This is a genomic window from Haloarchaeobius sp. HME9146, assembly GCF_025399835.1.
Taxonomy (GTDB): domain Archaea; phylum Halobacteriota; class Halobacteria; order Halobacteriales; family Natrialbaceae; genus Haloarchaeobius.
Genome location: NZ_JAODVR010000001.1, coordinates 2166993 through 3055607 on the forward strand (window position 1 = coordinate 2166993; position 888615 = coordinate 3055607).

The following is an 888615-nucleotide window of genomic DNA, read 5'->3' on the forward strand; positions in this document are numbered from 1 at the left end:
CGTTCTTGCTGAACAGCACGAACGGGACGGTCGGCGACCAGGACTGGACCTCGTGTAGCAGGTCCTGCCAGTCCCCGTCGGGCAGTTCGCTTTCGCTGACGACGCAATCGAAGTGCTCGTGCGCATCCAGCTGGGCCGTGGCTTCCTCGATGGAGGTGGCCGTCTCGACCGTGAAATCGGGGTACTCGGTATCGAATCGCTCGCGGAGCGAGGTCGAGAGCCCCGTATCCGGCTCGACGTGGAGGACGTGTATCGTCCCCTGGGGTACGCGACCGGTTTTCCGCAGCCCGAGGTCGATGTCAGGCATCGATGCTCACCCGTCCGATGCGCTCTGAAGACGAGGGAGTGTTGGCCGCCCGATGGTCGCCGTCTGGTCTTCGGTCACCATGTGACCCGCCAGATAGCCCTTCAGTATCCCTGACGGAGTGACCCTTCATACGAGACGTACGGACGCCACGAGATTTACTCCTTCGTACGATTCTCATCCGAACGGAACGTTAGGCTGGGGTTTCGCGGTGAAAACGAGACTTTTTGGTAAGCCTAAAGTACCCGCATCGGAGAGGGAGAACCAATGAGCAAGGAGTCGACGGAGACCGAGGAACAGCTCACGTTCGACGACCTCGCGGTCGTCATGGGTACCTACAACGAGGCGGAGGCCATCGAACACGTCCTCACGGACATCGAGGAGGTCACCGACGGGCGAGCCGAGATCGTCTGCGTGGACGGGTCGGACGACGAGACGCCCGAGGTCGCCCGCGAACACGGGGCGACCGTCATCGAACAGGAACCACAGGGCTACGGTGTGGCGGTCCGCGAGGCCATCCTCACGCCCGACCGAGAGGTCATCGTCACGACCGACTGCGACGACACCTACCCGATGGAGGCGCTCCCTCGCTTCCTCGAACTCGTCAACGAGGGGTACGACGTGGTCTCCGGCGACCGACTCCACTACGGCGCTGAGGCGATGCCCGCGTTCAACCGCTTCGGGAACCACATGTTCGCCCTGCTGGCCTCCAGCCTGATGGGCGAGCGCGTCCACGACACGACGACCGGGATGCGGGCGTACCGCCGCGACGTCGTCCAGGACATCACGTGGACCGAGAACACCGGCCTGTCTGCGGAACTCCTCATCCGCCCCGCGATGCGTGGCTACCGCGTCATCGAGACGCCCATCCGGTACGCGGAACGAAAGGGCGAGACGAAACTCGACCCGCTCGAGGGTGGGGCGGCCATCGGGAAGTCCATCGTCAAGGTCTGCCTCGAAGAACGGGTCAAGCGGCTCTTCTAGCGACGACGGGCGTACCCGTCAGTTCCCTTCGATGACGGTGCCACCGGCACCGACCGCGATTTTCGGTTCGCCGCAGGCGAATGCCGTGAGGTTCGACCCTGTCGGGGTCTCCGCGACCGTCCCGTCCGCGTCGGCCCCCGGCGTCAGGACTAGCGAGACGGGGCGGTCAGCGTCCCGTTGACCCACACCCCATCGAGGTGCTGGTCGGGGTGGTCCGGCAGGTAGGTCCCCCGCGTGCCGCAGTCGATGGTCAGCGAGCAGACCGAGGTCTCGGCAGGCCAGACCACCTGCACGCGACCGTCCCGGACCCGGGTGTCGAACTCCTGGCGGTAGGTCAGCGTCGACCCGCCGTCGTAGTTCAGGATGACCGCGACGGCGAGCTCCTGGCTGCCGTTCACCGCGAGTGCCCCGCTCTCGCCGAGCGGGCGGGCGTCGTCGTCGGTGACCCGGAGCCCGTCTGGGCCGACCGACCAGTTCACCGAGACCTGCTCGCCGACCGCCTGGTCGATGTAGAGCTCCCGGACGTCGCTGCCGTTCTCGATTCTGATGATGGCGCTCTGGGCCCCCGAGGGGACGCCGACGCGGGTGGTGCCATCCAGGCGTTCGCCCTCGCGGACGGTGAGAGGAACCAGCTTGCCGATGACGTTCTCGTCCGGTGCCGGGGTCCACTCGCCGTGGTAGGTCCAGCGGTACAGCTCCCGGTCGGGATACGCGTCGAGGACCTCGAACGTGCTCGGGGCGTCCTGGTGCTGGGCGTACACCACGTCACCGTCGAAACCGGGGTCGTTCCGGAGCGACTGGAACGGGTGGTTCGACCAGTGGCCGTACGGGGTCGGCACCATGACGAGTGCGTTCTCGAAGTCGGTCGACTCGAGCGGTTCGTAGGCCGACTCGTACTTGGCGGTGTAGTCCGCGCTGTCCTCGACCGGGCCCGACAGCGCCGCCTGTTCTGCCACGCCGATGGCCGGGACCGTGAGCGCGAGCGCGGCGACCAGCACGACCCGGGCAGTTCGGGCGGAGTACCGGCGCGCGACGACCTCACGGAGGCGGTCGCCCACACCGACGACGCCGACGGCCCCGAACACGGAGAGCGGGACGAGCATGTCGAAGTGGTAGATGGGGCCGTGAATCGCCAGCAGGCCGTCGTTCGGGTCCTCCAGCCCGCCCTGGACGTTGTAGGTCCCCCAGAAGTACAGGTTCCCGACGATCACACTGACGAAGATGCCGAGGAGCAGGAGTCGCAGGGTGTCGTCCGAGAGGTGCGGCCGGTCGATGCTGGGCGTGCTCTCACGCGCCCGCAGGTGACCGGCCCAGGCGAGCAGTCCCACGGCGAAGACGACGGTGCCGACCCACCCGGCGGCGGTCCACGACTGTGCGAACAGCACCAGCAGGGTGGTCGTGGCCCGGACCGAGAGCGCGGGCGTCCAGACGAGGTCGTGGTCGACGATGCGACGCTTCCCGAACCCGAGGCCGTCCAGCGGCGCGAACGCCTCGAACGGGAACAGCAGGGGGTCACCGGTCAACAGCCAGTTGTACCCCAGGGCGGCGATTACACCCGTGATTCCGAGCACCGCGATGACGAGGTTCCGGGTGAGCTGTGGGCGCAGTCGCGCGGCATCGTGGCGGTAGCCCGTCCAGAGCGTCCAGCAGGCGTGTCCGATGAACGGGAGTGCGAACAGGACCGCGGTGTAGGGTCGCCCGAAGAACGAGAGCGCGATGGCGACGCCGGCGAGGGCGGCCCAGCGACGGCTCGCAGTGGCTTCGTCTGCCCGGACCGCCCGGACGTAGCCGAGCGCGAACAGCAGGTTCAGGAACGTCGTCGGGGCGTACGGGAGGAAGAGACTGGACGCGAGCAGGAACATCGGCGAGAGCACGAGCAGGATGCCCGCGAGGACGCCGACCCGGCGGTCGAACGCCTCGGTCCCGAGGGCGACCACCAGCGCGACGTTCCCGGCCGCGACGGCGGCGAGGGCGAGTCTCGGCACGCCGACGGCCAGCCCGAGCGCGAACATCCCGGCCGGGACAGGTGCGTACTTCGGGTACATCGCGCCCTCGTCGACGACGAAGAACCACGGGCGGAACTCGTCGGCGAGTCCCGCCGGTGGGTAGTGCTGGAACTGGCCGTCGAGCAGGAGCGCGGCCTGCTGGAGGTAGACCCCCTCGTCGTGGTTCAGGGAGTGGTACGGAAAGAGCTCGCTCGCGACGAGGAAGACGACGGCCCCGGCCAGGAGGGAGAGCAGGAGGGTCGGGACGTACCGGGTCGCGAGAACGGTCCGGAGCCTGTCGACCCGTGCCATCGATTCAGTCGTCCGCTTCGGCGTAGTTCCCGGACTCGTCCACCTTCGGGAACCACGCGAGTTCGTGGTCGGCGGTCAGGTCGACCCGGACCCGCTGGTCGAGGTCGACCTGGTCGGTGTGATTGTGCATGCACTCGAGCACGTCGCCATTGTCGAGTTCGACCCGGTAGAGGATGGTCGGGCCGAGGTAGCGCCGGTAGATGACGCGCCCGTTCGATTCGGCCCCGTCACAGGGGGCCGCACTGATGTCGTCCGGCCGGACGAGCACGTCGAGCGTCGTCCCATCGTACTCCTGGGCGAGACCGTGCATGATCTCGCGGTCGACGGTGCCGATGCCGGTCTCGACGGCCTCGCCGCGGAGGAAGCCCGAGAGGAAGGAGGCGTGACCCAGGAAGCCCGCGACGAAGCGGGACTCGGGGTGCTGGAACACCTGTTCGGGGCGACCGACCTGTTCGAGGTCGCCGTCGTTCATCACGGCCACGCGGTCGGAGATGCTCATCGCCTCCTCCTGGTCGTGGGTGACCGAGATGGCGGTGACGCCGGCCTCCTTGAGGATGCGGCGCACCTCCTCGCGCATCTCGACGCGGAGGTCCACGTCGAGGTTCGAGAACGGTTCGTCGAGCAGCAGGATGCGCGGTTCCGGGGCGAGCGAGCGCGCCAGCGCGATGCGCTGTTGCTGGCCGCCCGAGAGCTCGTCGGGGTAGGCGTCGGCATGGGAGTGCAGGCCGACGAGGTCGAGCATCTCGTCGACCCGTTCCTGCTTCTGTGCCTCGTCCATGTCCTTCAGCCCGAAGCCGACGTTCTCACGAGCGGTCATGTGCGGGAACAGCGCGAACTCCTGGAAGACGACGCCGACGCCGCGCTTCTCGGGACTGACGAACGAGCCGTTGCCCGAGACGGCCGACCCGTTCAGGTTCACGGTGCCGCCGTCGGGGCGTTCGAGGCCCGCGACGAGCCGGAGCGTCGTGGTCTTGCCACAGCCCGACGGCCCGAGCATGGTGAGAATCTCGCCCTCGCGGACCGACAGCGAGAGGTCGGTGATGACGTCCTCGGAGCCGTAGGATTTGGAGACGCCGTCCAGTTCCAGGACGGTCTCCGAATCCTCTACCGAGGGGCGGTCGTACACGGTCTCGACGTCTGCAGTGATGGTCGCGTTACTTGACATCGTATCCCTCCTGGGAGAGTATCACGAAGATGGAGACGGCGGACACGCCGAGCAGGATGAGCGCGGGCACCGCGGCGTCGTAGAACGCCTGGTTGCGGTGGGCCTGCCAGATGTGCGTGACCACGGTCTCGTAGCCGGTCGGCCGGAGCATCAGCGTCGCAGGGAGTTCCTTCATCGTCGTCAGGAACACCAGCGCCGCGCCCCCGAGCAGCCCCGGGGCCGCGAGCGGGAGCGTGATGGACCGGAACGCGCCGACCGAGGACCGACCCAGCGTGCGGGCGGCCTCGGGCAGCGACGGGTTGACCTGCAGGAACGACGCCCGGGTCGACCCCACCGACTGGGGCAGGAACCGGACGACGTAGGCGAACACGAGGATGGGGAGCGTGTGGTACAGGTCGGTGAACGAGCGGGTGGTGATGAACACGAGCGCGAAGCCGATGACCACGCCGGGTGCCGCGTAGCCGACGTAGCTCAGGCGCTCCATTATCGCGCCCGCTCTGGTGTCGTGGCGCGCCGAGAGGTAGGCGATGGGTAGCCCGGCGAGCGTCGCCACGAGCGCCGCGCCGATGGAGAGCGAGATGGAGTTCGTCAGGTACGAGAACTCGAACGGGAGCCGCCAGTTCGAGGTCGGCCCGCGGAGCAGCCACCCGACGAGGATGACGACCGGGACCACGAGCGCGACCGTGACGATGGACCCACAGAAGCCGAGCGCAGGCCACTTCCAGCGGCCGAGACGTGCCTTCGAGGCCCGCCCGCCCTGGCGGCCACTCGTGAACTTCTCGTTGCTGCGCAGTCGGCTCTCGACGCCGAGGATGAACACGGTGACGACGAGCAACTGGATGGAGAGCAACGCGGCAAGTCCCATGCTCCCGGTGTCGGTCTCGGACTTGATGACGGTCGTGAACACGGGGTAGCGCATGATGGCCGGGGTCCCGAAGTCCGACAGGGCGTACAGGGCGGTCAGCAAGGACCCGGCCGCGATGGCTGGCCTGAGCTGCGGGAGGACGACCCGGCGGACCGCCTCCAGTCGCGTGTGCTGGAGGGTGCGGGCCGCGTCGACCAGCGAGGTGTCGACCGTCTTCAGGCTGGCGCGGGTGGTGATGTAGACGTACGGGTACGTGTAGAGCGTCAGCACCAGCACCGCTCCTTCGAGGCCCTTGATGGCCGGAAGTGACTCGACGCCGAGCGGGGCGAGGATGCCCTGAAGTTCGCCGTGGCTGCCGAACGCCGCAGTGAACACGAACGCGCCGATGTAGCTCGGGATGACGAGCGGCAGGGTCACGAGGATGGTCCAGAGCCGTCGTCCGGGCAGGTTCGTCCGGACGGTGAGGTACGCGAGGGGGACGCCGATGACCACGGAGAAACCGGTCACACCGGTGATCATCACGGCGGAGTTGACGAACACCGAGACGGTGGTGTCGGCGAGCAAGAGGTCGAGTGCGGTGCCCGAAGAGACCTCGCCGACCGCGACGAACAGCCAGAGCAGGGGGGCGACGACGGCCGCGGCGACCGCCGCGCTCGCCAACGTCAGCCCGAATGGGTACGAACCGCTCTGTGCGCCGTCGTTCGTCGCGGTCGCGTCGGTCTCTTCGACTGTCATAGTGGGGGGAAGCCCCTACACCTGGATACCGACCTCACGCATGAGGTCGATGGTGGGCCCGATGTCCGAGAGCTTCGCGAGGTCGAAGTCGGGCGTGTTGAGTTCGTCGACGGGGGGCAGGTCGCCGACGGGGTTCACTTCGGGGATGACGGGGTACTCGAATGTACGAGTTGCGAAATACTCCTGTGCCTCGGCGGAGAGCAGGTGGCGGACGAAGTTGACCGCAGTCTGCCGGTTTTCGGCCGTCTGGTCGCCGTTCTCCGAAGTGTCGACGACGGCCGCACCGGCCACGTTGAAAATCGCCCCTGCGTCGTTGTTCGTGAACGCAGTCGCGATGGGCGCGTCCTCGTTACCGTCGAGGACACGCTGGATGTAGTAGTGGTTCGCGAACCCGGCGTCGAGGTCGCCGTTCGCGACCGCGCGGGAGACGATGAACTCGTCGGGGTAGCGCTCGACACCCGCATCGAGCATGCCCTGGAGCCACTGTTTGGTCTCCTCGCGGCCGTTCATCACACGCATCGCGGTGACGAACGCCTGGAAGGAACCGTAGCCCGGGGCCCAGCCCATCGACCCATCGAAGTCGGGGAACGCGAAGATGTCGTCCGGAATCTCGGACTCCGAGTACGCGTTCGTGTTGTACGGGATGGTGCGGGCGCGGCCGGAGGTGCCGGTCCACTCGCCGTCGTTGTTGCGGTACTGCGTCGGGACCATCTCCTGGACGTCCTGCGGGAGCGCGACGGTCCGGTTCTCGTTCGCGAGCAGGCCGAGGGCCCCCGCGTTGACCGAGAACAGCACGTCTGCTTCGGTCGCCGCGCCGGCCGTCGTGATCTTGTTCGCCAGCGCGTTGGAGGAGTCGTAGCGGGTGTTGATGGTGAAGCCGTCGTACAGGCCCTCGATGTACTCGATGAGGGTGTTGACGAGGGGCTTGCCCCGGCCGGAGTAGAGCGTGAGGGTGCCCGAGAGGTCGGGCATCTCCGACATCGGCGTCCCGCCCGGCGCGGGACGTCCTTCCATACCGGAACCGACGGAGCCGAGCTCACCGCCGCCGGTCTCGCTGTCGGTCGGTTCGGTCGTGTCGGTCGAGTCGCTTCCCGAATTGAGACACCCCGCGACTGTCGTGACGCCGGTCGCCGCCGCGGCTGCGAGGAACCGCCGACGGTTCACGCTGGAGCCGGACGAGTCGCTATCGTCGAAATCTCTCATACTTAGGTTTAGGCCGCCCTAAATCATTTATAGCTGCCGATTCGGTGTCGTGTTTTCGTGCCATGAGTATCAGTCGTCTGCAGGGACCGCGGCAGGTTCGTGGCCCGGAACCGCGGACAGTTCGTCGAGGCAGTCCAGCCAGTCCAGACAGTACTCGCCGACGTGGTTGAGGAAGTCGCCGTTCTGGTACGCGTCGAAGTCACCCTCCGCGAGGGCGTCGGCCATCGCGGCCATGACCTCGGCGTAGGTGTCGGCGTCGTCGCCGACCGGGTCGACGACCTCCCAGAAGTGCTCGTTCAGTTCGAGCCCTGCGACCTCGTTGTGCAGGTCGTCGAACGTCGAGCGCGGGGCCTTGTTGTGCTCACACAGCGGGAACCCGTTGAGGATGCGGCCGCCGAGCACGTCGCAGGCGCGCTTGAGGAAGACGCCCGACCAGATGTCGTCGAAGCGGCCGACCTCCCACGGGTTGTCGTCCATCGGCGTCTGGTAGAACGCGGGGACGACCTCGCGGCGGAACGCGAGGTTCATCGAGCAGACCGTGAGGTAGTTCCGGCGGGCCGCGACGAAGTTACGGTCGAAATCCTCGTTCCCGGTCCGGGTCTGGGCCTGCCCCTGCAGGTCGCCGTCCATCAGGATGCGGACGGCGTCGAGGTCGGGGACGTTCGTCCAGAGACCCTGGGAGGCGACGACGTTCGAGACCTCCTCGGTCCCGGTCTCGATGTCCTCGTGCATCGCCGCGTAGGGGTACCCGCGCGGGTAGAGGTCGTGGTCGCTCTGGTAGAGGACGTTGACCCACTGCTCGTCGGAGCTGACGGACTCGACCTCGCCCTCGTACTGGAGGTTCGCGAGGTGCTGTCCGAAGAAGTCCTGGTCGTCGTGGGGGAGCGTGTCGTCGTCGATGAAGACGCCGAACTCGAAGTCGTTCGCCCACAGGTAGAGCAGCCCGAACGAGGTCTGGGCGTGACTCGCCGCGGGGACGAGGTGACTGTACTCGGAGATGCCCTGTTCGGCGTACCACTCCTCGCGGTCGGACTCGTCGAAGACGCGGCCCGAGACGTCGAGGTCGTCAAGCATCGCCTGCATCTCGTCGGTGTCACAGAAGTCCTCGGTCACGAGGACGACGTGGAGTCGGTCGGTGTCGAAGCCGTGGTCGCGGGCGTTCTCGATGTACGCACGCATGCACTCGTACTCCCTGATGGTGGGGACGATGACGCAACAATCCTCAGTCATTCGTTGTTAGTGGCTGTGTTTAGGGCGGCCTAAAAGCTTGTCTATCCCGGTCGATAGCGGGTGTGCGGTCGCTCGACGGGTGGTTGCTCGTGCGACCCAATCGCCAGCAGGAAGGGGAATCCGCGGGGGTTCAGACCGACCTCACCACTGCGCGACCACGTCCGGGATACAGCCGACGTCCGGCTTGTAGTAGTCGAAGTGGCTGGGGACGTAGTCCACGTTGTGGTCGTCGTAGTTGCCCGGTTCGGTGCCCTCACAGCCCTCCTCGCCGACTGCGGAGTCCCATTCCGCGGAGGTGTACGCCCAGTTGAGCACGTCGTCCTCGTCCTTCCAGAAGTTGTCCACCTGCCCGACCGCGCTCGCGATGTCCGGCCCGTAGCGTCCGCCGGTCGAGACCGCGTCGTTGTCGGCGGCACCGCCGAGCAGTGAGAGCGAGTCGATGTAGTCCGTGACGCCGGAGGCATTCAGCACCTCGATACAGCGCAGGGCGACCCGCGCTCCCAGCGAGTGCGCGATGAGCCGGATACGCGTGTCCGGGTTGCGGTTCCGGTACTGGTAGATGAAGTTGGCGAGCTTCTTCCCGTTCTCCTCGGCGATCTCCGTCGAATCCCACCAGCCGAACACGCTGGAGTCGGAGTCCCACGAGAACCCGATGACCGGGTGCGGGTACCCGTTGTTCCGGAGCGATGTCTTCGACTCGCGGAACCCCTGGACGGCGCTGTCGGAGTCGTTCCGCCATCCGTGGACGTGGACGAGCAGTTCCTCGGGCGCGGCCGTGTCCCAGCCGGGAATCGAGCCGCGGATGTCGTAGTCCCACTCGGTGTGCCCGTCGGTGAGGTAGACCGAGCCGTACCAGGTGATGTCGTAATGCCCGCGCGTGGAGACGTGCGGGAACGTGGCCGCGGCCGCGGTGCCCGATGCGGCCGTCGTGAGCCCGGCACCGAGCGCTGTGGCCCCGGCGGCGCGCAGGAATCGCCGTCTGGTCGAACACTGTGCGTCATGCCCTCGTTTGCCATGCCCGTGTGACATTACCATCCATTGCACAGAGAATAATTTTAAATCTACCGGCAGTGCTATTTTATAAAATTTAACGACGTTGTGAGTAAATGTTTCACTGACAGTATCCGAGGGGAGTACGGCTCAGGGAGGACTACGAAAGGTCGAGAGCGGCCGTCACTCGGACGGCATCTCGTCGATGAGGACGACCGCTTCCCCATCGATGATGATCGTGTCCGCGCTCACGTCCTCGACGATGGTCGAGAGCCGGTACTGGCCGTTACCCAGCACTTCGAGCACCTCGACGGTCGCGGTGAGGCGGTCACCGATGCGGACCGGTGCCTGGAACTCCACGTCCTGGGACAGGTAGATGGTCATGCCCGGCAGGCGCGCGAGGGCCGCGCTGATGAGCCCGGCCGCGAGCGTGCCGTGGACGATCCGTCCCTTGAAGCGGCTTCCCTTGGCGAACTCCTCGTCGAGGTGGAGTCGGTTCGTGTCGCCACTCGCGTTGGCGAACTCCCGGACGTCGTCCTCGTCGATGACCTTCGAGAACTGCACGTGGTCGCCGACGGTCAGGTCAGCCGGGTTGTCGACGGTGCGCTCGAACGTCCAGCCGGCCTCCTCGTAACCGAGGGAGGGGATGGTGCTCTCGAGTATCTCCGTGTCGTCTTTTCTGTCCCGCATCCGCGCGGCGGTTGCGGGGTTGAACGCCGCGAACGCAGCTCGATTGGCTGCGGTGGCACCCATGAACGCGCTTTCCGCGAATTGTGTCCACGCGCTCGCCATCGCAGTGAGGGGGGATGTGGCGTCGCTAGTTCGTTCGCTCATTCTAGCCTCCGTAGGACGCAGGTAATTATGACTCCTTTGCCTCTCTGGTCGCTGAGCCGTCCATTTTCGGTCATTTTGTTGTATAGCCCCGTTGGGGAATACGCTGTCATCTCTACCATAGATTGGTTCTCGTTGGTATTGAATGGTTCTCAGCGGAAACCTTAAGTTCTCCGCCGTAATATGTTCTGTTGATGACGGACGAATCGCCGAAGATGCCCTGGTCGCCCTTCTTCATGCAGCAGATGCAAGAGCAGATGCAGGAGGCAGGAGAGCAGATGATGGGCTCGCCGCAGGAGCTGTGGAAGCAGTTCTTCACGGCGGACGCTGGCGCGTCGGACACGATGTCCGACCTGACGGCGATGAGCCGCGGTACCGCGATGTTCAAAACGCGGGTCCAGAGCGGTGGGCGCATCAGCATCCCCGACGCAGAGCGTGAAGCGCTCGACATCGGGGAAGGCGATATCGTCCAGACAATCGTCATCCCGGTCAAACGCCAAGAACGTGATTCCAATGAGTGAAACCCAATTCCAGAACCCGATGAAGCCCGTCTTCCAGATGCAGCGCGCCATGCTCGAGCAGAGCCAGAAAGCAACACACGACGTCATCGAGGCCCAGAAAGAGGCCGTCCACCAGATGACCGACTCGATGGAGAACTTCCAGAAGCTCTCCGAGCAGAACACCGACCTCTCGAAGAAGGCCGTCCACGCCTACTTCGACGCCGTCGAGTCGATGATGCCGGAAGGCAGCGTCGACTTCGAGGAGTTCGAGGCCGCCCTCGACGACCAGTACGACGCGCTCTCCGAGAGCCAGGTCCAGATGATGGACGCCGCCCTCGACGCGATGAAGGAAGGAACCAAGGCGTTCGACGACTACGCTGACAGCTACGCCGACGCCGTCGACACCTCGTTCGACAACTTCCTCGACGCCCACGAGCGCATGGAGGGCAACCTCGAGGACGTCACCGAGGACGTCGCTGCCTGAATCGACGGTTCCTTTTATAACCAACCAACCCAATCTTTCCGACAATGACAGATTCATACCCCGAAGCCGCGGTACCGACAGACTGGAACGACTTCGTCGCGCGAATGAACGAACAGTTCTTCGATGCGATGGAGAAGAACATGGAAGCCCAGGCCGAGTTCGTCGAGCAGTGGTCACAGACTGTCGACGGCGAGGGGATGGGTGAGATGAACTTCGGCGACGGCGTCGAGGGCTACAAGCGCGCCTACGAGGCGTGGATGGAAGCCGCCGACCAGATGGTCGAGCGCGCGAGCGACTCCATGGAGGGCGAGGACGTCGAGTTCGAGGAGTTCCGTGACATCTGGCTCAACACCGCCAACAAGGCGTTCAAGGAGGTCATGGACACGACCGCCTTCGCCGCCTGGACCGGTTCCTCGGTCGGCCAGATGCTCGAGATGCAACAGCAGGCCGACGAGGCTGCCGAAGACACCCTCCACACGCTCGGCTTCGCGACCGAAGGCGACGTCGAGGAGATCGGCGACCGCCTCGTCGAGCTCGAACGCCGCCAGCACGCCGTCGAACAGAAGCTCGACCGCGTCCTGGAGCACCTGGAGGAGTAAGATGCAGAACCCGTTCGCAGCGACACTCGATATCCAGCGGAAGGCGTGGGAGAACGCCGCCGAACTCGCCGACAAGGCCAAGAACGCCCCCGATAGCGCCGAGACCTTCCAGGAGGTCGAGGTTGGCCAGACGCCCAGCGAGGTCGTCTACGAGGAGAACAAGCTGAAGCTGCTCCACTACGAGTCCCGCACCGAGGAACAGCACGACGTGCCCATCCTCATCGTGTACGCGCTCATCAACCGGCCGTACATCCTGGACCTCCAGCCCGACCGCTCGGTCATCCGGACCCTCCTCGACAACGGCTTCGACGTGTACATGATCGACTGGGGCGAGCCGTCGAACCTCGACCGCTCGCTCACCCTCGACGACTACGTCAACCGCTACATCGACAACTGCGTCGACGAGGTCCGCGAGCGCTCCGGCCAGGATTCGATCAACATCCTCGGCTACTGCATGGGCGGCACGATGTCGACCATGTACTCCGCGCTCCACCCCGAGAAGGTCCACACGCTCGCGCTCATGGCCGCGGGGCTGTGCTTCGCCGGCGACGCCGGCGTGCTCGAGCTGTGGGGTGGCGAGGACTACTACGACCCGGAGAAGGTCACGGACACCTTCGGCAACGTGCCCGCGGAGTTCCTCGACATCGGGTTCGCGCTGATGGACCCCGTCCAGAACTACGTGACCAAGTACGTCCGCCTCTACGAGAACGTCGAGGACCAGGACTTCATCGAGAACTTCGCCCGTATGGAGGAGTGGCTCGGTGACGGTATCGACGTGGCCGGCGAGACGTACAACCAGTTCATCAGCGACGTCTACCAGGACAACAAGCTCTACGAGAACGAGCTCTACCTCGGTGGCGAGCACGTCGACATCGACAACATCACGATGCCCGTGCTCCAGATCGTCGCGGAGTACGACCACCTCATCCCGCCGACAGCGTCCAAGCCGTTCAACGAGGCGGTACCGAGCGACGACAAGACCATCCTCGAGTTCCCGACCGGGCACATCGGTATGTCCGTCTCCTCGCGGAGCCACGCCGAACTGTGGCCGGACGTCTGCGAGTGGTTCGAGGACCGCATGGTCGAGGACACCGGCGAGGCCGACGCGGAAGCCATTGCCGACGAACTGGCAGAGGAGGAGGCCACCGAGGACGAGTCCGTCGAAATCGAGGTCGAGGGGACCGACGAACCTGACCTCGAGGTCATCGACGGTATCGGCCCGTCGTACGCCGAGCGCCTCCGCAAGGCAGGTATCGAGTCCATCGCCGCGCTCGCGGCCGCCGACGCCGACGAGCTCGCGGCCGAGACCGACGTCAACCCGCAGCGCGTCCAGGACTGGATCGCCCAGGCGACGGACCTCGCCGAGTGATACAGCGGGTCGACCGGGATACCGGAACTCCCTGACCGGGGCCACTCCGGGTGGCGATCTGACCCACCACGGACCGCCGCCGGGGTGACGGTTGCTATCATTAATTCCTGAGGAATACTTAAGGTGCTTTTCTACGACAGTTCCCCTACGGACGGACGGCTCAGGTCTCGAGCTTGCATACACAAGCCCGGACGTCACCTGTCGCCGTCTCCGCGAGGTACTCATATATGTCAATGGACGGACGCACGTGCGTCGTAACAGGCGCAGGACGTGGTATTGGAGCAGGAATCGCAGAGCATCTCGGGAGCCAGGGTGCGAACGTCGTCGTGAACTATCGCTCGTCGGGTGGCGGCGCGGACGAGGTCGTCGACCACATCGAAACCCTCGGTGGCCAGGCCATCACGTCGCAGGCCGACGTGACCAGTCTCGACGAGGTCGAGGCCATGCGCGAACAGGCACACGAGGCCTTCGGGCCCATCGACGTGCTCATCAACAACGCCGGCATCACGAAGGACACCCGCTTCGTGAACATGTCCCGCGAGGAGTGGGACCAGGTTATGGACGTCAATCTCGGTGGGATGTTCAACTGCACGAAGACCTTCTACGACGACATCTGGGAGGCTTCCGAAGGACGTCTCATCAACATCTCTTCCATCGTGGGAAAGCAGGGGAACTTCGGGCAGGCGAACTACGCCGCCGCCAAGGCGGGCATGTTCGGGTTCACCCGGACCATCGCCATCGAGCTCGCCTCCGGCGGGTCGACCGCGAACTGCGTCGCGCCCGGGTTCACCCGGACGGATATGCTCGAAGAGGTCCCGGACAACGTCAAAGACCGAATCGTCTCCCAGATTCCGCTGGGTCGGTTCGCGGAGATCGAGGACATCGCCCATCTCGTGGGCTACATCGCCAGTGAGAACTCGTCGTACATCACGGGTGAGGTCATCGACGTGAACGGTGGGATGGACCTCTAGACCACACAGGAACGTACCACTCGTCCGGTCGCTGCCGTCATCCGACGGCGAACGTCGCACGTCTTTTCAGTCATGTCTCGTCGAGGAGCCGGTCCCTTCGAGAGTGCCAACTCGGTTCCCGGCCGACGCGACACCGTCGACCCAGGCGTCCCACGCCGGCCGAGGGGAGCCGTCCGCCCGCCGAAGGCTCATCGTCTCGAACGCCGTCGGGGTGCCGGGCTGGTCGTACACGAACGACCAGATGGCGAGCGCGAGATCCACGTCGGCCGTCAACTCGAACAGTCGCTCGACGTACCTGGCCTGTTTCGCCTCCGAACTCTCCCAGCCCTGGACGACGGTCTCGGCCGTCCACCCCGTCTCGGTGATGCCGACCGGCCGGTCGACTCGGTCGAAGACGCTCGTGTAGTAGTCGTCCGGGATGTCGGCGGGGTCCGTGTAGATCATTCCGGGGAACGTCGTGAACGTGAACACGTCCACGCTGGGGAAGACGTCGAGGAGTTCCCAGTTCGCGTCGTCCGGGTCGTTCTCCCCGCCGAAGATGCCACCACGGAGCCCCCGAAGGCGTTCCAGTTGGAACCCGACCCCGACCGTGGTCTCCGGGACGGCGTCCTTCACCGCTTGCGCGGCGACCTTGACCAGCGTCACGTAGCGTTGGAAGGCGTCGGGATTCTCTCGGTAGAAGGTATCCACCTCGACGCCGAGGCCGAGGAAGGCAGGGCGGTGCTCGATGGCGAAGGCGCGGGCGAGTTCGACGTTCTCCTCGATGGTCTCCTCGGTCAATGGCCGGTTGAGTTCACCGGAGGAACCGGCGAAGACGTTCACCTCGACGACAGGGGTGTAGTCGAACTCTCCGGCGAGTCGTGCGACCGCGGTCCCACCACTCTCGGGGTTGCCGAGTTCTGCCCACGGCCCGCCCGAGCGAACCAGGGTCCCGGTCTCGCTCGCCCTGTCGAAGAACTCGGTGAAGTCGTCGCCCGAGTAGCTCCGGGGGGAGAGGGCGACGCCGTAGTTCGTCCGGTCCAGCCGGAGGGGCCGCGAGACCGGTTCGTCCCCGGTCGTCGTCTCCTCGGGGGTATCGTCCGCGGGCGCATCGGTAGTCCCTGGTGTGGCCGTCTGCGCCGCCGTCCCGGTGCCGGTGGACGTCGGTGTGTCGGTCGGCTGTCCCTCGGTGCTGGGCCCGCCCTGGTTGCACCCCGCGACGCTCGTCGCGGCTGCCAGCGCGAGGAACCGGCGTCGATTCATGCCTCACTCACGGGTAGCGAGAGCATAGCTTCGACGGGGTATGGTGTGGGGGGCGACTACCTGACGGGCTGCAGGACGGTCATGGCGGGCTGTTTGACGGTCACCGACCTGGTGGGCTGCTTGACGGTCACCGGATACCGTTCAGGTTCGCGACCGTCCGGAGGTCCGAGAACCGCTCTTGCATGTCGAGTTCGTCCTCCAGTGCCGTGAGCGCGGACTCCAGGGGGACGTCGAGTTCGTACGAGTAGAAGTTCCCGCGCGACCCGGAGCGGTTCTCGCGCGCGGTGAGGATGCCGAGCATCCGGAGGTCGGAGAGGTGGTTGTGGACCGACCGCTGGGCGAGGCTGTCGACGCCGTAGCCGTCGCAGATGTCGAGGTACCGGTTGTAGATGGCCCGGGACCGCTCGGGGGTGTCGCCCTCGGCAGCGATGGAGACGACCGCGAGCAGGGTGAGATGCCCGTGCTGGGTGAGCTGGCGGATTCCCTCCTCGACGCGCTCGCGTTCAAGGACGTGGCGGGCCTCCTCGACGTGGGTCTCGGTGACCGTGTCGTCGTCCGCGTTCTCGGCCTGCTCTGCGGCGAGCAGCAGCAGGTCGAGCGCCTGTCGGGCGGAGCCGCGGTCCTTCGCGGCGAGCGCGGCACACAGTCGGATAACCGCATCGTCGTAGGTCCCGTCACGCAACGCGATGTCCGCGCGCGAGGAGAGGATGTTGTTCAGCTCCTGGGCGTTGTACGGCGGGAACTGCAGTTCGCGTTCACAGAGCGTGTCCTGCACGCGAGGGTCGAGCTGGTCGCGGAACTTGAAGTCGTTCGAGATGCCGATGATGCCGACCTTCGCCTCGGTGAGGTCGCCCTTCGAGCGGGCTCGGGGGAGCTCGTAGAGGAGTTCGTCGCGCTCGCCGATGGAGTCTATCTCGTCGAAGATGAGGAGGATGGTCCCGCCAAGCTCGTCGAGTTCGTCGTAAAGCTTGTTGAACACGGTCTGCTGGGGGTAGCCCGTCGTGGATATCTCCGCCCCGTCTGGGCGGAGTTCGTTGACGAGTTCGACCGCGACCTGGTAGGAGGAGGAGAGGGGTTTGCAGTTGAGGTTGATGACCGAGAGGTCGATGTCCTCGTAGTCGTCCGCGTCCTCCTGCAGCAGGTTCATCAGGTACTCGGTGACCGCGGTCTTGCCGACCCCGGTGTTCCCGTAGAGGAAGATGTTGTTCGGTTCCCATCCGTCGATAACCGGTTGGAGCGCGTCCATGTAGGCCTCGATCTCTTCGTCACGCTCCTCGATGCGGTCGGGCTGGTAGCTCTCCCGCAGGGCGTCCTTGTTCGCGAAGATGGCGCGCTTGCGCTCGAACCGGCGCATACCAACCGGGTGTCACTCCGGGTATAAAAGAACCTCCATTGCAAGTGATTCAAGTGTTTCATGTGAATTTACACGGTCGTCACTGAGCAGCGTGCTAGCACAAAACACAGACACACAGACACCACTTTTTCATGTGAAGCTAGAGTGAGAGAGTCTAGTAGTAGAACAACACACCACCGTTTCTCGTGAAGCGACGACATGTGCAGGTGAGGGTACGGGTGGAGACCGGTTGTAGTACAGGGACTGGTGGGGTCGACTGGTGGTACATGCGAGAACAGCTGATGAGTGTCATAGTCGTACGAGTCCTGACCTGTCTGGCCCGCTGAATCAGTACTCTCACGCTCTCCCGGTCTGAACACACACCACCATTACAAGTGAAGATAGTAACGTGAGCGCTTCTGAAGGCTTCTATTCCTCGCCCAGTCTCTCGAAGCAAGGAAGAGTCTGTGCGCACGTATGGTACCAACCCACACCCACACACCTCAGTACCCCTCCCCACCCCCTCTCGTTCACCGCTTCACTTGCAACAGTGGTGTCTGTGTGTCGCTCACCACTCGAACCGTGTCGGGAATGGTTCACTTGCAAAGATGGTGTCTCCCTCCCGGCACCCCCCTCTCACACCCCGCCATTCACTTGCAACAGTGGTGTCTCTCTCCCCCACCGACCGAACCTCTCGTGCCGGCACAGTCACTTGCAACGGTGGTGGGGGGACCCCTGGATCGATGGACCGGTTCACTTGCAATAGTGGTGTGTGTGGCTGGTAGGAGGTGTGTGTCGCGGTCCTGGGTTCCACTGGTTCACGTGCATCGGTGGTGGGGGTCCGGCGAGCCGATGGTGGCGAGACAGATGGATAATCGATAGTGAGCCACGTGGTCGAACCCAGCGGGCCACCCGGTCGAACCCAGTTTCTCAACGTGGTCAAACACAGTATGTCAGCGTGGGTGATTCGAGTGAGTTGACCGCTCCTCTTCACAGAGTCCTCGGTCGGAGCCGACGCGGTCGGACCCGACGTTCGGAGCGTGCAGACGTTGGTGAGGAAAGCTGTTCTGTCGGTAGCACCATCCCACCCGAATTCGTCCACACGATCGCGTCTTCCGCGCCGACGAAGATTCGACCATTGCACCCTGCCCGCCGGGTGAACGAACTGCAAACAGCGCACTGGCCGTTCACTTGCAATAGTGGTGTGTGGGTGTCGGTGAACCTCGTTCCGTGCCGCCCAATCGCGACCGTCCATTCAGCGAATCGTGGCGAAGTCTGCCCCGACCACCATTATCACTCAAGCGCCTGTTTCGGTGAGAAAGCCATCGCCGACACGGGCGAATATCCCGAGGTGGCAAAGCACTAAATCGTTGCCCTGAGACACGACGAGTATGGAACGCGTAGCAGTCATCGGCGCGTCGATGACCCAGTTCGGGAAGCGTGACGCGTGGATACAGGAGTTGCTCGCGCAGGCGGGCGAGGAGTGTCTCGACGACGCGGGGGTCGACCCCAACGACGTCGACCACCTCCTCGTCTCGAACATGGCCAGCGGGGAGTTCGAGGGTGCGACAGGCATCATGAACGCGCTCGCGCAGGACCTCGACCTGCTCCCGGCGTACACCCAGCGCGTCGACCAGACCTCGTCGTCTGGCGGTGCCGGCATGTACGCCGCGTGGCAGTCGGTCGCCTCGGGGGCGTCGGACATGACGCTGCTCGTCGGCGGGGAGAAGATGACACACAAGACGACCGAGGAAGCGACGGACGTCATCGCCTCCATCACCCACCCGACCGAGTACAAACACGGTCTCACGCTGCCGAGCTTCGCCGGGTTGACCGCGCGACACTACCTGGAGAAGTTCGACGCACCCCGCGAGTCGCTCGCGAAGGTCGCCGTGAAGAACCACAAGAACGGACTGGCCAACCCACACGCCCAGTTCCGCAAGGAGGTCGACGTCGAGACGGTCATGGAATCGCCAATCGTCGCCGACCCGCTCCGACTCTACGACTTCTGTCCCATCACGGACGGGAGCGCGGCCCTGATGTTCTGTCCGGAGTCGGTCGCCCGCGAGTACACCGACGACTACGCCATCGTCTCGGGCGTCGCAGGCGCGACGGACACCCACGTGGTCCACCAGCGCGAGGACCCGACGGTCATGGGCGGCGTCGTCGAGAGCGGGAAGCAGGCCTTCAAGATGGCCGGGCTCACCCCCGACGACGTCGACGTGGCCGAACTCCACGACATGTTCACCATCCTCGAGTTCCTCCAGATGGAAGGCCTCGGCTTCGCCGGACAGGGTGAGGCGTGGGAACTCGTCGAGGAGGGCTACACCGAGATGGACGGCGAACTACCCATCAACACCTCGGGCGGTCTCAAGTCGAAGGGACACCCACTCGGTGCCAGCGGTGTCGCACAGGGCTACGAGATATACAAACAGGTCGTCGGCGACGCCGGCGAGCGACAGATCGACGACGCCGAGGTCGCGCTGGCGTGTAACGTCGGCGGCTTCGGGAACTGTGTCATCACCACCATCATGGAGGCAGCACAATGACGATGGACGCCTACCAGTACGAGGACGGAACGATTCAGTACCCCGGCCACCCCATCGGCCCGGGTGGACAGGAACCGGTCGGCACGGTCGACCTGAGCGAGTACACCGCGGAGATAATCACGTGGACGGTCAGCGCGGCCACGCCGCCGGGCGTCCGCGCCCCGAACCCGCTCGCCATCGTCGAGTTCGACGTCGACGGCCAGTCGGTCCGCGCCATCGGCCAGCTCACGACGGACGAGGTCGAGACCGGCGACAAGGTCGAGCCGGTGTACGTCGAGGAACTCCGCGACCCGGACGCGGGCATCCGCGAGCCCGCGAGCCAGGACTGGGACGGCTACCGGTTCGAACCGGTCTGATCGGTCGAGTCCGACCGGTCAACCCAGGGTAATCGAGTTCGGGCGGTCAACCCTGCGTAATCGAGAACGGAAAATCGAGTCTGCGTCGAGGCATCCTGGACACCACTCGGCTGCACGACTACTTCTGTACGAACGTCGGTTGCGGGACCTGCCAGTCGATATCGACGAGCCGCCGCGGGGTTCCGCGAGCGCCCCGGCGGCTCACTATCTCGAAGGTGCGGTTCTCGCTCTCCGGCGTGAACAGCGCGGCAGCCATAATCTCGGCCACGTCCCTGCGAGGGATGGTCCCAGAGACGGTGTCGCCGCCCTCGCCGACGAGTACGTCACCCCGCGCAGGCGCGTTGGTCAGTCCGCCGGGTCGCAGGATGGTGTACGCCAGTCCGGACTGGCGCAGGTGTCGCTCGGAACGGTCCTTCGCGTCCAGCACCCGGCCGAGGAGCAGTCTGAACGGGAACGGCATCTTGGGCTCCGAGGTGCCGACACCGATGGACGACTCGTAGACGAACCGCTCGACACCCGCCTCGGCAGCCGCATCGACGAGGTTGATGACGCCCTCGCCGTCGACGAGGTCACCGCCGAAGAACAGCTTCGGCCCCGGCGCGGTCCCGACGGCACAGACGACCGCATCGACCCCCTCGACGGCCATCGCGGCGTCGTCGGGGTACAGCAGGTCGCCGACCACGACTTCGTCTGCGCCCTGGATTCGAAGGGTCTCGACCGTCTGTGGCGAGCGAGTGAGCGCGCGGACCCTTATGCCCGCATCGAGGAGTACGTCGAGGAGTTCGCGGCCGGTTCCGCCGCTCGCACCGGCGACGAGGACAGTCAGCTCTGCTGGGTTCATACCACTATAGACGGTCTCCTGGGGTATCTGGTTTGTGCGCGCACAGTACGGGTCGCAGGTCGCACACGCTACCGGACGCGACCGGTGCAGGTCAGGTAGAGACCAGTTCGGTGACGAACTTCGTGGTGACGTACTCCAGCAGGTCCAGCACGTCTGCGATGCCTGCCTGCTCGGAGACGACCGCCGGAATCCCGATATCGCCGGAGAGTAGTCGCCCGGACTCAGCCTCGAGGAGTAGTCGCCCGGACTCGGACTCCAGGGCGGTCTACAGCAGCGACAGCGTCAGCATCAGCATCAGCGGTTTTCGTCACCCTCGTCGGAGCTCCCGCCGTCGGGTGAGTCGTCGGTATCTGTGGTGTCGCCCCCGTCGGCGTCGTTGTTTTGGGCTGCGTCGTCAGGATGGACTGCGTCGTCGGGGTGGGAGGAACTGTCGGCTCCGGTGTCCTCCCCATCGGCGGTCGCTTCGTCGTCGTCGTTCCCGTACCGTTCTTTCAGCGTCTCGAGTTCGGCGTCGACGTCTATCTCGATAGGTTCGTCCGTCTCGTCTGTGTCAGCGTCCTTCGCCTCGTCTTCACCGGCGGATTCCGTCCCGTCGTGGACGTCGGCTGCGTCCGTGGAGTCACCGCCGTCCCTGCGCGAATCGTACTCGTCGAGCGAGTGGTCCTCGCGTCGAGCCCCGCTAATCTCGCGCTGTATCTCCTCACGCAGCGACCGGGCTTCTTCGAGGATGCCCGCGGCCGTCTCGTTCTCGGGGAGTTCGGTGCCTTCGAGGACGGACTGGAGCTCGGTCAGGGCGTCGCTGACCCGGCTCAGGGTCTCGCGGCTGACGGATTCCGCGCGGGAGCGTGCAGAGTCACCGGCTTTCCGGCCGCGCTCGCTGGCCCGGCGACCGCCCTCTGCGAGCCGGATGGCCCGCTGGAGCGCCTCGAGGAGCTTGATGTTGGTCTCGAGGATGGCGATGGTAGCAGGGATGGCGACCTCGTCCGCGAACTCCATGAACTCCCGCGGTGTGGGGGGCCGAGGGATACCGAGCGGGCCGCGGGGAGGACGTGGGCCGCGGCGGTCGAGTTCGGCACGTAACTCGCGGAGTTCTCGGGCGAGCGCTGCAGCGTCGTCTGCCAGCTCGCGGTCGTCCGGGGAATCGCTCATACCCTCCCGTTCTCGCGTAAGCGACAAAAACTGCACGACAGGCGACCCCGGCCCACGGAGTACCGCGTTTCGCGCAGTGACATCGGCGAGACAGGTCGAACGGGCCGATTCGTCGCAGAAGATGACACTGGTCCAACATTGTTGGAAGTCCGGATAGCATCTAGAAACGCGGGGGTTCGGACGATGACGGGTTATTATCCTAAACCGCCAGCCACAATATTTATTATATACTATTTCGTCTTTTGTGAAAGAATGAGGACCGAGCACGGTGGGGGCGTCCCGGAGTCCACGGCGTTCGCCCAGACACTGTCGGCGCTCAAGGAGGACGGGAGCAGCATCCTCCTGGTCGGTCGCACGAGTTCGCAGGCACACAAGGGTGCCTGCCGCCGACTCATGGGCGACGACGGCGACGAGCCACGCCAGCGCCTCTACGTGTATACCCTCGACAACGAGAGCTGCGGCCACGGGCCGGACGCCACCACCGTCGGCAGCACGAAACTCGTCAGCCAGGTGACCGAGGACGGCACCTCGTCCAGCCCTGCAGTCGGCCCGGACGTGGACGAGACCATCGTCCGCCCGGAGCTCCTGAGTACGCTCGGCACCGAGGTCATCGATGCCATCGACGACCTCGCCGAGGACGACCCCACACCGGGGGAGTTGCGACTCTGTTTCGACTCGGTCACACCGCTCCTTCGCGAACACAAATCACAGAACGTCTTCCGCCTTCTCCACATGGTCACGTCCCGAATCAGGCAGGAGCAAGGGATGGGTCACTTCCACCTGCCACTCGACCGTGACAGCGACTACGTCAGGTTACTCGAACCCCTGTTCGATGCCGTCGTCGAGGTCCGCCGCGACGAGGAGACCGAGACGCTCGAACAACGCTGGCACCTCCGGGACCGCGACGCCGACAGCGGCTGGATTCCACTCTGAGCCGGCGAAGTTGCACGGGGGGCCGGGAGCTGCTTACGCGTTCGCTTCGATGAGGTCGACGAGCGCCGACTTCTCCTGCACGCCGACGAGTCGCTCGACGAGTTCGCCGTCAGCGTAGAGGAACAGCGTCGGAACGCCGCGGATACCCTCTCCCTGGGCGAGCGACTGGAGTTCGTCGATGTCGACCTTGGCGACCACACCGGCGGTCTCCTCGGCGATCTCGGCGACGATCGGCTCCAGCATCTTGCACGGGCCACACCAGTCGGCGTAGAAGTCCACGAGGACCACGTCGTGCTCGGCGACCAGCTCCTGCAGGTGGCTCTCGCTCTCGACGTGAACCGGTTCCGACGGCGACCCGACGTCACGCGACTCCTCGGTATTTCCGGCTTGAACGTCTTCGTGGCCATCAGATTCACTCATACCCCGTGCTAAGCAGAGTCGTGGTATAACCGTTTCTCGCGGTGTCGGTGGGGTCGCACGACCGTTCGCAGGTGTCCTTTATGTACGTTACAGCGCTCGATATCGAGCGAACCACTATGTCGAGACTCCTCGTACGCGTGATAAGAAGTACCTATGGTCGAAGCCTCGGTGGAGCTGTTGGCGAGTATCGCCGTCACCGTCCTCCTCATGCTGGTCTTCCTCGGCGTCGTGGTAGCCTGGGACATCGCCCTGGCCCTGCGTGACGTCGCAGAGAAGATCGATTCGCTGGAAGACGACGTGGACGAAGACCTCGGAAAGGTGGACGGGACACTCACCCGCATCCACGACCGGATGAGCGAGGTCGCCGCCGCCCAGCAGAAGCAGTTCGAGGGGGCGCGGAGTGCCCAGTCGGAGTACCCGCAGGGGGCTGAGTACCCACAGGGCGACCTCCGCGGTGTCGCGGGCCGGCAGAACGCCCAGCAGAACACTCCGCACGGGCAGACGATGAACCCACAGTCTCCGTTCGGGGCTCGGTCGAACACTCGGGCTTCCGGCTCGGGCAGAACCCACAACCCAATCGGGGTCGGAGCCCCCAGCCGACGATCGGCCGGTGCCTCAGTGGGTCGGACTGGGAAGTCACAGTGGTCACCGGACGGCCCCATCGGCAGCTTCCAGATAGCCGACCGAACCATGACGCGGAAGGAAGCGGACTCTCACGGTCTCGACGCGTCGACGGTGGGCGACGTGAGTTCTGAAGACGGGGCAGACGAAGCCGAGGACGACGCGGAGGAGGCAGACGATGCGGAGGAAGCAGACGACGCAGCCACCGAGGCCGACACCGACGGCGAGGAGGACGACGATTCGGTCTCGACCGAGGACAGGTCTGGCGAGGATGACGGCCCTGCCGAGGATGGGTCTGTAGCTGGTAATTCCGACGACGAAGGTGCCGCGAATGACTCTGCAATCGAGAACCCTGCGGAGGTCTCCGACGGTGAATCCAGTGAGGCCCCCGGTGCCGACGTGACCGACCGAGCCGAGGGAGCAGTCAGCGGGCTCGAAGCGGGCAGCGATGCGGCCGAAGCAGGAGAAGACAGCGGCGAGACTGCGGTCGCGACCGACGGGGACGTCGCTGCCAGTGACGCCGGTGACGCCAGTGACGCCGGTGACGCTGAGGTCGATGCGGTAGTCGGTGACGCTGGTGACACGGAAGAAGCCGACGACGACGGCGAAACCCAGCGAGACTCGTCGGAGGGAGAGGCAGCAGGAGAAGGGCCAGCAGAGGACGGCGATGCCGTGGCCGACACCGACGACGATTCTCCCGAAGAGATACAGCCCGACCGTTCGGCCGCCAGAGCAGTCCAGAACTTCGGCCAAGATGCACGGACGAACCGGCGGTTCGGTCGTGAGCAGACCGGAGCACAGGCTGTCCAGTCCGGCAGGCAGGACACGCCAGACGGAGTAGACTCCGCAGAGACCGACGCACCGACTGCTGGTGAGGACCCCACCGACGACACCGACGACGTAGAAACGCAACTCGACTCGCAGGAGCCTCCAGCCACTCCATCCGACGACGATTCGAACGTCGGTCGCTTCGAAACCGACGCCGAGGAACCGTGGTACCGGACCACGCTGACCCATCTAGGGACGGCTGACACGGACGAGGAAACGCGAGTGGAGGACGGTGGCGACACCGAACCGGAGGAGTCAGTCGACGCAGCCGACGATTCCGGGACGACGCGTGCGTCGTCCGACGGCGGGACCGTGGCAGCAAGCGATGGTGTCGAATCGGTCGAGGCCGCCGCAGCGACGGTACTGACGGAGGCCGACACGGGCGAGAGCGATGAGACTGACGTGCCCACCGAGACCGATTCGACTCCCGATTCGGAACCCGAGGAAACGACCGACGACGCGGGCGACCGGGGCATCGCAGACCTCGTCAACCAGGAGCTCACCTCGTTGACCCAGGAGGTCGGGGGGACCAGCATCTCACCGGACGTGAGCGAGCTGCCCCTCCAGCAGGCGACAGCGGAACTCGACGACACCAGCTACGCCTTCCCGCTCTCTGGGCAGGCGTTCGGGGTCACCGCCACGGCCGAGCGAGAGGTCGTGACCCTCCGGTTCACGCCCGAGGACGAGCTGGAAGTCGAGGGTGCGCGAGAGCGACTCCTTCGGTACCAGCTCCGGAACTACCTCGATGATGCGGACACCGGGCACGCCGAGGTGCTCGTGGACGACGGCGACCTGGTACTAGAGATACCCGGTGCGACCCCGGAATCGCTGGATAGCTGGGTCGACGCGATGATACAGATCGTCGACCGGACGCTGTACCTGACCGGCAGCGACGACTGAACGGCATGTCGCGGTCGTCCGGTTCCGAAAGGCCGAGGTACCCTGACGGCGGAGGGCCGGTATGCGCGAGGACCCCTTCGTCGTCGATATCGATATGCGGTACAACGACGTGGACCTGCTGGGCCACGTGAACAACGCTATCTACGTGAGCTATCTCGAGGAGGCGCGGGTGGAGTACCTCCCCGAAGTACTGGGCGACACCGACGCGCTCGACGGTGTCATCGCCAACCTGGAGATCGACTACCACCGGCCCATCACGCTGGAGGACGACGTCGAGGTCGCCATCGCCATCACCGAGGTCGGCAACTCGACGCTGCACTTCGAGTACGAGGTCCGTGCGTCGGGCAAGGTCGCCGCGACCGCGACGACGGTGCAGGTCGCCTACGACGCCGAGGCCGAGGAATCCCGTGAACTTCCCGAGGCGTGGAAGCAGCGCGTCCGCGAGTTCGAGGGACTCTGAGCAGGGGCAAGGGTCGGTCAGCTGCCACACGGAACGACAGGTTTTCGGCGGCCCCAGCCGAGGTTCGCCTGTGCGAATCGAGAACAGTTTCATCCCGGTTCGGGGTGTGGGCGAGCAGACGGAGCGAAAGCTGTGGCGGTCGGGCGTGACCCACTGGGACGACTTCGACGGGTCGGTCGTCGGGCCGACGACGGCGGACCGAATCGAGGCGTTCATCGACGAGGCGAGGGACCGGCTGGCACGCGAGGACACCCGTTTCTTCGGGGAGGCGTTCCCCAACCAGGAGAGCTGGCGGCTCTACGAGAACTTCCGTGACCGGACCTGCTTCTTCGACATCGAGACCACCGGCCTGTCGAAGGAACGCGACCGTGTGACGACCGTCTCGTTCCACCAGGGCGACGAGACCACGACGCTGGTCCAGGGCGACGACCTGACCGCCGAGACCCTCAGTGAGCAGTTCGAAGACGCCGCGCTGATGGCGACGTTCAACGGCGCGCGCTTCGACGTGCCGTTCCTCGAGACCTCCTTCGACGTGGACCTCGACCTGCCCCACATCGACCTCATGTACCCGTGTAAGCGCATCGGGCTCGATGGCGGGCTGAAGACCATCGAGAAGGACGTGGGAATCGCCCGTGACGGCCCGGACATCTCGGGACGCGATGCGGTCCGGCTCTGGAACGAGTACGAGCGCGGGAGCCAGGAGGCGCTCGACACGCTCGTCGAGTACAACCGCGACGACACCCGGAACCTCCAGACGCTGATGGACATCGTCTCGGACTCGCTCCACGCGGACGTGTTCGAGGCGGAGCAGTAGAAGAGAGCGATTACCGGTTCGATTCGACGTACGCGACCGCTTCTTCGGCCGTCTCAACCTCGTCGAGGCCCGGGACATCGTGCGTGTTCAGGCCGACGACCGGACGGTCGTACACCTTCGAGAGGGCGATCTCCGAGAGGGTCCCCCACGCCCCGTCGATGGCGATGACGGCGTCACCGTTCATCGCGACCAGCGAGTTCCGGGCGTGGCCCATCCCGGTCGCGATGGGGATGTCGATGTAGGCGTTCGCGCCGTCGTAGTTCTCGCCGGGCAGGATGCCGATGGTCGTGCCGCCGCCGTTGTTCGCACCCTCGGCGACGGCGCGCATCACACCGGTCAGCCCGCCACAGATGACCGTGTGGCCCCGCTGGCCGAGGCGGTAGCCGACCTCCTCGGCGATGTCGTACGATTCGTCCGCGACAGAACTCCCACCGATGACGCTGACTCGCATACCCGAGACGCTGCGGTGGAGTACTACGACTGTTACGAAAGACAGGCGCAGTCGACCGATTCTGGGTCACAGACCGCGGCACTGGAGTTCGATTCACACGCATCGCCGTCCCGGCACGCGTCCGTGGGACACTCGACCTGCTCCGTCGCGGCTTCCAGGCTCCGGAGCGCGGTTGCCACGTGTTCCCCGCCCGTGGTGAGTCGATACGACGTCGATGGCGGCGAGGTGGCCTGGACACGACGTTCCACCAGCCCCGAGCACTGCAGTTCGTCGAGCCGCCGCGAGAGCATGGTCGCGGTCATCCCCTCGAGTTCGGATTCCAGCTCGGAGAACCCGCGCGGGCCGTCGTCCAGCAGGCGGACCACGTGGAACGACCACTTGCGCCCGAGCAGCTGTCGGATGGCGTGCCAGCGCGTCTCCCAGTCGACACCGATCGGCGGCGACTCGTCCCGGGAGACCGCCGGTTCGCCGTCTCTGTCGTCCATGTCTCCCCTGTACGCTTCGTGCCCACAAAATGGGTGGTGCCGACTTTCGGCGGCGATAGTTCGGACCAGATTGGGGAGTCTGCAGCCCTGTTTACGCCGATTCGGCGCCATCGTCGAACTGTATGGTACGACCCAACTGTAACTGCTGTTGCGAGACAGTGTCGAACTGCTGTTCGACATCGACCGACGACTGCTGTTCCCCGACCATCGTGGTGATTCCAGCGGGGTGCTGTCGGCCTGCCGACGCCGACGCCACCGCCTGCTGCTGTCGCAGTACCGACTGACGAAAGCATCGTTGACTTTATCTGTTTTCTTTCAAACCGTAATCATATGGGAGCTATCGCAGCTGCGAAACACGCCGGACAGTCGTTGATACGGAATCCGGTCATCTTCGTGGCGACGCTCGGTCTCGCGCTCGTCCAGGTCCCCCAGCAGGTCCTCCAGTACAGTGGGCTCACCATCGCCGGGTCGCTGTACAGCTTCGCGACGCTTGCGATCGCACCGCTGTTCACCGCCGGCATCCTCTCGATGGCGTACGAGGGGATGGACGACAGCACCTCGCTTGGGACGTTCGTCGATGGTGTCAGGGAGCACTATCTGACGCTGTTTCTCTCGACGGTGCTGTACTCGGCCATCTTCGTCGCGGTCGGTATCGCGGCGATGTTCCTCGCGCTGTTCGTCGGCGTGTTCGCGTTCGGCGTGAGTGCCGCGGCCGGGAGTGCAGGGCTCGTCGGCCTGGGTCTCTTCGTCGTGTTCGTCGCCGTCATCGCCCTCGCCATAATCGCCCTCTCGATGGTGCTCCAGTTCTACGCGCCGGCGGTCGTCGTCGACGACGCCGATATCGGCGAGTCGTTCAAACGAAGCTATCGGTTCGCGACGGACAACCTGGCCAGTGTCGTCGGGTTCTCCATCATCAAGGCGATTCCCGGCCTGTTCGCAGGGGGTGCGGCCGTCGCGCTGGTGCTCACCCGCTACTACGAACAGCTGGCTGGCGAGGGATTCGCCGGTGCCCCTGCCACGACGGGGGCGACGATGGGGGCGGGGGCGCTCTACAGTGGGCTCTCGGTCACGACGTTCGTGGCCATCGTGGTGTTGGGTATCGCCTCGACCGTCCTGCTCAGTGCGTTCACCCAGACGTATCTGGTGACCTTCTACGTCGAACAGACCGACAGGGAGCAGCGTGGTGTTCGCGGGTACGAGGAGGAGTACGACCTGCCGTCCGGCTACTGAGCAGCGTTTCCCGGACGATTCAGGCCGCGGCTTCGACCGCGGCGACGAGTTCGCTCTTGTCCTTCAGGCCGACGAGGCGCTGGACCGGTTCGCCGTCTTTGAACACGAGCATGTTGGGGATGCTCTGGACGCCGAACTGTCCGGCGAGCTGTTGCTGCTGGTCGACGTTCACCTTGAGCACCGCGGCGTCGGTCTCGGCGGCGACCTCTCCGATGAACTCGCCGAGCGCGATACACGGGCCACACCAGTCGGCGTAGAAGTCCACGAGGGCCACGTCGTACGTGTCGACGAGTTCCTGGAAGTGGTCAGGGCTGTCGACCTGCACCGGTTCGTCCGGGGACTCTGCGCCGTCCTGCTCGGAGATGAGCTGTTCTCGTTTCGATTCGCGGATATCATCGAGTTCGTCGGTGGACGTCATTACAGACTGAAGTACGACCCGAGGGTACAAAACGGTTTTGGGAATTTGAAACAATACTACCCTACCGAGACAGTCCGAAGAAGGCTAACGGGCACGAAAAAGAAATTGGTTGTGCCCATCTCTAGCAATACTTTTGGTGCTCTCGGGCGTACAGTCACGCATGGGTAGACGATACACTGGTGGTCTGGGATGACGGCAGCCGCCGACGCGGTGGTCGCAGCGGCCACCGACACCGACCCGCTGGTCGACCGTGCGCTCGACCTGCTGGCGTTCGAGACACAGAATCCGCCCGGGGAGACCGCCGCACTGGTCGACCATCTCGAGGAGTTCTTTGCAGACCTGGGCTACCGGACGACACAAGTCGTCGCCGACCCCGCGAAGCCGAACCTGCTCGCGACCCTGCCCGGCGCGACCGACACGACGCTCTGCTACATGGGCCACGTCGACACCGTCCCGTTCGACCCCCACGACTGGACCCGGGACCCGCTCGGCGAGTACGACGACGTGGAGCAGCGTATCTACGGCCGCGGCGCGACCGACATGAAGGGGCCGCTCGCGGCCATGCTGGAGACTGCTCGGGCCTTCGCCGAGGCCGACGCGGACCCACCCGTCACGCTCCAGTTCGCCGTGGTCAGCGACGAGGAGACCGGCGGTCACGCCGGGGTTCGCGCAATGGTCGAACGTGACGCCATCGCGGCCGACGGCTGCATCATCGGCGAGACGACCTGCGAGAACGGCCGGCACTCCGTCACGGTCGCCGACAAGGGGAGCATCTGGCTCACGCTCGCCGCCTCCGGCGACGCGGCCCACGGCTCGCGCCCGATGTTCGGAACCAACGCCATCGATCGGCTCTACAGCGCCATCACCGACCTGCGACGCTATCTCTGTACCGTCACCTTCGAGACCGACCCCGAAGTCACAGACGTGGTCGAGGAGTCGGTCGAGTACTACACGCCGAGCCTCGGTGCTGATACCGCCGCGAACCTGTTCGCCCATCCGACCTGCAACCTCGGGACCATCGAGGGCGGCGAAGCCATCAACACGGTACCCGAGAACGCCCGGGCGAAACTCGACGTGCGACTCTCACCCGGTGTCGATACCTCGGCCGTCATCGAGACCATACGGGCCCGGCTGGACGACCACGAGGGCGTCGTGGTCGCCGACTGCGACTGGAGCGTCGGGAGCTTCACGCCGACCTCGGACCCGCTGGTTCCCGCGGTCGCCGAGACCGCCGAAGCCGTGACCCAAACCCGCGTGTTCCGGCGCTCGGCGACGGGTGGCGGCGACGCGAAGAAGCTCCGCAACGCGGGGATTCCCACGCTCGAGTTCGCCCTCGGGACCGACACGGTCCACGGCGTCGACGAGTTCACGACCGTCGCGGCGTTGCGGGGGAACGCAGAGATCTACGCTCGGGCGGCCTTTGCATTCGCCGAACGGCTGTAGTCGCGGAACGAGTGTAGCCTCAGAACGGTTCTAGCTCTGGCTCTCGCCTTCGGCGTCGGTGCCGATGGCCTGATCGCTGTCGCCGCGCACAGCTTCCCAGAGGAACAGCCCCGAGACGATAGCGAAGACGAAGCCGACCGTCTGGAGGAGGTACGTCCAGGGGCCACCCGCCGTCACGCCGAGGACGAGCAGCGATAGCAGGAACGTGATGGCGATGAGCCACCGTCGAATCGAGTAGAGGAGGGCGTCGGTTTGCACAGGTCGAGTTTCGGACACTAGCGTGTCAATGTTTTGCCTCCAGGTCGTGGCAACCGTTGGCATCTGACAGCCTCATTTTCCTGTGAGGGCCCAGACATCACCGTCCCGTGTCCCGACTAGCACCGTCCCGTCGACCACGGTCGGTGTGTTCGTCCAGGACGAGAAGACCTGTGTCCAGCGCTGTTTTCCATCGCTGGCACGGATGCAGTGGACAGTACTGCTTCGCCCACCCAGATACACGGAGCCATCAGCGACCGTCGGGGGAGAAACGACCCACCCTGCCGTCTCGTATCGCCACTGCTCGCTGCCGTCGTCGGTCGACAGTGCGTGGATTGCTTGCGTCTCTCTGGGAGCGACGTAGACACTGCCGTCGGCGACGACGGGTGCCTGGGTCGAACTGACCCGGCCCGGAAGGCTCCGTCGCCATTGCTGTGTCCCATCGGCTGCATCGATGGCGTAGAGCGTCGGGTCACCGCTCCCGCCTGCCAGACCGGACATCGCATAGACGGTCCCATCCGCATACGACGGATGGCCGGTTGGACCATCGAACGTCCACTTCGTCCCGCCGGTCACCTTGTCGAGCGCGACGATCCGGGCCTCCATCATACTGCCAGCGAACAGGGTATCATCGTTGGCTGCGAGTGCAGGAGCCGCAATCTTTCGAGACCAGCTGACGGAACCGTCCGTCCTGTTGACGGCGAATACCGTCCCACGTCCGAGATACACCGTGTCTTCGTCGACTACTGGTGTCGTATGGATATTTCGGCTAGCCTGCTGGAATACCCATTCTTCTTCGCCGGTCTCTGCGTTCAGGGCGTATAGAAACCCACCTGAGCCCTCAGCAAAAACCGTCCCGTCAGCCACCGTCGGGGTGCACTTTCGCCGGGGATCTGACACTGTCGCGGTTGCGTCGTCATTAGAGAACCGCCACTGCTCCTTGCCAGTACTGGCGTCCAACCCGTAGACACGACCGTCCTGACTGGAACAATAGACCATCCCATCAGCAACGACAGGGTTGAAATTCGACCACTCCTGTTTCTCGCTCTCCGCCGTCGAGAACCGCCAGGCTGGTTTCACACCAGCTGTCGGGCCAGTCGTGGACTGGTGGTAGCCGTCGTTGCCGTTGTTGTACTGGAACTGTGGCCATCCTCCGTCGATGGAGAGCGACTGGTACGTCTTCGTCGACGTATCGGAGGTACCGGAGTCGGGACTGTCGGTCTCCTTCGACTCGGTGGCTGTCGCACTCTCGGTTGTCGTCTCAGAGATTGTCTGCGTTGACTCGGTCGCTGTCCTGCTGGTCGTGGTTTCGGACCCACCGGATCGAAGTCGAAGACACCCTGTCGAAAGCCCCATCGCACCCACAGTCAAGAATCGTCTCCTTCGCATTGTGTCAATACTCTTGAAACAGATACAATAAACTACTGGGGGCGGAACGGTGTCGTCTTGCCACCGAATCAGGCACTGCTCGGGCGTTCGGTCTCACCCTCGGCCTCGCCTCCTGCCTCGTCCCCGATTCGCAGCGCCTCGTGGTACGCGTCCTGGTACCGTGAGAGCTTCCGGAACAGCACCGTCAACAGGACGCCGTCGTACACCAAGATGAACGCGACGAACACCGGCAAACCGAACGGGATGACCCGCGGGAGGTACGACACCAGCGTGTTGTAGAGGCCGTGGACGAGCGCGGCGATGAGCAGGCCCTTCACCACGATCGGACCGCGGTTCTCCGGGTTGAACTTCGCCAGCCCGAGGTAGTACCCGGCGAACGCCGAGTAGATGACGTGGCCCGGCCCGGCGAGCAGGCGGACGCTCGCGATGTTGATGGTCGACGGGACGACGTTCACCCCGACCGACGCCACCTCCAGGTACACACGCGTGATGTAGATGGCGTTCTCGATGGTCGCGAACCCGAGGCCGGCGACCGCACCGTACACTGCACCATCGATGACCGCGTGAAACTCGATGCTCCGGAAGGCGTACAGCCGGACCGCGAGCCACTTCACCAGCTCCTCGACCGGACCGACCACGAGGAAGAAGTAGAGTGCGAGTCCGACGACCGGAATCAGCCCGAACAGTCCGCTGAGAGCCGTGTTGACGATGGCTGCGAACCCGGCGAACAATACCCCGAGGACGAACGTCATCACCAGCGAGCGCAGCGATTGTCTGAGTGTCGGGTCGTCGTACCAGATGTACCCGACGAGCAAGGCCGCCGGCACGACCGACAGGAGCGTCAACCCGCCCAGCAGGGGGTTCCGGACGACGGCGAACCCGGTGAGTGCGAGCTGTGCGACGATGATGAGCACCGCCGTGAACACGAGCAAGAGCCGCGAACTCATCTTCAACAGGCCGGTGAGCCGAACCGAGACCGTATCGAGCAGTGTCCGTTCGTCCCAGGTCGCGATGTCGTAGAGGTCGCGACTGCGCCCCATGACCCGTTCGATGGGGTCTTGTCCCTCAGTCATACCCACGAATTCTGCGACCGGTCGTATAATAGTGTGTGACGGCTCCACATTCGCCGGATGGTGTGACCGTCAACTCTTCGCCCTAAGGAGGCCTCGGAGTGATGAGCCAGGAGTGGGAGTTCGAACCACGGTCGCTGCGCTTGCGCTTCGTTCACGGCTTCGCCGTTCACACACGCGGTTCTCGCGCTGCTCGAACCGCGCTATCGCTCCCTGATTCGAATCCCACCGTCAGCTCTTCGTTCTCACTAGCGTTCGAACAGAAGAGCCAGGAGTGGGATTCGAACCCACGAAGTCTCGATTACAAGTCGAGTGCATGAACCGCCCATGCTCTCCTGGCAGGCGTTCCGTACGTCAGTCGTGGCCCTTCGGGTTAGTATCACTTTCGACTCCGACTCGCTTTTCCATGACGACGCGGTGGTCGTGATAGCCTGCCCGCTCGTAGAATTCGCGGGCCTCGGTGTTCTTCGCCATCACCTCAAGTTGGACGACGTCCGCGCCGCGCTCGCGGAGTTGTTCTTCGGCGGCGTCGAGCAACGCCGACCCGCGCCCTGCCCCGCGGTACTCGGGGACGACGTAGAGGTTCTGGATGACCCCGCGAGTCACATCGACCTCGAGGTCAGCGCTGGTTCGCTCGAACATCACGAAACCGACGATGCGGTCGTCGACCCGGTCGACCAGTACGTCGCCGTCGACGATGTGGTGGGCGAAGTGCTGGGAGAGGAGGTCGCGGTTCGCATCGGGGAGAATGGCGCTCCCGTGGGGCCGTTGTTCGGTCGCGAGGGCGACCCACTGGTCGGTGAGGGTGTCGAGGTCGGTGAGCGTCGCGGGCTCAATCGTCATGCGAACGCCGGAGGGCCTCGACGGCCGGGAGTTCCCCGTCCGTGAGCATCCGGAGACACGCACCGCCACCGGTCGAGAAGTGGCCGAAACGTTCCTCGAGCCCGAACTTGCGGATGGCGGCTGCGGTGTCGCCACCGCCGACGATACTGTCCGGCACGCCCCCGGCGGCCGCGTACAGCTCACGGGTCCCGTACTCGAACAGGGGTTCCTCGAACACGCCCGCGGGCCCGTTCAGGATGACCGTTTCGGCGTCCTCGAGGATGGAACGGTACACCTTGAGCGTCCCCTCGCCGATGTCCATGGCCGCTTCACCGGGATTGCCCGGGAGGGCGTTCATGCCTATCTCGCGGCGCTCTCCGTCCCGTTCGACGGCCACGTCCTGTGGGAACCGGATGCGGTCGCCGTGGGCGTCGAGCAGGTCGGCGGCACGGTCGATCTCGTCCCAGTAGCCCTGGTCCATGATGAACTCCATGCTGGTGTCGCCGAGGTCGACGCCGTCGGCCGCGAGGAAGACGTTACCGACGACACCGGCGGTCAGCACGGTGTCTGCGAGGTCGTTCTCCAGGACGGACCAGGCCACGTCGATGGAATCGGGGACCTTCGCGCCCCCGAGCACGTACACGCGTGGGCGGTCAGTCGATTCGATGTCACCGAGCACGTCGAGTTCGCGCTCCATCACGCGCCCGGCGTAGCTCGGGAGTCGTTCAGGGAACCCGACGAGCGACGGCTGCGAGCGGTGTGCGGCCGCGAACGCGTCGTTGACGTAGGCGTCGAGGACCGGGACCAGCCCCTCGACGAGGTGGGTCTGGCTCGCTTTCGCGGGGTCGAACTCCATGTACTCCTCGGCGTAGAAACGGGTGTTCTCGAGGACCACGGCCTCGCCCGAATCGAGGGCGGTGACGGCGTCGCGAGCCGCCGACGAGAAGGTGGCGTCGACGTACGAAACGGGGTAGTCGAGCATCTCGTCCAGGCGCTCGGCGTGCGCCGCGAGCGTCTCGAAGTCGTCCCCACCGGGGCGACCCTGGTGGGCGAGGATGGCGAGACGAGCGCCGCGCTCGAGGAGCTCCGACAGCGTCTCTTCGTGGGCCTGGAGCCGCGCGTCGTCGGCCAGGCCACCGTCGGACAGCGGACTATTGATATCGACCCGTACCCCGACCCGACGGTCGGCGACCGTGAGGTCATCGAGGGTCCCTACCGGCATGTGTCGGGATGTGCGGGGGCCGGTGAAAGAGTTTTCTTTGTCGGCCGAATCACGTCGCCCCTTGTGATTCATACTAACATTTGCCACACGTACAGGAACACCCAATATCGACCGACAACGGTGACTCCTGCGGTCATTATGTACGCGTATGAACGGGTGGGCGAAGGTGAAAGGTTTAATAGCTACTGGGAGAGCCTCTTTAGCGTGTTGAGGGGTATCAATGACCGAGTCTAACTCAAATATTACCCGTGGATGGCGCTTCATCGCCGACCGTCCCGCAGCCATGATTGCGCTGCTGGTCGGGGTCCTTCTGTTCGTAGACCTCCTGATGAAGCTCGTCACTGCGGGTGATGACGTAACAATCGCGCTGTTTCTGACGTTCGTGTGGCAGGGCATCGTGATTGGGTTGGTGTACGGCCTCGCCGGCATCGGCCTCTCCATGACGTACAGTATCTTGAACTTCGCCAACTTCGCACACGGCGACTACATCACGAGTGGCGCGTTCGGCGGGTGGGCCGCGACGTTCGTCGTCGCAGGCCTCGGCAGCCACGCCTTCGGCGACCTCGTCCTCGTGGGTGCGAACCGGATTCCCGGGACGGCGATCGGTATCGACATCGTCCAGACCCCGCTCGCCATCCTCATCGGGCTGGTGTTCGCGGGCCTACTGACGGTGGCACTGGCGCTGGTCATCGACCGCATCGTCTACAAGCCGATGCGTGGCCAGGAGGGAATCGCCCTGCTCATCGCGAGCGTCGGTGTGGCGTTCGCGCTGCGCAACCTGCTCCTGTTCGTCTTCGGTGAGGCCAACCTCTCCGTCGCGAACAACACGCCGGGCAAGATCGCAGTCGCGGTCCCCGGCGGCACCATCAACGCGAACTACCACGAGATCGTCCTCGTGGTGGCAGCCATCATCCTCATGCTGACGGTCCACTACCTGCTCCAGAGCACGAAGCTCGGGAAGGCGATGCGTGCGATGTCCGACAACGAGGACCTCGCCCGCGTCACCGGTATCCCGACCGAGCGGGTCGTCAAGTTCACGTGGATAATCGGCGCGGCGCTGGCAGGGATGGCTGGCTTCCTCTTGACGCTGGAGTCGACCACGCTGGTCTACACGCGCGGGTGGACGCTGCTCCTGTTCATCTTCGCGGCCGTCATCCTCGGTGGTATCGGTTCGACGTACGGGGCCATCTTCGGCGGCCTCATCATCGGCCTGACCGAGAAGATGTCGCTCATCTGGTTGGGTGCAGAGCTGAGTGACATGTCTCGGGCAGCCGCGTTCGTCCTGATGATTCTCATCCTGCTCTACCGCCCGCAGGGACTGTTCTCCGGGAGGTCGACCGCATGAGCGACGACAATCCACATCCGGACGCCATGACGACCGAGCAGGCCGCAGAGGCCGAGGAGAACCGCGAAGCCGGCAACATCTTCGACAAGCACTTCGACTCCGACCTGACGATGGTCGTGTCGACGGTCGTCGCACTGTACGCCGTCTTCATCTTCTTCGGCATCCTGCTCGGCAACGACATCAACGGGCAGTTCAACGCGCTCCAGCAGCTGACGTTCCTCATCACGGTGTACGTCATGCTCTCGCTGGCGCTGAACCTGCACTGGGGCTACACTGGCCTGTTCAACATCGGTATCGCGGGCTTCATGGCCGTCGGCGCGTACACGTTCGCCATCGCCACGGCGTCGCCGACGCCGGCGAACGCGTCCGACATCCCCGGCCTCGGCCTGCCGTTCTTCGTCGGTATCATCCTGGCACTCGCCGTGTCGGGACTCGTCGGATTCATCGCCGCGCTCCCGGCGCTGCGACTCCGCGCCGACTACCTCGCCATCGTGACCATCGCACTCTCCGAGATCATCCGCTTCGGACTCAAGTCCAAGGCGCTCTCGCAGTTCAGCATCCTCGGTATCGAGATGGGGACCGGTGGTGCTGGTGGCATCAGTGTCGACAAGCCACCGTCCCGCGTGCTCATCACTGACGGCATCGGGGCCATCCCCGGACTGAGTGCCCTGGTGGACGCGTTCATCTCCATCGGGACGTCCATCGGCGTCAACCGCTCCGTGATGGTCTCCATGCTGTACACGGGTGTGCTCATCCTCGTCGCGGCCGGCTTCTACTGGCTGCTCGTCCGCATCGGCTTCTCGCCGTTCGGCCGGGTCCTGAAGGCCATCCGTGAGGACGAGGACGTCGCGAACGCGCTCGGCAAGGACACGGCCAACTTCAAGATCAAGGCGTTCGTCGTCGGCTGCGCCCTCATGGGGCTCGTCGGCGTCCTCTGGTGGGCAAACGCCGGCTTCATCAACACGGAGCCGTTCAAGCCGAAGACGACGTTCTTCATCTGGATCGCGCTCATCATCGGTGGCTCCGGGTCGACGACCGGCTCGGTCATGGGCGGTGTCTTGTTCATCGGGACGCTGTACCAGGGTCCCATCACCTTCGTCGGCATCGTCAAGGAGGCGTTCGGCATCCAGGGCAGCGGCCCCGGGACCATCGTCGATGCCTTCGCACTCGTCCTGCAGGGACAGGTGATGCCCCTGTTCGAGTACATCATGGCGAACATCGAACCACTCCGGCTGGTACTGATGGGGGCCGTCCTCATCTGGTTCATGCAGAACAAGCCGGACGGCTTACTGGGTGACCGCAAGGAGCTGGCGACATCGCTGGACCCGCGGAAGGTCACCCGCCCGCCGTCCAAGGCAGCCGCTACGGACGGTGGCGTCGACGGAGGTGAAGACAATGAGTGAGACCGAACCACCGGCCGACCAGAAGAGTCTCGGCCTCGACAAGGACATCGGCGACGACTTCGCCGACCTGCCGCTTCGCATCGACGGACTACAGAAGTCCTTCGGCGGGATTAACGCCGTCAACGGCGCAACGTTCGACGTCGAGAAAGGCACCCTGACGGGCCTCATCGGCCCGAACGGTGCCGGGAAGTCGACGACGTTCAACCTCATCACGGGGTTCATCGAACCCGACGACGGGACGGTCACGTTCAACGGCGAGGACGTCACGGGCGTCGCGCCCCACGAACTCGCGGACCGCGGGCTGGTCCGGACCTTCCAGATCGCCCGCGAGCTCTCGGACATGACCGTCCTCGAGAACATGATGCTCGGCCCGCAACACCAGTACGGTGAGGAGATGTGGCGGTCCGTCTTCCGGCGCAGCGAGACCATGCAACACGAGGAGGCGGTCCTCGAGCGTGCCTGGGAGATGCTCGACTTCTTCGAGATCGAGCACCTCGCCAACGAGTACGCGGGCAACCTCTCCGGCGGCCAGCGCAAGCTGCTCGAGATGGCGCGTGCGCTGATGACCGACCCGGACATGCTCCTGCTCGACGAGCCGTTCGCCGGGGTCAACCCCTCTCTCGAGAACCGGCTGTTGACACACATCCACGAGCTGCGCGAGCAGGGCTACACGTTCCTGCTCGTCGAACACGACATGGACCTCATCATGGAGAACTGCCGGCGGGTCATCGTGCTCCACCAGGGGCGCGTGCTCGCCGACGGGACGCCCGACGAGATCCGCTCGAACGAGCAGGTCATCGAGGCCTACCTCGGAGGTGACGTCTGATGTCGAAGCTACTGAACGTCGCCAACCTCGACGCGGGGTACGGCGACCTCCAGATCCTCACGGACGTGGACATGTTCGTCGAGGACGGCGAGTACGTCACCATCGTCGGCCCGAACGGGGCCGGGAAGTCCACCGTGATGAAGTCCGTCTTCGGGCTCACCACGTACATGGGCGGTGACATCGACTTCGCGGACGAGGATATCTCCGGGCTGAACCCCGAGGAGATCATCCACCACGGACTCGGCTACGTCCCACAGAACGACAACGTGTTCGCGAACCTCACCGTCGAGGAGAACCTCGAGATGGGGGCGTACATCCTCGACGAGGTGCCACAGGACGCGATGCGGGCGGTGTACGACCGCTTCCCCATCCTCGAGGAGCGCAAGGACCAGAAGGCCGGGACGATGTCCGGCGGCCAGCAGCAGATGCTGGCGATGGGTCGTGCGCTCATGCTCGAACCCGACCTGCTCATGCTCGACGAACCGTCGGCCGGGCTCGCGCCCGACCTCGTCGACGACATGTTCGACCGCATCGACGACATCAACGACGCCGGCACGGCCATCCTCATGGTCGAGCAGAACGCCAAGGAGGCGCTTCGCCGGTGTGACCGCGGCTACGTGCTGGTGCAGGGCCAGAATCGCTACATGGACGACGGCGACGTGCTGTTGAACGACGACGACGTCCGCCAGCAGTTCCTCGGCGGCTGAGTCGGCTCCCGAATCGACGACGTTCTTTTTCGTGGTCGCTCACACACTGAGCGGGTCGCTCGCGTCTCGTGAGAGGATAGAGGCTTACGTGAACTGCTCCGGAACTTCTTCCGAACCTCTCCGGAACTGCTCCGGAACTGCTGGCCTGCCTCGGCGACTCGGGAGATGCCTCTGGGCGGGAGTAGCGTCGCGAAAAAATCGTGGAACGTTTGCTCAGGCGCTGAAGTTGATCGTGTCCGTGACCTCGATGCCGGAGTCCGAGTCGGGTGCGAACTTCCAGACGGAGTAGGTCACGGCCTTCATGTCGCCGTTGTCGTCGTAGTCGACGGCGCTGGATGCGCCGGCGTACTGCACGTCGTCGCCATCCATCGCGGCCTGGACACCCTCCGCGAGGTTGCTCGCGGTGACCTCCATGCCGCCGGGGTTGGCGACTGCCTGCATGTTGTCGCGGACGACCGAGCCCGAGTTCTCGCCACCGGCGGCGTTCGCGAGGATGAGCGTCGCGGACGCGTCGTAGGCGTGCGCGTTGAAGATACCGGGTGCGCGGCCGTACTCCTCCTCGTAGAGGTTGGCGAACGCGTCTGCGGCCGGGCCGGACGGCTGCGGTGCCGTCCCGGTGACGTTCTCCATCGGGTTCCCGATCTTCTCCTGCATGGCGGGGTCCTGGAGACCGTCCGTCACGAGGATCTGCTCCTCGGAGCCGTCGCCGGCGAAGTCGGCGTAGTAGTCCTTGAACAGCTGGACACCGGAGGCCGGGTAGCCGATGACGACCAGGAGGTCCGGGCCGTCGGTGAGTGCCTGCCGGAGCTTCGAGCTGTAGGAGGACTGCTCCTTCTCGAAGGCGACCTGCTTCTGGACCGAGCCGCCCTCGTTCTTGAACGCGTCCGCGAAGGACTGCGAGAGGAGCTGGCCGTAGTCGTTGTTGACGTACAGCGTCGCGGCCGAGGAGGCACCGATCGAGCTGGTGCCGACCTGCGCCATGACCTGACCCTGCAGCGCGTCACTCGGCGCGGTGCGGAAGATGTAGCCGTCGTCCTCGAGCGTGGTGACGCTCGGTGAGGTGGACGAGGGCGAGCAGCCGACGACCTCGTTCGGGATGAACACCTGGTTCGACACCTGGATGTTCACACCGGACGACGCCGGGCCACACACGCCGGGGTAGCCGGCGTTGACGAGCGTGTTCGCCGCGTTGATACCCGTCTGCGGCGACGTCGCGGTGTCCTCGACCTGGAAGTCGATTGTCGTCCCGAAGTCGTCGTTGTTGTTGAGCTGCTTGCCCGGGAGCGTCGCCCCGTCACGGATCGGTTGCCCGACCGAGGAGAGGTCGCCCGTAACCGGCATCAGTACACCGTACTTGATTTCACGGCTGCCGCCGCCGCCACCACCGAGACCACCGACACATCCGGCGAGTCCAGCAATACCAGCGAGACCGGCACCCTTCAGTACATCCCGTCGTTGGATATTCCGTGCCATGGTAGCGGTGTACTTACTACTGTGTTATAAATATACCTGCCCGCCGGCGGCCGTGCTAACTCAGAAAAAAGCACACCGATGTGCGAACGATTACACCTGTCGACAGTTCTGGCAGACGAGCTGCCCGTTCGCGTCGTGAAGCGAATCCGCGAGCGACCCACACAGTTCACAGACGCCCTGTGAGCCGTACTCGTCGGTGTCTCCGCCGTTCGCCGCGACGGTCGCCTCGGTCGCGGTCGTGCCCGTGACGTCGTCCAGTGAGCGGGTTTCCCGCAAGGGGCCGGTGGCGTCGATGACGTCCCGTTCGCTCAGGACGCCGAGGATATCGTCCGAATCGGTGACCAGCAGGTTGCGTATCTCCTCGCGCGACATGCGGTCTGCGGCCGCCGCGAGCGATTCGTCCGCGCCGATGGACACCACCGGTTCCGACATCAGGTGGTCGACCGTCGTGGTCTCCGGGTCGAGGTTCTCTGCGACCATCCACAGCACGTCACGCTCGGTCATGATGCCGACGGGGTCGCTCCCCCGCATCACGAGCACGCTGCCTACTCCTTCGTCGCGCATGAGCCGAACCGTACTCAGGACGGTGTCGGACTCGCTGACGCCGACGTATTCGCGCGTCGTTACGTCGCGAATCGACACGTCTCGTTCCATATGGTAATAGTTAGCACTGTGCGTATAAAATCTACCCCCGCCAACCTTATCCCTCCGCCGAGCGAACGTCTCCGGTCAGTCGAACTCGACGCTCGTGCCGTGTGCGCGACACTCTTCGAGGGCGTGCTTGGCGGCGAAGCCGGCATCGTGAGCGTGCCGACCGGTCCCCACGCCGACCTGGAGGTCGACGCCGGTCTCTTCGAGGACGTGGTCGATGGCGTCCCGGTACTCGGCCTCCCCGAGGTCGGGACAGGTCGCGATGATGTTGTCCCCGCCGACGAAGAACGAGAGCGAGTCGTGTGCCTGGCGCATGTAGCGCATCAGCGAGGCGTACGCCTGCTCGATGTGGATGAACGAGTCGAACGCGTGGTGTTCGTCGGTGTACTTGCCGGTGGCGTCGATGACGTCGAAGTGGGCGATCTGGACGTCGTCGGGCGTGCGGAACTCCTCTTCGATGACGCGACCCTTCAGAATCTCCCGGCGGGACTTGTCCTGGGCGCTGCCGGCGTCCTGCAGGAGTTCGGTGGCGTCCGCGAGCGCCTGGGCCGGGTTCGTCCCGGTCGCCACGGCGAAGCTGATGCTGACGGGGTAGCGGTTACTCACCGATTCCTGGATGAGCGCGTGGTCGTCCATGTCGAGGCCGTTCGTGACCGCGACCATGTTGTCGAAGCGCGTGAAGAAGACGTAGCCGTCGCGGTTCCCGACGAGCTGGGAGAGGTCGGCGTAGAGGCGCGACTGGAGCGTCTGGAGGTCGACCTCGCGTCGTGGCTCGGGGGTGACCGTCCACGGCCCGTAGTTGTCGATCTGGATGAGACTGACCTGCGTGTTCGTCACTGTTGGACGGTCCTAGCGAGCGCGAGCGTATAAGTGAATCTGAACCGGACGAGTGCGGTTCGTGGTTGCTTCCGGCGCTCCGGTTACGCGTGCTTGATGTTCGATTCGCCCGCCTTGGGGTGGAACTCCCAGAAACCGCCCGAGCGCATGGCTTTGCCGACGCCCTTGTGGAACGAGACCATGTCCTCGTACTCGTCGTCGGTGACGTGCTCGAAGATGTCGGCGACGCTGACGACGCGCTTGGAGTTCAGTCGAACCGGCTCGTCACCGTGCTCGGAGACGTAGTCGGCGGTCTTCAGCGGGAAATCCTCCTCCTCGTCGAGCTTCTTCGCGAGGATCGCCATCCCGTACTTGCGCATTCCCTCGCTACCCTCCTCACCGTCGGGGTCGTGGGGCCACTGGTTGCTCATACCCGGTCCTGTGGACGGAACCCGCAAAAGGATTTCTGATGTGGTCGTCGGTCACAGGGGGCGGGCGGTCGCCGTCACGCTCGCGACAGCCGCGAGCAGTCGGGCTTTATGTCGCCGCCGTGATAACCGTCGGAGCGATGGACCTCCGTCGCGTCGTCGGCTGGCCGCTGGTCACGGCGGTCGTCGCTGCGGCCTGCTTCTTCCTCGGCATCAGACTGCTGAGCACGGCGACCGGAGTGCTCGCACCCGGTATCGAGCCGGTCCTCGGGCGGGCCATCCGCGGTGACCTCTCCGCGGTCGGGACGAGCTGGCTGGTCTCCTACGCCGTGTTGAACGGGTCGGTTGTCGCAGCCGTGTCGGTGACGCTCACCCACTCCGGGCTGCTCGGCGTCTCGGAACTGTTCGCGGCTATCGTCGGGAGCCGGCTCGGGGCGTCGGGGGTCGTCATCGTCCTCGGCGTGTTCGAGTACGTCCAGAAGGAGTCCTACTCGCTGCGGGATGCGACCTCACTCGGCGTGCTCTCGGCCATCGTGACGTTCGCCCTGTTCGTCCCCGTCACCGCCGGAGGGCTCCTCGGCTACTGGCTCGGGGACCCGACCGCCGCGTTCGTCGGGGCTGTCCCGTCCTTCGGCATCGGGCAAGACGGACCCGTGACGACGGCCGTCGAAGCGCTGGTCGCTCTGCTCGGGCCACACCTTGGTGCGCTGGTCGCGGTTGCACTCCTGTTCGGGAGCTTCCGGCTGTTCGACCGGGCGCTCTCTGCGGTCGAGACCGACCGGTTCCGGGAAGCAGTTGTCCCGCTCGCCCGGCGACCCTGGGCGACGATGCTCGTCGGGTTCGTCCTCACCTCGGTGACGACGAGCGTCGCCTTCTCCGTGGGGGTGTTCGTCCCGCTGTACAACCGGGACTTCTTCGAGCGCGACGAACTCGTCCCGTACCTGCTCGGGGCGAACGTCGGGACGATGAGCGACACGTTGCTGGTGGCGGTCGTGCTCGACTCGGCGGTCGGGGTGGTCACCGTCGTGCTGGTGATGGCCACCACCGGGCTGCTGGTGGTCCTGTTCGTGGCGACGGGTGGCCGGTTCACGTCGCTCGTCGAGGCTGCTGACGAGAGGGTGCGAGGTGACCCGCGGACCTACGCCTGGTTCGTCGCTGGACTGGTACTCCTGCCCGTGCTGCTGGTGCTGGTCGGGTGAGGACCGACTCAGCCGGCACAGGAGATGCTCGTCGTGGCGACGCTCGAGCCGTTCACCGTCACCGACAGTCGGTCGAGGCGGCCCGAGCAGGTGACGACACCCCAGGCCGCGAGCCGGTCCTGTTCGCCGATTCGCACCGCGAAGACGGCGGTTCTGGCGGCTTCCACGTCGAGTGCTTGCACCGACCACTCGGGCTGGCCCGAGAAGACGAGACGGTCAACCTGGTGGTCACGGTCGGGGACCGTCACCGCGCTGGCACCCGATTCCGGGCCGTAGGTTACCGAAGTTCCGTCCTCGGGAATCGAGCGGATCTCGGTGCTGCCGTTCACGTAGGTCACCCCGAAGTCCCCCGCTGGCTCCGAGAGCAGGTAGACGTTCGCGGCGACGCTCTGGGTGCTGTTTCCGGTGACGGCGACGGTCACGTCCTGTCCGTCGGTCGAGGGCGATGGGTCGCTGGCGGTGAAGCCGAGGCAGCCGGTGGAGAGCGAGACGACGAGCAGGAGGACGAGGGCGCGAGAGACATCTCGTCGGGGCGGGATGGCGCGGCGCATGCATCCAACGAACTCCAGTGCCGGACGTATGTATCCCGTCCTTCAGCAGTCCGGGTCAGAACAGAGGCGGGTGCGAGAAGTCGGTCAGTCGTCGCCGCGGGCCGTCGCCGCGCCGTCGCCGTTCTCCCCGCCGGTCCCGAGCAGTTCGTCGCGGTGTTCGTCGAGCAGGGGTGCGCGGCCCTGGGGGCCGGTCGGGGTCTCCGAAAACTTGATGGGGCAGCCAGCGACCGTCACGTCGCGGTCTGCGCCGGGCTGTTCGACGTCGGCGAGCATCTCGCGGGCGTGGATGTGCGGGTCGTCGAAGATGTCGGCGGTGTCCTGCACCGGCGCGACCGGGACCCGGCCTTCCAGCGCGTCGACGATGTCGTCTTCGGTGTGTTCGCGGGTCCAGGCCGCGATCTCCGCCCTGAGGCTGTCGCGGTTACGCAGGCGCGAGGCCGCGTCCGGGTAGTCCGCGACGAGGTCCGGGCGGTCCATCGCGTCACACAGGGCGCGCCAGTGGCCGTCGGAGAAGGCCGCAATAACGACGTGCCCGTCGGCCGCCTCGAACGAGTTGTAGGGGAACAGCGTCGGGTGGGAGTTCCCCTGTCTGGTCAGGACCTCGTCGGTGTAGGAGTAGTAGTAGGCGGTGCGCTCGCACATCGACACCATCGCGTCGTACATCGCGGTGTCGACGTACTGGCCCTCACCCGTGCGCTCGCGGTGGTGAATCGCCCCGAGGATGCCGACCGCGTTGAGCACGGCGGTGAAGAGGTCGCCGATGCCGGGCCCGACCTTCGTCGGCGGGCCGTCCTCCTGGCCGGTTATTTCCATCACGCCGCCGAGCGCCTGCGCGATGAGGTCGAAGCTCGGCTGGCCCTGGCGGTCGGTTTCGCCCGTGCGGGGGTCACCGAAGCCGCGGATGGAGGAGTAGACGAGTTCGGGGTTGTGTTCTTTGAGCGTCTCGTACCCCAGTCCGTACTTCTCCATCGTGCCAGCGCGGTAGTTCTCGACGACCACGTCGGCTTCCTCGACGAGCGAGAGGAAGTCCTGCCGGTCGCGCTCGTCGCCGAAGTCGAGTTCGAGCGAGCGCTTACCGCGGTTCACGGACTGGAAGTAGCCGCCGTAGGCCTCCTCGTCCGGCCCCTCGCAGAACGGGGGGTTCGACCGGATGAGGTCGCCGCCGGGTCGCTCGATCTTCACCACGTCCGCGCCCATATCGGCGAGGAGCATGGTACAGTACGGCCCGGCGAGGACCTGTGTGCAATCGACGATTCGAAGGTCCGAAAGCGCACCCATGACCGTCACGTCCACGCCTCCGGGGCTAAAACCTTCCGGATAAATCATGAAGGTGTGGTTAGTGTCTCCATGTCTGTATAAGGTGTTTAGGGAATATTATCATGAAAAACCATTATCTTTAACTATCGTTCATGCAACTCACTGAATACCACATGCCCCCGACAGTCATACTCGGTGTCATCGGCTCCGACGCACACGTCGTCGGTATCACCATCCTCGACCAGGCCCTCTCCGCAGCAGGGTTCGAGGTCGAGAACCTCGGCGTCCAGACCTCCCAGGAGGACTTCGCCGCAGCCGCGAAAACTCACGACGCCGATGCTGTACTCGTCTCCTCGCTCTACGGGCACGCCGAGCAGGACTGCCAGGGCTTCCACGAGCTGCTCGCCCGCGAGGGCATCGACGCCACCACGTACATCGGTGGTAACCTCGCCGTCGGGCAGGACGACTTCGAGCAGACACGCGAGACGTTCCGCGCACTCGGCTTCGACCGCGTCTTCGACTCGGAGACGACGCCGGAAGAGGCCATCCGCGCGCTCGAACGAGACCTCACATTCACGACACGCGACCGGGAGGCCGACACGGTCCAGGCTTGAGTTAGATGTTACGCGACGAACGCATTCCATCCGACGAGTTGCGACGAATCGACGACCGAATCCGGGACGACTGGCCCACCGGCCAGGCAGTCGACTTTCAGGAGGCCATCGCCTACCACGAGTCCCTGCCCGCGCACAAGCGCTTCGCCGATGTGCTGGAGTCCGCGGACCGCCCGCTGCTCCAGCCACGCGCCGGCGTCCCCCGGATCGACGACCAGGTCCACCTGCTCCGCCACCTCCACGAGGACGGGGCTGCCGACCTGCTCCCGACGACAATCGACTCCTACACCCGTGACAACCAGTACGCGAAGGCGGAGGAGGGCCTGGAGAAGGCCCGCGAGACCGACGAGGACACCCTGAACGGGTTCCCGGCGGTCAACCACGGGGTCGAGGGCTGTCGCGAGCTCATCGAGCGCGTCGACGCGCCCATCGAGGTCCGGCACGGGACACCCGACGCCCGGCTCCTGGCCGCCGTCACCTTCGCCGGCGGCTTCCAGAGCTTCGAGGGCGGCCCCATCTCGTACAACATCCCGTACACCAAGGAGGCCGGCCTCGCCGAGACCATCGAGCACTGGCAGTACGTCGACCGCCTGGCGGGCGCGTACACCGAGCGCGGGGTCACCATCAACCGCGAGCCGTTCGGGCCCCTGACCGGGACACTCGTCCCGCCGAGCATCGCCATCGCCATCGGACTGGTCGAAGGCAAGCTCGCGGCGACCCAGGGCGTCAAGAGCCTCACATTGGGCTACGGTCAGGTCGGCAACGTCGTCCAGGACGTCGCCGCCCTGCGTGCCCTGCGCAAGCTCGGGAACGAGTACCTGCCCGACGACGTGACGGTCACGACCGTCTTCCACGAGTGGATGGGTGGCTTCCCGCCGGACGAGGCCCGCGCCAACGGCGTCATCGGCCTCGGCGGGACCACGGCCGCCATCGCGCAGCCGGACAAGGTCATCACGAAGTCACCCCAGGAGTTCCAGGGCGTCCCGACCAAGGAGGCCAACGCGGCCGGCCTTCGCACCACTCGCCAGCTCATCGACATGGTCGTCGAGCAGGACCTCGTCCTCGACGGGGTCGACGAGGAACAGGACCTCATCGAGCGCGAGACCTGGTCGCTCATGGAGTCCATCGAGGAACACGGCGACGGCGACGTCGCCCGGGGCACCGTCGAGGCGTTCTCGACGGGTGCGCTGGACGTTCCCTTCGCCCCCAGCGACGCGGCCGATAGCGCGGTCCTCCCGGCCCGCGACGACGACGGCCGAGTCAGAATCTTCGAGTGGGGTAATCTCGCCATCGAGGACGACATCAAGGAGATCCACGCGGCCCGGCTCGACACGAGAGCCGAGACCGAGGGCAGACAGCAGTCGTTCCGGATGGTCGCCGACGACGTCGACGCCATCAGCGACGGGAAGCTCATCGGACGGCCGACGGGCGGGAAGCGTCGCAACGGCGGCGGGCCGAACGGAGGTGAGACCCGTGCGGATTGAACGGGTTCGCGCGATTCCGGCGGTCTCGGGGTTCTTCTTCGACGACCAGCGCGCCATCAAGCAGGGCGCGGAACACGACGGCTTCGCCTACACCGGCGAGCCCGTGACGCCCGGCTTCGACGAGGTCAGAGAAGCTGGCGAGGCGCTCGTCGTCGAACTCGAACTCTCCGATGGCACCGTCGCCACCGGGGACTGCTGTGCGGTCCAGTACTCCGGGGCCGGCGGGCGCGACCCGCTGTTCCGGGCAGACAGGTACAGGAACGTCGTCGAGGGAAGCGTCGCCCGCGAGTTGCGAGGGCGCGACCCGAGCGAGTTCGGGCCCAACGCGGCTGCCATCGAGGCGCTGCCAGGGGCCGCATCCGACGGCGACCAGCTCCACACGGCAGTCAGATACGGCGTTTCGCAGGCCCTGCTGGACGCGGCGGCCCGCGTCCGCGGGGAGACGATGACCGAGGTCATGGCCGACTCCCTGGGAACCACGCCCGCGACGGAGCCGATTCCGGTCTTCGGGCAGTCGGGCGACGACCGCCGGGTGAACGCCGAGAAGATGATGATAAAGGGCGTTCCCGTCCTGCCCCACGGCCTGTTCAACTCGGTCGAGAAGCTCGGGGAATCGGGCGAGAACCTGCGCGAGTACATCGAGTGGCTCGCGACCCGGGCACCGGAACTCGGCCCCGACGACTACGACCCGACCATCCACATCGACGTGTACGGCATCATCGGCGAGGTGTTCGAGGCACCGTTCGACCGCGCCGAGGTGACCGACTACTTCGCCTCCCTCGAAGCCGCCGCCGGCCCCTTCGATTTACAGATAGAGGGGCCGATGGACGAAGGGAGCCGCGAGGCGCAGATCCACGCGATGGCCGAACTTCGCGATGGGCTCCGCGACGCCGGAGTCGGCGTCGACATCGTCGCCGACGAGTGGTGCAACACCTTCGACGACGTGCGCGCGTTCGTCGACGCTGGCGCGGCCGACCTCGTGCAGGTGAAGACGCCCGATTTAGGTGGCATTCAGCGCTCCGGGCAGGCGGTCCGGTACTGCGAGGGCACCGACACCCGGGCGTACCTGGGCGGCACCTGCAACGAGACGGTGACCTCGGCGCGTGCCTGCGCGCACGTCGCCCTCGCCACCGACGCGGCCCAGACCCTCGCCAAGCCCGGGATGGGCTTCGACGAGGGCTTCATGGTCGTGACAAACGAGATGCGCCGGGCACTCGCCCGGATGCAACCCGCACCCGAGGCACCGGCGGACGACTGAGGACTTCGAAATCGCAGCAGACGCAGACGACAATGGATTACACGGACACAGAGACGTTCCAGACGATACTCGAACAGACGGAGACACGAGAGAAGGGCAACTGCTTCGACGACTTCACCGAAGGGCAGACCATCGAACACGCCCCCGGCCTCACCCTCTCGAACTACGCGAACGAACTGTGGGCGAGCCAGACGCTCAACCACGACCCCATCTACTGGCGGACCGACGCCGCACAGGCAGTCGGTTTCGAGGAACCGCCGGTCCACCCGGACTACCTCGTGGCGGCCGTGATGGGCCCCACCGTCGAGGACCTCTCCGAGAAGGGCGGCTACTTCCTCGGGCGCACGAACCTGCGGTACCACGAGCAGGACGTTGCCCCGGGGACCGAACTCCGGGTCTCCTCGACCGTGCAGAGCAAGAAGAGCTCCTCGTCCCGGCCCGAGTACGGCATCGTGACGTGGGAGACCGAGGGGACCGACGCCGAGACCGGCGAGACCCTGCTCAGCTACGAGCGCACCAACATGATTCCGCGCCGGGAGCCGATGGCGACCGACGGTGGCACGGCAACCGACGGTGGGACCGTCACGGAAGACCCGGAGAACGGCGACGATGACACGCCCAGCGAGTTCATCACGCCCGAGGGCCCCTACTTCGAGGACTTCCAGGCGGCCCTCGACGAGGCCGACGACCGCGACGCCGCGGTCGCCTACCGCCACGAGCGCGGCCGAACCATGGACGACGTGATGGTCGCCACGCTCCCGCTGATGACGCTCAACACGGCGAAACAGCACCACAACGTCGACGTGATGGCCGACTCGCCGTCGGGCGACATCGTCGCCTACGGGGACGTGACGCGGTCGGTCGCGCTCGGGCACGCCCGCTCGGACGAGGCCACCTACCGCGAGATCGGCTGTGACGACGAGCGCTTCCACACGTTCGTCACGCCCGGCGACACCGTCTACGGCTTCACCCGGGTACTCGACACGGGCGAATCCGACGCGACTGCCGGCACCGTCACGTTCGAACACATCGCTTTCAACCAGCGCGACGAGCCCGTCTACTCGGGTACCCGCCGCGCCCGCATCCAGACGAGGAACTAACCATGCCAGGACTCGCACGCACCTTCCAGACCGCACCGGCCGCCGTCCCCCGCGACAACACGGCGAAGTATCTCGACTCCGCACTCGGCGCGGAGGGCTTCGAAGCCCCCGACTGGCTCGTGCCAGACCTCGAAGACGGCACCGCGCCGGACATGAAGGCTGAGGCGCTGGAGAACGTCATCGACCGTCTCCCCGGGCACGCCGATTCGTTCCCCGGTGAAATCTGGCCCCGCGTGCAGTGGGCCTACGACTCTGAGGCCGCCCGCGAACAGGGCCGCGAGGAGATTCACCGGCTCGTCAGCGAGGTCGGCGAACACATCGACGGCGTGGTCGTCCCGAAGGTCGGCCGCCTGGAGGACGTGAAAGACGCCGCCGGTGTCGTCGCCGAGGCCGAGCGCGAGTTCGGGTTCGAGGACGGCGCTATCGGGCTCTCGGTCATCATCGAGACGGCCCAGGCGCGCTCGGACCTGCGGGAGATCTCCCTGTTCGGCCACGATTCCCGCCTCACCGGGCTCGTCTTCGGCCCGGTCGACTACACCGCCGAGCTGGGCGGGCGCGACATCGGTTCGGGTCGCCCGCGGTGGGACGGCCTGCTCGAAGCCATGTCGAACGAGGCGAGCGCGAACGACCTCGTCGCCATCGGCGGTCCCTTCGACCACCTGTTCAAGGAACGCGCCGGCATCACGTTCTACAACGCCGACGGCTACGCCGACCAGGTCGAACACGAGGCCCAGCTCGGCCTCGACGGCTCGTGGTCACTGTACCCCAAGCAGACGGCCCAGGCGAACCGCATCCACATGCCGACCACCGAGGAACTCGAACGGAACGTCCACAAGATAGAGGCGTTCCAGGAGGCCAAGGCCGGCGGAACCGGCGCGGTCACCGTCGACGGGCAGATGGTCGACGAGGCGACGTTCAAGAACTTCGTGAACACGGTCGAGACCGTCCGCGAGATCGACGAGGCACACCCCGACCAGACGAGCGAGATGTACGACGAGACGTTGCTCGAGCGGGCGCTGACCGTGGATACGTCGTGGGAGTGACCGTCAGGACTCCAGCGACTTCTTGAGCAACTCGACGTTCCGCTTGTTCCCCTTCCACATCGCGTCGAAGGCATCACCCACGACCGGAATCGCACCCACGCCCGCGTCGACACCCACGTTCCCGAGCATCCGCACCAGCGTCAGCTTCGGCACGCCGGCCCGGTACGCCTCGGCGACGATGTAGAGCGACACGGCGGCGCTGGCGGCGTCCCCGACACCCGGAACCAGCCCGACCAGCGGGTCGAGCCCGATGCGGATGTTCGTGCCAGGCACCCTGAAAGCGTCGTCGAGCAGGTCCGCGACCAGTTCGGTCCGTCGGACCGCCGGGTGAGACGAAGACGTGTCTGTCATGCTGTACTAGTCGTCGCCAGTCGATATATCTCTGTGGCTGGCCGGACCTGCCGGAGCGTGCTCAGGGCATCTCCACGCCCGTGAACTCGAAGCGCGCGCCGCCATCGGGGCTCTCCGCGATGGACACGTCCCAGCCGTGGGCCTCCGCGACGTTCTTGACGATGGTGAGCCCGAATCCCGTGCCACCGTTGGCGGTCGAGTACCCGGACTCGAACACCTTGTCACGGAGGTCGGGTGGGATACCCGGGCCGTCGTCCTCGATGAAGAACCCACCCTCCAGCGGGCCGACCCTGACGACGGCAACCTCGTCATCGGCGTCTCCGTCGCAGTCGTCGCCTCCATCGACCTCGGCGCCGTGTTCGAGCGCGTTCCGGTACAGGTTCTCGACGAGTTGGCCCAATCGCCCCTCGTCCGCCCGTATCGTCTGCTCGGTCTCGACCTGCAGGAGGGCCTCGTTCGTGCTCGCGCTGATGTTCTGCCAGCACCGCCGGGCGAGCGCGCCAAGGTCGACGTCGTCGGTCTCGTCGATGCTCTGTCCCTGCCTGGCGAGGGTGAGGAGGTCCTCGATGAGCGACTCCATGCGGTCGTGAGCCCGGTCGATGGCGGCCAGGTGTTCGGTGTCGCAATCGTCGCTCGCGAGTTCCGTATGCAGGGCGGCGACGGTCAGTGGTCCCCGGAGGTCGTGGCTGACCACGCTCGCGAACTCCTCGAGGTGCTCGTTCTTCCGTTCCAGCTCCCGCTGGCTGGCGAGTTCGCGGAGGGCCGTGGCGACGCTCTGCCCGAGGATGGTGACGAGCGTGACGTCGGCGTCGTCGAAGGTGCGCTCCTTGGCCGCGCCACAGGACAGCACGCCGAAGCGTGCCAGCGGAACGATGACGGTCGAATCGACGGGGATATCCGCGGCCAGTCGCTTCCGGTTGAGGCACTCGAAGACCTTCGTCTCGCCCGCCTCGAACAGGTCCCAGAGCCAATCCCCCCGGGGATGCGTCGGTTGCTCGGCCTCGACCTCCTCCAGCAGCTCCCGGTGTTCGTCCGTCTGGGCGACCAGCTCGAGGGCGGTCGCGTCGTCGTTCACGAACCAGACCGTCGGCATCGGATAGCCCAGCAGCCGCTCCGCGGCGTCGACGGCGATGTCGGCGATCTCCTGCTCCGTCTCCGCCTCGAGCAGGCGCTGGGTCGCCCCGTGCAGGGCTTCGACCTGTTCTGCCCGTCGCTCGCGCTCGGTCACGTCCAGTTTCGATGCGACGATGTGGGTGACCTCGCCGTCGACGACGACCGGCGCGAGCTTCGTCTGGTAGGTCCGCCTGCCGCCGGGAAGTTCCAGCGTTTCCCTGAACGTCAGCGGCTCCTGGCGCTCGTAGCACTCCCGGTAGTTCGCCTCGAGGGTCGTCCCGGGCTCGGGGCCGAGCACGTCGCGGGGCGTCTTTCCACAGGCGGCCTCGCTGCTCACGCCGAACATCGCCTCGACGACCGGGTTGAGCTGCTGGAACCGGAAGGCCCGTCCCTCGTCGCTGTCGATGAGTGCCAGCCCCGCCTGTGCGTTCCTGAACACCGTCTCGAACTCCTCTTTGAGTTCCTCCAGCTCGCGCTGCTGTCGCTTGCGGTCGGTGATGTCCGTGCTGAGACCGACCAGTCCTTGCAATTCCCCGTTCTCGTCGAAGTACGGGAACTTGTTGTCGAGGAAGACGTGCTCCTCACCGTCGATGTACTGGGTCGCCTCGCTGATGCGGTTCTCCTTACCAGCTAGCACCCGTTCGTCCATCGTCCGGATCTGTCGTGCACTCTCGGCGTCGAAGAGGTCGAAGTCGGTCTTCCCGATTATCTCGTCGGCAGCCATGTCGAAGTAGTCCGCGCCGTGCTCGTTGATGAAGCGGTACCTTCCCTCGACGTCCTTGACGTAGATGGCTTCGAGCGCGTTCGAAACGATGGCGTCCAGCCGTTGCTCCTGACGCTTCCGATTCGTCACGTCCCGTGTGCTGACAATCAGTTCGTCCGCCGACCTGTCGGCGGGACGTTCGGTCCGGACGGATTCGAGCCAGCGCCACGACCCGTCGCGATGCCGGAACCGGTACTCCACCGAGTCCACCGCTTCGGGTTCCTCCAGCGCTTCCTGCAACGCCTCTCTGACACGGTCCCGGTCGTCCGGATGCACGAACATCAGGGCGTTCTTCCCGATCAGCTCCTCCCTGTCGTAGCCGAGTATCCGCTCGACCGACGGGCTCTGGTATTTGACGATACCCGTCGAGTCGATGACCGTGACGATGTCGGTCGTGTGCTGTAAGATCAGTTCATCCTCCCGGGCCCAACTCATTACTCTACGGTAATATTGTAGACAAGAGAGCATAAACTGCGTGCAGGGAGAATAAGCTCGTTAGAGCGTTGCTATATACAGAATACAAACTTTTGTCTGCCTATAGACTATCCGACTTTCTCACTATCAGACCGTTTCGGTCCCCCGGTTTCTGGTGGTGTCGGTCACGGCTGGATGTGGGCACCAGTCCCGGGTTCCAGCACCTGAAATCTGGACCGCTGCCCGGGGGAGCCGGACTGGACTGGGAGCCGCCAGAATCTACGCATTGCTCCTCGTGAATCTTCGTGAGAATGCGGTGGGACTGGGATTCGAACCCAGGAGGCCGAAGGCCACCTGCTTTCAAGGCAGGCGCGTTAGTCCACTCCGCCATCCCACCACGGTCGGGAGTATCTGCGGAACCGTCTAAGACCTGTCGGTCTATTCGCGGACGAGTTCCAGGTCGCCGTCGTCCGCGACCACCGTCAGACCACGATCCTCGATGAACTCGGTGGTGTGGGGTGGGACGATTCGGCCCGCGCGCCGCCGGGCGCGGAGGATGGAGACGACCGAACAGAGGTCGTCGCCGGTCTCGACAGTCTCGTAGTTCGGGAGGAAGTCCACCTCGAGGTCGGCGTCGCGGGCGCGGGCGGTGAGCGTCTCGACCACCGGCGAGGCGAACGCGCCGTCGAAGTCGATGGGTTCGCAGAAGGCGCTCCCCCAGACGCGGCCGTCGCTGGCCGGGCCCAGCACGACATCGGAGCGCCGGAGCTTCATCGAGGCGTTGTCGATGTCCTTCCGGCCGGCCAGCGGGGCAGTCCCGTCGAGAACGAGGACGGAGGCGTGGTCCTCGCGGTCGAGGAGGTGCGTGACGGTGTTGCCGACGCGGCCGTCGTAGGTCGAGCCGACCTGCACCTCGAAGCGCGTCTCGTCGGCGCTGCCGAGGGCGTCCGCGGCGACGGCGCGAACCTCGGCTTCGGCCTCGCCGTCCGCTTTCGAGAACTCGTCCGGGAGGAGGTCCTCGTCGCGGTAGTTCACCAGGAGTTCGCCACCGCTCTCGGCGGCGGCGAATAGCGTGTCGGCGAGCATGGCCCGGTAGCAGTCGGCGGCGTCTTCGGCCGACAGGGGCGTCTCCTCGGCGAGTCGGGGCAGCACGAGGCCCTCGCGTGGGGGGTCGGCGAGGACGACCACGAGTGTCATACCACCATCTGCCGTCGCGGGAGCCTTGAACCCGCCGCTTCGGGCCGAGGGACACGCGGCGGAGCCGAGACCGACCGTGCGGACTTATGTGGGACCAGCCCGTTGGATATCGCATGAACTGGTTGAAAGTTCTCGGCGTGCTGGTGCCCCTGGGAATCCTCGCGGCGGGCCTCGGCTCGCTCGCGACACTCGGCACGAATCTCGAACCCCTGACCGACGTGCTGTCGCTTCCGGCCGTCGCGGTCGGCTTCCTCATCGTCGTCGCCGTCATGGGTGCGGTGTCCGTCGTCGGCGCTGGCTCGAAGGAGTGGCGCGCGAACACGTACTGGTAAGCGAGAAAACGCGGCTACCTGCTTCTGCGACCCTTGGTCTGGCGGTAATCGGAGGCCATCAGTTTCGCGAACGCCTCGACGAACGTCTGGGTCTCGTCCTCGTCCTGTTCGTCGGGGGCGATCATGGGGACCAGTTCGAAGCCACGACCCCGGAAGCGCTCCCCGTGGTCGTCGTACACGTCGAACTTCTCGGCCGCCGTGGTCGTGTACTCGGTCGCGATCTCGGCGAGAGCGCGCTCGCCCACCGGAACGATGACCTCCGGGTTTATCATCCGAATCTCCGCGTTGAGGTAGGGTTCACACGTCGCGATCTCCTCGTCGGTCGGGGCGCGTTCGGGGTCCCGACACCGGGTGAGGTACGTGACGAACACGTTCGCAAGTTCGGGCTCGTCGGGGTCGCTGTCGGCCCGGCAGAGCATGAGCCGCCGGAGGATGGAGAGGAAGGTCTCGTCGCGGGCGAAGGGAACACCGGCGTGCTCGGCGTCGGCCGACGGTCGCTCCCCCACGAACAGGAAGTCCGCACCCACGTCGCCGTAGCCGTGGACGACGCGCTCGCGGGGCCCGCAGAGGTCGCAGTTCTCGCAGTTCTCGTCCATCCCGAACGGGTTGGCGAGGTCGTCCTGGTTAGCGTCCACGTCGAGAGCCAGGGCAGGTGGGTGGGTAAGCGCTTCGGAGCGCAGGAGGCCGGAGCCCCGACCACGGAAGGTTTATGTCGGGTTGCTGCCAACTTCTGGCAGAGCGATGCTATCCGTCTCTCGTACAGCAGTCTGCTTCGTCGCTGGCTTCGCACACGTCGGCGGCAATACACCGTCGGAGGTGACCGGCCGATGAGCACGGCGACGGGCACCGACCGCGGCCTCGTGGTTCGGATGGTGCTGACGCTGGCCGTGGTCGCAGCCCTTCCCGTGGTGTTCCTCTATGGGCTGCTGACGGTCCCGTTCGCAGTCCTGTCACTGCTTGGGCGGCATCAGGGCGCGGTCGTCCCGGCCATCTCCCCGCTTGTCGTGGGCGGCGTCGCCGCGGCCGCCCTGGTGATACAGTACCTCGTCGGGCCGTCGCTGGCGTTGCGCCTCGGCCACGCGCGACCCGCCGACGAGGAGGAGTATCCGCGACTCCACGCCTCGGTGGGGCGCATCGCCCAGCAACTCGACATCCCGAAGCCAGCGGTCCGGGTCGTCGACTCCCGTGCCCCGAACGCCTTCGCGGTCGGTCGGACCCCCTCGAACGCCTCGATCGCTGTGACCGACGGGCTGCTCGACACCCTCGACGACGAGGAACTCGACGCCGCGGTTGCCCACGAACTCGCCCACGTCCGGAACCGCGACGCCGCGCTGATGAGCGTCGCGTTCCTCGTCCCGACGGTCGCGTTCTTCGTCGCGAAACTCGTGAGCACGGTGTTCAACGGGCTCGGCCACGTCTGGATAATCCCCGGCGACGACGACTCCGGTGGCGTCCTCGTCGCCATCGCCGCGATCATCCTCTCGCTCTTGCTCATGGGTGTCCTCGCGGTCGTCTTCTGGGCGGCCGGCTTCCTGAGCTACCGGCTGCTCTCGCGCTATCGGGAATATGCCGCCGACCGGGCCGCGGCCGAGGCGACCGGGAACCCGGGCGCGCTCGTGAGCGCCCTCACGACCATCGAGAACGGGATGGAGCGGGCCCCGGAGCGCGACCTCCGGGAACTCGACGGCGGTGAGAGTGCCCTGTACATCGTCCCGCTCTCGGCCGAGATGGTCGAGGAGAAGTCGCTGGTCAGTCCGAAGGTGTTCCCGTCGTCGCACCCGCCGACGAAGGAGCGAATCGAACGGTTGCGCGAACTGGTCTGATTTCCTGGCGCTATCGGCCGAGGCCGCCGCGTTCGATGACGTCGAGGATGAACTTCACGTTCCGCAGAATCTCTTCCGGAGAGGTGTCCTCGTTCTCGTCGTAGAGGTCGCTGGTCCGGTAGAGGATGTTCGCGAGCTGGTCCGACTCGGTGCTCTCGGCCCGAATCTCGTCCGCGATCTCGCGGAGGAACCGGACCTTCTCCGGGTCGGGTTCGAACTCGCGGTCGGGGCTGTCCTTGGAATCAGCCGGGTCGTCGCTCATCGGCTGTTGACGTGCTGCTGGCGCTTGACGAACCCGACGTTGTCCGCGACGGCCTCCGTGATGTCACGGAACGCCTGCCCCGTCTCGTTGTCGTGGTCGAGCACCACGGGCTTACCCTCGTCGCCGCCGGTCCTGACCGCGGGGTCGAGCGGGACCGACCCGAGGAACGGCATGTCGTGGGCGTCGGCGAACTTCTGGCCCCCGCCTTCGCCGAAGATGGCGTGCTCGCCGCCGCAGTCGGGGCACTTGAACGAGCCCATGTTCTCGGCGATGCCCAGCACGACGGTGTCGTGCTTGCCGAACATCTCCAGGCCCTTGCGGGCGTCGTCGAGTGCGACCTCCTGCGGGGTCGTGACGATGACGCTGCCGGTGACGGGGACGGTCTGGAGCAGCGTCAGCTGGGTGTCCCCGGTGCCCGGTGGCAGGTCGATGACCATGTAGTCGAGGTGGCCCCACTCCACGTCCTCCCAGAGCTGGGTGAGGACCTTGTGGACCATCGGGCCGCGCCAGATGACGGGGTCGTCCTCGCCGACCAGGAATGCCATCGACATGAGCTTCATCCCGTACTTCTCCGGGGGCACGAGCTTCTCGTCCTTGGTCGCGCCCGGCGGCTCGTCGGCGTCGACCATCCGCGGGACGTTCGGACCGTACACGTCGGCGTCGAACAGGCCGACGCGTGCGCCCATGTCAGAGAGGCCAGCGGCGATGTTCACGGCCATCGTCGACTTGCCGACGCCACCCTTGCCGGAGGCGACCGCGATGACGTTCTCCACGTTCGGGAACACCTGCTCGTCGCCGGAGAGGCCGGTGTCGGTCTTCGCCGAGAGGTCGATGTCGAGGCCGGTGTCTGCGAGGACCTCGCGGACCTCGTTGGCCAGGTCTGTCTCGATGGGAGAGTAGGGTGCGCCGAGGGCGAGCGAGATGTGTACCTCGTCGCCGTCGACCTCCACGTCGTTCACGAGTCCGAGCGAGACGATGTCGTCGCCCAAAGCCGGGTCCTCGACCTGCCGGAGCCGGTCGAGAATCGCGTCTGCGTCCATGGCCGGGTGTCGGGGCGAGCGAGCGAAAAGGATTGTGTTACACGGTCCCTTCGTTGCCACGACTGTGTGGGGTGTTACCACTGTTCAGTTAGTTTGATGTGAAATGGGTGATATGTACTGGTAGAGGCAGAAAGATGCGTACCCTCCACTTCGCACTCGCCTGATTCTCTCGGCCGCCCAGTCCGGGCGGCACGGGTCGCGCCCACCGTGGCCATAGCCGCAGCACCGCGGCTATCTCAGCCAAGCCACCACCTGACTGCCCGTTCACACCGACGAGCCGGTCGTATCGACTGCAGACCTCCACCCTGTACCACACCACAGGACACGAAACACGACGATGACAGATTCGACATACGGAGACGAAGACGACGACACATTCGACGAACAACGAGCCCGCGTCGACCGCCCGATGGTCCGCCTGTTCCGCGAGTACGGCCGCGAGCACTGGGTCGCTATCGTCGGCGGCATCCTCATGGGAATCGCCGCCCACACGATGGCCCTGCTGCCGACGTACGTCCTCGCCGAGACCATCGACGCGGTCTTCATGCAGACGAAGCCGCAGTACTCGCTCCCGCTGGTCCCCCAGTGGCTCGTCCCGGCGAGCCGGACCGGTCAGTTCTGGTTCTCGGTCGGTCTCGTGGGGTTGACCTACCTGAGCTCGACCGTGTTCACCTGGCTGATGGGGCTGGGACTGAACTCCTTCGCCCAGTCCGTCCAGCACAACGTCCGGGCCGATAGCTACGACGCCATGCAGCGACTCGACTACGAGTTCTTCGCCGACAAGCAGACTGGCGAGCTCATGAGCGTCCTGAACAACGACGTGAACCGCCTCGAGCAGTTCCTCAACGGCGGTCTCTTCATCGCCACGATGCTGCTGGTCAACGTCGGCGTGACGGCGGTACTGCTGGCGTACCTCCAGTGGCAACTCGCCCTGCTGACGATGGTCACGGTCCCGGTCATCGGGCTGTTCACCTACAAGTTCGTCCAGACCATCCAGCCGATGTACTCCGAGGTCCGCTCGACGGTCGGTCAGCTCAACTCCCGCCTGGAGAACAACCTCGGCGGTATCGAGGTCATCAAGGCGAGCACGACCGAGGACTTCGAGGCCGACCGCGTCACCGACGCCTCCCAGGAGTACTACGACAAGAACTGGAACGCCATCACGACGCGCGTGAAGTTCTTCCCTGGCCTCCGATTCACCGCCGGTATCGGCTTCGTGCTGACGTTCGCCGTCGGCGGCCACTGGGTCCTGACGGGACAGGCCCCGCCGCTGATGAGCGGGACGCTTCGCGTCGGTACCTTCGTGGCGTTCGTCTACCTCGGCCAGCGGTTCATCTGGCCGATGAGCCAGTTCGGTGAGCTGGTGAACCTCTACCAGAACGCCCGCGCCTCGGCCGAGCGCATCTTCGGCCTGATGGACGAACCCAGTACCCTCGGTGGCGGCGAGGACCTCCCCGAACTTACCGTCGAGGACGGCACCGTCGCGTACGACCACGTCACCTTCGGCTACGACGACGACGAGACCGTCCTCGAGGACGTCTCCTTCGACGTTTCCGGCGGGGAGATGCTGGCGCTGGTCGGCCCGACCGGGGCCGGCAAGTCCACCGTGCTGAAGCTGCTGCTCCGCCTCTACGACGTGAACGACGGCAGCATCAGCATCGACGGCCAGGACATCCGTGACGTTTCGCCCGAGAGCCTCCGCGATTCAGTCGGCTACGTCAGCCAGGACACCTACCTGTTCTACGGGAGTGTCCGGGACAACATCGCCTACGGCAAGTTCGACGCGACCGACGAGGAGATCGAGGCTGCCGCCAGGGCGGCCGACGCCCACGAGTTCATCAGCGACTTCGAAGACGGCTACGACACCGAGGTCGGTGAACGCGGCGTGAAACTGTCGGGTGGCCAGCGCCAGCGCATCGGCATCGCCCGGGTGCTGCTGCGCGACCCCGACATCCTCCTGCTCGACGAGGCGACCTCGGACGTGGACACCGAGACCGAACTCCGCATCCAGGAGAGCATCGAGAACCTGGTGGCCGACCGCACCGTCATCGCCATCGCGCACCGGCTCTCGACGGTGAAAGACGCCGACCAGATACTCGTACTGGAAGACGGTGCCGTCGAAGAGCGCGGCACCCACGAGGAACTGCTCGAGACGGACGGCACCTACGCCGACCTCTGGGGTGTGCAGGCCGGCGAGCTGGAGACGATTCCCGGCATGGCGTAACCGGCCACGCCGCGGCAACCGGGTAACCATATTCGATTACATTCTCCCTTGCCTGGACACCGAACTTAATAACATAGACTCACAAGGGTTGGTACATGCTGACAGACGAGTTCGGTCGCGAGGTCACCGGGGTCCGGGTCTCCCTCACCGACCGGTGCAACTTCGATTGCGTCTATTGTCACAACGAGGGGTTGGGTGACACGCGGGGGCCGATGGACCCGCAGGACGGCGAGATGAGCGCGGACGACGTGGTCCGGTTCCTCGAGGTGGTCGCGGAGTTCGGCGTGGACAGCGTGAAGTTCACCGGTGGCGAGCCGATGCTCCGCCAGGACCTGGAGGAGATAATCCGGCGGACACCCGACTCGATGGAGGTCTCGATGACGACCAACGGGACGTTCCTGCCCGGCCGTGCGGAGGACCTCGTCGACACCGGCCTCGAACGCGTCAACGTCTCGCAGGACGCGATGGAGCCCGAGGCGTTCGCCGAGGTGACCAAGTCCGGTGCCTACGACCGCGTCATGGAGGGCGTCGAGGCAGCTCTCGACGCCGGCCTCGACCCGGTGAAGCTCAACATGGTCGTGTTCGAGCGAACCGCCGGCTACGTCCCGCAGATGGTCGACCACGTCGCCGAGAACCGCGGGCTCCAGCTCCAGCTCATCGAGTACATGCCCGAACTCACCGGCAACCCCGAGTGGGCCATCGACATCCAGCGCGTCCACGACTGGCTGGCCGAGCAAGCCACGGAGATAGAGCACCGCGAGATGCACGACCGACGACGGTACTGGATCGGCGGCACCAAGGCCTCCGGTGAGGGCGGCATGGTCGAGATCGTCGACCCGGTCGAGAACCCGACGTTCTGTGCGAACTGCCACCGCGTTCGAGTCACCCACGACGGGTTCCTCAAGGGCTGTCTGAACCGCAACGACGACCTCAAGCCGATGGGTGAGATGACGAAACCCGAGATTCGCGAGGCGTTCCGGATGACGGTCGCCGAACGCGTCCCGTACTACGGCGAGTACATGGTCCGCAACGGTGACGGCGAGTGGGAAGTGAATGACAAGTACATCGACGCACCCCCGCAGACCGGCGACTGAGTGGCACTACAGGCGGCGTCGCTCGGTAATGAAGCCCGATTCGTTCTGCTTCGGTCGGCGGAGACTTTCTGGAGTAGCTGGCTGGTTGAATCCAACTGGCTGATTGAATGCTGCCTGAATATTCCAGTTCGCGCGTGCGCGAGCGAGGGAACTGCCGATGAGCAGTCGCCACACCCGGTCCCCGGCACCTGACACTCCGAAACCGGCCGACGAGGACCCCGTCTTCCCCACGCCATCCCCGATACTGTCACACCGTGCCACTCGAACTGCGTTCCGTTGCCCTTAAGTACTGTACGAGAATACGTGTGAACGCAATACGCTGCAGGGGCGCTGGGTCCCGAGTCCGAGAGGGCGAAGATAGACAATCGAGTTGTGGTAGCCAAGCCTGGCCCAAGGCGCAGGGTTGCTAACTCTGTGGCGTCAAGCCTCCGGGGTTCGAATCCCCGCCACAACGTCGGACCTTTCACACCGGCAATTGGGCACGGTGTGAGTCTTCCAACCAGACCGGAAGTGCATCGAGCACTTCCTCCACATATCACACATGAGTGCAGAAGAACCACAGGGCGAACAAGAGGACGAGGACCTTCGGTACTTCGTCCGCATCGGGCAGACAGACCTCGATGGGACGAAGACGGTCGAACGTTCGCTCATCGAGATGAACGGCATCGGCCGACGGACGGCACGAATCGTCGCCGAGGAAGCCGGCGTGGACCGTAAGGCCACGTTCGGTCTCCTCGACGAGGACGAGATCGACGCCGTCGTCGAAACCGTCGAGAACTACGCCGACCAGGTTCCCGAATGGCTCACCAACCGCCAGAAGGAGTTCTACAGCGGCGAGACCAACCACGAGGTCGGCAACGACCTCAACATGGCTCGTCGTCACGACATCAACCGGATGAAGATGATCGACTCCTACAAGGGCGTCCGTCACAAGAAGGGACAGAAGGTGCGCGGTCAGCGCACGAAGTCCACCGGACGTACGGAAGGGACCATCGGCGTCAACGTCGAAGAGATCCGCGAAGAACAGGCCGCTGAAGAAGCGGAGGGTGACGAATAATGGCACTCGGAAGCAACACCAAGCTCTACGAGACGCCGAACCACCCCTTCCAGGGCGAGCGTATCAGCGAGGAACACAGCCTCGTCGACCGCTACGGCCTGAAGAACAAGGAGGAGCTCTGGCGAGCACAGTCCGAACTGCGCGACTACCGCCGCGAGGCGCGAAAGCTGCTCGGACAGTCCCAGTCGCTCGAGGAGGCAGAGGAGAACGCAGTCGACTTCCTCAACCGCCTCAAGCGCATCGGCATTCTCAGCGAGGAGGACCAGCTGGACGCCGTCCTCGCACTCGAGATCTCGGACATCCTCGAGCGCCGGCTCCAGACTGTCGCCTACCGCAAGGGTCTCGCGAACACGACCCAGCAGGCGCGACAGTTCATCGTCCACGGGCACATCACCGTCGACGGCGCTCGCGTGAGCGTCCCCTCGTACACGGTCGACGTGTCCGAGGAGGATTCCATCGCCTTCGACGAGAACAGTCCGCTCGCAGACGAACTTCACCCCGAACGTGCGGAGGGTCAATAAATGGCAGAAGAAGCTAACGACAAGTGGGGAGTCGCCCACGTCCACGCATCGTTCAACAACACCGTCATGACCGTGACAGACCTCACGGGTGCGGAGACCATCGCGAAGTCCTCCGGCGGGACTGCTGTCAAGCAGAACCGTGACGAGGCGTCGCCCTATGCGGCGATGCAGATGGTCGAGTCCATCGCGGACGAGATCCGCGCAGCTGGCATCGAAGGCCTGCACGTCCGCGTGCGTGGCCCCGGTGGCAACCTGCAGAAGTCCCCCGGACCGGGTGCGCAGGCAGCGATTCGCGCACTCGCTCGCGAGGACTTCGAGATCGGCCGTATCGAGGACGTCACGCCGATCCCGCACGACGGCTCCCGAGCACCCAAAGGAAAAGGCGGGTTCTAAGCCATGGACGAGGACTACGAGGTCGAGTTCGTCGAACGCGGAGAACGCAAGGCACTGTTCCTGGTGCGTGGCGTTACGCCCGCGTTCGCCAACGGTATCCGTCGCGCGATGATCGCGGACGTGCCGACGCTGTCGATAGACGAGGTCCGTGTCATCGAGAACTCCTCGGTGATGTTCGACGAACAGATCGCACACCGGCTCGGGCTGATTCCGCTGACCACGCCGGAAGGCGAGTTCGACGAGGACGACGTCATCACCCTCTCCATCGACGTTGAGGGACCGGCGACGGCGTACTCGGGCGACCTGGTCAGCGCAGACGGGATGGTCCAACCGGCGGACCAGAACGTCCCTATCATCGACCTGAAGGACGACCAGCGGCTGGAACTCGAAGCCGACGCGGTCCTCGACACGGGTAAGGAACACGCCAAACACCAGGGCGGCGTCTCGGTCGGCTACCGACACCTCCAGCATGTGGAGGTCGTCGGCGACGCGGCCGAGTTCGAGGAGGAAGAGCCGAACATCATCCGCGGTGTCGTCGAGATCGACGGCGAGCTCGTCAACACCGCAGAGTTCGACAACGACCTCACCAAGAAGTTCCCCGGCAAGGAGCTGGAAGTCACCGACGTCGAGAAGGCATTCGTCTTCCACGTCGAGACGGACGGGTCCATGACGGTCGAGGAACTCGTTACCCGCGCCACCGACTCGATCGAGGCACGGGCGACGGAACTGCAGGACGCAGTAACGCTATAATAGACACGTGACCCTTTCCAACCACACCCTGACGGACGCAGACCCCGCACTCAGCGCTGGCTCCGGCCAGCGCGGAGTGGCGAGCGAAGTCGCTCGCGTCGGGCGAACGCGGTCGATAATCGAAAGTGGTTTGAAGGGGGGCACGGAACAAGGTAGTACCCGCAAGGGTGCGAGCAGGGATAGCCAAGTCTGGCCAACGGCGCAGCGTTCAGGGCGCTGTCCCATAGGGGTCCGCAGGTTCAAATCCTGCTCCCTGCATCACTTCTCTCACAACTATCAGGAGGAAAGCAATGAGTAAGACGAATCCGAGGCTCGGCAGTCTCATCGCCGAGCTGAAGTCGGTGTCTCGTACAGAAGACGCTGACGTCTGGAGCGACGTCGCAGATCGACTCGAGAAACCACGGCGGACACACGCCGAGGTCAATCTTGGTCGAATCGAGCGCTACGCACGCGAAGACGAGACGGTCATCGTCCCGGGGAAGGTCCTCGGGTCCGGTGCCCTACAGAAGTCCGTGACGGTTGCGGCCGTCGACTTCTCCTCGTCCGCGAAGACCAAAATCGAACAGGTCGGCGAAACGCTCGATTTAGAACAGGCAATCGAACAGAACCCCGAGGGTTCGAACGTCCGGGTGATCCGATGAGTCTCGCAGAATTCGACGCAGACGTCGTCGTGGACGCCCGTGACTGCATCATGGGTCGCGTCGCGTCCCAGGTCGCAGAGCGCGCACTCGACGGCGAGACGGTCGCCGTCGTCAACGCGGAACAGGCCGTCATCACCGGCTCGAAGGACGACATCATGTCGGTCTACGAGAAGCGGGTGGAGGTCGGCTCCGACCAGGGACCGTACTACCCCAAGCGGCCGGACCGCATCTTCAAGCGGTCCATCCGCGGGATGCTCCCGTACAAGCAGTCCTACGGCCGCGAGGCGTTCGAAGGCGTCCGCGTGTACGTCGGCAACCCGTACGAGGACCAGGACGCAGAGATCCTCGACGGTACGTCGCTGGACCGACTGTCGAACATCAAGTTCGTCCAGCTGGGCGAAATCTCGGAGAAACTGGGTGCTAACGTCACATGGTAACCAACACGTCCGGAAAGAAGAAGACGGCAATCGCCCGCGCGACCGTCAAGGACGGCAAGGGTCGCGTTCGAATCAACTCCAAGCCGGTCGAACTCGTCGACCCGGAGATCTCGCGACTGAAGATGCTGGAGCCGTTCCGCATCGTCGACGATGTCCGTGACGACATCGACGTCGACGTTCGCGTCTCCGGTGGTGGCATCAGCGGACAGGCAGACGCCGTCCGCACCGCCATCGCGCGTGGTATCGTCCAGCACACTGGCGACGCCGAACTCCGCGACGCGTACATGGAGTTCGACCGTTCGCTGCTCGTCAACGACGTGCGCCAGTCCGAACCCAAGAAGTGGGGCGGCCCCGGCGCTCGTGCCCGCTACCAGAAGTCCTACCGCTAAGGTGATCAAACCATGATGGTACCAGTCCGGTGTTTCACGTGCGGCAACGTCGTCGGTGAGCACTGGGAGGAGTTCAAAGCGCGAACGCGCGAAGGCGAGGAAGACCCGAAAGAGGTGCTCGACGAGCTGGGCGTGGACCGGTACTGCTGCCGGCGCATGCTCGTCTCGCACAAGGACCTGGTCGACATCGTCTCCCCCTACCAGTGATGCCACGACAACGTTACAATCGGTACGAGAAGGCTCGCATCCTCGGCGCTCGAGCGCTGCAGGTGTCGTACGGGGCACCAGTCCTCATCGATACCGACCAGACGGAACCGATCCTCATCGCTGCCGAGGAGTACGACGCGAACGTGCTACCCTTTACGGTCAAGCGCGGTGATGACGACACATGACACTCATCACGGATATCCGACTCCGACGCGTACTGGATTCGCGCGGTAACCCGACCGTCGAGGCGGACGTACTGACGGAGAGCGGTGGGTTCGGCCGTGCTGCTGCACCCTCGGGTGCCAGCACCGGCGAGTACGAGGCCATCGAGCTCCCGCCGGGCGAAGCCATCGCGAAGGCCCGCGAACACGCGGTTCCGCGTCTCGTCAACTCGGCGTACGCCGGAAACCAGCGCGAGGTCGACGCGGCACTGCACGCCGCAGACGGCACCGACGACTTCTCGGAGATCGGTGCGAACAGCGCGGTCGCCATCTCGATGGCAGCCGCGAAAGCCGGCGCAGACATGCTCGGTGCACCGCTGTACCAGCATCTCGGCGGCGCGTTCCGTGGCGAGAACTTCCCGATTCCGCTCGGGAACGTCGTGGGTGGTGGCGAGCACGCTGCCGACGCGACGCACATCCAGGAGTTCCTCTCCGCACCCGTCGGCGCGCCGAGCGTGTCCGACGCGGTGTTCGCCAACGCGGCCGTCCACGGCAAGGTTGCAGACATCCTCGACGAGCGCGACGAGCCCTGCGGCAAGGGCGACGAAGGTGCCTGGGCACCGTCCATCGACGATGCCGAGGCGTTCGAGATCGTCGAGCAGGCGACCGACGAGGTCGCAGACGAGTTCGGCTTCGAGATCGGCTTCGGCCTCGACATGGCCGGTGCCGAGCTGTACGACGCCGACGAGGAGGTCTACCGCTACGGTGACGACGAGAAGACGACGGCCGAGCAGGTCGACTACGTCGCAGAGCTCGTCGAGGAGTACGACCTCGTCTACGTCGAGGACCCGCTCGACGAGAACGACTACGAGGCATTCGCCGACCTGACCGACCGCGTCGGCGACCAGACGCTCATCTGCGGGGACGACCTGTTCGTAACGAACACGGCGCGTCTCCAGGACGGCATCGACCAGGGCGCGGCCAACAGCATCCTCATCAAGCCGAACCAGATCGGGACGCTGACGGACGCGTTCGACGCCGTCGAACTCGCCACCCGTAACGGGTACGACTCGGTCATCTCCCATCGGTCGGGCGAGACCGAGGACACGACCATCGCACACCTCGCCGTGGCGACCGACGCCCCGTTCATCAAGACGGGCGCGGTCGGTGGCGAGCGAACCGCAAAGCTCAACGAACTCATCCGAATCGCAGACGACGCACTATGACAGAGCAAGAGCAAGAACAGGAAGGGCTCGACGCCTCCGACGTCGACGTGGACCCCGAACCCGCCGAGGGTGCCGGTCCCGCGGCCGAGGCAGAGGACGCAGAGCCCGTCGACGCAGAGGACGCCGAGGCCGCCGCGGCCGAGGCTGAAGAAGCAGAGCCGACACTCGACGAGGACGTCATGTCCGACGAGGAGGCCGACCTCCTCATCCCGGTCGAGGACTACCTCGGCGCTGGTGTCCACATCGGTACCCAGCAGAAGACCAAGGACATGGAACGGTTCATCCACCGTGTCCGCACGGACGGGCTGTACGTGCTCGACGTGGGCAAGACGGACTCGCGGGTCCGCACGGCCGCGGACTTCCTGGCGAACTACGCGCCCGAGCAGATCCTCGTGACGAGCTCGCGCCAGTACGGTCGCTTCCCGGCGAAGAAGTTCGCCGACGCCATCGGGGCACGCGCCCGTACCGGCCGGTTCATCCCGGGCACGCTGACGAACCCGAAGTACGACGGCTACATCGAGCCGGACGTCGTGGTCGTCACCGACCCCATCGGTGACAGCCAGGCCGTCAAGGAGGCCATCACGGTCGGCATCCCGGTCATCGCGATGTGTGACTCGAACAACCAGACCAGCAACGTCGACCTCGTCATCCCGACGAACAACAAGGGTCGCAAGGCCCTGTCGGTCGTCTACTGGCTGCTGGCCAACGAGACGCTCGACCGCCGCGGTGCCGAGCCGAGCTACTCGCTCGACGACTTCGAGAGCGGGATTTAAACGGCTTTTCGAGGTTCGCGTTTCGTTTTCACCGACTCCTGCTCCCCAGTGGCGACGCCGTCCGGACGGTACTGGCCTGGGGGCGGGCCTATGCAGGTTAGGTCAGGGGTCGATACGGGTGGCGCTCCTCTGGTCGGGTAGTATGCCAACCGGCAGTCTCTCGCGGGCGGTCGCGGTGTTCTCGGTCGTACTTCTGGTCCTCTCGGTCGTGCCGGCGGGTGGTGCGGCGATGGCAACCGCATCGAACCTCCACGGCGGGCAGATCTCGCCCGGGACCGTCGACGACGACACGACGGTCCGCCACGAGGTGTCGTACCGGGTGGACGACCTGAGCGCGGACGGTGACACCGACGTGTTCTACGTGCGGTTCCCGGACGGCGTAGCGCTCGCGCCGGAGAACGTTCAGGTCGTGAACCGGGAGACGGGTGAGACGGTCGCGGTGTCTTCCAGTCCGACCGTCGTCGACGGAACCGACGGCGACGGCGTCCGGGACACGATACGGTTCGCGGTGAGCCCGGACGGCCAGGGGAGCGTCGACGTGGCGGTGAACCTGACGACGCTGGTTCGCTGGCCGGACGTTCAGGGAGACAGTGACGCGCTCGTGCTCGGGTCGGTCATCGACAGCAGTGGGAGCAACGTCCCGCCGAGTCGAATCGGGTCCGTGCTGGTGCGAGATACCGGCGGCAGTTCGACGACCACCACCACGGGCACCACGACGACGCAGCGGACCAGTGCGACGACACAGACCACGACGACGCAGCGAACCAGTGCGACGACGCAGACCACCACGGCGCAGACCACGACAGCGGCCGGAACGACCACGGAGGCCACGACGGCGGTGCCGACAACCGATGCCGGTGACGACGGTGGCGGTGGGACACTGCCGGACCAGGAGGGAATCGAGGGGACACCCGGGCTCGGCCTCGAGGTCGGGGGACTCGCCGTGTTGCTCGTGACGCTGGCGCTTCACCGCCGGCAGCGCTGACACCGCCTCGACCGGTCCCACGTCGATTCGACAACACTCTTTGTCACGGCCGGGCGAGAACGGGTATGCACACGGCAAGCGCTCCCGGCAAGGTCTACCTGTTCGGGGAGCACGCCGTCGTCTACGGCGAACCGGCGATTCCCTGCGCCGTGGAACGTCGGGCGACGGTGACGGTGGAGGAACGGTCGGACGGGCGACTCCGGGTCGACGCACAGGACCTGCATATCGAGGGGTTCACCGTCGAGTACGGCGAGACGGGGCCGGCGGTCGACGCGCCCAAGGCCGTCCTCGAGGCGGCGACGGAGTACGTCGACGGGGCCATCGCGCAGGTGCGGGACGCTGCGGACGCGCCCGGCGCTGGTTTCGACGTGACCATCGAGAGCGACATCCCGCTCGGTGCGGGGCTCGGCTCCTCGGCGGCCGTGGTCGTCGCCAGTATCGCGGCGGCGACGAGCGAACTCGGCGTCGAGCTGGACCCGCGCGAGGTCGCCGAGCGGGCGTACCAGGTCGAACTCAACGTCCAGGACGGGCAAGCCTCGCGGGCGGACACGTTCTGCTCGGCGATGGGTGGCGCAGTGAGAGTGGAAGGTGATGACTGCCGGACCATCGACGCCCCGGACCTGCCGTTCGTCATCGGATTCGACGGCGGGAGCGGCGACACCGGGAAGCTGGTCGCGGGCGTTCGCGAACTGCGCGAGCAGTACGACTTCGCCGCGGACACGGTGGCCGCAATCGGGGACGTGGTCCGCGAGGGCGAGACGCTGCTCGCCGAAAGCCAGGGTGGGGCGACCGTGGACGACGACGTGCTCACCGAACTCGGCCAGCTGATGAACTTCGACCACGGGCTGCTGGAGGCGCTCGGGGTCTCCTCGCGCTCGCTCGACGACATGGTGTGGACCGCCCGCGAGGCCGGGGCGCACGGGGCGAAGCTCACCGGAGCGGGTGGTGGCGGGTGCATCGTCGCGCTTGACCGCTCCGATGGCACGGAGACCGCACTCTCGTACGAGGCGGCCTGCCAGGAGGTCTTCCGGGCCGAACTCGCCCACGAGGGGGTGCGTCTCGAATGAGTGGCCCCACAGTGCTCAAGCTCGGCGGGTCGGTCATCACCGACAAGGACCGCGCCGAGACGGTCGACGGGCGGGCGCTGGACCGGGCGGCCGACGCGGTTGCGGGCCACGACGACATCGTGCTGGTCCACGGCGGCGGTTCCTTCGGCCATCACAACGCGAAGGAGTACGGCGTGAGCACCACCGACGGGACCCACGAGGTCGATGGCGTCCTCGACATCCACAACGCGATGAAGGCCCTGAACGGGCTGGTCCTCCGGCGGCTCCACGAGCGGGACGTGCCAGCCGTACCGGTCCACCCGTTCTCGGCGGCCAGCCGCGACGAATCGGGCGAATTGACCCTGCCCGCCCAGCAGATTCAGACCATGCTCGACGAGGGGTTCGTCCCGGTGCTCCACGGCGACGTCATCGCCCACGCTGGTGAGGGTGTGACGGTTCTTTCGGGGGACGAGATCGTCACGTCGCTCGCGGAATCCCTGGACGCCTCGCGGGTCGGGCTCTGTTCGACCGTGCCGGGTGTCCTGGACGCCGACGACGCCGTGATTCCCCGCATCGAGGCCTACGACGACGTGGCCGACGTGCTGGGCGGTGCAGAGACGACCGACGTCTCGGGCGGGATGGCCGGGAAGGTCCAGACCCTGCTGGCGCTCGGGATGCCCGCGTCTATCTTCGGGCTCGACGCGCTCGCTTCCTTCCTCGCGGGCGAGTCGCCCGGGACGACCATCGCGTAGTTAGCAGAAGTTCTGGGTGACGTAGACGGTCGTCATCCCGTCTTCTTCGACGACTGCCACGCCGATTCCTTCGTTCTGCCAGTAGTCCTGCAGGATGTTCTCCCGGTGGCCGTCGGAGTTCATCCAGCCATCGACGACGCGGTCGGCGAGCGCTGCCTCGGAGTACCCGGTCCCACCGAACTGCGTCTTGTAGATGTTCTCCGCGCCGGTCGCGTAGTAGCCGTCGCCCCGGTCGACGCGGCAGTCGTAGCCGAACCGGTCGTAGCGGTCGCCCATCGTCTCGCCGTCGGGGGCGGTGTGGGCGAAGTAGCCCTCACGGCTCATGTCGCGGCTGTGATAGCGAGCGATCTCTCGGAGGCCAGGCTGGTGGGTCAGCGGGGACAGCCCGCGGTCGGTTCGTCGGTCGTTGACCGCCTGGTGCACGAGGCGCTCGAGTTCGCCAGCGTCGACGCCGGACTCACCGGAGGTTGTGGTCTGGGTGGGTGTCGGGGCGGGGGTCGTCGTTGCCGTCGTCGTCTGGGTCGGCGGGCTGGTAGCGGTTGGAGTGCTGGTCGGTGCGTCGGTCGCGGGCTCGGCCGGTCGGTCGGGCGCGAGGTCGACGTACCCGGCGGCTTGGCCGCCGGCGACGACGATCAGGACGAGGACGAGCGAGAGGCCCAGATACCGACGGGGTGTGCTGGAGGGAGCCATCACCGGCCCGTGTCTCTACACGGCTAAAAGTCCGGTTATCCTGTCCGTGAACGGTTCAAAAGCCTGAATTTCGAAACCAGTGTCACCTCGGACCGAATCCCATCGTGTGACGCGGTCGCCGCCGGTTCAACAGAAGTTCTGGGTGACGTACACGTGGGTCCGCCCGTCCTCCTCCTTGACCCACACACCGATTCCCTCCTGCTCCCAGTACGGCCGGAGGAGGTTCTCGCGGTGGCTCGGCGACTCCATCCAGCCGGTGACGGTTCGCTCTGCTATCTCGGCCTCGGTGTAGGAGGTACCGCCGAAGCTGGTGTAGTAGATGTTCTCCCCGCCTTTCGTGTACGTCAGCGTCCCGGTGCTGATGTAGCAGTCGTAGCCGAACAGGCCGTAGCGGTCGCTGAGCGTCTCGCCCTCGGGCGAGGCGTGTGCGAAGTAGTCATCGCGGGCCATGTCGCGGCTGTGGTACCGGGCGACCACCGCGAGGTCCGGGTCGAAATCGACCCGCGAGAGCCCCTGCGCCTGGCGCTCTTCGTTGACCGCCTCGTGGACGAGTCGCTCGAGCAACGAGGGGGAGAGCGCTCTCGCCTCGGCATCCGGCTGGGACGTTCCCACATCGGGGGTCGTCTGTGGCGCGTCCGCAGCGTCCCGGCTGTCGAGGTCGAAGAAGTCGTCGCGGATCTCACTCGCCTCGGCTCCGAAGTCCACCACGCCACCGACCTGCAGAAGGACCAGTGAAAGGAGGAGAATCGTCAGCAGAGAGCGTGTGGTCCGTCTCATCGTCAGTTCGTATAGTTCCCCTGAGGAGAAAAACCGTCCACCTACGCGGTCTCTCAGCGTCGAAAGCGTCGAAACGGGCCGAGCAAGGAGTCGAGGGCACTCATGATGACGTTCCCGTCGCCGTGGGACCGGTCGGACTGGTTGTACGACTGGCCGATGAAGACCTGCTGGCCGGACTTGCGGTCGGCGACGCGCGCGAGGCCCTGGCAGTCGTGTCGTTCCGGTAATCGGTGTGTGCCACAGTGCAGTTCCTCGCACTCGTTGCACCGGTACGGGAAGCCCTCGGGCTCGGTCCCGCAGTATGCACACTCTCCCATGGCCGTGTCTAGTCCTACCGAGCATTAAGTCTGTGCACGTCCATGATGTGAGGGAAATTCGCACGTTCCGGTGTGGCACGAACCGGCAGTCGCCGCCGATTCTGCCCGTCGGGCGAGACACAACCCACGCGCTTTTAAGCCCGGGGCTTGAAAGAGCGAACAACAGACCCCGCGGGTAAGTGTGGTGGGGGTCACGGCTCACGCCGTCGGTCCTTTCCTGACCGCGTATCTCCACCACATAGCGGGATTCACGCCGACGTGCTGCAAGACGCCGGGGCGAGTGTCCCGACCAGTCGCGGGTCTTTACATACCGAGACGCGGCATTTCGGTGCTACCAACAATGGAAGTCGAAATCGCAACCATCGGCGGCTACGAAGAAGTCGGTCGGCAGATGACTGCCGTCCGCGCGGGCGACGACGTCGTGGTGTTCGACATGGGACTCAACCTGTCCCAGGTCCTCATCCACGACAACGTCGAGACAGAGAAGATGCACAGCCTGGACCTCATCGACATGGGGGCCATCCCGGACGACCGGGTCATGAGCGAACTGGAGGGCGACGTACAGGCCATCGTCCCCACACACGGCCACCTCGACCACATCGGGGCCATCTCGAAGCTGGCGCACCGCTACAACGCGCCGGTCGTCGCGACCCCGTTCACCATCGAGCTCGTCAAACAGCAGATCGAGGGTGAACAGAAGTTCGGCGTCGAGAACGACCTCATCAAGATGGACGCCGGCGAGACGATGTCCATCGGGGACTCCGGTCAGGTCGAACTCGAGTTCGTCAACGTCACACACTCCATCATCGACGCCATCAACCCGGTCCTCCACACGCCCGAGGGCGCGGTCGTCTACGGGCTCGACAAGCGTATGGACCACACGCCGGTCATCGGCGACCCCATCGACATGGACCGCTTCCGCGAGATCGGTCGCGAGGGCGACGGTGTGCTGTGTTACATCGAGGACTGTACCAACGCGAACAAGAAGGGCCGCACGCCCTCCGAGGCCGTCGCACGACGCCACCTCAAGGACGTGTTGTACTCCATGGAGGACTACTCGGGCGGTATCGTCGCCACGACGTTCTCCAGCCACATCGCGCGTGTGAAGTCCCTCGTCGAGTTCGCCCGCGATATCGGCCGCCAGCCGGTGCTGCTCGGGCGCTCGATGGAGAAGTACTCCGGCACGGCGGAACGACTCGGCTTCGTCGACTTCCCGGGCGACCTCGGGATGTTCGGCCACCGCAAGTCCGTCGACCGCACGTTCAAGCGGGTCATGAAGGAGGGCAAGGGCAACTTCCTGCCCATCGTGACGGGCCACCAGGGCGAGCCGCGCGCGATGCTCACCCGGATGGCACGCGGCGAGACGCCGTACCAGCTCGAAGACGGTGACAAGGTCGTCTTCTCCGCCCGCGTCATTCCGGAGCCGACCAACGAGGGCCAGCGCTACCAGGCCGAGAAGCTCCTGGGCATGCAGGGCGCTCGCATCTACGACGACATCCACGTCTCCGGTCACCTGAACAGCGAGGGCCACTACGAGATGCTCGACGCACTCCAGCCCCAGCACATCATCCCGGCACACCAGGACATGAAGGGCTTCTCCGGCTACGTCAACCTCGCAGAGAGCGAGGGGTACAAGCTGGGCCGTGACCTTCACGTGACCCGGAACGGGAACATGATACAGCTGACCGAATGATGACAGACCCCGAGACGCGAGAACAGACCGTGCTCGACGCGGTTGGCGAGCGACGCGAACTCGTCAACCAGGGCATCAAAGACGAGATGCCCATAAAGCGCCCGGAACGCCTCTGGGAAGCCTCGCGCTACCTGCTCGACGCGGGTGGCAAACGGCTCCGACCGACCGTGTTGCTGGTCGTCGGTGAGGCGCTGATGGACGTCGAGCCGCTGTCGACGGATTACCGCGAGTTCCCCTCGCTGGCGGACCAGCCGGTCGACCTCATGGCCGCCGCCGTGAGCGTGGAGGTCATCCAGACGTTCACGCTCATCCACGACGACATCATGGACGACGACGACCTCCGGCGCGGCGTGCCGGCGGTCCACAAGGAGTTCGACCTCGACACCGCCATCCTTGCCGGTGACACCCTGTACTCCTCGGCGTTCGAGATAATGCTCAACGCGAACGCGCCGAGTTCGCAGGTCGTCGCGGCGATGGACACGCTCGCATCGACCTGTACGAAGATCTGCGAGGGCCAGAGCCTCGACGTGGCCTTCGAGGAGCGCTCCGAAGTGCTCCCCGAGGAGTACCTCGAGATGGTCGAGCAGAAGACCGCGGTCCTGTACGCTGCCTCGGCGGCCATCGCCGCCGAACTGCTCTCGGCGGACGACGAGACCGTCGACGCCCTCTACGGCTACGGGCTCGACATCGGGCGCGCCTTCCAGATACAGGACGACGTGCTCGACCTCACCGTCCCGTCCGAGCAACTCGGCAAGCAACGGGGCTCCGACCTCGTCGAGAACAAGCAGACCCTCATCACGGTCCACGCCCGCGAGCAGGGCATCGACGTCGACGGGCTCGTCGACACCGACAGCGTCGAGGACGTGACCGAGGCCGAGATAGACGAGGCCGTCCAGGCACTCGAAGACTCGGGGAGTATCGCGTACGCCAACGACAAGGCGCGCGAACTCGTCGAGCGCGGAAAGGACCGGCTCGAATGCCTGCCGGACAACGAGGCTCGTGACCTGCTGTGTGACATCGCGGACTACCTCATCGAGCGCGGCTACTGACTCGTCTGGGTTCCGTCTCCGACTTTTCGGCACGACTCAGATGCTGAGTCGAGCGCTGAATCGGCGCTCGAAACCGTGCGCGGTTTTAGTGGGTCTCCCTCGCTACCGGTAGGTATGCCACAGGACCACACCAGCACGACGCGGCGACGGCTGCTCGCCGGTGGCGCGGCGGCCGTCTCGTTCGGTCTGGCAGGCTGTCTCGGCGGCGATTCCCAGATCGAACCGGAGCGCCCGAACGACGACGGTGAGGGCAGTCTCGGCGAGTTACGGTGGATACTCGAAGAGCAGTACGCGATGCAGGTGACGAGCATGACGTTCAGCGAGGGCCGGGTCGACCTGGAGTACAGTTCACAGGCGACCTCCCGCGCGGAGTCCCGCGAGGAGATCGGCGCGGTCATCTCGGCGTACGGCCTCATCGTGGCACACGACGGCCCCTCGGAGACGCTGCGGGCGACCATCGGTGACCGGTTCGCCGAGCAGGCGACCTCCTACCAGATCCAGGCATCGTGGGTGAAGCGGTGGCGAAACGGCGACATGTCGGACTCGCTGGTGGCACAGCGGGTGTTCAACACGCGGACCTTCCCGGAGTCCGCGACCCAGTAGAACGAGCGAGGACCGGTGTGTCCGTGGCGACTGCCAGTTGGCGCTGGCGCAACGAGTGTCGTACCATGGCGTATCCCGAGATGGTCGACAGGCAACGACGACGGCGACGATAGTGGCGAACGGCAACGACGACGGCGACGATAGTGGACGTAGGTTCGGCGGCGACGCGGCGAAACATCACGACTGTTTTGACGCCCCTCGGAGTACGTGGGGGTAATGGACGATGCACTCCGCGAGCAGGTCGAAGAGGAGGCAGAGAAACACGCCCTGTTCAACGCCATCAAGCACGAGAGCGAGGCGAACGTCGGGGCGGTCATGGGCCCCCTGATGGGCGACAACCCCGAGTTCCGCCAGCACGGCGACCAGATTCCCGGTATCGTCGGGCAGGTCTGTGGCCGGGTGAACGGCCTCGACCTCGAGGGCAAGCGAGAGCGACTGGGCGAGCTCTCGCCCGAGATGCTCGAGGAACTCGACGCGGAGGACGAGGAGGACGACCGCGTCCTCGGGGACCTTCCGAACGTCGACGAGTACGACCAGGTCCGCATGCGGTGTGCGCCGAACCCGAACGGCCCGTGGCACCTCGGGCACGCCCGGATGCCGGCCGTCATCGGGACGTACAAGGACCTCTACGACGGCTGGTTCTGCGTCCGATTCGACGACACTGACCCTGAGACGAAACGGCCCGACCTCGACGCCTACGAGGGTATCCTCGAGGACGTGGAGTACCTCGGGTTCGAACCCGACGAGGTGTTCAAGGCGAGCGACCGCGTCGAGACCTACTACGACCACGCCCGCGAGCTCATCGAGATGGGCGGGGCGTACACCTGCTCCTGTTCCGGCGAGGACTTCTCCGAGCTGAAGAACAACGGCAAGCCGTGCCCGCACCGCGACAAGGACGCCGAGACGACCATGGCCGAGTTCGAGGACATGGTGGCGGGCGAGTACTCCTCGGGCGAGATGGTCCTGCGCGTGAAGACCGACATCGAGCACAAGAACCCGGCCCTGCGTGACTGGGTTGCCTTCCGGATGATCGACACGCCCCACCCCCGCGAGGTGGCCGAAGACTACCGCTGCTGGCCGATGCTCGACTTCCAGTCCGGCGTCGACGACCATCTGGTCGGTATCACCCACATCATCCGCGGTATCGACCTTCAGGACTCCGCGAAGCGCCAGCGCTTCCTCTACGACTACTTCGACTGGGAGTACCCCGAGGTCGTCCACTGGGGCCACGTCCAGGTCGACGCCTACGACATCAAGATGTCCACGTCGACCATCAAGCAGTACATCGACGAGGGCAAGCTCGACGGCTGGGACGACCCGCGCGCCCCGACCATCAAGAGCCTGCGCCGGCGGGGCATCCGCGGCGACGCCATCGTCGAGTCGATGCTCGAACTCGGCACCTCCACGAGCGACGTGGACCTCGCGATGTCGACAGTGTACTCGAAGAACCGCGACCACATCGACGACACGGCCGACCGCCAGTTCCTCGTGCGTGAGGGGACCGAACTCGCCATCGTCGGCGGCGCGCCCGAGGCCGGCCACCCGCCGGTCCACCCGGACCACGAGGACCGCGGCGACCGCGACATCCCGGTCGGGGGCGCCGTCCTCCTCGAACCCGACGACCTGCCCGAGCGCGAGGAGCGCATCTGGCTGAAGGGCCTGGGCTGCTTCCGCTTCACCCGCGACGCCCTGCAGTACACCGGCGACGACATCGACGCGGTCCGCGAGGAGGGCGTCGACGTCATCCACTGGGTCCCCGCCGAGGACAACGTCCCGGTCGAGCTGTGGACCATGGACGGCGTCGTCTCCGGCCACGCCGAACCCGGGTTCGCCGACCAGCCCGTCGACGCGATGGTGCAGTTCGAGCGCGTCGGCTTCGCCCGTGTCGACGCCCACGAGGAAGACGGCTCTGTCGCGTACTTCGCGCACAAGTAACGGACCTGCTCAACTCTCGCGGAACTCGAACCGCGCCCCGCCGGACTCGCTTTCCGTGATCGACACCGACCAGCCGTGGGCTTCGGCGACCGTCTGGACGATGGAGAGCCCGAAGCCGGTCCCGTCGTCTGCGGTGGTGAACCCGGTCTCGAACACGCCGTCCCGGTCGGATTCGGGGATTCCGGGGCCGTCGTCGGCGACGTAGAAGCCCGCCTGCCCATCCAGCGACCCGACGCTGACGGCGACGGACTCGCCCCCGTGTTCCACACAATTTCGGAACAGGTTCTCGAACAGTTCGAGCAGCCGCGAGGGGTCGCTGTCGACGGTACCGAGGCCGTCGCCGATGGTGAGGGTCGCGTTCCCCGTGTCGGTCGTGGCCCAGGCGCGGTCGACGACCGTCGGCATGTACACTGGTTGCGGGTCGTCGATGTCTCGGCCCTCGCGGGCGAGCGTGAGCACGTCGTCGATTATCTGCTCGATGCGCCGGTGGGCCGTCCTGATGTGGTCGATGCTCTCCTGGGAGCCTGTCTCCTCGAGGAGGTCCAGGTGGCCGGACGCGACCATCAGGGGGTTGCGAAGGTCGTGGCTGACGATGCCGGCGAACTTGTCGAGGCGTTCGTTCTGCCGCCGGAGTTTGCGCTCGCGCTCCTTTCGCTCGGTCACGTCGGCGATGACGGCGACCACGCCGTGTATCTCGCCGGCGGTGTCCGAGACGGGCGCGACCGAGACGCTGGCGTCGATGCGCGAGCCGTCGGCGCGCTGGAGCCGGCGTTCGATGCCCGTGAGCGCCTCACCGCCGAGGACGCGCTCGCGGTCGGCGAGAACCTGTTCCCCTTCGGCAGCCGGCACGATGGGTAATCGGTCGCCGATGACCTCGTCGGCCGCCCAGCCGAACGTCTCCTCGGCGGCCTCGTTCCACACCTCGACCGTGCCATCGCGGGACGTCCCGACGATGGCGAGCGGGGACGCCTCGACCAGCGTCTGGAGCCGGTCGGTAGTCTCGGCGAGGCTCTGTTCGACCGCTTTACGCTCGGAGATGTCCCGGATAACGCCGACCGCGCCGGACTCGCCGCGGTCGAGCGATATCGGGGCGATCCGGGTCTCGCACGGGAGCGCCTCGCCGTTCCGGGTCTCGACGGTGAGTTCGACGACGCCGCCGTCGGGGGTCGCGGTGGACGTACTCGAGAGGGGCGATTCGCCCTCGGGGAGCACTGTCTCGAACGGTTCGCCGACGAGGTCGGCTGGCTCGTACCCCAGTAGCGACGCAAGCGGTTCGTTCACCATCGTGAACCGGTCGTCGCTGTCGAGGACGTACACGCGGTCCCGAACCGACTCGAAGACCGTCTTGTACCGGGTGAGCTGGTGCTCGCGGCGGGTCCGGTCGGTCACGTCCCGGATGACGACGAGTTCGCCGATAGCGCGGCCGTGGTGGTCGGAGAAGGGCGAGGTCTGCAGTTCGAGGAATCGCCGGTCGCCGTCGACGGTGACGGCGTGTTCGTACCACTCGTCCTCGCCGGTCTGCTCGATACGGTCCCATTTCGCGAACAGGTCCTGGATCGGTGTCCCGGTCAGGGAGTCATCTCCAGTGGCGAGGAGTCGCCGGGCCGTCGGATTCGCGTCGCCGATGCAGCCGTCGCGGTCGAGCATCAGTATCCCATCGCCCATGTCCTCGACGATGGCCGTGTGGGCGGTCGGGACGGGGTCGATGAGCCGGAACAGGTAGAGCGAGAGCGCCATCGCGCTGCCGGAGAACACCCAGCCGAACAGGCTCACGTCGACGTTGCCGGCGAACCCGAGCGAGCGTACGACGACCCCTCCCCAGGGGACCAGCGCGGCGATGAGGATGGCGGTCGCCTGTGCCCGGTAGAGGTGTCGCGCCCGGAGGAACAGCTGGACGAACAGCAACGTCGCGGCGAACATCGTGACCGTGATGTAGACGAAGTGGCCGATGAACAGGGGACCGATCTCGACGTTGGCCGAACTCAACGGGCCGACGGCGCTTTCGGCAGGAGCGGTGAAGACCAGCGGCTGGAGCCGTGGAACGAACATGGCGACGGTGAGGACGACCGGTTCGACCGCAAGCAACAACCTGGTCTGTCTGTTTGCCCACTGCTCGCGGCCGGTGTACTGCAGCGCGAAGTATATCCAGGCGGAGCCGGTGACCGCCATCGCGACCATCGCGATCCGCGTCCAGAAGAACTTGGCACCGGGTGTGACGAACGAGATGTCCAAAGCGTAGGCGATGCAGCCGACTCCGACCGCGACGAGGTACAGTGTGAGTGCCCTCGCACCGGGTTCCGACCGCTTCCACCAGGCCAGCACGGCCGCTATGGCCGCCACCCCAGCGGAGACGAACAGCGGAATCGTGTACGGCGTCAGTTCGAATCGCATCTGCTGTCTGGCGAACACCCACCCATCCCCCAGCAGGTTCGCCGGTGCCCAACGCACCGCCTGCTTGACCGTTCAGGGGTCGTTGTGACAGAGTGTGAATCAATCCTAATAGAGATATCGGCTACCGCAAAGGCGCGAACGGTGCGTTCCGTTGACGATTAGTGCCCGGTCACCGAGGCGGTCGCCGGGGCCCTACTCGTCGATGACGATGGTGTCGTGCGCCTTCCCGAGTAGCTCCGAGTGCTCGTGGGCGACCTCGAACACGTCCTCCAGGGTGAGCTGTCGGACGATGTCGAGTTTCGACAGCTCCTCGGCGAACGTTTCGGGGTCGTCCTCCCAGAGTTCGGTGAGCTTCTCGACCGCCTCCCTGGCCTTCTCGAGTTTGTCCTTGTGCTCGGGACTGAGCGCGAGACGGCCCACGATGTCGACGAGGACGCCCAGGATTCCAGCGAGTATCTGCCCGATCGAACCGCTGTCGTTGTCGAACAGCCCGACCTCGAAGTCGACGACCACCTTGCGCCGGGCCGGGTCCGGACAGCGACAGCCTTCGTCGACCTCGGCGACGAGCACGTCGGGCTTGAGCTCGGTTCCGCGCATCATGTCACCGAGTTCCTCGTGACTTATCCACCAGCGTTCGGTGGTCTTCGCCGCCCCACAGGTCATCGTGATGGACACGCGACTCGCGGCGAGCATGTCGCCCCAGCCGCTCTCGTCGCCGTCGGGGTCGTAGCCGTCGGGCCGGGTCGCGTCCGCGTGGATGCTGAGACGTGCGAGCCACACCTTGACGTTGGTCTTCCGGCAGGGGACGCGCTCGCCGGCGGTGACCTGCTCGCCGGGGGCGAACTGCCGGGTCCTGTCGGTGAAGGCGGCGGGGGTACCCGGCCCTGCACCGATACCGTACGCGATTCCCTGGCCGGGGGAGCCTCTGGGGTAGCGGGGTGCGGGGCCGAGGCCGGAATCGTCCGCGGGACGCCAACGTGGTCCGCCGGGGATGTAGCCGCCTTCAGTCGGGGCGGGCTCCCGCGGGTAGCGGTAGGTCTCACCGCGGTCCCGTGGCGATGGCGCGGGGTACCAGCGTGGCCCCTCCTGCGGGGTGCGCGGCGTCCGGGGCACGCGCCCGTACCGGCCACCGGGGCCGTACTCTGGCGGTTCAAACACGCCCGGGTCGCTCTCGGGGTAGTCGGTCCACTCGGGTCTGTGGGGTGGCCGACGGCGCGGCGGCCGTCCCCGAGACGGGGGGCGACGGCCCCGGATGCCGTCACCGAACCGTGGTCCGCCGGGCTCGGACGGCTCGTCGGGGCCCTCGAACTCGTCGGGGGTTCTCGGGGAACCGACGACGCAGGAGGTCTCTGCCTCGTCCGGGCACGGGCCGAGGTCGGTCATCTCGATGCGGAGGTCGACCTCGCCTATCTCGGAGCCCTGGAACACGAGTGGCCGGCGGACGAGCCGGGTCACGTCCGGCCGGAGGGCCGGACTGGCCGACCCGAACCGGCGGGTGGACGGACTCACGGCAGTCGATTCCGACAACGAGAACGCGGCGAGTCCGGCACCGACGCCCGCAGGGACGGACAGGGAAGGGACGGAAGACCCGGTTCTGGCCGGGACCGCCGTGGACCGCCCCCTGCGTCTCAGGCGCGCTCCCCGGGGCGTCCGGTCGACGGCCCGGCGGACGAAGTCGAGGTCGGTCTCGCGGAACTGCGCCTCCAGCTCGCGGGCGACCCGGAGCACCGTCCGGCGGCTGACGGGACGGCCCCGTCGGCGGGGTCCCATCGCACCGACCAGCCCGACAAGCGTACCCTGCCGCCAGACGACCATGTGGGCGTCAGCCGGGGTCGACCCGGTGGCGCTGTCACTGACGGCCATTCCACCGTCTCCGATTTCGAGGAGCGTCACCCCGAGGTCGGCGGCTTCGCCACCCAGTTCCCGCAGGAACGCGACGAGGTCGCGGTCGGTTCGCGGGAGAACGATACCGGCGAGTGCGACGCGTTCGTCCGTACTCCAGACGTGCATCGCGCCGGCCCCGACCGGCGGGGACCGTGGCAGTAGCTGGGTACCGGCCGGGACCGGAATCGCGGCGGGCTCGTCGAACCCGGGGAACTCGGCCGGGAGCAGGTCGAGCATGGCTCGTCCCGCGGTCGATTCGTGGCTCGACGCGGCCGGCGCGGCGGCCAGCAACGGTAGGAGCACCGTCGCCGACCCAGCACGCAAGAGGGCACGTCGAGTGAGATGGCCTCGTGGTGAGTCGGGACTGTTCATGCTAGAAGCTAGTTCGCCAGTGGGCAAGAGCAAAGTCGCGGAATCGCCTGACTGTCCGGGTTTCGGACCTGGGAATCGGCCGACCAGTCAGAGCAAGACGGCGAGGAGGAACCCGACGAGCATCGAGGCCGTCAGGAACACCTGGACGACGATGCTGGCCAGGATGCCGACCGTCGTGTAGGCGGCGGCACGCGCCGCGTGGTTGCGGTCGCCTTTCTGGTAGAGTTCGACCGCGAACACGGTCCCCGCGACGCCGAGGATGATGCCGATGGGACCGACGACGAACAGGAGCACGAAGCCGACGATGCCCGCGAGGGCGGTGGTCGTCCAGGAGGCACCGCTGGCCCGGGTCGAGACCACGTCCGCGAGCTGGTCCGCGGCCACCGCGAACAGCCCGACGAGGACGAGCGTGGCGGCGGCGACGGTCCCCAGCCCGTCGCCGAAGTACCAGTAGCCCGCGACGGCGGCGACCGAGACCAGCGGGCCGGGCAAGGAGGGGACGGCGCTACCGATGACGCCGACGACGAGGAGGACGATGGCGACGAGCAGGGCGACGTCGATGCCGCCGAGCGTGGACGCGATGACCATACCACCACTACTCGGTTCCGTCCCATGGTTCTTTCCGCCGGTGTGCCCGGGTGTTCTGGCATGCCGAGAGAGCGAGCGACCATGATATGTCATGGGGTTGTACAGTACCCGGTACAGGTCGTCCAGAGAGAGAATACTACACTCCACAACAGGGTGGAAAATGCAGGGTGGCGGTGAATTTCACGAACGTAGATTTAAGACAACACCGTCCCATGGCACTAGCTGACAATGGCCATTGACCCAAACTTCGAGGACAACCGCGAGGTAGTCGACGAGCACAGCGGACACGACGTGTGGGGACCTGTCGATGAACCGGAAACCCTGGGAATCCACGGGACCCACGTGGCCGTCGACTTCGACATCTGCCTGGCCGACGGTGCCTGCCTGGAAGACTGCCCGGTCGACGTGTTCGAATGGGTGGACACGCCCGGCCATCCGGAGTCGGAGATCAAGGCCGACCCGGCCAACGAGGCCCAGTGCATCGACTGCATGCTCTGTGTCGACGTCTGCCCGGTCGACGCCATCGACGTGGACGCCGGACGCCAGGGGCGCGCATAATCCAACATGAGCCTGAACATCGCTGTGATGACGAAGGGGGTGCCTGACTTCCGCGAGGGGCAAGTGTCGTTCGACGAGGACGGCCACCTCGAACGGGGGAAGACACCCACTGTGATGAACCCGAACGACAAGTTCGCGCTCCGAGCGGCCCTGCAGACCAAGGTCCGCCACGGCGGGAACGTGACACTGCTATCCATGGGCCCGCCAGGCTACGAGGGCATCCTCGAGGAGGGGATGCGCGACGTGTACGCCGACGACCTCGTCCTGGTGTCCGACCGCGAGTTCGCGGCCGCCGACACCTGGGCGACCTCCATCACGCTCGGGACCGCCATGGAGCACATGGACGAGATGCCGGACATCGTGTTCGCGGGCTTCAAGACCGCGGACGGGGAGACGGGCCACACCGGCCCGCAGACCTGCTGGTGTCTGGACTGGCCCATCGTGACCCACGTGGTCTCGCTCGACATCGACGAGGAGGAAGGCAAGCTCCGCGCGAAGCGACTCGTCGAGGGCGACGTCGACGAGATAGAGACCGTCGAGGCCCCGATGCCGTGTTTCGTCGTGACCGATCCGGACTTCGAACCGAGCTACCGCCGCGCCGAACACCGGCTCCGACTGAAAGACCTGCGCGAGCAGACGACGAAACGCGCTGAGAACTTCAAGGAGCATCTGACGATGTGGAACCACGAGGAGCTGAACCTCGACCCCGACTTCGTCGGGCTGGACGGTTCGCCGACCATCGTCTCCTCGGTCGACCCCATCCCGAAGGCCCCCGCGGAACGCGAGGCCACGATGGTGACACCGGAGGACGAGGAGGGTATGGAAGCGGTCATGGAAGAGCTGACGCCGTTCGTGGCGGGTGATTGACGATGCCTGAACTGGACCCCAACGATTACGACATCTCCGAACTCGGCCCCGCACTGAAAGACATCGAGGACGTCGACGAACTTCGCGAGATTCTCGCCGCCGAGGAGGCGGGCGAGGACCGCGTCGGTGCCAAGAAGCTCATCGAGAGCCGCATCGAGAAGTTCGAAGACGACGGCGAGGAGGTCGATGCGGACGCGCTCGACCCGACCGACATGACGGTCGCCGACATCGGGAACGCGGTGCGCGACATCGACGAGGTCGACCAGCTCGAATCCTTGCTCGAACGCGAGGAGGCGGGCGAGGACCGCTCCAGCGCGAAGAAGCTCATCCAGAAGCGCATCGACGACCTCTCCGAGAGCGACGAGGAAGAGGGCGAGGTCGAAGCCGACCTGCCGCCCGAGGAGAAGTACCCCGAACTGAACCACCCGACCGCGGACAAGCGCCACGTCCGTGCCATCGAGGACGGCACCTACCGCGACATGTGGGTGTACTGTGAGACCCAGCGTGGCGAACTGCTGGACGTCTCCCGGGAGATGCTCGGGAAGGCCCGGCAGCTGATGGACGACTACAACGACGACTACGACGAGGAGGAGCGCGTCGTCGCGGTCCTCATCGGTGACGACGTCGAGCGCCTCGCCGACGAGTGCATCGCGCTCGGGGCGGACGTGGTCGTCTACAAGGAGGACGAGCGCCTGCACCGGTTCCGGCACAAGGCGTTCACCGAGATATTCTGCGACATGGCTCGCTGGGGCGGCGACCCCGGCGTGGGCAATCCCGAGGAGAGCGACTGGCGGGACTACGACGAGCCCCGGTACGTCCTCTTCCCGGCGACGAACAACGGCCGCGACCTCTCCGCGCTGGTGCAGGGCGAACTCGACTCCGGGCTCGCCTCTGACTGTTCCGGCCTGTACATCGAGAGCGCCGAGATATCGAACCCGGTCAAGACCGGCAAGCCGGGGACGACGAAGACGTTCGAGCGCATCCTGCACATGAAGCGCCCGGACTTCTCCGGCTTCGAGTACTCGACCATCCTCTGCATCGACAACCCGCACCGGGACTTCCACCCGCAGGGCGGGTCGGTCATCCCGGGGAGCTTCGAGATTCCGGAGGCCGACGAGGCCCGCGAGGGCGAGGTCATCGAGCGCGACACCGACCTCTCCGACGACTGGTTCCGCGTCGACGTGCAGGAGGCCGACGTGCTCGACAGCGGTGTCGACCTCACCGGCCACGAGGTCATCGTGGCCATGGGCCGCGGTATCGGCGACGACCCGACCCTCGGGATGGAACTGGGCGTCGAACTCGCCGACTGCTTCGACGACGCCGACGTGGGCGTCACCCGTGGTATCGTCACGGGCTCGTACCAGTTCGACGGCCACGTCGAGCAGTACACCCACGAGGAGCGCCAGATCGGTGAGACCGGCCAGATAGTCGAGCCGAAGCTGTACATCGCCGCCGGCATCTCCGGGGCGGTCCAGCACAAGGTCGGCATGGACGAATCGGACACCATCATCGCCATCAACACGGACCCGGACGCCAGAATCCGGGACTTCTCTGATTACTTCATCGAAGGAGACCTGTTCGACGTGCTACCGAGACTCATCGAAGCCGCCAAGACCGGGGAGCTGAGTGCTGCAGTCGCGAACACCGCCGTCGCCGGTGCCGGAGGTGACGACGATGACTGAGCGAGAGCACTACGAGGCGGTCGTGGTCGGGGCCGGTCCCGGCGGGGCCGCCGCCGCTGCCAGGCTGGCCGACCACGGGGTCGAGACCCTGGTACTGGAACGCGGCGTCGACGCCGGCTCGAAGAACGTCTCCGGCGGGCTCATCTACGCCGAGCGCTCCGCGCCGTACACCATCGACGACCTGTTCCCGGGCTTCCGGGAGGAGGCGGCCGAGCGCGAGGTCACCGACTACTACATGGACAACCTCGCCGGGGACAAGGTCAAGACGTACGACCTGACGCCACTGCACGAGAACGATACGCTGTGGTGTGACGCGGTTCTCCGCAGGAAGATGGACTCCTGGCTCGCCGAGCAGGTCCACGAGAAGTGCCGCGAGACCGGTGGCGGCCTGCTGACCGAGGTGAAGGTCAACGGGTTGCTCCGCGAGAACGGCGAGATAATCGGCGTGGAATGCGAGGAACTCGACGACATCGAGGCGGACATCGTCATCGCGGCCGACGGCGTGAACTCTGAACTCGCCCGCGAGGCCGGCCTGATGGACTGGGAGGACCCCGACGAGTACTTCCAGGGCGTGAAGGCGGTCGTCGACCTGCCCGAGGGCCACATCGAGGACACCTTCGACATCGGCGAGGAGGAGGGCGTCGCCCGCCTGTTCTCCGGCGACCTGTTCCAGGGCGTCCGGGGTGGCGGGTTCATGTACACCAACGAGGACACGCTCTCCATCGGGACCGTGTTCCACCTCGACAGCATCGCGAGCGAGCGGGCCGAACCCCAGGAGCTGCTCGACGCCCTGCTCACGCACCCGCACCTCGGGCAGTGGCTGCCCGAGGAGTACGTGGAGCTTGAGTACTCCGCGAAGCTCGTGCCGGACTCGAAGAAGGCGGCGCTGAAGAACCCGCACCGGGACCGCATGCTGGTCGTCGGCGACGCCGCCGGCCAGATGCAGGCCCAGGGGCCCATCATCAAGGGGATGAACCACGCCGTCACCGCCGGGGCGCTCGCCGCCGACGCCTTCGTCACCGCGAAGGGGCGCTCCGGCGTCACGGCCGGACAGCGCTACACCCAGATGCTCGAACGCGAGGGCGTGATGGACAAGCTCCGCCCGACGGCGTACGAGTTGACCCGTCCGGTCACCGAGAACGGGGCGATGGCGAGCGTCATGGAGACGGTCGCGAAGTCGCCCGTCGGCAAGGCCGCGCTGGGCCTCGGAATCACCGAGTCGGTCGTCAAGCGGGCGTTCAACTCGCCCCGGATGATGTCGATACTACCCGACATCCGGCCGGCGTACGTCACCATCCCGACCCTGCTCGCGAAGACGCAGGGCGTCCAGGTCGAGGGTGAGAACCGGATCGAGCCGCCGACGCTGGAGGATCGCATCGGCGACCTGACCTACGACACCGACATCGGGAACCCACACATCGTCCTGAACGACGAGTCGGTCGAGGCCAGCGGCACCGCGGTCACAGCGTGCCCGGTCTCCGCCGAGGGCTTCGGTGGCGGCTGCTACCGGACCGAGACGGTGAAGACGAACGGTTCGGAGGAGGAACTCGTCAGCCTCGACACCCAGCCCTGCGTCGAATGCGGCACCTGTGCCGTGGTCGCGGACACGACGTGGGAGCACCCGAACGGCGGGAAGGGCGTCGAATACAGGCAGGGATGAGTACCACCGTGGCCCGAGGCGTCGCGGCACGCATCGACGAACTCGAAGCCGAGGTCGCCCTCGCCGAGCAGGCGTTCGAGCAGCCCGAGGACCCCGAGGCCAGGGCGAAGCGGTACTGCCGGGAGGGCGTCGGCCCGGTCGTCGTGCTGTACGTCGACTGCCGGACCGGCGGGCCGGACCTGCCGGCCGCACAGTGCAGTCGGCTCGAATCGGTGCTCAATCGCTGGCTCGACCTCTACGGCCGGTGTTACGGGGTCGACCTGGACTGCACGTTCGCGCTGCGGACGGCCGCGGAGATACTCATCGAGACGCACAACGCGGTCGACGTGGCCCAGCTGCTGACGACGGTGCCGGACCGGCACTGACTCCTTGCACCTTTCTACCGAGACATCAGGGCTCTGTTGATTCGTGCTGGTCCCGTCTAGCCGGCAATGACCGTCGTCGAGGCCATGGACCGACTTCGGGTGTTCTTCTTGCTGTTACTCGCGGTGGTGAGCTTCGGCTTCATCCTCTCGCTGCTCGTGACGGAGGGCTGGCTGGCCGTCCCCGGGAGCATCGGTCTCTCGTTCCTCGCCGTCTCCCTGTGGGAGCGCCGCCGGGTCAGCAAGCATCCCGAGTTGGCGCGACCGATGACGGCACAGGAGAGTCTGAACTACGTCGAGGAGGCGTTCGAGTCCGGCGCGACGCTGGTCTGGCTGGCCGTGCTGTTCCTCGGCTACACCGTCGTCCTCATGCAGGTCACCTTCCACGGGTTCTGGGTGTTCGGCGGGGCACTGGTGCTGTCGCTCGGGACCGTCTACTTCTGGCTCCGGCGGAAGGCGATTCGGGCCGTGACAGGGGCGTGAGGTGCGCTTCGGTCGGTGGTCTGCGGGAGATTCACCCAAACAACCATTAAGTATCGCGGCGTGGTATCAGTACCCATGAAACTCACTGACAAACTGAGCTTCGACCACGAGGACCGCCGCGACCTCTACGAGTACGTCGAAAGCCACGGGACGGTGAAGCGAAAGGAGGTCGAACAGGCCCTCAAGATGGACCCCAGGGCGGTACGACACCACGTCGCCATCCTCAAGCGGGACGGCTATCTGACCGACGACGACGGCATCCTGAAGGTCGCTTTCGAGGACGAGGGCGCTGCCGAGGAGCACGTCAGTGACGAGGTCGAGTTCGTCATCCGACAGGCCCACCAGTCCGACCTCTCCGGGCTCATCGGGGCCATCCGCCACGTCGCCGACGAGGGCACCTACATCGAGGCCGAGGAGGTCGCCGACATCCTCGACCACGAGGAGGTACTGCTCCGGCACAACGAACTCGAATCACGCATGTTCTTCGTCGCGACCGTCGACGAGGACGTCGTCGGCTGGGTCCACATCCGGGTTCCCGAACTGGAGAAACTCCACCACACCGCCGAGTTGACCGTCGGGGTGCTCGCGGAGTACCGTGACCACGATGTCGGGAGCCACCTGCTCGAACGTGGCGTCAACTGGGCCAAGCAGAACGGGTACGAGAAGCTCTACAACAGCGTTCCGGCGACGAACGAGGGTGCCATCAAGTTCCTCGAGAAGCACGGCTGGGAGACCGAAGCGGTGCGCGAGGACCACTACAAGATCGACGAGGACTACGTCGACGAAGTGATGATGGCAGTGTCGCTCTGAGCAGTTCGCCGACTCAGGGCCACTCGCTCTCTTTTCCGTCGAGGGGTTCGGTGACGACCCCATCTTGCTGTCCGAGCCCGCGAGCGTGGGCCACGCAGACGTCCCGGTCCGCGGCCCACGGGATGTGCAGTCGCACCGCTGCCTCGCGGTCACAGCCCGTCTCGGCGCAGGTCATACCCGTTCTTCGAGGCCACCCATCACGAAACTATCCCTCCGCGCGGGGGAACGACAGCCGGACTGCCAGGCCGCCGAGGCTGCTCTCGTCGAACTCGAACTGGCCACCCGCCGCGGTGACCAGCCAGTAGACGAACCAGAGGCCGAGGCCGCTGGAGTGTGCGAGCGGCTTCTCTTCGCCGGAGATGATGGCTCGCTGCTCGGCGTCCGGCATGCCTGGCCCGTCGTCTTCGACGACGAGGGTGACCTGTGAAAGCCGGTTCTCCACGCTGACGCGCACGTTCGGTGCGTCGCTGTCGGTGTGTTCGACCGCATTCGAGAGCAGCTCCTCCAGTGCGAGCCCGAGGTGGATGGTCGCCCTGGCGGGGGCCGTCGCAGGGAGTGAGCGCTCGACGTCGACCGTGGGATGTGCGGTTTCGAACGCCTCGAGCGTCCGGTCGGCGAGTGCCGCCACGTCGATGCTCTTGTCCGCGTCTTCGAGCGCGTGCTGGACGTTCCGTGCCTTCTCACTGGTCTCGACGAGTTCCTCGCTCTGTGCCACGATGTGGTCGAGGGCATCGGTGAGCTCCGGATCGTCGACGCCGTCGGCGACGTGGCGGGCGTAGGTCACGATGACGCTGAGCCGGTTCCGGAGGTCGTGCCTGAGGACCCGGTTCAGCACCTGAATCTGCTGTTCGCGGTTGCGCTCTTCGGTCACGTCGCTCGCGACCGCGATGGCCTGCTGGACCGTGCCGTTCTCCGTGACCGGATGGACCTGCACGTGGTAGATGCCGCCCTCCACGTCGACAGTGACCGAACTCGGGGTCCCATCCAGGGCGTCGTGACACGTCTCCACCAGTTCGGGATACGCGCCGAACCGGTCCTCGACGCGGTCGCCGATGGCGTCGACGAGGGCGAACGTCCCCTCCGGCGTCCGGCCCTGCACGTCCTCGAACCGGCCGTCGGGGGCCACGACGAACAGCACGACGGGGAGGTTGGCGAGCAGGCGCTGCAACTGGAGTTTGCGTTGCTCGGCGTGGCCGCGGGCGGTCTCGAGCGCCGCGATGCGGGACTGGAGGGCGTCACGCATCTGGCGCATCTGGGCCGCGAGGGTGCCCAGTTCGTCCGCCCGGTCGAGTGACGGCTCCGCGTCGTAGTCCCCGGAGGCGTACGCCTGGGCGGTCTCGGTGAGGTCGCTGACGGCTCGCGTCGTGGTGCGCCCGAACGTCAGTGCAACGGCGAGCACGCCGGCAAGCGCGAGGGCGACGAACGCGACGATACCCACGACGATGCGGTCGAGCACCGCGTAGGCGGACGCGGTCGGGGCCTGCATGATGACGACCCAGTCCGTGCCCGCGACGGGCGCGTACGCCGTGACGACGTCGTGGTCGAGTTCGCGTTCTTTCAGGGAGTCCTGCTGGAAGCCGGACTCGCCGTCGACGGCCCGCACCAGTGCCTCGGGAATGGCGCTCTCGTCGGCCAGGTACGGCTGGAGGCGCTCGTCGGGGTCCTCCGAGAAGACGACGATGCCCCGGGAGTCGATGACCCGGGTGACGGTGCCGGCGATGGGCGAGCGGAAGGACTCCCCGATCTCGCTCACGTCGACGACGGCGACGAGCGCCCCGTTGACGTCCCCGGTCGGGCTGACGAAGGCGACGACCGCCTCGCCCCGCGGGGTGGTGTACGGTTCCGAGACGTACACGTCCTGGAAGTCCTGGAACCGGAGCCGCGAGGTCCACGGGCGGTCCGCGATGCTCTCGTTCTCGGCGGCGGCGACGGTCGAGACGAGGACGCGGTTCTCGCGCATGTCCACGTAGTGCAGGGCGAGTACTTCGAAGTCCTCGGTGGACACCTGCCGCTGGAGGTAGTCCCGAATCTCGGGGTCAGAGCCCTGCTGGAACACGTCGTCGTCGGAGAGGAGACGGACGAACAGCCGGTTGCTGTCGAACCACTCGGTGAGGCCGTTCGCCTCGGCTTCTGACTGCGAGACGAGTTTGACCTGGACGTCCTCCCGGACCGCGTCCGCGGTGACGAGCCACGTTCCGGCCCCGATGACCGCCAGCAACAGGACGACAACGAGCAGGGCGACCCCCAGTTGCAGCGAGAACGACTCCCTGACCCGCCGGAGTAGCGTCACGGGACGATACCTCCCTCCCGGAGCACCGAGAGCGCGACCTGCTGGGGCTGTTCACCGTCGATCACGACCCTGGCGTTGAGTTCTCGCATCTGTTCGGCGGACTGGATGAGTGGGCCGAGCTGGTCGAGCAACGGCCCGAGGCCGTCGATGCGGTCGAGTACCTCGGTCCGGACGACCGGGCAAGGGTTGTACGGGGGGAAGAAGTCACGGTCGTCTTCGAGCACCACGAGGTCGTTGATGGCGATGTGCGGGTCCGTCCCGAACCCCATGCCGACGTCGATGCGCTCGCGGACGAGGAACTCGTAGGCGAGGAAGAGGTTGACCACTTCGAGGTTCGGGGCCCACGCCGCCCTGGTGTCGGCGTCGACCTCGTAGTGATTTAGCAGCCCGGGCCAGCCGTCGGTCCGGTGGTAGAACTCCGGGCCGACCGCTGTCGGGACGGTGTTGCCGTCGGCTGCGTACTCGAACAGGCCGGAGAGGGTCGTGATACCCGTCTCCTCGGCCCATTCTGGGCGCGTACAGAGGACGTACGGGTTGTCGAATGGCGCGGGCGAGAAGCACTCGAGGTCGTACGTCTCACGCAGACCGGTCCGGACGCGCTGGAACAGTTTGAGGGGGTCCTCGATGCGTTCCTGCGTGACGTCGGGGGGGAGGTGGACGTACCAGAGGGTGCCGGTGTACTCCCAGTAGGTGTCGACGGCTCCCTCGACGAGTGCCGACCAGATGGTGCTGGTGCGGCCGTAGCCGATCTCGTGGACGGGCTGGACACCGAGAACCTGGTTGACCGCCTCGAAGGTGAGGAAGCCGAGGATGCGGTTCTCGGTGAAGTGCTTCGAGCCGACGCTGATTCGCTGGTCAAGGGCAGGGGTGGGCCCGGTGCCGCGGCTCAGACAGCCACTCGCGGCCGTCGCGGCGCAGAGTCCCGTCCCCACACGGGCCAGAAACCGCCGTCTGGAACCCCTCTCCATCCCCAAACCCTACGATTCGAGGACGTAAGAGCCTCCTGAGAGATGCAAGACGGTTGTCGGGTCCGGCTCGGTCCAGTCCGTCAGCTCATCGATGGCGGTCCCCTTCCGTCAGCTCATCGATGCCGGTCCCGCTCCGCCAGGGCAGCCTCGTCGCCGTAGTGGTCGACGAGTGGACGGAGGCCCTCGCCGACGGCCCGCATCGCCATTCGCCCCGAGTGATACCCCAGGGCGTCGGCGACGGTGTCGGCGTCCTGGGCCTGCAGGAGTCGGGTGATGAGCACGCGCTCGTGCTCGGCGTCGATGGTGGGCGCACCCGGCTCCGGGTCGACCAGATGCTTGACGACGAGTTCGCGAAACGGCCCCGGGGCGACGTCGTACAGACCGGGGCCGTAGGCGGTTCCGGCGACGGCGCGCCAGGCCAGTTCGTCGAGGTCGAGACGCACGTCAGCGGCACACGTCGAGAGCGCGGCCCGGACCTCGTCGGGGTCCATGTCCCGCAGGGCGTCGGTGAGCACGCCGTCGATGCGCCGGGCGAACCAGCCCGCGTGGCGGTCGTGGAGTGCTTCGCCGGCGGGCGAGCACGGCGAGAGCATCACGGCGGAGTACTCGCCGGAGACGTCGTTCCGGGTGGTCGAGAGGTGGACCGTGTGGTAGTCGTTGTCGCCCCAGAACCGCAGGAGCTCGGGGGTCGCGCCGTAGCCGACGCCGAGCCAGTCCACCTCGTCTGCGAACTCCTCGCGGACCTGCGAGAGGAGCTGGGAGCCGAGTCCCCTGCCGCGGGCGGCGTGGTGGGTCGCGATCCGGACCACGCGCTGGCCGACCGGGCCGGCGGCGGCTTCGTCGCGCAACTGGCTTGTGAGCACGTCCGGAATCATGTTCCCGTTGATGCGCCCGCCCTCGTAGATGCGTGCTCGCGTCTCCTCGTCCAGGCCACCTTCGCGCGCGAGCAGGGCGACGCTGACGACGTGGCCGTCGTGGGTCAGGGTCCGGACCGTGAGGTTCGGCGCGTCGAGCAGGCGGGCGAGGTCGTCGGGCTGGGTCTGGTAGTGCGCGAGGACGAGCAGCCCGAAGGTCTCCCGGAGGAGCGTGGGGTCCGCGAGCAGGGCTTCGGGGTCGGGTCGCCCGTACTCGACCGAGTCCGGCGTCGCGCCCGTGACGAGTTGGTCGACCGGCGGGCGGGCGTCGAGGCCGAGGGCGTTGAACGACCAGACCTCGACCGGGTCGCCGGCTGCGTAGCGAATCGGCGTCGAGAGCCGGGCCTCGCGGACCTCGTGGTCGCTGTCGTCGAGGTGCTCCCTGAAACGGACCGAGAACCCACGGCCTGCACCCTCGTAGCCGTGGATGGTCGAGGCGTAGGCGACGCGGTCGGCCGCCAGGGTCGCATCCAGCAGTCGGACCGAGATGGCCGCGGCCTCATCGACGACGAGCAAATCGGGCTCGCTGGCCTGCTCGGCGGCTGCTGGTGGCGGTTCGTACCTGATTGCACCGCCGGTCGTGGTGACGAGGTGAGTGTTGTCGTCGGGGTGGTCACCGGCGATGTCGAGCGCGTCGAACAGTTCCCGCGCCCGGTCGAACGCCTCGGCCGCGTTCTGGTAGCTCGGGGCGGTGACGAGCACGTCCTGTCCGTCGGCGGCGAACGCCCCCGCGGCGATGCCGGCGGCGCTCGACTTCCCCCGGCCGCGGTCGGCTTCGAGGACCAGCGCCCGGTTCGCGTGTTCCAGGAACTCGAAGTCGTGGACTGCCTCGACCTGGTCGGCGGTCCGGCACGACTCGTAGGCCACCGCAGGGAAGTCGAACTCGGCGGGCGAACCGAACGGTGGGTCGGGCCGGCGCGGGGCCGGCTGGGTCAGCCCATCGTCTTCCACCGTATCCGAATCAACGTCGTAGATGGCGATGCCGCGGTGCGCCCGGAGCGTCTCGACGAAACGCTCGCGGAAGTGTCCGGTCACGTCCGCCCGGCTGAACGGGAGCACGGCCATCCCCGCGTCGAAGTCGTCCCGCTGGGCCGGCCACTCGTCGAGTGGCGGCGCGAGGAGGACGAGGAGGCCCCCGCCGTCGACCGCGCCGACGACCTGCCCGAGTGTGTTCGGGCGCAACTGGTCGTGGGCGTCGACCACGATGCACTCGTGCGTGGTGCCGAGGATGGCCCCCGTCTGGCGTGGTTCGACCTGGCGACAGCGAAGGAAGTCACGGTCGCTCACGAGCGCCGTCGCGGTGATGGGAATCGCGAGTTCGTCGAGCACCTGGCCGACGACTGTCTCACACCGGTCGCGGGAACCTGTCAGGACGAGAACTCGTCGCTCGTTCACCGACCGGGCTTCCGCTCGGAGCGCGGTCGCCACCTCGACTGCATCCATGCAACGTCGTTGGTGAGGAGACAGGAAGTGCGTTGTCGTTCCCGCCGAGACGAGTATTGTCTCGACGACACATCATGCGGTCAACTATAAGTCTACGCGCGACTACTCTCACCCATGCCTGGGGGGCAAGAACATCTGACCAGCACCGAATACGAACGCATCACCCGCTGTCTCGTCGAGGACGGCCACGACCGTGGGGACCCGACCGTGTTCTACGAGCACTTCTCGAAGAACTGCGTCCTCATGTCCGACCCGACCAGATCGTTCGGGCCGAGCGAACTCGCCGACCGCATCCTCCGGTTCCACGACGCGGTTCCGGACGTCAGCGAGACGGTCGATAGCATCCACGTCGACGGCGACGTCGTCGTCGTCCGGACGACCCGGACGGGGACGTTCGAGAACGAATGGCGGCTGTCCATCGACGGGGAGGAACTCGTGTTCGAACCGACCGGCGAACAGTTCAGCTGCGAACTCCTCTACACCGCCCGGTTCGAGGACGACCAGATAGTGGAGATCGACGGATACGGCCACAACGACCTGTGGTTCGCGATGGGAATCATCCCGGACCCCTTCTCGTTCGCACGCTGACCGTCTTCTTCTCCGGTATCTCTCGCATGCAACCAGGGACGACCATCCCCCGGTGAGCGCCTGCCGTCGACCGCTGGATGCGCCTCTCCCGTATGCGGCGTTTTCGCACGCCTGCGGACGTTTGAACACCCTTATAAGGGGTGGCCCAGTACAAACGAGATACGCCCTACGCGGGGTTGATGATGCTCCTAGCCACACAGGAATCCGGCCGCCGACTTCCCAGCCGGCGGTCAGTGGGGGTTCTCCCTCACGAAGGCAGGGGAGCGCGAGCCCACGCGTGGGAGTAGGTGAACAACCATGCCAGTCTACGTCAACAAAGAGATCCCAGCCGACCTCCAAGAGGACGCCCTCGAGGCCCTCGAGGTCGCACGAGACACAGGTAGCGTAAAGAAAGGAACCAACGAGACCACCAAGGCCGTCGAGCGCGGCAACGCCTCGGTCGTCTACGTCGCAGAGGACGTCTCCCCCGAGGAGATCGTCATGCACCTTCCCGAGCTCGCCAACGAGAAGGGCATCCCGGTCGTCTTCATCGAGACCCAGGACGACGTCGGCCACGCGGCCGGCCTCGAAGTCGGCAGCGCGGCCGCCGCCATCGTCGACGCTGGTGACGCCTCGAGCGACGTCGAGGACATCGCCACCAAGGTCGAGGACCTGTAGAGGTAATCCATGAGTGCCGAAGAGTCTACAGACGGCTCCACCTCCGCGGAAGTCATCGAGATCGTCGGTAAGACCGGCATGCACGGCGAAGCCATGCAGGTCAAGTGCCGCATCCGCGAGGGGGAAAACCAGGGTCGCATCATCACGCGAAACTGCCTCGGCCCCGTCCGTGAGGGCGACGTCTTGCAGCTGCGCGAGACCGCCCGCGAGGCCGACTCCATCGGAGGACAATAATGGTTCGAACACGTGACTGCGAGTACTGCGGTGACGATATCGTCCCTGGCACGGGCACGATGTTCGTCCACGTGGACGGCACGACCGTCCACTACTGCTCCGCGAAGTGCGAGAAGAACGCGGACCTCGGTCGCGAGCCCCGCGACCTGGAGTGGACGAAAGAAGGCGGTGCCCCCCAGGAAACAGTCGAGGAGGAATCTGAAGAATGAGCGACGACCACGAGCGGACGTTCGTCATGGTCAAGCCGGACGGCGTCCAGCGCGGCCTCATCGGCGAGATCATCTCTCGCTTCGAGGACCGCGGTCTGAAGCTGGTCGGCGCGAAGTTCATGCAGATCGACCAGGAGCTCGCCGAGGAACACTACGGCGAGCACGCTGACAAGCCGTTCTTCGACGGCCTCGTCGACTTCATCACGTCCGGTCCCGTGATGGCGATGGTCTGGGAGGGCCAGGACGCCATCCGCCAGGTCCGCGGCATGATGGGCGAGACCGACCCGGCCGACTCCGCGCCGGGCACCATCCGCGGTGACTTCGGTCTCGACCTCGGTCGGAACGTCATCCACGGCTCCGACCACGAGGACCCGGGCTCCAACGAGCGCGAGATCGACCTCTTCTTCGACGAAGCGGAACTCGTCGAGTACGAGCAGGTCGACGCGACCTGGCTCTACGAATAACGCGTTGCGGTTCTTCCGTTTTCTCCACCCGAGTAGCAGCAGGACTCGTGTCGTCGTGACGGCGCGGAAACAAACTATAAATATTCGCCTCGTTTGTGTGTGGCTAGTGAACACGGAGACGACCCGCCGTGCCCTCCTGACCGCGGTCCTCGGGGCGGGCGTCGGCGGCATGACGCTCACGGAGGCCCGGAGCTACCTCGACCGGTTCGCGCCGGGGTCAGGGTCGGTGTGGGGGGCAGCGGGGTCCGGCGTCGACGGGACCGTCGAGAGTCCCTACGGCCCTGCCGAAGTCACCTACGACGACGACCACGTCCCCCACGTCGAGGCCGACACCGAGCGGGCGGCGTACTTCGCGGTCGGCTACTGCCACGGCGCGGACCGGCTTTTCCAACTGGACCTCTACCGCAGACTGATGGAGGGTCGGCTCTCGGCGGTGTTCGGCGACCGGGCGGTCGACTCGGACGTCTTCCACCGCCAGATGGACTTCGCGGCGGCGGCGGACGCCACCTGGGAGCGGACGAAGGAGACGGAGACGGGCGAGGTGGTCCAGGCGTACGTCGACGGGGTGAACGCGGCTCGCGAGCAGGAGTCGAAACCGCTGGAGTACCGGCTGCTGGAGTACGAACCGGACGAGTGGACCCCACAGGCGTCGCTGCTCATCTCGAAGCAGATCTCCTGGGGACTCACGGGGACCTTCCGGACGCTTCGGAAGGCACTCGCCAGGGAGAAACTCGGTGCCGAGACCACCGAGGAGCTGTACCCGCGGCTCATGGGACACGACGACCCCATCATCCGTGGCGGTGAGCCACCGGAATCCACCCAGCACACGGATGCCGCGGTTCCCGAGGCGGGCATGGTCTCCTGGCTGGCCGAGTTCGAGACGCGACCGGGCATCGGCTCGAACTCCTGGGTGGTCTCCGGCGAGCAGACCGCCTCGGGCGACCCGATACTCGCCAACGACCCGCACCTGAACCTGACCGTGCCGCCGGTGTGGTACGAACAGCACGTCGTCGGGCCGGACCCACTCGACGTCCGCGGGGTGTGCTTCCCGGGTGTCCCGTTCGTCATCATCGGCCAGAACCACGCCGGGGCGTGGGGCTTTACGAACACCGGTGCGGACGTCATCGACTTCTACAGTTACGAGACGACCCAAAACGGCGGCTACCGGTACGGCGACGAGACGCGCGAGTTCGAGTCGCGGACCGAGACCGTCGAGGTTGCGGACGGCGAGGACCGCGAGGTGACGGTGAAACGGTCGGTCCACGGCGCGGTCCTCTCGCAGTTTCCCGATGGCGACGAACTGGCCGTCGCGGACGGACTCGGGGTCGCCTGGACCGGGCTCTCGGCGACCCGGACCGTCGAGGCGGTCCGACGATTGAACTTCGCCGACGGCATGGCCGACGCGAGAGAAGCCATCCGGCTGTTCGACGAACCCACGCAGAACTTCGTCTACGCCGACCGCGACGGGAACACCTACTACTGGGTCACGGGCCAGATTCCCATCCGAACCACCGACGGCGAGGTCGTCCAGGGCACGCGCATCTTCGACGGCTCCGCGAGGGAGGGCGAGTGGGGCGACGGCTACACACCCTACGGCACCTCGTCGTGGGAGGGGTTCGTCCCCTTCGAGGAGAAGCCGGGTGTCGAGAACCCCGACTACCTCGCGACCGCAAATCAACGCCTCACGAACGAGCCCGACCACTACCTCTCGGAGGGGTACGCCCCGCCGTTCCGCGGTGGGCGCATCTACGACCTGCTGGACGAGCGTGCCGAGAGCGACCAGCCGATGGACCCCGAGTTCTTGCGCGAGGTGCAACTGGACACGTACGACCCGCGGTGGGACCTGTTCAGGCCAATCATCGAGGCTGGCAAGAGCAAGGACGGGAAAGACTACACGCGCCTCGGCTACGACCCTTACGAGGTGCTGGCGGACTGGGACGGCAAGATGACACCGGATTCGGTCGGTGCACTGGTGTTCGAGCGCTGGCTGCGCGTCTTTCGGAGACGCTTCGGCGAGGAGCACCTGGCCGACGCCGGGCTCCCCGAAGACTTCCCGGAGCCGAACGACTGGGTACTCGGCACGCTCTCACTGAACGATTCGGACGGCCGGTGGTTCGACGGAGACGACGGATTACAGGTCGCCGCCGCGTTCGCGATGCGACGGGCGACCGAGGAGATAATCGACGAGGGCTGGGACGACTACGGCGACTGGAACCGCGTCCAGTTCACCCATCCCTTCGACCAGGACTTCCTCAACTACCAGAATCTGCGGACTGCAGGCTCGCCCGGCACGGTCCGGAACTTCCACAGCGAGGAGTCTACGGGTGCGAGCTGGCGGATGGTCTCCACCTTCGACGGCGAGTCCAGGGCAGTCCTCCCCGGGGGGAACTCGGGCGACTACTTCTCGGACAGCTACGCCGACCAGTTGCGACTGTGGGCCGACGGCGAGTACAAACCGATGCCCCGAACGACACCCGAGGGCACCGACCTGCGGTTCGAGGAGAGGTCACGATGAGCGGCCGATACTCGCTCGCTGCCCTGCGTGAGGACGACCGTCGGCGGCGACTCGCCACGGTGGCGGCCGTCGTCGTCGGGGTGAGTCTCACCTGGTTCCACTGGCTCGGGCTGCTCGTCGCCGGGGCGCTCGTGGCGCTTCCACAGCGCACGACCCGTCGGGGCGTCGGGGTCAGCGTCGCCTTCGGGGGCCTGGTCGTCCTCGGGTTCCTCGCGGAGCTGGGGCTCGACCAGGCGCTCGACAGCTTTGCAGGGCTCGGCCCACTCGCCCTGCTACCGGTCGCACTCGGCATCGCCCTGCCCGTGTTCGGCGCGCTCGCGAGAGCTATCATCTGAGCGGCAAATAGAGCCAAGTAGCCGTACTGAAATATCCTCACAACGACAGCTATCGAGGCTGTCCGTCCAGCTTCGATGTTCCTCGCAAATCCATTCACGGCGATGTTGCTCGCCATCGCCACCGTGATGGTCACGCTCGCGGCGTACGCCCTCCGAGAGCGTGCGGTACCCGGGGCGCTCCCGTTCGCCGGGATGACGCTTGGAATCGCCAGCTGGACGGGCATCCACGGACTCCGCATCGCGGCGACCGACCTGGAGACCTACGTCCTGCTGGCGAACGTCGAGTGGGTCGGAATCCTGCTCGTCACGCCAGCGTGGTTGCTGTTCACCCTCGGGTACACGGGGCGACACGACCGTCTCTCCAGTCGGCTGGTCGGCCTGCTCGCGGTCCAGCCCCTCGTCACGCTCTTCCTCATCTTCACCAACGACCTCCACGGGTGGTTCCGGACCGTCGAATCGTTCCAGCCGGCGGGTCCTGGCCTGGCGACGTGGGAACTCGCCCACGGGCCCGCCTACTGGGCGACGGTCGGCTACGTCTACCTGGTGGTGCTCCTCGGTTCGGCCATCCTCCTTCGGCTCGCGGTCGGCGTCCCACAGCTCTACCGGGGCCGCACCAGTGCCGTGCTCGTCGGGGTGGCCGTGCCCTGGCTCGGAACGGTCTCGACGTTGTTCGACGTCCGTCTGGTCGACGGACTGAACACCGGGCCCATCGCGTTCGCCGTCTCGATGGTCGCGTTCAGCACGGCCCTGTTCGGTCACAGATTGTTCGCCGTCCTGCCCGTCTCGCCGACGGTCGCGGCCGACGCGGTCGTCGAGCGCATGGCCGCCGGCGTCATCGTCCTCGATTCCGAGGGACGCATCACCGAGACCAACCAGGCCGCAGACGAGGTGCTCGATGTCGCCGACCCGGTCGGCAGCCGACTGACGGCCATCGACGAGGACCTGGCGACGGTCGCCGAGGCCGACGAGACGCGCAAGCTCCTCCTGGAGGACGACGGCGGACGCGAGCGCTACTTCACCGTCGAATCCGAGCCGATGTACCGCGCCGGCGACCTGCTCGTCGGCCGGCTGCTCACCCTCCACGACGTGACCGAGCGGGTGCTGCGCGAACAGCGGCTCAACGTGCTCAATCGAGTGCTCCGGCACAACGTCCGCCACGAGACGAACCTCATCATCGGCCACGGTGACCTCCTCGAACCGACCGTCTCCGACGCGGGCATCCCCCATCTCACCGCGTTGCTCGACGCGGCAGACCAGCTCGTCGACTGGTCCGACCGGGCCCGGTACGTCGAGCGCGCCCTCGACGACGTTGAGGTCGAACGCTGCGATATCGACGTCAGCACGACCATCGGCCGTGCGGTCGAACGCCTCGAGGAGCGCTATCCCGACGCGTCCGTCTCCACCCCGACGAGCACGTCCGAGGCGGTCCTCGCGCACACGACACTCGAGTGGGCACTGTTCGAACTCGTCGAGAACGCGGTCGAACACAACGACGACCCGCATCCGTCGGTCGCGGTGGGTGTCGAATCAGCCGGCCAGTCGGTGACGATCACGGTCACGGACACCGGCCCAGGTATCCCCCCGACGAACTCCGGGTCCTCGAGAGCGGGGAGGAGACGCCGCTGGAACACGGTTCCGGGCTCGGGCTCTGGCTGGTCAACTGGACGATTCGCTCCGCCGGCGGCGACATCGAGTTCGCGGAGAACGACCCGCAGGGGACCGTGGTTCGAATCACCCTCCCGCGGGCGACCTGAGGCCGCCCCGCCCGCTCCCGTGACAAGACCTTTGTCCGCGGCGCATGGGATTCCGATATGGACGACTACCAGGAGGCGAACCGACGCAACTGGGACGAACGCGCCGCGGTCCACCCCGAGACCGAGTACTACGACGTCGATGGCTTCCTCGCGGGCGAGTCCTCGCTCTGGCCGCTCGAGCGCGAGGAACTCGGCGAGGACGTCGGCGACGGCACCTCGTTGCTCCATCTCCAGTGTCACTTCGGCATGGACACGCTCTCGTGGGCCCGCGAGGGGGCGGAGGTTGTCGGCGTGGATTTCTCGACGCAAGCGGTCGAGACGGCCCGTGAACTCGCAGATGAGGCGGGCCTGGCCGACCGCGCCGAGTTCGTGCAGGCCAACGTGCTGGCCCTCGACCTCGAGCGCGAGTTCGACGTCGTGTTCACGTCCTACGGCGTGCTCTGCTGGCTTGACGACCTCGACGCGTGGGCAGACACCGTCGAGCGTCACCTCGCCCCTGGGGGCACCTTCTACATCGCCGACGGCCACCCGGTCGCCGGCATGCTGGAGAACGTTTCCGGCGACACGGCCGAACTCGCGTTCCCGTACTTCCCGGGCGAGGCGGTCCGGTTCGACGTGCAGGGGAGTTACGCGAGCGACGCCGAGTTCGAGCACACCGAGCAGTTCGAGTGGGCACACCCCCTCGGCGAGGTGGTCACCGCGCTGGCGAGCCGCGGCCTCCGGATCGAGTTCCTCCACGAGCACCCGTGGACGACCTGGCGGCGGTACGAGGACATGGAGCAGGACGAAGCGGGTCGGTGGTGGCTCCCGGAGGACGCGGCGGTGGAGCTACCGCTCCAGTTCTCGCTGAAGGCGACGAAGGAATAGGGAGACTCCCGCTCAGTCGTCGGCCTGGGCGGTCGGCTCCGCCGCGGGCACGTCGATTTCGCCGGCGTCGAGTTCGGCTTCGATCTCTCGCGTGGCCTTCACGAGGTTGACCATCTTCTCGTAGGCGACCTCGCGGGGCAGGAGCTTCAGGCCGCAGTCGGGCGAGACGATAAGGCGCTCCGGCGGAACCACTTCGAGGCCCTTGCGGATGTTGCGCTTGATCTCCTCGACGGACTCGACCTCGGCGACGTGGGCGTCGACCACGCCCAGGGCGAGGTCCTTCGTGAACTCGTCGTCGGTGAAGACGTCGAGCTGGTCGTAGTCGCCGTTGCAGAGTTCGAGGTCGAACTCCTCGACGGGGTAGTCCAGAATCTCGGGGTAGATGCGCGAGTAGTCACCGTAGCAGACGTGCAGGCCGATGCGCACGTCCTCGGGGATGTTGTCGGCGATGCGTTCGAGACACTCGCCGACGATGGCGTGGTCGTCCGGCGTAGTCGCGAGCGCGGGCTCGTCTATCTGGATGTAGCGCGCGCCAGCGTCGACCAGCTTCTCGATCTCCTCGTTCACGAGATCGGCGAGGTCGTACGCGAGCGCCTCGTCGTCGTCGTAGGCCTCGTTGAACGACCAGTTGGCGAGCGTGTACGGGCCGGTGATGGGTACCTTGACCGGCGCGTCGGACACCTCGGCGGTGAACTCGTACTCGTCGACCAGCCAGGACTCGTCGTACTCGACCTCGGAGACGACAGAGGGCTTGTCGAAGTAGTTGTGGCCCCACACCTTGACGGGGCCGTTGAACTCGTAGCCCTCGATGCGGTGGGCGAAGAACTCGACCATCTCGGTGCGGCGCATCTCGCCGTCGACGACGACGTCGAGGCCGGCGCGCTCGTGCTCGTCGGTGATGAGGCGGGAGGCGTCGTCCTTGGCCTCCTGCCAGTCGTCCTCGTCGAACTTCGAGTCGGGGTCCTCGTACTGCTCTTTCGCGCGGTTGAGCCACTTGGGCTTGGCGTAGGAGCCGACGACGGTCGTCAGGATGAAGTGGTCGTTCGGGTGGTCCTCGGGCTTGAACTGGTCTCTGTTGGGGTTCTGGCTCATGCTGTCACCTCCACGTCGGCGAGGGCAACGGCCTCGGCGACGGCGTCGAGTTTGTCTTCGTACTTCGCGTAGGGCAGGTAGAACAGTTCGGTGTTCGGCGTCACGTAGGTGGTGTCGAACTCGGCGACGGGCAGGTTGTCGTACACCCAGTCGACGCGCTCGGTGACGGCCTCCGGCTCTTCGACGAGCGTGTTCTGGCCGTCGAGCAGGCCGAGCGAGATGTCCGACTTCGTGCCGTACTCCTGCAGGTTGTAGATGTTCTGCTCGTGGTCGCTGACGAAGTCGTAGCCGATGGCGTCGACCTCGGCGTCCAGCAGGTGCGCATGGACCTTCTCCTCCAGCGCGCCCCAGTAGGGCTGGACGACGACCTCCGCATCCACGGCGTTCGCGACGGTCGTCACGGCGTCGGGGACCTCCGCGTCGAGGCCCTCACCGGGTGCGTTCTCGACGAGCGAGGGTTCGAGCAGGAACAACGTCTCGACGTCTGGGAAGGCGTCGGCCTCGCCGGCGAGGAAGTCCGCGACGGCGTGGAGGAACTCCGTCTCGTCGTTGTAGTACTCGTCGGTCGCGAGGTCTGCGAGCGAGTACGGGCCGGGGAGGACGGCCTGGAGGTCGCCGTCGACGAGTTTGGACGTTGCTTCGAGTTCGGCGGCCACGTCGCCGTCGAACGTGAGTTCGTCCTGGACGACCGGCTCGCGGTAGAAGTTGTTGTTGTCGTAGTAGCGGACGATGCCGCGCGTCTCGACGCTGTCGTGTACCGTCAGCGGGTGCGCGAGCATGTCGTCCCAGCGGAGCTGCCCCTCGCCGACGAGGTCGAGGCCGGCGTCGACCTGCGCCGAGACGACCTCCTCGCGAGCGGTGTCGTACACGCCCTGGATCTCCGCGCCTTCGTCGCCGGAGATGAGGTCGTGCTTCTGATGGCCCTTGAGGTCGGAAAGGTCCGCTTTCGCCCAGTCTGGGAGCGGGAACAGTCCCAGTGTCGTAGAGACGAGTTCTGTCATTCGTACCTGCTGCTTGGAAATGCGGTGCTTTAATATTTTCGAACTCCGCAAATGCGCAGCGGTTATAGAACGAGCTTCAACACGGTGAGCGTCTCGAACGGGAACGACTCGTCGCGTAGGGCGACGGCGCTGAACCCATTGTCCGCGGCCCGGTCGACGACCTCGTCGACGCCGGTCAAACTCGAGACGAGCAGGTACACCGCGCCGCCGGGAGCAAGCACCCGCCCGACGGAATCGAGGAACGGGTCGATGATCGCGCGCCCGTCCTTACCGCCGGTCAGTGCGACCTCCATCCAGTCGTCGCGGGCGGCTGCCGCGTCCTCGGGCAGGTACGGCGGGTTGAACACCACCGCGTCGAAGGCACCGTCACGGAAGGGGGAGACGAGGTCGGCCTGCACGACCGCGACCCCGTGTTCCGACCGCTCGCGCGCTTGCTCGCACGCGTGTGGGTTCAGGTCCGAGGCCACCACGTCGGCCCCGGTCTCGGCCGCGATGCGCTCGGCGACGTAGCCGGACCCCGTGCCGACCTCCAGCACACGCTCACCCTCGATATCGGCACAGGCTGACTCCGCCAGCAGGTGCGAGTCCTCCGCGGGCTGGTACACCTCGGTCTCGACACCCCGGCGCTCCGCGAGGTCCTTCGGCATCTACGAGCCACCTCCGTCCGAGCCGTCCCCGCCATCGGCCGCGGCTTCTGCGGGGTCCCCGACCTCGGCCGTCTCGCCGGTGACCTGGAAGCCACCGGCCTCTGCCCGCCCGGAGAGTTCGCGCTGCGGGAAGGGAATCTTGATCTCTTCGGCCTCGAACGCCCGCTTCAGCCCGGTGACGACCGCGGTCCGTGCACGCCACTTCCGGCGGGCACTCGGTTTGTCGATCCAGAAGCGGGCACCGAGAATCACCGCGGAGTCCGCGAACCGCTTCACGATGACCTGTGGCGTCGGGACCGTCAGGATCTCGTCCTCGTCGCGAAGCGACTCCTTCGCCACCTCGACGGCGTGCTCGACGTCGCTATCGTAATCGACACCGACCTCGACTTCGAGCCGGAGCCGGCCCTTCCGGGACCGGTTCACCACGCGCTCGCCGCTGACGATGTCGTTGGGTATCATCACGTATTCGCCGTCGAACGTCTGGACGCGCGTGTTGAAGATGGAGATGTCGGTGACGATTCCTTCGCTGTCCCCGATCTGGACCCAGTCACCGATCTCGAACGGGCGGGCCAGCATCAACACGAAGCCAGCGAGCACCGCACCGAGGGTCTGGCGAGCCGCCATCCCGACGACGATACCGGCGAACCCGGCCCCGACGAGTAGCCCGGTCAACTCGACGTTCCAGACGCCGAGGATGACGATGAGCCCGACCGTCCAGAGGACGACCTGGGCAACCCGGTAGGTCATCCGCCGCTGGTGGTCCGACAGGGCCCTGGTCGAGCCGAGGAAGTCCTGGAGCACCCGTTTCAGCACCCGTGAGAGGATGTGGATGGTCAGGGCGACGACGACCGTGATGGCGATGCGCGGGCCGTCGCTCTGGTTGATGGGAAGCCCACGCATCGCGATGATCACTTCGTCCGCCGACCCCCACAGCCCGACGACGACGGTCGCGGCCCCGCCGAACGTCACCGTGATGACGAGCACCGTCAGCACGTCCGCGACCGCGTCGCCGAAATCGTCCCGGAGGCGGTCCTGCACCCGGTTCGTGACGTACCCGATGCCCGCCATCAGGCCGACCGCGGCGATGGTCACCAGCAGCTTCAGGAGCGTACTGTCGACCATGCCGGACAGCGAGTTCACCTGCTTCGCCGCCGCGTCCCAGAAGCCCGGCTCAGCCATCGGTCACATCACGGCCGACGTCGGCCGCCAGTGTTGCGAGCGCCGCGAACGTCGCCGGGTCGAGGTTCCCGGCGCGCTTGCTCATGAGCTCCTCGTCGGCGGCGTCGACCACCGCGTCCGCGTCGTCCAGCCCCGAGATGTGGGCCGTGTTGCGGATGGCGTTGCGCATGGTCTTCCGACGCTGCGTGAACACCGCCTTCACGAAGTCGAGGAAGAACTGCTCGTCCTCGACCTCGTAGTCGGGGTCCCGGGGGAGACAGCGGACGACCGCGCTCTCGACCGCTGGCGGCGGCGAGAACGCCTCTTTCGGGATGGTCTCGACGATCTCGACGTCGGCGTAGTGCTGGGTCGAGACCGAGAGCCGCCCGTAGTCGTCGCTGCCGGCCTCGGCGACCATCCGCTCGGCGAACTCCTTCTGGAACATCAACACGAGCGGTTTGCCGAGCGGGAGCAGGCGGAAGGTTATCTGGCTGGACACCCCGTAGGGCAGGTTCGAGACGCAGGCCGTGAAATCGGGCAGTTCGACCTGCAGGGCGTCGCCGTCGACCACGTCGAGGCGTCCCTCGGCGATCTCGTCGGCGAACTCGCCCTCGAGGAACTCCACGAGGTGGTGGTCGCGCTCGATGGCGGTGACGTGCTCGCCGCGCTCGAGCAGGCGGTCGGTCAGCGCGCCGTTCCCGGCACCGATCTCCAGCAGGTGGCTCGCGTCCACGTCGTCGGGCAGGTACGAGGGGAGCCGGTCGAGGACGCGGTCGTCTACGAGGAAGTGCTGGTCGCGGTTCGGGTCGCCTCGCACGCCGGCGCGCGACAGCAGTCCGTCGGGGTCTCTCATCGATTAGCGCCGGCTACGAGTCCGAACAGGGTAAAACTGCCTACTCGTCTCTCCGCCCGACGAACGTCTTGTACTTCAGGTCGTCGTCCCGGAGTTCCTCGATGATACGCTCGACCAGTACCTCCTTCGGGTTGTGGAGACCGGCCACGCGGTCCTCGAGGTCCTCGAAGCTCTGGAACGGCTCTCGTTTGCGCTGGTCCAGGATGGAGTTGCGCAGTTTCTTCCCGATACCCGGCAGCAGGTTCAGCTGATGGAGACGGAGCGTGATGGGTTGGGCGTCGTTGTAGAAGTTCACGAAGCGCTCTTCGTTCTCGTCGACGACCTCGGCGACGACGTACTCCAGCTCGGACTTCGCGCCGCTCGAGATGTCGTCGTACTCGACGTTTCGTATCCGCTTGATGTTCTCGGCCGGCGGGTCCACGTCGACGTAGTCGTCGATGCTGACGTCCGGCGTGGACTCGAAGGTCATCTCGAACAGGCGGAAATCACGCGTTCCGAGGGCGTACGCGAGGGGGTCGTTGCCGTACCCTCCTCGCCCACCACTCGACCGGCCGTTCGGATAGATGTCCAGAACGACGGCTTGGACCGGCGGCTCCTCGTCGCGTTCGGAATCGGTCATTCTAGCTCTATGATAGGGGGACCGCGTATTTAAAAGATGGGCGTCGGGCAGCACGGTGAGAATCGTCGCCGGGCGGAGCGGACGCTCGCCGGTCGGTGACGGGCCACGATTTCACAGGAGAGATGAACTGGGTCCGACGCGACTCGCTCAGACGTACTGCGCGACGACGTTCAGAATCTCGTCGAGCTCGTCGCCGGAGAGCGAGTACCGCTCCTGCGCGTACAGGGACCGGAGCTCGGTGCGGTCCTGGGGGAGCAGGTTGGTGATCTTGTAGGCGGTCGCCTCGTCGACCTTCTCGAGTTCCTGGAGGTCCTCGACGAGCGCCTGGGAGTCCTCGACGCTCAGCACGGTGAAGCGGTTGACGTGCTCGATGGCACGCGCCAGCTCGTAGCGCATCTCGCGGTCCTCGTCGAGCGCCCGGTCGGCTTCGATATCGGCGAGGAGTTCCTTCGTCTCGGAGACGGTGAGATACTCCTCGTCGAGCTTCTCCTTGAATATCGTCATGGGGGTTACTTCTGGGCCTTCAGGTGCGCCGGGGCGGAGATGAGCTTCTTTTTCTTGCCGCCGTCCGTGATCTCGACGAGGAACGCCGAGCCCTGTTTCCCGACGACCTCACCGGTCTGGCCGGAGAAGCGCGGGTGGAAACGACCCTTCGCGACCGAGGGGTCGATCTTGAGGTGGACCTTCTGGCCCTCCTCGAAATCCTGAATCGCACGCTGCGGCGGCGAGGTACCGCGCTCTCGGGGGTGGTTCTTCAGTTTGTTCCGTGTCTTCTTGAGGGGTCCGTGCGAGTTCGGCATAGTCGTACGCCCCTCTTGTCCCGTCGCCATTATAAAACGCACGTTGTTCGGTCGCGCCCACAGGTGGCTGTCTGCCCGTCAGTCACGACAGGAGTGGGTCAGTCGGCGGTCTCCAATGTCCCGGGTACACCTATTACAGAATAGTATTTTCGACTAGCAAGTTCTTTATACAGTGGACAGTCAGTTGCCATCAGAGACAAAACATGGATATTCGTAGCCAAAAATCCGAAGTAACTTCCGGAGATGCGGAAAATTCTGTCACGGCGACCCCCGGCTGGGCCGACGAGACGCCCGATCGGGACTCGGTGGTCCGTGACAGCTTCGGCCGGACCATCACGCTCGACCGGTGTCCGACCCTGTCAGCGCCCATCGTCGACGACCTCGTCGAGATGTACGAGGAGTTCGACCCGCCAGGGATTGCACACGGCCTTCCACCGGTGGGCGAGTCGCGGATTCGCGACTGGCTCGACGTCCTCTCCGCGGGCTTCCACGCCGTCGCCCGCTACCGTGGTCGCATCGTGGGCCACGCCGTCCTCGTCCCGACCGAGGAGGCCGCACACGAACTCGCCATCTTCGTCCACCAGGACTACCGGAACGCGGGCATCGGCACCACCGCCCTCACCGAGGTGCTCACGATGGCCCGGCGTCGTGACGTGCCGACGGTCCGGCTCTACGTCGAGCGCTCGAACGAGCCCGCCATCGGACTCTACCGGTCGTTCGGGTTCGAGGCCGAGCCGTCCGGCCCCGGCGAGCTGGAGATGCGGCTCGCACTCGATGGTGCGTCGACCGACGCGCTCGGTTCGGACGGTTCCAGCCCGTGAGAAGTGACGGTTCAGTGAATGCGACGGCCACCACTTCCCTTCGCTGCAGTCCTTCGTCGCCCGCTCTTGCGCCGGATGCTCCGGCCGGTCGCCGCCTTCGTCGCGGTCGTCTTCCTCGGGGTCACCGGGTTCGGTACACTGGGTGGCGTCGGCGTCGTCGACGCGCTGTTCTGGCTCCTCGACCCGTCGAGCATCGAACTCTACTTCATGCAACACGATGGGCCGGCACAGGCTGTCAAACTGTACGCCGTCGTTGTGGTCTCCGCGCTCATCGTCGTCGGACTCTGGATCGGCGAGACGTTCCTCTCGGCCGCGTTCGGCGGGCAGATGCGAGACGAACTCCAGCAGTTACAGATGGAGCGTAGCATCGACGCACTCGAGGACCACGTCGTCGTCTGCGGGTACGGGACGTTCGGGAAGACGGTCGCGGCCAGTCTGACCGAGGGCGAGCGCGAGGTGGTCGTGGTCGAATCGCAAGACGAGCAAGCCCGACTGGCGAGAGACGACGGGTTCCTCACGATCGAGGGCGACGCCCGCCACGAGGCGACACTCCGCGACGCTGGCATCGAGCGAGCCGAAAGCGCCATCGGGGCCATCGACGACTCGCACGTCAACGTCCAGATCGTCATCACGGCGAGCGACCTCGCCCCGTCGGTCGACCTGGTGGTCCGGGTTGGCGACCGGATGGACGAACCGCTCGCCCGGCGGGCGGGTGCGGACGAGGTCATCATCCCCGAGGTCGTCAGCGGGAAGCAGGTCGGGGTCCTGCTGGCGGGACCCGACGCCGACTGACCGACAGCGTCGGTCTGGCCTCGCAACGCAAGAGTAACCCCGGTGGCGGTCGTCGTCCCGACCATGACAGACGAGGACTTCCGCATCGAGACGCGCTCGATCCACGCTGGCCAGGAACCTGACGAGGAGACGGGGGCACTCATGACGCCCATCTACGCGAACTCCACCTACAAGCAGGACGGTCCGGGCGAGCACCGCGGCTACGAGTACTCCCGCACTGGAAACCCGACGCGGACCGACCTCGAAGCCAACCTCGCCAGCCTCGAATCCGGCGAGTACGGGCGTTGTTTCTCCTCCGGCATGGGCGCTATCAACACCGTCCTCAACCTGCTCGAAGCGGGCGACCACGTCGTCACCGGCGAGGACGTCTACGGCGGCACCCACCGCATCTTCACCCAGGTGTACGAGCAGTACGACCTGGAGTTCTCGTTCGTGGATATGACCGACCTCGACGCCATCGCGGACGCCATGCAGGAGAACACGGAACTCCTCTGGCTGGAGACCCCCACGAACCCGCTCATGTCCATCGTCGACATCGAGGCCGCGGCCGAGGTCGCCCACGACAACGACGCCCTCTGTGCTATCGACAACACGTTCGCGACTCCGTACCTCCAGCGCCCCCTCGAACTCGGGGCCGACATCGTGAGCCACTCGCTCACCAAGTACCTCGGCGGCCACTCCGACGTGGTCGGCGGCGCACTCATCACCGACGACGAGGACCTCGACGAGCGAATCGGCTTCTACCAGAACTCGGTGGGCGCGACGCCCGGCCCGCACGACTGCTTCCTGGTCCTTCGCGGGACCAAGACGCTCCCAGTCCGGATGGACCGCCACTGTGACAACGCCCGCGACATCGCCGCGTGGCTCGACGACCACCCTGCCGTCTCCGAGGTGTTCTACCCCGGACTCGAGGACCACCCCGGCCACGACATCGCCGCCGAGCAGATGGACGACTTCGGTGGGATGCTCAGCTTCGAGGTCGACGGCACGCTCGAACAGGCCAGCACCGTCGTCTCCGAGACGCAGGTGTTCACCCTCGCAGAGTCCCTCGGTGGCGTCGAGAGCCTCATCGAGCAGCCGGCCGCGATGACCCACGCCGCCATCCCGCGCGAGGAGCGCCTCGAAGCAGGGCTCACCGACGGGCTCATCCGCGTCTCCGTGGGCATCGAGCACGTCGACGACCTCACGGCCGACCTGGACCAGGCGTTCGACGCGGCCGGGCTGTAGCCCGAACCCACTGACGCCGCAATCGTTTTTCTCCCGGGAACCACACCTTGTGACATGACACCAGATGGCATCCACCCGCTCGCACTGGAGTTCAGCGTCGGCGGCCGTGACCTCACGATTCACCCGACCGCGGTCGAGACCGACCACGGCGTCCTGCTCGTCGACGTGGGGCTCCCCGGCGCGACAGACCAGATTCGCGCCCAACTCGACGAGGTCGGAATCGCCCTCGACGACGTGTCCATGGTCCTGCTCACCCACCACGACGGCGACCACGCGGGGGGCCTCGCAGAACTGGAAGCCGAGACCGACCTCATCGTCGTCGCCCACGAGGACGAGGCGCCATTCATCGACGGCCGCGAATGGCCAGTCAAGACCCCTGAAGACGGCGACCGCTACCCGCCGGTCCCGGTCGACCTCGAACTCGTCGGCGGTGAGACGTTCCGGACCGCCGCCGGGCCGATGCAGGTCGTCGCGACGCCCGGACACACGCCCGGGCACAGCTCGCTGTACTTCCCCGACCAGCGGTTCCTGCTCGCAGGCGACGCCCTGAACAACGACGACGGGTTCACCGGTCCGAAGCCGCAGTACACGCAGGATATGGAGACGGCAATCGAGTCGGTGGGCCGGCTCGCCGAACTCGCGGTCGACACGACGCACTGTCACCACGGTGGCACCGCCGACGCCGGCACCGCCGCTATCGCGGAGCTGTACGAGTCGCTATCGGAGTCTCGCCAGTGAGGAATCGGAAACGCAGGAGTGGTTCGGCCAGCTCAGATGCGGCCGACGTTCTCGACAGCGACGGACTCGACGCCTTCGACGTCCGCGAAGGCCTCTTCGACGGCTTCCGTGCCACCCGCGTCGTCGGGAACGATGACGGTCGGGTACAGGGCGACGAGACCGAAGGCGACGTCGTCACGCTCGACGCCGTTGATCTTCGCACCCTCGGGGAGCGAGCTCTCCAGACGCTCCTGGAGCGCGTCGAGGTCGATGTCGGGGCTGTTCGGCATTACCTTCATCTTGGCGGCGACTTTCCCCATTGTTACGGCCCCTCGAACGTGCACTTCGGACAGTTGTACAGGTTGCTCTGCTTGCGGCACTTCGCGCATCGGTAGATCTGTGTCCCACAGTCGGGGCACTTGAACGCAGCCGCGTTCGTCCCGGAGATGTTGATCCCACAGGAGACGCACTTGCGTCGGGTACGCTGTTCGGATTCGCTCATACCGTTGGTTTCCGTCCGGGCGGTTTTAACGATTGTCTTTCGGGTCACGCAGCGAGGGGCACGAGCAACACCCCCATGCAGTACACCCGCCGGGTCCCGAGCCGCGGTGGGACACAGCCTATCGCGGTCGCGACGACGAACACGAGCACGCCCACGGTCCCCGCGAACAGCCACGAGAGCCCCGAGAGAAGCCCGAGCGCGGCCACCGAGAGCCGCTGCGGGTCGAGTCGGCCCACCACGTCGAGGTAGCGGTCACCGACGGTCAGGACGAGCCCGGTCGCGACCGCGCCCGCGAGCACGACGACCAGCAGTGCGGTGGCGAGCGCGGGCACCCCACCGACGCTGTCGACCGCGACGAGCACCCCGGTCCGGGGCGTCCCGAGGGCGACGAGCGCGAAGAGCGCGAAGACCGAGTTCGCCGTGTTCACGCCACTGGTGGCGACCACGTACCCGCGGTCACCGGCGTCCCCGGGAAGGACTGCGAGGGCCGCGGTGGCTGCGATGGCACTGGACACCCCGGGCAGGTAGCCGACCGCGCCGCCCGCGAGCGCACCGGCACCGGTCGCTAGCGCCACCGAGCGGGGCGCGAGGAGTAGCCCGGTTCCGTCCTGGGGCGGGATGCCACCTCCCTCGAGCGCATCGAGCAGCACCGGCGCGCCGAATAGCCCCGCGAACAGGGGCGTCAGGATACTCGTCGGGAGCGGGGCGGCGGGTTCCAGCGGGAGTGTCACGATGCCGAGTCCGCCCGCCAGGGCGAGCACGACGAGCCCACCTGCTCGCGCGCGCCAGGTCCGCTCGGTCGCCAGTGTGAGTGCCACCACCGCCACCAGGACGAGCGAGAGGTGTGCCCGGATGGTCGGATAGGCCGCCGTCATCGCAGCCGTCGCCGGCACCGCGACGGGCACCGACACGACCAGCGCGCCGGCACTCCCCAGCACCGACAACCGGAGGGCCTCACGCCCCCTGCCAGCGAGCACCAGTTTGTGCCCCGGCAGTGCCGAGGCCGCCATCGCCGCATCGGGAACCCCGAGCGCCAGCGCCGGCACCGCGTCGAGGAAGGTGTGCGTGACACCTGCCGCGAGCATCGCACCGACCACGACCGACGGCGGAGCCGGGACGGCCGGGGCCACCGCGGCGAGCAACAGCGCGAAGTTGTTCGCGTGGAGCCCCGGTGTGAGCCCGCTCGCCGTCCCCAGAGCGATACCCGCGAGTACCGACGCCAGCAGGACCAGGTCGGACTCGAGGGGGAGCATCGCCGACTCTGGCCGCGGGCTCGTATATAAACTACTGCGTCGGTAGCGATGCCACTCGGGACGGTGTCGCTACTCCGCGACTGGTTCGAAAGAATATGCGGTCTGTCGTGTGACGTTCGTGAGCGAGTTCAGCCGAAGAGGTTGCCCAGGCCCTCGCCCGAGGCTTCCTCTTCCTCGTCGTCGTCTTCGTCTTCCGTCGTGTCCGGCACGTCGGAGACTTCCTCTTCCTCGCTCTCGTCGTCGCCACCCTCGTCGGCACTGGAGGCACCGCCAGCGGCTGCGCCGCCCGCGGGGACGGCAGCGGCCTCTGCGACGGCCTCCTCGATGTCGACGTCCTCGAGTGCGGCGACAAGCGCCTTCACACGGGACTCCTCCACGTCGACGCCAGCGGCGTCGAGCACGGCGGTCAGGTTGTCTTCGTTGATCTCCTCGCCCGATTCGTTCAGGATGAGTGCTGCGTAAACGTACTCCATTGTTGTTATCCGAACATGTTGCCGAGACCGGCTGCACCGTCGTCGTCGTCGCCGTCGTCGTCGTCTTCCTCGTCGGCGGCGTCGGCTTCGGTGTCCGTCTCGGTCGTGTCTTGGTCGTCAGTCGATTCGTCTTCGTCGGCCTCCTCGGCGGCGGCTGCCGGGGCGGAAGCGCCCTGGAGCTCCTCCGGGAGTGCCTCCTCGTCGTCGATGTTAGCCGCGAGCGCGCGAAGCTGCGCGTCCGCCTTGCGGATAAGGTCGTCCGCGAGGTCCGGGCTCTCGATCGCTGCGTACAGGCCGAGGCTCTTGGCTTCGCCCGTCGCCTTCGCGATGAGGGTGGATGCCGTCTGAGCCGTCGGGTACACCGCGTTCACGGACAGGTTCCGTGCACGAGCGGCCGCGGTCTGGACGTCGCTGCGGTAGGCGTCCACGTCGATGTCGAGGTCTGCGGGGTCGAACACCACGCCGTCGGAATAGACAGCGCGGAGGTCGAGACCCACTTCCTTCGGCTCGATGCCGAGTTCGCTCAGGACGTTGGAGAGCTGTTCGGAAACTTCCTCTCCAGCGCTGAGGACGTTGGAGTCCTCGGTGACGTGGATGGAGCCATCCATGATGCGAGCTGCTGCACCGACTTGCTGGAGCTCGCCGACGAACGGACCCGGGTCGACACCGGTGTCGCCTTCCGGAATGACGATGTCATTCGGGGCGACCTCCCCGGCGTTGATGGGTGCGGGCGTCTTCGACTCCTCCAGGATCTTGAACAGTGCGAACGGGTTGTCGTCGGTCCCGATGAGGCCGACCTGGCCTTCGATGTGCTCGGTGAGCACCTCGATGCCGTCGTCGACGTCGTCGAGTGCACGCGTCAGCAGCGTGTTCCGACTCATTCGCAGCTGCGTGTCAGGGTAGAGGTCCGCACGCATGGCCTGCAGCTGGCGGCTCGGAATGCCAGCCACGTTGACGATGCCGACGGACTCATAGGACTCGATGATCTCTACGAGTTCGGCGACCTCGTCTTTCTTCCACTGCGGAAGGTTCTCGGTCTTGCGTTCGGCTTCTGCGCTCATCAGGCGTTCACCTCCACCGAGGGGCCCATCGTGGTCTTCACGTAGATGGAGTCCACGTTGAGTGGGCCCTTCTCGAGGTTCGCGTGCAGGCGACGGATGATGACGTCGATGTTGTCGGCGATGTCGTCCGCACTCATGTCTTCTGCACCGACACGGGTGTGGAACGTGCGCCGGTCTCGACTCCGGAGCTGCACTGTGTTCTTCATGCGATTCACCGTCTCAACGACGTCTTCGTCAAGGCCGAGCGGGGTCGGCATCTTACCACGAGGACCGAGAATCGTACCGAGATGACGAGCGACGTCTTGCATCATGTTCTCCTCTGCGATGAAGAAGTCTGTCTCGTCGGCAAGGTCCTTCGCGTGGTCGTCGTCGTCGCCCAGATCGGCCAGTTCGTCGCCGCTGAAAACCTCGTCAGCGACGTCTTCCGCTCGAAGGCCGGTTTCGCCTTCGGCGAAGACCACAATTTGGGTCTCCTGGCCGGTTCCGGACGGCAGGACGACGGACTCGTCGACACGCTGTGACGGATCGTTAAGGTCGAGGTCTCTCAGGTTGATCGCGAGGTCCACCGTTTCGCGGAAGTTCCGCTCGGGTGCATCCTCGAGAGCTCGAGAGACTGCGTCTACTATGTCCTGGTCTGCCATCGTTCACCTCCGTAGTACGCGTAGTGCTTCTACGGGTCAGTGAAACAGGCAAAAGCCTGTCTCGTCCGGACGGTGGCCCAGTGGAAACTTAAAGCCGTCGAAGCGGACGTATACACAGCTCGGGAACCGGCGGCTACCGCTCACCTGACGGCTGAGACGTGGTACTACGTGTCGTGGGCGACGCGAAAGAAGTCGTGCGTTCGGTTGGTCCGTGTGCCTCAGGCCGCGACTTCGGCCTCGGGCTCGGGTTCGGTCGGGGCCGCACCGGTGGCGTCCTCGAGGATGGACCGGCTGCCGAGCAGCACCATCCCGAAGCCGACCTTCGCGCTCAGGTCGAGGACCATGAACGCCGCGGTCTCCCAGTACAGCGGGAGGATGCCGAGGGTCCCCTCGGTCCCGATGAGCCAGACGACGGGGTACAGCAGCCAGAGGCCCATGATGATGTTGCGCAGCTGGCTGAACAGGGTCTGGACCTGCGTCGATTTCGACTTTGCCTGCTTCGAGAGCGTGCCGACGAGGAAGTACAGCAACACGAGCAGCGCACCGGAGCTGACGCCCCACCACACGATGCGGTACGCGGGCGTGGTCTCGAGTGCCGCGATGAGGCCGGTCCCGATCATGAACACGTCGAGGCCGACGAGCGTGAAGATGGTGTTCCGGCTCGCGCCAGCGAGGAGCGCGAGGTCGAGCAGCAACAGCGGCGTGGTGAACAGCCAGTCAGCGTAGCGTGCCCAGTAGATGGTGAGCTCCTCCCCGCCCGCGGTGACGGTGGTTACCCCGAACCCCGTATACATCAGGAAGTACATCGCCGCGGCGATGGCCGTGATGAATATGGTAACGATGTAGAACTCCTGCATCTTCTTGTCGGTGACACCCCGCCCTCTGCCGACGAAGTAGAGTGTCCCGATGGTCATCCCGATGGTACCGATCAGCAACCAGAGTGATTCCGCTCCGACTTGAGCCATTACACCCTCCCTATGGAACGTACAGGGATAGCTAACAGTTCGCTAACTGATACGAAATGGGACTGTCTCGGGGGATGGTTAGAGAACTCGACAGGAACTCGTCAACGAGGAATCACACGACTGACCAGTGAATTTTTGTCCATGGGCGGTCTCCTGACGACAATCCCCACGAGGGTGAGAACACCGGGTGAGAACGGACAGATGGAAGACAATAACGACGCCGTAGACGATTATATCACACATTCGATAGTAAATGGGACCACCTACGAACGGCTTCGGGCAAGTCGATACAGCTTCTTCTCGGGACCCCTCCCACGCAAGTTGACTCACCAGGGCGTGATTACCGCCCTGTTGGTAGCTATCCTGCCGTTGGCCCTCGCGGTCCCGCCGGAACTGGCGTTTCCCCATCCGTCGGTAGCATCGCCGAAGGTCGTCTTGCTCGGGCTGTTCGGGCTGGGCGTCGAGGTACTGGCTGGCACAGGGCTGGTCGCCGTCGCACTCGTCCGGTTGCGACGCGACAACATCGACGAACGGGCCGCACATCGGCTCCTCAACGTCGAAGACGTGGCATCGATGCTCGGACTCGGGACCGGCGGCATCGCGATACTCGTGACGGTGAGCTACTTCGGCGTGGCGACGGTGGCCCCGGACGTGCTTCCGTCGCTCGAACCGGCACACGGGGGCGGTGCGTTCGCCGCGTCCGGCACCGGCCTCACGGTGACGATGCTCGCCCTGCTGGCGCTCGTTGTCGCGGGGATGCTCACACTCACGGGCCGTGCCCTCGCCGGGCGTCTGGACTGAGCGGGTCGTTTCGACGCCGAGCGAGCACCACCGCTGTTCGCTCGGAGAAAGGGGAGAGAACGTCGCTTATTCGTCGGTGAACTGGTCGTCGTACTCGCCGCCGTCGAGACGCTCCTTGAACTCGCGCGGGTTCTCACCTTCGATGGTGACACCCAGCGAGGTGCAGGTCCCGACGACCTCCTTCGCGGCGTTCTTGAGGTCGTACGAGAGCAGGTCCGTCTGCTTCTGCTTGGCGACCTTCTTGACCTGGTCGACGGTCATGTTGGCGACGAAGTTCTCCTGGGGTTCACCGCTGCCCGTCTCGAATCCGGCCTCGTCCTTGATGAGTGCGGCCGTCGGCGGGACACCGACCTCGATGGTGAAGCTGCCGTCGTCCTCGTATTCGACGGTAACCGGGACCTCCATGCCGTCGAACGCGGCGGTCTGTTCGTTGATCTCGCTGACGACTTCCTGCACGTCGACAGGTGTCGGACCGAGCTCGGGGCCGAGCGGCGGGCCAGGGTTGGCCTGGCCACCCGGGACGAGCGCTTCGATAGTTCCAGCCATATGTGACAGGTGCCTCGCGGCGTTTTTAACCCTTACTTTTCGACGGAGACCATGGAATCCTCAGGAGTGGTGTGCCGGTCTCACACGCCACAGGGTGTTTCCTGAGTGGAAAGTCTTTTGTTGGACCAACTGTTGAGGGAGTGGAAAGGTGATTCTCGATGGATTTAGCAACCGACAGAGACGCGAGGAAACGAGACGCAGCCATCAGCACACAGTCCGGCGGGTCGTTCAGGCCGTTCGACCCGGCACCCGACCAGGTCCGGCTCGCTGACATCGCCCACGGGACCGCGAACGTCTGTCGGGCGGCCGGGCAGTCCCGGTTCTTCTACAGTGTCGCCCTCCACTCGGTGTACGTGAGCCAGGAGCTGGCGGCGATGGGTGAATCCCCGCAGGTCCAGCTGTACGGACTGCTCCACGACGCCTCCGAGGCGTACATGGCAGACGTGCCGGGGCCGCTGAAGCCACACCTCCCGAACTACCGCCGTGCAGAACAGGGCGTCCAGGCCGCTGTCTGGGAGGCCTTCGACCTGCCCGACCCATCGGAGACGGCGTGGAAGGCGGTCAAACACGCCGACGACCGACTCCAGCGCTACGAACTCCCCGAACTCATCCCGTCACAGGACTGGGAAGGCGAGCGCCCCGACCTCGGGTACGACCTCCGGCGCGACGCGCGGGAGAACGTTCCAGCACTGTTCACGGAACGCGCCGCGGCGCTCATCGGTGAGACGGCCGCCTCGCTGCCCTGATTCTACGGCGACCCGACCGAGTCGGTGAGCCACTTACCGAACGCATCGGTCACGTCGTCCTCGTCGAACCGCTCGATGCAGGGCACGTCGTAGGGATGGAGTTCCTCGACACGCTCGACCAGTGCGTCGTAGCCCTCGTCGGTGGTCTTCGCCAGCAGTATCTCCTCGTCGTCGCGATGTACCTCGTCCTCCCAGCGGTAGGTCGAGCGACAGCGAACGCGGTTGACACAGGCGGCGAGTCGCTCCTCGACCAGCGTCGTCGCGATGTGGCCCGCCTCGTCAGGTGGGGCCGTGATGTAGACGGTCGGCATGACCGGCGGTTCGGATGCGGCGATGAAAAAGGTGGAGTCGCTCCCTTCGGACGGCTTCCTCCCTACTGCTCGCGGGTCACTTCGTTCCCCGCTCGGTGTCCGAGGAAACCTCCCTTCGGTCGGCTTCCTCGCTACTCCTCTATCGGGTTGAACGTCCCGTCGATGTCCCACTCGTGGATACACTGGGGATTCCCTATCTCGTCGTCGACGATGCGCCACGATTCCACGTCGTCGTTCCACGCCTCCTTTCGCCCGCATCGTTCGCAGTTCCGGGCGGTGGGTTTGCGAAGCTTCGTCATATCCTGTAGATACGGTGTGAGATATATAAGCCCCTACGCTCATGGCGACACCTACCGTAACTCTGGTATGGCGACGAGGCGCGCGACGCTCCACACGCTGGGTGGCGGAGTCGTCGCCGTCGCAGGGTGTCTCGGGGGGAGTCCGGGGACACGAACGAAGACCCGGCGGACCGCCGAGAGAACGCCCACCACGAAAGCGACCAATATGTCATCCAAAGCCACGAGCGAGTTCGCCATCGAAGCGAGAGCATTCTCCGACGGGGAGACGATTCCAGCCCGGTTCACCTGCGATGGGGCGGACGTCTCGCCCGAGCTGTCCATCGGTGGGGCCCCACCAGAAGCCGAGACGCTGGCGCTGGTCGTCGACGACCCGGACGCACCCGGCGGCACGTTCGACCACTGGCTGCTGTGGAACGTCCCCGCTGACACCATCTCCATCCCGGAGGACGTGCCGCGCGGCGGAACCGTCGCGTCCCTCGACGGGGCTCGACAGGGCACGAACGGGTTCGACGCGGTCGGCTACCGCGGGCCATGCCCGCCGAAGAGCCACGGCGCACACAGCTACCGGTTCACCCTGTACGCCTGCGACAGCGAACTCGACGTGCCGGGCGGTGCGAGCGGGTCCGAGGTCCGCTCGGCCATCCAGAACGCCGAGGTCGCCCAGACGCGCCTCATGGGAATGTACGAACGGACCTGACGGGTCAGGTTCGAGCGTCGTATTCCCATCGAATCGCCCCCCCGAAGCCGGTGGCACCGGTACAACCAAGAGACCGCCGCCCGTCGGTTTTACTGTCATGATTAAATTGGTGAACCTGCTGGTACGCGCGGACGACCTGACCCACGAGGAGTTCGCCGAGTACTGGTACGAGGAACACGTCCCGCTCGCGAAGGACCTCCCCCACGCGAAGAAGTACGTCACGAGCGTCCCGAACAGCCCGGAACACAGCGAGTACGACGGCATCGTCGAACTGTACTTCGAGGACATGGGCGACCTGAAGGCGGCGTTCGACTCCGACGTCGGCAAGGAGGTCATGGCGGACCTAGAGAAGTTCGCCAAGCCCGACGAGGGGCCGACGATGTACGTCGAGGAGACAGTCCAGTTCGACGAAGACGCATGAAGACGGCAGCGCGTGTGGTCGAGGGACTCGCAAATCTCGACACGGAGTTCGTCTTCGGCTACCCCGGCGGCCGAGTCATCGAGGTGTTCGAGACGCTGGCGGAGCACCCCGAGATACAGGTCGTTCGCCCGCGCGACGAGCGCGAGGCGAGCGTCATGGCCGAGTCCTACGGCCGCATGACCGGGAAGCCGGGCGTGCTCGCCGGGCAGGGCCCCTGGATCGGGAGTTTAGGAAACATCGGCCAGATGGAGGCTCGGCTCGCCTCCTCGCCGATGGTCGCCATCACCGAGGCATCCGAGCGCGGCGACTACTCCACGCTCGCGCCCTACCAACAGTCCCGCGGTGACTACGGTGGGCTATCGCTCCCGAAGATCCTCGACGGCGTCACCAAGGAATGGTGGTTCCCGCGCACGCCCACGGAGACGGTTCGGTCGCTCCAGCTGGCGTTCAAGCACGCGACTGCCGGCCGACCCGGTCCCACCGCGGTCATCCTCGACGGCGACGCCGTCTCCGACGAGTTCCCCGAGGATTCGATTCCATCGGTCTGGGACGAGGACCGACAGGTGAAGAACTGGGAGTCACAGCCCACCGACCGCGACGTTGCCGACGCGGTCACGGCCCTGCAGAAGGCCGACCGACCCGTCATCCTCGCCGGGAACGGCGTCCACGCGGCCAACGCCTACGACGAACTCGTCGCCTGCGCCGAGGCGTACGACGCGGTCGTCGCGACCTCCTATCTGGGGAAGTCCACGATTCCGGAGACCCACGAGCGCGCCGCCGGCGTCATCGGCTCCTTCGGCCACGAGGGCGCGAACCAGGTCGTCTCCGAGGCCGACACCCTCCTGGTGGTCGGCTGCCGGATGAACCCGATGGACACCAACTGGCAGGCCGAGTCGTTCATCCGGCCCGACGAGCAGACCATCATCCACGCCGACATCGACACCCGAAACGCGGGCTGGGTGTACCCGGCAGACGTCGGTCTCATCGGCGATGCAGCACAGTCGCTGGCCGCGCTCGTGACCGAGGGTGGTGCAGAGAACGGGTGGGCGCTCGACCGCGCCGCCGAGGCCCGCGAGGACTTCTCGGTGCCCGAGTGCGAGGACGACTCGACGCCCATCAAGCCCCAGCGCGCCTGCAAGGCTATCCAGCAGGTCGTCGACTCGGATACCGTCGTCACCGCGGATTCAGGGAACAACCGATTCTGGCTCCTGAACTACCTCCAGACGCCCGACACGGAGACGTACTTCGGCTCCGGCGGCGTCGGCGGCATGGGCTGGGCGGCCCCCGCCGCAGTGACGGCCGCACTCCTCGGCAAGGACGCCATCTGCGTTGCCGGGGACGGCGGCTTCACGATGACGATGACCGCCGTCGAGACCGCGGTCGATCACGACGTGGCCCCGACGTTCGTCGTGCTCAACGACACGAGTCTGGGGATGGTCCGCCAGATGGACGACTCCATTCCGGGCGTCGAGTTCCACGACACGAACTTCGTCAAGGTCGCCGAAGCCCTCGGCGGCCAGGGCCAGCACGTCACCGACCCCGACGACCTCGTGCCCGCACTCGAGGACGCGAAGGCCGCGGACGTGCCGACCGTCATCGACGTGCGCATTGACCGCGAGGAGGACATGGCCGAGACGCTGCAGTCGTCGTTCTACGCCGAGGTCGGCGGCCTGCACGAGTAGGCTCGAACCGGGCAGTAGCTTCTTTTCGCGGCTCGTCGACGAAGGGGTATGAACGGCCGGGCAGTCTTCGGCGTGCTCCTCGCCCTCGCCGGCACCGGCTGGGTCCTGCTCTGGATCGCCGCGCCGCCGGAGCCCTACCAGCCCGTCCTCCGGGTCGTCGCCGGGTCGGTGGTCTTCGACGGCTTCGGGACCTCGCTTCCGGGGACCGTCGCCCTGCTCGGGTTCGGTCCGGTCGCTATCGGCGGTGTCCTGTTCGTGACGGGCTGGATAGAGTCGACGACGAACCGGATCTGAGGCGAGTTCCCGGCTCCGAGTTAGTCGAGCGTAGCTGCTGGCATAGAAGTCAATAGAGCAACACTATTGTTTGGGTCGGACGTAAAAAACACTCACACAGCCGGGGTTGATTATACAGGCCAATGGTAATTCAATGAGAATATGGCAGACACTGACAGCCATGGAAGGGGGAGCGTGTTACGACGAGACCTGCTGCGAACCGGAACCGGTCTGGCCGCGGCCGCAGTCGCCAGCAAGACGACGCTGGCCTACGGTGGGGAGTCGAGCGACCCGACGACGGTCACCATCAGGCGCGACGACTACGGGGTCCCACACATCTACGCCCGGAACGCCGACGACCGAACACCCGTCTTCTTCGGGTTCGGGTACGCGGTCGCCACGGACCGCCTGTTCCAGCTCGAACTCTACCGGCGGTACTACCACGGGACGGTCGCCGAGGTGTTCGGTGAGGAGTGGGTCGCCTTCGACGCTGCGGCCCGCCAGAACACCTTCACCGAGACGACGCTGCCCGAGCAACTGGAGAACATGGACCCGGACAACCGGGCCATCCTCCAGGCGTTCGCGTCGGGCATCAACCGTTACATCGAGTCGGTCCGCGAGGGAGACCGCGAGTTCCACAAGGGGTTCGTCGAGAACGGGTTCGAGCCCGAGCCGTTCACCGAGGAGGACGTCGCCGGGATGTACGTCGCCAGCATGGCCTTCTTCAGCGGCTTCCAGCTGGAGACCCTCGGCGCGCTGGTCGTCGACATCCTCGAGGGGCAGGTCGGCGAGGAGGGCGCGATGGAACTGTTCCACGACCTCAACTGGGGGAACGACCCCGGGTCGCCGACCTCCAGCGTCCAGCCCGATGACGCCTACGTGCCGCCGTACACCCCGGCAGGCGACGACGCCGGTGCTGGTGCGACAGCCGCAGAAGGCACCGAGCGCGGCGTGACGGGCGAACAGAACCAGCCGACCAACCGGGTGACAGGCGGGGACGCTCGCGTTCCAACCGACGCGCGAGGCGTCCACGAGGCAGAGATGGAGCGAGTCCGGACCCTCGCCCGAGGCCTCGACGACCTCGGCCTACCCATCAAGTACGGCAGCAATGCGCTCGCCGTCCAGGGCGACGCGACCGACAGCGGCGACGCGATACTCATGGGTGGCCCGCAGATGGGCTTCTCGACGCCCTCGGTGATGTACGAGGCCGGACTTCACGGCCCGGACTTCGACGTCGCTGGCATCACGGTCGCCGGGTATCCATTCATCATGTTCGGACGGAACCGCAACGGGGCGTTCACCTCGACCGCGGGCATCGACAACTGCATCCAGACGTTCGTCGAGTCCATCGAGACCAACGACGACGGCCCCGACACCTACGAGTTCCGCGGCGAGGAGCGCGAGGTGTACGCCGAGGAACAGACGATTCCGGTCGCGGGCGGCGAGGACCAGACGGTGATGCTTCGGCGGACTCACCACGGCGTCGTCACCCAGTGGAATCCCGACGCGGGCGAGGCTATCGCCCAGACGAAGTCCTACGCCGGTCGAGACATGAACTCCTGGGCCGCGTTCTTCGAGTCGCAGTTCGCCGAGAGCGTCGAGGAGTACGGCGAGGCGGCCCGCCAGTGCGACTACGCGCTGAACTTCATGTGGGCCGGCGATGACGGCGACATCGGCTACTTCCACCTCGGTCGCTACCCCGACGCCGAGTCGGCCCCCTGGGACACCCGGCTCCCTGCTGACGGCACGCAGTACGAACTCACCGAGGAGGACTACCTGCGGGCCGCAGACGGGGACGTCCCCTACAGCATCAACCCGCCGCGGGGCTACTCGGCGCAGTGGAACAACAAGCCTGCGCCGGGCTGGAACAACGGCGACCTCAGCTACTCGTGGGGGACAGACCACCGGGTGCAACGCATCATCAACCTCGTCGAACACGAACTCGACACCGCCGGCTCGGTCGGCTACGACGACCTCAAGGACGTCGTCTACGACATCTCGTTCATCGACCTCCGGAGCATCCGGTACCGCGACGCACTGCTCGACGCCCTCGCGGACGCAGAACTCACGGAAACCGAGCAGGCTGCCCGCGACGCCGTCGCCGACTGGGACCACTACCGGCAGGGCGCTGGCGAGGACTTCACGGGTGAGTATCCGGTCGGCTACACCGTCTGGAACGCCACGTTCCCGAAGGCGCTCGAGAACGTCTTCGCCGATGCGTTCGGGCCGGCGTACGGCCCCGCCTCGTTCTTCCTCACCTACCGGTACGGTCGCGGGACGCTGATGCGGGTCCTCAACCCATCCGAGACCGAGATGGACCTCGCAGCCGACTACGCGGGCGACGTGAAACAGGCCTTCGTCGATGCGTTCCGCGCGGCCTGTGCTGAACTCGAAGCGGAGTACGGCGAAGACGTCGAGTCGTGGCGCACGTCGGCCCGAATCGACGAACTCGACAACCTGGCGCTGTTCGGCATGCCCATCGGGGTCGGCGATGCCGGCGACATGCCCTGGGTCAACCGCGGGACGGAGAACCACTTCGTCCGCCTCGGCGACGACCCCGTCGCGGAGAACGTCCTGCCACCGGGGAACTCCGGCTACGTCGCGCCCGACGGGACCGAAAGCGACCACTACGACGACCAGCTGGACATGTTCGTCGACTTCGAGTACAAGCAGTTGCTGTTCGAGCACCGTGACGTCCACCGGGAGACGTCGACCTCCAGGGTCCTCCAGCTCGGTGAGCGGGGCAACGGTGGGCCGAACGACCGGTCGAAGGAGCGCGGCGGGAGATAGGGACCAGCGTTCCTGTGGTCAGTCGGCCTGCTGCGGCCGCGCCTCTCCGACCGCCTGCTTCCCGTTTCCGGGTGCGCGCTTGCGGAGCAACCAGACGACGCCGGTCATCGGAATCGTCGTCAGCAGGGTCGTCAGCCCCACCACACCCCAATCGGCGAGGGTCAGGGGCACGACCTCGAACGCACGCTGGAGCGGGCCGAAATACAATACGGCGAGTTGCAACAGCAGCGAGGTCGCGACGGCGACGGCGAGCCAGCGGTTCGGCTCCGGGTGGCCCGGAATCCACCGAACGACGTAGAGCTTCGCGAACTCGACGACGACGAACGCGGTGAACACCATCGAGACGATGTACTCGGTCGAACTCCCGCTGGTCACCAGCCAGTAGACGAGCCCGAGCATGACGACGGTCGAGGACGCCCCGAGACCGCCGATGGTCCGCAGCATCTGCGGGTCGAGGATGCCGAGGCTCCGGTCCCGCGGGGGTCGGTCCATCACGTCGCCGCTCTCGGGGTCGACGCCGAGGGCGACCGCCGGGAGGCCGTCGGTGAGGAGGTTGATCCAGAGCAGTTGCGCCGGCGGGAGGACGAGCAGGCCGAACAGCGAGGCGATGAACACCAGCATCACCTCGGTGAAGTTCGCCGACAGCAGGTAGGCGACGAACTTCCAGATGTTGTCGAAGATGGTCCGCCCGTTCCGGATCGCGGTCGCGATGGTCGCGTAGTTGTCGTCGAGCAGCACGAGGTCGGAGGCCTGCTTTGCGACCTCCGTACCGCGCTCGCCCATCGAGATGCCCACGTCGGCGTGTTTCAGCGCAGGAGCGTCGTTGACGCCGTCGCCGGTCATCGCGACGGTGTGTCCGTTGGCCTGCAGGGCGCGACAGATGGCGACCTTGTGCTCGGGGAGGACCCGGGCGAACACGTCGTGCGTCTCAACCGCGTCTTTCAGTTCTCCGTCCTCCATCGCGTCCACGTCGTTGCCGGTGACGACCTCGCCGGAGAGGCCGACCTGTTCGCCGATGACGGCCGCGGTCCGCCGGTTGTCGCCCGTGATGAGCTTCACCGCGATACCGGCGTCTTTCGTCTGTGCGATGGCGTCCCGGACCTCCGGCCGCGGCGGGTCCTGCATGCCCTGGAGGCCGACGAACACGAGGTCGGATTCCGGAGCCGCGGGGTCGCCGTAGGCGAATCCGAGGACCCGGAGTGCCTGGTCGGCGAACCCGTCCGCCGTCGTCTGGATCTGCTCGCGGGTCTCGTCGTCGAGGGCGACCGGTCCGTCCGCGGTGAGGACCTGCGTGGACTGTTCGAGGACGGTCTCGGGCGCGCCCTTCACGAAACTCCGTTCGTCGTGGACGGTCGCCATCCGGCGGCGCTCCGAGGAGAACGGCACCTCGTCGGTTCGGGGGCGGTCCTCGCGGAGGGCTTTCGGGTCCAGTCCGACCGCGCTCGCCGACTCGACCAGTGCGACCTCGGTGGGGTCGCCGTTCTCGCCGGCCGCGTCGTTGCAGACCGCGCCGATCTCGAACAGCAGTCGCTGGCGTTCGTCGTCGATGTCGGCCTCGTCGGGCGTGAACTCGTTCTCGTGAACCCACGCCTTCGTGACGGTCATCTGGCCCTCGGTGACGGTCCCCGTCTTGTCGGTGGCGACGACGTCGACCGACCCGAGGGACTCGACCGCGGGGAGTTTCCGGACCAGCGCGTTCTGGTCGGCCATCCGACGCACCCCGAGTGCCAGCGTGAGCGTGACGACGGCCGGGAGACCCTCGGGGACCGCCGCGACCGCCAGCGAGATGGCCGTCAGGCCCGCACGGATGAGGCTGGCACCACCAGTGACGAGTACACCTCCGATGATTGCTGCGAGGACGAGCACGCCCAGCCCGACCCGCCGACCGAACTTGTCGAGGTCGCGCTGGAGGGGCGTCTCCCGCTCCTCGACGGTCCCGAGTTCGGCCGCGATGGCCCCGACCTGGGTGTCCATCCCGGTCGCGTACACCACCGCCCGCCCGGAGCCGCGGACCACCGTCGTCTGCTTGTATACGAGGTTGTCACGGTCCGCAACGGCGGTGTCCGTCGGGAGAACCGCGGCTTCTTTCGACTGGGGCAGGCTCTCCCCGGTGAGCGCGGCTTCGTCGGCCGCGAGGTCAGTCGCCTTCAGGAGCCGTGCATCGGCCGACACCGCGTCGCCCGCGGTCAGGACGAGCACGTCGCCGGGGACGACTTCGGGGGAGGGAATCTCGACTTGCTCACCGTCGCGAAGGACGGTCGCGGTCGGCGCGGCGAGCTCTCGCAAGGCACGCAGACTCTCCTCGGCGCGGTAGTCCTGGACGAACCCGAAGATGCCGTTCAGTATCACGATGCCCATGATGAGGGCGGCGTCGACCCCGTGTCCGACCACTGCGGCGACGACAGCCGCGGCTATCAACACCCAGATGAGCGCGCTCTGGAACTGGGCGACGAAGATGTCGACGAGGCGACGCCGTTCGCCCTCGACGAACTCGTTCCGGCCGTGTTCCTCGAGTCGGCGGGCAGCCTCCTCGCTCGACAGCCCCGATTCGTCGGCGTCGAGGTCCCCGAGCAGCGTCGCGAGTTCGACGTTGTGTTCAGCCACGGGTGGAGGTTCGACGGTCACCCTCTTGATAATTCGTGCTACGAGCGCAGGTTCAGCCCCATCCCTCCGGGCGCAGGCAGTTATTTCCCGGCGGAAGTAATAGAAATTTATTTATTTCGGTGATGTGTTGCGTGGAACGTGGCGGCCCGGACGGGTTTCGGCAGGTGATACCGGCACCTTGTCTCCCCCACCCCAGCCGGTGTCGACCAGCCGACCCTGACCGACTCGTCGATACCCACACCCCGAGACTCCGATTCGACGTCGGCGTCTCCCCCGTGGTACCCCACCCTCGACGACTCGGGCGTGGCCGCCACCCGGTGTCAGCGTCACCCGTGCCGACCGCTGACACCGGTGATTCTCCCCGCTGCCGGCCCTTAGCGATGGAACACGCCCTTGAATGTCCAGACGAGTCCCTGCACGACGTTCCCGACGAAACCCGCGAGTCCGCTGCTCGGTTCGCGGACCAGGTCGAACCCGGCCAGCTCCTCGTGCGAGACGGAGACGACCTCACCGGTCACGGCGCGACGTTCGGCTGCGTCACCGACCCGCAGTAGCGTGACCCGGTCGTCGTCCTGTCCGACGACTCGATACACGCCTGCTTCGAGGTCGGACTCGGGCGGTGGGCGGTAGTGTTCGGCAACTGCTACCATGGTCCTCACTCGCGGTGCCATGGCCTCAATCTTGGGGTGCCGTGCGAGCCGGCCACCCGGCACGGGCCGACGAGAACCTTTTTGCAGACCGTGGCAGAACTTGCGAACATGGCAGACAGCACGGTACTCGTCACTGGTGGCACCGGATTCATCGGGTCGTACGTCGCGAAGGACCTGGTCGACCACGGCCACGACGTGGTCGCCTACGACCTCTCGACAGACCCGCGAATCCTCGAGAAGCTCGACATCGCCGACGAGGTCGAGGTCCGCCGCGGCGACGTGAGCGACTCCACCGACGTGATTCGCGCGGTCAAGGAGACCGGCACGACCCACATCGTCCACCTGGCGGCCCTGCTGACCAACACGGCGCGTGACAACCCCCGCGCCGCGATGCAGGTCAACATCGAGGGCACGAACAACATCTTCGAGGCCGCGCGCACCCTCGACGACCAGGTCGAACGCGTCGCCTGGGCCTCTTCCGCCGCGGTGTACGCCCCGCCGCACAACTACGACGACGGGTCGGACTGGTGGGTCTCCGAGGACGACCTCGTCTACCCGGACACCCTCTACGGCGCGACCAAGGAGTACAACGAGCACCAGGCCCGCGTCTACTACGAGGACCACGACGTCTCCCACGTCGCCATCCGGCCGACCGTCGCCTACGGTCCGTACCGCGAAACCGGCGGCTCCGCCTTCCTCGCGAACATCATCGAGAAGCCCGCAGTGGGTGAATCGTTCTCCGTGGAGTACGGTGACCAGGAGATAGACTGGCAGCACGTCGAGGACATCGCGCAGGCGTTCCGCCTCGCCGCCTTCACGCCGGACGAGGACCTCAGCCAGCGCGTCTACAACGTCCGCGGCGAACTCGCCTCGATTCGCGAGGCCGCCGAGACCGTCGAGAAGATCATGCCCGACGCCGACATCGAGGTCTCTGACGAGGGCGAACTGCCCTGGACCCAGCGCCTGGACATGACGAAGTTCCAGGAGGACACCGGGTACGAGGTGCAGTACGACCTCGAATCCGGCTTCCGCAAGTACATCAAGGTGCTGCGGGAGGAAGCGGGACTGGACCCGGTCTGAGACGGTAGAGTCGCCCCCTTCCACGGCGACGAGAATTATTCCTCCCGGGTGGGGCGTGCCGACTCGCGTGCTGAAAGCCGCGAGTCATCTGCTCGAAAGCGGTACTATCGCTGGGAACGTTCGAACTGGAACAGCAACAGCCACGTGCGTTTCCACCCCCTCTCATTCCGAATCACCGACACAAACACCAAGACAGATGCCCGACAACCGGCGTACGATTACTCTGACATGGTGGCTGGACTCGACATCGGGACGGAGACACTGACGGCGGCACGAGGCGAGGGCGGGGACGCGACACTTGCCACGAGTGTGGCATCGGTCGTCGAGGTCCCGCATGGGACACTCACTGACGCCGGGTTCGACCCGGCCGACCTCTGCTGTCTCGAACGCGGCGACACCGTATCGATACTCGGCGACGACGCGGCCGAGGTCGCCGACGCGACCGGAACAGACACGGAACCCCTCTTCTCGAACGACGTGGTGATTCCCCGCGAGGACGACGCGGCACTGGTGGGCGCGCTCGCGGACGACCTGCTGGCGGGCGACGACGAGGAATCCGTCTGTTTCACGACACCGGGCCGCTTCCTCGACGCGGACGAACCGACGACGGACCACCGCAAGGCCGTCTCGGAGGGTCTCTCCGGGGAAGGCTACGAGCCGACCCCGCTGAACACCGGCCTCGCGGTCCTCTACGACGCACTCTCGGACGGGAACTACACCGGCCTCGGGGTGGCGGTCCGCCCCGCCGTCACCACCGTCTGTCTGGCCTTCTACGGCGTCCCAGTCCTCGGGTTCTCGCTGGCGAGGGGACGTGACTGGCTGGTCGAGCAGGCGGCCGACGCGAGTGGGGAATCGGTCGAGACGGTCGCCGCGGCCCGCGACGAGTTCACGCTGGGGCTGGACACGAGTTCCGAGGGCGTCGACGGCGCACTCGCCGACGCCTACAACGAACTCCTCGGGGACGTTGCCGAAGCGGTCCAGCGCGAGGCCGACGAGAGCGACCTGCAGTCGGGCATCGCCGCGACGGTCGTCGTCGCCGGCAGCGGGAGCGTCCCGGGCATGGAGATGCTCCTCGGCGCACAGCTCGACGCTGCTCCCCTCCCGTTCTCGGTCGGCGACGTCAGGATGGCCGACGACCCGGCGAACAGCGCAGCACTCGGCGCGCTCGCGGCCGCCGAGTCCGGCATCGACGGCTACGAAGGAATCGCAGCGAGCGAGGAGGACGAGTCCGGCGACGACGGCCGTGGCGACGACGAGGGCCTCGCACAGCAGACCCTGTCGGGGGCGGCCGCGACAGCGGGCAGTGCCGGTGCTGGCACCCAGCACTCCGGCAGTGCCAGCCCGCCTGCCCGCGGCGACCCCGACGATGACTCATCGAACCGCGCCATCGAGCAGATGTTCGAGCGCCTCGGGAACCGCGAGGACGAGATCGCCAGCATCCGCGAGGACCTCGATGCGGCCGCAGCCGACCTCGACGCACTCTCGGAGTCGGCCGCCCGCGAGGACGACCTCGAATCCCTCTCGGCGACGGTCGAAGCCCTCGACGAGGCGCTCGACGACCTGGACGACGCGCTGAGCGACCTCGATAGCCGGGCCGCGGCGGCGACCGACCTCGACGCGCTGGCGGACGACCTGTCCTCACTCCGTGACGACCTCGGCGAACTGGCCGAGGAAGCCGCGACTGACGCCGAGCTCTCCGCGGCCGAAGACACGCTGGCGACCGTCGAGGACGACCTCGAATCGCTGCAGGAGACCACCGCGACACGGGAGTCGGTCGACTCGCTGGGCGACACGGTCACCCACCTCGAGACCGCGCTTGACGACCTCTCCGAAAGCCTCTCCGCGCTCTCGGACCGGGCGGCCGATGCCGAGACGGTCGAAGGACTGGACGAGACGGTATCGACTCTCGAGGGGACCGTCGAGACGCTGGACGCCGAGGTCGCCGCCCTCCGCGACGACCTGGCCGCCCTCGACGAGGCGAGTGCCACCGTGGACGACCTGGCCGCCCTCGACGCGACGGTGGACGACCTCTCGGCCGACTTGGCCGAACTCGACGAACGCGCCGCCAGCGAGTCGGCCCTCTCCACGGTCGCGGACGACCTGTCGGACGTGAGCACGGCGGTCGACGAGGTGGCCGACGACCTCGACGCACTCGATTCTGCAACCGAGGACCTGAGTGCCCGACTCGACGAGGGAGATACCGAGCGCGCGTCGAACGCCGCCGACATCGAGACGCTATCTGGCGACATCGAGACGCTGACCACCGGCCTCGATTCCGTGGAGGACACGGTCGGAACCCTGTCGGGAGACCTCGAATCGCTCGACGACGACGTGACTGCAGTTCGTGCGGACGTCGATACCGTCTCTGCGGCCCTCGACGAGGCTGAAGGCCGACTCGACCAGCTCGACGACACGGCGGCCACCACGGACGAGGTCGCCTCTGTCTCGCAGGACCTCGCGGCACTCGCCGAGCGAGTGGAGGCGCTCGCTGCCGACGGCGCGACCGACGACGACCTGCAGGCGCTCCGGTCCGACGTGCTGGAGGCCGACATGGCCCTGGCAGACCTGCAGGAGACGGTCTCCCGACTCGAGACCGACGGTGCAGACGCGGCGACGGTCGACGCCCTCGAGGACCGTGTTTCGGGTATCGAGGCGTCTATCGAGGCAGTCGAGTCGGAGCTGTCGACCGTGGATTCGGCGGTTTCCGACGTCGACTCGGCCGTCACCGACCTGGACTCGGACGTCTCGGAACTCGATACCCGGCTGGCCGACCTCGACTCGACGGTGGCCACGGTGGACGAGGAGGTCGCGGCGGTCGACACGCGGGTCTCTGAGATGGCGTCGGAGATGACCGCGGTAGAGAACGCGGCTGCCGACGCCGAGACCGTCGACGAACTCGAGGCGACCGTACGCGAGACCCGTGCCACCGCGAGCGACCTCGAAGCCGAACTCGACTCGGTCCGTGACCGACTCGACACGCAGGCGGACGCCGGCCCGTCTTCCGACGACCTCGACGACCTCGCTGCCGACCTGTCCTCGCTGACGGAGGACCTCTCGACACTCCAGGCGACCGTCGAGGAACTCGAAGCGGCGGTGGACTCGACTGACGAGGAGCCCGCAAGCACCGAGGAGGTGGCCGCGCTGGCGACCCGGCTGGAAGACGCGACGGGCGACGATGTCCTCGCTGCCGAGGTCGAAGGGCTGGAGGACTCCCTCTCGACACTCTCGGAGCGCCTCGACGACCTCGAAGACGAGGCGACGGGCCGGGCCGACCTCGAAGCGACGGTCGCAGACCTTGAGGACGAACTCTCCACACTCGAATCGTCGGTCGTGACGGCGGAGGACCTCGACAGCCTCGAAGAGAAGATGGTCACGCAGGGCGCGCTGGATTCCAGGGATTCGGACGTCGTGACAGCCGACGAATTCGACGAGTTCCGGTCGTCGGTCGCGACGGCGGACGACCTCGCGGCCCTCCAGCGGTCGGTAGACGAACTGCGTGAGTCCTCGCGTGACCGGTCGGCAGAGCCCGCGGTCGAGGCGGGCGACACCACCGGCTTCTTCGACCGCTTCGGCGTCGGGTTGGGCGGCGGCGCTGTCATCGCGGGTATCCTCACCATCGCCAACTCGGTCACCGGTGACGCGATAGCGATGGCTGTCGGTGCGGGTGCTCTCGTCCTCGGCCTCGCCCTCGTCGGCCTCGTCTACCGGGGCACCGACAGGAGCATGCCAGCAAAAGAGTAAGCGAACGGACTGTCGTTACTCGCGGGGAAGCGAGACGTTCCGGAGTTCACCACCGCACTTCGGGCATTCCTTCTCGTCGGCGTCCTCGGTCCGGAGACCGCAGCTCAGACACTCGTATTCTGTCGAACTTGTCATGATACCCTCTGTAGGGGATTCGGTATGATAAGGATTGCCGCGTTACTGAGTAACGCAGTAACCGGGGCGAACGTGGGTTCTCGCGAGCGGGGAAGGTAGCGCAGCGGCGCTACTGCTGTGTCGAAGCAGCGCTACTCCTGCGTCTGGCTGTACTGTGCGACCCACTCCTTGAGCGTGATGCCCATGGCGGACTGGGTGATGGCGTTCGAGGACGCCGAGTTCGCGCTCTTGACGAGTTCTGCCTCGAGCGTCCGTTTGGGCACCTCGCCGAGGAAGTGCGGAATCGCCCGCTGGACCGAGAGCGGGACGCCGACCTCGTGGGCGAGGGCGTACCCCGAGATGGAGTGGGGAATCTCCTCGCTGGCGTAGTGCTCGCGGTCCGGTTCCCCGAGCAGTTCGGCGTCGACGAAGTCGACGTACTCGTAGCACTTACCCACGTCGTGGAGCAGGCAGGCCGCCACGATAGTGTCGAGGTCGGGGTCAGCACCGTGGAACTCGCGCTGTATCTCCGCAGACTCGATGGCGATCTTCGTCACCCCCCGGACGTGTTCGACGTTGGTCACCTCGTGGATGTTCCAGGCGTAGGGGATGTCCTCGATGTGCTGCCAGCCGCCGCGGTCGAGTCCCAGGACCCATGCCTCGACGACCTGCTCGCGCAACTCGACGTTCTCGATACGGTCGAGTTCGGGGTACGCCTCCCGGACCTGGGCGGTGTAGTCCGGGTCGGCCATCTAGTACCCCTCGACGTCGCCGAGGTCGTTCTTGACGAGTCGTTCCTTGCCGATGAAGCGCGGGCGCTTCTCGACCGCGAGGAAGTTGTCCACGTCCGCGCGGGCCTTCGCGGCGACCTCGCGTGTGGGGTCGTAGTCTCTGGAGCCCTCACTCCCGAGTGCCTCGTGGAGGTCGTCGAGCGTCTCGAAGTAGAGCTCGGCGACGCCGTCGAACTCGGCGTTCTCCGGGTCCGTCGGATAGACGGTCTGGTAGCGAACCACGCCTTCGATATCCTTGGCGAGGGGCGAGTGGTTGTTCTCCCAGTAGTCGCGGAACTCCTCGTGGGTCATGCCGTCCTTGCGGACGAGGAAGGCCGAATGTTTGTAGAGGCCGTCTGTGTCGCCGGCTACCTCGTCCTTCCAGATCTTCTCCTCCCCGATGAACCGGGGTCGTCGCTCGATGTCGAGGAAGTTGTTCACGTCCTCGCGGGCCTTGGCAGCGACCTCGCGTGTGGGGTCGTAGTCTCTGGAGCCTTCACTCCCGAGTGCCTCGTGGAGGTCGTCCAGTGTCTCGAAGTAGAGTTCGGCCAGTCCATCGAACTCGGCGTTCTCCGGGTCCGTGGGGAGGACCGTCTGGTAGCGGACCACGCCCTCGATATCTCTCGCGATGGGCGTGTGGTTGTTCTGCCAGTAGTCGACGAACTCCTCGTGGGTCATATCGTCCTGTCTGACCAGCAGCGCGATGTGTTTGAACATACGTGAAGAACGTCGCCTCGTCCGGGCATAAAACCCGATGCGTCACCCCCTCGCACGTCTGTGGAATCCGGACACGACCGTGCCACTGAGAGCACCTGCGTCGAAGCGCACGCCCGCCGACCTCTCGTTCTGTCGAACGGAAACTTCAAGCCTTCTATTAGGTGTTTTCGCAAGACGCAAGCGTTGCAGGGAATTGATGTGAAGCCCTACGCACTGATAAACCCAGTCTATACGGGGGCGAACTGCTTTACCCTATTTTTAATAATGAAACATCCATGGCACGGGGAAACAATGACCGCGCAGTCACGTCCGGAAATAAAGGTAGCTCTATCGGGTCTCGGCGGGACTTCCTGAAACTCGCAGCGGGTGGGAGTGCACTGAGTGTTGCAGGGTGTCTCGGGAACATCGGTGGGTCGGGAGGGTCCAGCGACACACTGACCTACGGTGTCGTGAGCCCGATGTCGGGCCCGTACAGCGGGCTCGCACCGGGGCAGCGAAACGGCGCGAAGCTCGCCATCAAGACGCTCCAGGAGTCGGACGACTTCGACTTCGAGATAGAGGGTGTCTACAAGGACGGCAAGACCGAAGACACGGCCTCCGTGCAGGAGGCCCGCCGCGCCGTCGAACAGGACGGTGCGAACTTCATCATGGGTGCTATCTCCAGTTCTGTCGCACTCGCACTGAACGAGCTCGCCGCTGAAGAACAGGTGATCTACAACCCGGGTGGGGCCGCGGTACCGGTCACGGGCAGTGGATGTAACGAGTACGTCTTCCGGGCGGAGACGAACACGGCACAGATCGCCGAGGCGGTATCCGACTACACCGTCAATAACCTCGGGACGAACGTCTGGTTCCACATCGCGGACTACGCGTACGGGACCTCCGTGCAGAACCGCGTCCAGATGCGGATGGAGGAAGCCGAGCCGAACCTCAACGTCGTCGGCACCTCGAAGTCCGAGCTCGGCGCGAGCAACTTCGACTCCTACATCAGCCAGATCAACAACTCCGACGCGGAGGTCGTCGTCCTCGGGATGACCGGTGGCGACCTCATCACGTTCGTGAGCCAGGCCGTCGACAGCGGCCTGACCGAGAACGTCGACATCATGGCACCGACGATGACCTTCCAGGTCGTCCGTGGCGCGCTCGGCGCGAAGGCGTACGGCACCTACGGTGGCGTCCGCTACATCCCGGGCATCGACAACCCGCAGAACAACTCCTTCGTCGAGGCCTACCAGAGCGAGTACGACGCGATGCCCGACAACTTCGCTCGCGTCGGCTACCAGTCCATCATGATGACCGCCGAAGGCGTGAAGGAGGCAGGGTCGACCAACGTCGACGACGTCATCGACGCCCTGGCCGGGCTGGAGATGGACAGTATCCTCGGCCCGAACCAGTTCCGGAGCTGCGACCACCAGGCGCTCAACCCGACCTGGATGGGCAAGTGTGTCGAACCGGAGTCTGGTGAGATGGCGGACGTCGAGCTGCTCTCGAAGGTCGAGGGTCCCGACGCGATGATACCCTGCGACGAAACCGACTGCTCGCTCTAAGATGTCCGCACTACCACTGGTCTCAGGTGCAGCCATCCTCGAACAGCTCGTCAACGGGCTGACCGTCGGGATGGTGTACGTCCTCCTCGCCGCCGGACTGTCGATCATCTTCGGCGTGATGGACGTCATCAACTTCGCGCACGGGGAGCTGTTAGCCCTGGGCGCGTACCTCGCGGTCGCCCTCTCGACGGCCGGCATCGGCAACTTCTGGGTCGCGTTGCTCGTCGCACCGCTCGCGGTCGCCGTCCTGGGTGGCGCGATGGAGCGGCTGACCATCCGCCCGCTGTACGGCCGGAACCCGCTGTACCACATCCTGTTGACGTTCGGGCTGGTGCTCATCTTCGTCGACGCCATCGAGTTCGTCTGGGGGCCACAGCCACTGAGTCCGCTCGACACCGGCTCGCTGGCTGGTCCCGTGACGATACTCGGCGCGACGAACACGCTCTACAGCTACTTCGTCATCGCCGCCGGCGCGCTCGTCGCGGCCGGTACGTGGCTCATCCTCGAGAAGACGCGGTTCGGGCTCGTCGTCCGTGCCGGGTCGATGGACCGCGGCATGGTCCGTCACCTCGGCATCGACATCGACCGCTACTACACGCTCGTGTTCGCGTTCGGTGCGTTCCTGGCCGCCGTCGGCGGGGTCGTCCTCGCCGGGCGGCAGCCGGTCGGTCCCGGGATGGGTGGCTCGGTCATCATCCCGGCGTTCATCGTCGTCGTGCTCGGCGGCCTCGGCAGCTTCCGCGGGGCGGTCGCGGGTGGCCTGCTCGTCGGCGTCGTCCAGACGCTGGTGCGCTGGCAGCTCCCGTTCCTCGAGGGACTGGTCGTCTTCCTGCTGATGATCGGCGTCCTGCTGGTCCGTCCGCAGGGACTGTTCGGCAGCCCGGAGTGGCACGACCCCGGCGAATCTGGGGGTGAACTACTCACCGGTGCTGGCGGTGGCGTCCTGACACCGGAGCAACGCAAGTACCTCGGCCTGGGACTCGTGGGCTTGCTCGCGCTCGCGCCACTCGGTATCGGCGTCGTGTGGGGGTCGTTCTTCGTGAACACCTTCCTCGTGGAGATCCTCATCTGGGCGCTGTTCGCGCTCAGTCTCGACCTCGTCATGGGCTACACCGGACTGGTGTCGCTCGGCCACGTGCTGTTCTATGGGGTCGGCGCGTACGCGACGGTCCTGTTCGCGCTGTACCTCATCCCGTCGTTCTGGCTGGCGCTGCTGGCCGGCATCGTGGTCGCGGGGCTCATCGCCTGGCTGGTCGGGTACCTGTCCATCCGGGTCTCCGGCGTGTACTTCTCGATGATCACGCTGGCGTTCGCGGAACTGTTCGCCAGTCTCGCCGTGAAGATGCCGGGCCTGCGTGCGGAGTTCAACCCGTTCCTCGCGTCCATCGGCCTCCCGACCATCCCGCCCCTGACCAACGGGGAGGACGGTATCGGGGCCGAGGCGCTGTACTACGGCCTGACCTCCGGCCCGGAGTTCGGTGACGTCTCGCTGCTCGGTGAGATCACCCTGAACTACTACGTCATCCTCGCGCTGGTCGTCGGTTCGTACTTCGTCGCGCGGCGGCTCATCGACGCCCCCTTCGGGAGCGTCCTGCAGGCCATCCGCGAGTCCGAACAGCGTGCGTCGTTCCTCGGCTACGACACGACCGCGTACAAGCGCCGGGCGTTCGTCGTCAGTGGCGCGCTCGGCGGGCTGGCCGGCGGGCTGCGCGCGACCCAGACCCTGGGTCGGTCGTCCCCCGGCTTCCTCGACTGGCTCCTCTCCGGCGAGGTCATCGTCATGACCCTGCTGGGCGGGATGGGGACCCTCTACGGCCCGATGATCGGGGCTGCCGGGTTCATCTCGCTGGAGGAACTGCTGCTCGAACAGGGAATCGACTACTGGCAGGGCGTCCTCGGCGTCGTGTTCGTCCTGTTCGTCGTCTTCGTCCCGCGCGGACTCGTCTCGGTGCCGTCGCTGCTCAAGCAACGCCAGCAGACGATGTCCTCGGGCGGTGAAGGCGGCTCTCCCGACGCGGAACCCACGGAGGTGAGTGACTGATGGCGACCAGCGAACAGGAGACGAAATCGTTCGACTCGGGCGACCCCGTGCTCGAGACGAAGAACCTGACCCGCCGGTTCGGCGAACTCGTCGCGACCGACGACCTCACGCTGGAGGTCCAGGCGGGCGAGTTCCGGAGCATCATCGGCCCGAACGGGGCGGGGAAGACCACCCTGTTCAACCTCATCTCGGGCGCACTGCTCCCGAGTGACGGGTCGATACTGTTCCAGGGTGAGGACGTCTCACAGCTCCCGCCGAACCAGCGCGTCCGCAAGGGAATCGGGCGGTCGTTCCAGATAACGAACGTCTTCGGCGGACTCACGGTGCGAGAGAACGTCCGCCTGGCCGCACAGGCGACCCTTCGTGAGCGCTCTGTCGTGGAGAACTTCTTCGGTAACAAGGACTCCTTCGACGACCTGAACGAGCGGACCGACGACGTGCTCGGTCGCATCGGCCTCGACGGCCGTGGCGACGAGCGCGCGTCGACGCTCGCGTACGGTGACCGTCGCCGGCTGGAGATCGGCCTCGTGCTGGCGACCGACCCCGACCTCGTCATGCTCGACGAGCCCACCGCGGGCATGAGCGCCGAGGAGACGCGTGCGACGATGGAACTCATCAGCGACGTCCTCGCCGACAAAACCGTGTTGCTCATCGAACACGACATCGAACTCGTCATGAACGCATCGGACCGAATCACCGTCCTCAACCGTGGGTCGGAACTCGCGACCGGCGTGCCGGAGGCGGTCGCCGCGAACGACGAGGTCCAGCAGGCCTACCTCGGTGGTGGTGTGCTGTGAGCTTCCTCGAACTCGAGAACGTCCACGGTGGCTACGGCGAGACGGAGGTCCTCTCGGGCGTCACGCTCGACGTCGAAGAGGGCGAGGTCGTCTCGCTCGTCGGCCGGAACGGCGTCGGCAAGACGACGACCCTGCGAAGCGTCGTCGGCGTCGTCGACCCGGTCAAGGGGTCGATCCACTACCAGGGCGAGGACATCACGGGTGCCTCCTCGGAGGACGTGGCCCGGAAAGGCATCGGCTTCGTTCCGGAGGAACGTCGCGTGTTCCCGGGACTGACCGTCACGGAGAACCTCCGGATGGGCAACTTCGGCGGCAGCGACACGGCACACCGTCGCTCCGTCGAGGACATCTGGGAGCTCGACGCCTTCGAGAACCTCCGCGAACGCAAGGACAGCCGCGGTGCCGACCTCTCCGGCGGGGAGCAACAGATGCTCTCCATCGCCCGGGCGATGGTCGCCGGTGCGGACCTGCTGTTGCTCGACGAACCGACCGAGGGGCTCGCCCCCATCATCGTCGAGCGCGTCGCCGACCTGGTGACCGAACTCAACGAGGAGGGCATCTCGGTCCTGCTCGTCGAGCAGAACGTCGCCGTGGCGAGCAAGCTCGCCGACCGGGTGTTCATCCTCGACAAAGGCGAGATCGTCTACGAGGGCACTCCCGAAGAACTGGACGAGAACGACTCCGTGCGCGACAGGCACCTCGGGGTGAGCATCTGACAGGGCCGCCTGTCGGCACCTGAATCGATTTACAGACACGAAACACTGGTTCAACACATGGTCTACAACGACATCGAAACCGCAGCACGAGAGGAAGTCACAGCAGTGCAGAACGAACGCCTTCGCGAGACCGTCGAGCACGTCTACGAGAACGTGCCGTGGTACCGCGAGCAGTTCGAGGAGGCGGGCATCACGCCCGACGACATCGAGTCGCTCGACGACATCACGAAGCTCCCCTTCACCACGAAGGAGGACATCCGCGACAACTACCCGACCGACCTGTTCGCGGTCGACCGGAGCGAACTGCGTCGCATCCACGCCTCCTCGGGCACCACGGGCAAGCCGAAGATCGTCGGCTACACCGAGGACGACCTCGGCGTCTGGCGCGAGGTCATGGCGCGCTCGCTCAAGGCGGGCGGTGTCGACCCGGGCATGATGGTCCAGAACGCCTACGGCTACGGGCTGTTCACGGGCGGTCTCGGCTTCCACGACGGCATCCAGGAGCTCGGCGCGTCCGTCATCCCGACCGGCGGTGGCAACACGGCCCGCCAGCTCGACATGCTGCAGGACCTCGAATCGGACGTGCTCTGTTGCACGCCGTCGTACTGCCTCTACCTCGCCGAGCAGGCCGAGGAACGCGGGATGGACCTCCGCGACCTGCCCCTCTCGCGGGTCGTCATCGGGGCCGAACCGTTCACCGACCCCATGCGCGAGGAGATCGAGGAAGCCCTCGGCGTGACCGCGGTCGACGTGTACGGCCTCTCCGAGATCATCGGCCCGGGCGTCTCCATCGAGTGCGCCGAGGCCCAGGACGGCCTGCACCTCTGGGAGGACCACTTCTACCCCGAGGTCCTCGACCCCGAGACGGGCGAACCCGTCGAGGAAGGCGAGGAGGGTGAGCTGGTCATCACCTCGCTCACGAAGCAGGCCCTGCCCATGATCCGCTACCGCACCGGCGACATGACCCGACTGAACTACGACACCTGCGAGTGTGGCCGCACGATGGTCCGGATGGACAACATCACCGGCCGCTCGGACGACCTGCTCATCATCCGTGGTGTCAACGTCTACCCGAGCCAGATCGAGGAGGTCATGCTCGACATGGAGGACGTGGCGCCGTACTACCGCATCGACCTCTACCGCAAGGGCAACCTCGACACCCTGGAGCTGACCGTCGAGCACCACGAGGACTACAACGGTACGCACGAGGAACTCGAAGCGGACATCGAGAGCAAGCTCAAGGACGTCCTCGACGTGAAGCCCGACGAGATCGAGGTCGTCGGCCCCGGCGTCATCGAGCGCACCGAGGTCGGCAAGGTCAAGCGCGTCTTCGACCACCGCGAGGAGTAAACTCCTCACGAGCCCTCGTTCACTGCGTTCACGAGGACACCGCGAAGACTAGCGTCTTCGCGAGCCTCCGTTCGCTTCGCTCACGGAGACACCGAGACGAGTAAACTCGTCTCAAGCCCCCGCTCACTGCGTTCGCGGGGACACAGCGAAGAACAAATTCTTCGCGAACCCACTTTTCCCCACCTGCATGCCCTGGCATGCTCCATCTACTTCCCGGCGTAGCGAAGCGTCTCTTACGTGACCTTCAGCATCTGCGTCAGGGAATCCTGCGGCGACCACGACCGCTTCGGCGTTGCGGTCACGACGCGGATGCCCGGCATCGGCGACCTCTCGCCGTTCGTCTCCCAGGACGGGGCGGTCGCGATACAGGGCCACGTCACCGGCGCGCTCGGCCCGCAAATCATCGAGTTGCTCGCTGACGACTACCATCTCGACGACGTGGTCAGGACCGTCCTCAACCCCGAGGTGGACCCCGAGAACCGCCAGATTCACGGGGTAGACCGGCACGGCACGACGACCTACACGGGTGAGGCGTGCAACGACTGGAGCGGCCATCTGGCAGGTGCGGACTACTCCGTCGCGGGGAACCTGCTCGAATCGGGGGAGGTCCTCGACGCGATGGCCGACTCCTACGAGGACAGTGACCGCAGGGAACGGCTCGCGAAGCGACTCATCGACGCGCTGGAAGCGGGCGAGGAAGCTGGCGGCGACCACCGCGACCTCGACATCCAGTCGGCGGCACTGCGCGTGTTCGACCCGGAGGCACCGCTCGGGGATTCCTACTACAACGACCTCCGGACCAATGCGACGTGGACGCCCCTCGCGGACCTGCGGGAACAATACGAACTCGGCGTGCGGGGACGAAAGATAGTCGCCGAGCGGTACGACTGGGACTGAGAGCGGTCGCCTCCCGTCAGCCCGACGACGACCGGGGACCGACGTCACCACCGCGGCCTGTTCTGGCCACGATGAAGCCGATGACGCCTGCGACGAGCAGTGCAGCCGGTACGCCGAACAGCAGGACGGTGAGACCGACCGAGAGGCCCGCGACGATGTACAGCGCCAGACCGACTGCGATGGTCCCGACGAGTGCCACGATGGCCGCAGCCCCGGCCCACAGCCCGCGGGTCACACCCTCGGTGGGGTCGCCAACCGCGGCCTGGTCACGGTACCAGAGCGCGAGGAAACTCCCGAACAGGAGTGTCAGCCCGGCGTACACGCCGACCGGCAGTCCGACCAGCAGCGAGAACTCGATACGGGACGCGAGCAGTGCTGTCGTTCCCACGGTGGCGATGACGAACCCGGCGAGACCGGCCAGCAGGGCCGCGATAGCTCTGATTACGGTGTTCATGAGATACCTACGTCGGCCGAGAAGATAGCGAGCGATGCCGACTCTCGCCCGGTGGGAACGACCTGCGGGGTGGTGCCAGCCAGCCTCTGGTCGCTCAGTCCACGAACCGATACACGCGACCCCGGAAGGTCGCCACCCGGTCCTCCCCCGCGACGATGTCGATGCTGTACTCGGCGGTCCGGCCGGCCATGTGGCTCTCCTCGGCCTCGGCGCGGAGGGTCGTCCCGGTCTCGACCGCCTCGAGGTAGGACATGTTCGTCTCCAGGGCGACCGCCGTCGTCCCGTGGGAGTTCGAGGCGGCCGCGAAGGCGGCGTCGGCCAGCGAGTAGATGGCGCCGCCGTGGGGCGTCCCGTGGAAGTTCAGCATGTCTTCGGTCACGGTGAGCTCCATCGTCGCGGTTCCCTCGCCCAGCTCGACGAGTTCGATGCCGAGCATCGCGCAGTACGGGTCCGATTCGATGCGCTCGCGGGTCTCCTCGGGAAGTTCGCTCATGCCTGCACCTCCTCGACGCGCCCACCGTTGACGAACAGTTCCTCGGGGGGCAGCCGGTTCTCCGTGTAGTCCTCGTGGTACTCCATGAGCTGGAACAGTGTGCCGGTCGGGTTCCGCGGGGAGACGAACACTTCGGTCCAGGTGTCGAACTCGGCACGGTCGACCACCCGCAGGTCGGCATCGGCGGCTTCGAGCCCGTCGATGACCGCGTCGATGTCCGCGACCTCGAGCGTGACGTGGTGGAGGCCGGGGCCGTTCGATTCCAGGAAGTCGGTCAGGAACGACTCCTCCTCGATGGGTTCGATGAGTTCGATGCGGGACGCGTCGCCCAGCCGGTAGTACACCCATCGAAACCGGTCCTCGACGGTCTCGTCGGAGAGCTTCTCGCAGCCGAGTGCGAGCAGGACGGGTTCGGCGTCGGCCACGGACTCGACGGCGAGGCCGACGTGGTCCACCCGGATCGGTGTGTCGTGTGTCATCGGAACACACCACGACCGGCCGCCCCTTAGCCCTTCAGGTGCGTACAGCGCCGGCCGGTATCGGTAGCGATGTAGCCTCAGGTGTGCTCGGAGAGCACGTCGTCGAGCGTGTCCTCGACGGTGGCCGCGTCGGGGTCCGTGATGGAGAACTTGCTCGACTGGTCGGCGAACTCCTCGAAGTCGTCGACGCCCCCTTCGGGTTCGACCTGCACGACCGCGGTGACCCCATCGTCCGACGGGACGAACACGGCTTCGAGGTCGCCCGAATCAACGTACGGTCCCCACTCGGGGACGAAGTCGAACTCCTGGACGAACGGGCGGGCGGGGTCGACGGCGTGGGTCGCCTTGCAGTCGGCCTCGTCGAAGACGTAGCCGAGCGACTCCGCGGCGTCGAAGAAGGCCTGCCGAATCGGGTCCGGGTCGACCCTGATGGTGTCCCTGTCGGTCGGGTCGATGGCCCAGTCGATGTCGAGACCGGTCTTCAGCCAGACGTTCGTGCTCCCGACGGTCACCGGCGTCGCCGGCGGGACGGTCACCTCGACCTCGATGGTCCGGCGCGAGCCCGCCTCGATGGTGAAGTCCTCGGCGACCGTGACCGAGTCGATGACCGCGGTGTCGTGGCTGGTCCCGGACCAGTACTGCGTGGCGAACGCGAAGTAGATGCCGTCTACCTGCTGGTCGGCGTCGCCGCCCTCGATCTCCACGTCGACCGTCAGCTCCTCGCTAGGGGTCAACTCGTTCCGTGGGAGGACGGTGTCGACCGTGGCTGCACCGATGCCCACGCTAGAGAGTACGCGTCGCATTGGGCGGAGAATATACTGGCGGGAAGTTAACCGTTCTGTCGTCTGGAAGAAACCGGCTCCGGTGAGTGGTCGGGCCCGTTCAGGCGTGCTGGCGGACGATGGTCTCCAGTTGGTCGCGGATACCGTCGCGGTCGGGCTCGCTGAACGTGAACCTCGCCTTCGACTCGTCGGTGTCGGCCCACTCCGAGAGCACGCCGCCGCGGCGGTCGATCTCGAGCATGACCGTCACCGAGTCCGCACTGGGCGCACAGATGACCTCCAGTTCGTCGAGCTTGCCGCGGAACTCGCCGCCCTGGGGTTTGAACTCGAACTCCTGGGCGTAGGGCTGTCCGCGACCGAACGGGGCCTTCTCGACCTCGGCGCTGTAGAAGCTGAAGCCGAGGTCCTCGACGGCGTCGAACAGCGCCTGCATGCGCTCGTCGGGGCGCACCTCGATGTGGTCGGTGTCCTTGGGGTCGACCGCCCAGTCGATGTCGAGGCCGGTCTTCAGCCACACCTTCACGTTGCCCATCGTCAGCGGGGTGCCGTAGGGGACGGTGATGTCGACGGTCTCCTCGCGGCGCTCGCCCTCGCCGATGGTGAAGTTCTGGCCGACCCGGAACTTGTCGATGACGGCCTGGGAATAGCCGTCCTCGGTCCGGTAGCGCGTCATCAGCGCGAAGTACATGTTCTCGATCTCCTGCTCGGCCGACCCACCCTCGATCTCGACGGTGGCTTCGACGGTCTCCCCCGGTGTGAGGGATGTCTTCGGGAGGATGGTGTCGACGTTGGCGGAACCGATTCCGACGCTGGAGAGCACTCGTTTCATCTCGCCCCAAACTACTCCGAAACGTATCATAAGCCTTTGGTGAGTATCCAAACACCTCCGCGCCGTGTGGAGGTCTGTCACCGTAGTTTGATATGGATTACCCGGGTAGTCCTGTGTATGTACGACCGAACCTTCATGGAAGGGACGCGGGGCACCCAGGCGGTCGACTGGGAAGAGCGAATCGACGTGAAGCGACTGCGTGAAGAACGGTACGCGAAGGCGCTCGCCCGCCTCGAAGACTCCGACCTCGGCTCGATGCTGCTGGTCTCGGACCCGAACATCCGGTACGTGACTGGACTCGCCATGACCGGCGGCTCCGGCGCGGACCACTACACCCTGCTCACGGAGGAGGGCGACATCGTCCACTGGGACACGGCCGACCACGCCAGCAACCAGCGGTTCAACTGCCCCTGGCTGCACGACATCCGGTACGCGTGTCCGGGTCTCGGGAACGTCCCGCGGGCGTCCGGCAGCGACTCGGCTCGCGGCTTCCTCAAGCAGAAGATGGCCGACCTCGTCTACGAGGCGATGGAGGAGTACGGCGTCCACAAGGAGCCGATGGGGCTCGACGTCGGGAACGCGGGCCTCATCTCCGCGTTCGAGAACAACGACGTCGAGGTCAAGACCAAGGAGTGCGTCGACCTGATGCACGACGCCCGGAAGATCAAGACGAAGGACGAGATCGAGTGCCTGCGCCAGGTCGCGGCCATCTGTGAGGCTGGCTTCCAGCAGGTCGTCGAGAACGCCCGCCCGGGCAAGCGCGAGTCCGAGGTCTGGGGCGACGTGACGAAGGAACTCTGGCGCCACGGCGCGTTCGTCGGCGGCGGCTACCTGACTTCGGGCCCGAACACGTGGCCGAAGCACCAGGCCAACACCACCGACCGGATGATTCGCCCCGGTGACATCGTCTACGCCGACATGTACAACATCGGCTACCTCGGCTACCGCTCCTGCTACTACCGGACCTTCTCCATGGGCGAACCCACCGAGAAGCAGAAGGAAGCCTACCAGACCGCCCGCGACAACCTCTACGACGTGCTCGACCGCATCGAGCCCGGCGCGACCACCGACGAGATCTGCAAGGGCTTCCCCGACATGGAGGGCGAGCACGCCGACTGGTACGGCGCGACCGACCACTGGCAGATGACCACCAACCACTGGGCGCACGGGCTGGGTCTCCAGCTCTACGAGGTCCCGCTCATCTGGCGCGGCCTCTCGCCCGACCACCCCATCGAGATCGAGGAGGGCATGACCATGGCAGTCGAGACGATGGAGCCCGCCGACCGCCAGGGCGTCCGCGTCGAGGAGATGGTCGTCGTCCGCGAGAACGGCGTCGAAGTCCTCAGCCAGTGGCCCGTCGACGAGATCACCCGAATCGACTACTGAAGCCAGCTTCGTAGCCACCGCCGCGGGTTCACCGCGTCACGGGGCAACGCAGCAACTCAGGATTCCACTTCGTACGTTTTGAAGTAGTGCAGTCCCCGTCGCCGTGCCCAGACGTCGTAACTGTTCGTGAGCGTCTCTGTCGGCTCTTCCGCCGGTGGGCTCCCGCGTGCGAACGAGTCACCGCCCCGGTACAGGTACGCCGTCGTCCCCGGCTCCAGTGGCTCCTCGAGCCTGTAGTCGATGACACCCCCGTCTTTCGCGCGGTCGAACACCTGGAACACCGACCCCGCAGCGATCGCCCTGCCGGACTCGATACGAAGCTTCACGAACGAATCGTCGTCGGTGACGGAGACCGATAGCGTCGGGGCCTGCTCGCTCGCCGTCGCTACCCAGGACGGCGGTGAGACGGAGACCGACCCGAGCGAGTCGACGGTGTACGTCGCCTCGAGGACCTGTTCTCCCCCGTCTCGAAGGTCTTCCGCGATTCGCGCCGTCAGGCTCCTGATGATGCCGTCCTCGTCGACCGTCAGCTCACCGGAGGCGACGTCCGTGATGGTCCCGCCGGTTCCGGGGTCCACCACCCCCTCTTCGTCCAGCGAGTCGGCCTGGACTCGCCAGATGGTGGTCGGACCCTCCTGGACGACCTCGGGCGATCCCCAGTTCCCGGCCTTCAGGAAGGCGCTCAGTTCCCGTATCCAGAGCGTCCATTCGTATCGCTTGTTGTTCCTGTGTTTGTCGTTCCCGTAGGTGTAGGACCCGCCGAGGTTCTCCCGCCAGTAGGCGTCCTCGCTGGTGCGGAAGATATCCACTCTCGAGCCGTCCCGTCCCAGCAACGACCCGAGTATCTCCCCGCCTTCGCTCCGATACTCGCGGTCCCGGTACACCTCGGTCTTCGAGAGGTTGCGTTTCTTCTCGGCCACCCGGAAGCTCGTCTGCCTGAGCGCCTGCGTGTGGCTGGGCAGCAGGAACAGGTTCGGGCCCTCCTCGTCGAGGCCCGTCGGGTACGGGGCGGGGCCAGCGCTGGTCGTTTCGGTGTTCGTCTGCGTGTCGGTCGCCGTCTGCGTGCTCACCGTCTCTGTGGGGTCCGGTTCGGTCGAGGTGGTGCGGGCTGTCTGTGGACTCGCGGAGTCAAGTCGAAGACAGCCCGAGACGCCCACCAGTCCCAGTGCTGCGAGCAACTCCCGCCGATGCATGGCTCAACCGTATCCGACGGACGATGTAAAGCTACTGGCAAGAAGGTGGAACGCGGCTCGCTGCGCCAGCGGGCCGGACTACTGCGACCCGGCCGCGACCGCCTCGCTTTTCTCCGGCTCAGTGGATTCCCGCTGGTGGAGCCACACCGCACAGCCCAGCGCGATGAGTCCGTTCAGCGTCGCGATACCGAACGCGACGCGGTAGCCGAACAGCGAATAGACCCGGGAGCCAGCGACCAGCTCGCCAGTCCAGAAGGCGTCGAGCGCCGCACCGAGGATGGCCGGGAACACTGCGCCCCCGAAGAACCCGAGGGCGTTGACCGCCCCCGTTGCGGTCCCGCTGACCGCGCCGTCGAACCGCTCCCGGACGACGGTGTAGGCGAGCGTGAACCCCCCGAGGAGGAACATCATGATGAAGAACGCAGCGCCGACGACCACGAGCGGGGGCGTCCCGAGGGCCGCGATGACCCCGTAGGCGAGGGTGTAGACGACCGCGGCGACGACGATGAGCTCGGTCCGGCGGCCGAGCCAGTCCGAGAGCCAGCCCATCACGGGCGACCCGACCACGAGCCCGGTGTTCCCGAGCAGGGTGAACACGGACGCCTCCGAGACCGAGAGGCCGTAGGCCTGGACGAGGTAGGGGATACCCCAGAGGCCCATGACGGTGAAGTTCGTCCCGATGACGAAGAAGAGCATCCCGCCGAGGACCCACGTCTCGCGCTCGGAGAGGACGAGTTTCGCGTTCTGGATCGTCTCACGGGGCGTGATATCGGGTGGGTCGGCCGCGCCCTCGATGGGATCCATCCCGGCGTCTGCGGGGTCGTCACGGACCGCGACGTAGATTGCGAGGGTCCCGACGAGGCCGACTGCGCCGACGGTGAGGAACGCCGAGCGCCAGCCGTACTCCGCGACGAACAGGGCCAACGGGGTGGTCGCGATGATGCCCCCGACCGCGGACGCCGAGAGGGTCATGCCGGCGACGGTCGCGAACTCCCCCGTCTCGAACCAGTTCGCACAGAACCGCAGGGTGGCGATGTAGATGACGCTGGCTCCCACGCCGATGAGCGCCCGGCTGGCGAACCCGGCGAGGTAGGTGTCGCTCATCGCGAACCCGAACACGCCGATGGCCATCACGAGCGAGCCGATGGTCGCCACGCGCCGGGTCCCGGTCTGGTCGGCGAGCATCCCGGCCACGAGTTGCATCGGCGCGTAGATGTAGAAGAACGACGCGTGGAGCAGTCCCAGTTCCGCGGCGCTGGTGTCGAACACCTGGGTCAGGTCGTCGGCGAGCACGCCCGTCGAGACCCGGTGGAAGTTGACGAGCACGAAGGCCGCGGCGAGCGTGAACCACGCCAGCCACCGTCGTCTGGTGGGGTCGCGCCAGAGGGACATGACTATCTCGAACGTCTCGCCGAGACGAGAAAGAACTGTGGGACGCAGGTAAGATGGGGTCACTTCTCCCGGACGGGTCAGCCGTCGAGATGCGTGCCATCTCCTCCCACACCTCCCAAAGCTTGAACCGCTATCCGTCAGAATCCGATGTCAATGGTCGAGAAGGACGCCGTCCGGCAGGGGTACGACGAGGTCGCCGTGGTCCACGACGAGGAGCGAGACGAAGACGGTCCCGGGTCGGCCATCCTCGACACGTTCCTCGACTCGCTGGACGACCCGACCCGCATCCTCGACGCCGGTTGCGGGAGCGGCCGACCAGTCCTCCGACGGCTCACCGACGTCTCGGACGCAGTCGGGCTCGACATCTCCGCGGGACAGTTGCGCCTCGCCCGGGAGAACGCCCCCGCCGCGGGACTGCTGCAGGGAGACATGACGACCCTCCCGTTCCCGGACGACAGCTTCGACGCCGTCGTCGCGTTCTGGTCGCTTATCCACGTCCCCGAGGCCGACCACCAGGCGGTCCTCGACGAGTTCGCGCGGGTGCTCCGACCGGGGGGTCGAGCCCTCGTCTGCGAGGCGGCCGAGGCGTGGAACGGCGAGAACCCTGACTGGCTCGACGAGGGCGTCGAGATGCAGTGGAACATGGCCGGCGCGCAAGCCACGCGCGACCAACTGGAGACTGCCGGGTTCGACGTCGAGGAGGTGTGGGGTGCGCCGACTGCACTCGACTGGGACCGGCGAACCCACAGCGACGACGAGGCCGCGGACGTGGAGGACGAACCAGAAGACGACGCAGAGGACGACTCCCCGTGGACGTTCTTCGCGGCCCGACTCGGGAGTCAGTGAGGGCCCGAGAGGTACCGATATGCCTGAATCCGCCACACCTATCGACACGACCGCGCTCGAAGCGTTCCTCGCGGACGAACTCGGAACCACCGTCACCAGTACCGAGGTCCTCGCGGATGGGCTGAACCTCGTCATCGCAGTCGAGACCGAGCAGGACCGGTACGTGGTCCGCCGGCCGAACAAGTTGCGCGAGACGAGCTACATCAACGACCTCCGGACCGAGTACGAGGTGATGGAGCGACTCCGGGACACGCCGGTCCCGGCCCCGACCCCGGTCCTGTTCTACGAGGACGACGCGATACTCGGCGACTCGTTCCTCGTGTTGACGGCACTCGACGGCGACCCCGTTCCGCTGGGGTCGGACCTGCCGAACCGATTCCAGAACCCCTCGGCACGCCGCCGCGTCGGCGAGACCCTGATAGACTCGCTCACCGAGATTCACGCCGTCGAGACCGCCCCCTTCGAGGGGGTGTGTGACCACCTGCGCCCACGAGACCAGGTCGACCGTTGCATCCGCCACCTCGAAGCGGCGACGGCGGCGACCGGCCACGAGATTCCGGGCGTCTGGGACGTGGCGGCGTGGCTCCAGGACCACGCGCCCGAGACTGGCGAGACGACGTTGATCCACGGCGATTTCAGGCCAGGGAACGTCCTCTTCTCGGGCACCGATGAGCCCGAGATAACCGGCGTCCTCGACTGGGAGACGGCGATGCTCGGGGACCCACTGGTCGAACTCGGCTACCTCCTCTTGCGCTGGCGGGACGAGGGCGACCCGACACCGCCGCTCGACGATCTGGCGGCGAGATACCCCGACCACGACGCGATAGCACACTTGCGGGACGTGAACGAGAACGGACTGAGCCCCTTCACGGCGGAGCCGGGCAGTCCGACCCGGCGGGAGCTGGTCGCCCGATACGAGGACCGGACCGGGTATGCGTTCGAGAACCAGCGGTTCTACCGGGCGCTCGCCCCGTTCATGCTGGTGACGGTGTGGGAGGACCTCCATCGTCACCGGGTCGAAGCCGGGGCGGACTCGGACTGGGCACCACACATCGAGCACATGACCATGCTCGCCGAGCAGGTCGTCGACGGGTCACTCGGCCTGTAGGTCGCGAATGCTGCTGGCGGGGAAACTGCCTTGGGTAGTGCGGCCGATTGTCTCTCCATGAGTTCAGCCGACAGACCGACCGTCGAAGACGTGATGTCCACGCCACTGGAGACGATATCGAAGGACGCGACCGTGATGGAAGCCACCCAGCGGATGCGCGAGCTGGACATCAGCGCACTCGTCGTCCAGACCAACCCGCGGGCCATCATCAGCAGCACCGACGTCCTCGACGCCGTCGCAAACGGCCAGGACGTGACGGAATTGAAGGTGTCTGATGTGATGACGCGCGACGTCGAGACCGCCTCTCCCGACCTCTACATGGAGGAGGTCGCGGCGATGATGACCACCTACGGCATCAAGCACCTGCCGGTCGTCGACGACGACTACGTCGGAATGATCTCCTCGACCGACGTGACCGCGCACATGTCGTAACTCCCCCCGAGAAACAGCTTACTGCCCGGCCAGCACGGCCCGCTCGCTTCCGTCGGTCCCGGTGACGACGGCGGCGACCTTCCGGCCCGTCGTGGCCTCGGCCGGCACGCGAACCAGCAGCGTCGACAGCTGCACCTGCTGGGTGCACATCTCGTCCTTCTCCTCGACGGCAGCCCGGAGCCGGAGCCGGCGACCCTGTTCGACGCTCTCTGCAGCCAGCGACTCACAGGGGCTCGGGACCTGCTTCTCCAGGGCGAGGATGGCCTGCGTCGAGAAGTCGGTCCCTTCGACGAACGCGGCGGCCTCGGCCTGCCCGTCGAGCGTGAAGGCGTCCGCCGAGGTCAGCGTTCTCACGCGGAACTGCGGCCCCGACCCGTCGGAGACGGTCAGGCCGTCCTGGTAGAGCGCGCCGGTGTGATGGAGGTGCATCGAGCCGTGTTCGACCGGCTCGGGGGACTCGACCGCGTAGGTCTCCGGCGAGCCGCCGCCGACGCTGAGCGAGACCTGTTCGGGGGCCGACGACCCGGAGTCGACGCGGGCCAGCACCGTCTCGTAGGTGATCGCCTGTGCGCCCATCTCGGCCTCGTCGACGGTCGCGCTCACGCGCAGTTCTGTCCCCGCGCGCTGGACCGAATCCAGGGTGAACTCGGTCGAGATGCTGTCGAGGTACGTCTGGACGACGAGCAGGTCCTCGGAGGCGAGGTCCGTCTCGTCGATGAAGGCACGGGTCGCGTCGTCGAGCGCGCCCGAGACGAACTCCCTGGCGGCGGTCTCGTCGGTGACGACGGTCGCGTAGCGCTCGCCGACCGAGTCCGGCCCGATGCCGTCCACGACGACGAGGTCGTTCGCCCGGTAGCTGTGGGTCTCGAACGAGAGGTCCTGGGGGTCGGACCCGCCGGGGGAGTCGTCGGGGACGGTCGTCGCTTCTGTCAGGCAGCCCGCGGCACCCGCGATGGCGGCGGTACCGAGGGCACGGAGGAAGTTTCGGCGGTTCGTTCGCATACCTGGTGCAACGACACCTGTATATGAATCCTTTCGGCTAGCTCAGAGAGCTATTTCACCGAAATCGACTGTCACGACGCTCGTAGTGAAGGTTTAGCGAATTGATGGCTCGGCTGAACGAAGGCTCAGAGATATGCTGGTTCACCCCCAACGGCAGGTATGTCTGGTGAATCGAACACCGGTGAGGAGAGCACGAACGAGGCGGAGAGTCGGGGCTGGGCGGACCTGGCCGTCGGTCTGCTGGCGGCGGTCACCTACCTCGTCGCGTCCCAGTCGCTGGGAACGGTCGAGTCGGTTCTGGCGGCTGCTGCAGTCGGCATCGCCGTCGCCGTCGCGCTGAACTACACCAGTTTCAGGTAGATGTTCTCCTCGTAGCTCTCGCCGCCGATGGTCGTGGTCGCCCGCTGGACCTGCTCGAAGCCGAGGCTCCGGTAGAACTCGTTCCCGGGTTCGTTGTCGGTGAGCACCATCGCCTCGACGCGGTCGGCCCCTCTGGTGGCGAAGTCGTCCGTCGCGAACTCGACGAGCGCGCGCCCGATGCCGTCACCGCGGTGGTCGGGGTCGACGTACACGCGCATCAGCGTCCCCGTGTCGTCGGCGAGGACGCCGTGTGCGAACCCGGCGATGTCCCCCTCCGAGAGCGCGACGAGCACCATCGTATCGGCGGCCGCGATGTCCTCCCGCAGGCGGTCGTCCCCGTACCACTCGTGGACGCCGTCGAGGATGCTCTCCCGGCTGATGATGTCCGGATAGTCCTGTTCCCACGAGCGCTCGGCGACTCGCTGTATCGACTCGATGTCGTCGACGGTGGCGTGCCGGTAGTCCATGCTAGACGATAACGTGCGCGTGCCGGATGACTGTTACTCCGGGCGTCGTCCACGCACCGCCCACCTACGCGCCGTCTTTCTCGTCTTCCGTCGCGCGCCGGCGGGTGATGGTGTCGTCGTCGACGTAGTAGACGAACCACTGGGTGAACCAGTCGGCGTGGACCTCGGTCGCGGTCTGGTTGCCGTCCGACTCACCGCCGGTGTTCGAGTAGCCGGTACAGCTGACGAGTACCTCGTACCCCTCGCCGACCTGCTCGACCGAGTGGACCTCACAGGAGAGTTCGACCTCGGAGTACTCGCTGTACCAGAGCTGGTTGTACGCCAGGTTGTGCTCGTGCTCGTGGACGAACTCGCGGGCCGTCTCGCGGGTCCACTCGTCGGGGCGCTCGGGCCGAGATTTCGGTCCATCGGGGAACTCGACCTCGGTGTCGGGATAGCTGGTCCGGGTCGTTGACGAGGTGGTGGGCTCGGTTCCGGTCGTCGGCGCGACGGTCGTGTCGGTGCCGGTGCGACTGCCGAGCGAACCGTCGAGACAGCCAGCCAGGGCGACGGGGCTTGCTCCGGCGAGGCCGGTGAGGAGGGCGCGTCGGGTTCGGGCCATACTGTCAGATTGCTGTCTGACAGGTAAGTGCTTTGTCGAGGGTGAAACCCACGTTTCAGTCGGCTTCCGTGCTGACGACCCAGATACCCACGGCCATCACGGTCCCACCCGCGAGGAACTCCGACCCGACCGACTCACCGAGCAATAGCACGCCCAGCACGGTCCCCACGACCGGCTGGGCGAAGAAGAACACCGCGACGGTGCCAGCGTCCACCGTCTCGATGCCGCGGTACCACAGGTACCACGCGGCGGCCGTGGCCGCGATACCGAGGTAGCCGACGGCCGCGAGGACGCCGAGGCCCGGGAGCGCGGGGAGACCGACCACGGCGAGTTCACCGGCGGCGAGCACCGCCATCATGGGGACCGACGCGGCCACCGAGTAGGCGGTCGTCGTCAGCGCCGAGTACTCGCGGACCAGTGGCGTCCCGTAGACGGTGTAGGCCGCCCAGGCGACGCTCGCAACGACCAGTCCCACGATACCGAGGAGGCTCCCGCCCGCCAGCGACGAGAGGTCGTACTGCCCGGCGAGGACGACGACGGTCCCGACGACCGCGAGGGCGACGCCCGTGGTTCGCCGGCGCGAGACGGTCTCACCGAGGACGAGTGCGCCGAGCGCGACGGTCGCGACCGGCGTCAGGATGGTGACCAGCGAGCCCTGGCTCGCGTTCGTCAGGTCGGTGCCGACGAACTGCGCCGCCATCGTGAGGGACACCCAGCCGGCGAGGCCGGCGACGGTGCGCCACTCCGAGCGTGGCAGTCGCTCACCACGGAACCGGACCACCGGAAGCAACACGGCCGCACCGAGTGCGACGCGGAAGAACGCGAGGGTCAGCGGTGGGAGACTGTCGAAACTCCACTCGCTGACGACGAACATGCCGCCCCAGAGGGCGGCGGCGGTGAGCGGGGCGAGCGCGAACGCGAGTTCGCGCAACCCCGACCGCATTCACCCACCGAGGTAGAGACGCGAGACTTCGGGGTTGTCGAGCAGGTCGCCGGCGCGGTCCTCGAACTCGACCGACCCCTGGTCGAGGACGTAGCCGCGGTCGGAGATGCCAAGGCCCTCCTTGGCGTTCTGCTCGACCATCAGGATCGACGTCCCGAGTTCGTTGACCTTCTTGACGTTCTGGAAGACGTCCTGCACGATGTTCGGCGCGAGCCCGGCGCTCGGCTCGTCGATGAGCAACACCTCCGGCTCCATCACGAGCGCCCGGGCGAGCGCCAGCACCTGTCGCTGGCCACCCGAGAGCGTCCGTGCCTTCGCCTGTCGCTTCTCGTCGAGGATGGGGAAGCGCTCGTACAGGCTGTCGATGGTCGACTCCAGCCCGCTCTCCTTCGCGACGCCACCCATGCGCAGGTTCTCGTCGATGGTGAGCGAGCCGAAGACGTTCTCGACCTGCGGGACGTAGCCGACGCCCTCGCGGACGAGGTCCTCGGGGGCGGTGTGGGTGATGTCCCGGTCGCCGACCGTGACCTGGCCCTCCCACGGGTCGAGCAGGCCGAAGACGGTCTTCAGCACGGTCGACTTGCCGGCCCCGTTCGGGCCGATGATACAGACAATCTCGTCCTCGTTGACGTGCAAGGACAGGTCGTAGAGGACCTGTGCCTCCCCGTAGCCCGAATCGACGTTCTGGACGTCGAGTGCGCGCTGGGTCATTCGCCACCTCCGAGGTACGCCTCGATGACACGCGGGTCGTTCCGGACCTCGTCGGGCGTGCCCTCCATGAGGACACGGCCCTGGTCGAGGACGATGATGGGGTCCGCGAGGTCCATGATGAACGGCATGTCGTGCTCGATGATGCAGAACGTCTGGCCCTCCTCGTTGAGCTCCTTGACGAACCGCTTGATGTCGTTCGCCAGCGTCGGGTTGACCCCGGCGACCGGCTCGTCGAGCAACAGCACGTCCGGGTCGGTCGTGATGGCACGCGCCAACTCGACCAGCTTGAGCTGGCCGCCCGAGAGTTCCGTCGAGGGCTGGTCGATGAGGTGGTCGATCTCGAACCGTTCGAGCAGCTCGATGGCCTGGTCGATGTTGGCCGACTCCTCCTGGGTGACCTTGCTCGGCGAGGTGAACAGCGACATGACGGACTCACCCACCTGCGGGCGCGGTCCGACCAGCATCGCCTCGCGCACGGTCATCCCTTCGAGCCGACGTGGCGTCTGGAACGTCCGGACGAGTCCGGCACGAGAGACCTCGTGGGGCGACGCCTCCGTGACCTCCTGATCGTTGACGAACACCTGTCCGTCGTCGAGGTCGTAGAACCCCGAGACGAGGTTGAACAGGGTCGACTTGCCGGCCCCGTTCGGGCCGATGAGGCCCGTGATGGAGCCGCGTTCGACCTCCAGCGTCACGTCGTCGGTCGCCGTGAGGCCACCGAAGGACTTCTTCAGACCCTCTGTCCGCATGACCGGGTCGTCCTTGTTCAACTCGGCACCGGAGTAGTCGAGTTCGTTCAGGCTCACTGGGAATCACCCTCGTTCGACGGGCGTGCCCCGCTGCGCTGCGCCCCGGGCCAGATGAGCTCCGACCGCGGGGGAAGCAGGCCGGCCGGCTTGTAGCGGACGACCAGGATGATGAGCAGGCCCACGAGCAGCAGGCGCAGCGACGCGACGTCGATACCCTGGAACAGGTCCAACAGCACGGGGAGCCCCAGGGTTTCGGACGTCCACTCGACGACGGACGGGAAGAACCGCGTCCCTTCCAGGATGGCGATGATGGTCATGCCACCCAGGATGGAGCCACGGTTGCTCGCTGTCCCGCCCAGGATGACGGCGACCCAGATGTAGAACGTGGTCAGTGGGACCAGGTCCGTCGGGTCGATGTACAGGTTCAGGTGGACGTAGAACGCCCCGGCGATCGCCATGATGACGCTCCCGAGGACGAACGCCTGCATCTTCAGGTTGAACGTGTTCTTGCCCAGTGCCTTCGCGAGGTCCTCGTCGGACCGGATGGTCCGGAGGACCCGCCCCCACGGCGAACGTTGCATCCGCCGCAGCAGCAGGTAGACGGCCCCGATGAGCACCGCGACGACCGCCAGATTGGTCGCCTCCTGGGTCAGCGGGAGCCCCTCGAACAGCCGGGGGATGCGGCTGATACCGGAGCTGCCCGCCGTCCACTGGTCCTCGTTCCGGATGACGAGCCGGATGACCTCCGCCAGCCCCAGGCTCGCGATGGCGAGGTAGTCCTCGCGCAGCTTGAGCGTGGGGATGCCGATGAGGACCGCGATGAACGCGCTCACCACGATGGCGGTGAGGAATCCGAAGACCGGGTGGAGTTCGAGCCCCAGCGGCGAGTTCGGCGAGGTCAGCAACGCCACCGAGTAGGCACCGACGCCCCAGAAGGCGGCGACGCTGAAGTTGATGAGGCCGGTGTAGCCCCACTGCACGTTCAGGCCCATGGTCAGCAGGACCCACGCACCACCGAACGCGAGCGTGCGAAGCACGTACGGGAGCTTCAGCACGCCGAGCGCGAGCAACAGGAGCACCGCGGCAGCTGCGACCGCGATACCGGCGACGGCCGTGCTGTCGTCCGCGACGGACTCCTTCATCGAATCGACGACACTCATGGTAGACCACCCGTCACGTCGAATCACCCATGATACCGCTCGGTCTGGTCAGCAGGATGGCGACCATCAGCAGGAACGCCACCGCCGGCGCGTAGTCGTAGCTGACCGGCAGGCCGTACTGGGCGAACAACGGGACCATCTCGTGGACCATCCCGATGACGAATCCACCGAGCATCGCGCCGTAGACGCTCCCGATGCCGCCCAGGATGACGGCCGCGAAGACGAGCAACAGGAGGTCGAAGCCCATGCGCGGGCGGACGAGCGCTTCAAGCCCGAGGAAGACGCCGCCGGCTGCCGCGAGGGCGGCCCCGATGACCCACATCGCGATGGTGACCTCACGGGTCCGGATACCGCTCACCCGAGCCAGCGAGGGGTTGTCGGCGGTCGCACGCATCTTCCGCCCCAGCGTCGTGTACTGGAGGAGGAGGTGTAACGCACCGACGAGCAGCATCGCGATGACCACGATGGATATCTTCCGCGGGGTGATCGCGATACCGAGTGTGTCCTGCAGGGCCGGAATCGGCCCGGTCCGGGTCACGCCGAAGCGGGCACCGCCCGTCTCCAGCGGACTCAGGTACACCAGCGCACGATAGGAGAGTGCGACCCCGATACTCGTGATGAGCAACTCGATGGAGCCGGCGTCGGTGTTCTTCAGTGGTTCGTAGACGAGACGGTCGGTCACGATCGCCACGACGGCGGAGAGGACCATCCCGACGAGCAGCGCCGCGAAGAACCACACCGGAAGCCCGAAGACACCCGCGTCGCCCAGCATCGGCTGGAGGACGCCGGCGGTCCCGAGCGCGCCGAACGCACCCACGGTCATCAGGTCACCGTGTGCGAAGTTCGCGAAGTCGGCGATGCTGTACACGAGCGAGAGGCCGATGGCCCCCAGCACGATGATGCTGCTGTACACCACGCCGTTGACGACGTACTGGAACGGGTTGACACTTACCTGCAGGACGAGGCTCACGCTACCGACCCCCGTTGCAGTGTAGCCGACACCGAAGCCGTGTCCGTCACCATCTTAGCTGGTGATGTAGTCGCCGTAGTCGTACTCGTGGTCCGCGACACTGTAGACCTGGTAGAAGCCCGGCGGGTCGCCGTTCTCGTCGAGGTCGACAGGGCCACTGACTCCCTGGTAGTTCACGTCGCTCGGACTGCCACCGTCCTGGAGGATGGCGGCTGCCTCCTCGTAGGTGAACGCTTCCTGGCCCTCGGGACGGGTCACGTCGCGGACGACCTCCTCGATGGCCGGCCCGGTGAACTCGTCCGCTGCGGTGACCGCGATCGCCGCGACGGTGACCGCGTCGTACGCGTATGCGGACCAGACGGTCGGCGTCGTGTCGTACTCGCTCTCGAACTCCGAAACGAAGTTCTTGTAGTTCTCCTGGTCGGCCGGGGCGCTCTCGGTGATACCCTTCATGCCGTCGAGGCTGCCCTCGGGGGTGTTCCCGAGGATCTCCTCGGCGACGGTCGACTCTGCACCGAAGTAGTCGACCTGCTCGTTGTAGCCCTGGTCGAACGCGTTGTTGGCCATGACCGTGAACTCGTTCGCGTAGGTGAGGAACAGCCACGCGCTCGCGTCCGTGCCGGCCATCTCCGTCAGCAGGCTGCTGTAGGACGACTGGCCCTGGTCGTGGGGCTTGTTGTACGCGACCTCTCCGGGGAACGCCTCGGAGAAGACGCCCTGCAGACCCTGTCCGTAGTCGTTGTTGATCCACGTGACTGCGACCGAGTCGTGCCCCTCGTCGGCGACGAACTGCGCGAGCGCCTTCCCCTTGGCAGCGCCACTCGGGCTCATCCGGTTGAGGCCCGCGCGGGTCGTGAGCTCGGGGCTCGTGGAGTTCTGGCTGATCTGAACCACGTCGGTCCCCTGGACGACGCTGTCGTAGATCGCGATGGACACACCACTACCGACGGAGCCCAGGAGCAGCGGGACGCCGTCCTGGTTGACGAGCTTGGACGCCGCGTTCAGGCCCGCCTGGTTGGTACTCTCGTCGTCTTCGACTGTAATCTCGAGGGTGCCCTCACCGTTCGGGCCGACGCCGGCGTCGTTGATCTTCGAGAGTGCGAGTTCCTTTCCGCGCTTGTTACGCTTGCCGTACGGTGCCAGCGAGCCGGTGAGCGAGTCCACCATCCCGATGGTGTACGTGCTCATTCCACCGTCGCCGCCGGAGCCGCCGTCGCTGTCATCGCTGTCGCCGCCCCCGCCGCCGCCTCCGCCGCCTCCGCCGGAGCCGCCGTCGGTGTCACCGCCGCTGCTTTCGAAACAGCCAGCGCTGAGAGTTGCGATTGAGACGCCCGTTCCCGCCAGAATCTTTCTCCGCGACAATCTCCGGTTTCTATCTGATTGCATGACGAACTGTACCACGCTACCACGAGACGGTGGTTAAGGTCGCTGCCGACCATGGTCGGGAGTCATTTTCATTCATGATACAGGCCCTGTAACGTATGGTCGGGTGGTGATTTAGGGGGGTACTAACCCGAGTATCGTGCTATGATACCGCCTATCGCGTCCAACTTCGTCGCGGGTGAGTCACCTGCGGCCGCGATCGAACACGCCGAACAGACCTCGACACGGGACGTCGGTTGCATCCTGAACCTTCTCGGCGAACACTACGAGGAGCGCCCACCCGCGGATGCGGACGCGGACGAGTACATCGAGGTCGTCGAGGCCATCGCCGACAGCCCCGCAACGGCGTGCATCTCGGTCAAGCCCTCCCAGATCGGGCTCGACCTCGGCGACGACGTGTTCGCGGAGAACCTCGAACGCATCGTGACCGCCGCCACCGAGCACGACGTGTTCGTCTGGGTCGACATGGAGGACCACACGACCACGGACGCGACGCTCGACGCAGTCGAAGAGCTGGGACGTGCGACCGACGGGAACGTCGGCGTCTGCGTGCAGGCGAACCTCAAACGGACCCCCAACGACCTCGAACGGCTCGCAGCGGTCCCGGGGAAGGTCCGCCTCGTCAAGGGTGCCTACGACGAACCGAAGGAGGTCGCCTACAAGAAGAAGGCCCGCGTCGACGAGCAGTACCGCGAGCTGCTCGAATACATGTTCCAGGAGTTCGACGACGGCATCGCGGTCGGCAGCCACGACCCCGAGATGATCGCCCACGCCCGCGACCTGCACGCGGAGTACGGGACGCCGTACGAGGTCCAGATGCTCATGGGTGTCCGCGAGAGCGCACAGTTCGACCTCGCCAGCGAGGACGTTGAGGTCTGGCAGTACGTCCCCTACGGCGACAAGTGGTTCCAGTACTTCTACCGGCGGGTCCGCGAGCGCAAGTCGAACGCGCTGTTCGCGCTGCGCGCCGTCCTGACCGGGTAGGAGCGTTCGGGCGGGACCGACGAGTCCCGGCAGTCGATGGGTCCGCGATTTCTCTAACCGTATCGCTCAGGAGGGGCAGTCGTTGTAGCCGATTCCCGAGACCTGGAGTTGTCTCGCCTGTGTGCGTCGTCCAGTGATTCTGACACAGGAATCGCCGTCGGCGGCGAAGAGGGAGATGTCCTGTCTCGCGTTCTGGCCCCCGGTCGTCAGTGTTATCGTGTAGTCTCCCGGTTCCGCGACTGGGTGGTCGAGTGCGACGGCAGCGTTCCCTGCAACCGGCTGTGCCGTTTCGAACACCGTCTCCCCGGCAGTGTCCACGACTGCCACGTCGAAGACGACCTCCTCGTCCGACAGGTTCTCCAGTTCGAGCACCGCTATCGTCAGCGCCTCCCCCCCGGATTCGCGGGAGCTACAGCCAGCAACAGTCGTGAGGAGGGCTGGCACCGAGAACGCGAGGAAGCGACGACGCTTCATACGTCGCACGCAGCGACGCGCTACTGATTACCTTTTATACTCGCCGAAGGGCGACCGGTTTCGGCACGATCTGGCTCCAGCTACCGCTCCTTCGTGTAGTGACAAAAGCACCGGTGAGCGCGTGGGCCCACCGACTCGCTCAGTTCGATTCGGGGTCGAGCAGTTTCGATTCTGCCTTCCGCAGGTGTTCGAGCAGCGTGGTCTTCGAGACCTCGAGCTCCGAGGCGAGTTCGCGGGTCGAGACGCCGCGGGGCCACTGGTAGTAGCCGCGCTCGCGGGCGTGCTCGAACACTTCACGCTGGGTGTCCGTCAGCGAGTCCATCCGCCAGCGTTTGTCGTTCAGCGGCGTGTCGAAGGAGGTGATGCTCGCCACCTCGATATCCGCGCCCGCTTCCTCACGGACGGCGTCGAGTTCGGGTTCGACCTGGTCGCGGGTTCCCGAGAACACCACCTGCCAGGACTCTCGCCCGTCCTCGATGCGACACGGGGCGTTGTGGACGAACCCGTGCGAGAGCAGTGTCGGACACACCATATCACCCGGGTCGTAGTCCAGGAAGAACTCGCGGGCGACGTTCCCCGGTGTCGTCGATTGCCCGGCGTAGTCGAAGCGTTCCTGTAACTCCTTGACCTCCCCTGTCAATCTGGAGTCCTGGATGATCGCGAGCAGGTCCTCCACCTCGCCTGTCGTCTCCCCATACGCGGTGAACAGTCCGCGGACGGTCTGGTCGACCGACCCATCCGGGCCGTCGTAGATGGCGTGTGCGATGACGCCACCGTCCACATCTTCCGTCGATTCACATGCCCAGCAGTTCGGGTGCCACAGGTCGAGCGTCAGCCGCGTTCCCATAAACCGCCCACCCTCGTTCGTCTGCGATGCGCCTGTCATGGGGGAGTAACTTGCGTCAAGCTATATGAAGCTAGTGCCAACAATTCCCATACTTTAATAAACAAGCTGTCAGGACTTCTCTCCGATACGTTCACCGCCGCTTGCCCCGCCTCAGAGCGATTCCCAGGTCCGCGGCGAGTGGTTCAGGCGCTCGCAGCCGTCGTCGGTGACGACCACGAGGTCCTCGATACGGACGCCGAACCGTCCGTCGAGGTAGATGCCGGGCTCGACCGAGAACACCATCCCGGGTTCGAGCACCTGGTCGTTCCCCTCGACGATGTACGGTGGCTCGTGGACCTCGAGGCCCACACCGTGGCCGGTCCGGTGGATGAACTCGTCGCCGTAGCCAGCGTCCTCGATGACACGCCGGGTGGCCCGGTCGACTGCCTGTGCCTCGACCCCGGGCTCGACGGCGGCGACGCCGGCTTCCAGTGCCTCCAGGACGACCCGGTGGACCTCCTCGAACCCTTCGGGTGGGTCCCCCGCGAACACCACGGTCCGGGTCTGGTCACCGGGATAATGGTCGACGAACGCCCCGAAGTCGAGGACCACGGGGTCACCGCGCTGGATCTCCCTGTCGCCGTGGCTGTGGTGCGGTTTCGCCCCGTTGGGGCCCGAGCCGACGATGACGTCGAAGGCCAGGCCGCCGCCACCCGCGCCTGCCAGGGTGGACTCTATCTCCTCTGCGAGTTCGCGCTCTGTCAGGCCGACCGCCGCGCCGCCGAGCTTGCGAATCTCTTCGCTGGCCTGGTCTGACACCTCGGCCGCCCGCCGGAGTGCATCGAGTTCGGTGTCGTCCTTGCGCAGACGCAGGTCGTCGAACACCTCGCTGGCGAGCCCGAAGGTCGCGTCGGGCAGCGCGGCTTCGAGGTCCTGCGTGAACCTGGCCCACATGGTGTCGTCGACGAGGAGATGGCCCCCGGCGAGGTCGAGGTCGTCTGCGATGGTCTTCACAGCCTCGACGGGGTCGTCGCCGTCGGCCCACGTCCGGACGTCGGAGACCCACGATTCGTCGCGAATCTGTGAGGCGTACAGCTTCGGGACGAGGAAGACCGGGTCCCCCGTCTCGGGCACGAACAGGAACAGGTGGCGCTCGGCTGGTTCCTCGTGGAAGCCACTCGCGTAGTACAGGTTCGGACTGGGGAACAGCACCGCGGCGTCCGCGTCGACGGCTTCGAGTCGCTCTTGACAGGCGCGGGCCCGTCGCTCGAAATCGTTCATGTCGGTCTAGTTGGTGCGCCACCGTCAAGTAGTTCCCGTGTATCGGTTTCGGTGATGCGTAGCCGGGCCGTGGGTTCGGTGGCTCGGGTGTCCGCGAGTCTATGATGTGCGACGAGAACGCGATGCACTCCTCGACTCCCCCTCGGTTTGATATAACTGAACCTACATCATCCGGTCGATGCGACGGCGTTCGAGAGACCCCGGCGACAAGCTACCGAGAGAGGAGATAGTAGGCCAGTTCGCCGCTATCGGGTTCTTCGTCGGTGTGTTCACGTTCGCAGCGGGCGCACCACGAAGACGGGGCGTGCAGGGGCTGATTCCACCGAAGGTCAAAGGCGTCCTGTTCTTCGGCGGAATCGCACTCTGTCTCCTCTCTGTCGTCGTCGGGTTCCGGTACGGAACCTTCGCTCGCTTCAACGTGCACTACAACGAGGAGACTGGTCGAATCGAAGGGCACTGGATGGGCCGCATACAGGACCTCGTCGACCCGCCCGACTCGAAGGGGTCGGACGGCCCGAGCGACCGCGAAGACTGACCACCGAAACGTACGCCTCTCTGCCGATGGGGGAACGACTTTCAGGTATCCCGGCAAATTTCACGAGTATGAAACTCGGTACGGGACTGTTCACCTGCCAGCGACGTCCGGACGACGACCGGACCACGACGGAGATCTACGACGAGATGCTCGAACTCGGCCGGACCATCGACGAGGCCGGCCTCGACAGCATGTGGGTGTCCGAGCACCACTTCACCGAGGACGAGTACCTCCCGGGGACGATGCCCTCGCTGTCGGCGCTCGCGGCCCAGACCGAGAACGTCGAGCTGGGGACCTGTATCGCGCTCGCGCCGCTGTACGACGGGGTCCGCCTCGCCGAGGACGCGGCGACGGTCGACCACGTCTCGCACGACCGATTGACCCTCGGGCTGGCCATCGGCTCGAACCCGAGCGAGTTCGAGGCGTTCGGCGTCCCCATCGAGGAGCGCGCCGACCGGCTGGCCGACCAGGTGAAGCTCCTGCGAGCGGCGTGGTCCGAGGGTCCGCTGGACTACGACTCCGAGTTCCACGACATCGACCCGAGCGTCAACGTCACGCCGAAGCCCGTGGACGAGGACGTGCCCATCATGCTCGGCGGGGCGGCGAAGCCCGCGGTTCGCCGGGCAGCACGGGAGGCCGACGCGTGGTGTGCACCCTCGAAGCTCTCCATCGGCGGCCTGAAGAAGCGCGTCGAGGACATCCGGAACGTCCGCGACGAGGAGGACGTAGACGGCGACTTCGAGGTCTACATCATCAAGCACGGGTTCGTCGCCGACTCCAAGGAGGAGGCGTGGAACAAAATGAAGCCGGGCTACTTCTACATCCAGCGTCGCTACGCGGAACTGTTCTCCGGCGAGGACGTCGACGAACTCCCCGAAGAGCGCAAGGAAGAGCTGAAGAAACAGGCCATCTACGGGACGCCCGAGCAGGTGGTCGAGCGCCTCGAGAAGTACCGCGACGCGCTGGGCGACGACGTCCACGTCATCTTCCGCACCTACCACCCCGGCATCGGGACGGAGACGATGAAAGAGTGCATCCAGCGCCTCGGGAGCGAGGTCGCCCCGGAACTGCGGTAGGGTAGCCGTCTCACTCCTCGTTCTGCTCGCGCCACTCCTCTTCCAGTAGCCCCCAGCTCAGCAGGTCGTGGTACGTGCCGTCGACGAACGCGGTCTTCCTGGCGGTCCCTTCGTGCTCGAAGCCAGCTTTCTGGAGCACCTGCTGGGACGCCGCGTTCTGGCCGACCGTCTTCGCCTGCACGCGGTGCAGTCCCAGCGAGTCGAAGGCGTACTCGAGCCCGAGTTCGACCGCCGCCGTGGCGTAGCCGTTGCCCCCCTCGCCGGGGAGCACGAAGTACGAGAAGTCACAGATGCGGGATTGCCAGTGGATGCGCTTGACCTGCAAGAGGCCGACCAGCCCGTCGGAGTCGATGGCGAACGGGACGTGTCGGTCGTCGTCGTGCCACCCCCGGACCAGCTCCTCGAACGGGCCTTCCGGCTGGGGTTCGACCGTATCGAGCATCCGCCAGACGTCGGGGTCGTTCCAGGCGGCCCGGAGTGCCGGCAGGTCCTCGGTCTCGATGGGACGGAGCGACACCCGCCCGTCGGAGAGGAAGGCGTGTTCGGTCATGGGTAGTGATAGCGTGCTGGCGAGAAAGAGGCGTCGGAGTCCATCGTCCCTGCGACCGGGCTGTCAGCTTCACTTGCGACGGTGGTGGGTGGCCGGTGCGTCGCCCTACGACGACCGGGAGGTTCTTTCCACCGCCCCGCGAACTCCCGCCATGGGATTCCACACGTTCCCGGTCGACCGCGCCGAGAAACTGGAAGACGAATCGCGGTATCGCTACTGTTCCCGCGAGGAGCTCGTCGCCGCACTCTCGCTCTCGGGAGCGGAGACGGTGGCTGACCTCGGGAGTGGCACCGGGTTCTACACCGACGACGTGGCCCCCTTTGCGGGCAAGACCTACGCCGTCGACGTCCAGAGCGAGATGCACGACATCTACCGCGAGAAGGGCCTCCCAGAGGGTGTCGAACTCGTCACAGCGAGCATCGGCGACCTCCCGTTCGGTGACGGCGAACTCGACGCCGCCTTCTCGACGATGACGTACCACGAGTACGCCGACGATGCCGCCCTCGCCGAACTCGCCCGCGTCCTCGGTTCCGGGGGACGCCTCGTGACGGTCGACTGGTCGGGCAACGGTGACGGCGAGTCCGGGCCGCCGACGGACGAGCGCTTCACGCTGGAGGAGGCCGTCGCGCACCACGAGGCAGCCGGGTTCAGCGTCGACGTGGCCAGCGAACGACCCGAGACGTTCCTGCTGGCCGCTCGCCTCGACTGACCACCTCCTCGACTGCCTACCCCTTCGACCGACCGCCCGCTCCGGGTTTCAGGGGAGTGTGACCAATCGTCCACTTCTCGTGTAGGTATGTGTATAATGACCTATGATGGGTTCTATCAGTATACCCTTGTTACAGGATAATCCTTAATGGTGCGAACGGTTCACATCCGAGTACGATGGTACGAACCGACCCTTACACGCCGACCCGATCCGAGTACGAGTGCGTCCGCTGTGGCTCGCGCGTCGAGTCTCCGAGCGCAACGTGCAACCACCCGCTCTGTGACGGCGAACTCCGAAACGTCGCCGTCTCGCGGGAGTAACGACCGACCGGCGAAACAGAACCCACCGCGCGACTCCAGTCGGGTCGCACACCTCGATTCTATCCGTTTTCCGCGCTCTCGCAGCTAGAAGTCCGGAAGGTCCTCCGGTGGCTCGTACTCCGCCTCCCAGTCGATGTACTCGTTCTTGAGCACGTCACAGACGACCTGCCCGAGTTCGGTCAGCGCGGCGTTGATACCCGAGACGGTCCCCCACGACTGCAGGTCCGGGTGGTAGTTCCGCTCCTTCCAGTCCTCGGGGATGCCGGGGGCGTGGTAGCCGACGCGGTCGGCGAAATCGTCCCAGAAGAAGTCGAAGCGCTCGAACAGGTTCATGTCGGCCGCGATCTCGAACTCCTCCTCGGTGAGGTCGGTGTGTTCGGCCCACTCGTTCCAGGACCGCTCCCACGCGCCCTCGTGGAGGAACTCCTCCAGCTCCTCCCGGCGGTAGTCCGCGTCGGCGGCGACCGTCGCGTCCTCGTACTCGTTCGGGTCGACGAACTCCAGCTCCGGCGGGGCCGGTGTCTCGACTGATAATCCCATACCACTTGATACGAACCGGGCGAGGATAAGGGTACGCGACTCGGGGTGCGGTAGGCCCCTAGAGGGTCCCGTCGGCACCCATCTCGCGGACCTCGGCGGCGCGTTCGCGGATGGCCGCGAGTTCGTCCGCGGACTTGCGGTCGACGTGGGAGTACAGCAGGCTCATCCGGTGGTTCGACCGGAGCGTGTCCTCGTGGCGGTCGAGGAACTCCCAGTAGAGGGCGTTGAAGGGACAGGCATCCTCCCCCGTTGTAGCGTCCTCGTCGTAGGGACAGTCCGCACAGTAGTCCGACATCTTGTCGACGTAGTTCGCCGAGGAGACGTACGGTTTGGTCGAGAGCACGTCGCTGGCGAAGCTGCCCATCCCGACGACGTTGGGCGTCGTCACCCAGTGGTAGGCGTCGGCGAAACCGAAGTGGAACCAGCGGTTGAGTTCCTGCGGGTCGGCACCGTACAGCGTCGCGAAGTTCGAGAGCACCATCAGGCGCTCGATGTGGTGGGCGTAGCCGTGGTCCCAGACGTGGCCGACGCACTCCGAGAGGCAACGCATGTCGGTTTCGCCGGTGTAGTACGCCTCGGGCAGGTCGTGCTCGTGGCCGAGCTGGTTGGCGTCTGCGAGGTCGGGCATCGCGTTGCGGTAGACGTGCCGGACGAACTCCCGCCAGCCGAGGACCTGCCGGACGAACCCCTCGACGCTCGGGAGGGGTGCGTCTCCGTTCTCGTACGCCTCGATGGCCGGCTCGACCAGTTCCTGGGGCGTGAGCAGCCCGAGGTTGAGGGCGGGCGCGAGCAGCGCGTGGTTCAGCGACCACGACCGCCGGAGCATCGCATCCTGGTAGGGGCCGAACTGGGGGAGCCGGTTCTCGATGAAGTCATCGCGTGCTGCCAGCGCCTGCGTTCTCGTGACCGGCCACGCGAACCCCTCGCCGTCACCCCACGTCTCGAACTCGTCGGCGACCCACGCCTGGACCTCCTGGGTGATTTCGTCGGGCTCGAAACTCGGTGGGTCCGGGAATCGGACCTCTGGCCGGGGGAACTCGCGGTTCTCGTCGTCGTAGTTCCACTCGCCGCCCTCGGGGTCGTCGCCGTCCATGAGGTACCCGGTCTCGCGGCGCATCATGCGATAGAAACCCTCGTGTTTGAACGACTCGCGGTCGCCCGCCCAGTCGTCGAACCGGGCCTTCGAGCACAGGAATAGTTCGTTCTTGACGACCTCGAGGTCGCCGCCAGCCTCGGCGACGAGTTCTCGGAAGCGGTCGGCCGCGCCGTGGCTCGCAGGTTCCATCAGGACGAGTTCATCGTCGGGGGACGCCGCGAAGTGCTCAGTGAGGCCCTTGCCGAACGTCTCCACCTGCCGGTAGTCCACCTCGTATCCCTGCGCTCGGAGCCGGTCGCGGACGTGCCGCATCGCGCTGAACACCAGCGTCAGCTTCTGCGCGTGGTAGGGCATGCGCCGGGCGAACCCGTGTGCCTCTATCATGAGCACGGAGTCCGCGCCCGGGTCGGTCGTCGCGAGTGGCCCAACCTCGGTGGTGAGCTGGTCGCCGAGCACCCAGATGGTCATACTGGAGATGGGGTCGGCAGGGAGAAAAGCACGGGGCCGAACGAGGGAGTCGGAGACCCGGGAGACTCACGAACCGGCCCGTTCCCGTTCGATTCACCACCAGTTCGAAATATTCTATCGCGAAAACTATCACACTAATTTTATTATGTGTCGAAATGACGGCCCAAACGCACATGCCCGCCATCGAAACGTCCGCCCTGACGAAACGCTTCGGCGACGACGTCGTCGCCGTCGACTCCCTCGACCTCCGGGTAGAGGAGGGGGAGATATTCGGCTTCCTCGGCCCGAACGGGGCCGGGAAGTCGACGACCATCAACATGCTGCTCGACTTCCACCGACCTACCTCCGGGTCGGCCCGCGTCCTCGGCTTCGATGCACAGGACGAGATCGACGAGATTCGCCAGCGCGTCGGCGTCCTCGCCGAGGGGCTGGAACTGTACGACCGGCTCACCGCCAGGGAGCACCTGAACCTCTGCGTCGACATGAAGAACGCGGACGACGACCCCGACGAGGTCCTCCATCGCGTCGGGCTCGACGACGCGAAAGACCGCAAGGTCGGCGGCTTCTCCAAGGGGATGCAACAGCGCCTCGCACTTGGGATGGCCCTCGTGGGCGACCCACAACTCGTCATCCTCGACGAGCCCTCCTCCGGGCTGGACCCGAACGGCATCCAGCACATGCGTGAGATCCTCCGCGAAGAGGCCGCGAACGGGACGACCGTCTTCTTCTCCAGCCACATCCTCTCAGAGGTCGAGGCGGTGTGTGACCGCGTCGGCATCATGTCCGAGGGTGAACTCGTCACCGTCGACACCATCGACAACCTGCGCTCGCAGTCGGGCGATTCGGGCGAGGTCGAACTCACCGTCGAGGTCGTTCCCGACGGCCTCCGCGGCGAACTCGAACGGCTCGACGGCGTCACGAACGTCCGCATCGAGGACGACGAGATCCGGGCGTACTGCAACTCCGGGACGGCGAAGATGGCGGCCATCCGGGCGGTCGACGATGCCGCGACCGTCACCGACGTGGTCGCCACGGAGACCTCCCTGGAGGAGCTGTTCAACCAGTACACCGGTGGGGGCCGCGATGGCAGCGCGGAGGAACGCGGTGAGACTGCCGAGAAGATGGAGGTCCCGGCATGAGTCTCCAGGGCGTCGTCAAGAAGGATATCCTGGACGTCCGCCGCGCCAAGCTCATCTGGGGTGTCGGTCTCCTGTACACCCTCTTTACGGTCCTGTTCTTCTACGGGACCGGCTCGACCAGCGAGAACGCCGGCGAACTCTCCAGCCAGCTGTTCTCGATGGCCGGCATCGCCGTGCTCGTCATCCCGCTGGTCGCGCTCGTCGCGGCCTACCTCTCGGTCGCTGGCGAACGCGAGTCGGGCAGCCTGAAGTTCCTGCTCTCGTATCCGAACAACCGGCTCGACGTGGTGCTCGGGAAGCTCGTCGCCCGATCGGCGGTCGTCGGTGCGTCCGTGCTGTTCGCCTTCGTCGTCGGCCTCGGGCTCGGCTTCTACTACTTCGACAGCGTCGACCTCGGCACGTACTTCGGCTTCGTGGGACTGACGCTGCTGTTCGCGCTCGTCTACGTGAGCATCGCGGTCGGCATCTCCGCGGCGACCAGTTCCCGGTCGCGCGCCATGGGTGCCGCCATCGGGACATGGTTCGTCCTCAACGTCTTCTGGAACTCGTTCCCGGTCACGCCCAGCGACATCATCAACTTCGTCGCCGACAAACTCGGCCTCGACATCTCCGAGTCGGTCCTGCATCTCATAACCGCGCTCAGCCCGTCGTACGCCTACTTCGTCGCACTGGACTTCGTGTTCGAGGTGAATCCGGCGACTGGGAAGGGGATGGTTGACCGTCCCCACCTGACCGATTGGTTCCTCGAACCCTGGTTCATGCTCGTCATCCTCGCGTTCTGGGCCGTCGTCCCCCTCGCGCTGGGCTACTGGCGGTTCGAGCGCGCCGACCTCGGGTAGAGCCGTTCTCCTCTTTTTGGTTCGCAGTCACACACCGGCCAGAAGATTAAGTGACTGACACGAGTCGGTTCGTGCATGCCCGACTTCGTCACGCCACCACCGGTCGAACGCGGTGATTCCGTCGCCGTCGTCGCACCGGCCTCCAACGTCCCCGAGGAGTTCTCCCACGTCTACGACCTCGGCCTGGAACGAATTCGCGAGGTGTTCGACCTCGAGCCGGTCGAGTACCCGACCGCGACCGCGGACCCCGACTGGTTGCTGGAGAACCCCGAGGCCCGCGCCCAGGACGTGATGGACGCCTTCGAGGACCCCGATATCGCTGCGGTCATCACCAACATCGGTGGGAACGACCAGCTCCGAATCCTGAAGCACCTCGACCCCGACGTGTTGCGAGAGAACCCGACCCGGTTCTACGGCTGGTCCGACAACACGAACCTGGCCCTGTTCCTCTGGAATCACGGCATCGTCTCGTACTACGGCGGCTCGACGCTCACCGAATACGCGATGGACGGTGAGATGTTCGACTACACCGTCGAGTACCTGGGGCGGGCGCTGTTCGACGAGCACATCGGCGAGTGGGAGGGAGCCGACTGTTTCACCGACCAGCCCGGCGACTGGGAGGAGCCGCGCTCGCTGCAGTACCACCGGGACATCGAACCCGCTGACGGCCGGACCTGGGTCGGCGGCGGGGAGGCCGTCGAGGGCCGCATCTGGGGCGGCTGCTTCGAGATACTCGACCAGTGGTTCATCCACGACGAGTGGCTGCCCGCACCCGCAGAACTCGAGGGCACCATCCTCGCCCTCGAGACCAGCGAGGAGGTTCCCGACCCCGGTCTCGTCACCGGCTGGCTGCGGGCCCTGGGTGAAGCCGGCTACCTCGAGGTCTTCGACGGCTTCCTCGTCGGGCGAGCCTGCGCCCGGAACCACACCGAGGCGGGCGACAACCCGGCTCACGAGCGCGAGGCGTACCGCGAGCAACAGCGTGAGGCCTTCGAGACCGTGATTCCGCGGTACAACCCCGACGCGCCGATCGTCCTCGACTGCGAGTTCGGGCACACCTATCCGACCTGCCCACTCCCCATCGGCGGCGTGGCTGCACTCGACCCCGGGAGCGAGACGATAGCACTGCGGTGACTCGGCCAGAACAGTTCTTCAGCTGTCATCTCTCGCTTCTGCGAATCGATTTTTGTGGTCTCGGCGCGTCTACTTTCCCATGACACCCGGCGGGACGGCACCCCTCCAGAGCCAGTTCACCGTCTATGCGACGTTCTGCCTGACGGGGCTGGTCGCCTTCGCCCTCGTCACGGAGATCGGCCTCGGCGGCTACGTCGGTGTCGTCGTCGCGTTCGCGGTCATGGGACTGCTCGCCGTCGGGCTGCTATTGCTCTACGGCCAGTACTTCGCCAGCCGGGTCGAGTCGGCCGAACCGCCGCTCGGCCCGAACGGTGGTGGCTCCTAGTCCTCTTTCCCGTTGACGGCCGCGTCGTACAGCTCGTGCCCGCGGTCGGACTCGATGGTCAACTCGGGAACCTCGACCGGCTCGCCGTTCTCGTCGATGGCGACGAACACCATGTACGACTCCGTCGTGAGCTGCGTCTCGTTCGACCGGATGTCCTCGCGGTACACCCGGACGCGGACCTTCACGCTGGTCCGACCCGAATCGTAGACGTAGGCACGGATGAGCGCGGCATCGCCCTGGGGAATCGGCCGCCGGAAGTTGGTCTGGTCCATCCGGGCCGTGACGCAGGTCTCGCCGGCGAAGCGCATCGCGGACATCGCACCCACCTCGTCCATCCACTTCATCACGTTGCCCCCGTGGGCCGACCCGAGGATGTTCGCGTCGTTCGGGTTGACGAGGGACCGGTTCTCGATGTAGGTGTCCATCAGGCTCGGCATGCAGGCGAGTTCCCGGCGGAAGCGGAATAGCCTACCGGGTTCGCCCGACTGCCACTTTCCTCCGACAACCGTTTACGGTGTGAGAAAGAAGCGACGTGCAATGAGCGAATCTGCCGACCCGCCGGCACCGGACCCACTGGGACCGCCGGGCGACGGCGACGGGTCCGTCACCGTGCTCGGGACGGCCCACGTCTCGGAACAGTCCGTCGAGGACGTACGTGACACCATCGCGGCCGAGCAGCCGGACGTCGTTGCGGTCGAACTCGACGAGGGACGGTACAACCAGCTGCGCGGGGAGACGCCGGAGGACATCGAGCCCCGCGACCTGCTGAAGGGCAACACCGTCTTCCAGTTCATCGCGTACTGGATGCTGTCGTACGTCCAGACGCGCCTCGGCGAGCAGTTCGACATCCAGCCGGGTGCGGACATGCTCGCGGCCATCGAGGCCGCCGAGGAGCACGAACTGGGCGTCGCGCTGGTCGACCGCGACATCCAGGTGACCATCCAGCGCTTCTGGCGGCGGATGTCCAGCAAGGAGAAGATACAGATGATGGCCGGCCTCATCTTCGGGGTCGCCGACGCGCTGGTCGTCGGGGTCACCATCGGTCTCATGGCCGGGCTCTTCCTCGGCCCGCTGTTCGGGCTCGCTTCCGGGCCGCTCTTCGGCGTCGAGGCGGCCACGATGCAGGGAATCGCCGGCGGTGGGGTCATCGGACTCCTCGCGGGCTACCTGCTCTGGGAGTTCGGCCTCCGGAGTCTCACGGACGACCAGGCCATCGCACTCGGCGCTGGCGGTGCGGTCGCCGTCGGGGGTGCGGTCGCCATCTCGGGCGTCGCGAACCCGTTCGTCGGAAGCCTGCTGGGAACCGGCCTCGGGCTTTCGCTCGTCGGTGGCCTCGTCGGCGGTGTCGTCGCCGGCGTCGGCTTCGGTGGCGTTCTTGGCGTCTTCATGCTCGCGCTCGGCTACGACGCCGCGCCCGAGGAGGACTACGAGGAGTTCGACATCGAGCGCATGACCGACGCCGACGTGGTGACGGCGATGATGGAGGAGTTCCGCCAGTTCTCTCCCGGTGGCGCCCAGGCGCTCATCGACGAGCGTGACGCCTACATCGCCCACAAGCTGCTCGCGCTGCGCGAGCAGGGCTACTCCGTCGTCGCGGTCGTCGGCGCGGGCCACCGGGCCGGCATCGAGAACTACCTGGAGAACCCGTCCGAACTCCCCTCACTCGACTCCATCTCCGGCACCGACCGGTCCCGACGGTTCTCGTTTCTGAAGGCGTTCGCCTACGCGCTCGCCATCGGCTACATCGCGTTCTTCTTCCTGCTCGTGATGGCCGGCGTCGGGAACCTGTTCCTGCTGAAGCTGTTCGCGGCGTGGTTCCTGTTCAACGGCGTCATCGCGTTCACGCTGGCGAAACTCGTCGGGGCGCGCTGGACCTCCGCCGCCGTCGGTGGGGCCATCGCGTGGCTGACGAGCCTCAACCCGCTGCTCGCGCCGGGCTGGTTCGCGGGCTACATGGAGTTGCGCCACGACCCGGTCAACGTCGGCGACATCAACACGCTCAACCAGATACTTTCGGACGAGGAGAGCCCGCTGCTGGACGTGGTCCGCCGGATGTTCGACGTCCCGCTGTTCCGGCTCATCATGGTCGTCGCCGCCACCAACATCGGGAGTACCATCGCCAGCGTGCTGTTCCCGGTCGCGGTGTTGCCCTGGCTCGCCCAGGGGCGCATCGAGAACGTCGAACAGCTCATGGACCTGCTCCTGCGCGGGGCACAGAACAGCGTGGACATCATCACGGGGGTGCTCTGATGGTCCAGTTCCGCTTCGCCGACGGCGAGTTGAAGGACCTCGGCATCGCGTGGGTGGCGCTGTCGGTCGCGTTCGGTATCCTCATCATCGGCCCGAGCGCCATCACCCGCATCGACCCGACTGCTGCGTTCCGGCTGCTCGGGTTCGCCGCGTTCACGGCCGGTATCGGCTTCCTGCTCCACGAACTCGCCCACAAGTTCACCGCGATGCACTTCGGCTACCCCGCCGAGTTCCGCGCCGACTACAACATGTTGCTGCTCGCCGTGTTCAGCGCGATGGTCGGGTTCCTGTTCGCGGCACCTGGCGCGGTGTACCACCCGCGGACGAGCAAGAAGGAGAGCGGCCTCATCGCCGTCGCCGGCCCGCTCACGAACGTCGCGTTGGTCGCGGTGTTCTTCCCACTGCTCGCGTTCGGTGGCACGCTGGGTCGGGTCGGGGCGTTCGGGGTCTTCATCAACGCCTTCCTCGCGGGGTTCAACATGATCCCGTACGGGCCCCTCGACGGGCGGAAGGTGCTCAACTGGAGCAAGCCGGCGTTCGCCCTGACGTTCCTGCTCTGTGGCGGCCTCGGGTTCGCGGCCTTCTTCGGGCTGCTCCCCACGCCGTTCTGACAGGTCCTGTACCTCGTGAGTATTGAGGTTTCTGTCGGGTGAGTGGTCAGTATTTCTACTCTCAGCCCCTTCTATTCTCCCATGAGTGTCAGTAGACGTACCGTGCTACAGGGGGGTGGCATCGCGGCGGTGCTCTCGCTGGCCGGCTGCCTCGAGGGGTTCGCCTTCGGGGGCGGCGGCAGTCCCAACGTTTCTGGACCGACGACCAACTTCGTGTACGACCACGGCGACCTGCTCGAGGGGAACCTGTCCTTTTTCATGCAACTCGACGGCTCGGCGCTGGGCACGACTCGTGTCCCACAGGAGACAGAGGAGAAGATCGAGGACTCGGTCGACGCGGTCGGATCGGTCGACGAGCTCCTCGCGGTCGGCTACGTGAAGACCGGCTCGAAACAGCAGGCCGGCGGGACCCTGATGGCCCGCGGATCTGTCGACTCGGGCGCGGTGGCGACCGACCTCGTCCGCAAGGGCCTCCGTGACGCGGGCGGCCACGCCGGATACGACATCTACCGGGCGGACGTGACGGGCGGCATCGACATCGCGACCGCGGTCGCGGGCAACGCCATCGTCTACGGGGTCGGCTCTCCGGCCGTCCCGGCGGTCGACGCGGTGACGACCATGATCGACGCCGGCAGTGGGAAGGCGACCCGCCGGCTGGACGAGAGTTCGGGTGCGCGGGCGCTCGTCAACCGGTACACCTCCCGGGAGACGCCCCCGACGGGCTACTTCGTCGTCGAACTCGACGACAAGGCCGTCGACGACATGTTCCCGTCGCTCGACGCGGGCGTCAGGGACCTGTTCCGGGGGGCGCGTGCGGCCGGCTTCGCCTTCGACGTGAACGGCGGCGGCACGAACGTGGAAGCACTCTTCCTCTACGACACGCCGAACGACGTGGCGGCGGGCATCAGCGCGGCCGAAGCGCTGTTCGCCCGGATGGCCAGTGACGACCCGAACCTCCCGGCACCACTCGTCGGTGCCTGGAACACCAAGGTCACGAACAGCGACTCGGCGGTCGCGGTCACCTTCGGGACCGAGACGGAGTCCCTCTGGGAACTGGTCGTCGGGCCGTTCCTCGGCCTCGCGACGGACCTGACCGACATCGACACCTCTGCGGCTCCCAACGTCGGGTTCTCGTACCGGTACCGCGACGACGCCAGGGTGACCATCACCCACGAGGCGGGTGACGCCTTCCAGAACGTGAAGGTCGTCTACACCAGCTTCGGCGAGCGGGTCACCGAGGACTGGAAAAAGAAGGGTGACGTGGTCGTCGGCGACAAGTACACCACCAAGAACGGGGTCAGCTTCGACGAACCGCTGCAGGTCATCTGGTACGGCGGGAACGTCCCCATCATCATCGGGCAGTACGACCCGACGGACGACGACGACGAGGAAGCGGCGGCGGAGAGCGAGACGGCCTGAGTACTCTTACTTCAGCGTGACCCAGGTCAGGAACACCAGTGCGACGAACTGCAGGCCGCGCAGGACCGCGACGGACTGCTGGACGGCAGCCGATTCTCCGTAGAACATCTCCATGCTGAAGAAGAAGTACAGCGCGGTGGCGTTCTCCAAGAGCAGTACGACGGCGAACGCGATGAGCCCGAGCGTCAGCGAGGTCTTGAACGTCCGGTAGTTCTTGACCCAGACCGCCGTCAGCACTGCCAGTAGTACCACGTTGATGCCCGCGAACGCGCTCGCGATTGCGAGTGTCTGTCCCATTGCCATAGTTACTCCATGTGTTGGATTATCTCCTCGAACGCCTCCCGGTGGTGTTCGAACTGGTCCGTGAGGAAGTACAGCGCGCCGTAGTCGTCGCCGCCTTTCTCCACGACGTTGTGGTCGAGCAGCATGTCGAGGTGGTGTCGAATCGTGTTGTAGTCCACCTCGAGGTGCTCGGAGAGCTGATTGGCGTTTCGCGGCCGCTCCGAGAGCGCCCGGATGATACGGACGCGGTTCGTGCCGCCGCGCGTGCCCACCAGCAGGTACCACAGCGCCTTCTCCATCTATTCCTGTCTGTTTCCTGCAACACCAGCGTACTTAGTGACACCGTTACGCTCCCTCGGTTCAACCGACGATTCACCCACCGACCGCTATGCTCGTCGGTCATCCCCCCACGCGCTTCTTGACCCAGCCGCTCGCGCCGCTGGGGTACGACTGTGAGAACTCCTCTGGCTGGACCGCGCCGGTCCCGTCGACGGCTCGCACGACGACCTCGGTCTCGCCCACGGGCGTGAACGCGTAGCGCCACATGCGCCAGACGTCCTCGCCGGGGAGCGGGGCCGACAGCTCCGCGTCGGTCCAGGTGTCGCCGCCGTCGGTCGACACCTCGACGCGGTCGACGCCGCGGGTGCCCGCGTAGGCGTGTCCCGCGACCTCGATGGAGCCGTCGTCCAGTTCGTTGGTGGCGTGGAGCTTCGCGACCGTGTTCACGGGGCCGGTCCCGTGCCAGCCGCGCTTCTCCCAGTAGCCGTCGACCGCCTCGTCGAGGAACTCCAGTTCGGTGATCCACTTCACGTTCACCTCGCCCCAGTGCCCGGGGACGAGCAACCGGACGGGCCGGCCGTGCTGTCTCGGGAGGCCCATCCCGTTCATCCCGTAGGCGAGGAAGCCCTTCTCGAGGGCGGCGTATGGGAACTGGACGAAGTAGCCGTCGGCCGCGTGGGCCATCACGCAGCCGCAGTCGCTCGACACGCCCGCTTCCTCGATGAGGTCGGCGATGGGGATGCCCGTCCAGAGCGCGTTGTCCATCTTGTGCCCGTTCAGGCTCTCGCCGACGCAGCGAAGCGTGACGAACCGATGTTCGGGCTCGCGCCCGGTCAGTTCGTCGTAGCTGAGCGAGACCTCCTGGTCGACCGCGCCGGTAACCGAGAGCGTCCACTTTTCGGGGTCAGGCGAGGGGTCAAACGAGTTGATGTCCGTCTCGTAGAACTCGCCGATGGGCGTGACGAGGCCACCGAGGTTGGCCACGGGGAGTGACTCTGCCTCGGCGTCGTTCAGCAACTGGTCCGTCTCGACCTTCGAGGCCAGTTCCTCGGTCGCCTCGCCCGTCCGCGGGGCGCTGCCGCCGAGGACCGAGCCGACGGCGGCGTATGCGGTGGTGCCGAGGAACACGCCGACCAGTCGTCGGCGCGCCGGGTCGGCCCGCGCATCGGGGTGCGTGGAGTCGCCGGCAGAGCCGGCTGGAAGGCCGAGCGTGCCTGCACCGATTACGGCGGCGGCCGAGAGCGCGCCGGCCGTCGATGGGCCAGGCGCGCCGGTCGTCGCGAGGAGCAGGACCGCGACGAGGACCGAAGTGAGGGCCGGTGCCAGCAGGGGACGGTCGAATCGGCGTGCGAGGGCGAGCGCCAGCAGGGACGGAACTGCGAGGCCGGCGACCGCGATGGCGATAGCCAGCGCGATGTGCAGGAGGTGCCCGGCCGAGCCGAGCCACAGGATGGCGTACCTGACGACGATGTCCGGGGTCGCGTTCACGACCGCGGCGTCTATCGGCGCGACGATGAACGACTGTCGCGACCAGCCCGCGAGGGCGTAGGACCCCACGACGGCGGCCACGCCGGCCAGCGCCGCGAGGGCCAGGTCGGTTCGGCTCGGCTTCGATGTTCGGTCTCGCATCTCCATCTGATGGGAGGCAACAGGTGTAGAAAGGGGTTTTTCGAACTGTCACCAGAATCCTTCTAGAATTCGTCCCGGACGGACACCGGTGGGCTTTTGCGCGTCCACGTGGCGCGAACTCGTATGACCGAGGACGAGGACGAACTCACCTACGCCGACGCCGGCGTGGACATCGAGGAGAGCGAGGCGGCGACGGCCGCGCTACTGAACGCGGTCGGCAACGTCGTCGACACCGAGTACGCGGGGCTGCTGGACATCGGCGACCAGTACCTGGGGCTGGCGACCGACGGGGTCGGGACGAAACTGCTCGTCGCCGAAGCACTGGGCGACTACTCCACCGTGGGCATCGACTGCATGGCGATGAACGCGAACGACCTCGTCGCGGCGGGCGTCAAGCCGGTCGCGTTCGTGGACTACCTCGCGGTCGACGAACCCACCGAGGAGTTCGCGGAGCAGGTCGGTGAGGGGCTCGCCGAAGCGGCCGAACGCGCCGACGTGGCGCTCCTGGGCGGCGAGACCGCAGTCATGCCCGAGGTCGTCTCCGGGCTCGACCTCGCGGGCACCTGCGCGGGACTGGCGAAGAAAGGAGCCGTCTTCGACGGCGAGGCACAGGTCGGCGACAAGCTCGTCGCGTGGCCGTCCTCGGGGATTCACTCGAACGGGCTCACCCTCGCGCGCAAGGCGGTCCAGCGCGAGTACGATTACGAGGACCCCTTCCCGGCCGCCGAGGACGACCGCACCATCGGTGAGGAGCTGCTGGAGCCGACCCGCATCTACACGGACCTGCTCGACCCGATGCACGAACACGGCGTCCACGCGGCCGCCCACGTCACCGGCGGCGGCTGGACGAACCTCCTCCGGATGGGCGAGTTCGAGTACGATATCGAGGACCCCTTCGGCGCTCAGGCGATTTTCGGCCTCGTGCAGGACCTCGGAAACGTCTCCCCCGAGGAGATGTACCGGACCTTCAATATGGGTACCGGCTTCGTGGCTGCTGTTCCCGCAGACGAGGCCGAGGCGCTGGCGGACGCGACCGAGGACGGGAAGGTCATCGGCGAGGTCACGGAAGGCGCGAGCGTCGAGATCCGCGGCCTCTCGCTGGACTAGTTCTTCGAGTCGCCGGGGAAGGCCCGCTTCAGGTAGGCCATCACGGCCCCGCCCCCGACGACCAGTGCGGCTCCCAGCCCGAACAGCGGCAGGACCGCGCCGACCAGCGTCGGCGTCAGGTCGCCCATCGCGGCCAGGGCGTAGAGCAGGACGAACGCCCCCCCGATGATGGTGATGCCGGCCGCGTCGCGGATGCGGTTCTCTGAGACCATATTTCGAATAACCATTGGAAATACAAAGAGTTTGGTGATAGGATTGTGGCACGGGACCGGTGGTGGATTGTCTGTTCCTCTTGGCGTGCGGCTTCGCTGGCAGCCGAATGGCAGTGAGGCAGGCCAGCGAGACACTCGCGCGAGGGATGAGGACCGCAGTGGAGCGGAGCGGAGCGAGGACCGCAATCGGCTGGGGAGGGTGTGGTTGCGGAGCGGTGCGGTTGCGGTCCCAGTTCCATCGGCACGAGTCGCCGTGCTGTCTCACGGGCATCCACCTCGAAGGCCCATCCAACCCCTCACTCGGCCCGCTCCGTCAGCCGAATCCCCGACGACAAAATCCGGTCTATACCCAGAAACGCCTCCCTACATCACGGACTCGGCGTAGAACCGCACCAGCCGACACTCCGGACAGACGTGTGCGACGACGGGATTTCCTTCCATGCTCAACGCGCCCATCAGGCCGCCGCCGGCCTCGACGCGGATGTCCTCTTCGCCTTCGCTTGTCCCGTACTCGGCCTCCACGAGTCCCACGTCACAGTCCGGGCAATAGTGACTCATGCAGGACGTTAGCACGCGAAGGATAAAAACTTCTCAGCGGAAACGAACCCCGCGAACCGCCTGAGGGGGACCCGGTGCTTGCAGTATCAGGACAGGTGCGTCGCGATGTCGGCCTCGGTGATGATGCCGACCATCTCGCCCTCCTCCTTGACGATGACGGCGTCGTGGAGTTCGAGCAGGTTGTCGATGCTGTCGAGGGTCGCGTCCCGCCCGACCGTACTGTAGCTCTCGTTCATGACCTCGGCGACCGGCAGCTCCTCGATGTCGCGGTCCTCGCGGTGGAGCCGGATGTCGCTGTTCGAGATGAGACCGACGGGGGTGCCGCGCTCGTCGACGACCGGGAGCTGGGAGTAGCCCTGCTCGCCCATGATGTCGATGGCGCGCCCGACGCTGTCGTCCATGCGGACGAACTCCAGTTCCTCGTGCATCACGTCCTCGGCGCGCTTGATCTCGCCCTCGGCCTCGTTCAGCGCCTCGACGATGCGTCGCAACGTCGAGAGCCGGGGGTCGACGTCGCCACCCTCGATTCGGGCGATGAGCGGCTGTGAGACGTCCGCCGCGTCGGCGAGTTCGCTCTGCGTGAGGTCCAGCCCTTTCCGTCGTTCCCGGAGGTCAGTCGGGGTGGGAAGTTCCATACGAACCGATAACCGGGGGTTATAAAATAAGCTTTCGGGGCGCGCCGGTCGACTTACTCGTCTTCGTCTTCCTCGTCGCGCTTGATGGTGTCGACGACCTTCAGGGGGACGTCCCGAAGCGCGCCGCCGACCTCGCTCTTTGCGATGCGCTTTGCGTGTTCCTCGCTGTCGGCGTTGAACACCTCCATCTCCAGGACGAGCCCGACGAGCGCCGTATCGGCTGCGATGTAGGCGGAGTCGAAGCCCTCGCCACAGGCGGGACAACCGGTGAGGCCGACGTTGACCTCGACGTAGTCCTTCCCCTCGCTGTTGAGGCGCTTGCCGGCCTCGCTCACCGCGACACCGATTGCGTCGTCGATATTGCTCACGTCGCGTACCAACCAGGCTGCTTCCATCGCAACCAGATAATTGCTCATACACCGACCCATGGGTCCCAGCAAGGCTTGCTTTGTGGTTCGTCCTGCACCCGCTCGTGAACCCCGGCCGATGTGCGGCCCGAACAGGCGCGGACCGGCCGGCATCCCCCGGCGTATTATTCGCATAAGTTACGAGAATCCCGGGTGTGTCTGAGCGATGAGAGACCGAAATCCAGCCGAGATTCGCACTTCCAGTTGGATAGAAACAAAGTCGAATTGAATCGCAAGACTGCGTCGGGGTGACTCCGGATGGCACGGCCCCGTCGGGGAGTAATACTTATATACCACCTGCGCGCTGGACTCAACCGAAGCCAGATGATCAACCGGGCCACCCAAGCCGCCCTGTTCGCACTGTACCAGATGAGTATCGCGGTCGGCATCCTCCTGATGCCATTCGCACTCGCGATGCGCCGGTTCGGCGTGTCGCTGCCGGTGCACAGGGTCGTCGAGACGTTCGGCGGCGCGTACGAACAGACCGGGCGCAGATAGACGAACACCACTTCTCGTGTCCACCACCCGCCGAGCGCTAGCCGTCGGCAACGCCGCCCTTTTATACCGGGGCGCGTGTTAGTGCCGACCAATGCGAACGCCACGCGCCGACGACCCCCAGATTCCGGACGCACTCTCCCTCGAACCGGTCGACCCCTACGAACCACAGGTCGGGTCGCTCCCCCGGAGCGAGTACAGCGCGGAGCAGATGGAGAACGTCACCAAGACCGGGACGACCACCGTCGGCCTCACCACCGACGAGGGCGTCGTCATCGCGACCGACATGCGCGCCTCCCTCGGCGGGATGTTCGTCGCGAACAAGGACGTCCAGAAGGTCGAGCAGATCCACCCGACGGCCGCGCTCACCCTGGTCGGGAGCGTCGGCGGGGCCCAGTCGTTCATCCGGTCGCTTCGCGCCGAAGTGAACCTCTACGAGGCCCGCCGCGGGGAGGAGATGTCGATGCAGGCGCTCTCGACGCTCGCCGGGAACTTCGCCCGCGGCGGCCCGTTCTTCGCCATCAACCCCATCCTCGGTGGGGTCGACGACGACGGGCACCACGTCTACTCCATCGACCCGGCCGGCGGTGTCATGCGTGACGAGTACACCGTTACCGGCTCCGGGATGATGGTCGCTCACGGACTGCTCGAACAGGAGTACGAGTCCGGGCTGTCGAACGAGGAGGCCAAAACCGTCGCGGCGCGTGCGGTCCGGTCGGCCGCCGAACGCGACACCGGCTCCGGCAACGGCGTGTTCCTCGCCGAGGTGACCGGTGAGGGAGTCGACATTCGTGGACACAAGGACTTCGACGAGGTCTGTTGACGACAGTTGGTTGTCACCTCCCCGGTTCACGCTCCACAGAGACCGTTCGTAATCGTCCACGAGGCCAGGTTCGATACCCCCTACCGGTAGATTCCGGAGTCCCTAACAGTATTGTACGGCCCTCCTACCGCCGTGTAACCGCCGATTCCTGGAAGTAAGTCGGTGACTTCCACGAAACCGTTCTCGAGTAATCGATGTTTCTGACACGTTGAAGTTGCCCATAGGTAACCCCTCTTACAACTTACAATTGAGCATCACCCTCAGAAGGGGGTGGGGTACGTATGACGCAACAAAACAAACCACGATTTACCCGCCGGCAGGTGCTTGCGGGGCTCGGGACAATCGGTGTCGCGAGCGCGGGCGCCGGACTCGGCACGACCGCATTCTACAGTGACAGAGAAACGCTCGAGGGCTGGCTCGAAGCTGGCCGCGTCGACCTCAGACTTGACTACCGCTCGACCTACAAGCCGTGGGACCGCTACGACCTCCACGACGTGCCGCTCGAAGAGCGCCCGCCGCTCGTCGCGGGCACCGACGGCATGACCTACGAGATCGCAGCGGCACCCGCGATCCGTAATATCAACACGGGCGAGGCGCCCACGCACGAGCAGTGGGGCCGCCTGGTCACCGGCGGGACCGACGTTCCGACCGCGTGTGACATCGACGACGCGCGAGACATCTCGGACTTCCTCCCGGAGGGCTTCGAGACCGAGAACAGTTCGGGCGACCTGGAGAACCCGGGCCTGTACTACCCGGGCTACATCGACGGCCCGACGGGCATGTTCATCGACCTCGACGACATCAAGCCGTACGACGAGGGCGAGACGACGTTCAGTCTCCACCTCTGTGGCAACCCGTCGTTCCTCACTGCATCGCTTGGCGAGTGCGAGGACGAGGAGAACGAGGTCATCGAGCCGGAGTACATGGCTGGCGAACCGCTCGACCAGACGGGTATCTGGGAGGGTGGCGAGTTGTGTGACTACCTGTACGTCATCATCTCGCTCGACCAGGACTGCGACAACCTGACTGCGAACACCATCCTCACTGAGCCCGACATGGACGACTGGCAGAACGGCGCATCGGCCGATGCGGACTTCGACGTCATCAACGAGAACGTGCTCTACGCGGGTTCGCTCGCGGGATGGAAGCAGATACTCGAAGACGGCTTCGCACTGCCACCCTCGGGCCCCGGTGGGGCCGGTGGTGACGAGAACGGCGAGGCGAACGGCGACGCGACCGCGGCCTCCAGCAGCCAGGTCGAAGTACTGGAGACCGAGACGGTCTTCGCCGAGTTCGTCGAGAACTTCGAGGGCGGCCCACAGATCAACCAGTGTATCGGCGCGCTCCCGGACGAGTGTGAATCACCCGTCGTACTCGGCGCGATAGAAGAGGGCATGGACCCGGGATTCAACGGTATCTGTTACGACGGACCGATTCCAGAGGGGACGACCGATGTCGTCCTCAAGGCAGGCATCGGGTGCTACTACGCCGAGGTCGACGAGAACACCACCGAGATCTGTCTCGTCGACCCGATGATGGACCCGAACCAGTTCGGCGACATCAGCAACATCACGTTCTTCGAGTGCGATGGGAACGGTCCCGCACCGCCGCCGGCCGGTGGCCCCAACGGTGAGTGTCCGCTCCCGGGCGCACACTGCTACGTGCTGGAGTGGTACCTCCCGTGCAAGGAGAACGACGGCCCGGGCCGGCTGGGCTTTACCGACCTGCCGGTGTACAACGCCATCGACCAGAACGGCAACCCGGTCGAAGAGCAGGACGACGACATGGACGGTCAGGGTGGCGAGAGCCGCCTGAGCTTCAACGACGAACTGCGCCAGCGCGGCTTCGTCCAGAACGACACGACCATCGGTGTGAACGTCACGCAGACCGACTCGTGCCACCTGACCATCATCTTCGAGGCTGAACAGTGCCGCCACAACATGCGCCAGGACATCGACATCGAAGGCGAGTGTAAGAGCGACTTCGAGACCGACGCGGACGACTGGACCGCATTGTGTCCGTTCGATGGCCACGACGCGAAAGCGTCGTTCAACTCCAACGGGTTGCTCCAGTACAGCCCAACCGGCGGGAACCCCGGCGGCTACGTCTTCGTGAACCCGTTCAACTGCTTCGTCAGGAGTGAGTTACCGACGGTCGATGTCCAGAACATCGCGCCCATCGATAGCGCTATCTGGGCCGTCCAGAACGACCCCGAATCGTGCTTCCTCGGCGACAAGAGCGCGTTCGTCGGCGGGACGCTGGCGTACGACCTCCGGCGGACCGACTTCAACGGCATGGACCCCGGATTCACCGCGAACAACGAGGTCCAGGAGTACGACGTCATCATCGAGGGCAGTGCTGGAAGCCTGTTCTACAGCGGGTTCACGATGCCCAACGATTGGACCACGCACACGGTGGAACTGATCCCCGAGAACTGGTCGTTCCACCCGGTTGGACCCCACGCGCTGACGACCGGGTCCCAGCCGACCATCGAGCAATTCGTCGACGTCCTCAGCGACGTGACGGCACTGAACATCCGGCTCTGCTCGGTCTTCGAGTTCCTCCAGGTGATGAAGAACGAAGAAGTCAGCATCCAGACGCCGTCTATCCCGCAGTGCTGCCTGGACAACGTCTGCCTGAACCTCCCCACCAACGGGTGAGGTGCTGGCGGCATCCATCTGCACGCGACGACGGTCGATCCTGACCGGATTTCGGCTTGCCGGGTGAGCTGGAATCGTTCCGGCGACCCGTCGCCCAGGAACCGACGCCCCGCTCTATCGAAGCGCGGGGTCGAACGACCACGACCACTTTTTCGAATGCTGTCCTGAGGAGTGTGAAAGACAGGCAGCCCTGGTGACAGCGGCCGGGACAGATTCCGCGATGCTGGGACACCAGTATATATCGTTCACCCTGACAACTCTGGGTTCCTAACGTTCGACAAGCCCCCGAAACCGAGCGGGTGGGGCCACCCTCGCATGCCACCTCCCTCCCGTCAGCTAACGAGGGTTTTCTTTCACCCGATATCACTTAAGATTCACTTCTGTGCTGTCGGGGCTACGCTTAGGTAACCCCTCATACTGCCAATACAAAGCCAGACACCCCGTGGGGTATGGGGGTCACCTGACATCATGAAAACAAACCTTTCCCGCCGGCAGGTGCTGGCAGGGCTCGGAACGATCGGCGTCGCGAGCGCAGGTGCCGGACTCGGCACGACCGCGTTCTACAGCGACAGAGAAGCACTCGAAGGCTGGCTCGAGGCCGGCCGGGTCGACCTCAGACTCGACTACCGCTCCACGTACAAGCCGTGGGAACGCTACGACCTGCACAACGTGCCGCTCGAAGCGCGCCCACCCATCGTCGCGGGTACCGACGGTATGGCGTACGAGATCGCCGCCGCACCGGCGATCCGTAACGTCGACACGGGCGAAGCGCCCACGCACGAACAGTGGGGGAGACTCGTCTCTGGAGAGACCGACGTCCCGGCCGCCTGTGTCCCGGACGACGCACGCGACATCTCGCAGTACCTTCCGGAGGGCTTCCGGACGGAGAACAGCGGCACCCTCGAAGAACCGGGCGTGTACTATCCGGGCTACGTCGACGGCCCGACGGGCATGTTCGTCATGCTCGACGACATCAAGCCGTACGACGAGGGCGAGACGACGTTCAGTCTCCACCTCTGTGGCAACCCGTCGTACATCACCGCCTCGCTGGCCGATATGCTCGACCTCGAGGACGAAGACGGGACGGAGAACCCCATCGAGCCCGAGCTCGAAGCCGGTGAACCCGGGGCCGGTGACCGCTCCGAGGACGAGATGGCTGTCTGGGACGGCGGCGAACTCGCCGACTACCTGTACGTCGTCGTCTCGACCGACTCCGACTGTGACAACCTGACCGCGAACACCATCTTCGGGGCACCCGACGAGGACGACCTGAACTTCGAGGACGGCATCAGCCTCGACCCCGACTTCGACATCATCGACGAGAACATCCTCTACGCCGGCTCGCTCGCCGGCTGGAAGCAACTCCTCGAGGCGGGCTACGAACTCCCGCCCTCGGGCGCAGGTGGTGTGGGCACCAACGGCATGCAGCCGGGGGTCGTCACCCCGGTCATCCAGCCGGCGAACGGCTCTAGCGTCGAAGCCACCTACCAGGGTGACTTCACCGGTGGGCCGGGCGGCCAGATCAACCAGTGCATCAGCCACCTCCCCGAGGAGTGTGAGGACGCAGAGCTCACCGGATTGGTCTCCGGACTCAGCGGGTTCTGCTACGACGGCGAGATTCCCGAGGGAACGACCCACGTCGTGCTCAAGGCCGGCATCGGCTGCTACCTCGCGGAGGTCGACGAGGGCACGACCGAGATCTGTCTGGTCGACCCCGAGCTGAATCCGAACCAGTTCGGCGAGATCAGCAACGCGACGTTCTTCCAGTGCTTCGAAGACGAGTTCGACCCGGACCCGGAGGGCGACCCCGAACCCGGCGACTGCTTCGTCCCGGGCGCGCACTGCTACGCGATGGAATGGTACCTCCCGTGCAAGGAGAACGACCCGACCCGCCTCGGGTTCACCGACCTGCCGGTGTACAACGCCATCGACCAGGACGGTAACCCCATCGAGGAACAGGACATGGATACCGACGGCCAGGCCGGCGAGAGCCGCCTGAGCTTCAACGACGAACTGCGCCAGCGCGGCTTCGTCGACGGCGACGCGACCATCGACGTGAACGTCACGCAGACCGACTCGTGCCACTTCACCATCGAGTTCGAAGCGGTCCAGTGCCGCCACAACATGCGGCCCGTCGAGGAAGAAGAGGTCCCGGTCGAACCGATCGACATCGAGTGAGCACGTCTCGCGTCGAGACGTACCTCACCCCGGACCGGTAGACGGGTGGACTCGCCGTCCACCCCGCTGTGCTGTCCGCCCTTTTTTATACGAACCCGCCGAAATCCACGGCAATGAAGACCATCAAGGACAGCGTCCACGACCACATCGAGGTGGACGGTGTGGCGCGGGCGCTGCTCGATACGCCGGAGATGCAGCGACTCCGGCACATCACGCAGCTCGGCACCGCCTCGCTGGTCTACCCGTCGGCGAACCACACACGCTTCGAGCACTCGCTGGGGGTGTACCACAACGCCTGCGAGGCGCTCGACCACCTCGGCATCGAGGGCGAGAACGCGGAGAAGATTCGCGCGGCCGCCATCTTGCACGACGTGGGCCACGGCCCGTTCTCGCACAACCTGGAGCCGCTGACCCAGCGCCGGACCGGGAAGTACCACGACGACGTCCACGAGCTGTTCGAACGCGGGGCCGTCGGCGAGGTCCTGCGCGAGCACGACATCGCCCCCCACGAGATCGCCGACCTGGTCGCCGGCGACGGGAAGTACGGGCAGATCGTCTCGGGCGAACTCGACGTGGACCGGATGGACTACCTGGTGCGTGACGCCCATCACACGGGTGTCCCCTACGGGACCATCGACCACGCACGCCTGCTGCGCGAACTCACCTTCGCCGACGGCGAGCTGGTGCTCGACGAGGGGAACGTCCAGACCGCCGAGAGCCTGCTGGTGGCGCGAGCCCTGATGACGCCGACCGTGTACGGACACCACGTCGCGCGTATCTCGAAGGCGATGCTCCGACAGGCCGGCGAGCGCCTGCTCGATACGACCGACACCACGCCCGAGGAGTTCCGCCGGATGGACGACCACGACCTGCTCTACACGCTGCGCAACACCGAGAGCACGGCCGAACTCGCCCGGCGGTTCGACCACCGTGACCTGTTCAAGCGCGCGGTGTGGGCCGAGTACGAGGACGTGCCGGAGTCGCTGCTCGCGGCCGACCACGAGGACATCCGGGGCTGGGAACTCGAACTCGCGGACAGGGCCGGACTCTCGGCCGGGGAGGTCATCCTCGACGTCCCCGGTGAGCCGTCGATGACGGAGTCTTCGACCCGGGTCCTCGTCAACGGCGAGGCCCGGCGGCTCGACGAGCAGTCACCCCTGGTGCAGGCGCTCCAGTCCGCCCAGCAGGCGCAGTGGCGACTCGGTGTGTACGCGCCAGAAGAGGCGACCGACCAGGTGCGGAGTGCGGTCGTCAGGACGCTCGATATCGAAGAGAGCGCGCTCGTCTCGGAGGTCGGGGCGGGACTGCACGCGACGCTCGACCAGTTCGCGGAGGAACCATGATTCTGGAAGGAACCATCCTCGCCGGGGACGAGTTCGAGCCGGTCGAGGGCCGCGTCGTCGTCGAAGACGGCGAGATACAGGCCGTCGAAGAAGCGCCGGTCGAGAGCGACGATATCGTCCTTCCGGCGTTCGTCAACGCCCACACTCACATCGGGGACTCCATCGCGAAGGAGGCTGGCGGCGGTCTCTCGCTCGAAGAACTCGTCGCGCCACCGGACGGGCTCAAGCACCGGTTGCTCAGACAGACCAGCTACGAGGAGAAGGTCGCGGCGATGCGCCGGTCGCTCCAGTTCATGCAGTCGGGTGGAACCGCGACCTGCGTGGAGTTCCGCGAGGGCGGCGTCGAGGGCGTCCGGGCCATCCACGAGGCAGCGGATGGGCTCGACATCGACCCGGTCGTGCTCGGGCGGGAGACCATCGATGCGATGCGACTCGACGACGCCGATGGCTTCGGAGCCTCGGGCGCGAACGACGCCGAGTTCGGCGAGGAGCGGGCGGCGACCACCGACGCAGGGAAGCTGTTCGGTATCCACGCCGGGGAGGCCGACCCCTCCGACATCGACCCCGCGATGGACCTCGACCCGGACTTCCTCGTCCACATGTGCCATCCGGAGCCGCGCCACCTCGACCGCGTCGCCGAGGCGGGCACGCCCATCGCGGTCTGCCCGCGCTCGAACCTCGTCACCGACGTGGGGCTCCCCCCAATCAGGGAGTGGCTCGACCGCACCACGGTCGCGCTCGGCACAGACAACGTGATGCTCAACTCGCCGTCGATGTTCCGCGAGATGGAGTTCACCGCGAAACTGTGCGACGTGACCGCGACGGAGGTACTGCGGATGGCCACGCTCTCGGGGGCGGAACTGGCCGGCCTGAACTACGGCTGCATCGAGCCCGGGCGGGACGCGAAGCTGCTCGTCCTCGACGGCGACTCGGACAACCTGGCTGGTGTTCGCGACCCCGTTCGGGCGGTCGTGCGGCGTGCAGAGACCAGCGACGTGGCCCGGGTCGTGCTCTGAACAGTCCCCGTTCTGGGGGGTACAACTAAAGCCCCCGCCCAGCCTACGTGGTAGCATACCGCATGTACGACCGTATCCTCGTCCCGACCGACGGCTCACAGGGGGTCGAGCGTGCCATCCGGCACGCGGTAGACCTCGCGGCCGCCCACGGTTCGACACTCCACGCTGTGTACGTCCTGAACTCCGCGAGCTACGGCGGAGTCCCTATCGAGACATCGTGGGAGGGCCTGCACGACATGCTCCAGCAGGAGGGCGAGCACGCCATCGAGCGGGTGCGAGCCATCGCCGAACCCGAGGCGGTACCTGTGGTCGGGACCATCCTCGAAGGCTCCCCGAGCAAGGAGGTGGTCCGCTACGCCGAGGAGAACGACTGCGACCTCGTCGTGATGGGCACCCACGGCCGCGGGGGAATCGACCGGTTGCTCCTGGGGAGCGTCGCCGAGCGCGTCGTCCGGTCGTCGGCCGTGCCGGTGCTGACGGTGCAGGTCGGCGAACAGGAGTGACCCCCGTGTCCCGTTCGTTCCGACGCCGCAAGGTCCATACTCGTACACCGCGAGGGTAGTGCAATGATGGACATCGGCGACAAGGTGGTCGCACTGGCCGCCATCGCCTTCATCAACGCGATGTTCGCACTGGTCATCCCGTGGATGGCCATGTTCGCGGCCATCGTCTCGCTCCCGCTGGCGGCGGCCATCATCTTCCGGTAGGAGCGAGCGGTTTTGCTCGGTCGACCAGCTTATTCGGCCGGTCGCAGGTGTTCACAGTCGCCCGCACTGACGCGAGTGATGCCCTCGCCGGTGTCGACGAGGAGCGTCCCCGGGAACGCCACGTCGACCGCGTCGCCGACCACCTCGCCGCCGGGGGTCTCGACTCGCACCCGCTGGCCGAGCGTCAGCGACGCCTCGCGCCACGCCGGCAGCACGGAATCCGTGTCCGCCACGAGCTCGTGGAACGATTCGAGCACGCGCTGGAGGAAGCTTCGTCGGTCCACGTCGCCGACGAGCTCGCGAACCGTCGTCGCGGTCCCGGGGAGGTCCGACGCGTCGACGTTGACGTTGACGCCGATACCGACGACGACCCAGGAGACGCGGTCGGCCTCGCCCTCCATCTCGGTCAGGATGCCCGAGAGCTTGCGGGTCTCCCCCTCGTTCGCGACGCTCCCGTGAACACCGTCGGCCCCACCCGACGAGCCCTCGTTCGCGACGCTCACGAGGACGTCGTTCGGCCACTTGATACCCGCATCGACGCCGGCTTCACGTGCAGCACGGGTGACCGCGACCGCGGCGGCGAGCGTGAGAATCGGGACCTGCGCCGGGGGAATCTCCGGGCGGAGGACGACCGACGCCCAGACGCCACCGCTGGGGGCGCTCCACTCCCGGTCGAGTCGGCCTCGCCCGCCGGTCTGCTCGTCGGCGACGACCACGACGTTGGACTCGCCCTCGCCGGCGAGTTCGCGGGCGCGCCGATTGGTGGAGTCGATGCTGTCGTGGTACTCTATCTCGTAGGGGGCGTCGAGGCCGTACTCGATGGCCAGCCCGCCGTACTCGGGGACCCCAGTGAGGGCGTAGCCGCCGTCACCACTCTCGACGTCGAACCCGGCCTCGCGGAGGGCTTCGACGTGCTTCCAGACCGCCGCGCGGGAGACGCCGAGCGCGTCCGCGAGTGCGGGCCCAGAGATGGGGCCGTCCGCGAGCGCGTCGAGCACCGCGCGTCTCGTCTCGTTCATGCCCGGTGGTAGACCGGCCGCCGTCTTGAAACCGTCCGAAGGCGATTCCGAGCACTGTTGGTCGTCGCCGCCGGTGAAAAACGAAGACCGGGTCAGTTCCCGCGGATCTCGCGGAGCTTCTCACGGCCGTCCGCGATGAGTTCGTCGAGGTACTCCGCGAGCGTGTTCTTCGCGTCCGCCGGGTGGAGTTCGCCCGATTCGAGGTCGGCTTCGAGCGAGTCGTAGTCGTCGTAGACGAGGTTGCCGCCGTACTTCTCGGGGCGCTCGACCGTGACGGACTCGAAGCGCGGGAAGACGTGGTACCGGAACAGTTCGAGCACCGGGTTGTAGCGCTCGTTCCCGTCGTCGTCCGGTTCGGGCTCCGCGGTCGGCGGGCAGAACGCGGAGTTGACCTTGTCCTTGAGGTCCTCGGAGGAGTCCTCCATGGAGATGGTGACGCCCTTCGAGGAGGACATCTTGCCGACGCCCGTCTCGAGGTCGGCCAGGATGGGCGTGTGCAGGCACGGGCGGGTGTCGTACTCGAGGTTCGGCATCTCCTCGCGGTGGAGCATGTGGACCTTGCGCTGGTCCAGCCCGCCGACGGCGAGGTCGAGGTCGAGGTACTCGATGTCGAGCGCCTGCATCAGCGGGTAGACGACGTGGCTGACCTTCGCGGTCTCGCCCGACTGCAGTTCGGCCATCGCGCGCTGGGCGCGGTTCAGGCTCGTGCTGAGCTCGAGCTCGTGGAGGTCCAGCACGTAGTCCTCGTCGAGCTGGAACTCGCTCCCGTAGACGAACTCGGTCTGCTCCTCGTCGAGGCCGTACGCGAGGAACTGCGCGCGCATCTGCTCGGCGGTGTCACGGATTTCCTCGAAGGTGCCCTTCCCGTTGAGGTAGGCGTGCACGTCCGCGAGCAGGATGACGACCTCGAATCCGGCGTCCTGGAGGTCGATGAGCTTGTTCGCGGTGAGGAGGTGGCCGACGTGAAGCACGCCGGAGGGCTCGTAGCCGACGTAGACCCGCTTGCCTGTGGGGTCCTCGGCCAGTTCCTGAACCTCCTCCTCCGTGATGACCTCCTCGGTGTTCCGAGTGATCAACTCGTAGGTGTCCATACGGAGAGAATTTCGCCCGGAGGCTTTGAAGGTTTTCTACCTGTGTCACCGCTTCAGAACGGGGTGGTAACCGACTCAGAACGGCTTGAAGACGTTCTCGACCGAGTCGCGGACCGACCCGGCGATGTGGCCGCTCGCCGCGCCGAACCCCGCGCCGATACCGGACCCAACCGGCCCGAGCGGGCTTCCGATGGTCGCACCGATCTCTGCACCCTTCTTCGCGCCCTCTTTCGCGTGCTTGTTGTTGCGCATGCAGGGAGGCTTGAGTGGATTCATCGTGTCATCTCGCGGTACGACGGCCACTCATAAAAAATCCGAACCTGCCACAGTGGGTCGGTCGAGACACCGGTCTCCCCCGGTTCGTCTCACCGTACCCGATGACACCGATGCCACCGGGTTGCAGTCGACGCCATCTGGTTGCATTAGTGTCGCCTGAATTATAAGTCGGTTCGGCTCTGCACTAGGTAACGTGATGAAATCCCAATCGGCTTCGACCGACGACAGCATCGACGCAGCAATTACCGTTCTCGCCACGGAGGTGGCCTGAGATGGCGCTCGAACTAACCGGTTCCGGTGGCATCGCGCTCCTCCTCGCCCGCGTCCTCGTGGGTGGCGTGCTCGCCTTTATGGGGCTCAACCACTTCATGCAGACCGAAGACATGGCCGGGTATGCACAGATGAAGGGCGTGCCAGCACCGACGCTGGCGGTCACGTTCTCGGGCGGGATGCTCGTCTTCGGTGGTCTGAGCATCGTCCTCGGGGCGTACGCCGCCATCGGCGCGGGTGCACTGGCGCTGTTCCTGCTGGTGACGACGCCGATGATGCACGACTTCTGGACGATGGACGACCCCGAACAGCAACAGAGCGAGATGATAAACTTCCTGAAGAACGTCGGCCTGCTGGGCGCTGTCCTCGCGTTCCTGGTCCTCGCCGGGACCCAGTGGCCGTACGCCATCGGGGTGGGCCTCTAGGATGGAGATCGACCCTGCCGAGGTGGATGGCTCGCTCTACCGCACGCTCTCCGGGTCCGTGGTCCCCCGGCCCATCGCCTGGGTCAGCACGACCAGTGAGGACGGCGTCGACAACCTCGCGCCGTTCTCCTTCTTCACGGTCGCGGCCATCGACCCGCCCATCCTGGTGTTCGCACCGGTCGACGGCCCCGACGGCCTGAAGGACACCCCGCGGAACGTCCGCGACACCGGGGAACTCGTGGTCAACATCGTGACCGACGACACCGTCGAGGCGATGAACCAGACGGCCGCGACCCTGCCCGCCGACGAGAGCGAGTTCGACCAGTCGGGCGCGAGCCGTGCCGAATCGACGCGCGTCTCGCCCCCGCGAGTGGCGGAGTCGCCCATCGCGTTCGAGTGCGAACTGTACGACCTGCAGGACGTGGGCAGTTCGAGCCTGATACTCGCGGAGGTCGTTTACGTCCACGTCGCCGACGCGGTCACGACCGACAGCAAGGTGGACGTGGAGAAACTGGACGCCGTGGGCCGTATGGCGGGCTCGTGGTACGCGAGCACCGAGGACCGGTTCTCGCTGGAACGACCGCCGTAGCGACTCGTTATCGGACCTTCACTCCGGCCCGAGCAGGATGTCCTGGATGTTCGAGAGGGCTCGCTGGCAGACTGGCACGTAGCCCGCCGCCAGTAGCGGCACCTCGAAGACGACACGACAGCGCTCGGGCCCGAGGTACTCGATCCGATGGCCGGTCGCCGGGATTCCCGCCACGTCCCAGGTCCAGCGTTCGCCGTCCGAGGAGGTCACCTCGAAAGGGACCCAGAAACTGCCGACGACGCGCACCTTCCCCTCATCGCCGGGTGAGATGAACCGGTCCGGGGCCTCGACGTCGGTGACCGTCGGGCCCCAGTCCGGCCAGCGCCACGTGTCCGTGAGCAGTTCCCACGCGAGCATCCGGTCGACTGGCAGGTCGCGTCCGACCTCCAGCCGGCGGCCATCGGGGGTCTGCGCGAGCCGGACCTGTGGCTGTGATTGCATGTGGTAAGATTTGACACACTGCTGGTTAAGCCTACCGTCGGGTGATTTCGCGTCACCGGGTTGACGTACGGGGCCGGTATATTCAACTAGGCCGCGTTCTTGGCTCAGGACAACGAATGATAACCGTCGAGGACCTCCACAAATCGTACGACGGGTTCGTGGCCGTCGACGGCAGTTCCTTCACCGTCGACCGGGGCGAGGTCTTCGGCGTCGTCGGGCCGAACGGTGCGGGAAAGACGACGACGTTGAAGATGCTCGCCGGCCTCATCGAGCCGACGAGCGGCCACATCTCCATCGCCGGCCACCCCGCCGGAGACACCGACATGCGCCGGAATCTCGGCTTCCTCCCCGAGGAGTCGCCGCTCTACGAAGAGATGACGGCACACTCCTATCTCGAGTTCTTCGCCGACCTGTACGACGTCCCCAGCGACGTGGCAACAGAGCGTATCACGACCGCACTCGACCGGCTCGACCTCGAACACCGGGAGCGCCGAATCGGCGACATGTCCAAGGGCATGAAGCGCAAGGTCGCCATCGCCCGGTCCCTCGTCAACGACCCGGACGTGCTCATCTACGACGAGCCCGCATCCGGACTCGACCCTCTCACGACGAACTACATCATCGAGTTCACCGAACAGCTCGCCGCCCAGGGCAAGACGATTGTCTTCTCCGCACACAACCTCTACCACGTCGAGAGCATCTGCGACCGCGTCATCGTGATGAACCACGGCGACATCATCGCCCGTGGCAGCCTCGAAGAGATCCGCCAGGAGCACGGTCGGACCGCCTACCACGTGTTCACCGACGTTCGTGTCGAGGGCAGCGAACGCGTCGGTGACGGCCGGTTCGAGACGGTCGTCTCGGACATGGACGCCGTCGACCGACTCCGGTCGCAGGCGACGAGCCGGGGCGGCTCGGTCGTCGACCTGCAGACGAAGAACCCGAGCCTGGAGGACATCTTCCTCGACATCGCCGGCGAGACGCCCGAGGAGGCCCGTGAGGCGGAGCAGGACCGGACCGTCGGGGAGGCCGAGACGTGAGCAGGCGCGGCCTCGACCGCGTCCTCTCGCTCCGCAAGACCCTGCGTATCGCCCGCTGGGAGGTCGCCCGGAGCGCCGGCACCCTCGACCGCCAGACCGTCGCGCTCGCGCTCGTCCTCGTCGCGGTCGGGGCCATCGTCGGGCCGACCGTCGTCGCACAGGGACCGGGCCTCGACGACGGTATCTACCGGGTCGGCGTCGAGGAGGACTCGCCCTACCACGACGTGGTCACGAACACCAGCCAGTTCGTGGCCAGACCTGACGACGCCAGCGCGGCCGCCCTGAAATCGGGCGAGATAGACGTCCTGATTCCCGAACGGGGCGAGCCCATCCCCAGACCGACCCGGAAGGGCCAGGCCGCCTACGCGGAGTTCCGGACGGCGGTCCAGGAGTACAACGACCAGCTGATGGGCAACGAGTCGAACCAGAGCGCCGCGTTCCCGGTCGACGTCTCGCTCCAGTACGAGAGCCGCGCCGGAAGCGCCCTCACCGGCGGTGCCGGGAGCGGCGGCGGAACTGGAGATAACGGCGGGAGCGGTGGCGACGCCGGCACCGGCGGTGCAGCAGGTGGCGGAAGCGACGGCGGCCAGGCCGCCGTCGGGGGCGGCGACGACGGGCAGGTTCAGGCCCCACGACTGGGTGGCTCGGCAATCGTCAGTGGCTCGACCTCGGGCTCGCCGAGCAACATCAGCCCGCCGTTCCCGTTCGCCTCGCTGGTGCTCGCGTTCCTCTTCATCGTCCCGATGAACTTCATCATCCAGGCGTACGGGAGCACCATCATCAACGAGCGCATCAACCGTCGGGGCGAGTTGATGCTCGTCTCGCCGGTCTCGCGCCGGGACATCATCGCGGGCAAGACCCTGCCCTACCTCGCCGCGTTGCTCGTCATCACGGTCGCCATCGCCATCCTCATCGGCGGGACCGCTGTGTCGGTGGCAGCAGTCCTGCCCATCGCCCTGTTGTTCCTCTCGGCGACGTTCGTCGGCGGGATGTTCGCGCGGTCGTTCAAGGAGCTCACCTTCGTCACCATCACCGTCTCCGTGTTCATGACCTCCTACGTGTTCGTCCCGGCCATCTTCACGGACGTGACGCCCATCGCGCTCATCTCGCCGCTGACGCTGGTCGTGATGGACCTGCAGAACGAGGCCGTGACGCTCGGAGAGTACACCTTCTCGACGCTCCCGTTCTACCTGACCTCGCTGGCCCTGTTCACCTTCGGTGCGGGCACCTACCGCGAGGAGGACATGTTCAGCCAGCGCCCGGTCCACCAGAAGGCGCTCGACGCCATCGCGACCCGGGTCCGTAACAAGAAGACGGTCGCGCTGGTGACCGCGCTGTTCCTCCCGTTCGTCTTCGTCGCCGAGTTGCTCGCCATCGCGGTGCTGTTCATCGTCCCGCCCGCGCTGTCGGTACCGGTGCTGTTCGGTGCCATCGCCCTCATCGAGGAGACCGCGAAGAGCATCCACGTCTACGCCGGGTTCGAGTACGCCCGGTTCGAGCGCTCGCCGAAGACCGCGGTCGTGCTCGGGCTGGTGAGCGGGTTCGCGTTCTTCGTCGCGGAGAAGCTCACCCTGCTGGTCCAGCTGGTCCAGTTGCAAGAGCTCACGCTCGGCCAGCGGGCGTACCCCGAGGCCGCGGCGACCGACCCCGTGGTCGTCCTCGGTCTGCTGTTGCTCCCGCTCGGACTGCACACCGTGACGGCGACCATCTCCGCGCTCGGTGCACAGCGCTCGAAACGGGCGTACGCGGCCGCCTTCCTGCTGGCGGTCGTGGTCCACGTGGCGTACAACATGGGGGTGACCCAGCTTGTCCCGTGAGCCGCCCCGTCCCGAACACGGGAGTTCGGCGGCCGAGCGCGAGAGTGAGTCCCGGAACGGTGCCTCGTGGCGCGCCCGGCTCACCATCGCGCGCCGGGAGATCGGCTCGCTCCGGAGCGAGAAGACCATCGTCCTCGCGTTGCTCATCCAGCTGTTCGTGGCGACGTTCTCCTCGTTCCTCGTCGTCGGGCTGGTGTCGCTGTACGACCCCGGGTCGGTCGAGGGGTACGAACTCGACATGGCCGTGACCGGCAACGCCTCCGACGAGGTCATGCAGGCGGTCCGCCAGCAGAGCGGTATCTCCCCCACCAGATACGCCACGGTCGCGGACGCCCGGGCGGATTTCCAGGACCGGCGGGTCGACGCGGTGATGGTCGCCACACAGGGCGAGGACGGGACGGTGTTCGTCACGACCAGCGTGCCGAAGGAGAACCTGCGGACGACCATCATCGTCGTCCAAGTCCGGGACACGCTGGAGTCGATGGAGGAGAACCTCCGGCGCGAGTACCGCGGGTCGCTCGAACACACCGTCCTCGAGGTGCCCCAGAAACGCGGCTCCAGCCCGTACTTCGGGTTCACCTACACCGTGCTGGTGCCCCTGCTGATGTTCCTCCCGGTGTTCATCAGCGGCTCCATCGCGGTCGACTCGCTGACCGAGGAGATGCAACGCGGGACCCTCGAGCTGTTGCGGGTCGCCCCTGTCTCGCTGTCCGACATCGTCGACGCCAAACTGCTCGCGACCGCCGTGCTCGCCCCCCTGCAGGCCGCGGTCTGGCTCCTGTTGCTGTGGGTAAACGGGACCAATATCGCGAACTGGCCGATGCTGGTGGCGATGGTCGCCGGGCTGTCGTTCACCGTCGTCACGGTCGGGCTGACCATCGCACTGCTGTCCTCCGACCGGCGACAGGCGCAGTTCCTCTACTCGACGGGGGTCCTCGGGGCGATCACGCTCACCGGCCTGCTGCCGGAACACCCCGCGAACACCATCGCCAGGCTCGCCATCGGCAGCGCCGGACCGTTCACCTGGGGCTTCGCAGTGGGCTATGTCCTGCTCGGGGTGGTGACCTACCTCGGGATGCGCGTCGGGATGCGCTTCGTGGACGCCGAGTCGGTCTGACCGGGAGGATTCTTGCTCCGACGCAGCGTTCTGCAGCCATGGACCCACGCATGACCATCGTGACGCTCGGGGTCGACGACCTCGACGCCGCCATCGAGTTCTATCGTGACGGCCTCGGCTTCCCGATTCGAGACCGGGACCCGGACGACGACATCGCCTTCTTCACGCTCGACGGAACCTGGCTCGCGCTGTACCCGTGGGACGCGCTGGCCGAGGACGCGAACGTTCCTGTCGGGGACGCGGCTGAGGTGGGTGAAGACGCGGCCGCTCCGGCCGGAGGCAGCGGGTTCTCGGGCGTGACCCTCGCCACAACGTTCCCGACTCGGCCGAGGTCGACGCGGTACTGAGCGAAGCGGTTGCGGCCGGTGCTGACCTCGTCAAACCCGCACAGGACACGTTCTGGGGTGGCTACTCGGGATACTTCGCGGACCTGGATGGCCACCTCTGGGAGGTGGCGTCACCGGTACTCGATGGAATGTGACTACAGTTCCTGCATCAGCAGGGGGAGAGCGACCACCTTCAGCCCGACGATGAGCAGGACGAAGAACCCGACTGCCCCGAAGAATTTCAGTGCCGGAACCGGGTTCCAGGCACTCTCGTCGTCGAATCGGAGCACGGTGTAGGTCGCGCTCTCATTGAGCGTCTCGCCGTCGGTCGTCTCGACGACGACCGTGACGGTCCGGTTCCCCTCCTGCATGAAGCGGTAGCTGGCCTCGGTCCCCGTGGCCGTCGAGCCATCGGGGAACTGCCAGGTGACGGATTCGACGTCCGCCCCGGCCACGGCGATGCTGAAGTTCTCGGTGTAGTCGTAGACGGCCTTGTCGGGCCCGTAGATGGTGACTTCGGCACCACTGGACTCGTTCTCTGGGCTGGTGTTCTCCTGCAGCGCGAGCGTCCCCGGAGCTGGGTCGGAGGCGACGGAAGGGGTGGTGGCAGTGGAGGTGGGACCGGTAGCGGCGACAGTGGGGGCGACGGCGAGCGTCATCGTGGCGAACAACACCATCGTCGTCAGGGTGGCGACGGTTGCGGTGTGGAGGGCACGCATATTTCACACAGATAACGTCGGATAGTTTATCAATCTGGCGATGTTTTTCACCCCGGGGGCCGTCGCCCCGTCCATGGAGTACACTACACTGGGTGACACCGGTATGGAGGTCAGCCGAATCTGTCTCGGGTGCATGAGCTTCGGGACCTCGGACTGGCGCGACTGGGTCCTCGACGAGGAGGAGGGTATCGAGCTCGTGAACCGGGCGCTCGACCTCGGTGTCAACTTCTTCGACACCGCGAACATGTACTCGGACGGCGAGTCCGAGCGCGTCCTCGGGAAGGCCCTGGAGGGACAGCGCGACGAGGCCGTCGTCGCCACGAAGTGCTACTTCCAGATGGACGAGGACGACCCGAACTCGGGTGGACTCTCCCGGAAGGCCATCGAGCAGGCGCTGGAGGGGTCGCTTGACCGGTTGGGCATGGACACCATCGACCTCTACCAGATTCACCGCTGGGATTACGACACACCCATCGAGCAGACGATGCGCGCCCTCGATGACGCGGTGCGCCGCGGAAAGGTCCGGTATCTCGGTGCGTCCTCGATGTGGGCGCACCAGTTCGCCGAGGCGCTGCACACCAGCGACCACCTCGGGCTCGACCGCTTCATGACGATGCAGAACCACTACAACCTGCTCTACCGCGAGGAGGAGCGCGAGATGCTGCCCCTCTGTGAGAAAGAAGACGTCGGCGTCATCCCGTGGTCACCACTTGCCCGCGGCTACCTCGCCCGCCCGCACGAGGAGTTCGACGCGACCGCCCGCGGCAAAAGCGACGAACACGCGAAGGCCCACCCGTACTTCGAGGGTGGCGGCCGCGAGGTGAACGAACGGGTGCAGGAACTCGCCGAACAGGAGGGCGTCTCGATGGCCCAGATCGGCCTCGCGTGGCTGTTCTCGAAGGACACCGTCGACGCGCCTATCGTGGGCACGACGAGCATCGAACACCTCGAAGCCGCGGTCGAGGCACTGGACATCGACCTCTCTGATTCCGACATCGAGTGGCTCGAGGAACCGTACGAGCCGGTCCGGGTGTCGGGACACGACTGAGCTGCGACCCCTATCTGCGGCCCTATTCCTCGATTTCCGCCTGCGCGTGGGTGTGGTGGTAGAACCTGATGCGTGGCCCATCGACTGGCTCGACGCAGACCCGGCGGTAGCGCTCGTTGTCGAGCAGGTTTATCATGAGCCCGCGCTCGTGGTCCGAGACGGAATCGTACGCTTGCGCACAGACCGGGCAGGCATCGGGGGTGTCCGCAGGGACGTCCATGGTCCCTGCTCGGGACCGGACCGAGAAAGACGACTCGCCTACTGGAGCTCGCTCGCGGTCTCGCGGATCGTCTCGAACTCCTCGTCCGAGTAGGCGATGAACCGCACGTCGGTCAGCGCCGTGGGTTCGTAGTTCGCTATCTCCTCGCAGATGAGCCGTGCGCCTTCGGCAGTCTCGAAGCCGGCGACGCCACACCCGAGTGCCGGTATCACGAGCGACTCGCAGCCGCGTTCGTCGGCTGCAGCCAGCGCGTTCCGGGTCGCATCGCGGATGCTCTCGGCCGTGGCTTTCCCGTCGCCGTAGTGGGGCATCGCGGCGGCGTGGATGACGTAGTCGGCGTCGAGGTCGAAGGCGTCGGTCACCGCGACCGACCCGAGGTCGACGGGCCCTTTCGCCATCGCCGCCTCGTTGAGTCCTTCGCCCGCCCCGCGGCGGAGCGCGCCCGCGACCCCGCTCCCCATCCGGAGGCTGGTCCCGGCCGCGTTCACCAGTGCGTCTGCGGACTGCTGTGCGATGTCTCCCTGGACGACGGTGAACTGCATGGCCGACCGTGCTCGCGAGACGGGGATAAAACTGGGGCTGTAGTGCTACAGTGTGACACGATTTTGGCGGGGGCTGTCGAACCGCAACACTTAGATTTAGGTTTGCCTAAAGGGCTGCTATGAGCGACGGACGGATGGACGAACTGGAGTCACTGCCGCCAGTCCGTGCGAACGAGACCAGCCCCGGCCGCGTCGTCTTCTGCGAACACGACAACTCCGACGGCTGGATCGCGACGGACTTCACAGTCGACGCCGACCCATAAAAACCGGAAAACAGCTCGAGCGAGTTCTTACTGGACGAGCGTGTCGTCCTCGAGGTAGTGGTGGATGGAGTGGATGAACTCCTCCAGTTCGAGGAGCTGCTCGCGGAGCATGTGGGCGGTGGCGTGGTCGCCGAGGTTCGTGGCGACCTCGATGTGCTCGCGCATGGTCTCGATGATATCGCCGCCCATTTCCATGTCGTTGTGGAGCGAGGTGCGGATGTCGTAGACGTGGTCGTCCTCGGGCGTGACGGGCGAGGCGTCGGCCAGCGCCGTCATGCTGCCGTGGGGCGCACCGCCCAGCGCCTGGAGGCGCTCTGCCTGCGCGTCTGCTGCCTCTTCGAGTTCGTGCGCGAAATCGCCGAGGAAGATGTGGATGTCGCGGAACTCAGCACCCTCGACGTTCCAGTGGTGCTTGCGCACCTGGTGGTACAGCGTGTACGTCGCCGCGAGGTCTGTGTTGAGCGCGTCGATGACCTGCTTGGCCTTCTTCTCGTCGAGACGGAGCGGGTTCGATTTGACCGTGTTCGCCTGCTGGCGGACCGACTTCTGGGTACTCATCGTTCTACATACGTTGACTGACAGCTTAAGCGTATGTCTGCGTGCCAGTGTCTGGTCTGCGTCTCTCGCGCAGGCTTCAGTTACCGACCCGTAACCGACCTCGGTGCGCCTGTTCGTTCTCGTGTGTTTTGCCGGAAATCAACCGCCGTCCGTTAATTCGCTCATGAGTAAATTTTTAGTTCTGGCGCTCCCACGTACTTGTATGGCTACGAAGACGGCACAGCGGAAAGAGCGGCTACTCGTCGGCGGCGAGTGGGTCGACAGCGAATCGACGCTCCCGGTAACCGACCTGGCCGACGGTGGGCACTTCGCGGAGGTCGTGGCTGCCTCCCCGGAACAGGCAGAGGACGCCCTCGCATCGGCACACGCGATGAAGGAGACCCTGCGAGAGACGACGCTCGTCGAGCGCGCCGAGTGGATGCTCGAGATCGCAGACAAGCTCGAGGCACGCGAGGAGGAACTCGCGGAGGTCATCGTCCGCGAAGCGGGCAAGCCCATCTCCTCGGCCCGTGGCGAGGTCGGCAGCGCGGCCGAGCGCTTCCGGCGCGCCGCCGAAGAGATTCGCCACATCAAGGGGCAGTTCCGCGAGGGCACCACGGCAGGCCACGAGGGCTGGGAGGCCATCGTGAAGCACGAGCCCGTCGGGACCGTGCTCTGCATCACCCCGTACAACTACCCCCTCGCGACCACGGCGCTGCAGGTCGCCCCGGCGCTCGCCGCGGGCAACAGCGTCGTCCTCAAGCCCGCGACGAAGACGCCCGTCAGTGGCGCTATCCTCGCGGAGGTCGTGAACGAGGTCGTCCCCGACGGGACGCTCAACTTCGTCACCGGCAAAGGGTCCGAGATCGGTGACATCCTCGCCGGCGACGACCGCATCAACGCGGTCGCGATGACCGGTTCCTCGGGCGCGGGCAAGCACGTAGCCAAGGAGTCCGGCATGGTCAACCTGCACATGGAACTCGGCGGGAACGCCCCCGCCGTCGTCTTCCCCGACGCCGACCTCGACGAGGCCGCCGCGGCCGCCGCGAAGGGCTCGCTCAAGTACGCCGGCCAGCGCTGTTCCGCCGTCTCCCGCGTCCTCGCGCACGAGGACATCCACGACGAACTGGTCGAGACCATCGAGGAGAAGATGGGCGACTGGGTCAAGGGCGACCTCTTCGACGAGGACACCGACCTCGGCCCCCTCATCTCCGAGGACCAGGCGGAATGGGTCGAAGGACTCGTCCAGGACGCCCTCGACAAGGGCGCAACGCTCGTCACGGGTGGCGAACGCGACGGCCGCGACTTCGAGCCGACCCTGCTCGCGGACGTCCCCCACGACGCCCGCATCGTCCACGAGGAGCAGTTCGGCCCGGTCTGTGCCGTCACGAAGGTCGCCGACGAGGACGAGGCCGTCGCGCTGGCGAACGAGGGCGACCTCGCGCTCGACGCCGCCGTCTTCACCGCGGACTACGACCGCGCGATGAAGCTCGCGAACGTCATCGACGCCGGTGCGGTCCGCATCAACGGTGCCCCGAGCCACGGGCTCGGCGACATCCCGTTCGGCGGCAACAAGGACTCCGGTATCGGGCGTGAGGGCCTCGACGCCTCCATCCACGCCTTCCTCCGCAAGAAGAGCATCGTCCTCTGAGCGAGGACTTCCGACCGCCTCGATTCCGTCTTCGATTCTTCTCTCTCCGTTCTCGTCAGGGTATCTGGGACTCTGCGATGACGTAGCTCTGGTCGTCACCCGCCCAGATGATCCGGAGCGTCGAGTCGGCACTCGTCTCACTCAGGTCGACGGTGAGGCTGTCCCCGGCCGAGACCGTCTCGTAGTTCTGGCGCCACTGGGCAGCCGTCTCCTCACCGTCGAGGGTCACGGTGAGGTTCTTCGCCTGGACATCGTCTCCGCCCTCGTGCGTGATTTTGGCCGTTGACCCGTCGACAGAGTAGCCGAAACTGAAGCTCACCTGCGGTGGTGCCCGGTTCGTCTGGACCGAGGTTTTCTCCTCCGGCGTCCCCGCCTGCAGGACGTCGAAGTCCTCGGTCGGCTGGGTGCCCGTCTGGGTGACGACGTTTCCGTCGGTCTGTGGGTCGTCCCAGTCGTAATCCTCGAACCCACTCGTGGTCGAGGTGACCTCCGTCATCGTGCTCTCGTCGGTGCTCTCGGCGTCTTCGAACGCGAATGCGAGCGTGAGTTCGGTCGTCTCTGTCCCGAAGGACCACGACCAGGCGCTCAAAGTGGTTCCCTGTTCCTCGGGGTCTTCGGTGCCACTGAACAGTTCCAGCGAGCCACCGGAGACGACGTCGGCGAGGTCGATGTACGGGTCGGACTCGTCCTCGAGCCGCGGGGCGTCTCCGGCCTTCGCATCGAGGGCGGTCTCGACGTTCGACGAGGTGCCGAACAGCACGATTTCCCCGTCGACCGCGACGACCTGTCTGTCGTTCTCGTAGATAGTCGCACCCTGGTGTGTGCCGACTTCGCTGTACGCCTCCTCGGTCAGTTTCGCTCCGATGTCGTCGGTCGAGACCACGATGAGCTTCACGTTGTACGAGGATATCATGGCCTTGACCTCGGACTGCTCGACCGGTATGCCGGTCTCGGCTGGGTCGTAGAACGACGCGAGTCGCTCGCTGACGTCGCTGGTGAAACGGTCGTACATCGGCCGAAGGTTCGCGACGTCGAGGTACAACAGGTCGATGCGCGGGTTGCCTGCCTCGCCCGGCACGTCGGCGGAGATGTAGTCGGTGAGCGAGGAACGCGAGGGGCCGCCGCCATCGCTGCCGTCGCTGCCGTCGCTGCCGTCGCTGCCGTCGCTGCCGTCGCTGCTGTTGCTGCTGTTGCTGCTGTTGCTGCCGTCGCTACCGTCGCCGCCGTCCCCACCGGGCGTGGGAACAGAGTCGAGACAGCCAGCGAGAGAACCGAGTGCGAGTGTCGAACCGAGGCCAGCCAGGAACGTCCGTCTATCGGTCATGTTTGATTGCTACCGCCGCGTGACAAAAATCCTGTTGCCGTTTTGGTAGATGTGAAATCGTACCGCGCGCCAGGACGGATTCTCTAGAGCGTTCGTCTCTCTCAGGGAAGCGTGAACCGCGCCAGCATGGAACTCACGCTGTCCTCTGCCCAGATAATCCGGAGCGTCGCCCCCGATTCGGCCTCACTCACGTCGACGGTGAGGGCGTCACCGGCCTGGACGGACTCGTAGTTCTGGGCCCACTGCGCGGCGGTCTCCTCGCCGTCGAGCGTGACGGTGAGGTTCTCGGCGTTCGCCTCGTCACCGCCCTCGTGCCTGAGGCGGACCTCGGCCTCGTCGGGGTAGTACTCGAACCCGAACTGTATCTGTGGCGGGCGGGGCCCTCGAGTCGGCCGCTCGCCGGGGTCCCCATCGGCGAGGAGGTCGAAGTCCTCGGTCGGGATGGTACCCGTCGCGATCAGGACGCGCCCCTGCGTCTCGGCCGTGAACTCGCCGTAGTCACGGAGGCCGCGCTGGTCCGCGAGGTAGGACGTGAAGTCGCTCTCGGCCGGCACCTCCCCCTCGGGGTAGGCGACGGCGGCGACGATTGTGGTTTCCTCGGGGCCGAACGTCCAGGCGTAGCCGAAGCCGGTCCCCGATTCGACGACTCCGCTGCCGTTCAGGTCCCGCGCCGTCACGACGCCGAAGTGGCGGGCCGGGAGCGCGTTCCGGATGGTTGTGAGGTCGTCGCTCCTCTCGATGTAGCGCGGAATCTCGCCGTGCTTCGCGGATAGAACGGCCGCGATGGTCTCCGCCGGGGACTCGCTGTTGCGCGTGAGCACGATGACCCCGTCGACCGCCACGCAGACCAGTTGTGTGCCATCGACAGAGCCAGTGTACTTCGTCTGCCCCGACACCGTCCCGTCCTTCGTGAGGCCCGCATCCGTGAACGCGGTCTCAAGGTCGGCGTCGGCCGTGCTCGTCGCCGCGAGGACGAGCCGACCGGACTGTACCTGCACGACGGAGTCCACGGTCCCCGGCTCGGGCTCCAGTAGCGAGATGGGACCGAGGACGTTCCGCCGGAACGTCGGGTAGCCGTTGGGCTCGCCGCCGAAGGCGTCGCGGCGCTCGTAGATGGCGGCTGCATCGGCGGTAACGAGTTCGAAATCGCGGTCGACGCCCGGGAAGGAATCGGGGGCGGGCACCCACGAGAGCAATCTCGTGGACTCCGCCCCGGTCGAGGTCTCGGTCGTCGTCCGGGTTCCGGTCGCGGTGTCCGATTGCGACGACCTGCTCGTGTCTCCGACACCGGTCGACTCGTCGAGACAGCCGGCGAGGCCGACCAGCGATGCTGTACTCGTGAATCCGACCTGTAGTAATCGACGCCTGGAGGGCGATGGCATACCCGAATGTACTGGAATCAGACAGATAACTGCTGTGTGTGGTCTGGGGGCATGGGACGGTGTCGCAATGGCCGAACCGCCACCGTCGGCTGTGGACACCTGGGTCAGTTGCAGTTCTGGAGCGTCGCTTCCGCGATGAGCGACTCGGTTCCATCACCGTAGTCCCAGTACAGTTCTAACTGGATGGTCTCCGTCGTCACGTCACTCACGTCGACCGTGGCCGAGTCACCTGCTTCCAGCGTCTCGCTGGTCGCGGCTATCGACCTCGTCTCCCCGTCGACCCTCGGCACGAGGTGTTCCACGTGTACTGGCTCACCCTCTTCGACGGTCACCGTCACCTCTCCAGACCCTGCCTCGCAAGCGAACGAGAACGCCGCGTTCGGGGCGGACCGCATGGTCGTCTCGGAGCTGTCCTCACCGGGCGTGCCCTCCTGCAACAGGTCGAAGTCTGCCAGGGTCTGGGTGCCAACCTGTGAGACCACCCGGCCATCGGTCGACGGCTCGCCCCACTCGTAGTCCTCCATGCCTCTGGTCATCGAGGTCATATCCGAGAGGGTGCTCTGGTCGGTGCTGTCTGCGTCCGCGAAGGCGATAGCGAGCGTGAGTTCGGCCGTCTCCTCGCCGAAGGTCCACGAGAAGGCGGTCACGGTCGTTCCGTTGTCACCCGGCGTTTCCGACCCGCTGAACAGCTCCAGCGAACCGCCGGAGACCACCTCGGCGAGGTCGGCGTACGGGTCAGAAACGGCCGTCAGGCGTTCTGCCACCCCCGCGCTCGCGTCGAGGGCTTTCCGGACTGCGGCGTCGGGGCCGACCACGAGGGTCTTTCCGTCGACAGCGACGGTCTGGTCGCGGCCTTTGTACAGGGTCGCGCCGCGGTGTGCCCCCGATTCGGTGTAGTCACCGTCGGCCAGTTTCGAGCCAGCGTCGCCGCTGGAGAGGGCGACGACGCTTATCGTGCTGGCCTGGACCGTCCCATCGACCGACGAGGCCGGGAACGGGAGGTGTATCTCGCCGGGGTCGTACGCCGATGCGAGTTGACTCCCAACGTCGGCCGCGAGGTCGTCGACCATCGTCTCCAGCCGCGGGGCGTCGGTGTAGAGGACGTTGATTCGCCGGCTGCCGTCGTCGCCGTAGGCGGACGCAGGGATGTAGTTCGTGAGTTCAGAGCGCGAAGCACCACCACTGTCACCCATCCCAGGGACAGAGTCGAGACAGCCTGCGAGAGAACCGAGTGCGAGCGTCGAGCCGAGACCGGAGAGGACGGTCCGTCTGTCGTACATGACTGATTCCTCTCAGCAGTTTACATAAACCCATCGTCACGTCCGGTGGGGCCGTTCTACATTCCCGGTGCCGACGGCGGCTTTTTGACCACCGGCCACGAACCCGTCGCCGTGACCGACCCCGACGCTGCCGCCCGGACCGCGCTACTCGACACCCACGCCGACCTCCTCGTCGCGGTCGCCGACTGTGCCGACGAGGTAGCCGCGGCCTGGGACGGCCCGGCAACCGACCGCCGCCAGGTGGTCGAACCGCTGACCGCCCTGCTCCGCCAGCGCGGCATCCTGGCACAGCTCCCCGAGGTGCTCGCCTCGGCGGTCGACGCAGCAGGCTACGACCTCCGGGCGAACCCCGTCCCGGCACCCCCGTACGTCGTCGTGACGAGTACCGGCCCGGTTCTCCGGGCGACGGTGGGTGACGGCCGGCTCGTGGTCCGGGTCGAGTGCTTCGAGCTTGTGCCGGACGACGGCGGCGGGAAGCCCCGGTACGTCAGGCGCGACATTACACCCGAAGACGCACTGTCTGTGACCTTCGTCCAGTCGCGATAGCGCAAGCCATACCGGCGAACGTAGCTTTTTGTCCCCCGCCATGGTCACCGCGACCATGCACGAGAGCGCCGCCGAGTTCGTCGCCGAAGCCAGCGACCGCTACGGGTTCGACCCGGACGTGATGGAGTTCCCCGAGGGGACGAAGACCGCCGCCGACGCGGCCGACGCCATCGGCTGTGACGTCGCCCAGATCGGCAGCAGCATCGTCCTCGTCGCCGACGGCGAGATCGTCGTGAGCGTCACCTCCGGCGCGAACCGGGTGGACACCGACAAACTGGCCGGGCTGGTGGGTGCCGAATCAGCCCGGATGGCGAACGCCGACGAGGTGAAGGAAGCGACCGGCTGGAGCATCGGCGGGGTCCCGCCGTTCTGTCACGCGACCGACCTGCCGGTGTACCTCGACGAGACGCTGACGACGTTCGAGACGGTGTGGGTCGCCTCCGGGACGCCGACGACCGTCTTCCCCATCGCGCCCGACGAATTGCTCGAGTACTCGGGGGCGACGGTGGCCGACGTGGCGGAGTAGTCAGTCGAAACAGACCAGCTTCCCGTCCCCGTCGCCGACGAAGAGTCGGCCGCCCGCGACGGCGAGGGACCGGGGGCTCGGTGTGACGTGCTTCTCCCACTGCGTCTCTCCAGTCACGGCGTCCAGCGCCGTCACCCAGCCGCCGCCGTCGACCTCCGGCGCGAAGTAGCTCCCGACGTAGAGGGTGCCACCGGCAGCGTTGTCTTCGTCCTTGTCGGCGTCGGACCAGTCGAACCGGGGGACGCCAGCGAGGACGGGTCGGGCGCTGCCAAGGCGCTCTGCGAACTGGCGTTCCCAGCGTACCTCGCCGTCCATCCCCCGTCGCCGGACCACCATGTCGTTGTCACCGACGTTCGTCACGCCGTCGTCTCGGTCGACGTGGACCGACCCGACGCTCCAGAGCGACCGGCCGTCGGTCGCTGGCGGCACCGCAGTGGCGCTCTGGACGGCCGCCCACTCGACGCCGCCGTCGTTCAGGTCCAGTACGCGCAGCTGAGCGCTCCCGCTCCCGAACGCGTCGATGCCGGTCAGCACGTCGATTCCTCGAACCGTGGGGGCGTGCCAGCGGTCCCCGCCGGGATAGCGCTCCCGCCAGTCCGTCGCTGGTGGGCCAGCACCAAGACGACAGCCGAGGCCGCAGGTCGGCCCGATGGCGCGGACTGCCCCGTGCTCCGCGAGCGCGAGGACGCGGCCGTGGGCCACCGCCGGCGCGAACATCTCCATGCTCTCTACCTCGCTCGACCAGCGAACGCTGCCGTCGTGGCGGTCGAATGCGACGAGCCGTCGTGTTCGCCGTGTCACACCCAGCTGAACGTAGAGCGTGTCGTCCGCGACCACCGGTGGTCTGGCATCGGGGGACGGAACCGCGGTCGACCACTCCCACTGCACACGCCCGGCAGAGTCGAGTGCGCGGACGATCACCGACGCTTCGGTCGTTGTCACGGCATAGATGGTCCCATCGACGACTGCCTGTCCCGCACCGTTCTCCTCGCTGCCGACGTGCCAGCGCTCCCGGCCGGTCGCCGCGTCCAGTGCGACGACCCCATCGCCGTTGGCGTAGACCGTGCCATCTGCGATGACCGGGGTGGCGGCCGTCCGCTCACCCCCAAGGTGACGCTGCCAGGCGACCGACCCAGCAGACGGGCCATCGCTGGCGGTGCGGCCCGTGTGATGGGCGTCGTGGTTCGCCATCGGCCAGTCGGGAGAAGTCGTCCAGTGGTGCTCGGTCTCGAGTCGTCGCTCGAGGCAGCCGGCGGAGAAACCGGTCGCCCCGAGAGCGACACCAGTCCGGAGGAGGCGGCGGCGGGAGGGCATCGTGGTGAGGTGCGCCGGGCGGACCGAAATAGCTTCAGGGTCTGTTCCGTGGAAACGAACCGTGGGTCTGCGGGACAGCACACCACCATTGCGAGTGAAACTCTGACGCACGGCGTCGGGACGATACCCGCGAAATGGTAACCGTCGCGCACCTTTATCCCGAGTCGGCGAGACGTTCTAGGTGATGGGAACGTTGACAGGCTTGTTCGCGCCAGAGCGGGTCGCCGTGGTCGGGGCGACCGACCGCGAGGGCTCGGTCGGGCGTGCGATACTGGAGAACCTCCGCAGCTTCGACGGGGACGTCGTGGCCGTCAACCCGAGCCGGGACGAAGTGCTCGGGGAGACGTGTTACGACGACTTACAGGGCGTCCCCGACCCCGTCGACCTCGCGGTGGTCGTCGTCCCGGTGAGATTCGCCGTCGACGTCGTCCGCGACGCCGGTGAGGCCGGCGTCCAGAACGTCGTCGTCATCACCGCCGGCTTCGGTGAGACCGGCGGCGAGGGCGCGAGCCGGGAACAGGAACTCAAGGCGGCCGCCGAGGAGTACGACCTGAACCTCGTCGGCCCGAACTGCCTCGGCGTGATGAACACCGGGGTCAACATGAACGCGACGTTCGGCCCGGAGATGGCCCTGCCGGGGAACATCTCCTTCATGAGCCAGTCCGGCGCGTTCATCACCGCGGTGCTGGACTGGGCGAACGACCAGAACATCGGCTTCAAGGACGTGGTCTCGCTCGGGAACAAGGCCGTCCTCGACGAGACCGACTTCGTCCGCGCGTGGGGCGACGACCCCGACACCGACGTCGTCCTGGGATACCTCGAATCCATCCAGGACGGCCGCGAGTTCATCGAGGCGGCGCGCGACACCACGAAGGACACGCCGGTCGTCGCGGTCAAGTCCGGGCGCACCGACGCCGGGGCGAAGGCCGCATCGAGCCACACCGGGGCCATCGCCGGCAGCGAGGCCGCCTACGAGGCCGGCCTCGAACAGGCTGGCGTGCTCCGTGCCGAGTCGGTCCAGGAGCTGTTCGACTCGGCCCGCGCGCTCTCCGGGCAGCCACTGCCCGAGACCGACGAGGTCGCGGTCATCACGAACGCGGGCGGCCCCGGCGTGATGGCGACCGACGCCATCGGCGACAGCTCGCTGTCGCTCGCCTCCTTCACCGAGGAGACCCTCGACCGGCTCAAGGAGGAGATGCCCGACGAGGCGAACGTCTACAACCCGGTGGACGCCATCGGCGACGCCGACATCGACCGGTTCGAGCGGGCAATCGACATCGTGCTCGACGACCCGAACGTCGCGGCCGCGGTCGTCGTCAGCGCCCCGACCGCGGTGCTCGACTACGCCGACCTGGCCGACGTGGTCGTCGAGAAACAGGCGGCACACGAGAAACCGCTTCTGACCTGCCTGATGGGCGGGGAACGAACCGGGCCGGCCGCCGAGACGCTCCGCGAGGCCGGCATCCCGAACTACTTCGACCCGGCACGCGCCGTCGACAGCATCGACGCGCTGGCCCGGTACCGGCGCATCCGGGACACCGACTACCAGCCCGCGACCGAGTTCGACGTGGACCGCGAGGCTGCCCGCGAGGTGCTGGAGCAGGCCAAGGCCCGCGACGACAACCGCCTCGGCGTGGAGGCGATGGGGCTGCTCGACGCCTACGGCATCCCGACGCCCGACGGTGAGGTCGTCGACTCGCCGGGCGAGGCGGTCCAGACCGCCGCCGACATCGAGGGCCCGGTCGTGATGAAGATCGTCAGCCCGGACATCCTGCACAAGTCCGACATCGGCGGTGTGAAGGTCGGCGTCGAGACCGACGACGTGTACGACGCCTTCGAGGACCTCATCACCCGCGCCCGGAACTACCAGCCCGACGCGAACATCCTGGGTGTGCAGGTCCAGGAGATGGTCGACCTCGACGAAGGGACCGAGACCATCGTCGGCGTCAACCGCGACCCGCAGTTCGGCCCGCTCGTCCTCTTTGGACTGGGCGGCATCTTCGTCGAGGTGCTGGAGGACACGACCCTGCGAGTCGCGCCCGTCTCCGAACCGGAGGCTCAAGACATGATCGACGACATCCAGGCGGCCCCGCTGTTGCGCGGAGCCCGCGGCCGAACCCCGGCCGACGTGGATAGCGTCGTCGAGACCATCCAGCGCCTCTCACAGCTCGTGACCGACTTCCCGCAGATACTGGAACTGGACATCAACCCACTGGTCGCCGGCCCCGACGGGGTTCAGGCGGTCGACATCAGACTCACCGTGGACACGGAGGACCTATGAAATCGTTACTCGTCACCGCGAACGCAGAAAGCACCGGCAAGACAGCCATCACCCTCGCCCTCGCCAGCATCGCACAGGAGCGAGACGGCAGCATCGGGTACATGAAACCGAAGGGCACGCGCCTGCAGTCGAACGTCGGCAAGACGCTCGACGAGGACCCGATGCTGGCGAAGGAACTGCTCGGCCTCGACGCCGAGATGCACGAACTCGAACCCGTCGTCTACTCGCCGACGTTCATCCAGCAGGTGGTTCGTGGGCGAGAGGACGCCGACGAGGTTCGCAAGCGGATATCCGAGGCGTTCGACTCCCTCGCGGCCGACCAGGACCAGATGTTCCTCGAAGGCGGCGGTCTCAGCACGGGGAACATCATCGACATCGCCGACGGCGACATCGCCGAACTCGTCGATGCAGAGGTGCTCCTGGTCTGCTCGTACAATCGCATCAACGACGTGGACGAGGTGCTCGCGGCCGTCGACGACATCGGACGCGACCGGCTCCGCGGCGTCGTGTTCAACCGTGTTCCCGACGGCGTGTACGAGGAACTCGAGGACGACGTGGTACCGTTCCTCGAGAAGCGCGGCGTCCCGGTCGTGGGAATCGTCCCGCGTGAGAAGCACCTCGCGGGCGTGACGGTGCAGGAACTCGCCGACGAACTCGGTGCCGATGTCCTCACGGACGTGGCCATGGACGGGTTCGTCGAGCGCTTCAGCGTCGGCGCGATGGGTGCCGACGCGGCCCTGCGCGGGTTCCGCCGGACGAAAGACGCCGCCGTCATCACGGGTGGGGACCGCGCCGACATCCAGTCGGCCGCGCTCGAAGCCCCGGGCGTGAAGTGTCTCATCCTGACCGGTGGCCACCGACCATCGGGTGCCGTGCTGGGCAAGGCCGCCGAGAAGGGCGTGCCCATCATGGTCGTCCAGGCGAACACCATCACGACCGTCGAACGCGCCGAAGACGTGGTCCGGGTCGGCCGGACCCGCGACGAGCAGACCGTCGAGACGATGGTCGAGCTGCTCCGCAACCACGCAGACGTCGACGCCCTGCTCTGAGGACGGGCCGACCGCACCGGTGGCTGGTCGCGAAGGGAGTGGGCCGTGGCCCCGATTAGGCCCGACTCATTTCCATCCGGCGCTGCTCGCGTCGGATATGGAACTCTCATCCTGGTTCGTCGTCGCTGGCGCGATCATGTTCGTCATTCCCGAGCCGATCACGTCCGTGCTTGGTGTCCTGACTGCACTCGTCGGTGCGGTGCTTCGGTACGGCTTCGGCATCTGAGCCGTGTCACCCGCCCGGCCCGGCCGGATCCACTGCCAAAGACTTTTTTAGCACCGGTCACAGATGAGCAGAAAGTGATGCAGACGAACGGCCTCGGCGACCGTGGTGGTCGCGAGTGATATCCGAGGAGACCTACTGGCTCCTCGTTCAGGCCGTGACGGTCGCCAACATCGTCGTGCTGAGCATCGGCTTCGTGCTGTCGCTCATCGCGGTCCGTGGGTTCAGCGGGGCACCCATCAACCGGATGCTGAAGCCGATGCCGGTCGTCTTCGGGGCGTTCATCCTCACGAACGCGCCGGTCGCCGCGTTCTACCTCTTCGAACTCCCCCACTACCGGGTGCTGTTCAGCATCGTGTTCACGGTGGCCGTCCTCGCCGCGGTCGTCGCCGCCCTGCAGGCGGTCTACCTCCTGACCGAACGGAGGGACCTCTGATGGTGCTCGACCTGCTCCTGGAGAACCCGTTCCAGGTCGTCACGGCGATACACATCGCCCTGTTCCTCGCGGCCTCGCTGTTGTTGCTCTACCCCGCCATCGCGTACGCCCAGAACGTCGCCTACACCGAGGGCATCGTCGGGCTCTCGGTCGGCCTGTTCCTCGTGACCGTCGCGAACGTCCTCGGGTTGCTCATCGAGTACGACGTCATCCTGCCCGACCTCTACAGCTCCTTCCTGGTCACGAGCATCCTGAACCTCGGGGCCTCGACCTGCGCCACCATCGGTATCTACTACTTCGCGAGACAGTTCATCGACACCGGCCAATCGTCGTTCGAGGCCGAGACGCACACCGACACGACCGGAGGGTTCGAAGATGCGGACGACGATTGAGCGAGAGCCGGTGGCGGTCGACGCGGGCACGCAGGCACTCGTGCTCATCTCGTCGCTCCGGTCCCCGCTCTCGCTGATTCCCGAATCCGCCTTCGAGAACCTGCTCGTGGTGTCGACCACGCGCTCGCCGACGAAGATAGAACAGCTCGTCCGGGACCGCGGCGGCGACCCGAACAAGGTCGGTGTCGTCCCGGTCTCCGGGTCACCCGTGGACTACGACGGGCCGATGTGGACCGGGTCGGTCGTCCACCCGAACGACCTGAGCGGCATCCACCAGCAGTTCTCGACCGGGATGAACTACGTCAAACCCGGTGAGGGCTGGGTGGTCTTCGACAACGTGAACGTGTTGCTGATGTACGCGGAGCCGTCGGGCGTCTACCAGCTCGTCGAGTCCGTCGCCACCCAGACCCGGGACCGGCGGGCCAGCGGGGCCTTCGCACTGGTCCGCGACGCGGTCGCCGACTCCACCTACGACCGGTTCAGGGGGCTGTTCGACACCGAACTCGACCAGCGCGAGCCGTGAGAAGGAGTACTGGTTCTACGACGCGTCGAGCGGGTCGGTCTGCTCGCCGGTGATGACCTCCCAGGCGTCGGTCGGGGTGAGCAGTCCGACGACCTCGCCACCGCGTTCGACGAGTGCGAGCTCCTCGCCAGCGGCCTGGAACTCGTCGATGGCGTCCGACACCGACGTTTCCGCCGAGAGCGTCATCGGGGTGCTGGCACAGTCGGTCAGGTCCGTCTCGCCCGAGCGGAGCCCCTCGAAGTCCCGGAGGACCGCCGGGGCGTACACCGCACCGCGGTAATCGTCAAGGGTGTCACCCACCAGCGGGAACCGGGTGTGGGGGTGCTCGCGCATCCGGTCGAGGTTCGTCTCCACGTCGTCGCCGGCGTGCAGGGTCACCGCCTCGTCGATGGGGACCATGATGTCCTCGATGGGTTTCTCGTCGATCTCGAACGCGGCCAAGACCTCCTGTCGGCGTTCCTGGGGCAGGTCGGACTTGCCGAGCACGTCGCCCATCCGGGTCCGCAGCTCGGCACGGGAGGAGAGGGTCTCCTCGCCCTCGTCCAGTTCTTCTTCCGCCCACGACCGGGTCATCTCGACACCGAACAGGGCGAGGATGGCCTTCGCGATGCGGTCCGCGAGGCGGATGAACGGGGACATGAGCTTCGTCCAGAGCGAGAGCGGCCGGGAGCCGTACTTCGCGGCCGTCTTGGTGCGCTCGACACCGAAGTAGGTCGGGGCCTGTTCCCCGATGACGACGTGCATGAAGTTCATCAGGCCGAACGCGGTGATGGCCGCGATGGCGGCGTGGGACCCAGGCTGGGCGAGACCGACCAGCACGAACAGCGGGTTGATGGCCGCCGACAGCGCGGGTTCGGCGACGACACCGAGACCGATCGAACAGACGGTGATACCGACCTGGCAGCCAGAGAGATAGATCTCGAGCTCTTCGGTCATCTCCCACGCCCGTTCGAGTCCAGGGTGCCCGGTGAACTCGGACTGGGGGAACTGCCTGATGCGCGTCATCGCGAACTCGGTCCCGACGAAGAACCCGTTCGCAAGCAGGAGGGCGAAACCACCGAGGAGTCTGGCGGCAGTAAGCAACTCGCTCATCGCCAAACCGTGGTGGTTCCGGTCACTTAGATATGTGGTCTATTCTCGTTAGGATGGAACGGTCGGACCCCGGAACCGGTCGATTCCAGTGGCTCCTCGGTCTGAGGAGTTGGCACTCGGTGGGTCAAAAACGGTGGGGGAGAACCCCCCAGTCAACGACCGACTCGGGCAGGGTCGGTCGTCGAGGGCCGGATTGTCAGAGGCACCCCGGCACTCACACAAAATGGAGTGAGAGATTTATCCTCATGCACTCGGGAGATGACCGAGTGTCGAATACTTGTATAAAAAAGTTTTGTGTATTTATATACTGCCACCTGCGCCGGGAGCCGAACACTCAACTACTCGGCCGTGTGAGCCGGTGATATGTTCCCCACCATCGAGTACCTCGAGTGGATCGCGGGGAGACCCGACGCCGCGACCCACGACCTCGGGTCGAGCGACCTCCGTGGGAGCTTCCAGCACCAGCGCGGGCCGGTCCCTGGCCGGCTGGCCGGACTGGAGGACCCACCGCCGGACCGGGGCCTCGAGACGCAACTCGCCGACCTGTACGAGGTGGACGAAGCGAACGTCCTCGTGACCGCGGGAGCGACCACGGCTAACTTCGTCGCAATCGCCACCGCCCTCCAACACACCGGGCCGGCGACCGAGGAGCCACGACCGCAGGTACTCGTCGAGAAACCAGGGTACGAGCCGCTTCGTGCGACCCCACAGGGGCTCGGCGGCCGGGTCGACCGCTTCCTCCGACCGCCAGAAGACGGGTACCCACTCGACCCGCACCGGGTCGAGGCCGCGCTGACCGAGGACGCGAGCCTCGTCATCACGACCAACCGGCACAACCCCTCCGGGACGGTCACTCCCACCGAGACGCTCGCCGAGGCGGCACAGCACGCTGGTGAGGAGGGGGCCCGACTCCTCGTCGACGAGGTGTACGCCCCCTACGTCACGGAGCCCACGTCGGAGGGCGCCTTCGGCGCGCCGACCGCGGCTGGTATCGAGAACACCGTCGTCACGGGGTCACTGACCAAGTTCATGGGACTGGGCGGGCTGCGGGTCGGCTGGCTCATCGCCGATGAGGACTTCATCTCACAGGCCCGGTCCGTCGCCTGGCACCTCCCCACACTGGCCGAACCCAGCGTCGCCCTCGCCGGCCGGGCGCTCGAACATCGGGCCGAGCTCGTCCCGGTCCAGCGTGACCTGCTTCGCGCGAACCACGAGCTACTCACCTCGTTCGTCGAGGAGCGCGAGGACCTCACGGGGTCGATTCCACCGGGCTCGCCGTACGGCCTCGTCGAACACGAGTCCGTCGACGGCGACGAGCTCGCCGCCAGAGCGTGGGAGGAGTACGACCTGCTGGTCGTTCCGGGCCGGTTCTTCGACCGCCCGGGGGCGGTCCGCCTGAGCCTCGGTCGCTCCACTGCCCACTGCGAGGACGCACTTGCCGTCCTCGCCGAACTGCTCGACACGCTGTCGTGAGAGTCTGACCAAGAATTAAGACCCGTCTCTCCCTCAGGGTGGGTATGGACGGGACACCGCAAGAGATAACGAACCTCGTCGGACGCGAGGTGTATTCGAACAACGGCGTCTTCGTGGGTGAAGTCGAGGACGTCCGTCTCAACATCCAGAACAGGGTCGTCACCGGGCTCGCACTGACCGAACTCAACCCGGAACTGTTCAACGGTCGCCTCAGCGGTGAGCGAGGCGTCCTCATCCCCTACCGGTGGGTGCGCGCGGTCGGGGACGTGGTACTCATCAACGACGTCATCGAACGGCTCAAGAAACCCGAACAGGAGGACGAAGTCGCGGTCTAACTGCCGTTTCCTGACTCGCCGCTCTCGACGCCCATCGCCTGGAACAGTTTTCGCTTCACCGCCTCTTCGGTGAGCTGCAACAGCGTATCGCGATTCTCGTCGTTCGTCTCGATTCCCGTGAAGATACCGAGTGAGATCTCCGCGCTCGCCTGGGTGGAGTGCCCGGCGGCCTCGCCGATATCGCCGTAGGCGTCGGCGAGCACCTTGCCGATGTTCATCCGGATGTCCTTCGAGCGCGCCGCGAGGAAGATGGTGTCGTCGGCGATGCCGAAGACGGCCGTGGTGGTGATACCCTCCAGGTTGAGGAGGTGCTGGGCCGCCTGTGCGAGCGCCTCGCGGTCGCGGATGAACCCCGCGTTCGAGACGAGATGGCTGCCCTGTACCTCGCGGTTCTGGATGGCCTCGGCGAGTACGTCCAGCGTCTCCGGGCTCATCGACGGGGACTCGACCTGTTCAAGCAGGTCGTGGTTCGCGAAGGGGTAGAGGTACGCCGCGGCGGTGAGGTCCGCCGGCGTGGTGTCGCGCTTGAAGTCCAGCGTCTCCTCCCGGATACCGTAGAGCAGCGCCGTCGCGACGGCCTCGTCGACCTTCATGTCGAACTCCTGGATGTACTTCGTCATGATGGTCGACGTCGAGGACATGTTCGGGCGCACGTCGAGGAACGCCGCGTCGAGGTCCTCGTCGGGCTCGTAGTGGTCGATGATGACGTCGACGTCCACGTCGACCGAGTCGCCGCTCTTGGCGTGGTCCACGAGCGCCATCGTGTCGTACACCTCCTTCTCCTCGACGTCGGCCCAGTTCAACAACTCGATACCGAGCAGGTTGACGAACGCCCGGTTCTCCTGGTGGCCGATGTCGCCGAGATAGCAGATGTCGGCCTCCACGCCGAGGTGCTCGGCGATGGCCTGGAGCGCCGCTGCAGAGGCGATGGAGTCGGGGTCGGGGCTGTCGTGGGTGAGGATGGCGACGCGCTCTTTGGTGTCGGTGAGGACCTCCGCGAGCTGGTTCGCCTTGTACTCCAGTTCGCCGGATTCGAGCGAGCGCATCGCCGCGTCGGCGATGACCGACGACGGGTTGATGACCACGTCCGCGCCCATCTCGGTGAGTTCGTCCCCGGAGACCGGGTCCGACGCGCGCACGACGACGAACTGTTCGCCGCCTTGCTCCCGGATGTTCTGGACCGCCGCCTTGTTCGACTCGACGTCGGAGGCCATGATGAGGACCACGTCGCAGTCAGCGATGTCCTCGGCGACAGCCTCGTCACGGATGTCCGCCGTCTGGGCGTTGAGGTCCTGGTCGCGTAGCGCCTCGACGCGCCCCTCGTCTCGGTCGACAATCAGCACGTCCTTTCCCTGCTCGACCAGTTCCTCGGCGACGGCGTGGCCGACGCTCCCACACCCGAGGATGGCGTACTTCGACATCGAGGAGATGCTGACCCCGGTACTCATGTTGTCCAACACCTTTCGCCCGGGGCACTTAACGCTCCCGAACCCACCGGCTGACCGCGATTCCGGGGACTGTGGCGGGGTGCGAGGCCGAAACAGCCCCACCTGCCCCGCGGAACCACCTCGGCTCGTGCCTGGCGTCCCGCCGCCTGCATGTGGATGGAACACACTCACGAAGCAGGGTCGAATGATAACCCTTTTTAACTACCACCAGCAAGCATGGAATGCAGTTGGGCCGGTAGCTCAGTTAGGCAGAGCGTCTGACTCTTAATCAGACGGTCGCGTGTTCAAATCGCGCCCGGCCCGCTTTTCAGGATGCAACAACGCGAGCGAAGCGAGCGTTCAGCATCCCGAAACGGGAGACTAGAGATTTGAACGCAGCGAGCAGTGCGCGGTTCGAGGATACGAGAACCGCGATGCGAACGGCGGAGCCGTGAGCAGCTTGCTGCGAGTGAGTGTTCATAATCGCGCCCGGCCCGCTTCTTCAACACTCGAAACACGTTCGAGCGTTGCGTGTCTTCTGGCACGCGTCCACGAGTACTTGCACTCCACTCGGGAGTTAATTGCACGATTTTCAGACGGCGAGTCCGCACCCTGGAGTGGTCCGGGTCCACTATGTCTTGCGGTTCTACCCGTTCAAACGCTCCGCACAGAGATAGCTTTGACTCCGGGAGAGCCCACGCCGGACACCTATTGCGACCGAGAACGCCCCCGACTCCAACCTCTCGCCCGCACCTGCCGCGACACTGACTCGAAACGTACCGACCTCCGGATGGGCCCGCAATCTGGCACCTCCAGGAGGTTGGCAAGTCGTCAGTCGCGGAGTGCCCGATGGGAGGGTTGCCGCTCGCAGAATTTTGGAAACCCGGATTGCGCATAGGCAGCGTCTCACAAGATCACTCCGGGTAGTGGTCGCGGGTGGGGAGTATTGAATATACGTGAGATTAATATTCCGAGACCTTCCAGCTGCTTATCACAATAGCACCAACCAACCGAGGGAGTTTACTGGTCTCCCCTTACCAAGTAGCCCGCCTCCCGAGTACGAAAACAAGCAGAGCCATAAGTGAAGCCCCAATTACAGCTTCACTTGCAGCAACGTATCTGGAGAATCCCTCAGGCTGAATGTCTCCATACCCTAAAGTAGTAAATGTAACAATGCTGAAGTATAGGCTTGTAAACCACAGTTCGAGGTCAAATTCTACGCTGCAGGACAAAATCGCATCGATTGGGGATGAATATTTTATCATGTCTCCACCCTGATTTATGCCCCATATTGGGTAGATAAACGAATATATAAGTGTTGTAAAACCAAGCGATGCAAGTACATTTCGGTGCCCCTCTCCATAATTTATAGTCAAGCGCGAAAGCTCTGACTTTATGCAGGTTGAGACCTTTTTGATCTGGGAACCAAACCGTAAATGGAAATCTGTATCTGAATCTTTCTCGGGTGTGAGTAGATTGGCAATATATCCAGCCTTTCGCGTCATTAGTCCACTGAAACCATCACTGTCAGTAGAAACTGGACCACACAATTGAATCCAACTCAGTCTCCTCTTCAGATCCTTCTCCTTAATATAATATTCCTGGGCTTGCTTCGACAAAGCATTGTCCTTGCTTAGATTAGAAAGCGAGTTGTAGGTCCAAATGGCACGGTTGATCTGTTCAACTTTCGCATCTTTATCGTCACGACTCACAGACTCTTTCTCATATTTTGATATAGAATCAAAGTTGGTATCGTGGTCGATAATCGCGTCCGAAATTACTGCCGAGTGTAACTTTGTGTCTACTAATTCCGTACTTTGAAGGTTTGCACCATCGAGGACTGCCCTCTCCAGTGTTGAACCACTAAGGTTCGCATCGAATGCAAAGACGTTAGTTAAGTTCGCATTTGTAAAATCAGCGTTGATAGTGGCATTAGACATATTAGCTCCGCGTAAATCTGCCCCTGTTAATACCAAATCTGCGAATTCCGTCTCACTAAGGTCTGCATTGCAAAAGTTCGCATCTATCAAATCTCGACACAGCTTGGACGAACGATCAAAGTCAGCACTCTTGAAGTTAGCAGAATCCTTGAAATCTGCGTCAATGAAATTAGTACCCTTGCACACTGAATCTTGGAAATCAGTTTTTTCCTTGGTGAATGTTGAATTGTCAAAAGTGGCGTCTACAAACCGACTTCCAGATAAGTCACTCCCAGAGAAATCTACTTGATCTAACTCGGCATTCTCGAAAGAAGAGTAGAAGAGGATCATATTTGAAAGATTCACATTTGATAGTTCCGCATCGTCAAAATTGGCCCACAAAAATGAAAATTCTGTTAAATCACTCCCATTGAGTGTACAATCTTCCAGATGTGGCTCACAGACCAATTTTTGTTTGTTGCTACTTGCTGACTTAATGTCTTTTGTAGATTTTCCAGACCTTTGAGTGTGCCATACACAACGATTTGAATCCGTTTCAGCTTCTCTCGGACATTGATGTTCCTGAAGTTGAATATCATCTATACTTCCAGAAATCTCTTTCTCCTCTCCTAATTGATTATACTTTATGTCTCCATATTGGCCAAATTGTTGTTCCTTTTTCCGTGACCAAGAGAATTCATATTCACACTGGTTAGTCATGTGGTAGATGTTAACTAAAATTCAAGATTTATCCTATACATAGTTTTCTACAATCTCTGCTGAGCGGAGAATGTGGGACATGGAACGTATGAAGGTTTAAGAGATACTGGAAGAAACCTCACCACATCGTGCCCGCTTTCGAGTACATCAACACCAGACGAGAGCTGAAACAGATGCTTCGAGAGCGGATGGTGGATTCTTATGATTCTGTTGCAACAAAACAGGAGCTTCACGACGGGCAGACGTACCTGAAGTCCTATCTAATTGAATCTAACCGATCTTCGCTCTCAGAGGGCACTGTCTCGCTTGGTGATCAGCAGTTGCATATCTCGGAGACTCAAGAACCTGGTTTCGTTCGGGCAACCGCCCAAACCGATGACGGCCGGGTTTACTTCTTTATCGATAAACTGAATGAGCGATTTTGGTCTATACACACGGTAGCTAAAGCAACTGTTAGTGATAAAATTATTAAACGGATTATCTTTCCGAGATTCACTGAGCTGGATTATCCCTGGCTCTCTAATGGGTTCCTTGAGAGGGTAGGAAAACAACCAGAAGCCACTTTTAGAGCGTTCTCTGTAAAATTCGAAGACGAATTCCATGAGATAACTGAGAACAGTGGTGGTGTTGAAGGACTTTCAATGCGTCTTTGGGGAAATAGTGCAGACGAGGTTTTGGATACGCTTAGAACTAATCAGAATATCAGCGGTTCTACCTCATTATCAAATGTTGGGATTAAAAAAGAATTTGGAGAGCGTGTTCTTCTGAGTGACATTACGTACCAATCAAAGTTCACAGCGAGAGGCGAATCCGTTGAGGGGCATCTTAGCCAGGTGCGGAATGTCATGGAAGACTATTACACAATCTTGGATAAGGTCGAAAATGAGTATAGTATGTATACTGAGCGAAGAGGGAGCGGAACTCACATCGATGGCCACCCCTTGTTAATCGACTTCGATCGAGAAATAGAGAATCTCAGAGAGTTTGTAGATGAACTATTCTCGTCTACAAACCCGTTCCGCCTCTGGGGAATTGTCGATGAAGTAGAGGAGGACTATTATACTGTCGCTGGTGTTGACATGCACACCGGTGACAAAATCGATTTTGAAGTTTGTCCCAACTGGATACGAATCTATCTACCAAAGGGAAGCTGTGGAAATGTCGTGATGAGATTGTATACAAATATACAACATTATTACGATTCAAAATCTACACTGGAGGGAGAAGACAGTGAGCAACTTATCTAAACGAACTCGTCTAATAAATATCTGTATCGGGTTTACGAAAAGTATGCCCCATTGGCCCTCGTTCTTAGACAGTGCTGGGTATGACTTGCAATCAGTGCGGCCTATCTTGGTCAATTCAGACGATGACAAGGTGGTCCCTGATTTGCTGTTGGGCTCTACTTTCGCTCAAAATGTGCTTGTTGCGAATTGTGAAGGAAATCGGGTGCCTGATGAGGAATTCGACAGTTTAGCAGCTATACGTCCAATAGATCTCCGTACCAGTGTCGAAAACCTCGATGTAGAACAATTGACAAGCGAAATATTTTTTGTGGGTGGCTCCGATACCGAGGCATCAATAAATGCAAATGGAAGTGACTTCCCAGCGATTATTATAAACGGAGACCGATATAAGCAATTAAATGAATTCCAGGATGACAACGTAAATCGGAATCTCCCAGGTGGACGACTCCCAAGAATGCGACCACCAACCCTCTTCCATCCGTTCTCTCCTGAAGATGACCGGGCAAGAATCGCGGTCTTCTTAGGTCGTGAATTAGGCCATCTCGCCGCAAAAGGTGAAAACGATAAAATCAAAATCGAGGTTGAGGAACTTTTGGAGGGTGCATTTGATTCCTGGGAACAAATAGATTCTGATGAAAAAGAAAAGCTGATTCGCAAAGCCGAAGACATACTTAAGCTATTTGAAAAGAAAGATGTTGAAGGCCACATGGAGAAGCTTGATCAACGGAAATATTATGTAAATAGTAGCCAAGCTCTCGAACGGAAATTTCAGGAGGTCGCCAATGATTTATCTAACGATGATTCGTCTCTAACCGACTGGATGTAATATCTAAAATTCTACTCCACCCCTAGTACCGAAGTTCGTGGCCCAAAAAATCAGATGCTTGTTGAGATGAGGGATGAGTGAGACAAGACCGTCCAAAGACGAGTGGTTACCAATAGATGCTCTGAGGTCCCCTCTTGCCACTCTCTGCAATCCAGTATCCTGACTCTGCATACAGAATACCCTCGCATTCTCTATTAGTGTCGCGTTGATCCAGTGGTCCGGCTTGAGGATGCCTCACAGCAGTTACGTCAGGAAACGCATGTTAACGTCTGTTCTTCCCGTTCAAGATACACCCTGCTCAAACCACCGCCCGCTCGGCGGACCATCGTTGGGGTGAGTACCATGATGACGTGGTCTCACTGCACTGGCGTCTCATTCTCGCCCCGAAACGGATTCAGGACTACGTTCTCGCTCACGAGCTGGCCCATGCGAAGTACGGTGACCACAGCGAGTCGTTCTGGAACACCGTCGGGACCCTGATACCGGACTACCAAGACCGGCGCGAGTCAGTAGTGCTCATGCCGCAGGCGTTCTTGTGCGAACGAGACGTAAGTCGGTGACGACTGGATGTGACTGTCCAGAGTAGGTGTGACAGTCATGGTCCCATCACCTCTCGTTCGCTCGTTCTCACTGCACTCGAGTCGAGAGTCGATTACAGTGTTTTCGGGTGGTGAGTTGCCCACACACCGTGTTCTGTCCCAGTACGCACTGCGGTTCTGGTGTGCAGGAGGGTGTGGGCTGTGCTCACGGATTGCGTTAGAATTATGTCACTTGGGGCGCACTCTCAGTGCGATGCGCCGCCGGACATTCCTCATGGGAGTTGGTGTGGCCTCGACGGCTGGTTGTTTGCGTTTGCAGGACGGTGGTGCGACCAGCGAACGCACCGGGACAGCCACGCCGACCGACAGTACCACGACGACCACCCGCGAGCCAGCGTCTACGGCCGAGGAGACGACCACACAGGAACCTGCTGAACCCACCTTCCCGACCGGTCTCTCCGAGGACGGTGTCTCCGCTTTCCTGTATCCGACGCACCGACAGGCGCTGTATCAGACCAGCTACGAGGCTCAGTGGATAAAACGCGACCGTCGCAATTCGACGGTGAAATGGCAGAAGCAGTACCTGGGCGACCACGGAGAGTCGCTCGGAACCTGGCAAAACCACGACGGCAACCCGGTCCAGATGTACCGGACCGTGCAGGGTAACTACTGGCGGGAGGACCTCGGAGACAGGGTGACGTTCGGCAACGATATGGAGGACAGTGACCCGGCTCTCTGGGGAGAGGAGGTGCAGCCGTTGATTACCGCCGGTGACTGGAGTTCCCCGACCCGTGTCAACGAGACGCGACCAGCCATCTGGAAAGTCACGACGGACACGGTGGGGGACGAATCCGTGCTCCCGGGCAGGAGCCACGGGCAACCGGGCAAGGTACTGTCGATTCCCTCCGCGGAGATGCACGTCGACGAACGGGGCGTGATTCGAAAGCTGGAGGCGAGCTACCGCATTCTGGACGAAGGAAGCGGTGAGTTCGAATACGAGTCGCTGTACACCATCGACAGAGTCGGAGCGGTTTCGCTACAGGAGCCATCGTGGTTTGCGACGGCCAAGGAGGAGGTACCGGCGGTTACAGCCACGCTCACCGACGATAACCGATTCATTCGGTTCGAACTCGAATCCGGGAACCGGCTCGAACCCGGCACCAGGGTGGTCGTCGACGTCGAGAACGGAGACCCCGGCTTTCACCTGAGCCTCGACGCACCAATCGAACCGAACACCCCCGTGTATCTGTACAGACCATCGGACGAACCAGCGTCGGGTGCGGTCGGGCGTCTCTCACGCGGGTCTCGACCGACAGATGCGAATCCGGCACTCCTCGAACACTCCTACTCCTTCTACGCACGACGCCACGGGAACTTCTACTTCCACCGGATCAACGGGCTGCAGTGACTGCCCTCGATTCACCCGCACAGCCTGCCCTCGTGGTCGGCGGTCGTCCATCGGCTGCACTCCCTGTGTGAGTGTTGCAACCGTCACTTCGCCGTGGGGTAGCTGGATACCCACGAGTCAGTACTCGTCTGGTCGAAAAGCGGGGCCGACCCGGGTGGGGTTGGGTGGAAACCCGGTTCGGCCCACGAAGATGGGATGGCGATGAGGGGCCGGGTCACGCGGTGGGCAGGACGCGCGACCCAGTAGCGTCGGCGGCCGTGGGGGGCGACGACTGACGGAGGGCCGGCCGACGCGCAATGCGGGGATGCATTGCAATCCGAACTCGCCGGGCCATCGTAATGAGTTTTCTGCCACAGTGGATTGGCCCGGCGGCGCGGTGGCTCACTGGTTCTGGAGCGCGCAAAGATGGGTGGGGTTCAGTCGTCCTGGCCGATGGGTTCGACCCGCTCGCTGCCGCACTTGGGGCAGATACTGTACGCCGTCTCGTACTCGTTCTCACAGAACTGGCACCGGAATTCGGGCGTCTGCTCGGGGCTGTCGGTTCGGAACGCGTTCTTCAGCGAATCGATGACACTCATGCAGGTCCGGTTCGAATTCGCAGCGAATCATGATAAATGTTACCGTCCCACATGGTCTGCGATACGCCTTTGCTGCGCACCGACGTCCAGTGGAGCATGGTCGAACAGCGGAACGCGTTCGAGGGGGAGACGACCAGGGTGGAGGACGTGCTCCGACCGCTCGCGAGCGACGTTCGCCTGCGTATCGTCAGGGCGCTCATCGGGTCGCCCGGCAAGACGCTGTCGTACTCGGACCTCCAGCGAGCATCGGGCATCAAGGACAGCGGGCAGTTCAGTTACCACCTCCGCCAGTTGCAGGGGCAGTTCGTCACGCAGACCGACGACGGGTATCGGCTCCGGTACTCCGCGGTCGCGCTCTACCAGGCGCTGCTCGCGGGGACTGCACTCGGGGAGAACGAGCCACGGACCATCGACACCGAGAGCCCGTGTCCGGCCTGTGACGGGCTGCTGGAGGCGCACTACTGCGACGACATGCTCACCATCTCTTGCCCGGACTGTCGGCACTTCGTCCACCACGTTCCCTTCCTCCCCGGCGGCGCGGAGGGGAAGTCCGACGCTGGCCTGTTGCGGACCTTCGACCACCAGACCCGGTCGATGATCACCTCGGCCGTCTCGGGCATCTGCCCGTACTGTGGTGGCGAGATGGGCCACGAATTCGTAGAGCGGGACTGGACAGAGGAACACGAGGAGGAGGACACGACGCAGTCGGACGACACCCTGGTACGACCGAAGGCGGTCCCACACTGCGACAACCTCGTCCACTACCGGTGTGACCGCTGTTCCGGCGAACTCCGCACGAGCGTGGGCGAGACGCTGCTCGGCAAGCCCCCGGTCGTGGCGTTCTACTACGACCACGGCGTCGACGTGCGCGCAGTTCCGTCCTGGGAGCTGGCGTTCTGCGTCGACCGCGACGCGGTGACGACCTTGTCGAGCGACCCCTACGAGTTCGGCGTCGCCGTGACCCTCGGTGAGGAGACCCTCCACGTGACGGTCGACGAATCGCTCTTGGTGGTCGAGGCGGAGCGGACCCCGGCGGCCTGAGTCAGGTACGGGCTGATATGTCGGTTGTGAAGAAAACTTCAGTTGCCGTTCTGTCTGAAATGTTCTTCAGAATACACTTTTTTACGTAGGTATGGTACGTGGTAGTGGTGAACACACGTGAGCAACGAGAACCTCAACATCGTGCCGGCCGAGGCCGACCGCGTCGTCGAACTCGACCCGGTCGTCGACCCAGAACCCGTCCCGGAACCAGCGCCGTCCGCTGTCCCGGACATCCAGGAACCGTCGTGGCGCACCGACCTCGCGGCACTCGTCGACAGTCCCACAGTCGGCCGGGTCGTCCTGGCCATGCTGCTCGCCCTCGAGTTCCTCTGGCTGGCGTGGTTCGTCACGCCCGCGCTGGGAATCGTGGTGGCGTTCGGGTTCGTCGTCTCGCTGCTGCTGGTCGTCCCCTACGTCGCGGTTCGGATCGCTGGCGACAGTGTGTAGGCCGCTTTCATCGATTCGAGGCAGAGACCGGTGCGACCGCCGCAGAAACAGAATAATATTCGCCAGCCTGTGAGGCGGCCGGGAAGGACCTGAAGACCGGTTTCAGTCGGGCTGGTAGTTCGGCGCTTCGTCGGTGATCATCACGTCGTGGGCGTGGCTCTCGGTCTGGCCCGCCGCCGAGACGCGAACGAACTCCGAGCGCTCTTTGAACTCGGGGACGGTCTCGGCACCGACGTAGCCCATGCCGGACTGCATCCCACCGACGAGCTGGTGGAGCTCCTTGCTCAGCGGCCCCTTGTACGGGGTCGCGGCCTCGACGCCCTCGGGAACGTAGTCCTCGTCTTCGTCGTCGTCCTTGAGGTAGCGCTGGCCGTCGCCGGACTGCATCGCGCCGACCGACCCCATGCCGCGGTACTGCTTGTACTTCTTGCCCTGCATCTTGACGACGCGGCCGGGGGCCTCGTCGGTCCCCGCGAAGTACGAACCGAGCATCACGGCGTCGGCCCCGGCCGCGATGGCCTTGATGGCGTCACCGGAGTACCGGATACCACCGTCTGCGATGACGGGCACGTCGTGGCGGGTCGCCACGTCCGCGACCTCCGAGACGGCGGTGATCTGGGGCATGCCAGACCCGGAGACGATGCGGGTCGTACAGATGGAGCCCGGGCCGATGCCGACCTTCAGGCCGTCCGCGAAGTCGACGAGGTCCTCGGCGGCCTCCCGGGTCCCGACGTTCCCGACGACCACGTCGGCCTCGACGTTCTCCTTGATCTCGCGAGCGCTGTCGATGACGTTGAGGTTGTGCGCGTGCGCGCAGTCGATGAACAGGACGTCGGCCCCGGCCTCGTCGGCCGCGATTGCACGGTCGACCTCGAACGGGCCGACGGCCGCACCTGCGATGAGACGCCCGTCGTCGTCGCGGGCCGCGTTGTCGTACTCGCGGCGCTGGAGGATACCCTGCATCGTGACGAGCCCGATGAGTCGGTTGTCCTCGTCGACGATGGGGACGCGCTCGATCTTGTGCTCGTACATCAGTTCGAGACCTTCGCGTGCGTTCAGCCCCTTCGGACCCGTGATGACCTCCTCGGTCATGGCCTCGCTGACGCGGTCTTGCTCACCGACCTCGAGGTACGGACGGATGTCCGTCCCGGAGATGATGCCGAGAACCCTGTCGTCATCGTCGACGACGGGGGCACCGTTGACGCCTTCGCGTGCCATCATCGCGTCGACCTCCTCGACCGTCTGGTCGGGGTTCGCCGTGACGACGTCGCGGATGATGAGCTCGTCGGCGCGCTTGACGCGCTCGATGTGGGCCGTCATCTCGTCGACGTCGAGATTGCGGTGGATGACGCCGAGTCCGCCGTTACGAGCCATCGCGATGCCCATGTCCGCCTCGGTGACGGTGTCCATCGCGGCCGAGAGAACGGGAACTGGAAGCTCGACGTTCTTCGACACGCGAGATGTCAGGTCGGCTTCGTCGGGTTCGACGCGGCTCTCTTTCGGTCGGAGGAGCACATCGTCGAATGTCAATGCCTCTGGTACGCGGAGTTTCTCGGAGAATCTGCCGTCCTCGTGAGCGTCCTTCGCCATATAAGTGGTCCGCACGAGTGCCACTAAAGCGTTCCGAGACAGTCGCTCCGTGCCGTTCCCTTTCACACCTTTGAATACCGACAGTAGTGGTGGACAAAGATAGACTCTCTCGGGGAAATCTGCACATCGGCTACGGAGCGTAGCATCGTTTTAAAAAGGCCCTAGTATATCGTTGGCGTTTGGCCACTCGTCTCACACAATCCTTATCAATTCAGGGGTCTGTGATGTGAGTATGAACTCCGCCACGGATTTCACCACGCGAACGTTCGCTCAGGTTCGAGACGACACCGCACGTTCCCTGGCGGAGACATTTGCACTCCTTCGGCCCACCAAACGGTTCGCCGACGCCCCCGCATCGCGTCGCCACCGTTCCCACCCCGGGGCCACGGGTCAGGCCCAACCACCAGCTGATCGATGAGTACGTCACGCCATCCCGTCGCGCTCAGACTGGAAGGTATCGTCGGTGGGAAGACGCGCCTGCTCGCGACCGTCATGGGCCTCTCGCTCGTCGACGGTATCTTCCCCGCACTCGTCCTCGCAGGGGCGCTCTCGACCACCATCGGAATCGTCCAGGTCGGCCTGCTCGTCTTCGGCGGCAGCGCCACCGTCGCGGTCATCCTCGCCGAGATGGACGGAACCCACCGCGAGATAATCGCCAGCGTCGCCCTCGTCGGCGTCGGCGTGGTCGTCCTCGCCGCCATCGAGGCCGCCATCGCCCCGACCATCGAGAGCATCCTCTACACGCACAGGTTCGAGCGCGCCGCTGCACTCGTCATCGCCGCCGTCGCCGCAAAGACCGCGTCCGCACGCGTGGGCGAGTACCTCCCCCGGCCCGCAGTGGTCGTCGGCATCGGCCTGGTGGTCAGCCTCGACCCCTCGAACCCCCAGCTTGCGCTGGCGCCCGACCTGGTCCTCGTCGCCAAGGCCGCGGCCGCGGCCGCCGTCGGCGCGACGTTCGCCCTGCTGGTCGCCATCGCGGGCCCGCAGCTCCGCCAGCGCATGGACGTCGACCGCTTCCGCTTCGGGAGCGCGGTCGCCCTCGGCCTGCTGGCGCTCTCCATCGCCGGCCTCATCGAGGTCAACTCCGCCCCGCTCGCCGTCATGGCCGTCTCGGCCGTCCTCGCGCTGGACCCCAGCGCCGGTGAGGGGCAGCCGGCCGACACTCCCACCGAGCGCGCCGACGCGGCCGACTGAGTGCTCCGCTGACTGACCGGAGGGCTTACGGCTTTCCGGCGTTCCGTTTCCACCATGACAGGCAACCGCGTCGTGGAGGGTCGCATGGTCACCCCCAAGAGCCTCGCCGAACTCGTCGAGGGCGAGTCCGTCATGGAAGCCGAGAACATCGAAGACGCCGACCGGGAGTGTCCCGACTGCGGCGGCGACGTGCTCAAGGTGGTGTACATGCCGAGCGTCACCGAACTCGTCACCGGCTACAAGTGCCAGGACTGCGAGTGGGCCGACGACGACCGCGACTGACCCCGGTTTCGAATCGGTTTGAATCGAAACCCCTTTAGTGCGAACCGCCAAACGAGAGAGCGAAGGGGACGTGGCCAAGCCAGGCATGGCGACTGACTCCAGAGGCCACGCGCCCGGGACGAAACTCCAGCTGATATACCGAGCGGCCGACTGATCATCGGTTCGCGACGACGACCCTCTGGAGTTCCGAGGCGCACACACCGGAGATATCAGTCGATCGGGGGTTCAAATCCCTCCGTCCCCATTTTCTCGCAGCACAACACGACGAGCGAAGCGAGGAGGCTGTGCTGCCTGAATCATAGACGAGGAGGGATTTGAACCAGGGAGCGTAACGGAGTGGAACGACCGTGGTTCCGATTTCTGTGGAATCGGAAGCCTGTGACGGCTCCGTCACAGTGGTTCGAACTTGCCTCCGTCCCCATTTTCTCGAATCACACACCGAGTGAGCGGCGGCTGTTGCTGCCCCGAACTCGGCGCCGGCAGTGGCATCCGATAGTATAAACTGAGTAAACAGTCCCAGCGATTAATTGGTTTTCAGCGACTGGTCGTGACTATGCAGAGACGAACGGTCCTGCAGTCCGTGGGGGCATCGCTCGCGAGCATACCACTCGTCGCATCGACAGTGACAGCCAAGCAGGGTGAGAAGCAACCCGTGGGGGGAACGCTGCCGAACGAGAACGCGCCCGTGCAACAGGTGTCCGGGTTCCCATCGGGGGAGCGAACGGTCGAGGCCGGGCAGTTCCTGCGGCTGGAGAACGGGTGGGTGTTCTTCGACCTCTCCGACGAGAAGATCCGCGAGTTCTTCGAGAAGACCCGACAGACGTTCACGTTCGACGGACAGCGCTTCGTCCTCGACAGCTACGAGGAGTGGGAGGAGTACGCGGTCGAGGGGACCGAGGACCTGTTCCTGTTCACGCACACCGATACGCCGAAGGGGGTGGGCGAGCGCTTCGAGGTGACCTGGGACGTCGTCTACACCGACGCGTACTACGACCCCATCCGGGACATCCAGTACGAGCAGGGCGAGCGAAGCGTCATCTTCCCGTTCCAGAGTCGGTACGAGGTCGTCGCAAAGGACTCAGGAGCGGCGGGGGCGGAAACGGGCCGCCGCTGAAGGCACAACACCACCCGATTCTTCATCGAGACGGCCGGTAGCCTGTGCTGTCGTCGAACCAGCGTCGACTCACGCAGCCGATTCCAAGCTTCCGAGAATAGAAACCAGTATTCATTACGCTACCGCCGAAAGGTTCGCATAGACAGTTACATGCCGACGCGTCGCAGGAGCCTCCAGGCGCTCGCCGCGGCCGGGGCCACGGGTATCCTCGGAAGCGCAGCCTACAGCCAGCTCTCGGCTTCCGACGACGCACCCACCGCACTGGTCGCCGGCTCGCTCCTCACGGTCGCCTCCGACACGCCCGGGGCGAGCATCGAGGCTCACGGCTCGGCAACCGTGGCCCAGCTCGTCCGCGACGAGCTCAGACAGCCAGACGCAATCGCACTCGCAGACCCGGTGTTGTTCCAGGGCATCACCGAGGAGTTCACGCTGTTCGCGACGAACGCGCTGGTACTGACCTACGACCCCAGGTCCGAGCACGCAGAGTCGGTCCAGCAGGACTGGCGCGAGGCGGTCCGGAATCCCGAGGTCAGCATCGGGCGGACCGACCCGAAACTCGACCCACTGGGCTACCGGACCGTGATGGCGCTGCAACTCGCCGAGGGGCTCGACACCGACACGGTGCTCGACGACTCCCGCATCTTCGCCGAGACCGGCCTCCTGAACGCGCTCGAAGCGGGGGGAATCGACGCGGCGTTCACCTACCGGAACATGGCGGTCGAGCGCGGCCTCTCGTACGTCGACCTCCCCGAACGCATCGACTTCTCTGACCCGATGCGGCGCGAGACCTACGCGAGCGTCAGTTACGAGCTGTCGGAGCAGACCGTGCAGGGCGCACCCATCCGGTACGGGGTCGCCGCGCTCACGCCGGCCGGCGAGTCGTGGATTCGGGCCCTCGTCGGCGAAGAGCGCCGCCTCGAACGGGCCGGGTTCACGATTCCGCGGAGCTACCCCAAGCTGGGACGGCCGTAACCGAACGACTGCGGCCCGGCGACCGCGTCGTTTATCCCGCCCACAGTCTCGTTTTGGGGTATGACGCTGGCGAGGGAGACACGCGACGCGGCCGACGAACATCCGTTCCTGCTTTCAGCCCTGCGAGCGGGTGTGGTGAACTACTCTGCGGCCGCCCGGTTTCTGGCGGTCGACGGGGAGGCAGAGGCGGTGGCGACGGCACTGCGACGCTACGCGGATGCCCTGCCAGAGTTCGAGACCGGCAGCCGGGACGTCCGTGTCACCATGCAGAGCGGTATCGGCCCGGTCCCCGAAGCTGCCGACGACGAGCCGTTGCTTCGGGTGAGCGAGCAGGGGTACGGGAAGACGGCCGGTGGCGAGTCCACAGCCATCCTGGCGACGGGGGCGGTCGACGCGGCGTTCTGCCAGCAGGCGCTCGGGCAACTGGAGACCGACGACGTGGGTGTCTCCGCGCTCGGGTTCGACGGGGGCGCACTCGTCGTCCTCGTCGGCCGGCGGGAGGCCGCCAACGCGCTCCGGGCCGTCGAGGCCGCCGCCGAGGCCGTCCGGGAACCGGCGCGAGACACGCCGTGACCACTCACCGTATCCATTAAAAGGACTGCAGGGGAAGAAGAGGGTAATGACCCTGTACGTGTCGAACACGTTGACGGGCGAGAAGGAGGCGTTCGAGCCACAGGACCCCGACGATGTGCTGCTCTACTACTGTGGCCTCACCGTCTCCGACCCCGCCCACCTCGGCCACGCCCGCGGCTGGGTACACGTGGACGTGATGCACCGCTGGCTGGAACAGCTCGGCTACGGCGTCCGACACGTCGAGAACTTCACCGACGTGAACGAGAAGATTGTCGCCCGGGCGGGCGACCCCGAACTCGGCGCGGACGAGGCCGAGGTCGCCGAGCATTACATTCAGGACGTGCTCGACGACATGCGCGGGCTGAACCTCAAGCGCGCCGAGGTGTACCCCCGCGTCACCGAGCACATCCCGGAGATCATCAACCTCATCCAGACACTCATCGACCAGGAACACGCCTACGAGTCCAACGGGTCGGTGTACTTCGACGTCACCACCTTCGAGGACTACGGCAAACTCTCCGGGCAGAAGGTCGAGGAGATCGAGGAGCAAGGCGACCCCGACGAACTCGCCGAGAAGCGCCACCCCGCGGACTTCGCACTGTGGAAGGCCGACGGCGTCAAGCCGGAAGCGGTCCGCGAGCACCGTAAAGAGGGCCACCCACTCGGCGAGGACGAGTGCCCGAGCGGGCAGACGTGGGACTCGCCCTGGGGCGAGGGCCGGCCCGGCTGGCACATCGAGTGCTCGGCCATGTCGATGACCCACCTCGACTCGACCATCGACATCCACGTCGGCGGGATGGACCTCGTCTTCCCCCACCACGAGAACGAGGTCGCCCAGAGCGAGGCCGCGACCGGCCAGCAGTTCTCGAACTACTGGCTGCACGTCCGGTTGCTGGAGACGAAGGCCGAGAAGATGTCCTCCAGCCTTGGTAACTTCACCACCGTCGCGGACCTACTTCGCGAGGAGGGCCCGAACGTGGTCCGGATGCTCCTCGTCTCGACGGCGTACCACAACAAGGCGGTCTTCAGCGACGAGACGCTCACCGAGGCCAGAGAACGCTGGGAACGGCTCGAACGCGGCTACCGCGCCGCCGTCGATGCCTGCGATTCCACCGCGGCCCGGACGAAGGTCGACGACCGCGACCTGAAGTCCGCCGTCGAGCGCACCCGCCGCGAGTTCGCAGAGGGGATGAACGACGACTTCAACACCCGCGAGGCGACGACGGCCCTGCTCGAACTCGCAACCGCGGTGAACAGGCACCTCGCCGACCGCGACGAGTACGACTACCGCGCCCTCCACGACGCCATCGACACGTTCGAAGAACTCGGTGGGGGCGTCCTCGGCTTCCAGTTCGGCGCGCAGACCGGCGGCGAGGCGAGTGTTGCCGACGAGGTCATCCAGCTGGTCCTCGACGTACGCGAGGCCGAACGCGAAGCTGGCAACTACGACCGTGCCGACGAGCTCCGGGACGAACTCGAAGCGATGGGTGTCACCGTCGAGGACACCGACGACGGCACTTCGTTCCACTACTGAGGGCAGCGCGGGGGGTTGCCGAGGGTCGACCCCGAGCATGATAGGCGGACAGACTTTTATCCCCTGCAGAGTGACCGACGGGTATGAAGCTGACTCGACGGACGTTGCTGGGCAGTGCCAGTGCAGGAATCGCGGCGACAGCCGGGTGTCTCGGCATCCTCTCTGGAACGAGCGAGTTCGCGGCCGACCAGGCCGCCGTCGACGAGCAGGTTGCGAGCGACACGAACTACGTCAAGCAGGAACCCAAAGAACAGACCATCGAGAAGACGTTCTCCGCGGCGGGCCAGGAGAAGACGGTGAAGGTGACGAACTGGGTCACGCAGTACTACAAGACCCTCGACCTGCCCATCGCATCGGACCAGAAGGCGGGCGTGTTCGCGCTCATCTCCTCACCGAAGGTCGAGGTCGTCGGCCAGTCGTTCAACCCGCTGAAGGACTGGGACGAGCGCAAACTGGCGAAGCAGATCCAGTCGCAGTACGAGGGCTTCTCGGTCGGCAGCGCGGTCGACGAGTTCGCCGTCCAGATACTCGGCTCCGCGAAGACCGTGACGAAGTTCGAGGGGACCGCGACCCTCAGTGGGAACGAGGTCGACGTCTACCTCCTCCTCACGGGCGCGGTCGGCCACGAGTCCGACTTCGTCGTCCCGATGGGCATCTACCCGCAGGAGATCGACGAACAGGCCAACGTCACGAAGCTCATGCGGAATCTCGTGCATCCCGCGGCAGAATAAGCGCGTCTCTCCGTTCGATTCGAGTACCGTGACACCCGGTCAGGCGTCGGCGGCGTGGACTGCCGAGCGTGCGAGCACGATACGCTCATCGTCGTCGTCGCCGTCGTCGTCGCCGTCGTCGAGTTCGACCTCGTGGAGCGAGACGTGGAGGAACGTGATCGGCGGCGGGAACAGCTGGTCCTCGATCTGGAGTGATGGTTCGACGTCCTCGAGGTCCGGGTCGTAGATCAGGTCTGCGTCCTGTTCGATGTTGGTCGGCCCGCCGATGATGGCTCCTTCGACGTGGGCGCTCCCACCGACGATACACACGTCCCAGCCCTCACACTTGTTCTGGCTGGAGAGCGCGGCTTCGTTCGTCTCGGTTTCGTTCACCGCGGGTGCGTCACGGGGTGCGTAGATGGTTCCGTAGAACTGCGTCGAAGAGCCGCCACCACCGGTGATCGCGACCTGCATATCGGAGGTCCCGTAGATCTGCAGCCGCTCGGACTCGTTCACGATGCCAGCCTGGCCGTTTCGAAGTCCGAAGTCCCCGTTCATGTATATCCGGAGGGCGTGGTCGTCCGTCGGGTTCTCCAGTTCGAGGTCCGCGCTGTCGAGGGAGATGCTCCCGTTGAGGACGAGACTGATGTTCCCGTCCTCGAGGTCGGCCCTGACATCGTTGCTGGAGAGGTTGATATCCCCGTCCAGGTAGTACGTGTTGCCACCTTCCATCGAGATGTTGTTACCGGGATTGTTGGGGGTGATTACCGAACTGTTGTTCCGTGCGCCCTCGATCTTGAGTTCGATGGCCGGGTCGAGCTCGTAGAGCCCGGATTCGATGTTGGGCATCGTCGACCCGATGATCTCACCGGCCCCACTCACGTTGATGTCACCTTCCGCGCGCACGGGCCCCTCGATGGTCGCGTCCCCGTTCTGGACCATGACGTCACCTTCGTCGCCGCCGGTGGCGTACACGCCCTGACCGAAGTCTCCGTTGAGGATCGGTCGCCCGAGCTCCACGGTCACCGTCTCGTTCGAGTGGTACACGGTCACGGCCCTTTCGCTGGTGTGGTCACGGAGGTACTCCGCCCAGCCGGCGTAGTACTCGCTGTGGATCTTGACGGTGACCATCTCACCCTCGACGTAGCCGACGCGGTTGATGGGCGACATCGTCCGGTTCTTCCGGATCTCGACCACGCCGGAGCTGATGCGTTTCTCGCCGGAGACGATCGGAATCGGGAGGTTGAGCGTGCCATCGCGGTAGTGGAACGACGGCGAAGAGACCATCCTCGCGTCGGCACCGGTCCCGCGCCAGACGCCGCCCGCCTGGTAAGCGTAGACGGTGTCGCCGCGGCGGTACTCGATGGACCCGAAGGATTCGTTCGCGATGTCGATGTTCTGGGTGTAGACCTCGATACGGCCGGTGTCCTTCCGGTGGATCGCGCCTTCGCGCGTCCGGATGTCGAAGTCGGTCACCTCGTTCGCACCCTCGCCGAGCGCCACCGACCCGACGTTCTTCTCGAGTTCGATGAACACCTGCTCGACACGCTGTGATTCGGTGTCCTCTTTGGTTTCTTCGAGCGTGAGCCCACCGATGACGATGATAGACACTGCGCCGATGCTCACCAGCCCGATGAGCAACACCACCGCTAGCAGTGCGCTCTGCCCTCGTTCGTTCGGTTCGTGTGTCCCCCAGGACGACGTGTCGTCTCCCCCCCTCGCGGAGAGACGTCTCATACAGTTTCGAGTAGTCACCAGAATATAAATAAGAATTGTAAGGTCTGGCGTAGCTACTGCGTAAAACCATATCTATATAGATATAAAATTTTTAAATCTACTAAGAAAGGATTCCTTAAAATTGCTTAGAGATGTTTTGAAGCCTCAAAGGCTAATGGTAATGGCCGATGATTAATCGGCCATAAGTTTCAATAGTATAATCATATCTCGCTATCCAGTTCGCGTATGAACGTTGTGGCCAAACTGTGGTCCATGGTCAGTCATCATGGTGGTCCTCGGGAACGGTCCGACGCGGTGACGTAGTCGTCCGAATGGCGTCCGGAGAATAGCTCGAACCCGGTCCCTGACTCGGGTAGCCTATCGCCGCAGTGACGGCCGATGTGCTGCCGGTGCGAGCACGATGCGCTCGTCATCGTCGTCGTCCAGTTTGACGTCGTGGACGGAGACGTGGAGGAACGTGATCGGCGGCGGGAACACGCCGTCTTCGAGCTGGAGGGAGGGTTCCGTGCCCACGAGGCTCGGGTCGTGGGTCAACCCGGTACTCGACCCGACGTACGTCGGCCCGGCGACGATGGCACCCTCGATGGCACTGTTCCCCGTTGCGATGCAGACGTCCCAGCCGTCACACTTGCTCTTCGTGTCGATGGTCGCGACGTTGGTCTCGCCGGGGTCGAGCGCCGGTTCGTCCCGCGGCGCGTAGATGGTCCCGTAGAACGCGGTGCTCCCGCCGGTGAAGCCGATCTGCATGTCCGAGGTCCCGTATATCTGGAGGTACTGCGCCTGCCCGGTGATGCCGGCCTGGCCGTTCTTCAGGCCGAAGTGGCCGGTACTGTACACGCGGAAGGCGGATCCCGGGCTCGCGTTGTCTATCTGGATGCCGCCGTCCTCCAGGGCGATGCTCCCGTTGACGATGAGGGTCACGTTCCCGTCCGCGAGGTCGACCTCGATGTCGTCACCGCCCGAGACGATGTCGGAATCGACGTAGTAGGTCTTGCCCTCGTCCAGTTCCTCGGTCAGTGGGTTGGGCCGCGGCTTCGACGCGTTCTGCTTCGCGCTCTCGACCATCCGGTCGATGGCGGGGTCGATCTCCGTCAGATCTGCGTTCACGTTCGACTCCTCCGAGCCGTTTATCGAGTTGTTCTTCTTCTTGTCGATGTCTCCTTCTGCCTTCACCGGGCCCGTGATTCCCCCCGCGTTCCCGTTGGCGTCGACCTTCACGTTACCGTCGGCACCGCCGGTGGCGTACACTCCCTGGGCGAAGTCACCGTCGATGAGCGGCCGGCCCAGCTTGACGACGACCGTCTCGTTGGCCTCGTCGACCGAGACGGCCACATCGTTCGTGCGCTCCCGGAGGTACTGTGCCCAGCCGGCGTAGTACTCGCTCTGGATCTCGACCGTGACGAGCTTGCCTTCGACGTAGCCGACGCGGTTGATCGGTGAGCGCGTCCCGTTCTTCCGGAGCGTGATCTTCCCGCCAGCGAGGCGGTCGTCACCGGAGACGGTCGGAATCGGGAGGTTGAGTGTGCCGTCGCGGTAGTGGAACTGTGGGGCAGCGACCATCATCGCCTCGTCACCGGTCCCACGCCAGACGCCGCCCGCCTGGTAGGCGTACACCGTGTCGTCATTGCGGTACTCGATGGACCCGAAGGTCTGGTTCGCGATCTCGGTGCCGTTGGCGGTCACCGTGATTCGCCCGGTGTTCTTGCGGTGGACGGCCCCATCTTTGGTCCGCAGGGCGAAGTCGACCTGGCCGGAGCCGTCGTCGCTCAACGCCACCGAGTCGATCGTCCGGTCGAGTTCGAGGAAGGCGTACTCGATTCGTTTCGTCTCGGTCTCGGATTGCTGTTGCTCGAGCGTGAGCCCACCCACCACCAGGATGGACACGACACCGATGGTGACGAGCCCGATCAAAAGTACCATCGCTACCACGGCCGTCTGGCTACGGCCCGTGCGTGGCGATGCACCGGTTCGACGTCCCCCTCGTGGTTTCCCCCCTGACGTGGTGGGACGTATCATCGTAACAGGAAATGCACCCGACACGTAAATAGGAATCGATTATTTTACCCTACTCGAACGCAAGAACACCGAGAATAGTTGTTAATTGATTTCTGATTTTGTAGTATAAATGTTCTACAGCCACTCTCGCGGCTATTGACCATTCTGGAACAGCCACCTCGAAGGCTACTATTCGGCCACAAGGTACTTTTATCTCACGACGTCGTTCGTGACTGACGGCCGAGCAGTTCGTCGATTCTCTCTCCCACGATTCTAATAACTCAGTGAGACAACATTTCCTTGACAGAGTGCGTCACGCCTGTCGGAACGAAGGGCATCGAGCCGGTCGAAAAGGAGACGAGTTTCGTCAGTGAAGTCGCTCGCAGAGACTCAGTTCGTCGCCGATACCACTGCGCTGTCGGCGATGAGTATCCGTTCGTCGTCCTCGCCGTCGTCGAGTTCGACCTCGTGGACGGAGACGTGCAGGAACGTGATCGGCGGCGGGAACACGCCGTCCTGAAGCTGCAGGTCGGGGTCGAGCGTCGAGAGACTCGTGTCGTAGGTCATCTCAGTGTTCGTGTTGAGCTTGGTGGAGCCGCCGACGATCGCCCCGACGATGTCCGCGTGTCCCGAGCTGAGGCAGACGTCCCAGCCGTCGCAGGTGTTCCCGTTCTTGAAGTAGTCGTAGGCAGTGTTCGGTTCGCTAGCGTTGACCGCGGAATCGTCACGTGGGGCGTAGTACGTGCCGAAGAATTCGGTTCCGTTCCCACCAGTGATGTAGACCGTACTGTTCGAGGTCCCGTAGAGCTGGAGTCGCTTGGACTCGTTATCGTACCCGACCGAGCCACCCGATTGACCGTAGTGACCCGTCATGTACACCTTGAACGAGTTGCTTCCTGACGGATTGTCGATATCGAGGTCGTCGCCCTCCATGTACAGACTCCCGTTCAGGATGAGCGTGACGTTGCCACTGCCGAGATCAACGTCTACATCCGAGCCACCAGTCGTGATATCAGAGTCGACGTAGTACGTCTTGCCGCCGTCGAGCGTCGTGTTCAGGGGGTCGACCGTCTGGATGGACGTGTCGTTCCGGGCCGTCTTGACCTTGGTGTAGATCACGTCGTCGATAGCAGTGAGGCCCGAGTCGACGTTCTCTTCGGTGGAGCCGGTGATGTCCGACCCGTTGGAGATGTCGCCCTCTGCCCGGACCGGTCCGTCGATCTGTGCGTTCGAGTGGTTGGCGGCCACGGTCCCGCCACCACCGCCGGTCGCGTAGACACCCTGCGTGAAGTTGGTGTCGGCGACCGGTCGGCCCAGCTTGACGAGGACCGTCTCGTTCGCTTCGTCGACCTTCACCGCCACGTTGTTGGTCCGGTCGCGGAGGTACTGTGCCCAGCCGTTGTAGTACTTGCTCTCGATCTCGACCGTGACCAGTTTCCCTTCGACGTAGCCGACGTTGTTCACCGGGGCCTTGGTGTGGTTCTTCGATATCTCGACGACGCCGGAGGAGAGTTGCTCCTCGCCGGTCACCGTCGGGATGGGGAGGTTGAGCGTCCCGTCACGGTAGTGGAACTGTGGGGCTGCGACCATCGTCGCGTCGGCACCGGTGCCACGCCAGACGCCACCAGCCTGGTAGGCGTAGGTGCTGTCGTCACGCCGGTACTCGATGGAACCGAAGGACTCGTTGGCTATCTCGGTCCCGTTGGCGAAGACGGTGATGCGACCGGTGTTCTTGCGGAACACGGCACCTTCCTTCGTTCTGATGTCGAAGTCGACCTCGCGGGTCGACCCACCGCCCAGAGCGACGGTGTCGACGCCTTCGTCGAGCTGGACGAAGACCTGCTCGATGCGCTGGTCTTCGGCGGTATCTTGCGATTCCTGGAGTGCCACGCCGCCGAGGACGACGATCGAGACCGACCCGATGGCCACGATGCCGACGAGGAGGATGACGGCCATGACGGCCGACTGCCCTCGCTCCGCCCGGTGAGTCGCACCACGACTGCCATCGGATCTCCTGGCCCCAGCAGGGAGACCGTTTGTCAGGGAAGCTCCTCTCATCATTCACTGCGTTGCAGTCCGTTAACATATAGGGGGAATACGGTTATGGACCGTTTTCGCCGTTCACGTGGGCGTGGGTGCACCCGTGCTTTCACGCGGCGTGCGCAGAAAGAAGGGTTTAGAATCGTTTTTGAACGGTCTCGGGCATCGGTGAACGATTCAACTAACTCACACGAATCGTGTGGTGGGGTACCAGATACCGTGATGTTCCGATTCCGTCGTCAGCGTGGCTGCCACTCGGGTTCGCGATCTTCGAAGAACGCGTCGATACCTTCGTTCTTGTCCTCGTTGGCGAACAGCAACGCGAACAGTTCGGCCTCGTACTCGATGCCTTCCTCCAGCCCCATCCGCGAGCCCGCCTTCACCGCCTTCTTGGCGATCTCCAGGGCGAGCGGGGACTTCGACGCCATCTTGCCCGCAAGGTCGTACACGCGGTCGTCGAGGTCGTCCTCGGGGTACACCTCGTCGACGAGGCCGATGTCGTTCGCCTCCGTGGCGTCGATGAGTTCACCCGAGAGGATGAGTCGCATCGCCTGACCCTCACCGACGAGCCGGGGAAGACGCTGGGTCGCACCGCCGCCGGGCATGATGCCGAGGTTGATCTCGGGCTGCCCGAGCTTCGACCCCTCCTGGGCGATGCGCACGTCACAGCCCAGTGCAAGTTCCGAGCCGCCGCCGAGACAATGGCCGTTGATGCGGGCGATGACCGGTTTCTCCAGGTCGTCGACGTACTCGTACACGCGCGGGCGTTTCGAGGCGTCGCGCTGCTCGATAGCGTCGCGCTCGCGCAGTTCCGTCACGTCCGCGCCCGCGACGAAGGAACTCGACTCGTCCGAGCCGGTGAGGACCACGACCCGGACCGAGGAATCCGCCTCGACCGCGTCGAGGACCGCCTTGAGCTCCCGGCGAAGCTGCGCGTTCAGGGCGTTGCGGGAATCGGGTCGGTCGAGAACGACGGTCGCGACGCCCTCGGCGTGGTCGCCGACCGCGACGGACACGAGTTCGCAGTCCTCTGCCGCGGCGAGCACGTCGTCGGTCCCTGAGTCGGTCGACTCCTCGCCCATCAGTCGTCACCCCAGTCGCCACTGGTACCCACTATCTCGCCGTCCTCCCAGACGTAGAAGCCCTCGCCGGACTTCTTGCCGAGCTTGCCGGCGCGGACCTTCTGCTTGAGGAGCTGCGGCGGGCGGAACCGCTCGCCGAGCTCCTCGCGCAGGTACTCGAGGATATCCAGGCGCACGTCGAGCCCGACCACGTCGCCGAGTTCGATGGGACCCATCGGGTGGTTGTAGCCGAGTTCCATCGCGGTGTCGATGTCCTGGGGCGAGGCGACGCCCTCCTCCAGCATCCTGATCGCCTCCACGCCGAGGGAGACGCCGAGACGCGAGGACGCGAACCCGGCGGAGTCCCGCACCGTCACCGGCTCGCGGTCGATGCCGTCGACGAACGATTCGGCGAACTCGACCGTCTCCTCGCTGGCCTGCTCCGGCACCACGATCTCGACCAGTTGCATGATGTGGACCGGGTTGAAGAAGTGGAGCCCGACGGCGCGCTCGTCGTGGTCGAGCGCACTGGCGATCTCGGTGACCGAGAGCGAAGACGTGTTCGAGGCGATGACGGTGTCGTCAGCGGCCAGTTCCTCGACGTCCTCGAAGGTCTGCTTCTTCAGGTCCATCCGCTCCGGGACCGCCTCGATGACGATGTCGACCCCGGGGACCGCGTCCGACAGGTCGACGGCGGTGTCGATTCGGTCGAGGGTCTCAGCCATCTCGGCCTCCGTGACCTTTCCGCGGTCGACGCCACCCTGGAGGTTCCGCCGGATGCCGTCGAGGCCGTTCTCGACGTACTCTTCTTCGATGTCGCGCATCGTGACCTCGTGCCCGGCCATGGCACAGACCTGTGTGATTCCATGTCCCATCGTCCCTGCGCCGAGTACACAGACGTTCATGAATGATACCGCTCGGTCGAGCGTCGTAAACGTTGCCGCTTCGGCAGCACGGCGTATGTATCGGTGTGGTGAGTGCTACCGGTGGTCGGGGTCGAAGAGCCAGAGCTGGTTCGGCGCGTGCGGGCCGTCTTCACCGATGAGAACGCGGCCATCGGGGAGGACGACGATGTTGTCCGGCCCCCAGAAGGTCGTCCGCGAGCCGACCGCCGCCGGCTCGATACGCGAGATGTCGAAGTCGCCGTCGAGCTGTGCACAGTACAGCACGCCGTAGGGGAGCCGGTTCAGGGATATCTCGTCGCGAGGGCGCGCGTTCGCCTCGCTCACCTCGTTCGATAACATCGTGCCCTGTACCGACGACACGGCGATGTAGAGGAAGTCACCGGGTTCCGCGCCAGGACGGACGTTGATGCCCTCCATCTTGTTCCACTCGGCGGTCGCCCCCTTCGCGACGGCTGCGCGGCGGGATTCGAGGAACGCGGCCCGGTCGTCGCGGCGGTTGCCCGCTGCCCATTCCTGCACGTCCTTTCGGGTGATGTACCGGCCGCCGGTCCCCTGTCCGTCGTACTCGGTGACCCACGACGCGATCTCGCGCTCGGTCCCGTGGGCCAGCCGCACCCACTCGACGTCGAAGCCGACCCGTCCGGAGTCGCTACCCGAGTCCTGCGTGAGCCGGGCAGCGAACAGGGTTCCGGCGGTGAGGTCCCCGGGGCTATCGGCGACGAACTTGAACAGCACCCCGCCGGCCGCGTCGTCGCTCAGGTAGACGGTGCGCTGGTCGGGCATGACGACCGCGTTCTCGTGGGAGAACCGGCCGAGTGCGAAGCGCTTCTCGGTACCGGGCGTCCGGGCGAGCGGGTCCGTCACCTCGACGATCCAGCCGTACCGGTACGGGTTCCCGGGGCGGCCGAGGTAGCGCTCGACCGACTCGTGGGCATCGCGCCAGGTCGCGCCCGCGTACCAGTTCGCCGCCGGCGGTTCGTACTCCTCCGAGAGCAGCGGGGTGCCCCAGGGTGAGACGGTCCCGAAACAGGTGTTCCACAGGCCCTCGACCGGGCGGAGGTCGAGGTTCTCGCCGCCGAGGACCGTCCACCCCTCGGCGGTGTTCTGGAGGTGTAGTCGGCTGACTGCCGCCGGAATCTGCTCCCACGCGGTGTAGAGGTAGCCCTGGTTCCGGTCGCCGGGGAACGGCACGAACCCGTTGAAATCGGGTTGGCTCGCGTCGGTCAGCTTCGTGCCGTCAGTCGCGTAGGTGATGCCGAGGCCCTCCCCTGTCGCGGTCTTGTCTCCCCCGTTGACCAGCACGCGATGGGTCCCGAGACAGGACCGAAACGTCCGCTTCCCGTGCCGGGTCCAGGGGTAGGTGAGCGCGTCGACCTCGTCAGGGAGGCTTGTCACGTCGACCCCCTCGAACACACCGACTGCACCGCAGTCGTACGGTTTCTCGTTCGTCGAATCGGGATGGGCGACGTTGCAAAAGAGGGTCCCGTCCCCGGTGACGAACAGGCCGGTGAACTCCGCGCCGATGACCGTCGTCGCCACTCGCGTCACCGACCCGGTGGCACAGTCTCGGCGCGTCAGGCTGTCACCGAGCACACCACCGCCGATGCCGAGGGCGACCGCACTCGCCCCGACCAGGCCGAGGCTCTGCCGGCGCGTGAGTTCGCGGCCCATAGTCTCTGAGTGACGTAGGCACGCAGGGGTGATTACCTCGCGGCGACCCCGTGACCACCCGGGAACGTGCTGCCTACCGGGAAACTTCGGGGAAGGTGGTATCCACGGAGTTCGCGGCTCCCCTGATACGTCACGTTATCCCGCCAGCCCGCGTATCTCTCGCATGCGCCTCGACTTCGCACTTACCGCCGTCCGCCGGTCCGTCGCCACCTACGGGTTCCCGGTCCGCGTCGCCCTCGTCCTCGTGTTGGCGATGGTCGGTAACGCCATCCTGCTCGCCATCGCCCAGTCGCTGTCGGTCGCGCCCGGCTTCCAGCCCCTGGCGTACCCGCCGGTCCTGTTCCTGACCGCGGTCGGTGCCGCAGGGGCCGCCGTGGTCTACTGGGGGCTCACCCGACGCGTCGAGGACCCCGAGCGAACGTTCACCCGCATCGTCGTCGCCGTCCTCGCGCTGTCGTTCATCCCCGACTTCGCCCTGCTCGTCGAGGATCCCAACGCGACCCCTGCTGGCGTCGTCGTCCTGATGGCGATGCACGTGGTCGTCGCGGTGGCCTGTGTGGCACTGTTCCCGGCCCAGCAGGTGGTGGCGGAGCCCGAGGCTGAGGCAGAAGCGCAGTAGGCGAGAAGAACGAAAGAGGAACAGAACGGAATGAGGGCCGGTTCAGTCGGTCTGCGGTCTACTCTTGAAACTACGATGCGTAAGCGAATCGAGATTCAAGATTATCCCTGTGGTCTACTCTTGAAACTGCGGTTCACGAGGTGAACCGCGCTTCATAATCCTCCCTGCGGTCGGATTTTGAAACCGTACCTCGTCACACCCTCCTGCGTGTAGATGCGCCGAATCACCGTCTCGACGGTATCCCCCACAGAGAGCGCGTCGGGAGCCGCGTCGGTCACCTGCGCAGGAGCACTCACCGACCCGTCCGTGGGCCCATCGAGTGCGACGACGGCGACCGCGAAGTCACCCGCTTTCCCCTGCTGCTCCGCGAACTCCGGTGGGGCACCGCCCTGCGAGATGGTCGTCAGGGCCTCGACTGTGCCTGTCCCGGACAGTTCGACCGGGTCGTAGTCGGTCCGGGTGTTGCAGGCGTTGCAGGCTCCCTCCGGCGGGAAGTTGAGCGCCCCGCACTCGGGGCAGCGCCCGGCTTCGAGTCGGTAGCGTTGCGGGATGGAGCGCTTCCAGGTGGGCACCGAGACGTACGCACCGCCGCCCGAGGGCGGCCCCGACGTGACCTCGCCGCGCTGACGCAGGTACTCGGCGTAGCTGATGGGCTGGTCGCCGTCGAGCCGGAGCGAACTCGGTAGGCCGGACTCGCACTCGACGACGAAGGCGTCCGAGCCGGCACCGCTGCCGAAGCTGACGCCCAGAATCGTCTGCTGGTCGTCGGCCGCGAGCGCCTTCACGAGCCCGAGCGGGACGCTCGCAGCGCCGGTGTCGCCGAGGTCGTGGACCGTCGCACAGGCCGCGATGGTGTCGGTGTCGACGCCGAGGCCACCGGCGACCCGGTACGGGAGCCGGCCATCGGGTGACTGGACGGCTGCAGCGTCCGGGTCGACCTGCCCGAGCTGGTCGGCCGCGCCGGTGACGACCTCGCGGAACGCCTTCCGGTCGTAGTTCGTCACGTCCAGCCCCTCGACGCGGTCGCTGCCGGTCTCTCGGAACCGGGTGCCCGGGTACGGCGTCGTGTACTCGGCGCGGTCGGTGACATGCGCCAGGCCCTCGTCGACCACGACGAAGGCGGCCGCGCCTGCTCCGGCGGCGTGGTCGACCGCATCGTCGAGGTGCCCACGCGGGCAGTCCGCGACGACGACCAGCCCGATACCGTCGCCGAGGTCCGAATCGAGGGCGTCGAGGAGTGCCTGTGTGCCGGCGCGGGTGCTCCCGGAGTAGGAGCGCCTCGCCGCGGTCTCGGGGACGCCGAGCATCGCGCCCAGCCGGGCTGTCAGGTCCTCCTCGGCGAGCGGGGGCGTCGAACTCGCGAACGCGAGATAGGACACGGCTTCACCGTGGGTCCCGTCGGCGTGCAGGGCGTCGCGGGCGACCTCGGCGGCCATCGTCAGTGCGTCCTCGTCCGCGCCCGCGACGGCCTTCTCCTCGATGCCGCCAGCCTCGAAGCGACCCCACGCCTCGGCGAACTCGTCGGCCGTGATGCGGAAGCGAGGTGCGTAGCCCGCAACGGCACGGATTCCGTTCGTCATCACGCGCTCACCTCCTCGTCCGCGGCCGCGCCGTCTGGGCCTTCGCGCTCGAACAGGTGGACGACCGCGGCCCCACCGCTCCCACCGACGTTGTGGGTCAGGCCGCGGGTCGCACCCTCGACCTGCCGGTCCCCGGCGCGGTGGGTGAGCTGCTTGAACGCCTCGACGACCTGGCCAGCCCCGGTCGCACCGATGGGGTGACCCTTGGACTTGAGCCCGCCGGAGGTGTTCACGACCACGTCGCCACCGTAATCCGTCGCGCCTGAGGCGACCAGCTCCCCGGACTCCCCGGGTTCGCAGAAGCCGAGGTCCTCGTAGGCCATCAGCTCCGCGATGGCGAAGCAGTCGTGGACCTCCGCGAAATCCACGTCTTCCGGACCCATCCCGGCCATCTCGTAGGCCGTCTCGGCCGCCATCTTCGACGCCGGGACGCTGGTGTAGGTGTCGCGCTGGAACAGCCCGACGCGGTCGGAGGCCGCGCCGACACCCGCGACCCGGACGCGCTCGTCCGTGAACTGGTCGACAACGTCCTCGCTGACGACGATGGCGCAGGCCGCCCCGTCGGTCGTCGGACAGCAGTGATACAGATTCAGCGGGTCCGCGATGGTCGGCGCGTTCATCGCATCTTCGAGGGAGCACTCGAAGCCGAGCTGGGCGTGCGGGTTCATCGCGCCGTGGCTGTGGTTCTTCACGGCGACGTGAGAGAGCTGTTCTTTCGTCGTCCCGTGTTCCGCCATGTGCGCACTGGCCATCTGTGCGTACACGCCCGCGAAGGTCGTTCCCGAGAGACGCTCCCACTCGGTCTCGCCCGAGACGCCAAGCCAGTACTTCGTGGCGTCGCCGGACATATCGGTCATTATCTCGACCCCGCTCGCCAGCACCACGTCGGCCATCCCGGACTTGACGGCCTGGACCGCCTGTCGGACCGCGTAGCCCGAGGCCCCGCAGGCGTTCTCGACCCGCGTCGTGGGCACGCCGTGGAGCCCGACGTGTTCGGTGACCGCCGGCCCGGCGAGGCCGAGCTGGCGGCCGCCGACGCCCAGTGTGCCGACGACCGCCTCGTCGAAGTCGTCCGCGTCGATACCGTGGTCGACGCTCTCGACCGCCGCCTCGAAGGCGGTCTCGAACAGCGACCGGTAGCTCTCGTCGGGGAACGAACCGTAGTCAGACTGGCCCGCCCCGACGACGTACGCGTCTCGCATACGGTGGCGTTCACCCGCCCCCGTAAAATAGCCAACCCCGTCTACACGCGGGCCTGCTCACCCTCTGTGCCAACATGTGACCAGTACGTAGCTTTATATTTCGAGAGGCAGATATGAACGATATGGCTCTCAATTTCGACGAGCGCAGTTCGGAGAACGGGTTCTGGATCAACGCGGCAATCGGTGGTGTTGCCGCCATCGTACTGTCGTTCGTTCCCTTCTCGCCGGTCCTTGGTGGTCTCATCTCCGGCTACCTCGAGAAGGACACCCGACGCAACGGGAACCTCAAGATCGGGGCCGCAGCCGGTGCCATCTCGCTCATCCCGATGCTGTTCCTCGGCGTGTTCTTCGTCGGGTTCGGCTTCCTCGGTGCCCTCGGCGGTGCCGATGCCGCGATGGGCGTCGTGTTCATGCTGTTCATCGTCGCCATCTTCGCCGTCATCGGTGCCGTCTACACCATCGGCCTCGGTGCCGCCGGCGGCTTCCTCGCGCACGTCCTCTGGGAGGACGACTTCGAGCGTGCTCGCGGCCGCGGTAGCCAGGGCGGCTACGACGACATGGCCTACGAGACCCAGCACTGAACTGGCGGCAGCGCACAGAACGCCCGCGTGTAGACGGGGTACCATTTATACGGGCACCGGGTGAACCAGTCGGTCATGGTCTACAGTTACGAACCGCATTACTTCGAGGACATGGAAGAGGGAATGACGTTCCAGAGCGCCGGTCGGACCGTCACAGAGTCCGACTTCGTCTTCCACTCGATGTTCGCCGACGACTGGACCGAACTCCACACCAACGCGGAGTACTCCGAGGACGGCCCCTTCGGCAAGCGCATCGGCCACGGCCCGATGACGTTCATCCTGACGACCGGGATGGTCCAGCGCTGTGGCTTCGTCGAGCGCACCGTCATCGCCTTCCTCGGCATGAACTACATGGACGTCCCGAACCCGATGTTCATCGACGACACCATCCAGGCCGAGTTCGAGGTCACCGAGACCAAGGAGTTCGAGTCCCGCGACGACGCCGGCCTCGTCGTCATCGACGCCGAGACGACGAACCAGGACGGCGACATACTGCTCCAGGGCGACATGAAGTTCATGTTCAAGCGCCGGGACTTCTACGGCGACAAGCCCGGTCACCCCTGAACAGGCCCGGTTTCGATTCTCATCTCTCACCCGACCGAGCAGCCGGTGCCGTCTCCTCCTGGACGACTGCCTGGGGCCGTGCGCCGAGTGCCAGCATGACCAGCGAGAGCCCGGTCACGGAGAGGGCGATTCCGAAGACGAGGCCGATGGCCCAGGGTTCGGTCGCCGGGAGGCCCAGCCACAGCAGGACCGCCGCGAGTATGGAGACACATCCGGCGAGGATGGGCCACTGCCAGTTCGGGTCGCCGCGGATGGCGAGGCCCAGGACGAATTGAGCCAGGCCGACGGCGAGGAACAGCCCGACGAGCAGGAGCCACAGCGAGAGGAACCTGATGGTCGGGTTCACGAGGACGAGGATACCGAGCCCGGTGAACAGGACCGCGACGAGGCCCTGCCAGACGAACCCCCGCCAGTTCGTCGCCGAGAACGCGTGAGCTACCTGGAGGACGCCCCCGGCGACGAGGATGGTCCCCAGCAGGAGCGCGAGGGACACGGTGCTCACGTGGGGGAAGACGATGGCGACCAGCCCGAACAGGACGAGCAGGCTCCCGACGAGCCGCAGCGTCCCCCGGCTCTCGGCCAGCTCGGGGTGGCTGGTGTCCGTGGCGGGCTCGGTGGTCACGTCAGTCGACATGGCGGGCTACCGGTGACACACGGGTCACTCAGACGCCACCCGGCTTCGCGGTGGGCGGCGCGGCTTCGCCGGCCTCGGCGGCCTCCTTCGCCCCGACGGCGAGCATTATCATCGAGAGGCCCGAGGCGATGAGGTTCGCCCCGAACAGGAGCCCCACGGCCCACGCGGCGGTCGAGGGGAGTCCGAGGAACAGCATGACACCGACGAGGATGCCGAGGCCCCCACTGAACAGCAGCCAGGCCCAGTTCGGCTGGCCGCGGGTCTGCAGGCCCATCACGAGCTGGACCACGCCGCTCGCGAAGAAGTACGCGATGAGCAGGAAGGTGAGCGAGGCGAGACCGAGGACCGGGTTCGCGAGGACCATGATTCCGGCGACCCCGTAGACCAGCGCGAGGATGGTCTCCCACAGGAAGCCCGTCCACTTCTTCGCGGAGAACGCGTGGGCGATCTGGACGAACGCACCGACGACGAGCGCCGCACCGAACACCACCGAGAGGGAGAGGCTCGTGAAGATCGGGAACACGATCGCGAGGAACCCCAGTATCGCCAGCACGGCACCGACGGCTATCATGGTCGAGTAGGAGGACGCGATACCGGCCGCCTCCGGCATCAGCTGCTCGGACTGGTCGGGGTCCATCGCTGCCGGGTCAGATTCCGTCGGTACCGACTCCGTCGTCATCTCTGGCGTCTCGGCCTCGGCCGTCGTCTCTTCCGTCGTCTTCGTCTCCTCGGTCGCTTCTTCGGTCGTCTCCTCGTCCGGGCGGTCTTCGGGAATATCGTCTGCACTCATGATTTAGTCGCCTCTCGGTACGGCATCGGGTCGTTTAGCTAATCTTCGGATTCGCCGAAGTGGTCACGTTCGCTGGCAGGTCGTGCGAGAGTCGTGAGCGAGGCCGCTCGACAGGTGGCGACGGCGTCCATCCCGAGTGCCTCGTTCATCGGAGACCCGCGGGTCCTGTGTCTCGTTAGTCTCCTCGGCCGAACAGATAGTCGGGAAGACATCCAGTATTCGCTATGTCTACGGGCCCCGTACGTTTCGCACGATGGCCGAGGTGTATTACTTCATCAGCGACCTCCACATCGGGGGCGACGAGGAACTGCAGGAGTGTGCGTTCGAGCCCGAACTCATCGAGTTCCTCCAGACACTCGAAGCCACAGACGAGGACGCCGAACTCATCATCAACGGGGACCTGTTCGGGCTGTGGGAGTTCACCGAACTCCAGGGGATGGCCAAGCTCGACTCGCTTGAGGCCCATCACGGGGACCTGTTCGAGCAGTTCCGACGGACGGGGGAGCACGTTCCAATCACGCTAATCCCGGGCAACCACGACGCCGAACTCGCGGGCTATCCCGAGTACGTCGAGCGACTCGCCGAGTACAACATCGACCTCCAGAACGAGTTGCGGCTGGTCCGGCCGGTGGGCTCGAAGAAGCTCTGGATCGAACACGGGATGCAGGAGGACCCGAACAACCGCCTTCCGCAGTTCGGGAACCCGTTCGCGAACCCGCTGGGCTATTTCGTGAACAACCGTATCACGGGGAAGGCCGGCCAGCTCTCCCGGCGGGGCAAGTACAACTGGCTCCGTGACATCCAGTCGGTGACGCCGATGGCCGACATCCCGTACTGGATGATATCGAACTACTACTACCGCGAGATGAGTCCACTCCTGCGGTACGCCTCGGTGCCGTTCCTGTTACTGTTCAACGTCACACTGCTCTGGCTAGCCGGTGCCTCGCTGGAGCGCGTCGGTATCCTGAACACGAACGTCTTCACCAACCTGGACGTGTTCCGGCAGTTCGGAATCGTGGGCGACGTGTTCTACGTCGTCGTCCTGGTCAACCTGGTCGTCATGGGCCTGCTCATCGCGCTCGCCATCCCGGCGTTCTTCCTCGGGCGCGACGTGAAACAGACGTTGCGGCGATTCGGCCTCCTCAGCACCGAACGAGCGGCCAAAGAGGAGGACCAGCACTACCGTGACGCGGCCGTCGACGTGTTCGCGTCGAACCCCGACGTGGTGGCGTTCATCTACGGGCACACCCACCGCCCGTCGCTGAAGCGACTGGGGAGTCGGGCCGTCATCAACACGGGAACCTGGCTGAAGCAGTTCACGCGCATCTCGACCCGGTTCGGCGTTCTACCACCGGTGTACCGCCCATCGTACTGCCTGAACTACTTCCGCATCACCGCGGACGAGCACCGAATCGTCATCGATTACGATATCATCGAGAAGGAAGCCCCGAGCGAACTCACGCCGCTCCAGCGGTTCCTCGTCCGGTGGAAACACCCCGAGCCGACGGTGCCCCCGCGGACAGTCCTCGAACCGGACGAGCCCCGGACCCTAGCAGAAGAGACTCCCCCGGTCAGTCGTCAGCCCGGTCCGGGACGACGTCCGGAGGCGTAGGCTCGGCCGGTTGTACCTGGGCCTTTCCCGTCGGCAGGAACGTGGAGGTGAGCCCGAGCAGGATGACGAACACGCCGACGAGCAGGACCGTGTTCCGGAACCCCTGTACCATGGCCTGCTCGACGATACCGGCCAGTGCCTGCTGGACCTCGGCCGGGAGTTGTGCGAGGAGGGCCTGTCGCTCTGCCATGGTCAGGAACTCGGTCGCGTCCTGCAACAGGACCACGAGTTCTCGGCGGCTGGCCGTTCCGACACCGAGTCCCACACTGGAGAGTATCTGGTCGACGACACTGCCATACGTGGCCGTGAGCATGAACGAGCCGACGACGGCCGTGCCGACCGAGGTCCCGAGCCAGTTCACCGCCATGCTGACGCCCGAGGCCTCCATCGTCTCCTCGGCCTCGACCGTCGAGAGGGTGAGATTCACGATGTTGGCGAGCACCAGCCCGATGCCCACACCGACCAGGAGCAGCGGGACGACCAGCTCCACGGTGGTCATCGCCACGCTGGTCACCACGAACAGCGCGGCGAGGCCGAGCGCGAGGACTCCCACGCCGAGTTGGATCAACCGCTTCCCGCCCACGGAATGGGTGAACTTCGCGGTCCCGATGGACACGACGAACACGGAGAGCGAGAACGGGAGGAGGGCGACCCCCGTGTCGAAGGCGGTGTACCCGAGGGCACCCTGGAGGAAGACCGGGAGGACGAACAGGATGCCACCGAGGGCGATCCACGAGACGAAGTACGTCGAGAGCCCGGCGAGGTACGCCCCGTTTCCGAAGATGCTCGTCTTGACGAGTGGGGTCTCTCCGCGCCGCTCGCGGATGCGCTGCCAGTGGAGGAACCCGACCAGCAGCGAGAGCCCAGCCGCGACGAGTATCGGGGTCGGCGAAAGTCCGAGCAGGCCCAGTTCCACGCCAGCGACCGAGAACGGACGGATTGCCCCCCACCAGCCGTAGCGACCACTCAACAGGACGCCGACGACGAGCGTGCCGAGGCCGAGGACCGACAGGGCCGTCCCGACCACGTCTATCGACGCGCCTTCTTCAGGCCGGTACTCGGCGAGTCGCGCGGCGAAGAAGAACGTCGGCACGGCGATGACGGCCTCCAGCGCGAACCCGAGCCGCCAGGTGAAGTAGGTCGTCAGCGTGCCACCCAGAATCGGGCCAACTGCGGCGGCACCGGCCAGTACCCCCGTGAGGACACCGAATGCGAGCGCGCGCTCTTTCGGGTCGGTGTAGAGGATAGGTAGCATCGCGTACGCGAGTGGGAGCAGGATGGCTGCGCCCAGCCCTTCCAGCACCGACCACCCGAGCAAGAGCGCGTAGATGTTCCAGCTCAGCGCCGCCAGGACCGTCCCGACGCCGTAGATGACCAGCCCGATTCGGAACATCCGGCGGACGCCGTAGACGTTCCCCAGCTTCGCGCCGAGCATCATGAACGCGGCCATGACGAGCGCGTACAGCGAGATAGCTCCCTGGACGGCCGTGACACTGGTGTCGAGATCGGCGACGATGGCCGAGATGGCGACGGTCATCATCGTCGTGTCGATGACAGTGATTATCATCGCCGAGCAGACGACCGCGAGTGGCGTCCAGTGTTCGGCGCGCTCGCGGAGTCCTCCGGTCGATTCCGAGCCCTCCGCTGTCATGCGTGCTCCTCCAGCACCGCCTCACCGGGGTCCCGGGTCGGCGTGCCCCGCAGTGCGGAGACGATCATCGACAGGCCGACGACCGTGATACCCGCCCCGTACAGCAGCCCGAGCGCCCAGACCGCACCACTCGACCACTCGACGACCAGCAGCGTCGCGACGAGAAGCAACAGGAACCCGGTCAGCAGGGCCTCGCGCCGGGCCGCGGCCGGTTTCGACATCGCACCCGCGACGCGGAGGAGCCCGGTGGCACCGTACAGGATGGCGAACATGGTCGCGAGCCGGCTCTGACCGAGCGGCAACAGCAAGAGCGCGATACCCACGAGCATGTAGCCGATGGCCTCGCCGAGCGTGGTGAGCCCGGTACGGAGCGAGTTCGCGACCTTCGCGTCGGCGACCAGGGCGATGCCGGCGGCGACGAGCACCACGCCGAGCCAGAGGCGGATGAGTCCGCCCGCGAGCGTCGGCATCGTCGCCACGAACACGCCGAGGCCGACGACGATGATGCCGAACGCGAGTCGGAGCCGGCGGTCGTCGCTCGTCCCCGACGCCGACTCCGGCGAATCTGCGGTAGTGAGAGCCATAGTAATCTCGCCCAGAGATACGCACCAGACGACAATAGGGGCGTTTCCGGGGTTGGCCGATATCTCACGTCGATGGGGCGAGCCAGCCCACGGGTGACCACCGGGGACACAACAGGGACGTTTTTCACGCTCCCGGTCGCAGGTTTTGCCATGAGTCTCCCGAGCGTCGTCGATACCGACGACCCGCGAATCATCGACACGCACGCCCACCAGCCGACAGAGGAGTTCCTCTTCACCGCCGGGGGCGAGATGATGCAGGACGCCGCGAAGCGCTTCGGCAAGGAGATGGTGCCGAACTCCTACGAGGAGATGATCGAGGCGTACCACGAGGTCGGCATCGGCAAGGCCGTCCTGCTGGGCTGGGACGCCGAGACCAACACCGGGAACCCGCCGGTCCCGAACGAGTACGTCGCGGAGGTCCGCGACGAGTACGACGACTTCTTCGTCGGCTTCGGGAGCGTCGACCCGCTGAAGGACGACTGTGTCGAGGAGGCCCGCCGCTGTGTGGAGGACCTGGACCTCGTCGGTTTCAAGTTCCAGCAGATCGCCCAGGGCTTCGACCCGAGCGACCCCGAGCACGACGAGCTCTGGGACACCATCGAGGACCTCGGCGTCCCCGTCGTCTTCCACGGCGGGAACTCCACGTTGGGTGCCTGCGCCCCCGGTGGGCGCGGCCTGAAGATCAAGTACGGTGACCCGATGCTCATCGACGACGTGGCGGCCGAACACCCCGACCTGCAGATTCTCATCGCCCACCCCGCGTTCCCGTGGGAGAAGGAGCAACTCGCCATCTGCCAGCAGAAGGGCAACGTGTACATGGACCTCTCGGGCTGGATGCCGGCGTACATCGACGACCAGGTGCTGCACTACGCGAAGACCCTGCTCAAGGACAAGGTCATGTTCGGGACTGACTACCCGATGCTCGACCCCCAGAAGTGGCTTCACCAGTTCGCCGAGCTGGACTTCCCGGAGGAGGTCCAGCGCAAGCTTCTGTGGGAGAACGCCGAGGAGTTCCTCGACCTGAACTGAGTCGCTGCCGACCAGCCGCACCAATCGCTTTTCTCGCTGGGGCACTCGCATAGCCCATGGACATGCGAATAGACCACGTCGCGACCGCGTGGACCGACCGCGACGAGGGTGAAGCTGCCTGTCGAGCCGTCGGCCTCCCGACCACGTACGGCGGCGAACACGCCGACGGCACGACCGACATGAGTATCGTCGGCTTCCCCGACGGGAGCTATCTCGAACTCATCACGAACACCGGCGAGGCGACGCCGAGCCGCTGGCCGGAGTTCATCGCGGGCGACACCGGCCCCTGTGCCTGGTGCATCGAGACCGACGACATCCGCGGGATGTTGCGCCAGTCGCTGGACTCCGGCTTGCGCGTGGCGGGACCGGACCGGGACGGGCGAGCGCGACCCGACGGCCTGCACGTCGAGTGGGAGACTGCGATTCTCGGCGACTCGTTGGGTGCAACACTCCCGTTCTGCATCGAGGACCGGACGCCACGCCGCTACCGCGTCACGCCGGACCCGGAACTCGTCGATGGGCCACTGCGCGGTATCTCGGAGGTCGTCGTGCTCACGAAGGATGCCGCGGCACTGGCGCAGGACTTCGACCGGGCGTTCCGACTGCCCCAGCCCGAGACGGTCGACGCTGGCGAGTTCGGTGCGACGCTCCACCGCTTCCCCGGCGCGGCGGTCGCGCTCGCCGAACCCGAGGGCAACCGCCTCGGAGGCAGACTGGCAGACTTCGGTCCGGCCCCGTGTGCCGTCCTCGTCGAGACCGACGACCTCGACCACGCGCAGGACGCGTTCTCGCTGGCCGACCCAGTCCGGTGGGGCGACGACCGCGTGGCGTGGTTCGACGATCCGAGACTGGAGCGACGGCTGGGCGTCGTCGAATACGCCCACTGAGAAACTGGCCCCGAAATCCGCGCTGGAGGCGACCGTTTTTCGCAGTCCAGCCCCAACGCCGGGACGTGATTCCAGCTGTCGAGACCGGTCGCGTCGCCGACCACCCATACGTCAGCACTGGTGACGGTCCCCGCACACTCCTCGTCATCCCCGGCCTGAACGACCCGCTGCACACGGTCGGCGACTCGTGGTGGTTCCCGCGACTGATGGCGATGTACCTCCAGCGATACGCCGACACCCACACCGTCTACATGGTGAGTCGCCCGCACGGCATTCCGGCGGATGCGACGGTGGCGTCGATGGCTCGCGGGTACGAAGCTGTTCTCGACGAGCTCGACGCCGAGTCGACCCCGCTCGACGTGTTCGGCCTCTCTATGGGCGGCTTCCTCGTGCAGGCGCTCGCCGCCCGTGACGACAGAGTGGACCGCGCGGTGCTCGGGCTCTCGGCGACGACGTTGAGCGAACACGGTCGCGACATCGTCGAGCGCTGGCGGGACTGGGGCGAGCGTGGGACCTGGGGTCCCATCTACCGCGAGGCGTACGCAATCGTCGCCGATGGGCTGCTCGCCCGGTGCCTGCAGGCCGGCTCCGTGGGGTACGACCTGCTCTTCGACCCGGAGAATCCGGCTGACTTCCTCGTCTCCGCCGACGCCTGCCTCGACTTCGACGGGACTGCCTACCTCGCCCAGATGGACTGCCCGACCCTGGTTGTCGGGGGTGACGAGGACGTGTTCTTCACGGCCGCAGACTACCGCGAGACGGCCGCGGCGCTCCCCGACGGAACGCTGGCGATGCTCCGGGGGGCGGGCCACGAGTCGGTCATCGAGCATCCCGACGAGTTCGACGGGAGCATCAGGCGGTTTCTCTCGGCGTGAGAGCTACCAGTCGTATTTATCGTCTCGCTTATCGTATCTGCAGGAATGACTGAAACTATCGAGAAGACCCTGCATCTCGCGAAGTGGGAGACCAGGTTCGGTGCCTGGCTCATCGATATCGTCCTCGTGAGCGTCGTCCTCGAGGTGTTCAACGAGTTCCTCGTCAGCCTCCCGTCGATACTGTCGGTCGAGCTCGGGACCATCGGCGGCTTCAGCGTCTTCTTCGGCGCGAACGGGCTCGCGCTGTTCGTCTACTGGACGCTCTCGGAGGGTATCTGGGGGCAGTCCGCCGGGAAGATGGTGTTGAACCTCAGGGTGACCGACCGGCGTGGGAACCACCCGGACTTCCTCGCGGCCGCGGTCCAGGCGTTCGGGAAGGCGTTCTTCCTCCCCATCGACTGCCTCGTCGGCTGGCTGGCGATGGAGGGACAGAAACTTCGACTCACGAACCGCCTCTCGAACACCATCGTCATCTCGGTCCCGGCCGAGGAACCCGAGGGCGTCGAGTACGTGATTCCGGAGGAGTGAACCGGTCTCCGGCTCAGTCCCACTCCGCGTCCCGCCCTTCGAGGAACGCGTCGACGCCCTCCTCGTGTTCGTCGGACATGTACGCCTGCACCTGCACCATGTTCTCGTAGTCCAGCGCCTTCCGCCAGTCGTTGTCGAGGTTCTCGTGCATCGCCTGCTTGGTCATCCCGATGGTCCGGGTGGGCCGCCGCGAGAGCTTTCCGACCATCTCGTCGACCACTTCGTCGAGCTCCTCCTCGGGGACCGCCTCGTTCACGAGATCCATCTCCGCTGCCTCCTCACCGTCGAAGAACTCGCCGGTGAAGGTCAGACGCTTCGCGGTTCGCAGACCCACCAGTCGGGGCAGGGTGAACGTGGCTGCCGTGTCGGGGATGAGGCCGACGCGGATGAACGCACAGGAGAACGTCGCGTCGGGCACGGTGTACGCGAAGTCCGCGGCCGCCACGAGCGCAAGCCCGGCACCCACGCAGTCGCCGTTGACCTTCGCGACGATGGGGATGTCGCAGTTCAGCATCTCCGCGGCCGCGCGGTTGAACGTCTCCGCGACGCGCTCGTAGGCCTCGCGCGGCCCCTCCTCGCGCTCTTTCATCGCCATGATGTCCCCGCCCGCGGAGAAGGCCGGGTCGTCGCCCGTGATGACCACCGCGTCGTGTTCGACGGGGTCGGCCTCGGCGACGGCCTCCGCGAGTTCCTGGGCGACCTCCAGGTTCATCGCGTTCATGACGTTCGGTCGGTCGAAGGTGATGGTACGTACGCCGTCCTCGTCCTCGATGCGCATAGTTGTTGAACTTTCCCGGGGTGCTTAATTGTTGGTCATAGATGGGCTGTGGCCGCGGCTGGTGGGTCTACTGGCCCGCCAGCTCGACGGTCGGCTGCGACGCTCAGAGAGTCGTCTCCGCGGGAATAGAACGGTCGCGACCCACAGCCACGCCTCGTGGGTGTTGGTTCGTCAGGAAGGGGGTTGGGGGAGTATGGGGGTGGCGACAGCGGTTCGCTGTGAAATCGCCATCTAATCGTATGTCGGGAAAGGGTGTAACCGTTGATTCTAATCTGTATGTACCTCCGAGAACCACACTCTAATATATTAGAGTCAAAATCGTGGGATTAGCTCCCATGCCCTGAGGGAGCAAGGTCAGCGGCGCGCGTTGCATGGGTCACGAACGATTAAGGGGATGCCCCGACCAGACCCGGACATGGACATCGAAGAGTTCTTCGAGACGATGCCGTTCGCCGACCTGCTCGGCGTCGACGTGACCGAGGCCGAGGACGGCCACGCCGAGGGTCGCCTGGAGATGCGCGAGGACCTGTCGTGGAACGCCGACCAGCTGATGGCTCACGGGGGCGTGACGTTCACGCTCGCGGACACCGTCGGCGGCGCGGCGCTAGTCTCGCTGGTCGACCAGCCGGTCCCGACCATCGACATGCGCATCGACTACCTCTCGGCAGGAACAGGGGACCTCTACGCCGAGGCCGACGTGGTCCGGTGCGGGAAGAACGTCGGAACGGTCGACGTGGACGTGTACGCTGCAGACGACGACACGCTCATCGCGGACGCCCGCGGTGTGTATAAAACGGGATAGTTCCGGGACCCAGCGCTTCTCGACTCACTCGAACACCTGCGCGAACAGCGCCGACTGTCCCCGGCGCAGGCGTTCGAGGAACGCGGATTTGCTGATACCGATCGCGTCGGCCACCTCGCTGGCAGTCACCTCGCGAGGGACCTCGAAATAGCCCATCTCGTTGGCGGCCCGGAGCGCCTCCTCCTGTGCGGGGGTGAACCCCCAGCGCCGGGCCACCACCTCGTCGTCCTCGCTCCCGAGCGGGTAGATCCGTTCGAGGGTGACACCGACGGTCTCACCGGCGGCCTCCAGCACCCCTTCGAGGACGTCGTACCCGACGACGGCACCGGTGTAGGTCTCAACCCCGTCCCGGTATCGCAACGATTCGGCCATGAACCCGGCGTCACAGAGCGTGTGGACCACACACGGGTGTTTCGAGAGACACCGCAGGTTCACCCGGTCCTCGGTGTGCGAGGCGTGCAGGTAGCGGATACGCTCGTCTGCATCGAGCGCCTCGGCGAGGGCTGGGTCGTCACCCGCCGAGAACCGCAACAGGGCGTTCCCGTCGCTGCGGCGCTGTGGGGGCCGCGCGTCGACGACGCACCCGGTCTCCCGCGTGGCGTCTGCCAGGGGGCAGTCGTCGCCGGTGACCCTGAACTCGACGACGAGACACTCGTCTATCACACGTATCAGATGGACCTGCCATTACTTAAGTCCCGTGTATGGGCGGGTGAACCGGTTTGTTACTGGGGTCGCTAATTCTGGATGAACGACCATGGACATCGAGGAGGTCAAAGCACGGGCCGGACCCCGGGAGTTCAGCCCCAAGGACGACATGCCAGAGGAGTATCGGAAAGCTGCCACACGGATGATCCAGTTCCACGCGAACTCGGAGATCATGGGTGCCTACCTGGAGCGCCCGTTCATCCGCCAGGCACCGAGCCTAGACCGCAAGCTCGCCTGCAGCGCGAAGGTGCAGGACGAGATCGGCCACGGCCAGCTGCTCTACCGCGCCGCCGAGTCCCTCGGCATCAAGACGCGCGACGAGATGCTCGACGAACTCGCAGAGGGCAAGGGGAAGTTCCTGAACTGCTTCCACTACCCGATGGAGTCGTGGGTCGAGACGCCGATGATCGCGTTCTTCGTCGACGGTGCCGCCATGCGCCGCCAGGCGACCCTGAAGTCCACCTCGTGGGAGCCCTACGCCCACGCGATGGACAAAGTCTGCTTCGAGGAGGGCTTCCACGTCAAGCACGGTGAGGCCATCCTCTACGAGCTGATGACCGGCTCGAAGAAGGAGCAGGAGCTGACCCAGGAGGCCTTCGAGCTGTGGTGGCCCCGCATCATCCAGTTCTTCGGCCCCACCAACGACAAGTCGACCCACCACGGGTTCGCAAGCGAGGTCGGCCTGAAGCAGATGTCCAACGACGAGCTCCGGACCGCGTTCCTCAACGCGTACATCCCGAAGGCCGAGAAGTACGGCCTCGAGATTCCGGACGAGCCGCGCATCAACAAGCTCGACGACGGTTCCTACGAGGTCGTCGAGGAGGACCTCGACTGGGACGAGTTCTTCACCATCGCGAAGAACGACTACGACGGCAGCCACGAGCAGATCAACGGCCGCCAGAAGGCCCAGGAGGCCGTCGAATGGGTCCGTGAATCGATGGACAAGCACGAGAGCCGCGTCTACGGTGGCTCGCAACCGCAGGCGGCCGACTAAGAACCATGATCTGGGAAGTCTTCCGACAGGAGAAATCCGGTGGGTACCACACCCACTGTGGCAACGTGCACGCGCCGGACCGCGAGATGGCGCTCATGTTCGCCGAGGTACAGCACGCACGACGCAAGCCGACGAACAGCCTCTGGGTCGTCCCCCAGAAGGAGATCGGCGAGGTCGACACCGAGGACGCGAAGTTCGGCGGCACGACCGACAAGGCCTACCGCTGGGCCATGACGTACAACTTCGAGGCCGCCGCCTCGGAGGTCGAAGAGTCCACGAGCGAACAGGAGACGGCCGAGCGCGAACGCCGCGCACAGGTCGAGAAGGCAGGTGGTAACTGATGGCAGCAGCTGAGACACTCCCCGAACCGCAGGAACTGTCCGACGAGGAACGCGAGGCGATCGAACACCAGCTCTACCGGCTGGCCGACGACGAGTTCGTCATCGCCGAGCGCTACACCGAGTGGCAGGTCCGTGCCCCGACGCTCGAGTCCGACCTCGCCCTGGCGAACATCGCCCAGGACGAGTACGGGCACGCCCGTCTCTGGTACGACCTGCTCCAGGACTGGGGCGCGACGGAGTCGGACCTCATCTGGGAGCGTCCGGCCGACGAGTGGCGGCACTCCAGCCTCTGTGAACTCGAGTTCGCCGAGGGTGACTGGGCCGACGCCATCGTCCGCTCGTACCTCTACGACGTGGCCGAGAACATCCGCCTGCAGGCGCTCGCGGACTCCTCGTACCCGCGAATCCGCGACCGCGTCGGGAAGATCCTCGGCGAGGAGGACTACCACCGCGAGCACGCCCAGAACTGGCTCGAACGGCTCTGCGAGGAGGAGGACAGCCGCGCCCGCGTGCAGGCCGCCCTCGACCGCCTGTTCCCGTACGCGCTGACGCTGTTCTCCCCGACCGACGAGGAGGTCGACGACCGCATCGTCGAGCTGGGTATCCGCTCGGAGCCCCTCGTCACCATGCGCGAGGAGTGGCTCGACGAGGTCGTCCCGTACCTCGAATCGCTCGACCTCAGCGTCGACGACGCCGAGCTGCCCGAGCAGTACGACCTGCACCACTCCGCGTTCGACCTCCCGGCAGAGGTCGGCCGCGACCAGAGCCACACCGACGACTGGTTCGACCTGTACGACGACTTCACCCACACCTACAGCGAGTTGGGCCGCGAGAGCGCCAACCGCATCATGAAGGACCCAGACGATGAGTGACGTGTACGACCCGGACGACGTGCCGAACTCGGTCGACCCCGAAGACGACGACTGCGTCGACCCCGTCGGCAGCAGTGCCTGCGCGTACACGGAGTACGTCCAGGGCGAAGCCAGCGACGAGGTGCCCGCGACCGGCGAGGGAAGCGAGGGCCTCGAACGCGCCGTCTGGGACGTACTGTACGAGATCGAGGACCCCGAGATGCCCATCTCCATCGTGGACCTCGGGCTCATCTACGGCGTCGTTGCGGACAAGGAATCCGGCCACGTCACCGTCGACATGACCCTGACGTACTCCGGCTGTCCCGCCCGGACGATGCTGCAGGACCAGATGCGCGAGGCCGTGGCCGGCGTGGAGGGCGTCTCCGACGTCGACCTCCGGCTCGTCTGGTCGCCCGAGTGGAACCTGGAGATGGTGACCGAACAGGGCAAAGAAGACCTGCGTGAGTTCGGACTGAGCATATGAGACGACCCGACCCATCCGTCACGACCAGCGGCGAGAGCGAGGGTGCGGAGTGCCCGTACTGTGGCTCGGAGAACACGGTCCGGGACCACCCGAAGGGCCCGTCGCTCTGCCGGTCGATGCACTACTGCAACGCCTGCGACCAGCCGTTCGAGAAGATGGAGTAGCCGCCCCTGGCAGACCTTTTGTAGTGGGGGTGCGTGGTCGACGAACATGGAGGAGCGGACGCTGGCTCGGCTGCAGGCCCCACACGAGGTACTCCGTCGGATGGTCGCGATGGCGGGCGTACAGCCGAACCAGGACGCCGAATCGTACTACGACGAGATGTTCGTCCAGGTCCACGAGGACCGTATCGAGACGCCGGCAGGCAGTATCGGCTCCTCGCTGGCGACGTACGGGACGGTCTCGACGGACGTGCTCTCTGACATCACCATCGACTGCGGCCAGCCGGTCACCGCCATCTTCGACATCCAGGAGACGCTGCGGTGGTTCGCCTGGGTCGCCACGGACCCGACCGAAGAACTGACGCTCGAGTTCATCGGCGACCCGGATTCGGGCAACGCCTCGGACCTGCGCGTGGCGACCCCGGACATCACGGCCCGAATCGACTGTTACCGCGACCCCGAGCTGTTCGAACAGATAACCATGGAGCTTCCGGACCGCTTCACCGACGAGGAGCGCTTCCGCCTGGAAGACGGGTCGCTCGCCCCGACGGTCGTCGAGACGACAGCCGAGACGGTCAGGCGAATCGCGACCGGTATCGACCTCGACCCGAACCTGTCGACGTATCCGTTCGTCGTCGAGGACGGGGAGCTCAGGGTCGTCCTGCGCAACAGGCAGTACACGCGGGCGACGGGGACGCTCGACGCGACGGTCGAGGGTCCGGACGTGGAGAACGAGTACGGGGAAGCGTTCGCGGCGCTGTTCGACGCGGTCTCGGGCGAGGTGACGGTCCAGACCGGGCCGGCCGAGCCACTGGTCGTCGTCCAGAAGCGCCCGGCGTACACGCTTCGCTACGTCGTGTTGCCGAAGGTCTGGTAGAAAGCGGCCCGCCTCAGTTGGGTCGCGCGAGGTCGAGTGTGTAGTCGGAGCGGATCCACGCGTCCTCTTTCTTCGAGTCGTAGATCTCTACGTGACCGTCGCCGGTGTCACGTGCTCTGTAGCGGTTGTTGATGTCGGGCGGGCTCGGTTCGGAATCGCTGTTCGTGCTGTTCATGGTTTGTTGCGCGGTTCCCCGCGACTGTGCTATTTGATACCGTTGACCGCAAAATAATAAGCCTTCCGGGGCGACTGAAGGGACCGATATAGAGAATATTATCTCGATATAGGTTCGGATGGTGAGTGCTGACGGTGTTTCTGTTCGCCAGCCACGAATCTCCTGTCGGTGCTGTCGATAAGCGACGGCTAGAAACCAACCAGGGTTCGTAGCCACTACCGAGAGCACCACAGATACCTCGACCCATGTCCGATGTCTTCCCGCTCGTCCTGTCAGTCTTCTTCGTCCCGCATCTGCTCAACAGCGCCGGCCGCCTCCTTGACACTGCGATCGTTGTCTGGGCAGTGTCCGTCCGGACGCCCGCCGACCTCGGAACCGCGAGCGAGGGCGAACCGGTGGCGGTCGAGGGAACAGTCGTGGTCGACGAGCCCGCGTGGGAAGCCAGGCGTGTCGTCGGGCCGGCGGGCCGTCCCGTTGGGGCCTACCTCTGGCGCACCACCTCGCAGTCCAGAGGCGAGAATACGATAGATTTCGACTCGTGGACCGTTCAGGCGGCACGGAGTACCCAGGATAGCGGACTGGAACACGGGCGTTTCAGTATCCGTACCGGGACAGAACCAGTCCGCGTGGATCCGTCGTGGCTCCAGGAACAGTACGACACTGGCCGGCTTGCAGCGATCCAGTCCGGCAAGAACGTCTGGATACGGTTCAGGCACAGCCTCTGGAACGCTCCGGCGGTCCACATGACCGCGGACGAGACGACGCGACCGCTCGACCAGTTAGTGGACCTGTTCGAGAACGTCGATACCGACGGACTCGAAGACCACGAACTCGATTCGGTCCCCGTACGAGACGGTGACACGATAGCGGTGTTCGGACGACTCGGCGTCGAAGACGGCGAGCACGTCGTGCGCGGGGGTGATGGACTGCCGTTCGTCCTCTCGGACCAGGGCTTCGACGGAGTCCAGCAGTACCTCCGGAGACGACTGCTCAAACATGGGTTCGGTGTGGCGGTCCCCATCGTCGCCATCGTTGCCATCTGGACGTACCTGTAGCGAGTTCGTCACATGTGGTTCGAGTCCCTCACATCCAGCCGACCCGCGGTATCGGGACGCATTTACAGACCGGGCGTATACGCCGGGACATGAGCGAGGACGCTACGGGGTCGGGCTGGTTCGCCACCCTCGACCGCGACGACACAGCCGCCGCCGTCACGGCGATCCGGACGGGGTCGGCACCGGAGCCGGCCGACTGGCCAGCGATGGCCGTCGAATCCGGGTTCGCGGAGGACGAGGCTGACTACTATTCGGCACTTCACGACGCGACGGTCGCCGCTGCGCGCGCCGCCGCGACCGAGCGCGAGCGGTCGGGCGACCAGCAGCTCGTCCACGCGGTTCGGGCGATGGACGACTGCCTCCGGACGGCCAACGAACTGGCCGAGCGCGTCAGCGAGTGGGCCAACGCACTGTTCGACGACGACCGCGCGGGCATCCCATACGCTCGTGACCTGGCCGACCGGGAACCGGACCACCCGGACGAGGCACAGGTCGTCTCCCTCGCCGGGCGCGTCGCCGACCTCGCCGACGAGGCCGACGAACTGGAGGAGTACGTCGAGACGCGCGCGCCGGAGATCGCCCCGAACCTCGCGGCGATGGCCGGGCCGGTGCTCGCGGCGCGGCTCATCTCGCTCGCGGGCGGGCTGGAATCGCTCGCGAAGAAGCCAAGCGGGACCGTCCAGGTGCTGGGGGCCGAGGACGCGCTGTTCGCGCACCTGCGTGGCCACGCGTCCTCGCCGAAACACGGCGTCATCTTCACGCACGAGTACGTCCGCGGGACGCGCCCGCAGGACCGCGGCTCGGCCGCCCGCGCGCTCGCTGGGAAGCTGAGTATCGCGGCCCGTGTCGACCACTACTCGGGCGACCGGAAGCCCGAACTCGACGAGGAACTCGACGCGCGCATCGCGACGATACAGGCGCGCGCCGAAGACGGGAACGGCGGCGAGAGCGGAGGTGACGGCGAATGACGCTTCCACAGGGCGTGGAACATCGGACCATCGCCGGTGACGAGCGCCTCGCCACCAGAGGCGAGCCAGTCTACGGCGAGCCGACGGACGGCGAGTGGCGCGCGTGGGACCCCGGTCGCTCGAAGCTGGGCGCGCTGTTCGCCCGCGAGGTCGACACCGGCCTCTCGGGCGGGGACACCGTGCTCTATCTCGGCGCGGCGAGCGGGACGACGGTGAGCCACGTCGCCGACTTCTCGGGACCGACCTACGCCGTCGAGTTCGCGGCGCGCCCGACCCGGCAGCTGGTGGGTGTCGCCGAGGACCGCCCGAACCTGTTCCCACTGCTCAAGGACGCCCGGAAGCCGGACACCTACGCCCACGTGGTCGAGCGCGAGTGTGACGCCATCATCCAGGACGTGGCGACCCGCGGGCAGGGCGAGGTCGCCTGCCGAAACCGGCAGTTCCTGGCCGACGACGGGCGGCTCGTGGCCGCCATCAAGGCCCGCAGCGAGGACGTGACCGGTGACCCCGGTGACGTGTTCGACGCCGTCCTGGCCGATATCGAGAAGGAATACGAGATTCTGGTCACCGAGCGCCTCGACCCCCTTCACGACGACCATCTCGGCGTCGTGGCGCAGCCGCGGTAGGAACGCCCGACTCCAAACGGCTTTTTAGCCGTGGCCGCGAACCACGGTCCGATGGAGCGAGGGTCGCCTGACGTGTTCGCCGAACAGGGAACACTCGGAATCGAGGAGGAGTTCTTCGTCGTCGACGAGCGTGGCCGCCCGGTCTCGGGGAGCGACGCGCTGGTCTACGAGGGCGACCCACCCGAGATTCTCGACGGGCGGCTCGACCACGAGCTGTTCAAGACGGTCATCGAGACACAGACCCCGAAGTGCGAATCGCTGGCCGATGCGTCGGACCAGCTGCACGCCGTCCGCGAGGCGCTCACCTCCTACGCGGCCGAGCACGACTACCGCATCGCCGCGGCGGGACTGCACCCGGCCGCGAAGTGGCGCGAACTCGAACACGCCCAGAAGCCGCGCTATCGAGCCCAGCTCGACCGTATCCAGTACCCACAGCACCGGAATACGACTGCTGGGTTGCACGTCCACGTCGGCGTCGACGACGCGGACAAGGCGGTCTGGGTGTCGAACGAACTTCGCTGGTACCTGCCGGTGATGCTCGCGCTGTCGGCGAACTCGCCGTACTGGAACGGGTTCGACACCGGGCTCGCGTCGGCGCGCGCGAAGATATTCGAGAACCTCCCCAACACGGGGATGCCGACCGCCTTCGAGGACTTCGAGTCGTACCAGCGCTTCGAGAACCTCTTCATCGACACGGACTCGATAAACGACCGGGGCGAACTGTGGTACGACGTGCGACCGCACTCGGCGCACGGGACCGTCGAGGTCCGCGCGCCCGACGGGAACGCAGACCCCGATGTCGTCCTCGCGTTCGTCGAGTACACCCAGGCGCTGGTCGAGGACCTTTCCGCCCGGTACGAGGACGGCGAGTCAGGCACCGGTGACGGCGGCCTCCGCCGCGAGGTACTGGACGAGAACAAGTGGCGGGCGATTCGCCACGGTCACGACGCCTCGTTCGTCGCCCCCGACGCCTCCGGGACCGTCTCCCTCGGCGAGGTCGTCGACACCGAGTGCGAGCGTCTCGGTGTCTCTGGCATCCGAGACATCTACGATGCTGAGAGCGGTGCGAGCCGCCAACGGCGTCTCCACGAGGAGGAGGGACTCGACGCCGTCTGTGAGTCTCTCGTCCTCTGAGTCGGGGACACTCACCTGCCTGCCGGCGTCGTTCCGACCGCCCGAGCAATGGGTTTTTACTGCCAGGTTCCTTTTGTCCTTCTTGAGAGGACATGTCTGCGGACGATACCACCAAACCCGACGACGAGGGGACAGACACCGACGGAGAGCCGGGAGACGAGCGAACGCCCCGCGAGCGTATCGAGGAGGGGCGCGACCGCGCCGTCGAAGGGTTCGACCAGGGCCTCGTCGACCTGCTCTCGTGGGTGCTCGACACCGAGACGCGCGCGAAGATCTACGTCTTCCTGCAGAAGCGTCCCGGGAGCACCAGCGAGGAGATCGCCCAGGGAACCGGGCTCTACCCGAGCACGGTCCGCGAGGCACTCGCCGCCCTCCACGAGGAGGAGGTCGTCCACCGCGAGAAGCGCGAGAGCAAGGGTGCGGGGAACAACCCCTACGAGTACACGGCAATCCCGCCGAGCGAACTCGTCAGTGGCATCGTCGGACAGGTCCAGAACGAGCTCAACACGGTCTTCAACCTCGACAAGATGCTCGACCGCGAGGCCGGCGACGACGGGGAGACGAGCGAGCCGGTCACCATCACCGTCGAAGAGGTCGACGACAGCGGCGAGGATGCCGGGGCAGTCGACGCGGACGGCGACGACCCGGAAACCGGCGACGACGGCTCCACGACGCCCGAGTGAACTACGGTTTCCGACTCTTTTATTGCGAGGGCAGGCATTGCTCCGTCCATGAAGGTTGCGCTGGGCGGGACGTTCGACCCCGTGCACGACGGCCACCGTGCCCTGTTCGAACGAGCGTTCGAACTCGGAGACGTGACCGTCGGCCTGACGAGTGACACCCTCGCCCCGAAGACACGGAACGTCGACCGGTACGTCCGGTCGTTCGACGAGCGAAAGCGCGACCTGGAGGCAGACCTCGCCGCGCTCGCCACCGACACCGAGCGGGAGTTCGAGGTTCGGGAACTCACCGAGCCGACGGGCATCGCGACAGAGCCCCAGTTCGACTACCTGGTCGTCTCACCCGAGACCATCGACGGCGCGGAGCGGGTCAACGAAATCCGCGAAGAACGTGGCCACGAGCCACTCGAAATCGAGGTCGTCGACCACGTCCTCGCCGAGGATGGCGACATCATCTCCAGTACCCGAATCGTCAACGGCGAGATCGACGAGCACGGTAACCTGACCCCCCAGCGAACGGGTCGTGAAGCGACCCGCTGACCGCGTTCCTTACCACGACGGTGGTTCCAGTCCGGCCGATTCGAGTACGTCCTTCCAGCGCTGCTGAATCGACAGGCGCGAGACGCCCGCGGCGTCGGCAACCTCGGTCTGTGACCGTCCGTCGCTCGCGATGAGTGCGCCCGCATACAGACTCGCCGCCATGGCCGGCTTCTTCGACCGCTCTGACTCCGGAACCGACGAGAGAAACAGGTCCACCGCATACGACCGCGCATCAGCGTCCAGGTCGAGTCGGTCGGCAGCGGTCTGGAGTTCGGCCAGCCACTCCTCGTTGTCGACCCGGTCCCGTGCACTATACATACACCGCCGTACTGCCCTCGGAGACTTAAACCACCGGGCGGCGCGTCGACCGAACCCGACAGGTTCTTACTGGTCTCGGGAAAAGTCGGAAGCGCGCGTGGGTAGCCAAGCCAGGAAACGGCGCAGCGCTTAGGACGCTGTCTCATAGGAGTCCGCCGGTTCAAATCCGGTCCCACGCATGTTCTGTCCGAACGAAGTGAGGACGAACAGCGGACGGTCCGGATTCTGAACCAGCGAGCGAACGGAGTGAGCGAGTGAGGTTCAAATCCGATCCCGGAATCTCGTCCAAACTATTGGCAGAGAATTTAACTTTACCTACCGTTTAGGGATGGTAATGGTGAGTTCACAAGAGTTGGGGGAAAGCGTCATCATCGCTTTCTGTACTATTCTCGTTCTCACCGCAATTTGGCCGATGATGCCATCTATTGGTCCATTTTCGGAGTTGAGGTTGCCAGTTAAAGCTGTGGTCGCCTTCGCTATCGCGGGAATCGTCATCGGACCAGGACGTGTTGCTTGGGATATTCTATCTGAAAGTAGGTGGTGAGATGGAGGGTATAAAGTTCATCAACGCGATAATCGTACTCGTCGCCGTCACAGGTATCGCGTTTGTTTCGGTGGCCATATTTTCAAACATGGCTAATTCATCACTGGCATTAGAGCCTGGGGAAAAGTTCTACGGGGCACAAAGGGGGCAACTTTCCTTTGTAGTCAAAAATCTGGACTGGTTCATTGGTGGTAGTAGCCTATTGTTGAGTGCTTTGGGTTGGCTGATTGTCCAAGGCCAACACCGCTGAACTACAGTTCCCGAACACTATATCACCGACATCAGTAATTAGTTAATCAATATGAATCCGGTAGAATTCAAGTAGAGACCCCTAGACAGCTTCTAACACGCAGAACGGCCATCAGAAACAAATACCGAAACGTCGAGTCTTCGACCATGAAATCGAGGAGGGGAGTGTCGTCGGTGGTGAGCACCGTACTCATCGTGGGGCTCGTGATGATAATGGCGGTGACCGTGAGCGTCTATGCGCTGAACTTCACGGAGGAGAAGCGAGAGCCGTCGCCACAGATGCACGCGACGCTGGAACCGGTGTCGGCGAGCGACGGGACGGTGCTGGTGTCGACGAATGGGGGCGAGAAGCTCGAGATGGAGAACGTCGAACTCGTCATCCGGAACGCGGGCAACGACAGTCAGGTTCGCATCGTGAACCTGCAGGCGACGGGATCGTCGTTTAATTCGAGCAACATCGTGGGACCGGAGAGTATGGTGCAGAACCCTGGTGGCGAACTCGACGCGAGTCCGAGTTCGACCGACGGGACGCTGGCTGCCGGCGAACACATGTCGGTCGAGTTGCCCAACCTCAGCCAGGGCGACCGCGTGACGATACTCATCGTGCACGTCCCGACGAACAGCGTCATCTGGCGGGAGTCCACGAACGCGACGGCGTGACCGCACACCTGTAATCAAGCCAACCTTTCTGCACCCCCGTCGAACCGCCGGAGTCGGCACTCGAAGCACCCCGAGAGAGCAGGAATCCCGTGCCGACCCCACAAACCTTTTTCACTCCGGGTTAGTTCTTACGCCCAATGGCGAATCTGGGCGAGCTATTCGGCGAAATACTCGCGGACGTGGACGCGATAGTGCTCTTCTCACCGAGTGGCTCGTATTTCGAGCGCTTCTCGGAGCTAGAAGAGCCGGAGGTGGTCGTCATCGGGACGGAGAACACGGTGGACGCCGAATCGTTCGTCGAACTCCCGCTGGAGTTCGAGAACGTCGCGGAGCGTGTCCGCTTCGGTCTCGAGGGCGCGCTCGACGCGGGCCTGCTCGACGACGGTGACGTGTTGCTCTGTGCGACGAGCGTCTTCGACAGTGGTATCGATACGATTTCTCGGGTGCGCGCGGACGCGTCGAAGCAGTCCGGCGTGTACGACCTGTTCGCGAACTCGCGCGCGGAACCGAACGTCATCAAGAACGTGCTCGAACTGGCCGTCGAACTCGGAAAGAAGGGCCAGAAGGGTAAGCCGGTCGGCGCGCTGTTCGTGGTCGGTGACGCCGGGAAGGTGATGAACAAGTCGCGACCGCTGTCGTACAACCCGTTCGAGAAGAGCCACGTGCACGTGGGCGACCCCATCGTGAACGTGATGCTGAAGGAGTTCTCGCGGCTCGACGGTGCGTTCGTCATCTCCGATTCGGGGAAGATCGTCAGCGCGTACCGCTACCTCGAACCGTCGGCGGAGGGCGTCGACATCCCGAAGGGGCTCGGCGCGCGCCACATGGCCGCCGGTGCGGTGACGCGCGACACGAACGCGACCGCCATCGTCCTCTCGGAGAGTGACGGGCTGGTCCGTGCGTTCAAGAACGGTGAGTTGCTGCTGGAGATCGACCCGGAGGACTACTGACGATGTCGAGGTGGCTGGCCCAGCAGCTTCGAACGGACGTGCTGGTACGCGAACTGACGTCGCTGCAGACCTCCGACGGCAACATCGACGTGAGCGCGTTACTACAGGAGCCACTCGTCCTGGCCTTCGGCGTCATCGTCGCTGGCGTGCTCATCGGGATGCTGATCGGGAAGCTGAACAAGCGGCTGATGCGGGCCGCGGGCGTTCCCGACATGGTCGAAGGGACGCCGTTCGAGTCGAGCGCGCGCAGCCTGGGCACGTCGACGGTCGACATCGTCGCGCGGCTGAGCTCGTGGTTCATCTACGGCATCGCGGCCCTCGCGGCGGTCCACGTCGCGAACATCATCCGGACGGACCAGTTCTGGCTGAGCATCGTCTGGTTCGTTCCCGACCTCTTCATCGCCATCTTCGTCCTCATCGTGGGGTTCGTGGCGGCGGACAAGGCAGAGCTGTTGACGAGCGAGCGATTGCGCGGCGTGAAACTCCCCGAGGTGAACCTCCTGCCGCGGCTCGTGAAGTACAGCGTCATCTACATCGCCTTCCTCGTCGCGTTGAGCCAGGTCGGCGTGAACATGCTCGCACTGGTCGTGCTGCTCGCCGCGTATCTCTTCGCGCTCATCTTCCTCGGGGGCCTGGCGTTCCGTGATTTCCTGCGGGCCAGCGCGGCCGGGATGTACCTGCTCTTGCGCCAGCCCTACGGTATCGGTGACCAGGTGGAGGTCGACGACAAGCAGGGCGTCGTCCAGGAGGTGGACCTGTTCGTCACACAGATAGAGGCGGATGGGTCAGAGTACATCGTGCCGAACAACCGCGTGTTCGAGAACGGTGTCGTCAGGATTCGCGAGTAATCGTCGTCTCAGTCGTCGCCGTCGGAGTCCCGCATCGCCCACTCGCTCATCGGCCGGGCCGGGACCCCGGCGACGGTCTCTCCTGCCGGGACGTCCTCGGTGACCAGCGAGTTCGCGGCGACCTGTGCGCCCTCGCCGATCTCCACGCCCGGGAGGACGATGGCACCGGCACCGATCATCGCCCGGTCGCCGACGACCACGTCTCCGACGCGGTACTCGTCCTGCAGGAACTCGTGACAGAGGAGGGTCGAGTCGTAGCCGATGATGACGTGGTCGCCGAGCGTGATGTGCTCGGGCCAGAACACGTCGGGAGTGGCTTCGAGCCCCCACGAGACGCCTTCGCCGACGGTCACGCCCAGAAGGCCGAGCAGCCAGTTCTTCAGCCGTAGCGAGGGCGACGTGCGGATCAGCCAGACGACGACGTAGTTGAACGCCACTTTGAGCGGTGACTTGGCGTCGGGCCAGTGCTGGAGGGAGTTCAACGGGCCGGGCGTCGAATACGCGGTCACGCGGTCGTGACGGGACTCGTCGTCGCTCACGGCGTCGGCTTCGGCGGCCGTGGGCATGAACACCACGGTCCGGTCGTGGCGCTCGGGCCGCGGTTGGCTATGGCCAGCGAGACGTTGATTCCACCACGGGGCCTACCTCTGGCATGACAGACTCGTCCAGACTCGTCGGTGCGGTCGTCGAGGCGCTCGTCGACACCGTGAGCGACTGGCCTCACGTCCGGCAGGAGGAACACCGCTACGGCGGGACCGCGTTCCTCGTCGGGTCGCGGGAGATCGGCCACGTCCACGCCTCGGGGATGCTCGACATCCCGTACCTGAAGGCGCTTCGGGACCGGCTCGTGGAGGCGGGCGAGACCCGGGAGCACCACCTGCTCACGAACTCGGGGTGGACGACGTTCCAGATCCAGTCACAGTCAGACTTCGAGCACGCGCGCTGGCTCATGCGACTCTCGTACCTGTATCACGTCCGGGTGCTCCAGCAACGCGGCGAGCACGAGTTCGACGACGTGGACGTCGACGCGGAACTGGCGGCGCTGGACGTGAGCGAGGAGATTCGGGCGGCGTTCGAGCGGCAGGAGGGCAGAAAAGCGGCGTAAGTGGGTCGCTATTCGCCGCGGAGTTCGGTGACGTGGTCGATGCGGCGCTGGACGAGGTCGGCCTTACCGATGTCGTGGCGGATGTGCAGGCCCTCCTCGCCGGCCACCGCGAACGCGGCTTCGGCCTGTTCTTCGGCCTCGGCGATGGTGTCGGCGACGCCGACGACCGCGAAGGCACGCGAGGTCGTCGTGTAGATGCCATCGTCGCGCTCGTCGACGGAGGCGTAGTACAGCAAGGCGTCGCCAGCGCTGTCCTCGTCGACTTCGATCTTCGTCCCAGCCTCGGGGTTCGTCGGGTAGCCGGCAGGGGTGGCGTACTTGCAGACGGTCGCCTTCCCGGCGAAGTCGAGTTCCGGCAGGGGTGCGCCGTCGCGGGCCTTCGTGAGAATCTCGTAGAAGTCGGTCTCGAGGACCGGCAGGGTGTTCATCGCCTCGGGGTCGCCGAACCGGGCGTTGAACTCGACGACCTTGACGCCCTCGGCGGTGAGCATGAACTGCCCGTAGAGGATGCCGCGGTAGTCGTCGAGGTTCTCGACGGTCGTGCGCATGATCTGGAGCGCCTCGACGCTGTCGGCCTCGGTCATGAACGGGAGCTGGAAGCTCGAATCCGTGTAGCTCCCCATGCCACCGGTGTTCGGCCCCTCGTCGCCCTCGTAGGCGCGCTTGTGGTCCTGGACGGCGGGGGTGATGAGCACGTCGTCGCCGGCCACGATGGCCTGGATGGTGAACTCCTCGCCGACGAGGCGCTCTTCGAGGACGACCTTCTCGTAGTCGGACTCCTGCAGGTACTCCTTGGCCTCCTCCTTGGTGATCTGGTCGCCGGTGACGCGGACGCCCTTGCCACCGGTGAGGCCGGCGGGCTTGACGGCGAGGTCACCGTCGTACTCGTCGATGTACTCACAGGCGGCGTCCATGTCGGTGAAGACGGCGTAGTCCGGGCAGCCCGGCACGTCGTTCTCGGCCATGAACTCGCGCTGGAACGACTTGTCCACCTCGATGCGGGCGTCGGCCTGCTTCGGCCCGAAGGCGTACACGCCGGCGTCTTCGAGCGCGTCGACGACGCCCTCTGCGAGGGGTTTCTCCGGCCCGATGACGGCCAGCGTTGCGTCGACCTCCTCGGCGTAGGCGACGACGGCCTCGGGGTCAGCCGTATCCAGTGTCTCGAAGCCCGCGGCGATGCGGGCGATGCCGGGGTTTCGGTTCCCTGCGCAGGCGTACAGCTCGAACTCGTCTCGGTCGGGTGACTCGTCGAGCGCCCGGGCGATGGCGTGCTCGCGCCCGCCGCCACCGACGAGCAAGAGGGTATCGGACATACGCGATAGCGGTACGCACGAGAGTGTAAAGGTTGCCCTTCCCGCAGGTGGAAGTATACACGAACATGGCTACCGAGCAGTCGCCCACGGACCGGCGGCCACCGACGAGTTCGTCAGCAGATAGCGTACGTCAGCAGATGGAGTACGTCGACCTGAGCACTTCGGCCTCGGTGATGTAGATGGTGGCTCCCCCGTAGCAGGAACTTGATTTGATGGTAACCGAGGTCTGCTGGTCGCCCATCGTCGCCTCGATGGTGAACGATTCGATGCCGTCGGGAGCCGCTTGCTGCAGGTTGTATATCTCCCTGTAGGCGCCCGGTTCGACCTCGTGGGTCTCGTCGTGGACGATCTCCCCGGACTCCCGTGTGACTGTCACCGAGAGTGTGCGGGTGTCGTTGTGGTTGTTGTCGACCTCGACCGGATGGTCGGGGTCCGGTTCGTTGGTCGACGACTCCATGGCCGCACAGCCAGACAGAAGAGCCACGCCGACTGCTGTTGTGGCTCCGAGGAACGCTCGCCTGTTCATAATGGGAGGTCGAGACTGGGCGGAATATGTTTTCTGAATGGTAATACGGTTCTTTCAGTGTGCAGAGTGGACCGCCACGTCCGCCCTGAGACAGCGTACGTGACCGAGAAGCCGCATCGCCCGCCGGAGTCGGACGCTTTTACCCGTTGTCGAGCCAAGGGACAGCCATGAGCGACCCCACCGCGCGAAACCGGCTCGACGAGGAGGCATCGCCGTACCTCCGACAGCACGCCGACAACCCCGTCAACTGGCAGCCGTGGGACGACGCAGCCCTCTCGAAAGCCCGCGAGGAGGACAAGCCCATCTTCCTCTCGGTGGGCTACTCGGCGTGTCACTGGTGTCACGTCATGGAGGACGAGAGTTTCGAGGACGACGACGTGGCCGAGGTGCTGAACGAGCACTTCGTCCCCATCAAGGTCGACCGCGAGGAGCGTCCAGACCTCGACTCCATCTACCAGACGGTCTGCCAGGCCGTCAGCGGCCGCGGCGGCTGGCCGCTCTCGGTGTGGCTCACACCGGAGGGCAAGCCCTTCTACGTGGGGACGTACTTCCCGCGCGAGCCGCGGCGCAACATGCCCGGCTTCCTGAGCCTGCTGGAGAACGTCGCCGAGTCCTGGCAGGACCCCGAACAGCGCAAAGAGATGGCGAACCGCGCCGACCAGTGGACGAGGGTGGCCAAGGACCAGCTCGAAGACGTGGAATCACCGGGCGAGGAGGCCCCCGGTGACGACGTGCTCTCGGAGGCCGCAACTTCCCTGATGCGCAGCGTCGACCGCGAGTACGGCGGGTTCGGCAACTCCGGGCCGAAGTTCCCCCAGGAGGCCCGCCTGCACGTCCTGCTTCGCTCGTTCGACCGCTCGGGCCGCGACGGCTTCCGCGAGGTGGTCCAGCAGAACCTCGACGCGATGGGCGGCGGCGGCCTGTACGACCACGTCGGCGGCGGCTTCCACCGCTACTGCACCGACCGCGACTGGACGGTGCCCCACTTCGAGAAGATGCTGTACGACAACGCCGAGTTGTCCCGCATCTTCCTCGCGGGCTACCAGGTCACGGGCGAGGAGAAGTACAGAGACCGTGTCGAGGAGACCCTCGACTTCGTCACCCGCGAACTCCAGCATCCCGAGGGAGGGTTCTTCTCGACGCTCGACGCCCAGTCCGCGAACGAGGAGGGCGAGCAGGAGGAGGGCGCGTTCTACGTCTGGACGCCGGAGCAGGTTCAGGCGGTGCTGGACGACGAGGATGCAGAGCTGTTCTGCGAACGCTACGGCGTCACGAACAAGGGCAACTTCGAGAACGGCCAGACCGTACTGACCATCTCGGCGAGTATCGAGGACCTCGCCGAGGAGCACGACCTGTCCGATGCCGAGGTCGAGGCGCGGCTGGCTGACGCGAAGGCAGCCATCTTCGAGGCTCGCGAAGAACGCCCACGTCCCCGCCGCGACGAGAAGGTCCTCGCGGGGTGGAACGGCCTCATGATCTCCGCGTTCGCCGAGGCCGCCATCGTGCTGGACGAGGGCTACGCAGCACCCGCCGCGCGGGCGCTCGACTTCGTTCGCGAGCACCTCTGGGACGCGAGTTCGAAGCGGCTCACCCGCCGGTTCGCCGACGGCGACGTGAAGGGCGAGGGCTACCTGGAGGACTACGCGTTCCTCGCCCGCGGCGCGTTCGACCTGTACCAGGCGACCGGCGACCACGACTCCCTGCAATTCGCGCTCGACCTCGCCCGGACCATCGAGACCGAGTTCTGGGATAGCGAGGAAGAGACCGTCTTCTTCACGCCCGCAGGTGGCGAGGACCTCGTCGCCCGGCCGCAGGAGCTCCGCGACCAGTCCACGCCGTCCTCGCTGGGGGTCACCCTCGACGTGCTGCTGTCGCTCTCGCACTTCAGTCTCGACGACGAGTTCGAGTCGGTCGTCGAGTCGGTTCTAACTACGCACGGCGGCCGAATCGAGTCCAGCCCGCTGGAGTACCCGTCGCTGGTCCTGGCTGCGGACCGGTGGAACACGGGCGACCGCGAACTGACCGTGGCGGCCGACGAGCTACCCGACGACTGGCGGGGCGCCATCGGTGACACCTACCTGCCGGCGCGGGTGCTCGCCATGCGGCCCCCGACCGCCGACGGGCTGGACGGGTGGCTCGCCGACCTCGACCTCGACACTGCGCCGCCAATCTGGGCCGACCGCGACGCGACCGACGACCAGCCGACGGTGTACGCCTGCCGGGACTTCTCGTGTTCGCCGCCGACGCACGACATCGCCGAGGCGCTGGCGTGGCTCGGGGACGAAACGAGCGACTGAGAGAAGACGACCTGAACCGCGTTCAGACGTACTGTTCGAGTTCCTCGGCCAGCCACACCGCGATGGGCCGGTCCTCCTCCTCGACGAAGCGGGCGAGTTCCTCCCCGGTTTCTGCATCCTCGACGACGACCGTCGGGATGTACTCGATGCCGTACTCCTCGACGCCGGGGCCGACCTTCGAGCCGTCGTCCTCCTTCTCGACGGGGTAGTGCTCCACGTCGTCGACCTCGGCCTGTTCGAGTGCCGCGCCGAAGTCGGGCAGCTGGCTGCGGCAGTCCTTGCACCAGTCGCCGCCCCACACCTTGACGACGATGTCGTCGGCGAGGGCGCTCCATACGTCGAGGCTGTCCTCGTAGCCTGCGCCGTCCCACGTCGGGGTCGGGCGCATCGTCTCGAGTTCCATGCGCCTCGATTCGCTACCGAGGAGTAAAAAATAGACGTTAGTCACATTCCGAGGTGGCCGCGGGCGACCCGGGCCGGTCCTCGGGCGCGAGTTCGTCTACGAGCGGGTACGCGCCGGTCTGGCGGCGGACGATGCCGGCGACCATCCGGCTGCGCTCGCTGTACTCGTGGGCGAGGTCGAGCGCCTCGGTGGCGTCCTCGTCGGTCGCGACGGGGACGTGCCAGACGCTGGTTCCCGCGGGGCCGATGTCAAGGACGAGGTACGCCTGCGGGAACGAGCAGATGGCCGGGGCGACGAGTTCGCGGACGCCCGCGGTCTCCGCGACGGCGGGGACGTGGAGGTGTCCGGAGAGGTACAGCGGGGCGTCACCCGCCGCGAGGACGTCCGCGAAGGGGTCGGGGTCGCGCATCGGGAACGACCCACGCCAGGAGTTGCCGCCGGTCGCGCCGAGCAATCCAGGGAGGTTGTGGTGCCCGACGACGAGTGGCGCGTCGTGTCTGGGGAGCTCGTCGGCCAGCCACTCGCGCTGGTCCGGCGAGACGGTTCCCTCGTGCGTGTCGTCCAGCGACCCGTCGGGCGCGTGGGCCGTGTTGAGGCCGAGGACGGAGACGCCGCCAGCGTCGACGTGGAAGGGGAACCCGCCCGGCGTGTACTCGCGCTCGAACCGCGAGAGGGGCGGTACCTCGTGCTCGTCGAACGTCTTCGGCACGTCGTGGTTCCCCGGCACCGCGACGAACTCGGGGTCGAGATCGGCGAGGATGTCGCTCACGAGCTCGAAGTCACACAGTGCCCCGTTCTCGGTGAGGTCGCCGGAGAACACCACGAGGTCGAGGTCGTGGTCGTTCAGGTCGGCGACGGCCCGGCGGAGCAGCGTCTCGGTCCGGTGGAACACCTTCCAGCAGCCGACCTCGCGGGTCGAGAGGTGCACGTCGGAGACGACGGCGATGCTCGCTGGCTCGGTCGTGCTGGGTTCGGTAAAGCGCGCGAGCAACGACGCGCCGTCCGCGCGGAGCGGTACGTCCTCGAAATCCTGTCTGGTGGCGAAGCCCGTCGGCCCGGGACCGTCACCCGCGAGCCAGTCGGTCGCCGCGGCGGCCCTGAACCCGGGGTTCCGGCCGGCTCCCGTCGACGTTCCATCGTCGGCGTCCATCAGTCGAGTGTTGCTAGGTCTGACGAAGTATAACGATATCGCGAGACTGCTTATCATGGTTCGGCCCCTCTCTCCGGTAGTTTTGCAGTCCGCTCGCCCTCGCATCGGCATCTCGTACTGGCGCGACCGTGGCAACCCGCGGAAGCGCCAGGCCTTCGAATCGCTCACGGACCACGCCGAGGTGGTCTGGCTGGACCCGGAGCGCAGCCACCACGACCTCGACGCGCTCGGCCTCGACCTGTTCCACGCGGCCAAGCGACGGCCGGAGTCGCTCGCGGACCTGGACCGCGTGGCGGCCGCCGGTGTCCAGACGGTCAACCCACCGGCCGCGGTCCAGGTGACGAGCGACCGCGTCGCCCGCCACCAGGCGCTCGTCCACGCCGGGGTGCCGGTTCCGCTGGCCGAGTTCGGAGCCGCGACCGCGGTCTCGCTCACACCACCGGTTCTCGTGAAGTGCCGCGAAGAAGGCGTCCTGCGGAGCCACGACCACGGGTTCGTCGCGTCGGGCGGCCTCGACTACGATGGGGAGCGACTGGTCGAGGCGTACGTCCCGCACGCGACCAGCGTGAAGGTCCACGTCCTCGGCGACACTGTTCGGGCTGTCCACGAGTCGCCAACCGGGTTGGAGCCGGTTCCGCTCGACCCCTCGCTCGAACCCATCGTCCGCCGGGTCCGGCACCTGTTCGGCCTCCGGGTGTTCGAGGTCGATGCGGTCCACATCGGCTCCGAAGATGGGCCGGACGAGACCGTGCTGAGCTGGACTGGCGAGTCGACGGCGGAGTGGGTCGTCGTGGACGTGAACCCGGTCGTCAGCCTCGCGGGCGTCCCCGACGCCGTCTCGGTGTACCAGGCGTTCCTGGGCGGGCTCGTCGGCATCGAGGTTCCGCCCCCGGGGACGTGACCTGACGGCTGGGGCACGTCCTGCCGGTGTCCGGGGGTGGTTTATTCGTGGCTGTACAATACTCGTGCATGTATCAGAGTATTCTGGACGCCATCGGCTCTCCACTCGTCCAGGTCTCCTCGCCACCGGGCGCGACAATCGCCGCGAAGGTCGAATCCTTCAACCCGGGCGGGTCGGCCAAGGACCGGCCGGCCCGCGAGATGGTCCGGGCGGCCGAGCAGGCCGGCGACCTCTCGCCGGGTGACCGACTCGTCGAACCGACGAGCGGGAACACCGGTATCGGCCTCTGCATGGTCGCCGCCGCGAAGGGCTACGACATCACCATCGTGATGCCCGACGACATGTCGAAAGAGCGCCGCGAGATAATGGAGGCCTACGGTGCCGACATCGAACTCGTCACGGGCGACATGACGACGGCGAAGGCCCGCGCCGACGAGATAGAGGAGGAGCAGGGCGCGGTCCAGCTTCGACAGTTCGAGAACCCCGCGAACCCGCGGGCGCACTACCGGACCACCGCCGAGGAGATTCTCGAACAGATCGGCGACCGCGAGATAGACGCGTTCGTCGCCGGCGTCGGTACGGGCGGCACCTTCTCGGGCAACGTGAAGCGCCTGAAAGAGGAGTTCCCGGACATGAAAGCAGTCGCGGTCGAACCTGCGACCAACGCGGTCCTCTCGACCGGTGAGGCCGGCCAGGACGACTTCCAGGGGATGGGCCCCGGCTTCGTCAGCGACAACCTCGACACCTCGCTCATCGACGAGATAGAGACGGTCGAACTCGAGGAGGCAGAGGCCGAGTGTCGTCGGCTCGCCCGCGAGGAGGGTATCCTCGTCGGGCAGTCGTCCGGGGCGATGAGCGTCGTCGCGAACCGGGTCGCAGAACGCATCGCGGAGCCGACCGCGGAGTGTCCGCCCGGTCCGGCCGAGCTCCGCGAGGCCGAAGCGGACGCCGTCGAGACCGACGGCGGCGACTACGACGACTGCCCGCTCGTCGTCACGGTGTTCTGGGACTCCGGCGAGCGCTACATGTCGCTCGGCCTGTTCGACTGAGACGAGCCGTCTCAGTTCGGGTCGAACTCGGTGCCCGTCCGCAGGAACTCGACCAGGTTCGTGTTGAACCGGAGTGGTTTCTCTCTGGGCGACCAGTGCCCGCAGTGCTCGAAGACCACCAGCGCCGAGTCCGCGATGTCCTCGTGGGCACGGCGGGCCCAGTGAACCGGGAACAGGGGGTCACCCTCGCCGTGGACGAGGAGGACTGGAATGTCGAGCTCGTCCAGGTCAGACGCGTAGTTGGTCTTCACGCGCCCACCGGGACCGATCTCGTTGCGCTGGAACCGGGTGAACGCCCGGCCAGCACCCGTCTCGCTCGCGCGTTCGCGCACGTCCGAGACGAACGTCCCCGGGACCGCGTTGGGGTCGTGAACGACGTTCCCGAGGCCGAAGGCGGTCGCTTCTCTCGAGGTGCCCATCATCGACCAGCCGGCCGCGTTGGCTCCGGGGATGTGTGCGAGGGTGTACCAGAGCGACCCGGCAGGGACGGTCGAGCCGAGCCCGTAACTGTCCACGAGCGTGAGCTTCTCAACTCGCTCCGAGTGGTCGAGCGTGTAGCCCAGGGCGGCCGCCCCACCCATCGAGATACCGACGAGCGACACGGTGTCGAGAGCGAGTGCGTCGAGGAACTCGTCGAGGATCTCCACGTAGGTGTCGATGGAGGGCTCGGGGTGCGGGTCGCTCTCGCCGTAGCCCGGCCAGTCCGGCGCGTACACCTGGTAGCCCGCGTCGGCGAGTTCCTCGATGGTGAGCTTCCAGGAGAGTTCCGCGTCGTCGACGCCGCCACCGTGGAGCAGGACCACGGTCGGGCCATCGACGCCGGCACGTCGGTAGTGGATGCGTCGCCCGTCCAGCCGGGCGACCCCGTGGCCCCCGGTCATGCGCCGAACTCCTCCGCACTGACACGGACGACAACCGTCTCGTCTACGTCCGGGTGCAGGTCGTACGCCGGGAGCCCGTCGTCGGTGCGTTGCACGAACAGCGGCTCGACGAGCGATGGGGGGCCGTCGTCGTTCTCGAGGACACCGTACATCTTGCAGTACTGCCCGGTCTCGGCGGGCTTGACTGCATCGTTTCGGACCTGGGTCGCCAGGTCCCGCGAGAGCCACTCGTCTTCGACGATGGAGGGCTCGCGGACGAGCACGTCGTCGACGAACCGGACGAGGTACCAGTTGAGGTCGTTACAGAGGGAGACGGCTGCCCCGACGCTCACCGTCCGGCAGGCGATGGCGTTCTCGAACGGTTCCCAGAGGTCGTACGTCGAGAGGGCCTCGCGGGCCGTCTCACGCGAGAGCAACTCGTACCGGAGGACGGAATCGTCCGAGCCGATGAGACAGACGTCGGTCACTGGCGGGCATTGGAGGGCGGGGGGTTTGTGGATTTCGCTCAGAACTCGATGCGGTCGGCCCGTTCGACGACCTCGCGGGCACGCTCCCTGAGGTCGTCGGGTTCGGCCGCCTCGACCGAGGGAAGCGAGCCGCGCGTCTCGGGCTGGTTCGGGACCATGCGGTTGCAGCCCGCCGGAATCGTCGAATCGTGGAAGGTCCCGATGGCACGGGCACGCTCGACGATGTCCGCCTTATCCCACGTCAGGAGGGGTCGGTGAACCGGGAGGTCGATGGCCTGCGAGGTGACGGCGAAGTTCTGGCCGGTCTGGCTGGACTTCTGTCCGAGAGCCTCGCCCGTCACCACCCCGGCAGCCCCGGCTTCGCCGGCGACCACTTCGCCGACCATGTAGAGGAACCGCCGGAACACGAGCATGCGGCCGGTGTCGACACTGCGAACGAGGTCGGAGACCACGTCGCCTGCCGGTATCTTCCACACCGTGAGGTCGAAGTTCGGCGCGAAGTCGGTGAGCCGCCGGACCGTCTCGATGGCACGGGCCTCGTGGTCGGGGCCACCATAATCCCCCAGATCGACGTACACCGGAATCACGGGACTGCCCCGGCGCATGAGTTCGTAGGCTGCGACGGGCGAGTCGATACCGCCGCTGACGAGTGCGACCATGGGTGCTTGCGTGCCGAGCGGGAGTCCGCCCGGGCCGTCGACGTGTTCGAGGAAGACGAACGTCTCCTCGCCGCGAATCTCGACGTGGAAGGTGAGGTTGGGGTCGTCGAGGTCGACCTCGGGCTCGAACTCGTCCTCGACGGCCTCCCAGATGGCCTGCCCACCCCATCGCTGGGCGTCCTCGCTGTCGAACGGGAGCGACTTCTCGGCTCGCCGGGCGTTCACCGCGAACGTCCCGCCCGTGTAGTGTTCACGGGCGGTCTCGGCGAGCGCCTCGGTGATGGCCCCGCGCTCGGAGGGAACCGACAGGGCAGGGCTCGCGGAGACGACGCCGAAGGCCCTCGCGGCGGCCTCGGTCGCCGCCTCGACGTCGGCCTCGTCGGTCCGGATGAGGATGCGCGACCACGGCTGCTCGACGCTCCCGTCGACACCTGCGTCGGCGAGCAAGGCTTCGACGTTCGCGACGAGTCGGCGCTCCATGCGGCGCTGGACGCCCGTGCTCTTCACGTTGAGGTCGCCGTGGCGCACGACGACCGTCCCGGCCCCCGGTGGATGCATGGGCGCGACTACCACATCGAGGTTTAAACGCGCGTCGGAGCGTCGGCCGTGCCAGCCGTCCGCCGACCGGATACCGTGCTGTCACGTCTCGACAAAGGTCATGCTCCATGAGTGCTAAGGGAACGATGACAGATGTCCCCGCAGGACCCCGTCGAAGAGGTCTCCAGGACCGACCAGGAGGGAGGTCACACCCCGGGGCTCGACGTGCGGCCAACAGTCGGCCTCGGTGACGACGCCGGCCCAGCGACCGTCCTCGTCGTCGACGACGACCCGGGGATGGTCGACGCGACGGCGGCCTTCCTCGAGCGGGAGGCCGACGAAATCGTGACCGTCACGGCCACGAGCGCGAGCGACGGCCTCGCCATCCTCGAAAGCCGTGATGTCCACTGCATCGTGAGCGACTTCGACATGCCGGAGATGGACGGCCTCAGCTTCCTCGCGGCCGTCCGGCGGCGGGACGACTCGCTGCCCTTCGTCCTGTTCACGGGGAAAGGCAGCGAGGAGATCGCCAGCACGGCCATCTCGGAAGGCGTGAGTGACTACCTCCAGAAGGGCGGCCCAGACCAGTTCGCGCTGCTGGTGACCCGCGTCCAGACCCTGGTCGACAAACGGCAGACGGAGGCGGCGCTCCGGCTCCGCGTCCAGGCCATCGAGGCCGCCCGCGAGGGGATCGCGGTCCTCGACGACGACGGCAGGTACATCTACATGAACGAGGCGTACGCCGCCATGCACGGATACGACGTGCCTGAACTCATCGGAGAGACGTGGGAGGTCCTCTCGACCGACGAGGAGGTCGAGGTGTTCAGCAGCGAGATCATGCCCCAGCTCGCGGAATCCGGCGACTGGCGCGGGAGCGTAACGGGCGTCCGCCGCGACGGCTCTCGCTTCCCGAAGGACCTCTCGATGGCCCACATGGCGGGCGGCGGCCACGTCTGCGTCATCAGCGATATGACCGACTACGTCGCCGTGAGCGAGGAGACCGTCGCAGAACGGGTCCTGCAGGCCCACGAGATGGGCGCGATGCTCGCCGAGGGCGATGCGATAACCGGTGCGAACAACGAGTTCCTGACACTCGTCCGGCACTCGCGGGAGACGCTGCTTTCCCTCCCGCTCTCGGCGCTCGGCGACGAACTCGTCGCCCTCGTGGACCGAGCCCGAGAGACCGGTCACACTCAGGACGCGCCCGTGACGCTGCAAGCCGAATCGGGGACGACCACGGCGGTCGAATGCCGGGTCGAAGTGGTCGACCCTGAGAAGGATATCGTCGCGGTACTCGCGTACCGCGCGTAGGTCGGTCCGGATTCAGAACGTCGTCAGTTCGCCGTCGATGACGCGACGGGTGATGTCGGTCACGTTGGCGAGTTCGCGGTCGATGATGGCCGACACGTCGCCCTCGATGTCGCCGAGCTCGACGCCCTCTTCGGTGACGACGTGGGCGTCGGCGACGTGGGGCTGGTCGATGGGGCGGCCGATCTGGGAGAGCAGGCGGATGCGCAGGTCGCGGATTCCGTCGACCTCGCTCACGACGCTCTCGGCGATCTCAGTGCTGAGGAGGTTGTAGATCTTCCCGATGTGGTTGACCGGGTTCTTCCCCGACGTGGCCTCCATGGACATGGAGCGGTTCGGCGTGATGAGGCCGTTCGCGCGGTTGCCGCGGCCGACCGACCCGTCGTCGCCCTGCTCGGCGGAGGTGCCGGTCGTCGTGAGGTAGATGGCACCCTCGTCATAGTTGTCAGCGGTGTTGACGTGCACGTCGACCTCGCGGTCGGTGTGCTCGGCGGCGACCTCGGTGACGTAGTCACGGATGGACTCGACCTGCTCGATGTAGTCGTCGAGGTCCTCGACGTACTTGTCGACCATAGCGGCAGCGACCGTGATGTCGATGTGGTCGCCTTCGCGCTTGCCCATGATCTTCACGTCCTGGCCGATGGCCGGGTTCTCGTCGTGGTACTCGCCGTTGAGGCGGCGCTCGGCGTCGAGGACGATCTGCTCGGTCTCCGTGTTGGGCGCGTGGCCGACGCCGAAGGAGGTGTCGTTGGCCATCGGGACGGCCGCACCGTCCTCGCCGAAGACGGTCTGGAGGTCGCCCGAGCCCTCGCCGAGCTTCACGTCGACGACGATGTCGGTGCCGAACTCCAGTTCCGGGAAGTGCTCATTGAGGTACCGGCGGGCCGCTTTGAGGGCGACGGTCTCGGCCGGGATGTTGTACTCGGTGCCCTCTTCGTCCACGTAGTGCTTGGTGGCGCGACCGACGATGAGGAGATAGATCGGCTCGATGACTTCGCCGCCGCCGAAGGCGGGTGCGGCGGTGCCGGCGACGAGTTGCGTCTCGTCGGTGTTGTAGTGGAGGACCCGGCCGACGCGGTCGAGGTATATCTGGGCGAGTGACTGCGAGACCGCTTCCGCGATACCGTCACAGATAGAGTCGGGGTGGCCGATGCCTTTTCGCTCGACGATCTCGACCTCCTGGTCTTCGACCGCGAGCCTGTCGATGGGCTCGACGCGAATATTGCGCTCTGTCATTACCCGGAGTTGACCATGACGGGTTCTATAACTTGCGAAAACAGGCACCCGGCAAAATATGTCTCGTAGTAATATCTCTGGTTGTGTTTTCGACACTCACCGGCGCGTCGACTCACAATCTCCACGACTCGACGCCCCGAATCCTTTCGTTTCCACGAGACTCACTCCGACGTCGCCTCGCCAGCGAGCAACAGGCCCAGATACGACGTCCGAATCTGGTCGTCGGGGTCCAGCCCGAGCGACCGGAGTACCTCGAACGCGCCCTCACGGGCGTCCTCGACCGACTCCTCGTCGGTCTCGACCTCGCACTCGACGTACTCGCCGAGGCCCTCGACCGCGTCCAGCGTGACGGTGTACCCATCGAGGGCGAAGCGTTCGCGGCGCTTGCGGACGGTCGCGGCCGGTTCGAAGCCAAGCCGTGAGAGTATCTCGTCCATCGTCTCGCCCGCCGCGACCAGCGTCTCGAACTCCTCTCTGGTCTTCGATTCTGCCTCGACGAGCGGGCCCTTGTAGGTGACGTGCGCGTCGAACTCGGCCGACGGGACGCTGTCGACGGCGGCCGCGACCGAGTCGGTCGCGTCGGGGTCGATGCTCGCCTCGCGCCGGATGCGAAGGGCCTCGTCGGTCGCCGCGAAGTCGCGATGCGGCGCGTCGTAGTACACGTCCTCCTGGACGACCGCATCGACCGGGACGGCCTCGTGCTCGGCCAGTCGCTCCCGGACCGGACCGTGGTCGGCCCGGACCTTCACTTCCACCTCGTACATGGCCGTACCGAGAATCAGGGTGGACAAAAGCGTGGCCGTTGGGTCAGAAACGTGGTTCTTAAATGCTGACCGTGAGACGGATAACGTATGACCGATGATCAAGAGGCCGAACTGGCCGACGCTGAGGAAGAAGTGAGTGAGGAAGAAGCGACAGAGGAAGAAGAGGCAACAGGACTCCAGGACGGAGCCTTCGTCAAGCTCAACTACACCGCCCGAACCGCCGAGAGCGACCAGCTGGTCGACACGACCGACCCGGAAGTCGCCGAGGAAGAGGGTGTCGACGACGAGGGTCGTCCCTTCGAGCCCCGCGTCATCGTGCTCGGCGAGGGCCACATGTTCGCGGCCGTCGAGGACGAGATTCGCGGCAAGGAGGTCGGTGACTCCGGTCACGTCACCATCCCCGCCGCCGAAGCCTTCGGCGAGTACGACGACTCCCAGGTCCGCACCGTCAGCGCGGAGAAGATCCCCGAGGACTCCCGCCGCCCCGGCGCACAGGTCCAGGTCGACGGCGAGCAGGGCTACATCAACACCATCATCGGTGGCCGCGCCCGCGTCGACTTCAACCACCCGCTCGCCGGTGAGGACCTCGAGTACGACTACGAGATCAGCGAGGTCGTCGAGGACCGCGTCGAGAAGGCCCAGGGCCTGATGCACATGTTCTTCGACGTCGACCTCGACATGTGGTTCGAGACCGACGAGGTCGAAGAGGAGGTCCCCGTCGAGTCCGACGACGAGGACGCAGAGCCCGAGTTCGAGACCGAGACGGTCGAGAAGGAGACGCTCTACATCGAGTCCGACCCGCAGCTGCAGATGAACCAGCAGTGGATGTTCGGCAAGCAGCAGGTCGCACAGCAGCTCATGCAGCACCTCGACATCGACCGCGTCATCGTCCAGGAGACCATCGACGGTGGGATGGGCGGTATGATGGGCGGCATGGGTGGCATGATGGGCGGCGCAGGCGGCGCAGGCGGTGCCGACGCAGCCGACATCGAGGCAGCCCTCGAGGAAGCCGACATCGACGCCGAGGACATCGAAGCCGACCTCGACGAAGAGTAAGCTGGCGACAGTTCTTCGATTTTTCACGCCCGGGAGCCGCAGGTGTCTTCCGCGGTGCCGGGGTTGCATTCCCGTCGATTCACCACCGTGACGACGACCGTTCGGGTCGCTGACCGCTCGATGGTGCAGACCGTACGGAAGCAGGAGAGAGAGCTACACTGGGGACCGTGCGGGCCGGTCGCTCAGTTCCGGAACCAGTCCTTCGCGGTCCGCGCGAGGGTGGTGACGTCTTCGAGCTTCATCATGCGGATTATCGCCCCAAGGTCGCCCTTGTTCACGGACTCGAGTCGGTCCTCGGACAGGGCGAGGATGTCCCGCATCAGTTCGTCGTAGCGGTCGTTTGAGACGCGGTACAGCATCTCGGTCATGAACAGGCGGGTCTTCACCTTCGGCGCGACGCGTTCGTGCCAGAGCTGGTCGTAGACGGCGAGTTCGGACGCGGACGTGTCGCGTTCACTGTGGGTGAGCACCCGGTCGGCCGTCGCCGCGGCGGCCCGACCCGAGCGCATGCACTTGTCGATGCCCTCGCCCCAGAGCGGGTCGACGGTCGGGACGGTGTCGCCGATGGCCATGAAGTTGTCCGTGCTCATGCGGTCGGGGAGCTGGATGTGAGCGGAGCCCCGGTGCTGGATACCCTCCTTGCGGGTCGCGTTCTCGAATCGCGGGTCCATGTCCACCCAGTACTGGAGGTAGTCGTCGATGGTGTACCCGGACTTCGAGTTCTGGCGGTGGCTCTCGTTCTGGAGGTAACAGACCCCGACCTTCGCGGTGTCCGCGCCGGTGTGGAAGATCCACGAGTAGCCGCCGGGGGCGATGTCGTGGTCGAGGCGGAGCATCATCGCGTCCGTCAGGTCGGCGTAGCCGCCGGCGTCGATGTTCATGCCCTCGTACTCGAACTCGATACCGATGGCCTGCTTCCCGCGCCTGAGGTTGCAGACGTCGAGCGCCTTCGCGAGCGGGGCGCTCGGCCCGGTCGCGTCGATGATGATGTCACCGTACACCTCCTCGTCGCCGTTGTACTGGACGCCGACGATCTCGCCGCCCTCGGTGATGGGCTTGGAGACGCGCGCGTCGAACCAGTACTCGGCCCCGTCGGCTTCGGCCTCGTCGACCAGCCAGTTCTTGAAGTCGGCGAACTCGAGGACGGCACCGGGCTGGTGCCGGCGGTAGTGGTGGCTCGGTGATTCCAGAACCACGTCGTCGGTGAAGTTCATCACGACATCGTCGGGGATACCGAACGAAGCCATGGTGGACGGGAAGGTCCCGGCCGTCGATTTGTTGCTTCTGCTCGGGAACTCGTCCTCCTCCTCCGTCTCGAGTACGACTACGTCGTATCCTCGGGAGGCGAGGTCTCGTGCCGCCTGCCCTCCAGCAGGGCCCGCACCGGCGATAACCACATCGTATGTTTCAGTCATGGTAGAGTAGGCATCATCGCGACGGACGATTGCGCGTTACCCACCCATTCTGAACCATCCATGTAATTTGTTCTGATTTGGACTACTGGTGTTTCTGGGGGGACCTCCTGCAGGAATGTCACCGTCGTTCACCGGATTAACGGGGAGAAACCGCGGTTGAAGCGGGGTTCGAGCGAATCTGTCGACGCCTCACGCGATGTCGCGCGAGGTGTCGATGGCGACCTGGTCCGCGAGTTCGAGTTTGACCGTCTCGGTGAGCGCCTGCCCGCCGCGGAACTTCGGCACCGAGAGCCGGTTCTCCAGTTCGGTCCCGCGAACCTGTGTGGTGAGGTCGAACACCACGTCGGCCATGTGTTTCGTCGTGTCCCGGTTCGTCGGGATGTGGTGGCCGTTCAGGCAGTGCAAGAACGCGATGGAGCCGGTGTTGACCATGTGGGTCTGGAGCTCGGTCATGAAGCTCCGGTAGCGGTTCCGGTCGCCGCGTTCGAGCACGTCGGCCGTGTCGATGATGAGGTTGGCCCCCTCCGGGAGCGCCCGGATGAGGCGGTTGGCCTGGTCGAGCGGCTCCGACCCCGAGATGTCGCGCACCGTCGGGCTCCCGACGGGTGCGTTGGTGTTCTCGATGGCGTCCCGGACCGCCTGGTCCGAGCGCTCGGTGGTCAGGTACAGCGTGCCGCGGGCGGCCGTGAGCTCGTACAGCAGTAGCTCGGATTGGCTCGCAGGATCCACGGTGAACGCCACGATAGCCCCCGGAGGCAACCCGCCGTTGAGCTTCCGGTCGAGCACGTCGATACCAGTCTCAAGCCGTCCGGCCATCTACACCTCGGTTAGCAGCCGCCACCTAAATAATTGTTTGCGTGCTCAGGCGTTGAGCCGCTGTGTCGTAGGCTGACCAGACCGCCGTCGAGTTCAGGGGACGGCGGGCCGACGGAACGGTCGCAAGCACCGGTGTGTCGAGGAGATCGGCCACTCCAGACGGTGCGGCCTGGGTCCGGGTGAGGACCACACCGACGACTCTCGTGTCGAGTTGGCGTGCCATCGCCGCGGTCTTGGCGGCGTCGAGCAGTGACTGCTGAGTGCTGTCGCTGACCAGAACCGTCGCTTCGGCTGCCCGGAGTGGGTCGACGGCAGGTGGACCGGCACCGCCGGGCGTGTCCACAAGGGTGGTGAGCCGGTCGCCGTCGTCCAGGGTTCGGAGGGCGGCGACGACGTCGAACCGGCCAGCTCCGGCGCATCCCGACCGCGCAGGCGCACCGACCAGCCGCACACCCGGATACGACCGGACTTCCTGGTCCGCCAGTGGTCCACCGTCGCGGACTGCGGCCAGCGTCGGTTCACGGTCGCAGCCGGCCAGCGTGTGCAGGTCGGGCATGTCACAGTCCACGTCGACGACCCGGACCGGCCGGCGTTCGTTCCCCAGGGTGGCGGCCAGTGCGAGCGTCGTGGTGGTCTTCCCGACGCCGCCCTTGCCACCGGCGATTGCGAGCATGCCGTGTGTGGCCGCGGTTTCGTACTTGAACCGTCGGTCGTCGGGCGACCAGTGTTGCCCACCACCGACGACGAACAGTGAGGTTCAAGGTGCGTGGCCGAGGTCATCAATCTAATGCGTCACGACCACCTGCTCACCGCGAAACAGCTCACGCGGGAGGACATCGAGACGGTGCTCGACCACGCAGCCGAGGTCGACGAGAACCCGGCCGCGTACGGGGAGCGTCACACCGGGAAACTCCTCGGGTTGTGCTTCTTCGAGCCGAGCACCCGGACGAAGATGAGCTTCGAGGCGGCGATGAAACGACTCGGCGGCGACGTGGTCGACATGGGCCCCGTCGAGTCGTCGTCGGTCAAGAAAGGGGAGTCGCTGGCGGACACGATGCGCGTGGTCGAGGGGTACGCCGACGCGCTCGTGCTCCGACACCCGCTGATGGGGGCGGCGAAGATGGCGAGCGAGTTCGTCGACGTCCCGCTGGTCAACGCCGGTGACGGCGCGGGCCACCACCCGACACAGACACTGCTCGACCTCTACACCATCCGCGAGAACGCCGGGCTGGACGACCTGACCATCGGCATCATGGGCGACCTGAAGTACGGTCGAACGGTTCACTCCCTCGCGAACGCGCTGACGAACTTCGACGCGAACCAGCACTTCATCGCGCCCGAATCCCTCAAACTGCCGCGCTCGGTCCGCTTCGACCTGCACGAGGCGGGTGCGAACGTCCGCGAACACACGGAACTCGACGCCATCCTGCCCGAACTCGACGTGCTCTACGTCACGCGCATCCAGCGCGAGCGCTTCCCCGACGAGAACGAGTACCACAAGGTGGCCGGGGAGTACCAGATCGACGCCGAGACGCTGGAGGCGGCCGACGACGAGCTGTCGGTGATGCACCCGCTGCCCCGCGTCGACGAGATCGCGCCGGACATCGACGGCACGCGCTACGCGAACTACTTCGAACAGGCTCACAACGGGGTGCCCGTCCGCATGGCACTGCTCGACCTGCTGCTGGAGGAGGAAGACCGATGAGCGACACCGAGAAAGAACTCCGCGTCTCGAAGATACGTAACGGTACCGTCATCGACCACGTCCGCGGCGGCCAGGCACTCAACGTGCTGGCCATCCTCGGCATCAAGGGGACCAGCGGCGAGCAGGTGTCCATCGGGATGAACGTCCCATCGGGGACGCTGGCGACGAAGGACGTCGTGAAGGTCGAAGGCCGCGAGCTCAGCCAGGACGAGGTGGACGTGCTCTCGCTCATCGCGCCCGACGCGACCATCAACATCGTCCGCGACTACGAGGTCGTCGAGAAGCACCGCGTCTCGCGCCCCGAGTCCGTCTCGGGCGTGCTCTCGTGTCCGAACCACAACTGCATCACGAACGCGAAGGAGCCGGTCGACACCGAGTTCGAGGTGCTGCGCGACGGCGTTCGCTGTGGCTACTGCGAGACCATCGTCCGCGAGGACATCGCCTCGCACATCCACACCGACTGATACGGTTCGGCAGGACTTGTGGGCCCCTTTCGATACGGCATCCCACACCACGAAAGCAAGACTCGCCAGAAAGGACTAAATAGTCACCGGACGAACCAATTACCATGTCGAAGAAGTTCAAACTCGTACTCGCCCTGGTCGCAGCTGTCCTCGTCTACAAGATGGTCGCCGGTGGGTCCGGCACCGCCGTCGAAGTCGACTACGACGTCGAAGAGTAGCCACTCGAACAGCCCCTCCGTTTTTCGAAACACGTACCCATGCTCGTTCCCCAGCGACAGGTATGTACGGCGTCGTCACGCGGAACGAACCGGAGCTCGACTGGTCGGAGTTCGACCGGGCATTCTACGAGGTCAAGGACGTGACCGGGCGCGCGGTCGAACCGGTCGCCGAGGCCGTGAACATGGTCTCCTGTTTCGGCGACACCGCCGCCGGCGAGGCCAAACCCGACCTCGTCCCGGTGAGCGACGAGGGTGAGAAAGCGACGCGAGAGCGGACGTACTTCGACTGGGGCTACATCTGCCCCTCCCGCGAGCGCTACCGGGAGGGCCTGCTGGAGATGATCGAGGACTGTGCCGCCGTGAACGGGGACATCCGCCTCGACGACGTGGGATTCCCGCGACAGGAGTACTGCTACTGCGAGCACTGCAACGAGGCCTTCGAGCAAAGCGAGTACGAGGACCGCTTCGACTGGCGCGCGAGCGTCATCACCGAGTTCGTCGCCGAGGCCACGGAGCGCATCCCGGGCAAGACCTACTTCACGCTCTACCCCGACCCGTACCCGGGCCACCTGTACGAGCGCGCCGGCCTCGACCTCGACGCGCTCGCCGAGTACGTCGACGAGTTCGTCGTTCCGCTCTACGACATGGCGTACTCGACGACGTACTGGCTGGAGGTCATCGCGTCGGGGTTCCAGGACGCCCTCTCGAAGCCGTTCTCCATCGAGCTCTATGCTGTCGATGTGGACCTCGACAACCTCATCCACGCGACCGAGGTCGCCGACGCCTACGCCGAGGACGTGTACTTCGGCTACGACGCGAGCCAGGCCAGTGCGGCCATCCGCCGGATGAAGGCGGACTCGCAGGACGGGAAGTCCTTCGGCGACTTCGAGTAGCGCCTTCTTCCTTTCAGACCGGCATCCGCATCGAGTGGTACTGCTGGGCCATCCCGTACTCCTCGAAGAACTCTCGGGCTCCCTCGTTGTCGACGTGGACCGAGAGCGAGAAGAACGCGCAGTCGCGCTCGCGCCCCCAGTCGACGAGTCGGTCGAGCAGGTCGGTGGCCACGCCCTCCCGTCGGTACTCGGGTTTCACGAAAAGGCCGTCGCAGTAGACCGCAGGAGGCCGGTCGTAGATTGGTGGCGTCGGCGAGACCGCGCCGGAGACGTTCCCGACGAGCTCTCCGTCGTCGATCTCGGCGACGAACAGGACGCGGTCCTCGTCGTCGAGCCAGTAGTCGATGGCGGGGTCGGTCCGGGCCTGGTCGGTGAGGTTGCTGTACTCGGGTTCTCGGTCCTCGGCCGCCTCGTAGGCGGGCACGAGGAGGTCCTGTGCGATTCGTGGCTGGTCGGCTGGTGTTGCCTGGCGTACTTGCATCTGTGTTCGTGGTCGGCTGGTGCTGTCGAGGTCGACAGCGACGTGGCTGGCGAGTGGTGCGAGACGACAGAGTGACGGGGATGTGGTACCCGGTCACTCGCTCAGAAGAGGGTCATCCTGTCGTCATATCGGTGGAACAGATACAAAAGCGTATCTCTGGTTTGTGAATGGCTCACCCCGAATCAGCCACCCCGTGACGGGTGGACCTCTCCGGGAGAAAGCATTTACCGACCTCCGGAGTTTCCTCGACCGACCATGGCCCTCCGATTTCGGTCCCTACTCGTCGTGTTCATCCTCGTCCTCTCGGGGTGTAGCGGCTTCGCCGACGTCCAGCCGACGCGAGAGCCGCTGACCGTCGAGACGACTGACAGCCCCACCGAGTCGACGGTGACGACCGGTACCGCGAGCCGAACGACCGACGATGGCTACTACCACGGCTTCCAGTTCACCGCCGAGTCGGTCGACGAGGCATCACTCGCCCGTGAGCACGTCCAGAGTCGAGACATCCCCGGCTACGAGACGCAACTGGTAGACGACCTGTTCGCCGACGGGAACGCCACCACCGTGACCGTCGTCCCCGCAGGTTCCACCGTCGACGACGGTCCCCGGGACAGAACCCTCGACGATGGGACGTACATCCGCGACAATGGCACGTACTACCGAATCGACAGGACGGTGACCGCGGAGGCGGAGACGGACGGGTACCGGCTGTACACCGAGGGCCCGCTGCAGAACGACAGGGACGAAGACCAGTACGAGACGGCGACCGAGGAGGCCGTCGACTTCGCCAACCTGTCGTCGTACGACCAGACCCTCTTCGTGCAGGTCCTTCCCGACGAACGAAGACGGCGGCATGGTACCTCGATTGGGGAGGCCACCTGGCGTGCACCACGGTCGAACGCCTCCGAGGAGTCGCAACTCGTCGACGGCTCCGTCAACTACGTCCGCTACGACGGTGACCTGTATCTGGCCCGGCAGGAGGAAGCGCTCCGTGTCACCGTCTTCGACGTCCGCTACGACCTCGTGCCGGTTGCCGACTCGCACGAGGCGTTCGCCGACGACCACCTCGACCACCTCGTGGTGCCGTTGAACGACAGCACGCCGACCGAGCCCGCAACCCGGGAGTTCCTCGTCTCGGTCATCGAGGACGGATACGTACACGTCGACGTCAACAGGGAGGCAGTGCCGAACGGACTGTATGCTGCGTCCCTCTGGATCCGTGAACAGCCGCCGCGAGGTGGGGCTGTTTACGTCCGCTACCAGGGCGACCTGTACATCATCAAGGTGCGCGAGGCGGTCGAGTGACAGTCGGCGGGCAACCGAGCAGGCCCGTCGTCGTCAGGAGAACTGCTGTCTCCGCCACGCGACGAGGTCCTCGCGGTCGCGGGTGTCGTCGGGGAGGTGGTGGAACCACCCTGCTTTCGAGATTTCGTCGTCAGGGTCCGCGATCTCCGTCTCCGTCGTCTCGGCCTGGGCGGCGTACACCGGCAGGACGGCACACATCGACTGCTCGCCCGAGACGAGCCGGAGTTTCGTGAGGATGGCGAGTCCGTCGTAGCTGGCCTCGATACCGGCCTCCTCGGCGAGTTCGCGTTCCGCGGCCTCGCGGTAGTTCTCTGCGTCGTCGACGCCGCCACCGGGCAGGACCCAGAGGTCGACGCCCTCGTGGCGGACCAGCAGAAGTGACCCGTCAGGGCGGTAGACGATGGTGTGCGCCCCGTATGGCGCGCCGGTCTCGTTGGTTCGCTCGGCGAGGGTGCGGAACCGGCGGCGCGAGACGTACCGGGTGCGGGTCACTTCCATCGGGTCGTCGTGGCGCTCGCGGAGCTCGTGGTACATCTGTTGGCCGTGTTGGTCGGCCTCGTGGGCCAGGTACCAGAGGTCGTCGACGGGCATCACGCCGACCCGGCCGAGGGCGGTCGGTCGGTGACGATACGAGAGAGAGACTGGATAGCGACGTGAATCATTGCGATGATGTATCGTATCGAGGAGCAAAATCGCTTCGACACGGGAGAATCCTTCGGACGCGGCACAGCCGACTCCCGCCACGGGGTTTACCCGCGGGACGGCGCTACCGGCGGGTGCAATGACCAACGCACTGTTCGTCGTCAGCGAGGAAGGCTACTGGGCCGAGGAATGTATCGAACCGCTCACGACGCTCGACGAGGCGGGCGTCGACGTGACGGTCGCGACACCGACGGGCGAGCCGCCGGTCGTCGACGAGGTCTCGCTGGACCCCGACGACGTGGGCGAGGAGCAGGTCGAACGCTATCGAGAGATAGACGAGACCGACGAGCGCCTGAACGACCCGGTCCCGGTCGCAGGCGAGGACGCCGCGGACTACGACGCGGTCGTCTTCCCCGGCGGGCACGGCACCGAGTGGGACGTGAACCAGGACAGCGACGCGCGGCGGCTCCTCCGGGACGCGGTGGCCGATGAGGATGGAGTCGCCCTCGTGGTCTGTCACGCCGTTGGGCTGCTCGCGTTCACCCGTGAGGAGTCGGGCGAGTTCCTCGTCGCGGGCCGCGACGTGACCGGCTTCCCGAACGCCTGGGAGGCGGACATCGTCGACGAGTACGACCGACTGCACGACGGGCGCAAGCTCCCGTACTGGGTGGAGGACGAGGTCGTCGCCGCCGGTGGCAACTGGGACGCCGAACTCGACAGCGAGACGAGCGTCACGGTCGACGGCGACCTCGTGACGGCTCGCGGTCCCGGGTCCTCGTCGGAGGCGGCACGGACGCTGCTCGAAGCGCTCAGTATCGAGACGCCGGCCTGAGCTCGAAGCTGCCTGTCGTCCGACCGGACACGAATCAGTCCCTTTTTAATCGGTCCGTGGGTACGCCGAGGTATGAGCTTCGAGGAAGACGACCGCGTCGTCCTGCACGACAAGCACAGCGAGTACGACGGCCAGACCGGCAAGATCACCCAGGTCATGGAGACCATGTTCGGTGACGCCACGTACACCATCGCGTTCGAGGACGGCCAGGAGCAGGGCATCCCGGAGGACCAGCTCGAGGCCGCCGCGGACGACGACGAAGACGACGAAGAATAAGCGGATTTTCAGATGCCGAAGGTTCCGTTCCACTACGTCGACCTGCGTGCGTTCTGTTACGCCACCGAAGACGAGAAGCGCGTCGAGGACGCCCTGCGCTACTACCTCCCGGAGGAGTACGAGGTCGACCGCATGGTCAACGAAGGACACCACGGCGACCGCATCGTCGTGCTCTCCGCGCGGGTCGAGAACGCCGACGACGTCCGTCACGTCCTGGCGCGAGTGGCGGAACTGGACGACATCGAGTCGGTCATCGGGGAACTCGACGACCGCGTGACCGACAACTGCGAGCTGTTCTTGCGACTCGACAAGCAGGCCGCCTTCTCCGGCGAGACCGGCCTCGGCGAGGGTATCACCTTCCGGGCGAAGGTGGAGGCCTACCCCGCGAAGAAGGAAGCGGCCGTGAAGAACGCCCGCGAGACGCTGGAGTCGCTGCGCGAGCAGTAACGCTGGCACCGCCGCAGCCCCGCACCGCTGCGACCGCTTCCCGAATCGGAAGCGTAAGGTGCCTGCTGGCGGGAGGATTTTCCATGTACGAGGCCGTCCACGCCCACCCCGACGGTGAGACGACAGTCGCCCGGTTCGCCCACACCGCCGCCGAGTACGGGTACGACGGCATCGTCGTCCGCAACCACGGTGACGCTCGCGCCGACTACGACGCCGAGCGCATCGCCGAGGCGTACGACATCGACGTGGTCCCCGGCCTCGAGATCCGCGCCGACGACCAGAACCAGGCGTCGGGCTACATCGGGAACTACCGCCGCCAGTACACGCTCTTGCTCATGCACGGCGGGTCGAAGCCCCTGAACCGGTTCGCCGTCGAACAGGACCGCATCGACGTGCTCTGTCACCCGATGCGCGACCGGGGCGACTTCAACCACGTCCTCGCCAAGGCCGCCGCCGAAAACGGGGTTCGCATCGAGTTCAATCTCCGCGACGTGCTCCGCAAGACCGGCGGGCAGCGCGTCCAGAGCTTCCAGTCGCTGCGGAAACTGCGGGAACTGGTCGAGAAGTACGACGCCCCCTACGTCGTGAGTGGTGACCCCCGCTCGCACCTGGAACTGCGAGCGTCGCGAGAGCTCGTCGCGCTCGGCGAGGCAATCGGGTTCGACCGCGAGCAGGTCGCCGACGGCCTGCGCGAGTGGGGGCGACTCGCGACCCGGAACCGCGAGCGCGAGTCCGACGCTTTCATCGAACCCGGGGTGCGTAGAGGCCGGTATGAAGAGACCGATTGAGGACCACGCCGCCCGCTTCGACGAGATGGCCGGCCGGTACGACGACGAAGTCAACCAGACAGACGAGTACAAGGCCTGCGTCTCGTTCGTCCTCGACCACGCGAAAGAGGACCTGACGACCGAGGACACCGTGCTCGACCTGGGCTGTGGCACCGGTGCCATCGGCCTCTCGCTCGCCGAGTACGCGAAGACCGTCGTCGGCCGCGACATCAGCGAGGGCATGCTGGAGCAGGCTCGCGAGAAGGCCGACGACGCCGGACTCGACAACGTCGAGTTCGGGCAGGGGACCTTCCGCGAACCGGACTACGACGGACAGGTCGACGTGGTCGTCTCGAACTTCGCCATGCACCACCTCTCCGACGAGGAGAAGCGCGAGGCCATCCAGGTCATCGCCGACCTCTGCCCGCGCAAGTTCGTCCTCGGGGACGTGATGTTCTTCGGCGAACCCAACCCCGACGAGCCGTTCTACTCCCCCGAGGTCGACGACCCCTCGACGGTCGGCCACCTCGCCGACGCCTTCACCGACGCCGGGTTCGTGCTGACCGCGGTCGAACCGGTCCACGACCAGGTCGGCGTCCTCGTCGGCGAACGGGTCGACGTAGACCGGTGAGGTTCGAGGACCGATGAAACACCTTCCAAAGGCCCTCAGACCGAAGCGCCGGTACCTCGCCGTCGGCATCGAGTCCACCCCGGACGCCTCGTTCGGTCGTGGCGACTTCCAGCGCGAGCTGTGGTACGCCGCCCAGAACCTCGTCGGCGACGTGGGGAGCGCCGACGCCGACCTCACCGTCATCCAGTTCCACTTCGAGGACGGGACCGGCGAGGCCATCGTCCGGGCCCGCCACGGCCACACCGAGACGGCGCGGGCATCACTCGCCTGTATCGCGAGCATCAACGGCGCGGACTGTGGCCTTCACGTCCGTGGAATCTCCGGCACCATACGCGCCTGTGAAGAAAAGTATTTAGGACGCCCGTCGGAAGGTCCGAGACAGAGAACCGTCGCGTTCGAGCACGACGACCGGGCCGCTATCGAGCGAGATTCCGTTCTCGATGTGCGCGTCAACGGCGAGTACATCGGCGCGACGAACCTCGATTTCCAGTGATCTACAATGCAGGGACAAGCGTCACAGCAGGCGTACGACCGGGGTATCACCATCTTCTCCCCGGACGGTCGCCTCTACCAGGTCGAGTACGCCCGCGAGGCCGTCAAGCGGGGCACCGCCAGTATCGGGGTTCGAACGAACGAGGGGGTCGTCCTCTGCGTGGACAAGCGCATCCGCTCCCCGCTGATGGAGCGCAGTAGCGTCGAGAAGATCCACAAGGCCGACGACCACGTGGGTATCGCGAGCGCCGGCCACGTCGCCGACGCCCGCCAGCTCATCGACTTCGCCCGCCGTGATTCGCAGGTCAACCAGCTGCGCTACGGCGAGCCCATCGGGGTCGAGACGCTGACGAAGGACGTCACCGACCACATCCAGCAGTACACGCAGGTCGGTGGTGCCCGCCCGTTCGGTGTCGCGCTCATCATCGGCGGCATCGAGAACGGCGAGCCGCGCCTGTTCGAGACCGACCCCTCCGGGACGCCCTACGAGTGGAAGGCCCTCGCTGTCGGCGCGGACCGCGGCGATATCCAGGAATACCTCGAGACGAACTACGACGACGACGCCGACCTCGACGGCGGCATCGAACTCGCCCTGCGCGCGCTCGGCGAGGTGAACGAGGACGGACTGCGTCCCGAGAGCATCGGGATGGCGACGGTCGACGTCGAATCCGAGACGTTCGTCTCGCTCACCGACGACGAGGTCGAGGAGTACCTCACCGACCTCGAGCTGCTCGCGCCCGAGGAAGACGAGGACGCCGGCGACGAGACGACCGAGGAGTAACCCGACTCCCTGTTCGGGAAACACCTTTTTAACCACACCGCGTAAGTTTCGCGTATGATTTCACTTGACGAAGCGGTGACGGCGCGACTTGAGAGCCACGGTGCGCGCTTCGAGGTCCTCGTCGACCCCGACGCCGCGCTGGCCATCAAGCGCGGCGAGTTCGAGGGTGAACTCGAGGACGTCATCGCTGCCGAAGACGTGTTCGAGGACGCCTCGCGCGGCGACCGCCCCGCCGAGAGCGACCTGGAGAAGGTGTTCGAGACCACAGACCCGATGGCCATCATCCCCGAGGTCATCAAGCGCGGGGAGATCCAGATCACGGCCGAGCAGCGCCGCGAGATGCAAGAACAGAAGCGCAAACAGCTCGTCCAGAAGATCGCCCGGAACGCGGTCAACCCGCAGATGGACAACGCGCCCCATCCGCCGGACCGAATCGAGTCGGCGCTGGAGCAGGCGGGCTTCCAGGTCGACCCGATGGAGCCGGTAGAGAGCCAGGTCGACGACGCCCTCGACGCCCTGCGCCCGGTCATCCCCATCCGGTTCGACGAGGTGACCATCGCGGTCCACGTCCCCGCGGACTACGCGGGCAGCACGCAGGCGAAGGTCCGGAACTACGGCGACCTCGAACGCGAGGAGTGGCAGAACGACGGCTCGTGGGTCGGCGTCGTCACCTTCCCCGCCGGGATGCAGAACGACTTCTACGACATGGTCAACGACATGACCAGCGGTGAGGCCGAGACGCGCATCATCAAAGACGAGGACGACATCAGCACGCGGTAGCTGGCGTCGTCACTCGCCGGTGAGGCCGGAACAGAAACAGTAGCAAAAGGCCGAACTATCCCTTCTTGAAGCCGACGAGGAAGCCGCCGGTGAAGCCCGCACCGACCGACAGGGTCGAGAGGATCGGTTCGATCCAGCCGGCCTGGATCTCCTGGGTGTCCTGCGCTGCACTGAGGATCCCGCCGGACAGTTCGTCCCACTTGACCGTGATGTAGCCCTTCGATTCGAGGAATTTGAACAGCGCCATCTCCAGTCCGACCAGGATGGCGATGATCTTCGCTATCTTCTTCGCAGCGAATCCGATGAGCGCACCGATGACGGCACCCGAGCCGAACTCGAGGCCGAGTTGCTGCGGATTCAGCTCCAGGGGTAGCATACACGTAAGGCCACTCTACTTTCGAATAAGTCTTTTGGCGAGAAATTCCACCGTTCCCCGTCACTGCGGGGGGTTTTCCGAGTGACATGTGGCAAGAACCCTCGAATTGCTAGAACGCGTGGCAAGAGATTCAAGAGGGCCGGGCGGGTATAGGCGAGTATGATAGCGAACCGACCGACAGAGGTGCAGGACCGGCGGGGTTGACATCGCCCGCCGACCGGGTGTCGTCCCGGTCGGAGCGACCGGAAGCCGGAGGGACAGCAGTTACAACGCCGGATACTTCTCATGAAGGCACTCATCGCCAAACGCGTCGATTCAGGAATCGCAGACGTCAGCGAGATACGAGAGCTCGCACGCGCCGCCGGCTACGAGGTCGTCGGTGAACTGACCCAGTCACGGAAGGCCGACCCCGGCCTCCAGTTCGGCGAGGGGAAGGCGGACGAACTGGCCGAACTGGCCCATCGAAAGGACGCCGCGGTGGTCATCTTCGACAACCGGCTGGGCCCGTACCAGACGTACAACCTCGGCCAGAAGCTCCCCGAGGGGTGTGAGGTCATGGACCGCTTCACGCTCATCCTGGAGATATTCGGCCAGCGTGCCCAGACCCGGAAGGCACAGCTCCAGGTCGAACTCGCGGAACTCAGGTACGAACTCCCGCGTGCCGAGGCCAAGACCAGCCTCGCCAAGCGCGACGAGCACCCCGGCTTCATGGGCCTGGGTGAGTACGACGAGAGCCGCGAGCAGGACATCAAGGACCAGATCAGCCGCATCCGGGACGAGCTGAAACGCATCGAGCAGACCGAGGAGAAGCGCCGCGAGCGCCGCCACGAGGCAGGCTTCGACCTCGTCGCACTGGCGGGCTACACCAACGCCGGGAAGTCCACGCTGATGCGCCAGATGGCGGCGGACCTCGACGTGGACGAGAACGAGGACCTCCACCCGGACCTCGACGCGACGGCCGAGTCCGAGGACCGGCTGTTCACCACGCTCGGGACGACCACGCGCCGGATGGACCTCGACACCCGCGACGTGTTGCTGACCGACACCGTCGGGTTCATCTCGAACCTGCCGCACTGGCTGGTCGAGTCGTTCAAGTCCACCCTTGACTCCGTCTACCGCGCCGATCTCGTCCTCCTCGTCGTGGACGTCTCCGAACCCATCGACGAGATCCGCGAGAAGCTCGTGACGAGCCACGACACGCTGTACGAGCGAAACGAGGCTCCAATCGTCACGGTGCTGAACAAGATAGACAAGGTCGACGAGGCGGAACTCGCCGAGAAGCGCGAGGCACTCTCCGCGCTCGCCCCGAACCCGGTCGCGGTCTCCGGGCAGGAGAACCTCAACATCGACGAACTCAGAGAGCGCATCGTACAGGAACTCCCCGACTGGGAGCGCGAGCGCCTCGTGTTGCCGATGACCGACGACACGATGAGCGTGGTCTCGTGGATCCACGACAACGCGAACGTCGAGGAGGTGAATTACGGCGATGAGGACGTGCTGGTGGACTTCGAGGCACGGCCCGCCGTCGTCGAGAAGGCGCGGTCGCGGGCGGCCGAGCTCTCCACGCCGGTGCAGTAGCCCGGGCGAACCGGACGCAGGACTCTCTTCTGTGCCGAACGTCTCCAGCACGTCGGAGGCGAAGCCACGTTCCGAGAATACGGAGACCTGGTGACGGTGTTCTCCCGGTCGGGTGCCCCACAGGCCGTGCTGGCGACGTTCACCGAGGAGTGAGCGGCCAGCGCGCCCGTTTCTATCCCGGTATCGAGATATCCTCACCTGCCTCGTTCAGGTTCGCCCATACGTCCCCGCTCTCCTGGACGACCACCTCGAACTGAAGCGGGCCGGCCCCGACGGCCCCGCCGTGGGAGTTGAACGAGATGACCGCCTGATTGTGGTGTCTCTCCGACGTGGCGGTCAGGCTGTAGAAGCCGGGGGCACCCTCGAAGTCGTCGATGGGCCGGGGGTCCCCGGCTGCCGGTGCCTCGAACGTGCCCCAGATCGGGCGCTCGGTGGAGCCGTCCCGCGGCGCGTACACGAGGGTCAGGGACACCTGTTCGGCCTGGCCGGTGTCCGACCGCAGGAGGAGACGGTCCAGGGTCGCGGCGTCGTCACTGTCGGACGTCGAACAGCCTGCGAGGGCCGCTGTGGCCGTCGCGCCAAGGCTGCAGAGGAGGGCACGTCGTCGCATGGTCTCCCGTTTTGTCTGAAAACAGGTAGTTCCTCGGGTGGGGACTGGGTCAGTGACCGGCAAGTCGGTCCCCTACAGCTCCCGCTTCTCCTTCGAGACGACCTTCACGCCCTCGATTCTGGTGTCGGGATACTGCCCGTCCGAATCCTTCTCGGCGGCCTTCACCATGTCCCAGACGACGTTCAGTCCGGTCGTCACTCCTTCGAGAGCCTCCATCTCGCAGCCGGTCTTGCCCGTCGTCTCGACACCGACCTGCAGGGTGACGTGGTCGTCCGCGACGTCGAAGTCGGTGTCGACGTTCGTCACGGGAATCTGGTGGCACATCGGGATGGTCTCCCAGGTGTGCTTGACCGCCTGGATGGCCCCGATGCGGGCGGTCGCCAGCACGTCACCTTTCTTCACCTCGTTACCCCGAATCGCCTCGATGGTCGACGGCTGGAGATGGATGGTCCCCTCGGCGACGGCCCGGCGGGCCGTATCGGGTTTGTCGCCCACGTCGACCATCTGGGCTTCACCTGCATCGTCGGTGTGGGTCAACTCGTCACTCATCGCGACCACCCCACATGGCGTGGGGAATCTCCCGCAGTAGGTCGGACGCAAACATACCGTATCCTTGCGCGTCGACGACGGAATCACCTGCGGTTCCGTTCACGTAGGCCGCGATACCGCCCGCTTCGACCGGGTCGTGGGTGCTCGCGAGCGCGCCGCAGATACCCGCGAGCACGTCGCCGGTCCCCCCGACGGTCATGCCCGGGTTTCCTGTCCTGTTGACCCGCGTCGTCTCGCCGTCGGAGACCACGTCGTAAGCCCCCTTCACGAGCAGCGTCTGGCCGAGGTCTGCGGCGAACGACTCCACGAGTTCTGTTCGCTCCTGCCAGTCCTCGTCGGTCTCCCCACCCATCGCGACGAGTTCGCCCTGGTGGGGCGTACACAGCAGGTCGGCGTCGGTTTCTGTCCCTGGCACCGCCCGGAGCGCGTCGGCGTCGACCACGGCCCGGCCGTCGTAGACCTCGAGGAACTCGCGGACCGCGTCGAGCGTCCCGCTGGCCCGACCCAATCCCGGTCCGAGAATCACGCAGTCGGCGGCGAGCGCCCGGTCGAGCAGCTCGTCGACGTGCTTTGGCTGGAGCAGGTCACCGGCGAGTTCGTGGACGATGAGGCCCTCCTCGAAGCCCTGTACCTCCCGCGCGACGTTCTCCGGACAGGCGATGTGGACGAGGTCGGCTCCGGCCCGCATCGCGGCCTGCCCGGCGAGTGCCGGCGCGCCGGTGTAGGGCCCGCCGCCGACCACGAGGACCTCGCCGAAGTCGCCCTTGTGGGCGTGTGGGTCTCTGGAGAGGGCAAGGAGGTCGCCCTGCTCGACGAACAACTCTGCTGCCGCGGGGATGCCGATGTCCGCGACCGTGATGATGGGCGCGTCGACCGCCTCCAGCCCGGGCTTGTCGTCGTGGAAGGTGACGACGTGGTCGGCCTGGACCGCGGTTCCATGGGACTCGCCTGTGTCCGCGTCGACGCCGGAGGGCACGTCGACCGAGACGACGTAGGCCGACGACTGGTTGATGGCTTCGGCCGCTGTCGCCTCGGGCTCGCGGAGCGCCCCGGTCACGCCGGTCCCGAGCATCGCGTCGACCACGAGGTCGCAGTCGGGGAGCGAGAAGTCAGCCGAATCGCGCACCTCCTGTGTGTCGTACTCGCCCTGCTGGAGCGCGTCCCAGTTCTCCCGGGCGATGTCGGTCGTGATGTTCTCGGCACGCCCGAGCAGGATGGTCTCGACCGCGAACTCGTCGAGGAATCGGGCCGCGACGAAAGCGTCCCCGCCGTTGTTCCCGCGGCCCGCGACGATGACGACCTCATCGCCGGGCTCTGCGTGCTCGCGGACCACCCGGGCGACCGCGTTCCCGCTCGACTCCATGAGCTGTTTCCGGGGGACGCCGAGCGCCTCGGCGTTCCGGTCGACCTGTGCCATCCGGTCGCTCGTAATCATGGGCGGACGTTCGGGCGGTGACAGGTAAAGACTGGCGTCGGGTAGGGTGGTTCTGGTGGGGTTGTTAGTCGGCGGAAGTGGTGGGTGGCGCGTGCGGTCGCCAGTCACGAGCGACAGCGAGTGCTGGCGTCGGAAACACGCGAGGGACGACCGGAGCGAAGTGAAACGAAGCGGAGGGAGTCGGCTGGGGAGGGTGTGGCTGCGGTGCGGGGCGGTGGCGGTCTCCATCGCCATCGGCAGTCGTGAACTGGTTCTCGGACACACCAGCGACACGGACACCTGGACGAAGCACTCTCGAAGGCGATACCCGTCGACCAGTCGACGACCATCCACACAGAAGAATTTCGTACTCGGAGCCGAGTTCTCTTCTATGACACTCCCCGAAGTCGGTCTCGGCACCATGGGCATCGACGACCCGGACGCCATCGCCAGCGCCCTGGACGCGGGCTATCGCCACCTCGACACCGCACAGATCTACGAGAACGAAGCCGTCGTCGGCGAGGGCATCGCGAAGAGCGACGTGCCCCGGGACGAGGTCTTCCTCGCGACGAAGGTCTGGGCCACGAACCTCGCGCCGGAGGATGTACGCGAGAGCACGGAAGCCAGCCTCGACCGCCTCGGCGTCGATTCCGTGGATCTGCTCTACGTCCACCGGCCCATCGAGGCGTACGACCCGGAGACCACCCTCCCGGCGTTCGACGAACTGGTCGAGGACAGACTCACGAAACACGTCGGCGTCTCGAACTTCACGCAAGAGGAACTCGCCACCGCCCGCGAGCACCTCGACGCGCCCATCTTCGCCCACCAGATAGAGTACCACCCGTTCTTCCAGACGCCGGACCTGCTGGCCGACAACCGCGCCCACGACGAGACGGTGGTCGCATACTCCCCGCTGGCGCAGGGGAAAGTGTTCGACGATTCGACGCTGCAGGATATCGCCGAGGCTCACGAGGCCACTCCCGCCGACGTGGCTATCGCGTGGCTCTGCCAGAAGGAGGGCGTCGTGACGATTCCCAAAGCAGGGAGCCGGGAGCATCAGGAGGGCAACCTGGCGGCTGCCGATATCGGACTCACAGACGAGGAGTGCGCCCGAATCGACGAGCTCGACCGCGGCGAGGAGCTGTTCCCCGAGTAGAATCAGCGCTACCGACGAATCCGGAATCCGTCTTCGGCCTCTGGCTCTTCGTACTCGACCTCGACAGACTCGACGTTCGCGGCCGGACTGCCCTCGTGACACCATTCAACCATCGACTCGACGGCGTCCTCTGGCCCTTCGAAGACCGCCTCGACGCGGCCGTCGCGGAGGTTCTGGACCCAGCCGTCGATTCCCTTCTCCTGTGCGGTGTCGCGGGTGTTCGCCCGGTAGTAGACGCCCTGGACGCGACCCGAGACGAAGACGTGTGCGCGGGTTCGGTCGGCTGCTGACATGGGTCGAGATTCGGTCTCGGCGATGAAAAATCCCCAGTCAGACGACGGAGTAGGACACGACCTCGACACCACCCGAGGCGTTCACCCGGAGGTGGTAGCGCTCGTAGTTCTCGAGGGGTCGCTCCCAGACGAGCTCGCCGTCGACGCGAATCTCGAGTCGGTACTCAGCGGTCGGCTCGAACCGGTCCTCGAACTCGTATCTCCCAGTCTCGGTGAGTGTCTGCTCGACGTCGTCCCCGCCGTCGAGGTTCACCGCGGTGACGGTGACGTTCCCTTCGTATCGATTCCACAGCTCCAGCGGGTCCTCGACGCACATGCAGGGCGTCGTCGTCTCGCCAACTGCGTTCGTCTCAGCGGGTGTCGTGGTTGCCTGTGACGTCGTCACGGTAGTCGGTTCACGCGTCGGTTCGGTCGTCGTGTCGGCCCCGAGTGCGGGACCCAGACAACCGGCGGACACGAGACAGACCGCGAGGCCGAAGAGGAGGGCAGGTCGAGACATCATGTCGGGTTTCCGGAGAGTGTGGCATAAGCTTTCTTCGGCGCGCTTTTCCCGCCACACCGCCAACCCCCGGCCATGTCCCAGCACCGCAGCAACATCGCGCCCAGCACCCTGGGCGTCGAGTTACAGGACGGTGGCGTGTCGGTCGAGTACACGGACGGCCGGTCGGTGTTCTACCACGGCGTCCCCGACAAGAAGGAGGGCAGCGTCGAGTGCCCGCCGGGCAAGCACGTCCAGGTGCTCGTCACGGACCCGACCGAGACCGAGGGAGTGCTCGTCTACGTCAACGACCGCAAGACCGACGACGACATCCTCGAATCGACCGGCGTCGGCCGCCTCCTGCTGGACACCGGCGAGGAGGAGGAGCTGTTCCCCGGCGTCGTGGTCAAACGCGGCGGCGTCCGCGTGACCGTCGAGGCCGACCCCGAGGAAGCCCGCGGGCGTGTCTTCGTCTTCGCCGAGGACGAGATAAGCGAGCACTCCTACGAGATCGTCTGATGCCACTGGCCAAGCGCTGGCACGACTTCGACCGGTCGGTTCTCGGAACGGTTCCGGACCGCCTCGGGATGTACGAACTCGGCGACGAGGACGGGACCGTGGTCGAGGTTGGCCACGGCGTCCTGCGCGACGAACTGAAGTCAGCACTCTCGTACCGCGATGCGGCGAAGGTCCGCTGGGAGGTCGCCCAGACCCGCGAGCAGGCGTCCGAGCTGGCGGCGACGCATCGCGACCGGCTCTGAATCGCCCGACCGACGCAGCCACTTACTGCAGGTACGCCGGTTCCTCCCCCGTGCAGGCCGATTCGTGCGCTTTCGCGTCCATCCGGTCGTCGAACATGAGGCCGCAGTCCTCGCACTCGTACCACGTCTCCCCGTCGCGCTCTCGTTTCGCGACCATGTGCGAGTGATACCCGCCCAGTCCCTTTGAATCTCACCCGGAGTTTCGAGGCAGCCCCGACCGTCGACCCAGCGCCAGAGGGCAATTCTCAAGTCAGCTCGATGAAAATAATCGGGTATGAGTTCCCAGGCAGGGACCGACCTGGTCATGACGGTTCGAGCCGCCGAGAAGCGCGACGCCGGTCGCGGCGTCGCACGCATCCCCGAATCGGCCCGCAAGGCTCTCGGGGTGCTGAGCGGCGACACCGTCGTCATCGAGGGGTCGCGTCGGAGCGTCGCGAAGGTCTGGCCTGCCGGCCCGGACGTCCCGGATGGCGTGGTACAGATCGACGCCGATACACGGGCGAACGCCGGCGCGAAGGTCGGCGAGAGCGTCACCGTCTCCGCCCGCGAGGTCGAAGACGCCGAGGTCATCCACCTCGCTCCACCGGAGACGCTCAAGCGCGTCCCGACTGGCATCATCCAGCGCGCCATCACCCGCGACCTCGACGGCCGCCCCGTCAGCGTCAACGAACGCATCAGGCTCGAACGCATCTCCTCCACACCGTTCCGCATCGTCTCGACCACCCCTGACTCCCCCGTCCGCATCACGAACGACACCGAGATCGTCGTCGAGGGCGAGTCCTACGACCCCGCAACCCGGGCCCCGGCAGGCACCGACGGCCAGCAGACGGGGAGCTCCGGGTCCGGGCCGCAGTCGCCCCCGCCGGAGAAACCGAGCGGCGTCAGCTACGAGGACATCGGTGGCCTCGACAACGAGCTCGAACTCGTCCGGGAGATGGTCGAACTCCCGCTCTCCGAACCGGAACTGTTCCAGAAGCTCAACATCGACCCGCCCCGCGGCGTCCTCCTCTACGGCCCGCCAGGCACCGGGAAGACGCTCATCGCCAAAGCGGTCGCGAACGAGGTCAACGCCTCGTTCATCAACATCTCCGGCCCGGAGGTGATGTCGAAGTACAAGGGCGAGTCCGAGGAGAAGATTCGCGAGACGTTCGAGCGCGCCCGCAAGGAAGCCCCCGCCATCGTCTTCTTCGACGAGATCGACTCCATCGCGGGCAAGCGCGACGACGAGAGCGACGTGGAGAACCGCGTCGTCGCCCAGTTGCTCTCGCTGATGGACGGTCTGGAGTCCCGCGGCGACGTGGTCGTCATCGGCGCGACCAATCGCGTCGACTCGCTGGACCCGGCGCTTCGCCGTGGCGGGCGGTTCGACCGCGAGATCGAGATCGGCGTCCCCGACGAGGGTGGCCGCCGCGAGATTCTCGACGTGCACACCCGCGGGATGCCACTCGCGGACGACGTGAACCTCGACAAGATCGCCAGCCGGACCCACGGGTTCGTCGGGGCCGACCTCGACAGCGTCGTGAGCGAGGCCGCCATGGTCGCCATCCGTAACCGGCCCGCCGAGGACGAAGAACGCGCGGCGTGGAACCAGAACCCGTCGGTCTCCAGAAGCGACTTCGAGGCAGCACTGGCGTCTGTCGAACCGTCAGCCATGCGCGAGTACATCGCCGAACAGCCCAACGTCGACTTCTCCGACGTGGGTGGCCTCGACGACGCGAAACAGACGCTACGCGAGGCTATCGAGTGGCCGCTGAGCTACGGGCCGCTGTTCGAGGCGGCGAACACCAGCCCGCCCTCCGGCGTCCTCCTCTACGGTCCGCCAGGGACCGGGAAGACGCTGCTCGCCCGGGCTCTCGCCGGCGAATCCGGCGTGAACTTCATCCGGGTCGACGGCCCCGAACTACTGGACCGGTACGTCGGCGAATCTGAGAAAGCCGTCAGGAAGGTGTTCGAGCGCGCCCGGCAGTCCGCCCCCTCCATCATCTTCCTCGACGAACTCGACGCCATCGCGGGCGAGCGCGACGAGGACAGCAACGAGGTGACCGAGCGCGTCGTCTCCCAGCTCCTGACCGAACTCGACGGGCTCGCGGAGAACCCGAACCTCGTCGTCCTCGCCGCGACGAACCGCCGCGAGTTCATCGACCGCGCCCTGCTCCGTCCCGGCCGCCTCGACACCCACATCGAGGTGCCCGAACCGGACGAGGCGGGTCGCCGCAAGATTCTCGAGGTCAAGACCGAGGGCAAGCCCCTCGGGGAGGACGTGGACCTCGACGAGCTCGCAAGCGAGACGGCGGGTTACACCGGCGCAGACGTGGAAGCCCTCGTCAGGGACGCCTCGATGCGTGCCATCCGCGAACTCGCAGACGGGCTCTCGCCGGAAGAAGCGAACGCGAAGACGGACGAACTCATCATCGAGGCACGCCACTTCGAGGCCGCGAAGAAGCGACTGTAGGCCGTCACACGGCACCCGAAATCCCTTGGGGTCTCCCGGTGAACACCTCGCGCATGAGCGACGTCGTCGTCGACCAACTGCCCCCTGACGAAGCGTTCGCACTGGTCTCCCACGAGACGCGGTTCCGGATCCTCGAAGCGCTCAACGAGGCCGACGAACCCCTCCCCTTCGCCCGGCTCCGCGAGCGCGTCGGGACCCGCGACACCGGCCAGTTCAACTACCACCTCGGCAAGCTGACCGACCGGTTCGTCCGGAAGGTCGAAGACGGCGATGGGCACTACCAGTTGACGCCAGCCGGGGAACGGGTCGTCGGCGGAGTGCTCTCCGGTGGCCTGACGAAGACCATGGACGCGGAACCGGTCCCGGTCGACGGCGAGTGCCTGTTGTGTGGCGAGCCGATGCAACTCGCCTTCGAGGTCGACCGCATCCGTATCGACTGTCCCGACTGTGGTGAGCAGTTCACCAACGTCGAGGTCCCGGCAGGCGTGATGGACGGGCGGCCGCGCGAGGAGGCACCGGCGGTCGTCGACCGCTGGCTCAAACGCCACATCCACATCAGCGAGTTCGGTTTCTGTGCGACCTGTGACGGCCCGCTCTCGCGGCGGGTCATCGCCAGGACGGACCCCGACGCCCCCGAGTGGCTGGTCGACAGCGAGGACTGGTCGGTCGCGGTCCAGAACGAGTGTGGACGCTGTGGGAAACAGATGCACAGCGACCTCGGCGCAGGACTGTTGTCTCATCCTGCAATCGTCTCCTTCCTGTACGACCACGATATCGACGTCCGAGAGTGTCCCCTGTGGGACCACGACTGGCTGGCGGTCAAGACCGCGACCATCGAGCAGGAGGACCCGCTCCGCGTCGAACTCTCCGTCCCGCTGGACGAGGAGCGACTCGTGCTCCTGTTGGACCGCGAGCTCGACGTGCTCGAAGAGCGTCGTGAACCGGCCTGAGCTGCTCGCCGACTACGGCGTCAGCGCGACGTACGCGAGAAGGTACCCCGTGATGGCGAACGTCACCGTCGCGAGACTCGTCCCGAGCCCCTGCAGGACCGTCTCGCGGTCGTAGCCCCGTGCGACGACGAGCGACGGCATCGCGCCGACCGCGACGCCGAGGCCGATGGTACCCAGCGCGAAGTGGTAGGCGATGTCCAGCGTTGGCGGCTGGATGACGAGTGCCGCCATCGCGAAGCTGGCCCCGAGAACGGCGCGAGCAGTGACGTAGCTCCGGAGCCGACGCTCGGTGAGTTGCATGGCGGTCCAGATGGCCGCCCACGCGAGACCGACCTCCAGCGCGAACAGTGCGACCAGGTTGACCGTCGGGTCCGGCGAGAGGGCGAGTTTCTCCGCGGGGCCGACCGAGGCGAGCGGGTAGAGGAACGCCGGCGGACTGCCCATGAACACGTCCCCGAAGGGGTGCGAGAGCAGGCCGATGGCGGCCGCCGCGGCGACCAGCCGGGTCGGGAGCCCACGCCGGACGGCCGCGAGGGTGAGCCCGGCCGCGGCGAGGACGTACAGCGAGAGCGTCATCAGCCCGATGAGTTCGTGCGAGGAGAGGACGATGGCGAACAGCGCCGCGAGCGTCGCGCCGAGGCCGCCGAAGGCCACTCCTGGATGCCAGTCGTCACGGAGCGCGGCCGCCAGGGAGGCGACGACGCCCACGCCGAGGACGCCGACGACGAGCGAGTGGGTCAGCTTGCGATGCACGGCCCACGAGCCGGCTTCAGCCCAGACGAACTCGGTCGTCGGGAAGACGTTCTGGGGGCCGGCCTTGAGCACGACGTAGACGGTGTAGGCGAGGTCCACGTCCGGGACCATCCCGAAGGCACCCGCGACGAACGCCAGCGCCAGGGCTCGTGACCGACTCGTGTCGAGTCGCATCCCGAGTGCGCCGCCGAGCGCGAATGCGAGCAGCCCGTGCCCGATATACACGGCCAACTATCGGGAGGGCCCCACCAAAAAGCCGATGGATTTCCGGGAAATCGGACTGATAGGTTCTCAGACCCGGGCGTAGGCGTTCCAGTAGATGTCGCTCGCCCGGTGCCGGTCGTCGTAGGCCCGCAGGCCACGCCCGAGCACGCCGGTGGCCAGCAGGTCGTCGTACAGCGTCGAGTGCGTGTAGTCGACGAACGTCACCGGCACCACCAGCTCGCCGTCCTCCCGGATGACGCTCCCGACCGCGGTGTAGGCGTGCTTGTGGCGGTCGTCGGTGACGACCCCGGCGAAGACGGGTGCGGTCTGCTCGTGGGCGGGGACCGCGTGGAGCGCTTCGATGGACCGGTGGACGAACTCGTAGCAGAACAGGCCGGTGTTGCGGCCCGAGAGCAGGGCGTCGTAGGTGGTCGGCGACTCGAAGTGGTCGCGGAGGTCACCGTGGCCCATGAGGACGTTGTCCTCCAGCGAACCGGCGGCGTACCGCGGGAGGTCGTAGCCGGAGTACTCACGGAAGCCGCCGACGAGTCCCTCGATGACGGCCTTCGGGTCGGACGGGTCGGCGTCGGTGAAGGTGCGAATCGTCTCGGTCCCGATGGGTCGGTACCGGTCGCCACGGAGCCGCATCACACTGAAGGGGCGCGAGTCCGCGTCCTGCACCCGGTCGAAGAAATCCTCGTACTGGTGGAACTCGAACCGCAGACCGCCGACCTCGGTCGCGTTCACGTCGCCGAGCGCCGCTGCCAGCGGCGGGTCGTCCCGGACGAGTTCCGTCGCGACTCCGGGGAGCCCGTACTCGTCATCGATCTCGGCGGCGTCGGCGGGTGACCCCGCGAGCGAGATGACGGGTTCCGGGTCTGCACTGGCGGCAGCGCCGCCGACGTGCACCTGGCCGCGGTCGACGGCGAGAGTGTGGTCGGCGACCGTGGTCTCGAACGGTGTCGGGCCGAGGCGCTCACCCGCGAGCCGGGCGGTGTCCTGCGTCAGCAGGTTAGTGCCCATGAGGATGCCGTACCCCAGAAAGATGTTGTCGACGGCCTTGCCCGCGCCGAGGGCTCCGAGGCCGCCCACGCCAGCCATCAGACGGCGACGGGAGAGCGACGGAGACGGGTCGGCATCGTCGTCCGCGGACGCATCGCCCGCCGTCTCCGTGCGGTCGTCACTGCCGTCGCTGGGCGTCGGCAACCGTCGGCGGACCGCCTCCCAGTTCACAGAAAACGCTTCACGGCCGTGAGGGTAAACCTTGTGTCACCGGTCGACGAGCACGGTCTCGCCGGCCCGGACGGTGTCGCCTTTCGCGACCTGCAGGTCGTCAGCTTCCACCTCGGGCGGGAACAGCACGTCCGCCCGGCTTCCGAACGCGATGTGCCCGAGGCGTTCCCCGCGCTCCAGGTGCTCCCCACCGTCGACCCAGGGGTGGATGCGGCGGGCGAACGCCCCCGCGATGAGGGTGACCTCGGTCGGGCCGTCGTCGGTGTCCAGGCGGATGTGGACCTTCTCGTTCCGGTCCGAATCCTTCGAGAACGCCGGGCGATGCAGTCCCGGTGAGTGTTCGACCGCCTCGACGGTGCCGGCGACGGGTGCCCGGTTCACGTGCACGTCGGTGACGTTCATGAACACGCCGACACGGAGTCGACCGTCGTCTTCCTCGCGGACGACCGAGACGCGTCCGTCGGCCGGGGAGACCACGCCAGAGGCGGGTGGAGAACGCGGCGGGTCACGGAAGAAGTGTAACGTCGCCGCCCCGAGCAGCACGCAGACGAGGCCAGCGACGGGCGTTCCCACGACGCTGGCGATGGGAGCGAGCGCGAACGGCACGGCAGCGAACCGACGGCCCTGTGGAACGAAGCGCATTGGTGTCGTTTCAGTAGCCGATGGCGATGGCTTTGTGCGTTTCGGGGCGCGATTCCTCTAACTGGTAAGAGTCTCCACCGGGGCGACACATACAGATTAGAGCGTACGGTTATCTCCTCGAACGGTGATACTACCGGTATGCAGTACTCCCCCAACTGCCCATACTGTGGCACGATGAACACCCAATCGACTCCCCTCGCGGGGCCAGCATCGGATTTCTACTGTCCGACCTGTGACCGGGCGTTCTGAGTCTGCATACTCCCCCGCCCCGTCGACTCGAACTCCCCAACTCCCCATTCGACGGGGCACCAACCTCGATTTTACGTGACCAACTGCGCTACCAGAAGCTCTGCGTCCGGGCGTACTGACGCTCCTGACTGAGGATGTCCCGGTAGAAGTCCAGCTCGTCCTCACGGAGCTTGTTGATGATGCGGGCCGCGTTGTGCGGGCCGACACCGCGGGCCGCGAGCGCGATGACGGCCTGTTTCCCGTGGCTCTGGACGAGACTCGCCGCCTGGTAGGCGCGCTGGGTCTGTTTCTCCTGTTCCTCGTCCTTCTCGGTCGCACGGACCGCCTTCACGACCTCGTCGGCCCACGGGTTCAGGGCTGCTATCTGCGTCGAGCCGCACTTCGGGCACTCGGGCTGGTCGCGAATCCGGCTGACCTTCTTCTTCCGTTCGTACTCCTGGCAGTGCAGGCAGAACAGGATGACGCGGTCGTTCTGGATGCGCTCTTTGACCGTCTCGATGACGCTGGCGTCCGCGTTCTCGGGCGCGAGCAGTTCCTTCCCTGCCGAGTGCCCGTCGGTCCCGATGGGGCTCAGGTCGCCGTGCAGGGCCACCTCGATGTCGCCGTCCTGGATCGCCCGAAGGACCGAACTGGTGGCCTCGACCGCCAGGTCCTCGTGGAACACCTCGCGAACCGCCTCGTCGTACATCGGCGTGTCCTGCAGCGCGGCCAGCAGCCGGTCGCCGGAGATGCCCGAACCCTCCCAGCGTTTGAGCGCGCCGAACTTCGCGGCGACCTGTGAGAGCCGGAATTTCAACGAATCGGAGTTCTTCAGGCTGAGCTCGATGAGCGGTTCGACGTGGTCGGGGTCGGTCGTTTTGAGAACCTCCTCGACCTCGCCGAGGGAGACGCCCGACGGGACCTCCAGCTCTATCCGATACGGGTCCGAATCCAGTCCGACGGTCGAGCCGGTGCGCTGCCCAAGTAACGCGGAGAGCAAGCGCCCGAGCGTCGCGTTCACCTTGTGGCCGTAGGGGGCGTTCACGACGAAGGTGTTCGCTCGCCCCTCCACGACGATGCGGTCCGCGGTCGGCATCGGAGCCTCGGCCTCGACCTGGCGCTCGAACTGTTCCAGCGCGGAAATCGCTGTCTCCTCGTCGGTCGGGTACCGGGAACAGAACTCGCGAGCGACCGCGGTCCGTGGCGCACCGCGCTGGAACTGGGGTTCGGCGACGGCCCGCATCTCGCCGACCTCGCGGGCCACGGACTCGGGGACCGGAATCTCCTGGCCGATCCACGTCGGCACCTCACCCGCGGGGTCCTCGATGGGAGAGACCTTCACCTTCGACTTCTCGTCGTCCACCTCGACGATGCGCCACATCTCGCCGCGCTGGATGAACACCTCGCCGGGGTCCGCGAAGGTGGTGACGAACCGCTCGTCGAGGGTGCCGACCTGCTGGCCCGCGGCCATGTCGTACACCTCGTACGTCTCCTCGTCGGGAATCATCGAGAGGTTCGCGTAGACGTACTGCCAGGTGCCGCCGGTCTTCTCTATCTGATCCTCGCCCTCGTCCAGCCAGATCACCCGATTCCCGTGGAGTTCCCGGACGACGTTTCGAAAATCCTCCTCGGAAAGGTTTCTAAATGGGTAGGCGCGGGTGACGAGGTCGTACGCCTTTCTCCCAGATATCTCGCCGAAGTCCATCGCCAGCCCGGGAATCTGGTTCGCGACCACGTCCAGACTCCCCTCGTGGATGCCGGCCGGTTCGACCTCGCCCTCCCTGGCCTGCCGGGTGATGGCCATGGCTTCGAAGGTGTCGTCGGCGCGGGTCGTGACGATGGTCCCGGCCGAGACCTCGTCCCGGCGGTGGCCCGCTCTCCCGACGCGCTGGAGCAACCGGGCGACCTGCCGGGGGCTCTGGTACTGGACGACGTGGTCGATGCGGCCCACGTCGATACCGAGTTCCATCGAGGAGGTACACAGCAGGGCGTCGATGTCGCCCGCCTTGAACGCGTCCTCGACCTCGATGCGGGCCGTCTTCGAAAGCGACCCGTGGTGGACGCCGATGGGCAGGTCGAGTTCCTTGAACCGCGAGCCCAGCGCCTCCGCGGTCTGGCGGGTGTTGACGAAGATGAGTGTGGACTCGTTCGTCGCGACGATGTCCCGTATCGTGCGGACGTGACTCGCCACGCTCGCGTCGGTCATCAACTCGCTGGCGAGCGTCCCGTCCTCGTCCGTGACCTCGGGGTTCAGCACACGCAGGTCGAGGTTGCTCCCGACGTCGACCTGCCGGATGGCACAGTCCTCTCCGCCAGTGAGGAACGCACCGACCTCCTGGGGGTCACCCACCGTCGCCGAGAGGCCGATGCGCTGGAAGTCCCCCGCGAGTTCGCGCAGGCGCTCCATCGCGATGGTCAACTGCGCGCCGCGTTTCGAGGCGGCGAGTTCGTGCACCTCGTCGATGACGATGTGCTCGACGTCCTCCAGCGCCACCCGGAGCTTCGAGCCCGTCAGCATCGCCTGTACCGTCTCGGGCGTCGTCACCAGCACGTCCGGCGGGTCGTTCGCCTGCTTGCTGCGCTGGTAGTCGCTGGTGTCGCCGTGACGCACGTCGATGTCCAGGTCGAGTTCCTCGCCCCACCAGTCCAGCCGCTCGCGCATGTCGCGGTTCAGCGCCCGCAGCGGGGTCACGTACAGCGCGCCGATGCCGAAGCGCTCCTCGCGGACGAGCGCGTCGAACACGGGCAACATCGCCGTCTCGGTCTTCCCCGTCCCGGTGGGTGCGACCACGAGGGTGTGTCTGCCCTCGGCGATGGCCGGAATCGCCCGCGCCTGCGTCTCGGTCGGGGTCTTGAATCCCCGCTCGGAGAGCGCCCCCCGGACCGCGTCACCGAGTACCGTGAACGCGGCTGCGTCCGCTGTCATCGGCAGCACTAGTCAGGCGAGGAGGTTAATCCTCTCGGACGACGGCCGTCACCTTTATTTCACACTTTCCAGTTGGCGAGTTGAGCAAAGCGACTATCTCCTCGTGTCTCGCTCTCTCAAATACGAAATGAGTGTATCCGGTGGATGGTATGGGGGATACACCATCGACGCCGCCAGGGACGGCGTAACGGTGCGAAAGGGGCTCGATCTGGAAACGTTACCGCTGCCGGCCATCAAGTTCGTCTTCGAGTCGGCGCGTGAGGCACCCGTGGGCGTCCGGTTGACCGAACAACTCCCGGAAGGCGTGTCCTTCGACCACGTCGCCGTCCACACCGACCACGACGGCGTGAACTGGACCGCCTTCGAGGACGGGCGGCTGGTCTACACCGGGTCGGTACCGCCCGGCGAGACCGTGGTCACGCTCTACATGGTGTGGCTGCAGCGACCCGAACACGTGTACCGGTTCCTCACGGACCCGTACCTCCGGGTCACGTCGGACCCGAACGCACCGTCGCTGCGCCCGGTCGGCGTCGAGACCGACGTCCGCAGCGTCGACGCCGGGTTCACCCGCGCCGACCGGTTCACCCGCGTCCTCGACGACGTGGAGGCGTCGCTGGCGACACCCGTGAGCCCGGCACAGCCGGAGACAGGGACCGACGAGTCGTCGTCCGGAACCGAGGTACAGGTCGACCACGGGACCACCGAGTGGCCCCACCCGGTCCACCGTACCGGCGCGGGCGAACTGGACCTGCCGACGGCCGACGACGTCGAGGACCTCGCCGACGGGTCGGGCGGGCCGGGCGACCACCTCGTCCGCGTCGAGACGACCGACACGTACCACGGCGGTGGGGCCGTCGTGGTCGTCCAGGAACTGGCGAACGCGTTCGACATCCGCGGCCGTCGGCTCGCCGGCGAGGGCAACGTCGACATCGTCGAGGCCGTGGTCAGGACCGACCATCCGACCGACCGAATCGTCTCGGCGCTCGCCGACCGGCCGCAGGTCTCCGACGTGCTGGTGTCGCCACTGTTCGAGTCGGACGCACCCCAGCCGCTCCCGGCCCCTGACGAGGATGGGTCGGCCGAACCGGACACCAGCGCCGAGTTCGAGGCGATGCAGTCCGAGTTCGACCCCGTCGACGCCGCGGAACTCGAAGCAGAGCTCGACGCTATCTCCTTCCCCGGGTTGGGCAAGGGAGACGACGAGATGAGCATCGACGACCTGGTCGCGTCCGTCGAGTCCGACGACGAGCAAGTGGCGGACGAAGGGCGAGTGCCGGACGACGAGCAAGTATCGGACGACGACCAGAGAGACGAACCGGTGGTCGCAGAGGCCGGGGCGGTCGTCGGCCACGAGGACGACACCGCCGTGGAAGCGGCAACCGCTGGTGAATCCGCGGGCGCGACCGACGGCGACGCAGCAGTGGCGGCTCCCGCGGCAGATGGAGCCACGGCTCCGACGAACGAGGCCGATGGGATGGTCTGGGTGGACGAGAGCACGGCCGAACCTGGCGATGGCGGGCGGGCCGCCGCCAGCGAGCCAGCCCAGACCAACTCCGAACCGACCGAAGGGCCGCCTGCGTGGGGGTCCACGTTCGAACCGTTCACCGAAGACCTGAACGGAGAGGCCCCTCCAGGCCATCCCGACGAACCGGCCGAGGACATCGAGGTACTCCAGGAGGAGATATCGCGGCTCACCGACCGAATCGCGGAGCTGGAGAAACAACTGGAAGCAGCGCGAGCGGGACAGACGCCAGAGACCGGTCGTCAGACGCGCTGATACGCGCCCAGCCGGGTTCCATCGAGCAGGTACGCCTGCCCGTTCCGGAGGCCTTCCGGGAGGAACGGGGCGAGAAAGTCGTTCTTCGTGTTGACCCACGTACCACCACAGAGGTCGTTGAACGCCGGGAACACGACGAGCCCTGGCTCCTGCCAGTCCGCGACGAGCGCCTTGTCTCGATTCTCGAACGGCTCCCGGGCGAGCCCACCGCGAAGCCACACCCGTTCGATTCGTCGGCCACCGACCTCGTCGGTCAACCGGACGCAGGGGTGTTCGTGCCCCATGCAGACCACGTCAGCGCCGAGGACCTCGGCCGACGGCCAGGTGTGCCCGTGGGTGAACCCCACGTCGCCGAGTCGGACGCCACTCCCGTCGGTGACGGTCGAGTCGATCCACGACTCGATGTCGCCGTCGTGGTTCCCCTTGACCACGGTCGTCGGGAGGCCGAGTTCCTCCAGCAAGACCTCTATCTCGCCCCGTTCTGCGCCGCCCGGGCCCCCGATGGAGTGCATGATGTCGCCCAGGACGACGAACCGGTCGGGGTCGGTCCGGGCCGCGAGGTCCAGTACCTGCTCGCGGCGGTCGGACGCGTGGCTCCGGACGTGAACACCGCGCTCGAAACGGAGCGCGTCTTCGATGCCGGCGTGGAGGTCAGCGACGACGAGGAGCCGTTCCTCACCCGTCTCGACCACGGCGGCCGGGCTGTTCGGTATCGGTTCGACCGCGGCCATCAGATCGGCTTGAGCGTGTCGTCGTCGGGCTCGTAGCACTGCCCCCCGATGAGGGCGTTCTGGATGGCGTCCTCGACATCGGCCTCGGCCGACCCGGTGTCCGAGACGACCTGCGAGACGAGTTCTGCGCGGTCCGCACCGTCGCCGTCGTCGAGCTCCTTCATCACGTCCATGACGTAGTCGTCGAGGTCGACGTCCTCGGCGGGTTCGTCGCCGTCGTCGGCGTCGTCGGCAGCATCCGGTTCAGGCTCGTCGGCAGCGACCTCCGCCTCGACCGGTTCGTCGGTCGATCCAGCGGGTTCGTCGTCCCCGGCTGGGGCAGGTTCGTCCGCCTCGGCTTCAGCCTCCGGCTCCGGTTCCGGGGTCTCGATGCCGGATTCGCCCGGTTCCGGCACGTCGGTGCCGGAACTGAACTCCGCGCCGAACTCCTCTTCGATCTCCTCGCGTTCCTCGTCGTCCATCTGGTACATGCCCTCCGGCGTGGCACTCGCAGCCGCGGTCTCCTCGGCGGCCGGTTCTGGTTCCGGTTCGTCGGCCGCGTCTACCTCGCCACCGAGGTTGCCGGGCTCGAAGTCACCGATGTCGTCGTCTTCCGTTTCGAGGCCGGTGGACGGCTCGGGTTCGGGTTCGTCGCTGGTGACGGGTTCTGGTTCGTCAGTGGCGGCCGGTTCCGGTTCGTCAGTGGCGGCCGGTTCCGGCTCTTCGCTGGCGGCCGGTTCCGGTTCGTCAGTGGCGGCCGGTTCCGGTTCGTCCGTGGCAGCCGGTTCCGGTTCGTCAGTGGCGGCCGGTTCCGGCTCTTCGCTGGCGGCCGGTTCCGGTTCGTCAGTGGCGGCCGGTTCCGGTTCGTCCGTGGCAGCCGGTTCCGGTTCGTCCGTGGCAGCCGGTTCCGGTTCCGGCTCTGCCCCGGTATCGTCGGCGACGGCCGTTTCGGCTTCGACCTCGGCCTCTTCGCCGGTGTCGGCTACCCCCGCGTCCTCGTCGGTCGCGGCGGGCTCGGGTTCGGCCTCGCTCGCTGCCGACGCGTCGGGCGTCGACTCGACTGCGGCCTCGGTCGCCGTCTCGGATTCGGTGGTGGCCGGCTCCGCCTCGTCCTCGGTCGTCTCGGTCGCTTCCGCCTCGGTGTCGGATTCGGCCACCTCGGGCTGTTCCACGGTCGAGGCGGGCGAGCCCGGCATCATGCCGAATGCGGCACGCTCGGTGTCACGCAGGTCGCCCCAGGTGACGGTTCCGTCGCCGGCGTCGCCGGGCGACAGGGCGTTCCCGGAGACCTCGTCCTGGTCGCCCGAGACGACACGGGCCGCCTCGATGGCGGTCTGTCGGAGCCCATCGAGGTACGCCGGCGTGGTCTCGTAGTGCTGCATCGCGAGCGGGATGCCGTTGGCGAGCCCGGCCGGGACGCCCTCGGCTTCGAGCGCGGCCGTCAGCGCCTCGCCGTGTTCGTCCATCGCGGCAGCCTCGGCGTAGGTCGCGACGCGCTGGAGTGTCTGTTCGGCGGTGCCGACGACCCAGCGGTCCCGGGTCTCCGCGTCGACCACGTTGATGCTCTCCGGCCGGATGGAGGTGTAGACGCGGTCGGAGTCGTCCGGCGAGAAGGTACGCGCCTTGCCAGTCACGGCGACGAACTGCGGCGGCTGTGCCTGTTCGAGCGCGGCCATCTCGTCGGGCTGGTACTGCCCGGCGTAGACGACGAACGCGCCCGTCGGGTCGACGATGCGGCCCCGCAGGACCTCCTCGTTGACGGATTCGACCTCGGTCAGGACGCCCACGACGAACAGCCGGTTGACGCGGGCCCCCGAGGGCGTGATGACGTAGTTCGGGGCGCGCTCCTCGTCCGATTCCTGGTGCGAGAGGGTCGCGTCGTCGAACTCGCTCGCGAAGAGGCGGAAGGCCACCTCGCGGCGCTGGATGCCACTCATGCTTCCACCTCCTGAAGGAGGGCCTTCGCACGGTCGGCCGGGTCGTCCTCCGTGCGGCCGAACTCGGTCGCGTCGAGGTTCGCGCCGTAGTCGTCGACCGAGAAGTGTCCGCGGACCCGGAACTCGGGGCCGACGATGGCGTCACGGATACTGTCCGCGACGACCTCCTTGTCCATGGCCTCGCGGGCCTGGTCTTTCGCGTCCTCGAGGGTCCCGTCGTACACCACCTCGGTGATGTCGCGGTCGAGGACCACCGTCGCGGTCCCGGTCCCGTCGTCGAGAATCGCCTTCACGCGCAGGTCGTCGTCGCCGTCGACGTTCCCGTGGGCGCGACACTGGCCGTTCTGGACGACGCGGTTGCACTCGGGGCAGCGCTCGATGAGGCCGGAGCCCTCCCTGACGGCGATGATGTTCCCAACCAGCGCGACGTCGTAGATGCCGCCGGAGGCGACCGCCTCGGCGATGGACATCTCGCTGGCCGCGGAGCCGACCTCGACGTCGTGGTCGAGGCCCGTCACGGTCGAGAACTCGGAGACGTTCACCTCCGGGACGCCGCGATACTCGCGGACGTAGGCGTTCTCGATGCGGACCGTCCCGCCGTTCTCGATGGCGGGGTCCGGCTCCCAGCACGTGAATGGGAGGCGACCGGATTCGTCGCCGAACACGCCGCTGAGGATGTCGGTCTCGCCGTTCCGGCCGTCGATGGTCCGGCGTTCGACCTCCTCGACGGCGACCTCGACGGTGACGCCGCGGTCGCCCGATTTCAGGTCGCGGAGGCTGGCTTCCCCGCCGATGTCGTAGGGGACTTCCAGTGCCTCATCAAGGAACGAGAGCGACGTGCTCTCGCCGAGGTTGAGCTCGGGTCGGCCGTCCCACTCTCGCACCCCGGCGTTGCCGACCTGGATGGTGTCCCCGGCCGAGAGGCCGAAGTCGGTCCAGGCGGTGTAGGAGAGCTTGCCCGTCTCGTCGGCGAGTTCGCCCTCGAAGATGACCTGCTGTTCGCCCTGCGTCTGGATGGAGCGCTTGCCCACCGTCAGGATGCGGCCCGTGACGCTCACGCTGCTGTCCTCGGGCGTCACGTCCCCGATGGTCTTCTCGGATGGCGCGGAACTGCCGCCGCCCGAGTCGTCGCCGTACTTCCGGCGAAGGCTCTGGACGGCTTCGTCCATCGGGACGCTGTACGACACCAGGTTCTCAAGGTCGGATTTGACCTCCTCTTTGTCAACACCGAGGTCGGAGGCGAGCTCCTCGGCGCGGTCGTCGAGACTCATGGCAGTGCGTTCGGCGGCATCGTTTAAAAGGATTCGTGGGCGTGTGGGCGCGACGCGAGGGTCGGAAATCACTCTGGCGCGCGCTGGCGAGCGTGTAGAGCGAAGCGAGACCGCGAGCCGAAAGCGCGCGAGGGACGACCGGAACGAAGCGAAGTGAAACGAAGCGGAGTGGAGGAAGTCGGCTGGGGAGGGTGTGGTGCGGGGCGGTGGCGGTCCCAGTGCCACCAGCGCGAGCTAGCTGCTCGGCGTCACAGGGACCAATCGCGAATCCCGGACGGGAACCGAACGCACTCATCCCGGAATCAACCTCTCGAACCCACCGCACCGAAACCAGTTTCTCCCTCCCACCGAACACCGAACCATGTACGTCCACGTCAACGCGGCGATGAGCGCCGACGGCAAGCTCGCCTCGCGCACACGGGAGCAGTTACGCATCAGCGGCCCGCAGGACTTCGAGCGCGTCGACCACATTCGGGCGCAGAACGACGGCGTGATGGTCGGTGTCGGAACGGTGCTGGCCGACGACCCATCGTTGACGCTGGACGACGCGGAGCGCATCGCGAAGCGCGAATCGACGGGGCGCAGCCCGCACCCGGCACGAGTCGTGGCGGACTCGAGCGCTCGCACACCACCCGACGCCCGAATCCTCGACGACACCGCGACGACGTACATCTGCGTGAGTGAGGCGGCCCCTGACGACCGAGTCGCCGCCCTGGAGGACGCAGGTGCAGAAGTCGTCGTCGCGGGCGAGGACCGGGTCGACCTCGCGGCTGCCCTCGCAGCACTCGAATCCCGGGGCGTCGAGCGCCTGATGGTCGAAGGCGGCGGCGAACTCATCTACTCCCTCTTCGCAGACGCGCTCGTGGACGAACTGACGGTCTACGTCGGTTCGATGGTCGTCGGTGGGCGCGACGCCCCGACACTGGCAGACGGTGACGGCTTCACGGCCGGTTTTCCCGAACTGGAGTTGACCGGTGTCGAGCGCGTCGACGACGGCGTGTTGCTCGAGTGGCAGGTCCCCTGACCCCGGGCCACCCCTTCTCTCTGTCAGGTCCGTCTATCAGAAACTGGCGAGGAACCGCCGAACCAGTTAAGACGACAGTGGTCCTAGGTACCGATTGTCATGGGAGACACGAAGCGCGGACGAGAACGTAAGCACCTCGGCAAGGAATCCCAGATCATCGAAGAAGACCTGGAGTACGCGAAGAAGGTGCAGACGGGCGAGGTCTCGGAAGAACCGCCGCGCATCGAAGCGGAAGAGGAGGAGGAGGTCATCGACATCGACGTCGAACTCGAAACCGAAGCGGAGGTTCGAGCCGACGACGACGACTGACCACCGGTCGCCGACACTCACATCCCGAACGTTTCTTCGACGAACCGATTGACGCGAGCCGTGGCTATCCCACCCACGGCGTGTTCTTCCGGCGGAATCTGTTCCGGGAGAGCGACCTCCTCGGGTGTGAACACCTGCCCGACCACTGCGTCGCCCTCGCCAGCCCGCTTTCGCGCCACGAGGTCGCGCGCCCGGTCGAGCACCGAGTCGTCGACCTGTCCGGACGCCTCGCACTCGTCGAGGAACGACGGGAAGTGCAGGTCCGGGAACGTGTGGGTGTCACGGACGTGCCGGGCGGAGAGGACCGCCCGGATGACGTACAGGTTCCGCGCGACCGTCTGGTCACACGACCCTTCGGTGTAGCGGTCCTCGTCCTTGGGCAGTGTCGACGGGTTCCCGGGCTCGACCGGCTCACCGACCCAATGCGTCTCGGTCTCGTCGGTGACGACAAGCGCTGGCTCGCCGTTCTCCAGCACCCGGCGTTCGAGGTACTTGCGGTACTGGCGCTCGGCGAGCGACCGGTAGTGGTGGTAGAGCCGGATCGGCTCGAAGTCGCCGGCCACGTCGGCTTCCAGACTGGCAAGCGCGTCGTGCTCGCGGTATCGCAGGGGCGAGTGCAGGAATTCGAGGACCGACGGGTTCGAATCGACGAGCAACTCGGCGAACCGCCTGACGTTCCAGCCGGTCAGCTCGAGGTCGGGGCCGTGGTCGGTCTCGATGCTCGGGACGTACTCGTCGAGCGTCGCGTATCTCACGAGTGGCTGCCGGAAGAGGACCGCCACGTCGTAGTCGCTGTTCTCGCTGTCGAGTCCCCAGGCTCGGCTCCCCACGTCGCGCACCGCGAGGACGGTACAGCCGTGGCTCGCTTCGAGGGCGTCGAGGGCGGTCACGAGACTGGGCGGGTCGGTCGGCATACGAAGAAACTGCGGGGACCCGGTACTTGGGTCTGTGTGGGTCGTGTTTGCAGTGCTGTGTCTGGTGCAGTCCTGTCGGCTAGTGCTGGTGGCCGGTCGCCTCACCGAAGCTGACGCCGAAGCGCTCCTCGAAGAGGTCCATCGCGGACTGCTCGACGGCGTCGAGCTCCTCGCTGTCCTCCTCGCCGTGGTGGGCGATGTGGTGGGCGCGGGAGGCGAACGAGAGCATCGCGATGTCGCCGACGACCTCGGCGGGGCTCTGGTCGCCCTCGGCGAGGAGCGAGAGCAGGTCCTTCGGGAGTGTGACCTCGTCGCTGTCGTCCTCGGACTCGATGCTGAACGTGACCGTCTCGATGTCGTCTGCCATACCGCAGCAGTCGTCCCTGGGACGTAAAGCCTCTGTGGGTTCCGTGCCTGCCCGGCGCACGAGCGTGCCCGCAGTCAGTCGGTCTCGTCGTCGCAGGCACCGTGGAACTCGAACCGTGCCCCACCCGAGTCGCTCTCGGTGACGTCGATGCGCCAGCCGTGGGCCTCGGCGATCCGTTCGACGATGGCGAGGCCGAACCCTGTCCCGTCGCCGTCGGTCGTGTATCCGCGCTCGAAGACGGTGTCTCGCCGGTCCGGCGGTATCCCGGGACCGTCGTCGGCCACGAAGAAGCAGTCACCCTCGACCCCGACCGTGATGGTCACGTCGTCGCGACCGTGGTCGATGGCGTTCCGGAACAGGTTCTCGAGGACGGTCTGCAGGCGTTCGGGGTCCGCCTCCACCGTGCAGGTTCCGGTGACGGAGACGGTCGCGTCGGGGGCAGCGATAGAGCTCCACGCGAGGTGGGCAACGGTCCCGAGCGACACCGGTTCGGCCGAGCCGATGTCCCGCCCCTGCCTGGAGAGCGTCAGCAATTCGTCGATGAGCCGGTCCATCCGGGTCGCGGCCGCCGTGACGTCGTCGAGGAACGACAGGTCACCGGTCTCCTGTGCCAGGTCGGCGTTCGCCATGATGACCGACAGCGGGCTCCGCAGGTCGTGGCTCACGATGCTGGTGAACTCGTCGAGGCGTTCGTTCCGCTCCCGGAGCTCCCGGCGCTGTGCCGCCTGTTCGAAGGCGGCACCGGCGTTCCGCCCGAGGATGGTGAGTAACTCGACGGTCGGGTCGCCGAACTGGCCAGCGTGGGGTATCCCCGCCATGAGCAAGCCCTGGTCACCGAGTGGCACCAGCAAGACCACCGAGAGCGGCAGGTCCGGATGGGCCCGGTCCGGTGTCGACTCGAACTCCTCGACGAGGACGCGCTCGTTGCGCTCGAAGACGGCCATCTCGAACGTTCCGTCCTGTATCTCCGGAAGCGTCAGCGATTCGTGGCCGGTGAGGACCCGCACGGCGTCGCTCCCGGCGAGCGGTCGCAACGGCCCGCTGTCACCCTCCTGGTGCCAGACCGCCACGAACGACTGGTCGAAGACGTTCTGTGCCACGTTCACCGTCGTCTTGGCGATGACGCGGGGGTCCTCGACCGCGAACAGGTCGCGCGTCGCCTCGGATAGCGCGGCGAGTTGGTCCTCGTAGGCGAGTGGGCCCCTGCCACTGCGAACGACGAGGATGGTCTCCCCGCTCGTCGCGCGCACGATGGTCAGTCGTCTCCCGGTCGGCTCGTCGGTGTCGCCGTCGCCCCTGCCAGTGTCGTCTCCCGACTGCACGCGCGTCCGCCCGAACCAGCGCCCCGTCCGGCCGACCGCTTCGATTCCCTCTCGGACGACTCCGTGCTCGACGGTCGGGAGGCAGTCGGTCCAGTGCTCGTCGAGCAACGCGACCGGGTCGTCGTAGCCGTACATCCCGCCGTAGGTCCCGTTGGCGAAGACGAACCGGCCCTCCGGGTCGAGCGCCGCCACCCCAACGGCGCATTCGTCTACCCTCGGACGCGTTCTCGCGTCGGCGACACCCATGCTATAGGGGGACAAACCACAGGAACCCGTAAAAAACAGCTAGTGGAGTATTCAGGCCCGTTCGGGCTAGTCGTCGGCTTCCGCGGCGGATTCGGCACCCTTCGCGGCGGCCGCCGCCTGGCTTTCGAGGTACTCGTCGGCGTCGAGTGCGGCCTTACAACCCATGCCGGCTGCGGTGACCGCCTGCTGGTAGTGGTAGTCGACGACGTCGCCAGCGCCGAAGATTCCCTCGACGTGGGTCTCGGTCTGGCCGCCACCGAAGCCGCCCTTCGTCTTCAGGTAGCCATCCTCGTCCATCTCGACGCCCGTGCCTTCGAGGTACTCGGTGTTCGGCGTGTGGCCGATGGCGTAGAACACGGCACCGACGTCCAGTTCGGACTCCTCGGTCTCGGGGTCGTCGAGCTTGGCCGTCGGGTGGCCTTCGGGGTGCTCGACCAGCGTCACGTGGTCGACGCCCTCCTCCTGGGAGCCGTGGAGTTCGGTGACCTCGGTGTTCCAGAGGACCTCGATCTCGCCGGCGTCGACCTTGTCCATCACACGGTCGATCCAGACGTCCTCGGCACGGAACTCGTCGCGACGGTGGGCGATGTACACCTTGTTCGCGAACTTGGTGAGGAAGGAGGCCTCCTCCATGGCGGCGTCACCGCCACCGACGACGAGCATGTCCTCGTCGCGGAAGAACGCGCCGTCACAGGTCGCACACGTGGAGAGCCCGTAGCCCATCAGCTCGTCCTGTCCGGGGATGTCGAGTGTGCGGGCGGACGCGCCGGAGGCCGCGATGAACGAGTCCGCGGTGTAGACGGAGCCGTCCTTGAGCTCGACGCGGAACGGGCGCGAGGAGGCGTCGACGTCCGTGATGATGCCGTTCTTCGTGTCGGCACCGAACTTCTTGGCCTGCTCTTTCATGTTGTTGATGAGCTCCGGCCCGGAGATGCCCTCGGGGAAGCCGGGGTAGTTCTCCACGTCCGTCGTCAGGGTGAGCTGGCCACCGGGCTCGTCGCCCTCGATGACGAGGGGCTCGTTGTTCGAGCGAGCCGCGTAGATGGCTGCCGTCAGGCCGGCGATGCCGGTTCCCGCGATGATCATCTTGCGGTGCTCGGTCACGTCGCCGCCGTCGGGACGGGCCAGCCCGAGCTTCTCGTCGAGCTCGCCGGTCTCGTTGAGGGCGCTGGTGTCGTCCCAGCCACCGATGAGCTCGTCGTCGATGAACACCTCGGGGGCGGTCTTTCGCCCGTCTGCGCGCTCGACCATCTCCTCGAACAGCTCGTCGTCTCCCGTCACGTTGTACGTGACGTACTCGACGCCTTTCTCGTCGAAGAGGTCCTTCGCCTTGTCGCAGTACGGGCAGTTCTCCTTCGTGTATATCTCCACGTGCGGCGAGTCTGTCATGCCTCTTCCTACCGCCTGTACGGCTTTTATAGTTGCGTTGTTCTGCATCGCTTGCGCCCACCTGTCTTGTGTTAACATGGCAATACTGGGTGGGCTGTGGTGCTGACAGTGGTTTCGAAAGGTCACCTGGCGTCTGACGGACGACGTCGAAGTGTCGCTGGAACACCCACCCACGCAGAGCAGGCAAGTCCCCTGACCGGGATGGACGAACTGTCCGGGGTACTGCCAGTACCCTGTCTACTGGTGAATCCCTCACACTGCGAGACGTATCAGTCTCGGCCGTCACGCCCCGACGACTGGACCTCCTGGAACTCGACGGAGACGGTCACGTCGGTCCCCGTCTGTCGTTCGACCGCGGCTTCGATGGTCGATGCGAGGTCGGGGAACTGCTCGTCGGCCGGTCTGTTGACCACCACCGTCACGCCCCGTGCCCCGTCGGTCGGCCCGTGGTCGAACCCGGTCATCTCGGTCTGGACCGCGACCAGTTCGAGCGCCTCGTACTCGGACCGGTCGAGGGTCTCGGAGACGGCGTCGTTGGTCTGCGTGTCGAACGCCGCCTTGCCCGTGAGAACCGTTCCAGCCGCAGTCACGACGAGGAGGAGGGCCACGAGCGTCACGAACGTCGGCCAGTACTCGCGGGCAGACCGACGGCCCGACAGCCCGTCCCAGCCGTCGGGCCGGTAACCCAGGTACCACAACACCGCGAAACCGGAGAGGTTCACGGCCACCGCGTTCGCCACGAGGAGGACGAACGCGCCGATGGCGACCGACGGCGCACCCCAGGCGAGCCCGATACCGACCGCGGCGGCGGCCGGGATGAGCGCCGCGGCGATCATCACACCGACGAGCGAGACGGGGAGCGCGGTCGCGAGGCCGAACGCGCCGGCCGCACCCGAACAGACCGCGACCACGAACGAGAGCAAGCCCGGCGAGATGCGCTTGGCCACCTGCCCGATTCCGGAGACGTGCAGACTCACGGGCAAGAGCTGGCCGTACCGTATCGTGACCCCGAGGACGGTCGCCCCGACGATGGCGGCGGCGTAGCCCGCCAGCTGGGTCCGGACACCGAGTTTCAGCATCTGTCGGTCGCCGAGTGCCATGCCGACGCTGGTGATGAGGGCGCGACCGACCTGTGGCGCGATGACCATCGCCCCGACGACGATGGCCGGCGAATCGAGCAACAGCCCCACGGCCGCCACGATGGCGCTCAGGCCGGTCATCGAGTAGTAGGTGAGTGCATTGCGGTGCATCCCGAGGGCCTTCCCGCGTATCTCCTCGCTGGCGACCGTATCGTCCTCCTCGACGCCCGCGACGAACCGGTCCTCCAGTTCGTCGTAGTGGCTGGTCTTCGCCGTCTCGGCCGTCGAGATGACGGTGTAGCGCTCGTCGTCCAGCCCCGCATCGCGCAGCCGGTCGAGGACGTAATCGACCGCCTGAATCGGGATGGGGAACTCGATCAAGACGGCGTCGTCGTCCTCCCGCGCCTCGGAGGTGATGACGTAATCCACGTCCTCGTCCTGCAACACTTCGACGAGGTCGTCCACCCGTTCGTCTCTCGCCAGGACCCGGACCAGTCGCATTTCCCGGGGATTGCCGGGGACACCCGTTAACGATGTAGCCAAGTCCTCTTGCGGGTGACCGGTGGGCTTTCCCACACGTCGACGACGAAGGGCTTACACTGCAACCTGCCCTCGACTCGGGCATGGCCGCGGACCTGCACGAGAAGACGAACCGGTACCACGACCTCCTCGAAGAGGCCCTCGACGTGGCAGAGGTCGCGCCGCAGACGGACACGCCGATGGGTCAGGCCGCCCTGGAGTGCCTGGAGATGGCGCAGTCCTACCTCGACGACGGCGAGCACTTCCGCGAGCATGACGACTGGGTGAACGCCCTGGCGGCGTTCTCGTACGGCCACGCCTGGCTGGACGCGGGCGCGAGAATCGGCCTGTTCGAAGTGCCGCGAGAGGGCCACCTGTTCACCGTGTGAACCGGTCACGAGAATCTGCAGTTTCGGCACCGCTCTCCGCGAATCTCGCCGCCCGTTGGCGATGGTATTACGTAAGGGGGGTGAGTGGGAGGTAGACGATGGAGGCGGTCCTGTGGTACGTGTTGACCGGGACGCGCGGTGGTGAGAACCGTGTCCGAATCCTGCGTGCCCTCGACGAACGACCGCGGAACGCCAACCAACTCGCGGAGGACCTCGACCTCGACTACAAGACGGTTCGACATCACCTCGACGTGCTCAGTGACAACGACATCGTGAAAGACAGCGGTGACGACTACGGGGCCATCTACCTGCCGACCGACCAGGCCCGCCACCACTGGGACACCGTCGAGGACATCATGGCAAAGGTGGAGTGAGTATGGCCGAAATTGGGAAAGAGTATAACCACGGTTGCGGCAAACGGAGGAATAGATGAGCATCTGGGTCACCCTGGCGAAGGCCGCGACCGTGGCTAACGTCGCGCTGTTGCTCGCCCTCGGGTACGTGTGGGGCCGGAACTTCCTGAAGTTCCGGTCGAAGCACACGATGGGGCTGTTGATCTTCTCGGCGTTCCTCCTCGCGGAGAACCTGCTGGTGCTCTACTACTACCAGCTGGACCCGACGCTGTCGGCGTGGTGGCACACCGACAGCATGGTCCCGCGCCCGGTGTGGCAGGCCCAGATGCTGCTCCACGTGATGCAGACGTTCGGACTCGGCTTTCTGGCCTGGGTCAGCTGGGACTGACCGGTCCACCACGCGGCACCCCGAATCGCGCCGTTCTCCGCGACCCACCCTTTTATACGTATTCGCTGTTCCTCCCTGATTCTAGTTATACCTGGGTACACCACCAAAAACGAGTGATGGCGGTGAGACTGTGGTGAGAATTGGGTGAGCTTGGGGCCGCAGTTCGGCAAATCGGTTTTAATACCCTGTTCGACGGTCGGAGTATGCGGAAACGCATCACCACGCTGGTGGTCGTCGCGATGCTCGTCAGCACCGGGCTGGCGGGCGTGGCGGCTGCTGGCCAAGGCACGAACGCGGCAGATGCGGCAGTACAGTTCACTGGACAGACCTCCGGTGGTTCCACGGTCGTGGTCGACGAGGTGACCCTGCCCGAGGGTGGCTTCGTCACCATCCACGACGCGACGCTGGGTGACGGCAAGACGCTGGAGAGCGTCCGCGGTACCTCACAGTACCTCGAAGCGGGCACGCACCAGAACGTCACCATCCACCTCGACGACACGCTCTCCGAGGATGCCACGCTGTTCGCGATGGCACACAAGGACACGAACGGTGACCAGAGCTACTCCTTCGTCGCCGACGGTGGCTCGACCGACGGCCCGTACACGGCCGGCGGTGACATCGTGATGCAGTCCGCCGACGTGACGGTCTCCGCGACGGTCTCGATGGCCGACGGCCCGGTCGCTGACGACACGGTCGTCGTCGACCGCGTCGAGCTCTCGGAGGGCGGCTTCGTGACGGTCCACGACGCGACCGTCACCGAGGGTGCCGTCTTCGAGAGCATCCGCGGCACCTCCCAGTACCTCAGTGCTGGCGTGCACGAGAACGTGCGCATCACGCTCGAGAAGCCCCTGACCGAGAACACGACGCTGGTCCCGATGGCCCACATGGACACCGACGATGACCAGACCTACACCTTCGACACCTCCGAGGGCGAGAACGACGGTCCCTACACCGCTGACGGCAGCGCGGTCGTCGACACGGCCGCCGTGACGCTCTCCGACGAGGCGACCGCGACCTTCGACGCCCAGGCCTCCGGCGGCCACCGCGTCGTGGTCGACTCCGTCTTCCTCCCCGAGGGCGGCTTCGTGACGATCCACGACAGCAGCCTGAGCGAGGGCGACGTGTTCGACAGCGTCCGCGGCACCTCCGAATACCTGGCACCGGGCTACCACGAGAACGTCGAGGTCGTCCTCGAGAAGCCGATGACCGAGGACGGCTCGCTCGTCGCGATGCCGCACATGGACACGGACGGTGACATGACGTACGACTTCGTCGACAGCGAGGGCAGCGACGACGGCCCGTACACCGCTGACGGCGGTGCCGTGGTCGACGCCGGGAACGTCACCATCTCCGCGAGCGTTGCGATGGCCGACCAGCCCTCCGACGGGCACACGGTCGTCGTGCAGGACGTCGACCTCGCCGAGGGCGGCTTCGTGACGGTCCACGACAGCTCGCTGTTCGCGGGAGCGACCCTCGACAGCGTCGTCGGCACGTCCGACTACCTCGAAGCGGGCCACCACGAGAACGTCACCATCACGCTCGACAGCACGCTGCGCTCCACGCAGACGCTCGTCCCGATGGCCCACATGGACAGCAACGACGACCAGACGTACTCGTTCGTCGAGGACGAGGGCGGCGCTGACGGCCCCTACGTCTACGACGGCGGTGCCGTGGTCGACACGGCCCGCGCCCAGGTCGGCGCGACCGTGACGTTCCAGGCCCAGGAGACGATGGGTGAGACGGTCGTCGTCGACTCCGTCACCCTCTCCAACGGTGGCTTCGTCACCATCCACGACGGGAGCCTGAGCGAGGGTGCCGTCTTCGACAGCGTCCGTGGCACGTCGGAGTACCTCGCACCCGGCACGCACGAGGACGTCGAGATCACGCTCGACGCGCCGGTCCAGGAGGACTCGACGCTCATCGCGATGGCGCACAGGGACTCGAACGGCGACCAGACGTACACCTTCGTCGAGAGTGACGGGGCGAACGACGGGCCGTACGTAGCGAAGGGTGCGGTCGTCTCCGGGGCATCCGTCACCGTCACGGGCGAGACGATGACGGAGACGACGACCACGACCGCGATGGACGAGCAAACCACCGGGATGGACGAGTCCACGACGATGATGGACGACGACTCCGGTTCCGGTGAGGCCAGCAGTGGCGGCTCGCCCGGCTTCGGCATCGTCGCCGTGGCACTGGCACTGGTCGGCACGCTGGCACTGGGGGTCCGCCGCGCGAGCTGACGCGATTCCCCAGTACCCGTTAGGGTTATATTCTTTGCGTGGTCGAAAGTGATATCAACCTTTTTTCGATTACCGATGGCATGATAAGCTTTGAACTCATGAGTATTTAAACCCACCAATAGATTTAAGTACTTTGCGGTCTTACTTAGGGTGAGGACGGGTTCCCGTCTGGGCGTGAATTTTTTCCACCCATTCAGGCTCCTATCCGCGGCCATCACGAGGGATACATATCATGAGCGATACAACAACCCGGACCAACACTGGCGAGGCAGAGAAGCGACTCCAGCAGGAAGAGCGGACCGTCTGCCCCGAGTGCAGTGGTGCACTGGTGCAGGACAGCGAACACGGTGAGATCGTCTGTGGCGAATGCGGTCTCGTGGTCGAGGAGGTGAACATCGACCACGGGCCCGAATGGCGCGCGTTCGACTCGAAAGAGAAGGACGAGAAGTCGCGCGTCGGTGCTCCGACGACGAAGATGATGCACGACGACGGGCTCTCGACCAACATCGGCTGGCAGGACAAAGACGCCTACGGACGGGCCCTGACCGCACGCCAGCGCCAGAAGATGCAGCGCCTCCGCACCTGGAACGAGCGCTTCCGCACCCGCGACTCGAAAGAGCGCAACCTGAAGCAGGCACTCGGCGAGATCGACCGGATGGCGTCCTCGCTCGGCCTCCCGGCCAACGTCCGCGAGACCGCCTCGGTCATCTACCGTCGCGCACTCAACGAGGACCTGCTCCCGGGCCGCTCCATCGAGGGCGTCGCTACCGCCGCCCTGTACGCGTCCGCGCGCCAGGCCGGCACGCCCCGGTCGCTCGACGAGATGGCGATGGTCAGCCGCGTCGACAAGATGGAGCTGACCCGGACGTACCGCTACATCGTCCGCGAGCTCAAACTCGAGATCAAGCCCGCCGACCCCGAGAACTACGTGCCCCGGTTCGCGAGCGAACTCGGCCTCTCGGACGAGTCCGAGCGCCGCGCGCGCCTCCTGCTGGAGAACGCGCGCCAGGCTGGCATCCACTCCGGGAAGTCGCCGGTCGGCCTCGCGGCAGCCGCCGTGTACGCGGCCGCCCTGCTGACGAACGAGAAGGTCACGCAGAACCAGGTCTCGGACGTGGCGAACATCTCCGAGGTTACCATCCGGAACCGGTACAAGGAGCTGCTAGACGCCTCGGACGCGTCGCTCACGACCCTCTGAACGGTCTTTCGTCGATGATGGCCGACTGACCGACGGTACCGGATACCGCGACAAAGTTTTTCACACCCTCCCGTGTTACTTCTCCCCATGGTGGAAACCTACGTCCGCCTCCTGTGTCCGGAATGCCGGAAAGACTGGGAGTCAGCACCCGGCTCGTTGCCCGGACCGCGGAAGAACTTCAGTTGTCCGAACTGCCACGCGACGCGGCGCACGGCCGAGTTCATGCGTACAGAACACGACCTCGACGCGCTCAAACAGCTCAAGTAGCAGTTCAGCCCTGGTTGACCGACGACAGTGCCCCGCAGGCGTCGCATTTCAGCACGGTCGTCCCCTGTCGTTCCTGCAGATGCGTGTCGGGTGAGCCGCACTCGCTACACGTGACGTACCCGGCGACGTACGCGTCCAGCGCGTCGGCGACCCGGGACTCCTTGAACGAGCCCGTGAGCCGGGCCCGTCCGCTCTCGTCGATGTGGCCGCTGGTTCCCAGCTCGTTCTGGAGGAACTTCATGACGTGACCGGCCTCGCGGTTGAGCACGTCGACGGTGTCTGCGAAGTTCTCGTAGACGCTCATCTTCCCCTCCTGACGGACCGTCGGGTCGGGGACCTCGAAGCGGTCACCTGTGGACTCGACGTCCGAGGACTCCTCGATTGCGCGATCCAGGTGGTCTTCGTAGCCCATGCGAGATAGTTCGGCCTGAGCGAGTAAAATATCTTGATACTCCAGCCACCTCGATTCTGACTGGGGTGAGATTGCTTAATTCAACGGAAAACATGTATTTTTCCGGTTCTCTACCCATTGAGAACGTCAATCTACTGACGCGCCGTGTTAACGCGACTCAGGATAATAATATAACCCTTGAACCAGTAGACCATTTTGGTTATGAAGAAGCAGGAGCTCATTCACCTTCACGGCCTGCTCGCAGAGGTAAGCAATCACTACGACACACGGACAGAGGACGACCTCTCTCTGGACGAATACGAATCCCTGGGGATTCGCCCAACTTCCATCCACAAATCGAAAACCGACCACAAAGCAGCAGTCTTTGCGCTGGCGACCGGAATCACTTCGGACATGCACGAGGAGCAGACCGAAGAGACCGTCGCCGTCTCCGCAGACTGAAACCGCAGACTCAGTTCTACGCAGCCAATTACCATCCCGGAAAGAACCGTCGATACCGACCGGACTCGCCCGCGCGCGACAGCTTATTCGATGAGGTCTTCGAACTCGGGGAGCACGTCGTCGTCCTCGTCCGGCTCCTGCTCGGCGACCTCGCCGCCATCCGTGCTGCTCACCTCTGCTTCGCTCTCGAGCTCCGCTGACTCGGCTTCGGCCTCGTCGTCCTCGTCGTCGTCTTCTTCGATGACCTCGACTTCCAGAACCTCCAGCGGGATGTTCGTCAGTCGCTGTCCGATCTCCTTGCGCGCGATGCGGGAGGCGTGTTCCTCGCGCTCGACGTTGAACACGGTCATCTCCAGTTCGAGTGCCACGAGTGCTTCGTCGGCCGCGATGAAGGCGGGCGGAAGCTCCTCACCCCCGGGTGAGGTGCGCGAGCCCATGTTGATCTCGACGTAGTTGAGGTCGGGATTCAGCATCTCTCCCGTCTTCGAGATGGCGATGCGAATCGCCTCGTCCTCTGTTTCCACGTCGTAAACCGGCACTGCAGCCTCGACGACCACTCTGCAGTTCATAATCGTTCTTTCATTCCCAGCCGAGTAGTATCAAGGTTGGCCCTGACACGGTGCCGACGGTCATCGCCGCCGGCCGCATCCCGACGAGGGCGACCCGAAACCCAGAAACGTCCACACGCCAACGACCCGGTGATGGAATCCGGGACGATATCGCTGTCTACGCTCTCCGGCGGGTTCGACGCACACGTGACGCTCGAAAGCGGCCAGTCCTACCTCTGGCGACGCGAGGACGGCCGGATGTACGAGGGCGACGACGAGGGCTCGCCCTGGTACTACACCGTGCTCGACCTGGACGAGAAGGACCACGACGTGACACCGGTTCCCGACGACGAAGCGGAACCGACCGTGGTCCGCGTCCGCGTGACCGACGAGGCCGTCGAGTGGGAGGCCTCCTGTGACGCGCACGACCTCGTGACACACCTCCTGCGCCTCGACGACGACCTCGACCGCATCATCGCCGATGCACCCGACCGCGACCTCGTGCACGAGGCCTACGACGCCCATCGCGGGCTCCGGCTCGTGCGTGACCCGCCCTTTGGCTGTCTCGTCTCGTTCATCTGTTCGGCCCAGATGCGCGTCGAGCGCATCCACGAGATGGTCTCCTCGCTCGCGCGCGCCTACGGCGACGAGGTCGAATTCGACGGCCGAACGTACCACGCGTTCCCCCGCCCGGAGCAGCTCGCCGCGACCACCGAGCAGGACCTCCGCGACCTCGGTCTCGGCTACCGCGCGCCCTACGTCCAGCGGACCGCCGAGATGGTCGCCTCGGGCGAGGCCCACCCCGCCGACTTCTTCGACATGGAGTACGAGGCCGCACGCGACGCCATGACGACGTTCGTCGGGGTCGGCGACAAGGTGGCCGACTGCATCCTCCTGTTCTCGCTGGGCTACCTCGAGGCCATCCCGCTCGACACCTGGATGCAGACCGTGGTGTCTGACTACTACCCCGAGTGCGACCGGGGCAACTACGCCGAGACCTCCCGCGCACTTCGCGAGACCTTCGGCGGCGAGTACGCCGGCTACGTCCAGACGTACGTGTTCCACCTGCTCAGAACGCGCGAGGACTGAGCGCGCGACGAGTGAAAGCTTGATGTGGCAGGCAGCAGACGACCCGGTATGCACTATTTTCTCACCGGTGCGACCGGGTTCGTCGGGGGCAGACTCGCCCGACGGCTGGTCGACGACGGCCACGAGGTGACGGCGCTCGTCCGGTCACCCGGGAAGGCGACCGACCTCGAGGAGTACGGCGTCGAACTCGTCGCCGGCGACATCACCGACGGGTCGAGCATGCGCGAGGCGATGGCGGGCACCGACGGCGTGTTCCACCTCGCCGCGTGGTACCGTCTCGGCGTCGACGACCCCGAACTGGCCGAGCAGGTCAACGTCGAGGGCACCCGGAACGTCCTCGAACTCGTCGACAAACTCGACATCCCGAAGGCCGTGTACACCAGCACGCTCGCCGTCAACTCCGACACCCACGGCGTGCGCGTGGACGAGGACTACCGATTCGAGGGCGAGCACCTCTCCATCTACGACGAGACGAAGTGGCGCGCACACTACGAGGTCGCCGACCCGATGGCCGACGATGGCGTCCCCATCGTGACCGTGATGCCGGGCGTCATCTACGGCCCCGGGGACACCAGCCAGATGCGTGACCTCTGGGTCGACTGGCTGCAGGGCGACCTCCCCGTCATCCCCCGCGAGACCGCCTACTGCTGGTCGCACGTCGACGACGTCGTGGACGCCCACGTCGCCGCGATGGAAGAGGGAGAGCCAGGCGAGGACTACATCATCGCGGGCGAGCCCTACACGCTGGTCGAGGCCATGGCGATCGCGAGCAACATCGTCGGCAAGGAGGCCCCGCGGGCCATCTCGCCGCGCTGGTTCCGGGGGATGGCGATGCTGGCGGGCGTCGCGGAACGGTTCGTCTCGCTCCCCGAGACCTACAGTTCCGAAGCCCTGCGCGTGCTCGGCGGCGCGACGTACCTGGGCGACAACGCGAAGGCCAAGCGCGAACTCGGACTGCAGCACCGACCCTTCCAGGACGGCCTCAGGGAGGTCCTGGAGCACGAACAGGCGCAGCTCGGGCTGGAGTGATTCGACACCCCCGCTGCGGCCCCATCAGGCACTGGCCGAATTCGCATCCACCGCAACCCCCAAGTTCTCGACCGTAGTCCGGAGTGACATGGACGGTCACGGCCGCGCCACTGCCCCCGCCGCGGGCACGGTGCTCAACGCGCTCGCGAACGGACGAGGCTGCGCCTTCGCGATAGACCTCGAGACGACCGCCGAGGTGACGCTCGACGATTCGGGGACCTTCCGCGGCGAGGTCGCGGAGGCCGCCGACGCGGACACCCGCCTCATCGAGCGCTGCGCCGAACTCGCGGTCGAGCGCTGGGGCGACGACGAGACGACCGGCGCACAGGTCACCACGGAGAGCGAGGTGCCGATGGCTGCCGGGCTCAAATCGTCGAGCGCCGCCGCCAACGCCACCGTCGTGGCCACCTGCGACGCGCTCGGCGTGGACCCGGACCCGACCGACGCCTGTCGCGTTGGCGTGCAGGCCGCCCGCGACACCGGCGTCACGGTCACCGGCGCGTTCGACGACGCCAGCGCCAGCATGCTCGGCGGCGTCACCGTCACCGACAACACGCAGGACGAACTGCTCGCCCGCGAAGAGGTCGACTGGGACGTGCTGGTCTGGTGGCCCGACCAGCAGGCCTTCAGCGCCGACGCCGACGTGGACCGCTGCAAGCGAATCGCGCCGATGGCCGACCTCGTCGCCGAACTCGCCCTCGACGGGCGCTACGGCGAGGCGATGACGGTCAACGGCTTCGCGTTCTGTGGCGCGCTCGGCTTCCCGACCGACCCGATGCTCGAGGCCCTGCCCGACGTGGACGGCGTCTCCCTGTCGGGTACCGGCCCCAGCTACGTCGCGGTGGGCGACCGCGACACGCTCGAATCGCTCGCAGACACCTGGAACGAACGAGACGGAGAAACATGGCTCACGACGACACGACCCAACGGCTGCCAGACGACATGAACCTCGACGAACTCCGTGAGGAGATCGAGGAGATAGACCGCGACATCGTCGAACTCATCGCGAGACGGACGTACGTCGCCGACACCATCGCGCAGGTCAAGGAGGAACAGGGCCTGCCGACCACCGACGAAGCCCAGGAGCAGGCGGTGATGGACCGCGCGGGTGAGAACGCCGAGCGCTTCGAGGTCGAGGCGAACCTCGTGAAGGCCATCTTCCGGCTGCTCATCGAGTTGAACAAGGTGGAACAAAGACATAATAGGGAAATCAAGTGACGGCGTGGACTTGGCGTGTTATTCAGAACCCCATTTAAATACAGTTTATATGCAAAGGGGTAGCGTTAGCCACTGAAAGGTCCCTACGGAATCCCCGCCACTATCCTTAATTGCATCCTGAATCTCATGAACTTGTGCAGTAACCGTCTCTCGCACGTCGCTCTTGACAGTTCCCGAGTAGGACTATCAACCGTTGCTGTATACACAGCCCGTCTCGGGTAAGACCACGGGCAGCTAGAGAGGTGCTGATTCGGTTGAATCAGAGGTCTCGGTCTGTCGCTTCATCCAGTGTTCTGAACCGAACTTATCAGGAATTGGCTGCTGAATACAGGGGATTAATGCCGTATAGCTGACTCTGATATTTGGAAGTATCTGGTTTAATTACTTTTTGGAACTAAACACCGATGCTATGTTTGATTTCTAGTTTGTCAGTTGAGTGTTACAGTGTGCTATCGGAGAAAGCGATTGGCCGATAAGGAGTTATGAGACCTCACCCAAAATATGGATATTAGATGTTTGAGACCGGTGATGATTTTGATAAGAAGAAAAATCGGGTGCCGAATGCCAGTGCTGTAAGTCGGGCGAATAACTATTTCGTTCTACATAAAGGGGGTCGAGACGGATATAAGTTACATATTGTTGATAAGCACCGGTTAGTTGCAACTGAATCGCCGAACGGTAATCTGGTCATATTCAATGGGTGGAAGTCGTATTTCACTGGGTTCCCTCATCCAGTAGCAAAAGCAGCGTGGGATCGATTAAAAGAGCGGCGCCACACTGGGGTTCAGGGAAAGCCGATTGCAAGGCTCACTGTGACCAAAACACCAGATTCCACACCACCTCACAAACTTCCTCGGGACAGGCCGCGTAGTGGAACAGTGTCTCTCCAAAATAACAAAGTCATCGCAACGACTGAGGATAGTGGAGTCACTAATGTCTTGTCTGGTCTGGATGCGGTGACAATAGAGTACCGTGGTATCTCCTCCCCGACTACTGACCAGTCTCAGAATCCAAAGGCAGACGATAACGAACAAAATACTGCATCCTCCTCAACGACCACGCGGTCAATTCCATCCAGCGCAGTGGGATCATATCCTGAGTTGGCACGGCTATTCAATCACGAGGCGTACGACTCATACTCGAAGTGGCCCAGATATCTGTATGAGCATTCCGACGACAGAGTCCTTCAACAATTTGTTGCTGAACTCCTATCAGTTCTGGGGTATGAAACGTCCGAGGTCGGAGAACTAGATCTCTATCACGACGTCACAGCCCAAAAGGAGGGCCGCCAAATTCGCGTGAAAATATTCCTTAACCAAACGATTGATGAGATTGATATAGAGTTATGTGAATCCCAAGCCAATATTTGCGACATAACGGCTTTCTTCGTAATAACAGTCGATACTGACCTAACTGACCGAGCTCAATTCACAGGCTGGAGCGACGATATTAGGGTAATCGACAGTAAGGAACTATACGACTTAGTTAAAGGTGCAGTTCTGCGGATTAGCGAAACGACCTAAGGAGTGGAGGAGGTTTCAAGCAGTTGTGACACATTGTTTCTTTGTCCTGCTGATTCAACCTCTCCTAAAAAAGCAGTCTGATACTGCACTCGAGCCCTATATTTAGCACGTTACAGACGAAATCATGTGCGATTGTCAGGAACATCGGTGATTCACTCGCACTCCATGTGTTTCAGCGCATTCAGCCAACAGACGCCGAAACAAACGACAGCCGGGTGCTGACTGCATCCTTTGTATCTCGTACAGTTGAAATGCCGGGTGAGGGCGCACCTCTTTGATTTTGAAGTACAAGCCAATACATCGACGGTGTTGACCATGTTTTCATGGAAACAGCAGAATAGTAAGAACAGCACCTCAACACACAACGTACGCATCTACCGCGCCGATTAGAGATTTAGACTGAATACCTTCTCTCGATATTCATCCTCGATATGCTCGTATTCTACGTGGATGTATCGATGGAACGCGTCTCGGGTATTATCGACTTCAGACGATTGTACGTCACCCCGCATGTATTGCACCCAGGGTTCTGGCATCCGAGCCTCCAACCTGAACCACGATGAGAACCAGTGCCGGGCCCAGTGGGGACTAATTGACCGCTTCTGATCGTCGTTCGTAATCTGATACTCAGGCCACCAATGCTTCCTCCACACGTACTGTAGATTCGACGGGTTCATTTGCCCACCTTTCTGCGTAAGGAACACCCATGGTGACCCATTATCGGGCCTGATCAATAGCCAATCGATGAGAACGCGGCGCATCTCGTCATCTAGCGGAATGACCGTCGGATTCTTTCGCTTGTTGCCAGGACGATTTTTCTTTGTGTCGATGAATACAGCATTTGGACGCCCTTCGAGTTGAGGATGGGAACCCATCTGGTCATGGTCCTGTCCCTCACCGTTGTAGTGGTTCAGAACGTCTGCGTTCGTGACGTGCACGTCCTCGAACCGCAGATTCCCGATCTCTCCTGGGCGAGCACCTGTTTTCACTCCAAAAACCGTCGCAGCCCGCTCACCAACGTGCTTTATGCCGGCCACCTGCTTGCGAAGATCATGGATATCGAGTTTGGGGAACTCGCGCGTGTCCGGGCTTTTAAGTGGTCCCTCGTTATTCTTCTTCGCTAATTCGTACGGATTGTACTCGTCGGGGTGCGGGAACCGACTGTCCTCTTGCATCCACTCGTACACCTCCGCAACGCGGTTTACCAGCTTACGTGCCGAGTCACCGTTCATCCGCTCGGTCAACTCCTCTATCCACGCCTCTACGTGATGGTGACTCGCGAGAGTGGGCTCGCGCTCGGGATACGCCCGCTGCATAAACTCACTCCATTGGTCAAACGCTTCCTGGTATTTCTTCGCGAATGAACCCGCTATGTCCTTTTTTGGGATACGAGTTTTGAGGTACCGGTCGTACCAGTCCACATCGATTTGCTTCATTTCCTCATTATACACTTCCAATGGGTCGCTCGTGCGCCCAAACGCCTCCGCTACTTTGTCTTCTGGATTCTTATTCATTTTCTTGGGGTATGTTCTTACGGTCCCACAGCCGAGTCTGCCAGATATCATACGTCGCACCGCCCAACAGAACGGCCATAATCGTCGGCTGATAACGGTGCGGCCAGTCAGGGTTGAACGCCATCCACCGGTACCATTTAAACAGGGGTCTGAACCGGGTGTCATGCGTTGTCTTCAATGAGGCATCGGAGGCTGCCACCTGCTCGGTAAGCCAGCCCTCGATGTCATCGGGATCAGCAAGCGCAGGATGTACGTCGTGCTTTTCGCAATACTCACACCAGAGTTCGTACGCGCGTCCATACACGGTCTCGCGGGTGTGCTGGCTGGTGTTGGAAAGTTCATCCGAACAGAATTTCCTCCACGCCTCGTTCGCGTCCACGTCGGTCCTGAAGTTAGAAAGATAGTGTCGCGCGGGCACATCCTCGACGCTTTTGTATACCCCGAGGAACGCGCGAGCGTCTTGTTCGACTAGACTACCTTGGTGATACCCCGAGTTGTAGTCGTAGTTCGTCTCGATCATTGAACGTACATCCTCCCGTGTTCGTCGATGTCAAGCTCGTCCCCATCCAGCCTGTCGAGAATCTTGGCAACACGGGAATTGGCCGTATTGATGACGTGCTGTACGACGTTCGGATACTCTGTACCCGGATTGTTTTTTACGTACTCAACAATCGTGTTACCCTCACTAGCGTAGACTTGCGATTCGAGTGTTTGGATTCGATTACGTGCGTGCGTGAGCTCGGAGCGAAGATCGTTGCACTGCTGACGGAGTTCATCACGGGTCTTGTCAGAGGCTGGGGCTCGAGAGAATTTTTTCAGACCAGCTTCTACCATCGCTTGGACCCATTCGCTCATAGACATGCCCATGCTGTCAGCATGTTGTGCCCAGCGTTCGTGCTGTTCCTCTTCGACGTAGGTGGCGACGTGCTTGCTCACTCTCAGTCACCCCCGCTGAAGTCTGTGTGTTGATTTCCCTGAGGAGATTCGGGTTGTTCTACGGGAGTCAGCAAAATCGCGCCTTTGTATACGCTAGGGACCACCGCTTCGGTGTCAGCGGAGATCCCAAGTTTGCGGATTTCACGTCTATCCAGTACAACTGCGACTGTTACAGGTGTTCCATCGGCAGCGCGTACAATCTTGGCTGCTTCACGATTGGTCTCGCTTTTGCTGTCAGTGCTGGAATCGAAACACGGCTGACCATGTTCAACGGGTTCGCTACTCATTTCGCGAGCCTCCGTTGGAACGTGCGGGAAGGGCTGTTTGGAGGGCGGTCAACCGATGAGAGAGATAGATATGTCTAATCATTTTTTCGTTGTCACTCTTTTTTCTGGCTTCGAGGAGGGACTGTCGCACTAGCGCCCGTCCTCATGTTTCAGGAGCTGGGACGGGCGTGGGAACGCGACTTGTATTCCCCCAGTTTGCTTCCCGGATATGGTGGGAAAGCAACTGAAAAGGCCCACCACCCACTTAAAAGGATTTGGGAATTAGTTGGTAACTTAGTTACTAAACGTTATCTCACTTAGCTGTCTCAACCACTCCTCATTTTTCGTTCACATTCTCCAACAAAGTCTCCAGAATTCTCAGGATTAGCCCGATCTTCGGGATGTTCTGCCCGGGGGTAATCGTCTTCCCTCGAGAATCAATCTCGATTATTTTTGCTTCAGCGAGCTTGTGAAGGTGTGCTTGGTCCAGACTGGAGTACACACGATGGTATATCTCACCAGTTGCTTGACTACGTGGCACTCCGTGTTCGATTGCAGCAATGTAGCGGGCAATCTCACGCAGGGTTGTACTTTGTCCCTCCTCCATCTCAAGAACGTATCGGATGACATGCCGGCGGCGATCTGCCTGCAAGAGATGGCACAACTCCGTAATTTGGTTTTCTAGAGAACTACAATCAAACGTCCTGTGTTCAGTCACACGTACTCTCCGGAATCAGCCTAGCGGGCCGTGCAAGGCGCTGCTGTATCTCTATTAACAGATTTGCAATTTCGTGGGTTTGCGCTCGAACGAGAATAGCCCCTGAGTCTTTGTCCCACTCGATTAGCTCGTATCGATCCAGAACTGGAAGATGTACATGGTGCAGCGAGATGTAGAAACGATGTCGCTGGTCCTTTGTGAGAGCTTGCGGCGGTCGATCGCGTTCAGTCGCCGCTAATCTGATTGCGAGGGATGACACCGAATCGGGGCGATCTCGGGCCGCTAGGATGTGGATTGTTTCCCGGCGTCTTGGGTTCTGGATTATCTCATACAATTCTGGTTCCGACAGTCGGATTGACTGACTTTTTGTAAATTTTGATCTTAACTGTTCGAGGAAGTTTGAGAAGCTCATCACTAAGGCTCGCATTGAGCTTCTCAAACACAAGAGCCTCCAAATGTGCTCTATTCGGTATACTACAGTGCTGGAGACTCATGCGGTTCATGATTTTATCTTCTCCCAACAATTCGGAGGATACAGCATGGACCTCGAAAATTCGGAGATATACATCGCAAGAAGACTTGATGGACAGATCGTTTCGGCTCCGGAGTACACAGTGGAATGTACTGGTCTGTCCGAAGAGGACAGACTACTCTTCTGCCCGAACTGTTATGACCAGCTCGGACAGATGGAGCCTCTGGAATTCATCTTCGAAGAGAGACGGTTCATCCACACGCGTGTGGACCGTACTTGCTACCAAGATTACCGGACGAACGATAGAGATCACCCATTGATACAGCAGATTGTGTATAAACAGCTGAGAAATGAGCCACAATTCGAGGAGTCAAAGATAGAATACGCGTTGAAAAAGTCGGAGAAAGGTAGCTGCAATGTATTCGATGTAGGGGCTAAACTACCTGAAAGTGAGCGGATTGAAGGTGTGGTTATCGAGGTGCAACACCAGTCAGCACAATTTCAATCACGGTTACACTCGAGAGTCAGTATTGCGCAACGGCACGGGTATGGGTTTTACATCGTGTTTTCTCCGAGTGGCATCTGCCGGAACTGGTACGAAGACAAAATTCGGCGCATCAAAGGGCCCAGTGCTAGAGTCGGAAAATATGATTGTGGCGAAGTTGATCTGGGAACGATGCTGGCACCCGATGATGACATCTCCTGCTTGTCACGAACCGGGTCTCAAAGTGGAGCTAGTTCAATGACGTAGTATTTGTGCAGTGTGTGACAACCATGCCGCACGGCAAGGTGTTGGCAAAAAATTGTCAGTATCGTGGTGGTAGAGGGATGTTGATCTTGATTAGTTGCATAGGTCTACTATCTTTGGGACAAAAACGGGACCTATGCAGATACTTCGGAGAACTATATGCGCGAGTTTACCCGATAGCTGTGCATATATGGCTCCGATTGAGATTTTACAGATTTCACTTACAAAACGAGCGGTGCCGATAAGGGTCAAAGTGAAGAGCTACAGCGAATCCCAACGCATATAGACTTTTTTCCAGCTCTCAAACTCTACACAAAACAACGCTCAAAACAAAACGAGCGGGAAATACGCGAAAAAATACCTGAAAACGAATATATGCCCTGCGATTCGGAATTTGAGGTCCGCACTTTCGTATTGACGCGTTCTGCCAAAATTAGTAAGATTGCGCTAATAACAATAAATTATCATATCTGTGTCAGTGGGATAACTGATGTAGATAGGGCTCATTATTGGACAGATGAGATGGTCTTGACTAGATAATGCCGTTCAAGTTGATGTTAGTCGGATTCGCCTTGCCCTCTCAGACATGGTTGGCGGATAGGTCCATCCAATCGCCAATCCAACTAACCCTCCAATCAAATGCGCTCCATTGGTCCACTCTACTGTAAAGTATGGACCAGTCGCAAGGTTGTATGTAATCTGGATAATCGCAGATACTCCGAGAAGGAATACAAATCGTTCCGCCGGTGTTGTGTTAGACCGCAGATTTTCAGGCTTTAGAGAGTTCAATGAACTAACATCGCCTTTGAAAGGTAGATAGAACGAGTACGTAGCAAGAGCATACCCGAATCCACTGGCTCCATAGGCAGCAACTGGTTTAGGAGTGAACGGAGCTCGAAACAGGAATGCGCCGATACCTGAGAAAACAGCAGCTACCGCTATGAATTGAAGATAGGCACCGGTGGAAAAGTACTGTTCAACAACTCGGCCTATAATCCCAATTAGTGCGATATTGGCTAAGAAATGTAGAATCCCCTTATGGAGAAAGAAAGAGAGAAGCCAAGCAGGAACAGGGTATTCAAGGAAAAAGTACGAAGTTACTCCTATAATTGAAGCCTGTAAAACAACTGCTGCTATCTCCTGGCCAAGGAATACCACACAAATCAGTAAAACAAGCCACTTAGTAATCGGTGAATCTCGATTCCAAAGATCACGGGAAATACCCCGAACAGTATCAGAAAAATCCTGACTCAATTGACTCATTGTACTATCCGTCGTTTGACCGTTGAACAAGAAAAAAGAGAGGGACGATATGGCCCCTTATTCCGGCACTTCTCTGCGTTTTCGACGCGACAGGATTCCTTCAACATCTTAACTCTGCCAGCTGATTCGAAAGGTGTCCTCTGAACAGTATGTCTTTTCTGGTGATTTCACTCTCTGTATGCTGTACGCTGTTTCTGAAAGGTTCCGAGTAGGTCTCAGTGCCCGTGACGTATAGAGGGCGCGAATGTGGTTGGATTCAGAGGTCAACTACACCATTCAAAGATTACCCAATATACGAACAGCACACTTAATTTAGTATTACTTGGTGACTGACGCCTTCGTGTCGAAAATCTCATAGTATTGCAGTTCCCACAACGGTTTGCATGTTAGTAGAGTCTCTCCCTGAGTTCTTCATCGTGAATTTGGGGGTGTTTGGTCTGATTATTACAGGTTTTCTTGTCGAGAAGCACTACGTTAGCCGACCAGCAATGTTCGCCAACGGGATCGCGTTGAACGTCTACGTCTATGAGATTCTGTTTCCACCAGAATGGCTGCTCTTATACGCTGACCTCGGGCTCATCGTAAGTGGAGTCGCGATTCTGTCGTACGCAACGGAGGCTAAGCTTCCTGAAGGATATTACAACTTCATCTGGTACACGTACTCCTCAATCATCGTGGGGGGTGTGATCCTATTCACACTCCTTGGATAGGACCGAAGTGCTAAACCCAAATCAACGAACACAATTTATAGCTCGCCCAAATAATTCTGAGATTTCTGGGTAGAATTAACTCTGCTATCTTTTTGTTGCAGCTGACCCGCGTAGACACGATTGAACAGAGAATCTACCCATGGCACTCAGGAAGCAGATTGGTGTTCTAGCTCACCCGATTTGGACGGTTTCAACACTTCTCGAGGGGGTAAGTACGGAGGCGACAAACTGGGATTTGATTTGGGCGCTTAGGATGCACTGATGGAGCACGTACTGAGAACCGTTGTTATCGGAGGCCGCTAGTCGGCCCGAGATGTCACTAGTAAGATCACAACCGGGAACAACTGCCTCATAACGATAGGTACTGGCTACCCACAAGAGTCCCGCTCTCTCAAGTTCACGGCGATGCCGATCGTAGGATGATTCTGAAATATTGGCCTTCTCGATTATCTCGGAGCGTCCAATCGGACGACCTGCTGCGAACAGTGCCCTCATCAATTTCCTCGCTGTCGGCGGTAGCCACGGATACACTTTCTTTGGGGAGACTGCGCCCAATCCTCGCAGGAGTAGAGGAAGCGATAGTGGTTCGCCTGGTGGTGCCAACCGGTTCGTGGCTATCAGAGCTTCTGCTACATCGAATGGGGAACACGTGAGGGATCTCTTCGAGCCATTCCCGAACACATGTAGGAACATGTTCGTTACAGTGGAGTAGCTCAGAGGGTCCGCTAGGGTTCTATCGAACCGACCAAGCACGGTTTCTACAGTCTCTCGAATTCCCGTGTATGTGTTGGCTCGTGCTACTTCCACCGGGATTACGATTCCTGACTCCGTGCCTGCGGCGATTTGTTCACGAACAGGAATCGCTTCTAGTACTTCGACGATATCCGCCTGGAAATTAGTCACGGAGGGTCCTACGATGACCCAGTTTGCGGTGAGCTCTGCATGTCTATCTTGGATGTCGATGTCTACCGGTAACCTGTAACTGAGTTTGTCTCCGTCCGTCTCGAGTAGCATGCGAGGCGCTGAGTTACCTTTATACGTGGCGCTTTTCGGGACTGTATTCTGCAAGAACCCAATGAACTTCTGGTACCGAGAGTCATCTCTGGTGAGTTGCTTCGTGTCGGGGATTCTGATGTGGATTGTGACGTCGAACCCGAGTATATCATACAGTGTTGTTGCTGAGGCAAGCAATCCGTGTGCTTGTTTACAAACTCGCGACCATGCTTGGGGACTTTCGCTGCGGGAACTGAGTTGGCCGAGTAAGTCTGTACAGACACTGGAGTACTTCGCACGGAATTGGTCGTAGTCTCGTTCGCCTTCAGAATACCAGCCTAGCTGCCGTCCGAGACGTACCAGGTCGAAAGTTGTGTCATCTGTAAGAATCGGTGAAAGGCGAGATGAGGTGAGAATACTGTCGAAAGCGTGGTCGCTGAATAAGGTAGCAGCAAGACGTACGAGTGTGGGTACAGGGCCTCCCCACTGAGTCACCACATGGACCTCATTCTCCGAGTGACCGAGATACGCTACTCTCCCATCTTCGAATTTGGATACTCGGTCATCTATGAGTGTCACACCTTCGGCGTGTCTCCCAGCTCTCAGCCGCTCTACCAGCTCTCCATCATTGAGCCAAGAGTCAGGTAGCGACAACTTGCGGACCTTCCTTCCCATGAGAATTTGCGCGTTCGCCTCGAGAGCCTCTTCGAAGGGGTGACCCTCGAAATTCGGCTGGGGAGAGTCGGACCTGCACACTAGTCTTGTTTCTGATTGAGGGAGGTTGGTAGTGTGGGGGGAAACGCTAGCTTGGTGAGGGTGCCGCACCCGATAATCCTCTGTCACGAGACTTTGGGCGTATCTCCCACTTGAAGTCAGAGAGATTGAGTTATAGCGCGATTCGACTACTTTGACAAACCCATAGCGTTGTTCCAGTTCTCGGTAGTACCGGTCAATCGTTCCTGGTTGGATATTGAGAGCTGGATCCGCCTTCAAATCGCGCAACTCCCGAAATTCTCCTGGCTCACCCGGAATTGCCGCTAGTAGCTGTAGTCGTCCTTTGCTCGACGCGAGTTCACCCAGCTTGGCTAGCACATCTTCCGGGTCAAGGGGATGCTGCGTCGAGTCCACAGGTGAGTACTCACATGAGTATGTCTTGTAATCCTCAGTAAGGTGCTCTTCACACCAGTCGTGGTGCTTTTCGAGCAGGAACTTCTTGAGAGGGGGCGAGACCAGGACTTCCATATCAATACCCTTAGAGAGTATAGCGATTGTTTCGAGTCCTGCTTCACGCTGACTACGCCGAGTTCTCCTCCATTTGTCCTCATCAAGTTCAAGCAACACACGGGGGGTGGTAGAGCAAATTTTAATCAACTGAACCGGCCCAGTGGATATGTCGTCAATCGTGCTATCTGTGCCGTCACGACCCGTGGCTACTCTGGTCAGAGCTTTAAACGACTGTGGAGGATTTTCGTTACCGCAGGAGGGCCAGTCATCGATAGATTCGTCCCTATAGTTGATTATGAACTTCGTGGCTGCCCAGCGATACCAGCCGTTTGAAGCATCTACCTGTTCGCGTTTGAGTCCTTCAGGGATGAGACCGGGTCGTGACCTGGCTAGCGAGACCGGATCGTATTGAGTGGCTACTTCTTCAACTGCTTGGACCATCCAAGGAAGCAGTTCTTCGATTAGTTGTGGGAGCCATTCTCGACGAGAGGGGCAGATATTGGTCAGGTGTACGTCGAAGTCCTTTGGATTCGTTTTTGTCGAAGCGAAGGCCAGCCCGACGCTCGGTTCCATACTTTGGGTGTTCGGAGACCTCATATAGTAAATGTGGTAATACCAGTAAGTGCATTAAAAAGTCCGTCAGACAAGGTATGGTCCGCCTTGCACGGTCTCACATCGGAACAGGGGGTGAGCACACCCCAAACCGTTTTATTTGATTATTGACCACTCCAATATGTGAAATCGAACCAAGAACTCACCAACGACATCTGGAACCACATTGAGCAGATGTCACAAACCCAAGACCGGTTCGCAGATGTTCTACTCAAAAATGGATCTGTTCGAGATACAAGTACTCTCCCACATGACGTCCGTGAGAGAGCAACTCAAATTATCAATGAGATTGATTCCAAGCCGAAACGCTGTTGGATGAATGCCCGAGTCGCTGCTTTATTAGATGATTGTCAATATGTCGAGGGTCTTGTTCTCATTAGAGATTTCATACCTTTTGAACATGCTTGGGTCGAGATTGGTGGTCATGTTGTCGAACTCACAATGGTTGAACGCCCTGACCCCCCGGAGGACTCTGTCTATATTGGAGTCGAATACAGCACACCTGAGATCGAGGATGCTGCTAAGCAAAATCGGTATTCATGCACAGTGACTAATGGACTAGAGTTTCTTCGGCGTATGGAGAGAGAGAATTGAGCATATATTATCTGCCAACCCGACCCAAAATATTCCCACGGTTTTCGCCAGGAATGAACGGTCACATACAGTCATCCCGTCCTACTTTACAACTGAAACTTACGAAAACCTAGCAAGCAACCTCATTGCCGAGACTCTCAATATCCCACTTGGAGACCTTGATTTCTGTCCCGAGACCGACGGCCCAGTCAGAGTCGTCGGCAGCTGCGAGTAATCACTACCACGACTCATTCACCTAACATTGTTTGCGTATCTTTTCGGTGGAGATTGGACAGTGGTCTGTTAGGCTCGTGTATGGATTTATGTGTCTTTAACAAGACTGGTTCCCTATGGCTACACTCCAGCAGATTACAGCGAATGATATCGCTGGCTGGGATTCGCTCTCCGATGTCGCATCTACCTTTGAAAAGCGCGGGCTGAAAGTTCGTGACAACCTCGGTGAAGACAACGAACTCGTCCTCCAGCTCACCGACCGCGAGTTCATCGTCCTCGTCGAAGCGGGGCCTGGAGAATCGGCTTCGGACTTCAAACCGGACGACCGACGACGTCGAACTAACCTCGTCGCCACCAACGACTACGAGGAGTTCACGTTTCTCACCCGCATTCGCGCGCTCGACGGACAACAACACGGGCGGATTAAGCACCAGAAGCTCTCCTTCACCAAGGAACAGATGACCAGCGAGGGTGGCGAGAAGAACACTATCCTCCAGAAGCTCAACAGCCTCGAGTACGGTTCGGCGGCAGCAATCTACGACGACCTCTACGACACCAAGCAGGTCGTCAAGGAGTTCTACCAGCAGTTCGAGACCCTTCGAACTGATCTCGTGCAGGAAGTCGCTGGCATTCCGGACGACCGTGGTGACGCGAAGCAGCGCTACGTGCAGGTGACGCTCGACCGGATGATCTTCCTCTACTTCATTCAGGAGAAACGCCTGCTCAACCGCGATCCGAACTATCTCCACGACCACCACAAGCAACGCGTGGACGAGGACGAGAACGTCTACGAGGAGTTCTACGAACCGTTATTCTTCGACTTTCTCGCCGAGAACAAGAAGAGCACCGAGTTTGGCGCACTACCGTACCTCAACGGCGGGTTGTTCTCGAAGAATCCCATCGAGGAGGAGTTCGAAGACGCTCGACTCGGTGAGACAACCGAACAAACCAACGAGCTGTTCGGGGATATCCTTGACTTCCTCTCTGACTGGAACTGGAACGTGGACGAACGGCTAGACATCGTCGATCCCAAGAACCTCTCGCCGGCCATCCTCGGGCATATCTTCGAGCAGACGGTCAACCAGAAGGAGATGGGGGCGTACTACACCCCCGAGGAGATCACCGGGTTCATGTCTCGGCGGACGATTCACCCGTACCTCCTCGACCAGCTGAATGAGGAGGTCGGTGCCAACTATGAGGAGATTGACGACGTGTTTGGGTTCCCTGCTCCGGAGGCTGAGGGCGGAGTAGAGGCGCTAGCCGACGGCGGGGCGGTCACGGCACAAGTCCCAACTGAAAACGTCGAGACACGGCACGTGGAGACGCTGTATCACGACTTCCTGAAGGAAGCTCGAGTTCTCGACCCAGCGGTTGGGAGTGGGGCGTTCCTGCTCGCTGCTCAGGAAGTGCTGTTGGACATCTACATGCAGTGCATCGAGTTCTTCCAGCAGATGGACGACGAAGGGAAAACATGGGAACTGGAGGAACGTACTGTCGAGGAGCTGGAAACAATCGAAGAGGGACGTGGGAGTTCTTCCCTGTATGCGAAGCGGTCGATCATCCTTAACAACCTCTACGGAGTGGACATCGATGATGGAGCAGTCGAGATCTGTAAGTTGCGTTTGTGGCTCTCGATGGTCGCTGACATCGAAGATGAGCCCAGCGAGGTCGAACCACTGCCAAACATCGACTTCAATATCCGCCAAGGGAACTCGCTTATTGGGTTTACTGACATTCAAGAGGTTGCAAACGACCGAGGTGATGCTTCGTTAACCAATTACGGCGGTGGTGTTGGCGAGAGCGTTGGGAGAATGTATGACGATGTCATCAGTGCAGTTGAGCACCATCGGGCAGCAGATTCCGCGACAGAAGCAGCAAACGCTCGGCGGTTAGCAGAATCACGCATTAGCAATCACGGAGAAAAACTCAATGAGAAAATTCTGGATCAATTCCGTGAGGCTGGTGTAGACGACATCGGTATCGCTGAGGTACGTACCTTCTCCCCATTCCACTGGGTACTAGAGTTTGCCACGGTATATGCAGATGGTGGCTTCGATGTTTTGATAGGTAACCCTCCATGGGATCAACTCCGAGCAAGCCGTGACGATTTCTTCCCGAAATATGATGAAAGATTTCGAACCCGTCCTCCCTCAGAGAAGGATAATATCGAGAAAGATCTCCTGAAACAGGATGAGATTTCCCAATCCTGGGAGAAGTACCAAGCGAATATTGAAACTCAAATGCGGTATTTCACTGATGGGCCGGAGTATGAATTACAAACACCAGTAATAGCTGGCCGCAAAGACCCTAATGAAAATAATCTTGCTGGGCTATTTGTCGAAAGGATGTTTGAATTAGTCAAGAATAAGGGATACATAGCCCAGGTTCTCCCAGGAGTGATCTTCAACGGTTCATTCTCCAAAGACTTACGGATGAAAATGCTGAACGAGGCATCTATTACCTCGCTTATTGGATTTGAAAATAAGGGCATATTTTCAGGAATTGATGACCGATACCAGTTTGCAGTGGTTACATTCCAGAACTCGGGGAGAACAGAAAGTCTAAAGGGGATTTTCAACCAAAACGACTTGTCCATATTACAAAATATTGAGCAGCAAGCGGTTGATATCCCCAGAACAGTTCTAGCCGAATACTCACCAGAGGCTCGGATATTCCCGTTCCTGACTAACCAAACAGAAACCAATATTCTGAATAAAATATTCCAACATCCATCTTTAGCAGAAGACATCGAGGATACGTGGAAGGCTATTCCATGTCGGGAACTAGATAGAGCCCGTGCTTCCAATCGATTTGTGGAATCGGAAGAGGAAGGGGATTATCCAGTTTACGGAGGGCGCAATCTATACCAGTTCCTTTATGATAACTCTCTTGAAGTAGAGGTTCAACCTCCAGAATTATTCAGCATCGAAGAAGAACAAAATCCCAAGGCGTCTGCCAAGTATCGGGTGAGAGAACGGAATTTCAACAATGGAAACCTCAAAAAGGCTATTTATGATAAGTTTGGGGGGCCAAAGTCCAATAAATCTCAGAAAGCGTTCGTAAACAATCTACTTGAAGAGACTAGGGGTGAAGGGTTGCATATGGGGGACGTACTTTTGGATTGTACAGAGTACCGAATCGGGTACCGGGAAATTGCCCGTTCCTCCGATGAACGAACCATGATCGCGGCTGTACTTCCAAAAGGAATCATTTGCCATCACAAAGTGCATACTTTGCACCCATACGAAATTTCGCCTAGTGAAGATTCTCTATCTGATAATCCACTCCACAGTGCATATCAACGAATTTTCACCGATGAAGAAATGTTTGTGGTCGTTGGTTTGCTGAACTCAATTCCCTTCGACTTCCTGATGAGGACAAAAATTGATACAAGTATTGTCCAATACAAGTTCAAGGAGTCTCAAATTCCTCGGCTCACAGAAGGTGATGATTGGTTCCACTACATCTCCGAGCGAGCGGCACAACTGAATTGTTATGGAGAAGACTTCGCTGAGATGCGCGACCGGCTTGGTGGTGTCAAGGCGGAAACTAATCAGGATGCCCGGAATAAATTACAAGCAGAAATTGATGCCGCTGCATGCCATGCATACGGATTGGAACGCCGAGATGTTAAGTTCATTCTCGAGGATTTCCACCGAGTATCGAAGCCACGAATTATGACGGATAACTACTTCGACATGGTGTTCGAGAAGTTCGACCTTTTGCGAGACGAAGGGCCCTTCAAATAAAACTAGCAACAAAAGATGGTCTACCACGTAGACGAAAATGGTGTGTCAGCACTCGAACCAACGAGTTTCGATGCCCTCAATCTAACCGAGGCAGACATCGAAGAGTGGATCATTGAGACACCCTCGATACTCGGTGAAGACCTACTCGTGGTCGCTTCCCAGTATGCCAAGTTCGACCGGACTGCCGAACGTCCCGACGTGTTGGCACTCGACCCCGATGGCAAGCTCGTAGTCATCGAACTGAAACGGGATAGCGCCGACAAGACGACCGACCTCCAGGCGATCAAGTACGCGAGCTACTGCTCGACCATCAGCGCCGAGGAACTCCAGCAGGACTACCGGGCATTCTGGAACAATCGCCGCGACGATGACGACCAACTCACGCCTGAAGCCGTCGGCGAGCAATTCAGTGAATTCCTCGGCGAGGACGTTGTCACCACCGAAGACGGTTACGCGGACTTCGTCCTGGACGACCGGCCACGGATTTTGCTCGCCGCGGGCAGCTTCGGCCCGGAAATTACAACCCCTGTTGTGTGGCTTGAACGAGAGTACGGGATGGACATTACCTGCATCGAACTAGACGTCCACCAACGCGACGAGGAGGTGTTCGTCAGTGCTCGGCAAGTGCTCCCCATCCCAGAGGCCGAGGAGTACATGGCCAAGCGCCGGCAGAAAGAACGCCAACAGAGCCGGTCGTCGAGTCGAGCAGATCGGGCGATCACCGTCTTGCTAGAGGCGGGGCTTGTCGAGGAGGGGGACATAGTTCTCTTTGACGAAGAAAGCCTGCCAGACGACGCTGAACGCGAGTACGACCCGGAGGACGACTTCTGGCGTGGTCGAATCACGGGGAAGACTGGGCGGAGTGACAACGTTGAGTGGCTGGAAAACGGTGCAGAGTACTCATTCACTGCTCTGGCTCAGGAAGTACTCGAACAGGCGACTGGCCGTGAGTTCAACGTCAATGGATACCCGTACTGGCTACACCCTGACCACGAGATGAGCTTGTCTGAACTTCGACGGTCGAAGGTCGGTGACATTGACTGGTGAATCTCGGTATGCAGATTGTTAACTTGGAAGATTAGCCCCAATCACCATCCCGTTCAAAGACGACCCGACTATCGGTTCATGAGGAGTACGACAAAATATGCGAATAACTCCAAAAGACCAGGGCGAATCAGCTAGTGAGGCTCGACCAATAAGAAATAAATATTCATAAATAGTATGGGGGGAATCAAATTGGCCACAACCAGTACACTACTATCGGAGGGTAGTTTCTGCCTTGACTTCTGGTTCGCCAGTCTCCGAAGGATCGGGAACCGATAACAACTCGTTGACGACGGAGGGTCGATGTTGGTTCATTAGCTGATAGGTTTCTTCGATTGACCGTAGTCGGACGCCTGTCCGCTCACTGTAAAGTTGAAGCTCTTCGTCGGTACGTGCATGAGATCCGAAATACCAGAGATCGAAACCGTCTCGATTACTCTCTTCAGCATATGTGTTGAGGTCATCGACTTTGGAGGTAGACCCTTTCCGGAAAGTGATTTGGGATAGTATGGGTGTCTCTGTCTCTGCATCACGTGCGATAATATCGACTGCAATTTGCGAGCCTCCCATCGGTTGGAGATGGAAGTAATCTTGATACGCAGATTCCTTTGCGTCCTCTTGGTCAATGTGTTTATCAAGGCCGCTTCGAAGGTATTCATCGCACAGAATCTCTAATTGACCATCCGACAGTAACTCAACTTCTTCCGCATTCCTTATTTTGTTTTTTGCGTTGTCCCACAAGCTCTCCGTGAACTCTGGATAAGAACGAACATCACTGAGGTTCGTTACCCCTAGATATGCTGCAACAAGTTGCTGATTCCCGTCTTTCCAACGGGCTGTGGTTTGTTGATGACGGATAGAGCCGAACATTGGATAGTGACGGTACCAGATCCACTGAGGCTTCTTGATTTGGATTGCTTTCAGAACTTTTAGACAGTCGCTTCCCTCAGCACCGTTAACCAATGTATTGAATTCTTCCAATAGATGACCCTCACACCGAGACTGGATATCTGGCTCACGCTCCCCCAATTCTGCTTCAATATGACCGACAACTCGATTCTCCGGATCTAAATCTTTAGGATGTGTCTCAGATCCTTTTCCACGACAAATGATAATATGGATTGTTGAGTCAAATCCTTCAGCATCCTCAACAGCAGGCCCTACGTGGCCTACTTTCAACCCACCTTTTAGCTCCGGCGCTTTGTGATATCGAACTCCCAAGATAGCTCCCTGTGTAAGGTAGTCCTTGAGCTTATCTAGTTTCTTGACCTCGTCTGGGTGTGCCGAGACTGGAGTGTCGTTATAGTGAATCGCTGCTAAATCGTTGTGGTAGAGATATCGGGTCACAGATTTGTGGAAGGAGGCCTTGTCCGTGTGATTGATGAAGGCAGTTAGCACAGATGACATCAGGTCTGATTCGATGTTGAAGAGTTAATAATTTTTTGACCAATGGTATTACTATTCAAAAAGTTTCACAGGCAGGTTATGACCCAATCACACCCCAGCATATTAGTCGGGCCTGGACAGCGCTCTCACCCACTAGAGTGGTCTGGTACTCCGCAGACATCTCGATATTGTCCTTGATGAACGCCTCCAGCTCGACGAGGAACTCCTCGACCGGCCAGTCGCCGAGTGCAGTGTAATCGGGGTGTTCCCGGAAGGTTTCTCGCAACACTCTGTCTTCGTCCGTGTGCTCCAACTTCACTCGATCGAGCTGGTCGAACAGCGCATTCGTCCATTCCCCGACTGTATCGTGTTCATCTACGGGTGCGGGTTGATCGCCGTACTGTGGCAGAATTCGCATCTGCATCATATCGAGGAGCATCTCCTGTGTGGCCGACTGACCACCGCCACTGAACACCTCTTCGACCTGACCTTCACGTATCTCCTCTAACCGCTCGGAGAGATGCTCCTCGATTGACTCTCTGTTCGCTAACACCCTGTCGGTGTTTCCGGATAGTTGTTTACCCTCGGTTTCCGGTGTAATGCCGAGTGCGCCAACGGGTCGTTCCTTCAGATCACCAGTGAAAGGCTTGTAGTACAACGCTCGCCGCACACGTCCGAGCGGCGCATCCTCCGGTTCACCGGTGTCTTCGTTCTCGAACCACAAATGGACGAGACCGAATACACCTGGACGCGGGCCGCTTTCGTGGTCAATGGCGTTCGTGTAGAGGAACTCACGGTCATTGGTGTGCTCCTCGAAGTAGTCCTCCGCGAACTCGAAGTCTTCAGAAGCGAGTCCATAGTCGTCGTTCAGCTCTTGCTTGAGTAACACGCGCTCGAATGCCGCGTTTTCGTCGCTTCCGGCGTTCCGTAGCAGTGGATTCTTCGAAGTGTCGTCCAGTTCGTTGTAGTCTGTCACCTCCCGGGACTCCCGAATCGAGGACTCGATCTCCTCTATCTCCAGTTCGCCGATGGTCTTCTCTGTCTCGACTCCTGCCTTCTCCAGCACCGCATCTTCGTTCGGGTCAAGGATGTTGTTCTCCTTCCCGACGATGAGGGCAATGTCGTTGATTTTCGCCTGCAAGCGCTGGAGAAGCTTGATTGCAGCCTCGATGTCTCCATCAGGATAGAAGTTGTGTACATACTTGTCCGCGGTCGATCCGATGCGGTCGATGCGACCGACCCGCTGGACGATTCGCATGGGGTTCCACGGAAGGTCGTAGTTGACGACGACCGAGATGTCCTGAAGGTTCACACCTTCGCTGAGGGTGTCCGTTGCGACCACGTACTGCAACTCCGTCTCCTCACTTTCAGCTAGTGTCTGCTGGTATCCTGATGCTTCTGGAGCGAACCGTTTGATGATGTCCTGTTTGTTCTCGTCACCGCCCTTTACAACCGCACTGTTCTCCATCGTCATGGGTGACGATTCGTTTTCGACGAGCGTTCTGTGGACGTAATCTGCGGTCGCACGGTACTGGGTGAAGATGAGTACTTTTTGCTCGTATCCGTTCAGAACCTCGGCTAACCGGTCAATCTTGGGGTCACGGAACTCGCGGAGCGCGAACACGGCTTCGTAGAAGTCCAATGTGGCGCTATCGGATTCACTCAAATCGTGTCCGGGATAAAGGATGGGGTTCGGATCATCTTCAGGTACGTCCGGAAGGACTTTTGCACCGTGGTCATCGAGCCAGTGCTCCAGTTCGACCTCCAAGTCCGCGACAGCTCCAGAGTCACGGGCTACCCGACCGATGAACCGGGAGAGGAAGTACGCAAGGAGCGTCAGGTCTTCGCGAATGTACGTTTTCACCTCTCCCACCGTGGCATCGGCTAGTTCGTCGTCTGAATCGCCCCCATCTGCTTGGAGGGCACCACTGTCGAACCCAAATTCCTCAAGCGTTTGCTCCAGGTCTTCAGCCGCGTCTGCTCCCTCAACGAAATCCTCTAATGTCGTTCCTGGCTCATCGCCACCCATGGTACGCAGTACATCGATATCTTCCTCCTCGGGGAGCCCGTCGAGGAATCCAAGAAGCGAACGCTCACTCTCGTGTAGCGTCTGTACTGATTGGACGAAGGCGTAAGTGGAGGACTCGAGACGTTTCAGCAGGTTGAGCTTGTACAGTGCTTTCAGTGTGCCCCCTGCCTGCGGGTTCTTGATGGTGATGTGTGGGAGGTGGAGCGCATCCATCACGTCTGGAAGCATCCGGTAAATGGGCTGGTAGGCGGGAGGCAGTGAGTACTGCTCCTTGTTCAGTTCTGGTGGCTTGAAACTCATCTCGAACTCGTCTTGATCGGTCAGCGTCTCTTTGACGTGCTTTCGAGTTCGGAGCACCATCACCTCGTTTAGTATCTCGGAGATCTCGTCCGAGTGGCGCTTCAGCTGTTCTGTCATCTGACGCTGCTCCTCCTCAGAGGCCTCCTCTTTCCCAGCAGCAACTCGCTTACGTTCCGCAGCGAGATCGATATAGTCGTCAAAAGCACTGAATTTCAGCGAGGCCTTGTTCATTAGCTCGTTTCCGTCGGTGAACAACCCGATGAGATTCTTGAGGTCGCTGGCTGAATTATTGATTGGCGTCGCAGTCAGCATTATCATCGTGTTACTCCGGAGGACTCGAACGTTCGCATGTCGTCGGGTTCCTTTGTAATCGTCGTCGTCAACGGGGTTTGGTTCCCACTTGCCGTAGTTTCGGAACCGGTGAGCCTCGTCGATGAGCACTACGTCAAATTGGCTATCTAGTGCATTTACCTCCTCGTAGGTGAGGTTCTGGAACTTGCTGATGCTCATGACTCGCAAGTGTTCACCATCGACCTCGAGGCCGAAGAACGGTTCTCCGTCCTCGTCTGTCGCGTCCTGGAGTAGGTCACGCCACTGGTCGGTCAGGTTGGCCGGGACGATAAGGAGACATCGGTCGCCTTGTTCACGGTAGTCGTATAGGAGTTCGCTCCCGATGAACGACTTCCCCAAACCGACTGAGTCGGAGATTATACAGCCATTGTATTGCGAGAGCTTCGTCTTTGCACTCTCGTAGCCGAGCGTCTGGAAGTAGTAGAGTGGGCTGTCACGGACGCTGACGTTACCGTTCAGCTCATCATAGGCGAGGAGTTTGTACATCTCGAACGGCTCCAGATACGTTCCAACATCTTCCCTGCCCGGGTCTCCAATGTCCTCCTTCTGCTGTTCTTTCCACTGCTGGTATCGCTCGCTCTCCTCGATAATATCGATGATTTCCTCAGAGAACTCCTCGCCGTTAGCCCATTGATTGTCGTACCAATCCTCGAATGCCTCTGCATCGCTACCGTTCTTACTGGTCAAGTTGAGCTCGATGTTGTGACGGTGACCGGACTGTGAGAAGTTCGATGACCCTACAATAGTCACCGCGCCCCTCTGATCTTGGTCACCCTCGCGCAGACTCGGGTCCTCTGTTGCCCCCCGGAAACACGCTCCTTTTGCGTGGAAATATCCTGAATCAGGATTTCGAACTCGGACGTCAACAAGTCCTTCTGCAACGAAGTCACGAAGACGATCCAGCCGCTCTACTTGTGGGTTGTTCAAGTCATCAATATCCTGCACCAGTTCTTCCTCAAACTGTTCGCGAAGGGTCTGCCCTTCACTTACCTCTTCAACGGTGCTTCGGTCGGTCTTTCGCCCCATAAGGATTCGAAATGGGGCTTGTCCGAGTTCATCTGGGTCGCGGAGATTATCGAGATCTTCCTTGAACAGGTCGAACCCGGATAGGTAGAAATAGCCAGTCGCGATACGGATCTCCTCGCACTCGGGGATGACGGTCTTGTAAACATCTTCGAGCGTCTTGTTCGTGTTATCCACAAGTGCATCAAGCGAGGGCAACATCAGATGAGTAGCAAGTCGGATTACAATATCATCATACTTTCCCTAGAATCGGTAACTCAGGACTTCATCTCTGGTTTTCAGTGCGGATTGCTGCTCGGGAGACTTACTGCACAGTCTCGAGTTACACGAAGCTGCATCGTGTGTTATTTCGAAACCTCAAGAGGAGATTGTGGAATGAGCGATTTCACATCGTCGGGAGTCTAGGTTTTGATTTGGATAATACTCGTGAGCTGGTGGGGAGTCTACAATCCTTGGATTTGGGGGACACACGATTCGATGTCAGCCAGACATGACCTCGGTGTCGCATGGGCGGCGATACCCTATAGTCCGCTTATAAAGGAATGGGCAAATGAAATTCATGTTGTCATGTTAATTCCCCGACGTAGGGGGAGAGAGTGCCAGTTCCAGTCCGCGGCTCCGAAAGGGGGGTCGGGAAGGGTTGGAAGTACTACTGCGCGAGCACACGCTTATTACAATAGACAACAGACCACTACCGTACTAGCGAAAAAAGAAATTAATTTACAAGGTGTCTGGGGGGGTAGGTAAGTAACTGCTTCTACCTTTCCAGCCTCTCGAGATACCTACCCCCCTCTCGCGGCTCTGCACTGGAACTACCACTCTCTCTCTCCCCATAGTAACAGCCAAGAGACCAGTCTCTTTTATTTCATTTTCTGCATTGGGTGGTGAAATACACACAAAGATGCTAGAAATTGTTGTGACCTTGACGTTGTAATCTCCGCGCTTGATTGTTCCTCAGTAGGTGCTAGTTCGTTTGGACCGTCTGCCTCCACTGCCGATTCAGCCTTGGGGTTCAATTGGACAAAGTGGTTTTCTGAACTGCGAAACTCTGGTTGCTGCAAAGAACTCCTGATGGGGTAGGAACGGCAACTTCGAGAGGCTTGGATTTGGTTCGTCTACATCCTTCTCCGCAGCCTGGTTAGCATTATACCCGAGATCCTGTCTGTTCTTTTGTCACGGCCTTCGGTTGTATACCATCTACACGTTTGCTGAATCTGTAGCTTACTCCGGAAACCCCGGTTTCTGGAGTGGGACCCAATAGCCCTATATCTAGTCCTTGTGTAAGGTCTGGTAAGAGAAATGCCGAAAACAAACCAGACAAGAGTCAATCAGGGTAGCAACGGTCAGTATAAGGTTACTATTCCCAAGGCGTTCGCCGACAGTCTCGACCTCGACGGAAAAACAGTCGAATGGAACCTCGCCAGTTCCTCGAAGCTCACCATGGAGGTCGTTGAAGAAGATGAGTAACCCTCGGGCCATCGGTTATACTCGTCTCTCACAGACCAGTGACACCAGCATTCCAGACCAGAAACAAGAGATTCGAGACCTCGCCGCACGAGAGGGGTTCAGTCTGGTAAAAATCTACAATGATGGCGAACGCTCCTCGGGTTTTGACGCAACTCGTCCCGAGTACCTTGAGATGCAGGCGTACCTCGAATCAAACGATGTGGATGTACTCCTCGTTCGAGACCGCGACCGTCTTTCCCGAGACAAGCGGGAGCGCTCCATCCTCTATTACGACCTCGACGAGTGGGGTGTTGAGCTGTGGACAACTGTCGATGGCCAAGTTGAGCTCAGTGACGACGAATCATGGCTCATTGAGATGATTCGAAACTATATGGATGACGTGGCTAAGCGACGTGAAATACAGAAAGCGAAACAGAAGGTCCGTGAACGTGTTGAAAGTGGGTACTGGCAGGGCCGCCCTCCGTTCGGGTTCCAGTTCGATACAGACAAAAAGTATCTTGAACCTGATTCAGAAAAGTTCCAGATTGCGCTTACTGTGATAGGACTGTGGGAGGATGGTGCGACTTGGTCAGAGATTGGTGACGAAACCGGCGTCAGCAATGGTACTATCTCTAGAATTTTGAACAACAAAGAACGATATCTTACTTACTCTGAGTAGGCATATTTGTTTGAGGATTCGTCGATTTCGACATCAGATATAGGACGTGCTACCAGTAGATGGCCACAGGCTTGACTTCGAAAACAGGTTCAATATTTTTTTGGTCATCATCAACCTGGACTTTTGAGTCTTCCAATGCATCTATCGCTTGATTCCGCAACTCCAAGCGTGTCCCCGAATCGACTTCATCGAGATCCGTCTGATCAATAAATACATCGGTATATGTCTCAAGAAGGGCTTTTTTCGCTTCCCTCCCACTTTCGTAATCATCGACATTAACGGACTCAAATACTTGATTCACTATCGAGTCAGTGAGGGAATCATTTACTGACTCACCAGTTTCAGTCTCAAGTAACGAAGCATAATGGTAGACGAGAGCGGAGTGAACGGTTGGATTGGTTGTACCGGTTTCTCCATTCTGAAGGTCAATATCAACAAGTTCAGTCCGTGCTTCACTCAACCCATTCTCCATGAGACTGTTAAGCTGCTCAGCCGCGTTTCCGGGAAGACTGTTTAAGACCTGAGTAATTTTTAGTGGGTACCACGTCCCCACATCCACCGAGGTAATTCGACAATACATTACGAACTCCTCGTCATCAAAAAGCGTATCAATTGGGTCTGCTCGGAGATTTTCCAACTCAAGTTGGGCTACTAAAAGTACTTCCGAATCTGGACTCGGAGTTTCACTTTCTTGAAGAGGTTGTAGACTTCTTGTGTCCTCAGACACCAATTCATAATTGGTCGCGGTTCCTATGACTGGTATTGAGCCCCCAATACTTTCGCGGATTAGTGTGAGCATCTGTTTCGTATCTGGATCGAATTGCTCGGGAGCAACGTCGTAGAAGTACTCTATCGCTCGGTATAGGCGGAACAAAAGGTTAGCTTGGAGATCGACTCGCAGTTCAAGCACATCCCCTCGTTCAAAATCTGAAAGGTATACTTCTCCAAGATCATTTATTTCGCGACTCTTCTTGAGGTTTCCAAGAGAAACTCGCTTCTTCACAGCGTTGCTCTGATACAACTGCGTGAATCTTGATTGGCCTGATTCAAGAGAACTGACAGTCTCATTAGCAGATTGCTGTCGGTTCTGACCATTCGCCCTTACATTCCCAGATGCAACCCCGGCATCCGCAGAAATCCCCCCACCAAATTGTCTTGTCTTCTCTTTCAGCGATTTGTTTGATGTCTCAACAGGGATGCCCCCTTCGCCAGTCGAGGCAAGTAGGCTGCGAACGCTCAGTTCATCTAGGTAGATAAATTCCCGCAGGGAACCGAACCCCTCTTGTTCACTGTTTGATTCGCCAGTATGCTGACCGAAGAGCCAATACTTCCAATAGCCCATCATTCTTCCTCCTTCCGCTGTTCTCGCGCCTGCCGTCGTTTCCTTTGGCTGTCAATCCTTTCGAACGCGATTTGAATATCCTCTTCATCTATAACTGTTCGACCATCCTCTGCTGCTGTTATTCCTGCCCGTTGGACTAAACTTTGTAAGTCCGCGCCTGACCACCCCTCTGTTCGGCTAGCGATATCTGCCGTATCCACGCGGTCTGATGTCGGTTTTCCTTGGAGAATCACTTCTAGAATCTCTTGCCGGCCTTTTGCCGTGGGCAACTCAAATTCAACTTCCTCACCGAAACGACCTGATCGACGTACAGCTGGATCGATTGCATCTGGTCGATTTGTTGCTCCAATCACAACAACATTTCCTCGATCCTCCAAACCGTCAAGAGCGTCGAGGAATTGGGCTACAATACGACGTTCTGTTTCGTCAGCGCCACTGCGGCGGGGAACAATACTATCTATTTCGTCAATAAACACAATGGCTGTGGTGTCTTCTTTAGCAGCCTTCGATTCTGCTGAGTTGAAGAGTTTCCGAATTTGCTGCTCGCTTTCACCGTAATACTTGCTGACAATTTCTGGGCCACCAATGCTGAAAAAGAATCCTTCCAACTCGTTTGCAATCGCCTTCGCAACCATCGTTTTTCCTGTGCCTGGAGGCCCGAAGAAAAGGAGGCCGCGTTTTATGTCCAGATTCAATTCATCAAACTCCTCGGACCGTTCCCTAGGTATAAATACTGCCTCGCGCACTCTCTCTTTGACTCTTCGAAGACCTCCAATATCCGCAAACGAAATCTCCGGAAGTTGCTCTGGACGAAAATCCTTCCCCGTCTCTTCCTCTATTGCGTCCTCTTCGCCACCAAGATTTATCGAGATCGTTCCAACTTCGACATCTGGTTTTGGTGTAATCTCAACCGGGTCATCACTGATGATACGACAGAAACTATTTGCTTGAGATAGCTCAATCGTATTCCCTACCTCAACAGAATCAATTTCATTGCACGGTATCGATCTCACACCGTTTTCGGTTCTGACTACTAAGGTCTCTTCAAGAACTTCTTCAACGACTCCCACTGATCTGTGGTGCCGCCATCCTTGTTTCTTAGCGATCTCAGTTATGACCCGGCTCCCCCTGACTGAATCTGTTATGACCAAATCACCAGGTTCGACATCGGTGACCTGTGATTCCACTGTATCATTGTCCCCATCGGTATATCCGATTATGTATTTCCCATCGTCCGCTACATCATTAACGGAGGCAATAGTGGTCACCATCTATTCCAACTCCCATTGTGATATCGTATCAACATACCGGATTGAGAAGGGTAGAATATATACGTATGTGGGTTTGTCACTATTTCCTCCGAAAACAACTTACGTTCATGGGAGGCCCACCCCGTGAAGACGAAAATCAGTCGAACAACACGCTGAGAAGAACCCCTAATCGAGAGCGGACGGAATCCACCTCATCTCTTAGCACCTCCCCCGATCTATGGTGAGCCATCCACCGTCTCTCGGCACGGTTCATATCCTCTATCCGTTCAATCGTCTTCTGATCAAGGGTCACCTTGTCGGTGAGAACAGCCAACAAATTAGGTGTCCGACCAGCTAAATTGAACTTCTGTCCATTACGTTCTTTTTCAACAACATCGAACCCCTCTCGATCTTCTAGGTAGGCGATCATCACCCACTCAAATGCATGAATATACATCGCGAGAGCCGGACGCCAGAGCTCTTTCTTGTAACACTTGTCACCGTCATTAATATGCTCAATTGCTTCCTTCCCATATTTCATTTCCACGAGTTGTTCACGGGTCGGGTGTGGAAGGATTCTCTCGCGTGGAGACGGGTTCGGAGGTCCAGAAAAGGAAATTCCCTTCCCTTTGAAAAACTGCGTAATTCGGTCAGGCCCCCAAGGGAATGCCTCCCCACAAGATCGACAATAATCTTCAGCACGCCAGTCATCGGACTTGTCTTGGTGAGTTTCTCTCCAAGCAAGAACAGATTTGGCTTCACAAGCTGGGCAATCATCGTGTACGTCCTTACCACAGTGCTGGCATTTCGCTTGGTTAACTAGGTTTGAATGGTCGGCCTTCCAGTCAATAATATGTCCGTTTGAACAGATGGCCGCAGGGTTGACTTTTCCCATGGCTGTCTTGACCGTGCCTTTTGAACACAGTTATAAGATTCGTCCCATCGTTGTATCGGGCGAACCTCCACCAGCATTCTGCCCGCTTCTAAAGTAACACAAAGAAGTGGGGACACCCCTCGTTGTGAGTGGAAACCACCGATAAAGCCCTTAAAACGGACAAATTCAGAAAATAGTTCCTGAATCTCGGTGTGGGTGGTGACCCACCCCTCAGTGTATGGATCAAGACCCGACCATTACAGATTTGATAACACAGAGATAGTTCACTCTCAGACATTTGGAATTCTTATTTTGTGTTGGTGATGAATTCGGTGATGAATTCGGTGATGGAATTGAGGGCCCGGAGGTCTTCTCGGTTATACTGTTTTAGTTTGTCCCACTCAGGTTCCGAGCCGCCATTTTTGTACTGCGTATAGAGTAGACCAACAAGGAAGCCGTCAAGATCGCTGGTCGGCGTCCAGTCGCTGACGTTCATCGCGACACTCCCAAGGTGGTAGTCCGGAAAGTCACCGAAGAGTTCCTGTTGGGCATAAATCCCGAGATCCCAGTATGTGACCTGTGACCTGAGTGATCCGAAGCCATGGGAACTGAGTGATTCCTCAAGGCAAGTTTCGTCGAAGTTGTTCCCGCCGTAGTAGATGAGCGTCGGGTCGTCGTAATTAGCGACAAACGAGCGCAGGTCTGCGAGCAGTTCTTCCTCGTCGTCAGTATCGAAAAACTGTGTGATGGTGTCAGTAGTGGTGTCGTAGAAGCCAGCTAGGAATATTTGGCTTTGGTCGAGGTCGGTCTCTAGGTCAAACAGCAGTACCGAATCGTCAAAAACCGGTGAGAGGTTCTCGGGGGTGTAGATGGTGGGTGTGTCGGTTCGGATAGCATCAGCTTGAGCAAGCCAACGGTCAGCGTGCCAAGCACTCGATCCAGGGAGGTCAATCAGCGTCCGTCTGTTCGCGGATGTGATGTCGTCGAGGGTGTTGATGGCCTTCTCCTCCATATGCTTGAGGCGGCTAGGGCCGACTTGAATGAGCCGTAGCAGTTCCGATTTGGGGGTGTCTGGAAGTGTCCCAGTGGTTATGTCTGGGTCGGATGCTGAGAGGTCGATGGTAGCGTAACGTGCATCGGCACCAAGGTCATCGTGGCAGGCGATATTTAGGACAGGAACGCGGCTGTGAACGGCTCTCCGCCCGCCCATGAGATGGCAGTGACCACATACTACTACGGTTGGTGAATAAGTGGTGATGGCGTCTGCGACGGAGTGTGAGCCGATTGGACGCTGCCCAAAGCGCCTGGCGTAATCGAGAGTGCCGAACGGAGGTGTGTGAGTGATTAGACACACTTGCGTCGCATCCGCGACGGCCTCGAACTGCCGAGCGAGGTGTGTCTCGATCTCGTCTTCCGAATAGAGAATATGTCCGGGAGTGTTCTCCAAGCTGCCTTCCTGGCCGATGAACGCCGTGTCGTCAATGACGTACGGTTCCTTGTGAACGTCGTGGACGTTGGATGGCTCGAATAATGGCGCAGCTGCTCCCGGGAGGTCATCGTTACCGCAGACAGCGAAGGCGTTCCCAGTGGTAGTGGCTGCTCCCAGTTCAGCGAGGTGATTTGTATCTCCGTCGTGGAATCGGTTAAGGTCGTCTCCAGCATACACGATTGCGTCGATATCATCGCGACCATCAAGTGCCTCGTACAGGAGGTTGATATCTTGGACACGCCAATCCGACACCGCAAGCAACTTCATCCTATCCTCTGCTGTGAGTTCCTAGATTACAAACATTCGCATCAATACTGTCGCTCTCGCCCCGCCCTAGCCGGCTAGCAGTTCAACCAGAACAACCTCAACCATCACTAAAACTCTCCTCGTATGGGATATCGAGACGTCACGAACCACCAACGAGGCACGCTCAGCGAAACGCTCGTCACCAGCCCTTGTTGTGAGTGGATAAGACTCAGCATCACAGACACACGTCACCGTTTCAATTCACACCAACGCATCACTGTCACCTGTAGTCGTACACCACAGTAACAGCTCATTGCCACAGCGAGCATCAAGGTCTGTCTGGAGAGCGTCAGAGAAAAGTACTACACCGGCGGAACTTGGTGCGGTTATTCAGTTTTGGGATAGAAGATGTGATCGTAGTCGTAATACGTTAATTGGTAAATGTCGTTCAATGCGCCTGCGACCTCCTTCGTCACCTCTGCTGGCTCAAATAATTCGTCTCCTTCATCTTTTGTCGGTAGCTCATCAGCACTCCAGGTTCGGGTGAGTAGCAATCGTCGCCCCCACTCAGAATCGTCGTAGGAGGAATCCCCGAGCTGCTCAAGGAAGGGCTCAAGATCATCATCAGGGCCTAGTCTGTCTCCCAGGCTGTAGCTGGTTGTGTATGGCTGAAGTTGGTTCTCTCGAATAATCTCGAGAACCAAGTCTCTCTGTTCATGCAGAATCTTCCGGAAGACATCGTCTTTGACTTTGCCAGTGGCCGTAGTCATCATATAGCCAGCTCTGATGGTGCCCGTTCTCGAATTGAAATCTAAAATCAGATAGTTTTCGTGGGACTGCCTGGTCGCACGTCCAGGAGTGTCACCGCGAGGGATATAACTGAACCACAGGTTTCTGGGCATATTCTCCCAACTCTTCGTTGGGAATGTTTTCTGGCCCGATGCAATCCCTCCAGAGACACCACGTCTGAAGAATCGCCAAAAGCGAACTTCCTCAGTGAGATAGCTCTCAACGTCTTTTCTGAACGAATTGATTTCGCTGTAGTACTGTTTTCGCACCTGATACGCCTGTTCCAACTGTCCTGACAATGATTGTGAGTCCTTCATGAGAGCGAATCCTCCAAACGGGGCAAATCCGTTGTCCTCGAATATCTGGATAAGCATCGCCATTACACTCTGGTCGGTCTTGTTCACCGCCTCCGAATCCACGTTGAGTAACGCCGAAGCAAGATCTCTCCAACTGCACCACAGAAAGTCATCCGGTGGTATACCGGTTCGATCGATGATATTTCGGGGTGGCTGGCTGTCATCTGTGACATGCCACAGTCGAAGGGATTCCGAGCTCCATCCCTCAATGAGATCATCATATTCATCAGAGAGTTGGTTTGGCCTGGTATGGTCATCGAGTTTGGCCTCGACCATGACGGTAAGATTCTGTCCGTCTTCGATGATAACGTCCGGCTCTCGCCGATTTACAGTCTCGTGAAAAGTGAATTCAGGTTCTGACTGTACACTGACACCCAATGCTGCTTGCTTGAAAATCTCGTTTAGCGCCTCCGTACTCAGTAGCTCAAGACTGCCGAAGACGGCCTTTGTGAGGTCGTCTTCCTTCGAGACGTCTATGAACTCATTTACAAGCTCAAATTGAGACATTCACCATTCCCTGGAGTGGCCAACACATTCCGGAGATAAAACATCGATGGCAAAAAACAAGAGCGTGCTACAATTTCGGAGGAGCCACTGCGGCCCCCTTTACTACGACAAAACTACCCGCTCTCAACTAACCGCAGTGAACCAGAACGCCCTATAACCTACTCCTCATCGCAGGATAAATTATCGGCTCGATGATGACCATATCGTGCTTGCAGCACACAATCCCATCCTCAACACTGGCCACACCAAGCTCTGTCAGCCACTCCAAATGCCGCTCTGATATTTCATTAACCGGTATGTCTTCCCGGTTCAATCGCTCGATCAAGATCAATTCACTCTCACCGATGTGATCAATCTGGTTCCGCCGGAGCACCAGCACATCACCCCATCCTGCGCGGTTCAGTGCAGCAGCGAGATTACCGATAGTGATTAATGGTAGTATCAGTGCTCACGACAATAACACCCGGGTCGAGCCTGCGATGTCACAGTCACGTATCACAGCCACAGTTCACACTCACACATCACAGTCACCTGAACCGCCACAAACAGCACCCACAAACGTATAGTTCATGGATTTATTCGTTCCCTTCGACTCTAAAGAGTATGTGAAGATGACTGGCAACACCTACGAAAACGACGATGAGACTGAAGAAGCCGCTGCCGATATCATCGAAGAGGCAGCCGAGATGGGTGACCGAGGTGCAAAGTCCCCACCAGAAGGACAGATGTGTGCCCGCTGCGAAGGGGACGCAGTCCCCTGGCCAGGAGACGAATGGCTCTGCGAGGAACACCAACGAGAGTATTTCGAGGAACGGCACGGCTAAGGAGCCCAATCCGCTCTCAGTGACTACCGCCGCGGATTCTTCATAAGGCTCCACTTGTGCTCCGACATGTCTGTTCCATCTTGGAATCGGTCGGTGATCATCGGTCTGGTTGCACAAGAAGTTCCGGAGGGACGACGGTGTATTCTACGTAAAACTCGTCCAAACCGATTGCTTTCGCTATCATACATCGATGGTGGCCGTCCGTGGTAACGAAAAAACGGTCACCACGCTGTTGAAGCACTGGGGGCCACGAATTTTCCAACCCCAAATTCTTCTCAAGTATACACACCAGAATTCTCTTGATGCGGTGCGTCTCCAACCGATCTGACATCCCAAGCGAACCCGCAATTGCAGAAGGATTGATATAGCTCTGATATTCGGGCAATAAGCCTTCTTTCCGTTCCTCATCGATGGTGCAGTTAGGCTCTTCCCATGAGTCCACGACATCGGTAGGGGATTCAACATCACCCTCGTGCGTACGTTTTAGTAGAGATATTGCTCGGTGACATTGTCTTGGTGTCAGAGAGAGGGTTTCTCCGGAGGGCCTCTGCATATCTACCGTGAATCAGAACAAGATAATAAACATATTCACCAGATAAACCCCGCTTAGAACCGATACACAACAAGCCCCGTTATCGATACCAAGTGCAGAACTGATCTGGAGACTGGTTTAATCAGTCTATTCTGGAGGGTACAGCGAACCTTTGGCAGATTCTGTCATTCGGAACTACCGCTTCTTGGTGGGACAGCCAAGTAAGAGGCTCAGATGGATCCGGTCAGACTGCGTTCGCCCGCGGTACTGTCTGGGGTGGTGGACGGTCAAATACGATCGAGCTTTTAGGAAATCACTTCCTCGACATCTCCGTTCTGAGCGCACCCACTATTTCATTAATAAGCAGTTCGCTTAGACGGCGTCAAACGCCTACATTCAACGAGTATAATGGGAGGCTCCACCATATATTTTACAATCTCACATAATGGATTTCATCTACCTGAACAAGGTCGAACAGCGCCAGAACAGGTAGCCGAGATCGGCGGTCACGGGAGTCCTATCCGACGATTCCAAGGATACCGAGAGTCCACCGAACGATCTCAGAGGTAGCCAACAGGGCACCTTCCAACCGGGACAGGACTCGCCCCGTCCAGAGGGCAGCGACCAACAGGAGAGAGATTCCAGCCAACCACGCGAACGTTTGCAGTGCCAGGCCGCTCACGGCGAGTGGACGAACGACCGCCGCAACGCCCAGGATTGCCGTGAGATTGTAGATATTGCTGCCGATCACGTTTCCGACCGAGACACCGAGGCTCCCCCGCTTGATTGCCACCAGCGAGACGGCGAACTCCGGGGTCGACGTCCCCGCTGCGACGATGGTCCCGCCGATGACCCACTCGGAGATGCCGACGCCGCGGGCTAACTCCGATGCAGCCAGCACCATGTAATCACCGCTCACCAGCACCAGCGCCAGACCACCAAGCAAGAGTCCGACATCGCGCCCGCGGAATGTCACACGTTCGGTCGCTGCGCTGACCACGCCTTCGGTCGCTGCGCTGACCACGCCCCCGTCTCCGGTTAACTGACCGGTGGGTGTCGTCGAGTCCGTCTGGGTGGCACGGAGCAGATAGGCCGTATAGGCGACGAACACGCCTACCAGGAGTGTCCCTTCCAGCCGCGTAATCGTGAGGTCGAAGATCACGATGCCACCGACGAGCATGCTCCCCAGGAGTGCGGCGCCGTCACGATGGACGAGTGATTCTGCAATCGGAATCACCTTCACCAGCGATAGCACGCCCAGGACGAACGCGAGATTGTAGATGTTCGAGCCGAGGACGTTGGCGACCGCGATATCACCGGCCCCTTTGAGCGCAGCGTCGACCGACACCGCCAGTTCAGGTGTCGACGTTCCCATCGCGACGATGGTCAGTCCGATGGTGAGGTCCGAGAGTCCGAACCGTCGAGCCAGCCGTACGACTGCATCGACCAGGAGCCGTGCCCCAATCCACAGTCCCAGTATGGAGAGCAGAATCACACCGATCTGGACGACCGGGCCGCCTTGAACCATCGTCCGTGTCTACTGTCGGTCGGTCAATCAAAGTTGGGCACGCAGTTCACCCCATCGGTCGCAGAAGTTCTATCCACCGTTCTGTACCATGCGTTTCAGCTACCTGGACACGGTCGAACACCGCAGCAAGCGGTAGCCGACTTCGCGTTCCCGAAAGCCTGCCATCTGTCACCACCACACAAGTGACAGGGACTGATAAGTGGCAATGGCGTGATTTTCTCCGCACGAGCAACACGCACCATGCAACTCGTCGAAGCAACCGAGGACGACATCGACACCCTCATCGACTGCTGGTACACCCTCGCATCGGGGATGGAGGACTATTCCAGATTCAACGAACTCGTGTACGACGACCCTGCCGAGGTCCCCGAAGACGGATTCGTGCGCCTCCTCGAAAGCGAGGATGTGACCAACTATCTGGTCGAGGTGGACGGCGAGACCATCGGCTGGGTGACGCTCCGGGAGGGCGAACACCCATCCAGAGAGTACACGAGCTACACCCAGCTCGTCAACCTGCTCATCGATGAGGAGTACCGGAACCAGGGCTACGGTGCCGAGGTCGTCTCGCGGGTGAAGGAACTCGCCAAAGAGAACGACTGTGACCATCTGAAGGTCTCCTGTGAGTGGGCGAACGAGAGTGCGCGACGCTTCTACCGGGACACCGGCTTCGAGGAGAAGCAGGTGGCGTTCGTGCAGGAGATAGAGTGAGAGCGAACGCCAGTCCGTGAGTCAGTCACACACCACCAGTAGCGCTATCACCGTCTTCAGTCTCCGCAGAGACGTGAGGTGATGCGTCGTTACCACGACTATCGGTATCCTCGTCCAGGGAATCGTCCTGGGCGTCTCCATCGCAGCACCCGTCGGCCCCATCGGACTCCTCTGTATCCAGCGAACGCTCGCTGACGGTCGACGCTCTGGGTTCGTCAGTGGTCTCGGCGCAGCGTCGGCAGACGCAGTCTACGGGGCAATCGCGGGATTCGGCATCACGGCGCTATCGTCGGTTCTGCTCGACCACCGGACCGGTATCAGAGTCGCCGGCGGACTGTTACTCCTGTATCTGGGGGCCCAAGCTGTCCGAGCCGAGCCAGCAGACGCGGCAGCTGGCTCGTCCCAAAGCCAGGGACTGACACGGGACTACGTGTCGACGTTCCTGCTGACCATCACGAACCCGGTCACGATCCTCGCGTTCGTCGGCATCTTCGCCGGTGTTGGCGTCGGTGTCTCCGGCGAGTACCTCGACGCTGCCGTCCTCGTGACTGGTGTGTTCACTGGGTCGGCGCTCTGGTGGTTGGTCCTGAGTACCGGCGTGAGCCTGTTTCGCGCTCGCTTCTCCCGTCCCGTCATGCGGCTGGTGAACCGCCTCGCCGGGCTCGTCATCTGCGGGTTCGGTTTGCTCGCGCTCTGGAGTGTACTGTAATCGGGACCGTCGTCGACACCCCCCGTTCTCTCCGTGTGAGAAACTCGCACACGTTGATGGTCTCAGAACACCTCTCTATCCATCATGCCGACAGTACGGACGAACGACATCGAGACTTACTACGAGCGACGCGGAGACGGCCCTGCCATCGTCTTCGTCCACGGGTCCATCGTCGACTCCGGGATGTGGGACGACCAGGTCGCCGCTTTGCGTGACGAGTTCACCACCGTCGTCTACGACGTGCGCGGCCACGGCCGGACCGGCGGGTCGAGCCGGGACCGCTACGACATGGCCCTCTACGCGAGTGACCTGCACGAACTCGTTACTGCACTGGACCTCGACCGTCCCGTCATCTGTGGACACTCGATGGGCGGCCTCGTGGCGCAGGCATACGCCATCGAGTACCCGGACGAGGTCTGCGGGCTGCTCCTCGCGAACACCTTCACACCGACCATTCTCACGCGAAGCGAGTGGTTCCTGCGCCGAGTCGCGATGAACGCGTTCCCCCCACTGGTGCGGGTGGTTGGTATCGAACGCCTCGAACGGTTCAACGTCTGGGTCGCGGAGCGGTTCTCGAAGGGGGTCAGCGGCGACTACGAGCGGGTCGAGATGCTCCGCGAGGACGGGACGACCATCACGACCGCGGAGTTCGGCAAGGTCATCAGGTCGATGGCCCGCGCCCACGAGCACCCGTTCGACCTCTCGGCCATCGGGGTTCCGACACTCATACTCTACGGCGAGAACGAGAAGGGGTTGGTGCGCGACCACGCGAGACTGCTCTCGGACACGCTCGTGGACTGTGCGGTCGACGTGGTCCCCGGCGGTGGGCACGCCTCGAATCTCGACAACCCGGCGTTCTTCTCGGCTGCTGTCCGGCAGTTCGCGAACCGGGCCGTTGGCCGAAACGGTGAAACCGCAACTGGAGAAGACGCCGAGACGACCACGAAGTGAGCTACGGCCCGAACGTGACCGACGATTCTCCGACGCGCTCCCGGTACTGTGCCTTCGTCACTGTGTACCGATGGTGGTCGACGACTGCCCCGCCGGGGCGAACTGTCGAGTTCCGAATCCGGCCGTCGTACTGGCCACCAAAGCGTTCGACGTACGTTTCGACCGCCCGCCGCGACCGGTCGTTTCGGTCCTGGACGGGAATCGCGACGAGGTCGAGGTCGAGCCGGTCGAACGCCAGCGCGAGCATCGCCAGTGCGCGCTCTGCGGAGTACCCACGGCCCCAGAAACGTTTGCGAAGCCAGATTGCCGGTTTTCCAGTCCGTGTCTCCCAGTCGACGATGAGCCCGCCGGAGCCGGCGATGTCGCCTGCCCCGTCTTCGCCCGGCTTCGGTCGGATGAGGTACTCGGCCCTGGTGCGGTCCTGCCATTGCGATTCCAGCGAATCGAGGTACTCGGCGGTCTCGGCGACCGTCTGGTGGGTGTCCCAGGGGAGGTAGCGTGTGACCTCGTCGATGCCGGGCTCGTGATGCGAGCAGACCTGATGGTACTCGATAGCGTCGACTGTCTCGTGACAGAGGCGCTCGAATCGAAGCCGGTCGGTCGAGATGGTCTCGGGGAACACGCGCTACAAGTAAATCAGTCCGTCACTCAGCCGCGACCGTCTCCTCGGTGTACGACCGGGCGTACTCCACGAAGTTCTGGAGAATCGTGAGGCCGGTGTCGCCGCTCTTCTCCGGGTGGAACTGCGTCCCCATCACGTTGCCCGCCTCGTTCGCGGCCACGGCGGCGAAGTCGAAGCCGTAGTCGCAGGAGGCAACGGTGTGGTCGGCGACGGCGGAGCCGTAAGAGTGGACGAAGTAGGCGAAATCACCCTCGTCGATATCGTCCACCAGTGGGTGGTCGCGTTCGATGGTAAGCTGGTTCCACCCCATGTGCGGGACCTTCACGTCGTCGCTCGGGAGGCGCTCGACCCGGCCCGGAATCAGGTCCAGCCCGTCGATGGTCTCGCCTTCGGGCGCACCCTCGGTGCTCTCCGTGAACAGGAGTTGCAGGCCGACACAGATACCGAGGATAGGCGTGTCTTCGGCGGCCTCGACGAGCACGTCGTGGAAGGGCTTCGAGTTCCGGACGCATTCGCCGAACGCGCCCACACCCGGAAGCACGAGCGCGTCCGCGGCGGCGATCTCGTCGGGGTCGTCGGAGATGGTCACCGTCGCGTCCGCGCGTTCCAGGCCGCGCTGGAGGCTCCGGAGGTTTCCGACGCCGTAGTCGATGATGGTGACTTGCACACCGTCCGTTCGCGAGCCCGCGGCTTATCGATTGGTGTCCCCCCGAATGTCGCCGCGAGGATGGGGCAGTCGGGCACAGGTGTGTCAGTACTCCCAGAGCCGGCCGATGCGCGCGTCGATGTCCGGCTCGGCCTCACGGAGCGCCGCGACGGTACGCTCGCCGTTCACGTTGATGACGTGGACCTCGCCGCGCTTGCCGCCGTAGACGTCCTGGAAGTCGTAGACGACGCCGATGACGTCGGCTTCGGCTGGAATCTCCTCGCTGCCGCGAAGGAACTCGACCTGCTGGTCGACGTTGTACTCGACGAGGCGGTTGACGGCCGCGCCCCGGTCGATGTCCGGGGGGAGCGCCTCGACGCCGCCTTTGAGGTGGGGCTTCAGCAGGTTGATGCAGTGTTCGATACCAGCTGGTTCGGAGCCGCCGACGGTCAGGAAGTCGTACGTCGCCGTGACGGCCCCACAGCCGGTGTGCCCCACGACGACGATGGTGTCGGTGCCGGTGTGTTCGACCGGGTAGAGCACGTCACCGGCGACGACCTCGCCGGCGTCGGTCTGTTGCATCACGCGGTTGCCGATGTTGGCGCAGGTGAAGATGCGACCGGGCTGGTCGTTGCCCCAGATGTGGTCCTGGAGGACCCGTGAGTCCGAACAGCAGACGGTGACGACGTCAGGATGCTGTGCGTCCTGCACCTCGTCGAAGCGCCGCTCGAACTCGCTGGCGTGCTCGAGGTTGTTCTTCAGAAGCTGGACGAACGCAGAGTTCATATTTGTGTCAACACACGCATCTGGTTTATTCTCTCTCTTTGGCGTAATGCGTGGTCAGCCGTGGAACCCTGGACGTCATCCTGCAAGGCGTTCCGAGTGAGAGCGATTTAAGAGGCTGTTGTCGTTACTGATGCTGTGGAGTCTCCGTTCGAGATTCTCGGTGTGAGCCCGGACGCCGACGAGGACACGGTACGTCAGGCGTACCGCCGCCGAGCGAAGGAGACGCACCCCGACCAGGGCGGCTCGAAGCGGGAGTTCCAGCGGGTGAAAGCGGCCTACGAGACGATCTCGGAGGACGACGTCGACCAGTGGGGGGAGCGCCGCGGTGGCCCACGCCCCCGGCCGCGGCCCGAGCCCGAGCCGGCCGAACCCGAGGAGTTCCAGACCGAGGTCGAGTACCTCGAGTACCAGGTGCTCGACGACTACGGCTGGTCGCTGGACGACGACGACCTGTTCGAGAAGGCTCGACGTGCCGGCCTCGGCGAGGCAGACCACGGTCGCTTCGTCGTCACGGGAGACGACTCCCTCCTCGAAGCCGCCGAGGACGCCGGGCAGTCGTGGCCCTTCTCCTGTCGCGGTGGTGCGTGTGCGAACTGTGCCGTCGCCGTGGTCGAGGGCGAGATGGAGGTGTTCGTCGACCACGTCATCCCGCCCGAGCTGTCCGAGAAAGGTATCGTGCTCTCCTGTATCGGTACCCCGACCACCGAGACGATGAAGGTGGTCTGCAACGTCAAACACCTGCCCGAGCTGGAGGACCTCTGGTTGCCGCCGCGGCCGAACTAGGGCTGCCTGGACGACCGGCTGCAGCCTGCACGACCCAATCTCGTCCACAGGCCACCTGGATCCGTACTCAGGCCTCCTCGCTCACGCGCGGCTCGACGTTCTGGTTCAGCCGGAACAGGTTCTCCGGGTCGTACTTCGTCTTGACCGCGACCAGCTTGTCGATATTCTCACCGAAGAGCGCCTGCGACGGGTCCTCGTGGAACCCGGGGAAGTTCCCGTAGCCGCCGACGACGCCGGGCAGTTCCCGGACCTCGTCGATGCTCTCGCGCACCCACGCGACGTTCGCGTCGGTGTCGGCCGGGTCCTCCCAGTTCGCCTCGAAGGTGAGCATGTACGGCTTGTCGCGGTGCCAGAACGCGCTCGCGTCCTGCGGCCGGTCCGCGATGGCCCCACCGAGTTGCCACACGTCCACCGTCGAGAGTTTCGACGGACACGCCTCCCAGCGCCGGACCAGTACGTCGACGAGGTCGTCGTCGAGGTCGGTGAGGTACGTCGCTTTCCAGTAGTAGTTGAGCCCGTCGGGGAACTCCTCGTCGAGCAGACACTGCAGGTCGGTAAAGGGCATCGGACCGCTGAAGTCACCGATGGGCGTCCCGAGTTCGCGGAACGGTGCGAGCGTCGCCTCGCCCGCCTCGGTCGGGCCGAGGTGGCATCCGAGAATCGCGACCATCGGGTCGCCCCACCGCTCGGCCGGGAACTCCTCCATCTCGGGGACGAACCCGAGGATGGGCAGAACGCTCGCCTCCCGAGGTGCGTCGGCGGCGAACTCGCGGGTCAGCCGGAGCGCCTCGGCTACGTGCTCCCTGTCGTGGACGACGAACATGCCGAACACTTCTGGACCGACCTCGTAGAGCGTGTACTCGAACGAGGTGACGACGCCGAAGTTGCCGCCACCGCCCTGGATCGCCCAGAAGAGGTCCGAGTGCTCGTCCGCGCTGGCAGTCACCACCTCGCCGGCGGCGGTGACGAGTTCGACCGAGCGGAGGTTGTCACACGCGAGGCCGTACTTCCGGCGCAGGTGGCCGACCCCGCCGTTGAGCGTCAGGCCGGCGATCCCCGTCTTGCTGACGACGCCGAGGGGCGTCGCCAGCCCGAACAGCTGGGTCTCCCGGTCGACGTCGCCGAGGGTCGCGCCCCCTTCGGCACGGACCGTCATCGCCTCGCGGTCGACGTGGACGCCGTTCATCTCCGAGAGGTCGACGACCAGCCCATCGTCACAGACGGCGGTGCCGGCGACGTTGTGGCCGCCGCCACGGACCGCCAGTGACAGCCCCTGGTCGCGGGCGAAGGTCACGGCCTGCACCACGTCGGCGACGCCCGAGCACCGGGCGATGACCGCAGGGTGTCTGTCTATCATCCCGTTCCACACCTGGCGCGCCTCCTCGTATCCCTCGTCGTCGGGGGTCAGCACCGTCCCGCGGAACGTCGCCCGGAGCGACTCCAGGGGTTCCCGGAGGGAGACGGTCGGCTCCGTGTCGGGTTCGGGTGTGCGTCGTTGGACGGGCATACTAGTCGGTACGAGGGGACGGTGAATCAGGGTCTGCCCTTATCTCGTCTCTGGAAAGGACAGAAAGCAGTCTCGAAGACGGCGGGCGACAAAAGCAGGCGGCTAAAAGTAGGCGGCCCGACGGCGCGATCAGTCCGCGGCGTGGCGGGGCGCGTAGCCGCAGGATTCGCACTTCAGGTAGTTGTCGACGGTACTGACACTGCCCGCGCAGGCGGGGCAGTCGAACACTGGTTCACTTGGTGGGTTCCGGACAGCCATTATCGAGTTGGAGTCGGAGAAGGTAAGTAAACCTTCCTATTACTGGAATCAGACAATATTAATGAGTATTATTATCATGGTTCCGGGCAACAGTCACTCCAGGGCCCATCACCGGTCACCAGCGCGAGATGAGTTCGGCCCGAATGGCAGATGGTTTTATTAGCATCGGTGTGTATCATATCCCCGAAGACCGATGCACCACTGTACGAACTGCGGCGACGACATCGAGACAGCGGACGTCCGGTACGAACGGCGAGTCCCAGACACCGACGCTATCGAGCGATTCTGTTCGGTCGGCTGTCTCACAGACGTCGACGACCTGGACGAAGCTGCGGTTCGTGACCGGCTGTTCTCTACGTCGCAGGAAGTCTGACCGCCCGAGCAGGCAGGGCCCGGCGGGCCCCACTCACCTTACGCCCGGCGGAGCAAGAGCGCGAGACCAGCGACGAGCGCGAGTACTCCGGTGGCCCCGGTGAAGCCCGGCACTGCGCTCTGCTGGTCTCCGGACTCGCTCCCGGATTGGGTCCCGGGAACGGTCGCGGAGTCCGTCCCGGTGGCTGCACCCGTCGTCGTCGTCGGTTCCGGCGTGTTGATGAGCGGCTGTGTGGTCGCCTGCGCGTTCTCGACCTTGCGGATGTCGAACCGCGAGCTGACGGTCTCGTCGCCGACCGTGATGGGGTCGTCCGAGTCCGCAGCGAAACTCCCGTCGCCGTCACCGGCGTACAACACGGCTTCGAGTTCCGTGGACTTGTTCACCGAGAGCGAACCGAAGAAGGACTCCGACAGCGGGACGCTCACGTTCCCGTGCGAGCCGGCGTCGAGTGCCTTCGTCCCGACTATCTCGCCGGTGCTTCCGTCGTCGGTGACGTTCCGGAGGACGACGTAGCCCGGGCGGTCGAGGTCGACCCGGTGGACGGTCACGGCACCGGCGTCGACGCGCTGGGTGGTGAACCCGCCGGTGACGACCCTGACCGCGCCGTCGGTACTCTTCCCGACGGTGACCTGCTGGCCGGCGTAGTTCCCGGCGATACCCTGGATCGGCGTGTCGGTGCCGGGTTCGAACTCGCCGTCACCGTCGTCGCGGTGCAGGACCAGCCAATACGAGCGCGTGCCGTTCTGGTCGGCCCAGTACTGGTCGCCGATGTCGACCGCGAAGTCGGTGTGAAAGCCCTGCTGGACGTGCGCGTTGCCAAGCGGCGGGCCGATCTCGCCACCCTGGTTCTGGTGGACGACGAGGTGGCCAGGGTTGGTCATGAACATCGATTCGACGACGATGGTGCCGTCGCTGGAGACCTGCGCATCCACGCTCAGGTGGTTCCCGTGGGCCGCGGCCGGTGTCACCACGACGACCGCCGCGGCGACCACGAGGACGCCGACGAGGAGGGGGAGGGGGCGGCGCATGATACCACGTCTGGACCGGACGAAAAAAGGCCTGTCGCTAGATGACGTAGGTCGCGCCGTCCATCTGGAGGAACGCTCGCTCGTACCCCTCGTGGCGGGCGACCTGCGGGGGAACGACCACCTCTATCTCGACCTCGTCGCCCGACTGGAGCGACGGCACCGTCGCCCCGTAGTGGTAACTGAGGTCGGGGTCGACGGCCCGGGAGAGCTGGCCGTCGAACTTGGTCTGGCCGTCACGCACGAGCGCGTCGAGGCCCATCATCGGCAACAGCAGGTCGTTGTAGGGGGTCCGCGCGGAGACGTACAGGTAGGACTCCCCCGACCCCGCGAACCGGCCGCCCTCGACGTACTTCGCGACGAGGTCGGCGTCGTCGACGCGCTCGGTCCCGATGGTCGTCCCGGGGAGCGCATCCGGCTTCGGCGCGAGCCCGACGGGCATGTCACCCATCTGCATCGGGCGGATGGCTCCCTTGTCGCCGGCCGCGTCGAGTTCCTGGATGGTGAGCTTGTCCCGGACCTGCTTCGTGAACTCGAAGTCGACCTCGGCGGTCGTGGGCTCGGCGAACTTGTCCGCGAACGACCCCATGCGCCCGATCTGGAGGCCCGCCACCGAGAGCTTCGCCGTGTAGCTGCCGTCGCCCGCGAGCGTGAAGTTGCCGCCGTAGTGAAAGCCCATGCGCTGGGACAGCATCGGGTAGATGACCTCCTCGCTGACCAGCTCGCCGTCCTGCAGAATCTCGACGGAGAGGCTGGTGTCCGCGAGGACCTGCCCGCTCTCCTCGTGCCACACCTGCGCCATCAGGTGGACCGCGTGCTCGTCGGTCTTCTTCTTGGCTTCGCGCTCGGTGCCGGTGACGGTCCAGAAGTCGTGCGGGACCGCGAGCATGAGCCCGAAGGTGAAGTCGCCGTTCGTCACGGGGCCGAACATGGCCATCCCCTCGCGGTAGGACTGGACGTACACGCCCGTGGGACCGTCAGGTTTGGACGTGGTCGGCGGGGTCGATTGGCTGGTCGGTTCGGGCGGGGATGTGACGGTTCCGTCGCTACCGTCACCGAGACAGCCGGCCACTGCGGGGAGGGCGGCCGCGGGGAGGGCGCGGAGAAGGCGGCGTCGTCGCATGGTGTCGTCTAGTGACATGCTGTAAAAAACCGTTGTGGTTCGGGCGTCGAACCGACGTGAGACGCGTGGAGACGGGCGATATCTTCCGGTTCAGCCGACCGTCGACACGACCGGCCGGGAGAACACCCACAGCGAGAGCACGGTGTACCCGAGCATGAGGACCACCACGGGAGCGTGACCGCGCCGGGCCAGGTCGAGCGACCCGAACACCCGGAGCGAGACGGTGTGGGCCGCGAGGACGGCCGCGACGTGCCCGACGACGACGAGCAACACCTCGGTCCCCCAGATGGCCTGCGGCGGGACGATGGCCAGCGGCGTCGCCACGACCGGCTGCTGGGTCGTCACCTCGACGAACGCGAGCAGGCTCCGGAGGACGTAGGGGTAGTTGTGCGCGAGGTCGTAGCCGACCGCGATGGGGAGCAGGGTCGCGCCGAACGCCAGGGTCGCCCGGCGGACGTCACCCTCGCCCAGAGCGGCCGCGAGGCGAACCACGAGCCAGAAGACGCCAAGGAAGGCGAAGAAGCCCACGACGTAGAGCAGGAGGCTCGCGTACACGCCGAGTCCGACCGTCTCCGCAGCCCAGACATTGAGCCCCTGGTACTCGGGGGTCGCCTCGAGCCCGTCGAAGCTGACGGTGTAGACCGCGGCCACGGCGAGTGCAGCCGCACCCCGGTCCGGGAGTGCCTCGCTGCAGGCTTTCCAGGGCGAGGTCTGGACGATTTGGAAGTCGCCGGTGTCGGCTCCGTCGGCTTCATCGGCTCCGGACGCCCCCTCGCCACGCCGAATCGAGAGCGGAGCGACCCGCCCCACGAGGCGGTAGAACGCCGCCAGCGGGTCCGCGTTGGCGAACCAGTCCCGCCCCCAGACGACCCCGCCGACGAGCATCACGGTCGCGTACAGGGCGATGGTCACCGCGGTCAGCCGCGGGCTCGTGGGAACCGCGCTCAGGTTCTCGGCAAAGCCGATGAGCACGAGGAAGCCGAAGGCCGCGGGCCAGGTGCCGAGCCCCGCGGGATACGCCAAGAGCGAGGGGTCCTCACCCTCCAGTCGTGCGAGCAGGTCGTACAGCGTCTCCCAGGGCGAGAGCGAGCGCCACGGGCTCCCGACCACGGCGGAGACCACGAGCAGCCCCTTGAACCAGACGGGCCAGACGAACACCGTCGCGAACTCCTTCGGGGTCTGTGGGCCGGTCAGCCCGGTGTAGATGGCCGCGAGGAATCCCACGAGGAAGACGGTGCGTGCCACCCACCGGACCGCCTCGCCCGCACGGGCGGGCACACTGACCAGCACGTCGTCGACCGCGGTCGGTACTGCGTCCATCCGGGACACGACGACCGCCGTCACGGCGACCGCGCCACCGGCGCTGAGGAACAGCAACCAGGCAGGAATGGGAGGTGCCGCCGACGTGTTCCCGTGGGCGCTGGCGGGGGTGGCCAGTGCCACCGAACCGAGCAACACGACCGTCAGCAGGCGCGAGAGCCGACTCATTGGCAGCGACTCGTCTCGCCCCCGTCAAAGAACCGTTGGTTCAGCCGTCGAAACTCGCGCGGGGACGGGCAACGTTTTTCCTCCGACTCTCCAAGCACCACGCGATGCGCCCCCGGACGCTCGTCGCCCTGCTCGTCATCGTCGCCGGACTGGTCGGCGTCGCCTACGTCGGTCTCTCCGACGGCCAGGGCGGCGAACTCACGGTCGCGTGGACGAGCGACACCGCGGTCGAGGGGGGCAGCAACCACCACGAACCGGCCGTCGCGGTCGTCGACGGTGAACCGCTCGTGTTCGCCCCGGTCAGTTCGACGAAGGAGTTCGGGGACTGCGCGCTGGTCGCGCTCGATGCGACCTCCGGCACGGAGCAGTGGCGCTACGAGGTCCCCCGCGCGAACTGCACGACCCACTCGGTCGCGGACCCGAGCGTCGCCGACCACGACGGTGACGGCTCCCGGTCGGTGCTCGCGACGACGACCGAGCGCGAGGTGGTGGCTTTCGACTCCCACACCGGCGAGGTCGAGGACCGCTACCCACTCACGGCCTACGGCTACTCGAAGCCCATCGTTGCGAACGTCACCGGTGGGCCTGCCACGGAGACACTCGTCGCCGACGTGCGCGGCTACGTCCAGGCGCTCTCGCAGGCTGGCGAGCCGGTGTGGTCCGTGAATCGCTCGACCTACGTCTGGGCGACGCCCGCCGTCGCCGACCTCGACGGCGACGGCCAGACCGAGGTCGCCATCGCGGGCCGTGACGGTCTCATCGCCGCCTACGGTACCGACGGCTCGGCCGAGTGGGAGACGAAGGCGGGCTACGCGGTCACCTGGATGACGACCGGGCAGCTCGACTCGGACCCGGCGGTCGAACTCGTCGTGGGCACGCAAGAGGGCTCCGTGGCGGCCTTCGACGGCCGAACCGGCGAGTACGAGTGGCAACACGACACGAAACTCCTCTCGGCGGTCGAGGCGGTCGGCACGGTCGAGGGCGTCCCGACCGTCTTCGCCACCGCCGGCGACGGCTCGACGGTCGCCCTCGACGGCCAGGACGGGTCGGTCCGCTGGGAGAGCGCCGTCACCACGAAGGCGGTCCAGATGATGCCGCCGCCGGTGCTCGGCGACGTGGACGGCGATGGCGAGGACGAACTCGTGGTCGCGAGCAACGACGGCACCGTCTCGGTCATCTCGCCCGGGACGGGTGAGGTGCTGGCGAGCCACGAGCGCGACGTGGACGTACTCGCACACCCGGTGCTGTCGGATACAGACGGGGACGGGAGCGAGGAGATATACGTCATCTACACCGACGGGCGGGTGCAGCGGCTAGAGTACGAGTCGTAAGCCATCCCGGGCATGGGGTGGAGCGCACCACAAACGGTTTAAAATATTGCTGACACGTTCGAGTATGCGACGACGACCCCTCCTCACAGCGACTGCCGCGCTCGTTCCCGCGACACTGGCCGGCTGTAGCGAACTTCCCGGCGGGAGCTCGGGTTCCCTGACCGTCGACCCGGCAAAGATGCCGACGGCCGACCTCACGATGACTCCGCTGGACGAGTTCCAGCTGGTCCGGCGAGCCCTTCCCCGGATAGAATCGGCGGGAGGCTCCAACGAAGATGCCCAGTTGTTCGAGCGGATACTCGACGGGGGCGCACAGACGCGAGCCATACGACCGCCACTCCCAGTAGACCGACACGTCCTGTTCGATGGCGACGTGTACGTCCTCTCCCACGAAATCGTCGACAAGACACCCGCAACCCGGTACTCCGTGAAGATCGACGTCGTCCAGGGGGCGGTGACCGAGGACGAGTCGGTCCAGTTCTCGGACCTCCCGGCGGTGGACCGCGAGGTGTTCCGTCGGTACGGGCTGGCGGACGGCGAGACCGTCGGTGTCGGGACCGGGTTCCTCTATACGGACGCCGAGCGCGAGGAATCGGTCCTGGTCCCCGACCCCGAGTACTCCTACATCGTCTGGGAGAACGGCAACGAGGCCGAAGTGGTGGTCGACCGCGTGGATGAAGCCACCATCCACACGTATCGCTACAGCGCCGAACACGTCGCAACGATGGACGCGTACGCCCGCAAGCTCCGGGACCGGTTCGCGTTCGAACTCGGTGAGCTGCCGGCGGACCAGCGCGACATCGTGGAGACGGCAATCGAAGAGGACGCGTACGTCGTGGAGCCGGACGACGAGCTACCGTCGGTGTTCCGTGAACTCACAGCCGAGTTCCGCGGCCGCGAACAGGTCCGCGCGCTCGACGAGACGCCCGACGACAGGCTGAACGGGGACTACCTCGTCAGGTATCGCGGGAACGGTTACTGGACGAGGCTTCGAATCGCACCCGACGCACTCGCGGCGACGAGCGAATCGACGAGTGATTGAACGCAGCGCTGCTCAGGCCAGCGGTTCGTCTGGCCGCGGCAGGTCGTAGGTGTCCCTGACGGTATCCGCGAGCAGTCCGTCCTTCGCCAGCGCGATGTAGATGACGACGAACTCGCCGCCGGCAGGCCGCAGGACGAACACCTCTCGGTCGCCCGGTTCCTCGTTCTCGTTCACCCGCGCCACGAGGGGCTCGATTGGCCGCCGACCCGAGACGAACTCGTCGTACAGGTCGCCCGCCCCCTGTGTCTCGCCGAACACGTAGAGTACGCCGTTGACCGCGCCGTCGGTGTCGCGGGTGACCTGCGAGGCCATCGCCTCGCCCTGTGCCCTGGCGTTCTCCCAGGCGTCCTGGGCGGCCTCGAACAGGTTCGTCACGCCGTCAGCACTGGCGTAGAGCGTCCGCTTCTCGACGGCGAGCGATTCCACGGTGGGGTCCTCGGTGGCCCACGAGAGCTCGGCCTCGACGACGTAGCCGGGGCGGAGCCCCGAGACGGTCTCGTCGAGGTCGCCGTGCCCGGTGTGGGCTACGTCGACCAGTTCGTACGCCTCCTCGGTCGGCTCGGTCGGGTCGTCGGGCAGCGAGACGAAGGTCCAGACGCCCTCGTCCCGCGGATTGGCGAGTACCCGGAACCGGCCGCGTGTGGTGGACATACGCGGTTCGTTGTGTGTCACGACGGGTAAGCGTCGCGTTCGACCGCGGCGAAGATGCAGAGGTCGGTGCTGGCGACCGGTCACTCCTCGGCGTCGCAGGGCACCGCCTCGAACCCCAGTGCCACTGCAGTCGGCGAGTCCTCGTCGGCGTCGACCGTCGCCGAGTCGGGAATCGACCAGTCGAAGCGGACGGTCTGGACGCTCTCGGCTGCCATGCACGACCCGTCCACGGCCGGGTCGCCGCCGACGAGGACTGAGCCAGCGGCGACGGCGGTCAGGACCTCCCCGAGCGTGCCCTCGACCAGGACGGTCTCGGTCGGGTCGGCGGCGTCGAGCGCCCCGGTGTGAACCACCGCTGCCAGGGCAGCGTCGAGCATCGGCGTCGTCTCGGCTCCGTCGGGGTCACCCCGCCCAGACAGCGGGAACTGGCCGGGCGGCGGGCGCGCGATGCCGAAGTCGGTCTGGAGCGGGACGACCGAGATGTCGAAGGGGACCGACACGACATCGCGCTCGGCATCGAGCGTCGACTGCCCGCACGGTCGGCCCCGCATGACCGCCAGTCCGGGCTCGCCGGTGAGCAACAGGTCGAACGCCACCGACCCCTCGTCGCCGGGCGCGGCGTCGGTCAGGTCGACGACCGGGCCGGCACCCCCACAGCCGAACGCCTCGCTCGCGGGTGCGAACTGTGCCTCGAAACACGTCTCGACCGCGGTCGCGCCGAGTCCCGGCGTCGCCGCGTCGATCTCCTCGCGGGTCAGGATGTCCCCCTGCTGGCCGTGCTCGACGCTGCCGGGGTGGGCGTCGACGCCGACCCCGTTGTAGGTCGCCTGCCAGGCCATTCGAAGCGATGGCTCCGTAGCGTGCATCGTCAGTGCGCGACTGTCCTCCCCCGGTTGTGCGCTGGCGCTGGCAGAACCGCTCGCCACCCCGATGCCGATGCCGGCACCGAGGAGCCCGAGTACCTGCCGTCGCCGTCGTTGGTACGTGGTCATGATCGTCCCCTCTCCCCAGGACATGCTGACATACGCTGTACTCACTCTTAGCAGAGGGCCATGCCCCTCACCGTGACGATACGAGGAGCTAACACGATACCGCGAGACGCCGGCCCGAAAGGACGGGTCGCGGCTCAGTCGAGCGCCGTTTCGGTGGTCGCGGTCCATGCCGCGGGGTCGTGGAGCCGGTTCGTCCACCAGTCGTCGGTGCGGACCTCGACGGTGTTGCGGAAGGTCTGGCCCGCCGCACAGGGGCTGGTGTTCAGGGTCACCAGCAGTTCCCAGGTCTGCTTCGGTTCGACGGTCCCGAGGTGCCAGATACCCGTCCGGGGGTCGTACGTCTGGTCGTAGGTCAGGCCGCCGCCGGCGTCGCCCTTCGAGAAGTCGTTGAGCATCGACGTCGTGGGCCCTTTCCGGACGCGGATCGCCTCCACGTCGAGCCAGTCGTAGGGGTCGAGCAGGCAGTTCCCGTAGCCGGCGATGGTGGTCCGCTGGCTCGTCGGTCCGACCTCGCGTTTCGGGACGACCCGGACGTTCCGTGCCGTCGCGGGCCCGTCGTTCCGGACGCGGACGATGTAGACCAGCCGGTTCGAGCTCATCATGTACGAGCGCGTCGTCACCGAGAGCGCCGGTCTGGTCGAGGTGGGGCAGGGGACGGCCGTGAACCGGAGGTCGAAGCGCGCCCCATCGTCGGCCGCCACCGAGGCGGTCTCGGGCAGTCGCCAGGTGAGCCGGACGTGTGGGACCGAGGCGTCGTTGGTGCAGTCCAGCGTGTCCGTCGAGAGGTCGCCATCGAGGGGAACCGGTCGGTCCCCGACCGCGGCAAGCACCTCGCGGAGCGTGCCCTCGGCGAGGACGACGGTCGTCATCTCGCCGACGCCGGTGTGGCCGGTCTGGACCAGTTTCGCGGTGATGGCGTCGGCCATCGCCGTGGTCGCTGCCGGCGTCGCCGTGGGGAGGGGTTCCCCCGTTTCGTTCCCGGCCGTCGCCTGGGGCTGTTGCGCGCCGTTCGAGTGGAGCCTGCCGGTCACGCCGACGATGCCGTCTCTCCCGACCGGCTGGACGAAGAGGTCCAGCTGTCCCTCGTCTCCGGGCTGGATGCCCGTCAGGTCCATCAGGGGCTGGTTCCCGCTGGCACCGTAGAGCGCGTCGATATCGAGGAACTGCTCGCGGAAGGCGGTGTCAAGGGTTCGTGCAGAGAACATCGGGAACCGGTCACGGTACTGTGCGCGGGACCACAGGGGGGCCTGCTTTCCTGTCCGGTCGGCCGGATAGGCGTCGACGACGCGCCCGTTGAACTGCTCCTCCCAGGCGACGAGCAACCGGAACTCCCCGCTGTCTTCCTCGTCAGGTGATTCGAGCCCCGCGATGAGGTTGCTCCCCGGTGCTCCGCCGTCGTGGGCGACAGGGGCCGCCTGGCCGATGCCACCCAGTGTGCCGACTGCGAGGCCACCACCCACCAGCCGGAGCAGTCGTCGCCGTGTCAGATGCTGTCTTCTCATGGTATCGTCGTCCCAGTCTCCCCGCGCCCCCACGCCGCCATCGTATCGAGTTGACTACACGTCTCGCGGGCCTGTTTCAGGGTCGAGTGCGTCTAGGCCAGCATCGGATATAATATAGACTACCCGACACTTACGCCCAGGGAGTAACCGGTGCCTCAGCGCCACTCCGACGGAATCGGTTCTTTGAAAACCTGTTCCACCGTTGTTTCGACGATGACCATCCCGACGTTCGTAATCGGCATCGCGGGCGGGACGGGGGCAGGCAAGACGACTGTCGCCCGCGAAGTCGCCGACACGGTGGGCGAGGCCGTGACACGGATTCCACTCGACAACTACTACCAGGACAACTCCGACCTCGAGATGGCCGAGCGCGAGGCGCTCAACTACGACCATCCCGACGCGTTCGAGTGGGAGCTGCTCATCGAACAGCTCGACTCGCTGTTGATGGGCCAACCCATCGAGATGCCCCAGTACGATTTCTCGGTCCACAACCGCAAGGAGGAGACGGTGACCGTCGAGCCATCCACCGTCATCGTCGTCGAGGGCATCTTCGCGCTCTACGACGACGCCATCACCGACATGTGTGACCTTCGGGTGTACGTCGAGACCGACGCCGACGTGCGCATCCTCCGGCGCATCCGGCGCGACGTCATCGAGCGCGAGCGCGAACTCGCCGGCGTCATCGACCAGTACCTCTCGACGGTCAAACCGATGCACGAGCAGTTCGTCGAGCCCACCAAGAAGAATGCGGACGTCATCATCCCCGAGGGCGCGAACCAGATGGCCGTCGACCTGCTGACCGAGAAGGTCGAAGCCGAGACCGATACGGCTGCCGGCGACCCCGAGGACCGTCGGTCGTGGGAGCGGGCAGTTCACGAGGACCGTACCACCGTCGAACCGACGGAACAGCCGGTCGAGGACGCCGATTCCCGGTCGACGCGTTGACGGGAGAAACAGGCAATTTTTATACGCGTGGGGGGCCGTACATTGTTCACATGAGCACTGGAAACGAAGCTGGCGCCTCGGAACTTCGGCGGCCCGAGGAGGTCGAAGACGGCTTCCTCGCCCGCAATTCGTGGCTCAAGCCCTTCGCCCTCGTCGAAGTGATCTTCCTGGTCATGCTGCTCCTGCTCGACATCGCGAACGACATGTTCACGTGGATGCGAGGCGGGTTCAGTCAGGCGATCTTCGGGATGATACTGTCCCTGTTCGTCCTGGCACTCACCGCCGCCGTCATCGTGCTGATGATCAGTGCGTTCCGGTACGTCACCGAAGACTGACCCCACGGAGCCGTCCTGATTTCTCCGATTCCCATCCAGCGTCGCGACGACAGTCGCTCGCGATTCCGCGTCTCGTCACGCCAGCCCAGCGAGCAGGTTCCCGACACCGTACGCGACCGACGCGGCGAGCATCCCGACCACCAGCATCTCAGTGCCGTTGACCAGCCAGGTCCGGTCGGTGACCAGGCTCCGACTCGCCCCGACGGCGAAGAACGCCACCGCCGTCACGAGGATGGAGAGTTCGAACAGCAGCCCTGTGTCGAGGATGTAGGGAAGCAGTGGCGTCCACCCGGCGACGACGAACGCGAGGAACGTCGTCAGCGCGGTCCGGCCGGGGGTCTTCCCGTCCTCGACGTGCTCCGTCCCGGATGCCTCCGCGTAGTCGAGTTCCGAGCGCCGACTCAGGAAGTTGCTCATGCCCATCGAGAACCCGTCGGCGAACAGGTTCGCCATCCCGAGGATGAGAACGATACCGGGGTCGAGGGCAGCGCCTGCGACGCCAGAGACGACTGCGAACGTCGTCACGATGCCGTCGTTGGCCCCGTAGATGACCTCAGCGATGTACTGGCCCGAATCTTCGACCTCGTCCCCCAGCAGTTCCCGAAGCATCCTCGGCTACTACTCCTGCGGTGACCATAAGCTGCAGCGGCTGGCGACTCTGCTATCGCAGATGCGCACCTCTGTTCGAGCATGGAATCCGTTCTCGTCGCCATCGACGGGTCGCCGTTGGCAGACCGTGCGCTCGAATACGCGCTCGACCGCTACCCCGACGCGGCCATCACGGTCCTCCACGTGGTCGACCCCGTCGAGGCGGTGTACGTCGCCGAAGCGAAAGGTCCCAGTGAGGGTCGCTCGTACGTCCAGGCCGCCAGGGAACACGGTGAGGAGCTGTGTGCCACGGCCCGTGGGCTCGCAGCAGACCGGGGTATCGAGGTGACCACCGCGCTCGAAACCGGGAACCCGGCGCGCGAGATACTGCGATACGTCGAGGCCGACGACGTGGACGCGATCGTCATGGGCAGTCACGGCCGGTCCGGTCTCTCGCGAGTGTTCCTGGGGAGCGTCGCGGAGACGGTGCTCAGACGCTCGCCGGTCCCCGTGACGGTCGTCCGTTGAGGCCCGGGTGCCGCGTCCGGTCGCGGCCGGTGCACTCAGTCCGTGCCCGGGGCGTCATCCACGAGGACGACCGCCTCACCCGTGATGACCAGCTCCTCGTCGGTGTCGAACACGTCCGTCCGGAGGCGATAGCGGTCCTCGCCGACCCGGTCGATGACCTCACACACCGCGGTCACGCGGTCCCCGAGCTCGACCGGCCCGCGGAACGTCAGGTTCTGACTCAGGTAGATGACGAGCCCGGGCAGGCGCGCGAGGGCCGCACTGATGACGCTCGAGGCGAGCGCGCCGTGGACGATTCGACCACCGAAGCGGGTCCCGGCCGCGTACTCGTCGTCCAGATGCAGGGGGTTCGTATCGCCACTCAGCGCGGCGAACTCCTCGACCTCGGTCTCGGTCAGAATCTGGGAGAACCGCACCACGTCGCCGACGCTCAGGCCCTGGTCGTCCCGGTCCTCGTAGCTCGTCGACCAGTCCTCCTCCACCTCGACGACCGGTTCGTACTGGAAGCGCGGCAGGTAGTACGAAAGCTCCGTCACGGAGAGCACGCCCACGAGCGCTTCGCCCTCCGTGACGACCAGCTGGTCGATGGCTTCCTCACGAAGCAGGTCCGCGGCGTGTTCGACCGACCGCGATGCGGGGACCGTGACCACCGGCGACGACATGATCTCCGCCGCGGTCTTCGTCGTGGTGTCCGTGCCCGACGCGACGAGGGCCACCACGTCGCTCTTCGTGACGATGCCAACCGGGTCACCCCCGCTCGTCACCACCAGCGAACCAACGGCAGCGTCCCTGAGTCGCGCCGCACATGCCCGCACGGTCGCCTCCGTCGAGATGGACTCGACGGTCTGTTGCATCACGTCCCTGACCAGGGTCTTGATACGCATACGCGGGCTTACTCTCGGCTCGATGATAGTTCTGCCGACTGGAGAATCACCGGATTCAGCCCGGCCAGGCCACCCATTAACACTCATGGCAACCAACGATGATGGCTGACTCGAAACGTTCGAACAGAGGCGGGTCGACCCACCAGCGACATCCTGTCAGGAATCCGTGCAACAGGCAGCCCCCGCCCACGGGCTGCCGTCATCCGCTGGGGCAACACCGGTCGCACCCGCCTCGACGCCAGACGTGCCCGTCACGCGCCCAAGCCCACATTCTTTTGACGACCCACTAGAGAGCCTGTGCCAGCCGAGCCGTTACGATAGCTGGACGCGGTTCTGGTTGTACGTCGTCGTCTTCCGGACCGCGGAGAACTCGTACGACCCGTCGAACGGTTCGGGGGAGGCGTTTTCCGGCACACTGCCGCGCGAGATGCCGCCCATGTAGAAGCCGTCGAACTCCTCGCGGTCCTTGTAGATGTAGACCGGCGTGCCCGGCTCGACAGGGCGTTCGAGCGGGACGACGGTCCGGTCGTGTGTGTCCACGTTCGTGAGCTTGAGACGCGACGCCCCCTCGATGCGGTTCCCGGACTCGATCTCCAGCCGGCAGAAGCGCCTGTCGTCGGTCAACGACGCGGAGACGACCGGCGCGTTCTCCCTCGCGTCCGCCAGCCAAGACGGGTCCGGGACGGAGGTCTCGCCGACCCCCTCCACGGTGTACTCGCTCGTGACGCGCAGTTCGTCGCCGGTCGGCTCGCTCGCCTGGTAGGTCGCCTCCAGCGCCCGTATCACGCCGTCCTTGGTGACCTCCAGCCAGGCCGAATCGAGTCCGAGGAGCTCCCCGTCGAGGTGCCCGGGCGAGGTCGCACCCTCCTCGAAGCCGGTCGCCGCTACCCGCCACACAGCCGGCGAGTCGGCGACGAGTTCGGGCGCGCCCCACGAGAACACCTCGAGGAGCGCCTTCACCTCGACCGCCCAGGTGACGTTGGCGATGTCGAAGCCCTCGGCGTCCTCGCCGTAGGTCACCCGGTCGTCCATGTCCTCGCGCCAGAACGCCTCGGAGCCGTCGCGGTAGATGGTCACCTCACCGCTGCCCCCGCGCCGGGTCCACCGACCGAGGGCCGACCCGCTGTCCACGTCGTACTCCTTTTGCCACATGACCTCGGTGTTCGTGACGTCGAACTTGGTCCACGCCGCCCGGAAACTCGATTGCAGGAGGGTCCGGACGTGCCCGGAGAACAGCAGTGGTGTCGCGCCGTCCTCGGAGAGCCCCATCGGATAGGCCGCCTGCGCTGAGTCGGCCGTCGTGGACTCCGCTTGCATCTCGGTCGCCGTCTCGCTTCCTGTCGCCGTTGTCGTCGCCCCGTCCGTGGCGGTCTGCTGTCCGGTTCCCGTCCCACCGCCTTCGCTCAGCCGAAGACAGCCAGAGACCGAAAATAGAGAGCCGCCGAGCAGGGAGATCACACCTCTGCGTTTCATCGTGTCGAGTAGTTCTCCCCATCGTACAAAAGTCATTCCGCCGTCAGAATGAACCGCCGGTCACTCAGAGACGGGGACGCGCTCGCAGTAGTTGTTCGTCGTCCGGAACGCCGTGACGTTGTAGGACTTCTCGAACGGGGCCGGGGACACGTCGCTCGGGACACTCCCGCGTTCGATTCGCCCCCGAGCGACCCCGGTTGCCATCTCCCCGTCCCTGTAGAGATAGGCGACGACCCCTGGTTCGAGCGCCTGCTCTAGCGGCACGACCGTCTTCGTCTGTTGGTCGTCCGCGAAGACGGTGATGCGCGAACCGGGTTCGAGCCGGTTGCCCGCGACCACCTCGAACCGGACGAACCGCCTGTCGTCGGTCAGCGACGCTTCGATGGTCGGCGCGTTCTCCCGTGCCGTCGGCAGCCACGACGGCGCGTCGACGGTCACCTCGCCGAGGGAGTCGACGGTGTACTGACTGCTGACCCGCAACTCCTGCCCGTCAAGCCGGCGGACCTTGTACGTCGCCTCGCTCGTGCGTATCACACCGCCTGCCGTGACCGTCATGGCCCCAGCGGTCAGGTCCAAAACCTCCCCCTCCATGTGTCCCGGGACGGCCGAAGGGGTCTCGATGCCAGTCGCCTCGATCTGCCAGACCGCGGGAGACTCCGAGACGAGTTCAGGCGCGCCCCACGAGAACGCCTCCAGGAGTTTCTGTATCTCGACGCTCCAGGCGACCTTCCCGATCTGGAATCCCTCGTTGTCCTTCCCGTACGTCGTCCTGTCCCCGAGTTCCTCCCGCCAGTAGGCTTCCGACCCCTGCCGGAAGATGCGAACCGGCCCGCCGTTCTGCCGCGTCCACGACCCGAGCGCCTGGCCAACGTCCGCCTGGTACTCCTTCTGCCACCGGAGCTCCGAGTTCGTGAGGTCCAGCTTCGACCACTCCACGTGAAAACTCGTCTGAAGGAGCGCCTGTACGTGAGCCGAGTACAGCAGCTGCGTCGCGCCATTCTCCGAGAGTCCCATCGGGAACTCCGGCTCGTCGGGCTGGTCCGTCGTCTGTTCCTGCTCGGTCGCCGTCGCCGACGAGACTGCCGTCTGTGACCCTGTCGTCATCGACCCTCCTGCTGTTCCTGCGCCACTCCCCTCGGACAGCCGAAGACACCCCGAGACCGAGAAAAGAGACCCACCCAACAGTGAAAGCGCGCGTCTCCGTTTCATCTATCTCGACCAACTGGTCGGCCGCTAATAAATCGTTTCGCCGACTAGATGGGGCACAGCCGACCTGCAGGCGTCGCGAGACAGGTATCTGGAATAGATTCAGAGCCCTCCAGTCAGTGATTCACCCGCTCACGAGTGCCGAGCACACGAGTTGCTCGGCGGGATAGTTCGCGGGAAAAGTAAGCCGGTGGAGGGAGTGTGAACCTCACTCGCTCCTTGCAGTCGCTCGGTGATTCAAATCCCTCGCGAGGCTCTTCAGTCTCACTTCGTTCGACAGAAAGAGCCGGTGGAGGGATTTGAACCCTCGACCTATTCCTTACGAAGGAATCGCTCTAGCCAGTCTGAGCTACACCGGCGCGGGCGTACACTCGTCCGGCACCGTCCTCCGGCGCTCGAACGCATCTTCACGTACTGCGATGATACCAATAAGGGTTGCGAATCGGTTCGACAATCAGGCCCGCGTCAGGCGAACGTCCAGACAGACGTTGTCCTCGTGTGGCGCATACGACCGGACGGTCTGGCGGGTCTCGACGGTGACCTCGTACTCGGGCTCTGCGGCCTCGCGGATGGCGCGCTCGCCCGGCCCGAAGCGGTCGTCCTCGTGCTGGATGTCGTAGAAGTGGAGGACGCAGTCGTCGCCGGCGAGCGCGACCGCGGTGTCGACGAACTCGTTCGCGCTGTGGGGGAGGTTCATCAGGACGCGGTCGGCCCAGCCCTCGTAGTCCGCAGCCACGTCGCGCACGTCCCCGTGGACCGCAGTGACGCGGTCCGTGACGCCGTTTCGCTCGGCGTTCTCGCGCAGGTACTCGACGGCGCGCTCGTTCAGGTCGACCGCGACCACATCGGCCCCGCGCTTGGCGGCCGGGATGGCAAACGGGCCGACGCCCGCGAACATGTCGAAGACGTGCTCGCCGGGCTGGACCTGCTCGACGACGCGGTGGCGCTCGGTGGCCAGCCGGGGGGAGAAGTACACGTCGGCGATGTCCAGCGCGAAGCCACAGCCGTACTCGCGGTGGACGGTCTCCGTGTCGTCGCCGACGAGCACGTCCCAGTCTCGCACCCGCAGCTCGCCCTTGATCTCGGAGGCGCGGTTCACCACCGTCGAGAGCGGAAGGTCCGACGCGACGATTGCGTCTGCGATCTCCATCGCTCGCTCGGGGTCGTCCTCGTCGATGATGGCGATGTCGCCGAGCCGTTCGAGACTCGGGTCGAAACCGAGGATGTCCGCAGGGGTCGTCGGCGTCCGCCGAGTCGAGGTGTCGTGGTCGACGACGTCGTACTCCGGCGGGACCGACTCCCGGTCCACCACCGGAATGTACACCCAGTCGTCGCCCGCCGATATCTCGTACTCCTCCGAGAGGAGGCCCGCCTCGGCGAGTGCCTGGCGCGTCTCCTCGCCGGCGGATCGCTCCACTCGCACGCAGGGGACGTTCATATCGTGTGCGAACCGTGCAGGCGTCCTAACGCTGACGCTTCGGCCCGACTCTCCTCGCGCGCGAGGTCGAAACGTTATAGCCCGTGATGGCGCTACGGACGGTATGCTCACCTTCATCGGCCTCGGCCTGTACGACGAGCGTTCCATCACCGTCGAGGGAGCCGAGCGGCTCCAGGCCGCCAACCGTGCCTTCGCGGAGTTCTACACGAGCAAGCTCATCGGCGCGGAGGTCGAAGACCTCGAAGCCTACCACGATATCGACATCGAGGTTCGAGACCGCCCGGGCGTCGAACAGCACCCCGACGACATCCTCGATGCCGCCGAGTCGGAGGACGTGGCGTTCCTGACCGCCGGGGACACGATGATATCCACGACCCACGTCGACCTCCGGCTGCGCGCCCAGGAGCGCGGCATCGACACCCGGATCATCCACGGAACGACCGCCCAGACCGCCACCAGCTCGCTCACCGGCCTGCAGAACTACCGCTTCGGGAAGGCGACCACGCTCCCCTTCGAGTACGCCCACGGCGGCGACGACGTGCCCGAGAGCGTCCGCCGGACCATCGACGCCAACCGCGAGCAGGGCCTGCACACCGTGGTCTACCTCGACATCAAGGTCGGCCGCGGCCCCGACGGCGACGACCCCGACCACGAGGAGTACATGACCGCCGACTACGCCGCGAACCTCCTCGCCGAGTACTACCCCGACACCCTCGGCGTGGTCGTCGCCCGCGCCGGCAGCCCCGAGCCACTCGTCGCCGCGGACAGCCTCTCCGCGCTGGCCGACCGCGAGTTCGGCGACCCGCTCCACCTCCTCGTGATTCCCGGCGACCTGCACCTCATCGAAGCCGACGCGTTGCGCGACCTTGCGGGTGCACCCGAGGACCTGCTCGACGTCTGAAGTAGTACTTCTCTCGCTCTCTCCTCAGCTTCGCCCCAGAGAGCTGTGGCTGTGGGATGCAGCGTCCGAAAGAAAGCGAAGTCAGGAACCAGACGAGGTCCGGTAGTTAGCAGTCAGTTCTGGCGGCGGACCGCGAGCAGTGCCGCAGCGACGAGCGCGACCAGCGCGACGCCGATGCCGAAGCCGGGCTGTCCGCTCTGGGGCGAGTCCGGCTCGGCCGTCGTGGTGGTGGGCGGCTGCGTCGTGGTCGGCGGCGTGGTCGTGGTGGTGGGCGGCTGCGTCGTCGTGGTCGGTGGCGTCGTCGTAGTCGTCGTATCCGGTTCGATAATCTCCATCTCGGCGGTCGCGTTCGAGTCACCGACGTACACGCCGTGCGTGTAGGTGCCGGGCTCGGCATCCGCGGTCACCTCGAACTCGACGGTCTGCCTGTCGCCGGCCGCGACCGTCACCTGGTTGGATTCGACCACGTCACCGTCGAAGCGGAACTCGACGGTCGCGGTGCCTTCGGTGCCACCGGTGTTCGAGACGGTCGCGGCGACGGTGAGGTTCTCACCCTGTGTGACCGTGCTCGGTGCGTCGAACGACGAGACGCCGATGTCGGCGACGCCGACGGTCTGGCCCTCGACGCTGTCGAGTTGCGTCGCGGAGTTGTGCGCGGTCGCGGTGAAGTTGGTGCCCGCGGGCACGTCGCTGAAGTCGAGGTCCAGGGACCACGTCCCGTTGGGGCCGACGGTCGCCTTCCCAGTTTCCAGGAACGGCTCGAGCGGGTCGTCGCTGTTCACGCGGACCTGAACCGTGGACCCGGGGGCGAGCGTGCTCGTCCCGGAGATGGTCTGGTTCGCAGTGGAGACCACGCTGAGTTCGCGGTTCGCGTCGGTATCGAAGCTGACCTCGCGGTTCGCGAGCTCGAACTCCGCGGTGACCGACTGGTCCGCGGACGCCAGGGTCCCGCTTTCGAGGACCGTGACGTTGGCCTCGAAGCGGTCACCGGCCTCGGTCGCGACCCAGTTGCCCGACCGGTTCGCCTCGAGGCTCTCCGTGGGCGTGACGAGGTAGTACGTGTCGTTCGCCCCGTCGGCGACGACCGTCGTGTTGTCCGGACCGAGGTCGATCTGCTTGCGCATGCGGTTCTTGTCCGGGTTCGTCTGCGTGACCGTCAGGGACAGTTCGCCACCGGTGAGGGCGAAGAACCGCTCGGTGACGGAGCCGCCGTTCTGGACCGCGATGGCACCATCGAGGCCCTCGGCGTCGAGCTCGTGGACCAGCACGTCACCCGAGGCGATGGTGTCGTCACGGGTCAGCGTGCCCTCGGTGACTGCGTCCTGGACGTCCGACGCCGACTGCAGGGTGGTCCCCTGCGGCGCGGTCCAGACGTTCAGGGCGTTCGTATCGCGCTGTCGGATGGTGAGCGTCCCGACGTCCTGGGCGTTGCCGGCCGGGTCGGTCCCGGCGTGTGAGGTGATGGTGTAATCGCCGGTGTCGATGAGCGACGGGAGCTGGGTCTGGTTCTCCCCGGCGACGATGGAAGCCGAGTCCTCGCTGTCCAGCGCGCTGTAGGCCGCATCGCCGTGGCCAGTGGCGTTCCCCATCGCGTACGTGTTCACGAGGAGCGTCACGGTGCCGTCGTCGTCACCGTCGGTGACGCTGACGTTGGCCGTGTAGCCCGCGTCCGGGCTGCCGACCTGCACGATTCCCTGGCTCGTTCCGACGACGTCGAGCTCGACTGCTGCCACGTCACCGCGCTGTTCGATGATGACGGTGTCGACGACCTGCACGTTCCCCGCGGCGGCCTGGCCGACGCTCACGTCCACGGAGGCCGTGTCGCCGGTGTCCACGACGGTGAACGTGAACGTGTAGTTCCCGGGGTCGATACCGTCGAAGTCCGCCGCGAGCACGTTCTCGGTGCTACCGTTGGTGAACTTCACGGCGTCGTTCTCGGAATCGTCGTCCGTGTCGACGAGCGTCCCCGTGCCTCCGAGGACGCTCTGGACCTGCAACGCGGTGAGCCCGGACGCAGAGACCCTGTAGTCGTAGCCGACACGGTTCGAGTCGAGGGTGAACGACGTCTGGGCGGCATCACCGTCGTTCTCGACGGTCACCGCGTCAGATTCCGCGCTGTACGTCTGGTTCGATATCTCGAACGTGATGTTCTTCGAGTAGTCCCCGACCGCGACGACGCGGTAGGTGTCGGTCTGGAGTCCCGACGTGTCGACGGAGATGCTTCCGTCCGCGTCCGTCACGATCTGGGTCTCGAATTTCCAGCCGTTGTCCGTCTGGCGATGCAACTCGACGGTGTCCGACGATGCGAAGACCGTATCGTTGACGAGGACCTGGCCGGCCCAGTATCGCTGGCCGTCCTCAAGGTCATCGGCGGCCACAGCACTGCCGGAGAACGCGACGACGCCCGCGAAGACGGACGTGACCAGCAGCGTCGCCAGCAGGATGCTGCGAACCTTGTCTATGTTTCCTGTCATACTTGGTGGAGTAGGGCGGCGGCAACTCCTTTCGTGCACGTCAGCTGGAGGGCCTACTCGGCGCTGCCACCATGGGTAGGGGCACAGCGAAAACTATCGGACGTGTATGATAAACTCCTTGTGGTAACTAAAATCTGATATTTAGTTTGGTAGTCCTCGACAACCATCCCGATGCCTCGGCCGGGGAGCGGACCAACGAGTAAACGCAGCTGTACGATGCCAGGCGGGAGAGAATCAGCACGGGACCCGGCGTAGCCACTGTGTCTCGTAGCGTCCGAAAGAAAGCGAAGTCAAGGACCGGACGAAGTCCGGTTAGTTAGCGTTTAGTTCTGGCGGCGGACTGCGAGCAGTGCCGCAGCGACGAGCGCGACGAGCGCGACGCCGATGCCGAAGCCGGGCTGGCCGTCACTGTCAGGCTCAGCCGTGGTGTCGGGTGCGTCAGTTGCCGTCGGGGTGGCGGTGGCCGTCGCGGTCGCGGTCGGGGTTGCCGTCGCGGTCGCGGTTGCCGTCGCCGTTGCGGTTGCGGTGTCCGTTGCCGGGGCAGTGACCTCGAGTTCCGCGGTGGAGCTCATGTCACCGACGTACACGCCGTGCGTGTACGTGCCGGGTTCGACGTCAGCCGGGAGGCTGAACTCAACGGACTCGGTTGCGCCAGCAGCGACGGTGACCTCTTCGGAGGCCACGGTGTCACCGTCGAAGCGGAATTCGACGGTCGCCGTGCCGGATGCGCCACCGGAGTTCGAGATCTCCGCGGTGACGGTGACAGTCTCGCCCTGCTCGACCGAGCTCGGCGCGTCGAGGGACGCGATGCTCAGGGAAGCAGCGCCAGTGACCTGGCCGTCAGCGGTATCGGCTTCTGCCGAGCCACCGGGACGGTCAGTGTCACGGACGGAGACCGTGAAGTTCGTGCCTGCCGGGACGTCACTGAAGTCGACGTTAGTCGACCACGTACCGTCAGCCTGCACCTTCGCGGTGCCGGTCTTCAGGAACGGGTTGTCGGCGTCAGCACTGTTGATACGGATGTTGAGGTCCGAGCCAGCTGCGAGCGTGCTCGTACCGGAGAGCGTCTGGTTCGTGTCGGAGCTCACAGCGACCTCGTCGTTCGCGTTGGTGTCGAGGGACACCGAGCGGCTGTCGATGTCGAAGCTCGCGGAGACGGCCTCGTCAGAGGAGGCGAGGTTACCGCTCTTGAGAACGGTGACCGTTGCGTCGTACTCGTCGCCAGCGGCGACGGAGACCCAGCTACCCGAGCGCTCGGCCATGAGGCCGTCCGTCGAGGTAACGAGGTAGTACGTGTTGTTGTCGGCATCGGCGATGACCGTCGTGTTGTCAGCGCCGAGTTCGATCATCTTCGGCTGGCGGTTCTGTGCCGGGTTGGTCTGCTCGACCTCCACGGACACGTCACTGACGTTGAAGAACCGGTCAGTGAGGGAGGAACCGTTTGCGACAGCAACTGCGCCCTCGAGGCCCTCAGCGTCGAGCTCGTGGACGAGGATGTCGCCAGCTGCGATGGAGCTGTCCTGCGTGATGACGCCGTCAGCGACTCCCGACTGGACGTCGGAAGCCGAGGAGACGCTAGCGTCTGCAGGCGCGGTCCAGACGTCCAGGCCGTTGGTGCTGCGCGAGCGGATGCTCAGCGTCGCAACGTCCTGGGAGTCGTCAGACGGGCTGGTGCCAGCGCGCGACGTGATTTCGTAGTCGCCGGTGTCGATGAGCGAGCCCAGCTGGCTCTGCTGACCGACAACCGAGGCAGTGTCCTTGCCCTCTGCGCTGAAGGTGGAAGCACCGTCGCCGGTGAAGTTACCCATCGCGTACGTGTTGACGAGGAGGGTAACCGTACCGTCGCCGTTAACGTCCTCGACAGTGAGGTTTGCTTCGTAGCCAGCGTCGTCGCTACCGATGGTGACAGCACCGTTGGAGGTGCCGGTCACGTCGAGTTCGATAGCTGCAACGTCACCGAGCTCTTCGGTGACGATCGTGTCGACGACCTGAACGTTACCTGCGGCAGGCTCCTCGACGGTCACGTCAACGGAAGCCGTCTCGCCGGTGTCGACGACCTCGAAGTTGAACGTGTAGTTGCCCGCTGCAACGCCGGTGAAGTTACCGGTGAGCGTCTTGCTCGTGGAGCCGGACTGCGGGTTGGTACCGAAGATGTCCTCAACCTCAGAGTCATCCAGGTCCGGGGAAGTAACGTTGTAGTTGTAGTTCGCACGGTTGGACTCGACGGTGAAGTCGAGGTTGCTACCAGCCTTGACGGTGCTGGAGGCAGCCGAGACAGAGAAGCTCTGCTCGGAGACACTGAAGTTCCGGGTGGTCCCGTTGTTGTCGGTAAGGACGTAGTCACCGGTCGTCAGGTCCGTCGTGTCAATGGTGAAATTACCATTGGAGTCCGTGAGAACCTCACTCACGAACGTACCGTCATCAGTCTGCAGTTCGATTGTTTCGTTCGCTCCGTAGATGTTGTTGGTGTCCTCAATGGTCTGGCCCGCCCAGTAGCGGTCGCCATCATTGAGAGGACTTGCAGCCGCACTGCCGGAGAACGCGATGGCGCCCGCGAATACGGACGTAATCATCAGCGCCGCCAGCAGGATGCTGCGTGCCTTGTCTTTGTTTCCTGTCATAGGTTGTATTGTAGGTTCGTTTCGGCGGCGACATTACCTTTCACGCCTGATGCCTGTGGGGGGCGACCAGGTGTACTCGGTACTGTCACCATGGGTAGGGGTACAACAGAAAGGCACGGACCATTGTTATAAATGCTTTGTGGTGAAGCACCAGTGGTGCGAACACGTCTCACACCCCCACTACCCCGTATTCTGGAGGTTTTCCGGTGACGCGATGAAATCGTAGCCGCCAGCACAAAGTACTTAAAGTAATCCGGGGTTCGGCCTCACAGATGGCGGAGAGAACGGCAGTATACGGCCGTTATCGGCCGATTGACTCGGTGTCGAGTTATCACTCGCGTTCGAGGAGTTCGACCTCGTGGCCGTCGTTGGTCCGGGTGAACGCGTACATGTCGTCACAGCTCGCGGGGTCGCGGTAGTCGTCGGCGTCGCGCAAGACGAGGTCGTCCCAGGCGTCGTCCAGGTCGTCGACGCGCACGCAGACGTGGCCCCAGGAGTCGCCCTGGTCGTAGGAGCGACCGTCGTAGTTGTAGGTCAGCTCCATCGACATCGCTTCCTCGGGGGCGTCCTCGGGCTTCATGAAGTAGAGCGCGAACGTGTCGAGTTCGGAGCGCCGGACGAGGTCGTAGTCGAGCTTGCGGGTCCACCAGCCGATGGCCGCGTCGGCGTCCTCGACGCGGACCATGGTGTGGTCGAGGCTCCACTTCGCGCCGTGGTCACGTTCGACGATCTCGACCTCGTGGCCGTCGGGGTCCTTCACGAAGGCGTAGGAGCCGCCACAGGAGTCGGGGTCGCGGTAGCCCTCGACGCCCTGGGTCATGAGTTCGTCGTAGGCGTCGTACACGTCCTCGACGCGGACCGCGATGTGGCCCCACGCGTCGCCCATCTCGTACGTGCGGTCGTCGTGGTTGTAGGTGAGTTCGAGCATCGCACCCTCGTCGTGCATGTCCTCGGGGCCGAGGTAGACGTTGGTGAAGGTGTCGGCCTCCCAGCGACCCTTCTCCTCGTAGTCCAGGTGTGTCTGGTACCATTCGAGCGAGGCCTCCAGGTCTTCGACTCGCAGCATCGTGTGGTCGAGTGTCGCTGACATGGCCGGCGATATGCCGAGAAGCCTGATAGGGATACCGGAACGGGAAGTCTGCGTGGGTGGAAGACGAGGACTGGCTGCGAATCCTCGCGTGCGCGATGAATTATTTGTAAGCTTCGCGTCGAACCAGCGGCCAGTACACCCACCACGCGAGGACGATGGCGACAAGACCGCCGACCGGAATCGCGGTCTGGTTCGGGCGCGCAAGGAACCCGAAGGCGAGCCGGAAACTGGTGATGCCAGAGAGCGCGAGCAGGCCACCGGTCAGGCGCGGGTCCTCGTGACCGGTCGCCGCCGCGACCAGTGCTGCCGCGAGCGCTGCACCGAGGGCGAGCGTGGCCAGTGGCCAGGCCTGCAGGAACGGTGGCAGACTGGCGAATCCGCCGGTGAAACGAAAGAGGTAGTCGTGGAGGAACGTCACATGGAGTGGTTCCGGATCGACCAGCGCCCAGGGGAACACCAGCGTGAACTCGCCGTTCGCGAGGACTGCAGTCCACGGGGTGAGGACGACGAGGAGGATGGCACCGATTCGGCGCAGGGCCGCGCGGGTGTCTGCAGTGGCTCCCACGCTCACTTGCGGAGGATGAGCTTCAGGATGTCCTCGTCCTGGAGGACGTGGTCTTCACCGACCTGCTGCCCGTCGTGTTTCGCACTCGGTCCGCGGATGCGCGCGAAGCGGAATCGCTTCTCGATGTCGCCGCCGAGCTTGGGCAGGGATTCGCCGATGGTCGACCCTTCGGGGACGACCAGGGGTTCCTCCCAGTCGATGCCGCGGCCGGGTTTGTCCATGTAGACGCGGATGAGGCCGAGGTGGTCCCAGATACGTTCTTTGAGGGCATCGAGGCCCTTCTCCTCCTGTGCGGAGATGAACGTCGCCTTGTCCGGGTTGAGGTCGCGCTTTCTGAGTTCCTCGTCGACGTGTTCCTTGTACTCGGGGTCGATGAGGTCGGCTTTGTTGACGGCGACGATGGACGGTGTGTACACGCGGTTGTCCATGATGCCGTCGATGAGCCGGTCGATGTCGAGTTCCTCGCCGAGATTGATGTCCGCGTTGACGTAGCCGTGTTCGCGCAGGACCTGTTTGATCGTGTCGTCGTCCATCGGCTGGTCGACCGTGGAGGTGACCTTGATGCCGTCTTTGATCTTCTTGCGGATGGTCACCCGGGGTGGGGTCTGGTCGATACGGACCTTGTTCTTGTACAGCTCCTCGCGCAGGCGGTCGTACTGCTCTATCTCGAATACGGAGAGGACGAACACGAGGAGGTCGGCGCTCCGGACGACAGAGAGCACCTCTTTCCCGCCACCACGACCTTCGGCGGCACCTTCGATGAGCCCTGGCACGTCCAGAAGCTGGATATTCGCACCCTTGATGTCGGCCATCCCGGGGTTAACCGTGAGCGTGGTGAACTCGTACTCGCCGGTCTCGGAGTCGGCGTTCGTCATCGCGTTGATGAGCGTCGACTTCCCGACACTCGGGAACCCGACGAGCGCGACCGAGGCGTCACCGTGCTTCTCGACGGCGTAGCCCTGGCCGCCGCCGCTGCCCGACTGCTGTTTCTCCAGCTTCTCTTTCTTCTGTGCGAGCTTCGACTTCAGCCGGCCGATGTGGGCCTCCGTCGACTTGTTGTAGGGCGTGTTGGATATCTCCTCCTCGATCGCCTCGATCTCCTCTTTCAGCCCCATTTGGTGCTAGGTCCGCCGTCGGTACCGAAAAACCTGTCCACTCGCTTCGTCGCCCACCCCCTGTGGCCCCCCCATTGCCAGCGGTAAGATACTTCGGTGCATTAATATCTAACGGCCGTGACGGCCGATACGAGGAATGCCAGACCCGTCGCAGCTCCGAGATAGCACCCAGATCGTGGTTCCCGACGACGCCCTGACAGAGGTGCGACAGGACCTGGACGAGGAGTTCATGCTCACCATCCTCGAGGAGGGTGGGTACTACCGCCTCGTCGGCAGTCCGGTCGAGATAAAACGGGCGAGCAAGTTCCTCGCCCGTCGCGGCGTTTCGATGCCCTGAACCCGGTTCGTATCGCCTCTCTACTACTCCCCGTTTTTCGCGCGACACTGTCACGACGACCGCGAGGTCGCTACGACTCTCGAAGCTCGGCGAGTGCAGCGAGCGTCCCCGTCGCGTGTGCACCCTCGAGAACAACGTCAGCAGCTGCTTTCGCGGCGTCGTCCGCGTTCGCGGTCGCGTAGCTTCGGCCGACGCGTTCGAAGGTGGACACGTCGTTCTCCGAGTCCCCGATCGCGACGAAGTCAGCGGGGTCGTAGCCGAGACGGGGGGCGACTTCTTCCAGCAGCCGGCCCTTGGACATGTCGCCCTGTTTGACGTGGTAGGCGTAGCCGGTGTCGACGACCTCGACGCCGTGGTCGGTCGCGATGCGCCGGAGGAGCTCCTCGTCGGCGTCGCGCCGGAGCGCGACCTCGGTCTCGCGCCAGCGGTTCACGAGGTCGGAGCGCCCCCAGCCGAGGTCGCCGCCGTTCTCGGTGAACGCCCGGACCGCGGCGGTCGCTGATTCACCGTCACCGTGGACCAGCACCTCGTCGTCGACGAAGCCGATACCGCCGTTCTCCGCGATGACGCGCTCTTCGATGCCGATGAACTGGCAGAGCGCGACCGGGTAGGGGAACGCTTTCCCGGTGGCGATGACGACAGGAGCGGGCCAGTCACGGATGGGGTCGAACACGCGCGGGTCGACGCCGTGGTCGGGTCGCGTGAGCGTCCCGTCGATGTCGAGGACGAGCGGGGGGAGGTCGGTCATACCTGTCCTCGGGGCAGGCGAAGTAAATCGTTCACGCTCTCCGGTGCGAGGAGTCACTATGGCAGAATCAGTCCGCCCGCAGGTCGTACAGCCGCCGGAAGACGAGCGTCGGGAACCGCGGTTCGAGCCGGCTCGGGGGCCGGCCAGCCCCGGCGGCGTGCTCGCTGGTCACGCGCTCGGTGATGCCAGCCTCGGCGAGTTCGTAGAGGAACCGCTTGACGGTCGCAGCCGACAGGTCCACGTCGGGCGAGGCGGCGATAGCCTCCGTGGCCGCCCCGACGGACTTTGCCGACTCCTCATCGAGGTCGACGAGTTTCCGGAGGACCAGCTGGCGGTTCGCCGGGAGGGTCAAGACGCGACCGAGCGACACCGATGGCCGGGGCACAGCATCCATCCCCGTCTCAAGGTCACGCTCCCGGATACGGTCGTGGCCTGCCTCGCTCGCCACGTCAGCGGCACCGAACAGGCCAGCGAGTGCATCGTGGGCGTCGCCTTGCGCCCAGTCCGCGAGCCGGCGGACCTGCTCGTGTTCGATCACCTGTCGCGCGAGTCCGTCGGACGCACGCGCCGTCAACACGTCGACCAGGGTGTGGCGCTCGTAGGCCGGAATCTCGATGCGTTCCGGCGGCCGGACCGCGTCGTCGAAGCTGTCCGGGTCGTCGCGTCCGACGGCCACCCACGAGAGCGATTCGGAGACGGGGTCGAAGCACTCGTCGAGCAGTTCCAGCGAGACCGTGTCCGCCTCTTCGACGTGGTCGACCGTGATGACCGCATCGCAGGTCGGTTTCTCGAGGTGTGCGACCAGCCGGTCGCGGAGGTCGTCGCTGCCGACACCCTGCTTCGGGACCGATTCCTCGAGTAGACCGTCGATGACCGCGTGATAGAGGCCGAGCTCGTTGTTCGCACGCCGAGCGTCGACGTAGACGAACGCTGGCGCGGTGCCACTCTGTGCGCGGGTGGTCGTGTGGATGGCAGAGCCGCCGTGAGAGACCAGTCTGTCGAGGTGCGAGCAGAGGCTGGTCAGCACCGCAGACTTACCCGCACCCGGCGGTCCCCAGACGTAGGCGTTCGGGGGCAGGCGCTGGTCGAATACGGGGTTGAAGTAGTCGAGCAACCGTTCGAGCACCGGCCCGCGGCCGGTGGGCTCCTCGACGTGAACGTCCGGGCTGATCGCGTCGTAATCCAGGACTACCGGCGCGTCTGCACCGTTTCGCTGGCGGCGGCGTATTCGTGTCTTGAGGTCCATAGTGTGTATCGCGGGCGACCGTATCGAAATCGGGACGGTGGTATGCCGGCGCTAAATAAAAGCCTGCTGGCAGTAGCCGATCACGGCAGCGGGACCCACCCGGCCTGGGGCAGGACACCGGCCATCGCGAGCACGGCGATGAAGAACGTGTTGACCACGATGGCGGCCGCGGGCGGGTCGAAGTGCGTGTCCGAGTGCGCGTAGAAGATGCGCTGGATGACCTCGCCGGTCAGCGCTCCGCTGATGCCGAAGGCAGCACCGACGAGGAGTGCAGGGACCATCGGCACCGCTTCTGCTGCAGGCACGATCGCGAGTGCGGCCGTGCTGGCGGGGAGGGAGATGTGGTGGGTGACCGGAATCTGTTCGACCCCACAGTTCAGGAACAGCAGGCTCGTCGCGCTGATACCGAACGCGAGGAAGTAGCTCCCCGTGGTGACGGCGACGTAGGCCGCGAGGATGCCGACCGTGAGGCCGATCATCGCGACGCCGCTCCACTTGTACTGGTGGGGGAGCCACGGTTCGACCTTGAGCCGTTCCTTCTGGACCACGCCACCGTCGGCGACGACCTCACCGCCCTCGGCGGTCTGGCGCATCTCCTCGGTCTCGAATGGGTCCATGTCGAAGATACTCCTTCCGCGGACCGTCCCGATGATGGAGTACCCCAGGATGAGCCGGTGGAAGACCGCAGAGAGCACGACGCCCATGGCGATGGGGTCCCACGGCATCGCGAAGCCGAACGAGACCTGTCGGACGATCATGCCCAGAATGCCGAACAGGCCCCCGACCACGAGGACGTCCGGCTTGGTACCGAGCGCGTGGGCGATGTTCTTCGCTTCGTGGTAGTCGAACCCGGTGTCCATGTATCCCTTCCGCGCGGCGTAGGCGGCCGCGGCTGCCCCGCCGGCGAAGGAGATGTGTGGCCCGAAGACGGGGCCGAACGCGATACTGCCGGTGATACCGACGGTGAACGCGTCCGCCCCGATGAGTCCCGCACCGGCGAGTTCCGCCTTGAGGATGTTGGCGGACTCGCCGATGAGCACCATGAACCCGGTGAAGATGAATGCCGGGAGCGCCCCGAGGGCGGCCCCGAACGCGCCGCCAGCGAATGCGGCAATCCAGAGTTCAGGTTGTGCAAGTGCGTCGGCGACAGCCTGAACTCCCATACCTAGTCACCTCCGTCCTGGGCCCAGTCGAGTGAGCGCTCGACGGCGTCGTGCCAGCGGCCGAACTTGCGGTCCATCTCCGCCTCGTCGGCGTCCGGGCTGAACTGGCGGTCGACCTGCCAGTTGTCGCGCAGCTCGTCGATGGTGTCCCAGTAGCCCACGGCGAGGCCAGCCGCGTACGCCGAACCGAGGGCGGTCGTCTCGTCGACCTCCGGCCGGGCGATCTCCGTGTCGATGATGTCGGACTGGAGCTGGCAGAGGAAGTTGTTCTTGACGGCCCCACCGTCGACGCGCAGGCGGTTCATCTCGATACCGGAGTCGGCCTCCATCGCCTCCGCGACGTCGCGGGTCTGGTACGCGATGGACTCGAGGGTCGCCCGCACGATGTGCTCGCGGCGGGTACCCCGCGTCATGCCGACGATGGTCCCGCGGGCGCGGCCGTCCCAGTGCGGGGCACCGAGCCCGGTGAAGGCAGGGACGACGTAGACGCCGTCGGTCGATTCGACGCTGCGGGCGAGCTCTGCGGTCTCGGCCGGGTCGTTGATGAGGTCGACGTCCTCCAGCCACTCGATGGCGGCTCCCGTGATGAAGATGGAGCCTTCGAGCGCGTACTGGACGGGCTCGCCAGAGCGCTGGAATCCGATGGTCGTGAGCAGACCGTGGTCGGACGTGACAGCTTCTTCGCCGGTGTTCATCAGGAAGAACGACCCCGTTCCGTAGGTGTTCTTCGCGTCACCTTCGTCGAAACAGGTCTGCCCGAACAGGGCGGCCTGCTGGTCACCCAGCGCACCGGCGACGGGGACCTCCGCACCAAGGAAGCCCTCGGCGTCGGTGGTGCCGTAGGTATCCTCGTCGCTGGACGGACGAACCTCGGGGAGCAGGCTGGCCGGCACGTCGAACTCCTCGAGGAGTTCGTCGTCCCACTCCATCTCCCGGATGTTGTACAGCATCGTCCGGGACGCGTTCGTGACGTCCGTGATGTGGTTGCCCGTGAGCTTGTAGATGAGCCACGAGTCGATGGTCCCCATGCGGAGTTCCCCGGCCTCTGCGCGGTCGCGGACGTCCTGTGGACGCGACCGTTCCATCTTGATGGGGTCTGCATTGTCGAGCAGCCACTCGGCCTTCGTCGCCGAGAAGTACGCGTCGGCCTCGAGGCCGGTCTTCTCGCGGATCCATTCGACCTTGTCTTCCTCCTGGAGGACCTCGACGCGGTCGGTCGTCCGGCGGTCCTGCCAGACCAGCGCGTTGTGGATGGGCTTGCCCGTTTCAGGGTCCCAGATGAGCGTCGTCTCGCGCTGGTTCGTGATGCCGAGCGCCTCGAGCTGCTCGGCCTCGACACCGGCCTCGGTCAGCGCTCTCGTCACCACCTCCTTCGTGTTCTCCCAGATCTCCATGGGGTCGTGCTCGACCCAGCCCGGCTCCGGGTAGATCTGTTCGTGCTTCTCGTAGGCGTTGGCGACCACCTGTCCGCTGTGGTCGAACACCATGAAGCGCGTCCCTGTCGTTCCCTGGTCGATCGCACCGACGTAGCTGTTTCGTGCCATGGTTGGTCCGGGCGGCCGACTACTTTATCGAAGGTCGGCCACTGGGGGTAAAGTGTATGGTCCATCATGATAAAACCCTGTGAATACAATCAACAATTCGACAAGAAACTCCACTTTCCGCCCGTATTCGGCGAGAGACACCGGGTAATCGAGGAACGACCCCAGAAGTTACTGAAGGCCTCCCCCCACAGGATAAAAAATAAAGTAGCTACGCCACGGAGTTGAGATAACTGGATGGCATCGAGAACAGACGTTCTGGTCATCGGCGGGGGCTCGACGGGCACCGGTATCGCCCGAGACCTCGCGATGCGTGGGCTCGACGTGACACTCGTCGAGCAGGGTAACCTGACCCACGGGACGACGGGCCGGATGCACGGCCTGCTCCACAGCGGCGGCCGGTACGCCGTCGCCGACCAGGCGAGTGCGACGGAGTGCATCGAGGAGAACCGCGTTCTCCGGGACATCGCGGGTCACTGCGTCGAGATGACCGGTGGCCTGTTCGTGAAACGACCCGAGGACACCGAGGAGTACTTCGAGGAGAAGCTGCAGGGCTGTGCCGACTGTGGCATCCCCGCCGAGGTCCTCTCGCGGGAGGAAGCACGCGAGGTCGAACCCTACCTCGCGAAGGACGTCGACAAGGCCATCGAAGTACCCGACGGCGCGGTCGACCCGTTCCGGCTCTGCGTCGCGAACGCTATCTCCGCCGAACAGCACGGCGGGCGCGTCGAGACCCACGCGAAGGTCATCGACCTGTTGACCGACGGCGACCGCGTGACGGGCGCACGGGTGAAACACGAATCCGGACCGGGCAAGCGCGAGCACGGCCTGCCCGGTCAGGAGGAGGACATCCACGCCGACTACGTCGTCAATGCCACCGGGGCGTGGGCCGGCCGCATCGGCGAGATGGCCGGCGTGGACGTGGAGGTCCGCCCCTCCAAGGGGGTCATGGTCGTGATGAACGTCCGGCAGGTCGACACGGTCATCAACCGCTGCAAGCCCAAGGGCGACGCCGACATCGTGGTTCCCCACGAGACCACGGCCATCCTCGGCACGACCGACGAGGAGGTCTCCGACCCCGAGGACTACCCCGAGGAGGGCTGGGAGGTCGACAAGATGATAGACGAACTCTCCCAGCTCGTCCCCATCCTGCAGGACGCGAGAACGGTCCGGTCGTTCTGGGGCGTCCGCCCGCTGTACGAACCGCCGGACACCGGCACGACGGACCCGACCGACATCACGCGGGACTTCTTCCTGCTCGACCACGAGGAGCGCGACGGTCTCGATGGACTCACCAGCGTCGTCGGCGGGAAGTTCACCACCTACCGCATGATGGCCGAGGACGTGGCCGACCACGTCTGTGACGTATTGGGCGTGAACGCCTCGTGCCAGACCGCCGAGGTCCCCCTCCCCGGCAGTGAGAACCCCGAACGCCTCGACAAGGGGATGAACGCCTACGGGCTGCGCTCCCCGGTCGCCCGCCGGAGCAAGGAGCGTCTCGGCTCGCGCGCAGACGACGTGCTCTCCTCGACCAGTCCGAACCCGGTGCTGTGCGAGTGCGAGGCCGTCACCCGCGCCGAGGTGCGGGACGCCATCGACCAGTCCGGCACGGACCTCAACGCGGTGCGTATCCGAACCCGCGCCTCGATGGGCAACTGTCAGGGCGGGATGTGCTGTCACCGGCTCGCGAACGAACTCCACCCCGAGTACGATTCCGAGAAAGCCGGTGACGCCCTCGACGAACTCTGGCAGGAGCGCTGGAAGGGCGAGCGACATGCCCTGTGGGGTGAGCAGCTCGAACAGGCGATGCTCAACCACGCGATGCACGCGACCACCTGGAACCGCGGGAACGAACACGAGGCCGATGACATCGACTGGAGCGAGTTCGGGGGTGCCGACCGATGATCGAAGACGACGTGCTCGTCGTCGGTGGTGGGCTCGCAGGTTCCACAGCAGCCCTCGCCGCAGCCAAGACTGGGGCGGACGTACGCCTCGTCTCCGCGAAGGAGAGCACGATGCGCCAGGCGTCGGGGCTCGCTGACTGTCTCGGATACGCCGGGCCGGAGGGCGACCTGCTGGCCGACCCCTTCTCCGCCATCGACGACCTGCCCGAGGACCACCCCTACCGAATCACCGGCGAGGAGGCCATCCGCGAGGGCTTCGCACTTTTCGACGAGGTGACCGGCGACGCCTACGCAGAAGCGGAGGGAGAAGACGACCGGAACGTCCTCGTGCCGACCACGCAGGGAACGGTCAAACCCACGTTCCGGTACCCGACGAGCATGGAAGCCGGCCTCGCGGGCGATGGGCGCGCCACCCTCCTCGTGAGCTTCGAGTCGGACCCGGACTTCGACGCCCCACTCGCCGCGAACCAGCTGGACGAGACGATTCCCGGCGACGTGGCGGGGGTCGAGATATCCTTCCCGGTCGACCTCCGCGACGACGTGAAACCCACCAGAATCGCCAAGCTCCTGCAGGAGGACGGCGGTGTCCGGGGCGACCTCGCGCGCGCTGTCGAACCCCACCTAGAGGACGCGGACGCCGAGCGCGTCGGCTTCCCGGCAGTCCTCGGCGAGAAGCCCGGGCCGGTCGTCGACTCCCTGTCGAAGGCCCTCGGCGTTCCGGTGTTCGAGGTGCCGACCGGGCCGCCGAGCCTGCCGGGGATGCGCCTGCGCGACCGAATGCGGTCGGCCCTGCTCGACGCGGGCGTGGCCGTCACGACCGGCTGCCCGATGGTCGACTTCGAGGCCGAGGATGGCAGAATCGACGTGCTGGAGATGGACAGGAACGGCGCAGCCATCCCCCACTACCCCGAGCAGGTCGTCCTCGCCACCGGCGGCCTGGTCGGCGGCGGTATCGACACCGACCGCGAATCGGTGCGCGAACCCCTGTTCGACCTGCACGTGCCCCACCCCGAGGACCGGTACGACTGGTCAGCCGAGGCCGCCTTCGGTGACCACGCGTTCGCCCGGTTCGGGGTGCGAATCGACGACGACGGCCGCCCGCTCGACGAATCTGGGAGGGCGGCCTACGAGAACCTCCGCGCGGCCGGCAGCGTCGTCGGCGGGGCGGACTTCGCGACGGAACTCTCAGGCAGCGGCATCTCGCTCGCGACCGGCTGGCTCGCCGGCACGCGGGCAGGAGACAATCTATGAGTACTGACGAGACGACTACCAACAGCGACGACGAGTTCGAACCGATACAGGTGTTCCCCGAGGGCGAGGCCGACCTCCGCCCCGGCGCGGACAGCTGCTACAAATGCTCGACCTGCGACACCTCGTGCCCCGTCGCCGAGGTGGACGACGAGTTCCCCGGTCCGAAGTTCCAGGGCCCCGAGCAGTGGCGGCTCAAGCAGAAGGAGGACACAGACATCGACAAGTCGGTGATGAAGTGCTCGAACTGCATGCGCTGTGACGGCGCGTGCCCGGCCGACGTGCCCCTCAGCCAGATGCACAACACGGCCCGCGCCGAGTACGTCGACGAACACTTGGACACCTTCTCGCGGGAGTACGTCCGCAACAAGATCCTCGCGAACTACGGCCGCCTCGGCAAGCTCGGCTCGATGTTCCCGCGTCTCACCAACTTCGTGATGGGGAACTCCCTCATCCAGACGGTCAACGAGAAACTGCTCGGCATCACCGCCGAGCGCGACTTCCCCGAATTCGCGACCGAGACCTTCCGCGAGTGGTTCGAGAAACGTGGTGGTGCGCAGGTCCAGAGCGAAGAGAAACGCATCGCGTACTTCCACGGCGACTACGCGAACTATAACACGCCCGAGGTCGGAAAAGCGCTCGTCGAGACCTTCGAACACTTCGGCTACGAGGTCGCCGTCCCGGAACAGCGCTGTTCTGGCACTCCGATGTTCGCCAACGGGATGCTCGACGACGCCCACCGCGCCGCCAAGTTCAACGTCGAGACCTTCGCCGACCTCGTCGACGACGGCTACGACGTCATCTGCTCGTGCACCTCCTGTTCGATGGCGCTCCGCCAGGAGTACCCCGAACTGTTCGACTTCGAGGACACCGAGCGCGTCGCGGCACACACCTACGACGCCGTCGAGTACCTGCGCACCTTCGAGGACCTCGAAGGCGAACTCGGTGCTACCGAGGACTACGACGGGGAGTTCGACGACCTGGCCTACCACGCCCCCTGTCACGCCCGCAACCAGGGTCTCGACGGGCAGGCCGTCGAAGTCCTCGGGAACGTCGACGGCGTCGACGCACACGACGTCGGCGAGTCCTGCTCCGGCATCTCCGGCACCTACGGCTGGAAGGAGGAGAACTACGAGAACTCGATGGCTATCGGTGAGGAGATGTTCGACCACATGGACGAGGCCCCCGCGGAGACCGGGCTGACCGAGTGTCCGACCTGTGCCATGCAGATGGAACACGGGAGCGGCTACGACGTCCGGCACACGCTGGAGGTCGTCGCGGATGCGCTTGGGGGCGACTGAGTCTGCAAGGCGTGGGTCGGATTGTGGTCTAGAGAATATCGTTTTCTACCAGAAATTTAAGTGCTCTAAACTGTACGTGTAGGTATAGACCCGACTGGCACGCATCACCGGACGCTGGCGATGGACCGGGTGTCGAATCGATGGGCAACGACGACTCCCTCCCTTGGACGCGTCACGATTCACACGGTCACCGCCTGCTGTGACATGCTGATGTAGTGGGAACACCGCCTAGGAGCGTAGACAACCGTCGTTATCACCAGAGAGAATGAAAATAAGCTATCAGACGACCGAGGACCCAACTGGTGTGGTCATCAAAGACCACGTGAAGCAGCGTCAGGTTAGAGTAGTGACTGATCGAGATGTTGTGCCAGAAGTGAGTAGTACGTCCTCATTTAAATACCCGGTCGACGAGGCATTCACGATTAGGGCCAAGCGGTTGTCCCTTCGGCAATCACCGTGGGTGTATCTCCGAAGTTCAGACGGCGAGTACGACCAAACGATACGTACCCACGAGTCGATAGAACTTGAAGCCGGATACTACAGTTTAGATTTCACTACTCCGGTGAAAATATACGCGCGTTTCTCGGACGGTGCCTCGATCTCGAAAGGGATGGAAACGTTCCAAATCGAATTCTCGGAACCAACGGATATCGAGTTCGGTGTACGCTCCTACCACAAACGACCGGCCGGTTCGATTACAACTACGGGAGAGCCTGCCGATTTAATGTCCGCCATCAGTACTCTCTCTTCCTCTCTTAAAACCATGTCCTGCGAACGGTCATATCCCACTCTCAGAGGTTATCCTCCACGAATCGAACTTGGAGACGAACTACGCATCCCAGATCAGTTCGAACGCCCAAAAACGGGGATAGAGTTCATCGTTCCTCCTCAACTTGATTACCTCTTCTCTGCAGCCCCGCTCACGTACTATTTGGGAGCAGAGCTCGTTCCCGGGCGCAGTCCTCGACTCGTCACTGACCATTTCGAATACCAGTTCGATACCAACGGAAGGTTTGAGACCGAGGTCAGTGAGTTACTGAAACAGTTTTTGTTCCTCGATTGTGTGGTTCGGACAGAAGGATTGTACCAGGTCGACCTACACGAGCGCCATGAGGTCGAATCTTCTCTTCCCTTCGACATAAAAAACATCTACGACTGGCCATTGCGTGAGCAGCTACCTTCCTATCTCGAGGTATCTTTCGACGAAATCGAACCTTACATCCCAAGATGGTGTCTCACCGCGTATCTCCCCCCTCGACCCAAAGACGTGAGAGCGATTCCACACATCGTGAACGAACTCGGGATCATCCGGGAGCCGCGCGCGCACGAGCGCGCCTTCGAGCGCTCTGTTTCTGAACCCGGGTCACCCAGGAGAGCGGTTAAGCCACAAAAGAGGAGTGTCGAAGATGAAGAAGAGCTACTGAATCTGGTAGAGCCGATAATAAGCGATGATTCGATCGAGCACGCGTGGTTCGGTGACGGTGTCCCTGTCGGAGCATCAAAATCGTCAGTAGAATCGTTCGAACACCAGCTTGACGAGATAGAGAGGAACGACTCTATCGATATCACGGTCGTTTGTAACGACCCGAATATGATAGACGAGCAGGAAACTCTCGACCGGGTCTACGGTGACCGTGAAGAACATCCGTTCAGTGTGACTACGTTCTTCGGCGTCTCGAAGCAAAAACTGGCCGAAATCCTACAAGAAGGTCAGTCTGACCTCTTACACTACATCGGCCACGCCACCCCGGATGGACTACGTTGCAGCGACGGTGAACTGGATATCCGTGAGCTTGACGCCGTGTCATTGAATGTATTTCTCCTCAACGCTTGTCGTTCGTTCGAACAGGCTGAAGCACTTGTAAAAAAAGGCGCGTACGGGGGCGTCGCGACGCTCGGCGATATAGTTAACGAGCATGCTGTGGAGGTCGGGCAGGCGATAGCGCATCTGCTAAACCTTGGCTTCCCTCTTCGAGCGACAGTTGAATTAGTGCACAAGCACGGCAGTATCGGACAGCGGTATATTATTGTCGGCGACGGTTCCCTCGACATCGTACAACCCGATGCAGGTGCTCCGATGATAAGTTCGATTGAAAAAATCGAGAACGATGATTACGAACTCTCCATCCAGCTCTTCCCTACGAAATTCCAACAGATAGGAACGACCGTCACGCCACATTTGGATGATATTAAGAAGCACTTCTTACATCCGGGAACTATCGGAGGACTGACCATCAATAAGAGCCAGTTAATCGACTACTTGACCTGGAACAACTATCCATTTGATATGGGCGGCGAGATTAACTGGAACGAGACGCTCGGTGTCGTCCTCTTCGAGGACTAGATTATCTGTGTCTATTTCTGCTACTCAAATGAAGGACGGATTCAGGGCCCGACATTCGTACTGTTCCCAGCGGCGACCGGTGCCGCCTGCATGAGCAGGAGTCCAATCATAAACAGCACGCCGATCATCCGCGGGTGTTCTGCGAGGTAGTTCGCCAGGGTGTCGTTGTCTTCTTCCATGACAACACCACCTTTGGTAGTGAATGACATTAATCTATCTTAAATTTACTTATAAAAAATACATATTTCTTACGTGTTTTGAAGACATATGTAGCTAATTTCTCCAAATCTGTGGACGCACGTTCCAATATTCTGCTCAAAATTTTCTGCTTGCCGCTAGAAATCACCGATAAAAATTACATTCGGATAATGTTTGGTTCGCTCTCCACCAGCCGGGCTCAGGCGTACTCGAAGTCCTCGGTCACGTAATCGACCCCGAGGACCAACACGCCACCGATCAGCGCGATACCCACGATGGCAGCCATCGATTCCCCCGAACTCAGATCGCCCTCGTCGAGGATGTCCACGAGCGGGAGTCGAAGCCCGCCCACCATGAGGCTCACCAGGAAGGTCAGCGTCGCCTCGCGGTAGTTGTCGAGTGCCCAGTCGATGATACGGGACATCGAGAGCAGGCCGAGCGCCATCCCGGTACAGAACGTGACGACCACCACGCCCGACTCGGCGACGGGGCCGAAGTCACCGCCGCTGGCGAGCGACAGCAGCCCGTCGACGAAGCGTTTCAGCGTCCCGGTCATGTACTCGTACTGCTGGAGGATGACGAGGAAGAACGACCCAGAGACGCCCGGCAAGACCATCGCCGAGACCGCGATAGCTCCCGAGACGAAGACGACCGGCGTCGAGTGCCCGAGCGCGTTCGACGGAATCATCGTCACGCCGGCCGCGATGATGACGCCAGCCGCGCCGACGAGCAGTCGGCGGGGTGTCGAGACGTCGACCTCCTGGTAGAGGACGACCGCAGAGGCCGCGATGAGTCCGAAGAAGAACGCGGCCACCAGCGCGGGGTACTGCTGGATGGCGGCGTGGAGGACCCGGGAGAGGGTGATGACGGCCGTCGCGATACCGAGGCCGAGGACGAGCAGAAACGGTGCGTCGACGCGGTAGAAGAGCTCGCGGAGGGCGGCCCGACCCGACTCCTCGTGCACACGAAGGACGTGTTGGAGGTCACGCGGGTCGAACGCGGTGATGGCCTCTATGAGCCGTTCGTAGATGCCGGTGATGAGCGCGATGGTGCCGCCAGAGACACCGGGGACGGTGTCGGCAGCGCCCATCATGAACCCCTTCAGGTAGACCGCGAATGACTCACGCATCGCTCTCAGGTATCGCTGGAAGCGAGAAAACGGTTGTCCTTCGGTGATTAGGCTGCGCGGGCGAGCGTGCCAGCCTCAGTCCGGACGAGTCGCGGCTGGTCTTCGTCGGCAGCGGATTCGGATTCGGAGCCGCTGGCCGCGTCTGTACTCACCGTGCTGTTCGAGCTACCGGTTGCGGCGGAGAGTTCGACGGTGATGGGTTCGCCGTCCTCGGTCATGATGGCCGATTCGGGCACCGCCACGGTCCCGGTCTCGTTAGAGTCCTCGACCGTGATGGTGTATTCGCCAGTCGCCTCGACGACGGTGTCGGTGCTCCCGTCCTCGACGGTCAGGGAGTCGTCGGTCGCGTACGGCACCGTGATCTCGAAGTTACCCTGGTCGTCCGTCTGGACCGTTTGCGTGTAGTTGAACGTCCGGTTGGTCGTCTGGGACTTGAGCTGGACCTTCGCGGTCACGTTCGTCGCGCTGGAGACGTCCGCCTGGCCGGCAACCGTCGCGCCGGGGACGCGCTCGTAGGTCTTGACGACCGATTCGACGCTCGTGTCGTACACGTGTACCTGCGGGCTGAACTGGTACTGCAGCAGTTGCTGGATGTTCAGTGCGCGGTTGACCGCCGCCGCCTGCCAGCGACCGTTCTGCTGGACCGCGAGGGACGCGAAGCCGACCTGCGAGGGGTTCTCGTGGACGAGCCGGTAGTGCTCCAGCCCGTTCGCGTCGTCGAAGTACAGCCGCGACAGCATCGTCCGCTCGTACTGCTCACCCATGCCGGGCAAGACGACGGACGAGTTGTTGATGTTGACCTGCTTGTTGGTGTAGTAGGTCTGTGGGTCCGGCCCGGTCCAGGTAGCGATGGCACCGAACTTGCTGCTCGCCATCTGGTAGTCGATCATGACGTACCGGGTGTCCTCACTGGCCTGCTGGTCGTTCTGCTGGTCGACGAGTCGCTGGAGGTCCTCGTTCGAGAGCTGGTCGACGGGCTTGTCCGCCTGGTCGATGTTCGGCAGTGCCTCGAGCAGGAGGTTGGCGTGCGTCTCGTTCTGCGCGAGCAGGTAGTCGGACGCCGCCTTCGCGTTGTGCTGGAACGGGTTGGCGACCGGGATACGCTCGCCTTTCACCGTGATCCAGTGCCCGTAGTCCCACCAGGACATCACGCCGTACGCGCCTTCGGGGTACGCGAAGTCGTCCTGGTTCTCGTACGTCTCGTAGTACCCGAGTTCGTTGTTCGCACCGCCGTACTTCCCAGGTGCTGGCGTGCTGTTTCGCATCCAGTCCGTGCTGTTGTCCCAGAGCATGACCGATCCGGGACCCATGCTGTCTGCCTGGGCGTCGACGGTCGTTGAGGTCATCGCCAGCACCGGCGTCAGTGGCATGACGACGAGCATGATGACCGCCACGATGGACATGACCTGATATGGCTCGACGTCGATATCGTCGGTCGAAACGTCCGGGATGCCGACGACCTGGACGATGCGGCCGATGAAGAAGCCGTTCAGGACGGCCACACTCACGACGAAGTAGTAGTTGAACCGCACCTGCGTCATCGCCATGAGGAACATGAACGTCGACCAGACGAGGACGAACAGGAGTTCGGAGCGATACTTGTCGCTCGAGTAGAGGTCCCAGACGAGCCAGACGAACGCGGCCGCGGCGACCACGTAGGTGAGCCCGTACTGTGCGCCCATGAACTGGGTCAGCGTCTGGACGAACGGCTCACCGGCACCGACGACCGCCTGCGCTTCGCCGATGGTCAGCGTGGTGTCGCTCTGTGCGAAGGCGATGGTGCGGTTGACGTTCCGGATGAGGATACCGAACGCGCCGGGGGCGACGAGTTTGAGTGCACCCAGTCCTGCCACGAGAATCGAGGAGATCGCCACCGGATAGTAGGCTTTCTTCTCGGCTTTCTCGTCTCGCGTGTACGCGACACCGCCGAAGAGCCCACCGAAGACGAGGATGAGCGCGAACGGGAGCCCGAGGAAGGGGAGTCCGGCGACCGCTGCGAGGATGATAGCGAAGAACAGGAGTCCGAAGGAGGCGAGGGAGGCGTTTCGCAGCGTCTCCGTCTCCATCGTATCCCACGTCCGTGCCAGCCAGGCCATGAACGCACAGCCTGCAGCGAGGCCGAGGCCGAGTCCGACCTGCAGTGGCGAGAGTGAGGTCACGCCGAGACTGAACTGGTCGATGCTCAGGAGGACGGTGAATGCGGAGGTAACACCGACGACCACACCGGTGAACGCGAGGTGGTCCGGGCTGCGCCCCGCGATGTACTCGATGGAGAGCGCGATGGCGAAGAACACTCCGAGGATGCCGAGGAGCACCGCTGCGGGCGGCCAGACCCACATGTAGAGGCCAGCCGAGATACCGGCGAGGGCGGCCCACTTGCCCGGCGTCCGCATCGCATCCCAGTCGCGGTCCGCGACGAGCTCGTAGACGGGTTTCTCACGCTCGGCCGAGCGGAGCGCCACCATGATGCCGAGCACGGTAAGCGCCTGGAACAGGACCTCCGCGACGTGGTGGTCGGAGAAACCGGCCGTTGACCGACGGAGGAACACGCCCGGAAGGAGCGCGAGGACCAGCGCAGCAGTGACACCACCGAAGCGCCCAGCGACGCGCTTGCCGATGAGGTACGTGGGAATCGCCACCAGCATCCCGAAAACGGCCGGCGCGACCAGAAGTGTCATCGCGATAGTGTGCTGGGAGGGGTCGCCGAGGCCGACGATGAGTGCACCAGTCGCGACGAGTTGGTCGAACAGCGTCCCGAACTGGTCCGCACGAACCCCTGTCGGGAACTCGCTGTAGACGTCGTACGGCATCGTCGTCGGCCAGTGGCGAACCGTATAGGAGACCTGACGAAGGTGGTACCAGGCGTCGTTGCCAGCGTAGAACACCTCGCCGTTTCGTGTGAAGTTATCTAGTGGTTGCAGCCGCACCCAGAGCATGAAGGCCATGATCAGCCCCACACTGGGCACGTGATACCAGCGTTTGAAAAGCTCGATGACGGAGTCCGAACGGACCTGTTCGGATTCCGTCTGCTCGCCAGTCGACGTGCTCATTGTACGGGAAAAGTCTGAAGCGACGAATAAGCCTTGTGTAATCCGTTCATGTGTAGACACCTTCCCTTCACCCGATTTTCAAAACCCTTATTCGCGCTTCCATGATTGGTGCGAACAATGAAAGTATCCGTCGTCGTCTGTACCTATCCGACGGACCGCTACGAGTGCTTCCACGAGTGCGTCGAAAGTGTGCTCGAACAGACATACGAAGACCTCGAGGTGGTACTGGTTATCGACGGAAACGAGGAAGTGTACGAGTGGACTGTCGATGATTTCGGTGACGTGCCTAATCTCCGAATCCACTGTAACGACGAGAACCGTGGTATCTCCTACAGCCGGACGAAAGGTGCGGAGCTGGCCGACGGTGAGATTGTCGCGATGATCGACGACGATGCCACTGCGGAACCGGACTGGATAGAGACGCTGGTCGGGACGTACGAGAGTACGGATGCACTGGCAGTTGGTGGAGACGTTAGGCCAGACTGGCAAGTCGAGAAACCGGATTTCTTTCCCGACGAGTTCTATTGGCTCGTCGGCTGCGTCGAACCAGGGTTCGCCGAGGATGGTGAAGAAGTCCGGAATACGTATGGGTCGAACATATCCTACCGGCGCGATGTGTTCTTGAACGTCGGTGGGTACGACCCGAACACGGGTCGGAAGGGCGAGAAACACCTCCAGGCGCACGAAGCCCCCGTCGGAATTCGGATGCTAGAGGAGTACGGGAGAGGGATGGTATTCATTGAGGACGCGGTCGTCCACCACAAACTCTTCGACTACCGGGGCGACTACAGGTGGCTGGTCAGCCGGTCGTTCTGGCAGGGATACTCGAAGCGAGTCATGGACCTGCTGTACCCCAACGCACCCGACGACAAGAGCGCGTACCTGAAGCAGCTTATGACGCAGTACGTGCCGAAACGGATTGCCGAACTCGTTCGGTCCCCGTCGATGCCGAAGGTGAAACAGTTGGTCACGATCTTCGTCTTCACCGCTGTCGTCGGACTCGGCTACCTGTACGCGATGGTGACGCCTGACGTCGTCGAGAAGGCGAACGCGTAAGCACGAGCAGTAAGTTGTCGCATCGGCGTGGAAGATACCGAAGCTAGACTCATTCCCCGCGGAGTTTTACTGGCTCTACGGCTGTGAAGAGAAGGGCCTCAGTCAGCACATGAAGGAGATGTAGAAAATAAACGGATCCAACAGCTCGCTCTGTCGTGACGTGCTATTGAACGTCGGTGGATTCGACGAAAAGGTTGGGCGAAAAGGTGACAAGCACATCCAGGCGCACGAGAGTACAGTGGGTGCCAGGCTGCAAAAGGAATACCTGCGTAGTGTGATTTATAATAAGGGAGCGGTGGTACATCACAAACGATTCGAGTACCGTGGTGACTTCAGATGGTTAGTGAGCCGGTCCTTCCGGCAGGGCTACTCGAAGCGCGTCATGGGCCACCTGATTCCCGATGCGTCTGCGGACAAGAACGAGTATCTCAAATATATCGCTCTTGTCACGCAGGTTTCTGGTCGGGGAGAGTTGATACTGCGAAAGCGTAGCGGTCGAGACGATGCGCATGCGTCACCCGATATGTTCCCATTTGAACTGCTAAGATCTGAGGAGGACACCACATCAAGGCGTCCCAAAAGACAAGTTGACAGTATATCTCAGACCGTTCCAACTCCGACGACGAATCTTCGAAAGCCTAGTCAAGAAGCACTCAAAGTGGTTTTTCGAGCAGTTCTCTGACTCACCAGCAATGTACTTCACAAGAGCGTTTATTTTAGGGACCGATTCTGAAGAGACGAGTAAAATTCTATCGGCGTGGCATCGAGCGATGTCGAAACCACGGGTAGATACGACGGGTCGCACGCGACTCAGTATTGGAGGCACAACTATCATGCTCACCACTTTTGTCTTGTTATTTTTTGTACCAAGAAGAGGCGTAGCGACCGGCTTTGAAATTCTCAGTATACGGATTACTCTCCCTGGAGCCGGATTTTAACAAAATACTCTCACGATGACATGGCAAAGTTGTGATTGGTTGTCTTCAGCTACCGCCTGAGAGGGGTGAAAATAGAAGATGCGTTGAAAAGCGTCATATTGAAGACTGCGACAAAGAGCTCAAGATTTTCAGGAATGATTTATTCACAGTGCACTTTGTGTTGTACTTGCCTCCTACAACAAGTATGTAGTAACTGCGATTAATACGAGGTGGTGACCGCTCGTACACGGGGTTGTTCGTACAGGTCTGGACCGTCAAGCTCTCGGTTCGAAGATGTAGTCCCCATGCCAGTCCAGTTCAATAACGGCGAGTCACCGTAACACCGCACAACATCTGTCCAGATACGTCTGGAAATTTTTTAATAAACCTCGGGCCAAGTAGCAGCCTATCAAGGCTTCTCGAGGTCTCGTGACGGGAGGTTCCTATTTGATTGGGTGTAATAGAAGTACACAGAACCGAACACCACCATCGACACGATGGTGATCATTCGATCTACGAGAACAAATGCGAGACCATCGCTTGCAGCGATGCCGAAGAACACGAGCGTTGATGTGGTAATCGCCTCTACGATGCCGATGCCAGCAGGCGTAATTGGTAGTCCGGTAAGAACCGTAATGAGAATCGCGATGAGAAAGATATTGAGAAGACTCATATTAATTCCTACAGACATCGTGACGAGCCCAATTCGAACCACGTTCATCGACCAGATGACGATGCTCAACAAAAGAAACACCAACGTACCGCTGAATGTTGTCGTTGCAGTAAATCCCCTCAAAAACTCCACAGATATATCTCTTACCTTCTGAGGGACCAGTTCATGGTAAGATAAAATCACATAGAATGCCGTTACACTCATACCAACGATGCTGACACCTAGTGCGGCAGTGCCGGAAAGGCGCGATAATATGAGTCGTTCAAATAACGATGCCGATCCGATGAGAAGACCGAGCAGGAGAAGCGTGATATCCGTTGTTCGTTCTACCGCGACGGTACCAATGTGAGCACTCTTACTTTCGCCGTATTCTTCCGATGCAGAATAACAGCGATAGAGGTCTCCACTTTTTGCAGGAAGAATCGTATTGAAGAACAGACTCAAGAACATCAGTCTGTTTGCTGAACGTAGTTCCGGCTCCAACCCCATCCCTGATAACAAAAATCGCCACCTGATTGTACGGAATAAAATTGTCGCGTAAAACACGATGAGGGATAGAACCCAGATTTTTAAATTAGCTGATTTAACCTGTTCTATTGCAATAAATATGTCGACAGTCGTCCAAAGGTACACTGTAGAAAATGCCAAAACCGCTAGTGTTACTCCATGTCTCACGAATGGATGTGACCCATAGGACTGAATTCGATTCATCAAAGGTCTGCTCATACGTTCACGCACACAAATCTCACAAGTCAGCCCGCCAGTTTATAAGTCACTTTTTGAGGCCACATCGAATCCTGCCTTCACGATGTCCGTTGATTCCTTATCGGTTTGAGTGCTAATCGCCGCAATCCTTGCTAGTTGCTCATGAAGTACGTCGTTATCTATCTCCGCATCTTCTCCTTTCTGTAGGTCATACAGTTTCGATCCTTGATTAGTCTGGATGTACTTGTACCGGCGACCGCGTACTGCGATCTTTTCTCCGTTCATTGATTGCGAGGTTACGAATTTCTCCCCGTATGCTGTCTCGTTCCGGCCGACAGCTTCGTCAACGACAATTTTCGAAAGGGATCGGAGAGATACCGGTTCCTCCACTCTTCCCGCCCGTTTACTATTGATAATGAGCAGTGGGACATGTATATTCTCTTCGTATAAGTACGAGTGATACTCTTGTTCTCCATTCTGGCCGAACGCTCCTCCGTGATGTTCATACGTTCCATGTTCACCAAATGACTCTCCGTGGTCAGATGTGAAGATGATTGTTGGGTCGTCGTCTGCTAAGTCCCTGGTGATTCGGTCTACGAACTCATCGACGTACTTGATAGAGTCACAATACGACTGTACCAAGTTTTGGTGTGCTCGCTTACCCAGCGGGGGTTCGTAGTTCTTGTACCGGAGTTTCCAGTTTGCGTAGTAGAGATCCGGCTTGGAAATTGATCGGTGGTCCTCTGATGGCAAATACGGGTGATGGGCATCCATCAGGAATATCCAGATGAAGTAAGGTTCGTCGGACTGATTTGTCCATTCAATAATCTCGTTGTAGAAATCACTCCACGGCTTGAATGCCTCTTCTCGTTGGAACCAGTTCATCATAATCCGAACTGGCATATAGAGTCGACTTCCGCTGAATGTACCTTTTAAAAAACGTTCATATAGCTTATTTCGAGAGCCGTCCAAGAAATCTTGATACTTATCAAAACCATTTCCGTATCCGAAGTACCGAGACGTGAATGGGTTAGGGGTGAATGCTGCAGTCCGATATCCAAGCGACGACATGCGCTGTGCAAGATTCGTCCGGGCCTCCATGTGCGGTGCAATCTGGTCGATTCGCTCGTCTATCGTGGTCTGACTGTTCGGTCGAGGAACTGGGTAGTGGCCGGTGAGGATTGCAGGAACGGATTCCGACGTGCTCGGTCCCGGAGCAATCGCATTCTCGAAGACTAAACCATCTTCTGCGAATGTGTCCAATGTAGGTGTCGTGGGTTTCTCGCACCCCATAAACCCACAATGGTCTGCTCGGAGACTATCGACCGTTACAAGAACGATATCGTCTAATTCTTCATCCATTTTGTTATTAGAAGTTCAATAGTTGGGCTGCAGTCCTCAATCGATGTATCCCAGTGACTTCAACCGATCCTTTACTTCTCCTTCATCGACCGACTCGCGGTTCTCTGCATTCTTTTCAACTTGGTATAGTACTTCCTCCAGAACGTATTCAACGTATTCTTCCGTGCTATCGAAACGGGTTTTCGACACTCGGTCCTCAATTCGTTGGACTAACGCATTAGATAGAGAAACCGTTTCTTTTGCCATTGTTAATTAACGGCAAATTAGAAAAGCTGTTATTTAACGATTTCGCACTTCTTGTGATAGTCTTCGAACAGAACATTAATTACTTGCTAGCGGATGTTGTCGTTTAGATGCAACGGCTGTTATCTCAGCGACGTTCAAACTCGTGGCTGATAGGAACTGTTTGTCTATTACTAATAATACAGTTCATCTCGGTTGCTAGGACTGTAACTTCAACCTCAAAAACGGAGATTACACCCGATGTTTTGTATTACCTTCATTTCGGGTGGTCTATCACGCAAGGGGTAACTCCTTATGTTCATTTTTGGGACCCTAAGCCGCCGCTTGTTCACGAATTGAGTTTTCTCATGGCAACTATCACTGGGGAAAACATGTTATTGTTGTATATATTCAGTATCGCAGTGACAGGGCTGGCAGCCGTTCTCTGCGGTGTACTGGTTGCACTATTAACATTCGAACTAACAGATAGTGGTTCTGCTGCAGTATTTTCTGCCGCAGCTCTTTATTCATTCGCAGGGTTCCACATCACGGCCTCACAAGGTTATCGCCCAAAATTCTTCGCCGCACTTTTTGGACTGCTCGGAATCTATCTTCTGCTAAAAGAGCGGAATTTCTCGGCCGGGCTTTTTACTGCGATGAGTGCCGCTTTCTGGCAACTTGCAATCATATATGTGCTCGTTGTAGCCGGTTACCTAATCTTTCACCGGGATAAAACGTCACTGCTGTGGTTAGTAGCTGGAGCTCTTACAGCTGTTATCCTCGTCGTCTTTCCATTTTTCATCTGGTGGGATGTCACCGCGTTAGTTGGCGGTGCGATTATCGCACCCCTGTCTTCATCTGATAGCTGGTCACTGCTTGAGCTCCTCACTCGATTATACAATGTTCCACTTCGTTTAAAATACGCTACTATAGTCGTCGTATTCGCGATTCCTGCCACGGTTACTGCCGTTGCTGATGACGAACGAGATCCGGTTATTGCCGTGGCTGGGACTGCGTGGTTCGCACTTCAAATACTGTTCCTCGACTTCGATGGCACAGTTGACCTCGTTGTTTGTTTCCCTTTCGTAGCAATCTTGATGGGCTATTATTTTTCTTCATTAAGGATTAACCGACAGCAAACTCTTGCACTCGTTTTCGCTGTCTGTTTACTTGTGAGTGGGATTGGTTCAGGTGGTCTGGGACTTGTATTTGGTTCCGTCCAGACGAACGACACAGGAATTGATCAGACCGACCGGGGTATCTACGGAGCCATCGGTACGCTCGCAAAACAACAGATGGGTGTCTCAGACACCACGAATCAACCAGACGAGTCTGTCCGAGACAGTGTTCCCTCCATTTACACGCTTTATTGGGAAAAGCAACTCCCAGATCGGTGCCACTATTGGATTAACAAGCAATCAAAAACGTATATCGAACGAACGGGGACGGACCCGACCCAGGAGGTTTGCACCTACTAATGTCCTATTCATATCCTCCATTGACGCTAATTAGAGGACTCGTCTACGAGGTCCGGCCTTGGCAGTGGTACAAGCAGGGTGTAATGTTCCTTGGCATCGTCTTCTCGAAAAATTTGTTCGAAATGAACAAAATGCTGACGCTAATCGTTGGTGCTGCTTCGTTCACAGCAATTGCGGGAGCAACCTACATTTTCAACGACATCAGCGACATTGAGGAGGACCGCGCTCATCCACGGAAGCAGCATCGGCCAATTGCCAGCGGTGATCTTCCGGTTTCAATCGCAGCGGTGGTTGCTGGCTTCCTTGTCGTTGGCGGCTTGACTGCCGCATACTGGGTTGGAACACTCTTTTTCGGCATGCTTATTATATACATTGCCCAAAACGTGTTATACTCACTGTATCTCAAGCGAGTGGCGCTCGTTGACGTACTCGTTATCGCTTTCGGGTTCGTCCTTAGAGCAATCGCTGGAGTCTTTGCGATTGATGCAAAACTGAGTCCTTGGCTGATTGTAAGCACATTTCTGTTGGCATTAGTACTTGCGCTCGGAAAACGGCGAGGAGAAATCGAAAACGTCGAAAATATCAACCAAACCCGACCTGCACTGCGTGTTTATATGAGAGGCTCGATTGATAATTTGCTTTTAATTACTATGTCGAGTCTTTTGATGGCATATTCACTTTATACGTTCTCCGGGACGAGCTCAATGATGATGCTTACTATTCCTTGTGCGTTTTTTGGCGTTTTCCGATATCACTATTTGTTGGAGTCAAAAAATATTGCGGGTAAGCCAGAATATTTGCTCACCGACCCTCAAACCATACTTAATATGTTAATTTGGGTTGCGCTGTCAATCATAGTTCTTTATGAGGTACCACAACTGATTCTATCGTATCTGGTATGAAACTGTACGACCTCCAAGTACACACAGATGCGTCGCCTTGTTCGCGGATATCTCCCGAAAAACTGGTCGAGGGCGCAGTTGATGCAGGCCTCGATGGTATTGCGGTCACGGACCACGATACGATAAAAAATGTTAAATTCGTCGAGCAAGCTGCTCCCCCGAGTCTAGATATTATTCCTGCCGCAGAAATAACGACTACTCAAGGACATCTACTTGCATTAGGGATTTCTGAGGTACCTCCACAGACCGACCCAATTAGTGTTATCGAGCATGTTCATGACCAAGGTGGGGTTGCTGTACTTTCACATCCTTTCGATACATTTCGCCAGTATTACAATCAGGATTTGGAAGAGATAGCCGCCCACGTAGACGGCGTCGAAACCTGTAACTCTCGATGTATTATGCCGAGGTTCAACAGAGAAGCAAAGCAATTTGCAGAAGAATATGATCTCGCCCAAACAGGCGGGAGTGACGGTCACTTTCAACTGGAGCTAGGTCGGGCATATACCCTTTGTCAGGGTGACCCACTAGATGCGATTCGGAACGGAGATTGTGCTCCCAGAGGTCGCGGTAGTTATTTATCTGGTCATATCGCGACGAAGGTTCACCAGAGCCTAACTCGAGTCGGGATTTAAATATGGGCGTCAAGGTCGTTGTCAAGATAACGTGGGTTGAAACAGTCAAATAAAACGCAACATTTTAAATTGCACAGGTTAATTATTGTATTTAAGTGTTTAAAATTGGTGCGTATGTTTGGGTCGGTTTCTAATAAACGGACAAGCAATCTATTTTGCTTGAATCATTGTAGACGAAGCGATGAGCACGCATTCGTACGAATATACACAGCAATAGTGGGATATACTGGCATCGCTCTTTTGAAGCAGATAGTTGAAAGTCCCTCGGAGGCCTGTGCCCGGTTTACAAATGCCGTTTCTCGATTTCCCGAGACACGTTATCAAGTCGGTTGCCTCAACTGCGAATCGCAGGTCACCGCCCATCAACAATGTACTACACAAGAACTTGTTCAAGCGTAACTACCAGTGTTCGATTTTCGGTGAGGTTGCGCTCTGGGCTGCCGACTAGGCCAATTTAGACTCGGTACATTGAGGCGTGCTCGGCAGCGATGTCCGACCAGTCGTGGTTCGTCTCGGCTGTTTCTCTGTTCTGGGTGCCGATGGAGTCCAACTCTTCCAGGGAGAACTCAGAGAGCCGTTTGAGCCCCTCGTCAAGGTCGTCGTACAGGATGTTGTCAGGGGGAGAAACGGACTTGATGCTCCCTTTATCCGGAGCGACGAACGGTACCCCGAGAGTCATCGCGAGTAAAACAGAGCCGGAGTTGAAGATGTGCTTGTACGGGAAAACCGCTGCATCGGCGGCCGAAAAGTACAGCGGGACCTCCTCGTCAGGGATGTATTCCATGTGGAGGTGTACCGTATCATCCCCTCTCGCAAGCTGTTCAATCTCGTCTCGCAGGTCCGTATACTTGGGATTACCCGCGACCACGAGACACGCACCGTCTTCGTCAAGTGCCTGAAATCGCTCGATGAGCAGCGGAACCTGCTTGTACGGTCGAATCACTCCGAAGAACAGATACACCCGTTCGCAGTCGTCGACGCCAATCGCCTCCCTCGCTTCTTCTCTGGAGTAGGATTGGTCCTCATAGAGCGGACGATAGTTCCCGTGAGCGACCTCGTAGACCTCTGGGAGCGATACGTCCAGATACGATTCAATCTCTTCGCGAGTCCGACTATCCCACACCTGCACACCGTCGACGGTGCGGAGAAGACGGCGGCTCACCCACTGGTCGAGGTCCTCGTATCGTTGTTCGTGGTTGCATCTGTTGTGGATGGTCCACACCACTCTCTCACAGACTATCGATGCCATCCAGACCTGCAGCAGGAAGACGATGGCAGCGACATGACACACCAATCTGCTTAGGGGCAGCGAGTACAGCTGACGCTTGCTCCCGAAAAGGAAATACGGGTGTGTCCAATGGACGTGAAGTACATCTACCCTCGACAAGATTACCTGGAGAAGCAACGGGGAAAATGGGATGTTCCACCGCTCGCCGATCACTTCGACCCCCTCCTCCCGTAGCGCCGAAGAGAGCAGCTCCTGATATTGGTTCCCCGAAAAGAAGGGGGCGAACATCACTTTCATACACTGAAGGTCCCCTATCTGAATAAAAAAGGCTTCTGACCACCGCGCGCACGCACTGTCTTCTGTCGTGCTCTTCCCTGGGAGTTCAAGAACTGACCGATGCGTATTTCAGAGGCCCCCGATTGATTCATGCTAGACGCATGTATTCGGTAGCCCAACTCAAACGGGGGTTACGCGCGCCCTCCCTCTTCCTCAGAGAACTCAACTATCTCTACCACACCCGTTTGAAAACTCGCGATTACAACACTGCCGGTGTGGATCTGATGACACAGGACTGGGATTACCTGTGTCTCCTCGATGCGTGCCGTTACGACATGTTCGAGGACCAGTCGACGCTGCCCGGTACCCTCGAATCCCGTCAGTCTCGAGGGTCCAACACGGTCGAGTTCCTTCAAGCAAACCTCGCGGACCGAGAGCTACACGACACGGTTTACGTCACGGCGAACCCCCAGTACCGACGACACTTCGACGAGCTCGATGCAGAGTTCCACGCGGTCATCGATGTCTGGCAAGACTCCGGGTGGAACGAAGTGTACAATACGGTGCTTCCGGAAACGACGACCGAATACGCGCTGGAAGCTGCCCGAGAATATCCTGACAAACGGTTGCTAGTGCACTACATGCAACCGCACTACCCGTTCATCGACGATGAGACCGACTTCGACAAACGGCACCTTCACAACGAGATGGACGACACCATCGACTTCTGGCACGAGATAATGTTCGGACAGCTGGCGCTCACGCCGTCCGATATCTGGCCACTGTATAAAAAGACGCTCGCAGCGGCTCTCCCGCACGTCGAAGAGTTCATCACAACGCTGGAAGGCAAGCACGTCGTCACGGCAGACCACGGTAACTTGGTCGGTGAACGGGCATCGCCCGTTCCGGTCACTGAGTGGGGGCACCCGAGAGGAATCTACACGGAAGAACTTGTGAAGGTACCATGGCATGTGTACCAGTGGGGTGACCGACCAGAGATCACTTCCGAAGAGCCAATCGACCAAGCAGCTGGTGTCGAAGACGACACGACGATGGACCGACTGCGGGACCTCGGGTACGTTCAATAGCAACTCCACCGGGAGTGACCGCGTGTTTCTCGCTACACAATGCTTATATCTGTCTTACTGTAGAACTCCGGTATGGCGCAACGGAACATCGTACTCGTCGTTCTGGACTCGGTCCGGAAGGACTTCTTCGACGAGTACGCCCCGCGAATTCGAAGCAGATCCGACATTTCCTTCGAGCAGTGTCGGGCAGTGAGCTCCTGGAGCACACCGAGTCACGCGAGCATGATTTCGGGGGAACTTCCGTCGGTGCACGGTGTACACACCCATTCTCCAAGTTTCAGTTCTTTGCCGCTTGAGCGGACATTCTTCGACGAGCTGGACGAAGCGACGACGATCGGAGTCAGTGCGAACGAGTTCGCGAGCTCGTCCTACGAGTTCGATCGTTACTTCGACCGGTTCGTCGAGACCTCGGCGACGCACTGGTATCCAGATGGCGCAGACCCACTGGAAGCCCTCGACGAAATCGATTCGGAAGGGGCGTCGAAGCATCTCCAACTTCTGCGGTCGATTCTCGGGCATCCGAACACGAGTAAGAGTCTGGTGAACCTCCTGGTCGCTGCCGCACACAGTCTCTCGGAGAGCAGGCCGGTACCGAAACCGGTCGACGACGACTTGACCCCCGTCCTCCGCGCGGCAAAGCGAGAAGTGCGTGACGTAGATTCTCCCTACTTTCTCTTCTTGAACATAATGGAGGCCCACATGCCGCTACAGCACGTGGTTGGGTTCGATTCCGAGCTGCACGACGCTCCGTGGTCCTGGAGTTCCTCCTCGAAGGGCGTCTGGGAACTCATGGATGGTGACCACGAGGACTACTGGGAGACCCGGGAAGGCGTCTACGCGGCCGCAATCGATTATATCGACCGCAAGGTGGCTTCCTTCGCGGAGTGGCTCGACGCGAGAGACGATTGCGAGACGACCATCATCGTCACTTCAGATCACGGAGAGAACCACGGCAGGGAGTCAGAGGGCGGGCTCGTCAACCACAAAAGTAGCCTGTCGGAAGGATTGCTCCACGTCCCTCTCGAGATTATCAACCCGCCGAAGGACCTGGAGTCGGTCACCGACTTCGTCTCGCATGCGAAGCTGCCCAGATTGATCACGGGAATCGCGAACGGGTCCGTCCCAGACGTCACTGAAGAAGTGATAACGGCCGAACTGGTGGGACTCAGCGCAGGCCCTGAACCCCCCGAGGACTACGATTACTGGGATCGTGCGATGAGATGCGCGTACCGGAGCTCGGAGAAGGTCGTCTGGGATTCCTTAGGCGAGACACAGTGGTTCGAGTTGGAACCCGAAACAAGTTCCACGGAAACGAGAGTCGAGTCGACCGATGGCATCCCGGACTGGGCTACTGACCGATTCGCAACCGAAATAGTGGATTTCAAGCGGGAAGCAGTCTCCAATGCCTCGAAACCGGACGTTAGTGGGTCGACGGAGCAACGTCTGAAGAACCTCGGATACCTATGATTTACGCTAGAATTTCACGAGGACGTAACACTTTCCGCGTGATTAATATACGTACCGAGGAATTCGATAACGAGAATGAGTCTACTGAAGCGTGCGCTCTCCCGGTTCAGTGAGAACGTGAAGGACGACGGTCTCACGGGAGTGAAACTAACCGCTTACGACTATTACGTCGGTGCCCTCATGATGAGTGGCCTGTACTCGAGGGTCGATTCGACCAACGTGTTCGAGGAGGAGTGGGACGTCCTCGTCCTCCTCGACTGTGCACGACCCGAATTCATCTCGGAGGTCGAAGACGAATACGAGTTCCTCGAGTCGGGGGCTTCCGAATCGACACTTGTCTCCGTCGGGTCGTCGTCTGAACATTGGCTCGAGAACACCTTCGTGGACACGTACGCTGACGAGATATCCGAGACAGCGTACGTGACCGCAAACCCGAACTCCGAGCGGACGGTCTCGAGTTCCCAGTTCGCCCTCCTGGACGAAGTGTGGCGCGACGAGTGGGACCCAGACCTGCAGACGATTCCAGCGGAGGCAGTGACGGACCGTGCGATCGAAGCAGCACGCGAGAACGATTTCGATCGGCTCATCCTTCATTACATGCAACCCCATCCACCGTTCGTCCCCGATATGGACATTGACGCGATGCGGGTGACTCCACCGGATAAAGAGGAAGCTGGCAGCAATATGCGAGACCTTGTGTTGAAAGACGGGTACGAGCCGAGCACGCTGTGGGACGCACACGTGGAGAACCTGCGATACGTGCTGGACAGTCTGGAGGTACTCCTCAGGAGTCTCGATGCCGATTCGGTCATCATCTCGGCCGACCACGGGCAAGCGTTCGGCTCCTGGGGGCTGTATGGCCACCCGAGCAGGGTCCCATTGCCAGCGCTCTACACTGTCCCGTGGGTCGAGGTATCGGCGACCGATACGGGAGAGTACGTCCCCGACCCTGAACGTCGTGCCACACAACGTGACGAGGACCTCGACTCGAAATTAGAAGCGCTAGGGTACAGGACGTAGGTGTTCGATGCACAAACCCGTCGACCGACACGCACGAACACGAACCACAACGCCCATCTTCCAGACGTAGATAGCTACAGTGGATGGCCGACTCTTCGCTCAGAGAACTGCTCAAAGGAAGCGGCCTCGTGTTCGTCGGCCGAATTTCTGAACTCGGTATCTCGTTCGCTGTCGCACTGATCGTCGCCCGGGAACTCGGGAAGGAAGGATACGGAACAGTCAGTCTCGGCGCGACCGTCTTGGCGGTCGTCTCTACCCTGGTGGTCCTCGGGACCCATACCGGGGTGGGGAGATATCTCCCACGCTACGAAGACCCAGCCAAGCGCCGTGGTATCCTCGTTTCTGCCTTCCAGCTCACGATGCCACTCGGAATCCTTGCTGGTGCTGCCGTGTTCTTCAGTGGGGAGTTCATCGCGACGAACATCTGGAACGACGAGTCTCTGACCCCAATATTACGCCTGTTCGGTCTCGCGATTCCGTTCGGTGCGCTGGTGAAATACGTTCAGGGAGCGATGCAGGGGTCGAAACTCTCTGGTCCGAAAGTGATCGTTCAGAACATCACGCTCCCGCTCACGAGGCTCGTGCTCGCAGCAGGCGCCGTCCTCCTGGGCTACGGTGTGCTCGAAGTTGCATCGGCCTACGCTGCCGCGTTCGTCGTCGCCAGCGTACTTGGGGTCTATTACCTGTACACACGCACTCCCCTGTTCTCCCGGGAACCGTACGAGCCCATGCATCGGGAGTTGCTCGGGTTCTCCCTTCCCCTCGTGGTCACTATCCTGATGGCACGGATACTGGGAGACCTCGACATCTTCCTCCTCGCGAGTTACTCCACGACCGCGGCAGTAGGTGTCTACAACGTAATCTATCCGATCTCCAATCTCGTTCTGCTCGTCTTGTCATCGGTAGCGTTCCTGACCGTCCCGATTCTCTCTGAACTCCATTCCGAAGACGAGTTCGAAGAGATGGACAGGATGTACAAGATACTGACCAAGTGGGTGTTCATATCGACGCTTCCCATCTTCCTGTTCCTGGCGCTGTTTCCGACAATCTCGATCAAGTATACGTTCGGACAGGAGTACGTCGGTGGGAGCCTCGCGCTGGTGATTCTCTCTGCCGGGTTCTTCTTCCGGACCATAATGGGCCCGAATCGGGACACGTTGACCGCAATCGGACACACGCGCCTGATAATGTACGACAACATCACCGCGGCGACCACCAACGTCGTGCTCAACGTCCTATTGATTCCCCGGTACCAACTGGTCGGAGCCGCCCTGGCAACCGCGATCTCGTACACTGTCCTGAATCTTCTGTACGGGGTTCAACTCTACCGGCGAACGGGAATCCAGCCCTTCAGCACGCCATTGGTCAAACCAGCATTGGTTGCCGGAGTGGTTATAAGCGTCTTGTATTACGGCCTGCGGGCGAACGTGTCGATCACGCTCCCGATCTCGATCCTCGCACTCACGTGTTTCCTACTCGTGTACGGGCTGGCACTGTTGCGTTTCGGTGGCATCGAAAACGAGGACGTCGAATTGGTACTCGACTTCGAGGACAAGTACGACGTCGACCTCGGCCCGCTGAAGACGGCGGCGAAGCGGCTGATGTGAGCAGTACGCTGTTGTTCGGCCACCGTTGTTACAATCAGAGATAGAGAGAGGACCGCACCAGAATTTCGCCAAGCAGCCGTGCCCGACTCAGTTCGCCTGATTCTCGACCGACGCCTCGCCACCTCCCGTCTCTCCCTCCTGGAGTTTCCGTTCCGCCTCGTCACGGTCCTCTGGGTACCCGATATCCGACCGCCACCCGTCGATGCGAATCGCGTCGATGGTCCGTCCACTCTGAATCAGCAGGTCCACAGCATCCGAAATCTCGTACTCGCCACGATTAGACGGCTGCACCAGGTGACACGCGTGGAAGATTGCAGGCGTGAATGTATAGAAGCCGGTCATAACCAGATTCGAGGGTGGGTCCTCTGGTTTCTCGACGACGTCCGTAATCTCACCGTATTGATTCGTCGCACAGACACCGTAGCGACTCGCCTCCTCCCAAGGCACTTCCTCAACCAGGAAAGCTGCATCAGCTCTATCCTCACGCTGGCGGCGGACCACGTCTTTCAGGTTCGCATCGAAGATGTTGTCCCCAAGCATCAGCATGAAGTCGTCGTCGATGTGTTCCTCGACGGTCAGCAGGGCGTGTGCGAGACCCTTCTGCTCGCGCTGGTGCGCGTAGGTAATCGGGATTCCTTCGAACTCGTCCCCGTAGTGGCTGATGATCTTCTCTTTCATGTAGCCGACGACCAGAACGAACTCGTCGGCACCCAGGTCACGGAGTTGCTCCAGACAGTGCGTGATGATTGGTTTTCCGGCGACCTCGACCATACCCTTCGGTTTGTCGTCGGTGAGTGGCCGCAATCGCGTACCCTTCCCTGCTGCGAGGACGACTGCTTTCATACCACAACCTCCACCTCCCCGGCGATAAATACTTTTAGCCCGAACCTCGCTCCGCCGACAGCAACTCTTTTGCGCCCACACCGAGGACATCCGCCCGATGGCCGATAGCGACGACGTGTGCGTGTTGGTGCCGACTTACAACGAGGCGGCGACCATCGGCGAGGTTATCGACGGGTTGCGCGAGGAGGGGTTCGAGGACGTGCTCGTTATCGACGGGCACTCATCGGACGACACTCGCGAGATCGCCGAAGAGCGCGGCGCACGCGTCGTCAAGCAGAGTGGAACAGGCCGCGGGTCGGGCAAAGGCGAGGCCGTTCGAGAGGGCGTGCTCCAGCACATCGACGCGGAGTACGTCCTGATGCTGGACGGTGACGGGACCTACAAGCCGGAAGAGGCACATGACATGCTCGAACCGCTCTTCGCAGGCCGCGCCGAGCACGTCATCGGGGACCGATTCGCCAACATGGAGTCGGGCGCGATGACGCGGCTTAACCGGTTCGGGAACCGGATGATAAACACGGGGTTTCACGTCGTGCACGGGCAGAACTTCCGGGACATCCTGAGTGGCTACCGGGCGTTCACGCGCGACTCGTTCGAACGGATGACGCTCAACGCGGAGGGGTTCGGCATCGAGACCGAACTCGCCGTCGAGTGCGCGCGACAGGGAATCAGGACCGAGGTCGTGGACATCACGTATCTCGCGCGCCCGGACGAATCGGAGACGAACCTGCGGCCGTTCCGGGACGGCGGAGCCATCCTGCTCACGCTGTATCTGCGCTCGAAGACGCACAACCCGCTGTTCTACTTCGGGAGCGTGGGCGGAATCAGCGGGCTCGCAGGGCTCTTCGTCGGTGCGTGGGTCGGCTACGAGTGGTTCTTCAGGAGCGTCCCACACGACATCCTGGCGATGCTCGCGGGGGTACTCGTGCTCCTGGGCGTCCAGCTCGTCATGTTCGGCGTGCTCGCGGACACCATCGTCTCGCTCCACCGGGAACAGCGAAGTCGCCTCGAACGGATCGCGGAGGAGACGCGAGAGGAGGCTGCAGCGGTTGAAGAGGCCTCGGCCGCCGAAGATTAGAAGGGAAGCGCGCCACGCACTCGTTCGACGACGCTCAGGCTGCCGGAGCGCCACTCGTCGAACACTGGATACAGTTCGTTCAACAGGGCCTGTTCGTCTTCGAACTCGGAGACGTTGGTATCGGCGATTGCCTCACCGAGGTTGACCGTTCGCCCTCGCGTGTCGTAGGGAACCTCGATGTGGCCGACGTCTCGCTGGAGTTCCTCGGCGCTCACCGGGTACTCGATGTCGACGCGGTCGAGCTCCGCGTCGACGCGTGCGATTCCGAAGTCCATCGCCGCAGCTGCGCTCGTGTCGTTCGACGGCGGGCGCATTGCCATATATCAGGTCCTGTCGGGCTGCAGGCATCAAAATCCTTCGGTCGAAAGCAACTTGGCCGATGCGGCGAACACACCGTGTATGACCGAGTACACGACGGTCTCCATCCCGAAGGACCTGGCCGAGCGCGTCGACGAGACCATCGAGGGCACGAGTTTCTCGTCGACCTCCGACCTCGTGCGCTTCCTGCTTCGTAGCATCGTCATCCAGCACCAGCGGTCTGACGGTCTGTCGGAGGCGGAGTTCGACGAGATAACGAACCAGCTCCGGGACCTGGGCTACCTGGAGTGAGCAGCCGGCCGCGGTGGTGAACCAACTGCCGGCGAGGAGTTCACTGCCACTGTTCTTGCGGCGGTTCCGCGTCGATGACGGTCATCTCCTGCTGGATACCGGCCCGGTCGAACGCCCGGACCGTGTCGGCCTCCCAGGGCGGAATCGCGACGAACACGACCGCGTGCAGGTCGTCTTCGAGGGAGACGGACCGACCGCCGGTCGGGTGTGAGACGAACCGGCCGTGGGTCTGGCCCGGGGGCGTCGAGAGGTCGACGCCGAAGACCGCGCTCACGGACCGTCCCGCGTCGGGCAGGTAGAAGTCGGTGAAGACGGGTGTCTCGGGCGAGAGGTCGTCAGCACCGTCGAGGTCGCCGGCGGCCGAGGCGGCGAGCGAGAGCGTCACACCCTCGGGGTCAGCTTCTTCGGCGATGTCGACGAGTACCTCGAGCAACCCGCGAGTTACGTAGACCACGGAACATCTAGCACGGCTGGTGGCTAAAGGGATGCGGTCGATCCGCCACCACTGGGGCCGACTCAGGCCGTCCAGAACTCGTCGGCACGGTCGTATCCTCGCGCTTGCAGGTCGGCGAGGAACTCGGGGTCGCGGTCCAGTTTCGAGTAGGCGTCGAGGTTCTTCTGGAGTGTAACCTCGCGAATCTGTATCTCCTTGTACTCCGGGTTCCCGTCGAGCAACCGATTCACCGTCTCGATGGTGTGTTTCTCCTGTTCGAGCGAGAGGTTACCCGAGAGTTCGGTTCGGCGGTCGGTGATATCGAGCATCGACCGGGGTGGCACGTCCCTGGTGTCGGGGTCCATCGCCTTCGGGTCGACGCGGACGATCCAGATCTCGTCGGGCTTCGCCGACACGTCGACGCCCGACGTGAAGTGCCGAATCGGCGGGTTCTGCGAGAACAGGCCGTCCCAGTAGTAGCGCCCGTCGATTTCGACGGCCTCGAAGATGGTCGGGACGGCCGCGGAGGCGAGGGCGGCGTCGGCCGCCTGCTCCGCGGTTTCGACCAGCCGGAACGTCTCCGGTTTCGCGGCGACCCGCGCTTCATCCGTGGTGAAGACGGTGAAGTCGCCGCCTTCGACGTCGACCGCGCCAAGGAACAGGGCGGGCGCGTCGTCGGCCTCGAACGCGCCAGGCACGTCGCAGTGGTCGAGGATGGTCTCGCGCAGCCGTCGCTGTCCCACGTCCGAGGTGGGGTTGTAGTACGGGCTGATTCCCACAGAGCCGAACTCGCTCATGAGCCGGCTACTCGCCAGCGACCAGTCGTTCGCAACGGCCTCGGCGTAGGATTCGGCGGCGATGTCGCGCCAGAACGCGGTGAGGTTCGAGACCGCAGTCACGGGCTGGTCCGCGGCCAGTCCCGCCCAGGCTAGCAGTGCGCAGATGCCGCCGCCGGAGGTCCCGCTCAGCGCGACGAGGTCGTACTCGGCTGGACAGTCATCGAGGATTCGTTTCAGTGCACCCGCGGTGAAGGCGGTGTGGCTGCCGCCACCCTGGCAGGCGACCGCGATTGTCGTCGTCACGCTCCGAGACGACGGCGGCGATTACCAAAGCGAACCCCCATGGAGGGTAATGTCGGTAGCGAGTACAGGAGGGGGAGCACGGGATGGGAGTTCAGGATGTGAGCACAGGATGGAAGTTCAGAATGGGAGCACAGGGAGGCGTGGTCGGCGTCCCCACAACCATCACGGTAAAGAGCGGCCACCGAGTACCTGCGACCGATGAACGTCAGCATCATCGGCAGTGGGTACGTGGGGACCACGGCCGCCGCCTGTCTCGCAGACTTCGGCCACGACGTGGTGAACGTCGACATCGACGAGGACATCGTCGCCAGCATCAACGCAGGCGAGTCGCCGGTCCACGAGCCCGGTCTCGACGAGCTCATCGCCGAACACGCGGGCGACCGCCTGCGGGCGACGACGGACTACGAGTCGGTTCTCGAGACGGACGTGACCTTCCTCGCGGTCGGGACGCCCTCGCGCGAGGACGGGAGCATCGACACGTCCGTGGTCGAGGCGGCCACCGAGATGCTTGGCGAGACGCTCGCCGAGAAGGACGGCAAACACCTCGTCATCGTCAAGAGCACGGTCGTCCCGGGGACGACCGACGGGACCGTCGCGCCCCTGCTGGCGGAGGCCGGCGACCTGACCATCGGCGAGGACGTCCACGTCGCGGTCAACCCCGAGTTCCTCCAGATGGGGTCCGCCGTCGAGAACTTCCAGACGCCCGAGAAGATCGTCTTCGGAACCCCGGAGGGTGACGAGTGGGCGCTCGACACGCTCCACGAACTGTTCGCGCCCATCGTCGAGGCTGCCGACCCCGCCATCGTCGAGACCGGCCTGCGCGAGGGCGAGATGATCAAGTACGCCAACAACGCGTTCCTCGCGAGCAAGGTGAGCCTCATCAACGACCTCGGCAACATCTGCAAGGAGTTCGACGTCGACTCCTACGAGGTCGCCGACGCCATCGGCCTGGACGACCGCATCGGCGAGCGGTTCCTGCGCTCCGGGCTCGGCTGGGGTGGCTCCTGCTTCCCGAAGGACGTTGCAGCCATCATCGCCGCCGCGAAGAACCAGGGCTACGAGCCGCCCCTGCTCGAGGCCGCGGTCGAAGTGAACGACCTGCAGCCTATCCGCCTGCTGGACTTGCTCGCGGACCACGTCGACCTCGACGGTGCCCGCATCGCGGTCCTTGGCCTCTCGTTCAAGCCCGGGACCGACGACGTGCGCGGGACCCGCGCCCTGCCCGTCATCGAGGGACTGCAGGAGCGTGGTGCCAGCGTGGTCGCCTACGACCCGGTCGCGACCGATAGCTTCCGCGAGAAGTACGACCACGTCGACATCGAGTACGCGGATTCGGCAGTGGCCGCCCTCGACGGGGCTGACGGCTGCGTGGTCGTCACCGACTGGGACGAGTTCGCCGCGCTCGACGACGAGTTCGACGCGATGGCCGACCCAGTTGTGGTCGATGGTCGACACGTTATCGGCCGGCGGGATGGAATCGAGTACGAAGGACTGACCTGGTAAGGTCGCCCCTCGAAGCGGTACCGAACCGCATGGCTGCCACTGTGTCTCTCCAGCTGGACCTCAGGGGTGACATTTCGGGGACTAACGGCTCCAGTACCAACTAGAACGGCTCCCGGACGAATGAGACGATTTCAGACACGCCAGGTCGCCCGGAAGGTGACCTGTGTCGGAGTGGGGATGATGGAATGGAATCGATGGCTGGCGAGTACCAGAGAACAGTGGGTGTTTCGGACGAGAGACTAATCGTTCAATCGCCCGAATTCCAACCATCTGGGCCCTCTTCTACAAACCTGGCTTCGTAAGCTCGCAAGAAGCCAGCGACCTGTTTCGCCTGACCGACGGCGAACTGTTTCAGACACGGTTGCAGTCTATCGGTTTCGGAACCCAGTAACCGATGATTCGCCGGTTTTCCCGTCAAGCCGTTCTGCCTGAGAACCCCGATTTCGGGTGATTCAACGTCCCGCGTATCACGGGCTGACACGTCACTTCTGATTGGCGCTTCGACGGGTTCCAGATATCCTCTCAGCACCGCCCAGACACCACCCTGCGGAGGATTCTCCGAGTCTGGGCGCGTACAGAGGGAGTTACAACTGCTCTCGTCACCCCTCCACCGTCACTTCCTCGAACGACCGGGTCTGACCACACGAGCGACGACACCCCTCGGTTCAGCAATGGTTCGCATATCAGTCAGAAAAGATATACGTGGCCCGCTTTGAACGTCGAGCATGCGCCGCCGCGCCCTCCTCACCGCTCTTGCTACCGGCGGGACAACAGCCATCGCCGGGTGTAGCTCCGGCGGTGGCTCCTGTGAGCTCCCGCCGTCGACGGTCGACCGCCCACGTGACCGGTGGCCCACAGCAGGCTACGTCCCGACGAACACCGCCTACGCCCCGGCCGGTCCTGCGGAGTCGACGGTCCAGTGGCTCACCGGCCGAGACGAGGGCGACGGCGAGTACCTCATCGGCTACTTCAGCACACCCCTCGTCGGCGACGGGCAGGTGTACACCGCGATGCTGGATTACGATCTGTTCGACGCGGACACGCGCCACGACGAGTCAGGCTTCGTCGTCGCGTTCGACGACGAGACGGGCACTGAAGCGTGGCGACTCGAACTCCCCCGGCTGGCCGGCGGGTCGCCGTCGCTCGCGGGCGACAGGCTGTTCGTCGGCGATTCGGGTGGCGGCCTCCACGCCATCTCGACCGATGGGGAGTTCATCTGGACGAAGAACCTCGGGGCACCGGCCCGAGGGTGTACCGTCGCAGGGTCGACCCTCTATGTCATCGACAACTCGGGGGCGGTCCACGGGTTCACGCTCGACGGTGACCGCTGCTGGCAGCACGACCCGTCCAGCGTCCTCGACGGCATCCTCGGCGGGGAGTCCTACGCCGTCAACAGCGCCCCGGCGGTCGACGCCTCGGGTGTCTACGCCACGGTCCACGTGAACCCGAACTCGCGGGACGACCGGACCGCCCGCGTCCTCGCGTTCGACCATGGCGGGAGCCAACGATGGCACTACGACTTCCCGGCCAGCTACCAGCCGCCGAACACGCCGACCGTCGTCGATGGCACGGTCGTCGCGACAGCCGGAAACCAGATACACGCCATCGACGCGGAATCGGGCGACCGCCAGTGGCGGTTCGTCACTGGGCACGACCACACCGGCGCGCCGGCCACCGACGGCGACCGCGTCTACGTCGGCGCGAAGAACCTCTACGCGCTCTCGCTGTCGGACGGGACCGAGCAGTGGCGCGTCGTCAACGAGGCCACGGAGGGGAGTGTCGGCTACGAGAACGGCGCGCCCTTCATGGCTCGCCCGGCGGTGACCGACGACGCGGTGTACCTTCGAGCAGGGGCGTTCGACCCGGAGGACGGGAGCCGGTTGTGGGGCGACTTCGCCAACGAGCACGCCGTCGAGGACGGCGTCCAGCGAGATTACGGCTGGCGGCCGATGGTCTCGCCGTCGGTGACCGCCGATGCCCTGTACCTCGCCCACCAGACGGAGGGGGTGCTGAAACTCGCATGAACCGCAGAGCCTTCCTGGGTCGGCTGGCTGCCGCCGGGTCGCTGGCCGCACTGGCCGGCTGTAACGACCTCGGGGGGCAGGCGAACACCCTCCCGAGCATCGGCCGCGCCGAGGGCTGCGGCCCGTACGACCCGACTATCGGCGGGACGGCGGAGTGGCGGTCGGTCGGTGGCGACCCCGCCGGAACTGGCGTGTTCCCCGCGGACTCGGTCCCCGACACACCGCTCTCGGTCGACTGGACGTTCCCCATCGACGGTGCCTCGGGAACCACCCGCCCGGTCGTCGGGGACGGGCGTGTGTACACCCACGACTTCGATTCGACGGTGTACGCAGTCGACGCTGAGACGGGCGAGTCGGTCTGGCGGCAGGGTATCACGGAGCCGCGCGGGTCGCCGGCCGTCGCAGCCGACGCAGTGGTCGTCATCTCGGAGGAGCATGTCGTTGGTTTCGACCCGGCGACCGGCGCCGAGTTGTGGACTGGCCCGACCGGCGACCCGCATTCGTTCAACGGGAGTCCGGTCGTCGCCGACGGAATCGCATACGTCCCGTTCGGGCTGTCACTGTACGCAATCGACGTGAGCGACGGGACGGTTCGGTGGAAACACACCACGGGTGAGGAGACGGTCGGAACGCCTGCGATTACCGACGGGACCGTCTACTACGGCGACGAAGATACCTACGTCTACGCGCTGGACGCGGCGACCGGCGCGGAACGCTGGCGGTACAAGACCGAGGCACACGTCCGCTGTAACGTGACGGTCGCCGACGGCCGGGTCTTCACCGCGACCTGGGACGGCGAGGTGCTGGGACTGGACACGACGACCGGCGAACGGTCGTGGTCGTACCGCATCGGCGGCGTCCCAGAACTCGTCGCGTCGGACGGCGCGAACACCTACGTCGCCACCGACAACCGGCTGTACGCCTTCGACCCGGAGACGGGTGTCGCCTGCTGGTCGACCGGCGAGTACGCCGGGAGCTACGATTCCGGGCTGGCGGTCGCGGACGGGCGTGTCTACGTCCCCACTGCGCTCACGAGACAGGGTTCGTACACTGTCCCGGGCATCCTCGACGCGGCGTCCGGGAAACTCGAGTGGCAGCTGGGCCAGACCCCGAACGCCGACCGTCTCGGATTCGAGATGGGCCCGGTCGTCGTCGATGGCGCGGTGTACGCGACCGGAGGCGGCGCGAAGACGCTCCGCCTCACGAGGATGAGCTGAGTCCGTGCGTCAGACCGGCAGCAGTTGCTTCGCGTTCTTCGCGTACAGCCCGAACATCTTCTTGCGCGAGTTCGAGAGCGCCTCGCGGAGTGCTTCGGCTGGGCGGAGTTCGACGCCTTCGCCGTGGCCGACGAGAATCAGTTCGGGTTCCAGCCCGCCGAGGACGCGCTTCGGCGGGACGGCCCGGAGCATCGGGTGGACGCCCAGGCGCTCGCCGGAGCCACAGAAGTAGTCGACCGTCCCGACCGACTCGGGCACCCACAGCGTCCCCAGTTCCTCGTTCCAGAGGCCGGCCTCCTGCCAGAAGCGGTTGTCCCGCAGGCGCAGGGTTCTGTACCCCGTATCAGCGAGTTCCTCGCCGAAGCGTTCGACCGGAGCGTCGAGTTCGCTCGCCACGCCCTCCATCCAGGTTGGGACGTAGACCGGCACGTCGTGGCGGTTCGCGATGGCCGCCGAGTCGCGCTTGTGGCGGTCGAGGGTGATCACCACGCCCGCGACCTCGCCGCGCTCCGCGAGCAGGTCGTCGAGGTCGGGGACGTCGACCGGGTCGAGGACCCACACCTCGTCGTCGACCACGAGTGCGTGACACGCCCGTTGCATCTTCTCGTCGGGGTATGGGATCCACCCGACCCCGCCATCGTGCTCGTTCACGATGCGGTACTGGTCGGGGGACCCGGACCCTTTCATCGGCATAGTTGTACTCAGGGGCGCGATGGGAATAAGTGACTGCCTAACGGCAGCTGGACGAGGACCGGCAGACCGTCGTGCGCGAGGTGAACGACCTGCTGCGCGAGGACCGGTCGGTCGTGGACCTGTCGACCCACATGCTCGGGGTCGCGTGGGTGCTCGGGACGAACTGACAGAAGCGAATTTCGGTACGGCGGATTACAGAAATGTAATTCTGATTACCTATTTATCCACAGGGGGTGTACCAGAGACTGACGATGAACCACAGCATCACCACCCAGGGAATCGCCCGTAACCAGCTCACGACCGGCCTCCTCCGTGGGGCCGCCTTCGCCGTCGGCCTCGCGCTCGTCGTGGCCGTCCTCGTCACGGTCGCCTCGCTGTTCCCCGGCGCGGGCATCCTGCTCGCGCTCCTCGCGTGGACCGTGCTCCTCGGACTGCTCGTCGGCCTCCCGGTGTTCGCCGTCACACTCGTCGGCGAGTCGCTCTGAGCCGGCTGCCGACTCCAGTCCCACGGTATCGCACCGATCCCTCTGTTTCTATCATCCCGTTTTCCACACTTTGAGAACGCCCACCGGTTTATACGGGGTTCCCAGCACAACCTCGAAATGTGAGGTGAGGAAACGATGTCATACCAAGCGAGCAATCCCCTGGCGGACGAGTTCGAGTTCGACCTAGACCGGCCAGTCACGGCGTACTGGTTCGCGATGCTCCGCGTCATCACCGGCTGGTGGTTCTTCCACGCCGGCGTGACGAAGCTCATCGACAGCGGCCTGAACTTCGGGTACGCACCGGCCTACCTCGAAGGCATGACCGGCACGGCCCTCGGGCCCATCCCGGTGATGATGGCAGAGTACTTCGGCTGGGCGCTCCCGGCGCTCGTCCCGCTCGGTGAGACCCTCATCGGGCTCGGCCTGATGGTCGGGGCGATGGTCCGCCTGGCCTCGTTCTTCGGGGTCATCTTCATGACCCTGTTCTGGGTCGGCAACGCCGGCTTCGGCCACGGGGTCGTGAACGGGGACCTGATGGGGCTGCTCCTGTTCGCGACCATGATGGTGGTCGGCGCTGGCCGGTACTTCGGCCTGGACGCCATCATCGAGAAGTTCGAGTTCGTCAAGCAACGTCCGAAACTCCGGTACCTGCTCGGCTAACGAGGTGACACACAATGAACAACGAAATCATCGACAAGACGGCGATGGGACTCAGCGGCGCGCTGATGTTCCTCGGTATCATCGGCCTCGGCATCGTGGAGATACTTGCGGGCCAGCCATACGGGGCTGCACCGGTCACGAACGACGCGGGTGAGGTCGTCGCCACCCCGGCGATCGACCCGGCCCTGCGGACGGGGCTGGTGCTCTTGGGGATCGTGGTGCTGCTGCTGTGGCGGCTCTACAAGATGGCCCAGCCACAGATCGCGGGCGGCGCCGCCAAGCAGCCGAACCTCGCCGGGGAGTAGACACGCGAACGCGGTTTCTCGGCTTTTTCCGAACCCACACGCCACCCAGTGGCGACACTCGCGACCCACGTTTAAGCGACCGGCGCACGAACTGGGCGTATGCTCTCGACCCTGCGCTGGCTGGCACTCGAAGTGAAGTACCTCGGGTCGGCCATGGAGTTCTACGGCGAGACGCTCGGCATGGCCGAGCGCCGCCGCGACGAGTCGGAGGTCGCCTACGCGGCCGGCGACACCGACCTCGTCCTGCGACGGCCCTCGTCGGTCCCCCGGGGTGGCGTCCACACCCACTACGCCTTCTCGATTCCGGCCGACGAGTACGACGACTGGTGGGACCGGCTCGCAGACGAGTACGACCTCGACGAGCACGTCTTCGGCGAGGCACGGTCACTGTACCTGTACGACCCGGACGGGAACTGCGTCGAGCTGGGCCAGACTAACGTGGCGGGTCCCGGCATCGACGGCATCTTCGAGGTGGTACTCGAGGTTGCCGACCTCCACCGCGCGGAGTCGTTCTACCGCGCCCTCGGCTTCGACGTCGTGGACCGCGGCGAGAACCGGACCCGGATTCGACTCCAGGGGCCCATGGCCCTCGAACTGTGGGAACCCCATCTCGGACTCGCGGATGCCCGCGGTGGCCTCCACGTCGACCTCGGCTTCGATGGCGACCCCGACGCCGTGGTCGACGCGGTCGGAGAGACAGCCCGGTCGGTCGAGGGACTCGACGATGGTGGCGTCCGAATCCTCGACCCCGATGGTCACTACCTGACGGTCGACAGGGCCTGACAGAAACAGGTCGCGCCCGGCTACAGTCGGCCGGTGTCTATCTCGATGCCCGGCGGGGAGACGATGAGGAATCCACGGAAGTGGACGAGTTCACCGCCCGATTTCTTCACGTCGCGTGCGAACCCGGACGCGAGTTCGTTCACGTCGCCCTCGATGTGCAGTACGAGGATTCGCCCGTTCATGATGGTGTCTATCCACTCTTCCGGCGGCGTCGTGCCGTCGAGTACACCGAGTTCGACGCCACCGACGAGGTCGCCGTCCTCGTCCTCGTCGAGGTGGTCCTCGACGGCCCGCAGATCCAGGTCGAAGTCGCCCATGAGCGACTACTCGGTGTGCCCCGAGAAAAATCCTCGCCTCTGGTGGAACGGTCCACCCGATTGCGGGCCGCGGGTTGCCGAGACTGCTCAGACGTTCTTGTTAGTCGTTCTTGTACTCCTTGCGGTAGCCGCGGAACTCCGAGCGGTGGGCCTCCTCGTCGGCGAGGAGTGTGACCGCGAGGTCCTCCGTGACGGGGTCGTCCGCTTCCTCGGCCGCGTTGATGAGGGCCCGGTAGGTCTGGATGGCGTCCTCCTCGGCCTCGATGACGCCCTCGATGACCGACAGCACGTCGGTCGTGTCCTCCGGCGGCTGGAGGTTCTCCTGGCGGGCCTCGAACTGCATGGAGCCGGGCGGGGCCTCGTCGAGCTGCTTCAGCCGGTCCCCGAGCTGGCGCGCGTGCGTGAGCTCTTCCTGGATGTCCTGGTCGAGGCTCTCCTTGATCTCCTCGGCGCGGACGCCGTCGAGCACGATGGCGTTCGTCATGTAGTTCATGACGGTCTCGATCTCGTCGCTGTACGCCTTCTTCAGGAGGTCGACGACTTGCTGGTCTGCCATACGCGAGTATTCTCACGCCGGAGACATAACAGTGGGGCCAAAGGCAACCTGGGCGTCGACCGCGTGCCGCCAGACCCAGAGCCGCAGCCCAGGTGCGCGTGAGCCTGTCACCCCCGCGCACCATCCCGGAGCTGGCAAGACATGCCGTATCGCACGCCGGAACTGCCAGAAGCACGACACCACTTCTCGAAGGAATATAAGGAATATGTATCCGACTGTAGTCGCCTCAGTCGTGCGATTCTCGGATTCGTGATGGTCGTTCAGCACGTTTCGCGGCTCGCGAGACACCTGTCACACCACCAAGTTTAAATATGGGTTCGCGCTTGGACTGAGATACAATGTCGCACCACGACACCCGCTCTGACACCAGTCAGGGCGATCGAGTTCTTCCAGGGCACACTGAACGCCACAACTGAATTCGACACTGCACGCGTATTCGACACCACACTGCGGGACGGCGAGCAGTCCCCACGGACGTCTTTCTCCTACGAAGACAAACGGGACATAGCGGCCGTGCTGGACGAGATGGGCACCCACGTCATCGAGGCAGGGTTCCCCGTCAACTCCGACGCGGAGTTCGAGGCCGTCTCGGACATCGCCAAGTACACCGACTCGACGACCTGCGGGCTGGCCCGCGTCGTCGACAAGGACATCGAGGCAGCCATCGACTCCGGCGTCGAGATGATTCACGTCTTCGTGAGCACCTCCGACGTCCAGATCGAGGATTCGATGCACGCCACCCGCGACCAGGTGAAACAGCGAGCCATCGACTCCGTCCGCCGCGTCAAAGAGGCGGGCGTCGAGTGCATGTTCTCGCCCATGGACGCCACCCGGACCGACGAGGACTTCCTCATCGAGATGGTCGAGGCCGTCACCGAGGCCGGGACCGACTGGATCAACGTCCCGGACACCTGCGGGGTCGCAACCCCCCGCCGGTTCTACGACATGATCCAGACCATCGGCGAGCACACCACGGCTCGCATCGACGTGCACACGCACGACGACTTCGGGCTGGCCACCGCGAACGCCCTGTCCGGCATCGAGGCCGGTGCCCACCAGGCACAGGTCTCGGTCAACGGCATCGGCGAGCGCGCCGGCAACGCGGCCTACGAGGAGTTCGTCATGGCCGTCGAGTCGGTGTACCAGGCCGACACGGGTATCGACACGACCCGAATCACGGAACTGAGCAAGCTGGTCGAGGCGCGCTCGGACATGCCGGTCCCGGCGAACAAGCCGGTCGTCGGCCAGAACGCCTTCAGCCACGAGTCCGGCATCCACGCCGCCGGCGTCATCGAGAACTCCGACACGTTCGAGCCGGGCGTCATGACCCCGGAGATGGTCGGCGCGACCCGCGAACTGGTGCTGGGCAAGCACACGGGCGTCAACGCCGTCCGCCAGCACCTGGTCGAGGCGGGCTTCGACCCGACCGAGTCCCAGGTACGCGCGGTCACCCGGAAGGTCAAGGACCGCGGCGCGGAGAAAGAACGCGTCACCGCGAGCACGCTGTTCGAGTTCGCCCGCGACATCGGGATCCCCACCGTGGAGGAGACCGAAGAGGTGAAGGCCTGATGGGCCATCCCCGCAAGGTCTGCCCCACCACCAAGATTTATATCGACCGGGGGGCGTACACAGTCGGTAATGAGACAGTCACCAGCTGCAGACGGGGCACGCCTCGCCAGCAGCGGTGCTGTCGTACGGACGCTGTCGATTATCGTAGGGGCCGCCTAGCCCCTACAACACCCCATCCTGACCCGGTTTTTGCATCGTTTCCAGAGTCACAGCCGACAGCACGTACGTCAGTAATGTCCCAGCACACATCCGACACCCCGTATCGACCCCGACCGACACCAGCCGCGTTCGACGCGACACCGACAGGACCGAACACATGAGTGAACGCGCGAGCACGACTCCAACCGACACAGCGACTGGTGAAACGACCGGCGCGGACACGGAGACCGACGCCGAACCGACCGTCCCGAAGACCGGCGCGACCGCCGTCATCGAATCACTGGAAGCCGCCGGCGTGGAGTTCGCCTTCGGCGTCCAGGGCGGTGCCATCATGCCCGTCTACGACGCCCTGTACCACTCCGACATCTACCACGTCACGATGGCGCACGAGCAGGGGGCGTCCCACGCGGCGGACGCCTACGGCATCGTCGCCGGTGAACCCGGCGTCTGCCTGGCCACGTCCGGCCCCGGCGCGACCAACCTCGTGACCGGTATCGCGGACGCCTCGATGGACTCGGACCCGATGATCGCCCTGACCGGGCAGGTCCCGACCGAGTTCGTCGGGAACGACGCGTTCCAGGAGACGGACACCACGGGCGTCACCGCCCCCATCACGAAGACGAACTACTTCGCGAGCCACCCGGACACGGTCGGCACGACCGTCTCTGAGGCGTTCGCGCTTGCGCGCGAGGGCCGCCCGGGCCCGACGCTGGTCGACCTGCCCAAGGACATCACGCAGGCCGACTCGAACGCCGACGCCGGCCCGCCACAGCTCCCGGACACCTACACGGTGACCGAGAGCGCCGCGCCCGACGCGGTCCAGGAAGCCGCAGACGCCATCCAGTCCGCGAACAAGCCGCTGTTGCTGTTCGGCGGCGGCGTCATCAAGGGTGACGCGAGCGAAGAAGCACGGGAGTTCGCGACGACGTACGACATCCCCGTGACGACCACCATGCCCGCGCTGGGCTCGTTCCCCGAGGACCACGAGCTCTCGCTGGAGATGGCCGGCATGCACGGCACCGGCTACGCCAACATGGCCATCACGATGACCGACTGTCTCGTCGCGGTCGGCTGCCGGTTCGACGACCGGCTCACCGGCGGCATCGAGACGTTTGCGCCCGACGCGGAGGTCGTCCACATCGACATCGACCCCGCCGAGATCAGCAAGAACGTCGAGGCGGACTACCCGCTCATCGGCGACGCCGGCACCGTCCTGGAACAGCTGGACGAGGCCATCGAGGCAGCGCCCCAGACGAAGAAGTGGCGCGCGACCTGCCAGCAGTGGAAGTCCGAGTACCCGATGGACTACAGCGCGCCGGAAGACGAACCCCTCCGCCCCGAGTTCGTGGTCGAGGCGTTCGACGAGGCGACCGCTGACGACGCCATCGTCACGACCGGCGTCGGCCAGCACCAGATGTGGGCCGCCCAGTACTGGACGTACAAGCGGCCCCGCACCTGGGTCTCCAGCCACGGGCTGGGGACGATGGGCTACGGCCTGCCCGCCGCCATCGGCGCGAAGGTCGCGGCCCCCGACCAGGAGGTCGTCTGCTTCGAGGGCGACGGCTCGTTCCTCATGACGATGCAGGAGCTGTCGGTCGCGGTCCGCGAGAACCTCGACATCACCGTCGCGGTGCTGAACAACGAGCACATCGGGATGGTCCGCCAGTGGCAGGACGCCTTCTTCGGCGGCCGCCGGATGGCATCCGAGTACCCGTGGGTGCCCGCCTTCGACAAGCTCGCCGAGGCGTTCGGCGCGAAGGGCATCTCCGTCGAGGACTACGACGAGGTCGCGGACGCGGTTGAAGAAGCACTGAACTACGACGGCCCCGCGGTGGTCGACTTCCACATCGACCCCGAGGCGAACGTCTACCCGATGGTCCCGAGCGGCGGCGACAATGGCCAGTTCGCGCTGGAGGAGGGTCACCTATGAGCGGCGGACTGCAGGGCCCCGCGCCCGAAGAGCGCGTCCGACCCCAGGGCCGACGCAACAAGCAGGGTATCCGCATCGACCCCGAGGTCGAGGCGGAACAGAAGCCCCGCCGGGCTGTCATCTCCGTGCTGGTCGAACACGAGCCGGGCGTCCTCTCCGACGTCTCCGGCCTGTTCAGCCGCCGGCAGTTCAACATCGAGAGCCTGACCGTCGGGCCGACCGAGGACGACTCGAAGGCCCGCATCACGGTCGTCACCGAGGAACCCGACCCCGGCATCGACCAGATAGAGAAACAGCTCCGGAAGCTGGTGCCCGTCATCGCGGTCAACGAACTGCCCGACAACGCCATCAACCGGGAGCTTGCGCTCATCAAGGTCGCGGGCGAGCACCCCGACCAGGTCGCTGCCGTCGCCGATATGTACGATGCGAAGACGGTCGACGCCTGTCGGGAGACCGTGACCGTCGAGATCACCGGGAGCAGACAGAAGATCGAGGCGGCCGTCGAAGCGTTCGAACGCTTCGGTGTCCGCGAGATCACCCGAACCGGCACCGCCGCACTGGCGCGAGGAACCACCGACACCGCACAACAGCAATGACAGACGACGAGTTCACCACCGAAGTATACTACGACGACGACGCCGACGCATCGCACATCGAGAACAAGACCGTAGCCGTCCTCGGCTACGGCAGCCAAGGCCACGCCCACGCACAGAACCTCGCCGAGAGCGGGGTCGACGTGGTCGTCGGCCTGCGCGAGAGCTCCTCCTCGCGAGCCGCCGCGGAAGCCGACGGGCTGGCAGTCGCCACCCCGAAGGCGGCCGCCGAGCAGGCCGACATCGTGTCGGTCCTCGTGCCCGACACCGTCCAGCCCGCCGTCTTCGAAGAGATCGCGCCGGTGCTGGACGAGGGTGACACGCTCCAGTTCGCCCACGGCTTCAACATCCACTACAACCAGATCGAGCCGCCGGAACACGTCGACGTGACGATGGTCGCGCCGAAGTCGCCGGGGCACATCGTTCGCCGCACCTACGAGAACGGCGAGGGCGTCCCCGGCCTCATCGCGGTCTACCAGAACGCGACTGGCGAGGCGAAGTCCGAGGCCCTGGCGTACGCCCAGGGCGTCGGTTGTACGCGCGCCGGCGTCATCGAGACGACGTTCCAGGAGGAGACCGAGACCGACCTGTTCGGCGAGCAGGCCGTCCTCTGTGGCGGCGTCACCTCGCTGGTGAAGCAGGGCTACGAGACGCTGGTCGACGCCGGCTACAGTCCGGAGATGGCGTACTTCGAGTGCCTGAACGAACTGAAGCTCATCGTCGACCTGATGTACGAGGGCGGGCTCGGCGGCATGTGGCACTCCGTGAGTGACACGGCCGAGTACGGTGGGCTGACCCGCGGCGACCGCATCGTCGACGACCACGCCCGCGAGAAGATGGAGGAGGTCCTCGAAGAGGTCCAGAACGGCGAGTTCGCCCGCCAGTGGATCAGCGAGAACCAGGCCGGCCGCCCGAGCTACACCCAGCTCAAGCAGGCCGAGGAGAACCACGACATCGAAGCCGTCGGCGAGGAACTCCGCAGCCTGTTCGCGTGGCAGGAGGACGAGGACGAAGAACAGACCGAAGAACCAGCGACCGCAGACGACTGAGACCGAGACCCCAAATGACCACGAACAAAGCGAACGGAACGATGGAAGACGTCAGCCACACCAACCCCTACACCGGCGAGAGCATGGGGTCGGTGTTCGAGCACGGCGTCACCATCGTCGCAGACGGCGGCCGCGACCCCGAACGAGAGGACGTCGAGGCCGAAACAGAACCGGAAGGAACGCCCATGAAAGACGTCGACCACACCCCGCCGCACGACGACGGCGAGGGCACCGACCGCGTCTTCGAGCGCGGCGGTGAGGGTGTACCCGAGGAGACAGAGGAGTAAGATGTCCGAGGGCACGCTCTACGACAAGGTCTGGGACCAGCACAAGGTCACGACGCTGCCGACCGGGCAGGACCAGCTGTTCGTCGGCCTCCACCTCATCCACGAGGTCACCAGCCCGCAGGCGTTCGGGATGCTCCGCGAACGCGACATGGAGGTCGCCTACCCCGACCTCACGCACGCCACCGTCGACCACATCGTCCCGACAGCCGACCAGTCCCGCCCGTACAAGGAGGACGCGGCCGAGGAGATGATGGCCGAACTGGAGGAGAACGTGCGCGAGGCCGGTATCGACTTCTCGGACCCGACCTCGGGTGACCAGGGTATCGTCCACGTCATCGGGCCGGAGCAGGGGCTCACCCAGCCCGGCATGACCATCGTCTGTGGCGACTCCCACACCTCGACCCACGGCGCGTTCGGCGCGCTGGCGTTCGGTATCGGGACGAGCCAGATCCGTGACGTGCTCGCGACGGGCACGGTCGCGATGGAGAAACAGAAGGTCCGCAAGATCGAGGTCACCGGCGAACTCGCCGAGGGCGTCGAAGCCAAGGACATCATCCTCGAGATCATCCGCCGGCTCGGCACCGACGGCGGCGTCGGCTACGTCTACGAGTACGCCGGCGAGGCCATCGAGAACCTCGACATGGAGGGCCGGATGTCCATCTGTAACATGTCCATCGAGGGCGGTGCCCGCGCGGGCTACGTCAACCCCGACGAGACCACCTACGAGTGGCTCGAAGGGCGCGACCGCGTCCCCGAGGGCGATGCCTTCGAGGAGCGCAAGGCGTACTGGGAGTCCATCAGCTCCGACGACGATGCGGAGTACGACGACGTGGTCACCATCGACGGCTCCGAGCTGGAGCCCGTCGTCACCTGGGGCACGACACCAGGACAGGGCGTCGGCGTGACCGAGCCCATCCCGTCCCCGGAGGACCTGCCCGCAGACAAGCAGGACACCGCCCGACGCGCCCAGGAGCACATGCGCGTCGAGCCCGGCGACACGATGGAGGGTTACCCCATCGACGTGGCGTTCATCGGTTCCTGTACGAACGCCCGGATGCCCGACCTGCGCCGCGCCGCGAGCATCGTCAAGGGCAAGCAGGTCGACGAGGACGTTCGCGCCCTGGTCGTCCCCGGCAGCCAGCGCGTCCAGCGCGCCGCCGAGGAAGAGGGCCTCAAGGAGGTCTTCGAGGAGGCCGGCTTCGAGTGGCGTAACGCCGGCTGTTCGATGTGCCTCGCGATGAACGACGATACCCTCGAAGGAGACGAGGCGTGTGCCTCCTCCTCGAACCGGAACTTCGTCGGTCGCCAGGGCTCGAAGGACGGCCGCACCGTCCTGATGAACCCGCGCATGGTCGCCGCCGCGGCCATCAACGGCGAAGTGACCGACGTTCGCACCGTCGAGGAGACGGAGGTGGTCGCCAATGAGTGACGGCCCCTCCGAAATCGTCGAACACGTCTCCGGGACGGGTATCCCGGTCCGCGGGAACGACATCGACACGGACCAGATCATCCCGGCCCGCTTCATGAAGGTCGTCACCTTCGACGGCCTCGGGCAGTTCTCGTTCTTCGACCAGCGGTTCGACGACGACGACAACCCGAAGGACCACCCGTTCAACGAGGACAGGTTCGAGGGCGCGAACGTCATGGTCGTCAATTCGAACTTCGGCTGTGGCTCCTCGCGCGAGCACGCCCCGCAGGCGCTCATGCGCTGGGGCATCGACGCGCTCATCGGCGAGTCCTTCGCCGAGATCTTCGCGGGCAACTGCCTCGCACTCGGCGTGCCGACCGTCACGGCCGACACCGAGACGGTCGAAGCCATCCAGGACTGGGTCGACGAGAATCCTGACGGGGACATCGACGTGGACGTCGCCGAGGAGACGGTGACCTACGGCGATACCACCGTCGACGTCACCGTCGACGACGCACAGCGCAAGGCGCTCGTCGAGGGCGTCTGGGACACCACCGCGCTGATGAAGGCGAACTCGCAGGCGGTCTCCGAGACGGCAGAGAGTCTGCCGTACGTCGAGGACGGCAAGCGGGTCTGAGCGGGTTTTCACCGTCTGTTTCGACGGTCGTAGCCGGTCTGGGGACTTACTCACGTTTTCGACTGACCGGAGGGAATCGACCGTGATTCCGGACGAACAGCTATCTCCCCGCGTGCCATCCTGTAACATGGGTATGTTGTTGACGGAAACGACGAGGGTACACGCGTCCCCGGGCGACGTCTACCGGTTCTTCGAACGGATGGACGCGAACTACGAGCGATGGCACCCGGACCACGTCGAGTTCAGGTGGGTCGATGGGGACGGGCTGGAAGCGGGAGCGGAAGCGTACTTCGAGGAGCACATCGGCGGGAAGACCCAGCAGAAGACGGTGCGATTCGTCGAGGTCGACCCGGACCGGTACATCGAGTTCAAGCCGACCTCGCTGCTCGTCGGGCTCCTCATGCCGTCTATCAGCTTCACCTTCGAGTCTCACGAGGACGGCTGTGACGTCACGCAACGGATCAAGGTCCGGACCGGGCCGATCGGTGCGCGCCTCAACCGGCGGGAGTTCGACGCCGTCAGGGAACACATGACAGAGGAGGGGGAGAACCTCAAGGCGATACTCGAGTCCGGTGACGTCGACGCGCCCTGACCAGCGCCGTAATTTCTCGCGGTCGACCCGCAACTTCGGTCATACGTCGGGAGTGCCTCGTGCCGACACGAGCCCCTTCTCGAGATACTCCAGCACCCGCGGCCACGAATCCTCGCCAGCACGTGCTGTGGCATTCGCGACCTCGGCAGGCCCGACACCGGAGAGCGGCTGGTATGGCGTGCCGATGTAGTGGCCGACGCCGTCGTAGGTCCGGTGCTCGGAGGGGTGTGCGAACTCGTGGCGGTCGAGGCGTTCGATGGCGATTTCGGCGAGGTACCGGGATTGCCACACAGGGTCATCGCCACCAGACAGGAGCAACACCGGCCCGTTCATGTTCTCGACTCTCGTGGCGACACGTTCGATTTCCTCGTCGTCGATACCCTTCTCGACGGTCTCGCCCGGTGTGTCCTGCGCGACGATGTGGGGAACCGGCTCACCACCGTCTGTCCACGCCGGCTCGCCGGAGGGCGTGTCCCACGCGAGGCCGCTCCCCGCGTAGGAGATGACGACGCCGACCCAGTCCCGGCGAGCGCCGAGCAGCAGGGCGAGTTCGGCCCCACGCGAGACGCCGAACGCGCCGATGCGCTCGGCATCGATTCCCGGTTGCTCGCGGAGCCACTCCCGTGCAGAATCGAAGTACTCCAGGGGGACGTTCCGGTGGTCGTCGGGGATGGGGTCCCCCTCGCCGAAGTAGTCGAGGGCGAGGGTGGCATAGCCCTTGTCGGCGAGCAGTTTCGCACGGCGGGTGCTGAGGCGGCCGGCAGACCCGTGGAGGTCGAGGATGGCCGGGTGCGGGCCGTCTCCTGGGGGTTCGAACAGGGTCCCGACGAGGTCGTCGCGGTCGACGGGCCGGCTGGTGATTCCGGGGTCGTACAGGGTGCGGGTGATAGTCCGGGTGGCCGCCGCGTCGTCGGTGCTCGCCCGAAGGTCGGTGGCGACGCGCGGGTCTTCCCCGAGTACGGGGTAGGCCTCGTCGGCGTCGTTGTCCATCGCCCAGAGCCAGCCCATCGGTTCGCAGCCGTCGTAGCTGCCGGACTCGGGCGCGTGCTCGGTCAGGTCGACCGTGCCGTCGTCGTCGGCCTGGAACGTCAGTTTCGAGTACCACTCGACGCCGTCGTCGGCCGTGAGGGAAGCGGTGAACGTGACGTGCTCGTCGGGGTCGAGACCGGCCAGTCGAATCGCGACGGGCTCGTCGTTGCGACTGGTGTCGGGAGCGTGAATCGTGAGGGTGGTTTTGGGGTCGTCGGTGTCGGTTTCGGTACCTGGGTCGTCGGTAATCACGTTGTCTGTCATATCGAAGGGAGGCCGGTTCTCTGCAGGCGGTGCTGGTCCTGTCCAGGTCGGTCAGTGGTCACTCGAGGAGCAGTCGGGCGTCGGCCTCGACCATCCCCGACTCGTCGCCCGGAATCTCGTCGAACCAGTCGACGATGAAGTCGTCGGGCTCGACGTCGTCGTTCTCGATAGCCTCGGGGTTCAGCTGGGGGTCGGGGCGGTCCGCTGGACCCGCCACTGGCACGGCCCGGAAGACGACGTGGGTCGTCGACTCGAACACCTCCTCGGAGCCCTCGACACGATGGTCAACCCGGCGGAGGCGCTCGGTTCTGGCGAACTCGACGGCGACGCCGGTGAGGTGTTCGATTTCGGCGAGTGCTGACGGGAGCCAGTCCTCGTCCGGCTCGACCTTCACGTTCGGCATGAGCGGGGTGCCAGATGGCTCGTGGACCATGAGCAGGATTCGACCCTGTTCGTCGATGATTCCGGCGATGGCGCGGCCCGCATAGTCGGCCTCGCAGTGGTCCTTCCCCTCGTGGTCGTTGGGCGTCTCTCGGTAGTCGGCGCCGACCTCGTCGGCGAGCGATTGCAGGTCGGTGAACTGGTCGAACGTGGGCGGTACGTCGGTCTCGGTGGGTGTGGCGTACTCGGACATGTGTTGGGAGTGTCGGTGGTTCGCGGGCGGTTCGCCTGTCATCGGTGGAGGAACGGGTGGACGTCAGAAACGACGGTCCGGTCTCTTCGTTCGCGGTCGGTCAGCGGGCGGGCGTCAGCTGGGGACCTGGAATCGGGAGAGATGTCTCTCATGTGTCCTGTCGAATTTCGGATTGGCAGTCGCTCGGTGGTCGGTGTCGCTGTCGTGATCACGCTCGCGTTCGGCCCTGTGCTGGCCGAACACCGGAGACTCGCGCTCCGGAGAAGTAGCTACTGGAGACTGATACAAGTAACTGGCGATTTAATTTTGCACTGCTTCTGCGTTTAATAATTCGATGCCCGGGGATAAAAGTCTTGGGGTGCTGCTCGCCTGACAGGTGGGGCGCACCCTCACGGCTGCCGACCCGGAGAACATCTGCCGATACCGAATCCCTTTCCACCCATTGTACCGTCATCGCGAGCAATGAGCGAACACATCGCCGTCATCCCCGGCGACGGTATCGGACAGGAGGTCGTCCCGGCCGCCATCGAAGTACTGGACGCGGTCGGCAACTTCGAATTCGAGTACGGTGAAGCGGGCGACGCCACGAAAGCAGAGACCGGCGACGCACTCCCGCCGGAGACACGCGAACTCGCGGCACAGGCTGACGCGACGCTGTTCGGCGCAGCCGGCGAGACCGCAGCAGACGTCATCCTCCCGCTGCGCGACATCGTGGACTCGTTCGTGAACGTGCGCCCTGCCCGCGCGTACCCGGGCGTGGACGCGCTCCGCCCCGAGACGGACCTCGTCTTCCTGCGCGAGAACACCGAAGGCGTCTACTCCGGCCACGAAGACCGTCTCTCCGACGATCTCTCGACGCTGACCCGCGTCGTCACCTCGTCGGCTTCGGCCCAGCTCGCCGAGTACGCCTGCGAGTACGTCGACGAGCGCGACATGGACAGCTTCCACGTCGCCCACAAGGCAAACGTCATGCGCGAGACCGACGGGCGCTTCCGCGACACCGTCGTCGACGTGGCCGAGTCGAACGGTGTCGAGACCGAGGAGGTCCTGATGGACGCCTTCGCGACCCACATCTGTCTCGACCCGACGCAGTTCGATGTCGTCGTCTGCCCGAACCTCGCGGGCGACGTGCTCTCGGACCTCGCGGCTGGCCTCGTGGGCGGCCTCGGCCTGCTCCCGAGCGCCAACATCGGCCCGGAGAACGCCCTGTTCGAGCCGGTCCACGGGACCGCCCCCGACATCGCCGGTGAGGGCGTCGCCAACCCGTCGGCGACCATCCTCTCCGCCGCCATGCTGCTGGAGTACCTCGGCTACGACGAGGAGGGGCAGGCTGTTCGTGACGCAGTCGAGAGCGTCCTCGAGGAAGGCCCGACCACCCCCGACCTCGGCGGCGACGCCAGCACCGAAGAGGTCACCGCGGGCATCGTCGAGCGCCTGTAGACCGACACCAGTTCTCTTTCTGCTGCATCGCAAGGGCTGGGCAGCTGTTGCTGTCCGATACTCCATGCTATCAGTTCACACAATCGAGAAAGATTCGGCCTTTCTATTCAGAAACAAACACACTATCCGGCACAAACAATTAAATCCGTGCAGTCACCACACACGAATAGGAACTCAAGAGGACAGTATGCTACCTGCAGAGAGAAAACGAAAGATCGTGGAACTCGTATCGGCCCAGGACGGGTGCTCCGTGCAGGAACTCGCGGACCACTTCGGCTTCTCGAAGGCGACCGTCCGGCGCGACCTCCAGCAACTCGAAGATGACGGGATGATAGAACGCTCCCACGGTGGGGCGGTCCCGGTGACAACCGTCGGGCGCGAACAGACCTACGGGCAGCGAGAGGTCCAGAACTTAGAGGAGAAGATGGCCATCGCCGCCCGCGCCGTCGAGGAGATCGTCGAAGGGCAAGTGGTCTGCTTCGACTCCGGGACGACGACGATGGAGGTCGCGAAACAGACGCCCAAGGACGGGTCGGTTCTCACCGTCACGAACTCGCCCTTGCTGGCGCTCGAACTCGGGAAAGACGAGAACGAGGTCAAACTCACGGGCGGGACGCTCCGCGAGCGGACCCGAGCGCTCGTCGGCCCGAGCGCGGAGCGCTTCATGGAGCGCATGAACTTCGACTTGCTGTTCCTGGGGACGAACGCGGTCGACGTCGAGGCGGGGCTGACCACACCCAACGAGGACGAAGCACGCATCAAAGAACAGATGGTTGGCTGTGCGGAGACCGTCGTGCTCTGTGCCGACAGCACCAAACTCGGGGACAGAAGTTTCGTCCAGTTCGCCACCCTCGACGATGTGGACGTGTTCGTGACCGACGCCGAGCTCACCGACGAACAGCGCGAGGCGTTCTACGCCGCGGGCGTCAGACTCGTGACGGAGGTCGCCTGATGATACTCACGGTCACCCTGAATCCGGCCGTCGACCACACCGTCACGGTCGACGAGGCGTTCACCCCCGACACTGTCCACCGGGCGGGGTCGGCCCGGTACGACGCCGGGGGGAAGGGCATCAACGTCTCGAAGTATCTCGTCGAGTTGGGTCGCGAGACCGTCGCGACCGGTGTCCTCGGTGGGTTCCTCGGTGAGTTCGTCCGTGAACGCCTCGCCGCCGACGGAATCCCGCAGGACTTCGTCGATATCGACGGCCTCACCCGTCTGAACACGACGGTTCTGGGAGAAGAAGAGTACAAGGTGAACCAGAACGGCCCGACCGTCGGCGTCGAGGCCATCGACGCCGTCATCGAGACCATCGAGCACCACGAGCCAGAGCTGGTCGTCGTGGCTGGCAGCCTCCCGCCGGGCCTCACGACCGACGCGATAGACGCCATCAGTCGCGCGGGCGACTGGCAGACAGTCGTCGACGTGGGCGGGGCGACACTGCAGAGCCTGGACGCGAACTACGCACTCTGCAAGCCGAACCGGGCCGAGCTCGCTGCCGCGACCGAGATGCCCGTTGGGACGGTCGACGAGTGTGCCGCCGCGGCTGAAGCCTTCCGTGAGGAAGGGTTCGAGACGGTCGTCGCGTCACTCGGGTCGGATGGAGCTGTCCTCGCCTCGTCCGATGGGACGTACCACGCACCCGCACTCGACGTGGACGTGGTGGATACCGTCGGCGCAGGTGATGCACTGCTGTCCGGCGTGCTGGCCGCGCTCGACCGCGGGGTCTCTCCCCGGCAGGCCCTGGGAGAAGGGGTCGCCGTCGCGTCGAAGGTGGTTGCCGTGGCGGGAACGAGCATCCCCTCTCTTGCCGACCTGCCGACGGACGCCGAGCACGTCTCGGTCACGGTCCACTGATGGGTAGAGCGCGTGTGCCCGAGATTCGCCCTTCTGGCGATGTTTCAGCCCAAAACAAACATAAACGAAAATATTCGAAAGTACTTTTGAACCGTATCTGAACTATTGTGATGGACACACTCATGGCAATGAAGGACACGGCAGAGGGGGCGCTCAGAACACACGTAACGAACGTCAAGGAACACCTGATGACGGGTGTCTCGTTCATGATACCGTTCGTCACCATCGGCGGTATCTTCATCGCGCTCGGGTTCGCAGCCACCGAATTCGTCCCGGGCACGCCGGCGATCGAGAACCTGGCGAGCCAGCCCGGCACGCTGGACTGGTACCTCGTCCAAATCGGCGGGGCAGGGCTCACGTTCATGGTGCCGATACTCGGCGCGTACATCGCGTACGCCATCGCCGATAGACCGGCACTCGCACCCGCGTTCATCCTGACGTACATCATCCAGCAGCCGGCCGTCATCGAACAGACCGGCAAGCTCATCGGACTGAACGCGGGGGGCAAGCCCGCGGGCTACCTCGGGGCCATCGTGGTCGGTCTCGTGGTCGGCCTCGTCGTCCGGTGGTTCAAGAACCTGGACGTACCGAAGGCGGTCAAGCCGATGATGCCGGTGCTCATCATCCCGGTCGTCTCGACGGCGGTGCTCACGCCCGTCGTCCTGTTCGCGCTCGGGGTCCCGGTCGCCATCGTGAACGACGCGCTGACCTCGTTCCTGTCGAGCATGCAGGGCGGCACGGCCATCGTCCTCGGCCTCATCCTGGGTGGGATGATGGCGTTCGACATGGGCGGCCCGGTGAACAAGGTCGCGTACGTCTTCGCGGTCGGTCTCATCGCCGCCGAGGGCGGTGCCGTCACCAAGCCGATGGCCGCGGTGATGATCGCGGGGATGACCCCGCCCATCGGCATGGCACTCTCGAACCTCATCGCTCCCCACAAGTACTCCGAGGAGATGTACGAGAACGCCAAGAGCGGCCTCGTCCTCGGGGCGTCGTTCATCACGGAAGGGGCGATTCCCTACGCAGCGGCCGACCCGCTCCGGGTCATCCCGAGCATCATCGCCGGCAGTGCGGTCGCGGGCGCAACTTCGATGGCACTGGGCGTGACGATGCCCGCTCCCCACGGCGGCATCTTCGTCTTCCTGCTGTCGAATAGTCCGCTGCTGTTCCTCGCCTGCGTGGTGCTGGGGTCGCTCACCACCGCGGCCGTCGCGACGCTCATCAAGCCCGACTACGAAGAGCGCATGGCAGAGAGCAGAGCAGAGGGTGACGCACAGCCCTCGGACTGAAAATCGAAGATAAACTACCAACGACCGCCCGATTGGCCCATTTCACGTACACGCAATACGATACGATACCATGCAACAGCCACAACCCGACATCCGAGAGATACTGACGACCGACACCGTCGCCCTGACCACCGAACCCACCGACAAGCACGACTGTATCGAGACGCTGCTCGACCTCGTGGTCGAAACCGGTCGTGTCGACGACCGGGACGCAGCCCTCGACGCGCTCCTCGCTCGCGAGGAGGAGACGACGACCGGCGTCGGCAAGGGAATCGGTATCCCGCACGCGAAGACCGACGCCGTCTCCGAACCGACGCTCGCGTTCCTCCGCTCCGAGGCCGGCATCGACTTCGACGCGATGGACGGCGAACCGGCACACCTGATATTCATGATACTGGTCCCCGAGAGCGGGAGCCAGGACCACCTCAGCATCCTGAGCAGCCTCTCGCGGGCGCTCATGCACGACGACGTACGTGAGGCGCTGTACGACGCCGAGTCACCCGACAAAGTGGTCGACGTGGTCGTGGAGGCGGTCGAATGAGCGAACGAATCGTCGAGGTCGTCCCCGCCGACGGCCTGCACGCCCGACCCGCCGCGAAGTTCGTCGAGGCCGCGAACGAGCACAAGGCCGACGTGACGGTCCAGCCCGTCGATGGCGACACCGACCCGGTCGATGCCCGGAGCATGCTCGGCGTGACGAGTCTCGGTGTGGCCTGTGGCGATTCCGTGAAACTGACTGCCGAGGGGGCCGACGCCGATGAGGCGCTCGACGCGCTCGAAACCGTCCTCTCCACGCCGGAGGCCGAACAGGACGCATGAGCTGGCGACTCGACGGCGTCGGTGCCACGCCCCGGTCCGGGGTCGGCACCGTCGTGTGGTACGACCCGGACGCGAGCCTGGACGAGCCGCCCGATCCGGAGACGGTCGACGCGGACGCCGAGCGCGAGCGCGTCGCAGACGCCCGCCAGACCGCACGGGAAGAACTCGAAACTGAGCGCGAGCAGACCCGCGAGCGCATCGGCGACGAGGAGGCCGAAGTGTTCGACGCACACCTGCAGTTCCTCGACGACCCACAGCTGGTCGACGCCGTCGACGACGCCATCGACGAGGGACTACCCGCCGAACACGCTGTCGTCGCCGGGTTCGAAGACCCCATCGCCCAGTTCGAGGGCATGGACGGCATGATGGCCGAGCGCGCGGACGACCTGCGGGACATCCGCGACCGCCTGGTCCGCCTCCTGACCGATGGCGACCGGGTCGACCTCGGGGACGTCCCCGAGGGCACGGTCCTGCTCGCGGAGCGACTCACGCCGAGCGACACGGCCCAACTCGATTCCGACCGCGTGGCCGGCTTCGCGACGGTCGAAGGCGGTCGTACATCCCACGCCGCCATCTTCGCTCGGTCGCTCGCCATCCCGGCCATCGTCGGGCTGGGCGACCAGCTCAGCGAAGTCGAAGAGGGAGCGACCGTCGTCGTGAACGGCGACGACGGAACGCTCGTCGTCGACCCCGACGAGGAGACCCGGACCGCGGCCGAACAGACGGAGACGGTCGAACTCCGCCCGGACCCGGTCACGACCGCCGACGGAACTCCCGTCGAGGTTGCGGCGAACCTCGGCACACTCGCGGAACTGGACGGTGCAGTCGAACAGGGCGCGGACGGCATCGGGTTGTTCAGAACGGAGTTCCTGTTTCTGGACCGCACCGCCCCGCCAACCGAAGACGAACAGGCCGACGTGTACTCCGAGGCGCTCGACGCCTTCCCCGAGGGGCGCGTCGTGGTCCGGACGCTCGACGTGGGTGGCGACAAGCCCATCCCGTACCTCGATCAGCCCGACGAAGACAACCCATTCCTCGGCGAGCGCGGCGTCCGCCGGTCGCTCGGGCGCGACACCGACCTGTTCGAGACGCAGTTGCGCGCGCTCATGCGAGCGGCCGCTGTTGGCGACGGGGACCTCGCGGTCATGTTCCCCATGGTCGCGACCGTCGAGGAACTCGACACCGTCTTGGCGCGGGTCGAGTCGGTCGCATCGGACCTCGAATCAGCGGGTATCGCCTACGAGGTTCCCGAACTCGGGGTCATGATAGAGACCCCCGGAGCCGTGTTCCTCGCGGACGAACTCGCCAGCCGGGTCGACTTCCTCAGCCTCGGAACGAACGACCTCACGCAGTACGTCATGGCCGCGGCCCGCGAGAACGACCGCGTCGCGGACCTCCACGACCCGCTCCATCCGCCAGTCCTGCGCGCGATCAAGCGGACCGTCGAGGCCGCCCACGCGAACGACGCCTGGGTCGGCATGTGCGGCGAGATGGCCGGTGACCCCGAAGTCACGGAACTGCTCGTCGGGCTCGGCCTCGACGAACTGAGCATGAGCGCCGTCACCGTCCCCGCAGTGAAGGCGGGCGTCGAAGCCGTCACCGACGACAACGCCGCCGCCCTCGCAGAACGTGCATTGTCAGCACAGACCAAAGACCAAGTGCCCACCACCACCAACGATTCACCATGAAACTCGTCGCAGTCACGTCCTGTCCGACCGGAATCGCACACAGCCAGATGGCAGCAGAGAACCTCGAACAGACAGCGCCGGAACTCGGCCACGAGATCAAGGTCGAGGTCCAGGGCGCGATGGGCGCGGAGAACGAGCTCACGGCCGCGGAGATCGACGCGGCTGACGCGGTCATCATCGCCGCAGATACGGCCGTCAGCCGCGACCGATTCGAGGGAAAGCCCCTCGTCAAGGGAACCGTGAAAGACGCGGTCAACGACCCCGAGGGACTCATCGAGCAGGCCCAGGCGGAGGTCGACGGCGCTGGCTCGGCGGAGGCAGCTGGAGACGAGGCTGCCGAATCCGAGACGGCCACGACCGACACCACGGATGCAACCACGACCGACACCGAGCCCACCCAGCGCCCGAAGGGCGGCGACCGCTCGAAGGGGCTGTTCGCGCGGCTCAAGCGGCTCTTCTCCTGAGTTCGCCCGATTCGTTCCCGTCTTCTGGTCGGAGCCCTACCCGCGGAGTCGATACGCTTTTCCACCAGCCATCTGACACGCCGGTATGGACGAGGTCTCCCGAACTGCGAGCGTGTACGAGGGTGACACCGCGGCGTTCGTCGAGAAGTACCGATCGGAATCGGTCGCGGCACTGTACGGGCAGCGGTTCTTCGAAGCCCTCGCCGGTGAACGGGTCCTCGACGTCGGTTGCGGGCCCGGTGCCGACTCGACGGTGTTCGCCGAGCGCGGCTTCGAGGTGACGGGATTCGACCGGACCCGGCCGTTCCTCGAGACGGTACGCGAGCAAGTCCCCGAGGCTCGCGCCGCTCACGGCGACATGCGCTGGCTCCCCTTCCGTGACGATGCCTTCGACGGCGTCTGGAGCTCTGCCTCCCTGCTTCACGTCCCGCGCGAGGACGTTCCTGCGACGCTCCAGGAGTTCCGACGGGTCCTCGCCCCGGACGGCGTCGTGTTCGCGTCGCTCAAGCGCGGCGAGGAGAGCGGCTACAGCGAGGATGGCCGGTACTTCGAGCGATACACGCCAGCGGAGGTGCGACGGCTGTTCGCGGAGAACGGGTTCGACTGCGTGGACATCGAGATAGAAGAAGTGCCGGACACCGAGCCGCCGCTAGCATGGATCAGCGTCCTCGCGGGTGACGTGCGTCCCGCGAGCGAGGATTAGTTCTCGGTCAACGCATCGACCAGTTCGGGCGTCCCCAGAATCGTCGGGACACGCTCGTGCAGTTCTCCAGGCTCACGGTCGAGCAACCGCTGTCTCCCGTCGGTCGCTGCCCCGCCCGCGCACTCGACGATGTGGGCAACGGGGTTCGACTCGTACTGGAGCCGCAACACGCCGTTGGGCCGCCCCTCGTGTTCGGGGTAGCACAGCAGGCCGCCGTTGGCCAGCAGGTGTCCCATGTCCGCGACCATCGCGCCGGTGTACCGGAGTTTGAGGCCGACCTCGCCCGCCAGATCGAGCACGCTGGCCGGCATCCCATCGTCGGTCCGGTCGATGGTTCCGACGCCGTCGAGTCCCACGACGGTAGCCTCGTCCGGAAGCGTCACCTGACTGGGCGCGACCCGCTCCCCATCGCGAACGACCCACTCTGTTGCCTCCCCCTCGTGAGCGACCGTCATCGTCGTCAGCGGGCCGTACCGGACAACCGCGCTGGCGACGAGAGTCGTTCCCTTCGCGGGCAAGGGCGCATCGTACACGCCGACGACGGTTCCGACGAGGTTGTTCGACGCGAGGTTCGAGGAGCCGTCGACCGGGTCAACCGTGACGGAGAAACCTGTCCCACAGTCGACGACCGATTCGCGTTCTTCGCTGGCGTAGGCACCGACCGCATCGAGCGCCGTCAGCCGGTCGTGGAGCAGTGCGTCGACCCGGTCGTCGGCCGCGATGGTGTGGTCGCCGGAGGGGTTCTCGCCTGCCGAGACCATAGCCGCGGAATCGCCGCGACTGGTCGCGAGCGCCCTGCGGATGGCCGGCTCGGCGGCAGCGACGGCGTCGAGGACCGCTGCGACGCCCGTGGTCATTCGAGTGCGCTGGCAGCGTTGGCCGCGGACTCGCCCTCGAACACCACCTGTTCGAGCGCGTCGAGGAGCGCGTGCGGCTCGTCGGCCTGCCAGACGTTCCGGCCCACCGCAAGGCCCGACGCCCCGGCCTCCATCGCCGTCTCGACGAGTTCGAGGAACTCCCGGGCGCTCGTTTTCGAGCCCCCGCTGAGGACGACCGGCATGTCGGCGGCCGAATCACACGCCCAGGCCATCGCCTCGGGCGAGCGCGGGTACTTCACCTTCGCCAGGTCCGCACCCAGTTCTAGTGCCACGCGGGTCGCGTACGCGATGGTACCCGGTTTGCGGTGCTCCTTGATGGCCTGCCCGCGCGGGTAGGACCACATCGCGACCGGGAGGTCGTACTCGCGGGCTGCCTCCTGCACCTCGCGGAAGTCCGCGAACATCTCGGGTTCGCGGTTCGTCCCGGGATAGACCGTGTAGCCGACCGCGTCGGCACCGAGTTCGGCCGCGTACTCCACGGAACACGTCGGTGGGGCGTATGGCTCGCCCTCCCACAGGCTGCTCGACCCGTTCAATTTCGCGAGCAACGAGACGCTGTCGTCGTACGAGGGATAGTACGTCTCCGCGAGCCCCTTCTGGACGGCGAAGCCCGTCACCGCGTCGTGGGTCGCCATCTCGAACACCGTCTCAGGGTTGAGTCGTGCCTCGACACCGTCGAACGCCGTCGGCCCGTGTTCGAGCCCGTGGTCGTGTGCGAGGATGATTGCCTTGCCGTCTCTCGTCAGCGCCGAGTCCACTTGTGGCTGCATAGCACGACCGACGGGAAACAAACAAAAACAGTTTTTGAATATGTTTGTTTACTATTGTCTCTGTCTGTAATAGGGCTGGTTTCGAAACCTGCTGTCCGGTCTGACCGTCCGAAACCGAGACCAATTCGGCCTCGGCACCGCGCTTAACCCCTCTGCAGCCGTATCTCTACCCGTATGCCGACCATCGAGATCTCCGAGAAGACCCAGGAGCGACTCGACCGCCTCCGCGAGGAGGACGAGACAGACGACGAGCTCATCACCGAGCTCATCAACATCTACGAGGCGAGCGAACGGACCCTGTTCCACGCAGGGGACTGATTCTCTCTATTTCTCTGCCCGGGCGCACACCGAGTCCCACTTGCCCTTCGATTCGAGGTGTGCCTGGAGCGTCTCCGCGTACTCGCTCGCGAGCTTGCTCGCCGCTTCGGTCCGCTCGGCTTCGCGCTTCTTACCGCCGCCACCCATCCCGAGCGCACTTTTCACGGAGTCGAACAGACCGCCACCGCCGCCACTGCTCCCACCGGAACCACCGGGGGCCCCACCCATGCCCTGCATCTGCTGTGATATCTTCTCCAGTTCCGGGATGACCGCCGAGAGTTTCTCGTCGTTCGCGACGATACGAGCCTCCTCCGGGTTCTCGGGGTTCTCTATCTCGAACTCGATGGCGCTCATGATGAGGTCCCACTCCTGGTTCGAGAACTCGGAGTCGAGCACCTCCTGATTGAACTCCTTGTCGACGGTCATCCGGTCGCCCACGATAGTGTCCTGCCAGTTAGCCATACCCGATAGTTCGGGGACGGCCCGTATCAGAATTGTGTCTCGCCGAGGACGCAACCCCAATGGTTTGTCAGGCACGGTATAAAATTATTCTGCCAGTTGGCCGACCGCGACAATCAGGCAGTCGTTTAGTGGTTCTGACACTGGAACCGGGAACTGGTCCCCATGGACGAAGACAAGTACCCTCCAGAGACCGATAGACGACGGTTCGTCAAAGGCGTCGTCGGTGGCTCCTCCATGGCAGCCATCACGACTGCCGGCGCGGCCGCAGTGAACAGCAGCACGACCGACGTGGGCAAGGGCGGCGGGTCAGTGACCTACCGTGCCATCCGGAACACCGACGGCCCCGCCCCGCGCGGCCTTCCCCAGATACCGCTCGAAACGGACGAGGACGGCTACCTCAAGGGTGTCTGGCCCGAGGCCGAGACCAGAACGCTCGAAGACGGCACCGAGATCACCGTCGCCGAGACCGAGATCGCCGGCGTCACCTACTCCTCGCGCTGGTTCCAGTACTGCGGCGTCCAGACGTACCGCAACATCCAGCCCGACTCGGACCACGACAACTACCTCCGGTACGAACCCGCGACGACGTACGACTGGCAGCGCCAGGCGGTCGAAGGCGGGGAGAAGGTCCACCCCGAGGACTTCGTGCCCTACGAGGACTGGACGAACCACATCGGTGACCCGGGGTACGGCAAACCCGCCGACTGCAACTGGCGTTCCCACGCGGACTCGGTTCCCGCAGAAGAGAGCCTCGCCGTGCAGGTCATCCGGAGCCCGCTCATCGAGGAAGCCGCGAAGGAGGACGACTGGGTCGCCGCCTCGACGGTAAAGGGCTGTCTCGCCTTCATGAACAAGTGCACACACTTCTGTTGCATCCCCGGGTTCAAAGACAGCGGCGACGCGCCGAAGTTCGGTGCGGCGAACAAGAGCTACTGCGGCTGTCACCAGTCGGTGTACGACCCGTTCGACATCGTCGAGAAGACGTACATCGCGTTGCCGCGGCCTGACGAGTAAGACCGCAACACGGCCGGGGCGGCCGACCGAAACCGGTTAGAACGCGCCGTCTTCGAGTTCGACCGTCGCGTGCAGGCTCTCCTTGAGCGCGTCGTGGACCTTACAGAGGGCCTCTGCTCGCTCGACGACGGCGTCGGCCTTGTCGCCGACCTCGTTCTCGACCTGCACGTCGAACGTGATGGCGTCGAGTTTGTCGTCGTCGTTGAGGTCACCGGTGGTGTGGATCTCGACACGGCCGAGGTCGCCGGCCTTGCGCTGCTCGGCGGCGACGCGGAGCGCGGGCACGAAACACGCCGCGTAGGAGGCCAGCAGGCTCTCGAGTGTGTCCGGTGCGGCCTCACCGGTCGCGTCGATGCTGGTCTCGAAGTCGCGAATTTCGTTCGTCGCGCTGAACCCCTCCTCGGAGATGGTACGGACTTCCTTGGACATTGCGTTAAGTACATCTCACGGAAGCGGGGTAAGCGTTGGCCTCCCGGTGGTTGCTGTCGCCGTCTCGGACGCGGAGCGAGCGCGCGTGTTGACCCTCGAAACCGCACGACTCCGGTCGATTCTGGGACCATCGTGGGACGAATCTGGGTCTAACCTGTGGTCGAGTTTCGTGTAACCTCGGCGAACGCTCTTTAGCTACTTCGGGCTCTCTGCATCTGGAGTTCAGACATGAAAGCACGAACGATGACCGCGGTCGGGTTCGCCGCCCTGCTCCTCACGTCGAGTGTGTTCGGCGTGGTGGCTGCGACGCCCGACGAGACGACGACCGACCCCGAATCGACCGGCGACTGGACCGCCGAACTGACCTGGTACCTCGGACTGTTCGACCTGAGCGACGACCAGGTCGACGCCATCGTTGCCGAGGCCCAGCGCATGCACGACGACGGCGCGACCGCACACGAGATACGTCGCGAGGTCGTCGACTCGCTTCGCCAGTACGGCGTCGACGAGCGCGAGATTCGCGAGAAGGGCCAGCTGCGTGTCCTGTACAACCTCAAGACGCACTACGACCTGACCGCCGCCCAGCTCGACGAGCTGACGACGATGGTCGTCACGATGTACGAGGATGGCGAGGCCATCCCCGAAATCAAGCACGCCGTCGTCTGGCAGCTCCAGGACTACGGCGTCGACACGAGCGACCTCGAAGAGCGCATGTGGCAGGCACGGTACGACCACCTGCTGAAGCGGTACGACCTGACCGAGTCCGAAGCCCAGCTCATCGTCGACGACGCCCGTGCCCTGTTCGAGGACGGCGCGACCTGGGACGACATCCAGGACTCGGTGCGCTCGCACCTCCGCGAGTTCGACGCCCAGCGCGTCGACCAGGGCCACTGGCGCGACAAGCTCCAGCACGTCAAGAAGGTCCACGACCTGGCCCACCGGTACGGCCTCAGTGCCGAGGAGATCCGTGACGTGGCCACCACGGCCCGTGAGATGAAGGCCGACGGCGCGAGCGACGAGGAGATTCGCACCGCGGTCGGCGAACTGGTCCGTGACTACGCCAGCGACGACCGCCCCACGGACGGCAGCGACCGGCTCAGCCAGCTCGCCGAGCGCCTGCAGGCGAACTTCCCCCTGACCGACGGCGAGGTCCGCGACATCGTCTCGACCGCCGAAACGATGCACGAGAACGGTGCCGACCGCGAGGATATCAAGCAGATGGTCCGCGAGAAGGTGACGCAGTACACCGCTGACGACCGCAAGAAGGTCGTCGCGAAGCGCGTTGCCCACCACCTGCACGCCGAGTACGACCTGACCCGCGAGGAGATTCACACGGTCCTCGTGGAGGCCCGTGACCTCCGGAACGACGGTGCGTCCTGGGCCGAGGTCCGCGAGTACATCACGGACCGCGCCGAGGAGCTCTCGGGTGACGACGCCACCGGGGAGGCCGACCCCGAGCGTCCCGACGATGCGGACGAGACGGACTCCCGGCGACTCGTCGCCCCGGCCTGAGCTGACAGCCGGCCCTCCGAGTGTCACCCCCCGACCCCCGTGACTTATTACAGCGTTCGCGGTACAGGAAACAGACATCGATGCGAAAGGTGCTCTGGTGGCTCATCGGCGGTGCTCGCGGGGGTCGGAACCGCCTGCGCATCGTCTACGCGCTGGACCAGAAACCGATGAACACCAACCAGCTGTCGAACGCACTCGACCTCGACTACAAGACGGTGCAACACCACCTCGAACTCCTGACCGAGAACAACGTACTGATGACCATGGGCGACGACTACGGCAAGACCTACTTTCTGACCGACCAGATGGAAGCGAACATGGACGTCCTCGACGAGATCGCCGAGCAGGCGGACCTGGGTGATGTGGATGTCTGAGGTCCGTGCGGGCCGCCGGACGCTCGCCGTCGCGCTCGTCGCATTCCTCGTCGCCATCGTCGCGACGTTCCTGTTCACGCGCCTCGTCGGCCGGCTCCCGTTGACCGACCATCCCGAAATCGCCATCCAGCTGGTGGTGAAGATGTTCGTCTCGACGTTCACCGTCGTCCTGCTCATCGCCCTGACGATGAACTACCTCACCGTCTACCGCGAGCTTCCGAACCGGTTCACGCTGAGTCTCATCATCTTCTGCCTCTCGCTGCTGCTGTACGCTCTGACGTCGGTCCCCATCGTCGCGATGATATTCGGCGGCTTCCGGCAGGGACTCGCCGCGAGTATCGGCCCGTTCGCGTTCATCCCCGACATGTTCGCGAGCATCGCGGTGTTGATACTGTTGCACCAGAGCTACGAGTGACCGAGTTCGGCTGAAAAGTAAGAACGGTCGGGTTACCGGTCCAGCAGGTTCTCGCTCAGCTCCCAGGACTCGTCGCCCTCGAGGACGACGACCTCGGCGTCGCTGCCCGTGGCCGTGACCTCGCGTGCGAAGTCGTTGGGGTCCTGCTCGATGGGCGGGAACGTGTCGTAGTGCATCGGGAACGCGTAGTCCACGTCCAGCCAGTCGACCGCGATGGCGGCCTGCCACGGCCCCATGGTGAAGTGGTCGCCGATGGGGAGGGCGGCCGCGTCGGGCTCGAGGTGCGGGCCGATGACGTCACGCATCTCGGTCATCAGTGCGGTGTCGCCCGCGTGATAGAAGGTCTCGGACTCCTTGTCGTCGACCTGCGTCGGCTTCGTGTTCGAGATGATGAAGCCGCCCGGCATCCCGCCGGAGGTGCCGTAGCTGGTGTCCATCCCGTTGGTGTGGTCGGCGCGGTGCATCGTGATGTAGGCGTCGCCACACTCGACGGTGCCGCCGAGGTTCATGCCCATGCCGCCGACTGCCTCGTACTCGCCGAACTCGTCGCGGCAGTACTCGACGACCTCGGGTGTGGCGACGAGTTTCGTCCCCTCGTAGCGGTCCACGTCGCCGATGTGGTCGGCGTGCCCGTGTGTGAGGAGCAGGTAGTCCGGGTCCAGCTCCTCGGGGTCGGTCGACGTCTTCGGGTTGTCGAAGAACGGGTCGATGAGCAGCTCTGTATCGCCGACCGTCACGGACCACGTCGAGTGGCCGTACCAGGTGAGTTGCATGGCAACTGGTACTACTCCCGAGATACACTTAAAACTGCACGCGGCGGCAGGGCTGGTCCCGTGTCCGACGGGTTATATGAGTCGGACTCACGTAGCCGACGGCATGCTCGCGTTACAGCTCAGTGACTTCATGCTCGAACTCAAGGAGGGCTCCATCAAGAACGTCGGTCCGGCGAACAAGTCGGGGTCGGCGAAACTGTTCGACGTCGCGGAGGCAGAGGCACGGGAGTTCGGCGACAAGCGCGTGAAGCTGGTCTGCGAAGACGACGACGGAAACGAGGTCCAGGTCGCGCTCTTCCCGGAACAGGTGCGGTCGCTTACGGACGATATCGAGAAACTCGAAGAGGAGTCCCCGGTGTTCGAGTGAACCCCGGAACCACCAGTGTGGGATACGCACGCCGGCAGGGCAGTACCCAGCTACCCGGCCGGCAGGTTGGTCGATTCGTCGGTCGAGTGCCCGAATCAGGCGTTGTTCATCCGCTGGCTGGAGCGCTCGCCACACGTCTGGCACTCCTTGACGCGGTACGGTTCGCGGGAGAACTGCGCGTTCTCCGTCTTGGAACTCTCGGTGATGATCTGGACGGAGACCTTGTGTAGCGTCTCCGTGCTGCAGCAATCGCAGTGTTCGGTCAGCCCGTTGAATGAGTCGTCAGTCGTTGCCATATCTGAAGATTACCCTCTACTGTTATAATGCCACATTAGCGTTTTCAAGCTGAGAAATAACCCTGTTGTACCACCAGGTGGTGAATTTTGACACTGTTCAGACCGGGTACAAAAACCTTATATTTCGTAACCGGTGACGTATGTGCGTGGACGACGAGCGGCCAATCGAGGAGATTCTGGACACCATCGGCGACGAGCACGCACGCGAAGTGCTCGCCGCGGTCAGCGAGGAGCCTCGCTCGGCCAAGCAGGTCGCCGAATTCTGTGACCTCTCCCTCCCAACGGTGTACCGGCGAATCGAGATGCTCAAAGAACACCAGCTCGTCACCTCAGAGACCCTCGTCGCGAAAGACGGGAACCACTACGACGCCATCAAGTCGAACTTCGACGCGACGGTCATCCGTCTCAAAGAGGACGAGTACGACATCCGGATCTACCGCAAGGAGAACCTGCCGGACCGGTTCTCCAGTCTGTGGGACGAGCTCGGTCGCTGACCGGGCTCCGGCGGTGCAGTTATGTTCTCGGGCACAGTAGCAGGAGAGCAACCGTGGTAGAGTTGCTCGAAATCGCTGGAATGGTGCTGATGTTGATGCGTCTCATCCTGTTCGCGCTCGCGCTGGGATTGACCTTCATCAGTTTTCAGGCGTACAATCAGAAGGGCGGTAAACGGCTCGAATCGGCGTTCATCGGCTTCGCCTTCATCAGTATGGGCGTCGCCCTGACCAACATCAGCATGCAGATAACGGAAGGCGTCATCTACTTCAACATCGCCGAAACGGTGCCGTTCATCGTGGGGTTCAGCATGCTGTATCTCTCCTTGTACCGCTGAGCGAGTTTCGACAACAGTTTTAGGCCGGGTCCATTCTACTCCGGCAAATGGGTAACTGTATCATCTGTGGTGCCTCGGTTGACGGGCACATCTGTAAGAGCCACGAGGAGGACGTCGTCTTCACGTTCGAGGGCGATTCACCGAACCAACTGACCCCCGGCCGCTACTACCGCGGCAGCGTCGACGGCTTCGCCGAGTTCGGCGTGTTCGTCGACATCGGGACCTCGGTCACCGGTCTGTTGCACCGAAGCGAACTCGACAAGCGACTCGACAGCCTCGACTGGAAGTCGGGCGACACCGTGTACGTGCAGGTGACGGACGTGCGCGACAACGGCAACATCGACCTCGGCTGGTCCATCCGACAGGCCGAGTCCGAGTTCCGCGGCAAGCTCATCGACAACCCGAGCGGTGACCGCCTGCCCGAGGAGGACAAACAGGAGGTCGCGGCGACGACCGACGGGAGCCAGCAGGCCGCGACGCAGGTCCGCACGCCCGACGCCGACGACGCCCAGCCGACGACCGAGAAGACCGAACCGCCGACGGAGGCGCCCGACGAGGGAAACGCTGACGCGGCGGTCGAATCGAGCGACGACGACGCCAGTGAGGCGTCCGAATCGAGCCAGGAGCCCGAATCGAGCCAGGAGCCCGAATCGAGTCACGAGCCCGAGCCGAGCGACGACGAGCCGCTCGCCCGGACTGAGATCGAAGCTCTCGCCGACAACGTCGGCAAGGACGTAAGCATCGAGGGCGAGGTCATCAGCGTCCGCCAGACCTCCGGCCCCACCGTCTTCGAGCTCCGCGACGAGAGCGGTGTCATCGAGTGCGCCGCGTTCGAGGAGGCAGGTGTCCGCGCCTACCCCGAGGTCACCGTAGACGACGTCGTCCGCCTCGTCGGTGAGGTCGAGCGCCGTCACGACAACATCCAGGTCGAGACCGAGTCCCTGACCATCCTCGAGGGTGACGAGGCCGCAACCGTCGAAGACCGCATGCAGGCCGCGCTCGACGACGAGGCCGACCCCGGCACGGTCGACCTGCTTGCCGACCACGACTCCGTCGCCGCCGTCTCCGACGAGATTCGCGAGGTCGCGACCGCCATCCGCCGCGCCGTCATCGAGTCGCGCCCGGTCGTCGTCCGCCACCGTGCGAACGCCGAAGGCTACGTCGCCGGTGCCGCCATCGAGCGCGCCGTGCTCCCGCTCGTCCGCGAGGAACACGCCCGCGACGACGCCGTCTACCACTTCTTCGAGCGCCGCCCGCTCGACGAGCCGGTGTACGACATGGACGCCGCGACGAACGACGTGACGAACATGCTCGACGCGCGCGAGCGCCACGGCGAACAGCTCCCCCTCGTCGTGCTCGCCGACCTCGGCAGCACGCTCGAGTCCCAGGAGAGCTACGACCTGCTCGACGTGTACGACGCCGACCGCGTCGTCGTCGACGCGGGCCACCCCGACGAGGAGATCGTCGATTCCGTCTCGGGCATCGTCAACCCGCACCTCGCCGGTGCCGGTGACGACGTGACGAGTGCGACCCTCGCCGCGAACGTCGCCGTCCACGTGAACGAGGACGTGCGCGAGGACCTGCTCCACCTGCCCGCCATCGGCTACTGGCAGGACACGCCGTCGGTGTACACCGACCTCGCCAGCGAGGCCGGCTACAGCGAGGACGAGACCCGCGAACTCCGCGAGGCCATCGCCCTCGAAGCGTACTACCAGTCCTACAAGGACAAGCGCGAACTCGTCACCGACCTCCTGTTCAACGAGAGCGACGGGCTCGCGGGCCACGTCAGCAAGCAGTTCCGCATCAAGTTAGAGCGCGAACTCGAGACCGCGCGCCGCAACGTCTCGACCCGCACTGCACAGGGCATCGAGTTCGCCGTGCTGGACGCCGACGCGTTCACGCACCGCTTCGACTTCCCGCCGACGGAACTCCTGCTCGACTCGCTCCACCGCGAGCAGGCCGCCGAGACCGACGAGCCGCTCGTCACACTCGCGCTGGGTGACGACGACCTCTACCTCCGCAGCACGGAGTACGTCGACGTCCGCGAGGTCGCCGACGAGGTCGCCGAGGTCGTCTCCGACGCTGGCCTGAGCGTCGTCGGTGGCCGCGACGGCCACCTGGAGTACCTCTCCGGCGAGCGCGACGACGTGCTCAACGCGACGGTGTCGGCCATCGCGAAATCGTTCAAGCCCGAATAACTGCGAGACGCGACGCGACCGCCGAACCGCCATCTCTCCTCCCGCGACCGGTCCTGACTCGTTAGACTCGCTAGCTGTCGGTCACTCGGCGGGCCTGCGTCTCGTCCACTGACGGTTCGTCTGCCGGCTTCTGAGACACGTCGTACACCTTCTGGAACTCCTCGACCGGGACCCGGTCCAGAACCTCGACGGTTCCATACGTCCCGTCGACCCGGATGCGCTCGCCGGTCTGGATGCGGGCCGTCGCGGACGGGACCGAGACGACCGCCGGGATGCCGTACTCACGGGCCACGAGCGAGCCGTGGGTCATCCGCCCGCCGACCTCGGTGACGAGGCCAGCCGCGTTGAGGAACAGCGGCGTCATGCCGGGGTCGCAGAACTCCGTGACGAGAATCTCACCGTGGTTGAGCGTCTCCTTCGTGGGGTCGCGGATGACCCGCGCGACGCCCTCGACGACGCCCCGCGAGACGGGTGTTCCTTCGAGCGCGCCGTCTTCGGCGATGCGTGGCTCGCCCAGCGCCTCGCCGTCGCTGGTGATGACGCGCGGGGCGTACATGGCGGTGTGGTGGGCGAACAGGGCCTTGCGCCGGCGGATGTCGGGCGCGATGGGCTCGCCGGCGAGGGCGGCCTGGAGTTCGTCGAGCCGGAGGAGCCACACGTCCTCGGTGTCGATGAGCACGTCGGCAGCTTCGAGCGTCTCGCCGGCGGCCACGAACTGGGCCCGGGTCTCGGCGAGCAGCCGGGCGATGCCGTACTTCGGGTGCTCGCGGATGGCGAGGTAGCCGCGGTAGACGGCGACGAGTCGGCGGACGGCGGCGGCGCGGGCCTGGGCCTCGACGTAGTCGAGGTTCGCCCTGATCTTCGTCGCCTGGACATCCTCGGCGACGGCGACCTCCAGTCGCGTCGCGGCAGCCTCGGCCTCTCGGACGAGGGTCTGGAAGTGTTCCTGGTGACCACTCGTATCGCCGCCCACGAGCGAGCCACGGACCGCCTGCAGCAACTGGGTGGGGTCCTCGTTCCACCGCGGGCGCGAGATGTCTATCTCGTTCGGGCCGCGGAACCCGTACTCGTCGAGGAAATTCTGGAGCGCCGCGTCGAAGGCCGCGCCGCCCTCGACGGCCGCGACAGTCTCGCGGTCCTGTCCGGCCTCGATGGCGCGGGCGACGGCCGGAAGCGACCGCGCGAGGTCCGCGAGGTCACCTAGGGCGAGCGTCATGTCGGTGACCACGTCGCCCGCCAGACCGCGGCCAAGTGCATCGATGTCGGCCTCGTGGCCGGGGCAGAGCCGCCGGAGCGCGGCCCCTGCGATGAACGTGGCGTAGAACGGGAAGAACCGACCGACGACGCCGAACAGGGAGCCAGAGAGTTCGTCGCGTGCGGCCTGGACCCGCTCTTCGACGGTCTCTTCGGTACGGATTCGTTCGACCGCCTCGGTGGCGAACTCGTCGTACCAGTCGCGCTGCCGGTCCGCGACGGTCGCGGGGTCGCCGAGGGCGAGTGCTCCGACGGCGCTGCCGACGATGCGCGAGACGAGTGGTGTGGCGTGGAGCCCGGTTCGCACGCCGCGACCGACCGTCGTGACCAGCCCGTCCTCGTCGGGCCAGGGGTCGCGTTCGTCGAGGAAGTCCCCGATGGCGACGGCCGCCGGTTCGTCCACGCTGGCCATCGCCCGGAGATAGCGCTCGCGGAGCCGTGGGGTCCGGACGAGTGGCGTTAGGTCCTGGTAGATTCGACCACCCGCGACGGCGGTGTCGGACAGCCCCTCGAACCCGAATCGGGTCATCGATTCGTCGAGCAGGCTGCGCCAGAGGTCGACCACGAGCGGCGGCATCGCCGCCGACATGGCCTCCTTGTGGTTCCAGCTGTAGTAGAGATGCAACTGGTCGTCGGTCGGTTGCGGCTCGGGGACCGGGAACAGGGTCGTGATGGGGCGCGCCTGGAGGATGAGGAACCGGTCGTCGTCGCGGCACCACTCCACGTCCATCGGGCTCCCGAACAGGTCGTGCGCCTGGTTCCCGATGTCGACGAGGCCGCGGACCTCGTCGTCGGTGAGGACGCGCTGGCGGCGCTTCTTCGCGGAGACCTGCGTCGTCTCGGTGCCACCTCCCGGCGTGGCGTGGACGGCCTGGCGCTTCTCGCCGACGGTGTAGTCGAGGACGTCCCCAGTCCCGGCGTCGGCGTGGATGGTATCCGCCGTGACGAGGCCGCCGACCTGTGACTCCCCGAGGCCGTAGCCCGCGTCGATGGTGACGCGGGCCCGGTTTCCAGAGACGGGGTCCGCGGTGAACAGGATGCCCGACGCCTCGGGGTAGACCATCCGCTGGACGACGACGGCGCAGCCGACCTCCTCGTGCGGGATGCCGTTCCGCTGCCGGTAGACGATGGCCCGGTCGGTGAACTCGCTGGCCATGCACTCGACGACCGTCTCGCAGACCGCGTTCGGGCCGACGACGTTCAGAATCGTGTCGTGCTGGCCCGCGAAAGAGGTGTGTGGCATGTCCTCGGCGGTCGCGCTGGACCGGATGGCGTAGGCGTCGTCGATGCCGAGGATGCCGAGCTCGCCGATTATCTGCTGGCGAACCTCGGGCGAGAGCCGTCTCGCCCGGATGGCCTCACGGGTCCGCCGCCCTGCTTCCTTGACGGCAGCGGTATCAGCTGGGTCGAGGTCGGCCAGGGCTTCGATGCGGGCCTGCACCGTCGGGTCGGCCACCACCTCGCAGTAGACCGCCGTGGTGACGCAGAACCCGGCCGGGACCGGTAGGTTCGCGCCCACGAGTGTCGCCAGGTTCGCGCCCTTCCCCCCTGTCCACGTCGGGTCGGTTGCGAGCGATTCGGCCAGCGGAACGACTGTTGGTACTCCCACTTGTGCTCCCCCCAGAGTGCGCCCTATACGGGCCGTAGCGATATGACGGTTCCGCGATTCGATATATAAGGGAGGGCGGCGACACGTGGCGGACCACAGCGCGTCGAACCCGTCCCGACACCCTTTTTGCCGTTACACGGCGATGCCATACCAATGAGTACCGAGACGGACCCGACCGAGTCCGACGCGTTCGCGGCCGTCTGCGAGGACCTCATCGAGCAGATCCTCGCGGGCGAGCTGGAGCGCGACGACGTGGAGTCGGCCAAGTTGCAGGCCTGTTCGCGTCACTCCGCTCCGAAGGTCCCCAAGAACTCGGAGATACTCGACCATGCGCCCCAGGAGCGCCGCGAGGAACTCGAAGCGGTCCTGATGCGCAAGCCCGTCAGGACGGCCTCGGGTGTCTCCCCGGTGGCCATCATGACCTCGCCGCACATGTGCCCGCACGGGAAGTGCCTGTACTGTCCCGGCGGCCCGGCCAGCGAGTTCTCCAGTTCGCAGTCCTACACCGGCCACGAGCCCGCGGCGGCCCGCGGCGTCCAGAACGACTACGACCCGTACGGGCAGGTCACCCTGCGGCTCGAACAGTTGCGTGAAATAGGCCACCCCGTCGACAAGGTCGAACTCATCCTGATGGGTGGGACGATGACCGCCCGGAGCCACGACTACCAGGAGTGGTTCGTCAAGCGCGCCCTGGAGGCGATGAACGACTACGACGTGGACAAGCAGCCCGAGCCCGCCGAGGGCGAGAGCTTCGCGCAGGACTTCGACGACTACGAGTTCAAATATCTGGAGGACGTCATCGCCGAGAACGAGACCGGGCGAATCCGCAACATCGGGACGACGTTCGAGACCAAGCCCGACTGGTGCGACCCCGAGCAGATAGACCGGATGCTCGACCTGGGCGGCACGAAGGTCGAGGTCGGCGTCCAGACCACCTACGAGCGCATCAACCGCGAGATGCACCGCGGCCACGGCGCGCAGGCCAGCATCGACGCCAACCAGCGCCTCCGTGACTCGGCGTTCAAGGTCGGCTTCCACATGATGCCCGGCCAGCCCGGCATGTCCAAGGAGATGTGCATCGAGGACTTCCGCCGGCTGTTCGAGGACGAGAAGTGGCGGCCCGACTACCTCAAGATCTACCCGACACTGGTCGTCCGCGGGACCATGGTGTACGACTCCTGGTACCAGGACGAGTACGACCCGCTCACGAACGAGGAGGCCGCCGAGATCGTCGCCGAGGTCAAGTCGATGATTCCGAAGTACACCCGGCTCCAGCGCGTCCAGCGTGACATCCCCGCGGACTTCATCGACGCCGGCGTCTGGAAGTCCAACCTCCGCCAGCTGGCCTGGAAGAAGATGGAGGAACACGGCTGGACCTGTGACTGCATCCGCTGTCGCGAGGTCGGCATGAACGACGAGGTGCCCGAGGACGTCGAACTCGACGTGATGACCTACGAGGCCGCCGGCGGCACCGAGCACTTCATCAGCTACGAGGACCCCGAGAAGGACCTCCTCGTCGGCTTCTGCCGCCTGCGCTTCCCGGGCGACCCGGTCCGCCGCGAACTCCAGAACGCCGCCCTGGTCCGCGAACTCCACGTCTACGGCCCCATGGTCGAGGTCGGCCAGCAGAGCCACGACTGGCAGCACAAGGGCTACGGGAAGAAGCTGCTGGCGAAGGCCGAAGAACTCGCCGCCGACGCGGGCTACGACAAGGTCAGCGTCATCTCCGGAATCGGTGCGCGCGAGTACTACCGGAACAAGCTCGGGTACCACCAGGATGGTCCGTACGTGAGCAAGCGGTTGTAGCGACGAGCGGGAGGACCAGTGCGTTCGGTAGTGTGACCGTGGGCCGCACCTGCAACGGTGTCGGAAATATCGGAGCGACTGTGTCAGGGGTGGATAACTGCGGTGAACCCTCGAATTCGCATATCCGTGCGCATGGTCTACCGCTAGCTAGTGATGTAGATGCCCGTTACCATCACCCCCGAACGCACAGCACTGCTGATCACCGACCCACAGGTAGACTTCCTGAAGCCCGAGAGCGTGGTCTGGGACCACATCGGCGAGACGGTCGAGGAGAACGACGTCGTCGAGCACCTCGTCCAGCTCCGTGACGCCGCCCGCGAAGGCGGTATCACGGTGTTCTACTCCCCGCACTACTACGACGCCGACGAGTACGAGAGCTGGCAACACCTGAACCCCATCGACGAGATCATGTTCGACACCAGGATGTTCGACCTCGCCGGGTCGGGTAGCGAGTTCATCCCCGAACTCGAACCAGGCGACGACACCGTCGTCTGCGCCCCACACAAACAGCTCAGTGGCTTCTGGAGCAACGACATCAACACGCAACTCCGCCAGCGTGGCATCGACACCATCGTCCTCGCTGGCATGAGCGCGAACCTCTGCGTCGAATCACACCTCCGTGACGCGGTCGAGGCCGGGTTCGAGGTACTGGTCGTCACCGACGCGACCGCCGCCGCCGGGAAGGACGCACTCGAAGCCGCCTACACCAACTACGGCTTCATCGCACACGAGACCGCCACCACCGAGGAGGTCGTCGCCAGACTGTCACAGAAGGAAGTGGCCCCGGCCGACGATTAGGCCGGTCGGCCACTGCCACACATCTGCAGGACAACCGTATTCGACCCTTTTCCGACGATACCCAGATAGATTCCGTAGCACACCAGCGCGACGACGACCAGGGCCATCGTCCCGGCACCGACGACACGGGCGGGAAGCGGGACCATCGATGCGCCGTCGGGGGCGGAGGGTGGACCTGCGGCTATCTGTTACCTGGTTGACTCGAAGTGTCGATATAACAGTTGTGCTGGCGGCCCTGAACGACAGGCCCTTACCCTCCCCACCAAAAATCTCGCCCATGGAACCCAAGCGAGAGTTGACGAGCGTCGACCTCGCCGCCCTCGTCTCCGAGTTGAACGCCTACAAGGGCGCGAAACTCGACAAGGCGTATCTCTACGGCGACGACATGATTCGCCTGAAGATGCGCGACTTCGAGCGCGGCCGGGTCGAGCTGCTCCTGGAGGTGGGCGACACGAAACGCGCCCACGTCGCCGCGCCGAGCCACGTCCCCGACGCCCCCGGTCGCCCGCCGAACTTCGCGATGATGCTGCGCAACCGGCTCTCCGGGGCGGACTTCGAGGGCGTCGAACAGTTCGAGTTCGACCGCATCCTCGAGTTCTCGTTCACCCGTGAGGACAAGGACACGAAGATCATCGTCGAGTTGTTCGGGCACGGGAACGTCGCGGTCTGCGACGAGAACTACGAGGTCGTCGACTGTCTGGACACCGTTCGCCTGAAGTCCCGGACCGTCGCGCCGGGGTCGCTGTACGAGTTCCCCGAGTCGCGGCTGAACCCGCTGACCGTCGACTACGAGCCGTTCGTCGCGAAGATGAACGAGTCCGACACCGACGTGGTCCGGACGCTCGCGACCCAGCTCAACTGGGGCGGGCTCTGGGGCGAGGAGCTGTGCCAGCGCGCCGGCGTGGAGAAGGCCATGGACATCGAGGATGCCGGCGAAGCCGAGTACCAGGCCATCTACGACACGGTCCAGCGCCTCGCGAGTTCGCTCTCCTCGGCCGACCTCGACCCCCGAATCTACTACGAGGAGCCCGAAGAAGACGAGGGGAGCCGCCGGGTCCTCGACGTGACACCGGTCCCGCTGGAGGAACGCGAGAACCTCGCCAGCGACGTGTACGACACGTTCAACGGTGCCTGCGACGACTACTTCTACGAACTCGAACTCGAGGACGAGGAGGAGTCCGGGGGCAGCAAGGCCGGGTCCAATCGCCCGGACTTCGCCGAACAGATCGCCAAGCACGAGCGCATCATCGAGCAGCAGGAGGGCGCTATCGAGGGCTTCGACGAACAGGCCGAGGCCGAACGCGAGAAGGCCGAGTTGCTGTACGGCCACTACGGGCTGGTCGACGAGGTCTGTTCGACCATCCGGGCTGCCCGCGAGGAGGAGGTCCCGTGGGACGACATCGCCGCGAAGTTCGACCAGGGTGCCGACCAGGGTATCCCGGAGGCCGAGGCCGTCGTCTCCGTGGATGGGGCCGAGCGGACCGTCACGCTGGACCTCGACGGGACCCAGGTCACCGTGGACGTGTTCGAGGGCGTCGAGAAGAACGCCGACCGGCTATACACCGAGGCCAAGCGCATCGAGGAGAAGAAGGAGGGTGCGCTGGCCGCCATCGAGGACACCCGCGAGGAACTCGCGGACATCAAGGAGCGCCGCGACCAGTGGGACGCCCGCGACGATGACGACGAGGACGGCGGCGACGACGAGGACACAGAGACCGACTGGCTCGCCCTCCAGTCCGTCCCCATCCGGACCGACGAGAAGTGGTTCGAGCGGTTCCGCTGGTTCCACACGAGCGACGGGTTCCTCGTCATCGGCGGCCGGAACGCCGACCAGAACGAGGAGTTGGTCAAGAAGTACCTCGACAAGGGCGACAAGGTGTTCCACACGCAGGCACACGGCGCACCCGTCACCATCATGAAGGCGACCGACCCGAGCGAACCCTCTCGTGATGTCGACTTCCCCGAGTCGAGCATCGAGGAGGCCGCACAGTTCGCGGTGACGTACTCCTCGGTCTGGAAGGACGGCGTCTTCGCCGCGGACGTGTACGAGGTCGACGGCGACCAGGTGACCAAGACGCCCGAGAGCGGGGAGTACCTCGAGAAGGGCTCGTTCGCCATCCGGGGCGACCGGACCTACCACAACGACACGGCCGTCGGCTGTGCCGTCGGCATCCAGTGCGAACCGCTGACGCGCGTCATCGGCGGCCCGCCGTCGGCCATCGAGGACCGGACGGAGGTGAACAGCCGGGTCGAGCCCGGTCGCTACGCACAGGGAGACGTGGCCAAGCGCATCTACCGGCAGTTCCGTGAGGAGTTCACGGACACGTCGTTCGTCAGGAAGGTCGCGAGTCCGGACAAGATACAGCACTTCCTCCCGCCGGGCGGGAGCCGCATCCTCGAGGAGTAGTCTAAGGTCGAGGCCGGTTTTTCGTCGCGTCGTTTTCAGACCAGACTGTCGGCGATGCCGGAGACGACCGGCAGCCGGATGGACCGACCCTGGTACGTCCGGACCAGCATGTACACCCAGATGCCGAACGCGGCGAACCCGAAGACGAGCCCGACGAGCGAGAGCACGAGCGAGATGAGGCCACCGAGGAGCCCGCCGATGGCGAACGTGAGTACGACGTTCACCAGCGTGAGGGCGAACGCCGCCACGAATATCGCGATGGAGAGGACGATGGACTGCGCGGCGTGGAACCGCACGAACTCGTTCTCCGATTCGAGGACGAACACGATCGCGCCGGAGATGACGCCGAACACGTACGCGAGTGCGCCCGCGACGTTCTCGTCGACGCCGAGGCTGGTCTCCGATGGCGTGTGCGTGGTCGAGTCGGTGGTTACGGAACTGTCTGCCGTGGCTACGGGGTCAGCGGTGATATCATCAGTTGCCATGTGGGTGTATCACACCTTTGAGGTATATAGCTATGCGTGCGTTTCAGACCATGAAACGTCGATAACGTCGGGTTTCCCGTGTCAGAATCCGAACCAGCAGGCACTTGCGACTCCGGGTTCGACCGCGAATCATGACCCGTACGCCCACCCGACGAGGTGTGCCCTGAGTGCTCCTCGACACGTTCCGGTACCCGTTCCGTGGGCCCGACGCCAGGAGTGTGTGGGCAGCCCTCGCCGGGTTCGGCCTCACCGCATCCCTCCTCGCCCGGTTCGCGGTCGGCCTGTATCCCAGCGCGCTCTCGCTGGTCCCGGCGCTGCTTGCTGTCGTCCCACTCGTCCTCTGGGCGGGCTACTGCCACAGGCTCGTCGCCACGACCATCGAGGGCGCGACAGAGCTCCCCCCGGCCCGGTCGCTCCGCGAGTTGGCCCGCGATGGCGTTCGCACCGCGGCCGTGACCGGCATCTATCTCTCCGTTCCGACCGCCGTCCTCCTCGTCACCGTCCGCGGTGCCGGTTCCCTCTCACCGGCAGACGTTTCGGGTGGCGGTGGCGCGCTCTTCGTCCTCGGGACGACCGTCACCCTCTGTCTCGCCCTCGCTATCGTCTACCTCTACCCGGGGGCATTCGCGGCACTGGCCGACGGGGAGCCACTCGTCACTGCTCTGGACCCGCGCGGCCGTGGCTACGTCTACCGCCACAGCGCGTACTTCCTGACCTGGGTCGTCGCGTTCACCGTCGGCGGCCTCGGTGCGACCCTGTTCGGTGTCGTCCTCGCGGGCCGCGGGGTCGAGGGACTCCTCGCGCTGGCCGTCACGGTGTACACCAGCCAGGTCGCCGCGCGGCTGGTCGGGGTGGGCTACGGGCGGGTGGTCCGGTAGAAAGGAAAGGCATGTACGACCCCAGGCCGGACTCGGGCATATGCAGATAAAGAACCGGGTGCAGGTCGACGGGCGCACGGAACGCATCACGCTCGTTCCGGAGACCATCGACGACCTGTGGCACCTGCAGTACGTCCTCGAGCCCGGTGACCTCGTCGCCGGCGACACGACGCGACGTATCCAGCGCGACGACGAGCAGCTGCGCGACACCGGCGGCGAACGCGAGCACATGCACATCACGTTGGGTGTCGAGGAGGTGGAGTTCCACAAGTTCGCGAACCGGCTCCGGGTGTCGGGAACCATCGAGCGCTGTTCCCGCGAGGACCAGCTCGGGCTGCACCACACGCTCAACGTCGAGGAACACGACGAGATAGAGGTCGAGAAGATCTGGAAGCCGGACCAGCTCGACCGCCTCTCCGAAGCGGAAGAGTCCGCCGACAACCCCGACGTGGCCATCGCGACCGTCGAGGAGGGCGAGGCGCACATCCACACCGTCGCCCAGTACGGCACCGAGGACCGCGGCTCGTTCACGGGGACGACCGGGAAGGGTGAGTACGCCCGCGGGCGCTCGGAGCTGTTCGCAGAACTCGCCCAGGCACTGGCCCGGATGGACGTCGACGCCGTCATCCTCGCCGGTCCTGGCTTCACCAAGCAGGACGCGTTCAAGTACATCGAGCAGAACCACCCCGAGGTCGCTGAGAAGACGACCGTGGTCGATACGGCCTCGGTCGGTGACCGGGGCGTCCACGAGGTCCTGAAACGCGGCGCGGTCGAGGACGTCCAGCGCGAGACTCGCATCGCCGAGGAGGCCGAGTACATCGACGAGTTGACCACGCGAATCGCCACCGGCCACGAGGCCGCGTACGGGCCGGAATCGGTCGCGAAGGCCGCCGACTACGGCGCTATCGACCGGTTGCTCGTCCTCGACGAGAAACTCCGCGAGGAGCGCGGCCCCGACGGCGAGTGGGACCTCGACGTGAACGACCTCATCACGAACGTCGAACGCAAGGGCGGCGAGATAACCGTCTTCTCCAGCGAGTTCCCACCGGGCCAGCAGCTGAAGAACCTCGGCGGAATCGCGGCGCTCCTCCGGTATCGACTCGACTGACCTGTCCTATTTTCGAGAACATGGAATAGAAAACCAATTGGTCGTCCGACCCGCAGTGAGAGCCACCCATGAGTTCTGACGATCTCGACATCGACTTCGGTGGCGGCGGGTCCAGCAGCAGTGGCGGGGGCGGTGACGGCCGACGTGGCCTCGTCATCGCTATCGCGGGCATCACACTGCTCTTGCTGGTCGTCGTCCTCGTCGCGTTCATCTTCGGCGGTATCGTCACGGTCGACGAAGGGACACGGGCCGTCCACACGAGCCAGGGCAAGGTCGTCGGCGTGTACGGCCCCGGCTGGCACCTGAAGATCCCCGTCCTCGACGGTGCACACCACTACGACGTCCGGACCCAGGAGTACACGATGAGTTCCTCCTCCGGTGAGGGCGCGAAGTCGAACCGCGACGACTCCATCACGGCACTCTCCTCGGAGGGGATGGAGCTCGATATCGACGTCACGGTCAGGTACCACGTCGTCCCGAACGAGGTCGACGCCATCTACTCGACGGTCGGCACCTCGAACGAGGAGATCAACCGGAAGATCGTTCGGCCGACCTCCCGGTCCGCGGTCCGGAGCTGTGCTGCCGAGTACGAGGGCCTCCAGATATACTCGACCGACCGCGACAAGTTCCGCACCTGCATCAACTCCCAGTTGAGCACGGAGTTCGGGACCAACGGGGTCGAACTGGAGACCGTCCAGATACGGAACGTCCAGCTCCCGCCGAAGGTCGTCGAGGCCATCAACGAGAAGCAGGCGACCGAGAAGCGACTGGAGAAGAAGGAGACGGAGATAGAGATAGAGAAGAAGGAGAAAGAACGGGCGGTCATCGAGGCCGAGGCCGAGGCGGAGCAGATCAAGATCAAGGGCGAGGCACTTCGCGAGAACCCCGAGATATTGCAACTGCGCTACATCGAGGCGCTCCGGACGAACCCGAACACGGTCTACATCCCCTCTGACTCCGGGCTCACGCTGACGCGCGAGGTCGATGCACCGAACGGGAACACGAACACCACGAACAACTCCTCGCGGGTCGTCTCACAGCGCGACATCGCGGGCGTCGACCCGACGTTGCTCGATTCCGCGACGCTCGACCTCCCGCGGGTCGTGGTCGGCTGAGCACCCCGCCCCGACCGACCCTATTCTCGTTGGGTGCAACTCCAATAGCGACCAGTCGATAGCAGTAGATGCGGCAGTCGCACAGGCCAGTCAGCATCCCACAACCGTGCCAACCGAATCACAGCCCCCACTCGTGCCCTGACGGTCCTCGCGTTCCGCTCGAACGCCTTCCGCCATCCACCCCCACCCCCTTTCCACCACCCCCTTTCCGCCACCCCTACCCATCCCTTCGTGTGATACCACTGGTCGAATAGCTCGGCGCAACGCTACACTCCTCTCGAAAGAATCGCTCGCTGGACCGGTGGCGGCTGGGCTTACTCGACCGGGCCGCCCGCCGATTTCGCCAGCTGGATGAGCATCTTCGCGAAGTTCGTCTCCTCGCTCCAGAACGCGGTCTCGCGGTCGATGCCGGGCAGTTCCTGCCCGTGGCCGACGACGCTCAACAGCAACGCGTCGTCGTCGACGAACACGCCCCGGCAGGGGCCACCCTCGTCGGGGGCACCCTTGTGTGGATTTGCGGGTTCGTCGGTCCTGATACCGGGCTCGTCTGCGAACAGCTCGCGGACCGCGGGTTCTTCGCTCAGCACGGCCGTCTCGAGGCCGCGGTCGGCACACGCGCGGAGCGCCTCGGTGATGTCTTCGGTGACGAGCTCGGGCGAGGCCGCGGCGTAGGCCACCGACTCGTCGGCACGCCGGATGAGGTCGGCCGCGCGGTCGGAGATGCGTTCGCGACCGCGGATGGTCCAGATGGCCTCCTGTTCCTCCTGGTCGTCACCGAACTGTTCTCGCACCGTCTCGACGTAGTCGAACGCCTGGTCGGACTCGCGTTCGAAGCGCTCTCGCAGCATCGAGCGCGCCTCGTCGGTGCTGACCGGCCGGTACTGCATCGGGCTGGACTGCTGGACCTCGATGAGTCCGCGCTCCTCCAGGCCCTCTGTCACGCTGTATACCTGCGAGCGTGGCACGTCCGCCACCCGGGAGACCTCCCGGGCGGTACCGGTCCCGAGCTTCTGCAGTGCGATGAACACCTTGGCCTCGTAGCTGGTGAGCCCGAGACGTTCCAGGGAGTCGATGGCCTCGTCTTCGTTTGCAGTCATGACTGGAAGCCAGCACCTCCGTCGTGTTGGGTCGTCGATTCCGCACCGAGGTCGTCGTCGCCGTCGAGCCAGCGGTCGTAGAGGACCTCCAGCTCCTCACGGGTGAGCTTCCCGTCGCGGGCCTTCTGGCTGGCTTCGTCGAGGGTCGCCTGCGTGACCGGTGCGTCGAGCACCTCGCGGAGGAACGGCGTCATCACCGTCAACTCGGACGGGCCCTCGATGGTGCCGTCACCAGCCGAGGTCCGGAGCGTCGACTCGAACGCGAGTCGCTTGCCCGCCTTCGCATCCGCCGGCACGCCGGCGAAGTACGAGAGCGAGAGGTCGGTCGGCTGGTCCAGCTCCCACAGGACGTACAGCCGGCGGCCGACCATCGAGTACGAGGTCGGCGTCGGCGAGAGTTCCGAGACCTCGCCACCGGTGCCGGGCACCCGTTCGGAGAGCATGACGCGCCCCTCCGCGTCGGGGATGGTGAGGGACGCGGTGAACTCGCTGCCGGGCGTCGGCGTCTCGTCGGAGACCTCGCGGGTCCCACGGATGGTCGGCATGCTCGCCGGTTCGCCAGCGTCGGCCGGCTGCTCGGTGGCCGCATCAGACTCTTCGGAGACGAGCGGCGTCCACTCGCCGGCGTCGTCCGTGCTCGATTCCTCGGGGTCGGCCGCCACGCCGCCGTTGGGCGTCGCGTCGACCGTCGTCGGGCCGTCGTCGGCACCTGCCGGGACGGCCTCCTGCTCTATCTGCACCATGTCGTCGGTGCCGCCGACGTAGCGGTGCCAGACGACGAGCAGGCTCGGCAGCACCAGCACGCTCGCGAGGAACGCGTAGATGATGGTGAGCGCGGTGATGACGCCGAACTGTTGCAGTGCCGGGAAGATGGCGAAACTCAGCACGCCGAAGCCACCGACCGTGGTGGCCGCGGAGCCGAGCAGTGCACCACCGGTTCCGGTGATGGTCGTGTCCATCGCCTCCCACTGGTCCTCGCGGCGGCCCAGTTCGAGGTTGAACCGCTCGGAGACGTGGATGCTGTAGGCGACCCCGAGCCCGACGGTCAGGCTCGTGATCATCCCCGTCAGGACGTTGAACGGCATGCCGATGACGTACATCGTCCCGAGAATCCACGCCACCGAGAGGGCGACGGGCAGCAGGGTGACGATACCGAGGGTCGCGCTTCCCTCCGTGATGCGGTACGCGATCATCAGGAACGCGAACACCGCGATGAGCGTGATGACGAGGCTCTGGATGACCGTCTCGAGCAGGTCGTTCTGGACGATCTCGTTCACGATGGGCGAGCCGGTCGCGATGACGGCTGCATCATCGAGGGACGCGGAGTCCTGCACGTCGCTGGCGATGGCGCGCATCTCGGTGGTCGTTTCACCGGTCCCTGCGCCACCTTTGATCGGCACCACGAGTCGCATCGCGACGTAGGAGCCGTCCTCGGTCTGGTGGATGACGCCGGCAGCTTCCCCTGGTGCGACCTCGAACAGCTGGTCGTACACACCGGTGACGTTCTCGTCGGGCACGCCGTCACCGTCGGTGTCGGCGGCGGTGAACGTCTGGTTGAACGTCTCGTTCTCCGCGGCGACCTGGGCCATGACGGTCAGCGGCGAGCGCATGTTCACCGTCCCGCTCGCGCCGGCGAACGGGGTGTCGTAGTCACCCGCATCGATGCGCTGTTTGGTTGCATCGAGCGCCTGTAACGTCTGTGGGTCCGTCGCCCCGCCTCGTATCAACACCTGTGCCTGGGAGTCCTCGCGCTGGAAGTGGTCGTTGACGTAGTCGAGGTTCTGCTTCGCGCTGTACTCGCCCGGCTTCAGTGGCTCGGGCAGTTCGTACATCCACGACGGCGGTTCGCCCGCGATGAAGTCCTCCTGCGAGAACGAGGTGTCGACCTGGCTCCCGCCGTAGGCACCTGCCGCAGAGATGGTGAGCGCGACGAGGATGACGACGATGGGGGCTTTCTTCGCGAGCACGGAGCCGACCTTGAGGGCCTGGCTGAACCGACCGCCACCGGTCCCGAAGGCGCGCTTCTTGCGGTCGAAGCCGAAGCCCTCCAGCAACTCGTCCGCCTCGACCTTCAGCGCGGGGATGAACGCGCCGAAGATGGCGAGTGCCGAGACGATACCCCACGAGGAGACGATACCGAAGTCCGCAATCGCCGAGAGCGGACTGGTCAGGTTCGAGAGGAACCCGATGACCGTCGTCGCGGTCACCCAGACGAGGGCGATGCCGACGCCGGCCAGCGCGTACTGCATGGAGCCGCGCACGTCACTCGGGGTGTTGTCGTCCAGGCGCTCCTCGCGATGGCGCATGAAGATGTGGATGGCGTAGTCGATGGACAGCCCGATGAGCAACACCGGGACCGCGATCATGATCTGGTTGAACGCGATGTTCAGGTAGCCCATCATGCCGAACGTCCACATGAGCGCGGCGAAGATGCCGACCAGCCCGAGCGCGATGTCGAGGAGGTCGCGGTAGGCGACGACGAGCGTCACGACGACGAACAGGAGTGCGAACGGTCCGACGATCGCCAGCGAGTCCGACAGCGACTGGTCGATCTCCTGTGAGATGACACCGAAGCCGAAGACGATGTACTCGTCACCGCTCCCACTGGATGCGGCCTGGGCGAGGTCCTGCATCTCCAGTTGGGTCTGGATGGTCCGGTCAGCGACCGAGTCACTGCTCTGGATGTCGCTGTCTATCTGGGTCTGCTGCTGGATGATCATCATCCGGGCGCTCGCCGTGGTCGAGCCCGGCTCGTAGTTCTTCTCCATCAGCTGGAGTGCCTGGCCCGCGAACGGCGACCCGCCGTTGCCATCGTCCGGCTCTGCGAGGACGATTCCGAGGACCTCGTCGACCTCGGACGCGTTCATCGACTCGAGCTGGTCGATCTGCTCGGCCAGCGAGGGCGAGCCCGACTCCTGGAGTGCCTGCTGGTCGGCCTGCAGTTCCTGGAAGGCTTCCTGGAGTTCCTGGCCCTCCTGTTCCAGCTGGTCGGCCTGCTGCTGGAGCTCCTGGCCGCGGTCCTGGAGTTCCTGGCTCTGCTGCTGGAGGTCGGCGAACTCCGCCCGCAGGACGCCCTGGGTCCCGAGGGTGTACGCCTCCTCTATCTCGGACTGGTTCTGTGCGCTCCGGAGGTCCTCGGCCGCCTGCTTGAACGTCCGGTACTGCGTCTCGTTCAGCCGGACCGAGGTGTTCGCCTTGACCTGCTCGAACTGGGTCCGGATGCTCGCGTCGGGGTTCTCCCGGAGTTCGGTGAGTCCGGCCTTCAGCAGGTCGACGGTCGTGTTGAGCGTCTGGCTCCGCTGTTCGAGTGCCGCCCTGTCGGCCTCGAACTCCGCGAAGGACTCGTTCAGCTGTGCTTGTTGTTGCTGGAGTTCCTGCCGTCGCTGCTGGAGCTGGGCCCCGCGAGCCTGTAGCTCACCGGCCTGTTCCTGCGTGATGGCTGCGATGGCGACGATGTTGGAGACGCCGATGATGGCGTTCTCCTCGATGAAGGTGTCGTTGATGGTGTCGTTCGCTCGAATCTGTTGCTGGTATTCGAGCGACCGGAGCAGGGACTCTCTCGTCAGGACGTTCCCGTCGGTCCCTTCGTTCCTGACGATGACCTGTGTTATCTGTGTGTCCTGGTCACCTGACGAGAAGTTCTCGCTGATGTAGTCGGACGCCTTCGCCTCCGGCGAGTCGCTCTCGAACTGGCTGAGGCCAGAGTCCGAGCTCACCTGGGCCGCGCCCGCCCCGATGACGACCGTGAGGACGAGCATGATCACGATGACGATGCGACTGTGCGACGTGATTCCGTCAGAAAGCCGGTCGAGGGCCGTCATGCGGGGATCACCTGCATGCCGGAACCGGCTCTGCTGTGTTGACTACTCATACGACAGTTGTGTTGTTATGAAACTACTAACAACCAACCTCTCATAAATCTACTGCCATACGACCCTTGAATAAACTCTCGAGAACGGCGAAGACGTTTCGCTACTCGATGGTCAGCGACAGCATGTCCTCGGCGAACCGCACGTCGCCGTCGTAGGACGCTTCGATGGCGTCGAGCATGTCGCCGTGTTCGCCGACGGTGTGCGGGTAGAGGTGCGTGAGGTAGACGCGGCCGATGTCGCACCCCGCCAGCGACTCCCCGAGCTGTGACGGCGTCGGATGGTTCGACACGTCGATACCGTCGGGGAACGAGCAATCGTGGGCCAGGACGGCGGCCTCGTTCGCGAAGTCGGTCAGCTCGCGGAACGCCTCGCTGTCGCCCGAGAAGACGAACCGGTCGTCGAATCGGTACGCCAGACAGGCCATCGAGTGGCGGGTCTCGAACGCCTCCACGTCGAACCCGGCCACGGAGAAGGGTTCGTCCGGGCCGACCTCGCGCACCGTCAGGTCGACGCGCCCCTGCAGGTAGTCGTGGACGTCCAGCAGGCCGTCGACCAGGTCCTGCGTGCCTGCTGGACCGACGACTTCGAGGGTCTCCTCCCCCGCCAGCCAGCGCGCCTTCAGCAGCGCCATGAGGTCGGAGACGTGGTCGAGATGGTGGTGCGTGAGCAGGACCGTCTCGACGCCCTCGTAGCCGACGTTCGTCCGCGCGAGGCGGTGCAACACGCCACTGCCGCAGTCGACCAGCAACGGCTCGTCGTCTTCGAGCAGGATACCGGTCTGGAACCGGTCGCCGGTAGGCATCGCGCTCCCGGTCCCGAGGAAGGTGACTCGCATGGCTGAGAGCGCGTCGGCCACCGGGAAAGCCCTGACGCTCCGCCGAGCGCTATCGTTCCTCGGTCACGCGCTCGGCGCGCTCGGCGACCGCCGCGACCCGGTCCCTGAGTGGCTCGGGTGCGACACCGCCGTGGGCAGCCGCCGTATCGACCGCATCGAGGATGACCGTGAGCGTGTCCCGCAGGCCCTCACAGCCGGTGACGCTCGCCAGCAGGTCGTCGAGTTCCTCGCCGACGGCGAGGCAGTCGTCGAGGGCGTCAACCCGGACAGCCCGGCGGAACTGCGCTCCCAGCGCGGCCACGTACAGCGGGAGCAGGTCGTCCACGTCCAGGTCGAGGTCGACCGGCAAGGTGCCGCGGTGTGTTATCCGACCCAGTGCGAGCGCGGCATCCTCTCGCAGGAAGTCGTCGTCGCTCTCCAGTTGCGGGACGAGCCGGTCGGCGACGCGAGCGACCGCCTCGGGCTCCGTTCTCGCGAGTCGGGCCAGCGCCGTGGTCGCCCGACGCCGGCTCGGCAGGTCCGGCGCGTTCGCGACGGTCACCCCGAGCTGGTCGACCGCTATCGCCACCGAGCCCGGATGGTGTTCGGCCAGGCGTGCCAGCACGAGGGTCGCCTGCTGGCGGACGTTGGTCGCACCCGAGGACGCGTAGGGGGCCACGTCGACGATGGTGTGTTCGACCGCGTCGGGTTCCTCGGCGGCGAGTGCAGCCACACCCCGAAGGACCGCCACGCTCCGCTGTGAGTCCGTCTCCAGTGCCTCGACGCAGGCCTCCCACTCGTCGACGATGGTCGCTCGTGGCACGCGAGCGGTCTCCCCCGCAAGTGCGCTCCACTCCGGACTCGGCGACCGCTCCTCCGGCTCGCCGTTCTCCCCTCCCATACACGACATGACGAGTCCCATAGGCAAATCCGTTCGCCTACCGTGGCGTGCCCCCGAGGGCAAAGGCACTTGCATACGCAACCCCGAGACCCCGCCAATGGACGGGAGAGCGCTGCTCGCCGAGACCGAGGGGTTCGAGGGCGACCCGGAGACGGTCCCCCTCGACGACGAGCACGTCCTCGACATGCTGGACCCGGCGGTCCGCAGCTGGTGGGTCGAGCAGTTCGGCGAGTTCGCCGCCGAGAACGAGGGGTTCTTCACGCCACCCCAGAAGGAGGCCATCCCCCTCATCCACGAGGGCGAGAACTCCCTCATCTGTTCGCCGACCGGGTCTGGCAAGACGCTGGCGAGCTTCACGGCCATCCTGAACGAACTGTTCGCCCGCGAGCGCGAGCAGGACGACGGGCTGGAGAACTCCGTGTACTGCCTCTACGTCTCTCCTCTCAAGTCACTCGCCAACGACATCCACCGGAACCTCACGGAGCCACTGGAGGGAATCCGCGACATCGCAACCGAGCGCGGGGAGCCAGTCGGCGAGATACGCCACGCCATCCGCCACGGCGACACCGACAGCAACGAGCGCCAGAAGATGCTGAAGGAGACGCCGCACATCCTCAATACGACCCCGGAGACGCTGGCCATCCTGCTCGATTCCCCGAAGTTCCGCGAGAAATTACGAACTATCGAGTACGTCGTCGTCGACGAGATCCACTCGCTGGCGGCCTCCAAGCGCGGCACCCACCTCTCGGTGTCGCTGGAGCGACTGGAGGCGCTCACGCACGACTCGCCGACGCGAATCGGCTGTTCGGCGACAATCGAGCCACTGGACCAGGTCGCCGAGTTCCTCGTCGGCCAGGACGACGGCGACCCTCGCGAGTACGAGATCGTCGATACTCGCTTCGCCCGCGAGTTCGACCTCGAACTCCGGTGTCCCACCGACGACCTCATCGACACACCGGGACAGGTCGTCACCGGCCGGTTCTACGACCAGCTGCACGAACTGATACAGGACCACACCAACACCCTCGTCTTCACGAACACGCGCTCGGGAGCCGAACGCGTCCTCCAGCGACTCCGCGAGGACTACCCCGGCTACGACGAGGAGAACTCCGGCTGCCACCACGGGAGCATGTCGAAGGACGTGCGCGAAGGCATCGAGGGCAAGCTGAAAGACGGCGACCTCGATGTCGTCACCACCTCGACCAGCCTCGAGCTGGGTATCGACATGCCCCACGTCGACCTGGTGGTGCAGGTCGGCTCCCCGAAGTCCGTGGCATCGCTGCTCCAGCGCGTCGGCCGGGCGGGCCACCGCGTCGGCCAGACCGTCACGGGGAGGGTGTTCGCGCTCGACCGCGACGAACTGGTCGAGTGTGCCGTCATGCTCAAGAAAGCCCAAGAGGGCTTCGTCGACTCGGTCGCGATTCCCGAGAAACCGCAGGACGTGGCCACCCAGCACGTGTACGGGATGGCCATCGCGGAGGTCCGTCCCGAAGAGGAGATTCTCGACATCCTGCGGTCGGCGTGGCCCTATCGCGAGTACACCGACGAGGACTGGGCCCAGCTCGTCCGGTACCTCACGGCGGACTACGAGGGGCTGGAGGACCGCAACGTCTACGCGAAGATCTGGCGCGACGAGAACGACCCGCCCGACGGCGAGTACCACTACGAGGACTTCCCCGTCGGGGAGACCCTGGTGGGCAAGCGGGGGCGCCTCGCCCGGGTCATCTACATGACCAACATCGGGACTATCCCGGACTCGTTCACCTGCGAGGTGTTCACCCGGGCCGACAACGAGTGGGTCGGCCAGCTCGACGAGAACTACCTCGACACCCTCGAACCCGGCGACGTGTTCGTCCTCGGCGGGCGCAACTTCGAGTTCCGCTACCGGAGAGGGTCGAAGGTGTACGTCGACCCAACCAGCGCCGCCCCCACCGTGCCCTCGTGGTATTCGGAACGCCTCCCGCTCTCGTACGACCTCGGGAAGGAACTCGCCAGCTTCCAGGGCGACCTGCTCGCGAAACACGAACGGGGCGGCGCGGCCGCGGTCCGCCACTGGCTCCGCAACTTCCCCCTCGACGACAACAGCGTCCGGGCCATCGCGCGGATGTTCGACGAGCAGATTCGATATACGGGCCCGGAGAGCCTGAGTACGGATTCCCGGCTCGCCATCGAGGAGGAGATAGACCGCCAGGAGTACAAGCGCCAGTACTACGTCCACTCGACGTACGGCCGGCGGTTCAACGACGGCTTCTCGCGGTTGCTCGCCTACCGGTGCGCCCAGGAGACCAACGCGAACGTGGGCCTGAGCGTCGCCGACAACGGGTTCGTGCTGTCGATGCCCCTGAACCGGAAGGTGGACGTGGTCGGCCTCGTGGAGTCACTCGACGCCACCGAGGTTCGCGAGCTGCTCCGCCAGAGCCTCGGCGATACGGAACTGCTCCAGCGATACTTCCGCATCAACGCGACCCGCGCCCTGATGATACTCAAGCGGTACAAGGGGTACGAGAAGTCGGCGAAACAACAGCAGGTCTCCAGCGAGATGCTGCTCGGGTTCGCCGAGGACCTCGACGACTTCGCGGTCATCGAGGAGACCTACCGGGAGATACTGGAGGACAAGCTCAACGTCGCGGGCATCGAGGAGGTCGTCCGGGCCATCGAGGCCGGGCAACTCGACGTGACCCACACCCGGGTCGAGTCTCCGACGCCCCGGGCGTTCGGGCTGGCGACGCTCATGGCGAGCGACGTGGTGCTGGCCGAGGACGAGAGCGCGGCCTTACAGGAGTTCCACGAGCGGGTCCTCGACGAGATCGGGGACGAATCTCTCACGGGGGCAATGGCGGGCGGGGAGGAGTGAGGGTCCGAACCGACACGACCTACATCTGGGTGACGGTCACCTTGATGACCTCCGAGACATCCGGGTACTGGTACATGTCGTCGACCTCGTCGATGGTCCGGATGGTTCCCATCTCGTCCGCACCGGTGTCAGGGCCGGACTGGCGCGGTGCCTGGTCCGCTCCGGCCCCCGGCTCCTGGTTCTGTTCCGTGCCGGCGTCCCACAGCAGGAGCCGGTCGGTCACGTCGCCCGAGATGGGCTGGTCGTCCTCGAACAGCGACAGACCCGTCGGTTCGAAGGCGTAGAACAGGTCGTTCGACTGGACGAACATGGTCGCCAGCGAGAGGCGCTGCCCGGCGTGGGCCTTCACGTCGAAGCTGTACGTCTCGCCGGGGAAGATCGGTGCCGGGCCGTTGGCTCCATCGGGCGTGGTGAAGGTCCCCGTCTTCTCGACGTGGTCCGCGCCGGCGAGTTCGTCGGCGTAGGTTCCAGGACTCCCGTCCTCGGCGAGGGCTTCGAGGCCCGCGCTCGCGGCAGACCCGGGCGAGAACGCGGTGGCCATGTCGTCGTGAACCGCCCAGGCCCCGGGCGAGAGCGGGACGGCGACCTCGTCGCCAGCGCCCGTCGTGATGGTCCCGGGTTCGGAGACGTTCTCGACGGTGACGGTGAAGGTGACGCTCATCATGTCGTCGCCTTCGGTCATCTCGTCACCGCCGTCGGTCATGGTGTCGTCCATCCCGTCGTCCGTCATCTCGTCGTCGGCCATCGGTTCCTCGTCGGTCGGGCTCCCGCCCGAGTCGCCACCGAGGCAGCCGGCCAGTCCGATTGCGGTCGAACCGGCAGCGATGGTCAGGAAGCGACGGCGCGTGGAAGTGGGTGCGTCTGACATCTGTCTTCATCTGACCGGAAGCAGAGGCCGTAAAAAGCGATTTTTCAAGGTCCGACTCGACTCTCTTCGGAGAGGGTCGCAAGTCGTTCTAGAATTGGTTCGGAGTTCGGGTCAGTAAGCTGTCCTGACCGGCAGTTTCGGAGCGTTCAGACCGCGATCTCGGGGCGCTCGTAGTGGCCCGTCAGCCGGGCCGAGACGAACCCGAGCAGGAACCCGTACACCAGGTGGGTCACGATGGAGAACACGAAGAACACCACCAGGTCGCTCCCGGTGTACCGCGTCGCGAACGCCGTGACGAACCCGGTCCAGAGGATGGCCGCGAACACCATCCCCTGTCGCGGTCGGGTCTTCCCCGGCAGGTACGCACCGAGCGTCACGAACAGCAGCGGCCATGCGACCGCCCCTGCGCCGAAGAACAGCACGAACCCGAGTGGGACGTTCGAGCCACCGCCCGCGAGCTCTGCCAGCGTGCCGAACACGTCCAGGCTCGGCCCGTACACCGCGTTGACCACGACCAGCACCAGCGTCATCAACGTCGTCCCGACGATACCGGCGGCGACGCTCGCCAGGGCAGCCCGCAACTCGTCTTCCCGTTCCCGCTCGTCGACGGACTCATCGGCGATGGTTTCGTCCTCGACGTCTGAGATGGTACTTCCCATGTGGTACGATATGGCATGGCAGTATTAAAGAGCCTCGCAAATATCAGAACTGTGCTACTTCGTGCGGGTGGTGGAGTCCGGGAGGACCGGAATCGCATCACGGGCAGCCCGTACGATGGCCGGGAGGGCGAGAATCCCGGCGACCAGCACCGCGTCGTGGACCGCCATCCCCACGATGGAGCCGTCGAAGGTCGCACCGAGTTCACGAAAGGCGACCACGAACGCGAGGCCGAGTACGGTGATGGCGGCTGCATTCATCCAGGAGGCAGGCACATCGACGCCGGAGAGCACGCGACAGCCGACCACGCCACCGAGACACGACCCGAACAACGTGACGGCCAGTTCGCTCGCGCCCGTGACGAGGAGTGCCGGGACGGCCACCACGGCTGCGACGGCGTAGCCGACAATCGGGCGGCCTGCCCAGGTATTGCGGCCCACGAGGAGGACCAGCCCGCCGATGACGAAGCCGACCAGCACGTCACCGAGGTAGTGGACGCCCAGCACGACACGAGAGAACCCGACCGCGAGGCCGACAGTCGCGACGGCCGCAGTCCGCAGTCGGGACTCCAGCCACCCGAACTCGACCGCCATGCCGCCGTAGACGACCGCACCGGCGATGGCGTGGCCGCTCGGGAACCCGTAGCCGGTGGTCTCGATGAGGCGAACCGATGCCGGTGGCCGCGGCAGTGCGAACGCGCCCTTCAGCAAGACGGTCAGTGAGAACGCGACGAAGGCGTAGCCGACCAGCTGGGCGGTCGATTCCCGCCGATAGCCCCAGTAGAGCACCGCGAGCAAGAGGGTCAGGACCCCCGGGTCCCCGAGGTGCGTCACGCCGGCGTACGCGTCGGCGTACTCGGCGGGGAAGGCCTCTCTGATCGCCTCACTCAACCCGACCAATCGAATCATTAACTGTTCTCCGTCGGCACATTGTTTCAAGCTTTCGTGTCTGGACCCAAGTGGCCTGAAGTCACGGCGACGGCGGTCTCAGACCCCTTCGGCATCCTGGAGCCCGACCGCCTCGACGCTGTACTCCCAGAGCCGTCGCTGGGCGTCCTCGTCACGGGCGACTGGTGCGGCCCGACGCTGGCGGCAATTGTCGAAGTACCCACCTGTCAAGTCTGCGACCTCGGGCGACGCCGCGAGGAACGTCTGGGTCTCGGCCCCTTCGCGCACCGACTCGACCGGCGCGAACGGGACCCACGCGAGCAGCGACCCGAAGAACTGTGCGGGCTTACGAACCGGCATCGGCAGGTCGCGCATGAACCCGGAACCGGGGACGACCCCCGGATGCAGGCAGTTCGCGGTTACCGTGTCTAGCCGCCGTGCGAGTTCGAACGTGAACAGCACGTTCGCGAGCTTCGAACGAGCATACGCCGAGAACGACGAGTAGTCCTCGAGCGATTCGACCGCGTCGAGGTCCAGTTTCCCGTTCCGGTGGGCCTCCGAGGAGACGGTGACGACACGGCCGGCCGGGGCCGCACGAAGCGTGGGCATCAACAGGTTCGTCAGGAGGAACGGCGCGAGGTGGTTCACCGCGAACGTGTACTCGACACCCTCCTCGGTGAGCCGACCCTGTCGGAAGTAGCCGCCCGCGTTGTTCACCAGGACGTCGAGTTCGCCGGTCGTCGTCTTGACGTCGTCGGCGAGGTCACGGACGTCGGCGAGACTGGCGAAGTCCGCGCGGAAGAACTCCGCGCTGGTCCCCTGCTCCTGCAGGGCGTGGACCGTTTCGGCTCCGGCACGCCGATCACGCCCGTGGACGAGGACCCGGGCACCGAGGCTTCCGAGCGCCAGCGCGGTCTCCCGGCCGATGCCGGTCGTCGAACCGGTCACCAGAACGGTCTGGCCCTGCAGGTCGACATCCGCGACACCGGCACCGACGGCCACGCGATTCGTAGCCATAACCCGGGGTATGGGGTGCGGCCTGATAACGTGTGCCCCTCGAAGAAGGTCTTCCGTGCGAGTCCAGGACGCCTGGAATTACCCTGACGCCCGTCTCACTCCCCGCGAACGCGTCACCGTGCCGCCCAGTCGACCATCCGGGCATACACCTCGTCCGTCTCCAGCGTTCCCCGGTCGCCGACGAGGACCAGGCCGCGCTTCGCGCGGGTCAGCGCGACGTTCATCCGCCGGTAGTCCTCGAAGATGGGGCTGTCGAGGTCGCCGGAGGCGACGAATGAGACGACGATGACCTCCTTCGCCGACCCCTGGAACCGGTCTACTGTGTCGACCGCGACGTCCTCGGGGACCTGTTTGCCGATTTCGGCCACCTGTGCCCGGAACGGGGCGATGACGCCAACGTCCTCGGGCGAGAGGCCAGCGTCGATGTAGGCCTGGACGACTTCTCTGACCTTCGCGGCCTCCACGGCGTCGGTATGACGGTTGTCGTCACCCGGCGTGTCAACCATGACGACCCCGTCCCGGAGGTATTCAGGCAGCGAGTCGACCGAGAACCCGGACAGGTCTGCGAGCGATCGCCCGGCGACATCGGCGGTAGCGGGACGCAACTGGCCGTCGTAGAACTCGCGCGAGGAGAACGCCTGGATGCGCTGGGACATCCGGTACTGGCGGTCGAGCAAGATGCCGGCGTCCGGGTACTCGGTCACCAGCCGTTCGAACAGCGACCGGTGGAGGAACTCGTCGTCGGCCCGCACCACAGGCGGGAGCTGCTGGTGGTCGCCCACGAGGACGAAGCGCGACGCGAGGTTCACCGCCGCGAGGGTCCCCGGTTCGGTGAGCTGGCCTGCCTCGTCGACCAGCGCCACGTCGAAGTCCTGGTTCCGCATGACCGTCCCGCCGCAGGTCGCGGTCGTGGCGGCGACCACGGACGCGGATTCGATTGTCTCGACACACTCCTCGGGGTCGCCGATCTGGTCGAGCCGGAGGTCGAGCATGTCCTCGCGGACGCCCGATTCGGTCCCGACCCGGCAGATATCTTCGAAGCCCTGTTCGCGCAGCGCTTCGAGCGCGTTGTCGACCGCGCGGTTGGTGAACGCCGAGAGCAGGACGCGCTCGCCACGCTCGACCATCGCCCGGATGGCTCGCGCGATGGTGTAGGTCTTCCCCGTCCCGGGCGGGCCGTGGATGAGCGCGCAATCCCGGGCAGTGACCGCCTTCCGGACCGCCTCGTCCTGCGCCTCGTTGTTGTCGATGAACACCTCGTCCGTCTCCTCGAACGCTGGCTCCTCACGACCGAACAGCACGTCCTTCCGCCGAGAATCGCCCTTCAGGAGGGCGTCGTGGACCGCCGTCAGCATCCGGCTGATACCCATCTCGGAGGGGTAGGTGTCGAGCCGGTGCACGTCGACCGGCTCGTCGGCGGTGAGGACGGCTTCCCCGTCGCCCAGTTTCTCGACGCGGGCGAGTTCGGCGTGGCCGCGGATGGGGTCGCCGTCGCTGGCGAGGACGTAGTCGCCCTCGCGGATCTTCGAGACCGCCGACGAGGTTCGCTCGGCACGCAACTCCCACCGGCCGGCCGGAAGCTCCCGTTTACCGGACGGTTCCAGGTCGACCAGCGCCCGGTCCTCGTCGGCACGTTCTGCCGCGGTCTGCTTGTACAGCTTCGCGAACGACCGGTGGGACTCGCGGCGTTCGGCCTCGATTGCCCGGTACATCCGGTCGAAGTACTCGCGCTCGTCCTCGGGAATGGCGCGGCCGATCTGCCCGGCCTTCGACTCCTGATTCAGCCGGCCCGAGACGACCATGCAGGTGTCGCTCTCGAAGCAGTACTCGCAGTTCGAGTCCGCCTCGTACCCCGTCGGCACGTCCACGCCGAACTCCATCGCGGCAAGCTCGTTCCGGGCCCGCACGACGAATTTCAACAAGCCGTTCCCGATGGAGAACTCCTTGGCGGGCGAGAAATCGCCCGTGAACTCGTCCTTGTCGAGTGCCTTGTTCTTGGTGTAGAGCAGGGTCCCCGTGTTCACCGGGACGCCGCGTTCCTGCAGGAGCAGCGCATACGCTGCCGCCTGTATCTTGTCCGGGAAGCGCGGGTCGGACTTGAGGTTCTTCCCGGTCTTCAGTTCGACCGGCTGGCCGCGGCGGATGGCGTCGGCCCGCCCCTTGATGCCGAACGTCTCGGAGATGAGCAACTGCTCGGAGCGCCACTCGTCCTGATCGCTCAATCGCCCCTGGGCCAGCCAGCCCTCGATGGCGCGGGCGTTCTGTTCGACCTCGCGCTCGACGTCCTCGGCTGATTTCTGGAGCAACCCGAGTTCGAGTGCGTTCCCGCGAACCCGGTCCTCGACTGATTCGTCCAGGTCGCGTCCGCGGAGCAGATCGCCGAACACCTGGTGGACGATGGTCCCTTTCGTCACGGGGTACGCCAGTGGTACGGGAGAGAGCTTGTTGAGGTAGTACAGCCGCGGACACTGGACCCACTGGCGGATGTCGGTCACGTTGACGAGGAAGTCGGGTTCGACGACCACGTAGGAGTCGCCTGTCGTCGAGTACGACAGCTCGCCCTGGTACTCGTCCTCGTCTGGCTTCGTCACGAGCAGTTCCATCCCCGGTTCGAGGACCTCGGCGGTCTCGGTCCACCGCCCCCAGAGCGTCACACTCGTCGGTTCGTCCTCGTGTCGGTCGAGTCCGACCTCCACGAGCTCCGAGGTGCCGTGGCTCGTGTTGACGGTTCGCGCTTCCCCCACGTCCGTGACGACGCCTCGCAGAGTCACTGTCGGTGTTCCGTCGGCCTCGGCTATAAACACTGGCTCTCACTCTGGGCATCGACTGCTGAAACGGCTACAGGTCCGGTAGCCCCTACCTCGGTGACTGTTTATACGTTGTGTCGCCTCTGTGACTACAGAGACCTTCATGAGCATCATCGCAACGTTTCAGGTCCCTCCGGAAGACTTCCCGCTGGGTCCCGTATTGCAGTCGCTCGGAGAGGTCGAGGTCCAGATGGAGCGCATCGTACCGCTGAGGGGACGGGTCATCCCGTTCGTCTGGGTGTCCGGGGATGACGCGGAGGAGGCGGACATCGAGCAGGCGCTCGAGGAGCACGAGGAGGTGGAGGACGTTTCCGTCCTGGATCACATCGGGAACGATTGGCTCGTCCGGCTGGAGTGGCAACCCGAACTCGGGGGGCTGCTGGAGGCGATTCTCGATTCAGAGGGGGTGCTCCTCGACGCCTCCGGGTCGAACGACGAGGGTCGTTTCAGCGTCCAGTTCGACGACCACACCGGCGTCTCGGAGTTCCACCAGCACTGTCAGGACAACGGTATCGAAGCGACGTTGCTGCGGCTTCACACACCCGAGGAACGGCCAGCGGCCTGGGCCGACTTCGGACTCACCGAATCGCAGTACATTGCGCTCGTCACTGCTCACGAGGCGGGGTTCTTCGACGTCCCACGGGGGACCACCCTCACACAACTCGCGGACGAGTTCGGAATCTCGGACAGTGCGATCTCACAGCGGATTCGTCGCGGGATAGACGCACTGATAGAGAACACACTCCTCGTGCCGGACCAGGACCAAGACTGAGTCGGCCGCCAGCGATACGTTCTTTCCTCCGCGGTGAATACTCGGCAGTATGCGGGTTCGAGACTGGGACGATATCGTCTCCGAGGTAGTCGAGTCGAAGGCAGACCCGGAGGGCTGGCGCGCCGTCGCCGGCGACCGGGCGAACGGCCTGGGCGAGGACTTCTACGTCGGACACCGAAACAGCGGCGTCTACCACCTCAAGACCTACGCGAAGAACCCATACGAGGTCCGCGGCGTCGGAACGCAGGTGGCACGCAAGCTGGACGACGAGATCGGCTCGTTCTTCCCCGAACAGCAGGAGGCGAGTCGCTTCGCTGTCCAGTCACCACCCGAGGACGAGGACGACGCCGAGGACAAGGCCAAGAAGTTGCAGGCGGTGCTCCAGGCCCACGCGGACGCGCCGACGACGCCGGGCGACCTGTTCGACGACATGATGGACGCGCTGGAGAGCCCCGCGTTCGGCCCGATGGAGTACGACCAGTACGACCGCCCCGAGAAGCTGGACGACCTCGCGACCACGTTCGAGGACGCAGAGACGGTGCTCAACAGCGAGCTGGACGACCTCATCGGTGACGACGAGGTCGACCGCGGCTTCATGTGATTCTGGAACGCGTACGCTGACGAGCTGGCGAACAGGCGGTACCGATGGCCGACTCCCGGCGGGCCGCACCGCGCACCCGCGACGCCCGCCGGGGCGATTCTCAGTGCATACCGGCGGTGGCCGCGTCATGGTATTTGAACCTCGGTGGAAAGGTGCTTTCAAGCCACCCCGTCCCTTTCGCACGAACATGAGCGCCGAGGACACCATCAGGGACTACTACGAAGCCCTCCGTCGTGGTGAACCGCTGTATCCGTACTTTCTGGAGGACGACGCGACCTGGAAGGGCGCGATAAGCAACCAGTACAGCGGCTACGACACGGTCGCGGAGGCCCTGCGCAAGCAGAGCAAGACGACCGACGAGTGGACCGTCGAGAGCCACGACCTGTCGGTCACCGAGCGCGACGACTACGCCATCTTCCACGACGAGGTCCGGCTGGCCTGGACCAACGTCGAGACCGGGCAGCGCTGGGGCTTCGACTCGCGCTGGAGTGGGACCCTGGAGTGCATCGACGAGGCCGACGAGGAGTGGCAGTTCGTGAGCATGCACGTCTCTGCACCACACGATCTCTAAGATGGTCGGGCCCTCGATGTCAGAGGACGACCGTCGCATCGGGATGAACAGACTCCGCTACGTCTTCGTCGGGATGGTCGCCGCGTCGGGGGCGATGGTCGCGCTGCAGGTCGAAGCGTCCCTGCTCTACATCCTCGGCGGCCTCGTCGGTGGGGCCGTCGCCGGGGCGTTGCTGTGGGCGTACCTCGTCCACGCGTTCCGACAGGGGAGTTCGCGAGAACGACGCTAGTTCTCCCGGAGAATCACCGGTTCCCCGTCTTTCACGGATAACCAGATACCGCCGCCCGAGTACGGGCAGGTGTTCCAGGTGACGGTCTCGGTGTGCTCGCCGACCGTTATCGTCGCCTCGAACGACCCACCGATGGGAACCGCGACGGAGAGCGGGCTCCAGCTCCCCGGGTCGACCGTGACCGACCCTGTCGCGCCCTGGACGTACTCGTTGGTCAGCGAGAGGTCCACCGTCCGGGGAACCTCGTCCTTGTTCTCGACGAAGAGCTGTACTCGGCGCTTCCCGAGCGATGCGACCCTGCTGCAGCCGACGAGGAGACGGCTCGAGTCGTCGACCACGACCGCGAGATTCGCCCGGTCACCGCCCACGTGCCACCAGAAGTGGCGGTCCTGGCCGTCTGCAGTCCCGGCAGCCACGCTGTACGTGCCCGCCGTCACGACCGGGTCTGGAATCCAGATTTCGGAGCCTGGCGGGACCACGTACAATCCGTCGAACACCGCCTGACCACCATACGCGACGTGGAGTTTCAGCTCCGTGGCGGCCGACGATTCGTTCCGAAGCGCTGCCCTCGTGAACATGACCTCGCCCTCACCTGTGTCGACTGGATGCGCGATGGCCCGGCCCCTCATCGCACGACAGTCCGGCTGACAGCGCAGGACCTCGGTCGCCTCGAGCTCGTCCCCAGGCCAGAGTGCGAGCCGGAGCTTGTGGGAGTCCAGATCGACGGCCCACGTCCGTTCGACGGTCCACCGCCGGTTCTCGGTCGGGGCCTGGGCGACGTCGAGAGAGATTCCGTAGTCGCCGATTGCACTCAGTGGGCCGACCCAGAGATACCCCCCGTCGCTGACCGTCCTGCTCTCCCACCCGACGAGCACGTCGTTCCTGTGGACCGAGACCGTCACCTCGCGGTCTTCTCCGGAGCGGTTCTGGAACTCGACCATCGCCTCTGGAATCGCGGGGAACGAGTCCTCGGTCGTGGTCGGTTCCCCTGTCGTCGGTTCATCCGTGGTCGGCAACAGGTCGACGGTGAACGGCTCCCTCGTCCTGGTCCCGGGACCGAGCACACCGCTGCACCCGGCCAGGCCAGTCGTCACGGCTGCAGAGACCGCCCCGAGCAGGGCCCGACGTTTCACGTGTATTATACGTCGAGACCGGAGAAAAACAGCGTACTTGTCCGGTCAGGTCGATGCCGTGTTACGGATTGACGCGGGCTATCCACTTGCGCGGCGACTCCAGCTCCTCTTCCGTCGGGAGGTTCTCTGGCCCGTCCCAGACCACGCCGGCGGCGGCGATGCCGCGCTCGGCCGCGACGTACTCGAAGAAGTCTTTCCCGCGTTCGTACTGCTGGCGCTTGAGCCCGAGGCCGAGCAGGCGCTTCGCGAGCTTGCTCAGTGGGCCTGCCCCCTTCCGGCGGGCGTCGACCTTCCGGCGGAGGTCCTCGTACTCGTCGTCGAAGGCGTGGTCCATCAGGAGTTCCGCGTAGCCCTCGACGACGGTCATCGCGGCGTTCATCTCGCGGAACGCCTCGCGGTCGAGTTGGCCGTGTTTGAGCTCCGCGAGGCCCTCCTCCATGCGGGACTCGAGGTACTCCGAGAGCCACGGGGCGGCCCCGAACTCGGCGGCGTGGGTGACCTCGTGGAAGGCGATCCAGCGCCGGAACCGCGGGTAGTCCACGTCGAGTGCGTGGGCGACGCGGTCGATGTTGGGGTGAACGAAGTACAGCGCGTGGTCGGCGTCGACCTCGTCACCGGCCAGCAACAGCGGGTCGTACTGCCCGAGGACGTTCCGGGCGAGGAACCCGAGCATGAACGACATCGTGCCGGTGTTGACGGTCCGGGCGAGACCCGGGAACATCGACCCTTCCTGCGCTTCGAGTGGGTGGAGGACCCGACGGAACGTGTCGATGTTCGCGTCTATCCAGTGGTGGCGGTGCTGTATCTCGATGGTTCGCGGGACGTCGAAGTCGATACCGGCGACCTCGCGGACGCGGTCTCGCGCGTCCCGAACGTCCGTCGCGTAGCCAGCTTTCTCGGCGTCCGTCAGGCGTACCGACCCGGGGTCGGTCGCACCCTTCGCCGCTTCGGCGACCGCGTGCCAGTCGATGACGCCGTCGCCACTGGAGGAGGAGGCGACCGCGCGAACACTACGAAAGAGACTCACGCACCCGAGTTGGGTCCGTGCGGCCAAAACCCTTCTGTCTATTCTTCCAGCTCGACCATCTCCGGTTCGAACTCGTCGGCCGCGTCGTCGCCCAGGAGGTTCCGGACGACAACGGCGACCAGGACGAGGGCGACGAACCCGGCGAGCAGGAGCAGGGGGTTCGGGGCTCCGCCGCTGGCGTCCTCGGCAGCCGGTTCGGACTCCGTAGCTGCATCGGCTGCGACCGCCGCGGTGCCGCCGTCTGTCGCCGCCTCTGCCTCCTCGTCGGCGTCGCTGCCGATGACGTTGCTGAAGCTGACTTCGTCGTTGAGGTGGAGTTCGAGGAACGTGAATTTCTCCATACTAGTCAGTTCCGCGACAGTGGCCTTAGGCGTTGTGTTCACCGCCCCTGTCGTGGCACAACCGGGGCCTTCAAATCGCGCCCGTCCCACGCACGGGTATGAACGATTCGCAGTGGGACTTTCTCACGGAACTGCTGGAGACGCCGAGTCCGTCGGGCTACGAGACCCGCGGCCAGCGCGTCTGGGTCGATTACGTCGAACAGTTCGCGGACGAGGTCCGCACCGACGAGTACGGGAACGCGGTCGCGAAGTACGAGGGGAGCGACGACGGCCCGACCGTCGCCCTGACCGGCCACGCCGACGAGATCGGCTTCATCGTCAACCGCATCGACGACGACGGCTTCATCCACCTCGGTCGCATCGGCGGGTCCGACCGCACGGTCACGAAGGGCCAGCACGTGACCGTCCACACCGCCGACGGGCCGGTCTCCGGCGTCATCGCACAGACCGCCATCCACCTCCGCGACCCCGACGACGACAAGATCGACGACATCTCGGAGCAGGCCGTCGACATCGGCGCGGCAGACAAGGACGAGGCGACCGAGGTCGTCGAGGTCGGTGACCCCATCACGTTCTCCAGCACGGTCGAGGAACTCATGGGCACGCGTGTCGCGGCCCGCGGGATGGACAACCGGGTCGGGACGTGGACCGCCGCCGAAGGGCTCCGGATGGCCGCCGAGGCGGAGGTCGACGCGACCGTGTATGCGGTCTCGACCGTCCAGGAGGAACTCGGTACGCGAGGCGCGAAGATGGTCGGCTTCCAGCTCGACCTCGACGCCGTCCTCGTGGTCGACGTGACCCACGTCTCGGACTACCCCGGTGGCCAGCCCGACAAGGCGGGCGACATCGAACTCGGCGCGGGCCCGGTGGTGGGGCGGGGCAGCGCGAACCACCCGGTCGTCACCCAGGCGGTTCGCAAGGCCGCCGCAGACGCCGATATCGACGTGCAGTTGCAGGCGGCAGGGATGGGTACCGGCACCGACGCGCGGGAGTTCTTCGTCGCCCGCGGCGGCGTCCCCACGGTCAATATCAGCGTCCCGAACCGCTACATGCACACCCCCGTCGAGGTCATCGACACCGACGACCTGGAGGAGGTCGCGGAACTCCTGGCCGCGTTCGCCGGGCAGGCGAGTCGCTACGACTCCTTCGCCGTCGACGTGTAACACGACTCCCACGTCACCCCCGCGCGAGCGCCGTCACGCCCGAATCGACCCGTGTTTCGGTCGAACTAACTCGGTACGTTTAAGCACGCGACGGAAGGCCTTCGAGGTATGAGCGAACAGAGTGGACGACCGCTCGATGTTCTCGAAGCCGCAGTCGGCGAGGACGTCACGGTCAAACTCAAGGACGGCGAAGCGTACGAGGGAGAACTCACCGGCTACGACCAGCACATGAACCTCGTCCTGGAACAGGACGACAACACAACCATTATACGCGGCGATAACGTCGTCTCGATAAGCCCATGACTGGCGCAGGAACACCCTCCCAGGGGAAGAAGAACACCACCACACACGTCAAGTGCCGACGCTGTGGTGAGAAGTCGTACCACTCGAAGAAGAAGGTCTGCTCGTCCTGCGGATTCGGCGACTCCGCCAAGCGTCGCGAGTACGCCTGGCAGTCGAAGGCCGGCGAGTAGATTCGAAGGTTTCTCTCTTCACAGCAATCGACCCGTGAGCCGCAGCGCTGTCACGGACCCATCCACCTGGCGTGTTGGTGGTGGACCCGCGACACCGTGCGGGCTCGAAACGTGCTCCTTCGCCGACAGCCCTTCTAGTGTCGTCTCGAACCCGCTGCATACGGCGAGAGTATGCAAGTATGTGCATATATCGCCAGTCGCGAGTCGATATTAGCGCATAACCACGGGGATTTTTACCATCGGGCACCTCAGCCACGACCATGACACAGGGGCCGGGCGAACGCCCGCAGATGGACGGTCCGACAGAGAAGTGTGGTGTCGTCGGTGTCTCCCTCGCCGACCGTGATGCCGCGCGACCGCTGTACTACTCGCTGTACGCCCTCCAGCACCGCGGCCAGGAGTCGGCAGGTATCGTCACCCACGACGGTTTCCAGCAACACGACCACGTCGCGATGGGACTCGTCGGCGACGCGTTCACCCAGTCCGACATCGAGACGCTCAACGGCGAGTCCGGCATCGGTCACGTCCGCTACCCGACCGCCGGAAGCGTCGACAAGTCCTGCGCACAGCCCTTCACCGTCTCGTTCAAGTCCGGGTCGCTCGCGCTGAGTCACAACGGGAACCTCGTCAACGCCGACGAGATCCGCGACGAGTTGGCGGGCCTCGGTCACGCGTTCACTTCCGATGGCGACACCGAGGTCATCGCGCACGACCTCGCGCGCAACCTCCTCGAAGCCGACCTCGTACGCGCCGTGAAGCGAACGATGAGCCGCATCCACGGCTCGTACTCGCTCACCATCATGCACGACGAGACGGTCCTCGGCGTGCGCGACCCCGAAGGCAATCGCCCGCTCTGTATCGGCGAACTGGAGGACGGCTACGTGCTGGCCTCCGAATCCGCCGCCATCGACACCCTCGACGGCGAGCTCGTCCGGGACGTGAAACCCGGCGAACTCGTCGTCCTCCACGAAGACGGGACAGGATTCGACTCGTACCAGCTCGTCAACCAGGAGAACACCGCCCACTGCTTCTTCGAACACGTCTACTTCGCCCGACCCGACTCCGTCATCGACGACCACCTCGTCTACGAGGTCCGACGTGAACTCGGCCGCCACCTCTGGGACGAATCCGGTATCGAGACCGACGTGGTCATGCCCGTCCCCGACTCCGGGCGCGCGTTCGCCTCCGGTTACGCCGAAGCAGCTCAGGACGACGGCGCGGAGACCGACTTCGCGGAGGGCCTGATGAAGAACCGCTACGTGGGCCGGACGTTCATCATGCCGACCCAGGACGAGCGCGAGCGCGCGGTCCGACTGAAGCTCAACCCCATCAAGTCCACCGTCGAGGGCAAGACCGTCACCATCATCGACGACTCCATCGTCCGCGGGACGACTTCGAACCAGCTCGTCTCCCTGCTCAAGGACTTCGGCGCGGAGGAGGTCCACATGCGAATCGGCGCGCCGGCCATCGTCGCACCGTGTTACATGGGCATCGACATGGCCACCCGCGAGGAACTCATCGCGGCGGGCCAGACCACCGACGACATCTGCGAGGAAATCGGCGCGGACTCGCTGGCGTACCTCTCCATCGACGCCGTCGCGAGTGCGCTCGATAGCTCCAGAGCCGACCTCTGTCTCGGCTGCGTCACCGGCGAGTACCCCTACGACATCGAGGGCGAGTCGACCGACCGCGAGGTCGAGCGCCCGGTCATCGGCGGGGCGGACCTCGCGGCTGACGACTGACCGAACTCGTTCCCTGTTGCACTGGTAGAACCTTTCACGCGACAGTTATCTCTCCCTGAGGCCTCTCTCCGGTATGTCTCGCGCAGTGTTCCTCCACGGTGAGTCGGTCGACCTCTGTCCCATCGACGAGGCCGACCTCGACTTCCTCGGCCAGTTCGTCAACGACCCGAAGGTCTGGCCCTCGCTCGGGATGGACGGCCCGGTGAACGACAAACAGGGGAAAGAATGGTTCGAAGAGCACGTCTCGAAGGACGACACGGTGAACTTCCTCATCACGGTCGACGGGGAGCCCGTCGGGACCATCAATGCCTTCGACCTGAGCGAGCGACACGGGCACGCCACCCTGGGCTGCTGGCTCGCACCCGAGTTCCACGGCCAGGGCTTCGGCTCTGACGCCACGAGAGCCATCCTCCGGTACCTGTTCGACCACCGGCGGATGCGGACCGTGGTCGCCTACGTCTTCGGGTTCAACGAGCAGTCCATCGGCCTGCTCGAATCGGTGGGGATGGAGCGCGTCGGGTCGCTCCCGGACTGGGTGTTCGTCGGCGGCGAGCACCACGACGCCCACGTCTACGCGGCCAGTGCGGACTCGTGGGACTGCCAGATAGTCGGCTAGCACACTACCCGACTGCTTACGACCGTTCCCGGTGAACCACCAGCTATGCCCGGTCCAGTGTTCTGCTCCGGCGAGACGGTCGACCTCTGTCCGGTGGAAAAAGACGACCTCGAGTTCTTCCGCGATGCGATGAACGACCCCGACGTCCGCCCCAACCTCGGGAGCGTGACGCCGTACAACATGCAGATGGAGGAGGACTGGTTCGAGAACCGCGTCTGCGAGGGCGACGACGTGAAACTCGTCATCGTGGCCGACGACGAGCCGGTGGGCAACATCTCGCTCAACGGCCTCGACGAACACCACGGCCACGCCGAGGTCGGCTACTGGGTCGCGCCCTACCACCAGCGAAACGGCTACGGGACCGACGCCCTCCGAGCTGCGACCGACTACGCCTTCACCGAACGCCGACTCCGGACGGTGATGGCGAAGGTGTTCGAGTTCAACGAGGCCTCCGCCAAGGTGCTCGAATCGGTTGGCTACGAGCGCGTGGGGACGCTTCCAGACTGGGGGTTCGTCGACGGCGAGCACCACGACGTGAACCTGTACGCGGTCACCGCCGACGAGTGGCCGTGATGTGCCACCGACTGGCCGTGATGTGCCACCGACTGGCCGTGATGTGCCGGCTGCACTGCTAGCACACCTGTGGCTGATTTATCCCGTCGCCGCGAGAATCACCGGTAATGCCCGGCGCAACCTTCCTTTCAGGCGAGACGGTCGACCTCTGCACCATCGAGGAGGACGACATCGAGTTCCTCCGTGATGGCATCAACGACCCCGCGGTTCGGGTCCCGGTCGGCAACCACACACCGTACAACCTCGACGAGCAGCGCGACTGGCTGGAGAACGTCGCCTCGGGCGATGACGAGGTGAACCTCTGCATCGTCCCTACGGAAGGAGACGAACCGGTCGGCGTGGTCACCATCGCGGAGATCGATGAGACCCACGGGACCGCCGAACTCGGCTACTGGGTCGCACCCGAACACCACCGCAACGGCTACGGCTCCGACGCGGCCCGGACGATGGTGGAGTACGCCTTCCGCGAGCGCCGCATCCGGTCGTTGATGGCCTGTGTCTTCGCGTTCAACGAGGCGTCGGCCGGCCTGCTCGAATCGGTCGGCTTCGAGCGAACCGGGACGTGGCCCGAGTGGGTGTTCGTCGACGGCGAGCACCACGACGTGTGGCTCTACACCGTGACCGCCGACGAGTGGCTGGCAGAGTAGACTGAACCCACGTTCCCCAGCGACACTCGTTAGCACACCTGAATACGGCTTTACATACCGGGACGTGAAGCGTCTGCCATGCCCGGAGCTACCTTCCTCGCTGGCGACTCGGTCGACCTCTGCAACATGGAGGAAGAAGACATCGAGTTCGTCACGGAGAACGTCAACGACCCCGACGTTCGTGTCCCCCTCGGTATCGCCCAGCCACGGAACGAGACCCAACACGAGGAGTGGTTCGAGGAGGAGGTCTCCTCGGACGACGACCTCACACTGCTCATCGTCGCCACGGAGACGGAGGAGCCTGTCGGCGTCATCCGGTCGAACTGGATGAACGAGCGCCACGGTCACGCCGTCCTCTCGTGCTGGCTGGCGGCCGACGCCCACAGCCAGGGCTACGGGAAGGACGCGACCCGCACCCTCATCACGTACCTGTTCGAGGAGCGCCGCATGGAGACGGTCCGCGCCGAAGCCTTCGCGTTCAACGACGCGTCCAACGCGCTGCTGGAATCCATCGGCATGCGCCACGTCGGCACCCTCCCGAACTGGGCGTTCGTCGGTGGCGAGCACCACGACTCCAACATCTACGCCGTGACGGCAGAGCAGTGGTGGGACGAGCGGTAGGAGAACGAGGAGCGGCTCAGTAGACCAGATACAGCAGGACGTACACCACGTTCCCGAGCACGAACGAGATGAGCCACAGCGGCGCGGCGATGCGGCCGATTTTCGGGTGTTTCGTGTCCTTCAGCTCCGCCATCGGGTGCGTCCAGGCGAGCAACAGCACGTAGTACAGCAGTGGCAGGCAGAAGATGGCGAGAATCATGTGAATCGCGAGGATGCCCAGGTACGCCACCTCGACGAGCCCGCTGCCGGGGAACGGATTCGGCCCCTTCAGCGCGACCTTGTAGAGGTAGAGCACGAGGAACAGCAGGAACAACCCGACCCCAGCGAGCATCAGCTTCCGGTGGCGCTCGTACTCCTTGCGCTTGATGGCGCGCAGGCCGGCGATGATGACCCCGATGGCGACGAGACTGATGACCGCGTTGACGTGCGGGATGGCCGAGACCAGCCACTCGGGGGCCTTCGGGAGTATCGACTTCGGGATGAGCTGGCGCGCCGCCCCGATGACCAGCGCGAGCGAGACCACCGTCAGCACTGCCGTCACGGCGGGGACGTTCTGCTTGACCGTCTTCTCCATGCGGGGGTCTCGGGAACGCAGGCAGAAAGCGGTTACTCAGTCGGACAGTCGTGGCGGCGAGTTACGGGGGGTGACTCACTCCTCGACGACGATCTCGCCGATCATCCCGAGCGACTCGTGCGGTTCACACACGTACTCGTAGGTTCCGGGGACCTCGAACGTGTACTCGTACTCGAACCCCTCGTCCTCGATGGGTTCGTGGCCCGGCCAGTCTGCCCCCTCGGGCTGGGACGTGACGAGGATGTTGTGGGTGTTCGACTCCCAGACGAATGTGACGGTCGTACCGGTGGTCACGGTGAGCGGCTCGTCGGTTCCGGGCGTGAACACGAACTTCCCCTCGGGGCCGACCTGCACCGTCGCGGTGCCGGTGTCGGGGGCGGGCTCCATCTCCGTCGGCGTCTCGGTCGGTTCGGGCGTCGTCGTCTCTCCCTGACTGTTCGAGCCGAGACAGCCGGCGAGGCCAGCTGTCGCGAGGGCGATACCAGCGGTTCGGAGGACTGTGCGGCGGTCTGTCTTCGAGATGTCTGTCATCTGTACGGGACCTCTGGGAGATGGTTAGGAAGGGACCGACATAATCAGGGACCCGGTTCTCAGGAGGTGAAAACCGGCGACGTAGTAAGAACTCTGTCGGTCGCGGAAGCCCCACCGACGGCTCTCCCGTCGGTCGGTTTCTTGGAGAGAACGACGAAGCGAACCCTCTCCGAGTGTTGCTTCGTCAGTAAGTTGTGCGTGGGTGCTGTCCGTTAGGAGAGCACCCGCATCGTGTTGGTGGCTGAGTTGGTGGCCACCTGTGCGATGCGTGGGACCGGATTTGAACCGGCGGACCTCTACAGGACAGCGCCCTCAACGCTGCGCCGTTGGCCTGGCTTGGCTACCCACGCTCGCTGTGTCTTGCTGCACTCATCCGTTTTGGGGGGATAAATAAAAGCGTGTCCTTTTCCCGCGACGGTGCCGCCCCGTCGCATGGTGGAACGCGACAAAGCGGGGTATTCAAATGGCACGCCACGGTAGGGGGGGATATGCCGAAGTACTCGACGGGCGGTTCGTCGGGTGGCAGCGACGGTGACACCTGTGAACTCTGCGGCGCGGCCAGCGACGGCCTGCGGCGGGCGAACGTCGCGGGCGCGACACTCCAGGTGTGTCCCTCGTGTGCGCCCCACGACGACGCGCAAAAGCAGCAGTCGAGCGGGAGCAACCGCTCGAAACAGCAGGACGAGTCGGACCGGAAACGTCGGGCGGTCCAGAACGCCGCGAAGGCGAACGACGTCTGGGACGGCGACTCCAAGCGCTGGGAGGAGGAGGGGACGAACTACGACGACGACCCGCTCCCGTACCTCGTGAAGGACTACGGGAAGATCGTCACCGAGAAGCGCCAGGAGCAGGGCCTCCAGCGCGAGGAACTCGCGAGCGAACTCGGCGTCGACGAGTCCGACATCATCGCCATCGAGCAGGGACGTGCCACCCAGGCCGGCATCGGTGGCGGCCTCATCACGGCGCTCGAAGACATGCTGGACATCGAACTCGCGGATTCGTAGTCCGCACCCGTAGCCCCACAGCGTTTTTGTTCGCTGGGCGTGTCTCGCTTCTCGATGACCCAGAACGCTGCGGCGGAGCCGTACACGACCCGCTTCTCGACGGACGTGGCGGCCATCGACGGACGTGCGGTCCGACTCGAGACCAGTTTCTTCTACGCGGAGAGCGGCGGCCAGCCCGCCGACCGCGGCACCATCGGTGGCGTGCCCGTCGCCGACGTCCAGCAGGCCGAGGACGGCACACACGTCCACACGCTGGCCGCGGACCCGACGTTCCGCGAGGGCCAGACCGTCGTCTGTGACATCGACTGGACGTTCCGGATGTACTGCATGCGGGCACACACCGCCAGCCACGTCCTCTACGGCGTGGCCCGGGAACTCCTCGACGACCTCGGGTACGGCGGGTTCGGCATCTCCGCCGCCTCCGACCCGGCCGAGGAATCCAACTCCGAGGAGCCAGCCGCCGACGAGGGCAAGGTCCGCGTCGACTTCGAGACCTCGACGACGGTCGACGACGACGTGCTGGTCGAACTCGAACGCCTGGTGAACCTGGCCGTGTGGGAGTCCCGCGAGGTGACGTGGGAGGAGGTCTCGCTCGACGCGGTCGAGAAGAACGAGTTCGTCGCGTTCAATACGAAGACGGAGGAGGACGTGTTCGCGGACGCCGACACGGTTCGACTGGTCACCATCGGCGAGGGAGACGTGACTCCCGGCCAGCCCTCTGAGGGCCCACTGGACGTGGCCGCCTGTGGTGGCACCCACGTCCGAAACACCCGGGAGATCGGGCCGGTGACGGTGCTCGACCGGTCGAACCCCGGTGAGGGGCTCACCAGGGTCGAGTTCGCGGTAGGCCCGCGAAGCATCGACCGGCGCGCGGTGGAGAAACGGTCGGCCCTGGCCGCGGGTCGGACGCTCGGGACGAGCGTGGACGACGTGCCGGCCGGTATCGAACGGTTACAGGACGAGGTCTCGTCGCTGGAGTCCGAGCTCGCCGACATGCGGACGACACTCGTCGAATCACAGCTCGCTGCGCTCGACGTGGTCGAGCGAGACGGCAGAACCTGGCTCGTGGGGTCGGTCGCGGACGTGGGGCCGAACGACCTCCAGTCCGTCGTCCGAGCGGCAGCGGGGGACCGTGCCGACGTCGTCGCACTCGTTGGCGAGACGGACAGCACCTTCGTTGTCGTGGGGGCGGCGGACGGCCACGACGCCGCAGCAGTCGTGTCGTCGGTGACCGACGAACACGGCGGCGGTGGGGGTGGGAGCGACCGGTTCGCCCAGGGCGGGGGCATCGGGTCGGCTCCCGCTGCTGTCGTCGCCGACCTGCGGGGACAGGGCGAGTAGGGGACAGGAGCCGGCGAATCGTGGTCAGGAATGGCGACGGCCGGCGAGGGAGACGGCCGTCGTCTGCACCGACAGACAGCAATCGCTATTTCCATGCCTACCTGTCTAAAGGTTATCATTCCATGGGTGATGGGACGTTCCACGACTACCGGAATGGTCCAGCCCGAGTGGAACGTTTTCATCTGTCTTGACTGTGTAATAAGTATCTCTAGAGGAGAAGTCATATGTCGACGGAGTGGGGAAAGGGTAGCATGGTTGGTCCCACGCAACGACTCGAGTTCGTCTGGAACTCGAGGGCTCGGCGGACGGTGTTGCACACGCTCGCCGCGTCTCCACGCCCTCGGCAGGACGTTGTCGAGGCCGCGCCCGCGAGCGAGTCGGCTATCTACGACGCCCTGAACCGGCTCCAGCGACGTGGCTACGTCTACGAGCGCGACGACGGCGACTGGGCGTTGACCGGCACGGGCTGGGCGGTCAGAGACCTGCTGGACGAGATACAGGCCGTCGAGGGTGTCCTGGCCGACGCCGAGGAGTACTGGCGGAGCCACGACGTGTCCGCCCTCCCGGAGTGCGGCCGGCGGCGGCTCAATCAGCTCGACGGTTGCGAGGTCGTCGAGTCCCCCGACGCCGACCCGTTCCGCGCGGCGCGATGTGTCAAGCAGACGATTACGGACGCCGCCGAGGCGAACGTCATCGCGCCGGTGTACGACGACCGCTTCGCGGACGCCCTCATCGGCTGTGACGACCCGACGCCTCGCCTGCTCGTGACGCCCGAACTCCTCCAGGAGACCGAAGGGGCGACGGGGCCGAGCGAGGAGGCGACGGCCCACCTCGACATCAGGGTGACCACTGCCGAGTTCGCCATGGCCCTGACCGACGAGCAGCTCTGTCTCTCGCTGCCGACACTGGACGGCTGCTACGACCCACAGAGCGAACTCGTCGTCGAGACCGAGGCAGGCATCGAGTGGGGGAAATCGGTGTTCGAGACGGTCTGGACCGACGCGACACCGGTCGACGCGTTCGTCGAACGATAATCAGGCAACTTTTTCCACCCGTCTCCGTACACGGTAGTATGGAACTGACAACGGAGCAGGCGGCGGTCCGGGACGTCGTCCGGGAGTTCGCGGAGGAGGAACTGCGCCCGGTGGCGGCGGAGTGCGACGCAGAGCAGACCTTCCCGGAGGACGTCTGGGACCAGCTCGCCGACCTCGACCTGACGGGGCTGACGGTCCCCGAGGAGTACGGCGGCTACGACGCCGACCCGATGACGTACGCCATCATCAACGAGGAGATGGCGTACGGGATGCTGTCGGTCGCGACCGCACTCTCGGTCCACGGGCTCGCCACCTCCTGTATCGCCGAGTTCGGCGACGACGACCTGAAGGAAGCCTGGCTGCCGGAGATGGCGCAGGGCCGCCCCATCGGGGCGTTCGCGCTCTCCGAGCCGGATGCCGGCTCGAACCCGGCCGAGATGTCGACCGTCGCCCGCCGCGACGGCGACGAGTTCGTCATCGACGGGAAGAAACAGTGGATCACGAACGGCAAGCGAAGCGACGTCATCATCCTGTTCGCGAAGACCGACCGCGACGACCCCGGTTCCATCACCCAGTTCCTCGTCCCCAAGGACGAGGTCGAGGGGCTCGAAGTCGGCAAGAAGGAGGACAAGCTCGGCCTGCGCGCCTCGGACACGACCACGCTGATGTTCGATGGGGTTCGCATCCCCGAAGAGTACCAGCTCACCGAGGAGGGCAAGGGCCTCTCGGCGGCGTTCCACATCCTCACCGGCGGCCGCATCGCCATCGGTGCGCAGTCGGTCGGCCTCGCACAGGCCGCCTTCGACGAGGCACTGCAGTACTCCCAGGACCGCGAGCAGTTCGACCAGCCCATCTCGAACTTCCAGGCCATCCGACACAAGCTCGCGGACATGCAGACGAAGATCACCGCGGGTCGCCTGCTCACCCGCGAGGCCGCCCGCAAGAAAGCCCAGGGCGACCAGCAGGAGACCGCGTTCGCCGCCTCCCAGGCGAAGTACTTCGCCAGCGAGGCCGCCATGGACGTGACCAACGAGGCCGTCCAGATCCACGGCGGCTACGGCTACACGACCGACTTCCCGGTCGAGCGCTTCTACCGCGACGCGAAGATCCTCACCATCTACGAGGGCACCTCGGAGATCCAGAAGAAGATAATCGCCCGCCACCTGCTCGACTGACCGAAAGCAGACAGCAGATTTATCAGTCCCTCAGGCGAGTGCAGAACGATGGATGGTGGCGACCGGACCGTCGTAGACGAACTTCTCGGGGTGTTCGACCCGGCAGACGCCCGCCAGCGACGCGTCGAGCTCGAACTGCTGCCACTGCGGGACGGGACCCAGGTCTCACGGACGTTCACCGCGACGGACGCCGACGGCGCTCGCTACACGACGACCGGGGCCGCGGCCGTCGACGCGCACCTCACCCTCGAAGGGGCACGGCTCGACATCACCGAGACCGTCGACACCGACCACGGGCGACGGGTCGGCTACGCCCCGGCGCTCCGCCAGCGCGAGGACGAACCGGTGGTCCGTGACGCCGTCTCGTTCCGGTGGGTCGCAGACCGCTTCGTCCGCGAGGAGGTCTCCCTGCCCGACCGGCGCGACCGCCCACGCGAGTTCTGGTACCGCTGGTACGACGACGACCGCGAGGGGCCTGTTGCGGAGACGCTCGCCCCCGCGGTCCGGTCGGTCGGTGAACGACTGTTCCAGGTCGCGACGGCGCGGTCGACCCGCAACGACGCGGTGGCCGTCCAGGATTCGGGCGACGCCATGCGCGTGACCGCGCCACGACCGGCCGGCCGGAGCTTCACCTGCGACGCGTCGGTCCGCAACGGCGAACTGTTCCTGACCGGACTGGCCGAACACCGGCGACACGACCCGCGGGCAGCGGCGACGGCCGGCGGCTCCGGTCGCGAACGCAGAAGTGGTACCGTCCAGACCCACCACGAGGACGTGGCCGTCGCGGTCGCGCCACCGTACCCGATTACGGCCGAAGATGCCCGGGTGACGGTCACGGCGGACCAGCTCGTCGCGGTCGTCCCGCGCTGTCCGCCCAGCGACCGACAGGACGGGGTCGTGACCGTGGAGTGGGCCTGAGCCGGTCGGGCGACTCACCCGAAGCTCTCAACGAGGCGAAAAAACCCCTATAGCGTCGCTACTCGAATCCTCCGGACAGTGCCAGAGACAGTCTCACCGGACGCGCTGACGTGTCGACTCACCACCGCTATCGGCGAGACCGACTCGGTGACACTCAGGGTCGCAGCGACCGGTGACGGCGGCACCGAGGTCGAGCGCGTCGTCCACTCGGGCGACGACGAGCTCTCGGCGACGACCACGCTCTCCCGGCCGGTCACCCTCGATTGCTCGCAGGTCGTCGTGACGCGGCTTTCCCAGGCAGCGGGCGGCATCAAGCTGGTCAGACCGGTCCTCCGCCCGTGTGCCGAGGACGCCGCTGTCGACGCCGAGGCGACGTTCCACCGTGACGGCGAGGCGTTCACCCGGGAGGGACGCCAGGGCCCACCTGCGGCCCCTGCCAGCGCTCCTTCCTACACCTGGCGTCGGCTCCAGGGTGGCGGCTTCGTCGCGGGGACGCTCGTTCCCGCTATCGGCGGCCTCGTCGAGCGTGTCGCGATGGCGCGCCAGCGACACTCGGTCGACGCCACGGTCACGGCGACGCCCGACGAGTTGCGACTCGCGTTCGACCGACTCGCCCAGCCCGAACAGCACTACGACTGCCGGGTCGAGAACGGGGCCGTCTGCGTCTGGCTGCTCGGTGAACGTGAGACCGAGGATGGAACCGACCGGACCGAACACTCGGTCCGGTTCGTGCCGCCGTTTCCCGTCACCGCGGCAGGCGGGTCGGTCACCGCGGGCGAGGACGGCATCGTGGTCACCGTCCCGCGCGTCGGGCAGGCGGAGCGGCGCGACGGCTCGCTGGACGTCGAATCCGTGAAAAACGTCGAACCGGAGAACGCGGTCGCGGACGCCGATTAGTCGTCGGCCTCGACGCCCTCGGTCTCGGGAGAGACCCCGTCGGAACCGGTGTCGGTCGCGTCCTCCTCGGCCGGTGCGTCGACCGTCTCACCGGCAGAGTCGGCCTCGTCGATGACGGGGTCGGCAGCGTCGTCGGCGTCAGCCTCGTCCGTCTCCTCCTCTGTCGATTTGCTCTCGTACGGGGTCGCCGGAATCCCGGTGACGGTTACACCGGGTTCCACGTCGGTCGTGAGCACCGAGCCGGCACCGACGCGCGAATCGTCGCCGAGCGTGATGTCGCCGATGAGCGTGGCGTTCGCGCCGATGATGACGCGGTCGCCGACCGTCGGGTGGCGCTTCTCGGGGCGCGGGGAGTTCCCGCCCAGCGTGACCCCGTGGTACATGTGTACGTCGTCGCCGACGATGGCGGTCTCGCCGATGACGACGCCCATCCCGTGGTCGATGACGACCCGGCGACCCAGCGTCGCGCCGGGGTGGATCTCGACGCCGGTCATGAAGCGGACGAACTGCGAGAGCACGCGCGCCGGCAGGTGATACCCCGCGTTCCAGAGCCGGTGGGCGATCCGGTGCCCCCAGACGGCGTGCAGGCCGGCGTAGCAGGTCAGCACCTCCAGCGTCCCGCGCGCGGCGGGGTCACGGTCGAGCACGGCCTTGACGTCCTCACGCACCATGCGGATGGCGCGAAGCAGTGTCGTCACGGCCACACCCCTGCAGTGTGCTGGTTATTCGCATAGCCACCGTCGTCGAGACGGCAGCAACACCCCGACCGAGACTGCGTCTGGTCGTGGACGTTCCCACCGGAAGTGACGGTGACCGTCATACTCTGTCATGCGCTTGCGACGATGAAAAACTACGCGGTTTCTGGGGGGACGTTACTCGCGAGCAACCCCGAACCGACCCGCTTAATCGGCTGGCTTCCGTACTCCCGTCCGTGACTCGCGAGTACGAGGGCATCGTCTACGACCTCGATGGGACGCTCGTCCGCCTGAACGTCGACTGGGCGGCGGTCGCCCGCGACGTGACCGCGGTGTACGAGGACGCCGGCGTCTCGCCCGACGGCCGGGACCTCTGGGGGCTGTTCGAGGACGCGCACACCCACGGTCTGCGCGACCCGGTGCACGAAGCCATCGCGGCCCACGAGCGCGAGGGTGCACGCAACTCCGACCGGCTCTCGCTCGCTGACGACCTCGCCGACGAGCACCGGCCCATCGCGGTGTGCTCGCTCAACTGCGAGGCCGCCTGCCACATCGCCCTGGAGATTCACGACCTCGCGGACCACGTGGCCGCCGTGGTCGGTCGCGACACCGTCGCCGAGTACAAACCGCACCCCCAGCCGTTGCTCGAAGCAGTGTCGGCTATCGAACTGGAGCCCGGTACCGTCGTCTTCGTCGGTGACACCGAACGCGACGAAAAGACGGCACAGCGCGCCGGGATGGACTTCGAGTGGGTGTAGCGACCCGACCCGGCTCGAGACGGTCTCAGGCCGGGGTCAACCCACGGACCCGTTTCGCGTAGATGAACACGCCGATGGCGGTGACGAACCAGACGATGGCCCCGATTCTGACGGCGAACTCCGCCCTGGCACTCCACGTCTGGAGGTCGAAGAGTATCGAGAAGATCGCCACCAGCGGCGCACCGGTGAGGATGGTGACGACGAAGGTGGTCTGCATGACCCAGGCGTAGAGGTCGTCCGTCTCGACGGCCTCGCGGGTGCTCGGCCCGCTGGTGGCCCCGTCGTTCTCGGGCGCACGTTCCGAATCGGCTTCCTCGTCCGGCACCGAATCGACCTTCTGTGACACGCCCGAGACTGCGGCCGCCACCACATAAGCACTGCCGGTTTCGCCGACAATCGGCAGGCGTTTGAACCCCCCTGTGCAATTCTTGCCTATGCCAACCACGGTGCGAGACGTGCTCGCGAAGTCGGGGGAGGAGCCCATCACGATGCTCACCGCCTACGACGCGGTGACCGCCGAGATCGTCGACGAACGGGGAATCGACATGATCCTCGTCGGCGACAGCCTCGGCAACACGGTCCTCGGCCACGAATCGACCCTTCCGGTCACGGTCGACCAGATGGCGAGCCACACGGCCGCGGTCGCCCGCGCCACCGAGAACGCCCTCGTCGTCGCGGACATGCCGTTCCTCTCCTACGGCCACGACGACAAGGAGAGCATCGAGAACGCCGGGCGCATGCTCAAGGAGGCGGGCGCACACGCGGTCAAGATAGAATCCGGCCCTCACACGGTCGAACTCACCGAGAAGATGGTCCAGCTCGGCATCCCCGTCCAGGCCCACCTCGGCCTGACGCCGCAGCGCGTCAACCAGACCGGCTACGCCCGGCAGGGTACCTCGAACGAGGAGGCCGAGCGCATCCTCGACCTCGCGCGCCAGCACGAGGAAGCCGGTGCGTTCTCGCTCGTGCTCGAACACGTGCCCTCGAACGTGGCCGCGCAGGTGACCGAAGCCATCGACATCCCGACCATCGGCATCGGTGCCGGGGGCGACTGTGACGGCCAGGTGCTCGTCGTGGACGACGCGGTCGGCCTCTCGGACTGGACGCCGTCGTTCGTCAAGGAGTTCGCCAACCTCCGCGAGGAGATGGCTGGTGCAATCGACCAGTACCGCGAGGCCGTCGAATCCGGCGAGTTCCCCGGCGAGGAACACAGTCACGTCGAAGAGGACCTGGACGAACTGTACTGAGTGCTGCCAGCTTCGGCCAGTCCTCGAACGAGAGTCTATTAGAACCTATTCTTCCACCCTGTCGCAGAACGTCGAGACCGCCGCATTGAACGCCTCCGGCTGCTCCAGCATCGCGAGGTGTGCTGCTTGTTCGACGACCGTCAGCTCGCAGTCGTCGATGTGCTCGGCGAGGAACTCGTGGTAGTGCGGCGGCGTCAGGTAGTCGTGTTCGCCGACGAGACAGAGCGCGGGACCGTCGATGGCGTCGACCTCGTCGCGAACGTCGAACTCGTGGCAGGTCAGGAAGTCGCGTTCGGTCACTGCACGGCCACAGGCCCGCATCCCCTGGATGGAGAGCTCTTCGAGCCGCGGGTCCGGGTCGTGGAACAGCCGGTCCTCGTCGTGCAGGAACTCGACGGCGCGGTCGAAGTCGTCCGCCAGCCACTCCCGCAGGTCGTCGAGGACGGCGAGCTTCGCGCCGGTGCCCGCGAGCACCACGCCGTCGAAGTCGTGGTCGCGCTCCAGCAGGACGTGCAGGACGATGGCACCGCCGAGGGAGTTCCCGACGACGACACTCGCGTCGGTCGCCTCGGCGACGGCCAGCACGTCGTCGGCGTAGGCCGAGAGCGTCTCGTACCCGGGGTCGGCGTCGATGTCCTCGCTCTCGCCGTGGCCGCTCAGGTCGAGCGTGACCACCGGTCGTTCGTCGCCGAGGCGTGACTGGGACTTCCAGAGGTGATGTGTCCCGCCGCTGCCGTGGACGAACATGACCGGAGCCCCATCGCCACCGCGGTCGGATACCTCGTACGCCGTCGTCCGTCCGTGGTGCGTGATAGTCTGCATACCTGTGGCTTGGTCGGTCGACGGCATAAAGCCTAAGACGACGTGAACCGCAGTTACATCGTAGTTAGCTGAACCCGCTCCCGTACCCCGATTCCGGCAGCGACAAGTTTATATAGTAGAAAGACTAACTTAGGGTTAGCAAGCACATGCACTTACAAGAATTCGTCTCTGGAAGCGAGCGGTTCGTTCGCCACTACGCTTACGACGACGTGCACGTCATCGCCGCCGACCTCGGCACCCTCGGTTCTGAGGCGACCGTGGACGTCGCCGGCGATACCGTCATCGTCGTCCCGAGCGACGACCACGACCAGTTCGAGATAGAGGTCCCCGGTGCAGCGCGAGCGTTTATCAGAAACGGCATCCTCACTATCGAAGTGGAGGTCGATGCATGAAACTCACCGTCAAACCACTCAAACAGAAGGACGCGGGCCGCGGCCTCGCCGCCATCGACCGCGTCTCGATGCAGGAACTGGACCTGGAGAACGGCGATTACATCGAGATCAGTGGCAAGGATAATGGAAACGCCGTCGCCCGCGTCTGGCCCGGCTACCCCGAGGACCAGGGCCAGAAGGTCATCCGCATGGACGGTCGTATCCGCCAGCAGGCCAACGTCGGTATCGACGACCGCGTCGAGGTCGAGAAGGCCGACGTCAAGCCCGCCAAGAGCGTCACCGTCGCGCTCCCGCAGAACCTCCGTATCCGCGGGAACATCGGCCCGCTCGTCCGCGACAAGCTGAGCGGCCAGGCGGTCACGGGCGGTCAGACCGTCCCGTTCTCGCTCTCCTTTGGCCCCATGGCCGGGAGCGGCCAGTCCGTCCCGCTGAAGATCGCATCGACCAGCCCCTCCGGCACGGTCATCATCACCGACTCGACCGACATCCAGATCAGCGAGAAGCCCGCCGAGCAGATAAGCGGTGGCGTCAGTTCGGGCGGCCGTGAGGGCGTCCCGAACATCACCTACGAGGACATCGGTGGCCTCGACAGGGAGCTCGACCAGGTCCGCGAGATGATCGAGCTGCCGATGCGCCACCCCGAGCTGTTCAAGCAACTCGGCATCGAGCCGCCGAAGGGCGTCCTCCTGCACGGCCCGCCGGGCACCGGGAAGACGCTCATCGCGAAGGCCGTCGCCAACGAGATCGACGCACACTTCCACACCATCTCGGGCCCCGAGATCATGTCGAAGTACTACGGGGAGTCCGAGGAGCAACTCCGCGAGGTGTTCGAGGAGGCCGAAGAGAACGCCCCCGCCATCGTCTTCATCGACGAGATCGACTCCATCGCCTCCAAGCGCGGTGAGGCCTCCGGCGACGTGGAACGCCGCGTCGTCGCCCAGCTCCTCTCGCTGATGGACGGCCTCGAAGAACGCGGCCAGGTCACCGTCATCGCGGCGACCAACCGCGTCGACGCGCTCGACCCCGCCCTCCGCCGCGGTGGGCGCTTCGACCGCGAAATCGAGATCGGCGTCCCCGACAAGGAGGGCCGCCTCGAGATCATGCAGGTCCACACCCGCAGCATGCCGCTCTCGGACAGCGTGGACCTCGACCAGTACGCCGAGAACACCCACGGGTTCGTCGGCGCGGACATCGAGAGCCTCGCGAAGGAGGCCGCGATGAACGCGCTCCGGCGCATCCGGCCCGAACTCGACCTCGAACAGGAGGAGATCGACGCCGAGGTGCTGGAGAACCTGAAGGTCACCGAAGGCGACTTCAAGGACGCGATGAAGTCGGTCAAACCCTCGGCGATGCGTGAGGTGTTCGTCGAGGTTCCCGACGTCACGTGGAACGACGTCGGCGGGCTCGGAGACACCAAAGAACGCCTCCGCGAGACCATCCAGTGGCCGCTCGACTACCCCGAGGTGTTCGAGGCCATGGACCTCGAAGCCGCCCGCGGTGTCCTCATGTACGGCCCGCCGGGCACGGGGAAGACCCTGCTCGCGAAGGCCGTCGCCAACGAGGCCAACAGCAACTTCATCTCCATCAAGGGGCCGGAGCTGCTGAACAAGTACGTCGGCGAGTCCGAGAAGGGCGTCCGCGAGGTGTTCGAGAAGGCACGGTCGAACGCACCGACCGTCATCTTCTTCGACGAGATCGACTCCATCGCGACCGAACGTGGCCGCCACTCCGGTGACTCCGGCGTCGGCGAACGCGTCGTCTCGCAGCTCCTGACCGAACTCGACGGGCTCGAGGACCTGGAGGACGTCGTCGTCATCGCGACGACCAACCGCCCCGACCTCATCGACAGCGCACTCCTGCGCCCGGGCCGGCTCGACCGCCACGTCCACGTCCCCGTCCCCGACGAGGACGGCCGCGAGAAGATCTTCGAGGTCCACACGCGGAACAAGCCGCTCGCAGACGGTGTCGACCTCAGTCGGCTGGCGAAGAAGACCGAAGGCTACGTCGGCGCGGACATCCAGGCCGTCTGCCGCGAAGCCTCACTCGCCGCGACCCGCGAGTTCATCAACACGGTCTCACCCGACGACATGGACGACTCCGTCACCAACGTCCGCATCACCAAGGAGCACTTCGAGCACGCCCTCGACGAGGTCACCGCGAGCGTGACCGAGGAGACCAAAGAGCGCTACAACGAGATCGAACAGCGCTTCGGCCGGGAACAGCCCGAACTCGAAGACCGCGACATGGGTCGGACGTTCCAATAGGACCGTTAGTTCGAGGATCTTTTTCTGCGTCGGGTTTCCTCGCACGCCTTCGGCGTGCTGCGGGAACTGCTTCTTGAAAAAGCTATCGCGCAGGAGCGAAGCTCCTGCTGGATCCCAACGAGCTTCGCTCGTTGAGGACGCTAAAAAGGCTGCTCGCTTCGCTCGCAGGTGCTGCGCTTGACAACAACAGCAACAACCACTGATTCTCTCCGTCTGGGCCCGAGACTGAAACCCGCATCACACCTTGCACAAACCATTCATATCCAGCATCCGAGGTGTGGACCATGCCCTCCCGTCGCGACTACTGCAAACGAATCGCCCTCGCTGCCGGCGGTATCGGTCTCGCGGGGTGTGCAACAACCCTCTCCGACCGGACCGACCCGGCCGGCGGTCCCGGAACCGGCGACGAACCGACCACGCCAGCCAGTGACGCCGGCCCGGTCGACTGGACCGAGTTCGGCGTCGACCCGGGGAACACGGGCTTCGCACCCGGCAACACCGGCCCCGGAGACCCGTCGGTCGCGTGGACCGGCATCGGGTCGAAGGCCACGGTGAACTGTTCGCCGGCCGTCGCAGCCGGGTCGGTGTTCGTCGGCGGCGATGCTGTCTACGCGTTCGACGCCGAATCCGGCGAGCGACGCTGGCGCTACCAGACCGGGACCTTCGTCCCCTGTGCGCCGGCCGCGGTCGACGGGGTGGTCTACACCGCACACAGCGATGGGGCCGTCCTCGCCCTAGACGCGGAGACCGGCGAGGAGGTGTGGACGCACGAGACGAACCACAACCTCTGGAGCAGCGCACTCACGGTCCACGAGGGGACGGTGTACGTCGGGACCGCGGGGACCATGCCGGCAGTCGTGAGTGGTGACACCGACGAGTCGAAGGCCGGACTGTTGGTCGCGCTCGACGCCGACTCCGGCGACCGACAGTGGCGGTTCGAGGCCTCGGACTGGTTCACCGGGCCGGCCCTCGGCGACGGACTGGTTTTCGCCGGGAACGAGGAAGGGCGGTTCTACGCGGTCGACGCGGAAACTGGCCAAGAGCAGTGGCGCTGGGACGCCGAGACGTTCGCCGCACCCCCGACGTACCACGACGGGACCGTCTACGTCGGCCTCCACGGGAGCGGGGCGTGCGTCGCGCTGGACGCCGAATCCGGCGAGGTGCGGTGGCGAACCGACCTCGGCACGCCCAACGTGAAGTGCTCGCCGGCGGTCGACGGTACCCATGTCTACGTCGCCGGGAAACGCACGACCGGGGTGCTCCTGGGTGGTGGCTCGGAGTCGAGCGAGACGGCCACCACCACCACCGAGACCACGACCGCCAGCGGCCCAGCCGCCGACGGCAACTACGGCCGCCTGCAGGCGCTCTCGGTCGAGGACGGGAGCGTCACCTGGACGTACGACTCCGAGGGGGACTTCCGGTCCTCTCCCGCGGTCACCGGGGACGCGGTCTACGTCGGGAACGGTGACGGCATCGTCTCGGTCGCCCGTGAGGACGGGCGCGAGCGCTGGCGGGTCGCGTTCGGCAAGTACGTCAACTCGTCGCCGGCCGTCGTCGAGGGACGGGTCTACATCGGCTGTTCGGACGGCAACCTGTACTGTCTGGCGGACGACTCCTGACGCCGCACAGGGGCCTCGTTACGCCGGCGGACCGTACGGTTCCAGGCAGTGCCGTCTTCGGCGTCGCTTCAGCGACAGCCTCGGCAGACTCCTCACTCGTCGGTCGTGGCTCGCGGCACGGTCACCAGGATACGGTTCCCGGCCCCTTCGAGCGTATCGACGGTTACCTTCCCGTTCGAGAGTTCCACGACCCAGTAGACGAGCCACAGCCCCAGACCGCTGCTATGGTAGATGTCGTCCATCTCGTGGTCTCCCGTGAGGACGCAGGCCTCGACCTTCGGTATCTCCGGTGCGTCGTCCTCGACACACAGGGTGAGGGTGTCCTCCCCCTGTTCGATGTCGACCCAGGCTCTCGGCTCCGCACTCGCGTTGTGGGTTATCGCGTTCTCCAGGAGTTCCAGAACGGCGAGCCCGAACTCGTCGATGACCAGCGCGTCCGCATCGTTGGCGACTTCGGACTCGATGCGAGCCCCGGGGAAGCGGGACCGCAGTATCTCGATGCTTTCGGCGACGAGGCTCGCGACGTCGAGTCGCCGAGGCCTGACCGTGTCGGTGATGACGTCGATTATCTCACGTTCCTTCTCCGCGCTCGCGAGGAGTTCCTCGCCCGTCTTTCGAATCACCGCGGTGCGATTCGCCATCTCGGGGACGTCCTCTTCGATGAGTTGTGCGTTCCCCAGGATGACGCCGAGGCTGTTGCGCAGGTTGTGCCGCAGGAGGTTGTCCATCACGTACAGCTGCCGCTCTCGCCGGTATCGGTCCGTGATGTCCCGGCAGAACCCGGTCACCCTGACGACCTCGTCGCCCTCGAATATCGGCTCGCCCTGCACCCAGAGCCACGCATGATAGTCATCGTCCGGGCCGACCCGGAACTCTATCTCGACGGACTCGCCCCCTGAGAGGCGCTCCATCGCGTCCTCGACCGCTGGCACGTCATCGGGATGGATCTGTTCGAGAAACACGCTCGGGTTCGATTCGAGCGCCTCGACGGGCTGGCCCCACACCGCCTCGTACGCCGGGTTGACGAACAGCAGTTCGGACCAGTCCCTGTCGAACATCCACAGCACCTCACCGGTCGTCGAGGACAGTTCTTCCAGCCGGGTGGTGGTCTCCCTGGTCTCGCGCTGGGCTTCGATCCGGTCGGTGATACACCGCGAACTCACGACATACCCATCGAGTGAATCGTCCGTGACGTTCGACATTCGAGCCTCCAGCCACACCCAGGACCCGTCTTTCGTCAGGTGACGGTACTCCACCGTCGTCTCGGTGTAGGTCTCGTTCTGGATGGTTCGCTCGAACGCCGCTCGCACCCGCGCTGTGTCGTCCGGGTGGAGGTACTCGAACGCGTTCTGTCCGACGAGCGTCTCGGGGTCGAAGCCGAGGATTCGTCTCGCACCCTCGTTCGCGTACGTGACCTCCCCGTCCGGGTCGAGCAGGACGATCTTGTCCTGCGTGTGGTCGAGCAACACGCCGAGAGAGCCGGGTGTCGCCATTTGGATAAATGACACCGCTCAGGCAGTAAAAACCAGTACCTAATCGAGACTGGCGCGGTGAGGTTCGGGGTCACCGCTCGGACCGACGGTCAGTCGAGGTCCAGGTCCGCGAGAATCGTCTCCGCGTGCTCCTCCGGGTCGACGCCCTCGTAGGCGAGTTCGATGGTCCCTTCTTCGTCGATGACGTACGTGTTCCGGAACACGCCGTCGAAGGTGTTGCCGAACATCTTCTTCTCGCCGTAGGACTCGTAGACCGTCGAGACCTCGCCGTTCTCGTCCGAGAGGAACCGCACGGGCAGGTCGTGGTCCTCCTCGAACTTCTTGAGGTCCGAGACGGTGTCGTCGCTGACGCCGAGCACCGCGATGTCGAGGTCCTCGTAGCGGTCCCAGTTGTCGCGGAACGAGCAGGCCTGCGTGGTGCAGCCCTCGGTGTTCGCCCGGGGGTAGAAGTACAGGACGACCCGCTGGCCGTGGTAGTCTGAAAGCGCGACGGAATCGCCGTTCTGGTCGGAGAGCTCGAAGTCCGGAGCCTCCTCGCCGATGTCGAGCATAGCCTCGGGAACGAACAGGTGGATGAAGTGGATTTCGTTTTACACCGACGTGACGCCGTCGCCGACCGCCAGCGTGCCGGTCTCGACGATCTCGGCGCGCAGGCCGCCCCGGTGGACCAGCGACGAGACCGCGCCCTCCTTCGTGAGCGATTCGAGGTACGAACAGGGCTCGCACAGCTCGACACCGCGACAGACCGCGTCCCCGACCCGGAACTCCGCGTCGACGAGGTGGTTCAGGGCGACGCCGCGAGTGGTCACGTTCCGGCGATGCTCGCCCGGGTCGAGCGTGAAGTCGTGGTCGCGCTCGGCGGCTTCGAGGGCCTCGGCCTCGATGAGCGTGATACCCCGCGGCAACCCGTCCGAGAACGTCCCCGACTCGTCGAAGTAGCGGTCACCGCGCAGGCCCGCACCGGACACGGCCTCGACCGATTCGACGGACTCGACGGGTTCGCCGGATTCGCGTGCGATGTGGATAGACTCGACCGTGCCTGTCATGGCGAGACCTTGGTGAAGGGTCGCGAAAAAGCTACTCCAGTTTCTTGGCGGCGTCGCGTTCGACCAGTGGGTCGGCGTTGGCCGACGGGAGTTCGACCACGTCGTCCGCCGAGAGCGAGTACTCGCGCTCGTCCACGCCGAAGATGTCGCCGACGTCGCGGGTGATGAGCACCTCGGTCCGGTCGACGTCCTCCGCCGCGGCCGGCTCATCCTGCCCACCTGTCGCCTCGGGGGTGGAGTCGGCGTCGGCTGCGGGGTCGGTCGGCTCCTGCGGCGGCGCGCCCTGCGGTGCCGGGTCGTCGGTATCCGCCGTGTTCCCCATCACGTCGGCCGCGGAGACGCCGCCGTCGTCCTGCGAGGCTGCGTCCGTCGGGTCGGCGTCTGCAACCGCACGGGCCTCGGCCGCCGAGACGTCGGGGTCGCTCCGCACGTCGGAGTCGTCGCTGGGCGTCGACTCCCCGGTCGAAGACCCGTTCGGCTCGTCGGCACCGACCGGGTCCGTCGCCGGGTCGGGGTCGAACGCCGGGGCGGGGTCGGTTTCGGCGTCCGCACCCGCGGTACCGTCCTCACCCTCCTCGGCCGCCCTGGCTGCCGGTGTCGTCTCGGCCTTGCCAGCGACAACGTCGAGCATGTGCGCCTTGTTCTCCTCGATACGGCTGACGAGGTCGTCGTAGAGCTGGCGTTCCTCGGCGGTGAGCCCCTGGACCTGTTCCGCGTTGGCCATGTTCGCCGCGGCGAGGCTGGCCTGCTTGACCAGCTTCCCGAGGCGGCGTTCGTAGAGGGATTCGGCCGCGTTCTTCGCCGTCTCTATCTCGTCGGTGAGCCGTTGAATCTCGGGCGAGGAGAAGGGGTCGTCGGCCTCGGCCGCGGCCTCCTCGCGCGTCGACTTCAGCTCCTCGACGTACTCGGCGACCTCCTGGTAGAACGAGTCGCGCAGTTGCTGGAGCCCACCCTTCTGCCGTTCCGTGTCGAGTGCGGAGCGAAGTTCGTTGAGATTCATTCTTTCCCTTTCTCGGCCTGCCCGCGGGCCATCAAGAACACGCCCACGTATTCCGGTACAGTGTGTGCGCCTCGCTCCAAATTAAATGTACCGCCACCGAGACGAACGTCGACCGGCTCGGGAACGGTTATCTGTATCTCGCTTCCGACGAACGTTCGCGGGACGGCGTCGTGAAGCGGGTCGAAGTCGTCCAGCTCGGCCCGCGGAATCCGTTTGACCTCCAGCCCGCTTCCGCCGTGGAGACTCCCCGGCAACCGGATGAGCCGGTTGATGTCGGTCGTCACCGGCTCGTCGATGGGTGCAGTCTCGCCGGTGAACGTCTCCTCGGCGAGGCTCCGCGCGAGCGTGAGGAACGCCGGGTGCACGTCGACGTTGCCCGCACGAATCTGGTCGACGTTCGTCCGGACCGCCCGCAGGATGCCCTGGGCTTTCTTCTCGCCGACGCCGTCGAGCGACTGGAGCCGGTCCAGTGCGTCGTCGTCGTCCAGTTCGAGCAGGTCGTCGACGTAGTCGTCGATCCGTCGCTGGACGCGCCGTCCCCAGCCGCCGGTGGTATCGAGCGTCCGCTTGTCCGCAGGGTTCTCGAGTCCCATACCCGCGACCGCCTCGTGCTGGAGCAACGTGTCGAAGTCGACGTCGCTCGCGAGCACGTAGTCGACGATCTCGCGCCGATGGCCGCGACCGAGTTCCTTCACGCCCTCATCGCGGACGTGAACGTGGTACCCTCGCCCCCCGGAGAACACGACGGTCAGGTCGTCGAACCCGAAGTCGTCCTCCAGCAGGTCGAGGAGTCGAAAGAGCGCACCCTTGCAGGTTTCGAGCATCTCGCCGTACGAATCCGTCTCGGGGTCGACCCCCGGCAGGTGGTCGGCGTCGAGGTCGAAGACGAGGTCCGAGGAGCGCCACCCCTTCTTCGACATCGAACTCGCACCGGGGTCGTCGTAGCGCCCGGCCGAGAAGTAGACGTGGCGCGGGCGCTCGTCCGCGAGGAAGGTCTCAAGGTCACCGATGTCCAGCCAGGAGTTGTGCCGGACCATCGTCGTCCCGCCGGTGCTCCAGGTGACCCAGCCCCACTCACGCTCGTTCGCGTCCGGCGGGGGCGTCACCGACAGCTGTCGATAGTGGTCGCGGAAGCGACCGCGGAGGTACCGTCGGGTGCGCTCTTCCATGGCTCTCGATTCGTTGGGGGAGGTGTCTAAAGAACCTAGCGGACTCAACTCGTCGGTGGGCCAGAACGGACCTACCGTCGCATGAACTCCGAGAGTCTGGCGGTCAGACTCGCGTCGTCGCCGAGCTTCAGATAGTAGGCGTCACCGCCGTCTTCGTAGTAGTTGTCGATGCGTCGTTTGATGTCGAACCCGAGGTGCTCGTAGAACCGTAGCGCGTTCTCGTTGGTCGTGCGTGCGTGGCATGTCACCGAACGGTGCTCCTCCGCGACCATCGCGACGAGCTTCTTCCCGATGTCCTCGCCACGGTGGCTGGGGTCGACGGCAAGAAAGAGGATGTACCCGTCTCGACGGACAGCACAGAACCCGATGATGCTCGGGGTCACGCCGTCCTCGACGAAGAGGTGGACCTTCGAACGACGGTAGGCGTCGCTGAAGAACCCCTTTCGCTGCTTGAGGACGCCCTCACGCTGTCGGATGCGTTCTTTGAGCTTCCACGCATCCTCGACGTACTCGTCGTTCCCCGGACCGACGACGCGCGTGTCGATGTTGACGCTCACTGTTCTGTAAGTGGAAGGTACGACGATATAATTCCACCGGCAGTCCCAGGGGGACCACGGGCCACTGAACCCTCCTGCGGGGTGTGGGTACCGCGGGCTGGGGAGGACGAAGCGTGTTGGCCCTGGTTTTTCAACGCGCCGGCCCGTCGGCGTTAGCAATGCTGTCAGCAGATGGGAAGGAACTCGAACGAACCCGCGAGGCCGGTCGGACCGTCGTCGATACCATCAGGGACGCCTTCGTAGCCGGACTGGCCATCGTCGTCCCCCTCATCGTCACGGTCGTCGTCCTGAACGTCCTCGCCGGGTACGTGTTCGCGTTCCTCTCGGTCTTCGTCGAGTTCCTTCAGGCGTACAACCTCAGTCCGGCCGAGGCCCAGGTCTTCGCGGCCATCACGCCCGCAACGGCCGACCTGGTCCTGCAGGCCCTCACGCTGGTTCTCCTCGTCGGGACCATCCTCGGCCTCGGTTTTCTCACGCGTTTCACCTACGGTGAGCGCGGCATCGAGTACGCTGACGACCTCATCAGTGCCATCCCGGGCATCGGCTCGGTGTACGACAGCTTCCGGGAGATGTCGGACGTCATCGTCGAGAGCGACCAGCAGAACTTCCGTGACGTGAAACTGGTCGAGTTCCCCCAGGAGGACACCTACACGCTCGGGTTCCTCACCGCCGACACGCCGGCCGCACTCCAGGCGGCCGCGGGCCGCAACGACATGGTGACGCTGTTCCTCCCGCTCGCGCCCAACCCGGTGATGGGCGGGAACCTCGTCCACGTGCCCGAGTACCGCGTCGAGGACGTCGATATGACCGTCGAGGAGGGTCTCCGGACCATCGTGACCACCGGCGTCGCGACGGGTGACGCCGCTTCGAACGGCGATGCACGGCTCTCCGAGGCCGAACTCAGCCAGATGGCGGCGTTCGAACAGGCCGAAGGGCGGATGGACCGCCGCCCGGAGGACGAGGCGACCGACCCCATCGAGAACCGACAGACAGAGGCCGACGTGGCGAATAGTGACACCCCATGAGCTTCCATCTCCGCGAGCACACCGCCGACGTGGCCGTCGAGGCCACCGGTGACTCCCTCGACGAGACCTTCGCCGCGGTCGCCGACGGCCTCACCGCCGCGATGTGCGACGAGTGGCCCGACTCCGGCGACCGGTTCTCGTTCGACATCGACGCCGAGAACGTCGAAGCCCTCCTGTTCGACTACCTCGACCAGCTCATCTACGAGCGCGACGTGCGCCTCGTCCTGCCGGTCGATAACGAGGCCACGGTCGAGGAGCGAGACGGCGAGTGGCACCTGGACGGGAGCGCACGGGGCGTCCCCCTGGGCGACGTGAACGCCCGCGACATCAAGGCGGTCACCTACTCCGACATGACCGTCGAGGAGACCGACGACGGCTGGCGGGCGTACGTCGTGCTGGACGTCTGATTCCCCGGCGGGCAGGAGAAACCGCGGGACCATCAACGAAATCCTTTCCGGGGTGCCGCGTCCATCTTCAGGTATGGACACTTACGAGGCCGGCGACGTCACGCTCCACAAGGTTCGTGACTACGTCTGGGAGATTCCCAAAGAAGGCGAGATGCGCGTCCCGGCGCGTGTGCTCGCGAGCGAATCGTTGCTCGAGGAGATCAGTGACGACAAGACGCTCGAACAGCTGAAGAACTCGACACAGCTCCCCGGCATCACCAAGTACGCCATCTGCATGCCTGACGGCCACCAGGGGTACGGGTTCCCCGTCGGCGGGGTCGGTGCGATGGATGCGAAGGACGGCTGTATCTCGCCCGGCGCGATCGGCTACGACATCAATTGCGGCGTCCGCATGATGAAGACGAACCTGACCTACGACGACCTCCAGGGTCGCGAGGAGGAACTCGTCGACGCGCTGTTCGCCAACATCCCGTCGGGCCTCGGCGGCGGCGGGGTCTTCGAGGGGACCATCGACGACATCGAGAACATCCTCGACCACGGGATGGAGTGGGCGCTCGAGAACGACTGGGCCGTCCCGGCAGACCTCGAACACTGCGAGGACGAGGGCGTGCGCCACGACGCCGACCCCTCGAAGATATCCCAGAAGGCGAAGGACCGCGGCAAGAACCAGGTCGGCAGCCTCGGCTCGGGCAACCACTTCCTCGAGGTCCAGCGCGTCACCGACGTGTACCGCGACGACGTGGCAGCAGAGTTCGGCCTCGAGGAGGACCAGATCGTCGTCCTCATCCACTGTGGCTCGCGGGGCCTCGGGCACCAGACCTGCACCGACTACCTCCGCAAGATAGAGAAGACTCACGCGGGGCTCCTCAAGCAGCTCCCGGACAAGGAACTCGCAGCGGCCCCGGCTGGCTCGCAACTCGCCGAGGACTACTACGGCGCGATGTGTGCCGCCATCAACTTCGCGTGGGTGAACCGCCAGCTCATCATGCACCGGACCCGGCAGGTGTTCGAGAAGGTGTTCGGCCGCGACTGGGAGGACATGGAGATGGACCTGCTGTACGACGTGGCGCACAACATCGGGAAGAAGGAGACGCACCAGGTCGGCATCGACGCGAACGGCGAGGCCGTGCCCGACGAGGAGGCCGTCGAGTTCGAGGAGCGCGAACTGTACGTCCACCGCAAAGGGGCCACCAGGGCCTTCCCCGCCGGCCGTCCCGAACTCCCGCCCGCCTACCAGGACGTGGGCCAGCCCATCATCATCCCCGGCAGCATGGGCGCGGGCAGCTACGTCCTCCGCGGCGGCGAGAACTCGATGAAGGAGACGTTCGGCTCGACCGCCCACGGCGCGGGCCGGCTCATGAGCCGCACCCAGGCCAAGAAGGACTACTGGGGTGGCGACGTGCAGAATGAACTCCGCGAGCAACAGCACATCTACGTCAAGGCCCAGTCCGGCGCGACCATCGCCGAGGAAGCGCCCGGAGTGTACAAGGACGTGGACGAGGTCGTCCGCGTCAGCGACGAACTCGGCATCGGGGACAAGGTCGTCCGCACCTTCCCCGTCTGCAACATCAAGGGCTAGCGGCTCTCACCGCTCGTCGAGCCCGTGGCGTTCCTCGTCGCTCTTGTTCATACTGACCAGTTTTCCGAGCCCGAGTGCCGCCACGATCCCACCCAGCCCGTACGCCGCGACCAGCGACTGGGACGACTCGAACCCGAGCACCTCGACAACGCTCTCGCTGGTACCGTACTTTCCACCGGCGGCGGCGACGATGGCGAGCAGACTCGTCACGAGCAGGAACAGTGCGACGCCGGCGACGAACTTGCGCTGTCGGTCCGAGAGGTTCACGCCGACTCACCCGTGCTGTCACCGGCGACCACCACAGCGGTCGCGACCGGGAGTGGAGCGGTGGTACTCATCGCTTCGAGTTCCGAAGTGCTACCAATTCAATGTTTTCCGGCAGTCGGACGACGAGCGTTTATCCGTGATGGGGCAGCCAGACACTGCGTGGTCTGAGAGCAGTCACGTTCCGGCCGAGGCGGTTGCGCGGCACACCGGACGTTCGACTGAGAGCTGGTGCCGCCTGTTCGCCCCCATTCGAGTCCCGGCTCACTTCACCCGGTACGGGTTGTCGTCGTCCTCCTCGTCGTCTTCCGGCGGGAACTCCTTGCGCGCACTGAGCGTGATGCTCGCCTCCGGCGTGTCGTCGTCTTCCCAGGGGCTCTCGTACACCGAGAGCTCCGTCTCGGTCACGTCCCAGCCCTGTTCTTCGAGCAGGCGAACGAGTTCGCGCTGGTGGTCGAGTATCTCGTCGTCCATCATCGCCCTTCAGAACAGCGCGAGCTAAAAAGTACACGCCCAGGGCCCTACGCGTTGAAGTCGAACCGCGGGCGGTCGATGTCCGGCATCCGGTGCGGAACCTCCTCGCCGTCGGCGAACTTGACGAAGTTCAGGTAGAACGTCCGTCCGCAACCGTCCTGGTCCGGGTCGGCGTCGCCGAGACAGACGAACTCCACCCCGTCGGCGTCCTCGTACTCGCCCGTCGTGCTCTCGTAGTCCCAGCCGTCGAGCGGTTCCCTGGTGACACACTTGTCCGCCATGTAGGCGTCGCGCTCCAGGCTCGTGAGCGCCTCGCAGTACGGACAGTAGTACGTGACTTCGACCATGCCGGTCGTTGGGACCGGACGACCTTAGCTGGGCGGCTCGCGGGCGACCCGACCCGCGTAGTGGAAAGGATTTTCACCGCCACCGCAGACGGTTAGGACATGATAGACGAGACAGTCGAGGAGATCGAAGAGATGCAGACGCACTCCTCGTCCGTCGTCGCCATCAAGGCGACCGAAGCCCTCCGTGAGTTGCTCGACCGCGAGTACGCGACGGTCGAGGAGTTCGAGCGCGGGCTGGAGCGCAACGCGAAGGCGCTCCAGCGGGCGAACCAGTCCCACGCCTCCCTCCACAACGCGATGCGTGGGGTCGTCGATTCGGTGTCGCGGGCCGAACCGGAGACCGTCGACGACGCGAAGGCCGCGCTGAGCGAGGCCATCGAGTCGGTCGTCGACGACGTCGAACACGGCAAGCGCCGTGCCGCGGAGAACGCGAAGTCCCTCGTCGAGGACGGCACGACCATCCTGACACACGACTACTCCTCGACGGTCCTCGAGGCCATCGAGCTGGCGACCCGCGACGGCGCGTATATCGACGTGTTCGTCACCGAAGCTCGGCCGCGGTACCTCGGCCGGAAGACGGCCCGGACCCTCGCCGGGAACGACCGCGTCGAGACCCACCTGCTCACCGACAGCGGGGCGGGCTACTACATGGACGAGTGCGACCGGGTCCTCATCGGGATGGACTGCATCGTCGAGGACACGCTGTACAACCGCGTCGGGACCTTCCCCATCGCGGCGACGGCAGCCCAGTGTGACGTGCCGGTGACCGTCGTCGGCTCGGGTGCGAAGGTCATCGAAGACGGGTTCATCTTCGAGAACGAGTTCCGCTCGCCGAGCGAGGTCATGCGCGAGCCCGCAGAGGGCTTCGACGTGCGAAACCCGGCCTACGACGCGACGCCGGTGTCGCTGCTGGAGTCGGTCGTCACCGACAACGGCGAGAAGGAGTTCTGAGGCGGCTGTAGAACGCTCTCAGCGGTCGATTTTGGGCGGTTCGTTCCGGCCGACCGTTATCTCGTGTGCCTCGATGTCCTCGAGTGCGGCCACGCGCCCACCGACGGTGAGCGCTTCGCCGTCCTCGGTTTCGAGGGTGAGTCCGGCGACCTCCTCGGTCATCTCGAAGGAGATGTCCGTGATGAGGCCACGGACGATGCGGGGCGCGCCCGTCTCCACGTCGCGGCCCTCGATGGTCGCGTAGAACTCGCCACCTTCCTCCATGAGGTCCTTGACGGTGCGCCGAATCGAGGAGTAGCGACGCGGGAACGGCCGGTCCTCGCCGTTGCTGTAGAGTTCGGTCGCGGTCGTCCAGAGGACGGTCCCGAAGAAGCCAGAGACGAGGAAGCCGAGCGCGGAACGGTTGAAGATGACGCCGTAGCGGTCCTGGTCGTCGCGGAGCGCGTCCTGGGTCGCGTAGATGGAGTACTCGCCGTCAGCGACCGCGATGACCGGACTGGTGATACCGCGGCGAGCCCGGACGGACGTGGCGACGCGGCTGTAGTCGTACTCGTCCGGGTTCGGCGCGCTGGAGGCGGGCGTGACGAGCAACTCGATACTGATACCCTCGTGGTGGCGGGTCGCGAGCAGGTCCTGAAAGCGTTCGAGCAGGTCCGGCGTCAGGGAGAGCGAGAGTTCGTACTCGGCGGCGTCGATGACCTCCTCGAGGTACCGGAGGATGGTCGAGCGCGACTTGACGAGCGACACTGCCTCAGTGTCCCGTGCGGGTGCTGTGTATCGGGCCGCGAGCTCGTCGACCATCTCGACGAGCGACGACTGCACGTCCGAGAAGGCGTCGTCGGGGTCGACCGCGATTATCTTCATCGGGCGGGACTCGCGGAGTTCGACGAGGCCCCTGTCGGAGAGGCTTCGGACCGTGTCGTACACGCGGGGCTGGGGAATCTCCGTCCGGTCGGCGATTTCGCTCGCCGTGAGCTGGCCGTGGTCGAGGACGGTGAGGTAGGCGTCTATCTCGTACTCCCCGAGATTGAACCGGTCCCCCACGCGTTCGATGGTTCCACGGAGATCGTCTGATGGCATATCGTACACACTGCGGGCCGACCCTAAATGATTTACTGAAATCCGAGTAGCACTGGGTTCCAGAATCGAATCCTGTCGCTACAAATTACTTTTTGCTCGATTCCATCACCGGAGTCGGCCTGTCGGTGACCGTGTGAGTCGCATCGGCTGGCACTGTCAGCACCCCAATCGTTATGCGAGACTGTCCGCGAATATCGCCATGAACGTCGAACCGACGACACTCGACGGTGAGTACGTGCGGTTAGCGCCGCTGTCAGTCGAGGACCACCTCGACGGGTTGCAGACCGCCGGGGCCGACCCGGACATCTTCCGCTGGTTCGCCGACGACTACTCCACGCCGGACGCGATGCGGACGTTCGTCGAGGAAGCGCTGTCGGCCCAGGAGGACGGGACCTCCCTTCCGTTCGCGACCGTCCGTCAGCAGACCGGGGAGGTAATCGGGTCGACCCGGTTCTGTGCCATTCGGCCGGCGAATCGGAGCGTCGAGATCGGCTGGACGTGGGTGACCCCTGACCAGCAACGGACACCCGCCAACACCGAGGCGAAGTACCTCATGCTTCGACACGCGTTCGAGCACTGGGGCTGTGTTCGCGTCCAGTTCGAGACCGCAGCCCGGAACCAGCGGTCGCGTGACGCGCTCGACCGTATCGGTGCGACCGAGGAGGGTATACTCCGGAAGCATATGCTCATCCACGGCGAGCCCCGGGACAGCGTCTACTACAGCATCCTCGACTCCGAGTGGGGTGCGGTCGAAGCTGACCTGGCCGCCAAGCTCGACCGCCCGTTTCCGGAATAATCTCAGCGTCGGCGCTCCGACAGAGTCGCTTCGACCGGCTCTCGCCGTCTCTCCTTCTTCCCAATCCTTTTCTCGGGTGGGCGTGAGGGGTCGAACATGCCAGCGGGCGCGGTCTTCGACCAGGACGGGACGAACACGTCGGCGACGACGGCCCCCGGGGCCGAAACCACGACGACCTCGACCGGCGGGGCGGGTGACGGCTCGAATCCGGGGACGACGACGACCACCGACGATGCGGGTGGCGTCGACGCCGTGAGTGACGTCCTCGCCGGGCAACTCGACCGAATCGTCCCGGAGTGGTTCCCCAGCGACCAGCTGGTGAACCTGGTGCTGGCGGTGGCCATCATCGTCTTCGCCTGGTACCTCTCGAAGCTCGTCGTCCGCCTGTTCGGCCGAACCATCGCGCAGCGACTCCAGCGCCCGAGTGTCACCCGGACGGTCCTCCGGATGGTCCGCCTCGGCGTGATGGGCCTCGCGTTCGCCATCGCCGCGCCACTGGTCGGCCTCGGCCTCGGGAACGTGTTGCTCTCGGTGACGGTGTTCTCCGCCGTGCTCGGTATCGTCCTCGCACCCATCGTCGGGAGCATCATCAACGGGGTGTTCGTCCTCGCCGACCAGCCCTACGAGATCGGCGACATGATACAGCTCGCGGACCGCCAGACGACGGGATTCGTCGAGGACATCACCATCCGGTACACGAAGATATTCACGCTCGACAATACGTTCCTCGTCATCGACAACTCCTCCATCCGCGGTCGAGACGTCATCAACTACTCCGCGGAGGACGAGCGCACCCGGCTCTCGCTCTCCATCATCGTGACCTACGAGGGTGACCTCGACGAGGCCCGCGAACTCATCGAGGACGCCGCCAAGGAGGTCGACCTGGTCATCCCCGGTGGCCCGGACATCCGCATCGGCGCGGCGCGATACCCGGCGGCCCCGACGTGTTACATCGACGACTACGCCGACCACGGCGTGAAGCTGACGTTGCGCTACTGGGCGAAACAGCCGTACAAACTGCTGACCGTCCGCTCGAGAGTTCAGGAGAACGTGTGGACGAAGCTCGAAGACGCGGACGTGGAGATCGCGTATCCGCACTCGCACGTCGTCTTCGACGAGACGAGCGGCGAACTCCCCGTCTCGATGCAGTCGGACTCACCGGGAACCGGTGGTCGCGGGCCCGACTGACCCCTCAGGCAGCCCGGACCGTGATCACTTCGCAGTCGAGATTCTTCCTGAGGTACTGGTCGATGTTGGGGTCATCCACGAGTTTCCGGAGCATCCGTCGCCAGCGCCCGGCCTGCTTGTTCCCGATGACGACGATGTCGGCGCTCTCGGACGCGACCTCGTCGAGGATGGTCTCCTCGACCAGGAAGCCACGCCGGACGACGTACCGGACGTGTTCGAGCGGACCGAACTCCCGCTCGGTCGCTCGCTTCAGGTCGGCGCGAGTCACGCGCTTGGACTCCTGGTAGAGGTTGACGTGGAGAACGGTCAGCGCGGCTTCGTGCTCGCGAGCCACCTCGACAGCCGATTCGAGGGTGCGACGGGAATGCTTCGTCAGCGGATACCGGACGGGGACCACGACGCGTGTCATCTGGCGAATCTAGTCGACGATTACACGTAACGTTTCTCACTCATCAGCGTCGCGGAGTAGTCACCCAGTCAGTCGTCGCCGTTCCAGACGATACGGCCCTCGACGACGGGGTCGACCCCGCACTCGCGGGCGTAGGCGGCCAGCACCTCGTACTGGATGTCGAAGGTGCCCGTGCGGTGCTGGTCGTCGAGCGCCGGGAACTCGTGGTCGGTGTGGAACAGGTAGTCCGTCGTCGCCAGCGTGTAGGTCGCGTCGGGGTCGATGGGTTCGCCGTCGACGGTCGCCTCGATGAGTTCGTGGGTCTCGCGGTCCCAGGTGACGTGGGCACCGGAGAGGTGGGCGTGCCACCAGTCGGGTTCGCCGAAGGCGACGTTTGCCCCACTGGCCTGCCGGAGCGTGTCGAGCAACTCCTCGCCAGTGAGTTCGGCGACCGTAACGGGTTCCTTGAACGGGACGACCGAGATGAGGTCGCCGACGGTCACCTCGCCCGCGAGGTCGTCACCCTCGCGGATGCCGCCGGAGTTCTGGAGTCCGACATCGGATCGGGTCGCCCAGCGGTAGGCGTCGGCGACGAAGTTCCCGATACGGCTCTCACCGCGGAAGGCCGCCGCGTGGCTGCGTGCGATGGGTTCGTCCACTTCGGCGACGACCTCGGTCAGGTCGGCCTCGTCCATCCGGGCGCGGAGCGCGTCGGCGACCGACTCGTCGAGCGGACCCTCGCTCGGGTCGTGCCGGGTCGCACTCGCGCCATCGGGGCCGAGTTCGACCTCGAAGACGGCTGCACCGTTGACGCCCGGGCGGACGAGCAGCGTGTCGTCGATGCGCTCCTCGACGACGCTGTGGACGTGCCCGCCGAGGATACAGTCCACGTCGACCGAGACCGCGAGTTCCTCGTCGTCGCTGCCGAGGTGCGACACCGCCACGACGTAATCGACGCCCTCGGCGCGGAGGTCGGCGACGGCCTCCTCAGCGGCGGCGATGGGGTCGGTGAAGTGCAAGCCGGTGGCAGCCGGGTTGATGGAGGGCGTCCGCGGGTCGGTGACGCCGAAGAAGCCGATGCGGGCCCCGTCGACCTCGCGGATGGTCCACGTCTCGGTGTGGGCTGTGGCGAAGCGGTCGCCGTTCTGGCGGACGTTGGCGGTGAGCCAGGTCTGGGGCGAGTCGCGGACGAGCTCCTGGGTCGCCTCGGCCCCGAAGTCGAAGTCGTGGTTCCCGAACGTCTCCAGTTCGGCGTCGATGGCCTCGAAGAAGTCGATAGCCTGGCGGCCCTCGTTGACCAGCGCGAGCACGCCCGGTGCGGTGTTGTCACCGGTCCCGACGACCAGCGCGTCGTCGCCGTCGCGGTCCCGGATGGTGCCGGCGAGGCGACCGATTCGCTCGGGGTCGTCGTAGGCGTTCTCGATGTCGGAGTAGTGGAGAAGACGGGGGGACATACACGGTTGCTTGCGGTGGGTATCGCAAGTAGGCTTCGACACGGGCTGCCCCCGGGGTTCCGGTCAGTCCTGGCGCGACAGCACCGTCCGCCCGTCGAGCAGCGGGCGCTGGATGCGCCCCTCGACCGACACCTCGACACCGTTCGCCCGGCAGTAGTCCACGATGGCCTCGTACTGCGAGCCGAGGCGCTCGGTCACGTCCTCGGGCCCGAACGCGTCGAACAGGTGTGACGACTCGACGTAGTACTCGGAGGTCGCGAGCGAGTAGCTCCCGTCGTCGTCCACTGGTTCCCCATCGACCGCGATGGACCGGGCTGCGCGGCGCTCGTCGTCCCAGACGAGCTCGAGGCCGCTGACGTGGCCGAACCAGTGGGGCTCGACGTCGTCCCGGTCGTACTGGACGAGGCCGAGGTTCGCGACGGTCCGGCGGAGCTGCTCCCCGGTGAGCGAGACCCGGACGAGTTCGTTGTCGAACGGGCACAGCCCGACGAGGTCGGCAGCGGTCACCTCGCCGGCGAGGTCGTCGCCGGGGCGGAGACCGCCGGTCGAGTGGACCGCTACTTCCGCGTCGGCGACCCAGCGGTAGGCGTCGGTGACGAGGTTGCCGAGCCGGCTCTCGCCCTGCTTGCTCGCGCTTCTGGTGACCAGAATCGGGTCCTCGACCGTGTCGATCACGTCCGCGAGTCCGGCCGCTTCGCGACGAGTCTCGAGCGCCTCGACCACGCCCTCGTGGACCGGTGCGTCCCGGAGCGGGTGGCGATAGGCCCTGGGACGGCCGTCGAAGACCACCTCGCCGAGGCCGCTGGCGGTCGCGCCGGGACGCACGACGAGCGTCCCGTCGATGGTGTCCATTCGCTCCGTGTGGGCGTGGCCGCCGAGGATGCAGTCCACGTCGAGTGCCTCGGCGAGCAGGTCGTCACCGCTCCCGAGGTGCGAGAGGACGACGACGTGGTCCACGTCGCGCTCGCGAACCGCTTCCACCGCGTCGGCCGCGGCATCGACCGGGTCACGGAAGTCGAGCGACGTGGCTTTCGGGTTCATGTCGGGTGTGTCCGGCGTCGTGACACCGACGAGGCCGACGCGATGCTCGCCAGCCTCGGCGACGAGCCAGGGGACGGTGCCGTGTTCGCTGGCGAACAGGCCGGTGGCGTCGTCCTCGCCATCTCCCTCGAAGACGTTCGCGCAGACGAACGGCATCGGCGCGTCGCGGGCCACGTCCCGCGTCACCTCGAGACCGTGGTCGAAGTCGTGGTTCCCGAACGTGTCGGCGTCGGGCTGGACCGCGTCGTAGAAGTCGAGAATCTGGCGGCCCTTCGTGACGAGCGAGAGCACGCCAGGCGCGAAGTTGTCGCCCGAACCGACGACGAGCGCCTCCTCGTCGCGCAGCGAGTGAATCAGGCCGACGAGCCGGCCGAGTGTCTGGGGGTCGTCGGTCGCGCGTTCGACGTCGGCGTAGTGGAGGATGCGGAGGGGCATGCGTCGGGAAACTCGGACTACCGACTTGTCGGCTTCGGCTTCTCGTCGCCATGGCGACGCGTCAGCCACCCCGGCGGCCGGGTCGGAATCCCGTGCTCGCGGGCCTGCGCAGCCATCGCGTCGTGGACCGCGCCGGGTTCGGCGACGACCTGGTCCTCGGTGAGGGTCGGGTACTCCACGTCCTCGACGGCGAGGTACCGGATGGTCGTCATCGTGAACTGCTGGTCAGGCGCGACCAGGTCGCCGTCCGCGACGACCGGCTCGCCGGCGACCGCGAGCGAGTCGACACGGCCCCCGGGGGCGTCCCAGGTAAGTTCGAGCCCGGCTAACTGGCCGTTCCAGAGCTCGATGTCGCGGTCGAGGTGCCAGCCGGCGGCTTCCTTCGCGACGGCGCGCAGGTCAGCACCGGTGAGTTCGAGGGTCACGAGCTCCCCGCCGAAGGGCACCAGCGAGTGCAGGTCGGCAAGCGTCACCTCGCCGTCGAGGGGCACGCCGCAGTCCCGCATCGTCAGGCTGTTGATGAGGCCGACATCGGCGTTTCGGCCCTCGCCAGCCCGACGGAACGCTTCGGCGACGAAGGTCCCGACTGGCGAGGCTCCGTCTCGCACGTCCCGGGAGACCGGGCCGTCGATTCGCGTGACGGTCTCGCCGAGGCCGAGGTCGGCGAGCCGGTCGCGGAGGGCGGCCGTGATGTCCTCGTCCGGCTCGAACGCGGTCACATCGTGCCAGCGCGTGTTCGTGCTGCCGTCGTCCTCGATACGGACTTCCACGAGGTAGCGGCCGGCCGCGCCCGTCCGGACCAGCCGGGTCCCGGCGACCACCTCGTCGCGGATCTCGTGGTCGTGGCCGCCGAGGACGGCCGCGGCGTCGATATGCTCGGCGAGGTCGGTGTCGTCGCCGCAGTGCGAGATACCGACGACGTGGTCCACGTCGTACTGGTCGCGGATGAGACGGGTCGCGTCGGTGGCCGCCTCGACCGGGTCCGTCATCTCGAAATCGAGGTGCGGCTTGATGTCGGCGAGGTCCGGCGGTGAGAGGCCGAAGAGGCCGACGCTCGCCTCGGCGGTCTCGACGACGGTCACCGGGTCGGTCTCCTCGCGGGCGAACCGCACCCCGTCGTCGAAGACGTTCGCGTTGAGCCAGGTCTGGGGCGAGTCGCGGGCGAGTTCCCGTGCTCGCGCCGGGGAGTCGTCGAACTCGTGGTTGCCGAAGACGTCCACGTCGGGCTGGACCGACTCGAAGAAATCGAGGGCCTGCTCGCCGCCGGTCGCCATCGAGAGCACGCAGGGGCCGGTCGTGTCGCCACCGCCGGTGACGACGGTGTGCTCGTCGCGGAGCTCGTCGATGGCCGTGACGAGCCGACCGACGCGCTCGGGCACGTCGTAGGCGGCTTCGAGGTCTGCGTAGTGGAGGACGCGGAGGGTCACGTCGGAAATCCTGTTGGCGTGAGAGAAATTTCTTGCGGGGTCGGTCGACGGCTCACTGGACGAACAGACCTAAGCGGGCCCCCTCCCAACGCCTGCCCATGAGCGAATCCGCACTGGAGGAACGAACCACCGACGACGGCGAGACGGTGTACGTCTCCCAGCGCGAGGGTGACCGCGGCTCGAAAGCGCCCTTCATGGTCACCTACCGCACCCCGGACCAGGAGCGCAAGTACGGCTACTTCTGCGTGAACTGCGAGACGTTCGACAACGCGATGGACACGATGGGCCGCATCCAGTGCAACGCGTGCGGGAACCTGCGCAAGCCCACCGAGTGGGACGCTGCCCACGAGTGACGGGCCGAATCGCAGCCCCGACGTGCCACCCGGTGCCGGCGAACCAGCACGAGACTGCACAAACCATTACGAATCACCGATAGTTCTGGAACATCTGCTGGAAATTCTCGTCCAGAGTGAAACTATCGTCGCACGTCACAGCGCATCGTGAATTCGAACGTGGAAAACGGGTGAATATTTATTACCTTCGGTGCGGTACGGACTAGCGAATGTGCCCTGTTAACACGAACCGCCACATCGGCGAGCAGGCCAGGAGGGTTTTCGACCGCCTTGGGTACACCGTCACTGGGGACGGAGACGAGTTCCGAGCAGAACGCGACTGGAAGGTCGTGCACGTGACCGCGACCACGGACTTACGTGAGCCACCTATCGCGGGAACAGACTCGCTGCACTGTTTCGTGACGAACAAAGAGCGGGCACAGCGCGTTCGTCGCAGGGTCCAGGAAGCGAATCCCGGCTACGAGTGGGCCGTCATCGGCGTCGACGACGACGACCAGTACGAGGTCGAGCGCGCGCCACCGAGTTAGAACAGAGAGCGGGTGACGGTCGAGCCGACTACAGTCGGTTCGCCGTCGCCGCGATACCGGCTTCTGCGTCGACGTCAGCACCGAGATCGTCGAGCACCGCGCCCAGCGTGCTCATCAGGTAGGAGACGTTCTTCGGGCGCGCGGAGTGGCCCATGCAGCCGATTCTGAAGATGTCGCCGGAGAGCGCGCCGAGCCCACCGGCGATCTCGAGGTCGTAGTCGTCGATGAGCCGCGAGATGACCTCGCCGTCCTCGACGCCCTCGGGCACGCGGACCGCGTTCAGGCTCGGGAGCCAGAACTCCTCTGCAGCGTTCATCTGCATGCCCATCGCCTCGACACCCGCCTTGAGGGCGCTCGCCATCTCGTGGTGGCGGTCCCAGCGGTTCTCGATACCCTCCTCGGCGACGAGGCGCAGCGCCTCGCGCAGGGCGTAGACGTTCGTGATGGGCGCGGTGTGGTGGTAGGCGCGCTCGTCGCCCCAGTAGCCCTCCAGCAGCGAGAGGTCGAGGTACCACGAGCGGGCGGGTTCCTCGCGGGCGAGCACCTTGTCCATCGCGGCGTCGTTGAGCGTCAGGGGCGATGCACCCGGCGGGCAGGAGAGGCACTTCTGCGGCCCGGCGTAGGCCACGTCGATGTCCCACTCGTCCACGCGAAGCTCGACGCCGCCGATGCTGGTGACGGTGTCGGCGATGACGAGCGCGTCGTGCTCGTGGGCGATGCTCGTGAGTTCGGAGACCTGGGGCTGGCGCACGCCCGTGCTCGTCTCGGCGTGGACGAACCCGAACACGTCGGGCTGGTGCGTGTCGAAGGCGTCGGCCACGTCGGCCGGGTCGAGGGGTTCACCCCACGGCGCGTCGACCTCGACGACGCTGCCGCCGGCGCGACGGGCCATCTCGGCCATCCGGCCGCCGAAGTAACCGTTCGTCGGGACGAGCATCGTGTCGCCGGGTTCGACGACGTTCCCGATGGCGGCCTCCATCGCGGCCGAGCCGGTCCCCGAGACCGGGATGGTCCACTTGTTCCCGGTCTGGAACGTGTACCGGAGCAGCTCCTGCACCTCGTTCATGACCTCGATGAACGACGGGTCGAGGTGGCCGACGAGCGGCGTGCTCATGGCGCGGAGAACACGGGGGTTGACGTCGCTCGGGCCGGGGCCCATCAAGGTTCGATTCGGTGGTGTCAGCTCGCCCACATCGGGCGCGTCAGGAATCTCGGACATGAGTTTGGGTTGGCTAGGTCGGGGCAAAAAAGCTGGTGTCACCGGCAGTCTCCCGAACCGTTAAACCATGTCCCCTGCTCACATGCGTCAATGGCCACCGACGGCTCTCCGCGCCCCAGCCACGACGCGCTCGGCTTCGACCACCCCGACGACGAGGCGTACGCCGACCTCGCGGCCGACCTGCGCACAGCGGTCGCGGGCGACGTTCGCTTCGACGAGTACGCGCAGGTGCTGTACGCGACCGACGGGAGCATCTATCAGGCTCGTCCGGCGGGCGTGGTCGTCCCCGAGGACGCGGCCGACGTGCAGGCCGCGGTCTCGGTCGCAGCCGAGCACGACGTGCCCATCATGCCCCGCGGGGCAGGGACCTCGCTGGCCGGGCAGGGAATCGGCCCCGGCTGTGTCGTCCTCGACTGCTCGGTCGAACTCGACGACGTGCTCTCGGTGGACCCCGAGGCACAGGTAGCCCGAATCCAGCCCGGCGTGGTGCAGGACGAACTCGACGCAGTCCTCGAACCACACGGCCTGCAGTTCGCGCCCGACCCGGCCTCCTCGGCCCGGGCGACGGTCGGCGGCGGCATCGGGAACAACTCGACCGGCGCGCACTCGGTCCGGTACGGGATAACCGACGCCTACGTGCGCGAGGTCGAGGTCGTCCTGGCCGACGGGACGATGGCCGAGTTCGGCGACGTGGTCCTCGACTCGCCCGAGTGGGATGACCTGCTGGCCCGAGAGGACCGGGTCGCGGAGTTGCACCAGACGGTCCGCGACATTGTCGAGGCGAACGAGGGGGAAATCGAGTCACGGTATCCCGAACTCAAGCGCAGCGTCTCGGGGTACAACCTCCACAAGGTGATTCGCGAGGAGGACGGCGCGCGCGTCATGAACCTCGCCAAGCTCGTCGTGGGTGCAGAGGGCACCCTCGGCGTCGTGGTCGAGGCCGAACTCGACCTCGTGACCCGCCCGGACGAACGCGCCCTCGCGGTCTACGCCTACGACGACCTCGTGACGGCGCTCGCCGCGGTTCCCGACGCCCTCTCGCACGACGTGAGTGCGGTCGAACTGGTCGACGACCGGGTCGTCGAGATGGCGCGCGACTCGCAAGCGTACGCCGAGTACGCCGAACCCATTCCCGACGGCTCGGCAGCCCTGCTGATGGTCGAGTTCGACTCCGAGTTGCACGACGACTTCGAGGCGGCGATGGCCGAGGTCACGAGAACGCTCCAGACCGAGGGCGACGCCTTCGACCGCATCGAAGCGTTCTCCCCCGACGAGCAGGCGAAGCTCTGGAAGCTCCGGAAGGCCGCGATTCCGCTCCTGATGTCGCTGGAGGGCGACCCGAAACCGTACCCGTTCATCGAGGACGCGACGGTGCCACCCGACCAGCTCGCAGCGTACGTCCAGGAGTTCGAGGCCATACTGGAGAAACACGGCACTTCGGCCGCCTACTTCGCGCACGCTGGCGTCGGCACCCTGCACATCCGACCCATCCTGAACCTCAAGTCCGGGGACGGAATCGAGACGATGCACGCCATCGCCGAGGACGTGACCGACCTGGTGCTCGAGTACCACGGCTCGTTCTCGGGCGAACACGGCGACGGGATGGCCCGGACCGAGTTCACCCCGAAGATGTACGGCGACGAGCTCTGGGACGCCTTCAAGCGCGTCAAGACCGCCTTCGACCCGGAGTGGCTGTGCCACCCGGGCAACGTCGTCTACCGCGACTCACCCGAGGACCACGGGCCAGTCAGCGACCGGGCTATCGGCGCGGACATGCGCGAGAACCTCCGCTACGGCCCGGCCTACCAGACGGTCGAACCGCAGACCACCCTCGATTTCGACGACGAGGGCGGCTTCGGCCACCTCGTCGAACTGTGCAACGGCTGTGGCACCTGTCGACAGGAGGGCTCGGGGACGATGTGTCCGACCTACCGTGCCAGCCAGGAGGAGATCCAGTCGACCCGCGGTCGGGCGAACATGCTCCGGGCGGCCATCTCGGGCGAACTCGACGAGGACGAGATTCACTCCGAGCGCTTCCAGTCCGAGGTGCTGGACCTCTGTGTCGGCTGCAAGGGCTGTGCCAGCGACTGCCCGACCGGGGTCGACCTCGCCAAGCTCAAGGCCGAGGTGAAACACCAGCACCACCAGCGCGAGGGCGCGAGCCTGCGCGACCGGCTCTTCCGTGACATCGACCGGTTGGCGTCCCTTGGGAGCGCCCTCGCGCCGGTCTCGAACTGGGCCACGAAGGTCCCCGGGTCCCGCGCCGTCGCCGAGAAGGTCGCGAACATCGCCCCCGAGCGAGAACTGCCGACGTTCCAGCGCGAGAGCTTCACGGACTGGTTCGCGTCGCGCGGCCCCGCGGTTCCGGAAGCCGACGCCGAGCACCGCGTCGTCCTCGTCCCCGACACGTACACGAACTACACCGACCCAGCAGTCGGGAAAGCCGCCGTCGAGGTCCTCGAAGCCGCCCAGGTCCACGTCGACGTTCCGGCCGACCTCGGACCGAGTGGCCGCCCCGCGTACTCCCTCGGGTTCCTCGACGAGGCTCGAACGCGGGCCGCCGAGTTCGTCGACCACGTCGCGTCCCGCGTCGACGACGACTGGCACGTCGTCTTCATCGAACCGGCGGACGCCGTGATGGTGCAGGACGAGTACGGCGACCTGCTTCCCCGGAGTGCCGAGCGCGACGCCGTGATGGCCGCCACCGCGGGAGTCTGTGGCTTCCTCGACCAGCACCGCCTCGACGAGCGCATCGACTTCGACGCGCCTGACGAACCCCTCGTCTACCACGGCCACTGTAACCAGAAGGCCATCGGTCGGGACCACCACGCCGTCGGCGTCCTCCGGCGGGCTGGCTACGATGTCGAGGCGCTGGACTCCGGCTGTTGCGGCATGGCCGGGAGCTTCGGTTACGGGGCAGAACACTACGACCTCTCGCAGGCCATCGGGCGAATCCTGTTCGACCAGGTCGACGCAGCCGCGGGGACGCCGGTCGCGCCCGGCGCGTCCTGTCGCACCCAGCTCGGCGACCGACCCGGGAGCGAGGAACCGCCGCACCCGGTCGAGAAGTTGGCCGAAGCCCTGCCGAACCGCCCCGGGTCACGGTAGCACTACCCAGGTTTCGGCGACTAACTTATCCGGTCCCCTGTCATACCATCAGTAGTTATGATGGTCGGCCACGCGCTGCTGGCGTTCGCCCTCGTCGCCCTCCTCGGGCGTGCCGTGGGCGTCGACCGCGAGCGTGCGCTACTCGCGGGCACAGTCGCCGGCGCGTTCGCGGCCGTCCCCGACGCCGACATGGTGTACGCCATCGTCGGCGTCGCCCACGCGGACTTCACCGGCGTGTTCGCCGTCACGAACGCGTTCTGGTCCGCGAGCACGGTCGTCCACCGCGCGATGACACACTCGCTCGTCGTCGCGCCCTTCGCCGCCGTCGGCTTCGCCCTCTGGACCGTCAGGGGGCGCTGGGTACAGCACGCGCGGCTCGCGGGGACGTTCCTCCTCGGCACGCTCATCCTCGTCGCTACCGTCAAGCACGGACTCCTCGGGTTCGTCGTGATGGGCGCGTTCGCCCTCATGGGCGTCGGCGTCGCGCTGGCGGTCTGGTGGCGCACTGCCCTCCGCGCGAGAGAGACGTTCGCGCTGGCGCTATTCGGTCTCGCCAGCCACCCGTGGGGCGACCTGTTCACGGGCGAGCCACCCGCGATGCTGTGGCCCCTCGACACCGTACTGTTCGCCGACATCGTCACCCTCGCGCCCGACCCGACCCTGCACCTGCTCGGCGCGTTCGCCCTCGAACTCCTGACCGTCTGGCTCGCGGTCTGGGTGGTCCTCGACGCCTCCGACGAGTTCCGACCGACGTTCGACGTCCGGGCCCTCGCCGGGGTCGCGTACGGTGGCGTCGCGTTCCTCATCCCACCGCCGACGCTCGACGTCTCCTACCACTTCGTCTTCAGCATCCTCGCGGTCGGGACCGTGGCGGCTGCCCCCGACGTGTTCCGCGCCCGGTTGCTCCGGTCGCTCCGGCGGTTGCAGCGCGAGTGGGACGCCGCGCGGCTGTTCTCTGCGTTCCTGACCGGGCTCGCCGCGGTCACGCTCGCCCTCGCGGCGTACGCCGTGCTCTACTCGCTGGCGACGCTCGGCTCGCTCGGTGTCTACATCGGGTAGCCTTTTTTACGGAGCGGGTGCCAACCCCCCTGTATGTCGGCGCAGGACCTCGGTCGGCTGTTCGAAGAACATCGGCTCAACGCCGTGCTCGCGTGGGCGCTCGTCCTCCTCGTCGCCCTGACCGCCGTCGAGGAGGCACTCTTCGGGATGCGCGTGTGGGCAGCGTTCGCCGCGGGCGTCACGGCACTCGCACTCGTCCCACCGGTCGCGTTCCGGTCACCCCGCGTGATGCTCCCGTGGGAAGTCCTCGCCCTCGCGGCGCTCCCCATCATCGGTCGCGTCTTCGCCACGAACGCCCTGTCGAGCGCACTGGCGACCTACCTCGCGGTCGCGGCGGTCGCACTCATCGTCGCGGTCGAACTGCACGTGTTCACATCGGTCCGGATGACCGTCGGCTTCGCCATCCTCACGGTCGTCGTGATGACGCTCGCCGCGGCGGGCGTCTGGGCCATCATCCGGTGGGTGTCACACATCTACCTCGGGACGGGGTTCTACGAGGGCCCCGACGACCTCGACCTGCTGATGTGGGAGTTCGTCTACTCGACCATCGCCGGACTGGGGGCTGGCATCACGTTCGAGCTGTACTTCCGGCGGCGGCGACAGGTCGCCCGTCGGGCGCTCGAAGCCGCCGAGGAGGTCACCCACGACCGGCTGAACGAACTCGCCGACGAGGTGGCCGACGAATGAGAATCCGCGACTACCTCGGCATCTCGGAGCGCACCCAGCACCGGTTGAGCCGCGCCATGGAGATCGGTCTCGTCGGGCTCTTCTTCGTTGGCCTGTACCAGCCGAGCCCGGGCGTCGTCGTCAACGCTGGCCTCGGTATCATCGTGTTGCAACTGCCGGCGCTGCTCGAACGCGACTACGGCATCCCGATGGACGCCGGGTTGACGCTCTGGATAACCTCGGCCGTGTTCCTGCACGCGCTCGGGACCGCCGGGTTGCCCGGCATGTCGAAGAACCTCTACGTCGCCACCTCCTGGTGGGACCACATGACCCACGCGCTGTCGTCCTCGATCGTCGCGGCCGCCGGCTACGCGACGGTCCGGGCGCTCGACGAACACCGTGAGGACATCTACCTCCCGCCCCGCTTTACCTTCGTGTTCATCCTCTCGTTCGTCATCGCCTTCGGGGTCATCTGGGAGGTCGTCGAGTTCGCGCTGGGGATGCTCGGAGACGTGATGGGGTCGAAGGCGGTCCTCACGCAGTTCGGCGTCGAAGACACCATGCGAGACCTCCTGTTCAATACCCTCGGCGGTCTCATCGTTGCCATCTGGGGGCAGGCGTACCTGACGGACGTGGTCGGCGCAATTCGCACCCGATTCGAGCAGGGCACGACCTGACCGGTGACGGCAACGACGACCTGCTGTTGTTCTCCCGCGCGGGTGACGCCGGGTTCGACCACGACGACGAGACGGCACAGCTGCGGTGGGAGCTGGACGAATCCGGCCATCACGGCCTCGCCGGTAGCGACTCGGTCACCGTCGTCGGTCGGTGAGCGGGCCTGTCGGTCAGAGTTTCAGCGTTCTGAGGGTCCGACCGGTCGTCTCTGACACCGAAAAACCGACCGACGACGCGGCTAGCTTTAAGTTACCATGGTGAGTGGTAGCACACGAATGGTATTCAAGAAGATAACACTCATCGGCACGAGTTCGGAGAGCTTCGAAGCCGCTGCCGACGACGCCATCGACCGCGCACAGGACACACTCAACAACGTCCACTGGATCGAGGTACAGGAACTCGGCGTCGAGATCGCCTCGGCGGAGAATCGAGAATACCAGGCCGAAGTGGAGGTGGCCTTCAAGCTCGAAGAGTAAGCGACGAGCGAGTCTACAGCGCCCCGCGCCTGGCCAGACGCGGGGCGTGCGTTTCACGCCCTTCTCACCGGTCCGTGCCGTTCGTCTGTTCTACCGTTGTCTCACGGCAGAAGCCCGGCGACCACACGTCCACGACCCGACACTCCCACTGCTGGGTCGGGGACGTGGTCGTCACTCCAAACACGTCAGGAAGACAGCGATTCGTCAAAAAAGCGGCCGTCGTTACGTCCGGAACGATTCACCACAGCCGCACTCGCTGACGACGTTCGGGTTCTCGACGTGGAAGCCAGCGCCCTGCAGGCCGCCCTCGTAGTCGAGCACGCTCCCCTCGATGTACTTCAGGCTGGCCGGGTCGACGAAGACACGCAAGCCGTGGTGCTCGAAGATGGTGTCGTCCGGTTCCGGTTCGTCGTCGAATCGCATTCCGTACGAGAGGCCGGCGCAGCCACCCTGCTGGACGAACAGCCGAAGTCCCGAGACGTCGGTGTCCAACCCCTCTCCCTCGAGCAGCGAGAGGGCTTCCTCGGCGGCCGGTTCCGACACCTCGATACGGGGGCCGACCTCCCCGTCTGCGGTTCCCGTACTCATGCTACGAACTATCGGTGCCACGGATGTTAACTGTGTTGCCGTCTTCCCATTACATGTCAGGGAATTTGCCGACATCTCTAAATCCCGGCGGTGATTCCACCTATTGAATGTCGCGCTCCATCCGCGTATTGCATGTCGACGACGACGATGCGCTGCTCGACCTGACGAAGACGATGCTAGAGCGCGAGCACGACGACATCGTCGTCGAGACGGAGCCCGACGTCGAGGTGGCGCTGTCACAACTCGACGCTGACACGCGGTTCGACTGTATCGTCAGCGACTACGATATGCCCCGGATGGACGGGTTGACGTTCCTCTCGGCGGTCCAGGAGCGACACCTGGACCTCCCGTTCATCCTGTTCACCGGCAAGGGGAGCGAGGAGATCGCCAGCCGAGCCATCTCGGCGGGCGTGACGGAGTACCTCCAGAAGGGCGGCGGGACGGACCGGTACCTCGTCCTCGCGAACCGTATCGAGAACGCGGTCGACAAGCACCGAGCGGAGCGTGAGCGCCGTCGGAACCGGGAGCGGTACCAGGCCCTCATCGAGTACTCCTCGGACTCGGTCGCGATTCTCGACGAGGAGGGCGTGTTCGAGTACGTCAGCCCCTCGGCAGAGCAGATACTGGGCTATCGGCCAGAAGTCCTCCTCGACCGGAACTCGTTCGAGTTCGTCCACCCCGAGGACAGGGAGACGGTCGAACTCGCGTTCCAGCGATGTCTCGACGACCCGGACGTCCGGCCATCGACGACCTACCGGTTCGAGCACGGTGACGGGAGCTGGCGCGTCCTCGAATCACGCGCGACGAACCGGCGTGACGACCCCGCGGTCGAAGGGTTCGTCGTCAACACCCGTGACGTGACCAAGCAACACGAGGCAGAACAGCGACTGAAGGAGGAACGCGAACTGTTCGACGCCGCCCTCGACGCCCTCCCGGACACCTTCTACGTCTCGCACCCGGACGGGACGGCGTGGCGGTGGAACCAGACGCTCAAGGACCTGATGGGCTACACCGAACAGGAGATGCGGGAACTGCCACCGGAGGCCTTCTTCGCCGAGGAGGACCACGAGAAGATAGAATCCGTCATCCAGCGGGTCCACGACGGCGAGACCGTCGTCTACGAGGCGCGGGTACTCACGAAGTCGGGCGAGAAGATTCCGAAACGCATCAGCGCCACGCTGCTCACCGACGACGACGGGGAACCCCTCGCCCTCTGTGGTATCGGGGTCGACACCGACTTCCGGCCCGAGAACCTCGACTAGTCGAACCGCCTGCGGACGCTCTCGGCGTGGGCGTCCAGTCCTTCCGCTTCTGCGAGCGTCGTGATGGTGTCGGCGAGCGAGTCGAGCCCGTCGCGGTCGAGCCGCTGGACGGTCGTCGAGCGCACGAACGAGTCGACAGAGAGGCCACCGTGCAGTTTCGCGCCGCCGCCGGTCGGGAGGACGTGGTTCGTCCCGGAGGCGTAGTCACCGGCCGCGACCGGGGTGTAGGGACCGAGGAAGACGCTCCCGGCGTTGGTGATGCGCCCGAGGAGTGCCTCGTCGTCGTCCGCCTGGATGGAGAGGTGCTCTGCGGCGTACTCCTCGGCGAAGAGGATGGCCTCGCTCATCGACCGGGCGACGAACACGCCCGAGGCGTCGTTGTCGAGGGCCTCGCGGATGGTCTCCTCGCGCTCGCGCTCGGCAGCCTGTTCCTCGACAGATTCGGCGACCGCCGCAGCGAGGTCTTCGTCGTCGGTGACACAGACGACCGAGGCGTTCGGGTCGTGTTCGGCCTGGGCGACCAGGTCGGCTGCCACGTACTCGGGCGTGGCCGTCTCGTCGGCGAGGACGAGCACCTCGGAGGGGCCGGCGAGGAAGTCGATGGCGACGTCGCCCTGAACCTCGGCCTTCGCGGCCGTGACCCAGCGGTTGCCGGGTCCGACGACCTTCTGGACCGCCGGGATGGATTCGGTCCCGTAGGCCATCGCGGCGACCGCCTGCGCGCCGCCGACCGAGTACACCTCGTCCGCGCCAGCAGCGTGGATGGCCGCCAGCGTGACGGGATTCATCTCCTCGGCGGGCGGGGTGCAGACGACGACCTCGTCGACGCCCGCGACCTTCGCCGGGACGACCCCCATGATGACGGAGGAGGGGTACGCCGCGGTCCCGCCGGGCGCATACACGCCGACGCGCTGGAGCGGGCGGAAGCGCCGGCCGAGTTCCCGTGTCCCGTTCCCGCCGAACTCGTCGCGCCAGTCCTCGGGCACCTGTCGCTCGTGGAACTCGCGGACGTTCGCCGCCGCCGTCTCGATGGTCTCACACAGTTCGTCGTCCAGTTCCTCGTAGGCGCGCTCGGCCGCGTCGGACACCTCCAGGTTCCCGACCGCCACGCCGTCGAACTCCTCGGAGAACTCCCGGACCGCAACGTCGCCCTCCTCGGCGACCCGTTCGACGATGTCGCGGACGTCCCCACGGATCTCGTCGATACCGGCGTCGCGCTCGAACAGGGCGCGTCGTGCATCGGGGCCGAGGTCGGCCACCGCGTTCACGTTCATACACCACGCTTCGGCCGGGCGGGGAAAAACCGTTTCTTCCGTCCCGGACGTTGAATCGAGCGTTCGTCATAGTTCGAGGCAATATTACGATAGAGCAGGTCTGAAACCCTGGTCTGCGACAGGCACTGGAACGATTCCAGACATCTCGAAGATTTATAGAACAATGTTGCCGGTAGCTACGACGAGAGGGCATACACTTTTAGTAGCCAGTCGAGTATCGCGTGCCATGAGCCAGGACACCGTGACCGGTCCGAACGCACAGGTCCGCGAGGTGTACGACCGACTTGGTTCCCTCCTCGACCGCGGTGATGACGTCTTCGTCGAGGAAGGACCCGGTCTCCTGCAGGCGGCCATCGCGGAGCCGGGGTTCTTCGACGGGGTGGAACCGGCACCCGCGGACTCGGACCACTACACCCGCGAGAAGGTCGCAGGAGCGCCGGGTCGCCACGTCATCCGCTTCATGGAGTGGCCGCCGGGCTACAGCCTCGTTCCCCACGAACACCACGGGCGACCGTGCTTCGAGGTGCTGGTCGACGGGCTCCTCCACGTCGTCGATATGACCGCCGAACAGGTCGACGAGGAGCACTACACGCTCTCCATCGTCGACTGCGACGTGACCGAACCCGGCGAGGCCGCGGTGGTCGACCCCAGGGAGAACGACATCCACGCCGTTTACAGCCCCGTCCGGAGCTGTTCGCTCCACGTCTACCCGGACGACAGGAGCTTCGCCTACGGCTACGAACTCGACGAGGAGGCAAGTGACGAGAACGACCTGTACCGTCGCGAGCGATTCGAACTCCACGACGGGTGACGGACCGGCCCCCTGCGAGCCGATTCGCTACTCGCGTGAGCCGACGACCCTGGTCTTGACCGCGTCGAGGAAGAGGACGACGACCAGCGTGAACCCGACGAGACCGATCGGTGCCGACAGGAGCTGTGCGGTGCGGTAGCCGAGGAATATCCTGCTCACCCCGAGGACGATGAAACTGGTCACCACCAGTCCGAACGCGACCAGCGAGAGCGTGACGAAGCGGTCCCGGTTCATGTGAGTCGGGAGGGGTTCCCGGTGCTAAGTGGTTTTGGAACGGCGGGCCGGTTCTCAGAGCTTGTCGGCGTCGAGCGCCTGCTCGGCCCGCTGGTTCGCCTGGTCGAGGCGTCGACCGGCCGCGTCGCCGACCGGCCCGGGGAGCGACTCGCGCGCCTCCGAGAGCCGTTCGGACGCCCGTTCGAGCGAGTCGGTGATCGCCTGCAGCGCCTTGTCCGCGTTCCCGCGGTCGCCCGCGGCGGCGCGCTCGGCTGCCCGGTCGGCCGAGTCGGCGACGGCCTCGAGCGCGTTCACCAGCCCGTCGATGGCGTTCGCCTTGCCATTCTCCGTGTCATCATCGTCGTCGGCCGCCGTCTTCACGTCCGCCGCGGTCTCACGCGAGATATCGCCGAGGAAGCTCGCCAGGGACGCCTTGCCCGTGTCGGGCTTCTCGATGGTCATCGGTTGCTCGCCGCCGTCCGGTCGGACCCGGAACGCCCCGACCGCGTCGTCGGTGTCCCTGACCTCCGTGGTGTACGCGCCGCCGCGGTGGACGTACACCGCATCCCTGCCGTCCATCGGGGCGTCGTACAGCCGGCCGCCGAAGTCGTCCTCGACCGCGAGGCGCGACAGGGTGGCGTCGGTCCCCTCGGCGTCGACCTGGAGTTTCACCGCGTCCTCGTTCGCGACGAGGGGAATCTCGCCCTCGACACCGGCCGCCGTGGGTGTCGCGTCGTCGGTGACTGTCACCGACTCGCTGTGCGGTTCGAAGCCGGCCCCGTTGACGGTGAGCCGGTGGTCGCCCGCCGGGACGTCCTGCACCATCGCGATGCCCCGGAACGTCGGGACGGCCTCGGGCTCGCTTTCGAGCAGTGCGATGTTCTCGGCCGAGGTCGACTCGGTCGTCACGCCCTGCCCGTCGGGCGCGTCGTCGGAGGAGACCGTCCGCGAGACCGCGGCGACCACGCTGTTGATCGGGCTCGGTTGGCCGATGGCATCGTACCGGTCCGCAAGGGTCGCTCGGTGTGCCGGCTCCGAGATGTCGGCGGCGGGGTCGTCGTACCGTGTCTGCTGCCAGGGAACCCCGGACGTGGTGATGTGACTCGCGAACGCGTCCTCGGCGAACTGCGGGATGGCGAACTCGAAGCTCAACTGCGGGCCGGTGAACGCCGAGATGTGCTCGACCGCCGTCGTCGGCTGCAGGTCGTATTTCACGTCCGCGGTCCCGTCGTCGGTGCCCGCATAGTCCATCGCGAGCCCACGCTCGCGGGCGGGGAGCGACGGCGGACTCGACAGTTCCGCGAACGACCGGATGGTGAGGTCCTCGTCGATGAGACTGTCGCTGTCGACCGAGGGGAGTCGGTCGTGCTCGTAGATGGGTTCGTCGTCGAGTTCCGGGACGACGTAGGGCAGTCTCCCCCCTTCGTCCCGCGGGAGGCCGTACGCGACGGGGATGTCCGCCAGCGTCGCGAGGCCTTCCAGGGAGCGGTTCGTGATGTCGGCCGCGACATCGCCGACGGGCAACCGCTGGAAGCTCTCCGGGCGCTCGTTGAGCGAGACCGTGCTGGAGTGCGAGCCCAGTTCGGCGAGGATCCGCGGGCGGACCTGTGGGTCCAGGTGCTCGTTGTTCGGCACCTTCCGCGAGTGCGCACTGGCGACGAACAGCTGTGGGTCGCCGCTGTCGGTATCGACGAACACCTGCAGCAGCTCCCAGTCGTGCCAGTGGAAGTTCGTCGTGAACTGGTCGAACACCGAGTAGAACCAGAACTGGACGACCGCCAGGGGCGACTCCTCGTACTCGACCGCGTGGTAGAACACGGTCGGTTCCGGCGGTTCCCCCGCCTCTTCGAACCGTTTCGTGTACCCGTCGAACGCGTCGAAGCCGTCGACGACGGTCTCGCCGTCCTGTTCGCTCTCGTAGCTGCGCGGGTCCGTCGGAAACCACTTCTCGTACCGGTCGAACGACACGCGCGGCGCGAACCGCTCGGCCAGCTCCAGCGCGCGGTCGTCCTCGATTGTCGTCGCCGTTCCGTCCCCTTCTCGTTCCAGGAGCGAACAGCCGGCGAGCGAGGCCACACCGGCTCCCGCGACCGATTGCAGGAGCCGCCGTCGCGACGCGACCGGCGTACTCGCTCGTTCCCCGTCCATACCGGGTCCAGCAAGCGGCTGTCCAAATGTCTTGGGGCGAAGTGGTATGGGTGCCATCTGTCCGGCGACGACCGCGTTCCGTCGGAGAGCAGGTGCCCAGAACCGATTCCAGCCCAAGAATTAGATTAGTCTAATCCGTTATTTAGAGCAATACTTCTAAATAGCAGTGTATCTCTAAGCCAAGTAATGGCAGAACGCAACTTCGGTTCCGGTAGCGGACGAAAAGTAACTCGCAGGCGTGCACTGGCGGCAGGCTCCGGTCTTCTCGGTACCGCCCTCGCCGGCTGTCTCGGCAGTGTCTCCGGCGGCACCAGCTCCGACGACGACGGTGACTCCGGGAGCAGCTCCGAGGACGGCCCCGTCGCAGTCGCGTCTTTCTTCAGTTTCTTCGACTTCGCGCGCAAGCTCGCGAAAGACACCCCCGTCACGGTCAAGAATCTCATCCCGACCGGCCTGCACGGCCACGGCTGGGAGCCCAACGCGAGCGTCACCCGCGATATCATCGAGGCGGACGCGTTCATCCACGTCGGGAAGGACTTCCAGCCGTGGGCCGACCGCGCCATCCAGACGCTGAAAGACGACGACGTGGACACCCAGCTCATCAACGTCCGCGAAGGCGTCGAACTGACCGACCTGGCAGCAAGCCTCGACCCCGAAGAGGAAGGTGTCGGTGAGGGCCGCGGCAAGGACCCGCACTTCTGGCTCGACCCCCAGCGCGCGAAGGTGTCGGTCGACAACATCACCGAGGGCCTCGTCGAGCTCTCGCCCGAGCACGAGGAGACGTTCCGCGACAACGCCGAGACGTACAAGACCGACGTGCTCGACCGCATCGACGCGGACTACGCGGACATTTTCGACCGCGCCGACCGCAAGGTCGTCCAGCTGGCCGCGCACAACGCCTTCCAGTACATCGGCGTCCGCTACGGCGTCGAGATGCGTCCGCTGGTCGTCAACCTCGCCGCAAGTGGCGACGTGAAGCCCTCGGACATCACTGATGCGAAAGAGACCATCGAGGAGTTCGACATCGAGTACATCGGGGCCGGCGTGTTCGAGACCCTGAAACCAGCACAACAGCTCGTCGCGGAGACGCCCGTCACGGCGTTCTTCCCGGTCACCCCGTACGCGGGCGTCCGCGAGGAGTGGGTCAGGAACGACTGGGGCTACGAGGAGATCGCGTACAACATCAATATGCCCACGTTCGAGGTCGTCCTCGGCAACAAATCGCCCGAGGAGGTCGGCCCTGACGGCTGGGCCGACGAGTGGAGGAACTTCAAATGAGCACGACGACGCCCGCCACCGAGGACGCGACGGTCGCTGGCGAGGTCGTCGTCGAACTCTCGGACGTGAACTTCGGGTACACCGCGACCCCCGTGGTCGAAGACATCTCCCTGCGCATCGACCAGGGTGAGTACGTCGCCGTCGTCGGCCCGAACGGCTCGGGCAAGTCGACGCTGATGAAGCTCATGCTCGGTCTGCTGCGGCCCGACGTTGGCACGGCACGGCTGTTCGGCGAACCCTCGCACGACTTCGACGACGGCGCACGTATCGGCTACGTCGCCCAGCACGCCAGTGCCTCGAAGGAGATGCCCATCACGGTGCGCGAGGTCGTCCGGATGGGGCGGTTCCCCCACGTCGGCTTCGGTCGCCTCTCCGCCGAGGACGAGGCCATCGTCGACCGCGCGCTGGAGACCGTCGGTATGACCGGCTTCGCGAACCGCCGCGTCACCAAGCTCTCCGGCGGCCAGCGCCAGCGGGCGTTCATCGCCCGGGCGCTCGCCGGCGAGGCGGACCTGCTCGTGCTCGACGAGCCGACCGTCGGGGTCGACGCCGAGTCGGTCGACGCGTTCTACGACCTGCTCGAGTCGCTCAATGAGGAGGGAATCACCGTGCTCCTCATCGAGCACGACCTGAGCGCGGTCACCGAACACGCCGAGCGCGTGGTCTGTCTCAACCGTGAGATATACTTCGACGGCCCGACCGAGGAGTTCGTCCAGAGTGATGCGCTCAGCCGTGCCTTCGGGACCGCGGCGACGTTCCTGGGTGGTTCACGATGACCGCCATCGTCTCGGGGCTCGCAGGGCTGGCGCTCCAGTCTTCCAGCCCCCTCGACCCGGTTCTCGCCCCGTTCTACTGGTTCCTCTCGCTGTGGACCGCGCTGATGAACGGGCTGTACGACGTGACCGGTATCGAGCTGCTCCAGTACGGCTTCATGCACCGCGCCATCCTCGTCGGGCTCTGCATCGGCGTGATGGCTCCCCTCATCGGGACGTTCCTCGTCCACCGCCAGCTCGCGCTCATCGGTGACGCGCTGGCACACACCGCCTTCGCCGGGGTCGCCGTCGGCCTGTTCCTCAACGCCGTGTTGAACCTCGGCGTCTCGCCGTACCTGACGGCCGTCGTCGTGGCGGTCATCGCGGCGCTACTCATCGAACTCATCTCCGAGGCGACCGGCGCGTACAACGACGTGTCGATGGCCATCGTGCTCTCGACCGGCTTCGCGCTGGGGACGGTGCTCATCAGCATCAACGCCGGCGGGCTCGCGGTGGGCATCAACCAGTACCTGTTCGGGAACCTCTCGACGGTGTCGGCCGAGAACGCCGCCATCCTGCTGGTGCTGTTCCTCATCATCGTGGGCGTGGTCGCGCTCACCCGGAACCAGCTCCTCTACGTCACCTTCGACGAGACGGCCGCCGCCGTCTCCGGCATCAACGTGAACTGGTACAACCGCGTCATGGTGATGCTGACCGCCCTCGTCGTCGTCGGCGCGATGCAGATAATGGGCGTCATCCTCGTCGCCGCGATGCTGGTCGTCCCGGTCGCCGGGGCTGCCCAGGTGTCGCGCAGCTTCACCGAATCGCTGCTCGTCTCGGTCGTCCTGGCCGAGATAGCCGTCCTGCTCGGCATCGGCGCGGCCTACTACGGCGAGGCCACGGCCGGGGGCGTCATCGTCCTCGTCGCCGTCGGTATCTACACCGTCAGCGTCTTCATCGGGAAGATACAGGCTCGTACCCGCGAGGACACCGCCCCCGAGGTCGGTAGCATCGAGACGGGCGAGAGCCAGCCCACCTCCGACTGAGATGGCGACCGCCAGCCCGGATTCACCGGACGACGACGACCAGACCGGGTCCCTGACCACGGTCATGGAGGACTACCTCCGGCACATCTACGCCCTCGAACGGGCCTCGGAGGGACGGGTGTCGAACTCGACGCTCGCCGACCGCCTCGGCGTCAGCCAGCCGACCGTGACGAGCATGTTCGACACGCTCGCCGAGCGCGGGCTCATCGACCGCGAGCCGTATCGCCCCATCGTCCTGACCCCTGCTGGTGAGCAGGCGGCCCTCGAGGTCGTCCGGAAACACCGGCTCGTCGAGACCCTGTTGACCGAACAGTTCGGCTTCGCCATCAGCGAGGTCGACGCCGAGGCGGACGCGCTGGAACACCACATCAGCGACCGCCTCTGCCGGGAGATAGACCGCAAACTCGGCCATCCCGCATTCGACCCGCACGGCGACCCGATTCCGGACGCCGAGCTGGCGGTCCGCGCCGAGACGGACGCCGTCGCCCTCGTCGAGGTCGCGGAGTCGACCCGCGTCGAGGTGACCCGCATCACGACACAGGACGAGGAGACCCTCTCGTACCTGGTCGCTGCCGGCATCGAACCGGCTGCCCAGCTCACGGTCGAGGAGATCGCACCCTTCGGGATGGTCACGGTGTCGGTCGACGGCGACGCCGGACGAGAGAGCCTCCCCGAGTCGCTCGCGACCCATATCCTGGTCCGGCCGACCGAGTAGGTCAGGCCACCCGCTTCTCGACCGCTTCGAACAGGTGCGAGCAGAGATAGATGACACCCAGAAAGACGGCCAGAGCAACGGCCAGCACTGCGACCAGTCCGAGGACGACGAGCGGTGTATCGACGGTCCCCTGTAGCCAGGGACGGTTCGAGAGCCGGACGAACCAGAGAAGTACCTGGAACCCGGCGACGAGTCCCGCGCCCAACCCGAGGATGACCGTCGCCAGCCCCGCGACGAAGCCGACGGACTCGTGAACCAGCGGCCGCTCTTCGTCGCCACCACCGACCATGGTGGCACGTCTCGGGACGCGCTCAAAAACGTTGGCCGGCGCGGACCGAGGGCTTACTCGGGCTGCTCGGTTTCGGCTGGGTCAGGCGTCGGCCCGTCGTCTGTGGGTCCCTCGTCCGCGGACTCGTCGTCCGCGTCCGGATCGTCGAACGAATCCCGATCGACGATGACCGCCGCGCCACACTCCGGACATTTCCCCTCGTGTTCGTAGAAGCCCGCCTCGCACTCGCTACAGCGGTAGGTCGCGTTCGCCTCCTTCGCTTCGCGGGCCTCCTCGCTGAGCCGCCCGAAGCGTCGACCGAACTTCCGAAACAGTCCCATGGTACCTAGTCAGACGGGCGCTTCGCTGATAAGTACGCGAGTGGACCCTCAGGACGGTGACCACGTCCTCGGCCGCTGACCAGAGCGCGGGCGACGGCCGGGTGATTCCCCAGTGGACCCGAAAAATCCTTATTCGACTCAATCCCGTCCAGCATGGTGAGAGACTGTCACGCACGGTCGTCGTCACGTCCTCGGGGGAACATATCATGGGTCAACAACTACCGGAAGAGTGGTTCGTATCGGATGCCAGAGTGAACGCGGCCATCGCGTGGGTTCTGACGGCCGTCCTGGCGGTCATCGCGGGGTACAGCCTGCTCTCGTTCAGGATGGTCGACGTGCTACTCGCCGGGACCGCGGTGCTCATCGCCCTCGTCCCCGCGCTCGTCGCTGGGTCGTGGACACGGACCGTCCCGTGGCCACTGCTCGCACTGGCATCGACGCCGGTACTGCTCCGGGTGCTCCAGCCGGGATTCTTCCAGCTCGTCGTCACCGGGGTCGGTATCGCCGCCCTCGGGATGTTGCTCGTCTCGACGCTCCAGTTGGTCACGAGTGTCAGGATGACGCCGGGGTTCGCGGTGGCGTTCACCCTGCTGACGACGCTCGCGTTCGCCGGCTACTGGGCGGTCGGGTCGGCCGCCTCGGCAGCGTACCTGGGAACGAGTTTCGTCGACACGAACACGGAACTCATGCACATCTTCACCGCGGCCCTGCTCGGCGGCCTCGTCGGCGGTGCGATCTTCCGGTGGTACTTCCGGAGACGGCTCCGGCAGCCCGCGAAGACGCCGGCGTTCGAGGAGGTGGAACCCGTATGAGCGTCGCCCGTCGCGTCGGACTCACCCCGGAACGGCAGGTCACGCTGGTCCACGCCCTCCAGGCGGTCATGTTCGGCATCCTGTCGGTCGGGGTCTGGCTGGGGAACGGGGGCGTCGCCATCAACGCCGGTGTCGGGCTCCTCGTAACCATGTTGCCGGCGTTCCTCGAGCGCAACTACAAGTTCACGATGAGCGTCGGGCTCGTGCTGTGGATCACCGTCGCGATGTTCCTGCACGCGCTGGGGACGCTTCCGATTCCCGGCGCGGACCTCGCGACGCTCTATGGCTCGACCTGGTGGTGGGACCACATGACCCACGCGCTCTCGTCGTCGCTGGTCGCCGGTGTCGCCTACGCCGTGGCGCGAGCGCTCGAAGAGCACACCGAGGCCATCGTCCTGCCATCGCGGTTCCTGTTCGTCTACCTGCTGGTGTTCGTCATGGCCTTCGGCGTGGTGTGGGAACTCATCGAGTTCTACATCAGCGTGGTCGCCCAGCTCCTCGGGAGCGGGAGCATCCTCACGCAGTACGGCCTCGACGACACGGTCCTCGACCTCACCTACAACACCCTGGGTGGGTTCCTCGTCGCCCTGTTCGGGACGGCGCACCTGACCGGTGTCGCAGACGAACTCGCCAGCCGGCTGGGTGGCCAACCTGACGAGGAGTGACCTCGTCGCCCCGGCCCGCAGGTAGTGTCACCAAACCGTTTTGTCCGGGGCGGTCATCCACCGACCATGGCCGGCCCAGTCGACTTCCTGCTCGACCTCGTCCAGGAGACGCTCACCACCTTCCAGCAAGGGGTACTCGACGCGTTCCCTCGTCTCGTGATGGGGCTCGTCTTCCTCACACTCTCGTACGTCGGCATCAAGATAGTGCTCAAAGTGGCACACAGCGCCCTCGACGCGCTCTACCCGGAGGAACAGGACCTCATCGTGAGCCTCGGCGTGACCGTCATCGGGGTCTTCCTCTGGTTCGCCGCCGGACTGGCGCTCCTGAAGATACTCGGGATGGGCGACGTGGCGGCCAGTCTCGGCACCGCGACCGGCTTCATCGCCCTCGGTGTCTCCTACGCGCTCTCGGGGATGATCGCCGACACGGTCGCCGGCGTCTACCTGCTGCGCGACCCCGATTTCAACCCCGGCTACCGCGTCACGACCGACGGCATCACCGGCGAGGTCAGGAGCATCGGCCTGCGCAAGTCACGGCTCGAACTGGACGACGGCGACGTGGTCGTGCTCGCGAACGGGGCCGTCGAGAAGAAGTGGACCCGAGATGCCGGCGATTCTGGGGACGCTGCCGGAACGAACTGAACTGGTGATTTCGAAGGAATCTGCGTGTTAGAAGTCCAAGAAGTTTGGTTTTGGTGGGTCGAAACATTACATTTTTCAATCGGAATCCGGAAGCACCCGACGGACAATGCCTGGAGAAACGTACGGCGTAATCAGTCTGCTGCCGGCGCTGGTCGCCATCGGCCTGACCCTCAAGACGCGACAGGTGCTGCTGTCGCTGTTCTCGGGGATCTGGCTCGGTGGAACCATCCTGGTCGGCTACAACCCGATCGCAGGAGCGGCCCGTGCGCTGGAGTTCGTAGTGAGCAACGTGACCGCAACGTGGAACATGAAACTACTGCTGTTCACATTCTTCGTCGGTGCGATGCTGGGGATGATCTTCCTCTCCGGCGGGATGTCGGCGCTCGCGACGCGCATCGCCGAGCGCATCCAGACGCGCAAGCAGGCGGAGCTGGGTACCTCGATGCTGGGGATGCTCATCTTCGTCGACTCGTACGCGTCGACGATGATCACGGGCTCCGTGATGCGGCCCATCACGGACAAGTTCGAGATAAGCCGCGAGAAGCTCGCGTACATCCTCGACTCGACGACCTCGCCGACGGCAAGCATCGCCGTCGTCTCGACGTGGCTCGGCTTCGAGGTCGGGCTCATCCGCCAGCAGTTCGAGAACCTCGGCATCCAGGCCGACCCGTTCGTGATGTTCATCCAGAGCCTCCCGTTCCGGTTCTACAGCATCCTGGCGATGGCGCTGGTGTTCGTCGTCATCCTGACCGACTGGGAGTTCGGCCCGATGAAGCGCGCCGAACAGCGGGCCGAACAGACCGGCAAGGTCCTCCGTGACGGAGCGGACCCGCTCATCGAGACCCAGGAGGACGACATCGAGACGCCCGACCACGTCGAGCCGCGCTGGTGGTACTTCGCGGTCCCCATCGTGACGCTGGTGTTCATGACCGGCTTCAGCCTGCTGTTCACCGGCGGGCTGACCATCAGTGGCGTCCTCACGCCGCTGTCGAACGGGAATGTTAGTGGCCTCACCACCGCACTCGTCGACGCCATCTCGAACGCCTCGACGGCCGACTCCATCCTGTGGGCGGCCTTCGCGGCCTCGGGGAGCATCCTCGCTATCCTGGTCGGGCACGCCCGCATCGGGCTCGAACCGGTCTCCGACGCCATCTTCGAGGGCTTCAAGATGGTGATGTTCCCGGTCGCGGTGCTCTCGCTCGCGTGGTCCATCGGTGCCGTCTCCCAGACGCTGGGTGTCGGGCCGTACATCGTCGGCATCTCCGAGGGCGTCATCACTGCCGCGATGCTGCCGGCCATCGTGTTCGTCACCTCGGTGCTCATCTCGTTCGCCATCGGCACGTCGTGGGGGACGATGGGCATCCTGTTCCCGGTCGCCATTCCGCTGGCGTTCAACCTCGGCGCACCGCTCCCGTCGGCCATCGGGGCCATCCTGACGGGCGCGCTGTTCGGTGACCACTGTTCGCCCATCTCGGACACGACCGTGCTCTCGTCGATGTTCGCCGCGAGCGACCACGTCGACCACGTCAACACGCAGATTCCGTACGCCGTCCTCGCCGGGAGCATCGCGACGCTCCTGTTCCTCGGGAGCGGCTACGGCCTCCCCGCCGTCCCGGCGCTGCTCATCGGGTTCATCCTGCTCGTGGGTGGCGCGTACGTGCTCTCGGAGCACGTCGACATCGCACGCTTCTCGATGTACGACAACGACGCTGACCTCGGCGTCTCGGACGACTAGGCCGACAGGTGTCGCTCGCCGTTTCTTTCGAACGCGGATGGAAGAGCCGCTGGGTTCGTCGCGGCGGTCAGTTCGAGCCCAGCAGCTTGGCCTCGACCTTCCGCAGGTGCTCGTGAAGCGTCGTCTTCGAGATGCCGAGCTCCGCGGCCAGCTCGTTCCCCGAGACGTTCCGCGGCCGGTCGTAGTAGCCACGTTCCCTGGCGAGCTCGAACACCTCGCGCTGGCGGTCCGAGAGGGTCTCGACGTCCAGCGTCGGCGCGTCGACGCTGCTCCTGCTCGTTATCTTCTGGACCTCGATGTCCGCGTCCTTCTCCTCGCGCACCGCGTCCAGTCGGTCCTGGATCTTCTCGCGCGGGTAGTCGACGGCCACCGTCCAGAACTCCCACCCGTCACGGATACGGATGGGCTCCTGTGGCAGGAATCCGCGTGAGACGAGCGCGTCGTGGATGCTGTCGTCGGGGTCGTACTCCACGAGCAGGCTCCGGCGCGCCTTGTTCGACAGCACGGAGTCGCTCCCGAACTCCTGCTGGTTGAACATCTCGGTCACCGAATCGGTGTGCTCGGAATCGGTGGTCACCCTGACGAGGTCGTCCAGCGCCGCCGTCGACTCGCCGTAGCCGACCACGTGGGTCTTCACGTGCCCCTCGACCAGATACACCGCGTTGACGAGCAACCGCGCGTCCGTCTCGGCCGTCACCTCTCGCATCCAGCAGTCGGGATGCGCGAGTTTGAGGACGAGCTGGTAGCCGTCCTGGCCGGACGGGGCCGAGCCGCCGGCAGGCGCGTCGCCCCGCGCGGCCGGCTCGCCGTGTGTATCGGGTGCCATGATGTGTGTCTCCTCGTACTGTTGCTGACTATCGGTGTTAATTCCTCTCTTGCTGGGGGCGGTTGTTCCGGACGTCCAGCAGCGGGAGGGTCACGGACGGGTTGACGATACGGTACAGGCCGACGGTCAGCAGGGGCACGGCGAACAGGGCGATGAAGAAGTACGCCATGATGGTGTATCCCTGTGCGACGAGTGCGATGATGCCGACCCGCGAGAGGATGGTCGCGAGCACGAGGATGCTGCCGCCGAGCAGGCCGCTCTGGAGCCGGGTGAGGCCGTCGGCGTCCTCGAACGTCGCCGTCGACAGCTGGTTGATGCTCTCGTCGACGCGGTCGATGATGGCGTGGATGAGGCCGACGCTCGTCTCGATGAGCGTCCAGCCCATGACGACGCCGTAGAGCGCGATGATGGCCGGACTGCCGATCTGGTCCAGCATCGCCAGCCACGGCACCTCGGCACCCATGACGGCCTCGGACGGGTAGAACCCGAGCAGTGCGAGGTACGTCAGGGTGAACGGGAGCGTCATCAACAGGCCCGCGAGCAGGCCGGAGACGATGGACTCCTTGCGCGTCTCCTGGCGGTGCAGGCAGAAGAAGACCGCCGGGTACACCGCGAGGTTGTAGCCGACGTACAGCGCGCCGGAGGAGAGGACCGACCCCAGCCCCGCGTCGGCCACGTACGACGTGTTCGCGCTCGCGAACACCGTGGTGACGTCACCCCAGACCTGGGACAGGACGACCACGCCGAACGTGATGTACGCGAGGTAGAGGAAGCCGGTCCCGACCATCTTGAAGCGCTCGATGAGCCCCGCACCGAAGTACGTCAGGACGCCGACCAGCCCGATGATACCGACGATGCCGCCGAGGTAGGGGATGCCGATGGTCTGTTCCATGATGTTCCCCGCGGCCGACGCCATGATGGCGATGATGAGCACCGCCATGGCGAGGAAGATGACGTCGAACAACGGCCACGCCGGCCCGATTATCTGCTTGATGAAGCCCTTGTACTCGTACACGCGGAACGTCCGGGCGAGTTCGAACGTCAGCATGGCCATCACGGTGAACCCGACGAAGATGGCGAGTATCGACAACCAGCCCGCCGAGCCGTACTTCGCGCCGTAGGCGACGACCTCGCGGCCACTGGCGTAGCCACCGCCGATGAGCACCGACTGCAGGATTATCGCCGGCAGGGCTATCTTTCCGAACCGTCCACTCACGAGCCGCTTGAATATCGCGGCCGTACTCTGATTGTCAGCTTGTGACATGGGTATGCTACGCAGAGTACTGGTCGAGTATCGTGCTAATACCCACCACCGGACATGTCTGGTCGTCGCACGGGTGTCCACCCCCCACCGGACATGTCTGGTGCTGGTACTTTGGTCGACTCCGTGAGACTCCGGGATATGAACCTCTACTCGGCGTTCGACCCGGCGACGCCCGTCATCGTCCTCGCGGAAGGCGAACTCGGCACGACGGGTGGGAAGACCGCCAACGGCGTGGTGATGCACAGCGAGCTGTTCGACGCACAGGCCGTCATCGACTCCAGCTGTGCGGCCTCCGACGCGGGCAGCGTCCTCGACAGGGACGACGTTTCGGACGTCCCGGTCGTCGATAGCATGGCCGACGCCCTGGAGACGGCTCCCGACGCAGCGGCGCTCGTCATCGGCGTCGCCCCCGCCGGCGGTGCCCTCCCCGAAGCATGGGTCGAGGACATCCAGCAGGCGATGCGCGCGGGCTGTGACGTGGTCTCGGGGCTGCACGTCTTCCTCAGCGAGGACGAGGAGTGGCAGGACCTCGCCGACGAGTGTGGCGTCGAGCTGTTCGACGTGCGAAAACCACCCGCGGAGTCCGACCTGCGCGTGGCCGACGGCCGGTCCCTCGACGTGGAGGCGACCGTCGTCCTGACGATGGGGACCGACTGCGCGGTGGGCAAGCGAACCACGACGTTCGAACTGTACCAGGCTGCACGGGCGGCCGGCCTCGACGCGGGCTGGGTCGCGACCGGGCAGACCGGCATCATGATCGGTGCGGACCGTGGGGTCGTCATCGACCGCGTCCCTGCGGACTTCACCGCCGGCGTCGTCGAGGACCTCGTCTGTGCGATCGCAGCGGACCACGAGTTCGTCTTCGTCGAAGGGCAGGCAGCCCTCACACACCACGCGTACTCGGGCGTGACGCTCTCGATTCTGCAGGGTTCCGCCCCGGACGCGGTCGTGCTGGTCGACGACCCGACTCGAGAGCGACGGACACACTTCGAACGGCTGTCGGTCGCCGGCGTCGAGGCGGAACGACGCGCCATCGAAGCGCTCTCGGATGCCCCCGTCGCCGCCGTCTCGACCTGGGCCGAGGGCGGGGAGGCAGCCGACCTGTACGACCTGCCGGCCGCGAACGTCTACGAGGCCGACGGGCCGAGCCAACTGCTCGCCGCGGTCCGTGACTCGCTATGACCACCATCACCAGCCTCACCGCGAGCGCGCACGAGCTGCCCCTCCGGGAGCCGTTCGAGATAAGCCTCGGGACGCGCGAACAGGCCCGGAACGTGCTCGTGACGGTCGAGACCGACTCCGGCGTCCGGGGGTACGGCGAGGGCTCACCGCTTCCCCCGGTGACCGGCGAGACCCAGCGCGCCGCGCTCGCGACGGCCCAGGCGACCGCGTCCCTCCTCGAAGGTCGCGACGTGCGGAACTACCGGTCACTCGTGCGCGAACTCCGGGACGCGTTCCCGGGAGCCGTCTCGGCCCTGTTCGCCGTCGAGACGGCCATCCTCGACGCGTACTGCCGCGAACGGATGATTCCGCTCTCGGAGCTGTTCGGCGGGACCGCGACTCCCGTCGAGACCGACCTGACGGTACCCATCCTGCCGCCCGAGACGGCTGGCGAGCGGGCCGGGGCTGCGGCCGAGGCTGGCTTCGACCAGCTCAAGGTCAAGACCGGTGGGCCCGTCGCCGCCGACCTCGAACGGGTCGTCGCCGTCCACGAGGCGGCCCCGGAGGCGACGCTGAAGGTGGACGCGAACCAGGGGTGGACCCCGGCCGAATCCGAGCGGTTCGTCGACGGGCTCGCCGCGCGCGGCATCGACCTCGCCCTCCTCGAACAGCCGGTCGCGAAGGACGACATCGCGGGGCTCGCCCGGGTCAGAGACAGCGTCTCCGTGCCGGTCGCCGCCGACGAGGCAGTCTTCTCGCCCGCCGATGCCATCCGGGTCGTCCGCGAGGACGCGGCCGACGTCGTCAACGTCAAACTGGGCAAGTCCGGCCTGCTCGAGACGGCGGCCATCGCCGACATCGCGAGCGGTGCGAACCTGGAGCTGATGGTCGGCTGTATGCTGGAGAGCGCGGTCGGCATCCACACGAGTGCCCACCTCGTGGCCGGCCTCGGTGCGTTCGACTACGTCGACCTCGACGGGAACCTCCTGCTCGCCGAGGACGTCACCGACACCGCGTTCGACCCGACCATCGACCCCGCCGGGCCCGGTCACGGCGTCGAGCCGGGGGCGTAGCCCCGACAGCGCCGTCCGTAGCCCCGGTAGTCCTCCTGTTCTCCGCGTCTCCGCGTCCCTCGTCTCTCCGCGTACGACTCCCGCCCGCCCCGCACGAACCGGTCCCGTTCTGCCAGAGCACTCATCAGGCTCCTCGACGATACTCTGGTAGATGGTCGAGGAGGCCCCGCTCGACGGTGCCGAAGCGAGACGATACGAGCGACGGTTCCGTGACTCGCGCGCCTTCGCGTCGCTTCTCGCAGAGGCAGCAGTCGACGTCGCCCCCGAGGAGCTCGAACGTGTGTCGGTGACCCGCCGGACCGGCGCGGACAGTGCGGAGCTGGTGGACATCCGACTCCGCCGCGAGGGAACCGGCCCGGAGCCGTGCCCGGCGTTCATCTACGACGGCTTCGAGGCCGAGGTCGACACGACGGTCGAGCTCCGGGCGACGTACCGCGACGGCGAACTCAGCGAGGCGGAGCTGACGACCGGTGACGAGGGAGGCGTTCTGGTCGGCCGCAGCAGGGTCTGGACCTACCGTGGCGGTATCGTGGCCGACGGCTCGTGGCTGTCCTGAGTGGCGTGGTCGCCCCGGGCCGGGGTCGCACGCGAGTCCGCCACGACAGCACCCGGTTTCGGGTTTCCATCTCGCGATTTCGTCACCGGTCGGGAACTGGACGTGTTATCTCCGGAGGCGGCCTACAGTAGAGTGAGGGTGAGGTAATCACCCGACAGGGAGCAACGTACCGCCCCGAACGTCTGCCATACACTACCCGGGGTGGGCCGACTTCCTGTCTGCCAAGTTCAGTACCGATCTCGGTCGGCGCGGACTGCCACCGCCGCTGGCCACTGTCGCTCAGGACGGGTCTGCCACTTCCTACCCGGCCTCCATTCTACACCACCGCCGACTGCACAGTCGCGGTGTCGCGTCGGTCTCGCGTCGGTGTCGGTCTTACGCCTCTACCAGTCGCTCCGGAGCGAGGGCCATCCCCAGCAACACCACCGGTCCGACGATGAACCCGCCCCAGGTCACCAGCGACAGGACACCTGCGACCGCGAGCCCGAGCCGGGTTCCGACGGCCACCGTCCCGTCCGTCCGAAGCGCGAGTCGGACCGCCCAGAGGCCGCAGACCACAGGGACGACGACGAAGATGGCAGTGACCACCGCCCCGGCGGTCGGGCCGGTGTGCCACAGTGCGAGCCCCATCTGGACGAGCGTGTTCACGCCGGTTCCGACCAGGAGCAGGCCGGCAGCAGCCAGCAGCAACAATGCCGGCGTCTGTCGCCAGTCGCGGCCTCGCCGTTCCCAGACGAGGTTCAGTCCGACCAGCACCGTGAGCATGAACGGGCCGAGGACGACGAGCGGATGCTTCCCCTCCCAGAGGTGTGTCTGGACCAGGTCGAACGGGACGGTCAGGTACTCGACCGGCGAGAACTCCTCCGAGTAGCCGAGGGCGACACCGGCCGGGCCGCTCCGGTTCTCGGGTTCGTAGATGGCCACGAGGTAGGTCGTCTGTGACTCGACCGGCCGGGAGAGTTCGGCGGTCTGGTAGTTGGCCGACGGCGCGAACGGCTCGTAGCCAGGTTGGGCAGGCCGCTCGCCTTCGACCACGACAGCGCCCATCCCGTCGGGGACGGTCACCCCAGCCGGCACGCCCTCGGTCCCGTCGAGCGACGGACTCATCACGACGATGGAGGGAGTGAACTCGCCGTCCCGGGGCGTGAACGTCGACACCTGGAGTCGCTCGCCAGCGTCCAGCGAGAACCGGTAGTACTTCGCGCCACCCCCGTCGAGCCGGTCGTAGAACGACCACGACTTGACCGCGTCCGGGACCTCGACCGCCCGCTCGGGACTGGTGTTGTCGACGGGGAAACTCGGCACGTGTGCCAGCACGGGCACCGCCAGCATGCAGAGCACGAGGAGGACCACGCCGGCGCGGACTGTCTTCATTACCTGCAGTCGAGGCGACCGTCGTGCATCACGATACTCCCTAACAGGTGAGTACTCAGAACCCCTCGACAATGCTTTTTTAGGCCCACCTAAAAACATCTGCATGGGCACCGACACCGGTTCCGACCCGGCACTCGAACATCTGCGAATCGCGACACTCGACGAGATACCCCCGAACGGGACATTGCGCTTCGAGGTCGAGGCGTCCGGGTATCGCATCGAGGCCATCCTCTGCCGGGCGGGAGAGACGGTCATCGCCTGGGAGAACTCCTGTCCGCACGAACCCGACGTGAAACTCGACCGGGGCCTCGGCGCACTCGTCACGAACGGCCGAATCGTCTGTCACAAACACGGCGCGCAGTTCGACTGCGACGACGGCTTCTGCACCCGCGGCCCGTGCCGAGGGGAGTTCCTCGCACCCATCGGTGTCGCAGTCGAGGATGGCACGGTCTACCTGGCAGACGACCGGTTCGACGCCTGTCGCCCGCTGGGTCTCTACTGACCGGACTGCCGGGTCGACCATCGGCGGCTCTCGCCCAACCGACCCGTCAATGGGACCGGTATCACAAGTACCATCATACCCCGCGACGCAGTGGTTCGTATTCAGGTGGTTCAGTGACCGAGAAACGCGAATACACGGACGACTATCCGGACAAGACACTGTATATCCCGGGCCCGACCGGGGTGCGCGAGGACGTCATCGACGCGATGTGCGAACCGATGTTCGGCCACCGCATGGACCGGATGACGGACCTCTACACGACCATCGTCGAGGACACGAAGGAGTTCCTCGGCACCGAGAACGACGTCATCATCCTCACAGGCTCTGGCACCGAGTTCTGGGAGGCGTCGACGCTCAACCTCGTCGACGAGAACATCCTCGTCCCGACCTGTGGGAGCTTCAGCGAGCGCCACGCCAACGTCGCCGAGCGACTGGGGAAGAACGTCGACCGACTCGAGTACGAGTGGGGGCAGGCGATCAAGCCGGAGGACATCCGCGCAGAACTCGAATCCAGCGACAAGCACTACGACGTCGTCGCGACGGTGATGAACGAGAGTTCGACCGGCGTCCGCAACCCCATCGAGGAGATCGGCGACCTCATCGCCGAGTACCCGGACACCTACTTCGTCGTCGACGCGGTCTCGTCGCTGGGTGGCGATTACGTCGACATCGACGAGCACAACATCGACGTGCTCTTTGCGTCCTCGCAGAAGGCCTTCGCGATGCCGCCGGGGCTCGCCATCTGTACGGTCAGCGAGGACGCCTACGAGCGCGAGGTCTCGAAGGATTCGGCGTCGTGGTACGGCGGCTTCCAGCGCTGCATCGACTACTACGACCGCAAGGGCCAGACGCACTCGACGCCCGCGATTCCGGTCATGCTGGCCTACCGCAAGCAGATGAAGCACATGCTCGAAGAGGGCCACGAGGGGCGCAGCGAGCGCCACCGCGAGATGGCCGAGTACACCCGTGACTGGGCGTACGAGCACTTCGACATGTTCCCCGAGGAGGGCTACGAGTCCCAGACGGTGGCCTGCATCGAGAACACGCAGGGCATCGACGTCGCCGCGACCATCGAGGAGGTCTCCGAGAAGTACGACATGGTCTTCTCGAACGGCTACGGCTCAGCCCTGGGCGAGAAGACGTTCCGTATCGGCCACATGGGCGAACACGACGTCGAGTCCATCAAGGCCCTGACCGACGCCATCGAGGACGTCGCCGGGCTGTAGACTCCGACGAACCGACCCGCTCCCCTCGTTTCCGACCTCAGGCCCGCAGCACGAGCATGCTGTCGTGGGTTCGCACGTACAGCGTCGAATCTACGGCCGCCAGCCGCCGCGGACCGCCCACGTCCAGCTCCCAGAGACGCTCCCCGGATTCGCCATCGAGTGCGGTCAGTGGAAACCCGCCAAACACCATCCCGTCGGCGGCTATCGCCTCGGCTCGCCCCGTCACGTCCGCCCGCCACCGTCGGCTGCCGTCCGGTCGTCGCGCGACGAGGCCACCACCGTCACGCTCCGTCGGGACGACCATCGAGCCGTCACCGGTTAGGGTAAGATACGAGGTTCCGTCACCATCGAAGCCACTTCGTTTCTTCCCAGCCGTGTCGTACACCACGACGGGTTCGCCGTCGTCGAGGAAGTTGTGCTGCGGGACGTAGATTCGTTCCTCCCCGACCACCGGGTGTCCCGAGACGGCCGGGTAGCCGCTTTTCGCCCGCCAGCGTTCTGACAGCGTCCGTCCGTCGACTTCGTATCTGATCAGGATGCCCCCGTCCGCTGCGTACAGTCCCTCGCCTGTCGTCGCCATGTTCCGAACCCAGTCGTCACGTTCACGGACGATTGCCCCGGTGTCGGCGTGGAGCGTCCAGTACCGGTTCCGACCCGCGACGAACACGTACCCTTGCTGTTCGTGGATGTCTCGAATCTGGTCCGGGATGGTCGTCCGCCACTGTTCCTCACCGTCTGGTGACCAGGCGACGATGTCCGATTCCGGATTGTCTTGGTTGAATTGGTAGAGTCGGCCATCGACGTACGCCAGCTGCACAGCTTCGCCGGCACTGCGCTCCCACAGGACCTGTCCGTCACTGGCGTCGAGGGCGAGCAGTTTGTACTCAGTTTCGACGAACACCCGACCCTCAGCGACGACGAACGAACCGCCATCGCGTGAAGAGTAGTCGAACTCGCGTCGCCAGTCGACCACCGGCTCGCGCTCTGGCGGAGTCGCATGCGGGTTGTGGTTGGTGTTCGCGGGGCCGTGCCCGCGCTCGGCCCACGTTCCGGGGGCGGGCTGCCAGTCGGGAGCGACCCGTCGCTCCGGCGAACTTCGCTGGAGGTCGCCGAGACGCTCCTGGACCGTGGTACAGCCTGCGAGCGCGACGGTTCCCGCGGCGGCAGACTGGAGGAACTGCCGGCGGCGTCTGGAGGGCATACACGATGGTTCCCGGCGTGATGAAAAAATGGTGTCGGAGGTTCGATGGATTCCCTCGGCCCGTCACGACCCCGCTCGACGGTCGTTCCCACCTCGCGATTTCGTCACCAGTCAGGAGCCTCACATGCTATTGCTGGGCGGTGCCTACGGTAGAGTGAGGGTGAGGTAATCACCCGACAGGGAGCATCGTACCGCCCCGAACGTCTGCCATACACTACCACGGGTGGGCCGACTTCCTGTCTGCCACGAACCAGTGCCGATTCTCGCCGGCGGGGGCTGCCACCCTCGCCGGCAACTGTCGCTCAGGACGGGTCTGCCACCCACTGACTGACCACCTCGTTTCTCCGATTCAGACCGCAGAAGAACCACTCTGCGGACTCACTCCGCCCGACGGAACCACTTCGCGAGCCCCGCGCTCGTCGCCATCTCCACCACCCCGAACGCGACCGCCGGAAGCGACGCGATGGTCGGCAGGCCGGCCGCGATAACCAGTGCGGCGGCGACGGCGAAATCGCGCATCCCGACCGAGAGGACCGAGGCGATACGGGTCGGCCGGGCCGACCACGTGCCGAGCAGGTAGCCGACGCCGTACCCGACCACGTTCAGGGCCACGACGCCCGCACCCACGCCGGCGAGCAGCGACAGGTTCGACCGGACGATGCCCGCGTTCGCCGCGGTCACGCCACCGATGATGACGACGACCATCGTCGCGGAGACGGCGGGGTAGTACTCGTCGTAGGCTCCGACGCGGCCCGGTCGCCACGCCCGCAGACCCACGGCGAGTAGCATCGGTGCGACCACGGCCAGAAGCAGCTGTTCCACGATGGGGCGCGTCGGCACGTCGATACCGCCGGCGAGGAGGGCGACCACGGCAGGGATGAACCCGACGCTCCCGACGCCGATGACCACCAGTGCAGTCGTCGCGAGCGCCGTGTCTCCGTCCGCGAGTTCGGTCATCACCGGCGTCACGAGCTCCGGCGTGACCGCACCGAGGATGACGAACCCGACCGTCAGCTCGGGCGAGAGTCCGAGGGCGTGGGCGACGGCGAACGCGAGGAACGGCATCAGGACGTGCCCGAGGAGGACGACCCCGAGCGCTCGCGACTCGATTCCCCGGAACTGGTCGACCGAGAGCGTCAACGAGATGCTCCCGATCATCACCGCGAGGACGAGCGTCGAGGCCTCGGTCACGACGGCGACCGCGGGGACGGCGAGCCCGGCGGCGACAGACAGCAGTATCCACAGCAACAGGTAGTCCTCGATGGCGTCGGTGAGTCGCGTCCCCATTGGTTGCGAAGAAGTGGCCGCGGCCGGCGTATTACGCCACCGGTTCTGTGAGCGTCACGGGACACGCGGCGAAACGGCCTCCGGTTCCCGGGCGACGGTGACGAGTCATCTGCTCGAAGCCGTTCTACGCGGTTCCCGCACGGTGGTTTCGTCACGTGCCAGAATCTGCGTATGTTATGGCTGGGGGGCGCTTACGGTAGAGTGAGGGTGAGGTAATCACCCGACAGGGAGCAACGCACCGCCCCGAACGTCTGCCATACACTACCACGGGTGGCCGGGCTCCTGTCTGCCGAACACAGTGCCGATTCTCGCCGGCGCGGACTGCCACCGCCGTCGGCACCTGTCGCTCAGGATGGTCCGGTACCTGCCGATTCCTCCGATTCTCCGCCTTCCGAGAGGGTCCTTTTGCCTCCAACCACCCTACTCTTGTGCCGACGCTCCCTCGTACGCGTCGAACCAGCCGGTGACAGCCTGCTCGAGCGCACCGGTGGTACTCCCCAGGTTCAGCAGCTGGTACCCGTCTGCCACCTTCTGGTTGACGTCGTCCATCCCGAAGCCGAGGCCACCAACGGGAACCCCTGCATCGATGGCCCGAGAGCGAATCGACTCGACCGCATCCTGGACCGCCGGATGGTCGATCTCTCCGGGATGTCCGAGCGAGACCGAGAGGTCGAGGGGGCCGATGAAGACGAACCCCAGTTCGGGGACCGAAAGGATCTCGTCGAGATTCTCGACGGATTCTTCCGTCTCGATGGTGACGCCGACCATCGTCTCGCAGTCTTCCGTGTCGATGTAGTCGGCACCGAGTCCCCATCGTCTGGCCCGCGGTGCCCCGAGCCCCCGGTCGCCGGGGGCCCCATCGTAGCGGAACCGTGCGGACTTGACGGCCGCTCGGACCTCTGCTGCGGTCTCGACGCGTGGGAGGAACACGTTCCGGACCCCGAGGTCCAGGGATTTCCGGAGCAGTGTCGGGTCCGTACCGGGGAGTCGAACGAGCAGTTCGAGGTCCGTTCGGTCTGCGGCACGCAGCAGGTCCTCCATCCGCCCAGCGTCCCACGGGTCCGGTCCACCGTGTTCGAGGTCGAGCCAGGCGAAGTCGACGCCGAGTTCCCCATAGAACTCGACGAGTGTCGGGCTGTAGGTGTTGTCGAGCACTCCGAGCGCGACGCCGCCGCGTTCCAGGGTGGCTGCGAGGCCGTTCGTCAGTTGTTGACGTGTCATTGCTCTCTCTACCACCGCTGCCGGGATATGTCTAGTGCACGATAAACGTTCGACACAGAATCGACGAGCCGGGTATCAGGGCTGCTCGGTCGGCGAGACATCGAACCGCTTGAGGAACCGCTGCACGGCCTCGTCGGAGCCGACGATGGTCATCCGCTCGGAGCCGGTGAACTCCCACTGCGGGTCGATGGCAACCGTCTCTCCCTCATCGTCCTCGATGGCGATGACGCGACAGCCGGTCTGCTCGTAGATGCCGGACTCCCCGAGCGTCGACCCGGCGAACGGCGTGGTCGGCACGCGGACGAGACGGATCTGGCTCGCCGGGGCCAGCACGTCCTCGCCCCGGAGTTCCTTCGCGACCATCCTGGCGCTCACTCTGGGGACCGACAGGACGTAGTCGGCACCGGCGGTGAACGCCTTCGGCGTGGTGTCCGCGTCGCTCACACGGACGAGCACCTCGATGTCGGGGTTGAGCGACTGCGCCAACACCGTGGCCAGCAGGGCAATCGAATCGTCGGGCACACCCACGACGATAGCACCGGCGTCCTCGACGCCGGCCGCTTTCAGGGCCTCTCGCGAGCCACCGTCGCCCACCACGTCCACCTCGGGTCTGTCTTCGACGTCGATTGTCACGACCTGCCCACCCGCTTCTTGGATGACCGTCCTCGCGGCGTGACCAACCTCACCCAGCCCGACGAGGATGAACCGCTCGTGTTCGGTGAACGCGCGAGGGGGCCGGGTGAACTCGCTCAGTTCCTTGAGTGCCTGCTCCTCTCCCGACACCAGCAGGACGGTGTTCGGACGGATGACCGCGTCGGGGCTCGGCGGGAGCTGTAACTCGCCGTCGAGCCAGGCTCCGACGATGGTCGCGCCCGTTCGCTCTCTGACCCTGGTCTCTCTGACCTTGCGCCCGACCAGTTCGCTCGACTCCGAGACCGGCAGTTCCATCAGTTTCGTGTCGCCGCCGATCTCGATGGTGTCCCTGAGTTCGGAACTGAACGAGGCGACGGCCTTCTCCGCGAGCCGATGGCCCAGCACACCGTGTGGGGACAGCACGGTGTCGGCACCGACGTCGCGCAGTATCTCCGTCATCGAGCTGTCGTCGGTGAGTGCGATGACATCGACGTCCGGCCGAACCGACCGCACCGTGAGTATCGTGTTGACGTTCGCGTCACCGGCGTCGGTGATGACGGCGCGTGCGGTGTCGATACTCGCCCGTTCGAACGTCTTTGCGTTCTGCGGGGAGCCGTCGATCACAGCATAGCCCTGGTTCGAGAGCGCCTCGGCGTCTTCTCTGGAAGAGGAGATGAGCACGTAATCGATACCGAGTTGCCTGAGTTCGTCCAGAAGAACCGACGAGTCGCGGCGGTACTCACAGATGATGACGTGGCCGTTCTTGGAACTGAGCCGGTCGTCGAGGTTCAGCTCTGCACTGGTGAACAGCGGGATGATGATGAGGCGGAGCGTGAAAAATCCCGTCGCGATACCCGATATCTGTATCATGGCGACGAACATGAACATCATCGGGTGGCTCCAGATGTCCGAGTCTTGCCCGTAGCCGGTGGTCGTCATCGTCTGGATGACGAACTCGAACGACGCGAAGATGGACTGGTCGACGCCCTCCAGCCGTCCCAACGCATAGTTGTACGAAACCGTGTATAGCAAGATGACCAGCACCAGCCCGGTGAGGTAGTAGATGACGTGTCGAATACGGCGGCTCGGTTTCAGTCTGCGGAGCGGCTCTGGGAGCGAAACCATCGTCGGATGCTAGAATATTGCATCGACCCGAGAAAAAGCATGATGTCGTTCCGTGGTCCCCGTCAGTGCCTCGCGTCTCCTGATGTCGCGGCTCGTCGGGGCAGGAATCTCGCCCGGAAGACGAGCAATCGACAGTCGAGTAGTAGATTCGCAGGACGAGAGAACCAGAGCAACCTACAAATAAAGTACCTTTGCCGCGGACGCACTGGTATGGCCGACAAGGAGATCGACGACGTGGATAGAGCGATTCTCTATGCGCTGCAGGAAGATGCCCGGAACATGTCGTCCGGAGATATCGCCGAGCGGACCGGGACCTCGGACAGTACCGTCCGCAAGCGAATCTCGCGTCTCGAATCCGAGGGCATCATCAAAGGATACAGCGCCAGCATCGACTATCAGCAGTCGGGCTATCCCCTTCGGATGATGCTCTATTGCACCGCGTCGATACCCAGACGGGGTGAACTCGTCCCAGAGATACTGAAGATCGACGGCGTCGTGTCGGTTCAAGAGCTGGTCACCGGCGAACAGAACCTCCTCGTGACTGCCGTTGGTGAGTCAGACGGCGACATCACGCCCGTGGCCCAGGAACTGCTCGACATGGGACTCAACGTCACCGACGAAGTCCTGGTCCGGAGCCACGAGACGACGCCCTTCGGCAAGTTCGATTCCGGCGGTCGCGACGAGGAGGAGGGCTGACCGAGGGGACGACGGCTGAACGAAGAGACGACGGCTGACCGAAGACGTCTCATCCGGCCGCGCGCGAGGGCAACGGGCGATTGCCCGACGAGAACACTTCCTGCGAGCACCGCCGTATCCACGTATCGGACCAGACCGAGCTGGTGTCCCCACGCAGATTTCGAACTATTCGGTAAGATAGTCGCGTTCTGTGACCGAACTGTTCGCAAACGTCGGAGCTGGTACTGACGCGCAAACAGTGAGGGACCGTCTGTGACCGAACGGGAACCGGCTCGACGCTGTTCTCTCACCTCGGAGGCGAGTGGCCCACCCGCACGGTGTGTGAAACCATAACGTTCTATAATCGGGTATTATGCGAACAATTTGTGAAGATAGGTAGATTTAATAGTTAATCTGTTCCCTGTTCTGGTGAAGACGACTGATACTGGTATCCCGGTTCGTCCCGGTTGCCAGGCGGAGTCGTACGATGGACTCAACGATGTCAGGACAAACCTCGAAGAAGACGATTGGAGCGCTCCCGGACACGACGGTCGAATCGCCGCTCGTGCCCGTCGCACTCACGTGGCTCGTGTGGTCGCTGTTCGCCGCAAGCATCGCTGCACTCGCCGCCCGAACCCAGTTCGGTGGTGCGTGGGAGGTTCCTGGCGTGGTCGCCATCGACGGGCTGACCGTCCTGATGTGGGTGGTCGTCACCTTCTTCAGTGGTATCGTCCACAGCTACTCGCGTCGCTACATGGCGGGTAGCGCCCACGAGACGGACTTCTTCGGCACCGTGTTCGGATTCACCCTGGTCGTGATGGGACTCGTCGCGGCCGACAACATCGCCCTGTTCGCTCTCCTGTGGCTGGCGATGGGCCTGCTGATGGCGAAGCTCATCGGTACGGCCGACGGCTGGAAACAGGCACAGGCGGCGGCGACGGTCGGCCGTCGGTACTTCCTCGCCAGCAGCGCCCTCCTCGGTGTCGCGCTGACGACGCTGTGGTGGGCGACCGGCGAGACGACCGTCTCCGGCATCGCCACGGCCTCGGAGACGCTCGGGGGGCCGCTGTGGCTCGTCGCCGCGTGTACCCTCGTGCTCGCCGCGATGATCCAGTCCGCCCTCTTCCCGTTCCACACCTGGCTCCTCTCCTCGATGACCGCACCGACGCCGGCGTCGGCACTGATGCACGCCGGGTTCGTCAACGCGGGCGGAATCCTGCTCCTCCGGTTCGCGCCGGTCATCACCGCCGACCCGGGTCTCATGTTCCTGGTCGCCGGCGTCGGCGCGGCCAGCGCGTTACTCGGGAAGCTCCTCAAATCAGTCCAGTCCGACGTCAAGAGCAAACTGGCCTGTTCGACGGTCGGCCAGATGGGATTCATGATACTGCAGGCCGGCCTCGGCTTCTTCGGGGCTGCGATCACCCATCTCGTGTTACACGGGTTCTACAAGGCCTACCAGTTCCTCGGCGCGGCCGCACAGGTCGAACGCGCCAGCCCGACGGGGACACCCCGGAACACGACGAGCGTGGCCGGTGTCGCCGTCACGCTCCTGACCGGCATCGCCGGAGGCGCACTGTTCGCAGCGCTGACGGGGAAGGGGACGAGCCTCGACACCGGGCTCCTGCTCGTCCTGTTCGTGGTACTCACCACGCTCCACGCCGCCCGTAGCGTGGTCCAGCACGCCTCCCTCCCGGCGATGGTCCGCTACGGCGCGGTCCCGCTGGTCTTCCTCCCGGCAATCACAGTCTACGCCCTCGTCTACGAGACGATACTCGAGCTCCTGACCGGACTTCCCGTCGTCACCGCGCCGACCGACCTGACCGTACTCCACGTCGTCGTGGCCGTCGTCTTCCTCGCCGTCTACGTCGCCATGGAGACCGGCGTCCACGAACGCAGCCAGCGTCTCTACGTAATGCTCGTGAACGCGAGTCAACCCCCATCCAGCACCGTGCTGACCACCAAGGAGGACTACAATGAACACTGAAACCACCATCCAGAACAGCATCGAGAAAGCAGCGACCACCGTCGGGTCGGTGTGGCCGCTCCACTCGTTCGTCACGGCCAACCCCCTCTCGGGGTTCGAAGACCTGCCGTTCGGCGAGGCGGTGACCCAGGCGAGCCACCTGCTGGGTGGGCGCGGCTATCCGAGCCCTGCGGCGTTCCAGGCAGCCCTCGACGCCGGCCAGATCGACCCCGAGATACTCGAATCGGAGCTCGCAGCACGCGGGTTCGAGGACGAGCCGGAGACGCTGCTTGCGCGGATGGACACCACCGCCAAGTCGGATACCCCTGACACCGCCACCGAGCGGGTCGACCACGTGCTGACGAAGTGGCTGTCGGCCTTCCTCGACGAGGGCTCTGCGCAGTGGCCGATGCCGAACCGCGAGGCCGGGTTCTACACCGCGTTCCGTGACGTCGCGGCACACGACGGGGACATCCCCGACGAGTGCGCCGCCCCAGCGCTGCCCGAGACGCCACTCGACGCCCTCGAAGAAGTGCTGGAACCGTACCCGGAGAGCCAGTGGGTGCCCATCTTCGAGAAACAACTGGCCGCGCTCCCCGGCTGGGCCGGCTTCATCAAGCAGCGCGCCGACAAGGAAGGCGAGTGGCAGTCGACCCACCCGGTCACGCTTGCGGGCTATCTCGCGGTCCGTCTCTCGCTGCTCGAGGCCTTCGACGCCGACATCGAACCCTCGACCGGTCCCGAGAGCACCGACGCGAACTCGGCCGACGAACTTGCGGAAGCGTTCCTGACCGCGTGGGAGGCGAGCTACCGGACCGAACTCGTCGAGAGCGTCGCCGACGAGAGCCAGTCCCTCGCCGAGCGCGAGTCTGCAGGCCGCCCGGACGCCCAGATGGTCTTCTGTATCGACACCCGTTCGGAGGTCATCCGCCGGCACATCGAGGCCACGGGCGACTACGAGACCCACGGCTACGCCGGCTTCTTCGGCATCCCGATCGAGTACCAGGGATACGACACCGAGGTGTCGGTCGATGCCTGTCCGCCGATTCTCGAGCCACAGCACCACGTTACCGAACTTCCAGCCGACAGGGAGGCGCAGGCAACCCACGACAGCTGGTCGAGCATCCGCGAAGCCGCGGGTGGGGTCGTCAAGACGCTGAAATCGAACCCCGCCACCGCCTTCGGCTTCGTGGAGAACGCTGGCAGCGGGTACGGGCTGGCGCTCGCGGCCCGCACGCTCGTCCCTGGCCGCGTCGCCGACCTGTTCGACACTGCCGACGACGCGGTTCCCGACTCCCACGAGTTCTGTGACCAGGTCGTCCACCACCAGTACAGCTATGCCGGCGATCTCCCGGTCGGACTGACCACCGAGGAGCAGGTCGAGTACGCCGCCACCGCCTTCGAACTGATGGGCTGGGACGAGTTCAGCCGTCTCGTGGTCTTCACCGGCCACGCCAGTGAGACGACCAACAACCCGTACGATTCGAGCCTCGACTGCGGTGCCTGTGCCGGCAATCCGGGCGGTCCGAACGCCCGCGTACTCGCGACCATCTGTAACGACCCCGAGGTCAAAACGGCACTTCGCGACCGCGGCCACGACATCCCCGAGGACACCGTCTTCGTCGCCGGCGAGCACAACACGACGACCGACGAGGTCCAGCTGTACGACCACGACGCCCCGGAGAGCCACACCGACGACATCGAGCAGTTGCGTGCTGACCTCGCCAGCGCTCGCGAGAACGCGGCTGCCGAACGCGCAGCGTCGATGGACGCTGCCGAATCGGAGGGAGTCAGCGAGACGAAACGCCGGGCCGCCGACTGGGCCGAGACGCGTCCCGAATGGGGACTGGCTGGCAACGCCGGCTTCGTCATCGGGCCCCGTGAACTGACCAGCGACCTCGACCTCGACGGCCGCGCCTTCCTCCACTCGTACGACTGGTCGAACGACCCCGACGGCGACGCGCTCGAAGCCATCTTCGCGGGTCCGCTGGTCGTCACCCAGTGGATCAACACGCAGTACTACTTCTCGACGGTCGACAACGCCGTCTACGGGAGCGGGTCGAAGGTGACCCAGAACCCCGTCGGGAACGTCGGCGTCTACCAGGGCAACGGGGGCGACCTGATGACTGGGCTCCCGCTCCAGTCGCTGATGGCTGCCGACGACGAACTGTACCATCAGCCCCTCCGCCTCTCGACGGTCGTCCACGCACCAGTCGAGCGTGTCACCGAGATTCTGGCCGACCACGGCGAGATAACTCAGCTACTGGACAACGACTGGTTCTCGATGACCGTCGTCGACCCGACGCAGCGCCATCGTGCGTTCCACTACGAGGAGAACCTGGAGTGGACGCCAGTGTCCGAACAGCTCGACGCGCAGCCGGCGAAAGCCGCTCCGACGGCTGTCGCGGACGACTGACCGTCCATCTTCTCCCTTGAGGACCGTCGGTGAACTGTTCCGGCTCCAGTTGGACCGACGAACCTCACCTCTCTTCGGTCGGCGTTCCGTTTCGCCGTCACAGACCACACGAAGAGATGCCTTTTTCGAGACTCTCCGTAGACCGTTCGTTCACCACGAAGCGATGATTTCGTCGCAGAGAAAGGATGCGTGCCGGGGTCCTTCGTCGACAGTGTCGTCGAAGCTGTAGCGATGTCTATCGGGGAAAGAAGGGTTGTCGCCCGGAACACGAGCAACCGACACACTACTAGTAGATTCTCCGTAGATAGACCATGGCCCATCCAGATAGTTCCCCGGGGGAGAACGAAGACTACGAATTACGGTCGAGCCACTCACAGAACTCCTCGAAATCTCTCGCTCCGGCGCTCTCGGCGATGCTGCGCAGTGTCCCCGTTCGAAGTTCATCGTGCAACGGAACCGTCACTCGCCGCCTGTCGCTTTCGTTCGTTGGATGTTCGTAGTACAGTTGCGCGTGGTCTCCAGTCGTGCGTCGCCACTCGAACCCACCAACGTTGACCAGGACCTTCACCACTTCTCTCCCTGAAAAAGTTCTCCTGCCCATCGATTAGTCGAGCACGTCCGGTGGCTCCTGCCCACCTGTCGTATTGTCCGTGGGGTCGATACCCATCTCACGGAGTTCCTCGTCGGTCGGTGGCCTTCCGACCTCGTCGTTGTGGAGTGCGACTGCCTCGTCGAGGTTTTCCAGTGCGGCCTCCCGAGACTGACCTTGCGTGGTGACACCCGTTTCAACGTCTTTCGCAACCCACCAGTCGTCCTCACGCCACAGACGAATCTCTGCTTCGTGTGGGGCCCCATCTCGCGTCGAACTGGCCATGTTGGTCTGAGATAGTAGGACGTCCCGCATAAGGATTCGGTCGTGAGAGACACACCTCGTACACGGGTGAGTACTAAAGTCACGAGAATACGTCCACAACGAAGCAACTGCTGGCGAATTCAGAGTTGTCGCCCGGAACACTAACGACCGGTATCATCCCTTGGCGGCATGCCGCGTCAACCGGGAAACCCTCGTGCCGGGCGGACAGCGCTGCCAGTGCTGTCGGATTCCGAACCGACAGAAGCCGGTCCGGCGGGCCGCGTGATGCGACCAGCAGGTAGCGATATCGCGTACCTGGGTTCTCCGCTTCGTCATCGCTGCCGAAATGGGTCCGCTCGGAGCGGGGACTTGTGGCACGCACGCGGAAGTAGCCGGCCACCGGGGTAAGGTCTTGCGACTCGACGCAGGTCGACCCGGTAACATCGCACCGGCTCAGACCGCGCCGGGGACGTGCTTGTACTCCCAGTCGTCGGTGTAGGCGCGGTAGAGCCGGGTCCGCATCGTCTCGTTCTTGAGCAGTCCGGCGAGCAGTTTCGGGCGGCGGGCGAGGCGCAGGAACGCCCTCTTCGGGTTGCGGTCGACCTCTTCCACGTCGATGCCGGAGACGGCGTCCATGACGCCACCAAGGAGGTCCGGGCGACCGTCTTCGAGGGCACCGCGGACGATGTAGGCGAGGCGGTACTCGTTCCGGAGTCGCTTGTAGAGGTGGTTCGGGTAGTCGACGAGCTTGTTCTCGGCGGCGAGTTTCGCCATCAGGTACGAGGACTCGACGGCCTGGGAGATGCCCTTGCCGGTGAAGCGGTTCGCGATACCGGCGGCGTCGCCGACCCGAACCACGCGCTTCTCGGGGAGGTAGGTCCGCCGTGGGTCGAGCGAGGGGCCACGCGGGATGGTGTAGACGTTGGCCTGCTCGCGGGTGGGGACCGGCCAGTCGTTGCGCTCGCAGGCGCGCTCGAAGGCCTCCATGTAGTCGCCGGGCTTCTTGTCCTGCGCCCAGCCGATACCGACGTTGGCTCTCGTCTTCGACTTCGGGAACGCCCACGAGTAGCCCAGATAGTTCTCGAAGATGATGAGCGAGTCGGGGTAGAGGTCCGAGAAGTCACCTTCCACGTCAGCGTTGAGGGCGGTCATCGCGCCGGCGTACTCGCCGGTCTTTCCCTCGACCTTGCTGGCCATCGAGGGCTGGCCGGTTGCGTCGACCACGAGATCGTGCTCCTCCTGCAGTTGCTCGAACTCGGCCTTCGTGACGCCGTGGTTCTCGACCACGTCGACCCCCCGGTCGGCTAGTTGTTCGGCCCAGGTGCGCTCGACGAGGTTGCGGTCGGTGACGTAGCCGTGCTCGGAGGGGAACCGACCCTTGCCAGCCAACTGGCGGTCATCGGTGTCGCCTGTAAACACTTCGACGTCGAAGGCGGGCGTGTGGTTCGCGAAGCCGTTCTGCCTGGTCTTCGCCATCGGGAGCATCGAGACGTTCGTCATCGCCTCGCCACAGTTCACGCGCTTTGCGTCGTAGGACTGGCGCTCGTAGAGGGTCACGTCGTAGTTCAGTGTCCGCAGGGCGTGGGCGGCGGCGAGGCCGGCCATCGCCCCGCCGACGACCGCCGCAGAGGTCCCCGAGCGGTCGAGTCGGTCGGGGAGCCGATAGGTGCCGAGGTACGAGAGGAACGGGTCCGTCTCGGCGTCGGGTCGGGTCATACCCGGGCCTTCGACTGCCAGCACAAAAACACGTCGTCAGCCGACGGTGACTGCCGGAAAAGGAGCCGTCGAACTCAGACGGTGTAGTCGTCTTCGGTGAGCTTGAAGTAGCCGTTCTTGCGGAGCGAGCGCTTCGTGCGCTTGTACTTCGCGAGCAGCTTCATGCCCGAGAGACCACCCGAGAGGCGGCTCTTGATGAGCGAGCCGTCGCTCCCGTCGCTGATGAGCTTGTTCGTCATCTCGAAGGTACGGTCCCAGTCGTCGGGGCCGTACTCCGCGACGATGTCCGCGAAGGTGACGTTACGCAGGAGCTCGTCACCGACGGTGTTGCGCCAGACCTCGTTGTACCGGTCGAGCGAGTCGACGGCGGCGAGCCGGCCCGCGATCTTGCCGGTTCGGCAGGCGACGTGGTAGCCGCCCTCGTGGAACGCCGAGGTGGTGCCCATCGCCCCGCCGGCGACCGCGATGCCGGCTCCGGTCGGGGACTCGATGGGCTTGGTCGAGGAGATGGGGTACGTCTCGGTCCCACCGGACTTCCCGCGGTCCTCGACGAGGGGGAAGTCCTCCTCGATGTCGTACTCGTCGCCGTACTCGATCTCCAGCAGGCGGCGGATGTACTCGCCGGCACGGGGCAGCGACTCGTCCTCGGGTTCGAGCAGACGGTAGCCGTCGGGGTCCTCGACGTCGTCGAGGGTCATCCCGATGGGCATCGTCAGGCCGATGCGGGCGACGTTGCCGTCGTTCGGGAAGATCCACGGGTAGGCGGTCTCGCCGGGCATCCAGCCCCACCAGAACTTGAGGTGGGTCTCCTCGAACACCTCCTCGGGCACCTCGCGGTGCTCCTGGTAGGCGATGTGGTTCGCCGTCGGCGGGCTCATCACGTCGGAGACGCTCTTTCCCTCGGGCATGAACTGGTCGAGCGTCGGGATGGTGACGGTCCGCTGGGGGCCGTCCGCCAGCACGAGGTAGCGTGCCTCGACGTCCTCGCCGTCGGCCAGGTGGACGGTGTGGCGGTACTCCGAATCGAGGTCGGAGTCGACGCTCTTGACCGAGACACCGACCTCGTAGGCCGCGCCCTCTTCCTCGGCCTGCTCGCGGAGCCAGTCGTCCATCCGGGCCCGCTGGAAGGTGTACCCGAACCGGTCGTAGGAGGAGTCGATGCCGGTGCTGCGGAGGGTCGTCGTCTCGGTCGGGCCGACGAAGTCGACCGCGTCGAGTTCCTGCAGGACGATGCCCTCGGGGAACTCGTCGGGGTCGAAGTCCATGATGTCGACCCAGTAGTCGAGCATCCCCGCCGCGTCCGTCGAGTCTGGGCCGAGGCCCTCTCGGTCGGCTCGCGGCACGCCCTTCTCCAGGACGAGGGCGTCCGCACCGTGATAGGCCGCTTCCATGGCGGCACATGTGCCCGCCGGCCCGCCGCCGACGATGGCCACGTCAACGCGCTTCATACCTCGTTTCCTCTCGGCAGTCCCTAATAAAGCCCCTGAACCGCCTCGGCGGCTTTTTGTCGCTGCCCTGCACACTCCGGACCATGAGTGATTACGAGCACGTCGCCGTCGAGCGGACCGACGGGGTCGGCCGAATCGTCATCGACCGCCCGGAGAAGTACAACTCGCTGTCCCCCGAGACGGCCGCGGACCTCCGTGACGCCGCGGACGCCCTCGCCGACGACAACGCGGTCCGCTGCATCACCCTCACCGGTGCCGGCCCCGCGTTCTGTACCGGCGCCGACCTCACGACCTTCGAGGGCGACTCGTCCGACTCGAAGCGCCTCGACACGCTCGCGGGCCAGCTCCACGGCGCCGTCGAGACGCTGGCGACCGCGCCCAAACCGACGATTACCGCGGTCAACGGGGTCGCCGCGGGTGGCGGCCTCGGTCTCGCGCTCGCGGCCGACGTGGTGCTCGCCCACGAGGAGTCGCGCTTCGAGTTCACCTACCCCCGCATCGGCCTCTCGGGTGACGGCGGCTCGACGTGGTTCCTCCCGCGACTGGTTGGCTACCGGAAGGCGCGCGAAATCGCCCTGCTGGACGAGCCGATTCCGGCCGAGCAGGCGGTCGAGGACGGCCTCGCGACCGAGGTCGTCGCGGACGCCGAGTGGCCGGACCGCGTGGACGCGGTCGCCACCGACCTCGCGACCGGCCCGACGAAGGCGTACGGGACCATCAAGCGGTTGCTGGACAAGGCAGACGAACGAACCCTCTCTGCACAACTCTCTGCCGAGAAGGACGCCATCTCGCGGCTGGCCAACTCGGACGACTACGAGCGTGGCTACGCGGCGTTCTTCGGCGACGAGGAGGCAGAGTTCGAGGGACAGTAGCCGGGTCAGTACAGCGCCAGGTCCCAGAGCCAGCCCGACACCGTCCTCTGGCCAGTGTTGCCCTCGGGCTGGTCACCGCCGAGCTTCGCGTTCGTGTCGGGGGCGGCAGCCTCCATGGTTGCGCCCGTCGAGCCGTCCAGTTCCGCCAGCGTGGCCGAGGTCTCGATGCCGGGGTCACCGCTGCCGCCCACGTCCGCGGTGCGGACCACGCCCGCACTCGTCACCAGCAACACGAAGACGAGTACCTTCACCAGGGTCCGGGGCTTGTCCGTCAGGACTGGCAACTCGTCGGCCGTCACCGACCGGACCGGCGCGACCTCCGCAGGCGCGAGCCGACACACCGTCGGCGAGACGGTGTACTCGAAGAACGCGAGGTGGAACGCGCGGGTGTAGGCCGCGACGAACCCGCCCAACACGACGAAGACGAACCCTCCGAGCGGGAGGGCGAGCCGCCCCGGAAGCGCCTCGACCGTGAGCCAGAACACGAGCGCGAACGCGGCAGTCGGCGGGAACACGCCGACCGCGTACCGGACCAGCTTCCCGGGGCGGACCATGGCGAAGCGCAGGCTGGTCGCCCAGGCGCGGCTCGGGTGCTCTGCGGCGAACAGGGAGACGGTATCGAAGAAACGGACTGGCAGGCCACCCGTGACGTGTGCCCCGGCGACGACCAGGATAGCGACGAGGCCGTAGTCGAGGGGGTCGAACCAGGGTAACCAAAGCGGCGTGTGGTAGCTGAGGAACTGGAGGGGGGTGACGACCACGAGCAAGAGACCGAAGACGACGAAGGAGGCGAGGACGGTCGCAGCGAGAAGGACGAGGAGGTGCCAGCCAGCGGCCGCGAGCAGTTTGGCGTAGTACGTCCGTACTGCCCTCGCGGCGTGGCGGGCCTCCCCGGGGAGGTCGTCCCCCCGTGTCCCGTAGACGAGCGTCTCCCGGCCGAGGTGGTAGATGGCGGCGAGCGGGGCGGGCGCGAGCAGGGCCCAGACCGCCGAGCCGGCCACGATACCGGCGGCGAGCGCGCCCAGGCTACCGACGAGGTCGACGCTCACGAGTCCCGGCGCGGTCGGGAGTCCGAGCGCGGTGGCGACGGTCCAGCCGACGAAGACGGCGAGACCCTGCGCCACCGCCAGCCCGAACCCACCCAGAAGCACCGCCGGCCGTCGATTCACGACCGTGATGGCTCGTCTGGCGGTGCGAAACATACCCATGCCAAAGGAGTGGTCTGCTATAAACGATTTGGCAGCCAACAGGTTCGTTCCGGGGGGCACCCCCGGAAACTTCCGGCAAACCCCGCCCCATCCCGTAACCGGTTAGCCGGGCGCCCTCGTTCGGCCACGCATGAGCGACGCCCCAGACGTGCTGGTACTTCGAAAAGGCGCCCACGGCATCCCCATCGAGCAGTACGCCGAGGCGCTCCGCGACCGCCTGCCGGACCACGACATCACCCTCGCCCGCACCCCGAAACAGGAGCGCGAGAGCATCGAAGACGCCGAAATCGTGACGGGGATGTGGCTGACCGACGAGTTGCTCGACCGCGCCGAGAACCTCCAGCTGTTCGCCTGCGCCTACGCCGGGACCGGGCACCTCCCACGGAACCGCCTCGACGAGCTGGGCGTCACCCTCACCAACGCCTCGGGCGTCCACGGGCCGAACATCGGCGAGCACGTCCTCGGGGCCATCCTGACGTTCTCGCGGCGGTTCCACGAGGGCTTCCGCCGGCAGGACCGCAAGGAGTGGCGCAGCTACGAGACCCACGAACTGAAGGGTTCGACCGTCACCATCGTCGGGCTGGGCGCCCTCGGGCAGGCCACCGCCAAGCGACTACAGGGCTTCGGCGTCGAGACGGTCGGCGTGCGCTACTCGCCGGAGAAGGGCGGCCCGACCGACGAGGTCATCGGGTTCGAGGAGGACGCCATCCACGACGCGCTCGCCCGCACCGACTACCTCGTGCTGGCCTGCCCCCTCACCGACCTGACCGAGGGCCTCGTCGGCACCTCGGAACTCGTCACGCTCCCGCCGAACGCGGTCGTCGTCAACGTCGCGCGCGGGCCGGTCGTCGACACCGACGCGCTGCTCAACGCCCTGCGGAGCAACTGGATTCGCGGGGCGTCACTCGACGTGACCGACCCCGAACCGCTGCCGGCGGACCACGACCTCTGGAACCTCGGCAACGTCCAGATAACCCCGCACAACGCCGGACACACGCCGCACTACTACGAGCGACTGGCCGACATCGTGGCCTCGAACGTCCGCCACGTCACCGAGACGGGCGAGTACGAGGGGCTGGAGAACCAGGTGCAGGTGTAGCGACGCTGGCGGACGATTCTTCACCCGAGGGGACCAACACACGGGACATGCCCCAGCAGACGACGGACTGGCGGCCGCCGGGTCCCCGCGGTCTCCCCGTCCTCGGCAGTACCCTCGACTTCCAGCGCGACCCCTTCACCTTCCGGACGAAGGTCGCCCGGACCTACGGCCCGGTGGCGAGTTTCGACGTGCTCACCGAGACGTTCTACCTCCTGACCGGCCCCGAGCACATCGAGCGCGTGCTCGTCCACGAGAACGAGAAGTTCATCAAGGGAGATATCTTCCAGACCCTGCTCTCGCCGGTGGTCGGCCAGGGCCTGCTCACCAGCGAGGGTGAGCAGTGGCGCAAACAGCGCCACCGCATCCAGCCCGCCTTCCGGCCCGACGCCCTGACCCACTACGCGGACATCATGGTCGAGGAGACCGAGGAGGAGCTGGCGACGTGGAACCCCGGCGAGGTCCGGAACCTCCACGAGGACATGCTGGCGCTGACCGGCGAGATCGTCGCCCGGTCGCTGTTCGGCGTGGACGTGAGCGACCGCACCGAGGTCGTCGCCGAGGCGCTCGACGTGGTGATGGGCTACGCGGAATCGCTCTCCTCGTCGATGGTCCCCAACTGGGTTCCGACCCCGGGCAAGCGACGGTTCGACGAGGCCATGGCGATTCTCGACGCCGTCGTCGACGATATCATCGAGGAGCGCCGCGCGGACCCCGGCGACGACGTCATCTCAGCACTCCTCGCGGCCGAGGACGAGGACGGCCGGACGATGAGCGACGACCAGCTCCGCGACGAGGTGATGACGCTGTTCCTCGCCGGCCACGAGACGACCGCGCTGTCGCTCTCGTTCACCCTGTTCGTGCTCGCCCAGCACCCCGACATCGAGGAGCGACTGGTGACGGAACTCGACGACACGCTGGACGGCGCGACCCCGACCGTGGCGGACCTCGGGGACCTGCCGTACCTCGAGCGCGTCGTGAAGGAGTCGATGCGGCTCTACCCGCCGGTCCACGCCATCATCCGGGAGCCCACCGAGGACGTGGTGTTCGACGGCTACCGGGTTCCGGCCGGGTCGCCCATCTCGATGCCCCAGTGGACGGTCCACCGCGACCCCGCGCACTACGACGACCCGATGGCGTTCCGGCCCGACCGCTGGACCGACGAGTTCGAGGCCGAGCTACCGCGATACGCCTACTTCCCGTTCGGCGGTGGGCCTCGCCGGTGTATCGGCGACCGCTTCGCCATGATGGAGGCCCGGCTGGTGCTGGCGCGTATCCTGCAAGCGTATCACCTCGAACTCGTCTCCGACCCGTCGCTGGACCTCGCCGCCAGCATCACCACCAGACCGACTTCGCCCATCGAGATGCGGGTCCACGAACGATAACCGGGCGAACGAAGAGCGATAACCGGGCGAAGGAGAGACGAGAGCCGGTCTACAGGTAGCCTTCCGAGAGCAGCAGTTCGCCGTTCAGGACGCTCGCACCGGCCGCGCCGCGGATGGTGTTGTGGGAGAGGCAGTTGTACTGCAGGCCGAGTTCGGTCTGCTTGAAGCCGCCAGCAGCCACGGCCATGCCGCCGCCGAGGGTGCGGTCGAGGCGCGGCTGGGGCCGCTCGGGCTCCTCGAAGACGTGGATGAGCGGCTCGGGCGAGGAGGGCAGGTCGAGGCTCGGGTACGCTTCCATGGCCTCGGCGGCGTCCTCGGGCGTGAGTTCCTCGGCGGTGCCGACGAAGACGTTCTCCAGGTGGCCGTCCAGCGTCGGGATGCGGTTACACGAGGCGGCCACGTCGAAGCCCTCGAGTTCGAAGCTCGCGCCGTCGAACGAGCCAAGCAGCTTGCGGGACTCGGTCTCCAGCTTGTCCTCCTCGCCGCCGATGTGCGGGATGGCGTTGTCGATGATCTCCATCGAGGTGACGCCGTCGTAGCCCGCGCCGGAGACGGCCTGCAGGGTCGAGACGTGGACGGTCTCGAGCTCGTAGCCGGCGTCCGCGAGCGCGGCGAGCGTCGGCACGAAGGTGATGGTCGAGCAGTTCGGGTTCTTCACGAGTGCGCCGTCCCAGCCGCGCTCCTCGCGCTGGACCTCCAGCATGTCGAGGTGGTCAGCATTGACCTCGGGGATGATGAGGGGGACGTCCTCGGCCATCCGGGCGTTCGAGGAGTTCGAGGAGACGACGTAGCCGGCCTCACAGAAGGCGGGCTCGACGGCCTCGCCGACCGAGGAGGGGAGCGAAGAGAACAGGAGGTCGACGTCGTCGGGAACCTCGTCGGGGTCGGTCGCGGTGACGGTCTGTTCGGCGATGCTCTCCGGAATCGGGGAGTCGACGCGCCACTTCGCGGCCTCGCGGTAGGTCTTTCCGGCGCTGGATTCGCTGGCCGTGAGTGCGGCGATTTCGAAGTCGTCGTGCGGTTCGAGAAGCTGGATGAGTCGCTGTCCTACGGCACCGGTCGCGCCGAGGACGCCAACGCGGACAGTCATTGTTAGACGGGAAAACCCCGCCGCAGCAAAACCCTTCGGGTGGGGTCAGCGTTTGCTGGGGTCGTCACCGGAATCCCGCCCACGACACCCAGCCGCAACTGGTATAGGCGTTGCATCGGAAGGTTCAGTAGACAGATGAGCCCTGCTGCCCCGGGGCAGTCGGCTCGTCACGAGCATCCCCATGGCTGACACACCCTTCACTTCCGACGGGACGACCGAGGACGGCTCCGACGAGGAGGGCTCGTTCCCGATGCACCGCCGTGAACTCCTCCTCTCCGGTGCTTCCTACGCGACCATCGGCATCGCCGGACCCGAGACCCACCTCGTCTCACTCGCGCAGGTTCGCCGGGCTGCCCGGGCTGCACGGTCGAAGGAGGCCGCCGAGGCCGTGGTCCGGAGCGCCCGCGTCAAAGGGAACCCGGTCGCCGCTGCCGCTGCCTCGAACGCGGTGTCGTCCGCGGTGCTGGACAAGCGGAAAGAGGCCGCAGAGGCCCTGGAAGAAGGTGTCGACTCGGAGCCGGACGATGCGGCAACCGCCGGTGAGGAGACGACCGGCGAGGAGACCACCGACGAGGAGACCACGGACGTGGCCGGCGAAGCCAAGGCAGAAACGGGTGCAGACACGGACTCAGAAGGCGAAACCGACCACGATACCGCCGACGAACAGTCGGCTCCCGACGACCCCGCTGAGTGAGCCGAAAGAGCGTCCCGTCCTGAACTGCGACCTTCGTTCTCCCGAGTTACATCCCCTGCAGAGCCGTTCTCACCAGCGGTGGTGGACGTACTCGCGGACTCGCTCGTCGTACACGTCCTCGACCAGTCGCCGGTCCTCGGGTGACGGGGCCGGCAGGCTGGCCGCCGCGACGTTGTCGGCGATGTGCGCCGGCGAGGTCGACCCCGGAATCACGGTCGACACCGCGTCGAACGAGAGGATCCACCGGAGCACGAACTGCGCCATCGTCGCGTTCTCCGGCACCGCCGGCCGCAGTTGCTCGGCCGCCTCGACCCCCGCGGCCAGCGGGACGCCGGCGAACGTCTCGCCGATGTCGAACGCCTCTCCCTCGCGGTTGAAGTTCCGGTGGTCGTTCTCCGGGAACTCGGCGTCGGCGTCGAGCTTCCCGGTGAGAAGCCCGGAGGCGAGCGGGACCCGGACGATGACGCCGACGTCCTCCTGCTGGGCCGCCTCGAAGAACCGCGCCGCAGGACGCTGGCGGAACGGGTTGAAGATTATCTGGACGGTCTCGACGCCGGGGTACTCGATGGCCTTCATCGCCTCCTCGACGCGCTCGACCGAGACGCCGTAGTGGTCGATTTTTCCCGCATCTTTCAGCGCGTCCATGGCCGCGAACGTCTCGGGCTGGTAGTACGCGTCGGTCGGCGGGCAGTGCAACTGGACGAGGTCGAGCGTGTCGACGCCCAGGTTTTCCCGGCTCCGGTCCACGAAGCGTTCGAGGTTCTCGTGGTTGTACCGGTCCGCGGTGTGCGGGTCGAGTCGGCGGCCCGCCTTCGTCGCCACGAAGGGGTCCTCCTCGCGTTCGTCGAGCACCTCACGGATGAGGCGCTCGCTTCGGCCGTCGCCGTACACGTCGGCCGTGTCGAGGAACGTGATTCCCTCGTCGAGCGCGGCGCGAACCGCGGCCTTGCCGTCTTCCTCGGACACGTCGCCCCAGGCCCCGCCGATCTGCCAGCAGCCGAGGCCGATCTCTGTGACCTGTGCGTCCGTCGAACCGAGTCGTCGGTCGTTCATGCGAGGGGCGACGAGCGTCCCCCGGAAAGGGATTCGGGTCGGGGCAGGCTAGCGGTCGATGGCCGTCGTGCCGAATCGATGCGGCCCGAGTTCGCCAGACGCTATCCGCCCGGAAACGAACAGACTGACAGCTACGGCAACCGCTCTCGGACGTGAGTCACCGGGGAGAAGACAGTCAGTGCTGCAGAAGCCGCGTTACTGCTGTTCGGTCGCGCCCTTCTTGCGCGTGACGTAGCCGGCGATCCGGTTTCGCACGCCCTTGGACTCGATGTTCGTGAGCTTGGAGACGCTCTTCTTGTTCGTCTCGAAGTCCGTTGTGAACGCCTTCGGGTACCGTTCGAGCAGGATTGCACCCGTCTTCTTGACGTAGTCGGGTTTGATTGCCATACCCGCTGATTCTTCGGTCGGCCCCTAAAAGGATTCGTTCTGTGTCTTCCAGTCCGTGAGTGTCGCGATTCGGTCCATCGCTTCGCGCTCGCGCTCGCCGCCGCAGCGGTCGACCACGGCCTCGAAGTACGAGAGTCGCTGGCGGAGCGTCGTGCTGTCGTAGGTCGGCACGTCGAGCCGGGAGGCCGCGACCGTCGCCTCGATGACGGCCCCGAACGCCCGGTTGATGGGGACGACGGATTCGCGCTCGACCGCGGCCTCGATGGGATGGAGTTCCCACTCGGCCCAGTCGGTCGTCCCGTCGTCCCCGGTGGTCACGAGTTCCACGTCGACCCGGACCCAGGCGTCGGCGCTGTCGAGCACCGGCTCGTCGAGCTCGAAGACGTTCAGCGCGGCCTCGGTGAAGTGGACCGGGTCGCGGGTGAACTGCACGACAGCCTCGCCCCGGCGGTCGAAGTTGATGCGAGTCCGGGTGCGGCCCCACGTCCTCGCAGTGACGGGGTCACCCGAATGCAGGCCGAGAGCCGCAAGGTTCCAGCGGCCGTTCGGTCCCTCGGTCGCGACGACGGACTCGGTGACGCCGCGGAGGTCGACCGGCCAGTCGACGCCGCCCGCCTGGTCAGTCACACGACCACCTCGTCGCGTTCGAGCGCGACGAACGTCCCCGCGGCGACGATGTCCGCGGTCGTGCCGGGGTTCACGCCCCGGTCGACAAGGTCGTCGCCGAAGGCGTCGATGGCGGCCGACTCAGCGCCAGCATCCCGCAGTTCGGCGGCCCGCGAGGCGACCTCCTCCGCGACCGCTCTCCCGTGCTGTTTCGCAACGAGCGAGTCGGGGTAGTCGGCCAGCTGGGTGAGGAACGCGTCGGCGATCCGGTCAAGCACTGGTCCGTCTCCGTCCGCGATCTGGTCGGCGACGGCGAACGTCCGGGGGAACCCGTCGGTCCACTCGACCGCGTTGTCGTCCTCGGGGGCGCTCATCGCCATCAGGTCCGCAAGCGTCACTTCCCGCTCCTCGACTGCCGGAATCGCGTCACTTCCCCGGCGTGCGTCGAGGTCGCCGGCGTCAGCGGGCGGGTCGTCGACGAACACGTCGACGTGGTCGAACGCCCGGTAGAACCCGGCAGCGTCGGCGACCGTGGTCGACTCGACGACCGACGCGACACCGTCGGGACTGAGGTCGCCCTCGCCCGCCGCACGGACCAGCGGAAGGAGCAGCAACAGCGCGCCGAACTGCGTGTTCCCACCGCGCTGGTCGGCCATCCCCGCGACGGCCGTCTCGAACGCCTCGCCGACCGGCGCGCCGTCGGCGGCGGCTCCCAGCCCCTCGCTCGCGCCGACGGCTCCCGCGAGGAAGTGCTCGAACCGGAGGTCAGGGAAGTCGCGATGCCGGTCGACGTTCCCCGGCTTCGGGGTCCCCGCCACCTCCAGCAAGAGAGCGAGTTCCGCGTTCTGTGCTGGTGTTCGCATGGCTGACGGTTGGCCGTCCGCCGTGAAGAATCACGCGCCACCGGAGAACGCACTGCCAGCATCGCCATCGAGTCCACAGCGCCAGTCAGGGCCGCGCCGCGAACCACGCCTCGGTCGCGTCCCGAACCCGTTCCATCACGACCGGGTCGTCGCTCGGCCGGCCGACGCTGACCGCGTCCGCGCCGTAGTCGAGGTACTCGTGGACAGTCTCGCGGTTCCGGACGCCGTTGTTCGCGACGACGACGCAGTCACAGGCGTCGACCACGTCGCGGATCACCGATTCGGAGTCCATCGCGTCGACGTGGAGCATCGTCGCGCCCGCGGACTCCAGTCGGCTCGCGGTCTCGGCGAGGTCGACGCCGGGGACTTCTGCGCGAACCTTCACGCTGACTGTCGCGCCGGTTTCGGCCGCAGTGCTGACGTACTCACAGAGCCGGTCGGTGTCTCGGAGCAGGGATTCGCCACAGCCCGCCGCACAGAGTTCGTCCTGCCGGCAGTGGGCGTTCACCTCCAGAATCGCCTCGTGGTCGGCACAGACCGCCGCTGCCTTCCGAACTGGGCCGACCGTCGCGCTCCGGACGTTGAATGCTGCCTGAATCGGGACGTCCGCGAGCGCCGTGAGCTGGGCGTCGATGAACGCGAACGGGTCCTCGGGCAGGAACTCGTTCCGGTCGCGCGCGACGAGCTTCCGGGCGGCGTCCCGGGAGTCCTCGTCCAGTGCGATACCGCCCATGAATGCCAGCCCCGCGTACTCGCTGCCGGCGCGTGCCCACTCGGCGTCGGCCTCGCCACTCAGGCTGGCGAGTGCGACGCGCGGGGTGAACTCGACAGCAGTCATGTCCCTGGTCATTCGGCCGCGTCGATGGCCCGGGTGACCGCCTGACAGACGCGGGCCGCGTCCTGACGGTCGTCGATGCGGATGTCCGTGTACTCGGTCGGCACGTCGAAGGAGACGTCGTCGGACTCGTCGACGACGAACGCGTCGGCGAACGGATACGCGACACTGAGTCCGGACGTGCTCGGTTCGCCACCGACGGCCTCCATCAGCTTCGCGGCCGGGCCGGAGAACACCTCGTCACCGAGGAACGGCGAGACGACGACGACGGTCGTCTCGCTCAGGGCCTGCCCGAACTCGGGAATCGAGAGCATCGGGCCGATACTCGTCACCGGGTTCGAGGGCCCGATGACGACGGTATCGTCCAGTGCGTCGAGGACACCGGGTGCCGGGTCGGCCTTCGAGGAGCCACGGAACTCGACGTTCTCGATGTCGGGTTCCGCCCCGTGGGCGACCCAGAACTCCTGGAAGTGCATCATGCCATCGTCGGTGTGGATGAGGCTCGCGACGGGGTCGTCGGTCATGGGCAGGATATCGATGCTCAGGCCGAACCCTTCCGCGAGCTGTTTCGTCACCTCCGAGAGCGTGTGGCCAGCGTCGAGCAGACTGGTCCGTGTGATGTGGACCGCGCGGTCGCGGTCGCCGATCTCCATGAACTCGGCGACGCCAGAGAAGCGTCGCCAGCGGGCGATGTCGCGGCCCGCCGTCTGCTGGTCCGCCGGAAGGAACTGTGGGCCCTCCGGCAGCCCCATCGCGTTCGCGATGTCGTAGAGAGCGTCGTGCGTTCGTGTCGTGTCGCCACGGATCCCCCACCACCGCTCGCGGTCGAGGATGCCACCACCCTGGAACACCAGCGTGTCGATATCGGGACAGATGAACAGTCCGCCGAGTTCGATGTCGTCCCCGGTGTTGGCGATAACGGTCGTCTCGTCCGGCGAGAAGGCGGCAGCGGCACCGTCTAGGAGCTTTGGTGTTCCGGTGCCACCGGAGAGGAACGTCACCATGTGACCCCGTTTCAGCGTGGGGGCTATAATCAGTTCCGGCCTTGACGTAGCCAGTCGGCGAACGTCCCATCCAGCAACGTCTTCCGCTGGTTGGCGACGTACTCGCGCTGGGTGGCGTGGACGGCGTCTGCGAAGTCGACCCCATCCTCGACCGCGTTCGCGACGCGCTCGTGCTTCCAGCTCGCCGGTGTCGTCTCCTGGCGGACGCGCATCCGCAGGGGATAGAGGTAGTGCGCCGCCTCGTCGTCGCTCAGCCCGCGGTTCTTCAGGCCGGCCTCGGCGTGGTCGAACAGGTCGGCGAAGATGGCGGTCGTGTCGCTGGTCTCCTTGCCGTCGTTGGTTATCCAGGTGAACTCGGCGTCGAGCCCGTCGCGCATCGCCCGGTAGAAGTTGTCGTGGGCGAGCTCCCAGTCGAGGTCGTGGACCGGGTGTTCGAGCCGCGGCAGGCTGTCCATCAACCCGGCGAAGACGGCCTGGAAGGCGACCGAGTCGGTCACCGTGGGCTGGGCCGGGATGGGCCGGAACTCGATGCGAGCGTTCGCCGCCGAGCGCGTCGGCCCGCCGAACACCGGGCGAACCCATCGCCAGTACGTGCCGTGTTTCGTCCGGAAGTGCGCGAACGCGTCGTCGAAGCGGTCGGATTCCGAGACGGGCATCGGGACGAACGTGTCGTCCTCGGCGATGCGGTCGACGGCCTGCTCGACCGAGTCGATGTCGCGGGGGAACCGGACCTTCCCGACCGTGTCGGCACGGGCGTTGAGCACGGTCTCGAACACGCTGATACGGTGTTCCATCCAGCCATCCGCGAGAATCTCCTCGGCGCTCGCGTCGTCGTCGTAGAGGTCCGGCGGGAAGAAAGGCGAGTTGGCACCCAGCGCGAGCAGCGGACCGGCGACACGGATGGCGTACTGGAAGTACGTCGGCAGGTCGGCCGCGTGCGGCACCTGGTAGTGGGGCTGGATGGAGGTGATGAGGCTCTCGGGGAACACGGTGTCGGCCTGGAGGTCGATGTGTGGCGCGTCCAGGCGCATCCCTGCTGCGGTCCCCCGGTCGGTGTTCGCCATCGCGTGATAGCGAGCGCTGTCGCTCATGTTGCTCGCGATGCGAACACCGCGGTCCTCGACGCTGTCGGTGAGGTACTCGCGGCTGGTCTCCCCCTCCGGCGGGATGGTCCAGAGGCCATCGCTCACCAGCCGTATCCCTTCTGGGCGGGTGCAGTCGAGCGCGGTCTGCAGGCGCGAGAGCACCTCGTGCTCCTGGGCGAGGAGGCCGTGGCGGTTGAACGGCTGCGGGCTCGTCGTCATCTCCGCGTTGTGGAGCCCGAGCTCCTTCTCGAAGCCGATGAACTCGAGGAGTCGGCGCGGAACCCGGGTCAGGGCGCACTCGTCGGTGTCGCTCTGGATGTCACCGTCGCTCTCGGAGACCGCGTAGAACTCGTACTCGAACCCGAGGATGGCCTGGGGGTTGTCGAACGTCCCTGCCGCCAGTTCCTCCTTGATCGTCTCGGCGTCGGCGTCGACCTGTGACTGGAACTCCTCGGGGTCGACAGCGAGCACGTCTTCGACTCGTGCGGCGAGGTCATCGTCCGGCATATAGCGGGTATCGGGCTGGCGCGGCCTTCAAACCCGCGGGTAGCGAGGCTAGGTTCGTCCTGGGTGGACGACCTTCGGGCGAACAGGCGACACCACGGCGAATCGCCGGCAGGCGGTGTCGCACGACCGCTGCCCTGCCGGCGATGGTCGTCAGGACACGCCGGAACTGGCCGCGGCTTCCGGTATGAATCCCCGGCTCGGCGCTCCTCGCACGGTCGTCGAAGTCGGGTCGTTTATACTCGCGTCAGGCAGAGATGCCGCCAATGGAGTTCGCTGCCTTCGCCGCCCGCGCGGCCGAGATAGAAGCAGAGCCGGCGGACCTGGAGACCGTCTCCCTCGTCCGCGACCTGTTCCGGGACGCCGGGGCGGACCTGCCGGTCGTGGCGCGCTTCGTCCAGGGCCGGGTGTTCCCGGCGTGGGACGAACGGAAACTCGACGTGGGACCGAACACGGTGTACGCCGCCATCGCACGTGCCGCGGGGCAGAACGTGCGTTCGGACGACGTCGAGGCGCGCCTCGCAGACCTCGGTGAGATCGGGGAGGTCGCCGCCAGCTACGACTTCGGCGGGCAGCAAGGACTCGCCGCGTTTGGTGCCGGCGGGAGCGAGGACCTCACCGTCGACTCGCTCTATGCCTCGTTCGAGACACTCGCCGCCACCGAGGGCGACGGCAGCCAGGACACGAAACTGGACCTGTTGTTCGGGCTATTCAATCGGTCCAGCCCGGAGGAGGCACGCTTCCTCGCGCGCCTCGTCCTCTCCGAGATGCGAATCGGGGTCGGCGAAGGCGCGGTGCGAGACGCCATCGCCGAGGCGTTCGACGTGCCGGTCGAGGCGGTCGAGCGAGCCGTCCAGGTGACCAACGACTACGGCCTCGTGGCGGAGACCGCCCGCGACGATGGCGAGGCCGGACTGGCCGAGCATCGGCTGACCGTCGGGCGGCCGGTCCAGGCGATGCTCGCACAGGCGGGGACCGCCGCTGACGCCCTCGATTCCTGGGAAGAGGCCGCAGTCGAGACGAAGTTCGACGGTGCCCGGGTCCAGGTACACTGGGACGGCGACTCGGTCTCGGTGTTCTCGCGCAACATGGAGAACGTGACCGCGGCGCTCCCCGAGGTGGTCGAGTTCGTCGAATCCGCCTGCGACGCCCCAACCATCCTCGACGGCGAGGTGGTCGCCATCGGCGACGACGGAGAGCCGCTCCCGTTCCAGCAGGTGCTCCGCCGGTTCCGCCGGAAGCACGACGTGGCGAAGGCCCGTGAGGACGTGACCGTCGAACTCCGAGCGTTCGACTGCCTGCACGCCGACGGCGAGGACCTGCTCGACGCGCCGCTGACCGAGCGACACGACCGTCTCCGGTCGGTTCTCAGCTCGAACGTCGGTGACCTGACGCTGACCGACGACCCCGAGACGGTCGCAGCCGTCGAGGCCGAGGCGCTCGACGCGGGGCACGAGGGCATCATGCTGAAGGCTCCGGACTCGACCTACAGTCCGGGCAAGCGTGGGCAGAACTGGCTGAAACGGAAGCCCGACGTGGAGACGCTCGATTGCGTCGTCACCGGTGCGGAATGGGGTGAGGGCCGTCGCGCTGAACTGCTGGGGACGTTCCAGCTCTCGGTCCGAGTCGAGGACGCCGGCGAGTTCGAGACCATCGGCAAGGTCGCCACCGGCATCACCGACGAAGAGCTCGCAGACCTGACCGAACTGCTCGAACCCCACGTCCAGTCCCAGGACGGACAGGCCGTCACGGTCGCCCCCGCCGTCGTCTTCGAGGTCGGCTACGAAGAGATACAAGCGTCACCGACGTACTCGTCCGGGTACGCGCTCCGGTTCCCCCGCTTCGTCGCGGTTCGGGACGACAAGGAACCCGCCGACGCCGATTCGCTCTCGCGGGTCGAACGACTCGCCGACGCGCAGTGACGCGCAGAAGATTCGTGTTGGGTCCGTCGCCGGCAGTCAGAGCGACATCCACGTCGTGGTCCGTTCACCCGCTGGCACGTGCCAGCGCTGTTGCGGCCCGGTCGCCCCCTCCCTGAGTTCTATCCAGCCGTCGAAGAGGTCGACGACCCCGTGGGGAACGTCGTCTGCGCCGACGTGGAAGTACCCCATCCCGCGACAGCCGCGGACGACGGTTCCCAGCGACCGGAAGAAGCGCTCACGCCGCTGCGGGTCGACGTCCGCGAGTAACGCGCCGGCGGTCGGCGCGAGCAGCCGCAACTGCCCGGAGCCGAGCGTCGACTCACGGGTGTCGAACCGAACCACCGATTCGAACACCGCGTTCCGAACACCCGAGAGACTCTGGAACTCGTCGCCAGCGTAGACACGTACATCGGGGTCGGACGGCGAAACACCCTCCGGGAGAAACGACGCCACGTTCTGGTCCGTCGACGGGGTGAGGACCACTCGCTTTCGGTCGGCGTCCGCCGAACCGCCGAGCAGGCGGAATGCCCGAGCGACGGTGTCCATGCCTACGTCTCCCGAGACCAGCATCGCACAGCCGTGCTGTTTGTAGTCGGCCAGTATCGCGGAGAAGTCTTCGTCGCCAGCCCCGTCGCGGAACTTCGCGCCGGACAACTGCCGCTCGAACACGATTCGGTCGGCATCCATCGACGGTTCGTACCAGCCGAACGACCAAAACGCTTCTTGCTCACTCGACGAACTCCTCGACCGACGCCGAGAAATCCTCTTGTTCCGCGTAAAGCCGGCTCAAAACCGTGTTCAACTCGCGGAGAATCGCCGTCTGTTCGGTGTCGGCGAGCGAGTACGACGGGTACCCTTCACCGTCGTGTTTCTCCATCAGGCCGAGGCCGATGAGCGCGTCACGGTGGTCGTGGAACGTACTCGGCGAGAGGTCGGCTTCGGTCGCCACCTCGCTCGCCCCGAGTCGCTCGTCGTGACGCTCGACGAGGATTCCCAGTATCGCCACCCTCGCGGGATAGGCGAGCGCCTGGGTCAGCGGTGGGTCGAACGACTGATGCGCAGACATCGACCGATGCAATGGACCATGCCACCAAGTATATTTTGAAGACCACCTTTCGTTCAGCCAGCCCAACAATATCAAACATGTGTTGAATATATAGCCCTAATAACTACATTATTTTGAAAATATAGGCTATCATGCCAACATCTTTTAACTGCTGGGGCATGCTGTGTCGCATATGAGCTTCGGCATTCCTCCCGGTGGGGTCCGGGAGGACCAGACGGAATGGGTACTGGAACGTGCGACAGAACTTGACGTCCCACCGGCCGTCGTATGGGACTATCTCGAACGGAACATCGAGAGCGACGTCGTGGCCACCGGGGAACATCGCACTCGCCTCGCCCGGTTCTTCGACGCGCATCTCGAACGCCCGATGGTCTCCGACCATACGCGAATCCGACTCTACGACGGCCCCGACGGGCGCTACGACTACATCAAGGGCGTCCACTACGCGCAGAACGTCGAGGGCGACGTGCGCCGGATGGTCCACGCCGTCGCCGCCGACCAGCAGATGACCATCGAGGTCGACGGCGACTGCGGCGTCGCCATCCGGTTCCACGAGCCGGTCGCATCCGCCGACGCCTACGTCGCCGCCGAGATCCTTCGCCGCGCCTTCGACGAACCCCTCGACGAGGTCGACGACGTCATCGAGATCGTCGACTACGACACCACGCGGTCGTGGACCGAACTGGAGTGAAGCATTCGGCGCGGCCGATGGTGGGCCGTGTACCGTCAGTGTCGTAGCCCGAGTGTACCCACACCGTGACTGCACCAGTGTAGACCGGACGGCGCGCTCTTTGGGGCGTCTCACAGGCGTTCAAGAGACGGGTCTGCTCGATTCGCGATGTGCCGACCATCGAGAATACATTCGTCAGTGGTCGCGATGTCGTTCCAACAACCGTTCGATGTCGGTTTCAGAGTCCGGCCAGTGGAGCTGCCCATCGAACCGGAGTGGTGGCCCTGCCTCCGAATCCCCGAAGTCCATCACCACCTCCGGGAGCCGGTCCCGTTCGAGCGTGTACGCAGACGTCTCCCCAGGGTCGAGCATCGACTCGGACCACTCTATCTCCGTCCCGGCCTCGTCGTACACGTAGTTCACCGAGACGCTGGCCAACTTGTTCGTCTCCCAGAGGTACGTCTGCACCGAGAGAGCCGCCTCATCCTCGTCGCACAAGTTCACCGTCAGCACCGTCGGAGTGACGTTCTCCCGGGTCGAGTACCGTGCAAGGCCGTCACCGACCACGAGATACTGGGATTGGCTGTCCAGGTGCATCGTCGCCTGTTCGACGGCTGCACTCATCGAGAACCCCTCGCTAAGCAGCCGAGAGACGTTCCGTCCGATGGTGGTCGCGTCCCGGTTAGTGACCCGCGTGTGGGTCGCGACCCCGGCAACAGCGCCGCCATCGACGAGCGCCTTCGCCTGATGGTAGGTCTCGCAGGCATTCAGGACGAACAGGTCTAACCCGACCGACGAGAGTCTACCTGCATCGAGCACGCCATCTCGACAGTGAAGCCCACCTCGAGTCGCGTGGCCCACGAAATGCAGCAGGTCGTACTGTTCGTCGGTGAGTAGCCCCGCCAGTTCCCCCCGAGACAGATCCGAGAAGCAGCTGATGTGTCGGTCGATACCGAGGTCTTTGTGATATAACTCGTCCAGGAGGTCGTGCTCCGGCAGCATCGACTCGTCGTTACAGACGACTGCGACCTCGATGGAGTCCTTCTCGAGCCCCGTGCCGGAGCCGTGTTCCAGACTGGTCCACGTCGCCTTGCTCGCGTTCGTCGGAATCCCTGGGCCGAACCATGCCTGGGTTATCGCATCGTCGGGCGGCGACAGTTCGACGTGTGGTTCGGTTTGGCTGGTCGTCGCCCCCACCGTAGGACTGTCCCGTGACCCAGTGCCACGGGTGAACGCTGAGATGGTCGATGACTCCGGACTCGTCGGGCTGGCACGGGCGGGTCGAACCACCCCGAGTCGGTGTAACACGTGCGGGAGTACCCTCACCGACTCCGGTCGCGCTGGCAGGTGTGCGACCATCGGTATCCGGGGCATATGCGGTTCGATATCTGTGTATTCGACCGACAGGTACGCGTTGAGGCGGTCGGCAAGCGTCGCATCGTAGGCCCACTCTAGGTCGAAGGGCAGCCGAGAAAGTGTCGCTTCGTCGAGTATGGGGTCGTGCTTATAGAGACCGATAGACCGGACAACGCAGTCCAGAAAGAACATCTGCCGCTGCACCTGTATCAGGTCGTCCTCCAGTGGCTGGTCGACCCCCAGGTCGAGACGTTCGTCACCTGCGAGTATCGCCGGTCGGTCTCCGGTTCGAAGCCTCGCTGAGAGGTAGTGGGTGAGTGGGGCCGCGGTGAACAGTGCCCCATAACGCGGTGGGACGAGGATATCGATATCGGTCGTCGGCCTCTCGATACCATCTGGAATCGACAGTTCCGACCCGAGTTCGAGTCGGGGCGGGTGATCACGGAGACCGGACCAGGTCCGGTTCGGTGAGTTGGTCGAAAACGACCCACCGAGCGCGCTTATCGCCCGAGCGAGGTCCTCCGGTCGGTTGGTCGTTCGAACCGTCGTGTTGGGTTCCGTGTGGTTGGAACGGAACCCCAACACGACCGGTCGTGCCTCGTCGAGCTCGATTCGAGTCTCGCCGTTGCCACCCTTGATTTCGGGAGCCCCCGTGAACAGGAGGTAGATTTTCAACGGCGTCGGGAAGGTTATAACGTACGTGTCGAACGGGAGGGAGAACTGCTCCTTCCCGATACGCCGTCGCAGGAGTTCCATGTCCTCGTCGAACACGTAGAGCAACAGATCGGTGGAGAGCTCGATGTACCATGTCTCTAACTCGATGGTCTCGTCGATGAAGTCCTGAAACGGGACGTTCGTCGGCCCACTACGGAACTCGCTGTTGGACGTCGAGGCGTGAATGCTGACCTGCGCTATCGAATCGAGCACCTCGATACCACACGGGTCCGTCGTCTGCCGATACTCCAGTGCCATTCGATTACCCGGTGATTGGCCCGCGAGCATGTAGTCGTTTCCGCCGACGGGACGCTTTTCTCCCGGGCAGTCGAACGGCCATCCATGACGATTCGACACGACGGCCTACTCGTCGACTGGCTCGGGTACGCGACCACGCGCATCGAGGCCCCGGACGGAACCGTAGTCTACCTCGACCCCGGACGGTACGGTGTGCTCTCCGGGGAGTGGGAACCGCCGGGTGGCCAGGACCTTCCACATCCCAAACCGCAGGACGAGTACCCGAAGGACGGCGACGTGGTCTGTATCACCCACGACCATCACTACGATTCCGACGCCGTCACGCGAGTCGCCGACAGCGACGCGAAACTGGTCGTCTACGAGGCGGTCGACGCCAGCAACATCGACCGGGACGTCGAACCGGTCGAGGAGCTGCCGTACGAGGTGGTCCGTGTGGACGACGAGGCACACGTGAGTGCGGCCGGGGTAGATGTCTGGTCGGTCCCGGCGTACAACGAGTCGGATGGCCCCCACGCGAAGCCGGACGGGAGCGTCCCACATCCGGAAGGGTTCGGGTGTGGGTTCAAGCTCGCCATCGGCGGAACCTCGGTGTTCTGGCCGGGTGACTCCGACGCGCTGGACGGGTTCGCCGAACTGGACGTGTCGCTGTTCCTCGCGAACATCGGCGGGACGGTCGTCTCCGACCGCCACGAGGCCGCGGACCTGGCCGAGGCGATGGACCCCGACCTGGTCCTGCCGGTCCACTACAACACCATCGACATCCTCACCACGGATTCGGGCGAGTTCGCAAAAGACGTGGCACGCCGGGGTGTCCCGGTCGTGCTGGACGAACGGTAGGTCGGTCGCTCAGTTCTTCTCGTAGCTGACGAGCTTCATCTCCATCGAGAGGCTCCCGTCCTCGTTGTAGTACGCGGTGTAGGGTGCGAGACCGAGTTGCGGGGCGAAACAGCCCTCGTGGAGGACCTGCTGGTCGACCGTCATCTCGGACGTGTAGCACTCGACGTTCGCGTAGGTGTTGGTGCCGGTGACCGCGAAGCTCGCCGAGCCGTCCTGGGTGGTGTAGGACCACTTGGTGCCCTCGCTGAGGTCCTGTCCGGCGTACCAGGTGGCGGGGGTGAACATCGTCGTCACGAGGAGGATGCCCGCCGGGTTGGTGTAGAGCTGGCTCTGGACGGTCTCCTTGGTGCCGGTGATCGTCGAGTCGAATCGCTCGCCGGCAACGTCGTACACCATCCGGACGGTGACCGTGTCGCCGTCGACGCTCTGGACGTCCCAGATGAGCTCGCCCTCGCCTTCGCCTTCCATGTAGACGTCGTAGGTGTAGGTGGCCGGTTCGTCGAAGTCGAACACGGTCCATTCGCCGGGCTGGAGCGACGAGCTGTCACCGCTGCCGGTGTCGCCATCCCCGGCATCGCCGTCGCCGGAGCCGCCGGCCCCATCGCCCGCATCGCCGGGACTCTGGGTGTCTGTTGGGTCTGCATCACCGCCTGTGCCGCCGGAGAGACAGCCTGCAGTCACCATACACAACGACAGTGCTATCGCCAGAACGAGTCGTCTATTCATGCAAGTGATACGACTTCATTTACTATAAGATTACGTATGGGTTACCTCGACACGCCGCACGTGGAGCGTTTCTGTTAGGTCCGTCGCTGACCCGGAACGGGAGTCAGTCCACGATAGCCCATTCTTTCGACAATACCGGGGCCAAAACGATTTACCCCGCTGGTCACTATGTTGACGTATGGACTCCGGCAGTCCCCGCGACGACGGCACGGCAGCGCCGCCGTTCTGTTCCCGGTGCGGGTCTCGCCTCGGGGCGGACGCACGGTTCTGCCCCCAGTGTGGCACACGCGTGCCAGCCCTCGACGAACACGAGACGGGTCGCGCCACCACCTCCCGGGAGGCCGATGGTACCTCCCGAGCGCACGCTGACCAGTCCCGACAAGACGACACTCGGGGACGAGACCGACGACCCCGTGACCGGCGAGAGCAAGCGGACTCGGCGAACCAGCGACGAGACCCGCCGGACAGCCGGTACAGACGCGGTGCCGACCGGACGCTTCGCGAGCGCGTCGACGCCCGGCTCATCGAGGGCTGGGAGATCGAGGAGGATCTCGGCGATCGGGTTGTGCTCGTCGACCGGTCATACGGGAGCGCCGGGATGCACGTCCTCGTCGCCCTGACGACCATCTGGTGGACGTCGGGCCTCGGTAACGCCGCCTACGCCGCCTACAAGTACTACGCCGACGCCGAACGACTCGTGCTGACCCGTCGGGACGGCCCGGAGGGGACGGTCGTAACCGAGTCACACGAGGGGTCGCGCTCGAAGGGGACAGCAGCCGTGGTCGCTGGGCTCATCCTCGGCTTCCTCGGCCTCATGCTGTTCTTGCCCCTGCTGTTCGGGCTGGCGCTGGTGTTCGAGGAGGTGGCGCTGGTGGTGCTCGTCGGCGCGATGCTCATCGGCGGCGCGGTCGCCGCGTCCAGGGCGGCCAGCTCGGAGCACTCGTTTACCGACTTCGGCCGGACGAAGGACGTGACAGAGCGCGTCGTCTACGACCCCGACCTGCCCTGTACCGCGTGCCTCTCGCCTATCGAGGCCGGTGTCGAGCGACGCTACAGCGACCAGTTCCTCGTGTTGGGTGTCCCCGTCAAGACCTACGAGACGGGGACGAACCACTACTGTCGGTCCTGTGCTGACGGGGAGACCGACACGGAGATTCCGCAAGAGGAGACGGCGGCGGACTCGGCGGACGAAGACGCTGCGACCGCACCGTCCGACGACGGCGGCTTCGAGTTCGAACACGACTTCTGACTGGCGAATGCTGTTGCTCGCAGCCGCCGCGAACGGTAGGTAGCTGAGAACGACGGGTGCCCGAGAACAACGGATGGCCGAAAACGACGGCTGCCAGAGAACGACAGGTTACCGAAACTGGCCTGTGGCCCGGGACCGCCCTCAGATGATTCCCATCTCGTCCAGCCGCTCTGGCAGGTAGGTGTCGGTCACGAAGTCGAGACCGCGAGCGGCGAGTGCCTGCTGTTCTGCCTTCTTCCCGATGTCGAGCTGGAGCTCGATCTGCTCGGTCCAGAAGTCGGACTGGAAGCGCGGGTCGTCCAGCTCTGACTCCAGGGCGTTGATGTCCGAGTCCGAGAGCGGGTCCGTCGGCAGGTCGTACTCGACGATGTCCTGTGGGCGGATGCCGACGTAGCGGGCCTCCGGCGTCGCGAGGTACTCCGAGAGGTGTGCGGACTTGATGGAGCCGTAGGCGACCGACCCGAAGATGCGGTACGACCACGGGTCACCGTCAGTGAACACCACGACCGGGAGGTCGAGTTCGTCGTGGAGTCGTTTGGTGATGCGGCGGGTCGCTCGGGCGGGCTGACCCTTGAGGTGGACGACGAGGGCGTTGTAGTCCTCGTCGAACCCGTTCTCGACGAGCCGGTCGCGCATACCACCGGTCTCGACGCACATGACGAAGTCGATGTCGTGGTCGAGGAACTCGACCGTGTCGGGGTTGTTCGGAATCTGGTAGCCGCCCTCGCCGACGTCCTTCTGGCAGTGGATCTCGCGTTCGCCGCGGCGGGTCTGCTCGCGAATCTTCAGCGGGCCGATCAGTGTCGCACCCGACTCCTCCGGGCGCATGTGGAAGTCCTCGCGCTTGACCTCGCTGACGATCTCTAGGTCCTCGACGAGCTTGTTCGACTCGTCCTGCCCGTTGAACTGCGCCTCCTCGTTGTCCCAGGACTCGGAGAGGTAGTACAGCTCACGCAGGGTGGACGAGCGGTCCTCGTCGAGCTGCTGGGCGAGGAAGTCGATGGTGTAGACGGCCTTCAGGAGCTTTCGCGCGCCCCGGACCGAGTTGGCCGAGCGCGAGGAGGTCCGGTCGCCGTACACCCAGACGTTCTTGTCCTCGTCGTAGATGATGTTGGACTTCGTCCGGGTCGGGAGGGTCATCGTGGGAATCTGGCCTCCCTCGAACTGGTCGTAGAACTCTGCGGCGAGGTCGATGAGTTTCTGCCGTGCTTGGGCGTCTGTGTCGGTGCTCATTGGTTGACGGTGAGTTTGGCTGCCTCGACCTCGCTCACGCTGAGGTCGAACGATGCGTCTGCCGGGACGGTGTACTCGAGGACGGCCTCGTCACCGCTGGACACGTCCGGTGTCCACTTGATGAACCACTCGCCCTCCATCTCGACGACGGTCGCGCCGTCTGTGACGTCCTGTGGCTCGGCGTCGACGATGTCGGTCACGTCGGGCGACTCGTTCGTGTTCGAGTGGTTCTCGACGACGAGTTTGACCGTCTGGGTGTCGCCGTCGACTGTGGTCTCGCGGTCGACGAGCACGTTGTTCATGATACGCGCCATCGCGTCGTCGATGTTCGGCTGGGGGCGGCCCGTGACGTGGGCGACCTTCTCCGCCATCTGCGGGAGAATCTCCGCGAGGACGTTCTGCTTCTTCTGGCGCTTGCGCATCGAGCGCTGCTTCTTCAGGTAGGACTTGAGTTCGCGTGCGGCCTCGCGGATGGCGAGTTCGATCTCGTCCTGGATGACCTCGACCGAGGCGACCGCGTCCTTCGATTCGCTGGTGAAGGGGACGTTGGTCGAGGCGACGTGGACCATGATGACGACCGGGCCGTTCGGGATGCCCGAGCCGCCGGGCTGGTCGAGGTTGTAGTTACGCCAGCCGATGCCCTTGACGACCTCGGTGATGCCACAGCCGCCGCGTTTGTAGACGAGCGGGACGCGGTTGGCGAACCGGAGCAGGTCGGCCTGCCCCTCGGCCTGCAACTCGCCGCCGTAGGCGATGCCGGCCTCGGCGATGAACGGGTCGCCGGCGTGGACCTCGGCGTCGCGCGAGGCGGAGGCGTAGAACTCGGCGTCGTACACCTTCTTCAGGCCTGCTTCCACGAGTTCTGACGTGATGGGCGAGAGGCACGAGGTCGGCGGTGCCATGATGTCGGTGACGCGCATGGCCGCCACGAGGTCGCTCGTCCCGTCGCGGTCTTCCGCGAGGTCCTTGACGTTCGGCGGGTCGTCCGGGACGGTGACCATTCCGTCCCAGACCGCGTCGACCACGTTCTCGCGGGCGGTGTCGCCGAAGGTCGCGTCCTCACGCTCTTCGGTCATGTCGGCGGCGCGGTCGACGTAGTCCCGCAGCTGTTTGCGGGTGAGGCGGTTCCGGTAGTCGGCGTCCCCCTCGGGGACGAACTTGGCGGCGAGCCGGTCGGCGAACGCGACGACGACCGCGTCGTCCTTCTGGACGCTGGTCGCGTCGTCAGCATATGCACGAATGTCGTCGAGGAGCCGGTCCGGTTCCTCGTCGAGTCCGTAGCCGGTGATGGTGCGCCAGACCGCCTCGACGACGTTCTCCTGGACGGTGTCGCCGAAGGTCGTACCGAGGTCGTCGTCGCCCGCAGCGTTCGTAACAGCCGTGGCGACCTGGTGATGGGCGACGCGCCCGTCGCTGGCGGCGTCGTGGAGTCCGGAGACGACCGCCTCCGCGAACGTCGCCTTCGCGTCGGACGGCTTGTTGTTCACGGCGTCGTCGATGGCCTGCTGGAGGGCGTCGTCGTCCGGGAGCGACCACGCCATCTCGCGGCCGTAGTAGCGGTCGCGGAACTCGTCGATGATGTTGTCGGAGGTCTTGCGCCCGACGCGGGTGAACTCCGACTGCAGGAAGCCCGAAACGGAGTGGGAGTCACTCGCCTTCAGCATCTTCAGGACGTTCCCGAGTTCGACCCCGTGGGGGTGCGGGCGAATCTCCTCGGTCTCCTTCGGGAGTTCGTCGGTCGCGCGCTCGTACTTGAAGTGCTCCTGCGGTTCCTTGAGCTCGATGCGGGCGTGCGGGTTGACGACCGCGGTGTGCTGGATGTAGTCGTGGAGCTGCTGGCGCGCCCGCATGTTCGCCTCCATCTCCAGCTCGATACGGGTCCCGTGGGGGCGGTCCCACGAGGTGGTCTTCTCCTCGCGAATCTCGGGTTCGTTGGTGTCCGTATCGATGATGAGCTCGTAGTAGTTCGCCTCGGCAGCGCCCTCCGTTCTGGAGGTGATCTTGGCGGGTTTCCCGCTGGTCAGCTGCGAGTAGAGGACGGCCGCGGAGATACCGATACCCTGCTGCCCGCGTGACTGCTCGCGCGCGTGGAAGCGACTCCCGTACAGCAGTTTTCCGAAGACCTTCGGGAGCGATTCCTTGGTGATGCCCGGCCCGTTGTCTTCGACGATGAGACGGTAGTAGTCGTCCGCCTCCTGGATCTCGACGTAGACGTCGGGGAGAATCTTGGCTTCTTCGGCGGCGTCGAGGGCGTTGTCTACGGCTTCCTTGACCGCAGTGACCAGCCCTCGGGCTCCGCTGTTGAAGCCGAGCATCTGCTTGTTCTTCTCGAAGAACTCGGCGATGGAGATGGCCCGTTGGCTCTCGGCCAACTCCTCGGCGATGCCTGCTTCCTCGCCGAGTGTCGACTGGAAGGACGTCATTCTGTGGCGCAACGTTTCGCCCGCGGGGTTAAAAGCCGTGTGCAAGCAGGGTGGAAGTGAAGCACCCCGGCCAGTAACGTGATATATGTCCGTCCTGTATCGACGTGTCAAGAGATGCCACTACTCGGACCCACCGGTACCGATTACACGTTCGTCGTCGTCGCCGTCGCGCTCGCGGCCCTGCTGGTCTCGACGGCGACGCTTCTGACGCTCCGGAACAGCCCGTGGTCCGTCGACGAGACACCGCTGTGGTTCCTCGCCGGCATCGCGTTCTCGGCGGTCAACGCCGTCTTGCTCGCCGCGCTCGCGCTCTACACGATGACGACCGGGCACGAGGCCTCGACGCTGATGCTGCTCGGCGCGTTCGGCGTGTTCTTCGCCGTCGTCGGCGGCTACCAGCAGACCCGGACCGAGCTGCTCGGCACGTACGACATCGAAGATATCTGAACACGTCTCTTTCTCCGCCGGTCGACACCCGAACGAGGACCGGCTGGGCTGTCGTCGCTGCCCCGTGGTCACCGCGCCATCACTGAATCTCGGTTCACGCGCGCGAGCGCACACGTGACTTTTATAACCCGTGGCAGTGTAGGCGAGAACAGGTTTTCATGTCCGACGAAAATGAATACAGCGCCGGTCAAATCCAGGTCCTCGAAGGCCTGGAGGCTGTCCGCAAACGCCCGGCGATGTATATCGGTTCTACTGACTCTCGGGGCCTTCACCACCTCGTCTACGAGGTGGTCGACAACTCCATCGACGAGGCCCTCGCCGGCTACTGTGACGACATCACCGTCACGGTGCACGAGGACAACTCCATCAGCGTCTCTGACGACGGACGCGGTATCCCCGTCGACACACACGCTGAGTACGACAAACCCGCCGTCGAGGTCATCATGACCGTCCTCCACGCCGGTGGGAAGTTCGACAACAAGTCCTACCAGGTCTCTGGTGGCCTCCACGGCGTCGGTGTGAGCGTCGTGAACGCGCTCTCCGAGCGTCTGGAGGTCGAGGTGACCCGTGACGGCGCGGTCTGGAGACAGGCCTTCGAACGCGGTGTCCCGCAGGGCGAACTCGAACGGGTCCGCGACATGGAGCCGGACGAGGAGAACGGGACGTCGATCCACTTCTGGCCCGACCAGGACATCTTCGAGCAGGACGACTACTCCTACACCACGCTCGCGAACCGCCTGCGCGAACTCGCGTTCCTCAACTCCGGCGTGAACATCTCGCTCGTCGACGAGCGCGACGGCAAGTCCGAGACGTTCCACTACGAGGGTGGTATCCGTGCCTTCGTCCGCTACCTGAACGAGACGAAGACGGCGCTCCACGACGACGTCATCTACTTCGAGGACGAGGAGCAGAACATCCAGGTCGAGGTGGCCATGCAGGCCACCGACGAACTCCAGGGCTCCATCCACGCCTTCGCCAACAACATCAACACGCGCGAGGGCGGCTCGCACCTCACCGGGTTCAAGACGGCCCTGACACGCGTCGTCAACGACTACGCGACCAACAACGGCCTGCTGAAGGACCTCGACGACACCCTCAAGGGCGACGACATCCGCGAGGGCCTCACCGCGGTCATCTCGGTGAAACACCCGGACCCGCAGTTCGAGGGCCAGACGAAGACGAAGCTGGGGAACAGCGAGGTTCGTGGTATCGTCGAGAGCGCGATGCACGAGAACCTCGGCACCTACTTCGAGGAGAACCCGAACACGGCCACCGCCATCGTCTCGAAGGCGGTCGAGGCCGCGAAGGCCCGCAAGGCCGCGAAGAAGGCCGAGGAGCTGACGCGCCGGAAGTCGGCGCTGGAGTCCACGAGCCTCCCCGGCAAGCTCGCGGACTGCCAGACCCGCGACCCCGACGAGGCCGAGCTGTTCATCGTGGAGGGTGACTCCGCGGGCGGGAGCGCGAAGCAGGCTCGCGCACCCGAGTTCCAGGCGGTCCTGCCCATCCGTGGGAAGGTGCTCAACGTCGAGAAGCACCGCCTCGACCGCATCCTCGAGAACGAGCAAATCCGCAACCTCATCACCGCCATCGGCACCGGCATCGGTGACGAGTTCGACATCGAGGACGCCCGCTACAAGAAAATCATCATGGCGACCGACGCCGACGTCGACGGGGCGCACATCCGGACGCTCCTGCTGACGTTCCTCTACCGGCACATGCGCCCGCTGCTCGAGGCCGGCTACGTCTACGCGACGAAGCCGCCGCTCTACCGCATCCGCTACAACGGGAAGACGTACGACGTGATGAACGAGAAAGAGCGCGAGCAGGTGGTCGAGGAGAAGTGCAACGGGAACCCGACGCAGGTCCAGCGGTTCAAGGGCCTCGGCGAGATGAACCCCGAGCAGCTCTGGTCCACCACCATGGACCCCGACCGACGCGTCCTCAAGCAGATCAACATCGAGGACGCAGCCGCAGCGGACAAGATGTTCTCCGTGCTGATGGGCGACGCCGTCGGCCCGCGAAAGGAGTTCATCAAGGAACACGCCCCCGAAGCCAACTGGGTCGACATATAGATGAGTTCAGAAGCCCCCGAATCCCCCGACGTTCCAGCAGACCGAATCGAACACGTCCGCATCGAGGACGAGATGGAGCAGAGCTACATCGACTACGCGATGTCCGTCATCGTCGGGCGTGCCCTGCCCGACGTTCGTGACGGCCTCAAGCCCGTCCACCGCCGCATCCTCTACGCGATGCACGACATGGGCGTCACGAGTCGGTCGAGCCACCGGAAGAGTTCGTCCATCGTCGGCGAGACGATGGGTGACTACCACCCCCACGGCGACCAGGCCATCTACGACACCCTCGTGGGCATGGCCCAGGACTTCTCCATGCGCTACCCGCTGGTCGACGGCCAGGGGAACTTCGGCAGCATGGACGGCGACCCGGCCGCAGCCATGCGGTACACGGAGGCCCGGATGGCACCCATCGCCGAGACGCTCATGGAGGACATCGAGAAGGACACGGTCGACTTCTCCTCGAACTACGACGACCGCCTCGAGGAGCCCGACGTGCTCCCGGCGTCCTTCCCGAACCTCCTCGTCAACGGCAGCACGGGTATCGCGGTCGGGATGTCCACGAACATCCCGCCGCACAACCTCGGCGAGATCATCGACGCGACCATCGAGGTCATCGACAACCCCGGAGCCGACGTGAACGACCTGATGGAGCACGTCAAGGGCCCGGACTTCCCGACCGGCGCGAACATCGTCGGCCGCAACGCCGTCCGCAAGGCGTACGCGACCGGCCGCGGCCGCATCCGCATCCGCGCCGAGTTCGAGGTCGAGGACTGGAAGAAGGACCGGAAACGCATCGTCATCACCGAACTGCCCTACCAGGAGAACAAGGCCCGCCTCGTCGAGCGCATCGCCGACAACGTCAACGAAGGCAAGATAGAGGGCATCTCGGACCTGCGCGACGAGTCCGACCGTGACGGCGTCCGCGTCGCCATCGACCTCAAGCGCGGTGCGAACGTCGAGGTCGTCAAGAACCAGCTCATCGAGCACCACCTCGAGAAGACGTTCGGTGTCATCAACCTCTCGCTGGTCGACGGCCAGCCGAAGGTGCTCTCGCTGAAGGAGACGCTCGAGCACTACATCGACCACCGCAAGGAGGTCGTCCGCCGGCGCTCGCAGTACGACCTCCAGCAGGCCGAGGACCGCGCACACATCCTCGAAGGCCGGCTGAAGGCGCTCGACCACATCGACGACGTGGTCGAACTCATCCGGAACTCCGACGACCGCGACGCCGCGAAGACCGGGCTCGAGGAGACGTACGAGCTCTCCGAGGCGCAGTCAGAGCACATCGTCCGGATGCAACTCGGCTCGCTCACCAGCATGGAGCGCGCCGAGATCGAGGACGAGTACGAACAGGTCCAGGAGACCATCGAGTACCTCGAATCCGTCCTCGCCAGCGAGGAGAAGCTCCTCGACGTCATCAAGACGGAGCTCCGGCAGGTCAAAGACCAGTACGACGACGACCGCCGCACCTCCTTCGTCGCGGACACCGGCGAGGTCACGCACGAGGACCTCATCCCGGAGGAGGACGTGCTCGTCGTCTTCACCGAGGACGACTACGTCAAGCGCATGCCCGTCGACACGTTCGACGCCCAGCACCGCGGTGGGAAGGGCATCATCGGCGGCGACATCAAGGAGGGCGACCGGGTGTCGAAGGTGTTCCGCGCGAGCACCCACGACTACCTCCTCTGTTTCACCAACCACGGGCAGGTGTACCAGCTCAAGGGCTACCAGATTCCCGAGATGTCCCGCACCGCCCGCGGGAAGTCGGCCGTGAACATCATCGACCTCGACGACGGTGAAGAGATAACCGCCGTCGTGAACACGGACGACTTCGAGGAAGACGAGGCCATCACGATGGCCACCCGGAACGGCTACGTCAAGCGGACGAAGACCGAGGACTTCCAGAACATCCTCTCGACCGGTATCATCGCCGCCAAACTCGACGACGGCGACGAACTCGTCGACGTCGAGGTCACCGACGGCACGAAGGACCTGGTCATCGGCACCGAGCAGGGGATGACCATCCGGTTCGACGAGGACGAGGTCCGGACGATGGGTCGCAACACCCGCGGCGTCCGCGGCATCAAGCTCGACGAGGACGACCACATCGCCGGGCTCGTCGCCACCGACGAGGCCGACGAGCGCGCACTCCTGACCGTCACGAAGAACGGCTACGGGAAGCGCACGCTCCTGTCGAACTACCGCCGCCAGTCCCGCTACGGGAAGGGTCTCATCGACATCAAGACGAACGAACGCAACGGGACCGTCACGTCGGTGAAGGCCGTCAGCGAGGACGACCACGCGGTCGTTATGTCCGAACAGGGCCAGATCATGCGGACCCGCGTCTCGGACATCTCGCTCCAGGGCCGCAACACCATGGGCGTGACCGTGATGGACGTCGCTGCAGACGATGCGGTCGCGACCGTCGAGGTCGTCCCGACCGTCCCGGATGAACCGGACGAGGTCGACGAGGCCGAAGAGGCTGCCGCCGAGTAAGCTCTCACCGACCCCATCCTTCCGTTCTCCGTACTCGAATAGTCGCTCATTAGCTATGGGCCTCGCGTGCATCCCTCTGGCTACTCGACCATCACGTCGACGACCACCAATGCCGACACTCAGCCCCACAGCCCTGACGATTCGAGAGAAGCGCGAACACGCGTGTGCCCTGTTCGAGAGTCGCTGGCAGACGGGCCAGTTCGACCCGGACCTCGTCACGGCGGACTACCAGGCCTGCGGACTCACCACGGACCCGGTCGACGCCGCCGGTGAGGCCGCAGCGGTCGCCTCCGTCCACGAAGCGTTCCCCGACCTCCGGACGACGGTCCGTGCGGTGGTCTGCGAGGGTGACTTCGTGGCCGTCCACTTCGAGGTGACTGGGACACACGAGGGCCCCATCGCGGGCGTCGCTCCGACGGACGACACGCTCCGGACCGAGGGGATGGTTCTCTACGCCTTCGAGGACGGTCTCATAGCCGAGTCGCGGACGTTCCTCGACCTGCCGAGCGTACTCGACGGACTGAGCGATACGAGGGTGTAGGACGAGCCCGTCACGGGTCACCGAGAAACGACGTTTCCGGCGCGTTCAGATGATGCGCTTGCCGAGCCCGCTGGCCGCCAGCTCGGTCGCCAGCTTCGCGGTCTGGTTCTGTTCGTCGAGCACCGGGTTCACCTCGACGAGTTCCAGCGAGCGGAGCACGTCGTGGTTCCGGTCGTACTCGGCGACGCGTTCGAGCGCGTAGTGCGCTTCGCGGTAGGTGACGCCGCCGTGGACCGGCGTCCCGACACCGGGTGCTTCGTTGGGGTCGAGCCAGTCGAGGTCCAGGCTGACGTGGATGCCGTCGACGCCCGCGGTCGCGATTTCCAGCGCTTGGTCGACGACCTCGGCGATGCCGTGTTCGTCGATGTCGGACATGGTGAACACCGTGCCCTCGCTGTCGCGGATGGCCTCTGCTTCGTCGCTGTCGATGTCGCGCAGGCCGACCCAGACCGTGTTCTCCTCGCTGAGGTTCGGCGAGTTCGCCCACTCCACACCCTCGAAGTCGCGGTAGCCCAGCGCCGCTGCCAGGGGCATCCCGTGGATGTTCCCACTCGGCGAGGTCTCGGGCGTGTTGTAGTCACCGTGGGCGTCGAACCAGATGGTGCCGATCTCCGCGTCGCGGGAGGCACCCTTCAGCGAGCCGATGGCGATGGAGTGGTCGCCACCGAGGGCGAGCGGGACGTAGCCGTCGTCGATGGACTCTGCAACTCGGTCGGCGAGGCGGGTACAGACATCCTCGACCTCGCGGACGAACTTCGCATCGCGGCCCTCCTCGTCCGGTTCCTCCGCCGCCGGGTCGCGCGTCTCCGCTGTCGGCACGAGGAGGTCACCGGTGTCGACACACTCGACGCCTGCCTTCTCCAGTTGCGCCGCCAGCCCGGCGTAGCGGATGGCCGAGGGTCCCATGTCGACGCCACGTCGGTTCGCTCCGTAGTCGGTCGGTGCACCGATGAGTCTCACCTTTCTGCTCATGTCCGTCGCTTGTCGTGGCGCACCTATCAACGAACCGGTTGGGACCGTGAGAGAGGGCGCGGGAACGGAGAGAGGTAGTCTGGTTGAAAAGAAAAACGCGCGCTGTACTTTCCCGCACTTACAAGTCACCGTCTCGCGTTACTCAGTCACATGAGCACGGACGCCTCGACCAGCTACGACGGCCTGGGGAACCTCCCGCTCCGGTTCGTCGTCTGGGTCCTCGCCGCCATCCTCCTCGGGCGACTGTTCCAGAACAACTCGCTGTACGACCTCCGACAGCTTCGTGCCGAACAGGTCCTCGTCCGGCTGGGGTCGTTCGCCGTCCTCGGTGCGTTCGTCTACTGGCTCGGGTTCCTGGCACGCCCGGACATCGCCGCCATCGTCATCGTCGCCTCTGCAGGGTTCATCGCGATGTGGATGCTCCCGTGGCTCATCGTTCGTATCATGGTGTACGCCACCGACAACGAGGAGTACGCCGACGCGCGGAAGTGGGAAGCGATAACCGCGGGCCGAAAGTTCGACTGAGTCGTTCGTTCAGTCCAGGTACGGCGCGCAGACGCGACGCATCCCTTCTTCGAAGCTGACCTGGGGCTCCCAGCCGGTCGCTTCGGTCATCTTCGTGTGGTCGGCCATCGTGTGCTGGACGAACACGTCCTCGTCGATGGGGTTCTCGACGTGTTCCGGCTCGATGTCCTTCCCCATGATGGTACACAGCGTCTCGACGATCTCGTTCGCGGAGTACTGCTCGCCGGTGCCGAGGTTGTAGATGCCGGTCAGTTCGTGGTCCGCGGCCGCTTCGAGCCCGCGGACGATGTCGTCGACGTAGGTGAGGTCGCGGGTGTGGGTCCCGTCACCGTAGATGACCGGCGGTTCGTCGTTCGCGAGCCAGTCGGCGAACTGGGCGACGATGTTGGCGAACTCGCCCTTGTGCTCCTCGGCACCGCCCTCGTAGCCCTGGTAGACGGAGAAGAAACGCATGCCGGCCATCGAGAGGCCGTGGTAGTTGTGGAAGTACTCGGCGTAGCGCTCGCGGGCGAGCTTGGAAGCCTCGTAGCCGGTGTTCGCGGCGACGTCCATGGACTCCGGCGACGGTTCGGTGCGGTTCCCGTAGATGGAGGAGGTCGAGGCGTAGACGACGGTGTCACAGCCGTCCTGCCGGCACTGCTCGACCGTGTTGGCGAAGCCTTCGACGTTGACACGAAGGCCGTTGAGGAGGTTCTCGCGGGAGTCCTCGTGCATCTTCAGCGAGGAGAGTGCCGCGAGATGGAAGAGAGCGTCGACGCCCTCGGTCGGGAGGTCGTCGTCGAGGACGCTCGCCTGGACGAACTCGACGCCGTCGTCGAGGTTCTCGGGCGTCCCGAGGTAACAGTCGTCGACGACGACCACGTCGTTCTCCTGTGCGAGATAGTTCGCGAGATTCGAACCGATGAAGCCTGCGCCACCTGTGACGAGGACGCGCTTGTCCTGCATGCGTCGGGGTCGTTCGGCGACGCTTGTATCACTATCGTTTACTGTCCTCACCCTGACGAACTGGACAGTCTGCCGAATCGGCCAGTATCCCACGCCTTTAAGGACGCTAATTACGAATGATTTTCCATGTCGTCAATCGAGCTGACCCCGAGCCAGAAAAACATCTTGCAGGCACTCATCAACCTCCATCGGAAAACCGAGGACGCCGTCAAGGGTGAGGACATCGCCAAGCGTGTCGACCGGAATCCGGGGACCATCCGCAACCAGATGCAGAGTCTGAAGGCCCTCCAGCTGGTTGAGGGCGTACCCGGCCCGAAGGGTGGGTACAAGCCGACCGCCGCCGCGTACGAAGCACTCGAGATACAGCAGATGGACGAGCCCGCGACCGTCCCGTTCTTCCACGAGGGCGAGGAGGTCGAGGACGCCATCGTCGAGGAGATCGACCTCTCGTCGGTCCACCACCCGGAACTCTGTCGTGCCGAGATTCACGTGCAGGGGTCAGTGCGTGACATCCACGAAGGGGACTCGGTCATCGTCGGTCCGACGCCGCTCTCGAAGCTCCGCATCGCCGGCACCGTCGACGGGAAGGACGACACCAACAACATCGTCATCCTTCGCATCGATGAGATGGAGGCACCGGCCGAAGAGCCGGCGCATTAGACTGCCAACAGTTCGCACACCCGCCGGGGTTTCAACACCTTTGTATCGGTCGGTTTCTGAGGTTGCCGTATGGCTACGAAGGTCGTCGTGCTCGGCGCGGGCTATGCCGGCGCAGGCACCATCAACGATTTACAGGAGAAGGTCGGCCCGAACGTCGAACTGACGTGGGTCGCCGACAAGGACTACCACCTCGTGCTGCACGAGTCCCATCGCTGCATCCGGGACCCGAACGTGCAGGACAAGATAACCATTCCCGTCGGCGAGATCGCCGACCCCGGGACCGAGTTCATCAAGGGCGAAGTGACGAACGTCGACGTCGACGAGCAGGTCGTCGAACTCGCCGACGACACCACCGTCGACTACGACTACGTCGTCGTCGCGATGGGCAGCCAGACTGCATACTACGGCATCCCCGGGATGGCCGAGCACTCGCTCACGCTCAAGAACCTCGACGACGCCCTCGAGATTCACGAACAGGTGAAAGCGGCCGCCGAGAACGCGACCCGAGACGACCGTGCGACCGTCGTCGTCGGTGGTGCCGGTCTCTCCGGCATCCAGTCCGCCGGTGAGATCGCGGAGTTCCGCGACAAGCACCGCGCCCCGATGGACATCTACCTCGTCGAAGCGCTCGAAGAGATCTTCCCGCCGGGCGACGCGGAGATCCAGGGCGCGCTCCGCAAGCGTCTCGAGGACGCCGACATCGAGATCCTCACGAACGACCCCATCACCGAGGCCGAGGAGGGTACCATCCACTTCGACGAGGGCGAGCCCCTCGACTACGACGTCTTCCTCTGGACCGGTGGCATCACCGGCCACGACTGCATGGACGAGGTCGACCTCGAGAACGAGCACAACCGCGTCAACGCGGACATGACCTTCCAGACCTCCGACGAGAACGTGTTCGCCATCGGCGACTCCGCCGTCATCGAGCAGCCCGGCGAGCGCCCCGCCCCGCCGACGGCCCAGGCCGCCTGGCAGGCAGCCGAAGTCGCCGCCGAGAACGTCGTCCGCGCCATCAACGGCCAGCGCCTCGAATCCTGGACCCACAACGACAAGGGGACCGTCGTCTCCATCGGCGACAAGGCGGTCGCCCACGACGTCGACATGCTCCCCATCTCGACGTTCGGTGGCTTCCCGGCCGAGACGCTGAAGAAGCTCATCGCCGCCCGCTGGATCGCGACGGTCACCTCCTGGAACCGCGCCCGGAAGTCCTGGGACGCGCTGTAGACCCGACGCCGTCTTTCTCCCCGTCTTCTTACCTCGACCAGCCAGCCGTGGCTCCCGGTGGGCAGTCAGCCCTCGCCGCCCACGTCCGGTTCGGCGGTCCCAGGCTCCCGCTCGACCGCGTTCACGACAGCACCGAGCAACAGGACGACCCCACAGAAGTAGAGCCAGGTGACCAGCAGCAGGACGCTCGCGATGAGGTTGCTATCGTCCCCGCTCAGGGAGGCATAGACCTGGAAGAGCACCTGGAGCAGCGTCCACCCGACGGCCGCGACGAGCGTCCCGGGCAAGACGTCACGTGGCTCGGTCTCGACGTCCGGGAACAGGTAGTACATCGGGAAGAACGCGACGACGAGCCCGCCGACCAGTACCAGAGGGACCACGAGCCCGATAAACGGGACGAACGAGAAGAACGCGACCACGCTGGTCGCCCCGACCATCGCGACGATTCCCAGCGTGAGCGTGGCGAGCATCAGCAGACTCTTCTTCAACTGGCCGACGAACGTCTCCTTCGCGGTCGTCTCGTAGACCGCCGAGAAGGCGGTATCGATGCCGCGGAACACCTTGATGGCACCCCAGACGAGCGTGAGCACCCCGATGACGGACGCGCCGACAGTGGAGCCCGCCCCGGCGCTGCGCTGTTGGTCTATCATCACCTCAATGATGCCGCCCACCGACGGGGAGACGCTACTAGTGGTGACCTCGACGATTCGCTCCTGGAGTTCGGGCGCGCCGAACACCGAGACCGCGAGGAAGACGAACAGGAGCAACGGGACGAGTGAGACGAAGGCGCTGTAGGCGATGCTGCCGGCGAGGAAGGTCACGTTCTTCTCGCCGAAGACGCGCTTGACCAGTTTCGCCCGTTCGACGACCGACTGGAGGTCCATACGTCACATATGGCGACCTGCGACCGTAATCGGCCCCCCTGACGGCGGGCCCCCACTTGAAGTACCAGAACGGACCGAAACCCGTCGTGTCCTGAACGCAGCCGCGCGGGGAACACGGCGGGTGTGCGACGACCCTCCGCGCGAGCGTAGTGAGGTTCGTCGCCTGTTCGCCAGACTCAGTCCAGCGACAGCCCGGCGTGCCAGCGGTCGACACCGGCTTCTGCCTTCTTCTCGTCCATCTTCGCGAGTAGCTTCGTCGCGAGCGACGCACACTCCGAGGCACGGGACTCGCCCTCGGTCCGGAACTCGCCGGTGATTCGGTTTGCGTACACCGAGCAGACCGCGCCAGCGCGCAGGCCGTAGACGTTTGCGATGGTCATGATGGCAGCGGCCTCCATCTCGATGTTCTTGACGTTGGCCTCCTTGAGGTTCTCGACCAGCTCCTCACCACCGGCAGCCTGGAAGTCCTCGAAGCCGGGTCGGCCCTGTCCGGCGTAGAAGGAGTCGGCGGACATCGTGATGCCGGTGTGATAGTCGTAGCCGAGGCGCTCGGCGGCGGCGATGAGCGCGCTCACGACCTCGAAGTCGGCGGTCGCGGGGTAGTCCTCGCGGACGTACTCCTTGCTCGTACCCTCCTGGCGGACGCCGCCGGTCGTGATGACGAGGTCGCCGACCTCCATGTCCGGCTGGATTGCGCCACAGGAGCCGACGCGGATGAACGTGTCCACGCCGACGCGAGCGAGTTCCTCGACCGCGATAGCCGCAGAGGGAGAGCCGATACCGGTCGAGGTGACCGAGATGGGTGTCCCGTCGTAGGTCCCGGTCGCAGTTCGGTACTCGCGGTGGTAGGCGCGCTCCTCGTGGTCGTCCCAGAACTCGGTTATCTTGTCGACTCGCTCGGGGTTGCCGGGGAGGAGGACCGTGTCGGCCACGTCCTCGGGGCCGACCTCGATGTGGTACTGCACGTCAGCGTTGGGGTCTTCGCTGTTGCCAGTCATGGAACCGCGTTACGCGGGCAAGAAAATAGGTCTGTCCACTCGGGTCGTTCACTCGCCGTCGCGAGCGACCATCTCGGCGGTGATGGTGTCCGGGAGGAGGGTGCCGAGTTCGTAGGCGGCGTAGCCGTCTTCCTCGTCGCACAGCACGACGAAGTCGTCGTCACAGAACTCCGCAAGGGTCTGCCGGCACATCCCACAGGGCGTCACGCCGTCGCGCTTGCCCGAGGTCACTGCAATCTTGACGAATTCGGTGTGGCCCTCTTTGATGGCCTGCGAGATGGCGACCTCCTCGGCGTGCAGGCTGTTCGAGTAGTTCGCGTTCTCGATGTTGCAGCCGGTGTAGACGGTGCCGTCGGCGGTCTCGATGGCCGCGCCAACGGTGTACTCCGAGTACGGTGCGTAGGCTCGGTCGAGCATCTCGCGAGCGGCGGCGATGAGGGCGTCGTCGTCCATAGCACCACGTACGCCGACCCGTCCCAAGTACCCACCGAGACAGGTTGTTCACGCCGACGAATCGTTCAGCACGGTGAATATCGACTCTTCCGTCCGGGGCCCGTACCGTGCAGTATGTTCCGAACGGTCATGCTCGTGTTCGGCCTGCTGGAGTTCCTGTTCCCGAAGCGGTTCACGAACTTCTGGACGCGCCTGGCGTACGACACGCCCGAAGAGTTCGAGGTCAAGCCCTGGGTCGTCAAAGCCGCCCGCATCGAAGGGCTCGTGTTCGTCCTGCTCGCGCTCAAGGCGACGATGGCGCACCGGGCAAAAACGGCGACGGAAGAAGCGTAACCGGGCTGGCGGCGGTCAGTCCTCGTTCGAGTCGTAGTGTTCGCCAGCTGCCGCGGGCGTGCGGGTCTTGCCGACCAGCACGAGCACGGCGACGACGACCACGTACGGCAGCATGAGGAAGATCTCCGTCGGGATGTCGATCTGGACCCCCTGCAGTCGAAGCTGGATCGCCTGCAGACTGGAGAACAGGTACGACGCCCCGAACGCCCCGATGGGGTTGTAGTTCCCGAACAGGTAGGCGGCGATGGCGATGAAACCACGCCCGTCGACCATCGTCTGACCTGCACCGGAGAACTGGCCGATGTTCCCGACCGACAGCGCGGTGCCGCCGATACCGGCGAAGAATCCCGAGAGCAGGACCGCCGCGTAGCGGACGCGGTGGACGTTGACGCCCACCGTGTCGAGTGCCTTCGGGTTCTCACCGCTCGCGCGGACCCAGTAGCCGAAGCTCGTCCGGTTCATGACGTACCACGACCCGGGGACCGCGATGAGCATCATGAACACCATCGGACTCGCCTCGAAGAAGATGGGCCCGATGAACGGGATGTCCGAGAGCAGCGGAATCGACCAGGTACCGACCGTCCCGACCTGCGGGGTCGAGGGGCGGTTGTAGAACACCTTGGCGGCGAAGGGGGCGAGCCCGAGCGCCACCAGCCACACCGCCAGACCGGCGATGATCTGGTCCGCCTCGAACTCGATGCAGATGATGCCGAACAGCAGTGCGAACAACACGCTGGTGAGCACACCCGCCAGGAACCCGACCCAGATGTTCGGCACGAGCACCTGGTAGCCGGGGTCGAGGTGGTAGATGGTGCCGCCCATGTCGAGGTTGATGACCGGCGGGAGGCCGGTCGAGCCACCGGCACCGAGGCGCTCGGTGACGAGGACGCTCACGAACGCGGAGACGATGAGCAGTCCCTCGAGCCCGATGTTGATGACACCGCTCTTCTCGGCGTAGATACCGCCGACGGCGGTGAGCGCGATAGGCACCGCGAGCCGGAGCGACGACTCGATGGTGCTCTGGCTGACGGCGGTCGAGACGATCTTCCCGGCCGTCGACTGTGGAGCGACGAGGCCCCAGAGTGCGAGGACGCCGATGAAGACGGCCGTCGCGTAGGCCGCCAGTCGGCGGGTTCCGAGGTCGCTCAGACGGTCACCAAGCGTCTCGGTCTCGGCTTCAGCCATCGTTCTCACCTCCGTCGGTCGCGACGGCAGCAGTGTCGTCCGTCGCCCCGAAGTCCGGGAACCGCCGGCCGATCATGCGGAAGAACTCCGGCATGGCGACGAACAGGATGATGAGTCCGGAGAGGACCGCCGTCAGTTCCGGCGGCACGTCCGTCTCGAAGTTGAGCGCGTTGCCTCCGCTCTTCAGGACGCCGAACAGCAGCGAACTGAAGACGACGCCGACCGGGTTGTTCCCCGCCAGCACGGAGACGGTGATGCCGTCGAAGCCGAGCGACGGCACCGAACTCAGGAAGCGACCCGTCGAGGTGAGCACCCAGGCTGCACCGCCGATGCCACCCAGGGCACCGGAGAGCGCCATACTGGCGACCATGGTCCGTTCGGCATCGACGCCGCCGTAGGTCGCGGCTTCCGGCTGGAGGCCGCTCGTCCGGACGTCGAACCCGAACGAGGTCCGCCAGAGCAGCACGTACACGCCGGCTGCGAGTGCGAGCGCGAAGAAGAACACCAGCAGCGAGAAGGTTCCCTCGGTGAACCCGAACGGGAGGCTCGGGAAGAACGCGTTCTGGGGAACCGACCGCGTCTGCGTGATGCCCGCGCCGGGGTCCTGGAAGAACTCCTTCGTGAGCAGGGTCGCGAGGTACAGCGCGACGAAGTTCAGCATGATGGTCGTGATGACCTCGTTCGCCTCCGCGTACGCCTTCAGCGCGCCGGGAATCGCACCCCAGATACCGCCGAAGATCGCACCCGTGAGGAGTCCGAGCGGGACGAGGACGACCGTCCCGGCGAGACCGCCAGGGACGACATCGCCGGCTGCGATGAGGACCACCGCCGAGGCGAGTGCCCCGAAGATGAGCTGGCCCTGGGTCCCGATGTTGAACATGCCGGCGCGGAACGCGACGGCGACCGAGAGGCCGGTGAACAGCAACAGCGTCGCTCGCTGGAGGAGGACCTCCATCGAGAAGTTCGTCGCCGACCAGCCCGGCTCCCACGGGAAGCCACCGATGGCTCCGATGAACAGCTTCCCGTAGACGTTGATGGGGTCGTAACACGCGGTCGCGCCGAACAGCGAGATGCTCCCGTCGAACAGGAGTATCTCGAACGCGCCGGGCAGTGGAATCGCGAGGTGGAACTGCGTGGCCTGCTGGCACGACGCCGCCAGACCGGAGAAGAACACGAGGAAGCCGCCGACCACGATGGAGAGTACCAGCGCGGCGGCACTGATGAACAGTCGTTCCGCGCCGGAGACGGCGGCGAACCGGTCGAGGATGTCTCGAAGTCGGCTCATCGTCCCTCCTCGGCCCGGACCGTCTCCAGTCCGTCTGGCTGTTCGCCGGCCATCAAGAGGCCGATGTCTTCTTCTGTCGCTTCGTCCGGGTCGACGACGTCCATGATCTCTCCTTCGTACATCACACCGAGTCTGTCGGATAGCTGGCGGACCTCGTCGAGCTTCGACGAGACCAGCAGGATGGCGCGCCCTTGCTTGCGGAGTTCGAGGATCTGCTCGTGGATGAACTCCGTCGAGCCGATGTCGACACCCCGCGTCGGGTGGGTGGCGACGACGACCCGCGGGTCGCGGGCGAACTCGCGGCCGACGATGAACTTCTGCTGGTTCCCGCCGGAGAGCGAGTGTGCTTCGGCGTCCGGGTTCGGGGGACGGACGTCGTACGTCTCGATGATGTCTTCCGCGTGGTTGCGAACCGTGTCCCAGTCGATGCGGCCGTTCTCGGCGTAGGGCGCGCTGTGTTGGCTCCCGAGCAGGCCGTTCTCGACGAGGTCGAAGTCCATCACGAGCCCGCGCTCGTGGCGGTCCTCGGGGATGTAGGCCATCCCGTCGTCGATGCGCTCACGCCGGGTCTTGTCGGTGATGTCCTCGCCTTCGACGTGGATGCGTCCTTCCGAGGGAAGTCGCAGGCCGGTGACGGCCTCGACGAGTTCCGCCTGGCCGTTGCCGTCGACGCCCGCGATGCCGAATATCTCGCCCTCGCGGACCTGGAAGGACACGTCGTTGACCACGTCGATGTTCTCGTCGTCCGTGACGGTGAGTGTCTCGACCTCGAGCCCGGTCTCCCCGGGCTCCTGGTCGGGTGCGTCCACTTCGAGGAGCACCTCTCTGCCGACCATCTTCTCGGCGAGTTCCTCCCGCGTCACGCCGTCGGCGGACATCGTCGCGATGGTCTTGCCGTCCCGGAGGACGGTGATGTCGTCGGCCGAGTGCATCGCCTCGCCGAGCTTGTGCGTGATGAAGATGACCGTCTTGCCCTGGTCGGTCAGCTCGTCGATGACGGCGAACAGGTCCTCGACCTCCTGGGGCGTCAGCACGGCCGTCGGCTCGTCGAGGATGAGCGTGTCGGCACCGCGGTACAGCGCCTTCAGGATCTCGACGCGCTGTTGCACGCCGACGCTCACGTCTTCGACGGTCGCGGTGGGGTCCACGTCGAAGCCGTATCGCTGGCTCAGCTCGCGGACCTCCTGTCTCGCCCGGTCCTTGTCGACCACGAGGTCGAAGTACTTCCGGGGTTCGTTCCCGAGGACGATGTTCTCGGTTATCGTCATCGGGTCGACCAGCATGAAGTGCTGGTGGATCATCCCGATACCGGCGTCGATGGCATCGCGCGGCGAGTCGAACGCTCGTTTCTCACCGTCGACGTAGATGTCGCCCTCGTTCGGCTCTAGCAGGCCATAGAGGACGTTCATCAGCGTCGTCTTCCCGGCCCCGTTCTCGCCGAGCAGGGCGTGCACACTGCCCTTCTCGACGGTGAGGTTGACGTTGTCGTTAGCGATAACGCCCGGGAACCGCTTCGTGATACCTTCGAGGCGAATAGCGTCAGTCATCTCTTATCCCCCCGGTCGTGGCCCATTGTGGCACCACCTATCTACGGTGTCTGTGGGACGGAGATGTCTCCGTTGATGATGTCCTCGCGGGACTGGGAGATCTTGTCCTTGATGGACTGGGGAATCTCGGAGCCGAGGGTCTGGCCGTAGACACACTCGACACCGTTGCGCTCGAGACCGAGCGTGATGACGCTGCCACCCTGGAACTCGCCGTTGACCTCGGACTCGATCGCCTCGAAGACGGCCGTGTTCACGCGCTTGACCATGCTCGCGAGGATGTACTCCTTGAAGTCCGGGTCGCTGCGGGACTGGTCGGCGTCGACGCCGATGGCGAACTTGCCCTTCTCCTTTGCGGCCTGGAACACGCCGAGACCGGTCGCACCGGAGGCGTGGTAGACGATGTCCGCACCGGAGTCGTACATCGAGGCGGCGGCTTCCTTCCCGGCCGTCGGGTCGTTGAACGAGCCGATGTAGGAGCTCTGGACGTCGATGTCGCTGTTGGCGTACTTCGCACCGGCCTCGAAGCCGGCCTGGAACTTCTCGATGAGCGGGGCCTTCACGCCACCGACGAAGCCGAGCGTCGTGGAGTCACCGCTGGTCTCGGCCTGGGCGGTGGAGAACGACTGCGAGGTGAGGAGGCCAGCGAGGTGGCCGACCTGGAACGAGCCCTCGTGCTCCTTGAACACGTAGTTCGCGACGTTGTCCGCCTCGACGACGGAGTCGACCAGCATGAAGTGCTGGTCGGAGTAGCGACTCGCGTTCTCCTTGAGCGCGTCCGTCTGGGCGAACCCGATACAGCTGATCAGGTCGTAGTTCGGGTCGGTCTCCTGGGCGAACTGGCGCTGGGCCGGCTTGAAGTCGGAGTTCGTCTCCGGCTGGGCCTCGTCGAAGGCGATGCCGAGTTCCTCTTTGGCCTGGATTGCGCCGCGCTGTGCCATGTCGTTGAACGACTTGTCGCCGAGGCCACCCGTCGCGTACACCATCCCGACGTTGGCCGCGACCTCGCCGGTGGAGGTGGACTGCTCCTCGGTCTGCGTGTCGGTCTCGTCACCGGAGGATTCTGTGGACTCTTCGGTCGGCGTACTGGTCGAGCCAGAATCGTCAGTACTGCTGATACATCCCGCAAGTGCGATGGTGCCTGCCACACCTGCACTCTTCAAAAACGTTCGTCTGTCACCCTTCATATGTCGTTGTACCATGAACGACCGTGATTTAAACCCGTCGGACCGCCCCCGGGCACGCACGCTCACGCAGGAAATATTTAGAGAATAGTAGTATGGAAGAATACTGGTGGTACGGAATCTGGGGGAGAAATATATACACTGGAATGCCATGACATTGCAAGGTAACGAACCACATACGTCGCATCTGCTATTCGTTCAGCAAAACGACAATAGGCCGGTGTTTCGGTCAGTTATTCGTCCGATTACTGGACATCAGCGACGGCCGCTTCGACGGTGTCGACCGCGGTCTCGACCAGCGAGTCGACGTCCTCGCTCTCGGCGTAGACCCGGACGTACGGTTCGGTTCCACTCGGGCGAACGAGCACCCAGGAGCCGTCGGGGCGGTCGATGCGGACGCCGTAGTCGGTGCCGACGTCGCCCTCGGGGAACGTCTCGGGGAGCGTGGTCGCCAGTCGCTCCATCGCCCCGGCTTTGGCGTCGTCCGGGCAGTCGACGCTGACCTTCCGGTACGGTCGCTCCGTGATGGGGGACCGGAGGGCGTCGAGCCCGTCGTGGTCGGCGACGAGCCGGGAGATGACCGCAGCGCTGACCACACCATCGATCCAGCCGCCGAACGCGGTGTGGATGTGCTTCCACGGTTCGGCCGCGAACACGACGCTCGTCTCCCCGTCACCGGCCTCGCGCTCACGTGCGATACCTTCGTGGAGCGCGCCGAGTCTGACCCGCTCGACGCGCCCGCCGGCGGCCTCGACCTGTTCGTCGATGCGGGCGGATGCGTTGGGCGTCGTCACCACGACCGGGTCTCCAGCGTCCGATTCCCGGGTGTAGTGCCCGGCCAGCATCGCGAGGACGGTGTCCTCGTGGACGATCTCGCCGTCGGGCGTCGCGATGACGATGCGGTCGGCGTCGCCGTCGTGGGCGATGCCGAGGTCGAAGTCACCGTCTTCGAGGAAGGCGACGAGGTCGGTCAGCGTCTCGGGCGTCGGCTTCGACTCTCGTGCCGGGAAGTGCCCGTCGACGTTCGCGTTGAGCGCGACGACGTCAGCCCCGAGCCGTTCGAGCACCTGGGGCGTCGCGAGACTCGCCATCCCGGTCCCGCAGTCCACGGCGATGCGCCGGCCTGCCAGGGGGTCCGCCGTGCGGCTGCCGAGGTCACGGGCGTACTCGACGACTGCTGCCTGGTACTGGTCGAGGACGGCTTCCCGGTGACCGTCGCCCCACTCGTCCCACGGGACGGCCGGTGTCTCACCCTCGACACGGTTCTCGAGTCGTGTCTCCGCATCCCGGTCGTACTCGACGCCATCGGCGAACATCTTGATGCCGTTGTCCGCAGGTGGGTTGTGGCTGGCGGTTATCATGACCCCGCGTCGTCCCTGTGAGGCGAACGCCAGTGCTGGGGTCGGGAGCTGCCCGACACGAGCAACGGTCGCACCCGAACTCTCCAGCCCGGCCTCCATCGCCGCGGCGAGCGCCGGTCCCGTCTCACGACCGTCTCGGCCGACCACGAACGTCTCGCCGTCGAGTCCGGCCGCGCGACCGACCGCCAGCGCCAGTTCCGGTGTCACGACATCGGCGACTGGCCCACGAATACCTGCAGTCCCGAACAGTGTCATGGCGGTGGATTCTGTGGGGCGATACGTATGTGTTGGCATCCGAGACGAGCGACAACCCTGCATTTAAGCACGAGTACGTCGAACCTCGGGGCGATGCCTCGGCTACCGCCAGTGCCGCAGGGGGACAGGGGAGCATGTACGACGTGAGCGACACGCTTCCGGTGGCGGAGCTTCGGCCCGGGACGAACGTGCTCGTCACCGGCCCGGCGATGTCCGGAAAGTACGACCTCCTCTGTGGGCTGCTGGCGGACGGCCGTCGTGCTGGTGACGCCGCACTCGTGGTGACGACACAGAACGACGCCGGGACGGTCCGCGGCCAGATCGGGATGGCAGACGCCGACACGCCGCCGCTCGGTATCGTCGACTGCGTCTCCAAAGAGCGCGGCGTCGAACCCGCCGAACACGACCTGAACCGGTTCGTCTCCTCGCCCGGCGAGTTCACCGGCATCGGGATGTCCTCCTCCCGGCTGCTCGAGGACTTCGCACGACAGGACCAGCAGACCCGCGTCGCACTGGACTCGGTCTCACAGCTCCTGATGTACGCCGACGTGAAGACGGTGTTCCGCTTCCTCCACATCCTCACCGGCCGCATCAGCGCCGCGGGTGCCATCGGCTTCGCCACGCTCGACGCCAACGCACACGACGAACAGACCGTCAACACGGTCCGGCAGCTGTTCGACGGGATGGTAGAGACACGGACCGGTGCCGAGGGAAGAGAACTCCGTATCGTCGGCTTCGGGTCGGAGCCGACGGAGTGGACCGGCTTCTAGAGTTCGACGCCGCTCGGAATCAGGCTCTGACTCCGCAGCAAGCCGCCGTCCTCGTTGTAGACGAGGAAGGTGCTCTTGTCGTACGTGACGAAGGACTCGCCTTCGAGCGACACGTTCACCGTGTACTCGCCTTCCGTCTCGGCCGACTCGCCGTAGCGGCGGGCCGCCTTGATGAACCGAAGCACGTCATCTGCGTCCTCGTTGAGTTCCAGGATGAAATCGCCCGTCACCCGGTTCGTGACGCTCACGACGCCGCGAGCCTGACCGTCCTCGTCGAGTGCCGTCTGGAGACGGAACGCCACGTCGGTCTCCTCGGCGTCGAGCGGTTCACCGTCGGTTCCTGTGAGGCGCTCCTGGAGCGTCGATACGGGACCCTCGAACTCGATGGTTACCGTCGGCTTCTCGGGGGTGCCGTCGTCGTCTTCGACCCAGTCGACGTTGCCAACCTGCAGCGTGAAGTAGTCGCGCCTCATTCCTCGGAGGCGGCTTAGCACTCACGAGGTAAGAACGTAACGCCCAGACAGGCGCATGCGTAAGAGAAGCCGCCAGTGGTCGACGCGCTTCGACAGGTTTTATCCCCGTCGGGGAGGGCCTCGAAGTATGGTCTGGATCAACTCGGAGTACACCGAGGAATTCGCCGTCCTGACGGCGTGGCTCTCGATGTTGCTCCCGTGGTCGGTCGCCTACGGCCGTGCGTCGCTGGTCGGTGACGCCGCCAAGGAGACCACCGTCGTCATCCTGCGGTTCCCGTTCTTCGGCATCAGATACGTCCTCGGCTCCGGCTTCATCGACGGCACGACGCTGAAGACCCCGCTCGGGTTCTACAACGAGACCGCCGGGACGATTCCCGAACAGGCAGCAGCCCACCTCGGCTGGACGCTGGCGGTCGGCGTCGTCGTCCTGTTGCTCGTCGTGAGCCTGCTGATGTACCTGGAGGTCGACGAGGTCATCGACAGACTGCCCGGTCGGGGTGTCTACGCTGTCGGCGTGCTCATGCTCGCCCTCGCCAGCGTCTACCTCTGGGCGGCCCTTCGGCTCAACGGCTCGCAGAACACGAAGATACTCGGTATCCAGCAGTTCGTCCCCGTCGGCCTCGTCGGGACGTTCCTCCTGCTCGTCTTCGCTGTCCTCAACCTGTTTGCACAGCGAACATAGGCCTTCTCGCGACCGAATTGGCCGCCTGATTTAAGTGACGGCCTCGCTTACGTGGCTGACAACGTACGGTCGTCCCCCCGTCGGCGGTCGCTCCCTCGCCGCCGGTCGGCCGGCAATCATGCCACACGAAGAACATAACCGGTCGAACACGCAGTCTCGTGGCGTGAGCGACCGCTCCGCGAGCCTCGCGGCGACCTCCAACGCGACCTCGCTCACCGACCGCATCAAGCGGACGCTCCAGATGCTCAGGGGGACGACCATCTCCCGCGAACCGTACTACCCCGACGAACACGGACCGCTCGTCACCTTCGACGGCCTCGACGGCTACGAGGAACACGACCGGTACTGGGTGAACGCACCCTACGCGTTCGTCTCCATCAACCACGACCCGGACGCGAACGAACACCTCTACCACGTCGTCGAGCCGGAGCTCGATGACTACGAACACGCCCTGCTGGAGACGCTCTTCGAGGACATCCGCGACCCCCTGGTGTACCGGCGGGACCTCGACGACATGGACAGCGAGCAGGTGCTCGACGACGCCCTGCTCGAACACCTCGAACGCTACGGCGCAGACGTGGACATGCGAACGTATCACAAACTCCTCTACTACCTCTGGCGGGCGTTCCGGGGCTACGGCAAGCTCGACCCGGTGATGCACGACCCCCACGTCGAGGACATCTCGTGTGACGGGTACGACCTCCCGCTGTTCGTCTACCACGACGACTACACCGACATCGAGACGAACGTCTCGTTCGCTTCGGAGGAGCTGGACAACTTCGTCGTCCGCCTCGCCCAGCACTCGGGCCGACACATCTCCATCGGCGACCCGATGGTCGAGACCACGCTGCCGGACGGTTCGCGTGCCGAACTCGCCCTCGGGGAGGAGGTCACGCCCCGCGGGTCGGCGTTCACCATCCGGAAGTACGCCGAGGAGCCGTTCACGCCCATCGACCTGCTGGACTACGGGACGTTCAACATCGACCAGATGGCGTTCCTCTGGCTCGCCATCGAGAACAACAAGTCGCTCATCTTCGCCGGCGGGACGGCATCGGGGAAGACCACCTCGATGAACGCCATCTCGATGTTCATCCCGCCGCGCTCGAAGGTGCTGACCATCGAGGACACCCGCGAACTCACGCTGTACCACGACAACTGGCTCTCCTCGGTGACCCGGGAACGCCTCCACGAAGGGACCGACGTGACGATGTACGACCTCCTGCGCTCGGCACTGCGCCACCGCCCGGAGTACATCATCGTCGGCGAGGTCCGTGGTGAGGAGGCCATCACGCTGTTCCAGGCGATGAACACCGGTCACACGACCTACTCGACGATGCACGCCGACTCGGTCCGGACGGTCATCAACCGCCTCGAGAACGAACCCATCAACGTCCCCCGGTCGATGGTCCAGAGCCTCGACGTGCTCTGCGTGCAGACGCTGACCCGGCTCGACGGCGAGCGCGTCCGCCGGAACAAGACCATCGCCGAGATAGAGGGCATCGACCAGCGGACCGGCGAACTCGACTACTCCACCGCGTTCACCTGGAACGCCAACGACGATACCTTCACCTCCTCGGGCTCGGAGATACTCGACGAGATTCGTGACGAACGCGGCTGGAGCCAACAGCAGATGCTGACCGAACTCCGGAACCGCCGCCGGTTCCTGGAGTACCTCTGGGAGAAGGAGATCACGGACTACCGCCGGTTCACGGCGATGATCAACGAGTACTACGCCGACCCCGACCGCGCGATGGCCCAGATCGAACCGAGCGACGAGGACATCGAGATGACGACCCCCGAGGCCGAGACCGACTGAGATGTCCTGGGCGAACTACGTCCCGCTGGTCATCGCCCTCGTCATCGCACTACCGGTGGTGCTCTCGCCCGTCAGCGTGCACGCCGACCGTATCGTCACCCGGTTCTCGCTCGTCATCTTCGGGAAGTACATCAGCCAGCGCGGCCGCAAACGGACCCGGCGCAAACAGCTCCTCCGGGCCGCACACATCCCGACGACGTATCGAACCTACGCCTCGAAGACCGCCCTCTACACCGGCGTCGCGGCACTCGTCGGCTCCATCCTCGGGATGTACTTCATCTGGCTCGGACTCATCATCCTCGCCGTAGACGAGGAGACCATCCGGGCGGTGTTTCCCTCGGATCTGCACTTCCTGACGAACTTCGTCGGCCTGCCGTCCATCTCGGTGTTCGAGTTGTTCGCGCTCATGGCCGTCACCAGCCTCACCCTCGGTGTCTCGTTCGCGGGGATGACCTACTGGTACCGCTGGTGGTACCCCGACTACCGCGGCGACGAACGCGAGCGCCGCATCGAGGCGTCGCTCCCGCGGACCATCGCGTTCATCTACGCCCTCTCGCGGTCGGGGATGGAGTTCCCGAAGGTCATGCGCATCCTCGCGGAGAACCAGCACATCTACGGCGAATCCGCCGAGGAGATCCACGTCGCGGTCCGGAACATGGACATGTTCGGCCAGGACATGATCACCGCTATCCACACGATGGCGCGACGGTCGCCGAGTTCGCAGTTCAAGGAGTTCGCGGAGAACCTGGCCAGCGTGCTCCAGTCCGGGCGCTCGCTCTCGGAGTTCCTCCACCAGCAGTACCGCGACTTCCAGGAGGAGGCCGAGTCCCAGCAGGAGAAACTGCTCGACCTGCTCGCCACGCTGGCGGAGGCGTACGTCACCGTCCTCGTCGCCGGGCCGCTCTTTCTCATCACCATCCTGGTCGTCCTCGGCATCGCCGTGGGTGACACGCTGGACCCGCTTCGCGTGTTCGTCTACGTCATCCTCCCCTGTGCGAACTTCATCTTCATCCTCTACCTGCTCTCGGCGACGGATACCATCGCCACCAGCCGCGGGTACGAGGACGTCGAGGCACCGGTGGACGGGCTCGCCGGGGTTCGCCGGAGCGACTCGGCCCAGACCGACGGTGGGTACGATTCCGACGGGAACGCCGCCCGGCTGGCCGCGTATCGCCGGCTCCGGTCGCTTCGGTCCATCCTCGGGAACCCGTTTCGGACGGTCGTCGAGAAACCCCTCTCGTTGCTCTGGGTGACGGTCCCCCTCGCCGCACTCCTCGTGCTCTTTCGCCTGCCGGGCGTCGTCGATGCCGGCGGGCTGAACATCCGGGAGTTCGACGACCTCCTCATCCAGGCGGCCCTGTTCGTCATCGGCACGTTCGCCATCGCGTTCGAGGTGCATCGTCGCCGGGCGGAGGCCATCGAGGCCGCGGTCCCCGACCTGCTCGACCGGCTCGCCAGCGTGAACGAGGCCGGGATGACCGTCGTGGAGTCCATCGACCGCGTGCGCCGGTCCGAGCTCGGCGCGCTCGACAGTGAGATGGACCGCGTCTGGGCAGACATCAGGTGGGGTGCGGATATCGAGACCGCCCTGAAGCGCTTCGAGGCGCGGATGCGAACCAAGATCATCTCGCGCGTGGTCGCCATCACGACGAAGGCGATGAACGCCAGCGGGGACCTCGCGACGGTCCTGCGCATCGCGGCGAAGCAGGCGAAGGCCGACCGCCGGCTCAAGCGCGCCCGCCGCCAGGAGATGGTGACCTACATGGTCGTCGTCTACCTCGCGTTCTTCGTCTTCCTGTTCATCGTGGTCGTCCTCTCCATCGTCCTCATCCCGAGCCTGCCCGATGGTGGGACCAGTGCCGCGCTCAATACGACGAGCGGCGGGGCACCCGGCACCGGCCCGCAGAACGTCCCGGCGGTCGGCGGCGTTGGCCAGACCGGCAGCATCGACAAGGACGAGTACATCCTCGTGTTCTTCCACACGACCGTCATCCAGGGGCTGCTCTCCGGGCTGGTCGCCGGCCAGCTCTCCTCGGGCGATATCCGGACCGGCGCGAAGCACGCCGCCATCCTCATCGCGCTGGCGTACGCGACCTTCATCGTGCTCATCCCCGGTCCCTGAACCGAATCCAAACCCTCAGGGTCGTCGCCCGTCACACCTCCGCCATGGACCGCTCCCCGTCGACCACCCGCGAGACCTACGACCGCATCGCGGCCCACTTCGCGAAGACCCGGGAGTACGCCTGGCCGGAGGTCGAATCCTTCGTCGACGACGCGCCGACCGGCGGCCGGGGGCTCGACCTCGGCTGTGGCAACTGCCGCCACGCCGAACTGCTCGCCGCCCACTGCGACAGCGTCGTCGGTCTCGACCTCTCCCGTGGGTTGCTGGAGACCGGCCGCGAGCGCGCCACCGACCACGGGTTCGCGGTCGACCTCGTGCAGGGCGATGCGTCCTCGCTCCCGCTCCAGGACGGCTCGGTCGACCTCGCGGTGTACGTCGCGACCCTGCACCACCTGCCCACCCGCGAGGCCCGCCGCGCGAGCCTCGACGAACTCGCCCGCATCCTCTCACCCGACGGCCTCGCGCTCGTCTCGGCGTGGTCGACCGCCCACGACAGCTTCGACCGGGACGAGCCCTTCGACACCGAGGTCGACTGGACGCTCCCCGGCGGCGTCACCGTGCCCCGGTTCTACCACATCTACTCGCCCCCGGAGTTCGACGCCGACCTCGCCGCCAGTGACCTGCGTATCCAGGCCAGTGAGGTCTCCTCCGGCAACTGCTACGCGACCGTGACCGGTTCGAAACAGTAAAGACCATAAGGCGTCACCGAGAAACGACAGGTGCGCACACCCGTTGGTGTGGGACTCGCGTGCCGCGGTGGGCCCTCGCGCACGGCTCGCCGTGGCGACCGCAGCGACGCGCCCTGCGTCGCAGGTTCGTGCCCCGCGCACGAGCCGCTGCGGGTATTTCGGTACCGAACACTACGACAGGTAGTGGCGTCCCCGTCGATGCAATTCCGAAGTGTTTTGTGTCCCTCGGGGCGAACCAGTGAATGCAATCGCAGCACGCGGCTGTGATAGACCGCGCACCGGTGGTCTAATGGCAAGACTTTGGCCTTCCAAGCCAACGATCCGGGTTCAATTCCCGGCCGGTGCATCCCTTCGTTCGCATCCCTCGATTCTCCTGTCCCGCTGCTGTCACAGTCGAGCAGTTCTCTGATAGCTCTGTTCGGAAGACGTTCCATGCTATCATGGAACATACTCTCACCCCCTGGGACCGTTACCTTCCACATGGGGGACTCGTCCAGAGCGGTCTCGAAGCGGAATCTTCTCGCAGGTGTCGGTCTCGGCGTCATTGGTGGCCTCACCGGATACGGCACCACCATCGGACGAGCCCTGGAGGCCTCGGAAGCGACGCGACGAGAAACGGATGCTGGGGTGGCGAAGCTCACGAGCGGGGAGCCGACGTTCCCACCCATGCCGCATCTGCCGTTCGTGACCATCGACCTCACGTGTACCGACCTCACCGTCACGGTCGAGCCGCGAGCGACGTCGTTCTATCTGCGAACGCGCCACCGTGACGACGAGACCGCCTACGCCTTCAACCGAGTGCACGGCCCGTACGAGGGCACTGTCACGGACTCGTTCGAGAACCTGCACCAGATAATCATCGACGTCGAGGTGTTCTGGCGAGGAACCATCCTGGCCTGGAAGGTCCGCCCATCCCGGTGTGACCGTGGGCCGGCCGCCGAACCCGGGACGCTGACGGGACCGATAGAGGTGGGGCCGGGGACGCTCCCGCGCATCAGGCCGCCGGATACCGCGGCTTCGTGGCCACCGGGACGGAACGGTCTCGAGAACCCAACTCGGACGGGATACATGGAAGTTGATAGATTGGTCGGGTGACAGCTGGCAGGAACCGTTAAGAGTGCTCACGGGCACTCTGCTGTAGAAGACATGAGTCAGGTGACGGTTCGTATCCTCCACGTGGACGACGACCCCTCGTTCACGGAGCTGGTCGGGACGGTGCTCGAACGGACCGACAGCCGACTCACCGTCGAGTCCGTCACGTCACCAGCGAAGGCGCTGGCGATGCTAGACGAGGAGTGTCCGGACTGCATCGTCAGCGATTACGACATGCCGAGGATGAACGGACTGGAACTGCTGCGGGAGGTTCGAGAACGGGAAGCAGAGATGCCGTTCGTGCTGTTCACCGGCAAAGGGTCCGAGGAAGTCGCGAGCGAGGCTATCTCCGCGGGCGTCTCGGACTACCTCCAGAAGTCGGGTGGGCTGGAGAAGTACGAGATTCTCGCGAACCGGGTACGGAACCTCGCCGAAAAGTACCACGCCGAGCGGCGCAACCAGCAGTTCCTCGACGCCATCGAGTCCATCGGCCAGGGCGTGAGCCTGCTGAACCAGGCGGGCGAGTTCATCTTCGTCAACGACGCCTACGCGAGGTGCTTCGGCTACGAGGCCGACGAACTCGTCGGCGAACACTGGTCGCTCCTGTACGAGACCGACGAGGACATCGAGCACATGGCGGGCGTGGTCACCTCCATCCCGGACAACGGCTACTGGACGGGACAGACCCGACAGATTCGCAAGGACGAGAGTCGCGTCCTGTTGAACCACCAGCTCGCGTTCGCCCGCGACCAGACGATGATCTGCACCGTCGGCGAGCCACAGGAGGCGAACGGGTCCGAGCCGATCGTCGTCGACGGGCAGGTGTTCGAGGAAGACCAGGTGCACCAGCCCCTGGACTGAGCACGCAGCTTTACTCTCGCTGGGCACGTAGTTCCACCATGGCGACAGCTATCTCGCTGGATGGGCGGACGCTCACCGCCCGCCAGAACGAAGGTGGAGATGTATCGGGGGATACGAGCATGCACTTCCGGCAGGACGGCACACACATCAGTGCCGACTACGCCGGTGGCCGTATCGTGGAGGGCTACCTCGTGGGGACCTTCGACGGCGACCGCTGGGACGTGAGATACGTCCAGTTGAACGAGGACGGCGAGACCTCGACCGGGCACTCCATCGGTGACGTGACACTGCTCGACGACGGGCGGGTCCGCGTCGAGGACGAGTGGGAGTGGGAGTCGAAACCGGGCGGCGGTCGAACCGTGCTGGAAGAAGTCATCGAGTGATCGCTGTAGCTGCCAGCTTGGCGGGTCCATCCGTCGTTCCGGTTCCGTTCTGTGTCTCCGTCGTTCCGGCAGGGACTGACGAGTCCTCCGCGGTCGCCTCGGCGTCCGGGTCACGCACGGCCGTCCCGACCTCGTCGTAGTGGAACGAGACGGTCACGGTCCGCGGCCCGTCGGGGGTCGACTGGACGTAGCGGACCGAGAGGTCCTGGACCAGTCCCTCCTCGGTCACGACCGCGACGAACCGGTACTCCGAGACGTTCGACAGTGACGGCGGTGTGCTCCAGCCGACGATGCGGTGGTAGGTCGTGCCGCCGACGGTGTACGAGGCGCTTCGGATGTTCCGTGCGCTGTCGAGGTACAGCTCGACGAAGCGCTCGGCCCTGTCCTCGTGGTAGCCCTCGCCGTAGCGCACCGCCACTGGTTGGCGGCTGACCGCGTACGTGTCACCCTTCTTCGTGACGACCTGTCGGGTCTCACCATCCGCGACGCTGGTCTGCTCGATGGTGTCGCCCGCGACAGTGATACCGACCATCTCAGACCGGTACGCCGTCTGGTTCTCGACGGTGACGACCTGCCTGGCCACCTGCCACTCCGGCCCGTCGACCGATGGGTCCGCTACACCGCCGAACTCCAGGGTCCAGCGGTACGACTGACCGGCGAGGACGTTCGCGTGCGCCTGGGCGAGCATCGCGGCATCGGTGATACCGTGGTCCGCGAGCCCGGGGGGCCGGTCGTCGAACGGGGTCGGGTCGGTCAGGGTGTCGTCACCGAAGTCACCGGGATACGGGTCGCTCTCACCGAGTCTGAAGTCGGGGTCCTCGGCGGCGATGCTGGTGTTCGAACCGGCTGCTCCGGTGCCGTCGCCTGCGTCGTCCGCCATGCCCGGCAGCAACCCGAATGCGATGCCGCCACCGACGACGAGCAGTGACACCACGACGATAGCGAGGACTGCCAGGCGGCGGGTCGAACCGACTCGGGCCAGGACCGGCCCAACACCGCCTGTCTCCCCGGCCGACGATTCGGCAGCAGCCGTCAGGTTCTCGTCGCCGTGGGGCACATCCGTCCCTAGGGCGGAACCGTACCGAAGGAACTCGGGCGAGGCTGCGAGCCCGTCGGGTCGTTTCGAGTACCGCGGCGACTGGGCCGGTTCGGCCTGCTCGGTGTTCGCTGGTGGTTCCGGACCAAGCTGGTCGGTCGCCGTCTCCGGTCGGGCCGTGGTGTCCGAATGGGAAGACTGGCCGGCCGACGGCAGGTCACTCAGCCGTGTCCCGAGCTGTTCCTCACAGATGGCGTCGACCGGCTCGCGGTCCAGCCCGTAACACGCGAACGTGTAGAGGTCGAGGACGCGCTCTGGTGGGTCATCGGGCGCGATGGCTGGATGGTAGACGAGTCGCTCGTCGCCCGAGCGAGAAGTGGACTGTGCCGGCCGGTTCTGTATCGATTCGTCAGTCTCGTCTACCGAACCAGTCGAATCCGTCGAATCGGCCCGACCCGTCACCAACCGATACCGCGTCCCGTCCCGGACGACCACCGTCTGGCCGGCGGGTCCCGCATCCGACTCCAGTGTCTCCAGCGTCTCGAACGCCTCGCTATCGACGGCGAGGAGGGCCGCGACGAAATCCTCGAACTCCACCGTCGAGAGGGCGGCGACGAGGTCGTCGAATGCGGCGCGAGACGGGGGCATCAGGTACCTGTCAGAGTTACGTGCTGGACCGACTTAGTGGCTGCACTCCCAGAAATCGACGCTTCGATTCGCCCCCTGCAGGGGTTCAATCGTCACCCGGATCGAACTCGGGGTGCCGGTCGTGGTCGTCCCCTCGGTCGGATAGCTCGACGCTCGTCCCCGTCCCGGTGAACGGGTCGGTGGGAAGCGCCTGGGAAACGAGTCCGCCGAGGACTCGGGGGGCGGCCGCCACCGTCGCCAGTGCGCCGACCGCGTTGAACACGGCGTCCATCGCGGTATCCTCGTCGCTGTAGACGATGAGCCACGGGTGGACGAGCTCGATTCCCTCCCAGACCAGCCCGAGGGCGAGCGTCGTCGTCACGACGGCGGCCGGGACGGTCCAGCCGGGAACGATGGGTGTCTGGCCGCTGAGGTAGTACGCCCGCGCGAGGATGTAGGTCGGCCCGGCGACGAGTGTCGCGGACATGAGGTGGGTGAGATGGTCCCACCACCAGACGGTGTCGTACAGGCCGAGGATACCGCCGAGGGGGTGGACGAACAGCGCGACGCTCACCCAGATGATGTGGAACGGTTCGAGGCTCACACCGAGTGCCTGCCGGACGATGAGTGGGTGGACCAGGATCAGGACGGCGTAGTGCGGGTAATCGTGGACGGCGTCGGAGGTGAGCGCGAACCCGAGCAGTATCGACGCGAGTACCAGCCTGACCACGCCCGCGACGGCGCGCCCGAGCGGGGTCCCCCCGACCGCTCGCGAGTGTCCGACAGACATACTATCCTGAGAATCGAGACGAGCGCGGATAAGGTGGAAGCGACCGAAAAGAGACGACCTAACCGGGTCGAAACCGGTGAGAGCGGCTTGCCCGAAAGTGCCTACTGTCCCGGTACCCTCTGGTGACCCGTGACCGACGACTCCCCGTCGCGTTCGTTCGCGTTCCTCGGCTGGCCCGACGACGAGCCGACGCTCAGGCTCGACTACCAGCGGTTCAGCTACGCCGGGAAGTTCGTCATGACGAGTACGGGGAAGGCGGTGGTCCGCGGCCCGGAGCACGACATGGACGACTCGCGCCCCGACGCGGGCGAGTACGACCGCGACGTGGTCGCCGCCGTCGCGTTCAACGAGGACCGGACCGACTCCGAGACGGTCTGGCTTCGGTACGTCACGGTCCGCGAAGACCGCCGCGGCGAGGGTCTCGGCCCTGCCCTCGTCGAGTTCGTGGTCGACCGGGCCCACGACGCAGGGTACGACCGCGCCCGCATCGCCGTCAACAACGCCTACTCCTACGAGGCGCTGTACCGGGCCGGGTTCGGCTACACTGGGCGCGAGACCGGTATCGCGGAACTCGTCCTCGAACACCCGGTCCCCGCCGGGAATGACCGGGACGCCCACGCCGCGGCCTACCGCGACGGGCTCGCCGTCTTCGCGGACCGCGACGACCTGTCGGCGGCCGAGCGCGCGTTCATCGCGGAGAAGCGCGAGCGCGGCCCGCCCCGGTGAGCACGCCGGGGCTCCCTCCAGTCGCAGCCCCGGAATCACCAGTATTGAAAGCCTCCGGCCCGTAGCGACGCCAAGATGGGAAATTCAGACCTTCGGGCCCTCGCACACATCGAGGAGGTCCCGTTCGACGAACTCGGCGGTGGCGTCGTGGCGGTCGACGCCCACAACTGGCTCTATCGCTACCTGACGACCACGGTCCGCTGGACCAGCGACCACCGGTACACCACCGAAGACGGTGACGAGGTCGCGAACCTCATCGGCATCGTCCAGGGGCTCCCCAAGTTCTTCGAGCACGACCTGACCCCGGTGATGGTGTTCGACGGCGGGCCCTCGGAGCTGAAGACCGACGAGATAGAGTCCCGTCGCGAGCAGCGCCAGAAGATGGAAGAACGCCTCGAGGAGGCCCGCGAGGAGGGTGACACTGCCGAGGTCGCCCGCCTCGACTCCGCCACCCAGCGCCTTACCCCTGTTATCCAGGAGACCAGCCGCGAACTCCTGCGCCTGCTCGACGTCCCCGTGGTCGAAGCCCCCGCAGAGGGCGAGGCCCAGTGTGCCCACATCGCGAAGCGCGGCGACGCCGAGTACGTCGGCACGGAGGATTACGACGCGCTCCTGTTCGGCGCACCCGTCACCCTCCGCCAGCTCACCAGCAAGGGCGACCCCGAGCGGATGGATCTGTCCAAAACGCTCGACGAACTCGACGTGACCCTCGAACAGCTCATCGATATCGCCATCCTCTGTGGCACCGACTTCAACGAGGGCGTCCACGGGTACGGCCCCAAGACCGCCCTGAAGAAGATTCGCGAACACGGCGACCTCTGGACCGTCTTCGAGGAGGAGGACGTCTACGTCGAGAACGCCGACCTCGTCCGCGCCCTGTTCCGCGACCCGAACGTCACCGATGACTACGAGTTCGACACCAGCATCTCCCCCGACGTGGACGCGGCCCGGGAGTACGTCGTCGAGGAGTGGGAGGTGGACCCCGACGAGGTTCGCCGTGGGTTCGAGCGCATCGAGGACGGCCTGACCCAGACCGGGCTGGACAACTGGACCTGAAGCGACCGATTCTGTCACTGTTGGGCCGGTCGGATTCGCCTCTGGAGAGAATGTCGGGTAGTCGCCGTTCTCTCTCGCTGGTGGCAGGACCGCGACCGCCCCGCGCCGCAACCACACCCTCCCCAGCCGACTCCCTCCGTTCCACTCCGGTCGTCCCTCGCGCGACGCTGGTTCGCGGCCTCCGGCACGCTCACCAGCGCGCGCCAGGCGGTCTTTCAGCCCGTCATCTGTACTCGAACAATCGGTCTGGCGCGTGCAGGCGGGCGGTCTCGTCCGCCCGCCGAAGCGCGCGAGGGATGACTGGAACGGAGCGGAGCGTAGTGGAAGGAATCGGCTGGGGAGGCTGTGGTGTGGTCATAGCCACCAGCGCGAGTCATCACGCCGTTCTTACAGGCCACCTCGATACCAATATGGCCCGAGCAACCAACCAAGACTGCCAGCCAGAACCAGACAATTAAACCCGACGCCCACCTCACCCCGAGTAATGACACCCGAGGAAGTCGCCGACATGATCGAAGCGAACCTCGACGACGCCCAGGCGACCGTCGAACGCGCCCGCGGCGAGCACGACGACGACCACCTGCGCGCCACGGTCGTCTCGCCCGCCTTCGAGGGCAAGCCGCTTGTCCAGCAGCACCAGCTCGTCTACGACGCGCTGGGTGAGCACATGACGACCGACATCCACGCGCTGGAGCTGAAGACGTACACGCCCGAGGAGTACGCCGAGCTGTAGCGGGGACTCACAGGCTACCGACGAGGACGGCTTTTTTACGCCAGCGGGCTACCGTGTCAGTATGGAAACCCTTCACGGACGCGTTCGCATCGAGTGGGCAGTCCGGTCGGTCATCACCGCGGTCGTCCTCGGTGGCATCCTGTTCGGGCTCGACCGGGTCGCCGAACTCGGGCTGGGGCTGGCGATTCCCGTCGCGCTGGCAGTCCTCATCATCGCCATCGGCGTCGGGCACGCGATACTGCTCTACCGCGACTGGCGGTTCGACCTCGAATCCGATTCGCTGTATCTCGAACGCGGCGTGATTACGCGGGTCGAGACCGCCGTCCCCTACGTCCGCGTCCAGCACGTCGACACGCAGCGCGGCCCCATCGACCGGGTGCTCGGGCTCTCCCGCGTCGTGGTCTACACCGCGGGCTCGCGCGGGGCGGACGTGTCGGTGCCGGGACTGACACCCGAGCGGGCCCGCCGACTGCGAAACGAGTTGCGCGACCTCGCGGTCGAGTCCGAACCGGAGGACGCGGTGTAGCGATGCGACTCCATCCAATCTCGGCGGTCTCGCGGGCGCTCCGGTACGGGGTGAACGGCCTCTCGATTCCGTTCTTCCTCGTGGTGATATTGAACACCGTCGGCGTGGGCTCGGTCGACTGGCTGTTCCTCGTCGCCCCGGTCGGGCTCGTGGTGGGTGTCGCCTACGGTGCGATGACCTACCTGCGCTACGAGTACGACCTCGGCGAGGACACCTTCGACGTGGCCCAGGGGGTCATCGGGCGAACCGAGCGCGAGATTCCGCTCCGGCGCATCCAGAACGTCGACGTGTCCCAGAACCTCCTGCACCGGGCCTTCGGTGTGGCAGTCGTCCGCATCGAGACCGCCGGTGGCGGCGGAACCGAGGCGACACTTTCGGTCGTCGCGGAGGCCGAGGCGAATCGACTCCGGCGGGAGATTCGCGAGCGCCGGGCACGAGTCACCGCCGAGGAGGCGGCCGCCCCGGCAGCCGAGACGGCCGCTGAACCCAACGCTGGAGGAGCGGCCGAGACCGGTACCGACGTCGAGGCGGGCGAGCGCGGGCCGGCAACCGCTGCCCAGTCCCCGTCAGCCCCGCCGGCAGGTGCCGAGTCCAGCGCCACCGAGGGCCAGCGTCCCGCCACCGAACCGACCCAGCCCCGCGAACTGACCAGCGAGGTGTTGTTCGAACTCTCGCCGGTCGAACTGCTCGCGCTGGCAGTGACGCGCTTCCGGTTCCGGTCGCTCGCGCTGCTCATCGTCGCCATCCCGCTCGCGGAGGATTTCATCCTCGGACTGCTGCTCAGTGCCGCGGCTCCCTTCGGCGGCCCGAGCACGCTGGACCCCGAGGTGATGACTGGCCAGGAGATGATCGCGGTCGGTGTCGTCGGGCCGCCGCTCCTGCTGGCTGCCTCCATCCTGCTGAGCGTCGTGGTCTCCACGCTCGAGTTCTACGACTTCCGGCTGGGCCGCGAGGGCGACGACCTCGTGTACGAGCGCGGCCTGCTCCAGCGCTACAGCGGTTCCATCCCCCGTGAGAAGGTCCAGACCATCACGCTCACCGAGACCTTCCTGATGCGGCCGCTCGGGTTCGCCGGCCTCACCGTCGAGACCGCGGGCTATGCAGGAAGCCGCGCCAGCCAGGGTAGCCAGTCCGCGGTCCCCATCGCGAAACTGGACCGGACGCTCGCCCTCGCCCGCGAACTGGAGGACTTCGAGGACCTGGAGTTCACCCGGCCCCCGAAACGGGCCCGCCGGCGCTACGCCGTCCGGTACAGCATCCCCATCGTGCTCCTGCTCGCGGTCGGCTACCTCGTCTCGACGACCGTCGCGCAGATTCCCTGGTACCTCCCTGCGGTCGCCTTCCTGGTGGTCCCGTTCGCTGCCCACCTGAAGTGGGCGAACCGCGGCTTCGCCGTCGGCGAGGACCACCTGCTCATCCGCGACGGCTTCTGGAACCGGACGACCCGCGTGGTGCCGTACTACCGCATCCAGACGGTCGTGAGCGAGGCGACCGTCTTCCAGCGCCGCCTCGACCTCGCGACGCTGGTCGCAGACACGGCAAGTTCGGCGACGTTGCTCGGTGGGAGTCCGACCGCGTTCGACCTCGACGAGTCGACCGTGAACGAGTTGCAGACGGGGCTTCGGGAACGATTGCAGGCGAGTCTGCACGGGACGTGAGACATTACGGGGCGGCTCTCGTTTGCTGAATACACCCTCTGAATCCAGCACGCGATTCGTGCCACCCTCCCGGAAGTTCGGGCGCTGTTGTATACGGAGCCCGAAGTGTACACGAGCAAGTGTTGAGGGGTTTCAGTCGGGACCTTGGCCAGGGTGTATCACGCGATACGGCCACCAATGAAGCAGAGGGCTGCTCCCCCAGCGAGGGCAGCGAGGCGGAGGTTTTCGGCGGCCCCGCTATGTGTTCCCCGGTATCTGTACCGCCCCTGCGAGTAGTACCTGCCGTCGTGAGCGACAACAGCGTGCGTGCGTGACCAGTACGAGTACCCGTCGAGTGGGGTGGCCGTGCGGACAGTCCCCTCCTCGACGAGTCGCTGGACGCCAGGGCTGATATGTCGTGCGGGTGTGGACACGAGGTCGAGTGCGGTAGCGTTTGAGACGGATCTGAGGCTGACCCTCGTCGTATCATTTTCGTAGTGTCTGACCGTCGGCTGGTAGAACGCCGGGTCGTGCTCGTAAAAGATGACGAGCTCAGTCTCTGAGTCGAAGCCACGAGCGGCACGATATGTCTCGTCGGAGACGACACGGGGGCCGCCGTCTCTGACGCGGTACCCGAGCACGCATGCAGGAGTACTTGGACCGCATACCGCGGCTTCGTCTATCCACGCTAGTCTTCCAGTGAGATTCGGCTCATCAGGAGGGACTGGTTCTGCGTTGTACTCGTACGTCCAGGCGATTGAACCGATCGGCGCGAAGACGGCTGTCGCGAGCAAGAGCACACCGAGCGAGACGGTGGCGATAGGATAGATTCGAGAATCCTCGGAGGGCATACTTTGACCTCCACATCGTACGGACACAATTCTTTCTACTGAAGAGACTTATCAGAGGAAAACAATTCACCTGCCCTGATGAACCCATCCTCTGTATTCAGCACGACACATCTGACAGGATTGATTCAGAACACCGAGTGAAGCGACAGACCAATCCCTCTGACTCCGTCGGCTAGTTTCACGTCCAGCAGAAGGAAGTCGGGACCCGATTCGGGTCCTCGATTCTCTCGCCCCATCCACAGCTGTCGGGGGTCGAAAACGCCGAAAAACGGAACCGCGACGTGACGTCTTAGACCGGCTGGCCGAGCGCTTCCACGTTCTCAAGCGAACGGTTCTTCAGCGCCTCCCCCGTGTTCGCGTCGAACAGGTGGATGGCCTCCTCGGGGATGTGCGCGACGACCGGCTGGCCGGCCTCGACGCGCTGCATGCCGCCGATGGTCACGATGAACGTGTCCGGGTTGGCCGCCTCGGGGTCGAAGGTGAGGTAGAGGTTGTTCTCGTCGCCGGTCGGCTCGACCACGTCCACGACGGTCTCGAAGTCGTGGTCGCCCTCGACATCCGAGCGAATCTCGATGTCTTCGGGCCGGATACCCAGCGTGAGCTCCGTCGCGTCTCCGACGGCGTCGAGCGTCTCCTGGGAAACCGGGTAGGAGAACTTCTCGGCTTCGAGGCGATTGCCCTGCACCTCGACGTCGAAGAAGTTCATCGAGGGCTCGCCGATGAAGTCCGCGACGAACTCGTTGTTCGGCTCGTGGTAGCACTCCAGCGGCGTCCCGACCTGCTGGAGGATGCCGTCGTCGAGGATGGCGATGCGGTCGCCCATCGTCATCGCCTCCGTCTGGTCGTGGGTGACGTAGACGGTGGAGACGCCGAGGTCCTCCTGGATGCGCTGGAGTTCGGTGCGCATCTTCGCGCGCAGCTTGGCGTCGAGGTTCGACAGCGGCTCGTCCATCAGGAACACCGAGGGGTCGCGCACGATGGCGCGGCCCAGGGCGACACGCTGTTGCTGGCCGCCGGAGAGCTCCCGGGGCTTGCGGTCGAGCAGGTCGCCGATACCCATCATCTCCGCGGCCTCGGTGACCTTCTGCTGTATCTCGTCGTCCGGCATGTCCGTCGACTCCTCGAGCCCGAAGCTCATGTTCTCGGCGACGGTCATGTGCGGGTACAGCGCGTAGGACTGGAACACCATCGCGATGTCGCGGTCCGCCGGCTGCTTGTGGTTCATCAGGTCGCCACCGAGGCGAAGCTCGCCCTCGGTGACGGTCTCCAGCCCGGCGATCATCCGCAGGGTGGTGGACTTCCCACACCCCGACGGGCCGACGAGGACCAGGAATTCCCCATCAGCGATGTCGACGTTCACGTCGTCGACGGCCACGATCTCGTTCCCGTCGTCTTCGACGAACACCTTGGTGATGCCGTCGAGCGTCAGTTCAGCCATCTGTCTTCCTCCTCTGTGTCGTAGTGAATCATCTTAGGCGGTTACTCCTTTCGCGAACTGTTCTCCGAAGAAGATGTACACCAGCAGCGTCGGCAGCGCCGTGACGAACGCTGCGGCCATGCGCAGCGGGAAGTTTGTCCCGGACTGCGAGACGCCGAGGCCTGCGAGGTCCATCGTCACGACCGACGCGTCACCGGACTGTACGATGATGAGCGCGAACAGCAGGTCGTTCCAGATCTGCGTGAACTGGTAGATGAACGTCACTGCGAACATCGGGATGGACAGCGGCAGGATGATGCGCCGGTAGATCTTGTAGACCGTGGCACCGTCCAGCCGAGCCGCCTCGACCATCTCACCGGAGAGGTCCTTGTAGTACGAGCGGAACAGCAGCGTACAGATGGGAATCCCGTACGCGGTGTGCGTGATGACGAGTGCCAGGATCTTCCAGTGGTGCTCCTGGATGAGCGGCAACAGCAATGCGAACGGTTCGAACCATTCCTGCAGCGGGACGATGCTGTACCAGAACTGCGAGAGCGGCACCAGCACGGCCTGGTACGGGATGAAGATACCCGCGACGAACAGGGCGTAGATGCCGACCTGGCGCTTCCAGTGGACGCTCGTCAGCCCGAAGGCGGCCATGCTCCCGAACACCGCCGAGAGGATGGTCGCCGGAATCGTCAGCAACAGGCTGTTGAACAGGCCACTCGCGAGGCCGTCGAACGCCTGTGCCCAGTTCTCCAGGGTGAACGCCGCCGGCGAGAGCGGTGGCAGGTACGGGGCATCGCCCGTGTAGACCGCGTTGCTCTTCAGCGAGGTCATCAGCCCCGTCTCGATGGGGATGAGGTAGAACGTCGCCATCCCGGCGAGGACGGCGTAGAGCAGGACTCGCCGGAGCGAGTATCCGAATAGCTGTACGGAGTCGTCGGCGGTCGCTGTTGCGTTGCTCATAATTGCCCCCGCTGGTACTGCGTGTAGAGGTACGGCGCGACGATGGCGAGTGCCATCAGGAACAGGACGACCGCGATGGCCGACCCGTACGCCCAGTTCCCGTTGCTGTACGCCTCACGGACCATGCGGGTCGCGAGGATGTCCGCGGACGGCCCTGGCTGGTACCCCCCGTACATCGAGTACAGGAAGTCGAACGCCTTCAGCGCGAAGACGACAAGCACGACCGCCGCACTGATGGTCGCGGTCCGCAGCTGTGGGATGATGATGCGCCAGTACATGCGAACGGTGCTCGCACCGTCGACACGTGCGGCCTCGAAGTGTTCGTTCGGAATCGCGCGCAGGCCGGCGAGGTAGACGACCATGGCGTAGCCGCTGAACTGCCAGATGAGCGCGAATATCACCGCCGCGAGTTTCAACTGTGGATTCTGGACGATGCCGACGGAATCGAACCCGAGCGACGTGATGACGACGTTGATGAGCCCGGATTCGCGGTTGTACATGAACAGCCAGAACTTCGCCGTCACGACGAACGAGAGGCTCATCGGGAGCAGGTACACCGTCCGGAAGGTGTTCTCGTACCGGATCTTCTGGTCGACGAGGATGGCCAGCAGCAGGCCGAGCACCAGACAGATGGCCGTGAATGCGACCATCAGGACCAGTGTGTTCCGCGCCGAGTTCCAGATGGGTTCGATGGACAGGTTCGACCACGAGGGTGTCCCACCGGTGAACGCGATGACGTAGTTCTCGAGGTCGAGGTTGCTGTAGTCCGGCGAGGCCGTAAAGCCGGCGAGGTCCGTCAGTGAGATGACGACGTTCCAGATGATGGCCCCGTAGACGAACAGGCCCACGAGCAGGAACGGCGGCAGCCAGAACGGTGCGGACTGGACGCTGGTCCGGTCCAGGAACGACCGTTCCGCCTGCGCCTCGCCACCATCGGTCCGCACCTCCCGCCGACGGTTTGCGAGTGCCTGTTTGAGTTGTGTAAGTTTCTTGCGCATAAAATGTGATACGGCGGTGGTCTCTTAGCTGAACGACCCGAGGAGCTGCCTCGTGGTCTTGTCCACGTCGTAGGACTCGATGAAACCACTGAACGCGTCGAGGACGTTCGTCCGGATCGCCGGCGAGAGGGCGAGGCCGTGCTGGATGGACGGCGGCTGCGCCTCCGAGCTGGTGAAGTCGTCGAACTGGTCCTGCTGGAACGTGTTCAGCTTGGACGGGTCGGCGTCCTTGCGCGGCGGGATGGAGCCCTTCTTCTGGTTGAAGCGGATCTGGGCGTCCGTCGAGCCACAGTAGCTGAGGAACGTCTTCGTCGCCTCGGGCGACGGGTTGTTCGACGGGAACGGGAACGAGTCCATGTTGAGGGCGTAGTAGCCGTCGGTGCCCGGGAACGGGACGTGGTCCCAGTCCTCGCCGTAGTTGAAGTCGTCGTTGCCGCTGTAGGCACCCGCTGCCCAGTCACCCTGGTGGATGAATGCAGCCTGGTCCTTCATGAAGCGGGAGTTGCCCTCGGTCCACGAGATGGACGCGGAGTCGTCGAAGTAGAACTCCGAGTAGTCCTTGACCGTCTGGAGTGCCTTCTTCACCTGGGCCTCCTTGCCGTTCCCGTTGACGAAGGCGTTGTAGCCGGACTGGCCGGCCTGCCCGAGCAGCACGGTCGCCCAGAGCTGGACCGTCGACCAGTTGGAGCTGGTCTGCTGGGCCATCGGGGTCGCGTCGGTGTTGTCGGCGACCTTCTGCATCGCGGCCGTGAGGTCGTCCGGGGTCTCGATGCTGGATGGGTCGACACCGGCCTCCTCGACGACCGCCGTGTTGTAGAAGAGGTTGTTGATACGGTGGATGTTGAGGGGAACCGTGACGTACGTCCCGTCGAGCTGGGCCTGCTTCTTCGGTCCCGGCAGGTAGTTGCTCTTCATGTCGTCGTCCCAGACGTCACCCTCGAGGTCGCCGTACGCGCCGGCGAACTTCTCGAGGTTCTTCCCCGGCCACGCCTGCCACGTGCTCGGCGGGTTGTTCGACTGCATCCGGTTCTGGATGACCGTCCCGAGGTTCTTCCGGGCGGCACCGTTGACCGGTTCCTCCGCGAACTCCACGTCGGGGTGTTCCTCCTGGAACCCTTCGAGGAGCGCTGCGATGGCGTCGGAGCCGTCGCCGCTACTCCAGGCGTGGAGCAGTTCGATGGGCTCCTGGCTCTCACCGCCACCGGTAAGGCCACCGATACATCCGGAGAGTCCTGTCAGTCCGGCTGCACCGGCAGCGCCGGCTGTTTTCAAGATACTACGCCGCGAAACGTCAGAGGTTGAATCGTGTCCTGTCATGCCACCACGTGCCTCACGCTGCGTGAGACTTACGGGAGCTTTACGGATGCCCACACTTAACACTTGCCCAAATTAATTCACATCCGAGTGAATATTGAAGGTTTACAACGGCTGTAGTACCGTCTTTTCGTTTTCGGAAACTGTCGATTTGGGTATAAACACTGTCCACTCTCAGAGGAGTTTCGAGATAGTTGATAACATACAACATGGTGGTTCGACGGCGGTCGTCGCAGGTTTCAGCCGGCCAGGTCGGGAACCGATTCGGTGGGTTTTACGCACCGGCCCGACGACGAATCAGGTATGTCCGACGACTTCCGCACCGAGCAGGACAGCCTCGGCGAGATGCAGGTACCGGCCGACGCCTACTGGGGGGCACAGACCCAGCGCGCGGTCGAGAACTTCCCCATCTCCGGGCTCACGTTCGGGCGTCGTTTCGTCCGTGCACTGGGCGTCGTGAAGAAGGCCGCCGCGCAGGCGAACCGCGACCTCGAGATGATTCCCGAGGACAAGGCGGAGTGCATCATCGAGGCCGCCGACGAGGTCATCGCCGGCGAGCACGACGACCAGTTCCCGGTCGACGTGTTCCAGACCGGGTCGGGGACCTCCTCGAATATGAACGCCAACGAGGTCATCTCGAACCGCGCCACCGAACTGTACGGCGGCGAGATCGGGAGCCGCGAGATCCACCCGAACGACCACGTCAACTTCGGGCAGTCCTCGAACGACGTCATCCCGACCGCGATGCACGTCGCCGCCCTCGAAGCCGTCGAGAAGGACGTCATCCCGGCGCTCGACACGCTCCGCGAGGCCCTCGAAGAGAAGGCCGAGGAGTTCGACGGTATCGTCAAGACGGGCCGTACCCACCTGCAGGACGCCACGCCGGTCCGACTCGGTCAGGAGTTCGGCGGCTACAAGACGCAGGTCGAGAAGGGCCTCGTCCGCGTCGACAACACCCGCGAACACCTCGCCGAACTCGCCCTCGGTGGCACCGCGGTCGGGACGGGGCTGAACACCCACCCCGAGTTCCCCGAGCGCGCCGCCGAGTACATCACGAAGGAGACCGGCGTCCAGTTCCGCGAGGCCGACGACCACTTCGAGGCACAGGCCGCCCACGACGCCATGTCCGAGGCACACGGTGCCCTCCGGACCGTCGCCGGCAGCCTGAACAAGATCGCGAACGACCTGCGCCTGCTCGCCTCCGGCCCCCGCAACGGGCTCGGTGAACTCGAGCAGCCGGAGAACCAGCCCGGTTCGTCCATCATGCCCGGCAAGATCAACCCGGTCGTCGCCGAGGCCGTCAACCAGCTCCACAAGCAGGTCGTCGGCAACGACGCGGCCGTCTCCGCCGGTGCGGCCGAGGGGCAGATCGACCTGAACCTCTACAAACCGCTGCTGGCGTACAACTTCCTGCAGTCCGCCGAACTCATCTCGAACGGGAGCGAGGTGTTCGCCCGGAAGTTCGTCGCGAAGCTGGAGGCCAACGAGGAACACTGCGAGGAGCAGGTCGAGCAGTCGATGGCGCTCGCGACCGCGCTCAACCCGCACATCGGCTACGACAAGGCCAGCACGGCCGCCAAGACCGCACTGAAGGAGGGCAAGACGGTCCGCCAGGTCGTCATCGAGAAGGGCTACCTCAGCGAGGAGGAGGCCGACGAGATCATCGACCCCGAGGCGATGACCCACCGCGGCATCCTCGGTCAGGACGACTGACACCCCGTCGAACACCCCCCGCATAGATTCCACAGCCAGATTTTCTCTCGGCACGACACGAGCCCGCTATCTGCCACCAACGACCACGCGTGAGGATATCAAGGGCAACGTTTATTACCGGGTAATCCTCTCAGTGGAAGTGAAACAACCGCACGACGGCGTGAACTTACCGAAAGTTATCGAGAGACGGAGGAAAGTCGAACAATCCATGGGTGTTATGGTGGTTGCAGTCCAAATTTGTACTATGCACACCTGTCGTAACTGCAACCAATCGTTCAGCACAGAGCTTGCCCTAGAGATGCACGTAGACACATGCGAGAAAGGACAGCTCTTTTGTGAGGAATGTGGTGACCGATTCTCCGAGCGCGTTGCGACACGCGATGGTTGGCATTATCGATGCCCGAACGACGACTGCGACGGGGAAGGACTTGGGGAAGATATTATTCAGATAGAAGATATTCGCGCGGCGACGCAGTAACGAATCCAGAGACGCTTCTACGGCCAATCGACGACTCCAGAGTGCCACGACGCGACAGCGTGTGCGCCGCACTCATCGGGGCCGGGACTCGGTTCCCGACCGGGGTCCCCCGCCTGGGCGACCGCCCGTGGCCAGGGTCGCCGGAACTGGACGGTTTTTTACCCCTCCGACTCGGAGCGTAGCGCAATGACCGACCACGACTACGAGGCGCTGGGACTGGTCGCCGGGCTGGAGATCCACCAGCAGCTCGACACCGCGAGCAAGCTGTTCTGTGGCTGCCCGACCGACCTCCGCGAGCCGGAGGAGTCCGAGCGCGAGTTCACGCGGTACCTGCACCCGACGAAGTCCGAACTCGGGGAACTGGACGAGGCGGCGCTCGAAGAGAGCCAGGTCGAACGCGAGTTCACCTACCTCGCGTACGACTCGACCTGTCTCGTCGAGGAGGACGACGAACCGCCCCACCGGCTGGACGACGAAGCACGCGAGGTCGCCCTCGAGATCGCCCAGCTACTGGACATGGCGCCGGTCGATACGGCCCACGTCATGCGCAAGATCGTCGTCGACGGCTCGAACACCTCGGGCTTCCAGCGGTCGACCGAGATCGCGACCGACGGCGAGATATCGACCGAGGACGGCCCGGTCCGCGTCGCCGACCTGATGCTCGAAGAGGAGTCCTGCCAGCGCATCGAGGAACACGACGACGGCGTCACCTTCAGCCTCGACCGCCTCGGGATTCCGCTGGTCGAGATCGGCACGAAGCCGGACATCTCGACGCCCGAGCAGGCCCGCGAGGCCGCCGAGCGCATCGGCATGTTGCTGCGCTCGACCGGCCACGTCAAGCGCGGCCTCGGCACCATCCGCCAGGACGTGAACATCTCCATCGCCGAGGGTGCCCGCGTGGAGGTCAAGGGCGTCCAGAGCCTCGACGACATCGACGACATCGTCCGGAACGAAGCCGGGCGGCAGGTCGAACTCCTCGAGATCCGTGACGAACTCGAATCGCGCGGCGCGAGCGTCGGCGAGGTACAGGACGTGACCGACACCTTCGCCGACACCGAGAGCGGCGTCATCCGCGGCGCACTCGACTCCGGCGGGAAGGTCACCGCCGTTCCCCTCTTCGGGTTCGACGGCCTCGTCGGCCGCGAGATTCAGCCGGACCGGCGTCTTGGGACCGAGTTCTCCGACCACGCCAAGCGCCACGGTGCCGGTGGCATCTTCCACACCGACGAGCTCCCGGCCTACGGCGTCACCGAGGACGAGGTCGCGGCCCTGCGTGAGGCCGTCGACGCCGGCGAGGACGACGCCGTGGCCATCGTGGCCGCCAGCCCCGAGGTCGCCGACAACGCCATCGAGGCCGCCGCGAAGCGCGCCGAGACCGCACTCGAGGGCGTCCCGGAGGAGACCCGCGGCGCGAACGAGGACGGTACGACCCGCTACCTGCGCCCGCTCCCCGGCGCGGCCCGAATGTACCCCGAGACGGACGTCCCGCCCGTGGACCTCGATCCGAGCGAGGTCGAGACGCCCGAACTCCTGACCGAGAAGGTCGAGCGCTACCAGGACGAGTACGGACTGGACGCCGGCCTCGCCGAGCAGGTCGCCTACGGCCAGCGCATGCCGCTGTTCGAGTCCGTCGTCGCCGACGGCATCGACGCGACCCTGGCTGCCGGCACGCTCGAATCCACGCTGACCGAACTGCGCCGTGACGACGTGCCCGTCGAGACCCTCACCGACGAGCACCTGCGCGACGCGCTCTCGCTCGTCGACCAGGGCGAGGTGCCCAACGAGGGCATGAACGACCTGCTGACCGCGCTCGCCGAGGACCCGAGCCTGACGGCCGAGGAAGCCGTCGAGGCCGAGGGCCTGGGTGGCGTCTCCGAGGACGAGGTTCGCGAGGCCGTCGCGGAGGTCGTCGAGCGGAATTCGGACCAGGTCGAAGAAGAGGGTATGGGCGCGTTCTCCGCGCTCATGGGCGAGTGCATGGGTGCGCTCCGGGGCAAGGCCGGTGGTGACACCGTGAGTGCCGTGCTCCGCGAGGAGATTCAGAAGCGCGCCTGACTGCTTCCCGCGACACTCTCCGTATTCTCCAGATTCTCGACTCCCCGTGCTACACAAGACACTTCTCTCTATTTGGCATACTTACCAGATGAATGACGGAAGGTACCACCAGACGCCGGTTCTGTGGGACGGTGGGTGCAGTTCTTTCCGTAGCAACTGGTGGCTGTCTACAGACACTGTTCGTCGAACAACCGTACGGTGACCTCGTCGTCTCGAACCAGCACGACCGTCGGCATACCGTCTCGATCACCGCCTCGAACGACCACTTCATGCACGAGGGAAAGCCAGCAGCGAACCGACGGCTCCAGCAGCCCATCGAACCCGGCGAGACGATTCGGAAAGCACGTTTCTTCGTCAGTGGTGAAACCGATGTCCGAATCAGCGTCGATGGCGTGTCGGTCGGACACGAAACCGTCGACGTATGGCGGGGTGAAGGCGGCGAGGACGACCGCCACGAGGAAGCACTCGAAGTGAATATTCGGCCCGATGGAACCACGGTCGTCGACGTTGTGGTGACTCACACTGCGTCGTAATTCGGGGTTGTAGAATCGAGGTAGTGGAACCGGGATGACCGGTCAGTCAGCCCCGCGCCCGTACGGCTCCCCGGACCCGGCCTGGTCGCGCAGCGCCTTCTTGATGCGCGCCTCGTAGGTCACCGGGTCCGAGATGCGCTGGGAGACGTAGAACGACAGCCCGACGAGCACGAGCGCGAACGCCGCGTCGGTCAGCCAGTGGACGCCCAGGTAGAACGTCGAGAACATGATGGCGACGGTGAGCCCGCCAGCGAGCCTGGCGTAGCGCGGGGAGCTGTACCGGGAGTACACCGCGGCGAGCGCGGAGATGCCGGTGTGCAGGCTCGGGAACGCCTTCACGAGCGTGTCGGTCGAGGTGATGCCCTCGGTGATGACGGGGTGGAGGTCGTACATCAGTGCCTCCATGCCGGACCCGCCCGTGGCGGTGTGCCCGAGGTACTCGGAGGTGACCGACACCGGGAACGCGAGGAAGTACGGGAGCGCCATGAGGACGAGCATGGCGTACGCCGCACAGTAGCGTCGGGCCTGCTCGGGGTCGTGTGCCTTCAGCTTCCAGTAGGTGAACAGCGTGACGAACGGGAACCCGATGAGGTAGACGAACGTCATCGCGTAGGTGAGCGGGACCCACGTGACCGTCTGGAACAGCATGACGGTGGTGCCTTCGAGGCCGTAGATGACGGACGTGTAGGTCCGGCCGGCGTAGAAGTGGTGTGCCATCGTGTTCACGCCGAACGTGACCACCCAGGCCACGCCGAGGTACTTCCAGTCGGTCCGCACGAGCCCGCCGACGAACGACCGGAACGAGACGTCGGGGACGAAGAGGCGGAAGCCGAGCGCGAAGACGAGCAGCGTCGGCACGGCTACGAGCAAGCTGAACCAGGTGCCGGGGGAGAGGGAGGGCAGTAGCTGCTCCATATGTCTATATACCGATACCGTTCTGTCGTTGTATTATTGTTTCGGTGCGGAGACCACTACGGCTCACCGGGTATGGAGGTCGCATCTGGGGACTCCAGTGTACTAGTCCGGCTGGAAATAAACCCTTTCTGTAATGTTCGCCGTCCGGGTGGTCTCAGTCGTCCTGCCCGGTGGCTTCACCGGGCTCGTCGCGGTCGGCAGGGTCCCGAGCGACACTCGCGAGCTCCGGGTGGTTCGTCGCCCGCCGGAAGATACCGAGGAGGGAGCGGGCCTCGCGCTGGGTCGGGTGCGCCCGTCCGAACACGCGGCGAGCCATCCGCAGGGTCTTCGCGCGCTTCTCCTCGGGGTGGTCGATGCTGTCGAGCAGGTCGTCGAACTGGTCGTAGAGTCGGTCGAGCATCGCCTCCTCGGCGCGCTCGTGCTCGCGGTCCGGCAGCTGGGTCTCCTCGACTGTGAGCCCGCGGAGTTCGTACAGCGTGATGGTCGCGGCCTGGCCGAGATTGAGGACGGGATAATCGTCGCTCGCGGGAATCGAGCAGACGGCGTCGACCTTCGAGAGCTCCTCGTTGGTCAGGCCATCGGCCTCGCGCCCGAAGATGAGACAGGCGTCGGCGTCCAGCCCCGCGAGGTCGTCTGCGAGTTCGTCCGGCGTGAAGAAGGGGAACCGGACGTGCTTGCGGCAGTCCTCGTTGGTCGTCGCGGTGAGGCCGACCGTGTAGTAGTTGTCGACGAGGTAGTCGAAGTCGACCTCCTTCGCGTTCGCGAGCACGTCCTCGCGTGCGCGGCCGGCGAAGCCCCACGCCTCGCTGTGCTTCTCCTGGGTGCCCTCCGGCGGGTCGACGAGCAGGAGTTCCGACATGCCGAAGTTCTTCATCGCCCGGGCGATGGTGCCCACGTTCCCCGGCGTCTTGCTGTCGACGACGGCGACTGCTGGTGTCGTCATCAGTTATCGCCCGTCGGGTACTCCTTCGTGATGTCCATGTTCCGGATGTCGATGCGCTCCTTGGGCTGGCCGTCGTCGACGCCCGCGTGCTCGTTGCCCTCCAGGTCGTCGGCGTCCGGCAGGTCCGGCTTCGGCAGGTCCAGCGGGTCCGTCTCGACGTGCTCGACCCCGCCGTAGTCCTCGGGTGCACGCCCGCCGTCTGCGAACCACTCGTGGAACTCGTCCTCGAACAGGTCCGTCTCGGCGTGCTCGATGCCGCCCTCCTCGCGGAACCAGTAGAGGAAGTCCGGCTCGTGCTCGTCACAGAGCACGACCTCGTTCAGTGGCTCCCCGTACACCACCGACGCGACGTTGCACTGCTCGACGTTCGCGTCGCCGTGGATCAGCCAGCAGGCGTCACAGGGCCCGTTGTAGACGACGCCGAGGCGCACGAGCCGTCGCTTCGTGTCCTCGTCCATCTCGTCGAAGGGACGGACCTCGCCCTCCGCGGTGAACACCTCGTCCTCGTCGAAGCGCCACCCCCGGAGACCGATACTTATCTTGCTCATACCCGGTGGTATCGGGTCTGTGGGTAAAAACGACGCGTCTTCGGGTGTCGCGATGTGGTACAGAGTTTTCCCGTGTTTCTTCGTACGATGCCATGGATTCCGATAGCACGACGACTCGCGCCGATTGCGATGGAAACCGCAACCGCACCGCAGCCACACCCTCCCCAGCCGACTCCCTCCGCATTCGCTCCGGTCGTCCCTCGCGCGCTGCTGACTCCTGGCTTCGCGTTGCGAGGCGACTCGGTCGCCTCGCGCTCAGCACACTCGTCAGCGCGCGCCTCATCGCTGTTCTGCCGAGCATCTGTACCCAGCCAATCAGTCTGGCGCGTGCAGGCGGGCGATCTCGTTCGCCCGCCGAACCGCGCGAGGGACGAAGCGCGCAGTGTAGCAACGCGGAACGAGCACTGGAGTCGGCTGGGGAGGCCGTGGTTGCGGTGTGGTGCGGAGGCGGTCATCGCCAACAGCGCGAGTGAACTGCTCGTAGTCACCACCAGCACTGGCCCCAATCACACCTCGAAACCCTCCGACAAGCGCTGACAGAACTCCCGGCAGGTCGAACGGGGAACAGGCCGTTTTTCACGATTCAGACCCCCAACCCAGGTAATGAGAGACGTAGACGCCGCCGGGCTCGGCATCGGGGACGGCTACCCGACGCGGGTCATGGGCGTGCTCAACGTGAGTTCGGAGTCGCCGTACAAGCCGAGCGTCTTCGACGACGCGGGCGACGCGGCCGCGTACGTGGACGAGGAGCTCATCGGTGAGGGCGCGGACATCGTGGACGTGGGCCTCGAATCGGCGAACAAGAAGTTCGAGGTGCTCTCGGCAGAACAGGAGCTCGACCGCCTCGACGTGGCCCTCGAAACGATCGAATCAACCTCGGGAGACGCCATCTGGTCTATCGAGACGCGCTACCACGAGGTGGCCGAGGCGGCCATCGAGGGCGGTTTCGACATGGTGAACGACATCGCGGGCTTCGCGGACCCGAAGCTGCCCGAGGTCTGTGCCGAGTACGACGTGGCGGTCGCGAAGATGGCCAGCCCGCCGAACCTGAAACGGCCGGGCGCGGTCGAGGAGACACCCTGGGCCGAGCGCAAGGGAGCCGAGTGGGCCGAGTCGGCGGACTACATCGACCAGGTGTACGAGGCCCTGAAACAGAACGGGCTGACGGACAAGACCATCGTGGACCCCGCCTTCGGGGGGTGGTCCGAGGCGCAGACGACCGAGCAGGACCGCGAGGTCCTGCGAAGACTGCGGGAGTTCCGCGGGCTGGGCCAGCCCATCCTGGTCTCCATCAACCGGAAGAACTTCCTGCGCGAGCTGACCGACCGCTCGACCGAGGACGCCCTGGCCGTCTCGCTGGCGGCGACCTCGATGGCCATCGAGCGCGGCGCACACGTCGTGCGGACCCACGACGTGCGGGAGACGGTCGACGCCTGCGCCGTGGGGGACGCCTTCACGCCGGAGCGGTACCGCGGGGACGCGGACGACGTCGCGGTCGAGGAGCTCGACGTCCAGACCGAGGGCGACGTGTCGCGACACGTCGAACGCCTCGGAACCGAGGACGTTGCGGCGGACGCGACCCGGGCCGTGTTCGAGGTGTCCGGGCTCACCGCCGGACAGGCAGAATCGCTCGCCGCGGCGGCGTCTGACGCGGGCGCGGTGTTCGTCACCGGCGCGGACCCCGGAAACGCGGGGCTGCTCGTCGGCAGTCACCGCGCACTTCGCGAACTGGCCGGTTCGACGCCCGATGACGCCGGTCTGGTCGCTGTCATCGACGCGGTAGATGCGACGGTGGCCTGACCGCGCGCGAGCGACTCGCCGGGGAGCGGCGCGCGGCCGACCCGACCCGAGACCGGACGAGCCGGGCGCAGTGTCCCGTTTCTCAAACGGTGAAAACGACCTTTTGAGGAGTGTAAGGGTCGATTATCCCACTAATTTCGAGTGAACAGAATGGTCGAATGGTAGGAACGAATCCGTCGCGTGCAACTGGTTTCGGGCCGCGAATGACGGAGGAAAGAGAGAAAACTTATACTGGGGCAGTATGAACGAACGGGTGGAAGCCGGGAGGGCCTCTCGGGTAGGGGTACCTTGTAAGAGGCAATCTCGGCCCACACCAACGGTTATCTTGGACTCACTCTGGTAGCCACAGGTATGGAATTCACCGAGTTCGAACCCGTCTACGAGCGCATCCTGCAGGACTTCGGCTTCGGCCGCGAGGGTGACGAGCGCGCCCGTGACGTGCTGGCCGACCTGACGACACCGTTCGACGAGTCACGTCTGTCCATGCTGACGGGCGAGCGCATCGCGATCTGCGGCGCAGGACCGTCGCTGGCCGAGGACCTCGCGAGCCTCGACGCGGACCGGGTCGTGGCGGCCTCCACGGCCGCGGCGGTCTGTCGAGAGCACGGTGTCGAGGTCGACGTGTACGTGACCGACCTCGACGCCGAACCGGAGCTGGCGGCGGAACTGAGTGCCGCCGGGACACCGACGGTCGTCCACGCGCACGGGGACAACATCGAGACGGTCCGCGAGCTGGTGCCGACGCTGACACAGGAACACGTCCTGCCGACGACGCAGGCGGCCCCGAAGGAGCACGTCCGGAACTTCGGCGGGTTCACCGACGGCGACCGGGCGGCGTTCCTCGCGGACCACGTCGGCGCGAGCGAACTGGTCTTCCCCGGCTGGAACTTCGAGGACCCGTCGGTCGGCGCGATGAAGAAACAGAAGCTGGCGTGGGCCGCGCGGTTGCTCTACTGGCTGGAACAGCGCCGCGACGAGAGATTCGAGATTCTCGACGAGGTTCGAGACGGCTTAGAACTGCCCTAAAGCGCGGGTTGACGCTCGAACGGGGTCAGGGTTCGAGGACGACCTTCCCCGAGGACTTGCGAGCTTCGATGTACTCGTGCGCTTCGGCGGCGTCTTCGAGCGCGAACGTCTCACCGACGATGACCTCGAGCTCGCCGGATTCGAGGCCCTGCGTCAGATCCGGGACGGCTTCGAGGACGCGCTGGGGTTTCTGTTGCATGGCCTTGCCGAGGTGGTAGCCGATGACCGACTGGTTGCGGAAGAACATCTCGCTGGTGTCGAGCGTGCCCGGGACGCCACTGGCCGCGCCGTAGGGGACGATGCGCCCGAAGTCCTTCGTCGCGCGCACGGACTCGGCGAACACCTCGTCACCGACCCCGTCGAGCGCGAGGTCGACGCCCTCGCCGTCGGTCTCCTCGAGGACGACCTCGCGGAAGTCCGCCTCGGTGTAGTTGATGGGGTGGTCACAGCCCAGGTCGGCGGCGAGGTCGAGCTTCTCCTGCGTGCTCGCGGTGCCGAACACCTCCGCACCGGCGCGGTCCGCGAGCTGGACGGCGGCCGTGCCGACTCCGCCCGCGGCAGCCTGGATGAGGACGGATTCGCCCTCTTCGAGGCCGCCCCAGCCGAACAGGCAGTTGTGCGCGGTCAGGAACTGGACCGGGAAGCCGGCGGCCTCCGCGAAGGACATGCCCTCCGGGATGGGGAACAGGCTCTCGGCGTCGGTGACGGCGTACTCGGCGTAGCCGCCCACGCCGACGAGCCCGACGACGCGCTCGCCGCCCTCGTAGGCGACGCCCTCGCCGACCGCCTCGATGGTACCTGCGGCCTCGAAACCGGGGCGGAAGGGGGCCTCCGGGCCGCCCGGGTAGTGGCCACGCCGCTGCATGATGTCGGCGAAGTTGATGCCCGCGGCCTCGACCTCGATGCGGACCTGGCCGGGACCCGGTTCTGGTACGTCTTCCTCGACGACCTGCATCGACCCGGTGTCGCCGTACTCGCTGACCTCGATGGCTTTCATCTGCATCGCGACTGAGTACTCACTCAGTGCATGTAAGTCTGGGAGAACCGGCGAAACCGTCCACGAGTTCAGGGTTGTCCCGGCGGTGGCGAGGGTGTCACAGGGGGCAGGTTTAATCCCACCGTCGCCGCACGACAGTATATGACACACGACGTTGCGTTCCTCGACGACCTCTCGCTCGCCGAGGACCAGGTGACGACCGTCGAGGCCACACGCGAGAGCCACGCCTCGGACTGGGGCACCCCCGACGGGAAGGAGGTGACACCCGACGCCGTGGTCTACCCCGAATCGACCGCGGACGTCTCCGCCATCCTCGCCGCCGCGACCGACCACGACGTCCCCGTGACGCCCTACGCCGCCGGGACCAGCCTGGAGGGGAACGCGGTCCCGGCCTTCGCCGGCATCAGCATGGACCTGATGCGGATGGACGAGGTGACCGACTTCCGGCCGGATGACTTCCAGGTAGACGTCCAGCCAGGCGTGATGGGCTCGACCGTCGACGAGCGCGCCGGCGAGGCCGGCTTGTTCTTCCCGCCGCTCCCCTCCTCCGGCGATATCTCGACCATCGGCGGCATGCTCGCCAACGCCGCCAGCGGCATGCAGACCGTGAAGTACGGCGAGGTCGCGGACTGGGTACTCGAAATCGAGGCCGTCCTGGCCGACGGGTCGGTCATCTCCGCGGGCTCGCGGGCCGTCAAGACCTCCTCGGGGTACAACCTGCGCGACCTGCTCGTCGGCAGCGAGGGCACCCTCGCGGTCATCACCGAAGCGACCCTCCGGCTCGCGGGCCGCCCCGAGCAGATTCGCGGCGGCCGGGCCGTGTTCGAGACGCTGGACGGGGCCGCCGCCGCGGTCGAGGACACCATCCAGTCGGGCGTCGACGTGGCCAAAATCGAACTCGTCGACGCCGAGAGCGCGATGATGGCCAACGCGTACTCGGGCACCGACCTGCCCGACAGTCCACTGGTGTTCCTCGAGTTCCACCGCAACCACGGTATCGAGCGCGAGGTCGACTTCTGTCGCTCCATCTTCGAGCACCACGGCGCGACCCGGTTCGAGGTCGCCGCAGCCGACGAGGGGATGGCCGACCTCTGGCAGGCCCGCAAGGACATGGCCTACGCCATGCAGACCTACGACCCCGACCTGACACCGCTCCACCCGGGCGACATCACCGTCCCCATCTCGAAGTACGCCGACGTCATCCGGTTCGCGAAGGACCTCGCCGACGAACACGACGTGCTCGTCCCCTGCTTCGGGCACGCGGGCGACGGCAACGTCCACTACTCGGTGCTGGTCGACGAGGACGACCCCGAGCAGGTCGAGGCTGGCGAGGCGGTGTACAGCCGAATCGTCGAGTTCGCCATCGACTGCGGCGGGACCTGCACCGGCGAGCACGGCATCGGCCTCGGCAAGCGCGAGTACCTCGAACGCGAGCACGGCGCGGCCACCGTCGAGGCGATGCGGAAGGTCAAGCGTGCACTGGACCCGACCGACACCCTGAACCCGGGCAAGATGTTCCCGGAGACGGTCGACGGCGGACGAGTCAGGGACCGAGACGGGCGATAAGCCCGAGGCGAGTCTCAGGTCGTCGGAATCTCCCCCAATCTTGAAGACGGTTTTCCACGACCCCTGTGTATGAACGTCAGGAGCGTCGCTATCGACGAATCGGTCTCGACCGTCTTCCCGCCCGAACGACTCCAGCACGCGCTCGAAGACGTCGTCGACGCCGCGACCGTCGACGCCACCACCGACTCGCTCGACTCGTACGACGCCGTCGTCACGCTCGCGTACCACGAGGAGTACCTGGACGCGGTCGACTGGATCCACTCCATCCAGACCGGTATCGACCGGTTCCCACTCGATGACCTCCGTGAACACGACGTGACGCTCACGAGCAGCACCGGCATCCACGGGCCGGCCATCGGGGAGACCGTCGCCGGCTACATGCTCTCGTTCTCGCGCCGGCTGTTGCCGGCCGTGAAGGCACAGACCCGGCGAGAGTGGTCACCGCCGGAGTGGGACGAGGCGTTCACCCTGACCGGCGAGCAGGTGTGCATCGTCGGGCTCGGCGCGCTCGGCAAGGGAATCGTCGACCGGGCGAACGGCCTCGGAATGGAGGTCGTCGGCGTCCGGCGGTCCGGTGAGCCTGTCGACGGTGTCGAGGAGGTGTACACCCCGGACGAGCTCCACACCGCGATTCGGGACGCCCGGTTCCTCGTGCTCGCCGTCCCACTCGTCGAGGAGACGCGCCGGATGGTCGGAGCAGAAGAATTCGACCTCCTGGACGACGACGCCATCCTCGTCAACGTCGCTCGCGGCCCCGTGGTCGACGAGTCAGCGCTCATCGCGGCACTCGAATCGGGATCCATCGCCGGGGCCGCGCTCGACGTCTTCGAGACGGAACCGTTACCCGAGGACTCCCCGCTGTGGGAGTTCGAGAACGTGCTCGTCACCCCGCACTGTGCTGGCTTCACCGAGGACTACTACCGGAACGTCGCGGGTATCGTCCGGGAGAACGTCGAGAACATCGAGCGCGGGGCGGACCTCCGCAACCACATCGTATAGGGGCGGGTGACCGTCCCTCGCGGGTCGGCACTATCGCTCGAACTCGCTGTCGCGTGCTGTCTCGCGCTCCGCCGTCGAATCGACCCGTGCCCGTACGTCGTCGAGCGACTCGTTCTCGAGCAGTTTCTCGGTCCGGGCCTCGAACTCCTCGTCGGAGAGTTCGCCCGCGGCGTAGCGACGTTTGAGTTCCTCGAGGGCGTCGTTCGACCGCGAGTCGGATGCCGACTGCGAGACCCGGTTGCGGTCGCGACCGCCGCCGAACAGCTGGCGGAGTTCGTCTTTCAGAATCGCGCTCAGCGGGAGGACGACGATCCAACCGAGCGCTGCGAATAGACCCGCGTAGGAGCCGAACCCCATCATTCCGAGGACGATGACCGCCGCGAGCGTGCCGAAGACGATGAGCGCGGGGAGCTTGTCGAAGAGGTCCGCATCGTCGTGGGTCGGGTCGAAGTCGACCTCGTCGGGCCGGTCATCACTCATGGTCGTACCAGCCGCATGAGAGGAAATATCGTTTTCGACTCGGTCGTCGTCTTCGAGTTCGTGTCTGGGCCTCAGTCCTCGATGAGCACGTCCACGACCGACGGGCCGGACTCCGCGGCTGCTTCGGCAAGGGTGTCGTCCAGCTCGGAGACCGATTCCACGAGGTACCCCGACGCGCCGTGGCTCTCGGCGTTCTTCGGGATGTCGACCGGCGGGTCGAAGTCCATGCCGACGAACTCGTAGTCCGACTCCTCGCCGCCGAACATGCTGACGGTGTTGTCCTTCAGGATGCGGTAGTTCCGGTTGTCCGGGACCACGACCGTCAGGTCGAGGTCGTACCTGGCCGCGGTGTAGAGCGAGTTCGGGTAGTACAGGTAGGAACCGTCGCCGACGAACCCGTAGACGGTCCGGGGGTCGTCGCTGTCACGCTCGGCAAGTGCCGCGCCGACAGCCGCCGGCAGGCCGTACCCCAGGCCGCCGCCCTTGTTGCCCATAATCTGTCCCCGCTGGAAGTCCCAGCGCGTGAGCAGGGCATACCGCGAGGTCACGCCCTCGTCCATGACGAACGCGTCCGGGTCGACCGACTTCATCGCGTCCACGAGGTCGGCCTTCGAGATGGCGTCCTCGGCCGTCTCGTCCTCGCCCATCGCGTTCATCTGCTGGCTGGCGAGCTGTTTCATCGCGTCCACCTGCACGAGGCGTTCCTCGCGCGTCTCGTCGTCCACGCGGTCTCGCACCGCCGCCGCGAGTTCGGCCATGACGTGGCCCATATCCCCGGTCACCACGGTCGCGGGGTGGTTCTTCGCACCCTGCCACGGCTGGTCGGTCAGGTCGACGATTGTCGCGTCTTCGGGCACCAGCGGATTATCGTGGGCCCACAGCGTCGTATTGGTCGAACAGCCCGCGAAGACGAGCGTGTCCGTGTGAAAGAGCGTCTGGGCTAACTGCTCGTCCGGCGGAACGTGGCTCACCCACTGCTCGTGGTCGGTCGGGAAGTTCACCTCGTAGCCCAGTATCTCGCCGTGGACCCGCGCGCCCGCCGCCTCTGCGAGGTCGACCGCCGCCTCGACCGGGTCGACGCCCGACCAGGCCTGGTGCCGGCCGACGTGGTCCCCGACGACCAGTACCGGATTGTCGGCCTCGGCCAGCGCGTCGGCGGCCTGCTCGATGGCCGCCGGGTCGCCCCGTCCGGGGTTCGGGATGGTCCCCAGCGGCTCCGGTGCCGCGTCGGTCTCCGCGGTCATCACGTCCAGCGGGAGTGCGAGGAACACCGGGCCAGTCGGCGGCGTACAGGCCACGCGGAACGCCTGCCGGAGCATCGACGGCAGGGTGTCGACCGATAACACCTCGTCGGACCACTTGGTGAACTGTTCGGTCATCTTCACGAGGTCACCTGACAAGATGGGCTCCTCGTGGCGGAAGTGGCGCTCGTGGTTCCCCGCAGTTACCACGAGCGGCGCGCCGGCCATGTACGCCCCATAGAGGTTCCCGAGCCCGTGGGCCATCCCCGGCGCGACGTGGAGGTTGACGACACCTGCCGGGACGCCCTCGTCCTCGTCCGCGAACTGCCGCCTGACGCTGGCGTACCCGGCTGCCGCCCCGACCGCCACGTCCTCGTGGAGGCCAAGGATGTACTCCAGTTCGGAGTCCGCGATGGCGTTCACGACGGGCAGTTCGGTCGTGCCGGGGTTGCCGAAGACGTACTCGACGCCGTACTCGTCGAGCGCGTCCACGAACAACTCGGCACCCGTTCGGGATTCTGTCATGCATCGAGTGTCGGGTGGTGGTGACAAAACGATTCGCCTGCTGCGTGTCTCAGTCCGTGGAGCCAGGATCGGTTGTGTTTCCAGTTCGTCCGCGGCAATCTGGTAAGGCTAGCAGTTCACTCGCGCCGATGGTAATGGAAACCGCCCCGCACAGCACCGCATCCACACCCTCCCCAGCCGATTCCGGTGCTCGTTCCGCTCCGCTCCACTGCACTCCTCATCCCTCACGCGCTTCTGTCACTGGCCCTCGCTATCGCTCGGGACCGGCGACCGCGCGCGCCAGAATGAAAGAGAGAAGAATCGTCGCAGACTGCTGTGGCCGCTTCAGTGCGCCTGTTCGATGGCCTGGTCGAGGTCCGCGATGATGTCGTCGACCTCCTCGATGCCGACCGAGAGCCGGACGAGGTCGGGCGTGACGCCGCTGGCCATCTGCTCCTCCTCGGTGAGCTGCTGGTGGGTGGTGCTGCCGGGATGGATGATGAGCGACTTGGCGTCGCCGACGTTGGCGAGCAGGCTCAGGAGTTCCGTGCTCTCGGTGACGGCGCGACCGGCCTCGTAGCCGCCCTCGAGACCGAAGGTTATCATGCCGCCGTAGCCGCCGTCGAGGTACTCGGATGCCGTCTCGTGGGTCTCGTGGCTTTCGAGTCCGGGGTAGGTGACCCACTCGACCTTCTCGTGGTCCTCGAGGAACTGGGCGACCTCGAGCGCGTTCTCGGAGTGGCGCTCGACGCGCAGGGGGAGCGTCTCGAGCTTCTGAATCGTGACCCAGGCGTCGAAGGGTGCCTGCTGGTCGCCGAGGTCACGCAGGCCGCGAGCGCGGGCGGCCATGGCGAAGGCCATGTCGCCGAAGCGCTCCTGGAAGTTGACCCCGTGATAGGCCGGGTTGTCCCCGGCGACCTCGGGGTAGTCCTCGGCGGTCCAGTCGAAGGAGCCGCCGTCGATGAGGACCCCACCGATGGAGGTGCCCGAGCCGTGGATCCACTTCGTGGTGGAGTGCCAGACGAGGTCGGCACCGTGGTCGAGCGGGTTGCAGAGGTACGGCGTCGCGAACGTGTTGTCCACGAAGAGGGGCGCGCCGTGTTCGTGGGCGATGTCGGCGATGCGCTGGATGTCCGGCGTCACGAGCGCCGGGTTCCCGATGGTCTCGAGGTGGACGTACGCCGTGTCCTCGTCGATGGCCTCGGCGTAGGCGTCGTAGTCCAGCGTCTCGACGAAGCGGGCCTCGACCCCGCGCCGCGGCGCGGTGTGGGTGAAGTAGGTGTAGGTGCCGCCGTAGAGCGAGGACGCGGTGACGATGTTGTCACCCTCGCCCGCGAGCACGAACGTCGCGAGGTCGAGCGCGGCCATCCCGGAGGAGGTCGCGACGGCCGCCACGCCGTTCTCGAGCTTGGCGAGGCGCTGTTCGAGCACCGCATTGGTCGGGTTCATGATGCGGCTGTAGATGTTGCCCGCCTCTTCGAGCGCGAACAGGCTGGCCGCGTGCTCGGCGTCGTCGAAGACGTACGAGGTCGTCTGGTAGAGCGGCGGTGCGCGCGACCCGGTTGTCGGGTCCGGTTCCTGGCCGGCGTGGACGCTGTTCGTTGCGAAGCCGTGAGAGTCGTCGTCTGCCATACGTCCGTATCGTCTCACTCGTGCCCTTAACCTACCGACAGCCACAACACTGGCCTCGTTTCTCTGACGATGGACGGTGGCCACCACGGACGAGCTCCGGACGAGAATAGCCGCCTCTGCACCCCTTGTAGACGAATATGTGCCCCAGGACCGACTGCACGACCACTGGCTCGTCACAGATACCGGCAAGAGTGGCTGCCAGAGTACGGCGCGAACGTTGAAATACGAACCAGGAACCACACCCGACGTGCGCTGAGAATCGCCACGGGACGTGTCGCGGGTGTGTGACACGGCCGTCCCGTGTCCTGTCGCTCCGTGTCGCCTGTTCGCCAGAAAAGGACTCTACCGCGTTACGCGTCCGGTGCGAGCGCTTCCAGCGTCGCGTGAATCTGCTCCTGGGTCGCCGCACGCGGGAAGCCCACGCTGACGGTGTCGACACCCTCGATGTCGGCGAACTTCTGGAGTTCGTCACTGGCGCGCTCGGGCGTCCCCGCCGCCGTGAAGTCGTCCAGCATCTCGTCGGTGAATATCTCGAGCGCCTCCTCGCGGTCGCCGTTCATCCAGTTCGCCGCGATAGCGTGGGCCTCCTCCTCGTAGCCCTGTCGCGCCAGCGAGTCGCGGTAGTACGTGCCCATCGCGCCGACGTAGAACGCGGAGTGCTGGCGGGTCAGCTCCCGGGCCTCCTCGCCGTCCTCCAGCGCACAGCACGTCAGCGACAGCGTGCACTGCTGCTGGCTGCGGTCGCGGTCGCCCATCTCGCCACCGCGCTCGAAGTCCTCGAGTCGGTCGCGCATCGTCTCCGGCGTGAAGAGGATGGCGTGCCAGCCGTCGGCGAACCGCCCTGCGAGTTCGACCGCCTTCGGCCCCATGCCGGCCACGTCCACACTCGGGGCTGGCTCGGGCGCGTCACAGCGCAGCCGGAACCCGGAGACGTTGAAGTACTCGCCGTTGTAGTCGAGCTCCTCGCCGGCGAGCACCATCTTGATGATGTCGACGTACTCGCGGGTGCGTCGCAGCGGGTTCCCGAAGTCCTCGCCGTGCCAGCCGCCGATGACGGCCGGCCCCGAGGGACCGATGCCGAGGCGGAACCGCCCGTCGGAGACCTCCTGGAGCGTCGCGGCCGTCTGGGCCAGCAGCGCCGGCGACCGCGAGTAGACGTTCATGATGGAGGAGCCGATGCCGATCTCCTCGGTCGCGTGGGCGATGCTCGTCATGATGGTGACCGCGTCGCGGCCCCACGTCTCGGGGAGCCAGACGAAGTCGTAGCCCAGTTCCTCGGCCTTGACGGCCTGGTCGACGAAGTCCTGGACGCTCTCCTGTGCGGCGACTGGCAGGTGGACGTGCCGTTCGGTCATGCTCTGTGAAGGGATGCCACCCCAACAACAAAAAGAGGGATGGAAGTTGTGTGTCGTTGAACTCGGTTTGCTACTGGTAGCAGTTGCTATGGCTCACGCGATTCAGACGTCCGGCGTCTCCATGATGTTCGGCACGCCGGCCGCGACGATGGTCTGACCCGTCACGTAGGAGGATGCGGGCGAGGCGAGGAACTGCGCCACGTCGGCGATCTCCTCGCTGGTGCCGATGCGCCGTTTCACCTCCTCGCGGTCGATCTCGTCGGCGGTAACGCCCATCTGTGAGGCCACACCGGGCGTCGCGACGAACCCTGGCGCGATGCAGTTCACCCGGATGTCGTCGTCGGCCCACTCGAACGCGAGCGTTCGAGTCAGGTTCTCGACCGCGGCCTTCGCCGCGGCGTAGTGGCTCATGTACGGCGCACCCTGCTTCCCGGCCAGACTGGAGAGATTGAGAACGACCCCACCGTCGTCGGCGAGGTGCTCCTTCGCGGCCTGTGTGCAGTGGTACGTGCCCGTGAGGTTGATGTCGACGATGGTCGACCAGCCGTTCGGCGAGATATCGTCGAAGCCGGCCATGAACGACGCGCCAGCGTTGTTCACCAGCACGTCGAGCCCGCCGAACTCCTCGACGGTCGCCTCGACCAGCGCCTCGACCGCCTCGCGCTCGGTCACGTCACACTCGACCGCGTGCGCATCGCCCGGCCGGTCGCTCTCCGTGATGGCCTCGGCGACCGGTTCGACGTTCTCCATGTCCCGCGAACAGACGACGACGTCGATGCCGTCGTCGGCGAATCGCTCCGCCATGACCTTCCCGATACCGCTCGATGACCCGGTGACGATGGCTACGTCACCGTCGACGTGGAACTGGTCGGTCGTCATCGTCGTCCCTCCGCGTCGTGAACTTGCATACGCTCGGAGAGTGTACGGGGAGTGAGTTAAAAGTGAACGAACCCCACACGAAGGGCCGGGACCATCAAAATTCACCTAATCTTCGATTGAATCAACGATTTCGTGAGAGATGCTGACAAGTACGTATAAATTCACCCTCGTGGTACCTGTCCAGAACTGAATCGGTCGAGTCGATGAGCAACAGGACACCTGAGACGCGACGACACGGGATGACGGTCGCCAGAGACGGTGTCATCGTCGAGAAACGACTCGACGTCCAGACCATGCCGCTCCCTGCGGTGTCGTTCGACATCGTCTCGGACCGGACGGAACCGGTCGAGGTGACACTGGTGGAACAGCTCCCGCCGGACCTGAGCGCCGACAGACTGGGGTTCCATCCCGGGTTCGGGGCCGAGAACTGGACCTGCTACGGTGGGGGTGAACTCGTCTGGCGAGGTCGCCTCGCCCCCGACGAACACGTCCAGACCGTCTTCGGTGTCTGGCTCGACAGCCCGGACCGGGCGCTCTCTTTGCTCACATCACCGACCGTCGAGGCCATCCGCGAGGTCGGCGAGGATACCGACCCCCTGGTCCTCGACGAATCCTTCGTCGCGACACCGGATTCCGGACCGACGGAGCTCAAGCGGGCCGTGGAGGCGGCGGTCCCCCAGGAGGCGCTTCGCGCCGAAAGTGGCCTGCCGCAGTGGAGCGACCTGCCCGAAGCAGGCACCGACCTCACTGCCCCCTCCCGCGAGGCGGTCGGAGAGGTGGTCGCCGCTATCTCGGGTGGAACCGACGTGTCAGCCCACGACCGGTACTACCATCTCAGGCTCTCCGTCGAAACCGCGGGCCGCGGCGACCGCGAGGTCTCGGTGCTCGAAGACCTGACCAACGCCCTGTCGGTGCTGTACGCCGACGCGGACGACAGGGACGACGGTGCGTGGCGCGTGCTGGACGTGGCCATCGGGACGAACTGGCAGGCCGAACGCATCGTGACTGCACTCGGTGACGATCACCGCGTCTCCGGCCTGCTCGTGACGGAACTCACCGGGGCGGTGAACAGTGGAGACCACGACCGCGAGCCCCAGTCGACCAGCCTCTCATCGGGTGTCTCCGAGAGCGACCCGGTGACCGCGGAGATGGCGTCGACCGTCCTCTTCGGAGAGAGTGCCGCGACTGCCCCCGAGGACGCGGTCGACGAGCAGACCGGCTCTCCGGAGCCCACAGCGGCGGAAGCTGCGGGGGCGACTGCAAGCGACACGGCCAGTGAACCGCCCACTGACACACCCAGTCAACCGCCAACCGACGCGCCGAGCACGGCCAGCACGGGTGCGACCGAGGACGATGCCCAGAGCGACGACTTCGGTGCAGGTGCCGTCGACGACTTCGGCGGGTTCGAACCGGCGGAGACGACCAGTTCGAGCGTCGAGGAGGGACCGGCAGACGAGGGAACCGACGAGTTCGGTGCCGCCGAGGCGTTCGAGAACGCCTTCGAGTTCGACGACGAGAGCAGCGGGTTCGACACGTTCGAGCAGGCGGACCCCGAGGAACGTGCCGATTCCGAGACCGACGATGCAGCCGCGGCCGCGGAGACCAGTGACGACGACGACGCGGCCAACGACTCGGACGATTCGATGGCGGTGTTCGCCGAGCTCAAAGAAGAGACCGAGCAGGCGAGCGTCTCCGACCTCGACGAGGAACTCGAAGACGTGGTGCTCTCCCCGAGCGAGGAAGAGGAGTACAGCATCGCCGACCTCCTCGACGACTTCGACGAGGAGGAGAACACGGCGTCACCAGCCTGAGGACGCGCTCTTCTCACCCGACGGACAGGCCCCGGACCCACCGACCGGTCTCGGCAATCCTGACCACGAAGCGATGGGACGATAAGGCGATGCCACCACTCGGTTGATAACTCGATGGCTTCGTCCGAGGACACGCCGTTCGACCAGTACCGCGCTGACGTAGACCGTCCACTGCTCCGGCTGTTCCGCGAGTACGGCATCCCCCGACTGCGCTGGTTCACCGCGGGGAACGTCGCGAACCTCGTCGGCCGAAGCGCGAGTCTGCTCCCGCCGCTGGTCCTGGGGACGGCAATCGACGCCATCTTCACCGGCGATGGAAGCTATAGCTTGCCCCTGGTTCCGGCGGCCTGGTTGCCGACCGAGCAGGCCGCACAGTTCTGGTTCTCGGTCGCGCTCATCGTCGTCGGCTTCGCCGTGACCGGCATCGGGACGTTCCTCTGGGGTGTGACGATGAACCGGTTCGCTCACGGCGTGATGCACGAGGTCCGGACCGACACCTTCGCCGCGATGCAGGCGCTCGACATGGCCTTCTTCGACGACAAGCAGACCGGCGAGGTGATGTCGGTGTTGAACAACGACGCGTCGAACCTGGAGACGTTCCTCGACGATGCACTCAGTGAGGGGCTGCGCATCGTCGTGATGGTCCTCGGTATCGCCGGCATCCTCATCTACCTCAACGCGCAACTGGCCGCTGTCACGCTCCTGCTCGTGCCCGCGATGGGCCTGTTCACCTGGTGGTTCATGCGCCGGGTCGAACCGCTGTACAAACGGGTCCGGAGCGACGTGGGCAACCTGAACACGCGCCTGGAGAACGCGCTCTCCGGTGTGGAGCTGGTCAAGACGACGGGCACCGAGGAGTACGAGACGGGACGGGTTCGCGAGGCCTCCAACGACCTCTACGAGTCCAACATGGCCGTACTCACGCTGAGCTACTTCTACCGGCCCGGGATGGAACTCTTGGCCGGGCTCTCGTTCGCCGCGACGTTCCTCGTCGGCGGCCTCTGGCTGTTCCAGGGCCCGCCGTTCGGGCTCTCGGGCACCTTGACGGTGGGAGAGTTCGTCATCTTCGTCTTCCTGACCCAGCGATTCGTCGAACCGCTCTCGCAGGCGTCGAACCTCGTCGACTGGTACGAGAACGCGAAGGCCTCCGGCGAGCGTGTCTTCGGCTTGATGGACGTGCCACCCCACGTCGTCGAGGCCGACGACGCGGTTCCGCTGTCGGACGTGGATGGTGCCGTCGAGTACGACGGCGTAAGCTTCGGCTACGACGACGAGCTGGTCCTGCAGGACATCGATTTCGAGGTCGACCCCGGGGAGACGGTCGGGCTGGTCGGGCCGACGGGAGCCGGGAAGTCGACCGTCGTGAAGCTCCTGCTCCGGCTGTACGACGTGAACGCCGGGCAGGTCAGCATCGACGACCGTGACGTGCGCGAGGTGACCGTCGCCTCGCTCCGGTCGGCGATCGGGTACGTCTCACAGGACCCGTTCCTGTTCGATGGCACCATCGCCGAGAACATCCGGTACGGCCGGTTCGACGCGAGCGACGAGGCGGTCCGCGAGGCGGCGAAGGCAGCCGAAGCTCACGAGTTCGTCGCGAACCTCCCGGATGGCTACGACACCCGGGTCGGCGAACGCGGCGTGAAGCTCTCGGGTGGCCAGCGCCAGCGCCTCGCCATCGCCCGCGTCGTGTTACAGGACCCGGCCATCCTCGTGCTCGACGAGGCGACCTCCAGCGTCGACACCGAGACCGAGGTGCTCATCCAGCGGAGCATGGACGCGGTCAGCGCCGACCGCACCACGTTCGTCATCGCCCACCGGCTCTCGACGGTGAAAGACGCCGACACTATCCTGGTGCTCGAAGACGGCTCGGTCGTCGAGCGCGGCAGCCACGACGAGTTACTGGACGAGGACGGCGTCTACGCGACGCTCTGGCGGGTGCAGGCGGGTGAGATAGAGGCGCTACCGGACCGGTTCCTCGAATCGGTGTGACGCCGTCAGGACCGGACCGTCAGCACGGGCACCGGCGACTGCCGGACCACGCGTTCTGACACGCTTCCCATGAGGAACTTGTCGATGCCACTGCGGCCGTGACTCCCGAGGACGACGAGGTCGACCTCGCCATCGCCGTCCTCGATGGTCGCGAGGATCTGTTCGGCCGGTGACCCGCGGACGACGACCTCGTTGACCGGGGCGACGTCCGCTTCGGTCGCCCACTCGACGACCTCGGCGACGATGTCTGTCGCTTCCTCCTCGAGCCGGTCGACGAGCTGCTGGCTGCGTGCATCGAGCGGGAGCAGGTCGTCGTCGACAACGTGCATGACCGTCAGCTCCGCGTCGTATCGGTTCGCCAGGTCGATGGCGTGCTCGGCGGCGTGCTCGGACGCGTCGCTCCCGTCGACGGGCACGAGGATGTGACTGTAACCCACGGACATGTGTCTATGTAAGGCGGCCGAGAACTTGACCGTTGGCACGCGGTTCTTATATCTATCACCCCAGGTATGAGACATGCAACTCCACTGGCATCGCGCCGACCTGCGCGCCAGCGACAACCGGGCGCTGTCGGCCGCAGCGACGAGCGCCGACGAGCTCGGCCCGGTCTGTCCCGTGTTCGTCTTCGACGACGCCGTGCTGGCACACGGGTCGCCGCCGCGTGTCGCGTTCATGCTCGACGCGCTGGCCGCCCTTCGCGAGTGGTACCGCGGGCACGGGAGCGACCTGCTGGTCCGTCACGGCGACCCCCGCCAGGTGCTGCCGGCGCTGGCCGACGAGCACGACGCCGAGCGCATCGTCTGGAACAAGGGCTACTCGGGGCTCGCGAGGGAACGCGACGCCGCGGTCCGGCAGGCACTGAACGACGCGGGTGTCGCCCGGGAGTCGTTCGAGGACGCCCTGCACCACGAGCCGGGCTCCATCACGACCAACCAGGGCGACCCGTACTCGGTCTACACCTACTTCTGGAAGAAGTGGCGCGACCGGCCGAAGGAAGCGCCCTACGACGCGCCCGAGGAGTCCGCACTGGCTGCCGTGACGGGCGACGACCTGCCGACGCTCGCCGAGCTCGGCTTCGAGGAGCCCGAAGCGACCACCCAGACCGCGGGCACCGAGCCGGCCAGGGACCGCCTCGTGTCGTTCTGCGAGTCGGACATCTACGACTACGCCGAGCGCCGGGACTACCCGACCGACGAGTGCACGTCTCGGCTGTCGGCCGACCTGAAGTGGGGCACCATCGGCATCCGGGAGGTGTACGAGGAGACCGAGGCCGCCGCGGACCTCGCGGACGCCGAGGACGACCTCGAATCGGTCAGGGGGTTCCAGTCACAGCTCGCCTGGCGGGAGTTCTACCACCACGTTCTCTACTTCAACCCCGAGGTGGTCGCGGAGAACTACAAGGAGTACGAGTACGATATCGCGTGGCGGAACGACCCCGACGAGCTACAGGCGTGGAAGGACGGCGAGACGGGCTATCCCATCGTCGACGCCGGGATGCGCCAGCTTCGCGAGGAGGGCTACGTCCACAACCGCGTCCGGATGATCGTCGCCTCCTTCCTCACCAAGGACCTGCTCATCGACTGGCGCGAGGGGTACGACTGGTACCGCCAGAAACTGGTCGACCACGACACCGCGAACGACAACGGCGGCTGGCAGTGGGCCGCCTCGACCGGCACCGACGCCCAGCCGTACTTCCGCATCTTCAACCCGATGACGCAGGGTGAGCGGTACGACCCCGACGCGGAGTACATCAAGGAGTACGTCCCCGAGTTGCGCGATGCCGACCCGTCGCTCATCCACGGCTGGCACGAGGCGTCACAGATGATGCGCGAGCAGGGCGCACCCGACTATCCCGACCCCATCGTCGACCACGCCGAGCGCCGAGAACAGGCACTCTCGATGTTCAAATCCGCCCGTGGTGAGGAGTGACGAGGGGCGAGTAGAATTAAGTTGGAAAGACGAAGAGTAGCTACCAACGATGGTGGGTGTCAGTTCGCCTGAAGGTACCAGGGGGCGTCGGTCGACAGCGGGGCGGACAGGATGCTGACCGACGCGACCCCGTTACACGTCGTCGCGGTCCTCGGCGTCGTGCTCGCCGTCGTCTTCATGCTTCTCGCGTGGCGGTACCGCGACCGGCCGGGCGCGAGGCCCTTCGTCGTCATGCTCTTCGGCGTGACCTGGTGGGTCGCGACCGCGGCCGCGGGGATGTGGACGACGGACGAGAGCATGCACTACCTCCTCGTCCGAATCCAGTACCCCGGCGCGGCCCTCGTCCCGACCGCCTGGCTGCTGTTCGCACTGGAGTACACCGGGCGCGAGGAGTACGTCACGTGGCGGTCGACCGCGGCGATCTCAGCCATCCCAGCACTGGCCGTCATCGGTGTCTGGACCAATCCACAGTTCGGGCTGATGTGGGACGACCGCTGGGTCGACGTCGTCGGTGGCGTCGCCCAGTTCGAGGCCTCGTTCGCCATCGGCTACTGGGTGTTCGCGCTCTACTCGTACCTGTTGCTCGGCGTGGGCGCGACCTTGCTCCTGGTCCTCGCTCTCGACAGCACCTCGGTCTACCGCCGACAGGCGGGCGCGATGGTCCTGGCAGCGGTTCTCCCGTTCGTCACACAGGTCCTCTATCTCACGCACCCCGGGCCGATACCGGAGGTGAACCTGACCCCGTTCGGCTTCATCGGGTCGGCCGCCATCGGTATCGCGGCTATCGGCCGGTTCGGTTTCCTCGAATCGGACCCCGTCGCCTCGCAGGTCGCACCGGACCGCGTCATCGAACGACTCGACGACGCCGTGGTCGTTCTCGACCGGAACCGGCAGGTCGTCGATGCGAACCCGGCCGCAGAGCGCATCCTCGGGACTGGCGTCGTCGGGCACGACGCCGACGGGGTGCTCCCGAAGGAGGTCGACATCGACACGCTCGCTGCCGGTGGCGACGTGCCGACCGTCGAGCGCTCGAACGACGGTGAGACCCGCTACTTCGATACGAGCACCAGCGCGTTGCGGGACCGACGTGGCACCGTGACGGGCTGGGTGCTGACGTTCCACGACGTCACCGACCGACGACGGCGGGAGCGCCGGACCGAGACGCTCACCCGCGTCCTGCGGCGGACCCTCCGCGAGGAGATGGACGCGGTGTACAGCCACGCCGGGGAGATCCGCGAGGACGACGAGGTGGTGACCGACCTCCAGGAGCGCGCCCGGGACGCGCTCGAGCTCGGCTCGGTCGCCGAGGAGTTCGAACCCCTCCTCGGCGATTCGGTGTCGGACCCGCCCGCGGACATCGTCCCCATCGTCGGTGCCGAACTCGACAGGGTCCGCGAGCGCTATCCGCGGGTGGACGTGTCTCTCGATGCACCCCTGGGCGAATGGGCGCACTGCGGGGCACTGTTCGAACCGGTGTTCCGGGCGCTCGTGAACGATGCGGCTGCGCGGGCGACCGGGCCCGAACCGACGGTGACCGTCGACGTTCGAGTCGACGAGTCCGACGGCAGGGTCACCGTCAGCGTGACCGACAGCGGCCCGGCCCGGTCCGACCAGAGTCGCGCCGTGCTGTGTGAGGGTACCGTCCCGACCGAGACCGACGACTCCGATGCGTCCACGCTCTCGCTGTGGCTCGTACACTGGGGGGTCGACCACCTCGGGGGGTCGGTGGCCGTTCCGGACACCGACTCCGGCCGGGTCGACCTTCGGCTGCCGCTCGTGGAGGAGACGGCAGTGTCGGCCTTCGACTGAGGCTTCGGCTCCCTTCTTTCCGACCTGCTGCTTCGACACGTCCCGCCTCGACAGAGTTGGCCACGTCCACTGCGTCGAACGCCGAGTGGCGATGCAGTCGGGGCTGGTGACGGTCGACCGCCCACCGCGACGACCCCCAAACTTATTTCCTTTAGAGATACCCAATGGCTATAGATGAGCCAATCAACCGACCGGTTCAGCAACCAGTCCATCGCCCACCGGCTATCGGACCCGGCCGCGAGAATCCAGTCCCTCACGTCGGTCGCGGTCCACACGTCGCTGCTCGATGGGGCCGTCGCCGCGACGAAGGTCGTGGTGGTCAGTGCGTTGCTGTCGGTCTCACTCTCACCAGCCGTCGCCCTCGCCTTCCTCGTCACCTTCGGCGTCTACGGGTCGAACAAACTCGTCGACGCCGAGGACGCCGTGAACTGCCCGGACCGGGCCGCGTTCGTCGCCCGGCACCGCGCGGCCCTCACGCTGGCGACGGTCGGCGGGTACGGCCTCGCACTCGTCCTCGCCGCACTCCAAGGGCCGCTGGCGGTCGCCCTGACACTGGTCCCCGGGACCGCCGCGCTCCTGTACAGTGTCGAGTGGCTCCCGTACGGCGGCGGGACGCGGGTCAAGGACGTCTTCCTCCTCAACACGATTCTGGTCGCGGCGGCCTGGGCGGTCTACATCTCGTTCATTCCGGTTGCGTTCACCGACCAGCTCCCCGGCGCGCCCGCACTCACCCTCTGTGCGTTCTTCTTCCTCCAGACCGTCGTCGCCGGTGAGGTCCTCAACGCTCGCGACGTGGTCGGTGACCGTCGCGAGGGCGTCAGCACGCTCCCGACGCGGCTCGGCGTCGAGCGGGCGCAGACGGTCCTCTACGGCCTCGATGGGGTCACCATCGCGCTCCTGCTCGGCGCGGGCCTCGTCGGCACGCTCGACGAACAGGCCGTGCTCGCGCTGCTCCCCGCGGTCGGTTACTCGCTGCTCGTGACGGCGCTTGTCGGTCGTGACGTCGACCTCTCACGGCTGTGTGGCTGGCGCGACCTGGAATACCCGCTCATGCTGGCCGGAGTCGTGGTCTTCCTGTGAACCGACTCAGTACTCGATATCACCATTCGAGTTAAGTCTGATGCCGATGAACCACCGCATACACGTACAGACTGCAAGATGCCGCATTCTCTCACCGCCATGAGTTTGCTCCTCTTTGCCGCCGTCATAGCCGCGGTTGTTGCAGTCTTCGCCTATCGCCAGCGCCCGAAACCCGGGGCGATCTGGCTCGCCCTGCTGCTAGCCGGTGTCGCCTGGTGGGCGGCCGTCTACGCCGTCGAACTACCGATCACACCACTCCCGGTGCGGCGGCCGTTCATGAAGCTCCAGTGGCTCGGGAGCCTCAGCATCCCCGTGTTCTGGCTGTTGTTCTCCCTGGAGTACACGGGCCGGGACCGCTGGGTGAACCCGGTTTCGGTCGCCGGGCTCTTCGTCGTCCCGACGGTCGTGGCCGGGCTGGTGTTCACCTTCGAACACCACACCTTGCTCTACCGGTCGGTCGAACTCGTCCAGAACGGTGACCTCTACGCCGTCGAACACGTGTTCGGTCCGGCGTTCTACGTCGGCATCGGCTACTCCTACCTGCTCACGCTGGTGGGGTCGGCACTGTTCGTCTCCCTGCTGGCCGGCCGGAGTCCGACCCACCGCAAGCAGTCCCTCGCGCTCCTCGTCGCCATCGTCGCCCCCTGGCTCGGCAACCTCGTCTACATCTTCGACGTCTCCCTGCTCGCCGATGTGGACCCGACGCCGATGGCCTTCCTGGTCACGGGCGTCGCCAGCTTCGTCGCACTCGAGCAGCTCGACCTGTTCGAGGCGGTGCCCGTGCCCGACCGCATCGCCCGCGACATCGTCATCGACGGGATGTACGACCCCGTCGTCGTCGTCGACAACCGCGACCGTATCGTGGACATGAACACCGCAGCGACGACCATCGTGGGATTCTCCGCACAGACCGCCCTGGGACGGAACGCGAACGAGACCGTCCCGGGCTTCCCCGAGGGCACGGCCGACGGCGAGACCGTGACGGTCGACTCGCCCGAGGGCGTCCGCCACTTCGACGTGGCCATCTCGGCCATCGAGGACGCCCACGGCCGACCACTCGGACAGGTGGTGACGATGCGGGACGTCACCAAGCGCCAACACGACGAGCAGCGCCTGAACGTGCTCAACCGCGTCCTCAGGCACAACCTCCGCAACGAGATGCAGGTCGTCGCCGGCTGTGCCGAAGAGCTCCAGTCGCGGCTCGACGACGAGGCGGACGTGGCGCTTGCGACCACCATCGCCGAATCCGCCAACGAGGTCTCCGAACTCGGCGACACCGCCCGGGAGATAGAGGACCTCCTCGAGACCCCCGAGAGCACCCCTGCGATCGGCCTCCGGGACACCATCGACCGCCTCCTTGACGACGCGGAGACCGAGAACCCCGGGGCGGTCTTCACGCTCCAGTGGACCCCGGACCACGACATCCGATGTCGTCGCCCCATCGAGCCGGTGTTGCGTCACCTCCTCGAAGCGGCCACCTCCTCGAACAGACCGCCGAACCCCCACGTGCGACTGTTCGTCGCGGCCGACACCGAGGACTACGTCTCCATCACCGTCGCCGACGACGGCCCGCCGATCTCCGACGCCGAGCGGGCCGTCCTCGAGACCGGGGCGGAGACGCCGCTGGACCACGCGAGCGGCCTCGACCTCTGGCTGGTCCTCTGGGGGACCCGTGCGATGGGCGGGTCGCTCGACTTCGAGTCCCACTCCGACACCGGGAACGCGGTCACCGTCCACGTCCCGGTGGTCGAGTCTGTCCGGTCGAACGAGCAGCAGGCGAGTGCGGAGTGATAGCAACCGCCTTCCATACTTTTAAACAGCAGTCGCGCGAAGTATTCGACCGGGTGATACAAATGGCAGAGAAATCCAACGCCGAACTTCCGCCGCTTCCGTACGAGTACGACGCACTCGAACCCGCCATCTCAGAGCAGGTCCTCACGTGGCATCACGACACGCACCACCAGGGCTACGTGAACGGCCTCAACGCGGCCGAAGAGACACTCGCGGAGAACCGCGAGTCCGGCGACTACTCGTCGACGGCCGGTGCGCTCGGCAACGTGACGCACAACGGCTGTGGGCACTACCTCCACACCCTCTTCTGGGAGAACATGTCCCCGGAGGGTGGCGACGAGCCCGAGGGTGACCTCCGTGACCGTATCGAGGCCGACTTCGGCTCCTACGAGGGCTGGAAGGGCGAATTCGAGGCTGCTGCCTCCGCCGCCGGTGGCTGGGCGCTTCTCGTCTACGACCCGGTCGCCAAGCAGCTCCGCAACGTCAAGGTCGACAAGCACGACCAGGGCGCGCTCTGGGGCGCACACCCCATCCTCGCCTGCGACGTCTGGGAGCACTCCTACTACTACGACTACGGTCCGGACCGCGGTTCCTTCATCGAGGGCTTCTTCGACGTCGTGAACTGGGACAAGGTCGCCGAAGAGTACGAGAAGTGCACGGCGCACTTCGAGTAAGCGACGAGTCGTACAACCACACGTTTTCTTTAGTCGTCGTCGACCTCGGGAGCGACGCGTCCGTGAGCCGCCGCCGTCCCCGTGACCTCGAATCGCGCACCGCCATCACGGCCGTCGGTCACCACGAGTGACCAGCCGTGCCCCTCGACGATGCTGCGGACGATGGAGAGCCCGAGGCCGGTCCCCTCCTCGTTGGTCGAGTAGCCGTCTTCGAGCACCTGCTCGCGCTCGGCTTCGGGGATACCCGGCCCGTCATCCTCGACGTAGAACCCCTGCTCGTCTCCGGGGAGCGGCCCGATGCGGACCTGCACACCGGGTGTGGTATGTTCCACACTATTTCGAAACAGGTTCTCCAGCGCCCGACGCAACTGGCGTTGGTCCGCGAGGAACGAACAGTCGCCGTCGACGACGAGCGTCCCTGACCCGGTGTCGACGGTCTCCCAGGCGTCCCAGGCGAGCGACGCCAGGGAGACGGGTTCGGTCGCATCGACGGTCTGGCCGGCGCGGGCCAGTGCGAGCACGTCGTCGATGATGTCCCGCATCCGGTCGTGGGAGACGGTCACCTCGTCGAGGTGGGCGACGTTCCCCGTCTCTCGGGCGAGTTCCACGTAGCCCTCGGCGACGTTGAGGGGGTTCCTGAGGTCGTGACTGACGAGGCTCGCGAAGCGTTCCAGTTGCTCGTTCTGGCGTTCGAGTTCCTCCTCACGGGCCTTTCGGTCGGTGATGTCGTGGAGCAGGTAGAGGCGACCTACGTCGCGGCCCCGGCCGTCACGCTGTGGCGCGGCCTGCACGTCGAAGTAGCGCGTGTCGTACTCGTTCTCGACACCGACGGTCGTCCGAGAGTCCTCGCTGGCGCTGACGGCGACGGCCGCGACGGGCTGGTAGGAATCGTCCAGCACGCTGTCGAGGCGGTCCCCGAGTACGGACTGTCCCCGAAGGTCGAGCATGTCCCGGGCGGCCCCGTTGATGTCGACGAGTCGGTCGTCCTCGTCGAGCACGAACACCCCGTCGCGCATGTTCTCGACGACGGCCTCGCGGGCGACCGGGGAGAGGTCGAGAAAGCGGAACTGGAACATGGCCCAGGCGAAGGCGAGGCCGGAGGCGAACAGGCCGAAGGGCGTCGGGTCGAACGCCGTCAGGTCCGTGATGTAGAACGCGTTCGCGGTCCACGGCGCGGCGACGGCGATGACCAGTGCCTGCCCCTGCCGGCGGTACACGTCCTGGGCGTAGTAGAGGTACCGAAGCAGGTGGTACGTCCCGGCAACCAGCAGGGCAGTCCCGTAGGCGAACAGCGCCCAGAACCCGGGGCCGTGGCTGAACCGGTGCCCGCTGATGGAGGCGGTCTCGCCCGGAGGAAGGGCCGCTGCCGGGGTCACGTCCGTCCAGAAGACCTCGACTGCCGGATACGCGAACACGAGGGCAACCGCGACGGCACCGACGAGCGCGAACAGGCCGATTCTGGGTCGCGTCAGCCGGTTCCCCTTGCCGGTGTACTCCAGGACGAGCGCGTACCAGGCGGGGATGATGGTGACGACAGCGACGTACAGCAGTTTGCTCAACAGCAGCGAGAGCCCGGTTCCCGGGACCAGCGAGGAGCCGAGAACCGTCGCGAACCACAGCGCCATCGAGAGCATGAACACCGTCAACGGGCGAGAACCGGCTGCTGGCCGGTTCCGCCACGCGATGGCGGCGACCACGAGCGAGATGGGGATACCGACGCTGAACACCGCCTGGAGGGAGAACCTGACGACGGGTGGGAGCGTCGAGAGCGGACCGAGCGGGGTCGCGGCCCAGACGTTCATCGTCGGGGGGTTCTCGACAGCGTCACTTAGATTCGCCGGCCATGTCAGTCGACCACGGCACCGGTGAACTCGAAGCGGGCACCACCAGCCGAACTCTCGGTGACCGCGACACTCCAGCCGTGGGCGTCCGCGATGGACGCGACGATAGCCAGTCCGAGGCCAGTTCCGTCGTCTCCGGAGTAGCCGGCCTCGAGGACGTGTTCACGCTCGTCGATGGGAATCCCCGAGCCGTCGTCCTCGACGTAGAACCCCTGCTCGTCGGCGCGCAGGAGCGATTCGGCCGAGCCGAGGGTGCCGACGCGGATCTGGACGCCGTCGGCAGACGCACCGTGTTCGACCGAATTTTCGAACAGGTTCTCGAACAACCGGAGTAGCCGTCTGCGGTCCGCCCTGACGTACTGGTCCGCCTGCACCGACAGGCTGGCGTTCCCGGTGTCGAGGTTGTTCCAGGCGTCCCGTGCGGCGTCCCGGAGTGGGTGGAACTCCTGGTCCTCGCCGGTGATGCTCTCGCCCTGCTGGGCCAGCGTCATCATGTCCTCGACGATGGCGTCCATGTCGGTCAGGGCCTGCCGCGTCTTGCGGAGTTCCCCGCGGTCGCCCTGTCGGAGCCCCCTGACCAGGCTCTCCTCGGCGGTCGCGAGCGGTCGACGAAGGTCGTGGCTCACGATGCTCGTGAACCGCTCCAGTTGCTCGTTCTGGCGCTGGAGTTCCTGCTCGCGGTGGGTGCGGTCGGTCACGTCCCTGACGATGAACAGGCGGCCGACGCGCTGGCCCTTCTCGGAGGCGAGTGGTGAGACCTCGATCTCGAAGTAGCGCCGACCCTCGGCGGTGTCGAGGCTGATCTCCTCGGTCAGGTCGTCGGCGTCGGCGTAGCGCTCGTACAGCGCCTCGTTGTCGCCGAGCACGTCCGCCAGCGACCGGCCGACGACCCGCTCGCCAGCGACGCCCAGTATCTCCTTGGCGCGAGGGTTCACCTCGACGAACTGGTCGTCGGTGTCGAGCACGAACACGCCGTCGGTGATGTTGTCGAGGACGGTCGCGCGGGCGACCGGCGCGACCTCGGTCAGCCCGAACCGGAAGATGCCCGCGACGAGGGCGACGCCGCTGATGGCGAACATGACCGGCGTGAAGTCGGGGACGCGAGTGAACCCGACGAGCGGGGTGAGGTCCGGGACCGAACTCCCGGCGGCGGTGAGCCCGAAGAACGCGACGTTCCCGACCAGCGGCGTGAGGGCGGCGATGCCCATCGAGAACGCCTGGCCGCGGTACAGCGACTTCGAGCGCGAGACCTGCCGGAAGACGAGCACGGCCCCCGCCAGCGTGAGCAGGTAGCCGTAGGCGAAGTGGAAGTAGTACGGAATCCCGTAGCCGTCACCGTACTGGATGACGGTGTCGGTGCCCGGCTGGACGTTGCTCCACCAGAGCGAGTGCATCGGGGCCGTCCAGACGAGGACGTTGACCCCGATGGGGACGATGGCGAGCACGGCCAGCAACCGGATGTTGACGAGGTCCTCCCGACCGGCGTAGCGAAGCGCCAGCACGAACCACGCCGCCACCACGACGGGAATGCCCAGGTACACAAACTGAGAGCCCCGGAGGGCGAATTCGTAGGAGCCGCTCAGGACGCCGTACCGGTAGACCAGCGACCCGACCTCCCAGACGATGGACGACACCATCATCACAACCAGCGGTCGAGCGATGGGTTTGTGTCTGTTCTGCCAGGCCAGCGTCGCCGCGGTCACCGAGGCGAGGATCGAGAGGACGAGCACGAGGTCGTAGAGCCCGTACGTGACGCCCCCGATAGTAAACAAACCACTCATGTATCGTTCATTAATGATTGTTCGGTAATAGATAGGTGCTTCGGCCGTTAGCCCCCGCCCCACCGTCAACCCACCAGCGACCGGTTTGCACCCACCAACACCGGCGGACAGCGCCCTGGATGGGTACCATAGTCACACCGACTCGTCCCCCGTGCTCCATCCATAAAAATATATTTTACTCGACAGTTTTATGCGGGATAGCCCTCCTCGTCTACACGCCGCCGGGCCAGACACCACCACTGCAATGCCACACGACCCTGCGATTCCACACGACACTGCCATGTCACAACCTGTCATCCTGCTGTCCCGTGTCACGGCGTCGGCGCGCACGGCGTGGGAACCCGCTGCACCCGAGTAGGTCCCCACACCCTTCATAACCACCCTTCCACAGCGACAGACCCGCACAGCGTCGGCCAACAACCGGACCGTTTAGGGGCGGGAGCGTCCTACGCGTGACCATGCCCGTCCCGAAGTCGGAGTTCGAGAAACTCCACCCGTGTGACTTCTACACACCCGAGGAACTGTTCGACGACGACGAGATGTACACCGTCTACGAGATCGCCCGACTCCTGCAGGGGCTCGACACCGACGCCGACCTCGACCGCGACACCGAGGACATCCTGCTCGACTGGGCCATCCCGTGGGTCATGCGCAACGCCGACGACCTCGTCGTGGCGACCCCGCGGAGCGACGACGAACCCGGCTACTACGGCCTGAAGGAATGAGGCTGCTCGTCGCCGGCGACGCCCGCGTCGACGCCGGGAAGACGACGTTCTCGACCGGCCTGTGCGAGTACGTCGGCGCGACCGGCTTCAAACCCCGCGCCGGCAACGACTACTGGTTCGACCACGACGACTACCAGCGAGCCGTCGCGCAGGGCCGACTCTACGGAAAGGACGCGAAACGGCTCGCGGCCGCCAGCCCCGGGTCCCCGGACCCGGAGGACGTGAACCCCCTCCATCGGCTCTGGCGACCCTCGCCCGGCTCGGACTCGGGGATGCTCGGCGCGAGCCACCGGCGGTTCGTCCTCGACCGGGTGGGCGACGAGTACGTCGTCAACGCGAACGCCGACGTCCCCGAGAGCGCCCGCGAGCACCTCCCCCTCGACGATGCCATCGTGGTCGAGACGCTGGCTGAACTGAACGAGGTGATGACCGACCGCCACACGACGGCCTTCGACAGAATCCGCGAGGAGATACTGTCCCGTGACCGGGCCGTCGTCGAGTCCTACGCCGACATCGCGCTGCCCATCCAGGACGTTGCGTTCGACGCCGTGGCGGTGGTCGAACCCGAACGCGCACGGGTGTACGGCGGCGAGCGCTACGCGAAGGCCTGTGCGGTGGTCGGCGGGAGCACGCACGAAGGAAAACTGGAGGAGCGCGTCTCGGACGTCGTCTCGTACTGTGACCCGCTCGCGACGGTCGGGCTCCCCGCGCTCGGGAGCGACGCCAGGGCCGACCCGGAACGAGTCGCCGACGCGTACGAGGTGGCCTACGAGGCAGTCGTGACCGCCGCGCTCTCCTGATTCGCCTGTTCTCCAGTCCGCTCCTGCCCTACCGTCGGAACGCCGAGGAGGCCATCTGCAGGGCGGCGTCGACGTGGCCGTACGGCTCGTTCGTCACGGACGGGCCGTGGCCGACGTGCATCTCCTCGAACTCCTCGTCGACCCGCTCTTTCACGCGCTCGATGCTCTCGATGAGCGCGCCGTGGTCGCCCTCCTCGAGGTCGGTTCGGCCGAAGCTGCCGTTCTGGAAGATGAGGTCGCCCGCGAACAGCACGCCCGCCTCGTCGCTGTAGAAGCAGAGGTGGTCGTTCTTGTGTCCGGGCGTGTGCAGCGCCTCGTACTCGTGGTCACCGATTGTCACCAGCTCGCCGTCGGCGATGGCGTGGTCGATGCCGGGCTGGTCGGTGTCGAAGCCCCACGCCTCGACGCCGAAGGCCTCCTTCACGTCGGCGAGGTTTCCCACGTGGTCGGGATGGGTGTGGGTCATCACGACGGCGTCGATGCCGCCACGCTCCTCTATCTTCGAGACCACGTCGAAGTTCGCGCCCGCGTCGACCAGGACGCGGCGGTCGCCCGAGACGAGGAAGACGTTGCTCGTGAACGCCTGCACGCCTGCGGCGAGGTTGGATATCATGTGCCTGCCTACTGGTGCGAGGCGTTTGACGGTTCCGCTCGCGGGTCGCGACGCGAGGATGGCGTCGGTCCGTCAGTCGCCGCCAGCCCCCACGAGGACCAGCTTTGCGACGTCGTCGTAGGGGTTCGTCAGCTGGCGTGTCTCCGCCGCAGAGACCCGAAGCGCCTCGTCCTCACCGACGGTGACCGTCTCGTCGGCGAGGACCACGTCCACGCTGCCTGCGACCACGACGTACACCTCCTCTTGCCCGTCGTGAGAGTGGTCGTGTTCCTTGCCCTTGCAGCCCGGTTCCATCTCCATGATGGTCACGCCGACGTGCTCGGCGTCGAGGGCGTCACGGAGGAACCACATCCCGCCGTACTGCTCGTCCATCACCGAGTCCACGTCGTCGATGCCCGCTTTCGTGTAGCTCATGCGTGTGCCGGTACGGCTGCCCGCCGTATCAACGTGGGGCGGGACAGCCCATGGTGGTTCGTGCACTGGGGTGACGGAAGAAACACACTTCTGGCCAGAGGACCCAGAGGGAGGTATGCGCGACGAAGCCGAGATCCGCGAGCAGTACGAGTTCCTCAAGGACCAGCTCGACGACGAGGACATGAAACACGAGGGTGTGAAACAGATGTTCACGTACTACAAGCGGGCCCTCGGCTGGGTGCTCGAAGAGGAGCACATCTGAAGCCACCTCGCACCGTATCTGCGAGTATGAAACGTATCGGTCGACGGGGGGTACTGGCGGGAGCGGTCGCGATGGCCGCCTCGCTGGCGAGTCGACGGTCGGCACCACCCGACCGTCGCCAGGAACTGGTCGAGCAGTACCATCGGGGACAGGAGAACGTGGTCGCGTCGTCCCAGCAGTTGACACGTGGGCGGCAGCTCCTGGCGGGCGGTGCGGACGCCGACCTCGCCGGCGCGGTGTTCACCAACGCCCGGCTGACGGCCCAGCTCGCCGCCGACGCCTTCTACGATGTGAGTGCGATGGCCGCCGGACTCGGCTACGAACGCGTCGTCAGGGACGCCGAAGTGGGGAACGCGTTCGCCACCAGTCTGGTGACGTGCTCGGACGCCTGGTACGACCGCAGTCGGTACGGGGGAGCCGACCCGGACTGTCCCGACCTGGACTGGGCTGGACTCACCGACGTGACCGACGTCCGGACCGCAGTCGGCCTGTAGCGTCGCACTTTTCTCCCCGCCCCGACCACGCTGTGGCATGAACGTACGTATCGCAGGTGACGGACCGGCGGCCGAGGCCGTGGTGGCGGCGCTGGCCGACACGGACGCCGAGTCCGAGCGGGTCGAGGCCGGAGCTGTCGACGGTGGCGACCTCGGCATCGTCGTCGGGCCGGTCGGTGACGAGTCGTTCGAGACGGTGAACGAGGTGGCGGACGGGCCGTGGCTGGCTGTCGAGCTCGGTGGCATCGGTGGCGCGCCCGTGTCGGGCGTCGACGCCGCCGTCACCGGCCTCGAATCCGGGCGTGGCTGTTACGACTGTCTTCGGGCGCGAGTCGCCGCGAACGCCCGCGAGACCGACGAGGGGGACGTGGACGCACCGACCGCGAGACTCGCGGGTGCCGTCGCCGGGCGGCAGGCGGTCGGGTTCCTCTCCGAGGAGGGCGACATCGTGGGCGCGGTTCACGAACTCCCGCACCAGAACCGCTCGTTCCTCCCCGTGCCCGGTTGCTGTGTGAGCCGCGACCGGACCATCCGCCGGGACCACGAGGACGTGAGTCTGGACGACGCGGTCGGCCGGGCCGAGCAGACGCTCGACCCGCGGGTCGGCCTCGTCAGCGACATCGGCGAGGTGGAGTCGTTCCCCGCGCCGTACTACCTCGCGACGAACTCGGAGACCAGCGTCTTCAGCGACGCCAGCGCGCCGAAGCAGGCTGCCGGCGTCGACGACGACTGGAACGCCGCGTTCATGAAGGCCGTCGGCGAGGCGCTCGAACGCTACTCCTCGGCGGTGTATCGCAACAGCGAGTTCCAGTCGATGCCCCCCGCGATGGTCGAGGGTGGGGTCGCCCCCGATGCCGTCGTCCGGCGGGACGATGCGCCCGCGGTCGACCCCGAGGAGCCGATTCCGTGGGTGATGGGCGAGAACCTGGCCACGGAGGAGGAGACGCCACTGCCGGCCGAAATCGTGCAGTTCCCGCCGCCGGAGGAGCGCTACACCGACGCCATCACGACCGGCCTCGGGCTCGGCAGCTCGGGAGCGGACGCGCTGGTCTCCGGGCTGACCGAGGTCATCGAGCGCGACGCGACGATGCTCGCGTGGTACTCGACGTTCGAACCGCTGGAACTCCGCGTCGACGACGAGGCCTACCAGACGCTCGCCCGGCGGGCCCGGTCCGAGGGGCTCCGGACGACCGCTCTGCTGGTCACGCAGGACGTGGATGTGCCGGTCGTCGCGGTGGCGGTCCACCGCGAGAACGGTGACTGGCCGGCGTTCGCGGTCGGCTCCGGGGCGGCACTGGACCCGGTCGATGCGGCACGCTCGGGGCTCGCCGAGGCGCTCCAGAACTGGATGGAACTGCGGTCGATGGGTCGTTCGAAGTCGACGGACGAACCGGGTGCCATCGCGGCCTTCGCAGACTTCCCCTCGGCGGCCGCTGACTTCCTCGATGCCGGCGGGCCGGTCCCGGCGACGAGTGTCGGCCCGGACGACCCGGCGACCGGTGCCGAGGCCGTCGACGAACTCGTCGGCCGCGTCACCGACGCGGACCTGACGCCCTACGCCGTCCGGCTCACGCCGCCAGACGTGGCCCAGGCTGGCTTCGAGGCCGTCCGCGTCGTCGTGCCCGGTGCCCAGCCGCTGTTCACCGACCAGCCCGCCTTCGGCAAGCGTGCGGAGTCGGTCCCCGAGTCGCTCGGTTTCGACCCGCGGCTGAACCGGCGACACCACCCGTATCCCTGAGGAATCGTTCCGGTTTCGAGAACGATAACTCGGCGAAGAGTAACTTTAAGCAGGCCGGGTCCAAAGGTACGATTGGTGTGCCAATTACTAACATGACAGAGCTATCCAAGGATGGGGAGCACGTCGTCTCGGAGTTCGATCTCGGCTGCGCAACATGCGGCGGTTCGTTGACACGGTCACACGTCTCTCCAGAGACGATCGGTGTAGAGACGACCGACCCACTCGAGGTCGCAGAATGTGCGAACTGCGGCGGCCGGTACTTCCCGCGGAACACGCTCGACGCCCTGTAGTCGAAACAGTAACCGTTCAGACGTACAGCGCCGCCCGAAGCATGTCACGCGTCCCCGGTCCGAGGCCGACCGCGACGATTGCGACGAGCAACATCACAGTGAAGCGCGGGCTGTCCTCGAACACCACGTCGTCGAAGACGTAGATGACGAACGTCGCCGCGACCAGCTTCACGATGAGGAACGGGAACGCGTCGAGGTACGCCGGGAGGATTCCACCCGAGATATCGACGATGAACCGGTTGACCGGGTGCTTCCCGACGAGGTTCGCCTGGCCCGTCAGGAACGTCATCCAGTCGAGGCCGACGACGTTCGCGACGCCGTCGATGGAATGCGCCCAGAGGATGACCACACCCATCAGGCCAGTGCCGCGGTTGATGCCGGGCTTGAACGTCTCGATGAGGTACCAGACGACCGCCGTCGAGATGGTCGCCCCGACCAGCACGACCACGAGCACCTGCGGGTAGAAGTAGACGAACTCCTTGGTGAGCGACGCCCAGCCGAGATAACCGAGCGTCACGGCCAGAATCGCGCTCGCGATGACGAACAGTGGGTACTCGTAGGTTTGCTCGATGACGTTCCGCGAGAGATAGACCGCCAGCACCAGCGCCCCCAGCGCGACGAAGAAGACGGTGAAGTAGATGATGGGACTGATGAGGAAGGAATTGAGCGGGTAGTCGATGAGGACACCCGTCGCCTCGGCGGGGCTGACCCCACTCGCGATTTCGTCAGCGCGGACCTGTGCGGCGCGGTTGTTCACGTCCTCGACGACCCGGAGTGCCCCGCCGAAGAACATGAACGGGAACAGGCCGTAGAACATCGCCCGGTAGCGCTCGATGCGAAGCTGTTTGAGGAGCAAGGCGACCCCGACCAGCATCACCAGCAGGATGACCGCGTACCCGATCTCGGAGACCACCGTGTAGCCCGGCTCGGCGACCGGTCCCATCCCGGCCGGGACGTTCGTACAGCTCTGTGGCTGAATCTGCTCGCCGTTCGCCCAGGCCGCACAGCTCCAGCCCTTCGCGTCGGCGTAGACGGGACCCCAGAAGTAGTGCCAGACGAAGTTGGCGTACACCGTCCTCGTGAACAGTATCGACCCGAGCCCGAACACCGCGGCGAGCAGGGCGACCGACGCGGCCCAGGCGCGCCCGATGCCGATACGTTCTATCACGTCACTCATATGCCCATCGCGGGGGCGATTCGGCATTACCCTTCTGGTCTCGTGCGCCACGGCTACGCGAACGTCCCCACGTCGCCCGGTTTCTCAGAGCGGCAGTTCCTCGGACTCGTGGGGCGTCCCCAGGATGACCATCGTCTGTGACCGCGCGAACCCGTCCATCTGGGCGATGCGGTCGAACATCAGCTCACGGAGGGCGTCCGCGTCCGCCGCATACACCCGGGCCATCACGTCCCACTCGCCCGTCGTCAGGTGGACCTCCTGCACGCCCTCGATGTCCTGCAGGCGCTGGAGCGTGTCCTTCTCACGACCCTGCTCGACCCGCAGGCCGATGATAGCCGAGATACCGAGACCGATGGCCTTCGGGTCCAGTTTCGCGTGATAGCCCTCGATGACGCCGGCCTCCTCCAGCCGCCCGACCCGGTCGTGGACGGTCGCGCTCGACATGTCGATGCGTCGGGCGATCTCGCTGAAGGTGGTCCGCGCGTTCTCCTGGAGGATGCGGAGGATGTGGCGGTCCGTCTCGTCGAGTTCCATGCGCGTGGGGAGACACCCCAGGGTCATAAGGGACCGTACTTGCGGCGGTTCCGCGTGTGGATTCTGGCCGGGTGGCGCGCGCCGTCGAGGGTGCTGAACGCCAGTGAAGCCACGAGGCGGCTGTGCGAGGGACGACCGGAGCGAAGTGGAGTGTAACGGAACGGAGCGCAGGGAGTCGGCTGGGGAGGGCGTGGCTGCGGGGCGGTGCGGTTGCGGTCCCATTGCCACCAGCGCGAGCGGACCTGTCCGCTACCCACCGCAACCGTCGTCACGCAGTCCGAATCTGCTCGATCTCTTGTGCCGCCTCCAGCACTGCGTCGTGTCGCGTCCCGTTCGAGGCGACCAGCCCCTGGCTCTCGTGGGTCCAGCGCTCTCCCTCCAGATCGGTCACGGTGCCGCCGGCCTGCCGCACCAGATACACCCCGGCGACGGTGTCCCAGGGATTCACCTCGACGTTGGTGATGGTCGCCTCCAGCGAACCCGCCGCGACCATCCCGAGGACGGCCTGGGCGCAGCCGAACCGCCGCATGTCGCCGAAGCGCTCGACGATGACCTCACACGCCCGGCTGTACTCGTCCCGACGGTCGTAGTCCCACCAGATGGTCGGGCAGATGACGAACCGGTCGAGGTCCGTCTTCTCGCTCACCGCGAGTTCGTTCCCGTTCAGGAACGCCCCGTCGGGCCCGGCCGTGTAGTAGTCCCCGAGCGCCGGCATCGCGTTCGCGGCCGCGACGGGCTCGCCGTCGACCACCGCCGCGACGCTCGTCACCCACACCGGGATGTCCCGAACGTAGTTGTTCGTCCCGTCGATGGGGTCGATGACCCAGACCGGCCCCGATTCGGGAACCGCCTTCAACTCGTCGTCCTCCTCGCCGACGATTGCGTCGTCGGGGAACTCCTGGCGGATGTGCTCGATGACGGCCCGCTGGGCGTCCCGGTCCGCCTGCGTAACCACGTCCGTCTTCTGGCCCTTCTCCTCGATGGCGATGCCGGTCCGGAACCCCCCGGCCGCAACGTCTGCGCCGGCTCGCGCGGCCGCCTCGGCCACGCGAACCCGGTCTGCGTACTCGGTCATGCCCACACTCCGGGCAGCCGGACGAAAATACTCTCCGATTTCGAACACGCGGCAAGAAACTTTATCTACCAGATAGAGAGTGAATAACCATGGTTGGCCTCTACGCCGAGCTGTTCTTCCTCCTCTGTCTGGTCGGTATCCTGGTGATGCTCTGGCAGAAACTCGCCCGACTGAACCAGGGCGAGCGACCCGACCCCGACGTGGAGTACACCGACAGCGGTGGGATGGACCCCGGCTCAATGGACGCCGACGGCGACGGCAGGGTCACGCTCACCGAACGGATGCGACGGAACTGACACTCCCGGACAGAACAACGCTTTTGCCCCTCGACCGGCCATCTCCGGCTATGGTCGAACCCATCCAGGTCGGGCTGTTCGCCCTCGCCATCGTGTTCATGCTCGCGCTCCGCTGGAAGTTCGGCGGAACGACGGACGACGGCCCCAGCTACTCGGACAACAACCCGTTCGTGGGTGACGACGACGAGAAAGAACGCGGATTCTGACGCGGTCGCTACTCGAATTTTCGGTATCAGAAGTTTGCGAGGGCAAGACGCTCCGTCTTGCCGCGCATGTCTTGCGGTTTCCCGCAGCCATGCGAGGGAAGGGATTTGAACCTCGGTCGCAACGAGTTGCTCCCCGGCTCAAACCCTTCCGTTCGCAGTCGGGCGCTCTCTTTCGGTCGCGCCAGACATGCGAGGGAAGGGATTTGAACCCTTGGACCTCTACAGGAGCGGATCTTGAGTCCGCCGCCGTTTCCAGGCTTGGCTACCCTCGCACGCATCCGTAACTGTGCTGTCGGGGCGTTAAAACGTTGCGAACCGGGGCAGGATTATCCACCGAGGGCGAAGCGGGCGACCACACAGTCACCGGATTCGTCGGTGTCGACGACGGCGAGTTCGTCGGCCACGAACGAGAGGGAGGGGGCGCGGTCGTTCAGGAACGCGACCACGGAACCGAGCTCTGCTGGCGTGAGGTCCCCGTGTGCGAGGGTGACGTGGGGTTGCCACACCGATGGTCGGTAGTAGGTGTTGGGAGACTCCGCGGCTCCGACGACCGTGTCGAAGATGGTCTGCTGGACCAGCGAGAGCTCGTCGGTCCGGACGACCGGGACGTGGACGACGGGCGAGTCACCGGGGAACACACCGATACCGGCGGTCTGGACGACGAAGGGGTCGAACGCTTCGGCGACCCGCGAGAGGCTCTCGTCGAGGTCGTCGCCGTACTCGACGGCACCGTGGTAGGAACAGTGCGGCGGTACCGGGGAGGTTCTCGCGAGTCCGAACCGGTCGTGAAGGTCGCGCCAGAGGCGCTCTACCTCCTCAGCGCACTCGCCAGTGAGCGTGGTCACGATAGCGTAGGTCATGTCGCACCAGACGTGTCGAGATGAAATATCTTTCTCGTGATACGAAATGGCACAGCAGCCGGTCCAGTTCCTGCCAACCAAATGGACTATACTCTTCAGTTGGGAATCACGAGGCATGGACTCCCGTATTCCCGGCTTCTACGAACTCCCGCCGGCCGAGCGACTCGACGTGCTCGCGGCGCGATGTGACCTCTCCGAGACGGCACGCGACGCCCTCGAATCCACGTCGGGGCTCGCCACCGCCGACCAGCTCTCCGAGAACGTCGTCTCGACCATCGCCTACCCCCTCAGCGTCGCGACGAACTTCCGCATCGACGGGACCGACCGCCTGATTCCGATGGCGACGGAGGAGAGCAGTGTGGTCGCCGCCGCGGCGCACGGGGCGAAGCTCGCGCGTTCCGAAGGCGGGTTCTCGACCTCGGTCACCGGCCCCTACATGACTGGCCAGATCCAGGTGACCGACGTCGAGGACCCACACGCCGCCAGAGCGCGGGTCCTCGAACACGCCGGCGATATCCGGGCCGAAGCGAACGACCAGGGCGTCCTCGTCTCCCACGGCGGCGGCTGCGAGGAGGTGACCGCCCGCGCCCTCGACACGCCGACCGGCGAGATGCTGGTCGTCCACCTGCTCGTGAACACGCAGGACGCGATGGGCGCGAACGCCGTCAACACGATGGCCGAAGGGGTCGCGCCGACCATCGCGGACCTGACCGGTGGTGAGGTCGTCCTCAGGATTCTGTCGAACCTTGCCGACCGTCGGCTCGCCCGGGCCCGGTGTACGATTCCGCCCGAAGCTCTCGACCGCGACGACACGGACCGGTCTGGCGAGCAGGTCAGGGACCGCATCGTCGACGCCTGGGCGTTCGCTGCCGCCGACCCGTACCGGGCCGCCACGCACAACAAGGGCGTGCTCAACGGGATGGACAGCCTCGCACTCGCGACGATGAACGACTGGCGGGCCATCGAGGCCGGTGCGCACGCCTACGCCGCACGTGACGGCTACGGGCCACTCACGACGTTCGAGGTCGATGCCGACGGCAACCTCGCGTGCAGTATCGAGGTCCCCGTCCAGGTGGGTGTCGTCGGCGGGGCGACCAGGGCGCACCCGACCGCCAACGCCGCGATGGAGCTCCTCGACGTCGAGACCGGCGACGAACTCGCGGGTATCTTCGCCGCGGTCGGGCTCGCGGAGAACATCGCCAGTATGCGGGCACTCGCGGACGAAGGCATCCAGACCGGTCACATGAAACTCCACGCGAAGAACGTCGCCGCCGAGGCCGGGGCCCCCGAAGACCTCGTCGACGAGGTCGCCGCCCGGATGGTCGCCGAGGACGACGTTCGGGCGAGTCGCGCTCGCGAGCTCGTCGCAGAACTGGGCGAGTAGGCGGCCCCACAGCAGCGATGGATTGACCAGCCTGCCAGCCGAACCATCGACCAGATGGACGAGCACACGACCGACCCGACCGTCGGTCCCCCCACGCAGGGCACCCCGACCGGCTGGCTCCCGGAGCAGGAACGCTGGGAGCACGACACGCTCCGGCGCGCCCTGGTCCACGGGGTTCGCCTCTACAACGCCGGCGAGTTCCACGAGTCCCACGACTGCTTCGAGGACGAGTGGTACAACTACGGCAGAGGCAACGCCGAGAGCATGTTCCTCCACGGGATGGTGCAGGTCGCCGCGGGGGCGTACAAGCACTACGACTTCGAGGACGACGACGGGATGCGCTCGCTGTTTCGCACCGCCCTCCAGTACTTCCACGGCTTGCCGGGTGACTACTACGGGGTGGACCTGCGCGAGATTCGGACCGTCCTCACGAACGCACTGACCGAGCCTTCGGAACTCGACGGCTGGCGCATCCGTCTCGACGGGGAGCGTCCCGAGGTCAGGGAAGTAGATTACGAGTACGCCGAGTTGACCGAACACGGTCCCTGAACCCGCGAGTTCTCTCCTGCTCTACTCGCCGTAGCCGATGGGCGTCCTGCCCCTCCCCGACACGAACAGCTTGTCGAGCTGTGCGCCGTCCTCCCGGAAGGCCACCGTGAAGGTGTGGCTGCCCTCCGAGAGCGAGAACTGGCGGTGGTCGGACCAGTCGTCGGTCTCTGGTTCGGGGACGCGCTCCCAGGCGAAGTCGCGCTCGCCACCGACGCCGCCCCAGCGAATCCAGTCGCCGTCGTCCATGCGAACCCAGAACGAGTCGTCCTCGTCGCTGGGTCGGTGGGCTCTCGCGTACACCTCGTACTCGCCACCTTGCACCTCGAAGTCGTAGGTGAGGTGGCCCTCGCTGGGCGGCTCGTGGCTGCTGTCGACCCCGCCAGCGACGACGTAGCTGTCGCCGGAGGCGTTGGGGTCGGACTTCGTCTCGAAGGGTGCGCGAACCGTCGTCTCCTCGGCCTCGAACCAGACCTCTCGCGGCGGGCTCGGTGGTGGCGAGGCGAGATAGCCGCCGGAGACGCGCTCATCTGCGACAGCGTCGTCCGGCATCGGGCGGCCTTTGACCGCGATGCCGTACTGGTCGTAGAGCTGGCGGTTGGTCTTCCCGACGAGGTTCCCGGCGTCGGTGCCCGCCAGTTCTTTCAGGTCGTCCGCGCCGAGCTGGTCGACCGTTTTCTGGTCGGGAATGGGAACGTGGTCGGGGCGCTGGGCCTCGTAGTACACCGGCCGACCGTCCATGACGACGCCCCCGTCGTCGTCGAACACCTCGTCCGCGCCGCGGTCGTCGGGTTCGTCCAGGCCGACGCGCAAGTTGCCCTTCCCGCCACGCTCGAAGGTGCAGTTCTCCAGCTTGATTCGCCGCGCCGGGTGCGGATGGCCGTCCTCGACGCTGACGTTGACGTCGTTGGCGAACCGGCTGTCACGGTAGACCGTGATACCTCGCGGCAGGGGTCTCGCGCCGATCTTCCAGCCCTCCACGTCGAGGCCCTCGAAGACGACGTGGAAGGGGTAGGGCGTGTTCCGGTTGATGCCCACGCTGTTGAGCGACTCGGGGTGTTTCTCGGCCTGCTCGTCGTCGACGGCGCGCTTCGTGGCCTCCCGGCCGCGACCCCAGACCAGCCGGGCGTCTTTCACCCGAAGGTTGTGACTGTAGCGAATCGAGAGCCCGTTGTTCCCGCCCTCGGCGTTGCCGTGGTCGGGCGAGGCGACCCGGCCCCAGGACCGGACGAGTGGCCCGACGTTGAACGCGGTGAAGCCCTCGATGACGCTGTAGTCCTCGAAGCGCTCGTGGTCCCAGCCGAACTGGTGGCGCGAGATGTCGAGACCACCGCCGGAGGCGAACGTCGTGTTGTTCCGGAACGACTGGATGGGGACGTACGCCGAGGAGACCTTCCCGTCGTACGTGTGGTCGGACTCCACGAGGTGGGGCATCTGCTCGTCGTCCACGAACTTCAGGGGGAAGTTCGCGACCGTCCCGCGCCGGTCGTGAATCTCCTCGCCCGGACGCAACTCTCGGTCGATGAGTGGCCGGTTCCAGAAGACGAAGCCGTGGTGACGGTGGCCGGCCGCGACGTTGTCCTCGATGGTGAGTGACGGCCCCTGGAACCAGAAGCCGTGGCCGCCGTGGCCGAAGTCGTCCACGTCGCCCGGGTCGTCGTCGCCCATGTCGAAGTCACGGGAGTCGGGCAGGTCGCCGCTGCCCTCGGAACGCAGGGCGAAGTTCCCGACGAACGAGCCCCGCTCGTTCCCGGCCTCGGCGACGAATCCTGCGCCGAACACGTCGTAGGTGACCGAGTCCGTGACCTCGGCGTAGCTGTGGTGGTTGACGACACCCCAGCCGGGGCTGCCCCGGACCGCGACGCCCTTCACGGTATGCGGTTCCTCGGTGTCGATGCCGGTTTTGTGGAAGTGCAGGGCGTACCTCGCGCGGGGGTTCGGGTCCACGTCCTCCGGGGGTTTCCCGTGGATGGGGTTCGTGAAGGCGTAGGACTTGTCGGTCCGGCCGAGGCCGTACAGGCCGGCGTAGTGGACCGCCACGTTCCGGGACATGAACATGGTGTGCCCGCGCCGCGGGATGGCCTCGTTCTCGGAGACGAACTGGACGTTCCGGTCGAGGTTCTGGACGTACGCCGAGAGGTCGGATTTCGGCGGGCTGTGGTCGTACTTGAGGGTGCGGTCGAGTTCGACTGTCGAGCCCGAGACACCGGTGACGAACACCTCCTCGTCCTCGTTCGCCATCGGGTCCATTCCAGCCACCACGAGTCGGTCACCCTCGTCCCAGTTCGTCGGTGCCTCGGGTAGTTCGAGCGAGCTATCGCCGGGCGTCGGCGCACTCCCCAGTTCGCTCCACGTCGTCTTCTCGGTGCCGTGGACCCGGACCTCGCCGAGCGCCAGTAGGCCGGTGCTCAGGCGATTCGGGTCCCAGTCCTCGTCGATGGGGCCGAGGTCGACGAAGGTGAGTCGTGCTTCCGACTCGCGGGCGATGGGCCGCGATTTCCGGCCGATCTGCAGGACGCTCTCGGGCATCGTGACCACCGTCTCGGCCCGGAGATGGCTGTCCTTCTCCGGATGGAACGCAAGCGCGCCGTCGACCCTGAGCGTCTTCATCCGGGCCGTCGAGTCCCCCGCAAGCGTGACCGTCACGTCGGCCGGAATCTGTGCCCGAGCGAAGTCATCGGGGACCGACCCGCCCCACGTCGCCGGGTCGTGCCAGGACCCGTCTCGCGTTGCGCGGTGGGTCACCTGGTCCTCGGAAACGAGCGCCTCGATGTCGCTTGGGTCGTGATGGTCCGGGGGACTCGCCGCACCACTCGGCGGTGGGACCTCGACGCCACCGGCCGCGACCGACGCCAGGTTGGGTACCCCGAACTTGCCCAGTGCTGCCCCGGCAGTTCCAGCTCCGAGCGTCGCGAGTAACAGTCGTCGTGTCGGTGCGAGGTCCGTCACGGCTTCCCCCACTGCCGCCGCCTGGTCACCGATGTCCGCGCCGAGTCCGTCGCCGTCTCCCCCGTCGAATCGCCCTTCCTTGTCCTCGCGTGACATTACTGCGGTCCTCCCGGTCCAGTCGTCGCATCCATCTTGCGTTACACCTTTTCGACACGAGTAATAAAGGTTGGACTCCGTTCAGGTTTCCCCTGGCTGTGGCTCGTCGCGGTTCGTATTGGATATTCTACAGTAACAGGTCAGGGCGACTTCGCGGGGCCGTACCGCCGACTGACGTGCAGCTTGATGTCTGCGACGACGGTCGGGTCGTAGGTCCAGAACCCCTCGAACTCGCCGGGGGCCGTCTCCTCGGCGAGCAGGGCACACGCGTTCAGGTCGTCCCCGCCGCCGTCGTAGACCACGAACCAGTACCGGCCGATCTCCATGGACTCGACCGGGTAGAACCAGACGTCGGTCATCGAATCCGGCATCCAGTCCGGCAGGCCGTACACGTGAATCGAGAGGTCGCCACGTCTGCCCAGTTTCTCGTACACCGGGACCTGGTCTTTCATCGCGCCGAGGTTCTGGAATCCGGTGTGGAGTTCACCGCGGCCGACGCGCCACGCCCGGTCCTCGATCTCGCGGGAGGCAGCGAGCAACTGGCGCTTCGAGAGCGACCGGAACACCGTGTCGTCCAGCAGTTCCAGCAGGCACTGGAACGCCGAGTTCCGGTGCTGGGTGCTCAGTCCCCGACTGCTCTCTGGTGAGACGAGTTCGGCCACCGCACCGAGGCCGACGCTCCCGATGTACCCGTCGTCGTCGCTCACGACGATGAACCCCTCCTGGTCCCCCTCCGGCAGCGGTTCGTAGCGGAGGCTCACGTTCCGTGCCTCGAACGCGAGGTCGAGGTCCGCCATCGGCTCGGATGCGTACACTGTCATCGTCTTGCGACGTGACCGCATCGTCTCTAATATCTGTGAGAGGGACATCAGACAGGCTCCAGAATGAGATACGTCACGTGGCAGTATAGAGATTTGTCATGGGATTCCATCGAGAGTCCGAATCCTTTTCAGCGGTCGGACCGGACCAAGAAGGCCGATGAAGGTCTCAGTGCTGGGTGAGGGAACGCCGGAGGTCGCAGTCGTCGCGGGCGTCCACGGCGACGAACCCTGCGGGGTCCACGCCGTCGAAACGTTGCTCGAGCGCGACCCGGACGTAGAGCGACCGGTGAAGTTCGTCATCGCGAACGAGGAAGCGGTCGAGCGCGGCGTTCGTTACGTCGAAGCTGACCTGAACCGGTCGTTCCCCGGCTACCCCGACGGCGAGACCCACGAGAAGCGACTCGCGTACGACCTCGCACACGAGCTCACCGGGTGTCGCGTGCTCGCCTTGCACTCCACACAGTCGCACGACGAACCGTTCGCGGTGGTCGACGGCGTCGACGACCTGGTCAGGGATATCTGCCCCCAGCTCCCCATCACCGCCATCGTCGAGACGGGCCGGTACGTCGAGGGCCGGGTGTTCAACTCGGTGCCCCAGACCATCGAGGTCGAGTGCGGCCTCCAGGGGAGCGAGGACGCAAAGCGGAACGCGGTCCACCTGACCGAGTCCTTCCTGACCGCGACGGGCGTCCTCCCGGGGACGATTCCACCCCGCCGCGTCCCAATCTACCGGCTCACGGAACGCGTGCCGAAGGCGGCAGCCGAGGAGTACGAGGTGTTCGTCCCGAACTTCCACCGCGTCGAATCGGGCGAGGCGTTCGCCGCGGTCGACGGCGAGTCACAGGTCGCAGCGGACGACTTCTACCCGGTGTTGCTCTCCGCCTACGGCTACGAGGACGTGTTCGGTTACTCCGCCGAGAAGGTCGGGATGGTCGGTCAGCTGTCGTCGCGGTGACTCTCGTCGCGGCGACCGACCGCCGCGAGCACCAGTGACGGGTCGACGCCGGTCAGTTCCGCGACCTGGTCGGCCGGCAGGTCCAGCGTGTCCACCGCGAGCATCGCCCCCTGCAGGTGGACGATACGACGGCGCTCGTCGGCCGATTTCTCCCGTGGGTCCGCTTCCGGGGCGGTCCCCGTGGCAGCTTCAAGGTGATAACTCGCCAGTGCTGCGTCGAGGTACACCTCGTCGTCGACCGTCGCGTCCTCGTCGGTGACGAGCCGGACAAGTCGGGCGAGGATGGCGAGTTCCGTCGAGAGCAGGTGCGGGAGCGTCTCGTCGTCATCGGCCCTCGCACTGCCTTCGGCCCCCGCACCGCCCTCCTGACGTGTCTGGACAGCCAGCGCGGTCCGTTCGAGGCGTTCCAGCAGCATCACGAGCGCGAGGTACGGCCCGGGGTCGTCGGGCTCGGCGAGGAGCTGGGCGAGCAGCTGTCCCTGCCAGCGGCCCGCGTTGCGGACCACCGTTCGGACGCCGGTCTGGACCGGGTCGGTGAGGGGCAGGTCGGCCGCCAGCGCGTCGAGACTGTCGGGGTCTGTCAATCCGCCCATCCCGAACCGGTTCGCGTAGCGAGACGCCGACTCGCGAAAGCGCTCCTCGGGCGGGAGCGAGCAGACGTCGTCGGCGAGGACGGCCGGCTCGGGCAGCCCCAGGCCCCCCGTCGCACTGGTCGCCAGGTCGAGCATGGGCCGGAGGCCCTCGGCGAGCACCGCGATGGCCGGAGTCGGGTCCTGGGTCGCGAGGTCGGCGGCCAGGTCTGTGTCGGGCTCGGTGTCGGGCTGGGTCTCCGGTCTCTCCGACCCGTCTTCGGCGTCGGGCTGGTCGGTCATTCGTCGGGCGCGTCGAACTCGACCATCGTCAGCTCCCGGTCGAGGTAGCAGTAGTCGTGGGGCGGGTCACCGACGACCTCGCTGATGCGGTACTCCTCGTCGAAGTCGGCCCCGTCCGGGACACAGAACTCGTGGCTCGGACACTCGGTGTGCGGGCACGGCCCGGCGAGCGACACCTTGCTCCCGGCGTAGGCGTGTTTCGCCGGGATGTTCGCGCGGACCGAGACCGGCTCGACCTCGACCGCCCGGACGCCCTCGTCGTGGACCGCACACTCCAGCGTCTGGGCGTTCTCCCGTGGCTCGATGACCTGATACTTCACCCCCTCGGTGAGGTTGAGGCACTGCCCTCGATAGGGACAGCCCTCACAGGCACTCGACTCGCCCTGGTAGACGAACTCCTGGCTGGCGTGTGCGAGGCGAGCCCCGATGAGCGTGACTTTGGACATGTCGCGTCGTACACTCCCGCCGCGGTTAAGCGCTTCCCGTCGGTTTGGGGTGGTGTCGAGTGACAGCCAGCTGATAGCGTTTCTGTGCGCGTCAGGGAGGAGCCGCCGGATTGCACATGCTACTCGGTGGGTAACGGTTCGCCACAGGTCCGACACTCCGTTCGGGACCCGGCGTTCCGGGTCCCACACGCCGAACAGTTGACCTTCGATTCCGGTGGCTGGGTGTCTCCCCCGGACGAGATAGCACGAAGGACTGCAAAAGAGAACCAGAACCGTGCGGCGATGATTCCACAGGCGACAAGGACGATTCCCAGCGAGACGAGCCGTTCCACCGGCGGGAGTGAACCGACGCCGAGCGTGATCGGGAATGCCATCAGAAAACGTACATGCTGGGTCGCAAAAATCGTTTTCCTGTCACTGGACCGAACCTGGGAACACGCGACAGAATCAGGCGTTCCACATCACTCCGACGGCCGTCAGGTCAGTTCGGCGGTCGTCCGGTCAGTTCGACGGTTACCTGCTCAGGCCGACAGCCGCCCGCTCAGTCCGACGGTCACCCGGTCAACTCGTCGAGCTTCGCGAAGTAGTCCTCGCGTGGGACCTGGTAGACGTCCCGCGGGTCTATCTCGCCGTCGGCGAAGCGCCGGGCCAGTTCGACCGCCCCATCGATGCCAGCCTCGCGGCTCTCGAACCGGTTCGTCTCCTGCAACTCGACGTCGGGTTCGAAGTAGAGCGTCACGTACCAGTCGCCGGTCACGGCGTCCTCCCGGGAGACCCCCGGACGACGGTGGTTCCGGCGTCCCCGGGTGAGGTACAGCGTCGGGAGACACGCTGCAGGGAACTGCTCCGAATCGAACACGTCGGGGCGGTACGCGAGGATGCAGCGACCGTCGGGTTCCTCGTTCCACACGGTCCAGCCCGCCGGGAGGTCCTCCAGAGTGCTCATTGCCTGCCCCTAGTCGAAGGGACGTAATAAATGGCTCATTCGGGACCGGGGCCGAACCGGTCCTCGGGGACCGAGAATCTCCCGGCGAAGCAGGACGTTTCAGGGAACACCTTGTGACCGTGAGACGACCGAGAATCCGGGGACAGGAGAGGGTCGAGATGCCACCGTATATAAAGAGGAGGGGTACACCGGCGTGTCGGTGGAACAACGTATAACGTTCTTACGCACTGAAACCGATTCTCTTAAAAGGAGTTGTTATACTGCTAAATATTTGTTGGGGTCAAACTTATGCGGCTTGGAATCGGAGTTGTATACACTCCTCGGTATCAACTACCGACGCGACCGCCCTGCCCTTTCCGAGCCGCCCATGAACTCCACTCGCGTGGGAGGCCCGGCTACACGTCGCAGGGTGGTGAACGTTCACACATGGCACAATGTTCGTCGCCCGGCGCGACGAACGCACCTGACGGTGGCGCTGTTCGAGTGGCGGCGTGGGGGTGCCCGGCTGCGTGGAACGACCGACCCGTCGGAGGACTACCGAGACAGACGACCGCCGTCTCGCAGATGAGCGACCGGGAGGCGTGCCCGGCACGCGGCGGGCGTCGAACCTGTCCACGATAGCATGACCGACACCAGAGAATCACTCGCGGAACTGAGCAACGAATACAAGGAGTCGATGCCCTCTGACTTGCGAGAGACCAAGTCCTTCGACTGGTACCTCAACGAGTTGTACGAGGACCCACTCGTCGCCCGAAACGCCCACCAGCGCGTCGCCGACATGTTCGACTTCTACGGTACCGAATACGACGAGCACGAGGGCATCGTCAAGTACAAACTCGCGACGGAGGACCCGCTCCACGACGGTGAGAACACCTTCTACGGGAACGTCATCCACCAGAGCATCCACGAGTTCGTCAACAAGATCAAATCCGGGGCGCGCGGCCTCGGCCCCGAGCGGCGTATCAAACTGCTGCTCGGCCCGGTCGGCTCCGGGAAGTCCCACTTCGACCGGATGTGTCGAACCTACTTCGAGGACTACACACTCCGCGACGAGGGCCGGATGTACACCTTCCGGTGGACGAACCTCTGTGACATCGTCGACGACCAGGACCCTGCAGACGACGTGGTCCGGTCACCGATGAACCAGGACCCACTGGTCCTCATCCCGCACCGCCAGCGACAGCGCGTGCTCGACGAGCTCAACAACCTCCACGACGCGCCCTACACCATCCGGAACGAGCAGGCACTCGACCCCGAATCCGAGTTCTACATGGACAAGCTCCTCGAGTACTACGAGGACGACCTCCAGTCGGTGCTCGAGAACCACGTCGAGATCGTCCGCCTGCTCGCCGACGAGAACAAGCGCCAGTGCCTGGAGACCTTCGAACCCAAGGACAAGAAGAACCAGGACGAGACCGAGCTGACGGGCGACGTCAACTACTCGAAGATCGCCATCTACGGCGAGTCCGACCCGCGGGCGTTCGACTACTCCGGCGCGTTCTGTAACGCGAACCGGGGTATCTTCAGTGGGGAGGAGCTGCTGAAGCTCCAGCGCGAGTTCCTGTACGACTTCCTGCACGCGACGCAGGAGATGACCATCAAGCCGAAAAATAATCCAAGAATCGACATCGACCAGGTCATCGTCGGGCGTACGAACATGCCCGAGTACAAGGACAAGAAGGGCGACGAGAAGATGGAGGCGTTCAACGACCGGACCAAGCGCATCGACTTCCCGTACGTCCTCGGCTACGAGGAGGAGTCGGACATCTACCGCAAGATGCTGAACAACGCGGACGTGCCCGACATCCACGTCGAGCCCCACGCGCTGGAGATGGCCGGCCTGTTCGCCGTCCTCACCCGCATCGAGGAGCCCGACACCGAGACCGTCGAGATGATCCAGAAGGCGAAGGCCTACAACGGCGAGATCGACGACGGTGACGACATCGACGTCAAGAAGCTCCGCGAGGAGGCCGAGTCCAAGGCCGAGATCGGCGAAGGGATGGAAGGCGTCTCGCCCCGCTTCATCGGCGACGAGATAGCCGAGGCCATCATGGACTCGAAGCACCGCGGCCGCCAGTTCCTGTCGCCGCTGACCATCTTCAACTTCTTCGAGGAGAACCTGGAGCACCACGGCTCCATCCCCGAGGATAACTTCGAGACGTACTACCGATACCTCGAGATGGTCCGCGAGGAGTACAAGGCTCGCGCCATCGAGGACGTCCGCCACGCGCTGGCGTACGACATCGACGAGATCCAGCGCCAGGGCGAGAAGTACATGGACCACGTCATGGCCTACATCGACGACGACACCATCGAGGACGACATCACGGGTCGCGACCAGGAGCCCGACGAGAAGTTCATGCGCTCCATCGAGGAGAACCTCGACATCCCCGAGGACCGCAAGGACGACTTCCGCCAGGAGGTCTCGAACTGGGTCAGCCGGCGCGCCCGCGAAGGCACGACGTTCAACCCGCAGGACAACGAACGCCTCCGCCGCGCACTCGAGCGCAAGCTCTGGGAAGACAAGAAGCACAACATCAACTTCAGCGCGCTCGTCTCCGCCAACGAGACGGACGACGACGAACGGAACTCCTGGGTCGATGCCCTCATCGACCAGGGCTACTCGCGTGACGGCGCGAAAGAAGTGCTCGAGTTCGCTGGCGCGGAGGTCGCCAAAGCAGAGATGGAAGACTGATGAGCAGGGGAGACGACTTCGTCACGGCCGGTGACCGCGCCCTCGAGGAGACCTACGAGGGGCCGATGTCGCTCGCCGAGTACGTCGACCGGGTGTTCGAGCAACCGAGCATCGCCAGCCACGCCTCGAAGTACCTGTTGCAGGCCATCGAGGCGGCCGGCACCCGGACCGTCATCGAGGAGGGTGAGGAGAAGGAGCGCTACCGCTTCTTCGACGACCCCCACAACGACGGGGAACACGCCGTCCTCGGCAACACGGACATACTCAACTCGTTCGTGGACGACCTCCGGTCCATCGCGTCCGGCCGCGGCAAACACGAGAAGATCCTCTGGTTCGACGGGCCCACGGCGACGGGCAAGTCCGAGCTGAAGCGCTGTCTCATCAACGGCCTCCGCGAGTACTCGAAGACGCCGGAGGGCCGGCGCTACACGGTCGAGTGGAACATCGCGTCGGCCGGCGGCGGCCGCGGGCTGAGCTACGGCGACGACCTCGGCGGCGACGACGAGGCGAACTGGTACGAATCACCGGTCCAGTCGAACCCGCTGACGGTGTTCCCGCCGGAGGTCCGCGAAGACCTCATATCGCAGGTCAACGCGACGCTCGACTCCGACGTGCCCATCAACGTGACCCAGCGTCTCGACCCGTTCAGCCGCGAAGCGTACGACTACCTGGAGGAGATGTACCGCCGGAAGGGTCGCAAAGACCTCTTCTCGGCCATCGCCGACAGTCGGCACCTCCGGGTCAAGAACTACATCGTCGACGTGGGTCGGGGCGTCGGCGTCCTCCACTCGGAGGACGACGGCACGCCGAAGGAGCGCCTGGTCGGCTCCTGGATGCACGGGATGCTCCAGAAGCTCGATTCGAGAGGGCGCAAGAACCCGCAGGCGTTCAGCTACGACGGCGTCCTCAGCCAGGGCAACGGCCTCCTCACTATCGTCGAGGACGCGGCCCAGCACGCCGACCTGCTGCAGAAGCTGCTGAACGTCCCCGACGAGGGGACGGTGAAACTCGACAAGGGCATCGGGATGGACATCGACACGCAGTTGCTCATCATCTCGAACCCCGACCTCGAGGCCGTGCTCAACCAGCACGCCGAACGACAGGGAATGGACCCACTGAAAGCACTCAAACGTCGCCTCGACAAGCACGAGTTCGCGTACCTGACGAACCTCTCGCTGGAGACCGAACTCATCCGCCGGGAACTCACCGGCGAGCACACGGTCTGGACGGCCGAATCGTACGACGACCTCGCGGAGAAGATCCGCCAGCCGGTCGTCGTCGCGGTGAAGCAGTCGTCGGGCGAGCTCATGGACAGGGAGTTCGCACCACACGCAATCGAGGCCGCTGCGCTCTACAGCGTGGTCACGCGCCTCGACGACGACGACCTGCCCACGGGGGTCGACCTCGTGGACAAGGCCATCCTCTTCGACCGTGGCTACCTGCAGGAGGGCGACACGCGGCAGTCGAAGGCCGACTTCGACTTCGACGGCGACTCGGCCGACGGGACCCACGGGATTCCGGTCACCTACACCCGCGACATCCTCGCGGACCTCCTCCACGAGGAGACCGACCGGCACCACCCGGACCTCCACGTCGAGCGCGTCATCATGCCGCGCGACGTGCTGAACGCGCTGGCCGAAGGACTCGTCGACGCCCCGGTGTTCTCCACCGGCGAGCGAACCGAGTTCGAGGCCCGCGTCGCCGAGGTGAAGAACCACATCTTCGGCGCACAGGAGCAGGACGTCATCGACGCGATGATGCACGACCGCAAGGTCGACGAGGCGACTGTCGCCGAGTACGTCGAGCAGGTGTACGCCTGGGAGACGGACGAACCCATCATCAACGAGCGGGGCGAGCGCGAGGAGCCCGACCCGCTGAAGATGAAGATATTCGAGGTCGAACACCTCGGACGCTTCGAGGAACCGGACTACAGCGGCGACCAGCCGAGTCCCGAGGTGCAGTCGTTCCGCCGCGAGAAGATCATCACGGCGCTGAACCGCCACGCGTGGGAGCACCGTGACGAGGACTTCAGCATCGACAACGTCGACCTCACCGCGATTCCGGTCATCAAGACCGTCCTCGAATCGAACGACTGGGACGACGTCCGTCGCATCTACGACGACCTCGACCCACGCCAGTGGGACGACCCGCCGAGTGGGACCGAGACGCTGGCGCTCAAGAAGAAGACCATCCAGGCGATGGTCGACCTGCTCGGCTACTCGGAAGCGTCGGCCGAACTGACCAGCAGACACGTCATGGGACAGGTGGCATACAGATGGGACTGAAAGACGACATCGAACGGTTCCGCGAAGTCGGCGAGGAGCGCCGCGAAGACCTCAAGGAGTTCATCCAGTATGGTGAACTCGGCCGCAGTGGCCCGGACGAGGTCCGCATCCCCATCAAGATCGTCGACCTCCCCAACTTCGAGTACGACCGCCTGGACCAGGGTGGCGTCGGCCAGGGTGACGCCGAGGTCGGCGACCCGGTCGGCCAGCCCCAGCCACAGCCCGGCGAGGGCGAGGAGGGCGAGGCCGGTGAGGAAGGCGGCGAGCACGAGTACTACGAGATGGACCCCGAGGAGTTCGCCCAGGAACTCGACGAGGAACTCGGGCTCGACCTCGAACCGAAGGGCAAGCGCGTCATCGAGGAGAAAGAAGGCCCGTTCACGGACATCACGCGGACCGGCCCCGATTCGACGCTCGACTTCGAGCGCATGTTCAAGGAGGGGCTCAAGCGCAAGCTCGCGATGGACTTCGACGAGAACTTCCTGACCGAGGTGCTCAAGATCGAGGGCTGGGGGCCACAGACGGCCTATGAGTGGGCCCGCGGCCAGTCGATTCCGGTCTCGAAAGCGTGGCTCGTCGACCGCTACAACGAGATTCCCGACGACGAGAAGACGACCTGGGAGTCCATCGAGGAGGTCGAGGAGAACGTCGAACGCGAGACCACCTACCAGAAGATCCGGCGCGAGGGCATCAAGCACGTGCCGTTCCGCCGCGAGGACGAACGCTACCGCCACCCCGAGATCATCGAGGAGCGCGAGAAGAACGTCGTCGTGGTGAACATCCGCGACGTCTCCGGCTCGATGCGCGAGAAGAAGCGCGAACTCGTCGAGCGCGTGTTCACGCCGCTCGACTGGTACCTCACGGGCAAGTACGACAACGCCGAGTTCGTCTACATCGCCCACGACGCGGAGGCCTGGGAGGTCGACCGCGAGGAGTTCTTCGGCATCCGCTCCGGCGGCGGGACGAAGATATCCAGCGCGTACGAGCTGGCGGCGTTGCTGCTCGAAGAGTACCCCTGGAGCGAGTGGAACCGGTACGTGTTCGCGGCCGGCGACTCCGAGAACTCCAGCAACGACACCGAAGAGCGGGTCATCCCGATGATGGAGAGCATCGACGCGAACCTCCATGCCTACGTGGAGACCCAGCCGACCGGGACGGCCATCAATGCGACCCACGCCGAGGAGGTCGAATCGCACTTCGCCGGCAGCGACAACGTCGCCGTCGCGTACGTCTCCAGCCCGGAGGACGTGACCGACGCGATATACACTATCCTCTCCACGGAGGGTGATTCAGATGAGTAACGATTCAAACGATGTTTGCATCGAACACACCCGAACCACGGGGTGGTTCGCGTGAGTGAAGCAGATAGATTCAGGAAACAGCGCATCGCAGGGGGCCTGCGCGAACCCGTCGAGGAGGCGCGCAACCTCGCGAAGAAGCTCGGGCTCTCCCCGTACGAGGTGAACTACTGGATCGTCGACTACGACGAGATGAACGAGCTCATCGCCTACGGCGGCTTCCAGCACCGCTACCCGCACTGGCGCTGGGGCATGCAGTACGACCGCCAGCAGAAGCAGGGCCAGTACAGCGGCGGGAAGGCGTTCGAGATCGTCAACAACGACGACCCGGCACACGCGTTCCTGCAAGAGTCGAACACGCTGGCCGACCAGAAGGCCGTCATCACTCACGTCGAAGCGCACTCCGACTTCTTCGCGAAGAACGAGTGGTTCCAGCTGTTCTCGGGCGGCACGCCCAACGCGGCCGCGATGCTGGAGCGCCACGCTCGCGCCATCACGGAGTACATGCAACACCCCGAGGTGGAGCGTGCCGAGGTCGAGAAGTGGATCGACAACGCGCTGGCGCTGGAGGACAACATCGACCAGCACAAGCGCTACGCGCCGGTGACCTCCGAGAGCCGCGAGGCGGTCCGTGAGGACCTCGACCTCGCCGACATCGAGGACAAACTCGACGAACTCGACCTCTCTGAGGAGGTTCGCCGCGAGGTGTTCGACGAGGAGTGGCTCGCCAGACAGGAGGAGGACGAAGGACCGGCCACGTTCCCGGAATCGCCCGAGAAGGACGTGCTCGCGTTCCTCCGCAAGTACGGCAAGCGATACGACACTGCTGCCGAGAAAGCCGTCGACATGGAGGAGTGGCAGCGCGACGTGCTCGACATGATGCGCGCCGAGGCGTACTACTTCGCCCCGCAGAAGATGACGAAGGTCATGAACGAGGGCTGGGCGGCGTACTGGGAGTCGCTCATGATGGGCGACGAGCGCTTCGCCGGGGACGACGAGTTCATCAACTACGCCGAGCACCAGGCGGCAGTTCTTGGCTCGCCCGGGCTGAACCCGTACAAACTCGGGAAGGAGCTCTGGGAGTACATCGAGAACTCGACGAACCGCAAGGACGTCGTCGAGAAGCTCCTGCGGACGAAGGGTATCACCTGGCGCAACTTCGCCGACGTGGTCGACTTCGCGCAGGTCCGTGACCTGCTCGCGCCACCCGACGCGCTGACCGCCATCGACCCGGACGACCTGGACGCACTCGACGACCTCCCCGAGGAGTACGTCGACTGGGAGGCGGTCGAGCAGGCGAAGGCTGGCGAGATTGACATCGTCAAGTACCCGTGGAAGGTGCTGACCTACGAGGGGCTGTGCCACCGGCACTACTCGCTGGTCAAGCGCCAGAACCGCGGGTTCATCGAGCGCATCGGCCAGTCCGAACTGGAGCGCATCGGGCGCTACCTGTTCGACGACCAGGTGTACGACTCCGTCGAGGAGGCGCTCGCCGACGTCGACTACTCGCGCGGCTGGGACCGCATGCGTGAGGTGTGCCGCAGCCACAACGACGTGACGTTCATCGACGAGTTCCTGACCCAGGAGTTCATCGACGAGAACGAGTACTTCACCTACGAGTTCTCGCACGCGACCGGCCAGTATCGCGTCGCCAGTCAGGACGCCAGCGACGTGAAGAAGAAGTTGCTACTCCACTTCACGAACTTCGGGAAGCCGACCATCGCGGTGTACGACGGCAACTACAACAATCGCAACGAGTTGCTGCTCGGCCACCAGTACAACGGCGTCATGCTCGACATCAAGCAGGCGAAACAGACGCTCGAACGCGTGTTCGAGCTCTGGGGGCGGCCGGTGAACCTCATGACCATCGTGAAGGAGATCTCGGACCACGACCGCGAGGTCGCCCGCCGCCGCAACCGCGAGCCCAAGCCCACCGAACAGGGCAAGCTCATCCGGTTCGACGGCGAGAAGTTCGAGGTAACCGACCTCGCCTGGGAGGAGGTCGAACACCTCTCGGCCGACGACGTCGACTACGACACCAAGCCCGAGGAGTGGCTGGCCTAAGCAGTTCGCATCGACCATTTTTCGCCTTCGGACCCCTACTCAGGGTATGACCGAGACCATCTCCGTCGAGGAGTTCCGCGAGCGCCAGCAGTCGGAGGACCTCCTGGTCGTCGACACACGCGGCGAAGAGAGCTTCGAGGGGTGGCGACTCCCCGACTCCGTGAACTACCCGTACAAGCCCGGCGAGGAGGTCGAGAAGGCCGAGTTCCAGTCGGCCACCGGCGCGACCGAGGACGAGACAATCGTCACCATCTGCGCCATCGGGCGGTCATCCTACGCCTTCGCCGACGAACTGACGAAGCTCGGCTACGGCGACGTGGCGGTCCTCGACGGCGGCATGGCGGCCTACAGCGGCGCGTACGACGTGACGACGGTCCCGACGATCGACGACTCCGTCGAGGTCGTCCAACTCCAGCGCCGCGCCAAGGGCTGTCTGGGCTACGTCGTCAGCTGCACGGAGACGAAGCAGGCAGCCGTCATCGACGCGACCCGCCAGACCGACGAGTTCCGCGAAGCCGCCGAAGGAGCAGGATACGAAGTCGTCGCCGTCTTCGACACGCACGTCCACGCCGACCACGTCTCCGGCGGCCGGGCACTCGCGGACGAGCTTGGCGTCCCGTACTACCTCGGCGAGCGCGCCGCCGAAGACCGCGAGGTCGACTACGAGTACGAACCGCTGGCGCGGAACACGGTCGTGGAGGTGGGTGAGGTCGACCTGAAAGCGCTCTACACGCCCGGGCACACCTCGGAATCGGTGAGCTACCTGGTGAACGCGGCTGCCGTCCTCACCGGAGACACGCTGTTCGTGGAGTCCGTGGGCCGGACCGAGTTACAGTTCTCTGGCGAGGAAGCGGTGGGCGGCGCGGAGTCGCTGTACGACACGCTCCATGGGACGCTGCTCGCCGAACCGGATCCTGTGACAGTGTGTCCGGGGCACTTTCCCGTGGCAGACGACGGTTCGACGCCCATCACGCCCGGTGAACCGGTGGCCGCGACGGTTGGGGAACGGCGGCAGTCCGCCGGATTGCTGCAGGACGACCGGGAAACCTTCGTCGCCGAAATCACCGACGACCTGCCCGAGAAGCCCCCGAACTACGAGCGCGTCATCGCCGTGAACACCGGGCGGGAATCGCTCGACGATGAGAAGGAAGCGGTGGAACTCGAACTCGGGCCGAACCGGTGTGCGGCCGAGGAGTGATTAGCGACGGCGGAGTCCGAGCAGGGCGAGGGCAGTGAGGGCAGGGAGGACGCCGAAACCGGGAACGCTTCGGGTTTCGCTGTCCTCGAACTTGACCTCGACAGGGTCGCCGCGAGGAGTCTGTGGAGTTGGTTCCCAGGTTGCCGACGTGTGACTCGGTGGTGTCGGCGTCTCTGTCACGGTCGTCCCCGTCGTCTCTGTGCGTGTCTCGATGCCTTCGACGACCAGTGTACCATCCGAGTGTGTTTCCCCATCGTGGGTGAGCCGCCACTGAAGTTCGGTTCCGGGGTCGAATTCGGAGAGGTCCACGGTCGTACGCCATTCGTCGCCCGTCACCCGGATATTCTCGCTCGTTACTATCTCCCCATCTCGTTCGAGGGTCAGCGTCACCGTCTCGTCGGTCGAGAAGTGGCTCCAGCCATCGAGTGTCGCGTCCGCCGTGGGCTTCGCATTGACCGGGCCGTCCCCCGCCAGCTCGACCATTGCCCGTTCGACCCGTACCTCGGTTTCGAGTCGCGTCTTCCCGTCGTCGGTGGACCGGCCATCCGGGAGGGAATAGACGACCCAGACCTCCGCGGTCCCGTTCTCGTCAAGCCCCGGGATTTCCCACTCCGCAGGCTCGTCGTACAGCAGGTAGGCCACGTCACCGGACTTTCCGTGGACAAGCGTAGGTTCTCCGGCGTTCACACCAGTCAGACACCGCCAGCCGAAGTCAACGTTCGAGTGGCCTTCGTCGAGGGTGTCGTTGCGGACACCCCGCAACTCGAGAACGAGCGAGCCCTCCAGTGGCACGGGTTCGACCCGCTCGAACTGGTCGGTGTGGAGGTCGGATGCGGTCACGTTCGCCCGGACGCCATAGACGTCGATAGAGGCGTTCTGTGTCCCGGCTGGGAGAGCGTCAGCCGGTGTCCCGAGCGTCGTGCCACAGGGGCGCTTCCGGTCGTCCATCGAGGATGCGAGGGCGGGTGTTATCGCACTCGTCACGAGCAACAGCGCGAGTGCGGCGGTACCGAGTCGGAATCGTGTGAGGGGAAGGGACATCGTAGATTTCACTCGAATCGAACACTGGTTAGCTATCGTATCCTGACGTACGCGGCCATCGTGAGCCACGCCAGCACGAGGGCACCGACCCCGAAGCCGGGAATCTCACCGCTTCCGGGGTCGTCGGCGAGGGTGAGGTCGCCTTCCGGGACTGTGCCCGTCGCGGTCGTTCGGTCCGAGACGTGGTTCGTCAGATCCGGCGTCGTCGTCGACGGTCTCTCGCTCGTGGCCGTCGGATTCACCACCAACTGCTGCCGGTACGTCGTGTTTGCAAACGAGAGCACCTGTTCGTAGCGACCAGGGGTGTCCGGTACCTCGAACCAGAACGTCCTCGACTCCTTGGTGTATCCGTCTGCGGACAGCCGAAGCGTCCGCTCGGCCGAGCTGACCGTTTCACCGGTCGAGGGATCCACGACCCGGTACGTGAGGGTTCGCTCGATGTCCTCGCGTCCGTGCTTGCTAACCTCCAGCGAGAGCTGTGTAGTTCTACCGACACGACCCTCGTCGTCGAGGGAGACCGTCAGTGGTTCGACCAGGTAGGGGTCGATGAGTATCGAACCCTCGTCGTGTGTGACGCCGTCGTGGGAGAGGCGATACCGGAGGGTCGAACCGTTCTCGAACCCCGAAAGGTCGACCGTCGTTTCCCAGGCCTCGGACGTGGGCGTGACGGTCTTCTGGACGACGGTGTCGCCGTCTTTCGAGAGCGTCAGCCGAATGTCCGCATCAGCGTCGAGCCAGTACCACCCTTCGAGCGTCGCGTCGGCGCTGGGAGGCACATGGAGCGTCGGACCACCCGCTATCCAGAACTGTGGCTTGGTGACGTTCACCGTCTCATGGACGGTTCGGTCCTCGGAGACGCCGTCCCACGACGCCGGTAGTTCGAGGCGAATGGTGACTTTTCCATGTTCGTCACCGATGAGGTCCCACTCGTCGGTGTCGTCGTACACCAGATACACCGTGTCTGGGGACGACCCGGCGACGACGCGGCCCCCGGTGGCGGAGTGCGCGCCACAGGGCCACCTGAATCGTAGCCAGGGGGCGGGCTCTTCGAGGACGCTCGCGTTCTCGACCCGACTACCGATACCCGGCGCGGTGATTCGGACCACGAGCATCCCACCGAGTGGGACGGTGTTCGAGGCGGTGCTGGCGTCGGGCACCTCGGCTGCGGTGACGTTCGGGCCGACGCCGTAGGCCAGTATCGAGACGTTCCCCGATTCGTTCACGGGAAGAACCGGGGCGGCGTCGGTGAGCTGGTCTGGGTGCTGACATGCCGGGGCGGTGCTACCACCTGTGGCTGTCACAGGCGCTGTCGCTGTGACGAGGGCGAAGACGACGACGAGAGTGAGCACTCGGGTCGCCTGGAGGGCGGTTCGCATACCTGTCTATCCGTAATTCTCTCGAACTGACTGATAAGTTTTCTGTGTATTCACGACCGCGCGACGACACGCCCGACCACCGCGAGGACCGCGACCGCAGCCACGACCAGCCCGAATCCGGGCTGGCCCTCCTCGGTTCGGGGTGCCAGCGTCGGGTTCGTGTTCGGCGGGTCGTCGGTCAGCGTGATGTTCACGTCGCCGGTGAGGCTCCGGTCGCCGCCGACGACGGAGACGCGATAGGGGAACGTGCCCTCGGTGAGTGGGGCGGTGTCGACCGGGACCGTCACCGTGGTCCGGGACTGCGGCGAGAGCGTTATCTGGCGGGTCGTGGTCACCGACCCCAGCGAGACGTTCAGGTCGGCGGTCCCGGAACGCTCACCGGAGTTGAGCAGCGTCACGGAGAACATCGCGTCGCGGCCCTCGATGACCGACTCTGGTGCCTCGACCTCGACCACTTCGATGGTCGCGCCGTCCTGTTCGGACCCGGCCGGGAGTACCCTGAAGTCCTGCATCACCCGTTCCTGCGTGACAGCGTAGGGGTTCGACTCCGCGACGGTGAAGGTGGCCCGGTAGGTCGACTCGGCCTCGAACGACATGGTGTTCGGGGGGAACGCGAACACGAACACGTCCTTCGCCGGGCGATGGATGAACTCGGCCTGGGTCAGGTCGACCGCGGGCCCGCCGTTGATCTCCTGGATGTGCATCGTGACGCCCTCGGTTCCCCGTCCCGTCAGGTCGGAGACGTCGTCGACGTAGCCGTGGACGCTGGAGTCGTTCACCTCGATGAACAGCCACTCGTCGAGTTCGATGTCGCTGGAGAGCGACGCCTGGGCGAGCGCGGTCGTCGCGTTCGCCTCGGGCGGTCCTTCCAGAATCCGCATCGATTGTGCCCGGAGCGGGTCGACCTCGAGGAGGACAGACCCATTCGCCACCACCTCACCATCGTGCGAGACCGAGACGTCGTACCGGGCATCGGGGAGGTGTGTGTCCCGTTGGGACGACGACCGCGTCGCGTTCGTCACGCTGTCCAGCCCGGCCGAGACGACCCGGTCGAGGTGGGCGTCGGGGACGACGCCAGCGTGGTACGTGTTCCACGTCAGGAAAACCCGCCCGTCACCGTTCTCGTCCACGACCGTGACCGTGAGCTGGTAGCCGATGGAGTCGTTTCCGAGGGTGACCGTCGCCTCGGTCTCGCCGTCGTCGAGCCGGACCGGAATCACGACGGGGTCGCCCGGCTGGTCGACGGTTCTCTCGGGGACGCTCCAGGGCGATTGCGACACCACGGTGCCAGTCCCGCCGGTCGTCGCCGTCGTGGCACCGGCGACCGGCGTCATGCAAAGGGCGAGCGTGAGGACAACCGTGGCTGTCAGTCGCAACCGCATCTGCGCTATCGGGGAGAGAGTAGTGGTCCAGTTAAAAGGTTCGCGTTCCCGCGAGTATGCGAGCGAGAACGACGAACACGGCGTCCCTGAGCCGCCCAGCCAAGCCTCTTCCACCTCGCAGTCGAAGCAGCAGTATGCACATCGACCGATTCAGCGTCGAGACCGACGCCCGCACGACCACCGTCGACGTGACCGACCGGGTTCGGGAGGCGATTCCGGCCGATGCGAGCGGTCTCTGTACGGTATACGTCCAGCACACGACCGCCGGCGTGGTGGTCCAGGAGGCGGAATCCGGACTTCGCCAGGACATCGCGGCGTTCGTCGACGGGCTGGTCCCCGACGAGGGCTGGCAGCACGACCGCATCGACGACAACGCGGACTCGCACCTGCGGGCGACGGTTCTCGGTTCGGACGTGACGATTCCGGTCGACGAGGGCGAGCCGATGCTCGGCACGTGGCAGTCCGTGTTACTGGTAGAATGCGATGGTCCGCGGACCAGAAACGTGGTGGTCACAGTCACGGGGGGCTAACTAGTCGGGGAGTCGGTACAAGCAGGGACGAAACCTACTACCGGCATGACACAGACAGCTCTCGTCTGGTTCCGCCGGGACCTTCGCTGTCACGACAATCCGGCGCTGGTGGCCGCGTCGGCGGCAGACGACCTGTTACCGGTCTACTGTTTCGACCCGCGAGAGTTCGGGAAACAGGAGTACGGTGGGCCGAACTCGTTCTCGTTCGAGAAGACCGGGGGGTTCCGGACGCGGTTCATCACCGAGAGCGTCGCCGACCTGCGCGAGCGACTCCACGAGCACGGCAGCGGGCTGGTGGTCCGCGAGGGGAAGCCCGAGGACATCCTCCCTGAACTCGCTGCCGCCCACGACGCCGACGAGCTCCACCTTTCGGCCGTCCCGACGAGCGAGGAGCGGGCGGTCGAGTCGGCCGTGACTGCCGCCCTGGCCGACGAGGGGGTCGAGGTCCAGTCGCACTGGGGCCACACGCTGTACCACCTCGACGACTTGCCGACCGACGCCCGGATCATCGACGACACGTTCACCCCGTTCCGCAAGGCGGTCGAGAACGAGTCGACGGTCCGTGACCCACGCCCGGTTCCGGTGTTGCCGCCGCTGCCGGTGACCGCGGGAGGAGCCGAGACTGGAGGCGAAGCGATGGGTGAGGTCCCGACTGCCCCGTGCGGGACCGAACCGGCGACCGCCGATGAACGGGGTGCCCTCCCGTTCGAAGGCGGGGAAACACGTGCACTGGAGCGCCTCGAATCGTACCTCTGGGAGGGCGACCACCTGCGGGAGTACAAGGAGACGCGGAACGGGCTCGTCGGGTCGGACTATTCCTCGAAGTTCTCGCCGTGGCTGGCGCTGGGCTGTCTCTCACCGCGGTACGTCTACGACGAGGTGAAGCGATACGAGGCGGAACGGGTCGCGAACGACTCGACGTACTGGCTGGTGTTCGAGCTCTGCTGGCGCGACTTCTTCCAGTTCCAGTTCGTCAAGCACGAGGGGCAGCACTTCCGCCGGGAGGGAATCCGGAACCGCACCGACATCCGGTGGCTGTGGGACGACCAGCGGTTCCGGCTGTGGGCGACCGGCCAGACTGGCATCCCGTTCGTCGACGCCGCGATGCGCGAACTGAACGAGACCGGGTACGTGAGCAACCGCGCCCGCCAGAACGCCGCCTCGTTCCTCGCGAACAACCTGCGCCTTGACTGGCGACGGGGTGCGGCCTACTTCGAGACGAAGCTGGTCGACTACGACCCCTGCTCGAACTACGGGAACTGGGCGTACATCGCGGGCGTCGGCAACGATTCGCGGGACAAGTACTTCGACATCGTCTGGCAGGCGAACCGGTACGACCCCGACGCCGAGTACGTGAAACGGTGGATTCCGGCGCTGGCGTCACTTCCCACGGAATACGCCCACGAGCCGTGGACCATGCCCCGGCACCTGCGCACGGAGTACGACCTCGAACTCGGGACGGACTACCCGGAGCCGATGGTCAGGCTGGAGCGCACCTACGACCACCTGGAGTGAGAACGCAGCCGAATCGCGTCAGTCCAGAATCCCGCTGCGGTCCGAGGTGACCCCGTCGACCCCCCGAACCGCGAGTAATCGAGCGATCGCGCCGTGACGGATGGTCCAGACGTTCACCTCCATGCCGGCGTCGTGGGCGCGCTCGACCAGGCGCGAGAGGAGACAGAGCCGGTAGTGCGGGTGGACGAACGAGCAGCCGAGTTCGCGCGCGGTCGAGACGGGACAGTCGCGGAACCGGTCGGTGAGGTAGGCGGTCGGGACCGTCGAGTCCGCCTCGCGCATCTCGCGGAGCGCGGCTTCCTGGAACGAGGAGACCATGGCCTCGCCCTCGTGGTCCGCGAGCAGGGCGGCCACGTCGGCCGCCAGCCCGGTCTCCTTGAGTTCGACGTTGACGCCGATCGTGGCGGGGAGGGCGTCGAGGACCTGTGCCAGCGACGGGACGCTCTGGCCAGAGCCCAGCACCGAGAGCGCCTGCAACTCGGCGAGGGTGTGGTCCGCGACCGCACCGCTCCCGTCGGTCACCCGGTCGACGGTCTCGTCGTGGTGGACGACGACCTCGCCGGAAGCACACCGGCGCACGTCGACCTCGACCACGTCCGCGCCGGCGGCGACGGCGTGTTCGACGGCCGAAACGGTGTTCTCGGGGGCTTCCTCGGCGAAGCCGCGATGCGCAATCAATCGCACGACTGCAAACTCGACAGCGAGTAATTTACGCGTTTCTCCTGGAACCGGGCCACCAGGTCGACTCCGACGCCCGACCGGCCGTCTCTGCGGGGTTCCACCGGCTAGTAACGGTCTTCTGCACTCCCCACCAATGCTCAGGCATGAACACGGTCCGGGTCTGTCTCGCCGATGGGTCCGGTGAGAAGTGGCCCGAACAGGTGTCGGCCACTCTCGAGGACCAGGGCAGCTACGACGTGGTCGTGACGACGACGCTCTCCGAGACCCTGTCGACGCTCGACGACGACGTCCAGTGCCTCGTGGTCGGGACGACCCTCGACGGCGACGACGGCATCGAGTTGCTCGACGCCCTCGCCGGTGGCGTCGGCGACACGGTGCGCGTGTTCGTCGCGGACGACGACGAGGTGGCCCGCGACGCTCTCGCGAGAGACGTCACCGAGGTGCTGACGACCAGTACGGTGCTCGACGACCCTGACGTGCTGGTCCGCCGACTCGCCCGACACGTTCCCCCGGGTGGCCCGGCGACGAGGGACCCGGTCGGCGCGGTCGCAACGGCCCTGGTCGACGCGTCGACCGAGGCAACGGTGCTCACCGCCACCTGTGAGACGCTGGTTCGCTGTGGGGCCTGCGAGGGCGCGTGGGCCATCGTGGCCGACGGGGATACCAGCGCGACGGCCGGAAGCGTCACTGCACTTCCGGCAGACGCGACCGACCGACTCGCGAGCGCCATGCAGCAGGGGGACGACGATGACTCCGCAGAGGTCGCCGTCTCGCTCACCAGCGACGGCGAGTTACGGGGCGTCCTCGGCCTCGTGGGGTCCCGGGCCATCCCGGCGAAGCTGGACGCACTCGGCCGCGTCGTCGGGCACGCCCTGGGACAGGCGCGGTCGATGGGTGCCCTCCAGACCACCGAGCGTCGGCTACAGAGCGTCCTCGATGTCCTGCCCGACGTCGTCACCATCAAAGACCGAAACGGCAGGCACTGCTACCTCAACGAAGCGGTCGACACCGCCGACGGCCCCGGTAGCATGGATGTGCTCGGCAAGACGCTCCCGGACGTCATCGACGAGGCCACGGCAGCAGAGGTGTGGGCGACCGACCAGCGGGCGATGGAGACGGGGGAACCCGTCACCTCCGAGGTCTCCCTGGAGGTCGATGGCACCACAATCCTGTTCGAGGTCGTCCACGCTCCACTGTTCGACGAGTCCGGCGCGGTCGAGGGTGTCATCGACATCGCGACCGACGTGACCGACCACCGCCTGTACGTCGAGCGCCTGTCGGCGCTGTACCGGGGGAACGAACGACTGCTCCTGGCCGAGAGCCCGACGGCGGTCGCAGAACTCGCCGTCGAGCTGTTCGCGGACGTGCTCGACTACTCGCTGACCTGTGTGTACGAGTTCGACCCGCAGACCGACGAGCTGGTCCCGCAAGCGTGGTCCGACGACCTCGCGGCGGTCGCGGGCGAGCCGGCCCCGATTCCGCGGGACGACGGGGCGGCCTGGCAGGCCTTCATCGGGGACGAGGTACGGACCGAGGTCCGGGCGGTGACCTCGTCGGGGGACAGGGTCCCGTGGGGTGACTTCGTCCTCCCGCTCGGGCGACACGGCGTCGTCGTCGTCGGGACGACCGACCCGACGCTTCCGCCCGGCGACGAGGCGCTCGGGAAGGTCCTCGCGACGACCGTCGAGACGATGCTGGACCGGCTCGACCGGGTCCAGGCGCTCAGGGACCGCGAGGCCGAACTCGCCCGCCAGAACGAACGCCTGGAGGAGTTCGCGAGCGTCATCAGCCACGACCTGCGGAACCCGCTCTCTGTCGCCAAGATGTACCTCACGCTGGCGGAGGAGGACGAGGAACTGCGTTACATCACGGAGGTCGGGGCTGCTCTCGACCGGATGAACGACCTCGTGACCGACGTGCTGGAACTCGCCCGGCAGGGTCGCGTCCTCGGTGAGACGGAGTCGCTCGACCTCGCCGCGACCGCGACCATGTCCTGGAGCGTCGTCGACACCGGCGACGCGACACTGTCGCTGGCCGACGACCTGGGCACCATCGACGCCGACGCCGTCAGGCTGCAACAGCTCTTCGAGAACTTGTTCCGGAACAGTGTGGAACACGGTTCCACGAGCAGCCGGGCACAGCCCGGCGACAGCGTCGAACATGGAACCTCCGAGGATTCGGCCGATTCCAACCAGGAGCCACTCACGGTCCGGGTCGGCCGTCTCGACGACCCGGCGGTGGGATTCTTCGTCGAGGACGACGGCGTCGGCATCCCGCCGGAAGACCGAGACCGGGTGTTCGAGCGCGGCGTCACGGGCTCGTCGGACGGGACGGGCTTCGGACTCGCCATCGTCGCCCTCATCGCCGAGGCCCACGGCTGGGACCTCGACCTCGTCTCCAGCAAGGAGGGCGGTGCGCGTTTCGAAATCCGCATCTGATTCGCCAGAAACGTTCGAATCGTTCCTTCCTGTTCTAATTTGTCTTCGTTTATTCACGAAACGAGGCCACAACATCTTTCACCGTGGTCCAGAGTGAATATATATCGACCCGTGTCATCGACGACCTCACGCACCGACTCTCTCCACGTTGCGCTCGCCGTGGCGGCCCTCGTCGTCGTCGCAGTCGCGACGTTCGAACAGACCGTCTCGCGAATCTACCTCCTCAACTTCTCGATCGGCGGACCGAACGCGACCGCCCTGCTGATGTTCCTGCTGGCGAGCGCGTGGGTACTCCCCCTCGTCGGCATGGCGGGTGCCCGTCGCGACAAGCTGCTCGCGGCCGGGTCGCTGGCCATCCCTGTCCTGCTTGCAGTCTCGATGCTCACGCCGCCTTCCCAGGCGGTCCTCGCGACGCTAGGCGTCCAGCTCGTCGTGCTTCCACTGTTCGTCCTCGCGCTCCGACGCTCGCCGACGAGCGTGGCTCCCGGGGCAGCGACCGGGCTGCTCGCGCTGGTCGCGGTCAGGAGCGCGCTCGACCTGGCACCGCTGTACGCGACGACCATCGGGAAGGGGCTGCTGCTCATCACTGGCGTCCTCGTCGGCGCGTCGACCCTCTGGATAGTCAGGGGTGACCTGCCGACCCAGTCCGTGGACGTCACGCCGCTGGCGCTGTTCGTGTTCGTCGAAGCCGCGTTCCTGGGCGCGCCAGCCGTCCTCGCGACGTGGCACCTCCGGTCGTACGAACTCACCGCCGGTGCCGCCGTGGCCGGTCTCGTGGTCGGCGTCGGCTATCTCGCCGTCAGGGGCGTGCCCGACCGGACGACCGCCCCCGTGCTGAGTGGGCTGTTCCTGCTCTCGCTGGCCGACCTCATCTGGTTCGACCTGCTCGGGTCGGTCGCCGCGTTGCCCGCGCAGGCGCTCGCGGTCGGCCTTCTCGCACAAGGTGTAGCTGGGGCTCGAGCGTCCTCTCGGGGGTGGCTGGCGACCCTCGGATTGCAGGTGCTGGCGGTCGTCGTGTTGTTCCTGCATGTCTCCGCACTCAATGCGGAGTACATGCCCGGGCCGGTGTTCGCACTGACCCACGACCGGGCTGCACACTTCCTGTTCGTGCTGGGCGCGCTACTCCCGGTGTCCGTCCTCGCCCAGGGGCTCCGCGTGGACCACGGGCCCGGAACCACCGACAGCAGGCGAGAACCGACGCCCGACCCCGCCCGGCGGTCGGCCATGAGCGCCGTCGGGGCGGCCGCACTGGGGGCCGGGACGCTCGCGCTCCCCAGCACGCTCGGGACCGCCAGCGAACCCGACGGGACCGAACTGACCGCGATGACCTACAACGTCCACCAGTTCCTGGCGGGCGAGCGCGGCGAGTACAACCTCGACGAAGTGCTGTCGGTCATCGAAGAGAGTGGTGCCCACGTCGTCGGTCTGCAGGAGTCCGAAGGCAACCGGATCACCTCCGGGAACGTCCATGGCGTCCGCTGGCTGGCGGAGGAACTCGGCTATCACTACCACTACGGCGCGCCGACCTCGGCGGCGAGTTACGGCGTCGCGATTCTGTCGGCCTGGCCGGTCACGGAGAGCGAACTCGTCTCGCTGCCGACGTACCAGTCGCCGCCCCGGCTCGCACTCCGGGTGATGCTCGACACGCCGGCAGGGGAACTCCCGGTCGTCGTGACCCACCTCCAGACCCAGCAGGAGGGGACGCCCGAGGCCATCGAGATGCAGGGCGAGGAAGCGCGAGCGGTGGTCGACCTCGCGGGGTCGGACGAGGAGACCATCGTCCTCGGCGACTTCAACGTCGAACCGCAGAACGACCCTGCCTACACCGTCATGGCCGAGTCGTTCACCGACGCGTGGGTAGCAGCCGGAAAGCCCGAGGAGGGCGGTGGAACGTGGCCGGCAGCCGACCCGACCATGCGCATCGACTACGTCTGGACGGCCAACGGCTGGTCCGTCACCGAGGCTGGAGTCCACGGCGACGGTGAGGACTCGGACCACCGCGCCGTGATGGCGACCCTCCGGCGCTGACCCGCTGATAAAGACCCCCACCCATCCGTCTGAATCCTTAGGTGATTAGCGTGTGAGCTAGTGGCATATGCAGATAACCGGCGTCACCCAGCACCACCTGAGCCACCCGCTCGACGGGTCGTTCCAGCCCACGTGGATTCCGGGCTACCCGCAGTCGAGCCACGAGGTTGAACTGTTCGAGATACGAACCGACGAGGGATTCACGGGGATTACGGCCAGTCCGAGCTTCGCCGGCGGCCTGGAGTACGAGACACCGCTGTCGCTCTTTCTCACGGGGGAGGACCCCCACGACGTGGACGCGATTCGACGCAAGCTGGAGAGTATCGACCTCATCGGGCCCCGACCGTGGCACATCGAACTCGCGCTGTGGGACATCATCGGGAAGACGGCCGGGAAGCCGGTGTACGAGATTCTCGGCGGGAGCGACGACCCGATTCCCTGCTACGCCAGCACGGGTGAGGTGCAGGACGCCGACGCACGCATCGAGTACATCCAGGACCGGGTCGACGAGGGCTTTCAGGCGGTGAAGCTCCGGGTGACCAGACCCGACGACATCGACATCGTCCGGGAGATTCGCGACGCCTTCCCGGACCTGCCCCTGATGGTCGACGCCAACAAGGGCTGGTCGGTCCGCATCATGCAGGAGGAAGAACGCTGGTCGTACAAGGACGCCCTGCGATTTGCCCGAGACCTGGAGGGTGTGGGCGGCATCGAATGGCTGGAGGAGCCACTTCCCCGGCACGAGTACGACAACTACGCCCGGCTCCGCGAGGCGACGACGGTTCCCATCGCGGGCGGCGAGTTCAACAACGGGCTGCACCACTTCCACGAGTTCCTCGACCGCGGGGCGCTCGATGTGGTCCAGCCCGACGCGGCCCTGGCGACCGGGATTCAGGGTGGCGTGAACGTCGCCGCGAGAGCCGCAGACCACGGTGTCGAGTTCGTCCCCCACACGTGGACGAACGGCATCGGCTTCGCGGCGAACCTCCACGTGATGGCCGTCGCGGGCTCGCCGTGGTGCGAGTTCCCGATGGAGCCACCGTGGGATTGCGAGGCGCGTGACTTCCTCCTCGAGGAGACCCTCGACCACGAGGATGGGTACGTGACGCCGCCCGATGAGCCGGGCCTTGGCATCACGCTCGACCGGGAGGTGCTACCGGAATGAGCCTGCCCGAAGACGTTCTGGAGAAGCACCGGAGCGTCGCCGCAGAGGCGATTCCCGAAGAGGAGTACGGCCACCTCATCGGTGGCGAGTGGGTCGCGAGCGAATCGGGTGAGACGACCGCGACGACCGACGCGACCACCGGCGAGGAACTCGCGCGCTTCCAGCAGGGCTCAAGAGAAGATGTCGACCGCGCCGTGGCGGCCGCGCAGGACGCCTTCGAGGGCTCGTGGGGCGAGAAGACGCCCCAGCAGCGCGCCGAGTTGCTCCACGAAATCGCCGACGAACTCGAAGCTCAGAAGACCCGAATCGCCCGGCTGGACAGTCTGGAAGTCGGAAAGCCGAACAAGCACTCGCTGTTCGTCGACACGACCATCCTCATTGACCAGTTCCGGCACTTCGCGAGCCTCGCCCGGACCGCCGACGAGGGCCGGGTCCCGCCGTCGGGCGACGACAAGCTCATCCACACGCGACAGGAGCCCTACGGTGTCGTCGGCTGCATCAGCGCGTGGAACTTCCCCGCGATGTTCGTCGCCTGGAAGCTCGGGCCCGCCCTCGCCGCGGGCAACAGCGTCGTCTACAAGCCGTCCTCGCGGGCGGTGCTCTCGACGCTGGAGATCGCGAAGATAGTCGACCGAATCCTTCCGCCGGGCGCGCTGAACGTGGTGACTGGTGCCGGGAGCGTGGTCGGCGACGCCATCACCGGCCACGAGGGCGTCGGGAAGGTGAGCTTGACCGGCGGGACCGGCGCGGGGCAGGCCGCGATGCGGAACGCGGCCGAGCACATCCACCCTGTGTCGCTCGAACTCGGTGGGAAGAGCCCGAACATCGTCTTCCCCGACGCCGACCTCGACGAGGCCGTCGAGGGGACGCTCGTGAGCATCTTCTTCAACCAGGGCCAGCAGTGTACCGCCGGCTCGCGGCTGTTCCTCCACGAGGACGTCAAAGACGAGTTCATGGAGCGGTTCGTGGGCCGCGTGGAGGAGTTGAACGTCGGGGACCCACTTTCGCCCCTGACAGACATCGGGCCGATGGTGGACTTCGACCACCAGGCCGAGGTGCAGGACCACGTCGAGACCGCGAAGGCTGCAAGTGCGAGTGTGCTGCTGGAGAAGCCGGTTCCCGAGGAGCTGGCGGACGCGCCGTTCGTCCCCCCAGTCGTTTTCGGTGACGTTGCCGACGATTCCCGATTATCCTGCGACGAGGTGTTCGGGCCGGTACTCGCGGTGTTCGAGTTCGAGAGTACGGGTGAGGTGGTCGAACGCGCCAACGACACCGAGTACGGCCTCGCAGCGGGCGTCTGGACTACAGACCTGAACACGGCCCACGAGGTCTCGCGCGACCTCGAAGCAGGGATGGTCTGGGTGAACACCTACAATGACATGTTCGAGCCCGCGCCCTACGGCGGGTACAAGCAGTCCGGTATCGGTCGCGAGCTGGCGGTCGAGGCCATGGAAGCCTACCAGCAGACGAAGACGGTGAAGATGAGCTTCGGCGACATCCCGAACCTGGGCTGAGGCTGGTTCGGGGACGAGTTTCTGCGGGTCCTGAGCTACCGCACCAGCCATTATTATAATATTTAATCATTAACTTTAAGCTTCTATACCCTGAAGGATTTCCCATACACATGCGCGCAGTCGTCTTCCAGGGAACCGGTGAACCGCTGTCGGTCGAGGAGGTCGACCGACCCGAGTGTGACGAGGACGGAATCGTCGTCGAGACCGAGGCCTGCGGGGTGTGCCGGAGCGACTGGCACGCCTGGCAGGGCGACTGGCAGTGGATCGGGATGATGCCCACACCGGGGCTCGTCTTCGGCCACGAACCCGCCGGGACCGTCGTCGAGGTCGGCGAGAACGTCGACCGGTTCCGCCCCGGCGACCGCGTCACCAACCCCTTCAACCTCGGCTGTGGCTCGTGTCACCACTGTCGCGGCGGCCGCGGGAACATCTGTGAGCGCTCGGTCCCGATGGGCTTCCTCCCCATCCAGGGCGGCGCGTTCGCGGAGTACTACCCCGTCAGGAACGCCGACCACAACGTCGTGAAGCTGCCAGATGGGGTGGACCCTGTGGACGTGGCCGGCCTCGGCTGCCGGTTCGCGACCGCCTTCCACGGGCTGGTCCACCGGGTCGACGTGACGCCCGGCGACTGGGTTGCGGTGCATGGCTGTGGCGGCGTCGGCCTTTCTGCTGTGCATATCGCGGATGCCCTCGGCGCGAACGTCATCGCAGTGGACCTCGCCGAGGAGAAGCTGGACCGTGCCCGCGAACTGGGCGCGGACCGGGTCGTGGACGTCACCGAGGTCGAGGACGTGCCGCAGGCGGTGAAGAAGCACACCGAGTCGTCGAGGGGAGCCGACATCGCAGTCGACGCACTGGGCATCGCCGAGACCTGCCAGAACGCGATGAACTCGCTCGGCAAGGGTGGACAGCACCTGCAGATCGGCATGACCACCAGTGACGAAGGCGGGCAGGTGTCCCTGCCGGTGGACACGATGGTCACCGACGAGCGCGAGTTCTACGGGTCCTTCGGGACGCCCCCGAACGAGTACGACGAGATATTCCGGATGATGGAGACGGGGAAGCTGGAGCCCGGGCGAATCGTGAGCGAGCGGATTTCGCTGGATGAGGTGCCCGGCGTTATCGAGAATCTCGGGGACTACGATACTGTGGGGATTCCGGTCTGCGATACGTTCTGAGAACTGGTTGACTCTGCAGGCCGAGAATCGACCGGGACCCTGTAGAAAAGAACGGTGTCCGCTGGCGCTCTGGACGTCTCCTCAGTGGCCACCCCCGCCCTCGTGGCAGAACTCCTCGCCTGAGAACTGCTCGCGTGGATTGGTGTGGTGGAAGACGCCCTCTGGATTGTTGGTATGGACCCATGCGTGGAGCGCCCATAGATAGTCGAATGGAACCTTCGATGGTGCCTCTAGTATCCCCCACTCCTCCCTGCCATCGTCGTAGTCGAAGTAGCTGGGTGGCTCCTCACTGTACGGACCAGCCTTCGGCACGAGAAATTCGACCGCCCCGAGTACGAGTTCGCCCTCGTCGTCTTCGCCGTACGCGAGGACCTGTGCAGCCGTCCGTTCGGTCGTGCCGAGGAGACCCGGGTTCAGGTAGTGATACCCCATCCCGCACACCGGATGGTCTGTTGCCAGATACCCATCCGCAAGTGCATTGGCGGGGTCGTTGTACTCGGCGGTCGCCGACCGCACCTCGGCGAGTTCCCACTGCAGGTTTCCAGGGCCAGCCGCTCCAGTCCCGGCGAGGGCGATACTACCGATGATTCCGGTCCCGATAGTTCTCAATACTGTTCGACGCCTCGTTTGCTTCTCTTCGGACATGGTCATGTGTCTCCGTGATTCCCAACCCCCCACGACACTGGGCGACCCGCGGCCGTGGTAGAGTGATGGCATTTCGGCGGCTGACAGCATAGTTATCAGTACGATACCTCCATCGTCACGGCCGCCGATGGACGCCACAGGACAGAGGAACGATTCACAGACGTCGAAGTTGTCAGGTTACGATAATCGCGTAAGCACCAGTTATCGGGACGTGCTGTCGGGGGAGTGGTACCGACTCCGGCTGATAAAGACACGACTCCATCCGGCGGAACGAGTAAGCCACCACAGAGAGAAGACACCCACATGACAATCGCGATGCCCAGCGAGGCGGGCGCATGGATCGACGCGTGGCAGGACAAGCTCAACGAGTCCGAGAAGTACAGCGAGGTCGGCGCGGGCTGGGGCGTCGGCTTCAACGGCTCGTTCCTGTTCGTCATCGAGCCCGACACGCTGTACGACGGCGAGCCCGTCATCCTGTACGTCGACCTCGAAGACGGCGAGTGCACCGAGGCGAAGCAGGTCGACAGTGAGGACGACGTGGACTGGGGCTTCGCCTTCAGGGGCAGCTACTCCGACTGGAAGGAGCTGGTCCACGGCGACCTCGACGCCATCGAGGGCATGATGGGCGGGCGGTTCGACCTCGACGGTGACATGCAGAAGGTGCTGCAGTACTCCAACGCGGCGGTCGTGATGACCGAGAACGCCTCCGAGATAGACACCGAGTTCGAGTACTGAACCCGGTTTTTCGACCTCGAATTTATAACCGATTGCGACGCCAGATAGAGCCATGAAGTCCGTTGGGCTGCGACTCCGACCGGCCGAGGGAGCCTTCCCGGGCGTGGACGAGGCGCTCGCAGGGATTCCGGGTGTGACCCGCGAGGGCATCCAGCACCTGGAGTGGCTTGCGGACGGGACCTACGCGATGCTGTACCGCGTCTCGGGTGGCGACGAGGTGGCCATCGGAGAGGTGCTGACAGCCCACGACGAGGTGTTGCAACACGACATGGTCTCGGCGGGGGCGGACCAGTACTACGTGTTCGTGAACGTCGCCGAGCAAGAGTCTGTCAGCGCACTGCTCCAGATTCTCGACGAGCATCGGCTGTTGCTCGACCCGCCGCTCCGGGTGACCGACGACGGGCTCTGTGTGACCGTGGCGGGAGACGGCGACGCCCTGCAGGCCGCGTTCGCGGACGTGACCGACGTCGAGGTTCCAATCGAGGTGGAGTGGACCGGCGGGTATCGACCGGGTGAGCCCGCAGCGCTCTCGCGGCTCACCGACCGCCAGCGCGAGGCGCTGGAAGCGGCCCACAGCCTCGGGTTCTACGAAACCCCAAGGGAAGCGTCGTTCGAGGACATCGGGGAGGCACTTTCCTGCTCGCCAAGCACCGCGAACGAGCTGTTGCGCCGGGCGGAGGCGCGGGTCGTTAGTTCCCTGCTGGACGGGTGAACTGCGAGCCTCGAGTCTCGGGAGTGGCGACCTGTCCCCGCGACGAGCTTTAAGCCCCTTGCGTGCCTGTCTCTAGCCATGTCGGTAACCTTCGACTTCTCCGACCGCGTCGCCATCGTGACGGGAGCATCCGGGGCCCTCGGCAGTGCCGTCGTCGCCGCCTTCCGCGAGGCTGGCGCGACCGTCTGTGCCGTCGACATCGTCCCACCAAGCGACGAGAACTCGCTGCTGGAGCCGGACGACGACACACACTTCTACGAGACCGACCTGACCGACGAACTCGGCGTCGAGACGCTGGTCGACAACGTCGTCTCGGACCACGGCCGCATCGACTGCCTCTGCAACGTGGCCGGCACCTGGCGCGGCGGGAACCCCATCGATGAGACCGACCTGGCGGAGTTCGAGTTCCTCGTGAACGTCAACCTGAAGTCCGCGTTCCTCACCTCGAAGCACGCCCTGCCGCACCTCCGCGAGCGCGAGGGTGCCATCGTCTCCGTCTCGGCGCGGTCGTCACTGGAAGGCGGTGAGGGCGACGGCCCGTACCGCATCACCAAGGCGGGCATCCGTCTCCTGACCGAGACGCTCGCCGAGGAGAATCTCGGAGAAGTGCGGGCGAACTGCGTGATGCCCTCAGTGCTGGACACCCCGATGAACCGGGAGATGATGACGCCGAAGGACGAGTGGGTCGACCCGGCCGACGTGGCGCAGGTGATGCTGTTCCTCTGCTCGGACGCTGCCAGCGTGACCAGCGGGGCCGCAGTGCCGGTCTACGGCGAGGCCTGAGAGAGGGGCCGCTCGACCGACCCCGGAACCGCACCCGGGAGGCGGACGAGGACGGTCGTGCCGCTGCTACTCTCCGATTCGTTCTCCCCACTCCCCGTTGCTTCGAACGCGACGCTCCCCCCGAGCGCCGTCACGGTCCAGTTGACCAGCCACAGTCCGAGCCCGCTCCCGTGGGCCAACGCGGTCTCCTCGCCGGCGTCGATGACCTGTCGCTCGTGGTCGGGGATGCCCGGGCCGTCGTCGGCGACGGCGAACACCGCTGTCCCGTCGTCCTCGACCGCGGTCAGTGTGATCGTTACGTGCGGGTCGGTGCCGTCGTCGTGTTCGAGCCCGTTCTCGATCAGGTTCGCGAACACCACCTCGACGAGGTCGGGGTTCGTCTCCAGCTGGAACGCTTCGGGAACCGCGACGGTGACCCCGCCGTCGTCGAACTCGGCTTCGAGTCGGTCGCCGAGCGCCGCGAGGAGCTCGGCCATCGCGACGGTTTCGCGGGAACGCACGTCCCCGCCCATCGTCTGCTCGATGGTCCGGGCCTTCTCGCCGAGTTCGATGAGCCCGCGCGTCTCGTCCTCGGCGGTCTCCAGCATCCACAGCACCTCGTCGTCCTCCACCAGATCGGCCGCACCTTGCAGGTAGCCTTGCACGACGGTCAGGTCGTTCCGGAGGTTGTGTCGGAGGACCCGGTTCAGGACGGTGAGGCGCTGTTTGCGCCGAATCTCGTCGGTGACGTCCTGCAACAGGACGGTGTAGCCGACGTGGGTGCCGGCGACGTCCCGGAGCGGCGACGTGACCAGCTTGTAGGTCGCGTAGCTCCCCTCCTGCGTCAGCGTGAGCGTCTGGTCGGTCGCGGCGAGGTCGATGTCGTCGACACCGAGGTACTCGACCAGTCGCACCGTGAGCGCGGTCTGCTTATCCACGCCCAGCGCGGCCTCCGCCGGCGCGTTCAGCGTGACGATGCGCCCCTTCTCGTCGACGACGATGATGGGACTCCCGAGGTCGTCGAGGGCAGCCCGTTCGCCCGTCCGTCGTGTGGTCGGATTGAACTCGAACATATCGCTCCGGAAGAGGGCGTAGGTGTCGAGCGCGATGTGGGGGAGGAACATGATGGGGACGAGGTTCAACTGCGGTGCGGGCCCGAGGTCGAACGTCCAGAGTGTGAACGCGGCCACCGGTGGAATCGGCGTCAGCGCGACGGCCACGGCCTGCTTGCGGTACAGTGGGCCGAAGCTGATAACCGTGTCCAGCAGCAGCGCCATCCCGACGACCGACACGAGGACAATGCCGACGAACTGGAGTCGAATCAGGGGCGAGTGGACGTACGAGACGGTCGCCGCACCGTATATCGGGTCGAGGCGAAAGTCCTGCCAGACGAGGTGGTGCCACGGGTTCGTGACGACAAGCAGGTCGAAGCCGAGCCCGAACAGGGCAACGGCCCTGAACCACCACGTCCTGACGAGGTGGCCTCGCCCCGTGTAGGCCGCCGCGAACCCGAGGTAGCCGACGACGACGACCGTCCCGGCCAGCCAGAACAGCATCTCCAGGGCCTCGCGGAGCCACAGGGGGTCGAACACGAGCATCGCGACCCCCTGTGAGAAACAGAGGCCGACCTGCGCGACGATGACGGCGAAGAACCACCGTGCGCCGGGTTTCTCGCGGAAGTCCCACAGGTACCAGAGGAACGCGAGGTTGGCCACTCCGGCCGCCAGCGAGCCCACGACCGGCCACGAGACCGCTTGCACGATACTCGACAGTGCGAGGCAGGGTACTTGGCCGTTGTCCCCAACGGTGTCGGCAGCGGTCCGCTGTGACTCCCGGCACCGAGCAATGCCGTTTTTTCCATGGGGGCCCTACAGGTGACCTGATGCTGGAGTATCACGTCCTGTTCGTCGTGTTGTTGGTCGGGACGGAGGCCTTCTTCACCCTCCTGTCCCTGTTGAACGTCCGGTACGGCGCGGCGACCGCCCGCGCCGAGTCCGAGTGGATGCACGAGACACTCGGGGTCGACGACCTGGACGCGGTCCTCGACTACCAGCGCGCCCGGACCGGGCTGTCGCTGGTCTCGACCTGGGTCGCCCTCGGGTTCCTGCTCGTCGCACTCTACACCGGCCTCATCAGCGACGTGGTCGGGGCGCTCGCCGCGAGCGGCCTGCCCGAACTCGCACAGGGTGTCGTCTTCGTCGCCCTGTTGCTCCTCGCAGGCCAGCTGGTGAACATCCCGTTCGACCTGTACGGGACCTTCGTGGTCGAAGAGCAGTTCGGCTTCAACAACCAGTCGCCGAAACTGTGGGTCAAGGACTTCGTCCTCGGGCTGGTCGTGAGCACGCTCATCGTCTCGCTGCTCGCCGGGGCGGTCCTCTGGTTCGTGAGCGCCCTGCCCACCTACTGGCCGGCCGCGGCGTGGGCGCTGGTCGTCGCTTTCTCGCTCGCGATGCTGGTCATCAAGCCGCGGGTCATCGACCCGATATTCAACGACTTCACGCCGGTCGAGGAGTCCGACCTCCGCGACGCGGTCGACGACGTGTTCGAGCGCGCCGGCTTCCGCTGCGACCAGGTGTACGAGATGGACGCGAGCAAGCGCTCCGGACACTCGAACGCCTACTTCACCGGCTTCGGCCGGACCAAGCGCGTGGTGCTGTACGACACGCTGGTCGAGCAGATGGAGGTCGACGAGATACAGGCGGTCCTCGCCCACGAACTCGCACACTGGAAGCGCGGCCACATCTGGAAGTTCGTCGCACTCGCAGCGGTCCAGTTCGCGGTCGTCTTCGGCGTCCTGGGCTACCTCGTGAGCCAGGGCTGGCTCTACACGATGTTCGGGCTGCCACAGCTCGAGTACGCGGGTCTCTTCGTCGCCATCCTGTTCGTCGGGCCGGTCATGCAGCTGACCTCGCCCATCCAGAACTACTTCTCGCTCGCCTACGAGCGCGAAGCCGACACCTTCGCGGTCGAGACGATGGGGTCGTCGCCGATGGCGAGTGCCCTGGCGAACCTCGCCAGCGAGAACATGTCGAACCCGTTCCCGCACCCGCTCTACGAGACGTTCCACTACGACCACCCGCCCATTCCGGAGCGCATCCGCTACATCGAGGCGATGGGTGACGGTGGCGACTCGGCAAGCGACGGGCCTGCTGGTGAGGATACCCCGACGGCGGACTGAGAGGCACTCGACTCGGTGACGGCGCAGCAGTGATACTCCTTCTCGCGGTGTATGTCACCATCCTCGTAGCGGCAAGGCTGGGGGGACGAAGCGTCCTTCAAGTAACTGGCTGAATGAACATTCAGTCAACGATGGGAGAGACGCAGTTGTTCGCGGCCGCCCCCGAGGACACCCGGGCCGCCATCATGCGGGCGACCTACGAGGCCCTCACCAGCCACGGGTACGCGAACCTGACGATACAGCGCATCGCGGACGAGTTCGAGAAGTCGAAATCCCTGCTCTACCACCATTACGACGGCAAGGACGACCTCCTCGTCGACTTCATGCGGTTCATGCTGGAACACTTCGAGAACGAGACGACGTGTGGAGACTGCTCGAACCCGGCAGAGCGGCTCGACCACCTGCTGAACCGCGTCGTTCCGGTCGACATCGACCCGGAGAAACATGCCTTCACGAGCGCCATGATAGAACTCCGGGCACAGGCCTCGCACGACCCGGCGTACCGCAAGCAGTTCACCGAACACGACACCGCCCTCCGGGACCGGTTCGCGGCCATCCTCCGGGACGGCGTCGAAGACGGGACGTTCGCGGACGTGGACCCCGAGCAGACCGCCGACTTCCTGCTGGCGCTCGTGAACGGTATCCGGACCCAGCGCGTCACCCGTGACGACGACGGCGGGGTCCCCGGTGCCCGCGCCGAACTGGACGCCTACATCGACCGCCACGTCCGCGGGGGTGACGACTGATGGGCCTCTCGGACCTGTTCAAGGGCAAAGAGGAGATGGATCTCACGTCGGGGGACATCGCCAAGCCGCTGTTCTTCCTCTCGCTCCCGATCGTCATCACGAACCTGCTCCAGACCGCCTACAACCTGGCGGACACCTTCTGGCTGGCGCAGGTCAACGAGGTCGCACTGGCGGCCATCACCTTCGGGTTCCCGATGGTGTTCCTGCTCATCTCGCTCGGCATGGGGCTCTCGGTGGCAGGGAGCGTCCTCGTCGCCCAGCACACCGGAGCCGAGGAACCGAGAGAGGCCGAGTACGCCGCCTCACAGACCGTCATGTTCGCGTTCGTCGCCTCCACCATCCTCGGGATAGTCGGCTTCTTCGCGGTCGATACGGTGCTGTGGACCCTCGGCGCTCGCGGCGCGGTCCTGCGCGAGGCCACCCAGTACATGGAGGTCATCTCGCTCGGGATGCCGTTCCTCTTCGGTTTCTTCGTCTTCATCTCGCTGATGCGGGGCTACGGCGACACCGTCACGCCGATGCTCGTGATGTTCGGGACGGTCGTCCTCAACGTCGTCATCGACCCGCTGTTCATCTTCGGCTTCGGCCCGATTCCGGACGGCCTCGGCGTGCAGGGCGCGGCCATCGCGACCGTCATCTCCCGGTTCGTCGCGACCGTGGTCGGCATCGCCATCATGCTCCGGGGGAACCGGGGCGTCCAGATCCGGTTCTCGCAGATGCGCCCCGACCTCGCGTTCTTCAAGAAGATGTTCGGTATCGGCGTTCCGGCCTCCATCGAGGGCACCGGCCGCTCGGTCTCGGTGAACCTCATGCTCATCGTCGTCGCCATCTTCTCCTCCGGCTTCGTCGCCGCCTTCGGGGTCGGCATCCGCATCTTCTCGGTCATCTTCCTCCCGGCCATCGCGGTCGGCCAAGGCGTCGAGACGATGGTCGGCCAGAACATCGGCGCGGGCAAGTACGACCGGGCGAAGCGAACCGCCGACACCGCGGCTGTCGGGATGTTCGCCGCGCTCTCGGTCCTGGCAGTGGTCGTCTTCGCGTTCACCGAACCCATCGTCTCGCCGCTGTCACCCAACGAAGAGGTCACGGACATCGCGGTGACGTTCCTCCGGGTCGTCGCGCCGACCTTCGGCTTCATCGGCGTGATGCGCTCGTACAACGGCGCGTTCCGCGGGTCGGGGAAGACGATGGTCTCGGCGGCCATCGCCATCACCATGCTCGGCATCATCCGCCTCCCCATCGCCTGGGTGCTCTCGCGTGGCATCGACCCGGTCGCTTCGATGGTCCCGTTCGCGACCGGTCAGGCCGGTATCTGGGCGTCGTTCGTCGTCTCGAACACGCTCGGCGCGGTCATCGCGTTCGCCTGGTTCCGCCGGGGCACCTGGCGCGGGGCCGACGTGCGCGGCCGGGGCGCGGTCGACGCGTCGCCGACGGACGACTAGTCGCGTCAGTTCACTTATAAAGAGAATTTGGCCGTCCTTCTTCGTCGCTGAGCTGTCAAGCGATTTCTGTATCGACTAATCATGACCTGTACCGCGGGAACAGGCAGTTTATCAACCGCAATCGGTGAGCGATAGCCACACATGAGCGAACGAGAGACATGGAGCACACGGGCGGGGTTCATCCTCGCTGCGGTCGGCAGTGCAGTCGGCCTGGGGAACATCTGGCAGTTCCCGTTCCAGGCTGCGAGTAACGGCGGTGCGGCGTTCGTGGTGGTCTACCTGGCCGCCGTCATGCTGATCGGCTTCCCGGCGATGCTGGCGGAGTTCGTCGTCGGTCGCAGCACCGAGCGCAATCCCATCGACGCCTTCCGCGACCTCGGCGGTAATTCGTGGTCGCTCGTAGGCGCGCTCGGGGTGTTCGCCGCGTTCTGGATCCTGTCGTTCTACAGCGTCGTCGGGGGCTGGGTCATACGGTACATCCTCGGCAGCGCCCAGGGCGCGTACTTCGCGGACCCGAGCGGCTACTTCGGCGCCATCTCTAGCGGCCCGGCCGCCCTCGCGCTGCACGCCGTCTTCATGGCGCTGGTCGTCGGCGTCGTCGCGCTGGGCGTCGAGGACGGTATCGAGATGGGGACCAAGCTGATGGTCCCGGCTATCGTCGTCCTGCTGCTCGGCCTCGGTGCCTGGGTCGCGACCCTCGACGGGGCCGCGGCCGGCTACGCCTACTACCTCTCGCCGGACCTGAACACCCTGACCGAGAACCTCGGGAGCGTCCTCCCGGCGGCCGTCGGGCAGGCCTTCTTCACCCTCTCGCTCGGGATGGGCGCGATGGTCACCTACGCCTCCTACCTGAGCGACGACGACTCCCTGCCGGTCGACGGGAGCCTCATCGTCGCCCTGAACACGCTCGTCGGCCTGCTCGCCGGCCTCGTCGTCATTCCAATCCTGGCGACGCAGGTCTCCGTCGAGGCCATCCGCCAGACGAGCGGTGCCGGTGCCGTGTTCATCTCGCTCGCCGAGGCGTTCGGCCAGCTGCCCGCCGGGCGCGTCCTCGGCGTCGTCTTCTTCGGCGTCCTCCTGCTGGCCGCGCTCTCCTCGGCCATCTCGCTGCTGGAGGTCGTCGTCTCCTTCGTCACGCGCAACACCGGCTGGGACCGCAAGCCCGCCGCCGCGGCGTTCGGCCTCGCGGTGTTCCTGCTCGGCATCCCGACCGCGTTCAGCGCCTCCCTGACATTCGCCGGGACCGGCGCGCTCACGTGGTACAACGACCTCGCGTACAACCTCCTGCTCCCCGTCTCGGTGCTCGGCGTGCTCGTCTTCGTCGGCTGGATTCGTGACGAGCACGCGGCCCAGGAGGTGACCAGGGGGACCGACCTCGGGGACTCCGCCGCCGGGAGATGGATCTGGGCGATGCGGACCGTCGTCAGCCTCGCCGTCGTCGTGACCCTGTTCCTCGGTGTGCAGGGGCTCCTCGTGCAGGCGAACGTGCTGGCCGAGCCCATCATCGCGCTGTAGCACACCGGCCACGACACCGCCTGTCTCGGCGGCTGCTGACGGTTCACACGCCACCCAACTGCACGATTACGATTCCTCAGCAGACGGCTATTTTTCGCAGAGATACAAAACGGAAACCGGCCAGAGACCGACCATACCGTGTGTTAACGACGAATTGACGGTTCCACGGTCCGCAAGCACTAATACGGAGAGTCTGGCAGTGGCGCACAATGGCACGTGAATCGTGGACATCACGAATCGGGTTCATCCTCGCGGCCGTCGGCAGCGCCGTCGGCCTCGGGAACATCTGGCGGTTCCCGTGGATGACAGCAGAGAACGGGGGCAGTGCGTTCCTGGTACTGTACCTGGGTATCGTCCTGGCCGTCGGCGTTCCGGGTCTGGTCGCCGAGTTCGTCATCGGCCGCCGGGCCGGCAAGAGCCCGGTCGGCGCACTCGAATCGCTCTCCGGGTCGAAGCACTGGGGGAAGCTCGGGCTCATCACCGTCCTAGCCGGCCTCGTCCTCCTGTCGTTCTACAGCGTCGTGGGCGGCTGGATCCTCCGGTACTTCGTCGCGAGCGCGACCGGGGCCTACTTCGACGCCCCCGGCGCGTACTTCAGCAGCATCAGTTACGGCGCTGGCGCAGCCGGCTTCCACGTCCTCTTCCTCGCCATCACGGCGGGTATCGTCGCGGGCGGGGTTCGGGGCGGCATCGAGCGCGCCACGACGGTCATGATGCCCATCGTCATCCTGATGCTCGGGGCGCTCGCCGTCTGGGCGGGTGGCCTCTCGGGCGCGAGTGAAGCATATGACTTCTTCCTCACCTTCGACGCGGCGTACGTGCAGGCGAACGCCCTCGACATCCTGCTCTCGGCCGCGGGCCAGGCACTGTTCACCCTCTCCGTGGGCGCGGGGACGATGATAACCTACGCCTCCTACATCGGTGAGGATCGCTCGCTCCCCGCCGACGGGAGCATCATCGCCTTGCTCAACACCGGCGTCGGCGTCCTCGCCGGGTTCGTCGTCCTGCCGCTGCTGTTCTCGACGCCCAACGTCGACCCCGCGACGAGCGGCCCCGGCGCGCTCTTCGTCGGCGTCGCCACCGCCTTCGGCGAACTGCCCGGCGGGCGCATCCTCGCGGTCGGCTTCTTCGCCGTGGTCGCGCTGGCCGCGCTCTCCTCGTCCATCTCGATGCTGGAGATTCCCGTCGCCTACCTCGTCGACGAGCACGGGCTCGAGCGCAAGACCGCGACCGCCGGCCTCGCCGCCTTCGTCCTCGTCACGGGGACCGTGAGCGCGTTCAGCTCCGAAGTGTTCGGCATCCTCGCGGGCCCGGTCGTCGACATCCTGCTCACGACCGGCCTGTTCGCGTTCGTCGTCTTCGCCGCATGGGTCCTCGGCGGCGATGCCGTCGATGAGTTCACCCTCGGTACGCGGTTCTCCAGCGGGCTCGGTGACGCCTGGCGACTCCTCATCGGCGTTGCCCTCCCGCCGTTCCTCCTGTTCACGCTGTTCAACGGCATCCTGGGCTACCTCGGCTGGCAGGCACCGGTCGAGTACGTCGCCGCGGCCGCCATCCTCGTCGGCCTCGCCGTCGTCAGCAGCGTCCAGCGCGTCGCGAGCACGGAACGAGCCGACAACGCGGCCTGACTGGACGCCGATACACCGCGGTTGGCTGGCTACCGGTACACCGGCTGACTGGCCGCCAACACACCGGTTGACCGAACGCCAACACCACCGCCTGCGACCGTCACCGCCGCGCTACCCGTCCATCCGCAGGGGGGAGACGGCCCCTCGGCGGCGGCGACTCGGCATCACTTCGTTGGGGAAACCTTTTGACGCCGGTGCGAGTGGTTTCGACCAATGATTGCAGGGTGGTCACCATGACGATGGAAGACCGCATCGAGGAACTCGAAGAGCTGCGAGCGGAGGCGCTCAAAGGCGGCGGCGAGGACCGCATCGAGTCCCAGCACGAGAAGGGCAAGATGACGGCTCGCGAGCGCATCGACTACTTCCTCGACGACGGCACCTTCCACGAGTTCGACCAGCTCCGGACCCACAACTCCCACAACTTCGGGATGGAGGAGAAGAAGATCCTGGGCGACGGGGTCGTCACCGGCTACGGCGACGTCGACGGCCGCAAGGTGTTCGTGTTCGCGCACGACTTCACCGTCTTCGGTGGCTCCCTCGGTGAGGTGTTCGCCGAGAAGATCACGAAGGTGATGGACATGGCGATGGAGGTCGGTGCGCCCATCGTCGGCCTCAACGACTCCGCCGGGGCCCGCATCCAGGAAGGCGTGAAAGCCCTCGCCGGGTTCACCGAGATATTCCACCGGAACCAGATGGCCTCGGGCGTCGTCCCCCAGATATCGGGCATCATGGGTCCGTGTGCCGGCGGGGCGGTGTACTCCCCGTCCATCACGGACTTCATCTTCATGGTGAAGGACACGAGCTACATGTACATCACCGGGCCCGGTGTCACGAAGACCGTCACCGGTGAGGACGTCACCCACGACGAGCTAGGCGGTGCGATGACCCACGCCAGCAAGACGGGTGTCGCCGAGTTCGCCTGCGAGGACGACAAGGACGCGCTCGACCAGATCAAGACGCTCCTCTCGTACCTCCCGAGCAACAACGTCGAGGACCCGCCACGTGTCGAACCCTGGGACGACCCGGACCGCCGCGACGACGCGCTCGAGGAGATCGTCCCCGACAGCCCACAGAAGCCCTACGACATGACGAACGTCGTCGACTCCATCGTCGACGAGGGCTCGTTCTTCGAGGTGCAGGAGAACTTCGCGAAGAACCTTATCATCGGGTTCGGCCGCCTCGATGGCCACACCGTCGGTATCGTCGGCAACCAGCCCAAGGCGAACGCCGGGACCCTCACAGTGGACGCCTCGATGAAGGGCTCGCGGTTCGTCCGCTACTGTGACTCGTTCAACATCCCCATCGTCACGTTCGTCGACGTGCCGGGGTACATGCCCGGGACCGACCAGGAGCACCGTGGCATCATCCGCCACGGCGCGAAGCTCCTGTACGCCTACTCCGAGGCGACCGTGCCCCTCCTGACGGTCATCACCCGGAAGGCGTACGGGGGCGCGTACTGTGTCATGGCCTCGAAGAACCTCGGCTCCGACGTGAACTACGCGTGGCCCACCGCCGAGATCGCGGTCATGGGCCCGCAGGGTGCGGTCAACCTGCTCTACCGGAGCGAACTGGCCGAGGCCGACGACCCCGACGCGCTCCGTGACGAGCTCATCGAGGAGTACCGCGACGAGTTCGCGAACCCCTACACCGCGACGGACAAGGGCTTCCTCGACGACGTCATCGAACCGACCGAGACCCGCCCGCGGCTCATCGACGACCTGCACATGCTGAAGTCCAAGCGCGAGGACCAGCCCGACAAGAAACACGGCAACATCCCGCTCTGAGATGAGTCAGGAACTGCTCGACCGACTCGACATCCCGGCGGACGCCGACGCGGAGGAAGCCGCGGCCATCGCGGCCGTCATCGGTGCCCACCTGCGCGACCAGGAGCGCAAGGCCCAGGAGGAACACGAAACCGAGACCTGGGACGGCAAGAAGTGGGCGTTCGCCGGTCGCCTGCGGGGCACTCGCGGCCACAGCGGTCGCGTCCCCGACGGCGCACCCACGAACGCGTGGGCCGCGAGCGGTCGCGCGGACCGCTTCTGACCGCACCGAGAATCTTCTGCGGCTTCGACTCAGGCCGTCTGCCCGTCGTCACCACCGACCAGCGCCCGTAGCGTCCCCACCCCGACGAACCGCGGAACTCGTTTCGAGTACTGTTCGTACGCCTCGCCGTACTGCTCGCGGAGCCAGGGCTCCTCGACGAAGGGGAGCAGGACCCACCACGAGGCGAATATCGCAGCGAGAATCGTCACGAGCACCGAGTTCACGAGCAGCGCGAACCCGAGTGTCGCGACCATGTAGCAGACGTACTGCGGGTTGCGCGAGTAGCGGTACCAGCCGCCGGTCCGGAGGTCGCCCGAGAGGCCCATGGTCTCCTCGCTCCCGAGGTCGAGGCCGGCGGCGAGCGCGGCAAGGTAGAACGGGACGAACAGCGCGAGTCCGGCGTAGAGGCTGGTCGGGCGTGGCAGCCCCAGACTGTTCCAGTCGAGGTACGCGAGTCCGACGAACGCGACATTGAGAAGGTTCGAGAGCGTCCAGTGGACGTAGTAGCGCCAGTCGCGCTCGCCTGGCGGCCAGTAGCGATACTCCGTCAGTAGACTGACGAGGAACCCGGTGAGGTTCCCGAGGCTGGCGAGGAGGCCGAGTCCGAACAGTACCCAGAGCAGCGTGTCTTCCATAGTTGAAGGAGGGAGTCGAGCGTCAGTGGGACTTCGGTCGCACTGGCTAGGCAATTTAAATAGGTCGCCGGTTCGGCGTCACTCTCGCGACGTGACCCGTATCCGAACCTCGCCCGGGTCGAGGGTCACTTCCGCCGACGGGGAGAGGTTCTCGGTGATTCGCTTGAACTCGAGATTGCGAGCCAGCGTCGCCAGCGCGAGCGTGAGTTCCATCCGGGCGAACCGCATCCCGATGCAATGTCTGGGACCGCCCCCGAACGGGAAGTAGGCGTACTCGGGGCGGTCCTGACTGTCGTCTTCGTCCCCGAGCCACCGCGCCGGCCGGAACGCGTCGGGGTCGTCCCACCAGCGCGAATCCCGGTGAATCTGGTACGTGCCGAGGACGAGCGTCTGGTCCGCGGAGAGTTCGTAGCCGCCGAGAATCGTGTCCTCGATGGGCTGGCGGTAGATGGCGTACACCGGCGGGTACAGCCGGAGCGCCTCCTTCACGACGGCCTCGGCGTATTCGAGGTCCGGGAGGTCTGCAAAGGATGGGTCGGCGTCTCCACAGACCGCCTCGAGTTCCGCGTCGAGTCGGTCTCGCACGGCCGAGTCGCCGGCCAGCAGCCAGAGCGTGTAGGTGAGTGCGACCGCGGTCGTTTCGTGGCCCGCGCCGAGGAACGTGACGAGCTGGTCGCGGACCTGTTCGGCGTCCATCGTCGAGCCGTCGGGGTACTCGGCGGCGAGCAGGGTGTCGAGGAGGTCGGCACCGGCCTCCGCCTCGATACCGGACCGGCGTCGTTCCCGAATCAGGGCATCGACCATCTCGTCGAGGTCGGTCATCCGCCGCTCGAACCGGCGCTTCGCCGGCGTCGGCAGCCACCCCGGCGCGACCATCGAGAGCCCGCTGATACGGTCGTCGAGCGCGTCGAGCGCGGCCTGGACGACCTGCCCGCGCTCGGCATCGAGGTCGAGGTCGAACAGCGTCCCAACGAGGATGTCGAGGGTGAGGTCGGAGGCGGCCTGCCGGAGGTCGACGATTCCCTCCGCGGTCCAAGACTCCGCGGCGTCGGCGGTCCGGGCGACCATGGTGTCCGCGAACGACTGGATGTGTCGCGGGGTGAACGCGGGCTGGAGGAGCTGGCGGTCTCGCCGCCACTGCTCGCCCTCGGTGAACGCCAGCCCGTCGGGGGCGATGAGGTCGCCGAAGGCAGTCTCGTAGTCGCCTTTCCGGAACTCGTCGCTCCGGTCGACGAGCACCTGCTGGACGAGGGCGGGGTCGTACACCGCGACGAACGGGATTCCCATGGCGTCGAAGGCGACCACGTCGCCGTGGTTGGCCATCCGGTTCCCGAAGTCGATGCCGTCGCGGAGGAACCCGATGGTGTGGTCGAGGACCGGCAGGCCGTCGGGTGCGGGCGGTGAGCGAGCAGTCGGGGGGCCGGACTGGGGGGACTCCTGCAGCGAGTGGTGCTCTGCCATCGTGTGAATGGTGGGGCGGGACGAGCCTCGTCCTTGCCGTGAACTGTGTAACTTTTTTATAAGCTCCCGGTGCGCCTCTACCCGTGCAATCGCTCGACGTCACGGTCCACCTGCCGCCCGAACTGCGGCTGCCGGTGCCCGACGACCTCGAACTCGGCGAGGACTTCGTTCGCGAGGAGGTGCTGGCGTGGCACACCGACGAGGAGCGCGGCGTCGACCACTTCCTGTCGCTGGTCGTCGGCGACCTCGATGCCTGTCTGGCCGGACTCGAGTCGCTCCCGATGGTCAACGCGGTCGACGTGACGCCCGTCGACGACGAGACGTTCTACGCCTACGCCGAGATGGAGGCCGGGCCGGACACCCGAGCATGGACCGCAGCGCTGGAGGGCCACGACATCGTCCTCGTGCCACCCATCGTGTTCACCCCCTACGGGGACGTCCAGTTGACCGTCCTCGGCGACCCCGACGAACTCCGTGAGGTCGTCGCAGACTTCCCCGAGGATATCGAGTTCGAGGTCGAGCGCGTGGGCGAGCACCAGCACCGGCCGGGGTCGCTGGCGGGGCGGCTCACCACCCGGCAGTTCCAGGCGATGGAGGCCGCGTACCGACTCGGCTACTACGACGTGCCACGGGAGGGGACGCTTGCCGAGGTCGCCGAGGCGCTCTCGTGTTCCGAGAGCGCGGCCTCGACGCTGTTGCGGAAGGCGGAGCGGGCGATGGTCGAGGCGACACTCGGGCGGGGAGCGACCTTCGAGTAGGTCTTCAGCGCTTCTCGACCCGCAACGAGACCTCGCCCTCGGGCTGGTAGGTCGCGCCCATCGTCGGCTGTGGCGGTTCCTCGCCGAGGTACTCGAACTCGCAGTGCTGAACCAGCGTCGCGAGCACCAGCTTCAGCTCCATCCGGGCGAATCGCATTCCGATGCAGTGTCTGGGCCCGCCCCCGAACGGGAAGTAGGCGTACTCCGGCAGGGAGTCCTCGAACTCGTCGGTCCAGCGGTCCGGGCGGAAGCTGTCGGGGTCGTCGTACCAGCGGTCGTCTCGGTGGATGCGGAACAGGGGAAGGCTGAGCTTCGTCCCCTCGGGGATGCGGTATCCGCCAATCTCTGCGTCTTTGCGGACCTCCCGGAAGAGGATGTACGCCGGCGGATAGAGTCGCAGCGACTCCGTGACGACCCGGTCGAGGAACGAGAGGGCGGGGAGGTCGAGCACGTCCACGGGGTCGTCGCCGACCACCTCGTCGATCTCTGCTCGAAGACGGTCGGCAACCTCCGGGTGCTCCGCCAGCAGGTAGCAGGTGTAGGTGAGCGCGAGCGACGTGGTCTCGTGGCCCGCGAAGAGGAACGTCATCATCGTGTCACGGAGCTCCGTATCGGAGATACGCCCGTCCTCACCGCGGGCCGAGAGGAGCATCGCGAGCAGGTCGTCGTGGTCGGTGTCGGCCGCCGACCGCTCCGCGATGAGGTCGTCGACCAGTCGCTCGAACGCCCGCATCGACCGGTCGAGCCGGCGGCGCTGGGGCGTCGGGACCCAGTTCGGCAGGACGAACGTCGCGAGCGAGGGCTCGGCCCACCGGTTGAACTCGGTCACGGCGCGGGTGACGACCGCGCCCCGGTCGCTCTCGTCGAGGTCCAGGTCGAACAGCGACTTCGAGAGGATACGAAGCGTCAGGTCGGAGAAGGTGTCGGTCGCCGCGACGACCTCGCCGTCGTCCCAGCCCTCGGCCAGCTCAGCGGCGAAGGCCGTCATGCTCTCGCCGTAGCCGCGGATGCGGTCGAGCTGGAACGCCGGCTGTGCCATGGTGCGCTGGCGCTTCCACTGCTCGCCCTCGGTGAACAGGATTCCCTCGGCCGCGAAGTCCACGCCGAAGTCGGTCAGGCCCCACTTGCCGAACCTGTCGGCCTCCGTCACGAGGACCTGCTCGATGTAGTCCGGGTGGAGGAGGGTACAGAACTGCATGCCGCCGGCGCGGTACGAGACCACGTCGCCGAAGGGTTCGAGCACGTCGTAGAACGCCGCCGGGTCCGACGCCAGCTGGAGGGTGTTCCCGAGGACCGGGAGACCGTCCGGGCCCGGCGGGAACTCGTCGCTGTCCGCGTGGTCGGCGTTGTCCGTCTGGGGACTCGTTTGCGCCATCACAGGTGGAGAGACGCGGGACGCCGGCAAGCCGATTCTGTCGAAGGAGCTAGCCTCTTTTTAAGTCGGTCCGGTACCGTTTTCGTCGTTCGTCCGACAGTACGACGTATGCGTTACCTCGACGTCCGCATCCGGCAACCCGACTGGATGCTCCACCCGATGCAGTCGTTCATCCGGAACGAGGACGTCGTCCAGTACGAGGAGCTCCTGACCTGGAACGTCCAGCGAGAGCAGGGCATCGAGTACGAGCTGTTCTACGTCGAGGCCGACCGCGAGCGGTACGAACCGGCCATCGACGCCGTCGACTCCATCCACTGGTACGACCTCACGCCCGTCGACGACAAGTCGTTCTACATCTACGCCTGCCAGGAGATCCGTGACATCGACGTGGAGTGGCGCGAGGCGTTCGTCGCGTTGAACCTCCTGGTGTTCCCGCCCATCGTCTACGACACCGAGGCCGCGATGCGGATGACGGTCATCGGGTCGTCCGAGGACCTGCAGACCATGCTCGACGGCCTCCCGGACGAGATAGACGTCACGGTCAACGAGATCGGCGAGTTCGACGCCCGGCACCCCCGGCTCGCCGGGTCCATGACCGCGAGACAGCGCGAGGCCGTCTCCGTTGCGGTCGACCTGGGCTACTACGACGTGCCCCGGACCGGGTCGCTCGAAGCCGTCGCCGACGTGCTCGACTGTGCCCCCTCCACCGCGTCGAACCACCTCCGGAAAGCGGAGGCGGCGGTCATGCGCCGGCTGGTCGAGGGTGGCAGGCGAAACTGAGGGCCACGACCCGACTGCAGGACGGCGGAAACGCCCAATACCGACTCCTGAGGCCGCCACACTCCGGTTCTCCCGATACTTATTCCACGGTTCCGGCAGGTCTTGCGAACCGACAAAGTAAGGTGGCCTCTGTGAGTGGGTTCGGCCAAGAATGTTCAGGAAGGTTCTCGTCGCGAACCGAGGTGAGATCGCAGTGCGAGTCATGCGCGCCTGCGAAGAACTCAACGTCTCCACGGTCGCCGTCTACAGTGAGGCCGACAAGAACGGCGGACACGTCCGCTACGCCGACGAAGCGTACAACGTCGGGCCTGCCCGCGCGGCCGACTCGTACCTCGACCACGAGGCGGTCATCGAGGCGGCCCGCAAGGCCGATGCCGACGCCATCCACCCGGGCTACGGCTTCCTCGCGGAGAACGCGACGTTCGCGAGCAAGGTCGAAGCCGAGGACGGTATCACGTGGATCGGCCCGAGCTCCGAGTCGATGGAGCAACTCGGCGAGAAGACGAAGGCGCGCAAGGTCATGCAGTCCGCCGACGTGCCCATCGTCCCCGGGACGACCGACCCGGTCGAGTCGCCCGAGGAGGTCAAGGAGTTCGGTGAGGAACACGGCTACCCCATCGCCATCAAGGCGGAGGGTGGTGGTGGCGGCCGCGGGATGAAGGTCGTCCAGGGCCCCGACGAGGCCGAGGACCAGCTCACGTCCGCGAAGCGCGAGGGCGAGGCGTACTTCGACAACGACTCCGTGTACCTCGAGCGCTACCTCGAATCCCCGCGCCACATCGAGGTCCAGATCGTCGCGGACCAGCACGGCAACGTCCGCCACCTCGGCGAACGTGACTGCTCGCTCCAGCGCCGCCACCAGAAGGTCATCGAGGAGGGGCCGTCGCCGGCCCTCTCCGACGACCTGCGCGAGCGCATCGGTGAGGCCGCCCGTCGCGGTGTCCAGGAGTCCGACTACGTCAACGCCGGGACCGTCGAGTTCCTCGTCGAGGAGGGCGAGTTCTACTTCCTCGAAGTGAACACGCGAATCCAGGTCGAACACACCGTCACCGAGGAGATCACGGGCATCGACATCGTGAAGTGGCAGCTCAAGGTCGCCGCCGGCGAGGAGCTCGCCTTCTCGCAGGACGACGTCGACATCGACGGGCACGCGATGGAGTTCCGCATCAACGCGGAGAACGCCGCGAACGACTTCTCGCCCGCACCGGGCGGCAAGCTCGCCGTCTACGACCCGCCGGGCGGCCCGGGCGTCCGCATGGACGACGCGCTCCGCCAGGGCGACAAGATCGTCACCGACTACGACTCGATGATCGCGAAGCTCGTCGTCTGGGGCGAGGACCGCGACGAGTGTATCGAGCGCTCGCTGCGCGCCCTGCGCGAGTACGAGATAGAGGGCGTGACGACCATCGTCCCGTTCCACCGGCTGATGCTCACCGACGAGCGCTTCGTCGCCGGGACGCACACGACCAACTATCTCGACGAGGAACTCGACAAGGACCGCATCGTCGAGGCACAGGAGCAGTGGGGCTCCGGGGCCAGTGCCGCCGGCGAGGACGAGGACGTGGTCGAGCGCGAGTTCACCGTCGAGGTCAACGGCAAGCGCTTCGAGGTCAACCTCGAAGAGCGCGGCGCGATGCCCATCGGCGGCCAGAAGAGCGGCGGCCCGAAGCGACCCGCCGACTCGGGTGGCAGTGGCGGCGACTCCGGTGGCAGCAGCGTCGAGGTCGAGGGCGACGGCGAGGTCGTCGAGGCCGAGATGCAGGGGACCATCCTCTCGGTCGAGGTCGGTGAAGGCGACGAGGTCGCCTCCGGTGACGTGCTCTGCGTGCTCGAGGCGATGAAGATGGAGAACGACATCGTCGCCTCGCGTGGCGGCACCGTCTCCCAGATAGCCATCAGCGAGGGCCAGAGCGTCGACATGGGCGACGTGCTGGTCGTGCTGGAGTAAGCAGCGACTCTCTTTTCGCGTCTCAGGCGGGCCGACACCGGAGGAGCGTGCCTGACTCGCGCGGGTCACTCGGTTCGGTATCGCCGGTCGCCACCGTCCGCCGGAGCACCTGCTGGTTGACGAAGTACATCGCGGTGTGATGGCCGAGGTCCGCGTGGAGGGTCGGCGTTCCCTCGCCCGCCTCGTTGTAGTAGCCGCCAGTGACGGGTACCGTGGCGAGGTAGCCGTAGCCGACCGACTCTACCGTGATGGTGCCGATGCTCACGTAGCCATCGGAGATCTGGTTCTCCGGCGGCAGGACGAGCGTCCGTTCGACCGCTTCCACGTAGGCCGAGACCTCGGCCTCGGCGAGCGCCGCGGGGAACTCGGGGGCAGCGTCGATCTTCGGGCTGGTGAACTCGTTCTCGCAGGTTGCATTGGCCGGGGTACCGGTCTGTGCGTCCGTGTTCGTCCCGTCTCGACCGGTCGAACCGTCGCCATCGCCGTCCGTGCCGGACTCGAACGACGACAGACAGCCCGCGGCCGAGAGCGACAGTGCCGACGCGACGGTCGACAGGAGGGTACGTCGCTGCATGTCCGGGGGTTCAGGTCAGTTCGGTAAAAGTTTCGTGGGGGTCTCAGGGCAGTGCGGGCGTCGGCTTCCAGTCGCCAGCGTCCAGCGCGTCCCGGAGCGACCGCGGGTGGATATCGAGTTCCTCCAGGTGGGTCGAGTCGAACTTCAGGCCGCCCATCCCGTCGATCCAGGCGTACAGCTCCGCGATGGTGTCGCCGAAACGCTCGCGCCCGGCCTCGGTCGAGAGGTGGACGGGTTCGACCTCGCGACGGAGGGCCGCGCTGTAGGCCTCCGCGATCTCGGGCAACGTCAACAGGTCGCCCGCGAGGTCGACGTCCTCGCCGACGAAGCGCTCGGGGTGTGCGAACGCCTTCGCGGCTACCTGGCCCACGTCGTGCACGTCGACGAGCGGGAGCGGGGTGTTGGGCGAGACCGGCCAGGCGATCTTGCCGTCGCGGATGGACTCGCGCTGGGCCTCGAAGTTCTGGACGAACACGCCCGGCCGGATGACGGTGGCAGGCACGCCGCGGTCGCGGATGTGGCGCTCGATGGCGAGCTTTGCGTCGAGGACGTCGATACCGGCGTAGAAGTCCGCGCCGAGAGCCGAGGCGAACACGAGGTGTTCGAGGTCGGCCTTGGCCGCCGCGTCGACGAAGTCGGTCCCCCGTTGCACTTCGCGGTCGTACTCGCCGTCCGCGCTGTCGGTGACGAGGAACGCGCCGTCGACCTGGTCGAAGTACGGGCGATACGAGCCCGGGCGGTCGAGGTCCCCGGGGACGATGCGCGCACCGAGCCGCCGGAGTTCGACGGCACGGTCGCTCTTTACCTCACGGGTCATGGCGTAGACGCCGAAGTCACCGTACACACCGGACAGGAGCGCGTCGACGACCGCGCCACCCTGTCGCCCGGTCGCGCCGACGACGAGAATTCGTTTCGTCATAACGAGTCGTACGATAGCATAGGCCATGGCTAATCGCCCGTGCGCCGTGTCCGCGCGCCGGCTAACGTCTCGTTAGCCTCCCGTTAGCCTACCAGTCGACGACTTCGCGGTCCCGCCAGAAGCGCCCGCCGGGAGCGTCGGGGGCGAATCGGGCGAGCCAGACGGGCGTCGCTGCGCCCTCCTCGACGCTCCGGGGCGCGCTCTCGCCGCCCATGTCGGTCCGGACCCAGCCGGGACAGGCCGAGTTGGCGAGGAGCCCGTCGGTGTGATACTCGCCGTGCAGGTACGCCGTCAGCCCGTTCAGGCCGGTCTTCGAGACGCGGTAGGCAGGTGCGCCACCGGTCATCTCCTCGCCGAGCGCGCCCATGCCGCTGGAGACGTTGACCACGCGGCCACCGGGGTTCCGCAGGAGGAGCGGGAGCGCGAACTTCGTGAGAACCATCGGACCGCGGAGGTTGGTCTCCAGCACCGCATCGATGTCCGAGACCGACTCGTCGAGCAGCGTCGACCCCGAGGGGTCCGAGATGGCCGCGTTGTTCACGAGCACGTCGAGCCGGTCGGCCTCGACCTCGATGCAGGAGATGGCGGCCCGGATCGCCTCCTCGTCGGTCACGTCGAGTTCGAGCGCGCGCTGGTCGCCCGGCGCGTCGTACTCGGGATTCCGGACCCCCGCGTAGACGACGGCCCCGAGGTCGTCGAGTTCTGCCGCGATGCGTGCGCCGAGCCCCCGGTTCGCCCCGGTGACCAGTGCCACCTGGCCGTCCAGGGTCTCGTGGAGTGGAACGTCCATACCAGAGAGAGGAGGCGACGACGTATCAACCGACAGGCAACGATGCCCTCACTCCAGCCGGTCGCGCAGCCGCGCCAGCAGGTCCTCCGGGAGCCCGAATTCCTCGCCCTCCTCGTCGAGCAGGGCAACGGACCCGTAGCCCGCGACCAGCCCGTTGAGCCGCGCGGCGACGGTCGACTCCCGGATCGCCGCGTCGTCGTAGGTCTCGGCGAGCGCGTCGAACACCGCGGGCGCGCTCCGCAGCCGGTACTTCTGGTGGTAGTGCTCGGCGACGGTGAACGAGTCCAGTGGCTCGGCGCGGGTATTGAGCCGTCCGCGGCGGGCCTCCCGTTCGGCGACGACGGCCTCGACGGCCTCGCGCTGGGCGTCGTCGTGCCACAGGACGAGATTGTCGTACTGGCGAATCGGCGAGTTAGCGCGGGGGTTGTGCGCGTGGAAGAACCACTCCAGCAGGTCGCGGTAGCTGGTCGCTGTTGGGTCGAAGTCGACCTGGACGACCTCGGTGTGGTCGCCGAGGTCGCGATAGGTCGGGGACGGGGTGGACCCGCCGGCGTAGCCGACGCGGGTCCTGATGACGCCGGGGCGCACCCCGAGACGGGCGTCGGGGCCCCAGAAACAGCCGAGGCCGAAGGTAGCCGTCTCGGTCTCGCTGGGGGCGGCGGCGTCGAAAGGGAGGGCGGTGGACGGGAGGGCCGAAGCGCCGCGGGCGTGGCGTGTCACAGTGGAGGGTCGAACGTCAGCGGGAATGTGCCTTTCGCCGGTAGCTGTTGCGACCGACGGTGTCGGTGGCGGCGACCGACAGACCGCGTACGGCGACCGAGGGGCGTGAGAGCCGGCGACCGGCCGGGTTCTCACGGGGCACGCTCTCTTCTACACACCGGGGGTGCAATTAACTATCCTAAGCTAAAATGCTGTTTTGAGTCTCTTTTAGTCCTCGCGACACGTATCGCCGAACGTGCCCGATAGCAGGCAGGAGCGGCCCGCAGACCGCGAAGACATCGTGTACGTCACGGTCCACGACCGCGACGAGACGCACCTCCTGGTCGCCGCTGTCGGCGAACGGCTCCGCGACGTCCTCTTGCGTCACGACCTGTCGCCGCATTCGAAACTCGCGCGACGGGCGAACTGCGGCGGTCGCGGCCTCTGTGCGACCTGTGGCGTCCGGCTGCTCGACGACCAGCCGGCCGAGCACTGGCACGACGAGCTTGCGGCCCGCTTTGGCTACCCACGACTCTCCTGCCAGCTCAGCGTGACCGAAGACATGCGGATTCGACTGGACCGCGAGAAGCTCGTGTGGGGCAAGCGCGAGGGCTGAATGCCGCTGTCACTCGTCGCCAGAGAGCGCGAGCAACGCTTCGGCGAGGTCCCGACACTCCGCCGCCACCGCGACCGTCTCGACCCAGTCATCGGGGAGTGCACTCGCGCCGAACCGTGCCCCGGCGACCGCGCCCGCGACGGCACCGATGGTGTCTGCATCTCCACCCATCGCCACGGCATCGACGATGGCATCCTCGGCGGTATCGGCCCGTAGGCCGTGATAGAGCCCCGCCTGGACGGTCGTGACGACGTAGCCCGTGTTCTGCAGGTCACCAGCGTCCAGTGTCGGGACGGCTTCCGCGGCCTCGACGAGTTCAGCCGGGGCGTCGGCACGAACCCGGTCGAGGGCCGCATCGAGCGCGGCCTCGGGCTCGGCACCGTCCCGGACCAGTGCGGCCACCACGAGGTTCAACAGCGCACAGCCCCACGTGCACCGCGGGTCCGCGTGGGTGATGGCCGACGACTCGCGGCTCACCGCGACCAACCTGGCCGGGTCGTCACCGAAGGCGAGGGCGTGGGGCACACACCGCATCACGCTCCCGTTCCCGGCGTTCGACCCTTCCGCGCTGGCTTCCCACACCTGTCTGCCCGCCTCGTCCCAGGCCGTCCCGTCTCGGAACGCCCGGATGGACTGGGCCGTCATGATGCCGATGTCGAACGGGCCGGACTCGTACCAACCCAGGAAGCGCTCGGCGATGTCGGCACCGTCGAAGTCGCCCGTTTCGGCGAGACTCCGGGCGATGCAGAGCATCATGTCGGTGTCGTCGGTCACGGTCCCCGCGGGCTGGTTGTGCGTCCCGTGGCCGACCAGTTCGTCGAGGCGGCCGTGCTGTGACTCGATGCTGGTCGGGGACCTGAACTCCACCGGGCGGCCGAGTGCATCACCGCAGGCGAGACCGAGGAGTGCTCCCATCGCGCGGTCGGCTGTGAGGTCTTCCATAGCATCTCTCAGGACCCCCCCAATCAAAAGTGCCTGTCTCGCAGCGACCCCTCGTGGAGCCCCAGCGACCGTCACTCGGCGTTCGAGGCGAACAGGCGACGGAGCAAGAGCCAGCGATGCTCCCAGAGCTGGTGTGCCGTCGACACCGCCACGATGGCCAGGAACAGGCTCGCGTAAAGCACCGTATTGCCCGGCACGGCCGAGAGCGTCCCGATCTCCGCGAGGACGATGGTGAGCAGACCGAACGTCGCCAGCAGTCGGTAGTACGTCGCCTGCGTGACACCCCACCGGGTCACTACCTCCATGTACACGTCGACCTGTCGCGCGGTGTCCTGCAGTGTCACCTCCTTCCTGTCCTGGTCGTAGTCGACGATGCCGGCCTCGTCCAGTTTCGGGAGGTGGCTCTGGTGGAGGGAGACGTACACGCTGTCCCGGAGGTTGCTCGGCGCGGGCGATTCGTCGGCCTCGAGCTCTGCGATGTCGTCCGCGAGCTGTCGGAGCGTCATCCACGGTCGTTCCTCCTTGAGGTGTTCGATGACACACCGGCGTCTGTCGTTGCTCAGCAGGTGGTGGATCTTCGTCTCTGTGATGCTGTCGCCCCGGATCCCCAGTCCGGGCAGTTCGGGCTGACCCCCTTCGAACATACACGCAGCGTATCGTGATATGTCAATAACTATGTGGTGGATACTCTCGTCGGTGGCAGAGAAGACGCTGCTTTCTGCAGCTAAGTCGATATTATCCTCGATTCGACACCAGTTAATCGTGTGGCTACCGGCTGGACCATCCGTGGTCCCGTGACAGATGCTGCGTGGCGGTCCCGCGGGTAGATGCTGCATAACAGCGGCCTCGAACGTCCCCTGGAGCGAACATCCTTCCCCGTGAGAGACTGCGACGAGCCGGCAGTCTGGCGTAAGGGCGCTGTCAGGGTCGATAGACGGTGCCTACTTCGATTAAACACCGGTTTTGACACAATTCTGGTAATTAGGTAAGTCCCTGTCTCTGCATGGTGGTACCGTGGCACTCACGGAGGCCCGGAGCACTCGTCGCCGGCGTGGGCGATGAGCGCTCCCGGTGGTTCGACTCCGCCGGTGAGCGTCCCCGAGGGGGGAATGACCGAGAATGTCAGGTGAGAACTTCGAGATTTCACGGCGAAAGGCGCTAGCGGCTATCGGGACGACAGGTATCGCGGCCGCGGGGGCGGGACTCGGCACGTCCGCGTACTTCAGCGACACGGAGGAGTTCACGGGCAACCGGCTGACTGCTGGGGAGCTGGACCTGCAGGTCGACTGGGAGGAGCACTACGTCGACATGCGGGGGTCGGAGGCCGAGATCAGCGGCGTTCGAGAACTCGGCAAGAACGACTCCGTCCAGGACGGCGAGTACGGCTTCCCGGACCCCCAGAACCCGCTGCTCGCGATTTCGGAGTCGAAGAAGACCGAGTTCCAGAACGCGACCTCCATCGAGTGTTTCCCGGACAGCGTCAACAACAACGGGATACAGCAGAATTTCAGCGACGAGAACGTGTGTGGGGCGAACAGCGTCCTCGGTTCGGTCGACGCGAAGGAATCGGTGCTCGACCCGCAAAACGACTTCGGGCCCAACGACGAGATGCACCGGACGATGAACGAGGATACCGTCGTTACCGACGATTCCGGGAACGTCACGGACACGCGGGCGCTCATCAACCTGTCCGACGTGAAGCCGGGTGACTGTGGCGAGCTAACGCTGAGCTTCCACCTCTGTGACAACCCCGGGTACGTCTGGCTTCAGGGTGGTGTGGCAACGGACAAAAACGGCGACCCGCTCATCGGCGAGGGGGCGATCACCGAGCCCGAGTACAACGACCCGGACGAGGACCAGAAGGAGGGCGGCGCGCTGAAGTCGTCGGATTCTGACGGGAAGAAGACCGTCGAACTCCTCGACGAGATCCAGACCCTCATGTGGTACGACGAGGACGGCGACAACGTCTACGAACCGTCAGGGAAGGGTGGCAAGGTCGACGTGATGGTCGTCCTCGACCGGTCGGGGTCGATGGACAGCGACACGAACGACGATTCTTCCTCCAAGAAGTGGCAGAACACGCTCTCCGGTGCGAAGAACCTCGTGAACGCCCTCGGGGGCGGCGCAGAGGCAGGACTGGTTTCGTTCGCCGACTCTGCCAGCGTCGATCAAGGACTCACTTCGACGATGAGCGATGTCACCTCGTCAATCAGTGGCTTGAGTACCGGAGGGGGAACCAACATGGAGGCGGCCATCGACACGGCGCAGTCCGAACTCGCGAACGGCCGGTCCGATGCGAGCTCCATCATGGTCATCCTCTCTGACGGTGAGCCGACCGTCGGGGATTCAGACACGACCGATGGGACCGATCCCACGGACAACGCCACGGCCGCTCGCGACGCCGGCACGGAGATCTTCACTATCGCGTACGGTGGCAGTGCCGATACCACGCTCATGGAGTCGCTCGCCAGTGATACCAATAACGCGTACACCGCCAGCACGAACGAGGTCGAGAAGGTCTTCTCGAACATCAGTCAGGCGGTCGCGGGCGAGAAGTGCTTCTACCGCGGCAGTCTCCGGAACGCGCTGAACCTGCTGAACGGCTACACCGCCGACGGCGCCACCGAGGTCGCGGGCGGGATGGGCATCCCGCTCGACGGTGACCGCCGGGACGGCAGTTTCACCGAGGTCGAGAACATGAACTCCTCGGACACCACGAAGCCCAACGGCGGCGAGAGTTCGGACCGCCAGCCGTTCGTCGACGCCACGACGAACGCCATCGGCTTCGCGTGGTGGCTCCCGGTCGACCACGCCAACGAGATCCAGGGCGACTGGGTGGAGTTCGACATCGGCTTCTACACCGAACAGGCCCGCCACAACGACGGCTCCGGGCAGGCCTGAGGGCTCTCCACCAGCCCCTCCCATCGCGCTCTGAACCACCACCCACGTCGGCGCACGACGGTTCGACTCCGTCGGTGGGTCTCCCTTCGGGGGGAGAGACAGCCATGTCAGACGACGCGTTCGAACTCTCACGACGGACGGTGCTCGCAGCGCTCGGGACGACAGGGGTGGCCTCGGTCGGAGCTGGATTCGGAACCAGTGCGTACTTCAGCGACAGGGAGACGTTCGACGGCAACCGGCTGGTGGCCGGCGAACTCGACCTGCTCGTCGACTGGACGGAGCACTACATCGACGGCCGGGGCGACGAGACGGGGGTCGAGGCCACGCGAGACGACCCCGATGACGACAGCTACACGCCCGTTCCGACCGCCGACTATCCACAGCTCTGGGTGGCCGACAAGGACGCGTTCATGACGGAGACGGCGGTCGAGTCGTTTCCCGACACCGACCAGAAGGGGACCGCCGACGACGGGGTGCAGGACGAGATACCGTCCAGCAGCGAGTGCCGCTACATGAAACAGTTCCTCAGGCAGAACGGGGAGTGGGTCTCCCCGCTGGCGTCTCCGGGTCGGACCACCGGCGACGTCCACGGGCAGACGACGGACGTCACGGTCGGGGACGCGGAGGCCTCTGACCCACTCATCGACCTGACCGACGTCAAGCCAGGGGACTTCGGCGAGGTCACGTTCAGTCTCCACCTCTGTGACAATCCTGGCTACGTCTGGATGAACGGCTCGCTCGACGACGAGCTCACCAGCGAGAACGGGGTCAACGAGGCCGAAGCCGACGACCCCGACGAGGACCAGTACGCCGACGGGTCCCTGAAGGATTCGGCCGATTCGACGAAGACGGTCGAACTCCTGGAGGCGCTCCGGGCGGTCATGTGGTACGACTTCGGGACCGACGAGGACGGCGACGGGTACCCCTGGGAGGGGCCGTACAGCGGCGACGACGCCGAAGGAGACAACGTCCAGCAGTCGGGAGAACCGAACCTCATCGCACAGGGGTCGCTGAAGGCCGTCCTGCGCGCGTTCGAGTCGGGGACCCACGGCATCGCACTCGACGCGAACCCGATGGCGAGCAGTTCGAGCACGCAGGTCCAGCCGGCCGACGGGGGCAACGGCGACCCCGGGAACACGGATTTCACCGCCACGCGCTACGAGAAGCCCCAGGAGGGCATCGTCGAGTGCGCCGACATCCACGGCGAGTGGCTGACCGTGATGAAGGTCGAGGAGGAGAACCTCCCGAACGGCGGCGATTCGGAGACGTTCAACACGTCCGCGGGGAGGATACGCATCAAGGGCATCGGGTCGGACGGTACCCAGCCGATGCAGCTCGCCTTCGATTCGTCGTTCCCGGTCACCGGCGTGCTCGTCAAGGGCGGCCAGGATTCGCTGAGCTGGACCCCGGATGGACAGACGTTCTCGTCCGGAACCAGCGGCTACCACTACGACTTCGCGGACGAGACGACCACCGACGCGTGGGACTCGACCGACGTCGCCCTGCACGCGCCGACCGGCAAGAACGGGAACCGCAGGGCCATCTCGAACGTCCAGTTCTGTATCCTGCCGGACGACAGCGGCTCCGGGAACGGCGACCCGGAGCGTGACTGCTTCGTGGCTTCGACGACCGCGTCCATCGGGTTCGCGTGGTGGCTCCCCGTCGACCACGCCAACGAGATCCAGTCCGACACCGTCGGGTTCGACCTCGGGTTCTACACCGAGCAGTGCCGCCACAACGACGGGGCCGGGCAGCAACCGGAGGGTGGGAGCAGTCCCTGACGACCACCGTCGTCCAGCGGCGCCGACCAGACCCACGGTGGTTCCCCGGGGCCAACTCCTCGCGCGGTCCCGTGCGGACGGTTCGATTCCGTCGGTGGGTCCTCTCCACGATGGGGGTACCAACCAATGTCAGAAGAAGCTGGATTCAGAGTCACGCGACGGCGTATGCTGGGCGCACTCGGGACCGCAGGGGTCGCCTCTGCGACCGCCGGTCTCGGGACGAGTGCGTTCTTCAGCGACCAGGAGACCTTCGAGGCGAACCGGCTCGTCGCCGGCGAGTTGGACCTCATGGTCGACTGGCAAGAACACTACAGCGACTGGAGCGAGGCCGAAGCGCGCGCCGCGCCCAGTGCGCGGATGGTCGACGGCCCAGGGGAGCTCGAAGAGGGCGAGTACGCCCTCCCGACCTATCTCGACCCGATGCTCGCCATTGACGAGACCGACGTCGAGGCGTTCATGGACGCGACGGCCACAGAGGCCCAGCCGGACGAGGACGGTGACGGCGAACAGGACCTCGTTCTGACCCGGAACCAGCTCCGGTGGCAACACAGCACGTGGAGCGACGAGCGGATAGAGCGGGAGTTTCGCGCCCAGTTCGCGAACGTCCCCGACGACCTGACGCGGCCGCTCATCGACCTCGGCGACGTGAAACCCGGTGACTTCGGTGAGGTGACGCTGAGCGTCCACCTGTTCGACAACCCGGGCTACCTCTGGCTGACGGGCACACTCGTCGCGGGGTTCGAGAACGGGCACAGCGAGCCGGAGTCGGACGACAAGGACGAGCGGGGCGACGACCCCGGCGAGGCCGAAGTCGTCGAGCTGCTCGACGAGGTCCAGGCGGCCGTCTGGCAGGACGACGGCGACAACATCTACGAGGACGGCGAGACGGTCACCTCGCCACACGACGTGGACTCCCCGAGTACCATCGACCTGACCGCCGACCAGGCGCTCCTCGCCAAGGGGAGCCTCCGCGAGGTACTCTCGGTGCTCTCGAGCGGGAACGGGATTCCGGTCGACGCCGACCCACGGACGAACGACCGGACCTGCTTCGCCAACTCGACGACCCGGTACTTCGGGTTCGCGTGGTGGCTCCCCGTCGACCACGCCAACGAGATACAGACCGACTCGGTGACGTTCGACCTCGGGTTCTACACCGAGCAGTGCCGCCACAACGACGGCCGCGGGCTGCCGCCCCGCGAGCACGTCACACTCCGGGGCGACTACGCGCAGGCCGCTGGCTTCGAACCGGTGACGGACCGGGCGGCGGCCGGCGACGGCTCCTGGGGCTCGCTCGACGACGCGGACAGGGCCTTCCTCTACCTCGGCCCGGACTTCGCGTCGTTCAACACCCTGCCGTCGTTCACCGTCGACGATATCGAGGAGATTTCCTATCGCACCTGGTCGGACACGGTCACGAATCCCTCGAACCCGAACTTCTACGCCAGCATCTACACGCGGGCGGCCAGCGACCCGAACCCGGACGCCTGGTACGGCAAGCGCCTGACGCTCGACCCGGCCTACGCGACCGAGACGGCGAACCCGGACGTGGACGCACCCGCGGGTCAGTGGAATCGCTGGACGACGCGAGCAACGTCGCAGAACACGCTCGGCGTGTACGACGCGAACCGGTACGGGGTGGGATTCGGCTACACCGACGGCACGATACCGACGCTGTCGGACCTCCAGTCGGCGGCCGCGTTCGACTGGGAGGACTGGCGGAGTGCGGCTGCTTCGACGGCCATCGACTACGGCGCACAGGAGGTCAAGACGATATCGGTCGCCGTCGGGAACCCCTGGTGGCCGGATTTCACCGGCCACCTGGACGCGATCACGGTACAGCTGACCAGCGGCGAGGAGCTGCAGGTCGACCTCGAGCCCTGACGGTCTCACCACCCACACGGAGCGGTCCCCTGACCGCGGGCCGAGACGGTGGTTCGACGCCACCGGTGGGCGTAGAGGGACGATGCAACAGCCATCGAGCCGCCGTCGCGTCATCGCCACGCTCAGCGGTGTCGCCCTCACCGGGCTGGGGGTCGGGGCCGTACACGAAGCGCTCGACCTCGACCAGGTGGCGTTCAGCTCGCGCGCGGCGCTCACACCCGACGGTGAATCGGTCGACCCAGCACCGGGAGCCACGGACGGTGCCCGGCACGCCCTCCTGGTCGCGTGGCGGGAGGAGTACAACGGCGAGCTGGTCGAGGACGCCACCCTCCAGACCGCAGACGAGGTGGCTAGCGGGCCGTTACTCGAGATAACCGACGCCAAGCCGGGAGACGAGGGACTGCTCGTCCTGCACGTCGAGGTCTTCGGCGACCGCCCGGGTCGCGTCCGGCTCTCGCTCCCACTGACGAAAGCGGCGGAGAACGGGCAGAACGAACCGGAGGAACACGCGCCTGACCCGTTGCCCGACAAGGGCGAGTTGCAGCGACACGTCGACGTCGAACTGTGGTACGACGACGGTGTCCTCGTCGAAGGGGTTGGTGGCTGCAACGGCAACCGCGACATGGGGGAGACCCACATCGCCGAGGGGACGCTGGCGGAGGTCAGCGAGCAACTCGCGGCCGGTCGCCCGCTCGTCCATCCGGGGAAGAGCGACGGGTGTCTCTCGCCGGGTCAGTCGTTCTGTGTCTCGCTCTCGTGGTCGATCGACAGGACCGTTCGAAACAGCATCCAGTCCGACAGTGTGGCGTTCTCGCTCGGCCTCGGTCTGGAGGACTGTGCCGGAGGTGACGGATGATATGACCACGCTAACGAGCGATAGCGTCGACTTACCGGTCTCGGTGCGGACCACGTCGCTGGACGGCCGTCTTGGCTGCTCGAGACGGTCCACCGGTATGAGAGAGCTAAATATACGCCCATCTACCGAACACGGGAACGATGGCGTACCGATGCCTCGATACCGCGGCGAGCGACGGTCTCGGAGGGTGACCACAGCATGACACCGGAGGAGTGCTCGCGTCGTCGGGTCCTGCAGCTGGCGGGAGTGCTCGGTGCGGCCGGACTCGCCGGTGGAGCCGCGACCCACGCGCTCCTCTCGTCTCGAGAATCGTTTCCGGGGAACACGCTCCAGGCCAGCTCGTTCGACCTCCGGGTCGCATGCAAGCGGGACGACGGGTTCACCGTCCCGGCCCAGGACAGCGACGCCTTCCCGACGAGGTGGGCCAACTCGGCGGACATGCACGTCCCGCTGGCGCTGACACCCGGTGAGACCCGAACGATGACGGTCGCGCTGCGGGCCACGGAGCCGGTCGAGACCGCGCTCCGAATCACGGGGGGTTCGGACGATTCGGCCGGAGAACTGCGGCTCTGGCGGGACGAGGACGGCGACACCCGATGGGAGGACACCGACGCCGCCATCCAGACGAATCCGTCTCCGGTGGTCCTCGACGAACTCCCGGTCGACCTCGGGCTGGGGGTGTGTGGTGGGACGCCGCGGCGAATCGGGCTGGAGTGGGCCGTACCGCCGGACGCACGGGCGACCGAGTACTCGCTACGACTCGAATTCATCACAAGACAATGTCAAGATTGACACAGGCACGTGAACGGGGGTGGGGGACGTGAACTGGTCACTGCTGCGGCGCGTGGCGAAGATACTCGCGTTCGTGCTCGTCCTCGCGTTGCTCGTCCCGTTCGTCGTCTACAGCGTGCCACAGACCGTCGGGGCGGACCACGGCTTCGTGGTCCTCTCCGGCAGCATGGAGCCGACGATGAGCCCGGGCGACGTGGTCATCGTGAACGAGGTCAACCCGGACCGGCTGGAGAAGGGGGACATCATCACGTTCGGGAAGAACGGGACGCCGACCACCCACCGCATCATCGAGGTGCAAGAATCGGGCGACGGGCTGGAATTCCGGACGAAGGGTGACTCCAACGAAGACCCTGACGCGGGGACGGTCGCAGCCGGCGATGTCGTCGGCAGGGTCCAGCACGTCGTGCCCTACATGGGACACGTCGTGAACTTCGCGAACACCAGGACCGGCTTCGGTGTGCTGGTCATGGGCCCCATCGCGTTGCTCCTCGTGACCGAGGTGTGGTCGTTCGCAGCGTCGGCCAGGACGGGCGCTGACGGACCAGCACAGACCACGGACGTGGACTCGACGCGGCGTGACGATGGTGCGACACCGGCTGGTGAACCCGGCCCCACAGCTGGCGAATCGGCTGCCGACGGTGCCACCACGGCCAGCGAGGCGGTGGAAGAGAGTTCGAGCACTATCGTCGTGACGCGGAACGACATCAGGTTGAGCCTGGTGCTCTTTCTCGTCTACACTCCCTACAGCGCCTTGATCGCCTACCGGAGCCTCGAACCACTGTCGGTAACCGTCGCCGTCGCCTCGGTCGCGGGTCTCCTGTTCACCGGGACCATCTACGCGTTAGGCGGGGCAGACGATGGAGGGACGACGCGAGTTTCCCCGGAGCTGACTCCCGAGCAGTCGGCGGCTGCTGCGGAGCCGGTTGTCGAGGAACCGACCGACACTGCAGTCGCCTCCGATGCTTCGACCGACGCTGGCGGCTCCACCGGCCCGTCACCGATCGTCGAGGTGACGGGCGACGACGCGACCTTCGACTTCGAGGACCCCCTCGAACCGGCAGCGTCGGCCCATGACACTCCGGAACCGGAGGAGTGGACGATATGGCAGCGTCTCAGGCCCTCATCGACAGCACGGGAATCCACCTCGACTGCGCAGGAATCCATCTCGACCGAGCAAGCAGCCACTTCGACCGGGCAGGACCCTACCCCGCCTGAGCAGTGGACCGTGACGGAGCGTCTGGACCGCCGGACGGTGCTGGCGCTCGCGCTCGTCACCGTCTTCGGGCTCAGCCTGTTCGGCGGATACCAGACGTACGCCGTCCTCTCCGATACGGAACGCGTCTCGGTCGACGTCTCCGTCGAGGAGTCGGAGAACGTCTCGGTGAGTGCTGCGGAGACGAACACGAGTACTGCAACCGCGACGAGTACTGCAACCGCGACGAGTACTACAACCACGACGAGTACTGCAACCGCGACGAGTACCACAACCACGACAACGACGGCCACCTCGACAGCGACAGCCACGACCAGTGGCGAGACGACCAACACGACGACGAGCGCGGAGAACAACAGGCGAGGCTACCGGTGAGAGAACTCGTACGCGATACCCGAAGGCAGGCCGACGACAGCAGTACGTGACCTCTCGAGCTCAGGGAACGACGTTCGACACCAGCCCGACGAGGGTCCCGTACACCGCGTAGGTCACCAGGGACATCTCGCTGTAGACGGGGAATATCTCGGTCGTCGCGATGCCGTGGCTGACGAACCAGAGCGGTTCGATGAGTGCGAAGGCCGCACCCCACGCGAGGACGCCGAAGACGAGGCCGACGATGGGGCCGAGGAAGCCACGGCCGTAGTGCCAGAGGGGGCGCGAGTGGACGAGCACGCCGAAGACGCCCCCGAACAGCACCGAGAATATCAGGTGCCACACCCAGGGGTTCGAGACCGCGGTCGTGAGTTCGAGACTCGTGCCGATAGCGACCGGTGTCAGCGAGAGGGCGAAGGGTGCGAGGACGAGCAACAGGCCGGCGATGAGGCCGGAGAACATGGTTCGCAACACCACGTCCTGTCGCGGGGTGACTTCGACGGTGACCGTAGGTGGGGCGCTCATTGTTTCTGGGCAAGACCGTTGCCCGTAAATATAGTTTCCCTAACCAATCCCCAAATCCGACCCAAATCGGTCAGAACGACCAGTCGTCCCCGGTCAGTTCGTCCTCGGTCTCCGGGCGCGGCTTCAACTCGGCGTCTTCGAGTTCGTCTCGTACGGCTCGGTACACCTCGTCGACCGGCGGCGTGTCCATCGTCGGGTCCAGCGGGTGGTCGCCGACCCACTTGTAGCGGACGTTCCGGTCGCGGTCGATGAGGAAACACGAGCGTTTCGACCGCGGGAACAGCTTGAACGTCCGGTACTTCACGTCGAAGGCCTCGGCCAGGTCGAGTTCGGGGTCGGAGATGAGGGGGAAATCGAGGCCGAACGTGGACATGAACGTCTTGTGCGTGAGCGGGCGGGACTTGCTCGCGCCGATTATCTGGACGTTCCCTTCGGCGTCGTCGAACCACTCGTAATCGCGGAACTCGCACCACTCGCCCGTACAGTCCGGCGTGAAATCGTTCGTGTAGAAACACAGCAGGACGGGTGCGTCGTCGAGGAGGGACGAGAGTCGGGTCTGTTCGGTGCCACCGCCGGGACGGACCAGCGGGGCCACGAATTCGGGGGCGGTATCACCGACTGCGAGCCCCGAAGCATCACTCATGGGTGCAAGTGTGTGTTAGCACGAATATACTTTCCGGGAGATACCGCGAGAAACTCAAAGCGGGTTCACCAGCGTCCATACGTCGGTCTCGGGGTCGAGGTTCCCCGGTTCCGTGCCGCGCTCGGTGACGATACCGGCGTGGTACAGCATCGCCTTCAGCTGGAAGGTCGTCCCCGACTGGTACACCGACCCGTCGGCGAGTGTCGCCCTGTCCACCGTCCCGTCGTCTCGGAGCACCCGGCTCCGGGCTTCGTCGCGGCTGCTCACGAAGAGTTCGACCGCGAACGAGGGGTGACGGTCGTACACGTCCTCGACGAGTTCCCGGAGGCTGGGTCGGACGTTCCCGGCCTCGTGCAGGCCCTGGAGTTCGGTCACGAGCAGGGTCGTCGCCGGGTACTCGTAGACGATCTGGCGGGCGAGTTGCCCCCACTTCGGGGCGACGTCGATGAACCGCTTGCGCGAGCGCTTGTACTCGGCGAACGATTCGAGTGCGTCCCGCACATCGCCGTACTCCCGTTTCGCGAACCGGACGACCTCCGCGCCAAGCGGGGTCAGCTCCGGGTCCGGTTTGCCTGCCGTCTCCTCGACCAGCCCGAGGAACGCTGCGCCCTTCCGGGCCCCATCGGTCGCTCCCACGACGTGCGTCGCCAGGAGGTCGTCGGTTGGGTTCTGGAGATACACCGCCAGCGGGTACGCGAGGTAGTTCTTCGGGTGGTTCAGGCTGAAGGACTGGTCGGCGACGCCCTGGGCCGTCGCCTGGAAGCGCAACGCGGTCGTCGCGCTCGTCGACTGTGCGCCGACGACGTGTGGGACTTCGAGGGGTGTGACGCTGCCCTCCGGGCTGACGCCGAGGACGCCGACGTTCAGGTCGCGTGCGAGCATCTGCGTCCCGGTCGTGATGGCACCGGTGGGAGCGGCGAGGTAGGCCACGTTCGCGTCCGTCAGCCGGTCGTGGGCCTGGACGACGCCGCGTTCGACGTCGACGTGGCCGTCGCCGCGGTAGCCCTTCGCCTCGACCGCCACGAGCGGTGTCTCGCTCTCGCCCGTCGCTCCCGTCACGAGGGAGTCGTCAAGCGGGCCGACACCCACGAGGTCGGGATAGCCCGAGCCGACCCTGACGTGGTTGAACGGGGAGAGCGCGTCGCGGGTCGCGGCATCGACCGGTTCGTCCTCGCGCCAGGACTCCATGGTGAACTGCGTGTCCACGACGGCGTAGGAGTCGCTCGCCTCGCGCTCTGGGAACAGCGACCGCTTCACGTGGGACAGGACGACCGGTTCGCTCAACTTCGAGGGGGACCCGACGGACATCTTCCAGCTCGGCTACGACCGGTGGGGTCAAGAAACGCCCGGCGGCGGCGGTCGAATACCGCCGTCGCACCGTCCGTGCCACACACCCACACGATTAATAGCCACAGCCCGCTAGTGTCCCTGATGGCCTGGGCCCCGGACGACAACAGCCGCGACTCGCTCTCCGAGCGCGACCGCGAGCTATTGGCCGCGATACGCGCCTGTGAGAGCCTCTCAGACCTGGCTCGTCTCACCGGGGCGGCCGACGAGCACGAGGCGTACTTCACGGCGAAAACGCAGTGGAAGGACCTCCGAAGACGCGAACTGGCCGCCCGAGCGGCGTCGACGGGACTCCCCGGGACCCGCGTCACGGTCGGTGGCCACGACTTCTTCGTCCACGGCATCACCCACGCCGGGACCGACGCGGAGCGTGCCTACCTGCGCGAGCACATCTCGGCGGCCCTCGAGGACGGCGCGGTCGTCTACTGCGAGCAGGGCATCCGCCAGCTCTACTTCGCCGACCTCGGGGTCTGCGAGATGGACGACTACCGCTGGGCGATGGCCCAGTCGGCCGAGCGCGGCCTCGACTCACACGTCCCGGACCGCGATGCACACGTCGGCGACCGCGCGCCCACGTCGTTCGACGGCGTCCGCGAGGAGATCGATTCGCTGGCGTCGCGGTTCAGGGTGGCCACGTTCGAACTCATCCACGACCACAGCGAGCACTACGGCGAGAACGTCGCATCGGCACTCGGCGACGTGGCGTCGGACTTCCTCCTGAGCCACGAGGATTTCGGGACCGGGGCCGGGTTCGAGGCGTTCCGGAAGAACCGACAGGCCGCGGCCGACCCGACCAGACTCGACGCCCTCCAGCGCTACTACGAGACCACGTTCCTCCCGCAACCCCTCGAGCGAGAGTGGTTGCGTCGGCACGACCCCGAACTCGAACTGGTCACCCACGCCCGGAACGAACGCATGGCCGACTACGCGGTCTACCACAACGAGGAGGCGACCGAGGTCCGGCTCGTCGTCGGCGCGGCACATCAGCCCGGCGTCCGGTACTACCTCGAACGGTTCCGTGACGGGGACCGCCGGGTCGACAGCTTCGAACTCGTGGAGTGACTCCCTGTGCGGGTGCCGTCGGTCGAATCGCCCCCATCACCCACCCATGTGAGGAGTTACCATGTAGCACTTGGACACCCGTACATACAAAGCAGGGTGTGAATGCCTGTAGACCGAAAAACTGTGGGCATGCCTTCTTTGGACAGGCAGAACGTGGGGGGACTCGCCGAAGAGTGGGCCGAGATCGAGCGGGCGCTCGACTCACCGGCTCGCAGGCGAGTGCTGTCCTATCTCCAGCAGACGGGGGAACCGACGACAGTCGACGAGCTGGTCGAGCACGTCGCCAAACACACTGGTGAGCAGCAATCGCGCATGTGGGGGCGACACGATGCAGACACCGCGCTTCGATGGGTCCACTTGCCGACGCTGTCGAAGGCCGAACTCGTCGACTGGGGGCCGGACGACGAGACCGTCGAGCTGAACGAGTACGCCCGGCAGCTGCCACTGTTCTCGCCGTTGAGCGACCGGGTCGTAGAGACGGACGACCCGAGCTGGGCCTGACACAAGGAGCCGTCGCGGGAGGGCCGACTCAGCGGTGAGTCCGCCCCGGTTTCCGGTTGATGTTCTTGTACGTCTCGAGCACCTCGTCGAACGCGTCGAGGTCCTGGCGAAGCTGGTCTTCGAGTTCGTCGACCCGTCGCCGAAGCTCGACGTACTCGGTGTTCGACTCCAGGACGTGAGGGCTGTGTTCGAACTCCAGCAACCGCTGCTTGGTCGCGAACTGGATGTACTCCTGGAGGTCGTCGCTGTGTGCCCTCGCGGTGAGTTGCTGTTCGATCGCAGAGACGAGGTCCGTGTGCTGGACCGGTTTACACAGGTAGTCGTCGAACGGGAGTTCGAGGATGTCGAAGTCCGGGTCGACCGCGGTGATGAGGATGATGCTCGTGTCGGTGTCGCGGTCGCGGATCCGTTCCAGTACCTCCTCGCCAGAGTACCCGGGCATCCGGCGGTCGAGCAACACCACGTCCACGTCGTCCAGCTTCGGGATGACCGGTTCGCCGTCGTACACCGTCTCTACGTCGTAGTCCGCGCGAAGCCACAGGGTGTACATGTTCGCGAGCTTCTCCTCGTCGTCGACGATGAGGATGGACGGGCGCTCGCTGTCGTCCGATGGCATGAGATACCAGTACGTGGACGTGTGCCCTGTTATACCTTTGTGCGGTCATCGCCGCCGGTAACCGTCGATAAAAGTGTGTCTACCCGTTCAGGCCGGGGACGCGTCGGAGTCGGTCTCCGTCTCGGTCTCGAGGTCGTCGGTTTCGACCTCCGACTCGACCTCCTTGTCCGTTCCCATAGCCTTGTTTCTACTCTCCTCGAGCTCTTGCTCGATCTCCTCTCGACCCTTCTGGAACTCACCCATCGCTTCACCGCTCGCACGCGCCAGCTTCGGGAGTTTGTCCGCCCCGAAGAGGAGAATCACGAGCAGGAATACGACGATGAGTTCGGGGCCACCGATCCCCCCGATGAACAGCGGTATTGTCATAATCCTATCACCCTCACATACGCCTGCAGAGAAGATAAGCATATTGGGTAAGTGATAGTTTTCCTGCTTTTTCGCTTACGTGATGGGTGCGAGTGACCGGTTAGCATATCACCGGTGTCTCACTGTTCCGCCGAACCCCTCGCCCGCCTGCCGTCTCCGGATGCACACCTTTACGTCACGGACGGTGTAACCGCGAGGTGACCCACGCGATGGAGAGCCAACACGTCTGCGCCGTCGGTGACGCCCGTGAGATGACTGCCGTCGACGACGCCGCGGTCGACCTCGTGGTCACCTCACCACCCTACCCGATGATAGAGCTGTGGGACGAGGCCTTCACGGACCTGAACCCGACCATCGGCGAGGCACTGGCCGCCGGTGACGGCGACCGGGCGTTCGACCTTATGCACGACGAACTGGCGGCCGTCTGGGACGAACTCGACCGGGTGGTCCGCCCCGGCGGCATCGTCTGCATCAACGTCGGTGACGCCACCCGCAGCATCGACGGCCACTTCTCGCAGTTCCCGAACCACGCCCGCATCGTCGAGCACATGACCGACCGCGGGTTCCGCCCACTGCCGGACGTGCTCTGGCGCAAGCCGACGAACAAGGCGAGCAAGTTCATGGGGTCGGGGATGCTCCCGACCAACGCCTACGTCACCCTCGAACACGAGTACGTCCTCGTGTTCCGCAAGGGCGACGGGACCCGCCAGTTCGAACCCGGCAGCGAGCGCCGCTACGAGAGCGCGTACTTCTGGGAGGAGCGCAACGAGTGGTTCTCGGACGTCTGGACCGACATCGCGGGCACGGTCCAGACCCGCCACGTCGACGACGCGATTCGAAACCGCTCTGCGGCCTACCCGCTCGCGATTCCCTACCGGCTGGTGAACATGTACTCCATCTACGGCGACACCGTCCTGGACCCGTTCTGGGGGACCGGGACGACGACCCTCGCCGCGATGCTGTCGGGTCGTGACTCCATCGGGTACGAACTCGACCCGGGCGTGGCAGGGGCGTTCGAGGACCGCCTCGACGACCTGCCCGAACGGTCGGAGACCGTCGTCGACCGGCGGCTCGACGCCCATCGCGAGTTCGTCGAAACGCGCCGCGCCGACGGCGACGAACCCGGCTACGAGGCCGAACACTACGACTTCCCGGTCGTGACGAAACAGGAGAAGGAGATCCGATTCTACGAGGTCGACGACGTCACGGAGACGGCCGATGGGTATCGCGTCACCCACGAGCCCCGGTAGGCGGGGTGAGATAGGGCAGGGCGGGGCAGGGCAAGGCAGGACGGCTCAGGGCCCGACTGGCCTCAGATGATGTACCACTGGCGCAGCAACACGCCGATGGCGTGGAAGGCCCGGAAGCCGAGTCCGAACGCGAGACTGGCCGGAATCGCGCCCGCGAGGGCGGCACGCTTCCAGTGCAGGCCGTGGACGATCATCAGCCCGAAGACGAGCAGCGTGGCCGCCCACAGCCCGAGTATCGCCCGCAGTCGCGGGTCCGGAATCCCCGCGAACAGGCAGGGAGCGCTGGCGTACCCGATTATCTGGACCGTCTCGCTCACCCCGGCGCGCTCGTTCGCGAGCGGGATGAGCACCAGGGTCTGCAGTGCCGCGATGAGGTGGAGCGCCGCCGGCGTGACCAGTAACACGGCGACCGCTAACCAGAGGACCGCCGACAGCGCCTCGCTCTCCGCGACGACGGGGTAGGCGTCCGAGACCAGCGCGAACCGGATGGCCTCCTCGAAGAGGACGACGACCATGGCGAACACCAGCCCGGGAGCCTGGTCACCGGGGGCGACGCCGGTCTCGAAGAACCGCCCCGGCCGCACCAGCACCTCCACCCACGCCCTCGCGAGGGCGACGGGTCCGCGGTCGCGACCGCCTTCCGGGTTCTCGGTCCACTGCGTCATCTAGTCGCTCCGGAGGACGTGACAGTTCCGACAGCGCGCCTCGTAGGACTCCTCGGCCCCGACGAGGATGGTCGGGTCGTCTTTGTGGGCCGGTTCGCCGTCGACGAGCCGCTGGTTCCGCGTGGCCGGTTCGCCGCACTTCGCACAGATGGCCTGGAACTTCTCGACGTACTCCGCCAGCGCCATCAGCTGGGGGACCGGGTCGAACGGTTCGCCCCGGTACGTCTGGTCCAGCCCGGAGACGACGACGCGGCGGCCGTCGTCGGCCAGGTACTCACAGACCTCGACCAGGGTCGAGTCGAAGAAGTTCGCCTCGTCGATGGCGACGACCTGTTCGCCGTTGAGGTGGTCGAGCAGGTCCCAGATCGCCTCGCCCTCGGACTCGATGGCGATGGCCTCCCAGGAGCGGCCCTCGTGGGAGCCGACGGTGTCCTCGCCGTAGCGGTCGTCGAGCGCCGGCGTGAAGACGGCGACCTCCTGGCCCGCGATCTCGGCGCGTCGGAGGCGACGGAGCATCTCCTCCGTCTTCCCGGAGAACATGCTCCCCGTGATGACCTCCACCCACCCACTGTTCGTGATGGCGTGCATAGGAATGTGCCCGATTCGGGACCGGAAAAGGGTTGCTGATTCGCGAAGTCGTCGCGCGAGTCACGAACCCCGACACCGGTTGTCGGTTTCTACCACGATACTTGCTAACCTATGCCGAACCGTTACCCTCGTTCGCGGCGTACTCCTCAGTGAAATGGGGGTAATTCGCATCTTCAGACTACTGAGTGGACTGGTCACGTTCACGCTCGTCGAGGTCGTCACGCTCGGCCTCTGGCTGGCGCTGGTCCTCGAAGAACCGCTGCTTGTCGACCTGCTGCCCGCGGGCGCGCCCGACGCGGCCATCCTGGCCGGTATCGTGCTCGTCGTCGGGCTGTTCCTCGAGGGGTTCGTCAACGACATCACCGCCAACGGGATTCGCCTGCGCATCCCGGTCGTCAAGATCGGGCTGTTCTCCATCACCGAAGCGGTCATCTGGGTCGTCTGGCTCCGCATCGCCCAGACGGTCGGCGGTCTCCGCGGTATCGCCCTCGCCGGCGTGTTCCTCGCGGTCATCTTCGTCCCACAGCACACCGTCGAGGACAACGTCCTCCGGGGTGAGGCCATCCTCTCGCGGCTCATCGCCCTCGGCACCGTGAGCTTCAGCGTCGTCGAAGCGGTCGGGGCGACGGTCTGGCTCGTGTTCGTCCTCGAACCGGCGCTCGTGGTGAGTAAGATACCCGCCGCCGTCCAGGCGTCCCTGCCGTCGCTCGTGCTCGACAACCTCGGGGTCGTCGGGCTGGCCGTCCTCGCAGGGTTCTTGCTGCTCGAACACACCATCGCCCTGCGGTTCGGGCTCCGGGGCACCCCGAACACCCAGACGGTCCGGCAGGCCGTCCTGGAATCGCTCGAATCGACCTCGGACTGACGTCCCCGGGTCGAACCGTCGCTACTCTGCGCCGACGTTCTCCTGGCTCTCGAAGGAGGCCGGGTCCGGTTCGATGTTGGCGTACTGCACCGCACGCTCGCCGAGCGTCCGGACGCGTTTCTCGAGCCCGTCGTCGACCAGGTCGCCGTCGTCGAACGCCTCGTAGGCGCTCGGAATCACTGCCTGGTGGGGGACCACCCAGGCGTTCAGCGCCCGACACACCGACCGGAGGTGTTCGAGCGCCGTCACGGGGAAGTGGCCACCTGCGACCGCGAGCAGCCCCACGGTCTTGTCCTCGAACTCGTCGAAACCACAGTAATCGAGCGCTGTCTTCAGCGGCGAGGAGTACGAGCCGTGGTACATCGGCGTCCCGAGAACGACCGCATCAGCCTCTTTGACCGCATTTTGCAACCTCGCAGCGTCACCAGCCTCGTCCTCGTCCGCGTCGAACACCGGCAGGTCGTACTCGCGGAGGTCGACCAGTTCCGTCGTGGCTCCGCTGTCCGCCGCCGCGTCGAGGACGTACTCGAGCGCGTTGCGGGTGTAGCTCTCGTCTCGAAGACTGCCACAGATAGCGATGACGTGGGTCTCGTCGGACATAGGCCAGTCGACGGCTGCCCCCGGTAAATAGAATTGGTCCACGGACCGGCGAGCGCCACCGACCGGTCCGGCTCAGAACTGGAACTCGGTCGCCTGTTCGCGGAACTCCTCGAACCGGTTCTCGGCCCAGCAGACGGCCTCATCCCGTGTGTTCCGGACGACCGCTTGCACGCCGTTCGGTGTGTAGACGCCGAAGCTCGCCTCCTCCGTGCCGTCGGCGTGTTCGACGAGTAGCAGGCCCAGCGGTGGGAGTTCGGAGATCTCGTAGAAGGTGACGTAGTCGGGGAAGCCGTGGGACATGTACTCGGCGTAGGTCGTCGCGAGTTCGGTGAACACGTCCCGTGTGAACACGAGCTGGACGTTCATCCCCGACTCGTGGATGCGCTCGTCGAACACCTCCACGTAGGCCGCGTGGGCCGCGGGCGAGACCCCACGGACCTTGACCGCGTTCGAGACGAGGTCGACCGTCTCCTGGATGGCCCGGTCCGGCGCGTGCATATCCGCCCTGGTCACGTCCGCACCGACCAGCACCTCCGGGTTGATGAGGTCACTCCGGGGGAGCATGTCCAGGACGTCGCGGGTCTCGGTGATCGCGTCCAGCGACTGCTGGCACGACTGGAACTCGTCGAACACCAGCTCCCCCGAGACGGTCAGTTCGTACCCGCAGTCGCCACGCTCGACGAGCGCTGCCGTCTCCAGCTCCCGGATCGCCCTGTCGACCGTCGACCTGGCGACACCGCAATCCTCCGCCAGCGCCGGCTTCTGCTTCGGTTCGTCCGCGAGTGACGACAGGAAGCGCCGCCGCTTCGCCACCAGCGAGAGCGTATTCTCACTCCGAAACCCCGCCATACCACCTACCAGTGGATGGGTTGACATACTTATTGTGGTAGATGGACGGCATCTGGCCACCGAATGGTAGTCTCTATCGAACTGTCGTCTCAGTCGAACTGTTCGGTCGGCCAACGGTTCGGGTGACTCCCACGACTGCTGGCGATTCGCCCGAACCCGGTCCCGAGAGGCGGTCGGCTGACGACGTTACGGCAGCCGACCGAGTTGCAGCTTCAGACAGCAGACCGACCCGCCGGCCTTCTGGAACTCCCCCGTCTCGACCGGGACAGGGCGATAGCCGGCGTCGGCGAGGACCTGCTCGGTCCGGGGGTTCCCCGCGCCGAGGACGACCGTCTCGCCGTCGATGCAGTGGCAGTTGCAGGCCAGCCCGTCCCGGGACTCCTCTCGAGGGACCGTGAGGACGCGCTCGAACATCGAGTGGATCGTCTGGAGCCCGTCGTCGGTGAACGCCTCGGGCTGGATGAGCACCGTCTTCTCGTCCAGTGGCGCGAAGCAGACGTCGAGGTGGTAGTAGTGCTCGCTCGTGAGTTCGAGCGTCACCACGGGCACGCCGAGACGAGCCGCGAGGTCGTCGTACACCGCCCGGTCCGTTCGGACGCCGTAGCCGCCCCAGAGCAGCTCCTTCCCGGGATGCCAGATGGCGTCGCCGGTCCCCTCGAACAGGTGCGGCGGCGCATCGAGCACGTCGTATCCCTGCTCGCGACACCAGGCCGCGAAGTGGGCCGGCTCCCCGGCACGCTCCTCGGTCGCCATCCGCGAGAGAATCACACCGGTGCCGTCGGGCGTCGCGAGCCCGTGGTTCGCACTGAACACCATGTCCGGCAGTCGTTCCGGGTCGACACCGGACTCGTCTCGCACCGCGTCCCACGTCTCGGCCGGGTCGAGCACCGTGACCGACGCAGCGCTCTGGTCGTAGATACGCTTCAGTTCCCGCCACTGGGCGAGGGCACGCTCGCCGTCGACCTCGCCACCCATGTAGGGGTTGATGTCGTAGTGAACGTCGAAGTACGTCGGTCGAACGAGGAGGACCGTGTCGTGCGCCGGACGATACGCGAGGTCGCCGAGGGACAGTGAACAGGGCTGGGCTTCGTCGAAGACTGCGGAGACGTTCGTGGACACGAACAGAATATTGGACTACTATTGTATAATTCCTGTGCTGATTAGAAGACATCCGGCAGCGGCAAAACGATAATATTGAACTATACAACCGTTTCTGAGGAGAATTCTGTTCGTTTGTTCGCTTTTCAGAACCGTTCGTCAGCATCTCCCGACGTGAGTGCTCGTCCCGCCCGCGTGCCCGGGTCGAAACCTCACCGCTGGAGGCGCGCGACCGCCTCCCCCTCGTCGTCGTCGACCTCGACCAGCCCGTCGTCGGTCAGGTCCGAGAGCAGCCCACGGAGCCACTCCCGGCCGTACTCGCCCTCGGCGGAATAATCGACGCGCACCCGGTGGCCGAGCGTGTCGAGCGCCAGTTCGTCGTACTCCCGCAGGGTCGAGACGACGCGCCCCCGGAACTGCCGCCGGCTCCCCTCGAAACTCGGCTGCGTCGGCACGTCGGGCGCGGTGAAATCCCCCGTCTCGTAGGCGTGACACACCGTCCGCCACGGGCAGCCCGCCTCGTCACAGCTGGGCGTCTTCTCGCAGGCCACCCCACCGAGCTCCATGATGGCGTTGTTCCACACCCGCGACTCGCCCTCGGGCATGAGTTCGCCCGCGGCCCACTCGAACGTCGAATCGTCGTCTGGCGCGTCGAAGGCACGATACAACACCCGTTTCACGTTCGTGTCGACCACGGCGTCACCGTTGTTGAACGCGAAGGAGGCCACCGCGTTGGCGGTGTACGGGCCAACGCCCATCAGCTCCTGGAGTTCGCCCGGGGTCTCGGGGAACTCGCCGCCGTACTCCTCGACGACCTGCTGGGCCGCCTCGTGGAGGTACTTGGCCCGGTTGTTGTACCCGAGCGAGTGGTCGGTCCAGAAGCCGACCACGTCGGCGCGGTCCGCCTCCGCCAGTGCCTCGACGGTCGGCCACTCCTCGAGGAAGTCGTGCCAGGCCTCCACGACCCTGCCGAGCTGGGTCTGCTGGCTCATCACCTCGGAGACGAGGATGCGGTAGGCATCGTCGGTCTCGCGCCACGGGAACTGGCGATGGTCCGCCTCGTACCACTCGATGAGCTGTCGCTGGACGGTTTCGAGGGTCACGTCGTCCGGGAACGACCAGTCGTCGGACTCGGTCATCTGTTGTGGGTCGCTTGGGAGGTGCCGGGTTTAGCCGTGCTGATTCGGATCGTACCGGCCGGCCGTCGACCGCGATTCCCTGCCCGCCTCAGCGGTCGAGCCGTGTGTCGCAGTAGGAGCAGGTGTCGCGCTCGGGCGGGTTCCGCGACCCGCAGTCGGGACAGTTCGTGGGCTCGTCGAAGTCGGTCGACTCGCCGACGTTCGTCTCGGTACCGGTCTCATCGGCGATGCGATGGTCGTAGATGACGCCACAGTCGTTGCACCGGGCGACGTTCTGGCCGTCCCAGGTGCTCCCGACGAACTCGCTTACGGCGCTCTGCTTGGGGACGCGGACGTTGACGGTCGTCGCCTCGGTACCGCCACAGACGGGACAGGGCATACTCGACCGACCATATTCTCGACAGGTCCTTAGTTGTAGTGCAGACAGGACACGAAACCGGCTTCCGTCTCCGTACCCTGCCACCACTCGATGAGCGACCTCGACGATCTGCAGACGGACGTGTCGGCGGCCTACGACGACCTCGACGACCTCGGCCTCGACTTCGACCGCGAGACCAAGATGGAGCTGGCGATGCTCTCGACCGCGCTGGGGACGGGCCAGCCAGAGGACCTGCTCCAGCGGGCGGTCCACATGCTGTTCCAGTCGACGGTCGACACCGGCAAGCTCGACTTCCACCTGCGCTCCGAGTACGACGTGACCTACGACGAGTACCTGAGCGGGATGACGTTCGACGAGATGACCGGCCAGAGCGCCTTCCCGCAGCAGCCCCAGGACGACGACCGGCGATACCAGTTCTGAGGTCTCGGGAACCCACCCCCATCAAAACGAGGTGGGCCACTCAGGGTCCGAGTTCATCGGCTGTTCCGTCGAACTAGCCCTATGGCCATCGAACCACGTCGGTTGGTCGAGATACCCGTCGGTGACGTAACACTCCCCGGCGAGCTCCGTGTGCCTGACGACGCGCTGGGGCTGGTCGTGTTCGCCCACGGGAGCGGGAGCAGTCGCCGGAGCCCGCGGAACAACGCGGTCGCGGAGAAGCTCCGCGACAACGGGCTGGGGACGTTGCTGTTCGACCTCCTGATACCCGAGGAGGACGTCGATCATCAGGCCCGCTTCGACATCGAGTTGCTGACCGACCGGCTCGTCGCGACGACGGACTGGCTGGGCGACAACGACGACGCCGCGGACCTCCCCATCGGCTACTTCGGGTCGAGTACGGGTGCTGCCGCCGCCCTGCGAGCCGCGGCGAAACGGCCGGCCGTGGCGGCGGTCGTCTCCCGCGGTGGGCGGGTCGACCTCGCGGCGGAGGCGATCCCGGCCGTCGAGTCCCCGACGTTCCTCATCGTCGGCGGGGAGGACGAACAGGTCCGGCAGCTCAACCAGGAGGTTTTCGACGAACTGGACTGCGATAAGGAGTTCGCGGTCGTCCCCCGCGCCGGACACCTGTTCGAGGGACCCGGACAGTTAGAAGAGGTGACCAAACTGGCGCTCGAGTGGTTCAGACGCCACTTCGAGTGAGGAAGGTCACTCCACGCAGCCGCTGCTGTTTTCGACCTTCGGAACGCCGCTTTCCTGGGTGCTGAGTACGGTTCTGAAACGCTTCTCGTTGCAGCCGGTCAGGTTCCAGGTGTATCTCGTGCTCCACTCGTCGCCGACGACCCGGACGTCGTACGGCCCGCCGGTGTTGTCGAACCGGACCGTGTCGCTGGTGCTCGCGGGGACGGTCTCCGAGACCTCGTCGAGCACCTGCCCGGACTCCCGGAGTTGGACGGTCACGGCCTCCGACTGGTCGGTCTGGTTGTTCACCTCGACGAACAGGGTGCCCGCCGGGGTCCCGTTGAGGGTCCCGGAGAACGAACAGCCTGCGAGACCGACCGCGAGGGGGACGGCTACCGTTTGCAGTAGCTGCCGGCGTGAGAGAGTCATGCCAGTACTATCGTTTCGTTAACACATCAATCCACCGTGGCGCGTGCTCGCAGTCGGCCCGACAGGGGGAATCCCCCACTACCGTTCGAGCAGCATCGCGATACCGCCACCGCCGCCGATACTCATGCCGACCACACCGTAGCGCTCCCCGGCGTCGTACAGGGCGTGGGCGAGGCTCGTCGCGAGCATCCCGCCCGACGCACCGATGGGGTGGCCCAGCGCGATGGCACCACCGCGGGGGTTGAGCTGTTCGTGCGAGATGTTCAACCGGTTCCTGACGTACAGCATCTGGGCGGCGAACGCCTCGTTGAGTTCGAAGTGGGCCACGTCGTCCGGCGTCAGCCCGTTCGCAGTCAGCAGGTCGTCGACGGCGTCGGCGACCGCCATCCCGAACCACTCCGGCTCGCGGTAGGCCACGGCGTAGTCGACCACGCGGGCGAGCGGTTCGCCGATGCTGTCGGCAACCTCCTCGCTGGCGAGCAGGACCACGCCCGCGCCGTCGCTCAGGTCCGAGGCGGTTCCGGCCGTGATGGTCCCCCCGAACGCGGGCGGCAGGTCGGCGAGCCGCTCCAGCGACGTGTCGGCCCGTGGACCGTGGTCCCGCGAGACCGTCCCATCGTCGGTCTCGACCGGGACGAGTTCCGGGTCGAACAGCCCGGACTCGACCGCGTTCGCGGCCCGACGGTGGCTCTCCAGGGCGTACTCGTCCTGGGCGGCTCGCGGGATGTCGAACCGGTCGACCAGACGCTCGGTCAGCACCCCCATGTGGGCGTCTTCGGTCTCGTCCCAGAGCGCGTCGCGGATCATCGAATCGACGAGCGTGGCGTCACCCATCCGCGTCCCGGTCCGGAGGCCAGAAAGCGTGTGCGGGGCGTTCGACATGGACTCGAAGCCGCCGGCGACCACCACGTCGTCGCGGCCGGCCGCGATGTGGTCGACGCCCTCGGCGATGGCACGCAGACCGGAGCCGGACGCCTCGTTCACCGTGGTCACCGGAACGGTCGCCGGGAGGCCGGCCGCCAGGGCGACCTGCCGACCGGGAACCTGCCCGAGGCCGGCCTGGATGGCGTTTCCGAGGACGACCCAGTCGACGGCGGTCGGGTCGATTCCGGTTCGGTCGACGAGACCCGAGACGGCGGTCGCACCGAGGTCGATGGCGGAGACGGACGCGAGCGCACCGAGGTAGTCACCGTGCGGGGTGCGCGCGCCGTCGACGAGGACGACACTCATGCAAGAAGTGGACGCGCCGGACGGAGAAAACCAGCTAGCTGTAGTACGACGGGGTGTTTACGAGGCGTCGCCGGAGCCGGCCGTCGTGGTGGGGGCCGTGTGCTCGGCGGCGTCGACCGCCTCGAGGAACACGTTCGCACCGATGTCTATCTCGCGCTCGGTCACGTCGAGCGGCGGGAGCAGGCGAAGGCTCTTGTAGCCACAGCCGAGTGTGAGCAGCCCGCGACCGAGTGCCTGCTTGATGACCTCCTCGCGACGGTCCTTGGTGTCGAACTCGACCGCGAACATCAGGCCGCGGCCGCGGATGTCGACGATGGAGTCCATGTCCGCGTCGGCGATTGTCTCCCACATCTGGCGACCGCGTTCGGTCGCGTTGTCGAGCAGGTCGTGCTCGTGGATGGCGTCGATGGTGGCCACACCCTGTGCGGCCGAGAGCACGTCACCCGCGCCCCAGGTCGAGGAGAGGCGGCCCTTCTCCTCCGGGAACACGTCGGAGCGCGAGATGGTCGCGCCGACGCGAAGCCCCTTCGCGCTCGTGATGACGTCCGGGGTGAGGTCGAGGTGGTCGACGGCCCACATCTTCCCGGTTCGGCCCATCCCGGCCTGGATCTCGTCGACGATGACGTAGATGCCGTGGTCGTGGCGGAGCTGTTCGAGGTCCTTGATGAAGGCGTCGTGGGGGACGCGGTAGCCACCCTCGCCCTGGACGGGTTCGAGGATGATGTAGGCGACCTCGTCCGGGTCGATGATGCCCGCGTCGGGGTCGAGCTTGTCCGCGAGGACGTTCCCACCGGGACCGTTGGTCTGCCACTTCTCGCGGTAGGCTTCTTCGGTCGAGATGTAGGGCACCGAGATGATGCCGGGGACCTCGGGGTAGCCCTTGCGGTGGATGGTCTTCGAGCGGTTCAGCGAGAGCGCGCCCAGGGTGCGGCCGTGGAACGCGCCGTCGAAGCAGACACCGCGGTGGCCGCGGCGGTTGTAGCAGATCTTGATGGCGTTCTCGACGGCCTCCGCGCCGGAGTTAGAGAGGAAGACGCGGTCCATGTCGTAGTGGTCCGTCGAGTCGATGAGGCGGTCCATCAGCTGCGTCGGGGAGGGAATCTCCGGGTCCTCCGGCGGCCAGCCACCGCTGGCGTAGAAGTCCTGTCCGGCGATCTTGATGGGGTCGATGAGGTCGAACTCGGAGAGCCGGTCCATGACCTTCGGGTTGTTGTACCCGAGCGGGGCGGCGGCGACGTGGCTCGTGAAGTCCATGAGGACGTTGCCGTCGACGTCGGTACAGAACGGACCCTCTGCGTCGGCAGTGATGTCCCAGACGAAGTCGTAGACGTAGGTACTCGGCGCGGAGAACTGATGGTGGTACTCCACCCATTCCTGTGCCTTCGAACCGGGCATGTGGTCTACCCGGGGCTCGGCCGTGTGTCGGTCCATGTCCCCCTGTAAGGAAAGGCCCCCTTTAATACGTTCGTTGTTTGGCGCAATTACTACGAGAGGGGCTGGCGATACTCAGGCTGTCAGGACGACCAGGGCGGTCACCACGCCGCCTGCCGTCACCAACACCGCGCTGTAGACGGCGACGCGTCGGGAGAACGACCGGTTCGGGCTCACGGCCGTCAGTCCCGCCTTGACCACGACCGAGGAGGCGGTCGCGAGCAGGACCGACAGCACTGTCGTCTCCGCACTCAGCGTCCCACCGCGGAACAGCAACACCGCGGAGGTGGTCGCACCAGCACTGGAGACCAGACCCGAGGCCACCGCGGTGGCGAGGAAGCCGGCTGCCCCGAACTGTGCGTTCGCCACCGACCCGACGACGAGCACCGCGAGGAACATCCCGCCGAAACCGAGCGCGTACCGGAGCGAGAACGGACTGTCGAGCGTGATGTCGACGTTCTCCGACCAGTCCGCAGTGAACGCCGCGACCACGATACCCGTGACGATGACGGCGACGAGCGGGGCCGTCGCGTCGACGAGCACACCGCGCGAGAAGGTGAAGGCGACCACGATGAGGAGGTTCCGCAGCGCCATCGCCGCGTCCGCGAGGAGGATGGCCGCCGCAGCGTAGGAGACGGCCTCCCTGTTCTGTCGAACGTGGTCGAGCATGGTCCCGACGACCGCGGTCGACGACGCGAGGCCGCCGAAGAACCCGGTGACTGCGATGCCGCGTCCCCCGTACAGCTGGACGATGACGTAGTTGAGGATGCCGATGCCCGCGACCGTGACGACCATCAGCCAGACCACGCGGGGCTCGATGGTGAGCGAGTCGAGCCCGAGCAAGGGGAAGCTGTACTCTCGTTCGCCCGCCGGCAGCAACGGGTACACCACGAACGCGAGGATAGCGAACTCTGCGCCGGAGCGGACCTCCTCTCGCGAGAGGTTCTCGGCGAACGAGTGCAACTCGCGCTTGAGCACCAGCACCAGCGACGAGAGGACGGCGACGGCGACGCCCTCGATGACGAGGTCACTCGCGACCAGCGCACCGACCCCGTACGCCACGAGCATCGAGGTCGACGTGGTCAGCGCGAGACCGTCTTCGCCGCCCGAGAGCAGGCCCCTGACCGCGAGCAACACCCCCTGGGCGATTATCAACAGGCCGCCGACGAACAGGAGCGGCCACCCGTACGTCGTCTGTGCCGCTAATAATGTGAACACCGCGCCCGCGAGACTGATGAGCGAGAAGGTCCGAATACCGGCAGACTTCTGTGACCACTCGCGTTCCAGCCCGAGGAACAATCCAAGCGCTCCGGCGAGTACGAGCCGGACCACCTGGCTGTCGATGGCCGCAGTCGGCGATTGTTGGAGGACTGGTTCCACTGCAGGGCCTTCACGCACCGGGGACTTATTTCCTTACGTTGGGGTTCCAGAACCACGACAGGTTTTTACCGGTACGCGACGCGAGAATCAACATGCTCGGCGGTTTCGATATCGGCCGGTCACGCGCCCCCTGGTGGGCCATCGCAGCCCTCCTGGCCGGGGCGCTCCTGTTCGTCCTGTACTCCTTTATCGGGACGTTCGTCTTCGGTATCTTCATCTACTACGCCACGCGCCCGGTGTATCGACGGCTCAAACGCCGCATCAGACCACCCAGCCTCGCCGCCACCGTCGCCATCTTCACGCTCGCCCTCCCGTTCTTGCTGTTGCTGGCGTACACGATGGCGATCGCACTGCAGGAGGTCGACGCGTTCACCAAGAGCCTCCAGGAACAACAGGAGAACGGCGGGACGCTCGGGGAGTTCCAGAAGATACTCGACCCGTACATCACGCTCGCCAACGACGTCCAGAACCCACAGGACCTCCTGACGAACCAGGAGGGGCTGAGCGTGCTGACCGACGTCCTCAACAACAGCCAGCAGTTCATCGGCATCGTCGGGACGGGGGCGCTTCACCTGTTCATCATGATCGCGCTGGCGTTCTACCTCCTCCGGGACGGCCACAAGCTCTCGCGGTGGTTCATGTCGACGTTCGGCGACGACCGGGGTGTCCTGCGTGCCTACCTCACCGCCGTCGACCGCGACTTCCGGAACATCTTCTTCGGGAACATACTGAACGCGTTTCTGACCGGTGTCATCGGGGCACTCTCGTACAGCGTCCTGAACGTGTACGCACCGACCGGCAATCTGGCCATCCCGTACGCGGCCCTCGTCGGCCTGCTCGCGGGTGCGGCGAGCCTCATCCCGGTCGTGGGCATGAAGCTCGTCTACTTCCCCGTCTCCGGCTGGCTGTTCTTCCAGGCGTTCTCGACGGAGCAGTCCGGCCTGCTCTGGTTCCCCATCCTGTTCGTCGCGGTCTCGTTCGTCATCGTTGACGTCATCCCGGACCTCGTCCTGCGCCCGTACGTCTCGGGCCGGAACCTCCACGTGGGCGCGGTGATGTTCGCGTACATCTTCGGGCCGCTCCTGTTCGGCTGGTACGGCATCTTCCTCGGGCCGATGATCCTCGTGCTGTCGGTCCACTTCGCGAAGCTCGTCCTGCCCGAACTGTTGCACTCCGAGAAGCTCCAGCCCTACGCCGTCGACCCGACCTACTTCACGCCGGGCGACGAGGCCGCCGTCACCGACGTCTCGGCCGCGACGCGCCACAGCGCCGATTCGGACGTCACGCCGACCGACGGCGGCCACGATGGGGAACACGCAGAGCCCGTACTCGGTGAGGCGGACGAAGACGAGGAGTAGTCACTCGAGGGGTTCGCCATCGCGCGGACAGTACTCGTAGCCGGGGTCGGTCGTCCGGAAACCACAGCGTGGACAGGTCCGTCCTTCGGGTTCCCGGGACCCGTCACCACGACGGAACAGGAAGGGGACGAACGGCAGGAACAGGAACACTGCAAGGGTCTCGAAGTACCACCAGAGCGCCGCCGTGATGACCAGGCTCGCGAGGACGCCGGCGAGCAGCGTCAGGATACGTCGGTCCATCCGGTAGTCGGTCGGGGTCTGGTGCAGAAAATCGTTACGCGACGCCCCGGTGACGTCGTCAGGCTTCCGCTTCGACGTACTGGCCCTCCCAGTCGCTGCGGGCCTCGATCTCCCGGCGCCCACGACGGGTCAGGACGTAGTAGTTCGTGCGTCGGTCCCGCTGGCCTTTCTCGATGAGTCCCTTGTCGACGAGTGTGTCGAGGTTGGGGTAGAGGCGACCGTGGTGGATCTCCTTCTCGTAGTACTGCTCGAGCTCTTCTTTGATTGCCAGTCCGTGCGGTTCTTCTTTCCCGGCGATGACATACAACAAGTCTCGCTGGAATCCTGTCAGGTCGTGCATTGGAAAGGTACAAGAGACCCTTGAACACCAGATACAATAAACATGTCGGCCAAGACCGCCGTATTGATATAAAAATCTTGGCTTGACATCCTTGCCATTGGACACAATCGATAATCACTCCGACATATTGTGTACTGTGATACACAAAATTATTCGACATGTTTGATTCAGAGTCTGTTCCTCGCCTAGGGGTATTTATCCCGGCTGCTCACGTAGGCACGACTATGCCAGAAGAAGTGCTGTTCAAGTCCGAATCGGAACAGACCCGCAGCGACATCGCCGCGATGCTCCGCAACGTGGCGGACAAGCTGGACTCCGGTGACCCGATCACCCTGACCGCCGGCCAGCAGTCGGTGACGCTCGACCCCCCGGCCCGGCCGACGTTCGAGGTCAAGGCCGAACGCGAGACCTCCACGGGCGCGACCGAGGGCGAACTCAGCATCGAGTTCGAGCTCGAGTGGGACGAACGCGCGAGCGACGACGGCGAGTTGCAGATCGAGTGAGCCCGCGCTGACGGACTCGCCCCACCGACTTTTTCATCGACCCGTCGCTGTCCGAAACACGTACTCCGGAGAATCGCGGCGGAACGCACCGCTCGCTGTCGAGTTGTCGTACGAAACAGGAAAGCAGACCACGCGGGATAAAAGCCCGCGTGGTCGCTTGCCGCCCTGAATTGGTCCCCGCTGACGCTTCGGCCCTCCAAGCGAAGCGTCACTTGACTCATGCCACCGGAGTATCTTAAAGGTACCGACAGCGGCGAGTGCACGGTCTTGTGAGCGAGGTCAGAATCGCAGAGGGCGGCGTCGTCGAGAGCGGTGCACGGCTGTCTACACGGGGATTCAGCGTCGTGACTCCTCAGACTGGGTGCAGGCCGCAAAAATCGAGCGAAATTCTCAGTTGAGGATGGACTGGGCGATGGTCGCGAGCTGCCCGTTGTCGGCGTCGCGCAGGCGGTCGTCGCCGATCTTCAGGCGAAGGCGCGGGCGACCGACGTCGATGGGGACCTTCTCCGTGTCGATGAGGCCCATGTCCTCGAGCTTGGTCTTCGTGCGGGAGAACGTCGCCTTCGAGGCGATGCCGACGTCCTCGCCCCACTTGCTGATGTCGTACAGTAGGGCTTCGTTCTTCGCCGCGACGAGCAGCGAGATGGTGACCTCGTCGAGGCCCTCGCCGTCACCACGGGCGGTCTCCAGCGAGTCGAGGATGTTCGAGAAGTCGTCCTCGGCCTCGGGGCTGATGTCGGTCTCGAGCGTCTGGCGGACGCGGCTGATCGGCGGCGTGCGGAGCTTGAACTCGGCCGCGTCGTCCCACGCGGTCATGTAGGCGTCGTACGCCGTCGAGACGAACTCGTCGTCGTCCGTCGTCAGGCCGCCGACGCGGTTGCCGGCGGTGACGAGCGCGACGACGCTGTCCTCGGTCACGAGCAGGGAGTTCTCCGGGGTCTCCTCGACGGTACGGAGCGCGAGTGCGCCCTGGTCGATGAGGTCGGCCGCGTTCGAGGCGACGATGAAGTCGTCCATGACGTCCTTGAGGGTGCGCTCGTCGGCGAGCATGTGGACCGACGGCAGGTCGCCCTCGAAGCGGGTCGCCACACGGACGAACTCCTCGATGGCATCGGCCGACGGATTGACCACGAGAACGTTCCCCGTGGCATCTTCCAGCACACTACCGAGGATATCGTCAATTTGTCTGTCTAGTAAATTCGAAGTCATGCCTATACACAACAAAACGCGGTTTAGATACTTAATTTTATTGGCCTCGTCGTCCTCAAATCTTGCCGATTCATGGTTGAATCCTCCCTGGTTCGTGTGACCACAACGATGGCGGGTGGGAGGCCCAAAAATATAAGCCGTCCACTGTTGGAGTATGTGACTGTTCACTCATGGGACAGCAGACCACACCCCACGAAGTGCAGCGGACCAGCCGTCGATGCCCCTCGCTCGACGGCGGGAGCAGTCCGTACACGGGCCCCTGAGGCCGGTACTGGCGTCACGAAACCGTCTCTTCACGTCTCTTCTCGCAGTCTCGCGGCGAGGTCGTCCGACCAGTAGAACTCGCCTTCGTAGATGACCGAGGTGTCGGCGCGGTCGAGGAAGTCGAGCACCGCGGTGCGCGACAGCGCGAACTCGGACTCGTTCCCACAGAGGTACGAGTACTCGTTGCCCTCGACGTACGGGTGATAGTAGCTGCCGGCGTACTGGAGCGAGAACTGGTCGAAGGTGAGGAAGTACTGGTCCGCGCCGAGCCGTTCGAGTTCGGCGGTCGTCGGGAGCCGGTTGGTCGTCTGCGTGAGGGTGTGCGTCCCGTCACCGACGACCGCGTAGTCCTTGCCCATCATGATGCGGCGACGGGCGATACGCAGGGCACGCTCGAACGAGAAGCCGTGGATGAGCAGGCGGGCGAACGCCGACCCGACCTTCACCGCGTGGTCGTTGAGCACCTGCGTGAAGGTGACAGCGCCGGTGACCGCGCCCTTCTCCACCAGCCCCATCCCCTCGTGGAACGAGCCACAGGCGTTCAGGAAGAACGTCTGGGTGTTGCACTCGGAGAGGCTGTCGGTCGGAAGGTAGCCGTCCGGGCAGCGAAGCCCGCCCTCTTCGCAGTGGCCGATGTAGTGGACGAAGTCGTTCTCGGACTCGAACACGCGGGCGAGTTGCCCCGTCGTGAGGTGCTCTTGCACGTCGACCGACAGCGGGAGGTCCTGCGCACGCGACCGGTAGATGGCGGCGACGTCGGCGTGTTCCGCGTCCATCTTCTCGTCGTTGAGGACGACGGTGACGCGGGCCGATTCGGCGTCGCGTTCGACGTACTTCTGTCGGTTCCGGTACGCCGCCGGGGTCGATTTGAACACGTCGATGGGGACGCCGTCGGCCAGCCAGCCGTGGACCCGGCCACCCCGGAGTTCCGGTTTCACGATGTCGACGGACGCGACCTGTCCCGGGCCCGTGCGCGAGCCGCCACGGTAGAAGTCGTCGAGCGAGCGCTGGACGAGCTCCGAGCCCTCCAGTTCCGAGGTCCGGGGCGGGTACAGCATACTCAGGTTGTGGAGCAGGAACGGGACCGTCTCCAGCATGGCTGGTTCCGGCTCGACGTACATCGCGAGGTGCCAGTCGGGCAGCCGGTGTTCGATGGCGGCGTAGGGCACGTCGAGGTACGTCTCCAGACGCTCGACCGGGGTCCCGTGGTACAGCTCCTGGCTCGGCAGGCTGAGGGCGTCGAGCAGGCTCTCCTCGGCGAGGTTCGTCCCGTACGGCCCGGCGTTGCGGACCAGACAGTCGAGGAAGAACACCTTCCGGAGCAACTCGGTCGTGGTCCGCTCCAGCGCCGAGCCGGTCCCGAGGTCGTGGCGGATGCCCGCGCTCGGGGCGCACAGCATCGGCGCGTCGAGCGTGTCGACGACCTCGACGTCGGCCTGCAGGTAGTACGCCAGCGGTGCGGTCACGAACAGCTCCTCGAAGGTGGGCGGGACGAGCAGTTCGATACCGACGTCGGGGGTCGCCTCGGCGATAGCGTCGGGGATCTCGACGGACTCACCCGTCTCGACGAGCGGGGGATGTCCCCGCAGCGTCGGGTAGGTCCGGTCCGGGGCGCTGGTCTTGTGCGAGGCCGAGAGGTGGGTGAGCGCCGTCGCCATCCCCTCGGGAGTCGGTGGCACCACGATGGTCCCCGGTGGCCGTTCGCTCCGGCTCCGGAACCCGATGGTACAGTCGGTCCGCTCCGGGAACGAGACGACCACCTCCTCGAAGTCACTGGTCTTGGAGATGGTGAGCGGCCCGTCCGCGCGCAGGTACGTCTTGATGTCTGTGTCGAGGTCGACGATGTACTCACCGGGCGGGAGTTCCAGTGGGCCGGTGTCGTTCTCCAGGTCGTAGGTGGCCTCGCTCGACTGCGAGGCGACGTACACAACCGAGATGGGGAACCGGAGTTCGGTGGCGGCGCAGTCGACCGTGGTGTCGACGGGGCGTGGGAGTGCAGAGCCGGAGTCGGCCCCGTGCAGGGCCGACCCGCGGACGGTGAATTCGGCGTTCCCCGGGTCGATTACCCGGAGACCGTCCGTCGTCACCTCCCACTCTATCATGCGAATTGGAGAATATCACTAGTGACAGTTAGATGTATCGGGTGTGCGATGAGACCACGTCGCGTGGGGGCGGACGGCGACAAGATGCCCCGAAGAAGGTACACTTATGGAACGACCGAACCCCGATTCGAACATGGACTACGAGCACGTTCGCGAGGTCGACCCCGATATCGCAGACGCCCTCGACGGCGAGGAGACACGACAGAACGAGACACTGGCGATGATCGCCAGCGAGAACCACGTCTCCGAGGCGGTACTCGAAGCACAGAGTTCCGTCCTGACGAACAAGTACGCCGAGGGGTACCCCGGCAAGCGCTACTACGGCGGCTGTGAGTACGCCGACACCGTCGAGGAGAAAGCCATCGAGTACGCCAAAGAGCTCTGGGGTGCCGAGCACGTCAACGTCCAGCCCCACTCCGGTTCCTCTGCCAACATGGGCGTCTACCTGGCTATGCTGTCCCCCGGCGACAAGATCCTCTCGCTGGACCTGACCCACGGCGGCCACCTGAGCCACGGCCACCCGGCGAACTTCACGGGCCAGACCTACGAGGTCGAACAGTACGAGGTCGACCCGGAGACGGGCTACATCGACTACGACGAGGTCCGCGAGCAGGCCGAGGAGTTCGAGCCGGACATCATCGTCTCGGGCTACTCCGCGTACCCGCGCGAGGTCGAGTGGGAGAAGATACAGGACGCCGCCGACGCGGTCGACGCCTACCACCTCGCCGACATCGCCCACATCACCGGCCTCGTCGCCGCGGGCGTCCACGAGTCCCCGGTCGGCATCGCCGACTTCGTCACGGGCAGCACGCACAAGACCATCCGCGCCGGCCGCGGTGGCATCATCATGTGCGACGAGGAGTACGCCTCGGACATCGACAAGGCGGTCTTCCCGGGTGCACAGGGCGGTCCCCTCATGCACAACATCGCCGGCAAGGCCGTCGGTTTCAAGGAGGCGCTCCAGCCCGAGTTCACCGAGTACTCCGAGCAGACCGTCGCGAACGCGAAGGTCCTCGCCGAGGAGCTCCAGGACCACGGCTTCGAACTCGTCTCCGGCGGTACGGACAACCACCTCGTGCTCGTCGACCTGCGCCCGTCGCACCCGGACACGACCGGCGGTGACGCCGAGGAGGCCCTCGAAGAGACCGGCATCGTCCTGAACGGCAACACGGTCCCCGGCGAGACGCGCTCCGCGTTCAACCCGTCGGGCATCCGCGCTGGCACGCCCGCGCTGACGACCCGTGGCTTCGACGAGGACGACATGCGCGTCGTCGCCGAGTGCATCGCGAAGGTCATCGACCATCCCGACGACGAGGACGTCAAGGCCGACGTCGCCGAGACGGTCAAGGACCTCTGTGCGGCGAACCCGCTGTACGAATAAGGCCACCGCGACCGACCCGCGTCGACCACCTCATACGACCGACCCGCGTCGACCCCCTCATTCTTTCCGCGGCCTGTGTCAGTCACCAGCCACGACCCGCCGAGTACCCACGAAATACACCATCGGTCATCAGTGACACGTGTTACCGGCAAGGCCACGCCACGAGGAGTGATATCGACCAGTAATTAACTTTCCCGTCACTTCTCCGAATGCGAGGATAGTGCGCTGAGGCCCACCGGGACGCCCATTACCGCCCACCGTGCGCTTTGGTGTTAATGCACGAACACTTATGCACGTGGCAATCGTCTGTTGGGTCGGGGAGATGTTAGGGGGTCTGCAACAGCGGTTACCAGCGGTATCGCTCACAAACCATTTCAGGAACAGTTTGGAGCTCCAGCTGACGGTCGGCGTCGGGCTCATCGGACTGATCGGGGGGTCGGTCTCTGTCTACCTGTTCTTCGAGACGGCGAACTATACGCTGTTCGTGCTGGGACTGGCGACCACGGTCGCCATCATGAGCGCGCTCGGCTTCGGGTCGCTCTCGCAGTTCGTCGAGGTCCGGGCACTCACGGAGAAGGCCAAGGCCGTCGAGAACGGCGAGTTCGACGTCGAACTCGCGACCGACCGCACCGACGAGATAGGGGAGCTTTCACAGGCCATCGCGGGTATGCGGGACGGCCTGCGCAGATCGCTCGCAGAGGCCGAACAGGCGCGCCAGGAGGCAGAAGACGCACAGAAGGACCTGCAGGTGATGAACGATCACCTCGAGCGGACCGCCGAGCGCTACGGCCGAACCATGGCCGCATGTGCCGAGGGCGACCTCTCGCGGCGGCTCCCGACCGAGGAGACCGAGAACGAGGCGATGCGCTCGGTCGCCCGGTCGTTCAACGACATGCTGGACGAACTCGAGCCCGCCCACGCGGAGGCGCAGTCGTTCGCCCAGACCGTCGCCCAGGCGAGCATGAACGCGTCCGAACAGATCGCCGAGGTCGGCGAACGGAGCCAGGACGTCCACCAGACCATCGACCGCATCGAGCGCGGGGCGCAGGCACAGACCGAGAAGATAACCGCGGTGAGCGACGCCATGACCGAGCTCTCGAGCACCATCGAGGAGATGTCGGCGACCGCCGAGACGGTCGCGAAACGCTCCGAGCGCGCGGTCGAGGCGAACGAGGAGGGTCGCACGGCAGTTGCAGACACGGCACGGGCGATGCGTGACATCCGAGAGAGCACCCAGCAGGTCGTCGGTGACGTGAAGTCACTCCACGACCGCATCGACCGCATCGACGAGATGTCGACCGCCATCACCGAGATCGCCTCCGAGACGAACATGCTCGCGCTGAACGCCAACATCGAGGCGTCGAAGGCCAGTACCAACCCCGACTCCACCCAGGGGTTCGGCGTCATCGCCCAGCAGGTCAAGGAGCTCTCGGCCGACGCGAAGCAGCGCTCGACCGAGATCAGTCACCTCGTCGACGGCATCAAGTCGGACACGGGCGCGGTCGTCTCCGACATGCAGCAGATGACCGCCGACGTCGGGACGGGCCTGCAGGCGGTCGACGAGACGCTCGACGCACTCGCGGCGGTGGACGACCACGTCGAGCAGGTGGACGAAGGCGTCCAGAACATCGCGGGCGCACTGACCCAGCAGGCGGCCCGGACGCAGACGGTCAGAACCGAGACGACCGACGTGGCGGCTATCAGCCGTGGGACGACCCGAGCGACGGAGGACGTCGCCGATGCGGCCGACGCACAGCTCGGTGCGGTAACGACGGTCCAGCGGACGAACGACCTGCTCGAACGACGCTCGAAGGACCTCTGTGGGTTGCTCGAGCAGTTCGACACCTGTGAGGGCCCCGGCGGAACGGCGGTTCCGGGTGACGACTGAGCCGCGTCGACCCCGCCGTGACGGAGTTCGCGTTCGCCCTCGGCCCCTCACTTGTCTGTCCTGTCCCTCGCCTTTGTCTGTCCGTTCCTTCGCCTAGTACTGCTTCTTGAGGTCGTGGCTGACCCCGCTGAGGACGGTCCCGACGAGCGTCAGGACCACCGCGGCCGCGACCGCGAGCCCGAAACCGATGGGGCCGGGGAACAGCCCGACGATGTCCAGCATCGACACCGCCTCGCTGGCGGCGACCGCCTGGAGCCCCTCGGGGTTGGTCGCGAAGACGAACAGGACCAACAGCAACACCGTCCCGACCGTGGTCTGTATCACGGTGCGAACCGGGTGCTGGACGAGCGCGAGCGTGTGCTTCCGGTACGACCGCTTGCGGACGTCGACCGCCCGGGTCGCCTGCCCGCGCACGAGTCGGAGAATCCATCGGAGAACCATACACTTCCGACGACGCCGACCGTCTTCACTATCGACTCATTAGCGCCCCGAGAGTATGCAAGATAATGCACTATTCTCGCCTCGGAGACGGAGAGATGAGCACGAACCCGAGGGTTGAAGGGGTCGGTCCGCCAAGCCCGACGTAATGACTCACGTCATCGACGGCAACGCGGTTGCCGAGGATGTTCGCGCGGACGTCGCCGACGCCATCGACACACTGGAAGCCGAGGGTGTGACCCCCGGTCTCGCCACGGTCCTGATGAGCGACGACGGCGGCTCCCAGACCTACGTCTCGATGAAACAGCGGGCCTGCGAGGAGGTCGGCATCGACGGCACGACCGTCGAGATCGACCCCGACGCGCCCGCCCAGGAGCTGTACGACACCATCGACGAGCTGAACGCGGACCCCTCGATTCACGGGATCCTCGTCCAGATGCCCGTCCCGGACCACGTCGACCAGCGCGAGGTCCTCCGACGGGTCGACCCGATGAAGGACGTCGACGGCTTCCACCCGGAGAACGTCGGCCGCCTCGTCGCCGGCGAGCCGCGGTTCAAGCCCTGCACGCCCCACGGCATCCAGAAGCTGCTCGCCTCCGCCGACGTGGACGTCGAGGGCAAGGACGTCGTCGTCATGGGGCGCTCCGACATCGTCGGCAAGCCGATGGCGAACCTGCTCATCCAGAAGGCCGAGGGCGGGAACGCCACCGTGACGGTCTGTCACTCCCGGACCCAGGACCTCGAAGCGAAGACCCGGAACGCGGACATCATCATCGCCGCGGTCGGCGTCCCCGAGATGCTCACCGGCGACATGCTCTCGGAGGGCGTGGTCGTCATCGACGTGGGCACGAACCGCGTCGACGCGGACAACGAGAAGGGCTACACCCTCACCGGCGACGTGGAGTTCGAGAGCGCGAAAGAGAAGGCGTCGGTCATCTCGCCCTCGCCCGGCGGCGTCGGTCCGATGACCATCGCGATGCTGCTGTACAACACGGTCCGGGCCGCGAGCCTGGAGTCGGGCGTCGACGTCGACCTGTAGGCCACGCGCTGCCGAATCGTATCACACTACATTCATCTCCTCAGCGAGCGTCGACTGTGCATGAATCCACTCGTCACCACCATCGACATCGACGCTCCGGCCGAGGTGGTCTGGGCCGTCCTCACCGACTTCGACAGCTACCCCGAGTGGAACCGCCACTCCATCGTCTCGGGCACCCTCGCCGAGGGCGAGACACTGCGGGTCGCGCCGGGCCCAGACGCCGGCCGCATGCCGACGTTCACCCCGACCGTCGTGACGGTCGACGAGGGCCACGAGTTCGCGTGGCTCGGCCACCTGTTCGTCCGGGGGCTATTCGACGGCGAACACCGCTTCCAGGTCGAGGACCTCGGCGAGGGCCGGACTCGGCTCACCCAGTCGGAGTCGTTCTCGGGGGTCCTCGCCGGGCTCGTCCTCCGCGTGTTCGGCGAGCAGACCCGCCGGAACTTCGAGGGCGTGAACGCCGCCGTGAAAGCGCGAGCCGAATCCACGGCCGACGCGACGACCGAATCCATCACCACCTGATGACGGAAGCGACGACCCCCACCGACCGACTCGGCGGGCTGGCCCAGCTGGTGCTCGGTGTCCGGTTCCTACTCGAGCTCGCCGGGCTGCTCGCGCTGGGGTACTGGGGGTTCAGGACCGGCGGGTCGACGCTGGCGAGCCTCGCCCTCGGCCTCGGTGCGCCGCTCCTGGCCGCCATCGTCTGGGGGACGTTCGTCTCCCCGAAGGCGAGAATACCCCTTCGCGGGGTGGCCAGGCTGGCCGTCGAGGTGCTCGTCTTCGGTGTGGCTGCAGTCGCCCTGTACGCCGCAGGACAGCCGCTACTCGCGGTCGTGTTCGCGGTCGTCGCGGTGGTGGACCGGGCAGCCGTCGCGTCCCTCTCGCTCGAAGAATTCTGACCGCCGTTCAGTTCTCGTCCAGTCCCGACAGCCTGTTCTGTGCCTGCGCCAGCGCCGCCTCGTCGTCGTCCCTGACGTAGCGGGTGACCTCGCGCAGCACGGTGACGAGTCGCTCCGCCTCGCGCGCCGGGACGTCGCCCTCCAGCGCCCGGATGCGTTTGGCGTGCTCGTCGATGGACGAGAGCACCTCGGTCGCCGGGCGGTCGATGGTGACGTCGCTGGCGTCGGCCCACTCCCTGAGCTCTCGCCGGTACTCCCGGACCGCTTCCGCGTAGGCGAGCCCGCGCCCCTCACGGAGGGACTCTGGAACCTCGTCGGGGGCGGGTCGGTCGGCCTCGTCCCCGCGCAGGAGCGAGAGCAGGTAGAACTCCTCGTCGTCGTCACGGCCGAGCGACCGCCCGACCATGTCGGCGACCTGCAGCAGTTCGCCCGCGACCAGGTAGGTGTCGTCGAGGTCGCGCAACTCGCCAGCGTGGACGAAGCCGTGCTTGCGCTGGAACTCGCGACAGGTCGACTTCACCGTCGACAGCGCCTCGTCCTCGGGCACCTCGTCGAGTTGTGAGACGGCCTCGGTGAGGTCGAGTTCGACCCGGTTCGCCGTGTGGAGCTTCCGGTCGTCGTCGACGCCGACGCTGTGGAGGCTCTCACACTCGGGGCAGGCGACGCTCCCCGTGTCGTAGTACGACCACCGCGCCCCGCAGTTCTTGCACTCGCGCTCGCCGCGTATCTCCATGCGCGGGGGTACGCCGGGGTCCGTGAAATGACCGACGGTCGGGACCGGCAGCACCGTCGGTGACGGCGGTGTCGGGACGTGTCGCCAGGCCGGTTCGACACCCCGACCTGTACGACCACCACGCTTATTGAGGGCTCTCACGTAGGATGGGGCACCGATGTCTACACAGACGCCGGAGGATAGAGGAAGTCGCTTCGACGCGGCTGATCGAGAAATTCTCCACCGACGAGCCTAACCTTACGGTTACAACCGACAGCCACGGCCTGTTGCTCGCTGTCGGCGACGAGACGTACGAACTGAGCCGCGAAGACGCCCTGGAGCTACGCGACCAGCTGGCCGACGCGGTGACACAGACACACGAGTTCGTCCACACGACCTGCACCCATCGCGAGGACGGCAGTTACGTGGTCGAGCGTCGCGGCGCGAACTCGGCCGGCCACCGGAAAGTGTTCGACTCGTTCGAGGCCTGTGCGCGCCTGTTCGGCCGCCTGCCGGACGAGTTCACCGCCGAGGACGTGGGGCACACCGGCCTCACGGGTGGCCGCCGGCACATGCTGGTCTGGCACTACGCCGAGCACCCCAGATTCGACTGCGAACTCGTCTCGCGCCAGCCACTGACCGTGGCGAAGCGCGAGGTCGAGGCACCGGCATCCGAGTCGACGGACTCGGCGGCGACCGATTCGGAGTCGACGCGCACCACGACCGGTGGCGTGCTGGAGGTGTCGCCCGCGGACTGACCGCCTTCCCGACCACCGCTCCCGGCCAGCCAGCCGTCCGACCGGCCTGCCGGGTGCCGTAGGCTTTTCACGCGCCCTACCGAGGTGACAGACATGTCTCTACACGGTTCGCGCGTCGGACACGGAGGTGTCCGCGCATGACGTTCTCTATCGTCGCGCGGGACCCCGAATCCGACGCGGTCGGTATCGCCGTCCAGTCGAAGTTCATCAGCGTCGGCTCCGTGGTCCCCTTCGCCAGCGCCGACGCCGGGGCCATCGCGACCCAGAGCTTCGCGAACGTCGCCTACGGCCCCGACGGGCTGGACCTGCTCCGCGAAGGCAGGACAGCCGAGGAGGTCATCGACGAACTCACCGCCGCCGACCCAGAGGCCCCGCGCCGCCAGATCGGCGTGGTCGGCCAGGACGGCTCCGTCGACGCCTTCACCGGTGAGGAGTGCTTCGACGTCTGCGGCGACATCCAGGGCGAGCACTACACGGTACAAGGCAACATCCTCGAGAACGAGGAGACCCTCACCGCGATGGCCGACACCTTCGAATCGGCCGACGGCGGCCTTCCCGAGAAGCTCATCGCGGCCTTGCATGCGGGGAACGACGCTGGCGGCGACTCCCGTGGCGAGCAGTCCGCGGCGCTCTACATCGCCAAGCCCGAGGGCGGCTACGACGGTGGGAACGACCGCTGGGTCGACGTGCGCGTCGACGACCACGAGCACCCCATCGACGAACTCGAACGGGTGTTCCGGCTGTACGACATCACGTTGCTCGCGCGCGAGGAGCCCGAGGAGACGCGCGACCTCGACGGTGACGTGGCTCGTGAGGTCTGTGCGACGCTGGCCGACCTCGGCTTCTACGAGGACGACCCTGCCGAGGAGTTCGGCGAGGACGAACGCGAGGCACTGGAGTCGTTCCGCGGCATGAACAACTTCGAGAACCACGACCTCGCGGTGCTGGAGGACGCCCTGGCGCGCGGCTGGGACGACGCTTCCGGCGACGGCGAGCAGAAGCTGGTCGACGCCATCTGGCACGGCCTGCAGCGGCTGGACCGGAAGTAGGCGACCCGGGCAGTCGGTCTCTTCTCCCGCCGTTTCGACGGCGACCACGACCAGATAGATTGAAACGGCAGCGACGTGACCACGCATCCAACGAGGCACTCATGAAGGTCCAACTGCTCGAAGCCACCGAGAACCCGGAAGAGCTCATCTGCAAGGCGGCGCGAAACGACTACTACAGCGACTTCGTCGGCGAGGACGACTTCGAGACGGTGATGGCGGGTATCGACGGCGACAGCATGCAGGAGAAACAGGAGACGCTCATCGGGCACCTCCTGAGCCACGGGCACTACGGCCCGTTCGAGCACCCCCAGATCACCGTCGCGGTGAAAGGCGTCAGCCGCTCCTGTATGGCACAGATCACCCGCCACCGCCACGTCAGCTTCGACGTGCAGTCGATGCGGTACGTCTCCTTCGACGACGTGGACCCCGCGGACGTCCGCGAGGGCGAACTGGTCGTGACCCCGCCGTCGGCGTCGGACCCGAACTGGGTCGGCCGGAACCAGAAGACCGGCGCGGTCGACGAGGAGGTCGTCGCCGAGCGCGAGGAGGTGTTCCGGGAGTCGGTCACCCGGAGCGTCGAGGAGTACCAGCGCCTGCTCGACCTCGGGATGCCGCCGGAGGACGCCCGGTTCGTCCTCCCCATCGGCACCAAGGTGAACATGGTGATGTCGATGAACGTCCGGATGCTGATGCACGTCGCGGACATGCGCGCGGCCGCCGACGCGCAGTGGGAGATCCGGGACCTCACCGAGCAGGTCCTCGACCTCGCGGCCGAGTGGTGCCCCATCACGTTCGACTACTACGAGGAGAACATGCGCAACCGGAAGAATCGCCTCGCACCCTGACCCTGCAAGGGCCGACCGCGAGCGTTCAAGCGCGACCTTCGGTGACCGCCACTGCTGATTCGAGAGACGGTGTCGTGGTGAACGATGGAGAACCGTTCCACCTAATGCCAGGTTAGCGGCGGGGTAACCGCCCCTTCACCAAGGTCCCGAACTGGTACCACGTGACAATGAGCGCTTACTAATGAGACAGTAGTGTGAATACTCATCTGAGATGGGGGAAATCTGGGGAGGTTTCGTAGAGGCGGTGTCCGGCCTGCACCCGCGGGTCCGTCGCCGCAGACAGGAGTACAGAGCGATCGCAGACGCCATCGAACGACAGGACGTCCCACCGAAATCGTTCCGCTGTGACGGCTGTGGACAGGTCCAGTCACGCTACGCGGCGTCGACCCTCGTTACGGACGGCGGCGGCAGCGACAGCACACCAGGTGTCTGGTGTGTGACCTGCGTCGAAAAATCCGCACAGAATCGGAGCCAGACGCGAACGCTTGCTGGCCTCGAACGCTGATCAGTCGTCGGAGTCGTTCTCTTCGTCTTCGTCGCTCCCACGGACGAGCTGGCCCTGTGGCTGGGACCCGGCTTGCGGGTCGCTTGCGTGCGGGCCCTCGATGAGCGAGCCGAAGTCGTCGACCTCGTCGTACTGGTCCTGGTACATCAGCGCGATCTTGCCCTTCTTGGTTATCTCGTAGAGTCCGGACCGTTCGGCGGGCCCGATCTTCTCGACGAGCTTGTAGTCGGCGAGGACGGGGAGCCGACTGTTGATGTTCTTGCGACTCTTGCCCGTGTGATGGGCGAGGTTGGTCGCGACGTTTCTGCCCTGCGCTTGCAGCGCTTCGAGTATCAGGAAATCGGTTGGTTGGCGTAGTCTCACTGTTACACACTCCCGGCTGAGCCGTTGTATACTACTTGGTCGCCCCTGTTATTTCTATCTAATGGCAATTTCACGGTTCGATGGCCAATAGTAATCATCACCGGTGATTTTATAGGGACCCACACGCAAGCGTATGGTAGGGTGTGACGGCAGCACCACCCGAGGTTGCCGACACCCTGACTGGACGACCCCCACCCATCCCCCCACCCATCACTGCCCCGTCAGAGGCACACACCCACCCGAACCACCACCCAATCAGACAACCCGAACCACCACGCCAACCCGCACTCACCCATGCGACGGTTGGTCCGACCGTGTGAGTCGTCATCCTTCACTGGTCGGTTTTTTCCTGCCACGCCGCGAACCCGGTAGTCGTGACGCAACCGCTACGTGCCAGCGAGTCCGCCGCCGGTCGCACCGTCGCCGACCAGTCCGTGAATCCACCGACCGCCCATAGCGACCGACCGGAGGGACGCGAATGACGACGCACGTCTTCCGCGGCGGTGTCGTCGTCGACGCAGACGGTGCGCGCGAGGCCACCGTCGTGGTCGAAGACGACCGCATCGTCAGTATCGACCCGGTCGACAGCGACGACGGCGGGGCGGACCACGCCAGTGCAGCCGACCCCGATTCCGTCACCCACCTCGACGGCGCGTACCTCGCGCCCGGCCTCGTCGACGCGCACGTCCACCTCATGATGGACGCCAGGCCGAACCCCTCGGCCAACGTGGACGCCTCGACCGCGAGCCTCGCCTACCAGGCGACACGGAACCTCCGCGCCGCGGTCGAGACCGGCGTCACCACCGTCAGGGACCTCGGCGCACCCGACGACATCGCCATCGACGCCCGGACCGCAGTCGACCGTGGCGTCCTCGCGGGCCCGCGAGTCCAGGCATGCGGGCGAAACATCGTCATGACCGGCGGGCACGGGCACTGGTTCGGCCGCGAGGCCGACGGCCCCCACGAGGTTCGCAAGGCCGTCCGCGAACAGCTCAAAGCCGGTGCTGACGTGGTCAAGTGCATGGCGACCGGTGGGGTCCTGACCGAGGGCGCACAGACAGGCTCACCCGAACTCACCCCGGACGAACTCACCGCGCTGGTCGACGCCGCGAGCGCGAAAGGTGTCCCGACCGCCGCCCACGCCCACGGGACACAGGGCATCGAGAACGCGGTCGCCGCCGGCATCACGAGCATCGAACACGGCACGTACATGGACGAACGCGCAGCCGAGGCCATGGCCGAGGCGGGAACCTACTGGGTGCCCACGGCGAGCGCGGTCCACGGCATCGTCGACAACGCCGACCAGGGGACCATCCCCGAGTGGGCCGTCGAGAAGGGCGAACACGCCCAGGACGCGTTCGCGGACGCCTTCGAGCACGCGCTCGCCGCGGGCGTCACCGTCGCGATGGGCACCGACGCGGGCACACCGTACAACCGGTTCGCGGACATCCCACACGAACTCGAACTCCTCGTCGAGTACGGCATGACGCCCGAAGAGGCGCTCGAAGCGGCTACGAGCAACGCTGCCGAGCTTCTGGGCATCGGTGACGAGACCGGTCGCGTCGCGCCGGGCCTCGCCGCGGACCTCGTCGTCCTCCCGGCCGACCCCCGCGAGGATGTGAGCGCGTGGCAACAGCCAGAGCGTGTCATGGCGCGCGGGCGATTCGTCAATCACATGGCCTAGCGTTCTTTACCCCTCCCCGAGAATGGGTGGACGAATGCGTCGGTCACTTGGTGTCGGAACAATCGTCGTCCTCCTCGTGGGCGCGGCCATACTCGCGGGTACGAGCCCGACCGCCGAGGTCGCGCAGGCACCCACCCCGACCGTGGACGCCCCACGTGGAGACCTCGCAGGCGCGCAGGAGTTCGACCGCACACAGTTCCAGATTCGGCTGTACGAGAACGGATCGGCACGCTTCGCCATCCACTACGAGCGAAATCTCAACGAATCCGAGCGCTCGCAGTTCGAGGAGTTCGCCGAACGATTCGAGAACAACGAGACGGAGCTCTGGACCGACTTCCAACGTCGGGCCGACAGCCTCGTCGCCGCCGGCCGTAACCAGACCGGCCGCGAGATGACCGCGACCGGCTTCCAGCGCCGCGCGAACATCCAGACCGGCTTCAACGACATCGGCGTCGTCGAGATGTCGTTCGTCTGGACCGGCTTCGCCCGCGAGTCGGGCGACCGGCTCGTCGTCAGCGACGTCTTCGAAGGCGGCCTCTACATCGGCCCGAGCCAGTCCCTCGTTGTCGAGACCGGACCGAACCTCGCGTTCGCCTCGGTCACGCCCGAAGGGACGTTCTCCGGGGACTCGCCGGCCACCAGCGACTCCGTGACGTGGCAGGGCGAGAAGCAGTTCTCCGACGAGCGCCCGCGAATCGAGGTCGTCCCCGCAGACTCGGCCGGTGGGACGACCTCCGGCGGCGGTGAAACGACCGCCCCCGGTGACGGAACCACCGACGCTGGACCCTCCGACGCCGGCGGCGGCTTCCCGACCATGCCCATCCTGCTCGTGGTCGCCCTGGTCGGCGTGGGCGGCGTCGTCGTCTGGTGGCGCAGCCGCGACGACGGTGCAGCAGCCACGACCACCAGCACCGAGGGCCCGACGGGTCCCGACACCGCCGAGATGAGCGGCGGGGCCACCGCGGAATCCGCCCCCGAACCCGACGAACCCGCACCCGAACCCGCCGTCAGCGACGAGGAACTCCTCACCGACGAGGACAGGGTCCGCAAACTCCTCGAAGAACACGGTGGCCGCATGCGCCAGTCCAACATCGTCGACGAGACCGACTGGTCGAAGTCCAAGGTCAGCATGCTGCTCTCGGACATGGAGGACGAAGGCGACATCAGCAAACTCCGCGTCGGCCGCGAGAACATCGTCAGCCTCGCCGGCCACGAACCCGACGCCGCGGGCTCCCCGTTCGCCGAGGAAGACGACGACGGTGTCGAACGGTAAACCGCCCCACGGCTCCGTCGAAACGCAAGGGTTTTTAGTATCCCTGCAATACGAAGTAATGCGAAGAACGCACCGCTCCGTTGGTGTAGTCCGGCCAATCATCTTGCCCTCTCACGGCAAGGACCAGGGTTCGAATCCCTGACGGAGCACTTTTCCAATCTCGAATCGGCGAGCAACAGCGAGCCGTGTTCAAGTTCAAAAGTGCGCACGGAAGGGATTCGAATCAGGGAGCGAAGCGAACGCAGTGAGCGGAGAGACCGTGGTTCGAATCCCTGACGGAGCACTTCTCACGAAGCAACTCACCGAGCGATAGCGAGGGGTGTTCGATTCTATGGATGCACCGGAAGGGAAGTGATGGGCAGTCTTGTGAATTCGGCCAGCGACACGCACCGATGGCTCACCCGGCAGAAATGCTTATTATCCCGATAATCATCTGCGTTATTTATTCATGACTTACAGCGGACCGCCACCGTGGAGATCCCTCAACGCAGCCCTCAGCTGGGTTTTCGGCGGACTGATCGCGTGGTTCCTCGCCCTCGTAATGGGAGGGAACGATTCCACGACGGTATGGGTCGTCCTCCTCGGTCTCGCCGCGATACTCGCCGGGGGGAGCTGCATCGCACTCCTCTTCTGGGACGAGTTCGTCGTCGTGGTCGTCGACATCAAAGAACGCATGCTTGGACAGCGCCGGTCACGCTACGACGAGTACCGATGATTCGTCCACTCTCCTGAACACGACGTGTGAAGCAAACAAAGGTCGCAGAACGGAGTTGCACTGCACGGTGCAGTTCGGCACAAAATCAGTGGGTTGGGGCAGATGTTGAACCTCACTCGCACCGCGTCGCGGTGCTCGCTGGTTCAAATCTACCCGGACCAATTTACGAAACACGTTGTACTCCTCGCGCGCTACGCGACGCTCGTCGGTATCGTGTTTCGTAAAAATGGGTTGGGGCAGATTTGAACTGCCGACTTCCTCCGTGTGAAGGAGGTGTCATAACCGGACTAGACCACCAACCCGGGTTCGCACTCTCGGCTACCCGGTTGTCAAACTTAAGAGTTGCTTTCCGCGACTACGCTTCCTGCTTGCGGTACCCGTCGAGCTTCTTGCGGGCTTCCCGGACGTTCTCCTTGACCTTGCCCTCGGCCTTCTTCTCGTAGCTCTTCAGGTCCTGCTGGAGTTTCTCGACACGGGACGGCTCCGGTTCCGACTCCTTGCCGCGGAGGTCGTCGAACCGCTGCTGGAGCGTTTCGAACTCCTCTTTTGCGCCCTCTTTGGTGTGCTCGCCGGCTCGCTTCAGGTAGTACTGGGCGTCTTTAAAATGCTTGTTCATACACATCAATACGCATGATAAGAGTTTAACCCTTTCCCCTCCGTACATCGGGTTCTTGTTTTCACAGCGACACGAACCCATCTGGTGCTTTTAGGCCAGCCAAAACCACAGGCTTTTTCTAATTGTTAGGCACACCTAAAACCACGGTCGGCGACACACCCCATAGCGAGCCAGACTCGGCGCGTCGAAGAAGGTGCGGCGTGCCCCGACTGCCGTGGGCATCACTCGGTAGTCTCCTGTCCTGTTTCTCGCCGACCGCCTCTTTCGACACACAGCATGGCAACCGGATGCCAAGGGTTTACCAGACGGCGGTCCGACTGGACGGGTATGTTCGAGCGGTTCGCTATTCCGACGCCGTTTCAGGTCGGTCCGGTCAACGCCTATCTCGCGGGCCGGACCCTCGTCGACCCCGGGCCGGACAGTGAGGAATCCTGGTCCACGTTGCTGTCCGGGCTGGAAACCAGAGAGCTCGGGCCCGAGGACATCGAGCGCGTGATCATCACGCACCCACACCCCGACCACTTCGGGCTGGCACACCGGTTCCGCGAACTCGGTGCCGACGTGTACGCCAGCGAGCAGTGCGCCGACATCATCGGTGACTTCGAGGGGCGCTGGGAGTACGAGCGGGAGTTCTTCGTCGACTTCTTCGCGCGCAACGGGATGGCCGAGTCGACGGCCGAGTCCGTGACCGACCTCCCCGAGGTGTTCCTGCGGTACGCGCCGGACGTGGAGACTGACACCGTCATCGGCGACGGCGACGACATGACCATCGACGACACGCTGGTCGAGGTCGCGAGCGTCGAGGGGCACGCTGCCGGCGAGTTGACCTTCTCCTACGAGGACGACGGCGAGTACGTCGGTGTGGTCGGCGACAACGTCCTGCCGGACATCACGCCAAACCCGTTCCTCCAGCCGCCGCCGGAACCCGGTGCCGAGCGACCGAGGGTACTCCCCCGGTACAACGAGTCGCTCGCGCGCCAGCGCGACGCGGGCTACGACCTGCTCCTTCCCGGGCACCGCGACCGCATCACCGACCCAGCAGGTCGGATCATTCAGATTCTCGACGCACACGAGAAACGCACCCAGGACGTGGCGGAACTGGTCGAAGAGCCGACGACAGCCGTCGACGTGATGCACGGCCTGTTCGACGACCTCCCGGTGACCGAGCAGTTCTCGGGCATGAGCGAGGCCGTCGGCCACCTGGACGTCCTCGAAGCACGCGGAGAAGTGACCCGTCGCGAGCGCGGTGGGATGCTGGTGTACGAGCAGGCCTGACTCGAACGAGTAACCGGCCCCGTCAGCAGAAGTTCTGCGTGACGTACACCGAGGTGTTGCCGGCGGTCTCGTCGACGTCGACGACGACACCGACACCCTCACGGAACCAGTAGTCAGAGAGCAGGTTCTCGCGGTGTCCGGTCGAGTTCATCCACCCGTCGACGGCGCGCTCGGCGATCTCGTCGTCGGTGTAGGACACACCGGCGAACGAGACGAAGAAGACGTTCTCACCGCCGTAGACGACGTTGTCCGTACCGGCCCTGATGCGGCAGTCGTACCGGAACTGGTCGTACCGGTTGAGTACTGTCTCGCCCGACGGCGAGACGTGGCCGACGTAGTCCGCCGCGGCCATGTCGCTGCTGTGGTAGCGACTGACCTCCGCCAGTGACTGGTCGAACACGAGTGGTCGGAGTCCCTGCTCGACGCGCAGTTCGTTGACCTTGTCGTGGATGGCCGCCTCGATGGCAGCGTCGTCCAGGTCGGCGGGCACCTCGGGTTCCGGCGGCTGGTACTGCGCCTCGACGGGGACGAGCGATGGGTTCAGCGCCAGGACGAGGGCGCCGATGGATAGGACGAGCAGGAGTCTGGCCAGTGCACTCACGAGAGAACGGAGGTGTTCGCGCCGAATAAGCGCGCGCTGGGGCCGCAGTAGTACCCTACGGGCTCAGTAAGTCGGATTCTCCTCGGGAACGCCGTCACGTTTGTTGACGACGCGCGCCCAGACGAACAACCCGTCAGAGAGCCGATTGAGGTACTGGACGGCCTCCTCGTTGATCGGGTCGTTCGCGGCCATCGCGACGGCCCGGCGCTCTGCGCGGCGACAGACCGCCCGGGCGTGGTGGAGCTTCGACCCCTTTTCCGAGCCGGTCGGAAGGATGAACGAGGTGAGCGGGTCGAGCTCGTCGTCGTACTCGTCGATCCAGTCCTCGACGGTGTCGACGTGTGCCTCCTCGATGACGGGGTCGTCATCCTCGGGGTCGGGGTTGGCGAAGTCGGCCTGGACGATGTGGAGGTGGTTCTGGACCCCCTCCAGCTTCTCGTCGATGTCGTCGTGGCCGGTCGGTCGGACCGTCCCAATGAGCGCGTTCAACTCGTCGACGGTCCCGTACGCCTCGATGCGCGGGCTCGTCTTCGCGACCCGGGACATGTCCCGCAGGTCGGTCATGCCGTCGTCACCACGTCCAGTGTAGATCTTCATGTTCCCTCCTTCGTGCGGCCGCCACTTAACTTGGTTCGCGGCGGAACCGGTTGCCCGTTACTCGAGACCCCTCGTTTCCAGCCGGAGGGGATTTCGTATCGTGGGATGCGGTTTATTGGGGTAATATAGCCGGGGAAAGGTGGGCATCAGGAGCTGGTGGAACCTCGTTCCAGCCAGCAAGCGACATATCGTCTGCCAACCGTCTGACGTAATTTAATATGTGAGGCAATCACAAACAATGGTATGGCGCTCCCGAACACCCGTGTCGCCCCGGACGAGGTCCTGGAATCGTACGCAGAGAACACCCCCGAAGCGGTGATGGCACTCGCCGACATCGAAGAGGAGCCCGCCCCCGACGCGGTCGACTCGGCGGCGTTCGAGGGGTTCGTCACGGAGACAGACCGGGACGCATCGTCGCCAACGGCCTGCGACGAGTCCGGCGACGTCGAGGGGCTCGACCTCGACGAACTCTTCCGATAACCGCCGCGGACCGAATCGATAAAGTTCCGGGGCCACGGACCGCTGGGTATGAGCCTGGAAATCGAGCACTACTGTCCGGATTGCGAGGACGACGAGACCTTCTACCGCGCCGCGAGCACCGAGATGCACCTCGGCGAGAAGGTGAAGTGGCACTGCACCGAGTGTGACTACGGGTTCGTCAAGATCGACGGGAACGTCGACACCAGCGAAGCCTGAATCGGCCTCTTCTCCCGTCTCACCCCAGGGGTTGGAGTGGTAACACCGGTGTGCAGAAGAGTCGTTACTCGTTCAGTGCGGCCTGCAATCCGGTGTCGACGGTGTACCACCAGGACTTCTCTGGCACGAGCTCTTCCCCGTTCACGAAGAACGTCGGGGTACCCCGCACGCCGCGGTCGATGCCCGACTGGCGGTCGGCTTTCACGGTCGGGCGATGCACGCCGTCTTTCGCCTCGGCGACGATTTTCTTTCCATCCGCGCCCACACTGCGAGCGACCTGCTCGATAGTTGCCCAGTTCATGTTTGCCTGCTCTTCGTACGCGGCCTCGGTAAAGGCGAAGAACGTCTCCATCCCCTCGTTCGCCTGGACGCTCCGGCCCGCCAGTGCCACGTTCCACGACCACTCGTTCAGTGGGATGGGGAAGTCGCGGTGGACGTAGTAGACGTCACCCGTCGAGAGGTACTTCGCTTTCACTCTCGGAAGCGTATCCAGGTGGAAGGTGCTGCAGTGCCCACACATATAGTCGGTGTAGGCCTCGATGACGACCGGGGCGTTCAGGTCACCGAGGGTCGGCTCCGCCAGCAGTGACGTCTCACCCGCTGCCGGCTTCTCGGCGGCCGGTTGGTCACCCTTCGGCCCGCCGCTGTTCGTCAGGTTACCCATACAGCCCGCCAGTGTTGTGACTGCACCAGCGCCGATCCCCCGGAGGAGCCATCGTCGTGAAGTCTGCGTCCTCATGCTCAGATGAACGTGTCGTTCAGCGATAAGGCTTCCAGCGACGTACTGAGCTATCACCGGCGTGATTGCTATTCGTAAACCACATGCTGCGATAGCAAATCAGGTGCCTGTGGTGAACCGGCGCGCTAGAGACGCTTCTCACCGAGGTAGCCAGCTACTGACCGACGAGCGACGCGCTAGCTCACCAACCGACTCGAAAAAGAACGCGAACCGTAGGACCGCAGGAGGTTACTCGTCGGCCAGCGACTGCCAGGACAGACGGAGGTCGCGGGCTGCCGAAGTCTGGTCGATGCGGCGAGCCGTGGTCCGTTCGGGGGCCGCCTCCAGCGTCTCGTCGTCCTCGGCCGCGACTGCGTTGAACGCGTAGGCGAGCTGGTCGAGCGTCTCCTTGTTCTCGATCTCGGTCGGCTCGGTCATCAGCGCCTCGCTGACGATCTCGGGCCACTTCGTCGTCGGCGGGTGGACACCGTAGTCGAGCATGCGCTTGGCCACGTCGGCCGCGTCCTGGTCACCTGCGCTCGCGACGAACTCGTGGTGGAACGGTCCGTAGGGGACCTCGTACTCCACCTGGGTCGCGAGGTAGTTCGCGTTGAGGACGGCCTTCGCGCTCGCATCACGGAGCCCAGGGTCACCCAGGCGGGCGATGTAGGCGTACGTCTTGAGCAGGACGAGCCAGTTGCCGAGGTAGCCGTGGACCTTCCCGATGGAGTGCTCGGGGTCCACCAGTTCGTACGTGCCGTCCTCGCGCTCGACCTGGGGCCGCGGGAGGAACGGCGCGAGGTCGTCGACCACGCCGACCGGGCCAGCACCCGGGCCACCGCCGCCGTGCGGGGTGGCGAACGTCTTGTGGACGTTGTAGTGCATGATGTCGAAGCCCATGTCGCCCGGGCGGGCCCGGCCGAGCAGGGCGTTCAGGTTTGCGCCGTCGTAGTAGAGCAGCCCCCCGGCATCATGGACCATCTCGGCGATGGTCTCGATGTCGCGCTCGAACAGTCCGAGCGTGTTCGGGTTGGTGAGCATGAGCAGGGCGGTCTCCTCGGAGAGTGCGGCTTCGAGTGCCTCGAGGTCGACACGGCCGTCCTCGCCACCGGGGAGTTCGACCACGTCGTAGCCCGCGAGGGCGGCACTGGCGAAGTTCGTCCCGTGTGCGCTCTCGGGGACGATGATCTCCGAGCGGTCCTCGCCGTTGTGCTCGTGGTACGCCTTCGCGACGAGCACGCCGGTGAACTCACCGGCCGCGCCCGCGGGCGGCTGGAGCGTGACCGCGTCCATCCCGCCGATGCGACCGAGGTAGTCCTGCAGGTCGTGGAGAATCTGCAGCGTGCCCTGGATGCTCTCCTCCGACCGGGCCGGGTGGACCGCGCCGGATTCGAGGGCGGCCACGTCCTCGGTGAACTTCGGGTTGTACTTCATCGTACAGGAGCCGAGCGGGTACGGCCCGGAGTCGACCCCGTAGTTCATCTCGGAGAGGCGGGTGTAGTGCCGCGCGATCTCGGGCTCGGAGAGGTCCGGAAGGTCGAGCGAATCCCGGGTGAGGTCGGCCGGCAGCGGGGAGTCGTCGAGGTCCGCTTCCTTCGTGTGCTTCTCCGAGAGCAGTGGCTCGTAGCGTTCCTCGTCGTGGGTCCAGCGGGCCTGGTCGAACTTCATCTCGCCACCTCCGCGAAGGTCTCGACGAACCCATCCAGTTGCGAGTCGGTCGCCCCCGTCACGCAGAGCTGTATCTCGTGTTCGCCGACGACGTGGACCGCGTAGCCCTCGTCTTCGAGGTCACCCGCGATGGCCTTCGCCGGCTGATCGGTGTGGGCGACGAACTCCCGGAAGTGATGGCGGTCGTGGACCGGCGCTTTCACGCCGACGATCTCCGAGACGCGCCCTGCGAGTTCCTGGGCGTCCGTCACCGACTCCTTCGCGAGGTCCGCCAGCCCGTCGGGGCCCAGCGAGGCCGCGTGCATGGCGGCCCGGAGCGCGACCCACGCCTGGTTCGTACAGATGTTCGAGGTCGCCCGCTCCCGGCGGATGTGCTGCTCGCGGGTCTGGAGCGTGAGCGTGTAGGTGCGCTTCCCGCCCAGATCCTCGCTCGCGCCGACGAGACGGCCCGGCACCTGCCGGACGTAGTCCTCGCGAGTGGCGAACAGTCCGAGACCCATCCCGTAGCTGGTGGGCATCCCGAGCACGTCGGCCGCACCGACGACCACGTCGGCACCGACGCTCGCGGGCTCTTGCAGGAGTGCGAGCGCGACCGGGTCGGACCCGAGCGTGAACAGCGCGTCGTTGGCGTCGGCGAGGTCGCCGATGGTCTCGAGGTTCTCCTCGACACAGCCCCGGACGGTCGGGTTCTCGGCGTACACCATGACCGTCTCGTCGCCGACGAGTCCGTCGAGGGCGTCGACGTCCGCGTTCCCGTCGTCCATGGGGTACGTCTCGACCTCGAGGTCTGTTCCCGCGACGTAGTTCGCGAGCACCTCGCGCCGGCCCTCGGCGAGCTGCTCGGGGACCAGCACCTGCGTCCCGGAGGTCTGGCGGAGTCGGTCGGCGAGCGTCGCCGCCTCCCCGAGCGCGGTCGCGGCGTCGTACATCGAACAGTTCGCGACGCCGAGTCCCGTGAGTTCGACCAGCATCGACTGGTACTCGAACAGTGCCTGCAGGAATCCCTGCGTGATCTCGGGCTGGTACTGGGTGTACGAGGTGAGGAATTCGGAACGAAGGGAGAGATGGTCGACGACCGAGGGGACGTAGTGGCCGTAGTGGCCTCGTCCCAGGAGTTCGACCAGGTCGTCGTTGTGGTCGAGTGTGGCTGCTACTTCGGCCCGTACGGTCCGTTCGTCGCGTGCCTCGATACCGAACTCACCGTCGAAGAGGACGCTCTCCGGGATGTCGAAGAGCTCGTCCTCGCTGTCGACGCCGATCGCATCGAGCATCGCCTCGGTGTCCGCCGGGGTATGCGGCGCGAATGGGCTGCCCTGTGTTGTGTCGTGTCCACTCATGATGTGACTGGTGCTACGGTGTACGCGTACTCGCCCGCGGCCGCCCCGCGGCCGATGTTTCGATTCACAATAGCGCGGTTAGGACTACTGGCATATGATTGCCGTGGTTCGCACGCGGCTGGTGTGCACGGACGTGGGTATAATCGAACCGAAAAGATTGGTGATACGCTTGTTCCTGCATACCGCGCGGCAGTATTTTCCGGCCAGCGTGTCGCGACAGAGAACCGGTCCGGTCGCCGATGGCCGACCTCAGGCGACCTGCTCGGAGTACTCGTCGGCACTCAGCAGCTCGTCCAGCTCGGCCTCGTCGGCGAGTGCGATCTCCAGCATCCAGCCGTCGCCGAAGGGGTCGTCGTTGACGAGTTCCGGCGCGTCGAACAGCTCCTCGTTCACGTCGGTGACCTCGCCGGAGACCGGCGCGTACAGGTCGGAGACGGCCTTGATGGACTCGATGACGCCGAACGCCTCGCCCTGTTCGACGTCGTCGCCCTCACCGGGGAGTTCGACGAACACCACGTCGCCCAGTTCGTCCTGTGCGAAGTCGGTGATGCCGATGCGGACGGTGTCGCCGTCGCGCAGTACCCATTCGTGCGATTCCTCGTACTTCCGGTCGTCAGGTGTCTCGAAGCTCATGTGTCTCGTTGGTAGAAGGGGAGTGGTTCGACGACTGCTTCCTTCGCCCGACCGCGGACGACGATGTGCAGTCGGGTGTCGGGGTCGGCGAAGTCGGTCGGTACGTAGCCCAGGCCGATTGGTTCGTCCAGCGTCGGGCTCATCGTCCCGCTGGTGACGGTGCCGATGACGAAGTCGTCGGTATCGGCGATGTCGTAGCCGTGGCGGGGCACGCCCCGGTCGACGAGCCGGAAGCCGACGAGTTTCTCCTCGACGCCGTCCTCTTTGACCTCCTCGAGGGCGTCACGGCCGACGAACTCGGTGTCGAGTTTGACCGTGAAGCCGATGCCGGCCTCGAAGGGGTTCCGGGGTTCGTCCTCGGGGTGGAAGTCCTGTCCGGAGAGGAGCAGGCCCGCCTCCAGCCGGAGGGTGTCACGCGACCCGAGTCCGCAGGGCTGGACGTCGTCGAACGCCTCCCACACGTCGACGGCGTCGTCCCACGGGACGACGAGTTCGAACCCGTCCTCGCCGGTGTAGCCGGTCCGGGCGACCAGACACTCCGCGCCCGCCACGTCCGTGTAGCGGGCCGTAAAGCGCGAGAGATCGGCGACCTCGTCCGCCGCCGCCTCCGTGACATGGTCGACCGCGTCGGGCCCCTGGACCGCGAACATCGCGAACTCCTCGGTCCGGTCGGTGACCGTCGCGTCGAGGCCCCACTCGTCACGGTGGCTGGTCCACCGCTCCAGCATCTCCTGTTCGTGGCCCGCGTTCGGGACGAACAGGTACGTCGGGTCCGCGTCGGGTTGCTCGTCGGGGTAGCGGTAGACGACCGTATCGTCGATGATGACCCCGTCCTCGCGACAGATGCAGGAGTACTGCGAGTCGCCGGGGCCGAGTCGCTCGATGTCGTTGGTCGTCAGTCGCTGCATCAACCGGGTGCCGTCCGGCCCGGACACTTCGATCTCGCCCATGTGCGACACGTCGAAGATGCCCGCACTGGCGCGAACTGCCTCGTGCTCGACGCGGATTCCCTCGAACTCGACCGGCATATCCCAGCCGCCGAACTCTGTGAACTTCGCGCCGGCCGCGTCGTGTTGCTCGCGCAACGGCGGTGTCCTCAGGGCCATATCTGGACCCTCTCTCGCCGGCAAGTAATGTTTTCGTATCCCGTTGAGTGGTCGCCGGTTCTTGGTTTCGTGCTGTGGTGTGGTCGTGGACGCCAGGGTGAGCCGACGACGGCTCGACGTGTCCGCTCCGCGTTCGTGCCGCGGTTGCACCGTGCTCGAACGCGCTCGAACCCCGGCGTGGCTGACACAGTGACCACTCCGGACACCCGAACTCCCGACACAGAATCAGAACCCACTACACCACCCCGCCCGAAGGCACGCAGCAAGACCACCCATGACACGATTCGACGCGTCGACGGAGGCAACACGAATCGAACTGGTCGCGGACGCCATCGCGGCACATCGAGAGCGCGAGAGTCCCTACACGACGATAACCGTCGAACCGACCGACACCGACCGCGAGCTGGGCCACGGGGCACCGTGGGTGCAGTACTTCGACGGGACGGTGGCCCTGGACTGTACGGAATACGAGCTCGAACAGCTGAAATCGCTCTGTTCGGAGTTCTCATCGTTCAGTATCGAGGAACTCGTCGAACCGGAGGAGGCCGAGGGGACCCACGCCAGACTCACGGCACGGACCGACGACGAACGGGTCGGGCAGTTCGTCGACCGGGTGTTCCAGGACGTGTTCGACCGTCCAGAGTCGTACCGCCTCTGGGTTACTGACATCTGATTCCGAGACAGAACACTATTTGGTCGGTGGGCTTGTACGGCCGACCATGAGACAACCGCACAGCGACTCGAACAGAGACGACACGGTCGTCGAACCGCAACGCCGATGCAACTACTCCGTGCCTGGCGGGGGTGGTGGGTGATGGACGCTTCCCTGCTCTCTCACCCGGTCGTTCCGGTCGCAGGCGAGAAGGACTCGCATGCGACACTCGAAGCGCTTCTCCCGTACCTTCCCGACGAGTCCCGACTGACCATCGTCCACGTCGTCGAGAAGGCGGGCGGCGCACCGGACAAGGCCTCGGTCGAACAGCGCGAGGAGTACGCCGAGGAGGCGTTCGAGGTCGCGCGCGAGAAGTGCGCGGAGGCTGGCGTCGACTGCGAGACGAAACTGGCCTACGGCCGGAACGTCTCGAAGGCCATCTTCGACACGGCGAAGGAGATCGACGCGACCGCGGTCGCGTTCGTCCCACGCGAGGGGAGCCGCTTGCTGCGGTTCATCACGGGCGATACGACGCTCGACCTCGTGACGGAGGCCGAACTGCCAGTCATCGCGCTCCCCGGGGGTGACGAATGACCGACGAGGAACTCGCCAAAGACCTTGGCCCACTCGCCGCCCTGACCATCGGGGTCGGGACGATGATCGGTGCGGGTATCTTCGTCCTGCCCGGTGACGCCATCCTTCAGGCGGGGTCGCTGGCAGTCGTCTCGTTCGTCCTCGGTGGTGCCATCGCGCTCCTGACCGCGCTGTCGGCGTCCGAACTCGGGACCGCGATGCCCAAGTCCGGCGGTGCGTACTACTACGTCAACCGGGCGCTCGGCCCGCTCTTTGGCTCCATCGCCGGCTGGGCGAACTGGATGGGGCTGGCCTTCGCATCCGCGTTCTACATGGTCGGCTTCGGCCAGTACATCAGCAACATCTTCGGCATGGCCGATGGCTACACGCTCGCTGGTATCACCCTCCCGTCGGTCAAAATCGTCGCGCTCGCGGGCGCAGCCCTGTTCGTGATGGTGAACTACATCGGCGCGAAGGAGACCGGCCGGCTCCAGAACGTCATCGTCATCATCCTCGTCATCATCCTGTCCGTGTTCACCTTCGTCGGTGCGCTTCGGGCCAATCCTGCGAATCTGCCCGAGAGCAACGGGTTCGGGCCGATGATGACCACGACGGGGCTCATCTTCGTCTCCTACCTCGGCTTCGTCCAGATCACGAGTGTCGCCGAGGAGATCAAGGACCCCGACCGGAACCTGCCCCGTGCAGTCATCGGGAGCGTCCTCATCGTGACGGCCATCTACGCGCTCGTCCTCGTCGTGATGAGCATGGCCGTCGAGAAGGGGTTCATCGCCGAACTCGCGAGTGGAACCGACAAGATTGCCGTCGTGGAGGTCGCTCGCCTGCTGCTCGGCCCCGCGGGGGCCATCGCGATGCTCATCGGTGGGCTGCTCGCGACCGCCTCCAGCGCGAACGCGAGCATCCTCGCGTCGTCGCGCATCAACTTCGCGATGGGCCGTGACCGTATCGTCACGCCGGAACTCAACGAGATCCACAACCGCTACGGCACGCCCTACCGGGCCATCGCCATCACGGGCGCACTCATCCTCGTGTTCATCGTCGTGGCACCCATCGAGACGCTGGCGACGATGGGGAGCGTCCTGCACCTCATCATCTACGGGCTGCTCAACCTCGCGCTCATCGTGATGCGCGAGGCCGACGTCCCCGAGTACGAGCCGTCGTACACGGTGCCGCTGTACCCCATCACGCCCATCGTCGGCGCGTTCGTCTCGTTCGCCCTCATCGCGTTCATCAACCCGAACATCATCCTCCTGAGCATCGGGTTCGTCATCTTCGCGAGCGCATGGTACCTCGGCTACGCCCGGACCCGGACGACCGAGAGCGGCGAACTCTCGGAGTGGATCCTCTCTCGCTCCGACGAGATGCCCGACTCCGCGGTCAACGCGGCGAACACGGTCGCCCCCGACGGCGGCCAGTTCCGTGTGATGGTCCCGCTCGCGAATCCCGAGCACGAGAAGGACCTCATCTCGCTCGCGTCGGCCATCGCCAAACAGCGCGGCGGCACCGTCGTCGCGACGCACATCGTCCAGGTGCCCGACCAGACCTCGCTGTCGTACGCGAAGGACCACGTCGACGAGATGGACCCGGGCAACAGGGAACTCCTCGATTCCGCACGGGAGGACGCGGAAGCGTTCGACGTCCCGGTCGAGACCCACACCATCCTCTCGCACCGCTCGTTCGAGGAGGTGTTCGACGCGGCCCGCGACCACAACGCGGACCTCGTCGTGATGGGCTGGGGCCCGCACTCCCACGGCCGTGCGGAGAGCCGCGTGGACGAACTCACCCAGGACGTCCCGTGTGACTTCCTCGTCCTGAAGGACCGCGGGTTCGACCCGGACCGTGTCCTGGTCCCGACTGCGGGTGGCCCGGACTCCGACCTCTCCGCGGAGGTCGCACTCGCCCTGCAGTCCCAGTACGAGTCCGAGATCGAGCTACTGTACGTCCGCCGGACGGACGAAGAGACCCACGAGGAGGCCGAATCCTTCCTCAACGAGTGGGCGGCGGACCACGACCTGACGAACGCGACCTACATCGTGGACGACGGCGGCGACGTCGAGGACGCCATCGAGCGCCACGCGCGCGATGCCTCGATGCTCATCGTCGGCGCGACCGAGCGCGGTCTGCTCTCGCGCTTGCTCCGCGGGTCGCTCGTCATGGACGTCATCAGCGACGTGGACTGCTCGGTCCTGCTCGCCGAGAAGGAGCGCAAGACCAGCATCCGCGAACGGCTGTTCGGTCGGCGGTAAGCGGCTCGACCACCGCGACCGACCCTTCGTTTCTGTGACGTTATAGGTCAGGACTCCGTTACGTCTCGGTTTCTACCACTCTCAATATCGCTCGACGAGTATGTGTCAGTATAGCAAGGAGGGGGAGGACTTGCAGGACACAACCAGCACCAGCAGGGAGAGAGGCATCACCGGTGTACGCAGCCGGAGGGGGGAATGAGCGCCGTCGTTCGATCAGTCAACGCCGTATTGACGTGGATGCTCGTGTTCGGGCTCATCGCGCTCGCCGGATTCGCGTACACACGTGAAACGACGCTACTGGCGGTTCTCGCCGCGTTCATCGCGGTGCTCGCGGCAGGACCCGCGCTCACCAGGGGCTCGATGACACAGGTCGCGCCGTGGCCGCTGGTCACCATCGCCTGTGTTCCACTCACGACGCGCATCTTCGGCTCCGAGGTGTTCATCGCGACCGGGAGTGACCTGAAGCTGTGGGCGCTCTCGCTCGCGAACGAACACGGCCTCTACGATCTCGTCCCCTCCGTGAGCGACGCCAAGCTCTGGGCGCTCTCGCTCGCGACGAAGTACGACCTCGACTACGTCGTCTGGACGGCGCGGGACGCCAAGCTCTGGGCGCTGGCGGTCGGGAACCGGTTCGGGTTCGACCTCGCGTACTACTTCTCGTGGGACTTCGTGCTGTACCTGCGAACGACCCTCGTGAACAGTGGCTTCGAGTCCGTGTTCATGTTCGTCGACGCCGCCTCACTGGCCGCCGTCGCCCTGCTCGGCGTCGCCCTGCTCCAGCAGTTCACGAGCCTCCGCATGACGACCAGCTTCGGGCGGTTGTTCGTCGCCGTCTCCACCATGGGGCTGACCGGCTTCTGGGGCATCGCGCGCTGGTTCGCCACGGACGCCTTCGGCCTCACGCTGGTGACGACCAACGACAGGCTCATGTACGAGTTCGCCATCGCCAGCGTCGCGGGCATCGTCGTCGCCGTCCTGTTCGCCCGGTACTTCTGCCGGTCGCGCCCGGAAGAAGACGGTACAGCTGCCGTGTCCCCGACCGCCGGGAAGACGTCGCTCGCGACGGACGGTGGCGAACCGACGCCGCTTCCGGGTGAGGTCGCGGACCCGGCCGAAGTGGCAGCAGTGACGCGCCCGCGACTGCCGGAACGAGCCGCCAGCGTGCTGGTCAGACTGATGCAACTCAGCCTGCTCGGCATCGCGTACATCGGCTACCAGCAGGAGAGCTTCGGCATCCTCGTCAACGCGCTCGGCGCGTTCACCATCACGTTCCTGCCGGCCATCCTCGGGCGCGACCGCCGGTTCACCCTGCACGTCTACCTGACGTGCTGGCTCACCGGCGCGGTCCTGTTCCACGCCGCCGGGACGCTCGGCCCCTACGGGGACATCGTCTGGTACGACGACCTCGCACACACCCTCTCGGCCTCGGTCGTCGCCGCGGTCGGCTACGCCACCGCCCGGTCGCTCGAAGCCCACAGCGAGACGCTCCGGCTCACGCCCTGGTTCACCTTCCTGTACCTCCTGCTGTTCGTGATGGCGGCCGGGGTCGTCTGGGAGCTGCTGGAGTTCGGCGTGATGTTCGCCGCAGACCGGATCGGCCAACCGGCTCCCATCGTGCAGTCCGGTCTCGACGACACCGTCTCCGACCTCATCTACGACACCATCGGCGGTGTCGTGGTCGCGCTGTTCGGCTCGGTGTATCTCACCGACGCGCCGACCGAGCGCCCGGACGTGCTCGAACGTCGCTCCGCCTGACCCCGACTGGACAACCGCATTTCGTTTCTCGCTGGCGGAGTGGCCATTCCACCCCGCGCCGTACTAGCACGCACGATGCAGTCACCAGTCGAGTCAACACAGACCCCTCCCGTCGCGACCGAACCGCCAGCGACCACTGCCAGGGGGTGCCCCCGCCGGGTCGACAGGCGCGCCCTGCTCGTCGCTCTCGGGAGTTCGGGCGTCCTCGCCACCGCGGGCTGTCTCTCGCGCCGCCCGCAACAGCAGCCTGTCGGAGACCCCGCCCCGGCCGGGGAGACGCCCTACCCACCCGACGCGAGCGTCTCGTTCGTCACGCCCACCGACGGCGACGTCATCGCCAACGGCGTCTCGGTCGTCATGGCCGCCGCGAACGTCGACCTCGAACCCGCCGGGCAGGCCCGGGCCGGTGCCGGCCACCTCCACCTCCTCGTCGACACCGACCCGGTCTCCCCGGGCGAGATAATCCCCGCCGACGCCCGCCACTACCACCTCGGCGACGGCTCCACCGAGACCGTCCTCGCGCTCCCGCCCGGCCAGCACCGCCTCGTCTGCCAGCTCGGCGACGGCAACCACCGCGCGACCACCATCACCGACACGGTGACCATCACCGTCGTCGAGGGAGCCAGCATCACCATCACCCAGCCAGCAACCGGCGCGACCGTCTCCAACCCGTTCGTCGTCCGCTGGACGACGGAGCAGGTCCGCCTCGAACCCGCAGGCCAGGTCCGACAGAACGCCGGCCACGCCCACCTGCTCATCGACACCGACCCCATCCCCGTGGGCAGACGTATCCCCGCCGGGCCGAAGCACCTCCACTACGGCGGTGGCGAACCCGAGGCGACACTCGACCTTTCCGCGGGCGAGCACCGACTGGTGTGCCAGCTCGGGAACGGCAACCACCTCGCCACGCCCCTCACCGACGAGGTGACAATCACCGTCGTGGACCGGTAACGAACCCCCCTAATCGGTCACTGCTACCGTGGGGGCCAGCGATAACAGGCCCATAGCTATGGGCCAGACCGTTGTATCACGGCACGGGGCAGCACGTTCGAAGTAGCATCGACGTCTCCGGTCGCACGGTCGGCACCCAACTCGACACCGGCACCCGCGACCGAGCACTGTCCCCGGTATCCCACCACTGTCGAATCGCCGTTCCCTCTCCCCCCCATTCGCGTTTTCCTGTCGCCACGGTAGCGGAGGGAATACGGAGACCCGTCCGAGATATGTTGGTTGTGGTAGTTATCGAAGTAGTATCGGCGGAGAGGCAGTAGAGATTCGCAAGTCACACTGAAGCCCTGCACACACGAGATGCTCATTCTACTGATTGAGAGGGCGTACTCGATCAGTTCCGGGACTCGACAGGAGTTTCTACACTCACAAAGTGTGGCTGAGAAATAATGTAGCACAGACAATCATGTAATTTTGAGATACATTTATCTCTGCAGGGCGAATCACGGCTGGTGTATGGGAAATGACAGCTGTTCGGATGGGGGAGTAGAGTTCAGCAGGCGATCCATGCTGAAGACCGCTGGCCTAGCGGTCGTCGGGACTGGAATCCCGATAACGGGCGTAGCCAGGGCCAGCGAGGGGATAACGACCGTCCTCGAACAGGACTTCGAGGACATCGGTACGGGAGGATACCCGGCCGACTGGTCGAAGCAAGGGAACCACGACCAACGGGTCACAGACCAGTTCGCAGGTGAAGGCCAGAAGTCGCTGATGATGAGCGGCTCTCCAGGAGGCTGCTGGGAGGCGCTCGCCGACGTTCCCGCCGACGTTCCCGCAGAAGGACAGACGGTCATCTCAGGGATGATTCGTCCGACGACCAGCGGTCGGGTCGGCTGCCACGACTCGAAGGGCCAACTCCAGTTCCGCACGAGAACCGGGTGGTGGGGTGCAGGAAGTGGAATCCGTCTGTTCCGGTTCTACAAGAACGGAGAGGTCCAGACGCGCGGCGAGCGCGTGACGGAGTACACGGAGAACGAGTGGCACGACTTCGAAGTCGTCTACGAGCGAACGAAGCCAGACGGTGGTGGCAACGGGACGATTACGCAAACCGTGACCGTGGATGGCGACAGCCACACCGTCGAGTACGATGCTCCCGGTCACGCGGACGACTTTTCGTACGTCCGTCTGGGAAGTGGTGACTTCGACGTGTACTTCGACGACATCACCATCGAGACGGGACCCATCGACGAGTCGGGACCAGCAACGGCCACCGTCGACATCGCTGACGACGCAAAGCTCGTGCAAACGGTCACGAACACCCGGCTCAACTCCGACGAGGATAGCTCCGTTCCCGACCCGCAGGTAGTCGCCGGAGTCGACACCTCCGTCGCGTTCGGGCTCGTAACCGATGGTCTGGCGGACCTCCCCGACTCCGCCGAGGTGCCGATTTCGGTGTCGACGCCCGACGGGAGCGTCGGCGACGTCGCGCTCACCAGGGCCGAACTCGAGACGCTGGCCGATGCCGATAGACCTGCCACCGCGCTCGCGGACGTGTTCGAGGGACAGACACCGCCAGTGTTCACTCCAGGCCCGGACTTCGAGTCCGTCACCATCGAGGTGCAGGACGCCTCCGGAGACGGGTGGGAGGTCACGGGTGGCGAGCCGGTCACGCTAGAAGCCGGTCCCGACTTCCAGGTCGTGGAGATGCCGGAATTGCGGATCGGCCTCGGGACGGTGAAAGCAGCGACGACGATGGAAGGCGGTGAGGAAGTTCCCCAGTACGGCGACACGGACACCGGGACGTTCACCTACGACGAGGACGGGTACGAATCCCTCACCGAGGCACTCCATGCCTTCGGCAGCGATCTCGAAGACTACCTTCTCGACGAGTACCCGACAGCCCAGGTCGACGTGAAAGTCCTCGAGAAACCCATTCAGGGCTCGGGGACACAGGGGTACTGGGGGATGATCGCAGACATGGACGACGTGTACGAGCAGGTGTACGGTGAGTACGACGTGGACGTCGCGCTCGCGCTCGTTCCCAACGGTGACGGGGAGAACGAGAGCTTCTACACTCACCACTACGAGGCAGCCAACGGTGTCGAGCCGATGATGGGCCTCCCTGAACTCCTCCAACCACAAGAGGCCGCTAGCGTTCGCTGGCGACCCGAGGGTGATGCCGCCGTCGAGACAGCAGCACAGGAGATCGCCCATCACTTCCTACCAACCAACGCGTACAGTGGGGACTACACGTTCGACGGCAATCACGTCCACCCCTCCTACAGTAACGCCGAGTACGGGGTGGTCTCCACAGCGTTCGATATCTCCGCGGACACCTACGAGGCCACCGACGGACTCTTCTCGTTCATGTCATACGCTGCAGAGACGGATCTCGAGGACACCGAAGAGACGGAGGGGAGGCTCGTGGCAGACGCACTCTCCCATCAGAAGCTAATCGACACCGGGTTCGACCCGCACCCGATGGAGATCGACAGGGGTCCCTTCAGTCAGACTGGGACGGTCATCTCGGGACTCTTCGACACCACCAGCGGCGAGGTGTTCAATGTCTCTCTCCGGGAAGGAGGACCGCTCCCGTCCGCCAAGGGCAGCGACATCGTCGTTCGAGTCAAAGACGGTTCCGGAGAGGTACTCGACGAGCGACACACGGCGAGAGTTGCGTTCACTCACGACGGAACTGGCTCGGAAACGAGTGATGTCGCCCAGTTCGTCGTCCCCTTCGGCGACACCGCTGCAACAGTCGAAATCGTGACTGGAGATACCCGAACCACGTTCGACCCAGTCTCGAAAGTCCTGTCTGAGATGATTGCCTCACTCCCCGACGCTGCCTTCGAGAACAACCCCGACAGCCGGCGCGAGACGCTTCAGCTGAAGCTCGACGCGGTGCATGGCCAAGTGGACGAGGGAGCCTACCGTGGGGCCGCCAACAAGCTCGAGAACGACGTCCTCGACAAACTGCACAAGTGGCTCGTAGACGTCGAGCCCACGGCTGCGAACGTCCCGTCGACCCAGACCGTCATCGACCAGTGTGACCAGCTAGTCGACCACATCCAGCGCCTCGCAGAACGGGCTGGAAACGAGGGACCTGCCGACGACCACGGGAACGGCAAGGGGAAAGATAACGCACCGCCCGGAACCGAGCATGGAAACGGCGACCGGGGTGACAATGGTGGTACCGGGCGTCCAGCTGACGAGCGCGGGAACGGAACCGAATCACCCGGCCCCGGCAACCGAAACGAGCACTGAAATCGGTCGGGGGCAGCGAGCACCCAACTCCAATCCCCTACGTCGGCGCAGGAATCACTCAGTCCGCGATAGTTCTTCCACGGTCCCACGGACGCTGGCTCACGTGATAGCCACAGACGGAGTTCTCTGAGCGAGAGAACCCCTCGACCGTCGACTGCGTGGCCACTACGGGGCGAAACGTCGTCGAAGAAATGGTGAAACGAGAGTGGTTCGAGATGCCGGCTCAGTTGCCGAACATCTGGCGCATCATCGGGTGCATCTCCATGAGCTGCTCCTCGGCGATCTCCTCGTACAGCTTGTACGTGATGGAGACCGTCAGCAGCAGCCCGGTACCGGTGACGCCACCGACGGTGCCGAGCATGTTCGCCAGCACCGCCAGCAGGCCGACCAGCGCACCACCGATGACGGTGACTTGCGGGATGTACCGCTCCATCACCTTCTCGATGACGCCGACGTTCTGGCGGAAGCCGGGGATCTGCATCCCGGAGTTCTGAATCTGCTTCGCGGTCGCCTTCGGACCCATGTCGGTCGTCTCGACCCAGAAGATCGCGAACACCGCACCGCCCGCGATCATGAACGTCAGGTCGACGCCGACACGGATGAGCACCTGCCAGATCTCCATGCTGGCTGCCTGTCCGGTGCTCCACCACATCCAGTCACCGGGCGACTGGATGGGCGCGAGGTAGTAGAACAGGCCGCCGATGGCCTGTCCACCACTGTACTGGGCGACCCAGTTCGGGAGGCCGACCGCGCTGTTCAGCCCGCGCCCGAGGAACTGGATGTTCGCCTGCAGGGCGCGAACCAGGATCATCGGCAGGACGCTCGCGTAGATGAGCTTCACGGGGAAGCGACCGCGTGCGCCCTTGACCCTGGCGTGACTGAGCGGGATCTCGACCCGCACGGACTCGGCGTAGACGACGATGGTGAAGATGATGATCGTCGTCGCGAGGGCGATTATCTGCCCCTCGGAGCCGAGGAACTGCGCGAAGCCGGACGTGGTCAGCACGTTGAAGTCGACGTTGCCGACGACGATGGCGTACCACCGGCCGAACATGTCGAAGAAGCCGGTGACGAGGCTCTGGCTCACGCCTGCCACAATGAACAGGCCGATACCGGAGCCGACGCCCCACTTGCTGACGATCTCGTCCATGAACAGGACGAGGACGCCGCCGACCAGAATCTGGGCGAAGATGAGCAACTGGACGGCCAGTCCGGCGTTCGCGGTGCCGACGATGCCGGCCATCGTGGACGCCGCCGCCTGCTCGACCGGCAGGATGGCGTTCGAGAGGAACACCATCGGCAGGCCGGTCAGGCAGATCATCACCAGCACCAGCAGCTTCTGGAGGCCCTGGTAGAGCACCTGGTCACGCGGATCGTTGGTGTCGAGTCCGAGCAGGTTCGCCCCACCGAGCAGCTGTAAGACAATGCTCGCCGTGACGATCGGACCGATACCGAGGTGCAGTATCGAGCGATTCGCGCCCGCCAGTATCGAGCGGAACTGACCGAACGCGTCGCCGCTTGCTCCCGCACCGACCGGAACCGTCCCGAAGACGGTGACGGTGGTGAGGAAGAAGTACAGTACGAGCACGCCAGCGGTCCATCCCAGCTTGCGCTTGAACGGGACGTGACCTTCTGGCCGCTGTACTGCGGGCATCCGCGTCAGGACCGGTTCGGCAGCCTCCTTCCATCCCATGGCTTATTCCTCGTCGGCGGTCTCGTCTTGAGTGTCTTCCGGTTCTGGCTCCTCCGCGCGGTCGGTCAGCACGGCCTCGCCGCCGGCCTCTTCGATGAGGCCGCGAGCGCCTGCCGTGAACGCGTCCGCGTGGACTTCGAGCTCGTTGCGCACCTGACCGCCACCGAGGACCTTCACGACGTCTGCCTCGTGGCCGTCCTCGACGACGTCGCGAGCGTCGACGACGTAGCCGTCGCCGCTCTCCTCTGCGACGCCATCCGCGACGTACAGGGCGATGTCCTCGTCCAGCTTCTGGACGTTGATCTCTGCGACCTCGTCCTGGACGTCCTGCGGGCGCTTGAACCCGTGCTTGCCGAGCGGTTCGTAGTTGTGGAACTCGTGTTTGTCACGGCCAGCTCGACCGCGGCCACCACGGTGACCGGCACCACGCCGGTTCTTGTGCGTCCCACCGCCGTGTGTGCGCGAGCCGCGCTGGCGTCGTTTCTTGCTCGTCATTGTTATCGCATTGCCTTGAGGAGCTTGTCGATCTCCTCGGTCGTGTGCTTACCGAGCTCGCCACCTTCCTTGGTCGGGTGCTTGATACCGTCGTGACCCTTCCGCGGGGGGTGCAGGCGCAGCACCGGGGAGAGACCCTGCTCGCGCAGCGTCGTCTCCTCGGCCAGCAGCGCCTCGGCGAGACTGGCGATGTCGTCGTAGTCGGTGTTCTCGGCGACCCACTCATCGTCCACGTCGGCGTCACCCTCTGCGGGCTCGGCACGCGTACCGATGACGACCTCCAGCACATCCTGGCTGGGCTCGCCCATCGCGACGTAGTCGTTCACCTTCGTGAGCATGCCACGGTAGGTGTCACGCTCGGGAACGAGCGTGGCGTGGTTGACGCGGTGAAGATTCAGCATCTTCAGCGTGTCGTGGATGTCGCCGGACATGTCGACCTCACCGCGAATCTGGACGACTGCCTGCATTATTCGGCCACCTCCTCAGGTGTCTGCTGCCGGGCACGGCGCGACTGCGACGCGTTCTCCAGGGCGTTGAACGTCGCCTTGGCGAAGTTGACGGTCGTGCGCGTGTTCCCGTAGCTCTTCGTCCACGCGTCCTCGATACCGGCGAGCTCCAGCACCTTCCGGACGGTGTCGGACGCCGCCAGACCCAGCCCGAGCGGGGCCGGGATGAGCTCGACCTCGACGGACCCGGCTTTACCCGAGGTCCGGTGGGTGAGCGAGTGCGGCTTCGTGGAACGGTCTTCCCACGAACCCGAGCCGCGAGGCACGTCGATGATGTTCAGTTTCGCGATGCTGATCGCCTTCTGGATGGCAGCCCCGACCTGGTCGTCGCGCCCTTCGGCGTACCCGACGTATCCGTCGCGGTTGCCGATGGCGACGACGCAGCGGAACTTCACACGTCGGCCAGAGTCGGTCATGCGCTGGACCATGTTGATGTCCAGCACTTCGTCGTCCAGTCCGGGGAGGAGCTGGTCGACGACTTCGGGCTCCTTCAGCGGGAGACCGGAGTTGAGGGCAGCTTCCATCGTGTCGATGTCGCCCTCCTGAACCTTCTTGCCGAGTCGTGTGACGGGCTCCCAGCCGTCGTTGTAATTTCGGGCCATATTGTTAGAGCTCCATCAGCGTCTCACGCACGTCGTCGAAGTGCGCGGGGAGGTCTGTTGCGTCGAAGTCGCCGCTGTACAGCGGCTCGTCGAGTTGCTCTGCGTACTCAGCGATGTGCTCGCCGCGGTTACGCGGCCAGTCAGCCAGCACGGCATCGTTGTGCGGGATCTCGAGGCCAGCGTCGATAGCGCCCTCCTGGACGGCGAACACCTTCGAACCGGGCGTCGCCGTGTTGAGGCCGATGTCGAGCACTGCTTCGTCGAGACCTGCGTCGATGGCGCGCTTGCCCGCGAGGAGCCCAGTCAGGTACGCCGCCGGAAGGTTCCCAGTGGGAGCCTCCCAGCCGTACTCGGCCAGGTCCTGCGAGTGCGCACTCGCGAGTGTGTTGTCACCGTCGGGGCCGGGGGAGACCAGCTGCGCCGTCATGTGCTTGTTGCTCTTGCGTGCAACGAGCCGGGGTTTCCCGGATTTCAGCAGGCGCAACCTCTGATGGTAGTCGGTCCGGACCTCGCGGCGACGCCGCATCGGAACCTTGTATCGTGGTCCTGTCGCCATTTATTCGTCACCGTAGTTGTTGTCGATGTAGTTCAGCAGGTACTGGACGCTGCGGAACTCCCCGCCACGGGCCTTGTTGTAGAGCTCACGGTACTGCGTACGCGTGATCTCGCCGTTGCCGCGGAGTTCGTTGAGCTTCTTTCGCTGCGCGCGGATACGCTTTTGCCACTCCTTCTTCGAGTTGGCGCGACCGCCTTTCTTGCCCTTGCGCTTGCCCGGACCCTTCTGGTGGCCGTAGGCGCGCTTGGCTTTGCGTTCGCGGGAGCGACCCTTGGAGTTGCCTTTCTTCTCCTTCGCTCGAATCGAGCCTTCGTCGACGAGCTCACGGATGTCCTCACGGGTGATCGCTTCGGAGATGTCACCCTGCGAGTCGGGGTCGAACCAGACGCGGTTCTTCCCACAGTCGAGGACGTCCGCAGCCAGTCGCTTCTGGGCTGCCAGATCAGTCATCTTGTTCCACCTCGACTTCCACGTAGGTCGGGTTCAGCACCCGGATCTCCTGTTCCTCTGCCTGTTCCTCGATACGCTCGCGCTTGCGAGCGCCGACGGTCGAGGCGATGCGCACTGCCTGGGTGTCGCCGTCGACACCCTCGAGGTCGTCCGTGTTGTGCACACGGACCTCGTCGAAGCCCGAGGGGTGCTTGCCGCGAACCTCGGTAGGCGTGCGGTAGCCAGCCTCGACCTTCGGGCCCTTGCCCTTGATGCCACGGCGCTGCTTGGACAGGCCGCCGCGGGGTTTGCGCCACGAGGTCGGGGTGCGCTTCTTCTTGTGGTAGTCCTGGCGGTTGAACTGCGGCTTCCCGTCCTTCCGACGCTTCTGGAGCAGCTGCTCCGTCCGCTCGTCGAGTTCGGGGGTCTTCTCGACCAGCCCGCGGGGCTGCAGTTCGGTTTCGACGTCCTCGGCCGCCTCGGCCTCGGCTTCGTCTTCTTCCTCGCCTTCGATCTCTGCTTCGGTCTCCTCGGTCACTTCGAGGTCGCCGACGTCGGCCTTGATACGCGCAGCGAGCGCGTTCCCGATGCCCTCGACCTCTGCGAGGTCGGACTGGGAGGCCTTCTTGATGTCTTCGACGGTCTCGAAGCCGGCGTCGCGAAGGGCGTCCGCCTTCGTCTCGCCGACACCGCTGATGTCTTCGAGTTCCTGGGGTTCGTCTGCCATACGTTAGGCACCTCCCTTGCGAGGCTTCTGCGTGATGTACACGCCGTCCTGGAAGACACGGGTGTCCTTGCCGCTGACGCGTGTCAGCTGCTCGATATCGGCGGCGGTCTGCCCGACGTCCTCCTTGCTGGGGCCGCTGAGGGTCAGTGCTTCGCCGTCGACCTGCACCTGTGTGTCTCCGTGGATGTTCGTTCGTCGCGGTGCGCGCTCACCGAGGAAGTTCTCGATGACGACCTCACTGCCCTCGACGTTCACCTGCATCGGGAAGTGAGAGTAGAAGACTTCCATCTCGTACTCCCATCCCTCGGTGACGCCGTGGAACATGTTCGTGATGTGGCTCTCGAAGGTACCGACGGTCGAACGCGTCTTCGCGTTCTCGACGTCGGACTCGATGACCACCTGGTCGTCCTCGACGCTCACGCTGATGTCGGGGTACCAGAGGCGTCGTGTGACCGACCCCTCGGGACCGTCGACGGTGAGGTCGAGATGGTCCACCTCGGCGCTTACTTCGTCCGGAATGTCCAGTTCTACTCGCATTGTTTAGTAGACGTATGCGATCACCTGGCCGCCAACGCCCTGCTCGCGTGCATCGTAGTGGCTCATGACGCCCTGACTGGTCGTCACGATGAGCGCACCGTAGTCACGCGCGGGGAGATATCGCTTCTCCCACTTCTCGTACTCGTCTGCCGCGACGGAGTAACGAGGCTTGACGGGGCCGCATTCGTTGATCGCGCCTTTCAGTTCGACCTCGAACCGACCGGACTTACCGTCGTCGACGAACTCGAAGCCGTCGATGTACCCGTGGTCGTAGAAGACCTCGAGGACGCTGCCGATCTGGTTCGACGCGGGCTTTACCGTGTGTGTGAGATGCCCAACGCTCTCTGCGTTGTTCACGCCGGAGAGCGCGTTGCTGAATGGGTCGTTCGCTGTCATGATTATCGGTACTTTTTGAAGCCCATCTCACGGGCGATCTCCCGGAAGCACTGCCGACACAGCCAGATGTCGTACTTGCCAACGAGGCCCTGCTTGCGGCCACAGCGCTGGCACTCCTCGAACTGGCCGGTTCGCTTTGCGGCCTGCTCACCGGTCTCTTGCTCTTGACTTTCACTCATCCTTGTTCACCTCGACGTCGAATTCCGATTCGAGGAACGCGACTGCGTCCTCGGGGGTGAGACGGTGACCCGCCGGAATCTGACGCGACCGCTTGTCGCGCTTCTTCACGCGGTAGCCCGGACGGACGAGGTTGACCGTCACGTCCAGTCCGAAGATACCGATGTTCGGGTCGTACTCCTGAGACGGGAACTCGGTGTGCTCTTCGACACCGAAGCTGAAGTTCCCGGTCTGGTCGAACTGCTTCGCGTCGATCTCGGCGAGCGGCAGTGCGGTCTCGAGGAACTCGCGGGCCTCCGGACCGCGGAGGGTGACCTTCGCGCCGATCGGGTCGCCCTGACGGATGCCGAAGTCCGGGAGGGTCGCCTTCGCCTGCGTGCGAACGGACTCCTGCCCGGTGACCTCCTCGAGGATGCCTTCAGCGTTCTGGAGTGCGCGGCCACCTTCGCCGACGCCCATGTGGACGACGACCTTCTCGACGGTGGGCGTGCGCATCTCGTGGAACTCGGCCTCGCTCATTCGTCATCACCTGTGAAGTTCTCGTCGATGACGACGACGTAGTTCTCGATGGTCTCGAACGAGCCGTCGTCCTGGTCGACGACGACGGTGTTGTTCCCGGAGCCCATCGTCACCTGGATCTCGGAGATCTCGCCGACCTCGCCCGCGTGACTGCCCTTGACGGCGGTCACGAGCGCGCCTTCCTCGTACGGGAAGTGGGCGACGATCTCGTTGGTCTCGTTGTCGATGACGAGGGAGTCCTTCGTGCTGTACTCACTGGCGTCCGCGAGCTGCAGGTTCTGACCGTCGTGGAGCGAGATCTGGGTCTCGCCACCGGTGACCTGCTGCTTGTCGACGATCTTGCCGAGCTTGGAGTCTGCCGCGTCCGCCGCGATGGGCGAGAGGGCCAGACGGCCACCCTCGTCGGGGAAGACGCGGTAGTACTCGTCACGCTCGGTGAACGCGACGATGTCGAACATGCCGATGGGGCGCTGTTCGTCGGAGACCGCCTTGCCGTTGACCAGGACGGTGCCCTGGTTGAGGGCGTAGCGGGCTTCCTTCTTCGAGTCGACGTAACCGAGCACGTCGCGGAGCAGGATGACCAGCGGGACACCCTCCTCGCCGTGGGGGCCGGCGTCGGCCTTCACGGTGAACGTGTTGGTCTTGCGCTCGACGGGCCAGGACTTCGGAACGGAGAGTCGCTTCTGGTGCTTCGTCATTCTGCATCACCTTCCAGACGCGCCACCCGACGCTCGTCTTCGAGGTCGAGCTCCGTGATACGGACGTTCGAGGGCTCCAGACGGCGGGGAACCTCCTCGCCGTCGGCCTTCTCGAGCGTCACGCCCTCGACCGAGATGGTCGAGGACTTGAGGTCGACGTCGAGGACTTCGCCTTCTTCGCCGGCGAAGTCTCCGCGCATGACCTCGACCGTGTCGCCCTCGTTGACGCGGGCGCGACGGCGGCCGTACTCCTCACGGAGGTCCTCGGACAGCGTCGAACGGACCTGCTTCTGCTTCTTGTGCAGGGGTGCGCGTGCTGCCTGGTTGCGCTGTTTGCGTGGTTGTCGTGTCATACTATCATCGTAGCCGTGGATGCGATGCTTCCGAATCGCTCTGCCACTTCACGCGCGATGGGGCCCTTGATCTCCGAGCCCTGCGGTTCCTCGTTCTCGTTGATGAGGACGGCCGCGTTGTCTTCGAACTTCACGCGCGTTCCGTCGGGACGACGGATCGGCTTGCGCTGCCGGATGATGACGGCTTCCTTGACCTGGCGACGCTCTTCGGGCGTCCCCTTGGTCACGGAGACGGTCACCTTGTCACCGATACCCCCCTTGGGGTGTCGGTTCTTGGTTCCGTGGTAGCCAGCGATGGAGATGATCTTCACCTCACGCGCGCCGGTGTTGTCGGAACACGTCAGCAGCGAGCCCTTCTCGAGGCCCTGAGTCACGTCGGCTTTGAGGGCCTCCATCACTCGTCACCTCCTCGGGGCTGGTAGGTGTCGTCGTGAGCGAGCTGCTCGACGACGACGTGGGCTTTCGTCTTCGAAAGTGGTCGTGTCTCTGCGATGCGAACCGTATCGCCAACCGTGAGGTCCATGCACGTCGGTGCATGGGCCGGGACCCGCGAACGCCGCTTCATGTAGCGGTCGTACTTGGGAACCCGGACGTCGTACTCACGTTCGACGATGACGGTTTTGTCCATGTCTGTGGAGGCTACCGTTCCTTCGAGTGTCTGGCCGCGCACGGCGAGTTCGCCGTGGAACGGGCAGTCGTCGTCGGAACAGGTACCCTCCGGTTCGGGTACGTTCAGTCCTATCGCCATTTCGAATCACCTGTGGTTTCGGTGCGAAGGGCGGGTCGTGAGAGCAGTCTGACTCCATCCACCGTAACGTAGGCGACGTCGTCGCCGGTAGGGATGCCCGGTTTCGACGTCGTCCCCGACCCCTTCTCGGGGTCGGCGGTTTCATCTGTGAGTCGGAACTCGAATACCGTGCCCTGCTTCGGCACCTGGCGCACCCGAGACTCGCCATCGACACGGTCCTCCACGTGGAGGGTCTGCATCGTCTCGATGACGATGCGGCCCGCTATCCCGACGAGGTCGGGGTTCGCGGCGTCGACGACCTCCACGTAGAGGCCGTTGAGTTCGTGTCGTGGGAGCGTCTCGGGTGTTAGCGCCATGGTGGTTATTCTTCGTCCTCGAAGTCGCCTTCTTCCTGCTGGATCGTCTTGATCCGCGCGATGGTCTTGCGGAGCTCGCCGATGCGGCCCGGGTTCTCCGGGGCACCACCGGCGGCCTGCACGGCCTTCGCGTTCAGGAGTTCGGTCTCCAGCTCTTCGAGTTCTTCTTCGCGCTCACGCGGGGTGAGCTCGCGGACTTCTTCGGGGTGGAGAATCGCCATGGGTTATTCCTCCTCCTCGTCGTCGTCCATCTCCTCGACCATCGCGGCCGCCTCTTCTTCGACGGCCTCGTCGAGTTCTTCCAGTTCGTCTTCGATCTCGTCGTCGCCTTCGGGGACTTCGACCTCTTCGAACTCCTCGTCGGCGTCCTCGTCGAGAACCTCTTCGACGACTTCCTCGTCGGCGGGATCGGGCTCGGCGGCCTCGCTGGGCTCGCCCTCCTGGGCCTCGTCGACGATCTCGTCGAGCTCCTCTTCGGAGGGCTCTTCGAGCAGTTCCTCGACGGCCTCGTTGGCCTCGACGGCCTCGGGGGCAACCTCGTTGACGTCCTCGCCCTCGTAGATCTCGAAGTCGTCGGGGAGCTCGGCCTCCGGCGGGATGATCTTCACCGTGACGCCGATGGTACCGAGCTTCATGACTGCCACACCCTGGCCTTCGTCGACGATCTCCTCTGCGGGCTCGCCGTTGTGCTTGATGTAGCCGTCGTTGAACTTCTCGACGCGCGAGCGCGCGCCGGTGACCTTCCCGCTCAGGACGATCTCGGCACCGAGGGCACCGGAGTCCATGATGCGTTCGAGGGTCGTGTGGCCGGCCTTACGGAAGTACCAGCCGCGCTCGAGCGCGTTGGCGAGGCGGTCCGCGACGATGCGTGCGTTGAGGTCGGGTTCTTCGACCTCCTGCACGTCGATCTGGGGGTCCTCGAGGTTGAACTTCTCCTCGAGCATCGTCGTGACCTTCCGGATGTTCTCACCGCCCTTGCCGATGACCATACCGGGCTTCTCGGCTTTGAGCACGATCTGTGTGCCCATGGGCGTCTTGGCGACCTCCATGCCGCCGTAGCCAGCTCGACCGAGCTCTTCTGCGAAGAACTCGTCGATCTGGGACCGCTGCATACCGTCTCGGATGAACTGGTGTTCGTCTGCCATTAGTTCTCGACCTCCTCGACGATTATCTCGACGTCGACCTGCGGCGTGTTCCACGCCGTGGCACGTCCCATCGCGCGGGGCTTGCGGCCCGGCGACTCACCGACCTTGTGGGCGGCGACGTGGATGATCTCCATCGATTCGCCATCGAAGCCCTGGTGGTCGGCGTTGGCTGCGACGTTCTCCAGCAGGTCGAGGAACGCCTTGCTGGCCTTCTCGGGGTAGCGGCCGGCGTCCCAGCCGTCGATGTCGCCCTTGTGGCCGACGCCGCTGTTGTGCTGCTTGAACGGAACGGACCGCTCGCCCTTGATGACCGCGTCGAGGTACTCCTGTGCCTCGGCGACGGTCTTGCCCTTGATCTCTCGGGCGATGGCCTTGCTGTGCTTGTTGCTCATGTGACGCTCCCGGAGCATGGCCTTGGCCGTCTTCTCCGGATCCGCGTCGACGCTGTAGTTGATTCCCATGGTATCGATCACTTCAGGGGCACGAACTTCGAGGAGCGCGTCGCACCGATACCCGCCTGTCCGTGCGTGACGGACGAGCGTGTGAGCTGGAACTCGCCAAGGTAGTGGCCGATCATCTCGGGCTTGACCTTGACGCGCTCGAACTCCTGACCCGTGTAGACGGCGAAGGTCAGGTCCACGAACTCCGGCAGCACCGGCATGTCGCGCAGGTGCGTGCGGATCGGGTTGTTGGCGCTCTCCTGTTCGTCGTAGTCGCGGGCCTTCTCGAGAAGCTTCTGCTTCTCGACGGAGAGACCGCGCTTGATGCTTCGCCGCATGCGGGCGGGGAGCTGTTCTGCGACTTCCTCGAGCTCCATCTCCTGCAGCTCGTCGAGCGTGTAGCCGCGGTAGGTGAACTCCTCGTCCTCGTCGCGGCCAGTTCTGTAGTCGGGTTGACTCATTTGTTACCACCTCGGCCGGTTCGCCGAGACGCGATGTCACCGACCTTCCGGCCCGGCGGTGCGTCGCGCGAGACGGACTTCGGTCGGCCCGGGTGCTGGCGGCCACCGCCACCGAACGGGTGGTCGACGGCGTTCATCGCCACGCCACGAACGTTCGGCCACTTGGTGCCGCGAGCCTTCATCTTGTGATACTTGTTCCCTGCCTTCACGAACGGCTTCTCCGTTCGGCCACCACCCGCGACCACACCGACCGTGGCGCGGCACTGCGGGTCGAGGCGCTTCATCTCGCCGCTGGGCAGCTGGACGACCGCAGCCTTGCGGTCGTGGGTGATGAGGTCGGCGCTCGTCCCGGACGCCCGGGCGAACTTGCCGCCGTCACCGGGCTGGCGCTCGATGTTGCACACCGGAACCCCTTCGGGGATCTCGGCGAGCGGGAGCGTGTTACCCGGTGCGATCTCGGCGGAGACACCGACCTGGATCTCGTCGCCCACGGTGATGCCCTCGGGCGCGAGCACGAGGCGCTGGTCGCCGTCCTCGAACTCGACGGCCACGACCGGTGCGGACCGGGCGGGGTCGTGTTCGATGTCGACGACGGTCCCGTTGACGACGTCCGATTCCTCAGGCGTCTTGTGCGAGAGCTCAGCCTTGTAGCGGTGCGAGGGGGCACGGAACGTCGGCCCACCGCGACCACGTCGCTGGCCCTGGATTCTTCGTCCCATTCTTAGAACACCCCGATACGAGAGGCGACTTCTTGTGCGTCGTCCTCCTCGGAGAGGCGGACGATGGCCTTCTTCTGGCCCTTCATCGTTACCTGCGTGTTGACGCTGACGACGGAGACCTCGAACTGCTCCTCGACAGCCTCGCGGACGTCGGGCTTGGCAGCGTCGAGGTCGACGACGAACTGGAGCTTGTTCTCGAAGTCCATGTCGTTCATCGCCTTCTCCGTCACGAGCGGGTACTGGATGACGCTCATCGGTCGGCCACCTCCGCGATGGCGGACTCGGTGAACACGGTCAGTCGACCGCCGTTCGCGCCGGGTGCGAGGTCTTCGACGTTCACGTTGGCTGCCGTCGCCACGTCGGCGCCGGCGAGGTTGCGTGCGGCCTTCGACGGGCCGGCCTCGCTGGAGGTCACGAACAGGATGGACTTGGGCTGCTTGTACTTGCGACCACGGGTCGTCCCGCGACCGGCGCGTACGGTCTTGCCCTCGTCTGCGCGCTCGATGTCGGTGTCAGCACCGACGGCCTCGAGGAAGCTGACGACCTCCTTGGTCTTCAGCAGCTCCTCGAAGTCGTCGCTGACGACGAGCGGCAGATTGAGGTCCTCGTCGAACGCGTGACCGCGCTCGGCGACGCGCTCGGCGTCGACGGTCGCGGCGAGTGCGCTCCGGAACGCGAGCTTGCGCTCCTTCTTGTTGATCTGCTCACCGAGGTCCTTCTCTTCCTTCGGCGGGTGTGCCTTGCGTCCACCAACGGTCTGGGGGACACGGACACCCTGGCCGTTCGAGCGCGGCACGTGTGCCATGCCGCGGCCCGAACCCATCGATTCACCGGACGTACGCATGCCGGCGTAGTCGTCGGCACCGTACGGCTGTTTTCGGTTGGCCTGGGCGGCACGGACCGCACGCGTGATGAGGTCCGGACGGAAGGCCGTCTCGAAGACCTCGGGAAGGTCGAGCGTGTCGGCCTCGGAGCCGTCCAGGTCGTAGATTGTTGCCTGCATGGTTTATCCCTGGTTCGATGCTGTGGAAACGAAGCGCACCTCGGGGTCGAGGCGCGGCTGGTCGTTCGGTCGGACGGCCGGACGGAAGCGCAGGAGGCGCTTGTCCGGACCCGGCAGCGAGCCCTTGACGAGCGTGAACGGACCGCCGACCTCGCCATAGTTGACGAAGCCGCCGTCGACGTTCACGTCGTCGACATCCTCACCGTCGCCGATGCGGATGACGCGCTTGTTGAGCTCGGTGCGCTGGTGGTAACCCATCTGACCCTGCTGGGGAACGGTCGAGCGAACGCGGCTCGGGTTCCACGGGCCGAGGTTACCGATGCGACGCCGCCATCCTTGGCGGGCGTGCTTGCCCTTACGCTTCTGGACGCCCCAGCGCTTGACCGGGCCCTGGGTGCCCTTCCCCTTCGTGACGCCGGAAACGTCGGTGTACTCGCCGGCGCGGAAGGTGTCTTTCATCTCGTGCACGCCGCCGTCCTCGATGAGCTCGAGGCCGTAGTCGACGCGGTCCGCGATGGAGCCACCGCCGATGCGGGTCTCCATCACGTCGGGCTTCTTCTTCGGCACCGACGGGACGTCGCTGGGGACGGTGTGCGTGATGGCACGAACGTCAGCGACCTTGCCTGCCTCGACGGCGTCGCGGAGTTCCTCCGCGTCGGCCTCGGGGCTGGGGTCCTCGGGGAGGTCCAGAACGCGGTCGAGTTCCTCGTGGAACTCACCGGTCCAGACCTCGGTGAGGGGCTTCTTCCCGTACGGTGTGTCTTCGTACGCTCGCAGGGCCACCGCCCGCATGGGCGGGGTCTCCACGATGGTGACGGGGACGGTCTCCTCCATCCCTTCTCGGGGGGAGTCGGACTCGTCGTTGATCATCACCACGTGGGTCATGCCGGCTTTGTAGCCAGCGAAACCCTGCAGCGTCGGCTGTCCGTCGTCGTCCGGCCACGAGTTGAAGCGCGGGACCTCGGAGGTCGCACGCTTGCGCGGGCCGAACCCGAGCGAGCCTTTGCGTGGTCTGCTAGGTTGTGGCATTGTATCACTCGTTGAGTGTCAGGCAGGCAAGCGTCGCGAACAGAGCTTCCTCCGTTCTCACGACCTTGCTGCCCTGGTGCGGAATCGAGTTCAGCCAAAGGTCGAACCCTCCGGCGTTGGGTTCGGTGGCGTCCTCGTGTCGAGCGGCCAGTTCGGCCACGTCGATTCCGAGTATTTCAGGCAGCCCTCGCCCCGGTGACCCGAACACGACGGTCATGCCGTCGCGCTGGATCTGCCCGGTCAGGTTCGCGAGTCGCCCCACGGTGAGTTCTTCACCGTGGCGCGAGGTCGCGATCCGGAGCCCCGCGTCGGGGCGGTCGAGCGCTGTCTGGAGGTCCGTGCGTTCGACGACCAGCCCACCGATGGGCTCGTCGACGAGTCGCGCACGGACCGGACGTCGCGAAGATACCCTGACGATTACGCGTTCTCCCTCGTCTGGCACCGCCATATCGGGTGGTGCGACGAGCGAGATCGGGTGTTGCAGTCCGCAATTGACCCGGACGCGCCTGTCAGGTCCGACCTCGGTCACGATTCCCTGTCTTAACGACCCCGAACCGTCTGATTCGGAGCCGGTCTGTGGTGAGGCGCGGAGCGGCGGCAAGATACCGGCGTACTCCAGTTCGCTTCGATGCCCCCACGCCTCCTTTCGGAGGTAAGGGGGCGTCGTCGCGTATTCGAGTACGGTGCTTACGAACCCGCCACCCCATCTGGTCTCGCCGTCTTCGTCGGGGAAGACGACCAGCCTGTCTGCCCGGAACACCGTCGCCGCGCGGGCGACGTAGCCGACCTTGCGAGTTGCCTCGCGTTTGTCTTCGGCTTCCCGGACGAGGGATGACGGCACGAGCACGCTGATGGTCATGCCGTGACGCTTCGACGCCTCGCCACTAGACTGTGCCGAATTTATTCTGGCCCAATGTAAAAGGGTGCCGGATTGGATTTTGGGTTGTGACGGCGACTCACGCCCGAATGTGGGTGTTTAGCGTTCACATGGTTGGAGCGTCATGCTCGCGTACGTGCGGGAATCAAGATAATACACCCCGTAACGCTGCGCAGTCTGGTGGTTTGTGTCTCCCACGGACCGTCCGATTCAGAAGCCTTATATCACATCCAGCAGTTACGTTTGAATGCAGACGAAGCGCACTGGTAGTGTAGTGGTATCACGTGACCTTGCCATGGTCACAACCTGGGTTCAAATCCCAGCCAGTGCATTTCTGCCGACGCAAATCGACGAGCGAAGCGAGTCGCATCTCTCGGTATACAACACCCAAGAGCGACCGCGTTTGCGTGTCGCGAGAACAGCTGTGGTGCGAACGCCAGGTCGTGGGTGCGTGACCGACGGCCTGTCATCCCCCAGCCATGCTTGATATTCTCTAACAATGAGAATCTGCACTGTCCATATTCTGCTAGAAGTCCTATTGTTACCTGGTCAACTGAGGCACAGTGACCAGAAAGGGGGAAGAAAAATGATGAAACGTAGCCAACTGACCAGAACCCCTGTCCTCGGACGGGTGATGCGAGGAGGAGCGTTGGTCCTCTTCGGAGTGATCGCCGTCGGCGTCATCGTGTTCGCTCCGCTGGCCGCGCTCGTGCTCGGCATCGGCATCCTCAGTCAACTCCCGTTGACCGAGGCTGTCATCTTCGTACTGGGCCTGGTCGTGTTCACGGTCGTGTACTGGGGGCTCGTCCGGGCCTCGGCGAGGAGCGGCCTCGCACGCTGGGACGAGCAGGAACCTGACGACGACATGGTCGAAGGAGAGTCGGTGGCGGGCTGAACGCTCCTCCCAACACGTCGCTCTTCGTGTACGTATTTCCCAGTCAGCACGTAGTCGGCCCACCTCGTGGTCCTATCCAACTCCTCGTTTCGCTTCGGTAACCGGTATCAACGATTCTCACCTCTCTCTACGTGATATGAACGCTCTGTTCGCGGGGGGGTGGCGACCGTTCGTCAGGGACCTCCTGATAATCTTCACCGTCTTGGTTCTCGTCGGCGTCACCTTCGCGGGGTACAACACGCTCACGTTCTTCGCGGTGGTGGCTGCCAGGATGACACGCGATATGTTCTTCACGGGGGTCGGGGATGGCGTGGGGATGTACCTCCTCATCGGGGGGTTCCTGTTCATCGAGGCGCTGGTCGCCGCGACGGGAATCGCACTGGTCAAGCGTCGGTTGCGGCGGCTGTTTCGGTCGCCGCCGTCGTCGGCCGGGTAAGTTGCACTGCATGCCAAGGTACTGGTTTTAGCGGTTGGGTGAGTACAGTGACGTATGTACGAGACGCGCTCCCCGCCACGTTCGTTCGCCGGGTCAGTCCTCCGGCTGACGGCTGTCCTGCTCGGGCTCGCCCTTCTGGTTCCCGCCACGTTCTTCGCGTGGTACTTCGGTATCGTCGCGGCCGACCTGCTCCAGCTCCACCTCGGCCTAGAGTACGGGCTGTGGTTCCACGTTGTCACGGGGGCAGTGTTCGTCCTCGAATCGGCGCTGCTCGCCACGGTCGTGGTCGCGTTCTCCCGACTGGTGACCGACCTGGCGGACCGCCTGAAACCGACACGCTAACGCAGCCCTTTTTTCAGCCACCCGAGTCGATACTGGCATGTCCTGGCGTGAAATCAGACCGATCGCCCTGGGCCTCGTCTGGCGCGACGACGAGTTGTTGCTCCAGCGGTACGACGGCGAGGAGACGTTCTACCGACCGCTCGGGGGTGGGCTCGAATTCGAAGAGCGGGCCCGCGACGCACTGGTCCGAGAGTTCCGTGAGGAACTCGACCGGGAGGTGACGCCCATCGAGCAACTCGGCGTGCTCGAGAACGTCTTCACCTTCGAGGGAACTCCGGGCCACGAGGTGGTGTTCGTCTTCGAGGCCGAGTTCGCTGACGACGGCGCCTACGAGCAGGAGACGTTCGAAGGCCTCGAGGACGACGGCCCGGGGAGGTTCACCGCGAGCTGGGAACCCGTGTCGCAGTTCATCGACGGCGAGGCGACGCTCTATCCCGACGGACTCGTCGGCCTTCTCGACGACTGACCACCCCGCCCTCGCCGACTCATATCGCAGGGTATTAAACCGACCAGCACATCGGTTCAGGTGAAGTCGAAGCGCACTGGTAGTGTAGTGGTATCACGTGACCTTGCCATGGTCACAACCTGGGTTCAAATCCCAGCCAGTGCATTTCTCAGTATTCAACTACCACGAGCGACCGCGACAGCGTGTCGCGAGAACGTCGTGAATACTGGAAATCTCGACACTGGGATTTGAACCAGCGAGCAGTGCGCGGTTCGGAGCAGAGCGAGAACCGCGACGCGAACGGTGAAGCCGTGAGCGAACGCAGCCGAGCGGAGCGAGGTCGTGCGAGTGAGGTTCACAATCCCAGCCAGTGCAGTGCAGTTTCTAAATCCGGTTCCTCGCCAACACAGCACCGGCCACCACCATTTCTTGTTACCAATCGCGACACTCTCCAGAACAGACCTATAGGCCCGGTAACACCCTTTTGCAAGAGTTTCCGGATTTTCACATTCACTCCGGGGTGGGGCTTTTTATCGAACCCCGCGAGTCTGAAATACTATGAAACTGCTCCAACGACTCACCGGACTTTTCGGAAGCAAAGACGGGAGCCAGTCGCCCGAGGCCGCGACGGAACAGACGGCGTCACCGACCTCGCCCACGGACGCGTCGGTCCCGCCGCAGTCGACACCGGACTCACCGACTTCGGAACCGGCGGCACCGGCCGCCGGTGGCGCGACCGAGTCCGGGGGAGCTGTCGAGGAGGCGAAAGCCCCTGTCGAAGCCGAGGCTACCGCGCCGGAGCCGGAGCCGGAACCCCGGGACCGGACGGAGGTGTTCCGCGAGCAGGCGGCGGCGTGCGTCGAGGACTGGCCGGCCGCAGAGCTCGATTACTCGCTGGCGTCGCTGGAGCGACTCGACGACCTGGCCACCGAGTTGGCGACCGAGGGAGCCCGGGACAAGCAACTGGTGCTGTCGCTGGGGAGTTACTTCGGTGAAACGCTCCTGCGCGAGGCCGAGGGGGAGTGGCAGAAACCGGACAGTGGCGCGTGGGCAGTCGTCCTCACGGGCGAGGAGACCGACGTCACCCTGAACGTCTTCCAGATCGCCGACAGTGCGCTCGCGGGGACGAGCCGGTTCGCGGCGACGTTCCGGTCGGTCGAACAGCGTCTGTGAGACGGCACAGAACTGTACGGAAGCTATTTATTCTCTTGTTCTAACATTTCCTGCATGGAACTGAGCCCGCTGTACGGCGGCCTGTCGTTCGTCCGTGAATCCGTGCTCGTTCGCTGGGTCGTGCTCCCGCTGGTCGTCCTCGGAGCCGCCCTGTTCCCCGTCGGGCTGACCATGTCGCGGCTCTCCGGCTCGCAGGTCGCCGAGGTGGTGCTGTACTTCATGCTCCTCTCCGGCGGCGTGATGTGTGTGGGACTGTTCGCCGAGTACCTGCTGAAGCGGCTCCTCTCGTCCGACCAGGAGCGCGAGTACTACTGACGCGGACACCGCGTCGTCGGGCGGCTAGCCGGTCGCACGGGTGACACTGTGTCCCTCGGGCAACCTTTTTTTCACCCCCTCTCGAACAGCGGTAGATATGGAACGCGCACTCGCCGTCATCCGCAACGATTCAGACCAGACCAAGTCCCTCATCCGAGAAGCCGGAGAGATCGCCGCCGGGACAGGGGCCGACCTCTACCTGCTCCACGTCCTTCCCGAGGAGGAGTACGAGGACATCATGTCGTCGCGACTGGAGAGCGACGGAAAGAGCTTCCCGCTCGACGAGGCCGAGATGGAGGCCGAACACTTCGCGACACAGGTCGGCCACAAGTCGCTCGAGGGCCTCGACGTCGAGTACGAGGTACTCGGCACAGTCGGCCGCGAGGAGACCGCCATCCTCGACGTGGCCGACGAGCGCGACTGCGACCACGTCTTCATCTCGGGGCGCAAGCGCTCGCCCAGCGGGAAGGCGCTGTTCGGTGACCTCACCCAGCGCATCCTGCTGAACTTCGAGGGACGGGTGACGGTCCAGCTCCACGAAGAGGAATGACGGTCGTCGCCTTCCTCTCGGTCGCACCAGTCATCGAGGGGAGCATGGCCAGTGAGGTCGCGAAGGCGGTCGCCGCCCTCGACGACTTCGACGTGACCTACGAGACGACCCCGATGGGGACGACCATCGAGGCAGCGGACGCGGCGACGGTGTTCGCCGCCGCCCAGGCCGCCCACGAGGCGGTCGATGGCGACCGCGTCTCGACGTTCCTGAAAATAGACGACAAGCGGACCAAGACCACGACGGCGGACCAGAAGGTCGAGGCGGTCGAGGGACACCTCGGGCGGCCAGCCCGGAGCGAGCCCGGGGAGTAGCGACGGTCGCTGAGCCGAGAACTGAAGCCCTTTATCCGGAGCCGCACAACCCTCGCGCATGGAGAGTCTCAACCGGATGGCCATCGAGCTCGTCGACGAGGCCATCGACTTCGCGGAGGTACTCGATATCGGGGCGTACGAACTGGAGAACGAGGCGACGGTCCTCGACTTCGGCGTGGATTTCCACGGTGGCGTCGAGGCCGGCGTCCTCCTCGCGGAGATACAGACGGGCGGCCTCGCGACCGTCCAGTCCCGGATGGGCGAGGTGGCGGGCGCGCCGATGCGCTACGTCGACGTGACGACCGACCACCCCGAGCTGGCCCTGCTGTGCTCGCAGAAGGCCGGCTGGGAGGTCAGCGTCGAGGACTTCGAGGGGCTCGGGAGCGGCCCGGCCCGCGCCCTCGTCGGCACCGAGGACGTGTTCCAGCGCGTCGGCTACCACGACGCCTTCGACCTCACCGTCCTGACCATCGAGGCCGACGCGCTTCCGGGCGAGGCCGTCGCCGAGCACGTCGCGGACCTGACCGAGACGAACACCTCGAGCACCTTCCTCGCCGGCTTCCGGACCGCCAGCCTCGCGGGCAGCATCAGCATCGGTGCCCGGGCCGCCGAACTGGCCGCGTTCCGGCTCTCGGAACTGGGCTACGACCCGCTGAACCTCGTCTCGGTCTCGGGCACCGCCCCGGTCGCCCCGGTCGCCGCCTCGGAGGAGGAGGCCATGGCCCGGACCAACGACGCCCTGGCCTACGGCGGGCAGGTCACCCTCACCGTCGAGGAGGACTTCGACCGCTTCGACGAGGTCGTCTCGACCGCCAACGAGCAGTACGGCGAGCCGTTCGCCGAGATATTCGAGGAGATCGACTGGGACTTCCACGAGCTCGACGAGAGCGTGTTCGCCCCGGCGCAGATCACGGTCGACGTGCTGGGCGGCCCGACCCACGTCTTCGGGGAGACGGACGAGGAGCTGCTGGCCGAGTCGTTCGGACTGTGAAGTTCAAACACGTTCCCCCAGCGCCCGACTCGCTCGACTTCGTCGAGACAGCCCAGCGCGCCGTCCCCCTGGTCCCGGGCAGCGAGGACGACTGCTGTGCCCGCATGCTCCAGCGCACGGACCTCGTCAGCCGCGATCAGGCCGCGACGTGGCTGACGTTCCTTCGGGGGGTCGGCCTCGCCGAGGAAGGGCCGAGCGGGTTCAGCCGCATCCGCCAGGAACCGACCCGAGAGCACCTCCAGACGGCGTTTCTGGAGGGTGTCTTCGGCGCGACCGACGTGCTCGACATCCTCCGTGATGCCGACGAACCACTCTCGGCCGACGAGGTGTTCGCCCGCTACCGCGACGACGTGCCCCAGTGGGAGCGCCACAAGAACCCCAACACGTGGGAGGAGGTCTGGACCGAGAAGGTCGAGTACGAACTGGACTGGCTGGTGCTGCTGGGCCTCGCAGAGCGGACCGGGGACGGCTACCGAGCCGACTGATTTATCCTACCGCCGGGTGCAGTATCCACCGATGCCCGCTCCCGTCGATACCGTCCTGTTCGACCTCGACGACACGCTCTGTTCGTACCGACGCACGGTCCCCGAGATGCTCGACCTCGCCTTCGAGACCGTCGGGGTCGACCCGTTCTTCGAGGCGACCGACTACTACGCGCGCTACGACGAGTTCGTGACGGACGCATCGGGGATGCATGAACTGCGCGAGCAGTGCTTCGCCAGCCTGGCGGCGGACGCCGGCAGGGACCCCGACCTCGGCCGTGAACTCGCCACGGTCTACGACGCGGAGCGCGACCAGTCGAACGTGGAACCGCTCCCCGGCGCTGCCGAGGCGGTCTCGTCCCTCGCGACCGACCACCGGCTCGCGGTCGTCACCAACGGGTCCCCCGAGATGCAGTCACAGAAACTCGGTGCCCTCCCCTTCGCCGACGCGTTCGAGCACGTCGTCCACGCCGGCTACGACACGCCCGCGAAACCCGCGCCCGACGCGTTCCACCGCGTCCTCGACCTGCTCGGGAGCGAGGCCGACAGCACGGTTCACGTCGGGAACTCGCTGCGCTCGGACGTGGCCGGGGCGCAGGCTGCCGGAGTCCGTGCCGCGTGGCTCGCGGTGGATGGCGGGAGCCCGGGAGCGGACTCGCCGACGCCGGAGTACGTGCTCGGTTCGCTTGCCGAACTGACCGACCCGCCCTGGTAGTCGGACGGCCCGACGCCACTCACTGGATCTCGATGCGGTGCCACGTCGATTCCGCCCGCTCGACCAGTCGCTCGATTCGCTCCTGCATCGGGGGATGGGTCGCCAGCAGTCGCGTGAGCGTCCCTTCCTCTGTCCCGTGGATGTAGAGCGACGACAGTAACCCGCCCGGGGGCTCCGAGGCGCGTTCGATGCGCGCCAGCGCCCGGGCGAGTGCCATCGGTTTCTCCGTCACCGCGACCGCCCGGTCGTCGGCCGCGATCTCCCGCCGCCGGGAGTGTGCTCGAAGCGCCAACGTCAACACCAGCATCACGACCATCACGGCCGAGGCCACCTGCGCGTGGGTGCGGGAGAGATGCTGGCTGAACGGGCGCGGGCGCTCCCCGCGGACCCAGCGCAATGCTCGTCGGAACCCGGCGACGAACAGCCCGACCGGAAGCAACAGCAGGAAGACGAAGCCGCTGAGGGTCTGGGCGACGCTGAATCCCAGCGTCTGCACCAGGCTGTCGCGGCTCTCGATGTGGGCGAGTTCGTGCGCGACGATGGTCTCCATTTCGTCCAGCGAGAGCAGGCGGAAGAGGCTCGCGTCGAGGACGACGACCCCGCGCTTTCTGCCACCCAGCGCGAGCGCGTTCGGGGCGTGCATCCGCGCGATGAGTACCTGCGGGCGCTCGATATCCATCCGCTCGCTCAGCCGGTCGACCCGGGCGTGAAGCTGGGGGGCGCGCTCTCTGGGCAGGGCGACCGCGTCGAGCGACGAGAGGAGCCGTGCAGTGCCTCCGCGATAGCTCGCGTAGCCGAAGACGAGCGACGACCCGAGCAGGGCGGCGGCGAACAGCACCGGGTCGGGGCGGCTGAGCCAGAGCGAGGTGGCGACCTCGACCAGCAGCGAGCCCACCAGCAGATAGAGCGCGACGAGGACCACCCCGGTCAGCGCCATGTAGAAGCGAACGGCTGGTGAGCGACGGTCCATTCGTGCCAGCGACTAGGACGCCAGCAAAAAAACATGTATCGGGCGACCGAAACGCTCCCGGTCAGGGGTGCTGGGTCGGCCGCAGGTCACTCCCGATAGACGTTCGTGACCGTCCCGACGCCCTTGGACTGGCCCTCGCGGAAGACGAAGCGCTGGCCCTCCTCGACCATGTAGGGCCTGAACTTGAACCGGACGCGGGTGCGGCCCTTGTCGCCGGGCAGGAGCCGTCCCTCCTCGGGTGAGAATATGGAGGCTTCGCTGATGGTCTCGAGGTGGACGACCGGCTCGTAGCCGTCGCCGATGCGGGTCGGGTGGTTGAGCACCATCACCTCGGCGTCGAACTCGCGGACCGTCGCCGGTTCACTGTCGCGGGGGACCAGCGCCATCCCGCGCTCTATCTCGTTCTCGGCGACGCCCTTGAGCGCGATACCGACGATGCGGCCCGCCTTGGCCTCGTCGACGCGGTGGTAGTGCATCTCGATGGACCGGGCCTCGACCTCGCGCCAGGAGCCGTCGGGCATCGGGCCGAGCAGGAGTTCGTCCCCGGCCTCTATCTCCCCGGACATGATGGTCCCGGAGGCGACCGCACCGACCCCGGTGACGGAGTAGGTCCGGTCGATGTACATGCGGAAGTCACCCTCGACGCCGGCGGTCTTCGGGAGGCGCTCGAACAGCTCGTCGAGGGTGTCGAGGCCGTCCATCGTGACCGAACTGGTCGTGAGGATGGGGACGACCACGTCGCTGATCTCCTCGACGGCGGCGTCGACCCCGTGGCGGTCGACCCGCAGGGGCGTCTTGCCCACGTCGCGGAGCAGGCGCTCGACCTCGCGTTCGACCTCCTCCAGGCGCTCCTCGTCGACGATGTCCTTCTTCGTCAAGACGACGATGGTCGGAAGGTCCGTCGCGAGCAGGACGCCGAGGTGTTCACGAGTGGTCTTCGTCGGCCCGTCGTCGGCCGCGACCGTCAGCAGGCCGTAGTCGAGCTTCTGCCCGACCAGCCCCCGAATCGTGGTCCGGAGCCACGGCTCGTGGCCGACCGTGTCGACGAACGAGACGAGCCGGTCGGACTCCGTCACGATGCGGGCCCGGTCCTGCTTGCGGTGCGGGTTGTTCATGTGGACCGGGCCGTCGTCGTTGAAGCCGTAGACCGCGTAGGAGAGGTCCGCGGACAGCCCGCGCTCGACCTCGTGTGGCTTCACGTCCAGGTAACTGCGGGTCGCCCCGTCGCCGTTGTCCGGTTGTCCGGTGACGAGCGACCCGACCAGCGTGGACTTCCCGTGGTCGACGTGGCCGGCGGTCCCGACCACGATGTGCTCGTCGTCGGTCTCCAGCACGCCACCTTCGCGGATTTCGGCGACGCCGACGATACCGCGCTCTCTGGCGTCTGTGTGGTCACCGCGTGTCCCACGGTGGGCCCCGTCGTCGGTGACGCCCCACGTCTGGACGTTCTCGATGTGGGCACCGGCCTCCTCGGCGAGCAGGCTCAACACGTCCATCGTCTCCGAGAACACGTCAGGTTCGATACCGGCGAGGCCACCGTCGTCTGTGACACCGACCACGTACATCGCCTGGCCGTCGCCAGAGAGGACGCGGTGGCGCAGTTGCGCCGCCAGGCTCTCTCGCCGGCCATCGGCGAGGTGGACGTCCTTCGTAAGTCGCTCCTTGAACTCGACGTTGCCGCCCTCTTGCTCACCGCGTTCGAGGGCTTGCTCCAACACGGCCCGGTCAGGGCTCATACCTCCGGGTTAGGAGACAGGTGGCAAAAGACTTCTCGTCTTATGACAATTGTTATCACATTACGGTCTGAGGAATCTGGAGAACCATCCAGTCCACCGGGTATCCCGGGGCACGGACAGGGAATCGCCCCGACTCACCAGTCGTCTTTGAGGCGTTCGTACGCCGCGTTCACCCGTTTGAACGCATCCTCGTCCCCGTCCGGGGTGTCCGGGTGGACCTCCTTGACCTTCTCACGGTACGCCTCCCGAATCTTTTCTTCGTCGGCGTCACCCCGCAGGCCGAGCGTCGAGAGGGCCTCTTTCCGGGTCGGGCCGTCGTCCATCCGGGTTCCGCGTCGCTGGCGACGCTGTCGGCGACGGCCGCTGTCGGAGACGCGGCCAGCCTGTCGGAACCGGTCGCGCCGGCGGCGCTCCTCCGCGGCCCGTCGTGCCTCGCGGGCGAACCGGCTTCGGCCGCCGCGGGCGCCCTCTCTGGCCTTCTGCTCGGCGGTTCGGCGGCGCTCGCCGGGGGCGTCGGCGTACGTCCCGCCGGCCACCTTCTCATGGAGTTTCCCGCTCGCCTGGAACCACATGAAGTAGGTGGTGGCGGCGAACGGGAGCGCGACCCCGAGGACGAAGAACTCGCGCGTGACGATGGCCACGACCGCGAGCACCGTCGTCAGGCCGGCGAAGACGGCGGCCAACCCGAACAGCAGTGGCGAATCTCGCACGCTGTGACTCTATGTGCCACGCTACCCTAAACGACTCGGTGGAGTGCAGGATACGGGGTGGCCGCGCGGTCGCTGGCACCGCAGGCCGAGCACTCAAGAGGCAGGGTGTGCTATCTTCTCACATGAGCGTCGCAGGCCTCTGCCAGATCTGCGAGGAAGCCCGCGCACGCCAGCACTGCAACCGCTGTGGGGCGATGGTCTGTCAGAACCACTTCGACCGCGAGCACGGGATGTGCCTCGACTGTGCGCGCCGGGCGGACCCCAGCGGGGTCGAGGGCGACACCTACCAGCTCTGAGTCGGCGGGAGTACCGGGGTCGGTGTGGGCGTCGATTCAGTCGCGGTACTGGTTCAGTCGCGTCTTCAGCCGCCTGGCCGACTGCCCGGCCGCCTGGAAGAACTCCTTCTCGCCGCGAGCGTTCTCGCCGGCGAAGATGATACCCCGCGAGGAGTTCACGAGCCCGACTCCGTCAGCGAGTCCGTACTCGACCGCGGCCTCTGCGTCGCCGCCCTGTGCGCCGACCCCAGGGACCAGGAACGGGATGTCGGGAACCTGTTCGCGCAGTTCCTCGAGTTCGTCCGGGGTGGTCGCGCCGACGACCAGCCCGACGTTCCCGTGTTCGTTCCAGAGGTCCGCGAGCGCGGCGACCCGCTCGTACAGGGGCTCGCCGGAGGCGAGTTCGAGGTCCTGCAGGTCCGCGCCACCGGGGTTCGAGGTGCGACAGAGGATGAAGACGCCCTTGTCGGCCCGCGAGAGGAACGGGTCGAGTGAGTCCCGGCCCATGTACGGGTTCACCGTGATGGCGTCGGCGTAGTCCAGCAACTCGGCGTACTGGCGGGTCGTGTTCCCAATGTCGGCGCGCTTGGCGTCCAGGAGGACAGGAACGTCCTTCCCGTGGGCGTAGGCGATAGTCTCTCGCAGGGCGGCCCAGCCGTCACCGTCCTCGTAGAACGCGGCATTGGGCTTGAAACAGGCCGCGTGCTCGTGCGTCGCGTCGATGATGCGGCGGTTGAACGCCCACCGGGGCAGGTCGTGGTCCGCGAGGAAGTCGGGAATCCGGGCCGGGTCGGGGTCCAGGCCGACCGAGACGACCGTGTCCTTGTCCCGAATCCGCTGCCCGACGTGCTCGAAGAAGCTCATTTGATTGGCGTGGGAGTGGGTCGAATAACAAGGTTGCTATCGCGAGTCGCGGCCGGCACCGCAATATGAGCTATCAGCGCCGCGAATATCGGCTTAACCACCGCAGGAGCGTATCCACTGCATGCGACTCGTCCAGGCGCTCATCCCGCACGGAAAGCGAGACGGCGTGCTCGCCGTCCTCGAGCGGGAGGGTATCGATTACGCCCTGTTCGAGGAGACCGGTCGCGGCGACTTCGAGGCGATGGTCCAGTTCCCGGTGCCGACCAACGGGCTCGAACCCGTCCTGAAGAAACTGCGAATCGCGGGCATCCGGGAGGACTCCTACACCATCGTCCTCCCCGTCGAACTGGTCATCTCCCGGCAGTTCGAGGCACTCCGCGGGAAGTACGCCGGGCTCCGCGTCTCGCGGGAAGAACTCAGCGCCCGGGCGTACGACCTCGCCCCCGACAACGAGACGTTCTTCCCGATGCTGTTTCTGAGCACGCTCATCGCTGCGACGGGCTTGCTCCAGAACTCCGCGGCGACCATCATCGGGGCGATGGTGGTCGCCCCGCTGATGGGCCCGGCCATCGCGGCCAGCGTCGGGGCCGTCCTCGAAGACGTTGAACTCGGGAGTCGCGGGATTCACCTCCAGATTACAGGGCTCATCGGGGCCATCGCGCTCGGGTTCCTGGTCGGGGTCGTCGTGCAACAGACGGTTCTCGTCGAGCCGGACCTCTCGATCAGGGAGGTCCCCCAGATCATGGAGCGGGTGCGACCCGGTATCCTGTCGCTGGTGCTCGCCCTGGGCTCCGGGGCAGCCGGGGCCATCAGTATCATGCGGGGGTCCGGGTCGACGCTCGTGGGTGTCGCTATCGCGGTGGCGCTCGTCCCCCCGGCGGCGACCGCCGGTATCGCACTCTCCTACGGCGAGCCGCTCCTGGCATTCGGTGGGGCGGTGCTCGTCGTCGTCAACCTGCTCGCCATCAACCTCTCGGCGCTCATCCTCTTCTGGCTCGCGGGCTACCGGCCGGAGCGGCGACTGGATGCCGAGCGGGCGCGAGCCGCCGTCAGGATGCGGACCACGAAGCTCGTCGTGGCCATCGCCGTCCTCACCGTGCTCCTCGGGGCGGTCACCGTCACGACCCACGAGGTGCAATCGCTGGAGAAGTCGATGATCGCGGACCTCGAAGCGACCTTCGACGCCGGCGAGTACGGTCGGATGGCCTACCTCGACTCCGACATCGAGTACCTGCCTATCGACCACTTCCTGGGGAAGCCCGTCAGAGCGCGTGTGGTCCTCGGCTACCACGTCGACACGCAACCGCCGCCGGGGCTGGCGCACGAACTCGCCGAGCGGCTCGAATCGAAGTACGGTCGGGAGTTCCGGCTGGAGGTCGTGTACGTATCGGGCGAGCGGTCCTGGGTCCCGCGTGAAGGACCTGGGTCGCCGGAGCAGTCCACGCAGTCACAGCTCACCTGGCGCGAGTTCGAGCCAGCCATCGCCACCGCGTGACGACCTTTATATCCCAGCCGGCCACCATCTTCGGGTATGACGGTGTACGAGACGGACGTTCCTGGGGTCGGCCGCAAGTTCGAGGTCGAACTCGACGGCGGTGGCCGGCTTGTCGTCCTCATCCACCACGACGGTCGACGTGAGATGTTCCACCGGACGGACCCGGAAGCAGACAGCACTCGAATCGCGAGTCTCTCCGGTGAGCAGGCGCGCCAGCTCGGTGCGATTCTGGGCGGGGCGTACTTCCAGCCCGTCGAGCTCCAGCAGCCACAGGTGCCCCTCGGCGACGCCATCATCGAGTGGGTCACCGTCGACGAAGGGTCGACCCTCGAGGGCCAGACGCTCGAGAGCTGTGGCGTCCGGACCGCGACTGGAGCCTCTATCATGGCCATCCAGCGTAACGACGAGACCGTCGCGAACCCAGACCCGACGTTCGAACTGCGAGGCGGCGATATCCTCGTCGCCATCGGGACGCGGGAGGAACAGGAGAAGCTCCGTTCGTTCGTCCACAAGGACTGACGATGGCCGGGCTACTCCTGGAAGCCGGCATCACGCTCACCGTCCTCGCAGTCGGTGGCGTCCTCGCCCGCCAGCTCCGGCTGTCGGTCATCCCGGCGTACATCGTCGTCGGGTTGCTCATCGGACCGCACGCGCCCATCGCCGACGGCGTCTCCCTGAAACTCATCCAGGACGAGGCGTTCGTCGACCTCCTGGCAGAACTCGGTATCGTCCTCCTCCTCTTCTTCATCGGGATGGAGTTCAGCGTCGACCAGCTGCTGGCCAGACGCGAGAAGCTCTCGCTCATCGGCGGCATCGACCTGGTGGTGAACGCCGGGGTCGGCGTGCTACTGGGGGTCGCGTTCGGCTTCTCCCCCCTGGAGACGGCGTTCCTCGTCGGTATCGTCTACATCTCCTCCAGCGCGATCATCACCAAGACACTCATCGACCTCGGCTGGGTCGCCGACCCCGAGAGCGAGGTCGTTCTGGGGACCCTGGTCGTCGAGGACATCGTCATCGCGGTGTACCTCGCGCTGCTCTCGGCGGTCGCCATCGGCGACGGCGGCTTCGCGGCGGTCCAGTCGGTCGGCGTCGCGCTCGCCGTGCTCACCGCGCTCGTCGTCTTCGCCCGGTTCGGCACGCCGCTCCTCCAGCGCGCGCTCGCCATCGATTCTGACGAACTGCTGTTGCTCGGGCTGCTCGGCGTGACCACGGTCGTCGCCGCGATGGCCCTCGACCTCGGGGTCAGCGAGGCCGTCGCGGCGTTCTTCGTCGGGACGGCTGTCAGCGAGACCGACGCCGTCCATCGGGTCGAACGGGTCATGGCCCCCGCGAGGGACCTGTTCGCGGCGGCGTTCTTCTTCGCCATCGGCCTCCAGACCGACGTGAGCCAGCTCCAGGGGACCGCACTCGCGCTCCTCGGCGTGGCCGTGGTCGTCACCACCGTGAGCAAGCTCGTCAGTGGCTACTGGAGCGGGAAGCGCTACGGGCTGAGCGAGCGCCGCTCGTTGCGCGTCGCGGTCGGGCTGGTGGCTCGCGGGGAGTTCTCGCTGGTGCTCGCCGCGCTGGCGACCTCGGTCGGAACCGGCGCGCTCGCGGACGTGATTCCGGCCTTCGCCGTCGGCTACGTGCTCGTGATGAGCGTGCTCGGGACGGGTCTGATGCGGGCCTCGCCGTTGCTCGAGAAGTACGTCATCAGAGAATCGTCGAGTGGGACCAGCGCCTGAGTCGCTCCGCGACCGGTCACCGACTCACAGCCTCACCGACTCACTCGCTCTCTGCCGCCTGACTCGCCGCGTCGACCACGTCGGTCGCGCGCTTGACCTCGGCCCCGTCCTCGACGAAGACGAGCGTCTTCGGGGGCTGGGTCGCCTTCGGACGGACCCGGAGGCCGACCTGCTTCGCTTTCTCGACCGCGGCATCGAGTCCGACTTCGAGTTCGATGCGGATGCGGTCGGGCTGGACGAACACGACCGCGAACGGCTCCCCGTCTCGGGTCACCTCGTAGGCGCGGGCCCCATCGTCGGTCGGCTCCACATCGCGGTCGGCGTTCTCGACCGCGAAGCGGGCGAACTCGCCGTCCTCGCGCCCGTCGAGTTCGGAGGAGAGCAACTGCGCGAGGCGGACGCCGTCGGTGGTCCTGTCTTCGACCATCTCAGGCCTCCGTGAGTTCCTGTCGCGCCTTCGTCCGTGCCTCGGAGACGTCGAGGCCCTGCTGGCGCGCGTACACCAGCGCGGCGGCCGCGATGGTCACGTCGAGCTCCTGCTGGAGCTGGTTGATGGCTCCGACCGCCTCGTGTTTCTCGTGGCCCGCGGCGACGAGGTCGTCGAGTACCTGTTCGAACGCCGAGCGCTCGGTGAGCACGTCGTCACCGGGGACGAACTCCTCGGGTATCTCGACCTCGTTCGGGTCGAACGTACACCGGAGGTTCCCGTCGACCTGTTCGAGCAACCCTTCACCCGTCGCCACATCCACCAGCCGCTTGGCCTGGTCCGGCGAGAACCAGTCGCGGTCGAGCGAGAGCGCGACGACGAACTCGTTCTGCTCGAGTTCGCGCTTCCCGCGCTGGCGGAACGGCGCGGCGACGGCCACACGTAGACTCATATTCACGTCGGTCGGCCGACGCGGGCCTAAACGCTACGATGTGGCTGCCCGAGAATGCCAGCTCCTCGCACGGCCCGAGGGCCGGCCGCACACGGCACAGGGGCACGAGACCCCGCTTCAAGTCGAGCGATTCAAGTAGCTGCTGGAACTGCTTCCGGGTATGCAAGACCAGGGACGCTCCACGCGCAAGCGTACTGGCGGACGACTCCGCCCGATCCGTAACCGAAAGAAGCACCAGCTCGGCCGTCTCCCGACGGAGACGCAGGTCGGCGAACAGCGCTTCCGCGTCATCGAGACGCGCGGGAACACGACGAAGACCCGTGCCCTCGCGACCGACGTCGCGAACGTGAACAAGGGCGGCGAGACCGTCCACGCCACCATCGAGGACGTCGTCGAGAACGACGCCAACCCGAACTACGTGCGCCGGAACATCATCACGAAGGGCGCCGTCATCGAGACCGACGCCGGCACGGCCCGCGTCACCTCCCGCCCCGGCCAGAACGGGCAGGTCAACGCGGTCATCGTCGACGACGAGTAATCACCTTCTCATCTCCGTTCTCACCCCCTCACAGCGACGGCTCTGCTGGGAGAGAACAGCAGGAAGAGACATCGCTGAACCGGGTGCTGCTTACGGGCTCGGGGCCGCCTTCTGCAGTGCCGTCTCGGCGATGTTGCCGGCGTAGTCCGCGCTCCGCGAGAGCGAGTCGACGACCAGCCCGAGGGCCTGGGCAGCCTGCGGTTCGCGCTCGCGCAGGAGTTCGTCGATGGTGCGGGTGTGCTCGTCGATCTGGCGAACCGACTCGCGGGCGGTGTTTGCGAGCTGTGTCGCCTCCTCCGGGTCGTCCGCGAACAGCGCGTCCATCGCCTTCTCCAGCACCTCGGCCGAGTCGTCGTGGAGCTCCTGGAGCGCCTCGGCCACGTCGTCGTCTATCTCGTCGAGTTCGACGGCGATGTTGGCGATCTTCGCGGCGTGGTCGCCGATGCGTTCGAGCTGGCGGGCGCTGGAGTGGTAGTCGAAACAGACCTCCCGGGGGACACCGAGTTCCTCGGCGGCGCGGGGCGAGCGCAGCGTCGCCCGGAAGATACGGGAGACGACGTACCAGAGACGGTCGACGTCGTCGTCGCGTTCGCGCACGTCGCGGGCCATGTCCTCGTCGTTCTCCAGCAGTGCCGTGACGGCGTCCGAGAGCATCGACTGCGCGATGAGGCGCATGCGCGTGACGGCGTTGTGGATGCTGAGCTCGGAGGAGTCCAGCAGGTCCTGGATGACGACGCTGTCGCTCGTCTCCTCTAAGACCTCCACACCGACGAGGCTCTGGGTCGCCGACCGGATGGCGCGGCGCTGGTCGGTCGTGATGCGGCTCGCCTCCAGCGAGATGATGTCGAACCCGGAGACGTACATGGTCATGACCGCGCGCGTGAGACGCTGCCCATCGAGGTCGGACACGTCGAGTGTGCCCTCGGTCCGTTTCGTCTCGCTCTTCGGTGTGAGCAACAGCGAGTTCTCTTCGGGATAGAACTCGACGGTCGTCCCGGCGGAGACGCCGTTGTCCGTCGCCCACGACTTCGGCAGCGAGACGGTGAAGGTGGACCCACCCGTCACTTGCACCTTGCGCGTTTCCATATCGGGCAATGAGGTCAGGGAGAAAATAAATGTGCTTGTTTCTATATAGAGCCCGGTCCGGTGAGAAGAACGAATTCGTCACTCCGGAGACCAATGTGACTCTCGACCGACGGGGGGACGAAATCGTGGGTTCAGGCCCCGGAAACCGATGATTTAGACACGAACCTGTCCGGAATATTCGATTCGGTGCCCCGTTCGGTGCCGTCGACCCCCGAAACGTTGTGACTCGGTATCACGAACCGAGGTAGTCTATTGCGTTATTTACGAATATATAGCTATCATAGCGAGGTATTTATTCATATCACCATGACGTTCACTCGATGACGGAGAAAAGCGACACACGGTTCGAGGACGTCTCCAGACGGAAGTTCATGACAACTGCCGGTGCTGTGGGACTCGCCGGTCTCGCTGGTTGCCAGCAGCGGACGAGTGGTGGCGAGGGCGAGAACACCGAGGACGGCGACTCCCTCTCGGGCAACATCGACATCTACGGGAGCTCGACCGTCTTCCCGCTCGCGACGGCCATCAAGGAGGGCTTCGAGGAAGAGCACCCCGAAGTGAAGATCTCGATCAGTTCGACCGGCTCCGGTGGCGGCTTCTCCAACTACTTCTGCAAGGGCGACTCCGACTTCAACAACGCGTCCCGCCCCATCAAGGAGACCGAGCAACAGGAGTGCTCTGACAACGACGTGGACTGGGTCGAACTCCAGGTCGCTATCGACGCACTCACCGTCGTCGTGAACAAGGAGGCCGACTGGGTCGACTGCATCACCGTCGACGAACTCAAGCAGATCTGGGAGCCCGACGGCGCCCAGAAGTGGAGCGACATCCGCTCGGAGTGGCCCGACAAGGAGCTCGAACTGTACGGCCCGACCTCCGCGTCCGGCACCTTCGACTACTTCACCGAGGCCGTCATCGGTGAGGAGGACAGCCACCGTCAGGACTACTCCGCGACCGAGCAGGACCGCCAGATCATCACCGGCGTCAAGGGTTCCTCCGGTGCGATGGGCTACCTCGGCTTCGCGTACTACAGCGAGAACAAGGACGAAATCAAGGCGCTCGCCATCGACGACGGTGACGGCACGTGTGTCAAGCCCTCGCTCGAGAACGCGAAGGCCGGCGAGTACACGCCGCTCTCGCGCCCGCTGTTCACGTACCCGCGCGTCCAGTCGCTCGAGGAGAAAGAGCAGGTCCGCGCGTTCGCCGAGTACTTCGTCGAGCAGTCCGGCAAGCGCGAACTCGTCGCCGACAAGGTCGGCTACGTCCCCAACGACGAGGAGACGCTGCAGGCGCAGATGGACAAGCTCTCCGAGTACCTCGAGTAGACTCCCACGAGCACACACCGGTGACGAACCAGAGTAGAAGCGCTTTTCGGCGCGTCTAATTACCTATCTATAGAGACCGACTTCCATGAGCACGGACAGGGTGACACAGGACATCACAGAGACAGCCAGCGATACGCCGGAGGAGAAGGTGATGAACGCCTTCTTCTTCGCGTGTGCGTTGCTCTCCGTGATAACGACCGTAAGTATCGTTCTCCTGCTGGCGTCGGAGACGGTGAAGTTCTTCGACCTGACGGCAGGACTCGTCGGATACGAGGGAGATGTCATCGGCATCGCCGACTTCTTCCTCGGAACCAACTGGGCAGCAGGATTCAAACCGTACGCGTTCGGTGTGGTCCCGCTGGTGTTCAACACGCTCGTCATCACCATCGGGGCGGCCGTCGTCGCGATGCCACTCGGGCTCGCGACCGCCATCTACCTGAGCGAGTACGCGAGCAAGCGAAAGCGCGCCGTGTTGAAGCCCGCACTGGAGATTCTCGCCGGGATTCCAACCGTCGTCTACGGGTTCTTCGCGCTCGTGTACGTGACGCCGTTCCTCGACGGGCTATTCACGTTCCTGAACAACGACGTGCCGGGGCTCTCGGGGACCGTCTTCAACTTCCCCGAACTCGGGACGTTCAACGCCCTCTCGGCCAGCATCATCGTCGGCATCATGATCATCCCGATGGTCTCCTCCATCAGTGAGGACGCGATGAGCGCGGTCCCGGCGGACCTGCGCCGTGCAGGGTACGGGATGGGCGCGACCAAGTTCGACGTCTCCGTCGGCATCGTCGTTCCCGCGGCCGTCTCCGGCATCGCGTCGTCGTTCATCCTCGCGCTCTCGCGCGCCATCGGTGAGACGATGATCGTCGCCATCGCCGCGGGGTCGACCCCGACCATGCCCGCCTTCGGGCAGCTCTCGGTCCTGGGAACCCAGATCCCGTTCCCGAACTTCGGGACCCTCGCCGTCTACTTCGAGCCGGTGATGCCCATGACCTCCGCGATGGTCAACATCGCGACCGGCGACATGCCGACGAGCGGGGTCGCCTACCACAGCCTCTTCGCCGTCGGGTTCACCCTGTTCGCGATGACGCTCGTCATGAACGTCATCAGTGACTTCATCGCCAGCCGCTACCGGGAGGAGTACGAATAATGGCAACCGAACGAAAACACATCGAGAGCTTCGGCGAGGTCAGCCGCACCGTCGGGACCGTCTTCCGGTACCTGCTGCTGGCCGCGACGCTCACCGGTATCGTCGCACTGGGTGCATTGTTGCTGTACGTCGGCATCCAGGCGATCCAGCCGTTCACCGCCGACCCCGCGTGGTACGTGTTCGTCGCGGCGACGTTCGTCGTGCCGACGCTCGGGTCCGCAGGATGGGTCTGGTTCAGGCACAACGACGCGGTCGGCACCGGCCTCGCGGCCCTCGGCATCCCGTTCGGTGGGTTGTTCCTCGGGGCAGCTATCGTCATGCTGTTCCTCGACGTGTTCGAACCCGAGGTCTGGCTCGGCTACTGGGCCGCACTCGCCCTCGCGGGCGGCGCGCTCGTACTGTACCGTCGCCAGCGCCGGGCCGGCTTCCTCGAGGAGACCGTCGTCACCCTCGTCGCGTTCGCCATCTTCGCCGTCGTCGTCCCCCGGGCCGTCGCGGCGTTCCCGTTCTACCTGCTCCCGTGGTCCATCATGTGGGTCACGTTCACGCTACCGATGGCTGCCGGGGTCGCCTGGTTCGTCGGTGGCCAGCTGGAGGACCAGCGCACCGGCCGCATCGCGGGTGGCGCGGCCGCCGCACTCGGGCTGCTGGCCGCGTTCGTCGGCCCGTACCTGTGGTTCTTCCCGATGCCGAGCGTCGTGCTCGCGACGTTCGTCGTCATCCCGACCGCGGCCTACGCCGCCGTCGTCGTCCAGAACCGGCCGACCCAGGTTCCCGGCCTCGTCTTCGCCGCGGCGTTCATCGGTGGCGTGCTCGCCATCCGGTACCTCGCCCCCGTGCTCGGCCTCGCCGGACCCGATTCCTGGGTCGACTGGCAGTTCCTGATCAGCAACCACTCCAACACGGCGGCCGACGCCGGCCTCTACCCGGCCATCATCGGCTCCGTGTTGCTGATGCTGGTCGTCACGCTGCTGTCGTTCCCGGTCGGCGTCGGTGCCGCGGTCTACCTCGAAGAGTACGCTCCGAACAACCGCCTGACCCATCTCATCCAGGTCAACATCTCCAACCTGGCAGGCGTCCCCTCCGTCGTCTACGGCCTCCTCGGCTACGGTGTGTTCATCAACACGCTCGCGCTTCCCGTCGGTTCGGTCCTCGTCGGGGGGATGACGCTCGCACTGCTCATCCTCCCCATCGTCATCATCTCCGCACAGGAAGCCATCCGCTCGGTTCCGGACTCCACGCGCCAGGCCTCCTTCGGGCTCGGCGGCACGAAGTGGCAGACCGTCCGGCGGGTCGTCCTCCCCCGCGCCATGCCCGGCATCTTCACCGGGACCATCCTCGCACTCGGCCGCGCCATCGGTGAGACCGCCCCTCTCATCTTCATCGGTTACTCGATGGTCGCACCGGTGCCCGGCGGCTTCACCTCCAAGGGGAGCGCCATGCCCATGCAGCTGTACTCGTGGGCGACCCAGTTCGCCAGCGAGGAGTTCTACACGACGGCGCTCGCCGCGGGCGTCGTGGTGTCGCTCGTGGTGCTCCTGACGATGAACGGTATCGCAATCGTACTGCGCAACAGGTATCAGCGAGAGGCGTGACCAATGACACAAGAGATGAGCAACGAACAGGCTGAATCGACATCGACCACCGACCCCGTCAGCGACGACGACGGTTCGGTTCTCCAGACCGACGTGACCGCAGGACTCGACGACGAGGACGACACCGACGCCGGTGGCGTCGAGCAGACCATCGTCGAGGCACGGAACGTCGACGTCTGGTACAACGATGACCAGGCACTCCAGGACATCTCGCTGCAGGTGCCGGAGAACAAGGTCACCGCGATGATCGGCCCCTCGGGCTGTGGCAAGTCGACGTTCCTGCGCTGCATCAACCGCATGAACGACCTCATCGAAGCCGCCCGCGTCGAGGGCGAGCTCTACCTCGGTGACAAGAACGTCTACGACGACGACGTCGACCCGGTCGCACTCCGCCGCCGTGTCGGGATGGTGTTCCAGAAGCCGAACCCGTTCCCCAAGAGCATCTACGACAACGTCGCCTACGGCCTCGAGATACAGAACAAGGAGGGCGACTACGACGAGATCGTCGAGGAGTCGCTCAAGCGGGCCGCGCTGTGGGACGAGGTCAAGGACCGGCTCGACGAGTCCGGCCTCGAACTCTCCGGTGGCCAGCAACAGCGGCTCTGCATCGCACGGGCCATCGCGCCCGACCCGGAGGTCCTGCTGATGGACGAGCCGGCGTCGGCACTCGACCCCGTCGCGACCTCCCAGATCGAGGACCTCATCGACGAGCTCGCCGAGGACTACACCGTCATCATCGTCACGCACAACATGCAGCAGGCGGCCCGTATCTCCGACAAGACGGCCGTCTTCCTCACCGGTGGCGAACTCGTCGAGTTCGGTGACACCAAACAGATCTTCGAGAACCCCGAGAACCAGCGGGTCGAGGATTACATCACCGGCAAGTTCGGGTAATCCAGACGATTCAATCGATAGACAAAACCCTTTCAAAGCGCCCACGATTCCACTCACCAATGGCACGTCAGAGCTATCAATCGAAACTCGACTCCCTCGAGGACGACGTCCTCTACATGGGGGAGATCGTTCTCGACCGGCTGCGAGACACCCTCGTCGCCCTCGAGAACAAGGACGAAGAGACCGCTGAACGCATCATCCAGACCGACGACGAGGTGAACCAGCTCTACCTGGACATCGAACAGCAGTGTATCGACCTGTTCGCGCTCCAGCAGCCCGTCGCGGGCGACCTCCGGTTCATCGCCGCGTCGTTCAAGATAATCACCGACCTCGAACGCATCGGTGACCTCGCGACCAACCTCGCGCAGTACACGCTCGACGCCGACCGCGACGTGTTCCCCGAGGTCGACATCCAGGACATCGGCGACCTGACCATCGCGATGGTCGAGGACGCACTCGACGCCTACGACGAGTGGGACGCCGAGGCCTGCTTCGAGATCGCCGACCGGGACGACGAGGTCGACAACCGGTGTACGCAGGCGAGCCAGGTCGTCGTCCGGGACCTCGTCGAGGCCGAACACGAGGCCGACAACGAGGAGGTCTTCAACGACGTCTCCCGGCTCCTGCTGACGGTTCGCGACCTCGAACGTGTCGGGGACCACGCGGTCAACATCGCCGCGCGCGCCCTCTACATGATCGAGAACGACGACGCGCTCATCGAGTAATTCTCCCGTTTTCGACGACCGGACACGCCCGACCGAACCGAACACAACACCGATAGGTCAGCGGGCGAAACGTTCGACCATGCCCCGCGAGAGCTTCCAGCAGAAACTCGATTCGCTGGAGACGGACGTCGTGTACATGAGTGACATCGTGGTCGACCGGCTCAGAACGGCCCTCTCGGCGATGGAGGCGGGGGACGAATCGGTCGCCTGGCAGGTCGTCAACGGCGACGGCGAGGTGAACCAGCTCTACCTGGACATCGAACAGCAGTGCATCGACGTGCTCGCCCTCCAGCAGCCCGTCGCGAGCGACCTCCGGTTCGTCGCCGCCTCGTTCAAGATACTCACCGACCTCGAACGCATCGGCGACCTCGCGACCAACCTCGCGCAGTACACCATCAACGCGGAGAGGGACGCCTACCCGGAGGTCGACGTGCAAGCGATCGGCACCGAGACGATCAAGATGGTCGAGTGGGCGATGGAGGCCTACGCCGAGCGCGACGTCGAGGCCTGTTACGACCTCGCGGCGTACGACGACGAGGTAGACGCGAAGTGCGAGCACGCGAGCCAGGTCGTCGTCAGGGACCTGCTCGAATCGGAGGCCGGCGACGAGACGGACGTAGATGCAGCACTCGATGCCGTCTCCCGGTTACTCCTCACCGTCCGCGACCTCGAACGCGTCGGGGACCACGCGGTCAACATCGCCGCGCGCACCCTCTACATGGTCGAGAACGACGACGAACTCATCTACTGAGCGTCGAACCGCCAGACCGTCGCTGCGTCGTCGGTCGTTCGAGATACCCCTGGCAGGCACGCGAGTCGCTCGTCGACCATCGCCCACCACTTCTCCTCGTCGGTGTACCCCGCAGAGTGCGCAGGATAGACCGACGAGACGAGTTCTGTCGTGGTCGTCTCTCCCTCTTCGCAGAGGAACTCGTAGGACGCACGGACCGCATCGCGTCGCCAGTCCCGCATCATCTCGCTCGCGCCGGGGACCGACAGCGACGCGATGACCCGCTCTGCCCGTGCCTCGGGTGAGGTCTCCTCCCCCTCGGCAGGCCGGTACCAGACCGTGAGGCTCGTCTCCCGCGACCGGAGTTCCTTTCGGCGCAGGTCCCCGCGCTCGACGAGGTCCGAACAGAGCGAGCGGGCCTCCTCCTCGCTGATGCCGACCGCCTCGGCGAGTTCAGCCGTCGTCCCCGGTTCCCCGACCGCCAACTGTTCGAGGACGAGTACCGCCGGGACCGCCGCCCCGTCACGTCCGACCGAACGAGTGTCATTCACGCCCATACCATGACTTCGCTCTCCAGACACATCATCGTTTCTCACAACACCTGTTACAATAAAAGACATATTGGGGTGCTGTTTACTAAGTTTTAGATAGGGTGGGCCCGTGATTTAGGCCGATGCCAACTGCGAGCCGACGCGAGAGACGGTCAAGAGTGTGGGACCTGACAACGGAACTGGGTGTGTGTCGATGAGTTCCATAACCATCGAGGTCGACGACCCGGAGAAGGCGTACGAGAGCGTCCTCGAACTGTTCGAGGCCGCACCCGTGGACTTCTCGCAGGTCACCTCCGTCAGGCTGGAGATCGAGTACGACACCGAGGAGGGCTCCGACGACTCGGACAGTCAGCCGACCGAGACCGACGAGACCGGCACGACGGACGACGAGCCGGAATCGGGTCCCTCCATCACCGACGCCGAGGGCAAGTCCCTGTCGAGTACGTTCGACCCCGCGCCACAGGACGCCGCCGACCCTAACACCGACGGGTTCGACGAGATCACGTTCGGCGAGGACCCGAACGACCAGGGCGACGACGACCCGTTCGCCGAGTCCTCCGAACCCGACGACTCCATCTTCGAGGCCGACGAGGCGACCGAGACCCCCGACCAGCCCACGGACGACTCCATCTTCGCGGCCTCGACCGACGACACCCCCGAGCAGTCCGCGACGGTGACCGACCCGGACGGTCTGAACGGCGTGACCTTCGACGACCCGGCCCCGGCCGACTCCACCCGAGGCGAGACCGACACCGCACACGCAGCATCGCAGTCGACAGAGGACGACGACCAGCCGACACCCTCGCCGCGCACCTACAACAAGGTGATGCGACTCCTCCAGAACCGCGACTTCCCCATCGAACGCTCCCAGATAGAGACGGTCGCCGCCGGTGCCTACGACGTCGACCCCGACGAGTGCCGCACCATCGTCGACGCAGCCATCGAGAAAGGTCTCGTCGCAGAGCAGGGCTCGAAACTCGTCGACCCCACCGAGTGAGACGGCGTCTCTCGGCTCCTCGCACGCGATAGCTCGTACGCTTTTCCGAAACCGACGACGAGGCCAGTCGCTCGAACTCCCTCGTGACTTCGTCATGAAGTAGTGGCCGGGGCGGGCTCCGAACATCGGTCACTCCACTCGCTACGCTCGCTTCGCTCCCTTTCGCCGGCTCACATTCGTTCGCCGGCGATTCAATCAGAGACGAGCTCTGACAGCCTCCCGCTCACTGCGTTCGCGGGAGCCGTAAACGGGTTCGTCACGTCTACCGGCACATTTCTGCCGGCGTCGTCACTCACTATCGTTCGTTCCTCGCAGCAGAAATGGCCGGGGCGGGCTCCGAACCCGCGATCTCCGCATGACCCAGGTCCGAGACTTGGCGGGTCCCGTGGGGGCATGCATGAGCCTTCCCAGGCAGTTACCGCACCGAATCTCTAAACCCTATGAGTGCGGCGCTATGTCCAGCTAAGCCACCCGGCCTCACTCATCGCTTGTCCAGTGTGAAACTTAAACCTTCTCAACTGTCCCCGCCCTGTCTGGGAGTCTCACCCTGTGCCGTCGGTCGTTCGACCAGCCCCACGGATTTATACCGTGGGGTAGTAAAGCAGTGAGCATGGACGTTCCGGGCATCGTAGAGTCGACACTCGCAGGCGAAGACGTCGCGGCCGAAGTCTCCCTGGGTGGGGAGAACGTGCTCTACGTCACGCCGACTCGGACCCTCATCTACCAGTCCGAGGGCTTTCTGAGCGACGAATCCGTCGACGAGTACCCACACGAAGCAGAACGATTGACCGTCAAAGAAGGCCGGCGAAAGACACGCATCACGCTGGAGTACTCCCTCGACGGCGAGAGGGATTTCACCGTTCCGGCCAACGTCTCCGAGTCGGTCGTCCACCCCGTCCTCGCAGGTGTGCTCAACGCCAGCGGGGTGACGAACCCAGGCGAGACGGTGACGCAGACGTTCCGGTTCTCGGAGCTCACCGTCGTCATCACCTCCGAGCGCCTCGTCAAACACGTCGGTGGCGCGGTCTGGGACGAGGACTACGAGGAGTACCACTTCGCGGACGTGACCGGCCTCAGCTTCGAGGACGGCAGCGTCGCGACCCAGGTCGTCCTCGAGGTGGACGGCCGGCCAGAGCGCATCAAGATCGCCAACGACCGCGCCGCCGAGGTGAAGGAGTACCTCCAGCAGTCACTCTTTGCATACTACGACGTGCGCTCGCTGGACGCGCTCAACGACGCGGTCCGCCCGGAGGAGGTCGACGAGGACGAACGCCCCTCGCCCATCGACTTCGGCGAAGGTGTCGACCCGCTCGACGCCGGGAACACGGTCCAGCCGGACGAGGTCGACGTTCCCGCAGAGCCGCCTGCGGAGTCGGCAGAGGAACTGCTCGAGGAGACCCAGCACGCGCAGGCACAGGACACCACACCGGAGCCACAGGCGCAGCAAGAGCACGCCCAGCAGTCACCGCCGAGCGGGCAGACTGCCGAGACCGGGCAACAGGACGCCCAGCAGGCGGACCCACTCGCCGGTGGGGCCAACACGTCGACCGACGCTGGATCTGAGCAGTACGACCAGTCGTCAGCACCGCGGTCCCAGCAGCAGGACACCCAGCCGCCGCGACAGGAGCAGCGACCGTCGCAGCAACAGCAACACGACACGCAGCCCGCCCAGGAGACGCACACGCAAGAGACACGCACGCAAGAAACGCGGGACAAGCAGCCGGCCGGGCAGCGACGAACCGGTCAGGAGCAAGCCCAAAGTCAGGATGCACCCGCGGCGTCCGACCAGGAGCCACGGGCCGACGCCCGCGCCGACACCGAGTCGGCCGCGACGAGCCAGACCGAACCTGTCTCTGAACCAGTGACCGACGAAGCGACCGCCGAGCCCGAGTCCGAACCGGCCGACGCTGGCGCGGACGACGACGCAACCCCGTTCGAAGCGGCGGGCTTCCAGCCCGCGACGGCCGACGGGACCGACGACGCCGTGCTGGAGCGACTCGACACGCTCGAACAGCAGGTCGAGAAGCAGAACGAGTTACTCGAGCGACAGGGTGTACTCATCCAGCAGTTGATCGACGAACTCAGTCGCAGCCGGTGACGTCGCGCCCAGCCCTCTTCACTCGCGCCCGGTGACCTTCCGGACACAGGACGACCCGAACGGTCCCAGTTCTCCCGCCTCGAGTTGGATGAAGTGACCCGTCGAGATACCGGTCCCACAGCGGCGGCAGTCGAAGTCCCCCTCCCGGGTGACCACGTCGCTGGTCTGGCTGACGAAGCCACTGCCCGCCGTCTGGACGACGCCGTCCTCGCGCTCGATGACGCCGCGCATCACGGCGGTGTCGAGTATCTCTCGGACCGCCGCCGGGTCACGGGTGACGACCTCGATACGGTCCATCGCGTCCGCCAGCGACAGCTCCGGGTCCTCGAGCTTCGAGAGGAGTTCCACGCCGAGTTCGATACGGTCGTCCTGTCCGTCCATCGCTCAAGCCTCCTCCGGCCAGTCGATTAAGCCTTGCGCGGTCGGTCGTCCCTCGGCACCGAAAAGCGGTTATCGTCTCGCCAGCGAGGTGTGGACGATGCGAGCCGACCTGACACCGCGTTCCCTCGTCGGGGGTGCCCTCCTCGTCCTCGTGGTGGTCGCGAGCCTGCTCACCTCGCCAGACGCGGTGCTCGTCCACGTCGAGGGACTCGCCGCGGACCCACTGTGGTTCGGGCTGGCGCTCGTCGCCCTCTACTCCTTGCGACCCTTGGTCGCGTGGCCGACCACGCTCGTCGCGGTCGTCGTCGGCTACGGCTACGGCGTCGCACTGGGCGTCCCCATCGGGCTCGCGGGTGCCGTGTTCACGTCGATGCCGCCCTTCTTCGCCGCGAAGTGGGTCGACGACGGTGGCTCTCTCCCCGTGCTCGACCAGCTCTCGGCAGTCGGTCGGTTCCGGTCGTCCGCAGAACGCTACTTCGACACCGCAGGTGGGTTCCGTGGGGTCACCGCGGCGCGTCTGGCCCCTATCCCGGCCGATGCGGTCACCTGTACGGCCTCGGTCAGTGGTGTCTCACTTCGAACGTTCGTCGCGGGCACGCTCGTCGGCGAACTCCCGTGGACCGTCGCGGCCGTGGTCGTCGGGAGTTCCGCGAACACGCTCACGACGCACGGGCTGGGCGCGCTCGGGCTCCCGCTCGCGGTCGCGATGGTCGTCTCGGCGACGGTCCTCCTGGCCGGCCCGGCGTACGAGACGTTCGCTCACTCGTCGGAGTAGAGTTCGGACAGCTTCTCCTCGGCCGCTTCGGCCTCGGCGGCGAGTTCGTCACCGATGTCTTTCAGCTGGTCTTCGAGTTGCTGGTACTCGTCGGTGTTCGAGAGGTCGTCGAAGTCGAGTTCGTCGTCGAGCGTCTCCATCTTGTTCGTTATCTCCTCGTGCTTGCGGCGGTCACCGTCGAACCGGTTCTTGACCCGCAGGGACTCGATGAGGCGCGTGAGCTGGCTCTGGGAGACGGGCTTCGTGAGGTAGTCGTGGATGTCCATCTCGATGATGTCGAGGCCGGGGTCGACCGCGGTCACCATGACGACCCAGCAGTCGTAGCCGTCGGCTCTGATGCGTTCGAGGACCTCGTCGCCCGAGAGGTCGGGCATGTGCCGGTCGAGTAGGACGATGTCGACCGAGTGGTCGATGCGTTCTATCGCGGACCGGCCGTCGTAGGCGGTCCGTGTCTCGTACTCGTCGCCGACCCAGGTCGCGTAGAGGTCGGCGAGGCTCTGCTCGTCGTCGACTACGAGTATCGTCGGTTCCTGCATGAGTGACCAGGGTACTTCCCCAACCCACGGGTGGGGTCGTCCTATGGCTTTCGGCCACCTGGCCGGAACGCTGATATGTGGTCAGTTGAACGGGTCGGAGCAGTCGTAGACGACGCCGTGCTGTTCACAGACGTACTTGCAGTGGCGCTTGTAGAGCGGTTCCCCGCACATCGGACACGGTCGTCCCCCGTGGTCGACCGCGGTCTCGCTCTCGGCAGCGCTCGATTCGTCGCCCTCGCTGGCCATACCTGGCCTTGCGTGTCGACCCTCCTAACGGTGTCGAGCGAGAATATATCACGGTGGCCGACGTGTTCCGGCGTATGCACGGCGACCGATACCCTTCCGACCTCGACGACCGAACCACCGCCATCCTCCGGCGGAGCAACCAGCGAGCCTACAACGCGCTTCGGCTCGTGTTGCTCGGGCTGCTCGTCGGCCGACTCGTCCGCGACCGCGAACTCGACCGCGGACTGCTCGGCGCGCTCCTCGCGAGCACCGTCATCGACGCGCTCTACCAGCTGTACTACCAGGTCGGTGGCTACGAGCACGACCGCACGGAGCTGTCCACGGACGCGGTCGAGGTCACGGTCGAGTAGTCAGCGGTCGGCCGCGAGGAACACCACGGCCAGTTCGTGCAACGCCGGATGTGGCATCGCGACCGGACGGGCCTGCTGGACGAGTCCGAGCGCCTCACGGAACCGTCGCCCCTCTTTTGCCGCGAGCATCGTCGCCAGGACCGCACTGCTTCGAGAGACACCCGCCCTGCAGTGGACCAGCAGTGAGCCCTGGCGGTGGGACAGTTCTCGGGCGGTCTCGACCGCGTCACGGAACGCACGCCACTCGTTCCCCCGCCCGTCCCGGAGCGGCCGGTGATGCGTCGTCGAGGGGTGTGAATCGGCCGTCAGCGAGAGGACGAACGCGAACGCCCGGTCGTGGGCCTCGTGGTCTGCGGCGGCCGCGTTCCCGAGGTACAACTCGCGCTCGCCGAGCCGGCGGATGACGGGGAACGGTTCGACGTAGCCCTTCGGTCTGACGAGAACCTCTGAATCGCCCCAGCTGTCGCTCATAGGGCGGCGAGAGAGAAGAGAGGGAGAGAGTCAGCGACCGTCAGTCGGCCTGTTCAGCACTCCGACCAGCCACAGGACTCGCAGGTCTTGCAGCCTTCGGAGTAGTACAGCGAGAGCGAGCCACAGTCGGGGCACTCGGGGCTCTCACCGGCCGCGATGAGGTCGTCCACCGCGTCGGAGGTGTGACCCGCATCGCTACCCGGCGTCTCTGCAGTCGTGGAGCCGCCGTCGGGCTCGTGGGACTGGGCCTTGCGCTGCTGCTCGGCCGCGGTCTCGTCGAGCGTCTTCTGCTGCGGGTAGGTGCGGTCGATCTCGTCGTCGAGGTAGCGCCGGAGGGCGGTCCCGAAGGCGTCCGGGATGGAGTTGATCTGTTCGCCCTTGTCCCAGGCGACCTTCGGCGAGCGGATGCCCTGGAGCTTGTCGACGACCTCGTTCGGGTCGACACCGGAGCGCAGCGCGATGGAGATGGTCTTCGCGAGCGCGTCGGTGAAGGAGTTCGTGAAGCCACCGGAGTGGCCGGTGTTCGCGAACAGCTCGAACGGTTCGGCCGTCTGCGGGTCCTCGTTGATGGTGACGTAGAGCTTGCCGTAGCCGGTGTCGATGCGCTGGGTGACACCGTGGAGCTGGTCCGGGCGCTCCTTCTTCTTGGCGTAGGAGCGCTCGCCACCGCCGACGATGTCTGCGACGTCGGCTTCGAGCTTCGCGCGGACGTCCTCGCTGTCGAGGAAGCCCTCGATGCCGCCGAAGGCCGCCTCTATCTGGTCGATGATGACCTCGGCCGCCTCGGCCTCGTCGGCGAAGTCGGCGTTGTCCGCGCGGGTCGTGAGGACCTGCTTCGAGCGGGTCCCGTCGCGGTAGACGGTGACGCCCTTGCCGCCGTTCTCGTAGATGTAGCGGTACACCTCGTCCATGTCCTCCATCGACGCGGAGTTCGGGAAGTTACAGGTCTTCGAGATGGCGGAGTCGACGCCCTCCTGGCAGGCACACTGGACGGCAGCGTGTTGCTTGCCGGTGAGGTCCTGCGTGACGACGAACAGTTCACCGATGGCGTTCGGGACGGTGTCGAGCCCTTCGACGCCGTCGAACTCGTTGGCTGCCATCTGCTCCTGTGCCTCTGCCTTGACGGCGTCGACGTCGATGTCGTTGGCCTCCAGGGTGCGCAGGAAGTAGTCGTCGAACTCGACGAGCATCTCGTCGCCCTGCACGTCGTCGGAGACGTTCTTGTAGTAGGCGACGTTGTAGATGGGCTCACAGCCACCCGTGGTGTTGCCGACCATCGAGGTCGTCCCGGTCGGGGCGATGGTGGTCGTGTTGTGGTTGCGGATGGTGAAGCCGTCGGCCCACTCCTCGGGGTCGAGCCCGGTGTGGTGCTCGAACCAGTCGGGGTACTGCGTCGGGTTGGCGTACTTCGAGTCGTCCCAGTCGTTGAACGCGCCACGTTCCTCGGCGAGTTCGTGGGAGGTCCACTTCGACTCGTGGTTGATGTGGCGCATGAGCTGGCGGGCGACCTCGTTGCCCTCCTCGGAGCCGTACTTGATACCGAGCTGGATGTAGAGCTGGGCGAGGCCCATGACGCCGAGGCCGATCTTGCGCATGTCCCGGACCTTCTCCTCGATCTTCTTGACCGGGAAGTCCGACATCGTGACGACGTTCTCGAGGAAGCGCGTCCCGCGGTCGATGCGGTAGTCGAACTCCTCGAAGTCGATGGCCTCCTCGAGGAAGGCGGAGACGGCCTCTTCGTGAGAGTCGTACTCGTCGGCGTGCTCGGCGGACCAGACGCGCCAGTCGGGTGCGTCGAGGTCGGCCAGCGTGGAGAGGTTGATGTGGCCCAGGTTACAGGCCTCGTACTCTTCGAGGGGCTGCTCGCCGCAGGGGTTCGTGGCGAGGATGCGGTGGTCGGGGTGCTCCTCCACGTCGAAGGAGTGCTGCTTGTTCACGCGCTCGAGGTAGATGACGCCCGGTTCACCGTTCTCGTGGGCACCCTCGACGATGTCCTCCCAGATGACCTCGGCGGGCATCGACAGGACCTCGCCGACCTCGACGTACTCGCCGAGGCCGAACATCTCGTAGAGTTCCTTGGTCTCGGGCGTCGCGACGTGGGGTTCCTCGGTGCGCGGGTTGGTGAAGGTGAACTCCTCGTCGTTCTGGAGCGCCTCCATGAAGTCGTCCGTGACACCGACGGAGATGTTGAAGTTCGAGAGGTGACCTTCGACGGCGTTGCGGAGGTGCTTTGGCACCTTGCCTTCGTCGTCGATGAGTTCGCGGGCCTCTTCGAGGGCGTCAGCGAAGGAGGTGTGGGTGTAGTCGTCCGGGTCGTTCAGGCGGAGGGTCTGGGCGAGGGAGACGTCCTTGTTCTTCGCGTGGATGAACTGGATGACGTCGGGGTGCGAGATGCGCATGACGCCCATCTGTGCACCGCGCCGGGCCCCACCCTGCGCGATGGTCTCGCACATCTGGTCGAAGGTGCGCATGAACGTGATGGGGCCGGAGGCGATGCCACCCGTGCTGCCCACCGCGTCACCGTAGGGGCGGAGTCGCCAGAAGGCGTACCCCATGCCACCGCCGGACTGGAACACCTGGGCGGCCTCCTTGGCCGTCTGGTGGATGTCGTCGATGTCGTCGTCGGGCGAGTCGACGAAACAGGCCGAGAGCTGCTGGAGCTCGTCGCCGGCGTTCATCAGGGTCGGCGAGTTCGGCATGAAGTCGAGGTTCGACATCATGTCCTGGAACTCCTGGGAGACGGACTCGACGTGCTCGCGGATGTCCGCGGGCAGTTCGGGCACGACGGTGTCGTACGCGAACTTGTTCACGTTGTAGACGCTGAGTTCCGTTTCGGCGTCGTCAGCGAGCGAGGTCCCCATCCCGAAGACCTCCTCCGCGAGCTCGTCGCGGCGCGGGTGGTCCGGTTTGAGCTGGTCGGGCGTGACGGTGATGCTCACGTCCTGTTTCTCGGCCTCGTACACCGCCTCGGCGAGTGCGATGTTCTTGCCGACGCGCACGAAGAGGTCCTCCTGGGACTCGACGAGTTCGCCGTCGGCGTCCTTGCGGAGGTAGCGCGCGGGCAGAATGTTGTTGTACGCGTTGCTCGTGAGGCGGTCGGCGAGCGTCTCCCCGTCGGTCCGCTTGATGGGCAGCTGCAGGTCGTCGGCGGACAGCTGGTGTTCGCTCATGCGGTCCCCTCCTCGCCCGCAGCAGGCTGCTGGCGGGCGATTTCGTCGTCGAAGCGTCGTGTCGATGTCATCGGTAGTAGCGGAGTTTTGTTACTCTATGGTCCTTCATAAATGGACGGGTTACGGATTTCTTGGACTAATTCAACCGTACTTGTGTTACAGCATTGCCACTTTTCGAATGTATCACGTACCCGTGATGTAGCGGCACAGTCGGCAGGATGTCCTAATGGTTCGGTCGTTATAACCTCACTCAAACCAGAGTGAAAGTGTAAATTCGAGAACCGCATCCGGAAGCGACTCCCGTCCCAATCAGTTTCGCCCACAGGCTTATGCCCCCATCGTGCGCCGTGTACTGCATGTTGGAACTTCCAGGACTGGTCCCGATGCAACTTGGTGTAGAGACCATCGGGGGGATCGTCCTCCTCATCATCGCGCTCGTGGTCGTCTACAAGGTCATCAACCTCGCGTTCAGCATCGCGATCAAGGTGCTCGTCATCGCCATCGCCGCTCTCGTCGTCCTGTGGGGACTCTCGCTCGTCGGCTTCAACCCGCTCGGGCTCCCCTTCCCGGGGTCGATCGCGGTCCCGGCGGAGACGGTCCTGCTCGGATAGCAAAGGCGGTTACAGGTTTTCGAGGAAGTTGTCGATGATGTCGTGCCCACACGCCGTGAGCACCGACTCCGGGTGGAACTGCACGCACTCGATGGGGTACTCGCGGTGGCGCACGCCCATGACGAGCGGTTCGGCCCCGCCGTCGGTCGCCGCGGTGTCGACGCTGGCCGCGCCGACCGCGTGGTCCGCCGTGGCCGAAACCTCGAAGCAGTCGGGCACTTTCGTCGCGACGAGCGAGTGGTACCGGCCCGCCGAGAAGCCCTGTTCTATGCCAGTGAACACGCCGCGCCCGTCGTGGTCGATGGGCCAGGCCTTGCCGTGAACCGGCTCGGGTGCCCGACCGATCTCCCCGCCGTAGGCGTACACCGCGGCTTCGAGGCCGAGGCAGACCCCCAGCGTCGGAATCTCGGTACTGAGTTCGCGGAACACGTCGAGGGTGACGCCCACGTCGCGCGGGTTCGCCGGATGGCCCGGGCCGGGCGAGACCACGATGGCGTCGGGCTCGAAGTCGCGAATCTCGTCCAGGCTCGCCGTGTTGCGCACGACCTTCGTCTCGGGGTCGTGGCCGCTCTCGATGAGCGACGATTCGACGTACTCGACCAGGTTGTAGGTGAACGAGTCGAAGTTGTCGACGAACAGGATGCGGGTCATCGCGACACCTCCTGGGAGACCTGCACCTCGACCTGCCGGAGGGCTTCGAGCACCCCGTCCATCTTCTTCTCGGTCTCCTCGTACTCGCTGGTCGGGTCGCTGTCGGCCACGATGCCGGCACCGGCCCGGACCGTCACACGGTCCTTACCGCCCGAAATCGCGCCCTTCTCGACCGTCGCGGTCCGGATGACGATGGCGAAGTCGGCGTCGCCGGTCCACGAGTAGTAGCCGACGCCGCCGCCGTAGAGGCCGCGCGGTTCGTCTTCGAGGTCGTCGATTATCTCCATGGCGCGGATCTTCGGTGCGCCGGTGAGCGTCCCGGCCGGGAAGGCGGCGCGGGTCGCGTCGAAGGCGTCGTACTCCGCGGCCATCGTGCCGGTGACCGTGGACTCGATGTGCTGGACGTGGCTGTACTTGAGGACGTTCATGAACTCCTCGACGCGGACACTGCCGGGTTCGGAGACCCGGCGAACGTCGTTGCGCGCGAGGTCGACCAGCATGGTGTGTTCGGCGCGCTCCTTCTCGTCGGCGAGCATCTCGCCGGCGAGCCGACGGTCCTCGACGGGGCTGTCCCCGCGTGGGCACGTGCCCGCGATGGGGTTCGAGACGACGCGCTGGCCGCTCACGGAGACCAGAGTCTCCGGGCTGGCCCCGACGACGTGGAAGTCGCCGTGCTGGAGCAGGTACATGTACGGTGAGGGATTGACCTCGCGCAGGGCCGCGTAGAGCCCCATCGGGTCGCAGTCGCCGACGAGGTCGCGGGTCCGCGAGATGACGCCCTGGTAGATGTCGCCGTCGAGGACGTGTTCTTTCGTCCGGGCGACCGCGTCCTCGTAGTCCGCCTGCGAGCCCGCAGTGGCCGACTCGCGGACGAAGCCGCCGGGCTCGGGGTCGGCCGCGTCGGTGAGAAGCTCCTCGACTCGGGCAGCCTCGCCGACGAGGACGTCGTACACGGCACCGGCGTCTTCGCCGTCGCGGATGACCGGCGTGAACACGAGCGACAGCTCGTCGGCGTGGTGGTCGAAGACGAGGGTCTTCGTGGCCAGCACGAATTCGGCATCGGGGAACCGTGAGTCGGGTCGGTCGACGCCGACCTCGTCGAGGAACAGGTCGTACACCGCGTCGTAGCAGAGGAACCCGACGAGCCCGCCGTCGAGATGCTGGCGGCCCGTCTCGGGGAAGCCGACGGGGGTGGCGTCGGGCATCGCCGACCGGAGCGTATCGAGGGTGTCACCCTCGACCGGGTCGACCAGTCCGGCATAGCGGTCGTCACAGAGCTCGACGCTGGCACCCTCGGGGCCGACCGTCACGACCGCGGCGGGGTCGTAGCCGACGAAGGAGTACCGGGCGTGGCGGTCCGCGTCGGTCCCGGCGCTGAAGGCACCGGCCGGGTCGCTGGAGGCCGTCTTCTCCGCGCTCTCGAGCAGGAATGCGTGGTCGGACTCCGTCGCACCGGAGAGCGCGGCGTACGCCCCCAGCGGGGTCGTCGTGTCGTCGAGGTCGAGCGTGGCCTCGACGCGGACCACTGCGGGATTGTCGGGGGCGGTCGCGTCCGCGACGAGCTGGACGAACGTCTCGCGGTCGGGGGCGAGCGTCGGTGCAGCGTTCGGCTGTTCGGGGGTCGACTGTTCGGCGTTCGACTGTTCCTCGTCCGGCTGTTCGTCGCTCATGCCTGGAGCGACCTCCGGCGCTCGGTCGCGGCGACGACGAACCGCCGAATCGCGTCGTGGTCCTTGACCCCGCCGCTCGATTCGACGCCGGAGGCCACGTCGACCGCGAACGGTTCGACGGTCACGACGGCCTCGGCGACGTTCTCCGGCGTGAGCCCCCCGGCGAGGATGACGGGCACATCGATGTCGGCGAGCGCCTCGCGGGTCTGCTCCCAGTCGTGGGTCCGGCCCGTCCCACCTGCGCCCTCCTCGTCTACCGAATCGACCAGCACCGCGTCGGCCACGTCGGCGTACCGGCGAGCATCGGCGGGGTTCGCCGCGTCGACGTGCTTGATGACCGGCACGTCGAGGTTCGACTGGAGGTAGGCCACGTCGCCCGGTGTGAGGTCGCTGTGGACCTGGAGCGCGTCGGGGCCGAGTTCGCGGACGAGTTCGATGGCCTCGCCCGGCGTCTCGGGCATCGTCACGACCACGGTCGTCACGAAGGGTGGAACCCGGTCGATGAGTTCGGCGGCGCGCTCGACCGTGACCTCCCGCGGGGTGTCGACGGGCACGTCCACGACGAAGCCGAGCGCGTCGGCTCCGGCCGCGACGGCCGCGTCGACGTCCTCCTCGCGGGTCAGCCCGCAGATCTTCACGCGCGTCATTTCGCGAGTACCGAGCTGAGGTCGTCGAGCTTCGCGGCGGCCGCGCCGGAGTCGATGGCCTCGCGAGCTTTCTCGACGCCTGCCTGCAGGCTGTCGGCCCCACCGGCGATGTAGATGGCCGCGCCCGCGTTCGCGAGGATGATGTCGCGCTTCGGGCCGGTGACCTCGCCCCGGAGGATGCCGGTCATGTCCGCGGCGTTCTCCTCGGGGGTGCCACCAGCCACGTCCTCGACGGGGGCGCGCTCCAGCCCGAGGTCCTCGGGCGTGAGCGTATACTCCTCGATTTCGTCGCCGTCGACCTCCGCGACGACCGTCTCGCCGTGAATGCAGATCTCGTCCATGCCGGAGCCGTGGACGACGAGTGCTCTCTCGACGTTCATGCGTGCGAGTGCGCGAGCGAGCACGGGAACGAGTTCGGGGTCGTACACCCCGACGACCTGCGCGTCGGCCCCGGCCGGGTTGGTCAGCGGGCCGAGCACGTTGAACAGCGTCCGCATCCCGAGTTCCTTGCGCGGGCCGATGACGGCCTTCATCGCGGGGTGGAACACCGTCGCGAGCATGAAGCCGATGCCGTCCTGTTCGATGCGGTCCTGGACCGCCGGCGGTTCCGCGTCGACCTGCACCCCGGCGACCTCCAGCACGTCGGCACTCCCCGAAGAAGAAGAGACGGAGTAGTTGCCGTGCTTGGCGACCGCGATGCCAGCCCCTGCCGCGACCATCGCGCTCGTGGTCGAGACGTTGATGGTGTCGTAGTCGTCGCCACCCGTCCCACAGGTGTCGACCATGGGTTTCCGGTTCGGTTCGATGGTCCGGGCTGCGTCGCGCATCCCCTGTGCGAACCCGGCTATCTCGGCCTCCGTCTCGCCCTTCGCCCGGAGGGCCGCGAGCAGGGCACCGATCTGTGCCTCGGTTGCCTCCTCGAAGATCATTCGTGCCGCCTCTCTCGCCTCGTCCTGTGTGAGGTCACCGCCGTCGGTGACACGCTCGATATAGTCCTGCATTGTGAACACCAATGTATTGTTCCGTCTTACGATGTACAAATTCGTACATCGACTTAAGATTGTCGTCGGTGCTGGGGAATTTCGTGTGAAATAGTAGCACGGATTGGAGTGGGGGCGATCCGCCCCGACGCTGCCCCGGAATCGTGGTCCCGGTCCCCGTGGTTGGAATCGCCACACCGCTGTCGATTCGAAACCCTTTTTTATACCACCGGCCAACGAGGGAATGCAGGCAGAGGAAGACCGGAACGCCACCGGGTTGGTGGTCTAGTCTGGTTATGACACCTCCTTGACATGGAGGAGGCCGGCAGTTCAAATCTGCCCCAACCCACTTCTTCGGAACACAACACCTTCGAGCGAAGCGTAGCGAGCGAGAAGGTCGTGTTCCGAGAATGAGTAACGGAAAGATTTGAACCAGCGAGCATCGCGAAGCGATGCGAGTGAGGTTCAACATCTGCCCCAACCCGCTTCTTCGGAACACAGCACCGACGAGTGATCCGTGAGCATCTGCCACACCGAATCGGTCAGCAGCATCCAAGAAACCGGCTCGTGTGCTGGTCAGGGAGCGACGCTATCACGGTTCGGACCCCACCTAGCACATGGCACTCAGCGCCCGAAACCGAATCCACGGCACCGTCAGATCAGTCGAGACCTCAGGCCTGATGGCCGAGGTCGTCGTGGAGACACCGGACGGCCAGTCCGTCACGGCCATCATCACCAGCGGGTCGGTCGACCGGCTAGGCATCGCAGAGGGTGACGAGGTCGACGCCGTGGTGAAGGCGACCGAAGTGATGATAGAGAAGGCGTAGGACCGCCGACCGACCACGACTCCACACGTTCTTTACCGTCCAGCCGCGACGCAGAGGCAACCAATGGCCAAGCGACTCGAATGCATCATCCCCGGCTGTGACGCCACGATAGACGGACTGACCGAGGAGCAGGTGCTCGCGCAGGTCGAGACCCACATCGCGCGGGACCATCCGGACCTCGAACTCGACGCACAGGCGACCGACTCGATGCGCTCGAACATCCAGGATATCTGAGCGGCTCGACTACCAGGGACCACCCGCAGCACAAGACATTTTCCGCAGACTGTCGGAGATTTGCCTATGTTCGACACCGACCAGCTCACCAGACGGCGGGCCATCGCGCTCGGAGCCGGAGCGCTCGCGGTCGGCGGGTTCGCCTGGCAGTCGTACGACCGTGGGGTCCGCATCGGCGACCTCGTCCTCCACAACCGGGACGACCGACCCCACACCCTCTCGGTCCGCCTCGAACGCGGGGGGTCGATATTACACGATGGGACACACCAGCTCGGTGTCGACGACGGGACCCCGAGGACGAAGCTGGTCCAGACCGACTGGGACGTTCGACTGGCACCACACACGTTCACCTGGCAGGTCGACGACGGGCTCACCGAGTCGTTCACGTACGATGGCAGCGGGGAGAGCGAGCAGTGCCTCTCGACCGAACTCGTGGTCGAAGAGACGACCGACGGTGACCCCCCGAACGTCCTGCTGTCGAGCAATCCGGCGTCGAAACTTGAGGGACAGGACTGCCAGGGAGCGACGAAGGAAGCGACGGAGTAAGGCCGACGACACCGCGGCCCGAGGAAAGACCACTCACGTCACGGCGTGTTCGGGTCGTCGTCGAACTGTCCTTCCAGCGCGGTCTCGCCGCCGAGCAGTCCGCTGAGCCGGCGGGTCAACACGTCGAACACGACGACGATGGGGAGCAGCGCCAGTTCGACCAGATACAGCGGGCGGGCGACTCGGCGTGCCCAGTTTCGGGCGTTCCCGAGGCCGTAGGACTTCGGGACGATCTCCCCGAACACCAGGACGACCGAACTCGCGACCAGCGTGGCGACCGTGACGGCGGCACCCGCCGAAACCGTCTCGACCAGCGCGACGGTGATGACGCTGGAGATGGCCATGTTCACGATGTTGTTCCCGACGAGGAGCGTCACCAGCAGGCGATGGGGGTCCTCGCGGAGTTCCGTGAGGCGGACCGCGTTCCGGTCGCCGCTGGCAGCCTCGGCCTCGATGGCGTCGGCCGGGACGGAGAAGATGGCGGTCTCGCTGCTGGAGAAGAAGGCGCTCAACCCGAGGAGGACGACGACGGCGGCAGCGCTGACCCACAGGATGGTTTCCATGGTCTGGGGCTCACGCGCGAGCGTGAAGAAAGTCCGTATCGGCATCCGTCTCCGTGCGCCTCGAATTATCGGGACGCCTCGAACGGGCGGGGATAGTCGCAGTCGCACCGACGATGGATAGTGGCGACGAGCAGGTCACTCGCGCCGATGGCAGTGGAAACCGCACCCGCCCCGCACAGCACTGCACCCACACCCTCCCCAGCCGACTCCCTCCGCTTCGTTTCACTTCGCTCCAGTCGTCCCTCGCGCGACGTCGACGACGCCCTCGCTACCGCTCGGACCGTCGTCAGCGCGCGCCACAGCAGAAAATCAGCCTCAGTCGAACCTGCTCAGTTCAGGATCTCGACGCCGTCCTCGGTGACTTCCACGTCGATGAGGCTCTTGACGGGGTAGTCCATCTCGACGCTCTCGGACTCCATCCGCCGGATGACCGTCACCACGTCGGCGACGTTCGCGCCCACGTCGTCCAGGGCTTCGGTGATGGCGGCGATGGAGACGCCGGTGTTCGTCAGGTCGTCGAGCACGAGCACGTCGTCGCCCGGACTCACGTCGTTGAGGTAGTAGTCCTCGCCGTCGAGGTCGAACGGGACCTCGTCGTCGAAGCCGTACTCGCGGTTCCGGATGACGACGAGCGGGATGTCCGCGACCAGCGAGACGGCGGTCGCGACGTGCACGCCCATGGTCACGGGCGTGACGATGACGTCCACGTCGGCCAGGTCGGCCACGCGGCAGATGCCGTTGACGACCTCGCGCATGAGGTGGGGGTCGAGTGTCGGGATGCCGTTGCTGATGGGGTGGACGAGGTAGTGGTAGCCGTCGTCCTCGATGAGGGGAGCCTCGTGAACCGAGCGTCGAAGCGCGTCCATACGTGGTCTCTGACCGACCGACGCGAAAAGGGGCCCGGTTTCAGGCGATGTCCCGACTGGTGTCGACCCGCACCTCGTCGGTGAGCTGGAGCTTCACGGGTTCGCGGAAGGCCCGGCCGCCGCGGAACTTGGTGACGGCGAGGCGGTTCTCGATGGCGTAGGTGGTCACCCGGAGGTCGAGGTTCCAGACGAGGTCGGCGAACGCGAGGGTGGTCGCGCGCTGGGGTGTCGCGTCGTTGCTCCCGGTGCAGTTGAAGACGCCGATGCTGTTGGCGTCGACCAGCCGGCGAGAGAGGGCGTTGAGCATCGAGACGTACTCGCGGCGGCCGGCGAACTCCAGCGGGTCGGGCTGGTCCACCACGACGACGGCGTTCTCGGGGACGTGCGGAAGCGCGTTGGTGAGGTCCTCGGGGGTCGGGTTCGGGCCCAGGAACACGACCTGGGTGTTCCCGGCGGCGTCGCCGAGCGTCCGCTGGACCGCCTCCTTCGACCGGGTCGTCGAGAGGTAGAGTGTCTGGTGACGCTCGATGAGCTGCTGGACGAGTAGCTCCGCCTGGCTCTCTGCCGGCGCGAGCAGGACCAGCAGGCTGCCGGCCGGAATACCACCCTCGTGGAGCCGGTCGAGGGACTCCATCCCCGTCGTGAACCGTCGTGTCATAGCTCTATAATTCGCGGTCTGGGGGGTTACCCTTTGCGCTCGCGTCGGTATTAGTACCGGTCCCGTCCGATGAGACCGGTCGCTCGGGACCTCCGTGCAGCAGTTCGTGGACGCCGATGACGAGCGAGGGAACCACGACGATGAAGATGTGCTCCTCGATGGGGATGCCGAGGAGCTCGACGCCGGTCCGCATCGGGATGGCGAACACGCCGACCTCGAGGGTGTACCAGTCCCAGACGTACGCGACCGGGTAGAGCGCGAGGACGGTCTTGCCGGCCCGGCGGAGGGCGTCGGCTCGCCAGAGCAAGAGGAACGCGGCGGTCCCGAAGACGACC

901 protein-coding genes, 17 tRNA genes and 6 pseudogenes (2 of these 924 running past the window's edge) are annotated in these 888615 nt (G+C 65.2%); 489 read left to right on the forward strand and 435 right to left on the reverse strand.

All coding sequences use genetic code 11. The features are described 5' to 3' along the window. A protein-coding gene (locus N6C22_RS11190; protein WP_261651192.1) for an ATP-binding protein crosses the window boundary here: on the reverse strand, nt 1-307 show its beginning. The gene continues 1151 nt to the left of window position 1, outside the view; the window shows 307 of its 1458 coding nt (coding positions 1-307); its start codon is at nt 305-307; the stop codon falls past the left edge of the window. Nucleotides 308-571: 264 nt separating this feature from the next. Between N6C22_RS11190 and N6C22_RS11195 the strand changes: the two genes are divergently transcribed. Further along, the gene (locus tag N6C22_RS11195) at nt 572-1288 is read left to right on the forward strand and encodes a dolichyl-phosphate hexose transferase (RefSeq protein WP_261651193.1); all 717 of its coding nucleotides are present in this window, start codon (nt 572-574) and stop codon (nt 1286-1288) included. Nucleotides 1289-1306: 18 nt separating this feature from the next. Here the strand turns inward: N6C22_RS11195 and N6C22_RS11200 are convergent, their stop codons facing one another. From N6C22_RS11200 to N6C22_RS11235, 8 genes are all read right to left on the reverse strand, one after another. Further along, a complete protein-coding gene (locus N6C22_RS11200) occupies nt 1307-1474 on the reverse strand; it encodes a hypothetical protein (protein WP_261651194.1) in 168 nt (55 codons plus the stop codon). Then, entirely contained in the window at nt 1438-3585 is a 2148-nt protein-coding gene (locus tag N6C22_RS11205) for a glycosyltransferase family 39 protein (protein ID WP_261651195.1), read from the reverse strand. The genes N6C22_RS11200 and N6C22_RS11205 overlap by 37 nt, the downstream gene beginning before the upstream one ends. 4 nt (nt 3586-3589) lie before the next feature. After that, on the reverse strand, nt 3590-4750 hold the full coding sequence (locus N6C22_RS11210; RefSeq protein WP_261651196.1) for an ABC transporter ATP-binding protein: 1161 nt from the start codon (nt 4748-4750) through the stop codon (nt 3590-3592). Continuing rightward, a complete protein-coding gene (locus N6C22_RS11215; RefSeq protein WP_261651197.1) occupies nt 4740-6350 on the reverse strand; it encodes an iron ABC transporter permease in 1611 nt (536 codons plus the stop codon). Before N6C22_RS11215 ends, N6C22_RS11210 begins: the two co-directional genes overlap by 11 nt. A gap of 15 nt (nt 6351-6365) precedes the next feature. Continuing rightward, nucleotides 6366-7553, reverse strand: coding sequence for an extracellular solute-binding protein (locus N6C22_RS11220; RefSeq protein ID WP_261651198.1), 1188 nt, complete (start codon nt 7551-7553; stop codon nt 6366-6368). 69 nt (nt 7554-7622) lie between these two features. Beyond that, entirely contained in the window at nt 7623-8783 is a 1161-nt protein-coding gene (locus N6C22_RS11225) for an alpha-1 4-glucan-protein synthase (protein WP_261651199.1), read from the reverse strand. Nucleotides 8784-8924: 141 nt separating this feature from the next. Continuing rightward, on the reverse strand, nt 8925-9812 hold the full coding sequence (locus N6C22_RS11230; protein ID WP_261651200.1) for a DUF726 domain-containing protein: 888 nt from the start codon (nt 9810-9812) through the stop codon (nt 8925-8927). Between the two features lie 144 nt (nt 9813-9956). Beyond that, nucleotides 9957-10607 (reverse strand): MaoC family dehydratase, encoded by a 651-nt coding sequence (locus tag N6C22_RS11235; RefSeq protein WP_261651201.1) that lies wholly within the window; start codon nt 10605-10607, stop codon nt 9957-9959. A gap of 191 nt (nt 10608-10798) precedes the next feature. On the opposite strand from N6C22_RS11235, the gene N6C22_RS11240 reads away from it, so the two are divergent. From N6C22_RS11240 to fabG, 5 genes are all read left to right on the forward strand, one after another. Next, nucleotides 10799-11125 carry an AbrB/MazE/SpoVT family DNA-binding domain-containing protein gene (locus N6C22_RS11240; protein WP_261651202.1) on the forward strand — a complete coding sequence of 109 codons (327 nt, stop codon included), beginning with the start codon at nt 10799-10801 and terminating at the stop codon, nt 11123-11125. Beyond that, the gene (locus N6C22_RS11245; RefSeq protein WP_261651203.1) at nt 11118-11588 is read left to right on the forward strand and encodes a hypothetical protein; all 471 of its coding nucleotides are present in this window, start codon (nt 11118-11120) and stop codon (nt 11586-11588) included. The genes N6C22_RS11240 and N6C22_RS11245 overlap by 8 nt, the downstream gene beginning before the upstream one ends. Nucleotides 11589-11632: 44 nt before the next feature. After that, complete coding sequence (locus N6C22_RS11250) at nt 11633-12187, forward strand: poly(R)-hydroxyalkanoic acid synthase subunit (protein WP_261651204.1); 555 nt, start codon at nt 11633-11635, stop codon at nt 12185-12187. Nucleotide 12188: 1 nt separating this feature from the next. After that, a complete protein-coding gene (gene phaC / locus N6C22_RS11255) occupies nt 12189-13556 on the forward strand; it encodes a class III poly(R)-hydroxyalkanoic acid synthase subunit PhaC (protein WP_261651205.1) in 1368 nt (455 codons plus the stop codon). Between the two features lie 227 nt (nt 13557-13783). Next, nucleotides 13784-14527, forward strand: coding sequence for a 3-oxoacyl-ACP reductase FabG (gene fabG / locus N6C22_RS11260; protein ID WP_261651206.1), 744 nt, complete (start codon nt 13784-13786; stop codon nt 14525-14527). A gap of 66 nt (nt 14528-14593) precedes the next feature. Here fabG and N6C22_RS11265 read toward each other — a convergent pair whose 3' ends face one another. Further along, nucleotides 14594-15769: a hypothetical protein gene (locus N6C22_RS11265; protein ID WP_261651207.1), complete on the reverse strand. Its 1176-nt coding sequence runs from the start codon at nt 15767-15769 to the stop codon at nt 14594-14596. Nucleotides 15770-15896: 127 nt separating this feature from the next. Then, nucleotides 15897-17123: an orc1/cdc6 family replication initiation protein gene (locus N6C22_RS11270; RefSeq protein WP_261651208.1), complete on the reverse strand. Its 1227-nt coding sequence runs from the start codon at nt 17121-17123 to the stop codon at nt 15897-15899. A gap of 1370 nt (nt 17124-18493) precedes the next feature. On the opposite strand from N6C22_RS11270, the gene N6C22_RS11275 reads away from it, so the two are divergent. Continuing rightward, nucleotides 18494-19651, forward strand: a complete 1158-nt coding sequence (locus N6C22_RS11275; RefSeq protein WP_261651209.1) for a thiolase family protein — start codon at nt 18494-18496, stop codon at nt 19649-19651. Further along, nucleotides 19648-20007, forward strand: coding sequence for an OB-fold domain-containing protein (locus N6C22_RS11280; RefSeq protein ID WP_261651210.1), 360 nt, complete (start codon nt 19648-19650; stop codon nt 20005-20007). Before N6C22_RS11275 ends, N6C22_RS11280 begins: the two co-directional genes overlap by 4 nt. 118 nt (nt 20008-20125) lie before the next feature. On the opposite strand, the gene N6C22_RS11285 is transcribed toward N6C22_RS11280, so the two are convergent. Further along, nucleotides 20126-20848 (reverse strand): SDR family oxidoreductase, encoded by a 723-nt coding sequence (locus tag N6C22_RS11285; RefSeq protein WP_261651211.1) that lies wholly within the window; start codon nt 20846-20848, stop codon nt 20126-20128. 294 nt (nt 20849-21142) lie between these two features. Continuing rightward, nucleotides 21143-21997: a hypothetical protein gene (locus N6C22_RS11290; RefSeq protein ID WP_261651212.1), complete on the reverse strand. Its 855-nt coding sequence runs from the start codon at nt 21995-21997 to the stop codon at nt 21143-21145. A gap of 252 nt (nt 21998-22249) precedes the next feature. Here N6C22_RS11290 and N6C22_RS11295 point away from each other — a divergent pair, with 252 nt between their 5' ends. Then, nucleotides 22250-22930, forward strand: coding sequence for a hypothetical protein (locus tag N6C22_RS11295; protein ID WP_261651213.1), 681 nt, complete (start codon nt 22250-22252; stop codon nt 22928-22930). 33 nt (nt 22931-22963) lie between these two features. Here N6C22_RS11295 and trxA read toward each other — a convergent pair whose 3' ends face one another. Further along, nucleotides 22964-23350, reverse strand: a complete 387-nt coding sequence (trxA, locus tag N6C22_RS11300; protein ID WP_261651214.1) for a thioredoxin — start codon at nt 23348-23350, stop codon at nt 22964-22966. Between the two features lie 153 nt (nt 23351-23503). On the opposite strand from trxA, the gene N6C22_RS11305 reads away from it, so the two are divergent. The 3 genes from N6C22_RS11305 to N6C22_RS11315 all read left to right on the forward strand — a co-directional run bounded on the left by N6C22_RS11305 (nt 23504) and on the right by N6C22_RS11315 (nt 26973). Then, nucleotides 23504-25699 (forward strand): hypothetical protein, encoded by a 2196-nt coding sequence (locus N6C22_RS11305; RefSeq protein ID WP_261651215.1) that lies wholly within the window; start codon nt 23504-23506, stop codon nt 25697-25699. A gap of 61 nt (nt 25700-25760) precedes the next feature. Beyond that, nucleotides 25761-26159 carry a thioesterase family protein gene (locus N6C22_RS11310; protein WP_261651216.1) on the forward strand — a complete coding sequence of 133 codons (399 nt, stop codon included), beginning with the start codon at nt 25761-25763 and terminating at the stop codon, nt 26157-26159. A gap of 70 nt (nt 26160-26229) precedes the next feature. After that, a complete protein-coding gene (locus tag N6C22_RS11315) occupies nt 26230-26973 on the forward strand; it encodes a ribonuclease H-like domain-containing protein (protein ID WP_261651217.1) in 744 nt (247 codons plus the stop codon). Nucleotides 26974-26983: 10 nt separating this feature from the next. Here N6C22_RS11315 and N6C22_RS11320 read toward each other — a convergent pair whose 3' ends face one another. Together N6C22_RS11320 and N6C22_RS11325 are read right to left on the reverse strand one after the other, a co-directional pair. Continuing rightward, nucleotides 26984-27424 carry a TIGR00725 family protein gene (locus tag N6C22_RS11320; RefSeq protein WP_261651218.1) on the reverse strand — a complete coding sequence of 147 codons (441 nt, stop codon included), beginning with the start codon at nt 27422-27424 and terminating at the stop codon, nt 26984-26986. 32 nt (nt 27425-27456) lie between these two features. Continuing rightward, nucleotides 27457-27909 carry a helix-turn-helix domain-containing protein gene (locus tag N6C22_RS11325; protein ID WP_261651219.1) on the reverse strand — a complete coding sequence of 151 codons (453 nt, stop codon included), beginning with the start codon at nt 27907-27909 and terminating at the stop codon, nt 27457-27459. A gap of 330 nt (nt 27910-28239) precedes the next feature. Here N6C22_RS11325 and N6C22_RS11330 point away from each other — a divergent pair, with 330 nt between their 5' ends. Beyond that, nucleotides 28240-29139: a hypothetical protein gene (locus tag N6C22_RS11330; protein ID WP_261651220.1), complete on the forward strand. Its 900-nt coding sequence runs from the start codon at nt 28240-28242 to the stop codon at nt 29137-29139. A gap of 19 nt (nt 29140-29158) precedes the next feature. Here N6C22_RS11330 and N6C22_RS11335 read toward each other — a convergent pair whose 3' ends face one another. Next, the gene (locus N6C22_RS11335) at nt 29159-29557 is read right to left on the reverse strand and encodes a co-chaperone YbbN (RefSeq protein WP_261651221.1); all 399 of its coding nucleotides are present in this window, start codon (nt 29555-29557) and stop codon (nt 29159-29161) included. A 189-nt stretch (nt 29558-29746) separates the two neighbouring features. On the opposite strand from N6C22_RS11335, the gene N6C22_RS11340 reads away from it, so the two are divergent. Next, nucleotides 29747-31000 (forward strand): M20 family metallopeptidase, encoded by a 1254-nt coding sequence (locus N6C22_RS11340; RefSeq protein ID WP_261651222.1) that lies wholly within the window; start codon nt 29747-29749, stop codon nt 30998-31000. 30 nt (nt 31001-31030) lie between these two features. Here N6C22_RS11340 and N6C22_RS11345 read toward each other — a convergent pair whose 3' ends face one another. From N6C22_RS11345 to pgk, 7 genes and pseudogenes are all read right to left on the reverse strand, one after another. Continuing rightward, the gene (locus N6C22_RS11345) at nt 31031-31258 is read right to left on the reverse strand and encodes a hypothetical protein (protein WP_261651223.1); all 228 of its coding nucleotides are present in this window, start codon (nt 31256-31258) and stop codon (nt 31031-31033) included. Nucleotides 31259-31330: 72 nt separating this feature from the next. After that, a complete protein-coding gene (locus tag N6C22_RS11350; protein WP_261651224.1) occupies nt 31331-31864 on the reverse strand; it encodes a PQQ-like beta-propeller repeat protein in 534 nt (177 codons plus the stop codon). A 39-nt stretch (nt 31865-31903) separates the two neighbouring features. Beyond that, nucleotides 31904-32644: pseudogene (locus N6C22_RS21190) on the reverse strand (PQQ-binding-like beta-propeller repeat protein); the annotation flags it as partial. A 68-nt stretch (nt 32645-32712) separates the two neighbouring features. After that, a complete protein-coding gene (locus N6C22_RS11355; RefSeq protein WP_261651225.1) occupies nt 32713-33717 on the reverse strand; it encodes a PrsW family intramembrane metalloprotease in 1005 nt (334 codons plus the stop codon). Nucleotides 33718-33980: 263 nt separating this feature from the next. Beyond that, a tRNA-Thr gene (locus tag N6C22_RS11360) sits at nt 33981-34054 on the reverse strand. A 14-nt stretch (nt 34055-34068) separates the two neighbouring features. Continuing rightward, nucleotides 34069-34557: an N-acetyltransferase gene (locus tag N6C22_RS11365; RefSeq protein ID WP_261651226.1), complete on the reverse strand. Its 489-nt coding sequence runs from the start codon at nt 34555-34557 to the stop codon at nt 34069-34071. Beyond that, nucleotides 34547-35758: a phosphoglycerate kinase gene (gene pgk / locus N6C22_RS11370; protein WP_261651227.1), complete on the reverse strand. Its 1212-nt coding sequence runs from the start codon at nt 35756-35758 to the stop codon at nt 34547-34549. The genes N6C22_RS11365 and pgk overlap by 11 nt, the downstream gene beginning before the upstream one ends. Before the next feature lie 220 nt (nt 35759-35978). Here pgk and N6C22_RS11375 point away from each other — a divergent pair, with 220 nt between their 5' ends. From N6C22_RS11375 to N6C22_RS11390, 4 genes are read left to right on the forward strand one after another with little or no spacing between them, the layout of a single operon-like run. Next, nucleotides 35979-37103 carry a branched-chain amino acid ABC transporter permease gene (locus tag N6C22_RS11375; RefSeq protein ID WP_261651228.1) on the forward strand — a complete coding sequence of 375 codons (1125 nt, stop codon included), beginning with the start codon at nt 35979-35981 and terminating at the stop codon, nt 37101-37103. Beyond that, nucleotides 37100-38506, forward strand: a complete 1407-nt coding sequence (locus tag N6C22_RS11380; RefSeq protein WP_261651229.1) for a branched-chain amino acid ABC transporter permease — start codon at nt 37100-37102, stop codon at nt 38504-38506. The genes N6C22_RS11375 and N6C22_RS11380 overlap by 4 nt, the downstream gene beginning before the upstream one ends. After that, nucleotides 38499-39332 carry an ABC transporter ATP-binding protein gene (locus N6C22_RS11385; RefSeq protein WP_261651230.1) on the forward strand — a complete coding sequence of 278 codons (834 nt, stop codon included), beginning with the start codon at nt 38499-38501 and terminating at the stop codon, nt 39330-39332. Before N6C22_RS11380 ends, N6C22_RS11385 begins: the two co-directional genes overlap by 8 nt. Then, nucleotides 39332-40039, forward strand: coding sequence for an ABC transporter ATP-binding protein (locus N6C22_RS11390; protein ID WP_261651231.1), 708 nt, complete (start codon nt 39332-39334; stop codon nt 40037-40039). Before N6C22_RS11385 ends, N6C22_RS11390 begins: the two co-directional genes overlap by 1 nt. 213 nt (nt 40040-40252) lie before the next feature. Here the strand turns inward: N6C22_RS11390 and N6C22_RS11395 are convergent, their stop codons facing one another. From N6C22_RS11395 to N6C22_RS11410, 4 genes are all read right to left on the reverse strand, one after another. Continuing rightward, nucleotides 40253-41512 carry an ABC transporter substrate-binding protein gene (locus N6C22_RS11395; RefSeq protein WP_261651232.1) on the reverse strand — a complete coding sequence of 420 codons (1260 nt, stop codon included), beginning with the start codon at nt 41510-41512 and terminating at the stop codon, nt 40253-40255. Between the two features lie 90 nt (nt 41513-41602). Then, complete coding sequence (locus tag N6C22_RS11400) at nt 41603-42166, reverse strand: cyclic nucleotide-binding/CBS domain-containing protein (protein WP_261651233.1); 564 nt, start codon at nt 42164-42166, stop codon at nt 41603-41605. Between the two features lie 75 nt (nt 42167-42241). Beyond that, on the reverse strand, nt 42242-43000 hold the full coding sequence (locus N6C22_RS11405; RefSeq protein WP_261651234.1) for a GTP cyclohydrolase III: 759 nt from the start codon (nt 42998-43000) through the stop codon (nt 42242-42244). 83 nt (nt 43001-43083) lie between these two features. Further along, entirely contained in the window at nt 43084-43410 is a 327-nt protein-coding gene (locus tag N6C22_RS11410) for a DUF5785 family protein (protein WP_261651235.1), read from the reverse strand. A gap of 137 nt (nt 43411-43547) precedes the next feature. Between N6C22_RS11410 and N6C22_RS11415 the strand changes: the two genes are divergently transcribed. Continuing rightward, complete coding sequence (locus tag N6C22_RS11415) at nt 43548-44606, forward strand: hypothetical protein (protein WP_261651236.1); 1059 nt, start codon at nt 43548-43550, stop codon at nt 44604-44606. A gap of 8 nt (nt 44607-44614) precedes the next feature. Here the strand turns inward: N6C22_RS11415 and N6C22_RS11420 are convergent, their stop codons facing one another. After that, a complete protein-coding gene (locus N6C22_RS11420) occupies nt 44615-45157 on the reverse strand; it encodes a hypothetical protein (protein ID WP_261651237.1) in 543 nt (180 codons plus the stop codon). An 84-nt stretch (nt 45158-45241) separates the two neighbouring features. Beyond that, nucleotides 45242-46435: a succinyl-CoA:mesaconate CoA-transferase gene (gene mct / locus N6C22_RS11425; RefSeq protein WP_261651238.1), complete on the reverse strand. Its 1194-nt coding sequence runs from the start codon at nt 46433-46435 to the stop codon at nt 45242-45244. A gap of 152 nt (nt 46436-46587) precedes the next feature. Between mct and glmS the strand changes: the two genes are divergently transcribed. Genes glmS through citE form a run of 5 tightly spaced genes read left to right on the forward strand, consistent with a single transcriptional unit; the run spans nt 46588 to nt 51913 of the window. Then, complete coding sequence (gene glmS, locus N6C22_RS11430) at nt 46588-47028, forward strand: methylaspartate mutase subunit S (RefSeq protein WP_261652554.1); 441 nt, start codon at nt 46588-46590, stop codon at nt 47026-47028. 5 nt (nt 47029-47033) lie between these two features. Next, entirely contained in the window at nt 47034-48512 is a 1479-nt protein-coding gene (locus tag N6C22_RS11435) for a methylaspartate mutase subunit E (protein ID WP_261651240.1), read from the forward strand. Beyond that, on the forward strand, nt 48502-49770 hold the full coding sequence (locus tag N6C22_RS11440; RefSeq protein WP_261651241.1) for a methylaspartate ammonia-lyase: 1269 nt from the start codon (nt 48502-48504) through the stop codon (nt 49768-49770). Before N6C22_RS11435 ends, N6C22_RS11440 begins: the two co-directional genes overlap by 11 nt. A 32-nt stretch (nt 49771-49802) precedes the next feature. Then, entirely contained in the window at nt 49803-50870 is a 1068-nt protein-coding gene (mch, locus tag N6C22_RS11445) for a 2-methylfumaryl-CoA hydratase (protein WP_261651242.1), read from the forward strand. A gap of 2 nt (nt 50871-50872) precedes the next feature. Further along, complete coding sequence (gene citE, locus N6C22_RS11450) at nt 50873-51913, forward strand: L-malyl-CoA/beta-methylmalyl-CoA lyase (protein WP_261651243.1); 1041 nt, start codon at nt 50873-50875, stop codon at nt 51911-51913. Between the two features lie 3 nt (nt 51914-51916). Here citE and N6C22_RS11455 read toward each other — a convergent pair whose 3' ends face one another. The 4 genes from N6C22_RS11455 to N6C22_RS11470 all read right to left on the reverse strand — a co-directional run bounded on the left by N6C22_RS11455 (nt 51917) and on the right by N6C22_RS11470 (nt 55751). Further along, a complete protein-coding gene (locus tag N6C22_RS11455) occupies nt 51917-52264 on the reverse strand; it encodes a DUF4112 domain-containing protein (protein ID WP_261651244.1) in 348 nt (115 codons plus the stop codon). 61 nt (nt 52265-52325) lie between these two features. Continuing rightward, the gene (locus tag N6C22_RS11460) at nt 52326-54575 is read right to left on the reverse strand and encodes a PAS domain S-box protein (RefSeq protein WP_261651245.1); all 2250 of its coding nucleotides are present in this window, start codon (nt 54573-54575) and stop codon (nt 52326-52328) included. A gap of 293 nt (nt 54576-54868) precedes the next feature. Next, nucleotides 54869-54951: transfer RNA gene (locus N6C22_RS11465), tRNA-Ser, on the reverse strand. A 41-nt stretch (nt 54952-54992) separates the two neighbouring features. Beyond that, nucleotides 54993-55751 (reverse strand): hypothetical protein, encoded by a 759-nt coding sequence (locus N6C22_RS11470; protein WP_261651246.1) that lies wholly within the window; start codon nt 55749-55751, stop codon nt 54993-54995. 113 nt (nt 55752-55864) lie between these two features. Here N6C22_RS11470 and N6C22_RS11475 point away from each other — a divergent pair, with 113 nt between their 5' ends. Continuing rightward, nucleotides 55865-56083 (forward strand): hypothetical protein, encoded by a 219-nt coding sequence (locus N6C22_RS11475; RefSeq protein WP_261651247.1) that lies wholly within the window; start codon nt 55865-55867, stop codon nt 56081-56083. 14 nt (nt 56084-56097) lie between these two features. On the opposite strand, the gene N6C22_RS11480 is transcribed toward N6C22_RS11475, so the two are convergent. Beyond that, nucleotides 56098-56718, reverse strand: coding sequence for a uracil-DNA glycosylase (locus tag N6C22_RS11480; protein WP_261651248.1), 621 nt, complete (start codon nt 56716-56718; stop codon nt 56098-56100). 192 nt (nt 56719-56910) lie between these two features. Here N6C22_RS11480 and N6C22_RS11485 point away from each other — a divergent pair, with 192 nt between their 5' ends. Further along, nucleotides 56911-57906, forward strand: a complete 996-nt coding sequence (locus tag N6C22_RS11485) for a M48 family metalloprotease (protein ID WP_261651249.1) — start codon at nt 56911-56913, stop codon at nt 57904-57906. Between the two features lie 10 nt (nt 57907-57916). Here N6C22_RS11485 and N6C22_RS11490 read toward each other — a convergent pair whose 3' ends face one another. Together N6C22_RS11490 and N6C22_RS11495 are read right to left on the reverse strand one after the other, a co-directional pair. Next, entirely contained in the window at nt 57917-58168 is a 252-nt protein-coding gene (locus N6C22_RS11490; RefSeq protein ID WP_261651250.1) for a hypothetical protein, read from the reverse strand. Further along, nucleotides 58165-59208, reverse strand: a complete 1044-nt coding sequence (locus N6C22_RS11495; RefSeq protein ID WP_261651251.1) for an Mrp/NBP35 family ATP-binding protein — start codon at nt 59206-59208, stop codon at nt 58165-58167. Before N6C22_RS11495 ends, N6C22_RS11490 begins: the two co-directional genes overlap by 4 nt. Before the next feature lie 337 nt (nt 59209-59545). On the opposite strand from N6C22_RS11495, the gene N6C22_RS11500 reads away from it, so the two are divergent. The 18 genes from N6C22_RS11500 (at nt 59546) to N6C22_RS11585 (ending at nt 71864) form a co-directional block, all read left to right on the forward strand. Beyond that, nucleotides 59546-61432 carry an ABC transporter ATP-binding protein gene (locus tag N6C22_RS11500; RefSeq protein WP_261651252.1) on the forward strand — a complete coding sequence of 629 codons (1887 nt, stop codon included), beginning with the start codon at nt 59546-59548 and terminating at the stop codon, nt 61430-61432. A 95-nt stretch (nt 61433-61527) separates the two neighbouring features. After that, a complete protein-coding gene (gene moaA, locus N6C22_RS11505) occupies nt 61528-62526 on the forward strand; it encodes a GTP 3',8-cyclase MoaA (protein WP_261651253.1) in 999 nt (332 codons plus the stop codon). Nucleotides 62527-62895: 369 nt separating this feature from the next. Further along, a tRNA-Ser gene (locus tag N6C22_RS11510) sits at nt 62896-62980 on the forward strand. 87 nt (nt 62981-63067) lie between these two features. After that, a complete protein-coding gene (locus tag N6C22_RS11515; protein WP_261651254.1) occupies nt 63068-63583 on the forward strand; it encodes a 30S ribosomal protein S13 in 516 nt (171 codons plus the stop codon). Then, entirely contained in the window at nt 63583-64104 is a 522-nt protein-coding gene (locus tag N6C22_RS11520) for a 30S ribosomal protein S4 (protein WP_261651255.1), read from the forward strand. The genes N6C22_RS11515 and N6C22_RS11520 overlap by 1 nt, the downstream gene beginning before the upstream one ends. Then, a complete protein-coding gene (locus tag N6C22_RS11525) occupies nt 64105-64497 on the forward strand; it encodes a 30S ribosomal protein S11 (RefSeq protein WP_261651256.1) in 393 nt (130 codons plus the stop codon). Nucleotides 64498-64500: 3 nt separating this feature from the next. Next, nucleotides 64501-65247, forward strand: a complete 747-nt coding sequence (locus tag N6C22_RS11530; RefSeq protein ID WP_261651257.1) for a DNA-directed RNA polymerase subunit D — start codon at nt 64501-64503, stop codon at nt 65245-65247. Nucleotides 65248-65420: 173 nt separating this feature from the next. After that, nucleotides 65421-65505 (forward strand) — tRNA-Leu (locus N6C22_RS11535). 17 nt (nt 65506-65522) lie between these two features. Then, on the forward strand, nt 65523-65888 hold the full coding sequence (locus tag N6C22_RS11540; protein ID WP_369684440.1) for a 50S ribosomal protein L18e: 366 nt from the start codon (nt 65523-65525) through the stop codon (nt 65886-65888). Beyond that, the gene (locus N6C22_RS11545) at nt 65885-66325 is read left to right on the forward strand and encodes a 50S ribosomal protein L13 (protein WP_261651259.1); all 441 of its coding nucleotides are present in this window, start codon (nt 65885-65887) and stop codon (nt 66323-66325) included. The genes N6C22_RS11540 and N6C22_RS11545 overlap by 4 nt, the downstream gene beginning before the upstream one ends. After that, nucleotides 66319-66714, forward strand: a complete 396-nt coding sequence (locus tag N6C22_RS11550; RefSeq protein WP_261651260.1) for a 30S ribosomal protein S9 — start codon at nt 66319-66321, stop codon at nt 66712-66714. The genes N6C22_RS11545 and N6C22_RS11550 overlap by 7 nt, the downstream gene beginning before the upstream one ends. A 12-nt stretch (nt 66715-66726) precedes the next feature. Next, complete coding sequence (locus N6C22_RS11555) at nt 66727-66921, forward strand: DNA-directed RNA polymerase subunit N (RefSeq protein WP_261651261.1); 195 nt, start codon at nt 66727-66729, stop codon at nt 66919-66921. Then, complete coding sequence (locus tag N6C22_RS11560; RefSeq protein ID WP_261651262.1) at nt 66921-67106, forward strand: DNA-directed RNA polymerase subunit K; 186 nt, start codon at nt 66921-66923, stop codon at nt 67104-67106. The genes N6C22_RS11555 and N6C22_RS11560 overlap by 1 nt, the downstream gene beginning before the upstream one ends. Further along, nucleotides 67103-68308, forward strand: a complete 1206-nt coding sequence (eno, locus tag N6C22_RS11565) for a phosphopyruvate hydratase (protein ID WP_261651263.1) — start codon at nt 67103-67105, stop codon at nt 68306-68308. Before N6C22_RS11560 ends, eno begins: the two co-directional genes overlap by 4 nt. Further along, nucleotides 68305-69081: a 30S ribosomal protein S2 gene (rpsB, locus tag N6C22_RS11570; RefSeq protein ID WP_261651264.1), complete on the forward strand. Its 777-nt coding sequence runs from the start codon at nt 68305-68307 to the stop codon at nt 69079-69081. Before eno ends, rpsB begins: the two co-directional genes overlap by 4 nt. Before the next feature lie 142 nt (nt 69082-69223). Continuing rightward, nucleotides 69224-70066, forward strand: a complete 843-nt coding sequence (locus tag N6C22_RS11575) for a hypothetical protein (RefSeq protein ID WP_261651265.1) — start codon at nt 69224-69226, stop codon at nt 70064-70066. A gap of 65 nt (nt 70067-70131) precedes the next feature. Then, a complete protein-coding gene (gene mvk, locus N6C22_RS11580; protein WP_261651266.1) occupies nt 70132-71133 on the forward strand; it encodes a mevalonate kinase in 1002 nt (333 codons plus the stop codon). Then, complete coding sequence (locus N6C22_RS11585; protein WP_261651267.1) at nt 71130-71864, forward strand: isopentenyl phosphate kinase; 735 nt, start codon at nt 71130-71132, stop codon at nt 71862-71864. The genes mvk and N6C22_RS11585 overlap by 4 nt, the downstream gene beginning before the upstream one ends. Here the strand turns inward: N6C22_RS11585 and N6C22_RS11590 are convergent, their stop codons facing one another. From N6C22_RS11590 to N6C22_RS11600, 3 genes are all read right to left on the reverse strand, one after another. Then, nucleotides 71865-72554 carry a CAP domain-containing protein gene (locus N6C22_RS11590; RefSeq protein WP_261651268.1) on the reverse strand — a complete coding sequence of 230 codons (690 nt, stop codon included), beginning with the start codon at nt 72552-72554 and terminating at the stop codon, nt 71865-71867. 126 nt (nt 72555-72680) lie between these two features. Next, nucleotides 72681-73331 (reverse strand): CAP domain-containing protein, encoded by a 651-nt coding sequence (locus N6C22_RS11595; protein ID WP_261651269.1) that lies wholly within the window; start codon nt 73329-73331, stop codon nt 72681-72683. A 53-nt stretch (nt 73332-73384) separates the two neighbouring features. Then, nucleotides 73385-73648, reverse strand: a complete 264-nt coding sequence (locus N6C22_RS11600) for an AN1-type zinc finger domain-containing protein (protein ID WP_261651270.1) — start codon at nt 73646-73648, stop codon at nt 73385-73387. Nucleotides 73649-73988: 340 nt separating this feature from the next. Between N6C22_RS11600 and N6C22_RS11605 the strand changes: the two genes are divergently transcribed. The 4 genes from N6C22_RS11605 to N6C22_RS11620 all read left to right on the forward strand — a co-directional run bounded on the left by N6C22_RS11605 (nt 73989) and on the right by N6C22_RS11620 (nt 78928). Further along, entirely contained in the window at nt 73989-75341 is a 1353-nt protein-coding gene (locus N6C22_RS11605; RefSeq protein ID WP_261651271.1) for a ribonuclease J, read from the forward strand. Next, nucleotides 75341-76390 (forward strand): geranylfarnesyl diphosphate synthase, encoded by a 1050-nt coding sequence (locus N6C22_RS11610; RefSeq protein ID WP_261652555.1) that lies wholly within the window; start codon nt 75341-75343, stop codon nt 76388-76390. The genes N6C22_RS11605 and N6C22_RS11610 overlap by 1 nt, the downstream gene beginning before the upstream one ends. A gap of 114 nt (nt 76391-76504) precedes the next feature. Continuing rightward, nucleotides 76505-76993: a hypothetical protein gene (locus tag N6C22_RS11615; RefSeq protein WP_261651272.1), complete on the forward strand. Its 489-nt coding sequence runs from the start codon at nt 76505-76507 to the stop codon at nt 76991-76993. Between the two features lie 216 nt (nt 76994-77209). Further along, entirely contained in the window at nt 77210-78928 is a 1719-nt protein-coding gene (locus tag N6C22_RS11620) for a glutamate--tRNA ligase (protein ID WP_261651273.1), read from the forward strand. A gap of 9 nt (nt 78929-78937) precedes the next feature. Here N6C22_RS11620 and N6C22_RS11625 read toward each other — a convergent pair whose 3' ends face one another. From N6C22_RS11625 to N6C22_RS11635, 3 genes are all read right to left on the reverse strand, one after another. After that, the gene (locus N6C22_RS11625) at nt 78938-81319 is read right to left on the reverse strand and encodes a PAS domain S-box protein (RefSeq protein WP_261651274.1); all 2382 of its coding nucleotides are present in this window, start codon (nt 81317-81319) and stop codon (nt 78938-78940) included. A 192-nt stretch (nt 81320-81511) separates the two neighbouring features. Further along, complete coding sequence (locus N6C22_RS11630; protein ID WP_261651275.1) at nt 81512-83575, reverse strand: hypothetical protein; 2064 nt, start codon at nt 83573-83575, stop codon at nt 81512-81514. A gap of 87 nt (nt 83576-83662) precedes the next feature. Further along, nucleotides 83663-84163 carry a DUF456 domain-containing protein gene (locus tag N6C22_RS11635; protein ID WP_261651276.1) on the reverse strand — a complete coding sequence of 167 codons (501 nt, stop codon included), beginning with the start codon at nt 84161-84163 and terminating at the stop codon, nt 83663-83665. A gap of 228 nt (nt 84164-84391) precedes the next feature. Between N6C22_RS11635 and N6C22_RS11640 the strand changes: the two genes are divergently transcribed. The 7 genes from N6C22_RS11640 (at nt 84392) to N6C22_RS11670 (ending at nt 90585) form a co-directional block, all read left to right on the forward strand. Next, nucleotides 84392-84721 (forward strand): ferredoxin family protein, encoded by a 330-nt coding sequence (locus N6C22_RS11640; protein WP_261651277.1) that lies wholly within the window; start codon nt 84392-84394, stop codon nt 84719-84721. 12 nt (nt 84722-84733) lie between these two features. After that, entirely contained in the window at nt 84734-85588 is an 855-nt protein-coding gene (locus N6C22_RS11645; protein ID WP_261652556.1) for an electron transfer flavoprotein subunit beta/FixA family protein, read from the forward strand. A gap of 2 nt (nt 85589-85590) precedes the next feature. Beyond that, nucleotides 85591-87270, forward strand: coding sequence for an electron transfer flavoprotein subunit alpha/FixB family protein (locus tag N6C22_RS11650; protein ID WP_261651278.1), 1680 nt, complete (start codon nt 85591-85593; stop codon nt 87268-87270). Further along, a complete protein-coding gene (locus tag N6C22_RS11655) occupies nt 87263-88930 on the forward strand; it encodes an FAD-dependent monooxygenase (RefSeq protein WP_261651279.1) in 1668 nt (555 codons plus the stop codon). Before N6C22_RS11650 ends, N6C22_RS11655 begins: the two co-directional genes overlap by 8 nt. Further along, nucleotides 88927-89295, forward strand: coding sequence for a hypothetical protein (locus N6C22_RS11660; protein WP_261651280.1), 369 nt, complete (start codon nt 88927-88929; stop codon nt 89293-89295). The genes N6C22_RS11655 and N6C22_RS11660 overlap by 4 nt, the downstream gene beginning before the upstream one ends. A 66-nt stretch (nt 89296-89361) precedes the next feature. After that, nucleotides 89362-89775 carry a hypothetical protein gene (locus N6C22_RS11665; RefSeq protein WP_261651281.1) on the forward strand — a complete coding sequence of 138 codons (414 nt, stop codon included), beginning with the start codon at nt 89362-89364 and terminating at the stop codon, nt 89773-89775. Nucleotides 89776-89850: 75 nt separating this feature from the next. Further along, nucleotides 89851-90585 carry a GNAT family N-acetyltransferase gene (locus N6C22_RS11670; RefSeq protein WP_261651282.1) on the forward strand — a complete coding sequence of 245 codons (735 nt, stop codon included), beginning with the start codon at nt 89851-89853 and terminating at the stop codon, nt 90583-90585. 13 nt (nt 90586-90598) lie between these two features. On the opposite strand, the gene N6C22_RS11675 is transcribed toward N6C22_RS11670, so the two are convergent. The 4 genes from N6C22_RS11675 to tmcA all read right to left on the reverse strand — a co-directional run bounded on the left by N6C22_RS11675 (nt 90599) and on the right by tmcA (nt 96200). Next, on the reverse strand, nt 90599-90760 hold the full coding sequence (locus N6C22_RS11675; RefSeq protein ID WP_261651283.1) for a hypothetical protein: 162 nt from the start codon (nt 90758-90760) through the stop codon (nt 90599-90601). A gap of 30 nt (nt 90761-90790) precedes the next feature. Next, the gene (locus N6C22_RS21195) at nt 90791-92875 is read right to left on the reverse strand and encodes an ATP-binding protein (RefSeq protein WP_261651284.1); all 2085 of its coding nucleotides are present in this window, start codon (nt 92873-92875) and stop codon (nt 90791-90793) included. Then, nucleotides 92872-93807 carry a glycine betaine ABC transporter substrate-binding protein gene (locus N6C22_RS11685; protein WP_261651285.1) on the reverse strand — a complete coding sequence of 312 codons (936 nt, stop codon included), beginning with the start codon at nt 93805-93807 and terminating at the stop codon, nt 92872-92874. The genes N6C22_RS21195 and N6C22_RS11685 overlap by 4 nt, the downstream gene beginning before the upstream one ends. A 149-nt stretch (nt 93808-93956) precedes the next feature. Then, nucleotides 93957-96200: a tRNA(Met) cytidine acetyltransferase TmcA gene (gene tmcA, locus N6C22_RS11690; RefSeq protein ID WP_261651286.1), complete on the reverse strand. Its 2244-nt coding sequence runs from the start codon at nt 96198-96200 to the stop codon at nt 93957-93959. Nucleotides 96201-96314: 114 nt separating this feature from the next. Here tmcA and N6C22_RS11695 point away from each other — a divergent pair, with 114 nt between their 5' ends. From N6C22_RS11695 to N6C22_RS11735, 9 genes and pseudogenes are all read left to right on the forward strand, one after another. Beyond that, complete coding sequence (locus tag N6C22_RS11695; RefSeq protein WP_261651287.1) at nt 96315-96788, forward strand: ester cyclase; 474 nt, start codon at nt 96315-96317, stop codon at nt 96786-96788. A gap of 297 nt (nt 96789-97085) precedes the next feature. Next, nucleotides 97086-97445: a 50S ribosomal protein L7Ae gene (rpl7ae, locus tag N6C22_RS11700; protein ID WP_261651288.1), complete on the forward strand. Its 360-nt coding sequence runs from the start codon at nt 97086-97088 to the stop codon at nt 97443-97445. Nucleotides 97446-97454: 9 nt separating this feature from the next. Further along, nucleotides 97455-97679 (forward strand): 30S ribosomal protein S28e, encoded by a 225-nt coding sequence (locus N6C22_RS11705; protein WP_261651289.1) that lies wholly within the window; start codon nt 97455-97457, stop codon nt 97677-97679. Next, a complete protein-coding gene (locus N6C22_RS11710; protein ID WP_261651290.1) occupies nt 97679-97888 on the forward strand; it encodes a 50S ribosomal protein L24e in 210 nt (69 codons plus the stop codon). Before N6C22_RS11705 ends, N6C22_RS11710 begins: the two co-directional genes overlap by 1 nt. Next, entirely contained in the window at nt 97885-98352 is a 468-nt protein-coding gene (gene ndk, locus N6C22_RS11715) for a nucleoside-diphosphate kinase (RefSeq protein ID WP_261651291.1), read from the forward strand. Before N6C22_RS11710 ends, ndk begins: the two co-directional genes overlap by 4 nt. Nucleotides 98353-98458: 106 nt before the next feature. Next, nucleotides 98459-100867 carry a penicillin acylase family protein gene (locus N6C22_RS11720; RefSeq protein ID WP_261651292.1) on the forward strand — a complete coding sequence of 803 codons (2409 nt, stop codon included), beginning with the start codon at nt 98459-98461 and terminating at the stop codon, nt 100865-100867. Then, nucleotides 100864-101202: a hypothetical protein gene (locus N6C22_RS11725; RefSeq protein ID WP_261651293.1), complete on the forward strand. Its 339-nt coding sequence runs from the start codon at nt 100864-100866 to the stop codon at nt 101200-101202. Before N6C22_RS11720 ends, N6C22_RS11725 begins: the two co-directional genes overlap by 4 nt. 126 nt (nt 101203-101328) lie before the next feature. Next, nucleotides 101329-102786: pseudogene (locus N6C22_RS21200) on the forward strand (histidine kinase N-terminal 7TM domain-containing protein); the annotation flags it as partial. Nucleotides 102787-103013: 227 nt separating this feature from the next. Then, on the forward strand, nt 103014-103823 hold the full coding sequence (locus N6C22_RS11735; RefSeq protein ID WP_261651295.1) for a bifunctional 2-polyprenyl-6-hydroxyphenol methylase/3-demethylubiquinol 3-O-methyltransferase UbiG: 810 nt from the start codon (nt 103014-103016) through the stop codon (nt 103821-103823). Between the two features lie 12 nt (nt 103824-103835). On the opposite strand, the gene N6C22_RS11740 is transcribed toward N6C22_RS11735, so the two are convergent. The 8 genes from N6C22_RS11740 to N6C22_RS11775 form a co-directional block, all read right to left on the reverse strand. Further along, a complete protein-coding gene (locus N6C22_RS11740; protein ID WP_261651296.1) occupies nt 103836-104915 on the reverse strand; it encodes a methionine synthase in 1080 nt (359 codons plus the stop codon). Beyond that, complete coding sequence (locus N6C22_RS11745; RefSeq protein ID WP_261651297.1) at nt 104912-105916, reverse strand: 5-methyltetrahydropteroyltriglutamate--homocysteine methyltransferase; 1005 nt, start codon at nt 105914-105916, stop codon at nt 104912-104914. The genes N6C22_RS11740 and N6C22_RS11745 overlap by 4 nt, the downstream gene beginning before the upstream one ends. A 62-nt stretch (nt 105917-105978) precedes the next feature. After that, the gene (locus N6C22_RS11750; RefSeq protein WP_261651298.1) at nt 105979-106563 is read right to left on the reverse strand and encodes a HemK2/MTQ2 family protein methyltransferase; all 585 of its coding nucleotides are present in this window, start codon (nt 106561-106563) and stop codon (nt 105979-105981) included. Beyond that, a complete protein-coding gene (locus tag N6C22_RS11755; protein ID WP_261651299.1) occupies nt 106564-107742 on the reverse strand; it encodes a mechanosensitive ion channel family protein in 1179 nt (392 codons plus the stop codon). Then, nucleotides 107735-108574: a 16S ribosomal RNA methyltransferase A gene (locus N6C22_RS11760; RefSeq protein ID WP_261651300.1), complete on the reverse strand. Its 840-nt coding sequence runs from the start codon at nt 108572-108574 to the stop codon at nt 107735-107737. The genes N6C22_RS11755 and N6C22_RS11760 overlap by 8 nt, the downstream gene beginning before the upstream one ends. 40 nt (nt 108575-108614) lie before the next feature. Beyond that, nucleotides 108615-109193 carry a DUF655 domain-containing protein gene (locus tag N6C22_RS11765; protein WP_261651301.1) on the reverse strand — a complete coding sequence of 193 codons (579 nt, stop codon included), beginning with the start codon at nt 109191-109193 and terminating at the stop codon, nt 108615-108617. Between the two features lie 147 nt (nt 109194-109340). Further along, a complete protein-coding gene (locus N6C22_RS11770; protein WP_261651302.1) occupies nt 109341-109697 on the reverse strand; it encodes an RNA polymerase Rpb4 family protein in 357 nt (118 codons plus the stop codon). Between the two features lie 5 nt (nt 109698-109702). Beyond that, the gene (locus N6C22_RS11775) at nt 109703-109993 is read right to left on the reverse strand and encodes a 50S ribosomal protein L21e (RefSeq protein WP_261651303.1); all 291 of its coding nucleotides are present in this window, start codon (nt 109991-109993) and stop codon (nt 109703-109705) included. Nucleotides 109994-110298: 305 nt separating this feature from the next. Here N6C22_RS11775 and N6C22_RS11780 point away from each other — a divergent pair, with 305 nt between their 5' ends. From N6C22_RS11780 to N6C22_RS11795, 4 genes are all read left to right on the forward strand, one after another. After that, nucleotides 110299-110814 (forward strand): GNAT family N-acetyltransferase, encoded by a 516-nt coding sequence (locus N6C22_RS11780; RefSeq protein ID WP_261651304.1) that lies wholly within the window; start codon nt 110299-110301, stop codon nt 110812-110814. An 18-nt stretch (nt 110815-110832) separates the two neighbouring features. Further along, a complete protein-coding gene (locus tag N6C22_RS11785; RefSeq protein WP_261651305.1) occupies nt 110833-111606 on the forward strand; it encodes a TrkA family potassium uptake protein in 774 nt (257 codons plus the stop codon). Between the two features lie 63 nt (nt 111607-111669). Further along, nucleotides 111670-112833 carry a cystathionine gamma-synthase gene (locus N6C22_RS11790; RefSeq protein ID WP_261651306.1) on the forward strand — a complete coding sequence of 388 codons (1164 nt, stop codon included), beginning with the start codon at nt 111670-111672 and terminating at the stop codon, nt 112831-112833. Nucleotides 112834-112887: 54 nt separating this feature from the next. Beyond that, on the forward strand, nt 112888-113571 hold the full coding sequence (locus tag N6C22_RS11795) for an MBL fold metallo-hydrolase (RefSeq protein ID WP_261651307.1): 684 nt from the start codon (nt 112888-112890) through the stop codon (nt 113569-113571). Between the two features lie 32 nt (nt 113572-113603). Here N6C22_RS11795 and N6C22_RS11800 read toward each other — a convergent pair whose 3' ends face one another. The 7 genes from N6C22_RS11800 to N6C22_RS11830 form a co-directional block, all read right to left on the reverse strand. Beyond that, nucleotides 113604-113870, reverse strand: a complete 267-nt coding sequence (locus N6C22_RS11800) for an elongation factor 1-beta (RefSeq protein WP_261651308.1) — start codon at nt 113868-113870, stop codon at nt 113604-113606. Between the two features lie 2 nt (nt 113871-113872). After that, nucleotides 113873-114052 carry an HVO_2753 family zinc finger protein gene (locus N6C22_RS11805; RefSeq protein ID WP_261651309.1) on the reverse strand — a complete coding sequence of 60 codons (180 nt, stop codon included), beginning with the start codon at nt 114050-114052 and terminating at the stop codon, nt 113873-113875. 44 nt (nt 114053-114096) lie between these two features. Then, nucleotides 114097-115305 (reverse strand): tripartite tricarboxylate transporter permease, encoded by a 1209-nt coding sequence (locus N6C22_RS11810; protein ID WP_261651310.1) that lies wholly within the window; start codon nt 115303-115305, stop codon nt 114097-114099. 128 nt (nt 115306-115433) lie between these two features. Beyond that, entirely contained in the window at nt 115434-115778 is a 345-nt protein-coding gene (gene rpl12p, locus N6C22_RS11815) for a 50S ribosomal protein P1 (protein WP_261651311.1), read from the reverse strand. Nucleotides 115779-115783: 5 nt separating this feature from the next. Beyond that, nucleotides 115784-116839, reverse strand: a complete 1056-nt coding sequence (locus tag N6C22_RS11820) for a 50S ribosomal protein L10 (protein WP_261651312.1) — start codon at nt 116837-116839, stop codon at nt 115784-115786. Next, on the reverse strand, nt 116839-117480 hold the full coding sequence (locus tag N6C22_RS11825; protein WP_261651313.1) for a 50S ribosomal protein L1: 642 nt from the start codon (nt 117478-117480) through the stop codon (nt 116839-116841). The genes N6C22_RS11820 and N6C22_RS11825 overlap by 1 nt, the downstream gene beginning before the upstream one ends. Nucleotides 117481-117698: 218 nt before the next feature. Beyond that, on the reverse strand, nt 117699-118445 hold the full coding sequence (locus N6C22_RS11830) for a bacteriorhodopsin (protein ID WP_261651314.1): 747 nt from the start codon (nt 118443-118445) through the stop codon (nt 117699-117701). Nucleotides 118446-118766: 321 nt separating this feature from the next. Between N6C22_RS11830 and N6C22_RS11835 the strand changes: the two genes are divergently transcribed. Continuing rightward, on the forward strand, nt 118767-119246 hold the full coding sequence (locus N6C22_RS11835; protein WP_261651315.1) for a hypothetical protein: 480 nt from the start codon (nt 118767-118769) through the stop codon (nt 119244-119246). A 66-nt stretch (nt 119247-119312) separates the two neighbouring features. On the opposite strand, the gene N6C22_RS11840 is transcribed toward N6C22_RS11835, so the two are convergent. Continuing rightward, nucleotides 119313-119792: a 50S ribosomal protein L11 gene (locus N6C22_RS11840; protein ID WP_261651316.1), complete on the reverse strand. Its 480-nt coding sequence runs from the start codon at nt 119790-119792 to the stop codon at nt 119313-119315. A gap of 158 nt (nt 119793-119950) precedes the next feature. Here N6C22_RS11840 and N6C22_RS11845 point away from each other — a divergent pair, with 158 nt between their 5' ends. Further along, on the forward strand, nt 119951-120538 hold the full coding sequence (locus N6C22_RS11845) for a hypothetical protein (protein ID WP_261651317.1): 588 nt from the start codon (nt 119951-119953) through the stop codon (nt 120536-120538). Between the two features lie 2 nt (nt 120539-120540). On the opposite strand, the gene cutA is transcribed toward N6C22_RS11845, so the two are convergent. Continuing rightward, on the reverse strand, nt 120541-120849 hold the full coding sequence (cutA, locus tag N6C22_RS11850) for a divalent-cation tolerance protein CutA (protein WP_261651318.1): 309 nt from the start codon (nt 120847-120849) through the stop codon (nt 120541-120543). A gap of 131 nt (nt 120850-120980) precedes the next feature. Next, a complete protein-coding gene (locus tag N6C22_RS11855) occupies nt 120981-121148 on the reverse strand; it encodes an HEWD family protein (RefSeq protein WP_261651319.1) in 168 nt (55 codons plus the stop codon). A gap of 67 nt (nt 121149-121215) precedes the next feature. Between N6C22_RS11855 and N6C22_RS11860 the strand changes: the two genes are divergently transcribed. The 5 genes from N6C22_RS11860 to N6C22_RS11880 all read left to right on the forward strand — a co-directional run bounded on the left by N6C22_RS11860 (nt 121216) and on the right by N6C22_RS11880 (nt 127011). Continuing rightward, entirely contained in the window at nt 121216-121845 is a 630-nt protein-coding gene (locus tag N6C22_RS11860; protein WP_261651320.1) for a YbhB/YbcL family Raf kinase inhibitor-like protein, read from the forward strand. A 97-nt stretch (nt 121846-121942) separates the two neighbouring features. Beyond that, entirely contained in the window at nt 121943-122266 is a 324-nt protein-coding gene (locus tag N6C22_RS11865; RefSeq protein WP_261651321.1) for an EthD family reductase, read from the forward strand. Next, nucleotides 122263-123948: a thiamine pyrophosphate-binding protein gene (locus N6C22_RS11870; protein ID WP_261651322.1), complete on the forward strand. Its 1686-nt coding sequence runs from the start codon at nt 122263-122265 to the stop codon at nt 123946-123948. The genes N6C22_RS11865 and N6C22_RS11870 overlap by 4 nt, the downstream gene beginning before the upstream one ends. 48 nt (nt 123949-123996) lie before the next feature. Further along, nucleotides 123997-124242 (forward strand): hypothetical protein, encoded by a 246-nt coding sequence (locus N6C22_RS11875; protein ID WP_261651323.1) that lies wholly within the window; start codon nt 123997-123999, stop codon nt 124240-124242. Nucleotides 124243-124383: 141 nt separating this feature from the next. After that, nucleotides 124384-127011 carry a penicillin acylase family protein gene (locus tag N6C22_RS11880; protein WP_261651324.1) on the forward strand — a complete coding sequence of 876 codons (2628 nt, stop codon included), beginning with the start codon at nt 124384-124386 and terminating at the stop codon, nt 127009-127011. Between the two features lie 18 nt (nt 127012-127029). On the opposite strand, the gene N6C22_RS11885 is transcribed toward N6C22_RS11880, so the two are convergent. Then, nucleotides 127030-129615 carry a cation-transporting P-type ATPase gene (locus tag N6C22_RS11885; protein ID WP_261651325.1) on the reverse strand — a complete coding sequence of 862 codons (2586 nt, stop codon included), beginning with the start codon at nt 129613-129615 and terminating at the stop codon, nt 127030-127032. Between the two features lie 374 nt (nt 129616-129989). After that, the gene (locus tag N6C22_RS11890) at nt 129990-130265 is read right to left on the reverse strand and encodes a hypothetical protein (protein WP_261651326.1); all 276 of its coding nucleotides are present in this window, start codon (nt 130263-130265) and stop codon (nt 129990-129992) included. A 108-nt stretch (nt 130266-130373) separates the two neighbouring features. Between N6C22_RS11890 and N6C22_RS11895 the strand changes: the two genes are divergently transcribed. Continuing rightward, complete coding sequence (locus tag N6C22_RS11895; protein ID WP_261651327.1) at nt 130374-131345, forward strand: NAD(P)-dependent oxidoreductase; 972 nt, start codon at nt 130374-130376, stop codon at nt 131343-131345. Nucleotides 131346-131573: 228 nt separating this feature from the next. Further along, complete coding sequence (locus tag N6C22_RS11900; RefSeq protein WP_261651328.1) at nt 131574-135086, forward strand: hypothetical protein; 3513 nt, start codon at nt 131574-131576, stop codon at nt 135084-135086. A 15-nt stretch (nt 135087-135101) separates the two neighbouring features. Here N6C22_RS11900 and N6C22_RS11905 read toward each other — a convergent pair whose 3' ends face one another. From N6C22_RS11905 to N6C22_RS11915, 3 genes are all read right to left on the reverse strand, one after another. Beyond that, nucleotides 135102-135221 (reverse strand): rubrerythrin-like domain-containing protein, encoded by a 120-nt coding sequence (locus N6C22_RS11905; protein WP_261651329.1) that lies wholly within the window; start codon nt 135219-135221, stop codon nt 135102-135104. 131 nt (nt 135222-135352) lie between these two features. After that, nucleotides 135353-135952 (reverse strand): HD domain-containing protein, encoded by a 600-nt coding sequence (locus N6C22_RS11910; RefSeq protein WP_261651330.1) that lies wholly within the window; start codon nt 135950-135952, stop codon nt 135353-135355. Then, nucleotides 135953-136687, reverse strand: a complete 735-nt coding sequence (locus N6C22_RS11915) for an EthD domain-containing protein (protein WP_261651331.1) — start codon at nt 136685-136687, stop codon at nt 135953-135955. 275 nt (nt 136688-136962) lie between these two features. Between N6C22_RS11915 and N6C22_RS11920 the strand changes: the two genes are divergently transcribed. From N6C22_RS11920 to N6C22_RS11945, 6 genes are all read left to right on the forward strand, one after another. Next, on the forward strand, nt 136963-138234 hold the full coding sequence (locus tag N6C22_RS11920; RefSeq protein WP_261651332.1) for an ABC transporter substrate-binding protein: 1272 nt from the start codon (nt 136963-136965) through the stop codon (nt 138232-138234). A gap of 1 nt (nt 138235) precedes the next feature. Further along, the gene (locus N6C22_RS11925) at nt 138236-140275 is read left to right on the forward strand and encodes an ABC transporter permease (protein WP_261651333.1); all 2040 of its coding nucleotides are present in this window, start codon (nt 138236-138238) and stop codon (nt 140273-140275) included. After that, on the forward strand, nt 140275-141072 hold the full coding sequence (locus N6C22_RS11930) for an ABC transporter ATP-binding protein (RefSeq protein WP_261651334.1): 798 nt from the start codon (nt 140275-140277) through the stop codon (nt 141070-141072). The genes N6C22_RS11925 and N6C22_RS11930 overlap by 1 nt, the downstream gene beginning before the upstream one ends. Beyond that, complete coding sequence (locus N6C22_RS11935) at nt 141069-141788, forward strand: ABC transporter ATP-binding protein (RefSeq protein WP_261651335.1); 720 nt, start codon at nt 141069-141071, stop codon at nt 141786-141788. Before N6C22_RS11930 ends, N6C22_RS11935 begins: the two co-directional genes overlap by 4 nt. Nucleotides 141789-141845: 57 nt before the next feature. After that, a complete protein-coding gene (gene paaK, locus N6C22_RS11940) occupies nt 141846-143138 on the forward strand; it encodes a phenylacetate--CoA ligase PaaK (RefSeq protein ID WP_261651336.1) in 1293 nt (430 codons plus the stop codon). A gap of 237 nt (nt 143139-143375) precedes the next feature. Further along, entirely contained in the window at nt 143376-144035 is a 660-nt protein-coding gene (locus tag N6C22_RS11945) for a DUF1028 domain-containing protein (protein WP_261651337.1), read from the forward strand. Between the two features lie 16 nt (nt 144036-144051). On the opposite strand, the gene N6C22_RS11950 is transcribed toward N6C22_RS11945, so the two are convergent. The 5 genes from N6C22_RS11950 to N6C22_RS11970 all read right to left on the reverse strand — a co-directional run bounded on the left by N6C22_RS11950 (nt 144052) and on the right by N6C22_RS11970 (nt 147072). Continuing rightward, nucleotides 144052-144489 (reverse strand): hypothetical protein, encoded by a 438-nt coding sequence (locus N6C22_RS11950; protein ID WP_261651338.1) that lies wholly within the window; start codon nt 144487-144489, stop codon nt 144052-144054. Between the two features lie 94 nt (nt 144490-144583). Then, nucleotides 144584-144982, reverse strand: coding sequence for a hydroxyphenylacetyl-CoA thioesterase PaaI (paaI, locus tag N6C22_RS11955; protein WP_261651339.1), 399 nt, complete (start codon nt 144980-144982; stop codon nt 144584-144586). After that, on the reverse strand, nt 144979-145461 hold the full coding sequence (locus N6C22_RS11960; protein ID WP_261651340.1) for a VOC family protein: 483 nt from the start codon (nt 145459-145461) through the stop codon (nt 144979-144981). Before N6C22_RS11960 ends, paaI begins: the two co-directional genes overlap by 4 nt. Nucleotides 145462-145538: 77 nt before the next feature. After that, nucleotides 145539-146264 (reverse strand): sporulation protein, encoded by a 726-nt coding sequence (locus N6C22_RS11965; protein ID WP_261651341.1) that lies wholly within the window; start codon nt 146262-146264, stop codon nt 145539-145541. 79 nt (nt 146265-146343) lie between these two features. Continuing rightward, a complete protein-coding gene (locus tag N6C22_RS11970; RefSeq protein ID WP_261651342.1) occupies nt 146344-147072 on the reverse strand; it encodes a sporulation protein in 729 nt (242 codons plus the stop codon). A gap of 117 nt (nt 147073-147189) precedes the next feature. Here N6C22_RS11970 and N6C22_RS11975 point away from each other — a divergent pair, with 117 nt between their 5' ends. Then, nucleotides 147190-148458, forward strand: a complete 1269-nt coding sequence (locus N6C22_RS11975; RefSeq protein WP_261651343.1) for a Xaa-Pro peptidase family protein — start codon at nt 147190-147192, stop codon at nt 148456-148458. A 56-nt stretch (nt 148459-148514) separates the two neighbouring features. On the opposite strand, the gene N6C22_RS11980 is transcribed toward N6C22_RS11975, so the two are convergent. Both N6C22_RS11980 and N6C22_RS11985 read right to left on the reverse strand, forming a co-directional pair. Beyond that, nucleotides 148515-149651 (reverse strand): hypothetical protein, encoded by a 1137-nt coding sequence (locus N6C22_RS11980; protein WP_261651344.1) that lies wholly within the window; start codon nt 149649-149651, stop codon nt 148515-148517. Nucleotides 149652-149729: 78 nt separating this feature from the next. After that, nucleotides 149730-151043, reverse strand: a complete 1314-nt coding sequence (locus N6C22_RS11985; protein WP_261651345.1) for an MFS transporter — start codon at nt 151041-151043, stop codon at nt 149730-149732. 153 nt (nt 151044-151196) lie between these two features. Between N6C22_RS11985 and N6C22_RS11990 the strand changes: the two genes are divergently transcribed. From N6C22_RS11990 to N6C22_RS12000, 3 genes are read left to right on the forward strand one after another with little or no spacing between them, the layout of a single operon-like run. Then, nucleotides 151197-151889: a class I SAM-dependent methyltransferase gene (locus tag N6C22_RS11990; protein WP_261651346.1), complete on the forward strand. Its 693-nt coding sequence runs from the start codon at nt 151197-151199 to the stop codon at nt 151887-151889. Nucleotides 151890-151908: 19 nt separating this feature from the next. Then, on the forward strand, nt 151909-152997 hold the full coding sequence (locus tag N6C22_RS11995; protein WP_261651347.1) for a phosphotransferase family protein: 1089 nt from the start codon (nt 151909-151911) through the stop codon (nt 152995-152997). A gap of 57 nt (nt 152998-153054) precedes the next feature. Continuing rightward, nucleotides 153055-153429, forward strand: coding sequence for a cyclic nucleotide-binding/CBS domain-containing protein (locus tag N6C22_RS12000; RefSeq protein ID WP_261651348.1), 375 nt, complete (start codon nt 153055-153057; stop codon nt 153427-153429). A gap of 18 nt (nt 153430-153447) precedes the next feature. Here N6C22_RS12000 and N6C22_RS12005 read toward each other — a convergent pair whose 3' ends face one another. Then, nucleotides 153448-154431, reverse strand: a complete 984-nt coding sequence (locus tag N6C22_RS12005) for a twin-arginine translocation signal domain-containing protein (RefSeq protein ID WP_261651349.1) — start codon at nt 154429-154431, stop codon at nt 153448-153450. Between the two features lie 159 nt (nt 154432-154590). On the opposite strand from N6C22_RS12005, the gene N6C22_RS12010 reads away from it, so the two are divergent. Further along, nucleotides 154591-154791, forward strand: coding sequence for a hypothetical protein (locus N6C22_RS12010; RefSeq protein ID WP_261651350.1), 201 nt, complete (start codon nt 154591-154593; stop codon nt 154789-154791). Here N6C22_RS12010 and N6C22_RS12015 read toward each other — a convergent pair. The 8 genes from N6C22_RS12015 to N6C22_RS12050 form a co-directional block, all read right to left on the reverse strand. Continuing rightward, nucleotides 154773-155258: a GNAT family N-acetyltransferase gene (locus N6C22_RS12015; protein ID WP_261651351.1), complete on the reverse strand. Its 486-nt coding sequence runs from the start codon at nt 155256-155258 to the stop codon at nt 154773-154775. The two genes, N6C22_RS12010 and N6C22_RS12015, sit on opposite strands and share 19 nt — an antisense overlap. A gap of 64 nt (nt 155259-155322) precedes the next feature. Next, the gene (locus tag N6C22_RS12020; protein WP_261651352.1) at nt 155323-155859 is read right to left on the reverse strand and encodes a hypothetical protein; all 537 of its coding nucleotides are present in this window, start codon (nt 155857-155859) and stop codon (nt 155323-155325) included. A gap of 55 nt (nt 155860-155914) precedes the next feature. Continuing rightward, nucleotides 155915-156802, reverse strand: coding sequence for a DMT family transporter (locus N6C22_RS12025; protein WP_261651353.1), 888 nt, complete (start codon nt 156800-156802; stop codon nt 155915-155917). Continuing rightward, entirely contained in the window at nt 156803-157513 is a 711-nt protein-coding gene (locus N6C22_RS12030) for an ABC transporter ATP-binding protein (protein WP_261651354.1), read from the reverse strand. Beyond that, on the reverse strand, nt 157510-158313 hold the full coding sequence (locus tag N6C22_RS12035; RefSeq protein ID WP_369684441.1) for an ABC transporter ATP-binding protein: 804 nt from the start codon (nt 158311-158313) through the stop codon (nt 157510-157512). The genes N6C22_RS12030 and N6C22_RS12035 overlap by 4 nt, the downstream gene beginning before the upstream one ends. 2 nt (nt 158314-158315) lie before the next feature. Continuing rightward, a complete protein-coding gene (locus N6C22_RS12040; RefSeq protein ID WP_261651356.1) occupies nt 158316-159422 on the reverse strand; it encodes a branched-chain amino acid ABC transporter permease in 1107 nt (368 codons plus the stop codon). A gap of 13 nt (nt 159423-159435) precedes the next feature. After that, nucleotides 159436-160392, reverse strand: coding sequence for a branched-chain amino acid ABC transporter permease (locus tag N6C22_RS12045; protein WP_261651357.1), 957 nt, complete (start codon nt 160390-160392; stop codon nt 159436-159438). A 54-nt stretch (nt 160393-160446) separates the two neighbouring features. Continuing rightward, the gene (locus N6C22_RS12050; protein ID WP_369684442.1) at nt 160447-161754 is read right to left on the reverse strand and encodes an ABC transporter substrate-binding protein; all 1308 of its coding nucleotides are present in this window, start codon (nt 161752-161754) and stop codon (nt 160447-160449) included. Between the two features lie 165 nt (nt 161755-161919). On the opposite strand from N6C22_RS12050, the gene N6C22_RS12055 reads away from it, so the two are divergent. Next, nucleotides 161920-162759 carry a proline dehydrogenase family protein gene (locus tag N6C22_RS12055; protein ID WP_261651359.1) on the forward strand — a complete coding sequence of 280 codons (840 nt, stop codon included), beginning with the start codon at nt 161920-161922 and terminating at the stop codon, nt 162757-162759. Nucleotides 162760-162825: 66 nt separating this feature from the next. Here the strand turns inward: N6C22_RS12055 and N6C22_RS12060 are convergent, their stop codons facing one another. The 3 genes from N6C22_RS12060 to N6C22_RS12070 form a co-directional block, all read right to left on the reverse strand. Continuing rightward, nucleotides 162826-163233, reverse strand: coding sequence for a hypothetical protein (locus tag N6C22_RS12060; RefSeq protein WP_261651360.1), 408 nt, complete (start codon nt 163231-163233; stop codon nt 162826-162828). Nucleotides 163234-163372: 139 nt separating this feature from the next. After that, nucleotides 163373-164119, reverse strand: coding sequence for a helix-turn-helix domain-containing protein (locus tag N6C22_RS12065; protein WP_261651361.1), 747 nt, complete (start codon nt 164117-164119; stop codon nt 163373-163375). Between the two features lie 111 nt (nt 164120-164230). Beyond that, nucleotides 164231-165340 (reverse strand): Xaa-Pro peptidase family protein, encoded by a 1110-nt coding sequence (locus N6C22_RS12070; RefSeq protein ID WP_261651362.1) that lies wholly within the window; start codon nt 165338-165340, stop codon nt 164231-164233. A gap of 178 nt (nt 165341-165518) precedes the next feature. Here N6C22_RS12070 and N6C22_RS12075 point away from each other — a divergent pair, with 178 nt between their 5' ends. Next, nucleotides 165519-165875, forward strand: coding sequence for a hypothetical protein (locus N6C22_RS12075; RefSeq protein WP_261651363.1), 357 nt, complete (start codon nt 165519-165521; stop codon nt 165873-165875). Between the two features lie 68 nt (nt 165876-165943). Further along, a complete protein-coding gene (locus N6C22_RS12080) occupies nt 165944-166951 on the forward strand; it encodes an LLM class flavin-dependent oxidoreductase (RefSeq protein WP_261651364.1) in 1008 nt (335 codons plus the stop codon). Between the two features lie 10 nt (nt 166952-166961). Here the strand turns inward: N6C22_RS12080 and N6C22_RS12085 are convergent, their stop codons facing one another. Beyond that, complete coding sequence (locus tag N6C22_RS12085) at nt 166962-167501, reverse strand: GNAT family N-acetyltransferase (RefSeq protein ID WP_261651365.1); 540 nt, start codon at nt 167499-167501, stop codon at nt 166962-166964. A 151-nt stretch (nt 167502-167652) separates the two neighbouring features. On the opposite strand from N6C22_RS12085, the gene N6C22_RS12090 reads away from it, so the two are divergent. Both N6C22_RS12090 and N6C22_RS12095 read left to right on the forward strand, forming a co-directional pair. After that, the gene (locus N6C22_RS12090) at nt 167653-168210 is read left to right on the forward strand and encodes a class I SAM-dependent methyltransferase (RefSeq protein ID WP_261651366.1); all 558 of its coding nucleotides are present in this window, start codon (nt 167653-167655) and stop codon (nt 168208-168210) included. Nucleotides 168211-168386: 176 nt separating this feature from the next. Next, nucleotides 168387-168530: a rubrerythrin-like domain-containing protein gene (locus N6C22_RS12095; RefSeq protein WP_261651367.1), complete on the forward strand. Its 144-nt coding sequence runs from the start codon at nt 168387-168389 to the stop codon at nt 168528-168530. An 84-nt stretch (nt 168531-168614) separates the two neighbouring features. On the opposite strand, the gene N6C22_RS12100 is transcribed toward N6C22_RS12095, so the two are convergent. Both N6C22_RS12100 and N6C22_RS12105 read right to left on the reverse strand, forming a co-directional pair. Next, nucleotides 168615-169070 carry a hypothetical protein gene (locus N6C22_RS12100; protein ID WP_261651368.1) on the reverse strand — a complete coding sequence of 152 codons (456 nt, stop codon included), beginning with the start codon at nt 169068-169070 and terminating at the stop codon, nt 168615-168617. Nucleotides 169071-169128: 58 nt separating this feature from the next. After that, nucleotides 169129-170634, reverse strand: a complete 1506-nt coding sequence (locus N6C22_RS12105; protein ID WP_261651369.1) for a cryptochrome/photolyase family protein — start codon at nt 170632-170634, stop codon at nt 169129-169131. A 173-nt stretch (nt 170635-170807) separates the two neighbouring features. Here N6C22_RS12105 and N6C22_RS12110 point away from each other — a divergent pair, with 173 nt between their 5' ends. The 4 genes from N6C22_RS12110 to N6C22_RS12125 all read left to right on the forward strand — a co-directional run bounded on the left by N6C22_RS12110 (nt 170808) and on the right by N6C22_RS12125 (nt 174071). Continuing rightward, nucleotides 170808-171773 (forward strand): ABC transporter ATP-binding protein, encoded by a 966-nt coding sequence (locus N6C22_RS12110; RefSeq protein ID WP_261652557.1) that lies wholly within the window; start codon nt 170808-170810, stop codon nt 171771-171773. Next, nucleotides 171770-172612 carry an ABC transporter permease gene (locus tag N6C22_RS12115; RefSeq protein WP_261651370.1) on the forward strand — a complete coding sequence of 281 codons (843 nt, stop codon included), beginning with the start codon at nt 171770-171772 and terminating at the stop codon, nt 172610-172612. The genes N6C22_RS12110 and N6C22_RS12115 overlap by 4 nt, the downstream gene beginning before the upstream one ends. A 75-nt stretch (nt 172613-172687) precedes the next feature. Then, nucleotides 172688-173746 (forward strand): S66 peptidase family protein, encoded by a 1059-nt coding sequence (locus tag N6C22_RS12120; RefSeq protein WP_261651371.1) that lies wholly within the window; start codon nt 172688-172690, stop codon nt 173744-173746. Between the two features lie 79 nt (nt 173747-173825). Beyond that, nucleotides 173826-174071, forward strand: coding sequence for a hypothetical protein (locus tag N6C22_RS12125; protein ID WP_261651372.1), 246 nt, complete (start codon nt 173826-173828; stop codon nt 174069-174071). Here the strand turns inward: N6C22_RS12125 and N6C22_RS12130 are convergent. Next, entirely contained in the window at nt 174068-174508 is a 441-nt protein-coding gene (locus tag N6C22_RS12130; RefSeq protein WP_261651373.1) for an acyl-CoA thioesterase, read from the reverse strand. The two genes, N6C22_RS12125 and N6C22_RS12130, sit on opposite strands and share 4 nt — an antisense overlap. A 100-nt stretch (nt 174509-174608) precedes the next feature. On the opposite strand from N6C22_RS12130, the gene N6C22_RS12135 reads away from it, so the two are divergent. From N6C22_RS12135 to N6C22_RS12145, 3 genes are all read left to right on the forward strand, one after another. After that, nucleotides 174609-176321, forward strand: coding sequence for a TraB/GumN family protein (locus tag N6C22_RS12135; RefSeq protein WP_261651374.1), 1713 nt, complete (start codon nt 174609-174611; stop codon nt 176319-176321). Beyond that, on the forward strand, nt 176321-176932 hold the full coding sequence (locus N6C22_RS12140; protein WP_261651375.1) for a metalloprotease: 612 nt from the start codon (nt 176321-176323) through the stop codon (nt 176930-176932). Before N6C22_RS12135 ends, N6C22_RS12140 begins: the two co-directional genes overlap by 1 nt. An 81-nt stretch (nt 176933-177013) precedes the next feature. Beyond that, a complete protein-coding gene (locus N6C22_RS12145) occupies nt 177014-178351 on the forward strand; it encodes a hypothetical protein (RefSeq protein WP_261651376.1) in 1338 nt (445 codons plus the stop codon). A 6-nt stretch (nt 178352-178357) separates the two neighbouring features. Here the strand turns inward: N6C22_RS12145 and N6C22_RS12150 are convergent, their stop codons facing one another. The 3 genes from N6C22_RS12150 to N6C22_RS12160 form a co-directional block, all read right to left on the reverse strand. Further along, a complete protein-coding gene (locus tag N6C22_RS12150; protein WP_261651377.1) occupies nt 178358-178654 on the reverse strand; it encodes a hypothetical protein in 297 nt (98 codons plus the stop codon). 2 nt (nt 178655-178656) lie between these two features. Then, entirely contained in the window at nt 178657-178932 is a 276-nt protein-coding gene (locus tag N6C22_RS12155) for a winged helix-turn-helix domain-containing protein (RefSeq protein WP_261651378.1), read from the reverse strand. A gap of 100 nt (nt 178933-179032) precedes the next feature. Then, entirely contained in the window at nt 179033-180541 is a 1509-nt protein-coding gene (locus N6C22_RS12160) for a molybdopterin-dependent oxidoreductase (protein WP_261651379.1), read from the reverse strand. A gap of 123 nt (nt 180542-180664) precedes the next feature. Between N6C22_RS12160 and purM the strand changes: the two genes are divergently transcribed. Next, nucleotides 180665-181648, forward strand: a complete 984-nt coding sequence (gene purM, locus N6C22_RS12165; protein WP_261651380.1) for a phosphoribosylformylglycinamidine cyclo-ligase — start codon at nt 180665-180667, stop codon at nt 181646-181648. On the opposite strand, the gene N6C22_RS12170 is transcribed toward purM, so the two are convergent. The 4 genes from N6C22_RS12170 to N6C22_RS12185 form a co-directional block, all read right to left on the reverse strand. Further along, a complete protein-coding gene (locus tag N6C22_RS12170) occupies nt 181645-181860 on the reverse strand; it encodes a hypothetical protein (protein ID WP_261651381.1) in 216 nt (71 codons plus the stop codon). The two genes, purM and N6C22_RS12170, sit on opposite strands and share 4 nt — an antisense overlap. A 363-nt stretch (nt 181861-182223) precedes the next feature. After that, a complete protein-coding gene (locus N6C22_RS12175; RefSeq protein WP_261651382.1) occupies nt 182224-182418 on the reverse strand; it encodes a hypothetical protein in 195 nt (64 codons plus the stop codon). 86 nt (nt 182419-182504) lie between these two features. After that, entirely contained in the window at nt 182505-183053 is a 549-nt protein-coding gene (locus N6C22_RS12180; RefSeq protein WP_261651383.1) for a CBS domain-containing protein, read from the reverse strand. 53 nt (nt 183054-183106) lie between these two features. After that, the gene (locus N6C22_RS12185) at nt 183107-183469 is read right to left on the reverse strand and encodes a DUF555 domain-containing protein (RefSeq protein WP_261651384.1); all 363 of its coding nucleotides are present in this window, start codon (nt 183467-183469) and stop codon (nt 183107-183109) included. Nucleotides 183470-183784: 315 nt separating this feature from the next. Here N6C22_RS12185 and N6C22_RS12190 point away from each other — a divergent pair, with 315 nt between their 5' ends. The 8 genes from N6C22_RS12190 (at nt 183785) to N6C22_RS12225 (ending at nt 192682) form a co-directional block, all read left to right on the forward strand. Next, nucleotides 183785-183958, forward strand: coding sequence for a hypothetical protein (locus tag N6C22_RS12190; protein ID WP_261651385.1), 174 nt, complete (start codon nt 183785-183787; stop codon nt 183956-183958). A gap of 91 nt (nt 183959-184049) precedes the next feature. Continuing rightward, the gene (gene psmB / locus N6C22_RS12195) at nt 184050-184778 is read left to right on the forward strand and encodes an archaeal proteasome endopeptidase complex subunit beta (protein ID WP_261651386.1); all 729 of its coding nucleotides are present in this window, start codon (nt 184050-184052) and stop codon (nt 184776-184778) included. A gap of 281 nt (nt 184779-185059) precedes the next feature. Further along, nucleotides 185060-187438, forward strand: coding sequence for a laminin B domain-containing protein (locus N6C22_RS12200; protein ID WP_261651387.1), 2379 nt, complete (start codon nt 185060-185062; stop codon nt 187436-187438). 468 nt (nt 187439-187906) lie between these two features. Then, the gene (locus N6C22_RS12205; RefSeq protein WP_261651388.1) at nt 187907-189616 is read left to right on the forward strand and encodes a hypothetical protein; all 1710 of its coding nucleotides are present in this window, start codon (nt 187907-187909) and stop codon (nt 189614-189616) included. Between the two features lie 113 nt (nt 189617-189729). Next, complete coding sequence (locus N6C22_RS12210) at nt 189730-190959, forward strand: HD domain-containing protein (RefSeq protein WP_261651389.1); 1230 nt, start codon at nt 189730-189732, stop codon at nt 190957-190959. After that, a complete protein-coding gene (locus tag N6C22_RS12215; protein WP_261651390.1) occupies nt 190956-191975 on the forward strand; it encodes an amidohydrolase family protein in 1020 nt (339 codons plus the stop codon). Before N6C22_RS12210 ends, N6C22_RS12215 begins: the two co-directional genes overlap by 4 nt. Nucleotides 191976-192037: 62 nt before the next feature. After that, on the forward strand, nt 192038-192478 hold the full coding sequence (locus N6C22_RS12220) for a universal stress protein (RefSeq protein ID WP_261651391.1): 441 nt from the start codon (nt 192038-192040) through the stop codon (nt 192476-192478). Nucleotides 192479-192541: 63 nt separating this feature from the next. Then, nucleotides 192542-192682: a hypothetical protein gene (locus tag N6C22_RS12225; protein WP_261651392.1), complete on the forward strand. Its 141-nt coding sequence runs from the start codon at nt 192542-192544 to the stop codon at nt 192680-192682. A 29-nt stretch (nt 192683-192711) separates the two neighbouring features. On the opposite strand, the gene N6C22_RS12230 is transcribed toward N6C22_RS12225, so the two are convergent. The 3 genes from N6C22_RS12230 to N6C22_RS12240 all read right to left on the reverse strand — a co-directional run bounded on the left by N6C22_RS12230 (nt 192712) and on the right by N6C22_RS12240 (nt 195068). Next, nucleotides 192712-193701, reverse strand: a complete 990-nt coding sequence (locus N6C22_RS12230) for a biotin--[acetyl-CoA-carboxylase] ligase (protein WP_261651393.1) — start codon at nt 193699-193701, stop codon at nt 192712-192714. A gap of 92 nt (nt 193702-193793) precedes the next feature. Continuing rightward, entirely contained in the window at nt 193794-194792 is a 999-nt protein-coding gene (locus N6C22_RS12235; protein ID WP_261651394.1) for a tyrosine--tRNA ligase, read from the reverse strand. A 75-nt stretch (nt 194793-194867) separates the two neighbouring features. Then, entirely contained in the window at nt 194868-195068 is a 201-nt protein-coding gene (locus tag N6C22_RS12240) for a hypothetical protein (RefSeq protein ID WP_261651395.1), read from the reverse strand. Between the two features lie 272 nt (nt 195069-195340). On the opposite strand from N6C22_RS12240, the gene N6C22_RS12245 reads away from it, so the two are divergent. Both N6C22_RS12245 and N6C22_RS12250 read left to right on the forward strand, forming a co-directional pair. Next, nucleotides 195341-195763, forward strand: coding sequence for a DoxX family protein (locus tag N6C22_RS12245; RefSeq protein ID WP_261651396.1), 423 nt, complete (start codon nt 195341-195343; stop codon nt 195761-195763). A gap of 1 nt (nt 195764) precedes the next feature. Then, nucleotides 195765-196352 (forward strand): flavin reductase family protein, encoded by a 588-nt coding sequence (locus tag N6C22_RS12250; protein ID WP_261651397.1) that lies wholly within the window; start codon nt 195765-195767, stop codon nt 196350-196352. Nucleotides 196353-196370: 18 nt separating this feature from the next. On the opposite strand, the gene N6C22_RS12255 is transcribed toward N6C22_RS12250, so the two are convergent. Continuing rightward, entirely contained in the window at nt 196371-196793 is a 423-nt protein-coding gene (locus tag N6C22_RS12255; RefSeq protein ID WP_261651398.1) for an SRPBCC family protein, read from the reverse strand. 116 nt (nt 196794-196909) lie between these two features. Here N6C22_RS12255 and N6C22_RS12260 point away from each other — a divergent pair, with 116 nt between their 5' ends. From N6C22_RS12260 to N6C22_RS12275, 4 genes and pseudogenes are all read left to right on the forward strand, one after another. Beyond that, nucleotides 196910-197833, forward strand: coding sequence for an ABC transporter ATP-binding protein (locus N6C22_RS12260; protein WP_261651399.1), 924 nt, complete (start codon nt 196910-196912; stop codon nt 197831-197833). Beyond that, nucleotides 197830-199650, forward strand: coding sequence for an ABC transporter permease subunit (locus N6C22_RS12265; RefSeq protein ID WP_261651400.1), 1821 nt, complete (start codon nt 197830-197832; stop codon nt 199648-199650). The genes N6C22_RS12260 and N6C22_RS12265 overlap by 4 nt, the downstream gene beginning before the upstream one ends. After that, nucleotides 199640-200767 carry an ABC transporter permease gene (locus N6C22_RS12270; RefSeq protein ID WP_261651401.1) on the forward strand — a complete coding sequence of 376 codons (1128 nt, stop codon included), beginning with the start codon at nt 199640-199642 and terminating at the stop codon, nt 200765-200767. Before N6C22_RS12265 ends, N6C22_RS12270 begins: the two co-directional genes overlap by 11 nt. 38 nt (nt 200768-200805) lie before the next feature. After that, nucleotides 200806-201248, forward strand: a pseudogene (locus tag N6C22_RS12275) (VOC family protein). On the opposite strand, the gene N6C22_RS12280 reads toward N6C22_RS12275, so the two are convergent. Beyond that, the gene (locus N6C22_RS12280) at nt 201249-201812 is read right to left on the reverse strand and encodes a PKD domain-containing protein (RefSeq protein ID WP_261651403.1); all 564 of its coding nucleotides are present in this window, start codon (nt 201810-201812) and stop codon (nt 201249-201251) included. A gap of 73 nt (nt 201813-201885) precedes the next feature. Here N6C22_RS12280 and N6C22_RS12285 point away from each other — a divergent pair, with 73 nt between their 5' ends. After that, nucleotides 201886-202860 carry an aldo/keto reductase gene (locus tag N6C22_RS12285; protein ID WP_261651404.1) on the forward strand — a complete coding sequence of 325 codons (975 nt, stop codon included), beginning with the start codon at nt 201886-201888 and terminating at the stop codon, nt 202858-202860. Nucleotides 202861-202882: 22 nt separating this feature from the next. On the opposite strand, the gene N6C22_RS12290 is transcribed toward N6C22_RS12285, so the two are convergent. Together N6C22_RS12290 and N6C22_RS12295 are read right to left on the reverse strand one after the other, a co-directional pair. Further along, nucleotides 202883-203080: a hypothetical protein gene (locus N6C22_RS12290; RefSeq protein WP_261651405.1), complete on the reverse strand. Its 198-nt coding sequence runs from the start codon at nt 203078-203080 to the stop codon at nt 202883-202885. 38 nt (nt 203081-203118) lie between these two features. After that, nucleotides 203119-203622 carry a macro domain-containing protein gene (locus tag N6C22_RS12295; RefSeq protein WP_261651406.1) on the reverse strand — a complete coding sequence of 168 codons (504 nt, stop codon included), beginning with the start codon at nt 203620-203622 and terminating at the stop codon, nt 203119-203121. A 119-nt stretch (nt 203623-203741) separates the two neighbouring features. On the opposite strand from N6C22_RS12295, the gene N6C22_RS12300 reads away from it, so the two are divergent. Continuing rightward, nucleotides 203742-203885, forward strand: a complete 144-nt coding sequence (locus N6C22_RS12300) for a hypothetical protein (protein ID WP_261651407.1) — start codon at nt 203742-203744, stop codon at nt 203883-203885. 27 nt (nt 203886-203912) lie between these two features. Here N6C22_RS12300 and dpsA read toward each other — a convergent pair whose 3' ends face one another. Next, complete coding sequence (gene dpsA / locus N6C22_RS12305; RefSeq protein ID WP_261651408.1) at nt 203913-204443, reverse strand: DNA starvation/stationary phase protection protein DpsA; 531 nt, start codon at nt 204441-204443, stop codon at nt 203913-203915. Nucleotides 204444-204645: 202 nt separating this feature from the next. Between dpsA and N6C22_RS12310 the strand changes: the two genes are divergently transcribed. Next, nucleotides 204646-206073 (forward strand): aldehyde dehydrogenase, encoded by a 1428-nt coding sequence (locus N6C22_RS12310; protein ID WP_261651409.1) that lies wholly within the window; start codon nt 204646-204648, stop codon nt 206071-206073. Nucleotides 206074-206128: 55 nt separating this feature from the next. Here N6C22_RS12310 and N6C22_RS12315 read toward each other — a convergent pair whose 3' ends face one another. From N6C22_RS12315 to N6C22_RS12325, 3 genes are all read right to left on the reverse strand, one after another. Further along, on the reverse strand, nt 206129-207397 hold the full coding sequence (locus N6C22_RS12315; protein WP_261651410.1) for a type IV pilin N-terminal domain-containing protein: 1269 nt from the start codon (nt 207395-207397) through the stop codon (nt 206129-206131). Between the two features lie 101 nt (nt 207398-207498). Beyond that, complete coding sequence (locus N6C22_RS12320) at nt 207499-208779, reverse strand: hypothetical protein (protein ID WP_261651411.1); 1281 nt, start codon at nt 208777-208779, stop codon at nt 207499-207501. Between the two features lie 104 nt (nt 208780-208883). After that, entirely contained in the window at nt 208884-210059 is a 1176-nt protein-coding gene (locus N6C22_RS12325; RefSeq protein ID WP_261651412.1) for a hypothetical protein, read from the reverse strand. Between the two features lie 111 nt (nt 210060-210170). Here N6C22_RS12325 and N6C22_RS12330 point away from each other — a divergent pair, with 111 nt between their 5' ends. Then, entirely contained in the window at nt 210171-210605 is a 435-nt protein-coding gene (locus N6C22_RS12330; RefSeq protein ID WP_261651413.1) for a hypothetical protein, read from the forward strand. 55 nt (nt 210606-210660) lie between these two features. Continuing rightward, a complete protein-coding gene (locus tag N6C22_RS12335) occupies nt 210661-211131 on the forward strand; it encodes a YbaK/EbsC family protein (protein ID WP_261651414.1) in 471 nt (156 codons plus the stop codon). On the opposite strand, the gene N6C22_RS12340 is transcribed toward N6C22_RS12335, so the two are convergent. Next, entirely contained in the window at nt 211132-212445 is a 1314-nt protein-coding gene (locus tag N6C22_RS12340; protein WP_261651415.1) for a PQQ-binding-like beta-propeller repeat protein, read from the reverse strand. A gap of 184 nt (nt 212446-212629) precedes the next feature. Here N6C22_RS12340 and acs point away from each other — a divergent pair, with 184 nt between their 5' ends. The 6 genes from acs (at nt 212630) to N6C22_RS12370 (ending at nt 217349) form a co-directional block, all read left to right on the forward strand. After that, nucleotides 212630-214726 (forward strand): acetate--CoA ligase alpha subunit, encoded by a 2097-nt coding sequence (gene acs / locus N6C22_RS12345; protein ID WP_261651416.1) that lies wholly within the window; start codon nt 212630-212632, stop codon nt 214724-214726. Next, nucleotides 214723-215775 carry a phosphotransacetylase family protein gene (locus N6C22_RS12350; protein ID WP_261651417.1) on the forward strand — a complete coding sequence of 351 codons (1053 nt, stop codon included), beginning with the start codon at nt 214723-214725 and terminating at the stop codon, nt 215773-215775. The genes acs and N6C22_RS12350 overlap by 4 nt, the downstream gene beginning before the upstream one ends. 97 nt (nt 215776-215872) lie before the next feature. Continuing rightward, nucleotides 215873-216001 (forward strand): hypothetical protein, encoded by a 129-nt coding sequence (locus N6C22_RS12355; protein ID WP_261651418.1) that lies wholly within the window; start codon nt 215873-215875, stop codon nt 215999-216001. A gap of 115 nt (nt 216002-216116) precedes the next feature. Continuing rightward, nucleotides 216117-216434 (forward strand): hypothetical protein, encoded by a 318-nt coding sequence (locus N6C22_RS12360; RefSeq protein WP_261651419.1) that lies wholly within the window; start codon nt 216117-216119, stop codon nt 216432-216434. After that, nucleotides 216434-216826, forward strand: coding sequence for a hypothetical protein (locus tag N6C22_RS12365; protein ID WP_261651420.1), 393 nt, complete (start codon nt 216434-216436; stop codon nt 216824-216826). The genes N6C22_RS12360 and N6C22_RS12365 overlap by 1 nt, the downstream gene beginning before the upstream one ends. Beyond that, nucleotides 216810-217349: a hypothetical protein gene (locus tag N6C22_RS12370; protein WP_261651421.1), complete on the forward strand. Its 540-nt coding sequence runs from the start codon at nt 216810-216812 to the stop codon at nt 217347-217349. Before N6C22_RS12365 ends, N6C22_RS12370 begins: the two co-directional genes overlap by 17 nt. Nucleotides 217350-217364: 15 nt before the next feature. Here N6C22_RS12370 and N6C22_RS12375 read toward each other — a convergent pair whose 3' ends face one another. Continuing rightward, entirely contained in the window at nt 217365-218441 is a 1077-nt protein-coding gene (locus N6C22_RS12375; protein WP_261651422.1) for a CNNM domain-containing protein, read from the reverse strand. Between the two features lie 363 nt (nt 218442-218804). On the opposite strand from N6C22_RS12375, the gene N6C22_RS12380 reads away from it, so the two are divergent. Both N6C22_RS12380 and N6C22_RS12385 read left to right on the forward strand, forming a co-directional pair. Then, on the forward strand, nt 218805-219914 hold the full coding sequence (locus tag N6C22_RS12380; protein ID WP_261651423.1) for a pyridoxal phosphate-dependent aminotransferase: 1110 nt from the start codon (nt 218805-218807) through the stop codon (nt 219912-219914). Nucleotides 219915-219958: 44 nt separating this feature from the next. Beyond that, nucleotides 219959-220249, forward strand: coding sequence for a PRC-barrel domain-containing protein (locus tag N6C22_RS12385; RefSeq protein WP_261651424.1), 291 nt, complete (start codon nt 219959-219961; stop codon nt 220247-220249). Here the strand turns inward: N6C22_RS12385 and N6C22_RS12390 are convergent. Beyond that, nucleotides 220246-221697, reverse strand: a complete 1452-nt coding sequence (locus N6C22_RS12390; protein ID WP_261651425.1) for a DHH family phosphoesterase — start codon at nt 221695-221697, stop codon at nt 220246-220248. The genes N6C22_RS12385 and N6C22_RS12390 overlap by 4 nt on opposite strands. Before the next feature lie 229 nt (nt 221698-221926). Here N6C22_RS12390 and N6C22_RS12395 point away from each other — a divergent pair. After that, nucleotides 221927-222000, forward strand: a tRNA-Lys gene (locus N6C22_RS12395). Between the two features lie 710 nt (nt 222001-222710). Here N6C22_RS12395 and N6C22_RS12400 read toward each other — a convergent pair. Next, complete coding sequence (locus tag N6C22_RS12400) at nt 222711-224315, reverse strand: pentapeptide repeat-containing protein (protein ID WP_261651426.1); 1605 nt, start codon at nt 224313-224315, stop codon at nt 222711-222713. Nucleotides 224316-224443: 128 nt separating this feature from the next. Here N6C22_RS12400 and N6C22_RS12405 point away from each other — a divergent pair, with 128 nt between their 5' ends. From N6C22_RS12405 to N6C22_RS12420, 4 genes are all read left to right on the forward strand, one after another. Then, nucleotides 224444-225562 (forward strand): hypothetical protein, encoded by a 1119-nt coding sequence (locus tag N6C22_RS12405; protein WP_261651427.1) that lies wholly within the window; start codon nt 224444-224446, stop codon nt 225560-225562. Nucleotides 225563-225764: 202 nt separating this feature from the next. Then, on the forward strand, nt 225765-226388 hold the full coding sequence (locus N6C22_RS12410; RefSeq protein WP_261651428.1) for a hypothetical protein: 624 nt from the start codon (nt 225765-225767) through the stop codon (nt 226386-226388). 287 nt (nt 226389-226675) lie between these two features. After that, nucleotides 226676-226948 carry a M48 family metallopeptidase gene (locus N6C22_RS12415; protein WP_261652558.1) on the forward strand — a complete coding sequence of 91 codons (273 nt, stop codon included), beginning with the start codon at nt 226676-226678 and terminating at the stop codon, nt 226946-226948. A 28-nt stretch (nt 226949-226976) separates the two neighbouring features. Further along, nucleotides 226977-228335, forward strand: coding sequence for a hypothetical protein (locus tag N6C22_RS12420; protein ID WP_261651429.1), 1359 nt, complete (start codon nt 226977-226979; stop codon nt 228333-228335). Between the two features lie 416 nt (nt 228336-228751). On the opposite strand, the gene N6C22_RS12425 is transcribed toward N6C22_RS12420, so the two are convergent. Next, nucleotides 228752-228913 (reverse strand): hydrogenase maturation nickel metallochaperone HypA, encoded by a 162-nt coding sequence (locus N6C22_RS12425; protein WP_261651430.1) that lies wholly within the window; start codon nt 228911-228913, stop codon nt 228752-228754. A 96-nt stretch (nt 228914-229009) separates the two neighbouring features. Here N6C22_RS12425 and N6C22_RS12430 point away from each other — a divergent pair, with 96 nt between their 5' ends. Together N6C22_RS12430 and N6C22_RS12435 are read left to right on the forward strand one after the other, a co-directional pair. Next, nucleotides 229010-229954 (forward strand): helix-turn-helix transcriptional regulator, encoded by a 945-nt coding sequence (locus N6C22_RS12430; protein WP_261651431.1) that lies wholly within the window; start codon nt 229010-229012, stop codon nt 229952-229954. A 117-nt stretch (nt 229955-230071) separates the two neighbouring features. After that, nucleotides 230072-230401: a hypothetical protein gene (locus tag N6C22_RS12435; protein WP_261651432.1), complete on the forward strand. Its 330-nt coding sequence runs from the start codon at nt 230072-230074 to the stop codon at nt 230399-230401. Nucleotides 230402-230503: 102 nt separating this feature from the next. Here N6C22_RS12435 and guaB read toward each other — a convergent pair whose 3' ends face one another. Next, entirely contained in the window at nt 230504-231991 is a 1488-nt protein-coding gene (gene guaB / locus N6C22_RS12440; RefSeq protein ID WP_261651433.1) for an IMP dehydrogenase, read from the reverse strand. 414 nt (nt 231992-232405) lie between these two features. Between guaB and N6C22_RS12445 the strand changes: the two genes are divergently transcribed. From N6C22_RS12445 to N6C22_RS12480, 8 genes are all read left to right on the forward strand, one after another. Then, nucleotides 232406-233185, forward strand: a complete 780-nt coding sequence (locus N6C22_RS12445; protein WP_261651434.1) for a DUF5794 domain-containing protein — start codon at nt 232406-232408, stop codon at nt 233183-233185. A gap of 54 nt (nt 233186-233239) precedes the next feature. Continuing rightward, nucleotides 233240-233467 (forward strand): DUF5795 family protein, encoded by a 228-nt coding sequence (locus tag N6C22_RS12450; RefSeq protein WP_261651435.1) that lies wholly within the window; start codon nt 233240-233242, stop codon nt 233465-233467. A 64-nt stretch (nt 233468-233531) separates the two neighbouring features. After that, nucleotides 233532-233711, forward strand: a tRNA-Trp gene (locus N6C22_RS12455). Between the two features lie 309 nt (nt 233712-234020). Further along, a complete protein-coding gene (locus N6C22_RS12460; RefSeq protein WP_261651436.1) occupies nt 234021-234581 on the forward strand; it encodes a hypothetical protein in 561 nt (186 codons plus the stop codon). Between the two features lie 150 nt (nt 234582-234731). Beyond that, nucleotides 234732-235553, forward strand: a complete 822-nt coding sequence (locus tag N6C22_RS12465; RefSeq protein WP_261651437.1) for an extracellular solute-binding protein — start codon at nt 234732-234734, stop codon at nt 235551-235553. A gap of 60 nt (nt 235554-235613) precedes the next feature. Continuing rightward, nucleotides 235614-236126: a hypothetical protein gene (locus N6C22_RS12470; RefSeq protein ID WP_261651438.1), complete on the forward strand. Its 513-nt coding sequence runs from the start codon at nt 235614-235616 to the stop codon at nt 236124-236126. 46 nt (nt 236127-236172) lie between these two features. After that, complete coding sequence (cysS, locus tag N6C22_RS12475; RefSeq protein WP_261651439.1) at nt 236173-237660, forward strand: cysteine--tRNA ligase; 1488 nt, start codon at nt 236173-236175, stop codon at nt 237658-237660. A gap of 83 nt (nt 237661-237743) precedes the next feature. After that, nucleotides 237744-238391, forward strand: a complete 648-nt coding sequence (locus tag N6C22_RS12480; RefSeq protein ID WP_261651440.1) for a DUF6517 family protein — start codon at nt 237744-237746, stop codon at nt 238389-238391. Nucleotides 238392-238430: 39 nt separating this feature from the next. Here N6C22_RS12480 and N6C22_RS12485 read toward each other — a convergent pair whose 3' ends face one another. The 6 genes from N6C22_RS12485 to N6C22_RS12510 all read right to left on the reverse strand — a co-directional run bounded on the left by N6C22_RS12485 (nt 238431) and on the right by N6C22_RS12510 (nt 247779). Continuing rightward, a complete protein-coding gene (locus N6C22_RS12485; RefSeq protein WP_261651441.1) occupies nt 238431-240107 on the reverse strand; it encodes a hypothetical protein in 1677 nt (558 codons plus the stop codon). Nucleotides 240108-240464: 357 nt separating this feature from the next. Next, complete coding sequence (locus N6C22_RS12490) at nt 240465-242027, reverse strand: hypothetical protein (RefSeq protein WP_261651442.1); 1563 nt, start codon at nt 242025-242027, stop codon at nt 240465-240467. A 465-nt stretch (nt 242028-242492) separates the two neighbouring features. Continuing rightward, nucleotides 242493-244058 carry a hypothetical protein gene (locus tag N6C22_RS12495; protein WP_261651443.1) on the reverse strand — a complete coding sequence of 522 codons (1566 nt, stop codon included), beginning with the start codon at nt 244056-244058 and terminating at the stop codon, nt 242493-242495. Nucleotides 244059-244381: 323 nt separating this feature from the next. Continuing rightward, complete coding sequence (locus tag N6C22_RS12500) at nt 244382-245227, reverse strand: enoyl-CoA hydratase/isomerase family protein (protein ID WP_369684443.1); 846 nt, start codon at nt 245225-245227, stop codon at nt 244382-244384. After that, complete coding sequence (locus N6C22_RS12505; protein WP_261651445.1) at nt 245224-246108, reverse strand: 3-hydroxyacyl-CoA dehydrogenase family protein; 885 nt, start codon at nt 246106-246108, stop codon at nt 245224-245226. Before N6C22_RS12505 ends, N6C22_RS12500 begins: the two co-directional genes overlap by 4 nt. Nucleotides 246109-246183: 75 nt before the next feature. Beyond that, on the reverse strand, nt 246184-247779 hold the full coding sequence (locus tag N6C22_RS12510; protein WP_261651446.1) for a PhoX family protein: 1596 nt from the start codon (nt 247777-247779) through the stop codon (nt 246184-246186). Between the two features lie 163 nt (nt 247780-247942). Between N6C22_RS12510 and N6C22_RS12515 the strand changes: the two genes are divergently transcribed. Then, a complete protein-coding gene (locus N6C22_RS12515; protein ID WP_261651447.1) occupies nt 247943-248398 on the forward strand; it encodes a DUF6069 family protein in 456 nt (151 codons plus the stop codon). 152 nt (nt 248399-248550) lie between these two features. Here the strand turns inward: N6C22_RS12515 and N6C22_RS12520 are convergent, their stop codons facing one another. Next, nucleotides 248551-249978 (reverse strand): OB-fold domain-containing protein, encoded by a 1428-nt coding sequence (locus N6C22_RS12520; RefSeq protein ID WP_261651448.1) that lies wholly within the window; start codon nt 249976-249978, stop codon nt 248551-248553. Next, nucleotides 249978-251180 carry a thiolase domain-containing protein gene (locus tag N6C22_RS12525; RefSeq protein WP_261651449.1) on the reverse strand — a complete coding sequence of 401 codons (1203 nt, stop codon included), beginning with the start codon at nt 251178-251180 and terminating at the stop codon, nt 249978-249980. The genes N6C22_RS12520 and N6C22_RS12525 overlap by 1 nt, the downstream gene beginning before the upstream one ends. Before the next feature lie 122 nt (nt 251181-251302). Here N6C22_RS12525 and N6C22_RS12530 point away from each other — a divergent pair, with 122 nt between their 5' ends. Then, nucleotides 251303-251761: a DUF5518 domain-containing protein gene (locus N6C22_RS12530; RefSeq protein WP_261651450.1), complete on the forward strand. Its 459-nt coding sequence runs from the start codon at nt 251303-251305 to the stop codon at nt 251759-251761. A 75-nt stretch (nt 251762-251836) separates the two neighbouring features. Continuing rightward, a complete protein-coding gene (locus N6C22_RS12535) occupies nt 251837-252325 on the forward strand; it encodes a MaoC/PaaZ C-terminal domain-containing protein (protein WP_261651451.1) in 489 nt (162 codons plus the stop codon). Nucleotides 252326-252344: 19 nt separating this feature from the next. Here N6C22_RS12535 and N6C22_RS12540 read toward each other — a convergent pair whose 3' ends face one another. Both N6C22_RS12540 and N6C22_RS12545 read right to left on the reverse strand, forming a co-directional pair. After that, complete coding sequence (locus N6C22_RS12540; protein WP_261651452.1) at nt 252345-252959, reverse strand: HdeD family acid-resistance protein; 615 nt, start codon at nt 252957-252959, stop codon at nt 252345-252347. Between the two features lie 28 nt (nt 252960-252987). Beyond that, nucleotides 252988-253749, reverse strand: a complete 762-nt coding sequence (locus N6C22_RS12545) for an HdeD family acid-resistance protein (protein ID WP_261651453.1) — start codon at nt 253747-253749, stop codon at nt 252988-252990. Between the two features lie 253 nt (nt 253750-254002). Between N6C22_RS12545 and N6C22_RS12550 the strand changes: the two genes are divergently transcribed. Beyond that, complete coding sequence (locus tag N6C22_RS12550; protein ID WP_261651454.1) at nt 254003-255361, forward strand: metallophosphoesterase; 1359 nt, start codon at nt 254003-254005, stop codon at nt 255359-255361. Here N6C22_RS12550 and N6C22_RS12555 read toward each other — a convergent pair. Both N6C22_RS12555 and N6C22_RS12560 read right to left on the reverse strand, forming a co-directional pair. After that, on the reverse strand, nt 255321-257012 hold the full coding sequence (locus N6C22_RS12555; protein ID WP_261651455.1) for an MFS transporter: 1692 nt from the start codon (nt 257010-257012) through the stop codon (nt 255321-255323). The genes N6C22_RS12550 and N6C22_RS12555 overlap by 41 nt on opposite strands. Further along, the gene (locus N6C22_RS12560) at nt 257009-257596 is read right to left on the reverse strand and encodes a hypothetical protein (RefSeq protein ID WP_261651456.1); all 588 of its coding nucleotides are present in this window, start codon (nt 257594-257596) and stop codon (nt 257009-257011) included. The genes N6C22_RS12555 and N6C22_RS12560 overlap by 4 nt, the downstream gene beginning before the upstream one ends. Nucleotides 257597-257746: 150 nt before the next feature. Here N6C22_RS12560 and N6C22_RS12565 point away from each other — a divergent pair, with 150 nt between their 5' ends. The 4 genes from N6C22_RS12565 (at nt 257747) to N6C22_RS12580 (ending at nt 260915) form a co-directional block, all read left to right on the forward strand. Further along, complete coding sequence (locus tag N6C22_RS12565) at nt 257747-258625, forward strand: amidohydrolase family protein (protein WP_261651457.1); 879 nt, start codon at nt 257747-257749, stop codon at nt 258623-258625. Between the two features lie 56 nt (nt 258626-258681). Further along, nucleotides 258682-259512 carry a VOC family protein gene (locus N6C22_RS12570; protein ID WP_261651458.1) on the forward strand — a complete coding sequence of 277 codons (831 nt, stop codon included), beginning with the start codon at nt 258682-258684 and terminating at the stop codon, nt 259510-259512. A gap of 65 nt (nt 259513-259577) precedes the next feature. After that, on the forward strand, nt 259578-260387 hold the full coding sequence (locus tag N6C22_RS12575) for an alpha/beta hydrolase (protein WP_261651459.1): 810 nt from the start codon (nt 259578-259580) through the stop codon (nt 260385-260387). A 45-nt stretch (nt 260388-260432) separates the two neighbouring features. After that, the gene (locus N6C22_RS12580) at nt 260433-260915 is read left to right on the forward strand and encodes an RDD family protein (protein ID WP_261651460.1); all 483 of its coding nucleotides are present in this window, start codon (nt 260433-260435) and stop codon (nt 260913-260915) included. Between the two features lie 13 nt (nt 260916-260928). On the opposite strand, the gene N6C22_RS12585 is transcribed toward N6C22_RS12580, so the two are convergent. After that, on the reverse strand, nt 260929-261693 hold the full coding sequence (locus N6C22_RS12585; RefSeq protein WP_261651461.1) for an enoyl-CoA hydratase/isomerase family protein: 765 nt from the start codon (nt 261691-261693) through the stop codon (nt 260929-260931). Between the two features lie 415 nt (nt 261694-262108). Here N6C22_RS12585 and N6C22_RS12590 point away from each other — a divergent pair, with 415 nt between their 5' ends. Further along, complete coding sequence (locus N6C22_RS12590) at nt 262109-262495, forward strand: PaaI family thioesterase (RefSeq protein WP_261651462.1); 387 nt, start codon at nt 262109-262111, stop codon at nt 262493-262495. Between the two features lie 24 nt (nt 262496-262519). Here the strand turns inward: N6C22_RS12590 and N6C22_RS12595 are convergent, their stop codons facing one another. After that, nucleotides 262520-263158, reverse strand: a complete 639-nt coding sequence (locus N6C22_RS12595; protein WP_261651463.1) for a helix-turn-helix domain-containing protein — start codon at nt 263156-263158, stop codon at nt 262520-262522. A 91-nt stretch (nt 263159-263249) separates the two neighbouring features. On the opposite strand from N6C22_RS12595, the gene paaA reads away from it, so the two are divergent. The 6 genes from paaA to N6C22_RS12625 are packed head-to-tail and all read left to right on the forward strand — an operon-like array spanning nt 263250 to nt 266908. Further along, nucleotides 263250-264194, forward strand: coding sequence for a 1,2-phenylacetyl-CoA epoxidase subunit PaaA (paaA, locus tag N6C22_RS12600; protein WP_261651464.1), 945 nt, complete (start codon nt 263250-263252; stop codon nt 264192-264194). A 5-nt stretch (nt 264195-264199) separates the two neighbouring features. Beyond that, on the forward strand, nt 264200-264535 hold the full coding sequence (paaB, locus tag N6C22_RS12605; protein ID WP_261651465.1) for a 1,2-phenylacetyl-CoA epoxidase subunit PaaB: 336 nt from the start codon (nt 264200-264202) through the stop codon (nt 264533-264535). Further along, nucleotides 264535-265407, forward strand: a complete 873-nt coding sequence (gene paaC, locus N6C22_RS12610; RefSeq protein ID WP_261651466.1) for a 1,2-phenylacetyl-CoA epoxidase subunit PaaC — start codon at nt 264535-264537, stop codon at nt 265405-265407. The genes paaB and paaC overlap by 1 nt, the downstream gene beginning before the upstream one ends. Continuing rightward, the gene (paaD, locus tag N6C22_RS12615; RefSeq protein ID WP_261651467.1) at nt 265400-265870 is read left to right on the forward strand and encodes a 1,2-phenylacetyl-CoA epoxidase subunit PaaD; all 471 of its coding nucleotides are present in this window, start codon (nt 265400-265402) and stop codon (nt 265868-265870) included. Before paaC ends, paaD begins: the two co-directional genes overlap by 8 nt. Then, on the forward strand, nt 265867-266034 hold the full coding sequence (gene paaE / locus N6C22_RS12620) for a 1,2-phenylacetyl-CoA epoxidase subunit PaaE (RefSeq protein ID WP_261651468.1): 168 nt from the start codon (nt 265867-265869) through the stop codon (nt 266032-266034). The genes paaD and paaE overlap by 4 nt, the downstream gene beginning before the upstream one ends. Before the next feature lie 46 nt (nt 266035-266080). Beyond that, entirely contained in the window at nt 266081-266908 is an 828-nt protein-coding gene (locus N6C22_RS12625; protein ID WP_261651469.1) for a hypothetical protein, read from the forward strand. Nucleotides 266909-266921: 13 nt separating this feature from the next. Here N6C22_RS12625 and N6C22_RS12630 read toward each other — a convergent pair whose 3' ends face one another. Further along, on the reverse strand, nt 266922-267083 hold the full coding sequence (locus N6C22_RS12630) for a hypothetical protein (RefSeq protein WP_261651470.1): 162 nt from the start codon (nt 267081-267083) through the stop codon (nt 266922-266924). Between the two features lie 245 nt (nt 267084-267328). Between N6C22_RS12630 and N6C22_RS12635 the strand changes: the two genes are divergently transcribed. The 6 genes from N6C22_RS12635 (at nt 267329) to N6C22_RS12660 (ending at nt 272086) form a co-directional block, all read left to right on the forward strand. Further along, nucleotides 267329-268138: a hypothetical protein gene (locus tag N6C22_RS12635; RefSeq protein ID WP_261651471.1), complete on the forward strand. Its 810-nt coding sequence runs from the start codon at nt 267329-267331 to the stop codon at nt 268136-268138. Between the two features lie 89 nt (nt 268139-268227). Further along, complete coding sequence (locus N6C22_RS12640; protein WP_261651472.1) at nt 268228-269106, forward strand: NOP5/NOP56 family protein; 879 nt, start codon at nt 268228-268230, stop codon at nt 269104-269106. Beyond that, nucleotides 269103-269732 (forward strand): fibrillarin-like rRNA/tRNA 2'-O-methyltransferase, encoded by a 630-nt coding sequence (locus tag N6C22_RS12645; protein ID WP_261651473.1) that lies wholly within the window; start codon nt 269103-269105, stop codon nt 269730-269732. Before N6C22_RS12640 ends, N6C22_RS12645 begins: the two co-directional genes overlap by 4 nt. A 51-nt stretch (nt 269733-269783) precedes the next feature. Beyond that, on the forward strand, nt 269784-270866 hold the full coding sequence (locus N6C22_RS12650) for a glutamate--cysteine ligase (RefSeq protein WP_261651474.1): 1083 nt from the start codon (nt 269784-269786) through the stop codon (nt 270864-270866). Nucleotides 270867-270958: 92 nt separating this feature from the next. Beyond that, on the forward strand, nt 270959-271549 hold the full coding sequence (locus N6C22_RS12655) for a helix-turn-helix domain-containing protein (protein WP_261651475.1): 591 nt from the start codon (nt 270959-270961) through the stop codon (nt 271547-271549). Nucleotides 271550-271597: 48 nt separating this feature from the next. Then, nucleotides 271598-272086: a phosphopantetheine adenylyltransferase gene (locus N6C22_RS12660; protein ID WP_261651476.1), complete on the forward strand. Its 489-nt coding sequence runs from the start codon at nt 271598-271600 to the stop codon at nt 272084-272086. A 9-nt stretch (nt 272087-272095) separates the two neighbouring features. Here N6C22_RS12660 and N6C22_RS12665 read toward each other — a convergent pair whose 3' ends face one another. Continuing rightward, nucleotides 272096-272404 (reverse strand): transcription initiation factor IIB family protein, encoded by a 309-nt coding sequence (locus tag N6C22_RS12665; protein ID WP_261651477.1) that lies wholly within the window; start codon nt 272402-272404, stop codon nt 272096-272098. 95 nt (nt 272405-272499) lie between these two features. Here N6C22_RS12665 and N6C22_RS12670 point away from each other — a divergent pair. From N6C22_RS12670 to N6C22_RS12690, 5 genes are all read left to right on the forward strand, one after another. After that, a tRNA-Leu gene (locus tag N6C22_RS12670) sits at nt 272500-272583 on the forward strand. 366 nt (nt 272584-272949) lie between these two features. After that, nucleotides 272950-273198: a hypothetical protein gene (locus N6C22_RS12675; protein WP_261651478.1), complete on the forward strand. Its 249-nt coding sequence runs from the start codon at nt 272950-272952 to the stop codon at nt 273196-273198. Nucleotides 273199-273344: 146 nt separating this feature from the next. Then, nucleotides 273345-273857: a type IV pilin N-terminal domain-containing protein gene (locus N6C22_RS12680; protein WP_261651479.1), complete on the forward strand. Its 513-nt coding sequence runs from the start codon at nt 273345-273347 to the stop codon at nt 273855-273857. A 137-nt stretch (nt 273858-273994) separates the two neighbouring features. Then, a complete protein-coding gene (gene dacZ, locus N6C22_RS12685) occupies nt 273995-274807 on the forward strand; it encodes a diadenylate cyclase DacZ (RefSeq protein WP_261651480.1) in 813 nt (270 codons plus the stop codon). Between the two features lie 83 nt (nt 274808-274890). Further along, entirely contained in the window at nt 274891-275655 is a 765-nt protein-coding gene (locus tag N6C22_RS12690) for a mechanosensitive ion channel domain-containing protein (RefSeq protein ID WP_369684444.1), read from the forward strand. 8 nt (nt 275656-275663) lie between these two features. On the opposite strand, the gene N6C22_RS12695 is transcribed toward N6C22_RS12690, so the two are convergent. Beyond that, nucleotides 275664-276221 (reverse strand): DapH/DapD/GlmU-related protein, encoded by a 558-nt coding sequence (locus N6C22_RS12695; protein ID WP_261651482.1) that lies wholly within the window; start codon nt 276219-276221, stop codon nt 275664-275666. 86 nt (nt 276222-276307) lie between these two features. On the opposite strand from N6C22_RS12695, the gene N6C22_RS12700 reads away from it, so the two are divergent. Next, nucleotides 276308-276760, forward strand: a complete 453-nt coding sequence (locus tag N6C22_RS12700) for a luciferase family protein (RefSeq protein ID WP_261651483.1) — start codon at nt 276308-276310, stop codon at nt 276758-276760. 8 nt (nt 276761-276768) lie between these two features. On the opposite strand, the gene purD is transcribed toward N6C22_RS12700, so the two are convergent. Further along, nucleotides 276769-278073: a phosphoribosylamine--glycine ligase gene (gene purD / locus N6C22_RS12705; protein WP_261651484.1), complete on the reverse strand. Its 1305-nt coding sequence runs from the start codon at nt 278071-278073 to the stop codon at nt 276769-276771. 130 nt (nt 278074-278203) lie between these two features. Next, on the reverse strand, nt 278204-278599 hold the full coding sequence (locus tag N6C22_RS12710) for a hypothetical protein (RefSeq protein WP_261651485.1): 396 nt from the start codon (nt 278597-278599) through the stop codon (nt 278204-278206). 167 nt (nt 278600-278766) lie between these two features. On the opposite strand from N6C22_RS12710, the gene N6C22_RS12715 reads away from it, so the two are divergent. Further along, complete coding sequence (locus N6C22_RS12715) at nt 278767-280896, forward strand: thioredoxin domain-containing protein (RefSeq protein WP_261651486.1); 2130 nt, start codon at nt 278767-278769, stop codon at nt 280894-280896. A gap of 22 nt (nt 280897-280918) precedes the next feature. Here N6C22_RS12715 and N6C22_RS12720 read toward each other — a convergent pair whose 3' ends face one another. Continuing rightward, nucleotides 280919-281299, reverse strand: coding sequence for a thioredoxin family protein (locus N6C22_RS12720; RefSeq protein WP_261651487.1), 381 nt, complete (start codon nt 281297-281299; stop codon nt 280919-280921). Between the two features lie 37 nt (nt 281300-281336). After that, nucleotides 281337-282449, reverse strand: a complete 1113-nt coding sequence (locus tag N6C22_RS12725; RefSeq protein ID WP_261651488.1) for a metallophosphoesterase — start codon at nt 282447-282449, stop codon at nt 281337-281339. Nucleotides 282450-282531: 82 nt separating this feature from the next. Here N6C22_RS12725 and N6C22_RS12730 point away from each other — a divergent pair, with 82 nt between their 5' ends. Together N6C22_RS12730 and N6C22_RS12735 are read left to right on the forward strand one after the other, a co-directional pair. Next, entirely contained in the window at nt 282532-283350 is an 819-nt protein-coding gene (locus N6C22_RS12730) for a hypothetical protein (RefSeq protein WP_261651489.1), read from the forward strand. 68 nt (nt 283351-283418) lie between these two features. Continuing rightward, a complete protein-coding gene (locus tag N6C22_RS12735) occupies nt 283419-284399 on the forward strand; it encodes a PLP-dependent cysteine synthase family protein (protein ID WP_261651490.1) in 981 nt (326 codons plus the stop codon). An 11-nt stretch (nt 284400-284410) separates the two neighbouring features. Here N6C22_RS12735 and N6C22_RS12740 read toward each other — a convergent pair whose 3' ends face one another. Genes N6C22_RS12740 through N6C22_RS12750 form a run of 3 tightly spaced genes read right to left on the reverse strand, consistent with a single transcriptional unit; the run spans nt 284411 to nt 286964 of the window. Continuing rightward, the gene (locus N6C22_RS12740) at nt 284411-285280 is read right to left on the reverse strand and encodes an alpha/beta fold hydrolase (RefSeq protein WP_261651491.1); all 870 of its coding nucleotides are present in this window, start codon (nt 285278-285280) and stop codon (nt 284411-284413) included. Next, nucleotides 285277-285747, reverse strand: coding sequence for a DUF5804 family protein (locus N6C22_RS12745; protein ID WP_261651492.1), 471 nt, complete (start codon nt 285745-285747; stop codon nt 285277-285279). The genes N6C22_RS12740 and N6C22_RS12745 overlap by 4 nt, the downstream gene beginning before the upstream one ends. Before the next feature lie 38 nt (nt 285748-285785). After that, complete coding sequence (locus tag N6C22_RS12750; protein WP_261651493.1) at nt 285786-286964, reverse strand: tRNA sulfurtransferase; 1179 nt, start codon at nt 286962-286964, stop codon at nt 285786-285788. A gap of 132 nt (nt 286965-287096) precedes the next feature. Between N6C22_RS12750 and N6C22_RS21080 the strand changes: the two genes are divergently transcribed. Next, on the forward strand, nt 287097-288254 hold the full coding sequence (locus tag N6C22_RS21080) for a response regulator (protein WP_303647501.1): 1158 nt from the start codon (nt 287097-287099) through the stop codon (nt 288252-288254). 12 nt (nt 288255-288266) lie between these two features. Here N6C22_RS21080 and N6C22_RS12765 read toward each other — a convergent pair whose 3' ends face one another. Beyond that, on the reverse strand, nt 288267-289487 hold the full coding sequence (locus tag N6C22_RS12765; RefSeq protein WP_261651494.1) for a methionine adenosyltransferase: 1221 nt from the start codon (nt 289485-289487) through the stop codon (nt 288267-288269). 161 nt (nt 289488-289648) lie between these two features. Continuing rightward, nucleotides 289649-290251 carry a class IV adenylate cyclase gene (gene cyaB, locus N6C22_RS12770; RefSeq protein ID WP_261651495.1) on the reverse strand — a complete coding sequence of 201 codons (603 nt, stop codon included), beginning with the start codon at nt 290249-290251 and terminating at the stop codon, nt 289649-289651. Between the two features lie 87 nt (nt 290252-290338). On the opposite strand from cyaB, the gene N6C22_RS12775 reads away from it, so the two are divergent. Beyond that, nucleotides 290339-291307, forward strand: a complete 969-nt coding sequence (locus N6C22_RS12775) for a peptidylprolyl isomerase (protein ID WP_261651496.1) — start codon at nt 290339-290341, stop codon at nt 291305-291307. A gap of 182 nt (nt 291308-291489) precedes the next feature. Here N6C22_RS12775 and N6C22_RS12780 read toward each other — a convergent pair whose 3' ends face one another. The 3 genes from N6C22_RS12780 to N6C22_RS12790 form a co-directional block, all read right to left on the reverse strand. After that, nucleotides 291490-292722 (reverse strand): digeranylgeranylglycerophospholipid reductase, encoded by a 1233-nt coding sequence (locus N6C22_RS12780; protein WP_261651497.1) that lies wholly within the window; start codon nt 292720-292722, stop codon nt 291490-291492. A gap of 189 nt (nt 292723-292911) precedes the next feature. Continuing rightward, the gene (locus N6C22_RS12785) at nt 292912-293538 is read right to left on the reverse strand and encodes a transcriptional regulator (protein WP_261651498.1); all 627 of its coding nucleotides are present in this window, start codon (nt 293536-293538) and stop codon (nt 292912-292914) included. Nucleotides 293539-293563: 25 nt separating this feature from the next. Beyond that, nucleotides 293564-294211, reverse strand: a complete 648-nt coding sequence (locus tag N6C22_RS12790; RefSeq protein WP_261651499.1) for a P-loop NTPase — start codon at nt 294209-294211, stop codon at nt 293564-293566. A gap of 114 nt (nt 294212-294325) precedes the next feature. Here N6C22_RS12790 and pyrB point away from each other — a divergent pair, with 114 nt between their 5' ends. The 3 genes from pyrB to N6C22_RS12805 all read left to right on the forward strand — a co-directional run bounded on the left by pyrB (nt 294326) and on the right by N6C22_RS12805 (nt 296818). Beyond that, on the forward strand, nt 294326-295243 hold the full coding sequence (gene pyrB, locus N6C22_RS12795; RefSeq protein WP_261651500.1) for an aspartate carbamoyltransferase: 918 nt from the start codon (nt 294326-294328) through the stop codon (nt 295241-295243). Then, nucleotides 295240-295707 (forward strand): aspartate carbamoyltransferase regulatory subunit, encoded by a 468-nt coding sequence (gene pyrI / locus N6C22_RS12800; protein ID WP_261651501.1) that lies wholly within the window; start codon nt 295240-295242, stop codon nt 295705-295707. The genes pyrB and pyrI overlap by 4 nt, the downstream gene beginning before the upstream one ends. Nucleotides 295708-295987: 280 nt before the next feature. Beyond that, a complete protein-coding gene (locus N6C22_RS12805; RefSeq protein WP_261651502.1) occupies nt 295988-296818 on the forward strand; it encodes a hypothetical protein in 831 nt (276 codons plus the stop codon). Nucleotides 296819-296831: 13 nt separating this feature from the next. Here the strand turns inward: N6C22_RS12805 and N6C22_RS12810 are convergent, their stop codons facing one another. Continuing rightward, nucleotides 296832-297299 (reverse strand): GNAT family N-acetyltransferase, encoded by a 468-nt coding sequence (locus N6C22_RS12810; RefSeq protein WP_261651503.1) that lies wholly within the window; start codon nt 297297-297299, stop codon nt 296832-296834. A gap of 255 nt (nt 297300-297554) precedes the next feature. Here N6C22_RS12810 and N6C22_RS12815 point away from each other — a divergent pair, with 255 nt between their 5' ends. Then, the gene (locus N6C22_RS12815) at nt 297555-298604 is read left to right on the forward strand and encodes a hypothetical protein (RefSeq protein ID WP_261651504.1); all 1050 of its coding nucleotides are present in this window, start codon (nt 297555-297557) and stop codon (nt 298602-298604) included. A 33-nt stretch (nt 298605-298637) separates the two neighbouring features. Here N6C22_RS12815 and N6C22_RS12820 read toward each other — a convergent pair whose 3' ends face one another. Next, nucleotides 298638-299195, reverse strand: a complete 558-nt coding sequence (locus N6C22_RS12820; protein WP_303647502.1) for an NUDIX domain-containing protein — start codon at nt 299193-299195, stop codon at nt 298638-298640. Nucleotides 299196-299385: 190 nt separating this feature from the next. On the opposite strand from N6C22_RS12820, the gene N6C22_RS12825 reads away from it, so the two are divergent. From N6C22_RS12825 to N6C22_RS12860, 8 genes are all read left to right on the forward strand, one after another. After that, nucleotides 299386-300078 carry a type 1 glutamine amidotransferase domain-containing protein gene (locus N6C22_RS12825; protein WP_261651506.1) on the forward strand — a complete coding sequence of 231 codons (693 nt, stop codon included), beginning with the start codon at nt 299386-299388 and terminating at the stop codon, nt 300076-300078. Between the two features lie 72 nt (nt 300079-300150). Continuing rightward, nucleotides 300151-300354: a DUF1918 domain-containing protein gene (locus N6C22_RS12830; RefSeq protein ID WP_261651507.1), complete on the forward strand. Its 204-nt coding sequence runs from the start codon at nt 300151-300153 to the stop codon at nt 300352-300354. A 12-nt stretch (nt 300355-300366) separates the two neighbouring features. Beyond that, complete coding sequence (locus N6C22_RS12835; RefSeq protein WP_261651508.1) at nt 300367-300801, forward strand: RNA-binding protein; 435 nt, start codon at nt 300367-300369, stop codon at nt 300799-300801. 83 nt (nt 300802-300884) lie between these two features. Further along, nucleotides 300885-301589: an RNase P subunit p30 family protein gene (locus tag N6C22_RS12840; RefSeq protein WP_261651509.1), complete on the forward strand. Its 705-nt coding sequence runs from the start codon at nt 300885-300887 to the stop codon at nt 301587-301589. Continuing rightward, complete coding sequence (locus N6C22_RS12845) at nt 301573-302199, forward strand: class I SAM-dependent methyltransferase (protein ID WP_261651510.1); 627 nt, start codon at nt 301573-301575, stop codon at nt 302197-302199. Before N6C22_RS12840 ends, N6C22_RS12845 begins: the two co-directional genes overlap by 17 nt. A gap of 13 nt (nt 302200-302212) precedes the next feature. After that, on the forward strand, nt 302213-302692 hold the full coding sequence (locus N6C22_RS12850; protein ID WP_261651511.1) for an Rpp14/Pop5 family protein: 480 nt from the start codon (nt 302213-302215) through the stop codon (nt 302690-302692). Between the two features lie 6 nt (nt 302693-302698). After that, entirely contained in the window at nt 302699-303472 is a 774-nt protein-coding gene (psmA, locus tag N6C22_RS12855; RefSeq protein WP_261651512.1) for an archaeal proteasome endopeptidase complex subunit alpha, read from the forward strand. Nucleotides 303473-303526: 54 nt separating this feature from the next. Continuing rightward, a complete protein-coding gene (locus N6C22_RS12860; RefSeq protein WP_261651513.1) occupies nt 303527-304252 on the forward strand; it encodes a ribosome assembly factor SBDS in 726 nt (241 codons plus the stop codon). Between the two features lie 55 nt (nt 304253-304307). On the opposite strand, the gene N6C22_RS12865 is transcribed toward N6C22_RS12860, so the two are convergent. Then, nucleotides 304308-304628, reverse strand: coding sequence for an FUN14 domain-containing protein (locus tag N6C22_RS12865; RefSeq protein WP_261651514.1), 321 nt, complete (start codon nt 304626-304628; stop codon nt 304308-304310). A 285-nt stretch (nt 304629-304913) separates the two neighbouring features. Between N6C22_RS12865 and hflX the strand changes: the two genes are divergently transcribed. Then, nucleotides 304914-306206, forward strand: coding sequence for a GTPase HflX (hflX, locus tag N6C22_RS12870; protein ID WP_261651515.1), 1293 nt, complete (start codon nt 304914-304916; stop codon nt 306204-306206). A 172-nt stretch (nt 306207-306378) separates the two neighbouring features. On the opposite strand, the gene N6C22_RS12875 is transcribed toward hflX, so the two are convergent. The 3 genes from N6C22_RS12875 to N6C22_RS12885 form a co-directional block, all read right to left on the reverse strand. After that, the gene (locus tag N6C22_RS12875) at nt 306379-306816 is read right to left on the reverse strand and encodes a hypothetical protein (RefSeq protein ID WP_261651516.1); all 438 of its coding nucleotides are present in this window, start codon (nt 306814-306816) and stop codon (nt 306379-306381) included. Nucleotides 306817-306888: 72 nt separating this feature from the next. After that, the gene (gene moaC / locus N6C22_RS12880; RefSeq protein WP_261651517.1) at nt 306889-307365 is read right to left on the reverse strand and encodes a cyclic pyranopterin monophosphate synthase MoaC; all 477 of its coding nucleotides are present in this window, start codon (nt 307363-307365) and stop codon (nt 306889-306891) included. After that, entirely contained in the window at nt 307358-308800 is a 1443-nt protein-coding gene (locus N6C22_RS12885) for an NAD(P)H-hydrate dehydratase (protein ID WP_261651518.1), read from the reverse strand. Before N6C22_RS12885 ends, moaC begins: the two co-directional genes overlap by 8 nt. Before the next feature lie 370 nt (nt 308801-309170). On the opposite strand from N6C22_RS12885, the gene N6C22_RS12890 reads away from it, so the two are divergent. Next, nucleotides 309171-309935, forward strand: coding sequence for an aldo/keto reductase (locus N6C22_RS12890; RefSeq protein WP_261651519.1), 765 nt, complete (start codon nt 309171-309173; stop codon nt 309933-309935). A gap of 8 nt (nt 309936-309943) precedes the next feature. Here N6C22_RS12890 and N6C22_RS12895 read toward each other — a convergent pair whose 3' ends face one another. Continuing rightward, a complete protein-coding gene (locus tag N6C22_RS12895) occupies nt 309944-310228 on the reverse strand; it encodes an acylphosphatase (RefSeq protein ID WP_261651520.1) in 285 nt (94 codons plus the stop codon). Between the two features lie 37 nt (nt 310229-310265). Further along, entirely contained in the window at nt 310266-310727 is a 462-nt protein-coding gene (locus N6C22_RS12900; protein WP_261651521.1) for a hypothetical protein, read from the reverse strand. A 75-nt stretch (nt 310728-310802) separates the two neighbouring features. On the opposite strand from N6C22_RS12900, the gene N6C22_RS12905 reads away from it, so the two are divergent. Both N6C22_RS12905 and N6C22_RS12910 read left to right on the forward strand, forming a co-directional pair. Further along, the gene (locus tag N6C22_RS12905) at nt 310803-311225 is read left to right on the forward strand and encodes a DUF5796 family protein (protein WP_261651522.1); all 423 of its coding nucleotides are present in this window, start codon (nt 310803-310805) and stop codon (nt 311223-311225) included. Further along, nucleotides 311225-311467 (forward strand): hypothetical protein, encoded by a 243-nt coding sequence (locus tag N6C22_RS12910; RefSeq protein ID WP_261651523.1) that lies wholly within the window; start codon nt 311225-311227, stop codon nt 311465-311467. Before N6C22_RS12905 ends, N6C22_RS12910 begins: the two co-directional genes overlap by 1 nt. Before the next feature lie 22 nt (nt 311468-311489). On the opposite strand, the gene N6C22_RS12915 is transcribed toward N6C22_RS12910, so the two are convergent. Next, on the reverse strand, nt 311490-311624 hold the full coding sequence (locus tag N6C22_RS12915; RefSeq protein WP_261651524.1) for a hypothetical protein: 135 nt from the start codon (nt 311622-311624) through the stop codon (nt 311490-311492). A gap of 117 nt (nt 311625-311741) precedes the next feature. On the opposite strand from N6C22_RS12915, the gene N6C22_RS12920 reads away from it, so the two are divergent. Together N6C22_RS12920 and N6C22_RS12925 are read left to right on the forward strand one after the other, a co-directional pair. Then, nucleotides 311742-313919: an AAA family ATPase gene (locus N6C22_RS12920; RefSeq protein ID WP_261651525.1), complete on the forward strand. Its 2178-nt coding sequence runs from the start codon at nt 311742-311744 to the stop codon at nt 313917-313919. A 53-nt stretch (nt 313920-313972) separates the two neighbouring features. Next, entirely contained in the window at nt 313973-314869 is an 897-nt protein-coding gene (locus tag N6C22_RS12925; RefSeq protein ID WP_261651526.1) for a helix-turn-helix domain-containing protein, read from the forward strand. A 12-nt stretch (nt 314870-314881) separates the two neighbouring features. Here N6C22_RS12925 and N6C22_RS12930 read toward each other — a convergent pair whose 3' ends face one another. The 4 genes from N6C22_RS12930 to N6C22_RS12945 all read right to left on the reverse strand — a co-directional run bounded on the left by N6C22_RS12930 (nt 314882) and on the right by N6C22_RS12945 (nt 320855). Further along, entirely contained in the window at nt 314882-315847 is a 966-nt protein-coding gene (locus N6C22_RS12930; RefSeq protein ID WP_261651527.1) for a metal-dependent hydrolase, read from the reverse strand. A gap of 66 nt (nt 315848-315913) precedes the next feature. Then, a complete protein-coding gene (locus tag N6C22_RS12935) occupies nt 315914-317059 on the reverse strand; it encodes a hypothetical protein (protein WP_261651528.1) in 1146 nt (381 codons plus the stop codon). A gap of 36 nt (nt 317060-317095) precedes the next feature. Next, a complete protein-coding gene (locus N6C22_RS12940; protein WP_261651529.1) occupies nt 317096-317701 on the reverse strand; it encodes a protein sorting system archaetidylserine decarboxylase in 606 nt (201 codons plus the stop codon). Between the two features lie 337 nt (nt 317702-318038). Further along, the gene (locus N6C22_RS12945) at nt 318039-320855 is read right to left on the reverse strand and encodes a DEAD/DEAH box helicase (RefSeq protein WP_261651530.1); all 2817 of its coding nucleotides are present in this window, start codon (nt 320853-320855) and stop codon (nt 318039-318041) included. A 127-nt stretch (nt 320856-320982) separates the two neighbouring features. Here N6C22_RS12945 and N6C22_RS12950 point away from each other — a divergent pair, with 127 nt between their 5' ends. After that, on the forward strand, nt 320983-322632 hold the full coding sequence (locus tag N6C22_RS12950) for a hypothetical protein (RefSeq protein ID WP_261651531.1): 1650 nt from the start codon (nt 320983-320985) through the stop codon (nt 322630-322632). Here the strand turns inward: N6C22_RS12950 and N6C22_RS12955 are convergent. Genes N6C22_RS12955 through N6C22_RS12965 form a run of 3 tightly spaced genes read right to left on the reverse strand, consistent with a single transcriptional unit; the run spans nt 322620 to nt 326550 of the window. Further along, nucleotides 322620-323363, reverse strand: coding sequence for a metallophosphoesterase (locus N6C22_RS12955; RefSeq protein WP_261651532.1), 744 nt, complete (start codon nt 323361-323363; stop codon nt 322620-322622). The two genes, N6C22_RS12950 and N6C22_RS12955, sit on opposite strands and share 13 nt — an antisense overlap. Further along, entirely contained in the window at nt 323363-325279 is a 1917-nt protein-coding gene (locus N6C22_RS12960; RefSeq protein ID WP_261651533.1) for a hypothetical protein, read from the reverse strand. The genes N6C22_RS12955 and N6C22_RS12960 overlap by 1 nt, the downstream gene beginning before the upstream one ends. Next, entirely contained in the window at nt 325276-326550 is a 1275-nt protein-coding gene (locus N6C22_RS12965) for a Single-stranded DNA binding protein (RefSeq protein ID WP_261651534.1), read from the reverse strand. The genes N6C22_RS12960 and N6C22_RS12965 overlap by 4 nt, the downstream gene beginning before the upstream one ends. 361 nt (nt 326551-326911) lie before the next feature. Here N6C22_RS12965 and N6C22_RS12970 point away from each other — a divergent pair, with 361 nt between their 5' ends. Then, nucleotides 326912-327574 carry a 2,5-diamino-6-(ribosylamino)-4(3H)-pyrimidinone 5'-phosphate reductase gene (locus N6C22_RS12970; protein WP_261651535.1) on the forward strand — a complete coding sequence of 221 codons (663 nt, stop codon included), beginning with the start codon at nt 326912-326914 and terminating at the stop codon, nt 327572-327574. A gap of 99 nt (nt 327575-327673) precedes the next feature. Continuing rightward, the gene (locus tag N6C22_RS12975; protein ID WP_261651536.1) at nt 327674-327883 is read left to right on the forward strand and encodes a hypothetical protein; all 210 of its coding nucleotides are present in this window, start codon (nt 327674-327676) and stop codon (nt 327881-327883) included. Between the two features lie 17 nt (nt 327884-327900). Here the strand turns inward: N6C22_RS12975 and N6C22_RS12980 are convergent, their stop codons facing one another. From N6C22_RS12980 to N6C22_RS13000, 5 genes are all read right to left on the reverse strand, one after another. Further along, nucleotides 327901-328797: a nucleotidyltransferase domain-containing protein gene (locus N6C22_RS12980; protein ID WP_261651537.1), complete on the reverse strand. Its 897-nt coding sequence runs from the start codon at nt 328795-328797 to the stop codon at nt 327901-327903. Between the two features lie 79 nt (nt 328798-328876). Then, nucleotides 328877-329164: a hypothetical protein gene (locus N6C22_RS12985; RefSeq protein WP_261651538.1), complete on the reverse strand. Its 288-nt coding sequence runs from the start codon at nt 329162-329164 to the stop codon at nt 328877-328879. A gap of 74 nt (nt 329165-329238) precedes the next feature. After that, nucleotides 329239-330678 (reverse strand): ATP-binding protein, encoded by a 1440-nt coding sequence (locus N6C22_RS21205; protein ID WP_261651539.1) that lies wholly within the window; start codon nt 330676-330678, stop codon nt 329239-329241. 120 nt (nt 330679-330798) lie between these two features. Beyond that, entirely contained in the window at nt 330799-332121 is a 1323-nt protein-coding gene (gene trxB, locus N6C22_RS12995; RefSeq protein WP_261651540.1) for a thioredoxin-disulfide reductase, read from the reverse strand. 269 nt (nt 332122-332390) lie between these two features. Continuing rightward, nucleotides 332391-333701: a TIGR00341 family protein gene (locus N6C22_RS13000; RefSeq protein ID WP_261651541.1), complete on the reverse strand. Its 1311-nt coding sequence runs from the start codon at nt 333699-333701 to the stop codon at nt 332391-332393. A 122-nt stretch (nt 333702-333823) separates the two neighbouring features. Between N6C22_RS13000 and N6C22_RS13005 the strand changes: the two genes are divergently transcribed. The 6 genes from N6C22_RS13005 to N6C22_RS13030 all read left to right on the forward strand — a co-directional run bounded on the left by N6C22_RS13005 (nt 333824) and on the right by N6C22_RS13030 (nt 338557). Next, a complete protein-coding gene (locus N6C22_RS13005) occupies nt 333824-334108 on the forward strand; it encodes a DUF357 domain-containing protein (protein WP_261651542.1) in 285 nt (94 codons plus the stop codon). Nucleotides 334109-334206: 98 nt separating this feature from the next. Further along, on the forward strand, nt 334207-334482 hold the full coding sequence (locus N6C22_RS13010) for a winged helix-turn-helix domain-containing protein (protein ID WP_261651543.1): 276 nt from the start codon (nt 334207-334209) through the stop codon (nt 334480-334482). Nucleotides 334483-334537: 55 nt separating this feature from the next. Then, nucleotides 334538-334849, forward strand: a complete 312-nt coding sequence (locus N6C22_RS13015; protein ID WP_261651544.1) for a hypothetical protein — start codon at nt 334538-334540, stop codon at nt 334847-334849. Nucleotides 334850-335052: 203 nt separating this feature from the next. Further along, nucleotides 335053-337092 carry a hypothetical protein gene (locus N6C22_RS13020; RefSeq protein ID WP_261651545.1) on the forward strand — a complete coding sequence of 680 codons (2040 nt, stop codon included), beginning with the start codon at nt 335053-335055 and terminating at the stop codon, nt 337090-337092. Between the two features lie 232 nt (nt 337093-337324). Next, a complete protein-coding gene (locus tag N6C22_RS13025) occupies nt 337325-338290 on the forward strand; it encodes a transcription initiation factor IIB family protein (protein ID WP_261651546.1) in 966 nt (321 codons plus the stop codon). An 87-nt stretch (nt 338291-338377) separates the two neighbouring features. Further along, nucleotides 338378-338557: a hypothetical protein gene (locus tag N6C22_RS13030; RefSeq protein WP_261651547.1), complete on the forward strand. Its 180-nt coding sequence runs from the start codon at nt 338378-338380 to the stop codon at nt 338555-338557. A 4-nt stretch (nt 338558-338561) separates the two neighbouring features. On the opposite strand, the gene N6C22_RS13035 is transcribed toward N6C22_RS13030, so the two are convergent. Next, nucleotides 338562-338969 carry a translation initiation factor IF-2 subunit beta gene (locus N6C22_RS13035; protein ID WP_261651548.1) on the reverse strand — a complete coding sequence of 136 codons (408 nt, stop codon included), beginning with the start codon at nt 338967-338969 and terminating at the stop codon, nt 338562-338564. A 201-nt stretch (nt 338970-339170) separates the two neighbouring features. Here N6C22_RS13035 and N6C22_RS13040 point away from each other — a divergent pair, with 201 nt between their 5' ends. Beyond that, nucleotides 339171-339410, forward strand: a complete 240-nt coding sequence (locus N6C22_RS13040) for a UPF0058 family protein (protein WP_261651549.1) — start codon at nt 339171-339173, stop codon at nt 339408-339410. An 83-nt stretch (nt 339411-339493) separates the two neighbouring features. On the opposite strand, the gene N6C22_RS13045 is transcribed toward N6C22_RS13040, so the two are convergent. After that, nucleotides 339494-339979: a DUF555 domain-containing protein gene (locus N6C22_RS13045; RefSeq protein ID WP_261651550.1), complete on the reverse strand. Its 486-nt coding sequence runs from the start codon at nt 339977-339979 to the stop codon at nt 339494-339496. A gap of 132 nt (nt 339980-340111) precedes the next feature. On the opposite strand from N6C22_RS13045, the gene N6C22_RS13050 reads away from it, so the two are divergent. The 5 genes from N6C22_RS13050 (at nt 340112) to N6C22_RS13070 (ending at nt 344817) form a co-directional block, all read left to right on the forward strand. Then, on the forward strand, nt 340112-341047 hold the full coding sequence (locus N6C22_RS13050; RefSeq protein WP_261651551.1) for a DNA-3-methyladenine glycosylase: 936 nt from the start codon (nt 340112-340114) through the stop codon (nt 341045-341047). A gap of 48 nt (nt 341048-341095) precedes the next feature. Further along, a complete protein-coding gene (locus N6C22_RS13055) occupies nt 341096-342076 on the forward strand; it encodes an NAD-dependent epimerase/dehydratase family protein (RefSeq protein ID WP_261651552.1) in 981 nt (326 codons plus the stop codon). An 88-nt stretch (nt 342077-342164) separates the two neighbouring features. Then, entirely contained in the window at nt 342165-343022 is an 858-nt protein-coding gene (locus tag N6C22_RS13060; protein ID WP_261651553.1) for a shikimate kinase, read from the forward strand. After that, nucleotides 342980-343294: a chorismate mutase gene (locus N6C22_RS13065; RefSeq protein ID WP_369684412.1), complete on the forward strand. Its 315-nt coding sequence runs from the start codon at nt 342980-342982 to the stop codon at nt 343292-343294. The genes N6C22_RS13060 and N6C22_RS13065 overlap by 43 nt, the downstream gene beginning before the upstream one ends. 512 nt (nt 343295-343806) lie before the next feature. After that, nucleotides 343807-344817 carry a hypothetical protein gene (locus tag N6C22_RS13070; protein ID WP_261651554.1) on the forward strand — a complete coding sequence of 337 codons (1011 nt, stop codon included), beginning with the start codon at nt 343807-343809 and terminating at the stop codon, nt 344815-344817. A 386-nt stretch (nt 344818-345203) separates the two neighbouring features. Here N6C22_RS13070 and N6C22_RS13075 read toward each other — a convergent pair whose 3' ends face one another. The 4 genes from N6C22_RS13075 to N6C22_RS13090 all read right to left on the reverse strand — a co-directional run bounded on the left by N6C22_RS13075 (nt 345204) and on the right by N6C22_RS13090 (nt 348140). After that, complete coding sequence (locus tag N6C22_RS13075; RefSeq protein ID WP_261651555.1) at nt 345204-346382, reverse strand: site-specific integrase; 1179 nt, start codon at nt 346380-346382, stop codon at nt 345204-345206. Further along, on the reverse strand, nt 346324-346851 hold the full coding sequence (locus N6C22_RS13080) for a hypothetical protein (RefSeq protein ID WP_261651556.1): 528 nt from the start codon (nt 346849-346851) through the stop codon (nt 346324-346326). Before N6C22_RS13080 ends, N6C22_RS13075 begins: the two co-directional genes overlap by 59 nt. Beyond that, the gene (locus tag N6C22_RS13085; protein WP_261651557.1) at nt 346848-347267 is read right to left on the reverse strand and encodes a hypothetical protein; all 420 of its coding nucleotides are present in this window, start codon (nt 347265-347267) and stop codon (nt 346848-346850) included. The genes N6C22_RS13080 and N6C22_RS13085 overlap by 4 nt, the downstream gene beginning before the upstream one ends. Nucleotides 347268-347870: 603 nt before the next feature. Then, complete coding sequence (locus N6C22_RS13090; protein ID WP_261651558.1) at nt 347871-348140, reverse strand: hypothetical protein; 270 nt, start codon at nt 348138-348140, stop codon at nt 347871-347873. 650 nt (nt 348141-348790) lie between these two features. Here N6C22_RS13090 and N6C22_RS13095 point away from each other — a divergent pair. Next, nucleotides 348791-349474 carry a hypothetical protein gene (locus N6C22_RS13095; RefSeq protein WP_261651559.1) on the forward strand — a complete coding sequence of 228 codons (684 nt, stop codon included), beginning with the start codon at nt 348791-348793 and terminating at the stop codon, nt 349472-349474. A gap of 543 nt (nt 349475-350017) precedes the next feature. On the opposite strand, the gene N6C22_RS13100 is transcribed toward N6C22_RS13095, so the two are convergent. After that, the gene (locus N6C22_RS13100) at nt 350018-350629 is read right to left on the reverse strand and encodes a rhomboid family intramembrane serine protease (RefSeq protein ID WP_261651560.1); all 612 of its coding nucleotides are present in this window, start codon (nt 350627-350629) and stop codon (nt 350018-350020) included. A gap of 488 nt (nt 350630-351117) precedes the next feature. Between N6C22_RS13100 and N6C22_RS13105 the strand changes: the two genes are divergently transcribed. Continuing rightward, complete coding sequence (locus N6C22_RS13105) at nt 351118-351444, forward strand: hypothetical protein (RefSeq protein WP_261651561.1); 327 nt, start codon at nt 351118-351120, stop codon at nt 351442-351444. A gap of 171 nt (nt 351445-351615) precedes the next feature. Here N6C22_RS13105 and N6C22_RS13110 read toward each other — a convergent pair whose 3' ends face one another. Beyond that, a complete protein-coding gene (locus N6C22_RS13110) occupies nt 351616-354234 on the reverse strand; it encodes a hypothetical protein (protein WP_261651562.1) in 2619 nt (872 codons plus the stop codon). A 162-nt stretch (nt 354235-354396) separates the two neighbouring features. Between N6C22_RS13110 and N6C22_RS13115 the strand changes: the two genes are divergently transcribed. The 3 genes from N6C22_RS13115 (at nt 354397) to N6C22_RS13125 (ending at nt 359876) form a co-directional block, all read left to right on the forward strand. Next, entirely contained in the window at nt 354397-354867 is a 471-nt protein-coding gene (locus tag N6C22_RS13115) for a hypothetical protein (RefSeq protein ID WP_261651563.1), read from the forward strand. 329 nt (nt 354868-355196) lie between these two features. Then, nucleotides 355197-358829 carry a BREX-1 system adenine-specific DNA-methyltransferase PglX gene (locus tag N6C22_RS13120; protein ID WP_261651564.1) on the forward strand — a complete coding sequence of 1211 codons (3633 nt, stop codon included), beginning with the start codon at nt 355197-355199 and terminating at the stop codon, nt 358827-358829. A gap of 15 nt (nt 358830-358844) precedes the next feature. Next, nucleotides 358845-359876, forward strand: coding sequence for a DUF91 domain-containing protein (locus tag N6C22_RS13125; protein ID WP_261651565.1), 1032 nt, complete (start codon nt 358845-358847; stop codon nt 359874-359876). A 210-nt stretch (nt 359877-360086) separates the two neighbouring features. On the opposite strand, the gene N6C22_RS13130 is transcribed toward N6C22_RS13125, so the two are convergent. After that, the gene (locus N6C22_RS13130) at nt 360087-361280 is read right to left on the reverse strand and encodes a hypothetical protein (protein ID WP_261651566.1); all 1194 of its coding nucleotides are present in this window, start codon (nt 361278-361280) and stop codon (nt 360087-360089) included. A gap of 76 nt (nt 361281-361356) precedes the next feature. Beyond that, a complete protein-coding gene (locus N6C22_RS13135; RefSeq protein ID WP_261651567.1) occupies nt 361357-365163 on the reverse strand; it encodes a helicase-related protein in 3807 nt (1268 codons plus the stop codon). 1258 nt (nt 365164-366421) lie between these two features. Here N6C22_RS13135 and N6C22_RS13140 point away from each other — a divergent pair. Next, entirely contained in the window at nt 366422-367087 is a 666-nt protein-coding gene (locus tag N6C22_RS13140) for a recombinase family protein (protein WP_261651568.1), read from the forward strand. A 49-nt stretch (nt 367088-367136) separates the two neighbouring features. Here N6C22_RS13140 and N6C22_RS13145 read toward each other — a convergent pair whose 3' ends face one another. The 5 genes from N6C22_RS13145 to N6C22_RS13165 form a co-directional block, all read right to left on the reverse strand. Further along, nucleotides 367137-368432, reverse strand: a complete 1296-nt coding sequence (locus N6C22_RS13145) for a hypothetical protein (RefSeq protein WP_261651569.1) — start codon at nt 368430-368432, stop codon at nt 367137-367139. Further along, on the reverse strand, nt 368429-369700 hold the full coding sequence (locus tag N6C22_RS13150; RefSeq protein ID WP_261651570.1) for a 26S protease regulatory subunit: 1272 nt from the start codon (nt 369698-369700) through the stop codon (nt 368429-368431). Before N6C22_RS13150 ends, N6C22_RS13145 begins: the two co-directional genes overlap by 4 nt. 136 nt (nt 369701-369836) lie before the next feature. Beyond that, nucleotides 369837-370574 (reverse strand): DUF2321 domain-containing protein, encoded by a 738-nt coding sequence (locus N6C22_RS13155; RefSeq protein WP_261651571.1) that lies wholly within the window; start codon nt 370572-370574, stop codon nt 369837-369839. Between the two features lie 286 nt (nt 370575-370860). Further along, nucleotides 370861-372309: a ribonuclease H-like domain-containing protein gene (locus N6C22_RS13160; RefSeq protein ID WP_261651572.1), complete on the reverse strand. Its 1449-nt coding sequence runs from the start codon at nt 372307-372309 to the stop codon at nt 370861-370863. Nucleotides 372310-372674: 365 nt separating this feature from the next. Further along, nucleotides 372675-373940, reverse strand: coding sequence for a hypothetical protein (locus tag N6C22_RS13165; RefSeq protein WP_261651573.1), 1266 nt, complete (start codon nt 373938-373940; stop codon nt 372675-372677). Nucleotides 373941-374509: 569 nt separating this feature from the next. On the opposite strand from N6C22_RS13165, the gene N6C22_RS13170 reads away from it, so the two are divergent. Continuing rightward, nucleotides 374510-374764, forward strand: coding sequence for a hypothetical protein (locus tag N6C22_RS13170; protein ID WP_261651574.1), 255 nt, complete (start codon nt 374510-374512; stop codon nt 374762-374764). 1049 nt (nt 374765-375813) lie between these two features. Here N6C22_RS13170 and N6C22_RS13175 read toward each other — a convergent pair. Beyond that, on the reverse strand, nt 375814-376824 hold the full coding sequence (locus N6C22_RS13175) for a calcium/sodium antiporter (protein WP_261651575.1): 1011 nt from the start codon (nt 376822-376824) through the stop codon (nt 375814-375816). A gap of 240 nt (nt 376825-377064) precedes the next feature. On the opposite strand from N6C22_RS13175, the gene N6C22_RS13180 reads away from it, so the two are divergent. The 3 genes from N6C22_RS13180 (at nt 377065) to N6C22_RS13190 (ending at nt 379192) form a co-directional block, all read left to right on the forward strand. Further along, nucleotides 377065-377532 carry a GNAT family N-acetyltransferase gene (locus tag N6C22_RS13180; RefSeq protein WP_261651576.1) on the forward strand — a complete coding sequence of 156 codons (468 nt, stop codon included), beginning with the start codon at nt 377065-377067 and terminating at the stop codon, nt 377530-377532. A 139-nt stretch (nt 377533-377671) separates the two neighbouring features. Beyond that, on the forward strand, nt 377672-378241 hold the full coding sequence (locus tag N6C22_RS13185; RefSeq protein ID WP_261652561.1) for a LysE family translocator: 570 nt from the start codon (nt 377672-377674) through the stop codon (nt 378239-378241). Between the two features lie 84 nt (nt 378242-378325). Next, nucleotides 378326-379192 (forward strand): alpha/beta fold hydrolase, encoded by an 867-nt coding sequence (locus N6C22_RS13190; protein WP_261651577.1) that lies wholly within the window; start codon nt 378326-378328, stop codon nt 379190-379192. 1 nt (nt 379193) lies between these two features. Here N6C22_RS13190 and N6C22_RS13195 read toward each other — a convergent pair whose 3' ends face one another. The 3 genes from N6C22_RS13195 to N6C22_RS13205 form a co-directional block, all read right to left on the reverse strand. Beyond that, nucleotides 379194-379814, reverse strand: a complete 621-nt coding sequence (locus N6C22_RS13195) for a GNAT family N-acetyltransferase (RefSeq protein ID WP_261651578.1) — start codon at nt 379812-379814, stop codon at nt 379194-379196. A 22-nt stretch (nt 379815-379836) separates the two neighbouring features. Beyond that, nucleotides 379837-380481, reverse strand: a complete 645-nt coding sequence (gene hisH / locus N6C22_RS13200) for an imidazole glycerol phosphate synthase subunit HisH (protein WP_261651579.1) — start codon at nt 380479-380481, stop codon at nt 379837-379839. An 84-nt stretch (nt 380482-380565) separates the two neighbouring features. Further along, nucleotides 380566-381246 (reverse strand): carbonic anhydrase, encoded by a 681-nt coding sequence (locus tag N6C22_RS13205; protein ID WP_261651580.1) that lies wholly within the window; start codon nt 381244-381246, stop codon nt 380566-380568. 135 nt (nt 381247-381381) lie between these two features. On the opposite strand from N6C22_RS13205, the gene fer reads away from it, so the two are divergent. Next, nucleotides 381382-382029: a ferredoxin Fer gene (gene fer, locus N6C22_RS13210; RefSeq protein WP_261651581.1), complete on the forward strand. Its 648-nt coding sequence runs from the start codon at nt 381382-381384 to the stop codon at nt 382027-382029. A 67-nt stretch (nt 382030-382096) separates the two neighbouring features. Here the strand turns inward: fer and N6C22_RS13215 are convergent, their stop codons facing one another. Both N6C22_RS13215 and N6C22_RS13220 read right to left on the reverse strand, forming a co-directional pair. Further along, nucleotides 382097-383536 (reverse strand): FAD-binding oxidoreductase, encoded by a 1440-nt coding sequence (locus tag N6C22_RS13215; protein WP_261651582.1) that lies wholly within the window; start codon nt 383534-383536, stop codon nt 382097-382099. A gap of 129 nt (nt 383537-383665) precedes the next feature. Next, the gene (locus tag N6C22_RS13220) at nt 383666-383794 is read right to left on the reverse strand and encodes a hypothetical protein (RefSeq protein WP_261651583.1); all 129 of its coding nucleotides are present in this window, start codon (nt 383792-383794) and stop codon (nt 383666-383668) included. A gap of 193 nt (nt 383795-383987) precedes the next feature. On the opposite strand from N6C22_RS13220, the gene N6C22_RS13225 reads away from it, so the two are divergent. Beyond that, on the forward strand, nt 383988-384167 hold the full coding sequence (locus N6C22_RS13225; protein WP_261651584.1) for a hypothetical protein: 180 nt from the start codon (nt 383988-383990) through the stop codon (nt 384165-384167). 38 nt (nt 384168-384205) lie between these two features. On the opposite strand, the gene N6C22_RS13230 is transcribed toward N6C22_RS13225, so the two are convergent. The 3 genes from N6C22_RS13230 to N6C22_RS13240 form a co-directional block, all read right to left on the reverse strand. Beyond that, on the reverse strand, nt 384206-385195 hold the full coding sequence (locus N6C22_RS13230) for a hypothetical protein (RefSeq protein WP_261651585.1): 990 nt from the start codon (nt 385193-385195) through the stop codon (nt 384206-384208). Nucleotides 385196-385232: 37 nt separating this feature from the next. Further along, nucleotides 385233-386315 carry a fe2+ transport protein gene (locus tag N6C22_RS13235; protein WP_261651586.1) on the reverse strand — a complete coding sequence of 361 codons (1083 nt, stop codon included), beginning with the start codon at nt 386313-386315 and terminating at the stop codon, nt 385233-385235. A gap of 90 nt (nt 386316-386405) precedes the next feature. Then, a complete protein-coding gene (locus N6C22_RS13240; protein WP_261651587.1) occupies nt 386406-387803 on the reverse strand; it encodes a hypothetical protein in 1398 nt (465 codons plus the stop codon). A gap of 104 nt (nt 387804-387907) precedes the next feature. Between N6C22_RS13240 and N6C22_RS13245 the strand changes: the two genes are divergently transcribed. Beyond that, nucleotides 387908-389134 (forward strand): PQQ-binding-like beta-propeller repeat protein, encoded by a 1227-nt coding sequence (locus N6C22_RS13245; RefSeq protein ID WP_261651588.1) that lies wholly within the window; start codon nt 387908-387910, stop codon nt 389132-389134. Nucleotides 389135-389198: 64 nt separating this feature from the next. Continuing rightward, nucleotides 389199-390176, forward strand: a complete 978-nt coding sequence (locus N6C22_RS13250; RefSeq protein WP_261651589.1) for a hypothetical protein — start codon at nt 389199-389201, stop codon at nt 390174-390176. 12 nt (nt 390177-390188) lie between these two features. Here N6C22_RS13250 and N6C22_RS13255 read toward each other — a convergent pair whose 3' ends face one another. The 3 genes from N6C22_RS13255 to N6C22_RS13265 all read right to left on the reverse strand — a co-directional run bounded on the left by N6C22_RS13255 (nt 390189) and on the right by N6C22_RS13265 (nt 393321). After that, the gene (locus tag N6C22_RS13255) at nt 390189-390827 is read right to left on the reverse strand and encodes a DUF6663 family protein (RefSeq protein ID WP_261651591.1); all 639 of its coding nucleotides are present in this window, start codon (nt 390825-390827) and stop codon (nt 390189-390191) included. A gap of 80 nt (nt 390828-390907) precedes the next feature. Next, entirely contained in the window at nt 390908-391819 is a 912-nt protein-coding gene (locus tag N6C22_RS13260; protein ID WP_261651592.1) for a hypothetical protein, read from the reverse strand. A 134-nt stretch (nt 391820-391953) separates the two neighbouring features. After that, on the reverse strand, nt 391954-393321 hold the full coding sequence (locus N6C22_RS13265; RefSeq protein ID WP_261651593.1) for a hypothetical protein: 1368 nt from the start codon (nt 393319-393321) through the stop codon (nt 391954-391956). A 213-nt stretch (nt 393322-393534) separates the two neighbouring features. Between N6C22_RS13265 and udk the strand changes: the two genes are divergently transcribed. Both udk and N6C22_RS13275 read left to right on the forward strand, forming a co-directional pair. Further along, nucleotides 393535-394266, forward strand: a complete 732-nt coding sequence (gene udk, locus N6C22_RS13270; RefSeq protein WP_261651595.1) for a uridine kinase — start codon at nt 393535-393537, stop codon at nt 394264-394266. Nucleotides 394267-394316: 50 nt separating this feature from the next. Continuing rightward, the gene (locus tag N6C22_RS13275) at nt 394317-394601 is read left to right on the forward strand and encodes a hypothetical protein (protein ID WP_261651596.1); all 285 of its coding nucleotides are present in this window, start codon (nt 394317-394319) and stop codon (nt 394599-394601) included. Between the two features lie 75 nt (nt 394602-394676). On the opposite strand, the gene N6C22_RS13280 is transcribed toward N6C22_RS13275, so the two are convergent. Beyond that, nucleotides 394677-395210 (reverse strand): VIT1/CCC1 transporter family protein, encoded by a 534-nt coding sequence (locus N6C22_RS13280; RefSeq protein WP_261651597.1) that lies wholly within the window; start codon nt 395208-395210, stop codon nt 394677-394679. An 81-nt stretch (nt 395211-395291) separates the two neighbouring features. On the opposite strand from N6C22_RS13280, the gene N6C22_RS13285 reads away from it, so the two are divergent. Then, the gene (locus N6C22_RS13285) at nt 395292-395717 is read left to right on the forward strand and encodes a universal stress protein (RefSeq protein WP_261651598.1); all 426 of its coding nucleotides are present in this window, start codon (nt 395292-395294) and stop codon (nt 395715-395717) included. A 35-nt stretch (nt 395718-395752) separates the two neighbouring features. Here the strand turns inward: N6C22_RS13285 and N6C22_RS13290 are convergent, their stop codons facing one another. From N6C22_RS13290 to N6C22_RS13310, 5 genes are all read right to left on the reverse strand, one after another. After that, a complete protein-coding gene (locus N6C22_RS13290) occupies nt 395753-396601 on the reverse strand; it encodes a CBS domain-containing protein (RefSeq protein ID WP_261651600.1) in 849 nt (282 codons plus the stop codon). Nucleotides 396602-396913: 312 nt separating this feature from the next. Next, entirely contained in the window at nt 396914-398074 is a 1161-nt protein-coding gene (locus N6C22_RS13295; protein WP_261651601.1) for a hypothetical protein, read from the reverse strand. Nucleotides 398075-398134: 60 nt separating this feature from the next. Beyond that, on the reverse strand, nt 398135-399178 hold the full coding sequence (locus tag N6C22_RS13300; protein ID WP_261651602.1) for a hypothetical protein: 1044 nt from the start codon (nt 399176-399178) through the stop codon (nt 398135-398137). A gap of 386 nt (nt 399179-399564) precedes the next feature. Then, nucleotides 399565-399639, reverse strand: a tRNA-Thr gene (locus N6C22_RS13305). 95 nt (nt 399640-399734) lie between these two features. Then, the gene (locus N6C22_RS13310; RefSeq protein ID WP_261651603.1) at nt 399735-400718 is read right to left on the reverse strand and encodes a class I SAM-dependent methyltransferase family protein; all 984 of its coding nucleotides are present in this window, start codon (nt 400716-400718) and stop codon (nt 399735-399737) included. A 103-nt stretch (nt 400719-400821) separates the two neighbouring features. Between N6C22_RS13310 and dph5 the strand changes: the two genes are divergently transcribed. Next, nucleotides 400822-401619, forward strand: a complete 798-nt coding sequence (dph5, locus tag N6C22_RS13315) for a diphthine synthase (protein ID WP_261651604.1) — start codon at nt 400822-400824, stop codon at nt 401617-401619. A 113-nt stretch (nt 401620-401732) separates the two neighbouring features. Here the strand turns inward: dph5 and N6C22_RS13320 are convergent, their stop codons facing one another. The 5 genes from N6C22_RS13320 to N6C22_RS13340 all read right to left on the reverse strand — a co-directional run bounded on the left by N6C22_RS13320 (nt 401733) and on the right by N6C22_RS13340 (nt 409484). After that, nucleotides 401733-404093 carry a BGTF surface domain-containing protein gene (locus N6C22_RS13320; protein ID WP_261651605.1) on the reverse strand — a complete coding sequence of 787 codons (2361 nt, stop codon included), beginning with the start codon at nt 404091-404093 and terminating at the stop codon, nt 401733-401735. A gap of 323 nt (nt 404094-404416) precedes the next feature. Continuing rightward, entirely contained in the window at nt 404417-406714 is a 2298-nt protein-coding gene (locus N6C22_RS13325; RefSeq protein WP_261651606.1) for a BGTF surface domain-containing protein, read from the reverse strand. A 331-nt stretch (nt 406715-407045) separates the two neighbouring features. After that, the gene (locus tag N6C22_RS13330; protein ID WP_261651607.1) at nt 407046-407804 is read right to left on the reverse strand and encodes a VOC family protein; all 759 of its coding nucleotides are present in this window, start codon (nt 407802-407804) and stop codon (nt 407046-407048) included. Nucleotides 407805-407904: 100 nt separating this feature from the next. Next, nucleotides 407905-408369, reverse strand: coding sequence for a TIGR04206 family protein (locus N6C22_RS13335; RefSeq protein ID WP_261651608.1), 465 nt, complete (start codon nt 408367-408369; stop codon nt 407905-407907). 2 nt (nt 408370-408371) lie between these two features. After that, on the reverse strand, nt 408372-409484 hold the full coding sequence (locus N6C22_RS13340; RefSeq protein ID WP_261651609.1) for a GTP-binding protein: 1113 nt from the start codon (nt 409482-409484) through the stop codon (nt 408372-408374). A gap of 136 nt (nt 409485-409620) precedes the next feature. Between N6C22_RS13340 and N6C22_RS13345 the strand changes: the two genes are divergently transcribed. Further along, nucleotides 409621-409821 carry a hypothetical protein gene (locus N6C22_RS13345; RefSeq protein ID WP_261651610.1) on the forward strand — a complete coding sequence of 67 codons (201 nt, stop codon included), beginning with the start codon at nt 409621-409623 and terminating at the stop codon, nt 409819-409821. A gap of 70 nt (nt 409822-409891) precedes the next feature. Here the strand turns inward: N6C22_RS13345 and N6C22_RS13350 are convergent, their stop codons facing one another. From N6C22_RS13350 to glpK, 4 genes are all read right to left on the reverse strand, one after another. Continuing rightward, a complete protein-coding gene (locus N6C22_RS13350; RefSeq protein WP_261651611.1) occupies nt 409892-410569 on the reverse strand; it encodes a phosphoglycolate phosphatase in 678 nt (225 codons plus the stop codon). Between the two features lie 67 nt (nt 410570-410636). Then, nucleotides 410637-411815, reverse strand: coding sequence for a Cdc6/Cdc18 family protein (locus N6C22_RS13355; RefSeq protein ID WP_261651612.1), 1179 nt, complete (start codon nt 411813-411815; stop codon nt 410637-410639). An 80-nt stretch (nt 411816-411895) separates the two neighbouring features. Then, a complete protein-coding gene (locus tag N6C22_RS13360) occupies nt 411896-412978 on the reverse strand; it encodes a hypothetical protein (RefSeq protein ID WP_261651613.1) in 1083 nt (360 codons plus the stop codon). Nucleotides 412979-412980: 2 nt separating this feature from the next. Then, nucleotides 412981-414522 (reverse strand): glycerol kinase GlpK, encoded by a 1542-nt coding sequence (glpK, locus tag N6C22_RS13365; protein ID WP_261651614.1) that lies wholly within the window; start codon nt 414520-414522, stop codon nt 412981-412983. A 234-nt stretch (nt 414523-414756) separates the two neighbouring features. Here glpK and glpA point away from each other — a divergent pair, with 234 nt between their 5' ends. From glpA to N6C22_RS13385, 4 genes are all read left to right on the forward strand, one after another. Then, the gene (gene glpA / locus N6C22_RS13370) at nt 414757-416424 is read left to right on the forward strand and encodes an anaerobic glycerol-3-phosphate dehydrogenase subunit GlpA (protein WP_261651615.1); all 1668 of its coding nucleotides are present in this window, start codon (nt 414757-414759) and stop codon (nt 416422-416424) included. Continuing rightward, nucleotides 416421-417674 (forward strand): glycerol-3-phosphate dehydrogenase subunit GlpB, encoded by a 1254-nt coding sequence (gene glpB / locus N6C22_RS13375; RefSeq protein WP_261651616.1) that lies wholly within the window; start codon nt 416421-416423, stop codon nt 417672-417674. Before glpA ends, glpB begins: the two co-directional genes overlap by 4 nt. Further along, nucleotides 417671-418972, forward strand: coding sequence for an anaerobic glycerol-3-phosphate dehydrogenase subunit C (locus tag N6C22_RS13380; RefSeq protein ID WP_261651617.1), 1302 nt, complete (start codon nt 417671-417673; stop codon nt 418970-418972). Before glpB ends, N6C22_RS13380 begins: the two co-directional genes overlap by 4 nt. Nucleotides 418973-419276: 304 nt before the next feature. Next, a complete protein-coding gene (locus tag N6C22_RS13385; RefSeq protein WP_261651618.1) occupies nt 419277-421316 on the forward strand; it encodes a hypothetical protein in 2040 nt (679 codons plus the stop codon). A 41-nt stretch (nt 421317-421357) separates the two neighbouring features. On the opposite strand, the gene N6C22_RS13390 is transcribed toward N6C22_RS13385, so the two are convergent. From N6C22_RS13390 to N6C22_RS13400, 3 genes are all read right to left on the reverse strand, one after another. Then, nucleotides 421358-421495 (reverse strand): hypothetical protein, encoded by a 138-nt coding sequence (locus N6C22_RS13390; RefSeq protein WP_261651619.1) that lies wholly within the window; start codon nt 421493-421495, stop codon nt 421358-421360. Nucleotides 421496-421713: 218 nt separating this feature from the next. Beyond that, the gene (locus N6C22_RS13395; RefSeq protein ID WP_261651620.1) at nt 421714-422643 is read right to left on the reverse strand and encodes a DUF368 domain-containing protein; all 930 of its coding nucleotides are present in this window, start codon (nt 422641-422643) and stop codon (nt 421714-421716) included. A gap of 47 nt (nt 422644-422690) precedes the next feature. Then, entirely contained in the window at nt 422691-425693 is a 3003-nt protein-coding gene (locus N6C22_RS13400; RefSeq protein WP_261651621.1) for an oligosaccharyl transferase, archaeosortase A system-associated, read from the reverse strand. A 117-nt stretch (nt 425694-425810) separates the two neighbouring features. Between N6C22_RS13400 and aglG the strand changes: the two genes are divergently transcribed. From aglG to N6C22_RS13410, 3 genes and pseudogenes are all read left to right on the forward strand, one after another. After that, a complete protein-coding gene (gene aglG, locus N6C22_RS13405; protein ID WP_261651622.1) occupies nt 425811-426749 on the forward strand; it encodes a glucosyl-dolichyl phosphate glucuronosyltransferase in 939 nt (312 codons plus the stop codon). 40 nt (nt 426750-426789) lie between these two features. Further along, a pseudogene (locus tag N6C22_RS21210) lies at nt 426790-427194 on the forward strand (glycosyltransferase family 2 protein); the annotation flags it as partial. A 112-nt stretch (nt 427195-427306) separates the two neighbouring features. After that, nucleotides 427307-427431 (forward strand): annotated as a pseudogene (locus N6C22_RS13410) (IS1595 family transposase); the annotation flags it as partial. 644 nt (nt 427432-428075) lie between these two features. Here the strand turns inward: N6C22_RS13410 and N6C22_RS13415 are convergent. Both N6C22_RS13415 and N6C22_RS13420 read right to left on the reverse strand, forming a co-directional pair. After that, nucleotides 428076-429050 (reverse strand): lysylphosphatidylglycerol synthase transmembrane domain-containing protein, encoded by a 975-nt coding sequence (locus N6C22_RS13415; RefSeq protein ID WP_261651623.1) that lies wholly within the window; start codon nt 429048-429050, stop codon nt 428076-428078. Between the two features lie 54 nt (nt 429051-429104). Continuing rightward, nucleotides 429105-430406 carry a sulfatase gene (locus tag N6C22_RS13420; RefSeq protein ID WP_261651624.1) on the reverse strand — a complete coding sequence of 434 codons (1302 nt, stop codon included), beginning with the start codon at nt 430404-430406 and terminating at the stop codon, nt 429105-429107. A 353-nt stretch (nt 430407-430759) separates the two neighbouring features. Here N6C22_RS13420 and N6C22_RS13425 point away from each other — a divergent pair, with 353 nt between their 5' ends. The 3 genes from N6C22_RS13425 to N6C22_RS13435 all read left to right on the forward strand — a co-directional run bounded on the left by N6C22_RS13425 (nt 430760) and on the right by N6C22_RS13435 (nt 433643). Then, nucleotides 430760-432106 (forward strand): DolP-mannose mannosyltransferase, encoded by a 1347-nt coding sequence (locus N6C22_RS13425; protein ID WP_261651625.1) that lies wholly within the window; start codon nt 430760-430762, stop codon nt 432104-432106. 83 nt (nt 432107-432189) lie between these two features. Next, nucleotides 432190-433008 (forward strand): UbiA prenyltransferase family protein, encoded by an 819-nt coding sequence (locus tag N6C22_RS13430; protein ID WP_261651626.1) that lies wholly within the window; start codon nt 432190-432192, stop codon nt 433006-433008. Then, a complete protein-coding gene (locus N6C22_RS13435) occupies nt 433005-433643 on the forward strand; it encodes a PHP domain-containing protein (RefSeq protein WP_261651627.1) in 639 nt (212 codons plus the stop codon). Before N6C22_RS13430 ends, N6C22_RS13435 begins: the two co-directional genes overlap by 4 nt. A gap of 454 nt (nt 433644-434097) precedes the next feature. Here the strand turns inward: N6C22_RS13435 and N6C22_RS13440 are convergent, their stop codons facing one another. Next, complete coding sequence (locus N6C22_RS13440) at nt 434098-435168, reverse strand: glycosyltransferase family 4 protein (RefSeq protein WP_261651628.1); 1071 nt, start codon at nt 435166-435168, stop codon at nt 434098-434100. Between the two features lie 263 nt (nt 435169-435431). Here N6C22_RS13440 and N6C22_RS13445 point away from each other — a divergent pair, with 263 nt between their 5' ends. From N6C22_RS13445 to N6C22_RS13460, 4 genes are all read left to right on the forward strand, one after another. Continuing rightward, complete coding sequence (locus tag N6C22_RS13445) at nt 435432-436235, forward strand: hypothetical protein (RefSeq protein WP_261651629.1); 804 nt, start codon at nt 435432-435434, stop codon at nt 436233-436235. 72 nt (nt 436236-436307) lie between these two features. Beyond that, nucleotides 436308-437702, forward strand: coding sequence for a sulfatase-like hydrolase/transferase (locus N6C22_RS13450; RefSeq protein ID WP_261651630.1), 1395 nt, complete (start codon nt 436308-436310; stop codon nt 437700-437702). Between the two features lie 75 nt (nt 437703-437777). Then, the gene (locus tag N6C22_RS13455) at nt 437778-438722 is read left to right on the forward strand and encodes a hypothetical protein (protein ID WP_261651631.1); all 945 of its coding nucleotides are present in this window, start codon (nt 437778-437780) and stop codon (nt 438720-438722) included. A gap of 83 nt (nt 438723-438805) precedes the next feature. Beyond that, on the forward strand, nt 438806-440329 hold the full coding sequence (locus N6C22_RS13460) for a flippase (RefSeq protein WP_261651632.1): 1524 nt from the start codon (nt 438806-438808) through the stop codon (nt 440327-440329). 87 nt (nt 440330-440416) lie between these two features. On the opposite strand, the gene aglF is transcribed toward N6C22_RS13460, so the two are convergent. Continuing rightward, entirely contained in the window at nt 440417-441172 is a 756-nt protein-coding gene (aglF, locus tag N6C22_RS13465; RefSeq protein ID WP_261651633.1) for a UTP--glucose-1-phosphate uridylyltransferase AglF, read from the reverse strand. A 97-nt stretch (nt 441173-441269) separates the two neighbouring features. Between aglF and aglJ the strand changes: the two genes are divergently transcribed. Then, complete coding sequence (gene aglJ, locus N6C22_RS13470; protein WP_261651634.1) at nt 441270-442250, forward strand: S-layer glycoprotein N-glycosyltransferase AglJ; 981 nt, start codon at nt 441270-441272, stop codon at nt 442248-442250. Here the strand turns inward: aglJ and N6C22_RS13475 are convergent. After that, nucleotides 442247-442570, reverse strand: a complete 324-nt coding sequence (locus N6C22_RS13475; protein ID WP_261651635.1) for a hypothetical protein — start codon at nt 442568-442570, stop codon at nt 442247-442249. The two genes, aglJ and N6C22_RS13475, sit on opposite strands and share 4 nt — an antisense overlap. A 79-nt stretch (nt 442571-442649) precedes the next feature. Between N6C22_RS13475 and N6C22_RS13480 the strand changes: the two genes are divergently transcribed. After that, on the forward strand, nt 442650-442859 hold the full coding sequence (locus tag N6C22_RS13480; RefSeq protein ID WP_261651636.1) for a ribbon-helix-helix domain-containing protein: 210 nt from the start codon (nt 442650-442652) through the stop codon (nt 442857-442859). 40 nt (nt 442860-442899) lie between these two features. On the opposite strand, the gene N6C22_RS13485 is transcribed toward N6C22_RS13480, so the two are convergent. Both N6C22_RS13485 and N6C22_RS13490 read right to left on the reverse strand, forming a co-directional pair. After that, entirely contained in the window at nt 442900-443313 is a 414-nt protein-coding gene (locus N6C22_RS13485) for a hypothetical protein (protein WP_261651637.1), read from the reverse strand. Nucleotides 443314-443375: 62 nt separating this feature from the next. Next, a complete protein-coding gene (locus tag N6C22_RS13490) occupies nt 443376-444374 on the reverse strand; it encodes a patatin-like phospholipase family protein (RefSeq protein WP_261651638.1) in 999 nt (332 codons plus the stop codon). A 198-nt stretch (nt 444375-444572) separates the two neighbouring features. Here N6C22_RS13490 and aglM point away from each other — a divergent pair, with 198 nt between their 5' ends. From aglM to N6C22_RS13505, 3 genes are all read left to right on the forward strand, one after another. Beyond that, nucleotides 444573-445877, forward strand: a complete 1305-nt coding sequence (aglM, locus tag N6C22_RS13495; RefSeq protein ID WP_261651639.1) for a UDP-glucose 6-dehydrogenase AglM — start codon at nt 444573-444575, stop codon at nt 445875-445877. A 725-nt stretch (nt 445878-446602) separates the two neighbouring features. Next, nucleotides 446603-447901 carry a PQQ-binding-like beta-propeller repeat protein gene (locus N6C22_RS13500; protein WP_261651640.1) on the forward strand — a complete coding sequence of 433 codons (1299 nt, stop codon included), beginning with the start codon at nt 446603-446605 and terminating at the stop codon, nt 447899-447901. Beyond that, nucleotides 447898-449118, forward strand: a complete 1221-nt coding sequence (locus N6C22_RS13505; RefSeq protein ID WP_261651641.1) for a PQQ-binding-like beta-propeller repeat protein — start codon at nt 447898-447900, stop codon at nt 449116-449118. Before N6C22_RS13500 ends, N6C22_RS13505 begins: the two co-directional genes overlap by 4 nt. 9 nt (nt 449119-449127) lie before the next feature. Here N6C22_RS13505 and N6C22_RS13510 read toward each other — a convergent pair whose 3' ends face one another. After that, complete coding sequence (locus N6C22_RS13510; RefSeq protein WP_261651642.1) at nt 449128-449811, reverse strand: hypothetical protein; 684 nt, start codon at nt 449809-449811, stop codon at nt 449128-449130. A 251-nt stretch (nt 449812-450062) separates the two neighbouring features. Between N6C22_RS13510 and N6C22_RS13515 the strand changes: the two genes are divergently transcribed. The 4 genes from N6C22_RS13515 (at nt 450063) to N6C22_RS13530 (ending at nt 452044) form a co-directional block, all read left to right on the forward strand. Further along, on the forward strand, nt 450063-450296 hold the full coding sequence (locus N6C22_RS13515) for a hypothetical protein (protein WP_261651643.1): 234 nt from the start codon (nt 450063-450065) through the stop codon (nt 450294-450296). Between the two features lie 135 nt (nt 450297-450431). After that, nucleotides 450432-450956, forward strand: coding sequence for a DoxX family protein (locus N6C22_RS13520; protein WP_261651644.1), 525 nt, complete (start codon nt 450432-450434; stop codon nt 450954-450956). Between the two features lie 14 nt (nt 450957-450970). After that, nucleotides 450971-451261, forward strand: a complete 291-nt coding sequence (locus N6C22_RS13525; protein ID WP_261651645.1) for a hypothetical protein — start codon at nt 450971-450973, stop codon at nt 451259-451261. Nucleotides 451262-451360: 99 nt separating this feature from the next. After that, nucleotides 451361-452044 carry a VOC family protein gene (locus N6C22_RS13530; RefSeq protein WP_261651646.1) on the forward strand — a complete coding sequence of 228 codons (684 nt, stop codon included), beginning with the start codon at nt 451361-451363 and terminating at the stop codon, nt 452042-452044. Between the two features lie 20 nt (nt 452045-452064). On the opposite strand, the gene N6C22_RS13535 is transcribed toward N6C22_RS13530, so the two are convergent. Both N6C22_RS13535 and N6C22_RS13540 read right to left on the reverse strand, forming a co-directional pair. After that, nucleotides 452065-452361, reverse strand: a complete 297-nt coding sequence (locus N6C22_RS13535; RefSeq protein WP_261651647.1) for a DUF5779 family protein — start codon at nt 452359-452361, stop codon at nt 452065-452067. Nucleotides 452362-452461: 100 nt separating this feature from the next. After that, a complete protein-coding gene (locus N6C22_RS13540) occupies nt 452462-452917 on the reverse strand; it encodes a ferritin-like domain-containing protein (RefSeq protein WP_261651648.1) in 456 nt (151 codons plus the stop codon). Nucleotides 452918-453250: 333 nt separating this feature from the next. Here N6C22_RS13540 and N6C22_RS13545 point away from each other — a divergent pair, with 333 nt between their 5' ends. The 8 genes from N6C22_RS13545 to N6C22_RS13580 all read left to right on the forward strand — a co-directional run bounded on the left by N6C22_RS13545 (nt 453251) and on the right by N6C22_RS13580 (nt 461141). Further along, on the forward strand, nt 453251-454486 hold the full coding sequence (locus N6C22_RS13545; protein WP_261652562.1) for a 2-isopropylmalate synthase: 1236 nt from the start codon (nt 453251-453253) through the stop codon (nt 454484-454486). A 316-nt stretch (nt 454487-454802) separates the two neighbouring features. Then, nucleotides 454803-456575 carry a biosynthetic-type acetolactate synthase large subunit gene (gene ilvB / locus N6C22_RS13550; protein ID WP_261651649.1) on the forward strand — a complete coding sequence of 591 codons (1773 nt, stop codon included), beginning with the start codon at nt 454803-454805 and terminating at the stop codon, nt 456573-456575. Next, the gene (gene ilvN, locus N6C22_RS13555) at nt 456572-457171 is read left to right on the forward strand and encodes an acetolactate synthase small subunit (RefSeq protein ID WP_261651650.1); all 600 of its coding nucleotides are present in this window, start codon (nt 456572-456574) and stop codon (nt 457169-457171) included. Before ilvB ends, ilvN begins: the two co-directional genes overlap by 4 nt. Continuing rightward, a complete protein-coding gene (gene ilvC, locus N6C22_RS13560; RefSeq protein ID WP_261651651.1) occupies nt 457168-458217 on the forward strand; it encodes a ketol-acid reductoisomerase in 1050 nt (349 codons plus the stop codon). Before ilvN ends, ilvC begins: the two co-directional genes overlap by 4 nt. A 14-nt stretch (nt 458218-458231) precedes the next feature. Beyond that, nucleotides 458232-458504: a hypothetical protein gene (locus tag N6C22_RS13565; protein WP_261651652.1), complete on the forward strand. Its 273-nt coding sequence runs from the start codon at nt 458232-458234 to the stop codon at nt 458502-458504. Nucleotide 458505: 1 nt separating this feature from the next. Then, complete coding sequence (gene leuC / locus N6C22_RS13570) at nt 458506-459933, forward strand: 3-isopropylmalate dehydratase large subunit (protein WP_261651653.1); 1428 nt, start codon at nt 458506-458508, stop codon at nt 459931-459933. Continuing rightward, on the forward strand, nt 459926-460549 hold the full coding sequence (leuD, locus tag N6C22_RS13575) for a 3-isopropylmalate dehydratase small subunit (protein WP_261651654.1): 624 nt from the start codon (nt 459926-459928) through the stop codon (nt 460547-460549). Before leuC ends, leuD begins: the two co-directional genes overlap by 8 nt. A 133-nt stretch (nt 460550-460682) precedes the next feature. Next, on the forward strand, nt 460683-461141 hold the full coding sequence (locus tag N6C22_RS13580; protein ID WP_261651655.1) for an SRPBCC family protein: 459 nt from the start codon (nt 460683-460685) through the stop codon (nt 461139-461141). Nucleotides 461142-461180: 39 nt separating this feature from the next. On the opposite strand, the gene N6C22_RS13585 is transcribed toward N6C22_RS13580, so the two are convergent. Further along, complete coding sequence (locus N6C22_RS13585) at nt 461181-462434, reverse strand: acyl-CoA thioester hydrolase/BAAT C-terminal domain-containing protein (RefSeq protein WP_261651656.1); 1254 nt, start codon at nt 462432-462434, stop codon at nt 461181-461183. A gap of 58 nt (nt 462435-462492) precedes the next feature. Further along, entirely contained in the window at nt 462493-463068 is a 576-nt protein-coding gene (locus N6C22_RS13590; RefSeq protein WP_261651657.1) for a hypothetical protein, read from the reverse strand. 462 nt (nt 463069-463530) lie between these two features. Here N6C22_RS13590 and N6C22_RS13595 point away from each other — a divergent pair, with 462 nt between their 5' ends. The 9 genes from N6C22_RS13595 to N6C22_RS13635 all read left to right on the forward strand — a co-directional run bounded on the left by N6C22_RS13595 (nt 463531) and on the right by N6C22_RS13635 (nt 471328). Then, nucleotides 463531-464508: an isocitrate/isopropylmalate dehydrogenase family protein gene (locus N6C22_RS13595; RefSeq protein ID WP_261651658.1), complete on the forward strand. Its 978-nt coding sequence runs from the start codon at nt 463531-463533 to the stop codon at nt 464506-464508. Nucleotides 464509-464695: 187 nt separating this feature from the next. Beyond that, nucleotides 464696-465460, forward strand: a complete 765-nt coding sequence (gene glpR / locus N6C22_RS13600; RefSeq protein ID WP_261651659.1) for an HTH-type transcriptional regulator GlpR — start codon at nt 464696-464698, stop codon at nt 465458-465460. Continuing rightward, nucleotides 465460-466365, forward strand: coding sequence for a 1-phosphofructokinase (gene pfkB, locus N6C22_RS13605; RefSeq protein WP_261651660.1), 906 nt, complete (start codon nt 465460-465462; stop codon nt 466363-466365). The genes glpR and pfkB overlap by 1 nt, the downstream gene beginning before the upstream one ends. 128 nt (nt 466366-466493) lie before the next feature. After that, nucleotides 466494-467654, forward strand: a complete 1161-nt coding sequence (locus N6C22_RS13610) for a PTS fructose transporter subunit IIC (RefSeq protein ID WP_261652563.1) — start codon at nt 466494-466496, stop codon at nt 467652-467654. A gap of 70 nt (nt 467655-467724) precedes the next feature. Then, the gene (locus tag N6C22_RS13615) at nt 467725-468195 is read left to right on the forward strand and encodes a PTS sugar transporter subunit IIA (protein WP_261651661.1); all 471 of its coding nucleotides are present in this window, start codon (nt 467725-467727) and stop codon (nt 468193-468195) included. Beyond that, nucleotides 468192-468473, forward strand: coding sequence for an HPr family phosphocarrier protein (locus N6C22_RS13620; RefSeq protein WP_261651662.1), 282 nt, complete (start codon nt 468192-468194; stop codon nt 468471-468473). The genes N6C22_RS13615 and N6C22_RS13620 overlap by 4 nt, the downstream gene beginning before the upstream one ends. Further along, nucleotides 468470-470161: a phosphoenolpyruvate--protein phosphotransferase gene (ptsP, locus tag N6C22_RS13625; protein ID WP_261651663.1), complete on the forward strand. Its 1692-nt coding sequence runs from the start codon at nt 468470-468472 to the stop codon at nt 470159-470161. The genes N6C22_RS13620 and ptsP overlap by 4 nt, the downstream gene beginning before the upstream one ends. Next, nucleotides 470158-470625 (forward strand): PTS fructose transporter subunit IIB, encoded by a 468-nt coding sequence (locus tag N6C22_RS13630; RefSeq protein WP_261651664.1) that lies wholly within the window; start codon nt 470158-470160, stop codon nt 470623-470625. Before ptsP ends, N6C22_RS13630 begins: the two co-directional genes overlap by 4 nt. A gap of 85 nt (nt 470626-470710) precedes the next feature. Then, nucleotides 470711-471328, forward strand: a complete 618-nt coding sequence (locus tag N6C22_RS13635) for a class I SAM-dependent methyltransferase (protein WP_261651665.1) — start codon at nt 470711-470713, stop codon at nt 471326-471328. Here the strand turns inward: N6C22_RS13635 and N6C22_RS13640 are convergent. Beyond that, nucleotides 471325-472185 carry a class 1 fructose-bisphosphatase gene (locus N6C22_RS13640; protein ID WP_261651666.1) on the reverse strand — a complete coding sequence of 287 codons (861 nt, stop codon included), beginning with the start codon at nt 472183-472185 and terminating at the stop codon, nt 471325-471327. The two genes, N6C22_RS13635 and N6C22_RS13640, sit on opposite strands and share 4 nt — an antisense overlap. Beyond that, nucleotides 472182-472976: a class I fructose-bisphosphate aldolase gene (locus N6C22_RS13645; protein WP_261651667.1), complete on the reverse strand. Its 795-nt coding sequence runs from the start codon at nt 472974-472976 to the stop codon at nt 472182-472184. The genes N6C22_RS13640 and N6C22_RS13645 overlap by 4 nt, the downstream gene beginning before the upstream one ends. Nucleotides 472977-473150: 174 nt before the next feature. Here N6C22_RS13645 and N6C22_RS13650 point away from each other — a divergent pair, with 174 nt between their 5' ends. Further along, the gene (locus N6C22_RS13650; RefSeq protein ID WP_261651668.1) at nt 473151-473294 is read left to right on the forward strand and encodes a hypothetical protein; all 144 of its coding nucleotides are present in this window, start codon (nt 473151-473153) and stop codon (nt 473292-473294) included. Nucleotides 473295-473300: 6 nt separating this feature from the next. On the opposite strand, the gene N6C22_RS13655 is transcribed toward N6C22_RS13650, so the two are convergent. Continuing rightward, nucleotides 473301-473756: a DUF5799 family protein gene (locus N6C22_RS13655; RefSeq protein ID WP_261651669.1), complete on the reverse strand. Its 456-nt coding sequence runs from the start codon at nt 473754-473756 to the stop codon at nt 473301-473303. 162 nt (nt 473757-473918) lie between these two features. Here N6C22_RS13655 and N6C22_RS13660 point away from each other — a divergent pair, with 162 nt between their 5' ends. Continuing rightward, nucleotides 473919-474770, forward strand: coding sequence for a ubiquinol-cytochrome c reductase iron-sulfur subunit (locus N6C22_RS13660; RefSeq protein ID WP_261651670.1), 852 nt, complete (start codon nt 473919-473921; stop codon nt 474768-474770). Nucleotides 474771-474806: 36 nt separating this feature from the next. Here N6C22_RS13660 and N6C22_RS13665 read toward each other — a convergent pair whose 3' ends face one another. Continuing rightward, nucleotides 474807-475199: an OsmC family protein gene (locus N6C22_RS13665; RefSeq protein ID WP_261651671.1), complete on the reverse strand. Its 393-nt coding sequence runs from the start codon at nt 475197-475199 to the stop codon at nt 474807-474809. Between the two features lie 228 nt (nt 475200-475427). Between N6C22_RS13665 and N6C22_RS13670 the strand changes: the two genes are divergently transcribed. The 3 genes from N6C22_RS13670 to N6C22_RS13680 all read left to right on the forward strand — a co-directional run bounded on the left by N6C22_RS13670 (nt 475428) and on the right by N6C22_RS13680 (nt 477500). Next, nucleotides 475428-476711, forward strand: coding sequence for a hypothetical protein (locus N6C22_RS13670; RefSeq protein WP_261651672.1), 1284 nt, complete (start codon nt 475428-475430; stop codon nt 476709-476711). Nucleotides 476712-476791: 80 nt separating this feature from the next. Then, a complete protein-coding gene (locus N6C22_RS13675; protein ID WP_261651673.1) occupies nt 476792-477085 on the forward strand; it encodes a winged helix-turn-helix domain-containing protein in 294 nt (97 codons plus the stop codon). Continuing rightward, nucleotides 477078-477500, forward strand: coding sequence for a hypothetical protein (locus tag N6C22_RS13680; RefSeq protein ID WP_261651674.1), 423 nt, complete (start codon nt 477078-477080; stop codon nt 477498-477500). The genes N6C22_RS13675 and N6C22_RS13680 overlap by 8 nt, the downstream gene beginning before the upstream one ends. 32 nt (nt 477501-477532) lie before the next feature. On the opposite strand, the gene N6C22_RS13685 is transcribed toward N6C22_RS13680, so the two are convergent. Further along, a complete protein-coding gene (locus N6C22_RS13685) occupies nt 477533-478273 on the reverse strand; it encodes a metal-dependent hydrolase (RefSeq protein ID WP_261651675.1) in 741 nt (246 codons plus the stop codon). Between the two features lie 103 nt (nt 478274-478376). On the opposite strand from N6C22_RS13685, the gene N6C22_RS13690 reads away from it, so the two are divergent. Then, entirely contained in the window at nt 478377-478640 is a 264-nt protein-coding gene (locus tag N6C22_RS13690) for a hypothetical protein (protein ID WP_261652564.1), read from the forward strand. A 95-nt stretch (nt 478641-478735) separates the two neighbouring features. On the opposite strand, the gene N6C22_RS13695 is transcribed toward N6C22_RS13690, so the two are convergent. Further along, the gene (locus N6C22_RS13695) at nt 478736-478936 is read right to left on the reverse strand and encodes a hypothetical protein (RefSeq protein WP_261651676.1); all 201 of its coding nucleotides are present in this window, start codon (nt 478934-478936) and stop codon (nt 478736-478738) included. A 146-nt stretch (nt 478937-479082) separates the two neighbouring features. On the opposite strand from N6C22_RS13695, the gene N6C22_RS13700 reads away from it, so the two are divergent. The 3 genes from N6C22_RS13700 (at nt 479083) to N6C22_RS13710 (ending at nt 481963) form a co-directional block, all read left to right on the forward strand. Next, nucleotides 479083-479430, forward strand: coding sequence for a helix-turn-helix domain-containing protein (locus tag N6C22_RS13700; protein ID WP_261651677.1), 348 nt, complete (start codon nt 479083-479085; stop codon nt 479428-479430). A gap of 80 nt (nt 479431-479510) precedes the next feature. Then, nucleotides 479511-479765: a hypothetical protein gene (locus N6C22_RS13705; RefSeq protein WP_261651678.1), complete on the forward strand. Its 255-nt coding sequence runs from the start codon at nt 479511-479513 to the stop codon at nt 479763-479765. A gap of 47 nt (nt 479766-479812) precedes the next feature. Next, nucleotides 479813-481963 carry a DHH family phosphoesterase gene (locus N6C22_RS13710; RefSeq protein ID WP_261651679.1) on the forward strand — a complete coding sequence of 717 codons (2151 nt, stop codon included), beginning with the start codon at nt 479813-479815 and terminating at the stop codon, nt 481961-481963. A 70-nt stretch (nt 481964-482033) separates the two neighbouring features. On the opposite strand, the gene N6C22_RS13715 is transcribed toward N6C22_RS13710, so the two are convergent. Next, nucleotides 482034-484826, reverse strand: coding sequence for a PEP/pyruvate-binding domain-containing protein (locus N6C22_RS13715; RefSeq protein WP_261651680.1), 2793 nt, complete (start codon nt 484824-484826; stop codon nt 482034-482036). 153 nt (nt 484827-484979) lie between these two features. On the opposite strand from N6C22_RS13715, the gene N6C22_RS13720 reads away from it, so the two are divergent. Together N6C22_RS13720 and N6C22_RS13725 are read left to right on the forward strand one after the other, a co-directional pair. Beyond that, on the forward strand, nt 484980-486632 hold the full coding sequence (locus tag N6C22_RS13720; protein ID WP_261651681.1) for a tRNA uridine(34) 5-carboxymethylaminomethyl modification radical SAM/GNAT enzyme Elp3: 1653 nt from the start codon (nt 484980-484982) through the stop codon (nt 486630-486632). Nucleotides 486633-486791: 159 nt separating this feature from the next. After that, nucleotides 486792-487430 carry a cysteine hydrolase family protein gene (locus tag N6C22_RS13725; protein WP_261651682.1) on the forward strand — a complete coding sequence of 213 codons (639 nt, stop codon included), beginning with the start codon at nt 486792-486794 and terminating at the stop codon, nt 487428-487430. Here N6C22_RS13725 and N6C22_RS13730 read toward each other — a convergent pair. Further along, nucleotides 487427-487576, reverse strand: a complete 150-nt coding sequence (locus tag N6C22_RS13730; RefSeq protein WP_261651683.1) for a hypothetical protein — start codon at nt 487574-487576, stop codon at nt 487427-487429. The genes N6C22_RS13725 and N6C22_RS13730 overlap by 4 nt on opposite strands. Nucleotides 487577-487707: 131 nt before the next feature. Here N6C22_RS13730 and rqcH point away from each other — a divergent pair, with 131 nt between their 5' ends. After that, entirely contained in the window at nt 487708-489837 is a 2130-nt protein-coding gene (gene rqcH, locus N6C22_RS13735) for a ribosome rescue protein RqcH (protein WP_261651684.1), read from the forward strand. Nucleotides 489838-489872: 35 nt separating this feature from the next. Here rqcH and N6C22_RS13740 read toward each other — a convergent pair whose 3' ends face one another. Next, complete coding sequence (locus N6C22_RS13740; protein ID WP_261651685.1) at nt 489873-490322, reverse strand: DUF4870 domain-containing protein; 450 nt, start codon at nt 490320-490322, stop codon at nt 489873-489875. Between the two features lie 167 nt (nt 490323-490489). Between N6C22_RS13740 and N6C22_RS13745 the strand changes: the two genes are divergently transcribed. From N6C22_RS13745 to N6C22_RS13755, 3 genes are all read left to right on the forward strand, one after another. Next, on the forward strand, nt 490490-491200 hold the full coding sequence (locus N6C22_RS13745; protein WP_261651686.1) for a DUF4013 domain-containing protein: 711 nt from the start codon (nt 490490-490492) through the stop codon (nt 491198-491200). Between the two features lie 40 nt (nt 491201-491240). Then, a complete protein-coding gene (locus N6C22_RS13750) occupies nt 491241-492308 on the forward strand; it encodes an mRNA surveillance protein pelota (protein ID WP_261651687.1) in 1068 nt (355 codons plus the stop codon). A 68-nt stretch (nt 492309-492376) separates the two neighbouring features. Beyond that, nucleotides 492377-493423, forward strand: coding sequence for a prohibitin family protein (locus N6C22_RS13755; protein ID WP_261651688.1), 1047 nt, complete (start codon nt 492377-492379; stop codon nt 493421-493423). Between the two features lie 314 nt (nt 493424-493737). On the opposite strand, the gene N6C22_RS13760 is transcribed toward N6C22_RS13755, so the two are convergent. The 4 genes from N6C22_RS13760 to N6C22_RS13775 form a co-directional block, all read right to left on the reverse strand. After that, nucleotides 493738-494520: a TrmB family transcriptional regulator gene (locus N6C22_RS13760; protein WP_261651689.1), complete on the reverse strand. Its 783-nt coding sequence runs from the start codon at nt 494518-494520 to the stop codon at nt 493738-493740. Then, nucleotides 494517-498341 carry an MMPL family transporter gene (locus tag N6C22_RS13765; protein WP_261651690.1) on the reverse strand — a complete coding sequence of 1275 codons (3825 nt, stop codon included), beginning with the start codon at nt 498339-498341 and terminating at the stop codon, nt 494517-494519. The genes N6C22_RS13760 and N6C22_RS13765 overlap by 4 nt, the downstream gene beginning before the upstream one ends. Before the next feature lie 151 nt (nt 498342-498492). Further along, on the reverse strand, nt 498493-499227 hold the full coding sequence (locus N6C22_RS13770; protein WP_261651691.1) for an MBL fold metallo-hydrolase: 735 nt from the start codon (nt 499225-499227) through the stop codon (nt 498493-498495). A gap of 49 nt (nt 499228-499276) precedes the next feature. Then, on the reverse strand, nt 499277-500107 hold the full coding sequence (locus N6C22_RS13775) for a HEAT repeat domain-containing protein (protein WP_261651692.1): 831 nt from the start codon (nt 500105-500107) through the stop codon (nt 499277-499279). Between the two features lie 97 nt (nt 500108-500204). On the opposite strand from N6C22_RS13775, the gene N6C22_RS13780 reads away from it, so the two are divergent. Continuing rightward, entirely contained in the window at nt 500205-502961 is a 2757-nt protein-coding gene (locus N6C22_RS13780) for an ATP-dependent helicase (protein WP_261651693.1), read from the forward strand. Between the two features lie 19 nt (nt 502962-502980). Here the strand turns inward: N6C22_RS13780 and N6C22_RS13785 are convergent, their stop codons facing one another. The 5 genes from N6C22_RS13785 to N6C22_RS13805 form a co-directional block, all read right to left on the reverse strand. After that, entirely contained in the window at nt 502981-503829 is an 849-nt protein-coding gene (locus N6C22_RS13785; RefSeq protein ID WP_261651694.1) for a spondin domain-containing protein, read from the reverse strand. A 146-nt stretch (nt 503830-503975) separates the two neighbouring features. Next, nucleotides 503976-504488 carry a DUF6789 family protein gene (locus tag N6C22_RS13790; RefSeq protein WP_261651696.1) on the reverse strand — a complete coding sequence of 171 codons (513 nt, stop codon included), beginning with the start codon at nt 504486-504488 and terminating at the stop codon, nt 503976-503978. A gap of 54 nt (nt 504489-504542) precedes the next feature. Next, nucleotides 504543-505394: a phosphatase PAP2 family protein gene (locus N6C22_RS13795; protein ID WP_261651697.1), complete on the reverse strand. Its 852-nt coding sequence runs from the start codon at nt 505392-505394 to the stop codon at nt 504543-504545. 78 nt (nt 505395-505472) lie between these two features. Continuing rightward, nucleotides 505473-506390, reverse strand: a complete 918-nt coding sequence (locus N6C22_RS13800) for an SDR family oxidoreductase (protein ID WP_261651698.1) — start codon at nt 506388-506390, stop codon at nt 505473-505475. 113 nt (nt 506391-506503) lie between these two features. Continuing rightward, nucleotides 506504-509161 (reverse strand): AAA domain-containing protein, encoded by a 2658-nt coding sequence (locus N6C22_RS13805; protein ID WP_261651699.1) that lies wholly within the window; start codon nt 509159-509161, stop codon nt 506504-506506. A gap of 139 nt (nt 509162-509300) precedes the next feature. Between N6C22_RS13805 and N6C22_RS13810 the strand changes: the two genes are divergently transcribed. From N6C22_RS13810 to N6C22_RS13825, 4 genes are all read left to right on the forward strand, one after another. Continuing rightward, complete coding sequence (locus N6C22_RS13810; protein ID WP_261651700.1) at nt 509301-509969, forward strand: helix-turn-helix domain-containing protein; 669 nt, start codon at nt 509301-509303, stop codon at nt 509967-509969. A gap of 49 nt (nt 509970-510018) precedes the next feature. After that, on the forward strand, nt 510019-510570 hold the full coding sequence (locus N6C22_RS13815) for a hypothetical protein (protein WP_261651701.1): 552 nt from the start codon (nt 510019-510021) through the stop codon (nt 510568-510570). Between the two features lie 187 nt (nt 510571-510757). After that, nucleotides 510758-511141, forward strand: a complete 384-nt coding sequence (locus N6C22_RS13820) for a nuclear transport factor 2 family protein (protein ID WP_261651702.1) — start codon at nt 510758-510760, stop codon at nt 511139-511141. Nucleotides 511142-511157: 16 nt separating this feature from the next. Continuing rightward, complete coding sequence (locus tag N6C22_RS13825) at nt 511158-511370, forward strand: hypothetical protein (protein ID WP_261651703.1); 213 nt, start codon at nt 511158-511160, stop codon at nt 511368-511370. Here the strand turns inward: N6C22_RS13825 and N6C22_RS13830 are convergent. The 3 genes from N6C22_RS13830 to N6C22_RS13840 form a co-directional block, all read right to left on the reverse strand. After that, nucleotides 511367-512503, reverse strand: a complete 1137-nt coding sequence (locus tag N6C22_RS13830; protein WP_261651704.1) for a hypothetical protein — start codon at nt 512501-512503, stop codon at nt 511367-511369. The genes N6C22_RS13825 and N6C22_RS13830 overlap by 4 nt on opposite strands. Nucleotides 512504-512564: 61 nt before the next feature. Next, nucleotides 512565-513530: a zinc-dependent metalloprotease gene (locus N6C22_RS13835; RefSeq protein WP_261651705.1), complete on the reverse strand. Its 966-nt coding sequence runs from the start codon at nt 513528-513530 to the stop codon at nt 512565-512567. 38 nt (nt 513531-513568) lie between these two features. After that, the gene (locus N6C22_RS13840) at nt 513569-513871 is read right to left on the reverse strand and encodes a hypothetical protein (RefSeq protein ID WP_261651706.1); all 303 of its coding nucleotides are present in this window, start codon (nt 513869-513871) and stop codon (nt 513569-513571) included. Nucleotides 513872-513969: 98 nt separating this feature from the next. Here N6C22_RS13840 and N6C22_RS13845 point away from each other — a divergent pair, with 98 nt between their 5' ends. The 8 genes from N6C22_RS13845 (at nt 513970) to N6C22_RS13880 (ending at nt 519706) form a co-directional block, all read left to right on the forward strand. Beyond that, nucleotides 513970-515034 (forward strand): M20/M25/M40 family metallo-hydrolase, encoded by a 1065-nt coding sequence (locus tag N6C22_RS13845; protein ID WP_261651707.1) that lies wholly within the window; start codon nt 513970-513972, stop codon nt 515032-515034. Nucleotides 515035-515142: 108 nt separating this feature from the next. Next, nucleotides 515143-515337, forward strand: a complete 195-nt coding sequence (locus N6C22_RS13850) for an LSM domain-containing protein (protein ID WP_261651708.1) — start codon at nt 515143-515145, stop codon at nt 515335-515337. Beyond that, nucleotides 515334-515507: a 50S ribosomal protein L37e gene (locus N6C22_RS13855; protein ID WP_261651709.1), complete on the forward strand. Its 174-nt coding sequence runs from the start codon at nt 515334-515336 to the stop codon at nt 515505-515507. Before N6C22_RS13850 ends, N6C22_RS13855 begins: the two co-directional genes overlap by 4 nt. 260 nt (nt 515508-515767) lie before the next feature. Next, on the forward strand, nt 515768-517249 hold the full coding sequence (gene purF, locus N6C22_RS13860) for an amidophosphoribosyltransferase (protein ID WP_261651710.1): 1482 nt from the start codon (nt 515768-515770) through the stop codon (nt 517247-517249). A gap of 73 nt (nt 517250-517322) precedes the next feature. Then, nucleotides 517323-517865: a GNAT family N-acetyltransferase gene (locus N6C22_RS13865; protein ID WP_261651711.1), complete on the forward strand. Its 543-nt coding sequence runs from the start codon at nt 517323-517325 to the stop codon at nt 517863-517865. 45 nt (nt 517866-517910) lie between these two features. Then, nucleotides 517911-518438: a GNAT family N-acetyltransferase gene (locus N6C22_RS13870; protein WP_261651712.1), complete on the forward strand. Its 528-nt coding sequence runs from the start codon at nt 517911-517913 to the stop codon at nt 518436-518438. 107 nt (nt 518439-518545) lie between these two features. After that, nucleotides 518546-519085, forward strand: a complete 540-nt coding sequence (locus N6C22_RS13875) for a GNAT family N-acetyltransferase (RefSeq protein ID WP_261651713.1) — start codon at nt 518546-518548, stop codon at nt 519083-519085. A 78-nt stretch (nt 519086-519163) separates the two neighbouring features. Continuing rightward, entirely contained in the window at nt 519164-519706 is a 543-nt protein-coding gene (locus tag N6C22_RS13880; RefSeq protein WP_261651714.1) for a GNAT family N-acetyltransferase, read from the forward strand. 16 nt (nt 519707-519722) lie between these two features. Here N6C22_RS13880 and N6C22_RS13885 read toward each other — a convergent pair whose 3' ends face one another. The 3 genes from N6C22_RS13885 to N6C22_RS13895 all read right to left on the reverse strand — a co-directional run bounded on the left by N6C22_RS13885 (nt 519723) and on the right by N6C22_RS13895 (nt 521161). After that, nucleotides 519723-520280, reverse strand: a complete 558-nt coding sequence (locus tag N6C22_RS13885) for a DUF420 domain-containing protein (RefSeq protein ID WP_261651715.1) — start codon at nt 520278-520280, stop codon at nt 519723-519725. Nucleotides 520281-520355: 75 nt separating this feature from the next. Then, nucleotides 520356-520811, reverse strand: coding sequence for a plastocyanin/azurin family copper-binding protein (locus N6C22_RS13890; protein WP_261651716.1), 456 nt, complete (start codon nt 520809-520811; stop codon nt 520356-520358). Nucleotides 520812-521076: 265 nt separating this feature from the next. Beyond that, nucleotides 521077-521161: transfer RNA gene (locus N6C22_RS13895), tRNA-Leu, on the reverse strand. Between the two features lie 138 nt (nt 521162-521299). On the opposite strand from N6C22_RS13895, the gene N6C22_RS13900 reads away from it, so the two are divergent. The 6 genes from N6C22_RS13900 to N6C22_RS13925 all read left to right on the forward strand — a co-directional run bounded on the left by N6C22_RS13900 (nt 521300) and on the right by N6C22_RS13925 (nt 527180). Continuing rightward, entirely contained in the window at nt 521300-521815 is a 516-nt protein-coding gene (locus tag N6C22_RS13900; RefSeq protein ID WP_261651717.1) for a multiprotein-bridging factor 1 family protein, read from the forward strand. Between the two features lie 54 nt (nt 521816-521869). After that, nucleotides 521870-523156 (forward strand): DHHA1 domain-containing protein, encoded by a 1287-nt coding sequence (locus tag N6C22_RS13905; protein WP_261651718.1) that lies wholly within the window; start codon nt 521870-521872, stop codon nt 523154-523156. Nucleotides 523157-523407: 251 nt separating this feature from the next. Beyond that, nucleotides 523408-524190, forward strand: coding sequence for a winged helix-turn-helix domain-containing protein (locus tag N6C22_RS13910; RefSeq protein WP_261651719.1), 783 nt, complete (start codon nt 523408-523410; stop codon nt 524188-524190). A 38-nt stretch (nt 524191-524228) separates the two neighbouring features. Then, on the forward strand, nt 524229-525365 hold the full coding sequence (locus N6C22_RS13915) for an acyl-CoA dehydrogenase family protein (RefSeq protein WP_261651720.1): 1137 nt from the start codon (nt 524229-524231) through the stop codon (nt 525363-525365). 48 nt (nt 525366-525413) lie between these two features. Beyond that, on the forward strand, nt 525414-526283 hold the full coding sequence (locus N6C22_RS13920; RefSeq protein WP_261651721.1) for a hypothetical protein: 870 nt from the start codon (nt 525414-525416) through the stop codon (nt 526281-526283). 78 nt (nt 526284-526361) lie between these two features. Further along, on the forward strand, nt 526362-527180 hold the full coding sequence (locus tag N6C22_RS13925; RefSeq protein WP_261651722.1) for a hypothetical protein: 819 nt from the start codon (nt 526362-526364) through the stop codon (nt 527178-527180). 185 nt (nt 527181-527365) lie between these two features. On the opposite strand, the pseudogene cysE reads toward N6C22_RS13925, so the two are convergent. Next, nucleotides 527366-527851, reverse strand: a pseudogene (gene cysE, locus N6C22_RS13930) (serine O-acetyltransferase); the annotation flags it as partial. Between the two features lie 260 nt (nt 527852-528111). On the opposite strand from cysE, the gene N6C22_RS13935 reads away from it, so the two are divergent. Continuing rightward, a complete protein-coding gene (locus N6C22_RS13935; protein WP_261651723.1) occupies nt 528112-528633 on the forward strand; it encodes an HAD hydrolase-like protein in 522 nt (173 codons plus the stop codon). A gap of 25 nt (nt 528634-528658) precedes the next feature. Here the strand turns inward: N6C22_RS13935 and N6C22_RS13940 are convergent, their stop codons facing one another. After that, nucleotides 528659-528850 (reverse strand): DUF5822 domain-containing protein, encoded by a 192-nt coding sequence (locus N6C22_RS13940; RefSeq protein WP_261652565.1) that lies wholly within the window; start codon nt 528848-528850, stop codon nt 528659-528661. Nucleotides 528851-529067: 217 nt separating this feature from the next. Between N6C22_RS13940 and panB the strand changes: the two genes are divergently transcribed. Continuing rightward, nucleotides 529068-529880 carry a 3-methyl-2-oxobutanoate hydroxymethyltransferase gene (gene panB, locus N6C22_RS13945; protein WP_261651724.1) on the forward strand — a complete coding sequence of 271 codons (813 nt, stop codon included), beginning with the start codon at nt 529068-529070 and terminating at the stop codon, nt 529878-529880. A 45-nt stretch (nt 529881-529925) separates the two neighbouring features. Here panB and N6C22_RS13950 read toward each other — a convergent pair whose 3' ends face one another. Next, on the reverse strand, nt 529926-530702 hold the full coding sequence (locus N6C22_RS13950; RefSeq protein WP_261651725.1) for an alpha/beta fold hydrolase: 777 nt from the start codon (nt 530700-530702) through the stop codon (nt 529926-529928). A gap of 146 nt (nt 530703-530848) precedes the next feature. Here N6C22_RS13950 and N6C22_RS13955 point away from each other — a divergent pair, with 146 nt between their 5' ends. The 3 genes from N6C22_RS13955 (at nt 530849) to N6C22_RS13965 (ending at nt 534977) form a co-directional block, all read left to right on the forward strand. Further along, nucleotides 530849-531094, forward strand: coding sequence for an Hsp20/alpha crystallin family protein (locus N6C22_RS13955; RefSeq protein WP_261651726.1), 246 nt, complete (start codon nt 530849-530851; stop codon nt 531092-531094). Further along, a complete protein-coding gene (locus tag N6C22_RS13960; protein ID WP_261651727.1) occupies nt 531091-533358 on the forward strand; it encodes a CDC48 family AAA ATPase in 2268 nt (755 codons plus the stop codon). Before N6C22_RS13955 ends, N6C22_RS13960 begins: the two co-directional genes overlap by 4 nt. A gap of 284 nt (nt 533359-533642) precedes the next feature. Next, nucleotides 533643-534977 carry a PQQ-binding-like beta-propeller repeat protein gene (locus tag N6C22_RS13965; protein WP_261651728.1) on the forward strand — a complete coding sequence of 445 codons (1335 nt, stop codon included), beginning with the start codon at nt 533643-533645 and terminating at the stop codon, nt 534975-534977. 92 nt (nt 534978-535069) lie between these two features. Here N6C22_RS13965 and N6C22_RS13970 read toward each other — a convergent pair whose 3' ends face one another. The 6 genes from N6C22_RS13970 to N6C22_RS13995 all read right to left on the reverse strand — a co-directional run bounded on the left by N6C22_RS13970 (nt 535070) and on the right by N6C22_RS13995 (nt 540242). Beyond that, a complete protein-coding gene (locus tag N6C22_RS13970; protein ID WP_261651729.1) occupies nt 535070-536470 on the reverse strand; it encodes a PAS domain S-box protein in 1401 nt (466 codons plus the stop codon). A gap of 89 nt (nt 536471-536559) precedes the next feature. Next, nucleotides 536560-537021, reverse strand: coding sequence for a thioredoxin-dependent thiol peroxidase (gene bcp, locus N6C22_RS13975; RefSeq protein ID WP_261651730.1), 462 nt, complete (start codon nt 537019-537021; stop codon nt 536560-536562). A gap of 39 nt (nt 537022-537060) precedes the next feature. After that, nucleotides 537061-537516, reverse strand: coding sequence for an MOSC domain-containing protein (locus tag N6C22_RS13980; protein ID WP_261651731.1), 456 nt, complete (start codon nt 537514-537516; stop codon nt 537061-537063). Nucleotides 537517-537547: 31 nt separating this feature from the next. Further along, entirely contained in the window at nt 537548-538516 is a 969-nt protein-coding gene (locus tag N6C22_RS13985; RefSeq protein ID WP_261651732.1) for a hypothetical protein, read from the reverse strand. Next, a complete protein-coding gene (priS, locus tag N6C22_RS13990; protein WP_261651733.1) occupies nt 538513-539685 on the reverse strand; it encodes a DNA primase small subunit PriS in 1173 nt (390 codons plus the stop codon). Before priS ends, N6C22_RS13985 begins: the two co-directional genes overlap by 4 nt. 71 nt (nt 539686-539756) lie before the next feature. Next, entirely contained in the window at nt 539757-540242 is a 486-nt protein-coding gene (locus N6C22_RS13995; protein WP_261651734.1) for an N-acetyltransferase, read from the reverse strand. Nucleotides 540243-540400: 158 nt separating this feature from the next. On the opposite strand from N6C22_RS13995, the gene N6C22_RS14000 reads away from it, so the two are divergent. From N6C22_RS14000 to N6C22_RS14010, 3 genes are all read left to right on the forward strand, one after another. Next, nucleotides 540401-541267 carry a DUF502 domain-containing protein gene (locus N6C22_RS14000; RefSeq protein ID WP_261651735.1) on the forward strand — a complete coding sequence of 289 codons (867 nt, stop codon included), beginning with the start codon at nt 540401-540403 and terminating at the stop codon, nt 541265-541267. Beyond that, nucleotides 541264-541674 (forward strand): archease, encoded by a 411-nt coding sequence (locus tag N6C22_RS14005; RefSeq protein WP_261651736.1) that lies wholly within the window; start codon nt 541264-541266, stop codon nt 541672-541674. Before N6C22_RS14000 ends, N6C22_RS14005 begins: the two co-directional genes overlap by 4 nt. Nucleotides 541675-541747: 73 nt before the next feature. After that, a complete protein-coding gene (locus N6C22_RS14010) occupies nt 541748-543253 on the forward strand; it encodes an RtcB family protein (RefSeq protein ID WP_261651737.1) in 1506 nt (501 codons plus the stop codon). Between the two features lie 6 nt (nt 543254-543259). Here the strand turns inward: N6C22_RS14010 and N6C22_RS14015 are convergent, their stop codons facing one another. From N6C22_RS14015 to N6C22_RS14025, 3 genes are all read right to left on the reverse strand, one after another. Next, nucleotides 543260-543520, reverse strand: coding sequence for a hypothetical protein (locus tag N6C22_RS14015; protein ID WP_261651738.1), 261 nt, complete (start codon nt 543518-543520; stop codon nt 543260-543262). A gap of 261 nt (nt 543521-543781) precedes the next feature. After that, nucleotides 543782-543991 carry a hypothetical protein gene (locus N6C22_RS14020; RefSeq protein ID WP_261651739.1) on the reverse strand — a complete coding sequence of 70 codons (210 nt, stop codon included), beginning with the start codon at nt 543989-543991 and terminating at the stop codon, nt 543782-543784. 47 nt (nt 543992-544038) lie between these two features. Beyond that, nucleotides 544039-544338 carry a hypothetical protein gene (locus N6C22_RS14025; protein WP_261651740.1) on the reverse strand — a complete coding sequence of 100 codons (300 nt, stop codon included), beginning with the start codon at nt 544336-544338 and terminating at the stop codon, nt 544039-544041. 99 nt (nt 544339-544437) lie between these two features. Between N6C22_RS14025 and N6C22_RS14030 the strand changes: the two genes are divergently transcribed. Then, the gene (locus N6C22_RS14030) at nt 544438-545289 is read left to right on the forward strand and encodes a translation initiation factor eIF-2B (RefSeq protein ID WP_261651741.1); all 852 of its coding nucleotides are present in this window, start codon (nt 544438-544440) and stop codon (nt 545287-545289) included. 18 nt (nt 545290-545307) lie between these two features. On the opposite strand, the gene N6C22_RS14035 is transcribed toward N6C22_RS14030, so the two are convergent. Then, the gene (locus tag N6C22_RS14035; protein ID WP_261651742.1) at nt 545308-546369 is read right to left on the reverse strand and encodes an HTH-type sugar sensing transcriptional regulator TrmB; all 1062 of its coding nucleotides are present in this window, start codon (nt 546367-546369) and stop codon (nt 545308-545310) included. 199 nt (nt 546370-546568) lie between these two features. Here N6C22_RS14035 and N6C22_RS14040 point away from each other — a divergent pair, with 199 nt between their 5' ends. Both N6C22_RS14040 and N6C22_RS14045 read left to right on the forward strand, forming a co-directional pair. Then, nucleotides 546569-547165, forward strand: a complete 597-nt coding sequence (locus tag N6C22_RS14040; RefSeq protein ID WP_261651743.1) for a GNAT family N-acetyltransferase — start codon at nt 546569-546571, stop codon at nt 547163-547165. Nucleotides 547166-547261: 96 nt separating this feature from the next. Further along, a complete protein-coding gene (locus N6C22_RS14045) occupies nt 547262-548353 on the forward strand; it encodes a mechanosensitive ion channel family protein (RefSeq protein WP_261651744.1) in 1092 nt (363 codons plus the stop codon). A 4-nt stretch (nt 548354-548357) separates the two neighbouring features. Here the strand turns inward: N6C22_RS14045 and N6C22_RS14050 are convergent, their stop codons facing one another. The 4 genes from N6C22_RS14050 to N6C22_RS14065 all read right to left on the reverse strand — a co-directional run bounded on the left by N6C22_RS14050 (nt 548358) and on the right by N6C22_RS14065 (nt 553098). Then, entirely contained in the window at nt 548358-548762 is a 405-nt protein-coding gene (locus tag N6C22_RS14050; protein WP_261651745.1) for a universal stress protein, read from the reverse strand. A gap of 68 nt (nt 548763-548830) precedes the next feature. Beyond that, the gene (locus N6C22_RS14055; protein ID WP_261651746.1) at nt 548831-550195 is read right to left on the reverse strand and encodes a bifunctional UDP-sugar hydrolase/5'-nucleotidase; all 1365 of its coding nucleotides are present in this window, start codon (nt 550193-550195) and stop codon (nt 548831-548833) included. A gap of 63 nt (nt 550196-550258) precedes the next feature. Beyond that, nucleotides 550259-551671, reverse strand: a complete 1413-nt coding sequence (locus N6C22_RS14060; protein WP_261651747.1) for a bifunctional UDP-sugar hydrolase/5'-nucleotidase — start codon at nt 551669-551671, stop codon at nt 550259-550261. Nucleotides 551672-551688: 17 nt separating this feature from the next. Further along, nucleotides 551689-553098 carry a bifunctional metallophosphatase/5'-nucleotidase gene (locus tag N6C22_RS14065; protein WP_261651748.1) on the reverse strand — a complete coding sequence of 470 codons (1410 nt, stop codon included), beginning with the start codon at nt 553096-553098 and terminating at the stop codon, nt 551689-551691. A 113-nt stretch (nt 553099-553211) separates the two neighbouring features. Here N6C22_RS14065 and N6C22_RS14070 point away from each other — a divergent pair, with 113 nt between their 5' ends. Together N6C22_RS14070 and N6C22_RS14075 are read left to right on the forward strand one after the other, a co-directional pair. Then, on the forward strand, nt 553212-553451 hold the full coding sequence (locus N6C22_RS14070; RefSeq protein ID WP_369684445.1) for a DUF5816 domain-containing protein: 240 nt from the start codon (nt 553212-553214) through the stop codon (nt 553449-553451). 209 nt (nt 553452-553660) lie between these two features. After that, nucleotides 553661-553978 (forward strand): hypothetical protein, encoded by a 318-nt coding sequence (locus N6C22_RS14075; protein WP_261651750.1) that lies wholly within the window; start codon nt 553661-553663, stop codon nt 553976-553978. A gap of 28 nt (nt 553979-554006) precedes the next feature. Here N6C22_RS14075 and N6C22_RS14080 read toward each other — a convergent pair whose 3' ends face one another. Further along, nucleotides 554007-555197, reverse strand: coding sequence for an alanine--glyoxylate aminotransferase family protein (locus N6C22_RS14080; RefSeq protein ID WP_303647543.1), 1191 nt, complete (start codon nt 555195-555197; stop codon nt 554007-554009). A gap of 90 nt (nt 555198-555287) precedes the next feature. Here N6C22_RS14080 and N6C22_RS14085 point away from each other — a divergent pair, with 90 nt between their 5' ends. From N6C22_RS14085 to N6C22_RS14110, 6 genes are all read left to right on the forward strand, one after another. Next, nucleotides 555288-558305, forward strand: a complete 3018-nt coding sequence (locus N6C22_RS14085) for an FAD-binding and (Fe-S)-binding domain-containing protein (RefSeq protein ID WP_261651751.1) — start codon at nt 555288-555290, stop codon at nt 558303-558305. A 57-nt stretch (nt 558306-558362) separates the two neighbouring features. Continuing rightward, nucleotides 558363-559364, forward strand: coding sequence for a metal-dependent hydrolase (locus tag N6C22_RS14090; RefSeq protein ID WP_261651752.1), 1002 nt, complete (start codon nt 558363-558365; stop codon nt 559362-559364). 33 nt (nt 559365-559397) lie between these two features. After that, nucleotides 559398-560051 carry a hypothetical protein gene (locus N6C22_RS14095; RefSeq protein ID WP_261651753.1) on the forward strand — a complete coding sequence of 218 codons (654 nt, stop codon included), beginning with the start codon at nt 559398-559400 and terminating at the stop codon, nt 560049-560051. Beyond that, nucleotides 560048-560707 (forward strand): hypothetical protein, encoded by a 660-nt coding sequence (locus N6C22_RS14100; protein ID WP_261651754.1) that lies wholly within the window; start codon nt 560048-560050, stop codon nt 560705-560707. The genes N6C22_RS14095 and N6C22_RS14100 overlap by 4 nt, the downstream gene beginning before the upstream one ends. A gap of 26 nt (nt 560708-560733) precedes the next feature. Beyond that, on the forward strand, nt 560734-560862 hold the full coding sequence (locus N6C22_RS14105; RefSeq protein ID WP_261651755.1) for a hypothetical protein: 129 nt from the start codon (nt 560734-560736) through the stop codon (nt 560860-560862). 118 nt (nt 560863-560980) lie between these two features. After that, a complete protein-coding gene (locus N6C22_RS14110) occupies nt 560981-561181 on the forward strand; it encodes a dodecin (RefSeq protein ID WP_261651756.1) in 201 nt (66 codons plus the stop codon). Nucleotides 561182-561403: 222 nt separating this feature from the next. Here N6C22_RS14110 and N6C22_RS14115 read toward each other — a convergent pair whose 3' ends face one another. Next, nucleotides 561404-561769, reverse strand: coding sequence for an iron-sulfur cluster assembly accessory protein (locus N6C22_RS14115; RefSeq protein ID WP_261651757.1), 366 nt, complete (start codon nt 561767-561769; stop codon nt 561404-561406). Between the two features lie 107 nt (nt 561770-561876). Between N6C22_RS14115 and N6C22_RS14120 the strand changes: the two genes are divergently transcribed. Then, nucleotides 561877-563031 (forward strand): PAS domain S-box protein, encoded by a 1155-nt coding sequence (locus N6C22_RS14120; protein ID WP_261651758.1) that lies wholly within the window; start codon nt 561877-561879, stop codon nt 563029-563031. Here N6C22_RS14120 and hisD read toward each other — a convergent pair. Beyond that, a complete protein-coding gene (hisD, locus tag N6C22_RS14125) occupies nt 563028-564305 on the reverse strand; it encodes a histidinol dehydrogenase (protein ID WP_261651759.1) in 1278 nt (425 codons plus the stop codon). The genes N6C22_RS14120 and hisD overlap by 4 nt on opposite strands. 226 nt (nt 564306-564531) lie before the next feature. Between hisD and N6C22_RS14130 the strand changes: the two genes are divergently transcribed. Next, entirely contained in the window at nt 564532-565116 is a 585-nt protein-coding gene (locus N6C22_RS14130; protein WP_261651760.1) for a hypothetical protein, read from the forward strand. Nucleotides 565117-565143: 27 nt separating this feature from the next. Here the strand turns inward: N6C22_RS14130 and N6C22_RS14135 are convergent, their stop codons facing one another. Together N6C22_RS14135 and N6C22_RS14140 are read right to left on the reverse strand one after the other, a co-directional pair. Next, nucleotides 565144-565350 (reverse strand): hypothetical protein, encoded by a 207-nt coding sequence (locus N6C22_RS14135; RefSeq protein WP_261651761.1) that lies wholly within the window; start codon nt 565348-565350, stop codon nt 565144-565146. Between the two features lie 54 nt (nt 565351-565404). Then, nucleotides 565405-567477: a hypothetical protein gene (locus N6C22_RS14140; protein ID WP_261651762.1), complete on the reverse strand. Its 2073-nt coding sequence runs from the start codon at nt 567475-567477 to the stop codon at nt 565405-565407. Between the two features lie 186 nt (nt 567478-567663). On the opposite strand from N6C22_RS14140, the gene N6C22_RS14145 reads away from it, so the two are divergent. Genes N6C22_RS14145 through N6C22_RS14160 form a run of 4 tightly spaced genes read left to right on the forward strand, consistent with a single transcriptional unit; the run spans nt 567664 to nt 571268 of the window. Beyond that, nucleotides 567664-568755, forward strand: a complete 1092-nt coding sequence (locus tag N6C22_RS14145) for a metal ABC transporter substrate-binding protein (protein ID WP_261651763.1) — start codon at nt 567664-567666, stop codon at nt 568753-568755. Next, on the forward strand, nt 568752-569531 hold the full coding sequence (locus N6C22_RS14150) for a metal ABC transporter ATP-binding protein (RefSeq protein WP_261651764.1): 780 nt from the start codon (nt 568752-568754) through the stop codon (nt 569529-569531). Before N6C22_RS14145 ends, N6C22_RS14150 begins: the two co-directional genes overlap by 4 nt. Beyond that, nucleotides 569528-570553: a metal ABC transporter permease gene (locus N6C22_RS14155; protein ID WP_261651765.1), complete on the forward strand. Its 1026-nt coding sequence runs from the start codon at nt 569528-569530 to the stop codon at nt 570551-570553. The genes N6C22_RS14150 and N6C22_RS14155 overlap by 4 nt, the downstream gene beginning before the upstream one ends. Before the next feature lies 1 nt (nt 570554). Beyond that, complete coding sequence (locus N6C22_RS14160) at nt 570555-571268, forward strand: metal-dependent transcriptional regulator (RefSeq protein ID WP_261651766.1); 714 nt, start codon at nt 570555-570557, stop codon at nt 571266-571268. A 1-nt stretch (nt 571269) separates the two neighbouring features. Here N6C22_RS14160 and N6C22_RS14165 read toward each other — a convergent pair whose 3' ends face one another. Together N6C22_RS14165 and N6C22_RS14170 are read right to left on the reverse strand one after the other, a co-directional pair. Next, the gene (locus N6C22_RS14165; protein WP_261651767.1) at nt 571270-571557 is read right to left on the reverse strand and encodes a hypothetical protein; all 288 of its coding nucleotides are present in this window, start codon (nt 571555-571557) and stop codon (nt 571270-571272) included. A 53-nt stretch (nt 571558-571610) separates the two neighbouring features. Further along, nucleotides 571611-571877, reverse strand: a complete 267-nt coding sequence (locus N6C22_RS14170; RefSeq protein ID WP_261651768.1) for a hypothetical protein — start codon at nt 571875-571877, stop codon at nt 571611-571613. 206 nt (nt 571878-572083) lie between these two features. Between N6C22_RS14170 and N6C22_RS14175 the strand changes: the two genes are divergently transcribed. From N6C22_RS14175 to N6C22_RS14190, 4 genes are all read left to right on the forward strand, one after another. Further along, nucleotides 572084-572689, forward strand: coding sequence for a hypothetical protein (locus N6C22_RS14175; RefSeq protein WP_261651769.1), 606 nt, complete (start codon nt 572084-572086; stop codon nt 572687-572689). After that, nucleotides 572686-573354 carry a hypothetical protein gene (locus tag N6C22_RS14180; RefSeq protein ID WP_261651770.1) on the forward strand — a complete coding sequence of 223 codons (669 nt, stop codon included), beginning with the start codon at nt 572686-572688 and terminating at the stop codon, nt 573352-573354. Before N6C22_RS14175 ends, N6C22_RS14180 begins: the two co-directional genes overlap by 4 nt. 66 nt (nt 573355-573420) lie before the next feature. After that, nucleotides 573421-573996 carry a mechanosensitive ion channel family protein gene (locus N6C22_RS14185; protein WP_261651771.1) on the forward strand — a complete coding sequence of 192 codons (576 nt, stop codon included), beginning with the start codon at nt 573421-573423 and terminating at the stop codon, nt 573994-573996. A 106-nt stretch (nt 573997-574102) separates the two neighbouring features. Next, a complete protein-coding gene (locus tag N6C22_RS14190) occupies nt 574103-575731 on the forward strand; it encodes a Na+/H+ antiporter NhaC family protein (protein WP_261651772.1) in 1629 nt (542 codons plus the stop codon). A 67-nt stretch (nt 575732-575798) separates the two neighbouring features. Here N6C22_RS14190 and N6C22_RS14195 read toward each other — a convergent pair whose 3' ends face one another. Continuing rightward, on the reverse strand, nt 575799-576557 hold the full coding sequence (locus tag N6C22_RS14195) for a helix-turn-helix domain-containing protein (protein ID WP_261651773.1): 759 nt from the start codon (nt 576555-576557) through the stop codon (nt 575799-575801). Nucleotides 576558-576594: 37 nt separating this feature from the next. Continuing rightward, nucleotides 576595-577821, reverse strand: coding sequence for a hypothetical protein (locus N6C22_RS14200; protein ID WP_261651774.1), 1227 nt, complete (start codon nt 577819-577821; stop codon nt 576595-576597). Between the two features lie 138 nt (nt 577822-577959). On the opposite strand from N6C22_RS14200, the gene N6C22_RS14205 reads away from it, so the two are divergent. The 3 genes from N6C22_RS14205 to N6C22_RS14215 all read left to right on the forward strand — a co-directional run bounded on the left by N6C22_RS14205 (nt 577960) and on the right by N6C22_RS14215 (nt 580611). Beyond that, nucleotides 577960-579003 carry a DUF1611 domain-containing protein gene (locus N6C22_RS14205; RefSeq protein WP_261651775.1) on the forward strand — a complete coding sequence of 348 codons (1044 nt, stop codon included), beginning with the start codon at nt 577960-577962 and terminating at the stop codon, nt 579001-579003. After that, a complete protein-coding gene (locus N6C22_RS14210) occupies nt 579000-580055 on the forward strand; it encodes a dipeptide epimerase (RefSeq protein WP_261651776.1) in 1056 nt (351 codons plus the stop codon). Before N6C22_RS14205 ends, N6C22_RS14210 begins: the two co-directional genes overlap by 4 nt. Before the next feature lie 151 nt (nt 580056-580206). Continuing rightward, a complete protein-coding gene (locus tag N6C22_RS14215) occupies nt 580207-580611 on the forward strand; it encodes a hypothetical protein (protein WP_261651777.1) in 405 nt (134 codons plus the stop codon). A gap of 375 nt (nt 580612-580986) precedes the next feature. Here N6C22_RS14215 and N6C22_RS14220 read toward each other — a convergent pair whose 3' ends face one another. Beyond that, complete coding sequence (locus tag N6C22_RS14220) at nt 580987-581985, reverse strand: hypothetical protein (RefSeq protein ID WP_261651778.1); 999 nt, start codon at nt 581983-581985, stop codon at nt 580987-580989. Nucleotides 581986-582088: 103 nt separating this feature from the next. On the opposite strand from N6C22_RS14220, the gene N6C22_RS14225 reads away from it, so the two are divergent. Further along, on the forward strand, nt 582089-582487 hold the full coding sequence (locus N6C22_RS14225; protein WP_261651779.1) for a Rieske 2Fe-2S domain-containing protein: 399 nt from the start codon (nt 582089-582091) through the stop codon (nt 582485-582487). A 113-nt stretch (nt 582488-582600) separates the two neighbouring features. Then, entirely contained in the window at nt 582601-583713 is a 1113-nt protein-coding gene (locus N6C22_RS14230) for an alanine--glyoxylate aminotransferase family protein (RefSeq protein ID WP_261651780.1), read from the forward strand. 37 nt (nt 583714-583750) lie between these two features. Here the strand turns inward: N6C22_RS14230 and N6C22_RS14235 are convergent, their stop codons facing one another. The 4 genes from N6C22_RS14235 to N6C22_RS14250 all read right to left on the reverse strand — a co-directional run bounded on the left by N6C22_RS14235 (nt 583751) and on the right by N6C22_RS14250 (nt 589180). Continuing rightward, a complete protein-coding gene (locus N6C22_RS14235; RefSeq protein ID WP_261651781.1) occupies nt 583751-584914 on the reverse strand; it encodes a PQQ-binding-like beta-propeller repeat protein in 1164 nt (387 codons plus the stop codon). A 378-nt stretch (nt 584915-585292) separates the two neighbouring features. Then, entirely contained in the window at nt 585293-586201 is a 909-nt protein-coding gene (locus N6C22_RS14240) for a bile acid:sodium symporter family protein (RefSeq protein ID WP_261651782.1), read from the reverse strand. A gap of 420 nt (nt 586202-586621) precedes the next feature. After that, on the reverse strand, nt 586622-587422 hold the full coding sequence (locus tag N6C22_RS14245; RefSeq protein WP_261651783.1) for an HpcH/HpaI aldolase/citrate lyase family protein: 801 nt from the start codon (nt 587420-587422) through the stop codon (nt 586622-586624). Nucleotides 587423-587497: 75 nt separating this feature from the next. Further along, nucleotides 587498-589180, reverse strand: a complete 1683-nt coding sequence (locus tag N6C22_RS14250) for a TrkA family potassium uptake protein (RefSeq protein WP_261651784.1) — start codon at nt 589178-589180, stop codon at nt 587498-587500. Between the two features lie 210 nt (nt 589181-589390). On the opposite strand from N6C22_RS14250, the gene N6C22_RS14255 reads away from it, so the two are divergent. From N6C22_RS14255 to N6C22_RS14265, 3 genes are all read left to right on the forward strand, one after another. Then, nucleotides 589391-589876: an Lrp/AsnC family transcriptional regulator gene (locus N6C22_RS14255; protein WP_261651785.1), complete on the forward strand. Its 486-nt coding sequence runs from the start codon at nt 589391-589393 to the stop codon at nt 589874-589876. A 478-nt stretch (nt 589877-590354) separates the two neighbouring features. Then, entirely contained in the window at nt 590355-591839 is a 1485-nt protein-coding gene (locus tag N6C22_RS14260) for a proton-conducting transporter membrane subunit (protein WP_261651786.1), read from the forward strand. After that, entirely contained in the window at nt 591829-594234 is a 2406-nt protein-coding gene (locus N6C22_RS14265) for a DUF2309 domain-containing protein (protein WP_261651787.1), read from the forward strand. The genes N6C22_RS14260 and N6C22_RS14265 overlap by 11 nt, the downstream gene beginning before the upstream one ends. Before the next feature lie 349 nt (nt 594235-594583). Here N6C22_RS14265 and N6C22_RS14270 read toward each other — a convergent pair whose 3' ends face one another. From N6C22_RS14270 to N6C22_RS14285, 4 genes are all read right to left on the reverse strand, one after another. Next, complete coding sequence (locus N6C22_RS14270) at nt 594584-594835, reverse strand: type II toxin-antitoxin system HicA family toxin (protein WP_261651788.1); 252 nt, start codon at nt 594833-594835, stop codon at nt 594584-594586. A gap of 3 nt (nt 594836-594838) precedes the next feature. Next, the gene (locus N6C22_RS14275) at nt 594839-595108 is read right to left on the reverse strand and encodes a type II toxin-antitoxin system HicB family antitoxin (protein WP_261651789.1); all 270 of its coding nucleotides are present in this window, start codon (nt 595106-595108) and stop codon (nt 594839-594841) included. Between the two features lie 432 nt (nt 595109-595540). Next, nucleotides 595541-596803: an NAD(P)/FAD-dependent oxidoreductase gene (locus tag N6C22_RS14280; protein WP_261651790.1), complete on the reverse strand. Its 1263-nt coding sequence runs from the start codon at nt 596801-596803 to the stop codon at nt 595541-595543. 74 nt (nt 596804-596877) lie between these two features. Continuing rightward, nucleotides 596878-598251: an NAD(P)/FAD-dependent oxidoreductase gene (locus N6C22_RS14285; RefSeq protein ID WP_261651791.1), complete on the reverse strand. Its 1374-nt coding sequence runs from the start codon at nt 598249-598251 to the stop codon at nt 596878-596880. A gap of 83 nt (nt 598252-598334) precedes the next feature. Here N6C22_RS14285 and N6C22_RS14290 point away from each other — a divergent pair, with 83 nt between their 5' ends. Then, nucleotides 598335-599123, forward strand: a complete 789-nt coding sequence (locus tag N6C22_RS14290; protein WP_261651792.1) for an enoyl-CoA hydratase/isomerase family protein — start codon at nt 598335-598337, stop codon at nt 599121-599123. A 5-nt stretch (nt 599124-599128) separates the two neighbouring features. Here N6C22_RS14290 and N6C22_RS14295 read toward each other — a convergent pair whose 3' ends face one another. Then, nucleotides 599129-600325 carry a hypothetical protein gene (locus N6C22_RS14295; protein ID WP_261651793.1) on the reverse strand — a complete coding sequence of 399 codons (1197 nt, stop codon included), beginning with the start codon at nt 600323-600325 and terminating at the stop codon, nt 599129-599131. A 136-nt stretch (nt 600326-600461) separates the two neighbouring features. Here N6C22_RS14295 and N6C22_RS14300 point away from each other — a divergent pair, with 136 nt between their 5' ends. After that, a complete protein-coding gene (locus N6C22_RS14300) occupies nt 600462-601430 on the forward strand; it encodes a D-2-hydroxyacid dehydrogenase (RefSeq protein ID WP_261651794.1) in 969 nt (322 codons plus the stop codon). A 47-nt stretch (nt 601431-601477) separates the two neighbouring features. Next, nucleotides 601478-602812 (forward strand): cytochrome P450, encoded by a 1335-nt coding sequence (locus N6C22_RS14305; protein ID WP_261651795.1) that lies wholly within the window; start codon nt 601478-601480, stop codon nt 602810-602812. Nucleotides 602813-602861: 49 nt separating this feature from the next. On the opposite strand, the gene asd is transcribed toward N6C22_RS14305, so the two are convergent. Continuing rightward, complete coding sequence (asd, locus tag N6C22_RS14310) at nt 602862-603902, reverse strand: aspartate-semialdehyde dehydrogenase (RefSeq protein WP_261651796.1); 1041 nt, start codon at nt 603900-603902, stop codon at nt 602862-602864. 181 nt (nt 603903-604083) lie between these two features. On the opposite strand from asd, the gene N6C22_RS14315 reads away from it, so the two are divergent. Continuing rightward, nucleotides 604084-604596 carry a hypothetical protein gene (locus N6C22_RS14315; protein WP_261651797.1) on the forward strand — a complete coding sequence of 171 codons (513 nt, stop codon included), beginning with the start codon at nt 604084-604086 and terminating at the stop codon, nt 604594-604596. 69 nt (nt 604597-604665) lie between these two features. Here the strand turns inward: N6C22_RS14315 and N6C22_RS14320 are convergent, their stop codons facing one another. The 7 genes from N6C22_RS14320 to N6C22_RS14350 form a co-directional block, all read right to left on the reverse strand. Further along, nucleotides 604666-605649: an aldo/keto reductase gene (locus N6C22_RS14320; protein ID WP_261651798.1), complete on the reverse strand. Its 984-nt coding sequence runs from the start codon at nt 605647-605649 to the stop codon at nt 604666-604668. A gap of 195 nt (nt 605650-605844) precedes the next feature. Further along, complete coding sequence (locus tag N6C22_RS14325; RefSeq protein ID WP_261651799.1) at nt 605845-606036, reverse strand: 30S ribosomal protein S17e; 192 nt, start codon at nt 606034-606036, stop codon at nt 605845-605847. 24 nt (nt 606037-606060) lie between these two features. Beyond that, nucleotides 606061-606663 (reverse strand): DUF447 domain-containing protein, encoded by a 603-nt coding sequence (locus tag N6C22_RS14330; protein WP_261651800.1) that lies wholly within the window; start codon nt 606661-606663, stop codon nt 606061-606063. Beyond that, on the reverse strand, nt 606660-607505 hold the full coding sequence (locus N6C22_RS14335) for a triphosphoribosyl-dephospho-CoA synthase (RefSeq protein ID WP_261651801.1): 846 nt from the start codon (nt 607503-607505) through the stop codon (nt 606660-606662). The genes N6C22_RS14330 and N6C22_RS14335 overlap by 4 nt, the downstream gene beginning before the upstream one ends. 85 nt (nt 607506-607590) lie before the next feature. Continuing rightward, nucleotides 607591-608355: a tRNA-dihydrouridine synthase gene (locus N6C22_RS14340; protein ID WP_261651802.1), complete on the reverse strand. Its 765-nt coding sequence runs from the start codon at nt 608353-608355 to the stop codon at nt 607591-607593. Continuing rightward, a complete protein-coding gene (gene cofD, locus N6C22_RS14345) occupies nt 608352-609344 on the reverse strand; it encodes a 2-phospho-L-lactate transferase (RefSeq protein WP_261651803.1) in 993 nt (330 codons plus the stop codon). Before cofD ends, N6C22_RS14340 begins: the two co-directional genes overlap by 4 nt. Before the next feature lie 29 nt (nt 609345-609373). Next, the gene (locus N6C22_RS14350) at nt 609374-610936 is read right to left on the reverse strand and encodes a hypothetical protein (RefSeq protein WP_261651804.1); all 1563 of its coding nucleotides are present in this window, start codon (nt 610934-610936) and stop codon (nt 609374-609376) included. Between the two features lie 263 nt (nt 610937-611199). On the opposite strand from N6C22_RS14350, the gene ligA reads away from it, so the two are divergent. Further along, complete coding sequence (ligA, locus tag N6C22_RS14355) at nt 611200-612855, forward strand: ATP-dependent DNA ligase LigA (RefSeq protein WP_261651805.1); 1656 nt, start codon at nt 611200-611202, stop codon at nt 612853-612855. Between the two features lie 36 nt (nt 612856-612891). Here ligA and N6C22_RS14360 read toward each other — a convergent pair whose 3' ends face one another. Together N6C22_RS14360 and N6C22_RS14365 are read right to left on the reverse strand one after the other, a co-directional pair. Beyond that, nucleotides 612892-613542, reverse strand: a complete 651-nt coding sequence (locus tag N6C22_RS14360) for a hypothetical protein (RefSeq protein WP_261651806.1) — start codon at nt 613540-613542, stop codon at nt 612892-612894. A 40-nt stretch (nt 613543-613582) separates the two neighbouring features. Then, nucleotides 613583-613921 (reverse strand): winged helix-turn-helix domain-containing protein, encoded by a 339-nt coding sequence (locus N6C22_RS14365; protein WP_261651807.1) that lies wholly within the window; start codon nt 613919-613921, stop codon nt 613583-613585. Between the two features lie 172 nt (nt 613922-614093). On the opposite strand from N6C22_RS14365, the gene N6C22_RS14370 reads away from it, so the two are divergent. Continuing rightward, a complete protein-coding gene (locus N6C22_RS14370) occupies nt 614094-614612 on the forward strand; it encodes a hypothetical protein (protein WP_261651808.1) in 519 nt (172 codons plus the stop codon). A gap of 174 nt (nt 614613-614786) precedes the next feature. Here the strand turns inward: N6C22_RS14370 and N6C22_RS14375 are convergent, their stop codons facing one another. Further along, on the reverse strand, nt 614787-616919 hold the full coding sequence (locus N6C22_RS14375) for a CHAT domain-containing protein (protein ID WP_261651810.1): 2133 nt from the start codon (nt 616917-616919) through the stop codon (nt 614787-614789). A gap of 84 nt (nt 616920-617003) precedes the next feature. Here N6C22_RS14375 and N6C22_RS14380 point away from each other — a divergent pair, with 84 nt between their 5' ends. After that, entirely contained in the window at nt 617004-617756 is a 753-nt protein-coding gene (locus N6C22_RS14380) for an MBL fold metallo-hydrolase (protein ID WP_261651811.1), read from the forward strand. Nucleotides 617757-617765: 9 nt separating this feature from the next. Here N6C22_RS14380 and N6C22_RS14385 read toward each other — a convergent pair whose 3' ends face one another. After that, nucleotides 617766-618440, reverse strand: a complete 675-nt coding sequence (locus N6C22_RS14385; protein ID WP_261651812.1) for a hypothetical protein — start codon at nt 618438-618440, stop codon at nt 617766-617768. A gap of 220 nt (nt 618441-618660) precedes the next feature. Here N6C22_RS14385 and N6C22_RS14390 point away from each other — a divergent pair, with 220 nt between their 5' ends. Next, nucleotides 618661-619731, forward strand: coding sequence for a zinc ribbon domain-containing protein (locus tag N6C22_RS14390; RefSeq protein ID WP_261651813.1), 1071 nt, complete (start codon nt 618661-618663; stop codon nt 619729-619731). 141 nt (nt 619732-619872) lie between these two features. Here N6C22_RS14390 and N6C22_RS14395 read toward each other — a convergent pair whose 3' ends face one another. Further along, nucleotides 619873-620964 (reverse strand): DNA topoisomerase IV subunit A, encoded by a 1092-nt coding sequence (locus N6C22_RS14395; protein WP_261651814.1) that lies wholly within the window; start codon nt 620962-620964, stop codon nt 619873-619875. After that, nucleotides 620961-623387, reverse strand: a complete 2427-nt coding sequence (locus N6C22_RS14400; protein WP_261651815.1) for a DNA topoisomerase VI subunit B — start codon at nt 623385-623387, stop codon at nt 620961-620963. The genes N6C22_RS14395 and N6C22_RS14400 overlap by 4 nt, the downstream gene beginning before the upstream one ends. A gap of 114 nt (nt 623388-623501) precedes the next feature. On the opposite strand from N6C22_RS14400, the gene N6C22_RS14405 reads away from it, so the two are divergent. The 4 genes from N6C22_RS14405 (at nt 623502) to N6C22_RS14420 (ending at nt 628946) form a co-directional block, all read left to right on the forward strand. Continuing rightward, nucleotides 623502-623834, forward strand: coding sequence for a hypothetical protein (locus N6C22_RS14405; RefSeq protein WP_261651816.1), 333 nt, complete (start codon nt 623502-623504; stop codon nt 623832-623834). A gap of 158 nt (nt 623835-623992) precedes the next feature. Next, complete coding sequence (gene gyrB, locus N6C22_RS14410) at nt 623993-625906, forward strand: DNA topoisomerase (ATP-hydrolyzing) subunit B (protein ID WP_261651817.1); 1914 nt, start codon at nt 623993-623995, stop codon at nt 625904-625906. Then, nucleotides 625907-628405 (forward strand): DNA gyrase subunit A, encoded by a 2499-nt coding sequence (gene gyrA, locus N6C22_RS14415; RefSeq protein ID WP_261651818.1) that lies wholly within the window; start codon nt 625907-625909, stop codon nt 628403-628405. It abuts the gene before it with no gap. 109 nt (nt 628406-628514) lie between these two features. Then, nucleotides 628515-628946: an ester cyclase gene (locus N6C22_RS14420; protein ID WP_261651819.1), complete on the forward strand. Its 432-nt coding sequence runs from the start codon at nt 628515-628517 to the stop codon at nt 628944-628946. 45 nt (nt 628947-628991) lie between these two features. Here N6C22_RS14420 and rocF read toward each other — a convergent pair whose 3' ends face one another. Further along, nucleotides 628992-629918 (reverse strand): arginase, encoded by a 927-nt coding sequence (gene rocF / locus N6C22_RS14425; protein ID WP_261651820.1) that lies wholly within the window; start codon nt 629916-629918, stop codon nt 628992-628994. A gap of 150 nt (nt 629919-630068) precedes the next feature. On the opposite strand from rocF, the gene N6C22_RS14430 reads away from it, so the two are divergent. After that, entirely contained in the window at nt 630069-630443 is a 375-nt protein-coding gene (locus N6C22_RS14430; RefSeq protein ID WP_261651821.1) for a hypothetical protein, read from the forward strand. Between the two features lie 9 nt (nt 630444-630452). Here N6C22_RS14430 and N6C22_RS14435 read toward each other — a convergent pair whose 3' ends face one another. Then, nucleotides 630453-631388 (reverse strand): NAD-dependent epimerase/dehydratase family protein, encoded by a 936-nt coding sequence (locus tag N6C22_RS14435; protein WP_261651822.1) that lies wholly within the window; start codon nt 631386-631388, stop codon nt 630453-630455. Nucleotides 631389-631514: 126 nt separating this feature from the next. Here N6C22_RS14435 and N6C22_RS14440 point away from each other — a divergent pair, with 126 nt between their 5' ends. Both N6C22_RS14440 and N6C22_RS14445 read left to right on the forward strand, forming a co-directional pair. Further along, nucleotides 631515-632048 carry an Rrf2 family transcriptional regulator gene (locus tag N6C22_RS14440; protein ID WP_261651823.1) on the forward strand — a complete coding sequence of 178 codons (534 nt, stop codon included), beginning with the start codon at nt 631515-631517 and terminating at the stop codon, nt 632046-632048. 69 nt (nt 632049-632117) lie between these two features. Then, nucleotides 632118-633275: an NAD(P)/FAD-dependent oxidoreductase gene (locus N6C22_RS14445; RefSeq protein WP_261651824.1), complete on the forward strand. Its 1158-nt coding sequence runs from the start codon at nt 632118-632120 to the stop codon at nt 633273-633275. Between the two features lie 65 nt (nt 633276-633340). Here N6C22_RS14445 and N6C22_RS14450 read toward each other — a convergent pair whose 3' ends face one another. The 3 genes from N6C22_RS14450 to cdd form a co-directional block, all read right to left on the reverse strand. Next, nucleotides 633341-634159: a YihY/virulence factor BrkB family protein gene (locus tag N6C22_RS14450; protein WP_261651825.1), complete on the reverse strand. Its 819-nt coding sequence runs from the start codon at nt 634157-634159 to the stop codon at nt 633341-633343. Between the two features lie 176 nt (nt 634160-634335). After that, nucleotides 634336-635157, reverse strand: a complete 822-nt coding sequence (locus N6C22_RS14455) for a nucleoside phosphorylase (RefSeq protein ID WP_261651826.1) — start codon at nt 635155-635157, stop codon at nt 634336-634338. A gap of 48 nt (nt 635158-635205) precedes the next feature. Continuing rightward, nucleotides 635206-635610, reverse strand: coding sequence for a cytidine deaminase (gene cdd, locus N6C22_RS14460; protein ID WP_261651827.1), 405 nt, complete (start codon nt 635608-635610; stop codon nt 635206-635208). Between the two features lie 114 nt (nt 635611-635724). Between cdd and N6C22_RS14465 the strand changes: the two genes are divergently transcribed. Further along, nucleotides 635725-635943, forward strand: a complete 219-nt coding sequence (locus N6C22_RS14465) for a hypothetical protein (RefSeq protein WP_261651828.1) — start codon at nt 635725-635727, stop codon at nt 635941-635943. A 15-nt stretch (nt 635944-635958) separates the two neighbouring features. On the opposite strand, the gene N6C22_RS14470 is transcribed toward N6C22_RS14465, so the two are convergent. The 5 genes from N6C22_RS14470 to N6C22_RS14490 form a co-directional block, all read right to left on the reverse strand. Next, complete coding sequence (locus tag N6C22_RS14470; RefSeq protein ID WP_261651829.1) at nt 635959-637128, reverse strand: ABC transporter permease; 1170 nt, start codon at nt 637126-637128, stop codon at nt 635959-635961. Next, nucleotides 637121-638413, reverse strand: a complete 1293-nt coding sequence (locus tag N6C22_RS14475) for an ABC transporter permease (protein ID WP_261651830.1) — start codon at nt 638411-638413, stop codon at nt 637121-637123. Before N6C22_RS14475 ends, N6C22_RS14470 begins: the two co-directional genes overlap by 8 nt. Beyond that, on the reverse strand, nt 638410-639960 hold the full coding sequence (locus tag N6C22_RS14480; RefSeq protein WP_261651831.1) for an ABC transporter ATP-binding protein: 1551 nt from the start codon (nt 639958-639960) through the stop codon (nt 638410-638412). Before N6C22_RS14480 ends, N6C22_RS14475 begins: the two co-directional genes overlap by 4 nt. A 41-nt stretch (nt 639961-640001) precedes the next feature. Beyond that, nucleotides 640002-641144 (reverse strand): BMP family protein, encoded by a 1143-nt coding sequence (locus N6C22_RS14485; RefSeq protein WP_261651832.1) that lies wholly within the window; start codon nt 641142-641144, stop codon nt 640002-640004. Nucleotides 641145-641386: 242 nt separating this feature from the next. Continuing rightward, nucleotides 641387-642757 (reverse strand): phosphomannomutase, encoded by a 1371-nt coding sequence (locus N6C22_RS14490; protein WP_261651833.1) that lies wholly within the window; start codon nt 642755-642757, stop codon nt 641387-641389. A 134-nt stretch (nt 642758-642891) separates the two neighbouring features. On the opposite strand from N6C22_RS14490, the gene N6C22_RS14495 reads away from it, so the two are divergent. After that, nucleotides 642892-643527 (forward strand): recombinase RecA, encoded by a 636-nt coding sequence (locus N6C22_RS14495; protein WP_261651834.1) that lies wholly within the window; start codon nt 642892-642894, stop codon nt 643525-643527. Here N6C22_RS14495 and N6C22_RS14500 read toward each other — a convergent pair. Further along, entirely contained in the window at nt 643524-644000 is a 477-nt protein-coding gene (locus N6C22_RS14500) for a DUF5793 family protein (protein ID WP_261651835.1), read from the reverse strand. The two genes, N6C22_RS14495 and N6C22_RS14500, sit on opposite strands and share 4 nt — an antisense overlap. A gap of 127 nt (nt 644001-644127) precedes the next feature. Between N6C22_RS14500 and N6C22_RS14505 the strand changes: the two genes are divergently transcribed. The 8 genes from N6C22_RS14505 (at nt 644128) to N6C22_RS14540 (ending at nt 651645) form a co-directional block, all read left to right on the forward strand. Next, nucleotides 644128-644682: a hypothetical protein gene (locus N6C22_RS14505; protein ID WP_261651836.1), complete on the forward strand. Its 555-nt coding sequence runs from the start codon at nt 644128-644130 to the stop codon at nt 644680-644682. Nucleotides 644683-644845: 163 nt separating this feature from the next. Beyond that, nucleotides 644846-646498 carry a type II/IV secretion system ATPase subunit gene (locus N6C22_RS14510; RefSeq protein ID WP_261651837.1) on the forward strand — a complete coding sequence of 551 codons (1653 nt, stop codon included), beginning with the start codon at nt 644846-644848 and terminating at the stop codon, nt 646496-646498. A 1-nt stretch (nt 646499) separates the two neighbouring features. Further along, entirely contained in the window at nt 646500-648620 is a 2121-nt protein-coding gene (locus tag N6C22_RS14515; protein ID WP_261651838.1) for a type II secretion system F family protein, read from the forward strand. A 44-nt stretch (nt 648621-648664) separates the two neighbouring features. Beyond that, complete coding sequence (locus N6C22_RS14520) at nt 648665-649309, forward strand: class I SAM-dependent methyltransferase (RefSeq protein ID WP_261651839.1); 645 nt, start codon at nt 648665-648667, stop codon at nt 649307-649309. Nucleotides 649310-649584: 275 nt separating this feature from the next. Further along, nucleotides 649585-649655, forward strand: a tRNA-Gly gene (locus tag N6C22_RS14525). A gap of 134 nt (nt 649656-649789) precedes the next feature. After that, nucleotides 649790-650404, forward strand: a complete 615-nt coding sequence (locus N6C22_RS14530) for a hypothetical protein (protein WP_261651840.1) — start codon at nt 649790-649792, stop codon at nt 650402-650404. A 51-nt stretch (nt 650405-650455) separates the two neighbouring features. Beyond that, nucleotides 650456-651262 (forward strand): response regulator, encoded by an 807-nt coding sequence (locus tag N6C22_RS14535; protein ID WP_261651841.1) that lies wholly within the window; start codon nt 650456-650458, stop codon nt 651260-651262. 38 nt (nt 651263-651300) lie between these two features. Continuing rightward, on the forward strand, nt 651301-651645 hold the full coding sequence (locus tag N6C22_RS14540; protein WP_261651842.1) for a hypothetical protein: 345 nt from the start codon (nt 651301-651303) through the stop codon (nt 651643-651645). Here the strand turns inward: N6C22_RS14540 and N6C22_RS14545 are convergent. Both N6C22_RS14545 and N6C22_RS14550 read right to left on the reverse strand, forming a co-directional pair. Next, complete coding sequence (locus N6C22_RS14545; RefSeq protein ID WP_261651843.1) at nt 651635-653329, reverse strand: hypothetical protein; 1695 nt, start codon at nt 653327-653329, stop codon at nt 651635-651637. The two genes, N6C22_RS14540 and N6C22_RS14545, sit on opposite strands and share 11 nt — an antisense overlap. A gap of 85 nt (nt 653330-653414) precedes the next feature. Continuing rightward, nucleotides 653415-654098, reverse strand: coding sequence for a hypothetical protein (locus N6C22_RS14550; RefSeq protein ID WP_261651844.1), 684 nt, complete (start codon nt 654096-654098; stop codon nt 653415-653417). A gap of 129 nt (nt 654099-654227) precedes the next feature. On the opposite strand from N6C22_RS14550, the gene N6C22_RS14555 reads away from it, so the two are divergent. The 5 genes from N6C22_RS14555 (at nt 654228) to N6C22_RS14575 (ending at nt 658797) form a co-directional block, all read left to right on the forward strand. Beyond that, a complete protein-coding gene (locus N6C22_RS14555) occupies nt 654228-654824 on the forward strand; it encodes a GNAT family N-acetyltransferase (protein WP_261651845.1) in 597 nt (198 codons plus the stop codon). Nucleotides 654825-654899: 75 nt separating this feature from the next. After that, complete coding sequence (gene fen / locus N6C22_RS14560; protein WP_261651846.1) at nt 654900-655880, forward strand: flap endonuclease-1; 981 nt, start codon at nt 654900-654902, stop codon at nt 655878-655880. Nucleotides 655881-656364: 484 nt separating this feature from the next. Further along, on the forward strand, nt 656365-656613 hold the full coding sequence (locus N6C22_RS14565; protein ID WP_261651847.1) for a BolA family protein: 249 nt from the start codon (nt 656365-656367) through the stop codon (nt 656611-656613). Between the two features lie 61 nt (nt 656614-656674). Next, the gene (locus tag N6C22_RS14570) at nt 656675-657139 is read left to right on the forward strand and encodes a PH domain-containing protein (RefSeq protein WP_261651848.1); all 465 of its coding nucleotides are present in this window, start codon (nt 656675-656677) and stop codon (nt 657137-657139) included. A 2-nt stretch (nt 657140-657141) separates the two neighbouring features. Further along, a complete protein-coding gene (locus N6C22_RS14575) occupies nt 657142-658797 on the forward strand; it encodes a PH domain-containing protein (protein ID WP_261651849.1) in 1656 nt (551 codons plus the stop codon). Between the two features lie 158 nt (nt 658798-658955). Here N6C22_RS14575 and N6C22_RS14580 read toward each other — a convergent pair whose 3' ends face one another. The 5 genes from N6C22_RS14580 to N6C22_RS14600 all read right to left on the reverse strand — a co-directional run bounded on the left by N6C22_RS14580 (nt 658956) and on the right by N6C22_RS14600 (nt 664328). Then, nucleotides 658956-659627, reverse strand: a complete 672-nt coding sequence (locus N6C22_RS14580; protein ID WP_261651850.1) for a hypothetical protein — start codon at nt 659625-659627, stop codon at nt 658956-658958. A gap of 289 nt (nt 659628-659916) precedes the next feature. Beyond that, the gene (locus N6C22_RS14585; RefSeq protein ID WP_261651851.1) at nt 659917-661065 is read right to left on the reverse strand and encodes an ABC transporter ATP-binding protein; all 1149 of its coding nucleotides are present in this window, start codon (nt 661063-661065) and stop codon (nt 659917-659919) included. Between the two features lie 33 nt (nt 661066-661098). Further along, nucleotides 661099-662013 carry a carbohydrate ABC transporter permease gene (locus tag N6C22_RS14590; RefSeq protein ID WP_261651854.1) on the reverse strand — a complete coding sequence of 305 codons (915 nt, stop codon included), beginning with the start codon at nt 662011-662013 and terminating at the stop codon, nt 661099-661101. Beyond that, nucleotides 662010-663011: a carbohydrate ABC transporter permease gene (locus N6C22_RS14595; protein WP_261651855.1), complete on the reverse strand. Its 1002-nt coding sequence runs from the start codon at nt 663009-663011 to the stop codon at nt 662010-662012. Before N6C22_RS14595 ends, N6C22_RS14590 begins: the two co-directional genes overlap by 4 nt. 24 nt (nt 663012-663035) lie before the next feature. Further along, entirely contained in the window at nt 663036-664328 is a 1293-nt protein-coding gene (locus N6C22_RS14600) for an ABC transporter substrate-binding protein (RefSeq protein WP_369684414.1), read from the reverse strand. 300 nt (nt 664329-664628) lie between these two features. Here N6C22_RS14600 and N6C22_RS14605 point away from each other — a divergent pair, with 300 nt between their 5' ends. From N6C22_RS14605 to N6C22_RS14620, 4 genes are all read left to right on the forward strand, one after another. Next, nucleotides 664629-666038, forward strand: coding sequence for an aspartate ammonia-lyase (locus N6C22_RS14605; RefSeq protein ID WP_261651857.1), 1410 nt, complete (start codon nt 664629-664631; stop codon nt 666036-666038). Nucleotides 666039-666282: 244 nt separating this feature from the next. After that, the gene (locus N6C22_RS14610) at nt 666283-666516 is read left to right on the forward strand and encodes an HVO_2901 family zinc finger protein (RefSeq protein WP_261652567.1); all 234 of its coding nucleotides are present in this window, start codon (nt 666283-666285) and stop codon (nt 666514-666516) included. A gap of 186 nt (nt 666517-666702) precedes the next feature. Further along, nucleotides 666703-668571 (forward strand): Glu-tRNA(Gln) amidotransferase subunit GatE, encoded by a 1869-nt coding sequence (gene gatE / locus N6C22_RS14615; RefSeq protein WP_261651858.1) that lies wholly within the window; start codon nt 666703-666705, stop codon nt 668569-668571. A 92-nt stretch (nt 668572-668663) separates the two neighbouring features. Continuing rightward, nucleotides 668664-669104, forward strand: coding sequence for a hypothetical protein (locus tag N6C22_RS14620; RefSeq protein ID WP_261651859.1), 441 nt, complete (start codon nt 668664-668666; stop codon nt 669102-669104). A gap of 42 nt (nt 669105-669146) precedes the next feature. On the opposite strand, the gene N6C22_RS14625 is transcribed toward N6C22_RS14620, so the two are convergent. The 3 genes from N6C22_RS14625 to N6C22_RS14635 form a co-directional block, all read right to left on the reverse strand. Next, nucleotides 669147-670019: a phosphatase PAP2 family protein gene (locus tag N6C22_RS14625; RefSeq protein ID WP_261651860.1), complete on the reverse strand. Its 873-nt coding sequence runs from the start codon at nt 670017-670019 to the stop codon at nt 669147-669149. Between the two features lie 154 nt (nt 670020-670173). Further along, on the reverse strand, nt 670174-670962 hold the full coding sequence (locus N6C22_RS14630) for an RNA methyltransferase (protein WP_261651861.1): 789 nt from the start codon (nt 670960-670962) through the stop codon (nt 670174-670176). Beyond that, the gene (locus N6C22_RS14635; RefSeq protein WP_261651862.1) at nt 670962-671510 is read right to left on the reverse strand and encodes a hypothetical protein; all 549 of its coding nucleotides are present in this window, start codon (nt 671508-671510) and stop codon (nt 670962-670964) included. Before N6C22_RS14635 ends, N6C22_RS14630 begins: the two co-directional genes overlap by 1 nt. 603 nt (nt 671511-672113) lie before the next feature. Here N6C22_RS14635 and folP point away from each other — a divergent pair. Next, nucleotides 672114-673310: a dihydropteroate synthase gene (gene folP, locus N6C22_RS14640; RefSeq protein WP_261651863.1), complete on the forward strand. Its 1197-nt coding sequence runs from the start codon at nt 672114-672116 to the stop codon at nt 673308-673310. Between the two features lie 351 nt (nt 673311-673661). Next, a complete protein-coding gene (locus tag N6C22_RS14645) occupies nt 673662-674336 on the forward strand; it encodes a 6-hydroxymethylpterin diphosphokinase MptE-like protein (protein WP_261651864.1) in 675 nt (224 codons plus the stop codon). A 25-nt stretch (nt 674337-674361) separates the two neighbouring features. Here the strand turns inward: N6C22_RS14645 and N6C22_RS14650 are convergent, their stop codons facing one another. Further along, entirely contained in the window at nt 674362-675333 is a 972-nt protein-coding gene (locus N6C22_RS14650; RefSeq protein ID WP_261652568.1) for an NADPH:quinone oxidoreductase family protein, read from the reverse strand. Between the two features lie 141 nt (nt 675334-675474). On the opposite strand from N6C22_RS14650, the gene N6C22_RS14655 reads away from it, so the two are divergent. After that, nucleotides 675475-676899, forward strand: a complete 1425-nt coding sequence (locus N6C22_RS14655) for an FAD-binding oxidoreductase (protein WP_261651865.1) — start codon at nt 675475-675477, stop codon at nt 676897-676899. A gap of 69 nt (nt 676900-676968) precedes the next feature. Then, nucleotides 676969-677898, forward strand: coding sequence for a D-2-hydroxyacid dehydrogenase (gene ddh / locus N6C22_RS14660; RefSeq protein WP_261651866.1), 930 nt, complete (start codon nt 676969-676971; stop codon nt 677896-677898). Between the two features lie 30 nt (nt 677899-677928). Here ddh and N6C22_RS14665 read toward each other — a convergent pair whose 3' ends face one another. The 5 genes from N6C22_RS14665 to N6C22_RS14685 form a co-directional block, all read right to left on the reverse strand. After that, entirely contained in the window at nt 677929-678378 is a 450-nt protein-coding gene (locus N6C22_RS14665) for an SHOCT domain-containing protein (RefSeq protein WP_261651867.1), read from the reverse strand. 71 nt (nt 678379-678449) lie between these two features. Further along, a complete protein-coding gene (locus tag N6C22_RS14670) occupies nt 678450-680144 on the reverse strand; it encodes a thiamine pyrophosphate-binding protein (RefSeq protein ID WP_261651868.1) in 1695 nt (564 codons plus the stop codon). Nucleotides 680145-680468: 324 nt separating this feature from the next. After that, a complete protein-coding gene (locus tag N6C22_RS14675; RefSeq protein ID WP_261651869.1) occupies nt 680469-681755 on the reverse strand; it encodes an O-acetylhomoserine aminocarboxypropyltransferase/cysteine synthase family protein in 1287 nt (428 codons plus the stop codon). Between the two features lie 350 nt (nt 681756-682105). Next, complete coding sequence (locus N6C22_RS14680) at nt 682106-683110, reverse strand: TIGR04024 family LLM class F420-dependent oxidoreductase (RefSeq protein ID WP_261651870.1); 1005 nt, start codon at nt 683108-683110, stop codon at nt 682106-682108. Nucleotides 683111-683212: 102 nt separating this feature from the next. Next, the gene (locus tag N6C22_RS14685) at nt 683213-683989 is read right to left on the reverse strand and encodes an SDR family NAD(P)-dependent oxidoreductase (RefSeq protein ID WP_261651871.1); all 777 of its coding nucleotides are present in this window, start codon (nt 683987-683989) and stop codon (nt 683213-683215) included. Between the two features lie 203 nt (nt 683990-684192). Here N6C22_RS14685 and N6C22_RS14690 point away from each other — a divergent pair, with 203 nt between their 5' ends. Next, nucleotides 684193-685800, forward strand: a complete 1608-nt coding sequence (locus tag N6C22_RS14690) for a hypothetical protein (protein ID WP_261651872.1) — start codon at nt 684193-684195, stop codon at nt 685798-685800. A gap of 114 nt (nt 685801-685914) precedes the next feature. Beyond that, nucleotides 685915-687789: an ABC transporter ATP-binding protein gene (locus N6C22_RS14695; RefSeq protein ID WP_261651873.1), complete on the forward strand. Its 1875-nt coding sequence runs from the start codon at nt 685915-685917 to the stop codon at nt 687787-687789. Nucleotides 687790-687794: 5 nt separating this feature from the next. Here N6C22_RS14695 and N6C22_RS14700 read toward each other — a convergent pair whose 3' ends face one another. Further along, a complete protein-coding gene (locus N6C22_RS14700) occupies nt 687795-688232 on the reverse strand; it encodes a universal stress protein (RefSeq protein ID WP_261651874.1) in 438 nt (145 codons plus the stop codon). Between the two features lie 73 nt (nt 688233-688305). On the opposite strand from N6C22_RS14700, the gene N6C22_RS14705 reads away from it, so the two are divergent. From N6C22_RS14705 to sod, 5 genes are all read left to right on the forward strand, one after another. After that, a complete protein-coding gene (locus N6C22_RS14705; protein WP_261651875.1) occupies nt 688306-689718 on the forward strand; it encodes a deoxyribodipyrimidine photo-lyase in 1413 nt (470 codons plus the stop codon). 111 nt (nt 689719-689829) lie between these two features. Beyond that, complete coding sequence (locus N6C22_RS14710; RefSeq protein WP_261651876.1) at nt 689830-691527, forward strand: histidine kinase N-terminal 7TM domain-containing protein; 1698 nt, start codon at nt 689830-689832, stop codon at nt 691525-691527. A gap of 174 nt (nt 691528-691701) precedes the next feature. Continuing rightward, complete coding sequence (locus tag N6C22_RS14715) at nt 691702-692607, forward strand: UbiA family prenyltransferase (protein ID WP_261651877.1); 906 nt, start codon at nt 691702-691704, stop codon at nt 692605-692607. Nucleotides 692608-692706: 99 nt separating this feature from the next. Further along, complete coding sequence (locus N6C22_RS14720) at nt 692707-694398, forward strand: histidine kinase N-terminal 7TM domain-containing protein (RefSeq protein ID WP_261651878.1); 1692 nt, start codon at nt 692707-692709, stop codon at nt 694396-694398. A 62-nt stretch (nt 694399-694460) separates the two neighbouring features. Further along, nucleotides 694461-695072: a superoxide dismutase gene (sod, locus tag N6C22_RS14725; RefSeq protein ID WP_261651879.1), complete on the forward strand. Its 612-nt coding sequence runs from the start codon at nt 694461-694463 to the stop codon at nt 695070-695072. Between the two features lie 29 nt (nt 695073-695101). Here the strand turns inward: sod and N6C22_RS14730 are convergent, their stop codons facing one another. Together N6C22_RS14730 and N6C22_RS14735 are read right to left on the reverse strand one after the other, a co-directional pair. Next, the gene (locus N6C22_RS14730) at nt 695102-696874 is read right to left on the reverse strand and encodes a histidine kinase N-terminal 7TM domain-containing protein (protein ID WP_261651880.1); all 1773 of its coding nucleotides are present in this window, start codon (nt 696872-696874) and stop codon (nt 695102-695104) included. A 44-nt stretch (nt 696875-696918) separates the two neighbouring features. Next, a complete protein-coding gene (locus tag N6C22_RS14735) occupies nt 696919-698694 on the reverse strand; it encodes a histidine kinase N-terminal 7TM domain-containing protein (protein ID WP_261651881.1) in 1776 nt (591 codons plus the stop codon). Nucleotides 698695-699152: 458 nt separating this feature from the next. On the opposite strand from N6C22_RS14735, the gene N6C22_RS14740 reads away from it, so the two are divergent. Both N6C22_RS14740 and N6C22_RS14745 read left to right on the forward strand, forming a co-directional pair. Continuing rightward, entirely contained in the window at nt 699153-699419 is a 267-nt protein-coding gene (locus tag N6C22_RS14740) for a DUF5827 family protein (RefSeq protein WP_261651882.1), read from the forward strand. After that, nucleotides 699416-700219, forward strand: coding sequence for an ATPase (locus N6C22_RS14745; RefSeq protein WP_261651883.1), 804 nt, complete (start codon nt 699416-699418; stop codon nt 700217-700219). Before N6C22_RS14740 ends, N6C22_RS14745 begins: the two co-directional genes overlap by 4 nt. A gap of 28 nt (nt 700220-700247) precedes the next feature. On the opposite strand, the gene N6C22_RS14750 is transcribed toward N6C22_RS14745, so the two are convergent. Together N6C22_RS14750 and N6C22_RS14755 are read right to left on the reverse strand one after the other, a co-directional pair. Next, entirely contained in the window at nt 700248-700832 is a 585-nt protein-coding gene (locus tag N6C22_RS14750) for an MBL fold metallo-hydrolase (RefSeq protein WP_261651884.1), read from the reverse strand. A gap of 72 nt (nt 700833-700904) precedes the next feature. Further along, on the reverse strand, nt 700905-701246 hold the full coding sequence (locus N6C22_RS14755; protein ID WP_261651885.1) for a cupin domain-containing protein: 342 nt from the start codon (nt 701244-701246) through the stop codon (nt 700905-700907). Between the two features lie 115 nt (nt 701247-701361). Between N6C22_RS14755 and N6C22_RS14760 the strand changes: the two genes are divergently transcribed. The 4 genes from N6C22_RS14760 (at nt 701362) to N6C22_RS14775 (ending at nt 704030) form a co-directional block, all read left to right on the forward strand. Further along, nucleotides 701362-701508 (forward strand): hypothetical protein, encoded by a 147-nt coding sequence (locus N6C22_RS14760; protein ID WP_261651886.1) that lies wholly within the window; start codon nt 701362-701364, stop codon nt 701506-701508. Nucleotides 701509-701534: 26 nt separating this feature from the next. Further along, complete coding sequence (locus tag N6C22_RS14765) at nt 701535-702002, forward strand: hypothetical protein (protein WP_261651887.1); 468 nt, start codon at nt 701535-701537, stop codon at nt 702000-702002. 37 nt (nt 702003-702039) lie between these two features. After that, nucleotides 702040-703740: a YcaO-like family protein gene (locus N6C22_RS14770; protein WP_261651888.1), complete on the forward strand. Its 1701-nt coding sequence runs from the start codon at nt 702040-702042 to the stop codon at nt 703738-703740. Between the two features lie 92 nt (nt 703741-703832). Next, nucleotides 703833-704030 carry a zf-TFIIB domain-containing protein gene (locus N6C22_RS14775; protein WP_261651889.1) on the forward strand — a complete coding sequence of 66 codons (198 nt, stop codon included), beginning with the start codon at nt 703833-703835 and terminating at the stop codon, nt 704028-704030. Nucleotides 704031-704046: 16 nt separating this feature from the next. Here N6C22_RS14775 and N6C22_RS14780 read toward each other — a convergent pair whose 3' ends face one another. The 3 genes from N6C22_RS14780 to N6C22_RS14790 all read right to left on the reverse strand — a co-directional run bounded on the left by N6C22_RS14780 (nt 704047) and on the right by N6C22_RS14790 (nt 706816). Then, complete coding sequence (locus tag N6C22_RS14780; RefSeq protein WP_261651890.1) at nt 704047-705207, reverse strand: DUF63 family protein; 1161 nt, start codon at nt 705205-705207, stop codon at nt 704047-704049. An 84-nt stretch (nt 705208-705291) separates the two neighbouring features. Beyond that, entirely contained in the window at nt 705292-705741 is a 450-nt protein-coding gene (locus N6C22_RS14785; protein WP_261651891.1) for an Lrp/AsnC family transcriptional regulator, read from the reverse strand. Between the two features lie 268 nt (nt 705742-706009). After that, a complete protein-coding gene (locus N6C22_RS14790) occupies nt 706010-706816 on the reverse strand; it encodes an inositol monophosphatase (protein ID WP_261651892.1) in 807 nt (268 codons plus the stop codon). Between the two features lie 89 nt (nt 706817-706905). Here N6C22_RS14790 and N6C22_RS14795 point away from each other — a divergent pair, with 89 nt between their 5' ends. Together N6C22_RS14795 and N6C22_RS14800 are read left to right on the forward strand one after the other, a co-directional pair. Continuing rightward, complete coding sequence (locus N6C22_RS14795; protein ID WP_261651893.1) at nt 706906-707112, forward strand: hypothetical protein; 207 nt, start codon at nt 706906-706908, stop codon at nt 707110-707112. 50 nt (nt 707113-707162) lie between these two features. Next, nucleotides 707163-707318 (forward strand): hypothetical protein, encoded by a 156-nt coding sequence (locus N6C22_RS14800; RefSeq protein WP_261651894.1) that lies wholly within the window; start codon nt 707163-707165, stop codon nt 707316-707318. Nucleotides 707319-707506: 188 nt separating this feature from the next. Here the strand turns inward: N6C22_RS14800 and N6C22_RS14805 are convergent. Both N6C22_RS14805 and N6C22_RS14810 read right to left on the reverse strand, forming a co-directional pair. Next, a tRNA-Leu gene (locus N6C22_RS14805) sits at nt 707507-707590 on the reverse strand. 54 nt (nt 707591-707644) lie between these two features. Further along, entirely contained in the window at nt 707645-708178 is a 534-nt protein-coding gene (locus N6C22_RS14810; protein WP_261651895.1) for a 2'-5' RNA ligase family protein, read from the reverse strand. Nucleotides 708179-708293: 115 nt separating this feature from the next. Between N6C22_RS14810 and N6C22_RS14815 the strand changes: the two genes are divergently transcribed. Together N6C22_RS14815 and N6C22_RS14820 are read left to right on the forward strand one after the other, a co-directional pair. Continuing rightward, nucleotides 708294-709562, forward strand: a complete 1269-nt coding sequence (locus N6C22_RS14815; protein ID WP_261651896.1) for a hydroxymethylglutaryl-CoA reductase, degradative — start codon at nt 708294-708296, stop codon at nt 709560-709562. Nucleotides 709563-709616: 54 nt separating this feature from the next. Then, nucleotides 709617-710111, forward strand: coding sequence for a DUF309 domain-containing protein (locus N6C22_RS14820; protein WP_261651897.1), 495 nt, complete (start codon nt 709617-709619; stop codon nt 710109-710111). Nucleotides 710112-710132: 21 nt separating this feature from the next. On the opposite strand, the gene N6C22_RS14825 is transcribed toward N6C22_RS14820, so the two are convergent. Further along, complete coding sequence (locus N6C22_RS14825) at nt 710133-713153, reverse strand: G8 domain-containing protein (RefSeq protein WP_261651898.1); 3021 nt, start codon at nt 713151-713153, stop codon at nt 710133-710135. 140 nt (nt 713154-713293) lie between these two features. Further along, nucleotides 713294-713974 (reverse strand): DICT sensory domain-containing protein, encoded by a 681-nt coding sequence (locus N6C22_RS14830; RefSeq protein WP_261651899.1) that lies wholly within the window; start codon nt 713972-713974, stop codon nt 713294-713296. A gap of 157 nt (nt 713975-714131) precedes the next feature. Between N6C22_RS14830 and N6C22_RS14835 the strand changes: the two genes are divergently transcribed. Beyond that, on the forward strand, nt 714132-714929 hold the full coding sequence (locus tag N6C22_RS14835) for a succinylglutamate desuccinylase/aspartoacylase family protein (RefSeq protein ID WP_261651900.1): 798 nt from the start codon (nt 714132-714134) through the stop codon (nt 714927-714929). Here N6C22_RS14835 and N6C22_RS14840 read toward each other — a convergent pair. The 4 genes from N6C22_RS14840 to N6C22_RS14855 all read right to left on the reverse strand — a co-directional run bounded on the left by N6C22_RS14840 (nt 714911) and on the right by N6C22_RS14855 (nt 717193). Beyond that, entirely contained in the window at nt 714911-715801 is an 891-nt protein-coding gene (locus N6C22_RS14840; RefSeq protein ID WP_261651901.1) for a hypothetical protein, read from the reverse strand. The genes N6C22_RS14835 and N6C22_RS14840 overlap by 19 nt on opposite strands. Further along, a complete protein-coding gene (locus tag N6C22_RS14845; RefSeq protein WP_261651902.1) occupies nt 715798-716247 on the reverse strand; it encodes a UPF0179 family protein in 450 nt (149 codons plus the stop codon). Before N6C22_RS14845 ends, N6C22_RS14840 begins: the two co-directional genes overlap by 4 nt. Before the next feature lie 119 nt (nt 716248-716366). Next, complete coding sequence (locus N6C22_RS14850) at nt 716367-716621, reverse strand: hypothetical protein (protein WP_261651903.1); 255 nt, start codon at nt 716619-716621, stop codon at nt 716367-716369. A 179-nt stretch (nt 716622-716800) separates the two neighbouring features. Then, nucleotides 716801-717193: a DUF5820 family protein gene (locus N6C22_RS14855; RefSeq protein WP_261651904.1), complete on the reverse strand. Its 393-nt coding sequence runs from the start codon at nt 717191-717193 to the stop codon at nt 716801-716803. A gap of 622 nt (nt 717194-717815) precedes the next feature. On the opposite strand from N6C22_RS14855, the gene N6C22_RS14860 reads away from it, so the two are divergent. From N6C22_RS14860 to N6C22_RS14880, 5 genes are read left to right on the forward strand one after another with little or no spacing between them, the layout of a single operon-like run. Beyond that, nucleotides 717816-719888 (forward strand): PrkA family serine protein kinase, encoded by a 2073-nt coding sequence (locus tag N6C22_RS14860; RefSeq protein WP_261651905.1) that lies wholly within the window; start codon nt 717816-717818, stop codon nt 719886-719888. Then, entirely contained in the window at nt 719888-722173 is a 2286-nt protein-coding gene (locus N6C22_RS14865) for a PrkA family serine protein kinase (protein WP_261651906.1), read from the forward strand. The genes N6C22_RS14860 and N6C22_RS14865 overlap by 1 nt, the downstream gene beginning before the upstream one ends. Then, on the forward strand, nt 722164-723474 hold the full coding sequence (locus N6C22_RS14870; protein ID WP_261651907.1) for a YeaH/YhbH family protein: 1311 nt from the start codon (nt 722164-722166) through the stop codon (nt 723472-723474). Before N6C22_RS14865 ends, N6C22_RS14870 begins: the two co-directional genes overlap by 10 nt. A gap of 42 nt (nt 723475-723516) precedes the next feature. Then, nucleotides 723517-725535, forward strand: a complete 2019-nt coding sequence (locus N6C22_RS14875) for a SpoVR family protein (RefSeq protein WP_369684417.1) — start codon at nt 723517-723519, stop codon at nt 725533-725535. A 46-nt stretch (nt 725536-725581) separates the two neighbouring features. Then, on the forward strand, nt 725582-726733 hold the full coding sequence (locus N6C22_RS14880; protein ID WP_261651909.1) for a rhodanese-like domain-containing protein: 1152 nt from the start codon (nt 725582-725584) through the stop codon (nt 726731-726733). Here the strand turns inward: N6C22_RS14880 and N6C22_RS14885 are convergent, their stop codons facing one another. From N6C22_RS14885 to N6C22_RS14895, 3 genes are read right to left on the reverse strand one after another with little or no spacing between them, the layout of a single operon-like run. Continuing rightward, a complete protein-coding gene (locus N6C22_RS14885; protein WP_261651910.1) occupies nt 726734-727774 on the reverse strand; it encodes a hypothetical protein in 1041 nt (346 codons plus the stop codon). A 32-nt stretch (nt 727775-727806) separates the two neighbouring features. Further along, a complete protein-coding gene (locus tag N6C22_RS14890; RefSeq protein WP_261651911.1) occupies nt 727807-729150 on the reverse strand; it encodes a hypothetical protein in 1344 nt (447 codons plus the stop codon). A 50-nt stretch (nt 729151-729200) separates the two neighbouring features. Continuing rightward, nucleotides 729201-730532, reverse strand: coding sequence for a hypothetical protein (locus N6C22_RS14895; protein WP_261651912.1), 1332 nt, complete (start codon nt 730530-730532; stop codon nt 729201-729203). 134 nt (nt 730533-730666) lie between these two features. Between N6C22_RS14895 and N6C22_RS14900 the strand changes: the two genes are divergently transcribed. Then, entirely contained in the window at nt 730667-731062 is a 396-nt protein-coding gene (locus N6C22_RS14900) for a secondary thiamine-phosphate synthase enzyme YjbQ (RefSeq protein ID WP_261651913.1), read from the forward strand. 45 nt (nt 731063-731107) lie between these two features. Further along, nucleotides 731108-732577 carry a DASH family cryptochrome gene (locus N6C22_RS14905; protein ID WP_261651914.1) on the forward strand — a complete coding sequence of 490 codons (1470 nt, stop codon included), beginning with the start codon at nt 731108-731110 and terminating at the stop codon, nt 732575-732577. Nucleotides 732578-732595: 18 nt separating this feature from the next. Here N6C22_RS14905 and N6C22_RS14910 read toward each other — a convergent pair whose 3' ends face one another. Continuing rightward, nucleotides 732596-733261 carry a glycerophosphodiester phosphodiesterase family protein gene (locus N6C22_RS14910; protein ID WP_261651915.1) on the reverse strand — a complete coding sequence of 222 codons (666 nt, stop codon included), beginning with the start codon at nt 733259-733261 and terminating at the stop codon, nt 732596-732598. A gap of 140 nt (nt 733262-733401) precedes the next feature. Here N6C22_RS14910 and N6C22_RS14915 point away from each other — a divergent pair, with 140 nt between their 5' ends. From N6C22_RS14915 to N6C22_RS14935, 5 genes are all read left to right on the forward strand, one after another. After that, on the forward strand, nt 733402-735696 hold the full coding sequence (locus N6C22_RS14915) for a PAS domain-containing sensor histidine kinase (protein ID WP_261651916.1): 2295 nt from the start codon (nt 733402-733404) through the stop codon (nt 735694-735696). Nucleotides 735697-735807: 111 nt separating this feature from the next. Next, a complete protein-coding gene (locus tag N6C22_RS21215) occupies nt 735808-737724 on the forward strand; it encodes an endonuclease/exonuclease/phosphatase family protein (protein WP_261651917.1) in 1917 nt (638 codons plus the stop codon). Nucleotides 737725-737791: 67 nt separating this feature from the next. Next, complete coding sequence (locus N6C22_RS14925) at nt 737792-738889, forward strand: mandelate racemase/muconate lactonizing enzyme family protein (RefSeq protein WP_261651918.1); 1098 nt, start codon at nt 737792-737794, stop codon at nt 738887-738889. Beyond that, the gene (locus tag N6C22_RS14930) at nt 738886-740403 is read left to right on the forward strand and encodes an aldehyde dehydrogenase (protein WP_261651919.1); all 1518 of its coding nucleotides are present in this window, start codon (nt 738886-738888) and stop codon (nt 740401-740403) included. Before N6C22_RS14925 ends, N6C22_RS14930 begins: the two co-directional genes overlap by 4 nt. 110 nt (nt 740404-740513) lie before the next feature. After that, complete coding sequence (locus N6C22_RS14935; RefSeq protein WP_261651920.1) at nt 740514-741581, forward strand: zinc-dependent alcohol dehydrogenase family protein; 1068 nt, start codon at nt 740514-740516, stop codon at nt 741579-741581. Between the two features lie 81 nt (nt 741582-741662). Here the strand turns inward: N6C22_RS14935 and N6C22_RS14940 are convergent, their stop codons facing one another. Further along, on the reverse strand, nt 741663-742226 hold the full coding sequence (locus tag N6C22_RS14940) for a hypothetical protein (protein WP_261651921.1): 564 nt from the start codon (nt 742224-742226) through the stop codon (nt 741663-741665). Nucleotides 742227-742529: 303 nt separating this feature from the next. Here N6C22_RS14940 and N6C22_RS14945 point away from each other — a divergent pair, with 303 nt between their 5' ends. The 3 genes from N6C22_RS14945 to N6C22_RS14955 all read left to right on the forward strand — a co-directional run bounded on the left by N6C22_RS14945 (nt 742530) and on the right by N6C22_RS14955 (nt 744456). Continuing rightward, a complete protein-coding gene (locus N6C22_RS14945; RefSeq protein ID WP_261651922.1) occupies nt 742530-742961 on the forward strand; it encodes an SCP2 sterol-binding domain-containing protein in 432 nt (143 codons plus the stop codon). A gap of 52 nt (nt 742962-743013) precedes the next feature. Next, complete coding sequence (locus N6C22_RS14950; RefSeq protein WP_261651923.1) at nt 743014-743673, forward strand: helix-turn-helix domain-containing protein; 660 nt, start codon at nt 743014-743016, stop codon at nt 743671-743673. 78 nt (nt 743674-743751) lie between these two features. Next, nucleotides 743752-744456, forward strand: a complete 705-nt coding sequence (locus N6C22_RS14955; protein ID WP_261651924.1) for an SDR family oxidoreductase — start codon at nt 743752-743754, stop codon at nt 744454-744456. Here the strand turns inward: N6C22_RS14955 and N6C22_RS14960 are convergent. Beyond that, entirely contained in the window at nt 744441-746195 is a 1755-nt protein-coding gene (locus tag N6C22_RS14960; protein ID WP_261651925.1) for a histidine kinase N-terminal 7TM domain-containing protein, read from the reverse strand. The genes N6C22_RS14955 and N6C22_RS14960 overlap by 16 nt on opposite strands. Nucleotides 746196-746317: 122 nt before the next feature. On the opposite strand from N6C22_RS14960, the gene N6C22_RS14965 reads away from it, so the two are divergent. The 7 genes from N6C22_RS14965 (at nt 746318) to N6C22_RS14995 (ending at nt 754990) form a co-directional block, all read left to right on the forward strand. Further along, complete coding sequence (locus N6C22_RS14965) at nt 746318-747613, forward strand: M48 family metallopeptidase (protein WP_261651926.1); 1296 nt, start codon at nt 746318-746320, stop codon at nt 747611-747613. Nucleotides 747614-747726: 113 nt separating this feature from the next. Continuing rightward, a complete protein-coding gene (locus N6C22_RS14970; protein WP_261651927.1) occupies nt 747727-748359 on the forward strand; it encodes a TetR/AcrR family transcriptional regulator in 633 nt (210 codons plus the stop codon). After that, nucleotides 748359-749801, forward strand: a complete 1443-nt coding sequence (locus N6C22_RS14975) for an MATE family efflux transporter (protein ID WP_261651928.1) — start codon at nt 748359-748361, stop codon at nt 749799-749801. The genes N6C22_RS14970 and N6C22_RS14975 overlap by 1 nt, the downstream gene beginning before the upstream one ends. 141 nt (nt 749802-749942) lie before the next feature. After that, nucleotides 749943-751316, forward strand: coding sequence for a sodium-dependent transporter (locus tag N6C22_RS14980; RefSeq protein ID WP_261651929.1), 1374 nt, complete (start codon nt 749943-749945; stop codon nt 751314-751316). 209 nt (nt 751317-751525) lie between these two features. Beyond that, the gene (locus tag N6C22_RS14985) at nt 751526-752944 is read left to right on the forward strand and encodes a sodium-dependent transporter (RefSeq protein ID WP_261651930.1); all 1419 of its coding nucleotides are present in this window, start codon (nt 751526-751528) and stop codon (nt 752942-752944) included. Nucleotides 752945-753183: 239 nt separating this feature from the next. Continuing rightward, nucleotides 753184-754728: an acyl-CoA carboxylase subunit beta gene (locus N6C22_RS14990; protein ID WP_369684446.1), complete on the forward strand. Its 1545-nt coding sequence runs from the start codon at nt 753184-753186 to the stop codon at nt 754726-754728. A gap of 1 nt (nt 754729) precedes the next feature. Continuing rightward, the gene (locus N6C22_RS14995) at nt 754730-754990 is read left to right on the forward strand and encodes an acc operon protein (protein ID WP_261651932.1); all 261 of its coding nucleotides are present in this window, start codon (nt 754730-754732) and stop codon (nt 754988-754990) included. 29 nt (nt 754991-755019) lie between these two features. Here N6C22_RS14995 and N6C22_RS15000 read toward each other — a convergent pair whose 3' ends face one another. Both N6C22_RS15000 and N6C22_RS15005 read right to left on the reverse strand, forming a co-directional pair. After that, the gene (locus N6C22_RS15000; protein ID WP_261651933.1) at nt 755020-755625 is read right to left on the reverse strand and encodes an isoprenylcysteine carboxylmethyltransferase family protein; all 606 of its coding nucleotides are present in this window, start codon (nt 755623-755625) and stop codon (nt 755020-755022) included. A 78-nt stretch (nt 755626-755703) separates the two neighbouring features. Beyond that, nucleotides 755704-757086 (reverse strand): cytochrome P450, encoded by a 1383-nt coding sequence (locus tag N6C22_RS15005; RefSeq protein WP_261651934.1) that lies wholly within the window; start codon nt 757084-757086, stop codon nt 755704-755706. A gap of 83 nt (nt 757087-757169) precedes the next feature. On the opposite strand from N6C22_RS15005, the gene N6C22_RS21220 reads away from it, so the two are divergent. Then, nucleotides 757170-757844, forward strand: a complete 675-nt coding sequence (locus N6C22_RS21220) for a helix-turn-helix domain-containing protein (protein WP_261651935.1) — start codon at nt 757170-757172, stop codon at nt 757842-757844. A 4-nt stretch (nt 757845-757848) separates the two neighbouring features. Here the strand turns inward: N6C22_RS21220 and N6C22_RS15015 are convergent, their stop codons facing one another. Then, nucleotides 757849-759219, reverse strand: a complete 1371-nt coding sequence (locus N6C22_RS15015) for a cytochrome P450 (RefSeq protein ID WP_261651936.1) — start codon at nt 759217-759219, stop codon at nt 757849-757851. A 108-nt stretch (nt 759220-759327) separates the two neighbouring features. Between N6C22_RS15015 and N6C22_RS15020 the strand changes: the two genes are divergently transcribed. Then, nucleotides 759328-759999, forward strand: a complete 672-nt coding sequence (locus N6C22_RS15020; RefSeq protein ID WP_261651937.1) for a helix-turn-helix domain-containing protein — start codon at nt 759328-759330, stop codon at nt 759997-759999. A gap of 151 nt (nt 760000-760150) precedes the next feature. Continuing rightward, nucleotides 760151-761947 (forward strand): acetyl-CoA carboxylase biotin carboxylase subunit, encoded by a 1797-nt coding sequence (locus N6C22_RS15025; protein WP_261651938.1) that lies wholly within the window; start codon nt 760151-760153, stop codon nt 761945-761947. A gap of 22 nt (nt 761948-761969) precedes the next feature. Here the strand turns inward: N6C22_RS15025 and N6C22_RS15030 are convergent, their stop codons facing one another. The 4 genes from N6C22_RS15030 to N6C22_RS15045 form a co-directional block, all read right to left on the reverse strand. Further along, nucleotides 761970-762521, reverse strand: coding sequence for a hypothetical protein (locus N6C22_RS15030; RefSeq protein ID WP_261651939.1), 552 nt, complete (start codon nt 762519-762521; stop codon nt 761970-761972). 43 nt (nt 762522-762564) lie between these two features. Further along, nucleotides 762565-763440 carry an NmrA/HSCARG family protein gene (locus N6C22_RS15035; RefSeq protein ID WP_261651940.1) on the reverse strand — a complete coding sequence of 292 codons (876 nt, stop codon included), beginning with the start codon at nt 763438-763440 and terminating at the stop codon, nt 762565-762567. Nucleotides 763441-763528: 88 nt separating this feature from the next. Continuing rightward, nucleotides 763529-764230: an SDR family NAD(P)-dependent oxidoreductase gene (locus N6C22_RS15040; protein WP_261651941.1), complete on the reverse strand. Its 702-nt coding sequence runs from the start codon at nt 764228-764230 to the stop codon at nt 763529-763531. A gap of 48 nt (nt 764231-764278) precedes the next feature. Next, nucleotides 764279-764950 (reverse strand): peptide-methionine (S)-S-oxide reductase, encoded by a 672-nt coding sequence (locus N6C22_RS15045; protein WP_261651942.1) that lies wholly within the window; start codon nt 764948-764950, stop codon nt 764279-764281. A gap of 319 nt (nt 764951-765269) precedes the next feature. Between N6C22_RS15045 and N6C22_RS15050 the strand changes: the two genes are divergently transcribed. After that, nucleotides 765270-765545, forward strand: coding sequence for a 2Fe-2S iron-sulfur cluster-binding protein (locus N6C22_RS15050; protein WP_369684447.1), 276 nt, complete (start codon nt 765270-765272; stop codon nt 765543-765545). Between the two features lie 9 nt (nt 765546-765554). Here the strand turns inward: N6C22_RS15050 and N6C22_RS15055 are convergent, their stop codons facing one another. Together N6C22_RS15055 and N6C22_RS15060 are read right to left on the reverse strand one after the other, a co-directional pair. Next, the gene (locus tag N6C22_RS15055) at nt 765555-766487 is read right to left on the reverse strand and encodes an ADP-ribosylglycohydrolase family protein (RefSeq protein WP_261651943.1); all 933 of its coding nucleotides are present in this window, start codon (nt 766485-766487) and stop codon (nt 765555-765557) included. A 71-nt stretch (nt 766488-766558) separates the two neighbouring features. Then, nucleotides 766559-767131 (reverse strand): hypothetical protein, encoded by a 573-nt coding sequence (locus N6C22_RS15060; protein ID WP_261651944.1) that lies wholly within the window; start codon nt 767129-767131, stop codon nt 766559-766561. A gap of 475 nt (nt 767132-767606) precedes the next feature. On the opposite strand from N6C22_RS15060, the gene N6C22_RS15065 reads away from it, so the two are divergent. From N6C22_RS15065 to N6C22_RS15090, 6 genes are all read left to right on the forward strand, one after another. Further along, nucleotides 767607-769388, forward strand: a complete 1782-nt coding sequence (locus N6C22_RS15065) for a VWA domain-containing protein (protein WP_261651945.1) — start codon at nt 767607-767609, stop codon at nt 769386-769388. A 104-nt stretch (nt 769389-769492) separates the two neighbouring features. Beyond that, nucleotides 769493-771169, forward strand: a complete 1677-nt coding sequence (locus tag N6C22_RS15070; RefSeq protein WP_261651946.1) for a SipW-dependent-type signal peptide-containing protein — start codon at nt 769493-769495, stop codon at nt 771167-771169. A gap of 165 nt (nt 771170-771334) precedes the next feature. After that, nucleotides 771335-773050 carry a CalY family protein gene (locus tag N6C22_RS15075; protein WP_261651947.1) on the forward strand — a complete coding sequence of 572 codons (1716 nt, stop codon included), beginning with the start codon at nt 771335-771337 and terminating at the stop codon, nt 773048-773050. Between the two features lie 82 nt (nt 773051-773132). Then, on the forward strand, nt 773133-773906 hold the full coding sequence (locus N6C22_RS15080; protein ID WP_261651948.1) for a hypothetical protein: 774 nt from the start codon (nt 773133-773135) through the stop codon (nt 773904-773906). Nucleotides 773907-774104: 198 nt separating this feature from the next. Then, nucleotides 774105-774698, forward strand: coding sequence for a SipW-dependent-type signal peptide-containing protein (locus N6C22_RS15085; RefSeq protein WP_261651949.1), 594 nt, complete (start codon nt 774105-774107; stop codon nt 774696-774698). 28 nt (nt 774699-774726) lie between these two features. Continuing rightward, nucleotides 774727-776286: a signal peptidase I gene (locus tag N6C22_RS15090; RefSeq protein WP_261651950.1), complete on the forward strand. Its 1560-nt coding sequence runs from the start codon at nt 774727-774729 to the stop codon at nt 776284-776286. 60 nt (nt 776287-776346) lie between these two features. Here N6C22_RS15090 and N6C22_RS15095 read toward each other — a convergent pair whose 3' ends face one another. From N6C22_RS15095 to N6C22_RS15105, 3 genes are all read right to left on the reverse strand, one after another. Beyond that, nucleotides 776347-776808, reverse strand: coding sequence for a hypothetical protein (locus N6C22_RS15095; RefSeq protein WP_261651951.1), 462 nt, complete (start codon nt 776806-776808; stop codon nt 776347-776349). A 70-nt stretch (nt 776809-776878) separates the two neighbouring features. Beyond that, complete coding sequence (locus tag N6C22_RS15100) at nt 776879-777451, reverse strand: redoxin domain-containing protein (RefSeq protein ID WP_261651952.1); 573 nt, start codon at nt 777449-777451, stop codon at nt 776879-776881. A gap of 54 nt (nt 777452-777505) precedes the next feature. Beyond that, complete coding sequence (locus tag N6C22_RS15105; protein ID WP_261651953.1) at nt 777506-778759, reverse strand: hypothetical protein; 1254 nt, start codon at nt 778757-778759, stop codon at nt 777506-777508. Nucleotides 778760-778882: 123 nt separating this feature from the next. Between N6C22_RS15105 and N6C22_RS15110 the strand changes: the two genes are divergently transcribed. Both N6C22_RS15110 and N6C22_RS15115 read left to right on the forward strand, forming a co-directional pair. Continuing rightward, nucleotides 778883-779860 carry a hypothetical protein gene (locus N6C22_RS15110; RefSeq protein ID WP_261651954.1) on the forward strand — a complete coding sequence of 326 codons (978 nt, stop codon included), beginning with the start codon at nt 778883-778885 and terminating at the stop codon, nt 779858-779860. A 153-nt stretch (nt 779861-780013) separates the two neighbouring features. After that, entirely contained in the window at nt 780014-780361 is a 348-nt protein-coding gene (locus N6C22_RS15115; RefSeq protein ID WP_261651955.1) for a hypothetical protein, read from the forward strand. A 28-nt stretch (nt 780362-780389) separates the two neighbouring features. On the opposite strand, the gene N6C22_RS15120 is transcribed toward N6C22_RS15115, so the two are convergent. After that, on the reverse strand, nt 780390-780977 hold the full coding sequence (locus tag N6C22_RS15120; RefSeq protein ID WP_261651956.1) for a response regulator transcription factor: 588 nt from the start codon (nt 780975-780977) through the stop codon (nt 780390-780392). A gap of 87 nt (nt 780978-781064) precedes the next feature. Beyond that, the gene (locus N6C22_RS15125) at nt 781065-781343 is read right to left on the reverse strand and encodes a twin-arginine translocase TatA/TatE family subunit (RefSeq protein WP_261651957.1); all 279 of its coding nucleotides are present in this window, start codon (nt 781341-781343) and stop codon (nt 781065-781067) included. Between the two features lie 209 nt (nt 781344-781552). On the opposite strand from N6C22_RS15125, the gene N6C22_RS15130 reads away from it, so the two are divergent. Beyond that, complete coding sequence (locus tag N6C22_RS15130) at nt 781553-782593, forward strand: site-specific DNA-methyltransferase (RefSeq protein WP_261652570.1); 1041 nt, start codon at nt 781553-781555, stop codon at nt 782591-782593. A gap of 62 nt (nt 782594-782655) precedes the next feature. Here N6C22_RS15130 and N6C22_RS15135 read toward each other — a convergent pair whose 3' ends face one another. Beyond that, nucleotides 782656-783258, reverse strand: a complete 603-nt coding sequence (locus tag N6C22_RS15135; protein WP_261651958.1) for a YIP1 family protein — start codon at nt 783256-783258, stop codon at nt 782656-782658. Further along, entirely contained in the window at nt 783259-783846 is a 588-nt protein-coding gene (locus tag N6C22_RS15140; protein ID WP_261651959.1) for a thymidine kinase, read from the reverse strand. Nucleotides 783847-784000: 154 nt separating this feature from the next. Between N6C22_RS15140 and N6C22_RS15145 the strand changes: the two genes are divergently transcribed. Beyond that, nucleotides 784001-784711, forward strand: coding sequence for a hypothetical protein (locus tag N6C22_RS15145; RefSeq protein ID WP_261651960.1), 711 nt, complete (start codon nt 784001-784003; stop codon nt 784709-784711). A 21-nt stretch (nt 784712-784732) separates the two neighbouring features. Here the strand turns inward: N6C22_RS15145 and N6C22_RS15150 are convergent, their stop codons facing one another. The 5 genes from N6C22_RS15150 to N6C22_RS15170 form a co-directional block, all read right to left on the reverse strand. Then, entirely contained in the window at nt 784733-785311 is a 579-nt protein-coding gene (locus N6C22_RS15150; RefSeq protein ID WP_261651961.1) for an NADPH-dependent FMN reductase, read from the reverse strand. A 72-nt stretch (nt 785312-785383) separates the two neighbouring features. Beyond that, nucleotides 785384-786160, reverse strand: coding sequence for a winged helix-turn-helix domain-containing protein (locus tag N6C22_RS15155; RefSeq protein WP_261651962.1), 777 nt, complete (start codon nt 786158-786160; stop codon nt 785384-785386). 186 nt (nt 786161-786346) lie between these two features. Continuing rightward, nucleotides 786347-787279, reverse strand: a complete 933-nt coding sequence (locus N6C22_RS15160) for an arginine deiminase-related protein (RefSeq protein ID WP_261651963.1) — start codon at nt 787277-787279, stop codon at nt 786347-786349. Between the two features lie 191 nt (nt 787280-787470). Further along, nucleotides 787471-788397, reverse strand: a complete 927-nt coding sequence (locus tag N6C22_RS15165) for an A/G-specific adenine glycosylase (protein WP_261651964.1) — start codon at nt 788395-788397, stop codon at nt 787471-787473. 88 nt (nt 788398-788485) lie between these two features. After that, complete coding sequence (locus tag N6C22_RS15170) at nt 788486-788776, reverse strand: hypothetical protein (protein WP_261651965.1); 291 nt, start codon at nt 788774-788776, stop codon at nt 788486-788488. A 90-nt stretch (nt 788777-788866) separates the two neighbouring features. On the opposite strand from N6C22_RS15170, the gene N6C22_RS15175 reads away from it, so the two are divergent. Together N6C22_RS15175 and N6C22_RS15180 are read left to right on the forward strand one after the other, a co-directional pair. After that, complete coding sequence (locus tag N6C22_RS15175) at nt 788867-789196, forward strand: hypothetical protein (protein ID WP_261651966.1); 330 nt, start codon at nt 788867-788869, stop codon at nt 789194-789196. An 81-nt stretch (nt 789197-789277) separates the two neighbouring features. Further along, nucleotides 789278-789916 carry a dienelactone hydrolase family protein gene (locus N6C22_RS15180; RefSeq protein WP_261651967.1) on the forward strand — a complete coding sequence of 213 codons (639 nt, stop codon included), beginning with the start codon at nt 789278-789280 and terminating at the stop codon, nt 789914-789916. A 6-nt stretch (nt 789917-789922) separates the two neighbouring features. Here the strand turns inward: N6C22_RS15180 and N6C22_RS15185 are convergent, their stop codons facing one another. The 4 genes from N6C22_RS15185 to N6C22_RS15200 all read right to left on the reverse strand — a co-directional run bounded on the left by N6C22_RS15185 (nt 789923) and on the right by N6C22_RS15200 (nt 794365). Next, nucleotides 789923-790324 carry a hypothetical protein gene (locus N6C22_RS15185; protein WP_261651968.1) on the reverse strand — a complete coding sequence of 134 codons (402 nt, stop codon included), beginning with the start codon at nt 790322-790324 and terminating at the stop codon, nt 789923-789925. Between the two features lie 78 nt (nt 790325-790402). Beyond that, entirely contained in the window at nt 790403-791554 is a 1152-nt protein-coding gene (locus tag N6C22_RS15190; protein WP_261651969.1) for a thiolase family protein, read from the reverse strand. A gap of 57 nt (nt 791555-791611) precedes the next feature. Beyond that, a complete protein-coding gene (locus N6C22_RS15195; protein WP_261651970.1) occupies nt 791612-792985 on the reverse strand; it encodes an aminotransferase class III-fold pyridoxal phosphate-dependent enzyme in 1374 nt (457 codons plus the stop codon). 75 nt (nt 792986-793060) lie between these two features. Beyond that, on the reverse strand, nt 793061-794365 hold the full coding sequence (locus tag N6C22_RS15200; protein ID WP_261651971.1) for an MgtC/SapB family protein: 1305 nt from the start codon (nt 794363-794365) through the stop codon (nt 793061-793063). Nucleotides 794366-794457: 92 nt separating this feature from the next. On the opposite strand from N6C22_RS15200, the gene N6C22_RS15205 reads away from it, so the two are divergent. Next, entirely contained in the window at nt 794458-795723 is a 1266-nt protein-coding gene (locus N6C22_RS15205) for an AI-2E family transporter (protein ID WP_261651972.1), read from the forward strand. Here the strand turns inward: N6C22_RS15205 and N6C22_RS15210 are convergent, their stop codons facing one another. Together N6C22_RS15210 and N6C22_RS15215 are read right to left on the reverse strand one after the other, a co-directional pair. Further along, complete coding sequence (locus N6C22_RS15210) at nt 795724-795963, reverse strand: hypothetical protein (RefSeq protein ID WP_261651973.1); 240 nt, start codon at nt 795961-795963, stop codon at nt 795724-795726. A gap of 58 nt (nt 795964-796021) precedes the next feature. Then, nucleotides 796022-796303, reverse strand: coding sequence for a PadR family transcriptional regulator (locus N6C22_RS15215; RefSeq protein ID WP_261651974.1), 282 nt, complete (start codon nt 796301-796303; stop codon nt 796022-796024). A gap of 224 nt (nt 796304-796527) precedes the next feature. Between N6C22_RS15215 and N6C22_RS15220 the strand changes: the two genes are divergently transcribed. Next, nucleotides 796528-796806, forward strand: coding sequence for an amphi-Trp domain-containing protein (locus tag N6C22_RS15220; protein ID WP_261651975.1), 279 nt, complete (start codon nt 796528-796530; stop codon nt 796804-796806). 390 nt (nt 796807-797196) lie between these two features. Here N6C22_RS15220 and N6C22_RS15225 read toward each other — a convergent pair whose 3' ends face one another. Both N6C22_RS15225 and N6C22_RS15230 read right to left on the reverse strand, forming a co-directional pair. Then, nucleotides 797197-798015, reverse strand: coding sequence for a transcriptional regulator TbsP (locus N6C22_RS15225; RefSeq protein ID WP_261651976.1), 819 nt, complete (start codon nt 798013-798015; stop codon nt 797197-797199). Between the two features lie 293 nt (nt 798016-798308). Next, entirely contained in the window at nt 798309-800381 is a 2073-nt protein-coding gene (locus N6C22_RS15230; protein ID WP_261651977.1) for a hypothetical protein, read from the reverse strand. Between the two features lie 133 nt (nt 800382-800514). On the opposite strand from N6C22_RS15230, the gene glyA reads away from it, so the two are divergent. Further along, entirely contained in the window at nt 800515-801762 is a 1248-nt protein-coding gene (gene glyA, locus N6C22_RS15235) for a serine hydroxymethyltransferase (protein ID WP_261652571.1), read from the forward strand. 385 nt (nt 801763-802147) lie between these two features. After that, nucleotides 802148-803650 (forward strand): methyl-accepting chemotaxis protein, encoded by a 1503-nt coding sequence (locus tag N6C22_RS15240; RefSeq protein WP_261651978.1) that lies wholly within the window; start codon nt 802148-802150, stop codon nt 803648-803650. Between the two features lie 93 nt (nt 803651-803743). Here the strand turns inward: N6C22_RS15240 and N6C22_RS15245 are convergent, their stop codons facing one another. Next, nucleotides 803744-804091 carry a hypothetical protein gene (locus N6C22_RS15245; RefSeq protein WP_261651979.1) on the reverse strand — a complete coding sequence of 116 codons (348 nt, stop codon included), beginning with the start codon at nt 804089-804091 and terminating at the stop codon, nt 803744-803746. Nucleotides 804092-804236: 145 nt separating this feature from the next. Between N6C22_RS15245 and N6C22_RS15250 the strand changes: the two genes are divergently transcribed. The 3 genes from N6C22_RS15250 to N6C22_RS15260 are packed head-to-tail and all read left to right on the forward strand — an operon-like array spanning nt 804237 to nt 806026. Beyond that, nucleotides 804237-805127 (forward strand): bifunctional methylenetetrahydrofolate dehydrogenase/methenyltetrahydrofolate cyclohydrolase, encoded by an 891-nt coding sequence (locus tag N6C22_RS15250; protein ID WP_261651980.1) that lies wholly within the window; start codon nt 804237-804239, stop codon nt 805125-805127. A gap of 60 nt (nt 805128-805187) precedes the next feature. Continuing rightward, nucleotides 805188-805649 carry an SRPBCC domain-containing protein gene (locus N6C22_RS15255; protein WP_261651981.1) on the forward strand — a complete coding sequence of 154 codons (462 nt, stop codon included), beginning with the start codon at nt 805188-805190 and terminating at the stop codon, nt 805647-805649. Beyond that, complete coding sequence (locus tag N6C22_RS15260; protein WP_261651982.1) at nt 805649-806026, forward strand: YrdB family protein; 378 nt, start codon at nt 805649-805651, stop codon at nt 806024-806026. Before N6C22_RS15255 ends, N6C22_RS15260 begins: the two co-directional genes overlap by 1 nt. A gap of 7 nt (nt 806027-806033) precedes the next feature. Here N6C22_RS15260 and N6C22_RS15265 read toward each other — a convergent pair whose 3' ends face one another. After that, complete coding sequence (locus tag N6C22_RS15265; protein ID WP_261651983.1) at nt 806034-806759, reverse strand: TFIIB-type zinc ribbon-containing protein; 726 nt, start codon at nt 806757-806759, stop codon at nt 806034-806036. A gap of 266 nt (nt 806760-807025) precedes the next feature. Between N6C22_RS15265 and N6C22_RS15270 the strand changes: the two genes are divergently transcribed. From N6C22_RS15270 to N6C22_RS15285, 4 genes are all read left to right on the forward strand, one after another. Further along, nucleotides 807026-807496 (forward strand): hypothetical protein, encoded by a 471-nt coding sequence (locus tag N6C22_RS15270; protein ID WP_261651984.1) that lies wholly within the window; start codon nt 807026-807028, stop codon nt 807494-807496. A gap of 137 nt (nt 807497-807633) precedes the next feature. After that, nucleotides 807634-808545, forward strand: coding sequence for a DUF1028 domain-containing protein (locus N6C22_RS15275; protein WP_261651985.1), 912 nt, complete (start codon nt 807634-807636; stop codon nt 808543-808545). A 101-nt stretch (nt 808546-808646) separates the two neighbouring features. Next, complete coding sequence (gene thyX / locus N6C22_RS15280) at nt 808647-809390, forward strand: FAD-dependent thymidylate synthase (protein ID WP_261651986.1); 744 nt, start codon at nt 808647-808649, stop codon at nt 809388-809390. Nucleotides 809391-809634: 244 nt separating this feature from the next. Beyond that, nucleotides 809635-809895, forward strand: coding sequence for a hypothetical protein (locus N6C22_RS15285; protein ID WP_261651987.1), 261 nt, complete (start codon nt 809635-809637; stop codon nt 809893-809895). Here the strand turns inward: N6C22_RS15285 and N6C22_RS15290 are convergent, their stop codons facing one another. After that, nucleotides 809896-810258, reverse strand: a complete 363-nt coding sequence (locus tag N6C22_RS15290) for a winged helix-turn-helix transcriptional regulator (protein WP_261651988.1) — start codon at nt 810256-810258, stop codon at nt 809896-809898. It abuts the gene before it with no gap. 478 nt (nt 810259-810736) lie between these two features. Between N6C22_RS15290 and N6C22_RS15295 the strand changes: the two genes are divergently transcribed. The 4 genes from N6C22_RS15295 (at nt 810737) to N6C22_RS15310 (ending at nt 813930) form a co-directional block, all read left to right on the forward strand. Beyond that, nucleotides 810737-811942 carry an amidohydrolase family protein gene (locus tag N6C22_RS15295; RefSeq protein WP_261651989.1) on the forward strand — a complete coding sequence of 402 codons (1206 nt, stop codon included), beginning with the start codon at nt 810737-810739 and terminating at the stop codon, nt 811940-811942. Between the two features lie 34 nt (nt 811943-811976). Continuing rightward, nucleotides 811977-813215: a hypothetical protein gene (locus N6C22_RS15300; protein WP_261651990.1), complete on the forward strand. Its 1239-nt coding sequence runs from the start codon at nt 811977-811979 to the stop codon at nt 813213-813215. Between the two features lie 74 nt (nt 813216-813289). Then, a tRNA-Glu gene (locus N6C22_RS15305) sits at nt 813290-813364 on the forward strand. 392 nt (nt 813365-813756) lie between these two features. Beyond that, nucleotides 813757-813930, forward strand: a complete 174-nt coding sequence (locus N6C22_RS15310) for a hypothetical protein (protein ID WP_261651991.1) — start codon at nt 813757-813759, stop codon at nt 813928-813930. Nucleotides 813931-814157: 227 nt separating this feature from the next. On the opposite strand, the gene N6C22_RS15315 is transcribed toward N6C22_RS15310, so the two are convergent. After that, nucleotides 814158-814232, reverse strand: a tRNA-Val gene (locus N6C22_RS15315). 53 nt (nt 814233-814285) lie between these two features. After that, the gene (locus tag N6C22_RS15320) at nt 814286-814546 is read right to left on the reverse strand and encodes a hypothetical protein (protein ID WP_261651992.1); all 261 of its coding nucleotides are present in this window, start codon (nt 814544-814546) and stop codon (nt 814286-814288) included. A 327-nt stretch (nt 814547-814873) separates the two neighbouring features. Between N6C22_RS15320 and N6C22_RS15325 the strand changes: the two genes are divergently transcribed. Beyond that, complete coding sequence (locus tag N6C22_RS15325) at nt 814874-815821, forward strand: MBL fold metallo-hydrolase (protein WP_261651993.1); 948 nt, start codon at nt 814874-814876, stop codon at nt 815819-815821. Nucleotides 815822-815843: 22 nt separating this feature from the next. Here the strand turns inward: N6C22_RS15325 and N6C22_RS15330 are convergent, their stop codons facing one another. Further along, nucleotides 815844-816422, reverse strand: a complete 579-nt coding sequence (locus N6C22_RS15330) for a CAP domain-containing protein (RefSeq protein ID WP_261651994.1) — start codon at nt 816420-816422, stop codon at nt 815844-815846. A 63-nt stretch (nt 816423-816485) separates the two neighbouring features. Then, complete coding sequence (locus N6C22_RS15335) at nt 816486-817019, reverse strand: cob(I)yrinic acid a,c-diamide adenosyltransferase (protein WP_261651995.1); 534 nt, start codon at nt 817017-817019, stop codon at nt 816486-816488. 243 nt (nt 817020-817262) lie between these two features. On the opposite strand from N6C22_RS15335, the gene N6C22_RS15340 reads away from it, so the two are divergent. Together N6C22_RS15340 and N6C22_RS15345 are read left to right on the forward strand one after the other, a co-directional pair. Then, nucleotides 817263-817499, forward strand: a complete 237-nt coding sequence (locus tag N6C22_RS15340) for a hypothetical protein (protein WP_261651996.1) — start codon at nt 817263-817265, stop codon at nt 817497-817499. A gap of 48 nt (nt 817500-817547) precedes the next feature. Then, nucleotides 817548-817715 carry a hypothetical protein gene (locus N6C22_RS15345; protein WP_261651997.1) on the forward strand — a complete coding sequence of 56 codons (168 nt, stop codon included), beginning with the start codon at nt 817548-817550 and terminating at the stop codon, nt 817713-817715. A gap of 64 nt (nt 817716-817779) precedes the next feature. Here the strand turns inward: N6C22_RS15345 and N6C22_RS15350 are convergent, their stop codons facing one another. From N6C22_RS15350 to gcvT, 5 genes are all read right to left on the reverse strand, one after another. Further along, complete coding sequence (locus N6C22_RS15350; RefSeq protein WP_261651998.1) at nt 817780-818454, reverse strand: DsbA family protein; 675 nt, start codon at nt 818452-818454, stop codon at nt 817780-817782. 228 nt (nt 818455-818682) lie between these two features. Beyond that, nucleotides 818683-820101, reverse strand: a complete 1419-nt coding sequence (gcvPB, locus tag N6C22_RS15355; protein WP_261651999.1) for an aminomethyl-transferring glycine dehydrogenase subunit GcvPB — start codon at nt 820099-820101, stop codon at nt 818683-818685. Beyond that, on the reverse strand, nt 820098-821438 hold the full coding sequence (gene gcvPA, locus N6C22_RS15360; RefSeq protein WP_261652000.1) for an aminomethyl-transferring glycine dehydrogenase subunit GcvPA: 1341 nt from the start codon (nt 821436-821438) through the stop codon (nt 820098-820100). Before gcvPA ends, gcvPB begins: the two co-directional genes overlap by 4 nt. Nucleotides 821439-821687: 249 nt before the next feature. Further along, the gene (gene gcvH / locus N6C22_RS15365; protein ID WP_261652001.1) at nt 821688-822071 is read right to left on the reverse strand and encodes a glycine cleavage system protein GcvH; all 384 of its coding nucleotides are present in this window, start codon (nt 822069-822071) and stop codon (nt 821688-821690) included. Then, nucleotides 822068-823177, reverse strand: a complete 1110-nt coding sequence (gene gcvT / locus N6C22_RS15370; RefSeq protein WP_261652002.1) for a glycine cleavage system aminomethyltransferase GcvT — start codon at nt 823175-823177, stop codon at nt 822068-822070. The genes gcvH and gcvT overlap by 4 nt, the downstream gene beginning before the upstream one ends. Nucleotides 823178-823451: 274 nt before the next feature. Between gcvT and N6C22_RS15375 the strand changes: the two genes are divergently transcribed. The 6 genes from N6C22_RS15375 (at nt 823452) to N6C22_RS15400 (ending at nt 832633) form a co-directional block, all read left to right on the forward strand. Further along, nucleotides 823452-823850 (forward strand): hypothetical protein, encoded by a 399-nt coding sequence (locus N6C22_RS15375; protein WP_261652003.1) that lies wholly within the window; start codon nt 823452-823454, stop codon nt 823848-823850. 105 nt (nt 823851-823955) lie between these two features. Then, nucleotides 823956-824423, forward strand: a complete 468-nt coding sequence (locus N6C22_RS15380; protein WP_261652004.1) for a universal stress protein — start codon at nt 823956-823958, stop codon at nt 824421-824423. Beyond that, nucleotides 824420-826666, forward strand: coding sequence for an amino acid permease (locus tag N6C22_RS15385; protein ID WP_261652005.1), 2247 nt, complete (start codon nt 824420-824422; stop codon nt 826664-826666). The genes N6C22_RS15380 and N6C22_RS15385 overlap by 4 nt, the downstream gene beginning before the upstream one ends. A gap of 195 nt (nt 826667-826861) precedes the next feature. After that, entirely contained in the window at nt 826862-828421 is a 1560-nt protein-coding gene (locus N6C22_RS15390; RefSeq protein WP_261652006.1) for a hypothetical protein, read from the forward strand. 75 nt (nt 828422-828496) lie between these two features. Continuing rightward, complete coding sequence (locus tag N6C22_RS15395) at nt 828497-829372, forward strand: DUF4399 domain-containing protein (RefSeq protein WP_261652007.1); 876 nt, start codon at nt 828497-828499, stop codon at nt 829370-829372. Between the two features lie 564 nt (nt 829373-829936). Further along, the gene (locus tag N6C22_RS15400; protein ID WP_261652008.1) at nt 829937-832633 is read left to right on the forward strand and encodes a hypothetical protein; all 2697 of its coding nucleotides are present in this window, start codon (nt 829937-829939) and stop codon (nt 832631-832633) included. Between the two features lie 223 nt (nt 832634-832856). Here the strand turns inward: N6C22_RS15400 and secY are convergent, their stop codons facing one another. From secY to N6C22_RS15525, 25 genes are read right to left on the reverse strand one after another with little or no spacing between them, the layout of a single operon-like run. Further along, nucleotides 832857-834326 (reverse strand): preprotein translocase subunit SecY, encoded by a 1470-nt coding sequence (gene secY, locus N6C22_RS15405; protein WP_261652009.1) that lies wholly within the window; start codon nt 834324-834326, stop codon nt 832857-832859. 3 nt (nt 834327-834329) lie between these two features. Next, nucleotides 834330-834821: an uL15m family ribosomal protein gene (locus N6C22_RS15410; RefSeq protein WP_261652010.1), complete on the reverse strand. Its 492-nt coding sequence runs from the start codon at nt 834819-834821 to the stop codon at nt 834330-834332. A 2-nt stretch (nt 834822-834823) separates the two neighbouring features. Beyond that, nucleotides 834824-835288, reverse strand: a complete 465-nt coding sequence (rpmD, locus tag N6C22_RS15415; RefSeq protein WP_261652011.1) for a 50S ribosomal protein L30 — start codon at nt 835286-835288, stop codon at nt 834824-834826. Next, on the reverse strand, nt 835288-835929 hold the full coding sequence (locus tag N6C22_RS15420; protein WP_261652012.1) for a 30S ribosomal protein S5: 642 nt from the start codon (nt 835927-835929) through the stop codon (nt 835288-835290). The genes rpmD and N6C22_RS15420 overlap by 1 nt, the downstream gene beginning before the upstream one ends. Nucleotides 835930-835933: 4 nt before the next feature. Next, nucleotides 835934-836485, reverse strand: coding sequence for a 50S ribosomal protein L18 (locus N6C22_RS15425; RefSeq protein ID WP_261652013.1), 552 nt, complete (start codon nt 836483-836485; stop codon nt 835934-835936). Further along, nucleotides 836486-836935, reverse strand: coding sequence for a 50S ribosomal protein L19e (locus N6C22_RS15430; RefSeq protein ID WP_261652014.1), 450 nt, complete (start codon nt 836933-836935; stop codon nt 836486-836488). It lies immediately after the preceding gene. Beyond that, nucleotides 836928-837641, reverse strand: a complete 714-nt coding sequence (locus tag N6C22_RS15435) for a 50S ribosomal protein L32e (protein WP_261652015.1) — start codon at nt 837639-837641, stop codon at nt 836928-836930. The genes N6C22_RS15430 and N6C22_RS15435 overlap by 8 nt, the downstream gene beginning before the upstream one ends. A 3-nt stretch (nt 837642-837644) precedes the next feature. Continuing rightward, nucleotides 837645-838178, reverse strand: a complete 534-nt coding sequence (locus N6C22_RS15440) for a 50S ribosomal protein L6 (protein WP_261652016.1) — start codon at nt 838176-838178, stop codon at nt 837645-837647. A 3-nt stretch (nt 838179-838181) separates the two neighbouring features. Further along, nucleotides 838182-838574, reverse strand: a complete 393-nt coding sequence (locus N6C22_RS15445) for a 30S ribosomal protein S8 (RefSeq protein WP_261652017.1) — start codon at nt 838572-838574, stop codon at nt 838182-838184. A 2-nt stretch (nt 838575-838576) separates the two neighbouring features. Next, nucleotides 838577-838753 (reverse strand): 30S ribosomal protein S14, encoded by a 177-nt coding sequence (locus N6C22_RS15450; protein WP_261652018.1) that lies wholly within the window; start codon nt 838751-838753, stop codon nt 838577-838579. Further along, nucleotides 838746-839270: a 50S ribosomal protein L5 gene (locus N6C22_RS15455; RefSeq protein ID WP_261652019.1), complete on the reverse strand. Its 525-nt coding sequence runs from the start codon at nt 839268-839270 to the stop codon at nt 838746-838748. The genes N6C22_RS15450 and N6C22_RS15455 overlap by 8 nt, the downstream gene beginning before the upstream one ends. Beyond that, nucleotides 839267-839968, reverse strand: coding sequence for a 30S ribosomal protein S4e (locus N6C22_RS15460; RefSeq protein WP_261652020.1), 702 nt, complete (start codon nt 839966-839968; stop codon nt 839267-839269). Before N6C22_RS15460 ends, N6C22_RS15455 begins: the two co-directional genes overlap by 4 nt. After that, on the reverse strand, nt 839965-840321 hold the full coding sequence (gene rplX / locus N6C22_RS15465) for a 50S ribosomal protein L24 (RefSeq protein WP_261652021.1): 357 nt from the start codon (nt 840319-840321) through the stop codon (nt 839965-839967). Before rplX ends, N6C22_RS15460 begins: the two co-directional genes overlap by 4 nt. Continuing rightward, nucleotides 840318-840716 carry a 50S ribosomal protein L14 gene (locus N6C22_RS15470; RefSeq protein WP_261652022.1) on the reverse strand — a complete coding sequence of 133 codons (399 nt, stop codon included), beginning with the start codon at nt 840714-840716 and terminating at the stop codon, nt 840318-840320. The genes rplX and N6C22_RS15470 overlap by 4 nt, the downstream gene beginning before the upstream one ends. After that, nucleotides 840716-841069 (reverse strand): 30S ribosomal protein S17, encoded by a 354-nt coding sequence (locus tag N6C22_RS15475; RefSeq protein ID WP_261652023.1) that lies wholly within the window; start codon nt 841067-841069, stop codon nt 840716-840718. Before N6C22_RS15475 ends, N6C22_RS15470 begins: the two co-directional genes overlap by 1 nt. Beyond that, on the reverse strand, nt 841060-841425 hold the full coding sequence (locus N6C22_RS15480) for a ribonuclease P protein component 1 (protein ID WP_303647620.1): 366 nt from the start codon (nt 841423-841425) through the stop codon (nt 841060-841062). Before N6C22_RS15480 ends, N6C22_RS15475 begins: the two co-directional genes overlap by 10 nt. A 5-nt stretch (nt 841426-841430) precedes the next feature. Continuing rightward, nucleotides 841431-841646, reverse strand: coding sequence for a 50S ribosomal protein L29 (rpmC, locus tag N6C22_RS15485; protein WP_261652024.1), 216 nt, complete (start codon nt 841644-841646; stop codon nt 841431-841433). 3 nt (nt 841647-841649) lie between these two features. Then, nucleotides 841650-842570, reverse strand: a complete 921-nt coding sequence (locus N6C22_RS15490; protein ID WP_261652025.1) for a 30S ribosomal protein S3 — start codon at nt 842568-842570, stop codon at nt 841650-841652. Next, nucleotides 842570-843031: a 50S ribosomal protein L22 gene (locus tag N6C22_RS15495; RefSeq protein ID WP_261652026.1), complete on the reverse strand. Its 462-nt coding sequence runs from the start codon at nt 843029-843031 to the stop codon at nt 842570-842572. The genes N6C22_RS15490 and N6C22_RS15495 overlap by 1 nt, the downstream gene beginning before the upstream one ends. A gap of 8 nt (nt 843032-843039) precedes the next feature. Next, a complete protein-coding gene (locus N6C22_RS15500) occupies nt 843040-843471 on the reverse strand; it encodes a 30S ribosomal protein S19 (protein WP_261652027.1) in 432 nt (143 codons plus the stop codon). Next, nucleotides 843468-844190 (reverse strand): 50S ribosomal protein L2, encoded by a 723-nt coding sequence (locus N6C22_RS15505; protein WP_261652028.1) that lies wholly within the window; start codon nt 844188-844190, stop codon nt 843468-843470. The genes N6C22_RS15500 and N6C22_RS15505 overlap by 4 nt, the downstream gene beginning before the upstream one ends. 2 nt (nt 844191-844192) lie before the next feature. Continuing rightward, the gene (locus N6C22_RS15510; RefSeq protein ID WP_261652029.1) at nt 844193-844444 is read right to left on the reverse strand and encodes a 50S ribosomal protein L23; all 252 of its coding nucleotides are present in this window, start codon (nt 844442-844444) and stop codon (nt 844193-844195) included. Beyond that, on the reverse strand, nt 844441-845193 hold the full coding sequence (gene rpl4p, locus N6C22_RS15515) for a 50S ribosomal protein L4 (RefSeq protein WP_261652030.1): 753 nt from the start codon (nt 845191-845193) through the stop codon (nt 844441-844443). The genes N6C22_RS15510 and rpl4p overlap by 4 nt, the downstream gene beginning before the upstream one ends. A gap of 3 nt (nt 845194-845196) precedes the next feature. After that, a complete protein-coding gene (locus N6C22_RS15520; protein ID WP_261652031.1) occupies nt 845197-846222 on the reverse strand; it encodes a 50S ribosomal protein L3 in 1026 nt (341 codons plus the stop codon). Between the two features lie 4 nt (nt 846223-846226). After that, nucleotides 846227-847081, reverse strand: coding sequence for an RNA methyltransferase (locus tag N6C22_RS15525; RefSeq protein ID WP_261652032.1), 855 nt, complete (start codon nt 847079-847081; stop codon nt 846227-846229). A gap of 278 nt (nt 847082-847359) precedes the next feature. Between N6C22_RS15525 and N6C22_RS15530 the strand changes: the two genes are divergently transcribed. The 13 genes from N6C22_RS15530 to N6C22_RS15590 all read left to right on the forward strand — a co-directional run bounded on the left by N6C22_RS15530 (nt 847360) and on the right by N6C22_RS15590 (nt 853757). Then, a tRNA-Gly gene (locus N6C22_RS15530) sits at nt 847360-847430 on the forward strand. A 318-nt stretch (nt 847431-847748) separates the two neighbouring features. Continuing rightward, complete coding sequence (locus N6C22_RS15535) at nt 847749-847994, forward strand: hypothetical protein (protein WP_261652033.1); 246 nt, start codon at nt 847749-847751, stop codon at nt 847992-847994. Between the two features lie 136 nt (nt 847995-848130). Further along, nucleotides 848131-848430: a hypothetical protein gene (locus N6C22_RS15540; RefSeq protein WP_261652034.1), complete on the forward strand. Its 300-nt coding sequence runs from the start codon at nt 848131-848133 to the stop codon at nt 848428-848430. A 54-nt stretch (nt 848431-848484) separates the two neighbouring features. Then, entirely contained in the window at nt 848485-848772 is a 288-nt protein-coding gene (locus N6C22_RS15545) for a hypothetical protein (protein WP_261652035.1), read from the forward strand. Nucleotides 848773-848809: 37 nt separating this feature from the next. Continuing rightward, the gene (locus tag N6C22_RS15550) at nt 848810-849238 is read left to right on the forward strand and encodes an NUDIX hydrolase (RefSeq protein ID WP_261652036.1); all 429 of its coding nucleotides are present in this window, start codon (nt 848810-848812) and stop codon (nt 849236-849238) included. Nucleotides 849239-849311: 73 nt separating this feature from the next. Beyond that, a tRNA-Gly gene (locus tag N6C22_RS15555) sits at nt 849312-849382 on the forward strand. 393 nt (nt 849383-849775) lie between these two features. Further along, nucleotides 849776-850390: a hypothetical protein gene (locus tag N6C22_RS15560; protein WP_261652037.1), complete on the forward strand. Its 615-nt coding sequence runs from the start codon at nt 849776-849778 to the stop codon at nt 850388-850390. Between the two features lie 54 nt (nt 850391-850444). Beyond that, entirely contained in the window at nt 850445-850705 is a 261-nt protein-coding gene (locus tag N6C22_RS15565) for a hypothetical protein (protein ID WP_261652038.1), read from the forward strand. Between the two features lie 97 nt (nt 850706-850802). Beyond that, complete coding sequence (locus N6C22_RS15570; RefSeq protein WP_261652039.1) at nt 850803-851255, forward strand: universal stress protein; 453 nt, start codon at nt 850803-850805, stop codon at nt 851253-851255. Next, the gene (locus N6C22_RS15575; RefSeq protein WP_261652040.1) at nt 851252-851569 is read left to right on the forward strand and encodes an MTH1187 family thiamine-binding protein; all 318 of its coding nucleotides are present in this window, start codon (nt 851252-851254) and stop codon (nt 851567-851569) included. Before N6C22_RS15570 ends, N6C22_RS15575 begins: the two co-directional genes overlap by 4 nt. Nucleotides 851570-851627: 58 nt before the next feature. Continuing rightward, nucleotides 851628-852560 (forward strand): methenyltetrahydromethanopterin cyclohydrolase, encoded by a 933-nt coding sequence (gene mch, locus N6C22_RS15580; protein WP_261652041.1) that lies wholly within the window; start codon nt 851628-851630, stop codon nt 852558-852560. After that, the gene (locus N6C22_RS15585) at nt 852557-853045 is read left to right on the forward strand and encodes a hypothetical protein (RefSeq protein ID WP_261652042.1); all 489 of its coding nucleotides are present in this window, start codon (nt 852557-852559) and stop codon (nt 853043-853045) included. The genes mch (N6C22_RS15580) and N6C22_RS15585 overlap by 4 nt, the downstream gene beginning before the upstream one ends. Before the next feature lie 31 nt (nt 853046-853076). Continuing rightward, on the forward strand, nt 853077-853757 hold the full coding sequence (locus tag N6C22_RS15590) for an HAD family hydrolase (protein ID WP_261652043.1): 681 nt from the start codon (nt 853077-853079) through the stop codon (nt 853755-853757). A 19-nt stretch (nt 853758-853776) separates the two neighbouring features. Here N6C22_RS15590 and N6C22_RS15595 read toward each other — a convergent pair whose 3' ends face one another. The 3 genes from N6C22_RS15595 to N6C22_RS15605 all read right to left on the reverse strand — a co-directional run bounded on the left by N6C22_RS15595 (nt 853777) and on the right by N6C22_RS15605 (nt 857173). Beyond that, a complete protein-coding gene (locus N6C22_RS15595) occupies nt 853777-854727 on the reverse strand; it encodes a M48 family metallopeptidase (protein ID WP_261652044.1) in 951 nt (316 codons plus the stop codon). An 86-nt stretch (nt 854728-854813) separates the two neighbouring features. Beyond that, nucleotides 854814-856463, reverse strand: coding sequence for a GTPBP1 family GTP-binding protein (locus N6C22_RS15600; protein WP_261652045.1), 1650 nt, complete (start codon nt 856461-856463; stop codon nt 854814-854816). A 134-nt stretch (nt 856464-856597) separates the two neighbouring features. Next, the gene (locus N6C22_RS15605) at nt 856598-857173 is read right to left on the reverse strand and encodes a J domain-containing protein (protein WP_261652046.1); all 576 of its coding nucleotides are present in this window, start codon (nt 857171-857173) and stop codon (nt 856598-856600) included. Nucleotides 857174-857295: 122 nt separating this feature from the next. On the opposite strand from N6C22_RS15605, the gene N6C22_RS15610 reads away from it, so the two are divergent. Further along, a complete protein-coding gene (locus N6C22_RS15610) occupies nt 857296-857469 on the forward strand; it encodes a hypothetical protein (protein ID WP_261652047.1) in 174 nt (57 codons plus the stop codon). Between the two features lie 36 nt (nt 857470-857505). On the opposite strand, the gene pyrF is transcribed toward N6C22_RS15610, so the two are convergent. After that, entirely contained in the window at nt 857506-858312 is an 807-nt protein-coding gene (gene pyrF / locus N6C22_RS15615) for an orotidine-5'-phosphate decarboxylase (RefSeq protein ID WP_261652048.1), read from the reverse strand. A 121-nt stretch (nt 858313-858433) separates the two neighbouring features. Between pyrF and N6C22_RS15620 the strand changes: the two genes are divergently transcribed. From N6C22_RS15620 to N6C22_RS15630, 3 genes are read left to right on the forward strand one after another with little or no spacing between them, the layout of a single operon-like run. Further along, nucleotides 858434-859807 (forward strand): TIGR00341 family protein, encoded by a 1374-nt coding sequence (locus N6C22_RS15620; protein ID WP_261652049.1) that lies wholly within the window; start codon nt 858434-858436, stop codon nt 859805-859807. Between the two features lie 36 nt (nt 859808-859843). Next, on the forward strand, nt 859844-860326 hold the full coding sequence (locus N6C22_RS15625; RefSeq protein WP_261652050.1) for a cation:proton antiporter regulatory subunit: 483 nt from the start codon (nt 859844-859846) through the stop codon (nt 860324-860326). Nucleotides 860327-860328: 2 nt separating this feature from the next. Further along, entirely contained in the window at nt 860329-861531 is a 1203-nt protein-coding gene (locus N6C22_RS15630; RefSeq protein WP_261652051.1) for a cation:proton antiporter, read from the forward strand. A gap of 40 nt (nt 861532-861571) precedes the next feature. Here the strand turns inward: N6C22_RS15630 and N6C22_RS15635 are convergent, their stop codons facing one another. Together N6C22_RS15635 and N6C22_RS15640 are read right to left on the reverse strand one after the other, a co-directional pair. Further along, on the reverse strand, nt 861572-861958 hold the full coding sequence (locus N6C22_RS15635) for a hypothetical protein (protein ID WP_261652052.1): 387 nt from the start codon (nt 861956-861958) through the stop codon (nt 861572-861574). 1 nt (nt 861959) lies between these two features. Further along, nucleotides 861960-862409: a DUF2240 family protein gene (locus N6C22_RS15640; RefSeq protein ID WP_261652053.1), complete on the reverse strand. Its 450-nt coding sequence runs from the start codon at nt 862407-862409 to the stop codon at nt 861960-861962. 160 nt (nt 862410-862569) lie between these two features. On the opposite strand from N6C22_RS15640, the gene N6C22_RS15645 reads away from it, so the two are divergent. Beyond that, on the forward strand, nt 862570-862947 hold the full coding sequence (locus N6C22_RS15645) for a 30S ribosomal protein S8e (RefSeq protein ID WP_261652054.1): 378 nt from the start codon (nt 862570-862572) through the stop codon (nt 862945-862947). Nucleotides 862948-863037: 90 nt separating this feature from the next. On the opposite strand, the gene N6C22_RS15650 is transcribed toward N6C22_RS15645, so the two are convergent. Next, nucleotides 863038-864033: a PhoU domain-containing protein gene (locus N6C22_RS15650; protein WP_261652055.1), complete on the reverse strand. Its 996-nt coding sequence runs from the start codon at nt 864031-864033 to the stop codon at nt 863038-863040. A gap of 320 nt (nt 864034-864353) precedes the next feature. On the opposite strand from N6C22_RS15650, the gene N6C22_RS15655 reads away from it, so the two are divergent. From N6C22_RS15655 to phoU (N6C22_RS15680), 6 genes are all read left to right on the forward strand, one after another. After that, nucleotides 864354-865358 (forward strand): PstS family phosphate ABC transporter substrate-binding protein, encoded by a 1005-nt coding sequence (locus N6C22_RS15655; RefSeq protein ID WP_261652056.1) that lies wholly within the window; start codon nt 864354-864356, stop codon nt 865356-865358. An 85-nt stretch (nt 865359-865443) separates the two neighbouring features. Next, nucleotides 865444-866508 carry a phosphate ABC transporter permease subunit PstC gene (gene pstC, locus N6C22_RS15660; RefSeq protein ID WP_261652057.1) on the forward strand — a complete coding sequence of 355 codons (1065 nt, stop codon included), beginning with the start codon at nt 865444-865446 and terminating at the stop codon, nt 866506-866508. After that, a complete protein-coding gene (gene pstA / locus N6C22_RS15665; RefSeq protein ID WP_261652058.1) occupies nt 866508-868103 on the forward strand; it encodes a phosphate ABC transporter permease PstA in 1596 nt (531 codons plus the stop codon). Before pstC ends, pstA begins: the two co-directional genes overlap by 1 nt. A gap of 15 nt (nt 868104-868118) precedes the next feature. Continuing rightward, on the forward strand, nt 868119-868997 hold the full coding sequence (gene pstB, locus N6C22_RS15670; protein WP_369684419.1) for a phosphate ABC transporter ATP-binding protein PstB: 879 nt from the start codon (nt 868119-868121) through the stop codon (nt 868995-868997). A gap of 59 nt (nt 868998-869056) precedes the next feature. Beyond that, nucleotides 869057-869722 carry a phosphate signaling complex protein PhoU gene (gene phoU, locus N6C22_RS15675; protein ID WP_261652060.1) on the forward strand — a complete coding sequence of 222 codons (666 nt, stop codon included), beginning with the start codon at nt 869057-869059 and terminating at the stop codon, nt 869720-869722. A gap of 79 nt (nt 869723-869801) precedes the next feature. Continuing rightward, nucleotides 869802-870473, forward strand: a complete 672-nt coding sequence (gene phoU, locus N6C22_RS15680) for a phosphate signaling complex protein PhoU (protein ID WP_261652061.1) — start codon at nt 869802-869804, stop codon at nt 870471-870473. Here the strand turns inward: phoU (N6C22_RS15680) and N6C22_RS15685 are convergent. Further along, on the reverse strand, nt 870467-871009 hold the full coding sequence (locus N6C22_RS15685) for a FaeA/PapI family transcriptional regulator (RefSeq protein WP_261652062.1): 543 nt from the start codon (nt 871007-871009) through the stop codon (nt 870467-870469). The two genes, phoU (N6C22_RS15680) and N6C22_RS15685, sit on opposite strands and share 7 nt — an antisense overlap. A 187-nt stretch (nt 871010-871196) precedes the next feature. Between N6C22_RS15685 and N6C22_RS15690 the strand changes: the two genes are divergently transcribed. Next, entirely contained in the window at nt 871197-872000 is an 804-nt protein-coding gene (locus tag N6C22_RS15690; protein WP_261652063.1) for a hypothetical protein, read from the forward strand. A gap of 321 nt (nt 872001-872321) precedes the next feature. On the opposite strand, the gene N6C22_RS15695 is transcribed toward N6C22_RS15690, so the two are convergent. Further along, a tRNA-Met gene (locus tag N6C22_RS15695) sits at nt 872322-872477 on the reverse strand. Between the two features lie 133 nt (nt 872478-872610). Here N6C22_RS15695 and N6C22_RS15700 point away from each other — a divergent pair. Beyond that, nucleotides 872611-874098, forward strand: coding sequence for a hypothetical protein (locus N6C22_RS15700; protein ID WP_261652064.1), 1488 nt, complete (start codon nt 872611-872613; stop codon nt 874096-874098). A gap of 18 nt (nt 874099-874116) precedes the next feature. Here N6C22_RS15700 and N6C22_RS15705 read toward each other — a convergent pair whose 3' ends face one another. After that, nucleotides 874117-874479 carry a DUF5830 family protein gene (locus N6C22_RS15705; protein WP_261652065.1) on the reverse strand — a complete coding sequence of 121 codons (363 nt, stop codon included), beginning with the start codon at nt 874477-874479 and terminating at the stop codon, nt 874117-874119. A 97-nt stretch (nt 874480-874576) separates the two neighbouring features. On the opposite strand from N6C22_RS15705, the gene N6C22_RS15710 reads away from it, so the two are divergent. Continuing rightward, on the forward strand, nt 874577-875254 hold the full coding sequence (locus N6C22_RS15710; RefSeq protein ID WP_261652066.1) for a TVP38/TMEM64 family protein: 678 nt from the start codon (nt 874577-874579) through the stop codon (nt 875252-875254). Here the strand turns inward: N6C22_RS15710 and N6C22_RS15715 are convergent. Together N6C22_RS15715 and N6C22_RS15720 are read right to left on the reverse strand one after the other, a co-directional pair. Then, entirely contained in the window at nt 875239-875790 is a 552-nt protein-coding gene (locus N6C22_RS15715; RefSeq protein ID WP_261652067.1) for a response regulator transcription factor, read from the reverse strand. The genes N6C22_RS15710 and N6C22_RS15715 overlap by 16 nt on opposite strands. Before the next feature lie 81 nt (nt 875791-875871). Beyond that, nucleotides 875872-876036, reverse strand: a complete 165-nt coding sequence (locus tag N6C22_RS15720; RefSeq protein WP_261652068.1) for an HVO_2523 family zinc finger protein — start codon at nt 876034-876036, stop codon at nt 875872-875874. Between the two features lie 74 nt (nt 876037-876110). Here N6C22_RS15720 and N6C22_RS15725 point away from each other — a divergent pair, with 74 nt between their 5' ends. Continuing rightward, nucleotides 876111-876386: a hypothetical protein gene (locus N6C22_RS15725; protein WP_261652069.1), complete on the forward strand. Its 276-nt coding sequence runs from the start codon at nt 876111-876113 to the stop codon at nt 876384-876386. Here N6C22_RS15725 and N6C22_RS15730 read toward each other — a convergent pair whose 3' ends face one another. Together N6C22_RS15730 and N6C22_RS15735 are read right to left on the reverse strand one after the other, a co-directional pair. Beyond that, the gene (locus N6C22_RS15730) at nt 876387-876857 is read right to left on the reverse strand and encodes a dual specificity protein phosphatase family protein (protein WP_261652070.1); all 471 of its coding nucleotides are present in this window, start codon (nt 876855-876857) and stop codon (nt 876387-876389) included. It lies immediately after the preceding gene. A gap of 53 nt (nt 876858-876910) precedes the next feature. Beyond that, complete coding sequence (locus tag N6C22_RS15735) at nt 876911-880027, reverse strand: adenosylcobalamin-dependent ribonucleoside-diphosphate reductase (RefSeq protein WP_261652071.1); 3117 nt, start codon at nt 880025-880027, stop codon at nt 876911-876913. Nucleotides 880028-880383: 356 nt separating this feature from the next. Between N6C22_RS15735 and N6C22_RS15740 the strand changes: the two genes are divergently transcribed. Next, a complete protein-coding gene (locus N6C22_RS15740) occupies nt 880384-880638 on the forward strand; it encodes a hypothetical protein (protein ID WP_261652072.1) in 255 nt (84 codons plus the stop codon). Nucleotides 880639-880647: 9 nt separating this feature from the next. On the opposite strand, the gene trpG is transcribed toward N6C22_RS15740, so the two are convergent. Genes trpG through trpD form a run of 4 tightly spaced genes read right to left on the reverse strand, consistent with a single transcriptional unit; the run spans nt 880648 to nt 884607 of the window. Continuing rightward, nucleotides 880648-881289: an anthranilate synthase component II gene (gene trpG, locus N6C22_RS15745; protein ID WP_261652073.1), complete on the reverse strand. Its 642-nt coding sequence runs from the start codon at nt 881287-881289 to the stop codon at nt 880648-880650. Then, the gene (gene trpE, locus N6C22_RS15750; RefSeq protein ID WP_261652074.1) at nt 881286-882959 is read right to left on the reverse strand and encodes an anthranilate synthase component I; all 1674 of its coding nucleotides are present in this window, start codon (nt 882957-882959) and stop codon (nt 881286-881288) included. The genes trpG and trpE overlap by 4 nt, the downstream gene beginning before the upstream one ends. Beyond that, nucleotides 882956-883606 carry a phosphoribosylanthranilate isomerase gene (locus N6C22_RS15755; protein ID WP_261652075.1) on the reverse strand — a complete coding sequence of 217 codons (651 nt, stop codon included), beginning with the start codon at nt 883604-883606 and terminating at the stop codon, nt 882956-882958. Before N6C22_RS15755 ends, trpE begins: the two co-directional genes overlap by 4 nt. Beyond that, nucleotides 883603-884607, reverse strand: coding sequence for an anthranilate phosphoribosyltransferase (gene trpD / locus N6C22_RS15760; protein ID WP_261652076.1), 1005 nt, complete (start codon nt 884605-884607; stop codon nt 883603-883605). Before trpD ends, N6C22_RS15755 begins: the two co-directional genes overlap by 4 nt. A 253-nt stretch (nt 884608-884860) precedes the next feature. Between trpD and N6C22_RS15765 the strand changes: the two genes are divergently transcribed. From N6C22_RS15765 to N6C22_RS15780, 4 genes are all read left to right on the forward strand, one after another. Further along, nucleotides 884861-884935, forward strand: a tRNA-Val gene (locus N6C22_RS15765). 268 nt (nt 884936-885203) lie between these two features. Next, a complete protein-coding gene (locus tag N6C22_RS15770; protein WP_261652077.1) occupies nt 885204-885413 on the forward strand; it encodes a molybdopterin-binding protein in 210 nt (69 codons plus the stop codon). Between the two features lie 63 nt (nt 885414-885476). Beyond that, a complete protein-coding gene (locus tag N6C22_RS15775) occupies nt 885477-885647 on the forward strand; it encodes a DUF1059 domain-containing protein (protein WP_261652078.1) in 171 nt (56 codons plus the stop codon). A 66-nt stretch (nt 885648-885713) separates the two neighbouring features. Continuing rightward, nucleotides 885714-886193: a hypothetical protein gene (locus N6C22_RS15780; protein WP_261652079.1), complete on the forward strand. Its 480-nt coding sequence runs from the start codon at nt 885714-885716 to the stop codon at nt 886191-886193. Nucleotides 886194-886231: 38 nt separating this feature from the next. Here N6C22_RS15780 and N6C22_RS15785 read toward each other — a convergent pair whose 3' ends face one another. The 4 genes from N6C22_RS15785 to N6C22_RS15800 form a co-directional block, all read right to left on the reverse strand. Next, nucleotides 886232-886756 (reverse strand): DUF21 domain-containing protein, encoded by a 525-nt coding sequence (locus N6C22_RS15785; RefSeq protein ID WP_261652080.1) that lies wholly within the window; start codon nt 886754-886756, stop codon nt 886232-886234. Nucleotides 886757-887085: 329 nt separating this feature from the next. Then, entirely contained in the window at nt 887086-887622 is a 537-nt protein-coding gene (locus tag N6C22_RS15790; protein ID WP_261652081.1) for an adenine phosphoribosyltransferase, read from the reverse strand. 40 nt (nt 887623-887662) lie between these two features. Beyond that, a complete protein-coding gene (locus tag N6C22_RS15795) occupies nt 887663-888280 on the reverse strand; it encodes a transcriptional regulator (RefSeq protein ID WP_261652082.1) in 618 nt (205 codons plus the stop codon). A 4-nt stretch (nt 888281-888284) separates the two neighbouring features. Then, nucleotides 888285-888615, reverse strand: the 3' portion of a protein-coding gene (locus tag N6C22_RS15800; RefSeq protein ID WP_261652083.1) for a lycopene cyclase domain-containing protein. Its footprint extends 50 nt past the window's final position; the window shows 331 of its 381 coding nt (coding positions 51-381); its start codon lies beyond the right edge, outside the window; the stop codon is at nt 888285-888287.

What these genes read in the sequence shown, in the direction of transcription:
- N6C22_RS11985 (WP_261651345.1), bottom strand. Translation starts at nt 151,043, where the DNA reads ATGTCCCTCTGGCGCGACCCCACCAGACGACGGTGGCTGGCGTGGTTC.
- N6C22_RS11575 (WP_261651265.1), top strand. Translation starts at nt 69,224, where the DNA reads ATGCCAACCGGCAGTCTCTCGCGGGCGGTCGCGGTGTTCTCGGTCGTA.
- N6C22_RS11280 (WP_261651210.1), top strand. Translation starts at nt 19,648, where the DNA reads ATGACGATGGACGCCTACCAGTACGAGGACGGAACGATTCAGTACCCC.
- N6C22_RS14005 (WP_261651736.1), top strand. Translation starts at nt 541,264, where the DNA reads ATGAGCTTCCATCTCCGCGAGCACACCGCCGACGTGGCCGTCGAGGCC.
- N6C22_RS14690 (WP_261651872.1), top strand. Translation starts at nt 684,193, where the DNA reads ATGAGCAACAGGACACCTGAGACGCGACGACACGGGATGACGGTCGCC.
- N6C22_RS12635 (WP_261651471.1), top strand. Translation starts at nt 267,329, where the DNA reads ATGTCCGATGTCTTCCCGCTCGTCCTGTCAGTCTTCTTCGTCCCGCAT.
- N6C22_RS13960 (WP_261651727.1), top strand. Translation starts at nt 531,091, where the DNA reads ATGAAACTCACCGTCAAACCACTCAAACAGAAGGACGCGGGCCGCGGC.
- N6C22_RS11230 (WP_261651200.1), bottom strand. Translation starts at nt 9,812, where the DNA reads ATGTCACACGGGCATGGCAAACGAGGGCATGACGCACAGTGTTCGACC.
- N6C22_RS14680 (WP_261651870.1), bottom strand. Translation starts at nt 683,110, where the DNA reads ATGACCGAACGGCACGTCCACCTGCCAGTCGCCGCACAGGAGAGCGTC.
- aglF (WP_261651633.1), bottom strand. Translation starts at nt 441,172, where the DNA reads ATGAAAGCAGTCGTCCTCGCAGCAGGGAAGGGTACGCGATTGCGGCCA.
- N6C22_RS11995 (WP_261651347.1), top strand. Translation starts at nt 151,909, where the DNA reads ATGCCTGAATCCGCCACACCTATCGACACGACCGCGCTCGAAGCGTTC.
- N6C22_RS12200 (WP_261651387.1), top strand. Translation starts at nt 185,060, where the DNA reads ATGACGCAACAAAACAAACCACGATTTACCCGCCGGCAGGTGCTTGCG.
- fen (WP_261651846.1), top strand. Translation starts at nt 654,900, where the DNA reads ATGGGAAATTCAGACCTTCGGGCCCTCGCACACATCGAGGAGGTCCCG.
- N6C22_RS14650 (WP_261652568.1), bottom strand. Translation starts at nt 675,333, where the DNA reads ATGAAAGCCATCGAGGTCAGCGAGTACGGCGACACCGGGTCGATGCAG.
- N6C22_RS15130 (WP_261652570.1), top strand. Translation starts at nt 781,553, where the DNA reads ATGGAGAGCCAACACGTCTGCGCCGTCGGTGACGCCCGTGAGATGACT.
- N6C22_RS13010 (WP_261651543.1), top strand. Translation starts at nt 334,207, where the DNA reads ATGGAGGCGGTCCTGTGGTACGTGTTGACCGGGACGCGCGGTGGTGAG.
- N6C22_RS13810 (WP_261651700.1), top strand. Translation starts at nt 509,301, where the DNA reads ATGAGCATCATCGCAACGTTTCAGGTCCCTCCGGAAGACTTCCCGCTG.
- N6C22_RS13885 (WP_261651715.1), bottom strand. Translation starts at nt 520,280, where the DNA reads ATGGAGAAGACGGTCAAGCAGAACGTCCCCGCCGTGACGGCAGTGCTG.
- N6C22_RS13425 (WP_261651625.1), top strand. Translation starts at nt 430,760, where the DNA reads ATGCAACGGCTGTTATCTCAGCGACGTTCAAACTCGTGGCTGATAGGA.
- N6C22_RS15300 (WP_261651990.1), top strand. Translation starts at nt 811,977, where the DNA reads ATGCGTCGGTCACTTGGTGTCGGAACAATCGTCGTCCTCCTCGTGGGC.
- N6C22_RS14545 (WP_261651843.1), bottom strand. Translation starts at nt 653,329, where the DNA reads ATGCCCCCGTCTCGCGCCGCATTCGACGACCTCGTCGCCGCCCTCTCG.
- N6C22_RS11755 (WP_261651299.1), bottom strand. Translation starts at nt 107,742, where the DNA reads ATGGCTGAGCCGGGCTTCTGGGACGCGGCGGCGAAGCAGGTGAACTCG.
- glyA (WP_261652571.1), top strand. Translation starts at nt 800,515, where the DNA reads ATGGACTACGAGCACGTTCGCGAGGTCGACCCCGATATCGCAGACGCC.
- N6C22_RS11805 (WP_261651309.1), bottom strand. Translation starts at nt 114,052, where the DNA reads ATGAGCGAATCCGAACAGCGTACCCGACGCAAGTGCGTCTCCTGTGGG.
- N6C22_RS12320 (WP_261651411.1), bottom strand. Translation starts at nt 208,779, where the DNA reads ATGCCATCGCCCTCCAGGCGTCGATTACTACAGGTCGGATTCACGAGT.
- N6C22_RS11410 (WP_261651235.1), bottom strand. Translation starts at nt 43,410, where the DNA reads ATGAGCAACCAGTGGCCCCACGACCCCGACGGTGAGGAGGGTAGCGAG.
- N6C22_RS13035 (WP_261651548.1), bottom strand. Translation starts at nt 338,969, where the DNA reads ATGGGCTACGAAGACCACCTGGATCGCGCAATCGAGGAGTCCTCGGAC.
- N6C22_RS11250 (WP_261651204.1), top strand. Translation starts at nt 11,633, where the DNA reads ATGACAGATTCATACCCCGAAGCCGCGGTACCGACAGACTGGAACGAC.
- N6C22_RS15525 (WP_261652032.1), bottom strand. Translation starts at nt 847,081, where the DNA reads ATGACCATCAGCGTGCTCGTGCCGTCATCCCTCGTCCGGGAAGCCGAA.
- N6C22_RS12560 (WP_261651456.1), bottom strand. Translation starts at nt 257,596, where the DNA reads ATGGCTCTCACTACCGCAGATTCGCCGGAGTCGGCGTCGGGGACGAGC.
- N6C22_RS13395 (WP_261651620.1), bottom strand. Translation starts at nt 422,643, where the DNA reads ATGCGTGAGTCATTCGCGGTCTACCTGAAGGGGTTCATGATGGGCGCT.
- mct (WP_261651238.1), bottom strand. Translation starts at nt 46,435, where the DNA reads ATGGGTGCGCTTTCGGACCTTCGAATCGTCGATTGCACACAGGTCCTC.
- N6C22_RS15635 (WP_261652052.1), bottom strand. Translation starts at nt 861,958, where the DNA reads ATGGTCGAAGACAGGACCACCGACGGCGTCCGCCTCGCGCAGTTGCTC.
- N6C22_RS14810 (WP_261651895.1), bottom strand. Translation starts at nt 708,178, where the DNA reads ATGACCTACGCTATCGTGACCACGCTCACTGGCGAGTGCGCTGAGGAG.
- N6C22_RS14490 (WP_261651833.1), bottom strand. Translation starts at nt 642,757, where the DNA reads ATGACACTGTTCGGGACTGCAGGTATTCGTGGGCCAGTCGCCGATGTC.
- N6C22_RS13525 (WP_261651645.1), top strand. Translation starts at nt 450,971, where the DNA reads ATGAACAACGAAATCATCGACAAGACGGCGATGGGACTCAGCGGCGCG.
- N6C22_RS13825 (WP_261651703.1), top strand. Translation starts at nt 511,158, where the DNA reads ATGTCAGAGGACGACCGTCGCATCGGGATGAACAGACTCCGCTACGTC.
- thyX (WP_261651986.1), top strand. Translation starts at nt 808,647, where the DNA reads ATGAAGGTCCAACTGCTCGAAGCCACCGAGAACCCGGAAGAGCTCATC.
- N6C22_RS13510 (WP_261651642.1), bottom strand. Translation starts at nt 449,811, where the DNA reads ATGCCGATGAAAGGGTCCGGGTCCCCCGACCAGTACCGCATCGTGAAC.
- N6C22_RS11980 (WP_261651344.1), bottom strand. Translation starts at nt 149,651, where the DNA reads ATGCATCGGCGGGAGTTGCTCGCAGCACTGGGACTGGTGGGCGTCTCG.
- N6C22_RS14305 (WP_261651795.1), top strand. Translation starts at nt 601,478, where the DNA reads ATGCCCCAGCAGACGACGGACTGGCGGCCGCCGGGTCCCCGCGGTCTC.
- N6C22_RS12245 (WP_261651396.1), top strand. Translation starts at nt 195,341, where the DNA reads ATGGCGCTCGAACTAACCGGTTCCGGTGGCATCGCGCTCCTCCTCGCC.
- glpK (WP_261651614.1), bottom strand. Translation starts at nt 414,522, where the DNA reads ATGGCACGAAACAGCTACGTCGGTGCGATCGACCAGGGAACGACAGGG.
- N6C22_RS12570 (WP_261651458.1), top strand. Translation starts at nt 258,682, where the DNA reads ATGGACATGCGAATAGACCACGTCGCGACCGCGTGGACCGACCGCGAC.
- N6C22_RS13345 (WP_261651610.1), top strand. Translation starts at nt 409,621, where the DNA reads ATGCCAGACCCGTCGCAGCTCCGAGATAGCACCCAGATCGTGGTTCCC.
- mch (WP_261652041.1), top strand. Translation starts at nt 851,628, where the DNA reads ATGGAGAGTCTCAACCGGATGGCCATCGAGCTCGTCGACGAGGCCATC.
- N6C22_RS11660 (WP_261651280.1), top strand. Translation starts at nt 88,927, where the DNA reads ATGAGTACCACCGTGGCCCGAGGCGTCGCGGCACGCATCGACGAACTC.
- ligA (WP_261651805.1), top strand. Translation starts at nt 611,200, where the DNA reads ATGGAGTTCGCTGCCTTCGCCGCCCGCGCGGCCGAGATAGAAGCAGAG.
- N6C22_RS11840 (WP_261651316.1), bottom strand. Translation starts at nt 119,792, where the DNA reads ATGGCTGGAACTATCGAAGCGCTCGTCCCGGGTGGCCAGGCCAACCCT.
- N6C22_RS15005 (WP_261651934.1), bottom strand. Translation starts at nt 757,086, where the DNA reads ATGGCAGAGCACCACTCGCTGCAGGAGTCCCCCCAGTCCGGCCCCCCG.
- N6C22_RS14480 (WP_261651831.1), bottom strand. Translation starts at nt 639,960, where the DNA reads ATGACTGACGCTATTCGCCTCGAAGGTATCACGAAGCGGTTCCCGGGC.
- N6C22_RS13785 (WP_261651694.1), bottom strand. Translation starts at nt 503,829, where the DNA reads ATGTCAGACGCACCCACTTCCACGCGCCGTCGCTTCCTGACCATCGCT.
- N6C22_RS15700 (WP_261652064.1), top strand. Translation starts at nt 872,611, where the DNA reads ATGGACGTTCCGGGCATCGTAGAGTCGACACTCGCAGGCGAAGACGTC.
- N6C22_RS15215 (WP_261651974.1), bottom strand. Translation starts at nt 796,303, where the DNA reads ATGCACGACCTGACAGGATTCCAGCGAGACTTGTTGTATGTCATCGCC.
- N6C22_RS11295 (WP_261651213.1), top strand. Translation starts at nt 22,250, where the DNA reads ATGAGGACCGAGCACGGTGGGGGCGTCCCGGAGTCCACGGCGTTCGCC.
- N6C22_RS12660 (WP_261651476.1), top strand. Translation starts at nt 271,598, where the DNA reads ATGAAGGTTGCGCTGGGCGGGACGTTCGACCCCGTGCACGACGGCCAC.
- N6C22_RS15335 (WP_261651995.1), bottom strand. Translation starts at nt 817,019, where the DNA reads ATGAAGATCTACACTGGACGTGGTGACGACGGCATGACCGACCTGCGG.
- N6C22_RS13175 (WP_261651575.1), bottom strand. Translation starts at nt 376,824, where the DNA reads ATGGTTCAAGGCGGCCCGGTCGTCCAGATCGGTGTGATTCTGCTCTCC.
- trxB (WP_261651540.1), bottom strand. Translation starts at nt 332,121, where the DNA reads ATGACAGACTCGCCGCACGTGGAGATATACACGAAGGAGAACTGCCCG.
- glpA (WP_261651615.1), top strand. Translation starts at nt 414,757, where the DNA reads ATGGCATCGAGAACAGACGTTCTGGTCATCGGCGGGGGCTCGACGGGC.
- N6C22_RS12665 (WP_261651477.1), bottom strand. Translation starts at nt 272,404, where the DNA reads ATGTATAGTGCACGGGACCGGGTCGACAACGAGGAGTGGCTGGCCGAA.
- N6C22_RS11760 (WP_261651300.1), bottom strand. Translation starts at nt 108,574, where the DNA reads ATGAGAGACCCCGACGGACTGCTGTCGCGCGCCGGCGTGCGAGGCGAC.
- N6C22_RS14515 (WP_261651838.1), top strand. Translation starts at nt 646,500, where the DNA reads ATGTCCTGGGCGAACTACGTCCCGCTGGTCATCGCCCTCGTCATCGCA.
- N6C22_RS15185 (WP_261651968.1), bottom strand. Translation starts at nt 790,324, where the DNA reads ATGACTCTCTCACGCCGGCAGCTACTGCAAACGGTAGCCGTCCCCCTC.
- rpl12p (WP_261651311.1), bottom strand. Translation starts at nt 115,778, where the DNA reads ATGGAGTACGTTTACGCAGCACTCATCCTGAACGAATCGGGCGAGGAG.
- N6C22_RS12380 (WP_261651423.1), top strand. Translation starts at nt 218,805, where the DNA reads ATGTTCCCCACCATCGAGTACCTCGAGTGGATCGCGGGGAGACCCGAC.
- N6C22_RS13565 (WP_261651652.1), top strand. Translation starts at nt 458,232, where the DNA reads ATGACCACGAACAAAGCGAACGGAACGATGGAAGACGTCAGCCACACC.
- N6C22_RS11265 (WP_261651207.1), bottom strand. Translation starts at nt 15,769, where the DNA reads ATGAATCGACGCCGGTTCCTCGCGCTGGCAGCCGCGACGAGCGTCGCG.
- N6C22_RS13130 (WP_261651566.1), bottom strand. Translation starts at nt 361,280, where the DNA reads ATGTCATCTGTGCTAACTGCCTTCATCAATCACACGGACAAGGCCTCC.
- N6C22_RS13095 (WP_261651559.1), top strand. Translation starts at nt 348,791, where the DNA reads ATGGACCTCGAAAATTCGGAGATATACATCGCAAGAAGACTTGATGGA.
- N6C22_RS15620 (WP_261652049.1), top strand. Translation starts at nt 858,434, where the DNA reads ATGCGACTCGTCCAGGCGCTCATCCCGCACGGAAAGCGAGACGGCGTG.
- N6C22_RS14655 (WP_261651865.1), top strand. Translation starts at nt 675,475, where the DNA reads ATGACACACGACGTTGCGTTCCTCGACGACCTCTCGCTCGCCGAGGAC.
- N6C22_RS15450 (WP_261652018.1), bottom strand. Translation starts at nt 838,753, where the DNA reads ATGAGTGAAAGTCAAGAGCAAGAGACCGGTGAGCAGGCCGCAAAGCGA.
- N6C22_RS14170 (WP_261651768.1), bottom strand. Translation starts at nt 571,877, where the DNA reads ATGGGACTGTTTCGGAAGTTCGGTCGACGCTTCGGGCGGCTCAGCGAG.
- N6C22_RS12920 (WP_261651525.1), top strand. Translation starts at nt 311,742, where the DNA reads ATGAGTTCCCAGGCAGGGACCGACCTGGTCATGACGGTTCGAGCCGCC.
- N6C22_RS11585 (WP_261651267.1), top strand. Translation starts at nt 71,130, where the DNA reads ATGAGTGGCCCCACAGTGCTCAAGCTCGGCGGGTCGGTCATCACCGAC.
- N6C22_RS13840 (WP_261651706.1), bottom strand. Translation starts at nt 513,871, where the DNA reads ATGGAGAAATTCACGTTCCTCGAACTCCACCTCAACGACGAAGTCAGC.
- N6C22_RS11860 (WP_261651320.1), top strand. Translation starts at nt 121,216, where the DNA reads ATGGCGACGAGGCGCGCGACGCTCCACACGCTGGGTGGCGGAGTCGTC.
- N6C22_RS14625 (WP_261651860.1), bottom strand. Translation starts at nt 670,019, where the DNA reads ATGGAGCAGCTACTGCCCTCCCTCTCCCCCGGCACCTGGTTCAGCTTG.
- N6C22_RS14010 (WP_261651737.1), top strand. Translation starts at nt 541,748, where the DNA reads ATGGACACTTACGAGGCCGGCGACGTCACGCTCCACAAGGTTCGTGAC.
- N6C22_RS12510 (WP_261651446.1), bottom strand. Translation starts at nt 247,779, where the DNA reads ATGGGCCGCGAACTCACGCGCCGGCAGAGCCTCGGCCTGGTCGGGGCG.
- mvk (WP_261651266.1), top strand. Translation starts at nt 70,132, where the DNA reads ATGCACACGGCAAGCGCTCCCGGCAAGGTCTACCTGTTCGGGGAGCAC.
- N6C22_RS11790 (WP_261651306.1), top strand. Translation starts at nt 111,670, where the DNA reads ATGACAGACGAGGACTTCCGCATCGAGACGCGCTCGATCCACGCTGGC.
- N6C22_RS14830 (WP_261651899.1), bottom strand. Translation starts at nt 713,974, where the DNA reads ATGACAGTGTACGCATCCGAGCCGATGGCGGACCTCGACCTCGCGTTC.
- N6C22_RS12505 (WP_261651445.1), bottom strand. Translation starts at nt 246,108, where the DNA reads ATGAACGTCTGTGTACTCGGCGCAGGGACGATGGGACATGGAATCACA.
- N6C22_RS11765 (WP_261651301.1), bottom strand. Translation starts at nt 109,193, where the DNA reads ATGACCGATTCCGAACGCGACGAGGAGCCGCCGGTCCAAGCCGTCGTT.
- pyrI (WP_261651501.1), top strand. Translation starts at nt 295,240, where the DNA reads ATGAGCGACACCGAGAAAGAACTCCGCGTCTCGAAGATACGTAACGGT.
- N6C22_RS13165 (WP_261651573.1), bottom strand. Translation starts at nt 373,940, where the DNA reads ATGTCTCAATTTGAGCTTGTAAATGAGTTCATAGACGTCTCGAAGGAA.
- N6C22_RS14575 (WP_261651849.1), top strand. Translation starts at nt 657,142, where the DNA reads ATGCGACTCCATCCAATCTCGGCGGTCTCGCGGGCGCTCCGGTACGGG.
- N6C22_RS13135 (WP_261651567.1), bottom strand. Translation starts at nt 365,163, where the DNA reads ATGTTGCCCTCGCTTGATGCACTTGTGGATAACACGAACAAGACGCTC.
- N6C22_RS15340 (WP_261651996.1), top strand. Translation starts at nt 817,263, where the DNA reads ATGGCGCTCCCGAACACCCGTGTCGCCCCGGACGAGGTCCTGGAATCG.
- N6C22_RS12975 (WP_261651536.1), top strand. Translation starts at nt 327,674, where the DNA reads ATGGGAGACACGAAGCGCGGACGAGAACGTAAGCACCTCGGCAAGGAA.
- N6C22_RS14995 (WP_261651932.1), top strand. Translation starts at nt 754,730, where the DNA reads ATGAGTCAGGAACTGCTCGACCGACTCGACATCCCGGCGGACGCCGAC.
- N6C22_RS15435 (WP_261652015.1), bottom strand. Translation starts at nt 837,641, where the DNA reads ATGGCAGACGAACCCCAGGAACTCGAAGACATCAGCGGTGTCGGCGAG.
- N6C22_RS11630 (WP_261651275.1), bottom strand. Translation starts at nt 83,575, where the DNA reads ATGAACAGTCCCGACTCACCACGAGGCCATCTCACTCGACGTGCCCTC.
- pyrF (WP_261652048.1), bottom strand. Translation starts at nt 858,312, where the DNA reads ATGAGCTTCTTCGAGCACGTCGGGCAGCGGATTCGGGACAAGGACACG.
- N6C22_RS15390 (WP_261652006.1), top strand. Translation starts at nt 826,862, where the DNA reads ATGAGCGCCGTCGTTCGATCAGTCAACGCCGTATTGACGTGGATGCTC.
- rpl7ae (WP_261651288.1), top strand. Translation starts at nt 97,086, where the DNA reads ATGCCAGTCTACGTCAACAAAGAGATCCCAGCCGACCTCCAAGAGGAC.
- N6C22_RS13880 (WP_261651714.1), top strand. Translation starts at nt 519,164, where the DNA reads ATGCCCGGAGCTACCTTCCTCGCTGGCGACTCGGTCGACCTCTGCAAC.
- N6C22_RS13815 (WP_261651701.1), top strand. Translation starts at nt 510,019, where the DNA reads ATGCGGGTTCGAGACTGGGACGATATCGTCTCCGAGGTAGTCGAGTCG.
- N6C22_RS12095 (WP_261651367.1), top strand. Translation starts at nt 168,387, where the DNA reads ATGGTACGAACCGACCCTTACACGCCGACCCGATCCGAGTACGAGTGC.
- N6C22_RS13680 (WP_261651674.1), top strand. Translation starts at nt 477,078, where the DNA reads ATGTCTGAGGTCCGTGCGGGCCGCCGGACGCTCGCCGTCGCGCTCGTC.
- N6C22_RS14610 (WP_261652567.1), top strand. Translation starts at nt 666,283, where the DNA reads ATGCACACCTGTCGTAACTGCAACCAATCGTTCAGCACAGAGCTTGCC.
- N6C22_RS14445 (WP_261651824.1), top strand. Translation starts at nt 632,118, where the DNA reads ATGGCTACGAAGGTCGTCGTGCTCGGCGCGGGCTATGCCGGCGCAGGC.
- gcvPB (WP_261651999.1), bottom strand. Translation starts at nt 820,101, where the DNA reads ATGAAGTTCGACCAGGCCCGCTGGACCCACGACGAGGAACGCTACGAG.
- N6C22_RS14080 (WP_303647543.1), bottom strand. Translation starts at nt 555,197, where the DNA reads ATGTCCGAGATTCCTGACGCGCCCGATGTGGGCGAGCTGACACCACCG.
- N6C22_RS15230 (WP_261651977.1), bottom strand. Translation starts at nt 800,381, where the DNA reads ATGATAGAGTGGGAGGTGACGACGGACGGTCTCCGGGTAATCGACCCG.
- N6C22_RS14700 (WP_261651874.1), bottom strand. Translation starts at nt 688,232, where the DNA reads ATGTCCGTGGGTTACAGTCACATCCTCGTGCCCGTCGACGGGAGCGAC.
- N6C22_RS14715 (WP_261651877.1), top strand. Translation starts at nt 691,702, where the DNA reads ATGAGCCAATCAACCGACCGGTTCAGCAACCAGTCCATCGCCCACCGG.
- N6C22_RS13650 (WP_261651668.1), top strand. Translation starts at nt 473,151, where the DNA reads ATGCCGACCATCGAGATCTCCGAGAAGACCCAGGAGCGACTCGACCGC.
- N6C22_RS11435 (WP_261651240.1), top strand. Translation starts at nt 47,034, where the DNA reads ATGTTACGCGACGAACGCATTCCATCCGACGAGTTGCGACGAATCGAC.
- paaB (WP_261651465.1), top strand. Translation starts at nt 264,200, where the DNA reads ATGATCTGGGAAGTCTTCCGACAGGAGAAATCCGGTGGGTACCACACC.
- N6C22_RS14025 (WP_261651740.1), bottom strand. Translation starts at nt 544,338, where the DNA reads ATGGTCGAAGTCACGTACTACTGTCCGTACTGCGAGGCGCTCACGAGC.
- N6C22_RS12820 (WP_303647502.1), bottom strand. Translation starts at nt 299,195, where the DNA reads ATGCCCGTCGACGACCTCTGGTACCTGGCCCACGAGGCCGACCAACAC.
- N6C22_RS14800 (WP_261651894.1), top strand. Translation starts at nt 707,163, where the DNA reads ATGGTCGAACCCATCCAGGTCGGGCTGTTCGCCCTCGCCATCGTGTTC.
- N6C22_RS14785 (WP_261651891.1), bottom strand. Translation starts at nt 705,741, where the DNA reads ATGGAACTCGACGAGACGGACCGCCACATCCTCCGCATCCTCCAGGAG.
- N6C22_RS15380 (WP_261652004.1), top strand. Translation starts at nt 823,956, where the DNA reads ATGCAACTACTCCGTGCCTGGCGGGGGTGGTGGGTGATGGACGCTTCC.
- N6C22_RS11750 (WP_261651298.1), bottom strand. Translation starts at nt 106,563, where the DNA reads ATGCCGAAGGACCTCGCGGAGCGCCGGGGTGTCGAGACCGAGGTGTAC.
- N6C22_RS14395 (WP_261651814.1), bottom strand. Translation starts at nt 620,964, where the DNA reads ATGAGCACCGACACAGACGCCCAAGCACGGCAGAAACTCATCGACCTC.
- N6C22_RS14645 (WP_261651864.1), top strand. Translation starts at nt 673,662, where the DNA reads ATGGAATTCACCGAGTTCGAACCCGTCTACGAGCGCATCCTGCAGGAC.
- rocF (WP_261651820.1), bottom strand. Translation starts at nt 629,918, where the DNA reads ATGAGCAGAAAGGTGAGACTCATCGGTGCACCGACCGACTACGGAGCG.
- N6C22_RS13205 (WP_261651580.1), bottom strand. Translation starts at nt 381,246, where the DNA reads ATGAACTCTGCGTTCGTCCAGCTTCTGAAGAACAACCTCGAGCACGCC.
- paaC (WP_261651466.1), top strand. Translation starts at nt 264,535, where the DNA reads ATGGCAGCAGCTGAGACACTCCCCGAACCGCAGGAACTGTCCGACGAG.
- N6C22_RS12225 (WP_261651392.1), top strand. Translation starts at nt 192,542, where the DNA reads ATGATGGACATCGGCGACAAGGTGGTCGCACTGGCCGCCATCGCCTTC.
- N6C22_RS12680 (WP_261651479.1), top strand. Translation starts at nt 273,345, where the DNA reads ATGAAATCGAGGAGGGGAGTGTCGTCGGTGGTGAGCACCGTACTCATC.
- N6C22_RS14465 (WP_261651828.1), top strand. Translation starts at nt 635,725, where the DNA reads ATGTTCCGAACGGTCATGCTCGTGTTCGGCCTGCTGGAGTTCCTGTTC.
- N6C22_RS14035 (WP_261651742.1), bottom strand. Translation starts at nt 546,369, where the DNA reads ATGCCATCAGACGATCTCCGTGGAACCATCGAACGCGTGGGGGACCGG.
- acs (WP_261651416.1), top strand. Translation starts at nt 212,630, where the DNA reads ATGGGAACGTTGACAGGCTTGTTCGCGCCAGAGCGGGTCGCCGTGGTC.
- N6C22_RS12255 (WP_261651398.1), bottom strand. Translation starts at nt 196,793, where the DNA reads ATGCAATCACAGCCACAGGTCCGGCTCGCGCAGACCCCCGATGGCCGC.
- N6C22_RS14780 (WP_261651890.1), bottom strand. Translation starts at nt 705,207, where the DNA reads ATGAGTGACGTGATAGAACGTATCGGCATCGGGCGCGCCTGGGCCGCG.
- N6C22_RS11385 (WP_261651230.1), top strand. Translation starts at nt 38,499, where the DNA reads ATGAGTGAGACCGAACCACCGGCCGACCAGAAGAGTCTCGGCCTCGAC.
- gyrA (WP_261651818.1), top strand. Translation starts at nt 625,907, where the DNA reads ATGAGTTCAGAAGCCCCCGAATCCCCCGACGTTCCAGCAGACCGAATC.
- N6C22_RS14880 (WP_261651909.1), top strand. Translation starts at nt 725,582, where the DNA reads ATGACCGAGACCATCTCCGTCGAGGAGTTCCGCGAGCGCCAGCAGTCG.
- N6C22_RS12080 (WP_261651364.1), top strand. Translation starts at nt 165,944, where the DNA reads ATGAAACTCGGTACGGGACTGTTCACCTGCCAGCGACGTCCGGACGAC.
- phaC (WP_261651205.1), top strand. Translation starts at nt 12,189, where the DNA reads ATGCAGAACCCGTTCGCAGCGACACTCGATATCCAGCGGAAGGCGTGG.
- N6C22_RS13980 (WP_261651731.1), bottom strand. Translation starts at nt 537,516, where the DNA reads ATGACAGGCACGGTCGAGTCTATCCACATCGCACGCGAATCCGGCGAA.
- N6C22_RS14350 (WP_261651804.1), bottom strand. Translation starts at nt 610,936, where the DNA reads ATGCCGGACGATGACCTCGCCGCACGAGTCGAAGACGTGCTCGCTGTC.
- N6C22_RS14050 (WP_261651745.1), bottom strand. Translation starts at nt 548,762, where the DNA reads ATGACACGCGTCGTGGTCCCCGTCCGGTATCCGCTGACGAAGCATTCC.
- N6C22_RS12710 (WP_261651485.1), bottom strand. Translation starts at nt 278,599, where the DNA reads ATGAACAGGCGAGCGTTCCTCGGAGCCACAACAGCAGTCGGCGTGGCT.
- N6C22_RS12100 (WP_261651368.1), bottom strand. Translation starts at nt 169,070, where the DNA reads ATGGGATTATCAGTCGAGACACCGGCCCCGCCGGAGCTGGAGTTCGTC.
- N6C22_RS14180 (WP_261651770.1), top strand. Translation starts at nt 572,686, where the DNA reads ATGAGCGTCGCCCGTCGCGTCGGACTCACCCCGGAACGGCAGGTCACG.
- N6C22_RS14585 (WP_261651851.1), bottom strand. Translation starts at nt 661,065, where the DNA reads ATGGCTGAACTGACGCTCGACGGCATCACCAAGGTGTTCGTCGAAGAC.
- rqcH (WP_261651684.1), top strand. Translation starts at nt 487,708, where the DNA reads ATGGAACCCAAGCGAGAGTTGACGAGCGTCGACCTCGCCGCCCTCGTC.
- N6C22_RS13920 (WP_261651721.1), top strand. Translation starts at nt 525,414, where the DNA reads ATGGATGGTGGCGACCGGACCGTCGTAGACGAACTTCTCGGGGTGTTC.
- N6C22_RS15165 (WP_261651964.1), bottom strand. Translation starts at nt 788,397, where the DNA reads ATGACCGAGTCCGACGACTGGTCGTTCCCGGACGACGTGACCCTCGAA.
- N6C22_RS11460 (WP_261651245.1), bottom strand. Translation starts at nt 54,575, where the DNA reads ATGAGTTGGGCCCGGGAGGATGAACTGATCTTACAGCACACGACCGAC.
- glmS (WP_261652554.1), top strand. Translation starts at nt 46,588, where the DNA reads ATGCCCCCGACAGTCATACTCGGTGTCATCGGCTCCGACGCACACGTC.
- N6C22_RS12630 (WP_261651470.1), bottom strand. Translation starts at nt 267,083, where the DNA reads ATGAACAGCACGAACAGCGATTCCGAACCGAGCCCGCCCGACATCAAC.
- N6C22_RS11670 (WP_261651282.1), top strand. Translation starts at nt 89,851, where the DNA reads ATGAAACTCACTGACAAACTGAGCTTCGACCACGAGGACCGCCGCGAC.
- N6C22_RS11990 (WP_261651346.1), top strand. Translation starts at nt 151,197, where the DNA reads ATGGTCGAGAAGGACGCCGTCCGGCAGGGGTACGACGAGGTCGCCGTG.
- N6C22_RS11470 (WP_261651246.1), bottom strand. Translation starts at nt 55,751, where the DNA reads ATGACACTCGTGGTCGTCCTCGCCGACCCCCCACGCGAGGGCCTCGTG.
- N6C22_RS15395 (WP_261652007.1), top strand. Translation starts at nt 828,497, where the DNA reads ATGCAGTCACCAGTCGAGTCAACACAGACCCCTCCCGTCGCGACCGAA.
- N6C22_RS11355 (WP_261651225.1), bottom strand. Translation starts at nt 33,717, where the DNA reads ATGACTGAGGGACAAGACCCCATCGAACGGGTCATGGGGCGCAGTCGC.
- N6C22_RS14845 (WP_261651902.1), bottom strand. Translation starts at nt 716,247, where the DNA reads ATGTCCAAAGTCACGCTCATCGGGGCTCGCCTCGCACACGCCAGCCAG.
- N6C22_RS14935 (WP_261651920.1), top strand. Translation starts at nt 740,514, where the DNA reads ATGCGCGCAGTCGTCTTCCAGGGAACCGGTGAACCGCTGTCGGTCGAG.
- N6C22_RS11880 (WP_261651324.1), top strand. Translation starts at nt 124,384, where the DNA reads ATGGCAGACACTGACAGCCATGGAAGGGGGAGCGTGTTACGACGAGAC.
- gcvT (WP_261652002.1), bottom strand. Translation starts at nt 823,177, where the DNA reads ATGGCCCTGAGGACACCGCCGTTGCGCGAGCAACACGACGCGGCCGGC.
- N6C22_RS14730 (WP_261651880.1), bottom strand. Translation starts at nt 696,874, where the DNA reads ATGAACGTCTGGGCCGCGACCCCGCTCGGTCCGCTCTCGACGCTCCCA.
- ddh (WP_261651866.1), top strand. Translation starts at nt 676,969, where the DNA reads ATGAACGTCAGGAGCGTCGCTATCGACGAATCGGTCTCGACCGTCTTC.
- N6C22_RS15070 (WP_261651946.1), top strand. Translation starts at nt 769,493, where the DNA reads ATGTCAGACGACGCGTTCGAACTCTCACGACGGACGGTGCTCGCAGCG.
- N6C22_RS13430 (WP_261651626.1), top strand. Translation starts at nt 432,190, where the DNA reads ATGTTCCTTGGCATCGTCTTCTCGAAAAATTTGTTCGAAATGAACAAA.
- N6C22_RS13055 (WP_261651552.1), top strand. Translation starts at nt 341,096, where the DNA reads ATGCACTATTTTCTCACCGGTGCGACCGGGTTCGTCGGGGGCAGACTC.
- N6C22_RS15250 (WP_261651980.1), top strand. Translation starts at nt 804,237, where the DNA reads ATGACTCACGTCATCGACGGCAACGCGGTTGCCGAGGATGTTCGCGCG.
- N6C22_RS12130 (WP_261651373.1), bottom strand. Translation starts at nt 174,508, where the DNA reads ATGCCGAGCCTGATGGACACCTACATCGAGAACCGGTCCCTCGTCAAC.
- N6C22_RS11290 (WP_261651212.1), bottom strand. Translation starts at nt 21,997, where the DNA reads ATGAGCGATTCCCCGGACGACCGCGAGCTGGCAGACGACGCTGCAGCG.
- N6C22_RS15755 (WP_261652075.1), bottom strand. Translation starts at nt 883,606, where the DNA reads ATGACGCGCGTGAAGATCTGCGGGCTGACCCGCGAGGAGGACGTCGAC.
- rplX (WP_261652021.1), bottom strand. Translation starts at nt 840,321, where the DNA reads ATGACACGACAACCACGCAAACAGCGCAACCAGGCAGCACGCGCACCC.
- N6C22_RS13005 (WP_261651542.1), top strand. Translation starts at nt 333,824, where the DNA reads ATGGCCGCGGACCTGCACGAGAAGACGAACCGGTACCACGACCTCCTC.
- N6C22_RS14855 (WP_261651904.1), bottom strand. Translation starts at nt 717,193, where the DNA reads ATGAGCACTCTGGAGGACCTCCCGGCGGGCTGGACCGTGTGGAACGAG.
- N6C22_RS11270 (WP_261651208.1), bottom strand. Translation starts at nt 17,123, where the DNA reads ATGCGCCGGTTCGAGCGCAAGCGCGCCATCTTCGCGAACAAGGACGCC.
- N6C22_RS13435 (WP_261651627.1), top strand. Translation starts at nt 433,005, where the DNA reads ATGAAACTGTACGACCTCCAAGTACACACAGATGCGTCGCCTTGTTCG.
- N6C22_RS12815 (WP_261651504.1), top strand. Translation starts at nt 297,555, where the DNA reads ATGGCCCTCCGATTTCGGTCCCTACTCGTCGTGTTCATCCTCGTCCTC.
- N6C22_RS14140 (WP_261651762.1), bottom strand. Translation starts at nt 567,477, where the DNA reads ATGGACGGGGAACGAGCGAGTACGCCGGTCGCGTCGCGACGGCGGCTC.
- N6C22_RS14165 (WP_261651767.1), bottom strand. Translation starts at nt 571,557, where the DNA reads ATGGTCGGTGGTGGCGACGAAGAGCGGCCGCTGGTTCACGAGTCCGTC.
- N6C22_RS11855 (WP_261651319.1), bottom strand. Translation starts at nt 121,148, where the DNA reads ATGACGAAGCTTCGCAAACCCACCGCCCGGAACTGCGAACGATGCGGG.
- N6C22_RS12515 (WP_261651447.1), top strand. Translation starts at nt 247,943, where the DNA reads ATGCGCCTCGACTTCGCACTTACCGCCGTCCGCCGGTCCGTCGCCACC.
- N6C22_RS13300 (WP_261651602.1), bottom strand. Translation starts at nt 399,178, where the DNA reads ATGACGACAGGGTCACAGACGGCAGTCTCGTCGGCGACGGCGACCGAG.
- N6C22_RS14220 (WP_261651778.1), bottom strand. Translation starts at nt 581,985, where the DNA reads ATGAAGACAGTCCGCGCCGGCGTGGTCCTCCTCGTGCTCTGCATGCTG.
- N6C22_RS13685 (WP_261651675.1), bottom strand. Translation starts at nt 478,273, where the DNA reads ATGCAACTCACCTGGTACGGCCACTCGACGTGGTCCGTGACGGTCGGC.
- N6C22_RS13585 (WP_261651656.1), bottom strand. Translation starts at nt 462,434, where the DNA reads ATGACAGACAACGTGATTACCGACGACCCAGGTACCGAAACCGACACC.
- purD (WP_261651484.1), bottom strand. Translation starts at nt 278,073, where the DNA reads ATGTCCGATACCCTCTTGCTCGTCGGTGGCGGCGGGCGCGAGCACGCC.
- N6C22_RS11475 (WP_261651247.1), top strand. Translation starts at nt 55,865, where the DNA reads ATGAACTGGTTGAAAGTTCTCGGCGTGCTGGTGCCCCTGGGAATCCTC.
- N6C22_RS11905 (WP_261651329.1), bottom strand. Translation starts at nt 135,221, where the DNA reads ATGACAAGTTCGACAGAATACGAGTGTCTGAGCTGCGGTCTCCGGACC.
- N6C22_RS11735 (WP_261651295.1), top strand. Translation starts at nt 103,014, where the DNA reads ATGGACGACTACCAGGAGGCGAACCGACGCAACTGGGACGAACGCGCC.
- N6C22_RS14895 (WP_261651912.1), bottom strand. Translation starts at nt 730,532, where the DNA reads ATGCGGTTGCGACTGACAGCCACGGTTGTCCTCACGCTCGCCCTTTGC.
- N6C22_RS11340 (WP_261651222.1), top strand. Translation starts at nt 29,747, where the DNA reads ATGACGGCAGCCGCCGACGCGGTGGTCGCAGCGGCCACCGACACCGAC.
- N6C22_RS13065 (WP_369684412.1), top strand. Translation starts at nt 342,980, where the DNA reads ATGGCTCACGACGACACGACCCAACGGCTGCCAGACGACATGAACCTC.
- dpsA (WP_261651408.1), bottom strand. Translation starts at nt 204,443, where the DNA reads ATGAGTACCCAGAAGTCGGTCCGCCAGCAGGCGAACACGGTCAAATCG.
- N6C22_RS12980 (WP_261651537.1), bottom strand. Translation starts at nt 328,797, where the DNA reads ATGCCGACCGACCCGCCCAGTCTCGTGACCGCCCTCGACGCCCTCGAA.
- N6C22_RS13380 (WP_261651617.1), top strand. Translation starts at nt 417,671, where the DNA reads ATGAGTACTGACGAGACGACTACCAACAGCGACGACGAGTTCGAACCG.
- N6C22_RS13050 (WP_261651551.1), top strand. Translation starts at nt 340,112, where the DNA reads ATGGAATCCGGGACGATATCGCTGTCTACGCTCTCCGGCGGGTTCGAC.
- N6C22_RS14565 (WP_261651847.1), top strand. Translation starts at nt 656,365, where the DNA reads ATGACACCCGAGGAAGTCGCCGACATGATCGAAGCGAACCTCGACGAC.
- N6C22_RS14835 (WP_261651900.1), top strand. Translation starts at nt 714,132, where the DNA reads ATGAAGGTCTCAGTGCTGGGTGAGGGAACGCCGGAGGTCGCAGTCGTC.
- N6C22_RS12465 (WP_261651437.1), top strand. Translation starts at nt 234,732, where the DNA reads ATGCCGACGCGTCGCAGGAGCCTCCAGGCGCTCGCCGCGGCCGGGGCC.
- N6C22_RS15505 (WP_261652028.1), bottom strand. Translation starts at nt 844,190, where the DNA reads ATGGGACGAAGAATCCAGGGCCAGCGACGTGGTCGCGGTGGGCCGACG.
- N6C22_RS14200 (WP_261651774.1), bottom strand. Translation starts at nt 577,821, where the DNA reads ATGTCACAAGCTGACAATCAGAGTACGGCCGCGATATTCAAGCGGCTC.
- N6C22_RS12425 (WP_261651430.1), bottom strand. Translation starts at nt 228,913, where the DNA reads ATGAGTGTCATCGATTCGCTGAAGAACGCGTTCCGAACCGACAGCCCC.
- N6C22_RS12375 (WP_261651422.1), bottom strand. Translation starts at nt 218,441, where the DNA reads ATGAGCGAGTTGCTTACTGCCGCCAGACTCCTCGGTGGTTTCGCCCTC.
- N6C22_RS13080 (WP_261651556.1), bottom strand. Translation starts at nt 346,851, where the DNA reads ATGATCGAGACGAACTACGACTACAACTCGGGGTATCACCAAGGTAGT.
- N6C22_RS13475 (WP_261651635.1), bottom strand. Translation starts at nt 442,570, where the DNA reads ATGGCAATGCGCCCGCCGTCGAACGACACGAGCGCAGCTGCGGCGATG.
- N6C22_RS12280 (WP_261651403.1), bottom strand. Translation starts at nt 201,812, where the DNA reads ATGCGTGCCCTCCACACCGCAACCGTCGCCACCCTGACGACGATGGTG.
- N6C22_RS12125 (WP_261651372.1), top strand. Translation starts at nt 173,826, where the DNA reads ATGACACCCGGCGGGACGGCACCCCTCCAGAGCCAGTTCACCGTCTAT.
- N6C22_RS11225 (WP_261651199.1), bottom strand. Translation starts at nt 8,783, where the DNA reads ATGACTGAGGATTGTTGCGTCATCGTCCCCACCATCAGGGAGTACGAG.
- N6C22_RS14000 (WP_261651735.1), top strand. Translation starts at nt 540,401, where the DNA reads ATGCTGTCAGCAGATGGGAAGGAACTCGAACGAACCCGCGAGGCCGGT.
- N6C22_RS11220 (WP_261651198.1), bottom strand. Translation starts at nt 7,553, where the DNA reads ATGAGAGATTTCGACGATAGCGACTCGTCCGGCTCCAGCGTGAACCGT.
- N6C22_RS14375 (WP_261651810.1), bottom strand. Translation starts at nt 616,919, where the DNA reads ATGGCACTGGAGTATCGGCAGACGACGGACCCGTGTGGTATCGAGGTG.
- N6C22_RS14195 (WP_261651773.1), bottom strand. Translation starts at nt 576,557, where the DNA reads ATGGCACCCGATACACACGGCGAGCCGGCCGCGCGGGGCGACGCGCCT.
- N6C22_RS12960 (WP_261651533.1), bottom strand. Translation starts at nt 325,279, where the DNA reads ATGAGTGGCATCCAGCGCCGCGAGGTGGCCTTCCGCCTCTTCGCGAGC.
- pstC (WP_261652057.1), top strand. Translation starts at nt 865,444, where the DNA reads ATGAGCACGGACAGGGTGACACAGGACATCACAGAGACAGCCAGCGAT.
- N6C22_RS12115 (WP_261651370.1), top strand. Translation starts at nt 171,770, where the DNA reads ATGAGTCTCCAGGGCGTCGTCAAGAAGGATATCCTGGACGTCCGCCGC.
- N6C22_RS15125 (WP_261651957.1), bottom strand. Translation starts at nt 781,343, where the DNA reads ATGACAATACCGCTGTTCATCGGGGGGATCGGTGGCCCCGAACTCATC.
- N6C22_RS15180 (WP_261651967.1), top strand. Translation starts at nt 789,278, where the DNA reads ATGGCCATCGAACCACGTCGGTTGGTCGAGATACCCGTCGGTGACGTA.
- N6C22_RS11310 (WP_261651216.1), top strand. Translation starts at nt 25,761, where the DNA reads ATGCGCGAGGACCCCTTCGTCGTCGATATCGATATGCGGTACAACGAC.
- N6C22_RS14975 (WP_261651928.1), top strand. Translation starts at nt 748,359, where the DNA reads ATGGGCCTCTCGGACCTGTTCAAGGGCAAAGAGGAGATGGATCTCACG.
- N6C22_RS14275 (WP_261651789.1), bottom strand. Translation starts at nt 595,108, where the DNA reads ATGGCCAGTTCGACGCGAGATGGGGCCCCACACGAAGCAGAGATTCGT.
- N6C22_RS12850 (WP_261651511.1), top strand. Translation starts at nt 302,213, where the DNA reads ATGAAACACCTTCCAAAGGCCCTCAGACCGAAGCGCCGGTACCTCGCC.
- N6C22_RS13875 (WP_261651713.1), top strand. Translation starts at nt 518,546, where the DNA reads ATGCCCGGCGCAACCTTCCTTTCAGGCGAGACGGTCGACCTCTGCACC.
- N6C22_RS12205 (WP_261651388.1), top strand. Translation starts at nt 187,907, where the DNA reads ATGAAAACAAACCTTTCCCGCCGGCAGGTGCTGGCAGGGCTCGGAACG.
- N6C22_RS15120 (WP_261651956.1), bottom strand. Translation starts at nt 780,977, where the DNA reads ATGCCATCGGACGACAGCGAGCGCCCGTCCATCCTCATCGTCGACGAC.
- N6C22_RS14755 (WP_261651885.1), bottom strand. Translation starts at nt 701,246, where the DNA reads ATGAGCTACACGAAAGCGGGCATCGACGACGTGGACTCGGTGATGGAC.
- N6C22_RS11555 (WP_261651261.1), top strand. Translation starts at nt 66,727, where the DNA reads ATGATGGTACCAGTCCGGTGTTTCACGTGCGGCAACGTCGTCGGTGAG.
- N6C22_RS15140 (WP_261651959.1), bottom strand. Translation starts at nt 783,846, where the DNA reads ATGCACGCCATCACGAACAGTGGGTGGGTGGAGGTCATCACGGGGAGC.
- N6C22_RS15175 (WP_261651966.1), top strand. Translation starts at nt 788,867, where the DNA reads ATGAGCGACCTCGACGATCTGCAGACGGACGTGTCGGCGGCCTACGAC.
- N6C22_RS14925 (WP_261651918.1), top strand. Translation starts at nt 737,792, where the DNA reads ATGCAGATAACCGGCGTCACCCAGCACCACCTGAGCCACCCGCTCGAC.
- N6C22_RS11655 (WP_261651279.1), top strand. Translation starts at nt 87,263, where the DNA reads ATGACTGAGCGAGAGCACTACGAGGCGGTCGTGGTCGGGGCCGGTCCC.
- N6C22_RS11275 (WP_261651209.1), top strand. Translation starts at nt 18,494, where the DNA reads ATGGAACGCGTAGCAGTCATCGGCGCGTCGATGACCCAGTTCGGGAAG.
- N6C22_RS15600 (WP_261652045.1), bottom strand. Translation starts at nt 856,463, where the DNA reads ATGAGCCCTGACCGGGCCGTGTTGGAGCAAGCCCTCGAACGCGGTGAG.
- N6C22_RS12780 (WP_261651497.1), bottom strand. Translation starts at nt 292,722, where the DNA reads ATGACTGAAACATACGATGTGGTTATCGCCGGTGCGGGCCCTGCTGGA.
- N6C22_RS13325 (WP_261651606.1), bottom strand. Translation starts at nt 406,714, where the DNA reads ATGACAGGAAACAAAGACAAGGCACGCAGCATCCTGCTGGCGGCGCTG.
- N6C22_RS15195 (WP_261651970.1), bottom strand. Translation starts at nt 792,985, where the DNA reads ATGGACCGACACACGGCCGAGCCCCGGGTAGACCACATGCCCGGTTCG.
- N6C22_RS14255 (WP_261651785.1), top strand. Translation starts at nt 589,391, where the DNA reads ATGGCCGACAAGGAGATCGACGACGTGGATAGAGCGATTCTCTATGCG.
- N6C22_RS13800 (WP_261651698.1), bottom strand. Translation starts at nt 506,390, where the DNA reads ATGGCTACGAATCGCGTGGCCGTCGGTGCCGGTGTCGCGGATGTCGAC.
- N6C22_RS15310 (WP_261651991.1), top strand. Translation starts at nt 813,757, where the DNA reads ATGGGAGGGAACGATTCCACGACGGTATGGGTCGTCCTCCTCGGTCTC.
- N6C22_RS14160 (WP_261651766.1), top strand. Translation starts at nt 570,555, where the DNA reads ATGGCGACCGCCAGCCCGGATTCACCGGACGACGACGACCAGACCGGG.
- N6C22_RS14530 (WP_261651840.1), top strand. Translation starts at nt 649,790, where the DNA reads ATGGGGGACTCGTCCAGAGCGGTCTCGAAGCGGAATCTTCTCGCAGGT.
- N6C22_RS14485 (WP_261651832.1), bottom strand. Translation starts at nt 641,144, where the DNA reads ATGAAGGGTGACAGACGAACGTTTTTGAAGAGTGCAGGTGTGGCAGGC.
- N6C22_RS14325 (WP_261651799.1), bottom strand. Translation starts at nt 606,036, where the DNA reads ATGGCAATCAAACCCGACTACGTCAAGAAGACGGGTGCAATCCTGCTC.
- N6C22_RS14030 (WP_261651741.1), top strand. Translation starts at nt 544,438, where the DNA reads ATGATAGACGAGACAGTCGAGGAGATCGAAGAGATGCAGACGCACTCC.
- N6C22_RS14705 (WP_261651875.1), top strand. Translation starts at nt 688,306, where the DNA reads ATGCAACTCCACTGGCATCGCGCCGACCTGCGCGCCAGCGACAACCGG.
- N6C22_RS13390 (WP_261651619.1), bottom strand. Translation starts at nt 421,495, where the DNA reads ATGGAAGAAGACAACGACACCCTGGCGAACTACCTCGCAGAACACCCG.
- N6C22_RS12845 (WP_261651510.1), top strand. Translation starts at nt 301,573, where the DNA reads ATGAAGAGACCGATTGAGGACCACGCCGCCCGCTTCGACGAGATGGCC.
- priS (WP_261651733.1), bottom strand. Translation starts at nt 539,685, where the DNA reads ATGGAAGAGCGCACCCGACGGTACCTCCGCGGTCGCTTCCGCGACCAC.
- N6C22_RS12965 (WP_261651534.1), bottom strand. Translation starts at nt 326,550, where the DNA reads ATGAGTCTCGACGACCGCGCCGAGGAGCTCGCCTCCGACCTCGGTGTT.
- dph5 (WP_261651604.1), top strand. Translation starts at nt 400,822, where the DNA reads ATGCTCACCTTCATCGGCCTCGGCCTGTACGACGAGCGTTCCATCACC.
- N6C22_RS13280 (WP_261651597.1), bottom strand. Translation starts at nt 395,210, where the DNA reads ATGCTTCGGGAACTGCTGGGGGACGAGGTCGAAGATTCGGGCCAGTAC.
- N6C22_RS13760 (WP_261651689.1), bottom strand. Translation starts at nt 494,520, where the DNA reads ATGACTGCAAACGAAGACGAGGCCATCGACTCCCTGGAACGTCTCGGG.
- N6C22_RS12065 (WP_261651361.1), bottom strand. Translation starts at nt 164,119, where the DNA reads ATGACAGGCGCATCGCAGACGAACGAGGGTGGGCGGTTTATGGGAACG.
- N6C22_RS13360 (WP_261651613.1), bottom strand. Translation starts at nt 412,978, where the DNA reads ATGGGAGTTCAGGCTGTCGCCGACGCACTTGCACAACCTGAACTCTGG.
- N6C22_RS12390 (WP_261651425.1), bottom strand. Translation starts at nt 221,697, where the DNA reads ATGAGTACCGGGGTCAGCATCTCCTCGATGTCGAAGTACGCCATCCTC.
- N6C22_RS13730 (WP_261651683.1), bottom strand. Translation starts at nt 487,576, where the DNA reads ATGGTCCCGCTTCCCGCCCGTGTCGTCGGTGCCGGGACGATGGCCCTG.
- eno (WP_261651263.1), top strand. Translation starts at nt 67,103, where the DNA reads ATGACACTCATCACGGATATCCGACTCCGACGCGTACTGGATTCGCGC.
- fabG (WP_261651206.1), top strand. Translation starts at nt 13,784, where the DNA reads ATGTCAATGGACGGACGCACGTGCGTCGTAACAGGCGCAGGACGTGGT.
- N6C22_RS12585 (WP_261651461.1), bottom strand. Translation starts at nt 261,693, where the DNA reads ATGCGCATCGAGGACGAGGACGGCGTACGTACCATCACCTTCGACCGA.
- gcvH (WP_261652001.1), bottom strand. Translation starts at nt 822,071, where the DNA reads ATGAGCTTCGAGACACCTGACGACCGGAAGTACGAGGAATCGCACGAA.
- N6C22_RS12890 (WP_261651519.1), top strand. Translation starts at nt 309,171, where the DNA reads ATGACACTCCCCGAAGTCGGTCTCGGCACCATGGGCATCGACGACCCG.
- N6C22_RS12260 (WP_261651399.1), top strand. Translation starts at nt 196,910, where the DNA reads ATGATAACCGTCGAGGACCTCCACAAATCGTACGACGGGTTCGTGGCC.
- N6C22_RS13660 (WP_261651670.1), top strand. Translation starts at nt 473,919, where the DNA reads ATGGACGAAGACAAGTACCCTCCAGAGACCGATAGACGACGGTTCGTC.
- N6C22_RS14385 (WP_261651812.1), bottom strand. Translation starts at nt 618,440, where the DNA reads ATGGTGACTGCAGGCTGTCTCTCCGGCGGCACAGGCGGTGATGCAGAC.
- N6C22_RS11235 (WP_261651201.1), bottom strand. Translation starts at nt 10,607, where the DNA reads ATGAGCGAACGAACTAGCGACGCCACATCCCCCCTCACTGCGATGGCG.
- N6C22_RS12520 (WP_261651448.1), bottom strand. Translation starts at nt 249,978, where the DNA reads ATGACGAACGGAATCCGTGCCGTTGCGGGCTACGCACCTCGCTTCCGC.
- N6C22_RS13245 (WP_261651588.1), top strand. Translation starts at nt 387,908, where the DNA reads ATGCGCCCCCGGACGCTCGTCGCCCTGCTCGTCATCGTCGCCGGACTG.
- N6C22_RS15320 (WP_261651992.1), bottom strand. Translation starts at nt 814,546, where the DNA reads ATGAACAAGCATTTTAAAGACGCCCAGTACTACCTGAAGCGAGCCGGC.
- N6C22_RS12720 (WP_261651487.1), bottom strand. Translation starts at nt 281,299, where the DNA reads ATGGAACTCGAGACGATGCGCCCGACCCCGACGTGGGACGGCGCAGGC.
- N6C22_RS13850 (WP_261651708.1), top strand. Translation starts at nt 515,143, where the DNA reads ATGAGCGAACAGAGTGGACGACCGCTCGATGTTCTCGAAGCCGCAGTC.
- N6C22_RS14145 (WP_261651763.1), top strand. Translation starts at nt 567,664, where the DNA reads ATGGCAGAACGCAACTTCGGTTCCGGTAGCGGACGAAAAGTAACTCGC.
- N6C22_RS15630 (WP_261652051.1), top strand. Translation starts at nt 860,329, where the DNA reads ATGGCCGGGCTACTCCTGGAAGCCGGCATCACGCTCACCGTCCTCGCA.
- N6C22_RS15170 (WP_261651965.1), bottom strand. Translation starts at nt 788,776, where the DNA reads ATGCCCTGTCCCGTCTGTGGCGGTACCGAGGCGACGACCGTCAACGTC.
- N6C22_RS15385 (WP_261652005.1), top strand. Translation starts at nt 824,420, where the DNA reads ATGACCGACGAGGAACTCGCCAAAGACCTTGGCCCACTCGCCGCCCTG.
- N6C22_RS14250 (WP_261651784.1), bottom strand. Translation starts at nt 589,180, where the DNA reads ATGGTTTCGCTCCCAGAGCCGCTCCGCAGACTGAAACCGAGCCGCCGT.
- N6C22_RS14985 (WP_261651930.1), top strand. Translation starts at nt 751,526, where the DNA reads ATGGCACGTGAATCGTGGACATCACGAATCGGGTTCATCCTCGCGGCC.
- N6C22_RS14600 (WP_369684414.1), bottom strand. Translation starts at nt 664,328, where the DNA reads ATGACAGGACACGATTCAACCTCTGACGTTTCGCGGCGTAGTATCTTG.
- N6C22_RS12645 (WP_261651473.1), top strand. Translation starts at nt 269,103, where the DNA reads ATGACGCTTCCACAGGGCGTGGAACATCGGACCATCGCCGGTGACGAG.
- N6C22_RS14135 (WP_261651761.1), bottom strand. Translation starts at nt 565,350, where the DNA reads ATGAACCGGGACCGCTTCGTCACGCTCTCGCTGGTCGCGTTCGGACTG.
- N6C22_RS13515 (WP_261651643.1), top strand. Translation starts at nt 450,063, where the DNA reads ATGAACCACAGCATCACCACCCAGGGAATCGCCCGTAACCAGCTCACG.
- guaB (WP_261651433.1), bottom strand. Translation starts at nt 231,991, where the DNA reads ATGGCGAAGGACGCTCACGAGGACGGCAGATTCTCCGAGAAACTCCGC.
- N6C22_RS12230 (WP_261651393.1), bottom strand. Translation starts at nt 193,701, where the DNA reads ATGAACGAGACGAGACGCGCGGTGCTCGACGCGCTCGCGGACGGCCCC.
- N6C22_RS12655 (WP_261651475.1), top strand. Translation starts at nt 270,959, where the DNA reads ATGTCTGCGGACGATACCACCAAACCCGACGACGAGGGGACAGACACC.
- N6C22_RS11455 (WP_261651244.1), bottom strand. Translation starts at nt 52,264, where the DNA reads ATGACAGACACGTCTTCGTCTCACCCGGCGGTCCGACGGACCGAACTG.
- N6C22_RS15430 (WP_261652014.1), bottom strand. Translation starts at nt 836,935, where the DNA reads ATGACTGATCTGGCAGCCCAGAAGCGACTGGCTGCGGACGTCCTCGAC.
- N6C22_RS11865 (WP_261651321.1), top strand. Translation starts at nt 121,943, where the DNA reads ATGATTAAATTGGTGAACCTGCTGGTACGCGCGGACGACCTGACCCAC.
- N6C22_RS11920 (WP_261651332.1), top strand. Translation starts at nt 136,963, where the DNA reads ATGGCACGGGGAAACAATGACCGCGCAGTCACGTCCGGAAATAAAGGT.
- N6C22_RS13480 (WP_261651636.1), top strand. Translation starts at nt 442,650, where the DNA reads ATGACCGAGTACACGACGGTCTCCATCCCGAAGGACCTGGCCGAGCGC.
- N6C22_RS12650 (WP_261651474.1), top strand. Translation starts at nt 269,784, where the DNA reads ATGGAGCGAGGGTCGCCTGACGTGTTCGCCGAACAGGGAACACTCGGA.
- N6C22_RS12070 (WP_261651362.1), bottom strand. Translation starts at nt 165,340, where the DNA reads ATGAACGATTTCGAGCGACGGGCCCGCGCCTGTCAAGAGCGACTCGAA.
- N6C22_RS12075 (WP_261651363.1), top strand. Translation starts at nt 165,519, where the DNA reads ATGCGACGGCGTTCGAGAGACCCCGGCGACAAGCTACCGAGAGAGGAG.
- N6C22_RS15570 (WP_261652039.1), top strand. Translation starts at nt 850,803, where the DNA reads ATGGAACGCGCACTCGCCGTCATCCGCAACGATTCAGACCAGACCAAG.
- N6C22_RS15610 (WP_261652047.1), top strand. Translation starts at nt 857,296, where the DNA reads ATGAGCGTCGCAGGCCTCTGCCAGATCTGCGAGGAAGCCCGCGCACGC.
- N6C22_RS11595 (WP_261651269.1), bottom strand. Translation starts at nt 73,331, where the DNA reads ATGAGACGGACCACACGCTCTCTGCTGACGATTCTCCTCCTTTCACTG.
- N6C22_RS13230 (WP_261651585.1), bottom strand. Translation starts at nt 385,195, where the DNA reads ATGCGCCGCCCCCTCCCCCTCCTCGTCGGCGTCCTCGTGGTCGCCGCG.
- N6C22_RS12140 (WP_261651375.1), top strand. Translation starts at nt 176,321, where the DNA reads ATGGTCCAGTTCCGCTTCGCCGACGGCGAGTTGAAGGACCTCGGCATC.
- N6C22_RS14340 (WP_261651802.1), bottom strand. Translation starts at nt 608,355, where the DNA reads ATGACCAGGGACATGACTGCTGTCGAGTTCACCCCGCGCGTCGCACTC.
- N6C22_RS13910 (WP_261651719.1), top strand. Translation starts at nt 523,408, where the DNA reads ATGGTTGGTCCCACGCAACGACTCGAGTTCGTCTGGAACTCGAGGGCT.
- N6C22_RS11710 (WP_261651290.1), top strand. Translation starts at nt 97,679, where the DNA reads ATGGTTCGAACACGTGACTGCGAGTACTGCGGTGACGATATCGTCCCT.
- N6C22_RS12240 (WP_261651395.1), bottom strand. Translation starts at nt 195,068, where the DNA reads ATGAATCCACTCAAGCCTCCCTGCATGCGCAACAACAAGCACGCGAAA.
- N6C22_RS14790 (WP_261651892.1), bottom strand. Translation starts at nt 706,816, where the DNA reads ATGACCGAGTACGCAGACCGGGTTCGCGTGGCCGAGGCGGCCGCGCGA.
- N6C22_RS11625 (WP_261651274.1), bottom strand. Translation starts at nt 81,319, where the DNA reads ATGCGATTCGAACTGACGCCGTACACGATTCCGCTGTTCGTCTCCGCT.
- N6C22_RS12835 (WP_261651508.1), top strand. Translation starts at nt 300,367, where the DNA reads ATGCCGAAGGTTCCGTTCCACTACGTCGACCTGCGTGCGTTCTGTTAC.
- N6C22_RS14815 (WP_261651896.1), top strand. Translation starts at nt 708,294, where the DNA reads ATGGACTCCCGTATTCCCGGCTTCTACGAACTCCCGCCGGCCGAGCGA.
- N6C22_RS13170 (WP_261651574.1), top strand. Translation starts at nt 374,510, where the DNA reads ATGGATTTATTCGTTCCCTTCGACTCTAAAGAGTATGTGAAGATGACT.
- N6C22_RS13030 (WP_261651547.1), top strand. Translation starts at nt 338,378, where the DNA reads ATGGTGGAAACCTACGTCCGCCTCCTGTGTCCGGAATGCCGGAAAGAC.
- N6C22_RS13155 (WP_261651571.1), bottom strand. Translation starts at nt 370,574, where the DNA reads ATGGGAAAAGTCAACCCTGCGGCCATCTGTTCAAACGGACATATTATT.
- N6C22_RS11930 (WP_261651334.1), top strand. Translation starts at nt 140,275, where the DNA reads ATGGCGACCAGCGAACAGGAGACGAAATCGTTCGACTCGGGCGACCCC.
- N6C22_RS13260 (WP_261651592.1), bottom strand. Translation starts at nt 391,819, where the DNA reads ATGACCACGTACCAACGACGGCGACGGCAGGTACTCGGGCTCCTCGGT.
- N6C22_RS12170 (WP_261651381.1), bottom strand. Translation starts at nt 181,860, where the DNA reads ATGGTCTCAGAGAACCGCATCCGCGACGCGGCCGGCATCACCATCATC.
- N6C22_RS14320 (WP_261651798.1), bottom strand. Translation starts at nt 605,649, where the DNA reads ATGAACGACCGACGACTCGGTTCGACGGACGCACAGGTCACAGAGATC.
- N6C22_RS12895 (WP_261651520.1), bottom strand. Translation starts at nt 310,228, where the DNA reads ATGTCAGCAGCCGACCGAACCCGCGCACACGTCTTCGTCTCGGGTCGC.
- N6C22_RS14850 (WP_261651903.1), bottom strand. Translation starts at nt 716,621, where the DNA reads ATGGCATTCCCGATCACGCTCGGCGTCGGTTCACTCCCGCCGGTGGAA.
- N6C22_RS14240 (WP_261651782.1), bottom strand. Translation starts at nt 586,201, where the DNA reads ATGGGGACGCGACTCACCGACGCCATCGAGGACTACCTGTTGCTGTGG.
- N6C22_RS12110 (WP_261652557.1), top strand. Translation starts at nt 170,808, where the DNA reads ATGCCCGCCATCGAAACGTCCGCCCTGACGAAACGCTTCGGCGACGAC.
- N6C22_RS13460 (WP_261651632.1), top strand. Translation starts at nt 438,806, where the DNA reads ATGGCCGACTCTTCGCTCAGAGAACTGCTCAAAGGAAGCGGCCTCGTG.
- N6C22_RS13940 (WP_261652565.1), bottom strand. Translation starts at nt 528,850, where the DNA reads ATGCAGACCACCTTCGTCGTCACCATCCTCACCGGTGCGCCGCTGGTG.
- N6C22_RS15690 (WP_261652063.1), top strand. Translation starts at nt 871,197, where the DNA reads ATGAGTTCCATAACCATCGAGGTCGACGACCCGGAGAAGGCGTACGAG.
- N6C22_RS12340 (WP_261651415.1), bottom strand. Translation starts at nt 212,445, where the DNA reads ATGCCCTCCCGCCGCCGCCTCCTCCGGACTGGTGTCGCTCTCGGGGCG.
- N6C22_RS13025 (WP_261651546.1), top strand. Translation starts at nt 337,325, where the DNA reads ATGAGCGATACAACAACCCGGACCAACACTGGCGAGGCAGAGAAGCGA.
- N6C22_RS12540 (WP_261651452.1), bottom strand. Translation starts at nt 252,959, where the DNA reads ATGTCGACTGACGTGACCACCGAGCCCGCCACGGACACCAGCCACCCC.
- N6C22_RS12535 (WP_261651451.1), top strand. Translation starts at nt 251,837, where the DNA reads ATGGTCTACAGTTACGAACCGCATTACTTCGAGGACATGGAAGAGGGA.
- N6C22_RS15625 (WP_261652050.1), top strand. Translation starts at nt 859,844, where the DNA reads ATGACGGTGTACGAGACGGACGTTCCTGGGGTCGGCCGCAAGTTCGAG.
- N6C22_RS15475 (WP_261652023.1), bottom strand. Translation starts at nt 841,069, where the DNA reads ATGGCGATAGGACTGAACGTACCCGAACCGGAGGGTACCTGTTCCGAC.
- N6C22_RS15565 (WP_261652038.1), top strand. Translation starts at nt 850,445, where the DNA reads ATGGAACTGAGCCCGCTGTACGGCGGCCTGTCGTTCGTCCGTGAATCC.
- N6C22_RS14420 (WP_261651819.1), top strand. Translation starts at nt 628,515, where the DNA reads ATGCCGACACTCAGCCCCACAGCCCTGACGATTCGAGAGAAGCGCGAA.
- N6C22_RS14950 (WP_261651923.1), top strand. Translation starts at nt 743,014, where the DNA reads ATGAAGTCCGTTGGGCTGCGACTCCGACCGGCCGAGGGAGCCTTCCCG.
- N6C22_RS12370 (WP_261651421.1), top strand. Translation starts at nt 216,810, where the DNA reads ATGCGGACGACGATTGAGCGAGAGCCGGTGGCGGTCGACGCGGGCACG.
- N6C22_RS11350 (WP_261651224.1), bottom strand. Translation starts at nt 31,864, where the DNA reads ATGATGGAGGCCCGGATCGTCGCGCTCGACAAGGTGACCGGCGGGACG.
- N6C22_RS12490 (WP_261651442.1), bottom strand. Translation starts at nt 242,027, where the DNA reads ATGGTACTTTTGATCGGGCTCGTCACCATCGGTGTCGTGTCCATCCTG.
- N6C22_RS12775 (WP_261651496.1), top strand. Translation starts at nt 290,339, where the DNA reads ATGACCGATGATCAAGAGGCCGAACTGGCCGACGCTGAGGAAGAAGTG.
- N6C22_RS14475 (WP_261651830.1), bottom strand. Translation starts at nt 638,413, where the DNA reads ATGAGCCGACTTCGAGACATCCTCGACCGGTTCGCCGCCGTCTCCGGC.
- N6C22_RS13160 (WP_261651572.1), bottom strand. Translation starts at nt 372,309, where the DNA reads ATGAAGTTGCTTGCGGTGTCGGATTGGCGTGTCCAAGATATCAACCTC.
- N6C22_RS12950 (WP_261651531.1), top strand. Translation starts at nt 320,983, where the DNA reads ATGAGTGTATCCGGTGGATGGTATGGGGGATACACCATCGACGCCGCC.
- N6C22_RS13150 (WP_261651570.1), bottom strand. Translation starts at nt 369,700, where the DNA reads ATGGTGACCACTATTGCCTCCGTTAATGATGTAGCGGACGATGGGAAA.
- N6C22_RS14770 (WP_261651888.1), top strand. Translation starts at nt 702,040, where the DNA reads ATGAACGTACGTATCGCAGGTGACGGACCGGCGGCCGAGGCCGTGGTG.
- N6C22_RS11800 (WP_261651308.1), bottom strand. Translation starts at nt 113,870, where the DNA reads ATGGGGAAAGTCGCCGCCAAGATGAAGGTAATGCCGAACAGCCCCGAC.
- citE (WP_261651243.1), top strand. Translation starts at nt 50,873, where the DNA reads ATGCCAGGACTCGCACGCACCTTCCAGACCGCACCGGCCGCCGTCCCC.
- N6C22_RS14915 (WP_261651916.1), top strand. Translation starts at nt 733,402, where the DNA reads ATGAACACGGTCCGGGTCTGTCTCGCCGATGGGTCCGGTGAGAAGTGG.
- N6C22_RS14435 (WP_261651822.1), bottom strand. Translation starts at nt 631,388, where the DNA reads ATGCAGGACAAGCGCGTCCTCGTCACAGGTGGCGCAGGCTTCATCGGT.
- N6C22_RS13905 (WP_261651718.1), top strand. Translation starts at nt 521,870, where the DNA reads ATGACCCAGAACGCTGCGGCGGAGCCGTACACGACCCGCTTCTCGACG.
- psmA (WP_261651512.1), top strand. Translation starts at nt 302,699, where the DNA reads ATGCAGGGACAAGCGTCACAGCAGGCGTACGACCGGGGTATCACCATC.
- N6C22_RS14440 (WP_261651823.1), top strand. Translation starts at nt 631,515, where the DNA reads ATGTCGTCAATCGAGCTGACCCCGAGCCAGAAAAACATCTTGCAGGCA.
- N6C22_RS21080 (WP_303647501.1), top strand. Translation starts at nt 287,097, where the DNA reads ATGTCCCCGCAGGACCCCGTCGAAGAGGTCTCCAGGACCGACCAGGAG.
- N6C22_RS14400 (WP_261651815.1), bottom strand. Translation starts at nt 623,387, where the DNA reads ATGACGTCCTTCCAGTCGACACTCGGCGAGGAAGCAGGCATCGCCGAG.
- N6C22_RS11215 (WP_261651197.1), bottom strand. Translation starts at nt 6,350, where the DNA reads ATGACAGTCGAAGAGACCGACGCGACCGCGACGAACGACGGCGCACAG.
- panB (WP_261651724.1), top strand. Translation starts at nt 529,068, where the DNA reads ATGCCAACCACGGTGCGAGACGTGCTCGCGAAGTCGGGGGAGGAGCCC.
- N6C22_RS12010 (WP_261651350.1), top strand. Translation starts at nt 154,591, where the DNA reads ATGTCTGGTGAATCGAACACCGGTGAGGAGAGCACGAACGAGGCGGAG.
- N6C22_RS14890 (WP_261651911.1), bottom strand. Translation starts at nt 729,150, where the DNA reads ATGCGAACCGCCCTCCAGGCGACCCGAGTGCTCACTCTCGTCGTCGTC.
- N6C22_RS11415 (WP_261651236.1), top strand. Translation starts at nt 43,548, where the DNA reads ATGGACCTCCGTCGCGTCGTCGGCTGGCCGCTGGTCACGGCGGTCGTC.
- N6C22_RS14365 (WP_261651807.1), bottom strand. Translation starts at nt 613,921, where the DNA reads ATGTCTGCGCATCAGTCGTTCGACCCACCGCTGACCCAGGCGCTCGCC.
- N6C22_RS12290 (WP_261651405.1), bottom strand. Translation starts at nt 203,080, where the DNA reads ATGGACGTCCCTGCGGACACCCCCGATGCCTGCCCGGTCTGTGCGCAA.
- N6C22_RS15560 (WP_261652037.1), top strand. Translation starts at nt 849,776, where the DNA reads ATGAAACTGCTCCAACGACTCACCGGACTTTTCGGAAGCAAAGACGGG.
- N6C22_RS13620 (WP_261651662.1), top strand. Translation starts at nt 468,192, where the DNA reads ATGAGCGAACGAATCGTCGAGGTCGTCCCCGCCGACGGCCTGCACGCC.
- N6C22_RS13755 (WP_261651688.1), top strand. Translation starts at nt 492,377, where the DNA reads ATGAGTTCTGACGATCTCGACATCGACTTCGGTGGCGGCGGGTCCAGC.
- N6C22_RS13580 (WP_261651655.1), top strand. Translation starts at nt 460,683, where the DNA reads ATGTTGTTGACGGAAACGACGAGGGTACACGCGTCCCCGGGCGACGTC.
- rpsB (WP_261651264.1), top strand. Translation starts at nt 68,305, where the DNA reads ATGACAGAGCAAGAGCAAGAACAGGAAGGGCTCGACGCCTCCGACGTC.
- N6C22_RS14500 (WP_261651835.1), bottom strand. Translation starts at nt 644,000, where the DNA reads ATGAGGCGCGACTACTTCACGCTGCAGGTTGGCAACGTCGACTGGGTC.
- N6C22_RS14930 (WP_261651919.1), top strand. Translation starts at nt 738,886, where the DNA reads ATGAGCCTGCCCGAAGACGTTCTGGAGAAGCACCGGAGCGTCGCCGCA.
- N6C22_RS13670 (WP_261651672.1), top strand. Translation starts at nt 475,428, where the DNA reads ATGAAAGCACGAACGATGACCGCGGTCGGGTTCGCCGCCCTGCTCCTC.
- N6C22_RS13695 (WP_261651676.1), bottom strand. Translation starts at nt 478,936, where the DNA reads ATGGCAACGACTGACGACTCATTCAACGGGCTGACCGAACACTGCGAT.
- N6C22_RS14970 (WP_261651927.1), top strand. Translation starts at nt 747,727, where the DNA reads ATGAACATTCAGTCAACGATGGGAGAGACGCAGTTGTTCGCGGCCGCC.
- N6C22_RS13780 (WP_261651693.1), top strand. Translation starts at nt 500,205, where the DNA reads ATGGACGGGAGAGCGCTGCTCGCCGAGACCGAGGGGTTCGAGGGCGAC.
- N6C22_RS14630 (WP_261651861.1), bottom strand. Translation starts at nt 670,962, where the DNA reads ATGACGACACCAGCAGTCGCCGTCGTCGACAGCAAGACGCCGGGGAAC.
- N6C22_RS14430 (WP_261651821.1), top strand. Translation starts at nt 630,069, where the DNA reads ATGAGCACGGACGCCTCGACCAGCTACGACGGCCTGGGGAACCTCCCG.
- N6C22_RS13705 (WP_261651678.1), top strand. Translation starts at nt 479,511, where the DNA reads ATGGTGCTGATGTTGATGCGTCTCATCCTGTTCGCGCTCGCGCTGGGA.
- N6C22_RS12295 (WP_261651406.1), bottom strand. Translation starts at nt 203,622, where the DNA reads ATGCAGTTCACCGTCGTCCAGGGAGACATCGCACAGCAGTCCGCAGAC.
- N6C22_RS13790 (WP_261651696.1), bottom strand. Translation starts at nt 504,488, where the DNA reads ATGGGAAGTACCATCTCAGACGTCGAGGACGAAACCATCGCCGATGAG.
- trpE (WP_261652074.1), bottom strand. Translation starts at nt 882,959, where the DNA reads ATGAGCGACGAACAGCCGGACGAGGAACAGTCGAACGCCGAACAGTCG.
- rpl4p (WP_261652030.1), bottom strand. Translation starts at nt 845,193, where the DNA reads ATGCAGGCAACAATCTACGACCTGGACGGCTCCGAGGCCGACACGCTC.
- N6C22_RS14940 (WP_261651921.1), bottom strand. Translation starts at nt 742,226, where the DNA reads ATGTCCGAAGAGAAGCAAACGAGGCGTCGAACAGTATTGAGAACTATC.
- phoU (WP_261652061.1), top strand. Translation starts at nt 869,802, where the DNA reads ATGCCCCGCGAGAGCTTCCAGCAGAAACTCGATTCGCTGGAGACGGAC.
- N6C22_RS15655 (WP_261652056.1), top strand. Translation starts at nt 864,354, where the DNA reads ATGACGGAGAAAAGCGACACACGGTTCGAGGACGTCTCCAGACGGAAG.
- N6C22_RS15060 (WP_261651944.1), bottom strand. Translation starts at nt 767,131, where the DNA reads ATGTTCGAAGGGGGTCAGCCCGAACTGCCCGGACTGGGGATCCGGGGC.
- N6C22_RS15550 (WP_261652036.1), top strand. Translation starts at nt 848,810, where the DNA reads ATGTCCTGGCGTGAAATCAGACCGATCGCCCTGGGCCTCGTCTGGCGC.
- N6C22_RS12385 (WP_261651424.1), top strand. Translation starts at nt 219,959, where the DNA reads ATGGACGGGACACCGCAAGAGATAACGAACCTCGTCGGACGCGAGGTG.
- cdd (WP_261651827.1), bottom strand. Translation starts at nt 635,610, where the DNA reads ATGGACGACGACGCCCTCATCGCCGCCGCTCGCGAGATGCTCGACCGA.
- N6C22_RS14225 (WP_261651779.1), top strand. Translation starts at nt 582,089, where the DNA reads ATGGGCACCGACACCGGTTCCGACCCGGCACTCGAACATCTGCGAATC.
- N6C22_RS14750 (WP_261651884.1), bottom strand. Translation starts at nt 700,832, where the DNA reads ATGATATCCAACCTCGCCGCAGGCGTGCAGGCGTTCACGAGCAACGTC.
- N6C22_RS15375 (WP_261652003.1), top strand. Translation starts at nt 823,452, where the DNA reads ATGACACGATTCGACGCGTCGACGGAGGCAACACGAATCGAACTGGTC.
- hflX (WP_261651515.1), top strand. Translation starts at nt 304,914, where the DNA reads ATGAAGGCACTCATCGCCAAACGCGTCGATTCAGGAATCGCAGACGTC.
- N6C22_RS14315 (WP_261651797.1), top strand. Translation starts at nt 604,084, where the DNA reads ATGGCTGACACACCCTTCACTTCCGACGGGACGACCGAGGACGGCTCC.
- N6C22_RS14775 (WP_261651889.1), top strand. Translation starts at nt 703,833, where the DNA reads ATGACAGAGCTATCCAAGGATGGGGAGCACGTCGTCTCGGAGTTCGAT.
- moaC (WP_261651517.1), bottom strand. Translation starts at nt 307,365, where the DNA reads ATGAGTGACGAGTTGACCCACACCGACGATGCAGGTGAAGCCCAGATG.
- N6C22_RS15030 (WP_261651939.1), bottom strand. Translation starts at nt 762,521, where the DNA reads ATGCAGCGACGTACCCTCCTGTCGACCGTCGCGTCGGCACTGTCGCTC.
- N6C22_RS12250 (WP_261651397.1), top strand. Translation starts at nt 195,765, where the DNA reads ATGGAGATCGACCCTGCCGAGGTGGATGGCTCGCTCTACCGCACGCTC.
- N6C22_RS15710 (WP_261652066.1), top strand. Translation starts at nt 874,577, where the DNA reads ATGCGAGCCGACCTGACACCGCGTTCCCTCGTCGGGGGTGCCCTCCTC.
- N6C22_RS11970 (WP_261651342.1), bottom strand. Translation starts at nt 147,072, where the DNA reads ATGAAACGAGTGCTCTCCAGCGTCGGAATCGGTTCCGCCAACGTCGAC.
- N6C22_RS15205 (WP_261651972.1), top strand. Translation starts at nt 794,458, where the DNA reads ATGCTCGGCGGTTTCGATATCGGCCGGTCACGCGCCCCCTGGTGGGCC.
- N6C22_RS14990 (WP_369684446.1), top strand. Translation starts at nt 753,184, where the DNA reads ATGGAAGACCGCATCGAGGAACTCGAAGAGCTGCGAGCGGAGGCGCTC.
- N6C22_RS11770 (WP_261651302.1), bottom strand. Translation starts at nt 109,697, where the DNA reads ATGACGATATTCAAGGAGAAGCTCGACGAGGAGTATCTCACCGTCTCC.
- N6C22_RS15780 (WP_261652079.1), top strand. Translation starts at nt 885,714, where the DNA reads ATGTTCGACACCGACCAGCTCACCAGACGGCGGGCCATCGCGCTCGGA.
- N6C22_RS12460 (WP_261651436.1), top strand. Translation starts at nt 234,021, where the DNA reads ATGCAGAGACGAACGGTCCTGCAGTCCGTGGGGGCATCGCTCGCGAGC.
- N6C22_RS12905 (WP_261651522.1), top strand. Translation starts at nt 310,803, where the DNA reads ATGTCCCAGCACCGCAGCAACATCGCGCCCAGCACCCTGGGCGTCGAG.
- N6C22_RS11620 (WP_261651273.1), top strand. Translation starts at nt 77,210, where the DNA reads ATGGACGATGCACTCCGCGAGCAGGTCGAAGAGGAGGCAGAGAAACAC.
- N6C22_RS13070 (WP_261651554.1), top strand. Translation starts at nt 343,807, where the DNA reads ATGTTTGAGACCGGTGATGATTTTGATAAGAAGAAAAATCGGGTGCCG.
- N6C22_RS13290 (WP_261651600.1), bottom strand. Translation starts at nt 396,601, where the DNA reads ATGCGTATCAAGACCCTGGTCAGGGACGTGATGCAACAGACCGTCGAG.
- N6C22_RS12350 (WP_261651417.1), top strand. Translation starts at nt 214,723, where the DNA reads ATGAAATCGTTACTCGTCACCGCGAACGCAGAAAGCACCGGCAAGACA.
- N6C22_RS14120 (WP_261651758.1), top strand. Translation starts at nt 561,877, where the DNA reads ATGTCGCGCTCCATCCGCGTATTGCATGTCGACGACGACGATGCGCTG.
- N6C22_RS15545 (WP_261652035.1), top strand. Translation starts at nt 848,485, where the DNA reads ATGTACGAGACGCGCTCCCCGCCACGTTCGTTCGCCGGGTCAGTCCTC.
- trxA (WP_261651214.1), bottom strand. Translation starts at nt 23,350, where the DNA reads ATGAGTGAATCTGATGGCCACGAAGACGTTCAAGCCGGAAATACCGAG.
- N6C22_RS14720 (WP_261651878.1), top strand. Translation starts at nt 692,707, where the DNA reads ATGAGTTTGCTCCTCTTTGCCGCCGTCATAGCCGCGGTTGTTGCAGTC.
- N6C22_RS12185 (WP_261651384.1), bottom strand. Translation starts at nt 183,469, where the DNA reads ATGAGCAATTATCTGGTTGCGATGGAAGCAGCCTGGTTGGTACGCGAC.
- N6C22_RS11530 (WP_261651257.1), top strand. Translation starts at nt 64,501, where the DNA reads ATGGACGAGGACTACGAGGTCGAGTTCGTCGAACGCGGAGAACGCAAG.
- N6C22_RS15685 (WP_261652062.1), bottom strand. Translation starts at nt 871,009, where the DNA reads ATGGGCGTGAATGACACTCGTTCGGTCGGACGTGACGGGGCGGCGGTC.
- N6C22_RS12215 (WP_261651390.1), top strand. Translation starts at nt 190,956, where the DNA reads ATGATTCTGGAAGGAACCATCCTCGCCGGGGACGAGTTCGAGCCGGTC.
- pfkB (WP_261651660.1), top strand. Translation starts at nt 465,460, where the DNA reads ATGATACTCACGGTCACCCTGAATCCGGCCGTCGACCACACCGTCACG.
- N6C22_RS12825 (WP_261651506.1), top strand. Translation starts at nt 299,386, where the DNA reads ATGACCAACGCACTGTTCGTCGTCAGCGAGGAAGGCTACTGGGCCGAG.
- N6C22_RS13540 (WP_261651648.1), bottom strand. Translation starts at nt 452,917, where the DNA reads ATGGCAGACCAGCAAGTCGTCGACCTCCTGAAGAAGGCGTACAGCGAC.
- N6C22_RS12785 (WP_261651498.1), bottom strand. Translation starts at nt 293,538, where the DNA reads ATGGCCGGACGGCTTGAGACTGGTATCGACGTGCTCGACCGGAAGCTC.
- N6C22_RS13125 (WP_261651565.1), top strand. Translation starts at nt 358,845, where the DNA reads ATGGTCTACCACGTAGACGAAAATGGTGTGTCAGCACTCGAACCAACG.
- N6C22_RS15715 (WP_261652067.1), bottom strand. Translation starts at nt 875,790, where the DNA reads ATGCAGGAACCGACGATACTCGTAGTCGACGACGAGCAGAGCCTCGCC.
- N6C22_RS12790 (WP_261651499.1), bottom strand. Translation starts at nt 294,211, where the DNA reads ATGCTCGCAATCGCCGGTGGCAAGGGCGGCGTCGGGAAGACCACCACG.
- N6C22_RS13855 (WP_261651709.1), top strand. Translation starts at nt 515,334, where the DNA reads ATGACTGGCGCAGGAACACCCTCCCAGGGGAAGAAGAACACCACCACA.
- N6C22_RS12580 (WP_261651460.1), top strand. Translation starts at nt 260,433, where the DNA reads ATGACTGAAACTATCGAGAAGACCCTGCATCTCGCGAAGTGGGAGACC.
- N6C22_RS11365 (WP_261651226.1), bottom strand. Translation starts at nt 34,557, where the DNA reads ATGACGATTGAGCCCGCGACGCTCACCGACCTCGACACCCTCACCGAC.
- N6C22_RS14045 (WP_261651744.1), top strand. Translation starts at nt 547,262, where the DNA reads ATGCCAGCGGGCGCGGTCTTCGACCAGGACGGGACGAACACGTCGGCG.
- N6C22_RS12480 (WP_261651440.1), top strand. Translation starts at nt 237,744, where the DNA reads ATGAAGCTGACTCGACGGACGTTGCTGGGCAGTGCCAGTGCAGGAATC.
- N6C22_RS15790 (WP_261652081.1), bottom strand. Translation starts at nt 887,622, where the DNA reads ATGGACGCGCTTCGACGCTCGGTTCACGAGGCTCCCCTCATCGAGGAC.
- N6C22_RS12750 (WP_261651493.1), bottom strand. Translation starts at nt 286,964, where the DNA reads ATGCATCCACCGGGGGCCGGGACGGTCGTCGTGCGCCACGGCGACCTC.
- N6C22_RS12675 (WP_261651478.1), top strand. Translation starts at nt 272,950, where the DNA reads ATGGAGGGTATAAAGTTCATCAACGCGATAATCGTACTCGTCGCCGTC.
- N6C22_RS11640 (WP_261651277.1), top strand. Translation starts at nt 84,392, where the DNA reads ATGGCCATTGACCCAAACTTCGAGGACAACCGCGAGGTAGTCGACGAG.
- hisD (WP_261651759.1), bottom strand. Translation starts at nt 564,305, where the DNA reads ATGAACGTGAACGCGGTGGCCGACCTCGGCCCCGATGCACGACGCGCC.
- N6C22_RS14955 (WP_261651924.1), top strand. Translation starts at nt 743,752, where the DNA reads ATGTCGGTAACCTTCGACTTCTCCGACCGCGTCGCCATCGTGACGGGA.
- N6C22_RS14130 (WP_261651760.1), top strand. Translation starts at nt 564,532, where the DNA reads ATGAGCCAGGACACCGTGACCGGTCCGAACGCACAGGTCCGCGAGGTG.
- N6C22_RS15350 (WP_261651998.1), bottom strand. Translation starts at nt 818,454, where the DNA reads ATGAGGACGCAGACTTCACGACGATGGCTCCTCCGGGGGATCGGCGCT.
- N6C22_RS13955 (WP_261651726.1), top strand. Translation starts at nt 530,849, where the DNA reads ATGCACTTACAAGAATTCGTCTCTGGAAGCGAGCGGTTCGTTCGCCAC.
- N6C22_RS13285 (WP_261651598.1), top strand. Translation starts at nt 395,292, where the DNA reads ATGGAATCCGTTCTCGTCGCCATCGACGGGTCGCCGTTGGCAGACCGT.
- N6C22_RS14965 (WP_261651926.1), top strand. Translation starts at nt 746,318, where the DNA reads ATGCTGGAGTATCACGTCCTGTTCGTCGTGTTGTTGGTCGGGACGGAG.
- N6C22_RS14215 (WP_261651777.1), top strand. Translation starts at nt 580,207, where the DNA reads ATGGTCGAGGAGGCCCCGCTCGACGGTGCCGAAGCGAGACGATACGAG.
- N6C22_RS14405 (WP_261651816.1), top strand. Translation starts at nt 623,502, where the DNA reads ATGCCACTACTCGGACCCACCGGTACCGATTACACGTTCGTCGTCGTC.
- N6C22_RS14370 (WP_261651808.1), top strand. Translation starts at nt 614,094, where the DNA reads ATGAGCTTCGGCATTCCTCCCGGTGGGGTCCGGGAGGACCAGACGGAA.
- bcp (WP_261651730.1), bottom strand. Translation starts at nt 537,021, where the DNA reads ATGCTCGACATCGGCGAGGAGGCTCCGGACTTCGAGCTCTCCGACCAG.
- N6C22_RS11820 (WP_261651312.1), bottom strand. Translation starts at nt 116,839, where the DNA reads ATGAGCGCAGAAGCCGAACGCAAGACCGAGAACCTTCCGCAGTGGAAG.
- N6C22_RS12355 (WP_261651418.1), top strand. Translation starts at nt 215,873, where the DNA reads ATGGAACTCTCATCCTGGTTCGTCGTCGCTGGCGCGATCATGTTCGTC.
- N6C22_RS13250 (WP_261651589.1), top strand. Translation starts at nt 389,199, where the DNA reads ATGCGACGACGACCCCTCCTCACAGCGACTGCCGCGCTCGTTCCCGCG.
- N6C22_RS11610 (WP_261652555.1), top strand. Translation starts at nt 75,341, where the DNA reads ATGACAGACCCCGAGACGCGAGAACAGACCGTGCTCGACGCGGTTGGC.
- N6C22_RS12810 (WP_261651503.1), bottom strand. Translation starts at nt 297,299, where the DNA reads ATGCAAGTACGCCAGGCAACACCAGCCGACCAGCCACGAATCGCACAG.
- N6C22_RS12715 (WP_261651486.1), top strand. Translation starts at nt 278,767, where the DNA reads ATGAGCGACCCCACCGCGCGAAACCGGCTCGACGAGGAGGCATCGCCG.
- N6C22_RS13090 (WP_261651558.1), bottom strand. Translation starts at nt 348,140, where the DNA reads ATGGAGGAGGGACAAAGTACAACCCTGCGTGAGATTGCCCGCTACATT.
- N6C22_RS12875 (WP_261651516.1), bottom strand. Translation starts at nt 306,816, where the DNA reads ATGCGACGACGTGCCCTCCTCTGCAGCCTTGGCGCGACGGCCACAGCG.
- N6C22_RS13900 (WP_261651717.1), top strand. Translation starts at nt 521,300, where the DNA reads ATGCCGAAGTACTCGACGGGCGGTTCGTCGGGTGGCAGCGACGGTGAC.
- N6C22_RS11500 (WP_261651252.1), top strand. Translation starts at nt 59,546, where the DNA reads ATGACAGATTCGACATACGGAGACGAAGACGACGACACATTCGACGAA.
- N6C22_RS13220 (WP_261651583.1), bottom strand. Translation starts at nt 383,794, where the DNA reads ATGGCTGTCCGGAACCCACCAAGTGAACCAGTGTTCGACTGCCCCGCC.
- N6C22_RS12590 (WP_261651462.1), top strand. Translation starts at nt 262,109, where the DNA reads ATGGACATCGAAGAGTTCTTCGAGACGATGCCGTTCGCCGACCTGCTC.
- N6C22_RS13595 (WP_261651658.1), top strand. Translation starts at nt 463,531, where the DNA reads ATGAGCGAACACATCGCCGTCATCCCCGGCGACGGTATCGGACAGGAG.
- paaD (WP_261651467.1), top strand. Translation starts at nt 265,400, where the DNA reads ATGAGTGACGTGTACGACCCGGACGACGTGCCGAACTCGGTCGACCCC.
- N6C22_RS12235 (WP_261651394.1), bottom strand. Translation starts at nt 194,792, where the DNA reads ATGGACACCTACGAGTTGATCACTCGGAACACCGAGGAGGTCATCACG.
- N6C22_RS14290 (WP_261651792.1), top strand. Translation starts at nt 598,335, where the DNA reads ATGAGTGATTACGAGCACGTCGCCGTCGAGCGGACCGACGGGGTCGGC.
- N6C22_RS11795 (WP_261651307.1), top strand. Translation starts at nt 112,888, where the DNA reads ATGACACCAGATGGCATCCACCCGCTCGCACTGGAGTTCAGCGTCGGC.
- N6C22_RS15640 (WP_261652053.1), bottom strand. Translation starts at nt 862,409, where the DNA reads ATGAGTCTACGTGTGGCCGTCGCCGCGCCGTTCCGCCAGCGCGGGAAG.
- N6C22_RS13180 (WP_261651576.1), top strand. Translation starts at nt 377,065, where the DNA reads ATGCAACTCGTCGAAGCAACCGAGGACGACATCGACACCCTCATCGAC.
- N6C22_RS15480 (WP_303647620.1), bottom strand. Translation starts at nt 841,425, where the DNA reads ATGGCGCTAACACCCGAGACGCTCCCACGACACGAACTCAACGGCCTC.
- N6C22_RS12725 (WP_261651488.1), bottom strand. Translation starts at nt 282,449, where the DNA reads ATGGACGCCGACGATGGAACGTCGACGGGAGCCGGCCGGAACCCCGGG.
- N6C22_RS15105 (WP_261651953.1), bottom strand. Translation starts at nt 778,759, where the DNA reads ATGTCCGTCGGGTCCCCCTCGAAGTTGAGCGAACCGGTCGTCCTGTCC.
- N6C22_RS11525 (WP_261651256.1), top strand. Translation starts at nt 64,105, where the DNA reads ATGGCAGAAGAAGCTAACGACAAGTGGGGAGTCGCCCACGTCCACGCA.
- N6C22_RS12970 (WP_261651535.1), top strand. Translation starts at nt 326,912, where the DNA reads ATGTACGTCCACGTCAACGCGGCGATGAGCGCCGACGGCAAGCTCGCC.
- N6C22_RS14760 (WP_261651886.1), top strand. Translation starts at nt 701,362, where the DNA reads ATGCGCGACGAAGCCGAGATCCGCGAGCAGTACGAGTTCCTCAAGGAC.
- N6C22_RS15645 (WP_261652054.1), top strand. Translation starts at nt 862,570, where the DNA reads ATGCAAGACCAGGGACGCTCCACGCGCAAGCGTACTGGCGGACGACTC.
- N6C22_RS13725 (WP_261651682.1), top strand. Translation starts at nt 486,792, where the DNA reads ATGCCCGTTACCATCACCCCCGAACGCACAGCACTGCTGATCACCGAC.
- N6C22_RS13675 (WP_261651673.1), top strand. Translation starts at nt 476,792, where the DNA reads ATGCGAAAGGTGCTCTGGTGGCTCATCGGCGGTGCTCGCGGGGGTCGG.
- N6C22_RS12105 (WP_261651369.1), bottom strand. Translation starts at nt 170,634, where the DNA reads ATGACCATCTGGGTGCTCGGCGACCAGCTCACCACCGAGGTTGGGCCA.
- N6C22_RS12640 (WP_261651472.1), top strand. Translation starts at nt 268,228, where the DNA reads ATGAGCGAGGACGCTACGGGGTCGGGCTGGTTCGCCACCCTCGACCGC.
- N6C22_RS14795 (WP_261651893.1), top strand. Translation starts at nt 706,906, where the DNA reads ATGGTTGGCCTCTACGCCGAGCTGTTCTTCCTCCTCTGTCTGGTCGGT.
- N6C22_RS12885 (WP_261651518.1), bottom strand. Translation starts at nt 308,800, where the DNA reads ATGATTACGAGCGACCGGATGGCACAGGTCGACCGGAACGCCGAGGCG.
- N6C22_RS14190 (WP_261651772.1), top strand. Translation starts at nt 574,103, where the DNA reads ATGCCTGGAGAAACGTACGGCGTAATCAGTCTGCTGCCGGCGCTGGTC.
- N6C22_RS12830 (WP_261651507.1), top strand. Translation starts at nt 300,151, where the DNA reads ATGAGCTTCGAGGAAGACGACCGCGTCGTCCTGCACGACAAGCACAGC.
- N6C22_RS14150 (WP_261651764.1), top strand. Translation starts at nt 568,752, where the DNA reads ATGAGCACGACGACGCCCGCCACCGAGGACGCGACGGTCGCTGGCGAG.
- N6C22_RS15540 (WP_261652034.1), top strand. Translation starts at nt 848,131, where the DNA reads ATGAACGCTCTGTTCGCGGGGGGGTGGCGACCGTTCGTCAGGGACCTC.
- N6C22_RS11910 (WP_261651330.1), bottom strand. Translation starts at nt 135,952, where the DNA reads ATGGCCGACCCGGACTACACCGCCCAGGTCCGGGAGGCGTACCCCGAA.
- N6C22_RS15055 (WP_261651943.1), bottom strand. Translation starts at nt 766,487, where the DNA reads ATGGAAGACCTCACAGCCGACCGCGCGATGGGAGCACTCCTCGGTCTC.
- N6C22_RS13020 (WP_261651545.1), top strand. Translation starts at nt 335,053, where the DNA reads ATGCGGAAACGCATCACCACGCTGGTGGTCGTCGCGATGCTCGTCAGC.
- N6C22_RS15225 (WP_261651976.1), bottom strand. Translation starts at nt 798,015, where the DNA reads ATGACTTCGAATTTACTAGACAGACAAATTGACGATATCCTCGGTAGT.
- N6C22_RS14285 (WP_261651791.1), bottom strand. Translation starts at nt 598,251, where the DNA reads ATGAAGCGCGTTGACGTGGCCATCGTCGGCGGCGGGCCGGCGGGCACA.
- N6C22_RS12740 (WP_261651491.1), bottom strand. Translation starts at nt 285,280, where the DNA reads ATGACCGGGGGCCACGGGGTCGCCCGGCTGGACGGGCGACGCATCCAC.
- N6C22_RS12190 (WP_261651385.1), top strand. Translation starts at nt 183,785, where the DNA reads ATGATCAACCGGGCCACCCAAGCCGCCCTGTTCGCACTGTACCAGATG.
- paaA (WP_261651464.1), top strand. Translation starts at nt 263,250, where the DNA reads ATGGACATCGAGGAGGTCAAAGCACGGGCCGGACCCCGGGAGTTCAGC.
- N6C22_RS11375 (WP_261651228.1), top strand. Translation starts at nt 35,979, where the DNA reads ATGACCGAGTCTAACTCAAATATTACCCGTGGATGGCGCTTCATCGCC.
- N6C22_RS11390 (WP_261651231.1), top strand. Translation starts at nt 39,332, where the DNA reads ATGTCGAAGCTACTGAACGTCGCCAACCTCGACGCGGGGTACGGCGAC.
- N6C22_RS11245 (WP_261651203.1), top strand. Translation starts at nt 11,118, where the DNA reads ATGAGTGAAACCCAATTCCAGAACCCGATGAAGCCCGTCTTCCAGATG.
- N6C22_RS15400 (WP_261652008.1), top strand. Translation starts at nt 829,937, where the DNA reads ATGCTGAAGACCGCTGGCCTAGCGGTCGTCGGGACTGGAATCCCGATA.
- N6C22_RS15730 (WP_261652070.1), bottom strand. Translation starts at nt 876,857, where the DNA reads ATGAGCGACAGCTGGGGCGATTCAGAGGTTCTCGTCAGACCGAAGGGC.
- N6C22_RS13590 (WP_261651657.1), bottom strand. Translation starts at nt 463,068, where the DNA reads ATGTCCGAGTACGCCACACCCACCGAGACCGACGTACCGCCCACGTTC.
- N6C22_RS11870 (WP_261651322.1), top strand. Translation starts at nt 122,263, where the DNA reads ATGAAGACGGCAGCGCGTGTGGTCGAGGGACTCGCAAATCTCGACACG.
- N6C22_RS14210 (WP_261651776.1), top strand. Translation starts at nt 579,000, where the DNA reads ATGACCACCATCACCAGCCTCACCGCGAGCGCGCACGAGCTGCCCCTC.
- N6C22_RS11240 (WP_261651202.1), top strand. Translation starts at nt 10,799, where the DNA reads ATGACGGACGAATCGCCGAAGATGCCCTGGTCGCCCTTCTTCATGCAG.
- N6C22_RS12910 (WP_261651523.1), top strand. Translation starts at nt 311,225, where the DNA reads ATGCCACTGGCCAAGCGCTGGCACGACTTCGACCGGTCGGTTCTCGGA.
- N6C22_RS12085 (WP_261651365.1), bottom strand. Translation starts at nt 167,501, where the DNA reads ATGACCGAACACGCCTTCCTCTCCGACGGGCGGGTGTCGCTCCGTCCC.
- paaE (WP_261651468.1), top strand. Translation starts at nt 265,867, where the DNA reads ATGAGACGACCCGACCCATCCGTCACGACCAGCGGCGAGAGCGAGGGT.
- trpD (WP_261652076.1), bottom strand. Translation starts at nt 884,607, where the DNA reads ATGCAGGACTATATCGAGCGTGTCACCGACGGCGGTGACCTCACACAG.
- N6C22_RS14085 (WP_261651751.1), top strand. Translation starts at nt 555,288, where the DNA reads ATGGCCACCGACGGCTCTCCGCGCCCCAGCCACGACGCGCTCGGCTTC.
- N6C22_RS15785 (WP_261652080.1), bottom strand. Translation starts at nt 886,756, where the DNA reads ATGGAAACCATCCTGTGGGTCAGCGCTGCCGCCGTCGTCGTCCTCCTC.
- N6C22_RS11915 (WP_261651331.1), bottom strand. Translation starts at nt 136,687, where the DNA reads ATGTTCAAACACATCGCGCTGCTGGTCAGACAGGACGATATGACCCAC.
- N6C22_RS14205 (WP_261651775.1), top strand. Translation starts at nt 577,960, where the DNA reads ATGAACCTCTACTCGGCGTTCGACCCGGCGACGCCCGTCATCGTCCTC.
- N6C22_RS14055 (WP_261651746.1), bottom strand. Translation starts at nt 550,195, where the DNA reads ATGTCCCCCCGTCTTCTCCACTACTCCGACATCGAGAACGCCTACGAC.
- N6C22_RS11380 (WP_261651229.1), top strand. Translation starts at nt 37,100, where the DNA reads ATGAGCGACGACAATCCACATCCGGACGCCATGACGACCGAGCAGGCC.
- rpmD (WP_261652011.1), bottom strand. Translation starts at nt 835,288, where the DNA reads ATGCAGGCAGTCGTCCAGATTCGCGGTGAGGTCGACATGTCCGGCGAC.
- N6C22_RS14505 (WP_261651836.1), top strand. Translation starts at nt 644,128, where the DNA reads ATGGTCTGGATCAACTCGGAGTACACCGAGGAATTCGCCGTCCTGACG.
- N6C22_RS12145 (WP_261651376.1), top strand. Translation starts at nt 177,014, where the DNA reads ATGAGTGTCAGTAGACGTACCGTGCTACAGGGGGGTGGCATCGCGGCG.
- N6C22_RS13505 (WP_261651641.1), top strand. Translation starts at nt 447,898, where the DNA reads ATGAACCGCAGAGCCTTCCTGGGTCGGCTGGCTGCCGCCGGGTCGCTG.
- N6C22_RS11330 (WP_261651220.1), top strand. Translation starts at nt 28,240, where the DNA reads ATGGGAGCTATCGCAGCTGCGAAACACGCCGGACAGTCGTTGATACGG.
- N6C22_RS13890 (WP_261651716.1), bottom strand. Translation starts at nt 520,811, where the DNA reads ATGACAGACATCTCGAAGACAGACCGCCGCACAGTCCTCCGAACCGCT.
- N6C22_RS14550 (WP_261651844.1), bottom strand. Translation starts at nt 654,098, where the DNA reads ATGTCTGTCGGACACTCGCGAGCGGTCGGGGGGACCCCGCTCGGGCGC.
- N6C22_RS15575 (WP_261652040.1), top strand. Translation starts at nt 851,252, where the DNA reads ATGACGGTCGTCGCCTTCCTCTCGGTCGCACCAGTCATCGAGGGGAGC.
- pstB (WP_369684419.1), top strand. Translation starts at nt 868,119, where the DNA reads ATGAGCAACGAACAGGCTGAATCGACATCGACCACCGACCCCGTCAGC.
- N6C22_RS11830 (WP_261651314.1), bottom strand. Translation starts at nt 118,445, where the DNA reads ATGGCTCAAGTCGGAGCGGAATCACTCTGGTTGCTGATCGGTACCATC.
- N6C22_RS14945 (WP_261651922.1), top strand. Translation starts at nt 742,530, where the DNA reads ATGACAATCGCGATGCCCAGCGAGGCGGGCGCATGGATCGACGCGTGG.
- N6C22_RS13075 (WP_261651555.1), bottom strand. Translation starts at nt 346,382, where the DNA reads ATGATATCTGGCAGACTCGGCTGTGGGACCGTAAGAACATACCCCAAG.
- N6C22_RS15245 (WP_261651979.1), bottom strand. Translation starts at nt 804,091, where the DNA reads ATGGTTCTCCGATGGATTCTCCGACTCGTGCGCGGGCAGGCGACCCGG.
- N6C22_RS12470 (WP_261651438.1), top strand. Translation starts at nt 235,614, where the DNA reads ATGACGCTGGCGAGGGAGACACGCGACGCGGCCGACGAACATCCGTTC.
- N6C22_RS13845 (WP_261651707.1), top strand. Translation starts at nt 513,970, where the DNA reads ATGAACGATTCGCAGTGGGACTTTCTCACGGAACTGCTGGAGACGCCG.
- N6C22_RS14155 (WP_261651765.1), top strand. Translation starts at nt 569,528, where the DNA reads ATGACCGCCATCGTCTCGGGGCTCGCAGGGCTGGCGCTCCAGTCTTCC.
- N6C22_RS12735 (WP_261651490.1), top strand. Translation starts at nt 283,419, where the DNA reads ATGTATCAGAGTATTCTGGACGCCATCGGCTCTCCACTCGTCCAGGTC.
- N6C22_RS13350 (WP_261651611.1), bottom strand. Translation starts at nt 410,569, where the DNA reads ATGACCGACCTCCCCCCGCTCGTCCTCGACATCGACGGGACGCTCACG.
- N6C22_RS12565 (WP_261651457.1), top strand. Translation starts at nt 257,747, where the DNA reads ATGAGTCTCCCGAGCGTCGTCGATACCGACGACCCGCGAATCATCGAC.
- N6C22_RS12530 (WP_261651450.1), top strand. Translation starts at nt 251,303, where the DNA reads ATGGCTCTCAATTTCGACGAGCGCAGTTCGGAGAACGGGTTCTGGATC.
- N6C22_RS15445 (WP_261652017.1), bottom strand. Translation starts at nt 838,574, where the DNA reads ATGACAGCGAACGACCCATTCAGCAACGCGCTCTCCGGCGTGAACAAC.
- N6C22_RS11515 (WP_261651254.1), top strand. Translation starts at nt 63,068, where the DNA reads ATGAGTGCAGAAGAACCACAGGGCGAACAAGAGGACGAGGACCTTCGG.
- N6C22_RS15155 (WP_261651962.1), bottom strand. Translation starts at nt 786,160, where the DNA reads ATGGCGGGGTTTCGGAGTGAGAATACGCTCTCGCTGGTGGCGAAGCGG.
- phoU (WP_261652060.1), top strand. Translation starts at nt 869,057, where the DNA reads ATGGCACGTCAGAGCTATCAATCGAAACTCGACTCCCTCGAGGACGAC.
- N6C22_RS14685 (WP_261651871.1), bottom strand. Translation starts at nt 683,989, where the DNA reads ATGACGACCGACCAGTTCCACGTCGACGGTGACGTAGCCATCGTCACC.
- N6C22_RS11810 (WP_261651310.1), bottom strand. Translation starts at nt 115,305, where the DNA reads ATGCTCCCCCTCGAGTCCGACCTGGTCCTGCTGGCGTCGGTACTCGCG.
- N6C22_RS15295 (WP_261651989.1), top strand. Translation starts at nt 810,737, where the DNA reads ATGACGACGCACGTCTTCCGCGGCGGTGTCGTCGTCGACGCAGACGGT.
- N6C22_RS15145 (WP_261651960.1), top strand. Translation starts at nt 784,001, where the DNA reads ATGGGGGTAATTCGCATCTTCAGACTACTGAGTGGACTGGTCACGTTC.
- N6C22_RS15345 (WP_261651997.1), top strand. Translation starts at nt 817,548, where the DNA reads ATGAGCCTGGAAATCGAGCACTACTGTCCGGATTGCGAGGACGACGAG.
- ilvB (WP_261651649.1), top strand. Translation starts at nt 454,803, where the DNA reads ATGAGTGAACGCGCGAGCACGACTCCAACCGACACAGCGACTGGTGAA.
- N6C22_RS14115 (WP_261651757.1), bottom strand. Translation starts at nt 561,769, where the DNA reads ATGAGTACGGGAACCGCAGACGGGGAGGTCGGCCCCCGTATCGAGGTG.
- N6C22_RS12160 (WP_261651379.1), bottom strand. Translation starts at nt 180,541, where the DNA reads ATGCGAGACCGAACATCGAAGCCGAGCCGAACCGACCTGGCCCTCGCG.
- N6C22_RS14695 (WP_261651873.1), top strand. Translation starts at nt 685,915, where the DNA reads ATGGCTTCGTCCGAGGACACGCCGTTCGACCAGTACCGCGCTGACGTA.
- N6C22_RS15420 (WP_261652012.1), bottom strand. Translation starts at nt 835,929, where the DNA reads ATGGCCCGAAATTACAACGACGGCTGGGAGCCCGTCACACGACTCGGC.
- pstA (WP_261652058.1), top strand. Translation starts at nt 866,508, where the DNA reads ATGGCAACCGAACGAAAACACATCGAGAGCTTCGGCGAGGTCAGCCGC.
- N6C22_RS11490 (WP_261651250.1), bottom strand. Translation starts at nt 58,168, where the DNA reads ATGAGCGACGACCCGGCTGATTCCAAGGACAGCCCCGACCGCGAGTTC.
- N6C22_RS12365 (WP_261651420.1), top strand. Translation starts at nt 216,434, where the DNA reads ATGGTGCTCGACCTGCTCCTGGAGAACCCGTTCCAGGTCGTCACGGCG.
- N6C22_RS14260 (WP_261651786.1), top strand. Translation starts at nt 590,355, where the DNA reads ATGTCAGGACAAACCTCGAAGAAGACGATTGGAGCGCTCCCGGACACG.
- N6C22_RS15025 (WP_261651938.1), top strand. Translation starts at nt 760,151, where the DNA reads ATGTTCAGGAAGGTTCTCGTCGCGAACCGAGGTGAGATCGCAGTGCGA.
- ndk (WP_261651291.1), top strand. Translation starts at nt 97,885, where the DNA reads ATGAGCGACGACCACGAGCGGACGTTCGTCATGGTCAAGCCGGACGGC.
- N6C22_RS14840 (WP_261651901.1), bottom strand. Translation starts at nt 715,801, where the DNA reads ATGACCGACCAGCCCGACGCCGAAGACGGGTCGGAGAGACCGGAGACC.
- N6C22_RS13040 (WP_261651549.1), top strand. Translation starts at nt 339,171, where the DNA reads ATGAAGAAGCAGGAGCTCATTCACCTTCACGGCCTGCTCGCAGAGGTA.
- N6C22_RS11725 (WP_261651293.1), top strand. Translation starts at nt 100,864, where the DNA reads ATGAGCGGCCGATACTCGCTCGCTGCCCTGCGTGAGGACGACCGTCGG.
- N6C22_RS15440 (WP_261652016.1), bottom strand. Translation starts at nt 838,178, where the DNA reads ATGCGAGTAGAACTGGACATTCCGGACGAAGTAAGCGCCGAGGTGGAC.
- N6C22_RS15150 (WP_261651961.1), bottom strand. Translation starts at nt 785,311, where the DNA reads ATGTCCGACGAGACCCACGTCATCGCTATCTGTGGCAGTCTTCGAGAC.
- N6C22_RS15470 (WP_261652022.1), bottom strand. Translation starts at nt 840,716, where the DNA reads ATGGAGGCCCTCAAAGCCGACGTGACTCAGGGCCTCGAGAAGGGCTCG.
- N6C22_RS12430 (WP_261651431.1), top strand. Translation starts at nt 229,010, where the DNA reads ATGGTCGAACAGCGGAACGCGTTCGAGGGGGAGACGACCAGGGTGGAG.
- leuC (WP_261651653.1), top strand. Translation starts at nt 458,506, where the DNA reads ATGTCCGAGGGCACGCTCTACGACAAGGTCTGGGACCAGCACAAGGTC.
- N6C22_RS14360 (WP_261651806.1), bottom strand. Translation starts at nt 613,542, where the DNA reads ATGGATGCCGACCGAATCGTGTTCGAGCGGCAGTTGTCCGGCGCGAAG.
- N6C22_RS13105 (WP_261651561.1), top strand. Translation starts at nt 351,118, where the DNA reads ATGTTAGTAGAGTCTCTCCCTGAGTTCTTCATCGTGAATTTGGGGGTG.
- N6C22_RS14710 (WP_261651876.1), top strand. Translation starts at nt 689,830, where the DNA reads ATGCTGACCGACGCGACCCCGTTACACGTCGTCGCGGTCCTCGGCGTC.
- aglM (WP_261651639.1), top strand. Translation starts at nt 444,573, where the DNA reads ATGAACGTCAGCATCATCGGCAGTGGGTACGTGGGGACCACGGCCGCC.
- N6C22_RS15325 (WP_261651993.1), top strand. Translation starts at nt 814,874, where the DNA reads ATGTTCGAGCGGTTCGCTATTCCGACGCCGTTTCAGGTCGGTCCGGTC.
- gcvPA (WP_261652000.1), bottom strand. Translation starts at nt 821,438, where the DNA reads ATGAGTGGACACGACACAACACAGGGCAGCCCATTCGCGCCGCATACC.
- N6C22_RS15510 (WP_261652029.1), bottom strand. Translation starts at nt 844,444, where the DNA reads ATGAGCGTCATCCAGTACCCGCTCGTGACGGAGAAGGCGATGAACGAC.
- N6C22_RS13330 (WP_261651607.1), bottom strand. Translation starts at nt 407,804, where the DNA reads ATGTCAGCGACACTCGACCACACGATGCTGCGAGTCGAAGACCTGGAG.
- N6C22_RS15595 (WP_261652044.1), bottom strand. Translation starts at nt 854,727, where the DNA reads ATGGACCGTCGCTCACCAGCCGTTCGCTTCTACATGGCGCTGACCGGG.
- N6C22_RS12485 (WP_261651441.1), bottom strand. Translation starts at nt 240,107, where the DNA reads ATGAGACGTCTCTCCGCGAGGGGGGGAGACGACACGTCGTCCTGGGGG.
- mch (WP_261651242.1), top strand. Translation starts at nt 49,803, where the DNA reads ATGGATTACACGGACACAGAGACGTTCCAGACGATACTCGAACAGACG.
- N6C22_RS13320 (WP_261651605.1), bottom strand. Translation starts at nt 404,093, where the DNA reads ATGACAGGAAACATAGACAAGGTTCGCAGCATCCTGCTGGCGACGCTG.
- N6C22_RS14060 (WP_261651747.1), bottom strand. Translation starts at nt 551,671, where the DNA reads ATGCCCCTCCGCATCCTCCACTACGCCGACGTCGAACGCGCGACCGAC.
- N6C22_RS15190 (WP_261651969.1), bottom strand. Translation starts at nt 791,554, where the DNA reads ATGAGTGTCGTCCTCGTCGACGGCGCGCGCACCCCGCACGGTGACTAC.
- N6C22_RS15740 (WP_261652072.1), top strand. Translation starts at nt 880,384, where the DNA reads ATGTTGGAACTTCCAGGACTGGTCCCGATGCAACTTGGTGTAGAGACC.
- N6C22_RS15265 (WP_261651983.1), bottom strand. Translation starts at nt 806,759, where the DNA reads ATGGAGATACGCGGCGAGCGCGAGTGCAAGAACTGCGGGGCGCGGTGG.
- N6C22_RS13970 (WP_261651729.1), bottom strand. Translation starts at nt 536,470, where the DNA reads ATGGCGACACCCGGCTCTCTCGGCGTGTTGCTCGACCACACGCAGGAC.
- N6C22_RS13985 (WP_261651732.1), bottom strand. Translation starts at nt 538,516, where the DNA reads ATGAATCTCAACGAACTTCGCTCCGCACTCGACACGGAACGGCAGAAG.
- N6C22_RS11615 (WP_261651272.1), top strand. Translation starts at nt 76,505, where the DNA reads ATGCCACAGGACCACACCAGCACGACGCGGCGACGGCTGCTCGCCGGT.
- N6C22_RS12765 (WP_261651494.1), bottom strand. Translation starts at nt 289,487, where the DNA reads ATGACAGAGCGCAATATTCGCGTCGAGCCCATCGACAGGCTCGCGGTC.
- N6C22_RS15520 (WP_261652031.1), bottom strand. Translation starts at nt 846,222, where the DNA reads ATGCCACAACCTAGCAGACCACGCAAAGGCTCGCTCGGGTTCGGCCCG.
- N6C22_RS13310 (WP_261651603.1), bottom strand. Translation starts at nt 400,718, where the DNA reads ATGAACGTCCCCTGCGTGCGAGTGGAGCGATCCGCCGGCGAGGAGACG.
- N6C22_RS11320 (WP_261651218.1), bottom strand. Translation starts at nt 27,424, where the DNA reads ATGCGAGTCAGCGTCATCGGTGGGAGTTCTGTCGCGGACGAATCGTAC.
- N6C22_RS15135 (WP_261651958.1), bottom strand. Translation starts at nt 783,258, where the DNA reads ATGACGCAGTGGACCGAGAACCCGGAAGGCGGTCGCGACCGCGGACCC.
- N6C22_RS13215 (WP_261651582.1), bottom strand. Translation starts at nt 383,536, where the DNA reads ATGCCCGTCCAACGACGCACACCCGAACCCGACACGGAGCCGACCGTC.
- N6C22_RS15065 (WP_261651945.1), top strand. Translation starts at nt 767,607, where the DNA reads ATGTCAGGTGAGAACTTCGAGATTTCACGGCGAAAGGCGCTAGCGGCT.
- N6C22_RS11845 (WP_261651317.1), top strand. Translation starts at nt 119,951, where the DNA reads ATGGATTTAGCAACCGACAGAGACGCGAGGAAACGAGACGCAGCCATC.
- N6C22_RS11545 (WP_261651259.1), top strand. Translation starts at nt 65,885, where the DNA reads ATGAGTCTCGCAGAATTCGACGCAGACGTCGTCGTGGACGCCCGTGAC.
- trpG (WP_261652073.1), bottom strand. Translation starts at nt 881,289, where the DNA reads ATGACCCGCATCCTGTTCGTCGACAACTTCGACTCGTTCACCTACAAC.
- N6C22_RS11900 (WP_261651328.1), top strand. Translation starts at nt 131,574, where the DNA reads ATGGTGGCTGGACTCGACATCGGGACGGAGACACTGACGGCGGCACGA.
- N6C22_RS14300 (WP_261651794.1), top strand. Translation starts at nt 600,462, where the DNA reads ATGAGCGACGCCCCAGACGTGCTGGTACTTCGAAAAGGCGCCCACGGC.
- N6C22_RS14620 (WP_261651859.1), top strand. Translation starts at nt 668,664, where the DNA reads ATGACGGAAGGTACCACCAGACGCCGGTTCTGTGGGACGGTGGGTGCA.
- N6C22_RS13950 (WP_261651725.1), bottom strand. Translation starts at nt 530,702, where the DNA reads ATGCAGACTATCACGCACCACGGACGGACGACGGCGTACGAGGTATCC.
- N6C22_RS15490 (WP_261652025.1), bottom strand. Translation starts at nt 842,570, where the DNA reads ATGGCAGACGAACACCAGTTCATCCGAGACGGTATGCAGCGGTCCCAG.
- N6C22_RS14040 (WP_261651743.1), top strand. Translation starts at nt 546,569, where the DNA reads ATGAACGTCGAACCGACGACACTCGACGGTGAGTACGTGCGGTTAGCG.
- N6C22_RS11605 (WP_261651271.1), top strand. Translation starts at nt 73,989, where the DNA reads ATGGAAGTCGAAATCGCAACCATCGGCGGCTACGAAGAAGTCGGTCGG.
- N6C22_RS11400 (WP_261651233.1), bottom strand. Translation starts at nt 42,166, where the DNA reads ATGGAACGAGACGTGTCGATTCGCGACGTAACGACGCGCGAATACGTC.
- N6C22_RS12915 (WP_261651524.1), bottom strand. Translation starts at nt 311,624, where the DNA reads ATGGTCGCGAAACGAGAGCGCGACGGGGAGACGTGGTACGAGTGCGAG.
- N6C22_RS11745 (WP_261651297.1), bottom strand. Translation starts at nt 105,916, where the DNA reads ATGACAGAACTCGTCTCTACGACACTGGGACTGTTCCCGCTCCCAGAC.
- moaA (WP_261651253.1), top strand. Translation starts at nt 61,528, where the DNA reads ATGCTGACAGACGAGTTCGGTCGCGAGGTCACCGGGGTCCGGGTCTCC.
- N6C22_RS11285 (WP_261651211.1), bottom strand. Translation starts at nt 20,848, where the DNA reads ATGAACCCAGCAGAGCTGACTGTCCTCGTCGCCGGTGCGAGCGGCGGA.
- N6C22_RS11335 (WP_261651221.1), bottom strand. Translation starts at nt 29,557, where the DNA reads ATGACGTCCACCGACGAACTCGATGATATCCGCGAATCGAAACGAGAA.
- N6C22_RS12335 (WP_261651414.1), top strand. Translation starts at nt 210,661, where the DNA reads ATGCACGAGAGCGCCGCCGAGTTCGTCGCCGAAGCCAGCGACCGCTAC.
- N6C22_RS13610 (WP_261652563.1), top strand. Translation starts at nt 466,494, where the DNA reads ATGAAGGACACGGCAGAGGGGGCGCTCAGAACACACGTAACGAACGTC.
- paaI (WP_261651339.1), bottom strand. Translation starts at nt 144,982, where the DNA reads ATGAGCGAACTTCCCGAGGAGACCCGCGAGCGCATCGAATCGGACCCG.
- N6C22_RS15220 (WP_261651975.1), top strand. Translation starts at nt 796,528, where the DNA reads ATGCCAGAAGAAGTGCTGTTCAAGTCCGAATCGGAACAGACCCGCAGC.
- N6C22_RS12695 (WP_261651482.1), bottom strand. Translation starts at nt 276,221, where the DNA reads ATGCCCACGGCCGCCGAAGCCGACGCCGTGAGCGACGACGAGTCCCGT.
- N6C22_RS11695 (WP_261651287.1), top strand. Translation starts at nt 96,315, where the DNA reads ATGCCTGGGGGGCAAGAACATCTGACCAGCACCGAATACGAACGCATC.
- N6C22_RS14090 (WP_261651752.1), top strand. Translation starts at nt 558,363, where the DNA reads ATGATGGTCGGCCACGCGCTGCTGGCGTTCGCCCTCGTCGCCCTCCTC.
- N6C22_RS11600 (WP_261651270.1), bottom strand. Translation starts at nt 73,648, where the DNA reads ATGGGAGAGTGTGCATACTGCGGGACCGAGCCCGAGGGCTTCCCGTAC.
- N6C22_RS13045 (WP_261651550.1), bottom strand. Translation starts at nt 339,979, where the DNA reads ATGAACTGCAGAGTGGTCGTCGAGGCTGCAGTGCCGGTTTACGACGTG.
- N6C22_RS12000 (WP_261651348.1), top strand. Translation starts at nt 153,055, where the DNA reads ATGAGTTCAGCCGACAGACCGACCGTCGAAGACGTGATGTCCACGCCA.
- gatE (WP_261651858.1), top strand. Translation starts at nt 666,703, where the DNA reads ATGACCGACCACGACTACGAGGCGCTGGGACTGGTCGCCGGGCTGGAG.
- N6C22_RS14605 (WP_261651857.1), top strand. Translation starts at nt 664,629, where the DNA reads ATGTCCGACGACTTCCGCACCGAGCAGGACAGCCTCGGCGAGATGCAG.
- N6C22_RS15410 (WP_261652010.1), bottom strand. Translation starts at nt 834,821, where the DNA reads ATGACGAGCAAGAAACGACGCCAGCGCGGCTCGCGCACACACGGCGGT.
- N6C22_RS13520 (WP_261651644.1), top strand. Translation starts at nt 450,432, where the DNA reads ATGTCATACCAAGCGAGCAATCCCCTGGCGGACGAGTTCGAGTTCGAC.
- N6C22_RS11785 (WP_261651305.1), top strand. Translation starts at nt 110,833, where the DNA reads ATGCGACGGCCACCACTTCCCTTCGCTGCAGTCCTTCGTCGCCCGCTC.
- N6C22_RS11775 (WP_261651303.1), bottom strand. Translation starts at nt 109,993, where the DNA reads ATGCCGAACTCGCACGGACCCCTCAAGAAGACACGGAACAAACTGAAG.
- N6C22_RS12925 (WP_261651526.1), top strand. Translation starts at nt 313,973, where the DNA reads ATGAGCGACGTCGTCGTCGACCAACTGCCCCCTGACGAAGCGTTCGCA.
- N6C22_RS11705 (WP_261651289.1), top strand. Translation starts at nt 97,455, where the DNA reads ATGAGTGCCGAAGAGTCTACAGACGGCTCCACCTCCGCGGAAGTCATC.
- N6C22_RS15590 (WP_261652043.1), top strand. Translation starts at nt 853,077, where the DNA reads ATGCCCGCTCCCGTCGATACCGTCCTGTTCGACCTCGACGACACGCTC.
- N6C22_RS12175 (WP_261651382.1), bottom strand. Translation starts at nt 182,418, where the DNA reads ATGAGTCACTATTGCCCGGACTGTGACGTGGGACTCGTGGAGGCCGAG.
- N6C22_RS14495 (WP_261651834.1), top strand. Translation starts at nt 642,892, where the DNA reads ATGTACGACGTGAGCGACACGCTTCCGGTGGCGGAGCTTCGGCCCGGG.
- N6C22_RS13720 (WP_261651681.1), top strand. Translation starts at nt 484,980, where the DNA reads ATGAGTACCGAGACGGACCCGACCGAGTCCGACGCGTTCGCGGCCGTC.
- N6C22_RS13060 (WP_261651553.1), top strand. Translation starts at nt 342,165, where the DNA reads ATGGACGGTCACGGCCGCGCCACTGCCCCCGCCGCGGGCACGGTGCTC.
- N6C22_RS12005 (WP_261651349.1), bottom strand. Translation starts at nt 154,431, where the DNA reads ATGCGAACGAACCGCCGAAACTTCCTCCGTGCCCTCGGTACCGCCGCC.
- N6C22_RS15110 (WP_261651954.1), top strand. Translation starts at nt 778,883, where the DNA reads ATGGCCTGGGCCCCGGACGACAACAGCCGCGACTCGCTCTCCGAGCGC.
- N6C22_RS13140 (WP_261651568.1), top strand. Translation starts at nt 366,422, where the DNA reads ATGAGTAACCCTCGGGCCATCGGTTATACTCGTCTCTCACAGACCAGT.
- N6C22_RS14540 (WP_261651842.1), top strand. Translation starts at nt 651,301, where the DNA reads ATGGCGACAGCTATCTCGCTGGATGGGCGGACGCTCACCGCCCGCCAG.
- N6C22_RS14595 (WP_261651855.1), bottom strand. Translation starts at nt 663,011, where the DNA reads ATGCGCAAGAAACTTACACAACTCAAACAGGCACTCGCAAACCGTCGG.
- N6C22_RS11485 (WP_261651249.1), top strand. Translation starts at nt 56,911, where the DNA reads ATGAGCACGGCGACGGGCACCGACCGCGGCCTCGTGGTTCGGATGGTG.
- N6C22_RS14665 (WP_261651867.1), bottom strand. Translation starts at nt 678,378, where the DNA reads ATGAGTGATGACCGGCCCGACGAGGTCGACTTCGACCCGACCCACGAC.
- N6C22_RS15650 (WP_261652055.1), bottom strand. Translation starts at nt 864,033, where the DNA reads ATGGAAACGCGCAAGGTGCAAGTGACGGGTGGGTCCACCTTCACCGTC.
- N6C22_RS15080 (WP_261651948.1), top strand. Translation starts at nt 773,133, where the DNA reads ATGCAACAGCCATCGAGCCGCCGTCGCGTCATCGCCACGCTCAGCGGT.
- N6C22_RS15455 (WP_261652019.1), bottom strand. Translation starts at nt 839,270, where the DNA reads ATGAGCGAGGCCGAGTTCCACGAGATGCGCACGCCCACCGTCGAGAAG.
- N6C22_RS15795 (WP_261652082.1), bottom strand. Translation starts at nt 888,280, where the DNA reads ATGACACGACGGTTCACGACGGGGATGGAGTCCCTCGACCGGCTCCAC.
- N6C22_RS13015 (WP_261651544.1), top strand. Translation starts at nt 334,538, where the DNA reads ATGAGCATCTGGGTCACCCTGGCGAAGGCCGCGACCGTGGCTAACGTC.
- N6C22_RS14295 (WP_261651793.1), bottom strand. Translation starts at nt 600,325, where the DNA reads ATGTTTCGCACCGCCAGACGAGCCATCACGGTCGTGAATCGACGGCCG.
- N6C22_RS11925 (WP_261651333.1), top strand. Translation starts at nt 138,236, where the DNA reads ATGTCCGCACTACCACTGGTCTCAGGTGCAGCCATCCTCGAACAGCTC.
- N6C22_RS12400 (WP_261651426.1), bottom strand. Translation starts at nt 224,315, where the DNA reads ATGACTAACCAGTGTGAATATGAATTCTCTTGGTCACGGAAAAAGGAA.
- N6C22_RS12135 (WP_261651374.1), top strand. Translation starts at nt 174,609, where the DNA reads ATGAGCGAATCTGCCGACCCGCCGGCACCGGACCCACTGGGACCGCCG.
- N6C22_RS12955 (WP_261651532.1), bottom strand. Translation starts at nt 323,363, where the DNA reads ATGGCCGCGGTCGAACCGATACCGAACAGCCCGGCCGCCGTGGTCGAG.
- N6C22_RS11740 (WP_261651296.1), bottom strand. Translation starts at nt 104,915, where the DNA reads ATGAGCCAGAACCCCAACAGAGACCAGTTCAAGCCCGAGGACCACCCG.
- N6C22_RS12315 (WP_261651410.1), bottom strand. Translation starts at nt 207,397, where the DNA reads ATGACCGATAGACGGACGTTCCTGGCTGGCCTCGGTTCGACACTCGCA.
- N6C22_RS15095 (WP_261651951.1), bottom strand. Translation starts at nt 776,808, where the DNA reads ATGAGCGCCCCACCTACGGTCACCGTCGAAGTCACCCCGCGACAGGAC.
- cofD (WP_261651803.1), bottom strand. Translation starts at nt 609,344, where the DNA reads ATGGTGACGTTCCTCTCCGGTGGCACCGGAACACCAAAGCTCCTAGAC.
- N6C22_RS13775 (WP_261651692.1), bottom strand. Translation starts at nt 500,107, where the DNA reads ATGGGAGGGGAGAACGGCGAGCCGGAGGAGCGGTCGCCGAGTCCGGAG.
- N6C22_RS11325 (WP_261651219.1), bottom strand. Translation starts at nt 27,909, where the DNA reads ATGGACGACAGAGACGGCGAACCGGCGGTCTCCCGGGACGAGTCGCCG.
- N6C22_RS12300 (WP_261651407.1), top strand. Translation starts at nt 203,742, where the DNA reads ATGAGCGACGGACGGATGGACGAACTGGAGTCACTGCCGCCAGTCCGT.
- N6C22_RS14900 (WP_261651913.1), top strand. Translation starts at nt 730,667, where the DNA reads ATGCACATCGACCGATTCAGCGTCGAGACCGACGCCCGCACGACCACC.
- N6C22_RS13450 (WP_261651630.1), top strand. Translation starts at nt 436,308, where the DNA reads ATGGCGCAACGGAACATCGTACTCGTCGTTCTGGACTCGGTCCGGAAG.
- N6C22_RS14675 (WP_261651869.1), bottom strand. Translation starts at nt 681,755, where the DNA reads ATGGCAGACGACGACTCTCACGGCTTCGCAACGAACAGCGTCCACGCC.
- N6C22_RS13965 (WP_261651728.1), top strand. Translation starts at nt 533,643, where the DNA reads ATGCCCTCCCGTCGCGACTACTGCAAACGAATCGCCCTCGCTGCCGGC.
- N6C22_RS12150 (WP_261651377.1), bottom strand. Translation starts at nt 178,654, where the DNA reads ATGGCAATGGGACAGACACTCGCAATCGCGAGCGCGTTCGCGGGCATC.
- N6C22_RS12055 (WP_261651359.1), top strand. Translation starts at nt 161,920, where the DNA reads ATGATACCGCCTATCGCGTCCAACTTCGTCGCGGGTGAGTCACCTGCG.
- N6C22_RS13225 (WP_261651584.1), top strand. Translation starts at nt 383,988, where the DNA reads ATGCACCACTGTACGAACTGCGGCGACGACATCGAGACAGCGGACGTC.
- purM (WP_261651380.1), top strand. Translation starts at nt 180,665, where the DNA reads ATGACCGAGGACGAGGACGAACTCACCTACGCCGACGCCGGCGTGGAC.
- N6C22_RS14980 (WP_261651929.1), top strand. Translation starts at nt 749,943, where the DNA reads ATGAGCGAACGAGAGACATGGAGCACACGGGCGGGGTTCATCCTCGCT.
- N6C22_RS11675 (WP_261651283.1), bottom strand. Translation starts at nt 90,760, where the DNA reads ATGACCTGCGCCGAGACGGGCTGTGACCGCGAGGCAGCGGTGCGACTG.
- N6C22_RS15040 (WP_261651941.1), bottom strand. Translation starts at nt 764,230, where the DNA reads ATGGACGTTCCACTCCACGAGACCCTGGACGGCCAGGTGGCACTGGTC.
- N6C22_RS14580 (WP_261651850.1), bottom strand. Translation starts at nt 659,627, where the DNA reads ATGCCCTCCGAGGATTCTCGAATCTATCCTATCGCCACCGTCTCGCTC.
- N6C22_RS13665 (WP_261651671.1), bottom strand. Translation starts at nt 475,199, where the DNA reads ATGTCCAAGGAAGTCCGTACCATCTCCGAGGAGGGGTTCAGCGCGACG.
- N6C22_RS15260 (WP_261651982.1), top strand. Translation starts at nt 805,649, where the DNA reads ATGACGGAAGCGACGACCCCCACCGACCGACTCGGCGGGCTGGCCCAG.
- N6C22_RS14765 (WP_261651887.1), top strand. Translation starts at nt 701,535, where the DNA reads ATGAAACGTATCGGTCGACGGGGGGTACTGGCGGGAGCGGTCGCGATG.
- N6C22_RS12090 (WP_261651366.1), top strand. Translation starts at nt 167,653, where the DNA reads ATGGGATTCCACACGTTCCCGGTCGACCGCGCCGAGAAACTGGAAGAC.
- N6C22_RS13440 (WP_261651628.1), bottom strand. Translation starts at nt 435,168, where the DNA reads ATGAAAGTGATGTTCGCCCCCTTCTTTTCGGGGAACCAATATCAGGAG.
- N6C22_RS14885 (WP_261651910.1), bottom strand. Translation starts at nt 727,774, where the DNA reads ATGTCCCTTCCCCTCACACGATTCCGACTCGGTACCGCCGCACTCGCG.
- N6C22_RS13750 (WP_261651687.1), top strand. Translation starts at nt 491,241, where the DNA reads ATGCAGATAAAGAACCGGGTGCAGGTCGACGGGCGCACGGAACGCATC.
- N6C22_RS14865 (WP_261651906.1), top strand. Translation starts at nt 719,888, where the DNA reads ATGAGCAGGGGAGACGACTTCGTCACGGCCGGTGACCGCGCCCTCGAG.
- N6C22_RS14390 (WP_261651813.1), top strand. Translation starts at nt 618,661, where the DNA reads ATGGACTCCGGCAGTCCCCGCGACGACGGCACGGCAGCGCCGCCGTTC.
- paaK (WP_261651336.1), top strand. Translation starts at nt 141,846, where the DNA reads ATGGTCTACAACGACATCGAAACCGCAGCACGAGAGGAAGTCACAGCA.
- N6C22_RS15275 (WP_261651985.1), top strand. Translation starts at nt 807,634, where the DNA reads ATGACGTTCTCTATCGTCGCGCGGGACCCCGAATCCGACGCGGTCGGT.
- N6C22_RS15725 (WP_261652069.1), top strand. Translation starts at nt 876,111, where the DNA reads ATGCACGGCGACCGATACCCTTCCGACCTCGACGACCGAACCACCGCC.
- N6C22_RS13535 (WP_261651647.1), bottom strand. Translation starts at nt 452,361, where the DNA reads ATGGGCGACTTCGACCTGGATCTGCGGGCCGTCGAGGACCACCTCGAC.
- glpR (WP_261651659.1), top strand. Translation starts at nt 464,696, where the DNA reads ATGCTACCTGCAGAGAGAAAACGAAAGATCGTGGAACTCGTATCGGCC.
- N6C22_RS13635 (WP_261651665.1), top strand. Translation starts at nt 470,711, where the DNA reads ATGGACGAGGTCTCCCGAACTGCGAGCGTGTACGAGGGTGACACCGCG.
- N6C22_RS15495 (WP_261652026.1), bottom strand. Translation starts at nt 843,031, where the DNA reads ATGGGAATCAACTACAGCGTCGACGCGGATCCGGAGAAGACGGCCAAG.
- N6C22_RS14735 (WP_261651881.1), bottom strand. Translation starts at nt 698,694, where the DNA reads ATGAGTGGTTTGTTTACTATCGGGGGCGTCACGTACGGGCTCTACGAC.
- N6C22_RS12210 (WP_261651389.1), top strand. Translation starts at nt 189,730, where the DNA reads ATGAAGACCATCAAGGACAGCGTCCACGACCACATCGAGGTGGACGGT.
- N6C22_RS12555 (WP_261651455.1), bottom strand. Translation starts at nt 257,012, where the DNA reads ATGACAGCGGAGGGCTCGGAATCGACCGGAGGACTCCGCGAGCGCGCC.
- N6C22_RS14740 (WP_261651882.1), top strand. Translation starts at nt 699,153, where the DNA reads ATGCCCGTCCCGAAGTCGGAGTTCGAGAAACTCCACCCGTGTGACTTC.
- N6C22_RS14455 (WP_261651826.1), bottom strand. Translation starts at nt 635,157, where the DNA reads ATGACTGGCAACAGCGAAGACCCCAACGCTGACGTGCAGTACCACATC.
- N6C22_RS12525 (WP_261651449.1), bottom strand. Translation starts at nt 251,180, where the DNA reads ATGCGAGACGCGTACGTCGTCGGGGCGGGCCAGTCTGACTACGGTTCG.
- N6C22_RS14905 (WP_261651914.1), top strand. Translation starts at nt 731,108, where the DNA reads ATGACACAGACAGCTCTCGTCTGGTTCCGCCGGGACCTTCGCTGTCAC.
- N6C22_RS12985 (WP_261651538.1), bottom strand. Translation starts at nt 329,164, where the DNA reads ATGGCAGACGACATCGAGACGGTCACGTTCAGCATCGAGTCCGAGGAC.
- N6C22_RS12700 (WP_261651483.1), top strand. Translation starts at nt 276,308, where the DNA reads ATGACAGACTCGTCCAGACTCGTCGGTGCGGTCGTCGAGGCGCTCGTC.
- N6C22_RS15460 (WP_261652020.1), bottom strand. Translation starts at nt 839,968, where the DNA reads ATGACGAAGCACCAGAAGCGACTCTCCGTTCCGAAGTCCTGGCCCGTC.
- N6C22_RS13820 (WP_261651702.1), top strand. Translation starts at nt 510,758, where the DNA reads ATGAGCGCCGAGGACACCATCAGGGACTACTACGAAGCCCTCCGTCGT.
- N6C22_RS14270 (WP_261651788.1), bottom strand. Translation starts at nt 594,835, where the DNA reads ATGGGCAGGAGAACTTTTTCAGGGAGAGAAGTGGTGAAGGTCCTGGTC.
- glpB (WP_261651616.1), top strand. Translation starts at nt 416,421, where the DNA reads ATGATCGAAGACGACGTGCTCGTCGTCGGTGGTGGGCTCGCAGGTTCC.
- cyaB (WP_261651495.1), bottom strand. Translation starts at nt 290,251, where the DNA reads ATGTACGAGGTGGAAGTGAAGGTCCGGGCCGACCACGGTCCGGTCCGG.
- N6C22_RS12120 (WP_261651371.1), top strand. Translation starts at nt 172,688, where the DNA reads ATGCCCGACTTCGTCACGCCACCACCGGTCGAACGCGGTGATTCCGTC.
- N6C22_RS14825 (WP_261651898.1), bottom strand. Translation starts at nt 713,153, where the DNA reads ATGTCACGCGAGGACAAGGAAGGGCGATTCGACGGGGGAGACGGCGAC.
- N6C22_RS11495 (WP_261651251.1), bottom strand. Translation starts at nt 59,208, where the DNA reads ATGGACGCAGACGCGATTCTCGACCGGCTCCGGCAGGTCGAGGACCCG.
- N6C22_RS13865 (WP_261651711.1), top strand. Translation starts at nt 517,323, where the DNA reads ATGTCTCGCGCAGTGTTCCTCCACGGTGAGTCGGTCGACCTCTGTCCC.
- rpmC (WP_261652024.1), bottom strand. Translation starts at nt 841,646, where the DNA reads ATGGCGATTCTCCACCCCGAAGAAGTCCGCGAGCTCACCCCGCGTGAG.
- N6C22_RS13710 (WP_261651679.1), top strand. Translation starts at nt 479,813, where the DNA reads ATGGGTAACTGTATCATCTGTGGTGCCTCGGTTGACGGGCACATCTGT.
- N6C22_RS14335 (WP_261651801.1), bottom strand. Translation starts at nt 607,505, where the DNA reads ATGCGAACACCAGCACAGAACGCGGAACTCGCTCTCTTGCTGGAGGTG.
- N6C22_RS11890 (WP_261651326.1), bottom strand. Translation starts at nt 130,265, where the DNA reads ATGGTAGCAGTTGCCGAACACTACCGCCCACCGCCCGAGTCCGACCTC.
- N6C22_RS12025 (WP_261651353.1), bottom strand. Translation starts at nt 156,802, where the DNA reads ATGCGGTCGGGGTTGCGCGAACTCGCGTTCGCGCTCGCCCCGCTCACC.
- N6C22_RS12840 (WP_261651509.1), top strand. Translation starts at nt 300,885, where the DNA reads ATGTACGAGGCCGTCCACGCCCACCCCGACGGTGAGACGACAGTCGCC.
- N6C22_RS13340 (WP_261651609.1), bottom strand. Translation starts at nt 409,484, where the DNA reads ATGGGGCTGAAAGAGGAGATCGAGGCGATCGAGGAGGAGATATCCAAC.
- N6C22_RS13400 (WP_261651621.1), bottom strand. Translation starts at nt 425,693, where the DNA reads ATGAGCACGTCGACTGGCGAGCAGACGGAATCCGAACAGGTCCGTTCG.
- N6C22_RS14745 (WP_261651883.1), top strand. Translation starts at nt 699,416, where the DNA reads ATGAGGCTGCTCGTCGCCGGCGACGCCCGCGTCGACGCCGGGAAGACG.
- N6C22_RS13000 (WP_261651541.1), bottom strand. Translation starts at nt 333,701, where the DNA reads ATGCGACTGGTCCGGGTCCTGGCGAGAGACGAACGGGTGGACGACCTC.
- N6C22_RS12945 (WP_261651530.1), bottom strand. Translation starts at nt 320,855, where the DNA reads ATGACAGCGGACGCAGCCGCGTTCACGGTACTCGGTGACGCGGTCCGG.
- N6C22_RS14590 (WP_261651854.1), bottom strand. Translation starts at nt 662,013, where the DNA reads ATGAGCAACGCAACAGCGACCGCCGACGACTCCGTACAGCTATTCGGA.
- N6C22_RS11205 (WP_261651195.1), bottom strand. Translation starts at nt 3,585, where the DNA reads ATGGCACGGGTCGACAGGCTCCGGACCGTTCTCGCGACCCGGTACGTC.
- N6C22_RS14280 (WP_261651790.1), bottom strand. Translation starts at nt 596,803, where the DNA reads ATGACCCGACCCGACGCCGAGACGGACCCGTTCCTCTCGTACCTCGGC.
- N6C22_RS13265 (WP_261651593.1), bottom strand. Translation starts at nt 393,321, where the DNA reads ATGAGAAGACAGCATCTGACACGGCGACGACTGCTCCGGCTGGTGGGT.
- N6C22_RS12900 (WP_261651521.1), bottom strand. Translation starts at nt 310,727, where the DNA reads ATGTCTCGACCTGCCCTCCTCTTCGGCCTCGCGGTCTGTCTCGTGTCC.
- N6C22_RS12445 (WP_261651434.1), top strand. Translation starts at nt 232,406, where the DNA reads ATGAGTACGTCACGCCATCCCGTCGCGCTCAGACTGGAAGGTATCGTC.
- N6C22_RS13765 (WP_261651690.1), bottom strand. Translation starts at nt 498,341, where the DNA reads ATGACGGCCCTCGACCGGCTTTCTGACGGAATCACGTCGCACAGTCGC.
- N6C22_RS13415 (WP_261651623.1), bottom strand. Translation starts at nt 429,050, where the DNA reads ATGAATCGAATTCAGTCCTATGGGTCACATCCATTCGTGAGACATGGA.
- N6C22_RS14870 (WP_261651907.1), top strand. Translation starts at nt 722,164, where the DNA reads ATGGGACTGAAAGACGACATCGAACGGTTCCGCGAAGTCGGCGAGGAG.
- N6C22_RS13445 (WP_261651629.1), top strand. Translation starts at nt 435,432, where the DNA reads ATGACACAGGACTGGGATTACCTGTGTCTCCTCGATGCGTGCCGTTAC.
- N6C22_RS11420 (WP_261651237.1), bottom strand. Translation starts at nt 45,157, where the DNA reads ATGCGCCGCGCCATCCCGCCCCGACGAGATGTCTCTCGCGCCCTCGTC.
- N6C22_RS12860 (WP_261651513.1), top strand. Translation starts at nt 303,527, where the DNA reads ATGATTTCACTTGACGAAGCGGTGACGGCGCGACTTGAGAGCCACGGT.
- sod (WP_261651879.1), top strand. Translation starts at nt 694,461, where the DNA reads ATGGCAGAGAAATCCAACGCCGAACTTCCGCCGCTTCCGTACGAGTAC.
- ptsP (WP_261651663.1), top strand. Translation starts at nt 468,470, where the DNA reads ATGAGCTGGCGACTCGACGGCGTCGGTGCCACGCCCCGGTCCGGGGTC.
- N6C22_RS12940 (WP_261651529.1), bottom strand. Translation starts at nt 317,701, where the DNA reads ATGCGCTTCGTTCCACAGGGCCGTCGGTTCGCTGCCGTGCCGTTCGCG.
- N6C22_RS14820 (WP_261651897.1), top strand. Translation starts at nt 709,617, where the DNA reads ATGGACGAGCACACGACCGACCCGACCGTCGGTCCCCCCACGCAGGGC.
- N6C22_RS12495 (WP_261651443.1), bottom strand. Translation starts at nt 244,058, where the DNA reads ATGGCCGTCATCCTCCTCGTCGGCATCGTGGCCATCGGGTCGGTCTCG.
- N6C22_RS14635 (WP_261651862.1), bottom strand. Translation starts at nt 671,510, where the DNA reads ATGAGCAAGATAAGTATCGGTCTCCGGGGGTGGCGCTTCGACGAGGAC.
- N6C22_RS13355 (WP_261651612.1), bottom strand. Translation starts at nt 411,815, where the DNA reads ATGGACCTCAAGACACGAATACGCCGCCGCCAGCGAAACGGTGCAGAC.
- N6C22_RS13530 (WP_261651646.1), top strand. Translation starts at nt 451,361, where the DNA reads ATGCTCTCGACCCTGCGCTGGCTGGCACTCGAAGTGAAGTACCTCGGG.
- aglJ (WP_261651634.1), top strand. Translation starts at nt 441,270, where the DNA reads ATGGCCGATAGCGACGACGTGTGCGTGTTGGTGCCGACTTACAACGAG.
- N6C22_RS14520 (WP_261651839.1), top strand. Translation starts at nt 648,665, where the DNA reads ATGGACCGCTCCCCGTCGACCACCCGCGAGACCTACGACCGCATCGCG.
- N6C22_RS12545 (WP_261651453.1), bottom strand. Translation starts at nt 253,749, where the DNA reads ATGAGTGCAGACGATATTCCCGAAGACCGCCCGGACGAGGAGACGACC.
- psmB (WP_261651386.1), top strand. Translation starts at nt 184,050, where the DNA reads ATGCGAACGCCACGCGCCGACGACCCCCAGATTCCGGACGCACTCTCC.
- asd (WP_261651796.1), bottom strand. Translation starts at nt 603,902, where the DNA reads ATGACTGTCCGCGTTGGCGTCCTCGGCGCGACCGGTGCCGTAGGACAG.
- N6C22_RS15210 (WP_261651973.1), bottom strand. Translation starts at nt 795,963, where the DNA reads ATGGACCGACGTATCCTGACGCTGCTCGCCGGCGTCCTCGCGAGCCTG.
- N6C22_RS11875 (WP_261651323.1), top strand. Translation starts at nt 123,997, where the DNA reads ATGAACGGCCGGGCAGTCTTCGGCGTGCTCCTCGCCCTCGCCGGCACC.
- N6C22_RS13740 (WP_261651685.1), bottom strand. Translation starts at nt 490,322, where the DNA reads ATGGCAACTGATGATATCACCGCTGACCCCGTAGCCACGGCAGACAGT.
- N6C22_RS14535 (WP_261651841.1), top strand. Translation starts at nt 650,456, where the DNA reads ATGAGTCAGGTGACGGTTCGTATCCTCCACGTGGACGACGACCCCTCG.
- N6C22_RS14100 (WP_261651754.1), top strand. Translation starts at nt 560,048, where the DNA reads ATGAGAATCCGCGACTACCTCGGCATCTCGGAGCGCACCCAGCACCGG.
- N6C22_RS15705 (WP_261652065.1), bottom strand. Translation starts at nt 874,479, where the DNA reads ATGGACGGACAGGACGACCGTATCGAACTCGGCGTGGAACTCCTCTCG.
- N6C22_RS15015 (WP_261651936.1), bottom strand. Translation starts at nt 759,219, where the DNA reads ATGGCGCAAACGAGTCCCCAGACGGACAACGCCGACCACGCGGACAGC.
- N6C22_RS12550 (WP_261651454.1), top strand. Translation starts at nt 254,003, where the DNA reads ATGGCCGAGGTGTATTACTTCATCAGCGACCTCCACATCGGGGGCGAC.
- N6C22_RS12030 (WP_261651354.1), bottom strand. Translation starts at nt 157,513, where the DNA reads ATGACCCAGCGCGCACTCGACGTCCAGAACGTCGATTCGGGCTACGGG.
- N6C22_RS15000 (WP_261651933.1), bottom strand. Translation starts at nt 755,625, where the DNA reads ATGGAAGACACGCTGCTCTGGGTACTGTTCGGACTCGGCCTCCTCGCC.
- N6C22_RS11210 (WP_261651196.1), bottom strand. Translation starts at nt 4,750, where the DNA reads ATGTCAAGTAACGCGACCATCACTGCAGACGTCGAGACCGTGTACGAC.
- N6C22_RS13500 (WP_261651640.1), top strand. Translation starts at nt 446,603, where the DNA reads ATGCGCCGCCGCGCCCTCCTCACCGCTCTTGCTACCGGCGGGACAACA.
- N6C22_RS15100 (WP_261651952.1), bottom strand. Translation starts at nt 777,451, where the DNA reads ATGAGTGATGCTTCGGGGCTCGCAGTCGGTGATACCGCCCCCGAATTC.
- N6C22_RS15085 (WP_261651949.1), top strand. Translation starts at nt 774,105, where the DNA reads ATGACACCGGAGGAGTGCTCGCGTCGTCGGGTCCTGCAGCTGGCGGGA.
- N6C22_RS13795 (WP_261651697.1), bottom strand. Translation starts at nt 505,394, where the DNA reads ATGATTCGATTGGTCGGGTTGAGTGAGGCGATCAGAGAGGCCTTCCCC.
- N6C22_RS12020 (WP_261651352.1), bottom strand. Translation starts at nt 155,859, where the DNA reads ATGGCCCGAACCCGACGCGCCCTCCTCACCGGCCTCGCCGGAGCAAGC.
- N6C22_RS11195 (WP_261651193.1), top strand. Translation starts at nt 572, where the DNA reads ATGAGCAAGGAGTCGACGGAGACCGAGGAACAGCTCACGTTCGACGAC.
- N6C22_RS15425 (WP_261652013.1), bottom strand. Translation starts at nt 836,485, where the DNA reads ATGGCGACAGGACCACGATACAAGGTTCCGATGCGGCGTCGCCGCGAG.
- N6C22_RS12040 (WP_261651356.1), bottom strand. Translation starts at nt 159,422, where the DNA reads ATGAGTGTCGTCGATTCGATGAAGGAGTCCGTCGCGGACGACAGCACG.
- N6C22_RS12155 (WP_261651378.1), bottom strand. Translation starts at nt 178,932, where the DNA reads ATGGAGAAGGCGCTGTGGTACCTGCTGGTGGGCACGCGCGGCGGCACG.
- N6C22_RS14110 (WP_261651756.1), top strand. Translation starts at nt 560,981, where the DNA reads ATGGTATTCAAGAAGATAACACTCATCGGCACGAGTTCGGAGAGCTTC.
- N6C22_RS12325 (WP_261651412.1), bottom strand. Translation starts at nt 210,059, where the DNA reads ATGTACGACAGACGGACCGTCCTCTCCGGTCTCGGCTCGACGCTCGCA.
- N6C22_RS13455 (WP_261651631.1), top strand. Translation starts at nt 437,778, where the DNA reads ATGAGTCTACTGAAGCGTGCGCTCTCCCGGTTCAGTGAGAACGTGAAG.
- cutA (WP_261651318.1), bottom strand. Translation starts at nt 120,849, where the DNA reads ATGCCGACCGTCTACATCACGGCCCCACCTGACGAGGCGGGCCACATC.
- N6C22_RS13770 (WP_261651691.1), bottom strand. Translation starts at nt 499,227, where the DNA reads ATGCGAGTCACCTTCCTCGGGACCGGGAGCGCGATGCCTACCGGCGAC.
- N6C22_RS14075 (WP_261651750.1), top strand. Translation starts at nt 553,661, where the DNA reads ATGTGCCCTGTTAACACGAACCGCCACATCGGCGAGCAGGCCAGGAGG.
- N6C22_RS13120 (WP_261651564.1), top strand. Translation starts at nt 355,197, where the DNA reads ATGGCTACACTCCAGCAGATTACAGCGAATGATATCGCTGGCTGGGAT.
- N6C22_RS13655 (WP_261651669.1), bottom strand. Translation starts at nt 473,756, where the DNA reads ATGGCTAACTGGCAGGACACTATCGTGGGCGACCGGATGACCGTCGAC.
- N6C22_RS13630 (WP_261651664.1), top strand. Translation starts at nt 470,158, where the DNA reads ATGAAACTCGTCGCAGTCACGTCCTGTCCGACCGGAATCGCACACAGC.
- N6C22_RS11950 (WP_261651338.1), bottom strand. Translation starts at nt 144,489, where the DNA reads ATGAACACCGTAATCAGAGCTATCGCGGCCCTGCTGGCCGGTCTCGCC.
- N6C22_RS12865 (WP_261651514.1), bottom strand. Translation starts at nt 304,628, where the DNA reads ATGCTACCCCTGGAGCTGAATCCGCAGCAACTCGGCCTCGAGTTCGGC.
- dacZ (WP_261651480.1), top strand. Translation starts at nt 273,995, where the DNA reads ATGGCGAATCTGGGCGAGCTATTCGGCGAAATACTCGCGGACGTGGAC.
- N6C22_RS12450 (WP_261651435.1), top strand. Translation starts at nt 233,240, where the DNA reads ATGACAGGCAACCGCGTCGTGGAGGGTCGCATGGTCACCCCCAAGAGC.
- N6C22_RS13255 (WP_261651591.1), bottom strand. Translation starts at nt 390,827, where the DNA reads ATGTCCACCACACGCGGCCGGTTCCGGGTACTCGCCAATCCGCGGGAC.
- purF (WP_261651710.1), top strand. Translation starts at nt 515,768, where the DNA reads ATGACACAGGGGCCGGGCGAACGCCCGCAGATGGACGGTCCGACAGAG.
- N6C22_RS14185 (WP_261651771.1), top strand. Translation starts at nt 573,421, where the DNA reads ATGGCCGGCCCAGTCGACTTCCTGCTCGACCTCGTCCAGGAGACGCTC.
- N6C22_RS15075 (WP_261651947.1), top strand. Translation starts at nt 771,335, where the DNA reads ATGCTGGGCGCACTCGGGACCGCAGGGGTCGCCTCTGCGACCGCCGGT.
- N6C22_RS11975 (WP_261651343.1), top strand. Translation starts at nt 147,190, where the DNA reads ATGTACGACCGAACCTTCATGGAAGGGACGCGGGGCACCCAGGCGGTC.
- ilvN (WP_261651650.1), top strand. Translation starts at nt 456,572, where the DNA reads ATGAGCGGCGGACTGCAGGGCCCCGCGCCCGAAGAGCGCGTCCGACCC.
- N6C22_RS14020 (WP_261651739.1), bottom strand. Translation starts at nt 543,991, where the DNA reads ATGGACGACGAGATACTCGACCACCAGCGCGAACTCGTTCGCCTGCTC.
- N6C22_RS15035 (WP_261651940.1), bottom strand. Translation starts at nt 763,440, where the DNA reads ATGACGAAACGAATTCTCGTCGTCGGCGCGACCGGGCGACAGGGTGGC.
- N6C22_RS15020 (WP_261651937.1), top strand. Translation starts at nt 759,328, where the DNA reads ATGCGTTACCTCGACGTCCGCATCCGGCAACCCGACTGGATGCTCCAC.
- N6C22_RS14175 (WP_261651769.1), top strand. Translation starts at nt 572,084, where the DNA reads ATGGGTCAACAACTACCGGAAGAGTGGTTCGTATCGGATGCCAGAGTG.
- N6C22_RS11520 (WP_261651255.1), top strand. Translation starts at nt 63,583, where the DNA reads ATGGCACTCGGAAGCAACACCAAGCTCTACGAGACGCCGAACCACCCC.
- ilvC (WP_261651651.1), top strand. Translation starts at nt 457,168, where the DNA reads ATGACAGACGACGAGTTCACCACCGAAGTATACTACGACGACGACGCC.
- N6C22_RS13145 (WP_261651569.1), bottom strand. Translation starts at nt 368,432, where the DNA reads ATGATGGGCTATTGGAAGTATTGGCTCTTCGGTCAGCATACTGGCGAA.
- N6C22_RS11395 (WP_261651232.1), bottom strand. Translation starts at nt 41,512, where the DNA reads ATGGCACGGAATATCCAACGACGGGATGTACTGAAGGGTGCCGGTCTC.
- N6C22_RS13420 (WP_261651624.1), bottom strand. Translation starts at nt 430,406, where the DNA reads ATGGATGAAGAATTAGACGATATCGTTCTTGTAACGGTCGATAGTCTC.
- N6C22_RS13915 (WP_261651720.1), top strand. Translation starts at nt 524,229, where the DNA reads ATGGAACTGACAACGGAGCAGGCGGCGGTCCGGGACGTCGTCCGGGAG.
- N6C22_RS11560 (WP_261651262.1), top strand. Translation starts at nt 66,921, where the DNA reads ATGCCACGACAACGTTACAATCGGTACGAGAAGGCTCGCATCCTCGGC.
- N6C22_RS14380 (WP_261651811.1), top strand. Translation starts at nt 617,004, where the DNA reads ATGACGATTCGACACGACGGCCTACTCGTCGACTGGCTCGGGTACGCG.
- N6C22_RS11960 (WP_261651340.1), bottom strand. Translation starts at nt 145,461, where the DNA reads ATGACACACGACACACCGATCCGGGTGGACCACGTCGGCCTCGCCGTC.
- N6C22_RS13870 (WP_261651712.1), top strand. Translation starts at nt 517,911, where the DNA reads ATGCCCGGTCCAGTGTTCTGCTCCGGCGAGACGGTCGACCTCTGTCCG.
- N6C22_RS14860 (WP_261651905.1), top strand. Translation starts at nt 717,816, where the DNA reads ATGACCGACACCAGAGAATCACTCGCGGAACTGAGCAACGAATACAAG.
- N6C22_RS11895 (WP_261651327.1), top strand. Translation starts at nt 130,374, where the DNA reads ATGGCAGACAGCACGGTACTCGTCACTGGTGGCACCGGATTCATCGGG.
- N6C22_RS14235 (WP_261651781.1), bottom strand. Translation starts at nt 584,914, where the DNA reads ATGCCCTCCAGACGCCGCCGGCAGTTCCTCCAGTCTGCCGCCGCGGGA.
- N6C22_RS13640 (WP_261651666.1), bottom strand. Translation starts at nt 472,185, where the DNA reads ATGACCACGGGCGTCGCAGCGGTCCTCGACGCCGTCGCTGCCGCCGAG.
- N6C22_RS11665 (WP_261651281.1), top strand. Translation starts at nt 89,362, where the DNA reads ATGACCGTCGTCGAGGCCATGGACCGACTTCGGGTGTTCTTCTTGCTG.
- N6C22_RS14095 (WP_261651753.1), top strand. Translation starts at nt 559,398, where the DNA reads ATGTCGGCGCAGGACCTCGGTCGGCTGTTCGAAGAACATCGGCTCAAC.
- N6C22_RS15255 (WP_261651981.1), top strand. Translation starts at nt 805,188, where the DNA reads ATGAATCCACTCGTCACCACCATCGACATCGACGCTCCGGCCGAGGTG.
- N6C22_RS13295 (WP_261651601.1), bottom strand. Translation starts at nt 398,074, where the DNA reads ATGAAACGCAGAGGTGTGATCTCCCTGCTCGGCGGCTCTCTATTTTCG.
- cysS (WP_261651439.1), top strand. Translation starts at nt 236,173, where the DNA reads ATGACCCTGTACGTGTCGAACACGTTGACGGGCGAGAAGGAGGCGTTC.
- secY (WP_261652009.1), bottom strand. Translation starts at nt 834,326, where the DNA reads ATGGGATGGAAGGAGGCTGCCGAACCGGTCCTGACGCGGATGCCCGCA.
- folP (WP_261651863.1), top strand. Translation starts at nt 672,114, where the DNA reads ATGAGAGACGTAGACGCCGCCGGGCTCGGCATCGGGGACGGCTACCCG.
- leuD (WP_261651654.1), top strand. Translation starts at nt 459,926, where the DNA reads ATGAGTGACGGCCCCTCCGAAATCGTCGAACACGTCTCCGGGACGGGT.
- N6C22_RS11590 (WP_261651268.1), bottom strand. Translation starts at nt 72,554, where the DNA reads ATGGCTCCCTCCAGCACACCCCGTCGGTATCTGGGCCTCTCGCTCGTC.
- N6C22_RS12180 (WP_261651383.1), bottom strand. Translation starts at nt 183,053, where the DNA reads ATGGAACTTCCCACCCCGACTGACCTCCGGGAACGACGGAAAGGGCTG.
- N6C22_RS11965 (WP_261651341.1), bottom strand. Translation starts at nt 146,264, where the DNA reads ATGCGACGCGTACTCTCTAGCGTGGGCATCGGTGCAGCCACGGTCGAC.
- N6C22_RS15500 (WP_261652027.1), bottom strand. Translation starts at nt 843,471, where the DNA reads ATGAGTCAACCCGACTACAGAACTGGCCGCGACGAGGACGAGGAGTTC.
- N6C22_RS12015 (WP_261651351.1), bottom strand. Translation starts at nt 155,258, where the DNA reads ATGGACTACCGGCACGCCACCGTCGACGACATCGAGTCGATACAGCGA.
- N6C22_RS15775 (WP_261652078.1), top strand. Translation starts at nt 885,477, where the DNA reads ATGGCCAAGCGACTCGAATGCATCATCCCCGGCTGTGACGCCACGATA.
- pyrB (WP_261651500.1), top strand. Translation starts at nt 294,326, where the DNA reads ATGCGTCACGACCACCTGCTCACCGCGAAACAGCTCACGCGGGAGGAC.
- N6C22_RS12060 (WP_261651360.1), bottom strand. Translation starts at nt 163,233, where the DNA reads ATGAAGCGTCGTCGCTTCCTCGCGTTCTCGGTGCCAGCCCTCCTCACG.
- N6C22_RS14450 (WP_261651825.1), bottom strand. Translation starts at nt 634,159, where the DNA reads ATGGACCTCCAGTCGGTCGTCGAACGGGCGAAACTGGTCAAGCGCGTC.
- N6C22_RS14470 (WP_261651829.1), bottom strand. Translation starts at nt 637,128, where the DNA reads ATGGCTGAAGCCGAGACCGAGACGCTTGGTGACCGTCTGAGCGACCTC.
- N6C22_RS15770 (WP_261652077.1), top strand. Translation starts at nt 885,204, where the DNA reads ATGGCACTCAGCGCCCGAAACCGAATCCACGGCACCGTCAGATCAGTC.
- N6C22_RS12220 (WP_261651391.1), top strand. Translation starts at nt 192,038, where the DNA reads ATGTACGACCGTATCCTCGTCCCGACCGACGGCTCACAGGGGGTCGAG.
- pgk (WP_261651227.1), bottom strand. Translation starts at nt 35,758, where the DNA reads ATGCCGGTAGGGACCCTCGATGACCTCACGGTCGCCGACCGTCGGGTC.
- N6C22_RS14670 (WP_261651868.1), bottom strand. Translation starts at nt 680,144, where the DNA reads ATGACAGAATCCCGAACGGGTGCCGAGTTGTTCGTGGACGCGCTCGAC.
- N6C22_RS13275 (WP_261651596.1), top strand. Translation starts at nt 394,317, where the DNA reads ATGAGCACTGGAAACGAAGCTGGCGCCTCGGAACTTCGGCGGCCCGAG.
- N6C22_RS12625 (WP_261651469.1), top strand. Translation starts at nt 266,081, where the DNA reads ATGGAGGAGCGGACGCTGGCTCGGCTGCAGGCCCCACACGAGGTACTC.
- N6C22_RS14245 (WP_261651783.1), bottom strand. Translation starts at nt 587,422, where the DNA reads ATGACACGTCAACAACTGACGAACGGCCTCGCAGCCACCCTGGAACGC.
- N6C22_RS13645 (WP_261651667.1), bottom strand. Translation starts at nt 472,976, where the DNA reads ATGCAGCCACAAGTGGACTCGGCGCTGACGAGAGACGGCAAGGCAATC.
- N6C22_RS13240 (WP_261651587.1), bottom strand. Translation starts at nt 387,803, where the DNA reads ATGAGTCGGCTCTCGCGCCTGCTGACGGTCGTGTTGCTCGGTTCGGTG.
- N6C22_RS11305 (WP_261651215.1), top strand. Translation starts at nt 23,504, where the DNA reads ATGGTCGAAGCCTCGGTGGAGCTGTTGGCGAGTATCGCCGTCACCGTC.
- tmcA (WP_261651286.1), bottom strand. Translation starts at nt 96,200, where the DNA reads ATGGATGCAGTCGAGGTGGCGACCGCGCTCCGAGCGGAAGCCCGGTCG.
- aglG (WP_261651622.1), top strand. Translation starts at nt 425,811, where the DNA reads ATGAAAGTATCCGTCGTCGTCTGTACCTATCCGACGGACCGCTACGAG.
- N6C22_RS11825 (WP_261651313.1), bottom strand. Translation starts at nt 117,480, where the DNA reads ATGGCAGACCAGGACATAGTAGACGCAGTCTCTCGAGCTCTCGAGGAT.
- N6C22_RS13690 (WP_261652564.1), top strand. Translation starts at nt 478,377, where the DNA reads ATGCTCGCGTTACAGCTCAGTGACTTCATGCTCGAACTCAAGGAGGGC.
- N6C22_RS13615 (WP_261651661.1), top strand. Translation starts at nt 467,725, where the DNA reads ATGCAACAGCCACAACCCGACATCCGAGAGATACTGACGACCGACACC.
- N6C22_RS12285 (WP_261651404.1), top strand. Translation starts at nt 201,886, where the DNA reads ATGGAGTACACTACACTGGGTGACACCGGTATGGAGGTCAGCCGAATC.
- N6C22_RS14265 (WP_261651787.1), top strand. Translation starts at nt 591,829, where the DNA reads ATGAACACTGAAACCACCATCCAGAACAGCATCGAGAAAGCAGCGACC.
- N6C22_RS11550 (WP_261651260.1), top strand. Translation starts at nt 66,319, where the DNA reads ATGGTAACCAACACGTCCGGAAAGAAGAAGACGGCAATCGCCCGCGCG.
- udk (WP_261651595.1), top strand. Translation starts at nt 393,535, where the DNA reads ATGACCATCCCGACGTTCGTAATCGGCATCGCGGGCGGGACGGGGGCA.
- N6C22_RS13190 (WP_261651577.1), top strand. Translation starts at nt 378,326, where the DNA reads ATGCCGACAGTACGGACGAACGACATCGAGACTTACTACGAGCGACGC.
- N6C22_RS12310 (WP_261651409.1), top strand. Translation starts at nt 204,646, where the DNA reads ATGGCTACGAAGACGGCACAGCGGAAAGAGCGGCTACTCGTCGGCGGC.
- N6C22_RS12805 (WP_261651502.1), top strand. Translation starts at nt 295,988, where the DNA reads ATGTACGGCGTCGTCACGCGGAACGAACCGGAGCTCGACTGGTCGGAG.
- N6C22_RS15735 (WP_261652071.1), bottom strand. Translation starts at nt 880,027, where the DNA reads ATGAGCGAACACCAGCTGTCCGCCGACGACCTGCAGCTGCCCATCAAG.
- N6C22_RS11635 (WP_261651276.1), bottom strand. Translation starts at nt 84,163, where the DNA reads ATGGTCATCGCGTCCACGCTCGGCGGCATCGACGTCGCCCTGCTCGTC.
- N6C22_RS13235 (WP_261651586.1), bottom strand. Translation starts at nt 386,315, where the DNA reads ATGCGACGACGCCGCCTTCTCCGCGCCCTCCCCGCGGCCGCCCTCCCC.
- N6C22_RS14570 (WP_261651848.1), top strand. Translation starts at nt 656,675, where the DNA reads ATGGAAACCCTTCACGGACGCGTTCGCATCGAGTGGGCAGTCCGGTCG.
- gyrB (WP_261651817.1), top strand. Translation starts at nt 623,993, where the DNA reads ATGTCCGACGAAAATGAATACAGCGCCGGTCAAATCCAGGTCCTCGAA.
- N6C22_RS11650 (WP_261651278.1), top strand. Translation starts at nt 85,591, where the DNA reads ATGCCTGAACTGGACCCCAACGATTACGACATCTCCGAACTCGGCCCC.
- N6C22_RS13110 (WP_261651562.1), bottom strand. Translation starts at nt 354,234, where the DNA reads ATGGAACCGAGCGTCGGGCTGGCCTTCGCTTCGACAAAAACGAATCCA.
- N6C22_RS15720 (WP_261652068.1), bottom strand. Translation starts at nt 876,036, where the DNA reads ATGGCCAGCGAGGGCGACGAATCGAGCGCTGCCGAGAGCGAGACCGCG.